This is a genomic window from Acetobacter aceti, from assembly GCF_002005445.1.
In the GTDB taxonomy this organism is placed as follows: Bacteria; Pseudomonadota; Alphaproteobacteria; order Acetobacterales; family Acetobacteraceae; genus Acetobacter; species Acetobacter aceti_B.
Map to the genome: position 1 here is coordinate 57672 of NZ_CP014692.1, position 922746 is coordinate 980417.

Here is a 922746-nt window from a genome sequence, read left to right on the forward strand (position 1 = left end):
CAGACTGGTACACCCCGCCGGCAGCCCATGGCGAGCGCTTCAAGATTACCGCCTATGTGCTGGACAGGCGCCTTCGCTCGGACGCCCTGCGCGTGAGTGTATTCCGTCAGGTTTATGAAGGTGGCGAATGGACCGACGTGCCACCAGCAGCCAACACCTCTTCCGACATTACCTCCAAGATTCTGGCCCGCGCGCGTCAGCTCCGCGCCGATAACGGCAATAACGACAACTGATCCCGCAGCACTGTCTGCTCCGGTCGGGCTCACCTGATCCCGACCGGCTTTCTGTGGACGTCCCGTCAGGACCGCCCGCCTCCTGTTCATTTCGCCATTCCGGACCGATGCTATCATGACTGTCGACGATACCCCCGCAAGCTACGATTTCCGCTCGGTGGAGACCCGTTGGCAACAGGAATGGGACAGGGAAGGTGTGTTCACCGTCCCCGACGTGCCACCTGCCGACAAGCCGAAATACTACGTGCTGGAGATGTTCCCCTATCCGTCGGGACAGCTTCACATGGGCCATGTCCGCAACTACGCGCTGGGCGATGTCGTCGCCCGCTACAAGCGTGCGCGTGGCTTTTCCGTGCTGCACCCGATGGGCTGGGACGCCTTTGGTCTCCCCGCCGAGAATGCCGCCCGCGAGCGTGGCGTGCATCCGAAGGAATGGACGCTCGCCAATATCGCCGCGATGCGCGAGACACTGAAGCGCCTCGGCTTCTCCCTGAACTGGGACCGCGAGATCGCCACCTGCCTGCCGGATTATTACGGCAAGCAGCAGAAAATCTTCCTCGACTTCCTGAAGGCCGGTCTCGTTGACCGCCGTGAGTCCTGGGTCAACTGGGACCCGATCGACAACACGGTTCTGGCCAACGAACAGGTCGTGGACGGCAGGGGCTGGCGCTCGGGCGCGCCCATCGAGAAGAAGAAACTCTCGCAGTGGTTCCTGAAGATCACGCAGTTCGCGCCGGATCTGCTGGACAGCCTCAAGACGCTGGATCGCTGGCCGGAGCGCGTCCGCACCATGCAGGAGCGCTGGATCGGACGCTCCGATGGCGCGCGCCTGCGCTTCCCGCTGGCGCATCCGCCCGCCGGTTTCAACGAAGACCTGAACGCGGTCGAGGTGTTCACCACCCGCCCGGACACGCTGTTCGGCATGTCGTTCCTCGCCATCGCGGCGGATCACCCGCTGGCGGCCAAGGTCGCCGAGACCAATCCGGATGCCGCCGGGTTCATTGCTGAATGCCGCCGCATGGGCACCTCGGTGGAGGCAGTCGAGACCGCCGAGAAGCGCGGCTTCGACACCGGCCTGAAGGTCAGCCACCCGTTCCTGCCGGACGCCACCTTCCCTGTCTGGATCGCCAATTTCGTGCTGATGGATTACGGCACCGGCGCCCTGTTCGGCTGCCCCTCCGGCGACCAGCGCGACCTTGATTTCGCGCACAAATACAATCTGCCGGTCGTCCCCGTCGTCCTGCCCGCGGGCGAGACGAAGGACAGCTTCACCATCACCGACAAGGCGTGGACCGGCGATGGCACCATGATCAATTCGGGCTTCCTCGATGGCCGGACCACTGACGAAGCCCGCAAGGAAGCCATCCAGCGTCTGGAAGGACTCGGCGTCGGCACCGGTGTTGTGAACTGGCGTCTGCGCGACTGGGGCGTGTCCCGTCAGCGTTACTGGGGTTGTCCGATCCCCATCATCCACTGCGAAAGCTGTGGCGCGGTGCCCGTGCCGGACGAACAGCTTCCGGTCGAACTGCCGGAGGACGTGACGTTCGACCGTCCCGGCAATCCGCTCGACCATCATCCGACCTGGAAGCATGTGGACTGCCCGCAATGCGGCAGACCCGCGACACGCGAGACCGACACGTTCGACACGTTCGTGGACAGCTCGTGGTATTTCGCCCGCTTCACCGCACCGCACGCGACAACGCCGACCAACAAGGCGGCGGCTGACGGCTGGCTGGCCGTGGACCAGTATATCGGCGGTATCGAGCACGCGATCCTGCATCTGCTCTATGCCCGCTTCTTCACCAAGGCGATGAAAGCCACCGGCTATCTCGATGTTGCGGAGCCGTTCTCTGGCCTGTTCACACAGGGCATGGTGAATCACGAGAGCTACAAGGACGTGAACGGCGCGTGGCTCTATCCGGAAGAGGTCGTGCGCAGCGGTACGGGTGCGACGCACCACGAAACGGGCGAGCCGGTCACCATCGGTCGCATCGAGAAGATGTCGAAATCCAAGCGCAACACGGTCGCGCCGGTCGCCATCATCGACCGCTTCGGTGCTGACACGGCGCGCTGGTTCGTACTGTCCGACAGCCCGCCGGAACGCGACATGGAATGGACCGAGGCCGGTGTCGCCGGGTCCGGTCGTTTCGTGCAGCGCCTGTTCCGTATCGTGAAACAGGTGGCCGCAAGCTGCCCGGTCGATGCAGCACCGTCCGCTGGCGATATGCCCGAAGCGGTCGATACGCTCCGTCGCACGACGCATCGCACCATCGCCGCCGTCACGGAAGCGCTGGAAGCCTTCACCGTGAACGTCGCCGTCGCCCGTCTGCATGAGCTGACCTCCGCGCTTTCCGACGCCGAGAAGAAAGCGGGTGAAGACGACATGGCTTTCGCCCGCCGTGAAGCGGCCCGCACGCTCTGCCTTCTGGCCGCGCCGATGATGCCGCATCTGGCGGAAGAACTGTTCGCCACGCTGGAGCCCGGCGAGGGGCTGGTGGTTCAGCAGGCTTGGCCGGAAGCGCTTCCTGAACTACTGGCCGTCACCCGTGTGAAGATGGCGGTGCAGATCATGGGCAAGCTGCGCGGCACGATCGAGGCCGAGCCGGATGAGGCGGCGGACGCGGTGATCGCCCGCGCCGAAGCCGAGCCGAACGTGGCGCGACTGCTGGAAGGCCAGCGGATCGTCAAGCGCATCCATGTGCCGAACCGCATCGTCAATTTCGTGGTGGCGAAGGCAGGATGATGACCGACCGCAGCTTTCTCTCCCGCTGGTTGCGCAGGCAGGCGGCTCCGGTAATGCTTGCCCTCCCGCTCCTTCTGGGTGGCTGCGGTTTTCACGCGCTTTACGAAGACACGAAGCAGCATCCCGGCGTTAGCGAGAAGATGAAGCGGGTCTATATCGCCAGCATCCCCGAACGGTTCGGCCAGATGACCCGTCTGGCGTTGCAGCAGGAATTCGCTGGGGCGGGACCGGAAGATCCGGATGGCTATACGCTGCAGGTCAATCCGGGCATGGATATCGAATCCATCGACGTGCATGAAGACAATACATCCGGACGCATGCGTGTTGTCGGACGGGCTCACTGGTCTCTCTACACGGTTGAGCAGACCCCTCGTCTGCTCGCGCAGGGAGATACCACCACCATGGACGGGCTCAACAATACGTTCGAACAGTATTTCGCGCAGAGTCTGAACATCGAGACTCTTCAGGCCCGTGTAGCAAAAACTCTGGCCGAAGGCGTCACACAGCAGGTCGCGACGTGGTTCGAAACGCAGACCAAGGCGGCCGTCAGCAACAAGCCCGCAGCCGTTTTCTACCCCAATACCGACCTCATGCCGCGTTCGGATACCGAGCAGCCTGTTGATCGGGCGGGTCCGGATGGTGTGCCCGCCATGGCCACCGGACGTCTTGATCCCAATGATGATGATCCGACCAGATAGCCGGATGAGCGTGGGAGCTGTTCTCCCACCTCTTTTTTTCCTGCCATGGTGAAGATCGATGCCCGCTCGGTCGGGAAAGTGCTTGCTGCGCCTGATAACTGGCGTTTTGTGCTTCTGCATGGCGACGATAGCGGTCTGATTCGTGAGCATGCCGCGGCACTGACCCGCCGGTCCGCGGGTTCTCTGGATGATCCGTTCCGCGTGTCCCTGCTGGCGCGGGATGATCATGCCCGTTTTGAGGAGGAAGCCACTGCGCTGTCTCTCGACGGTGGTCGGCGGGTCGTCTGGGTGAGAGAGGCGACGGACGGACTGGCGACTGCTGTTGCATCTCTGCTCGACAGCCCGGCCAACAGTCTGATCATTCTTGAGGCAGGAGCTCTTCCGGCTCGAGGGAAACTCCGCAAGCTGGCGGAAACCCGGCCGGACTCGGCTTCCATCGGCTGCTATCCGGAAGAGGGACGTGCGCTGGAAAGCTCCGTGCGTCGGATGCTGGAAGAGCGGCAGGTCCGGATCAGCAGTGAGGCGCTGGGGTGGCTGGCGGGCCGCCTTGGCGCGGATCGGGCGGGCGTGCGCAATGAAGTGGAGAAGCTGGCGCTCTATGCCGGAGAGAACGGCGAGCTCCACCTCGATGACCTGATGCTCTGCATTGGCGACTCCGGGTCGGCTTCTGTCGATGACGCCGTGTTTCTCGCCATGGAGGGTGACAAGGCCGGGGCCGATCTTGCGCTGGAGCGGGCGCTATCGGAAGGCGCAAACCCGGTGGCCATGGCGCGTGTTCTGCTCAGTCATATCGGGCGGCTGCGTCGGGTCAAGGCGGAGCTGGAGCTGGGTCAGAGCCGGATGGACGCGATGAAGACGCTTCGGCCTCCGGTGTTTTTCAAGAAACAGCAGGCGTTCGAGCGGGCGCTGGACACATGGTCACTGCCTGCGTTGCTTGATCTGGCCCGACGGACGCAAGCATTTGAATTTGCGTGCAAGCAGACGGGTTCAATGGATGTCCTGCTGTGCCGCCGTCATCTGGCGGGCATCGCTGCGAGAGCAGCGGCCAACCGCCGCCGCTCTTGAAGCTCCCCTTCAGAAGTCAGGAAGTCTTCGGTGAAGCTTGTTTCAAAAAGATTCAGGTGACGCCGTTTTTTTGAAAAAAGCGGCATCCGAAGACTTCTGTTTCCAGTCCGGGCTTGTGGATTTAATGAGCCCGGCGGAAGCGGATGATGCTGCGTGACATCTTGCCGCCACCCCAGTTCGGCATTTTCCGCCACGGCGTGATGACGCTGGCGAACTCACCATCCACCGTCACCGTGCGGCGTTGTTCGGTGCCGACCCATTGCGGTGCCCAGGCGGTCTCCACCGAGGTGACCCACTGGTTTCCCTCAATGCGGTAACGACCGATATAGGCGACCAGCGTATTCAGCAGTTCCAGATGATCATCCACGGTTTCCGCAGGCGTGCGGTTGCTGCCTTCCAGATTGAAAGCCACCCAGTTGTCGGGCGTGAAAATGACACGACCGCGCGGGGTCGCGCCCATCGCGTCAATGAATTCACCCGTTTCCTGCAACTCAACCTGATAGGAAACAAGCTGCCATGTGCCGATCAGGGCCTTCTTGAGGTCCTCGCCAACCAGCTCAGACAAATGTTTGTTTTTTTCATCCGAAACAACGGCGCCGGTCACGGCAGACTTCAGTTCTGCCGTCTTGGGACTTTTCTCCTGAATGATATTCACGTCATAACTCCTCTGATCTGAGTAGAGTATGCGCTCAAGAAATGGTGATCCGGTAGCAGCTTTAAAAACAAAACGCTTTTTCAGCTGACGCAACAATGGACCAGTGACATGCAGGGCGAAGCCAGCGATCTGAGATTTTTCATCAACCTCGTCGATGCGGGGAGCATCACCGCCGCCGCCCGCGCCTTGGGCACGTCGCCGGCCGTCATCTCCCGGAGACTCGCGACCCTTGAAGCGCGACTCGGTGTGACGCTCATCATCAGAACCACCCGCGTTTTTCGTCTCAGTGAGGCCGGGCAGGTCTATTATGAGCGGGCGCTGGTGATTGTCGCGGAAATCGACACACTCGAAAACGAGATCGCTTCATCCAGTGGCGAGCCACAGGGCAGCCTGATCGTCGGAGCGCCGATGGAACTGGGGCGGCGGCAGATCGCCCCGTTCATCGAGGCGTTCAGCGAACGCTACCCCAAACTTCAGGTCAGTCTCGTGCTCGCCAGCGAAGGCATACACGACCCCGGAGACGGCCTTCTGGATATCAACATCCGTCTGGGCCTGCCCGATACGCCCGGTTCGATCGTCACGCTTCTGGCCACCACACGTCGTGTGCTCTGCGCCTCTCCGGCCTATTTCGAGAATCGGCTTGTCCCGCAGACACCCGACGAACTCGCCAACCACGAATGTCTGTGCATCAGGCGGCAGAAAACGATGACCGTTCTCAACAAATGGGCCGTCGGCAACGAAAGCGAAAAGCATGTGGTGACGGTGAATCCGAAGCTCTCCAGCACCAACTGCGAGATCGTCCATGACTGGGCGGTTTCGGGACGTGGAATTGCCTATAAACTGCTCAGCGACGTGTATCGCGATATCGCGAGCGGGCGGCTGGTCCGAATCCTGCCCGATTTTTATGGCGAGAAAGTCGATCTCTACGCGGTCATGCTGCCGCGCCAGCAGTCCAACGCCAATGTGCGCGCCTTTCTGGAACTGTTGCGGGAGTTTTTCCGTGACGCGGGTGGGTTTGGCGATGAACTGGCGACTGACCTGCCACGCTGACCGGATTTATCGTCCTTTCGATTCTGCCGCAGTTGCTTCGCGCTGTCGCGTTTCCCGTCATTGCGCTGTATGACGACATCCGCTGGATCAAGGGGCGCTGCTCAGGACGCGCCAAACACAAAGGGAGGAGCCCGCACGCATGTCTGACTGTCTGTTCCAACGCTACCGCGCACATGTACTGGATGTCCTGCGTCGCATCGTGCCGGATATCGACGAGGATCTTCTCGCCCGCGTGGAACTGACGCCGACACGCGACCCTGTTCACGGTGACATGGCGACAAACGCGGCGCTGATCGCGTCCAAGCCAGCGCGTCGCAAGCCCGTCGATATTGCAGCAGATATCGCGACATCGCTGCTCGGTGTTGAAGGCATCGCCTCCGCCGAGGCGGCCGGGCCGGGCTTCGTCAACATCACCCTCAACCATTCCGTTCTACAGGATGTCATCCCCTCCGTGCTGAAAGCCGGTGAGGCGTTTGGTGACTCGCAGATCGGCAAGGGAACGAAGGTCAACGTCGAATACGTCTCCTGCAACCCGACCGGCCCGGTCCATGTCGGTCACTGTCGCGGCGCGGTGGTCGGTGACGCGCTGGCCAATCTGCTGGACAAGGCGGGCTACGACGTCACCAAGGAATTCTACATCAACGACGCGGGCAATCAGGTCGCGGCGCTGGCATGGGCCACCTACTGGCGTTACCTTCAGGCCATCGGTTCGACGATGGATGCCGAGGCGTTCAACGCCATCACGCCGAACGGTCTGCAATATCAGGGCGAGTATCTGATCCCCATCGGACAGGCTCTGGCCGAGGCTCACGGCGCTTCGCTTGCAGAGGACGGCGCAAAGCCCGCTCCCGCCGAGAAATGGTTTGCGCTGGTCAAGGATTTCGCCGTCGCCCGCATGATGGACGGCATTCGCGAGGATCTGCTGACGCTTGGTGTGAAGCATGATGTCTTCACTTCCGAAGCGAAGGTGCTGGCGGACGGCGTCACCGACCGCGCCATCAAGGCGCTCGAAGACAAGGGCCTGCTTTATGAAGGCGTGCTGGAGCCGCCCAAAGGCAAGCTGCCGGATGACTGGGAGGTCCGCCCGCAGACCCTGTTCCGCTCCACGGAATTCGGCGACGACGTGGACCGTCCGCTCCGCAAGTCGGACGGCACGAACACCTATTTCGCCAATGACATCGGCTACCACCTCGACAAGGTCGAGCGTGGCGAGCAGGTGCTGATCGACGTGCTGGGCGCGGACCACGGCGGCTATGTCAGCCGCATGAAGGCGGCCGTGAAGGCGCTGACAGACGGCAGGGTGCCGCTGGAAGTGCCGCTGTGCCAGATCGTGCATATCGTGCGCGACGGCCAGCCGGTCCGCATGTCCAAGCGCGCCGGTACGTTCGTGACGTTGAGCGATCTGCTGGATGAAGTCGGCAAGGACGCCGTGCGTTTCACCATGCTGACCCGCAAGAGCGACGCGCAGATGGAGTTCGATCTGGACGCCGTGGTGGCGCAGACCCGCGACAACCCGGTGTTCTATGTGCAGTATGCCCATGCCCGCTGCCGTTCGGTCCTGCGCGCCGCCGAGGAGATGCTCGGTGCGGAGGCCGTGGCGTCGGACGCACTGGGAAAGGTGTCTCTCAGGGCGCTTATCGCCGACGCCGAGATTGCGCTGCTGCGTCGGATCGCGAGCTGGCCCCGCACGATCGAAGGGGCCGCCGTTGCCCGCGAGCCGCATCGGATCGCCTTCTATCTGGGCGATCTGGCCGCCGACTTCCATGCACTGTGGAACCGGGGTCGCGATGAGACCACCCTGCGCTTTCTGCAGGACAATGACCGTGAAGGAACCCTGGCCCGTGTGGCGCTGGTCGCGGCGACCGCCATGGCCATCCGCTCCGGTCTGGCTGTCATGGGTGTTGAGCCCGTCGAGGAAATGCGATGACCGAAAGCGATTCCCCACCACCCAATCCGCACGAAGACCGTCTCAGTCGTGCCCGTGAGCGCATGGCGACGGACTATGATGACGACATCCCGCCGCCGCGTCGGCGTGAGAAGGGCGCGGGCAGGGCGTTTGCGCTCGGCTCACTGCTGCCTGCCGACAGGACAACGCGTGCGCTGACCTATGGCGCGGTGGGGCTTGGGGCCCTGCTGCTGGTCGGAGTGGGGGGCTGGTCGTTGCTCGGTCACCATCAGAGCGGCATTCCCGTCTTTGGGCCGCCTCCTGAACCCATTCGCGAGAAGCCTCTTGATCCGGGCGGCATGGAACTCAACGACATGATGCCGCCGCCCATGGAAACGGAGCAGCAGGGTGCGACGCATCTGGCGCCTTCTCCCGAGCAGCCTGACCCGGCGGCGCTGGCGGCCCGTTATGGTGCGGCGGCGAAGGATGACGCCCTGAAAGAGGCTGCGCCGAAAGAAGAGACGGCGAAAGCTGCGGCTCCACCTGCGGAAGAAAAGACAGCCGTCGCCGGGAGTGAGCAGGCTCCTGCGCCGGAAGAATCCAATGCGCCTGCTGATCCGGAAAAAGAGGCTCCCGGGAAGGCGCTGCCGAGCGAAGACAGCACCACCGCTCCTTCTGCGACCGCAAAGGAAGCGCCTGCTTCGGAGGCTGGTAACGGGGCCATTGAAGAGGCTCCCCCGGAGGCCAGACAGCCGGTTGCCCCGACAGCCAGGGTTGCCAGCAAAACAGCAAAACCTGTCACCGACAGGCCTGAGGCGACGAAGGCAGCAGGCGCCGTGTCCGCTGCGGCCTCCGGACCTTACGGTGTTCAGCTTGCCGCCCTCAACTCGCAGGATGCCGCCCTCAAGGAGTGGGACAGAATCAGGAGCATTTCCCCGGATCTCTTTGCCGGGCATTCTCCTGTGATCGAGAAGGTGACTCACACCAACGCGATTTTCTACCGTCTGCGCACCAGGGGTTTTGACAGCATCGCGTCCGCCCGGACGTTCTGTGACAGTCTCCGCGAACATGGACATGCCTGTAACGTCCTGCGCCCCTGAGTTCATGCTCGCCGACTTCGGAGTCCGTGGCGTGTGCAGCCCGGAAAAAGGTGACGGAACAGGAGAGTCGCAGGAGGAAGGGGGGGAGCTTCGGTCTCCCCTGCTGCATCTGGACGGCTTCGAGGGGCCGCTGGACCTGCTGCTCGACCTTGCGCGGGCGCAGAAGGTTGATCTGGCCAGGATTTCGATCCTCCAGCTTGTCGAACAGTACCTCGCTGTTGTGGAGTCCGCCCGGTCGATCCGGCTGGAGCTGGCCGCCGACTGGCTGGTCATGGCCGCTTGGCTGGCATGGCTGAAATCCCGCTTGCTGCTCCCGCCGGAAGACGGGCCGGACGAGGAAGCCGAGGATGCGGCGGAGCTGCTTGCGGCCCGTCTGGAGGAGCTGGCCCGTATCGGGGCTGCGGCTGAATGGCTGGCGGCCCGTCCGCAGCTTGGACGCGATGTCTTTTCCCGTGGCGCCAGCGAGACGCTTGTGGAAATCGACCGGTCCGGTCTGGCGCTGGATGTCCCTCAACTGATGCGGGCCTACATGGCCGTCATCCGGCGCTCGGCGCGCCATCGGATCTACACGCCACGGACCATCCGGTTCTGGTCCGTGCAGGACGCGCTGGCGCGGCTGCGTAAACTGCTGGGCAGCACGCCGCCGGGCTGGAACGCGCTGGACGACTTCATGCCGGATCTTCCTGATGGCGCCGACGAGGTCGAAGGTGTGCGGATCCGGCGCGCAGCCATGGCGGGCACACTGATCGCGGGTCTTGAGCTGGCCAAAAGCGGCATGCTGGAACTGAAACAGGAAGAGGCGTTCGGGCGGATCATGCTCAGACCGCAAGGGGAAGAGGCATGAACGAGACCGTGCAGTCGCCGGACGATGACAACGCCATTCCGGCTGAACTGTCCCCGGAGAGCCATTTCCTGACCGGACAGGAGACGTCTGTTCATCAGGTCGCTGGTCCGGTGGAAGAGAATACTTCAGGTCAGACTCTTTCTTTACCGCAGATCTCGTCTCCTGAATCCTCCGGAACGGTGGACGAAGACGCCGCAGTGATTGCCGCGCTCACCCAGAGCGAAAGCCGGCAGCCGCTTTCGATAACGCCATCCGACGAAGCCGTCCGGCTTGTGGAGGCGATGATTTTCGCCAGCACTGACCCCGTGAGCGCCCGCGCCATTCTCGGTTTACTGGAAGGGCAGGGACTGGTTCCGGACGCCGTGGATGACATTGGAGCCTATGTCCGCGCTGTGCTGGCCACTCTTGTCGCCCGTTATGCAGGACGCGGCGTCGTGCCGGTGGAAGTGGCCGGAGGGTGGCAGTTTCGGACGGCCTCTGATCTTGCTCCCCGGCTCACACGGGTCATGCCGAAGCCGCGGCGGCTTCAGAGGGCGACCATGGAGACGCTGGCGATCATTGCCTATCACCAGCCTTGCACCCGCGCCGAGATCGAGGAAATTCGCGGTGTCAGCGTCAATCAGAACACGCTTGATACGTTGATCGAGGAGTCACTGATCGCGCCGCGTGGCCGCAAGGAAGTGCCGGGACGCCCGGTCCTGTGGGGCACAACGCCTGACTTCCTCCGCCATTTTGGTCTGAAAAGCCTTAATGATCTACCGCGTCGGGAAGAGCTGATGAGCGATACGCTCACATCGCCCCGACATCCGCTGGACAACACGGCTGATCTGCTGGCGCCCCGCCCCGCCCCTGCTGAAGAAGCGGAAGGCGTGATTGTTGAGGAAGAGGCGGCTCCTGACAGTCCGGAAGAAAACTGAAGCTGGCTTTTGACGCAGGGCCTTGAGCGCTGTGGACAGGATCTGATCTGCTGGTTTTCTCTGAGTTCTTATGTGAGTGGTATTTGATGTGGCTTGCTGACGGCGAACAGTATTGGAATTTTCGTTTCTGACAAAAGACGGGATTTCTGCCGGATTTGAATGTGCATTTTTTAAATATATAGATTTTTTCATATGAAATGAGATGAGTGGCGGCCTTGTCAAAGGTAAGCATGGAAACGTCACGCGCCGCCGACTGGAACTGAAGCGCCTGTTTCTGTCCGCAGAACAGTGTCTATCACTTATGTCAAACAGAACTGAAATTAAAAAGGTTTTGAAAACACATCATTTTTTGTGTGGAGACGGATACTTTCCGCAGGCCGTGTGTGGTCTGCCTTCAGACCTGAACCGGTATTCTATGACAAAACCGGAGAGAGGCGCTTTGACTGGCCAGAATTTTGATGCCTGCCTAGATTTTGTTCGTACTGCAGAGGGTGGGTATAGTGAGGATCCAAAAGATCTGGGTAACTGGCTTCCTGATGAAAATGGCCGCAAGGGCGTTCTGATCGGCAGTCATTACGGTGTATCTGCGGCTATGCTGGCGTCCTGGAAGAAGCCCCATCCTGTTTCGCCGGACGACATGCGCAATCTGGATCTGGATACTTTTGACGCTATCGCACGTTCCAGATTCTGGAATCCGCTAGTCTGCACCGCTCTTCCTCCCGGACTTGATCTCATGGTGTTCGATTTCGGATGGAACTGCGGGGTTTCGGCGTCAGCCCGCCTGTTGCAGAGAATGGTGGGGGTTACGATGGACGGCTGTATCGGTCCGCAGACTCTTGCCGCACTGAATCAGATGAATGCCTCTGATCTTCTGCCCCAGATTGATCCGGAAAATCTTGCCACATTGCACGCACGTCTTGGTTTGCCGCCAAGCAGTGGAATCGGTCCCGAAGTAAAGCGGGCCCTCGAATGCAGGCAGACGATGGCGCTGTTGCTGGTGCTTGTCCTCTCGGGAATGCAGGAGCGGGAATACAGGGTGCGGGCCGGTTTCAGACGATGGGGGCGAGGCTGGCTGGCACGCACGAAGCGCCGGACCGAAACAGCCCTTGCGCTTGTCGTTGCTGCCAAAGGCAGGGAAACAGCTTCTGGCATGTACTGATATCTGGCTGGCGTCTGCCTTTATCGGAGTCTGAAACTTCGTTGCGTTGATATTGTGCTTCTGTTCTGATTGACGCGCCCCCTGAATGTTTTTCATGATGCTGGGATGACATCTTCTTCTTCCGGCGCCACCGAAAGTCTTGTTCCTTTGCTTCGCGCAACGGTGAAGCGGGAGGATGTGACCCCAGACGAGGATGTGACCCGTCATCTTGCCGGAGTCCTTGGTCTGGTCATGGCGGAATGCACGGCGGCGGCGATCGAGGGTGACAGGGAAGAAGTCGTCCGGAGCAGCGCAGGATTTATCAAGGGGCTTATTGCGATATGGGCCGATCAGGGTCTCGACCCTGACGCAGTGTGGACAGAGTTGCATTGCCGCATCGAGATGGGTGAATTGTGCATGCGCCTCAACCACGCCTCAGGTCTACATAAGGGGCGTCGCAAGGGGCCATGGCGGGTTGCGACCAGCAAGCTGCCATAATGTTCTGCGACGAGGAGTCTGTGCGTGCTCAATTTGTAACGTAAGGTAAAGCTTCGTTGCAATTTTAAGAGGACGTTCAGAACTCTCCGGCTAGTCCTCCCTGAGACCGGAAGGTGAGGATGAAGAGGCTGCCGTGTTGTGAGGATAAGCACTCCATTGTTCCGGATCAGACTGGTATGTGACGCGGTCACGCCTGATCAGGATGCCCTCTGATGACAGCCCCTCTTTCGTTTCTGTCCGACCATATTCCCGCCTGGGATACAGTTCTTCTGGCCGTACGTGAGGCCATCCAGACAGTGATGAGTGCGCCGACGTCCGCTCCCGCCTTGCTGGTGGAACTGATTCTGGCGCTGTCGATCGTCAGCGGACTCAGAAAAGGCTTCACACGGGAAGTGATGGGACTGATCGCATGGGGAGTGGCGGGGGCGGTGGCGCTGCAATACCGGCATCTCTTCGTCGAACGGGTGATCCCGACCATGCAGCCCGTGGAACTGGCGAGTGGTATTGGGTTTGGCGTAATATTTTTCGGGGGGCTGGCTGTAGGGGCTCTTGCATCCAGCCTGTTCGCCCACCTTATCAAGATCTCGCCACTGGCAGGACTGGACAGACTTTTGGGTGGTCTGTTTGGTGTCCTGCGCGGTGGAACAGTCATTGTGACCCTCTACATGACCACTCACTGGGCGACGACCACCAATATGGTTGTGGCCGGGCAGCGTGGCGACGGAACAACAGAGAGTGCGATAACGACAGCACTGTCCTATATGGCGCCCCTAATGTCGAGATTTGTGCCCGCAGACCTTGCGCGGGAAGCCGGCTCAGGCCATGACCTCGGCGGGCCGGATGATATTCCTGGCGAGGCTTACCCAGAGAACCCCTGACGCGCCACGTAACCGGGTCTGCGTGGATGATGATCGGGGCAAGGATGAAAACTGATGTCCGAACAGCTTTCTCTCCGGCAGACGGCGGTGACCACCCATCCATGGGCCGACGACCGGCAGGAGGGGGATGACAAGTTCCACGAAGAGTGCGCCGTTTTCGGGGCATGGAATGTCGCGGACGCGGCGGCCATAACGGCTCTCGGTCTGCATGCGCTCCAGCACCGCGGACAGGAAGCGTCCGGCATTGTCAGCTATGATGGAAAGAAATTTTCCTCCCATCGCGGCCTCGGCCTCGTAGGCGATGTCTTCCATGACACCCGGATCATGGCCGGCTTGCCCGGCTCATGTTCGGTGGGACACAACCGCTATTCCACGACCGGTGATACACTGCTGCGCAATGTGCAGCCGCTATTCGCCGAGTTCGAGTTCGGTGGCCTTGCCGTCGCGCATAACGGCAACCTGACCAACGCCCACGGTCTCCGCCGCGCGCTCATTCGTCGTGGATGCCTGTTCCAGTCCACAACGGATACGGAAGTTTTCATTCATCTCATCGCCATCTCGCTTTACGCAACGGTTGAGGATCGCCTGATCGACGCGCTCAAGCAGGTGCAGGGCGCTTATTCGCTGGTCGTGTTGTCACAGGATGCCCTGATGGGTGTGCGCGACCCGCTGGGCGTGCGTCCGCTGGTTCTCGGCAAGCTGCCGGGTGCGGCAAACGATGCGTCGGGCTGGGTGTTCGCCTCGGAAAGCTGTGGTCTGGATATCGTCGGCGCGGAGTTCGTGCGGGATGTCGAGCCGGGCGAAATGGTTGTCATCGACAAGAGCGGAGTGCGCTCGGTCAAGCCGTTCGCCGCACAGCGTTCCGGCTTCTGTGTGTTCGAATACATCTATTTCGCTCGTCCGGATTCGGTTCTGGACGGCATGCCGGTCTACAACGTCCGCAAGCAGATCGGTGTCGAACTGGCCCGCGAAAGCGGCATTGAGGCGGACGTGGTCGTGCCGGTGCCGGATTCGGGTGTGCCGTCAGCGATGGGCTACGCTCAGGCAAGCGGCATTCCCTTCGAGCTGGGGATCATCCGTAACCACTATGTCGGACGGACGTTCATCGAGCCGACGGACCAGATCCGTAATCTTGGCGTTCGCATGAAGCATTCGACCAACAGGCCGATGCTGAACGGGAAGCGGGTCATCCTCGTCGACGACTCCATCGTCCGTGGCACAACGTCCCGCAAGATCGTTGATATGGTGCGGGCTGCCGGAGCGACGGAGGTCCATATGCGGATTTCCTCGCCACCGACCAAGCATTCCTGTTTCTACGGCATCGATACGCCGGAACGCAGCAAGCTGCTGGCGGCCCAGCATGACATCGCGAAGATGGCGGAACTGATCGGCGTGGACAGCCTCGCCTTCATTTCCCTCGACGGCCTTTACCGTGCGCTGGGTCATGAGGGTCGCGACGCGGAACACCGCCGCTACTGTGACGCCTGCTTCACTGGTGATTACCCGATTCCGCTTGTTGACCATGACCAGGAGTTCGGCCCCGGCACAGCCTGAGCCGGGATATACCCTGAACGCCGGGCATCCGTGATGGGAGCCGGACAACCCTTCCGGTGCAAGAAGCCCATGCTGATACAACGCCTCGGTCTGGAAGTTCCGGTTCTGCAGGCTCCAATGGCCGGAATTTCCACGCCGCTGCTGGCGGCGGCGGTTTCGGAAGCCGGAGCATTGGGCAGCCTTGGCCTCGGCGCAATGACGGTGCCGGCCGCCCGCGAGGCCATCAGACAGACGAAGCAACTGACCCGCCGTCCATTCGGTGTGAATGTCTTCTGTCACGCCTCGGTTCCGCTGCCTGCCGCGGAAGCGACGGCATGGCTCCGCTGGTTGCGCCCTGAATTTGAGCGTTACGGCGCAAGCCCTCCCGAGACCTTACGGGAAAACTATCCGTCCTTTCTCGACGATAACGCCATGCTGGACATGCTGCTGGAAGAGCGGCCCGCCTGTGCGAGCTTTCATTTTGGTCTGCCCGGCGTCGCGGCCATCCGGCTCCTGAAGAAAGCGGGTCTCGTACTGCTTGCGAGCGTGACCAGTGTAGAGGAAGCCCGACAGGCCGAAGCGGTCGGGATCGATGCGCTGATCGCACAGGGTTATGAAGCCGGAGGACATCGCGGTGTCTTCGATCCGTCAGCTCCGGACGGGCAGGCTGATACGAAGGCGCTTCTCGCCGCTCTAAAACCGGTAACATCTCTGCCCCTCATTGCGGCAGGCGGCCTGATGACCGGGTATGACGTGCGGGACATGCTGAACGCGGGCGCTGTCGCCGCGCAGTTGGGAACCGCGTTTGTCGCCTGCGACGAAAGTGCTGCTTCCCCCGCTTATCGCGCAGCCCTGAGAGACGCGGCCGAGAGCGGAACCGGGATGACCGCGGCGATTTCCGGTCGTCCGGCGCGCGGCCTGCGGCACAGGTTTCACGCATTGGCTGACCGGGCGGATTGTCCGAAAATCCCGCCTTATCCCTATACCTATGATGCGGCGAAACAACTGGATGCTGCGGCCAGAGCCCAGGGCGAGTCAGGCTATGGCGCGTTCTGGGCCGGAACGGGTGTGGCCGGAGTGCGGGCGATGCCGGCGGGGCAGCTTGTTGAAACGCTTCGGCAGGAAATCGGAATTGCCGACTGAGCGCGGACAGAAGATGCCAGCCAATCCATGGAATAGTCTGGACGTCGTTATTGGAATGTTGAATACCCCGAACTATCTAATATTCTGCGTGGGAATAGAGGCCAGTTTTGGGCCAGGGGCGGAAAAGACCTGATTATGTCGAGTGACACGGTAAAAAATGAGACATTCCTGACCCTTCCGATTGAGAAAACATCGGATTTCACGCTTGAAGATCTCGCCGACAACCATCAGGCGATGAATTATTTCCACAAGCACGGTGCTGCGACTGTCGAGCATGCCTTTGCTCTGGCGAATATTCTGCACATGTATAAGCAGGTGAAAGAGGCGGCCTATTTCTATGGTCTCGCCTTCAACCTGCATTCCAAAAATCCGAATGAATTCCCACTGGCCTCCTCTCTGTTGCAGGCCCGCCTGCTGTGCCTGCTCAAGGCCGGGATGAGCCCTCCCGAGGACGAACTGGCGCAGCTGAAAGCGCTGTCCCAGCCGATCTATGATTATATTCTTGGGATCGAGATCGCCTGGCGGCAGCATGATCCCAGGGCGGCCCTTGAACGGATGGGCAACTGCTTCGAAGCCTTTCACACGGGCGAAGAGGTGGACGTGCTCTATCTTGAGACGGCGCTGTCGGTTCTGCCGCAAGCAAAAATTCCAACCCGCCCGAGCGATGAGCAGACGATTCCGGCGAAGATCTATCAGTATTGGGATCAGAATCCATCTTCTGAAATCACGGAAAATCTCGCCTATCATCAGGAGCTGGAAGCGTTTGACGTCCAGATGTTCAATCGCGAGTCAGGTGCGGAGTGGCTTTATGAGCGCTATGGGCGGGAAGCACAGGATCTCTTCCTGCACGCCCGTCATCCTGCCGAGGCGGCTGATTTTCTCCGTGTGCATGTGATTCAGGAACAGGGCGGCTGGTGGCTGGATGCTGATATCCGCATTGTCGCGCCGGAAATCCTGGAAGATAGTATTGCAAAAAAGCCGTCTCACGTCTTCTTCGTGACGGACAATTATTACGTTCACAATGACTTCTTCGGCAGCCGTCGGAACAGTCCGATCCTTGCGGACTGCCTGCTGTCACTTTATCGCAACAGCTATCTCTTCCGGGATCTGTATATCGCCTACAAGACCGGGCCCGGTGTGTTCAATCGTGCGCTCAATCGCCGCCTGCATACGGCCATCAAGACGGGAAAACCGTTTGATCCCAGTGTGATGGTCCTGCGTGCGCCGGAATTCAACAGCATTATTCAGGACATGGATATGGCCTACAAGAAGGGTGGCAACTGGCACGCCGCCTGAGCGGTTTCTGCAGCAGGCCGTTGACCGGAAGACCACCAAAGGCTCGTCTTGGGTAACCGCTATTGAAAGAAGAGGCGCGGGAGGCGCGGTTCAGCCCATGAATCTCCTGCTCCTTGGCTGACTCGCCCTGTTTTTCCCGCTATACGGCCCCATGTTGAAGGTGGAACACCATTTTCGTCGTGTCCCGCCCTGTTTCAGATCGGAAAGAACAGTCTAATGGCCGGTTACCGCTCCCGCACCACCACCCACGGCCGCAATATGGCCGGAGCCCGCAGCCTCTGGCGCGCCACGGGTATGACGGACGCGGATTTCGGTAAGCCGATTATTGCTGTCGCCAATTCCTTTACCCAGTTCGTCCCCGGTCACGTCCACCTGAAAGATCTCGGCCAGCTTGTCTGCGAGGCCATCGCGGAAGCAGGCGGCGTCGGGCGCGAGTTCAACACCATCGCCGTCGATGACGGCATCGCCATGGGGCATGGCGGCATGCTCTACAGCCTGCCTTCGCGCGAACTGATCGCCGACGCCGTGGAATACATGGTCAACGCCCATTGCGCCGACGCGCTGGTCTGCATCAGCAACTGCGACAAGATCACGCCAGGCATGCTGATGGCCGCCATGCGCCTGAACATCCCCGTGGTGTTCGTCTCCGGTGGTCCGATGGAAGCGGGTCATGTGAAGGACGGCGAGATCGACAAGGCCATTGATCTGGTGTCCTCCATGGTCGCCGCCGCCGCTCCGGGCGTCACGCAGGAAGAGTCCGACATCATCGAGCGTTCGGCCTGCCCGACCTGCGGCTCCTGCTCCGGCATGTTCACCGCCAACTCGATGAACTGCCTGACCGAGGCGCTCGGCCTGTCCCTGCCGGGCAATGGCAGCCTCGTCGCCACCCATGCAGACCGTCGCGAACTGTTCCTGAAAGCGGGCAGGCTCGCTGTTGAACTCGCCAAGCGCTATTATGAGCAGGGCGACAGCAGCGTTCTACCGCGCTCCATCGCCACGTTCGAGGCGTTCGAGAACGCCATGACCGTCGATATCGCCATGGGCGGTTCGACCAACACCGTGCTGCATCTCCTCGCCGCCGCCCATGAGGGGCAGGTGCCGTTCACCATGGCCGACATCGACAGGCTGTCCCGTCGCGTGTCGAACCTCTGCAAGGTCGCGCCGTCCAAGGCCGATGTGCACATGGAAAATGTCCATCGCGCCGGTGGCGTGCAGGCCATCATGGGCGAACTCGACCGCATGAAGCTGCTGCACAGCGATATCCCGATGGTCCATTCCAAAAGCGTCGCCGAGGCGCTGGCGCAGTGGGATGTCGGCGGCGAGACGGCGACCGGCGAGGCCCGCACCTTTTACAAGGCCGCTCCCGGCGGTGTACGCACCACGCAGGCGTTCTCGCAGGCCAGCCGTTACAAGGAACTGGATCTCGATCGTGAAAAGGGTGCGATCCGTTCCGGCGACCATGCGTTCAGCAAGGAAGGCGGTCTCGCCGTGCTGTACGGCAACATCGCGGAAGACGGCGCCATCGTGAAGACCGCCGGTGTGGCCGAAGGGCTGCTGACGTTCTCAGGTCCGGCCCGCGTGTTCGAGAGTCAGGATGCCGCCGTGTCCGCCATTCTTGGCGGCCGCATCAAGGCTGGCGATGTGGTGGTGATCCGCTACGAAGGACCGAAGGGCGGTCCGGGCATGCAGGAGATGCTTTACCCGACCTCCTACCTGAAATCGAAGGGGCTGGCTGAGTCCTGTGCGCTGATCACTGACGGCCGTTTCTCCGGCGGCAGTTCGGGCCTGTCCATCGGTCACATCTCGCCGGAAGCGGCGGAAGGTGGCGCGATCGGCCTGATCGAGGATGGCGACATCATCGAGATCGACATCCCGAACCGCGTGCTGAAAACGAGCGTGACCGACCCCGAGCTTTCAACCCGTCGTCAGAAGATGGACGATCGGGGCGTCGAGGCATGGAAGCCGGTGCGTGAGCGTGTGGTCTCGACGGCGCTCAAGGCTTACGCGGCGTTGACGACCAGTGCGGCGCGCGGTGCTGTGCGTGATCTGGCGCAGCTGGATCGTCGTTCTTCGCGGTAAGGGAAAGACGGTTCGTCCTTTCGGTCGTGCCCACAGAGTTTCGTAGAAAGTCTGACTCTGTGGGTGGCTTGAAAAGAGTCTGTCCGGACTGCGCAGTGATACTTCACCATGACGTTTGGAAGTCGTTGCGTGGTCATGAAACTGAAGAGCGCCTCTCAGGACAATGCTCCGCGTCCAGCAGGAGCCGCTCTGCTTATCTGGCGCATGGCCTGAGATGTTATCTCAGGCTTGGCCTGAAAAGCTTATGGAACTATCGAGGGCGCATCACGGGAGCCATTGATGAGAGTCCTGAAAATGTCGGCTTTTTGGGTCTGTATTCACAGGAAATGTAATATTGGCGCGTCTTATTGATAATTTATCTGTTGAATTTCTGGGTTTGATCGCATCATCCTAAATATTTCTGATGATTTTTGATGGGGTCTCTATCTACAATCCGGATACTGTTGCAGATTTTTTTGAATTTCTTCTTCTGATATGCAGTGAGACGTCATTTTTGGCTGCATCCTTCAGCGTGCGGAAGATCAGGCAACGTTCCACAAAAAAGAAATTTCTGTGGATGCAGATTCTTATATTTCTATAAATTTTAGGAAAGATTTTCAGATCGCCATGCAATAAAGACGGTTTTCAGTGGGCAGGAAAATAACGCGCCAATCTCGTCTGAAGCAGTGTGATCAACTCCGGGTCCATAAAGGTGAACTTGTCGGGGATATCGAGGCAAATTACCCGTCTGCCGTTGAGAGACGCGCGAAATCGTTTCTGCACTTTGGAACGATGAACCTTCTCCATCACTACGATCACATCCGCCCACTGGACCAGTTCAGGTGTGAGCGGATTTTCGGCGTCATTGTTCGTTCCAGCGGATGCTACTTCAAGATCTGGTCGGGATGAGAAGACTGCCTCGGCGGTGGGGCTGCGAAGCCGGTTCTGACTGCACACGAACAGGACGTTTTTCATGGGTGTCTCCTTGGCGTCAGATTCTACATCCTGATGATTAATGATCGCTGTCGGGGAGCCGATCCGGTGCATCCGAATATTAACAGAGGCGCTCCTTGCAGCGAGGCTCGTGGGGATGATTGCTGATCCCGTGGACCTTCCGCCTCAACTGAATTAGGTGTTCACAGGGAAAGCAGGGGAACGCCCATGACAGGTTCGTCGTCGAGCGACAGGGAGTGCGATGGAGCCAAGAAGGACTGGCTCGACAGCCGCCTGCCTGTGCGGCGTTTTCTCTCCGACCAGTTCCGACATTTTCCGATGCCGCGCTCGGCCAGCATGCTCTGGACCGTAGGCGCCATGCTGTCGGCGATGCTCGTTCTGATGCTGCTGTCCGGTCTCGTGCTGGCCATGAATTACACGCCGACAGCCGCAGGAGCGTTCGCGTCCATCGAGGCCATCGAGCGGCGCGTGCCATCCGGCTGGCTGATGCGGTCGATGCACATGGCGGGGGCGAGCCTGTTTCTTGGCGCGCTTTATCTGCATCTGTTCCGTGGCCTGTATTACGGCTCCTACAAGAAACCGCGTGAACTGGTGTGGCTGCTCGGTCTGCTGCTGCTGGTGATGACCATGATCACCGCCTTCGCCGGATATGTTCTGCCGTGGGGACAGATGTCCTATTGGGGCGCGGATATTGCCGGAAAGGCGCTGGCGTCCATTCCAGTGATTGGTCCGTTTGCGGAGCGTGTGTTTCTGTATGGCGATCAGCCGGGCGACGGCACGCTGCACCATCTTTTCGTACTGCATTTCACACTGGCGTTTGCGATTGTCGCTGTGGTCGGCCTGCATGTGGCGGGCGTGCATGTTGCAGGCTCCGGAAACCCGAGCGGGATTGAGCCGGACCGAAAGGGAAGCCTGCCCTTCTCACCTTATTTCGCGATCAAGGACCTCTTCGGAGTGGCGATTTTCGCCATCGTACTGGCCGCGGTGATGTTCCTGTTTCCGGACCTTGTGACGGAAGCGTCAAATTATCGCCCCGCCAATCCTTTGCGCACCCCGACAAATATTGAGCCTGAGTGGTATTTTCTGCCTTTCTACGGAATGCTTCAGGCTATTCCATTCAAGTTCGGTGGCCTCGTTGCTTCGATGGGAGCTGTGGCGGTGCTGTTTCTTGTGCCGTGGCTCGATACGTCCCCTGTGAGATCCGCCCGGCAAAGACCGCTCATTCGTATATCCACGATCCTTCTCGTCGTCGCGTTCGTAACGCTGGGTCTGGCTGGAAAGCATCATGTGGAGGGGGGCTGGCTGATCATCGGGCGATGCGCGACGGTGTTCTATTTTTTCCACTTCCTCGTGGTGCTGCCCTTTGTGTCCCATCGTGAAAATGTGGCTCTGGAGCACGCATCGTGAGGATGAAGTCTGTCTTTCCCGTCTTTGCTGTAGCGCTTTTCAGTGCGTCGCCCCTGCAGGCGCAGACGTCTCCCGATCACGATCATGCGCCGCCCCAGCACTGGAGTTTCGAAGGGCCGCTGGGCAATTTTGACCTTGCCGCCGTGCAGCGCGGCTATGTGGTTTATGAGCAGGTCTGTTCATCCTGTCACGGCATGAAGCATGTTCAGTTCAGAGATCTGGAAGGCATGGGTCTTGATGCCGAGGCCATAAAATCCATTGCGTCCGGTTATCAGATTCAGGACGGGCGGGATCTGTCCGGTGTGCTGAAATATCGTCACGGTCTGCCGGACGACGCGTTTCCGACACCCGTAAAACCGGCAGGCGTTCCAAAAGGTATGCTGCCACCGGATCAGTCTCGGCTGGCCGTGGTGTATCCGGGTGGTCCAGACAGGGTTTACGCGCTGATCACGGGGTATGGCCCTGCTCCGGAGGGTGTGGCGGTGTCGCCCGGCCAGTTTTACAACCGCTTTGCACAGGGGCGGCGGATTGCCATGAAACCGCCATTGCGGGACGGCGAGGTTCATTACGCCGATGGCACGCCCGCCACAGTCGAGCAGGAAGCCCGCGACGTCACGACTTTTCTGGCGTGGGTCGCGCAGCCTCATCTGGTCGCGCGTCATCGGACCGGTGTGCGTGTGATCGTCTATCTGCTATGCCTCGCGCTCCTGCTTTTTATGCTGAAACGGAGAATCTGGTCCAATGCCGAATAGTCCCGCACAAAAGATCAAGCCGGTTATCGGCATTATCGGCGGATCAGGGCTGTATGATATCGCCGGGCTTGAGAACAAGGAATGGCGGCGCGTCGATACCCCCTGGGGCGCTCCGTCTGACGAGCTGCTGTTTGGCACGCTGAACGGCGTCCGCTGCGTGTTTCTGCCCCGTCATGGTCGCGGCCATCCGATTCCGCCGTCACGCCTGAACTATCGCGCCAACATCGCGGCGATGAAGATTGCGGGGGTGACGGATATCATTTCCCTGTCGGCTGTCGGCTCCCTGCGCGAGGATCTCCCGCCGGGACATTTCGTGATTGTGGACCAGTTCATTGATCGCAGTTTTGCCCGTGAGAAGAGCTTCTTTGATACGGGCTGCGTGGCGCATGTCTCGGTCGCTGATCCGGTCTGCCCGCGTATTGGCGATGTGGCGGAGCAGAAGCTGAAAGAGCTGAACATCGCCCATACCCGGGGCGGCACCTATCTGGTGATGGAAGGCCCGCAGTTCTCCACGCGCGCGGAGAGCGAGCTGTATCGCAGCTGGGGGTGTGCGGTGATCGGCATGACCAACATGCCGGAAGCCAAACTCGCCCGTGAAGCCGAGATCTGTTACGCGACAGTGGCGATGGTGACTGACTATGACTGCTGGCATCAGGATCATGACAGCGTCACGGTCGATGCGGTTGTTCGTGTCATGCAGCAGAACGCCGAGCATGCCCGCTCGCTTGTCAAGGCGATGATCCCGGCTCTCGGGAAGTCGCGTGGTCTCTGTCCGGCCGGGTGTGACCGGGCTTTGGAGCATGCGTTGATCACCGCGCCGGAGCGACGGGAGCCTTCCCTGCTGAGCAAGCTGGAAGTCGTTGCCGGGCGCGTTCTCAGCCATTAGTAAGAGATTGTTGCAGGTAAACAGTAAAGTTTTCGGGTGTCGTCTTTTGGTGAGGGCGACACTCCCCAAGATTTTCCGGACAACGCTTCACCAAAACGCCCCATGAGTTGCGGAGAGTTTTGCTGGAGGCTTTTGCATTGGCCTCCAGATCCCGTTCTGCAGAACATGTCTGGATGCGTATTGACGCAGCGGGAGCGCTGCTGGTCGGTCTTTTCTTTCACGTGGTCAGAAAGACTTCCGAAGCACATGCCCCGGTCATATGTTTCAGGAGGCTGAAGGAAGCTCTGCCCCTCTTCCGCGCAGGGACACGTATCGTTCTCCACATGCTTAATAGTGGAGAAAACAACACCATGCTTCAGCGCAGACTGGGCAAGAAGCCTGCTCGCCTGGACCCGCGAACCTACCGCCTTTCCACCTCACTCAGTTTTCGTCTTCCGGCTCCCCCGCCTACGGTGAACTGGGCTGAAAATGTGAACTGGCCGATGTGGTGCAATGATCGTCTTGGATGCTGCACCCAGGTCTCTGTCGCCTCCGCCATCCGGACATGGACCGGCACTGCGCTCACTCCGATTGTTCTGAGTGATGAGCAGGTTGTCGCCAATTACAGTGCGGAATCGGGCTATGTTCAGAATGAGCCTTCAACGGATCAGGGAGGCGTCGAAGTTGAGGTCCTGTCCCGATGGTGTCGTGAAGGCTATGACCGGCCGGGCCAGACACGGGATTATCTGACGGCGTTTGGCTATATCAATCCGCGAGACACGCTGTCCGTTCACCGCGCGATTGCCATGCTCGGAGGGTTGTATATCGGTTTGAGCCTTCCCGAATATGCCTGCTCCGGAAATAACGACTGGGTTGTCGATCCCTCCGCCGATAACAGCATCGCCGGCGGCCATGCCGTCTGGTTGCATGGTTATGATTCAGACTGGCTCTATCTCAATACGTGGGGTGGGGTCCGTCGTATGTCCTATGGCTTTTTCACCGCGCACTGCGATGAAGCCTACGGCCTGATTTCCCGTCAGAACTGGACAAACCTGAAAGGCGTGTCTCCGGAAAACGAGACTGTGGATGACCTCGTCGAAGAACTGAAGTCAGCAGCGACGTAAGGGGATATTCCGGAAGCGGCTGAAAAGCGGGAAAGCATTCTCCGGGATTATATCAGACTGTCCTCGGGAATGTGACTGTTTTGAAGCAGGGTAATATCCAGAATGCAGAGGTGTCAGAAGGCGTCCTGTCCGGGACGTTATTCCTCGCCTCTGGCGATGGTTTGCAAGCGGGACGGTGTGGGGACACTGATCTCGTGACCGGCGCCTGTCGTGACCAGCCCTTCCCGTCGCAGGCCACTGATCGTCCGGCTTACGGTTTCCACGGTAAGGCCCAGAAAATCCGCGATATCCGCGCGGGTCATGGGGAAGATCAGCCTGGCGTTGCGGGGAATGTCGTCGCTGTAACGCTCGACCATCTGACCGTAAAGAAAGCTGGCGACTCTCTCTCTCGCGGTCTTGCGTCCGAGGAGGAGCATCTGGTCCTGAGCCGCGACCAGCTCGTTGGCGGCCTCGTTGCGTAGACGTCGTTCCAGTCGTGGGAATTCGTCGATGATTGTTTCAAGGCGTTCGCGTGAGAAGCGGCAGAGACGGACCTGATCAATGGCCTCGGCGCTAAAGGCGTAGCGATCCGATACGGCAAGGCCGAGGAAATGACCGATACCCACAAAACCCATAATCTGCCTGCGACCATCGGGCAGTGATTTGAAAAGCTTTACCGTCCCGGAGGTGATGTTGAAAAACTCTCCGGCATCGGAGTCTTCTTCTATGAACTGCCGTCCGGGCGGAATTGTCACCCGCACCGCGGCCTTTGCAAGCTGGGCCAGTTCATCATCATTCAGGGCGCTGCAGATGCCGTGCGCCCGTACTTCGCAGACTGAGCAGGCCTGACATCCATCCATGCCGGCAATGACGATTCGTCGGGGGTAGGACGGAATATTTCCGGCTGTCAGGGCAGATACTGACATGGCTTGTCTTTTTCTCCGTCCGGATGTGGCTTCTATGGTCTGCCTGTATCTAGCGCGAATGAGAGCGGACCACACCCCCTGAGATCGGGTGACAGGCTTGATTTAAATCATTGTGAAAATGGCGGCACATTGGACTGTGCGGAATCCTGCCCGCCAGTGAAGGAGGCGCCGTGCTTCCGGACAGACTTCTTTCTGCCGGTCAGGTTGATGTCCGAAGGGAGTATGTCCGCTGTTCATCAGTGTGTCCGGATGAACGGGATCGTTGGATCTGGCCGACAGAGGGCAGATGAGATCGTCAGTCATTATTGTCGGGAAGCAGACGAAAAGCTGTGTTTTTCTGGTGTGTTATGATGAGACGTCGGCATCGCGTGGCAGTGCCGTCTGTCATGTATGAGTCTCTATAGCAAGTGAGAGATCCATCTTTCGGAGACCGGGATCACCCTCAGTATTATGCACGAGATCGCCTGCCGGAACCCATGCGGCGCGCGCCGTTTTCTCTGGTCGCCGTATCATGGAGCGAGTGGCGGCAACGCATGATCCCGCCTGGGCGTGGCGATTTTCACACTGTTGCATAAAAAACTCACCTCTCCGGAAGTTGTTGTGAATTGATCCAGATCAACGCCGTTGGTACGCGGGGTATGGTTTCAGCGGCGAACATTACAGTTTGATAAGAGTAACGCCCCATGATGAAGACCGGATCCTTTCTGGCGGCCACGCTTCTGGCCGCCAGCGCACTCTGCGGCGCAGCCCACGCTCAGACAGCTTCTGCACCTGCGGCGGCTTCCGCCTACGTCAATGCACCGGTAGCGGCTCCGATCGCTCCCCCGGTTGATCGCAGCGGACATTGCGGGATTTTCGAGACCTGCTCCAGCACGAAGATTGGTCTCGGTCGTGGCGATTTCATGGTGCGTCTGTCCGGCGTCGGCATCCTGCCGCAGGATCGTGACAGCAAGGTGAGCCTGAACGGCCAGCGTCTGCCGGGAGCGCACATCTCCACGACCAATCAGGCGATGCCTGAGCTGACCCTCGAATACTTCCTGACCGACAATCTTTCGCTGGATCTGATCGCGACCAGCACCCGTCACGAAGTCTCGGGCCATGGTGGCGCTCTGGGCGCCAAGACGGACGTTGGCTCCGCATGGGTGCTGCCGCCGACCCTGACGGTCGCATGGCATTTCCGTCCACATAAGCGCTTCAACCCGTATGTTGGTCTCGGCGCCAACCTGACCTGGTTCCACAGCATGCACGGCGCGAATGGCCTGAAGCTGAACTCCGGCTTCACCGGAGGTCCGTCTGTCAATGTCGGCTTTGACTACCAGATCGTTGGCAACTGGTTCTTCAATGCCGACGTAAAGCAGGTTTTCATGCGTATGCATGCCTGGGCACAGGATCCGGCCGAAACCATTCGTATCCGCGCTCATGAGTCCCTCGACCCGACCGTTGTGTCGGCTGGTATCGCTTACCGCTTCTGATCGTATGCGCGGCTCTGTCATTCCTGCTCATGCGGGGATGACAGAGCCTACTTTGTACGGACCATTCGACGGTCACGCTGTTGATGGAGTCGAAACATGCGGCTGGTGCGGTCTTTTGATGGGGCCTGACGCCTGCTCTTCCACCGATCCCGGTGTGCCTGATCTGATGATGACGCCGTTGGACTGAAGCGTCTGTTCTTGTGCAGGGCGGGAGTCCGGAGGATGAAACAGATGAGTGCTGAAATCACTCTGATCTGCTTCCCCTCAAAAATAACCTGAAGATCGTAAAGAAGTTTTTGGTGAAGCTTTTTTCAAAAAAGCGGCAACCGCTTTTGCGCCTTTTATCATCAGGCGCTATCCCGCCTGAGTGGCTGCCTCAGGCCGTGCGTCGGGCATTGTGGCGCCCGGTCGCAGCGTGACCATGATGGGCCTGTGATCGGACGCGAAGACCGGCAAGACCTCAGCCTGTTCACAGACCGCGCCCCGGATCAGGCAACGGTCGATGCGGATGGGGACAAGGTCGACCATTCTGTGGGTGGGGGCGCGTGGTCCAGCATCCGAAAAGCCTGGCACCAGTGTTGGTCCCACCAGATTGAAATCTCCCAGAATGGCCGCCGGAGCTGGGAGAATGGCCGACAGACGCCGGAGCTGGCGTCGGTTCATGATCTGCCCGTGCGACAAATGGACGTTGGCGACAGTGAGAGAGGGCAGGCGGATGATCTGCGCGATACGTTTCACAATCATGCCGGACGGTATGACGCATGTGCGGGGCGCGCGGGAAAAAGGCGTGCGACTCCAGCAGGCCATGCCATGAATCCGGCCGGGGAGTGGCGAGCGGGCGTAATAGCCTCCCACCAGTTCCGGGAGCTGATCGATCTCCTCGGTTGCTTCCTGCATCAGCAGCAGATCAGGTTGTTCTCTCTCAAGCAGCGTCAGCACATCCCGAATGCTTGCGCCCACGCTGTGCAGCAGATTCCAGCTGATGATCCTGAGTTCGACATCGCCCTGCCGGGCAGGAGAGGCGATAATCCGGCCCCGGAGACGGGAGCGGCGGCGTATCCGTTTGAGAAGTGGTTTCAGCTTGGGCGTGGCCATTATGTCTCCGATGTCTTCCGGTCCTGCTGCAGGTCAGCAACACGGCCGGCGGCGAATTCAACGATCAGGATATAGCCGACCGCAAGAAGGACCGGGCCGAGAAAGATGCCCAGCCCGCCAAACTCCAGCACGCCTCCGATCACGCCGATGAGGGTCAGCAGATAAGGCAGTTGTGCGCCCCGTGCGATGAAGATCGGACGAATGATATGGTCCGCGCCGGAGATCAGGATAATCCCGTAAAGCGCCAGAAAGATGCCTCTCCAGAGGTGGTCCGACACGGCCAGCCAGACAGCAGCCGGAATCCAGACCAGAGGGGCTCCGATCGGGAGTACCGAGAGAAATGCGGCGAGGGTGCCAAAGAGCACGGATTCCGGGACATGCACAATGTAAAAGCCGATGCCTGTCAGCACGCCCTGTACAATCGCCGTTCCCAGCAGGCCATAGACAGTCCCCCGAATAGTGCCGCCGACAATGCGCAGGATACGGTTCGCGTGACGTCCGGCGACCCGACCAATCAGCTGACGGATGGTCCGTCCCAGTGAATCGCCGCTCAGCCAGAAGAAGAAGGCTATGAAAAGCGCCATCGCCAGATGCAGGCCGCCACTCGCCAGCTGCATGAGAACTGAAATGACAGACTGGGCGATGTCACCGGCATAGGGACGCAGGCTTTGCCCGATATGGCTGAGATCCTTGCCCATCTGGCCCCACGCCTGTGTGATCTCGTCGCCGGCAAGGGGGAGCCTGCTGAGCCAGACCGGCACGGGCGGCAGGCGGAGATTGGGTAGAAGGGTGTCTGTCAGGTCCGTCAGGACCTGTGGCGCATCAGCCAGCCCCTTGGAGGTGATGCCTGCAATGGGGACCACGATGCAGATTGTGCTGAAAACGGTCATGCTGATGGCGGCGGTTGCGGGACCCACATGCCGTCTCAGTCTGAGAAGGATGGGCCAGGTCACGAAGGTGAGGATGGCCGCCCACAGAATGGCGGAAAGGAAGGGCGCCGTGACGACCGCGCAACCGTAGGCCACGCCGAGTATCAGCAGCCCGGAGATGAGTCGTTCAGCGTTCATGACGCCAGAATCCTGCGTTTCGTTTCACGGTGTCACAGGTCTGCCTGCGCGCCCGGTCTTTTCTAGGATGAAAAGCCACTGTTTCTGGAATCACTTTATGAGATGGGTGTCACGCGCCGAGTGTGTGGGCCTTCGCAGGAAGATCAGGAAATGTGGCAACGATGCGGCGAAGCTGCCTGATTTATGTGTAAGCCGCCATAATTTTACGATATCGCAAATTACGGACTCTTTACAGCAAGCAATATTAACGTATTATTGACGAAGATTTTCCCGGAAACAGTATCTCAAGGAATGACCGGAATGGCTGCTGTGACTATGCGTCTGAGCGAGATCGGACAGCAGCTACGTGCTTTTCGTCTTGAATCGGGTATGCGGGCGGATGAAATTGCCGCTCGCCTCGGCGTATCTCGTGCTGCTCTCTACAGGTATGAGAAAGGCGAGGTGATCAAACTCGACACGGTTCAGAGACTGGCAGAGCTGCTTAAAGTTTCACCTCTCACTCTTCTTGGCATCGGTGTGGAATATTACAGCCGACCGCTCAGTTTTTTCGAGCGTGTCCGGCAGGTTGAGGAAGAAGCGGACCAGATTCTCCAGATCAGTGATCCGGTGGCGTATCTGGTGACCTCACCCGAATATGATTCCATTCTGGCGCGGGCGATTGCTGAGCAGGTGGAAAACAAACAGCTGATTGAGCAGTATCAGGAGATTTTTACCGCACGGCGCGAGAGTTACCGCCTTCGCCGCCCGACGATGATCACCATGCTGAGCGAACAGTCGATCGAGCGCTTTCTCCAGCGCGGCGTGGGTGAAGCGATCACCATGTCTGACGAACTGCGCACCGAGGCGCGCAAGGTTGCCGCGATGGAAATCGGCCGCATTGCGGAACTGATTGAAGCCGAGCCGATCGGGTTGCAGTTCAGCCTGCTCGCGGATGTGGAAAGCACGACCAACTGTATCCTGATGCGGGGACGCGAGCGGATGATGCTGGCGATCAACCCGTTCCGGTGCGACATGTCGCCGGCGGCGACAACAGGCGTGTCGCTGGTGACCAGCGCTCCGGAAGCGGTCAACGCCCATCAGCGCGTGATTGAAGTGCTCTGGGCGGAATCCTGCAAGGGCAAGGAAGCGGCGGAACGTCTTCGTTCCCTGCTTGCACAGCACGCGATCCAGTGATTCACTCCTCCTCTCCGCAGGCAGCGGAGAGGAGTCGGATCTGTGTCACAGCCTCTTGTCGATGTTGATACGTTAAAGGATGCCCTTGCGTCCGGGGGCGTAACCCTTCTTGATGCGACAGCCCTGCTTCCCGGCGAGCAGACTGACCCGGAAACTGTATTTCGGGCGTCCCGTCTGCCCGGTGCACATCGCTTCGACATCGAACTTTTCTCTGATCCTGAACAGTCTCTCCCCCACATGGCGCCTGCCGCCGGTCGCTTTGCACGACTGGCCGGCGAGCTTGGACTGACACACGACAGCACCGTCGTTGTTTACGATCAGGGCAACATCGCCTCTTCATGTCGGGCCTGGTGGCTGCTGCGCCTGTTCGGCCATGAGCGCGTGTTCATTCTTGATGGCGGATTGCCCGCATGGCGTGCAGCAGGCGGCGCGCTTGAGCAGGGTGAGCCTGCGCCGGTTTCACCAGAACAGTATGTTCCCCGTCTGAAGACCAGTCTGATCAAAGGGCTGGGAGATATGCTGGCCCTCTGCGCCTCAGAGTCGGACGACGTGATTCTCGATGCGCGTTCGGCAGGTCGTTTCACCGGCGCTGCTCCCGAGCCGCGGGCGGGACTCTCCTCCGGGCACATGCCGGGAGCCCGGAATATTCCCTTTGGTGAACTGCTGGACGCAAACAGACACTTCCTGCCGAAAACAGCTCTGAAAGCGCGTTTTGAAAAAGCGGGCGTTGCGAGTGCGCAGACCCCGCTTATCGCCACCTGCGGGTCGGGCATGACAGCTTCCGTCATCGTGGTGGGAGCTGTTCTCGCGGGATATGAATCCGTCTCGCTCTATGACGGTTCATGGGCGGAGTGGGCGCGAACGCCGGATGCGCCCATCGTAAAAGGAGAAGCGACATCCGGTAGGGAGCGGAATTGATCATGACAGGTGAAGACAGGGTTGCCGCCGGTTGGGAACGGCTGAACGCCCGGCTGGTGAAAGTCGGCCGTCCGGATGTCCATGACGAGCAGTTTCGCCGGACCGGCACGCTGGTCAATGCGTCGGTTTCCCGGGGTTCAACCGTGCTGTTTCCCGATCTGGACACCATGCGGCGCGTGGGCGCCGAGCGTTACGAGCACACGCCGATCTACGGCGCGATGGGCTCCGCCGTTCAGCACGATCTGGAGCGGGCTATCGCGGCCATCGAGGAAGGGCGCGATACACAGGTCGTGTCGTCCGGTCTCGCCGCCTGCACGACGGCGCTGCTGACATGGACCAGTTCCGGCGGTCACTGTCTGCTGCCGGATTCCTGCTACGGTCCGACCCGCCGGTTCGCCGACACGATGCTGCGTCGGTTCGGTGTCGAGTCCACCTATTACGATCCGATGATCTCCGAAGACGGGCTGCGCGAGATCATGCGACCGAATACGCAGGTCGTCTTCGCGGAAAGCCCCGGCAGTCACACGTTCGAGGTGCAGGATGTCCCCATGCTGGCCCGTGTGGCGCATGAAGGCGGGGCGCGGGTGCTGCTCGACAACACCTGGGGTTTCGGGGTCTTCATGCCCTTCACTCACGGAGTCGATGTGTCGATTCAGGCGCTGACCAAATATCCGGGTGGTCATTCGGACGCCATTCTGGGAGCGATCACCGTCACCTCGGAAGAGGACTGGCACATGTTGCGGGACGCCTCGATCCAGTTGGGCCAGCTTGCCGGACCGGATGACTGCTGGCTGACCCTTCGTGGTTTGCGCAGCATGGGAGTGCGTCTGGCGCGTCAGGCCCGCACGGCGTGGCGGGTGGCAAACTGGCTGCGGGATCGTGGAGAGGTGGCGCAGGTACTCTATCCTGCGTTTGCGGATTGCCCGGGCCATGAATTCTGGGAGCGGGATTTCTCGGGAGCAGGTCCGTTATTCACCGTTGTTCTGACATCCAGCCATGACAAGGCCGCCATGGAACGGATGATCAACGGGCTCCAGCATTTCGGGATCGGGGCCTCCTGGGGGGGCTATGAAAGTCTGGTACTTCCCACGACTGGTGGTGTGTCCCGCTCCCTGCCAAACGCGCTGCCGGAAGGGGTGGCCTTCAGGCTGGCGATCGGGCTGGATGATGCGGCTGATCTGACTGCTGATCTGGAGCGTGGTTTTTCGCGCCTGTAACGGAGGCGGAGAGCAGGCAGGATTGACCCTGAACAGGAACCAATGTAGAACAAAGCAGCTTCCGTAATAGATGATATCTTGGTAGAGGACTGGCCCCGATGCTCACACGCAAACAGCATGAACTGTTGCTGTTCATCGATTCCTATCTGGGTCAGACAGGTTTCTCGCCTTCCTTCGATGAAATGAAGGAAGCGCTCGGCCTGAAATCCAAGTCAGGCATTCACCGTCTGATCACAGCCCTTGAAGAGCGCGGTTTCATCCAGCGACGGCATAATCGGGCGCGGGCGCTGGAAGTGCTGCGTCTGCCTGAGCCTGTCCAGTTGTCACCGGCGGCTTCGTCCCGATCCCTGAACGTCATCAAGGGTGATTTTTCACAGCGGTTTGCTGGCGTGAAGACGGGTGAGGTGTCGGCGTCCATAAGTCTGCCGCTCTATGGCCGGATTGCGGCTGGTCTGCCGATAGAGGCCCTGAATGATCACAGCGAGCATGTGGAAGTGCCGATGGCGCTGCTGGGTCAGGGAGAGCATTACGCGCTGGAGGTTGCCGGCGATTCCATGATCGAGGCTGGCATTCTGGATGGTGACACGGTCATCATACGTCGGGAAGATCATGCCGAGAACGGTCAGATTATCGTCGCGCTCATTGATGACGCCGAGGTGACACTCAAGCGGCTGCGAAAGAAGGGCAACACGATCGCCCTTGAAGCCGCCAATCCTGCTTATGAAACACGGATTGTTCCGGCTGAACGTCTGAAAATTCAGGGTCGGCTGGTCGGATTGCTCCGCACATACCACTGAAGAAAGAGCCGGCTGTCTTCTCTTCGGGGATTGGCTGTGCAGACGTCCGAAAATTCTTTCATCATGAAGAAGTTTCTGGGCACCGCCTTTTTCCAAAAAGACGGCGATCTCTGAAGCTTTTTGAAAAGAGCTTCACCAAAAACTTTTATTGGCAAGACCTCTCTTAAAACCGCTGCGAAATGCCTGTCAGAATGGTCCGTCTCAGCCCGTACTGAGGCGCGCCGACACCAATGCCTGAGCCACTGCGAAGCATGTAACGGCGATCGAAAAGGTTGGTAACATCCAGCCGCAGTTCAGTCCGTTTCAGGAACGGGGTATGGAACAGGTTGTCAAACGACTGAACCAGTCCAAGGTTGAAAGTGACGTACTGCGGCACGGATGCGCCGTTGGGGATCACTGAATCTTCGCGAAGACCACTGCCATAAACCATTGTTGCTGACAGACGCGTGGGATGATCTGTCTTGCGGAAGGCTGTGTAGCTGCCTCCTGCTGATGCGGTCCAGCGCTGGTCATGATCCACATGCACCCAGTGGTTGCTGATATAGGCAAGGTCGTCAGGCGTCATATTCCATTGGGCGGAAACAATGTCTTTTCCGATGGCGCGTGACCATGCGAAGTTTCCGTAAACAGTGAAGGGACCACGTGAATAGTCGGTGGTCACTTCATAGCCGTTGACCTGACCTCGTTTGTAATTGAACGCGGAGAGGATGATGGGAGACCCGAACTGTCCTTCGTCAATCATGTTGCGCGCCAGTTTGACATAGGCGTCGAAAGATGCGTGCCAGTGTGGCAGAATTTCCTGCGCGAAACCGGCGTCGAAGTAGTGGTCACGCTCAGCCTTGACCATCGTGTTCTGGAAATTCGGTGGCGCACCGGATGTGTTTGCGTATTTATTCAGCTGCGTTCCTCCGACCAGTTCAAACGGAGGCGGTGTGAAATAACGGGAATAACCGGCGTGGAAGGCGCCGCCTCTCCAGGGGTTCCAGACAATGTTGATTCTGGGGCTGACCTGCTTGGAATGTGTGTATTCATCCACACCATCGAAACGCAGGCCGTAATTGATGGTCAGGTTCTTGACGGGACGCCATTCGTCCTGAGCATACAATCCGTAGATCCAGCCGGTGCGGCCCGTGCCATCATGAATGGACTGTGTCTGGCCGTCGAATTCCACGTTGCCATCATCGTCCGTGCCAGTTTGCGTATAGACAGTGGCATCCGATTTTGAAACGGTTCTTTCTACATAAGCCTGAAAACCGAATCTGACCGTGTGTTTCGGCGCTGCGCGCCATGTGAGATCGGTCTGATTGCCTGATGAAAAGACTGAACGCTGGGCGTGCTGGGCAATGCCGTTATAGACAAGATCGCCAAGTGGATCAGGAGAGTATCCCAGAGAACTGTACCGTGCGATTGCTGAAGTCTGCAGGCTGACTTTTCCCATTTCCTTCTGAAGCGACAGCATGCCGAAGTCAGTAATTTCTTTCTGCTGCTCGTGCAGGGAAGCACTGTTCACGCTGCCGTAGACCTGCTCCGAAAGGGCGCTGTTCAGGAAGGCCGGATTGGCAAACTGCCTTTGCTGACCAGGGTTGTTCGGAAGCTCATATTGAGCGTTCGAGACCCCGGCGATAAAGCTGATGCGTGTGTTTTCGTCAGCCGTGTAACGCAGATGTCCAAGAAAATGGTACTGATTGCTCAGATCATGGATCGCGTTGAAATCCGGTGTGGGATTTTCGATACCGACGCGGTTATGCACGTAATCAGCCGTCGCGAAATAATCCCATTTCCCGGAATGCCCGCCATATTGCAGGGAAGGGAAGAAATAGTCACGAGCGCCACCATAAATGGAAGCATTGCCGCCGCTATCCGACGTACCGTTCTTTGTCATGATGTCGATCACGCCCGCCTGCAGAAATCCGTATTCGCTGGGCAACGCGCCTGTTGTCAGGGACATGGAATGCGCGAAACGGGTCATGAGCGTCTGTCCGAAGACGCTCAGCCCTTCAGGAAGGGCTACACCATCGAGGCGGAACTGCACCTCGTTATGATCGCCACGAATATGGATCTGTCCGTAGCTGTCCTGCGCAACGCCTGGAGCCTGTAATAGAACCGCGTTGAGTGGGGTGTTATCGCCACCGGGAATTCTTTCGATATCCGCACGGGAGAAATGATACACGCTTGCGCCGGTCGATGGCTGCAGGCTGGCTCTCTGCTTGTCCAGATGCGCCGTGACGATGATGTGCTCGTCCTGGGTGGCTGTCACCGCTTTGATCGGAGCTGTTTTAACAGGTGCTTGTACAGCAGGGGGCGGGGGTGTCGTCGTTCCGGTTTCTGCGGCATGCGCAGGCGTGAGGACGTGCCGGGAGAGCAGCAACGGGCTGGCGACGAGCAGAAAGGTGATGGGATGGACAGGGCGGTTCATTGAGCATCCGGACTGACTGATTTATGCTCTCCATACTATGTTATGTTATAACATAACAATACCTAAAATGTCGAAAAACCCTTGCGGGACAGATTGCCGCGCGATGTTGCTGAACCGCCAAAGCAAAAACGCTGCTCCGGTTCAAAACCGAAGCAGCGCCATCCGGAAGGTCGATGTTTCTGTTCCAGCCCTGTGAGGACTGGAACACAGTGTCAGAGATTATCGATGATCTTCGGGCTCTGCCCAATTCTCGGACGGAAGGTGCCCTGACGCAGCGTCGTCTCGATGTTTTCAAGAGAGGCTCCGGCGGTTTCAGGAACCAGCAGAAAGACGAAGATCACGCTGACAAGGTTAACCCCGGCATAGAACCACATGGTGCCGCCAAGCGTCAGGGTCTGCACCAGTTCCAGCGTAGTGGCTGTGACAACGAGGTTGCTGCCCCACAGAACGGCAGCATGGGCGCTGGTCGCAGCGCCACGCATCGGCAGCGGGAACATTTCCGCGCCGGTCAGCCAGCCGACAACCTGAATACCGCCGGAATTGAACAGCATGAACAGCAGCAGGAAGGCCAAAACCGCGAAGCTGCCGACGCTGCCGGGAGCCGGATGCAGCGCGAAGCAGATTCCCAGACCGACAAGGCTGAGCACTGCTCCCGGTCCCATGATCAGCATCAGGCGACGACGGCCAATCCGGTCCACGAACAGGCAACCGAGCAGGGTCATCACGCAGTAGACGATCGCTACGCCAAGGCTGGCCCAGAGCGACCATTGCGGACCAAAACCTGCATCGGTCAGAAAGGTCGGCGTATAGTAGATCATCATCTCCAGACCACCGGCCTGCGTGAAGAAAGCCACGCCGAGCGCCGCGATGACCGCAGGGCGCACCCATGGCAGCATGAGCCCTTTCCAGCCCCGCTCCGTGGTGTCGATTTTCTGCATGTTCGAGTGAATTTCCCGAACTTCTTTCTGAACGCTCTCACGGGTGTTGCGGATGCGTCCAAGCTGTTCAGCCGCAACGTCCAGCCCTTCGTTACGGGCGGCCCAGCGCGGGCTTTTGGGCAGAAAGAACATCACGATGAAAACGAATGCCGCCGGGAGTGCTGCGGCAGCCACCATCGGGCGCCAGCCCCATTCATCACGCATCATCAGTCCGGCAATGTTGGCGAGAAGAATCCCGATACCGATTGCTACATTGAACAGGGTGACGAGATTACCGCGTCTTGCCGGAGGAGCCAGTTCGGAAATGTAGGTCGGCACAACCTGCGTAGAGCCGCCAACAGCAAGGCCAAGAAAAAAACGTGCTGTAATCAGAAGGTTTATGCTTGGCGCCAGTGAGCAGGCAATCGATCCCATGACAAAAATTGCTGTCACAAAGATGACGGTGGCCCGGCGGCCGAATTTTTCAGAGGACCAGCCGAAACCGATCGCCCCGACTGCCGCGCCCGCGAGAATGGCAGAGGCCACCCATTCCTGCTGGGTGATGGTCAGGTGGAAGTCCTGCTTGATCAGCAGAAGCGCACCGGAAATGATTCCTGTATCGTATCCATAGAGGCCGCCGCAGATGGCGGCCACGACGGTTGCGATCCATAAGGTTTTATCGGCGTTTGGCGAGATCTGAACCGATTTCAAGACAGATGCCAGAGTTGGCCCTGTGCTGTTTGTCGTGGTCAAGTGTGTGTTCTCCATAGTGACATTCCTGAAAAGAAAGAAATCTTTTCGGAGGGTAAAAGTTCCCGCAGCAAGCTATTCAGTCTTGCTTTTGTAATCCTGTGTGACCGGGACTCTCTACTGAAGTCGGATCAGGGAGAAATGTTCTGGCTTCAAAATCCCAGAGAGCCTTCACTCACTTCACGATATGCGCAGACATCATTGCATTATGAAATCTTGTTTCATTAAATGCGATTTGTAATTTTTATCTTTAATGTTTTTTCTCTGCGCTGCGAAACATTACTACGAATTCAGGGTTTTGTGAACATTTAATTTTTAAAAAAGAAAATATTTTAGAAAGTTATTTTTATATAAAGAAAATTTTTAAAATATATTATTTTATTGTCGGTGGTGTCCTGTGGTTGCCGTCCATGCATTCATAAAAAATTATGGATTCCGCACATCGTAAAGAGAGGCTCTCTCCATTGAATTGAAAGTGGGCCTCTGCTTCTGCCCCCCCCGCTTGATTCTATGCCTCCTGTCAGGAAAGGTTCAGGACGGATATGGCTTTCGAGATTCTTATCGATTAGGCTTCATGGGCAAAGGTTGACAGTATTATCCATGATTGATTCAACGCTGCTTTTTGGAGGCATCGTCGGGCGAGCGGATTGGACTTTCAGACAAGGAATGGACCATCATCGGGACGCTGCTTTCGCCAGAGACGGGTCGTGGCTGCCGTCCTGCACAAGACAATCGTCTGTATTTTGGAGGCATGATGTGGATTGCCCGAACCGGATCGCAATGGCGTCACTTGCCTGATGACTATGGCAGGTGGAACAGTGTGTTCCGCCGTTACCGACGATGGGTGACGACAGGCGTGTTCGATGCGATGCTCGAAATCCTGGCTGAAATGGTCGGGCGGGATACCAATGCCGACATGATCGACAGCACCGTGATTCGGGCACATCATTGTGCCATCGGTATAAAAAAGGGTCTCAGGAAACCGGGGCGGTTGGCCGATCGCGCGGTGGTTCTACCACCAGACTGCACGCCCGATGCGACGTCATCATCTTCTTCATTCCCGCGCTCTGTCCTGCGCTTTACCTGCTGGCCGTCGCCTGCTGCCGTGAGCACAGGCAGGAGGAAAAACGCATGAACTGGGCGCATGACATTCAGGCGGCTTGCGGAGGCATGCTGATCGGCCTCTCGGCGGCGCTCTTTCTGCTGCTCGACGGGCGGGTCGCCGGCATCAGCGGCATCCTCGGCGGTCTTCTCAGGCGCTGGAACCGCGCGACCGCCGGCAACGTCGCCTTCATCGCGGGGCTTCTGCTGGCCGGCCCGTTCTATCGGGTCTTTACCGGGAGATGGCCGGCTGTCCATATCGCCGCTTCCTTGCCCGTGCTCGTGCTGGCTGGGCTGCTGGTTGGTTTCGGTACGCGACTGGGATCGGGTTGCACCAGCGGGCACGGCGTCTGCGGACTGGCTCGCCTGTCCAGTCGTTCGGCGGTGGCTGTCGCCACCTTCATGATCACGGCGTTCATCACCGTATTCGTCACCCGGCACCTGATAGGAGGTGGATCGTGAGCATCATCGTTGCCCTCGGCTGTGGGCTGTTGTTTGGCCTTGGCCTCGCCCTGTCCGGCATGGTCGATCCGGCGCGTGTGCTGGGGTTCCTCGACCTTGCCGGAGCGTGGGACCCGACCTTGATCTTCGTATTGGGCGGCGCGGTCTCTGTCTCTTTTCTGGGTTATCGTCTGTCGCGCTTGATGACGCGGCCAGTCTGCACAGAACATTTCGACTTGCCCACCCGAACCGTGATCGATCGCCGTCTCATCGGCGGGGCGGCATTGTTCGGGGTTGGATGGGGGTTGGTGGGGTTATGTCCTGGACCGGCTATCGTGTCACTGGGGCTCGCGCAAGGTGACGGCGCGGTGTTCGTCGTTGCAATGATGGCGGGCATGTTGGTCGAATCATTATATTGAGCAGGTGTAGCGACGTTTTCCAGCATAAGGCATGTAAAGGCGGTGAACCGGAGGCTTGGGAGTCTCCGGGTCGGCGTCGCGACAGGCGCGGCGATCGACGCGGCAGCGCGCCCTTATCTTTATCCGGTATATGTCGCGCCGCGCCCTATGCCATGACGCCGTTTTTTTTGAGGGACCGCTCCTCGGCGGTCGCAGGAAAATTCCCAGCGATCGGAACGGTTCTGCTCCTCTCGTCCTGCGCTGGTGCCCATGTTCGGAATCCCGTGAAAGTACATGAGTTTCTCTAGAAATTTTCCAATCATGATCAGATCCTCGCCGAGTTCCCGCGCATCGGATGCAAAGGAATGACGAAGGTCGTGAATGCGGACGTCCTCCAGTCAGGCTTCCTTTCGTATGCGCCGCCACGGCTTCTCCAGATCGACCGGATGGCGAAATGGCAACGGTTCCTCAATGAGCGAGTGCGGGATGTCGTAGAGCAGAAGACCGCCGATACGGGGACATAAGGCGGTACCTTTTCGGGATATTTGACCAGGAATTGGACTGTCGGCTTTTGGAGTCCGTCCAACGTCATTGTTTATGATTACAGCGGTTTGTGACCATCGATCGAGAAACCCGAAAATAGGCTTTCGTCGAGTATTGCAAAATATGTCCACCTCCAATATGAGAATGCATCGCATTTAAAATTGGAAACAGGCGCCGTGTTGCTTTCTACAAATCCAGGACGGAAAAATCCGCTCGACAGGCGCCCTTTTCTCCGGCTGGGAGCCGTCACCGGGATGCTTTGCTGCTTATGTAATCCTGCCCGAGCAGTCGCCCCGATGGTTAATCTGGGTAACGCCGCAGCCGCCGGGGAAGAATCATCTCAGGGTGTTTTTGGCTTCCTCGACAACTGGAAGCGGAGCGCTAACTTGCTAGGCAACATGTGGGGTTTGCGCTCAGAGTTAGGCAAGGCCGGTCTGGTGCTGGCCGTTCAGGAAACGTCAGAAGTCTTCGGTAATCCCGCCGGAGGTATGCGTCGTGGCGCGGATTATGATGGGCTGACCGTCGCTGTACTCCAGATGAACACCCAGCGCGCATTCGGCTGGTATGGTGGAACATTTCAAGTCAGCATGGAACAGGTCCACGGTCGTAATCTTAGTGCTGACAATCTCGATGCTTACCAGACCATCAGTGGAATCGAGGCAGACAGGTCCACGCGTCTCTGGGAACTCTGGTTTGATCAGAAACTGCTCGACCAGCAAGCGCTCGACATCAAGATCGGTCAGCAGAGTCTGGACCAGGAATGGATGGTCAGCAGTAACGCTCTCGTATTCGCCAACACCATGTTCGGCTGGCCGATGGTCCCGTCAGCCGATCTGCCGGGCGGCGGCCCGGCCTATCCGCTCTCCGCATTGGGCGCGCGCGCCAAATACTGGATTACAACGCCGCTTTACGTACAGGCTGGCATCTTCAGCGGCAGTCCCGCCCATGATACCTCGGGAGACGCCCAGCAGAGCAACCGGTCAGGCACAAGCTTCGTCCTGAATCGTGGTATCATGGCAATCATGGAATTCCAGTACGTCTATCCCGGTCTTGGCGCGATGGTATCGCCGGATGAGGGGGAAGCGCTTTCGCGTATCTATCGCATTGGCGGATGGTATGATTCAGAACCGTTCGCTGATCAGTATTGGGACAATACGGGTACTCCGCTTGCATCGCCTGACAGTAGCGGCATCGCACTGACTCACAGGGGCGCATTCAGCTTTTATGCGGTTGCTGATCAGATGCTGTGGCGCAGCCATGTTGATCCAAACCGGACGTTCAATGTCTTCGGTCGTGTCATGGGCACACCCCAGGCCGATCGTGTTCCGATCGACTTCAGCATGAATTTCGGTTTCACTTTCAAAGATCCGTTGCCTTATCGGCAAGATGACACGCTCGGGCTTGCAATGGGCTACACCCATGTCAGTAGTGCGTTGGGAAATTACGATCGAGCCGTACATAAATATTCTGGTGCCTATAGTCCGGCTCAGGGCGGCGAGACGTACATTGAGTTGATGTATCAATGTCAGATGACGGGCTGGTTACAGTTGCAGCCTGACTTTCAATATATCTTCAATCCATCGGGAGGAGTGCCAAATCCGCTGCATCCTGAACGACGGATTGGAAATATAGCGGTCCTCGGTCTGCGTTCGAACATCGCTTTCTGAAGGCACTCATCATGAGATTTAAAATGCGCTCTCTGTCTTTCTCACTTGCCGCTCTTGCTGTCCTCTGGACCGGTTGGGCGCCGGATGCTGCGGCTGCGCCAAAAGGCTTCCTGGAGACAATTCATCGCCACGCGATGGTCGCCTCTACCAGTCCAGGCAATGGCGACCTCAACCCATACGCCATCTTTCTGGTGCCGCAAGACATGGGCGTCCTGAAGAAAGACGAAGTTCTTGTCACAAATTTCAACAATATCAGCAATCTCCAGGGCACGGGCACCACAATCATCGCCTATTCTCCGGTGACGAAGACGTCACGGCTGTTCGCAAGCGCGCCAGCCAATCTCGCGGCCTGTCCGGGAGGGATCGGATTTACCACGGCGATGACCATCCTCAAATCGGGATGGGTCATCGTCGGCAGCACACCTAGCAAGGATGGCACGACTGGAACCAAGGGAGACGGCTGCTTACTTGTCTTTGATTCGAACGGTAAGTTCACTGAAGCCTGGAAAGGACCGCTTATTACCGGTCCATGGGGTGACATCGCCAGCATCGATAACGGGGACACGGCCGTGCTGTTCATCTCGATGGCTGCTGCCGGTCTGCCCGCGCCGGATGTACGCGACCCGGTTACGCATTATCCGCCGATCCTGCATAACGCGACCGTGCTGCGGTTCAACCTGCATATTCCGCCTGGCCAGGCGCCGGTTCTTGACAAACAGACCGTAATTGCCAGCGGGTTTGCCGGACGCGCGGACCGGGACAACTTTCTTTTTGGACCCACGGGTCTTGCGCTCGATACCGATGGCACGCTGTACGTGACGGATGGGTATGATGAAGAAGTGACGGCAATCGACAATGCGGTGAACCGTACCGAGCCTGTAACGCGCCAGAACGATGCTGTCGGACGGATCATTACCAAAGGGGGATTATTGAACTGGCCTCTGGCGATGATATGGGTGCCGGGACACCACCTGCTGGTGGCCAACGGACGGAACGGACAGGTCGTCGAGATCGACCCGGACGCAAAAAAGCAGATTTACGCGCAATGGATCGACAGCGACCAGGCGCAGCAACCGCCCGGTAACGGCGACCTGTTCGGTCTCGCCATGACGCCCGACAACAGGGGCTTCTATTATGTCGAAGATGACATGAACACGCTGAACGTCAGCCTGCCTTGAAAGCCCTATGACCATGCTTCTCTCACGCCGGACCGCCCTCGGCGCCGCCCTCGGCCTCGCCGGGGGGCGACTGTTCACGCCGTCGTCGGGCGCTTGTGCCGCACGGTTCGCCATGCTGCACCAACCCGGGATCGCCACGCCGCCGTTGCCGTTCCTCTATTTCATCGCCTTCGATCTGACGACGGAGAAACGCACGGATGTGGCCGCGCTGATGCAGCGATGGACCCGAGCCGCCGACGCCTTGATGACGGGGGGCAGCGTCCCCGGCCTGGTGGATTCCGGGGAGGCGGAAGGGTTGGCGACGAAAGACCTGACCCTGACCTTCGGCTTCGGCCCCGGCCTGTTCACCCGGGACGACAAGGATCGTTACGGTCTCGCGGCGCGGCGTCCGGCGCCGCTGGCCGATCTGCCACGTTTCAACGGGGATCAGCTTGTTCCCGCCCATACGGGCGGAGACCTGTGCGTGCAAAGCTGCGCGGGCGATCCGCAGACGGCTTTCCACGCCGTGCGCATCCTCGCGCGCCTGGCCTACGATATAGCGACGCCGCGCTGGGTCCAGACGGGCTTCGCGCCGGATTTCGGCAAGGGCAGGACGCCACGCAACCTGATGGGTTTCAAGGACGGGACGATCAATCCCGACATCCGCGATCCCGGGATCGCGGCCCGGGTGCTGTGGGCTTCTCCGGCTGACCAGCCATGGATGCAGGGCGGTAGCTATCTGGTTGCGCGGATCATCCGCATGGCGCTGGAACATTGGGACCGTACGAAAGTTGGGTTTCAGGAAGAAACCATGGGGCGCCAGAAACGCAGCGGCGCGCCCATTGGAGGGCATGGGGAGTTCGAGCCCCTCACGCTCAAACAGACAGACAGGGACGGTAATCCGATCACGGCACAGGGTGCGCACGCCCGGCTTGGCGCGCCCGAGGAAAATGACGGCGCGCAGATTCTGCGGCGCGCCTATGCCTATGACAACGGATTGAACTACACCGCTGAGCGCTGGCCACCATGGCGGCAGGGAAATGAATTCGATGCCGGCTTGATGTTCTTGGCCTACCAGCAAGACCCACGCACTGGATTCACGAAAATCTTCGAGCAAATGTCAAAGTTCGATATGATGAACCAGTTTACGACACATGTGGGGGGCGGCCTGTTCGCTTGTCCGGGGCGACGGCCGGACGGCTATATCGGACAGCAATTACTGGAGATGTAAATGCGTGCAAGCACGGTTTTGCGATGGAGCGGAATCACGGTGTGTCTGCTGCTTGCCTGTTGTGACGGGGGACAGCAGCAACCCAACCGGAATGTCTCAAAAGACGCCTTCCGGCAATTTGATCCGCCTGCTCCTGGTGTCGCCAATCGTCCGCTCTTGAATATGGGCGGGAAATATTGAGTGTCGGTATCGGCCAGAGCGTTTTCCTCTCAAGCTGTTTCGCATCCTGCGGCGATTAAGAAGTTGGCGCATTCTGCGGGTGCGACCTGATCGATCAGCATGCCGAGCCGGCCCCAAAGAGCATCGCGGGTGCGTTCGGCGGCGCGGCGGAGCTTGACCTTGGCGAAGATGTTCTCGATCGGGTTAAAGTCGGGCTGTATGGCGGCAGAAACTGCTGGCCGGCACCCGATGGTGAACCGCTACCCGAGCGACAGATCGGTCTGACCGATCCCGACAATGGCAACGAAGAGATACAGCTTTCCTTCAGCAGTCTGGACCTCGGCAATATCGATATGAAAAAAGCCAATCGGATAGCGCTTGAAGCGCTGTCGTTTCGGTTTGTCTCCTTCAATGTCAGGCAGGCGTGAAATCCCGTGACGCTGAAGACAGCGATGCAGCGCTGAGCGTTTCAGATGCGGAATGGTAGCCTGAACGCCTAAAGGCAATCGTCCAGAGACAGTAAACTATGTCGACGAAAGGCTAAGATCATCGCTTCGTCCGTCCCGGACAGGATCGTTGAACGTGGCTCTTTCTTGCGGTGGGCGTAACGCGTGGTCGATTCGAGATTCCGATGACCCGGGAGTTTCCCGATCATGGTCAGACCCTCGCCGAGTTCCAGCGCATCGGATGCAAAGGAATGGCGGAGATCGTGAATGCGGACGCCTTCCAGTCCGGCTTCCTTGCGGATGCGCCGCCACGGCTTCTCCAGATCGGTCAGATGTCGGAACGGCCTTTGACGTTCATCGTAACGCTGCTGACACGACTGTCGCTGTCCGCGAGGGAACGGTCCAGATTGAAAGTAGCGGATCGCCGCATGGGGTGCGTGAAATTCTCCGTGTCGGAGATGAGATACGCGTTGAGACGCATGGTGACCCGACGATAAGAAAGGTCCGAAACCACAGTGCCCCGTCATGGTCCCCGAAAATATGTCGATAAATATTTTGACACCGTAATGTTTGCTGTGCAGAATGAACCACAGTGATATGGTTTCCTGTGTAATTGTTCATCAATGGAGGTGGACAAGAAGGAAACGGCAGCACCCAACACGACACCTCCGGATGGCCAACGATGGTCTCCGTGCCTGAGCAAGGCGTCTCCGCTCATAATGCTGGAGACTGGATGCGATGACGTGGACAAAGGATTTCTGAAAGCCGGAAGCCCCCGCACTCTCCTGGCGGCGTTCCTCTACTTCGATGTGTCCTTCATGGTCTGGGTATTACTCGGCCCGCTGGGCATTTCGATTGCTCATGATCTGCATCTGAATGCCGGTCAGAAAGGTCTTCTGGTGGCAACGCCCGTTCTGGCAGGGGCTCTGCTACGCGTGGTGTGCGGTGCGTTCGTCGATCGTTTCGGGCCACGACGTGTGGCGATTGCAGCGCAGATATTCGTTATTCTTGGCCTTGGGCTGACATGGCTGATTGCTCCGCACAGCTATGGCGCACTGTTTGGTGTGGCCCTTGTGCTGGGGGTGGCGGGTGCGTCTTTCGCCATGGCCCTGCCTCTCGCTTCCGCGTGGTATCCTCCGCAGTATCAGGGAACCGCGCTCGGTATTGCAGGCGCAGGAAACTCCGGAACGGCTCTGGCGGCTCTTTTCGCGCCGGGACTCGCAACCCTTTACGGGTGGGTCAATGTCCTCGGACTGGCGACCCTGCCGCTGACCGCCGTTCTGATCGCATTCTGCTTTCTGTCGAGTGAGCCGGCAAAGCGCCAGACGAGTGGCGGGCTCGTCACATGGCTGCCTCTCCTGCGTAATGTGGACTGCTGGTCACTGATGTTTTTCTATGGTGTGACATTCGGTGGTTTTGTTGGTCTTGCTTCGTTTCTGACCATCTACTTCAACGATCAGTATGGTCTGGCGCCCGCCGTGGCCGGAAGCTGCACGGCGTTTGGGGTGTTTGTGGGCTCTTTTGTGCGTCCCCTTGGCGGCGCTCTGGCTGACCGGTTTGGTGGAACACGCGTCCTCAGTGTTTTCTATGCGCTCGCGGCTTGCATCTTTGCTCTGATCGGGTTCGGGCTGCCCACCATCTGGCTTGCCTTTCCGGCTTTTTTCCTCGGCATGCTCGTGCTGGGGCTGGGGAATGGCGCCGTCTTCCAGCTCGTGCCGACGCGTTTTCCGGAAAGGGTTGGTATCCTCACCGGGCTGGTCGGCATGAGTGGTGGCGTGGGCGGTTTCTATCTTGCTTCTTCTCTTGGCGCCGCGCGGCAGATGACGGGATCCTATGGTCCGGGCTTTCTGTGTTTCGCTCTGGTCGCTGTGCTGGGGCTTGTCTGCGTCATGTTCTGTCGCCGTCGCTGGATAACGGGAACGGATGAAATGCTGACAGGAGCAACCGCTCCTCACGCTCTTTGATTGCTCCCTTTCCATCAGCCTTGGAGCATGATCCGATGATCCGTATGTTTTCTTCTCTTCTGCCAGTCGCGCGCCCCGTTATCTCAACAGAGATCATGGCTGGACTGTGTCTGGGACAGTCAGCCTGGGCTGGCGCCGGGCAGGCCGGCAGCGCAACGATTGCGTATTCTCAGACAAACGGTGGCCAAGCCGCTCCCCGTGCCGTCAAAAAAGCAGCAGGCGTACCTCCTCCGGCACCTCATGCCAGGGACTGGGGCGTGTTCAATGCAGGGAAAGGCGTGGCGGCCGGTTTTGGGACCGTTGGCGCGCCGGGACAGCCCCGGTGGGCTGAGGACTGGAGCGGTCTCGCCTCCATGCCGCAGGAAAAAAAGCGCGATGACTGGTTCAATCGGCTGAAATATATTCGCCTGACGGATAAAGGCGATATCTGGCTTTCCCTCAACGGTGAGGAACGGCTGCGTTATATCTTCGAAAATCAGCCTATGATGGGTAATGCTGGCAAAACCAACGCCAGCCGTGTACTGCTGCGAAGCCAGTATGGCGCCGATCTGCATATCGGTGAACATATCCGGGCTTATGCTGAGTTTCTCTGGGGCGTCGCGGGTGGCTCGAATTATTACGGGTATCAGGCGGGCACTCAACGGGAACGTCTTGATCTCCAGCAGGGAATTCTGGAGGTGAAAGGCAATCTGCTTGGCGCGAAAATGGGCGTGATTGGTGGGCGGCAGGTGTTCCTTGATGCACCCGTGTCCATGCAATCGGCGCGTGACCTGCCAAATGTCCAGCAGACATGGGACGGTTTTCGAGGTTACGCGGTCTGGAAGCGATTCAGGGTTGATCTGTTCGATTTCATGCAGACAAACAAGCTGCCCAAAGACGTTTTTGCAGATGGCACAAATTACAATGCCCGGATGTATGGTGTCTACACGTCAACCGCCCTGCCGAACTTCTCTTTGATGGGAGCGAAGAGTCAGATTTTTGCGGACGTTTTCTTCCTCGGTTACCTGTTCAATGGCGCGCCCGTAGCGATCGCGACGACCACCGGAACGCAGGCCGCTTCGACCCGTCGTGACAATGCCGGGCTCCGTCTGTGGGGGAATCTAGGGCCTTTTGACGTCAGTCTGACCGGTGTCTTTCAGGGGGGAGAGTTCCGCCCTGCCGGGGGCGCCAGCGCCACACGTCCGGTGCGTGCCTACGCAGTGAACGGAATATTTGGCTGGACGGCAAAAAGCCTGAAAGCAAAACCTTCCTTTTCCCTGCAGGCCGATATGTTTTCCGGTGGCTCCTATCATAGCAGGGATGGCGCTGTGGGAACATTCGCCACACCGTATTTTCCCCTGCCTTACTATAATGACGTGACGCTGGCGCTGACATCGCAGAATCTGATCGGTGTTGGTCCTGTCATCAGCGCCACGCCATTGCCGCATCTGCTCGTAAAGCTGCATGTGCCGTTCTTCTGGCGGGAAAGCACACAGGACGTGGTGTATGGGACTGGAAAAATTTATAGCTGGCGTAACAATCTATCGGGTGGTTTTATTGGCGCCACGCCCCAGACCCAGATCGCCTGGAACTTTGCGCCGCACTGGACATGGACACATGACATTGCCGGGTTTCTGGGATCACGCAGCATGAGAAACGCGGGCGCGAAAGACGGCGCTTTCTACATGCAGACCATGGAATTCAAATTCTGACAATGTCAGTCCATCAGGAGAAACGATCATGACCAAATCAGGAAATATTGTCATCATCGGGAACGGTATGGTCGGCCATTACTGCGTCGAGCAGCTCGTGATGCGTGGTCTGCATGAAACACATGCCATTCATATCTTTGGCGACGAACTGCACGACGCCTATGATCGCGTACACCTGACTGATTACATGAACGGGCATGACGCGCTGGCGCTCTGTCTGCATCAGCAGGATTTCCATCTGCACCATGGTGTGACATTGCATCGCGGCGTGCGGGTGACGCAGATTGATCGTGACGCCAGGACAGTGGAAAGTGACGAAGGTCTGCTGTCTTACGAGACGCTGATTCTCGCGACGGGTTCCACGCCGTTCGTGCCGCCGGTGCCCGGAAATACCGGCACGGCGGGGCTGGTCTATCGTACACTTGACGATCTGGACATGATCCGCGCCGCTGCGGATGGAGCGTCGCGCGGCGTGGTCATCGGTGGCGGTCTTCTGGGACTGGAGGCGGCCAATGCGCTGACGGGACTGGGACTATCCACGGCGGTTGTTGAATTCGCACCGCGTCTGATGCCGGTCCAGCTGGATGAGGAAGGAGGACGGGCGCTCAGGCAGCGGGTTGAAGCGCTCGGTATCGAGGTGCTGACGGCGCATGCCACACAGGAGATCGTTGCTGGCGAAACATGTCGTCATCGTCTCGTCTTTGCTGATGGTACATCTCATGAAACCGATCTTGTCGTGTTCTCGGCCGGTATCCGGCCGCAGGATCGTCTGGCCCGTGAGTGCGGTCTGGCGGTCGGCGCGCGAGGCGGTGTCGTCATCGACCAGAGCTGCCGCACGTCCGATCCGGACATCTTCGCGATTGGTGAATGTGCCTGCTGGAATGGAATGATTTTCGGTCTCGTCGCGCCAGGGTACACCATGGCGCGCACTGTGGCTTCGACGCTGGCAGGAGACGATGATGTCTTTAACGGCGCGGATATGTCCACGAAGCTCAAGCTTCTGGGCGTGGATGTCGGTTCCATCGGCGATGCGCACGGTGTGACGCCCGGAAGCCGCAGCTATCGCTTTATCGGCGAGGTCGATGGCTCCTACAGGCGTCTCGTGCTTTCGGCGGATGGGTCCAGCGTGCTGGGTGCGGTTCTGGTCGGTGACAATGCCTATTATGACACGATCCTTCAGTATGTGCAGAACGGCATCAAGCCACCGGCTGATCCCGCCGCGTTGATCCTGCCCCGCGGGGAAGGAGCGGAATTGCTGGGAGCGGACGCGCTGCCGGATACGGCCATGATCTGCTCGTGCCATAATGTCACGAAGGGGGCGATCTGCACGTCCATTGATGAGGGCTGTGCGGACCTCGCCACTCTGAAGCAGTGCACAAAGGCCAGCACCGGCTGCGGCGGGTGTGCCTCCCTGCTCAAGAGCGTGTTCGAGACGGAACTGGAATCACGCGGCATTACAGTCGATCGCAGTCTTTGCGAGCATTTTTCCTATACGCGACAGGAGCTTTATTCGCTTGTCCGGGTGCATGGAATCCAGACATTCGAAGATCTGATGGCGCAGTATGGCAATGGCGGTCTCGGCTGTGACATCTGCAAGCCCGCCGTCGGTTCCATTCTGGCTTCGGCCTGGAACAAGCCGATTACGGATCCGCTTTATATTCCGCTGCAGGATACGAACGATACGTTCATGGCCAACATGCAGAAGAATGGCACCTACTCTGTCGTTCCCCGGATCGCAGGCGGTGAAATCACACCGGAAAAACTGATCGTGCTTGGTCAGGTCGCCAGAAAATATGGTCTCTATACCAAGATCACCGGTGGTCAGCGCATCGATCTTTTCGGCGCGCAGCTCGACGATCTGCCCCAAATCTGGACCGAACTGCTCGATGCCGGTTTCGAGACGGGGCATGCCTATGGGAAGTCGACGCGAACCGTGAAATCCTGTGTCGGCAGCACATGGTGTCGCTATGGCGTGCAGGACAGCGTAAGCAAGGCGCTGGATCTGGAGAACCGTTACAAGGGGCTGCGATCACCCCATAAACTCAAATTCGCCGTGTCGGGCTGCACCCGCGAATGCGCGGAAGCCCAGAGCAAGGATGTGGGCGTCATCGCCACCGAGAATGGCTGGAACCTGTATGTCTGCGGCAATGGCGGCATGCGTCCACGTCACGCGGAACTGTTCGCAACTGACCTCGATTCTGAAACACTGCTGAAATATATAGATCGTTTTCTGATGTTCTATATCCGAACGGCCGACAAATTACAGCGTACGTCTGTCTGGCGTGAAAATCTCGAAGGTGGTCTGGATTACCTGAAAGAGGTGATCATCAATGACAGTCTGGGCATCTGTGAAGAGCTGGAACAGCAGATGCAGCTGGTCGTGGACCGCTACCACTGCGAGTGGCGTGATGCGCTGACGGACCGTGAAAAACTCAAGAGATTTCGTACGTTCGTCAATGATGGGCGTCCTGACCCGAATATCCGCACCGTGCCTGAGCGCGATCAGGTCAAACCGGCGGATAATCAGCCTGAAACAGGTGTCCCGGCAGGGCCGTCGGACTGGACCGTTCTCTGTGGCGAGGACGATCTGGTCGAGAAATCCGGCGTCGTGGCATGGCATGACGGGAATCAGATCGCGTTGTTCCTGCTCCCTGAAACCGGGAATGCATCCGCGCGGGTCTACGCCATCGACAACCATGATCCGTTCTCGAAAGCCAATGTCATCGGGCGTGGCATCATGGGCGATCTGAAGGGACAGTTGGTGGTGGCGTCGCCTCTGTACAAACAGCATTTCCGGCTGGAAGACGGGCAGTGTCTGGAAGAGCCTGCCGTTCGCCTGCGGACATGGGATGTCAGGCTGTCGGATGGCAAGGTCGAGATCAGGGAGAAAGCGATGAGCGAGGCTTCGCCGGAACCCGTGCCAGCCTGACATGGCGATGGCGAAGGAAGAGATCCGCACTGTCTGCCCTTACTGCGGGGTCGGATGTGGAGTCATCCTGGAGGTCAGGGAAGGACGCATTGCAAAAGTGCGTGGTGATACCGCGCATCCTGCGAATGGCGGCCGTCTGTGCACCAAGGGAAGCTCCTGCGACAAGCCTCTTTCTTCCGAGCACCGTCTGAAGCAGGCCGCCCTCCGCTCTGAACGCGGTTCGGAGGCCGTGCCTGTTCCCATGCAGCAGGCCATCGAGGCTACGGCAGGCAGATTGCGGGCAATTCTTGATGAGCATGGTCCGGATGCGCTCTCTTTTTACGTCTCCGGCCAGATGTCGCTGGAGGCGCAGTATCTCATCAACAAGCTGGCCAAGGGGTTTGTCCGCAGCCAGCATATCGAGTCCAACTCGCGGCTGTGCATGGCAGCCGCCGGAACCGGATACAAATTCTCGCTCGGCTCTGACGCGCCCCCCGGCAGTTACGAGGATTTCGACTGCACGGACCTGTTCTTTGTCATCGGCGCGAATATGGCCGACTGTCATCCGATCCTGTTTCTGCGCCTGATGGATCGCAAGCGGGCGGGGGCAAAGCTGATCGTCGTCGATCCACGACGGACTGCGACGGCGGAAAAGGCTGATCTGTATCTCCCCATCCGTCCCGGCACCGATCTGGCTCTGCTCAATGGAATTCTGCATCTTCTGGTAAAAAACGACGCGATAGACAGGGAGTTTATTGCGCGGGCGACTGCGGGCTGGGACGCCATGGAGCCGTTCCTCGCCGATTATGCGCCAGAAATGGTGGCCGAGATTACCGGGCTTGCGGTGGAGGACATTCTCACCGCCGCGCGCTGGATCGCGGAAGCGGGCGAGTGGATGAGCCTGTGGACGATGGGGCTGAACCAGAGTGTGACGGGCACATGGAACACCAACGCGCTGTGCAACCTGCATCTCGCCACGGGGGCCATCTGCCGCTCCGGGAGCGGTCCGTTCTCGCTGACTGGACAGCCCAACGCGATGGGGGGGCGCGAGATGGGCTATATGGGGCCGGGTCTGCCGGGACAACGCAGCGCGCTTGTCGCCGCCGATCGCGCTTTTACCGAAGAGCAGTGGTCGTTGCCGCCCGGTGCTCTGCGGGATGCCGGGGGAAACGGCGCTATCGCCATGTTCGAGGCGATGGAGCGCGGTGAGATCAGGGCCTGCTGGGTGATCTGCACCAATCCGGTCGCTACTGTCGCCAATCGCGGTCACGTCGTGCGGGCGCTGGAGGCTGCGGAGTGCGTGATCGTGCAGGATGCGTTCGCGGACAGCGAGACGACGGGGTTCGCGGACATTCTGTTGCCGGGCGCCTTGTGGGCCGAAGCGGACGGGGTGCAGGTCAATTCCGATCGCACCATGACGCTTGCCCGTCAGGCTGTTGCGCCGCCGGGCGAAGCGCTGGCCGATTGGGACATCATCGCCCGGGTGGCGCGGGCCATGGGGTTCGAAAAGGATTTCGCCTTCACCTCCGCTGCCGATGTGTTTGAGGAAGCCAGCCGCTTCACCAATCCGAAAACCGGTTACGATATTGCGGGTGTGACCCATGCGCGGCTGAGGGAAAACCCTGTGCAGTGGCCCGCTCCGGTGGGGGACACGGAACTCCGCCACCCGATCCGCTATCTGCGTCCGGACGGCAGCGGACCCGTTTTCGCGACACCCGATGGCAGAGGGGTTTTCTGGCCGCGTCCGTGGATGCGGCCGGAGGAGTGGCCGGACGAGAATTTTCCTTTCGTGCTCAATAGCGGGCGTTTGCAGCATCAGTGGCATACGCTGACCAAGACGGGCCGGGTGGACAGTCTGAACCGCCTCAATCCGGGACCATTTGTGGAAATCGGACCGGAGGACGCAGCGGCGCTGGGCGTCGCGCAGGATGATCGTGTACGGATCACCTCGCGGCGTGGCCAGATTGTGCTGCCGGTGCAGGTTTCCTCCCGCGTGCGGGGTGGGACGTGTTTCGCGCCCTTTCACTGGAATGACCGGTTCGGTGAGGATCTCGCGGTCAACATCGTCACGCCCGACGCCGTTGATCCTGTCTCGCTGCAACCCGGCTTCAAGCTCTGCGCGGTGACGCTGGAACGCGTGGAAAAACCGGCGTGTCCGGACGCCGACAGTCCGGAAGTACTCAATGGAGGATATCAGACCATGGCCCTGCGTTCCCTTGCCAGCCAGATCGGTCTGGAACATCCGGCCTCCTCTGTCGCCGCGTCCCTGCCCGACGAAGGAAAGGCGTGGCTCAGCGGTTTCCTTGACGGTCTGGAGCTTTCTCCGCCCACACACGGCGAACTGCCGGTTTTGCCAGCCTCGGCACCGCTTCCGCCACAGGTGCGCAACCGTATCGGCGGTCTGCTGGCGGGTCTTTACAGTCGTGTTCGTCCGGAAGCCATGACTGAAGCCGCTTTGGGGAAGGAGATGCTCCCGGTTGCGCCGGGTGTCACGGTGTGGTGGGCGTCACAGACCGGACGGGCGGAAGATCTGTCCGGCACGGTCGTCACATGGCTACGGGAGGCGGGGCATGAGGCGCAGGCCAGATGTCTTTCGGATATTGGTCCGGATATAACATTGTCCGGGAAAGCCGTTTTCGTTGTCTCGACTTTTGGTGACGGTGATCCTCCGGACTGCGCTGCGCCCTTCTGGGACAGGCTGAGGGAGCGGGAGACGCCCATCAGCGATTTTTCTTTTGCTGTCCTGGCGCTCGGTGATTCGTCCTATGCGAATTTCTGCGGTTTCGGACGCGCTCTGGATGGACGACTTCGCGAACTGGGTGCGACCCCGTTTCTGGAGCGCGTTGATTGCGAGCCCGATTTTGACGATGAGGTCGAAGTCTGGCGTGGCGCCGCGCTGACGGCTCTGGGGCAGTCAAAAATCACATCCGTGCCTGCTGTGCCCGTCGTTGTGGAGGCGCCGCCTTCCGCCGCGTCCGGCACACGTGATGCGCCGGTCATGGCGCGGCTGAGCATCAATCAGCGCCTCTGTTCGCCGGGCTGTGAGAGGGACACGCGACGGATCGGTCTTGATCTTGGCGCGACCGGACTGAACTGGGAGCCGGGCGATGCGCTTGGCGTGTGGCCATGCAATCCCGAGGCGGCTGTGCAAACAGTTCTCCGTGCGCTTCAGCTTCCAGAGGATGTTCCCGTCGTTCTGCGCGGGTATGGTGCGGTGGGACTGAGAGAGGCGCTTGTGCGACATCTCGATCTGTCCAGACCGAACAAGGCCATGCTGGAGGCGCTCGGGGGCTGCGAGGCGGGATTTCTTCCTGATCTGCTGAAGGACGTCTCGCTTCAGGTAACGGTGCAGGACGTGCCTGGCCTGTTCCGCCGCATGCAGCCACGCCTTTACTCCATCGCCTCTTCGCCACGCGTTTCGGGGCGCGTCGTGGAACTCACTGTCGGTATCAATGTTTCACCATGGCCGGGCGTGTGTTCGAACTGGCTTGCCGAATTGGAAGCAGGCGCGACTGTGCCGGTGTTTACTCAGCCCACCACACATTTCCGACTTCCGAAAGATGATGACGCAAGTGTAATCATGATCGGGCCGGGGACAGGGATCGCGCCCTTCAGAGGCTTTCTGCAGGAGCGTGCGGCCCGGAAGTCATCTGGCAGAAACTGGCTTTTCTTTGGAGAGCGTCATGCGGAAGAAAGTTTCTACTATCGTGATGAAATAGACGCTTTTCTGAAGGAAGGACAGTTGACCCGTCTGGACACGGCGTTCTCCCGTGATCAGCCGGAGCGGATTTATGTGCAGGGGCGGATGGAGCAGGCTGGGGCGGAAATGTGGAACTGGCTGCGTGAAGGGGCATCGATATACGTCTGTGGAGATGCGGCCCGCATGGCCCGGGATGTGGACGCAGCCTTGCGGAGAATCGTGGCGCGTCATGGCAATCTGTCTTCTGGCGACGCCGATGCTTTCGTTGCCAATCTGACGCGCGAAGGGCGCTACCTGCGTGATGTTTACTGATGAATGATGCGTCCCCGTCCCGTGCGCCGCTGAAGGTTCTGGTTGCGGACGCCAACCCCAAGCGTGGACATGCCCTGTCGCAAACCCTGCGTGCGGACACGTCTCTTGAAGTTCTGAGTGTTCCTTCCGGAATGGCCTTGATTGACGCGGTGCAGTTACATAGACCGGATGTCGTTCTGGTCGATATGGAAAGAGCGGATCGTGACGCCCTGGACAGTATTCGGGCTTTGTCGCGCTCGGCGCTGGAACGGCCCATCGCCCTGTTTGTGGATGAGGATGACATCGAACTGATGGAGATGGCGTTTGATACAGGCATCTGCTCCTATAATGTGCTGGAGGCGCTGCCTCAGGACGTCAAGCCTCTCCTGCGTTCGGCCATTGCGCTTTATGACCGTTTCCGTCGCGCGCGTGATGAACTGGCGGAAGCCCAGCGCGCGCTTGCGGAGCGCCGGTTAATCGAACAGGCGAAAAGATGTTTCATGAAAAATGAGAAAACCAGCGAGGCTCAGGCCTATCGGTGGCTGCAGCGCCGGGCCATGCAGACATCGCGCAGGCTTGCGGCCGTCGCGCAGGATTATCTCGCAGCGCAGAAAAAGGATGACGCATGATGGCCGCACCGATCCGCATAGGCGTGCTGAAACTGGCTGACAGCGCTCCGGTTATCATGAGCCGTCAGAAAGGTGTTTTTGCCCGTCATGGTCTGGAAGCGGAGATTGTCGTCTCGCCATCATGGGCCAATATCGCCGATGGCCTCGCGTGGAATCATCTGGATGCCGCGGTTCTTTTCGCGCCTCTCGCCCTGATGACGATGCTCGGACGCCGTGGGCACGATACGGCGCTCCATCCTCTGGGCAGGATCAGCCGCGGGGGCAACACGATCATGTTTCGGGGCGCCAATCCCGCTGAAGGAGTCTGGCAGTCAGGCACGGAGGGACGGCGGATGTTTGACGTCTGGCAGGCTTCCATCGGGAGAAAGCCACGTATCGCTGTCGTTCACATCTATTCCACGCATATTCTGATTCTGAGACGCTTTCTGAAGATGATCGATGTTGACATGGATCGGGAGATTGAGATTCTGGTTATGCCTCCCACTGATATGATCAGTGCTTTTTCAAAGAAAGAAATTGAGGGGTGCTGTGTCGGCGCGCCGTGGGGCATGGAGGCGGAACGTATCGGGCTGGCTTTCTGTGTAGGTGGCTCTTCTACGGTTCTTCCAGAGCATATTGAAAAGATGCTTGTGGTTTCAGATGCCCTGTTTAACCGCACAGATATCGCGCAGCGCATGTTTTCCGCCATGCAGGAGAGTCTGCTTTTCTGTGCGGCGCCTGAACATAGGGAGGAGATCACGGAAGCCTTGTCTCTTCCAGTGTCGGAAGGCGGCCTGTCGCTGCCTCCAGAGGCGACGTTTCGTATTCTTCCTGGCGGATCGGCGCAGGAGACTCTTGGCTTTGCTTCAGGAAGGGTTCAATTCAGGGATATCGAGTGGGTCATGAACGACATGACAGCGCTCGGGTGGCTGGGGCGTGACGAATGCAGGAAGCTTGCGTTCTGGGCAGATCCTCCCGAAGCCAGTCCAGCCCATCTTCGTGCGCCTTCTTTGTAAAATGAGAATTCGTATGCGTGACAATCATCTTTTCATCTTTGAAATGGACTTTGCCGATACATTGCGGTGTATCCCGATGGTTGTGCGTATGAAACTCGATTTGTGTGGAGTGAAGCTCAGTCTTCGGCAATGGAGCCATTTCACGGTCGCGGAACGAAATGGCCTGATAAAACATCCTGTTGAATCATTGAATGAACGGGCAGCCTATCGTGCCCGGCTTCTGCAACTGATCAGGATGCAGGCTGGAGAAGAGCCGAAATTTCTACCGGTTGTGAATTCAGGCGTATGGCAGAAATCCGATACTGTTCCGGATATCATTCTGGAAACAGCGAGATTGTTCGGAGAGCAGGAACCTACCCCGGATCAATGGTGCAGTCTTTCTCCTCTACAACGGTTTGCTCTCATTAAACTGACGCGCCCTGGACACGACAACCTGAATTTTGTTCCGGCAATGCGGGAGTTTTTTAACACCGGTTTGAGGCAATAAGGATGGCGGGTTATTCAGGTTCGGGATTTTATTAATTGATAATGGATCTTTCGAGATCTTGTCGATATCTCCATAAGGCGTGAGAGACACGCCATTTCCTGAAGTCGCGCCCGAAATTACACAGGCAGTGATGAAACCAGTAAAGCGCATGTTCAACTGGTTTTTGTGCACCATGGAAGTGTTTGACTGTCGCCCGTCTGATTGTGCGATTTACTCTTTCAATCTGACGATTGCTCCAGCCTGTCCGGAGGCGTGATCCGGCAAAGTTTCTCGCCAGTTGCATGGCTCTTCCCTCTACGCCGCTTTTACTCGTAATTACTGGCGTTCGGTATTGCCGGAACGACAAAACCGGCACGAAAGTGGTGGTGCGGCGGCTGGAGATGCTCCAGCTTAACTGACGACATGCTCCCCGAGTAAAGTTTACGGGCGCGCTGCCCGATCTGATCATGCGTTTTACACATCCGTAGGGGAAGTATAAAACAGCAAAATATAACCCGGCGGAGAGTTGCCGGTTTTCTATTGCTGTACCCGGGACCCGTTGCCAGATGATCAGTGATGCGGACAATCTTCTGACGTTAATTCTCAGCCCGATAGCGGGAGGTCTCTCTCAGGGCACGGACCCGCGACTCAACGTGTCTCCGGCCTCTCCTTATTTTCAGCTCCGGGATGCCCGTTCTGACGCCCGTGCGGCGGAGAGGCGTGGCGAATATGAGGACAGTGAAAATTCTGAAGCGCTCCGGCACTGGGGGCGGGTGAAGGATTTTGCCGTTCAGATCCTGCACACTGTCGGGAAGGATGTGGAAGTTGCAGCGTGGCTGACTGAAGCGATGGTCCGTCTTGCTGGTCTCGATGGTCTGGCTGTAAGTATTGAAGCGACATATGGACTTTTTACGGCTTTCTGGCCGGATTTCTATCCTTCGACGGATGAGGACGGCGTAGAAGCCCGTTTCTCCGCCCTCGCCGGTCTGAACGGGATCAGTTCAGATGGCACCCTGATCCAGGCATTGCGGAAACTGGAGCTGTATCGTCGGGCGGACGGCACGCCATTTCTTTTCTGGCAGTACGAGCAGTCCGAGGAAGTGGAGGGAATCGGTGACACCGTCCGCAAAAAGCAGCGTCTTGATGCTGGGGTGGTGCCGTTTCCGGAACTGGAGAGCGATGCGGCCCGTTTCGGACAGGTGTCGCTGGCGGAGGTATATCGCAGCAGTCAACGGGCATTGAAGCACTGGAAGGCGCTTGATGCGATCATGACGGAGCGTCTGGGTGTGGATGCGCCTCCCACAGCCCGTGTGACGGCTCTGCTGGAAAAACTGTCCAGAATTGCTGCCCGCTATGTAACGGCAGCTTCGGAAAAGGGTGCATCAGAATCGACAGGGGAAACGGCAATGACAGAGGAGATTGTGGAAGCAGGGATTGCGTCTGAAACCCGCTCCATGAACGTCAGAACCTCAGAACAGGCAGAGCCAACACGGGAGGAGATGCTCCAGAACCTGATTACTGTTGCGAAGTATTTTGAAAAACACGAGCCGCAATCTCCGCTCGCGGAGACATTGTATGAGGCGGTACGCCGCGCGCGACTTTCCTGGAACGATCTGCTGTCAGAGCTGGTGGATGATCCGGCTGCAAGAACCGCAATTCTCTCGCGTCTCGGGATTACTGTCGCTCCGCCCGCATAGGCGGAAAAATAAAGCCTTGTATAGGACTTGAGACAGGTTGCCTTTTCTTGTCAAAAGAACAGGCAACGAGAAAAGAGAAACGCATGAGGCCGATTGATCTGTCCAGTCTTGTCCGGCGACTGAGCGACCTGTCCCGTCGACAGCTTGAAGGCGCCGCAGGAATGGCGCTGTCTCGCACGCAGTATGACGTGGAGGCGGAGCACTGGTTTCTGTTTCTGTTGCGGGAAAAACAGAGCGATCTGGCCTGCATCCTGGAGGGACTGGAGATTGATCCGGTCGTGCTGGACGTACGGCTGGAAAAGGCCATCAATGGCCTGAAAACAGGCAATGGCCGCACGCCGTCCCTGTCGCCGGAGATCGTGCGTCTGATGAAAACCGCGTGGCTGGCGGCTTCAGTCGAGCGCGGGGCTGTGACGATCCGGTCAGTGGATCTTCTGGTCGCACTGGCTACAGACACGGACAGCGGCTCCGGACTGCGCAAAACTCTGGCCCCGCTGATCGAGGCTCTGGCGCGATGCAGTGAGGCGGACCTGCTGGGCTACTGTCAGAACAGCGCGGAGGCGACCTCTCCGGCCTCCGCACAGCGTGTGGAGGAAGCAACTGAAGCAGACGATGCACCGCGCGACAGACGCTTCGGGGCAGCCCTTACCCGGTATGCGCAGGATCTGGTGACGCTGGCGGAAGCCGGAAAGATTGATCCTATTCTTGGGCGCGATACGGAAATCCGGCAGGTTGCCGATATTCTCCTGCGCCGCAGACAGAATAATCCGATCCTGGTGGGTGAGGCCGGTGTTGGAAAAACGGCTGTCGTGGAAGGGCTGGCGTTACGGCTGGCTGCTGGCGATGTGCCGCCGGCCTTGAAAAATGCACGGATTTTCACGCTTGATCTGGGGCTGTTGCAGGCAGGAGCCGGTGTGAAAGGCGAGTTTGAAAACCGCCTCAAGGATGTCATCGCCGACGTTGATTCGGCTCCGGTTCCTGTCATCCTTTTCATCGATGAGGCCCATACCCTGATTGGAGCGGGTGGTGGTGGCGGATCGGCGGATGCGGCCAATCTGCTCAAGCCGGTTCTGGCGCGCGGGAGCCTGCGGGTGATCGCGGCGACAACGTGGGCGGAGTACAAGAAGTATTTTGAAAAAGACGCGGCTCTGACAAGGCGGTTTCAGCCGGTCAATGTGGCCGAGCCGGATGTTCCGACGGCGACGGCCATGCTGCGGGGGCTGACTGAGACGCTGCGCAAACATCATGGTGTGCTGATCATGGAAGACGCGGTGGAGGCCGCCGTCAGCCTGTCCGCGCGGTATGTCGCGGGACGACAGCTTCCGGACAAGGCGGTCAGTCTGCTGGATACGGCCTGTGCCCGCGTTGCGATGAGTCAGAATGCGGTTCCGGCTCCGCTGGAGGATGCGGAGCGGCGGCTGGTTGTTCTGGACACGGAAATAAAGGCTCTTGAGCAGGAGGCGGTTTTCGGAAATGCGGAGCACAGGATCCGCCTTGAAGCGCTGACGGCAGAGCGTGTGTCTGTGGAAAACCGGAAAGCTGCGCTGGAAGACAGGGCAGGGCAGGAGCAGGCGCTGGTTGCTGAGCTGGAAGATCTCTGGGGGCGAATGTCGGATGCGGATGACGCCGCGAAATCTGTGCTTGCAGAGGAATACCGGGGTGTTTTTGGTCGGTTGAAAGAGATCCAGGGCGAGCAGCCGATGATCTTCCCGATGGTGGATCAGGCGGCTGTTGCGGCTGTGGTGTCCGACTGGACCGGGATTCCTCTTGGACGGATGAAGTCGGATCAACTTGAGATTGTGCTGAATCTTGAGGGGATCATGCAACAGCGCATCATCGGGCAGGATCATGCCCTGCGGGCTATCCAGCAGGCCGTGCAGACCTCGCGGGCCGGACTGAATGATCCGCGCAAGCCGGTCGGTGTCTTTCTGATGGTGGGCACGTCTGGCGTCGGCAAGACGGAAACTGCCTTGGCTCTGGCGGATCTGCTGTATGGGGGAGAGCAGAGCCTGACGGTCATCAACATGTCCGAATTCAAGGAAGAGCATAAAGTCAGTCTGCTGATGGGCAGTCCTCCCGGCTATGTCGGGTATGGGGAGGGTGGCATCCTTACGGAGGCCGTGCGTCGGAAACCCTACTCGGTGCTGCTTCTGGACGAGATGGAAAAAGCGCATCCAGGTGTTCAGGAAGTCTTTTTTCAGGTGTTCGACAAAGGTCACATGAAGGACGGGGAGGGGCGGGATATTGATTTCCGTAACACGTTGATCGTGATGACCTCGAACGCCGGAACGGATCTGATCGCCAGCCTGTATGCGGACCCGGACACAGCGCCGCCGCAGGAAACGATCGACAGGCTTGTTTATGAAGATCTTTTGAAATCATTCAAACCGGCTTTTCTGGGGCGCACAAAAGTTGTGACCTATATGCCGTTGGGAAAGGAAATACTTCTGAAGATTATCGATCTTCAGCTTGAGCGTGTTCGGGAGCGTGTGAAGAAGCAGTTCGGGGTCAATCTGAGCATCGCTGAATCGGTCCGCACGATGCTTGTGGAACGCTGCGAAGAAGGAAGCGCGGGAGCGCGGGCGCTGGAAGGAGTGATCTCCAATACTCTGCTTCCGGAGGTATCAAAGGTGCTTTTAAAAGGAATGATTTTGGAAAATAAAAAAAATATTCCAAAAAACAAAGAACTTCTCATTGACTTGGATGGGGTTTCTTTGCTTGTAACAACGAAGCATTAACTAATTTAAGTAGGAGACTATCAACGTGGCAATTTATCTGAAGATGGATGGCGTAACCGGCTCTGTAACCGAGACAAAGCATACGGGTTGGGTTGAGTTGACAGGTTTCCAGTGGGGAGTGGGCCGTGGCCTTTCCAGCCGTGTCGGTTCCGCTGCTGATCGTGAATCCACGGCGCCGAGTGTTGGTGAAGTGATTGTCACGAAAAACAATGATGCTTCGACAGGAGATCTGATGAGCGAGGCCCTGTCCGGCCACGGCGAGAAGACGGTGAAGATCGACTTCGTCCGTACGAACAAGGATCAGCAGATCACCTATCTGTCTCTGGAGCTCGACCACGTCATTATCAGCTCCTATTCCCACTCTTCCAGTGGTGAACGTCCGGTTGAGACGCTGGCCCTGAACTTCAACAAGGTGACCGTGACGACCTCCCAGATGGATGCGGACGGTTCTGCGGGCGGCAACAAGATCACCACCTACGATCTGGCGACCGCAACAGCTTCCTGATCCCGTTTAAAACGGGTCGGAATATCCATTATGGTGTGGCCGGACAGAATAATTACATTCTGTCCGGCCTTTTTATACGCGGATGTCACTGAATCTGTTCCTGCCATGGCCAGTATTTGGCTGTTGTGCAGGGTGAGCGTAAGGTGCAAGAGTTCCTGTTCTGATTCAGGCATATTATCCGGGGAGAGTCGGCATGAGCGGCAGTATACACGAAAAGCTGAAGCGGGTCCGTAAGCCACGTGTCCACATCACGTACGATGTGGAAACGGAAGGGGCCGAGGTCGTGCGGGAGCTGCCGTTCGTCGTGGGTGTGATGGGGGATTTCTCCGGCGATCCCCGCCGGCCACTCCGACCGTTGGCGGAACGCAAGTTCGTCCAGATTGATCGCGATAATTTCGATGAAGTCATGGCGCGGCTTGCGCCCGGACTCGAACTGGCTGTTCCCAATACTCTGGCCGGAGACGGGTCGGAGATGGTTGTTGGACTGAAGTTTGATTCCATGGAGGACTTCGAGCCCGCCAGGGTTATCGATCAGGTTCCCGCTCTGAAAGCGCTTCTGGAGACGCGAAACAAGCTTCGTGATCTGATGAGCAAGGCTGACCGGTCTGAGGAACTCGAGGAGCTTCTGGAGAATATCCTGAAGCACGATACGGAAATGACCCGTGTTGCAGAAGAACTTTCCACAAAGAAAGAGGACTGAACGATGTCGGGATCCGGTACAAAATCCTCCGCTCCAACGTCTGCCAGTGCGGAAACTGCCTCCTCGTCCGTTCTGAATCAGGTGATCTCTGCGACCCGGCAGACGGAACCGGATCGCGCCGAGGATCTGGTCCGGGCTCTGGTGGAACAGGCGTCCGCAGGGGTGGTGAAGTTCGACCGCAATCTCAACCAGACCATTGAGCGTGCGATTACCCAGATTGATCAGAAACTGTCCGAGCAGCTCAACGCGATCATCCATCATGAGCGTTTTCTGAAGCTCGAGGGAAGCTGGCGTGGTCTGCAGTATCTGGTGAGCAACACCGAGACCAGTGCGAACCTCAAGCTGCGGATGCTCAATGTATCCAAGCGTGAACTGAACCGTGATCTCACCCGCGCGACCGAATTTGATCAGTCCGTGCTGTTCCGCAAGATTTACGAAAGTGAATTCGGTACGCCGGGCGGTGAGCCGTACGGAGCGCTGGTGGGTGATTATGAATGGTCCAATCACCCGGACGATATTGAGACGCTGCGGCAGATTTCCTCTGTAGGCGCTGCTGCCTTCGCACCATTCGTCTCGGGCGTCAGCCCGGACATGTTCGGTTTTGACGACTGGTCAGAACTCAGCAAACCTCGTGATCTGGACAAGATTTTTGAGGGTGTGGAATATCAGAAATGGCGCGGGTTCCGTGACAGTGAGGACAGCCGTTTCGTCAGCCTCGTCATGCCGCGCGTGATGGCGCGTCTGCCATACGGCAACGCGACGCAGCCAGTCAGGGAATTTGACTATGAGGAAGCGCCGCTGGATCGGGATGGTCGTCCGTCAGCCATGCAGCATGATAATTATTGCTGGATGAACGCGGCTTTTGTCATGGGCGCACGTCTGACGGATGCTTTTGCACGCACCGGTTTCTGCACCACTATCCGTGGTGCAGAGGGCGGTGGCAAGGTGGACAACCTGCCGACCTACACCTTCATGTCTGACGATGGTGATGCGGATACGAAATGTCCGACGGAAATCGGCATTACGGACCGTCGTGAATTCGAGCTTTCAAAGCTCGGTTTTCTTCCTTTGTGTCATTACAAGAATCATGACTACGCGGTGTTCTTCGGGGCGCAGACAGCACACAAGCCAAAGGACTATGATCGTCCCGAGGCGACAGCGAACGCGAAGATTTCTGCCCGCCTTCCCTATATCATGGCAACGGGACGATTCGCGCATTACCTCAAGGTGATGGCGCGCGATAAGGTTGGTTCTTTTGCTGAAGCAGAAGATTGCGAAAGCTGGCTGAACCGCTGGATCGGAAATTACGTCAACACCAAAGAAAATCCGGGAGCCGAGAACAAGGCGCGTTACCCGCTTCGTGACGCCCGGATTGAGGTTCGTGAAATTCCGGGAAGCCCGGGGGCATATAACGCCGTCGCTTATCTGCGCCCATGGCTGCAGATGGAAGAACTGACCACGAGCATGCGTCTGGTGGCCCGCGTTCCGAAGAAAAGCTGATATCTCTTTCGGATTGATATAGGAATGTCGTCCTCTTCTGCCCTGCGTGAAACGGTCCTTTCCGGCCGTTTCACTGTTCAGGCCACGGAAGTGGACGCGTTCGCATCCTTTCTGTCTTCATCCGATCTCTCTGCCCTGATGGGCTGGTTTGGTGTGGAAACACTGAAAGAGATTTCCAGAGATCCCGACTGTATCAGGGATAGGCTCGATCAGGACATCGCCCTGATTGACCGGATGCTGTCCAGGCAGATGGATAACATCCTGCATCAACCGGCTTTTCAGAAACTCGAAGGTTCCTGGCGCGGTCTGCACTGGCTGGTGGGTGGACTGTCTCCGGAAGCGAGAGTTTTCGTCCGCGTTCTTTCAGTCAGGTGGGCTGAAATCTGCCGGGATTTTCAGAAATCTTCAGATTTTGATACAAGCGCCCTGTTTCATCTGATTTACGAAAACGAGTTTGGTCAGGCGGGCGGAGAGCCGTTCGGACTGATGGTCGTGGACCATGAGTTCCGTCATGTGCCGGAAGCCCGCAGGCCCGGCGCGGCTCCTGCCGTAGATGACATCGCTGCTTTGACCAGCCTTGCCGGTGTCGCGGCGGCGGCGTTCTGTCCGATGGTGATCGGCGTGTCGCCTGTGCTGTTCGGTGTGGAACGCTTCAGTGATCTGGCCACGGTTGTTGATCCGGTAGCCTCACTGAAAGATGCGGACAAACGACGTTGGCAGATGTTGCGTCGCCAGACAGATGCGCGGTTCCTGTGCGCCTGCCTGCCTCGTATTCCCGGGCGGCTGCCATGGGGACATGATCCAGCGCGGAGTGACGGATTTTTTTACCGTGAACGGGCTTCATCGGTTCAGGATCGGGTCTGGACGTCTGCGGGTTACGCATTCGCTTCAGTAGTGATCAGGGCGCAGATCAATTATGGCTGGCCCGCCGATATCCGGGGTGTACCGCCCGGAAAGGTCGGGGGCGGTCTTGTGCCCGATCTGATCAGTGAGATTTTCGATACGGACCCGCAGCATGGCTGGTACCGCTCACCACTGGATATTCAACTGACAGAAGAGCAGGAGCGCATGATCAGCGCGGAAGGCTTCATGCCGCTGGTCAGCCTGTCATTCGGGCCTGAAGTCTGTTTCAGCGCCGTCAACAGTATTCAGCAGAGTGCTGAAACAGACGGGACGCCCGTGGCGGCCATCAACCGCCACATGTCCTCCCAGATCAATACCCTGCTCTGTGTGTCGCGTTTTGCACATTATGTGAAAATCATTGGCCGTTCCGTCATTGGCAGTCATGCGACCCCGGAGAATATCGAGCGTCGGTTGCAGTCATGGCTGCTGGAATACACGAATGGCAGCGTGAAAGCCTCGGAAGAGAATCGCGCGCGTTATCCGCTCATGAACAGTAAGGTCACGATTACGGAAAAACCCGGTTATCCCGGGCATTTTTCCTGTGTTATGCATATCCAGCCGCGCTACCAGCTGGATCAGGTCGACCTTGCCTTCAATCTGGCGACTGAGCTTGTCGTCCCGGACGCCTGAATATGTTTGGTAATGTCCTTTTATCCTGCAGGAGCTTTTATCCATGACAGCTGATTCTGCCGCCGCTGTTTCTGAAGCCTTCCGCAAGGGCGAACCGGAACGGGCTGCCGAGCTCGCGGCAGCAGCCGTGCGCGCCGCGCCGACAGACAGCCGCGTGAGGTTCACGTTTTTTGAAATGTTGCTGTTCAGCGCCCAGCTGGAACGGGCCGACAGGGTGCTCGATACGTTGCAGGCGATGGATACGCAGGCGGCTGTCTATGTTGCCGAGTGTCGTCAGTTGCTGCGTGCGGAAATCATCCGGCAGCAATACTGGTCATCCTGCCGCGAACCTGAATTTGTCGGAGAAGCAAGCAAATCCCAGTTGCTCTGCCTCCGTGCACACGCAGAACTGAGAAGCGGCGATGAAACTCTGGCAGCGAAAACAGCTGGTGAGGCCGAGGGGTTCCGGGATACGGTCTCCGGTAAGGCCGGAGCCGAGGTGTTTGCGGATTTCCGGGATGCGGATGATCTCTGCGATGGCTCTCTGGAGATTCTGACGACAACCGGACGCTATTTTCAGATTCCGTTCTCCAGAATTGAGCGCGCCGAGTTTCACGAGGCCAAATGCTATCGGGATCTATACTGGCGACGCTGTGAGCTCAGCGTGCAGGGTGGACCGGACGGCGTGGTCTATGTACCGGTGCTCTATGGTTGCACCGCTGAACTGACTGTGGATTCACCGGAGCGTGGCAAGCTGCTGACAGGGCAGTTGACGGAGTGGACAGAGGGTCCGCTTGTACGCGGAATCGGCCAGAAACTGTTTCTTGCGGGCGAGGAAGGGTTGCCGGTTCTTGATGTCGGGACGCTGATGTTTGGCGCATGAACAGACGTCTGCAACAACGGCAGGGGAGTGTAACGGAACGCGTCACGGGCGGCTCGCAGCCTCTCAGGTTTTCGGTGTTTGATCGTCTGCTGGCTGTGGAAGCAGACAGAACCGGCACGCAGGATGCGCGCGCCGGAATCAGACTGATGCAGAATGCAGTGCTGCGTGATCTCACACGTCTGCTCAATTCCCGCCGTCCGTGGCATGAGCCCGCTCCGGAACAGAAGGATCTCCGCCGTTCGCCTGTGACGTATGGTATTCCGGATTTCACCTCTGGTGAGCTGAGTGAGAAGCAGAATCGGGAATATCTGCGTTCAGCGATTGAGGAAAGTATCGCCCGCTTTGAAACCCGGCTGAAGAATGTCAGTGTGGAGTTGCTGGAGGACAGGGACAGCCAGCACGGCGTCCTGAAACTTCGCATTGACGCCGTGCTGCATGTGGAACCTCTGCGCACGGCGGTCAGATTTGATACAGTCATCAATCTGGCATCTTCCCATGCCGATGTGTTGCTGAACGAGACGCGCTGATCTTATGGAAAACCTTCTTTTCCGCTATTATAATCGCGAACTGACAGCCCTGCGGAAGCTGGCGGGCGAATTCGCGGAGGCCAACCCGAAGGCCGCCGCGCATCTGCGGATCAGTGCGGATACGGTCGATGATCCACATGTGGCGCGGTTGCTGGAAGGCGTGGCGTTTCTGTCCGGGCGCGTGCATCAGCGGCTTGATGAGGAATTTCCCGAACTCACTGACGGGCTGCTGGGAATTCTCTACCCGCACTATAATGCGCCGGTTCCGGCAGCGTCCGTCATTGAAATGGTCTGTCGTCCGGACCGGGACGCCATCGGACTGACCGTGCCCCGTGCGACGGTTGTTGAAACTGATCCCATCGGCGGTAAGCCCTGTCACTTCATGACAACGGCGGAAACCCGTTTGTGGCCTGTACGGATTGCCAGACTGACGCTGTCCGGTCTGCCTCTGGCGGCCCCGTCCAGTCCGCTGGCGCGTGGGGCGCGCTCCGTGCTGCGCATTGTGCTGGAATCCACGAACCCGGAAATCAGCTTTGCGGAAATGGGATTGGAAAAGCTGCGTTTTTTCCTGAAAGGATCTTCAGGGCAGGGTTTCCGGCTTCTGGAACTTCTGGGCCGTCATACACTCGGCGTGGCCTGCGCATCGTCCCCGAATGATCCGGCTCCGACCATTCTGCCGAAAGAGGTTGTTCTTCCCTGCGGGTTTGAGTCTGATGAAGCGTTGCTCCCCTGGATGGCTCGCTCCTTCTCCGGCTTCCGGCTTCTGACGGAATATTTTGCATTTCCTGAGAAGTTTCTGTTTGTGGAACTGGATGGTCTGGATGCCCGGACGCTGGTGCATGATGAACGGAAAATGGAGATTTTCGTTTATTTTGACACGTCTTTTCCGGAGCTGGAGCGCACGATCAGTGCGGATGCTCTTGTGCTGGGCTGTGTGCCGGTGGTCAATCTGTTTCCCCAGCGCTGCGAGCCGGTGACGCTGAGCCACGAAATCACGGAATATCATGTTGCGGCAAGCTTCCGCGATCCGAACCACTATGAGGTCTGGTCTGTGGAGCGTGTGCGCGAAATGGAAGGCGCAGGGGCCGCCCGTACGTGGACGCCACTCTATCATCGCGCACCGCAGGAACTGAGGAATGACGGACGGGAGCACCCCACGTCCTACACTCTGAGCCGCCGTCCGGCCTCTGTGGAACAGGGCGGGACCGAGGTTTATCTCGCGCCGGTTCAGCCAGACCTCGATCCGGAAGGGCCAACCGATCATATCCTGCTGATTGATGCGCTATGCACCAACCGCAATCTTCCCGAACGTTTGCCGTTCGGTGGAGGGGAGCCGGTGCTGCACGTTCCTGCAATGGCTGACCGGCTGGAAAGCGTGGCCTGTATGATGCCATTTGCTTCCACGGTTCGGCCGTCGCTTGCGGGAGAAAGAGCATGGCGACTGATTGCGCATCTGGCGCTGGGCCATATCTCCCTGACCGAGCCTGGTGCCGGTCCACGGATCATTCAGGATCTGCTCACTCTCTATGACTGCCGGAATACGCCGGAGACACAGAAAGCCATCGACAGTCTGGTTGATGTTGTCGCGCAGCCGGGGCATGCGCGCCTGCCGGGGGTGAGGCCGGGCGGGTTTATCCGCGGCACGGAAATCACGCTGGTGTTTGCGTCGGATGGATGGGAGACAGGCGGTCTCTATCTGCTGGCCAGCATTCTTGAGCGGTTCATGGCCCTGCATGTGAGCGTCAATTCCTTTGTCCGTGTCAGCGTGTCTCTTCAGGGCAAACCGGGCTTTATCCTGCGCTTTCCGCGACGCTGCGGAACACGGACGCTCCTGTGAGCGGCAGCGGCTCCAGCCATATCCCCCAGACGGTTCTGGTTACGGAACAGGACGCGGAACCGCAGTTTCGGCCGGGCAGTCTTCCGGTCCCGGAGCAGGGGGGGCGGACTGAGTTACTGCCTGTTGTTCAGGCGCCGTCTGATGAAGAGACGACGCAGTTCCGGTCTTCAGCCGTTCCGCCTTCCGCGGGAGCACTTTCTGCCGGCCCGTCCTCTGCCGACGGTCTGCTGGGACAATTCCTGCGTGACCCGGGGCCGTTCAGTTTCGACGCCGCCATTCTGCTGATGCTTCGGGCGCATGGTGCGAATGGTGCAGGCTCCGCCATCCGGTTTCGGGCTCCGTTGGGAACAGCCTATCCGGCGGCCGATGTGGCCTCGGTCAGTCTGGGTGAACGTGGATTTGTCACCACAGTGACACCGATGGGCCTGACAGGTCCGGCAGGTGTTCTGCCTCTTCATTATTCAGCCGAGCTGGTGTCCGAACACAGGCTTCATTCTTCAGCGCTGAGCGATTTTCTGGAAATGCTGAGCCAGAGGCCTCTCGCGCAGTTCGCGGAGAGTGGCATCAAGTATCGTCTGGCCAGCAGCCACACTCTGCCGGAGCATGTGCCCGCAGCAGATTATGCCCGTACGGTGCGCAAAACCCTTATGGCGCTATCGGGTTTTTACAGTCCTGACATTGCGCCCCTGCTGGGAGTCGATCCTGGAACGGTCAATTTTTACAGTGGCTATTTCTCCACCATGCCGCGGTCGGCCGACCGGCTGAAAGCGCTGCTCTCTGACTGGCTTGGTCTGCCTGTGCGGGTGGAGGAGTTTACGCCGCTCTGGGTTCATATTCCGCCGGATCAGCAGAGTTTTCTGCCTCTCTCGGGACCTGGCGGCTCTTTGGCTGAGAGTTTCAGCCAGTTGGGTGTCGATGCCGCGGCAGGGGCGCGCTATCTCGACTGCCAGTCGCAGTTCACGGTACGGATCGGCCCGGTGGACTGGAAGATGTTTCAGGCGCTCATGCCGTCAGGCGGTCTGTATGGGCCGTTGCTGAAACTGATCCGGACGTTTGTTGGTTCGGAGCTTCAGATCATGCTGCGCCCCGTGTTGAAAAAGGACGCTGTACCGCTTCTGCAACTGCCGACAGAAACACGGGCTTCTTCTCCCCGGCTCGGATGGAGCAGCTGGTTAAGCTGTCAGGCGAAGCGAAAGCACGATGCTGATGAGCCTGTCTTTACAGAACGGCATGTGGATATGGCCGGTAATCATTGATAAGGGCATTTTTGCCGGAGGCGTACGGTAAAAAAAGATTATTAACGAGTACGGGAAAGGTATCTTTATAGCCGTGTAAAGGTCTTGATGACGCCTTTTCGGCCAGCCTTCTGAAGAATACAGTCACTCTTCTTACTTGAAAGTCATAATCTTCTCTATGAGTCTGGAACTGTCTGGACCATAATGTATTAACAAAGAGACGTGTGGGCCGACCTCCTGAAGGATGCTGTGGGGTTTGGCTGGATGAGAGGAGCAATCGTGTCCCCGGACTTCGGTATTCGCCGTATTGGCATCGCTGCTGCCGTGCTGGCTGTTATGGTGTCTGTGCCCCACAGACAGGTGCTGGCACAGGCACAGGCACAGGCGTTGACTCCTCCGCCAGCCTTTCTGTTGATCGGGGATGGCCGTTCCTCTGATGCCGGCGGACAGCTTGCCGCCTGCTCTGAAAACACACATCGGCTGGCCCAGCAGCTCAAGCAGCAGGGCTTGAGTGTATTTGAGGTGCTGAATCCGACCAGTGTGGATCTGCGGGTGGCGCTGATGTCATTTGCCCGCCATCTGGACGGGAAACGTCCGGTGATCTCGTATTGCGGTTATGCGGCTGTTCAGGATGGCAGGATTTTTGTGTCCGGTGACGGCTCTGCTAATGGGCAGGAAAGCAATCTGCTGAGTCAGGCAGTCCCGGCGGTCTCCCTGCTGCGTGTTCTGGATGGACAGGATGGCTTTGTTTTCCTTGAGCTGCATCCTCAGGCAGATCAGCGGCAGGCTCTGTCTCAGATGGCGCCGCTTCTGAAAAGCCGGATGCAGGGGGCTGGAACCCTGTCCGTGACGCTGGCTGAAATGGCCTCAGCCGACCCTGTTCTGGATGGGCTGGTTTCCGTCATGCAACCCGGCTGGCAATGGGCGAATGTGGCGACGTTTGCTCATGGTGTTGCGCCCAGGCCAGTGTTTGTTCCGGTTCAGCCGCAATCTCCATTGTCTCCGCCACCGCCTGCTCCACAGACAGCGCCGGCGCAGTCGATGACCGTGCCCTCAGCACCAGAGCAGGACTCTGCAAAAGCTGAAGCGCCTGCAAGGATTGTTCCGGTTCCAGACACTCCTGCGCCATCAGATGCGAGTAAATCTCAACCCACATCCACCACTCCTGATTCTGGCAAGGAGACGGCAAAGACGCCCCCTGTGGCGGTGCAGAAACCCGTGGATCGGCTTAAGGCGGCTGCGGCGCAGAAACTGGTGTTGCAGCGGGCAAAAGCACAGGCCGCGCAGGCGAAAGCCATGCGGACTGTTCAGGTCGGTCTTCTTGCACGCGGCGTTTATCTAGGTTCCGTCAACGGTATGCGGACGAACGAAACCGTCAACGCCATCCGAAAATTTCAGAAATCGCGGAATGAACCTGCGACCGGTCAGCTGACATCCGATCAGCTCTCGGCTCTGACCGGTGCGGGAAACTGACATGACATTCAGACTCAAGCTTAACCTTGTCCTCGTTGGAGGATATCTTCTCGCTCTGGTGATCCTCTTTCCGGTTCTGCGCAGTGCGTTGTCGGAGACAGCTTCTGACGCGGCGCAGGCACAGGCGGCCATGTTGAGCGCAGTCAGTCTGGCGACGGAACATTACACCAGTGAGGAAGTCTCCCCGCAGCTTCTGCTGGGAACGACGGTGCAGTTCCCCCCTCAGGGCGTGCCTTTTTATGCGGCAGGCCGCCTGGGCATATTGCTGCATAAAAAGAATCCGGGACTGGATATCCGTGTTACCGCCCTGAACCCGACCAATCCGGCTGATGCGCCGACCGCGGCGGAAAAAGATCTGATCGACCGTCTGCGAAGTGCTTCGGCGCCATCATCGCTGACGTCCGCAGGAGAAGATGAGAACGGTCAGCCGGTTCTTCGACTGGCGACACCGATACGTGTGACGGATTCCGGGTGTCTCTCCTGTCACTCCGATCCGGGCGTCGCTCCGAAAACGATGATTGACGCCTATGGCAGCCAGCATGGTTTCGGATGGAAACCCGATGAGATCGTGGGCGCCACGATTGTCACCATTTCTTCCGGTCATCTGACATCCGCCGCGACGGGACGCGCCATGCACATCCTGTTATGGATGACGGTGCTGGCCGCAGCTCTTCTCTTACTGACCAATGTGATCCTGGAATATACGCTGCTGCGTCCACTGCGAGAGATGAGCACGATTGCCGGGCGTGTCAGCCGCGGGGATCTGACCCAGCCGGAACTGTCGGTGCCGGAGGGCAGTGATCTGTCTCCGCTGGCGGCGTCCTTTACAAGGATGCGTCGTAGTCTCGAAAGTTCCTTCAGGATGCTGGATGAATAATCATCGTGGGTGATCTTCCAGCATATGAGGGGCGTTTTCATATTGAATCGCTTCTCGGGCGCGGGGCGATGGGGGTGGTCTACAAGGCCTGGGACCCCGCCATCAATCGTTATGTCGCGATCAAGAAGGTCAATCAGAGCCTTCTGGAAGATCAGGAGCGGGCGGCCTACCTTGCCCGCTTCCGCAATGAGGCGCGCCTGTGCGGGCTGTGTGATCATCCCAATATCGTCACACTTCATGACGTCGCCGGCGGTGAGGATGATCCCTGCATCATTCTTCAGTATGTGGATGGTCTGGGGCTGAACAAGGCTCTGCCTCGCGGCGAAAAACTCCCCGTCAGCGAGGTCATCCCGATCGCGCTACAGGTCCTCGCGGCTCTGGATTACGCACATGGGCTGGGCATCGTCCACCGTGACGTAAAGCCTGCGAATATTATCCTGACCTATCAGGGGCGTTTGAAAATCACGGATTTCGGCGTGTCCTATCGCGCCGTAATGTCGGAACCGGATCAGGCGCTTCTGATCGGGACACCGAACTACATGTCGCCGGAGCAGTGTTCCGGGCGTCCCGTGGATGCGCGGAGCGATCTCTTTTCTCTGGGTAGCATTCTTTATGAACTGCTCAGTGGCCAGAAGGCGTTTGAGGGGCGTGAATACACTGACACGGTATTCCGAATTCTCAATACTGATCCGGAATCGCTTGGAACATTGCGTCCGGACATTCCTGAGGCGCTGGTGCGGACCATCGAGCGTATTCTGGCGAAAAACCCTGATGAACGGTTCTCGGATGCGGCGGAGTTTGCTTTTGCCCTCCGTCGCGCCGTTCCCGGATTTGATCTGACCTCACCTCTTCCGGTGCCGCATCTTCCTCAGCAGCACGCTTCCCAGTCGCCTGCTGAACAGCCTGCCGGGCAGAGTGCTCCTGTCGTCGTGTCCGTTCCTCAGGACGAAGAGGATGACAGAACGATCATTGTGATGGCTGACGAGGAAATGGGGCTGCCTGTGCATCCGTCGATCAGTCAGGACTGGCTGGCGGAGGTCGATGCCTATCTGCAGGAACTGTACGGACCTTTGGGGCGGATGGAACTGAGGCGTGCCTGTGAAGAGGCTGTGACGAAAAAGGAGCTTCTGGCCGCTGTTGTTCAGGATTCTGTCGTCAGGGAGCAGGTTTTTACCCGGTTCCTGACGATCGATGATGCAGCGGAGGTCGATGAAGAGACGCATGGCGCGCAAAAACACCCCGAGCCGGTGGCGGAAGCGGTTCCTGTGGCGTCTCCCGTAACGTCCGCTTCCAAAGAGAAAAAGGTGGAGAACGTCGCGACCATCCCCACGCCGCCGCCCGTAGAGGGAAAGGAAGAACCGGCTTCCCGCAGTCTGACAGACGCGGATATCGCCGCAGTGGGCACGGTTCTGACCGATGTGCTGGGACCGGTGGCGCAACCGCTTATCCGTCGCGCGTCCCTGCGGGCAAGGGATTTTGCCGGCTTCGTCTCATTGTGTGAGACCTTTATCCATCATCAGGGTGATCTGGAGCGCTTCCGCCGTGCTCTGGCCGCTTCTTTTCGTCTTTCCTGATCCAACGGATTCTTATGGCTGCTGTCGCACCCCTGCTTTTTACCAGCTCTCCTTTCGGAGATGACACGCTGCCGGATCAGTCCGGCACGCTGCACGCCACGGCCCTGAATGCGCAGGAAATGCTCAGTCAGCCGTTTCAGGTGTCGCTGACGGTTGTCTCCACGGTTGGCCAGATGGAGCCGAATGAACTTCTGTACAAGCCGTTCTGCGCGATTATCAATAAATTACCGGCGGAGAACCGGTATTTCAACGGTATTGTCCGGCGTGTGACGCCGGCGAACAATCTGCAGAGAGACCGGTGGGAATATCAGATCGAGATTGTTCCGCGGCTCTGGTTCCTGTCCCAGCGATCTGACTGCCGGATTTTCCAGAAGAAGTCAGTGGATCAGATCCTGCAGGTTCTGTTTCAGGAAGAAGGCGTGGAGGCTTATGATTTCCGGATTTATGGCGACAGGCCTGTCCGGGAATACACCACGCAGTTCAATGAGACGGACCTCGACTTCATGCATCGGCTTCTGCAGGAAGAAGGCTGGTTCTATTTCTTTGAACATACCAAGACAGAGCATCGTCTGATCGTCACGGACCGTAATGAGTCCTTCAGGCCGCTTCCGTCTCCTTTGCACCGGATTGTTCACAGAGGGAACAATATCGACATTATCGATCAGTGGACCGGCGGGGCGTCCACCGCGCATGGCGAGGTCCATTTTACGGACTATGATCCGTCCAATCCCACCGTGCCGGTCCGGGCGCAGCAGTCGACCAGTTCAAAGACCGGAGGGGCTACGACCCGTCGTGTCTATCGCTGGCCTGCGCTGACGAAAGACGAGGCGACCGCCGAACAGCGTGCCAAACATTTCATGGAACATTCCGAGGTGACGTCCTCGATGTGCCGTGGGCATGGCTATGATCCGCAGTTCATGCCCGGCCGCCGGTTCACGGTGGAGAAAGACCCGCTGACGGGAGAAGAGACGGTGGAGTATGCCCTCCAGTCTGTTTTCCACAGCGCGGTGGATGAGACATGGGCCGGCCAGTCGTCAGGTTCCTTTTACGACTGCAGCTTTACGTGCTTCAGGCAGACTGTGCCGTGGAGAGAACCTTTCCATAACATCCGTCCGCAGATGGGCGGGATCTATTCCGGCGTTGTGGTCGGCGGGAAGGGACAGCAGATTCATGCCGATGCGCTTGGGCGCATCAAGGTCCGCATCGTGTTCGATCACCGCAAGGACACCAGCGCCGGGTTTGCGACCTGGGTGCGGGTGATCCAGCCCTGGGCCGGAGACAGCTGGGGCTGGCAGCATCTGCCGCGTGTGGGAACGGAAGTCGCCGTGGCTTTCATGAATGGCGATCCGGACGAGCCTGTGGTGCTGGGTGGTCTGTATAACCAGAGCATGCAGCCGGTCTTCGCCGTGCCGGGAGAGCAGACGAAAAGCGGTTTCCGCAGTCGGTCTGTCCATGGCGGAGCGTCCGAGTTCTCGGAATTTTCGGTGGATGACAGCAAGGGGCAGGAGAAAATCTATCTCCGCTCCCAGAAAGATCTGCATACGGTTGTGCTGAACAACCAGCAGACCGAAGTGGGTCTGGACAGTGCGGCCACAGTTCATCGTAACGTCAGCCTGAAGACGGAGACCGGATCTGTTACGGTGGAGGCCGAGACCGGCGCCATTACAATGGAAGCGAAAACCGAAATACTGTTCAGGGTCGGCAGTAACACAATCCGGCTGGCCCAGGACGGGATCACGATCAACGGATCAAGGATCGAAAGCACGGCCGATGGCGATATGACCCTCAGGGGTGCAAAGATCAGTCTGAATGACTGAAGGCCGGGGGCAGGGAATTCTCATGACGACACTTACACTGAAAGTCATCACCACGCCGGGTGGCGCCCGGGGCGAAAACCGGACGGTGACAGGACGCAAGTTTACAATCGGACGGGACCCGGCCTGCGACCTGTGCCTGTCCGACGCCAGCCGGGTTCTGTCGAAGAAGCACTGTTCCATCGAGCGGCATGGAGATCGCTGGGATCTGGTGGACACCAGTACGAACGGAACCTTCATCAATCAGGATACGACTCCCCTGCGCAAGGCGTCCCGCGAACTTCGGAACAGGGATTCCATCGAGATCGGCGGCTACCGGTTTGAGGTGCTGATCGGGGATGACGAACCGCTGTCTCCGTCAGCGGCCCCTGTTTCCCGTAACCTGCCTTCTTCCAGATATGAGGACGACCGTTCCATCGGGTCCGCGTTTTTGTCTCCGGAACCGGAAGGTTCTGACGGCGTGGCCGATATGGGCGAAGTCGATCCCTTCCTGTCGCAGGATGTGTCGATCAACGTCCTTCCCAAAGCGGACGATACTCCGGTCATGCATGATCCGGGACTGCTGCACATGCCCTGTGTGCCTCCCAGGGTTGTTTCGGAGCAGATCGGTGATGACTGGGATCAGGATCCGGAACTCGGGGCAGGACATGAAGAGCCGTTGGCTCCCCTGTCTGGTCCTGCGGAAACGGGTCATTCATCGCTGCACGATAATCCGTTTGCGGGAGAGGAGGATCTGTCAGACCTCCTGCCAGAAGAAAACGGGCACAGCGTGGCGGCTCCACGGGTGGACATGACGTCGCGGCATGACAGCGAAGAGGATCTGATCGCGTCCCTTTCGCATGAACCGGCAAGCCCCGGGCTTCCGCCACAGCCTGAGGTTCAGCCTGTGCCTCATCAGAACGATGAGAGGAATGGGTCTCAAGAGGCGGCAGACGATCTTCTGGGGGCGTTTCTGTATGGCGCCGGACTGAAGGGAGGTGATCTGCGCGACTTCACCTCCGACACGATGGAAGAGCTTGGCAGAACATTCCGGGCGATGATCCACGGGCTGCGGCAGATCATGATTGCCCGGGCGACCATCAAGGGCGAGTTCCGCATAGAACAGACCATGATTCAGGCTTCCGGCAATAACCCGCTGAAATTCTCGGCCAATGATGATGATGCGCTTCTGGCGCTCATCGGGATCGGACGGAACAGCGGGATGCTGCCGTCCGATGCCATTGGTGAGGCGCTCAACGACATGCGGACGCATGAGTTTGCCGTGCTGAGAGCCATGCAGGACGCCATCGGCGCTCTGCTGGCGCGGGTGGATCCGGCACGTTTCCGCGAGGATGCGGGCAGCCGTTTCCTCGATTTCTGTCCGGACAACAATAATGGCCGCGCCTTCAGGCAGTATGAGGAGCATCACCGGCGAACCGTGGCGGCCCTGAGTGATGATTTCGACAGTGCGTTCGGAAAGGCTTTTGCCAGATCTTATGAAAAGGCGATCATGAAGGCCGACGACGCCCTGCAGAAATCGGATATGCGCGGACGGAAGTCTGCGTATGACGGAGAGCGCTCGTGAGCTGGACCAGCCGTGTCGCCTGGCAGGAAGGCATGTTCCTGCGCGCCCAGCATTTTCAGCAGCAGGACCGCTGGGCTGAAGAACAGATCCGTCAGACACTTCAGTACATGCGCCCCTATGGCTGGGGATTTGTGCAGATCCAGATCAATCAGGATCTGCTGGCGTCGGGACGTTTTGCCCTGAGCCACGCCTCCGGTCTGTTTGAGGACGGCACATCTTTCAGCATGCCAGGGCAGACCGATCTGCCGATGCCGCTTGAGATTCCGGAACAGGCCCGTGACATGCTGGTGCATCTGGTTATTCCGATCCGTCAGCCCGGCGCCATGGAAATGATCGTCGCCGGACGGGAGGACGGGCGATACCGCGTTTCACCGTTCGAGGCGTTTGATACGCAGTCCGGTTCGCCGCAACCGGCCGAGATCGATGTCGGTCGGCTGAATGTGAGCCTGCGGCTGGACAGCAGCGACCGGGAGGGATTTTTCTGCCTGCCTGTCGCCCGGATCAGGGAGGTTTTCCCCAGCCGGCAGGTGGTGCTCGATCCTCTCTGGATTCCACCCGTCCTGACCTGTTACGCAGCCCCGGTCCTGTCCACGCTGGTCGTGGAACTGGCAGGGATACTGAACCAGCGCGGCAACGCGATCGCGGCCCGTCTGACAACACCGGGCACCAAGGGGAGCGCCGAGGTCTCGGACTTCATCCTGCTTCAGGCGCTCAATGGCTGGCAGGCGCTGCTGTCGCATCATGCGGACGCCGGAAACCTGCATCCGGAGGATTTCTATCGTTTGCTGCTGACGATTGCCGGAGAACTGTCCACCTTCACCTCGCCGGACAAGCGGCCATCGCGCTATCCCACTTATCGGCACAATGACCTGCAGGCCAGTTTTGCGCCGGTCGTGGCGGATATCCGCCGCTCCCTCGCCGCAGTCTATGAACAGACCGCCGTGATGATCGAACTGCAGCTGCGGCGTCATCAGATCCGCGTCGGCACGATTGCGGACCGTTCCCTGCTGGCAAAAGCGGTTTTCGTTCTGGCGGTCTCGGCGGAAATGCCGACGGAAGAACTGCGGCGTCTGTTCCCGCAGACGGTCAAGATCGGGGCGGTGGAACATATCCGGGAACTGGTCAATGTGGCGCTGCCGGGTATTGGTCTCCGTCCTCTGCCCGTGGCGCCGCGACAGATGCCGTTTTACGCAGGCGCGTCCTATTTCGAGCTGGATCGCAACTCGACGCACTGGCAGCAGCTGCAGAATTCAGGTGGCATTGCTCTCCATGTATCAGGCGACTTCCCGGCCCTGAAGCTGGAACTCTGGGCGATCCGGGCATAAGGCGGCAGGTATGAACGATAACCCGTTTGTTGAACCGGACGATAATGAGCAGACCATTATACGCCCGCTGCCGGGAGGCCGCCCCCTGCCGTCCCGCGATGGCGCGGAGGATTTTTCTGGCCGGGAAAGGCAGGCCGAGCCCGCGGCGTCCTCAGCTGCGCCCGGTGCGCGGTTCGAGGATATACAGCACACCTCACAGTTTCTGATCGTCGCCGCTGCTGCCGGTTGCCTGAGTTTTCTGGGGCGTATCCACAATACCTACACGCCACCTGATCCGGGACAACTGCGGGAACATGCGATTGCCGCCCTGAAGCAGTTCGAGCGGACCCTGCGTGATGGCGGTGTGTCTCTGGAAGAAATCCGGCCCGCGCATTACGCGCTGTGCGCCAGCATGGACGATGTTGTTCAGGCCATGCCGTGGGGCAATCACGGTAGCTGGTCCAATGCGTCCCTGGTCTCGACCTTTCATCAGGAAGTGCAGGCCGGAGAGCGATTCTTTGATCTCCTGACAAGGGTTTCCAGAAATCCTGGCCGCCTTCTGGGTGTGCTGGAACTGATGTATCTGTGCCTCTGTCTGGGGATGCAGGGCCGGTACCGGCTGTCGCCGCGTGGACCGGCGGAGCTGGACAGGATCCGGGAAGAGACTTTCATCCTGATCATGCGCAACCGTCCGGCCATGGAGCGTGAGCTTTCACCACATTGGCAGGGGGTGAGTGCGCCTTACAGACCGCAGCGCTTCGTGATGCCGGTCTGGCTGGCCGCCCTGATCGGCGCGGGCATTCTGGGGATCGGTTATATGTGGGTGACGCTGGGAGTGGCCCGTCTTTCCGACAACCTGTTCGCCTCGGCCCTGTCCATTCCACCGGGTCAGCAGCCGCAGATCGCGCGCGTTGCGCCCGTTGAGGCCGTTGAATCGACAGCGCCCCCGACAGGCGACCGCGTGCGTCTGAAGACATTCCTGAAGCCCGAAATTGATGAAGGACTGGTGGAAGTGGAAGGCACGGATGCTGTCCCGATCGTGCGGATCAAGGGGGACGGCATGTTCGGCTCCGGCACAGACGAACTTGCGCCTGCCACGCTGCCCACGCTGCGCCGGATCGGGGCTGCCGTGGCGACGGAGAAAGGCTGGTCGGAGGTGATTGGATATACTGACAGCCGCCCGATCCATACCATGCGCTATCCGTCCAATCTCGATCTTTCCCGCGCACGCGCGGAAGCGGCCGCCACAGTAATCCGGGAGACCAGCGGCCCGGATATGGTTCTGCGCGTACAGGGCGCCGGTGAGGCGAACCCGATCGCCTCCAATGACACACCTGCCGGACAACAGAAAAACCGTCGGATCGAGGTCGTTCTGCATCGTCAGCTTTCAGACAATGGGACTCAGCCGTGAACGGGATGCCGTCGATCCTCTCTCTTCTGACCGGACGCTGGAGCATCGGGCTTCTGGCGACTTTCATTATCGGGCTTCTGATCTGGTATCTTGGCGATCTGGTGCCCGGACTGCGTACGCCGCTTGACAAGGAAATCGGCATTGTTGCGGTGTTCATCATCGCGATGGGGATCAATGCGGGCCTGACCCTGTATCGTCGTCGTCGCGACACAAGGCTGATGAGCGGTGTGGCGGGAGAAGGAGGGCAGTCCGATGACTCCGCCGCTTCCGTTCAGGCCGAGGCGGAAGACGAAGTGCGTCTTCTGCGCGAGCGTCTGCAGAATTCTCTGGGACTTCTGAAAAAGGCCAGAAAGAACAGGGGCTATCTGTATGAACAGCCCTGGTTCGTTCTGATCGGGCCGCCGGGTAGCGGCAAGACGACATTGCTGTCCCAGTCAGGCTTGCAGTTTCCGCTGGCCCAGCCGGATGGAACGGGGGGGCTGACGCCCGGTTCCGTGGCCGGTATTGGTGGAACCCGTCTGTGTGACTGGTGGTTTGCGGACGAAGCGGTTCTGATCGACACGGCTGGCCGCTTCACGACGCAGGATTCCAACGAGACCGTTGATCGCACAGGCTGGCTCGGTTTTCTTGATCTTTTGAGGAAAACACGCGCCAGGCAGCCGCTCAACGGTGTGATCGTGATGATCTCGCTGGCCGATGTGGTGACCGTGTCCCAGACGGAACGTCTGTCGCATGCGCGTATGATCAGGGACCGCATCCGGGAGATCACCGAACGGCTGGGCGTGAGCATTCCGGTCTATGCGGTCTTCACAAAGGCTGACCGTATCGCAGGATTTACGGAGTTCTTTGACGATCTCGATCGTGACTATCGTCGTCAGGTCTGGGGTATGACCTTTCCTGTTTCGGGCGACATCAAAGGGTTCGAGAATGAATTCCGTCTGCTCGTCACCCGCCTCAATGACCGTCTGTATGAGCGTCTCCAGCAGGAACGGATTCCGTCCCGGCGTGCTGCGATTGCTTCCTTTCCTATCCAGATCGAGACACTGACCGAGGCGCTCGATGAATTTCTGAAGGCGGCCTTCGGAAGCACGCGTCTGGACCCCGCTCCTTTTATCCGTGGCGTTTACTTTACGTCCAGCGCTCAGGAAGGGACGCCCGTTGACCGGCTGAGCAGCATGCTGGCGCGCAGCTTCGGCATTGATCAGCGGCGGATGCCGGCGCTTCGTGCCGTGAGCGGACGGCCTTATTTCGTGGAGCGTCTGATCCGGGAAGTCATTCTCGGAGAGGCGCGGCTTGTGGCGGTTTCTCCCGCAAAAATGCGCCGTCAGCGGATTGTCCGTTACAGCAGCTTCGCGGCGATCGGTCTCTTTACCGTTGCGGGTTGTCTGTTGCTCTGGCAGCGGAATATGCAAAACCGGAACGCGATTGCCAGCAATGAACAGGCGATCGGCTTCTATCGCAGCAAGCTTGAGCACCTGCAGCTTGATCCTGTGGCCGACGACAATCTGCCGTCCATTCTGCCTGCGCTGAATGCTGCGCGGGAGTTGCCGGACACACGGACGCTGGCGCGCAATCATGATTTCTGGCCGGATCTGGCGATCAGTCAGGATACCAATCTCGCGACTACAAACCGTCTGATCTATCAGGCGGCCCTGCAGCGCCTGCTGCTGCCGCGTCTGCTGTGGCGTCTGGAAAACCAGATTCAGGAGCATTTCAGTCAGCCTGCGTTTCTTTATGAAGCGACACGTATCTATCTGATGCTCGGCAATCAGGGGCCGCTTGAGCCAAAAATGGTCCGGGACTGGATGCTGCTGGACTGGGAAAGCCGCTATCCGGGGCCTGCGATGAAACAGGCGCGGGATCAGCTGCTTCAGCATCTGGATGCGCTGCTGGCCATTCCGCTGCCCGACATGCAGATCAATGGCGGCATGGTGCGTCAGACCCGTGCGGAGTTCAGTCGCGTCACGCCGGCGGAGCGGGTGTACGGACGGATCAGGGCGAGCGCTGTCTCCGTTCCTGACTGGTCTCCCGAGCAGGTGCTGGGGCATGGGCAGAAGGAATTCACCCGTCTGTCCGGTCGTCCGATGTCTGACACGATCCCGGGCTTCTATACCAGCGCCGGCTTTCGTCAGGTGCTTCTGCCGTCCCTGTCTTCCGCCGCGCAGGATGTGGCGAATGAAAGCTGGGTTCTGGGCAATACCGATCAGAGCATGAACGGCACGACGCCCGCCCGACTGGAAGAAGGTGTGATCGCCCTTTATACGGCCGATTACATCCGGCACTGGGATGAGATGCTCAGTGACCTGGCTCTCGTGCCGTTCGCGGGGCATTCCGATCTGGTGCAGAGGCTGTATGTGCTGTCCTCACCGCAGTCTCCGATGCGTGATTTCCTTGTGAGCATCACGCATGAGCTGACGCCGACAGCGGACGCCCAGGCAGAGCAGAACGGTGATGACAAGACCAGACCTGATCCGGAAAAAGCACGTCTGGCCGGCTTGTTCGCGCAGAATGGCAAAAGCGGTCAGACTGCTCCCGCACCCGGTTCAGCCATCGATATGCATTATGCGCCTCTGGTCATCTTCACCGGCCGTTCCGGGCAGGCTCCGCCGATCAATGGGGTGATGCAGATCCTCAATCAGTTCGAGGGCGCAATCGCCCAGTTGCCGAATGCGGATAATCCAACCCAGATTCTGGAATCGACACAAAATCCGGTTCAGGCGCTTGAGGCCGAAGCGGGCCGGCAGCCTCAGCCTGTGGCCCGCTGGCTGTCCCAGATTGCGACAGCCGGAGCGAGCACCATGGCGGGTGATGCCCACCGTGCCGCGACGGCGGCCTATACGGATGGACAAGGGCCGGGTCAGCTGTGTCATGACGTCGTTGACGGGCACTATCCGTTCGACCCTTCCTCCGAGGAGGATGCGCCATTTGACCAGTTCGTCCGGCTGTTTGCGCCGGCAGGGGCGCTGGACAGCTACTTTACGACGCAGCTTGCCGCGTATGTGGATACGAAAGGTCCGGTCTGGAAAGCACACCCGATCGGGAATACGGCCCCACCGGTGTCCGGTGCAGCCCTTCTGCAGTTCCAGCAGGCCGCCAGAATTCGCACCCTGCTTTTCCCAGGCAACATGGCCATTCCGGCAGTCCATCTGCGGATCACGCCAGTCGCGGCGGACAGCCAGTCGACTGCCGTGAACCTGAAATTCGGTTCGATGATGGCGGCGTGGAAAGCGGGTGCAAACGGCGCGCTCGGGCAGGCTCTGGGCGCCTCAATCACCTGGCCGGGGGATAATATGTCCAATATCACCCTTGATTTTGTGCCGGAAGCGGCGTTCCCACGCCGGATGCAGGGACCATGGGCTTTCTTTCATCTGCTCGACAGTGGCGTTCTGACCCCGACGGGTAAGCCGGACGAACTGACTGCGACATTCCGGTCCGGAGATCGGGAAGTGACCTATGCTCTGGAAACATCGACACCTGAGCAGGTTCTGGACCGGAGCCTGTTTGTGCATTTCCATTGTCCGGCTCTCAGGTGAGTGAAGAGACAGCGCAGGGATATGGCTGGTATGACAGGACAGTTCGGGTTTTACGGCAAGCTTCCCGTCCGGGGGGATTTCGTCAGGCGCGGTCTGTCCGAGGGCGTTGTGTCCGGCTGGCACGAATGGATCTGCCGTAACTTTGCCTATGCGCGGACAGCCGTGGCTTCGGAGTGGGAAAAAGGCTGGCTTGTAGCCCCTGTCTGGAGATTTTCCCTGCCGTCGGGACAGCTCACCGATATGGCCGTATCGGGGCTCGTCATGCCGAGCGTGGACAAGGTCGGACGTTATTTTCCTTTTCTGGTCTGTGTGGAGGGAGAGGCAGTGATTCCGCAGAATGACATGGTCTGGGATGAGGTCGAACTGTTCTGCAGAGAGGCCCTGATGTACGATCAGGATCCAGAGGTTCTTCTGGCCCGTATTCAGACCCTTGTGCCGTCGGCTGGAGAGATTCCATCGGATGGCATGTGGTTCACTGAGGGAAATGACTCCATTCCGGCGCAGACTCTTGTCTGCCCGGGCCTTCCCGAACAGGAGGCATTTGTGAAACTTTTCTGGGCATGACTGAAACCCTCAAATACTCTGCATCCACGCATCAGGGTACAGTCAGGGGAGAAAATCAGGACGCTTTTCTGTGTCGGCCGGACATGCGTGTGTTTGCTGTCGCTGATGGCGCAGGCGGTCATGACGACGGACGATGGGCTGCCAGCCGGGTTGTGGATTGTCTTGGAGCCCTGCCTCAGGGGCTGACACCGAAGGCTTTGATGGTGCATGCCCGGCATCGCCTGACCATGGCTCATGAGCAACTGCTTCTGGAGGCTGGCCGACGGGGCAGCAAAAAGGGCATGGCGTCCACGGTTGTCGTGCTTATTCTGACTGAGGAATACTTCGTCTGTCTGTGGGTCGGGGATTCAAGAATTTATCTTCTGCGTGATGGTGAACTTTCACAGGTGACGAAAGATCACTCGCATGCACAGGCGCTTGTTGATGCTGGCCTGCTGCGGGCAGAGGATATGGAGTGTCATCCGCAGGCCAATGTTGTCACCCGGGCGATCGGGGCGGGAGGGCAGCCGATCCGGATTGACAAGGTGACAGGGCCACTCCTGCCTTTCGACCGGTTCCTTCTGTGCTCAGATGGTTTGACGAAAGCTGTCAATGAAAGGGATATTCTGAGCTGCCTCGAAACCGGGAGCGGTTCTGCGGAGCTTCTGGTGCAGACCGCTCTTCTCCGCCATGCGCGTGATAACGTGACGGCAGTTGTTGTAGGCGTTGAGGATGAGGAGACCTGGTGAGGCGGAATTTTTCGTATATCTGAAGCTATGCTGCTGGAGAATCTCCAGCGGAAACATGGAAAATCTGCGTTTGATCGCTTCGACGTAACACGCACCTGCCAGTGTCATTTTTGAACGAAAATGGACCATCCGCAGTAATACAGCATGTTTTCTCTCACTGCGCCGTGTTCAACTCATAACGCTTGATCCGCATCCATCCGTTCCGCGTATCTACACAGAGACCTGCGAAGCAGCGATCAGAGTATTGGGGAATCCTGATGTCGATCGGGCCTGAAGAAGGACCGCCCCATCCCTGTAAGAGAGTGGAAAGCGCAGCCTTCCCCACTGAGATCCAGACGTCCGTACTCATCTCTTTTCGGTCGCGACACTCGCTCCGCTCTACGGCGTCATTTCCATGAAAATCTGGCTTTCCGTGTTGATCCCGTCCGCCGGGCGACCACCGGGTTCGTCAGCGCCCATCGTCCTCACGCCGTGAATCAGACAATCTCCTTTATGCACAAGGATCGGGTCCTTTGGCTGCAAGGTGAAGGGTGAATTGGGATACGAGATTCCGTCTCCCTTGAGATAGACGGTGTGTAATGTTGTGGTCTGGGGCTCGAACATGAATGCATCCAGAGCGGGATTGTCCGAATAGGTGCCGTCATGTGGAAACTGCGGGCAGCCGCCATGTTCGACAAAGACGGAATGCGAGACGACCCACCAGTGCAGCGGAGCCCGGAAGACGGACCCCGGTCCGGTGACGGCTGCGACATTGCCGTCAATTGAGAGAATCCTTGTGTCTTGAGGCGCATGATAGACCCTGTAGGCAGTTTCATGCCTTTGTGGGGACATCAGGAACTCGTCAGCCATTGCGCCACTGAGTTCGAGTCGTTGGGGAGATGGCTGCGTAGGCGTGGTGATGACGTGCAGATGTGCCGTCATCGTATAAGGTTTGCCGGCAAAATCCGAGCCGTCGAGAATGACAAACAGGCAGCTCGTCAGTGGAAACGGCTTGGCGAGATGAATGTTGACTGGAATGCGCTGATGATCAGGCGCGTTCTGTTTGACGATCGGCGCCGCCAGCGTGACGCTTGGAAAATGTGCATTGATGGCCGGATAATCCCCGACATCCTGTGCATGCGTGGGGCACGCGGCAGACGTGCTCATATGCAGGGAGATCAGGGCTTCACTGAAATGATCCGAGGGGGAATTTGTCTCCACATAGCCGCTGATGCCGACAAGACTCTGTCCGGGTGGGAGGTGAAAAGGATATAGCGGTTTGCGTGTCAGTCCTCTGGTCACTGTCGTGATGGATGCATCCGCGTCTATTCCGTCGTCCGTCGCCTGCGCTGTGCCGGGGAAGCAGTTGATCGACAGACAGGAGAGAAGGACAATCGGCAGAAGAGTCGTCTTCCGGACAGTGTCGGACATCATGGCGCTGGCTTTCCGCAGAAGAAACGTATGGCCACTTTAGGCTTTTCGCCCGAAGGAAGAAACTGCGGCTGTGCTCATGCCATGAGCAGCGGCCTTCCGGATTGCGCCCCTGTCATCCTGCGCTAGACTGCGGGCCAGATGTCCGCCGCCTTTCCCTCCCCGTATGAAGCGCCCGCCCTTGTCGCCGGTCATGGCTTCTTTTCCTGCCTCACCGTTGACGGAGAGCTGCTGACGCTCAACCGGACGCGGGCCAGGCAGTTCCTGCAGGAGGAAGCGGCGCCCCTCGTCGTGCATGCCCCGGCGACGGCCCGGATGCTGGGCATGACGCCGCCCGGCCAGCCGGCGCCGTGGTTCGATCTGCTCGAACTTTTCGCCTTTGTGCATCCCGCCCGCTCCGTCGCGCCAACGCCGCGTGGACTGGCTATCGCGCTTGGTCTTGGCGACCTCGACGGACGGCGGGTCGAAGCCAATACATTGCCCGATCTCGCAGCCCGTCTGCTGACAGACCTGCGCGCCCTGAAGAACACGTCCTCTCATCCTTTCCTCGCAGCTCTCGCCACCCGTCTGGCGCAGACCGGCTGGATCTGGAGTGGCGCGGTCATGGAAGCGCTGGAGATCACCGGTCCTCTGTCGCGTGACGCGATGCAGCCCGGCGAAGCGCTCCGGATCTGGGATCAGCTTCTCAAATGGGAGGACACGGCCCGCCGCCCGCCGCCCGGTTCCAACCCGGTTACACCGGCTGAAGCACGTACCCGGCTGGGACATATCCTTGGCCCTGATGCGGAAGTCCGTGTGGGGCAGGCTGATTTCGCCGATGTCGCCACGCATGCCTTTGCCCCGCGCGAGGGGATGGGATTCCCGCGCGTCGTGCTGGCGGAGGCTGGAACCGGCACAGGCAAGACGCTCGGTTATGTCGCTCCCGCCAGCCTCTGGGCCGAGCGCAATGGTGGGGCGGTCTGGATCAGCACCTATACGCGCCATCTCCAGCGCCAGATCGAAGCGGAAACGGCGCGTCTGTACCCTGATCCCGCCATGCGGCGCAACCATGTGGTGGTTCGGAAAGGGCGTGAGAACTATCTCTGCCTGCTCAACATGGAAGAGGCGGTGAACATCGCCCCCACGCGCGGTCCCGGACCGGTGATCGCTCTCGCTCTGCTGGCCCGCTGGGGCATGGCCACAGTTGAGGGGGACCTGTTCGGTGGCGATCTGCCCGGCTGGTTCGGGGACATTCTCGGTCATGGCGTGCTGGCCGCCACCGCCGACCGGCGCGGCGAGTGCATCCACGGCGCCTGCCCGCACTATCAGCGCTGCTTTGTGGAACATTCCATCCGGCGTGCTCAGGACGCTGATCTGGTAATCGCCAATCACGCGCTGGTCATGGCGCAGGCGGCATGGGCGCAGTCGCAGGGCCTGCCCGCGCTGGAACAGGGTGACCAGCCCGAGGTCGCGCCGGAGGAAGCCGTGCCCGACGAGGACGGTATCCCCACGCGCTATGTGTTCGACGAAGGTCATCATCTGGCGGACGCGGCGGATGGTGCGTTCGCGCTCGAACTGTCCGGTCTGGAGGCGGCGGAACTCCGGCGCTGGCTGCTCGGCGCGGAGGGCAGCCGCTCGCGGGCGAGGGGATTGCGCCGCCGTCTTGACGATCTGGTGGCGGGAAATCCGCGTCTTGAGACACCGCTCGATGCCGCCCTTCTGGCCGCGAAGGCTCTGCCCGCGCCGGGCTGGTCCGGTCGTCTGTGGATCGAACCGCAGACGGACAGGCCGGAAGAGCCGCCTGAACCGGAAGATGTGACCGTCTCGCTCTTTCCGTTGCCTGCGGCGGTCCAGCTTGTTGAGCCGGTTATCGACAATCCGACCGAGACGGTGCTGCGGCTGTTGCGCGATCAGGTGCTGGCCCGCACGGTCGGCAATGGCCCCGCGCGCCGGAATGGCAGCGAATGTGATCTGCATCCGATGATCGACGGGCTTGGCGCGGCAGCGGATACGCTCGCCCGGGCGCTGAGCCGTATTGCTGAACCGCTTCGTACGCTCGTCAACCGGCTGGAAGACAAGATCCGTGAGGATACGGATAGCCTCGACACCGCCGCCCGCGCCCGCATTGAGGCGATGATCCGGTCGTTGCAGCGGCGCGCCATCGGGCGTCTCGACGGGTGGGTGTCGATGCTCACCACCTTTTGCACGCCGCCGGACGAGGTGGGGCCGCCGCAGTTCATCCGCTTCATCCGTCTTGAGGCGCGGGAAGGGCAGAGACGGGGCGAGCAGGATGTCGGCCTGCACCAGCACTGGCTCGACCCGACGCTGCCGTTCGCCGCCGTGCTGGCCGCGCCCGCGCACGGGCTGCTCATCACCTCCGCGACCCTGCGCGACGAGACTGACACGGATCAGTCCGCCGAAGCTGAGCAGATATGGGAAGCCGCCGAGGCGCGTGTCGGGGCCAGCCATCTGCCGTCGCCTGCGTTGCGGGCTTCTCTCGCCAGTCCGTTCGACTATTCCCGCCAGACCCGCGTGTTCATCGTCAACGATGTCGCGCATGACGATCCTGACACGCTGGCTGCGGCGTTTCAGGCGCTGTTCCTTGCGTCCGGAGGCGGAGGGCTCGGGCTGTTCACGGCGATCGAGCGGTTGCGGACGGTGCATCGCAAGATCGCGGCGCCTCTGGAAGAGGAGGGCATTCCGCTTTACGCGCAGCATGTCGATGCGATGGACAACACCACGCTGGTCGACGTGTTCCGCACGGAGACGGACTCCTGCCTGCTTGGCACGGATGCGATGCGCGATGGTGTGGATGTGCCGGGTCACGCGCTGCGTCTTGTCGCCTTCGAGCGGGTGCCGTGGCCACGCCCGGATATTCTGCATCGCGAGCGGCGGATGCATCTCTCGCAGGGCAATCCGCGTCTTTATGATGACCGGCTGGCGCGTCTGCGACTCAGGCAGGCTTTTGGCCGTCTGATCCGGACGCGCACGGATCGCGGCGTGTTCGTTCTTCTCGGCCGGCGCACGCCGTCCCGGCTGCTCAGCGCCTTTCCGTCGGGTGTGATTCCACACAGGCTCGGGATTGCCGCAGCGGTGGAAGAGATCAAAACCTTTTTCGCAGAAGAAAGCTGAATACCGGCAAAGGTTCTGTTTCTACGTAAGTTGAGGCACTCTGGGTTTCAACAGAAACGGTTCAGACCAGTCTGCGCCGAAAGGAATGAATGATGGTTTCCGACAACAGGCGTTTCAAAAACCTCAGTCCTTTTGAGCTGAAGGATAAGCTCATTCGTATGGCCACCCGAAAGTCGGGGCGCACCATGCTCAATGCCGGTCGTGGTAACCCGAATTTTCTGGCCACACTGCCCCGGTCAGCCTTCTTCCTTTTCGGACAGTTTGCGCTGGCTGAGTCCGAGCGGTCCTTTTCCTATCTGACGGCCGGGATCGGCGGACATGCCCGGATGGAGGGGATTGAAGACCGTTTCGACCGTTTTCTGTCCGAAAAACGTGGGCATGACGGTACCCGTTTTCTGACCCGTGCGATCAGTTATGTGCGCGATCAGATGGGTCTGTCCGCCGCGGCTTTCCTGCACGAGATGGCGGAAGGCATTCTGGGCTGCCATTATCCCACGCCACCGCGCATGCTGCCGTTGAGCGAGCAGATTACCGCTCATTATGTGCTGAAGGAGATGACCGGCGGCACGCTGGCGCGCGAGGAAGTGGATTTCTTCGGCGTGGAAGGCGGCGCGTCCGCCATGGCGTATATCTTCAATTCGCTGAAGCAGAACGGTCTGATCGAAAAGGGCGACAAGGTGGCGCTCGGTATGCCGATCTTCTCGCCCTATATCGAGATCCCGCATCTCGAAGAGTTCGGGCTTGAGGAAATCAGTATCAACGCGACCCAGGACACCGGCTGGCAGTATCCACAGGAAGAGCTGGAAAAGCTGAAAGACCCTGCCGTCAAAATCTTTTTCTGTGTCAATCCGGGCAACCCGACCGCCGTGAAGATGGACGATGCGTCCATGAAGGCCATCGCCGGGATCGTGCAGAATGACCGTCCGGATCTCATCATCATCACCGATGATGTGTATGGCACCTTTGCCGATGACTTCCGCTCGCTGTTCGCCGTCTGCCCGCGCAATACGATCCTTGTCTATTCCTTCTCCAAATATTTTGGGGCGACGGGCTGGCGTCTCGGCGTGATCGGCATGCACAAGGACAATGCGATCGATGAGCTTGTCCGCAAACTGTCACCGAAGTTTACGGCAGAACTGGCGGAGCGTTATTCCAGCCTGACGACCGATCCCGGCAGTCTGAAGTTCCTGGACCGCATTGTGGCCGACAGCCGTCTGGTCGCGCTCAATCACACGGCAGGTCTCTCCACGCCGCAACAGGTGCAGATGGTCATGTTCTGCCTGTTCTGCCTGATGGATGAGCATGACCACTACAAGCAGACGGTCAAGAACCTTCTCCGTCGTCGCGAGGCCACTCTCTACAAGGCGCTGGGCGTTGCACCGGCAAACGATCCCAACGGCGTCAATTACTACAGCATGCTCGATCTCAAGAGCATCTGTCATACTCTGTACGGCGATGAATTTGCCGAGTGGATGGCGACGCGATCCAGTTCGAGCGAAGTTCTGTTCCGGATCGCGGACGAGACGGGAATCGTCCTGCTGCCGGGACAGGGGTTTGGTCTTCAGCGTCCGGCGGCCCGTGTTTCCCTGGCCAACCTTGACGAATATCAGTACGTGTCCATCGGTCGCTCACTTCGAAAAATGGCTGATGAATATTATCAGGCTTTTCTGAAGACCGGCGGCTGAGATCGGAAAACGGCTTTTTCCCTGCGGGCGTCCGGTCGACTCCCGCAGGTGGAGAGACTGGTTTAACCCAATGCTAAGTCTTCTCTGTGACCCTTGCAGCAACGAAAAATCGTTATTTGCAGGGGTTAAACCAATCCATGGAATTTCAGGATCATCATCCGGATAGCGATGTCCGGCAACCCGCGACCGAAGAACTGGCAGAGCTCAGGGCCTGTATTTCTCGGTTTGCTTCTACTGATCCGGTCATACTTGCCTGGGCGGGTCAGTGTGCCAGTAACCTTGCCGAAGAGGACCAGACCACGGAGGACATGATTCGTCTGTCCGCAACAGTGCTCAAGTTTGTTCTGGATCTGGATCTGCAGGCCCGTGCCGCTGTAAGGCGCAGTCTCCCGGCTGAGTGGTGCGCCTCTCTCTGAGTGTTCATCATCAGGTATCAGAATGGGCTCGTATAAGGATCTGAAGGGTTCAGCCATGAGTCCTGTGTCTGGAAGACAGGGCTTCGCGTTGAGCGGGGCGCAGTCCTGGAGGGGCTGTGCTCCTTTGGTCCGGCACAGAGGCTTGGTGGCCGTAAGACTGATAGCGGCGGTAACCGGCAGGGTTGTCCAGATAACCTTTCTACAGGCTTCATCGGCGAGAATGGTCATAGCGAAGCTGCTTGTCCGATGACAGCTTCTTCCCGTTTGCGATGACACGCAGAATGGAATGTTTTCAGTCAGGTTTGCGGCTGTTTGGCGTTTCTGTTTCCTGTCAGCGCTTTGAGCTCTGGCGCATTCCCGAAACAAGCTCCGTGTTCTTTGCGGTAATCTGGCTGGTGCGGGCGGTCGTCACATAGTGCTGTGATCCTTGTCCGGCAGGGTATGCGCCCCTCGCGTGAAAGCCATGCGCCTTTCAATTGCGTATCCGTACAACTGGTCGATGAGTCTGTTTGCCGCTATTCCGCAGGGATGGCTGTCCTGTTTTCTCCTCCCATGCCAGCGTTGCCGTCAGACGATATAACCGGTCTTGGCGTCTTGTTTCGTCTGAAGCGGAACGGGTTTGGAGCCTTTCCCGAGCGCTGTTTCCATGAGCCGGTTCTGTCGTTGCGCGCGTTGGGGAAGCCCTTGGTGATCGCAGCCGGACCTGAAGCCATTAAGGCGGTTCTCGCCACGGAGGCGGCCTCTTTCCAGCGTTTGCGGATGGGGCGGCGGGTGCTCAGTCCGATTGTGGGCGAAGGAATTCTCGTCAGTGAAGGAGATGTCTGGCGTCGTCAGAGGCGGGCGATGGCTCCGGCGTTCACGCCCAGAACAGTGCCGACGCTGGCCAGACATATAGCGGCTTGTGCGGATACAACGCTGCTCCGCATCAGCATAGAAAAGCCTGTCGATGTTTTTGCCCTGACCCAGACTCTCGCGCTCGATATTGCCGCGATGACAATGTTTTCTATGACCAGCGAGACGTTTGGCGTGACATTGCGGAGGATGGTGACATCCTTCATGTCCGGGATCGGCCAGCCTCGCCCGGCGGATTTCCTGTTGCCGCCGTCAGTGCCGACGCTGACTGACTGGCGACGGAAACACTTCCGGCGACGCTGGGTGACGCTTATTGAGGCGATTATTGCAGAGCGTCCGCAGAGAGGAACACAGGAGGAGGCCCGCGACCTTTTTGACCTTCTGATGCAGGCGTTTGGCGGGGAGGGAGGACTTGCCGGCCAGGCTGTGGTGGACGAGGTCGCCACGATGATTGTGGCTGGGCATGAGACCACGGCAACGGCTCTGTTCTGGGCTGTCTGGCTGCTGGCGAATACGCCGGAGTGGCAGGACGCCATAGCGGAGGAGGTGCGGCACATCGATCTGTCACCTGATCATGCGGCAGGCGCCTTGTCGCATCTGCCAGTCACGACTTCCGTGGTGCGGGAGGCGCTGAGGCTTTTTCCGCCAGCGTTCATGACCGGGCGTGAAGCGGTCAGCGATGGTGATCTTTGCGGACAGGCCATTCCACGAGGCGCCATGATCCTGCTGCCTTTCTGGATGCTGCATAGAAATCCGGCGCTCTGGAAAAATCCTGCGGCGTTCGATCCCGGTCGCTTCCTGAATGGAAAGGAACCGGATCGCTTTACATTTCTCCCGTTCGGCGCGGGGCCGCATGTCTGCATCGGGGCACAACTGGCCATGACAGAGGCGGTTCTGGTTCTGGCGCGGCTCGTTCAGCTTTATCGCTTTAAGGCGGCGGATGAAAAACCGGTTCTGCCGGTTGGTGTTCTTTCCACACGTCCGTCACGTTCCGTGCTGTTCCGATTTTCCCCGCGTTGGAACTGCGGCTGATCATATCAAGCGCTCTGATCGGGTGCGGTTTGGCTGACGGAAGACCTCTTTCAGGGAAAGAAGCCTCCCCCGTCAGCCAAGCGTTTTGTTCGGTATTTATAGAGCACAGAAGCGGAAGGCAGAGCCTGATTCTGCCGTCCATCCGGCTTTTGAGGTGAGACCCGACCGGGACCAAAAGGAACACAAACCTTCTGTGGGGCGCGGGGCGAAGGCCCCGCAAAACACCCCTGATTCAGGCCAGATCGCGAACTTTCGGTTCACGTGCCCAATGCCGTTTCACACCGACTTTCTCGAACGCGTCGAGTGGGACCACACCGTCATCTTTTTCGACACCAGCCCGGTCAAGGATCACCTGTGTGCCTTTGCAATGAGCAATCGTCTTGCAGTGAGCATAAGCGTCCATGAACCATTGCACCGCAGCGGAGTCATGCGCCAGTTTACTGGCCTGATCGGGCATCAGGATGGAGATGATCGCATCGAAAAGCACCGAAGGCGATCCCGCGAGCAGTCCGTCAGCCTGCAACGTGCCGCCCTTGACCGGGATGCCTCCCACCCTGGGAGCGACGAGAACGGCTGTTCCGCCTTTTCCTGCAATCAGATCCTTGAATTTCCGGATTTCGGCGAGATCCGATCCTTCTGCAAACAGAATTCCGACCTGACGGCCCTTCAGGGTGTTTTTCGCCTGTTTCTGAATGGAGAGCGCATCTGAAATCTTCAGATCAACTGGCGGCTTGGCGGCTTTTGCCTTCTCTGGCAGTTCTATCGCAAGGCCGGTAGCGATGCGTTTGGCGAGAGATTCATCAACATTGCGGAGTTGCGCCACCACTCGTTCCCGCACGTGTGGGAGCTGGACCTTCGACAGTTCGAAGACGATGGCTGACGCCGTGTGAGCCTGCTCGCTTTCCGTGAGGGAGCGGTAATACATGCGGGGCTGGCTGTAATGATCCGCGAAAGTTTCCGGGCGTACACGAACCTTGCGGGTGGGGTCGTTATCCTCTGCATTTTCCTCGAAGGTCCTGAAACCGGTTTCAGGACAGGCGCGGGGACCACCAGTTTCTCCAGCTTCGGCCAGACTGTTCGGTTCGTAATTGGCGCGGCCGACAGGCACGAGAGTCTGCATCATGCCGTCGCGCTGGAAGTTGCTGAACGGACATTTGGGCGCATTGATCGGGATCTGGTGAAAGTTGGTTGTTCCCAGACGGGATTTCTGCGTGTCGAGATAGGAGAACAGACGTCCCTGCAACAAGGGATCATTGGAGAAGTCGATGCCGGGAATGATGTTGGTCGGCATGAAAGCCGCCTGCTCGGTCTCGGCGAAGAAATTGTCCACATTCCGGTTGAGCGTCATGCGGCCGATGATCTCGACGGGAATATCCTCTTCCGGAATCAGTTTTGTGGCGTCCAGAACATCGTAAGGCTGCTTGGCGGCCCAGGCCTCGTCGAACACCTGCACGCCCAGATCCCACGCGGGGAAATCGCCCTGACTGATCGACTCAAAGAGATCCTGCCGGTGGAAGTCCGGATTGGCGCCGGCGATTTTGACCGCCTCGTCCCATGTGGTCGACTCAATGCCAAGCACAGGTTTCCAGTGAAATTTGACGAATTTTCCTTCGCCCTTCTCGTTCACAAGACGGAAGGTGTGGACGCCAAATCCTTCGATCATGCGCAGGGAACGGGGGATGCCGCGATCGGACATGGCCCACATGACGGTATGCAATGATTCCGGCATCAGGCTGACGAAATCCCAGAAGGTGTCGTGGGCGGAGGCGGCCTGAGGATAACCTCGATCGGCTTCCATCTTCACGCTGTGGACAAGATCCGGGAATTTGATGGCATCCTGAATGAAGAAGACCGGAATATTGTTGCCGACCAGATCCCAGTTGCCGCTGTCCGTGTAGAACTTGACGGCAAAGCCACGGACATCGCGAGGGGTATCAACGGAACCCGCGCCGCCCGCTACCGTGGAGATGCGTGTGAAGACCGGGCAGGTTGTGCCGACCTTCTGAAAGATCGAGGCTTTCGTCAGCTCGGGGATGGCTTTGGTGCATTCGAACACGCCATGCGCGCCCGAACCTCTGGCATGGACGATGCGCTCAGGAATGCGTTCATGGTCGAAGTGGAAAATCTTCTCACGGAGGATGAAATCTTCCAGCAGGGTCGGCCCGCGCTTGCCTGCCTTCAGCGAGTTTTCATTATCCGAGAGACGGTGGCCGAAATTGTCAGTCAGATGAGCGACGCCATCAGAATGGTCGCCATCATGCGCGATGGTCTGATGAAGCTCGCCGCCTGGAGCGACTGTATCTTTTGTTTTGACATGCCCGGCGCCCGGGGGATGGTCATGCAATCCGTTATCGACGCTCGGGGTAGGACTTGTGTCCTTCGGCATGAATGCCTCCATCAGATCTGGAAAGAAAAGCGGATCGTCTTGCCGCGCTCCCGGAAGCAGGGACAGGGCGACCGCGTGCATGATTTTCCAACGATTGATGGAAGGCAGGGTTCCGCGTCTGATATTTCAGATAAACACATTATCGGGAATGTAGTGGCCTTTGCGCGTGAATGAAGAGGTCGTCCAGTCATTCAGGGGTGTCGCCAGAAACGGAAATCCCAGAAAGAAAGCCATGCTGTCGGTATGACGATTCAATTCAACGTCAAGTCCACTGTTGGACCAGGTTATCTTGTGTGATTCCAGACCCAGTCCGGGCTTCAGGTAACGCACGCTGGCCGGCTGATTTCCAACAGGCAATATGTTCTCGATCAGTCTTCTGGCAGCCTGAGGGGTGACGGTATAGGCGCAGAGGCCTGAAAAACCGTTCAGTCGAAGCAGGGTGGGCGTAGCAGGCTGTGTCTGCAGATTGTTCTGATCCGGATAGGCGGCCTGCCTGTCGAAAAGAAGCGTGGCCTCGGGCATGTCCTCACCGGGAAGGATGCGGATGGGCCAGTCGGTGTTCACGCCCCAGGCTATGAAGTCGAACTGGTCCTGCTGTTCCATCAGTTGCTGTGTCAGGCTGTCAAATCTGTGATGCAGAATGACGTCATCTTCCAGCACCGTCACGGGACAGTCGTGGGTGACGGCATGCTGCCAGAGCTTCAGGTGAGACATCAGCACCCCGAGAGCCGGTTCCACATAACGGTTCTCGGCGGCGATCACGCCTTGCGCCACGAGATCAGGCCGGGAGAGCGACCAGCCGTCTACAGCCGTGAAGATGTCAACGTGTTGCATGTGGGGATTGTTGCGGAAGAAGGCGTCCTTGCGATCTGTCCGGCGTTCGAGATTGATGACGAATGTCTGCGGTTTCATCACGGTGCTGTTCACTCGTTCCGGGCGGGCGCTACGCTGTCGGGTCCGGACAGGCATTCCCCTGAAAAATGAGAAGACTATGTGCTTTCGTTAATGTGGAGAGGTTAATTTTTTCTTTATTATCTTTAGAAAGATCATTATTTTTAATATAAAAAAACGAATTCAACTGGTCCGGTTCCGGATGTGTCCGGCACGAAATCGCAACGAAAACGGGCGAAAGCCTTTCTCCGCCCCTTTTCGTTTTGAAAAAATCATTGGAGTATGCCGCCGCGCACCCGCTTCAGGCTCGGGCCAGGATTGTTATCCGGATATCAGAGAGGAGAGATCGTCATGTCTGCCTACAAGACACTCAACCCGACTACGGGCAAGGTCGAGAAGACTTTTGACGAGCATACCGACGCTCAGATGATTGCCAGACTGGAAAAGGCCCATGGCCTGTGGAAAGAGGATTGGCGTCACCGTTCCTTCGAAGAACGCCGCAGGATCATCAAGGCTGCCGCGGAGATCCTGCGCCGCGACAAGGAAAAGCACGCGGCCCTGATTGCGACCGAAATGGGCAAGGCGATCGGTGAATCCATCGGCGAGATAGAATTTTCAGCCGATATTCTCGATTATTATGCGGACAACGCCCAGCAGTTCCTCGCTCCCAGGGATATCAAGACATCCTGTAGCAGGGCTCAGATCATCAGCCAGTCTCTTGGCGTGATCTATTGTGTCGAGCCGTGGAATTACCCGTATTACCAGCTTGCCCGCGTGGCGGGGCCAAACCTCATGGCGGGCAACACGGTCCTCGTGAAACACGCACCGACAGTGCCGCAGTGTGCGCTGGCGTTCGAGCAGCTCTTCATTGAAGCAGGTGCTCCGGAGGGGGCTTACAGCAACCTGTTCATCAGCAACGATCAGTCGGAAAAGCTGATCGAGCGTCCGGAAGTCTGTGGCGTGGCCCTGACGGGCAGTGAGCGTGCGGGCAGCGCCGTAGCGTCTCAGGCCGGCAAGGCTCTGAAGAAGAGCACCATGGAGCTTGGCGGCACGGATGCCTTCATCGTGCTTGAAGATGCCGATCTGGACCTCACCATCCAGAACGCCATCTTCGGTCGCTTTGAGAATAACGGGCAGGTCTGCACCGCTGCAAAGCGCATGATCGTTCATGAGAGCATTGCCGACGAATTCACCGCGCGCCTGAAATCCGCCATCAGTGAGTTCCGTTATGGTGATCCGCTGGACAAGGACAGCACGCATGGTCCGATGAGCAGCGAAAACGCCATGAATCTCGTGCTGGAGCAGGTCGATATCGCTGTCAAAGGCGGCGCAAGGCTTCTGACCGGGGGCGTGCGTCTCAACCGCGAAGGGTTCTTTATTCAGGCCGGTATCCTGACCGATATCACGAAGGACAACCCGATCTTCTACAGGGAGATTTTCGGTCCGATCGCCTCAATCTACCGGGTGCGTGACGAGGAAGAGGCCATTGCCCTGGCCAATGACTCGCCGTTCGGACTGGGTGGTTCGGTCTACACGAAGGACACCGAGCGTGGCTGGCGTGTCGCCGAGCGAATCGAGACCGGCATGGTGTTCATCAATGCGATGAGTGGTGGCGGCCCGGAGATGCCGTTCGGCGGCATCAAGAACTCCGGCTATGGCCGGGAACTCTCGGAGTTCGGTATCGAGGAGTTCATCAACCGCAAGCTGATCTGCATTCCATAAGCAGATCAGGGACATCCCACACAAAGCAGCAGGAGCCGGAAGGCTCCTGTTTTCGTTAAAGCCGGCGGAGGTGACAGCTACGGTTTTCTCATGCCAGTCCCGACCGGCAGTCAGTCCAGAGGAGAAAGAATCGGCTGGACCTGCGTTTCAACGGCTTTCACCAGTTCGGGATTGGTGCGGCGCAGGAGGCTGGCGCGCAGCATGATGGCGGTATCCCGCGCCGATGACTGTCGCCAGCGGATCAGAAAGTCACGATCCGCCTGCAAATCCGGCTCGTGCGCTTTGGGCATGTTTTTCATAAAACCTGGTCTTCGTAAGGGGTGTGAGTTGTACCCGGAAGAAACGCCAGGTAGTTGGTTGTGGGCTCTTCTCTCATGTCTCCATGATTTGAAAGTAAATTACCCGCACTTCCGCCCTGCAATTCTGTAATACCAGAATCGTGTCTCTTTCAGGGCGGGGCTACGAGGCTTCCGGACTATTTCCGGGTGGCGTTGCGTTCGGCGAGTCTGGTCCCCAGCGCTTCAAGGGCATCCCGCAATGGCCCTTCCGGCATATCGTCAATAACGACAGGCGGCACATGTCCTGTCTGACGGCGCGCGGGGCGGCCTGATGTCTGGCTGGAGGGCTGGAAATCCTGGGTCATTTTAAGCCGCTCAACGATCCTCTGGCCGCACCATGTGTTGATCCGGTCGATGAGGGCAGTCTGCATGTGCTGGATTTCTATGGCCACCGGACCACGGCAGGCAATGGTCAGCGTGCCTGCGGACAGTTTGCGCGGCTCGGTTCGCGTTCCGAGCGATTCCCCCACAATCTGCATCCAGTCGATGAACAGCGTCACGCTTGCGGGAGAGCGTTTGCGGAAGGCTTCCCGTGTCAGCGTGGGGATCATACTGCTCAGATCACGTGGCTTGAAAGAGCGACGTGGAGCCTCTGCTGTGCCTGTCTCGCTCTTGCGTGCTGGCCGTGCGGGTTTCATAAACTGGCTCCGTGACTCCCTCAGATTCAGATCTTCTCGCATGGTACGACCATAACCGCAGAACCCTGCCCTGGCGCGCCCTGCCCGGTGAGGTGGCGGATCCCTACCATGTCTGGATCAGCGAGATCATGTTGCAGCAGACGACGGTCACTGCGGTCATTCCCTATTATCACAATTTTCTCGAACGCTTTCCCGATATAGAAGCGCTTGCCCGCGCTCCACTGGATGAGGTGCTGCAGGCGTGGTCGGGTCTTGGCTATTACTCCCGTGCCCGGAATCTGCACCGCTGTGCGGAGGAACTGATTCGTCTGGGGGGATTTCCGCGTGATGTAGCCGGTCTGCAGGCGTTGCCGGGCATAGGTGCGTATACGGCGGCAGCCATAGCGGCTATCGCCTTCGGTGTCCCGGTTGTGCCTGTCGACGGGAATGTGGAGCGGATTTCAGCCCGTATTTTTGCGGTGCGGGCGCCGATGCCGGGCGCAAGGAAGCAACTGGCGGCAAAAGCCGTGACGCTCAATTCTGGTCCGGCCGCGCAGAACCGACCGTCCGATTTCGCGCAGGCCCTGTTTGATCTCGGCGCGACACTCTGCGTGCCGCGCTCTCCTGCCTGCGTGCTCTGCCCCTGGCAGAAATCCTGTCAGGCCCGGAAGCTTGGCATACAGGCGGAACTGCCAAGAAAAACGCCGAAGGCTGAGCGTCCCACCCGCTATGGCGTGCATTTTCTGCTGATGGATGAGACAGACCAGCTTCTGGTCAGACGGCGTCCGCCTCAGGGGCTGCTGGGAGGAACGATAGAGCTGCCAGGGCCGGAATGGCGGGAGACAATGTGGAGCGCGGATGAAGTGGCGGAGGTTGCGCCTTTTTCTGATCGTGTTTCCGATGCGCTTCGCGTTCCACAATGGACGATTGTCGGTAAGGTCAGGCACGTCTTTACGCATTTTACACTGCTGATTGATGTGTATGCGGCTCAGGTGAACATGCTGCCCAATCCGCGCGAAGAGGAAGGTTTTCCTGTCGCGCTTGAAAAGGTAGGCAGCCTTGCGCTTTCTTCTCTCATGCGGAAATGCGTGGAAACTGGTGTAAACGGGTTGGACGATTACGTTTCCTGAAGCGGAAGCTGATGACGGTGAGGAGAGAATTGTGGCGGAAACACCGCGTGCTGATGAAATCTGGCTTTACGACAGCTACGGTCGGTTTCTGCATAACGATTCCCTGGATGACCGGCTGGTGGCCTGTGCTCCCGCCGATCTGCCCAATGGTCTTCCGGGGGTGATCTTCGGCATAGATCCCATGCGGAGCAGTGATCCTTTTGTGCTGCTCAAGCGTGAAACCCGCCCGATGCCTCTGCCCCAGATCGAACCGGTCATGGAGCAGGGTGTGGCGCTCGCTTTCCGGATTCTGGATAGTGAAGGACCATATGCTGACGCGCGTGGGGGCTACGTCTCCACTCAGCAGGATGGGAGCGTAGCACTCGGCGCTCCGGGACGTGGTGAGGGCATCCTGTTTGCGCCGATGCCTTTTTACACAGCCAGAAGCCTGTTTCCTGATGCTGGTATCGAACTGACAGACAGTCATGGGCTTGTGGCGCCGTCGCCTCAGCCTTTGACCGGCATGCGCGTGCAGATCGCCGGTCGGCCCTATTCGCTTGAAGTCGGGGGAGATCTGCTTGCCCGCATGGGTGAGCTGTCGCCGGGTGAAACGGTCTCACTGGTGTTGCCTGCAACAGCCACGGAACCGGAGAAGACAATCACGGCGACCAGAAAAGCATAATCTGTAAAGAGCCCGTATTCAGCTTGTTACTTGTATTTCCCATTCCGGCCATCATGTCGGAAGAATTGTCTGGCAGGTTTCATGGCCTTTATTCACGTCCCATCCAAAAAAGAAACCGCCGCTCCGATGGGGCGAGGGCGCATTGGGGTGCTGCTCACCAATCTGGGGACGCCGGATGACACCAGCTTTGGCGCTGTGCGTCGCTATCTGTCGGAATTTCTCTCTGATCAGCGCGTGATCGAGGCCAATCCTGCCATCTGGCAGCCGATATTGCAGGGTGTGGTTCTGACGGTCCGGCCCGGTCGGAGCGGCAAGGCTTACAAGCGGATCTGGAACGAAGAACAGAACGAAAGTCCTCTGCGCACTTACACACGGGGACAGGCTGAACAGCTTGCCGGGCGGTTTCACGCGGATGGAGTCAGGGTCAGCTGGGGTATGCGGTATGGCTCGCCGTCCGTGGCGGAGGCTGCAACGGAACTGATGCGTGACGGGTGTGACCGCATCCTTTTCATGCCGCTTTATCCGCAGTACAGCGCGACGACGACCGCCACGGCCAATGATCAGCTGTTTCGTTTTCTGATGACAGTGCGGCGGCAGCCGGCCATTCGCACGCTCCCGGCGTTTGCGGATGACCCTGTTTATATCAGGGCTCTTGCCGAGACATTGCAGCTTTCCCTGTCAGGGTTGTCTGAACGGCCACAGATGATCGTGACGTCTTTTCACGGGTTGCCGAACGAGTATGTCGCCAAAGGCGATCCCTATCGGGAGGACTGTGAACGGACTGTCATGGCCTTGCGTGCGGCTCTGGCGATGTCTGATGAAGACATGCCGCTGACGTTTCAGTCGCGTTTTGGGCCGGCGAAATGGCTGGAGCCTTATACGGCTCCGTTTGTGGCGGGACTCCCTGCCAAGGGCATTACGCGTGTTGCCATTATCACGCCCGGCTTTATGGCGGACTGTATTGAAACACTGGATGAACTTGGCAATGAATTGCGAGATGAGTTCATGGCCGCAGGAGGGGAAGAGCTCACGCTTGTTCCCTGTCTGAACACCTGTCCACAAGCCATTGACCTGCTCGAACATCTGGCCCGCGTGGAGTTGCAGGGGTGGATGGAGTTCTGAAAAATTGAGCCCTGATCAGTAGAGATTTTTATACTGATCAGAGCAGGCTCCATCCCATCAGGCATATGTGATTTTCCGGTGTGAATTTGCATCGGAGCCTGGAGACAGAGCATCCTGTTTTCTGACGATCAGATACTGTAGCGAAAACGTTTCCGCCTTGCGTGGTGCGAAGTTAATGCAATCATGAAAAAATATAGTTTTTTATACAGATGTGATTTTGATAGTTGTTTGTTTTATTTTTGATAAAATCGTATTTATTGATATATAATCAAGAAAATAAATTAACTTATTCTGCGTTTGTTCTGCTTTCCAGAGAAATTTTAAGGATTTGTGCAGAATTTATTAACCATTTTTTCTTAACGTCAGGGCTCTGTCGCCGGGCAATAGCTCGGCTCCCGAATTGCCGCACGTCACGTCATTATATCTGTAGATAAAAAATGCAGATTTAAGAGGGTGAGGTGCTGATGGAATGTAAATTCATGAGCAGCATCAGTCATACAGCTTCTGTCAAACTCGCGAAAAGCACGAGTGAAGCGCCGGCCGCTTATATGGAGACGGACCAGTACGGACTGTCTTCGGTTGATGATATTGAGCAGACGGATGCCTCATCTGTTTCACCGACATTGAGTGGCCTGCCATCTTCTTCGGCTACAGCAAGAGATACCGATTTTCCATTCTCCTCGACGGTGATTTCGGGATCAGATGATCTTCCTGTTACGGTCAGCCTGTCCATTTCCGGCGAGGATGCCGATCTGGTAGCGTCCACTTCTGACAGCGTCCTGGTGTCAGGAAGCGGCAGTGATCAGTTGACGATCAGGGGAATGGTGTCTGATGTCCAGGCTGCTCTTCGTGCGGTTACGATTTCAGCCGCCAGAGAAATCGCTTCAGCTGAAACAGTTGCCTACTCAGCTTCGGTTTCCAGTGATCAGACTTCGAGTGTTTACAGTGGAACCATAACCATTCTGCCGAGTGTTTTGTTCTCGCTTCCCACGGAATCCCGTACGGTCAGCGATATTCTGGCGGCGGTCAGTCATGAAGAGACCGCCCAGCAGCAGTCCACAGCCGTTGTTTCGGATTCCACACAGGCGACAGTAAACGATGGTCAGGGTGATGATGGGGTGGCCAGCGCCACTGCTGCTGTATCCCAGACGGATATTGCGTCTGCAGCAGGCTCGGCGAGACTGCTGCAGTCCGGGAAAGAAAATGCGGGTGACAGTAATCTGAACTCCATGCAAACCACTAATGAAGGCAGTGCGACACTTTCTCCAGATCAGATCAGTGGCGTCTCCATCCCGGTCTCTGCAAGTCCAGAAAAGATGCTTGTCACATCGGACTCTAATGGTTCTGTTGTTCTGGGCGCAGGAGCAGGCAGTTCTGCAATGCAGAATCCGGTTGGCGCTCAGGCATTAACGCCGTCTGCCTCGGTTGACGCGGTTGCACTGGAAACCGGTGTGCTGTCACAGGCGAGTTATGGCGTTGCATGGACTTCATCCAAGGATGCCGGCACGACCCAAAGTGGTGCTTCGACCGATAACCGGACCGTAACAACACCATTGGCAACGACGAGCGAAACGCAGCAGGATGCTATGCCTCTGCTGACTTCGACAGACCAAACAGCGGCAGCGGTGGACACAGGTTCAACGGGTCTGTTGAACGACGTTGATACGATCGGCACTGTGAATCAGGCAGATGAATCTTCTGTTTCGGTGACCTCTACCGTTTCAGGAGCAAATAATATCGAAGTAAATAACGGTATTGTTGCTCTGGACGGCGGGACGAACACCGTTGTCGCCCAGGATCAGGGAACAGTCGCGGTATGGAGTGCCGCAGGGACGACAAGCTTTAATGACGCCGGATCGGGAGATGCAGAGTTCCATGTAACAGGCACAGGTACATTTGATGTGCAGGATACAGGCACCGGTGACGCTACCTTAAGGGTCATGCAACTTGCTTCTTCAGACGCGTCAGGGACAATTACCGGAGGGGCCAGGCATCTGGATGTGACGACAGGCTCCGGATCGGTCAATGTTGTGGCTGGCTTGGGTGGTCTGGATCTTTCGACTGCTGGTTCAGGTGCTTTGCAAATCGACATTACGCAAGGAACTGATCATATTCTGATTGCGGGTGATCAGACGGGGAATGTGACTGTTTCAGGCGCGGTTGTGAACGCGAATGCTAATTTCGGTATTATGGGTGTGACATCAGAAAAAATTATCAACGGGAATTTCGTTGTTGGTTTGACGGATGGCAACTCAGTGACATTTCTTGGAGCATCCGGAGGGGATAATATAACGTTGTATCTTACGTGATGGCTTACAGAATGGTGTGTTACGAAACGAGAGATAAATCTGCACAGGGAAATAGTTGTTGTAAATTAATACTGTAATAAATTGAATTATGTTGATTTTTTAATTATAAAAAATTATCTCTAAATAAATTTTGATGCTTTTGAGGGGTCGCTTTGTTTTGGCGACATGGTGCGTTTTATATTTTTTGTACGGTAAGTTTTTTTTCTCTGTTCTATAAAGCGTTTCTACCGAAATCAGATTCGGTAGAAACGCTTTGGTCTGGAAAACCAGTCTCAGGAAATTTTGAAATTTCCGATCTGTAAAGGATTGTTTTCACTTACATTGTTCAGCATTACAGAAGTGCGGCTGTCAATCTGAAGTAGCGTGCCTGTGCCGCTCACTGTTGCATGATCCAGAATAGATCCCAGAGTCGTCTGAGTCAGTCCAAAACCGGATAATTCAATGATATTGCCAGCGGAAGCGGTGAAATCGCTAATGGTATCTGTCGCGCCTGCTGCCGATTTGATGATGTCAAAGGTATTGGCAGAACCAGCGCCACCAGTCATGTTCATACTGCTGTAAGCCTTGAATGTATCACCACCTGTACCCCCAACGGCAGTGAAGATGCCGGTATTATTGGCCGCACTGATGAAAGTCAGCGCGCCACTGCCTTTCTGGGTGACTGACTGCGACCCTGTGCCACCATTGATCCTGGAGCCTGCGCCCCACACATCAAGGATGAGTTTTGCTGCTGAGTCCATGTTGCCGAAAGAGGCTGAAACAGACTGACCCTGAATATGGTTTGTACCCTGAATTGAACCGGTAACGTAAAAAGTGCCGTAACCACCTGATGTGAAGTCACCATTGGCATCTGTAGACCAGTTTACCTGAGAATTTTTTAATGCCCCGACCGCAGTGCCAGTACCATCCGTCGTCAGAGTGCTGTCGGTCAGGGTGATCACAGAACTGTTGCGGCCCAGAGTAACGGTGGACTCAGAAATTACATTCGCGATCGTTTTCAGTCCAGCATTGATTGTTCCATTGCTGAATGTGTCGAAGACTGAGTCTGAACCAGTCACAATGGAACTGTCAGTGCATTTTAAAAACTGAGATTTGGCGCCGGACACAATAGTGGCATTATCGGCGCCAATAAAGCTGGAGTATGCCCCTGTATGGAGAGTGCCATTGACATTGATAAATGTGTCACCGACAGAGTGGGCTGCGTTTACCGTCCCTGCAAAATTTAAAATAGTATTGGCGTTGCCAGTAATTGTCAGATTGCTGTTGCTTGTGGAAAAAGCGTAGCTAACGGTGCTGTTGGTTCCGCTGACAGTTACGTTGATATCGCCAAAAATATAGGCTGTATTGCGAAACCAGACAGTCAGGTCAGTCGTCGTGCTGCCGGGATTCTGGACAATGTAAGCCTGTCCTGATGTGAGGTAGGCTGATGAATTATTCCCACCCAGCACAAGCGTCTGATAAGTGTTACCTGAAGAGTTCGAGACCATTAAAAACCTCGCAATTTGATTTTTGTTCACTTTTTGAATTGCATGTCATGCTTCGTTATAAAGAAACAAAAAGGTAAATAATAAAACAAAATTATAAAAATAAATGTTTACGTTAAATGTTTTATAACCAATGAATAAATTTATGGATTTAAATATAATTTTTGAAAATAATATGATATTTTTTATCATTTTCTGTAAAAATATTCATGAATAAGAAAGTGTGTTAATTGGAAATCTTTAAAATTGCTAATATCAGAGAATGAAATTTCTGAAAAAGATTGGGACTTTGTGTTGTATGAACTGTGACTTTGTCATGAGAAGTTTTTGATGATCCATCAGAAGCTGCCATTCGGATTTTGTACGCAGGTTTTTACGGTAATTTGTCTGCCATAGTTCCAAAGATCATTCCAATTGCTGACCATAGGATGACTGAGTGCCTATAGCAGCTTCTCTGATCTGAAACGCCCCAAAGCCATCGCAGGGAGATTCGATAGTATTTTGCTGATGTCGGGCAGAATCAACTGCAACATAAACAAAAATCCTATGAAGAAAATTCCTGCACTGCTCGATCTGTTTCATGTTTCAGATCTTTTGACGAGTAGCCTGGCTGTCAGAATTGAAATTACGGTACAGCAGGCAGACAACAGGATCGTCTCGAAATAGACATCGGTAAGCAGGCTGATTGTTTCTGGATTGCCGACGGCAGGTGGGTTGGGTGGACGCTTCAGATCTGGTGGCAGTGCCATGATGATGAAACAGGCAATGGCAATGAGCAGGGTGTCGGCACGGGGAGAGGGATGCCCAATCCAAATCCGTCCATAAACCACGGTGAAAGCGAGTGAGAACGGGCCTCCATAAGCTGTGCCAGGCATGACGAACCCGTGCATGGGCTTGAAATGGCCCGACTGACCATCTCAGGCTCTGGAGGCATTCAGATCAACGCATCCCGCGACTGTTAAAATATGAGAGCGTGCACAATCTCAGGCTTTCCGAACGGATGGACAGGCAGGAAGCGAGATCCACGCTTGGACTCCGGGGTCAGGCGTCATTCGGCCATTGAAATTTAATGGCAGAGCAAGCTGGCAAAGTGGCGGGCATCACGCGTGAATGCGTGAACCCTATTGCCAGAAAACGGGAGGTCCTTTCCTGTTCGGCCTCGGCGACGCAGAGTAGCGCAACATTAAGTGGTAGTCCGAAAATCGCCCCAAGATGCAATGGCACGAAACAGAATGGTCTTCGGGCGGATATGGATGACGGAATGGAGCAAACCACGGACTGGCTTATGATGACTTCGCCGGGGAAAAATCTGTTCCGCGTTCAACTGAGAGGCAGGATCTGCCTTCCCTCGCTTCGGAAAGGAATATTACAGGGATGCGACCGTGTCGGGTTTTCACCGGCATTCAGGCAGAATATTTTTCAGGCCTTCATGACACAGCCGAGTCAGCCGGAAAGCATGTTCGGCAGAGGTTCCTGTATCATTGGATGAAATTCTGAACAGAGAGAAAGCTGCTTTGACAGCCCCCTACACCACCGATAGACAGGTGGTGATGGTGTTCCGCAAGGAACTGAAAAGGGAAGCCGGTGCGGTCATGCATCAAATCCGGCGCTGCCCCCGCAACTGTAGACGGTTTGTGACACCTCTTCTTTCTCCCGTCATGGGGAGAACGCCACTGGAAGTTTCCGGGAAGGCGGCGAGGTTGTCCGGGACATATGTCCCGACCGTGAGCCAGGAGACCTGCCGTCATGAATAAGGAATGTCATGGACCGGCGGGGTGCCCGGATCATGAGGGCCTGCGTCCGTCGTATGCCCCCTCCCGGTGGAGGCCTCGCTGACCGCACCCTGTTTTTGCAAGGACGCAAGGACAGGACATGAATGATCTGCCTGCCAGAACGCCCGAAGAGTCACAGGTGGAACGCCCTGCTCTTCATATCTGTGTGACATGCCTCCGTCCTGACCCGGACGGCGTGCCGCTTGGGCGCACCCTTTATGAGACATTATGCGACAGGGCCGACGCGGGGCACGTGATCCTGCAGCCGGTCCTGTGTCTGGCCGCCTGTGGCAGTGGCTGCACGGCGACCATCTCCATGCCAGGAAAATGGGCCTGGCTGCTTGGCCATCTTGATCCCGCAAAAGCCGATGATCTGCTGACCTACGCAGGCCTTTATGCGGCGTCGAAAACCGGCGCAGTCATGCCGTCCAAACGTCCTTCCTCCCTGAACGACATGATTCTGGGCCGTTTTCCAGCCCTGCTTCCCACATCACAGGAGCCGACATGAATTCCATAGCCCCAACGTCCACACCTGCCATCGGTGTAAAGATTCCTGTCACCGTGATCACCGGTTTTCTGGGAGCAGGCAAGACCACTCTGCTGCGGAATCTCCTTTCGCAGGCGCACGGACGGCGGATCGCCGTCGTGGTCAATGAATTCGGTTCGTTGGGGATCGATGGCGAAACCCTGCGCTCCTGCGGCATTGAAGGTTGCCCGGATGAGGACATTGTCGAACTCACCAATGGCTGCCTGTGCTGCACCGTTGCGGACGATTTCCTGCCGACCATGCGCGCGCTGATCGATCGCCCGCAGCCGCCTGAGCACATCGTCATCGAAACATCGGGTCTCGCCCTGCCGAAGCCACTGCTCAAGGCGTTCGGCTGGCCGGATATCCGCACACGAATGACTGTGGACGGCGTCATCACGCTGGTCGACACACCAGCCGTCGCGGCGGGGCGTTTTGCTGATGACCCGGAGGCGATTGCCGCCCAGCAGGCAGCTGACCCTTCTCTCGATCACGACAATCCGCTGGCGGAAGTGTTTGAGGATCAGCTCCTCTCTGCCGATCTGGTGGTGCTGAACAAGACAGATCTGCTGGACGAGGCAGAACTGGAAGCCGTGGAAGCGGAGATCACCGCGCTGTTGCCACTTAAGCGGGTGATGCTGCGTGCCGTGGAGGGCAGGCTTGATCCGGCCGTGCTGCTTGGACTTGAAGCCGGTGCGGAAGATGATCTCACGGCGCGCCCGTCTCATCATGATGGTGCGGACGAGCATGAGCATGATGATTTCGACTCGTTTGTCGTCGCCGTCCCCGAGCAGATCAGCGCGGATGCCTTTGTGAAGCGTCTGACGGAAGTGGCGGTCCAGTTCGATATCCTGCGTCTCAAGGGTTTTGCTGCCGTAAAAGGTAAGGCGATGCGACTGGCGGTGCAGGGTGTGGGAGGGCGGATGCGCTACGTCTTCGACAAGCCGCTGACCGGCGACGACCGTACGGGGCGCCTCGTCGTCATTGGCCAGAAAGGGCTGGATTGTCAGGCCATCGAAGCGACCTTGCAGGCGGTCTGAATTTCTCATGCACCTGCTTGTCCGGGATCAGCAGTCGATTGACGAACAGGACGTGGCCGAAGATCTCGACCACGCACCTGCCGATGTCATCGTTCTGTCGTTCACGGACAGCGATCTGCTCTCCCTTGAGCGGGCCTATGACAGAATGGCGGAGCCGGGCTTTTCGCTCCGGCTGGTGAATCTTGGCCGGCTGCGTCATCCCATGTCGATTGATCTGTATATCGAACAGACCGTTGCGCATGCGCGATGCGTGGTTATCCGTCTTCTGGGTGGCGTGGATTACTGGCGGTATGGCGTCGAGGAAGTGGCGTCCTGCTGCCGCGCGCAGGATATTCCGCTTGCCTTGCTGCCCGGTGACGACCGGGAGGATGTCCGGCTGGCGGCATGGTCAACGGCAGAAGATGGAATCTGCCAGCGGCTGGCCGGTTTTCTGAAGGAGAGCGGCCCACGCAATATCCATGAAGCCCTGCAACTCATGCGTCATGCCGCAGGGTTGGGTGAAGATGACGGCGCATTGCCGGAGGGTCTTCCTGCTGTCGGTATTTACCGGCAGGCCGGGCATGGTCTTCCATTACGTGCCACACTGGTTTTCTATCGCGCACATCTGCTCTCGGGTGATACGGCCGCCATCGATGTGCTGGCTGACACGCTGGAACAGCACGGCATGGCGACTGAAGTGGTGTTCGTCTCTTCGTTGAAACAGACGGAAGTCGCGCAGTGGATCGAGCACCGGCTGCTCGTGACAGCCCCCGATATCGTGCTCAACGCGACGGTTTTCGCTGTCCGGGGAGAGGGAATGGCGGCGTCCCCCCTTGAAGCGGCTGGCGTGACGATCCTGCAACTCGTGCAGCCCGCTTCTACGGAGCGGGCATGGCGGGAGAGTTTTCGTGGTCTGGGTCAGTCCGATCTGGCCATGCAGGTCGTGCTGCCCGAGCTGGACGGTCGCATAGCGACAGTGCCTGTTTCCTTCAAGGAGGAAGCGGCTGCCGGTCATCCGGCGCGTCGAAAAGCATGGCGTTCTGGAATCGACGCAGTGGTGCGGCAGGCATCGGGATGGGCGCGTCTTGGACATATCGCCGCAGTTGATCGGAAACTGGCAATCATCCTGTCCGATTATCCCGGCGCAAGTGACGAAGGAGGTTCTGCGCAGGTCGCGCATGCTGTCGGGCTCGACAGCTTTGCAAGTCTGTCCTCCATTCTGGAGATGCTGCGAGATGCTGGTTACAGTTGTGGCGAGCGTGCAGATACTGAAGTCGCCACGCTTGTCCCGGTTCTGACGGAAGGCTCCGGGCATACGGTCTGGTCTCTCGCTGACTATAAAAATTGTTTTGATGAACTGCCTGAAACTTTCCGTGTGTCGGTCATGGCCGTATGGGGCGCGCCGGAAGACGATCCTTCATTGCGGGATGGCCTGTTTTGTTTCCGCTTTTGTCGTCCAGGTAATATCGTCATTGCCGTCCAGCCGGATCGTGGTCGCCATGCCGATCGGCAAACGCAGTATCATGATCCGGATATGCCGCCATGCCACGGTTATATCGCGTTTTATTTGTGGCTGCGTTCGGTCTGCGCCATTGATGTCATGGTGCATCTTGGTGCGCATGGGACGCTGGAATGGCTGCCGGGAAAATCGGTCGCGCTGTCTGAAAGTTGTGGTCCGGCTGTTCTGACGGCAGGTATGCCGGTGATCTATCCGTTCATCGTCAACAACCCCGGTGAAGCGGCGGCGGCGAAACGGCGTCTGGGGGCCGTGACCATCGGGCATATGACGCCGCCAGTGATGAAGGCAGGTCTGTCTGGTGATATGGAGGAACTTGAAGCGCTGATCGACGAATATGCTGAAGCAGATGGGATGGATCGTCGCCGCGTGGCATTGCTGCGTCGTGATATTCTTGAGCGGGCCACCAGCATGGGTGTGCTGGCGGAAAGTGGAGTGCGATCCGCAGAAGGAGATGAAGCGGAAGCACTTGCCCGGCTGGATGCCTATCTCTGCGATGTGAAGGATCTTCAGATCCGCGATGGGCTGCATGTTTTTGGGCAGGTCACTCCGAAAAGTGCTGATTTGGCTGGAACTGTTGCCACTCTCTCCGGCGTTGAGGAAGCAGCCGTGACACAGCGCCTCCTTCTGAGCGCCCAGCGGGAGCGGGAAGGGTTTCTGGCGGCTCTTGAAGGTCGTTTTGTTGAACCGGGTCCGGCAGGAGCGCCAACGCGGGGGCGCTTCGATGTGCTGCCGACTGGAAGAAATCTTTTCACAATTGATCCGCGGGCCATTCCAACCCCTGTCGCCGTGGAGCTGGCTCGTGGACAGGCCGAACAGATTCTGACGCGACATTTGCAGGAAGAAGGCGAACCGCTACGGCATCTGGTGATGGATCTGTGGGGATCAGCAAGTTTACGAACCGGTGGCGAAGATCTTGCGCTGGCGCTGCTGTTGATGGGGGTCGAGCCGCTGTGGGATCGTGCCAGCGGCAGGGTCAGTGGAATCGACATCGTTCCGATGCCGGTGCTTGATCGTCCGCGTGTTGATGTCACGTTGCGCATTTCCGGTTTTTTCCGGGACACGTTCCCCGGCCAGATCGCTCTCTTCCGACAGGCCGTTGAAGCTGTTGCCGCGCGCCGGGAAAGTGTTGAATGGAATCCTCTCGTAGCAGTCTTTGTACAAAATGAACCGCTTCCTTCACGTGTTTTTGGACCCGCACCCGGATCATATGGGGCAGGACTGGAAAATCTCCTCCAGACGGCGGCATGGACCAACAGGGATGAACTGGCGAATGCGTATCTCGCCGCCAATAGCTGGAGTTATGACAAGGAGCACAATCTGGCTCAGGACAACGAAGGGTTGAGCCGTCAGATCGGACAGGCCGACGTCATTCTGCACACACAGGATCATGCGGAAACCGATATTCTGGAAACACCGGACATGGCGGCGCATGAAGGGGGACTGGCGGCTGTGGCGGCGTTGCTCGATACGAAACCGGAGATGTGGCACGGCGATACATCGGATCCCCACACTCCAAAACTGCGTGACACAGAAGCTGAAATCGTGCGTGTGGTGCGCGGGAGACTGACAAACCCTCTCTGGCTTGCCGGTATGCGCCGACATGGTTATCGAGGTGCTGCGGAAATGTCACGAGGCGTCGATGCGCTGGCGGCTTTCGCCGCAATGCTTCCAACACGGTTCGATCATCAGTTTGATCTGGTTTTTGATGCGATTCTGGATGATTCTGACACTGATTTTTTTCTCAGGACAGAAAATCCCGCTGCACATCAGGCTATCCGTGAGCGACTGGCGGAAATGTTACGGAGAGGTCTCTGGCATCCACGAAAAAACAGTGCGTATGACAGTCCGGGTGATCAATGATGAGCCCTGCCGTGTCTGTTCGTGCCTGTCGTCCGGAGGGAATTGTTGAAACGGATGTGGCAATGCTGACGCAGGGGAAACTGTGTTCCAGTGACAGTATTTTTCAAGATTTCTCTGAAAAAATGATCGCCTCGTTCAATGTTGTCTCACATATCGGCATGATGGAGCAGCAAGGATCTTCAACCGGACAACCTTTACGCAGTCAGACGACATCGCCCAAAACCCTCGCCAGTAAGCTGATATGTAAGGTCTTCAGTGTGTCAGGTCGTGCGAATGATTGTGGCATGCCTGTCCGTAGTCACGCTGAAGCGGACAATGGGAAGCGAGAGTTACATTTTTCCCATGACAGGTTTCAGGCGTCAGGAAACGCATTCATTAAGCCAGTAAAGAGCTTTCCCAGGAAAGGCTTCTTGTGATGCCGAAGGTTCTCATGATTGCAGCCCCGCGATCCGGTGGTGGCAAAACAACCGTGACTTTGGGGTTGCTGGCAGCACTCAGAGAGCAGGGCGTCAGGGTAAGAGGGGCCAAGACGGGGCCTGATTATATTGACCCGGCCTTTCATGAAGCAGCTACCGGCCTGCCAAGCTTCAATCTCGATAGCTGGACGATGCCTTTGCCTGTGCTTGAAGGGGTATTGTCGAACGCTCTACAGGACGCCGATCTTCTGATTGTGGAATCAGCCATGGGGCTGTTCGATGGTCTGATGGAACCTGAAGGGGCGCGTGGGGCACCCTCTGACATTGCTTCCCGGTTTGATATTCCTGTCGTTCTTGTCCTTGATGTTTCGGGGCAGGGGCAATCCGCTGGAGCCGTGGCGCATGGGTTTGCAACACTGAATCCATATGTGCGGATCGCGGGGGTTATACTCAATCAGGTCTCATCCCCCCGTCATCTGGCGATGGCGGCCGGTGCTGTGCGGTCTGCTGGCCTGTCGGTACTGGGCGCGTTCATGAGAGACGCGACACTGGTGCTCCCGGAACGTCACCTCGGATTGGTGCAGGCACGGGAACAGTCGGAACTGCCGGGATTGCTGGATCGTCTGGCAGAGCGCACGGTCGCGGCTTTGGATATGGAGGCGCTTCTGGCAGTCGCACAGCCATTATCCATGGGCAGCGCATCATCGGTGGTCGCAGTGCGACCACCCGGACAGCGGATCGCAGTAGCGGATGACGCCGCTTTTTCGTTTTTCTATGGGCATATCGCACAGGGCTGGCGCGTCGCAGGCGCGGAAATCGCGCCATTTTCACCGCTTGCGGATGAGGCTCCGGATCAGTCCTGCGATGTGTGCTGGTTGCCGGGCGGCTATCCTGAACTTCATGCAGGAGCTCTGTCTTCCGCTCGGAATTTTCATTGTGGATTGAGAGAGTTTGCCGAAATTCGCCCCGTTCATGGTGAGTGCGGAGGGTTCATGGTGCTGGGCGATGCTTTGGAGGATGCGCAAGGGATTCGCCATCCGATGAGTGGTCTTCTCAGTCATGTCACGAGTTTTGCAGAACGGAAGATCAGTCTGGGTTACCGCGAGGCTGTATTGCGCACATCCTGTGCTCTGGGTCAGGCAGGCACATGTTTTCGGGGGCATGAGTTTCATTATGCTCAGCTCATTGATCCCGGTCTTGATCAGCCGCTTGTGGATCTTTGTGATGGAACCGGAAAAGATCTTGGACCAGCCGGTGGCCGGCGTGGTCTGGTCTCGGGTTCGTATTTTCATGTGATGGCGGAACAGGAAAAACAGGCATGACTGATGAGACAGACAACCGGCGACATCAGATGAAGATGCAGCGACGCAAGGAAGTGCAGGATCAGGAAGTTGCCGAAAAGACCATCGAGAAAGGTCTTCTCGCCGTCAATACAGGCTCGGGAAAAGGAAAATCGACGGCAGCTTTCGGTCTGGCCTTGCGGATGCTGGGACGCGGCAAGCGGGTTGTTGTCGTGCAGTTTATCAAGGGAGCCTGGTCGACAGGAGAGAAAATCGCGCTTGAGCGATTTGATGATCTGCTTGAATGGCACACGCTTGGAGAAGGTTTTACGTGGGAGACGCAGGATAAAGGGAGGGATATTGCGGCGGCGGTTCGCGCGTGGGAGGTCGCCCGGACAGCCTTGCGCCGGGAGGATGTGGGGCTGGTTGTTCTGGATGAGCTGAATATCGCCCTGCGTTATGATTATCTGCCATTGGAGACGGTTCTTGAGGATCTCGCAGCGCGTCCGGCCATGCAGCATGTGGTGGTAACGGGCCGCAATGCTCCGGCCGCCCTTGTGGAAGCCGCTGATCTGGTCACGGAAATGACGCTGGTGAAGCATCATTTCAAGGCGGGTGTGAAAGCTCAGGAAGGCGTCGAATTCTGATGGCGCGGGCGCTGATGTTTCAGGGGACTGGCTCCAGTGTCGGCAAGTCCGTGCTGGTGGCCGGCCTCGCCCGGGTGCTGACCCGTCGGGGGTTTCGTGTACGCCCCTTCAAGCCCCAGAACATGTCCAACAATGCCGCGGTGACGGTTGATGGAGGTGAGATCGGGAGAGCGCAGGCTTTGCAGGCGCGGGCTTGTGGGGTCGCGCCGACAGTGGATATGAATCCTGTCCTTCTGAAGCCTCAGAGCGACGTCGGTGCGCAACTTGTCGTCCGGGGACAGGTTCGCGGAGCGTTTCAGGCGAAAGACTATGCGTCCATCAAGCCCGCACTGATGCCGGATGTGCTCGACGCATTTTACAAACTGGCTGATCAGGCCGATATTGTGCTGGTGGAGGGAGCGGGTTCGGCTTCTGAAATCAATCTGCGCGCCAACGATATTGCCAATATGGGGTTTGCTCAGGCGGCGGATGTAAACGTGGTGATGATCGGTGACATTGACCGTGGCGGCGTCATAGCCAGTCTGGTTGGAACAAAGGCGGTTACTGATAAAAAAGACTCTGATCGGATCAAGGGATTTATCGTCAATCGGATGCGTGGCGATCCATCATTGTTTTCAGATGGCATGGATTTCATTGCGGATCATACAGGGTGGACGGCTCTTGGACTGGTGCCGCACTGTAGCTCTGTGCGTGAACTTCCTGCCGAGGATGCTGCTGATCTACAGACGATTTCCAAGCAGGAAGGGCGTGTCAGGGTTGTCGTGCCGCATATGCCCTGCATCGCCAATTTTGATGATCTCGATCCCTTGAACGCCATGCCTGAGGTGGACCTGCTGATCGTTGAGCCCGGTCAACCGCTTCCTGTCTGTGATCTGGTCATTCTTCCCGGATCGAAAGCAACCATTTCTGATCTTTCTTTTTTCAAGGATCAGGGGTGGGATACGGATCTTGCTGCGCATGTCCGTCGGAAGGGATGGGTTCTGGGAATCTGCGGCGGCTATCAGATGCTGGGACGAATGATTTCTGATCCAGATGGCGTGGAGGGGAATGTGGCTGAAACGGCGGGTCTGGGCTTGCTGGATGTCACAACCTGCCTGACGCCGGATAAACGGCTTGTCGAGGTGGAGGGAGTGCTTCTTCCTGAAAATGTTCCCGTCAGTGGCTACGAAATTCACATGGGACGCACCGCAGGTCCTGCATGTGCACGCCCCTTTTCGTCGATAGGGGGGGAGAGGGAGGGAGCCTCCTCAGCAGATGGACATATATGGGGGACTTATCTGCACGGTGTGCTGTCCGGCGGCGCGGCAAGACAGGCCTTGCTGAACAGGATCGGACTGAATGCGGGTCTGTTGAGAGATCATGATGAGCATGTGGAAGAGGCTCTGAATGCCTGGGCGGACCATCTTGAGGAACATGTTGATATCGAAGCATTGCTTGCATTGGCGCGGGTGGTAGAAAAGCCATGAATGTTCTGCCGGAAATGCCAGAGCATGGCGGTCAGGTCGAACTGCTCATGCGGGCGTTTCCCGATGCTCCCGAGCCTTTTATTGATCTTTCAACGGGCATCAGTCCGTATCCCTATCCGTTCGGCGAGGTGCGACAAAGCGACCTGACCCGGCTTCCCGAGCAGGGTGAGGAAGAGAGGCTGCTGAATGCCGCCATGCGGGCCTATGGCGTGCGGTCGCCAGAATTGATTGTTGCCGGTTCTGGAACACAACTTCTTATTTCTCTCTTGCCGTATGTTCTGGAGAGAAAAAAAGTCGTTCTTCTTGGACCGACGTATAGTGGTCATGCGACTGCATGGCGGCATGCAGGTGCCGATGTTCATGTCGCCAGTGATATGGACACATTCAGTGAGGAAGCTGCTCAGCCCGGATGTGTGGGTGTCCTGTGCAACCCCAATAATCCTGACGGACGGCATCATGACCCGCTCGATCTTCTGGCTTTGGCGGAGCGTTGCGCCCGCGTGGACTCCTGTCTCGTTGTGGATGAAGCTTACGCTGATTTTGAAAATCATATCAGTGTGGCAGGGCATATTCCTCATTCATCTTTGGTTGTTCTGAGGTCTTTCGGGAAGAGTTACGGTCTTCCGGGTGTACGGTTGGGCTTTTTGCTGGCGACGGAAGCCCTGATCGAACGTATGAGAAAAATGCTCGGAGACTGGGCTGTCGGAACGGCTGCGATTACTATCGGGTGCAAGGCTCTTGATGATCGGGAGTGGCTGGATAGACAAAAAGTACCACTGGACCATGCCATGCAAAGATTTCTGGCTCTTTGCCGGAGAAGAAATCTCCCTGTCGTAGGGCATACATGTCTGTTTGCTCTTGTAAGAACGCATGAAGCGCCTGATTTATGGTCTCATTTATGTAAAAACGGTATTGTCACAAGATTTTTTGCAGACAGACCTACTGATATCCGATTTGGACTGCCGCGCTGTGAAGCGGATTGGGCGAGACTGGAGAAGGGCTTGAACGCATGGCGACCGTAATGGAAACGGAAATCGGTCCACGCATTGTCTTTAAATACAGAAGCGGTCTTGAGAGGTATTATTTCAAAAATTACTACCATTCTGGAAAAGGTCTAAAAAATATCATCTCCCGACTTGAGTCTGTCTTGAAACATCTTCAGAAGAACAGGATGGATGATCGTCATACGACCATCCATCCCGGAGAGGAACTCTGTTACTGAGCCGCCGCCGTTACGCGCCAGACCGTGTTACCGACATCGTCCGCCACAAGCAGGGCTCCGTCCCTGTCCAGCGCAAGGCCGACGGGCCGTCCATGCACATGTTCTTCGTCCGCAGTCAGAAAGCCCGTGAGAACGTCCTTTGGCGCGCCAGAAGGTTTTCCATCCGTGAACGGCACATAGATCACCTTGTAGCCACTTTTCGGTCGCCGGTTCCATGAGCCATGCTGGGCAATGAACAGCCCACTGCGCCAGTCAGCGGGCAGCGCCTGGGCATCCATCGAAAAAGCAACGCCGAGAGACGCTGTGTGCGGACCGATCGCGTAATCGGGGGCAATAGCCTGTGTGACAAGAACGGGATTTTCCGGTTTGACACGGGCGTCGACGTGCTGGCCGTAATAACTGTAGGGCCAGCCGTAAAACGCGCCTTCCTTCACGCTTGTGATGTAGTCCGGCACCAGATCGCTACCGATTTCATCACGCTCGTTGACAGCAACCCAGAGAGCGCCAGTCTGCGGCTCCCATGCCAGCCCGTTGGGATTGCGAAGGCCAGTGGCGTATGGGGTCAGTTTGCGGGTTGCGAGATCCAGACGAAGGATACGTGCCCGGTCAGTCTCCGCCTCCATGCCGTTTTCACCGACATTGCTGTTGGACCCGACCGTTACGAACAGGGATTGTCCGTCCGGTGCGGCCAGAATATTCTTGGTCCAGTGATGGTTATAGCCCGAGGGAAGATCAACGATCTTCTCGCCCGCCGCACTGATATGGGTTTCACCCTCCTGATAGGGGAAACGCAGGATCGCATCCGCGTTGGCGACGTAGAGATCGTTCCCGATCAGCGCCATTCCGAACGGGGAGTGAAGATGTTCAAGGAACACTTCCCGCGTATCGGCCTGCCCTGACTGTTTGGCGTCTCTCAGCAGCATGATCCTGTCAGGACTTTTGCCGCCCGCCCCGGCTTTCTTCATGAAGAAATTGGAAAACATACCCTTGATGGAGTTCGCATCTGTGCCCGGTGATTCTGATTCGGCCACAAGTATGTCGCCATTGGGCAGCTTGTACAACCAGCGAGGATGATCCAGACCGGTTGCATAGGGTGTGACTGTCAGCCCGGCAGCGGCGACCGGATGCTCGCTGTTCTGCCATCCGATGGGGGAGGCGACATTGATCGTGGGAATCAGGCGCGGGTCAGGCGCGGGGAGTGTCGGGCGGGGACCTGTGCCTTCCGCCACGGGCAAGGTTGCCTGCTCATTCTGCAGAACCGTTTTCCAGAGACCGCCCCCTATCAGGACGATCACGGCAGCGCCGCCAATACCGTAAATCCAGACCTTCCGTGACATGTTCTTTTCCTTTTTGCGACAGATCGTAGCTGACATGGGACAGATTTAACGTCTGGAAAAAGAAGATGTTTTACGGAGTAGAGATAATTTTGACGGAAGCGGCCTACACCTTGAAACGTTTGGAGGCGTCAAGGAAGACGCGATTGGCGTCCAGCTCATGCGAGACGACGATCAGATAGGCGATGGCTCGGGTCAGCTCGATACGTGTGGTGATGTTTTCTTCCCGCGCTTCGATCTGGCGGAGAATGGCTGTGGCGCGGCGAGCGGTATTCGAAGCCCGGTTATATTTTCCTGTGAACTGGCTCATGCGGTTCAGTGTCGCCTGCACGGCCTGTCGGGCTTGCGGCGGAAGCTGGTTGCGGGCCTGCACATTACGCAGACGGATGATGTTGAGGCCGATGGTCATGGCCGCGAGCGTGCCCTGCAGATAGCCCTCGATAGTGGGCGAAGGGGTAGGGCCAGCATGCCGGATGACTCGTGCGAAACGGTCGATGTTGCGACCGGTCCAGTCCTGAGTCTGCGGGATGGGCTGCTTCTCCGCCAGCGTGCGAAGGTCCTGCAATATGCTCCGACGCATCCGCCAGCGTTCATCGGCTGCGCTGAATGGCAGCACAAGACGGAAGATCGCCACGGCGAAAGCGACACCCAGCAGGACGGCTCCTGTCGAGTTGAACCAGCCGATCTCGTTCCAGCGTCCCTGATTCCATGTATGCACGAAGTTCGGGAGAAGCAGGGTATACGCGGCGGCATGAAGTGCGGTGGAGGCGTTACGGGCGGCCAGTCCGCCGGCCACACTCGGGATGAACATGGCCGCGATCAGCGTCTCGTATTCCGACATGCGTGGAATGATCAGGAAAACGAGAAAGAACGAAACAGCGGCGGCCCAGAGGCTGCCCTTGAGGAAGTTTGACGTCGCGAGAACGGGATTCTCTCTTGTGGCGAACAGGCCGCACACCAGCGTCACAAAGGTCACGAATCCGAGCCCGGTCGGCCATGCCGTAATTTCCCAGAGAAGGGCCGAGGCCACGGTCGCGACGGCGGCTCGCACGCCGTTGTAGGCTGCTTCGCGCCAGTCGCGGTGTGACTGCAGACGGAAACGGAAATGGTCACCGGGAATGACCGTATGGCTGGCCTTGAACTCGGTCAGGGCGATGTCGAGCTCCGCGAGCAGTTCATCCAGGGCGTTATGCAGGATGCGCTGATCGAGCAGGCCGGGGATGCGGGGATCTTTCGCCGTGCGGTCACCGATCGCGATTTCTTCGGTCAGCGCGTCAACAATGCGCTGACGGCATTCGGCCCGCAGCAGGGACAGATCATGCCGGAGAATCTCGACGTTCTCGTCCGTATCAAGACGGGGCGGCACGGTTTCCAGAAATGTGCGGGTCAGGAGGGCTGTGCGCTCGAAAACAGGCTGGGCCAGATCGAGAGACTGCAGGCGCACGGCCATGCCGAGACCGCGTGACAGGAGGACGGACACGGCGGCGAGAGCGGCGCGGGCGTGATCGCCCTCGTGTCCGTGCGGACCCATCTCGACTTCGCTGAATTCGATCTGGTCATTGATCGACAGGAGAGGACCGAACAGGGTGCGGGAACGGATGAGAGCAGCCTGATTGCCTTCCAGCAGACTGGCGAGTGCGTCAGAGACGCTCGTCAGGGCGGTGCGGAGTTTCGCGCGGATGTTGGAACGGGCCGTGTCGGCCAGGTTATGCGCGAAAAGGCCCGCCAGAAGCGCTTCGCAACAGATGCCGAGAATGATGTAGGTGGCGCGGGACATGGCCACCATGAACACGTTTTCCGGGTCATTGACGGCGCCCAGCGCGATGATGGCTGTCGTATATCCCGCCAGAACGAGTGCGTAGGACCGGAAGTTATGAACCAGTGTGGCGAGCGCGCAGCAGAGACCGAGCCAGATGGCGAGCGCCGGGAAAAACAGCCATGGATATTGGGGAAAAGCCGAAATCAGCGCGATGGACATGATCACGCCGATGGCTGTTCCGACGATACGCCAGCGGGACTTGGACAGGCTTTCGCCGCGCGAGCCCTGCGCCACGATCCAGACGGTCATGGCGGCCCATTGGGGGTCGTCCAGTTCCATCCACATGGCGATGACCTGCGCCATCATGGCCGCTGCGGTCGTGCGGACCGCAAATCCCAGGGCTGCAGGCGTCGGCGCGTATAGCCAGCGAAGGGCGTTGTTCCGACCTTCGCCAGGCTGCCTTATAGGGCGCAGATGGCTCAGGAAAGGCACGCGCTTGATCAGAAAGAGTGGAATTCCGGGAAGCGCGGGCACGGTTTTGCCTGAAACAGAGAGCGGGACGTTGAATCATGGATAACGAAACTTTGCCCCATGTCTTGTGGGGCTGGCCGCATATCAGGCATTTCCATCACGAAATCCTGCCCGATATGGGGTTTGTTGACTATAACGCAACTGTGATCTGTCGCCAATGCATGTGAAGTGGGCTAATCTGCAGGTATGGCAGAGTTGCGCTTCCGGCAGCGGTGTCTTCGTGCGGAACAGGGAACTGACTCAATGAGTGTTTTTGATAATCTTGTCGGCAAGGTAAGCAGCGCGCTTGGTGTTGACCTTCATGAAAAGCTGGGTGAGCAGATTCAGGCGCTTCTGCAGCCGGAAATGATTCAGAGCATCATCGCCAAGGCTGATGAGGCCGGGCTGGGTGACAAGGTGCGGTCATGGGTCGGCAAGGGAGACAATCTTCCGGTTTCGCCTGATGAGATTCGTCAGATTCTGGGTAATTCGGAAGTGCAGGCGCTGGTCTCACGGACCGGCCTGCCCGCCGAAACGCTTCTGCCTGCCCTGACACATTTTCTCCCGCAGGCTGTCGACAAGAAGACCCCGGAAGGCGAAGCCTGAGGAAGACGCAGGGATTACGAGAGACGTGAGATGACAGTGGGCGAAAGTATAACCCGGGTGGACCTCTGGATTCTTGATCGGGTCTTTCAGCCTCTGGCGGACCGTCTGCCGCAACGGCTCCCTGCTTTCGAGGCGGGGATGAGTCTTCTGTTCGGCTCTCTCATGCTGTCGGGAGCGGCCACTGCGGCCATGATCTTCCTGCTGGGGATGGACCCGTTCAGCGCCATGTTCGATGTGCTGATCTGGGTTCTCTGGGTGTCATTCTACCTTGGTGTGAACCGGGTCCGGTCTCTGGTCCGGCCCGGTTTCGTCAATCCTCTGCGGACCATGTTTCTTGGTCTGAGACCGATCTCTCTGGTGTTTCTGGTCTATTCCGCGTGGCAGGGGTCGACCGTGGACGCCCATTATGCGCTGGCGGCATGGTTTAACACGCTGGCCAATGCCACGTTCACGATCGGGGTTTATCTGGCGTCCTGCAATGTCAAACCGCCTGAGCAGCAGGCATCGGTCTGGCAGAGGGATTTTGCCGGAGCGCCTGACTAGGGTCTCTATTCAGTAGTAAACGGAAAGTTTTCTGGCGCCGCCTTTTTTAAAAAGGCGATGTTCTTTCAGGCTTTCTGAAAAAAGCTTCACCAAAATTTTTTGATAGTCGCCAGCGGTTCCGCGTGCGGTCTTACAGGCTGTTGCGCCGGTTCCGCAGTAGCTGCCGGGCCTGCACCGTATCACTGGCGATCTGCTGCTTCAGGGCGTCCAGACTCTCGAACTTCTTTTCAGTGCGTAGCAGATCGTGGAGGGCCACGGAAATCGTCTGCCCGTAAAGGTCGTCCGCGAAATCAAGAATATGGACTTCCATGCGGCTTTCGCTGCCGTCGGCGATGGTGGGGCGTCGGCCGATATTGGCCACTCCGTCGTAGGTCCGGCCATCCGGCAGCCGCACGGTCGTCGTGTAAACGCCACGGGCCGGTTCAAGATGGCGACCAAGGCGCACATTGGCTGTGGGGAAACCCAGAAGGCGGCCGCGCTTGTCACCATGGCAGACCTGCCCCCGAATCGACCATGGACGACCCAGTTCGGCTGCTGCCCGCTCGGGGTAGCCGTCCTGCAGAAGGCGGCGGATCCGGGTTGAGGAGTAAGGACCGTCGGCATCGGCGAGAGCTGACACAAGGGTGAGGCCGATCCCCAGCTCGCTGGCGCGTTCCGCCAGAAAACTGCTGGCGCCGCCACGCCGATGCCCAAAGGCGAAGTCATGTCCGCAGGCAATGTGCTTCAGACCGAATGCGTCATGCAGAACGTCATCGACGAAGCGTTCCGCAGGCATTTGGGAGAAGGCTTCATCGAACGGAATCTGAAAGACATACTGCACGCCAAGCGCCGCCAGCGCCGCGAAACGCTCATCCGCCAGCGTCAGACGAAACGGCGGGTCCTGTGGCCTGAACAGTTCACGGGGATGGGGCTCGAACGTGACAACTGCGAGGGGCGCGTCCGGCTGGCTCAGATGCAGCGTGCGCACCAGATGGGCGTGGCCCAGATGGACACCGTCGAAGTTGCCGAGAGCCGCCGCCGCGCCACGCGCCTCGGAGGGGATGGAACGCCAGTCCGTATACAGATGGGCTTGCATTACTGTGCCTTGCCGGCGGGTTCCGGAAGGCTGAACAGGTCTGCGACCTCCTTCATGGAATGAGCGACGGGATGAGGTTTGCCCGCGATGGTGCCGTCTTCCGGGCGCACCATCTGGCAGGTAAGCAGACCCGCCGAGGCCGCTGCGTCCAGTTCAGCGACGACATCCGATACGAACAGAACGTCCGGAGCGTTCCAGCCTGTTTTCGCAAGAATGCGGCGATAACTCTCCGCGTCTTTCTTGCCGCCCATCTCCAGATCCAGAAAGGCATTGAAGAGCGGCGTCAGATCGCCGTCAGTGGTGTAGGTGTAGATCAGGCGTTGGGCGGGAGCCGATCCCGAGGAATAGACGGCAAGCGTCAGTCCTGCTTCCGACCAGGTGCGCAGGGCAGGCGGCACGTCCGGAAAGAGATCGGCAATCAGCGCGCCGGAGGCATAGCCGTCAGCCCATGCAATGCCTTGCAGAGCCTTGAGGGGGCCGATTTTCGCGTCCTCATCCATCCATTCCATCAACTGGTCGAGCGGCTCACGATCCGGGCCGAGTGCCCGGGTTTCCTCCAGAGCGGCGATGACGGCAGGATCTCCCGCCCTGTCCCGGATCAGATCAGGAAGCGCCTTTCGCGCATAAGGAAACAGAACCTTGTGCACGAAAGAGACAGGAAGGGTGGTGCCTTCGATGTCGAGCAGGATGACGGATGGTGTAGGAATGCTGTTCATACGGCCTGATTTACGCGATCTCGGCGGGAAAACGGAGGGCGATATCGTCGCCGGTATAATCCGCGACCCAGCCCTCCTTGTGAGTGAAGATACGGAGCGCCACGACATCCGGTGTTTCACCGGCGTCGAACCAGTGTGGAATCCCCGTAGGGACGGAAATCAGATCACCCTGTGTGCAGCCGACATCGTACACCTTGCCATCCACATGCAGGACGAAATGACCCTGCCCATGCACGAAAAACCGCACTTCGTCTTCCGAGTGGATATGCTCGGAGAGAAATTTCTCCCGCAGAGCCGTGAGGTTGGGGGTGTTGAGGTCAATGCTGATAACGTCGGCCGACCCGGCGCCCGTTTCGCCCATCAGCCTGTCGAGATAGGGGCGGTAGACGGCCAGCACGGTGTCCTGACTGGCTGCGCGGACGGGAGGCTCGACATCGGTCCAGCGCTCAAATCGTACGTTGAGAGGCTTCAGTCGGTCGGCGATCGCATCGGCGTCATGACTGGAAAATTCCGGCTGACCGGGGCGGGTGTCATCATAGACCGTGAGGCTGCTCATGATCGGGCTCCCTGAGTCACGGCGCGAAGTTTCGTCTGCTCCAGTTCACACGCGAGGAGAAATTCCAGACCTTCCAGACGGGCGAGTGCGGTGGCCATGTCCGGCCCCCAGACATATACGCCATGCCCGCGGATAATGTACCCGGCCTTCATCTCGTCAAGGAACAGGGCGACACTCCGGGAAAGGCGCGCGATATCCTGATCGTTCGGAAAAACGGGGACGGCGAGTTGCGTCTCGTGCGTGGTCTGGCCCTCGAAGACTTTCAGGACTTCATAATCGGCCAGATAAAACTCCGGCTCGTTCGTCGCCATGGAGAGCACGGTCGATGCGACGGAATGTCCGTGCAGGACAGCTCCGGCGTCAGGGAAATGCGCATAGATCTGACAGTGCAGGAGTGTCTCGGCGCTTGGGCGGTCTTCCGGGCGCATGGAGGCGCCGTTGAGACCGACCTCGATGACGCCCTGTCGGGTCAGGAAGCCTTTATGTCCCCCGGACCGGGTCACGGCAATTCGCCCGTCAGCAAGACGAACACTGAGGTTGCCGGCGGTTGCAGGCACCCAGCCGCGCCGGTCCATGCGGCGGCCCGCATGGATGATCTGCTCGACTGCATGATCCCATGCCGTGTCGGACGCGCCGGAGACCTCGTGTGAGGAGGTTTTATCAGTGACGAAACTCATCGTGTGACGAATCCCTGAAGCGGGCCGCCACTCAGGGCGACCAGATGTCAGTGTGTGTTAGGGCCGCCGGACGTCGTGGGACGCTGTTCCGTGGAGAAATTCGTGGGGCTGGCAGGTGGCGGCGAGATCCGTCCGTCCGGTGTCGAGGCCGGGTGTTCCATGGACTCGTCGTCATCAAGGTTTTTCTTGAAGGACTTGATGCCCTTGGCGAAGTCACCCATCAGCGTGCTGATTTTGCCGCTGCCGCCAAAGACGATCAGGACCACGGCCAGAACGATCAGCCAGTGCCAGATGCTGAAGCTACCCATTATGTCGACTCCTCAACCTGAAGAAACCGCCGAGCGATGGAGGGCGCGGACGGGCGTAGTTTCAGTTGGTGTTGCATGGACTTCAGGGGAATGACCGCCTGAAACACCTGTGCAGATGTTGGTCTCGTTATTACACGCCCCCGATGCGGAAAGCCAATGGGGTTTTGATGTCTATTTATTTACGAAATCCACCCGCCGGGACGTCCGGGAAGAATGAAGCCGTAAGTCGGATAGACTGTGCGCCCCATGCTCTCCGTCGGGCTCCACCATACCCGGACCCGTGTCCAGTCATTGCCCGGGGAGACATCGATTACGGGCACGGCATGATCGACCCGCCCGGGATTCCAGTTTGCCTGATCGACAAGGATGGCGCGGGCGCCCTTGATGGACCGTACCACGGAGACGTGGCCGTCGGGCAGGCGGGAGGAAGAGCGGAACACCAGCACGGCGCCCGGTGCTGGATGAGTGCCGCGCGCGTATTGCCCATCAGCGCTGCGCCACCAGGAGGCGGCGGCTCCCCTGAGAGCGATGGTCGAATGTTCCCGTGCCCAGGGCGCGCATTGAAGCTGCCCGTGCCAGCTTCCGCCTGTGCCGCCGCATCCCGCGAGCAGCAGGGCCGGCAGGCAGCAGAGGATCTGTCTGAAGGAGCGGCTCGGGAAGGGCTGCGGGCTGGCAGGGGAAGGCGTCACGGCTGAGCTTTCACAGGCTGGCTTTCAATGTCAGAATGCGATCATCCGCTTCTTCCGGGTCCATTTCGAGCGCTCTGCGGGTGATGTCGCGGGAGAAGCCTGCGCGGGCAAATGCGCTGTAAAGCCGGGCTTTCCTGTCCGGATGAGGTTCATTCTCTTCGTCAGGCTGTTCATCGCGCTGAAAAGGGCCAGCCCTGCGCTTGCGGGCAAAAATGAGCGCCGCGGCTATCTCGGCGTCGCGGGCTGTTTCATCCTGCCCCAGCGTTTCATCAAGGGCCTGCCCGGTGGTTGACGGGGCGATGCCTTTGGCGGCGAGCTGAGCCTGCACGGCCCGTCGTGAGCGGCCGCTGCGGGTCAGGCGCGCGGCGCGGGATTTTGCGAATCCATGATCATCGACTGCGCCCAGCGTAACCATGTCCTGCGCGATGGAGGCGGCGAGTGGCAGAAGGCCGTTTACAGTTTCGGTGACGATGGACGAGTCCTGTCCGTCTTCGACGGCTCTTCGTCCCCAGCGGGCTATCCGCCGTTCAAGGACAAGAGCGAGCCCTCTTTCCGTCGCGGCAAATCGCGCCAGATGGGCGATGGCCGCTTCCCGAAGAGACTTCCGGTCGGGTGCGGGGGAGGGGGGGCGTGGCGCGCTGATGTCCGGACGTCGTGACATGATGTTCTTCCTATCATGACGAAAAGACGGATGTAACTTGCCTGCTTCTAAAAGCCCGATTCTTTGTCGCGCATACTTGACGTGGCATGGAACCAGGCGTATGGCCCCGGCTCTTACGGAACGCGGGAGAGACATCCGTGCGCCCAGTGCGTCGGAGGGTTTCGCCAGAACCGCGGTTCGGGTTCATCATATAAGGAGTCCCGGATATGGCCAAAAAAATCGTTGGCTACATCAAGCTTCAAATCCCGGCAGGCAAGGCGAATCCGTCTCCGCCGGTCGGTCCCGCTCTTGGTCAGCGCGGCCTGAACATCATGGAATTCTGCAAGGCGTTCAACGCCAAGACGCAGACCCTTGAGCCCGGCATGCCGATTCCGGTGGTCATTACCGCATATGCCGACCGTACGTTCAGCTTCATCACCAAGACGCCGCCGAACACCTACTTCCTGCTGAAGGCCGCCAAGGTCTCCAAGGGTAGCCAGACCGTCGGCAAGTCCGCCGCTGTCGGCAAGGTGACGATGGCGCAGCTGCGCGAGATCGCTGCTGAAAAGCAGAAAGACATGAACGCCAACGACATCGATGGCGCCGTCCGTATGCTCATGGGTTCCGCCCGTTCGATGGGCCTGCAGGTTGTGGAGGGCTGAGATCATGGCAAAGAACAAGCGTCTGACCACTGCACGTGCCGCTGTTGACAGCACGAAGCAGTATGCCCTCGATGAAGCCCTCGCCCTTGTGAAGAGCAACGCCAAAGCGAAGTTCGACGAGACGGTTGAGATTTCCCTGAATCTCGGTATCGATCCGCGTCATGCAGACCAGATGGTGCGTGGTCTGCTTTCCCTGCCGAACGGCACGGGCAAGACCCTGCGCGTCGGCGTGTTCGCCCGTGGCGCGAAGGCTGAGGAAGCTCTGGCTGCCGGCGCCGATGTGGTTGGCGCGGAAGACCTGATGGAGAAGGTGCAGGCTGGCGAAATCAATTTCGACCGCTGTATCGCGACTCCGGACATGATGGGCCTCGTCGGTCGTCTCGGTAAGGTGCTCGGCCCGCGTGGTCTGATGCCGAACCCGAAGCTCGGCACAGTGACCATGGACGTCAAGGGCGCTGTTGAAGCCGCGAAGTCCGGTCAGGTTGAGTATCGCGCCGAGAAGGCCGGTATCATCCATGCCGGTATCGGCAAGGCGTCTTTCGATACCGACAAGCTGGCTGAGAACATCCGCGCCTTCGTGGATGCCGTCCAGAAGGCGCGCCCGACCGGTGCGAAGGGAACCTACCTGAAGAAGGTGGCGCTTTCCTCGACAATGGGTCCGGGTGTGACGGTTGAAGTCTCCGCTTTCAGCGGCTGATTCATAAAAATGATGTCGGGAGATTTTCGGTCTCCTGACTTTCTAGGGCGGTGCGTCTGCGCCGCCCGATCCTGTCCAAGACCGGGCGTGGCGTATGCCTTAAGGCGATATCGTAAAAACGGTGTTGCGCGACCGGAAGACGAGGATGCTGGTTATGTGGATTTCGATCTGCTTCCCGCGTTTCGTGACATGGACAGGCGAACCGGATTGCCAGTTCCTCTGGCAGTCCTTGGGTAACCGATTTATTCGCTGATGCGGATGAATTAAGACGGAGACGGGAAGTGAACCGTACGGAGAAGCGCGAAGCCGTAGCCTCCCTCGCGACCGTGTTCGCCGAGACGTCCATGGTGGTGGTCACCCGTAATGACGGGCTGACAGTGGCCGCTGTGACGGATCTGCGGCGCAAGGTGCGTGAGGCGGGTGCGACTTACAAAGTCGCGAAGAACCGGCTGGCCACTCTCGCCCTGGATGGGACCCGATTCGACGGCATTGCGCCGCTGCTCAAGGGACCGACCGCGCTGGCGTGGTCGGCTGATCCTGTTGCAGTGGCGAAGGTGATCGTCGAGTTCGCCAAGACCAATGAGAAACTGGTGGTGCTTGGTGGCGCCCTTGGAGCCCAGACGCTTGACGTCAACGGGGTCAAGGCGCTTGCCGAGCTGCCGTCGCTGGACACGCTTCGCGCGCAGCTTGTGGGACTTATCTCCACACCGGCTACGCGTATCGCAGGCGTTCTTCAGGCGCCGGCAGGCCAGCTTGCTCGGGTCTTTGGCGCCTATGCCAAGACGGGCGAGGCGGACGCAGCCTGACGCGTCTCCCCGTAAGGGGAGAGAGAAAATACGCATGATCCGTTTGTTTCGGGTTGTGCATCCGGAATCAGTATCTATATTAGGAAGACCATATCATGGCCGATCTGAACAAGCTTGTTGACGAGCTTTCCGCTCTTACAGTTCTCGAAGCTGCCGAGCTGTCAAAGCTTCTCGAAGAGAAGTGGGGCGTTTCCGCCGCCGCTCCGGTTGCTGTTGCCGCCGCTGCTCCAGGTGCTGCCGCTGCTCCGGTTGAAGAGAAGACCGAATTCGACGTGATCCTTGCCAGCGCAGGCGACAAGAAGATCAACGTGATCAAGGAAATCCGCACGATCACAGGTCTGGGCCTGAAGGAAGCAAAGGATCTCGTTGAGGGCGCTCCGAAGACCGTCAAGGAAGGCGTCAACAAGGACGAAGCCGAGAAAATCAAGAAGGTTCTTGAAGAGAACGGCGCCAAGGTTGAGATTAAATAATTATCTCGATCTTCTGGCGGCACTTTTTGCGTGCCGCTACTGTTTGAGTTGGTTCTGGGCGGAGACTGTCTGTGGTCTCCGCCTGTTCGTCTGTAGCGACTCTCTGTAAGGTGGGTTGTTGCGACGGTTCGCAGGCCGGACGTGCTGCGCTGAATTTCAGTGCGGGTTGTGTGAAGTGTGCATTACAGGCCGGACCGTCTGGCCGCCCTCCTTCTCTTGTCGGGAGCGGGGTGGCCGGATGGTCCGACGGCAAGGACGAGGCAGGATAGACATGAACGCAATCACCAAATCGTTCACGGGGCGTAAAAGGATCCGCAAGAGTTTCGGGCGGATTCCCGAAGTTGCGCCGATGCCTAACCTCATTGATGTTCAGCGCGCCTCCTATGAGGCATTTCTTCAGGCGAATGTGTCGCCTGATGCGCGGACACAGACGGGGCTCCAGGAAGTATTCCGTTCCGTTTTCCCGATCAACGATTTCGCTGGACGTGGTCGCCTTGAATTCGTTCAGTACGAATTCGAGGATCCGAAATATGACGTTGAAGAATGCATCCAGCGTGGCCTGACCTATGCTGCGCCGCTGAAGGTCATTCTCCGTCTGATCGTCTGGGATGTTGATGAGGATACGGGTTCCCGCTCGATCCGCGACATCAAGGAACAGCCGGTTTACATGGGTGACATGCCCCTGATGACCGACAACGGCACCTTTATCGTCAACGGCACGGAACGCGTGATCGTCAGCCAGATGCACCGTTCGCCTGGCGTGTTCTTCGATCACGACAAGGGCAAGACCCATTCTTCGGGCAAATACCTCTTCTCGGCCCGTGTCATTCCTTATCGCGGTTCCTGGCTCGACTTCGAGTTTGACGCCAAGGATCTGATCTATGTCCGTATCGACCGGAAGCGTAAGCTGCCGGCGACGACACTGCTTTACGCGCTGGAAGGCGCGAATTCCGAGGCTGCTCGCAAGCAGAAGGCGGAAGAAGGTGGTGATGTCGGGTCCATGGACATCCGTGGTATGGATTCCGATGAAATCCTTGCCTACTTCTATGGCAAGGTGATCTTCCACAAGACCGCCAAAGGCTGGGCGCGGCCTTTTGATGCCGAGGCCTTCAAGGGTCAGAAACTGCTCTCCGACATGATTGATGCGGACAGCGGTGAGGTTGTTGCAACCGCTGACACGAAACTGACGGCCCGCTCGGTTCGCAAGATCGCCGAGACGACCAGAGAAGTGCTGGTGACTGAAGCCGACCTGCTTGGTCGGTTCCTGGCCCATGATATCGTGAACCCGAATACGGGCGAGATTTATGGTGAGGGCGGCGAGGAACTGACGGAAGCCCGTCTGCTGGCGCTGGAAGAAGCCGGAATCACTGAGCTGCCGACCCTTGCGGTTGATCAGGCCAATGGTCCCTGGATACGCAACACCATGACGGTGGACAAGAACAATTCCCGTGACGAGGCGCTGATCGACATCTATCGCGTCATGCGTCCGGGTGAACCGCCGACGGCCGAAACGGCTGAGGCGATGTTCCGGAGCTTGTTCTTCGATCCGGACCGTTATGACCTGTCGTCCGTTGGTCGTGTGAAGATGAACATGCGTCTGGGTCTTGAATGCCCCGACACGGTTCGGGTGCTCCGTAAGGAAGACATTCTTCGCGCCATGAAAGTCATGTGCGACCTGAAGGATGGTCGCGGTCAGATCGACGATATCGATAACCTTGGTAACCGTCGTGTCCGTTCCGTCGGCGAGTTGATGGAAAACCAGTATCGTATTGGCCTGCTCCGCATGGAACGCGCCATTCGCGAGCGTATGGGTTCTGTCGATATCGACACGGTCATGCCGCATGATCTGATCAACGCGAAGCCGGCTGCCGCTGCTGTTCGCGAGTTCTTCGGCTCATCTCAGCTGTCGCAGTTCATGGACCAGACGAATCCGCTGTCGGAAGTCACGCATAAGCGTCGTCTCTCGGCGCTTGGCCCGGGCGGTCTGACCCGCGAGCGCGCAGGCTTCGAAGTCCGTGACGTTCACCCGACCCATTACGGCCGTATCTGCCCGATTGAGACGCCCGAAGGTCCGAACATCGGTCTGATCAACTCGCTGGCGACCTATGCCAAGGTGAACAAGTACGGTTTCATCGAGACGCCCTATCGCCTTGTGAAAGACGGCAAGCTCCAGGACGGCTGGAAATACCTCTCCGCCATGGAGGAAGAGCGTCTGGTTGTTGCTCAGGCTGACGCCAAGCAGGACAAGGACGGCACCCTGACAGGCGAACTGGTTTCGGTTCGCCGGAACGGTGACTTCCGTCAGGTTCTTCCGACGGACGTGACGGCCTGCGACGTCTCCCCGAAGCAGCTTGTTTCCGTCGCCGCGGCGCTGATTCCGTTCCTCGAGAACGATGACGCCAACCGTGCGCTCATGGGATCGAACATGCAGCGTCAGGCTGTTCCGCTGGTGCGCTCCGACGCGCCGCTGGTCGGAACGGGCATGGAAGCTGCCGTTGCCCATGACTCCGGCGCAACCATCGTCGCCCGTCGCAGCGGTGTTGTGGACCAGATCGACGGTGCGCGCATCGTGGTCCGTGTGACCGACTCAACCGGTGCGACGCTGGGTGTTGATACCTACCGTCTGCGGAAATATTCGCGCTCCAACCAGTCCACCTGCATCAACCAGCGTCCGCTGGTCCGCGTGGGTGATCAGGTTGCGGCCGGCGACATCATCGCTGACGGCCCGTCCACGGAACTGGGTGAACTGGCTCTGGGCCGTAACGTGCTCGTCGCGTTCATGCCCTGGAACGGTTACAACTTCGAAGATTCGATCCTGATCTCCGAGCGTATCGCCCGTGACGATGTCTTCACCTCGATCCACATTGAGGAATTCGAAGTCATGGCGCGTGACACGAAGCTGGGTCAGGAAGAAATCACCCGCGACATCCCGAATGTCGGTGAGGAAGCTCTTCGCAACCTCGACGAGGCAGGCATCGTGTATGTCGGCGCCGAGGTGAACCCGGGCGACATTCTGATCGGCAAGGTCACGCCGAAGGGCGAGAGCCCGATGACGCCGGAAGAGAAGCTGCTCCGCGCCATCTTCGGTGAAAAAGCTTCTGACGTCCGTGACACGTCCCTGCGTCTGCCGCCCGGCACGACCGGCACGATCGTTGACGTCCGCGTCTTCTCCCGTCGCGGCGTCGACAAGGACGAGCGCGCGATGGCGATCGAGCGCGCCGAGATCGAGCGTCTGGCGAAAGACCGTGATGACGAGCGCGCCATTCAGGAGCGTTCCTTCTACAACCGTCTGCGTGAACGCCTGCTGGGTGAAACGGCAGGCACAGGCTTCAAGGGTCTGAAGTCCGGCACGCCGATCACGGAAGAGGTTCTGGCGGAAATGCCACGCGGCGCATGGCGCAACGTGAGTGTCGCATCCGACTCCGTTACGGCTGAACTGGAGACACTGCGTCGCGAATTCGATGCGGCCATCCAGAAGATTCAGGCCCGCTTCGACAGCAAGGTCGAGAAGCTCCAGCGCGGTGATGAGCTGCCGCCGGGCGTGATGAAGATGGTCAAGGTTTTCGTCGCCGTGAAGCGCAAGCTTCAGCCGGGTGACAAGATGGCTGGTCGTCACGGAAACAAGGGTGTCGTGTCCCGCGTGGTGCCGGTTGAAGACATGCCGTTCCTTGAGGATGGCACGTCTGTCGATATCGTGCTGAACCCGCTCGGCGTGCCGTCCCGAATGAATGTCGGGCAGATTCTGGAGACCCATCTGGGCTGGGCGTGCGCCAATATCGGCAAGCGCATCGGCGGTATGGTTGATGAATATCAGCGTGACGGTGAAAAGAAGCAGGTTCTGCTTGATGAACTGAAGGACGTTTACGGTGACGAGGTCTTCAAGACCGATATCGCCGAGATGTCCCACGATCAGCTTGTCGAACTGGCGAACAACCTGCGCAAGGGCGTGCCGATTGCAACGCCGGTGTTCGATGGCGCCTCGATCCCTGATATCGAGAACATGCTTGAGAAGGCGGGTGTAGACCGCTCCGGTCAGTCCCAGCTCATCGACGGCCGCACGGGCGAACTGTTCGAGCGCAAGACGACGGTTGGTTACATCTACATGCTCAAGCTGCACCATCTTGTTGACGACAAGATCCATGCGCGTTCGATCGGTCCGTACTCGCTTGTCACGCAGCAGCCGCTGGGTGGTAAGGCGCAGTTCGGTGGTCAGCGCTTCGGTGAAATGGAAGTCTGGGCACTCGAAGCATATGGCGCGGCCTACACGTTGCAGGAAATGCTTACGGTCAAGTCGGATGACGTCTCCGGTCGTACCAAGGTTTACGAATCCATCGTTCGTGAGCAGGACGACTTCGAGGCCGGTATCCCTGAGAGCTTCAACGTTCTCATCAAGGAACTGAAATCGCTTGGTCTGAATGTGGATCTGGAAAACAGTGGTGACTGATTTCCCGTTTAATCTTGTCGAGGGGCCTGGGTCTCTCGACGCCGACCTGTTTTCAATGAAACGGAGCGCGGGGCAGAGCGCCCGGCGTGACGCGGAGCGCGGCCGCGTGACACCCGTCCTGGAGGTTTTCGGCGCATGAATGAACTCATGAAAATCCTTGGCCAGACTGGTCAGGCAGCCACCTTCGACCAGATCAAGATCCAGCTTGCGTCCAGCGAGCAGATCCGTTCCTGGTCGTTTGGCGAGATCAAGAAGCCGGAGACGATCAACTATCGTACGTTCAAGCCGGAACGTGATGGTCTGTTCTGCGCGCGTATCTTTGGTCCCATCAAGGACTACGAGTGCCTGTGCGGCAAATACAAGCGCATGAAGTTCCGCGGCATTGTCTGCGAGAAGTGCGGCGTTGAAGTCACGCTGGCGAAAGTGCGTCGCGAGCGGATGGGTCACATCCAGCTTGCAAGCCCGGTCGCGCATATCTGGTTCCTGAAGTCACTGCCAAGCCGTATCGGCCTGATGGTCGATATGACATTGAAAGATCTGGAAAAGGTTCTCTACTTCGAGAGCTATCTGGTTCTGGAGCCGGGCACGTCACCGCTGAAGCAGTTCAGCCTTCTGACGGAAGAGCAGTATCTCGATGTGCTGGACGAGCACGCGGAAGACGGCATTGAAGTCGGCATCGGCGCGGAAGCGATCAAGAAGCTGCTTGAGCGCATCGACTGCGACGCCGAGAAGGTCAAGCTCCGTCAGGAACTGAAGGAGACGACATCCGAGGCCAAGCGCAAGAAGCTGGTCAAGCGTCTGAAGCTGATCGAAGCGTTCGCCGAAAGCGGTTGCAAGCCGGAATGGATGATTCTGGACATCGTACCAGTGATTCCGCCCGAGCTGCGTCCGCTGGTTCCGCTGGATGGCGGTCGTTTCGCGACATCCGATCTGAACGATCTGTATCGCCGCGTCATCAACCGTAACAACCGTCTGAAGCGGCTCATGGAGCTGCGTGCGCCGGACATCATCGTCCGTAACGAAAAGCGCATGCTGCAGGAGTCTGTTGACGCCCTGTTCGACAACGGTCGTCGCGGCCGCGCCATCACTGGCGCCAACAAGCGTCCGCTGAAGTCGCTGTCCGACATGCTGAAAGGCAAGCAGGGACGTTTCCGTCAGAACCTGCTCGGTAAGCGCGTCGATTATTCCGGTCGTTCGGTTATCGTGGTCGGACCTGAGCTGAAACTGCATCAGTGCGGTCTTCCCAAGAAGATGGCGCTGGAGCTGTTCAAGCCGTTCATCTACTCCAAGCTTGAGAAATACGGTCACGCCACCACCATCAAGGCTGCGAAGCGCATGGTGGAAAAGGAGCGTCCGGAAGTCTGGGACATCCTTGAAGAAGTGATCCGCGAGCATCCCGTGATGCTGAACCGTGCGCCGACGCTGCATCGTCTCGGTATCCAGGCGTTCGAGCCAATCCTTGTCGAAGGCAAGGCCATTCAGCTTCACCCGCTGGTCTGCACCGCTTTCAACGCGGACTTTGACGGTGACCAGATGGCCGTCCACGTGCCGCTGTCGCTCGAAGCCCAGCTTGAAGCCCGTGTGCTGATGATGTCGACCAACAACATCCTCAGCCCTGCGAACGGCAAGCCGATCATCGTGCCGTCGCAGGATATCGTTCTCGGGCTTTACTATCTCAGCCTTGAGACGCCGGAATTCGGTGCGACGCTTGATCGCAATGAATACGATGACAAGACCGGTGAGCTTCTCAAGAAAGGTGCTCCGTCTTTCGGTTCGATCAACGAAGTCGAATACGCCCTGTCGACAGGGGCTCTGAAGCTTCATGACAAGATTCGTATGCGCCTTGAGATGACCGGCGAAGATGGCAAACCGTATGCCGAGACGGTTGTCACCACACCGGGACGTGTTCTGATTGCGCAGATTCTGCCGAAAAGCAGCTCGGTGCCGTTCTCTCTGATCAACAAGCAGTTGACTAAGAAGAACGTGTCCGACGTGATCGACGCGGTCTACCGTCACTGTGGTCAGAAAGAAGCTGTGATCTTCTGTGACCGCATGATGTCGCTCGGTTTCCGCCACGCAGCGCGCGCCGGCATCTCGTTCGGCAAGGATGACATGATCATCCCGCACGAGAAGAAGGAACTGGTGGATCGCACCGCCGCCGAGGTCAAGGAGTTCGAGCAGCAGTATCAGGATGGTCTGATCACGGCTGGCGAGCGCTATAACAAGGTGGTTGACGCCTGGTCGCGCTGCACGGATGAAGTGCAGGCCGCGATGACCAAGGAACTGTCGAGAGCAGAGATCGGCAAGCCGATCAACTCGGTCTGGATGATGAGCCACTCCGGCGCGCGTGGGTCGCCAGCACAGATGAAGCAGTTGGCCGGTATGCGTGGTCTGATGGCCAAGCCGTCTGGTGAAATCATCGAACAACCGATCATCGCCAACTTCAAGGAAGGCCTGTCGGTTCTCGATTACTTCACCTCGACCCACGGTGCCCGTAAAGGACTTGCTGATACCGCGCTGAAGACGGCCAACTCTGGTTATCTGACACGTCGTCTGGTCGACGTGGCGCAGGATTGCATTATCGTCGAGAACGATTGTGGCACCGAACGTGGTCTGACCATCCGTGCGGTGATGGATGGCGGTGAGGTTGTTTCCTCGCTTTCTGAACGGATTCTCGGTCGTACGCTGGCGGCTGACGTCGTCAATCCGACCACGGGTGAGGTCATTTTCAGGCGGAATCATCTTGTTGAAGAGGCTGACGCCGAAATCATCGAGAATTCCGCTGTCGAGACGGTTCTGATCCGCTCGGTTCTGACCTGTGACAGCCGTGTTGGCGTCTGCGGCCACTGTTATGGCCGTGATCTTGCGCGTGGAACGCCCGTCAATATGGGTGAGGCTGTTGGTGTTATCGCTGCCCAGTCCATCGGTGAACCGGGAACGCAGCTCACCATGCGTACCTTCCATATCGGTGGTGCGGCCCAGCGTGGTGCCGAGCAGTCAATGGTTGAGGCCTCACGTGATGGTAACGTGACGATCCGCAATCGCAACGTGGTGCATAATTCCCAGAACGTGCCGATCGTCATGGCGCGTAACTGTGAAATCATTCTTGCTGACGAGAATGGCACGGAGCGCGCGCGTTACCGTGTACCTTATGGTGCGCGACTGCTTGTCGAGGAAGGTCAGGCTGTCGCCCGCAACCAGAAGATGGCCGAGTGGGACCCGTACACCCTGCCGATCATCACCGAGAAGGCGGGAACGGTCGAATATCTTGACCTGATCGACTCCATCACGCTTGTCGAGCGTATGGATGAAGTGACGGGTCTGACTTCGAAAGTGGTCGTGGATTACAAGCAGGCATCGAAGGGTGTCGACCTGCGTCCGCGTCTGCAGCTGAAAGACAGCAACAACAACGTCATCAAGCTCGATAACGGCAATGATGCGCGTTACTTCCTGTCGCCTGACTCGCTGCTCTCTGTTGAGAATGGCGCACAGGTTCATGCGGGTGACGTGCTGGCGCGTATTCCGCGTGAAGGCTCCAAGACGCGTGACATCACCGGTGGTCTGCCGCGTGTTGCCGAACTGTTCGAGGCGCGTCGTCCGAAGGATCACGCCATCATCGCCGAGAACGAAGGTCGCGTGGAATTCGGCAAGGATTACAAGTCGAAGCGCCGTGTCATTGTGAAAAACGATGAGACAGGTGAAGAGACCGAATATCTGGTGCCGAAGGGCAAGCACGTGTCCGTTCAGGAAGGCGACTTTGTCCAGAAGGGCGATCCGCTGGTCGACGGTCCCCGTGTCCCGCATGACATTCTGAAGGTCATGGGTGTCGAAGCTCTGTCCGATTATCTCGTGAACGAGATTCAGGACGTGTATCGACTGCAGGGCGTGAAGATCAACGACAAGCACATCGAGGTGATCGTTCGCCAGATGCTGCAGAAGGTCGAGGTTCTGGAGCCGGGCGACACCACGTATCTTGTTGGCGAGACGGTGGATCGTATCGAGTTCGAGGGGGAAAACACCAAACGCCTCAACGCGGGTGATCGCCCTGCGATCGCCATGCCGGTGCTGCAGGGCATCACCAAGGCTTCGTTGCAGACACAGTCCTTCATCTCGGCGGCTTCCTTCCAGGAGACCACACGTGTGCTCACAGAAGCTGCTACGGCAGGCAAGGTGGACACGCTGAACGGCCTGAAAGAGAATGTCATTGTCGGCCGTCTGATACCTGCAGGCACAGGAAGTGTGATGAACAAACTGCGTGCTGTTGCGGCGCGTCAGGATCGTCAGCGTCTTGAGCATGGGAGTGAAGCTGCCGAGTAATCGGACGTTTCTATCTTTTGTTTCGGAGAGGCCGGGCTTTGTCCCGGCTTTTCTGTTTTTCGATGCAGATCTCGCATGTCACGATAGAGTCTTTTCGATGCCGTGATGCCCGTTTTTGCTGGCCAAGCAGGCGATTTCAGGCTATCAGGCGCTCAATTCGTTGCGTAACGACGCCAAAAGGCCGGTTCCAACGGAATGCTATTGTCAGACGGTCAGGAAACTGGTCCGAATCGTATGAGTTTTCTTGACTCATATGGTTCTGCGGCCTAGGGTCCGCCGCCTCAGCTTCATGCATTCCGGCTCACTGTCCGGGCAGGTTGTTGTCAGAGCAATTAAAGCATGCGGTTCCATGCCCTCTTCAAGAGGTGCGTTAAGGCCGGATGTAAACATAGGCTCTCCGGATGCTGTATCCGGGGAGTGATTTTGGATGACAGTCGGCAACCGGAGTGAGGGTTCGCCGGCCGAACTGTGTAAGGATCGGGAAAGGCGCATGCCGACCATCAACCAGCTGATCGCCAAGGGGCGCGAGCCTGCGGCAAAGCGCAACAAGGTGCCGGCCCTTCAGGGCTGCCCGCAGAAGCGCGGCGTTTGCACTCGCGTTTATACAACCACTCCAAAGAAGCCGAACTCCGCGCTCCGTAAGGTCGCGAAAGTGCGTCTGACGAACGGCCATGAGGTGGTGAGCTATATTCCTGGTGAAGGTCATAACCTTCAGGAGCATAGCGTCGTCCTGATCCGTGGTGGTCGTGTGAAGGATCTTCCGGGTGTTCGTTACCACATCCTCCGCGGTGTGCTTGATACCCAGGGTATCGCAAAGCGCCGTCAGCGTCGTTCGCTCTATGGCGCTAAGCGTCCGAAGTAAGGGGAATATCGAGGCATGAGTCGCCGTCACCGCGCTGTAAAGCGTGAGATCCTTCCGGATCCGAAATTTGGAGACATCGTCATCACGCGTTTCATGAACGCACTGATGTATGATGGAAAGAAATCCACTGCCGAAGGCATCGTTTACGGTGCTCTCGATGTGCTGCATCGTCGTGGTGGAGCTTCCGCTGATCCTGTCGCCATGTTCCATGCGGCGCTGGATAACGTGAAGCCGGCCGTCGAGGTCCGTTCCCGCCGTGTTGGTGGTGCAACGTATCAGGTGCCTGTGGAAGTGCGTGCTGACCGTCGTCAGGCTCTGGCTATTCGCTGGCTTATCGATGCGTCCCGCAAGCGTGGTGAAAGCACGATGCAGGATCGTCTTTCCAACGAGCTGATGGATGCCGTGAACAATCGTGGCGCCGCGGTCAAGAAACGCGAAGATACGCATCGTATGGCTGAAGCCAACAAGGCTTTCAGTCACTACCGCTGGTAATCGACGCTTTTTTATGTGTGTTGCGACGTCCGTGCTGGGCGTCGTAGCGAAAATTGCTAACAACCGCATCCCGCCTGTTGGCAGGTAACGGAGAGAAACGATGGCAAAGGCTAAATTCGAGCGTAATAAGCCGCATTGTAATATCGGCACCATTGGTCACGTTGACCATGGCAAGACGTCGCTCACCGCTGCGATCACGAAGACCCTGGCTAAAACCGGTGGCGCTGAGTTCAAGGCATATGACCAGATCGATGCAGCTCCCGAAGAGCGCGCTCGTGGTATCACCATCTCCACGGCTCACGTCGAGTACGAGACGGCTGCCCGTCACTACGCTCACGTCGACTGCCCTGGTCACGCTGACTATGTGAAGAACATGATCACCGGCGCTGCCCAGATGGACGGTGCGATTCTTGTTGTGTCCGCTGCAGACGGCCCGATGCCGCAGACCCGTGAGCACATCCTGCTCGCCCGTCAGGTCGGTGTTCCGGCTCTGGTCGTGTTCCTGAACAAGGTTGATCAGGTTGATGATCCGGAGCTGCTCGAGCTGGTCGAGATGGAAGTTCGTGAGCTTCTTTCTTCCTATCAGTTCCCTGGCGACGATATTCCTGTGATCAAGGGTTCCGCTCTTGTGACCCTGGAAGATGGCGATCCGGAAATCGGCGAAAACCGCGTCAAGGATCTGATGGACGCTGTCGACTCCTACATTCCGCAGCCGGAGCGTCCGGTTGACCGTCCGTTCCTGATGCCGATCGAAGACGTGTTCTCGATCTCCGGTCGTGGAACGGTTGTCACGGGTCGTGTCGAGCGTGGCGTTGTCAATACGGGTGACGAAGTTGAAATCGTTGGTATCCGTCCGACGACGAAGACGACAGTGACCGGCGTTGAAATGTTCCGCAAGCTGCTTGATCGTGGTGAGGCTGGCGACAACATCGGCGCCCTGCTTCGTGGCACGAAGCGTGAAGACGTCGAGCGTGGTCAGGTTCTGGCCAAGCCGGGCTCCATCACGCCGCACAAGAAGTTCAAGGCTGAGGCTTACATCCTCACGAAGGAAGAAGGTGGCCGTCATACGCCGTTCTTCACGAACTATCGTCCGCAGTTCTACTTCCGTACGACGGACGTTACCGGTGTTGTCCACCTGCCTGAAGGTACGGAAATGGTCATGCCCGGTGACAACATCGCTATGGATGTCGAGCTGATTGCTCCGATCGCCATGGACGAAGGTCTCCGTTTCGCTATCCGCGAAGGTGGCCGTACGGTTGGTGCAGGCGTGGTCGCTTCGATCACCGAGTAATACGGGGCAGGTGCCCCATAGCCCTTGATTGGGTGGGCCCTGAACTGAGTGCCCCCGGTCGGAGTGATCCGGCCGGGGTCTTACTTGGCGGTGGGATATCCCGGGCAGACCCTGACCGGATTAGAAAGTTGGACTGAAACAAGACGATGGACAACCAGAACATCCGCATTCGCCTAAAGGCGTACGATCATCGCGTGCTCGATAACAGCACGAAAGAGATCGTCAACACGGCGAAGCGTACGGGTGCGCGGGTTCGGGGTCCTATCCCGCTGCCGACGCATATCGAACGGTTCACTGTGAACCGCTCACCCCACGTGGATAAGAAAAGCCGCGAACAGTTCGAAATTCGGACTCACCGCAGGCTGCTCGACATTGTCGAGCCGACCCCGCAGACCGTGGACGCCCTCATGAAGCTCGACCTCGCCGCTGGCGTTGATGTCGAGATCAAACTCTAAGGTCCAGACGATGCGTACCGGATTGATCGCTAGAAAGCTGGGCATGACCCGGCTGTTTAAGGAAGATGGCACACATGTGCCTGTCACTGTCCTGCATCTTGATGATGTGCAGGTGGTAGATGCCCGTACCGAAGAACGCGACGGTTACACCGCCGTTCAGCTCGGTCTTGGCAAAGCCAAGGTGAAGAATGTCACGAAGCCGAACCGCGGCCATTATGCCCGCGTGAAGGTCGAGCCGAAGAAGGCCGTGCGCGAATTCCGCGTTGCTGCCGATGCTGTTCTCGAGCCAGGCACCCGTCTCCTCGCCTCCCACTTTGTGGTCGGCCAGAAGGTGGACGTCACGGGCACGAGCAAGGGCAAGGGGTTTGCCGGTGCGATGAAGCGCTGGAACTTCGCCGGTCTCGAAGCTTCTCACGGTGTGTCCGTCTCTCACCGTTCTCATGGTTCTACCGGTAACCGTCAGGATCCCGGCAAGACCTTCAAGAACAAGAAGATGGCTGGTCACCTTGGTGATGAGCGCGTGACGACACTGAACCTGGAAGTGGCTGCGGTCGATCCGGAAAAGAATCTGGTCATGGTTCGTGGTTCCATCCCGGGCGCGAAGAACGGACTGGTCATGGTCCGTGACGCGATCAAGAAGGCCCGTCATGCAGAGGCGCCGTATCCGGCAGCCGTTGCGACGGCGGAGGGCTGAGGACGATGGAACTCGATATCAAAACCCTCGATAATGGCAGCGCTGGCACAGCCACGCTTCCCGATGAGATTTTCGCCACAACGCCTCGTGCCGATATCATGGCTCGTGTCGTTCACTGGCAGCTTGCAAAGCGTCGCGCCGGCACCCACAAGGTGAAGGGCATGGGCGAAGTCTCTGGAACGACAAAGAAGCCGTTCCGCCAGAAAGGCACAGGCTCGGCCCGTCAGGGTTCGTTGCGTGCGCCGCAGTACCGCACTGGCGGCGCTGTTCATGGTCCGGTTGTCCGTGATCACGGCTATGACCTTCCGAAGAAGGTGCGTCGTCTCGGTCTGATTTCCGCTCTTTCCCAGAAGGCGAAAGACGGCAAGCTGATCGTTCTCGATGCAGCTGATGGCGTGACGAAGACTGCTGAGCTGGCTGCGAAGCTGAAGGCTCTGGGTCTGACATCGGCTCTGATTGTTGATGGCACGGTGAACGAAAGTTTCGTTCGTGCGGCCCGCAACCTGCCGAAGATTGACGTCCTGCCGACCATCGGCGCGAACGTCTATGACATTCTCAACCATGACGTCCTTGCGATCACTCGCGCTGGCGTTGAAGGCCTCAAGGAGCGGCTGGCATGACAAACGTGCTTGCGATCCGCAAGAAGGCGGAAAAGATGTCGCGCGAAGCGCTCTATGACATCGTCCGTGCGCCGCTGATCACCGAAAAGGCGACGGCGATGTCCGAGAAGAACCAGGTGGCCTTCAAGGTCGCCCTCTCGGCCTCAAAGCCTGAGATCAAGGTTGCGGTCGAGACACTCTTCGGCGTCAAGGTTGTCAGCGTTTGCACGCTGGTTCAGAAGGGCAAGACGAAGCGTTTCAAGGGTCGTCCCGGACAGCGCTCCGATATCAAGAAGGCGTTCGTACAGCTGGCGGAGGGTCAGTCCATTGACCTGACCGCCAAGCTGGCGTGACGCGGGGTATCTACACATGGCATTGAAGCACTTTAATCCCGTCACGCCGAGTCTTCGTGGCACGGTGCTGGTGGACCGGGCTGACCTGTGGAAGGGCAAGCCGGTCAAACAGCTGACCGAGGGCAAGAACAAGTCCGGCGGTCGTAACAATCATGGTCGCACAACGTCGCGGTTTCGTGGCGGCGGGCACAAGCAGTCCTATCGCTATGTCGACTTCAAGCGTCGCAAGCTGGACGTGCTGGGCACCGTAGAGCGTCTGGAATACGATCCGAACCGTACGGCGTTCATCGCACTGATCAAGTACGAAGACGGCGAGTTGGCCTACATTCTGGCTCCCCAGCGTCTGAAGGTTGGTGATCAGGTCATCGCGGGCACCCGCGTTGATATCAAGCCGGGCAATGCTATGCCGCTGGCTTCGATCCCCGTCGGAACGATCGTGCATAACATCGAGCTGAAGCAGGGTGCAGGCGGCAAGATGGCCCGCTCTGCTGGAACCTATGCGCAACTGGTCGGCAAGGATTCTGGTTACGCCCAGATCCGGCTGCAGTCCGGTGAGCTTCGTGTGGTTCGCGGTGAATGTTTTGCCACGGTTGGCGCGGTGTCCAATCCGGACAACATGAACCAGCACATGGGCAAGGCAGGCCGTATGCGCTGGCTCGGCCGTCGTCCTCACAACCGTGGTGTTGTCATGAACCCGGTCGACCATCCGCATGGTGGTGGTGAAGGTCGGACCTCGGGCGGTCGTCATCCGGTTACGCCGTGGGGCAAGCCGACGAAGGGTTACAAGACACGGGTCAACAAGCGTACGGACAGTCTGATCATCCGTCGCCGGAAGACCGGCAAGTAAGGGGCAATAAGAGATGGCACGTTCCGTCTGGAAAGGCCCGTTCGTAGACGGGTATCTGCTGAACAAGGCCGAGGCGTCCCGCGCGTCGGGTCGTAACGAGGTGATCAAGATCTGGTCACGTCGTTCCACGATCCTTCCGCAGTTCGTTGGTCTGACGTTTGGTGTTTATAACGGTCACAAGTTCCTTCCGGTTCAGGTGACCGAGAACATGGTTGGCCACAAGTTTGGCGAATTCTCTCCGACCCGTACCTTCCATGGTCACGGTGCGGACAAGAAGTCGAAGCGAGGCTGAGATGAGCAAATCAAAGCATCCTCGCGTTCTGGCTGAGAACGAAGCACAGGCGATCACGCGGAACATCCGTGTGAGCCCCCGCAAGCTTGGTCTTGTTGCCGGTCTGATCCGCAACAAGCCGGCTGCTCAGGCTGTGGCGACCCTCACGTTCTCCAAGCGTCGCATCGCTCAGGACGTGAAGAAGACACTCGAGAGCGCGATTGCGAACGCCGAGAACAATCATCAGCTGGATGTTGACCAGCTGTTTGTGAAGACAGCCGATGTGGGCAAGTCGATCGTGATGCGCCGCTTCCATGCGCGTGGCCGTGGTCGTTCCGCTCGTGTCGAGAAATTCTTCAGTCACCTGAAGATTGTCGTGGCCGAGCGTGCGCCCGAGCCTGAGGCAAAGACGGAAGAGAAGGCGGCCTGACGATGGGACATAAAGTCAATCCGATCGGGCTTCGGCTCGGTATCAACCGCACTTGGGACAGCCGCTGGTATGCGGATGGCGACTATTCCCGGCTGCTGCATGCGGATCTGAAACTGCGCGCTTTCCTGCGTCGCAAGCTGGCTGGCGCGGGTGTTTCCCGTGTCGTCATCGAGCGTCCGGCGAAGAAGCCGCGCGTGACGATCTACGCTGCACGTCCGGGCGTTGTCATCGGCAAGAAGGGTCAGGACATCGACGCGCTCCGCAAGGAGCTGACGAAGATGGCCGGCACGGAAGTCGCGCTGAACATTGTCGAAATCCGCAAGCCGGAAATCGATGCGACACTGGTGGCTGAGAACATTGCCCAGCAGCTGGAGCGTCGTGTGGCGTTCCGTCGCGCGATGAAGCGTGCAGTTCAGTCAGCCATGCGTCTTGGCGCACAGGGCATCCGGATCAACTGCTCCGGTCGTCTTGGCGGCGCTGAAATCGCCCGTATCGAGTGGTATCGTGAAGGCCGTGTGCCGCTGCACACGCTTCGCGCCGACATTGATTATGGAACTGCAACAGCGAAAACGACCTACGGCACCTGCGGTGTGAAGGTTTGGATCTTCAAAGGTGAGATCCTTGCCCAGGACCCGATGGCCCAGGATCGTCGCGCCGCTGAGCAGGCGCCGCAGCGCTGAGGGATAGAGAACAATGCTTTCTCCAAAGCGGACTAAATTCCGCAAGGCCCACAAGGGCCGCATTCATGGCTTGGCCAAGAGCGGCACGCAGCTGAATTTCGGCGCGTTCGGTCTCAAGGCTCTTGAGCCTGAGCGTATTACGGCGCGTCAGATCGAGGCGTCCCGTCGTGCGATCACCCGTGCGATGAAGCGTGCTGGTCGCGTGTGGATTCGTATCTTTCCGGATCTTCCGGTCTCGACAAAGCCTGCCGAAGTGCGTATGGGCTCCGGCAAGGGATCTCCGGAATTCTGGGTGGCCCGTGTTAGACCGGGTCGTATCCTGTTCGAGATCGAGGGGGTTCCACCAGAAGTGGCGCGTGAGGCGCTCGCTCTTGGTGCTGCGAAACTTCCGATCAAGACGAAGTTCGTGACCCGAATCGGAGAGGCATAAGATGAGCAAGGCACTAAAGCCGGCTGATCTGCGTGTGAAGTCCGTTGATGAGTTGCAGGCGCTTCTTCTCGATCTGAAGCGCGAGCAGTTCAATCTTCGGTTCCAGCAGGCCACCGGTCAGAATGAAGGGGCAAGCCGCGTGCGCGTTGTGCGCCGTGATATTGCCCGTATCAAGACGATCGTAGCTCAGGCTGCGCAGAAGACTGCCGCGGCTGGTGCTGCGGCCAATTCCTGAGGGAGCGGCTAATGCCTAAGCGCATTCTCAGCGGGCGTGTGACCAGCGACAAGATGGACAAGACGATTACCGTTCTTGTCGATCGTCGTATCATGCACCCGCTCTATAAGAAGTTCATTCGTCGCTCTAAGAAGTATGCGGCGCATGATGAACTTAACGTATGCAAGATTGGAGACGCGGTTCGCATCGAAGAATGCACGCCGATTTCCAAGCGCAAGACCTGGACGGTCATTTCACGCAACGGCGAAGTCGTTGGTGGTGTTGCGTCCGGGAATGCTGCGTAACAGGGGTATAAGGTAAATGATCCATCCCGAGACCAACCTCGAGGTCGCCGATAATTCAGGCGCACGTCAGGTGCAGTGCATCAAGGTGCTGGGCGGTTCCAAGCGGAAGTCTGCCTCGGTCGGCGACGTGATCGTCGTTTCCGTCAAGGAAGCGATTCCCCGTGGCAAGGTGAAGAAGGGTGACGTCCATCAGGCTGTCATCGTTCGGACGTCCTACCCGGTGCGTCGTGCAGACGGCAGTGCGATTCGCTTCGACCGCAACGCGGCTGTGCTGATCAACAAGCAGCAGGAGCCGATCGGTACGCGTATCTTTGGCCCGGTTGTCCGTGAACTGCGTGCGCGCAAGTTCATGAAGATCATCTCGCTGGCGCCGGAGGTGCTGTAATGGCTGCTCGTATCAAAAAGGGTGACACCGTCGTTGTGACGACAGGGTCTTCCAAGGGCGTCCGCGGTGAAGTTCTCTCGGTTCTGCCGGTTGAGAACAAGGCCGTTGTCCGTGGCGTTGCGGTTGCGAAGCGCCACAAGCGCGCGACACGCATGGGTGAGGAAGGTGGCATCATCGAGCGTGAAGCGCCGGTGAACCTTTCCAACCTTGCGCTGATCGATCCGAAGAGCGGCAAGCCGACCAAGGTTGGTTTCCGTGTTCTTGATGATGGTCGCAAGGTTCGTGTCGCGAAGGCGACCGGCGAAGTGATCGAAGGCTGAGGAGGGACTGATGGCTACCGAAAATACGCACGTCGTCCCTCGCCTCAAGGCACGATATGAAGCTGAGCTTGCTGGCAAGCTGCGTGAGCAGTTCGGCTACAAGAATGTGATGCAGGTTCCCCGCCTCGAGAAGATCGTTCTCAACATGGGCGTGGGTGAAGCTGCTGGTGATCAGAAGAAGCTTGACGCCGCCCTGAACGAGATGATGCTGATCGCTGGTCAGCGTCCGGTCAAGACAGTGGCGAAGAAGGCAATCGCCGGCTTCAAGATTCGTGAAGGTCTTCCCATCGGCTGCAAGGTGACCCTGCGTCGTGCGCGGATGTACGAGTTTCTCGATCGTCTCGTGACGATCGCGATGCCACGCATCCGTGACTTTCGTGGTCTGCCGGCTAACAAGGGCTTTGACGGACGTGGCAACTTTGCTCTGGGGCTGAAAGAACAGCTGATCTTCCCGGAGATCGAGTACGATAAGGTTGACCAGGTTCGTGGCATGGACATCATCTTCGTGACGACAGCGAAGACCGATGCCGAGGCAAAGGCGCTCTTGAAAGCTTTTGATCTTCCCTTTATGGGGTGAGCCAATACGGCTTGATCGTGTCCCGCGGCTGTATCAGTCGTGGGGTGTTTTAGCCTGATGCCGGTTTTTTCTGGCGTCAGGTAATATGTAGGTTTTGGAAAACCGCTGGAATGGTCCGGCAGGTTCCGGAGGGTAAATCAGGCATGGCCAAGATTTCCGCCGTCAATCGTAACGCTAAGCGCGCCTATATGGCTCAGCGCGATAAAGCGAAGCGTCTGGCGCTTAAAAATATCGTGATGGACCGCACCCTTCCCATGGAAGATCGCTTTGAGGCTTCCCTCAAGCTTTCAGAGCTTCCCCGGAATGGTTCCCGCGTTCGCGTGCGTCTGCGCTGCAAGCTGACAGGCCGTTCGCGCGGTAATTACCGTAAGTTTGAGCTGTGCCGTATTGCGCTGCGTGACCTGGCTTCGAGTGGCCAGATCCCGGGCGTGGTCAAGGCAAGCTGGTAAGGGGCGGCAATGTCACTTTCTGATCCCTTGGGTGATATGCTCACCCGTATCCGCAACGCACAGCGCGCCCGTCATGCTGCGTGTGTTGCTCCGGCGTCACGGCTGCGCGCCAGTGTGCTTGAAGCTCTGAAGCGTGAAGGCTACATCCGTGGCTTTGCAGTTGAGGAAATCCGTAAGGGTATTTCCCAGATCCGCATCGAGCTGAAATATTCGGAAGGCGAGCCGGTGATCAAGGAGATTCACCGCGTGTCGCGTCCCGGACGCCGCGTCTATTCCAAGATCAAGGAACTGCCGCGCGTCTATGCCGGCCTTGGTGTGTCGATCCTGTCGACTCCCCGTGGTGTTCTCTCCGATGCAGAGGCTCGCGCCGCCAATGTTGGCGGCGAAGTTCTCTGCCGCGTATTCTGAGGAGGGATAGATGTCACGCGTAGGCAAATATCCCGTTGAGGTTCCTGCCGGAGTAACTGTCAGCATCAATGCTGGCATTCTAACGGCTAAAGGCAAACTCGGCGAACTTAAGCTTCCATTGTCTCCCCTGGTGGAGACGACGGTCGACGAGGGTAAGGTTGCGGTCAAGCCTCTTGGTTCTCTGGCTCAGGCCCGGATGATGTGGGGCACGACGCGTTCGCTCGTCGCCTCCATGGTCAAGGGCGTTTCCGAAGGTTATTCGAAAACGCTGGAGATTACAGGAACGGGTTTCCGTGCTGCTGTGCAGGGATCCAATCTTGTCATGAACCTCGGCTACTCTCATGACGTCGTGTATCCGATTCCTGAGGGGATCAAGATTACGACGCCACGTCCGACAGCCGTGGTCGTTGAAGGTATTGACAAGCAGCGTGTCGGTCAGGTTGCGCTCGATATCCGCAACTTCCGTAAGCCGGAGCCCTACAAGGGCAAGGGCGTGCGTTATGACACCGAGACCATTCGTCGCAAGGAAGGCAAGAAGAAGTAATGAGCACTCAGCAGGAATTGCGGGAGCGTCGGCGCAAGCGCCTTCGGTTCCAGCTCCGCCGCAAGGCCGGCGGGCGTCCGCGCCTGTCGGTGTTCCGTTCAGGCAAGAACATCTATGCCCAGGTGATCGACGACGCCGCCGGCCTTACGCTGGCTTCGGCGTCTTCTCTGGACAAAGAGTTCCGTACGGGTGGAGTAACTGGAGCAAACCGGGATGCCGCATCGGCAATCGGCAAGCTTGTTGCCCAGCGCGCGGTTGCAGCCGGTGTGACGCAGGTCGTGTTCGATCGCGGCTCCTATATCTATCATGGGCGCATCAAGGCGCTCGCGGAGGCTGCCCGCGAGGGCGGTCTCTCGTTCTGAGGAGGGGCGCGTAATGGCACGTGAACCGAGAGAAGGTGGTCGTGGTCGCGACCGCGAGCAGCGTCAGGATCGCGAAGGCGATGATCTGATCGACAAGCTCGTGACGATTAATCGTGTTGCAAAAGTGGTCAAGGGCGGTCGTCGCTTCGCTTTCGCCGCGCTGGTTGTTGTGGGTGATCAGAAAGGTCGTGTTGGATTCGGAGCGGGCAAGGCCCGTGAAGTTCCCGAGGCGATCCGCAAGGCTACCGAAAAGGCGAAGCGCGGCATGATCCGCGTTCCCATGAAGGAAGGCCGTACACTGCACCATGACGTTGCAGGTCACTTTGGCGCTGGCAAGGTTGTTCTTCGTTCGGCGGAAGCCGGAACCGGAATTATCGCTGGCGGTCCGATGCGCGCCGTGTTCGAAAGCCTTGGTATCAACGATGTTGTCGCCAAGTCGCTTGGAACGCGTAACCCGCACAACATGGTGAAGGCGACGTTCGCGGCGCTGGAACGGTGTGCGAGCCCGCGTGCTGTCGCCAATCGTCGTGGCAAGAAGGTCTCTGACATTCTTGGCAAGCGCGAGCAGGTAGCGGAGGGTGCAGATGTCTGAAGCTAAGACTGTCCGTATCACGCAGATTGCATCCGGGAACGGACGCAAGCCAGGTCAGCAGGCAACACTCGTCGGACTTGGTCTGAACAAGATCGGTCGTACACGCGAGCTTCAGGACACGCCGTCGATCCGGGGTATGCTGAACAAGGTAGCCCACCTGGTGAAGGTGGAGGATTGAAATGAAACTTCATGAACTCCGCGATAACGAGGGTTCTCGTTATCGCAAAAAGCGCCTTGGACGCGGTATCGGCTCTGGTAAGGGCAAGACCTCGGGTCGCGGTGTAAAAGGTCAGAAGGCTCGCGAGGGTGTTTCCCTGAATGGCTTTGAAGGTGGTCAGCTTCCGCTGTACCGTCGTATGCCGAAGCGGGGATTCAAGAATATCTTCCGTAAGGTCTATGCTCCGGTGAACCTTGGTTCGCTTGAGAAAGCTCTTGCTGAAGGCAAGCTTGAAGCCGGATCAGTGATCAACGAAGAGGCTCTCCGTAAGGCTGGTCTTGTCGGTACTGGCAAATATGTCGGCATCCGTCTGCTGGCTGACGGTGAGATTTCTCGTGCAATCACTGTTGAGGTTGCCGGAGCTTCTGCATCGGCGATTGCTGCAGTCGAGAAAGCTGGCGGGTCTGTAAAGACTCTCGTCGCAGCCCGGAAAGAAGCCAACACGGCTTCCTGACATGGCTTGGGAAGGCAGTCTTGGTCTGTCTTCCAGGTCATCTAGGTTTGATTTGCAGGCGTTGGTGTCTGCCACGACAGCGCCCCGCTTTGCGGTGGCGCTGTTTTTTGTGAAAGGACAGGCGTATGGCCTCGGCGGCTGAGCAACTCGCGGCCAATTTCAATCTGGGTTCCTTCGCCAAGGCGACGGAACTCAAGAAGAGGATCTGGTTCACGCTGGGAGCCCTGATCGTCTATCGTCTGGGCACCTATATCCCTGTCCCGGGCATTGACGCGAAAGTGATGGGGCAGCTTCTGGCCCAGCATCAGGGTGGCATTCTTGGCATGTTCGACATGTTCACGGGCGGCGCTCTCGGGCGCATGACCGTGTTCGCTCTGAACATCATGCCCTATATTTCTGCTTCGATCATCATACAGCTGATGTCGACAGCCATTCCCTCGATGGAAGCTCTCAAGAAAGAGGGTGAGCATGGAAGAAAGAAGCTCAACCAGTATACCCGTTACCTGACAGTCGCGATCGCGTTTTTTCAGGCCTACGGCATCGCGGTTGGTCTTGAGCGGATGAGTTCGGCTGCGGGTTCCGCTGTGGTCAGTCCGGGGCTCTTCTTCCTCGTCTCCTGCGTCTTTACGCTGGTTGGCGGAACGATGTTCCTGATGTGGCTTGGAGAGCAGATTACGTCACGCGGGGTCGGTAACGGCATCTCGCTGATTATCTTTGCCGGTATTGTGGCGAATTTGCCGCATGCATTGGCGACGCTGTTTCAGCTTGGATATACAGGCGCGCTCTCGCCGTTTTTCGTTCTGATCTTTCTGGTGCTGGCGGCCCTTACGATCGTCTTCATCGTGTTTATGGAGCAGGCGCAGCGGCGCGTGGTGATCCAGTATCCCAAACGTCAGATGGGTAACCGCGTCTTCGGCGGCGAATCGACGCATATGCCATTGAAGGTCAACACGGCCGGAGTCATTCCACCCATTTTTGCGTCTTCCGTGCTTCTCATTCCCGTGACCATTGCGGGCTTCATGAATGCGAAAGGGATGCCGGGCTGGTTGTCTTTTCTGGGGCAGTCGCTGGGTCAGGGACAGCCGCTCTACATGCTGTTCTATGCTCTTATGATCGTCTTCTTTTCCTATTTTTATGCAGCGGTCACGTTTAATCCGGAAGAAACAGCCGATAATCTGCGCAAGCAGAGCGGCTTTATTCCGGGGATTCGTCCAGGCGCATCGACTGCTGCCTATTTTGATGGAATTCTGACCCGTCTGACCACAATAGGCGCATTGTATCTTGTAGCCGTCTGTCTGCTGCCCCAGATTCTGATCAGTCGCTATAATGTGCCTTTCTATTTTGGTGGTACAAGCCTGATCATCATCGTGTCAGTGACTATTGATACGGTTACCCAGATCCAGTCTCATCTGGTGGCGCACCAGTATCAGGGGCTGATCCAGCGTAATCGAAAGAGCGGCTCCAATCGGAGGATCGTCCGTAAATGAACATTATTTTTCTTGGTCCTCCCGGCGCGGGAAAAGGGACCCAGTCCAAGCGACTTGAAACACGTTACGGAATCGCCCAGATTTCAACAGGCGATATGCTGCGTGCTGAAGTGAAGGCTGGCTCCGATATCGGGCGTGAAGCAAAATCCCTGATGGATGCCGGCAAGCTTGTTCCGGACACCATCATCGTCAGCATGCTGGAATCCCGTATCCAGCAGCCTGACTGTGCCAGGGGTTTTATTCTGGATGGCTTCCCGCGGACGGTAGCACAGGCTGAGGCGCTGGACGTTGTCCTTGCCCGCCTGTCCCGCAGGATCGACGTTGTCCTGATGCTGGAAGTGGATGAGGACGCTCTGGCAGACCGTATCGCCGGGCGTTTCTCCTGCGCCAAATGTGGTGCAAGCTACAATGATGTGTCCAAGCCGACACTGGTGGCTGAGACATGTGATCTGTGTGGCTCTCATGAGTTCATACGGAGAGCTGATGATAATCGGGAGACTGTTGCGTCCCGGCTGTCAGCTTACCGGAAAGAGACGCTTCCACTCCTTCCTTACTATGAGGACAAGGTGATGGTTGCGTTCATTGATGGCATGGCGCCCATCGATGAAGTGAGCAAGCAGATCGATTCAACGATGACTGAAGTCGAGAAGCTCACGCAAAAGTGATCTGTCTGGATTGACTCTTCATGCCTGCCCGGTCTATTGCGCGCGCTCTGGACCGCATGGTCGCCTGGCGATCAACAGGGCGGCAAATTAATTCGAATCAACGCCGGACGCGCAGTCGGGCGGACTAGGAGTGTGTGGCGTGGCGCGTATTGCCGGCGTTAATATCCCAACGAACAAACGTGTTGTGATCGGACTGCAGTATATTTACGGCATCGGTCAGACAAAAGCTCAGCAGATCTGCAAGGACCTTGGTTTGCCTGACGCGAAGCGCGTCAATGAACTGAGCGACGACGAGATCATGAAGATTCGTGAGACCATTGATAACGACTACCGCGTCGAGGGCGACCTCCGTCGTGAAGTTGCGATGAACATCAAACGTCTGATGGATCTTGGCTGCTACCGTGGCCTTCGCCATCGTCGTGGCCTGCCTGTGCATGGACAGCGGACGCATACCAATGCGCGTACCCGTAAGGGTAAGGCTGTTGCCATCGCCGGTAAGAAGAAAGTAGCCCGTTAATCAGTACGCCTTCGGGCGTATCAGAGAAATTCAGGCAACTGCCGGTTTTGTGCTGGCAATTGCCGGGCGGGCTCAATCCGCCCTTACAGTGAAAAGGCAAGGCGACAGACATGGCGAAGGCCGCTGCACCGCGTATCCGCAAGAAAGAACGCAAGAACATTATCTCGGGCGTGGCGCATGTGCTCTCCACGTTCAACAACACGATGATCACGATTTCCGACGCGCAGGGGAATGCCATCGCATGGTCTTCCGCTGGTGCGCAGGGTTTCAAGGGTTCGCGTAAGTCCACACCGTATGCGGCACAGGTTGCTGCTGAAGACGCAGGCCGCAAGGCTCGTGAGCACGGCATGGAAACGCTGGACATCGAAGTGTCGGGTCCGGGTTCGGGACGTGAGAGCGCTCTGCGTGCTCTTCAGGCTGTCGGCTTCCAGATCGCTTCGATTCGCGATCTGACGCCGGTGCCGCATAACGGCTGCCGTCCGCGCAAGCGTCGTCGCGTCTGATTGAGAGTCCTGTTCCGGAGAATGGTCCGCCATTTTCCGGGATGGGGTCTTTATTGAAGTTGCCCCGGCTTTCGGTCGGGGTTTCCGCCGTCTTGTTGCGGCCCCCTTATTGAAAGGCCGAGACCTTGGTGCTCCAGAAAAACTGGCAATCCCTGATCAAGCCGGAGAAGCTGGAAGTCGAACCCGGCTCCGTCCCGTCTCGCGTGGCGACGATCGTTGCCGAGCCGCTGGAACGCGGCTTTGGCATGACGCTCGGAAATGCTCTGCGTCGCGTTCTTCTTTCTTCTCTTCAGGGCGCGGCGATCACCGCGATCCAGATTGACGGCGTTCTGCATGAATTCTCGGCTGTGCCGGGTGTGCGTGAAGACGTGACCGACATCGTCCTGAATATCAAGCAGCTCGCTCTCAGTATGCATGGTGAGGGTCCGAAGCGCATGATGCTGACGGCGACCGGGCCTGGTGAAGTCAAGGCCGGTCAGATCCAGACAGGTCATGGCATTGAGATCATGAATCCGGATCTGGTGATCTGCACTCTCGATGAGGGTGAGAAGCTGGGTATGGAATTCACCGTGAACATCGGCAAAGGCTATGTTCCGGCTGCGGCGAACCGTCCGGAAGACGCACCGATCGGGCTTATCCCCATCGACGCGATCTACTCACCGGTGAAGCGCGTGTCCTACAAGGTCGAACCGACCCGCGTGGGTCAGGTGACCGACTATGACCGCCTGCTGCTGACGGTTGAGACGAATGGCGCCGTGACGCCTGAGGATGCTGTCGCTCTGGCGGCGCGTATTCTCCAGGATCAGTTGCAGCTCTTCATCAACTTCGATGAGCCGCGCCCTGTCGTCACGACGGAGCCGCAGGATGACCTGCCGTTCAACCGCAACCTGCTGCGCAAGGTTGATGAGCTTGAGCTGTCGGTGCGTTCGGCGAACTGCCTGAAGAACGACAACATCATCTATATCGGCGATCTGGTTCAGAAGACCGAGCAGGAAATGCTCCGTACACCGAACTTTGGCCGTAAATCACTGAACGAGATCAAGGAAGTCCTCACCACCATGGGACTTTCACTTGGTATGAATGTTCCGGCCTGGCCGCCGGAGAATATTGAGGATCTGGCGAAGAGGCTCGACGAGCCCTTCTGATCCGCGACAACAGGAGACTTAACAATGCGTCATGGTGTTGCCGGTCGGAAGCTCGGCGTTACCTCCACCCATCGTGCAGCGATGTTCCGCAACATGGCAGTTGCGCTCATCAAGCACGAACAGATCACGACGACCCTGCCGAAGGCGAAAGAGCTTCGCCCGGTTGTCGAGAAGCTGATCACGCTCGGCAAGCGCGGTGATCTGCATGCGCGTCGTCAGGCTTACGCCCAGCTGCGTGATGACACGATTGTCAGCAAGCTGTTCTCGGCTGTGGCTGACCGCTACAAGGCTCGTACAGGCGGTTATACGCGCGTTCTGAAGGCTGGCGTGCGTTATGGCGATGCGGCTGACATGGCAGTGATCGAGCTGATCGATCGTGACGTGAATGCGAAGGGTCTGGACAGCGGTCCGCGCCCCGCTGCTCATGACGAAGAGGCTGATCTGGCTGCCTAAGCCATTTCAGTTAAAAGAAGCCGGCCTCTGGGCCGGTTTTTTTTTGCTCTGTTTCTGAGAGGCTTGGAATCTGACTGGCGGCATCATCATTTATTACAAATAAAAATAGTGCAAATATAAAAACAACTATAAATAGAGTTTGTATTATTGTTGCACATCAGTCGGCGTGATACAGCTTGAGCAAACTTCATGTGATGCACGCTCGGACAGGGGTCGTTTATGGTTTTCCGGAATAAACTCAGAAAGCTGGTGACGGGAATGATCGCCGCAGCAGGGGTAACACTCGCTGCGGCGCAGGCTGCGACGGCCGCCCCCGTCAGGGTGGGCTATATCCCTGTCCTCGGATCTTCGGCGTTATTTGTCGTGGACGGAGAAGGGTGGGCAAAGACGGCAGGGCTTGATCTGGAACTGGTCAGGTTTACTTCCGGCCCGCAGGCCATCCAGGCCCTCGTGGCTGGCCGTATCGATGCGTATGTTGCAGGTGTTCTGCCATTGCTGCAGGTGCGATCACGGGGCGTGGACGTCAAGGTCGTTGCCAGCGGCGCCATTGAAGAGCTTTCGGTCATCTCACGCGGCAAGCTTGCCGATGGGCTGGATGCCGACAAGCCCGGTGGCCTTACAAAAGAGCAGCTGACTGACCGCATCGCGAATTTCACAAAGGTCGCCGGACATAAGCCCAAGATTGCGGCTCAGCCAACCGGATCCGTGCCCGATACCGTCCTGCGTTACTGGCTCAAGACACAGGAAGGACAGGATCTTTCCAGTGTCGATATTGTCGGCATTGATATTGACGCGGCGCAGCAGGCATTTCTGGCGCAGGCGGTGGATGCCGCCATTCTGCGCGAACCCGCTCTGACGATCATCAAGGCTCGCGTTCCGGAAGCCCGTATTCTGGCGACGGGCCATGACCTGCTGCCCGGCCAGCCGGGATCGGTTCTGGCGGTCGTCAGCCCGAATTCTGCCGAGCATGCGGTCTGGTCAGGAAAACTGACATCGTTGTTTGTCAAAGGAACGGCCCTTATCGCCACGCATCCGGAAGAAGCGGCGCCTTTTGTGGCAAAAGCGTTGGGCGGTGGCCTGATGAAGCCTGCTGTGATTGAACAGGCTCTGAAAAATTCAGCCTCTCAGTTTGTCTCCGATCCCGAGAAAATCATTCCTGGTGTGAAAGCGCTTCAGGATTTTGAAGTGCAGCAGGGTGTTCTGAGATCGGCTGTACCGGTAGAGGATCTCTTTGATCTGAAGATGTGGCGTCAGCCTGCGCAATAAACGCAGGAACAGAGGGTTGGGGATGAATGGTTTGCGTATAGGCGCTGGAGGCCGTGTCGGTCTTGGCGCTGTGGGTCTGCTGCTGCTGCTGGCGGTCTGGCAGGCCTCAGTACAGTTTCATCTCGTCCCGCCCGGTCTGCTGCCCGCTCCTTCCGAACTGTGGGCAGCTTTTGTCTCTGAAATATCCGGGGGCTTCTGGCTGCAGGCCATCCAGGACAGTCTTGTTCACTATATCGCCGGACTGGTGATTGGCTCCGTTCTGGGAGCTGGCGCAGGGCTTGTCTGCGCCTCACTTCCCATCGTGGACGCGCTGACGGGTGGTATCGTCCGCCTGTTGCGACCGATTCCGGGGCTGGCCTGGGTGCCGTTCGCCATTCTCTGGTTCGGTCTGAACAATGTGGGTGCGACCTTCGTCATCGCGATCTCGGTCTTCTGGATCAATTTCTACGCGGCTTACGGCGCGGTGAAGTCGGTGGATCAGGAACTGTATGAAGTCGCTGCCGCTTTCGGGCACCGTGGATTTTTTGCGCGCCTGCATTATGTGACCCTGCCCGCCGCCATGCCGGGCTTGCTGGCGGGCCTTCGTACGGGCCTCGGTCAGGGCTGGATGTCGGTTGTGGCGGCAGAACTTTTTGGTGTGCCGGGAGTGGGCGCGCGCATGATGCAGGCGTCCAGTCTGCTCGCGACGGATATTGTGGTTGTCTATATGATTACGATGGCCGGTCTTTACGCACTGACAGATTTTCTGTTCGGCCTCGTGCGTGACCGGCTGCTGAGGTGGCAGGGATGAGTGATATGACATCTCTGGTCCGGGTGGAGAATGCCGGTCTTTCGCATGACGGTGGAAAGACGTTCATTTTTCGTCATGTCGATCTTGATATCGAGCATGGGCAGTTCGTGGCGGTTCTCGGGCCGTCCGGTGTGGGCAAGTCGACTCTTCTTCGTGTCATCATGGGGCTGATCGACCCAACCGAAGGGACGGCAACGCTTTCGACGGTCCGGGAGCGGACGGGAAGCCGGCGGTCCGCGCTGGTGTTTCAGGACGCGCGACTGATGCCCTGGCGGACGGTGCGTGGAAATGTGGAGCTCGGTCTCGAAGGGCTGGGGCTCAGCCGGAGTGAGCGGCATGAACGTGCGCAGGCGGCTCTGGATCTGGTAAAGCTCTCGGCGGAATCTTCCCGCTGGCCACGGCAGCTCTCTGGAGGGCAGCGTCAGCGGGTCGGTGTTGCGCGGGCTCTGACGGTGAACCCCGATTTGCTGCTTATGGACGAGCCGTTTGGTGCTCTGGATGCGATTACGCGCAGAAGTCTACAGACCGAATTGCTGACGATCTGGCAAAAGACACGCAAGACCGTGCTGTTTGTGACTCATGATATTGACGAGGCGCTGCTGCTGGCGGACCGTATCATTGTGCTGGCCGGGAAGCCGGCTTCCGTGCGGGGCGATCTTATGGTGGGCAACCGTCCCCGTGATCCATCCTCTCCGGCGCTGCGGGCGCTCGCCGGTCGTTTGAGGAGTCTGATCGCAGGCGAGGACGATCCCGGTGGGACGCCATACTGGCAGGCGGCAGAGATATAAACCCTGCACATGATCCGGATATGAGCCTAGAATCAGGTTCGGTTTCTATAGTCGAAAGCAGGAGAAGATAATGGCTAATGATCAGTCTGAAGAAAGCGATTTCACTCTGGAAAGCGGTATTGATCGTCTGCAGGATAGCGTTTCTGACAGTACGCAGACGATGGGTTCGCGGTTGAGTGACGTTTTTGAAGATGGTTGCGACATTTTGCGTGATGTCACGGTGGATACGCCCCGTCTGGCTTTGGGCGCTTCTCTGCTTCTGGGAAGCTTTCTTGGTGCTTGGCTGGCGCGTCGGTCGTGACCGGGATGGAATAATCGCCAGTTTTTGAAAGAAATTTTCCGCTACCCCCGGTTTTCATGCAACCGGGCAGTCTGAAAGCTGTTTAGAAGCCATACTAGGCTCTTACCATAGGAGAAGAGACGTGCTCAGGCTGGCTTTGTTTTTTCTGATTGTTTCCATCGTTGCAGGCCTGTTCGGGTTTGGAGGTATCTCCAGCGCGGCAGCGGGTATGGCGAAAATCCTGTTCTTTATCGCCGTGATTATCTGTGTGGTTCTGTTTGCGCTTGTGCTGATAGGCGTGGGAGCAGTCTCCCGATAGGGTTGAAGAGACTCATTCGTGATGATGTGAGAACGGAGACACTGAAAGGTGTCTCCGTTTTTTATGAGATTTGTCTGGTTTGCAGGCGGCAGAGGGGTCTCTTCCCATCGCGTCCCTGCTGGTGACATTTGAACGGGGATCGGAGAGCGCCGTGTCGTTTGTGCTGCGGACGGTTGATCAGGAAGTCCCGCCAAAGATGGAATGCAATCTGACCGCTCACGGGCGGACTCTGGAGCCGGTTATTATTGGCTTTCAAGGTTTGGTGGAGCCGACAATATAAAGTTCAGACCTGACTCTGAAGTCTGTAAGGACCAGAGTGAGCCTTTTCCGGTGTCAGGTATTCTTCGGTCACACTCAGGGCGAGATAATTACTGTTAATTCAGTACCTTTTCCTGCCTGGATTTAACCGGCGTTTTTGCAAAGGCTCTCACGCTTCCAGACTGACTGGTGAAAACCCGTTTTAGCATTCCGGTCTTTGCGGTATCGCTCTTTTATGAAACGATACCGTAACGGGGTAGGGCATTATGCCGGGATGGATCGTTCTTGCGGCGCTCTTTGTGCTGTTCTTTATCGTGTTTCTGCTGGTGTTCACTTTCGGCGGGGGGCAGCCGGGCGTCGCTGGTGTCTGGGATGTTGCGATGATCGGTGGCTACTCCGCCCTGTTCGTCCTTCTGCAGATGTTTTTTCTGACGGGACGACCACTTGAGCGACCGTTTTATGAAGGCAAGTTCTTTATCCGGCTGCATGAATATGCTGGCTACCTTGTCCTTTTACTGATTGTTGCTCATGTCGGCGGAGGGCTATGGGCAGAGCCTCTTCTCTTGCAGGATCTCTGGCCTCCTGCATTGCCAGTCATGCAGACAGGTGTGCTGGCCAGCTTTATTGTCATCATTCTGGCTATTGTGTCACAACCCCGATGGAAACTGGCGGTTTTCCGAAATGCTCGCATTTTCCGTTACTGTCATTACGGGTTGGCGGCGGCCCTGCTGTGTCTGACAGGACTTCATGCATGGCAGGCTGATTTTCGGACCGCAATGCCTGCACTGACAGTCAGTCTGGCTGGATTGAGTGTTGTGGCGCTGGCTGTTCCGTTGTCGGTCCGGGTTCTGGCTGCTCGGCCTCGACGAGGAGGAAGACGCCAGCGGAAGACGGCTGGATTTGCCTTGCCTGTGGTGGTTGCGCTTGGCTGTGTCGGGCTTCTTGTGCCGGTATTATGCGCTGTGTGGCTCGACCGATGAGGCGACGCGGTAATGGAGTAGTGATTACGGTATTGTGTGCCGCTGTGGTAATCGCCGCCGCCGCGATCTGGTGGAGCATATCGGGCGCACCGTACGCAGCGCGGTCACACCCTCTGATGCCGCTGGCTTTTACGCATCAGGATCATGGTGCGTTCAACTGCGTCGTCTGTCACCATAATTACACCGAACCCAAACTGGCTTCATGGCCTTTCCAGCATTGTATCGGGTGTCACAAGAAGACACCGGAACTGGCATCCATCATTGAACCGCAGTTTCATCAGGAATGTGAAGGCTGTCACTTGAAATTTACGCGGGAAAAACGGGCTTCGGGGCCGGTTCGGGCCTGCCATGTGTGTCACACAGAAGAAAAGCCTCCCCGTTTCTGATTGAATTTTCAGGGCAGAGAAACCGGAGATTCCTTGATAGCCTGATCAGAATTTCTTCTGTTGGAGGAAGGGGTTTTGAAAAGACCTGTAAATGCGTTGAAAACCGGGTGATGGATTTTAACGGGACTCTGCCCCGCGCCGCATAAAGAGACGCAGTCTCTTTGGTCCCGGTCAGGAACGGATGGTACGAGATGGTGATCTGTCCGCGGAGAACAGGAATTTTTGAAAAGAATAGTTGGAAAAAGCTGGCCGGTTTTGTGAGTGTCCAGCCAGCGTTATGATGGTTCAGCCTCGAACAGCCGCTGCCAGTTCCCGCAACTGGGTCAGCACGGAAGGCAGCGTGGACGGGGTCGCCTGTTCGCCTGGATCAAGCGTCTTCGCCAATGTCGCCAGCAGAGCCGAAGCCACGACTGCACCATCCGCGATGCGTGAAGCAGACGCAGCCTGCTCCGGCGTGCGGATACCGAAACCGATGGCGATAGGCAGATCCGTCGCGGCGCGGATGCGAGGCAGCGCAGCCCGCAGATCCTCGTCGCTGGCCGAGCGCGTGCCGGTGATGCCGGTGATGCTTACATAATAAACGAAACCGGACGCATGGTTCAGCACCAGCTTGAGGCGATTATCGTCCGTCGTGGGCGCGATCAGCCGGATGATATCCAGACCGGCGGCTTTGGCTGGTCCCTGCATCGGTCCGGCTTCTTCCGGCGGCATGTCCACGATGATGAGACCATCCACGCCAGCGGCGGACGCATCCACGCAGAACCGGTCGAGACCATAAGCCTCGATCGGGTTCAGGTAGCCCATCAGGATGACCGGCGTGTCGTTGTCCTGCTCGCGGAAGGATTTCACCATCCCGAACAGGCGCGGCAGCGTTGCGCCGGCTTTCAGGCCACGACGGGCGGCAAGCTGGATGACCGGACCGTCGGCGGAAGGATCGGAGAACGGCATGCCGATCTCGATCAGGTCCGCACCGGCTTCCGGCATCGCTTTCAGCAGATCGAGCGACGTCTGGAAGTCCGGGTCGCAGGCTTCGAGATAGGGGATGAGCGCGCCGCGCCCTTCCTGTTTCAGCGCCGCAAAACGGCGGGCGATGCGGCTCACAGCTTCACTCCCAGATGTTCGGCGACAGTAAAGATGTCCTTGTCTCCACGGCCCGAGATATTGATGACGAGCAGGGTCTCCGGGCTCAGTGTCGGCGCGATCTTGACCGCGTGGGCGACAGCATGGGCGGATTCCAGCGCGGGAATGATGCCCTCGGCGCGGGTGCAGGTCTGGAACGCCTCCAGCGCCTCGTCATCGGTGATGCCGACATATTCGGCGCGACCGATTTCATACAGCCAGGAGTGCTCAGGACCGACGCCCGGATAATCCAGACCGGCGCTGATGGAGTGCGCCTCGGTGATCTGGCCGTTCTCGTCCTGCAACAGATAGGTGCGGTTGCCGTGCAGCACGCCGCGCGAGCCGCGCTCGATGGAAGCGGCGGTCTTGCCGCTGTCGAGACCATGCCCGGCGGCTTCGACACCGATCAGCCTGACGGAGGGGTCGTCAAGGAAGGGATGGAAAATGCCCATCGCATTCGAGCCACCGCCAATGGCGGCGACGATCACATCCGGCAGGCGGCCTTCAGCCTCCTGCATCTGCACCTTCACTTCATCACCGATCACGCTCTGGAAGTCGCGGACCATGGCGGGATAAGGGTGCGGACCAGCGACGGTGCCGACCAGAAAATAGGTGTCGCTGATATTGGCGACCCAGTCGCGCATCGCCTCGTTCATGGCGTCTTTCAGCGTGCCTGCGCCCGCCGTGACCGGCACGACTTCCGCGCCGAGCAGCTTCATGCGGAACACGTTGGGCATCTGCCGTTCCACATCGGTCGCGCCCATGTAGATCACGCACTTCATGCCGAACAGCGCGCAGACGGTGGCGGTGGCGACACCGTGCTGACCCGCGCCGGTCTCGGCGACGATGCGTGTGCGGCCCATACGGCGGGCGAGCAGGATCTGGCCCATCACGTTGTTGAGCTTGTGCGAGCCCGTGTGATTCAGCTCCTCGCGCTTCATGTAGATCTTCGCGCCGCCGAGTTCGTCAGTCAGGCGTTTAGCGAACCACAGCGGAGAGGGGCGGCCCACATAGTCCTTGAGGTAGAAAGCCAGTTCCTTATGAAAGGCCGGATCGGCCTTGACCACCTTGTAGGCTTCGTCAAGCTCAAGGAGCAGCGGCATCAGCGTTTCCGCGACGAACCGCCCGCCCAGCCCGTCGCCGAAATGGCCGGAGGCGTCGGGGCCGTTTCTCAGACTGTTTGCTCGTACGCCGTCTGTCATGACTGTTGGTGTCTCCGCTGCCCCGGTTTCTACGGTATATGGCTCCGCTTTCGTGCGGAAAGTTCAGGTCTGGCGGTATAACAAGGCGCGTGATGGGCGTCCATGCGGTCCCGACTGATGGTTCCTGCGTCAGTTGTTCCAACAGGATAGCGGCTGTAACGTCCCTGCGTGGTATCCTAACGACCGGATCAGCGAAATTATGACGCCCCTATCAGACCGAAAAATTTCTTTATCCCTGCGTCGTTCGGAGGATCGCGCATTACTGGGTGCGCGCACCGTGAAATGGAGCTGGTATGCGGCGGGTGTAACCGCATCGCTTCAGCTGCTGTTCATCGGGCGGGCGCTTCTGCGTCGTCATCGGCAGCCTGCCTCGCGTGTGGCATGGGTCGCCATCATCGGCGCTCTGCCGATCGGTGGCATACTCGCCTATCTTTTTCTTGGTGAGACCAAGCTGACACCCCAGCGCGTCCTGCGTATCCGGGACGCGATGAAACGCCTCCCCGTGCCGGGAAAGACAGCCGAAGCCCTGATTGACGCTGAAAAGAAATTCGGTCTGCCGCCCCGTCTGGCTCCCCTGTTCAAGGTAGGGCAGTCGATCAGCGGCTATCCGCCGATGGGCGGCAATATGGCGGCTCTGATGAAGGATTCCAACGCCGCGATCGACAGCATGGTCGCTGACATTGATGCCGCGAAAGAACATGCGCATGTCTGCTTCTACATCTGGCTGGCGGATGGCAACGGCATGAAGGTGGCCGATGCGCTGATGCGGGCGGCCAGACGCGGTGTCACCTGTCGCGTGATGGCGGATGACCTGGGTTCCCGTCGGCTGATTCACAGTGGTCATTGGGCGGACATGGAACAGGCTGGTGTCCGCCTTGTGCGGGCTTTGCCGCTGGGAAGCGTGCTGCTGCGTCCCTTCAGGGGGAGGTTCGACATGAGGAACCATCGCAAGATCGTGGTGATTGACAATCGCGTGACCTATTGCGGCAGCCAGAACTGCGCGGACCCGGAATTCCGGGTGAAGGCCCGTTTCGCCCCATGGGTGGACCTGCTGGCGCGTTTCGAAGGTCCGGTGGTGTTGCAGAACCAGCATCTGTTCGCCACGGACTGGATGGCCCACACCAACGAGGATCTCACACCGCTTCTCGCTTCTGCCAGAGTGGAAGAAGGAAAAGGGTTTGTCGCGCAGGTCATCGGCACAAGCGCTGCCGTGCGGTATGCGGCGATGCCCGAGACGTTTGTGTCGATCATGAATTCAGCCGCAGAAGAACTGACGGTCACGACACCCTATTATGTGCCGGACGAGCCCATTCAGGCGGCTCTGTGCGCTGCGGCGCGGCGCGGTGTGAAGACCACGCTCACCATGCCGAAAAAAAACGATTCATGGATCGTTGCGGGCGCAAGCCGCAGCTATTATCGCGACCTGCTGGAAGCGGGGGTGAGGATCTATGAATACCCGCATGGCCTGCTGCATACCAAGGCGATGACTGTGGACGGGCGCATGACCCTGATCGGTTCGGCCAATCTGGATCGTCGCAGCTTCGATCTGAACTTCGAAAACAATATTCAGCTTGTCGATGACGCGTTTACGCGGTCAGTCCGAGAGCGCCAGCAGACCTATATCGACGCTTCGGATGAGGTGCGTCTTGAGGATGTGGTGAACTGGCCCAAAACGCGGGTGCTGTGGAACAACACGCTGGCCATGATCGGACCTATTCTTTGATGGACGCGAGTTAAGAAAAGCAACTCTTGAAAAACAGGGCGCGCGGGCCAATATCCTTTAGAGAGCCGTGACTGCAAGAGTCATGGTCATGAAATTTTCAGGAGTGCTGCTGATATGAGCGCCACCGACATCCTGCGGAAGTTGAGTCCGGAAGACCTTGAAGAGATTGTCAAGGGTCTCGACAAGTCCCTGCATAAACACAAGAATGAGCTGCACAAGCAGCTTTCGGAGCATATCGCTGATATCAAGAGCGAGACGAAGCTGCACGAGAAGACCATCCCGACGGGATGCAAGGTGTTCGGCTTTCTGATTCTCGTGGCGGCTTCTGCGATCAGCTATGTGCTGGGTCGCAAAGCGGCCTGAATGACCCGGAAGGTATTATTATGAGTACGCTCGTTGTTGTTGGTTTCGACAGTCTGGATGGGGCGCAGAACGCGCTGACAGAGTGCCGGGAACTTGAAAAAGAATATCTTCTGGATCTGGAAGATGCTGTTGTTGTGCGCCGTACGGCAGACGGCAAGACTCATCTGGATCAGAGCTTCAATCTTGAAAAGATTGGTGCGTCCTGGGGATTCCTGTCCGGAGGGTTCTGGGGAACGCTGGTTGGTCTCCTGTTTCTCAACCCGCTGGCCGGTCTGATTGTCGGCAGTGTTGCCGGTGCGGGTATCGGCGCGCTGGATGGCAAGAATAGCGACTATGGAATCAATGACGATTTCATGAAGAAGCTTGGTGACACGCTGGCGCCGGGAACATCGGCCCTGTTTATTCTGATCCGCAAGGCTGAGCCGGAAAAAGTGATTTCGCATCTGGCCGAACTGAAAGGGCATGCGAAGATCATCCAGACCTCGCTGTCTCCGGAAGTCGAAGGCAAGCTTCGTCAGGCTCTGGGACAGGCTGCTTCCGCCTGAAAACAACCTCCTGTCCGGGACTGGACAGTGTGTTTAAAGCAACGTCACAATAAAAGAAGCCTCGCATAGATGCGGGGCTTTTTTCATATGGAGCCATTCATGCGTCTGTTGATTGCATTTCTTCTGCCCTGGCTGACATTTTTTACCATCGGACGTCCGATTGCCGGATTGGTCTGCCTGTTCCTGCAGGTCACGGTGCTGGGCTGGATTCCGGCTGCGATCTGGGCTGTTTACGCGCTCAGTCAGTATAAAACGGACCAGAAGCTGAAGCGGGCGGGTTTGGGCTGAAAAGCCTCTGACACGTTTTGAGTGAAGCGTGGTTTGTTTGAAATGTCCTGCTCCGCCGTTGGTGGAGCAGGGAGTTTTTTTGTGAATTCTTTTTAAGATGTATCGAATTTTTGGAAAAGCTTCCATGATGGCTGTTAACGCAGTCATCGCCTGCTTATGAGTGCCTTTCAAAACCCTTGTACTCTGGTTGGGATATGTGATGGGAGGACATGGAATGGATGATATAGGTAACTGCATGACAATGGTTCATGCTTGATGATCGATATCCAACCTCTGGCCATTTTGCGTGAGATCGAACGGACAGGCAGCCTTACACAGGCGGCTGACCAGTTAAACCTGACTCAATCCGCAGTCAGTCATGCAATACGCCGTTTCGAAGATCGCTATGGCGTCAAGCTCTGGGAGCGCGAGGGGCGCAAGCTGCGTCTGACGCTCGCAGGAGATTATCTTCTGGGCTTGGCGATGCGGGTGCTGCCACAGCTCGAACATGGCGCAGTCGTCCTCGAAGACTACGCGCGCGGCCGGCGCGGCGCGATCCGGGTGGGGATGGAATGTCACCCTTGCCAGGACTGGTTGATGCGCGTGGTGGATCCGTTTCTGGCAGAGTGGCCTGATGTCGAATTGGATGTAACGACAGCTTTCCAGTTTGGCGGGCTGGCCGCTCTTCTCAGTCATGAAATCGATGTTCTGGTTACTCCTGATCCGCTTGAGCATCCGGATGTCGTTTATAAGCCCGTTTTCGACTACGAACTGGTTTTAGCCGTCTCTGAAACACATCCTCTGGCCCGGAAGGACCGGGTCGAGCCGGAAGATATGGCGAACGAAACCCTCATCACTTATCCGGTCGCCCGAGAGCGGCTGGATATCTATACCCGCTTCCTTGTTCCGGCCCATGCCCGCCCGCACCGCCATCGCACGGTGGAGACGACTGATCTTATGTTGCGCCTGGTAGCCTCAGGTCGGGCCGTCAGTTCAATCCCTGACTGGCTTTTGCGAGGCGTCAAAGGGGTGAAAAGCGTGCGGCTTGGCGAAGGAATTGCGAAGTCAATTTATCTGGGCCATCGCAAAGGCATAACGCCCGTCTATCTGGACGGCCTGATACATCTGGCCGCGACCATTCAGATCTGATCCCTCCCGCTCACGCCTGACCCGCTTGTGACTGATGACGTGGAGTCATGTTTTCATGAGATAAGATCATTTTTAATCATGCTTCTGTTCGACCATACAGTGGATGAACGCTCTGCGTGCGATCGTATGAGGATTATTCGTCGGACAACCAATAGAAGTTGGATGTTTTCGATCCGATCTCCAGTTCGGTACGCAATAGGCGCTTTATTTTCAGTGATGGAGGACACAGAAGCGCGATGGTTATGGACTTTGCATTTACGGTGAAGCGCATTCGTTTCGACGAGGATTATCGTCCCTCTGAAAACACGCGGATTACAACCAACTTCGCGAACCTGGCCCGTGGCGAAAATCGTGTCAAAAATCTGCACAATACGATGCGAATGATCAATAATCGCTGCAATGCTCTGGCGTTTTGGGATAATCCCGAGAGTGATCGCTATGTGATAGCGCTTGATATCCTCTCAATCGAAATTAGCCTCGGCGCCAGCGCTGCCTTCCCCGCGATTGAAATGCTGAAAACGTCAATCTTGGATAGAAAATATAACACGAAGATCGAAGGAATAGTCGGAAACAACTTTTCCTCTTATGTCCGGGATTACGATTTCAGCATCCGCCTGCATGAATACAATAAAGACCGCTCCGAATTCAGTGTTCCGGGTGACTTTGGTGATCTGCACGGGAAAATATTCAAGCTGTTCGTCAACTCGACTGCCTACAGCGAGCATTCCGCGAAGCCTCCTGTGATATGCCTGAGCGTCTCGCACAACAAAACCTATCAGCGGTCCGCAAACAGGCACCCGGTGTTGGGAGTGGAGTATCTGTCAAAAGACGGGTCTCTGACCGAAGAGTATTTTCGAAAGATGGGAATGCAGGTCCGTTATTTCATGCCGGAAAATAGCTCCGCACCTCTGGCATTCTATTTCTTCGGCGATCTTCTGAACGAATACAGCAATCTCGAACTTATTGGCACGATCGGCACGATGGAGACTTTTCAGAAGATTTACCGTCCGGAGATCTACAACGCGAATTCTCCGGCGCCCGAATACTTTCAGCCTAAGCTGGAACATCAGGATTACTCGGTCACTCAAATTACTTATGACCGCGAAGAGCGTGTTCATCTCGCTCTCTCGCAGGGACGGTATGCCGAGAAGACGTTCATCGAGCCCTATCGGACTTTGCTCCACGGATAGTCAGCTCAATTCGACTGTTAAATAAAACCGAAACTTTCAGGGCTTTATATAATGAAAACTCTTCTTCCGACGGCGACTGCTGGCAGTCTGCCCAAACCATCCTGGCTCGCGCAGCCGGAAAAACTGTGGTCACCCTGGAAATTGCAAGGTGAAGAGCTGATCGAGGGCAAACAGGATGCACTCCGCGTGGCCGCGCTGGAGCAACAGCTCGCAGACATCGATATCGTGAGTGACGGCGAACAGACACGTCAGCATTTCGTAACAACCTTCATCGAACATCTCGGCGGTGTCGACTTCGAAAAACGCGAGACCGTCAGGATTCGGGATCGTTATGATGCGAGTGTGCCGACAGTTGTCGGGCCAGTGACCCGCGGAAAGCCGGTCTTTGTCGAGGATGCTGTTTTTCTGCGTCAGCAGACCAGCGCCCCTATCAAATGGGCCCTCCCCGGTCCCATGACGATGATCGATACGCTCTACGACAGCCACTATAAAAGCCGGGAGAAACTCGCCTGGGAATTCGCCGCGATCCTCAATCAGGAGGCCAGGGAACTCGAAGCCGCCGGTGTCGACATCATTCAGTTCGACGAACCTGCGTTCAATGTATTCTTTGACGAAGTGAATGACTGGGGGATCGCCACGCTTGAGCGAGCTATTGAAGGGTTAAAATGCGATACTGCGGTTCATATCTGTTACGGCTACGGCATAAAAGCCAACACCGACTGGAAGAAAACCCTTGGGTCGGAGTGGCGTCATTACGAAGCTGTTTTTCCTCGGCTTCAGGCGTCCAGCATCGATATGGTTTCTCTTGAATGCCACAACTCCCGCGTTCCAATGGAGCTCATTGAACTCATCCGTGGCAAGAAGGTGATGGTGGGGGCCATCGATGTGTCCAGCAACACCATTGAATCGCCGGAGGAGGTCGCGGAGACTCTGCGCAAAGCACTCCGGTTTGTAGATGCCGACAAGCTCATAGCCTGCACCAACTGCGGCATGGCGCCATTGTCGCGTCAGGTCGCACGCGGCAAACTCAATGCTTTGAGCGCAGGCGCCGGAATTGTTCGTCGGGAACTCTCTGCATAGTGACACAATGGTGCGCTTTCTGTGAGCTGGCCAGGCCGACTTCTGACGCACGGCTTGCCAGCACTGCCCTCGCGAGCCAAGGACGCCACAGTTCCAGCGCCATGGCCGAGCGCGTGTTGCCAGCCTCGCGGGTCTGATCGGCCACACGGGGTTGTTCGTGGCGCTTTGCACTTTCGAAGGCGACACCGAGTGAAACATGGCATTGCAGCCATAAAGCCATCTGTGGGTCATGTCGCGTTGGCAGGTCGGCTGTGGTGAAAAGGCTGGCCCGGTGTGGATCGATGGACAGGGGCTGTCGGCGGCCCACTGAAACATGTATTCTGCCGTTCGCATCGAGCTCTGATTGCGGAAAAGGGCATACCCAGAGACGAGCGTTCAGAACCGACCGCCTGTTGCAGGGATTCAGGAGCGAGAGTCATGAACATGAAGTGAATGCTCTTTGCCGTGCGCTATCTGGCAGATGGTGGCCTGGAATACTGCCGCAACGGAGCTGATGACCGACTTTGCGCTGTTGCCATCCGAGCAGCGTAACATCCTGTGGCTGATCTTTCTCGATCCGCGCAGCAAATTACTTCACCCTGACCGGGACAGCGCGGCCCGTTTCATTGTCAGCGCATTCAGGATGGACGCCGCACTGGCAGGGGCCGCAGCAGTTATCGAGCCTCTGGTTGCCGAACTCTGTGCGTCAAGTCCGGAATTCAGAATAATGTGGCATGATAAAACGATTTACACATTTGAATATGGTAAGAAGGCGTTTCATCATCCGCTCCATGGTCTGCAAAACTTCGGGATGGCGACATTCGCCGTTGATGGTCGACCTGATCTGATTCTCGTCGTTTACCAGCAGATGGAATGCTGATCGGTGTCCAAGGTCTGATGTTTCGGGGCGATGCTGGATGACACGTTCACGGAGAGAGGAAGGCGAGGACAGGTGCTTTGTCCATCCCCGGCCTTCATAAAGGGGCATCCGGATTTCCCGCCGCCAGACCAGTAATTCTTGCAACGTCCCGTAGCAGTTCTTGAATGACTAAGGGGCCATCAGGCTCCGTGTCGCTGAATGCGTCCGATCGTGGCGGTGGTTGAGTGGCCATCCTGAAGATCGGCGAGAAACAGCCGTCCTCCATTGTCGATGACCTCTCTGGCGCCCACAACATCTTCGGGCTTGTAGTCAGAGCCTTTCACAAGAACGTCCGGCATCAGTGCGACAAGGATTTCCAGAGGAGTGTCTTCGGTAAACGCCACGACGGCGTCGACATATCGCACGGCGGCCATCACGGCGGCACGGCTGGCGAGTGTATTGACGGGTCGTGTTTCTCCCTTGAGACGCCTGATGCTGTCGTCGTCATTCAGCGCCACGATCAGCCGGTCACATTCCGCGCGGGCGGCTGCCAGAAGGCTGATATGGCCCGGATGCAGAATATCGAAGCACCCATTGGTGAAGCCGACGGTCAGGCCCTGCGACTGCCATTCCTCGACTTCCCGCCTGGCTTCATTCAGGGTCAGCAGATGCGGGGAATCAATGGACGAGTTCTGGGCCTGCAACTCACGGGTTACTTCGCCAAGATCGGCTGTTGCTGTGCCCAGTTTGGCGACCACCACACCGGCGGCGGCGTTGGCGACGCGCATGGACTGTCCGAACGACATGCCGGACCCGAAAGCGAGGGCCATGGTGGCGATCACGGTGTCGCCTGCACCGGAGACGTCGAACACCTCTCGTGCACGGGCGGGAACAGCTTCAGCCTCTCCGTGCGCGGGAACCAGCATCATGCCTTTTTCCGAACGGGTGGCGAGAATGACGTCCGCCTCGGCTTCCGCCATCACCTTGCGGGCGGCGCGTTCCACGCTGGCGTCATCCGTGCCGGAAATGCCGGAAGCGGCGACGAGTTCCTTCGCGTTGGGGGTGATGCAGGTTGCCCCGCGATAATGCCGGAAATCGGACGTCTTTGGATCAACGAAGACCGGGATGTTCTTCAGGCGCGCCTCTCCGATCAGATGCCGGACGACCATGCTGTCGCAAACGCCTTTGCCATAGTCGGAAAGAATGACGACATCGGCTTCATCCAGCCTCGCGTCGATGGCGCGGCAGAGCAGTTCCGCTTCTTCCGGTTGCAGCTTTTCCCGGCTTTCCTCATCGGCTCTCACGACCTGCTGATGGGACGCGATGAAGCGTGTCTTGCAGATGGTCGGGCGTTTGGGGCTGGGGACCAGCATTTCGGAAACGCCAGTGCGGTGGCGCAGGGCGTCACGAAGGATGACGGCGGCCTCATCCTCGCCAACCAGACCGATCAGGATGGCCTGGCCACCGAGCGAGATAATGTTGCTGGCGACATTGCCCGCGCCGCCCGGCATTTCACGGCGCTCTTTCAGCAGCAGGACCGGGACCGGCGCTTCCGGTGAGATGCGCTCCATTTCGCCATAGACGAACCGGTCGAGCATGACGTCGCCGACGCAGAGAACGGTGATATTCGAGAAATCCATGGGTACGTCAGCCCCAGAAGCTGGCTACGAAATCCGCCAGCCCGGTCTGACGCGCTGTACGGAGACGCGCCGCGTTCAGCACGGCCTGCGTTTCTGCGATGGCGCGGTCGAGTTCGGCGTTGACGATCACATGATCGAATTCTTCCCAGTGGGAAATTTCATCGAGGGCGGCGTCCATGCGCTTTCTGATTTCTTCCGCCGCATCCGAGGCGCGACCGGTCAGGCGGCGTTCCAGTTCGGCGAGGGAAGGGGGCAGCACGAAGAGGCTCACGACATCATCGGGCAGCGCGTGCCGGATCTGGCGATGACCCTGCCAGTCGATATCGAACACCATGTCCTGCCCTGCGGCGAGGGCCGCTTCCACGGGTGTCCGTGGCGTGCCGTAGCCGCGTCCGAAGACGGACGCCCATTCGAGCAGTTCGCCCTGATCGGCCATGTGCTTGAACTGGTCCATGGTACGGAAATGATAATGGATGCCGTCCGTCTCACCGGGGCGCGGGGCGCGGGTGGTGATGGAGACTGAATGTTTCACGCGCGGGTCGGCGGCGCGCAGGGCATTGGCGATGGTGGATTTTCCGGCGCCGGACGGGGCGGAAATGACAAGGCAGACGCCTCGCCGCGTGATGGGCGACGGGACGGTCGTTCCGGTGCGTGTCATATCGGCGTTCGTGCCTCCCTGCCGTGTCAAATATTCCTGCCGATTTGTTTCGGGAGGACGGTTGCGACCTTTTAGCAGCAGGTTCTTAATGGGGCGACTATGAAACAGGATTCTCTTCTCATCACGGGAGCCGCTTCAGGGCTCGGCCGTGGTTTCGCCCTGCGTGTCGCCCGTCCGGGCGTTACGCTTCATCTCATGGACTGCAATGAAAACCGGCTGAAAGACACGGCTTCCCGCACGGCGGCGCTGGGAGCGCGAGTCTCCATTCACGCACTGGATGTGACGGACGCTCCGGCGATGAGACGCGTGATTGAAGGCATCGGCGCATCAGATGACTCGCTTGATGTGGTGCTGGCCTGTGCGGGTATCACCGGCGGGGTCCATGACCGACCGAACGGAGAGATTGGTGCGGCGTGCGAATCTGAATATCAGGTAAAGCACATGGTGGATGTCAATGTGAATGGCGTTCTCAATACGATTTTCCCGGCCATTGACGTGATGCGTCGTCAGCCTGTGGCTTCCGATGGTTTCCGGGGCCGTATCGCGGCGATTTCCTCGATTGCCGGACTGGTCTCCTTTCCCGGCACACCCTCCTATTGCGCCACCAAGGCGGCAGTCGATCGCTTCATGGTGGCGACAGGTGGCAACCTGAAGCGGGATGGTATTCTGCTCAGTTCAGTGGTTTGCGGCTTCATCAACACGCCGATGGTGGCGACGAACGAGTTCGCGATGCCCGGCCTTGTGCAGACAGCCGAGGCTGTGGAACGGATCATGGCCGGGCTGGAGAAAAACCGGCGACGGATCACGTTTCCGCGCTGGATTGCCGCGGGGTCGCGCCTGATGGATCTGCTGCCGATCGGTCTGTCGGAGCGGTATTATCAGAACCAGCCGACGGGCGCCGCTGGCAGTATGCCGGTCGTGCGGCAGCCTTCAGACGGATAAAACCGGTTTTGGTATGATGTCATTATAGATGTGGAGTGTCGTGAATGTCGCCTGAACCGTCTGGCCTGATGGAAGACCTTTCGGCGGCGTCAGTCTGTCAGCCTGTGCCTGCCGCACGCAAGACCATGGCGATGGACCGGGTGTTCTGGAGTCATTTCTCACCAAATCTCGGTCCCGGCGGATGGGTGACCGGTGCGCTGCTGGTCAGTCTCGGGCTGGATTTCAGAATGGGCGTGCTGGCCATTCTGGTGGGCAATATCGTAGGCGCTTTGCCGGTGGCGCTGGCGGCGGCGATTGGTCCCGCGACAGGTCTGACCCAGATGGAAGCCTCGCGCATGGCGCTGGGGACGATCGGTGTCAGACCGCCTTCCTTTCTGAACTGGATCTACTGCGTCGGCTGGGATGCGGTGAACAATGTGCCGGCGGCGGCGGCACTGGTCAGCCTGCTGATGCTGGCAGGCGTTCCCACACCGTTCTGGCTGGCGCTTGGCGTTCTCGCATCCATTCAGATGGTGGCGTCCATCTATGGTCATCACGTTGTGCAGGCGCTCCAGAAATATCTCGGCGGTATGTTGCTGGTCGTGTTTGCGATCATTGGCGTGACGTTTGCGGTGAGGGGGGGCGGCGTCGTGCAGGCGGCGCATCCTGTCGGTCTGGCGACATTTCTGCTGGCGGTCGGGATACTGGTCAGTTTCAACCTGTCCTGGGCGACCTATTCCTCTGATTACACGCGTTATCTGCCAGCGAAATCTGATCCGAAGCGGGTGGTTGTTCTTGCACTGTCGGGGCTTCTGCTGTCGGCGGTGCCGTTCCAGATTCTTGGTCTTCTGACGGCTGCGAGTATTGCCGAACCGTCTCCGACGGCGGTGATTGCCAGCCTGCAGCACGCCATGGGGCCGCTCGGACCGCTGGCGCTTGCTGCGATTGCCCTGTCGTCGATTGCCGGGAACTCGTTCAACGATAACACGGCCAGTTACAGCCTGATCTCGGCGGGGATCCATGTGCCGCGTGTTGCGGCGGCGATCATCACGGCGAGTCTGGGGTATGTGCTGGCGGTTGCTGGAGCGGGACGGTATGCGACGCTCTATACGGATTATCTGCTGGTCACGATGTACTGGATTGCGCCCTGGTGCGGGATCGTGCTGGCGGACTGGTATCTGACGGGTGGTCATTCGGCGGCGCGCGCCGTGTACGGGCAGGTGTTGCGGCCGCCTTCCGGATGGCGGCGTGGCGCGACGATCTTTATTGTGACGTCCGTGCTGACGGTGCTGCTTTTCTCCACCAGTTCGCTCTACACCGGACCAGTGGCTCGTTGGCTTGGGGGCGCTGATATCGGATATTATGTCGGATTTCTTGTGGCGGGCTGGTGGTATGCGGCGTGGCGCGAGAGGCAGGATTAGCCCTGCGTGTCTGCTCCGGCATACAGTTTTGTCGCCGGTGATTTTGAGAATGACGCATCCGTGCCATGATCGGGCAATAAGATTCTGCATGTCAGTGGGAACACCATGCTCTGAGGCATGGCTGTTGCTGGAAGCTGAAGCTCACAGGAAGAGATGGAACGTGATGAAACGACGGTATTCGTTCAAGGCAACTGGCTCGGTTTTTCTGCTGTCTGCTGCGGTTGCTCTGACGGCCAGCACCGAAGTGAGGGCTCAGCAGGTCTACTCAAGCCAGCAGGCAGATAGTCAGCAACCATCCCAGCAGCCACCAGCTCCTGACGCTGCCCAGTTGGCGGCGATGCGTCGGGATGTGCAGGTGGCTGCATCGTATCAGTTGCCGGATGATTTTCTGCCGCGGATGATAAGAACCTTGCAGGCATTGCGCGACGCAGGGTTGCAGCCGCCTGCTCCGGAGGGGCAAATGTCTCTGGATGAGACGATCAAGCGTGTTGAATCGGTAGAGGGCATTGAGCCGGTTCTGAAGTCACAGGGTTTTTCGGCTCGTCAGTTTGTCATAGGTCTGACATCCTTCGGCATTACCTACGCTGTGACGTCCAATGCGGGAAATGCCAAGGATGCGCCCACACTAAACCCACACAATGTATCCCTGCTACAAAAAAATCCTGATGCAGTCAGGGCATTGCTGCAGGAAATGTCTAATCAGCCTGCCCAGCAGCAGTGAAGGCGGCAGGAGCCGCTTTTGTGACATTGGCAGTGATCATCCGGAATTGACTGCTGATGGAGAACGGGGTAGGTTCTGCCGCACGCACTGTCTCAGTGCCTGGAGGGGTGGCCGAGAGGCTGAAGGCGGCGGTTTGCTAAACCGTTATACGCTTAACAGCGTATCGTGGGTTCGAATCCCATCCCCTCCGCCAATTCATTGATTTTCCTGACTATTTTAGCCTTTAGATGACTTGGATTGCATCGAGGGTCAGGAAAAATGGTCTCAGATTTTCGGAAAAAAGTGCATCGAGAGTGCATCGGAAAATTATCCCCGATGCATCGCATATCAGGTTGGCTGTGCGGAAAGGCTAATGACTACCAAGAAAAAGAACAGCATACCTGCTGAGGATGCTAAGAAAGTCTCTGAAAGATTTTTATATTCAGGCATTTGCTTCGGGCAGGGCTTTCAAGTTCTGTTTCAACGATACCATACGTGCGAATCATCCCAGGACAAAAAAGATTACATATTGCCGGTGTGCTTTATTCTGGCTCACGCGCTTGAATGTTATTTTAAGGCTTATTTATCTTTTCAAGGCATGACCGTTAAGGAATTGAGAAAACGTGAATTTGGCCATAATCTTGAGAATCTGCACAAGAAGGCAATCGAGGAAGGACTCTATGAAATTGTATTGTCGCCGATGTGCCTACCTGATGCAGATAATGCCTCCAGTAAGGAGCATATCCAAGAGCTGGTAGATTCACTGCATGGGATTCATTGTGGTGAAGATGATTATGCAGATAGATATATGAAATACGATACGGAGACAGGATATCCTACTTTTTTTTGGGAGGCTGGAGAAGCGATGACAGACCTCCAGTGTGTGTTGCTTAGTAAAATGCCATATCCACGAATTTTGTGGACCGATAGAACCAAATAATCTCACATCTGGAAGGGGAAGTTGTTCTCCTGATTTATCCAGAAAGTTGATATCCGGAATTCCTCAAGGTTCTCTGAATTGTCTTGTGTGAGACTCTGTATCGTCTGGCGAGTTCTGAAACGGTAGCACCAGTCTGATATGATTGACCTCGTTCTGGCCATCAGGCGACAGAGTTTTCCTTCTGCCTATCCTTTCCCCGCGTGAGAGACTGGCTTGTATTCCTGCCGTAACACGCTCGCGCGTATTTTTTCTTTCAGGTTCGGCAAAGCTGGCCATTAAGGAGAGAACAATAATCCCCATCTTTGATGTTGAAACTCTTATATAACCATAAATCATGTCCCTTCTTCCTATTTTGGACTGATCTGAGTTATTCGCAGTTACACTCTGATAAGAAAAAATAGGAAAATCATGGTTATTCAGAATGCGGGAGTTGTGAATTTTGATATTACTTCTTGTCTCATAATTTAATTATACTCAATTGTTGACACTTTCTATAGTCGACTGTCATATTATTACTTCCTTCATTTGCAGACGCCTCTAACCTCAATCAGATCATTGACGTTGAGTGTTCTACGACGTTTTCAATAATTTCTTTTATATTTAGTCAGTTATCAAAAATATCGTATTTATTTTTTTAATTGAACGTACAAATTTCCTTCTCTTCGAAATGTATTTTTATCTTGATTGAGGCTTCCTGTGCTTATTCTAATATTTCCATCACTAATATAACATCTATATTTTGGACCATAAGGCTCTTGGCTTAACTTTATAATTTCTTTATGCTCAACAGCGAATAAAGGATTTATCAATTCTTTTATACGCACTTCGTATTTTTTAATTTTTTCATACTCACTGCTATTTTTATCGTAAAATTTAGAAGATGCTGTGAAGCCACGAGTAGATAGATCGAAAAGACCGGGATTCTCAAAACCTTTGGAAAACAAGACATAGACATCATCCAAAAATATATCATTTCTGGTATTTTTAAAAATATTTATTCGTTCGTTTAGTCTTTCCAGTCTATTCCAGCCCGCCATTCCAATGTTTAAGCAAACAAATCCATTGGAAATATTCTCTAAATTACTTTTTTATTATCTCTATAGTAAAGTTTTTGAACAATAATATATATTCCGCATGTTTCTAAGTAATTTTTATTGCGTATTAGGAATGTATCTTTTATTGGTATTCTATAAAACCAATGCTTATCTTGTTCGCACGCTTCTGGTGGGGTCTTGCCCATAAGTGAATAAAGTAATTCAGGAGTATGCATTCTCAAAACCCTTGAACTGGAATTTTGTAAATTAATATCGCAACTCTGTCTCAAAATCACCTGATTCCGGAATATGTGTTTAATGCATGATTGTTATGCGTTTTGTGCAATAAATGTCAGACGTCTGAACCAGGAGTGACCTCTTTTGTAGATCGCCAGACCGTCATCCTGGAGACATTCAGGATCAGGCCAATTTTAGTGATGGAGAAGCCCTGTTTTCTGAGATGCCGGGCGCGAGCAATCTTGGCTCTGGACAGTTTGGGGCGTCGGCCAAGCCGGACCCCCTTTTCCCTGGCAGTCTGAAGTCCAGCGATCACCCGCTCACGGATCAGGTTGCGCTCGAATTCCGCAAATCCGGCCAGTAACAGGAGAAACAGCGTCCCTCCAGAGCCGGACGTATCAACTCCAAAATTCAGGATACGCACGGAAATTCCGCGTTTTTTCAACCGTTCAATCAGAGACAGAACATCGACAGCATTACGACCGAGCCTGTCCAGTTTGGCTACGGTCAGTGTATCTCCTGTCCTGAGTTTCCGAATGAGTTTGCGAAGCAAAGGCCGGGATTGCCAGTCTGTAGCTCCTGATACTGTTTCCTGAATAATATGGCAGTCAGAGACGCCATCCCGCATCAGGTCAGTGATCTGGCTGTCTGTCGTCTGTTTGCCCGTGCTCACCCGTGCGTATCCGTACCTTTCCATAAATTTTGCTCCGTTCTTTTGCTCATACTCTGCTGTCCGTGAGTGGTCAGTGGATGCTGTAAGAACAGTGTAACAAAATCAGGTGATTCAGAGATAATATCCGGGGAAAATATCTTGTTTCCGGAGATTCTGTTCCAGATGACTACAGATTCAACGTCCTGTTTTTCCCAGATTTCTGTGAATCTATAGTCAGATGGATATTAATATTTTCGGGAAACCGTTCTGGCTGTACGGAATCGAAGGAACGGTTTACGGGCTCCGGATGTGGACTTCCACATCCGTCCAGACATCCGGGCCGACAATAACTTATGAAACTGGTCCCGGCGTCTATACTTCACACGGACCGAAAGTTACCAGCACGGTCAATCAGCATCAGGAGTGCTGGATCAAATCTCTCGGTGGCAGACAGAAACAGCTTCTGGGAACGTATGCGCTTGCGGACACACAGATTGTCCAGGTCGTTTGGGGAGCCCTGAAAGGGGTAGAGGTTGGAAATAATCTTGTTGTCCGGAATGTCAGCACCGGAGCGGGCTGGACTGTAAACGGGAGCCTTCCATTTGCCATTACGGGCCATGGTGTATGGCGTCTCACCGGGCAGTATATCGTGGCGATTCTTATCTCTATTGCCGTAGTGGATACGTTCTGGTGGATGAATGGTCTTCCGCCATCACATAGTCTCCTCGGTAATCCTCATGCCCCGGATTATTCGCGTCTGATTGTTTCGGCTTTTGGCATAGCTTTTCTTCTGGGACTGGCAGGCTTTATCCATCGCACCAGACTGATGAACAGTAATCACCGCCAGGCTATGGCGATCATACAGAAAGCCATCACGGATAATCCTGATTTTCTGAAATCACTTGAAAAGTGAAAATAGTTTTTCTTGGCAGGATAAACAACAAGATGAAGATAATTCGAACAGCCACAGCGCTGGCCATCCTCACCACTCTGACCGCGTGTGGCGATAATGCTCCCGGTAAAGATGAGGTCAGAGATTTTATGGCCAATCAATCCATTTCTGAAGTTTATTCCGTGAATCCTTTTCAGAAACATAGTGAGCAGGAGAGGGATAATGCCATAGACAAAATAAAAAAGGCGCTGGATATCCAGAGTCTGGATTGTTCAGCGACCAAAGGATTCAAGAATGTCTGGGATTGCACGGTGAACGTGATGGTCATGAATGAACCCCACACGTCGAAATACCGCTTTCATCGTGATGACAAAGGGAAGCTTCAGGGTGAAGTTATCTCTGAATAACTGGCTTTTCCCTTCTTCACATCCCGCCCAACGCGGTTCAGTAATGAAACAGCATTCCTTGACAGCGTTGGCGGAATTTCCACACCAGCATCTGCCAGTCTGGCAATCATACCAATGAATTCATTGGCATCTTGGATGCTGACAGGGCTTTTTCCCGCGACAGTCAGAGCCTTTCCGCCATTTCGGTCTGATTTTATCTTTTCTCGAATGGCCTGTTCCACGTAGAGACCCACAGAAACACCAGCTTTTTTCGATTGAGTTGATACAGCCTGTTTGATATCGGGGGAGATGCCCCTGATACTCCACGAGCCTTTTTCTGTATTACAAGTCATTGTCATACATTCTCCGCGTTATGTATGACATCATAGTGGAAGATGCATGACATTTTTAGAAGTTTGTCTGACAGCATCACGAGAACGATGCAGATCAACCGCACTCAGGCCATATTCAGAGTTTCTGATGTTCTCCTGAATTTCCTTTATTTCTCTGATGACTATCCGGTAAACCGTTATTTCTTTCATGGTTTCCCGAGTCTCCTTTATCCTGTCCGGTAGATCACTTCCATCGACATTGAGAAACAGAACCTGTTCCATGATGCCACCAAGTTCGGAAATGGCTTCCATGGACTGGATAAACTGCTGTTTCTTCCTTTGTTCTTTTCTCTGTTGACGCTCTTTATTGCTCATGGCGTTTTCAAATATGGGTGGACGACCTCTTTTTCTCATAATAAAATTCCTCTAATAAATAAATTATATCATATATTTTGGGTAACATACAAATAAAAAAATAAACTGTATTACATATAATGTGAAATGTATGGCAATTCCTGAAAAACGTCATGCAGAATACGGAATCCTGTCAGACAAATTCGTAAAAACTGTCTGACATAGGCAGGTATTTTGTCATACACTGTATGACATGGAATTTCGTGTGACACAGAACTTTTGTTTTTGTGTAACACGAAATTCGGTATTTTTGTGTGACACAATATTCGATTTCTATTTGCATTATGCAAACATAAAGATGTGGATTGCGCGTAACAGTGTTGTTTTTGCGTGAAAATTGCGCGAAGAAAATGCCTGGAATTTTTCTGTATGATTGCAATAATATGGCAGAAAACTGCTATTTTCTATCATTATCCGTATTGCGAATTTTCCAGATGACTGGAAAATCCTGCGAGGAAATGTGTGATATATTTGCACTAATTGCGCGAAATGTCATGTATATACATAGGAATTTCGTGTTACACACAATTCTGATTTCTGTGTAACACGAAATTCTCAGGAGATAAAAATAGAGGATATCAGCAGGTAATCCTGTGGTGATTATCCATTGACCAGTAAATTGCGGACGGTGACAGGGCTCCAGTTTTCTTTCTTATGATATGTTCTGATTCCGAGTTCCTTCAGTCGCTCGCATATCTGAGAATATGTCATCCCGGAATTCCTTAAATCTCTGACGACCGGGAGCACCCGGCTTCTGTAGGCCGACAGTCTGGATTGCCTGACTGTTATAGCCTTCTGGACATCATCAGCCCCAAAATGATGGCATTTGTCACGCCAGCCCCCCAATTTCTTGCCACCGGCCTTCAACACAGCAAGGGCGTCCTTTGTGCGTTGGGAGATCATCTCTCTTTCCTGTTGAGCCAGCAGAGCCATGATGCCAACAGTCATGACGTTTGCATCTGGCATATCGCAGGCGATGAATGGAACATCCCCGCGTTGAAGCTGTAACAGGAACACAGCATCACGGGAGAGCCGGTCCAGCTTTGCAATCAGAAGTGTGGCTCCATACAGACGACAGGCTTCCATAGCTTTGAACAGTTCTGGTCGGTCATTCTTTCCTCCGGATTCAACTTCCCTGAATTCCTGGAGTAATGTTCCATTTCTATGAGTCACGAAATTACTGACTGCATCCTGTTGCGACTGTAATCCCAGACCTGACTTTCCCTGTTTTTCTGTTGATACGCGATAATATCCGATAAATCTGTTCATTATAATAATACCTCAAGACCCCTTGAGGTTATTTTATCATATCAATATCTTGTATTTCTGTTTGTGAAAAAACAGAGAGCGTGAATCTCTCTGCTATTATTTGTCTCGGTCAGTCAGAACCTTGTGCCATGTATTGTCAGAACCACAGAAGAGGAGGGTGTTCTGTGATTTGTCGACATCTACGGAACCGGGGCCGGTGCTGGCATTGCCATTGAGCAATGTCTGCCCACAGTAGCCACCCTGAACACCAGCACCTCCGGAAACACCATCATCCTGAGCCCGGAATTTAAGGGAGCCTTCCGTGCTGACGTTTCCATACACATTGACATCAGCACCGTTATAGAGACCGCTTCCCTGATGATCTCCGTAATCACCCTGCGGGTTTCTCCCGACAGTCAGGGAGTCCTGTATCCAGGCTGATCCCGAACCGCTTCCACCCTGATTGACGACCAGATTGCCATGGTTGATCCATTCATCTCCATTATCGAGCATCAGATAACCATCCGTCATTTCGACATTATCGTTTTCGGTAACTTTCTTATCGACATCCAGGGTGGAGGACAGATGTTCCGTTACACCTTCAATGTGACCCGTTTTGTCCATGTAAGAAAGAATCGTCCCGCCTGATCCTGTGCCAATTTTATCTTCGGAATACAGGTCAAACGTATGAATACCATTCCAGCCGGCAGGAAGCCCATTGTCAGGAGACAGGCCATTTGTCGCAATATTCCCGGCAAACTGGGCTTCATTCAGATGGGACAGACCAGATGGAAACACGTAATAGGCGTTGTTATTTTTATCTAACAGTTCAGTGGCCTGGATAATCTGGGTGCTGACACCCTGGAAGCCTGAACCGCCGGCGATGCTTATCCAGCCATTGGCATAAGTTGCGGCAGCATCAATTGCTCCATTAACACCTGGAGTAGCAGACCACTGAATGCCAGCCACATCAGATGTTACAACACCCTTCTCAGTAACAGTCTTTCCCTGAACATCCAGGTTATCGTTTTTGATTTTCAGGCCGGTGCCGGGGTTATTTCCCTGATAGGTGATCCACCCATCATTCTGGTCATAAAACCCACCATCATCGGAGATGTCGAAGTGACAGCCGGTCGCGTTACCCTGACAGGCCATCCCCCCGTTATACATATCGACCCGCCCGGTATGGGATGAATTCCCCATCTGGATATCGTTGTTGCCATTTCCATTCACAGCATAGGTGTTGTTCAGACTGTTGTTGTTCATGTCGATATTCGTATGCATCCGGTTGGCTTCAGGGTTTCCGGTGTCATAGCGGTTCAGCCATTCTGAAACAGGAGAGCTGGATGTTGTGAGGTCATACGCCACATGACCATATGTTGGTGTGACACCGCTGGAAGCCCATGTTGAAATTGGCTGAGACCACGATGCGAACGATCCCTGGATATTTGATGATGAAACACCGGGGGGAGGGCTTTTCATGACCCCGCCACCATTTCCACCCATCTTCGCCATGGCCAGCCCAACCTGTCTGTCATCCATAGGACTGCCTCCGGATGTCACCAGCATCCCTTCCAGATGCTCGGGGATGGTTCCATTGGCCTGGATATCACGCACCAGCAGATGAACTGTCTGGCCCATTGGCATGTTGGTTGTGAAATCATCCGGCAGAAGTCCGGTCGAACGCAGATCGCCTATTCCGTCCCAGTCACTGTTGCCGGTGATGGGGATTTCAACTGGTGTTTTGGATATGGCGCTGAGTAGTTTGTAATTTGCGGTGATATACGCATTGGAAGCCGAAGCGAGCATGGCCATTCTGTCTGCGGTGGCCTGTGCGTGCAGATTGTTGGTCATATCATTCTGCAACTGGGCGATGTTCGCATACATGGCGGCAGAAACGCCAAGCGCAAGCAACACATCAAGAAGTGAGAAGCCTCTTCTCCTTTTTGTTGTGGTTCCTGAAATATCTCCTTCTGTAATCATGTCTGTTCTCCTGCAATACATTGATTGTATCACAGAAGAAAACAGGATAAGTTTTTCCGGTTTTATGCCGGTATAACACCTGTTTTTTTTCGTATTTATGTAATTTGTTTGTATAGAATCCTGATACTCTGAAATCTGTATTATAATAGTATTGCCAGGCGTGGCATCCGGCTACACATTTCATGTGTTTCCTCCTGCCAGGCTGGCCAGGGGCTTCGCCCCGTGGACCCCATAGGAGACATACAGCCATGAGAAAGGATACCCGTATTTCAGTCAGATGTACCCGTGATCAGCTTGATAGATGGAACGCCATTGCTCACAGTCATGGACATCAGACAGCCTCATCATTCTTCCGGGAACTGATGGCTTCATCTGATTTCGTGACCCACGAAAAGAAACAGCTACTGGGTGAACTGGATCAGGCCACCGATCAGGTTGCAAGGTGCGGAAACAATCTGAATCAGATCGCTCATCATCTGAATGCCGGTGGCTATGAAGACGCTTCGGTTGCTGTTGGTGAATGTCGTTCGCTGATCCGGGACATGAAGCGGATCGTCCGGGATATCCGGCAATGATCATCCAGTCGGCACGCATGATGACTTCATCCGGTCCGGGAAAGACCTGTGCTCATGTGTTCCGGGGTGCGAAGAATGAAAGCATCGAAGTCATCCAGGGTTCTGAATTCCAGGTGATGCAGGACTACGATGAAGCCGGTGTCCGGGGCGACAGATACGCTGTCCGGCATTTCAAGATCAATCCGCAACATGACCTGAGCCGGGAGCAGTTTCTGGAAACCGTTTCCATACTGGCTATCGAATTCGGATTTGATCCGGATGCCTGTACCATCGTTGAGCACACGAAAACCAAGGCGTCCGGTAAGGCTTCAAAGCATATTCATCTGTATGTCAGTGAGAGGACGCCGGATGGAAAAGCGTTGGACAGCCGGTTCATGAAGGTCAGGCAGGAGAAGATTTCCCGGACGTGTGAGGCTCTGTTCGGTCATGACATTGTGCATGGACGCCATCAGCAGGCCGTCATCCATCAGCTTCGTGATGAAGGAAAGCATGACATTGCGGATGCCATAGAGAAAGCGACACCGGACCTGAGCCAGTCCGTTGAGTCAGCCTTCACGCTGACACAGCAACGCATCGCGGAACGGCACGGCATCAGTCTGCTGGATCTTCGTCAGAGACTCAAAGACCTGAGAATTTCGTGTGACACGTTTTCCGGCATGATCAAGCAGATGCAGAATATGGGTCTTCATGTGAAGAAAGGAGATCGTGAAAACACATATATCATCATGACTGATGAGGATAAATTTCTGGGTTCAGCAAACAGACTTCTGGGGATGAAGAAACAGGAATTCAGTCAGCAATATGAATCCAGCGTGCAGGGACTGAATACGAAATATGAGCCTGTTGAGGATGCGTCTTCGTCATACGTCCCGGAAACAGCCTCTGGGAAGCCCGTACAGACAGTTTTTGACGAAAATCGGCGTGAAGGCAATTTTGTTCCGAAAATTGCTACCTATCAGGAAGGCAGACTTCCTTCAGGAGAGAAGGAAAAGGTTGAGGCACCAGATGTCGAGAGACCTGCCCATATTCATCCTGATCTGGTGAATGGCACGAGTGAAACCAGTGAGGTTATGTCTGCCGAGGAAAAGAAGGCTATTCAGTCAGCTAATCATGATCGTACACAGGCGAGTCAGACCATCCGGAGAATGTTGGCAGATCAGGAGGAATTCCACCGGAAGCTTGCCGAGCTTGAGAAGCAATTCCAGGTCCGATGGGGGCATATCAAATCCGAGCCATTTCCTGATCCGGATAGTCGTAATGCCTTTCTTGTTCGTCAGAAGCACGAAGGAATCCTGAGACCTCGACGGGAAAAATATCGGACTGAAAAAGAAAAGTGGTTGAATGGTTCAGCTACAAGGAAGGCACTTCAGGAGTTCCAGAGTGCATTGAAGCAGTTACGATATGACAGGGACGATTTTAAGAATCTTGATATTTTGAACAACGACGATCATTTCAATTATTCGCTCAATCATATGTCTGATTTGTATGTCGCAGGTCGTGAAAGAGCACGAAAAGAATGGTCTTCTGACCTGTCCGTCCAGAGTTATTTGAAAGCAAAAAAAGATTTTGATGAACTTCTGGACTACATAAAGAAAACTGAGAATGTTGAGTTGTTAAAGACAGCCCTTCAAAATCCGGTGCGAGCGTTACAGCAAATGAGAGAATTGAAGAAATCAGAACAGCAAGAGAAAGACCTGATATATAAAAACACCGGACGTTCTCTTATGTTTTCGTATGATGAAAGATAATCTCGTATTTCTGATATCCCGCCGGATTGTTCCCAGCATGTTTCCTATGTTTCTGATTTAATTGTATTTTTCGGCTTAATCGTTCGTATCATTGATTTTCGTGAGATTACGCACCGGTTCTCTTACGTTGTCGTTTTTTGTGCCAATCTGCTGGAAACCTTGATATAATTTGTTCTGTTCGGTTTGATTAAGCTATTCCCTCCTCTTCTGAGGAGGGGGTTGGCCTCTCGATTTGTCACATTCCCAGAAGAAGTTTTCGGACAATATACATTCTTGGTTACTATATACCAAACATGGAACATTGTTATAAATATCATTGAATTCATTGACTATTCTATGTGTTCTCAATTTCATAGATACAGAAAACTGATTGTCGACATGATTTTTGAATTCTCTGAAATGAATACAGTGTAAATACATAATTTGAAGTTTCTGAATATCAGTTTTCAGATGGTAGAAATCTGGATGACGTGATGATAACAGATTCAACCTTTCATCCTGAAAACCTCTTATCAATATGAGAATCATTCCGTTCTGTTGTTTTTCCATCATTCTCTTATGAGATAATGATATCCTTCTATCAGATAAATCTTTGTATTTCTGATTGTTGAAAACAGCGTTATATCTGGTTTTGATATCTCTTTGTAATCCAATGAATGACACGTATGTATCTGATTTTCTACTATCTTTGAGACAATAAGATATCAAGCCCAGAGCATCCCAGATATCCTTGATTGAATCATTTTTACGATCAATTTCATTCGGAAACTGCTCAAGGACGACTGATTCAACATATTCTCTGTCAGATGGATTGACGTATAATTGAATGTGATAATGCGGAGTTTCATCTTTTTGAAGTTCAAGGGATGACATTCCAAGTAAGAGAATTTCTTTGTTTTTCAATATTCTTTTTATCTTTTTCCATCTCTTTGATATCTCGTTTTTTGCTGTTTCATAATCACAGTCATGGAATTCACTTTCAAGAGTTAAAGAGAGGAATAATCCTTCATATCTGAGATAGTTTTTTGCAAAGTCGTCTATATGTTCAGATATCGACCGATTGATTGAATATTTTTTCCTCTGTTGATATGTCTTGATATCATGAGCAGATAAACCAGTTTCTGAATTTTTCGAATCCTGAATGATGATATATGACTTTTCTGAATCTAATTTATCTTTATCAAATTGAATTTGGAATTCATCATTTTCAAGTCTGATATTCAGATATCGTCTGAAATTCCTACGTAGGAGATTGGCTTTTCGAGTTAGTTTTTGATGTGTGATTCGTTGTTTTCTCGTATTTCATCATACGATAATGACATCAGAGAGAAGCCTTCTTTGATGTCTGATGAACACGATTGAACCCAATCCACGACCTGATATGCGACCTCATGACAGTCAGAAACTCCGTAGTTTTCTGCGATTTTCTGAGTTATATGATTTTTATAGAATGGGTTGAGAGATAATAGAGTCCGCCAGATTCTGGGGTGTTCATTTCGCATGATTATCTCAATTTGTTCATAATTCACTTAACTCCTTCGCAATGAATACTTGACATCCAAGGAGCTATGCTATTATATAAACAACAAGCTCCTCCTTGATGTTTTTCATTTGGCAAAATAAATTATATCATGGATTCATAAAAAGGCCGGGATCTTTCCCGGCTTTTTTATTATGTGGATTTTTCAGGTAAATTGTCTTTATGAAAAATGACTCCTTTTTGAGTATAATAATTATAAATCTCCATCGCGATTGATTCCAGTTTAGAATTATATTCATTATTAAAAAACTCTTCATCAAGGCGCATTGCAAAGAATACACAAACGTCAACGAGTTTTTTTATAATTGAATGCATTTCAGTTATATATATACCTCTGTAATGCACATAGGATTTATCATTATCTTTTTTATAATTTTGCAAAAATGAATTTGTTGAAATATGACAATGGGTATTAGATAAGGATTTGTAGTCTAAATAAGCGCGTTGGCTTTGGAGTTCGTCTTTTGTTTTTTTATAAAAGACGCTTGCCATTGGTTTCTCTTTTCTCGGAACATTATCTAACATTTTTGATAGAGATTTTTTTGTATCATTCAAATCACTGTTTTTCTGCTTATACAGTTCTTTGATGTGTGAATTTTTTTCTATGAATAAGATCATATCATGCTTAAATCGCATTTCATCGTATTCATTTATGGATACGAAAAAATCTTCATCTTTAAGAAGGCATGCCAGAGCCAAATAGCATTCCAGCATATTTCTTATTATTGAATGTGAATCCGAATTAATGGCATGCCCAAGAAGAATAACAACGGACTGCAAGCTCTGGCAAAATCGCATTGTTAGCATATTGGAAAGCAACTCTTTCCTTGATTTATCGGGATTTAGTTTTTTCGTCATTTCCATAAGCAAGATATTAAGCCGATTGCATATAGAAAATTCTTTTTCGTAGTATTTCTCCACTTTCCATTTTTCGTTTTTCACTTCATCAGATAGAAAGCCTTGCTCTTCGAAAATGCTCATTTTGCGTCCAGTTTTTCTAATTTTTCTCTGATATCGGTTTCGGATGCATTCACATATTTCAGAAGTGTTTGCATGGTTTTATGCCTTGACATAGACGCGAGCGCACCAATGCTTAGACCCACATCCGCGAGCCTGCTAATTGCCTCATGTCGGATGTCATGCAACCTCAAGTCTTTGCATCCTGCACGTTCTCTTGCCCTACTCCATTCGTTTGAGACATCTGAGTCAGACATTGAAAAAAGTCTGTCATCATGACGCTTTCCGTTCATCAACTGTATGACACATGCTGTTGCATTTTCAGACAGATGAATAAGCCTTGGATGCCTATTTTTCGTGTCTTGTTTTCTGATCGAGTATCCCTTTTGACCATCGACTATCTCCCGGACTGTCGTTTCAAGAATCTCTGATTTTCTCATGCCCGTGGCGAGTGCAATGATGATGAATGGTATGATTTCATTCGCTCTATGACTATCTGACAGAGCGGAGAACAAGTCTCTTTCTTCTGTCCTGTTAAGCCTTCGTTGTCTGCCGTGTGGTGGTGGAGGCAGGAGGATATCTTTCACAGGATTTTTCAGGTCAGAGATATTCCATCCGCCTTGTGTGATGGGTTTCCTTGCGGTTTCATAGAGTGCTGACAGTTGGAACAGGTCGTTTCTGATAGTCGATGCGGAAGCAGGTGATCCATCTTTTTTGGTTCTGTTTTTCATCCATCTGAATAACATCTCAGGAAAAATGTCATAAAGTGACTCTTGTCCGAACTCAGAGTTTTTCCACATGGTCAGGCGGTCGGTCATGGATTTCCAGGACTTAAATTTGTGGACTTCTTCGGAAATGTATCGGTCAACAGCCCACGCTAATGGGTATGGTCTCTCTTTTCTGACTTCGGTTGCACGTCTGATTTCGTTCCCGCGTTCATCGAATTCGACGATTTCGGCGTTCATGCCGACTTCAAACACCTCAAAATTCGATGTCTCAACATTTATGAACTTTGTGTAATCGAAAGTCCGGTGGGGGTTTGCTCTACAGGCATCGACCTCAGCCAGAACATTCCTTTCCCACATCGTTGCATCGCTCTTTTTGGCGAAACTCCTATTCAGAGGAGGGAATCCCTTTCTGCGGACTTGTGCGAACCACATTCCGGTGTCGGAGCGTTTATAGATGCTCATAAGTCATATTCCAGTGCATCGAGATTGCATCGCGAGCATCACAGTAAACTTAGATATATGAAAAACAACGATTATTATTGGTTTGCTAAACCGTTATACGCTTAACAGCGTATCGTGGGTTCGAATCCCATCCCCTCCGCCAACATAATCAAAAAATATCATATAAATCAGTATGTTGTGAGTGGGTCGTTTTTCACTCCCATCATCCATCCCACCTTATGGTTTGCGGTTTCCTGCGGCGTTGGGCGGCTTCAAACCGCGTCGAAACGATTTGTGTTGGCAGAACATCGCGTGCTCTGATAGAACGAAACAAGAATGCGCTGAGGAGCTTTTTCGTTTAATATCCCCCTATCTCGACAGAACATCGCATACCCCCTCGTGAACGAGGGCAAACTTCCTCCCCAAGACAGCCCCAATCACCCCGCTCCTCGGCAAGGTGGTTCGACAAGACGACCGATGACCGGCCGTCATGGCTTGAGGAGTACGTGCGGTGCACGACATACAGACGTCTGACCCTCTGGGGCCCTTCATCACCCGGCTTGAGGCCGCGCGGATTTATCTGCGCTGCCACGTTGCGACGGTCGACCGTTACGTCGCCGAGGGGCTCCTCCCGAAGCACAAGTTTGGCCGGAAGACGCTTTTCCTTCTGACGGACGTCCTCAAACTGGTGATCCGGGCGGATGTCCCTGATACGGGCTCAGGCGGACCTTCCGGTTCAACGCGTCGTGGCCGCGCCTGTTCCCGGCCGCTTCCAGTGGCCCTGGAGACACTCATTTTCTATGTGATCGCTGTGGTCTTGCTGATACGATTTATCATGCTCCATCATTGACCCGGAGCCGACGGGGGCGTGCCTGGTGCACGCCCCCGTTCGCCTTCACTGAAGTCAGGCGCTCACAAGGCTTGAGCTCTGGCAAAAGCCTGGCCCAGACGCATCGTCAGCACGACAGGATCGCACACCTCATCGATATGCAGGACTTCGACCGGAGCCGTCCCAATATAGCGAAGCAGGCGTTCTTCGATAGCGTTGCGCAGCGCTTCGGCGTCTTCCGAGATCGAGCGCCCGTCACGGGTGACGGTGCCGACCACTTCAATATAGAGCGTGGGCTTCCCGGCGACTACCTGGAACGGGCTGCGGCGTATGATACGAGCCGTGCGAAACAGATGTCCGCGCGCGTCCTGTCCAATATCGATCTTGAGGTCCAGATCACGGCGGATGGTGCGACATGGCTGGATCGGGGGCTCGTGTCGCGAGGCAGGTCGAATATAGTCGATGCCGGGTTCGGTCATAAGGTGACCAAGGCTCAGAAACAGCGTCAGGACGTGCTGGTCGAGCGTGGTGACGCATGGCGCGGCAGGGAGGGGCGCGTCCGCTACCCCAGCCGCCCGGAGGCGGGATTCTGTGTCAGCGGAACATCCCATTCGCTTATGGCGTACTGCAGGATCGATGCCAGCAGATTAAGGCGCTTGACGACCGTCGCCGGAGCGAATGTCGCGCTCTGCCGGTCGCGGAACGCACGAACGGCGGGGATCGCGAGCTTTGAGAGTTTCAGCCCGGCAATCGCATCATTGAGCAGGGCGGGAATGTGCCCCTTCCGGTCGCGCTCGCGCGTCGCCATGCGCTCGTCGCGATAGCGCCCGATCAGGGTTTGGAGCACAATGCCGTCAAGGGCGCGGTCATCGACATTCCGGCCCTCGCGGACCCTGACGGAAGTTTCTTCGAGCCATGCCCGGGCCAGACGGGCGCTCTCGAATGTACGTGTGACGCGGTGGCCGTGGACGAGTTTGCGCGCCCGATACTGCTTAGGGCCACGATAAAGAACGCCCTGAGGCAACGGCTTCCCCGTTGCAGGGTCTTTGAGATTTTCTTCCGCTTTGAGCCCCGCCATATCCACCTTCTCCGCCTGAGGTGAGAAAGTGACTCCGCCTGAGGTGAGAAAGTGACTCCGCCTGAGGTGAGAAAGTGATTGGACCGGAATTGGACCAAAAATGCGAGGTTTTTATCGCCTGCCGATCGCCATATCAAAGCTAAGTGCCTGATACTAGACAATTTAAAAATTGGCGTCCCATAGGGGATTCGAACCCCTGTTGCCGCCGTGAGAGGGCGGTGTCCTAGGCCTCTAGACGAATGGGACGTTGGCCGTGGGCGGCTTCTTACGGCAAGAGGCGCGGCAATACAAGCATTCTGCTAAAAAATAATAAGCGTGCGGCAGTGTATCACTGAGAAAGATCGAGTTCGCCCGCCGAATGTCCTGCCGCTGTATCCCAAAGGACGATCCGATCCGGACCACCGCCACTGAGGCGGACCGCCATTACTGTTCCGTTCGACCAGGCAATCTGTTCAATCCTGGAACCTGCTGGCTGATGAAGAAGGAATGTCTGAGGCGGTATAACCGGCGTGCCAGCCGGCATGGAAACACTCACTGGTGCGGCAATGGGCAAGCGAGGGTGCGACATCCGGTGAATAATGATCGCCACCAGCGCGATCACTCCCAGGATAATCAGGATTCCCATGCCGATGACGGCCGCAAACAGCCCTCGCCGCGCGAAAGTGCTCTGCTCCATGCCGTCATTCCTTCACAGTTGATGCCATCGGCCTGTAAATGACACTCATGACGGATTCAACCCACGGGCCACGCACCCTGATCATCACCGAGGAATTTGCCGGTCAACGCACGGATCGTGTGCTGACGGCCTGCTTCCCGGACCTGTCCCGCTCCCGCATCAGAAATTTGATTGACGAGGGGCGTTTGACCCGTAACGGGCTCTGCCTGCGTGAGCCCGCCGATCCCGCTCGTCCCGGTGTTGAGCTTGTTCTGGATATTCCTGTGCCGACATCCGCCGCACCAGAGGGCGAGGCCATCAGCTTTCCTATCCTTTACGAGGATGATGACCTGATCGTTCTCGATAAACCTGCCGGTCTCGTGGTTCATCCTGCGCCCGGTAATGAAACCGGTACCCTTGTGAACGCTCTTGTCGCGCATTGCGGAGAAAGCCTCGTCGGGATTGGAGGAGAGCGGCGCCCGGGAATCGTGCACAGGCTGGACAAGGATACGTCCGGCCTGATGGTCGCGGCCAAGACCGAACGGGCGCATCGTGCCCTGTCAGAGGATTTTGCCGCCAGACGGATCGATCGCTCCTACCTCGCCTTGTGCTGGGGTGTGCCCTCTCCAGCCAGGGGAGAGTATGAGGGCAATATCGGCCGCGACAAACGGGACCGTAAACGCATGGCAATCGTGGGAAGTGGTGGCAAGGAAGCACTGACCCGCTACACGCTCCTGCGGGCATTCGGCACCTATGCCGCACTGGTGGAATGCCGTCTCGCCACCGGGCGTACGCACCAGATCAGGGTCCATTTTTCAGCCAATGGTCATCCGCTGATGGGTGATCCGCTTTATCTGCGCCGGATTCCTGCGATCGCGAAAACATGCCCGATGGACGCACGTGATGCCGCGCTGGATTTCCCCCGACAGGCGCTCCACGCAGCCCGGCTGGGATTCACGCATCCGGCAACGGGAGAGAAGCTGCTGTTCGAAACGACGCCGCCCGAGGATTTTACGACTCTTGAAAGAATACTTATGAGTGATTAACTAACATAATTTTTTGTTAATCTTGACTTTTTCGGGGATTTACTTTAGACAGAGCCTATCTTTTCGACGTGCCAATTAAAGGCCGCCGGAATGGATGTCCCGGCTTCTTCTGCCTGAGTGGGGGAGTGTGCCGGGGACACATCAAATCCACTCCCTGCGTCGCCCGATATCACAGGCCGATCACGCCGACGTTCAAAGTTTACGGAAGTCGGATAAAACAGACCAGTGACCGGGATGAAGGAGATTTCTCCATGGCATCACCCTCCCTAACTCTTGGACCTGACACCAGCCTTTCCCGCTATCTTCAGGAAATCCGCAAATACCCTCTTCTGTCACCGGAAGAAGAATCCTCTCTTTCCCGCCGCTGGCGCGATAAGGGCGATGTAAAGGCTGCCCACAAGCTGGTCACATCCCACCTCCGTCTCGTCGCCAAGATCGCTTTTGGCTACCGTGGCTATGGGCTGCCGCTGAACGAACTGATCAGCGAAGGCAATGTTGGCATGATGCAGGCCGTCCGCCGGTTTGATCCGGAGCGCGGCTTTCGTCTGGCCACCTACGCCATGTGGTGGATCCGTGCGGCGATTCAGGAGTATATCCTGCACAGCTGGTCGCTGGTGAAGATGGGAACCACCTCTGCCCAGAAGAAGCTGTTCTTCAATCTGCGTCGTCTCAAGGGTGAGATGAAAGCGATTGATGACGGTGATCTGGCGCCGGAACAGGTCGATCACATCGCCAGGACGCTCGGTGTGCCTGAGCAGGACGTCGTGGCGATGAACCGCCGTCTGGCGGCCGGCGATCATAGCTTGAATGCGCCTCTCCGCAGCGATGGGGACGGCGAGTGGCAGGACTGGCTTGTCGATGATGGCGACAATCAGGAAGACATGCTCGGCGAGCATGAGGAACTGTCAGACCGTCAGGCTTTGCTCTCGAGAGCAATGGCGTCGCTTAACGAACGTGAGCGTCACATTTTCGAGGAGCGTCGCCTGAAAGACGAACCTGTGACGCTTGAGGAACTGGCTCAGCATTACGGTATTTCACGCGAACGCGTGCGTCAGATCGAAGTGCGGGCTTTCGAGAAGGTGCAGGCTCACATGAAAGAAGACATTGAAGCGCGTCGTCAGAAAGAAGCTGTGACGCAGTAGGTTTCAGGGCATCGCCTTTTTTTGAATGAGGCGGTGCTTTCTGAAGCTTTTTTGAAAAAGCTCACCCAAACTTCCTTATGGGTTAGGCCGGTTTTGTGGGTGGTTCGTGCTCGGAGGCGCTAACGACCCCTTTTTATTTTGGCGTTTATAGCCGCAGTCGCTTTTCAGGGCTTTGCCCCGAACCCCACAAAGGGACATGGTCCCTTTGATCCCACCCTGTTAAAAATAAATGGGTGAAGGGATCTGTGATCCCTTCCGGGTGCAGGGCAGAGCCCTGCTGCAACCCCCATGTTTCCTTTATCCCAGACACTTTTTCCGGAACGCTTCAAAAGCACGAGCCCGATGACTGATAGCATTTTTCTCTGCGTCACTCATCTCGGCGAATGTCCGCGTTTCACTTTCAGGGACAAAAATCGGATCATAACCATGCCCTGCAGCGCCGCGCGGCGCGGGCGCAATGGTGCCGTCGATGCGTCCTTCAAAACATTCGGTCGTGCCGTCAGGGAAGGCGAGGCATAGAACGGAGATAAACCACGCCTCACGTTCATCGCCGTCGATGCCTTCCTCAATCCGCTGCATTGCACGAGCGAAATCCTTGTCCGGTCCGGCCCAGCGTGCGGAATAAATGCCCGGCGCACCACCCAGAGCGGAAACACAGAGACCGGAATCGTCTGCAAGGGCAGGAAGACCTGTCGCCTTCGCTGCTGCCTCCGCCTTGATGCGGGCGTTGCCTTCAAATGACAGGGCGGTCTCGTCTGGCTCCGGCAGATTCATCTCGCCTGCAGACACGACTTCAACACCATAAGGCGCCAGAAGCGTTGCGAATTCGGCCAGTTTGCCCTTGTTATGGCTGGCAAGAACCAGACGGCTACCCTGTTTCAGGGGAAAGTGTGCGCTCATGCGATCTCCACTATGTTGACGTCCACGTTCTGTGTGAGGAACCGACGCTGTATGATCTGTCTGTGGTCATGAATGAAAAGACCGACACTTGTATCGACTGTGCCGGCATGCCTTACGATGCCTTCGCATTCTACAGAAGTGGGCTGGTCAGGGAGCGCCATTAAACAATCCCGCAGTCAAGCAATAATGGTTCAAAGCGTCCGGAATTTTGGCACGTGAGGCGCTGCTGTAGAGTCTGAACGCACCGAAGAAGGGCTTGTCATTCCACAGCGACAGCTCCCTGTAGCTGGGCGCTGTCCAGCTTGTCTGTCAGGATGATGCACACGACGTTCCATCGTCATCTCGATCGCTCGCCTTGTGCGCCCATTCAGACATCAGACAGTCACGCCCGATATTCTTTCTGAATGTTCCACCGGCAAGAGCTGGGACAGCAGGGCCGGATGCAACGACCGTGCTGACCCGAGGGAGGCCGAATCAGCGACCCGGCGGCGCCATGAATTCAGGGCCGACCGGATCCTTGATGCAGGTCGTGAGGATCGTATCGATCTCACGGAGATCGTCAGCGCTCAGATGCCAGCCCATTGCGTCGGCGACGGCTGTGATCTGGTCCGGGCGGCGTGCGCCCCACAGGGCAATCGTCGGTCCCTGATCGAGCACCCAGCGAATGGCCAGCGCCAGAAGCGACCTGTCATGTTTCTCGCGTGCGAAATCCTGCAACTGGCGCACCGCTTCCAGATATTGCGCATAGCGCGGAGACTGGAACTTGGGATCGGCGCTGCGCAGATCATCAGAACCAAATTTGGTTTGGGCCGTCATCTTGCCTGATAACAGACCGCGACAGAGCGGGCCGTAGGCAAGGATCACCAGATCATGCTCGCGGGCATACGGCAGGATGTCATGTTCCATGTCGCGTTCAAACAGATTGTAAGGCGGCTGCACGGCCGCCAGCGGAGCGACCGAACGGAAAGCCTCCATCTCGGCGATGGTGAAGTTGCTGACGCCAAGCGCCAGTACCTTGCCCTCCCTGACCAGATCCTCGAGCGTGCGGGCTGTCTCTTCCATGGGATCGGCGGAATCAGGCCAGTGAACCTGATACAGGTCGATGTAATCGGTGCGCAGACGGCGCAGCGAGTCCTCGATTTCCTTGCGAATACGGGCCGGCGACGTATTGCGGAACGGCTTGTGATCCTCTTTCCAGTCCAGTCCGACCTTGGTTGCGATCGCCACCCTGTCACGTCGTCCGGCAAGGGCCTGCCCCACAATTTCCTCCGAATGGCCAAAGCCATAGACAGGAGCCGTATCGATCAGAGTGATCCCCAGATCAACGGCTTCCTGAATGGTGGCAATGGCGTTCCTGTCATCCGGACCACCCCACATCCAGCCACCAATGGCCCATGTGCCGAGCGCAACGCGCGAGACGGGATGTTCAAGCCCGCGGATGGTGGTTGTTTCCATAACAGATGCCTGCGCCATGAAGACTCTCCGTGTTCGTGAACCGGTGATGACGGTTGTAACCGCCTGCCAGCGCAAACGTACCACAGCGTCCCGGGATCTGTTACCCGCCCCAGAAGAGCGCAGCCATGCCCGCCCTCTTCACTCTTTCCTAAAGCAGGATTCCGGTGAAACGTATCACGGCTGTCTATCTCCAGATGCATGAGGCTCCAGACGCATGAGGCTTGCGTAATCAGGCTGCGTTTTTAAGGGCTTGGGCGGCTGTCACAGCGACACCCATTTATCCCGGCGGCAGGCGTTCAGGAGGCGCAGGAAGATCTTCAATATATGAAATTTTAAAAGCTGCTCTGGGGACGATAACATCGATAGGCAGGGGACGGATTATCCCTTGCATCCGTGGGCCGGCTCAAAAGGAAAGAGGATGAACCCTGCCGGTTCTGACGTTCTCCCTGTATTCCGGAGACGGGCTTACTGAAACCTCTTGCCTCACCCTTCGTCACGCAGCAGAGTCTTCTGACGACACTTCAGCAGAAAGGCGCATCTTCCATCTCTGGCTCCAATGAAAAATCCGGTCTGACTTTTAGTCGCTCCATTGAACTTCTTGGAGCTGCTTCCGGTCTGAATTCACGTTCCGCCACCATCCTGCGGGAACTGGTTGAGCATTATCTGGAGACGGGTGATCCGGTTGGCAGCCGCACGCTGTCACACCGACTGCCGCTCGGGCTCTCTCCCGCCACGATCCGCAGTGTGATGGCTGATCTGACGGATGCTGGCCTGCTGTTTTCGCCGCATACTTCAGCCGGTCGTCTGCCAACCGAAAAAGGGCTTCGCCTGTTTGTCGACGGGCTGCTTCAGTTCGGCAATCTCAGCGAGGACGAGCGTAAGTCCATCTCCAGTACGCTGGAAATGCGCGGACGTTCGCTGGAAGACACGCTGACGGAAGCGTCGTCGCTTCTGTCAGGACTGTCACAGGCCGCCAGCCTCATCATCGCGCCGAAAGGCGAGGGGGCGATCAAGCACATCGAATTCGTCGCTCTGGGTGGAAACCGGGCTCTCGTGGTGCTTGTCGGCGCAGATGGGCAGGTCGAGAACAGGGTGATCGACACACCGGTGGGAATGCCGCCTTCCACCCTGACGGAGGCGGGCAACTACCTGAATGCTCGTCTGACCGGTCGCACGCTCGTGGAACTGCGGACGCGTGTGAATGACGAGATGGAGGCGGACCAGACCCAGCTCGATCAGCTCGCCACGGAAGTTGTGGCCAGTGGTCTGGCGACATGGAGCAACGAGGGACGGGGAGGCACGCTGATCATTCGTGGGCAGGGTAACCTGCTGACCGACATCACGGAGATCGAACGTCTTTCGAGCATCCAGCGTCTGTTTGAGCGGCTGGAAAAGCAGGACGCCATGCTGCGTCTGCTGGAGCTGGCCGAAAATTCAGAGGGTGTCCGGATCTTTATCGGTGCGGAGAGCGGCCTGTTCGGGGCGTCAGGCATGTCGATGGTTGTCGCGCCGGCCCGCAATGAAGCCCGACGGATTGTGGGCGCCATCGGGGTCATCGGGCCGACACGCATCAATTACGGCAGGATCATTCCCGTCATCGATTACACGGCCAGTGTGATCGGACAGATGCTGGGATGATGGGAGTGAGGCCGCGTTACTGACTTTTTGCCTATGTGGAACTTGCCAGCGTGGAGCTTGCCGGTGTGGGGCGGTCAATGATGGTGTCACCCCACGACTTGCCCGTCTTCGGCTCGGCCTCCTGCCGGGCAGCCATTGTCATGGTCTGCCCATGAGTTCTGCACTCTAAAAACAGGCCACCCGGATTTGAACGGGCGGCATGTCTGATACCGTGCTTATTTGACCTGAGCTTCGTAGCTGAGAAGCTTGGTTTTGAGATCGGTTGCGAGCTTTACCAGATCCGCGTTTGTGGACGTGGCGGCGCCCGCGGCGACAACAGCGCTTGTGGCTTTTGTGCTGCTTGCAAGGTAGCGCGCATAAGCCCTGTCAAACGCAGCGCCATGCAGACGCTGCATCTGGTCAATGACCTTCTGACTCTGGGCAGAGGGCTTTGCCGCCAGTGTTGCCGTACCGGCTGTCGCCAGCGCGGTCAGCTTGTCATGGTTATCCGTGAGGTCTTTTACGATCGTTGTGCCGAGGAGCGCGATATCGTTGCGGGCGGCGTTGGTCTTGGCGAGATTGGCCAGAGCAATGTGGGTGAGATCCACATCATTGATCTTTGTGGCGAGGCTTGTGTCCGCAGCAGCAAAGGGTGCGGGCTTTGCCAGAGCAGGCAAAGGCGGCGCAGGTGGCTGACCTGGGTTCATGCAGGCGCTCAGCGTGAAAAGCGAAACGACGAGAGAAGAGCAGGCAAGCACCTGATGACGTGACGGAAGCAGCATGATCAGAAAATTCTCCTTTGATCTCAGGGAATATTTTACATGACTGCCCTGAGTCTCAGACGACACTATTAAAGAACCTCAATGATAACAGCGTATGACGGGAGGCAAAAGGCAAGGCAGGGGTGTCCCTCGATTTTCGGGTAGGGATCGGCTGCGTCCGACCTGAGCAAGGACGGGTCTAGAGCAATTCCACTGAACTCTGGCCCAGTGGAATTGCTCTAATTCATTGTTTATCGAACATATTCACCAGTTCGAATGTGTCCATTCAAACTGGATATGCTCCAGGAGCAGGATTACGCCAAAAGAGTATGCGGTCGTGTTCTGGTCCCGGGTTGCGCTGGACGCGATCCGTGGTGAGCATACACGGCCAGAGCCCCAACCGGGCCATTTCTGCCTGCTGTCCGCGAACACGCTTCGAGCTGATCATCAGGCCCATTTGTGTGATCCGGACAGTCTGTCATCATCAGGGAAATCAGGCTGCTCCACACGGATCATGAATGATGGAACTGCTCTGTTCTGATCAAAGCCAGAGGGTTTCTCGTCTTTCCATCTCTTGCTATGCATGGAAACAACACAGTACGTAATAATCTCAGGCGTCCTGATTAAGGCGTTCCGGGCATGGTGTGAGGGTGGTCGAAAAAATGACGTGTCGTATTTGGGGTCTGTTTGCGGTCGCCTCACTCTCTATCGGCTTAAGCGGTTGCGGATATTTCGATTCACGTGCTGCTCACAAGGCACAGCTTACGATGATCGGGATGACATCCTACGATCTGCAGGCCTGTGCGGGCCTGCCAGCCAGCACCAAGCAGCTCAATGATACGACGCAGATCTTTACCTACACAGGCACGCAGCCAGCACCGAGCTACGGGGGATCCACCCTCATTCCGGTTGGTGATATTTCGACACTCGTGAACACGCTTGGCGGCGGCGGCGGCACTGGCTGTACTGCTGTGATCCGTGTGGACAATGACCGTGTGTCCGACGTGCATTACATGGGCAACGATGATGAAATGATCGGCACGGACGGTGTCTGCTCCATCATCACCCGTGGATGCGCCCGTCAGCCGGAAGGCACGATGAACAGTTCCGCTGGTGGTGTCTTTGGTGTTTCTGCCTTCCATTCCCCCAGAACACCGCAGCAGTCCACTTCTGCGACCTATTCCAAGCAGTCCGGCAATGCGGTGCTGAATACCGAGAAGAATTCCACCGCACCAGCTATTGTGCCGCGGACCCAGTAAGAAACGGATTTGAAAAAATCCGGCTTATGGAGGGGAGAGGGAATGTTGCTCAGGCGGCGTTCCCTCTTCTTCCTTGTTGGCGTTATCAGTTTCTTTGTGGCTGTGTCGCGACCCGTGAATACCGGGATGCCTGAGTATAGGCCTTGTCCGTGACCCAATGCAGGGTCGCTTTGCCCTCTTCCTGCGTTAAAACGCCTGAATCCACGTCCTTTCCGACATTCAGAGACGCCAGGTCAACCTGCAGAAGAAGGGAATACTGCGCCCCCATGGCGGCAGGCCCATAATGGGAGTGTGCCTGATAAATGCAGCTGAACCGCTGATAGGCCGTGCCTTTTGCAAAGGGATATTTTGCAAAACAGTCTGAAACAGCGGCGTGCATGTCCCCTTTGCCATGATCATCCACACATCCTGCCAACAGAACACAGACCGAGGCTGTAGCCAGACACTGTGCCCACAGGGCGATGAGTAGACGCGTGGCGGACATGGTCTCTCCGGAACAAGGGAACCGGGCTGTTTCTGGGAAATGTCTCATAGTCTTGATTGCTGTATCAAAAGGAGAAGAAGGAACTTCAGTGAGGTAAAGAGGATGGCTCCAAAACGCCAGACACACCCTTGCCCCTTGTTGTCTCTCCGGGCGCGGCTTTCCACGCTATGACAGAGGCCCGCCAGTTTTCTTCCCGGCTGTCTGTCGCGCAATCACCGTCATAGTCTGGCTCTGCGTTCTGAGCTTGGCAGGGCGCAGGCGTCGCGATGGAAGGCCGATTTCAATGATACAGTTTCGTCGAGATGGAAAATCAGTCTGCATTGCGTTTTGAATACGTTTTCTGTGGGGTGTGAACGTATCATGACAATCAGGCAATCCTCATGCAGGAGTTGCAGGCGGCGGCGGCAATGCCTATTAGCGTGCCCATTACCGCAGGAGGCGGTTGTGTTCGAGCCTGCGCAGACTGTTTAAAGTCGGCAACCCTTCAACCACAAAAACTGCCCACCATCTTCCGGGAGATGCCTTCAATGAGCACGATTTCGACAAATGAGATTTCACGTCTGCAAACCACCCTGCGCCGCCTGCTTGGGGCCAAGGGGCTGAGCGTCAATGCGCCGCCGCGTCCGGGGCTTTCGGTGGAACTGGCCGTGGACGGTGAGGTGATCGGCACGATTCATCGCGATGATGATGAAGGCGAAGTGTCTTACGCCATCAATATCATCCTGCTGGAAGAAGATCTGCCGCCGCCGACCTGAGACAGGTAGGCTAAAACAGAAAAACCCCCGACCGGTTTTGACTGGTCGGGGGTTTTTCAGATGTTGGATGGTTATGCTCTGTCAGGGCTTTTAGCCTCATCAAGAGACAGCAGCTTCTGACTCCCGACAGCCCACTGCCCAAGCGGCTTTTAAACCGTCTGACCGTTCAAAATGAACCGATTTCAGGCTTTGCGTTGCGCCACCGAGGCTTCCATGACCGGCTGATGGACAGCCGTCGGGAAATCCACGCGGGTCAGTTTCCACTGCCAGCGTTCGATGCGGAGCTGAACACGTAATGGTGTTTCGTTTTCATGTCCCGGAAGCACAACCTGCGCTTCGAAACTGTTGGCGGCCGTGAACCGCACCAGCGCATGACTGACGGCAGAAAAAACGGCGCCCGCATTCATATGGTCGGGACCGGAAGCCATGGCCTGATCAACCACATTGCCCAGATTGCTCTGTGTCACCCTCGTATCAACGGCGTTGGACACGATGCTGGTCGCGAAAGAGGAGCCGAATTCCGGCAGTTCGTCAGAGACTTCGTTGACCTGACCGATATTGAGGCCGTTCAGAACCTGTTCCTTGATCGACGCATCGAGGGACGACCAGTTGATCGTGTGTCCGAGCGCCACCATGTCGTGGCTGGAGACAGCGCCTGCAATCGTCCAGAGCGTCATGAAAGGAGACAGGGCATAGAGCGCCAGAGATGTCGCAAGCGACGCCAGACAGATCACACGCGCCCGCTTCCGCGCAGGGCTTGCCCAGGCTTCGGAGGAGAGGGTTGTGTCTGCGGTGTGCATGGCGGCGCTCCTGCTATTCATGGTAGGGACGATACCACATGCAATGCAGTTATGCATTTATGGTTTGTCAGCGATGATGAATATCACGAAAAAGTGATAAAACTCTTTTCGGCGATTGCGCCGGACGACCGGAAAATTTCATGCCTCTCGATCTGACGGAAAACGAAATACAGCGTTATTCACGTAATATTCTTCTGCCTGAAATCGGGGGCACCGGGCAGGCGCGCCTGCGTGCCTCCTCGGTGCTGATCATCGGAGCCGGAGGACTGGGATCGCCCGTCGCCTGTTATCTGGCGGCGGCCGGCGTCGGCCGGATCGGCATCATCGATCATGACCGGGTCGAACTGTCCAACCTCCAGCGGCAGATCCTGCACACGACCGATCGTGTGGGCATGAGCAAGGCGGCTTCCGCCCGCCAGACCCTCGAAGCGCTCAATCCCGAGATCCGTATCGAGACCCATGAAACACGTCTGACGGCCGACAACGCGGCTGATCTGGTCGCCCGCTATGACCTTGTCTGTGATGGATGCGATAACTTTAAGACACGCTATCTGGTCAACGCGGCGTGCGTGGAACATCATAAAACCCTCGTGTCCGCCGCCGTGCTCCGTTTTGACGGTCAGCTCTCGACATTTCGTCCGCATCTTGGCGGCCCCTGTTATGAATGCCTGTTTCCCCGCGCAGGGGAGGGCGGAGGATCGCCTTCCTGTGGTGACGCCGGAATTTTCGGCGCTGTCACGGGGGTTCTGGGAACACTTCAGGCGACAGAAGCGTTGAAAGAACTGCTGAACCTCGGCGAATCTCTCTCTGGCAGACTGCTGCTCTGGGATGCGCTGGCGACGCGATTCACGACCATCACCATCCCACGGGACCCGGACTGTCCGGCCTGTGGCGGACAGGACAGACATGACTGAGCGCATATTCGAAAAAGACTTCGCCTTTCTGCTCTGTGACAACGATTTCAACCGGCTGCACACGGCTTTCATGCTTGCCGCCACCGCGCTGGCCATGAACAGGGCTGTCATCATCTTCGCCACCGGTCCCGGTGTGCTGGCGCTGTGCCGGGATTCCGAGGCGACAGCGTTGTGGAAAAAAGACGAACACCTGCTCTCGGCTCAGGGAGTCGCCACGCTCGCCACCCTGCGCGAGGCTCTCCTGTCCATGGAGGCTACTCTGCTTGTGTGTGAGAGCGGTCTTCGCCGGACGGGAAAAGAGGCGACTGACCTGATCGAAGGGGTCGAAGTGGCTGGAATGCCTACTTTTCTTGATCTTGCGGCCGGGTATAAGCTGATTACGTTCTAGACCCTGTCCGTTTCCTTCCGGCTACGGATGCGTGTCTCATTTATTATTTACAGAGCATCTTGACGCAGTCAGCCGCTTCCGCCTGATCGTGATCTGCTCTCATCGTATCAGGTGTTTCTGTGACGGGAATCCACGAACCCACTTGCCGATCGGCTCAGCTCTTGGCACGGATGCGGGCATGAAAGCATCCTTGCCCCTCCGTGTCGCCGCCACGCTTATGACTGCGGCCACAACCCTGCCGCTGACTGCCGTTGCGTATGCCGCAACATCAGGCCAGCCCACGCATCATCATAAAGGTGATGTCGACGCTAAGCACAAGGCAGGCAAAAAGGCGAAACATTCCGGGGCGCATGCGGACAAAACGGAGAAAAGCCACCATGCGACCGATGTAAAATCGGCGGCCCCGGCTCACCACAAGAAGCACCCGACGGCCGCAACGGCCAGAGAAGAAGCGCCTCACAGGATCAGGGCGACGCATAAGCCGCACCCGGCCAAGCATGCGGGTCATGGTGCAGCAACCGAAACGGTTCGTCCAGTTCCGCCTCCCCTGCCAGCGGATGGCGATCCGGCGCATCCGGCCTCACCCGATGAAACGCCGAACAGTTCCAACGCCAACGGGCAGGACCCCACAAAAGGCAGCAACACCGGCCTGCCGCTGCCCCGTTTTGCAGCCCTGCGGGCGGATGATGTGAACATGCGGGCCGGGCCGGGTCAGCGTTATCCCATCCAGTGGGTCTATCACCGTCGCGGCCTGCCCGTGCAGATCGAGCGCGAGTTTGACGTCTGGCGTCTGGTGGAGGATTCTGATGGCGTAAAAGGCTGGGTTCATCAGGCCACCCTCATCGGTTCGCGTGACTTTGTGGTTCCGTCTCTGCCGGGCGCGACAACGCCGGCGCCGGTGTCCAATGCGAAACCTGCGTCGGACATACCCGCTGATCCAAAGGCTGAGGGGCAGAAAGCCGAGACGTCCGCTGCCAACAGACATACCGAAGCCAAGATCATCAGCCGCGTTTCCACCAGCGCGGATGTAGCGAAACTGCCCGGTGCGGTCATCCTCCATGCAACGGCTGATGATGAGTCCGCCGCTGTGGCTGTGCTGACACCGGGGACTGTTGGCACCATCAAGGCATGTGCTTCCGGTTCGGCATGGTGCAAGGTTTCGGTGCAGCGGTACGAAGGCTGGATTCACCGCGCCCAGATGTGGGGTATTGGACCGGATGAGGCCTACCCGCCGTCCTGAGGAACTGATCACCCTTTTTTGTCCGACAGGGAGCGATTAGCGATGATCGGATGACACTCTTCGTCCGTTGAGTCAGTCTCAGGACATCCGGCTCACAACAGGAGACTGCACTCATGGCCGTCGCTCAGTGCCGCACAAAAATCGTGGCCACACTTGGACCATCCTCATCGACGCATGAGGTGATCAGAAATCTTGCTCTCGCGGGAGCGGATGTCTTCCGGTTCAATTTCTCCCATGGCACTCATGACGATCATGCCGCCCGTTACCGGATTGTGCGTGAGGTCGAGCAGGAAATCGGACGACCTCTTGGCGTTCTTGCCGACATGCAGGGGCCTAAATTGCGGGTGGGCCGTTTTGCGGATGGGAAGGTTCTGCTGGAGACGGGCAGGCCATTCCGTCTGGATCTCAGCGAAACACCGGGTGACGCTTCACGGGTCGGACTGCCGCATCCGGAAATCATTTCCGTGGCGAAAGAGGGCTCGATCCTTCTGCTGGATGACGGCAAGCTGAAGCTGGTCATCAGAAAAGTCGGCGACGATTTTCTGGAGACGGAAGTTCTGGTCGGCGGTCCGCTCAGTAACCACAAGGGGGTCAATGTCCCCGACCTTGTGCTGCCCATTCCCGCCCTGACCGCAAAGGATCGGGACGATCTCGCCTTCGCGCTGGAGATGGGAGCGGATTTCATCGCCCTGTCCTTCGTGCAGCGCCCGGAAGATGTTCTGGAAGCGCGAGGTCTGGTGCAGGGGCGGGCGTGGCTGGTGTCCAAGCTGGAAAAACCGCAGGCGCTGGATAATCTTGCGGCCATTCTCGACGCTTCCGATGCCGTCATGGTGGCGCGTGGTGATCTGGGTGTGGAACTGCCGCCGGAGGTGGTGCCACTGGCGCAGAAGCGGATCATTCGCGAGGCCCGTCTGCTCGGCAAGCCGGTGATCGTGGCGACCCAGATGCTGGAGAGCATGATTGCGGCCCCGACACCCACCCGCGCCGAAGCCTCGGATGTTGCCACCGCTGTCTTTGACGGAGCTGACGCCGTGATGCTGTCCGCAGAGTCCGCCGCCGGTCAGTATCCATGTGAAGCCGTGACGATCATGAACCGGATTCTGGAGCAGGTGGAATCGGATGAAGGCTGGCGCATGATCATGCAGGCCAGTCGTCTGGCTCCCGAACATTATATCGCTGACGCCATTGCCCATGCCGCCCAGCAGGTCGCCACCACGCTGGGAGTCCCGGCCATTGTCGCCTACACCCATGCGGGACCGACGGCTTTGCGTATCGCCCGTGAGCGGCCGATCGCCCGTGTGCTCGGCCTGACGCCAACCATTGCGACGGCCCGGCGACTGGTTCTGGTCTGGGGAGTGCAGTCTTTTGTCACGCCGGCCGACAAACCCGTTCGGGATACGGAGGCCATGGTGTCGTTAGCGCTGGAGGCGGCTCTTAAAAGCCATGTCGCCAGCCCTGGAAACATGATCGTCATCACGGCGGGCGTGCCATTCGGGATCAGCGGATCGACGAACACGATCAGGGTTGCGAAAATTCCTGAAGCCTGAAGTGATCTCTTCCCCCTCTGGTCCCGGTTGATGGGGAAGGGTAAAGAAGGCGGTCATTAACGGATGTTCCGTTTCCACAGTGATTTACACAGGCGACTTCAGGCACGGCATGAGCAAGACACGACAGTTTTTCGGGACCGATGGCATCCGGGGGAAGGCGAACACTTCTCCCATGACTGTGGAGATTGCTCAGAAGCTCGGTCAGGCTGCTGGTTTGCATTTCCGCCGGGGAAGTCACCGCCATCGCGTTGTGGTCGGCAAGGACACCCGGCTTTCGGGTTACATGATCGAATGCGCGCTTGTGGCCGGGTTTCTGTCGGCGGGCATGGATGTGACGCTTGTCGGTCCGATGCCGACGCCTGCCATCGCCATGCTGACTCGGTCTCTTCGCGCTGATCTGGGCGTGATGATTTCCGCTTCCCATAATCCTTTCTGTGACAATGGCATCAAGCTGTTCGGACCGGATGGATTCAAGCTGTCGGATCAGGAAGAAACCACGGTCGAAACCCTGATGATGATGGATCTGTCGTCACAGTTGGCGTCGCCCGCCGAGATTGGTCGCGCCTCGCGTCTGAACGATGCAGCGGGCCGCTACATCGAACATGCCAAGGCGTCTCTCCCCAAGGGCTGTCGTCTCGACGGGCTGAAAATCGTCATCGACTGTGCGAATGGCGCTGCCTACCGCGTGGCTCCCGCTGCCATCTGGGAACTGGGCGCGGAAGTCATTCGTCTCGGCTGTGACCCAGACGGCGTGAACATCAACGAAGGCTGCGGCTCTACCCATCCGCAAGAGCTTTGCGAAGCCGTTGTCCGGCATGGCGCTGATCTCGGCATTGCGCTGGACGGTGATGCTGACCGGATGCTGCTGGTTGATGAGACCGGGCATCTGATCGATGGCGACCAGATCCTTGGTCTGATCGCGCGTTCATGGGCCAGGGCCGGGCGACTCGCGACGTCTTCGGTCGTCGCCACGGTCATGTCCAATATGGGGCTTGAGCGCTTTCTGGCGGATGGCGGGCTCACACTTGAGCGCACGGCCGTTGGTGATCGCTATGTCGTCGAGCGGATGCGTGAAAACGGGGCCAATGTTGGCGGTGAACAGTCTGGGCACGTGGTTCTGTCCGATTTCGCAACCACGGGTGATGGTCTGCTGGCAGCGCTTCAGGTTCTGGCCGTGCTGATTGAGGACGGTCGTCCGGCCAGCGAGGTGTGCCGGGTCTTTACGCCTTACCCTCAGCTTCTGAAAAATATCCGCTTTTCCGGAGCCAGCCCTCTGCGGTTGCCGGAAGTGCAGGCCGCCCGCGATGATGTGGTGGCGCAGCTTGGACAGAAGGGCCGCCTTGTCCTGCGTGAGAGTGGGACCGAACCACTGGTGCGCGTGATGGTGGAAGCCGAACACGAATCGGATGTGAACCGGGCCGTGGACGCGATGTGCGATGCGATCAACTCAGCCCATGTGGTGGCCTGATCCATGCGCGGGCGGGTTCTGAGCATAGCGGGCAGCGACTCCGGGGGAGGGGCCGGCATTCAGGCGGACATCAAGGCGATCACCGCGCTTGATGGTTTTGCGATGACGGCGATCGCCGCCCTGACGGCTCAGAACACGCTAGGTGTAGTCGATATTCTTGACGTGCCGCCCGAATTTCTCCGGACCCAGATCAGATGTGTACTGGACGATATCGGTGCCGATGCGTTCAAGACCGGGATGCTTGGCAGGGCTGAGTGCATTCATGTGGTCGCGGAAGAAATCAGCCGTTACCGCAAAATCCCCTTCGTTCTTGATCCGGTGATGGTGGCGAAAGGTGGTGCGGCACTGCTTGTTCCGGACGCCATTTCGGCGCTGATCGATTCTCTTCTGCCGCTCTGTACACTCCTGACACCGAATATCCCCGAAGCTGAAGCGCTTCTTGGCGTGAAGATCGAGACGGCGGAGGACATGATCGATGCAGGTCATGCGCTGCGCAGCAAGGGTGTCCCGGCGGTGCTGGTGAAGGGCGGCCATATGAAGGGCCCTCATCTCGCTGACATTCTTGTGGATGGTGATACGGTCGAGATCTTTACGTCTCAGCGTATTGATACCCGCCATACGCATGGAACGGGCTGCACGCTTGCCAGTGCGATCGCAACGCGGCTTGCACAGGGACGTTCACTGAGAGACGCCGTGAAGGAAGCTCGCGCCTATCTGATTGGCGCTATTACCCACGCTCCGGGCTACGGGCACGGAGCAGGTCCGCTCGATCATGGCGTTACGATTGCCGCGAACTGGAGAGCCTGAACCGAAAGGCTTGAAAATCTGACAGAGTGTTTTTGGTCTGCGGAAGCAGAAAACACTCTGTCAAATGCGGCGTTCTGACAGGGACGATGCTCAGGCTGCGACGATTTCGGGGGTTTCCAGTCGTTCGGAAGCCATTTCGGCTTCGTGTGTGTCCATGCGATGGAACTGCTCGCGCAGCATGTAGCCCCGGCCCCATACTGTGGTGATGAGATTGCCTGCGCCAGCCGCCTGAAGCTTTTTCCGCAGCTTGCAGATGAAAACGTCGATGATCTTCATCTCCGGTTCATCCATTCCACCATAAAGATGGTTCAGAAACGCATCCTTGGTCAGGACCATTCCCTTGCGCAGCACCAGCAGTTCCAGAATGGCGTATTCCTTGCCTGTCAGATGAACAGGAGCCTCATTCACCGTAACTTCCCGGCTATCAAGGCTGAGCTTCAGGGGACCGACACGCAGGGTCGGTTCGCTGAAGCCCTTGGAACGCCGCAGGATGGCCTGCATCCGGGCCACCAGTTCATCGGGGTCGAAAGGCTTGGTCATGTAATCGTCAGCGCCGATGGAGAATGCTTTTACCTTTGCCTGCGGGCGCGTCAGGCCGGACAGGACCACCATCGGGGTTGCGACGCGCGCTGCACGGGCCCGACGGACAACCTCATATCCCTCGATATCGGAGAGCATCAGCTCCAGCACGGCGAGGTCGTAATCATAATGCCGGAGCATCTCGACGGCTTCTTCACCAGACTGAACATGATCGACTGTGAAACCAGCGCCTTTCATGATCTGGGTGATTTCACCGACAGCAGAGAGATCGTCTTCAACGAGCAGAACGCGCATGACAGTAACCCTTGGTTCGTTGTTGACCATTAGTTACCACCTTGGGTTGTATTGGTCTACGGAAATTTCACGTAAAGATTGTATAAAGATTCTTGGATGCCATCATAAACCCGTAAATTGTCTTTTTTTTTATCTATTTGCCTCAGAAAGTGGGGATATCGAATGGCCTCAGCCGGAGAACTCTTATGAAACCGGATTTCCTCGCGCAGGTTAACGCAACCTGTGCGGGCATTCCTGCCGCCATTGCGACCGGGCATATCACTTCCCTGTCCGGCCTTGCCGTGACAGTCGCGGGACTCGGGAGTCTCGCGTCAGTCGGGGACCGTGTATCGCTGATGCGACGTAACGGCGCTTCGATTCCTGCGGAAATTATTGGATTTTCCGCCAGTCATGCGCATGCCATGGCGTTCGGCAGTCTTGATGGACTCGCCAGCGGAAACGAGGTCCGGTTTCCTGTCTTTCTTGGATCACGGACACCGAAACCGGGGGGAAGCCTTTCTGTTTCAGACGGATGGATCGGGCGGATCATTGATCCGCTCGGACGTCCTCTCGACGGCAAGGGGCCATTGCCACCGGGGTCTGTGACCCGTCCGGTGCGCACGTCCCCGCCGGATGCAACGCTGCGGGCCCGTCTGGGACCGAGACTCGATCTTGGCGTCCGGGCCATGAACCTCTTCACGACCTGTCGGGAGGGCCAGAGACTCGGGCTTTTCGCGGGGTCTGGCGTGGGGAAATCCACGCTGATGTCGATGCTGGCCCGTAATACGGCCTGCGATGTGGCCGTGATTTCCCTCGTCGGGGAACGGGGACGGGAAGTCCGGGAGTTTGTCGAGGACGATCTGGGGCCGGAAGGGCTCGCCCGTTCGGTCGTGATCGTCGCAACCTCGGATTCACCTCCGCTCATGCGACGGGAAGCAGCTTACGCGGCCCTTGCTGTCGCCGAATATTTTCGGGATGAAGGCAAGTCGGCGCTCCTGCTGATGGATAGCGTCACCCGTTTCTGTCAGGCGCTGCGCGAAATCGGCCTGTCGGTTGGTGAGCCTCCGGCCACACGAGGTTATCCTCCCTCGGTCTTCGCCGAACTGCCCCGGCTTCTGGAGCGGGCCGGACCCGGCATTGTGCGTCCCGATGGGTCCGCCGGACAGATTTCCGCTCTTTTTTCGGTTCTTGTGGAAGGTGATGACCAGAACGAACCGGTCGCTGACGCGGTGCGAGGCATTCTGGATGGGCATCTGGTGCTGGATCGCCGTATCGCGGAGACAGGCCGTTATCCGGCTATCGATATCCTGCGCTCGCTGTCCCGTACTGTTCCGGGCTGCAATTCCGAAGATGAAAACGCGCTGACCCGTCGCGCCCGGGCCATTCTCGCTACTTATGCCGAGATGGCCGACATGATCCGGCTCGGAGCCTATCGTCCCGGCGCCGATGCGAAAGTTGATGAAGCCATCAAACTTCGGCCAGCCATTGAGTCCGTCCTTTCACAGGGACGCCATGAGCGCTGCACGCTGGACGAGAGCTTTGCAGCCTTGAGAGATGCGCTCGCAGAAATCCCTGTTCAGGAGAACTCGGTCGCGGCCGCCAGGGCCGTTTCCTGATCATCTGACGTAACTTCCCCCAGACCGAGAACAGTCCAATGCCCTCTTCACCGCTTGATTCCCTCCTGAAAATCAGAAAACAGGAACTTGATGAAGCCAAGAAACTGCTTTCGGAGGCATTGGCGCGCGCCATGACGACTTCTGACGCCGTAAAGGCGGCGGAGCAGAACATGGTGCGGGAGAGGGACATAGCCCTGGATTTTTCGGCCGATGATCAGGTGGTCGAGGCCTATTCCCGGTGGCTGCCGATCGGGCGTATCGCTCTCGATAAGGCGCGCCTGAGTGAACAGGATGCCGCCATGGAGGTGGAAGCCTGTCGCACACGGGTCAATATGGCGCGTTCGGCTCTTGAAGCTGCTGAGAAACTGGCGGAAATCCGGGCGAAAGAGCAGCAGGAACTGGCGCAGAAAAAGGAACAGGCCATGTTGGATGATCTCGCCATGCGTCGCGCCACGCAGAGGAAGCCAGACTGACAGAATCTCATTTGCCGGATCAGCAATACAGCGCCCGGCCATCTTCAGGCTTTCTGCAAGAGCCTTGCTCCAGCGCGGAGGCGCGTGGAGCGCCTTCTGTCCCATAAGGCGTCATTTGCAGCAGAAAGATCGTGACAGGAGCACAGAGACACAGGAAACAGGGAGTTTCTTCTGTCCCTGGTAACCATCCGGATTCTGTTCATGACCGCCCTTTCGCTGAACACCCGGTCCGAGACCGAGGCTCTTGCCCGCAGACTGGCCGGTCTGGCCCGCCCCGGGGACGCCATTCTGCTCTCCGGTCCACTGGGAGCGGGGAAAAGCGTTTTTGCGAGAGCCTTTCTCCGCAGCCTATGTCATGATCCGACGCTGGATGTCCCCAGCCCCACCTTTACACTCGTGCAGTCCTACGACTCGCCGCAAGGTGAGGTGGCGCATTTCGATCTCTGGCGGTTGCAGGGGCCGGAAGCACTGGAAGAACTGGGGTGGGAAGATGCCCGCACAGGAATCGTGCTGGTTGAATGGCCGGAGCGTCTGGAAGACCTCACGCCGCCTGACGCCCTGCATGTCACGCTGAAACCACGTCCCATCGCCGGGCAGGATTCTGATGCGGAAGATCTGCCCCGTGAAGCTGTGCTGACAGGATGGGCGGACCGCCTGTGAATGGCTGGATGGTGGCACCCTTGCAGCTCTCTTTTTCACGGACCATCCTTCCCCGATGAACGCTTCTTCTGCTCCGGGCCTCGCCACGATCCCCGCGCACCTGCGCTTTCTTGATGAAATTGCGGCACGTTGGACCGCTGGGGTGGAGGAAGACCCAGAACGGATCGGTGATGGCGCTCTTGTCCTGCCCGGTCGCCGCGCTGCCCGCGCCCTGACGGAAGCGTTTCTCCGGCAGGCCGATGGACGCGCCATTCTGCTGCCCCGTATCATTCCGATCGGTGGACTGGATGAAGCGGAAACAGCGCTTGCCAGCCCTGATGCCCTGCTGCTGCCCCCCGCCGTGCCGCCCATGCGTCGGCTCGCCATCCTGACGCGGCTTGTGCTTCAGGCGGAAACGGCTTTCGGAACGCGTCCGATGCTCGATCAGGCATGGCCTCTGGCCGGTGCGCTGGCGGACCTGATGGATGAAGCCGAGCGTTCGGGCATCACTCTCGCGGAAGCATTGCCGGATGCTGTCGACGAGAGTTTCGCCATTCACTGGCAGGCGACTCTCAAATTCCTCGGCATCATCACCAGCGTCTGGCCTGCGTGGCTGCAGGAACAGGGAATGATGAATCCTGTCGCACGCCAGATCGCGCTGCTGGATGCGCAGGCGGACTACTGGGCGCATCAGGTGGACGGGACGGCCCGTCTCTGGGCCGTTGGCTTTACTGATGCGTTGCCGTCCACCGTCAATGCGCTTCGGGGAGTGCTGCATCATCCACAGGGGCGGCTGGTCATTCCCGGCCTTGATCGTGAGATGGATGACGAGACGTTCGCCACGCTTCCGGACGGCCATCCGCAGGCCGGCCTGTCACGGCTTCTGGCCAGTCTCGAGGCCCGTCGCGACGATGTGGAGACATGGCCTTCCATTCTGTCCGACGACGAAAGCCGCGCGGTTCTCGCCGCCCGCACCCTGACCATCGCCCGGGCCCTGCTGCCCGCCGCAGCCTTGTCAGACTGGGCGGCCAATCCTGAACGGGGCGAATGCGCCGGTCTGCATCGTCTTGCCTGCGCTGATCAGCAGGAGGAAGCCGCCGCTATCGCACTGATCCTGAGAGCGGGAATCGAGCAGAAGAACAGGCGGGTCGCCCTGGTCACCCCGGACCGCGCACTGGCGGGGCGGGTCGCCGCCGAACTGGCTCGCTGGGGTGTTCTCGCCGATGACAGTGCGGGAGAACTGCTCATCACCACGCCCACCGCGGTTCTGCTGCGACTGCTGGCTCAGGCGGTGGACCAGGATCTCGCTCCGGTATCGCTTCTGGCTTTGCTGAAACATCCTCTCGTTGCATGCGGCATGTCACCCGGCACGGCCCGTGCCTCCGCCCGTCTGCTGGAACGCCAGCTTCTGCGTGGACCTGCGCCTGCACCGGGAATCGACGGCCTGCGTCTGCTTCTGCTGGAGAAGCAGAAGAAAGAAGGGGTCTCGCTTGATGGCGTCTCGGCGGATCGGCCTGATGAGCCGCAGCCTCTCGACCTTTTCCTGACCGCGATGGAGCGTTGCCTTGCCCCCGCACTGGAAAGCGCCCGTGAGGAACGGACCCTGCCGGATCAGCTTACGGCGCTGCTCGAGGCAGCGGAGGCGCTGACCAGCACCGATGATACGCCGGGTGCGGACAAACTCTGGCGTGGTGAGGATGGAAACGCGCTGGCTCGTCGTTTCTCCGATCTCCTGACTGCCACCGATGTCCTGCCGCCGCAGCCGTGGGCCGTTCTTGACGGATTGCTGGCTGCCGTCTTTACCGAAGAGCGCGTGCAGAGTCGTCGGGCGCTGAGAGGACGGGGCGAGGCGACCATCACACTTCATCCCCGCGTGTTTATCTGGGGTCTGGCCGAAGCGCGTCTCCAGACTGTCGATCTTATGGTGCTGGGCGGACTGGTCGAGGGAGTCTGGCCTCCCGCAACCGATCCCGGCCCGTGGCTCAGCCGTCCCATGCGGGCGCGTGTCGGGCTGCCTTCTCCAGAGCAGGCCATCGGGCAGGCGGCGCATGATTTCGCGTCCTGCCTGTCGTCCGCCCCGGACATCGTTCTGTCCACACCGGGGCGTCGGGATGGCGCGCCCGCTGTTCCAGCCCGCTGGCTGGTGAGGCTGGACGCCTTTCTTGCCGGGAGAGGACAGAAACTGGTCGAGCACCCGGCGCAGTCATGGCTGTCGCAGATTGATCGGCCCAACGGCGCCGCCCAGCCTGTCGCCGCTCCAGAGCCGAGACCTCCCGTCAACAAGCGTCCCCGGCGACTGAGTGTCACCGAGATCGAGACATGGATGCGTGACCCGTACGCCATCTATGCCCGGCATGTTCTGAATCTGCGGCCGCTCGACCCGCTGGAGCAGTCTGTCGATGCGTCCGACTACGGGATGCTGGTGCACGGTGCGCTCGACATATGGTTTCGCGAGCACGGCGCGGACTGGCCGCATGATCCTGTCGTGTCCCTGCGCAGGGCGTTTCTCGATAGTCTGGACGCCACCAGTCTGCGCCCGGCCCTCGCCTCGTGGTGGCGGCCTCGTCTGCTCCGTATTGCCGACTGGGTTGCGCAGGCTGAAGCCGCCCGACGGGAAAGCGCCTCGCCGCGCGCCATTCTGACGGAAGTCAAAGGTCGCGCCACCATTACGGATGTGCCGGGTGGCGCCTTCACCCTGACGGGGCGCGCTGACCGGATTGATCTGTTTGGCGACGGGAAGATGGCTCTGCTCGATTACAAGACCGGCACCGTGCCTTCCACGAAGGAGGTGATCGCCGGATGGAGTCCTCAGCTTCCACTGGAAGCGGCCATGCTGACACTGGGGGCGTTTCCGGAGGCGACGAAACATTTTTCTGCCGACGAGAGCAGCCGTTCTGAAGTCGGCGACCTGATCTACTGGCGTCTGACCGGCGGTGCGGAACCGGGGTCAGAAACGGTGGTGAAAAGCAGGGAGATCAGTATCGCGGATCTCGCCCGGCAGGCCTGGGAGAATCTGCGCCAGCGTGTGGAGGCTTATGATAGCAAGGCGCAGCCTTATCTTTCACATCCTCATCCCGGCAAGCCGCCGCGTTTCGCAGACTATGCCCAGCTTGCCCGCGTGACGGAATGGAGCACGGCTCGGGAGGAGGGGGGAGAATGAATACCGCCCCGCTTCTGTTTATGGCTGAGCTGTTTGAGAGCCCATCCGGAATCGGGATGGCCGGTTCAGGGGGCGTTACCCCGAACTCCACGCAGGGACACAGTCTCTGTGATCCCGACCTGTCTTTCAGGGCGGAAGAGAGGAAGGGGAGAGACGTGGCCTGCCCTCTGTCGTCTGCACCCCACGCGAAAGCCACTCCTCGGACGTCGGTGGTCCTGATTATGGAGCGTTCCAAAGGAAGTCCGGGCTCTGCCCACATCCCGAAGGGGGCGTGGACCCGTTCATCCCGGTTGCTTTCTCAATTATCGGTTTCCAGAGGCACACGCTTTTGCCGGTCAAAAGCAGCGCCGCCTGAGAAACGCATGAGGTTGTCGGCATGACCCTACCCACCAGCGCCATTGACCTCGCCAACGTGCAGCAGAATGACGCGTCAGATCCGAACGCATCCGTGTTCGTGTCGGCGTCTGCGGGCAGCGGCAAGACCAAGCTTCTCATTGACCGCCTGCTGCGCCTGATGTTGCCGCGTCAGAATCCTCACGATCCGACCGGGCCGCTCATTCCCGGCACATGGCCGGGGCGCATTCTCTGCCTCACATTCACCAAGGCGGCCGCAGCGGAAATGGCGATCCGTCTCCAGCGTACACTCGGTGAATGGGTCACGTTGTCCGATGAGAAACTGGATCAGGCGCTTGGCGGACTGAACGTTCCGCTCTCGGCCCGCGCAGAAGCCCGCGCCCTGTTCGCACGGGTGCTTGATCTGCCCGGTGGTATGCGGATCGGCACGATTCATGCTTTCTGTCAGTCACTCCTGCGTCGTTTTCCGCTTGAAGCCGCCACCAATCCGCATTTCACGCTGATGGAGGACACGGACGCCTCACTGGCATTGTCGGAGGCGACGGAAGCGGAGCTTGGACGTCTTCCTGCGGGTCTGGTCGAGCCTCTGGCGGCGCAGATTTCACTTGTCGATCTGTTGGGTCTGCTGACCGAACTTCGATTCAGTGGCCAGGTCAGGGATGTGCTGGTCCTTGCGCTCACCGACAGGGAAGCCTTGCGGGAAAAGCTGCTCGGGGCGCTCGGGGTGAAAGCGGCTCCATCCGCGGACCCGCTTCTTGCGGCCTGTACGGAGATTCCGGAAGAAGCGGCGTTGCGGGATGCTCTCAGGACGATGCAGGAAACGGCTCCTGCCACAGCGCAACGTCGTGCCGCCGACATGCTGGACTGGCTGGCGAAATATCCGTCGGATCGGGCGGCGGCATGGTCGGAGTGGCAGGCGTTTTTTCTGACAGGAAAGGGTGAGCTGCGTAAAAACGCCGGCACCAGCGAAAAATATGCTAAAAACAATGAGAAGACTGTCGAGCGCATTCAGGAAGAAGGCAGACGTATTCTTGCTGTCGAGGAAACCCGCCGCGCTATCACGCTCGCGACGCTGACACTCGCCCTGCTTCGGACTGCGGCTCCGATTCTGGAAACTTATAGTGCGGGCAAGGCTCTTCGCGGGCAGGTCGAGTATGATGACCTCATCCTCCGTACACTTGGTCTGCTTCGTGATCCTGGTGCGGCATGGGTGCTTTACAAACTTGATGGTGGAATCGATCATCTTCTTCTCGACGAGGTGCAGGATACATCCCGCGCGCAGTGGCGCATTGCCGGTGACCTGACAGAAGAGTTCTTCTCCGGTGTGGGGGCTCACGATGAGAACGCCGGTCCCCGCACGGTCTTTGCTGTGGGCGATTACAAGCAGTCGATCTACGGATTTCAGGGCGCTGATCCGGAAGCCTTCAGGGAGTGGCGTCAGACTTTTGAAAAACGTGCGCAGAGTGCGGAGGCTCTCTGGCGCGAACCGCAACTGACCGTCTCGTTTCGCTCCACCACCCCGGTCCTGTCTCTTGTCGATGCGGTGTTCAGTCATCCTCTGGCCGCACGGGGTGTCAGCGAGCCGGGCCAGTCCATGCCGCGCCATGAATCCGCCCGGCCAGGACAGGGTGGCCGTGTTGAACTCTGGCCGCTCGTACCCCGCATGACCGAGGGAGAGGGTGACGCCGAGGAACCTGATCCCTGGGCTGCGACAAGAAAGAATGTGGGGCAGGTTTCGTCTCAGCAACGTCTCGCGGATACGCTGGCCCGCTGGATTGCCACGCAGTTGCTGCTGCCTCCGGCACCGGGTGAAACGCAGTTGACGCCGGGTGACGTGCTGATACTCGTGCCCCGCCGTTCCGCCTTCGTGCGGGCCCTGATCCGCGCCCTCAAGACCGCTGACGTGCCGGTGGCGACGCTCGTGCGGACCGGACTTGCCGACCAGACAGTGGTGCAGGATCTGATGGCGCTGTGCGACGCGCTGCTTCTGCCGCAGGACAATCTGACACTGGCCTGCGTGCTGACTTCCCCGCTTGGCGGCCTCAGCGATGACAGCCTGATGGGGTTGGCGATGGATCGCGACGGTGAACCGCTCTGGACGGTCCTGCGAGAGCGTCACGCCGAGCGCCCAGACTGGTCGGCGGCATGGACTTATCTGTCGGCCCTGTTCCGTCGCGTGGATTACGCCTCGCCCTACACGCTGCTGTCCGAGGCTCTGGGTGTGCATGGCGGTCGGGCGCGTATCCTTGCGCGTCTTGGTCCGGAAGCCGCAGAACCGATTGACGAACTTCTCTCCGCGGCGCTTCGCTACGAAGAAAAGCACGCCCATTCCCTGCAGGGATTTCTGCACTGGCTTCGCAATTCCAATGAAAGCGTCAAGCGGGAAGCGGAGGCGACGGGGAACGCTGTGCGTGTGATGACGGCGCATGGCTCGAAGGGATTGCAGGCGCGGCTGGTCATTCTGCCCGACACGATCGGGACGCCCCGTTCCGACAGCAGGCTGCTCTGGCTTGAGGCGAAGGGAGGCGATCCGAGTCTGCCGGTATTTGTGCCCCGCACCGACACCGCCACGGACGTCACGAAAGCTGTACGTGAGAAACTGCGTGAGCAGGCAGCGGAAGAATATAACCGCCTGCTTTATGTCGCCCTGACGCGGGCCAGCGATCGGCTGGTGGTTTGCGGATGGGAAACCGGTCGCACGCTGAGCGATGAAAGCTGGTACGCGCGCTGCGTGGATGGTTTCACTGCGGCGGAGGCGGTGTCCGAGCCGTTCGATCTGGGGTGGGAGGGATCACGCCTGATCCTGCAGGAGACCGCGACTGTCAGCCGCACGATGCACGCGCGAGCGCCTCTTCCGTCCCCGGCCCCTCTTCCGGCATGGGCGGGGCATGCGCCGGACTGGACACCTGCGGCTCCACCAGTGGAGTCTGCGCTGGCCCGGCCGCTGTCGCCGAGCCGTCCTGATGATGCTCCATTTGGTGAACAGCCTTCCACGCGCTCGCCGCTGGATATTGCCGCACTGACTCCGAACGCGGCGCGTGAGGCGGCGTTCCGACGCGGCACGCTCGTTCATGCCCTGCTTCAGTTTCTTCCCGACCGACCGGAAGCCGATCGGACAGATATAGGCTATAACTGGCTGCTTCAGCCGGGAAACCGACTGGATGAGCAGGAGGCGGCCCGACTGGTCGCTCGTGTCATCGCGGTGATGGAATCGACAGTGCTGGCGCCATTGTTTGCGGATGGCAGTCGCGCGGAGCAGAGGCTGGCGGGTGTTGTCGGTGAAACCGTGATTGTCGGTCAGGTCGATCGGATGATTGTGCTGCCCGATCGTGTGCTGGTCTGTGACTTCAAGACCAACCGCCGTCCACCCGCATCCGTGGAGCGCACGCCGGTCATGTATCTGCGGCAGATGGCGGCCTATCGGGCTCTTCTGGAGTCACTCTATCCGGGGCGCACCGTAGAATGCTGTCTGGTCTGGACGGAGGTTCCGGTGGTCACGGTGCTGCCGGGTGATCTGCTGGATCAATACAGTCCGGAGTGAGGAGGAATTTTCCAAACCTCTCTTTCACAAAAAATTATGTATTCTTCAAGAGAGCTCCAGAGGATTGTGTCGTTTGGTGATGCACTGTCTCCTGGAAATCGACCGCGGTTCCTGTTGGAGAGGCGGGTGGGCGTCTCTTTATTCATGACACCTGAATAAAAGGCTGGGCCTGAAGAGTTGATCGCAGGCCGGGATTGCGACATTGATCGGTCGATGGATCAATGTGAAGGAGAGAGGATATCAGCCTTCATCCAGTGAAGACAAATATCAGCATTTGCGAAAAATCGTTTTTATTCCTTGCAGGCAAGGAAATCAGACCGAGCGCTTTTACGTCAGGTTGGCTCAGTCGGCGGTATGGCAGTCCATGAGGTCGCTATTTTCGTGGCGATATAACTGATCGTCGAAATATTTTCAGTTAACGACGATGCGCCATATTATATAATGATGTTGTCAGGTGTTTTTGAAAATATTTATCAGAAATGCCTTGTGGATTTGCAGGAGGTTTTGGGGTGGTCATACGCGCTGCATGGTCCAGACCACTCTGCCGATGATGCTCATGGCGTGGCCGTCAGGGGAGCCAAGACTGACCTGTTCGGCAGGGAACGTTGCTGACTGGTATGCGGGATTATCGGACTGGACGAGGAAATCACCGTTGGCAGTACGGGAAATTCTCTTCACGAACAGGCCGCCATGCATCACTACAGCATAGACGCCCTCAATCCTTGTGGAGGGCTGGGTGTCAATCAGCAGGCGGTCTCCACTGTGAATGGTTGGAAGCATGGAATCGCCGTCGGCCGTGATCATGATCAGGCCGGACGGTTGCAGGCCCAGTTCTTCCGTCAGGAAGGATCGGGGAAACTGTATGGGATGGCCTACGCTTTCCTCACATGTCCGTCCAAAGCCGGCAGAGGCTCTGGCATCGTAATAAACGACGGCAACGGAAGAAGAGAGCCTGGACTCACCTGTCCAGAGCCATTCGACGGAGACGCCAAGTTCCCTTGATATTTCATCAATTTTCGAAGGTTTCCAGTCTGCGCCAGGCTTCTGGTATTTCCCTATCATGGACTCGGAAATGCCGGTAGCCTGATGCAGTTGCCGCGCGGACCCGTAACGCTGGATGGCGTGCGTCAGCCTCCCTTCGCGCGTTGCAAGATCCGGAGCCTCTTTCAACGTGGGACCGCGCCGCCGACGGGATGGAGTTTTTTCTTCTGTCATTACAGTGTGTTACGAGAATTGCAGAGTGCGTCTCTATAATAACACTCTTGGCATAACGTTTTTCGCTTGATGATGTGAGTTAAATGGCTCATATTTTCCTCCGAAAGGGTGGTTCGAAAGTCGTTAATAACTCATAAAAAACTCAAAACAATAAAAATTCTTACTTGTTAGGTGATGTATGTCACAGATGGATCGTAAAAGACAAGTCTGTTTGCGCTCATATGATGGGCCCAATCCCATTCGTATGAGTGATGAAAGCTGGAACGTCATGATTTCGGCTCTTACAGGAGAGCAGAAAAAAGAACTGAATGAATTACGTTTCCGGGCTCAGTGCTGCACGCAGGTGGCTGTATCCGGATCATGCGCCACAGCCGTTGCGCTGGAACTGGCTGAAACGGCGATGGAAACTCTTCTGAAAAAACTATGTGACCTGAACGTCAGTTTTTCATTGGAGTCATTATCTTTTTCAGGGAATCATGCGTGATGGTCAGAAAGTTTGAAGAAGAACGTGCGGAAGACCTGGGGAAGGCGGCAAAGACGCTTTATGCCAAGGGGAAAAGCATCCGTGCCATTTCAGAGCAGATTGGGGCGTCACGTTCTTATGTTCATCGGATTCTGATGCGAGCCCGGACAGAGCATCTTGCCACCATGGTCAGTCAGCGCCGTATCGCGCAGGGAAACGACCCATTGCCGCCCGGAAATGTCATCAGCATGGGCGCCATAAGCCTGCACAATAGACGGTCTTTTCACTGAATTGCAGTAGAGTGGTTTGTCAGGGCAAGCGGATGGCGTGGGTAAAATTCTGTCCGGAATGTATTTCTGATGTTGGAATCTAAGAATTTGCGGATATCGTCGTTTTGAAAAATAACGGGAGATTATGAATATTCAGTCTATCCGGAATCATGATGTGCTTTCATGGAACGATGGGCCTGAAGAGTAACAGACCCATACTACGTGTCATGATTCAGCTTCCGGCTTTTTTTGCGGCGTCAAACGCGTCCATGATACGGGTCGAGTAAACAAGCGCCGCGCCGGCATTCAGGGCGATGGCGACACTGAGCGCCTCGCCAATCTCTTCCCGCGTCGCTCCAACCTTTACCGCTTCTTCTGCGTGAATGGTGATGCACCCGTCACAGCGGGTGGTTGCCGCGACCGCAAGCGCAATCAGTTCACGGGTTTTGGCGTCAAGATGGCCGGTCTTTGCGCTGGCTCCGTTCAGGGCGAGAATGCTCGAGACCGTATCAGGTGCGACGGCTCCATAAGCCCCGATGGCTTGTCCCAGATGTTCGCGCCGTTCATTCCAGTCTGCCCAGTCCGTCATATCCTGAATTCCTCTGCTCGGGTGTGGAGCGCCTACGATAGGACGATGTTCGGGTGCTGCCTCTTCACCACCGCGTGAGTATGGTGTCACGAGCGAGTGTGGCCTATCGCCCCTCTCTTGCTGGTGACAGCACGCATCGCTATCGGCAGAAGCATGGATACCATGAACAGACAGCCCCTTTCCGCCCAGTCCCGGACCTCTGGTCCATTCGCGCTGTATGAAGAGCGTGTCGCCAGTGGCACGCTGCGGCGTGATCCGGATCAGGAGCGCGTCGCCAGACGCCTTGATCGTTTGTGGGTCGAGGTGGAGGCCTATCGTCCCGCTCCGGTCAAACCACCGGAGGAACGGAAAGGCCTGCTGTCCAAGCTCGCGAGAAAACTGCCTGAACTGCTGAACCGGTCGGATGAGCGTGCCGACGACGGCATCCCGCGGGGCGTGTACATCGTCGGTCGTGTCGGTCGTGGCAAGACGATGTTGATGGATCTGTTCTTTTCCTGCGTCACGATCGAGAAGAAGCAGCGCATCCACTTCCTGACCTTCATGCAGGAAGTGCACCAGCGGCTGCGCGCCCTTAAAGCAGCCAATCCGGGCATGAGCGATCCAATGCCGCCACTGGCGCGGACCATCGCCCAGGATGCGACGCTTCTCTGCTTCGATGAATTCCAGATCAACGACATCGCCGACGCCATGATTCTGGGGCGTCTGTTCGAGGCGCTGTTCGCAGCGAAGGTTATCATCGTCGCAACCTCGAATACCGTGCCGGGCGATCTGTTCCAGAATCGCCCCGGCGCGGACGCGTTCAAGCCGTTCATCGCTATCATCCAGCGTCATCTGGATACGGAAGTGCTGGATTCGGAAACCGATTATCGCCGTGGACGCGAACAGGACGACGCAACCTGGATCGTCCCGGCTGACGAGACAGCCAGACATCGCCTCGACAAGATCGTCGCGCGTTACGGTGAAGGTCATTCGATCGAAAAAGTCACACTGGAGTTCAGTGGTCGCTCCCTGCCGGTGGATCATGCGCAGGGTCCGGTGGCCCGTTTCGATTTCACTTCTCTGTGTAGCAGACCGCTGGGACCAAACGATTATTTGGCCATCGCCAGGAAATTTCCCGTTATTGTGATGGACGATATTCCATCGCTTGGACCCGACGATGCGAACGTCGCCAGACGCTTCATTACATTGATCGACGCCTTGTACGACAACGGCAATCTGCTGTTTGTTTCCGCTGACGACTCCCCGGATAACCTGTTCCCGTCAGGGGAGGGAGCGGACGCATTCGCCCGCACGGCTTCCCGTCTCATGGAGATGAGCAGTGAGAGCTGGCTGGGCCGTGCCCAGGGTCCGGGAGGAGTCCTCTCCAGACCGTGACAGCCCGACGGCTTGTCGAGTCTTTTTCGGCGGTCTAGCAAATTCGGCAGTAATCCGGCCGGGACCGGGTATGGCCGGGTCATCCGGTCGTGGGATGGAGGCTTTCTGGTCATGGATATGTTTGCAGAGACGCATTCAATCCGTCGGAAGTCTTTTTTCTGCGGTCAGGTGACCACTTCTTCAGCTTTGGACGTAACAGTCATGTCGAAACGGCCTATCGACCGGCTTGGGGAGGTGGCACACAGTCTTCCCTCCGCGAGCTTGAGAAGAAACACAGGAGCGTTCTGAAAATGGCGGGCAGCGATCTTCTTACGACGGCACTGAGCGGTAGCAATATCGCTTACGTGGCCGATCTGTACGCACGATGGGCCGAAGACCCGAAGAGCGTGGACCCGTCCTTCGCCGATCTGTTCGGCTCCATGGACGATGAAACGGCTTCCATCCTTCAGGACGCATCAGGAGCTTCCTGGGCGCCGCGCAAGTCAATCATCACGGGTGAGGAGCCCGCTCCGGCTCCTGCCGGCAAGAATGCGGGTAAAGGTGCGGGTCTGGCCGCTACCGACAGCCTCGCCATCGCGCAGCTGATCCGGGCCTTCCGCGAGTTCGGTCATCTGGAGGCGCAGACCGACCCGCTGGGTCTGAAAGTTCCGGCTCCGGCCGTCGAGCTCGACCCCGCCACTTACGGTTTTACCGCGAAAGACCTCGACCGTCCGGTCTATATCGGCACGCTGCTGTCCCCGATCCTGCCGGGTCGCGATACGGCGACCGTCAAGGAGGTCGTCACTGGCCTGCGTCAGGTTTACTGTGGCGCGATTGGCGCGGAATACATGTATGCGCGCTCCGAAGAGCAGCGCGACTGGTTCCGTTCCCGTCTGGAAGGCGACAACTGGCAGAACAGCGTCACGGTCGAGGAACAGAAATCGATCCTCAGGAACCTGACGGAAGCAGAGGGTTTCGAGTCCTTTTGCCAGAAGCGTTATGTCGGTGCGAAGCGCTTCGGTCTGGAAGGCGGCGAAGTCTCCATCCCGGCGCTGCATGCTGTGATCGATCAGGTCGCGCAGCAGGGTGTGAAGTCGGTCGCCATCGGCATGGCGCATCGCGGTCGTCTGAACACGCTGGTGAATGTTGTCCGTAAGCCCTACGTCGCGATCTTCAACGAGTTCGGTGGCGGTTCCTTCAAACCCGACAACGTGGCTGGTTCCGGCGACGTGAAATACCATCTCGGCTCTTCCACGGATGTCGAGATCGGCGGCCACTCCGTCCATATCTCGCTCCAGCCGAACCCCTCTCATCTTGAGGCGGTCGATCCGGTTGTCTGCGGCAAGGTCCGTGCCGCGCAGGATGATGACGGTGATACCGAAACCCGTCTTTCACACATGGCGATCCAGATCCACGGTGACGCGGCCTTCGCCGGTCAGGGTGTGGTATATGAGACGCTCTCCATGTCCCGGCTCAAGGGTTACCGGACTGGTGGGTCGATCCATATCATCGTGAACAATCAGGTCGGTTTCACGACCAATCCGGAAAATGGCCATTCCGGTATCTACGGGTCCGATATGGCGAAGGCCATTGAGGCGCCGGTTCTGCACATCAATGGTGATAACGCGGAAGCTGTAGTCTACGGCGCACGTCTTGCCGCCGATTATCGTCAGAAATTCGCCAGCGACATCATTCTCGATATCGTCTGCTATCGCCGCAATGGCCATAACGAGACCGACGAACCGGCTTTCACGCAGCCAGTGATGTACAAGACCATTGCCGGTCATGAGACGCCCCACACTGTCTACGCCAATCATCTGGTGAAAGCCGGAGTGCTGACAGAAGACGAGGTGAAGGCCCTGTGGGATGCGTTCCACGCGAAGCTGGATGAGGACTTCAAGTCTGCCCAGTCCTACAAGGTGAACAAGGCTGACTGGCTGGAGAGCAACTGGTCCGGCCTGCAGCCCCCCCGAAGGCTGGAGAGGTCACCAGGGTCGAAACCGGTATTGCGAAAAACGTGCTGACCGAAATCGGCAACGCCATCACGCAGGTGCCGGAAGGGTTTGATCTCAACAGCAAAATCACTCGTCAGATGAAGGCGAAGGCGAAGGCGATCGAGACGGGGGAAGGCATCGACTGGGCGACCGGCGAGGCTCTCGGGTTTGGTTCGCTGCTTCTGGAAAAGCATCGTATCCGTCTGTCTGGTGAAGACGTACAGCGCGGCACGTTCAGCCAGCGTCATGCCGTGGTCATCGATCAGACCAGTCAGCAGCCTTACACGATGCTCAATCACATCGCCGACGGGCAGGCGAAGATCGATATCTGGAACTCGCATCTGTCCGAGTTCGCCGTGCTGGGCTTCGAGTATGGCTACACCATGCACAACCCGAACAACCTTGTGTTGTGGGAAGCGCAGTTTGGTGACTTCGCCAATGGCGCGCAGGTCATCATCGATCAGTTCATCGCGTCCGGCGAGACGAAGTGGCTGCGGATGTCCGGCCTCGTGCTGCTGCTGCCGCATGGCTACGAAGGGCAGGGGCCGGAGCATTCCTCCGCCCGTCTGGAGCGCTATCTCCAGCTTTGCGCTGAAGACAACATGTTCGTCTGCAACATCACGTCTCCGGCCAACTATTTCCACGCCCTGCGTCGTCAGCTCAAGCTGCCTTATCGCAAGCCTCTGGTGCTGATGGAGCCGAAGTCCCTGCTGCGTCACAAGCTCGCAGTGTCCACACTGGCCGAGTTCGAGACTGGTACCAGTTTCCGTCCGGTGATCGGCGAGATCGATCCGCTGGCAGACAACGCTGTCGAACGCGTCGTTCTCTGCTCCGGCAAGGTCTATTACGACCTGCTCGAAGCGCGGCGTGACCAGAAGCTTGAGAAGGTGGCGATCGTGCGTCTTGAGCAGCTCTATCCGTTCCCGGAAGCAGAGCTGGCGGTAGAGCTGAAGCGCTACCCGAACGCGAAAGAGATCGTGTGGTGTCAGGAAGAAACCCGCAACGGTGGCGGCTGGCACTTTGTTGATCGTCTGATCGAAGGAGCGTTGGGTGCTGCCGGTCACAAGGTCGGACGTCCGGCTTATGTGGGCCGCGCGCCCGCAGCAAGTCCGGCAACCGGTCTGGCCAAGACGCACGCTGCCGAACAGGCTGCGCTGGTCAGGAACGCGCTGGGACTGTCCTGACTGTCTGAAAACACCGGGTCGCCATCATGGTGACCCGGTTCTGGTTGTACGCTTTCCGTCGCCTGTCTCGCAGACGTGATGATCAGGTGCCGGGAGCGTGAGTTTCGAAGACCTCCGGTTGGGGGCATAACTGAAAGGTCGGTGTTGACGGTCTGGCGCCGCAACATGCCGATTCGAAAAGGAAAGTGGGAAGCGAGATGTCAGTCGAGATCAAGGTGCCGACGCTGGGCGAGAGTGTCACGACGGCGACTGTTGCGAAATGGCTGAAGAAAGCCGGCGAGCAGGTAGCGGCTGACGAACCCGTCGCCGAGCTGGAGACTGACAAGGTGACGGTGGAAGTTCCTGCCCCACAGGCCGGTGTTCTCGGCCAGCCTGCCGTGAAGGAAGGCGATGAGGTCGAGGTCGGCGCGCTTCTGACCACACTCGAAGCGGGCGGTTCCGCGAAGCCTGCTGCCGCCAAGGCTGAAGCGCCGAAAGCGGAAGCTCCGAAGGCTGCGGCTGCGAAAGCGGCTCCCGCTCCGGCAACGAAATCTGCTCCTGTGGAGCAGGCAGATGCCGCAACGGCCTTCCCTGCCGCACGCAAGATCATGACGGAACAGGGTGTGTCTGCACAGCAGATCGGCTCCGGAACAGGAAAAGACGGACGTATCACCAAAGGTGATGTGCAGGCTTTTCTCAGCCAGCCGCCTGTATCGTCGCAGGCTCCGGCCAAGCCGCCCCGCAAGGATGATCCGCGTGAAGAGCGCGTGAAGATGACGCGCCTGCGTCGCACGATCGCCCGTCGCCTGAAGGACGCGCAGAACACGGCGGCGATGCTGACCACGTTCAACGAGATCGACATGACCGCCGCAAAGGAAATGCGCGTCGAGTTTCAGGATCTCTTCGTGAAGAAATACGGTGTGAAGCTTGGCTTCATGTCGATCTTCTCGAAAGCCGTGATTGCAGCCCTCAACGAATTTCCGGCCATCAACGCCGAGATTGACGGCGATGATGTGATCTATCGGAACTTCATCAACCTCGGGATTGCTGTCGGCGGTCCGAACGGTCTTGTTGTGCCGGTCATCCGTGACGCGGAAAACCTGTCGCACGCCGAGATCGAGAAGAAGATCGCAGGCTTCGGCAAGGCAGCCCGCGAAGGCACGCTCAAGATCGACGATCTGTCCGGTGGCACGTTCTCCATCACCAACGGCGGCATCTACGGTTCCATGCTGTCCACGCCGATCCTGAACGCGCCGCAGTCCGGTATTCTGGGCATGCACAACATCGTTGACCGTCCGGTCGCGGTGAATGGCAAGGTCGAGATCCGCCCGATCATGTATGTGGCCCTGTCCTATGACCACCGCATCGTGGACGGCAAGGAGGCTGTGAGCTTCCTGGTTTCACTCAAGAAATATGTGGAAGATCCGCGCAGCCTTCTGCTCGGACTCTGACACGCTGCACAGGCTCTTCCGTCTCATGATGGAAGAGCCTGTTTCTTTCCGGAAGCTGTCTGGTGAAGCTTTCATGCCTCTGAATGCAGAGGCGGACATAGACGATGGACGTGAGACGCCTTTCCGGGCAACGGTCAGCGTCGATCGATATTCAATCGGGACGGGAAAAAATGGCAATCGAAATCAAGGTTCCGGCGTTGGGCGAGAGTGTGACGTCCGCCACGGTCGGCAAATGGCTCAAACAGCCGGGTGATGCGGTCGCCGTCGATGAGCCGGTTGTTGAGCTTGAAACCGACAAGGTGAGTGTTGAGGTTCCCGCTTCCGCTGCTGGCGTGCTGGAAAGCCAGGCCGTCAAGGAAGGCGATGAAGTGGAGGTTGGCGCCGTGCTGGCCATTCTGGCCGAGGGTGCAAAAGCTGCCGCGAAGCCTGTCGCTGCTTCCAAACCCGCTGAAGCACCGAAGAAAGAAGCTGCTCCTGCTGCTGAAAAGAAACCGGCTCCGGCAGCGACTGAAGCGCCTGCCGAGACGGATTATGATCTGGTCGTGATCGGTGCTGGTCCGGGTGGTTATGTGTGCGCCATTCGCGCCGCCCAGCTTGGCTTCAAGGTCGCCTGTGTCGAAAAGCGCGCCACGCTCGGCGGCACCTGCCTGAACGTCGGCTGTATCCCGTCCAAGGCGCTGTTGCAGTCATCGGAAAATTATCATGCCGCAGCGCATGATTTTGCGACGCATGGCATCGATATCGCCGGTATCAAGCTGAATCTGGCGCAGATGCAGAAACGCAAGGCTGGTATCGTCGAAGCCAACGTGAAGGGTGTGGAATACCTGTTCAAGAAGAACGGCATCACCTGGCTGAAAGGGCTCGGCAAGGTTGAAGGCACCGGTCGTCTGACGGTTGACGGCAAGCCTGTCACGGCGAAGCATATCGTTATTGCGGCAGGCAGTGACAGCGCCGGTCTGAAGGGCGTCGAGGTCGATGAGAAGGTGATCGTCACCTCCACCGGCGCTCTGGAACTCTCCGCTGTGCCGAAAAAACTGGTTGTCATCGGCGGCGGTGTGATCGGTCTTGAGCTGGGCAGCGTCTGGCACCGTCTGGGAGCTGACGTTACGGTTGTGGAGTTCCTCGATCGTCTGGTTCCGGGCACGGACAATGAAGTCGAGGCTGCTTTCCGCAAGATCCTGACGAAGCAGGGGCTGACGATGAAGCTCGGTCACAAGGTGACCAAGGCCGAGAAAACCGGAAAAGGCGTGACCCTGACTGTCGAGCCGTCACAGGGTGGCGCTGCCGAGACGCTTGAAGCTGATGTTGTGCTTCTCGCCATCGGTCGCACGGCGGCGAGCAAGAACATGGGTCTTGAAGAGGCCGGTATTGCGCTCGACAACCGTGGCCGTATCGAAGTCGATGAGCATTTCGCCACGAACGTGCCGGGCGTTTACGCCATCGGCGACGTCATCCGTGGCCCGATGCTGGCGCACAAGGCCGAGGAAGAAGGCGTTGCTGTCGCTGAAATCCTCGCTGGTCAGGCCGGGCATGTGAATTACGACGCCATTCCGGGTGTGATCTATACATGGCCGGAAGTAGCGACGGTCGGCTTTACCGAAGAGCAGCTCAAGGAAAAGGGCGTCGAATACAAGGTCGGCAAGTTCCCGTTCATGGCCAATGGCCGCGCGCGCGCCATCGGCATGACCGACGGGTTTGTGAAGGTGATTGCTGACGCAAAGACGGACCGCGTTCTCGGCACGCACATCATTGGACCGGGTGCTGGCGAACTGATCGCGGAATGCACGATGGCGATCGAGTTTGGCGCTTCCTCCGAAGATATCGGGCGTGTCTGCCATGCTCACCCGACGCTGAGCGAAGCGGTGAAGGAAGCGGCGCTGGGTGTCAGCGGGCATTCGCTGAACATCTGATCGTCACATATCTGATTCAGACAAACGCCGCTGAGAGATCAGCGGCGTTTTTTGTTCGTGCTTATATATCATGGCTGTATCAGTTGTTTTGGCCAATCCGTATCTGCGTGTAGAAAAATCATTGGTCCAGAAAGAATAGATCGTAGAAACTCTCGTGATTTTTAATTTTTACTTAAAATTAAAATGCATGGAAAATACACCGTATTGCTGATTTCCAACTGAGGCTCCGTTATCAGAGGTCCGCGGGCAATAGATGCGTGAAAGCTGGTTTGTTATTTCTTCTGATGGCATGTAGTTCATCCTGTGATAAAATATCGCACAGCAAAGCCGTCGACGCACGACTGACGGAGAATATTGTAGGAGAGAGCACCGGATGAAGGTTTGGAGAACAACGCTGGCTTTGACGCTTGTGACCTCAGTTGCGTGTTCTTCGCCTGCTCTCTGCCAGTCTCCGGCTGCTCCCGGCACTCCGGCGGACACTGTAGCGCCGCCTGTGCCTTCACCTGAAAATGAGTCGTCACCACCGGTCGTCATCCCGCCACTGCCTTCGCTGGATGACAGTGAAGCCCGCATTGAAGCGAAAAAACTGTTGGTAGCCCTGCACAGGGAAGTGCCCGGTCTGTTGCCGTTGAGTGAGGCGCAGAAGCTGCACTGGATCAAGCTGGCGCAGGAGATGATCGCCCGTTCGGATTTCCGTATTACGCGGGCTCAGGTGATTGTCGTTGTCGATCGGAACGTGAAAGTTCAGAAACTGGCGCTTGTTCTGGCGCTCCCCGATACATCGGACTGGCAGGTTCTGGGGAGTGTAAAAGTCTCGACCGGCAATACAGGCCGTAAGTATTACTACATCACGCCGACAGGTGTGTTCCCGAATACAGCCGACCGACTGGGTTACAGGGCCGAAGGGACGAAGAACGAGAACGGTATTCGCGGCATTGGTGCGAAAGGGATGCGGGTCTGGGACTTTGGCTGGCATAACGCTGTGAAGGGCTGGCTGGCGTCAGGCGAAACAGGCGACATCCGTCTTGAAATGCATGCGACGGACCCGGATTTTCTGGAAAGCCGTCTCGGTCATCCTGCGTCCGAAGGGTGCGTACGTATTCCCGCAGCCTTCAATGTGTTCATGGATCGACACGGCTTGCTGGATGTCGAATATGAACAGGCCGCAAGCTACGATGGTCGCTTCAAGGCGCTTTTGAGGAAAGACCGGACGCCGTCGCCTATTGCAGGAGAGGCGCTGGTGGTGGTGGATTCCGGGGCGAAGCCGACTGCGCCGGTGCCTTTGACGACTGCGCAGAAGTCGTAAGATTTTTTGATTGAGTAGTTTTTGATGTGGGTAAGTGTGTGCTTACGCCTCATGTCAGACATAGGGCACTCCGATTTGCATCCCGATAGTGGACATGCAACCTATCGTCTCGGGGATCAGTGCCTCGACGTCTTCGTCCCATGTGGGGAGCCGTGAGCGGCAGAATCGAACTCAACCTAGCGGTGGCAGTCGAGAGCATGCGGGCACAGCTACCTCATCGCTCTTGAGAACCAGAGGTCCCTGAATTTGCTGCACAATACTTAGAAAGCGCAAAATCAGGTCACAATCCCAAGGCAAGTAGAAGCCACCCTTTTAGGCTTCCAAGCAACAGCGCCAGTATACCCCAGTAGTGGGAGGCGGCGACAATTGCGGCAGGAAAGGCAACACCAGCGGTTGTGCCAAGAGCTGTCCCGAACGATTTGCAGAATGCGTCGACTGTCGTGTTCATTTTGCCCGCGCCCCACTCAATCGCCTTTCTGAGGAGCGATGCCTTTTGGACCACAGTCTCGACATTTGGCTCATCCGAGGCAAGTTCTACTTCAATTGTATCAAGACTCTTTGCAACTTCCTTGAGTTCTTCTCCTTGCAGTTCAACTTCTTGAGGCGGCTGATTGTGGCCAATGTTACCATGGGTAGTGGGCTTGGGTAGTTCATCTTTCAGAGCGGCAATTTGCTCCAAGACTACTGCGCGTGCAGCTTTTTCTCCTTCGCTACCCAAGCCTACCGGTCTGCTCCCGCTAGCTATCTTTTTGAGTAAACCCTCAAATGAAAATTCACTCTGCGAATAATTTTCTGCGGCCTCTTCACTATAGAATTCTACACTTTCTGGATGTCGATTCGAGGGGGCCCAATCATACAGGCCATCGCTCTGGATATCCTCCACAGCCTCAAGAATAGCATCTTCAGACACCACGTCTTCGAAATTTTCCCGGAGTTCTTCCTCTGCCGAATACGGCCCACCCTTAATGTAAAGGTAGCCCCCCTCACGACTATTGTATGGCGTCTCGTTGGCGGGGTCTTCGTAGAAATAGTGGAACCAGTCTACCAAGTATTTGGCTACCGTGGACTTGGTCATTGCCTTCGTCAAGTTTGGATTGTTTTTAAATCTATCTCGGAGGGTTGCCGGATCGTCGTCGTCAAACTCGAACTCATGTTCGAGTCCATAATCGAAGTCTTCGACAATCCGATGTACGCCGACGTCGGTTTTCTTAAAATTCTCTGCTCCAACGGGATACTCTGACACCGTCCAACGCAAATCGCCAAGTTCATCATGCTCGACCAAGGCCTCATAGAAGGTTTCAGTTCCCATGCCATGGTCGTCACTACCCGACGGCTTCCAATCCAACTCATCTTGATCAATTTCGAATCGTTCACCAGAATCGTGGTGCTCAATTATTGCGGTGCCTCGAGCGTAAATAATCACAAAGATGCCTTTGAATTTTGGATCGCTGTTGGAGTCCAGATACTATAAATGCCATAGCTTATTCCACCTGCAATCGCCTTGATCCGTCGAATATCGCGCTCATACGAGGAGATTCGGCGGTACTCCCTCGCTTTGGTATACGCATTTCCAACGTCTCGGCGAATGACAGCCCCGCCTTTGAGTTCAGCCCAAAGCGTCTTTCACTCACACGTCAGCTTTTTAATTATTCCTCTGCAACAGCCGACCGTCTGTTTACCCCTCCCACACACAGCGCCCTTGTCTGCTCTGTGATTGTGAAACAGACAGGCAACAGCCACCCTTAAACCAGCATCGTTTGCAGAGAACACATACACCATAAAAAAAAGCCGCCCCACAGCAGGGCGGCTTCACAACCCATAACAAAAGAAGCAGGCTTCACTCAGCCAGCAGGGATTCCGGCTCGCTTCTGGTCCGCTTGACCAGCAGTTTGTTCAGCGCGTGGATATAGGAACGCACGGCCGAGACCACCGTGTCGGCGTCAGCGCCCTGACCGTCGACCATCTTGCCGTCTTCTTCCAGACGGACCGTTGTGCGGGCCTGTGCGTCTGTGCCTTCCGTGACGGCACCGACTGAGAACAGGGCCAGACGCGCATCATGCGGGAAGGCGCTGCGGATGGCGTTGAAGGCCGCATCGACAGGACCGTTGCCGTTGGCCGTCGTTTCCACAGCCTCGCCATCGATTTCCAGAACCAGAGTGGCTTCAGCGGCGCGCTGTGAGCCGGAGGACACATCCAGCGACAGGAAGCGGATACGGGCGTGATCGCGGACTTCATCGTCAACCAGCGCGATGATGTCCTCGTCGTAGACAACCTTCTTGCTGTCAGCCAGATCCTTGAAGCGCTGGAAGGCTTCGTTCATCTTCTCGTCACTGATCGTGTAACCCAGCGCTGCCAGCTTGTCGCGGAACGCCGCGCGGCCGGAATGCTTGCCCAGAACCAGCGACGTCTTGGACCAGCCGACGCTTTCCGGCGTCATGATCTCGTAGGTCGCAGCATTCTTCAGCACGCCATCCTGATGGATGCCGCTTTCATGTGCGAAAGCATTACGGCCGACGATGGCCTTGTTGGGCTGAACGTCGAAACCCGTCGTTGTGGACAGCATCTTTGACAGCTTCAGCAGCTTCGTCGTTTCGATGCGGTTGGTGTAGGGATACTGGTCGTGGCGGGTACGGATCGCCATGACGATCTCTTCCAGCGCTGCGTTACCCGCACGCTCACCAATACCGTTGATCGTGCATTCGATCTGGCGGGCACCACCGCGCAGGCAAGCCAGCGTGTTGGCGACGCCCAGACCCAGATCGTTGTGATTGTGCGCCGAGAAGATCACCTGATCCGCCCCCGGCACACGCTCTTTCAGCATGGAGAAGATGCGCTCCATGTCTTCCGGCGTGGCGTAACCCACCGTGTCAGGGATGTTGATGGTCGTGGCGCCTGCCTTGATGGCGGCCTCGACGCAACGACACAGGAAATCCGGTTCCGTTCGTGAGCCGTCTTCCGCCGACCATTCGACGTCATTCGTCAGGTTGCGGGCGGCCTTGTTGCCGGTGGTGATGATTTCCAGAACTGTCTCGGGCTCCATCCGCAGCTTGTATTTCATGTGCAGCGGAGAGGTGGAGATGAAGTTGTGGATACGACCGCGTTCGGCGTGCCGGATGGCGTCGCCTGCCGCCTGGATGTCGTTCTTGCCGCCGGAACGGGCCAGAGCGCAGACAACGGAGCCTTTCACGACGCGGGCAATTTCAGCGACGGACTGGAAATCGCCTTTGGAAGCAACAGGAAAGCCCGCTTCGATCACATCCACGCCGAGATCGGCCAGCGCTGCGGCCATACGCAGTTTTTCTTCCAGATTCATGGAGAAGCCGGGCGACTGCTCACCGTCACGCAGCGTCGTGTCGAAGATGAAAACGCGGTCGTCGGTGATGCGACCGAAGGAAGGATGCTCAAAGGTCATGGAAAGCCCCGGAATGACGTGTCTTGGTCCCTGTTTCGTCCTTTTAGGCACGAAACGCTCTGCTGACGAATCCCCTAAGCGTTATCGGCAACGCATGCCGATGGGCGCGCTCAGGGGCGGATAAGTCGAAGGAGAAGCTGGGAGAGGCCGCGCGCAGTCGTGGCGCTGGTGCGCTTCATCGACTCGGAACGGGCGGCGGCAATAGTCATGTCCGACAAGATACTGGATCAGCGGAGAGATGCAACCCGGAGATAATCGTAATCTGCATGCACGCGGGTGAACATCGCGTGTTGTTATCGGAAGATGTGCGGCAGAAGCGGGACGTCGAAGGAGAGATTTTCCATCTGGCGAATGAAATACGCGTGATCTGGATAACATTAAATTGTGAATATAACTTATTCGTTTTTAGTTGAAATGAGCCGTGTCATGTGACACTCTCTTCAAGTCGGATAAAAACAATAAAAAATGGCGGCGACCTTCGGGTCGCCGTTTCTGTTTCCGCAGTTCATCTGAGCAGATGGTCCGGCAACTGACAGTCAGTCGGCCCGGCTTGCATGTCCTCCTACCTTTGCTGAAAAGTCACTCGCCAATCGAAGGTAGCCGTCTGTAACCGCGATTGTTGCGAAGGGAAGAGGAAGAGGCGCAGGGCCGCCGACAACCGCACCGTCATGTTCAACATCATAGACCGACCCATGACAGGGACAGGTCAGCCGGTGGGTTGCGCTGTCCCAGTCTGACACAAGACATCCGGCATGCTGGCAGATGACTGAATAGCCCCGAAAGCCTGCGTGCGTTCGCATCACCCAAAGCCGGTTATAAGGTGTTTCCATGCGAGGCTGGTGTGTCTGTGCGGAAACCGGCCAGCACATGATGGCGGTGTTGCTGTTTCTGATCTGGCTTTCAGTCAGGCAAGCGCCGTTTTTTTCTTCTACGGGCATGAGAAAGTCCCCGACGGCGAGCGAAGGCGTTTTGCCACGCGCATGGGAGGGAAGGAGGGTCAGACAGCACAGGCTGGCCGTTCCGGCTGTCAGGCGTCTTCTGGAAAGGGAAGGGGAAGTCTCTGATTGCATCCTGCTGGGGTCATCTCGTCTGAATGGTGTTCAGAACGCACCATGTCTGAAGTGAGAGACATGTGGTTTGAAGCTCCTGTTAAATTTCATGGTGGTGAGGGTTGACCGTTTGTGTATTGGTCGGCGGTAGGTAGAACGGCAGAGTGAGATCGGGTGTTCTGCCGTGCCGTCACTCAGGGGTTCTCTTCTGATAGGCTTTTTGTTCATGAACGGAGAAGTGCGACACATGCACGAGAAGACTCAGCAGAAAATTCAGCCGACGACAGTTTTCAGGGAAAACCTCCAGAAACTGCTTTCAGTCGAGGGTGTGCAACGCATTGATCTGACCAATAGTGACGGGATGGTGGTCGCCACCATTGAAAACCAGCCGGGAAAGCAGGGGTCTCTGGCGGTTTATCAGTATCTCAGACAGGTTTTTGACAAACTCGACGCAAAGGCCGCCGAGCATGGGCTGGCTGTTTTTGCTGAGCATACACTGGATGCACGCAATCGACCGGGAGCCCACCCGAATATTGATCGCCTGCTGGAAATTGCAGCCGGTGCAGCGCCTCTGGAGATCGAGATTATCCCGGTTCGCTGATGCTAGCGAAGGGGAAAGGCTGGCCCGACCTCATGGGCAACAGGCAGGCTCTTTCCCGTTGCAGCATCTCTGCAAATCTTACGAAGCTGGGTAGAACCGTCTCACCACCCGCTCCATGGTAAGCCCCTGCGCGACAATCGTGAACACGACCACGCCATAGCAGATGGGCAGGATCAGGTTACGAAGTTCGCCATCAGGCAGACCGAGGGCCAGAGAAAGGGAGATGCCGCCACGCAGACCGCCCCACGTCAGGATGCCCAGCAGTCTTCCCTTGTCCCAATGTCTCAGATGCAGGGGGAGCGTTGAGAGAAACACGCTCAGGCCACGTCCCATAATGGACAGCGGAACGACAAGCAGCATGGCGGCCAGTGAGGAGAGGTGGAACGGGATTTCAAGAATGGCAAAGCCGATCAGCAGAAACAGCAGGACATTCAGCACTTCGTCGATGAGCGCCCAGGCGATGTTCAGTTCCTTGCGGCCATGCTCGTCAAAGATCGACTGGCTATAGCGCGTGCCAAGGCACAGACCGGCGACAACCACGGCCACGGCTCCTGACATGCCGAAATAACTGGCGACGCTGTATGTTCCCGTCGCCAGGGCGAGCGAGGCGATCAACTGTGTATGGGCATCCCGACTGGAACGCAGCAGAAAAAGGGACAGCCAGCCGGTCGCGGCCCCCAGAAGCGCGCCACCACAGGCTTCCCATAAAAACCCTTCGGCAATCTGCGTGAGGGTGACGTGGCTGGCGTCACCGGTCGCAAGACCGATCGTCACACCGAAAATGACGATGCTGATACCGTCATTGAACAGACTTTCTCCTGCAAAGATCGCCTGAATATCCTGAGGCAGGCCGAGGCGCCGCAACATGCCGATAACCGAGACGGGGTCAGTCGGTGCAAGGATCGCCCCAAGCACGACGCACCAGGAGAAGGGGGCGTGAATCCCCATGAATGGAAAGATCAGCCAGACAGCGCTGGCCAGCAGCAGGACGGCAAGCACCGTCCCCAGAACCGCGAGCGCCGTGACGGATTTCAGCTTCGAGCGAAAACAGTCAAGATTGACTCCCAGCGCTCCGGCGAACAGCAGCAGTGACAGCGCCCCGTTCAGCAGGGCTTCCGGTAGGTTGACGCTGCCAAGAACAGACTGTGCAAAAACGCGGGGATCGTAAGCCGGACAGAACCGCCCGGTGGCGATGATGAGCAGAGACGCCGCAATGGAGATCAGCATGACGCCGATTGTCATAGGCAATCTGAGCCAGCGGTCGTTCACAATACTGAAGACAGCGGACAGCGTCAGGAGAAGCGCCAGAAGACCGAGAGTATTCATATCTCTCGGTCGCTTTCCGAGGCAGGAAATGTCAAGAATAATGCGTCAGGTCAGGCTTCCGGCCATCTTTCGTCACAGAATCAACGGTTGTCAGTCCTCGACAAACTCTGATGCATGATAACCTTGCGCGAACAGGGCGGCCCGCAAGGTGCCGTGTTCGATCCTGTTCACAATCTCTTTCCGCACGACAGGCTTGGCGTGAAACCCGATGCCGAAACCAGCCGCACGCAGCATGGGAAGGTCGTTGGCACCGTCGCCGATCGTCAGGGCCGCGTTCAGAGGGACGCCAGCGGCGGTGGCGATACGGATCAGATGGCGCAGTTTGGCGTCGGGACCGAGAATGGGCTCGTCAACCGTACCTGTCAGCACGTCATCCGTTACATTCAGGATATTGGCATGATTTTCGGCAAAGCCGCACGCTTCACCAACGCGGGTGGTGAACCATGTGAACCCGCCGGAGACCAGTGCCGTCACGGCGCCATGTGCCTTCATGGTCCGCACCAGCGTGCGGGCGCCGGGATTGATCTTCACGTCTTTCCACGCATCTTCCAGCAGGGAGGCAGGCAGATCGCGCAGAAACGCGACACGGTTGCGGAGTGAGGTCTGGAAATCGATCTCGCCATTCATGGAGCGGCGGGTGACGGCGGCGACTTCCTCGCCGACACCGGGCCGGAGGCGTTCGGCATGAGCCGCGATGTCATCCAGCGTCTCGTTGGCGACGATGGTGCTGTCCATGTCGGCCACCAGGATCTTTCTGCGACGGCTTTCAGTCTTGCTGCTGTACAGCACATCGACGGCGCGGTCAGCCAGCGCGAGGCGGACCGCGTCGATCTGCGCTGGCGTGAGTGGCGCGCAGGCGATATCGACAGCTTCGCCCGGCGAGAGAATGGTTGTCTCGCCCCCTGCTGCCAGCGTACTGGCCAGAGCGATGTCCTGGGGCGTGAGGGATGTGGCTTCGCGGTTCGCGACGAGTGTCAGAATAGCGCTCATGATGCTGCTGCGTGTGACAGGGTTGATGGCTGGAGGCAAGCGACAGGATGATGAAGAAAACGGACAACGGACGTTCGGCCCTGATTGTCGCGGGTCCGACATGCTCCGGCAAGTCCGCGCTGGCCCTCGCTCTGGGCGAGCAACTGAACGGCACCGTCATCAATGCGGATTCGATGCAGGTCTATCGGGAACTGCGTGTCCTGACGGCCCGTCCGACGCCGGAGGAGGAGGCCCGTCTTCCGCACAGGCTCTATGGTGTCAGTCCGGCAGGCGAAGCCCGCAGCGTGGCGTGGTGGCGGGTGGAGGCGCTCGCTGCGATGGAGACAGCATGGGCGGAGGGGCGGTTGCCTATCCTCTGCGGCGGTACCGGAATGTATCTGCGCGCCCTGACAAACGGGCTGGCCGAGGTTCCGGAAGCCAGTGCGGAGGCCCGTGAAGAGGCGCGGATGCTCGCGGCAGACCCGGCGGATTTACATGACCGGCTGATGGCGGTTGACCCGGACACGGCTGGAAGCCTGCGCCCCACCGATCCGCAGCGGCTGGCCCGCGCATGGGAGGTCTGGCGCAGCACGGGCAGGGGGCTGGCGTGGTGGCGTGTACAGCCCGGTCATCCCGCTGCGGATTGCCGGTTCGTGGCCGTTCGCCTCGATCCGGCGCGGGATGTGCTGCGTGCGGCGATTACCCGTCGTTTCGGCCTGATGATCGAACTGGGCGCGATTGAGGAAGTGCGCGCACTGCTGGAACAGCACCTCGACCCTGCGCTCCCGGCCATGCGGGCGCATGGCGTGCCGGAACTTTCGGCCATGTTGCGGGGAGAGATCAGCCTTGCCGCAGCGGAAGAGCGGGCGGTGCTGGCGACAGGCCGCTACACCAAGCGTCAGGCCACATGGTTCAACCATCAGCCTCTCGTCAGTCCGGGTGATACGATTATTATCGAAAACAGAATCAGTATAAATGAGCAACTTTTGAAAAGAAAAATACCGGAAATTATATCTTTCATGCAAAAACAGGTTGACGCTCCGGTGGGCGAAGCTTAAACCACCCCTCCACCGTCCGGCATTGACGCCGGAGGTCCAGCCCTGCCGATGCGCGAAATGCGGTCGGTTCAACACAGCAAACCCGGGTGAAAACAGGCTCCACAGAGACGGAAGCCCACCTTGCGGGAGACGACGATGAACGCCACCACACAGACGATTGCGACCCAGCCCGACGCCAGCACCACGCTGACCGGCGCCGAGGTGCTCATGAAGGTTCTTGTGGATCAGGGCGTCGAGGTCGTCTTCGGCTATCCGGGAGGCGCGGTCCTTCCGATTTACGATGCGCTGTTCCAGCAGGACCGCATCCGCCACATTCTCGTGCGCCATGAACAGGCCGCCGTGCATGCCGCTGAAGCCTACGCCCGCTCGACCGGCCGCGTGGGCGTGGTGCTGGTGACCAGCGGCCCCGGCGCGACCAATGCCGTGACCGGTCTGCTGGACGCGCTGATGGATTCCGTGCCCGTCGTCTGCCTGACCGGGCAGGTGCCTGTGGCGCTGATCGGCAATGACGCGTTTCAGGAAGCCGACACCACCGGCATCACGCGCCCCGCCACGAAATACAACTATCTGGTCAAGCGCCCGGAAGAACTGGCTCCTGTGGTCAACGAGGCTTTCGAGATCGCCCGCTCCGGCCGTCCCGGTCCGGTGGTGGTCGATCTGCCGAAGAACATCACCGTCGGCCCCGCGCCTTATGCCGCGCCGAGCCGCACGCCCCGCGCCTCCTACCAGCCGCGTATCGAGCCGGATCGCAAGGCCGTCGCTCGCGCCGTCGCTGCCATGAAGTCGGCCAAGCGTCCGCTGTTCTATGTCGGTGGTGGCGTGATCAATGCAGGCAAGGAGGCCTGCGCCGACCTCACGCGCTTCATCCACACGACCGGCTTTCCGTGCACGTCCACCCTGATGGGTCTCGGCGCGTTTCCGGGCAGCGACAGGCAGTTCCTCGGCATGCTCGGTATGCACGGCACCTACGAGGCCAATCTGGCGACGCATGACTGTGACGTGCTGATCGCTCTGGGGTCGCGCTTCGATGACCGTGTGACCGGACGTGTCGATGCGTTCTCGCCGCACTCCTTCAAGATCCACGCCGACATCGATCCTTCGCAGATCAACAAGATCATCCGCGTGGATGTGCCGATCGTCGGTGACGCTGGCCGCGTCATCGCCATGATGATCGAGGAATGGGACGCGCAGACCGCCAAACCCGACGTCAGGGCGCTGGAAACATGGTGGTCTCGCATCAAGGCATGGAAGGCGCTCGACTGCCTGCGCTTCACGCAGGACAAGTCCGCCGACGCGGTCATCAAGCCGCAGCAGGCCATCAAGCGCATCTATGAACTGGCTGTCGAGACAGGTCGTGAGACCTTCGTGTCCACAGAGGTCGGCCAGCACCAGATGTGGGCGGCCCAGTTCTTCAAGTTTGAAAGCCCGAACCACTGGCTGACCTCCGGCGGCCTCGGCACGATGGGCTACGGCCTGCCCGCCGCCGTCGGCGCGCAGGTCGCGCATCCCGACGCGCTGGTGATCGACGTGTCCGGCGAAGCCTCGGCGCTGATGAACATTCAGGAACTGGGAACCATCGCGCAGTATCGTCTGCCGGTGAAGATCTTCCTGATCAACAACCACTATATGGGCATGGTCCGCCAGTGGCAGGAACTGCTGCACGGCTCGCGTTACTCGGAGAGCTACAGCGACGCGCTGCCTGACTTTGTGAAGCTGGCCGAAAGCTTCCACGCCAAGGGCTTCCGCGCCACGAAGATGAGTGAACTCGACGACACCATCCGCGCTGCTCTGGAATATGATGGCGCGGCGGTGATCGACATCTGCGTGGCGGAGGGCGAGAACTGCTTCCCGATGATCCCGTCGGGTGCAGCTCATAACGAGATGATCCTCGGGCCGGAGCAGGAACAGCAGGGTGCCGAAATCACCGACGAGGGAAAGATGCTCGTCTAGAGATTTTCATTCCCGCGTGAGGCGCTGCCTGATTGAAGGAAGCGCCTCGCATTGTTCCCCGCTCTTCCCTTTTGCGCCCGGCGCGGTTACAGCCGCCCGGACGTCGTAACGGATCGGACTCCGGATTCACTCGATGAAGCATTTTTCTGACCTGTCGATGCCGACAGCCGCCTTCTCTCCCGACGGCCTTTCAGCCGGTGGTGACATCATCACCCGCGCCGTCATCTCCGTGCTGGTGGACAATGAAAGCGGCGTTCTCGCCCGCGTCGTCGGCCTGTTCTCGGGACGCGGCTACAACATCGAGAGCCTGACCGTGGCTCCCGTCGAAGGTGGTGGCACCCGTTCGCGCATCAACATCGTAACCTCAGGCACGCCCGAGATCATCGAACAGATCCGCGCCCAGCTCGACCGGCAGGTTCCGGTCTGCCGAGTTGCCAACCTGACAACGCTTGGTCCACATATCGCCCGCGAGATGGTGCTTGTAAAAGTCGTCTCCACTGGCGAGGCCCGCACAGAGGCGCTCCGCATTGCGGAAGCCTTCCGCGCCCGCGCCGTGGACACGACCGCAAGCTCCTTTGTGTTCGAGCTGACGGGGGCAAGCGACAAGCTGGACAGTTTCATCGAACTGATGCGGCCAATCGGGCTCGCTGAAGTTTCCCGTACCGGCGTCGCCGCGCTCACCCGCGGCTGCCGGACGCTCTGAGTTTCCTTTTCGGGGTGGACTTCCGGTTTCGCCCCGTATTCTGCACTGAAAGGCATAATCCATGTCCATGCGCGTCTATTACGATCGCGATGCCGACGTTAACCTGATCAAGAACAAGAAGGTCGCGATCATCGGTTACGGCAGCCAGGGCCACGCCCACGCCAACAACCTGAAAGACAGCGGCGTCAAGGAAATCGCCATCGGCCTGCGTCCGACGTCCTCCGCCGTCGCCAAGGCGGAAGGCGCCGGCTTCAAGGTGATGACGCCTGAGGAAGCCGCCAAGTGGGCCGATGTCGTCATGGTTCTGACACCGGACGAAGGTCAGGGCGCGCTCTACAAGGAGTCCCTTGAGAAGAACCTGAAGCAGGGCGCTGCTCTTGCGTTCGCTCACGGTCTGTCCATCCATTTCCGTCTGATCGAAGCCCGTCCTGACCTCGACGTGTTCCTGATCGCACCGAAGGGCCCCGGCCACACGGTTCGTTCCGAATATCAGCGTGGCGGCGGCGTTCCGTCCCTCGTCGCCGTGGCGCAGAACGCTTCCGGCAACGCTCTGGAGATTGCTCTCTCCTACGCTTCCGCCAACGGCGGTGGCCGTGCAGGCATCATCGAGACGACCTTCAAGGAAGAAGTCGAGACCGATCTGTTCGGTGAGCAGGCTGTTCTCTGCGGTGGCCTTGTCGAGCTGATCCGCGCCGGCTTCGAGACGCTGGTCGAGGGCGGTTACGCTCCCGAGATGGCTTACTTCGAGTGCCTTCACGAGATGAAGCTGATCGTTGACCTCATCTATGAGGGCGGCATCGCGAACATGAACTACTCCATCTCCAACACGGCTGAATACGGCGAATACGTCACCGGCCCGCGCATCGTCACACCTGAGACGAAGGCGGAGATGAAGCGCGTTCTGACCGACATTCAGGACGGCACGTTCGTGCGCAACTTCATCCTTGAGAACCAGTCGGGCAACGTCGGCTTCAAGGCCATCCGCGCCCGCAACGACGCCCACCCGATCGAGGCCACCGGCGAGAAGCTGCGCGCCATGATGCCGTGGATCGCGAAGTCCAAGCTGGTCGACAAGACGAAGAACTGATCACCGCATGAACCTCCGGCGTGGGTGACTGCGCCGGGGATTGTGTGAGAGAGGCTTTCCGCTGGTGTTCCCGGTGGAGGGTCTTTTTTGTTGGGGCATGCGCGGGGCTTTGCCCCGGACCCTACAAAGGGACGCGGTCCCTTTGATCCCGGTTTTTTTGTGGGGGGGCTGTCTGCTTATTGACGTCAGAAGAACTATTGGAGTTCTCCATAAGCGGTATACATCTGGGCAAATACAGGCATGTATATCCTGTCTCTCTTGACCGGCTCGGCGATCATGTCGCCGGGCTGATGCCCCGTCTTCGAGCACACGACTTTCCGCGTCACAAAAGCCGCGCGTTTGCCGTTGATGGAAACGTTCGCCGACCCCTCGACAATGGTTCCGGTCGCCGACATCATGCCGGAACCCGCGCGCTCGCCGATCTCCTCTGCTTTCGACCCAAAATATCCGCCCGCGACCGCATTGACCGCAAGCTCATCGGCCGTCACCAGAACGCCCGGCGTCCAGACGTGATCAAGAGATCAGTCGGGTTTATTTCCCTCTTCGAGAGCTTTCTTCCTTTTCTGTTCCTCTATTTCTTTTTTGTTTTTTTCAAATATCTCTAACAGTCTTCTCCTCTGATCTGTCATGCCACCAGTTATTTGCAACCTAAAATGTGCATAAGCTCTTTCAAGATCTCTAAGGCCTCTAAGTCCATGCTCTTCAAACAGAATGCGATAAGTAGATGTATTACATTTAACAGGCTCTGTTATTTTTTCATTTTTTGCATCTCTAATGAGTGGTATCATACTATTTTTCAGATATCCGACATATTCATTTACATCACAATATTTATTCAGAACGAATTCAAGTTCTTCAGCGGTCTTTCTGATAAGCGCCTGATCCATCATTCCATCACTCTCTTATTGGTTATTTTACCTATCTTGACAGGCTCGCTCCACTCGCTCCGGTTCAGAATCAGTGTCTGCCCGGCTCCTCCGTCCCGCGTCACCAGTCCCCCAAGTTCTGACGTGGGAGCAACTCGGCTGGTAAAAACAGTTACTTTGCCGTTCGGCGTCGCTCTGTATATGTCATAGACATCGGACTCGCTGATCACAGGCAGACCGCAATAATCGGACGTGGTTTTCCCCGACGCCCGAGCTTCCTGAAGTCCCTCCTCCGTCGTGAAATATGGAGAATATGGAGAAACGCCACTTCCCGCAGGAACTATTTTTACCAGATAGGATGAGGCCTGACCTGAGGATAACTTTCGTCACAAGAGGGCGTTGCCAGACCACATAGCGTCCAGACGTGATCAGGAGATCAGCCGGGTTTATTTCCCTCTTCGAGAGCTTTCTTCCTTTTCTCCTCTTCTATTTCTTTTCTGTTCTCTTCAAATATAGCGAAAAGTTTTTTTCGATCTTCTGTCATTCCTCCAGTGATTTCGTGTTTAAAATTCGCATACGCATCTTCAAGATCATCAAACTGACTGAGCCCTCTCTCATCAAACAGGATTCCTCCAGGAACATCTCCCCATTCAACAGGTTTTGTTATCTTCCCTGCTTTTGCATCATCAACAAACGGCATCATACTGTTTTTCAGATACCCGGCATATTCATTTACATCACAATATTTATTCAGAACGAATTCAAGTTCTTCAGCCGTTTTTCTGATAAGCGCCTGATCCATCACTCCATCACTCCCTTGTTGGTTATCCTGCCTATCTTGACGGGCTCGCTCCACTCACCCCGGTTCAGAATCAGCGTCTGCCCGGCTCCTCCATCCCGAGTCACCAGTCCTCCAAGTTCTGACGTGGGAGCGACCCGGCTGGTATAGACAGTTACTTCACCGTTCGGTGTCGTTCTGTATATGTCATAGACATCGGACTCGCTGATCACAGGCAAGCCAAAGTGATTGGACAGGGTTTTTCCTGATGCCTGAGCCTCCTGCAGTCCTTCTTCCGTCATGAAAAATGGAGAATGTGGAGAAACGCTGTTCCCTTCAGGAACTATCTTTATCATAGAAGACGACGTCTGACTGGATGACGGTAAGGATGATCCGGATCGAATCTGATCAATAGCTCTTCGTTCAATCCTATTGAATTTTGACGTTGGGTCGGCCTCTTGTAATTTTTTTATATATGCTTTTCCCTCATCTGTACCCAAGTAATCCACAGCATCTTTTTCACTAACCCCGTTTGTCTTGAATGTCCGGGTTTCCTTTAAGTCTTCAGCATATTTCTCTTTCAGATACTTCGTTTTGTAGAAATTCTCTCCCTTCGGCCCGAGGCTTCTCCGCTCCATCGCCTCGCCGAGCACCTTGCCTCCGGCCTTCAGGCTCCCCGTCAGTCCCTTTTCCGCGACAGCCTGCAGCGCTGGCCGCACCGCCCGCAGCAGCCCGCCTCCCGCCGGAAGCAGGGAGGCGATGAAAACAGCGGTCCGCACCCGATCAGGAACCTCCGGATTCACCTTCAGAACCTGCTTCTTCGGAGAGCCGATAAAAACATTCGACGAACCCGAAATCACCACCCCGCCGCAGACGATCCTGTCGCCCACGCGCGCGGCAGGCTTCCCGTTGATGAACACCGTCGACGCGCCTTCGGCGATCATGTCGCCGGGCTGATGCCCCGTTTTCGAGCACACGACTTTCCGCGTCACAAAAGCCGCGGGTTTGCCGTTGATGGAAACGTTCGACGACCCCTCGACAATCGTCCCGGTCGCCGATGTCATGCCGGAACCCGCGCGTTCGCCGATCTCCTCTGCTTTCGACGCAAGATATCCGCCCGCGACCACGTTGACCGCAAGCTCCCCGGCCGTCACCAGAACGCCCGCCACAAGAGGCGTCGCCAGACCGCCGGAAACGACTTCGGCGGCCACTGCCGAGGCAACGGCTCCCGCAACGACCGCGACGCCGACAGTCGCCGCAAAGCCGACAGCCGCGCCCGCGAGGAAACCGGTCATCGCCTTGCTGTGACCGATCGGATCACCGAGACGGGCGGCGGCGGGCATGGATCAGTTCGTGGTCCGGGCAGGGGAACGGGGGCGGAAACCACTGATGATGCTCATCAGCGTTCGGTAGGTTCCGCTCGGCATCGGCGTGGCGTGAGTGGCTGTGAAAATCAGAATGCGCCGGTCTCCAGCGGAACGGCAGGTGGTGATCTGGTCCATGCTGCCTTCCTCGGACGTCCAGCGGGTCAGAAGCGCCTCGCCGGAACCGTCTGCCCAGTCCACCGGCAGGCGGGCTTTCAGCTCGAAATCCGGAAGATTGTCTTTCAGACGCGTCAGTTCGCTTTCCAGATAGTCCGGGATGCTGACGCCGACCGGAAGGATATCCCTTGAAATCACCAGGCTCGCCGCTTTCTCCTCATCCCCTCTGATCCGCAGGACATTGAGCGTCTGGTCCTCCCATGTTCCGGGAACATCGGCGGGCAGGGAGCCTTCGTTAAACAGGAAGGTCGAAGAGGAGTCGTCGTTTGCTACCGATGTCATTCTGATGCTGCCAGAGTCCGGAAACGCGCATGGCGCCCGGAAGACTGGCCATGACGACAGATATTAACTACTTTTTTGTCTGCTGCTCATGACCTGAGAAGTCAAGGACAGCCAGTACCCTATTTGGGTATTGTCTGTTCATCCTGCACCAACGGTTTCCATAGCCCCGGATAGATAGCGTTGACTGAGAGACATGTCCGTCCGGTTCGCCGAGTGACAGATACAGACCCGACCTTCCGCTGCCCCCGAAGCAGACACGAGGTTACATCTACTTTGAATACAGAAAAGTTTTTGGTGAAGCCTTTTACAAAAAGCTTTAAAAGCGTCCCGTCAAAGCAAGATGCACAAACCCTCAACGCCAAAAGCATTGCAGATTTACAAACCACATTTTCAGGAAAATAACTGGCGCACCCGAAAGGACTCGAACCTCTAACCCCCAGATTCGTAGTCTGGTGCTCTATCCAATTGAGCTACGGGTGCGTCGTGGCGGCCTTATAGAAAGGAAGCGGACAGCGCGCAATCCCCTAATTCATTTTTCTGAAATTTTTTCCGCATTCCCCGGAAAATCCTCGTTTATCGCGGGAATCTCTCCACGCCCGCAGAAGACATCTTCGGTGAAAAGAGCGCCGGATATTTCGGGTGACAGCCTGATTGCACCGCTTTGGAGCGCGGAGAGTGGCGCCAGTGCGGCGGCCTCCCCGTGCTGGAGGGCCTGAAGCACCGAAGGCCCGTAGCTGTCGAGCAGATCAGTCAGATAGGCTTCTGCGCCGTCGATGATGCGCTCCAGCATCGGAAAATTCTGCTGACTGAGTCCGCCGGGAGCAAAGCGCGGGCGAAGGGGTATGACAGAGGTGTCGTAGCCGGTGACCTGCCCATGCGGCGCGGTGAGAATGGCCTCAAGGAAAATCGACGCTTCATGCCGGAACGCAACCGCGCGCTCACCACTGGCCAGCAGGCCGAAAGCGAGACCGCCGGTTTTCTCCGCACGCCTCGTACCCGGTTCGGCGGCCATGTAGAAGCCTGTGAATGACACATCCAGCGCGGTCTGGAGGTGGCGCTGGATAGTGCCGCCATAGCCGATGTCAACCACGCCGCGCCTGATCTCTGTGCCCACCTGAATCCCCTTTGACGCCGCCCACGCCTGCAACTCGTCCCGGGTGGTGCGCGCCTGCTGGAGGATGGTCTCGCGCAACAGCAGCGTCAGGTTGCGTGTGGTGGCCCGGTCTTCAGGGAGCGCCACGATCATGTCGTGCAGAGGATCGGTCGCAGGGACGATCACGCCAAGCCGTGCTGCGAGCAGATCGGCCATGCTGCCACGATAGCCGTCACCGGCATGGAACAGGCTTTCCGGATCGAAGCGTGCCGCCTGGGAAGCGGAGATCGCAACACGGCGCGAGATCGGGAACACGGTGCCTTCCGGCAGATGCGGCAACCAGCGCGTGCGGAGAAGCGTGTAAAGGCGGCACAGAAAATGTCCTTCACGCGACAGGAAATGCAGGTGCTCAAGCCCGGCAAGAGCGGGATGCAGCGCCAGACGCGCGAGGAAGGTTGCCAGAAGCGGCCCAAGCAGCACGCGCCCTACGGTTTCGGGCGAGGTCAGCGTGATGGGAGTGGTCAGGCTGGCCGCGTGACTGCCGGGTGTGCCCGGTTCGAGGAAAGGCGAGGCAAAGAGCTCGGAGACCAGTGGCCCAAGCAGAATATCGCCTGCCAGCCGTCGTTGTTCCGCGTGGCGGCGCGCTGTGTCCGGCGGGCTGGCGAGACAGTCGAATACATGCGGCGCCAGCGGTGACAGACGCAGCATGTTGAGGCCGGACAGCACATGGTGATGGCGTATCCGCAGGTCCGCCGTGCGCTGGATATCGGCCTGCTCGTTGTCGCCGACATGCAGAAGCGTGTCGGTCTGTTCCGTGGCGCGGAGAAGGTCCCACATATCGCCGCGATCCTTGCGGGCAAGGCATTCCGACGACAGATAGATCCCGTCGATCAGAGGCAGGATGCCGGTCCGCTCCAGAACGGGATCGAGTTCGGCGCGCGTCAGATAGGTGTCGCTGACAATCAGCGTCCTTTTGCCTTCAGCCCGCGCCAGTCTGAGCGCCTCTACGACCACCGGGCGAGGGCGCAATACGTTCTGGTCGATCCTCACTTCTTCGGAGCGGGCCAGCGTCAGTGCTTCATCGGGCCAGCCTGTCAGGGTGGCGAGCGCCGTATAGATGTCATTCAGCGTGACATCGTCCGTGCCGAACAGGGCTTCACGGGCTGCGTGTTCGGCCTGTTTGCGGAGAGACAGAAACTCCTCTCCGGATGGGGCAAGCTCGGGAAATGTGCGGACAAGACGGTCCGCGACGGCGTGATGGATCGTGTCGGGCGTAAGGGCGATCCGTGTGAGCAGGGTATCGAACAGATCGAAGGACACCGTCGTTGCTGCGTGGATGGCGGCACCGAGATCCTTCGGAGTCAGTCGCTCATACAGATCAAGGTTGCGACGCCCGTAGCCGACGCGGACAAGACCGGCGCTGCGGTCATATTCATCAAGACGATGCCCTGTGGAACGGGCGACGAGGCCGATGCAGCGTTCGATGGCGTGGGCTGTCGTGCCGTCCGTTTGTCCGCTTTCTTCCGGAAAATCCTCCGATGACCATGGAAGCTCCAGAAGGGGAGCCAGAGCGCCCGACCGGGCCCAGAACATGCCGCCCGCCGGATAATCGAAATAGCCGTCTGGGGGCGTGATGTTCAGTCGTTTCAGAAGAGGTCGTGCGGCGGCCTTGCTGGTCAGCCAGGTCCACGCCCACCACGGCACGGCAGGGCCGGGTGCAGGCTGGAGCACGCCAAGCGCCTCATCCTCCATAAAGCGTCGCAGGATGCCTGCCACGCCCTGTTGCGTGGGGAGGAGCGTGTCCAGCAGCGTATCCCGCCACTCCTTCTGTTCGGTGCCGGTATAGAGCGACTTTTTGGTATGGAGATGCAGGAACAGGTCGTGTTCGAGGAGCGCATTCCGCCAGCAGGACAGGAGAGGACCGAAATTGCGTCCCCGGTTCGGGGCGACGCGGATGAAGCATTGGACATCCGGCAGATGGTCCGCAATCAGCGTCCCGATATGGTCGGATTTCTCCTCGCTGTCGGTGGTGATCAGCAGGGAGTACGGGCAACCGAAATATTTCAGGCGAGGCAGGATGCTGTGTTCCAGCACGTCAGGGTAGAAAACGTGGACAGCGACGGCAATGCGGGGGCAGGGAGACGGAAAGGCGCTCAGGCGTGTGGGGACGGTATCCTGTTGATCATTGTGCAGCAGGCGGTCGTGCGCGCCTTCAACGCTCCGTCCTTCTTCGATGCCATCTGTAAGGTAATGCTCCAGCGCGTTATCCGTGCCGGGCCGGAGGTGCCAGCAATGCTTCAGATAGCATGAAGTGCTGAAGAGCGGTCCGGGATCGAGCTGGCGTCGTGTGCCTTCGGTCAGAAAATGCCGGATGAGATCATCGGTATCCCGTTCGCAGGGAGGCAGGCGGCTGGCGTACCATGCCGCATCGAACAGGCCGGATCGGGAGATGAGGCTGTGGAGGGTGCTGATCCTGTCATCCGGGACGGTGCTGGTCATGACTGACTTGTCTCATGACGGGCAGGAACGGGCAACATGCGCTGCCTGTTGCCTGTCTCTGAAAGACTGACCTACTATCGGTTCCGTCAAAGACTGCGGTGTGACGGAAAACGGATTGATCACAGTGAACAGGAAGCCCGAAACCCAGTCTCCTGACCGGCGTGGCGACATTCTCGAAATGGCGGCGCAGCTTTTTGCCGAGCGCGGTTACAGGGGCACTTCCATCCGCGATATCGCGGATCGCGTGGGGATGCTGCCGGGGTCTCTCTATTACCACATCACCTCCAAGGAAGCCCTGTTCGTTGAAATTCACGACAAGGCGATTGATGCGGCGGCTCATCGTGTCCTGAAGGCGATGGAACCGTTTTCCGATCCCTGGAAACGGCTGGAAGTCGCCTGCGCGGAAATGCTCGACCTCCAGCTCAGTCCGGACCACCTGACGCTCCCGATCATGAACAACCTGCATGCCGTGCCGGATGACGTGCGCGAGGCGCTTGTGCGGAAGCGCGACGACTATGAAATGATCTTCCGGCGCATTGTCGATGACCTGCCGCTGCCGGACGGGATTGACCGGAGTGTGTATCGTATCCTCCTGCTCAAGATCCTGAACACGGCGGAAAGCTGGTATCGGGAGGGCAGGCTCAGCCGCCTGGAAATAACAGCCCAGATTGTCGCTATATTTCGGCACTGAGTTGTGATTTTTCAGGAGAGTGGTCAGTCAGAGAGGCTGATAAGAGATCAGGAATTGATGTGGAAACAGCCTGTCGGTCTGCAGGCGTCTCCATGGGAAAGGAGTGACGCGACATAGCTTCACCCTTTTCAGAACGACGCTGTTCAGGCAGCATCCGCGCCATGAAAGACCTGACCGATATCCTGATTTCCCCCATGCTTCCGCTTGTCAGGAAGCTCGATCCCGAGCAGGCCCACACGCTTGCCATTGACGCCCTGTCTCTTGGTGTCGGCGTTCCGGCCAAACGCCAGAAAGATGACCCGGCACTGGCCGTGCGCACGCTGGGCATGCGCTTTTCCAATCCCATCGGCATGGCGGCGGGCTTCGACAAGAATGGCCGGGTCATCCGTCCGCTGGCGCGGATAGGGTTCGGGTTTGTGGAGGCCGGCACGGTGACGCCCCGTCCGCAGGCTGGTAACCCGAAACCGCGCCTGTTCCGGCTGGATGAAGACCGCGCGGTGATCAATCGCATGGGCTTCAATAATGAGGGTATCGACCGGTTTGCCGTGCGTCTGGCAAAGCTTCAGCGTGGCAAAGGCTATCATCCCGGCGTGCCGGTGGGCGCCAATCTCGGCATCAACAAGGTCGGCGCTGACCCGGAGAAGGATTACCCGGACCTGATCTGGCGCGTGAAGCAGTACGCCGATTATGTCGTGCTGAATCTGTCGTCGCCCAACACACCGGGGTTGCGCTCGCTTCAGGGGGCGGAGCGTCTGGCGGGACTGCTTGCCGCGATTTCGGCTGTGCATAAAGAGCGCCCCCCTTTGCTGGTCAAGCTGGCGCCTGATCTGGCGGATGAGGAAATCGCACCGATTGTGGAAGCTGCCGTTGCGGGTGGCGCGGATGGTCTGATCATCAGCAACACGACGCTGGCCCGCCCGGCGACCCTGCGCAGTCGTTTCGCCGGTGAGGCGGGCGGCCTGTCCGGTCGTCCGCTGCGGGAACGCGCGCTGACCATGCTGAAGGAGGTGGCGCGCCTTGTGGACGGACGTCTGGCGTTGATCGGCTGCGGCGGGATCGAAACTGGCGCCGACGTGGTGGATCGTATCCGCGCCGGTGCGGATCTGGTGCAGGTCTACTCCGCCTTTGCCTATGAAGGACCGGCTCTGGTCGGACGCCTCAAGCGCGAGGTGCTGACCATCCTGCGTGAACAGGGCGTTGAATCGATTGGTGACCTGAAGGGAGCTGACCTGTGAATCAGGGAAAGATTGAGGCGCTTCAGGGTATTACGCCGCTGCTGGATCGCTACGATGGCTTTATCGTCGATCTCTGGGGGACCGTGCATAACGGGGTTCGGCCGTTCCCGGGCGTGATCGACTGCCTTCGCGCTCTGAAGGAGCAGGGCAAGCGCATTGTTCTGCTGTCCAACGCGCCGCGTCCGGCCGCCATTATCCGTGGCCAGCTGTCGACAATGGGTGTGGATGACACGGTGTATGACGGGATCATCACCAGTGGGGAGGTGACCTGGCGGGTTCTCGCCGGGTGCACCGATCCATCGGTGGCGCGTGCATGGCCCTGGGTGGAAACTCTTGGCAAGCGTGTGTTCCATGTTGGCGGCCAGCATGACCTGTCGATGTTCGATGGGCTGGGTGTGGAGCTTGTCTCCAATCCCGCGGATGCGACGTTCGTGCTGAACACAGGGCCAGACGAGCGCCGGGGACAGACGGAACTGGAGCCATATCTGGAAATTCTCTCGGCCTGCGCCGTGCGTGACCTGCCGATGATCTGCGCCAATCCGGATATGGAGGTGATGCGCGATGGCGTTCGCCTGATCTGCGCGGGACTGCTGGCGAAGGCGTATGAGCAGAAAGGTGGCGTTGTCCACTGGATCGGCAAACCCTTTTCGCCTGTTTACGAACCGGTGTTCGAATTGCTTGGTGACATACCGAAAAACCGGGTTCTGGCGGTAGGTGATGCGTTGGCCACCGATATTCGGGGCGCCGCGAGTGTTGGTGTCGATGCGCTGTGGGTGCTGGCGGGCATTCATGGTGAAGGGCTGGCCGATGATCCGGCTTTGGCGCAGGCGGAGGCAGATGCGGCCGGGCTGGCTCCCGTAGCGAGCGTGCCTGCATTTGTTCTGTAGAATTCCGGAGTAATCGTTCTCTGGTCTCAAATTTTTTTTCGCGGAAATTCAAAAGCGTCTCTTCAGGATCAACGTTTTTGTAGTGCCTGCCTGATTTTCCGACATGATCTCTTGCAGAGGCGCGGCAGCTTTTATGCCGTGCCTTTTTTATGAACAGGACACTACGCGTCAGAAGGAGCGGGGGCGTTCCGAAGCAGTGGAAAAGATGCCTTCAGGGTGGCGGAAATGAATAAAATTGCGAATGAATATTATTTTCATGTATAGCAGAGGTCGAATGCCATCTCTTTATCGTAAGGATCGTTCTGGTGCTGGTGCATATTCCCAAGGTTCTGACCCAGGAAGAACTTGTTCATTGTCGCAAGTCTCTTGAGCAGTCGGAATGGGTTGACGGCAAGGTGACGGCGGGTGAGCAATCGGCAAAAGCAAAATATAATCTGCAGATCCCACAGGATTCCGAAGTGGCCCTTGAGTTGGGGGACATCATTCTCAGGGCGCTGGGCCGGAGTGCGCTCTTTACGACTGCCGCCTTGCCGTTGCGTGTCTTTCCACCGCTGTTCAATCGTTATGATGAAGGCATGCGGTTTCACGCGCATGTGGATAATGCCATTCGCCCTTTGCCTGAAACAGGTTTTCGGATCCGGACGGATGTTTCCTCCACCCTGTTTCTCAGTGATCCGGAGGAGTATGAGGGCGGTGAGCTGGTGATCGAAGACACATACGGCAGCCATAAGGTAAAATTTCCAGCTGGCGACATGGTTCTGTATCCGGCTACCAGCTTGCATTCTGTGGCTCCCATCACGCACGGAAGCCGTTGGGCCTCATTTTTCTGGACGCAGTCTATGGTGAAAGATGATGGAAAAAGAACGCTTCTTTATAATTTTGATCAATCCATCATTGCGGTGCGGAGCGATCTCTCAGACGATCATCCTGCTGTTCTTGGACTGACCGCGACCTATCATAATCTCGTCCGGGAATGGGCGGAACTATGATGAGGTGAAAGCGGTTTGCTTGCTCTGGTATCAAAAGATTTCAGGATATGTAACGAGCGCCTTACTGCTCTTTGGAGAGGTTGGAATGTGAGGCATTTTTGTCACAAAGGGCAAATAGATCATGGCATGTTCTGTTACGCTGAACCTTTAGAGGTTTTATTAAATATAATTAAAAACAGAGTCTTATAGAGTGTAGAATAATTAGGATGCCTTGTGGACATTCTTTGCAATAGAGAGACCGTGTTCCGACATGAAAAAGATTGTTTTAGATATTGCGAATCATTATCGATTGCAGATAACTGAACTCGCAATATCAGGTAACATTTACTGAAGACGCGAGCCGGTTGCGGCCAGCGTCAGGAGCACGGAAATGAATCAGTCTGCGCGGGTGGCCGGGCGCACACCCAAGGTCGGTCTGGCTGTTGCGGTCGGTATGTCCGCCGGGTTTGGTGTGGGAGAAGCAGAGGCGCAGACCGCCCGGACGACAGAAACCACAGAGGCCGAACCCTCCATTGTCCTGCCGACCCTCAAGATCAAAGGTCAGCAGGACGAAGGCGTGGCGGCAGGCAACACGAACAGTTCTTCGCTGGGGATTGCCCGTCTGCCGACTTCTGTCCGTGACACGCCGCAGACCATCAATGTTGTTCCTCATGAGATCATCAAGGAACAGCGTGCTTTTACACTTGATCAGGCTCTTGCCAATGTGCCCGGTATTACGCTCTCCACAGGAGAAGGTAATGGCGGAATGAATGGTGACCAGTTCCGTATCCGTGGCCTTCAGGCCAGACAGGATATGTATACGGACGGTCTGCGTGATTTTGGCACCTATACCCGCGATATTTTCAATACTGAAGATGTTCAGGTCATCAAGGGACCATCGGGGGAATATTTTGGCGCGGGCAATGTTGGAGGCGTCATCAATCAGTCTCTGAAACATGCGCATACGGGAACTGATTATAACTACGACCAGACTTTCGGAAGCGCATCGATGTATCGTGGCGCCGGTGATGTCAATTATCAGATTACCGACGATATCGCACTACGAATCAACGGAATGTACAATCGACAAGGCGTGGTGGACCGGAAAAACACAACGTCCAATCGTTATGGAACAGCCGTCGATCTTGGCGTGGGTCTGCGCAGCAAGACGTCGTGGCATCTGAACTGGCAATGGTTCAACTCCGATAGCACGCCGGATTATGGTGTTCCCTTCGTTGAGACATCGGCAGGGTTCTATCGTCCGATTACAAGCCATGGTCTCGCACGGGACACAAGCTATGCAAGAAGTTTTGACCGTGACAAGAATGATGTTCACGTACTGACGTCGCTCATCAAATCTGAAATCACACGCTGGTTTACATTTACAAACGATACGCGTCTTACAAAATATCAGCGCGAATATGCAGCGACAACTCCAGGAAATTGTACAATCGCCAGTGGGTGCGCTACATCGTTTTTCGCCGGACGGGACACAATACTTCCTTATGGTGCCGGCGGCGGCGTCGGATATCGTCAGGACGGCTGGGCCGCACAGGACGTCATGATGGGAACGGCCCACGTGAAAACAGGGATTGTTTCTCAGGAAATCAAGGCGGGTGTTGATATAGAATATGCGTATGACAACCGTCATTATGGTTCATGGGCAAATCGCCTGAACAATCAAAGTCTGTTTAATCCGCAGTATAATTATCCCAATACAAGTCTCTCCTTTCCTGCATCCGGACAGAGGGTTTCGACCTCGCGTGATCTTGGACTTTTCTTCTCAGACCGGATCAGGGTAGGCAAATACGTCACCCTGTTCGGCACGGGACGGTGGGATTCGTTCGTCACGACATTCAATTCGGCCTCGATGGATACAGGGACCCAAAGTCAGAGAGCTGACCGCTGGAGCCCTTCCGGTAGTATCATTGTAACGCCACTTGAAACACTCTCGTTCTACTTTACGTTTTCCCGATCTTACAAGCCGATCGGTACTGATGTTGCTGGCACTGTCACCAATAATGTGAACTCGAACGATGTTGCGAGTGACAGTAAGGATTTCAAACCACAAAAAAGCGATCTCTTCGAGTTTGGCACAAAAGCCGACTTCTTCAACAAGCGACTGGGCACAACCCTGTCCTTCTTCCGGATCAATGAAACAAACAGTTATTATACCGATATGAACGGTGACATAGTGACTGGCATGGCTGACATGGGAAGCGGTCGCCGTATCCAGGGTGTCGAACTGACATTGACCGGAAAAGTTACCAAAAACTGGTATGTCTACGGTTCTTATTCCTACATGGATGGAAAGGTGACACACAGCGTTGCGGATCATGGCAAGGACGCACCGATGGTGTCTCACAACAATTTTGCGGTGTGGACATCCTATGACCTGTCCGATGCATTGCTGAATCAGGGCTGGGGGCATCTTAAAGTTGCTGGCGGCGCCCAGTACGCCTCTGCTTACTGGGCAGGGCCGACTACAACCCAGAATTATCGTGTGCCCTACATGTTTAATCTGAATGGAATGGTTTCCTGGGAGATGAAACATTACCGGGTGTCTTTCAACGCCAACAACATCACAAACCGCCTGAATTATGGCTCAGCTTTTTCGGGAAGAGCGGTGCCGGCGGCTGGCAGGACTTTTATCGGCAATGTCGGTCTCACATTCTGAAGAAAAATCCCGCATGGACAGAGAAAGATCCATCTCAGCGCTTCTGGCGCTGGGGCAGATCTGCCTGAATCATGGTGATGAAGAAAGGGCATTCGGCCTCTTCGAAGCGGCTGCTCGCAGTGGTTCGGCTGATGCGCTGAATATGCTGGGAAGAGCGTATGAGCGTGGTTGGGGTGTCAGGCGTAACCCTGCTGTAGCAGGCATGTATTTTCAGATTGCCGCTGAAAAGGGAAATGGCTGGGGGATGTTCAATCTTGCCGATCTCTGTCTTTCAGGAGAGGGAGGTGAGAAAAACCCTGTTATGGCTTATTGGCTTTATGCGGAAGCTGCGCGGAAAGGTGTTGCCAAGTCGCTGAACATGCTTGGGCTTTTGCATGAGGATGGATTGTCGGGACAACTGAATCCTGAGGATGCAGAAACTTTTTTTCATGCCGCTGCGATGGCGGGTGACTGCTGGGGGTTCGTCAATACTGGCCGTCTTCATCTTGTAAAAAACGAGATAAAGGAAGCCGCTTTTTCTTTCAGAAAAGCGCTGTCCCTTGGTTTCTGTGACGTCTTTCTCGCAGTGAAGGCGGTTTTGGAAAGTATTCCTCTTCACCCGGATCTTTGTCCTGTCCTGTTGGAATCGGAAAAACTTATTCGCGCCTCTTCCTGTCAGACGCAGCCTGTTTCGGGGAGTGAAAGTGCAGAGGCAGGTCACATGGCCTCAGCGGATATCATATTTTGAAAATATTCTGTCATTTACTCACAGGAGGTCTTTCATGACTGCTCTCTCCTTCTCTCCATGGGATATGTTTCTCAATGCCGGACCCGTCGTGCAGAGCGTCATGATGGTTCTGGCGCTGGGTTGTATGCTGACCTGGACAGTTGCTTTGGCCAAGACAATCGAATTCACGTATGTCCAGCGCCGTCTTGCAGTTGCAAAACGCGGCCTGCGACAGGCTGATACACTGGACCAGTGTGATGAGGCTGCCTGTTCGGGAGTGGCTCTTGCCATGATCGGCGCAGCCCGGGAAGAGGAGCAGGCATCTTCCGATATCGAAGACGATGCTGACGGCATCAAGGAACGTGTCGTTCTTGCACTCGAGCGTCTGGAAGCCGAAGAGGCCCGGCGGTTAATGAAAGGGACCGGCCTTCTCGCCACCATTGGCGCGATCTCGCCCTTTGTCGGTCTGTTCGGCACCGTATGGGGGATCATGACGTCGTTCACCGGTATTGCGGCGACAAAGGCGACCAGTCTTGCCGTGGTTGCGCCGGGCATTGCCGAAGCTCTGTTGGCGACGGCGATCGGACTGGTTACGGCCATTCCCGCCGTGGTGATTTACAATGCGCTCTCCCGGCGGACAGTGACATGCCGCGCTCAGGTGGCCGACGTGGCGGCTCTCGTCCTGCGTCTGGTGTCGCGTGATCTTTCGCGCATGCGGTCGCTTCTGGCCACGGGGCAGGTGGTACGGCTGAGCGCCCGCAATGCTGTTGCGGAGTAAGGGAGCATGATCCGTATCCGCCATGCTGATGAAACCCCGCATGAAGCGAGTGAAATCAACGTCACGCCGTTTATCGACGTTATGCTGGTGTTGCTGGTGATCTTCATGGTGACCGCGCCACTGACCACGGTGAATGTTCCGGTTGATCTGCCGTCATCAACGGAAAAGCCAGCGCCGAGACCAGAGAATCCGGTCTTTCTGACTGTAAAAGCGGACCACGGTCTGGCTCTGGGTGAGGACGATATCACACCTGAAGGACTGGGCGCAGCACTGGCAACCGCGACCAAGGGCGACAAGGACCAGCGGATTTTCCTGAGAGCAGACAAGACCGTTGATTATGGAACGCTGATGGGTGTCATGGATAAGCTGAGGTCTTCAGGATATCTCAAGGTTGCGCTTGTGAATCTTCAGGGTCATGAAGAAGGTGCGGAGCCGGATATGGCTCCGGCCTTCAGGCAGACGCCGGCTGCAAGCTCAGCCGCAACGCCATGAGCATATTCCTCGTCACAGATGATGATGGTTCTGAAGAATTCTCGTTTGCAGAGCGGGAAGATCTCAGGCGCCATCTTGAAGGGCGCCGTGAAAACATACGCTGGGCTGTATCCTTTCTGGTGGTGGCAGGCGTATCGCTGGGGGTGGTCTGGGCAGTCACCATGGTGCCGCGCGTGGAAATACCTGTGGATGCCCCCCCACCCGCAGCGATTGCGATTGACCTGGCGCCTCTTCCCGCAGCTGCTCCGACGCCACAGACAGACACTCCGTCGGGACCGCAGCAGACACAGGAGCAACCCGTTCCTGAACCTGAACCATTGCCCGCACTGACTGCGCCTCTTTCTCCTGCACCCAATCCACCGGTTCCTCTGCCGAAAATGGAAAAACCTCATCCTATCAAGAAGAAGGTCAAGGCTCTGGCTGTTCCTCAGAAGCCGCAACCGGTAAAGCTCCCGACTGCTTTGGACAATACAGTTCCCCCCTCTTCGGTGGCGCCCCTGTCGCAGGCTGCGGCTGCGCCGGTTTCCGCGGCGTCATCTTCGCGAACGTCACATGAAAAAATGACCTGGCAGGGTCAGGTGCTTGCCCAGCTTGAACGCTACAAGCGTTACCCTGCCGAAGCGCAGTCCAGACGACAGGAAGGAGCGCCGCTTCTGTCCTTCTCCATGGACCGGAAAGGACATATCCTGTCAGCGAAGATTATAAAAAGCTCTGGCTATTCAGTGCTGGATCAGGAAACGTTGGCATTGGTCAGACGCGCGGAACCATTGCCTCCTCCTCCTGACAGCGTGCCGGGTGAGCCGCTGACGCTGACGGTTCCGGTAGATTTTTATGTGCATGAATAAACGGTCACGGTCTATTTTTTTATGAAAGTTCCTGTGCCTAAATTGTTTTTCCTCTATTCATGAGCGTCGTTCCAAGCGAAGCCGTCACGATGGCGGCGATGCCGAGCCAGTCGGGCAGTGGAAGATGCTCACCGAGCAGGAGCATGCCCATGAGTGCGCCGACTGCTGGCTCTCCACTGGTCAGCACGCTGAAAGTTTTTGTCGGAAGTCGTCGGAGCGCATACATTTCGAGTGAATAGGGAAGGGCGCTTGAGAGAGCGGCAAGCGCCAGAGCATCAGAAATGATGTGGGGATGAAGCAACTGCTGCCCGAGATGGGTGATGCCGAAAGGTAGAATTGTCAGAGTGCCCGCAATCATTCCCAGAGAGGGCGCATAGGAGCCAACCGCAGCCCCGGCTTTCTTGCCAGTCAGAATATAGATAGCCCAGCAGAGCCCCGCTCCGAGCGCAAAACACATGCCGGTCGGGTCGATCGGATGGGGATCATGTCGTAGCGGCAGTAAAAGAAACAGACCGATGACGGCCAGTCCCGTCCATAGAAAATCACTTTTGTTGCGGGAGAATGAAACAGCCAGCACCAACGGCCCCATGAATTCCACAGCAAGGGCGATGCCAAGAGGAATTCGTGCAATAGCCATATAAAACAGCATATTCATGATTCCGAGGGACATGCCGTAAGGGAGAACGGCGGGTAGCGCGCGGAGTGGCGCCCTGACGCGCCAGATGCGCATGATGACGGCTAGAATGATCGAGGCCAGGCCAAGTCGCAGGACTGTTGTTGCTGCAGGACCGATCAGTGGAAACAGGGTTTTGGCAAAGGATACGCCGGTGGTGATGGAGACCATGGCGAGCACAACCGCGCCGGGAGGCAGGAGTTCGGTTTGTGTCTGACGGGAGAGGAGCGGTGAACGCATGATCAGTATCTTGCTGTGGTGATGATCGTAAAGCTATTGCAAGAATGGTGGAGAGCGAAAAGGCAGGAGAGATAAATTTTATCGTAGGCCGTCATGGTATTGCCATCTGCCGCAAAAGAATCAGTGCGCGCCCCGGTAATGGTGAAACGGGTGGGCGGCAGAATGGGGCGTGAAATGAGGCCGTGTCAGTCGCGACAGTTAATGTCGTTGTAAGAAATTCTCTGATATAGATAAGGTATATTACTCAAAATATTTGCGTTCTATAGAAAATCGAGATCAAGGCCCGGTCCTGCCGGGTCTCTGAAACGAGGAAATAATCCCGTCGCAGAGGGGATGAGCGGAAACTGTCCCTGATCGATAATGATAGAGGTCAGACTATTGAGCGTGTGCTTGTGTACGGGTCACTGCCGAACAACCCGAGACATTCTGAAGGTGGAGAACAGCAGGTAAGGTTGAAAGAAAAATTCTCAGATACTTTATAGTGGTTATGGGAAGTGAATTTTCGTCAAGTCATTCAAATGATACGGTTTTTAATTTTAATATCGTATTATCGTTATAATCGATGACCAGGAGACATATTCCCGCAGATGGAGTGTGTCAGGTGAGTTCAAGGCGGGATCTTCCGCCAAATCGAGCGGCAGACGCTCTCAAGTGATGGATTTATCAAAAGAGCATAAAATTATGAAAGGAAAAAAGCGATAAAAATGAAATATGTTTTTTATATCAATATGTTAAAATAATATCGTATTTTCCGATATGGCTTATGGGCATTATCTATTGGTTTGATGTCGTAACGTATGCCACGGTTCAGGAATCAGGCGGATCACAAACGGTTTGCTGGTTTGAAGGGCGTGCATGGTGTTTACCAGAATGCTGATTGGCTCGGACTTTGTCGAAGGAGCAGGAGAGAAGGAAAAGCTCTTCGCGCCGATGACGGGGGAGATCATCATGGAACTGGCAAGCGCATCGACGGAACAGGTTGAGGCTGCTGTGCGGGCTGCTGAGGAAGCCTTTCCGGCCTGGTCCATGACGACGCCAGCCGAACGCTCCATGTATCTGCTGCAGGTGGCTCAGGCCATTGAGCGTGATGCCGACATATTTGCTGAACTCGAAGCAAAAAACACAGGCAAGCCTCGTCATCTGATATTGAGTGATGAAATTCCGGCTATCGCTGACGGTTTCCGCTTCTTTGCCGCAGCAGCGAGAAACCTGAGTGGTCCCATTGCAGGAGAGTATCTGGCGGGCCACACCTCCATGTTGCGGCGCGCGCCGGTTGGAGTGGTGGCGTGTATTGCCCCCTGGAATTATCCATTACTGATGGCGACGTGGAAACTTGCTCCGGCTCTGGCTGCGGGCAACACATGTGTGATCAAGCCTTCTGAAAACACGCCTTTTACACTGCTGCATCTTGGGAGAATTTTTGCGGAGATCGTGCCTGCGGGAGTCGTCAATATCGTTCTGGGGAGAGGTAATTCTGTCGGGCAGCAGCTTCTGGACCATCCGGATGTCGCCATGGTGTCACTCACGGGAGATATTGCGACCGGCAGAAAAGTCATTGCAGCCGCTGCGCGGTCAGTGAAACGAACACACCTTGAGCTGGGAGGTAAAGCTCCCGTCATTGTCTATGATGATGCTGATATGGAGGCAGTTGTTCAGAGTGTTCGGACTTTTGGATATTACAATGCTGGACAGGACTGTACGGCTGCATGCCGGGTCTATGCTGACGAGAAGGTTTATGATCGTCTCGTCGCTGAACTGACAGCCTCAGTTAAAAAGATTTCTTTTGGAAAGAAGGATGACAAGAAAAATGAGATCCCGCCTCTGATTTCAGCGCGCCAGCGCTCACGGGTGGCGGCCTTTGTCGAACGTGCTGCGGAGCTTCCTCATGTCGAAATCACAACGGGTGGCGACATGATTGATGGTGAAGGTTTTTTTTATAAACCGACAGTCATTGCCGGGGCTCTTCCCGGAGACGAGATTGTCGAACGCGAGGTTTTTGGGCCGGTCGTCTCCGTGACGCGTTGCCGGGATATGGATGCTGTTATCAGGAATGTGAACAATTCGCCCTACGGACTGGCCTCTTCTGTATGGACCGGAAATATTCGTCGTGGAATGGAAGCTGCATCACGTCTTCGTTTCGGCTGTACATGGGTCAACACGCATTTCACACTGGTTAATGAAATGCCGCATGGCGGATTCCGGAATTCCGGTTACGGCAAGGATATGAGTCTTGGATCGATTGAGGATTACACCGTGTCCCGACATGTCATGGTAAAATGGAACTGACAATAATGACGGATGATTCTTCCTTGCATGAGCCTGCGGTCAGGCTGACGGCGCTGACAAAATCTTACGGTCATGGCAAGCCGGTTCTGAAAGGGATTGATCTGACCATCCGGCGTGGAGAGTTCTTTACCATGCTGGGTCCTTCCGGTTCAGGAAAGACCACCACACTGCGTCTGATTGGCGGGTTTGAAATGCCGGACTCCGGTGAGGTTTTTCTGGGCGACACAAAGGTGACGCGTCTTCCTCCATACAGACGTGATGTCAACACGATGTTTCAGGATTACGCATTATTTCCCCACATGAGCCTTCAGGAGAATGTTGCCTACGGTATGAAGATCAGGGGAGTGGGTGCCGCTGAGCGCGCCGATCGCGCCACCAGGGCGCTCGCAATGGTGCATCTGGAAACAGTAGGAGATCGTCGTCCTTCTCAGCTTTCAGGTGGCCAAAGGCAGCGTGTGGCGCTGGCTCGTGCTCTGGTTAACGAACCCTCCCTGATCCTGCTTGATGAGCCGCTGGGAGCCCTGGATCTGAAATTGCGCCGCGAAATGCAGGTGGAGCTCAAGAAAATCCAGAAGCAGACGGGAATAACCTTTGTGTATGTTACGCATGATCAGGAAGAGGCGCTGAGCATGAGTGACCGGATTGCCGTCTTTTCGGAAGGCGTCATCGAACAGATCGGGACGCCGGAAGAGTTGTATGAACGGCCTGCCAGTCATTTCGTTGCCCGTTTCATCGGGTCGTCCAACATCCTGAATGAAAACGGACAGGACATTCTGCTGCGTCCGGAAGATATCCGTCTGGAACAGCAGGGATATGAAATGGCTTCTGATGAGGCGGGTCTGTCCGGTCTTGTTCAGGAGATTTCCTATCTCGGGCCGGTTACGCGCTGCCGCGTGGCTGCATCCGGGGGTGGGACGGATGTGACCACCATGGTGCCGTCCCGTCAGGCGCGTGGCTTGAGTGAAAATATGGCCGTTACGGCTGTATGGTCCAGGCGGGATGCTTATCCTCTTTCAGCATAAGGAAGTTTAGGGAATGGCTTATGTTACCATGAAGACAAGGATGACAGGCATGAGAGGTTTCAGTGCGCTGTTTCTGGCAACGGGCTGCACCGTTATGGTCGCGCAGGCCCATGCGGCCGATCTTCCAGCCTCTATCGGTAAAGGCGAAGGCAATCTGAATGTCGTTGCCTGGGAAGGTTACGCTGATGACGCCTGGGTCAAGCCGTTTGAACAGCAGTCCGGGTGCAAGGTTCATCGCAAATATGTCGGCTCATCCGATGAAATGGTGGCGCTGACCCGTATGGGCGGCGGCAAGGGTTTTGACGTTGTGTCGGCATCCGGTGATGCGGCGCTTCGGCTGATCTTCGGCAAGAACGTGCAGCCTGTGAATGTAAGCCTGATCCCGGCCTACGCCGATCTTATGCCGGAGTTGAAAGAGCCGCTCTTCAATACGGTGAAGGGGGTTCATTACGGTATTTCCTACGAATGGGGCCCGAATGTCCTCATGTGGAATACGAAAACGATCGCGACTGCTCCGACAAGCTGGTCCGTCATTTATGACAAGGCTCATGCAGGCTTGATCACGGTTCCGGATAATCCGATCCAGATTGCCGATGCCGCGTTGTATCTGTCTCACACCAAGCCGGAACTGGGGATCACGGACCCTTATGAGCTGACGCAGGCCCAGATGGATGCGGTCGTGGCGCTGCTGAAGGACCAGCGGCCGCTGGTCAAGAAATACTGGGCTTTGGCTTCCGATGAAGTTGACCTGTTCAAGAGTGGGGATGCGCAGGTCGGAGCAGCGTGGCCGTATCAGGCCAATACATTGCGGGCGGCAAATGTGCCTGTGCAGGATACCATCCCGACTGAAGGCGCTACCGGCTGGGCCGATACGTGGATGATCAGCGCGCATGCGGAACATCCGAACTGCGCCTATCTGTGGATCAACCATGTGATGACGCCAAAAGTGCAAGCGCAGCAGGCATTGTCCTTTGGAGAAACGCCTGCCAGCACGAAAGCGTGCGCCGAAATGGATGCGGCGCAGCCTGGGGCGTGCAAGCAGTATCATGCTGATGCGTCGGCTGCCTATTTCTCCACGATCAAATTCTGGAAAACACCTGTTAAACAATGTGGAAACGGGCAGAGTAATTGCCTGGATTATGCTGCCTGGCAGCGCGCATGGCAGCAGGTCAAACAGTAATGTCTGGTAGCCGGAAGCTTCTGGGGCATGCGGCCCTGCTGTTGCCACCCTTTGGGTGGCTGACAGTCTTCTATCTGGGCAGTCTGTCTGCTCTGCTGCTTTCGGCTTTCTGGCAGGTCGATTCAATGTCCGGCGAGATGATCCACGAGTGGACGCTGGACAATTTTCGCATTCTCGCCACGGACGCCACCTATCGCATCATTGCGGAACGGACGATTGGTATCGCGGCCCTGGTCACGGTCACAGACATCATTCTTGCGTGGCCGCTGGCCTATGTCATCGCCCGTAAGGTTGGTCCGCGCATGAAACTGGTTCTGCTCGTTCTGGTGGCGCTGCCGCTCTGGTCGAGCATGCTGGCGCGTATTTATTCCTGGCGACTGATTCTGGGCCATGATGGCGTGCTGAACTGGTTTTTGCGAACAGTTGGGCTACCGGAACAGTCTTTTGCTTTCACAAATGTCGCCTTGTGGATTGTATTCACCTATCTGTGGCTGCCCTTCATGCTGATGCCGCTTGTCTCGGCGCTGGAGCGCATTCCTGCGTCTCTTCCTGACGCAGCCGGGGATATGGGCGCTACACCGTTCCAGACTTTTCGGACAGTGATCTTTCCTCTCGCCATTCCAGGTATGGCGGCGGGATCTGTGTTCACTTTTGCTGTCACGCTGGGCGAGTATGTCACGCCGATGCTGGTAGGCGGCGCCGGGTCGGAGTTTATCGGCAACGTGGTCTACTCCAATGTCGGCGTGTCCGGAAATATTCCTTTTGCAGCAGCCTATTCCATGATTCTCCTTGTGGTGGTCGGTGCGTATATGCTGTTTGCCCGGCGTTTTGGAGCCTTTGACGGAGCATGAGTGGTTCGATGCGTAATCTTGCTCTCTGGGGCGCTGCATCGGCAGTGCTCGCGTTTCTGCTGCTGCCACTGCTGATTGTGCTGGTATTCGCGTTCGATGCTTCATCCGTGCAGGTCTGGCCGATCCAGTCCTTTTCGCTGAAATGGTTTTACGCGACATGGGCGGATGAAGAAGTGCGGGGCGCTCTTCTTGTTTCGCTGGAAGTGGCCGGACTGGCGACGCTGTTCGCATCGGTTCTCGGTACACTGGCGGCCGTGGGGATGAGTGGCCTCTCTTCCCGCATCGTGCAGGTGGGTTCCTTTTTTCTCACACTCCCTATCGCTTTGCCCGGGGTGCTGACCGGTATTGCGATGAACAGTTTTTTCACCGCGCTGGAAATTCCCTTCACGATGGTGACGCTGGTTATTGCGCACACGACTTTCTGTACTGTTGTAATCTACAGCAATGTCATGGCGCGGCTCCGGCGGCTTCCCCCTTCGCTGATCGAGGCGGCTCAGGATATGGGTGCGAGACCTTTTCGAAGTTTCACCAGTGTGACGCTGCCGCTTCTGAGCGGGGCCATCGTGTCGGGAATGCTTCTGGCGTTTGCACTTTCTTTTGACGAAGTGATTGTGTCGACCTTCACGTCCGGTTCGGAAACGACTTTGCCTCTGTGGATCTTCGGGGCCATTCGTCTTGGCCAGCACATGCCGGAAGTGAATGTCGTGGTGTTTGCTGTTGTTGCTGTGACACTCCTGCCGATCATTGTGGGTCAGAAACTGGCGGCTTCCGCGTCCAGGGAATAAGCCGTATGAAGGAAAAGGGTTCGGCTTCGGAGAATGGCCGACGCAATGGGCGCCGTCGTAACGGAGCAAAAGACTGAGGGAATTTTTCCGGAACGTCTCCTGATATTCTTTGAAAAACTCCGGATGCGGGACAGTGAATTTTCCCCGGTTTCACTGTATGTTGGTGAGGAAAGCTGTTTGTTATGGCGCTGACGTTACGCCAGTTCCGATATTTTGCATCTGTTGCGGAAGTCGGTTCAATTTCCGGTGCGGCAATGGTGTTGCTGGTGTCTCAGTCAACCGTAACGGAAGCTCTGCGTGATCTTGAAGCCGAGATGGGGTTCAGGCTGCTTGACCGTCATGCGCGGGGCGTCATTCTGACCCGACGCGGGCAGCAGTTTTTCCAGCGTGTGCAGCGTATTCTTGCTGATGTCGCCGATGCGCAGAGCATGCAGGATGAGGACGAAGAGGCTCTTGTCGGCACGCTCACGCTTGGTGTGACGCCGGTTGTGGCCGGGTATGTGCTGCCAGATCTTCTGACACGATTCAAACGTGCGTTTCCGAAAGTGAATGTAACGCTCGTAGAAGAGCAAACTGATTATCTTGACCACATGCTGATCGGAGGTGAACTCGATCTTGCCGTGATGCTGCGTCTCGGCAGCTCGGTTCCAAGCGCCTGTGGCGCGCACGTGATGGGTGTTTCGCCTCACCACGTCTGGCTGTCTCATGGACATCCGCTTGCGCAGGAAAAGCAGGTAAGCCTGAAGCAACTGGACAGGGAGCCTTTTATCACTCTTGCAGCTGATATTCTTGAGAGCAGAATGACGGTGGTCTGTGAACGGTTTTCTTTTCTGCCGACATCCTGTTTCCGATCGACTTCAATAGAGGCGGTGCGCAGTCTGGTGGCTGCGGGACATGGTGTCGCCCTGTTACCGCAACTGATTTATCGTCCATGGTCGCTTGAAGGCGAAAAGATAGAATCCCGTCCGATTCAGGAAGAGCTTCCGACTGCGGATCTTCTGGTGATGTGGCGACGTGGCCTGCCGCTGGGTGCTCCGGTTCAGTATTTCATGGACATGGCGTTGCAGCGGACTGAGCGAATCGCAGTCTGATGAACGGAGCCAGAGAGTAAAGTTTACTTTTCTTCTTTGACGGGTGGAAGAGTGTCGGAAGAGGGATTATGTGGAGTGCAGCGCGTGCGGTGCGCTCCGAATGCTCTGGGTTTTGATATCAGGCCGAACGGGTCGGGCAGTTTTTTAGAGTAGGGAAAGAAACGTGAGTACAGGCAAGAGCAACAAGGATCTGTCGGCTCGGCGTGCGGCAGCCGTTCCTGTTGGTGTCGGTTCGGCGACCGCTATTTATGCGGAGCGGGCTCTGGGTGCCGAACTGTGGGATGTCGAAGGACGTCGCTACATTGATTTTGCAGCGGGAATCGCTGTGGTCAATGTCGGTCATCGTCATCCGGCTGTCATTCAGGCTGTGCAGGAACAACTCGAGCATTTCAGTCATACGGGCTTTCAGGTCGCGCCGTATGAAAACTATGTTGCTCTGGCAGAACGTCTGAACGCCGCCGCGCCGTTCGATGGTCCGGCAAAAAGCATTTTCTTCACGACCGGTGCTGAAGCGACAGAGAATGCGGTGAAAATCGCCCGGGCTGCGACAGGCCGGTCAGGCGTTATCGCGTTTACCGGTGGCTTCCATGGGCGCACGCTGCTTGCGTCTGCCATGACCGGCAAGGTGAACCCTTACAAGACACAGTTCGGCACCATGCCGGGTGACGTCTTTCATGTGCCGTTCCCTGCGCAGGGTGTGTCGGTTGCGGATAGCCTCAATGCGCTTGATCTGATGCTTGCTGCGGACGTTGATCCGTCCCGTGTGGCTGCGATCATCATTGAGCCGATCCAGGGTGAAGGCGGTTTCCGCGTGAGTTCGAAGGAGCTTCTGGAAGGCCTCCGCGAACGATGCACGAAGCATGGCATCCTGTTGATTGCTGATGAGGTTCAGACCGGCTTTGCCCGTACTGGCAAACTGTTCGGCATACAGCATTCAGGTGTTCAGCCTGATCTGATCTCGGTCGCGAAAGCTCTTGGTGGCGGATTCCCGCTGTCTGGCGTTGTTGGCCGTGCAGAGATCATGGATGCGGTCCGTCCGGGTGGTCTCGGCGGAACATATGGCGGCTCACCACTTGCCTGTGCAGCGGGTCTTGCAGTTCTTGATGTCATCGAAAAAGAGAATCTTTGCGCCCGCGCAGAGAGTCTTGGTGAGACAATCAGCAAGCGCATTGCCGGTTGGACGGAACGTAGCGATCTGATCGCTGTAGGCAAGGCTCATGGGCTTGGCGCCATGATTGGCTTCGATGTCCTCAGCGCTCATGGTTCTGACGAAGTGCAGGCCGGAGGTGCGGCGTCAATCTGCGCACGCGCGGCAGAGGCAGGCCTGATCGTGTTGTCTTGTGGTGTTCTGGGAGAGACGGTGCGTCTCCTGCCGCCTTTGACCATCAGTGATGAACTGTTGCAGGAAGGTCTGGATCTTCTTGAGGCATCCCTCAAGAACTGAATCCTGCATTCGGTTGTCTTGGATGACCAAAAGGTGTTCCATGGGAGTGGAACACCTTTTTTATGACTATCGACTGCTGTTCGCGCTGAGCGCACATCCCCGTTCTGCGCATCCTCGTTTCTGATCTGCGACAGGTGGGGATCTCAGAAATGCCGCGCTTCTTCTGGAGAGAAGCTCCCTCCGGAATGACGTTTTCCTGTCAGGATGTCTTCGTAATTCACGCAGGGATTTTTATTGATTTCCGAGAGCCGGTGATCATTCAATAATAAGTATATGTTCTTTCATTGTGGGTTGTCATGCTGCCGAGCATCGCACTTGAGACAACAGAAGCAAAAATGGCCTGCCCGGCTTCAAGCAGCTGACTGCCATCCGTTGTCGTATACCAGTCCCGGTTGGATTCCAGCAGAACGGCAAGATCGGTTCCAGGATCTACAACAATCAGCTTGTCATCATCAGGGTTTGAAAGTCTGTAGTTGGTGATGGCATTTGTAAAAAGCTGAGGCCATGTCGCGCTGTACGTTGTGGCATAACGGAGGCCAAATGGCATGATGGCAAATAACCACGCATCAGGGGCCGCCGCTCTGTGGGCAAGGAGACTCTGCGTCATCGCGGCCTGAGCATCAGACTGATTGGCGTAAGCCAGAGCGTCACGTGAGAGGAGGTTGAAGGCGATCCAGCTCGGAGGCGTCCCAATCTCACCATAGGAGCTGAGAAGGCCGTCGCTATCCAGGGCGGAAATGCCGGAGTCAATGAGGTTCCATCGACTTTTTGTATCGTTGTAAGCTCCTCCCAAACCGTTACTTGATCCTGTCACGGAATAAAATGCGGGAACATCGTTCGTGCTGTCACCGGGAGTGAGATAGCCCGAGCCGACGCAGGCAGAGATACTGATCCGATACCCGGCGGCTTCCATGCCCCGGAGCAAAAAATAAGCATAGGACGACAGCACATTATCATTGCCAGCATCGGCTGATGTGCCTTCTGTCGTATCATCGCCCACCAGTTTGCCCCATGGTTTGACTGAGACGATGTGGGCAGCCGAAGAAGCCGGATCGATTGTCATGCCACTGACGGTGAGGCAGTTGCTTCCCTTGTTCCAGCGGTCTGTGTCTGGCGTCCGCGTCAGAAAGACTTCCAGTTTGTTAACCTGGCCGGGCAGGATACCTGAAAGTGTAAGGTCGGTTTTTGCTGCAATGTCCCTGGTAACAACGCTGTTAAGAAAATACGTTATATATGCGCCAGTATTTTCAGGTCCGAGATGTATGGTGGCGGTGGGGCTTGCCGAGGCCAGCCAGGAGACCTGAAACCACGCTCCCGGATTCCATGTGCTCCGCCAGAGGGAGCCCCCCCGGCCTTCATCACCGGTCCAGTTACCGGGAGAGAAGAGAAACGCCGAAGAGTCGACCGTGAGAGTATAGGCAGCACTGAACGCCATGGCCGTGACGGTGAATGCTGGTGGATTGCTCAGGGCGCCTGTGTTGGTAACGGTAAAATTGCCCGTTCCTGCAACGGAAGGAGTGAAGGTGAAGGTTAAAGGCGCTGTCGATCCCGCCGGGATGGTGATGGTCTGTGGAAAAAATGTTCCTGTCAGAGTGCAGAGAGGAACAACTGTAATCGCTTTTGTGTTAGCCGTGCCGCTTCCCGGCGTAATGGTGTAGGTGGTGGCTGTGCCGACTGTCAGGGCACGTGATCCTGTCAGTGAGTATTGTGTAAAAGGCGTTTCTGTAGAAGAAACTGTTATAAACAGGCCTCCCGGGTCAGTCAGGGTTCCGCCGCTGCTTGTGCTGAGTGTTCCGATACCGCTTGCTGTCGGGGTGAAAGTAAAGGTGATGGCGCTGGTGGACCCCGCAGGGAAAGTAAGGGTCGTTGGTGAAAAGGTGCCTGCCACTGTACTGAGTGGAGTGATTGAGATGTCCTGGGATCTGCTCGATCCGGTACCGGGCATGATGGTGTAAGTGGAAGCAACACCGGCTGTCAGGCTGGTGGTCCCTGTCAACGTATAGGTGGTGAATGAATTCGAGACAGCAATGGAGAAGACGGAAAGAGCGCTCGGATCGGTGAGGCTCGCAGAGTTTGTCGTGCTCAGCGTGCCCGAACCAGCCTCTGCGGGCGTGAAGGTAAAGGTCACGGTGCTAGTGGAACCGACAGCCAGAACAACAGACGCGGGTGTAAATGTACCCGTGAGTGTGCACGCAGGTGTGACAGTCAACGGCGCCGCAAGTGTTGTGCCGGCTGTAGGTGTTACACTGAAGAGGGCCTTGGAACCCACGGACAGAGATGCTGGTCCTGTCAATGTATAGGCAGGAGTGATCAGTGGCGTTTCCGTGGATATGTCGCTCATATATCGATGCTCTTTAATGATCTGCTGAATTAAAATTCATTTTGTGAATAAGGGGGTTTTGGGAATATATTTTTCCGAGGAGCCTCTGTAAAAGCAGAAATTCCATTTCTGGCGAATGCCGGATGCCTCAGTCAGCATGTATCTGTGTTGGCAAACCATCGGATGCTGATTCGTTGAGAAGGACATGGCCGCCTGTCAGAAAACGTCTGTATTCGGACTTCATGAAAGAATGTTTCCTGCTCGTTCGTACCTTTATGGCTGCTTAACCGTCCCTGAAGGAGGTTGCACCCCTGGTCGTCGGAGAAATGACAAAGCAGGCTGTTTTCAGGGATGGTTCTTAAAAAGAGCACGGCTTCTTCGTTTCGATCTGGTTTGAATCGAAACGGCATGAAGGACGGAGCGGTGCGTGGATCTCTGGTTTGAGAAAAACGCTCTCAGAATCCGTAAGCAATCCCGGAATGAAGGGTTACGCCATTTGTCCAGCTGCTGGGTTCCAAAGCATAGAAACCATTACGCTGATCAACGGGCTGGCTACGGCCAAATGAATAGTATGTATATTGCGCACCACCGATGAGATGCAGCGAACGGGCAATACGATAGTCGAAATCAAGAGCCGCCGTCCATTCGGGGCGCGGTCGCAGGTGGAAAGTTCCCATTGTGCCAGCCGCGTCCATGCGTGAGGCCAGTCGTTCCGTCCAGGCAAGCCTGCCGCGAAGAACAAGAGCATCGGTGATTGCATAATCAAGACGCACCTGAATGCCGGCGAGGAACCCGCCATAAGCCTCGGAGCTTTTCGGAACACCACCGGCCGATTGGATATCCCTGTTCCAGGACCAGTATCCTCCGACGATCGTCGGGGTGATCATGAAGCGGTTATCGACCATGAAGCCCTTTCCGACTTCGATGCGGCTGTCGGTCGTCATGCGATGCGAGGTGCTGTTAAGGGGCCAGACGTCTCCCCACCCATTGGAGGCAGATCCCTTGTATGAGACATCCCCGTCCCCAAGGGCGAAATGTGCGGCGACAAAGACATGATCGATTTCGTACATGTTGAACATGTCGGCCACATCAAGCTGGAAACCCGGAACCCAGCCGGTTTCCCGGTCATACCCGGTGCTTGCGCCCTGCCACGGGAGTTTTTCCTTGTAGTTGCTCCATGCGCCCGTCACGGAGAGACCGACTTCCCGGTTGACCTGTACGACAGCGGGAATACGTGAAGAGGCCTCATACGACGAACGGCCAAAATGGGCAGGCTGGGGATCATCGGGCAACGCGTGACGGCGTGGATGCTGCAAGCCTTCTTCCTGCTCGAAGCGTCGTGTTGGCATGCGGTACTGGCTGAGTGGCGACGTGTCTACTGTTCCTGCATCGCCAGGGTCCATGTCCATGGTCATCAGCATGCGGGCGAGCGTCTGGTGGCGTTGCTCGGAGTCGCGCCGTGTGTCCAGATAGGAGGCGCTGTGTTCAGGGGCGAACTGGGCGTGAGCCTCTCGGGCAAAAGACAGAGCCACTGTTGAGAGGCCCAGACACAGGAGAATCTTGCGCAAGGGCGCCTCGCTCAGATGAGAAACAGTACCAGTGTTTCTCCTAAGGCGAGGCAGTTAATGATTGCTTACGAAACCTCTTATTCAGCGCGCCATCCGTCTTTTTTCAACACAACACCGGCCAGATAAAGACTGCCGCAGATCAGCACGCGCGCTGTTTTTTCCCCTTTGCTGGAAATATTGGCCAGTGCCGAGGCAATATCAGGGCCCGATTGCGCTCTGCCGTGAGAGGCGGCCACGATAGCTTCCACGGGCAGCGCAAGATGCTGGTCAGGTTCAGCCACAGCGTGGATGGAGGTCGCGTGTTCAAGGAGTGGTTCAAGAAACCCCGAGGCGTCCTTGGTCTGCTTCATGCCCACGAGGATATGCAGCGGACGGTCCGACCACTGTTCCAGTACAGGCACCAGCGCCTCGCCGGCGCCGGGATTATGTCCGCCATCCAGCCATAACTCCCACCCGGCCGGGAGTTGTGCCGCGAGCGTGCCTTCAAGTTTCTGAAGCCGCGCGGGCCAGTGCGTGTGAGCGATTCCCGACCATGCCGAATCGGGTAGGGCCAGACAACTGGCGCGCAGGGTGGCGACAGCCAGTCCCGCGTTGTCGTCCTGATGCGCGCCAGCCAGAGCGGGAAGGGGAAGTGTCAGCGCTCCTTCGGCGTCCTGATAAAGCAGGGACGCACCGCCCTCGCCGTGGGCCTCACTGCGTGCAAGTTCCCAATCGCGATCCCGTAACAGGAGCGGAGCCTCTTTGCTGGCGGCTTCCGCTTCCAGAACGTCCCGGACGGCCTGAGGCTGCCGCCCGGTCACAACCGGCACTCCCGGCTTGATGATGCCTGCCTTCTCACCCGCAATGGCGGCGAGTGTGTTGCCCAGAAAAGCCTCGTGATCCATCGAAATGGCAGTGATGGCGCAGGCGGCGGGCCGGGTGAGAACGTTCGTCGCGTCAAAGCGGCCGCCCAGTCCGACCTCAATGATGGCCAGTTCGGCGGGATGACGGGAGAACAGCAGGAAACCGGCCGCCGTCAGCACCTCAAACACGGTGATTGGCTCATCGCCGTTCACCCGTTCGATTTCCTCCAGTGTGGCGACCAGTTCTTCTTCGCTGACCAGTTCACCAGCCACCCGGAAGCGTTCCGTCACATTGATCAGATGCGGCGATGTCATGACATGCACGCGCCAGCCGGCCGCTTCGCCTATGGCGCGGAGATTGGCGCAGGTGCTGCCTTTGCCGTTGGTGCCGGCAACGTGGATGACGGGAGGGAGATGCTGTTCGGGGTGGCCGAGTTTCGCCAGCAGTGTTTCCAGACGCCCGAGGGAGAGGTCGATCAGCGCCGGATAAAGCCGGTTCAGCCGTTCGAGAACGGTGCCGGTCCGACCCGTGAACTCGGCTCCGAGAGTGGGGCCTTGGGGTAAAGAAGACGTATCGGTCATGCTGTTTCACTCCGGGGCATGCGCCCGGAGCGGGCGGGGCCGCCGTATCAGAGCGGATCATGATGAGGCGCACCCGCCTCACCGTGTGAAGACGTTCGTAAAACCCGCTTCCCGCTCAGTTGACGGGCAGCGGAGTCTCTTCCGAACCCGGCTCTTCCGGATCGGGCAGGGTTTCCGTAAAAACGTCACCCGGAGGCGCTGCGGTCAGCAGACCGATGACGCGGCCAAGGGTCTCGCGCAGGTTCTTGCGCTCCACGACCATGTCCAGCATGCCATGTTCAAGAAGATACTCGGAACGCTGGAAGCCTTCCGGCAGCTTTTCGCGGACTGTATCCTCGATCACGCGCGGTCCGGCAAAGCCGATCAGCGCCTTCGGTTCGGCAATCTGCACGTCGCCCAGCATGGCGAAGGAGGCGGAGACACCGCCCGTGGTCGGGTCTGTCAGCACGACGATGTAAGGTAGTCCGGCGTCTTTCAGCATCTGTACGGCTACGGTCGTGCGCGGCATCTGCATCAGGCTGAGAATGCCTTCCTGCATGCGTGCGCCACCGGAGGCGGTGAAGATGACCAGCGGCGAACGCTGAAGGATGGCGAGCCGTGCGGCGGCGACAAAAGCCTCGCCGAGCGCGGTGCCCATGGTGCCCGCCATGAACTCGTATGCCATGATCGCCACGACCGCCGGATAGCCGGTGATCCTGCCATGCGCGACAACCAGCGACTCATCGAGGCCGGACTTGGCGCGCGCGTCTTTCAGACGGTCCGTGTAACGCTTCTGGTCACGGAAGCCGAGCGGATCCGCGGCGACCTTCGGCAGTTCGATGCGGGTGTAGCTGCCAGCGTCGAACGTCCATTCGAAGCGTTCGGCGGCGGGAACCTTCATGTGAAAGCCACAGTGCGGGCAGACATTGAGAGTGCGCCGCAGTTCCTTCACCAGAACCATCTGGTGGCAGGACGGGCAGTTGGTCCAGAGATTGTCCGGAACGTCGCGCTTGAGCAGTCCCCGAATCTTGGGGCGGACATATTTGGTCAGCCAGCTCATGCCACAACTCCGCGCAGAAAAAACAAAACGGTCATCCGCCATCCCATGACATCAGGGGCGGTGGTAAGGGGGGACTGCATAGCTTTCCTGCGGCGCTCTGCCAAGTATGTGGACATTTTCTCTGGACGGGAGCGCCCACAGGCGCAGGCCATGTCTCATCGGGCGGCCATCATACAGGGCGCTCCTCTTCTGAGCGGGTGACTGCCGGGCGCGCCTGCTCCCGCAAGAAGCCGTTTGGTCTGTGTCCGTTGCTCCGACTATAGAATGGATTTCCAGATCACTCCGGATTGCGCGAGGGCACCCAATGCGGGACTTTTACTCCCTTTATCGGCACGGCTTCGCCCGCGTCGCGGCCTGCACACTGCCCGTGGGGCTCGCCGATCCACGCCTGAACGCCGCGCGTATCATTGAGTGCGTCTCGGCCTGCTCTGAACAGGGAGCCATGCTGGCCGTGTTCCCGGAGCTGGGCCTTTCCGGTTACGCGATCGACGATCTGCGCCAGCAGGATGTGCTTCTGGACGCGGTCGAGGAGGCGGTGGCCGAGATCGCCCGCACCACCGCAGGGCGTCTTCCCCTCATCCTGATCGGTGCGCCGCTGCGTCACCATGACGCGCTCTACAACTGCGCCATCGCCATTCATCGCGGCGAGATTCTGGGTGTCGTGCCCAAATCCTACCTCCCGAACTATCGTGAGTTCTACGAGGCCCGACAGTTCACACCCGGTGCGGGCATAGTGAACGGCATGATCCAGGTGGCAGGCGTGGAGGCACCATTCGGCACTGATCTGCTGTTCGAGGCGCGGGACATTCCCGGTTTCTGCGTCGGTGTGGAGATCTGCGAGGATCTGTGGGTGCCGCTGCCGCCCAGCACGCGTGCAGCGCTCGCCGGGGCCACCGTTCTGGCCAATCTGTCAGCCAGCGATATCACGGTCGGCAAGGCGGAGGAGCGGGACATGCTCTGTCGCTCCCAGTCCGATCGCTGCCATGCCGCCTATCTCTATGCGGCCGCAGGAGAGGGGGAATCGACCACAGACGTGGCTTGGGATGGTCAGGTTTCCATCTTCGAGAATGGTCGCCTTCTGAAAGCCAGCGACCGGTTCCCGGGGGGAGCGCGGCATGTGCTGGCCGATATCGACCTCGACCTGCTCCGGCAGGAGCGGATGCGGATGACCTCCTTCGCGGCCAACGCGACTGCTGAAGAGGATTCCGGGCTGTGGCGACGGATCGTGCGGACATTCGCGCCGCCAGCCTCGGATCTCGGTCTGATGCGCGATGTGCCCCGCTTTCCGTTCGTTCCGGCGGACCCGGCGCGGCTGGCGCAGGACTGTTACGAAGCCTGCACCATTCAGGTGTCTGCGCTGCGCCAGCGTCTCGCCGCAACGGGAGCGGGGAAGATGGTGATCGGCGTCTCGGGAGGGCTTGATTCGACGCAGGCTCTGCTGATCGCCGTTCGCGCGGCGGATGAGCTCGGTCTGAAAAGGGATATGGTGCTCGCTTTCACCATGCCGGGCTTCGGCACCAGCGATGCAACGAAGAGCAATGCCCATGCGCTGATGCAGGCGCTGGGGGTGACGGCGGATGAAATCGACATCCGCCCCGCCTCGGAACTGATGCTGAAGCAGATCGGCCATCCTTACGGGCGTGGTGAGCCGGTCTACGACATCACCTTCGAGAATGTGCAGGCAGGTCTGCGGACGGATTTCCTGTTCCGTCTGGCCAACCAGCGTGGCGGTCTCGTGCTCGGCACGGGCGACCTCTCCGAACTGGCGCTGGGCTGGTGCACCTATGGTGTGGGGGACCAGATGGCGCATTACAACGTCAATGCGGGCCTGCCCAAGACGCTGATCCAGCACCTGATCCGCTGGTTCATGTCATCCGGCCAGTTCAGCCCGGAGACGGTGGAGATCCTGAGAGCCATCCTTGCGACGGAAATCTCACCGGAGCTGATCCCTGCTGATGCGGACGGTGCGGTGCAGAGCACGGAGGCCACGATCGGTCCCTACGCGTTGCATGACTTCTCGCTGTTTCACGTCCTCCGTTACGGTTTTCGCCCTTCGAAGATCGCTTTTCTTGCATGGCATGCCTGGAACGAGATCGATATGGGCGCGTGGCCACCGGGCTTTCCCGAGGAGGAGCGCAAGTCCTACGATCTGCCGACCATCAAACACTGGCTGGCCGTGTTTCTCCAACGCTTCTTCACGACCAGCCAGTTCAAGCGCTCTGCCATGCCGAATGGTCCCAAGGTGGTGGCGGGAGGCTCGCTCTCTCCTCGTGGTGACTGGCGTGCGCCTTCTGACGGGAATGCCCGGGTCTGGCTGGAGGAGCTGGAAAAGAACGTGCCCTAAGCGTTTCTGGACAGGGATGCGGGCTTTGCCCGCGCCCGGCAGGGACCGCAGGCCGCTGCACCCCGAGAAGTGGTTTCCAAAGGCGCGCCTTTGGTGGGGTATGGAGTAAAGCCCCTAAATTCTCGCTCAGTCCACCAGTCCGTGCAGACGCACGATCCGGCAGGTTTCTCCCTGTTTTGCTTCCGGCGCGAAGCGTTCCCGCAGCAACAGGGCGTCGCAGTCGGCCAATGGAGCCATCATGGACGAATCCTGCCGGGAGAAGGGTTTCGCCCAGAGAACGCCGGCCTCATCCCGGCTCAATGTGGCGCGGAGATAGTCGAAACGCTGGTCATTGGCCGGGAGATCGCTGGCCAGACGGGCAGATTCGATACCGTCGTCTTTGGTGATCTCGCCGGACATGGCGCGGAGGGCGGGGAGCACGAACACAAAGCTGCACACGAAGGCCGCGACCGGATTGCCGGGCAGACCGATGACGGGTGTCCCGTTCATCTGGCCGAACATCAGCGGCTTGCCGGGACGCATGGCGATCTTCCAGAAGTCCGTGACCAGTCCGGTCTCGCCGAGGGCTTTCTTGACGAGATCATAGTCTCCCACACTGGCGCCACCGATGGTCAGCAGAAGATCGACCGTCTCCAGTTGCCGGGTGCTGCCTGTCAGCGAATCGACTGTATCCCGTGCGACTGGCAGGATGATCGGCTCCGCTCCCGCCTTGCGAAGGAGCGCTGCGAGCATGAAAGCGGCTGAGCCGACAATGGAGCCGGGCGGCACGATATCACCGGGCAGAACAATCTCGTCACCGGTGCTGAGAATCGCCACCCGAGGCCGCCTGCGAACCGTGATCCACGGACAGTTGGCCGCGGCCGCGATACCGATGTCGCGTGCCGATAATTTTTTACCGACTGGGATGACGGTCTGGCCTTCGGAGAAGTCCAGACCTTTCGGGCGGATGAAACGTCCACTGGCGACAGGTTCCGTCACCACAATGTGATCGCCATCGCGGGTCGTGTTTTCCTGAATCAGGATGGCGTCCGCGCCTGTGGGGACCAGACTGCCCGTGAAAATTCTCAGGCAGGCGCCGGGTGTGACCGTCCTGTCGCTCGGGTGACCGGCAGGACTTTCCCCGATCACATGCAGTCTGGCGCCTTCCACCGTGTCGGCCGCCCTGACGGCATATCCATCCATGGAGGAGACATCCGCCGGTGGATTGAACAGGCGTGCCGTGACCGGTGCGGCGCTGATGCGGCCACAGGCCTCGGTCAGCGAAACGGTCTCCGTGCCGAGGAGCGGGAGGGCGGCAAGGATGCGGTGAAGGGCTTCTGAGACCTCGATCATGGGTTTTTTCCAAACTTTTTGGGGCTTCCGGGCCGTCTGGGGCGCATGAATGCTTGACCTGAGGCCCTCGGATGCGCAATTTGCGCCGAACTTGAACCACGGCCGCGATCAGGGGTGCAAATCCGGACCTGCGGTCAGGCACGATTCCGAGGATCTTATGGCAAAGTCCAACGTCATCCAGATCCGGCTCGTCTCCTCCGCAGACACCGGATATTTCTACGTCACCAAGAAGAACGCGCGCGCCCAGACCGGCAAGCTCGAACTGAAGAAGTACGACCCCGTTGCCCGCAAGCACGTCGTCTTCCGTGAAGCGAAAATCAAATAAGGTCTGCGCCTTAAAACGCAGTCCATAAGAAAAGCGCCATTCTTTCGGGAAGGGCGCTTTTTCTTTGGGGTGTCGGGATGCTTTGCGGGGCTTTGCCCCGAATCCCACAAAGGGACGCGGTCCCTTTGATCCCGATTTGTTTTATTGATAACTCATTGAAATAAAAGTTTTTTGATGTCGCCTTTTTTCAAAAAGGCGACGTTCCCTGATGCGGCTTTAGAACAGCTGCGCATGCTTGTCGTAAGGCACGACAATGTCGTTGGGGTTGGCCAGATTGAGCATTGCCCGGGCGCGCTCATCCAGAATATCCGCGTTCAGCGCGCCTTCGCTCAGACCCGAAACACGACGACGCCAGGCAGCCTGCTCGGTGACGGCGTTGACCTGGGACTCGTGGGCTTCATCAAGCAGGTGAAGCTGCTCGTGGTAGGATTTCAGCCCGTGCGCACCCTGTGTGGCCTGCCAGCAGAAATATCCGGTGAGAGCGAGAAAGACGGAGGGAGGGAGGACCGCGTTGACGGCGCGACGGACTATCCGGCCAAGCTGCATACGAATCGGGACCTCCGAAAGAATCGAACCAAGGGTTTCAAGCCTGTCCCATACCGTATTGCAAGATATGGCTTAAAAAAGGCGAAATGGCTGAAAAATTACATTTCGGGAAGTTTATAGCGGCTTTCACGTCACAGCCTGTCTCCGGTCACGGAAAGACCGGAGACAGATGAGCGTGATCTTACCTCTTCAGGATCATGCGGCCTGCATAGGCTGCTGCCGTCGCCAGTTCCTGTTCGATGCGCATGAGCTGGTTGTATTTCGCCGTGCGGTCCGAACGGCAGAGCGAGCCGGTCTTGATCTGACCGCAGTTCGTGGCGACTGCCAGATCAGCAATGGTGGTGTCTTCCGTCTCGCCGGAACGATGGCTCATGACACACCTGTAGCCAGCGCGGTGGGCCATTTCCATGGCGGCCAGCGTTTCGGTCAGCGTGCCGATCTGGTTCACCTTCACGAGCAGGGCGTTCGCCACGCCGTCCTCAATGCCGCGCGCCAGACGGACAGGGTTGGTCACGAACAGATCGTCCCCGACCAGCTGCACGGACTTGCCGAGCGTCTGTGTCAGCAGCGTCCAGCCTTCCCAGTCATCTTCCGCCACGCCATCCTCAATGGAGACGATGGGGAAACGCTTCGTCAGGTCTTCGAGGTAAGCGACGATACCGCCCGCATCCAGCGTCTTGCCCTCGCCGGCAAGGACATACTGGCCGTTCTTGTAATATTCGGTGGCGGCGCAATCGAGTGCGAACGTCACATCTTCGCCCGGACGGTAGCCAGCGGCTTCCACGGCACGGGTGATGTAGGTCAGCGCCTCGTCAGCGGATTTCAGGTTGGGCGCGAAGCCGCCTTCGTCACCGACGTTGGTGGCGAAACCATCGGCGGACAGTGACTTCTTCAGTTGATGGAAGATCTCGGAGCCCCAGCGGATGGCGTCGGCCACTGTTGGCGCGCCGACCGGCTGGATCATGAATTCCTGAATGTCGATCGGGTTGTCCGCGTGCTCGCCGCCATTGATGATGTTCATCATCGGCACCGGCAGGACATGGGCGAACGGGCCACCGACATAACGGTAAAGCGGGATTTCCAGCTCGGCAGCCGAAGCCTTGGCCACGGCGAGGGACACGCCGAGGATGGCGTTCGCGCCCATACGGCTCTTGTTCGGCGTGCCGTCCAGCTCGATCATCGCGTTGTCGATGTCGATCTGGTCCTGGGATTCCGCCCCCTGAAGCGTCGGGAAAATCTCGTTTTCGACGTTCTCGCAGGCTTTCAGGACGCCCTTGCCGCCATAACGGGACTTATCGCCGTCACGCAGTTCGACCGCCTCATGCGCGCCCGTGGACGCACCGGAGGGAACGGCTGCACGGCCAGTGACGCCGGAGGCCAGTTCGACCTCGACTTCAACGGTGGGATTGCCACGACTGTCCAGAATTTCGCGGGCGATGATGTCGACAATGGCGCTCATGACTAGCCTCTGTTTCATGCATTCTTATTGCAGGCGCTGACCGCTGCCGGGGCAGACGCCGGACTGTTAGAGGACCGCTTCAGCCGCAGTTGTCAACAGTCAAATATGTCTCTGCACTATGAACTTTTATTCTTCGCTGCGGGTTATAATCATATGGATGGAGCGGCTCCGGCAATCTGCTCGCAGCAACAGGGAAGCGGGCATCATGAAAGAGGGTCTGTCACGACGCCGTCTGATCATGAGCGCCGTGGTTTTGACCGGAGGCGCTGACTCCGCACAGGCTGTTCCACCTTCGTCACTGCCGCCCCTCCTTTGCGGTCTGTTTTCCGTTTCTGTGAAGCCGCGTGGCTCTCCTTCCAACCGGCGCCATGTTTATCGGTCTGTCCCGTTTTTCCGGAATGGAAAAATCTCCGTCGTTCGTGCGCGTCGACAACAATGGCAGGCTGACCCCTTTCCCCGGCGGCGCATGGAACACATGGGCACCCGGTCAGGACGGTTCGTCCGCGCTGGTTATGGTGAACGCCAATCCTCTTTGTATGGTGAAGTGGTTGCATTCTGCTCTCATGTTTTGAAAACGGGGAAAACATCCTAAGAGAACGACAGGACGTGGCAGAACTTCTTCCAGTGCGCATGGAGCAATGCCTCAGGTTTCTTATTCGAATGAGGCGTTTTTATAATGCTCTACGCTCCGACCGGAATCGCCGTGGTGGCAGAAGACCTTGCCGGTATGCGGTCGCAGGCATTCGGTCTGGCGGAGTACGTCGCGCTTCCCGCACGGTTCTGCGCGGTTCAGGCCACGGGGCTTCTGCATCGCTGCCTGCCTTCTTCCCTCTGGCCGCGCCCATTGACGGCATTATCGGAAAAGCCGTTTCCATTGCACGATGATCTCGTGTTCAGTGTGGCGGGAAAGGGGGGAGCGGTCGGGACGGCCCTGCATCACAGAGGACGGCATGTCGTGCAGATCCAGAATCCCCGTATTCGTCCGGACCGGTTCGATCTGGTGATCGCCAATTATCACGATGAGATCGATGGACCGAATGTTCTGCTCAGCCGTACTGCGTTGCATGGACTGACAGCGCTGAAACTTGCTGACGCCCGTGCGCAATGGCGGGATAGACTGCACGTTTCAGGTCGTCCTCTACTCGCCGTTTTGGTGGGAGGAGCAAATGGGCGTTTCCGGTTCGGGCGGGAGGAAGCGGAGTCTTTCGCGGACCGACTGGTGAGTGCCGCCAGGCAGACTGGTGCAAACCTGTTTATCACGACATCGCGGCGCACGGCCCTCGAAGCGACGGCTGTATTGCGTGATGCTGTGGAGAGTGTGCACGGCACCTTGTGGAGTGGCGGCGATGACAATCCCTATCGTGGCCTGATTGCCTGTGCGGACTGGCTGGTCGTCACGGCGGACAGTGTTTCCATGGTCTCGGAAGCAGTCGCGGGCACAGCGCCGGTTTATGTGCAGGGTTTACCGGGAAAATCCCGCAGAATCGGTCTGTTTCTCGAAACTCTGGAAAAATGCGGCAGGATACGTATGTTCGAGGGAGCGTTGGACAACTGGCCCGTCCAGTCTCTTGATGACACGCCAGTGGTTGCGGCCCGGATGTGTCAGCGTCTGGGGCTGGAAAATCTGTTCAGAGACACGTTATCGACTGTTGTCCGTTCTGTCTGAAACAGAGTGAGGGATTTGTAGTGTCGCGGATTTTATTCTTCCGCGCCGGGATCTCGGATATTGTGGTCTTTAACAAGTCGTGAATATTTATTCTTTGAAAAACGGGAATATCATCGTTCCGGTAAAGCAGTTTCCATGACGCAGAACCTCGTCGCCAGAGGTACGTTTCAGCGCCACATGATGCGATGGTCTTCTGTATCTTGTCTTTCACATCAGGCAAGAAAATAAAATAGGATCGATGGATTGATACAGAAAATTTACGCTCATTTTCGGGCTGTTTTTTTGATGCGTATAAAATGCGCTGGGACAGCTACTGGTATCATGACCTTTACGCCGAATGGGTTGCCCCCACTTTATTTCAAGGAAATTTATATATGGTCACATGGACACAGCTTGCTGACACGCAGATTACGGGCGCCGTAAGCGCGGTTGCAGCAGGACAGACTCTTCTGGATGGATGGATTGATCTTGTTGGAGGGGTCTGGTCGACCAAGACTCTCTGGTCTGACACGACGACTCAGGATTACCTGTCATCAGTCCAGGAAAGCACACCCTGGTCTGGTGGACCATTATACCGGGCGCAGTCAGAAGATGCGAAATCCGGTCGGATCACGGCACAGATCCGTATTGATTTCAATCAGACAATCTATTTTATGCTGCGCGCCAACAGGGCGACGACGTCCTCTGCATTCAATGGTTATCTTCTTGGTATCGATCAGGTTTCTTCCAAGTTTTATCTTCATGGTTTTGCGGTTGTGGCAGGTGCTGTCAATACAGCCCAGCAGTTTGTTTATCAGCCTCTCACGACGCAGCCAGCGAATGGTGATCTGATTACGGTTGACATTCAGCTTACGCAGGATACGGCGACGACGTCGTCCATGGCGATTGTGGTGACCAATACTGCGGGTGCAACTCTTGGCAGCATAACAATTACTGATAATGCAATCGTAAATGCCGCGGCACTTCAGAATGTTGCCGGATCTTTCGGTGTCTGCGCTTATTCTGCAAAAAACAGCAATACTGCCGGCATCAAGGAAATTGCAGTTTATAGCGGTGATGCCGCAGCGCCTTCTGCTACGGCCTACACCCTGACCGGGCCCGCTTCCCTGACGGTCAATACTGCCGGAACATACACGGTCACGCCGAATGCGGCCCCTGCATCTGCAGTGATCGTTACACCGGCCTGCACACTTTCTGGTACATTTTCTCCTGCAACAACTACGCTTCCTGCAGGAAGTTCCAGTGCGGTCACGTTCGCTTTTACTCCATCCGCGTCCGGTTCAGGCTCGTTGTCAACGACTAACAACGGTAGCCTCGCCAATCCTGCGGCATTATCATTAAGTGTCAGTTCGCAGATTACCGCGCCTTCGGCTCCCGCTTTTACTCTCGTGGCTAGCTCCGGACAGGTCACTGTCACGGTTTCGGCGCCAGCCTCCACGGGTGGTGCTGCGATCACCGGTTATCCGATTTTTGTCGGCACCAGCGCGGGAGGCGAAGGCAGTTCGCCCGTTACCACGCTTTCAGCTCCCGGTTCCTATAATATTACCGGTCTGACAAACGGTACTCCGGTGTATGTCACGGTTGGTGCGGTCAATTCAGTTGGCACAACGCAAGCGGCGGAGCAGACCGTGACGCCTGTGGCGCCGGCCTCAGGAGGGTCAATCGCAGTCGACTCACCGGCCTTTCTCTTTTCTCCCGGTAACTGGTGCGGAGATAACGGGCGCGTTGGATCTTCGTTGCGTCGGACATGGAACGTGGGTGCATACTTTGTTTTTACATGGACCGCTTCCGCCAGCCCGAGCGCAACCCTTCATCTTGGTCCCAGCGGGACAGGAGGTTACGTCACTCTGTACCTCAATGGCGTGGGTACAACGGTTGCAGCGACAGGGGATATCACGCTTTCCGGTATCACACCGTCCGCTGGAAATGTCCTTTTCGTCATTCTGAGCAGCACTCCGCAGAAAGCGAGATGGAATCAGGGAGGGAACAATATCGTTGTTTCCGGCATGACTCTTGATGGCGGCTCCAGCGCCGGTGTTTCCACCGCAGGCACAAAAGGCTGGATCAAGATCATTGGTGACAGCATTACTGAAGGTATTGAAGCAAACAGTAATAAGGATAGTATCGTTTACGGTTATGCTTTTCAGGTTCTGCAGGGCTTGAGAGAGCAGGGATATGAGGTCTGTATCTCGGCCTGTGGGTATTCCGGTTATCTTGTTGCAGGCGACAGCACAGGAGATGTGCCTGCCTATTATTACGTCTCCGGTTCCAGTTCCGGCAGCGGTGGTACATATGATGACAGCAAAAGTCGCTGGAACAAGATAGATGCTGGTGTTTCTGCGCTTGACAGCAATAATCATCTTTCTTCGTATGGAGCGGTGACAACTGAACCTGTGGCCGTTGCCGTCAATTATCTGACCAACGAAGCCTTGAACAGTGTCAGTAAATCAGACGCGCAGGCGGCCATGACCCAGGCGATGATTGCTCATCGTGCAGCTGCGCCGGATGCATGGCTTTTCCAGATTATTCCATTTGGATTCTATTACTCCACTAAATATGACTCGTCATGGCTGACAGTTTTCAATAATGCTGTGAGTGCTTACAAGGCAGCCTATCCATCAGACACCAAAGTAACGACGATCGATATTGGTTCCAGTCTGTCGAACACGATTCAGAAAAATATGGGATGGTATATTTCTGCCAGTGATGATGTGCATCCTCTGGCTCCTGGGCATGCTCTTGTCGCGCCGATTGTCCAGGCTTCCATAATGACTTCTCTGGAAAACAAGAAAAATCAGTCTTATACTTTTTTCTGATTTTTATTTTTTTTCTCTGTCGGCAATTGACAGCCGGCAGAGAAAAATTGAAAGAAATTCAAATGTTTTATTGTGGCGGGAGTTGATCTGACAGCCGGATATGCGGCAAACGCTGTCACATGGATCATCTCCCTGTTTCTTTCCTTGTCCTGCTGATTTTTCTGGCTCCCGTTTCCGCGTATGCAGAGTGTTCCGGCCATTTCGCCGGACAAGGCAGGCCAGCCTCCTCTCAGGAACTGGTCCTGCTCTGTTCGCTCTCTTTCGCGACGGGTTATTCACCGCAGGCAAAAGAAGCATCATGGAGCGCGGAACATCTGACGGCAGAAGCCATCAGTCAGGCGCAGACTCTTGAGGGCAGGGCTGTTTTTCAGGAAGATCTCCGGCTTCCGCTGGAAGACCGATCGGAACTGGTGGATTATCAACGCTCAGGGTGGTCCCGCGGTCATCTCACACCGTCAGGCGATATTTCCACGAAAGACGCACGAGCAGAAACATTTCTGTTGTCCAACATTGTTCCTCAGGCCGCCCGTCTGAATTCTGGCGCATGGAACCACCTCGAAGCCAATGTCAGAAAAATTGTGAAAAAGTCTCGGGAAGCCTATGTCGTGACCGGACCGGCCTTCCGAGAAGCTTTGGGAACGATTGGGTCTGACCACGTTCGTATTCCCTCATCGCTCTGGAAAGCCATATATCTGCCATCATCAAAGACCGTTTCAGTCATCGTCTGTAAAAATACGGCGCCATACCGATGCAATGCCGTCAGCCAGGTTTCTCTCAAGCGGGTAACTGGAATTGATCCGTTTCCTGGAGTTCCGCTGTCCGAGAAAAACCGGAGTGCTGCTATTGATCAGGCGCTTCTGCCCCGATCATGAAATCTTGAATGTAAGCGCGAACCACTTATATATCATAATCAATATTCTTATTTTTAAATTCAGTAAGTTTTATAATTTTATTGCATATCTAACTGACCATCTTCAGTTTTTGTGAAATACCCAGAAACCTGAAAGAATGCTTCAAAAGCCCGCTCGTAAAGTCTTCTGTAAATTATAATGAAGTTACCAGTGGCAGATTTCTGTTTTTTATTGAAAAAGAAGTCTGATAAGATCCTTTGAGAAGGCAATATCATTTCCTGCATCTGAAAGATATTATGATTTTGTATGCGGGTGGCGGCGTGGATATCAATGGGTGCTGATATCAGACGGATAAAATCCGTGGGCAGTAATCATTCATTGATGCAACGGTTTCGCCATCAAGCACAGAAAAGGCTCCAGCAGGCCCGCCAGACTTAATACTTTTCATCCCCTGCCACCCGAAGGCATCTTTGTGTAAGAAGCAGGGATGCGCTCCCTCTCTATCACCGAATTGCCCTGGATTGATCCGTGGACTGCTTTGCAGGCCTGGAAGACTGCGCCTTGGATCGCGTTTCTCGATAGTGGAGGAGCGCCGGTCACCGATACTGGCGATGAGCGGGCGCGCTGGTCTTTTCTGTGTGTGGAGCCGGTGGAAACCCTTGTGTCGTGTCACAACCGGCTGATCAGAAACGGTCAGCCTGTAACGGGGGATGCCTGGACACACCTAAAGGATATGCACACACGCCTGCAGCAGGCGGAGAGCGCAACAGTCCCTTTTCCGGGTGGTGTGGTGGGCCTGGCTTCCTATGCCGAGGGCATGGCGCTGGAAGGTGTGAGGTTGCGCCACCGGACGGATACGCCGGACATCCTTGCGGCTTCTTATGACACAGTGTTTGCTTTCGACCGGCTGGAACGGCGCTGCTTCAAGGTCGGGAATGGCGCTCCGTCCTTGTCGTTAAAGGCAGACGCATCACCGTTGTTTCTTCCCGTTCGTGCGGATTTTCAGCCCGATATGGACCGGGAGACATGGATATCAGCCGTAAAGGATGTCGTCCGCCTTATTGGTGAAGGTGATATTTTTCAGGCCAATCTGACACTCCGCTGGCAGGCGGCTCTTCCATCCGGTTTTGATGAACTGGCGGTGTATGGGCTGGTGAGGCAGGGCTCGCCTGCGCCTTTCGGTGCCTTTCTCCGCGGTTGCGCCGGATCGGTTCCAGAGCGTCCCTTCTCTCTTCTGAGTGCGTCGGTTGAGCGTTTTCTGTCGCTCTCTTCGGAGGGTATTGTCGAGACACGTCCCATTAAGGGCACCGCGCCGCGAGGACAGGATCCGTCGGAAACCCGACGTCTGGCCGAACAACTGCGTCAGGATGACAAGGAAAACGCCGAAAATCTCATGATCACCGATCTGATGCGCAATGATATCGGGCGTGTGTGTGAGATCGGTTCGGTGTCGGTGCCGCAGTTGTGTCAGGTGGAGCCTTTCGCTCATGTGCAGCATCTTGTTTCCTGTGTGCGAGGGCGTTTGAAGTCCGGTCTGGACGCGTTTGATCTTCTGCGCGCAACACTTCCGCCGGGGTCAGTGACAGGCGCGCCAAAGAAGCGCGCCATGGAGATCATCGATCAGGTCGAGCTCTCGGCGCGGGGGGCGTATTGTGGCAGCGTCTTCCGGATTGGCAGGGATGGGGCGATGGACAGTTCGGTGGTGATCCGGAGCGTGGAGCGGTGTGGTGACAGGCTGAAGATTGGCGTCGGGGGCGGGATCACCTGGCTATCCGACCCGGCGCGTGAATATGACGAAATGCGCCTGAAAGGTGCGGCCTTACTCAAGGTTTTTGGCGGATGACCGGACTGCTCTGGCTGAATGGCGTTGTGCTGCCGGTCAGCGAAGCCCGAATCAGTCCGACTGATCGCGGGCTGCTGCTGGGAGACGGGCTGTTCGAGACGATGCGGGTGGTCGAGGGGCATGTGCCTTTGCTCGAGCGGCATCTGGTCCGGCTGGAGGCCGGATGCGAGACACTGCTTCTGCCGCCGCCGGATCATGCCCTGATCAGGCAGGGCGTGGATGATCTTCTGACCGCGTCCGGCCTTGTGGACGGGAGTGTGCGTCTCACGGTCACGCGGGGCAGTGGACCGCGTGGACTTCTTCCTCCCGTCGAGGTGCGGCCTATGATCATGCTGACCTGCGCAGCGGCGACCGGAGCCATCGCCGGACCGGTCCGTCTGGGTGTCAGTCGTTATGTGCGGGACGGGCGCTCACCCCTGTCACGAGTCAAGTCGCTCAACTACCTGCCGATGGTCATGGCGCGGATGGAGGCGGTCGCAGCGGGTTACGATGACGCTCTGTTGCTTGATGGTCAGGGTCATCTGGCAGAGGCGAGCGCCGCGAACATCCTGCTGATGCTGAGTGGCAGGGTTGTCACGCCACCGCTGGAAGACGGGGCCCTGCCGGGGACATCGCGTGCCCGGCTGCTGGAAGCGGGACTCTGCGTCGAACACTCCGTGCCGCTCGCAGACATGGGGGAAGTAAAGGCGGCCTGGCTGGTGTCGGCCCTGTCCCTGCAACCCGTGGCGTCTGTCGGGGCGTATGTGCTGGGCCGATGTAAAGATCAGGAGACAGCCCTGCGCGAGACGCTGTTCGGAGTGGCGACGCAGTGAAATCATGACGGTCCGGGAGGGTGCGGAACGGGTGGGACATCTGTCAGGCGATGGTGCGGGAAGAGTCTGGCTCTGCGGATTTCTGTGAATTCCGGTAATCCCCGCTGCCTTGCCATTCCCTATGCAGCGTGGTTTCGTAACGGTCTTTCGTTCTCCTTCTGCCACTTCCTGTCTGCCCGTGGCGCCGGATATCAGACAGGGAAAACGACAGACATGAAAGAGGCCCGGTCTGATGGTGACTGTTCTGCCGTTTGAACTTCCGGGGAAAAAAGAAAGCAGACAGGCTGGCAGGGACAGGGTCTGGGCTGTGGTGGCGATGATTGGACGCAGGCGGCGGATAGCCAGTGTCCATGCCTCGCGTGAAGCGGCTCTGGCCGATTGTCAGTGGCGGAGAGAGCAGGTTGTGGCTTACGCCCGATTCCTGGAGGATGCGCGCGATCCCGCGCCGGATTACCATATTGCCCTGATTTACAAGGGAGAACTGCCGAAAGGCTGGATGCCGATGCCTGCGCTGGGAATTTTACATGGCCGCTTCATTTAATCGAAAGAGCTTTCTGATTACACTCGCAGTCATGCGGGGAGTTTGCTAAGTCCTCCTGCGCACAGGATTTATAGTAAACGGAAAGTCTCCCCAAGTATGGCCGGTCAGAACACGATGGAAACAGTAACGAGTGCTGGAAATGCTACAGATAGCGTAGCAGGGTCGCAGGCTTCTGCACCGCCGACGCTTCTGATGGGGGCGCAGTATATTCGTAGTGTGTCGTTCAAGGCGCTCGACTCAGCCCTGCTTCATACCCGGCCGCCCGTTCGTCCCAATACAACCATGACGCTTGATGTCATGGCGCGGCAGATTGCTGAAAATCAGCCCGAGTTCGAGGTCGATGTGGTGATGAACTGTGTGGGGCGTGCGGACGCGCCTGTGGATGGAAGCGAAGCGGCGTTGCTGTTCGAGACCCAGATCACCTATTCAGGGCTGTTCACCCTGCGCAATGTGACAGCAGAGTCGTTCGAGCCCATGCTGCTGGTGGAAGCTCCGAAAATGCTGTTTCCAGCCGCGCGGAACTACTTGGCTGACCTGACACGTGAGGCAGGTTTCATCCCGGTCATCATCCAGCAGATTGATTTTTTCGCACTCTGGCAGTCCCGTCGTTCGCAACCAGTAGCCGAGTAACGTCTCAAACGCGTTATGGTGCCGGTCAAGGTCACCGGAAGATAAGGGCCGGAGCCTTCAAAACCCCGCTTCCGGCAGCATAACCGCTGACATGTTCGGGGGAGTATTCCCCTCAGATGTTGAAAGGGACATGGGTGTCTTTCGTTTCCGCGCTTTCCTCTGACACTGTTCCTCTCTGGGGGCGTTTTGACGCCGACTGGTATCGTGACCGTTACCGGGACATGCTCGGCGATCTGGCTGACATGGATACGGAAGCACTCGCTGCGCACTATGCGGAGGTCGGCAAGGGCCTGCGCCTGTCTCCAAACCGTTTTTTTGACGAAGAATGGTATCTGCAGGCCAATCCTGATGTGGCGGCAGCGGTCCATGCCGGGTCTTTTGCGTCCGGGTTTGACCATTACTGTTCCGACGGCCATATCAACCGGTCTCCTCACTGGCTGTTTTCAGAGACTGTTTATCTTGCGCGTTATCCGGATCTGACACGCGCCACGCTGGACCACCTTGGAGCATTCAACGGGTACGATCATTACCTGCGTTACGGTGACCGTCAGTTCCGCTCAGGTCATCTGCTGTTTGATCCGCATCTCTACTACGCCCACGCACGCGTCAAAGGCGACGGCTCTTCTCCGCCGCCCGCAGGCGAAGGTGGCGCGATCACCATCCCGCAAGCTGGACCATTCGTGTCTTTTCTGGCTGACGAGGCTGATCAGAACATGCTCAGGGTCAGCTGGTATTTCGATCCTGAATGGTATCTGAAAACCTACCCGGAAGTCGCTGAAGCAGTGAAGACAGGGCGTGCGCGGAGCTCATTGCACCACTTCCTGACCAATGACACGCCCGATGCTTTCTGTGCGCTGGAGTGGTTCAGCGAAGCGTATTATCTGGAACTGTATCCAGACATCATGGATGCCATAACGACCGGACAACTGCGCTCAGGCTACGATCATTTCCTGCGCTACGGCGCGTTTGAACGGCGTCGCCCCCACCCGGATGTCGATCTCAACGCCTACTTCTTTTCCGGAACGGTCCGGGCGGACATTGAGCGTGGCCTGGTGCGGGACGTGTTCGAACACTGGTTGTCCCATCGGCATCAGAAGCCGCTCGATGAAGCTCTTGCCCGTCCCGAGCTGAAAGTGTTCGAAGGGCTCGCGGTGCGGAAGGCGGAGAACCTTCTTCCTCTGCTTGCCGCCCGTCCGCTGGATTTTGCATCGCAGGATGAACCGCGGCTCAGCGTCATCCTTCTTGTGCGCAACCGTCTGTCTTTGACGCTGTCCGCGCTGTCGGCTCTACGGATGACATATGCCGGATCGCTTGATGTCATCGTGGTGGATGCCGGATCGCGCGACGACACAACACGCCTGCAACATTTCGCCCGTGGCATACGGATCCTCCGGATGGACCGGTCGGTGACATGGGCTGAGGCACTGAAGGCTGCATTGTCCCATGCGCATGGAGCGGCGGTTCTGTGGCTGGGGCAGGGTGTAAGGCTGGCTTATGGCAGTCTGCGGGCCGCCCTGGAAGCTCTAGGCGAGCAGGCGGACCCGACGCAGCAGCGTATCGGCCTTGTGACGGGCCGCGCCTTGCGGGCTGACGGCCGTATTCTTGAGGCAGGTGTTCTGATCGGGCGGGATGGATCGCTGACCCGCTATCTTGAGAACGCTCCGATGGAGGAGCCTGCGGCCTGTTTCCGGCGACCGGTCGCATGTGCGACGGTGCCTGCTCTCCTGATTGATCGCGTCCTGCTGGAGCGGCTGGGAGGATTCGACGACAGGCTGGAGTCCGAGGCCGCGCAACTGGCGGATCTTTGTCTGCGCGCGACCGAGGTTGGGCAGCATGTTCTCTACGAGCCCGCATTTCTGACATCGCAGGATGTCAGCGACAAGGGCGCGTCCGCTTTTGACGACGCGGATCGCCACCGTCTGCTACAGAGCCATGCGGCAGCTTTTGCACAGGCTTTCCCGCCGTCACCCCGGCTCGCGGCGCGTGCCCGCTGCGCGGCTGGCCCGGCAGCCAAACGTATTCTCTTTATCGAGGACCGGATTCCCGTACGCAGCCTCGGGTCCGGATTTGTGCGGTCCAATGACATTGTGCGCACCATGGCTGCGCTTGGTCATCAGGTCACGGTGTTTCCGATCTATGCATCGGTTGATCCCTTGTCACGGATCTATGCGGATTTTCCTCCGGAGGTGGAGGTTCTGCATGAACGGGGTTTTGAGACGCTTGATGCGTTCCTGCAGGAGCGAAGCGGGTCCTGGGACTGTGTGTGGATCGGCCGGACGCATAACATGGGCAGGCTGCTGCCGATCCTGATGGCGCAGGCTCCGGCATTGCCTCTGAATGCGGTTGTTCTCGACACGGAGGCGGTTACCTCTCCTCGTGACCTGCTGAAGGCAGAGCTGTTTGGGGAGCCCGTGACCCGAACTCTGGAGGAAGCGCTGAGTCTCGAATTTGAGGCGGCCTGGTTCTGCCGGAAGATTATCGCCGTCAATCCACTGGATGTCCGAACCCTGAGTGACGCGGGCTATGAAAATGTCGTGGAACTCGGGCATATGTGCCCTGTCAGGCCGACGTCTGCCTCATGGGCTGATCGTCGCGGCATGCTCTTTCTTGGAGCGATTCATGAAACGGGGTCGCCTAATCACGACAGCCTGATCTGGTTTGTGGAGAAGGTTCTGCCTCTTCTGCGCGACCGTTTGCCGGAGGATGTCAGATTCACCGTAGCCGGCTTCCGGGGGGCGGGCGTCAGCCTCAGTGCGCTGGGGCGCGACCCGCGCGTCGAATTGCTCGGTCCGGTAAAGGATCCGTCAGAACTCTATGCGACACATCGTCTCTTCATTGCGCCGACACGTTATGCCGGCGGCATTCCGTTCAAGATTCATGAAGCCGCGTCCTACGGGCTGCCTGTGGTAGCGTCCGGTCTGCTCTGTCGTCAGCTTGGCTGGCGGGATGGTCTGGAGATTGTATCCGGCGGAGACAATAATGCCGAGCGCTTTGCAGAGCGTGTGGTGGAATTATACACGGACGAAGAGCTGTGGAACGCGGTACGTGCTGGTGCACTGAGTCTGCTGGAACAGGAAAATAGCGCGAAAGCCTATGCTGTTCGGCTGAACGGCATTCTACAGGATGTGTTCGAAAACGAGCGCTAGAGCATATCCAGTTTGAATGGACACATTCGAACTGGTGAATATGCTCGATAAACAATGAATTAGAGCAGATCCCGTTCAAATGGGATCATTTTGGCGGGTAAAGATACTCGTAAAAACAGTATTCTGGAGCCTTTCCACTGAACCTGAGTGCAGTGGAAAGGCTCCAGGCTTTGCTGTTGCTGGCCAACCTGCCTTAAAACTTCAACTGTGTTTTCAATCGAGCGGCGTGTGATACGTATGGACGTACACTACGCTTTCTCGATCCCGATAGTCTTATCCCGGCACGGACAGGTCGGTCAGACGCCGATGCTCTTCCATGGCGAAACGGTCTGTCATGGAGGCCAGATAGTCGGCGACGACCCGTCGGCGACCGGCTTCGTCAGATGCGACGTCGGCCTGTTCACGCCATCCGTCCGGCAGTAGTCCGGGTGATGATCCCAGAGTGTCGAAAAGCGCCGCGACAACATGTTTCGCCTTGTGGGTCATCCGTTTGACTTTCCAGTGTCTGTAGAGATTGGCGAACAGGAAAGAGCGGATCTGTGCGTTGGCTTCGGCCATGGCGGGACTGAAACTCACAACCGGTCGGGCGGCATGGCGAATGTCATTCGCGGACTCTGGCGCAAGAGTCACGAGATTTTTCTCGGTCTGCTTGAGGACATCCGAGACCAGTGCGTGGACAATGCGCCTGACCATCTCATGACGGAGACGCTGATCCTGTGTGCCGATGGCCGCGCTGGCGGTCGTGGGTGCGTCTCCCGTGCGGCTGCCCGCTCCGAAAGCCGTGACCGGGCGTGGCGGCAGGGATGTGGAAATCCGGCGTGCTTCCTTAAGGGCGTCGCTGACCACTGGCACATCGACAAGATCATCCAGCGTGAGCAGGCCGGATTTTATCCCATCGTCCAGATCGTGTCCGTGATAGGCAATGTCGTCCGCCAGAGCCGCCAACTGCGCTTCGAGGGATGCGAAGGTGTGGAGTTCAAGGTCCTGAGCAGCAGTGTAATCACGCAGCCAGCCGGATAGCTGGCTGACCGGACCGTTATGTTTGACCAGTCCTTCCAGAGTTTCCCATGTCAGGTTGAGACCGTCGAACTGGAGATAGCGCTGTTCCAGAACAGTCACCTGCCTGAGAGCCTGCGTATTGTGATCGAACCCGCCCCACGGTTCCATAGCGAGGGAAAGGGCGTCCTCTCCCGCATGTCCAAAGGGCGTGTGGCCAAGATCGTGAGCGAGGGCGATGGCTTCCGTAATGTCTTCATCCGCGCCGAAATGCCGCGCCATGGAGCGGGCGATCTGGGCGACTTCAAGGGAGTGGGTCAGGCGCGTGCGGAAGAAATCGCCTTCGTGATTGATGAAGACCTGCGTTTTGTACTGGAGCCGCCGGAAACCGGACGAATGGATGACCCTGTCGCGATCTCTCTGCCATGGTGATCGTGTGGGAGAGACCGGTTCGTCGTACAGCCTGCCGCGTGAAGGATGCGCGTTGACTGCGAAAGGAGCTATGACCATCAGGTCCATCCAGAGTGGTTGGCGGACCTTATAAGATCATATTCCAGAGGGTATGGCGAGAGAACAGAACTTTTCCCGCAGTGAGGAAAGTGAAAGATGTTTCCCGGGGAACAAGGGAGTGCAATGTTGCACTCCCCTGAACGCAGGTCTGGCTGTGGACGGTCCGTATCAGAAGGCCCAGATCGCGTCCGCGTTGAACCACAGCATGTTGTTCGTGCCGTTGTTGACAACAGGATTGGCTGGTGTTCCCTCCTGGTTGAACGGACGTGTTCCGTTCAGGGACTTATCGAGGCGGATTTCCGGACGGATGGTGAATTGTCCAAAATGGACATGCCTGTTGATGAAGTCCGGACGATAGGTCACGCCAACGGTGAGTGCGCCATAGGTCGTCGGTGGACCGACATAGTAAGGATAGGGCTCATTGGCGGCCGACTTGGTAAACGAGGTGAAGCTTGAATATTCCGCGATGATGCCGCCTGTATTGTCGCGGAAGATTTCACCGCGCGCGTTGAAGGTCAGGTTAGGGTTGATGTTATAGGCGTAATAGGTCGTGACACCATAGGCGTCGTCACGGGAAAGGTCATCGTGCAGATAGGTGGCGTCGACAGTAACAGTCATTTTGTCATTCAGCTTGTAGCTGATGAGGAAGTCGCCATTATACTGCATTTTCCGGTTGGCGATTTTGCCGACACCGATGCTGGACCAGCCATTTGCGGAAAGGCTTGGCCCATTATTGCCCTGAGGACCGAAATGGCCAAGGAGATGGAAGCTCAGCTTGCCGTCAAGAAGGTTGTTGAACGCGAAGCCGAACGTGCCTTTGGGTCGGCTGTTGTTACCTGCTCGGCCAAAGGACGTCGAGTTACCGGCGTCAATTCCGAGTACCCAATCGACATATTTGTTGAGATGCAGTGTCGTATAAACCCCGAGCACTTCGAACGGTACGATGTAGTCGGACGCATAGTTGAATGTGTAGAATGGTCGCGCTAGCGCGGGAGTGCCCTCGGCGCCCAGAAGACCATAAAGCTGGCCTGCCTGGATATCGATTCCGCGTGTCAGGAGCCAGGGTACATGGAAATCGAGATGCGCCTGTGTCGGTACCCACTGGTAGAGACCTGTAATGGCGCCGCTGCCCATGCCAATGGTCGGATCGAAACGGGCATCGGAACCATACATCATTTCAAAATTGAAGCCGAAGCCGTAACCACCGCCGATGTTCGTCACGGGATGGGAGAGGGAACCCATGATCTGGTTGAGGGTGACGGTGTTGGCTCGGTCAACATAGAACTGCCCGAAGTTGCGGCCTGATCTTGTCCATGGGTTGCCTGCGATACCGGCTTCCACGGTGAGATGTCCCACCAGACCGTCCCAGTAGGATAGAGCCTTTCCTGCTTTCGGATGGAAGATGTTGCCCTGTACGACTTTCAGGCTTTCTTCAGTTTCTGCAACATCGTCGTCGACAAGCTTGTTGTTGTCAGAGACGGTATCAGGCGCTCCGGCAGCATTCGGCGCGGTGAGATTGACGACAGGAGCCGCTGTGGGAGCGGGTGCCGGCGCAGTCTGCGCGTGTGCCGCATACGGCAGGATCAGGCTTGCTGTCACCAATGTAGATGAAAGAAGCAGGCCTTTTCTGCGGTATTTTTCGATCATATAACTTCCCTCTCTCGTGATCGACTCTGACTGGCTCAGGAAGCCTGCAGACGCTTCTTCGTTGATCTCATCATAAAGAACACTGACAGAATCATTACGAAAGCAATATAAATCAAGAAGATTGTTGTGTTGTAAAAAATAACCGCGGTTAGTGCGACAATTGCGCAACTCAAAGCGAGTGCTGGCAGCACAGGATAGAGCGGCGCACGGTAGGAACGCTGCATTTCGGGTTCTTTGCGGCGCAGTACAAATAGGCTGATCATGCTGAGAATATACATGGTCAGAGCGCCGAAAACCGACATCGTGACGAGTGTGGCCGTCAGGGACTGTCCGGCGATCGAAACAATATCATCAGAGAAAATAGCTGCGATTCCCACGATTCCCCCAGCAATGGTGGCGACGTAGGGTGTCTGGAAACGTGGATGAAGTTTCCCGAGAACGGCTGGGAGGAATCCGGCGCGAGCAAGGGCGAAGATCTGACGGGCGTATCCCATGATGATTCCATGCAGGGACGCTACAAGACCGAAAAGTCCAAGCCACACCAGCATGTGCAGCCAGCCGCTGTTTGTTCCCACAACGCGTTTCATGGCTTCGGGAAGAGGATCGTTCAGATTCGCCAGAACTTTCCAGTCACCAACACCACCGGCAAAAATCATGACCCCGAAAGCAAGAGAAACCAGCGTGAGAACACTGGCAATATAGGCCACGGGAATCGAACGTTTGGGATCTTTTGCTTCTTCCGCAGCCATCGCCACGCCTTCAATGGCGAGAAAGAACCAGATGGCGAAAGGAATGGCGGCAAAAATGCCTCCCATGGCCTCAGCGCCAAAATGCGATGCGATTCCCCACCCGTCATGTACGAAATTGCTCCATGAAAAGGCGGGCGCCACGACACCCATGAATACAAGAAGCTCGATAATGGCGGCAATTGTAACGAACAGTTCGAAAGACGCTGCAATATGAACGCCGACAATATTGAGCGCCATAAAGACGATGTAGGCGCCCACTGCTGCGACTTTTGGTGACAAGGCGGGAAATTGCACGTTCAGATAAGCACCAATCGCAAGCGCAATTGCAGGAGGCGCGAATATGAATTCAACCAGAGTCGCAAGGCCGGCTATCAGTCCTCCCAGCGGACCAAGGGCGCGAAAGCTGTAAGTGAACGGACCACCCGCGTGAGGAATGGCTGTGGTCAGTTCGGTAAAACTGAAGATAAAGGACGTATACATCAAGGCTACAAAGATCGTGGCGACCATGAAGCCGAGTGTCCCGGCTGTGCCCCAACCATAACTCCAGCCGAAATATTCACCTGAAATCACAAGGCCGACACCAATTCCCCATAGATGGAAAGCGCTCAGTGTCTTGTTGAGCTTTGTCTCGCCCGTGGTCATACGTGTGTATCCTTATCAAGGGCGGGTGGTGTCTGTTCGATAAGCATGCTCTCGGGAGCATCATCTTTCAGATCAACCCCTGTCAGTTTTCTTTGTCTGGCTTCACGCATGAGCCAGGCGAGCTTATCAGCTGCGACCACTGTTTTCAGCCCATGCGGGTGAATGTTGGAAAGGCAGTTGCGGGCGGAATCCGGGCAGCCAACGCGGGGAGCATAAGTCAGATAGATGCCCATGCTGTTCGCAACGCTGAGCCCGGGACGTTCACCGATCATCATGACGACCATGCTCGCCCCCATTGCGGCGGCAATTTCATCGCCAATCGCCACACGACCTTCTTTCACGATGACCAGTGGAGCGAGCGACCAGTCTTTCAGACGATCTTTCATCGCATGATAAAGTGCGACCGCCCCTTCTGTCGCGGCGACCGATGACAGGCCATCCGCTACAACAAACACGGCGTCCCAACTGCCTTTTTCGAGTCCGGCGAGACTTTCCGCATCAAGCCTGCGACCCAGGTCGGGCCGCCGGAGATAAGTCGGGCGATCCGGTGCGCGACTGTGAACGATCAGGCAGGGCTCACCATTCAGTTGCGTCTGCATGGTCTTGATGTCGAGGGGAGCATGCACTGCGTCACGGGCCTGTGCATGGGCAGCCTGAAATGCGAGAACATCCGTGCTGCGCTGGGCATTTCCACTGCGGCCCAGTCCGATGCGCGCACGTGTGAGGGAGCGCAGGCCTTGCCATGGGTCCGGACTGACGATGGTGGTCTGCTGAGGGGTAGGGCGTGAGTCATCTGTCATGTCAGGCCACCATCTGGCCAAGAAGTGTCTGCCCGGGCGACATTGGCAGCATTCTGTCCCTGTCGGTGTCATACAGGCCCATTTTTTCAAGCCACACCGCAAATTCCGGAGCGGGTTTGAGGTTCAGCAAGCTCCGCAATGTCAGAATGTCGTGGAAAGACAGGCTCTGATAGTTGAGCATGATGTCATCCGCGCCGGGCACACCGATCAGAAAGGAAATACCTGCTGTTCCCAGCAGCACCATCAGGTTGTCCATGTCATCCTGATCGGCCTCGGCGTGGTTGGTGTAACAGGCGTCACAGCCCATAGGCACACCCATCAGCTTGGCGCAGAAATGATCTTCAAGACCGGCGCGGATGATCTGTTTGCCGTCATAGAGATATTCAGGCCCGATGAAGCCAACGACCGTGTTGACCAGAAGTGGTCTGTATGCCCTCGCAACGGCGTAGGCCCGCGCTTCGACAGTCTGCTGGTCGATGCTGTGATGCGCGTCGGCCGAGAGGGCCGCACCCTGTCCGGTCTCGAAATACATGAGGTTGTCGCCAACCGTGCCGCGTTTCAGTCCCTGAGCGGCGTCATGGGCTTCCTTGAGGATGGCGAGGTTGACGCCAAACCCTTCATTGGCCTTCTGGGTGCCGGCGATGGACTGGAACACCAGATCGACCGCTCCGCCGCGATTGATGATCTCGATGGTGTTGGTCACATGGGTCAGAACGCAGGTCTGGGTGGGAATGTCGTAATGCTGCCGCGCGTGGTCGAGCATGTCGAGCAGCGCCAGCCCGTTGGCGACGCTGTCGGTCGCGGGATTGATGCCGATGACCGCATCACCCATGCCGTAGAGCAGCCCGTCCAGCGTGGAGGCGGCGATACCCTTGAGATCGTCCGTCGGGTGATTGGGTTGCAGACGGGAGGCGAGGCATCCCTCAAGCCCGATGGTGTTGCGGAACCGGGTAATGACCCTGATCTTGCGCGCGACGCTCATCAGATCCTGATTGCGCATGATCTTGCTGACTGCGGCGGCCATTTCAGGCGTGATGCCCGGAGCCACGGCGCTTAGAGCAGCTGTGTCCGCCTCGTGTGAAAGGAGCCAGTCGCGGAAGTCGCCGACCGTCAGATGGGCAATCGGTGCGAAAGCTGCCTTGTCGTGCGTGTCCACAATGAGACGTGTGACCTCGTCCTCTTCATAGGGCACAAGGTCAGTGTTCAGGAATGTGGTGAGCGGCAGTTCGGCCAATGCGTAGCGGGCGGCCATCCGCTGGCCATCTGATGTGGCGGCAAGCCCTGCCAGTTCATCGCCGGATCTCTGCGAGGATGCTGCTGCGAGCAGTCCTTTCAGGTCATCAAACCTGTGGCGTTCTCCGCCGAGTGTATGATTGAAGCCCATCTTGAAAGCTCCTGACATCCAGTGTCCGGCTATGTCCGGCGCGTTGGTCTGAGTGGCATCCGCAGAATGATGCTATTTCGAAACATACCGGATGTGAGCCAAAACGCCAAAGAACGCGAAGGCAATCCGTAAGGTGGTTCCCTCGGAAACCGGCGTTTTTCATGGACCCTGTCAAAAAAACGGATTTTCCGGAATGAGAGGTTTTTTTTTGGGAGTATGACGCAAATGAAAAATCGTAATCATGAAATGGAGGAACAATCAGCAATGTTTTGACACAAAAAAGAATCTGATATTGTGGGTTGAAATCTTCAATCCATTGAAAACAAATAGAATATTATATATTTCGACATTTAATGGATACAAAATGATATGAATTTTTCGGCGCAACACTTTCGATTCCGATTTGTCTGGCAAGAAAATCGAGACAAGACATCCAGCCGTACGAAGGGGTTTCTCGAGCTAACATGTTCATTTTTCTGGATAATGAAGCCTCCTCACTCAGCGCCGGGAGCTATCCCATCGAAATCGCCTGGGTGTGGGAGACTGGCCGGAGTGAAAGCTTCCTGATCCGTCCGGAACCGGACTGGACAGACTGGTCGGAAGAAGCCGAAGCCCTGCATGGGCTGAGTCGGGACGCTCTCATGCAGGAGGGAAGTGCCGCGGCGACCGTGGCGCAGCGCTTTCTGACCGCCACGGAAGGCTGTCGGATTGTTACGGACGCTCCCGCGTTTGATCGCGGCTGGCTGAAGACGTTATGCGGTGTTCTCGGGAAGGCTGAGCCTGCTGTTCATCCTGTGCTGGAAGCGTGGGTGGAGGCGCTCCGGTCGGCGCACAGGGAGATGTCTGCGGCGGAAGACGCCACGCTTCTGGCTCAGGTTCGCGCCCTGGAAGAAAGGCGGACATCCCGCAGGCACAGGGCTTTGCCGGACGCATTGGAATTGTGGAGGGTCTGGAAAGACCTTCGCGATGGAGTGTCGTAACAGAGCGGGCAGGCCGGAGGAGTGTCAGGTCCGCCCGGCATGCGCTACTTGCGGAGGGGGAGTTCGCCCGTCAGGAACTGGGCGCGGCCCAGACCGAATGACCAGTGCGCGTCCTTGTTTTCCACTACGGAGATCATGACGTCAGAAGATTTGATCCCGCATTCCGCTTCCAGACGATCCGTGAGCAGTCGATAGAACAGGGCGAAACCGCCATCACCACGGGGACGGCTGAAAACCTGCAACAGAATCATGTCTTTCGTGCGGGGGATGTCGAGGCCCGTATCCTCAAGGATCATGTGTGAAGGTTTGTGCTCGGTGACGATCTGATAACGGTCACCACGCGGCACCTGAAACGCCTCCAGCATGGCTTCGTGCGCCGTGTCGAGCAGCTTCTTGATTTCAGCTTCGCTGCGGCCTTCGTAGACGTGAAAATGCAGAAGAGGCATGAAAATATCCTTTGTCTTGTCAGAAGCGAGCCTGGATCAGTCCAGCTCGGTGATCAGCTTGCGAACAGTCGCCACCATGTCACGCAATTGCTCGGGTGTCGAAATGAAGGGAGGGCCGAAAGAGATCGTCTCGCCTGAGCAGCGCAGAAGAAGCCCGTTCTTCAGCCCTTTTTCGAACAGTTCAAGACACCGTGCGCCGGGTGCGCCTTCGCGCGGCTTCAGATCGACACCAGCCGTGAGACCGATATTGCGGATGTCATGAACGATCGGCAGATCGCGCAGGCTGTGGACGGCCTCCTCCAGCACCGGCTCAAGCGAGCGGGCGCGGGCGATCAGGCTTTCCTCTTCCATGATGTCGAGAACAGTGTGCGCCACGGCGGCGGCAAGCGGATGGCCGGAATAGGTGTAGCCGTGTGCGAACTCGATGGCGTTTTCGGGGCCGGTCATGAAGGTGTTGTAGATTTCATCGCTCACGATCACGCCGCCCATCGGGACGATGCCGTTGGTCACGGCCTTGGCGAAGGTGATCATGTCAGGCGTGACGCCGAAACGCTGCGCAGCGAAGTTCTCGCCCATGCGTCCGAAACCGGTGATGACCTCATCGAAAATCAGCAGAATGCCGTGCTTCGTGCAGATCTCGCGCAGGCGCTGGAGATAGCCGACGGGTGGCGCCAGCACGCCCGTGGAACCCTGAATCGGCTCCACCATGACCGCCGCGATGGTGGAGGCGTCATGCAGGGCGATGACGCGCTCCAGATCCTCGGCCATTTCCGCGCCCCACTCGGGCTGGCCCCTGGAGAAGGCGGCCTTCGCATGATCATATGGATGACGGATGTGATCGACGCCCGGCACCATGATCGTGGCGAACATCTTGCGGTTGGGGACAATGCCGCCGACTGACATGCCGCCCAGCCCGACGCCGTGATAGCCACGCTCACGACCGATCAGGCGGAACCGGCCACCTTCGCCACGCAGACGGTGGTAGCCGATGGCGGCTTTCAGGGCCGTGTCGGCGGCTTCGGACCCGGAGTTGGCGAAAAAGACATGCTCAAGCCCGGCAGGCGCCATGTTGGCAATACGCTCGGCGAGACGGACCGTGACAGGGTTGGCGAGTTGGAAACCGGGGGCATAGTCGAGTGTATCAGCCTGCTTTTTCAGGGCTTCCGAGATACGCGGATTGGCATGTCCAAGAGGCGAGCACCACAGACCGGACAGCGTATCGAACAGCTTCACGCCGTCGGCGGTCGTGTAATACGGTCCGCTGGCGCTCTCCAGAACGCGGGCCATGCCCTGCTCCTTCACCCGCCGATTGGCGGTGAATGGCATCCAGTAACGCCCGTCTCTGAGGCTTTTGGCACAATCGAACTCGTTTTTCAGTTCCGGCATGCTTGGCTCCCGCTTTGCCCCTGTCGGGGTGTATTCGCGTCTGTGTTACGTGATCATTGCGTTTTCGTATAGACATGCTCCGCACATCTTTTTCTGTCATTGTTCTGTAAAGATGGTGGACGAACGGGAACACGACGCCAGCCTCCCGGTTCGACGCTTCTGTCTGCGACGGGAAGCGTGTGTTTTGATGGATTAAGGTCTCAAACCGGAACGAATGCCAGCGATAGATGACTGTAGATATGACAATCGGCATGGACAGGCTGGTGATAGTAAGATCTGTAATTGATGGGTTATAAGGCTTTTCTTCACTCAAGCGATTTGGAAATATAAACGAAAATCATTTATTCTGAATGTTGTTAAGTGAGCGATGTGGATATTGAATCATTATATACTTTCCATATAAAAAATAATTCGTGCACAGAAAAACGCCCGTAATTCGGTCAGGGTGCAGAGCACTCACGGGAACCAGACAATGTATATTGATCTATCAGGCGACTTGATCGCGACCAGACTTTCAGCCGACCTTGGCCTGATCAAACCGACAGCCACGATCTCTTCGACGTCGAACATGTCGGTCACATCCTCTAATGCAAATGGCGCTGCAATCATTCTGGATGTGTCATCAACGTTGTTCACGGCAGTTTACAAATCGGACAGACCGATTGTTCTGATACCAGAAGGTGATCGGTATGTTCCTACCGACGCGAACGAGATGATCAATGGAGTGCCTGCTTCCAGAGTGAAAGGGGCGATAATGGTTGATGGCGATCTTGAAACCGATCTGACTTCGTCTTCTTCCACGCTTATCCTGTATACGGCTTCAGGCAAGACCTCGGCTCAGAGCACGCTGGTTTTCTCCGGTATGACTGAGGGAAATAGTGAAGAAGAACTGATTGCGAAGCTCTTTTCTTCTCCGATAGATAAAACTGGTGGCGAGGGCGGTAGCTCGGAACACACGCTGCAAACACAAACAGGCTGACGGCCATTTGATACGAGTGGTTTGCCTGTCAGTCTGAATGTCGCTGCATAGGGTAAAAGCGGTTGTGCTGTAATCTCACTTCGCGCGGGCGATCACTTGGGCGTCAGCGAAACACTCTAAATGTGAGCGCCAGACTGTATGATGAAAACACGGTAACACAGGGCTGGAAGTTCTGATGGCATCTTCCCTGTCTGGTGCTATTTTCCCTTCATGAAACAGCCTTCCCTTCCGCTTTCCGACCACTGCAACGGAGAGATTTTCGTCAATCCGCCTCTTCCGAAGGACTGGCGGGAGGCTCCCAGGCCCCCTGCCTGGCCAGACCGGTTGGCCGCAACCCAGACGAAAAAAAAGCGAAGGGGGGTGAGGCCTCTGGTCTTCCTGCGCTGGATTGTCTCCAGTCTGCTTGAAAAGCCGCCACGGGATATGGAGCCGGATGTGCCGGGAAACCCGCACGACGTACCGGCACAGGGGACGGTTGCTGTCACCTTTATCGGTCACAGCACTTTTCTGCTCAGAGTGCCGTTACCGGAGGGTGGAGTGCTGTCGGTGCTGACAGATCCGATTTTTTCGGAACGCTGCTCGCCGCTTCCGTTTCTGGGGCCAAAGCGGTTTCGTCCTCCGGCCTACCAGTTGAGCGATCTGCCGCCCATCGACATGGTTCTGGTTTCGCACTGTCATTACGATCACCTCGACCTGCCTTCGCTGAGAGCTCTGGCACACCGCGATAACCCCGTGGTGGTGACAACAGCGCAGACGGGTGACCTGATTCGCAAGGCCGGTCTGTCGCGGGTTTCAGAACTGGACTGGTGGCAGAATGTCAGCATTGGTGGCCTTGAGGTTGTCTGCACGCCAGCCCGTCATTTCACACAGCGCGGACTGACTGACGCCGGGAAACGTCTGTGGGGCGGGTTCTTCCTGCGCTTTCCGAAATCACCTGAAACGCCTTCGGTCTTCTTCGCGGGCGACACGGCGCATGGACCTCACTGGAAGGAGATTCGCACCCGGCTTGGTGCGCCTGATATAGCTTTGCTGCCGATTGGAGCGTACGCGCCGCGACCGATGCTTCGCAAGGTCCATACGGACCCTGTGGAAGCGGTGGAGGCATTCCGGCAGTTGCAGGCGCGTCATGGAATCGCCATGCATTTCGGAACTTTTCCATTGTCGCAGGAGCCAATGGGGGAGCCGGAGCGTTGCCTCAGGGAGACGGCTGAGTGGGCCGGACTGGCTCCAGACGCTTTTGTGCCGCTTGGATTTGGTGAAACGAGCCTGTTGAGCCGGTAGCGTCCTTCGCAGAGACGGCTGAATAACGTAGAAGATACGCAGCGCCTTTCGTGTGGGGCGCTGCGATGGAACCGGGAAGGGAGAGTCAGATGCCGGAACATGATGGCGAGACATTCGATCAGGCGGAAATCGAAACCCTGTTCCTTGAAGCTGCACGCGACGGCCAGACAGATCTCGTGTGTGAATTTATCGCGGCGGGCCTTAGCCCGGATGTCACGAACGACAAGGGTTACACCCCGCTGATTCTGGCCGCTTATAACGGGCGCGGGGAGACGGTGAAGCAGTTACTCGAATCCGGTGCATCCGTTGACAGGACGGACGCCAAGGGGGCGACGGCGCTGGCGGGCGTGGCGTTCAAGGGAGATCGTGCAATTGCCGAGATCCTGATTGCACATGGTGCGGCTGTGGATGCCGTCAACAGCGTGGGCCGCACGCCGCTGATGTTCGCCGTCATGTTTGGACGCACGGATATGGCGCGCTATCTGCTTGAGGCCGGGGCTGATCCTGACCGGAAGGATGGCGAGGGCCAGAGCGCCCGTGAAATGGCTGTGTCGCAAGGGCACCCCGATATGCTCACTCTTTTTGGAATCTCTTCATGAGCCGTTTCTGGAGTCCGCTGGTTCACCGTCTCACGCCTTATGTTCCCGGTGAGCAGCCACGCCTGACGAATCTCATCAAACTGAACACCAATGAGAGCCCCTATGGTCCCTCGCCCAAGGCGATCGCAGCCATGCAGGCGGCAAACAGTGAGACGCTCCGGCTCTATCCCGACCCTGCTTCCGTCGCTTTGCGCGAAGCCATTGGGAAACGATCCGGTCTGACGGCGGATCATGTGTTCGTGGGCAATGGTTCTGACGAGGTTCTGGCGCACGCATTCCAGGCGTTCTTCAATCACGGCGAGCCTGTGTTGTTCGCCGATGTGACCTACAGTTTTTATCCGGTCTATTGCGGTCTTTATGGACTTCCGTTCGAGACCATTCCGCTCGATGACGGGCTGCGTGTGCGGATCGGGGACTTCAACCGGCCGAATAGTGGCGTCGTGCTGGCCAACCCCAATGCGCCAACGGGGATTGCGTTGGGGCTTGGGGACATCGAAAAACTGCTGGCTGCGCATCCGGACCGGGTGGTGCTGATTGATGAAGCCTATGTGGATTTCGGCGCTGAATCCGCTGTTTCACTTGTCAGTCGTTATCCGAATCTTCTGGTGGTCCAGACATTCTCCAAATCACGGGGGCTGGCTGGCCTGCGTGTCGGTTTTGCTGTCGGCGATCCTGCCCTGATCGAAGGGCTGGTCCGCGTGAAGGACAGCTTCAATTCCTACCCGCTTGATCGTCTGGCGCAGGCCGGCGCTCTGGCGGCCTATGAAGATGAAGAATGGCTTGCCGAATGCGTCAACAAGGTGATGACGACCCGGACGGTTCTGACCGGCTCTCTCGCGGAGCTTGGTTTTGAGGTCTTGCCTTCCAGCGCCAACTTTGTTTACGCTCGGCATCACGATCGTGAGGCTGCCATGCTGGCGGCCACGTTGAGAGAAAGGGCGATTATCGTGCGCCATCTTAAAGGCCCGCGAACATCATCCTGGCTCAGGATCACGGTCGGAACTGATGCACAATGTGCAGCACTGGTGAAGGCGTTGCAGGATATCCTGCACAGAAATGATCAGTCGTCGGTTTAACGCCGACTTTCATTCCCTGAACGCTTCACCCGCCATCAGGAAACAGACACCCCTCTCACGTCTGTCGTTCTGACCCGTCGGCAGGGCTGGTCAGTCGTAAAGAACAGGTGAGAGCGTCTGTTTTTTCATTTTTTGTTAAAATCTGTCCTCCAGATAGGAGGGTAACCTTTGTCCTGCCTGATTGGGTTTTGAAACATGCGTGCTTTTCACGGCCAGCTTTCGGATAATCAGCCGATCCGCCGTACTCTTGCCGAGAAGCAGAAGCAGCTTCGTGACCTCAAGGAAACGCTGGCATCCATGAAGTCGCACACGGCTCCTGCTCTGCGTGACAGCGTGCGCAAGCGTATCGCTCAGCTTGAGGCCGAACTGACTGCCGCTCCGGCTCTGAAGTCTACGACCGACAGCCGGACGCAGCGTCCTGCTGAACGCACGGGCGATGCGTCCCGTCGTCCACGTAGTCGTATCCGTTCAGACCTGACAGGCTGAACGACTTCATCTTTTCTGTGGAGCGGCGCCTGAGGGCGTCGCTCGCATGTCGGCTGTCCATGGCGCCGGCATGCCGTAAAGGTCCGGTTTCCCCCGGACCTTTTCTGTTTCTACGACGACAGGTTATATCTGCCGGGGAATGATTCGTATGCGGGGTAGCTCTCCCGCGCTCTCTCGCAGAAAATGAGGCGGGACAGACGGCCCGTTGGTATCAGACGCCCATCGCGTGTTTGACAAACGCTTTGCGCAGACGGGGCAGCCGCTGAACGGTCGCAATTCCGACATCTCTTGCCAGACGCAGCACCGGATTATCGTTGCTGAACAGGCGATCCAGGGCGTCCGTCGCCATAAACATCATCATGTTGGCAGGACGGCACCGCGCCTGATAGCAGGACAGCAGCGCCGGATTGCCGAGGTCTTCCCCCCTGGCATAAGCGGTCAGCAGAATGTCCGAGAGTGCGATCACATCCCGGAAACCGAGATTGAGACCCTGTCCGGCAATCGGGTGAATGCCGTGCGCGGCGTCGCCAGCCAGCACAAGACGTGTGGCGGTGTAGTGGTGGGCATACTGCGCGGCAAGCGGGTAGACCCACCGGCGTCCGACAGGCGTGACGTCTCCCAGCCGGTCACCGATGCGACGCTTCAGCTCACGTTTGAACTGCTCTTCCGGGAGGGCTGCGATTCGCTGGGCCATTGCATCCTTCTCACTCCAGACAATCGCTGAAAGATAGGGATGCTCGGCTGTCCCGGTCATGGGGAGCTGGGCGAAAGGGCCGCCGGGCAGAAAATGCTCGAGGGCTCCGTTGTCATGCGGGTGTTCATGAGCGATCGCGCAGACGATGCCGCTTTGGCCGTAGGCAAGTTTCGTGATGGGAATCCCGGCCTGAGAGCGGGTCCGACTTCCACGGCCATCTGCGGCCACGAGAAGTTGCGCCCGTAAGGTGCGGCCATCCGTGGCTTTTACTGTCACGCCATTTTCGTTCCGCACGATCGAGACCTCTGCGGGCGCCAGTACCGTCACCAGCGGGGAATTGTGCAGGGTTGCGTTCAGCGCCACGCGCAGGGCGCGGGCTTCCGCCATCCAGCCGAAGGGCTGCGCCGAGTCTTCACGGGTGAATTCAAGAGACAACGGGGAGGGAGGCTGCCCCGGTCTGCCGTCCGTGACGAGAATGTCCTCGATAGGGCAGGCAATCTGCGGGAGGTGGTCCCAGACGCCGGCTGCTTCCAGAAGCTTTTTCGAACCGGCGGCGATCGCGTAAGCCCTGCCGTCAAATTCCGGATTCTCCATAGGCGGGAGAGCGGCCCGGTCCACGACGGCCACAGGAACTCCGTCCCTGGCAAGACGGCAGGCCAGAGTGGCCCCTACCGGGCCCGCACCGATGATGCAGACCGCGACGTCCGTGACTGTTTCGCCCGCGCCCTGTTCCGTCATGCTGGACATACCGAGGCCTCCATGAATTCAACAATTTATGCCGGACCGGCGCACGTAGAAAACAGCCTGATCCCTGTTGTGGAACTCATGACATGCTTTGCGCGTTCGAGCTATCCCGAGCGATGTTATCCATATGACGTGACAGGAAGGAAACAATATGCTTCCTTGGCAAAGCCATTACGGCATCGTTGTGAATTTTGTGGTGATTTAAAGAGGAACTGGGATGAAGCTCGTCACGGCTATTATCAAGCCCTTCAAGCTCGACGACGTCCGCGACGCGCTCTCGCCGCTGGGAATCCAGGGGCTGACCGTGTCTGAAGTCAAAGGTTTCGGTCGCCAGAAAGGCCAGACCGAGATTTATCGTGGCGCAGAGTATCACGTCAGCTTTCTGCCGAAGATCAGGATTGAAATCGCAACATCTGACGCGCTCGTCGATCAGGTGGTCGAGGCCATTCTTCAGTCCGCCCACACCGGGAAAATCGGTGACGGAAAGATCTTTGTCAGTGATCTCAACCGTGTAGTGCGTATCCGTACTCGTGAAAGTGGGGACGAGGCGCTTTAAGGCAGCCTCGACACGGACAGTTGCTGATGACAGTCCTCGGCAGGCGTCGGACGGATGACCCGTCTGATGCCGCGGGAGGATGTGCCATCGATTATGCTGTTGTGAAGTCCAGTCGCTATTGTTCCTCTTCACATTAACGCTTCGGCGACCCATTATCTTCTTATGACCCAGAGCTTCACGGTTTCCGACGCCGCCGCCAAACGGATTGCTGAAATTATCGCCACGAAGGGTGCTGCCGAGTCTTCGTCAGCCCTGCGCGTCGCCGTCTCGGCGGGAGGATGCAACGGCTTTCAGTACGAGTTCAAACTCGACCCGGAAACATCACCGGATGACTTTGTCGTGACCACTCATGGCGTGCGTGTTGTGGTTGACCCGGTCAGTCTGGACCTGATGAATGGTGGAGAACTCGACTTTGTCGACAAGCTGATGGGAGCGCATTTTGCGGTGAAAAACCCCAACGCAGCGTCCGGATGCGGGTGTGGTACGAGCTTCTCGCTCGCCTGAAGTCCTCGTTTCCTCCGCCGTGACCTGTTCCCTTCACAGCAGGACGACAGCGCGGCCTTCCATCGGACCTGCGGATGCAGGTCAGTCCGCATACCCGGTTCACAAGGCCGCCATAACGCCATGAAAATCGCGACCTGGAATGTCAATTCCATCCGCCAGCGCCAGACACTTGTTCTCGACTGGCTGAAGCGCAACGAGCCGGACCTGCTTCTGTTGCAGGAAATCAAGTGCGAGGATCATCAGTTTCCCGCTTCGGTCTTTGAGGAAGCCGGTTACATCGCTCACTGCGTCGGCCAGAAATCCTACAACGGCGTGGCCGTTCTCTCCCGTCGTCCTGTTGAGGTTCTGGCCCGGAGTCTGCCGGGTCTGGGCGATCCTGAGCCGCCGGCGCGTTATATCGAAGTGCGGCTTGACTCGCTGACAGTGGGAAACCTGTATCTCCCTAATGGCAATTCCGGTGGTGAAGCCGGCTTCATGGGAAAGCTTGAGTTTCTCGATGCGCTAGCCCGTCATGCGGAAACCATGCTGCGGGTGGGCACGGATTTCATTCTTGCCGGTGATTACAATGTCTGCCCGACAGATCGGGACCTTGCGCCAGGCGCGCTGTCTGCCACGGATGCGCTTGTCCGCCCCGAAAGCCGTGCCGCCTTCCGGCGTCTGCTCTGGCTGGGCCTGACGGATGCCGTGCGCGCCCTTCATCCGGACGATACGATCTATACGTTCTGGGACTATCAGGCCGGCGCCTTTAACCGCGATCTGGGGCTCCGCATCGACCATCTCCTGCTGTCGCCAGCTGTGGCCGAGCGTCTTGTCAGGGCGGAGCCGGACAAGACGGAGCGGGCGATGACCCAGCCGTCCGATCATGTTCCGGTCATGATCTCACTGGACTGAAAACCTTCCGGCCTCAGAAAGTTTGATCTGACTGGCGTGATGTCATACCGACAGCGGTGATATAAAAGCCAGCATCTCAACAGAGCGCCGCTCATCTGGAGGTCCATCATGGGCATTGCCAATCTTTCCGATCCGTCTCTCTTCCGTGAACAGGCCTATATTGCGGGCGAATGGATGACGTCGTCCTCCGGCAGGACGCTGTCTGTCACCAATCCGGCGACAGGCGAAGTGATCGGAACGATTCCGGCCTGCACGGCGGCAGAGACCCAACGGGCGATCGAAGCCGCGGATCGGGTCCAGAGCAAGTGGAAGACCACCAGCCCTGACGAGCGCGCCGACATACTGATGGCGTGGTACGACCTGATCCTGCAGAACGCCGACGATCTGGCGCTCATCATGACAGTCGAGCAGGGCAAGCCCCTGTCCGAGTCGAAGGGCGAGGTGAAGTACGGCGCGACTTTCATCAAATGGTTCGCGGAAGAAGCCCGCCGGATCAACGGCGCTGTCATCACGCCGCCGCAGAAGGACCGCCGTGTTCTGACCGTGAAGCAGCCGGTCGGCACCACCGCCGCCATCACGCCGTGGAACTTCCCCAACGCCATGATCACCCGCAAATGCGGTCCGGCTTTCGCCGCCGGATGCAGCATGGTGCTCAAGCCGTCCGAACTGACGCCTTATTCCGCGCTGGCGCTGGCCGTGCTGGCCGAGCGCGCCGGTCTGCCGAAAGGTCTGTTCTCCCTTGTGACCGGCGATGCGAAGGAAATCGGTCCCGAACTGACCTCCAGCCCGGTCGTGCGCAAGCTGTCCTTCACCGGTTCCACGCATGTCGGCGCGCTGCTGATGCGCCAGTCAGCCGACACCATCAAGCGCCTGAGTCTGGAGCTTGGCGGCAACGCGCCGTTCATCATCTTTGATGACGCCGATCTGGAAACGGCTGTTGCCGGCGCTCTGGCCAGCAAGTTCCGCAATGCCGGACAGACCTGCGTCTGCGCCAACAGGATCTTTGTGCAGGACGGTATCCACGATCGGTTCGTCGCCCGCATGAAGGAGGAGGTCGCCAGATTCAAGGTCGGTAACGGGCTTGAGGAAGGCGTGACGATGGGGCCGCTTATCAATGAAGGCGCCGTGAGAAAAGTCCGCGAACATGTCGAGGACGCCCTGTCCAAGGGAGCCAGCTATGTCAGCGCGCCGCTGGAGACGAACGGCAACTTCGCCACCCCGGTTGTGCTGGAAGGCGTAACAACCGAGATGCGTGTGTTCAGCGAGGAGACGTTCGGTCCACTGATGCCGATCTTCAAGTTCAGTGATGAGGCGGAAGCCATACGCAAGGCCAACGACACACCGTTTGGTCTGGCCAGCTACTTCTTCACGACGGATATGAGCCGGGCATGGCGTGTGGGTGAAGCGCTTGAATACGGCATGGTGGGCGTCAACACGGGCATGGTGTCGATGGAATGTGCGCCGTTTGGCGGTGTGAAGCAGTCAGGTCTTGGTCGTGAAGGTGGTGCCGAAGGTATTGAGGAATTCCTTGAGGTCAAGGCGCTCCATATGGCGGGTCTGAAACTCTGATCAGCTGATCTGGAGAGGGCAGCGGCTTTAATCCTTGCCCGCTTTTCCGACGTGATTCCATTTGACTCCGAGCGCTCCGGCGCGTAGGAGCCTGCTTTACATATAAGTCACGCCACATCGCGAGTGTTCGCGCAGTGGCGCGTATTCTTTTGGGGAAACGGTTCTTGTTCGAATCTCTGTCCGACAAGTTTTCCGGCGTTATTGGCGATCTCGGCAAGCGTGGCACGCTGACCGAGGCCGACGTTGCGGAGGCCATGCGCGAGGTTCGGCTGGCGATGCTGGAGGCGGACGTCGCGCTGCCGGTCGTCAAGGACTTCGTCAACAAGGTCAAGGAACGTTCGGTCGGCGCGGAGGTGCTGGAAAGCATCTCTCCGGGTCAGGCCGTCGCCAAGATCGTCAATGACGCGCTGATCGACGCCCTCGGTGGCGCGGGCGCTGTTCCCCTGAACCTCAATGCAGCGCCGCCGGTGCCGATCCTGATGGTCGGTCTGCAGGGTTCGGGCAAGACGACGACGTCCGGCAAGATCGCCCTGCGTCTCGCGACCCGCGAGCGCAAGAAGGTGCTGCTGGCTTCGCTCGATACGCAGCGTCCTGCCGCCCAGCTCCAGCTCCAGCAGCTTGCCGAGCGTGCGAAGGTAGCCTCGCTGCCGATTGTCGCAGGCCAGACGCCGGTCGAGATCGCCAGTCGCGCGATGGATACGGCGCGTCGCGAAGGGTATGACGTCGTCATTCTCGACACGGCGGGCCGTCTGTCCATCGACGAAGCGCTGATGGATGAAGTCCGTCAGATCCGTGACGTTACGCACCCGGCTGAAACGCTGCTCGTCGTTGATGCGATGACGGGTCAGGACGCCGTCAACACCGCCAAGCTGTTCAACGAGGCCGTTGGCGTTTCCGGCGTTGTCATGACCCGTATGGATGGTGACGCCCGTGGCGGCGCAGCACTCTCCATGCGTGCGATCACCGGCGCGCCGATCAAGCTGACCGGCTCGGGCGAAAAGCTGGACGCGCTGGAGGAATTCCATCCGGAGCGTGTTGCTGGCCGTATCCTCGGCCTCGGTGACATCGCCGGACTGGTCGAGAAAGCAGCCGATACGCTCGATCAGGAAGAGGGAGAGCGGCTGGCCAAGAAGATGATGGCCGGCAAGTTCGATCTCGATGACTATGCGTCGCAGATCAGGCAGATCCAGAAGATGGGCTCGATCTCGGGCATCCTCGGGATGCTGCCGGGCATGGGCAAGATGAAGGACATGGTGGACGAGAAGAAACTCGACACCACGATCTTCAAGAAGCATCAGGCCATCATTTCCTCCATGACCAAGGGCGAACGCAAGACGCCGGACATCATCAAGGCGTCGCGCAAGAAGCGTATCGCCGCCGGGTCTGGAACCACAGTTCAGGACGTCAACAAGCTGCTCAAGCAGTTCGATGACATGTCCACCATGATGAAGCGGGTCAACAAGCTCGGGCTGAAAGGCCTGATGCGGCAGGCCTCCGCGCTCATGTCCGGGGGCGGCATGCCGGGAGGTCCCGGCGGCTTCCCCGGTGGTCCCGGTGGCCGGCCTCCCTTCGGCTGACCTGTCCCCTTCTTACCTTTTCTGGCTTTACCGGAGTAGTTGAATGAGCCTTAAAATCCGCCTTGCACGCGCTGGTGCAAAGAAGCGTCCTTACTACCACATCGTGATCGCTGACAGCCGTTCACCACGCGATGGTCGCTTCATCGAGAAGGTTGGCGCGTACAACCCGATGCTGCCGTCCGACCACGCAGAGCGCGTGAAGCTGCTCAACGAGCGCATCACCCACTGGCTGTCCCAGGGCGCTCAGCCGACCGACCGCGTTGCCCGCTTCCTCGGCAATGCCGGCCTGATCGCCAAGCCGACCTGGAACGAGCAGCCGAAGCAGGCTGCGCCGAAGAAAAAGGCCCAGGCCCGTGCGAAAGCCGCTGCCGCCGCTGCTGAAGCTGCAGCAGCCTGAGTCTGAAAGACCGGAAGACGCTTTTTCGCCATGACAGACGGACGCATCCAGATCGGAGTTATAGGGAGGCCGCACGGTGTGCGCGGGCTTGTGCATGTGCACAGCTCCGCCACCGATGAGGCTTCGCTTGTCTCCTATGGCGTGCTCACGGACGATCATGGCGAGCGCTGGACTCTGAGCTGGCGTTCGGGCGGTGTGGCGGAACTGCGCGACGCGCAGGGAAAGCCGCTTGCCGACCGGACGGCGGCGCAGGCGCTGGTCAACCGCAAGCTCTATGTCAGCCGTGACGTGCTGCCCGAGCCGGACGAGGACGAGTTCTATCACAGTGACCTGCTTGGTCTGGAGGCTGTGGAGGATGGCGCTTCGATCGGGAGGGTTGTCACAGTGCATGATTATGGCGCTGGAACGAGCCTTGAGCTCGATACCGGCCTGATCCTGCCGTTCTCCAGAGTGTGTGTGCCTGAAATAGATTTTCCCAATCGTCGCATGACCATCGTGCGACCGGTTGAGGTGATCGGTGAGGAGGAGCACGCACCGAAAGAGAAAACGGCAAAAGGCGCTGGGGCATGAGCTGGACGGCGACGATCCTCACCCTGTTCCCCGAGATGTTTCCGGGACCGCTCGGCCAGTCACTGGCCGGTCGGGCGCTGGAAAACGGAACGTGGAACTGCGATGTGCGCGACCTGCGGGCCTTCGGGCTCGGACGTCACAACGCCGTGGACGACACACCCTTCGGGGGCGGTGCGGGCATGGTGATGCGCGCGGACGTGGTGGACACGGCGCTGGACTCCGTCTCACGGCAGGATGGCGCTCCGTGCGTCTACCTGACTCCGCGTGGTCGTCCGCTGGCCCAGGCCGATATCCGTCGTTACGCGATGGGGCCGGGCGTGACCCTGCTCTGCGGGCGTTACGAAGGTGTGGACGAGCGCGTTCTGGAAGCACGTTCCATCGAGCAGGTCTCGATCGGGGATTATGTGCTTTCGGGTGGGGAGACGGCGGCGCTGGTGCTGCTGGACGCCTGCGTGCGTCTGCTGCCCGGCGTCATGGGCTCTGCGGAAAGCGGTGTCGAGGAAAGCTTTTCCGACGGTCTTCTTGAATATCCTCACTATACCCGCCCCGCCGAATGGCAGGGCCGCTCGGTGCCGGACGTCCTCCTGTCCGGAAACCACGCGGCCATCGCCCGCTGGCGGCGCGAACAATCCGAGCGGGTCACGCGCGAGCGTCGGCCCGACCTGTGGGCAGCCCATCTGTCGCACAGTTCCAGACCATCCGTTCAGGAAGGACAGTCCCTATGAACATCATCCAGCAGTACGAGGCCGACGAAATCGCCCGCCTCACCGCCATTCGTGCAGTTCCTGAGTTTCAGGCTGGCGACACCGTCCGCGTGTCCGTCCGCGTGAAGGAAGGCGAGCGCGAGCGCGTTCAGGCTTACGAAGGCGTTGTCATCGCCCGCTCCAACAAGGGCCTGAACAGCAACTTTACAGTTCGCAAGATCTCCAATGGTGAAGGCGTGGAGCGTGTATTCCCGCTCTATGCGCCGACGCTTGCCGAAATCGCAGTCGTCCGTCGCGGCAAGGTCCGTCGCGCGAAGCTGTATTATCTGCGTGGCCGTAGCGGCAAGTCCGCTCGTATCGCCGAGCGTCCCCGTGACACAGCTCCGGCTGCCAAGACAAAAGCCAGCGCCTGATCTTGTTCAGGGTCTGTCCGGGAGATTTTTAGGAACTCCCGGACAGACAGGCTTCCAACGCTGATTTCAAAGCGTTTCATCAGTCAAGACTGATGGATGTGACGACGCGCCATGCGGTCGCGGGGAATGACCTGCATCGTGTTGTGGCGTTTCTGAACCTCTTCCCACACAGGAAACGTTCACTTTCCTTACAAAAGATGATGTGGATTCTTCTCAGGAGGAAGCCGGGGCGTTCTGTTGTTTCTGAATCATAGTCATCATCGTCAGCGGCTCGCGCCTTGTCGGTGACAAGGGGCGCCGGGACTCACTGTGCTCATTGCAGCCTGCCATGGAAGATGTTTTCAGGACACAGTGTTCGTACAACGGCTTAACAGTTCCTTTTTAGGTGGATGCTGGTTGGATATCTTCAGCAGCCATACATAGTTTTGACTGAATGAGCCCGACCGAAGCCCGGATGATCAGCATTTCACAGCGACAGAACAACAACGCAGCAAAGTCTGACTGACGCGACATCCGGAAAGTCACTCTCTCCACCCATTCATGACGGATCAGGCAGCGGAGCGTCCTTGCTTCTGTTCTCAGGAAGTCAGCGCAAAGCGGGGCGGTCTGCGTTTTTTCTCAGCCGTGGTTTGGCCAGCCTTGTCTGCCAGAGTCTGGGGTCGTCGTACGGTCTTCATCTTCGATGCCGGCTCCCAGCCAAACACACTTCGGCCTCCATACTCATGCGAGCGCGCTTTTTCAGTCGCAATATGCTCATCCAGTGACGGTCCCGTGACCCATTGCTCAAGACGCCGCGCCTGAGCGTCCAGCCTTCTGATCGCATCCAGCCGTTCATCATTTCCCAGATGCGCCTGTTCCACGGCTCCTTTCAGCATGGCAATCGTGCGGTCATACACGTCTGTCGGCACGGGGAAGGGGTGGCGGTCCTTGCCTCCATGCGCCATGGAGAACCGGGCCGGATCAGCGAAACGACAGGGCGTTCCGTGCACAACTTCCGCCACCATGGCCAGCGCCTCCACGGTTCTCGCGCCCACCCCAGGGGTCAGCAGAAGATCCTGAAAATCCTCAGGCCCCCGATCCGCCGCTGCGGCAAGGGCGCCATGCAGGCGGCGGATCATCACGTCGCCTGATCTCACGTCGTGATGTTCAGGCATTACCAGATGCGGCAACAGGCCCTGCTCAGGTCCGCTCGGTTCCGCTGTATCCCGGTCCGCGGCTCTTAGCGCCGACACTTCACGGATTACCTTGTCCGGTCCCAGATCACGCAGCAGATCCAGTTGGGCGACACGACTCCTGTCGGCGCGCCTGTCCGCAAGATTAACGATATTTCCAAGCGGTTTCCCATCAATGGCGCTGTGGGGGTCGGTAACGAAGCTGGTCAGCCCTTCAGACAGCCAGTGATAGCGACGGGCATAACGACTCTCTCCGTTCATTCCCTGCTGGACAACCACCCAGCGGCCATCATCCGCCAGAACAAAGCTGTGCAGATACAGGTCAAAGCCGTCCTGAACCGCAGCGCTATCCACCTTGGCGACCAGGCGGCTGGCTCTGGCGAGCGCCGCGCCATCCAGTCCGGTCATGTCCGCTATAGCGGTCAGCTCATCGGGCGTATGACGTGAATGCCGACCGCGCCCGCCACAGACATGCAGGCCCAGTTCTCCCGACAAAGGGGCCAGTCCACGCTTGAGAGCGCCCATTACGCTCGTTGTGATGCCGGAAGAATGCCAGTCCATACCCATGACAGCGCCGAAAGACTGGAACCAGAAGGGATGAGCCAGACGGCGCAGGAATTCGTCGCGTCCATAATGGTGAATAATGGCTTGCGCAATCACGGCGCCCAGACTGCTCATGCGATCCGCAAGCCATTGCGGCACGCGCCCGCCATGCAGTGGCATATCAGCGCTTCCGGACCGACGCGTCATGTCATTTCATCCTGTTCTGGAATGTGCTCGATTTTTAAAAGATTTTTGTAACATTTTATCTCTGCGGGCGATGTCTGTCCGGCTCTGGTTTTCTCCCTCTGCCGGTGTGGAGGCTTGCGTCCTTCCATGAAACCGCGTTTATAACTTTTAACACTTCTACGGCTTTTGGAAAAATTTCCTTAACGATATATCTCGGTCAATCTCTCAATCTGGGTCGTCAATATACTCCGTGAAAATCGCTTTGGCATTGTTCGTAAAGAACGAAATACAGGATATTGCTGGCTGGATCTCCTGGCATCTGGCTCTCGGTGTGGACAAGATATTCATCTATGATGACCACTCGACTGACGGCACTTTCGAGTTTCTAAAAATTGTTTCCGAAGTCTATAATATTGAACTTCATCGTACGAATACTCAAGCTATTGCAGATTTTTATTATCGTCAGACAACCTCCTATGAAGAAGCCTGCTGGAAGGCGAGGGGGAACTATGACTGGATCATGTGTCTGGATGGCGACGAATATGTCTCTCTGGAGAAAGCCAACAGTCTTTCCGAGTTTCTGGAGGATTTTTCCGATTTCAACGGCGTCGTGCTGAACTGGCGCTTCTATGGCAGCAGCGGGCGTGTCCTCCGTCCACGTATTCCGGCCTATGAAGCTTACACAGCGCATTGCAAACCGGATTTCAAGGACTGTGAGATCGGAAAGGTTTTTATAAGGCCGGAAGATTATACCTTCACATACGAAAATCCTCATTATTTTCGGCTGCATGATGAGCGTTACGCCAATGCTGTCGGCCATCCGGTTCCATCACCCATCAACACAAAGGACATTGTCTGGGCGGGAGCCTGCGTCAATCATTACCTCGTTCGTTCCATGGAACATTATATCGATCGCATCCGGAAGCGTTACGGTTCCGATCTGCAAAACTCCACGGCTTATTGGGATCATTTCAATCGCAACGAGATCTCCGGGCATGAACGTCCGGAGATTGTTGAAAAAGCAAACGCCATTCTGGCCCGCATTCGGGAAGCCTGCCTGAATCATTATCTTCAGAATATTTCAGGTGGGCGTCTTCTGCCTTACGGCAATCCGGCGGCGGCATGGTATCTCACGATCAGACGGGAGGGATGTCACACGCTCTCCCTTGATGCCTCGGATGCGCGTGCGGTGCTGGCTCGCCCGGGGATGGGAGACGGCACCCAGCCGCTCTCCGCGGCGATCTATGCTGATTCGCCGTGGACTGTTTACCTGTTCAACGAAAAGGGTGGACACATCTCAAGTGTCCCGTTCCGGATCAAGGGGGATCCTGTCGCCCGGACCGTTTTCACATACGCACTGCAGAAGAACGACGCTGTCGAGAGCTGGACACTGCGCGCTCCGCGCAAGCAGCGATATCTTGCCATTGCGCCTCTACAGGAGGGAGGGCAGGTGTCAGCCGACAGCCAGGGATGGGGACATCATGAACAGTATCGTCTGGTCATGAAATCCTACCATCCACCAATGCTCTCCGCCTGTCCGGGATCCCTTGAGAACAGGGAGGATTTTTTCCACTATCTCCGGAGCAACAGGGACAGGATGACCTGTGACGATTTCATGCTGGCTTTCAGCACGTTGCCAGAAACATGCCGGGCCGAACTGACGCAGGAAGAGCACGGCAGAGCCATCAGCTGGATCTGACCGTTCAATCGAGCGGGGACTGAAGAGTGATGCCGCCCTGCGGTATGACCGAACTAAAAATAACTGGGGTAGTGGGACATGCGTCTTGTTGTAAGGAACTCAGGGTAAAGTCCTGCAACCGGCTGTCCGTGCTGTCGGGTGTTCGTGCCGCAGCAAGACACCCGACAGACAGGCAGAAAACCCTTTTCCGCAATCGCCCCGGACCAAAGCCCGGAGCGGTCCGTCAAAGTCTTATTTCTTGCCTGGGTAACCAGCTTCGATCTTCTGCTTCACGCTTTCCGGCAGAGCGACATAGTCAAGCTTCTGAGCCGTTGCGTCGCCGGTGCGGAAGGAGTGGTCGAAGAACTTGTAAACAGCCTCGGCGCGACCAGCGTCTTTCGGGTTGGTCGGAACCAGCACGAATGTTGCGGAAACGATCGGCCACACGTTCTTGCCTGCGCCGTTCAGCAGATCGACAGCGAAGTGCGGGGCATGGTCCCAGTCAGCCGAAGCAGCCGCTGCGGAGAAGCTGCCGAGATCCGGAGTGACGAACTCGCCATCCTTGTCCTGAAGCTGGACGGTCGGGATGCTGTTGCGGCGTGCATAGGCATACTCGACGTAACCAATGCCACCTTCGGTCGCACGCACAGAAGAGCCAACACCGTCATTGCCGCGGGCGCCAGCGCCGCCAGCCCACTGAACCGATGTGGCTGCGCCGACCTGATCTTTCCAGTCAGCGGACATCTTGGTCAGATAGGATGTAAACACGAAGGTCGTGCCGGAACCGTCAGCGCGATGCACAGGAGCAATGGCAACGTCCGGAAGAGAAACGCCCGGGTTGAGAGCTGCGATCTTCGGGTCATTCCAGTTGGAGATCTTGCCGAGATAGATGTCCGCAAGCACGGCGCCTGTCAGCTTCAGCTGATTGGAAGCAATACCCGGAACATTGACGATCGGCACGATGCCGCCGATGACGGTCGGGAACTGATAAAGAGCGGCAGATGTCAGCTTGCTGTCAGCCATCGGGGCGTCGGACGCGCCGAAATCGACCGTACGGGCTGTCACCAGATTCTGGCCAGCGCTTGAACCAACGCTCTGATAGTTCAGGGAAACGCCAGTTGCCGACTTCGCACCGTCACCCCATGCCTGATAGATCGGCGCCGCGAAGCTGGAACCAGCACCTGTGATATCGGCAGCACATGCCTGATGCGCCATGACCGGCGCAGCCGTCAGCAGAAGAGCGGTGAGAAAACGGGTTTTGTTGAGCATTCCCAACTCCATTGAAATAGCGCAGCAGCCGAGGGGGCAAGGCCGCTCATGCATCGCTCTACCTCACGCAACCCGTGAGGGAAAATGATGTCTTGATGACAATAGGCCGGAGACTGGCACCGATGTCCCGTCTTTGCCAGACTGCAGGAAAGTCGGTATCCGGCTTGTACAGGGCTTGTATGCCGCATTCATATTCGGGGAGCTTCCCGTCCGGAGGGCAGCCAGACCTCGCACCGCGTGCCATGCCCGATCCGGCTTCTGATTTCCAGACACCCGTCATGCCGATCCACGATATGCCGGACAATGGCCAGTCCCAGACCATAACCCGAGGCGGGAGCATTGCGATGTCCCTCGACCCTGTAGAAACGCTCGGTCAGACGAGGCAGATGCTCCTCGGCGATACCAACGCCGTTATCCTCGACAACAAACACCACGCCGGGACGGCCAAGCAGGACCTTTTGCCCGGCGGACAATAAAATTCTCACGGAACGTCCATCCGTGCCTGCATATTTCACGGCGTTCTCGACGAGATTCACAATGACCCGGATAATCTGTTCCTGATCTCCGGGAACAGGGATGTCCGCAACCTCTGTCTCCAGTTGAACATGTTTTGCAGCACACAGGCTGCTCAGTTCATCGCGGACAAGCTCGATGACATGTTTTGCGTCCATGCTGCCCCGTGGTTTGCGGTGCTCCAGCATCTCGGCGCGGGACAACTCCAGCAACTGCTCGATCAGACGCTGCATCCGGTGCGCCTGGCCCGCCATGATCGCCAGAAACTGCTGCTGCGCGGCAGGATCGTCAGCGGCTGGTCCGCGCAGGGTTTCAATGAATCCGATCAGCGCTGTGAGAGGTGTGCGTAACTCGTGGCTCGCATAAGCCACAAAATCGGAACGCATTCTCTCGACAGCGTCACGCTCTGAACAGTCTGTCAGAATAGCCAGAATGTGCGCGGGTCCGGTCGCCAGCACTTCGGGCAGCAGACGAAGATCGACCCGCACGACACGCCGTACCGGCACCGTCAGCACAAACTCGGCGCTGGCCTTGACCGTGACGCCATTGAGGTGCCGCATGGAGGAAAACACGTCCGGATAACGCATGATCGTGCCGAGCGTATCGCCAAACGCTTCACGAGCTTCAATGTTGGCGAAACGGAGCGCGCCGTGGCCATCCAGAAGAACGGCGGCTTCTGGAAGAAGGTCGAGCACTTCTTCCAGGGACACCGAGGATGTGCCGACCTCTTCCCGCCGGGCCCGCACGCTTCCCGGCAGCATGCGGGACAGGCTGCGCCCCCGGATGAACCAGCCGGCGAAGCTGCCTGTCAGCCAGACGGGAACCAGACAGGCTGCAATTTCTGCCGCCGTCATGCGTCGTCATATCCGAAAAATGCCGGGATATTATTCGCCTTCGCTATCCAGCGCGTAACCGGCCGACCGTACTGTGCGGATCAGATCCTTCTCGTCAGGCCCGTTGATCTCCTTGCGGAGCCGCCGGATATGCACGTCCACTGTGCGGATTTCGACATGGATGTTCTCGCCCCAGATCGAACGCAGGATTTCCTCACGTGAAAAGACCCGCCCCGGGCGGCGCATGAAAAACTCAAGCAGCCGGAACTCCGTGGGGCCAAGCTGGACGGAGCGGCCGCCGCGTTCCACGCGGTGTTTGACCAGATCCAGCACGATGTCCTCAAACGCCAGCATTTCCGCAGGCGTCTGTGTCCGGCGCAGAAGCGCCCGCATTCTGGCTTCCAGAGTCGCCATGCTGACCGGCTTGGTCAGATAGTCATCAGCACCGGTCTCAAGTCCACGGATCGCATCCGTCTCTTCGGCTCGAGCTGTCAGCATGATGATCGGCAGTTCGTGGCCACCCGGCGCGGCCCTGAAACGACGGCAAAGGTCAAGTCCGGTCACTCCGCCGGGAAGCATCCAGTCCAGCAGGACCAGAGCCGGACGGAAGCTGGAAAAGGCAGTCTGCGCAGACTCGCCATCTCCGGCCACTTCGACCCGATATCCCTGCTTTTCGAGGTTATAGCGCAGCATGACCTGCAGGGCAGGGTCATCCTCCACGACAAGGATACGCAATCCACTGTTAGCGGATGTCTCTGACATCGTGTTCCTCAGGAAGCAGGATAACTGCGACCGCCACGGGGACGGACGGCAGGAAGCATTTCGCCTGTCACGGCATAATAAACACGCTCGGCGATATTGGTCGTATGATCGCCGATGCGCTCAAGGTTCTTCGCCACAAACAGCAGATGGATGCAGGTCCCGATATTGCGGGGATCTTCCATCATATAGGTCATCAGTTCACGGAACATCGCCGTATAAAGCTCATCGACCGCCGTATCGGACTGCCAGACCGCGACAGCCCCATCCCGGTCCTTGGTCGTCAGGGCATCAATGGCGCGGCGCAGATTGTTCTGCACCAGATGTCCCATATTCCGCAGGCCCACCAGTGAGATATTGCCTTCCGACTCGAGCTTCATGGCGCGACGCGCAATGGAGGAGGCGTAATCGCCAATCCGCTCCAGATCCCCGGTGATTTTGAGGGCGGCGACAATCGTGCGGAGATCGACTGCCATAGGCGAGCGCAGGGCGAGAATACGGATGGCCAGAGCTTCCGCCTCACGCTCCAGCTCGTCGACTTCCGGATCAAGTTCGGGCGCTTCGAGAGCGGCTTCCTCATCACCATCCACTACGGCCTTGACGGCCTGCGCTGTCTGGCGCTCGACCAGACCTCCCATGCGCGCCATCAGGCTGCCGAGATGTTCAAGTTCCTGTTCGTAGCTTTTGACGGTATGCGTGGATTCAGTCATCGCCCTGCTCTCCTCAGCCAAATCGACCGGTGATGTAATCCTGCGTCCGGGTTTCTTTCGGAGCGGTGAACATGCGGTCAGTGCTGTCCATTTCCACCAGCTCACCAAGATAGAAGAACGCGACCTGATCGGCGCAACGCGCCGCCTGCTGCATATTGTGCGTCACAATGGCGATCGTGAACTCTTTCTTGAGTTCATCAAGCAGTTCCTCGATGCGGGCCGTGGAGACCGGGTCGAGAGCGCTTGTCGGTTCGTCAAGCAGGACGACTTCGGGACGGGTGGCGATCGTGCGGGCAATGCAGAGACGCTGCTGCTGACCGCCGGACAATGCGGTCGCCGAGGCTTTCAGGCGATCCTTCACCTCCGCCCACAGGGCGACGCGGCGCAGCACATCCTCGACCCGACCGTCCATCTCGGAGCGGGAGAGTTTTTCGTGCAGTTTCACGCCAAAGGCGATGTTGTCATAGATCGACATCGGAAACGGCGTGGGTTTCTGGAAGACCATCCCCACACGGGCGCGCAGCCGGTTGAGATCAATGCCCTGACCGATGACGTTGCGGCCGTCAAACAACACTTCGCCGGTGGCGCGCTGGCCGGGATACAGATCATACATCCGGTTGAGAACACGGAGCAGCGTAGATTTGCCGCAGCCGGAAGGACCGATCATGCCGGTGACCTTGCGGGGGGCGAAATCCATGGAGATGTTGCGGAGGGCCTTGTGCTCTCCATAGTAAAAATCGAGCGACTTTACGGAAATAGCCGGTTTTTCCGCCGCAGCCTGTCCGTTGCCTGTCTGGGTGGTCATTCGTTTATGCTCCCTTGCGGCCAAAGCCGACACGGACAAGAATATTGATGATCAGGACGCCCAGCGTGACCAGTAGCGCACCGGTCCATGCAAGCTGGACCCAGTCGTCAAACGCGGACCCTGCATACTGGTAAATGGTGACCGGAAGGCTGGCCATCGGCTGGGTCAGACGGACGGACCAGTCCAGATTGCCGAGAGAAGTAAACAGGAGCGGAGCCGTCTCACCGGCCACACGGGCCACCGCCAGCAGCACGCCGGTCAGCACACCTGTGCGGGCCGCACGCAGGCAGATGAAGAGAATGACCCGCCACTTGGACGCGCCCAGCCCGATGCCGGCTTCCCGGAGGGACACAGGCACCAGACGCAGCATGTCTTCGGTCGTGCGCACCACGATCGGGAGCGCCAGAATCGCCAGAGCCAGCGAGCCCGCAAGGCCGGAAAACTGCCCTGTCGGCACGACGACCAGTTCATAGATGAACAGGCCGATCAGGATCGAGGGAGCGGACAGCAGCATGTCCGAGACGAAGCGCGTGGTGCTGGCCATCCAGCCGCGTCCATAATCGGCCAGATAGATGCCACACATCATGCCGATCGGCGCACCGATGAGAATCGATACGAATGTCTGGATCAGGCTTCCGACGATGGCGTTCGCCAGACCGCCGTTCAGTCCCGGGGAAGCTGTCGAGTGCGTGAAGGTGACCAGCGACAGACCACCTGCGCCCCGTGCGACCAGCGTGAACAGAATGGAACCAAGGGCGATCAGGGCAATCGAGGTGGCGCCGATGCTGAGCGCGGTCGCCAGACGATCCATAATCCGGCGACGCAATGCCAGCGAACCGTCCACTTTCCAGCCATCGGTCACCACAGGCTGCATTGTTTCGTTCGTCCGAGTCATTTCACCGCCCTTCCTTCTTGCCGGATACGCCCAGCAGAACACGGGAAATCGCCAATGCAATGAAGGACAGTCCCATCAGGATCGCACCCAGCGCCATCAGCGCCGAAAGCTTGACACTGCCTGCCGGGCTTTCGGGGAACTCAAGAGCGATCAGGGAGGCGATGGTGTTACCCGGTGCGAACAGGGACCAGCCGATCTTGTTCGCGTTGCCGATCACGAAGGTGACCGCCATCGTCTCGCCCATCGCACGACCCATGCCGAGGACGACACTGCCGACGACAGCGCTTCTGGACCATGGCAGGATGACGCTGCGCATCACTTCCCAGCGCGTGGCGCCCAGGCCGAAGCCGCTTTCCTTCAGCACTGCCGGAATGGACGTGAAGACATCGCACATGACGGCTGTGACGAACGGCATGATCATGACGGCGAGGATGAGGCCGCCGGTCATCAGGCCTGTGCCGAACGGTGCGCCGGCGACCAGCGCACCGATAGCCGGAATATGACCGAACCAGTGGCTCAGGGTGGGCTGCACATAGCGGGCGATCAGCGGCACGATAACAAAAAAGCCCCACATACCGAAGATGATGGAGGGGACCGCCGCGAGAAGCTGTACGGCCATGCCGACAATCGCCGCCACACGGGCGGGGGCCATCTGGGTCAGCCAGAACGCCGCGCCGAAGGCGAGCGGAACCGCGACCACAAGGCCGATCAGACTTGTGGCAATCGTGCCGAAGACGGGAGCCAGCGCGCCAAAATGCTGGGTAACAGGGTTCCAGACGGATGTTGTGAAAAAGGACAGTCCGAATGTCCCGAACGCCTGCACTCCTCCGCCGATCATGACGATAATGATCCCGCCAAGCAGCAGCAGGACACCCACACCGGCTGCCGTCACCATCCAGCGGAAAATGGAATCTCCACTCAGGCTCGATCCGGCTTCGAGCACCGCCTCGTGCGCTTCTGTGTTTTCCGGCGGCTTTCCGGAAACTGTTCCAGCCGTCCGCGCTATACCGTTCATGGATCAGGCGCTCCGCTCTCTGATACGGCCCGACCATTACTGAACGGTCATCAACCGGGCAACCGTGGAATGACATGAGGGTTCATGACATTTTTATTTCGTCTTTTCCATAAAGCCCGGCTGACCGGCCTTTCCCCTCACTTCACCTTTGCGGATAGATGTATTTTTAATGAGCATATGATCTCGCGAAAATAGATTCCTTTACGATTTTCTCCTGCTCCGCTCATGTCGTATGATGAAGGACAAATGGCGTGACAGCTGGGATACAGTCAGTATGGCGACACATCGGAAAATCATGACAACAGGAGCAGCGGCGCTGCTGGTCGGGACAGTGTCAGCCTGTGCCGATGGGCGGCCAGACAAGGCGCCCCGGATCGGCATGGCCAACCCGGCTTCGGTTTACTGTAAAAAAATCGGCGGTCGTCTCGAATTGCAACAGGGACCGGATGGCGTCCACGGCATCTGCCATTTACCGGACGGCACGTCCATGGAGGAGTGGGCGCTGTTCCGCCGCGACCATTCCAAGCCAGTGGGAGGAAGTGACACTCAATGAGCAACGACCGATTTAAAGCACTCTGGGAAGAACGCTACGGGAGCGGAGTGCCTGTTCCACTCGTGACGTCCGATCCGGTCACGGAAAGCCTCATGGCCCATCGCACAGTGCGCGCCTACCTGAACACGCCATTGCCCGAAGGAGCGCTGGAAGCCGCTATCGCCGCCGCGCAGTCGGCGTCGTCCTCCAGCAACATGCAGATCTGGAGCGTGGTGGCGGTCGAGGATCAGGCTCGCAAGGACAGGCTGGCGACGCTGGCTGGCAATCAGGCCCATATCCGGCAGGCGCCGCTGCTTCTGATCTGGCTGATCGACTTCGGGCGACTGAAACGGATCGGTGACGCCAAAGGCAAATCGACGGAGAATCTGGAGTATCTCGACACATTCATGGTCGGCGCGGTGGATACGGGCATTGCCGCGCAGAACGCTGTCGCATCCTTTGAGGCTGCCGGTCTTGGCGTCGTCTATCTCGGTGGAATGCGCAACAACAGCGAGGCTGTGGCGAAAGAACTCAATCTGCCGCCCCTGACAGCCGTTGCGTTCGGCCTGAGTGTCGGTTTTCCTGACCCGACCAGACCGGCGCATATCAAGCCCCGTCTTGCTCCCTCGGTCGTGCTGCATCGGGAACAGTATGATGCGACAGGCGAGCAGGAGAGTGTTGCTCACTATAATGATATGTATGCCGCTTTCCAGAAAGCGGAAGGTCTGCCCGGGAAGCGCTGGGTGGATGCGACATTGCCGCGTCTGGAATCCCCAAAGGCGCTGCATGGGCGCGAACGACTGCGGGATGTTCTGGAAAAGCAGGGATTTGGTTTGCGGTAACGTCGCCGGGGGGGAGTGCTTAGACAGAAGAGAAGCCGAGACTGTCGCTTCCCTTCTGTTTTAACAAGCCGGGATCAAGGGGGGCTGTGTCCTTTTGCAGGGTTCGGACAAAGCCCTGAAAAGCCGTTTCGCCTGTTCTGTGAACAAGTCGAGGTCGACATAATGCACTCGGGAGCCGGATCTCTTCGGAACCGGCTCCTGACAGGCTGTGTTCAGCGTGTCTGCTGAATGGCGGACAGAAGCCAGCCACCACCGGATGACGGACGCACGAACGTCCACAGCTCCGTCACTGTGACCGGGTCGGCGGAACTGCCGCTGACCACACGCCCCATCATGTCGGTTGTCAGGTCGATCAGGCTGTAACGCAGCGCCACCGTGGCGTAGTCGTAGCCGTTTTCAGACCAGGCTTCAGACAGATCGCCCTGAAGAAAACGGACATCAGACACGACGTTCCGTTCTCCACGGCTCGCCAGCCCTGCCAGTTCCTGATTGAAGTAACTGACCATCTCCGGCGTCGCCATGCCCTGCAGGGCCGGGATGTTCTGCTGCGTCCAGGCGGCCTGCACGTTCAGCAGAAGCTGCTGGAAAGCCTGATAATCCTGCGAGCCGATCTGGATGGTGCGCTGATTGCCGGAGGAGAGAGGGCCAGCGTTCCGTGCCGGAGCAAATCCACCACCATGACCGCTGGACATGCCGCCGTTCTGTCTGCGCATGAACAGGCCGAACAGCCAGCGCACAAGGAAAACACCCAGAGCGATCTGGATCAGAAGGCCGATAAACCCGAAGAGCCCATGGACGCCGCCCATCAGACCATGGCCGGACATCAGGCCAAACAGTCCTGCGCCCAGAAGTCCACCGGCAAAGCCTGTCAGAAAGGGATGGCGCGACGGTTGCCGCATCATGCCGTTATTATAGGCTGGTGCGCCGTAAGTATTGTTTCCGTAAGCGGGCGCCTGCTGGGGGGCGATCGAACGCTCCATCGGGGCCGCACCATAGGGCGAGGTCCGGGTCGGAGCGGGGGCGGACCATGTCCGGCTGCCACGGCTTCCCATGGAGCCGCCATTGCCCGGACGCGCGTCCGCAATGCCTGAGAACGATGCGAGGGAGAGCGCAAGAACCACCGCTGTCGTCAGAACGGGGCGAGTCTTCATGAGAGTCAGGGGTCAGTCTCCGGTAAATCAGGGGCGGGTCTCGCAGGAAAGGGTCCTGCTCCACCCCTTTGAACGGTTAAGGTCTGTCTCAGTTTCCGGCGATGCTCATGGCGTCGATACGGATTGTCGGGGCATCGGACCCGAAACGGAAGGACAGATCGTCAGCCACTTGTAGACGGCCAAACATGTCCAGAAGATTGCCGGCAACTGTGAATTCGGCAATCGGTTTAGCCAGTTGTCCGTTGCGGATCATGAAACCGGAGGCGCCACGGCTGTAATCGCCCGTCAGCCCGTTGATCGACGAGCCCATCATCTCGGTGACATATACGCCTTCTGCAATGTCAGAGATGAGATCGGCGGGAGAAATGGTTCCGGGTGCAAAATACAGGTTGGAAACACTCGGGGACGGAGGAGACGATGTCCCCCGGCTCGCCCGTCCGTTGGTGGTGAGGCCAAGCTGACGCGCACTCCGGCAGTCGAGCAGCCAGTGCTGCAAAACGCCATCTGCGACAAGTTCCAGAGGCTCGCAGGCGACACCCTCGCCATCGAACGGCTTGGAACGCAGGCCGCGCTGTCTGTGCGGATCATCCAGCACACGGATACCGGGCGCAAAGATCCGCTGCCCCATCTTCTCTTTCAGAAACGAGGTGCCGCGGGCAATCGCCGCGCCGTTGATCGCGCCCGTCAGATGGCCGAGCAGTCCATTGGAGACACGCGGCGCATACACCACCGGCATGGTGCCGGTGCGCGGCTGAGTCGGATTGAGACGCGCCACCGCATTGCGACCGGCGTTCGCGCCGATCAGCGCGGGATCTTCCAGATCGGACAGATAGACGGTGGAATGAAAGTCCCAGTCCCGCTGCATGCCCGTTCCCTGACCGGCGAGCGCGCTCATGGAGAGGGAATTGCGTGTGCGTTCGTAATATCCGGCAACGCCCGCCGTGCTTGCCAGCGCGACAAGACTACGGCCCCATGTGGCGCTGGCTCCGGCTGAATTCGTCACGCCTTCAACGGCATGCGCCGCTTCCTCGGTGGTGCGGGCGCGTGCAAGCAGTTCTTCAGCCGTCGGCTCGGTCTTGTCGACGAGATCGAGAGTGTTGTCGGTCAGACGCCCAATCAGCGGAATCCCTTCCGGCAGACCGGCATAACCGTCTTCGGGTAGAACATGCGCCATGGCCAGCGCCTGATCGACCAGTGCGTCGAAGCGGCCCCTGTCCAGCGTCGATGTCGAGACAATGGCCGAACGCTTGCCGACAAAAACCCGCAGACCAAGATCGGTCGTCTCGGAGCGTTCCAACTCTTCAGTGACACCATTTCTGACGCTCACACCGAGCGACGTGCTGCCAACGCAGATCGTGTCCGCCGCATCGGCACCCTTCTTCCGGGCCAGTTCGGCAAGCTCGCAGGCAAGATCGAGAGGAACCAGAGTGGGCGTGGAGTCTGTCATGCAGCCAGTCGTCCTTGCAGGGTGTCGAGCGTCATCACGCCATCAATCGGGCCGATCGACGCCAATGTTGGCTGACCACTGAAAATCTTTGCGGCCACCCGGCAGATATCCTCAGGCGTCACCGCGTCGATCCTGGCGACCGTTTCCGCAATCGGAATCAGGCGACCGAAGATCTGAAGCTGACGCGCGATCTGCTCGCAGCGGCTGCCGGTGCTTTCCAGCGACATGAGCAGCGAGGATTTGAGCTGCGCCCGGGCGCGGGACAGTTCGTCCATGCCGACCGACTGCTGCACCTTCTGGAGTTCCGCCAGCGTCACCGGGATCAGTTCGCGTGCTTCTTCTCCACCCGTTCCGGCGTAGACGCCGAACAGACCACCATCAAGGAACGGGGTGGTGAAGGAATAGACCGAGTAGACCAGCCCGCGCTTCTCACGGATTTCCTGAAACAGGCGGGACGACATGCCACCGCCCAGCAGGGTCGAGAGCAGCAGGGCCGCGTGATAGTCCGGATCACCATAGCGGACGCTCGGAAAGCCGAGCAGGATGTGCGCCTGATCCAGATCCTTGCCCAGACGGAACTCGCCGCCTGTATAGCGACCGGGCATGCGATCCGGTACGGCGCCTGTCGGCAGGTCGGCGAAGTGACGGCTGACCCGCTCGACCACATCGTCATGATGCAGGTTGCCCGCCGCCGCGACGACGATGTTCTGTGTCGTGTAATGCGTCCGCATGTAGGACATCAGCGTCTCGCGGTTCATCTCGCGGATCAGCCCTTCCGGGCCAAGCGTCGGCATGCCCATCGGCTGGCCGGTGAAGGCCGTTTCCTGAAAATGGTCGAAGATGATGTCGTCCGGCGTGTCGTTCGCCTGACCGATTTCCTGAAGAATCACGCCACGCTCACGCTCGACTTCCTCGGGCAGGAAGGTCGAATGCGTCAGGATGTCGCCGATGATGTCGACGCCGAGCGGCAGGTCTTCCTTGAGCAGCTTGACGTAATAGGCCGTCTGCTCGCGGGCCGTGTAGGCGTTGATGTGGCCGCCGACATTCTCGATCTCTTCGGCGATCCGGGCCGCCGAGCGGGTCGTTGTTCCCTTGAACGCCATATGTTCGAGAAAGTGGGAAACACCGTTCTCTTCGGGGCGCTCATTGCGCGTGCCGGTGGCGACATAAGCGCCGAATGACACAGTTTCGACGCGGTCCATGCGTTCTGTGACGACCGTCAGGCCGGAGGGAAGGCGTGTCTGCTGAATGGGGTCGGTCATGAGCGTCCTGAAAGGGAAGTGGCGGGAAATCGCCACTTCTGAGATGAGAATCAGCTTCTGTTGGAGAGAACGGCTGACCTTACGGCGTCTTCAACGGTTCCGAGCGCGTTGTCCACGACGCGGAAACGCTCCTCACGGTCGAACAGGTCGGCGAGCGACGGAGGCAGCGCCGGGGTGATGCCCGTGGCAGCGCGCATCGCGTCCGGGAATTTTGCCGGATGCGCGGTCGCCATGGCGACCATTGGCACACCGGGTTCACGGAACTTCCGTCCGGCTGTGATGCCGATGACGGTGTGAGGGTCGGCAAGATACTGGCTGTTCTGATGCACTGAACGGATCTGGGCTTCCGTCTCTTCATCATCAAGGGCGAGACCCGAGAAAAGCGTGTGAATCGACTCCCACACTTTCGCTGGCACGTCCATCTTTCCGGTCGAGCGGAAGCCGGTCATCAGGGCAGCGCAGGCTTCGGCGTCACGACCAAGGAACTCGAACAGCAGCCGCTCGAAGTTCGACGACACCTGAATGTCCATCGACGGCGACAGGCTGGGTACGACCTGACGGGCTGACATGTCGTTGCTGTCAAGGAAGCGCGTCAGAATATCGTTGCGGTTCGACCCGACGCAGAGGTGCCTGATCGGCAGTCCCATCTGCTTCGCGACCCAAGCCGCCAGCACATTGCCGAAATTGCCGGTGGGAACGGCGAACGAGACCTCCCGGTCCGGCGCGCCAAGCGCCAGCGCGGAATAGACATAATAGGGAATCTGCGCGGCGATACGCGCCCAGTTGATCGAGTTGACCGCAGACAGCCTCATGTCCTGACGGAACGGCGCATCGGCGAACATCGCCTTCACCATGTCCTGACAGTCATCGAACGTGCCCTTGAGGGCGAGGTTGGTGATGTTGCTGTCCAGCACCGTCGTCATCTGGCGACGCTGCACGTCGGAGGTGCGGCCTTCCGGATGCAGGATCACAACCGTCAGACGGTCACGGCCACGGCAGGCTTCGATTGCGGCGGAACCGGTGTCGCCGGAGGTTGCGCCGACGATGGTGACGCGCTGGTCGCGCTCGGTCAGGACGTGGTCGAACAGACGTCCCAGAAGCTGAAGCGCCATGTCCTTGAAGGCCAGCGTCGGACCATGGAACAGTTCCTGCACATACAGCCCGTCCTCGATCTGGGTCAGCGGCACGATGGCGGCGTGATCGAACTGCGAATAGGCGTCCCGGCAGAAACCGAGCAGCGTGTCGTGGTCGATCGATCCGGCGGTGAAGGGCGCAATGATTTTCGCGGCCAGTTCCGGATAGGGGAGCGCCCGCATGGCGCGCCATTCATCGGCGGAAAACCGGGGCCATGATTCCGGCATGTAAAGCCCGCCATCCTCGGCGAGCCCGGCCAGCAGGATATCGGAGAAGGAATGGACCGGGGCCTTGCCACGGGTGGAGACGTATTTCATGCGCTTTCTATAACCGGTCTGGAGCGAAGCGGGGAGGGGACTATTTGCGAAGAACGTCAGAAGTCGCGTCTTCGGGGACATGGAAGCTGTAAACGGTCACAGGCCACTGCACCGTCGCCTGCCCGTTCTGGAAGCGTGCGGCCTGATCAAGTTGCGCGGCCGGCACGAAAAGCGTGCTGCCGGACGGGGCCGTGGACAGGGAGAGACCACCCGGCCACTTCAGGCGGGGATCGGTGATCAGATGATGCGGAATCCGTCCCGGCGTGTAGCTGTTGATGCTGCCGGTGGTGACGTCAGACCAGTACAGCGTGCCATCCGGTCCGACCGTAAGTCCGCCGAGCGCGTGGGTTTTGTACCAGAGCGTGGCGCTTTCCTGTAACGCCGTGTTCGTCGAATCCGGATCGTCGAACAGACGCGTCGCTATACGATAGAGCGGTCCGCAGTAGGATTGCACATACAGCCACTGACCGTCCGGACTGATGGCGATCAGGGTGGCGTCGATGGCCAGAGGTCGTCCATCCCGCGCTTTCACCGTGCCGTTCGGCGTTTCGATCGGTCGCTTGGCTGTCAGCCCTTCGACGTGATCGAGAAAACGTCGTGCGACACCGCTCTCAAGATCGATGACCAGAATCCCCGGCACGCCCGAATCCGCGACATAGGCTGTCTGCCCATGCACGGCGATGCCTGCCAGAATACTGCCGTCCCGCAGCGCATCCGCTGAAACGGGAAAAGAGCGTTTCACCAGACCTGTGGAGGGATCAATCTGGATCAGTTTCGCAGGTGCTTCCGGTTTGGCCTCACGGTCGGGGACGCCGCTATCGACAAGCCAGAGCGTGCCGTCAGCAGCCCGCGTCATACTGGTCAGGGCGACAAAGCGTCTGGCCGGGTCACCTTCCGCCGCATTCCAGCCTGCATCGGGGTAGGGGACAGGTGCGCCACCGGCTGTCGCGATGCTGAGTTGCGGACCCGGATTGCCGAGCCAGCGCGGGGCTTCCAGCACCAGCCTGCCATCGGGCAGGGCGATCACGGACTCCCATATCTGGGAGGGCGACGTCACGACAGGTGTCAGATCAGCAGCCGTCGCCTCGGGCTTTTCCGGCATGGGGACCGCCAGAGCCGAGGTGGAGAATGTCGCCAGAGCAGGGGACAGTGACAGACAGGTGACGAGAAGCAGCCGTTTCATGGCAGAGAGTTTCACCCTGTTCATGTCCTCTGACAACACCTCTCGATTGCGGTCCTGACGCGCAGGGAATTTCTATCAGGCAGTCAGTGCCGTCGGATTGGCCAGCGCCAGCCCTTCCGCCACGGAGACGAACTCACCACCGAGTTCGACCTTGTCCGCGCCGAACCGCTGGATGAACAGTTCCCGCACAGCAGGCACGAACGAGGTGCCACCGGTAAGAAACACGCGGTCGATCTGGTCCGGCGTCAGGTTCGAACGCTCAATGGCAAGATCAATGGCATCTCCGAACTGCGCCAGATCGGGGGCGATCCAGCGTTCGAAATCGGTACGCTGGATCGTCTCCTCGATCCTGAGTCCTTTCTGCGAGAAGCGAAGTACGGCGCTGTCTTCGGAAGACAGGGTGCGCTTGGCGGCTGACACGGCGTTGTAAAGCAGCTGCCCGTTCTGTTCTCGGATCAGTTCGACCAGATTCATCAGCCGTTCAGGCTGGGAGGCCGTGCGGGCCACCTCGGCAATCTCGTTCAGAATGCGCGGGGTCCGCATCAGGGACAGACGATGCCAGCGGGCAAGAGACGTGTACCATTCGATCGGCACCGGCAGCGGTTCGCCACCCATGATGCGGAAGGTGCAGTCGCGGCCCAGAAACGGCGCAACCACATGATCGATGATCCGCGTGTCGAACTGGTCCCCGGCCAGCCCCACGCCCGCGTAACCCAGAGCCTGCGTGTGCTGCGCTGATCCGGGTTCGAAACGCAGAACCGAGAAATCGCTCGTGCCGCCGCCAAAATCCCCGACCAGCACCGTTGCCGGATGATTGAGGCGATGCGCGAACTTCCACCCTGCGGCTTCCGGCTCAAGCATGATGGAGATTTCAGGAAACCCGGCTTCGGAGAGACTGACTCTCAGTCGTGCTTCTCCAAGGTCATCATCCGCAGTGTCGCCGACAAAACGCACGGGACGTCCGACCGTCACCGCACAGTCCTGCGGCGCAAGGTCCGCCAGTTTCATCAGTTCCTGAAGGAAAGAGGCGATCAGTGTTTCCAGAGGAACCCGCTGCCCGAAAAGCTGGGTTTCCCGGAAGCTGGCCTGCGCCAGATAGGACTTCATCGACATGATCAGCCGGGTTTCCGTCGGGTCGTCGAGATAGGCTTCGACGGCGGCTTCCCCAACGGCGCGTTCGGTCTGGCGACGTCCTCCCGTCAGATCCTGCCACAGCGCCAGCAGGGTGCGGCAGGTGTCTGCGGTGTCTCCTCCGGGCGTCGGAAAACGCACGGTCCGCGTATCGCCGTTCCCGTTCCGCAGAACGATGACGCTGTTCGTTGTGCCGAAATCGATGCCCAGTCTGACGGGAGGGGAGGAAGAGCCGTTTTTCATGAGCGGGGACTTAAAAGCTGGCACTCCTCCTGTCCACGCCTGATGATCATGATGCGCGTTTTCTTTTCCGTGCGACCGATCGGTCCGTCTTCTGGTCTTTCAGGAAATCGATCGGGGACTGAGGTTTCCCAAGCATGTTTCCACGGCCTTCCTGACATTGGATGGTCTGTAGAAAATGAAGGATTTCAGCTGTGTCCACACCTTCCGCCCGCGTATTCAGCCCGAAATCGATTCCCAACTGCACAACGGCCCGGGCGATGCTCTGGCCTGCCTGAAGATGAGTGGGATCGTCGTGACAGAAAAGGTGTCGGTCCAGCTTCACGTCTGTCAGCAGGCCGGAAAGGGTTCTGTCCCGAAGAAGGGAAAGACTTGTAAGGCCTGTCCCGAAGCCGGAGAGTACAAGTCCGACGCCCGCGTCCCGCAGGGCGGCGAGAGAGTAAATCAGGACATCACTGTCGACGGCCAGACTGGCTTCCGTGAATTCGAGATCCAGTTTCGATGCTGGCAACTGCTGGTCGGACAGGGCGGTGACGAGGTGATCCAGCAGGTCCACCGGGAATGCCTCCGGGGTTTCGACCGGCAGGGCCAGACGGCAGTGAGGCGGGAATTCTGCCGCCATTCTGCATCCTTCCAGCAGAAGCGGCAGCCAGAAAGGTTCCTTCTGGCGCCGCCGCAGAGTCATGCGCCCGGATGTCAGGGATGGTGGAGAGCAGAGGTCGCCACCCACCACAGTCAATGTCGAAAGCGAAAAGCGCGGTACAATACTGAAACTAATCTCAGTTCTCTGTCGTGTATGCGTTCCTGCCGTATGCGACGCAAGACGGTGAGTGGTCTCCGGGCGACCAGAAGCAGGTGTAACAGGCAAAAAGGCTCTCCCGGTAAAGCAGATCGCCTGAGACGTTAGACGCAGCAGGTAACTTTCTGGTAAATTATGAGAATTCTGATAAAAATAACCATGACGAAATTGATGTTACCTGAATGTGAAAGCTGAGTGGTCTGCGGCAGAAATTCATATTTGCGGGATTTGACCCGGAAGCAGGAGGCTGTTTGCAGGCATCATAGCGTGTGCCGCCTGCGCCACATACGGAGAGAAGGCAGCCGCTCTTGCTCGCTATAAGCAAAATCCGGGGTCGCTCTCCGCCGCAGGGCGAGCATTGAGACTCAGACCTCATTTGGGGAGATGGAAGAGAAGCGGATCGTGATCGGGGTGAGCTTGGGCATAGTGGTCGTATCGCATTGGCTGATATCGTCACTCTATCCAGTCTTACGAAGGGACTCTCGATCAGACGGTTTTGTTTTCCGGATTTCCCCAACGGAATGCTGGCGATGATAGTCCGGTCCGGGAACGGTGATCTGATCAGGCTCTACGGGCGGTTTCTTTCTTGGGTCACCGATGGTCTCTTCTGTCTGGCCGTGAGAATCTGGAAGGGACACATCTGACTGTTTCGGATCACCGCTCTGTGCCTGATGCCATGTCCGGTTTCGGGTTCAGTCCGCTTTGTGTGTCCGATATGCCGGAGAGTAGCTCGCTTTTGAGCAGAAGGCTGCTGCCCGGTGTACCTCGGGCGCGCCACGTCCGTCCTCAGGCGCTTCCAGTAGCCGTCTGTTCTGTCAATGCCGTAAAAACCATGTCCTGCGCTTCGATTCCCCTTCCGTCCTCCGATTCAGGGCGGGATCAGGCCCTGACTTCGGATCTGTTCCCCTGCTTCAGCGCATCCTACGTCTTAAAACAGTAACGAAATCATAACCCAAATAAAGATTAATATTAAGTAAACGCTCTGCAAGCTAAAGACACACCAGAGCAAAGAATCATAATGTCTGATACAAACCGCAGAAACTTTATGAAGCTGATGGCGGGAGGCGGGACCATTGGAACCCTTCCTCTCAGCATAAAAAAGGCGCTGGCAACACCGGCCAACAACACGACCCGCTCCATCGAGGATGTCGAGTACGTCATTTTCCTCATGCAGGAAAACAGGTCGTTTGATCACTATTATGGTATGTTGCAGGGGGTTCGCGGCTTCAATGATCCGCGCGTCGCGTCGCGAAATGCGACACAGAGCGTGTGGGAGCAGCCGCAGGGTTCATCCGTGGTGATGCCGTTCCATCCCACGGCGCCAGACCTTGGGCTGGCTTTCGTGGCGGACCTTGCCCATGACTGGGAAAGCACGCATGCGGCCTGGAATGGTGGTTCATGGGATGGCTGGATTGCAGCCAAGACCACGACGTGCATGGCGCATATGGAACGCTCTGATATTCCATTTCATTATGCTCTGGCCGATGCTTTTACAATCTGTGATGCCTATCACTGCTCGCTTATGGGCTCCACTGATCCCAACCGCTATTACATGTGGACCGGCTGGGTCGGCAACGATGGCAAAGGTGGCGGTCCTGTCGTTGACAACGCTGAGGCGGGCTATTCCTGGACCACCTACCCCGAGCGTCTGCAGGCCGCCGGCGTTACCTGGAAAGTCTATCAGGATATCGGTACCGGGCTGACCGCAGCAGGAAGCTGGGGCTGGACCAGCAACGCCTATATCGGGACATACGGGGACAGCTCACTGCTGTATTTCAATCAGTACCGCAACGCGGATGATTCCTCGCCGCTCGCCCAGTATGGACGGACCGGCACCAATATCGCTCAGTCCGGCACTCTTTTTGATATTCTGAAAAGTGATGTCGAATCCGGAAATCTGTCACAGGTGTCATGGATTGTCGCGCCTGAAGCCTATTCAGAGCACCCGAACTGGCCGCCGAATTACGGCGCATGGTATGTCTCTCAGGTTCTGGACATCCTCACGGCAAACCCTGACGTCTGGAGCAAAACCGTTGTTTTTCTCACATTTGACGAGAATGACGGCTTCTTCGACCACGTTATTCCTCCCGCGCCTCCACCGGCCGCAGGGCGTGGCAAATCGACCGTTTCCATAGAAAACGAGATATTTCCGGGAACATCGTCAAAAAGTTCCGGACCTTACGGTTTTGGGCCGCGCGTGCCGATGACAGTCATTTCTCCATGGACGCGGGGTGGCTGGGTCAACTCACAGGTGTTCGACCATACCTCGATGATCCGGTTTCTGGAGAAGCGTTTCGGTTCACTGTCACCCAATCTGACGGAACCCAATATCACGCCCTGGCGTCGTGTCGTTTCAGGCGACCTGACCTCGATCTTTAACTTCCAGACGCCCAATGAAGATCTCGCTTCACTCCCTTCTACAACTGGCTATGTCCCGCCGGATCAGAACCGTCATTCCAGCTACGTACCAAGCGTGCCCACCACGCAGACTGTTCCGCAGCAGGAAAGCGGCGTCAGACCGGCGCGTGCTCTGCCTTATGATCTGCACACGCAATTCACGCCGTCATCCTCTACCGGAATGGCGACACTGAAATTCGTGAACAGTGGTGAGGCTGGCGTGGTCTTTCATGTTCGTGATCTCAACGGCGCTTTCCTGCCCCGCTATTTTACGGTTGAAGCCGCCAAATCCCTCTCCGACACATGGATCGTGAACAGCGGCAGCAGCTACAATCTGGAAACACACGGCCCGAACGGATTCTTCCGCGCCTATCGCGGCACACTCGGCGGTGCGGCGCATTCTTCTGCGCTGGCGATCTCCACGCAGTCCAACCGCACTGCCAGGATGCTGATCATCGAACTGATCAATGAAGGCGCCTCAGCGCTCACGCTGACCTTCAGGGATGCCTATGCCTCGACGCAGATGAAGCCGGTGGTTCTCGCCGCTCATGGCTCTCATCCGCTGGTCGTCTCGGCCCGGAGCACAAGCGGCTGGTATGATGTCACGATAACGGCTGCTGAAGACAGCACTTTTCGGGCCCAGATCGCTGGGCATCTCGAAAACGGTCAGCCCAGCATCACCGATCCACTGATGGGCGGCGTCACAGTCTGACGCGGCTTGGGCGTTCACGTCGTCTGCCGGTCGCGTGAACGCCATTCTTTCCCCTGCCTTCCGATACTCACGATCTGGAAACGATAAGCCCCATGACGACCATTTCCTCCGGCTCCTCCGTCGATGTGACATCCGGCACAACCAGCTCCGACATGATCATTCTCAGTGGTGGCACCGGCATCATTGACAATGGCGCAACGGGCAGCGGCACCCGAATCCAGGCAGGAGGCCGGGAAGTCGTCATGTCCGGCGGCGTGGAAAATGGCGCGCTGATCAGCGGAGGCATACTGGCCGTTGTCAGCGGGGGAACCCTTTCGGGAGGCACCGCCACGGATGGAGGCTCCGTTGCCGTCGCGGAGGGGGGGACGGAAAATGGCCTTGCTCTGGCGAGCGGCATCGAAATGGTGATTGGCGGCTCTTCGCTGCTGGCGAATGTTGGCGCTGACTCGATTCAGGTGTTGCAGTCCGGCGGCACGGCAAAGGGTGCGGATGTTTCCGGTCAGCAACTGATTGGCTCAGGAGGCGTGTCGCAGAACGCGGTCATCGAGAGCGGCGGTGTCGACGTCGTGCAGGCTGACGGCATGACCGTCGGGACCACCATCATGGGCTATGGTGGTGAAATCGTTAGCTCCGGTGGCGTTTCAGAAAATGCGATGCTGGTGGATGACGGCGCGATGGAGACGGTCAGCGCTGGCGGCGCCCTGATCTCCGCTTCACTTTATGCCGGAACAACCGTTGTGGCGGATGGCGGCGTTGAGAGCGCTTCCCTGCTACAGGGAGGCACGGAAACGGTTCAGTCCGGTGGTTCATCCCTGAATACCACAATTGCCTGGGGCGGCGCTGAAACTGTGGAAGACGGTGGAGCCGTTCTCTCCGCTGTCGTGCAGGAAGGAGGCAAGCTCCAGCTTGATCAGGGAGCGGTGGCCATCGATACGGACATCCAGTCCGGTGGTGAGCAGACACTGGCGTCCGGTGCTGTAACCTCCAATGTCACGGTCGAGAATCAGGGACTTCTGATCGTTGATGACGTGTCGGCTGTTCGGGACGCAACGCTACAGGGCGGTGCCCGGATCGATATCGCTGATATTGCGTGGAATGCTTCCGAGACCGTTACGATCACGACGGATAAAGGACTCGTGATCACTGACGGGTCTTCCTCATGGACAATCGATCTCGCCAATATGAGTGGCGGCATGCAGGCTTCCCTGTCCGCTGCGGATGACGGCAGCGTTCTCGTCACCACTGCTGCGAGTCAGGTGACGTCCGGGGGCGTGATCGGCAACGGGAGTATCGGCGTCGTCTCCTCCGGCATGACCGCGTCGAGCATGGAGATCGCAAGCGGCGGTACGGAAATCGTGCAGGCTGGCGGCACGGCGGTTGGGACAGTCATCGACGGCGGTGGCGCGGAATACGTCCTGTCGAACGGCATGCTTATCAACGCGACTCTTGCCGCAGGTGCGCAGGAAATTCTGGTTTCAGGCGCACAGGTCAGCGCGACCGTCATCCAGAGTGGCGCGGCTGAAATCATCGTCTCCGGCGCGACGGCCACTGGCGCGGACGTACAGGCGGGAGGCGCTCAGGTTGTCTCTTCAGGCGGCACGACCATCAATCTCACCATCGAGAGCGGTGGCAGCGCGACCATTGCTGCGGAAGGCGCGACCAATCGCGGCGGCACCGCCATCAATACGACCGTGAAAAGCGGTGGTACTATCGCCTTCGGGCATAACGGGGTCGAAATCGTCTCGGGTGGCACGGACTCCGGCGTGACGATCAATGACGGATGGGAACAGATCCAGACAGGCGGCACAGCGTTCAATGACATTCTGATCGGTGGCACTTATGCGGGTGTCGTCGGCGGAACCGATGTTGGACTGATCATGTCCGGTGGCGGCAATCGGGAATATGTGGGGTCTGACCCGCTGACAGGGGCGATCGGCGCGGGTCTCTCCGAACAGACGGCGGTGGGCAGCGGCTCAACCCAGTATGTCTATGCTCAGGGCGCCTCCGTCGATGCACAGATTGCGGGTATCCAGACCGTCTCTTCCGGCGGAGAGGTGATCGGCGCCACGATTCTGGCTGGAGGTTCCGCCTCTGTCGCGGGCACATCCTTCAACATGACGGTTGCAACCGGCGGGAACGCCACCATCCTATCCGGCGCAATCGAAATCGTGTCGTCCGGCACGGATTCCGGTGTGACGCTGTCGGGCGGCGTTCTCGAAGTGATGACGGGCGGCGTCGCCACTGGTGACATGCTGATCGCGGGTGCGCAGGCTGGTGTCGCTGGCGGCACGGCCATCGGTCTCTCACTCTCCGACGGGGCTACGGAAACGGTCGGTTTCGACACGCACACCAGCGCTGTCGCGGCCGGTGTTTCTTCCGACACAAAGATCGGTGCATCCGCCATTCAGACTGTCGGTTCGGGCGGCACAGCCATCGGCGCTGATATCGTCTCCGGTGGCGCGGAAATCGTCCTGTCGGGCGGTCTCAGTTCCGCGGTGGACATTGAAACCGGTGGTGTGCTCATTGCCGACGACGCCTCGGAAATTGTTTCGGCTGCTCTTGGTTCAGGAGGCAGCATCAATATCCGCGATCAGGCATGGACCAGCGGTGCGACCGGCTCCATCGACAGCGACGGCACGCTGACCGTTACGGAAGGCGGCAGGAACTGGACCCTGAACCTTTCCCCGCGCGAAGCGGGCGCGACGGTCGAACTGTCCGCTGCGTCGGACGGCAGCACGCTGATCAGCGTCTCGGATCTTCCTCCCGGCTTTTTTGCCGACACGCTGGTTTCCTCCGGCGCCATCCTTGACGTGAAGTCGGGACAGACAGTGTCCAGCATCGCCGTTCTCAGTGGTGGCACTGAAATCGTTGAAAGCGGGGGCCATGCCTCCGCCACTACGGTCATGGGCAACGCTGTCGTCTCGCAGGGTGGCGTCGATGTGGGAATGATCATCAGCAGCGGTGGCAGCGCCAGCATCGCCGCAGGCGGTACGACGGTCAATATGACCGTTCTCAGCGGAGGATCGGCGACATACGGGCACAACGGGATTGAAATCGTCTCGGGCGGCACGGACGCCAATGTCTCTCTCTCCAACGCTTACGTGGATGTGGAAACGGGCGGCACGTCCTTCGGGGACATGCTGCTCGACAACACATGGGGCGGGGTTGTCGGCGGCACGGACATCAACACGACGATCAGGGGCGCGGGCAGCCGGGAGACGGTCGGGTATGACCTGCGCACGAAAGCCAGCGGCAAAGGGGCGTCGATCAGCACGCAGATCGGCAGCGGCGCGACCCAGACCGTTTATAGCGGCAGCACCGCCACCAGCGCGGTGGTGTCCGCGGGCGGCACGGAAATCATCATGTCCGGCGGCACGGCGGTTTCCACCGTCGTGCTCAGCGGTGGTATGGAGATCGTCTCCAGTGGCTCGAATGGCGGGACGTCGATCAACACGACGGTGGAAACCGGCGGCACGATCATCATGTATCATGACGCCGTTGAAATCGTATCCGGCGGCACGGATCTCAACGTCACGCTTGATGATGGCTGGGTCGATATCCAGTCCGGCGGCACCTCGTTCAATGACAGGCTGACCGACGGAACGTGGGAGGGCGTCGTCGGCGGCACCAACATCGACATGACGATGGTTGATGACGGCAACATCGAATATGTCGGATATGACCGTCTGACCGGAGCGACCGGTTCCGGTCTTTCCATTCACACCACCATCGGCAGTGGCTCGACACAGGTTGTCGAGGCTCAGGGCACGGCGACAGGCGCTGTCGTCCAGAGTGGCGGCACGCAGATCGTGCAGTCCGGCGGTATTGCGACCGACACACTCATCCAGTCTGGCGGCACGGCTTTTGTCTCGGCGGGCGCTGAGGTCAGTGGATTGCACCTTGATAGCGGGGCGGTCCTGTCCACCGCCGATGCGCAGACGCTTTCCGGCCTGTCCGTTGATAACGGCGCGACAGTGGTGCTGGAGGATGTCGCCTGGGACAGCGCCGTGGCGGCCAGCATAAACAGCGCCGGTGATCTGGTGGTTGAAAGCGGCGGCAGTTCATGGACTGTCGATCTTGGCGAGGGAACATTCGGCGGAACCGTCGAACTGTCTTCCGGGGCCAATGGCGGTCTTGATGTCGAATTGACCTGCTTTCTCGCAGGCGCGCTGATCCAGATGGCCGATGGCACGGAGAAACTGGTCGAGACCATCAAACAGACTGATCAGGTCGTGGCTTTTACGCAGAATGGTGAAGAGAGCCGTTCCGTCATCTGGGCCGGTCGCATGCGGCATACCGTAAAAACCGATCTGCCTGACGACAGCGCAGGCTGGCCTGTCCGGATTGCGGCCGGCGCTCTCGGCGAAAGCGTGCCACACTCGGATCTTCTGGTTACACCGGAACATTGCCTGCTGATTGAGGATCGTTTCGTGCCGGTCCGTATGCTCGTGAACGGACGCACCATACGTTACGATCGTACTCTTCCTGTCTATGACTACTATCATATCGAGACAGACAGCCATTCCGTGATCCGGGCCAGTGGCGTGCTGACGGAAAGCTTCCTCGATACCGGCCACAGGCGCACTTTCACACAGGATGGCAGGCTCGCCACGATCGGCAGTCGGATTCTGGACTGGCAGACAGATGCTGCGGCGCCCCTGAATACGGATCGTGGTTTTGTGGAGCCACATTATCGGGCTATCGAAAGCCGGGCTATCCAGTCGGGTGTGTCGGTTGAAGAAAAGACCGTAAGGATCACGCACGAGCCGGATCTGAAAATTGTGCTGCCGTCCGGCGAAGAGATCAGATCCCGGAGCGGCCTGGACACTGATACCGTGTTCTTCGCGTTGCCTGCCGGAGCGCATGATGTCAGGATCGTCTCACGGGCTGCGCGCCCTGCGGATATGATCGGCCCGTTCCTTGATGATCGACGTCAGCTTGGCGTCTGTGTCGGTCAAATCACCCTTTATCAGGCTGGCATCGCGCATTCAGTGACGTCACATCTCGAACAGTCTGCATTGCCGGGATGGCATGCGCCTGAAGGCGACAGATGCTGGACCGACGGAGCGGCGGCTCTGTCGCTCGGCGACGCCGAGATCGACAGGGGCGGTCTTCTCGCGCTTCAGATCGTTGCTGGTGGGCCATGGCCTGTTTCTGAAGAAGTGGAACAGGATAAGGATCACCGGGCGGCGTGAGCAACGAGACTGACGTTAAAAACCATCTGACGGAAAAACCGGATGTCGCACACACTGTGGCATCCGTTCTCAGTCAGGCAGGTCCGGACGGCATCCGCTACGATTTTCAGGATGGATGCCGTGTATTCTGTCCTCCCGGTCATGACTGGCGCGTGGTCATGCATGACCGGGAAACACGGAATGTCCTGTTCAATCACACCTGTCAGGGTGGTTATCTCCGTTCATCGAGACGCTCTTTCGTCTCATTTGGACTGGAGGTTTTTAAAAATGGCAGTCTTGTTTTTGCTCACGACTATAACGCGGCGAGCAGAGACGTTCTGATCGATATGTCTCTGGGCGCGCTGGGAGACCATCTGGCGTGGATGGGGCAGGTTGAGCGTTTTCGGAAAAAACATGGATGCCGACTGACCTGTATCATGCGCGGTCCTCTCATTGATCTTCTTGCGCCCGCACATCCGGAAATCCGTATGGTTCCGAAAGAGCAATGCGAAAAGGCCGGATTTTATGCCGCCTACAAGGTGGCTGTGTTCTACAATGATGACGCAGGGGATTTTCAGCCCTGTGATTATCGGCAGGTCGGGTTGTGCGCGACGGCGGCATGGATACTCGGCCTTCCTCCACAGGAAATCCGCCCGGTTATTCCGCCCGTGAGTGACGTCAGACCGATTGAAAAGCCCTATGTGTGCATCGCGGTGCAGGCGTCGGGGCAGGCAAAATACTGGAACAATCCGCGCGGCTGGCGGGAAGTCGTGACATTCCTGAAACAGGCGGGATACGAGGTTATTTGTATCGATAGATTACCTGAAAATGGCTCGGGTCTGACATGGACAGCCATGCCGAACGGTGTTCAGGATGAAACGGGTGACCGTCCGCTGGCCGAGCGGGCCTGGTGGCTCCATCACGCGGACTTTTTCATCGGTCTTTCCAGTGGACTGGCGTGGCTGGCCTGGACGGTGAGGTGCCGGGTGGTCATGATTTCGGGATTCACTGAAATATTCAATGAATTTCAGACACCATGGCGGGTCATCAACAAGAACGTCTGCAATGGGTGCGCCAACGATGTACGCCTGAAATTCGACTCTTCGGATTTTTTCTGGTGCCCACGACACAAGGGCACAACGCGGCAGTTTGAATGTACGCGCATGATTACAGCCCATCAGGTGATCGGTCATATTGATACAATAAGAGACAATATAAACGTCTGAACACAGATCGGGTTCAGGTATTGCTCTACCGTCCTTTCAGGAGATCCTGCCTGTAAAGGCTCGTTCCCCTGCCAGAAGGGCCATACGATGATCTTTCGCCGGAGTGTCGCGGTTCTGAGCCCTGTCATTCGACGCCGACGGGAGACGGCGTAACCTGCACACCACTTCCTTCAAACTGAACCAGGCCCGTCAGCGGCCCGGCGCGCTTTCGAAAAAAACGGGAACTCCCCCGTTTTGATCGTGATCAGCTGTTTTATCTGAGGAATGCTCCCTTATGACCGACAGCTGCAAGATCCTGATGATCTTTCCGCTTTTCAACTCAGGTTCGTTCTGGAACTACAGGGAAGCCTGTGAACTGACCGGTGCGCGCTATCCGGCGGCCCCTCTCGGTCTGATCACGGTGGCTGCCCTGCTTCCGGAGAACTGGAACGTCAGGCTGATCAATCGCAACACGGAACTTCTGACGGAAGAGGATTTCGCCTGGGCGGATATGGTGATGACCGGGGGAATGCTGCCGCAGAGAAACGATGCCCTGCATATCATCGAGACATGCCGGGCCAAGGGTAAGCCTGTGGTGGTCGGAGGCCCTGACGTCACATCCAGCCCGGACATCTATAAGGCCGCAAATTTTCAGGTTCTCGGTGAGGCCGAGGAGATCATGGTCAATTTCATCTCCGCGTGGCGCAGTGGTGATACGGAGGGTGTTTTTGAAGCGCCCATGGGGAAGACGGATGTCACGAAAAGCCCCCTGCCGCGCTTTGATCTTCTGAAGCTGGATCAGTATCTGCATGTCGGGATTCAGTTCTCGCGCGGATGTCCGTTCAGCTGTGAATTCTGCGACATCATTGAGCTGTATGGGCGTGTGCCGCGCACCAAGACGACCGGACAGGTCATGGCGGAACTGGAAGCGCTCCATGCCCTCGGTTATCGCGGGCATGTCGATTTTGTGGATGACAACCTGATCGGCAACAAAAAGGCGCTCAGGAAATTTCTGCCTGACCTGAAGCGCTGGCAGAACGAAAAGCGCTTTCCGTTCGAGTTTTCGACTGAAGCGTCCATCAACCTTGCCGATGATGCCGAACTGCTGAAGGATCTTGCCGACAGCAATTTCTTCGCCGTGTTCGTGGGCATCGAAAGCCCGGACACCGACACGCTGGTCATGACGCAGAAAAAGCAGAACACCCGCCGGAGTCTGCAGCAGAGTATCGAGACCATCCACGGCGCCGGAATTTTCGTGAACGCCGGTTTCATTGTGGGCTTCGACAGCGAAAAAGGCAGCGTCGCTTCCGGCATGATCGAGTGTATCGAAGATACGTCGATCCCTGTCTGCATGGTCGGTCTGCTTTACGCCCTGCCGACCACGCAGTTGACACGTCGACTGCTGGCGGAGGAGCGTCTCTTTGTGGATGACGGCCAGACGCAGTCGGGCGACCAGTGCACGGCCGGTCTGAACTTTGAGACCAGCCGCTCACGCCGGGATGTGCTGGACGATTACCGGACGGTGCTCAGAACAATCTATGAGCCGACCGCCTATTTCGGTCGTGTGCGGAGACTGGGCCGGATGCTCAGACGCTCCCGCGTGCATCGGATGATCAAGGGAGATCTCCGCAGCTTCTTCAGGCTGCTCTTCCGCATTCACCGTGCTGGTCCGGGCTCAGCGGGACAATTCTGGCGGATGCTGGCCGATTGTGCCGTGCATAACCCGAAAGCGTTGCCCTATGTGGTCATGACAAGCGCGCTGTATCTGCACCTTGGTCCGTTTGCGCGTCAGGTCATTCAAGAGATTGATCAGGAGATTCTCAATATCGAGCAGGGTCGCTGGCAGGCTCCCCCTCTGCGGAAGAAGGCCCTTGAGGAAGAACTCCAGCCTGCATGACCCTGTTGATGGGATCATCTATGTGAGGGGTTTCGCTGCGGGATGCCCTCACGCCATTCGTAGCGCACGCGACCCGATGCTGATGGTGTCAGATACCTTGAACGGGAAGAAACAGAGAGGTTCGGCTCATGCGCTCGGCAAGGGAGGAGAACGTGGAAAAGGTTCTGATGTATCGCGGTAAGGATTTCTACGAGAAAGGCATCGCGCCGACTGGCGAATGGAGCTGTCTCGCGGTCCCGGATCTTTCCGGTCTGGAACTCGCTCCCGATATGCCGTTCCCTGTGGGGCGCCCGCCGGAGAAACAGAGGTCTGGAATTCGCGAAGTCGATAGAGAATTTGGCTGAGTATCCAGCCGGACGCTCAGCGTCGATCGGAGAAGGTCTCCGCCATGAGGCGGGGACCTTGTATATTTCAGACAGCAATCTTGGGGAACCAGGGCTCGTCCTGCTTCCGTTTGTCTTCGAACGTCTCGATGGCGTTTTCGCGCTTCAGCGTCTGACCAATATCATCCAGTCCTTCAAGCAGCAGATGCTTGCGCAGTGGATCAATCTCGAAGCTGATTTCCTGTCCGTCCGGGCGGATGACTACCTGACGGGCCAGATCGACCGTGATCCGGCTGTTTGAACCCTGCGAGGCGTCGCCCATCAGCATATCGCAGACTTCGCGCGGCAGGCGGATCGGCAGGATGCCGTTCTTGAAGCTGTTATTGAAGAAGATGTCGGCAAAGGACGGTGCGATCACGCAGCGGATGCCGAAATCGAGCAGCGCCCAGGGCGCATGTTCACGAGAGGAACCGCAGCCGAAATTCTCGTGCGTCACAAGAATCTCCGCCTTGCGGTAAGGCTCCCTGTTCAGCACGAAATCAGGGTTTTCCGAGCCGTCCGGGTGATAGCGCATACTGTCGAACGCATGCACGCCAAGACCGGTGCGCTTCGTCGTCTTGAGGAAGCGGGCCGGAATGATCTTGTCCGTGTCGATATTGGCTTCGGGCAGAGGCGCCGCGATAGCCGTCAGAGTGGTGAATTTCTCCATCGGTTTCGTCCTTCTCTGCCGAAATCAGTTCGTAAGTTCGCGGGCGTCGGTCAGCACGCCGGTCACCGCCGCCGCCGCCGCCATCGCGGGTGACAGCAGATGCGTACGGCCACCCGGCCCCTGACGCCCCTCGAAGTTACGGTTCGAGGTCGAGGCGCAACGCTGGCCCGGCGTCAGCTTGTCCGGGTTCATGCCGAGGCACATGGAGCAGCCTGCCTCACGCCATTCGAAACCGGCGTCGAGGAACACGCGGTCCAGACCCTCTTCCTCGGCCTGCGCCTTCACCAGACCGGAGCCCGGCACGATCATCGCCCGCACGCCATCAGCGACCTTGCGACCGGCGGCGATGGACGCCGCCGCCCGCAGATCCTCAATACGGCTGTTGGTGCAGGAGCCGATGAACACCACATCGACCGGCGTGCCGGCGATCTTCTGTCCGGCTTTCAGGTCCATGTAATCCAGCATGCGTACAAGCTGCGCGCGCTTGGCCTCATCAGGCTCATTCGCCGGATCAGGTACTGTGCCATTGATCGGCAGCACCGTTTCCGGGCTGGTGCCCCATGTCAGACAAGGCTCGATCTCTTCGGCGCGCAGGCTAATGACGGTGTCGTAGACAGCGCCTTCGTCGGTGGCGAGCGTCTTCCAGTAAGCGACCGCCTGATCGTAGCCTTCACCCTTGGGCGCGAAGCGACGGCCTTTCACATAGTCGAACGTCGTTTCATCGGGAGCGATCAGACCGCCGCGGGCGCCAGCTTCGATCGCCATGTTGCAGACCGTCATGCGGCCCGCCATGTCCAGCCCGCGAATGGCGGAGCCGCAGAATTCGATGACATGACCCGTGCCGCCAGCCGTACCGATTTTGCCGATGATTGCCAGCACGACGTCCTTCGCCGTCACGCCGGGAGCGAGAGCGCCTTCGACGGCGATTTTCATGTTTTTGGCGGGCTTCTGAAGGATGGTCTGCGTCGCCATCACATGCTCGACTTCGGACGTGCCGATGCCGAACGCCAGCGCACCCATCGCGCCGTGCGTGGACGTATGGGAGTCGCCGCAGACGATGGTCATGCCCGGCAGCGAGATACCCTGCTCGGGACCGACCACATGCACGATGCCCTGATTGGCCGACAGCAGCGGGAAATACGGAACGCCGAATTCGCGGACGTTGCGCTCCAGCGTCTCGATCTGGTTGCGGCTTTCCGGCTCCTCGATTGGCTGCGTCCGGTCGGATGTCGGGACGTTGTGATCCACCACGGCGATCGTGTTCTCGGGATGACGCAGCTTGCGTCCAGCCAGACGCAGCCCCTCGAACGCCTGCGGACTGGTCACCTCATGCACAAGGTGACGGTCGATATACAGGATGGCGGTCCCGTCCTCGAGAGTATCGACAACGTGGTTGTCCCAGATTTTGTCGAACAGAGTACGCGGTGACATGGCCAATCCTGATTATCCCGAAATGAAGCAGACCTTTGCTCCCCGGCCATGCGGACCGTCAAGTTCGGTCTTGCGCACCGATGATGCGCGCAGGGCAGCGGAAGCTTATCCTTATATAGCATACTATTCGGCAGTTTCGACATGCCGATGCCCGACAGGAGCGTCGAGCCATCAGCAGGCCGAAAGACCGGCTCCATCCGCCGGGGATTGCTGACCGGGTATATCCGGTCGGATCATGGCTGTTGAAAGCGGAGTGATCGTCCCTGCTTCCTGTTCTGTCGTGCGGACGTCTCGTGCCACAGCAGAGGTATGACCCTCAGAACACCAAGGGTAGCAGCTTCCACCTGACCCCTTTCGCCCACTCGGTCCACTCCCTGTTGGTCAGCAGCATCTTTTCCTCTGCCCTGATCCTCATGATCTGCATCCACCAGGTGAAGAAGAGGGCCGCCGTATTACGAGCCGTGGGATATTGCAGGAGAAAAGCCATCTGCATCAGCAGGTAACCGGCATACATCGGGTGCCGGACCAGTTTGTAGGGGCCGCCTGTTTTCAGTTGTCGAGAGGCGGCGATGATTCCGAAGCTTTCACGCAACGACAGCTTTGCCGAGAGGCTGAGCAGGATACCTGTCAGGGCCAGACCGCCACAAACCACGGTGGGGAGGAGGGATGTCGCGTGCGGTGTCGCGACAACCAGCAGGCTGGCATAGGTTCCCATGACAGCCACCAGCCAGTCCCGCCAGTCGCGGCTGACAGGCCCCGGTCGCCGCATGGCTGTAAAGGCCATGTCGAGCAGGGCTTCCGCCATGTAGAGGCTCGCCACGAAGGTATGGGTTACAAAGACTGGCGTGAAATTCGCATAGACGAAGTAACAGCCGGTGCCGAGAAGCAGGGTTTTTTCACCCAGTTCGATCAGGGAGGCGCAAGGTTTGGAAAGAGGCATGTTTCATCGCTGACATAGTCTCCCTATATTATGAAACATCCCGGTAAATTTTTGATTGCCTGAAATAATAAAAAGGTGAGGCGCTTCTCCCGTCGAGAAAACGCCTCACCTTCATTACAAGACCCGCCCTGCGGGAGTGTCATGGAAGAGCAGGCTATTTGTGTGTAGGAGGGGCGACGACGTCCTGGACCGGAAATTTGGTTCCGGTGTCAGCCGTTCTGGAAAAATCCAGAGCGGACTGGATGCGTTGCAGATCATCCGCCTCGGGCTTCAGGCCGAGGGCGACATTCCACTGATCAACGGCTTCTGTTTTCCGTCCGAGATCCCAGTAAGCCACGCCCAGATGATAATTCACTTCCGGGTCGAGCGGCGTCTGTTCGGCGGCCCGTTCGATCAGTTCCGCCCCTTGAGGCAGATTGCCGGAACGCAGCAGAACCCAGCCAAGACTGTCGCGGATGGCGGCGTCATCGGGGTCCAGAGCGAGAGCCCGTCTCAGGAGTTCGGTCGCTTCAGTCAGATGAAGGCCTCGCTGCGCCCAGCCATATCCGAGAAAGTTCAGCAGCATCGGCTCGTCAGGCACCATTTTGCGGGCTTCCTGAAGATCCGCTTCGGCTTTCGGCCAGTTGTTGGTGCGTTCATAGGCTGCGGCCCGCTCGAACAGCAGGGTCCAGTCGAGAGTCTGACTGGCGCGGGCGTTGGTGATCGCCTTGCTGAACGCGTCAATCGCCGCTGGCCAGTCCTTGCTCTCGGCAAGTATTGTGCCGAGCGAGCGGATCGGCAGCACGAGGTTCGGCGCATCGTGGGCCAGATGCTCCAGCTTCATGCGGGCATCTGCGTGATTGCCGAGCTGATCCTCCAGCATCGCCACGCGATATTGTGCGACACGTGTCAGAGGGTTGGTGTCGGGCAGGTCCTTCAGAACCGCGATGGCGATATCCTTGTGTCCCAGACTTTCTTCAATCTCCGAGAGCATCAGGCGGGCAATGGCCAGCGTCGGGTCAAGGGTCAGCGCCATGCGCAGCATCATCGCCGAGGCGATGTTGATCTGCTGCATGCTGTCTACTTCCGGCGCGTGGAGAGCCTGCTGGCGGAGAATGAAGGCGACCAGCACATAAGCATGCGCCACGCCGTCACGTGCGGTCGGCACGGGAGGAGTGTCGATCGAAGCCTGCAACTCGGGCTCGGCGAGGGACAGGACGGTGTCGCTGCCTGTCGCGGCACGAAGGAGCGTGCGGGCCTCGCTCTGGTGTCCTGTCTGCCACAGAAGGTTGGCGCGCGCCCGGTTGATCAGCAGATCGCTCGCAGGGAAAAGCTGGTTGGCCCTGTCGAACAGCGTCCTGGCCTGGGCGGTGTCTCCGGCAAGAAGAGCGATCAGCGCGGCGTGACCGACATAAAAAGGCGCCGCGGGAGATGTGCTGTATTTTGCCGATGTGAGAAGCGCAATGGCGTCCGTGTATTTCTTCTCGCCAGCCAGACACCATGCCTGCAAAAGAGGGGACAGGATGTTGGTCAGGGCGTCGGAAGGCATGCTGCGATAAGCCGCAGACGCTTCTGCCCAGCGGTCATGCAGCACGGCGTCATTGCCGAGGACAAAAGCGGTCAGAATGCTGCGGCCGCCTGTTTTGGCCAGTGTCTGGTGCGCCAGATCCACGGCGTTGGGCGCACCGGCGAGCGCCGCTTCCGAGAAAGCCTGCCTGAGCAGTTCCGCATTGTCCGGATCTTTCGCCAGAGCCGCGCTGTAGGCCTGGGCTGCTGTCGCGTAGTCGTTGGCGCGTGCGGCGATGAGCCCCACCATGAAGTCCGGAGCGTCGATAGGCACGAATGGGGTCGCGTCAGTCTTTTGTGGGGCTGTCGGAGTCTTCTGTCCCGCGGCTATCGCGCTGCTGGACAGAAAAGAGGCCAGCAGCAGGGCGGACAGGACAGGACGAATTGGCATGATGGTGAGGTGCCTCCGACGATGTGTGAACGGGATGGTGGCATCCCGTGGCAGTAACGGCCATGAGAAAGATTTAACCCGGCAAGAGCGATAGGCCAACCACGAGCCTGTATGGCTGATGAAGTTTGAAAAAAGATGGAAGGTAAGAAAGGGGGCGGGTTCGTCACGACCCGGTGATCGACAGAATGGAGCACGGCATCCTGCTGCGCGTTGGCCTGATTGCCGGGTGCGGGTCAATGCCTTGCGTGCGGGATTGTCCTGTAGCCTTGGTGGCGCTCGCTTATGATTGGGCTGTGGCGATCTTTTCCGGGCAGGGGGACGCGTAGCCACTCTTTCTCTATAGTGACCGTGCGGAGAAGGTGGAGAATCTGGTGACCATGGACGCTGGTGCGGTTGCGGCGCTGCTGGAGTTGCAGATTGAGTGGGGAGTCGATGTCCTGCTGGATGAGGAGCCGCACGACCGTTTTGCCGAGTGGAAGACCGAACAGGCGTCACGAACGGTTCATCAGGCCGCCCCGCTTCCTGAGCTCTCCGGGGGGATTGCTGACAGGCGAGCCCCTGAAAAGAGCGCTGAACCACAACAGCCGTCCGGGCTATTGTATGGTCATGATGCCGCCTTGCTGGCGCTGAACGGGATTGCGACCATTGAGGCGTTGGAAAAAGCCATTGACGGTTTCGCGGCCTGCACTCTGAGGGACACGGCGACTCACACCGTTCTGGCGCGTGGACCGGCTGGGGCGCGCGTCATGGTGATCGGGGACGCACCGGATGCCGATGAGGACAGGAGTGGCGTTGTTTTTTCGGGAGAATCCGGGGCGCTCCTGACCCGTATGCTCGCCTCGATCGGACGGACCCGTGAGGAGATGATTCTGGCTCCTGCGATTCCCTGGCGTCCACCGGGCGGGCGTCCCCCGTCTCCCGCCGAGGTTGCGCAGTGTCTGCCGATACTTCTCAGGAGTATAGCACTCTACCAGCCTGAAAGACTGCTTCTGTGCGGCGGTCTGGCGACCCGGATGATTCTTGGTCCTGACGTGAATCCTGCCCGCGCCCGGGGGCGTTGGCGTACGACGTCATGGGGTTCGGAAGGCGGCCCGCAAAGGCCGGTCATGGCGATGAGACACCCCTCACAGTTGCGGGCGGGTGCGAGCGCTCGCCGCCAGATATGGGATGATATGTTGTTACTTGCGGTAACACTTGATGATGTTGTGAATTAAGTGGCGTAATAGTGGAATAATGAAGGCTGACGGACAGGAATAGACTCAGGTAGAAGCATCTCTCTACCATGTGTGATAATCATGGGAATTCAGGCGTTTGCAAGCGGTATTCCTGAGTGAAGCTTGTCTGTTGTCGCGCGATGATTGTCAGCAAGCTTGCATTTTCCTGTGGGAACTTATAGACCCCCGCCACCATGCGAGCCATAGGCCATATTTCTCACTCGATCGCCGCCAGGTTTCTGCTTGCCGGCGCTGCCCTGCTGACGGGAGCATCCTTCGCTAGTGCGCGGCCGCTGCCGGTTCCCCCAGACGGAGGGGGATCCCGGTCAGCGCACGACGGCCATGGAAGCGATGAAGTCGCCATGGCCGTATCGCGTCTGCCCTATGGCGGCCCCGATGATGAGGCTGTTGCGCTGCCGCGTCCGCTCTCTTCTGACATGGCGACTCTCGTGCGGGCTATTTTCCGGCTTCAGCGGCAGAGCGCCTTCAGTGAAGCTCTGGCCAGCACGACCCGTCTGACCGACACCACCCTGCTCGCCGACATTCTGGCTGAAAGAATTCTCAGCCCATCCTATCATCCCACCCCGGCGGAAATGAGACGCTGGCTGCATGACCACGCTGACATGGCGGATGCACCGGCGGTCTATAACCGTCTGGCGTCGTTATCGGAGCGTGGAGTTCCCCTTCCTGCGGCGCCCTCGCTCGCCATGCTGGGTGGCGCACATGCAGGAAACGCCAACGGATCGATGGACCGGGCGTTTGTCCGGAATATCCTGCTGGACCGCACGGTCATGGAACGCGCCGCTCTCGGCGCAAAAGGTGCGGACAGCGCCCTGCATCTGATTGCGATCACGCCGGGAATGACGCCGCCCTACGCGGCCCAGCTGGGTGGTGAAGTGGCGCAGGCTCTTCTGAGTCAGGGCGCTTTTGCGGATGCGGAAAAGATCGGGCGCGAGGCTTTCCGTCGCGGCAACGGGAAAGTTGGCTTCCCTGCCTATATGGCCGGGCTGGCGACCTGGTCCCAGGGACGCAAGGCAGAAGCCGTTGTCCTGTTCGAGACAGCCTCCCGCGCGCCCCTCGTAACACCCGAACTGATTTCAGCGGCGGCTTTCTGGGCAGCTCGCGGTCATCAGGAACTCGGCGAGACGACCTCCTTCCGGCCCTGGCTACAGCGGGCTCAGGCCGCCCCGACCAGTTTTTACGGCTTGCTGGCGCGGCGCATGATGGAGCGCGTTCCGCATCATGTGATGCGTGACGGCGCTATGCAGAATGCGGCTCTTGAAGTGTCGGCGGATGCCGCGCCTTCCGAACCGCTCCTGACAGAAATCGATGTGGAAGCCGTGGGCGCTACCCTCGTGGGGCGTCGCGTGTTCGCCCTGATGCAGGTGGGCGAGCAGGAGCGGGCGGAGCAGGCGCTTCGTCGCTACTGGCCCCAGATTGTGCATGATACGGCGCTGGCGCAGTCTTTCCAGCTGGTGGCCGCTGCCGCCGGGCTGAATGATCTGGCGCTGGAAATGGCGGATTCCATCCAGTCCATGGAACAGTCTTCCGGCAAGCATGGCGAGCATCTGCCGCTGCCGGCCCTGCATCCACGCCACGGTTTCACCGTTGATCCGGCGCTGGTGTATGCGTTGACCCGTCTGGAATCCAATTTTGATCCGGGAGCCGTCTCCGGCGCCGGGGCGCACGGTCTGATGCAGATCCAGCCCGGAACGGCAGGGTTTGTCACCGGTCAGGCGGACCGGTTCGCGTCTTCACCGCAGGTGCTGCACGATCCGGGTCTTAATCTGGAAATCGGACAGCGTTATGTGAAGTATCTGGCCCATCTGAGCTGGGCGGGGCAGGCGGCGCCGGAAGGCGGCGACCTGATCCGTCTGCTGGCAAGCTACAACGCCGGACCGGGTGCGATTTCCCACTGGGAGACGAGCGCGGGCGTGTCTGAAGATCCGCTGCTCTATATGGAGCGCCTGCCGAACGCGCAGACGCGGGCCTATGTCACACAGGCGTTTTCCTATCTGTGGACCTATGCTGATCGGCTTGATCTGCCGACACCATCTCTGGAGGCTCTGGCGGATGGCGAATGGCCGGGCTTCGGACCGGAACTCCAGCTTGCGTCCCCGGCACGTTTACATGTGGCCTTTGCAAACATCTCTCCGACCATTCACTGATTTGTCTTCAATGTGTCCGGTCTGAAGGCGGGACTCCATCAGCGTGTTGAGCGCAGGAACTGGTGGGTGATCACCTGCTTTGGAAAGGTGACACTCAGGAAGCGCCTGAGAGGAACCTGTCAGTCAGCTTTTCAGAAAGTTTGACAAACAGGAAGATCAGGCAAGGGCTCTGACCTTTTATCCGGAAGGGGTCACAGACCCCTTCACCCCTTATAATTGAACAGGTCGGGATCAAAGGGGCCGGGTCGCTTTGTGGGGTGTGTGGGCAAAGTCCCGAGCCTTAAATCCCCGTCAGCTCGACAATCCACCGCGCCACGGCTTCGCCAAGCAGCTTATAGCCGAAATCGCCCAGATGCAGACCGTCAGGAGAGAGCGCCTCACGGGTCATGTCATATTCGGCGCACCATGACTTCATCAGCGCGTAGCGGTTGAAAAACGGGATGTTCATCTCGGTGGCGAGTGCTGGCACCGCATCCCGGAAAGCCGGGAAGTTCGGGAGCTCTTCCATCATCCTGCACCACTGCGGCCCGATCATGCCCAGATCGCAGCCGTCCGCCCGACGCAGGCTCTCCAGATCATCGCGGGTCTGATCAATGAAGCTGGAGACAGGTTTTTCTTTCCACACATCGTTGGTGCCGCCCTGCCAGATCACCAGATCGGCGCGATCGTCAATCACTTCCTGAAGCCGGGCATGCATTTCCTCGGCCCCGTTGCCGCCAATCCCGCGATTGATGATGGTGACACCGTTCGGCATGAAGGGCTGTAGCGTCCGCTCCACAACCGGACACAGCCCGTTCTCAGGCGCGCTTGCGCCGATGCCCTCGACCGTGGACGAGCCGAACAGGCAGATCTTCACGGAGGAGCCAGCCTGCAATAGCCGGGTCAGACGGGGAAAATGGCTCATCGTATAGGTTCCTGTGTCTTTGGGCGTCGTCACCGCGGTAGAGGCGGATGGAGCGGGTCAGGAGGCGGCATGCCGCTTCGGCTCTGATGACTTCATCATCTCACGCGCCCGGTTACGTTTACGCTCGTAGACAACCGTCACACAGTAGAGAATCCACAGGCCTGCAATGTTGATCACGATCTGGAACAGCCAGCCTTCCCCGAATGTGGTGAAGATCAGGCGACCGATCAGATCGAGCACGGTACCGACCGTAAAGACCTCCAGCGAATGGCGTCCACACAGCGCCAGCGCCTGTCCCAGCCATGTTTCCGAGAACTGCCGGGCCAGTTGCGAAGACTGCACGAGATAGAAAATGGACAGGACATCGAGCAGTCGCAGGGGCGCCAGCGTGCTCTTGTCGGGAGAGGGCAGGGTGAGCGGACGAATGGTCGGCAGCCCCCACTGCGTCCATGGAAAAGCCTCCAGCAGCGAGAACATCAGGTAGCCCCCGCAAAGGATTTTCAGCCAGGAAAAGGAGGGCAGGTTCCCGTTGTGGCGACCGGCCTCAATGGCGCCGCATGCGCCCAGCACGAAGAGGAACTGCCATGCCAGCGGGTCGAAATACCAGCCATCGGGATCAAGCCAGTTGGGAAAATTGACACTGGGGTCGATGTTGATCAGCAGCCACAGGGCGAAACTCAGCCCCAGTGCGAGAAAACGGTTGAACCGGATCACGCAGAACATCAGCGGAAAGGCCGCCAGAAGCACCATGTAAAGCGGCAGGATGTTCAGGTTGGACGGCAGCGCATCCAGCAGAAAGACACGCCAGAAATTGGAAAGACCATGCGCCAGTTCAGGCTCAAGAAAATCGACGGGAACAGGCGTGAAATTGCGCCATGTCCGGACGATGACGACAAAGGCTATCATCATCATCGTCTGGGCGATGTAGAGTTTTCCGCAGCGCACGGCGATCTTGCGGAGAGTCTCAGCCAGTCCGTATTTCGGAAATCCACGCCCGTAAGCCAGCCACGAAGCATATCCGGCCAGCAGCACGAAAATCTCCGCGGCGTCGGCAAAGCCAAGATTCCGGATGGTCAGCCGGTTGAGGAGGTTCTGTGGCATGTGGTCCACGAACATCATCAGCAGGGCAATGCCGCGCAGGGCGTCGACACGGTGATCACGACTGCGTTTGACAGCAGGCGGAGTGCTCAGGGTGACCGTGGCCTTGTCGGTCCGGCCTCCTGAAGGGTGGCCGGAGAGAGGAAAAGAGGAGGGCGTGGCGGTCATGTCCTGTCCTGCATGGTGACGGCAATGGAGTGGTCGCCAGAAGTCCGCACTCTATAGCAACCATACACGGAAGCGTGAGGCCCCCTTCCGAGCCGCGAGGCGCATTTTTCGGCGACGCTGGTATCCATGCAACATCTTTCATGGTGAGGTCGTCGGCGTGGGATCGATCTGACGGGCAGGGAGCTTCCACAGTATGACCGGGAATGCTTTATGAGACGTTCCGGAGCAGGATTGGTATCATGCCATCTGGTCGTTCCAGGCCGTAGACGCCATATACACAGGTCACAGCAGACAAAAGAGGCGATGTCATGGCCGAGCAGCGGGTTCCCTCGCGTGAGGAAATCGAGACAGTCATCAGGGGCGTCATCGTGCCGGCCAGCGAGGGAGCGGCCAGTGATCAGTCCCTTCTGGAGGTTGGACACATTGAGTCCTGCCAGGTAGCTGGCGGACGTATCCGGCTGACACTGGCCGTTCCCTCTTCCCTTGCGCAGCCGCTTGAAAAAAGCGCTTCAGGAGCTGAGCTGGCGCTGGACAGGGCCTTTCCGGAATGGCGCGCGAGCGTGCTGCTGACAGCCCATCGCCCGACCGCGGCGCCCCGGCCGGAGGCGAGAGCCGGAGGCGGTCATAGACCGTTGGGGGGTGTGGGAAACAAAGATACCGAGGCAGGCCCGCTGCTGCCTCAGGTCGGGGCGGTGATCGCCGTGTCGTCCGGCAAGGGCGGCGTCGGTAAATCGACCACCGCCGTCAATCTGGCGGCCGGACTGGCGCTGGAAGGACTGTCGGTCGGGCTGATGGACGCCGATGTCCACGGTCCCTCGCTGCCGCGTATGCTCGGCATCAGCGGCAAGCCCGAAGTGCGCGACGGCAAGCTGATCCCGGTTGAGGCGTGGGGGCTGCGCGCCATGTCCATCGGCATGCTGGTCGATGAGACACAGGCGATGGTCTGGCGCGGCCCGATGGTGATGGGGGCGATCGGCCAGCTTCTCGGCGATGTCGCGTGGGGTGCGCTGGACGTTCTGGTGATCGACATGCCGCCGGGAACGGGAGACGCGCAGCTTACGCTGGCGCAGAAAGCCGTCCTGAGCGGGGCAATCATCGTCTCGACACCGCAGGACATTGCCCTGCTGGATGCGCGACGCGGTGTGGCGATGTTCGAGAAGACCCGCGTGCCGGTTCTGGGGCTTGTCGAGAACATGTCCTATTTCTGCTGCCCGAACTGCAATCACCGCACGGAACTGTTCGGTCACGGCGGCGCTCGGGAAGAAGCGCGACGGCTCGATGTGCCGTTTCTCGGCGAAATTCCGCTGCTGGCCGATATCCGCCTCAGCGCCGACGAGGGAGCGCCGATTGTGGTGCGAGCACCGGAGAGCGAGGCCGCGAAGGCCTACCGCTCACTCGCGGCTGGCGTGGCCGGAGTTGTGCGGAAACTGCCACGCAGACGGTAATCACGGTCTGAGAACAGGTATATTTTTTGCTCTTTTTTTGAGATGGCGCTTTACGTTAATATTTAACCAAATATTGGCGTCCATGTCATTTTGTTAACGGTTCGGCGGTGGGCGCATCAGCAGGTTTGAGGAATGCCCTGATGTCGAGTGTAACAAATGGCGGTTCTGTTTCGGGCGCATCCACCAGTTCCGGGGATGTGACGCAGAATGTCGATTCCGGAAATGGGCGCATTGTCACCACGGTTGGAAGCGGAGGAGTGGTGACGTCCGCTGTCCTGGGGGCTTCGGCAGAGACCTACGCAAGAGAAGATCTTGTTGTGGAATCAGGGGGAGCGTCCTTTTTCACGTCGGTCACTCCAGCCAATTCAGCCAGTGTCATCGTCCGTAATGCAATAGTGCAGGAGGATGTGTACGGGCTCAGCACCAGCGCCGTTTTTTCCACGACCATCGCGGAAATACAGAATAACGTTCATGGATGGGGTGGCGGCGCTGAAGTCTATTCGGCGAGCCAGTATGTTCATGCTGGCGGAGAGTCTTACGGCGCGACATTTGCAGGAGCGCCGGGTGGCAGTTTTCTTCCTAATCAGAACGATCCCTATTGGGGTTACACGCCGATTACCTATTCCGCCGCTGATGCGACGCAATATGTTGAGTCTGGCGGACTGGCGAAAAATACGACGTTGAACGCCTATTCTGAGCAGATCGTATCCGGCGGCGTCGCGCGTCTTACGATGGTCAACAGGAGCGGGGAGCAGATTGTCTCCTCTGGGGGTTCAGTTGTCGATACGATGGTCAACAGCGGTGGAAAGCAGACAGTCTCTTCCGGCGGTTCAGCCACCCATACAACCCTCAACGCCTACGGCTCGTCCTTTGTCGCATCGGGCGGCACGGCGATTAACGTGGATGTCGGCTCCGGCGGTGTTCTGAGCGCAGGCAGTGGCGCGACGCTGACCGACATCACGCTCGAGAACGGCGGCAGGCTGGACGTGTCGAAAGACACCCTGTTCACGGACCGGATCGCGCTCAATGGCGGCACGATCGACATCACGGACCTGACAGGTTCCGGGACACCGGATTACACATTCAGCGGCGACAACAGGCTGACCATCACCCGTGACGGCGTCAGCGAAACGCTCCTGTTTGACGGCGTCTATGATCCGACCAAACTGTTCGTCACGACCGATACTGATGGCAGCACGCTGATCGACTACGGTACGCCCGCGCCGTGCTACTGCCCCGGTACGCTGATCGCCACGGCGGAGGGTGAAACTCCCGTCGAGGCGCTGGAAATCGGTGATCTGGTCCGCACGGCATCCGGCGCGCTGCGTCCCATCCGCTGGATCGGTCGCCGCGCCTATGACGGTGTGTTCGCCCGCGGCAATCCGGACCTGATCCCCGTGACCTTCGAGAAAGGGTCGCTGGGCCACAATCTGCCGAAGCGGGCGCTGACAGTCTCGCCGCTGCACGCCATGTTCGTGGAAAGGTATCTGATCCCGGCGCACTGTCTGGTGAACGGCGGCTCCATCCATTTCGCCAGTATCGGCGAGCGGGTGGAATATATCCACATCGAGCTTGAAAGCCACGATCTCCTGCTGGCCGAGGGCGCTCCGTCCGAGAGCTTCGTCGATGACGGCTCGCGCGGCATGTTCCACAACGCGGGTACATTTGCAGAGCTTTATCCGGACGCGGAGACCGTCGAGGCGGTCTATTGCGCGCCACGTCTGGAAGACGGCACGATGCTGGAACATATCCGCGACCGTCTGTCGGCCCATACCGGTAGCGTTGTGCGCCAGCACACGGCGGGCAGCTCTGTGCGGCTGGGCCTGCTGGCTTCTGACAGGGAGCGTCTGCTGTGCGGCTGGGCTGTTGACCTGCTGACGCCGTCCGAGCCTGTGGCGTTGGAAGTGCTGCTGAACGGGCGTGTTCTCGGTATGACGCTGGCCGATGGTCCGAGCGGCGTGGTGAGCAACGGTGCGGCTGCCTACGGCTTCACGTTCGGTCTGCCGCGTGGGATCACGACCGCGAGCGGCGCGTTCTCGCTGCGGGCTGTGTCGTCCATGAAAGCAGCGGCCTGAGCCAGCCCCTCATGACCGGTCCGCTCTATCGCGCCTTTCTTGATCGGGCGGATCGGTATGTCATCGAAGGATGGGCGAGGGATGAGACGGACCCGTTTACGCCCGTCCCGCTCGCCGTTTTCCGTGATGGCGTGCAGGTTGCGGAACTGGCCGCCGAAAGCTGGCGCGAAGACCTTGTGGAGCCCGGACATAGCGATGGCTATTGCGCCTTTCGTCATGTCTGGGTGCCGCCGCTGCCGGAGAACGATTTTTCACGGATCGAAGTGAGACTTCCGAACGGAGAGCAGATCAGTGGCTCTCCGGTTTTCGTGCCCGCGCCGACGGATGAGCAGACCGTACTGGGGATGCGGGGCGCGATCGACATTCTCGATCACGAGCGGGTCGCCGGGTGGATACGAGACGAGGATCGGCCCGAACGTGCCGTTGGAGTGACGGTTCTGCTCGACGGGCAGGAAGTCGCCTTTCTGAAAGCCAACAGCTTCCGCCGTGATCTTCGTGATCTGGGTTTGGGAAGCGGGCGCTATGGCTTCGAGTTTCTGTTTACGTTTCCGCCGGACCCGCTCACGGCGCATACTGTCGAAATCCACCCTGATACAGGTTCGCCTTTTCCTGAAGGTGCGAAAATCCTGCCAGCGGCAGAGGGTTTTTTCGATCAGGCCATGATGAATCTCGCCCATCGCGAAATTGGTGGGTTGCGCGATGTGGAGAAGATCCGGACGGCTGCTGATTTTCTGGCGTCCTGTCTGGAGACGCTCAGGAGGAAGGATGCGGAAGGCACGTTGGGATTGGGGTCCCGACGTGAAATCCGTCGTCTGCGCCGGCAGGAGGCCAATCGTACCGTCACGGTGCAGCGTCAGGTGCTGGTGATTGACGATCAGACCCCTGATGCGCGGCGTGATGCGGCCTCGGTGGCGCTGCTGTCGCACATGAAAGCCATGCAGGCGGCGGGGCTGAAAGTGTTCTTCACGCCAGGTCTCATTCCCGGCTGTCGTGAGGACGTTCTCGCTTTACTTGAAGAGCAGGGGATTACAGTTCTCAGGCCGCCCTTATGGGAGTCGGTCGAGGCCATTCTCAGACAGGCGGGCGAGGCGTTTGAGCTCATCTATCTGCATCGCCTCGGCAATGCGTCGGCCTATCTGGAACTGGCGCGACGTCTCTGTCCGATGGCGCGGATCATATGGTCCGTGGCGGATATCGACAGTCTCCGTCTACGGCGACAGGCGCAGGTCGAGCAGCGGCCTGAACTGACTCTTCTCGCCGCCCAGAGCGAAGCGCGAGAGCGTATGATCACATGGCGCGCCAATGTGGTGATCACCCATTCGGATGAGGAGACGGCGCGCATCAGGGAAGGCGTGCCATCCTGCGCCGCTGTCACCGTGCGTTGGGCGGTTCCTGTCGGAAAGACGATGTATCGTCCGGCGAAACGGGACAGGATCGTTTTTCTCGGCCATTTCGGTCACGCACCCAATCGGGATGCTGTCCGCTGGCTGGCTACGGAGATTGTACCCGCCCTGCGTCGTCTGAATCCCTCGCTGGCGATCACGGTTTTCGGTTCGGGCATGACGGCGGAAACCCTGTCTTTTGCCTGTGATGGACTGACGTTCGCGGGTTATGCGCCGGAGCTCCCTCGTGTTTTCGCAGCGGCGCGGCTGATGGTCGCGCCGCTGCGTTTTGGTGCGGGCATCAAGGGCAAGATTCTGGAAAGCTGGGCGCATGGCGTCCCGGTTCTGATGACGCCAATGGCGGCGGAAGGTCTGCCGCTTCTGGCTGCTCAGCGTTCCTGTGTAGCGCCTGCGGAGACGGCGGCGTTTGTTGCTGCTCTTGCGGCGTTATGGGGCGATGAAGACAGGCTGAAAGAGCAGTCTGCTCTGGGGCGAAAATTGCTCAGAGCGTCTTTTGCGGAAAAATCGGTTGAAGCAGAAATGGCGCAGGCTTTGTCAGCCGCTTTTGCTGGTAAGGGCATGAAGAGCGGGAGCCTGTAGCCGGAAGTTTTGGGTGAAGCCTGTTCCAGGATCTCTGGATTGTGTCTTCTCCTGAAAAGATGTTTCAGATTTTTGCAAGCATATCCAAAAACGGTATGGCTGCTCCCGAGAGTTTTGTCCCAGGCTCCACAAAGGGACGCAGCCCCATCAGTCCCATCAAAAGACAACATTCAGAATTTTCTGACTGTTACCAATCAGTTGGCCGGTCCGGAGGCTTTCAGCGTCGCGGCATTGAGTTGCTGGTGCAAGGACAGGCCGTGCGCCATTTTCGCCGCGTCGGTCGGCGCCATGGCAATGCCGACAGGCCCATAGGCAGGATGCTGAAACGCAAGAATCGATCCTTGTGTCTCCGGATCAAGCTGCAGCGCCCAGTTGGTGCGACGTACCGGCGTGAAGGGAACGCCTTCGATGGGTGGAATCTCGGTGCCGATCATGGCCTGATGAACCGTTCCGAGCCCGGAGATCAGATCAGCAACCTGAGCAACATTAAGGTCCAGAACGATTTTCTTGCGGCCGGATGTGATGGTCAGGGAAGCCAGCTTGAGGTCATTGGATGCCGAAATATGAATATGAGGGTCTTTGACGGGTTCCTCAGGAACTGGAGTGTTCTTGGGGGTCGGTTTCTTGCTCATTTTTCGGCCAGCCTTTCTTGCTGATCAAGGTGACCTGAAACAGGTTTTTCAGGAGGTTGCTCGGCTCAGTATAAAGCTGTTTTCTCTATGAGAGAAACACTCTTTCAGGCTGGCGGCGGAGTTGGGCGTTACAGGACAGGCCCCGCCCAGATCCACCAGTCATTCTGCTGTTCCTGCCTGAGCAGGCTTCCGGCGGCTTCCGCGCTTTCGGCTGTGTCGAACAGACCGAAGCATGTAGCGCCGGAACCGCTCATCCGGCTGAGAAGGCAGCCCGGCAATGCGCCGATGGCGTCCAGAACAATGCTGATGGACGGGCAGAGTGCGCAGGCGGGCGGCTCAAGGTCGTTGCTGAGACGCTGAAGATCGTCCGTCATGGCTGTGGCGGACGGCCACCCGGTCGGCAGGATGGCGTCACCTGAAAAAGCAGCGTTGCGCGCCTTGAAAATCGCAGGCGTGGAAACGGCCTCACCGCAGTTCACGAGCACTATGCCACAGGCTGGCAAGGTTGGCGCCGGATCAAGCTGCTCGCCAATGCCGCGCATCAGGATTGGCTTCTGGACCAGACAGACGGGCACATCCGCTCCCAACTGCTCGGCGATCGACAGAAGACGCTGTTCCGGCGTGCCGAGAGCCAGAACCCGGTCCACAAGACGGAGTGTGGCGGCTGCATCGGCTGATCCACCTCCGATACCTGACGCGACCGGCAGGTTTTTTTCGAGAACGAGGCGGCCGGTGAGCGGGGTGTCGCCGCTCTCTGTCAGCAGGCGCGCCGCCCGAATGACAAGGTTGTCGTCGGTGGCTTCCGCGGCGAGCTTCCGCCCGAAGGGGCCGGTCAGTTCAAGCGACAGAGGGGTTGCGGAAGGCACATAAGTGAGCTGGTCCGCAGCTCCCGCGAACACCACCAGACTGTCGAGCAGATGGTAGCCATCCGGCCTTTTGCCCGTGACATGCAGGTAGAGATTGATTTTCGCATGGGCTGCTTCTGTATGACTCACGGGTTCATCCGGCTGTTGTGGGATCGGCCTGCCTTGGTTTAGCGCAGCTTGGCGGATGGCGCGAGATATGAACAGGCCGGTTCCGGTATGTGCCGCGTTTCACCAATAATACAGGACCAGAAGAAACTATTGCCCTTATTTAGCGTTGTGTTTCTGTAGAATAGAGTCGCTCAGTGCAGGTATGGCGTGTGGAAGCCAGCCGGTTTCAGTCACGAAGAGCGCTTATCTGGAGGCCGGCTTGTCTGAGACTGTGTATAGAAACGCCACCCTGTTTGATGGTCTTGGGGGAGCGCCGGTCGAGTCCGATATTTTCGTGCGGGATGGTGTTGTCGCCGCCGTCGGGCAAGCCCTTCCCGCTTCGAAGGAGGCAGTGGAAATTGAATGTCGAGGGCTCTGGCTGCTGCCGGGCATGCTCGATATCCATACCCATCTCGATCTGGAAGTGGAACTGACGCCCGGCCTCCCGGAAGTCGTGAGGCACGGAACGACCACTGTCGTGATCGGCAACTGCTCGATTGGTGTGACCTACGGCAACCAGCGTCGCAATGGTGAGGATCCAATTGTGGATTGCTTTGCCCGGGTGGAAAATATCCCCCGTGCCGTTCTGGTAAAAGTGGCTGAACACTGTAGCTGGAACAGTTCCGGCAGTTATCTGGATCATCTCAGGTCATTGCCGCTTGGTGTGAATATCGCGCCGCTCCTCCCGCATTCCATGGTGCGGATTGAGGCGATGGGTCTGACCGGATCGGTTTCCCGAAAACCAACGGCTGCGGAACTGCGGCAGATGGAGCGGCTGGTGGAGACGGCCATGGAAGAGGGATATGTCGGTCTGTCCACGGATGCGCTCCCCTTCCATTTTCTCGCCAATTCTCCGAACAAGAAAAGTAAAATACCAACCCAGTATGCTGAATTTTCAGAAATAAAACGTCTTTTATCCGTTGTCCGGCGTTTTGGACGAGTCTGGCAGGCGACACCGCCGAAAGACGATGTTGTCGCCGCAGTCAGAGGGTTTCTGCTGACCAGTCGACGTCTTTACCGGCGTGCGCTGAAGACATCCGTTCTGGCAGCCCTTGATCTGCGAACCAACCAGTTGGCTTACAGACTCTGCCTTATGCTGGCTCGCATACTCAATTCAAAAATCATTGGTGGACACTTCCATTTTCAGGCTTTGTCGGCACCTTTCAGAATCTGGAGCGATGGCGCCATCAATCCGGTCGCGGACGAACTGCCGGAACTCCGTGCTCTGAATGAGCTTGAGCTGGATGATCGAAAGGAACGTCTCCGGATTTTGAATGATCCCCAGTGGGAAAAGAATTTTTGTCGCATGTGGATGAAGGGCAGGGAAGGGTTGTCACTTGCCCGGCTGATGCGATGGCTCCGTCTTGATCATGTTGTTCTGAGCCGCTCTCTCGCAGACATGAATGTCGTGGAGTGTCCGCTTCCACACTGGTGCGGCAAGACTCTGAAAGAACCCTATCGCCGACTGCAACTGTGGCGGACATCGGGAGGACGTTACGGAGCGGAGAACGCTGCCGAGGCGGAACTGTTCAGGAAAGCGCGGGATTCTGTGCAGAACGACGCGTTGTTCCTGCTGTTTCTGTTGCGTGAATGGGATACTGCGCTGCGCTGGAATACTGTTATTGCAAATAATAATCCCGATATCCTCAGGCATCTTCTGTTTCACCCCATGACGCTCCCGGGCTTTAACGACAGTGGTGCGCATCTTGCGAATATAGCTTTTTACGATGGCAACCTGCGCACCCTGAAGATCGCGCAGGAGGATGGAGCCGTCCGGGTTGCCGAGAGCATCATGCGTCTGACCTCCATTCCGGCTGAATTTTTCGGTCTGGATGTCGGCGTCATCCGCACAGGCGCCAAGGCGGATCTGTGTCTCATCGACCCGGAAGCGCTCCGTTTGTGGAATCCCGAGCAGACCTGTGAATTACAGGAACGGTCGGAACTGGGGTGTCGCGCCATGGTCAACCGGCCAGTGGGCGTCGTTCGGGAGGTTATGGTGTCAGGACGGCGTGTCTGGATCGAGGGCGAGTATGCGGACGGTCTGGGCGCGATGTCTTATGGTTCGGTGCTGCGTGCCCGCTGAAACAGGCGGATTCAGGGGCGGCGCCGGCAGTCCGCCGCTGGCGAAGGAGCCTTCAACCAGCTTTTTAGATTGTTTTTTTGTGTTAAAATCACTGTGGCTATTGTGACTGCTGACAGGTTGTTTCTCTGCCTGTAAGCTTAATACAGTCTGTGTCATGTTGTGGAAGACGGTGTGTTCCTGCGTGGCGCACATTATGAGGATTGAAAGGGTGTTCGATGAGGTGGCTTTGCGTTCTGGCGGGAGCTCTTGCGATGAGCGTCGCTGTTGCGGCGCATGCTGAAGACTATGGTCAGCAGGTCAAAAAGGCGAAATTTCTGACCATCAAGGATGCCAGGCCCGTTGCCATCTCCAGTGCCGAAAGCCTGCGGAGTGTCGGGAATCTGGAATTCCGGGATGGAAAATATATTGATGATTGCAATCATCCTGTGACGCCTCGCAGCATCACGCTGGATGTCGGAAAAGCTTTGCCTGATGTAAGGGCTGTTTTCCTTGAGGATAGTGCCTGCTATGGAGCGGGTGGAAGCAGTCTGACCCTTCTTGATGGAAATGACCGGGTGATCTGGCAGGATAATGCAGCAGGTGTTGCTGTTCTCGCGACGGTGCATGACAAGGTCAGGGATCTTGCTTTTGGAGAGACCGGTTCGGCGTTCGCTGTGTGGCAGTGGAATGACAGCGGTCACGTCTATGAATTGCTGGAGAATGTTGAACTGCCGAACTGATGGTGTCATCAATATTCCGGATATCAGTTCGCCTCTGAAAATCTCCTGATGTCAGGAGATGAAATGTTTCTGACGCATCCATTCATGAGCCATTTCCGGCCAGACAGCAGTGTCTGTGCCGGGGCGTCCCAGACCAAAGCCATGTCCCCCGTTTCTGAAAAGATGTCTGACTACATCAACATTGTTGTCCTGGCAGGATTTTTCCAGAATAGCAGTATTCTCGGCGCTTGCGATGCGGTCGTCCGCCGCCTGCACGAGAAAAAAAGGTGGATCGCCGCGCTTTACATAAGTTTGCATTGACCAGTCGATACTGTCCTGTTCCGTCGGATGGTCACCAATCAGCATCCGACGCGTGGCTGTATGCTGGTAGGGCGGTTCCAGAGTGACCACAGGATAGGCGAGCAGACTGAGAGCAAGGGTGGCGGACATGGTGTCGTACATGTCGACCGGCTGATAGGTTTTCCATTCCGGCCGGATCGCACACGTCCCCATCAGATGTCCGCCGGCGGAAAACCCGAGAGCGCCGATCCTTGATGGATCGATCCCGAATGCTTTTGCATGGCCGCGCACAAGACGGATGGCGCGCTGGGCATCCTGAAAGGGAGCCAGATGGCCATCTTTCCAGTGTTCTCCAGGAAGTCTGTATAACAGGACGAAGGCGGTAATGCCGAGCGAGGTCAGCCACTGGGCGGGAAGGACACCTTCTTTTCTGATCTGGATATACCGATAGCCACCCCCTCCTGCGACGATGATGGCTGCGCCGTTGGGGCGCTCCGGTCGATGGACGCTCAGTGTGGGAGTGGCGATATTTGTCAGCGCTCCATGTGGCGACAGTCTTGGCATGCCCTGTGGGCCGCCGCCGTCAGGGGGCATGCCGTCCCACAGGGGGATATGCAGGTCATCTTCAGGCAGGGCTTCTTCTGGGTATCCGGCCGCGCCTGAATGGAAGTCATAGGAAGCGCGAGAACAGCGGGTCAGAAACGGCGCTGTCAGTGTGGCGGCGGCATTCAGTGTGAAAAGCCTGCGTTTCAACAGCATATACTAACCACTCCGTATCTCTGGCGATCGTTGTGTCGCTGGCTGTTGCCGAGAGTCAGATCATCACTGATTTGACTCTTCCGGACTCAGGCTTCGTACAGGTGGTCTCGTGCCTGGTTCTCGGCTTCAACAACTCTGAAAAACTCTTCCAGTTTCTTTGGTGTGAATGAAAAGAAGGTATTGTTCCTGTCATCCTTCTGCTCCTTGTCGGGAAAAACAAGAACATTTCTGTCGCGATAGATACGGCCGATATTGGCCTGAATCTGATTGAGCGGATTGAGTGTCCCGATCGTCATGCCATGCTGATTATAGACGGAAGCGTGCTGAGCCGAACCATGCTCGCCAATCTGACATCTCGTCTCAGCCACGAGCCGGATCTGCTCTTCGATGGAGAGTGTTTCAGGCTGAACGATTTCATACCCTCTCTCTCTGGCCATCTCTTCAAATGTGTCCTGCTGTTCGAAGACACGCTGAAATGTTTTATTGGGTTCCCACGCCTTGCGGGAAAGGCAGATTTTTCTCCAGGGTCTGATCTCTTCGGAGACGAGACCTTCGTAACATTCCTTGATAAACTTATGGTACATGTAAGACATGTTGACATACGACGGGATGATTGCGTCGGAGAACGTGAGAAATTCTTTCACATGATCAAAAAACAGAAATGATTCTGATGGAATGCCTGCAACGGTATTCAGCAGTTTGCGACCCCAGGAGGGAGTTTCTGAAGTAATAACGATCTTTCTTTTGCGAAACTCTTCTTCTCCCAGAAGTTTTTGAGCGACTTTCAGACGGGGGATGTCATCAACGAGATAATGCCCGTAGCATCCATAACCTGCCCCGAAGGCGACAATGACCGGTTCTTCCACATGACGGACATTTTCTGCCTGATCAAGACTTTTCCAATGTCCAGCAAGAGTTTCCTGTTCCGTAACAAAGGAAAGATAGGCTTCAAGACGAAGGAATTTTCCTTTTGACCAGTAGCTTCCATGGCCACTCAGTCCCAGGTCATTGACCTGAAAAATATTCAGCTGTGGAATGGCGGCAGGATTTCTTGTTTGTCTGTAAGCCTCAGGTTTTGAAGTGTTTCCGACGATTGTCACGTTGTCGCTTGGCGGAAAATAACAACCGGGCATGGAATTTATGAGTTTGCAGGTGGAAATATCAGATTTTATGGTATTGCGACTGGCGAAACCGACAATGTTGACTCGTTTGAAGTGAATTCCATTGTCACGATATGGAATATCCTCTTCCTCAGGTGTTGATTCAATAAAGCTGTCATACACTTCCGCATCAATCAGAGTGATGCTGTCTTTTGATATGGCGTCTGGTTCTGTCGAGAAGGAATCAAGGATGAAAGCCTGAAAAGCATATTTGGAAGTGATAAGATTGTAGTCGAGAGGAATTGCATGACGGATACAATGCTCTACATAGGCTACGACACGTTCGATATAGGCTTTGATCAGGGAATTGTCTGGTCTGGAGCAAAAAAAGCTCTTGTCCAGAAAACCTTCTCTTTCGATAATACCAAGACCGCGGGCGCAGTTCACGATCGGTGAAATGTTGGCTCGGGCAACGGAGTGGATGTCAACGGAAACGCCACCTTCCTTATACAGGGACAGCAGCAGGAAAAAATCTGATTCAGCCTGAGGGATTTCCAGACGATCAAAAATAGAGGTGATATCATCGCCGAAGTTTAACGATATATAATCACGGGCCATAGGCTTGTTGTAGCAGGTATAAAGAGCCGATCTGTTCTTGTTGAAGAAGCCGACATTCTCGATATATTCGCGCGTGTAATGCTCGGGATTATGCCGCATCTGCCTGATAAGGCTCGGGATGGAGGCGAACCTGTTATCGTAGATGTCGAATTCTTTCGAAAAATACTCTTTTGAGCTGCTCACCGTCTTCCTGAAATAAGGAAGTATTTCATTCCATGTGACGCCTTTTTCCCGAGCCGTGACATACGCCAGCTTTGCGAGATTGGGCTCATGTCCGGTGGAGGCTTCTGATTTCAAAAGCGCTACACAGGATGCATGCACTTCCTGCAGACAGTTTTCGCCGTGCAGGTAAATATCACGAAGATACGTCTCGGCGGTATTTTTCAGGAATCCCTGTGATTCATTGATCAGCCGGAAAAGAATATTTCTGGAGGTTTCTGATTTCCATGCGGACAGATCCTCACGAGATTCTTCAATAAACATTTCTTCTCCTGCCCCAGACTGTGCGGACTTCAGATAAGGAACTATTAAAAATAGAAAGGTAAATTACCAATAATTACTTACAAAGCAATAATATTTATATTTTTATCGATTATTTATCAAAAAAATACCGAAAAATAAAATCATGAATATCGCGATAAATATTTATTGGGAAGACATCCGGTCCCGTTCATGGTCATCAGTTCAAAATCTGGGGCGAGGACAGCGTTGTGGATAAAGCGGGGGCTTCACCACCGCTTCCGTCTGGCCCCCCGAAGCGTGTGCATGGCAAATACGCCAATGCCAAGCAGAATTGCGGCGAATGTCTGATGAACAGTTCCTGCCCATGCAGGTACAACCAGCAGCAGCGTCGTGACGCCCAGAGCGTACTGAATCAGCACGGCCCATCCCAGCAATGCGACGGCGGCGTGGGCGCGTGTTGTCAGTTTTGTTTTCATGCCTGTGAGAACTGTCAGGCCAATTGCCAGCGCCGTCACTGTCGCCAGAAGGCGGTGATCGAACTGCACCGCCGGAATGTTGGCGATCCAGTTATACCAGAACGGGCTGAGCTTGGCGTACCCTTCCGGGATCAGATGGCCATCCATCAGGGGGAACGTGTTGAAGACGAACCCGGCATGGGTGCCCGCCGTAAAGCCTCCCGCCACAATCGTCAGGCCGATCAGGCCGAGGGCCGCGTGCAGGACGCTGCGGGTCCGGCGCGCACCAGCCATATCAGGCAGGACTTCCGGCTCGGGAAAACGCACCGAGAGCGCTGTCCACAGGATCGCGACATACAGAAGGAGCGCCATGCCAAGATGCAACACAAGCCTCACCGGCTCGACCGCCGTACTGTCCGCGCGGAAGCCTGACGCCACCATGAACCAGCCGATCGCTCCCTGAAGTCCGCCAAGCATAAAGAAGACCAGCAGACGGATCACCAGCCCACGGGTCAGCGCTTTTCTGAAAGCAAAAAACGCCAGACCTCCGAGCAGGTTGATGCCCATCAGCCGCCCCCAGAAACGGTGGATCCATTCCAGCCAGAAAATCTGCTGGAAGCCGGCCAGCCCAAATCCGTCATGCAGAATCTTGTACTGCGGGATGCCCTGATAAAGAGCGAACTCATGCTCCCACTGGGCATGCGTCAGCGGAGGAATGATTCCTGTCAGCGGACGCCATTCCATGATCGACAGACCCGAGCCGGTCAGGCGAGTCGCGCCGCCGAGGGCGATCATGCCGAGCAGCATGACGCAGATGCTCAGCAGCCAGTTGGAAACATGGCGGCGATCACGCAGCCTCATGCCGTCACCAGCCTGTATGGCGTCGATTGAGGAAGAGGCTGAGGCAGGGGAGGACGTATTGGACATTTCGTCGGTTTAACGCGCTCTTGCAACCGTGGGCAAGGAGGTGTTACCGCGCGCCATGAGCGAAAGCCCGATGTCAGATCCGACAGAAATGCACGACGGACAGATCCCGCCAGAGCAGGAGAAGGATTCCGGGAACCAGACGGTCCCATCCGCACTTTCTCTCCTCCGTCCGGCCGTCATGTTGATCGTCCTTCTGGGCGGCGCGATTGCCTTGCGGGAAGTGCCCGCGCTCCATGATCTGCTCAATGACACAGCCCAGCTCCGTCAGGGTGTTTCCGGGCGTCTCTGGTTCTGTCTCGCCGGAACGCTCTGGTGCCTCTTTGGCCTGCCACGCCAGATCCTGTGTTTCGCGGCTGGTGTGGCGTACGGTCTGGCTGAAGGAACGGCGTTCGCGACGTTGAGTACCGTCGCGGGCTCAGTGCTGTGCTGGGCCTGGGCGCGATGGGGCGCGCACAACTGGGCGCGGGAGACCATGGCGCGCAGGAAACATCAGGGAAAAGGTGGCATTCTCATGCGTTACGGAGAGCGAGTCGCCGGAATGCTTGATCGCCATCCGTTCGAGACGATTGTTACCCTGCGCCTGCTGCCGGTTGGGTCGGCGCTGCTGCTCAACCTGTTTGCGGGCCTGTCCGCTGTCGCCCTGCTGCCTTTTACAACCGCGACGCTGGTGGGAAGTCTTCCGCAAAGCCTCATTTTTGTTCTGCTGGGGTCAGGCGCGCAGTTTGGCGGTGTGGGGCGGACACTCATTGCCGTGGCGCTTTTCGCAGTTTCCGGTGTTCTGGGATACCGGCTGCTCAGACGCCTTGCCCGTAAGCGGTAGGCCGGTTTTTCGTCTGACCATCAGCCATGCACTGCGACAGGCTGCATCATGTTTTTCGCCTGTTGCTCCACAACGACGCAAGTGTTCCTGCCGTCACAATGATGGAAAGCATCAGAAAAACTCACCTTACCCCTTGCAGAGAAGCAAAGCGGGACGCTAGGAGCAGCAGGACACGCCATAACTCTTTATTTTTGTATGGCGTGCAGGATCCAAAGTCACCGTCACGTTGTCCGTGGCCGCGTCTGTCATAAATCCGCAAGCTTTTGCCCAGACATCACCAGACCACAACATCCGGGAAATGGCATGGCCGCTAACGCCCAGCCTCAGCAGCCTTCATCACGACACAGGTATGAAGTCCAGTCGACAACGCCCTGGTGGTTGCCGGTTCTGCTCGGATTCCTGACGGCTGTCGGTCCCATCTCGACGGACATCTATCTGCCGGCGTTCCCTTCGATGGTGCAGACGCTGCATACGAGTCTGTCGTCCGTGCAGATGACGCTGTCCATCTGGTTCGTCGGGCTCGCCATCGGACAGTTGACGGTCGGTCCTCTCTCGGACCGGTTCGGACGGCGCATGCCGCTGATCGCCGGGAATGTCATTTTCGCAGTCTGCTCGGCTGTCTGTGCGGCTGCACCGGATATCGTGACCTTCAGCATTGCCCGTTTCGTCGCCTCGATCGGGGCGTCGGCCAGTCTGGTCATCCCGACCGCCTGCGTGCGCGATCTGGTGCCGGATCAGCGGGCGGGAGCGCGCATGATGTCCCGTCTCGTGATGGTCATGGGTGTGGTGCCGATTCTCGCTCCGATGCTCGGCGGGATTGTGGTGACCTTCGTATCGTGGCGGGTGATCTTCTGGGCGTCCGCGGCGTACGGGCTCCTCTGCGTGCTGCTGGTTCTGCGTATGCTGCCGGAAACGCTGGACCACGAGCACCGTCTGCGCCTGCCGCCCATCACGCTGATGACACGTTACATCGTGCTCCTCCGTCATCGCGCCTTTCTCTCGCACGCGATGATCGCCGCTTTCTCGACCTTTCTGTCGTTCAGCTACCTGACGGCTGCGTCACCGGTTTTCATCAACGGTTTCCATTTTACGCCGTTCCAGTTCTCGATGCTGTTTGGTCTGTTCGCCGTGTTCATGATCGGCGCGTCCCAGGTCAACGGCGCTCTGGTCAGCCGGTTTGACCCTCATAAAATCCTCTCCGTCGCCATCTGTATTTCCCTTGTCGGCAGTCTGCTGCTGACGGCGATTGCGTTCTGGCTGAACGTCCATCCCGGCTCCGGGCACGGTCTGTCGCTGATGGTGGTTCCTGTCATCATGGCCATGCTGCTCACGCTCAGCCCCACCGGCGTGATCTATCCGAACGCCACGATGGGCGCTCTGGCGGATCAGGCCCGTGTCGCAGGCACGGCGTCCGCTCTGGCGGGCACGATGCAATATGTGTTCGGCGCGATCGCGGGTGTTCTCGTAGGATTGCTGTCGGGCATGCCGTTCTTTGGTGAACAGACGCCTCTGCCGATGGCCATCGGCATGGCGATGGGTGCGGTAGCCATGCTTTTATGCCTCCCGATGCGCCCGGCTGTCCGATAGGGTCCGCCCTTCGGGCAGGGATAGGGCGCAGCGCGGTTCGGGCCGGTGGTGCGTGATCAGTCCGGGCCGGTTCGGGCTGTAAAGGGGAAACGGCCTTCCTGGCGATCGAGACATGCAGGCGGATGTCAGCGGTGCAGATCATGCCGCAGATGGAATGATAACAGGAAAAAACTGTCTGCTGACTGCCACGTCTGTATAAAGAAGACCTTGACGCACGGCGTGATATGGCAGTGCTATGCCGCACGCGCCACTCTCTGACGGGATAAAAGATGGCTCGCCATCCTGCCAAACGGGCCCATGTTCTTGCACTTCTGGGCGCCGCGCTGCTGATTGTGACTTTCGGAACCCTGGCCATGCAGCTGGGTAATGAAATGGCGCGGCATGGCCAGATGGACCGTCAGAGCGCGAGCGCTGACCAGATTCTCCGCTCGCTGGACCGGGAAATTGAACAGGCCCGTATCTGCCGTTTCGCGTGGCTCGCCACGTATGATGAGACCCAGCGCCAGTGCTTCCACGATGCTCTCGGCCAGATCAATGTGATCAGAGGCGATTTTCCCTCCGTGGAGCACGTTCAGGAGCGTCTGAACCGGATCCGTCCGGCCAGTCTGGATGAGCTGAAAACGTCTCTGGACACGATTTCAAAATGGGAAGCCTCCGACGACAGCACGCTAAGTCGTCCCGAAACCGATACCATCCTCTCCAGAACTGACGCAGCCCTCATCAGCCTGACCAGCGTCGATACGGCACGGCGCGAGGGACGTCTTGCCGACATGCTCCGCAACACGAGCTGGCAGAAACGGCTTGATGCGATCGGCATCATTATCGGCGTGCTGATCATGGTGACGGCCGGGTGGATTCTGGACAGGACTTCGCTTGCAGCCGCGCGTGCCGAGGGGCGCAGCCGCAATCTCGCGCTTCAGCTTCGGGCCGTGCTCGACAGTCTGGCCATCGGCGTCGCTGTCTTCGGGACTGACGGTCAGCTTCGTCACTGGAATGACCGGCTTGGCTCCATACTCGGTCTCGACGAGGGCGTTCTCCGCCCGGGTCTGTCATATGACGATCTTAGCGACGCCCTTGTTGTCGATGGGCAGCCGCTGCTCGAGCCTTTCACCCATGTGGAACATGCGCTCCAGCGTGGCGAATCGGCCCCGCCGGTCATGGTCGAGTGCAAGGGCATCAACGGTGCGGATCTTGAGCTCTGCCGGACCCTGTTCTTCGCCTCGGATGATGTTCTGCATGCGGAGGATCGCCGGGGCTTCGTGCTGACGGCCAACGACATCACGCTCCGGCTGCGCAGCGAACGGGCTCTGGGTGAATCACAGAAACTGCGCGCGGTCGGGCAGCTCACAGCAGGGATAGCTCACGATTTCAAAAATCTTCTGACCGTCATTCTGGGCAACATTGAACTCGCTACGGAAGCCAGCGAGGCTTCGGACAGTGAACGGCGACAGCATTGTCTGGATGCCGCGGCGCATGCGGCCAGACGCTCCGAAACCCTGACCGGTCAGTTGCTGTCCTTTACCCGTCGGGACAGACCGGCCCCGGATACCGTCGCCCTGGCCGACATTTTCGCTCTGACCAATGGCCTGCTTGCGCGCGTGATCGGCCCCCGCATTACTGTCGAGTGCGGAGGAGCCAAAGACATCTGGCATGTGCAGGTCAATCCGGCCCAGCTGGAAAGCGCCCTGCTCAACCTCGCCATCAACGCCCGGGACGCCATGCCGGGTGGTGGCAGGGTCAGCATCTGCGCCAGCAATGCGTCATTCCCGACGGCCGTCGACCTGCTGTCGCTGCCTGTCGACGCCAATCGTGGCCTGCGCGTTTCGTCCGAGCCGACTCCGTTGCCTGCCGGAGCATGGGTGAGGGTGGATGTCACTGACGATGGCTGCGGGATGGGCCCGGAAGTACTTCAGCAGCTCTTTGAACCGTTCTTTACGACAAAGGACGATGGTGCGGGCACCGGGCTCGGCATGGCCATGGTGGTTGATTTCTGCCGACAGGCCGGAGGGCGGGTGGTTGTCGGCTCCTCTCCGGGTCACGGAACCTGCGTGTCACTCTGGCTGCCACGCGCCCTGACCGAGACGGCCCGGACGACAGTTGATTACACACCGGCGCCAGCCAGCACCAATCTGCGGGCGCTGGTGGTGGAGGATGATCCGGCCATCCGCGATATCGTCGCGACCATCCTTGGTCTCGACGGATATCGCGTCACGGAAGCTGCGGATGGAGAAGCCGCGTTCGATCTGGTGGTCGAAGCGGGTAACAGCTACGATCTGCTGGTGACCGACATCCAGCTACCCGGACCGCTCGATGGTTTCCGGCTGGCGAGGTTGCTGCGCGAGCGTCTGCCGGAACTGGGGATTGTCTGCATGTCCGGGGATTTCACTCTGGATGGCCCCCGGCCGGCGGCGGCCCTTCCCGTCGTCCAGCTTCTGCCGAAACCCTTCCGGCGGGAAGGATTTCTCAAAACGGTGGCGGCGGCGATGCAGGAGCGTATTTCGGCCTGACGCTGCTCATAAAACTGTTCAGGCAGGATCGATGGAAAGGAAAGGTTGCGGCAAACGGCGCAGGTCGCCTTGCGACCCCTTTGCTCACAGAGTAGTGTCCGCCGCGCTTTGTCCGAAGACGCGTCATGATTGTGGCGCTTCCCTGTCTGAAGACGTTCCTCCCGTCAACTCGCATCGGCCCGGCTCATGAACGACATCGACCTCAAGCAGTATATTGCAAGCATTCCGGATTTCCCGAAGCCGGGTATCCTGTTCTACGATATCGGCTCCCTCATGCGGAATGCTGACGCCTGGCAGCTCGCGACCGCCCGCATGGCGCACGCCGTCGCGCCATGGCAGCCCGATCAGCTCGCCGCCATCGAATCCCGCGGCTTCCTGACGGCAGCTCCGCTCTCCACACGTCTGGGCGCGGGTATCGTCATGCTTCGCAAGCCGGGCAAGCTGCCGGGTGAGACAATCTCACACAGCTATGATCTCGAATATGGCTCGGACACGCTGCATATTCAGGCGGGCGCCATTCAGCCGGGCCAGCGCGTGGTTGTAACCGATGACATGCTGGCGACAGGTGGTACGCTCGCCGCATCCATCGCCCTGTTGCGCAAGGCGGGTGCGAACGTGGTCGGCGCTTCGGTGCTGATGGAACTGACGGCGCTGCGTGGTCGCGAAAAGGTCGATGTGCCGGTTCACGCGCTGCTGTCCTACGACGACTGAGAATGACGGCTGGAGAAGAGAACTTCTCTCTTCCAGCCGGATACAGACGTAAAGGGTAGTCCTGTTCGGGTCGATACCGGTAAAAGATTGCCCTGAGTGCAAAGAGAAATTTGCCTCTCTTTCTGAAAGCGATGAGTTCTTCGTATTCATTGCTTTCATGCGGCCATGTGTGTGCTGCGCCCCTCCTTGCGGGAAATTGAGTTATTCATCCTGCTGAGACGTGCTTGTAAGCATGCTGGTGTAAGCGGTCACAATGATGACTGTCGGTTCGGGTAACAACGTGAGGTATGGGCATGAATGATGGGACGATTCCCGGACAGCATCCCTTCATGGCCCGGCTTCATTTTCTTCTGACCTGTTTTACATCAAGCCGGTTCGGCTCATGGGTTGCACGGCAGAAATGGCTGTATGCGCCCAGCCTGCTGAATTTCGGTTATGCGCTCCGCACCACCATCGCCTCCCTGATCGCCCTCGGCATCGCCCTGTGGTGGGAACTCGGCAGTCCGCAATGGGCGCCGCTCACGGTGTGGATGATCGCACAGGGCTCGCGCGGCAAGTCTCTGGCCAAGGCCCGCTGGCATATGTTCGGCATGATTGTCGGCACGCTGATCGCTTTCGGACTGGTGGCCTCGGCGCCCCAGCAGCCACTGCTTTTCATCCTGCTTCTTTCAGGCTTCATCGGGATGCTGTGCTTTGTTGGCACGCTGCTGCCCGGTCCGGCCTCCATGGCCAACTACCGGATGCATGGCATGCGGGCGAGCGGATTTACCCTGTCGATCATCTCCCTCGACGGGATCGCCGACCCCAGCCATATTTTCGAAATTTCCATGGCTCGCGCGACTTACATCACGCTGGGCATTGTCTGCGAAACCGTCATCTCCTCGCTCTTTCAGTTCCAGTTGACACAACGCGCCCGTAACCGACTGGTCGATAATTACGTGGCGGCGATCAAGCCAACCGCGAACACGCTGGGCGCTCTGCTCGCCGGTGAGCGCGATGCGCTGCGCAAATCAGCCGAGATGATGGCGACGCTGGCCAGTCTTGGCGATCAGATCGAGTTTGCCGAGATCGAGATGGGAAAGCACGAGCGTGAAGGCGATCATGCCCGTGCGGCTCTGGCGGGTGTCGCCGCCCTGTTCTCCCGTGGGCTGGAGCTTGCGGCCCTGATGGCCGATCCGGCGTCCTGTGGCGCGAGTTGGGACAAGCTGGCGTCTGACAGCCGCTCCTTTCTGCTGTCATTGCCCGATCGCCTGCCCAATTCTGCCGCATTCAGCGCCATCATGGCCGAACTGAATGACCTGCGCGCCACGAGCCGTGTGGAAGCCGCCAACTGTCTGGCGCGTGAGATGGAGATGGTCACGCATCCCCCCGTCGATGTGGTGGCGGAGACCGTCATCACGCGCGAAGGGCAGGCGGTTCATATTCTGGGCGACATGCTCGACGAACTGGCGACCTCGCTCCAGCAGTTCGAGGCGAGCCGCAATCCGATCGCCCATGACCACTTCCGCTATCCGATCGAGACATGGCGTGACTGGCGTCAGGCGACTGGCAACAGTCTGCGCGCCAGCGTCTCCATGTTTGTGGCGGGTGTGATCTGGATCACCACGGCATGGCCGCAGGGTCTGTTTTTCCTGATGTTCGTCGGCATCATCAATTCTCTCTTCTCGACGCTCGAGACACCGGCCGTCGCCACGCGCGCCTTCCTGCACGGCACCGTGGTTGTCACGGCCGTCGCAGCGTTCATGGTGATTCTCGTCATGCCCGCCATCTCGACCTACGAGATGATGGCGATGTGCTTCATTCCCGTCATGATGGTCGGCGGACTGGCCTTTTCGAACCCTGCGACCATTCTGGGAGCGGTGGCCTACAACCTGTTCCTCACCATTCTGGTCAGTCCGTTCAACGACGAGCGGATGCTGGATGAGATCACCTTTTTCAACACCGCCATGCCGCTTTTCCTGACGATGGCGTTCTGCATGTGGATGTATCGCATCTTCCTGCCGCTTGATCCGGACGGTGTGCGCTGGACCATGCGCATGCAGATCCTTCAGATGCTGCGGGGACTTGCGCGGCGTCCTTACCCGCTGCGTCCGCATGACGTGATAGGCGTCAGTATCGAACGCATGGTCCGGTTGCTCAACACCGTCGGCGGACGGCGCGGCCCCGTGGTTGACGCCTATCTTCATGGCGTGTTGTCCGGCATGACTGTCGGGCTTGCGATCCTGAGCCTGCGGGAGGTTATGGCGCGGGGAAACCTGCCAGCTCAGGCAAAGCGCAATGTGCAGGACATGCTGGCGCGCATGGCCCAGTTCACGGGGCGCTATGGCGGTCATTATGGCCGCACGGAACATGCGACCGATGCGGCGGTTGCGGCTCTGGTGCGGCTGGAGCAGGGGGAGACAAATCTGTCCCAGCGGGTGGAAATTCTGCGGGCGCTGGCTGATCTGCGGGTTATTGCGGCGGAACTGAAAGAGAACCGGCTGTTCTTCGATGCGTCCAGTCCTTATCTTGATCCGGTTTTTCAATAAGGAAACAGACAGGAATATTTCCGGAGATTATTTTGAGTATGTGGTGTGAGGTATAAAAATTCATATGTCCGGTTTGTTTCAGAGAAATTGATACTCTGTTTTGTTGTTTGTGATGAGTTTAAGAAAAATCCTTATAATTTAAGGATATTGCGAACTTAATTCGAATGGCTTTTGTGTTTTCGTGATGCTCATACTGTTATGATTGCTCATAAATATCTGACATGTTACGAATTGAATAAAAGTAAATATTTTAATTTTCTGTGATTTTTTCTTAAATTAAATTGAATTTTGCAAAATAATATTATTAAATTACTGGAAAAATATCATGAAAACGTTCGAAACACATGATGATGTTGTTTTCTTTCAGCGGTTTTGTGCTTCCTGTGGCCTGTATGGTGGCGCCATTGATGGTGTCGTCCATGAGGATATGCGTTCTGCCAGCCGCAAGCTGAAAGAACAGTATGAGTATATCCGTGATAATGAAGGAAAATTTGACGAGCGTAGTGAGAGAAATATTGAATCACTGCTTCCTGTCGCGCAAATCATTGCACGACGTATGCTTGCGACATCTCGGGATCTGTATCCTCTTGTGGTAAAAATAATTTCGGGTACGAGGACATATGCTGAACAGAATGCTCTGTACGCTATTGGCCGAACCATTGACCCCCAGAAAAAGAAAGTGACCAACGCTCGGGGAGGGGAGAGTAATCATAATTTCGGTATAGCCTGGGATGTCGGAATATTTGAAGAAAACGGTCGGTATATGGACGGTAGCAAACCGAATGACAGCAAGGCCTATCAGGCATTGGCGACAGCGGCCAAGGCTGCAATACCAGAACTGGAATGGGGCGGCGACTGGACTTCCTTTGTTGATCCACCACATTACCAGTTGAAAACAGGTAAGAATGCAAAGGAAATCAGGGCCAGTTTTGAAAAAGGACTTCCGTTCCTGTCCTGAAAGAAGTTCACCTCACCGGAGGATCTTTCAGCATAACGCGACAGTCTTACTTCAGCGTTTCGCGCATCCTCTGCCTCAAGGTGTTGCAGCGTTTCGTATAGTGTGTAGCGCGAAACGCCGTGAAGAAATTCACACAGAAGGCGGCGAACAGAGACAGAAATGAAGTCAATGTCAGCACCATACCAAATGTGGGTAATCGCGTGTCATAACGAACGCCGGAATACCACAGCAGACTGATGCTCAGGATTGCTCCGAGAAGACCGAACACGCCTGTGGTCTTGAGCATTGAATCCTCAATCTGCTCGAAGTCTGAAGTTTCATGCCACAGATCGAACAGCTGACGGTCGATCTCGCCCACCCTGTCGGCATGTGCCGCCTTGTCTTCGGTGGTGATCTTGTGGGGATTTTTCCGATAGATATCGAGTTCCTGTCGCGCTTTGGTAAAGACGTGACGGCGCTCCTTGATGGCTGGAATACTGATGTCGACAAAGCTGAGGATGGCGACGTTCAACCCGGCTGAAAGCTGGATAATCGCCTGAAAATCACCCCATGTCGTGGTCATCGCCCATTCCTCACAGCATCTGTCTGGTGGAATGTTTTCTAGCGAGGACAGCTCCGAGGCAGAACACGCCTGCCGCATGACTGCCATTCAGAAGTGCAGCGGCAGGCTGGAGATCTATCCAACCTGTTCGCAGCAAGAGCGAGATTTCAGGAAAGTCTCAAGGAAGAGCGCCTTTGAGACTTTCCCGCTTTCAGGGTTCAGTCAGCGAGCTTGTCCAGTTCGCGGACAATAGCCTCGCCCATCACGTCGGTGCCGACGCGGGCCTTGCCTTCGCTCATGATGTCGGCAGTCCGCAGACCGGTCGCCAGCACGGCCGAGACGGCGTTTTCGATCATCGTCGCTTCAGTTTCGAGATCGAAGGAGTAACGCAGCAACATTGCCAGCGAGAGGATCTGCGCGATGGGATTGGCGATGCCCTTGCCCGCGATGTCCGGAGCACTGCCATGGATCGGCTCATAGAGCGCGGGCATGCGACCATCGGACTTCTTCGCGCCAAGCGTGGCGGAGGGGAGCATCCCTAGGCTGCCGGTCAGCATGGACGCCAGATCGGACAGGATATCGCCGAACAGGTTGCCGGTGACGATCACATCGAACTGACGTGGATTGCGGACAAGCTGCATGGCGCAGTTGTCAGCCAGCATGTGCGTCAGCGTGACATCGGAATATTCGCGGGCATGGAGATCGGTGATGACCTCTTTCCACAGCAGGCCGCTTTCCATGACGTTGTGCTTCTCTACGGAACAGACGCTGTTCTGACGCTTGCGTGCCATCTCGAACGCCACACGACCGACGCGCTCGATCTCGTGTGTCGCATAGACTTCCGTGTTGATGCCGCGCTTCTCGCCGTTCGGCAGCGTCTCGATCCCGCGTGGGTCGCCGAAGTAGATGCCGCCCGTGCTCTCGCGGACGATCATGATGTCGAGGCCCTTCACGACCTCAGGCTTGAGCGTGGAGGCGTCCACCAGCGCATCGAACACCTTGGCCGGGCGCAGGTTGGCGAACAGGCCGAGTTCCTGACGCAGTTTGAGGATCGCCAGTTCAGGGCGCTTGTCGAAACCGACACTGTTCCATTTCGGGTCGCCGACGGAGCCGAACAGCACGGCGTCAGCCTCTCGGGCCTTCTGGATGACTTCCTCGCGGATCGGCGTGCCGTATTCGGCCAGCGACGCGCCACCGACAAGGTCTTCGGAGACGTCGAACGTGATGCCGCGCTTGCGGCTGAGCCATGCGGTGACGCGCGCCACTTCGCGCATGACTTCGGGGCCGATGCCGTCACCCGGGAGGATCAGCAGTTTTTTGGCACTCATGACAATCTCCGGTGTCCTGTTATGTCAGGCGTGCTTATCAGCGGGACGATCCTGTTTCAATGTAAGGCGGATCGGACGCGGCAGGAGAGGGTGATGCAGACGGTTGCAGAACGGGACGGACAGCAGCGCTGTGCGTGGTGCGCGGTGACGGAACACTATGAAGCCTATCACGATCATGAGTGGGGATTCCCCGTCTCGGATGACCGTCGACTGTTTGAAAAGCTCTGTCTGGAAGGGTTTCAGGCCGGGCTGAGCTGGCGGAGCATTCTGGCCAAGCGGGAAGCGTTCCGGGCCGCGTTTGCGGAATTCGATCCGGAACGTGTGGCCCGGTTTGGTGAGACAGATGTTCAGCGGCTTCTGGCAGACGCAGGGATCGTGCGGCATCGCGGGAAGATCGAAGCCACGATCAACAATGCCCGACGGATGCTGGAGCTTGTGGAGCAGGAAGGATCTCTGGCCGCCTATGTCTGGCGCTTCGAGCCGGACAGACTGGCAGCACCTGAAATCGTGGCGGAGACGGCGGCATCCCGCGCTCTGTCACAGGATCTGAAAAAGCGCGGCTGGAAGTTTGTCGGGCCAACCACGATGTATGCCTTCATGCAGGCCATGGGACTGGTTAACGACCATGCGCCGGGCTGCATCACACGGGAGAAGGTCGATGCGGCAAGGGCAGTGTTCAAAGTGCCGGTTTAAAGAGGTGGATGGTAGAACCGGAAGTTTTAGGTGTCATATTTTTCAAAAAGACAATGTGTTCTGAAGATTTTTGGAAAAAGCCTCACCAAAAACGTTCAGGGCAGATCGACACGGATTTCTTGCTCCACTGCTACGTCTGAGACCGTGGCGTCCGACAGGCGATCGTTGATCAGGTAGTCCGTCCGTTCATCCGGCAGATTATTCAGGGTCTGGATCACGAGGATTTTGAACATCAGCACCGGATCAAACGACGGGCTTCCGCCCTTGCGTCCGTCTGAACAGGCCAGAGCCGTCTCCAGATCAGAGCGAAATACTTCAAAATCCACAGTCCGGGAAAAGACTTCAAGCTGCCCCAATCACCATAGGAGATATGAAACTATAGACATGCGTGCAAAACCATGGGGTTTTTAGTGCCCTTCTACTGCAGGGCATGGACTTCAGAGCCAGAAAGATTCATCATCAACCCAACCCATCAAATCCCGGGACTGAACACATATTATGAACAGTAACGCGATTCCGTGGGAATTGATGTGAGATCAGGACCGAATTACTTCCTGATTGGAATGTCATTTTTGTGACCAGGAGTATTTATTATAAGCATTCGTTAATGTTTTGTTGACATGTGTGTCTTTTTGGCGTTTCGTCCACTTGAGCGCTCGAATGTGTCTTAAATGGGAGAAAACGATGCGTGATCTCAACGTAGCTGAAATAGTAGAAGTTTCCGGCGGATGCTGTCTTTTTCCGGGGGGTTTTGGTCCTGGCGTTCTGCCTGGGTTTAATGATTGGGGTGGTTGCGGCGGTTTTGCACCTCCTCCGGCGCCACCTCCTGGCAATTGCGGGTTTGCGCCTCCTCCGCCGCCTCCTGGCAATTGCGGTTTTGCACCTCCGCCACCTGGTAATTGTGGTTTTGCGCCCCCGCCACCGCCTTCTGGCAATTGCGGCTGTGGTCCTGCCTCATTTCCAGCAGTTTATGGTGGATGGAATGCCGGCTCCTTCTATAATATTCTGAATAATATCATTCGCTGGGCCTAAAATTTCTTCGCTAACTTCATCCTGTAAAAAATAAGTTGAAGAGATTACAATACAGGCTGGCGCGAAAGTTGTCCGGTTTGACCGGACAACTTTCGTAATTATTTTTATTTCAAGAATTGCATGTTATAGATAATAATTGTTCAGTCTGAACCTAATAGTGTTACGGCAATGCCAACGTCTGAACAACGAGTTCTGTCCGTGACCTCTTGCGTGTTTAGTCCCGGGCTTTGATGGATTGGGTTGAGGATGAATCTTTCTGGCTCTGAAGCCCATATCTTGCAGATGTATTCACAGGGTGTCAGACCGTTGTTGAGCCTTCGCCCGAAGTTACAGGCCACCATGAAGTCATTGAGGTGCGTCCTCAATGGAAGTGTTTGACGGTTGCCTGCCTGATTGTGTGGTTCATTCGCTTGCCCTGACCATTGGTCCAGGGGTGATTGGGTTTCGTCAGGCGATGCCCGATCCCGTTGGGCTCGCGGGTCATGTCGAACCGCATGGAACGTGACCATGCCGTGCCACGGTTGCGGGGCTGCTCAGCGAACTGGATGCCGTTGTCTGTCAGGATGGTATGAAACTATGCCGACGAAAGACCTCGATCATCGCTTCGTCCTTCCCGGACAGGACCATTGAACGCGACTCTTTTGGCTCCGTCTCTGGTTTTCGACAGTCTGACGCCTCCGCATTTCGTCACTGTTTTCGGGTTGATCCCGAACGCCTCGCCCAGCGCCGCGAGCGAAGCCTGCTATCGCTGTAGTGCTGCTCGCACGGCGTGCGTGGTCGTGGCGCTGCCATGACGTATCCGTCCCATAAGGCTTCCTTCCACTCACGTGAAAATAATGCACCAGCAAACCACGGGACTAAACACGTAGCTGAATGAGCGGCAGGAAACATCATCTGGAACTCCAAAGCAGCCGAATCGCCCTCCCCCAAAAACGCCGTCAATCGGCCAAAAATTTTTGGTGAAGCTTTTTCCAAAAAGCCTCAAAGCCCTACAGAGAAAACATGCTGCCCGGATGATCCGGCAGGCGAGCCTGCATCCGATACTGTGAAGGCTGGTTTTCGGGCGACGGGTCATGGGCTGAAAACCGTGTCTGCGGAAAGGCTTCCGGGCAGTTTTCACGTATCCAGACAATGATCTGTTCCCGGATGGCGCAGCGCAGGTCCCAGCTTCGCACGGCGGTCCGGGCTCCGGCGGTGATACGCAGCATGATGACCCGATCCGTCGAGTCCGCGACCTGCACACTGAAATCCTTGCCGTTCCATTCGCGGCAGCCTTCGACGATTTCGGCGAGCCTGTTTCGGATCTGCTCCACGGGGGCCAGAAAATCGAGATAGAGATAAACAGCACCTGTCAGTTCGGCTGAGTTGTAGGTCCAGTTCTCGAAAGGATTATCGAGAAAGTAGGATAGCGGCACGATCCGCCTGCGCTTGTCCCAGGCCCGGAGAACCACGAATGTCGCGTTGATTTCCTCGACCCACGTCCAGTCACCGTTAAAGGCGATCATGTCGCCCATGCGGATGGGTTGCGTGACCGCGATCTGAGCGCCTGCGATCAGGTTGGTCAGCACGGAGCGGGCGGCGAGACCGACAATGATGGACGCCGCGCCGGCGGAGGCCAGCAGGCTGAGACCATATTGCCGGACCGGCTCGAACGTCATGAGCGCCGCGCCGACGGTCAGCAGCCCGATAAGGATCTCCGCGATGCGTTGAAGCAGCCTGACCTGTGTCAGATGCTTTCGACCGAGAATGTTTTCTTCGTGCTCCTCGCCGGAGGCGTCAAGCTGTTCGATATAGAGGGAGCTTGCCAGACGGGCTGACCGGATAAGGCTGAGCCCCATGGCGAACACGATCAGAACCGCCAGAAGATGCGCGAGAGACCCCACGATCCGGGGCGGGATTTCCAGCGCCGGAATCGCCAGAATCATGATGACGCATGCCGCCGCCAACTGGACAGGATGCTGCAGGATGGTCGCGCTGGTGCGGATGAAGGAGCCCGGACGTTTCTTTCCCGGCACACGGGCAAAACCGCGTTTGAGGATAAAGCCAGCTATCCATGCTGTCGTGGCGCCAAGGGCGAAGAGAATGAGAAGGGAAGCGATGGTGGGAGGGAGCCAGTCAAACCATTCCTGAATGTTCAGGAGAGTTGAAAAAAACGTCTGTTGCAAAGGCTCGTCCTCATCCTTTCATGCAGGGAAACAGATGGCCGCACGCCATCGGAAGAGCGCAGCCTACAGCCTCGCTCTAAAAATCTGCCGGTCAGATTTCGAATGGACTGTGTACCGGTCCATATCAGGAGCGCAGAAACAGGCGGAAAGTTCCGAGCCTGTTCTGAAAGGGGCATGGCGCCTGTGGCTTCATGCCATGTGGGGAGAGGACTGATCCTCTCCCTCGGGAAGCGCGAAGCGCTTCAGGGACCGAACGACATGAATCCGTCCGATCCCGTATTTTGTATCAGTCGTTCTTCTTGGAACGCTCGTTCTTCTTGCGCTCGTGCGGATCGAGGTAGCGCTTGCGCAGACGCACGGCGGATGGCGTGACTTCCACCAGTTCGTCGTCCTCAATGTAGGCAATCGCCTGCTCGAGGCTCATCTTGCGCGGCGGAACCAGAAGCAGGGCCTCATCCTTGCCGGCGGCGCGGATGTTGGTCAGCTTCTTTTCACGGACGGCGTTCACTTCGAGATCATTCTCGCGGGAATGCTCACCGATGATCATGCCAACGTAGACTTTTTCGCCCGCACTGACGAACAGCGTGCCGCGATCCTGCAATGAGAACAGCGAATACTGCGTCGTCGCGCCGTCTTCAGACGAGATGAGCGAGCCGTTGCGGCGGCCTTCGATCGTGCCTGCATAGGGCTGATAGCCCGCGAACAGACGGTTCATGATGCCCGTGCCGCGCGTGTCGGTCAGGAACTCGCCGTGATAGCCGATCAGGCCGCGTGACGGGATGAGGAACGTCAGACGCACCTTGTCGCCGCCGGACGGACGCATATCCTGCATCTGGCCCTTACGGAGGGACATCTTCTCGACCACGACACCCGAGTAGGGCTCGTCCACGTCGATCAGAACCTCTTCGTAAGGCTCCTCACGCTCGCCGGTCTCTTCGTTGGTGTGGAACAGCACGCGGGGACGACCGATGGTCAGCTCGAAGCCTTCGCGACGCATCGTCTCGATAAGCACGCCAAGCTGAAGTTCGCCACGACCGGCAACCTCGAAGGCTTCGCTCTCGGGGCTTTCCGTCACGCGGATGGCGATGTTGCTTTCCGTTTCCTTGAACAGACGGTCACGGATCTGGCGGGATGTGACCTTCTTGCCCTCACGACCACCCAGAGGGCCGTCGTTGATGCGGAATGTCATGGACAGTGTCGGCGGATCGACCGGAATGGCCTTCAGGGCTTCGGTCACTTCCGGAGAAGCGATCGTTTCCGGGATCGTGGCCTCGGACAGACCGGCGACGGCGACGATGTCACCGGCTTCGACTTCATCCACAGGCACGCGATCAAGGCCACGGAAGGAGAGCAGCTTGGTCAGACGGCCTGTCTCGACAACACTGCCGTCTTCACGCAGCACGCGGACCGGCATGTTGACGCGGGCGCGACCCTGCTCGACGCGGCCCGTGAGCACGCGACCGAGGAAGTTGTCGGACTCGAGAATGGTCGCGATCATCGCGAAGGGTTTCTCTTTGTCGACATTCGGAGCCGGAACGTGACGCAGCACGAGGTCGAACATCGGGGACAGATCCTTGCGGGGTCCGTCCAGTTCGATGTCCGCCCAGCCCTGACGGCCGGAAGCGTAGAGCATCGGGAAGTCGAGCTGCTCGTCATTCGCGCCGAGGGAAGCGAACAGATCGAAAATCTCGTTGTGGACTTCGTCCGGACGGGCGTCGCCACGGTCGATCTTGTTGACGACGACAATCGGCTTCAGGCCACGGGCCAGCGCCTTGCCGACCACGAATTTGGTCTGGGGCAGCGCGCCTTCGGCGGCGTCGACGAGCACGATCGCGCCGTCCACCATGCTCAGGATACGCTCGACCTCACCGCCGAAGTCGGCGTGGCCCGGGGTGTCGATGATGTTGATGCGGGTGTCTTTCCAGACGACGGACGTGCACTTGGCGAGAATGGTGATGCCACGCTCGCGCTCAAGGTCATTGCTGTCCATCGCACGTTCAGCAACCTGCTGATGTTCGTGGAACGAGCCGGACTGCTTGAGCAGTTCGTCAACAAGAGTGGTCTTGCCATGATCGACGTGTGCGATAATGGCGATGTTCCGAATATCCATCGTAAGGCGGACCTGATCTTTCTTTCCGTACATGTCCGCCGCTGACAGCTCAAAGCGCGCAGCGGACACCTGTTAACGGCTGTCCATAGAGGGCGGCGGCGCGGATTGCACGCGAAACTTCGCGGTCAGGCGCGTCTTTGACGTGAAACCGGCGTGAGCGACATGGCCATCCGTGCTGGTTTCACTGTGTTTCTGTCCCGTTTTCCGTGTTGGCGGAGGGGCGGTTTTCAGGAGACAGTTGAGCGTGGGCCTACTTCTTGGCAGTTTAGCCAGGCAGCATCATGAGGCCCTGAGGCATGCCCGGGGTTTCGGTACGCAGGCAGAACATGGCTCCGTTCAGCGGTTCCGCCTCAAGTTCGGCAGCCGACAGCCCCTTGCGCGCTGTGGTGATGAACACCATTCGCAGATCATCGCCTCCAAAAGCCGCCTTGGTCACATTGCTGGCAGGGAGGGGAATAGGCGCCAGACGCACGCCTTCAGGAGAAAAACGTTCCAGCCTGTGGCCACCCCAGATGCCAACCCACAACGTGCCGGCACTGTCCATGGTCAGTCCATCCGGCGCGCCATTGCTGATTTCGGCAAAAATTCTCTGCCCTGTGAGGGTTCCGGTGGAAGTGACATCAAAAGCGTAGATCACTCCCTGCGCCGACTCGCAGTGATAAAGGGTGCGGCCATCCGGAGCCACGACGGGACCATTGCTGATCGTGTAGCCGCTATGATGCCGACGCAGGGCCACGTCTCCCCCCTCCATGCTGTAGAGGGAACCGATGGGGAGTTCTTCCTTGTCATCCATCGTGCCGAACCAGAGCCGTCCGGACCTGTCCACATGGGCGTCGTTCAGGCGCGTGCGGGAATGGGTCTGTTCCACGGGCATGAACGGATGGATGCGTCCGGTCTCGGGATCGAAGAGATACAGGCCGTCTTCCATGCCGCAGATCAGGCCGCCGTCCTGCGTCGGCACCAGAAATGTCGGCCGCCGTTTTACATGCCAGGTTGAGCGCATTCCGTCTGAAGGCCGGTAACGATGCAGGGCGCAACTCAGTATATCAACGAAATAGAAGGCAGAATCCGCCTCACTCCAGACCGGTCCTTCTCCCAGTTTGGCCTGCAGATTCCAGACACTGACGGCTTCGTCGGTCTTTGATTCTGCGGCCCGAAAGACCCTGTCTACAGGGATGTGTGGTGTCATCTTCATACCTCCCGGCTGGTAACGGGCGAAAGTGACAGGAGTTGCCCCTGAAATGATACTTAATCCTTCACCTGATTTCGGGCCGCCTGATTTCGACGTGGACAGCGGCACGAATAGGAAATAGGTATCATTCGCAACATGACAACAGAACAGGCCGACAGGATCTGCTCATGCGCCTGGACGAACTTCCGGCCGGAATCGATGCCGTTATTGACCATATTGACCACCGTGCGGCGGATGACACCGTAGCGCAGCGGCTGGGCGAACTTGGCTTCGTGCCCGGTGAGCCTTTGCGTATTGTCGCCGTGGGGCCCTTCGGGGCTGATCCGCTGGCTGTAAAAATCGGTTTCACGCGCTTTGCTCTTCGTCGGTCGGAAGCGTCCCGTGTCATCCTGAGGGACGCTTCATAAATCATGGATGCGGTGATCGAAACTCTCCCGCTACGGGCAGCACTGGTCGGTAATCCCAACTGCGGCAAGACCTCGCTGTTCAACCAGTTGACCGGCAGCCGCCAGAAAGTGGCGAATTATGCTGGCGTGACGGTCGAGCGCAAGGAGGGACGTTTTACAACGCCCGGTGGCAGGTCCGTAAGGCTGCTCGATCTGCCCGGCGCTTACAGCCTTGCCGCCACCAGCCCTGATGAAGCCGTTACCCGTGATGTCTGCGCCGGACGGTATAAAGGCGAACCTGCTCCGGAACTGCTGATCTGTGTTCTGGATGCGACCAACCTGCGGTTGCATCTGCGGTTCGCTCTGGAGGTCTGCCGTCTCGGACGTCCGACGATCATCGTGCTCAACATGCTGGATGCCGCCCGCAAGGAAGGGCTGGAAATCGATCTGCCGCGATTGTCGGCCGAACTGGGCGCACCCGTTGTAGGCGTTGTGGCGATCAGGAAGAGCGGTGCGTCTGATCTGCTGGAGCTTCTGGATCATCCGCCTCTCCATGCGCCTGTCCTTAAGATGGATGTTTCCGAGGAAATTCACGCCACGGTGCGGCGGCTTCTCACGGAATGCACATCCCGTCCGACCATCGCCTCCGAGGCGCTGGAAGACCGGCTCGACCGTTGGGTTCTCCATCCTGTCTGGGGGCTGGTGATTCTGCTGGCTCTGATGTTCGTCATGTTTCAGGCGGTCTTCTCATGGGCGCAGCCAGTCATGGATGCGGTTGACGCCGGCGTCACGGATTTCGGCGAGATGCTCCGCCAGTTTCTGCCGGAGGGTCTGCTCCGCAGCCTGCTGGTGGACGGGATCATCGCCGGGGCCGGAACGGTGGTCGTGTTCCTGCCGCAGATCCTGATCCTGTTCCTCTGGATACTGATTCTGGAAGAGTCCGGCTATCTGCCGCGCGCCGCGTTCCTGCTGGACCGGATCATGGCGTCCGCGGGTCTCTCGGGCCGATCCTTTATCCCGCTGCTGTCCAGCTTCGCCTGCGCCGTTCCGGGCATCATGGCGACACGCACCATCCAGAACCCACGCGACCGGCTTGTCACCATCCTGCTCGCTCCGTTGATGACCTGCTCAGCCCGATTGCCTGTTTATGCGCTGCTGATCGCGGCCTTCATTCCCCGTCACTCGATCGGCGGCGTGCTCAACCAGCAGGGTCTGGTCCTGTTCGCTCTTTATATGGTGGCGATCCTCAGCGCGCTCGGCGTGGCATGGGTCATGAAACGGGGTGGCGTTCACGAAGAGCATCCGCTGCTCATGGAACTGCCCGCCTATCGCTGGCCGAGCCTGCGCAATGTGGCGCTTGGACTCTGGCAGCGGGCCGTCATCTTTCTCTCGCGTGTCGGCAGCATCATCGTCACGCTCAGTGTGCTGCTCTGGGCGCTCTCGAGTTTTCCATCGCCCCCGGCTGGTGCGACCGGTCCCGCCATTGATTACAGTCTGGCGGGCTGGATCGGGCACATCATGCTGCCTGTTTTCGCTCCCCTCGGCTTCACCTGGCAGATCTGTGTGGCTCTGATTCCGGGACTGGCGGCGCGTGAAGTCGCGGTGAGCGCGCTGGCCACGGTCTATGCGGTTGGCGGCGTGGAAACGGATGCCGCGTCGCAACTGATCCCGATCCTGTCCAGACAATGGAGTCTTGCGACCGGACTGTCGCTGATGGCATGGTATGTCTACGCGCCGCAGTGTTTCTCGACTCTGGCCGTCATCCGGCGTGAGACAGGCGGCTGGAAGGTCGTCTTTCAGACGGCCGGTTATCTGTTCGGTTTGGCCTATCTGGCGTCTTTCCTCACATGGAGGTTCGCGCTGGTGATGGGATGGGGGCCGTGATGATTGAAAGCCTGATTATCGGACTGCTGGTTCTGGTCTGCGCTCTTTACTGGCTGGGGCGTCTTGCGCCTTCCGTGACGCGGAAACTGTGGAAAAGCACGGGAGCGCTCCTGCGCACGGTCCATGCTCCTTCCGCGCTCCAGACTGCCGTGGCCGGACGGGCCAACGCGGGTTCACGCGGCGGATGTGGTGGATGTAAAGGGTGTGACAGCAGGAGTGGCGGCTGTCACTGAATATGGCTTTTTTGATCATGGATTGTGAAAGGCTAAAGCATTTCCACAAGCCGGTTAAGGAAGCGTTTGGTTGAATCAAGACCGTTGCCGACTTGCACAAGACCAAGCTGCGAGGTCTGGCTAAGATCGACTGGCTTTCACTTTCGCGGCTGCCGCCCACAATCTGGGCGGCAGCCCAAGTGATTGACGATGTCATGACAGCAAGCCCAGAAAACGAATGGAAGATCGAGAATGCCAGCCATCTCAAGGGGGTGCGACTGCATTTTCGCCGCTACACTCAGTGGAGCGAAAGCTGGGATCACGATCACTGCGCGGCCTGCTGGGCCACATTCGCGGAATTCGAGGGCTTGGACATCCAGCACGAAGGCTACGCTGCCTATCATCTTAAAGACGCTTGCTATGAATGGATCTGTCAAGCCTGCTTTGATGATCTGAAGGGCAACATGGAATGGACAGCCGACGATACCTGACAGCGTGTCCGCAGTTCATTTTTTCAACAGTCCGCCACGTGTTTAGTCCTGTGCTTTGATGGGTTGAGGATGAATCTTTCTGGCTCTGAAGGCCATATCTTGCAGATGTATTCACAGGGTGTGAGGCCGTTGAGGGTCTTGAGCCTTCGACCGAAGTTATAGGCCACCATGAAGTCATTGAGGTGCGTCCTCAATTGCTCATGACTGTCGTAATGGAAGCGTTTGACGGTTGCCTGCCTGATTGTGCGGTTCGTTCGCTCGACCCGGCTATTGGTCCAGGGGTGATTGGGTTTCGTCAGGCGATGCCCGTTTCCATTGGTCTTGCGGGTCATGTCGAACCGCATGGAGCGTGACCATGCCGTACCCCGGTTGCGGAGCTGCTCAGCGAACTGGATGCCGTTGTCCGTCAGATGGTATGAAGTGACATAAAGCGAATACAGTTTCGGCCCTACATAGGTTCCTTCAGTCAATAGATAAGGATATTCCGCTGCAGGCTCCCGAGAATGGAGGAATGAAACGGAGAAAAGATGTCCTGAGCTTGATGCAGCCGGGACATCTCGTCGATCTGTGGCGGAAAACAGCGCTGCAGCTTCGCAAGCAGGATACCGAATACTGTGGTTGGAAATTTGCATCGAGAAAAACCGACGAGACGAACTCCCGATTCTGGAGGGTGAGGTAATAGGGGATCACGAAATAAAATAACATATGGGTTAACTTCTGCTACAGATTATTTATCATTCGCTAATATACGATTTGGAGAAAATTATGCCTTTCAATCTTTCGCGTAAAACGAAAGTTTATACTTCAGTAGTTACGGTTGGTATGATTGCAGTGCTGATTCTAAATCCATTTCATACTGTCCAATCAGGTTATGTGGGCGTCCTAACTGACTTCGGATCAGTGCAAGATGCTCCTCTTGAACCCGGCCTACATTTCGCGATGCCATTTTATCAGCGCATACTTTCAGTCTCGACCCAGCCGCAAACCAATACGTCAGATGAAACTGCCGCGACTCACGATTTGCAAAATGTTCACACGTCCGTTTCCGTGACATTCCACATTGCACCGGCATCTGCGCCCGGGTTTTATCGTGATTTCCGTGATTTTGGCACGCTCGGTGCTCGCATCATTGTTCCAACAGTTTCTAATGATGTTAAGGCAATAACATCCTCCTATAATGCAGAAGAGCTTATTACCAGACGAGATGAAGTTGATTCTAAAATACGGGAACTTGTGATTAAATCACTGCTTCCATACCATCTGACCATTGAAGCAGTTAATATAGCCAATTTTGCATTTTCAGAAGTATATGTTCAGGCAATTGAAGCAAAGCAGGTTGCGCAACAGCAGGCGTTACAAGCCAAATATACATTGGAACAGGCAGAGATTTCTTCGCAGGAACAGGTGGTAAAGGCAAAAGCAGCCGCTGATGCTGCTGTGGCGCAAGCGCAAGGTGAAGGACAGTCTTTAAAAATTACCTCTCAGGCGCAAGCTGAAGCGAATGTTCGTTTAACGGCGTCACTTTCTCCGCAAATTTTGCAGAAGGCTGCAATCGACAAATGGGATGGCACAATGCCCCAATATCTGAGCAATGGCACGCCTCTTCCTTTCATCGGGTCAGCCTCTCAAGCGGTTCGACCATGACTCCGACACCAGAAATGATCGAAGACTGCAAGTAATGACACACGACTCAGGCGCTATGGGGACAGGCGAAAGCACCGGGATTGATCCCATGCCGCTTCCCTGATGCCTGATCTGTTCACGTACTGGTGGTTCTGGCTCGGGACCGCCCTGTCATCATTGGCCTCGCCGTTCGGGCTGGCGGTGGCGATGCTCAGGGCGAAGCGGTGGTGTGATCCGTTTGGGTGAACTATCCGGGATTTCCGGACGGTTGAGCGGCAAGGATCTCTTGATGAGTGACGGACTTCCACTGTCTGCGGCGGCTCCGTCACGGCCTACCTCTGACCAAGGCCGCACTTGGTGTCAGCGGTTCATGCGGCCCACGCAGAATCCCATATTCCGCCGCGAGAGTACAGGGAAAAATGGATTGGGGCGAGAGATGCTGCTTTGTAAAACTCTATCCCTCCACTGTAAAACGCCTTCATAAAATGGCTATTTTCTGCGGTTTTATTGGAGAGTTGGTGTCCGCGGCGGGATTCGAACCCACGGCCCCAGGATTCATACCACTTCGACTTTCGCCGCCGCCGCCTCGTGAGGTGGCGTTCGTGGTCTGGACTGTCCCTTCGCCCTGAATCCATACGGATCTGTAGGCGCTGCCCGTCCAGTCTCTACACCTTCCCGAAAAAATCCGGGCTTGGCTCGGGATCGGCATGGCCGGAAGATGACCAAGCGTTCCCCGAATTTGAGCAGATCCACCATGCGGTTTCCCCTCATGGCGCCCAATTATCCAGGAATCCTGTGCTCTATCCTGCTGAGCTACGCGGACACACACTGTTTGTGTAACGCAGTGCTCGGCGCCCTACAAGACGGAAACGTCAGATCAGCAGATCGAGATAATATCCGCGACGCCGGAAAACAGGCATCGGCCCATCAAGGTCCAGATCACCTGCAAGTCTGCGGGAGCGGCGAGGAGAAGAGCCTTCAGTTTCATCAGTGTCAGCAGGACCAACGTTTTTTTTACGTCCGGCACGCGATGCTGCGGCGCGGTCGCCCGGTCGGGACAAAACAGAGATGAGATCGGTCGAAATCATGGCGTCAGGTTACCCTGACGCCAATTAAGAGTTTCTTAAAGAGGAGCGACCTCGCGCCCCGCCTCTCCGAGAGCGATCACACCCGGAAGAATCTTCCCTTCCAGCCACTCAAGGAATGCGCCACCCGCCGTCGAGACATAGCTCATCTCATGCAGGGCGCCAGCATGGCGGAGCGCCGAAACCGTATCACCACCCCCGGCAACGGTTTTCAGTTTTCCGGCGTCGGTCAGCTTCGCAGCAGCCTGCGCGACAGCATTGGTACCCTCGTCGAAGGGAGGCAGTTCAAACACGCCAAGCGGACCATTCCACACCAGCGTTTTCAGTCCGACCAGCTTCTCAATCAGGAGCGCCGTGGTCTTGGGACCAACGTCGAGCGCCATCCAGCCATCGGGAATTGCTGTGACATCCACGATCTGCGTCGGTGCACCCGCCATGAAGTCCTCAGCGATCACCACATCGACCGGCAGAACCAGATCACAGCTACGTGCTTTGGCCTTGGCCATGATCTCGCGCGCCGTATCCAGCATGTCCTCTTCCTTGAGCGACTTGCCCACTGAATAGCCCTGTGCCGCGAGGAAGGTGTTGGCCATCGCCCCACCAACCGCCAGCATATCGACCTTTTCCATCAGGTTGTTCAGCAGATCGAGCTTGGTCGAGACCTTCGCGCCGCCGACAATCGCACCGACCGGACGTTCCGGATTCTCAAGCGCGGCTTCCAGAGCGTTCAGCTCGATTTCCATCAGACGACCGGCGAAGGACGGGATGTGATGCGCCACGCCTTCCGTGGAGGCATGGGCACGATGCGCTGCGGAGAAAGCGTCGTTGACGTAAACATCCGCAAGAGCGGCGAGGTTCGTCGCCATCTCCGGATCGTTCTTTTCTTCGCCTGCATAGAAGCGGGTATTTTCGAGAACGATCACATCGCCATCCTGCATGGCGGCTGCGGCGTCCTCCGCGACTTTCCCCTGACAGTCCGGAACGAAAGTCACTTTTTTGCACAGCACCTTGGCCAGTGCCTCGGAAACTGGTGCAAGTGAAAGCTCCGGAACCACCTTGCCCTTCGGACGGTCGAAGTGGCTGACGACAATCACGCGTCCGCCCTTGTCGGACAGTTCCCTGATGGTCGGAGCCAGCCGCTCGATGCGGGTGAGATCGGAGATTGCGCCATCACGCACAGGGACGTTGAGGTCCGCGCGAAGGAGGATTTTCTTGCCGCGAGGGTCAAGGGAGTCGAGCGTATTGTAGGAGAGGGTAGCCATCGCTTTAGCCTTTCCAGTCGCCCGTGCCGGTATGGCCCGTTCGGGCAGATACCGTCCGGGGAACATGATCGGGGGTGGCGGTCATGCCAGTGAGGATGACCGCCTGAAAAGTCTCAGAGTGCGCCGAAAACCGCTGCCGTGTCGGACATGCGGTTCGAGAAGCCCCACTCATTGTCATACCATGCGCAGATGCGGATCAGCTGACCGCCATCGACAAGCGAGGTCTGCGTCGCGTCGAACGTGGAAGACGCCAGAGCATGGTTGAAGTCGCTGCTGACCAGCGGCGCCGTGTTGTAGGCCAGAATACCCTTCAGCGGACCGGACTCGGACGCCTTCCTGATGGCGTCGTTCACAGCCTCGACCGAGGCCGGGATGTTTTTCGGCACGAAATCGAGGGACACGAGCGAGACGTTCGCCGTCGGGACGCGGATGGCGGTGCCGTCCAGCTTGCCCTTCAGGTGCGGCAGAACCAGACCGACAGCACGGGCGGCGCCCGTTGAGGTCGGGATCATGTTCAGACCGGCAGCGCGGGCGCGACGCAGATCCTTGTGCAGCGTGTCTACCGTGCGCTGGTCACCCGTGTAGGAGTGAATCGTCACCATGTAGCCGCGCACGATGCCGAACGCGTCGTCAAGAACCTTGGCGACCGGCGCGAGGCAGTTTGTCGTGCAGGATGCGTTGGAGATGACCGTCATGTCGGAAGTCAGGATGTCCTGATTCACGCCATAAACGATGGTCGCGTCCACGGCGTCGCCCGGAGCGGAGATGATGACCTTGCGCGCACCGGCTGCGAGCAGCGGGGAAGCCTTCTCCTTGGAGGTGAACAGGCCCGTGCATTCCATGGCGACATCGACGCCCTGAAGCGGCACCTTGGACGGGTCGCGCTCGGAGGACACGGTGATCGGGTCCCATGTGCGGCCATTTGCAGTGATGTGCAGCCTGTTGCCGTCCACCTTCACTTCAGCCGGGAAACGACCGTGCACACTGTCGTAGGACAGGAGGTGAGCGTTGTCTTCCACGCTGCCAAGGTCATTGATGACCACAGGCACAACGTCTGTCCGACCGCTCTCAATAATGCCGCGCAGGACGAGGCGACCGATGCGACCGAACCCGTTGATCGCGATTTTGACTGCCATCTGCTCTGTCTCCGTCTTGTTCTTCTTTTTATCGCCCCGCAACAGGGCGCTGGTTGGACTTTACGATGGGGGACGGGCGTAGTCGCGGGTCCCCTCCGCGTTTCTGGGTTTCCATACGCGCACGGGCCTCCTGCTTCCGCTCCACTCCCAGCAGGGCGCGGACACGTGTGCAGACGACATCCGGCGTAAGGCCAGAACTCTGGTATAACGGGTCGAACCCGGATGCTACTCCGAATTCCTCACTTCCGATGAAAATTCCTGTGTCCCCGAGCCAGCGCTCCCACCCGAAGCCGGAAGCCGCCTCGATCGCAACGCGCGGACACTGTCCCAGAACGGCCTTGCGATAGGCGCTGCTCTGTTTTTCGAACAGTTCCCAGCAGGGCAGGGAAACCACTGCTGCGAAGATGCCTTCCTCCTCAAGTCTATGTCGCGCTTCAAGCGCCAGACTTACCTCGGGACCAGAGGCGATCAGCGTCACAGTCCGGTGAGCGCCGCCACCTTTTGCTTCAAGCAGTACATAACCGCCCTGTTCGGTTTTGCGTACGGACGGTATGGCGGTCCCGGCGAGCGCCGGAAGTGCATTCGGAGTGTTGACCGAACTCCCTCTTCGGGAGTGTCTGGCAAGAACAATGACGGCGGGACCATGCCGCCATGACAGGGCAGCCAGCCACGCCGCTGTGATTTCCTGCGAATCCGCCGGACGGAACAGCGCCAGATTGGGCATGGCGCGCAGGCTGGCGAGCTGTTCAACCTGCTGCCAGGGGGGGCAGGCGGAAGCCTCGGGATCGTCCTCGATCAGCACGAAAAGCAGTCGTTCACGTGAAAGGGCGGCGAAACGCAAGGCCGGACGCATGCGGTCGGCAGAGGAGAGATTGGCCGTTCCGCAGGGCAAAATGCTCCCATGGAGCGCCAGCCCGTTCATGAAGCCGACCATGGCGGGTTCACGGGGACCGCAGGCGAAAGTTCTGGCTTCTCCAGGAGCCATGCCCGCGCTCCTGGGGGTATGCCCTGCGGACATCGACACAAATTCAGGCAGAAGATCAGCGAGTCGTTCGCGTCCTGCTATTCCGGAGCGGAGCAGGGCGGCATCCTGCTCCTCTTCCTCATGGTCTGCTGACAGCCTCTCATCCGAAGAGCGTAGAAAATCGTCTTCAAGCCGGGCGGGTGTACGGCGTTCAAGCGTGCGCTCGAATTCGGCCCGCATGGGATGGCGGGTCAGCCTGCGAAGCCAGGCGCGCTGGACAGAACCGCGTCGTCTGGCGTCGGGCAGATGGGTTTCGGAAGGGCGTGCGGGGAAGCAGGTCGTGTCCGGAGGTGTCGCCGGTGTTTTCCGTGATGTTTCGGCCAGTGTCGCGTCGAGTGTCGCGTCGAGCGTCGCTCCCAGTGCCGGGGACAGCGTTTTACCCAGTGTTTCGCATAAAATGAGGCGAGGCTTCCGGGCTCTGGGGGTGGCGGCCAGAACCTGGGCAATGGCGGCGGGGTCGTCACCGTCGAGCCGCCGGACGCTCCAGCCGGATGCCTCGATCCTGTCGAGGGTCAGGGAGAGATCGGCCTTCTCCTTGGGGTCGCGTGTGGCTGAGGCGACAATGACTGTCAGCCGATCGAGGTGAAACCGGTCGGCGAGCGCAGCCGCTTCCAGAGCCACACCGGTTTCAAGATCTCCGGGCAAGGCCAGCAGCCATGTGCGATGATCCACAAGAGAGCGCCCGAAGCGCCCGGCAAGAATTTTTTCCGCCAGTGTCATGCCGCAGGCTGCGGCGATGGCCTGTCCCGGCAGCGCGCCCGCCAGTCCGAACAGTTCGGCTGAGGCACTGGAGGGAGTGGCGGACGTGACAAGATCAAGAAACGCATTGCGCAATGGCAGCAGCCGGGTCGACGAGACAAAGAAACGGTCACGGTCCGGCCAGAGAGGAATGTCGGGATCGAAGCGCAGGGCCTGTTGCCAGAGCAGGGCCGAGACGAGCCAGAATGGATGCGGAATGTCCTGAATGGCCGCGGGAGTGACGCCTCCGGACCGGAGCGCGAACGCATGGGCCGCTTCAGCGAAAGTCTGCGGATTGTCTGACGGTGTGAAAAGATGTGGCTTACGCGCCATCCAGTGCCTGTCCAGACTGCAAAAACATGAAAACCGGGCTGGGATGAATGGTTCAGCCGTCGGCACAATTAAGCGCCGGGTCTGGTTTCCTGCAAGTATTCCCGCGTGAAGGATTTCGTTCATTGCGCAGGAACGGTATGGACACGGCTTGCTCCACACCCAACTTCCTGCGACCGTCTGAACCATGTCGTCTGATTCCTCTTCCGCCAGCAAGGCGCTCACCCGACGTTTGCGGAGTCTCCATTCGCAGGAGCTTCGTTCGCAGGGAGGGCTGTCTTCGTTTTCCGCTCACCGGAGGCTTGTCCTTCGCGGCGGCCTCATGGGGGCCGCAGCCCTCGCCATTGGCGCATGTGACCCGCTTGACCAGCGTACCTTCAATCCCCGCGCATCCAGACCGCCCAAGGTCTATATTCCGCCGCCACCGCCGGGGCCGCCTCCAGTTCCACCGCTGATCCAGCTTGTGGCGGGAACGCCGGAGCAGGAATGGAGCGGACCGGTCAGGGCGATCGTCAGGAAGGCTCTGGATCGCAAACCGAACATTCTGTTTCAGGTGCAGGCGCTTGCTCCCGCGGGGAGCGATACGGACGCGACTCGTCTTGCCTTGTCCCGCCTCGTCTCTTCCGATGCGCGGGCTGTTACCGATGCGATCGTCGCGGCCGGCGCCTCTCCGGCTCAGGTGGAGATGTCCGCCATGCCGGATTCGACGGTGACGCAACCCACCATACGGGTATATGTTCGTTGAATGTTTCCGACCGGCACGTGGTCTTCACGCGTCAGCAATCTGAATATGCTCTGTTCCGCAGGGCTTGCTCGGAGTGGAAGCAGGATTAAGGTCACAGGCGCGATCGTCTTCATCGCCCGGAAAGCCTTCTTGGGTCCGACAAGGGCGGAAGAGGATGTTCGGAGGCCTGTTGTGAAAATCAGGCTGGAAGAGCGCCGTAAAAAGCAGGCAAAGCCCGTGTCTGGCGGGCCGGCCAGAAGCAGGAGTGGGACAGGGTGACGATTCGTAACGCGAGACACCCGTTTTACGATTTTTGTGACGAGGCGCTCGCCGGTATCAGAAAACAGGGACGATACCGGACTTTCACGCCACTGGCCCGTGATGCCGAGCGGTATCCGGTCTATGAGGAGGCGCTTCCGGAAGGCGACGTCAGCCGTGAGGTCGTGGTGTGGTCTTCAAACGACTATCTCGGCATGGGCGTCGAGCCGGAAGTCTGCGAAGCAGCAATCAGCGCCATCCGCGAACACGGAGCCGGAGCAGGCGGGACACGCAACATCGCGGGCACCAGTCCACTCCACAAGGCGCTGGAAGCCGAGCTGGCCGCGCTTCACGGCAAGGAAGCCGGACTGCTGTTCGGGTCGGGCTATGTGTCGAATCAGGCCAGCCTCCTGACCATTCTGACTTCCATGCCCGGCTGGATATGCTTTTCCGATCGCCTGAACCACGCCTCCATGATCGCCGGGATCAAGGGCGCACGTGGCTCCACCACGGTCATTTACGAACATAACGACCTCGCGGATCTTGAAGCGAAGCTGGCCGCGGCTCCGGCCGACGCCCCCAAGCTGATAGCGTTCGAGAGCGTCTATTCCATGGACGGCGATATTTCAGACATCGCCGGAACCTGTGCGCTGGCCCGGAAATATAACGCCATGACCTATATCGACGAGGTTCATGCGGTTGGCCTGTATGGCGAGCAGGGTGGTGGCGTCACGCAGCGTGATGGTGTTGCCGATCAGGTGGATATCATTGAAGGTACGCTGGCCAAGGGATTCGGCGTGCATGGTGGTTACATCACCGCGTCCAGCCAGATTGTCGATTACCTGCGTTCCACGGCGTCCGGCTTCATCTTCACGACGTCGCTGCCACCTTCGGTCGTCGCGGCGGCGCTGGCCAGCGTGCAGATGGTGCGCGCCCAGAACTGGCGGCGGGAGAAGATGTTCGAGCGGGTGAATACTTTCCGCGCCAAGATGCGGGCGGCGGGCGTGGAGTTCACCATGACGCCCAGCCATATTGTTCCTGTGCCTGTCGGTCATGCCGAGCGATGCAAGGTCATCAGCAAGCGGCTTCTGAACGAATACGGGCTGTATGCGACACCCATCAATTATCCGACGGTTCCCCAGGGGACGGAGAGGCTGCGTCTGACGCCGGGGCCGTTCCATACTGACGAAATGATGGATGAAATGGTTGCTGCGTTGAAAATCCTGCTTGCGGAAGTGCCGTTGGCGGCGTTCGCCAATGAGCCTGCGCTGACGGAAGCTGCCTGAAACAGGCGTCCCGCAAAAAAAGATTTTCGTAAAAACTGTCCCGTGTGTGGCGGGGCAGAATCCTTGCGGAAAGGGACGGATTCGGGATGATGTTCCGGATTCGTCGCACCTGGAGAGGTTCTGGCTTCAGGCCGTCCATGTTGAGGCGCAGGGCTTGATTGGCTTTGTGGGTTTCAGGCTTTGGACATGGGTCCTTGCCGAGTGATATCCAGCTCTGTCGCCAGAAAGATAGCCGACCTCGACCTCGTTCAGGATACTTTCAGGAATTCTGAAAAATGGTCAGCAGTTTCCAACTGCCTGTCATCCGCCCGTAGGTGACCCGCGGTCAGTTCCTTCGGGAGAGAGCCGGGAGGCTGAGCCGGAGATGTCTCTTGTCGATCTCTGTCGCGGGGCTGTCTGGAATGACCGGCATGGCGGGATCTGTAAGCTTTATCACCATAAAAAAAGGATGCCGGACGTGAGTCCGGCACCCCTTTTTCTACCGTAAGGCAGATCAGTTTGCAGCCGGAGCAGCAACGGCCGGAGCCGAAGGAACGGCTGGTACGGAAGGAACCGTCGGAGCTGTTGCGCTGATAGCCGGAGCCTTGTCCTGCTGGGCGGCGGACAGGCTCTTCGCGTTCAGGTCGGCAGTGCCTGCAGCCGTGGATTTCTCTTCCTTTTCAGCAGTCGTCTTCGCTGTCTTGGAAGAAGACTTGTGGTGCTTGTGGTGCGTGCGGGCAGCAGCAGGCTGAGCTGCCGAAATAACCAGAGCTGGCGCACCGACCATCAGTGTTGCCGCGAGGAGGGCTTTTGAAGCGAAGAACCGCATTACGGTATCCTTATGAGTTTATCGGGCCCGATGCGGGCCTTCATCAAGACAGGTGTCTTCACCGTCTCTCTCTTCCTGAGATACACTGGATTACAAAAGAGGGAAGTGCTCAGGGCAAGAACTTTTGAAGGTATTTTCGAGGCGACAGGGCAGCATCCCGCTGTGCGCAGACGCGCTGAACACACGCCCTGCACAGTCTCTGTCGCATTATCCGCCAGCTACTGGCCGTTAATACCAAAAACCAGAGAAAGAATCAGCGACAGGGAAGCGCCGACCCCAAAGCCTACGAGAGTTCCGTTGACGCGCACATACTGAAGATCCCGGCCCACCCGGAGCTCCAGCTTTTCCGATACGACATCGGCGTCCCAGTTGCCCACGACGGTTGCGATGAACTTCGTCAGGTGCTCCCTCAGATAAGGAAGAGAACGGGTAACGCCCTTTCTGGCGGCGTCTTCAATCCGCTGGCGCATGGCGGGATCTTCCCGCGCCTGCAGAGCCATGCGGTTCAGTGTCTCGCGCATCAGAGTGAACGTCCAGCCGTCATCACACCGGATATCCGCTTCGATCATCCGCTTGATGCGCGACCAGATATCGGCGCCCCAGGTCAGCATGGACTCGTGAGCGAAGACAGAACGCAGCGTCTGGGAAATTTCCTCGGAACGGCCCGGATCCATTTCGATCCGGTCGATTTCACTCCGGACCCATTCCGTAAATCCCTCCCGGATGGTCGAATCATCGGGGTTGATACGGTCCAGTTCTTCACTTGCCGCCGCCAGAACCTTGTTGGCAATGGAACCGCCGATCGCCCAGCCGACCAGTCGGCCGCCCTGCTCACGCACCCGGGCCTCGATCATGGCGCGGAGCGCCGGCTCTTTCGCCTGCAGGCCCGATTTCAGTTGTCGCAAAAGAAAAGTGAGCACTTCCTGATGCTGGTTGCCGTCCACAAGAGAACGAAGACCGCGTGCAATGACCGGGCTCAGATTGCTTCCACCCAGCAGGAGAGGAAGGCTGCGTCCGATGGCGGCTCCTGCGCGCCCATCCTCCAGCCGCTCCAGCATTTGAGGCACCGCGCCTATCAGGCTGCTGGTCAGCGTATTCGCTGTCGCGGGATCGGACAGGATGTTGGCGACGAAAGTCGGCAGGTCGATCGTGGAGAGGACACGGTCGATCTCTTCTTCGGTAAAGACCTGCGTTGTGACGAACCGTCCCAGCGCGAGGCCCAGCCGTTCTTTCTGCGCCGGGATGATCGCCGTGTGAGGGATCGGCAGCCCGAGCGGATGGCGAAACAGCGCCGTGACGGCGAACCAGTCCGCCAGTCCGCCGACAACGCCCGCTTTTGCGCCGGCGCGCAGCATGCCGAGCCACAGGCTTTCGGGAAGCAGGCCATAAGCGGGAGCGACGTAGCCAGCCGTGGTGAGGCCGGCCATCAGGGCCAGCAGGCCTGTCGCAGCCCGCTTCTGGCGGGTCAGATTGCGACGGGCTTCATCATCCGGGTGTGTCTGCGTACTCATCACGAGGTTAATAGCATCGGCACATGCTCTTCCCAAATGTGCGCCGGCATGCTCGGATAAGATTGCTGTATCGTATCGTCCTGTCGATCATGCCCGCCTTCATGAGTGAGAGAAGTTTCAATGGCTGCTGCGTCCTCGTCCTCCGGTTCTCCGCTGATTGCCGGAGGCGATGCTCTTTCTGCCGGAGCCCGCGCCATTCTGGCGATGGGACATTTTCATGAGAGCGAAGGCGAGACGCAGAACCCGCCCCCTGCGGAGGTGACCGGTAATGACGTCCTGTCGACAGCATGGCGGGTTTCCACGCTGCTGGAGCAGGGTAAGGCGTCGCTTGTGGATTTGCAGGCGGTTATCAGGCATCTGCGTGACGATGCTTTCCTGCGGCGTGCGACACGATTGCATCGCTATCCGGGAGGCACCAGTTCTTCCGTCACCGAAGACCGCCTGAAAGGCGTGGTGCGGCAGGTTCTGGACTCGGCATTTGGCCGGACGAACGGTACCGAAGGGTCTGACGGGGACGAAGTGACGGAACCCACACGCCCCACGGCTGCGGAGGCGCTCGCCCGTTTTCGGGCTGAGCTGGAACGCACCCGGTATGCGGCGGTTTTTACGGCGCATCCGACTTTTGCTGTCGCAAATGAAGTGTACGCGGCGCTCGCCAGCTATGCCTCTGCTCCGGGGCCTCAGGATACCGCGCCAGATCTGCTTTCCCATCGTCGGACGGCGGCGCCCACGCTTGAGGAAGAGTTTTCACTCGCCTCGGCGGCTATCCTGCGGGGGCGGGATGCGCTCGACAGGCTGAATGTGGAACTGCTCGGCGCGTCGCGTGAAACCTGGCCGGACGCCTGGTCTTCCATCATTCCTCGTCCGGTCATCATGACAAGCTGGGTCGGTTATGACACGGACGGCCGCACGGATATCGGCTGGTGGGACACGCTCCGCCTGCGCCTGAAGATGAAACTGTTCCAGTTGCAGAGGCTTCGGCAGCAGATTATGGAGTCCGGTGTGGAAGCGTCCACATTGACAAGCCGCCTGTCGCGCGCCTGTTACACGGTTGAGGCCCAGATCGCGGCCTGTCCGAAGAATGCTGATGCAGATGCGACAGTGGAATTCGCCACTCTCATCGTGGACCACAAGGAAGACGCCATTCTCGATCCTGCGGTGCTGGGTGATGCGCTTCAGGATGTCATCGACACGGCTTCGCCGGACGCCGCTCTTGCGGTGGCAGTCGCCCGCGCTGGCTTCTTCGCGCACGGCATGTCGGCCTCTCACAGCCATACGCGCCTGAACGCCACGCAGCTTCATAACGTAATCCGCCAGCGCCTCCGTTTCACGGATGATCCGGCTGATCCGGCCCATCGCCGCGCTCTGCTGGCCCATATCAACGAGGCGCTGGAAAACGTCTCGCCCGTGCCGGTGGATTTTGGCGCGTTGCTGGTGGAGCAGGCTTCCGCCGCCAAGCTGATGATGACGGTCGCCCAGATCGTCAAGCATATCGATTCGGCAACACTGGTGCGCTTCCTGATCGCCGAGACGGAGAGCGGTTACACCCTGCTGGCGGCTCTCTGGCTCGCGAAGCATTTCGGGATCGACGATAAGGTCGAGATTTCTCCGCTGTTCGAAACGCGCGAAGCCCTGATGGGTGGGGCGCATATCATTGAAGAGGCGCTGCGTTCTCCTCACTGGCGGGACTATCTCCGCAAGACCGGGCGGCTCTGTCTCCAGTTCGGCTATTCCGATTCCGGCCGTTATGTCGGACAACTCGCCGCGACCTATCTGATTGAACGCCTGCGCCTGAAGATCCTTGATCTGCTGCATGTCTGGGATCTGGAAGATGTCGAGGTCGTGCTGTTCGACACGCACGGCGAAAGCGTCGGACGAGGCGGCCATCCGTTCCGTCTGTCTGACCGGTTCGCCTATCTGTCGCCCATGCATGTACGGGCGAAGTTCGCTGAACGCGGCGTGAAATACCGCGAGGAAAGCGCCTTTCAGGGCGGTGACGGCTATCTGCTGTTCGGCACGCCGGAACTGGCGGCGGCGAGTGTCGCCACCATCGCGGAGCACACGTTCGAGCCCGTCCGTCGCCATGACGATCCGGTCTATGACGAGCCTGATTTTTCCTCGGATTTCTTCTCCACGATCGCTGATGCGATGACCGGTCTGGTCGCGGACCCCGGTTACGCCGATGTGCTCGGGGCGTTTGGCCCGTCCCTGATCGACAAGACCGGCTCACGTCCGGCGGCACGGCAGAGTGAAGGTGGCGGGGCGACTCCTCGCATCACGCATCCAAGTCAGCTCCGGGCCATTCCGAACAACGCCATTCTCCAGCAGCTTGGCTGGTGCGCTAACACCATTCAGGGACTGGGATCTGCGGCTCGGCGTCATCCGGAGACTTTCGAGACCTTCCGGGAAGGCAGCGCCCGCTTCCGTCGGGCGCTTGACTTCGCCGCGCACGCGCTGGCGCATTCGGACGATCAGGTGCTGCGCAGCGTGATCTGGCTGCTTGACCCGGGCTACTGGCTGGACCGGGCGACCGCCGAACCCCGCTCCGGCAAGCGTGAGCGCTATCTCACGGTGATGCATGATCTGGAGCGGCTGGATTTCTGGGCGGACACGCAGTCCATGTTCCGTCGGATTCAGGAGGATCATCTGGCATTGCGGGCGGTCTGGCCGGAGGCTCCGACCATTCATCCGGCTGAAAAGCTTCTGCACGCCATCCGCATCGCCCTGATTGAAAAGATCTGGGTGCTGGCGACCCAGATCCCGTTTTTCATGCCGCGGGGAAATTTCACCCGTGATGTGATGATGCGGCGGATTCTCTGTCTGGAAATACCGTCTGTGCTGCGTGAACTGGATGCCATTTTCCCGCGGGGCGGCACCAAGCTGGATTACAATTTCCACGAACCGGCCGGACCGCAGGTGGATAATTCCTACAGTCAGGAACATGACGAGATTTTCCAGCCTATGCAGGAGATGTTCCAGATGATGCGCGAAATCAGCGTGGCGCTCATGCACGGGATTGGCGCGTTCGGCTGAGTGGACGGTGCTTTTGCAGCAACGGCTTTATGGGTTGGCGCTGTAAAAGCGGTCGCGGGATCTGGGCGCTTCCAAAACGAGCCACCGGTCTATCCTTTGTCGATTGATGATAAACGGTTTCCAAAGGCGCGCCTTTGGCGGGGTGTGGGGCGGAGCCCCAAAACCTTCTCCGGCAAAAAAGACAGGCATGCTGGCCGATATTGCGTCCGCACAGTCCGTTACCAGAGTGCGGCATTGCGCTCTGACGGTCTCTTTCACGAGGCTTTGAGCTTGACGGGAAGCCCTGCGCGTTCCATCTGTCCCTAAACAGGACCGATTTGGTCCTTAATGGCGGAGGTTCCGCCGCAACGGACGGAAACCATGCTCAGGCTGTCGAAACTGGCGGATTACGCTGTTCTGACCCTCGTTAATCTTGGACGGCATGATGGCGTTGTCACGTCACCAGCCCTTGCGGTCGAAACCGGCGTGCCGGAACCGACTGTCGCCAAGGTTCTCAAGGCTCTGGCGTCTGATGGCCTGCTCGTCTCCCAGCGCGGGGCGCACGGTGGTTACCGGCTGGCCCTGAAGCCGGAGGAGATTTCCATAGCACGGGTCATCACCGCTGTGGATGGGCCGATCTCATTGACGGCATGCGTCACTGGTGGGGCAGGGTGCGACAATGGTGACTGCACTCTTTACGGTAGTTGGGATGTAGTGAATGAGGCCATCCGGAATACGCTGTCCGGGATTTCCATTGCCCGGATGGCTGAGATGAGCAATGCGCCAGGGCGTCGGCGGTCGGTTGAAGCGGTGTCCGCAGACACCGCGCCGCAGAGCAACAAGGTGACGACCGGGCCGGTCGGGACGTTTGGAGGATAATGGGTCATGCCAGCCGTTACAGAAACCCGTGAACAGGTCGAGAAGCTCGGCAAGTCCTCCTATGAATGGGGTTTTGAGACCGACATCGAGATGGATTTCGCGCCGAAGGGCCTGAATGAAGACATCATCCGTCTGATCTCGACCCGCAAGGAAGAGCCGGAATGGATGCTGGAATGGCGTCTCGCGGCCTACCGCTCATGGCTGAAGATGAAAGAGCCGACCTGGGCCAAGGTGACGTATCCGCCGATCGACTATCAGGACGTGCATTACTATGCCGCTCCGAAGAAGAAGGATGGACCGAAGTCACTGGAAGAGGTCGATCCGGAACTGCTGCGGACCTATGAGAAACTGGGTATTCCGCTGCATGAGCAGGCGATGCTGGCGGGCGTGGAAGTGCCGGAGGGCGAGGAAGCCCGTCTGCCGGTGGCGGTGGACGCCGTGTTCGACAGCGTGTCCGTGGCTACGACTTTCCGCAAGACGCTTTCGGAAGCAGGCGTGATCTTCTGCCCGATCTCGGAGGCGATCCGCGATTATCCGGATCTTGTGAAGCAGTATATCGGCAGTGTCGTGCCGGTGGCCGACAATTTCTATGCGGCCCTGAACTCGGCGGTCTTTACGGACGGATCGTTCGTGTTCGTGCCGAAGGGTGTGCGCTGCCCGATGGAACTGTCCACCTATTTCCGTATCAACGCCAAGAACACGGGACAGTTCGAACGGACGCTGATCATTGTCGAAGACAGGGCTTCCGTCTCCTATCTCGAAGGCTGCACCGCGCCGATGCGTGACGAGAACCAGCTTCACGCGGCGGTAGTGGAATTGGTGGCGATGGAAGATGCGTCCATCAAATACAGCACGGTCCAGAACTGGTATCCGGGCGATGAGAACGGACGTGGCGGCATCTACAACTTCGTCACCAAGCGTGGCGCCTGCCGTGGTGCGCGCTCCAAGATTTCTTGGACGCAGGTGGAAACCGGTTCGGCCATTACATGGAAATATCCGTCCTGCATCCTGCAGGGTGAGGAGTCCGTGGGCGAGTTCTACTCGGTTGCCGTGACCAACAATCACCAGCAGGCAGACACCGGCACCAAGATGATCCATCTGGGCCGGAACAGCCGCTCGACGATCATCGCCAAGACCATCAGCGCCGGGAAGTCTGACAGCACCTATCGCGGGCAGGTGAAGATCATGCCGAAAGCGTCGGGCGCGCGGAACTTCACCCAGTGCGACAGCCTGCTGATCGGCGATCAGTGCGGCGCGCATACGGTGCCCTATATCGAAAGCCGAAACATGACGGCGCGTGTGGAACATGAAGCCACCACGTCGAAGATTTCCGAAGACCAGATGTTCTACTGCCGTCAGCGTGGTCTTTCGCAGGAAGATGCCGTCGGTCTGATCGTCAATGGTTTCTGCAAGGAAGTCCTCAAGGAGCTTCCCATGGAGTTTGCCGTGGAAGCACAGAAACTGTTGCAGATCAGTCTTGAAGGCAGCGTCGGCTGAACGTGCGGAGAGGAATGGAAAAAATGAGCGAATTACTGAAAATTTCCGGTCTGCATGCCAGCATCGACGCCGATGGCGCTCCCAAGGAAATCCTGCGCGGCGTGGATCTGGTGATCCCCCCGGGTGAAGTGCACGCGATCATGGGGCCGAACGGCTGTGGCAAATCCACCCTGTCCTATGTTCTCGCCGGGCGTCAGGATTATGAAGTCACGGCAGGATCGGTCCTGTTCAAGGGAGAGGATCTGCTGGCCATGGAGCCGGAAGAGCGGGCTGCCGCCGGTATTTTCCTTGCCTTTCAGGCGCCTGTGGAACTGCCGGGCGTGAACAACGCCAACTTCCTGCGCACAGCCGTCAACGCGGTCCGCCGCGCACGCAACGCGCCGGAACTGGATGCTGTCGGTTTTCTGAAAGCTGTCCGCGCCGCCACGAAGAATCTCTCCATGGCTGACGACATGCTCAAGCGTAACGTCAATGTCGGCTTCTCGGGTGGTGAGAAGAAGCGCAACGAAGTGCTTCAGATGACCATGTTGCAGCCAACGCTGGCCATCCTTGATGAGACGGATAGCGGTCTTGACGTCGATGCGCTGCGGATTGTCGCAGAGGGTGTGCAGAACCTGCGCTCTCCCGACTTCTCGGCGCTGGTGATCACGCATCATCAGAAGCTGCTCGATTATCTCGGCCCGGATCGTGTGCATGTGATGGCCAAAGGTCGCATCATCCGCAGTGGTGGTCCGGAACTGGCCCGGCAGATCAACGAGGAAGGGTATGCAGCCTTTCTCAGGGAGGCGGCATGAACGCCATCGCGCCGATCACGCAGGGTCTTGAACCGTTTGCGGCCCGTCTTTCCGATGTGAAAGGCGAGGACCGCAAAGCTGCCGCTGGTGCTCTGGCCCGCACAGGGCTTCCGACACCGCGTGTCGAAGCCTGGCATTATACAAATCTGCGGGCGCTCTCTGGGCGTGTTTTTTCTGATGCGCCGGCCGGGTTTGATGAAACGGCGGCTCAGGCCGCGCTGGCACGCATTCTGCCGCCGGATTCAGTGGTTGCGGTTCTTCCGCGTCTGGTGCTGGTGAATGGCCGGTTTGCGCCGACGCTGTCATCGACAGATCTGCCGGAAGGCGTGACCTGCACATCCTTTGTCCAGTCACCGGATTTCGGAATACTGGCATCGCCTGACCGTGAAGGCATGGTCGCGCTGAACACCGCGCTGGCTGGTGACGGTGTGCGGATCTCCGTGGCTCCCGGCACGCAGGTCGGGCAACTCGTGCTCGTCTCTCTGGCGCTTGGCACGGACAGCGATGTGTCATTCCATCCGCGCCACAGCATAACGCTGGGCGAGGGCGCTTCGCTTTCGATTATCGAGATTGTGGCTTCTGAAAACGCGGGTGCTTATCTGCATAATCCGGTTCTAAGCTGCACGATTGCCGAGAAAGCCCATCTGACGCATGTGAAGATCCAGCGGGAAGCCGAAAACGCTGTTCATCTGGCGACGGTCTATGCCGATATCGCCGTGCGCGCCGCCTATGACAGCTTCACACTCGGTCTCGGTTCCGTGCTGGCGCGGCATGAAGTGCACGCCACGATGCATGGCGACCACGCTGCTGTGCATGTAAACGGGGCGCAGCTTCTGGCGGCCTCGCAGGTTGGCGACATTACCAGCGTCATTACGCACGGAGCGCCTGACTGCGTCTCGCGTCAGACCGTGCGCAATGTTCTGTCGGATCGCTCGCGGGCGGTGTTTCAGGGCAAGGTTCTGGTCGAGCGTGTCGCGCAGAAGACCGATGGTTACCAGATGAATCAGGCGTTGCTGCTGTCGCCGTCCGCCGAGATCAATGCCAAGCCGGAACTTGAGATTTACGCGGACGACGTCAAGTGCAGTCACGGCGCGACAGTCGGCGCGCTGGACGATGACCAGCTTTTCTATCTGCGCAGTCGCGGCATCCCTGACGATCAGGCGCGTCAGATGCTGGTTGAGGCTTTTCTGGTTGAAACAGTTGAACTCGTTGAAGATGAGACGCTGCGGGCTGCGCTGAACCAGACGCTTGCGACGGTCCTGAGGCAGCGCATCGGTGCCGCGGAGAAAACCGCATGAATATCGCAGACATCAGAGCGCAGTTTCCGATCCTGTCGGAAAAGGTTCATGGAAAGCCTCTGGTTTTTCTGGATAGTGCGGCGTCTGCCCAGAAACCCGATGTCGTCATAGACGCCATGTCGCAGATGATGCGCTCGCAATATGCGAACATTCATCGTGGCCTGCACTGGATGAGCGAGCGGGCGACGGAAGCCTATGAGGCTTCCCGCAGCCGCGTGGCGTCTTTCCTCGGCGGTGCACGTGAAGAGATCGTCTTTACCCGCAACAGCACCGAGGCGATCAATCTTGTCGCCTATTCCTACGGAAGTCTGCTGAAGCCGGGACAGGCTGTGCTGATTTCCGAAATGGAACATCACGCCAATCTGGTGCCGTGGCAGATGCTGCGCGATCGGGCCGGGATTGAGCTTCGTGTCGCGCCCATCACCGATGAAGGTGACCTCGACCTGGATGCCTATGGCCGCCTGCTTTCGGATGGCAAGGTGGCTCTGGTCGCCATCACGCATATGTCGAACGTGCTGGGCACCATCACTCCGGCCGAGCGTCTGGTGACGATGGCGCATGACGCAGGCGCGAAAATCCTGCTGGATGGCAGTCAGGCCGTGGTGCATCGCAAGATCGATGTACAGAAACTTGGCGCTGATTTCTATGTCTTTACCGGTCATAAGCTCTATGGGCCGACCGGAATCGGCGTGCTGTGGGCGCGGCGGGAACTACTGGACGCCATGCCGCCTTTCATGGGCGGTGGCGACATGATTTCGAGTGTGACATTCGAGAAGTCCATCTGGGCGCCCATTCCGGCAAAATTTGAGGCTGGCACACCGGCGATTGTGGAAGCGGTCGGCCTTGGTACTGCCATCGACTGGGTCGAAAGCATTGGCTACGAGGCCATCGGGGCGCATGAAGCCACCCTTACGGCGCATGCCCTTCGTGTGTTACCCGAAGTTCCCGGTTTCTCGGTTGTAGGAAAGCCGAAAGAGCGTGGCGGCGTCATCTCCTTTACAATGGATGATGTGCACTCCCACGATATTGCCACGCTGCTGGACAGGAACGGCATAGCGGTCAGGGCCGGGCATCACTGCGCCGAGCCTCTGATGCATCGTCTGGGACTGACGGCCACGGCGCGCGCCAGCTTCGGTGTTTATACGACCGAAGAAGAAATCGACACACTTGCGGAAACGCTCAAGCGTATCCGGCAGTTTTTCGTATAGGCCGGTTATGGACGGATCATCCTGTTACGATGCGCTGATCCTGTCCCGCTCCCGCAAACCCGAGTTTTCGGGCAGTGTGGAAGAGGAGACGGCGACGGCGCAGGGGAATAATCCCGTGTGCGGCGATCGTGTGACGCTCTCGTTGCGTACGACTGATGGGGCCATTGACGCTGTTCGTCACCATACACGCGGTTGTGCGATCTGCATGGCGTCGGCGGATCTGATGGCGGAAACCGTGACAGGGCGTTCCATTGCTGATGCTCTTGAACTGGGGCGTCGGTTTGCCGATATGCTTGAGACCCCTTCTTCGCAGGATCTGATTGCGGACGGGGATGTTTTATCCGTGGGGCTACAGGCGTTTCGCCCTCTGAGAACCCATCGCTCCCGCCTGCGGTGTGCGACATTGCCCTGGATAGCGCTGGGGGAGGCGCTCACTCAATGACCGATACCATGCCCGCACAGGACGAACACAGGATGACGCCGCAGAATGCCGAGTTGTCGGCCGAAAACAAGGATGTTGCTGAGACGCATCAGGGGCAGGTTGCTCACTGGACGCCGGATGGGGAGGTGCAGCCGACAACGGGCGTGCCGTCTGAAGACGCCGTGATCGACGCCATCGCAACGGTGCATGATCCGGAAATTCCGGTGAATATTTATGAACTCGGTCTGATCTACGCGATTGATCTGCATGATGATGGCCGGGTGAAGGTTGAAATGACCCTCACGGCTCCCAACTGCCCCAGCGCGCAGGAACTGCCGGTGCAGGTGCGCGAAGCCGTGGAAAAGGTGCCCGGCGTCACGTCTGCGGAGGTCGATGTCGTGTGGGATCCGCCATGGGATATGTCGCGCATGAGCGATGAGGCCCGTCTTGCCCTCAACATGTTCTGAGTCCGGAGATGTCACGATGAACACACAGACTTCAGCAGGCCAGACTTCCTCCCGTCCGGTTCGTGAACTGCCGCCCGTCATCACGCTGTCGGAGAAAGCCGCCGATCGTCTGCGGACTCTCTATGAAGGCGCGAATGCCGGACAGTTGCTGCGTATCTCGGTCAGCACGAAGGGCTGTTCCGGTCATGCCTATGATATGAACTTCGTCGATGAGGCGGGAACACCGGGTGATGAGCGTGTCACCAGTCAGGGCGTGACGGTATTGATTGATCAGAAAGCGGTTCTGTTTCTGATCGGCTCGCAGATGGACTATCAGACGGGTGATTTCGAGTCCGGTTTTGTCTTCAGTAATCCCAATGAAAAAGGTCGCTGCGGCTGCGGGATGAGCTTTCACGTCTGACTATGATGATAAAGAAATGTCTGTGACATAAAGACGCTCTGATAGTGCTTTTTATAAGCTTTTTAGAGTGTGGTCATGATGGCTGATGAGTGCGCGTCATATTGGTCTTGGCCCAGGTTTCGTCGATGAATACCAGACGGGTCGGATCTATATCGGCCTGATAGCGCTTCCAGACCTTACGTTTGCGCGCGACGTCAGGCCGATCCTGCTCGCAGGGCAGCACGGTTTTTTTTGAAGCTGATCCCTTCGGATTGAAAAAAGCGCGACAGCATACCCGTGTCAGCCTGAACGCCACGCTCGTCGCGCAGGCGGACCGACAGCGCCGCAAGGGTGATATCAGGCTCGGCGCCAATGATGGCCAGCAGCCACGCTCGTTCAGGCTTGGTTTTTTCGAGGGACGATGGCCCCCGTGCCAGCGCAGCACCGATCTCCGACGCTTCTTGCGCGCTGAACCCATTTGATCGCTGAGGCCTCGCTCACGCCGAAGCGGCGCGCCGCCGCCCGGCAACTTATTCCGGCTTTCTCCACCGCATCAATTACCCGGTCTCGTAAATCCTGTGAGTAGGCTCTCGGCATGAAGGCTGGCCTCCTCTACCAGTCCTCATCTTGAATCACATCACACACTCCCGGGGAATCCCGCGATTCAATCTATTCACAGAGCGCTCTAGCCGCTTAAATCAGATAAAAAACGTCTCCCCAAAACCCGGGGCAATTCACGGTTGCCTTCCGAGGCTTTGGAGGGCCATTTCCATATACCAGTTACAAAGCTCCTTCTTCGATATATTCTCTTGAATTCGGAGAATATTGATTTCCAGATAGTTAAAAAAATCATACATGGTGATAGAGGCTAAGCGCACCGACGGGACGTGGAAAAGGCGAGCTTGCACACCTCTTTCGACGACGTCTGCCCAGGCTTGATATTGTTGGTCCCGTAAACTTAAGACCTCATTTTTGATATTGGCATTCAGTTCCAGCGTTTCTCGTGCGGCCACGATAATTGCATTAGCGTGAGTGATCCGAAAATGGACTTGGGCCACAATGCCTTTTTTTACCTGCTCAATCGGATTTTCGCTCACTGCCAGAGCCTTTTTAAGATCGCTATATTGAGCATGGAACATTGTTAATAATATTCGATTTAACACTTCTTCCTTGGAATCGACGTGATTGTACAGGCTCGGAGCACGAATTCCGATGGCGCCGGCTATGTCGCGCATACTGGTCCGGGCAAACCCCTGTCGAGCAAAGAGATCGCACGCAACCTCGTCGATATAATCTCGCTTAAGGGCTTTTTTACTTACGATATGTGTATCATCATCCGCCATGTACTATGTGCACCTGTGCTATTTTCACGTTTGACATCAAGTCTGACATCAATTCCGGATATCCGTCCAGAGACTGTTTGATCGTCGCGGGTCTGGCCAGTGTCCCGAGACCCAGTGTCCCAAGAAGTAGTGTGGTATGGCCGGTCATTGAGGGCATCCGGTTATCACGATTGGTAACCGGATATTGGAATTATGGCTCAACGAGGCGAGCCCCCCGTTCTTCATGGAGTGTTGGCATACGGCCCGTTCGATCAGGGCGTCGACGAGATATCTGCGCCAAGCGCTCTTTGGGGAACCCATAGAGACCAGAACGTCAGCTTTCATTGCGGGCCACAACCACCATGTTCACCATCCGCCCGGCGACAAATGCCAGCATCTCGCGCACGAAATCTCCATCGGAGACCTGCTCCACAGGCTCAGGTAACACCATCTTCTTATGAGACCTGTGTGCGGGTAGTGGATTTTTCGGATGAATGGTGACTCTCTCTGGGCTGATATTAAACCTGGAGCATGACGATGGCGCGGCCTCGCCAAAGCGCCATCCAGATCCATGTCACAGCCATTGCCTGCAATCTCAGCCGGATGCTCAATATCCTCACTGCAACTGCATGACAGGTTGGCGACAACATCCATCATGTAATGCGCGTGTAGCGTTCCAGGTATGGAGAAAACGGGAAGCGCTGAGGCATTTTCCTCATCGAATACAGATAACTCCGAAAAATCCACCATCCGCGCACAGGTCTCATGAGCAGCATAAACGAGAATGTGTACGATGATTGTGCTGATTTCTTTGACGCAGGTCGTTCATGGCAATAAGGTAACTAACGACCATTCGTTAGCATTGTCTGAATAGGAGTGGTCGCAAAAAAACAATGAAAGTCCGTAAGATGGCTTCGAAACATATCATCATCATCGGTGCTGGAGCTGCAGGCATACGCATGGGCATCAGGCTTCGGGAAATGGGAATCTTGTCCTTCCAGATACTGGAAAAGGACGATTCCGTCGGCGGAACCTGGCGCGACAATACATATCCCGGCGTGGCGTGCGATGTTCCGGCGCAATATTATTGCTATCCTTTTGCGCCGAATATGACGGTCAAGAATACTTTCGCGACCGGTTCCCAGCTTTGGGATTATTTTCAGGATATTGCGACCCGCTTCGAAATCGACGGTCACATCCGCTTCGGCGTGGAGGTGACGGACGCCAAATGGGTGGACGGAAGGTGGAAACTCACAACGACGGACGGTGAAATTCTCCACGCCGATATCGTCATCGGGGCTGTGGGTCGCCTGCGCGTTCCAAACTATCCTGTCATCGAGGGGCTCGACGACTTTGGCGGCCCTGTCGTGCATTCCGCCCGTTGGGACAAGAATCTCTCTCTTGAGGGCAAGCGTGTCGGCATCATCGGCAACGGGTCATCCGCCGTCCAGATCATTAGCGCCACTGCCTCCACCGTGGGGCATCTGGACGTATATCAGCGGACTGCGCAATGGGTCTATCCGTGGAAAAACAAGGAGATCGATCCGGAAGAACTGGAGAAAGCGCGTACGTCCGACAGCGAGGCGATACGTGCCTATGACAGGGCGCGCGACAGCTTTCGGGCGCTTTTCGAAGGCATCGCGGCTGGAGCGGATGCCGAGAAACGGAATGCCGCCTGCGTGGACGCCCTTAATTCCGTGAAAGATCCGATTCTTCGGGCGAAATTAACGCCGGATTATCCCGTCGGCTGCAAGCGCTTGGTCGTTTCCGGAACATTCTATGATGCGATCCAGCGACCGAATGTCTCTGTCGTTACCGAACGCATCGCGCGGGTTGAGCGTGAGGGAATAAGGATGGCCGACGGGTCATTGCGTCCGCTGGACATCATTGTGCTGGCGACCGGGTTCCATGCCGACAGTTATCTTCGTCCGATGCGGGTGACCGGTGAGGACGGCGTGACGCTCGACGACATCTGGTCGGACGTGTTCCTCAATTACAATTCGATCGCCCTGCCGTTCATGCCGAATTTTTTCATGGTCAATGGACCGTTCTCGCCAGGCGGGAGTATTTCGATCATCGAAATCATCGAAACGCACGTCAATTATGTCGCGCGGCTGATCGACAGGGTGATGAGGGACCACGTGGAAATTGCGCCGAAGATCGAACGATCCGAAAAATTCGTGAACGACGCGCGCGAGCGGGCAAAAAAGACGATCTGGTACACGGGTGGCTGCAGCAGCTGGTATCTGGATGCCAATGGCGTGCCGCTGGTCAATCCCCTGACGTCGACGCAGCTTGAAGAACTGATGCGCGACGTTGTGTTTTCGGACTTCAATATCCGGCCTGCTCAGGTGGAAATCGCGAAATGAACATGCCCAGCAAGGAGCGGGCGCTCGTTCTGGGCGGCGGCGGGATTACCGGGATCGCGTGGGAGACTGGCGTTCTCGCCGGCCTCGCCCGCGGCGGGCTGGATGTCGTCGCGTCCGCGGATGTCATTATAGGGACATCCGCAGGGGCGACCGTCGCTGCCCAGATCACGTCCTCCATGTCGGTTTCCGCACTGTATCGTCGTCAGATTGACGGAACGCTCGCGCGCGAGCCTGATATCGACCTCAATGTAAGTGAACTGATCGCCCGGTTTTCCAGGATCATGACCAGCGAACCGGATGCCCTTCATGCACGGAAAACCATAGGTGCTCTTGCGCTTGAGCGTGATAGGGTATTCGAGGCGGAACGCCGCGCAATTATCGAAAATCGTCTGCCGTCCCACACATGGCCAGTTCGGGGAGCGGACCTGCGTTTGACGGCGATCGACGCTCATACCGGCATGTTGCGGGTTTTCGATGCACGGTCGGGGGTCGATCTGGTGGACGCGGTGGCCGCAAGCTGCGCTATTGCCGTCGTCTGGCCGGCTGTGACGATCGCGGATACGCGCTACATGGATGGCTCCTTCCGTTCGGCCACGAACGAGGACCTCGCCCAGGGGTTCCGGCGGGTTATTGTCTTGCAGCCGATGAATCTGGGGACAACTTCTGATGTCCGTCCCTTGAGCGCGTCGTCGGATGTGCATGTGGTGCGGCCGGACGAGGCTGCCATCGCCGCCATGACGGCATTTCTCGACCCTGCCGCCGCGGCGGACAGCGCACGGGAAGGTTATCGGCAAGGATATGGCGAGGCGACACGGTTGGCGCGAATGTGGTGTTCGTGACCTGATATCCGTTAAAGATGTGCTGTCAGAAAGATTTTGAAACTTCAGTTTCAAATACTGCACATTTTCATACCGGTTGGTGCTCGTGGCAACGAGAAGCATGGACTGGCGAAGAATGTAGGGGTGTTCATTCGACCGCACTCTGCCGCCCATAATAGAGATCGGCTGCGATGTTGATGTAATTTTCCTCTTGCCAACCCGCGCTCACCCACATCGACGCGGGGAAACACAATGACGGAACCTTTTGCGCGGTCTGTAGTTTAGGTGACCAAAACCGCTTTTTTGTTTCATATTACGATCATGGAATGATTTCGGGGCTCAGAATCGGTTCCGGTCCGACGGAGCTTTTGAATGTGGATAAGGTGTATGCGTGTGGCGTCTGGAAGCTTCCGAAGCATGCCGGTTCGTTCCTTCGTCAATCTGTCACGCTCCATCGCACCGGATAGCGTCTGCGACCTTGGAGACAGGAGTTAGAGGCGAATTATGGCAACCGTTCGTATCAATAATAACGATTACCAGGCGGATGTGCCTCCCGATACGCCCCTGCTCTGGGTGTTGCGCGACGTGCTGGGACTGACCGGCACGAAATTCGGATGCGGGATTGCTGAATGCGGCGCCTGCACCGTACATGTGGACGGACAGGCGGTGCGCGCATGTTCCTTGCCGTTAGGCGATGTAGGGACGAAATCGGTCACTACAATCGAAGGGCTCGAAAATGACCCGCTGGCACGGGTCATTCAGGATGCGTGGGCGGACATCGACGTGGTGCAGTGCGGTTACTGCCAGCCCGGCCAGATCATGAGCGCCATCGCATTGCTGAAGAACACACCTCATCCGACGGATGCGCAGATAGACGCCGCGATGTCAGGCAACATCTGCCGCTGTGGCACATACCCGCGTATTCGTCAGGCCATCCGCAACGCAGCGGGAGACATCGCATGAAAGACCCGGCAACAGGTGTGGCCGTTTCGTCCCGTCGAGGTTTCCTTGCTGGTGTGACGGGTCTGATCGTGGCGGGGCTGCTCCCTGCCCGCGAGGCTTTCGGGCGTCCCTCGGAGTTCGCGCAGGGTGCGCTCTCGGAAGCCGACGGTGCTCCGTTCGCGCCGGGTGCGTATATCCGGATCGCACCCACGCAGGTGTCGGGAGACAGTGGCGTTACATTCATTCTTCCGAATGTGGAAATGGGTCAGGGTATCTATACGGGCTCAGTCGTTCTGATCGCCGAAGAACTGGGCATCGATCCGGACCGTGTGAACCTCGAAGCAGCACCGCCGGATGTCGCCTATGTCGCTCCGGAAATGGGCACACAGGCGACAGGTGGATCGACCTCGACCATCTTCGAATGGAAAACGCTGCGTGAGGCGGGGCCGCCGCGCGCACGATGCTGATCCAGGCCGCCGCTGCACGCTGGCGCTGCCCCGTGACCGAATGCGAGGCACGACAGGGACAGGTTTTGCATAAGCCCTCGAACCGCAGCTTCGCCTTTGCGGATCTTGCCGAGGATGCGGCGAAAATGCCGCCTCCGAAGAATGTTCCGCTGAAATCAGCGCAGGACTGGACGCTGATCGGTCGCCCGCGTCATCGGCTGGATAGTCGCGCCAAGATTGAAGGGCGTCCACTTTTCGGGATCGATATCCGTGTGCCGGACATGAAACACGCGACCGTCGCCGCCTGTCCCGTCATGGGGGGAACGGTCGGAGAGATCGACCGCGACGCGGCGCTGCGCGTTCCCGGCGTGACCGATGTTCTGACAATCGACAACGCGGTGTGCGTCGTCGCCGATCATTACTGGGCTGCGAAAAAGGGACTTGAAGCCCTTGCCATCGTGTGGCGCGAAGGTGCGAACGCATCGGTTGATACGGCTCGGATCTACCGCGAGCTGCACGATGGATTGTCAGAGGCGCATCCTATTGTCGCGCAGAGCCAGGGCGACACGACGACCGCGTTCGACCGGGCTGACGCGCGTTTCGAAGCCACATACCAGCAGCCGCTCCTGGCGCATTCGACCATGGAGCCGATCAACTGCACGATCCATGTCCGCCCGGATGGCGCCGACGTATGGGTCGGAACGCAGGTGCCGCTGCGCGCGCGTGACAGCGTGGCGAGCATCAGCGGACTGCCAAAGGAAAAGGTGCATCTGCACAGCCAGTATATCGGCGGCGGCTTCGGCCGTCGCCTCGAGCATGAATACGTAATCCAGGCTGCCCAGTTCGCCAGACAGGTGCCGTATCCGCTGAAAATCGTGTGGAGCCGTGAAGAGGATCTGATGCTTGACCGGTTCCGACCCGCCTATGTCGATCGTGTGCGCGCCGGTCTCGATCATCAGGGTCGGGTCCAGAGCATGGAGTTTCGTGTGGTTGGACCGGCGGTCGTGGCCCGTTGGGCGCCGGAGGGGCTTTCCCCCAACGGGTTCGACAGCGATCTCGGCGGAGGCATTCTCGAGACACCATACACATATCCCGCCTCGCGACTGGAGTTCGTTCGACGCGAAGCGCCGGGCGTCGTGACGGCGTGGTGGCGCGGTGTCGGCGGAACCAGGGGCCTTTTCGTCGTTGAAAGTTTTATCGACGAACTCGCCCATCGGGCGAACGCCGATCCGGTCGCATACCGCCGCGCATTGATTCAAGGGCACCCCCGCGCCCGTACCGTGCTGGATCTCGCGGCGGAGAAATCCGGCTGGGGAACGTCGCTGCCAAAGGGGCATGGACGTGGTGTCTCCGTGCAGTTCCTGTTCAGGTCGTATCTGGCCACAGTCGTCGAGGTCGATATGAGTATGCCGGGTCAGATCAGGATCGTCCGGGTAACCGTTGCGGCCGATTGCGGGCAGCCGGTGAACCCCGACCAGATCCGCGCGCAGATCGAGGGGGGCGTGATTTTCGGCCTGGGCGCAGCACTGTTTAACGAAATCACGTTGAAAGGAGGGCGCGTTCAGGAAGACAACTTCAACCTGTGGCGTATCCTCCGCATGAATGAAGCACCACAGATCGACACCCATCTTGTGGACAGTACTGAAACGCCGGGCGGCGTGGGCGAGGCCGGCACGGCAGCCGCCGCCCCCGCTCTGGCAAACGCGATCGCTGCGGCGTCGGGGCGACGTCTGCGCACCCTGCCTTTGATGCCTGGCGTGGAGGCAGCGTGATAATGCGGCATTCCTTCCTCATTCTCGGTGTCGTCGGTCTGATGCTGGCGGCCGTTACAACGGCATGTGCCGCAACGCAGGGTCAGAGTGATCCCGATCTCATTAAGCGCGGCCAGTATCTGGCGCGTCTGGCCGATTGCGAAGCGTGCCACACGGCGCCAGGAGGCGTTCCGTTCGCCGGCGGGCGTCCATTCGCCGTGCCTCCAATGGGCACGATGTATTCCTCCAACATCACGCCGGATACGCAATACGGTATCGGTCAATGGACGGACGCCCAATTCGTGCGCTCGGTACGCAGGGGAATCTCGCCGCACTGGAAGCATCTGTTTCCTGCCATGCCGTATCAGGATTATGCGCGGATGAGTCCGGACGACGTTCTCGCAATCCGGGCCTACATCGCGACGGTCCAGCCGGTGGCCAGAAAGGTCCCCAGCAATACCGGAATCTTTCAGTTCAACATCATTCGTCCGGGCATGTTCGGCTGGGATCTCTTCAATGGGCCGTCCTCATCCTATCCGGATGATCCGAAGCAGAGCGCCGACTGGAATCGTGGGCGCTGGCTCGTTGAAGGGCCAGGTCATTGCGCCGAGTGCCACTCTCCGCGCACTCTGACGATGGGGGTATCCCATCGCCACGCTTATGCCGGGGCCGTCACTGCGGGGTGGCTTGCCTATAACCTGACCTCCGATCCGGAATCGGGAATCGGCTCCTGGACGGATGAGGCGCTCGCGACCTATCTGACGACAGGTCATGCGGACGGGCATGGAACGGCGGCGGGGCCGATGGCGGAAGCCATCAGCTACAGCCTTCGTTTCATGACGAAGGAGGATGCCGCTGCCATGGTGACGTATCTGCGGACCATACCGGCGCAACCGGTGAAACCACCGAAAAAGGCTTCGGACGCGTTCTCGCCAGCGGCGTTGAAACATGGCGAGATGCTGTTCGCCGGGGCATGTGCAGGATGTCATCTGGAGAACGGTATCGGGCGACAGGTGGTGTCCGCTTCGATCGCGGGCGGACATACGTTGCGCGATCCCGACGGTCTGAACCTTCTTCAGGTTCTCATTGAGGGCTCCAGGCTGACGACGGCGACGGGCAACGCCGATATGCCGCGCTTCGGTGCGGGCTACAGCGACCGTGACCTTGCGGATATCGCGGCTTACACGATGATAACGCTGGGCGGAACGCAGCCTGCGTTCGACACGGACGCAGTGAAAGCCGCCCGAAAAGGAAAATAGGTACAGTAAGAGACGGTTCCGCCCGTTCGAAAGGCTTTTCTTGGCGCTACACAGGTGTCCTGTTGACATCATGCAGCCTTCTGACGGCGCGCCGCAGGATGTTCTGGTCCGGGGTTAACTTCGGATCAGAACCACACCCGTCCATACTGCTTGCTTGCACGGGAGCAGGGAACTTCAATGCTCCGGCTCAGAAATCGGTGCACCGTCTTGCAGTTCGGCCCCGCCGCTCTCCCGAATTTCCTCTGCCGGTCTTCGCCTGCGTATCCTTGGCCAGTTCCGCTCCGGTCATGACAGCCCGCCACATTTTCGATTATCACGGGTGGAATGTCGCATCTCCGCCCCGTGCCTGCGACACAGATCGGCTGAGGTCGGGCCAGCCCGATGCTCTCTCATGCGTTCCGTGACCTGCCCCCGAGCGAAACATGCTTTCTTCATCGTCTGTTTCCAATGGCCAGACCTTATTTTGGCCAGACCTTGTTTCACATCGCGGGTATTTCAGGAGGGAGGTCAATTCCTATGCAAATGGAGAGAGATCAGGTAAATTCTGTTTATGGGCGCATCGGTTTTTCATATACGTCCACATGAGGTATTGCGTCGATGACAATACAGGTCCTGCTTGCTGGCTCTACCGGACTTGTCGGGCATCGCGTCGGTTCCGGCCTTGCCGAGCGTTCCGATATCGCTCTTACCCGGCTGGTACGTTCAGGATCATCCGGATCTGGTCAGCCAATTGATTTCGAAAGTCTGTATTCCGCTCCGGAAGCAACATTGCGTCCGGTTGTGCCGAATGGCGTTGACGTGGCGATTTCCTGCCTTGGTACGACGATTCGCTCAGCCGGATCGCAGGCGGCCATGTATCGCGTCGACCACGACTACGTTCTGGCTCTTGCACAGGGTGCCCGTGCGCTGGGAGCGCGCCAGTTCATTCTCGTATCGTCTGTCGGAGCGGGTGGTCCAGGCTTTTACCTGCGCACCAAGGGCGCGACCGAACGTGATATCATCGCGCTCGGCTTTGCGCGCGTCGATCTGATACGTCCCGGCATGCTGCTGGGGGACCGGGCGAGAGCACGGCCTCTCGAAAGATTTGGTCAGCGACTGGCGGCGGGACTGGCGCCGCTGATGGTCGGCAAACTATCGCAGTATGGTGTGATTTCCGCCGAAACGGTCGCCGGAGCGATTGTCCGGCTCACTGGCCAGGAAGGCGATGGATGCCGGACATATTTCAACCCTCAGATCATGCGGATCGCGCATCCGCAAACATGTCTCGTGATCACGCCATAAAATTCGTGCTCTCACCGAGAGCACGATAGGTCGCGACGCTCTGCGCGACCTCGCGGAGTTTGTGGTCGATGCCATGCAGCGCGTCGCTGCCGATATAAAGCCGTGTCGGCGGATTTTTCATCCGGCTGATCTCGATCATGACCTCGGCGGCCTTTTCGGGATCGCCGCCCTGATTGCCATTCAACCTGGCAAAGTGCTCCATCGCGGCATGAACGCCCTGATAGGCGTCAATCGGTTGCTGCGGGTGCCGTGCTGATGTCTTGTCCAGAAAGTCCGTTCTGAATCCTCCCGGACAGATCGCCGTCACCGAAATGCCGAAATCCGCGACCTCCTGTGCGACGGACTCGGAAAGCAGGATCACGGCAGCTTTTGTCGCGCTGTAGATCGCGGTGGACGCCATGCCGAGCGAGCCGGAAATGGACGCGATATTGATGATATGCCCACGTCCCTGCGCGCGCATGACCGGCAGGACGCCACGCATCATGTTCATGACGCCGAAGACGTTGATATCGAAATTCGCCCGAACGTCGGCGTCGGAAATTTCTTCCATCGCCCCCAGAACAGCATAGCCGGCATTATTGACCAGAACGTCGATGGTTCCGAAATGCTCTTTCGTCTGTCGTACGGCCGAGGCAATACTGGTCTCGTCGGTCAGTGTCACGTCCAGCGGCAGGAACACGTCGTCATCCGCGCCGACTTCGGTCCGGAGGCGCGCGGCGTCACGCGACGTCGCGGCTACCCGAAAGCCCTGCGCGAGCGCGTGTTTCACCAGAGCAAGGCCTAGACCTTTGGATGCTCCGGTAATGAGCCAGACATTTGATTGCGTCTCTTTGCGTTGCATGTGTTTCCTCGAAATACCGTCGAATTGAAACGCCGTGCATGGCGTCCGGGTCTATTGAAACGCCCGATCACAAAAATGAAATAAGGGATATCACTGTATGGAACGCGGTTAATGACCCTTGGTCCCCAGTACGGTGCTCAGTTCTTCGTGATCGAGCTGCTGCAGGATCGCCTGCATGAGTTCGTCTTCTATATATCCGCTGCGATGCAGTTCTATCAGTTTTTCCCGCCCGGCTTCATTGACGGCGCGCAGAGCCTCTTCGTGGCGCTGGATTGAGAACTCTGTGCCTGCCAGCGTCAGGGCATCGCGCGCACGCTGGGCGCGTTGCGTGAACTGGTCAAGAAGCCCCGGATAAACCCCAGCATCCGGTTCCAGCCTTTCCGCCGCGACGCGCTGGGCCTCGGTGATCTGCGCCATGACTTCCCCGCGCGTCATGAGGGTGGCCTGCTCCGCGTTCTTCCCCGAGCCGAGCAGGGAGATGATCCATCCAAGTGAGGTGCCCTGCAAGACGACGGTGACCATTACAGTCGTGAATGCAGCAACGACGATCAGGGAACGGGCGGGCATGTCATCGGGAAGCGCCAGAGCGATTGCGATCGTCATAACGCCGCGCATCCCGACCCAGCTTACGATGAACGCATCACGCCAGGATAGCGGGGTCATGGGGCGGCCGGTGAGGGCGGCGCATGCACGGGTTACCGGAATCGCGCCGTACACCCACAGGAAACGCGCGAGAAAGAGCGCTGCCAGCGTCCCGCACACAGGCACGCCGTAAAGCGCCCAGACGTCAGGCAGGCTGCCGATCCGCATCGTGATCTCTCGCAGCGAGAATCCGATCTGCATGAACACGGCCGCCTCCATGAGGAAGACCACAACTTTCCAGAACGACACTATCTGCGTTCGCATCGAAGCGGAAAAGACCTTGTGCTGGCGCCATCCGATCAGCATGCCAGTCGTGACGGTCGCCAGTACGCCCGAAACTTCGAGCCGCTCGCCGATGATGTAGGATGCCCACGAAACCAGAAAGGAGGTCAGCACGACGAGGGATGTATCCCGCAGATGCGGATAGATGCGGATCGCCGTCAGACCAATCACCAGCCCCACCGCGACGCCGCCGGCCGCGAGCATGGAAAAGGTCTGCATCGCTGTCCCGATACTGAAGCGATGTGAGATCGCCGCGACCACAGCCACGCGAACGAGCGTCAGGCTGGCCGCGTCGTTCAGAAGACTCTCGCCCTGCAACTGCGCCCGCACCCGGCGCGACAGGGTCGCTTTCTCAAGGGCGGCCCGCGCGGCGACCGCGTCGGGCGGGGCGACAATGGCGCCGAGCACCAGACAGGTGGCCCAGGAGAGTCCTGGCGAAAGATGATGGACTGTCCACGCCACGACCCCCGTGGTGAACAGAACCGCCCCGATCGCAAGGGACAGAATGCCCCACAGGTTTTGCCTGAAGCCGCGCCAGGACGTGAAATACGCGCCTTCCAGCAGGAGCGGCGGTATGAAAAGTATCAGAACGAGTTCGGGTGGCATTTCGATACGCGGGCCGGGAATCATGGCCAGAGCCGTTCCCCCCGCGATCAGCGCGATCGACGATGGAAGCCTCAGTCGCTGGGCCACGACCTCCAGAGCGATGATCAGAAGGAGGAGGAGAAGGAGAAATTCAAAGAGATCCGTGGCGGCCATCGAGGCTCCGGGTGTGTTGCGGAGGGAATAGTCGCTCCATCCTTATGCGGTTGTTCGACCGGAAGCCATGGAGACGATCGTGGGTTCAGCTTTCGATATCGCCATTCTGTATGGCGGTGCGGATGGCCTGGGCGGTGGTCGATGCGCCCAGACGCTTGCGGATACGTCGCAGATGATTTTCGACCGTGCGTTCCGAAAGTCCGAGGATTACGGCAATATCGGCCTGACGACGCCCGGCGGCGGTCCAGGACAGCACCTCCCGTTCCCGTTCCGAAAGACGGATCGCACTATTTTCGCTCGGACCGTCAAGCAGCCCGCGCACGGTCGAGAACGCGGTGTCGGCGACCAGCGAAAGGGCGAGGCGCGCCGTGATGGAAGAGTCGATCCGGGTCCCCCCGAGGCTCATGGCGCCTTCAAGGCCAAGAGGCCCGAAGATAGGGATCTGGATGCCGTGGATGCCCTCTCCGGTCGGGGTCTGGACCATGCGGTAGCATTCTCCGGACGCTCCGGACGTCTTTGTCCAGAAGAACGGCGCGTGCGCCTCGATCATATGATGCGTCACCGGACAGCGCCGGACATAACTGGCGGCATCGACGGATTTGCCTCCGCCAAACCAGTCGCCCTCGACCCAGTATATGCGGTCGACGACGTCCTCGCGCGCTGAAGACGCCGCAAACAGCACGAAGCGGTCATAACCAAGCATGCGCCCGAACGACCGGATGGCATCCTCGACGACTTCCTGCGTTTCGGCTCTTGCGATCAGGGTCGCGGTCGCAAACGCCGTTTCGGCAGCCGAACCTGTCATGTCCGGACTCCCCGGCGACCGGTTTCCCTCATCTTTCTGTTACCTCTCCAAACGACATCAGGCCAGACTGGTCCTGCCCAGCATCGTAAACCATGAAGCGTTGTCCCAGTAAGCCGTCATGCGATCGATGCCGCCGTCAGGGCTGCCGGTGATGATGAAGGCGTGCGGCAGTTCGTATCGCTTTCCCAGATTGGGAATGCCGAAACCGTCCTTCGCCTGCGTACCCGAAATCATGACCTCGGCCGTGACGGACCGGCCGTCATCGCCGACATAGAGAGCCATGATCCTGTTCGTGAGGTCCGGAAAGACGTCGATCAGCCCGGTCCAGATGGCGACACCCTGCTGACGGGCAGGGCCCTCCACGCCAGCAGGGATGTAGTGAATGGTCCCCTTGTCCGAGAAACATGCGAGCATGGCGTCGACCTCTTGTCGGCGATAGGCGTCGAAGAATGTCCCGACGGTAGTAGCGAGCGACATTTGAATCGTCTCCATTAGAAATATTGGGGTCTACGCGCCCAGACGCACCAGCGCCTTGCCGGTGTTGCCACCACTGAAGAGCGAGAAGAACGCCTGTGGTCCGTTATCGAGGCCGTCAAAAATTGTATAGCGGCTCTCGATCAGTCCCTTGGACACCCAGTAACCCATCTGCGCCATGCACTCATCGCGACGGGCCATGAAATCGCCGTTGATGAATCCCCGGATCTGCAGGCGTTTGGAGATGACGGTGAACAGGTTGGAAAACCCGATCGGTGCGTCGGAATTGTACATGCCGATCATGCCGCAGATCGCAAACCGGGCGTTGCGTTTCGCCACGCCCATCGCCGCATCAAGCTGTTCGCCGCCGACATTGTCGAAATAGACATCCAGACCGTCCGGCGCCGCCGCGCGCAGCTTGTCCTCGAACGGACCGGGAGATTTGTAGTCGATGACATGATCGGCGCCCAGAGACCGCACGAAGTCACATTTCTCGGCGCCTCCCGCTGAACCGATGACCGTCATGCCACGCAACTTGGCGATCTGCACCACCAGCGATCCGACAGCACCCGCGGCCGCCGAGACGAACACCACATCACCCGGTCTGGCTTCGGCGACGTCGAACAGTCCGAAATAGGCTGTCATGCCGATAACGCCGAGGGCATCGAGGAAATATTCGTCCTTCAGGTCTCCGACCGGCAGCGGAAGCGCATTCTCGGCCTTGAGGGTGGCGCTATCCCGCCAGCCCAGAAAATGACTGACCCGGTCGCCGACCTTGTATCGCTCGGAGCGTGTTTCGACCACGCGCCCGACGGCGGCCCCCGTCATGGGTTCGTTCAGTTCGAATGGCGCGATATAGCTGTCTCCCTCGTCCATGCGGGGGCGCATGTAGGGATCGACGGAGAAGAAACTGTTCGAGACCCTGATCTCACCCTCTTTAAGGGGCTGGTCGGGTATGTCCCGCAGCGCGAAGTTCTCCATGCTCGGAGAACCTTTCGGGCGGGATACGAGAGTCCAGGCGTGGGACATCGGCGCTTCCTTTGTGATGACCACCGACAGCGTCCCGTTTCGGACCTGCTGCGATGGCATGGTTAAAAACATCTCTGTCTGTATGACTTCTCTTTTCCCGCGACGGTGTCCCGTCCGGGCGTCAGAAACTGTGTGATATCCCGATCGCGATGACGTGACCCGCGATGTAGCCTGACGGCACCACCGGCCCGGAGATTGAGGCTCCGCCCCCGGCAGGCTCAAAGGTCTGCCGAAGATTGGTGGCATTCACCACGCCCAGATAGCGGTAGTCGAGCAGTCCCGCTGTGTCCTTCAGGCCCGGTATCGGGAAGGCAAAGCCTCCGACCACTTCATAGGTGAAATTCGCACCTGAATTGCCATGTGGACGATTGATCGAGCCGTCCGCGAAATAAGCCTTCGTGCGAACATGGCTCCACGTCGGTCCGAAACCGACGCCCACATAAGGGACGATCGCCATCGTATTGATGCCCAGCTTCGGAAGCGGCAACGTGTAATAGACTTCAGCAAGCGTCGCGAGCGTGCCCTGCGTTCCTGTCTGCCTGACGGGACCGTTCGCGGTCGTGATCTTGTTCGCATTATTGCCGGCATAAACAACGGCCAGATCGAACATCAGTCCATTCGAAAATGCCCAGCCCGCAACGCCGCCCGCGGCGAATCCGGGATGCCAGTGTTCGCCCCCGCGGGCCTTCAGCGCGCTTGCGAAACCGTTTGGTGGCGAAATGAATGTCGCCGCTCCGGCCGCGCCAAGATAGAAATTGCCCTTCGAAAATCCGTCCATGAAGGACGGAGCCGCAGTGCCGGGCGTCGTGACAGTCATCTTGGGAATGGTCTGGGCGGTCGCCATGGTCGAACCGCCGATGCTTCCCATTAGCACACAGAGGTAAAGGCACGATTTATTGATCATGAGCTTGCTTCCATGGCCGCGTCGCGCCGTCGAATCGTTCCACGATCCTGCCCGCTCGCTCGCGCGGAGCAAGCGGGAGGTACGGATGGTCGCCAACGGCCGCGGCGACTACGGCCGCGGCTAACCGTTCGGCTTTATGCCTCGACAGCCTCGAGAAGGGTCGTGGCCGCGAGTTTGCCAAGATTGTTCGACGCCAGCGGACTGTCACCTGTCAGCAGGTAACGATCGCGGTGGACCTGCCCGGTAATACCGGTGTTGAGGATCTTGACGTTGTACTTGCGCAGGTTTTCACCCACCAGCCATGCCATCGGTCCGGGAATGTAGCCGATCTCGATATTGGCTCCTGTATCCAGACTGTCCGGGAACACGCACATCTCATAGCCTTCATAGGCGAACTTGCCGCCATCGACCGCCGTGGCCAGCAGGCTGGCCGGTCCGTGGCAGAGCGAGATCGTGAAGCGCTTGTTGGCCTGCGCCCAGTGCAGGATGTCGCCGACCTGCTTGCTGAACGGGACGCCGTTGAGCACGCCGTGGCCGCCAGGGATAAACACGCCAAGATACGGAGTCTCGGCGGTGAAACCCTCACCGATCACGTCCGCCAGCTTCTTCGGCTGTTTGAGCTGCTTTTCGTATTTTTTGTAGGTGGCCTTGACGGCCTCGTCCTCGTGCGGGAACGCCCACCACTCGAACTTCACCGGATCGCCGGAAATGGTCGCGACTTCGATTTCGAACCCGGCCGCGTCCAGATGATACATCGGCAGCAGCATTTCCACCGGATGATTGCCGGTCGAGAAAAATTCGCCACCCTTCATCATCAGATACCGCTCCTGCGAGCCGATCATCAGAATCTTCCATTTCCCGCCCTTATAGGGCTTCGGATAGGTCGTGCCGTCGAAATCCGTCTTCGAGGACGTGTACTGGGTCAGGGAATATGCCGAAGGGAAGAAGGAATCATCTTCCGCACGGTCGGGAACCGGAGCGCGGCTCAGTTGTTCATCGCTCATGGATCTTCTCCTGTTGTTAAGCCCGCCGCCACCGTCTGATGCGTCGTGGATTTTCAAGGTCTTCCTGGTCCGATCATCTGGAGCGGTAAGGCATGGATCGGATCATAGCCCTTTTTATCCGGAGAAAAATGAGGGAAATCCCTCAATATATGATTTCATGATTTTCAACGCTCATATCGCCGCTGCCGGTCGTGGCTATGCACCGTCTTTTGCCTTCGCTTCATCCACAACATTTCTTGCGGGGCGAGGAAAAATGTAAAAATGCGAAAGTTTGTCGTCTTTTTTCGTAACCGGCGGCATGCCGGATGACATATTATTGATCGCAATCAGATAATCAGAAGGCTCCCAAGGGACAGAGGGACAGAGGGACAGAGGGACAGAGGGACAGAGGGACAGCGCGATGAGCCAAATACTCGCTTTGGGAGCCAGTGGCGGACTCGTCAGGCCAGCGATGCTCTCCAATTCCGTCCACTCCGCACGACTGTTTGTCATGGAGGCGAGTAAGGTTTCCTCCTGAAAATATCAGGATATTTTTGTAGGGGGCACTACGGGGATGACCTGATCAAGGCGCTCGATGGTATCGATGTCGTGTTCTCAAATCTGGGCCTATACAGGATGATGGATTTCGCGCAGCCGCTGGTGGCTGCGACGAAACGACATGACACGCGGCATCTTTTGCGGACTGCGACGGGCGGCATTTATGACGAGTTCCCCAAGGGGACGGGACGCCGCGACCTTCCGATGGAACTGGCTGAGGAACGATCTGTCGACCTCCGAAGCCGTCGTGATGAAAAAAGGGCAGAAAATCACGGGCGATCCCATTTCCCGGCGTACGACGGCGACACTCGTCATGAACGTGATGAATCACCCGGAACGCTATATCGGCGAATCGCCGGGCGTCAGTTCGATCTGGCCACGATCATATGTGACTGCGTCAGAGAGCGCGGAAAACGAAAAACTTTTTTGTAGGAAGGATGCGATCGGTCATGCTCCGCACACAATTCCTGTGCGAGTCACGCATGCTGCCCGCCGAGATGCGTGTCGCGGTTCCATCTGTCTCGCACGATTGAAACAAGGGCGCTTACTCTGGAATGACTTTTGGGCCGGTGTCCGATCATCAGCGGCAGCGCCGCGGGACCGTCCGCGAGTTGCCGGACCAGAACGCCAGGCAAAAGGAACTGAGACATGAATGTCGGCAGGAGCGAGAAGCCATTGACCGCCCGTATGAGAGAGAATGCTGAGGCTGTATTGCCGGCTTCGTGGGTCGGTTCGAGCGACAGGTTCTTCTGCTGGGCCCATGTTTCGATCGTGCGCCACAGAGCGGGCGCCGACTGGCGGGCGACTGAAACATAGGTTTTCCAGACCAGATCAATGTAACCAATTTCTGCCTGTTGTGCGAGAGGGTGCCCGACAGACAGAAAAAGGCTGATTTCGTTATGGCCTATGACGTCGAAGTGGATATCTGGCGCATCTTCATCCTGACGCAGGAATGCGATGTCGATTGCGCTGTTCCGCAGGGCGTCGATGAGGCGCGGCGAAGACGCTCCCATGATCCGTATTTCCGCCGTGCTGGAATATGCCGCGACGATCTGTCTGAGGCGAGGCAGGATCGTATCTTCAAGGCCGGGTAGAATGCCGACACGAAGAATCGTGGGCGCGCTTCTGGTCGCGGCAACGGCATCGTCGACCTGTTCGAGAATATGACGGCAATATTTCAGAAATATGAAGCCGGCGTCGGTCAGATAGATGCCCCGTGATTTTCGGTCGAACAATTTGACGCCCAGGCTTTCCTCCAGATCGAGAAGTTGTCGACTGAGAGAGGGTTGCGAGGTGTGTAATTGGGATCGCGCCGCGCCGGAGACGCTGCCGCTGTCGGCCACGGCGACGAAATAACGGATATGGCGCAGTTCCACCCATGCCTCTCAAGCATTTCTCGTAGAGGTATCAAGTCTTAGAAACTCTGGCAACGAGACGTTATGCGTTCTCCATGCCTGAAACCCGACCGCCGTTTTCGACGCTATTAGTCCGTGTCCCGGGAGAGAACGAAATCATGAATACGATACGAAAGATTGGCATCATTGGATGTGGCGTCATCGGGGCGAGCTGGGCCGCCTATTATCTGGCGCGGGGCTTCGATGTCAGCGCGACCGATCCGGCGCCGGACGCGGAACGGCAACTGCGCGAACTCATCGCGCGGGACTGGCGCCTTCTCAGCAGGATAGGACTGTCGCCGGGTGCCTCGATGGACCGGTTGAGCTTCAATGCCGACCCTGTGGCAGCGTTGGCGGATGTGGATTTCATACAGGAGAACGGTCCCGAGCGCGTCGACATCAAGCGCGCCCTGCTTGCGGAAATCACCCCCGCCATTCGCGAAGACGTGATCATCGCTAGTTCGACATCAGGCATCCGGATATCAGACATTCAGGGCGCAGCCATTCATCCGGAGCGCGTGGTGCTCGGTCATCCGTTCAACCCGCCGCATCTGATTCCGCTGGTGGAGGTGGTCGGCGGTAAAGAGACCTCGCCAGAAGTGATTGAGCGAACGCTCCGGTTCTACCGCGATATCGGCAAGAAAGCGATCCATGTCCGGCGCGAGGTCAAAGGACACGTGGCGAACCGGTTGCAGGCGGCCCTTTTTCGCGAGGCCTTTTCTCTCGTTCACGAAGGAGTGGCCTCCGTCGCGGATGTCGACGCGGCAATCTCTCACGGACCTGGTCTGCGTTGGGCGCTTCTGGGACCGTTCATGAACCTGAATCTGTCCGGTGGCAGTGGCGGCATCGCCCATGTGATCGATCATCTGGGGCCACCGATTGAAACATGGTGGGCGGACCTTGGAACACTTTCGTCCTTCACGCCCGAAATCAAGGCGGAAGCCGTCGAGGGGATCAGGGATGAACTCGGCGGGCACGCGGTGGCTGATGTCGAAAATCAGCGCGACGACGTTCTGATTCAGCTTCTCACACTGAAGGACAAGGCGGCAGACCTGCCCTGACCGCAATTTTCCACTGTCACGTGAGGCGCACATTATGGACATGACGATTGAAGACCGCATTCGGCGTGCGCTTTCGACGCCGCTCACGTCGGATGATACGATTGATCCTGCGCGGGAGTTGCAGGACGTTCTGACCTCTGTCGGTCTGGATAGCGGTGATTCGGGTGGCGCGATCACGTTTCTGGGCAAGGATCCGATCATTTCGAGCCCTTGGCCCCTGGCGACGATGGCCGCCGTTTCGCTGATGGCCAAGGCCGTGGCTTTTGCGAGCGTGTGGAAGGACCGGACGGGGGAAGGTCAGGATCTGTCCGTCGACCTTCGCTCGGTGCTGCACCGGCTTTGCCCGTTTTACGACCGGAAATGGGAGCTGCTGAACGGCTATCCGCCCGGCGCTCCTTCCGATCCGGTCAACCCGTTCATGCCGAGTTATATGTACCAGACCCGTGATGAACGCTGGATACAATTGCTCAACATCTATCCGACGACGAAAAGCCGGGCGCTCGCCCTGCTCGGTTGCAACGACAGCGTGACGGCGGTTGCTGCGGCTGTTCGGAAGCATGACGGCCTTGCTCTGGAAGAGCATTTTAACGCAGCAGGATTACAGGCAACGCTCGTCCGCACCGCCGACGAATTCCTCGCGACGGAGCAGTTTTCGTACCTCAAGGATATGCCGCTGGTCGAGATCACGAAAATTGGCGATAGTGATCCCGTGCCATTCAGGCCGTCGCCCCGAACGCCGTTGGACGGCATTCGGGCCACGGGGGTCGGCCATGTGATCGCGGGGGCGGGACTGGGGCGGGCTCTTGCCCATCACGGCGCGGACGTTCTCAATATATGGACTCCCAGCGACTTCGAGGTCGACCTCGTCTATTACAGCGCCAATGTCGGCATGCGTTCGTCGATACTCGACCTGAAGGCCGCCGAGGGCATGTCGCGCTTCAGGGAACTGATACGGGGCGCGGACGTCTTCTTTTCGAACCGTCGCCCCGGTTATCTGGCGCGTCACAACCTGACGGCGGAGCAGTTGGCGGAAATCAATCCCGGCCTGATCCATGTAGACATGTCGCTCTACGGCTGGAGGGGGCCTTGGGCGGATCGGATCGGGTTCGATCAGAATGCCGGTGGTGTGAGCGGCGTCTTTACGGGCGAGGGCACGTCTGAACGACCGAAGCTCACCGAAATTTTCGTCGTGAACGATTTTGCGATGTCGTGGATTTCGAGTGTCGCCGTCGCGGCCGCGTTGCGTCGGCGTGCCGTGGAAGGCGGGAGTTATCGCATCCGCATCTCACTGGCGCGCTTGTCGCTCTGGCTGCTGCATATGGGCATTTTCGACAAATCCTATGCGGCCGCGATCGCGGGAACGGCTGGCGGGCATGAATATCTCGATCCAGAACTGTTTCAGGCTGAGACACCGTGCGGCCATTATCAGGGTGTGACCGATCAGGTGAAAATGTCGCGTACGCCGGGTTTCTACGCGACGCCACTCGTGCCCAGGGGAGCGAGCAGGCCGGAGTGGCTTTCGGTCTGATGGAACGCGTCAGCGCGCCGGTCTTTCCGGCGAAAGGCATCGGAGGGAATATTCATGAATAACCACAATGCTTCAAAGGGGCGGCTGGCTCTGCTCGACGTCTTCGAGAGTCATGTGATCGTCATTGATCTGGCGTCGGGAAAGATCGTGTTGACCGTTGACGGGAGCGGGCATCCCGATGGCATTCAGGTCGATGCGTCGGCGGGCTATATCTACTGGACGGATATGGGCGCGAAGCGGGAGGGCGAAGATTTCTTCGCGCCGGATGGCAGGATCATGCGCTGCAAGCTGGATGGTTCAGGATCGACCGAACTGGTTGGCGGCGGGGCGGTCCATACTCCGAAGCAACTGGTGCTCGTACCAGACCACAGGATGCTGTATTGGTGTGACCGCGAAGGTGGCCGCGTCATGCGCGCGGGCACGGATGGCAGCGGCCTGACCACGCTGGTTGAACGTGGCCGCGGCGGACCGATACCACGCGACAAAATGGATCAATGTGTGGGTATCGTGGTCGATCAGGCGCGCGGGCAGATGTACTGGACGCAGAAAGGGCCGCCCAAGGGAGGGCGCGGCAGGATTTTCCGGGCGGACCTCGATATTCCGCAAGGCGAAACGCCATGGAACAGGTCCGACATCGTCCTGCTTCTCGATCATTTGCCCGAACCCATCGACCTCGAAATAGACCACCGGAACGGTTTTCTCTACTGGACCGATCGTGGTGTCGAACCCGATGGAAACTCGCTCAACCGCGCGCGTATCACCGACGTCGGCCTCGCATCGCACGAGGTTGTAGCCCGGGGCTTCAAGGAGGCAATCGGAATGGCCCTCGTTCCTTCTGGAGAAGTCGCCTACGTGTCGGACCTCTCGGGAAAGGTCTACGAGGTCGCTCTGCAGACAGGAGAGAAGACCGCCGTCTTCGACTTGGGGCGACCCGTCACCGGCATTGCATTTTTCTGACCGGGCGTCCGCACCATCTCTCATGCCATGAGAGAAATCCCTCATTCCAGCGGCGGCATATCTTATGCCGCCGGTTCCGTGCAGGGTTGTGGCGGGAACCAGGACAAGCCGGCAGCACCGCTATCCGGCCATCTTTTTCGGGAATGACGCGAAGAATGTCCTCCCGTGAGAGAGAGGCTGCTCTTTCGTTGCCCGTCCGATTTCGTTTAGACCTTATATAACATAGGATCAGGTTCCCTGAACCAGCCTATGGGGAAATGCAGTTATGCGTGCGCATCCGATCATGCCAGACAGGAAAAAAAAATTTTCGACCGAATCTGCGGGTCTCGCACTTCCTTTTCTCCTGTGCGGCTGCTCATCCGCGCCCTTGCAGAACGTTCTGGGGTCTTTCTTTCCTTCATGGATGATCTGCGTCGTTCTGGGCGCCGTATCGTCCGCTCTTCTGAGGGCGCTGATCGGCATGTTCGGCGTGCATGAAGCCGTGCCGGTCCCCATGCTGACATACCTTGCATTCGCGCTTTTCATCACATTCCTTATCTGGCTTCTGGTTTTCGGACACTGAACATGAGACGCTTCCAGTTCTCTCCCGCACGGATCGGCGGAATTGCGCTTCTCGTTCTTTCCCTGTTCGGGTGTACGGTTCTCGGCATCTTTGTCCTCGATCGGCTGCACCAGCGACCGAGGACGGAAGACGCCTATCTTTCGGCGGACATTGTCCATCTTGCCCCCGAAGTCAGCGGACGTATCGTTTCTCTCGCCATCCGGGATAACCAGCACGTTCAGCGCGGGCAGGTTCTTTTCGTCATCGACCCCGAGCCGTTTGAATATCGCGTCCAGCAGGCTGAGGCGCAGGTCGAAAATCTCAGGGCGCAGATCGACGTTCAGACCAATCAGGTCAGCTCGCAGCTTTCCCGCGCGGGTGCCGAGGCAAGCAGTGTCAATGGCGCCCGCGCCCGTCTTTCTCTCGCGCAGGCCACCCAGGCGCGTCTGGAGCCTTTGACCCGCCAGGGATTCGTGACGCAGGAATCGCTGGATCAGGCGCGCGCGGAAACCCGCAGCGCGGAAGCGGGTCTCCAGTCGGCCTTGCAGGCCGCGCGTTCGGCGCAGCAGGCCGTGCGCAGCGTCGCCCCTCTCCGGGCCGAACTCGCGGCCGCGCAAGCCGTGCTCAAAGAGGCGCAACGCGATCTCCGCCTGACAACGGTTCGTGCTCCATGCGACGGAATCGTCACCGATCTCACGATCGCCGCGGGCGAATTCGCAACGACAGGACATCCGGTCTTCACCCTGATTGATGACGAACACTGGTGGGCGATCGCGAATTTTCGGGAAACCCAGCTCTCCGCGCTCGAACCGGGACAGAAGGTCAAGATCTACGCCATGGCGAAACCGGACCAGCCGATCCATGGCGTCATCGACAGCCTGAATGCCGGCGTGGTTCCAGACGAAGGCACCAGCGCTGGCGGTCTTCCGAAAGTTCCTCGCACGCTGAACTGGGTGCGCATCGCCCAGCGCTTCCCCGTTCGCATCCTTCTTAGTGATCCCCCAACGCGCCTCATGCGTATCGGCGCCACTGTGGTTGTGGTCGTAATGCCATGAGCACGGGCGTCGCGCTGAAGGATCGTGCGCCCCCGCTCATCGACGAAGGCGATCCGCCAGGCGCCCTGGGCCTGCTCATGGCCGAAATGCTTCCGGCGCCAGGGCGGCTGCGCAACACGTTGCTTCTTCTGGCACAGGTCGTCATCGCGATCACCATTGGGGAAACGTTCCGTATTCCCATGCTGTCGATCCTGATCATCATCAGCTTTTTCCTGTCCGGCAATGACGGCGCCTCGAATACCAGTACGGCGCTTATGGCAGGCATGACGATCGTCGCAGGCACCGCGCTGACAATCGTGTTCCTGATGCTCAGCCTGTCGGAACCCGGCCTGCGACTTCCGTGCATGCTCATGCTGACTCTCTGCGCGGGCTTCCTGTCACAGGCGGCTACCATGGGACCGCTGTTGAATATCCTGTTCTTCTGGATCGTCTATATGGCGATGAACGCGGATATTCTCGACGCCGTCGGATATTCCGTGGACGGCTTCGTCGGAAACACCACGGACAGCGTCGTCCCCGACGCGGCCTTTCTGCCGCCGGAAGAGTCGATGCTGCATCTCCTGCTTTGGATAGGATTCGTCTTTCTGATCGGCATCACGCTTCTCGTCGTGACCAACAGGCTGGCGGGACACGACCCTCTTGTGGTCCTGCGCAATGGTCTCGTCGCACGCCTGAACGTGATCGCCGATCTCTGTGATGACCAGAGCGGTTCCACCGGAGATACGCGCCTCCTGTATCGCTATGCCGAGGCGGGCGTGGCGGACCTCAGGCGCGCTCACGATCTGGCGTCGAAACTGCACCCGGAATTGTCGCAGCACCGTGCCGGTATCGCGATGATCCGCACGATGGCGCGCCTGATCCTGATCATGGTGTTCCTGCATCCGCTTCAAGGCGGTCAGGACACCGAATTCATGCGCGCCGCCGGACGCGTGGCCCGCGTCTGCGCGAGAACACTTCAGAACCGGCGCCGGGAACTCACGGAGCTTGAGGCCGAAGGGACGGATCTGTCGGCCATGACCGAAAGCTTTCGCGCCGATCCCATGCGTTTTCCTCTAGCCATGGAACTCGCGCGCGGCCTCACCGTCGTCCGCTCGCTCATCCTGATCCCGGACGTCGAAAAGCAGGGTTTCGCGCCGGAAATCACCGTAGCAGTGCGGTCCTACCTCAAGCCGGATGCCTTCAGAAATCCGGCATACACGCGGGCCGCCATGCGCATCGCACTGTCCGTCACGATCTGCTACGCTATCACGCGCGCCACCTCATGGCCGGGCATCCAGACCTGCGTCGTCACATGCTTCCTGGTTTCTCTCGAAACCGTCGGAGATACGGTGCACAAAATGCTGCTGCGCATCATCGGCGCCCTGATCGGCGCGGCATTCGGGATCGGGACGATCCTCCTTCTGATGCCTTACATGACAAATCTGACCGATCTGCTTCTGGCTGTTATCCCGGTCACGCTCCTGGCCGGATGGATCAAGAGCGGCAGCGAACGCATTTCCTACGCCGGGGTCCAGATCGCCCTTGCCTACTTCATGACGGTCTTGCAGGGATATGGCCCGACGCTCGATATGGAAACCGGGCGTGATCGGGTCGTCGGTATTCTGATTGGCAACATCGTGGTCTATCTGGTGGCTGTGATATTCTGGCCAGTCAGCGTCACGGCGGTTGCGCGCAGGCAACTCGCCAATGCCACGCGTATCCTTGGCGCTCTCGTCACTTACCGCCGTAATGAACCCGATGCGCTCGTCGAAACAGCGCAGGAAATCGAGCGTGAAAAATTCGGCAAGGCAATTACCGCCGTCAGAAACGCCATCGTCAATGCGCCCCTCGAAATTTTCGGTTTCACGCCCTCATCCGGCGCTCTGGTCGGCGCGCGCATGGTCACGGCGCTCCAGCTTCTGGCGGTTCCCATAGCCATTCTCTCCGATATTCGCGTACCGGTCGATAACACGGCGCAGAAACATGCGGAGCAACTGAAAGGCTGGTTCGACGCCTTCGCATCATGGATCAACGACAGCCGGGACGGCGGCACTCTCGTCGACACTCTGCCTCCTGCGCCTGCCTTGCCGGACGATCCCCAGAGAGAAATCTGGTTCGCGGTTCTCGATCAACGGCTGAGACGCATCCTCGAGGATCTCATTCCAGACGGCGAACCCGAGACAGCCAGGCCTGCTATCGACGTCAGGCATGTCCGGGCATGATTTCGATGCTGTCTTCCAGGAAATTCGTAATGAAAACAGCCGTTCGCTTCGGGTGCACCGCACTCTGCCTTGTCCTGGCGGCGTGTAACGACACACGCGACCTCGCTTCCGACAGTCCGGACAGCCCATGGCGCCCGGTCTCATCGACGGGTCTCAGGATGCCGCCCGGATCAAAAGGCTTTACCGCGCCGCGCGAGGTCGGGTCGGTGGCGGAGGTCGAAGCGGCACGGGCAGATACCGTCTCCCTGGACGGTATTGGTGAGAAGCCGGTAGGTCTCGTGGAAATGATCGATGTCGCGGAGCGGCACAACCCACAGACACGCGTCGCGTGGGAGGCCGCGCGTCAGGCGGCGATCGGAGTCGGAATGTCCCGTGCGGCGCTGCTGCCGCAATTGACTCTTTCCGCAATGGGCGGCTTCCAGCGTCTGGCGTTTCCGCTTCCCAATTACCTTTCGTCCCGAGGGTATCTGACATCGAACGGCGCGGCGGTCTTCCCGAAACTGGAACTCGATTACCTTCTGCTCGATTTCGGACGCACGCGCGCGCTCGTGCAGGAGTCCCAGCAGAAAGCTCTGGCCGCGAATTTCGGCTTTACCGCGACGCATCAGGAACTGATCCTCGATGTCATCCGTGCCTACTATGCGCATCAGGCTGCCGGGGCCATCCTTCGCGCATCCCACTCCGCCGCCGACAACGCGGCGCTGCTCCTGCGCTCCGCCAGAGCGCGCAGGAGTAATGGCGAAGCAACGATAGTCGATGTCGCGCTCGCCGAGCGCAATCTGGCGCAGGCGAATTATGATTGTGACAAGGCGGAAGATGCCGAACACGCGACCAAACATGCGTTGCTCGTCACGATGGGGCTGCCGGCCACGACGCGACTGACGGTCCAGAGCGCCGACGACCAGCGTTTGCCCGAGGTGCCTCCGCAGAAAATCAACGATCTGATCGACGCCGCCCTGAGGGCGCGACCGGACATTCTGGCCGACGTCGCAAAATTGCGGGCCGCGGATGCCGCCCTGAAAGGCGCCAGAGCCAGTCTCGCGCCGAGCATTTCGGTGGCAAGCAACGTGTCCGCGTATCTGGGGGAGCTCAAGACGTATGGTACGGCGCAGTCGGCTCCGGCATCAGCCATCGCACAGCCCCAGACCCAGGCCTTTATCCAGATGACATGGCCGATTTTTCAGGGTGGCCTGCGTGCCAACGCCATCCATATGGCGGAGTCCCGCAAGGCGCAGGCGGCAGCCACGCTGGCGAAGGACCAGATTGCGGTGGAACGTGAGGTCGCCGACGGACAGGACGAACTCGAAACCGCCCTCGCGCAGGTTCATTCGGCGCAGATCCTGCAGAAAGCAGCCCAGACGGCTTTTGACAGCGCCTCGCAATCCTACGCGCACGGCGTCGGCACGTTCACCGATGCCTCCAGCGCCATCTCGGCGCTCTACGGAGCACAGGCGGCGCTGGCTGTCAGCAAGGCTCAGGCTTTCATGAAGGCGGCAAGTCTAGCCCACGCGACCGGTCGACTTGTTTCTGCGGGAAGCTCGTTCGATCAGATGGAAGACGAAGAGTAGAGATGATGTTGTGGACGAATGCGGGAACATCAGATCCTCGAAGCACTTCCTAACGCCGGCAGCGTTCTTGGCGCTCCATGTTGGCGACATGACCTTAAACCAGTCGTGCGCCATGGACTCAAATGTATTTGACCGCTCTGCCGCAGCCGCCGCGTGGCGCTTGACGAAACCCAATCACCCCTGGACCAATGGTCAGGGCAAGCGAATGAACCGCACAATCAGGCAGGCAACCGTCAAACACTTCCATTACGACAGTCATGAGCAATTGAGGACGCACCTCAATGACTTCATGGTGGCCTGTAACTTCGGGCGAAGGCTCAAGACCCTCAACGGTCTCACACCCTATGAATACATCTGCAAAATCCGGACTTCAGAGTCAGAAAGATTCATCATCAACCCAACCCATCAAAGCCCGGGACTAAGCACACAGGTGGTTTATTTTTGTTAGTGAAATATGTGTCTGTCTCAAGATGAAAGAGCCTCACGCACTCCCGGTAAAGGACGCCAGTCGTAGAGGGTCAATATTGATCGCCGCCAGCGCCTTCCGCCATTTGGCGGCGTGATCCGCTCCGAAAACGATTTCCCGGGAAGCCGGGGCTACCAGCCACGCGGAGTGACGGGCGATTTCTTCTTCCAGTTGCCCGGCTTCCCAGCCCGCATGACCAAGCGCGAGCAGCGCATCGCGCGGGCCTTCGCCAGCCGCAATGTCCTTGAGCACTTCAAGATTGGCGCTGAGGGAGATCTCGTCGTTGATCGTCAGCGTGCCGTCCCCATCCCAGTCGGTGGAATGAAGCACCAGCCCACGACCTGCTTCCACGGGGCCGCCGGCGCAGAGGCCGATACGGCGACGGGGCGGGGTAGGGGCGATATCGAGTTGTTGCAGCAGATCATCGAAACCGGGCTGCGAGATGCGACGATTGATGACAATGCCCATTGCGCCGCCATCCGCGGAATGCGCGCACAGATAGATCACGCTCCGGTCGAACTCGGATTCCGCGAGTGAGGGCATGGCGATCAGAAGCTGGCCTGCAAGTGACTCTTCGGCGCCGCAGGGTGCAATCGTATCGGACTGTAAAAGCTGCATCTCCCAGATATGGTGCGCCTGACGCGATTTGACAACCGAGCCATTTGACAACCCGGCGGCGGAAAGGGGCTAATGCACCCTATCCAGATGAGGGAAGGAACTGAACGATGACAGACACGGTTCTTGTGACAGGTGCGACAGCAGGGTTCGGTCGGGCCATCAGCGAAAGGCTGGTCCGGGACGGCTACAGGGTGATCGGCACCGGTCGTCGTGCTGAAAGGCTGGACGCGTTGCGGGCTTCTCTTGGGGATGCCTTTCTTCCTCTTGCTCTGGACATGATGGACAAGGAGGCGTTGCGAGCGCTTCCGACCGAACTGCCTGAAGGCTGGCGCGAGGTCGATGTGCTGGTGAACAATGCCGGTCTGGCGCTTGGCATGGACCCTGCGCAGGATACGAATATCGATGACTGGGAACGGATGATCGGGACGAATGTCTCAGGCGTGGTCGAAATTACCCGCGCGCTCCTGCCCGGCATGGTGGAGCGCAATCACGGGCATATTGTCTCCATTGGCAGCACGGCGGGCGCCTATCCCTACAGGGGCGGGAACGTCTACGGCGCGACAAAGGCGTTTGTCGCGCAGTTCATGAGAAATCTGCGCACTGATCTGCTCGGCACCCGCGTGCGCGCCACAAATCTTGCGCCCGGTCTCTGCGGTGGCAGCGAGTTCAGCAATGTGCGGCTGCGGGACGATGCAAAGGCGGAAGATGTCTATCGCGGCACGAAGCCGCTGCTGCCGGATGACATTGCCGAGACCGTCGCATGGGTTCTTGGGCTTCCGGCGCATGTGAACATCAACAGCATCGAGATGATGCCGGTCTGTCAGGCGTCCGGCGGTCTGTCCGTCGTGCGGGATCTGGACTGAAAAAGGAGTTTGTCGGGAATGAGTTCAGCTCTCAAAAGCAGGGTGACACTGGATGATCTTGCGGTTCTGGCCACACGTTATCGTATCGATCCGTCAAAACCTTTTCACCTGAGCGACTACGATCCGTCTGATGATGCCGGTCTGGGACTGACCAAACAGGAGGGAAAGGCGCTCCTGAAGCACGCGAAGAGGCGTCTTTCCGATCTTCAGGAGTTGCTTTACGCCAATAGTGAAGCGTCCATGTTGATCGTGTTGCAGGGTATGGACACCGCCGGCAAGGACGGCACGATCAAGCATGTCATGTCGGGAGTGAACCCGGCAGGTGTGTCGGTCACGTCTTTCAAACAGCCCGGCCCGCAGGAGCTACTGCATGGTTTCCTCTGGCGTATCCATATTTCCGCGCCTTCCTCCGGACGTATCGTGATTTTCAATCGTAGCCAGTATGAAGATGTTCTGGTCACGCGTGTTCATCCCGAGCTTCTGGAGCGTGAGCATCTGCCCGGTGAGGTCGGCACGCCGGCTTTCTGGCAGGGCCGCTTTGATGATATCCGGCATTTCGAACATTACCTGTCACGGCAGGGTACCGTTATTCTGAAATTCTTTCTTAATATCTCGAAGGATGAGCAGAGGACGCGTCTTCTCAGTCGTCTTGATATCAAAGATAAAAGATGGAAATTCTCTTCATCCGACATCAAGGAACGCCAGTTCTGGGATCAGTATCATTATGCTTATGAAGAGGCGGTCACACATACTTCACGTGATTACGCGCCCTGGTTTGTGATCCCAGCCAATCATAAATGGTTTGCCCGTCTGGCAGTCATAGAGACAATCATTGGCGCTCTGGAAAATCTGAAACAGAAGCCGCCGGTGATGGAGGCGGGTCTGATGCAAAGTCTGGATGCCTATAAGGATGAGTTAAGCAAAGAGCCCGACTGAGTTTCCGTGTCTGCCAATCCGAAGGTGATCCCATGCCTCATGCATCGACGACGATGAAAGCAGTACAGCTTGTCTCTCCGGACCGACCGTTTGCATTGCGGGCTGTCGCAATCCCTGAGCCTGCGGCGGGTGAGGTCCGGGTAAGGATTGCTGCCTGTGGTGTGTGTCGGACTGACCTGCATATTCAGGACGGATTGCTCGATCTCGGCAAAAGGGATTTTACGGTCGGTCATGAAATGGCCGGGATTGTCGATGTCTGCGGCAAGGGTGTGGACCGGGCGTGGGAAGGCCGCAGGGTCGTTGTCTATTACTATGTCGGTTGCGGTGTCTGCCGTTATTGCCGCGTGGGCGACGATCATCTGTGTCCTCATCCAAAAGCCCAGCCGGGTTTTTCGAGTGATGGCGGATACGCTGAATACATTACCGTACCTCTAAAGAACTGTGTGCCTCTACCGGAGCATGTTGATCTTGCTGAAGCCGCGACCATGGGATGCGCTGGCTCCACGGCTGTTCATGCGGGACGTATGGCAGCCATCCGTCCGGGCGACTGGGTAGTCATCAATGGAACTGGCGGAGTCGGTCTCGCTCTCCTGCAATATGCCCTTCAGGCCGGAGGGCGGATCATTGCGATCGGACGCGGCGGTGCGCGGTCGCAGATCGCGTTGGAACTGGGGGCTGAGCAGATCATTGATGTGCTGGAGACAGCCGATACAGCCGATCGTGTACGGGAGCTGACCGGCGAAGGGGCTGACGTCGTTTTCGAATTGCTCGGTACGCAGGCGGCCATGAGCAGTGCTCTGAATATGCTGCGTCGTCGTGGACGGATGGTGATGCTTGGTTACACTGTAGATGCTTTTCAGGCTCACCCCATAGATTTCATTGTGCGGGAAATCACCCTCCTTGGGTCTGTCGGTTCGACTCTTGATGATCTTCATGAAGCGATTGAGCTGCTGGCGCGTGGCGTCATGCGCTCTCCTGTGGCGGAGAGTCTGCCGCTGGAATCCTTCGATGCGGCGCTGATGAAAACACGACGGGGAGGGCTGGGTGGAAGGATTGTTCTGGTTCCCTGACTGGCTGTCGGGATATCAGGGTTCTCTTTTTCAGGAAAATCTACAGAGCAATATCTTGATGTATTTATGTGCGATTTTTATTTGGATGATTTACAGTAAAAATTATTTTGTGCTGTGGTTGTTTCAGTTTTGGCGTATCTATGATGTTTAGAATAAGTGTTGATGGACAGGGTTTTTTATAGAGAAGAAGATTCCTCTTGCGTCTTTTTGTCTTGGTTATTCCGATATTCCAAGCACTTAGAGTTCCGATATGGAATGAAACCAACTCTCTGCATCAATGGAAAAATAGCGAAAGGCTGGCCTTTTCGAGGGGATATATGTGCTGCGTGAGGCCGGTTCAGCGTCAGATGATGAATTTCCAAACGGGCTCTTAATGAAGATGAATATTGCGGGTAACCAGCTTGGTTGATGGAAGGTCAGATAGACTGCTTATCAACAGGCCTTCCATTCTGCCCTCAGCGGAGCATCGCAAGCGCAAGTGTTGTACGGATACCGTTTCAACCCACGTCTGATGCAGATTTTCGAGTTGATGAAGCTGCTCATGATCTATTGATAAAAACGATAAACATTTTGTGTCCGGGAAAGTCAGAACGGTTTACTGCCCCCTGAGTCGGGGAAGGGCGAGTGATGAGGAACGAAAGTACGCGAAAAATATATTTTCAATAATACTAATTATAACAATGGTTTTTTTGAATCATATTTATTTTTTATGTAAATTTTATTCCGGTGCAATCGAGATTTTCCACGTCAAAAACATCATTCCGCTTGACGGAATCGTTACGGATCAGGACTAATCTATTAAAGGGATTATTCCTGTGGAGTTATTTGTTTGCGCGATAAATCGGATCTGGATCTGCAGCACCTCAGGTCGTTTCTTGCTGTGGCCAAGACGCTCCATTTCACGTCGGCTGCTCATCAGCGAGAGATCAGCCAGTCAACCATCAGCCAGCATATTACCCGGCTGGAGGAGATGCTTGATGTCAGTCTGCTTTCAAGATCCACGAAAGTCGTTGAGCTTACCGAGGCGGGGCAATTGCTTATTCCCCTGGCTGAGGATCTCCTGCGGCAACAGGATCAGATATTTGAACTTTCTTCGACTCTGGAACGCCCGCAGTATATTCGGATCGGTCTGACAGAAGATCTCGTTCTGTCTGAATTTCCTTTGGTACTCCGTAATTTTCGAAAAAAACACCCGGAAATAAAAGTCAATCAAACTATTGGCCTCAGTCATCAACTGCGAGCTGAACTGAACAAAGGTGAAATTGACCTGATGTTCGGGATGAGGGGGCCCAACGAAACTCATGGAGTGCCTCTCTGGCAGGAGCAGTTGCGCTGGTATGCTTATTCGGAAACAGAATCGTCAAAGGGAGAGTCTATCCCTCTTGTGGTTTTTCCTGAAGGAAGCGTGACACGCCGCATGGCGATCGAAACGTTGAACCGTCATAAAATACGCTGGCACATTGCTTTTTGCAGTGACAGCCTTGGCGCTCTCCTCGGGGCCGTCAAGGCAGGATATGGCTATACCCTGCAACCCGCTTTTCTCAAACGCAGCGTGCTGACCGAACCTGTCATGCCGCTGCTGCTGCCCGAGGCGCCGTCCGTCAACTTCGTGGTGCTTACCAATCGTTCCGAGTTCAACATTCCTGAGCAGATGTTGATCGACGGAGCCAAGACCATCTTTCCATCCTGAACACACATCTTTTCTGAAACGGACATCTTTATGAAAAAATCAAGGCCAAGAAAGTATCTATATTGTTGCTTTATCGCAATAATATTTTCAGATTTCAGTTTGGACGGGTCTTTTAGGTCTGCCCATGCTGCTTCACCGGCACAGGGCAATGACCTGATCGTGCATGGGACGTCGACGTTCGATGCGCATGCCCGTTCCATGACTGATCCTTCAGTCCCGGCATACGTCCCGACGAACAGCACTCCTGGAGGAGTTCCTTCCAAGACCTCAGCTAACAGTGCTCACTCTATCGGAAAACAGCCTTATCTGTTCTCTCTTCACTTCAAGCCGATCGTTGACGCAGGAAAATATCTCGGGGACCGCGGAATCTATTTCACGGGCTGGAATGTATCCCAGTATTCCGGTGTTCCTGCTGGCGGTATCGATCATGGTTCATTTTTCAACAACTTTGCGGGTGTTGGCGTTGATCTTGATATGCAGCGTCTTGCCCACATTCCTGGTGCCAAGATCCATTTTCTGGCAGATGAAGTCGCCGGTCAGGGGCGTGCGGGAGGTGATACGGGATCAAGCTGGGGTTTTGTATCTTACTATGGAAACCATAACGGCTTTCAGGTACGTGAATTTACATGGGATCAGGCGCTCTTCAACAACCATCTGTTCATTCTGGCGGGACGCTCGATGCCAAAAGGCGGCGAGTTCGATGGTTCCGAGCTTTACTGCATGTTCCCCAGCTTTTTGTGCTCTGTTCCAACGACATTGACCATAAACGGCTCGATGCCCTCCTTCGTCACATCGTCATGGGGTGCACGTTTTCTCTATAAACCTACTGCCAAAACCTACATCAAGACCGGTATCTGGGAAGCTGAGCCCTCCCTTAAACTGTCCAATCATAATGGCTGGCCTGGTCCTGATTGGGGATTCGATAGAGCGGAAGGCGAGTATATTCCGACGGAAGTCGGCTACCGCACTAATTTTACAAACGACAAATATCCTCGCGCTTACGATCTTGGCTTTGTTTATGACACGGCGACCTATTCTGATCCTCTCTACAACAGGATGGGGCAGTCTCGTCCGCTTTACGGCGGCACGGCCATGACCCGACGTGGACGTACGCAGCTGTATCTGCAGGCGCAACAGATGATCTGGAAGCCTGAAGAGAACGGTACCCGGGGGCTTATTGTGTTTGCAGCGGCCAACCTGATGACGTCCGGAGATGCTTCCGTAAAGGATGGTTTCGTAGCAGGTCTTTTTGACTGGGGCCCATTCGCCTCGCGTCCAAGGGATTATGTAGGTTTCGTCAGCCAGACCCTGATCTGGGATCGTCGCTTTGTCCATGGCATGAACGACACCATGGCGGCTCATGGACACAACAATCAGTGGGCAGCTCAGGAAACAATGATGGAACTGAACTACGGCCTGAATATCGCTCCGGGTGTCATGTTCACACCTTATCTTGAATATATCTGGAACCCGGATCAGTTGGGTCGAAAGACTATCATTCCAAATGTGAATACCGCGATTCAGGCTGGGATTTCCCTGAATGTGCAATTCAGTCCGGCTTTTGGAATCCCGACTCTTCAGCGCGTGAGAAACTGAAAACTGCTTTACTGAACATAATTTTCCATAAGGGTGCGTACATGAAAGATTCCAGATGGTGGCAGATGGCGGCAGGACTGGCCTGCATGGCGGCCATATCCTCTCCCCAGTATGTGTGGACGCTGTTCACACCCATGCTGAAGACCGAATTCGGAGCCAGCGCGGCGGCACTTCAGGTCACTTTCTCATTGCTGATCGTGCTGCAAACAGTTTTTTCTCCTATTCAGGGATGGATCGGACGTCACGTCGCGGCACGCAGCCTTATCATGGCGGGAGTGGTGCTCACCGGCCTGAGCTGGGTCGTGACCGCACAGGTTCACACCCTGAACATGCTTTATCTCAGCTACGGTATTCTGGGTGGAGCCGGAACAGGCATTGTCTATGTCGGTGTCGTCTCTCTCCTCATGCAGTGGTTCCCGGAACGGCGCGGTATGGCCGCAGGAGCTGCGGCAGCCGGATATGGCATGGGCGCAATGCTGACCACCTTCCCGATCTCCCACATGCTCGCCGCCTCCGGATGGCGTGAAACAATGGGAGTCTTTGGTGTGGTGATCATAGCCGCGGGACTCATTGCAGCATGGTTTCTCAAGGTGCCCAGTCCTCCCTCTCCGGCATTGATCCCGCAATCCGAAGAAAAGGGATACTCTACATCTTTCGTTGTCAGAACACCTCTGTTCTGGATCATGTTTCTCATGATGGCGACAATGGCGACATCGGGCCTTATGGTCACGTCGCAGCTTGCGCAGATTGCCAATGACTTCAATGTTGCCCACCTGACAATTCTTGGGATGGCGGCGCTCCCTCTTGCGATGACTCTGGATCGAATCGCCAATGGTCTCACGCGGCCGCTTTTTGGATGGATTTCGGACCATCTGGGTCGTGAGCGCACCATGGCTTTTGCTTTCACCCTCGAAGCTATAGCCCTGACATGCTGGCTGGCTTTGGCCCATCATCCGGTTGCGTTCGTTCTTCTTTCTGGTGTGGTTTTTCTGGGATGGGGCGAGATTTTCTCTCTTTTCCCGGCAACACTTACAGACACTTTCGGCACGAAAGATGCATCACGAAACTATGGTTTGCTCTACATGGCGCAGGGTGTTGGGGCCGTATTCGGTGGCCCGCTTGCAGCATGGATGCATCAGGCGAGCGGGAACTGGCAGCCAGTCTTTGCCTGTGCGATCGGTGGTGATCTGCTGACGGCCTTGCTGGCGATACTTGTTCTGAAGCCGATGCGTCACCGATTCATGCGCGGTGGAGTCTGATGCGAAAACCAGATCCGTTCCTTGTCGCATTGATCAGTGTCGTGGTGTTTGCCTCATTGCTTCCGGCAAGAGGTGAAGTCACTGTGATCCTTGGCTACATCACAGATATCCTGATCATGGCGATGTTTTTCATGCAGGGCGTGAAGCTGGAACGTCGTGCGGTTGTGGAAAATATCCGTAACTGGAAGCTTCAGGGGCTTGTTCTGCTTTGCTCATTTGTTCTGTTCCCACTGATCGGGGCAGGATTGCACAGGCTCCTGCCGCACAGTCTCGACGAAGCAACCTGGCAGGGAGTGCTGTTCCTGTGCTGCCTGCCTTCTACCGTTCAGTCCTCCATTGCCCTTACATCCATGGCTGGAGGGAATGTCGCCGCCTCGATCTGCGCGGCCACTCTTTCCAATATTGTCGGCATCTTCCTGACGCCTGTTCTGGTGTCGCTTGTTCTGCACAAACAGGGGGTGTGGTCTGCCAGTTCGGTGACAGACATTGCCGTCCAGCTTCTGCTACCTTTCATAGCAGGTCAGATCCTGCAACCTCTTCTGCATGCGTGGGCTCATCGACGTAAAAAGACCATCTCCATACTTGATCGTTCTTCAATCCTTCTGGTGGTCTACACAGCCTTCAGTCATGCTGTGGTGCTGGGTATCTGGTCCCATCTTTCGTCGCGAGACCTTGTGGCTCTGGCATGTATCGATCTGGCTCTCCTGCTGGTTGTCCTTGTGACAAGTTCTGGGCTCAGTCGCCTCTGCGGATTCAGTTCGCGCGACGAAGTATCGCTTGTCCTGTGTGGTTCGAAAAAATCACTGGCATCCGGCGTCCCGATGGCAAATGTCATTTTTTCTGATTCCATCGCTGGTTTCGTCGTGTTGCCGCTCATTCTCTACCACCAGATCCAGCTTTTCCTCTGCACGCTGATAGCGCAACGCTATCACCAGAAACATCAGTCAGGTTTGTGATGCTTCACACAGTTCGTTCACTGCGCGGGATGGTCACTTCCCCGCATCATCTCGCCAGTCAGGCCGGATTGGACATCCTCAGGGAAGGGGGCACCGCGCTGGAAGCGACTGTCGCCATGGGCGCGGCTCTCTCTTCTGTCTATCCACACATGACTGGGCTGGGCGGGGACGCTTTCTGGCTGATTTCATGGCCAGACGGGCGCTCCACAGTCATTGACGCTTGTGGAGCGGCAGCCATGGGGGCCTCACGGGCTCTATATCAAGAGGCTGGTCTTACAGATATTCCATGGCGTGGCGGACTGGCCGCCAACAGCATGGCTGGTGCTGTCTCGGGATGGGAGAAAGCGCTCAGTCTCAGTGCGTCTATTCGCCCCAACCTGCCTTTGGAGCGTCTGTTGCGGGACGCCATTCATTACGCAGAGTCCGGATACGCTGTTTCTGATAGTGAAGCCTCTCTTCTACATGAAAAGCAGGCTGAACTCTCAGAAAGCAGATCCTTTCTGGATGCCTATAGCTCATCAGGAACACTGGTTTCATCTGGCGCTCTCCGCCGCAATCCGGCTCTGGCTCGGACATTACGGCAACTGGCTCATGACGGGCTCGATAGTTTCTACAACGGCGCGCTGGCACGAACTCTCGCAGAGGATCTTGAAAATTCAGGTAGTCCGCTAAGGCAATCTGATTTTTCTCTCCATCAGGCTCAACTGCGTAAGTCACTTCATGCATCGATAAAGGGGGCTGTCCTTTATAATACGCCACCTCCGACACAAGGGGTGGCGTCTCTCGGCATTCTCAAGATTTTCGATCGGATCGCCGCTGATCAGGTCGATGGATATGACCATATTCATGGTCTGGTGGAAGCGACAAAACGCGCCTTTATCTTCCGCAACAGGCATGTTGGCGACCCAGCCTGGATGACACGATCAGCGCAGGATTTTCTGGATGATGATGCCGGGATTGCACAACTCACCGACGGCATCGACATGCGGCATGCAATGCCCTGGGACGCCAGATCACAGATGGGGGATACCACCTGGATGGGAGCCATCGACTCTTCCGGGGTTGCGGTCAGTATGATCCAGAGTCTGTACTTCGAGTTTGGATCAGGAGTTTTCCTGCCACAGACTGGACTTGTCTGGCAAAATCGCGGTTCTTCATTCCGCCTTGAGAAAGGGGCATGGAATAGTCTGGAGCCGGGACGTAAACCATTTCATACGCTCAACCCGGCAATGGCGCGTTTTGATGATGGCCGGACCATGGTTTACGGCACAATGGGTGGGGAAGGACAGCCACAAACACAGGCTGCGCTTTTTACACGCTATGCCCGGTATGGAGTTGCATTGCAGCAAGCCATTACCGCACCGCGATGGCTTCTTGGGCGTACCTGGGGTGAAGACAGTTCATCGCTCAAAATGGAAGCAGGTTTTGATACGACGGTTGTGGATCAGCTCCGGCAGGCAGGACATGATATAAAAATTGTTCCGGCCTTTTCATCAATAATGGGGCACGCAGGCGCGCTTGTTCGACATGCTGGCGGCCTTATTGAAGGCGCCGCTGATCCACGCAGTGACGGCGTGGCCGCAGGTTTTTGACGAACTGACCATAAAATCGACCACATAAGCATGACTGGTTATCGTTGAATGCTTATGTGGTTTATGTTTGAGTGAGTTATATCCAGGAACTTTCTGGCAGTATTGATGAGGTATTTGCAAATACACCCTGAAAACATGAAATCCGCGGTAGTTTTATGCGCCAATCTTCCCCGATCAGCAGAGGCGGTATAAAGCCCTCTATCCTCCCGTTGCGAGCACCACCGGACCTGTTGCATCCGTAATTTCGAACGGCAGCATTCCGGCCGGGTCTCCATCCGCCTGTACTGGAAGCTCTGCGGGTGACGTGATTTCTATATGAGACGCCCGTACGGTCTGCACGCCGGGCAGGCTTCCCATCTTGCCCTGCGGCAGGGAGAGGCCCGCCATCAGGGCGGAAGAGACACCGCCATTCTCAAAAAGCGTCACGGAAAAGCCGGGTTCACCCGGCAGGGCGTCGGATGACAGCAGGTAAGGGCCTCCGTAAAGGCGTCCTTTGCTCACAATCACACTGGCGGCGTGGTATTCCTTGCCGTCAGCGCGAACACAGAGTGACGGAAACTGGTAGCGCGGCAGCTCTCTGACTGTCTGCAGAACATAGGCCCCACGGCCCAACAGACGCTTCGTACCCAGATCAATATGATGCACGACATGCGCATCAAAGCCGGCTCCAACCATCTGGACAAACAGCCTTGATTGATCAGACGATTTCAGGATGCCGGGCCAGAGAGGCGTGCCGCAGTCCGACCCGAGTACAGCCGCCAGGGCTTTCGGGGCAAAAGGCAGGTTGAATTCGTGGGCAAGGACATTGGCTGTTCCAAGGGGAATGATCCCGAGACGGGTGTCAGAAGCCAGCATTCCGGCGACGACTTCCGCGATCGTGCCATCCCCTCCGGCCGCGACGACCATATCAGCGCCCTGACGGACCGCCGTGCGGGCCAGTTCGGTGGCATGACCGGCATACTGTGTCTCAAGTATCTTCAGGGGAATACCGTGGCTGGCGAGGCAATCGAGCACGTTCCACAGTCGGCCGGTGTTCCTGCGGCCTGCGGTGGGATTGTGGATGACGTACATGCGATCGGTCTTTCCTGCCGTGCGGTGAGCTTTCAATTTCGCCTGATCAACGTATGAACGCCATGATCAGATACCGTGATTTTCCATAAATCATTGAACTGTCATGTAGTCGTTGACAGGGATGCTCTACACGAAGGCAGACCTCCTGCGGGACGGAGCGCCATGAGCTTTATTGATACTTCCCTTGCCGGGCAAACACCCTGTCGTGCGGTGTTTCTGTCCGATATTCATCTCGGAACCAGAGGGAGTCAGGCGGCTCTCGCGGCTGATTTCCTGAAATCCATTTCCTGCGACAAGCTTTATCTCGTCGGTGATATCATCGACGGATGGCGGCTGCGCCGGTCATGGTACTGGGACAATCACCACGATGAACTGCTTCAGGTCATCCTGCGCATGGCCCGTCACGGGACGGATGTGATCTATATCCCCGGCAATCATGATGAGATGTTTCGTCGCTGGCTTCCGATGAATCTGGAGGTCGCCGGTGTGCGCCTGCTGCCAAGAGCCGAACATGTCGCGGCCGATGGCAAGCGGTATCTGGTCCTGCATGGCGACGAATTTGACAGTGTTGTGCGCTACGCCCCGATCCTGGCGCTTCTGGGGGATCAGGCCTATACGGCGGCTCTCGTGCTGAACCGCTGGATCAATGGCGTGCGTCGTCGTCTGGGGCTGCCCTATCGCTCTTTCTCCGCATGGGCGAAGCGTCGGGTCAAGGGGGCTGTGAAAGCCATCGACCGCTTTGAGGAAGCGCTGGCGAAGGAAGCGCGGCAGATTGGGGCGGACGGCATCATCTGCGGTCACATCCATAGTCCAGAGATCCGGACAATCGATGGTGTCTGCTATATGAATACAGGGGACTGGGTGGAAAGCTGTACCGGTCTTGTCGAGGATCGGCATGGTCAGTTCTCGCTGATTGACTGGAGCCGGAAGATTCCTGCCTCTGCTCGGGATACGCTGACTGTCGGTAGCCGGTTTCGCTGGGCGGAGAGCATGAACTTCCGTCAGGATGCAGAAGGCGCTGAAGCCGGGATGTCGGTCAGAGAGCCGGGCTGAAGCGTGCTTCATCAGGCGTTCTGACAGATATGACGGCTGATCTCCTGCTCTGTAGTATTCCGAAAACTAAAGTTCTCCTCTGATTGAATGGGTTCTGGTTTGCGAATATTGATAGCGACGGACGCATGGACGCCACAGGTCAACGGCGTCGTGCGCACCATGACGACCATCGTCAGCATGCTCAGGATGAAAGGGCATGATGTGGAGGTCATTGGACCGGATTCTTTCCGCACCATTCCATGTCCGAGTTATCCGGAAATACCGCTCGCTCTCAATCCCGGCGGACGCTTTGGAAAGCTGGCGAAAGCTTTCAGGCCGAATGTCCTGCATATCGTCACTGAAGGCCCTGTCGGTTGGGCGGCATGGCGTTGGGCACGCAAACACGGCGTTCCATTTACGACTTCATACCACACACGTTTTCCTGAATATGTTCAGGCCCGTCTGGGCTGGGGGCTGAAGCTGGCTTATGCGCTGCTGAGGTATTTCCACAACAAGGCACAAGGCACCCTGGGTGCGACCAACAGCCTGCGTGAAGATCTGTCTGCGCGCGGTTTCACCCGTCTGGTTCCCTGGACACGGGGGGTTGATCTCGCACGTTTCACCCCTGAGCCTCGTAGAGACTGGAAGACGGAACTGGGAATTTCAGGTCCTGTTTTCATTCATGTCGGCCGACTGGCGGTCGAGAAGAATATCGAGGCTTTTCTGTCTCTCGATCTGCCGGGCACAAAGGTTGTTGTGGGTGATGGCCCGCATCGCGCCTCACTGGAAAAGAATTTCCCGCAGGCGATCTTTACCGGACGGCTGGAAGAAGGCGCGCTGGCGGCGGCCTATGCGGGCGGCGATGTGTTCGTGTTTCCCAGCCTGACAGATACGTTCGGACTGGTTGTTCTGGAGGCACTGTCCTGCGGCACGCCGGTCGCGGCCTACAATGTAACAGGACCAAAGGACATCCTTGCCGGTGCGGATGGGTGCGTCGGGGCTGTCAATGATGATCTGCGGGTTGCCTGCATGCAGGCTCTGAATGGCGATCGCGCTGCCTGCCGTGCCCATGCGGAACGGTTTACATGGGAAGCCTGCGCGGACATGTTCGAGAATACTCTGGTGCCGTTTTGAGAGCATTTACATGTGTTTATAAAAATTCATGATAAAATAAGCCGATTTCTGAAAAATTGAATATAAAATTCAGTATTGATGAGGTGAGTGAATCGGAAATCTGGATTTTTAATACGCTTTCGTGAGAGTGTTCAGTAGAAAAATTTATTATTTGAAATGTTTGTTCTCGTTTTTAGAAAATATCTACCCCTGAAAACCCTTTTGGAAATTTCGAATGAAGTCGAAAAAAACGTGAGGAAAGTCTTTTCTATGCTCGAATAGAGTGCAGTTATCTGTCCTTCCCATGGGGCATGTACGGAATCAGTCGTGCTGATTCGCATTGGAAAATAAATTTCCGGAAGGGCTCGCATCAAAGTGTCATATCGGCGCGACAGGCATACGGAAGCGTGGCTTCCGCAGGCGCACCACCAGCGTATCGAGCGCGGAAAGATAGCGTGAGCGGTCCAGCTTGCTGAAGGCAGGCCCGCCCGGCGTTTCCACCCCGGCGGAACGAAGGTCGGTCATCAGGTTACGCATGGCGAGCGCCATCCCGATGGAACTGGCGTCAAGCACCTTGCCTTTCGAGTCGATCACATGCGCGCCTTTTTCCACGCAGCGCGCCGCCAGAGGAATATCGCCCGTGACAATGATATCGCCTTCCTGCGCCTGTTCCGCAATCCAGTCATCGGCGACATCCGGTCCTGCTTCCACAACGACACGTTCGATCATCGGCGAGTCAGGAATGGCGATCATGCGGTTCGATACGACAGCAACGGGCAGTTTGTAGCGTTCCGCCACACGGTAGGTTTCGTCTTTTACCGGACAGGCGTCGGCATCAATATAGATACGGGTCATGCGCCTCGTCGTGCCTTATCGCGATCAGGAGGTAAAGCATGATTCCGCCACCGCTCCGAATGGGCTAGACTCTTTCCAGCATGTCCGAACCTGTTCCTTTCCAGCCCGTCCTGCGTCGGCTTTCCGATGCTGTCATCAACCGCATCGCCGCCGGTGAGGTGATCGAGCGCCCTGCCGCCGCTCTCAAGGAACTGGTGGAAAACGCGCTGGATGCCCGGGCGCAGCGTATCCGCGTCGCCATTGTCAATGGTGGCGCCGACCGGATTGTCGTGACGGATGACGGCGTCGGCATGACGGCTGATGAACTGGCGCTCGCCGTCCAACGCCACTGCACATCCAAGCTCTCCGACGAGACACTGGTGCGGATCGCCACCCTTGGTTTCCGGGGGGAAGCGCTGCCGTCCGTTGGAGCAGCGGCGCGTCTGACCATCACGTCCCGCAAGGCTGACAGTGACTGCGCCTGGCGTATCCATGTCGCGGGCGGTGAGATTTCTCCCCCCGAACCGTGCTCGGGCGAAAAAGGCACGTCGATTCTGGTGGAAGACATGTTCTTCGCCACGCCTGCCCGACGGAAATTTCTCAAGAGCGCCCGCGTGGAAGGATCACACGCGGAAGCGGCGGTCCGCCGTCTGGCGCTGACGGCTCCCGACGTGGCGTTTTTCATGGAAGTGGATGGACGCACCATCCTCGATCGTCCTGCCGAAACGCTGGAGGCACGGGCTGCGGCGCTGCTCGGGATCGAGGATGCGGACGGCCTGCTGAAGCTGGATGGCGTGCGCGGCGACATGAAGCTGTCCGGTTTTGCGTGCAGTCCGTCCGTTCACAGGCCGACGACAGCCGGACAGTTCATGCTGGTCAATGGTCGCGCCGTGGTCGATCCACTGCTGCGTACGGCCATCCGGGTCGCCTATCGGCGCGTTATCGAGTCCGGTCGCCATCCTGTCGCGGTCATCAATCTGTCGCTGCCCTATGAGCAGGTCGATGTGAACGTCCATCCCGCCAAGACGGAACTTCGCTTTGCGGACGAGGCCGGGGTGCGGTCACTGGTCATCGGCGCCATCACGCGGGCGCTTGGGCTGGGAGCGGGCACCGCTGGAGTGCGCCCAGGTTTTTCCGCGCCCTCCCGATCCGTGCGTGTTGTCTACCCGCCGGAGGCTCCGCGCTCGGAAGGATTTGCCGAGCCGTTTCTGGCGTTGGGTGCTCAACCCGCAGCCCGCACATTCGCATCCGACCAACCTGATGCGGGCCGACTGGCGACGATGCCGCACGACAGGGAGACAGGAAGCCAGTTTCCTGTTTTCCCTTTGCAGCCAGATGGTCCGCAGGGACACCCTGCCTCTCCGGCGACCACCCGCCCGGAGACAGATCACCCTCTCGGGGCTGCTGTGGCGCAGGTGCTCAGCACCTACATCATTGCTGTGACCGCTGATGACAACATGGTGCTGGTGGATCAGCACGCTGCGCATGAGCGGCTGACTCACGAAGTTCTGCGCGAGCAGTTCCTCTCCGGCACTATCCGGGCTCAACGCCTGCTGGTGCCAGATGTAGTGGAACTTTCACGCAGTCAGGCGGATCTGCTGGTATCGCGCGCCGAGGCCCTGTCAAAACTGGGGATCGATCTGGAGCCCTTTGGTCCGGGCGCGGTACTTGTCCGATCTTTACCCGCCCTGCTCGGGAATGCGTCAGCCGTGAATCTGCTGCGGGATCTGGCGGAAGAGCTGGACGCGGATGACCTCGCCAGCGTTGAGGAAACACCCACTCTGGATGCACGGTTTGATGCGGTGATTGCCCGCATGGCCTGTCACGGCAGTATCCGGGCGGGCCGTAATCTCACCATCCCGGAAATGAATACGCTGCTGAGACGCATGGAGGAAACGCCGCGTGCGGGCACCTGCTCACACGGACGACCGACGTGGGTGAGGCTGACGCGCAACGATCTGGAACTGCTGTTCCGTCGCCGCTAGAGCAATTCCACTGAACTCTGGCCCAGTGGAATTTCCTTAATTCATTACGAAGTCATTTGCCAGCAGGGGGAAAAAGAACCATCACGGTTCATACATAACCCGAACCAGCAAACCACGGGATTAAACAGCTAGGCTGTCTCAGGCTAGGGCCTGTTAGATCTTGAATTTCATCCCATATTGTAAGAGTGGAAGAAGGAGACGGAACAGGCACTTTTACGGATGAGACGTGGGCGATCTGGGAACCTTTGATTGAAGCGGTTCGCCCAAGGGGTAAGACGCCGCCCCATGATCTGCGGCGCACGATAGCAGCGATTTTCTGGCGCCATGAGAATGGCGCGAAATGGCGGAGCATCCCCGCTAAACTGGGGCCTTGGTGGCGGGCGGCACAACTTTTCATCCGCTGGGCGAAACTGGGCGTGTGGGAACGCCTGCTCGAACGGGTTCAGGACCAACAGAGCGTGGCGCTCGGTATGACTTTTCTGGATGGCACAAACATCAGGGCTCACCACAAGGCGGCGGGAGCCCAAAAAAAGGGGCCTCTTTCGAAGAGCGAGATCATCGTGAAGCACTTGGCCGCTCTCGCGGCGGCTATGGCACGAAAGTCTGCGTGATCGCTGATGGACATGGAAAAGCTTTCGGTTTTGCGCTGGCCCCCGGACAGGCTCATGAACTGCTCCTGGCACTAGCCATGCTCGACAGCCTTCCCGCCATTCCCCTGTGGGTCGTGGCGGACAAGGGTTATGCATCGAACGCCATGCGTGAACGGATATGGGACATGGGAGCCCGGCCCGCTATTCCCGCGAAACGACGCGATGGGCCGGTCGCCTGCCCAAAATGGGCCTATCGGTGTCGGCATCTCGTTGAGAACCTCTGGGCTCGCCTCAAGGAGTGGCGCGCTGTCGCAACCAGATACGAAAAAACAGCAACGTCGTTCCTCGCGGTCATACACATCGCTGCCGCTGCAGACTGGATCAAGCCATAACAGGCCCTAACCTCACTGAATTAAAGAGGTGAAACCCAGAATAAAAGAGCGCTGTCTCCCTTAGCACAATGAGTGTCATTGCGTATCGAGCCTACCTGCCCGGATACGGTGAGCAGGCAGGTTTCATGTCTATGGTCAGAACGGCGCAATAGCATCAATTAATTGCTGTCCGTAGCGTGGTGTTTGCAAAATGGAGAGTTGTCCACGGCCACCATAGGAAATTCGGGCTTCAGCCATGCGATCGTGAGTCACTGTATTGTCTGCTGTGATATCCTGAGGCCGGACAACGCCCGTGACCTGCAATTCGCGGAGCTCACTGTTCACACGGACTTCCTGCCGCCCCACCACGACAAAATTCCCATTGGGAAGAACCTGTGTGATGGTGCCTGCTACCCGGACAGTCACGGTTTCGTTTCTGCTGATCCGGCCAGCAGCTGTATTGCTGTTGTTGCTGGATGTGGAAAAAGCACCTGATCCAATGATATGCGAAACGGCCTTTCCATGGAAACCGAAAAGGCTCGGTATGCCCATGCTTTCACTGCCACCGCCACTTGCGCTTGTATTGTCAACCATTGTGGCATTGTCAGTAATGTCGACAATGACGGTCACAAGATCTCCGACCTGTGCGGCCCGCTGATCCTTGAAAAAAGCCCGACTTCCAGGTCGCCAGAGGCTGGCAACTTCAGCCGGCGGAGGCTGCAAGGGAGGCATAGGCATTGTGACAGGTCTGTAGGCAGTATCGCGGGTGGGATCCTGCGTGCGCGTCATTGCGGGTGGATGACCGATTTCGCTCAGACTGCCAATGCCGCCATTGCAGGCTGACAAGCTGATTAAGGAGAAAAGCAATAGAGAGCGTTTCATGAAAAAAATCTGATCCAATCAGGGAATTTTTAGATATTTTTCTGTGGCCTGACCCCGGCAGAGCGTAAATCTTTGAAATCGGCAGGGGTTGGAGTAGTTCCTGGTGTTACTGCGACGCGTGTTCTGTCGATAATCTGGCCGACAACAATCATGCGTGATGTGGGATTCAGCACATGGATGCGCTCTCCCTGCGCGCCGGAGTCCAGCGCCACTCCGGAGGCGGTAAGATGAAGACCGGATGATGAAACATCGAGAATAACAGGTGAGCCTTTTTCAATAAGGTCTATACGCGATGTCATCTCGGAGGTGAGGGGAGTATGCGCACGAATGGCGCGTCGGGTAGACTGGCCAATGATATCGGCGGGATCCAGGATGGCGCGCGCTGGCAGGGACCGTGAATCAATCTCTGCAATTTCAACATCAGACTGCTCGATAATCTGCCCTGCCGACAGATCTGTGCGTGCCGTTACAGCCTCTACGCGGGAACTGACGGTTCCATCCGCACGGAACGACTGCGTGTCGTTGTCAGATGTAATGGAAAAAAAAGCAGAAAACCTGCCGTGCGCAGCATCATAGACAATATTTGACAATCGCGGGGAATTTGCCAGTTCTGCGGCGACGGTTGGCCCCGAAAAATTTGTGACGTCGATGGTGGCGCTGTCGGAAACGCCTTTGGCTTTAAGGCCATCAACAATCAGGGGCATGATATCGTCATGTGACACGGTATGGCTGGCGCGCGTGAGGGTTGCCTGAGCCAGTTCAGACATTTCAGGCCAGTCAATGCCGTACTGCTGGGCGATAGCCTGAAGCTGGGGAGCGCTTATGGTGAGGCTCTGTCCCGGAGCCGGGGCTGGTCCCAGGTCGCAGTCCTGATCGGCGGTAATTCCGTTGAAAAGATCTGAAAGTCGCACCTGAGGATGATGCAGCACGCTTGTCCGGCGGAGGCTTGCTGCATCTGCGGAGGATGTGCCCAGACATCCTCCCACAATGCATGCGGCAAAAAAATGAAAGGCTATGCACCTCATTTCAGTCCTGTCAGTGTCTGCAGCATTTCATCGGAAGCGGTGATGACTTTACTGTTCATTTCGTAAGCACGCTGGGCCGTGATGAGATCCGTGATTTCGGTCACCACATTGACGTTGGATTCTTCAACATAACCCTGACGGATATCGCCGAAACCAACGCTCTGGCCCGTGCCGGTGATGGCGTTGCCTGATGATTGCGTCTCGGTGAACAGGTTCTGGCCCATGGCAGCCAGACCGTTTTCATTCTGGAAGGTCGCCATCTGAAGCTGGCCGACAACCGTGGACTGCGTCTGGCCGGACACTGTCACCTGCACCTGACCGGTCTGATCGATCGTGACGGTCTGGGCATTGTTCGGAACTGTAATGCCGGGACTGACCGGATATCCATCCGCCGTCACGATCTGTCCCGTGTCGGAAAGAGAGAATGTGCCGTCACGGGTGTAGGCATATTCACCGGAAGGCAGGGTGACCTGAAAATAACCCGGGCCTTCGATGGCGAGATCAAGACTGTTGCTCGTCTGCTCCAGAGTGCCCTGCGCATTGATGCGGTAGATGCCGGCAGTGCGCACACCAAGTCCGACCTGCGCACCGGCAGGGACAAGCGTGCCGCTATCGGAGCTCATCGTGCCGACACGGCGGATATCCTGATAAATCAGATCCTGAAATTCCGCCCGGCGACGCTTGAAGCCCGTCGTCGTCATGTTGGCGATATTGTTGGCGATGACCTCCACATTCGTCTGCTGGGCCTGCATGCCGGTTCCGGCAATGTCGAGAGAACGCATCATGTCGGTAAGCTTTCGTCTGTGTCAGATCGGGATGGAACAAGATCAGGATTGGGTCTGGGTAAGCTTGTCGATCGCATTCTGGCGACGCGTGGATTCGCTCTCGACAAGATTGGCTGTAATCTGGAAATCACGTTGCAGTTCAACAAGATTTGTCGTCTCGCTCATCATGTTGACATTGCTGCCCTCCAGCATGCCCTGCCGGAACTCCTTGACCTCCATCTGCGTGGTCGGAGTGTCCGCCTTGAAAAGCTCATTGCCTTCCCCGTGCAGGTCGTAATTGTTGGCCACCCGCACGAGGCCGATTTCCGCAGCGACGCCGTTTTCCGTGGACATGGTCCCGTCCGAGGAAATGCTGATGGTGCGATCTTGGGGACGCAACGTGACGGGCTGGCCTGTGCGGTCCAGAAGGCTGTTGCCGGAGGCGTCCGCGACACGACCGTCTGACAGGCGCTGGAAGCGGCCGTTACGGGTCAGACGTACGCCCTGCGTGGTCATCACGGAAAAGAACCCTTCGCCGGTAATCGCGATATCGAGCGGATTCCCTGTCTGCTGGAGGGCGCCCTGCGTGAAATCACGGTAGGTCGCACGATCCTGCACATAGACTTCCGGATTTTCACCCGGAGCGTGCGAACCACCCTTCAGTTTGGAAAGGTAATCAGCGAACTGAATGTGGCCTGACTTGAACCCGGCGGTTGAGCCATTGGCAAGATTGTTCGCAAGCACGCTCATGGCCCGCTGCTCGGCGTCCATGCGTGACAGCGCGATATAGGTCGTGTTGTCCATACGGCAGACGTCTCCTTCTGGAGACACACTGCCGTGCAAAAATTGACAAACAGTTTCCCGGTCAGGATTCGGTCGTCTGCTTTGCCATTTGTCAGGCTGCGGGCGAGCGATCCATCAGCATGCCCGTTACGGCTGATTTCAGCGGGGGAAGGGCGTCTGCGACCCGCAGGCCAAGGCTGCGCAGCAGGCGGAACGGTGCGGCGTCATGCGTATAAAGCGTCGCGATTCCGTTTGTGGCGGCGAAAAGCGGCATCGTGGCGGTGCGGTGTTTCTTCTCGAAACGCCGCAGCACCGAGGCCGAACCGATATCCTGACCGTGGGAGAAGGCCGCTTCGACCTCCCCCGCCAGAACTTCCGCGCCGCGCAGGCCCAGATTGAAGCCGTGCGCCGTGATCGGATGCATCCCGACGGCCGCATCTCCCAGAAGCGCCAGCCGTCTGGCGGCGAAGCGGTGGGCGTAGACGCATTTGAGCGGATAGGCATGGCGTGTGCTGACCAGCCGCATGCTGCCCAGCCGGTTGCCAACGCGCTCCATGATCTCGGCGTTGAACGCATCCTGTTCGGTCTGCATCAGGCGCTGGATTTCCGCCGGGGGAAGCGTCAGGACCAGCGAGGATGCGCGTCCGTTTACCGGCAGAAGCGCGATGGTCTGCCCTTCGGCAAACCACTGGAGCGCGACGTTGTGATGCGGCAGGTCATGCGCCATGCGGCAGACCATCATCATCCGTCCGAAATCGTGGATTACGGCGCCGATTCCAGCCCGGCGGCGGGTGGGAGAGAACCGACCATCGGCGGCGATGACCAGGCGGGACCGCACCCGGCCTGGCCGGGCTCCCTGACAGCGGACCACGGCTGTATCGGTATCCTGCCGCACGGTTTCGACCGCTATGTCCGGCAGGAGCGTGATACCCGGCCGCTCCGCCGCTTCTGCGTAAAGGGCGCGGCGGATCATGTTGTTCGACACCAGCCAGCCCAGAGGCGCTTCCTTCGTTCCGGCAGGATGGTCCGCTTCAAAGATCAGGGGATGATTGCCGTGACCCGTTTCGATACGGGCTTCGTTCAGCGGGCAGATGACGCTGTCCGGAATGTGACGCCATGCGCCCAGCCGTTCGAGCAATGCGCGTGCGTGGTAAGTGAGGGCGATTTCCCGACCATCAAACGCCGGTTCAGACCAGACCGCACCGGGTGCGCGCTCCAGAACGGCCACGGAGACACCGGCGGCATCCAGAGCCAGCGCGGCAGCAAGGCCGACTGGGCCGCCGCCAACGATGGTTACGTCCCGCTCGGAGGTCATGTCATGATCGGAAAAGATGCTCATGACGACCAGTTCTTAATCCTTGTCGGCGTCGAAGGAAACCGGCTCGCCCGTCCAGTCCGCCACGTAAGGCGCGACAGGGCGGCGTCTGGGTTCATGGTCCGTCTTCTCTGGAGTGCCGACAAAGAAGAAGCCTGCGAGCGCATGCGGGGCCGGAAAGCCGAGTTCTTCCGCCAGCACGGGATCATAGGCGACATCGCCGGAGACCCACACCGCGCCATAGCCGGCCGCATGGAGGGCATTCAGAAGATTCATGCCCGCAGCCCCGACCGCGAGTTCCTGCTCCAGCAGGGGAATCTTGTCATCCGGACGCAGATGCATGCCCAGAACGATGGTCATCGGCATGGTGGAAAACCGCTTGTAGCGCTTCTCAAGCTTCTTCGGGTCCGGATCGGCATGAAGCCGCTTCATGCTCTCGACAATCTTTTCGGCGAGTTTGACGCGGGCGTCGCCTTTGACGACCACCAGCCGCCAGGGGCGCAGCTTGCCGTGGTCGGGCGCACGCATGACGGCTGAGAGAATGGTTTCCAGCTCTTCACCCTTGGGGGCGGGTTTTGTCAGGGCATCGGTGGAGGCGCGAGACAGAAGCGACTCAAGCGCGATATGGGCGTGTTTGTTCATTGGAGAGGCTCCTTCATGGTCGGGCACCATGACGTAATCGTGGAGGGAAGCCAACTGCGAACCGTTCTCGACTTATGCGGCTCTCCTTCCACAAAACGCGTATCGGTCTACTCAGTTTCCGTTATCCGGCAGGGTCGATCCCCGTGCGGGAAGGGTCAGGGCAGTGATCAGCGTGCAGCAGGCGCAGGCCGAGACATACCAGGCAAACCAGCTTTCATGGCCCGCGTGTCTGCACCAGAGCGCGATATATTCCGCCGTGCCGCCGAAGACCGACACGGTGACGGCGTAGGGGAACGCGACACCCAGGGCGCGGATACGCGTCGGGAAGAGTTCGGCTTTCACAATGGCGTTAATCGAGGTGTAACCCGACGCCATCAGCAGGGCGACGGTGATCAGGGCAAAGGCTCCAAGCTTGGAATGGGTGTCAGCCAGCAGGGTCATCAGAGGAACGGTGCAGAGCGTTCCCAGCACGCCGAACGAAATCAGCAGAGGCTTGCGGCCGATACGGTCAGACAAGGCGCCGAACAGAGGCTGAGCCACCGCGAAGACCAGAAGCGAGGCGGAGGAGATCAGCGTCGCCTCGTCCTTGCCGAAGCCCAGTGAGTTGGCGAGGAATTTCTGCATGTAGATGGTGTAGGTGTAGAACGCGACCGTCCCGCCGAGCGTCAGGCCCACGACCGTCATCACGGCGCGCTTGTGACGCAGCAGGACTTTCAGGCCGCCGCCTTCCTGCGCCTGTTCGGATTTCTTGAAGGCGCTGCTCTCCTCCATGTTCCGACGTAGCCAGAAAATCAGAACGGCTCCGGCGGCGCCAAGCAGAAAAGGGATGCGCCAGCCCCATGCGTTGATCTGCTCTGGTGTCAGAAACAGATATTGCATGAGGAGGAGCACGGCCATCGCCCCGAGCTGCCCCGTGATCAGGGTGACGTAGAGAAAGCCAGACCAGAAGCCACGATGCTCGGGCTGCGAGACTTCTGCGATATAGGTCGCCGAAGCGCCGTATTCTCCACCCAGACTCAGCCCCTGAACCAGACGCGCCAGAACGAGGATGATCGGCGCTGCCAGGCCGATCTGGGCATAGGTCGGGCACAGGGCGATGGCCAGCGAGCCGATGCACATGGCGGCGACCGACAGGGTGAGAGCACGTTTGCGTCCATACTGATCGGCGACGACGCCCATCAGCCAGCCGCCGACGGGCCGCATCAGAAAGCCTACGGCGAAGACCGCCGCGGTGTTCAGAAGCTCGGCGGTGTGGTCGTGCCCGGGGAAGAAGGCGTGCGCGAAGTAGAGAGCGAAGGCCGAATAGACATACCAGTCAAAATATTCGAGCAGATTGCCTGCCGATCCGGAAAAGATACCCCGCAGGCGCTGGAGGTTGGTCATCTGGTCGGGAGCGGATGGTGTCATTGCGGCTTATATCCCGGAAAAAAGCGACAGAAAGAATGTGGATCAACTGACTGGAATCCGGGAGATCACAAAGATTTCCCTTCAGCAATTTTGAGTGAGCAGCCTGCATGGTGGTGGCAGGCTGCTGATGGTTCCGATGCGTTACAGGATCAGAAGGTCAGTTCAAGGTTGCTCTGGACGTAAGCGCCGGACGAAGCGCCTGCCTTGATCATCGCTTTGCCGGCAAAGATGTATTCGCCGTCAAGGCTGAGCGTAATGTGGCGGGTTGCGCGCCATGTGAAACTGGCCTGTGGGAGTGTGGCTGTATAGCCGCCATGCGGACGAAGGCCGTAAGCGGCCGTCGGGTTGGAATAGATGGCGTCATTGGTGCTGTTGCGCCAGACGACGGGGACTTTCGCCAGCAGGGTGGTGTTGGGCGTGGGAGACATGGTGAGGATCGGCCCGACATCAATCAGGTTCTGGTTGCCCAGATAGGTGCTTATATCCAGATAGTAGGCCGAGGGCACGAAGGGCGACATATAGCTGCCCCACGAACTGTTCCGGCCTTTTGTGTAGTCGCCGCCGGAGATGTCATCCGCCTGAATGCCGATGGCCGGGCGTCCCCACCATTTGGCGAAACGCCACGAGGCCTGCGCGTTGAAAGAGTAGGCGCTGACGGCGCGGGACGGGCCGTGATTGGCTTCGTTGAAATAGCCCCCCTGCCACGAGCCGCCGAGGGAGAATTCGAGCGGTCCGGCATTGCCCCAGACACGCATGCCGGGCGTGTCACGACGTGTGGAGCCGTTCAGCACGCCTTTCTGCTGTGCAATCTGAGCAGACGCCAGAAGGAAGCCAAGATAGTAGGTGTCGACGAAAACTTGGCTTTTTTTACCCAGAAAAGTGAATGACGGGACGGCGTAGGAGGTGTAGGCGCCAAACAGTCTTGTTCTGTATCCGACCTGATCGCTGAATGGGACATTCTTCAATGTCCAGTTGGTCATGGTCAGATCGAAGAAATCCACCCGGAAGTTTTTCCAGAATGAATAGGCGCGGATACCGTTCCATGAATAGGGAATCGTTGGATAGACAGAGCCGGCGGTGAAGTAGGGCGGTGCATCTAAAAAGGTCATCCTTCCGACCATGACGCCCATATTGGCGTTGAGAAGATGGCCCTTGATTTCCACAAAGGCCTGTTGCGCGTCGAGTTTGCTGCGCCAACGACCGTTATTATAGCCATAATAATTCGTGCCGCCTGCCTGACCGCTCATGAGTTCGCCATAGAGACGGACATGTTCGCCCAGATGGAGATCGGCGCCGACGTTCCAGCGGAAGTTGTTGCGATAGGCCGGGTCTTTCTTGGTCTGTCCGAAGCCCGCCCGCTGGTCATAGTAATTGTGCTGACGGAAATTGCCGCTGAACGACAGATAGATTGAGCCGCTGTCATTAAGCGGGATGTATTTCAGGGGATCCATCACATCGATGCGGTTCTTCTTGTCCCGCAGGTTCGACCAGTCTTCCGCCCAGCGGGACACGGCGTAATAGCCGACAGTGCCCCAGCCGGACGCCGCGCCAGTGTTGGAGTTGAAGATGCCCCATGGTCCCTGGTGCAGCAGTGCCGGATTGAGCTGCTGTTTTGTCAGCGCCAGAGTCTGCGGCTGGGCATAGTTTTCCGGGCGCGATTCCAGTGGAGGCAGAAGGCTGCTGCTCCAAGGATTCGGCTTTTTGGCCTGGCCAGGCAAGATTCCGGAAGTGCCGCGGTATTCCTCTGGGATCTGTGATTGGTGGTTCACATTGGCGTTGGGTGCCGTCTCAGCCATGGCGGACACTGCACATATGCAGGGAATCCCGCTCAGAATAGTCGAGAGGACCAGATGCCGAAGAGGAAAACCGCGCAGTTTTCCAGATGGGGAGGAGGAAAGTGTGATGTGATGTTTGTTTTTCATTCTTTTTGCAGCCTGACGCCGTCGAAACCTATGCTGCTCTTGCATGGCAGCTAATACATACGCTGCACGTATATTTATGTTTCGTCACATCGAGAAATCGTGTGGTCATCATGAAGTGAAGTATTGTGATGAATTTATCACAGAGATGTGTCGATAATGCAGAATTGAGGCGCTGCTGATGCGGGATGCTTTAATAATACGGAAGATTCGGCTGGATTGCGAAAAGCCCACGTATATTCGAAACTGAAATGAAATAATAACGATCTTATATGGTGATATTGAGTGGTGATTTGTTGATGAAAGATGTCGTGTTTACAGAAAATTTTCTGCTGGAGCGATGAAACTATGGGTTTTGGGCAGTTCGATGAAGCATAAGAAAACCTGTTCAGGTTGTACGATCGCGGTAACAAATCCTGTCGGTGATCCCGAAGTCGTTTCTGGAGACAGGCTTTCAGCGGGGGATATATTGGGGTGAGATAAGAATTATATAGAGTGAGTCAGATTAATTTATAGTTGTGGTTTTTGTTCTTTTGCAGATTATTTATAATAATAGTGCCGCACTTGCTGATTGCTCCATCATCGATATGAATATGACGATGCCTCAGAGCCCTTTTGGAAAAGGCTTGGAGTCCCGATATGGAATGAAATCAATTCTCTGCATCAATGGAAAAATAGCGGAAAGCCGGCCTTTTCGGGGGTATGTATGTGCTTCGTAAGGCCGACTCACCGCCAGATGATGAATTTCCAAAAGGGCTCTCACTGAGAGAACTACCAGCGCTATTGATGTGACTATCAAGGCGGCATATGTTTCCTAATACGAAATATATTTTCTTTAAAAAGAAATCGCTGCTGTTGCGGGAATCGAGCCGGTGCAAAAATTCGTGACTACGCTAAATGAGTTGGCAAAAGGGCGCGCTTCCGAACTTGTCATGGAGCCCTACTGGTGGCGACCGATGCCATCGGAGACGACGGATGCAGCCCAAATTCCTGAAAAAACCGACGTTGTCATTGTTGGATCAGGCTTCACTGGATTGTCGGCGGCGCTGACACTTGCCCGCGAAGGGCGCTCCGTGACTGTTCTGGAAGCCGGGCGTCCGGGGTTTGGCGCCTCGACACGCAATGGCGGTCAGGTCGGGTCAGGCAACCAGAAATTCAGAGTGGCAACGCTCATTGAAATGATGGGTGTCAGAAAAGCGGAAGCCATGCTGCGTGAGGGCGTGGCGATGCTTGACCATATCGATGCGCTTGTTCAGGACTTGAAAATTGACTGCTTCTTCATGCGGTGCGGCCGATTCCGTGGTGCTGTCCGACCGGCGCATTATGAAACAATGTCACGTGATATGGAAGATTTGCGACGGCACGCGAGAGTGGATTCCTTTATGGTTCCCCGGTCGGAGCAGCATCGGGAAATCGACACTGATTATTTCTTTGGCGGCGCGGTTCTGCCTCAGGATGCTTCACTTCACCCCGGTCTCTATCATGCGGGCCTGTCGAATGCGGCTATAAAAGCCGGTGCACGGATCATAGGACATACAGCAGTGATTGCTGTGCAGCCCGAAGCCGGTGGCTTTTGTGTTCATACGCAGCGTAGACCAGTGTGGGCACGGAATGTCATCGTTGCGACCAATGGATACCGTCAGGATTTCAACAAGTTTTGTCATAAACGGATTGTTCCGGTGACATCTTCCCTGATCGCCACGGCCCCTATGGGTGGAGAGCGGTTGAATGCGCTCTTTCCGTCCGGACGTGTCTACGGCAATTCTGCTCGTGTTTTCTCCTATTTCCGTAAAGCGCCGGATGAGCCGCGCATCATCTGGGGCGGTCGCGCGGGAAGAAATGCCGGGGAGATGGATCCACGCGCCTATGCTCATCTGGCCAGGGATATGCTGAAGGTGTTTCCGCACATTGGCGATGTGGAGGTCACACACGCCTGGTCGGGACGCATTGGCTATACGTTTGATGAGTTTCCACATCTGGGGCGTACACCGGACGGTATTCATTATGCGATGGGATATTGTGGAACGGGCGTGTCGCGTTCCACCTGGTTCGGTCGCAAGATAGCCCTGCAACTTGTTGGGAAATCTGAGGGTTTTTCGGAATTTACAGGATTGCGATTTCCTTCGCATCCTTTCCATGCCCTCGCACCGATGGCCGTGCCATTTTTTGAGAAGTGGTATCAGGCGAAGGATGCATTGGAAAAATAAGCGAAGACACGAAGGTAATCTGAAGCAGGAAGGGCCACATCTTCGGATGTGGCCCCGTTCTGTCAGGCGTGAAGGGTTTCGCCGTGTTCTGCGAGGTCAAGCCCTTCCAGCTCAACGTCGGGGTCAACACGTAATCCCATGGTTTTGTCGAGAATAAAGAGCAAACCCGCTGTTACCGTCATCGTGTACACGGCCACAAGTAACGTGTCCTGGCTCTGCACGATGACCTGTCTCCAGTTGCCGTAAAGCAGGCCATCCTTGCCGTCTCCGCCAATAGCTGACGAAGCGAAGATGCCGGTCAGGATAGCGCCAAGACCACCACCGATACCATGGATCCCCCAGACATCGAGAGCATCGTCATATCCAAAGCGGTGCTTCAATCCGTTCACAGCCCACAGGCACACCAAGCCGCCAATCGCACCCATGATCATCGCACCCAAGGGCGTCACAAAACCACAGCCCGGTGTGATGATCACAAGACCCGTAATGGCGCCGGAAATGGCTCCGAGCAGGCTCGGTTTGCCGTGTAGTTTCCATTCGGCCAGAACCCATGCCACGAGAGCAGCACAGGCGGCGATCTGACTGTTCAGAAGCGCCATGCCCGCTGTTGCGTTGGCGCCCAGAGCGGACCCGCCATTGAAGCCGAACCAGCCGCCCCAAAGAAGGCAGCCGCCCAGCACGTTGAGGGCCATGTTGCTTGGCGCCATGCTGCTGATACCGTCGGGTTTACGACGTCCCAGCATGATGGCGGCGATCAGGGCCGATGATCCGCTTGTGACGTGCACGACAAGGCCGCCTGCAAAATCCAGTGCGCCTGTGGATGCGAGGAAACCATCAGGCCCCCATGCCATGTGGCCCACCGGGCAGTAGATCAGGAGCGCCCAGAGCGCCATGAACACCATGGATGTGGAGAACTTGAAGCGTTCAACAGTCGCTCCCAGAACGATGACCGGTGTAATGGCGATGAAAGTCAGCTCGAACATGGCGAACAGCACTTCCGGCAGGTTCGGAATGTTGGGCAGAAAGGAGGTGAGGGTCACGCCATTCATAAACGCCTTGTCAAAGCCACCGATGAAGGGGGTGCCTGCCGTGAAGACAAGACTGTATCCGCAGATAAACCAGATCAAACTGATGATTGCGCCTGCGGTGATACCCTGCATACACATGCTCAGCACATTTTTCTTGCGGATCATGCCGCCATAAAAAAGGCAGATGCCGGGAAAGAGCATGAAAAAAACAAAAACCGACGAGCTGAGAATCCAGGCCATGTCGCCGGTATTGAAGGCTGGCTCCGGATCAGCCGCGAATGCCGTCGGCATGAGCAGGAATGAACACGACAGAAAAAACACGAGAGATCGTAAGGGCATGGCGCGTCTGTTGTCCTATGTTTGGAAGGAATAAGACGTGACATCCTGAAGCACGGACATGCTCAGGATCTGAGGTCAACACATCGTTGCTCACGACAAATGAGAAGCCTCGCGGGGTCACGAGAAACTTCTCAATTCGTGCATGGAACATTCCGTTTCTGCAACAATAAAAATGACGACTCAGACAGAAAATGCAGATTCGGCTCTGATGATTGTCAAATAAACATCAGAAGACTTGGAACGATCAGCAGTCGAGGGTTGAGATCCGCTCCCATTCAGACAGATGACCACAATGCGCATCCCATTCGATTTTTTTAAGCTTGAGATAAGGATCAACAAGACCATCATCCAGCATGGCGCGCAGGGCTGTTGATTTCTCGAGAGCTCTCATGGCGTCGAGAAGGTTTAACGGCAGACGTTTGGCTTCCGTGACCTTGTAGCCGTCCGTATACATGTTGATGTCGAGAGGCTTTCCGGGGTCACGCTTGTTTTCAATTCCGTCCAGTCCGGCAGCAAGGAGGGAAGCCTGAAGCAGATAGGGATTGGCGGCGCCGTCGGGAAGGCGCATTTCGAAACGTCCGCCTCCGGGTACGCGAATCATGTGAGTGCGGTTGTCACCCGAGTAAGTTACGGTGTTAGGTGACCATGTACTGCCGGAAACGGTGCGTGGTGCATTGATACGTTTGTAGGAATTCACAACAGGATTGAGAATGGCACACAAGGCGTCGGCATTGTGGATGAGCCCGCCTACGAAGTTATAGCCGGTTTTTGAAATTTCCAGCGGATCCTGCGGGTCATAACAGATGTTTTCGCCATCTTTCCACAAGGAAATATGGGCGTGACAGCCATTTCCAGTCAGGTGCATGAATGGCTTCGGCATGAAGGTCGCACGCAGTCCGTGTTTCTCGGCGATTGCGCGGGCCATGAATTTGAAGAAAACGTGACGGTCCGCGGTGACCAGAGCATCCGCGTATTTCCAGTTCATCTCGAACTGGCCGTTGGCGTCCTCATGGTCGTTCTGATAGGGCTCCCAGCCCAGATGCTGCATGGCGTCACACAATTCTGCGATAATGTCATAACGACGCATAAGCGCAGACGCGTCATAGCATGGTTTGGTGGATGAATCATGCTCGTCCGCTACCTGCTGCCCATCCGGGGTAATCAGGAAAAACTCACACTCGACACCGGTTTTTACTTCAATTCCGCTTTTCGCCGCCCGGGCGACAAGACGTTTGAGCGTGTTGCGTGGTGCCTGTGTAACGGTTTCTCCATGCATGATCAGATCGGAGGCCAGCCAGGCGACTTCTGGCTTCCAGGGCAATTGAATGAGCGAGCCTGGATCAGCCATCGCGACAAGGTCGGGATCTGCCGGAGACATATCGAACGAGGCTGCAAAACCTGCGAAACCGGCTCCATTTTTCTGGATGCTGGTGATGGCAGATGCCGGAACGAGTTTGGCGCGCTGGGCGCCGAGCAGATCAATAAATGAGATGAGAAAATAACGAATATTCTTTTCGCGGGCTATTTCTGCGAGATTACCCGTATTCTGCTGACTGTTGGCCATAGGGGTGGTCCATTTCCTCTGACGGCCCCACGATGATTACTGTGGGGCGGCATATCCGTGAAACTCCTCAGAAACCAGCTTTCCCCGGATACCAGTTGGTTCCGGCAAGCGGTAACTGCGTCATGGCGGCAGCTTCCATGTTGAGGGCGACGAGATCTTCCGGCTCCAGATTGTGCAGGTGACTCTTGCCACAGGCCCGGGCGATGGTCTGGGCTTCCATCGTCATCACGGACAGATAGTTCGCGATACGCCGGCCGCCTAGGATCGGATCCAGCCGCTTGGCGAGTTCGGGGTCCTGCGTCGTGATTCCTGCCGGATCGCGGCCATCCTGCCAGTCATCATAGGTGCCTGGTTTTGCGCCAAGTTTCGCGTATTCAGCCGCAAGATCAGGACTCTGGTCTCCCAGTGCAATCAGCGCCGCCGTGCCGATGGCCACAGCGTCCGCACCGAGGGCGAGCGCCTTGGCGACATCGGCTCCGGTACGGATGCCTCCCGAGACGATGAGCTGCACCTTCCGGTGCATCCCGAGATCCTGAAGAGCCTGTACGGCCGGTCGGATGGCGGCCAGAATGGGCAGCCCGACATGTTCGATGAAAACTTCCTGCGTGGCGGCGGTTCCGCCCTGCATTCCGTCGAGCACGACAACATCCGCACCGGATTTCACGGCCAGGGAGATATCGTAATAAGGACGGCTGGCACCGACTTTGACGTAAATCGGCTTTTCCCAGTTGGTAATTTCCCGGATTTCCTCGATCTTGATCTCAAGGTCATCCGGGCCGGTCCAGTCAGGGTGGCGACAGGCTGATCGCTGATCAATGCCTTCGGGAAGATCACGCATTTTTGCAACACGCGCAGAAATCTTCTGACCGAGCAGCATACCGCCGCCGCCCGGTTTCGCACCCTGTCCGACAACGATTTCAATCGCATCCGCCTTGCGGAGATCGTCAGGATTCATGCCGTAACGGGATGGCAGATACTGGTAGACCAGTGTTGAGGAGTGACCACGCTCTTCCGGCGTCATGCCGCCATCACCAGTTGTGGTGGATGTGCCGACTGCACTGGCGCCGCGTCCCAGGGCTTCCTTGGCCTGAGCGGACAGTGCGCCGAAAGACATGCCGGCGATGGTCACCGGTGTCTTGAGGTGGATGGGCTTCTTTGCAAAACGTGTGCCGAGAACGACGTCTGTTCCACAACGCTCGCGGTAGCCTTCCAGAGGGTAACGCGACATGGACGCGCCAAGAAACAGCAGATCATCAAAATGAGGGAGCTTGCGCTTGGTGCCGCCACCCCGGATATCGTAGATGCCGGTTGCCGCCGCCCGCTGGATCTGGGAGATGGCGAATTCGTCGAATGTCGCCGAATACCTTGGAAAAGTCTTCGTCACATCGTGATGGTTTTCAGTCATGACTGCCTCAGTATGCGGACGCGTTGTCAACGCGGAAATGGTACAGTTTGCGAGCCGAACCATAGCGGCGAAATTCATCCGCTTTGATGTCAGTGATTCCGCCTTTTGCAAGCAGGTCGGTGAGGATCTGGCGGTCTTCGGACGTCATGTCCTTTTCCTCACAGTCCGCACCAAGACTTTTCACCGTGCCTCTGACAAAGATGCGTGTCTCGTAAAGAGAGTCGCCAAGCGCTTCTCCGGCGTCCCCGCACACGACCAGGTTGCCGCTCTGCCCCATGAAGGCGCTCATGTGTCCCACGGAACCGCGTACGACGATGTCAACGCCTTTCATGGAAATGCCGCAGCGTGCGCCCGCATCTCCGTCGATCACCAGCAGGCCGCCATGCGCGGTAGCGCCGGCGCTGGAACTGGCGTTGCCTTTCACATGCACGCTGCCGCTCATCATGTTTTCGGCGACACCCTGTCCGGCATTGCCGTTGATCACGACGTTCGCGCGCTGATTCATGCCCGCGGCGTAGTAACCGGCATGACCGTCAATGGTGATGGAAACGGGCTGTGTCAGCCCGACCGCCAATGAATGGCGTCCGGCCGGGTTATGAATTTCCCACGCCCCCTCGGCGCCTTCCTGCTGAAGTGTGCTGTTCAGTTCACGCAGGGTTGATGTGCTGAGATCAAAGATCCGGGTGTTGCGAGCGCCACTCATGCAGCGTGCTCCCAATGATAGACGCGCTGGGGTTCGGGTTCGAAGACCTTGGCGTTTTCAATGCCGGGCAGGTCAGCGAAGGCCCGATATTCCGATGCGAAAGCCACGTAGTCATCTGTTTCGGCCATGACGGCTGGCTTGCAGGCCACAGGATCACGCAGCACGGCGAACCCTTCACGGGTTCCGACAACGAAAGTATAGAAACCATCAAGCTCTTTCAGCGAGGATTCCAGAGCCTGATCGAGCTTGTCCCCCTGGGCGAGACGCCATGAGAGATAGCCTGCCGCGACTTCAGAGTCGTTTTCCGTCTCGAAAGTCAGACCTTCATTGACGAGACGACGGCGAAGCGTGTTGTGGTTGGAGAGCGAACCGTTATGCACAAGGCACTGGTCCGGGCCGGTGGAGAAGGGATGTGCGCCTGCTGTGGTGACTGCGGATTCCGTCGCCATGCGGGTATGGCCGATGGAGTGCGTGCCCTGCATTTTTTCCAGGCCGAAACGTGATGCTACATCTTCCGGAAGACCGACGCCTTTGTAGAGTTCGATGCTTTCGCCGCTTGATGCGAAGTGCACGTCGTGTCCAAACCCGTTAACGAAGGCGCGGATGGCGGGTTCTAGGTCGGAAGCATAGGTCAGGACGACATGATCCTGATGTCTGGCGACGCTGGCGCTACCATCGGCAGCTTTGAGAAAACCAGCTTCAAAGTCACCGAGATTCTCTGCCGAGATGCCCCGGACAGTCATCTTGCGCTGGCCTGACGTTGGAGAACCATAGACGGCGAACCCGGCGCTGTCCGGCCCGCGTTCGGTCATGGTTTTCAGCATGAGGGACGTCAGACGACCCAGTTCCGGCTGTAGAGCCGGGTTTTTAATGAAGAGACCAACGATGCCACACATCGTGAAAACCTCCGAAGAGTGTTTGATGATGGCGATCCTAAACAGAACGGGATCAAAACTGTCAACTTAAAAGAATAAAGTTTTCTCCACAGGAAAGGATTCCTCTGTCAGTCGGTATGTCGTGGATAGGTAATAATCGAAAGGTAGCTTATTGATTCCGTAAGAAATTTTTCAGGACCATGCGGAGCCTGGCTATCAAACATCAGAGTATCGCCGGGACCCATTTCGTAGGTCCGCTCTCCATGGCGATAGATCAGCCGACCGGTCAGCATGTAGATCACCTCGACTCCATCATGACGAAAACTGACGTATGGTTCAGCACCTTCGTGCAGACTGATGAGGTAAGGCTCCACCACGACCGGACCGCTGAGGAGGTGTCCCAGCAAATTGTACTGATGGCCTGCCTTCGTGCCCCGGCGTTCGATTGTCACACCCTGGCCGGCACGGACAAAAGAACAGTCGCGCTGCTCTTCAGCCGTGGCGAATAACTGACTGAGTGAGATGTTCAGGGCGTGGGAAACAGACTGGAGCGTGGCAAGGGAAGGCGATATCTGCCCGTTCTCGATTTTTGACAGCATGCCCAGAGAGATGCCCGCTGCATTTGCAAGCTCGGTGCCTGTCAAATCCGCCTTGCGGCGCTTTTCCCGGATCTGTGCGCCCAGTGATTCCTCAAGGGTGAGTTCGCGCGCCGGAGTGGCGGAGGACCCTGTGGCAAGGTCATCGGCCTGGGTGGTGACTGTCCTGCGTTGAGAAGTCCGGCGGGGCGTTGCCATTAAGTTCAGGTCTCCAGCGACAGGTATTTTTGGATCTCAGGATAGGATCCTTATCTGATCGCTGAATTCAGGAAAGAGAGCAACAAGGTCCTTCATGACGCCCGCGCGCAGGCAGTCACGTAGATAGAGCATCAGATCAAGGGGAAGACGCCCGAACTCCCGTCGGCGTCCGACAAGCGTGAGATGGCGGTGGAAAGACCCGACAGGCAATGGATGACAGGCCATGCCGCATCCGGCGTTGAAACCCGCTTCATACAGACAGAGCGGGGTGGTGATGGCGACACCACCGGTCTTGCAGGCTGAAAAAACACCAAACGGAAGATCATATTCCTGTTGAAAGGGCACTTCGATCCGCAGTCGACGGAGGTAGCGTTCCACTTCCGAACCGGTACGTGAGCGTTGTGAAAAGCGGACAAAAGGACGGCTGAGCAAGAGTCTGCGCAGGTCGTCAGTGGTTCTTGGAGGCTCTATGTTTTTCGGGCAGAGCAGGAGATAGGGTTCTTCGATCAGCGGCCAGCGTTCGAGACCGGCGATATCCTCCATTTCATCGACACCAATCACGAGATCGATCTGGCGTGTGAGGAGGGAGGTGCCGTGGGATTCGGTCAGGCCGGCGTGGACCACAAGGCGTCCGACGCGATCATACATGAATTCCGAGAGATGGGGCGAGACGGCGCGGGAAAGTGAATCCACCACACCAAGGCGCAACTGGGGAACGCGGCCATGCTTCATTTCCTGAATGCCCACCGCGATATGGCGCATTTCAGCAAGAAGTCCAGCAGCATTCTGGCGCAGGACAGCCCCTGTGGCGGTCAGGGCGAGAGGGCGCACATTGCGGTCGAACAGTCTGGTGCCAAGCCGGGATTCAAGTTCGGAAATGGTCTGGGAAATGGCGGGCTGAGTAACAGACAATGCCCGTGCCGCAGCCGCCATGCTGCCATTTTCACAGACCGCAAGGAAAACATTCAGCGACGACAGGTCGAAAGGCAGGTCCGTGAGAGCCATAATCTATTATAAGAAAAAATTATTCTGTCACAAGCCATATCGTTTTCTAAACGAGATGAAGCACAGAGCGTGGGAAGATCATGCAGACCAACCGTTACTCCCTGTTTTCCCTGTTGCGGGAAGCGTGTCGCGGGAACACAGGCTGGAAGCCCGCGTGGCGCAAGGCCGAGCCGTCAGGCGCCTATGATTTCGTCATTGTTGGCGGCGGTGGTCATGGACTGGCGACGGCGTATTATCTTGCGAAACGCTATGGCGGCAAACGGATTGCTGTCGTGGAAAAGGGGTGGATCGGTGGCGGCAATGTCGGGCGCAACACGACCATCGTGCGCTCCAACTATCTCTTGCCCGGCAATGAGCCTTTTTACGAATGTTCAATGAAGCTCTGGGAAGGGCTGGAGCAGGACATCAACTATAACGCCATGGTCAGTCAGCGTGGCGTGTTGAACCTTTTCCATAACGACGCGCAGAGGGCGGCCTATATCCGTCGCGGCAACTCCATGATCCTGCATGGTGCGGATGCCGCCCTGCTGGATGCTGAAGCGGTGCGGGAAAAAGTTCCTTTTCTGAACTTCAATGATGCCCGGTTCCCGATCAGGGGTGGTCTGTTCCAGCCCAGGGGCGGGACGGTGCGTCATGACGCCGTGGCATGGGGTTACGCGCGGGCGGCGGATCGTCTTGGCGTGGACATCATCGAAAACTGTGAGATGACGGGTTTCCGGATCGAGCAGGGCAGGGCTGTCGGTATCGAGACGACAAAAGGCTTTATTGCCGCGGGAAAGATCGGTCTGGCCTGCGCAGGAAATTCTTCGCGTGTTGCTGCGATGGCGGGGTTGAGGCTGCCGATCGAGAGTCATGTGTTGCAGGCGTTTGTCAGTGAAGGCCTCAAGCCTTTTATCGACTGTGTCGTTACTTTTGGGGCCGGGCATTTCTACATCAGCCAGTCCGACAAGGGCGGTCTTGTCTTCGGTGGTGATATCGACGGCTACAATTCCTATGCCCAGCGCGGCAATCTGCCCGTGATCGAGGATGTCTGCGAAGGCGGTATGGCCCTGATGCCGCGGATCGGTCGTGTCAGGCTGCTGCGTCACTGGGGCGGTATCATGGACATGTCGATGGATGGAAGCCCGATCATTGATCGCACGCCCGTTGAGGGTCTCTATCTGAATGCCGGATGGTGTTACGGAGGCTTCAAGGCCACGCCTGCTTCCGGGCTCTGCTTCGCTCACCTTCTGGCGCGGGACGAACCGCATCCTGTCGCGACGGCATACCGTCTGGACCGCTTTGCACGCGGTGCAGTGATTGATGAAAAAGGCATGGGCGCGCAGCCCAACCTGCATTGAGGTTCCTATGCGTCTGACCTGTCCTTCCTGTGGCTCCCGTGGCCTTGAGGAATTTACCTACCGGGGCGATGCCTCTGTTCGAAGACCCGCCGCTGATGGCAGCGAGCAGGCGTGGGTGGATTATGTCTATCTGCGTGACAATCCCTGCGGGCGTCATCAGGAGTTATGGTATCACGGCGCTGGCTGCCGTTCCTGGCTTGTGGTGACGCGCGATACGCGCACTCATGAGGTTTTCGATGTCCGCAATGCCCGTGATGTGATTTTGACAGAGCGTCAGACAGATGCAGGCGAGGGAGAGGCATCATGAGTGCTCCCGTACAGACCTTTCGCGTCAAAAGCGGCAACGGTGTCGATACCAGTCGGACACTTCATTTTTCTTTTGACGGGAAACCCTATACCGGCCATCCGGGCGACACGCTCGCATCCGCCCTGCTGGCGCATGGCGTGCGCCTCTTCGGGCGTTCCTTCAAATATCACCGGCCTCGCGGTCTGCTTTCGGCAGGACCGGAAGAGCCGAATGCTCTTGTCGAACTTCGTGACGGGGCAAGGCGGGAACCCAATACCCGCGCCACAGTGGTCGAGCTGTTTGACGGTCTGAATGCCTCCAGCCAGAATCGCTGGCCCAGTCTCGCCTTCGATGCTCTGGGTATGAACGGCCTGTTCTCATCCGTGCTTGGGGCCGGATTCTACTACAAGACCTTCATGTGGCCGGCTTCCTTCTGGGAAAAGCTGTATGAGCCCATGATCCGCCGGGCGGCCGGACTGGGACGGGCGGCGGACGAAGCCGATCCAGACCTGTATGAAAAAGCCACGACATTTTGCGATGTGCTCGTGGTTGGATCTGGTCCCGCGGGGCTTGCGGCGGCGCTGGCTGCGGGACATTCCGGCGCACGGGTGATCCTGTGCGAACAGGATGGCCTGCTGGGAGGACGCCTGCGCGACGAGAGTGCGACACTCGATGGCAGGCCCGGCTGGCGGTGGGCGGAGCAGGTCCGGCAGGAACTGGCCGGTATGCCGGATGTCCGGGTCATGACGCGGACGTGCGTGTTCGGCACCTATGATGGCGGCACCTATGGCGCGCTGGAACGTGTGGCGGATCATGTGGCAATCCCGAAGGAAGGCCAGCCGCGTCAGCGCCTGTGGCGGATCGTGGCCCGTGAGTGCGTGATGGCGACAGGGGCGATCGAACGCCCTGTCGTCTTCCCGAACAATGACCGGCCGGGTGTCATGCTGGCGGGGGCCGTGCGCACCTATGTCAACCGGTTCGGAGTGACGCCGGGCCGAAAAGCTGTGCTGTACACATGCAACGATGATGGTCTCCGTACGGCGCTCGATCTCCGTCGGGTCGGTGTCGCCATCGCTGCCATCGTGGACTCCCGGCCTGCCGGGGTGGGCGATGGCGCGCAGGTGGCCAGTCAGTGCGGGGCGGCTTTCTTCCCCGGCGGCGCTATTGCCGATTGCTATGGCCACTCTGGTGTAAAAGCGGTCCTCGTGCGGGATGCGTCCGGAAAGACCAGATCCATCGCGTGTGATCTGGTCACTATGTCGGGGGGCTGGTCGCCCAATGTGGGGCTGGCCACGCATCAGGGAAATCGTCCTGTCTGGCATGACGATCTGTGTGCGTTTCTTCCGTCCACTCTCCCATCGGGCATGGTCGCCGCAGGGACCGCTGCCGGTGTGTTCGACGCGACGGAAGTGCTTCATGACGGTGCCGTCGCCGGACAGCGGGCTGCTGTTGCCTGTGGCTTTGATGCGATGTTGCCGGCACTGCCGGAAACCGAGCCGACGCGGTATGCCATCCGTGCCTTGTTCCACGCGCTCAAGGGGGTGTCGTCCTCGAAAAAGGCCAAGGCCTTCGTTGATTTTCAGAACGATGTCACGGCGAAGGACATTGCGCTGGCGTCGCGGGAAGGGTTTGTCTCGGTTGAGCATCTCAAGCGCTACACGACGCTTGGCATGGCGACCGATCAGGGCAAGACATCCAATATCAATGCTCTGGCGCTCCTTGCCGAGATCACGGAGCGCACCATTTCGCAGACAGGAACGACCCTGATCCGACCGCCGGTCCAACCGGTTGCCGTCGGGGCGCTGGCCGGTCCGCATCGGGGAACACATTTCAAGCCAACGCGACTGCCGCCGACGCACCAGTGGGCGGAAGAACAGGGTGCGGTCTTCACCGCGAACGGGTTGTGGCTGCGTGCGCAGTGGTTCCCGCGTTCCGGCGAGAAAGGCTGGCTGGAGACGGTCAACCGCGAAGTGCTTACGGTGCGTGAGGCCGTCGGGTTCTGTGACGTCACCACACTTGGCAAAATCGACATTCAGGGCCCGGATGCAGCGGAGTTTCTCAATCGGGTTTACGTCAATGCATGGCTGAAACTGGCTGTCGGACGTGTCCGCTACGGATTGATGCTGCGCGAGGACGGGTTCGCCTATGATGACGGCACCACGGCCCGTCTCGGGGAAAACCACTATGTGATGACGACCACGACCGCGAATGCGGGCGGGGTGATGGCTCATCTTGAGTTCTGTCATCAGTGGCTGTGGCCGGAGCTTGATGTGCAGTTCATCTCGGTGACGGATGAATGGGCGCAGATTGCCGTGGCTGGACCGAAGTCGCGAGCCGTTCTGGAAAAAATAGTCGATGCGCCATTCGATCTTTCCAATGAATCCTTTCCTTACATGGCGGCTGCGGAACTGACCGTCTGTGGTGGCGTGACCGCTCGGCTGTTCCGTCTCTCCTTCTCTGGCGAACTGGCTTATGAACTGGCTGTCCCTGCCCGCTATGGTGATGCGCTTGCACGACAACTGATGAAGGTGGGCGAGCCATTCGGGATTGCGCCTTACGGCACGGAGGCCCTCGGCGTGCTTCGTATTGAAAAAGGGCATCCTGCCGGACCGGAGCTGAATGGTCAGACCACGGCGCATGATCTGGGCATGGGGCGCCTGCTGTCCACAAAGAAGGATTTTATCGGCAGCCGGATGGCGCAGCGGCCTGCGTTGACGGACCCTGCCCGGCCCACACTGGTTGGTATTCAGCCGGTCAATCCCGAAGACATGCTTGTCGCAGGCTCGCATCTTCTGCCACAGGGAGCGTCTCCCACGGCGGCTTCGGATCAGGGATGGCTGTCTTCGGTCGCGTGGTCACCTGGCGTCGGGTCTTGGATTGGTCTTGGTTTCCTGAGTAATGGTCCTGCCCGTCAGGGCGAGATCGTATCGGTTCATAATCCGCTGGCTGGAACAGTCATTGCGGCCCGTGTTGTCGAGCCGGTGTTTGTCGATCCCAAAGGAGAGCGTCTCCATGGCTGATCCGTTATTTCCCGTCCTGCCTGTGCCGCACGGTCCTGTGCGATGGGGTGCGATGACTTGTGCGCAATCGCCGCTTGCCGAGATTGTCAGTCTGGGCGCCTTTTCGGGTGTCGGGCGTGATGAACTCGTCAAGAGGATTCACGAGGCGTTCGGCGTCATTCTGCCTGATCAGCCTCGCGCCGTAGCGAGCGCGGACGGTGGATGCTCGTTCCTGTGGAGCGGCCCCAGTCAGTGGCTGGCCGTTGCCGAGGAAGGCGCGGGCCTGCTGTCCCGGCTTCGTGAAGTCTGTGGCGACGTCTGTGCGCTGACATCGCAAAGCGACAGCCGCAGCATCATGAAACTGTCCGGACCTGGTGTCCGGGAGGCAATGTCACGGCTTGTTCCGATTGACCTGCACCCGACGGTGTTCGGAAAGGATCACGTCGCTTCCACGCTGGCGGGGCATATCCCTGTCATCATGTGGCAGACAGATGACGCGCCCACTTATCTCTTTTTTGTCTTCCGGAGCTTCGCTGCAAGCCTGTTCCATGATGTCTCAGTTGCACTGAGCGGTTTTTCTTCTTCAGAAATGGATATTTGTGTATGACAACGCTCTCTCCCGACGCCAAAGGCTATATCCTGACGCTGAGCTGTCCCAATCGTCCGGGTATCGTGGCTGCATTGAGTCAGACCCTGTTTGAGGCTGGTGCAAACATCACCGAAGCGCAGCAGTTTGACGATACAGGTAGCGGCAGCTTCTTCATGCGGATCATGTTCGATATCGTGAAAGATGGCCGCACAGAAGCCGATCTTCGCGGAATTGTCGAGACGCTGACAGAGCAGTTCCAGATGAAATACCGTCTGAACTGTCAGTCCTACCGTCCCAAGGTCATGATCCTGGTGTCGAAATTCGACCATTGCCTTGTGGACCTTCTGTATCGCTGGCGCATTGGCGAGCTCCAGATCGATCCTGTCGGGATCATCGCCAATCATCCTGAAGAGACCTACAGGGATGTCGATTTCTATGGCATTCCCTTCCATCACCTGCCGATCACGAAAGAGACGAAGACGGAGCAGGAAGCCCGCATTCTCTCGCTCGTCCGGGAGAGCGGGACGGAACTCGTCGTGCTGGCGCGCTACATGCAGATCCTGTCCAATGACATGGCGTTGGCCTTTTCAGGACGCTGCATCAACATCCATCACTCCTTCCTGCCGGGGTTCAAGGGCGCTCGCCCCTATCATCAGGCATGGGAGAGGGGCGTAAAACTGATCGGTGCTACAGCGCATTACGTGACCAGCGACCTTGATGAAGGTCCGATCATTGAACAGGACGTCGAGCGTATCTCTCATGCCGACAGCCCGGAAGACCTGATCCGCAAGGGGCGTGATATCGAACGGCGGGTTCTGTCTCGGGCAGTGCGGTATCACATCGAGATGCGGACGATCCTGAACGGGAACAAGACCATCGTGTTCAACTCCTGAAGGATAGGGAGAGCGTCCTGTGATGGTGTCAGTTTCCAAGTTGATTGATGGCAAGGCCTTCGCCCGCAGACTGCGTGCCGATATCCGAGATCAGGCGCAGGGGTTGCACGCCCGGCATGGCGTCATGCCGACGCTGGCGGTGGTGATGGTGGGAGAGGACCCCGCCAGCGCCGTTTATGTTCGCAACAAGATCCGGGCGACGGAAGAGGCGGGGATGCGTTCAGTGTCCCACCATCTGCCGAAAAGCACGACGCAGGACGAACTGCTTGACCTGATCGCGGAGCTGAATGTCGACCAGTCGGTGCATGGCATTCTTGTTCAGCTTCCACTTCCTGAGCAGATCGATCGTGATGCGGTTCTGGACGCCATATCGCCAGAAAAAGATGTGGATGGCTTTCATATTGTAAACGCGGGTCGTCTGGCGGTTGGGCGACAGGACGGATTTGTTCCATGCACCCCCATGGGCTGCATGATGCTGCTGCGTTCCGTCGTGCCTAATCTGGCCGGATTGCACGCCGTGGTCATTGGCTGCTCGAACATTGTAGGTCGGCCCATGGCGCGTCTGCTCCAGCAGGCTGGCTGCACCGTGACGGTCACGCATCTGAAAACGCGTGATGTAGCCGCGGAAGCATGTCGGGCGGACATCATTGTCGTCGCGGCAGGTCATGCGGGACTGGTGCGGGGCGGCTGGGTGAAGGAAGGCGCTATTGTCATTGATGTCGGTATCAACCGCGTGGAGACGGATTCAGGATCGCGGCTGGTGGGTGATGTGGCGTTCGATGAGGTGAGCCCGCGTGCGGCGGCGATCACACCGGTGCCCGGAGGTGTTGGTCCGATGACGATCGCCTGCCTTTTGCAAAATACGCTTCAGGCTGCAAGGCAGTTTGCGACAGGGGCTGTTGTGGTTGAATGAAATTGGCTCTGTGGAAAAATAATGTGGTAGGCTGTAGGGTTTCAAGATGTGAACTGATTTTGGAAACTGGTCTCTGTTTCTGAAAATATCTTTCTACGATAAGGTGTTATTCTAGTTTTTTAAATAATCAGAATAACACCTTGTCGTGTGAGGAAGGAATATATCTAAAATATAAAATTTTTTCTGATAAATAGAAATCTTTTTCTTCCAGAAAAAAATGAGCTCAACTCATCGGCTGGATTGCAATCAACTGGACTACATTGGTTGCTGCCAAGTCTACCTGTCACATAACCATATCATCTGATTGTTCCTGATCCAGACTCTTTTCATCCGCTCATGGACCGGGAAAGAGTGATAAGAGCCCGTTCGGAGGTCACGCCGGCCTTGCGATACAAGCGGAGCCGGTGATTTTTGACAGTGCCCTTGCTGATCCCGAGATGCTGGGCGATTTCCCCTGTGCAGCGGCCCTGCAGGATCAGATGCAGAAGGTCACGCTCACGCGGTGTCAGATTCAGAGCCTTATGAGGCAGATCATCGGAGATCGCAGGTGAATGAACTGGACTGAGAACCAGCAATCGCCCTCCCGGTGCCAGCATGCAGTCTTCAGGGAGTGAGACAAGGCGTAGCACAAACTGTTCCGGTTCCGTGTGGCACGTCCGGCCAGATGTGCGGAGCAGTTTGTAAATGGCCTGTAGCAGCACAGGACCATAAACTGTTTCGGCTTCCTGCCAGGCGGGATTGCCATAAAGGCGGTTGCCGTGTCGGTCGAGCACCAGCGAGCCGCATGTCGAGCCATTGTCTTCATGGGCATCGCTGGAACTGAAACGACGCAGGGTCTGTGCGACATGAGCCCGGTGCAGGCCGTTGAAAAGTGGCTGGACAAGATGGGCGAGGCGCAATTCCTCACGTGTGAAAAGATTTTCTCCTTTCTGGAGAAAAAGCATCACGCAGGCATTGTTCTGCACTGGAAGCAGCAATCCGAGCTCATCTGAAAATTCATGCTTTTTCTGGAATATTCTTGTGTATTCATCAGGTTTTATGGATGAATCGAGAGTGGAGAGGGTAACGGCCGGTGCCTGTGTCTGACGGCGCCAGAGATGCCAGAAAGGATCAAAGCACCTGAAAGTGGAATGGTAGTCGGTGGTCGCGCTGGATGCGACATCATTTGTGTGGAGGACGTTCGGCAGTACGCCCGGCGCATAGGCGATGATCCATGCGGCCTGATTTGGAATGAGGGAAGCCAGCAGGCCGAGCATCCGCCTATGAAAGTCCGGCCGTCCGATCCTGGCCGCGACATCTCCGGTGGCGGCAAGCCAGCTTTCAGGAAGAGTTACATTTTCTCCTGTGGTTTCCAGAGGCGTTGCCATGATGCTCTCTCCTTGTGCTGGCCAGCAGAGGACCGACTATGCCTCAGACAAGGCAGGTTCACGCTGTGTCGGAGCTTTCATGGTTTCCAGACGATTGCCCGCGGCACAAGCCTTCAGGATACGCACGGCTTTTTCGGCGATCACACTTCCGGCCTCCAGAGGCGGGAGACCACCATCATAGATGTTCGAAATGACGGAGTATTCATAGCTCATGTCACTGTTGCCGCTGTAGGCGCGTGCTTTCGAAAGAGCGTCTTCATCGGCAAGTCGGTAAGCGAAGTAGGCCGACATGCTGCGGGATGCCCGTGCATCGCCACCTGGGCGCTCTCCAATCAGGCTGATGACAAGCTTCGGCTGGAGCAGTTCACCAACGGCTTCCGCGACCTTGACCCTGCCAAGAGGCAGAAGAATGGGTTGCCCGACAGAAAGGCCATGTGCGCGCAGGCCATCCAGTAATATCGGGAGCAGATCAGGAATGTTGTGATGAATGGCCTCGGCGCTCAGCCCGTCCGAGACGACGATCTGGACATCCATCCCTTCAGGGGCAAGGCCGGATATGCTGCTTTCGTCGAGGCAGGCACCGATGTCCGGATTGCCGAGATGCGCCTGTTTGTCGGACGCCCGGGTCTTCAGCCGTCGGAAGGTCAGATCAGGCAGGCGGGCCTCATCGAGTTCGGCGGCGATGGCCTGACGCCCGATGGCAAGATTGGCGCGAATCTCGCGTGAGACGCGATTGGCGGGTCTGGGGCCAGCGGAGTCAAAGCCGTAAGCTGCAGGAACACGTTCCAGAAGGCGGTCGAATTCAAGTTCCGAACTACAGAAAATACGGGGATTGCCCCAGTTCGGCCCACGCTCGATCGTGCCGTCTTCTGTCTCTGTGAAGATACCGCGTGTTTTCGCCCATTCGAGATACTCCGCCGCGGGCCGCGCATTATGGATTTCACGAAGAGTCTGGTCGTCGTGGCCGGATGTATCGAAATAGGCGAGCATACGATCGACCGTCAGGAACACGTCCATGAAATAGTTGGCCCCGGCGGCAGCCAGCAGTTCGGTGGCGATCTGATGGCCTTCGATCGAGATATCGGAGTGCATGGTGTAACAGGGAGCCATGCCCATCGGCAGCCCCATCAGCTTGCCCATGAAGTGATCCTGTAAATTTGAAAGGATCATCTCGACATTATCGAGATGGGTCTCAGGGCCAATGAAGCCCGTCACATTGTTGACCATGAACGGATCGTACCGGCGGGCGAGGCCGTAACACAGCGCCTCGCAGGTGGTCATGTCCATGCCTTCATGCTTGGCGTAGGTCAGTTCACTGCCCTGTCCGGTCTCGAAATACATGAACTGGCTTGCGGTTTCACGCAGCGGCCCCTGTCCGGCCATCAGGCAATAGGCTTCATCCAGAAGATCGACGGTTACATCGAACTCATCCGTCAAGGTGCGCTCTGTGCCAGCCAGACTTTGAAACAGGATTTCCACGGGTGCGCCATCCTGCAGACTGGCCATCTGGGTCTTCATATGGGCCAGAACACAGATCTGGGTTGGCGCGCCGGTCTCACGCCGCAGAAGATCCAGGTGGGTGAGCAGCGCCGATACGTTTTCGACGGTGTCGATGGAAGGGTTGATGCCCAGCAGGGCGTCCCCAGATCCCATGGAGAGACCCGTGTAGACAAGCGCCGACACGCAGGAGAGGTCATCGGTCGGATGGTTGGGCTGAAGACGTGAGGAAAGGGTGCCCTGTGCGCCGACCAGAGTGCGTGCCCGTGCAGAACGCTTTGCCTTGCGCGCCACGAGGATCAGTTCATGCACATCCATCAGCTTGGCGAGGGCGGCGGCCATCACGCCGGTCAGGGCTCGGCCCAGACGGCGCACTTCGGCGGCAGGAGCCCGCAGCAGCAGGTCTTTCAGCTCACCGACAGTCAGCGCGGCAATGCTGTCGAACGCTTCCCGGTCGATGTCGTAATTGACCCGCATGATGGAATCTATGCGTCCATCCGCGGTGGTGAGCGGGTGGTCATAAAGATGCTTGAGCGTCAGACCGGACAGAATGGCGCGGGCAGCCTCACGCGTCATTTCATCTGCCGCAGTCAGGGCGGCCATGCGATCACCCGCCTTGGAGATATCCGCTGCCCCCAGAAGCGCTTTCAGCCCATGGAAAGTAAAGGCACGGTCCATGAGACTGATTGTGTAGTCCTCGTCGGGAAGAGGCGCCGGTACCGGAATCTCCGCGAGAGAAATCAGAGTGGCCATGGGAGCAGTCTCCATTATCGGTTTGGTCAGCTCATGCCGTAGAAGGACACGGGAAAGACGATGTTGTGGGGCAACCCGATACGTACGAAACGGGCGTCGCGGACAGGCACTTCATCAAGAACCATCAGGTTGACGGGCAGAGCGCCCCAGCGGGTGATGTAACTGCCCAGTGTGTGACCGATATTGTGGTCGGTCAGGATGATCAGCGGGAGATCGGAAGGAAGGCGGGCTTCTTCCAGCGCGGTGGCGATGCGCTCTCCCGTCGCACGGATGGTTGCAAGATTTGGAGGGGTGTCGCTGGTCAGTCTCAGGCAGAAGCCGGAGGGATGCCTGCGGGCGATGGTGAGAAGGTCGCTCAGACGGCTGACGGGCGTCTGCATATCGAACGTGCCGAGGATCGGAAGATCCCGCAGTGGCAGGCCAATTTTTTCGGACTGAAAGACCGTCGCGCCTGAAATGTCGGTGCTGTGCATGGTCAGGCCGTAAACAGTAGCCCGTCCCTGGTTGGCGGGGACGGCCCGATGCAGATCGCGGGAGAGGAGAGGAGACGCCATGATCCCACGAGCCAGATCGGCGCCAAGGTCACCGTAAAGACCGCGTGGCGGCAGATCCTGTCCGTTCAGGGCGGCGTAGATCATTTCCCCGACGCCGCCGGAGAAGGTCAGCAGAGTGGAAGGTGGCAGGGAAGGAGTGAACGGACAATCTTCGTGAAACAGTCCGCAGGCGCTGCTGAAACTGGCGCGTGAACCCTGTGCGATGTCTTCCAGCGCCCGCACATACCAGTGTGTGATGCGTTCGATGTCCTGTTCGGAAACGGCGTGACCCGGTGCAAGGGAAAAATCGAGATGATCACAGAGGGTCTTTCCGAAAGCCGAGAGCGTCGTGAGTGTGGTGCCGTCACGGCCGAACTGGAAATGGCGTGCGCCGATAGAGTGGCATCCCGCTGCCACAACCTGTCCGTTCATGCCCAGGGCGGCATTGGTTGTGCCGCCGCCAATATCGAGATTGAGCACGCCTGTGGTGGGATGCTGGTGCGAGAGATCGACGCATCCTCCCATGAAGGCGAGCCAGGATTCCAGCATGGGGTCGCGTGCGGTGGCGACCACTGCGGCTCCGATGCGGGATTCCACGACTTCTGTCAGGGCGATGACGTTATCCTGCCGGGCCGCAAGACCTGTGATGATCGCGCCACCGGAGAAGATGCTGTCACGTTCGGATGTGATTGCATCCAGCCAGCCGTCGAGCAAGGCGCTGATTGCGGGGATGTCGAGCTGCTGATCGTCCCGAAAGGGGGTGAAGCAGGCTTCCGAACGGTAGCATAGTTCGGGTTGCGTGAATTCCATGCGGCCGGTGACGCAGTTCATGGAAAGTCGTACATATGCAGCCATCGCCCGACTGGTTGTCGAACCGAAGTCGAAGCCTGCGAGGAGGACTGTGTCTCCGGCCAAGGTCATGCTCTGGCCCCTGCGCGTATCAATGGTGGCGACAATAGACTCATCATTGTCCTTCTGCAATGAAAACCCCATAGGACGGTCAGTGCTGGTTATAATATATTCAATATTTTTCATGCTTTTTCGTGTTCCTGTAACAGAACGGGAACGCGAAGGCGGGAAAGACCATGTGCCGGAAGGACTTACATGCCGGGCTGGCGGATTGAATGCCTGATGAAACGGTCGGAGATCATGCCGATGAAGGCCACGCACAGGCCCGCGACCACGCCCTGTCCGACATCCGCCTTGGACAGAGCGGCGTAGGTGACCTGTCCAAGGTCGCGCGTTCCGACAAGGGCCGTGATCACCAGCATCGAGAGAGCGAGAAGGATGGTCTGGTTGAGGCCAAGCAGCATGTCGGGAAGAGCATGAGGCAGCCGGATACGTCTGAGGATCTGCCTGCTTGTGCAGCCGGTCATGATGCCAGCCTCGATGAGCGGCGCCGGCACATGGCTGATGCCGTGCGCCGTGTAGCGGATGGCCGGTGCGATGGCGTAGAGCACGATGCCGATCATCGCCGTGAAGTCGCCGACGCGAAACAGCATGACGATGGGGATGAGATAGACGAACGCCGGAAGCGTCTGGAGCGTGTCGATAAACACTTCGACGCTTTTCATCAGCCAGGGTCGTTGTGTGGCGAGTACCCCTACAGGTACTCCGAGAAGCATGGCGATCAGGACCGATACCCCGCAGAGATAGAGTGTGATCATCGCCGGTTGCCACAATCCCACGACAGCCATGAAACTGCACATGAGCCCCACCGTCAGGGCGAGGCGTATGCCGCCCAGCCGCAGTCCTGCCAGTGTTATGATTGTCACAACCCATGGCCAGGGGAGAGCCAGCATGAAACGCTTCACCGGCATGAGGACGTGCAGCAGCATGAAGGTCTTGATCACGTCGAGAGGATCGTGAAAGTTGATATTGATCCAGGAAACCAGATCATTCCAGAACGGGCCGGTCGAGAGGCGTGCGCTGTCAGGATAATGTGCGATCGCTGGCCAGATGGCGGCGGCCACCCACAGCAGCCCCGCCAGTAAGAGAGTTCCTGCGACAAGAGAGCGTGGGTGAGAGCTTTCCGGGGTGGAGCGCCGGGTATCAGGTACGAGCGCCTGCGCGAAACGATCGAGCATCACCGCCAGAACCGTGATGGCCAGACCGGCTTCCAGACCTCCGCCGATATCAAGACGGCGGAGTGCTCCGAGCACATCCCAGCCCAGACCGCCCGCGCCGATCATCGAGGCAATAATGACGACATTGAGTGAAAGCATGATGACCTGATTGACCCCCACCATCAGTCCGGGAAGGGCCGTCGGCAGCAGGATGCGCCATGTCATCTGGCGGCGGGTGCAGCCTGTCATGCTGCCCAGTGAACGTAACTCGTCAGGCACGCCCTGAATGGCGACAACCGTGACCCGGACCATCGGCGGGATGGCGTAGATGACGGTGGCGATCATGGCGGAGACAGGACCAAAGCCGAACAGGATCAGCATCGGCAGGAGGTAGGCGAAGACCGGCATGGTCTGTGCGACGTCGAGCAGGGGAGAGAGAAAGCGCCCGAAAAGAGGTGAACGGACGCACAGAAGTCCAAGCACGAGACCGCCCGTGGCGCTGAGCAGGGCTGCCACCAGCACGGAAGCAAGTGTGACCATGGCGCTGGTCCACTGTCCGAAGACCGCGAGATACAGGAAGCCGATCGTCATGCCGACGGCGAGACGCCATCCACGCATGCGCCACGACAGGACCGCGACCGCGATGATCAGGGCGAACCACGGCACGGGTGGAAACAGCATGACGGCTTCCGAGCCCTCGCCTTTCAGGATGCCGGTCGCCAGCACCATGGAAGCCAGTTGCAGCGGCAGATCAAGGAAGCGTGAGAGCGCACGGGTAAAGCCGGACACGGTCAGCGGTCCCAGATGTGCGTCCACTGTCAGCCAGTGCATGAAGGCGGAAATCCAGTCCGCCAGCGGGAGACGCCATCCGGGAGGATATTTCTGTATCCAGCGCGGAAACAGGGTATGCGGCAGTTCCGCCAGAATGAAGCTCAGAATGACGATGATCAGCCACGGCAGAGGGCGCAGATTGACCTGTCTGCCAAAAATGGCAGGGTTAGACAGGGAGGCTTTTTTCTTCATGCGCCGACTGCCTGCGCATTCGGACCGATGAGAATGTCCAGAAGCATGGCGCGGTCGATAGCGCCAATGATTTCATTGTCTTCGATGACGGCCAGTGGCAGCGAAGAGGCGTCAAGCTGACGGGCGAAAGAGATGACCCGGTCTGTCGCGCTGACTTCGCCGCCAAAAGGACCAGCGGGGGGAGGTGTTGTCATGATGGATCGGGCGGTCAGAATGTGGGCGCGTGGCGCGTCCCGCGTGAAGGCGCGTACGTAATCGGTCGCGGGGCTGACAAGCAGTTCCTCCGCCGTGCCGATCTGCTCGACCAGCCCGTCTTTCATGATGGCGATGCGGTCCGCAACGCGCACGGCTTCCTCAAAATCATGCGTGATAAAAACGATGGTTTTTTTCAGCATACCCTGAAGGCGTATGACCTCGGCCTGCATTTCGCGCCGGATCAGCGGATCGAGTGCGGAGAAAGGCTCATCGAGGAACCACACGTCCGGATCGCCTGCGAGCGAACGGGCGATGCCGACACGCTGCTGCTGGCCGCCGGAGAGCTGGGCGGGAAACCGGTGCTCACGACCTTCCAGCCCGACCAGACGGATCATCTGCCGTGCGATCTCCTCGCGTTCCGCGCGTGGCCGTCCCTGAATCTCCAGCGGAAAAGCGACGTTGCCAAGCACAGTGAGGTGCGGCAACAGCGCGAAATGCTGGAACACCATTCCCATCTGATGCCGGTGGATCTGGATCAGATCGGCTTCGGAAAATCCGAAAAGATCCTTGCTTTCAAAAAGGATCTGTCCCGCCGACGGCGGTGTAAGTCCTGCCAGACAGCGCAGGAGCGTGGATTTCCCGGAGCCGGACAGGCCCATGATGACAAAGGTCTTGCCGCGTTCAATATCGAGATCGACATTGAAGATTGCAGGAGTAATCCCGGCTTCCTGAAGCGTCTGCACGTTGTCGGTCGTGATATGGCCGTCTTTGATGAATTCGGACGCCCGTGCGCCATAGAGCCGGCTGACTTGCCGGCAAGCCAGTACGGGATGCTGCATCAGGTCTCTCTTCCGCGGAAAGGGGATGCCTCCGACAGCCCATCAGGACTGTACGGAGGAAATGCTTTACTTGCTGAGCCAGGGCTTCCACACGGCTTCGTGCTTGTTTACCCAATCCTGAGCCACGTCCTCGACTTTTTCACCGTTGAGGTCCACTCGGGCATCAAGCTCGCCCATGGTTTTGTTGTCGAACTTGTAATTCTTGATAATGGCGTAGGCGCCGGGCCATTTGTCTTTCATGCCAGACCAGACGGCTTTCCAGATGGGGCCGTACGGCTTGCCGCAGTCATACTTGGCGTCCTTGTTGATGCCCCAGCTTGGGTTTTCGTAACAGCCCGGCTCATAGCGCGGAAATTCAACAAACTCGCCCTTGTATTTGATGGGCACCCAGTGCGGCGTGTAGATCCATAGAATGATGGGGGCCTTGCGTTCGTAGGCGCTTTTCAGCTCGGCGAACAGTGCGGCGTCCGTGCCCGCATGGACCACTTCAAACGGCAGATCGAGCGCTTCAATACGCTCTTCATCATGGCCACCCCAGGTTGAAGGGCCACCGAGATAACGCCCTTTGGGGTCGGTCTCAGGCGTGCTGAAAACTTCTCCACATTTCTTGAGGGCTTCCCAGTTGGGCAGGCCTGGGCATTTTTCCTTCATATATTCAGGAAACCACCACTCTTCACGGGCCTGCATCCCGGAGGAACCCAGATCCTCCACCTTGCCGGTTTTTACGGCCGCCTGAAGAGCTTCCTGCGCGGTCGTGGCCCAGACTTCGGGCGCGACGGTGAGGTCGCCGTTTTCCATTCCGCTGAACTGGGCAAGGTAATCAGCCGGCACATAGTCAATGTTATATCCGGCTTTTTTCAGAATATCGCCCATGATATGGGCGGTTATGAGTTCGCCTGTCCAGTCATTGAGTGTGAGCTTGATCGGATCGTGGGATTCTGGCGCAGCGATGGCGGATCGGCCCATGAGGCAGAGGCCGCCAAGCAGTGAGGCGCAAAGCAGATTTCTGATCATTGTTCCACTTCCATAATGAAGTCGACCAAATCCTAGTAACCGTAAGGCAGAAACAGCAATAGGTATTCCTCATATATAAGAGATATTTATATGCAGACTTAGCTGGTTTTTCTGAGCATTCCTGATGGGAAAATGTTTTTTCCTTATAAAAGCAAAGGGGTAGAGGAGGATTTGAGGGAATCCGAAATATACGGATCATGTTTTTGTATCACAGTGGAGTCGATGATTCGACTGACGCAGATTTCGGTTTGTTTTTATCAAATTTTTCTTTTTGAAGGGAATGGGAGGCGGGAAGCCGGCGTGGAGTGGAGGTGAGCGGAAAATTGTCCCATCATGCTCCGGATGAATGGTGCCAAATGGCACTATTGTTGTGATCACCGCCACATGCTTTCGTTTATTCCAGATCGGCAACGTAATGGAGCGCGGCGATCATGACTGATTTTTCTGTGAAAACCCCTGAAAGATTTTCTCATCGGATCAATGGGGGGAATAACGCCCGGAAGTTTTCGGTTGCCGCTGGTGAGCGCTTCGAATTTCTGGCGGTCGATGGAGGGCAGCCAGTCGTCGTATTTGCTGCGCGGGGCGTGCTGGAATGCTCTTCGGGAGCAGAAACGGCACATATTTTTTCCAGCGATGCATTGGCGGAATTTCTCGAAGGAGACGAGACTTCCATTGTCGTGCTGGACGAGAAATCAACGCGTGGAGACATCGTCAGTTTCGATGTGCTTCGGGATGGGAGTATCGTGGTTGATGTCCCCGCAGATGATATGACGCCTGAAAGCTCCGATGCGCCCGGGCGGGTAGATGTGGCGATTTATCCGGCAAACACCACGTCACGTCTGCCTTCTCCGCTTGCGCCCATTCTGGAGGAAATACGCGTGCCTGCGGCCTCGGCTGTGAGTTACCGTGTCCGCAAGGGTGACTATATACAGATCATTGATGTTGAAGGTCGGCAATGTTCCGATTTTCTCGCATTCGATGCGCTGGCTCTGGAGAGAGGCACGGAGTGTGGGCTGGATGCGACGGCAACCCGCACAGTGCAGGGAAACGCCATGCCGAGGCCGGGGCTGCACGCGAAATTTCTCGATGAACAGATGCTGCCGATGGTCGAGATCGTGCAGGACACAGTCGGTCGTCACGATGCGTTCCTGCTGGCCTGCACAGCTAAATATTATGATGACAGCGGCTATCCCGGTCATGCCAACTGCACTGAAAACTTTAATGCCGTGCTTGGAGGGGAGGGTATCGTTCCCCGTCGTGGGTGGCCCGCTATCAATTTCTTTTTCAACACTCAGGTTCTCGAATGCGGGACGATCGTAGGGGAAGAGCCCTGGTCGCGACCCGGAGATTATGTCCTGCTTCGTGCGGAGAGGGATCTCGTTTGCGCGTCGTCGTCATGCGCTGATGACGTGACATCCGCGAACGGCTGGACGCCCACCGATATTCACATCCGTATTTACGACCGGAGTAACAGCTTTCCCAAGGGGGTGACACATCGCATGACGCCCGAATCTCCACCTGTCATGACGCGCCAAAGTGGTTTTCACGATTGCCTTGAATCGCTGGGCGCGAAATTCGTCGAATATAAAGGCTTCTGGCTGCCGTCGTATTTTGAAGGCTTTGGTCCGGTTGCCGAATACTGGGCCTGCCGGACAAAAGCCTGTGTGATGGATCTGTCCGCGCTGCGAAAGTTCGAAATTACAGGTCCGGACGCCGAATTTCTGCTCCAGACAGCCGTGACGCGCGATATTCGCAAGCTGGCTGTGGGGCAGGTGGTCTACACGGCGTTGTGTTATCCGCATGGAGGCATGCTCGATGACGCAACCGTGTTCCGTCTGGCTCCGCAGGCGTTCCGGCTTGTCTGTGGTGACGACTATTGCGGCGAATGGCTCCGCGCTCTGGCGGATGAACGTGGACTGCACGTCAGCATCCGGGCATCCACGGACCAGCTTCATAATCTTTCCGTGCAGGGACCGGAAAGTCGGAATATTCTGTCTTCCCTGATCTGGACCTGCCCGACACAGCCAGACATCCAGTCCCTGAAATGGTTCCGCTTTACAATCGGGCGTATCGGCGGGGCGGACGGCATTCCGGTTGTGGTTTCACGGACTGGGTACACGGGAGAGCTTGGTTACGAAATCTGGTGTCACCCCAGGCAGGCTTCTGCCGTCTGGGCTGCTGTCTGGACGGCCGGGAAACCGCAAGGAATGGTTCCTCTGGGTCTGGAAGCGCTCGACTGGCTGCGTATCGAAGCCGGCCTGGCGTTTGCCAATTACGAGTTCTGCCCGGAGACAGATCCGTTTGAGGCTGGCATCGGTTTTGCGGTGCCAGCAGCCAAGCTTGAGGATTATAGCGGTCGTGAAGCGCTGGTAAGCAGGCGAGAAAATCCACGGAAATGCCTTGTTGGATTGGAAAGCCAGATGAATGACAGGCTTGATCACGGAGATCCTGTCTATTCAGGACGTGCCAGAATCGGTGTCGTGACAAGCGCATGCAACTCTCCTGTTCTGGGAAAAAGCATTGCGCTGGCGCGCGTTGACGTCTCGATGGCTGAAATTGGACAGAAGCTGGAAATTGGAAAGCTTGATGGTTTTCAAAAGAGAATATCGGTGAGCGTTACATCCTTTCCGGCTTATGACCCGAAAAAAACACGGGTCAGGTCCTGAAATACACTCAGAACAGAAGAGGCCAGTGAGCCTGATCGTCCAGCAGGGAGCATTGACGAACATGACGAAAAAGCGGGTAGCAGTCATTGGGGCGGGTCCAAGCGGACTGGCTGCTCTGAGAGCTTTCAGTACGGCGCGCAAGCAGGGACATGATGTTCCTGAAATCGTCTGTTTCGAGAAACAGCCGTCGGCGGGTGGTATCTGGAACTACACCTGGCGTACAGGTCTCGATGAATATGGAGAGCCGGTGCATGGAAGCATGTACCGTTTTCTGTGGTCAAACGGTCCAAAGGAAGGCCTTGAATTTTCGGATTATTCCTTCGAAGAGCATTTCGGACGACCCATTCCTTCCTATCCGCCGCGTGCCGTGCTGCTCGATTATATTCTGGGGCGTATGAAACGTGATGATCTGCAGGGCGATATGCGTTACAATACGCCGGTCCGGGATGTACAGTGGGATGCTGACGCAGACAATTTCACCGTAACAGTTGAAGATCTTGCGAACAGTCACGTTTATTCAGAGCGGTTTGACTATGTCATTTGCGCTTCCGGTCACTTCTCCACACCCAATGTTCCGACTTTTCCGGGTTTCGATCTGTTTCCCGGTCGTATCCTGCATGCCCATGATTTCCGGGATGCCAACGAATTTACGGGTAAGGATATCCTGCTGGTCGGCAGTTCGTACTCTGCGGAGGATATTGCATCCCAGTGCTACAAGTATGGAGCGAAATCGATCATTTTCTCCTATCGTTCCCGTCCTCTTGGCTTTGACTGGCCGGAAGGGTTCTCGGAACACCCTCTTCTTGAAAAAGTTGATGGAAACATAGCCTATTTTAGTAATGGAGAAAGCCGAAAGATAGATGCCATTATTTTATGCACCGGATACAAGCACCATTTTCCATTCCTGCCTGATGCCTTGCGTCTGAAAACAAATAACCGTCTGTATCCGCTGGACCTGTACAAGGGTGTCTGCTGGATCGACAACCCAAAGCTCCTTTATCTCGGAATGCAGGATCAGTATTACACATTCAACATGTTTGATGCGCAGGCCTGGTTTGCCCGCGATGTAGTTATGGGACGTCTTGAACTCCCTGCGGCGGCGGATATGACGGCGGACACGCATGTATGGCGCAGGCGTGAAGAAGCCCTTGAAGACGCTTATCAGGAGATTGATTTTCAGACCGATTACGTGCGTGATCTGATGAAATACACTGATTATCCTGCGTTTGATCTCGATAAGGTGGCTGAGATCTTCAAGGAGTGGAAGCATGATAAAGCTGAAGGCATCATGACTTTCAGGGATCGCAGTTATCCCTCCGTTCTGACCGGGACAATGGCGCCTCCGCATCATACGGTATGGATGAAAGCGCTGGATGACTCTCTCGAGGCTTTCCTCGCTCCTGCTGCCAATCCAAAGCACAAGGTGGATGCAGACTGAAGACAGTTCGGGACATCAGGGGTTATCAACATGAGCTCCTGAGTCTCTTTGAAAGGTTTTTTATTGCCGTGATATTTTCTTTGTAAGAAAAACTTATATCTCCGATAATGAAATCGGACTGCATGGTTTTCTTGCGATATTTGTTGCGATTTCAATTCGAAATGAAGGCTCGATGAGCCGGGAGAAACTGCAAACATGACCACAAGCTGGCGTTCAAGCATCCTTGCCGACCGTCACCGTGCCCTTGGTTCCGGCCTTGAAGACTGGAACGGCATGGCGACAGCCTGGAGTTATTCAACCGATGTTCGGGATCATCATGTCGCCGTGCGCACGAAGGCAGGCCTGATGGATGTATCCGGACTGAAAAAGGTCCATCTTGTCGGACCGCATTCAACAGCCATTCTTGATTATGCTACCAGCAGGAATCTCCAGAAAGTTACGCCAGGCCGTTCGGTCTATGCCACCGCTCTCAATGATTCCGGCAAGTTCATTGATGACTGTGTTCTCTACCGCACCGGTCCCAATAGCTGGATGGTGGTGCATGGAGCCGGGTCATTGCATGAAATGCTGTCACAGGCGGTTGTGGGGCGTAACGCCGTCATGCTGTTCGACGATGATCTGCATGATCTGTCGTTGCAGGGACCGGTGGCGGTAGATTTTCTTGAGCGTCATGTCCCGAACATTCGGCAGCTCAACTACTTTCATCACATGCAGACAACACTCTTCGGCGCGCCCGTCATGATTTCCCGGACGGGTTATACCGGAGAGCGCGGGTATGAAATCTTCTGCAAGGGTGTGGATGCGCCTCTGATCTGGGACAGCATTCTTGAAGATGGAAAGAGTGACGGGATTGTTCCTGTCTGCTTTACCGCGCTCGATCTGTTGCGTGTGGAAAGTTATCTGCTTTTCTATCCCTATGACAATTCAGAAATGTACCCTTTCGAACAGGATCTGGCGGGAGATACGTTGTGGGAGCTTGGTCTGAACTTTACCGTCAGTCCCGGCAAGACGCATTTCCGTGGCGCTCCGGCGCATTTTGCGCTCAAGGGAAAAGAGCGTTTCAGGATCTTTGGCTTGCTGCTGGATGGCGATGTGGCGGCCAGGGAAGGTGCGGCTGTTTATGATGGTGAGAGCAAGGTGGGCGTGGTCACCTGCGCCATGGTTTCGAAACTGACAGGAAAATCAATGGCGCTGGCCCGGATGGACGTGCCTTACGCCACAGCGGGAAAACGGATTGTAGTGCGTTCCGGCGATGTGGAACTGCCGGGTGTGACCCACACGCTGCCGTTTGACGATCCCGAGAAAAAGAAACGGACAGTCAAAGGATGACGCGCTCTTCCCATCCACGATCATGCTGAAAAGGAAAAGGGTCTTATGGGAACAAGTGAGCTTCCGTACCGGCCTCTGACCTTCGACACCGATGGACGGCGTCATCTGTTCGTTCGTGAAAACGGGATGCTGGCGTTTCCGGAAGGTGTGCGGCCTGCTGTGTTCGAGGTCTGGACTATCGAACACAGCAGTCTGGTCAAAGTAGAGCCTGATACGGGTGATGTACAGATGCGCTCTACCGCTGATCTTCTGGAAAGGCTGGTTCATCGTCTGGCACGTGAAAAGGTAGGGCTCCGGCTGTATGCAGCGGGTCGTCCGGATTTTCTCGCGAAAGTGGCGAAAGTTGCCGATGAGGCTGGCCTGTGTAGTGGAGAAATCATGCTTGGTGAGCCGGTTGGTCCCGAACGGCGGGTGTTCTGCGTGCATTGCGACACTCTTCACGACGGAGTGAGTGGTGACACGCTGATGTGTCAGGGGTGCGGCACGAAGCTCTCTGTGCGTAATCATTATTCCCGTGCGCTCGGTGCTTACATGGGGGGCGGTGAACCGGCAGTGGTGATTGCGGCGATGGAGGCGGTTGCTCATGGCTGAACGGATGGGATTCCCCACGTCGATTGAGCGTGTCGAGAGACTGACGCCGACATTGCGACGATTTGTGCTCCGGGCGCAGAAGCAGGCGTTACCGCCTGTATCGCCAGGAAGTTATGCTACTCTTGAATTCGGGGATGGAGAGAAAGTTTACAAGAACGCCTACTCGATTGTTATGCGTTCGGAAGACGGACTGGAACTGACAGTGATTGTGCGGCTTGCGCCGCAGTCACGTGGCGGCTCGCGGTTCCTGCATGAAAAGGGCCAGCCGGGGTTGCCGGTGTGGATCGGAAGCGTCGCGAACCTTTTTCCAATTGTGAAAACAGCGAGGCGTCACCTTCTTCTTTCTGCTGGTATAGGGATCACCCCCTTTCTGTCCTATCTGAAAAAAATGCGCTCTATTGGAGCAGATTACACATTGCATCATTTCTGTCGCCCGGAAGAGCGCTCAGCCTTCGACGCATTGCTGTCAGAACAGGATCAGACGCGCGTTTTTGTGCATACCGGATTGCCGTCAGAAGTCGGTCTTGCTGACTGGTTGCGGGACGAGTCGATCGCCACCCATGTCTATTTCTGTGGGCCTGAAGGATTCATGAAATGGGTGGAAGAAACCACGCACAAGCTCGGTTTCGCTCCGGGGAAAGTGCATTCCGAACATTTCTTTGTGCCGGAAGGTGGACGGCCATTTGAAGTCATCCTTGCCCGCAGCGGACGAAGGGTGTCGGTCAAGGCCGATGAAACCCTGCTGGAAGCGCTGGAACTGGCGGATGTGGACGCGCCGTGCATGTGCCGTGGCGGTGCCTGTGGCGCCTGTGAAGTGACCGTGCTTGGCGGTCAACCAGACCACCGTGACCATGTGCTGACGGAGGCGGAACGCGCCTCGGGCAACATTATTCTTACCTGTGTGTCCCGTGCGAAAACGGACACGCTCACTCTTGATCTTTAAGGAGACCAGTCATGAGCGGCCAGACGCAGATCCGGGACAGTTACCGTCCTCCGTTCCGGGTAGATAACAGCGAAGAAACCATTCTCAGGTTTCCTTTTCCTTTTCCGGAAGACAATTACATGTACTCGATGAATATCGAGCCGCATGTGAAAGGCGGCCCGGTGGAGGCCATGAGTCACACCTTCGATGTGGATGAGCATTACATCGGTGAGTGCGCGGAAAAAGCGCGTATTCTTGCGGAAGACCCCAAACGCTGCATGGTGTTGCCGCACATGCGTGATGCGGAGTGGGATTTTCTTGAGCTGGGTATGGACAGTCTGTCATCAGACTATCCTGAGCATTTCACTCTGAAGAAAGAGGGGAATGACTGGAGTTGGGAAAATCATCTACTGAATATCAGCCAATCCTTTGTATTTGGCGACGCAGCGACACTGCCTCTGGCGCCTTTCGAATATATGGCGCGACAGATGCAGGGTGATTTTACGCTTCATGACCAGCGTGAGAACGATCTGTGGATGGACGGGGGCATGGTCACGTCGCAGGCGGACTGGTCCCTGAAATTCGATATGGGCATGTCTTTTCGCCAGTGGCACGCGCCGGTCCCCAAAGCCTCTGAAATGGGTATTTTTGATCGCGGTCTCAGGTTCCTGCTGATGCTTCAGTACGGACGACCGGTCAGGCGGCTGAACTGGACGATGACGATCAATCCCCGGCTTGATACTTCGCCGGAAAATTACATGATCTGGGGGGAGGATCGCGCATCCGTCACGGCTGAAAACGTGGCGGAAAAAGTGCATCTGCGTGTGGAGCTTCAGACGCTCTACCGTCTGCCACGATCAAACGCGGTCCTGTTTGCAATCCGGTGTTATCTGATGCCGATAAAAGACATCATGACAGTACCGAAATGGCGAAAACGGCTACATCGCGTTCTCCGTGATCTCGATCCGGCTCTGGCTTCCTACAAGGGGCTGGATCTTTTCCGTCCCACGGTTGTCGAGTTTTTACGTCCGTATGATGATGGCGCGCCATTATCGTCAGGCATTCAGTCAGTCTAAGATTTTTTCTGAACGTGATGCTGTGCTGGGATCTCCCTGTAATTATAAATATTCTCTGTGATTTGTAGCGCAGCGGTCATGAAGAATCGATTTTCAAGCAATGGTGTCATCATAAAGGATGTCTTTGGGGTATTTTTCTGAAAAACCAGTTTTCAAAAACAGATCATATCCGGAAATCCTGTTTTGTTGTCAGTGGCCTGTTTCAGGGTGCATTTGGAAATTCATCATCTGATGCTGAACCGGCCTTGCGGAGCACACGCATGACGCTCTGAAATGCCGGCTTTTCGTTATTCTTCTGTTGGTGCAGAGAACCACTTCCATACTTGGTTCGAGCCTCTAAGTCGTTTCCAAAAGGCTTCTCGGGCGGATTTTAAGGAAGTCATTTGAGCGATACATCTGTGGCCGATGAGAAGTAGCACCTTACCGACCACAGGATTGCAGCTCTTTTGCCGCTTGAGCCTTTCCAGTCTTAATGAAAGCTGGGTGTATTTTCCGGCAGTACTGCGTCCTGCCCGGATACGTTGCACCCTGCTGTGTCTATTTCCGGAGGGGGCAGGCGGCCTGCCAGGGCATCCTGCAGTTTGTTCATATCAAGGGCGCCTTCCCAGCGTGCCACCACGATGGTTGCAACGGCGTTACCGACGATGTTGGTCAGGGAGCGACATTCGGACATGAACTTGTCCACTCCGAGAATCAGCGCCATGCCTGCCACGGGAATAGACGGCACGACGGACAGTGTCGCAGCCAGCGTGACGAAACCTGCTCCTGTGACGCCTGCCGCTCCCTTGGAACTGACCATGGCGACGAGCAGCAGGGCCAGTTGCTCTCCGAGCGAGAGATGCACATCCGTTGCCTGCGCCACAAACAGGGCGGCAATCGTCATGTAGATGTTGGTGCCATCAAGATTGAAAGAGTATCCCATCGGCACGACCAGACCGACGATGGGGCGGTCGCAGCCTGCGGCTTCCAGCTTGGACATTAGAGTGGGGAGCGCGGACTCTGATGAGCTTGTTCCCAGAACGATCAGCAGTTCTTCACGCAGGTAACCCAGAAGCCGGATGATTGAAAAGCCACACAGCCGGGCAACAATGCCCAGAACCAGAAGGATGAACAGGATCGAGGTGAAATAGAATGTGGCTACCAGCCAGATCAGGCTGATGACGGAGCCGATTCCAAACTTGCCGATGGTGAACGCCATGGCGCCGAAAGCGCCGATAGGAGCCGCCAGCATGACGATCCGCACCACGCCGAACACAAGTTCGGTCAGTTGCTTGAACAGCTTGAGAACAGGCTCGCCACGCGGTCCCATATGCGACAGGCTGATACCGAACACGATGGCGACGAACAGGACCTGAAGGATCTCTCCGGATGTGAAGGCGCTGGCGGTTGTGGTCGGGATGATCTGCAGCAGGAAGTCCGAGAAGGAATGCTCCTTCGCCCGCTCGACATAACCGCCGATACTGGTCGTATCAAGGGAACGGACGTCCACATGCATTGACGCGCCGGGCTGTACGACGTTGGCGATCACCATGCCCACAATCAGGGCGAGGGTCGAGAAAAACAGAAAGTAGGCCATGGCTTTCGCGCCGATGCGTCCAGCCTTTCCAAGATTGCCCATCCCGGCAATGCCCGTGGAGACAGTCAGGAAGATGACCGGTGCGATCACCATTTTCACCAGTTTGATGAAACCGTCGCCCAGAGGACGTACGGCCGCCCCCAGTCCGGGATCGAAATAGCCAAGCAGCACACCCGCCACCACGGCGATCAAAACCTGCACGTACAGGCTTTTCCATGGTTTGCGTCGAGGGGATGGGGAGGAGGTTTCTGTCATTATCATGGCTCTTTTGAGTAGTCCCGTCGGGGAGAGTTCTTGTTGTTTATTGGCCCTGTCACAGCAGCAAGACGGCAGGCGTAATGGTTGCGATAACAGGACAAAGGCTCTGCGCCAAATTTTGAGGCACTTTCTTGTTTTGTTCTGATTTGTTAGAGGGGAGAATTCGATCGATCAGAAAGTACGGCAAGTCATGGTTCCAACATCTGCGGGCTCCCCTGAAACCGGTCTGTGGATTGGGCTGTTGGCGTGTGCCGGTCTGGTGATCTTCGTTCTACTGTTCATTCTCGTGCGTTACCGTTCAACTTCTGGTGGGGAGAGCGACAGTGACCTGTTGGCCCGGCTTTACGTGCTTGTGGAGAGAGAGGCCGGACTGCGCTATTCCGAAGCGGAACAGCAGCGGATCAGACTGGCGGAAACCGAACGGGCGCTGATTGGCCGCGTCGAGCAGATGCGGGCTGAGCTTATGGAGCGGGTGGCGCATCTTTCCGGTGCGCTCGGCAAGGATCAGGCGGAGGCCCGTGCGGTTCAGTCGGAGGCGCTCAGGGAAATGGCGGAAGCGAGTGCGCTTCAGCTGAACGCCATTCGGGGAGCTGTGACAGAGCAGCTGCATGCTGCGGTTGAGCGTCAGATGCAGACCTCATTCCAGCGGGTGCTGGAGCAGTTCTCGGCCATGCAGAAAGCCATGGGCGAAGTGTCTGCGATGACGGCGCAGATTGGCGACCTCAAGCGCCTTTTTGGCAATGTCAAAACACGCGGAGGCTGGGGGGAGGCGCAGTTGAGAGCCATTCTGGAGGATGTCCTGCCTCCCGGCACCTTTGAAGCCAACCGTCGCCTTGGGCAGGGGCGCGAGGTCGTCGAGTTTGTTGTGCGGATGCCTGTTCGGGGGCCTAACCCGCCGGTGTTGGCCATAGACAGCAAATTTCCGACAGAGGCTTATGAACGGCTTCTCGATGCTGTGACGCAGGATGACAGGGATGCGGAGCGCGGTTCACGCCGGGCTCTGGAAAACACAGTGAAGATGGAAGCCCGTAAAATTGCTTCCAAGTATATCGTGCCGCCGGAAACGGTGGAGTTTGCGGTGCTCTATCTGCCAACAGACGGTTTGTATGCGGAAGTGGCGCGGGCTCCGGGATTGATTGACGAGATTGGACGCACGTGTCGCGTGCTGATCATGGGACCGTCGCTTATGCCCGCGCTCCTGCGCACTATTCATCTCGGTTATGTCACGCTTTCTCTTGAGGAGCGGACGGATACGATTGCCCATCTGCTGGGCTCGACACGGCAGGAAATGCTGAAAATGGACGGTGTTCTCGAAAAACTGTCCCGCAATGCCCAGTCGATGAGTTCGACAATCGAGGACGCGCGGCAGCGGACACGGGTTGTGGCGCGCCAGTTGCGCAGCCTCGATACGACTGACGATGGTGGGGCGTGGCACGAACCTTCGGCTGGATGATCCGTTGACGTCGTCTTGTGAAGGATGACGAGAAGCAGATCGACGTTGCTGTTTTCGAAAGAGACCCCTTTTTTTTGCGCTCCGCCGTCTTGTGGTGACCCCTGATGTTCGTGCCATCCAGACAAAGTCATACCGAGCGCCACGCCCTGTTGGTCCTGAACCCGTTCGAGCAGATGTTCTCACACATCCAGTTTCGCCCGGCGGATGAAAAGCTGTGCCGCCCGCCACCAAGGCCCCAGTTCAGTGGGGATAATCCGCCCTTTCGCGCCATTCTCATGACGCCAGAAAATCGCTGCTATCGTATCGTGCGCCGCAGATCATGGGGCGGCGTCTTGCTCCGCGGGCGAACCGCCTCAATCAGAGGTTTCCAGATCGCCCCTGTCTCGTCCGTAAAAGTGCCGGTTCCGTCTCCTTCTGCCATCCCCATAATATGGACGAGGTTTCAAGATCTAATAGACTATGCCACTACTTGTAAAGTATTCAGTCAGATTTTTACTGTAGATGTTGAGTTTCAGGAGAAGCCTTCTCAAATAGATACTTTACTGAAGAAATCATCAAAAAAACAGCAATCTGCACAATACAGGCCCGATGATACAAATCCAAAGCCTTGCGAATATCAGCAGGTGTTGCTTCCTGACGGCCATCTCCGATCCAGCGCACAGGAGCAGGTGTGCCGTTGTAAAAACGAGGTCCACCGATTGACAGGCCAAGTGCTCCGGCCATGGCTGCTTCCGGCCAGCCAGCATTGGGTGAGCTGTGATGGCGGGCATCCCGACAGATAATGCGGAGAGCGGTTTTCCAGTCCAGTCCGGAAATAAAAGCGGCCAGAACAATCCAGAATGCAGAAAGTCGTGAAGCGGGCAAATTGATGAGATCGTCCAGCCGGGCTGAGGTCTTGCCAAACGCTTCATAACGCTCGTTACGATGACCGATCATGCTGTCCGCTGTGTTTACGGCTTTATAAAATACGGCTCCCGGTAGCCCGCCGAGGGTGGACCAGAGTGCGGGAGCGACAACACCGTCCGAGAAGTTTTCTGCGAGTGTCTCGATGGTGGCGCGGCAGATGGCTGCTTCATCCAAAACGCTGGTGTCACGCCCCACAATTCTCCCGACGGCTTGGCGCCCTTCCTGCAAACCGCCTTCTTCGAGTGCAAGCGCGACGGCTTTGACATGATCGTGCAGGGAGCGTTGCGCCAGGCAACAGCTTGCCAGAATACCGCACGGTAGAGGTGCTCGACGTAAACTCCGCGAAATTGCAACAGCGAGACCGACTGGGACGGCAGTCAGAACCCCGGCGCTCAAGGCTCCGGTTGCAATTCTTTTGCGGCGTGAAAAAGCCGGTCGATTCAGGTGCCGTTCAAGTGTCGAGATCAGTGTCCCTTGCCACATGACCGGGTGCCGGATGACAGAATAAAGACGCTTCGGGTAGCCGAACAGCCCTTCAGTCAGAGTGGCTATGAACGCAATCGCAGGAAAAAATGGCATGACTGCAATGCGTCCCAAGTGAAAAATGCACAATGGCGCGTATGTGGCGAGCATGAAAGGTGATTTTTTACTTAGAGCCTGATTCGAAAGTTTTTCAGGACTGACAGTGCCTTGCGGTTCTGCGGGTCAGCATGCGGATTGAGGCGATCAAAGTCCATGCTGTTGACGAGGCTATGGACTTTTCCCAGTCTTTGGCGAGCCGCCTGCAGCGACCGAGCCAGGCGACTGTTCGTTCGACCACCCAGCGGCGAGGCAGGATTTCAAAGCCCCTGGCTGTGTCTGATCGCCTGATGATTTCGACCGTCCATTTTCCCATGCTGGCGAGCGCGGATCGCAGTTTATTACCGGCATAGCCGCCATCGGCGAAGATGTGGCGAAGCCATGGAAAGTGTCTGCGTATTGCCGCCAGGACATCGACAGCCCCGTTACGATCCTGAATGTCAGCGGCATGAACAAGGGGGAAGATCAGGAAGCCGCAGGTATCCGTCAGAATATGGCGCTTGCGACCTTTGATCTTCTTTCCAGCGTCATAACCGCAAATTCCCCCACTTTCCGTGGTTTTCACCGACTGGCTATCAATCACGCCCGCGCTCGGGGTGGCCTCACGCCCTTCGATCTCCCGCAGGTTCATGACCAGTACCGTGTTCATCGCTTCGAACAGTCCGGCCTCACGCCATGCGTAAAAGTAGCGCCTGACGGTCGAGACCGGCGGAAAGCATTTCGGCAGCAGACGCCACGCACACCCACCCGAGGCGATATAGAGTATCGCGTTTACAACCTCGCGCATATCCGCCGTGCGAGGCCGTCCGCCCCGTTTCGCCGGGGGCACGAACGGCATAATCAAAGCCCACTCGGCATCCGTCATATCCGATGGATATCGCAATCCCTCCCGGCTATGTTCGTGTCGGGCAATACCAGTCCATGCCACCATTCACTCCATCTCTTCGCAAAGACGGATGAATCACAATATGCTGGTATTGTTCAAAAACTTTCGGATCAGGCTCTTAATTTTATCTGATTGCAAAATGTTCTCTTTGTGCGGCACTCTCATCCCCATTGCTCTTGGAGATCTGTACCCGATATCCACAGGGTTGTTCACACAACCATCCTCAGAATCTGTGGATAATGAGGCTTTCGTCTTGGCCTTTAGAGTGGCATCGCCTTCGTGCTCTCTTCTGCGTCGAGAATATTCTGATCACATGTTTGCGCCCAGACTGATCTTAAAAAGACGTTACTTCGTCAAGTCTCCATAAACCGAAGCACATGCAGGAAGGCCGCCTCGATCGCCGCACAGTTGCCGCGCCGAAACGTCGCGATCGTGTCATGGTCAGGATGCAGGTTCGCCGCCACAAAGCGCATAGTGGATTTTGAAGTGTGCTGTCATGACTTGGACAAAACCGTGACCCATTCGGATAAATAATAAAAATCCCCGTCCGCCCTTTGCATTGGTTCTGACAGTCAAAATTCTGATGATCCAGTTTTGATCGACAAGAGAGCGATAGGGCGGGAGGCAGCGATTATACTTTAGTATATTTCTAATATACTCATTGTAGACTGAAGTATGGCAATAAGTGCTTGCGGTAAAGCCCGGCATCGGGAGAATAACGCAGGTTGCCGGGAGAACCCGGTCTACAGCCTTATTGTATATCTTCTGTGCCCTTCATGACGATTTCGCGCATCCTGCATGAGAACGGTCCATTCCGTTGTCATGCGGCTGCGCTTTGCTTGTCTCTCGCGGCACCCCACTTTTTGTCATGGGGAGTGTTTCAGCATGAACAGCTTCGAGACTGTCCTGCGGACTCTGTTCAGCCTGTTTCTGACACGGCGGCATACGCACCGTTATTTCCGACGTCAGGCGATCCTTGAAAGCCTGAACAGGCTGGGAACAGAAGAAAGACCAGCATCGCTGCGCTATGAGTCCAGAAAGATGCGTCAGGTTGCGACGGACGATGTTCCCGCAGTGCTCTCGCGCATGGACTCCTCTCCCGAAGGGCTGACCAGCGCACAGGTTGAAAGCCGGCGGGCGCAGTTCGGTCCCAACGAGGTGGAGCATGAAAAGCCCCTGCCGGCCTGGCGGCATCTGGGTCGCTGTTATGGCAATCCGTTCAATCTTCTGTTGACCGCACTCGCCTTGATCTCCGCTCTGACGCACGACATGAAGGCAACCGTGGTCATCGGAACGATGGTCGTGCTGAGCACGCTCATTCGCTTTGTGCAGGAAGGGCGTTCCAACCGCGCGGCTGAACGGCTGAAGGCCATGGTGAGCAACACCGCGACCGTCATCCGACGTCAGGTATCCGACGCTGCGGCTGTGGTCGGGGCTGGGTCCGATGGCGCACGTTGCTGCGGTGAGCATCTTGACACAACGCAGTCCGCCGAGCCGGTTGAGTTGCCGATCAGCGATCTTGTGCCGGGTGATCACGTCATCCTGTCCGCTGGCGATATGATCCCGGCGGACTGCCGGGTGCTGACGGCCCGAGATCTGTTCGTCTCACAGGGCGCGATGACGGGCGAATCTCTACCTGTTGAAAAATTTTCTGAAATTGACAGGCCTTTTACGTCCGTTTTCGAAACGCCGAATCTCGTCTTCATGGGCACCAATGTCGTCTCCGGCTCCGCGACCGCACTGGTGGTTGCAACCGGTCCGCGCACCTGTTTCGGGACACTGTCGGCCCGTGTCACGGCGTCGGACCGCACACCCACGGCGTTTGAGGCCGGTGTGAACAGCGTGAGCTGGCTGCTGATCCGCTTTGCCCTCGTCATGGCCCCGGTGGTGCTCCTCATCAACGGGCTGACAAAAGGTGACTGGGTCGATGCCTCCCTGTTCGCGCTTTCGGTGGCGGTCGGGCTGACCCCCGAGATGTTGCCGATGATCGTCACCTCCACTCTTGCCAGAGGCGCTGTCACGCTCTCGCGCAGGAAGGTGATCGTCAAACGTCTGGACGCAATCCAGAATTTCGGGGCGATGGACATACTCTGCACGGACAAGACCGGCACAATCACGCAGGACAGGATCGCGCTGGCCCGGCACACCGATGTATTTGGCGCGCCGTCCGGGGACGTGCTGCGCTATGCCTGGCTCAACAGCTTCCACCAGACGGGGCTCAGAAACCTGCTGGATCGCGCGGTTCTGGAGCATGTCGCGCTGGATCATGACGCGCCGGATGCGCAGGACTGGCGCAAGCAGGAATGGCGCAAGATTGACGAAATTCCGTTTGATTTCGAGCGGCGGCGCATGTCCGTCATCGTGGCTGAAGGCGACAATCCGCCTCTGCTGATCTGCAAGGGCGCGGTTGAGGAAATGCTGGCTGCCTGCACATGGGTTTCGGATGGTGAGAGCACGGGAGCCCTGCCGCTTGACGCCGCAATGCTGGTGCGTCTGCGCGCCGTGACACAGGACCTCAACCGGCAGGGTCTGCGTGTGGTTGCTGTTGCGGTGCGTGAGATGCCCTCCGCGCAGTCGGTCTATTCCGTAAAAGATGAGGCTGGCCTTATGCTCGTTGGCTATATCGCTTTTCTTGATCCGCCAAAGGAGACGACGGCCCCGGCCCTGAACGCGCTGGCGGCGCATGGGGTGGAGGTCAAGGTTCTGACGGGTGACAGCGAGCTTGTCACCGCGCAGGTCTGCGCGCAGGTCGGGTTCGGCCATGCGCGGTTCCTGACCGGGCCGCAGATTGAAAAGATGAGTGATGCCGTACTGGCGCACGCGGTCAGCAAACATCGGATTTTTGCCCGCCTGACCCCGCAGCACAAGGAACGCATCGTCCGCGCGCTGCGTGACGGCGGCCATGTTGTGGGCTTTCTGGGAGACGGCATTAATGACGCCGCGGCCCTGCGCGCGGCGGATATCGGGATATCTGTGGATACCGGCGTCGATATCGCCAAGGAAGCGGCGGACATCATCCTGCTGGAAAAAAGCCTGATGGTGCTGGAAGAAGGCGTGCTGGAAGGGCGCAGGACGTTCTGCAACATGCTCAAATATATCCGCATGACGGCCAGTTCGAACTTCGGCAATGTCTTCTCGGTTCTGGTGGGCAGCGCTTTCCTGCCGTTTCTGCCGATGCTGCCGCTGCAACTGCTTGTGCAGAACCTGCTGTATGATCTTTCACAGACCGCCATTCCGTTCGACCGCGTGGATCGCGGACTGATCGCCCGGCCATTGAAATGGAATCCACGGGACCTCGGGCGGTTCATGCTCTTCTTCGGTCCCGTCAGCTCGGTGTTCGATATCGCGACGTTTGTGCTGATGTGGCATGTTTTCGGCGCGAACAGCGTGGCCCGGCAATCCCTGTTCCAGTCCGGCTGGTTTGTGGAAGGGCTGCTGACACAGACCCTTATTGTCCATATGATCCGTACGCCCGAACGGCCTTTTATTGACAGCCGCGCGGCATGGCCGCTGATGCTCATGACCGTGCTGATCGCTGCCATCGGCATCGCGCTGCCCCTCAGCCCGCTGGCCGGATATTTCGGACTTCAGGCGCTCCCTCTGGGCTATTATCCTTGGCTGGCCGGCATGATCATGGGGTATGCGGTCCTCACGACCGTGATGAAAAAACTCTATATCCGCCGCTTTGGCTGGTAAGTGACCAGATGGACGCCCCCGGTTCCTTCAGGAGTTCCGATTTTGACCCTTGGTCTTCATTTCAGCAGTCTGGCGTCGCTTGCAACGACGCTCATTGAACTTTCAACAGCTTTTATCCTCGGAGCGCTGATCGGCGTGGAACGGCAGTTACGCCAGCGCACTGCCGGATTGAGGACCAATACGCTGGTTTCTGTCGGCGCGGCCATTTTCGTGTCGCTAGGCGCGCGCCTGTTTGAAATCGACCATGGATCGCAAACACCCATTGCCGTCGTCGCCTATGTCGTCTCGGGGATCGGCTTCCTTGGCGCGGGTGCGATCATGAAGGAAGGGGCCAGTGTTTCCGGCCTGAACACGGCGGCGACGCTCTGGGGGTCTGGCGCGGTCGGGGCCTGCGCGGGGGCCGGTCTGCTGGGTGAGGCCATTCTGGCCGCACTCTTCGTCCTCGCCAGCAATACGCTACTGCGCCCACTGGTCAACCAGATCAACCGCCGACCGTTCAGCGAGGAAAGCAGCGAGGCCCTGTATGTGGTGTATGTCATCTGCGCGCGGACACTGGATGCGGATATCCGGGAGGATATTCTCGAAATCCTTGATGATACCGGCTACCCGGTTCGTCAGGTGGATGGCCACCCGCTTGGCCCGGACGAAATGGAGATTGAACTGACGCTGTTCCCCACCGCCGTCAATGTCGAGGAACTGGACGAAGCGGTGGAGAAGGTGGAGCGTCTGCCCGGTGTGCGGCAGGCTTTCTGGAATGCCCGTGACGAGACCTGATGGGGCGGACAGGACCGGGATGAAGGCGCGGTTGCATCTCTGGATCAGGCTGATCCTTCTGGCGGCGGTCATGGCCCTCCTGTTCGTGGTGGATACGGCCACGAATTATGAAGTCGCGGCGGCGGTTTTCTATGCGCTGGTTGTCCTGACCGCAGCGCCTTTCCTGAACCGCCGGGTGCTGATCCGGCTCTCGGCGCTCTGCGTGGCGCTGACCGTGTTGAGCTTTGTGCTGACGGCGAAAGGCAATCTGTCCACAGGGCTGGCCAATATGGGCATCAGCGTTGTGGCGATCCTCATGGCAACCTGGCTGATCCTCAAAATGGACGCGGCCCGGCAGGCAGCGCAGGACGCCCATGCAAAGCTGGTGCGGATTGCGCGCATCAAAAGCCTTGAGGGACTCACGACCTCCATCGCGCATGAGATCAACCAGCCGCTGGCCGCCATCGTCACAAGCGGGACGGCCTGCGGTCACTGGCTGGCGCATGATCCGCCCAATCTCGACCGGGCGCGGCAGGCGCTTGGGCGGATCGTGCAGGATGCGGGCCGGGCCAGCGCCATTGTCGCCCGTGTGCGCAGCCTGACCCGTGGAGATCCGCCGAGCACAACGGTCTTCTCCTTCAACGAAGCCGTGCAGGAGGTCATTGGGGTATCCAGCGGAGAAATCGCACGTCACGGGATTGCGCTGGTGCTGGAACTGGCTCCCGATCTGCCGCCAGTTCACGCTGACCGGGTCCAGATTCAGCAGGTGATCGGCAATCTGCTTCTCAACGCCATCGAGGCCATTCTGTCCGGCCCGGCCCAGTCCCGCGTCATCCACATGGCATCGGAGGTTGTGGGCGGCATGGTCCAGCTTTCCATCCGTGATTCCGGTCCCGGTATTCCGGCAGGCGTTCGCGATCATCTCTTCGAGGCCTTCTGGACCACCAAGGAGGACGGCATGGGGATCGGGCTCAGTATCAGCCGTACGCTTGTCGAAGCCAATGGCGGGCAGATTGAGGCGGAGGCCGTAAAAACGGGAGGCGCGATTTTCCGGTTCACTGTCCCACCCGTACAGCAGGAGAACAGCCGATGACAGACGCAGGCGTCGTCTATGTGATTGATGATGACAGATCTGTCCGGGCCGCGCTGGAAGACCTGCTGGCTTCAGTGGGGATACGGGTTCTGACTTTTGGCTCCACCACGGAGTTTCTGGCGTATGGGCTGGAGGATGCGCCGGGCTGCCTTGTGCTGGATGTGCGGATGCCGGGCCAGAGCGGGATCGACTTTCACCGGCGCATGGCCGGACTGGGCATTGCGCTGCCGGTTGTCTTCATTACGGGTCACGGTGATATCCCGATGGGTGTGGAAGCCATCAAGCAGGGCGCGATCGAATTCCTGACCAAACCGTTTAACGACCAGACCCTGCTGGACGCAATCCAGAACGGCATTGGCAAAGATCGGGATCACCGCGAGCAACTTGCGGAAAGTGCAGAGCTGCGCGCCCGCTGGGCCGCACTTTCCGCTGGAGAGCAGGATGTCGCGCGGCTTGTGGTGCGCGGACTGCTGAACAAACAGATTGCAGCGGTGCTCCATGTCAGTGAGATCACGGTCAAGGTCCGTCGCGCTCAGGTCATGCGCAAGATGAACGTCCGCACCCTGCCTGATCTTGTCCGGCTGACCGAAAAACTTTCGCCTGACAGCCTCACATGAAGTCTTTCAAAGAAAACAGATACACTGAAATTATACATAATCTCCCGCTTCCTTCGCAGGAGAGTCTCGTCCGACCCAAGGCGCACAGGAATCCGATGCTTCTTCACATTCGATTCAACGCTCAAAAACACCAAAATCCAGCTCAGGAAGTGGCTTTTTTTCATCTTTTTCAGGGAACGAAGCTTTTGTGGCGAGGTTTCAGGTTGGCAAGGATAGGATGATGTCAGCTGTTGGTGCTGTTTTCACGGAATTTGTCTCATAACGAAAAAAAGCATAGTACGTGCCGATCACAAGTGCGTCCAAGCTTGTTGGTTTCAATCAGTAGTAACCTGGAAAAAATAATGAGTAAAATTCGTAACACAACACTGAATACTATGATCGATATTCTGGATGTAAAAAACAAGAACAGGGTATCTCCCTTGACAGTTTCACGCGATGAATTGCTGGTTGGAGGTTCCGACCGCATTTTTCGTGAAATGCTGCACCGGATTCTAACATTCTCTGCACTGATTCAGGCTAATCGTGACAGGCTTGGTCGTCATATCGGGCTGAGCGGCACTCAATACACAGCCCTGATTTCCATTGCTCACATGGAAAGCGAGGAAATCGGTATTGCCCAATTGGCCGAGCATCTGGATCTCAGTGGCGCTTTTGTGACGACAACAGTCAACAAACTTGTAACCGCCGGGCTAGTGGCCAAGACCAGCAACGCACAGGACCGGCGGCGCATCATTTTGTCCGTCACGCCCAAGGCGCATGAAATGCTAACCCGGCTGACGGAAATTCAGGTGCCGGTCAACGATATCATTTTTCGTGATATCTCACGTGAACAGATGCTCGAACTGGCCCGGGTCATGCCTCAGCTTATTACGGGCGCCAAGGCATCTCTGGCATTGATGGATTTTCAGCACGGATAAACATCCTTAACCGTAGATGTACAAGCTTTTCAGCGTGCCAGGATACGCTCAATCTGTGCCGCGATATGGAATAGCGTTGCATCAGCATGGGCGCGGCCCATGATCATCAGCCCTACCGGGGCATCTCCTGGTCGGTTTGCTGGCAGACTGATGGCGCAGCGGTCCAGAAAATTGCCAATGGCGGTGTTGCGCAGCAGGAGCAAGTTGACCTTTGCATAGTGCGCGCTGTCGTCCAGTTCGGCTATGCGCGGCGCGATGATGGGAACTGTAGGCAGGATGATGGCATCGTAATGATCCATGATCTCAGTTGCCCGGCGGATCAGCCGCGCACGCTCGGCACGGAGAGCAATGTAGTCCACGGCGCTTTGCTCGTGTCCGCGCAGGATACGGTTCAGCACGAACGGATCGTACAGTGCCGTATGGGTTTCAAGCAGTGTCTGATGCCATGCCAGAGATTCGGCTGCGGGAAAACCGCCTTTCGCATTGGCGGCGGGAATATCGCGCACAGGGGGGCAGGCACAGTCTTCCAGGAGCATCCCGTTCGCGGCCAGACGGCTCAGGCTGTTTTCCCAAGTGCGGCTCACCGTCTCGTCCATATCGTCCATGACCAGCGTGGTCAGCACGCCCAGACGCAGTGTACGACCTGACAGGCCAGACGGCGCATCGGGCAGGTGCAGGGCGCCAGTTGCCATCAGGCTGTCCGCCGCCCAGCAACACCCGACCGTGCGGCCGATACTACCTACGCTGTCCAGCGTTGTGGAAAGTGGCACTGTACCTTGGGTGGAAATCCGGCCTTCTGTGGGTTTGTAGCCGACCAGACCCGTCAGGGCCGCAGGAATACGGCACGATCCCCCCGTGTCGCTGCCGATCCCCACAAACACCATGCCGTCCGAGACGGAAATGGCTGCGCCCGAGGAGGACCCGCCCGGAATGCGCCGTTCGTGCCGATGCCATGGATTGGCAGGCGTGCCGAAATGCGGATTGATGCCTACGCCCGAAAAGGCGAACTCGGTCATGGTGGTGCGGCCCATGCTGATCAACCCTGCCTGCTTCAGGCGCGTTATGGCCGGGGCGTCCATGCTTGCGGAAGGCGCATCGTCCAGCACCATGGAGCCTGCGCGGGTCACGCAGCCGGTTTCGTCGAACAGGTCCTTGACCGAAATTGGCAGGCCCGCGACCAGGGATGGCGCACGGCCCTGATGGCGCAGCGCATCCAGGGCATCGGCCTGAGCGCGAGCCTGCTCTTCATGCACGGCCATGAAGGTTCGAGCACCTTCGCCCTGCGGGTCAGCAATGCGTTCCAGCGCCGTTTCCACCAGAGCGCGGCAGGTTGTGTGTTCTTCCGCCAGATCTTGAGCGGCCTGAAGCAGGGAAAAATGGGAAGAGGAAATCATGGATTGGCTACATTCAGTTTGCAATGGTGAGGGGGTCACGGCCTGCGCGTGCCAAGTAAAGTCCATGCACCATTCTGCATGTCCATGATGTACACGGGTTTGAGTGTATCATGATCGGCGTTGACGGAAATATTGCCTTCAAGGGCTGGGACATCATGCAGGTGGCTGAGCTGGTTGCGAATGGCATCACGTTCCTGCGCCAACCTGTCGGGCGCGCCACTTGTTGTCGCTTGCCGCATGGCGGTGGCGTAAAGATAAACGATATCGTATGCAACGGCATCCATCTGGTTGGGCACTGTCCGCTCCAGCCCGGCGGCTTTCGCTTTTGCGGCGAAGGCCTGCGTGAAAGCCTCGGCCTCAGGAGAGCTGTGTTGGAAGAACGTGGTGCCGATGGTCAGATGTGCCGGTATTCCAGCCATACGTGCGGGTAATTGGGGGTCGGCAACTGTCGTGCCGCCTATGATTCTCGCTTGAATGCCCTGACGGTTCATCTCCTTGGCCAGTGTCAGAACCGTGTCTGGTGGCGTACCCAGCCCGACGAGATCGGGGTGCATGACGGCAAGCTGTGATACCTGAGACGCCAGGTCGAAGGCGGCAAGCTGGAAGCTGACCGTGCCTTTGAGGATAATACCATGACTGGCAAACTGAGCAGGAAGTACCGTTGTGCCGATAGACTTGGAAACGATGTCGTCCGTGGCATAGGCCGCGGCCCCTGTAGCGGCGGGCAATTTCTTTTCGGCTATGACATCCAGCACCCGGCTGATGACCACGCTTTCATCCGTGGTGTTGCGAAAGGCGAAGCGGAAGGGGCGCGCAAGCCCCGGCGCGGAGGAGGCGATGGCCATCTGGGCGATGCCCAGACGATCACCAGCGGGAAAGGCCGTGCGGACTTCGCTGGATGAAAACGGCCCGATAATGGCAAGCGCTTTTTCATCCTCCGCGAGATGGCGGGTGCCTAGCGCCGCCTGACGCGCATCTCCGGCGGTGTCGAACGGCACAATGCGCAATGGATGCCCGTTTATGCCGCCTTTCGCGTTGATCTGCTCAACGGCGATATCCACGGCAATGGGATTGGCGCGCGAAAGGCTGACAAAAGGGCCGCTGCGGGCGGTGAGGAAGCCCAGTGTCAGAGGTGTTTCCGCTCGGGCGGCCTGCGCGAGGGCCAGAGCGCCGAGTGCGGAAAGAATCAGTGTCTTTTTCATGCTGACGGATCCTTTATCTGTTGGAAGAGCCTGTTCTGCCGGATGGAATGGCCATGATGTCAGTCCAGCCCCAGATAGGCGGCCTGCAATCGGGGGTCTGTGGCCAGCTCGGCTGCGGGACCGGCCATGGTCACACAGCCCAGTTCCATGACGGCGGCCTGATCGGCGAGCGCCAGAGCCATGCCGGTGTTCTGTTCGACAAGGAGAATGGATGTGCCTGCCTGATTGATTTCGCGGATGAGGTCGAAAAGTCTTTCGACAAAAAGCGGTGAAAGCCCGAGCGAGGGTTCATCGAGCATCAGCAGGCGCGGGCGGGCGAGAAGGGCGCGTCCTATCGCCAGCATTTGTAGCTCCCCGCCCGACAGGCCGGACGCCTTCCAGTGCCTGCGTTTTGCCAGATTCGGAAATCGGTCGTAAATCGCATCCATTTCCGCGTGGATGGCCTTCCTGTCCCGCCGCAGGTGCGCGCCCAGAAGCAGATTGTCCTGAATGCTCAGACTGGCGATGATCCGTCTGCCTTCAGGCACCAGCACAAGACCGTTTTTCATGCATTCATGCACCGGCATGCCCGTCATGTTGTGCTCCTGCCACCAGACGCTTCCGGCCGAGGGCGCGAGTGCGCCGAGCAGGGTGAGCAGCAGCGTGCTCTTGCCCGCGCCGTTGGCCCCGATAATGGCCAGGATTTCACCTTCCCGCATTGACAGGGAAACGGATTTCAGGACATCGGCCCCCCGGTCATAGCGCGCGCTGAGCCCGCGTATATCCAGCAGTGTCATGGCTGTGCCCTTTCATAGGCTGTGCCCAGATAAGCGGTCTTGACGGCGGGTTCGCGCATAACCGCACTGGGCGTGCCCCGAGCCAGACATTCTCCGAAATTCAGCACGACGGCCTGATCGCACAGGCTGCTGACAAAATGCATGTCATGTTCGACAACAAGCAGCGTGGCGCCGTTTTCCTTCAGTGCGCGGAGCTGCCTCATAAGGGCGTGCGTCTCGGACGGATTGAGGCCCGCCGCCGGTTCATCCAGAAGGATGAGGCGCGCGCCGGTCAATGTGGCGCGGAGCAGATCGATGCGCTTGCGCAGACCGTAGGGCAGCCGGCCGGCCGGGCTGTCGGCAATATGGGCCAGCCCCAACGCATCCAGCTTCTCGCGGACCTGACGCGAGACCGCATTGCGCGGTTGCAGACGAAAGGGCGTCAGCAGCGTGCGGGGGCCGGGGGTGCGTATGTAGGCGCCGATCAGCAGGTTATCCAGAACGGATAGGTGATCCACAAGACGGATATTCTGGAAACTCCTCACCAGACCGTGTCGGATGCGTCTTTCCTTCGGTACTTTTGAAATCTCTTTTCCATCAATGAAAATTTCTCCGGAATCGAGTGGATAGAGACCGCACAGAAGATTGAAGACGGTGGTTTTGCCTGCTCCGTTCGGGCCGATCAGGGCGGTGGCGCTGCCCTGTTCAACGGAAAGACTGAAATTTTTTATAATGGGAACGCCATGGAAGGATTTCCCGATATTCCTCACATCCAGAAACGGTGTCATGACAGGCGCTCGCTTTCTGTCCGTTCCGGGCGTTTCCGTCGGAACAGGTCGGATGTCAGAAGTCCGGCCGGGCGCAGATACAGACAGGCCAGAAGAATGAAGGCGAAGATCACATAGCGCCACTGGTCGGAAACCCGGAAAAGTTCAGGAGCGAAGGTCAGGACCGCCGCCCCGGCCGGTGCGCCCCAAGGCGTTTGCGTACCCCCTACAAGCGCTGTCAGCACGGCATAGATGCTCAGCATGATGGTGAAATGCTGGGCTTCCACAAAGCCGAAGGACAGGGCGTAGAGTCCGCCGCCCAGACCGGCGAATGCGGCTGAGATCAGCGCCGATGATAAGATAATGGGGCGCGCCGGTATGCCCATCAGGGCGGGCACGAGCGTATCGTGGCTGATGGCGTTCAGGTAAAGCGCCGCATATGTGAAGGACAGATAAAGAATGCAGGCCAGCGCCGCTCCGGCGCATGCCCATGTGTACCATGGTGGTATGAAGGCAGCCACAGGGTAGCCTGCGGCGCCGCCCAGACTCTCAATATTCATGAAAACAGCCGGAACGATCTGGCTCAGGGCAAAACTTGCCAGAGAGTAATACAGACCTTTCAGGGACCGCACCAGATTTTCAAATACGAATGCCAGAACACAACATGCCGCCATGCCGCCTGTCATGACCAGAAAAGGCGGAACCGGGTAGCTGTTGACCAGCCATGCTGTGATGTATGCGCCCAGCGCCATGTATCCAGCTATGGCAAGGTTGAGCGATCCGCCGGATAGCGAGAGAAAGGCTGAGAGCGTGGAGATCAGATTCAGGGCGTAGAGAACCAGCAAGCCCGAAAGATAGGCGTTCATCAGACTTTTTCCGTCACAGGAGGGCGACCGAGCAGGCCTGTCGGACGGACGAGGAGGATGAGTAACAGCAGCCCGTAGACCGTGATATTTGAAAAATCCGATCCTATATAGGCAACCGTCATGACTTCCGTGAGGCCGATCAGCAGTCCGCCGAAGATTGCGCCCCATATGGTGCCCGCGCCTCCCACAATCATTGCGCAGACGGCCTTCAGACCGATATCCTCTCCCATGAGAGGAGAAACCTGCTGATAGGTAAAGGCGAAGAGAATACCGGCAAGACCAGCGATGCCGCTTGTCAGGGCAAATAGTATGCTGACAAGGTGTCGTGTGCGCAGACCCAGAAGGCGCGCCGTTTCATGATTTTCCGCCAGACAGCGCACCTGCCTGCCCAGACTGGAATGGTTGAGAAACCAGGACAGGGCGCAGACCAGAAACAGGGAGAGCAGGAGTGCGGCGCATTGCACTGTGCTGATGACCAGCCCCGCGACATGCAGGTTGCGGCTCGCAAACGGATTGGGAAATGCCTGCTGTTCCGATCCGTAAAGAGAGAGAAAGACATTTTGCAGCAGGACAAGAATGCTGAGAGAGCCCGCGAGAGGAAGGATGGCCCCCTTCCCCTGCGTCGGCCAATAGACGGTTTTCTCAACAGCCAGACCAAGGACCAGCGTACCCGCCACTGAGATCATAACTGACAGCACGATGCTGTGCGTCAGGCAGAAGGCGATCCATGTCAGCATGCCCCCCGCCACGAACAGGGCGGGAATGGCGAAATTGAGAAAGTTCAGCACAGTCAGCATAAGCGAGAAAGCTATGGCAACCAGGATATAAACGGAGCCTATGACAACCCCGTTGATAATTTGTTGGCTTAACATATGAAAATCCTACAGCAGACTGTCCGGCTCATCTCAGAATGGTTGCAGTTCCGGCGCGTCAAAGGCTTCGTTGAACTTGATCATGATCTGTGCGCCGCCGCCGACCGAATAGGTCAGATTGGGATTGGGCGCGGAAGAAAATTGCTGATCGGGGTGAAAGATGACGTCCATGTAAGGCCGAAGCAGCACGCCGGGCAGAAGCTCCGCGCCATACACCACTTCCAGACCCTCTGTGCTGCGGGTGAAGTTGCCCCGTTCGCCCGCGGCTTCCAGATGGGCGTTTAGCGCGTTCGTCACTCTCTGGTTGAAGACGGACGCAACACCGACAATGCCGCCATAGTCATGATGACGACCGGGGAATGTACCGTGTTTCAGGAGGCCCAGCGTATAATAGGCATTCACCATCGGGTGACCGGATGAGCCGAGATACGTGCCACCGAAAATCTGAAGATCTTCATGAGACTGACGGGACGGTTTCCACAAGGTCTGCATGAACTCGAAATAGACTTCCGTGTGTGCGCCGTTCTTTTTCGGACTGCCGCCGTAAAAAGCCATCGGCATGTCTTGGGTGTTATAGTACATATCGGTAAAATTATGGGAATCGTAGTAAAAGCCTACGGAATATTTCTTGGGATAGGCCTCGGTTGCGTAGGAGGAGGAATAGCCGCCTTCCAGAGGTATGAACGTGCCGTCGGCATTGGATTCTGACCAGTCTCCCGAGAAAGGAAAGCCGGTTCGCTTCTCGCCCCAACTGTTGTCACTGAAAGCGCCTGTCTTCACGTAATAGTTTTTGGCCGGTTTTATTGTGACCAGGCCACCCCATGTAGCAAACGGCCAGTGTGACTGGTTGGCATTGAAGCTCCAGCCACCCGGGTTGCCGCACAGGAAGGTGATGAACTGGCAATCTGTTGGCAGGTTGGTCAGGTTGGCGGTGGACGCGATGCGACCCACCCGGATATTCAACAGACCTTTGAACAGATTCTGCTCATAGGTGAATTCTGCCAGTCGGGTCTGGTTACTGGGGCCAATAAAGCCGCCCTGATAGCCCATGCCGCTGCCGCTGAAGTTGTTCAGGCCGGAGTTGAACGCGCCGAAGCGGGAGTCAAGCACGATATGGATGCGTGCACCATCGAGACCGATGAGTCTCTGAAGATCAAGATCCATGCCATATGCGAAATCATTCAGAAACCCTGTACCTTTTTTTCGACCGCCTGCTGCCTGACTGTAGGTCATGCCGGAGTAATAGCCGTTGAAATATACACCTTTGCTGGCGAGGTTATGGACGAAGTCTCTCACTCCCAGCTCTTTGGCGAGCGTGATCAGGGGCGATTGTTCCGGTTCATTCATGGCTGGGTAGGATGGGGTTTCCTGCTCATCGGAACCTTGGGCGTGGGCTGTACCTAGAGTGGTTGTTAGGAATGTCATCGCACAGAAACATGTAAGGACGGTGCGCATGACGCTTTCTGACAGGAGACGAGTTAAGGGGTTGTATGTCACTGCCACGATACCTTTCTGAGAAAGCTATTTCCAGAAACCAATAAAGATTATTTTTTATCATTTCGCAAACGGAATATTCCGATTCGATGTCAAAAAATTTTAGAGATATGAATGAACAAAAAACATAAATGTCATATCGATATCGGAATATATAGATTGACACGCGACAGAATGCTTTGATAGATAGCTATCATAGAAAGCTTGTTTGGAAGTTTGATCGTGGATATAAAGCATCTCAGGCGCGTTTTCGGTCAATTTGCCACAGGAGTGACCGTGATCGTGGGGCTCGACTCAAGGGGTGAGAAAAGCGCCTTCACGGCCACGTCTTTCAATACAGTCTCTCTTGAACCCCCTCTCGCCGTCTTCAGTGTGAGTAAAAAGGGCCAGATTTGCTCGCATCTGCTCCAGTGCGAGACTTTCATCGTCAATGTTCTGGCCGAGCATCAGGCGGATTTGTCCGATCTGTTCGGTCGGCTTGCCGCACCGGAAGACCGCGTTCAGGCTCTTCACGATATGGAGCATGAATGGGGCGCGCGGGTGCCGGATGCGCTCGCCGCTATGCGCTGTGTTCCTTTCCTGACGCAGGACATCGGAAATCACATGCTTTTCGTGGTGCGTGTTGTCGAGGCGGTTTTTGAAGAGGGCCATAAGCCCCTTGTGTTTTTTTCAAGTCGCTATCAAGCCATTCAGGGCTTGATTGTGCCGGAATGTCCGGATGTGGAGAAGATTTCCTAATGAAAACAGGATACCAACACAAAGAGAGCCTTCGGGATCAGCGGTCTGTTTATATTGATGGAGGGCTGGTGCCGGATGTTACGGTACATCCCGCGTTCCGCCAGTCCATTGATACCGTCTGCTCTCTGTATGATCTTGCCGCGAAGCCGGAAAACCACGCGTTGATGCGGTGTGAAAACGAGCGGGGCGTCTCTATCAATCGTATCTGGCAACTCCCACGTAGCCATGCCGATCTGGTGGAGCGGCGCAGGGGGTTGGAATTCTGGAGTGAGCAGCATGCCGGTTTTTTCGGCCGCTCGCCGGATCATGTCGCATCCTGCATTGCCGGCATGTATATGGGGCTGGATGTTTTCGAGGCGGCTGACCGTGAGCGCGCGCGGGCACTGGCGGATTTCTATCAGCATGCCAGCGAAACAGACCTGTATCTGACGTATGTTATTATCAATCCGCAGGGTGAGCTGCCTGGTGCGGGAACTGCCCCGTCGCATCGGCGGATTGCGGCGAGCATTGTGGATCACGGCCCTGAAGGCATTGTGATCGACGGCGCGAAGATGCTGGCTAGCGGTGGCGTCATGGCCAATGAGGTACTGGTGACCTGCATCCAGCCGCTTGGCCCGGATGAGGACGCGCTGGCCTTTTCGGCAGTTGTTCCCATGAACGCCAAGGGGTTGCGCATTCTTTCGCGCAAGTCTTACGAGGAACATGCGGGTTCCATTTTCGACAGTCCGATGGCCAGTCGTTTTGATGAGAACGATTCGGTTCTGCTGTTCGAAAATGTCACGGTGCCGTGGGATCGCGTATTCGTATTCAAGGACCGCGATCTGTGCATGAAGCAGTTCTTTGCCACTCCGGCTCATGTGTATCAAAATTATCAGGCCATGATCAGGCTGAAGACAAAGCTGACCTTTCTGGTCGGTCTAGCGCGCAAGATTACCCAGATCAACGGTACGGAGCGGTTCCCGCAGGTGCGTGAAATCTTGGGGCAGCTTGCGGCGGATGTCGGCATGCTTGACGCTATGGTCGCGGGCATGGAGGCCAAAGGCAGCCTGTACGGAGAGTATTTCATTCCCGACCACCATTCTCTCTATGCCGCGCAGGCGCTGACCCAGAAGCTTTATCCGCGCTTTATCGAGCAGTTGCGTAATCTGGCTGGCGGCGGCGTCATCATGCTGCCCTCCTGTGTCGAGGATATGGAAAATCCGGAAATGATGGAATGGATTTCCAGAACGCAGGCTTCTCCCATTGTCGATGCGAAGACACGGGTCAAATTCTTCAAGCTGGTCTGGGACTGCATCGGGTCGGAGTTTGCATCGCGGCATACGCAGTATGAAATGTTCTATGCGGGCGCGAGTTTTGTGCCACGGAATCATTCGTTCCGCACCTTCGGCTGGGACAACGCTCTGGGGCAGGTTGATCGTATGATGGCTGAATACTAAAGGAAGTAACGTCATGTCAGTTAACAAAGAACACAAAGAATTTCATGCGCTGGACCTGAATGAAGGGTGGGTGCAGCCAGAGGCTTACAAGGAGAATGTGCAGGAAAAGATTCTTGCGGGCTCGCTTGATGAGGTCGCCAGGACCGGAAGTCGTACCAGACTTCTGCGTTTTGGTCCGGGCGTTTTTACAAAAAAGCCTTTTGTGCATGATTACTGGGAGGAGGTTTATCTGCTTTCAGGTGATCTGACAGTCGGGAATGATGAGAACGGCAACGGAGGTGAGGCTTTCGCACCCAACACCTATGCTTGCCGCCCGCCTGGCGCTGTGCATGGGCCCTTCAAGTCGACTGGCGGCTGCCTGTTGCTTGAAATTCATTATTACGATCCAGCCTGAATATAAGAGAGCGCGCCATGTTGATATTCGAACGTTTGGGGCTGGAACGTTCCGACCGGGTCGGGTTTGCTCCGTATCGCCTGATTGTGGCGGGCTGGGCGGGCCGCGATAGTGCGGCGATTGAACATCATATTCAGGAGTTGGAGGCGATTGGGGTTCCCCGGCCTTCTTCCGTGCCGGTCTATTATCGCACCGGCGCGGCGCTCCTGACGCAAAAGGAGCGGGTGGAGGTTCTCGGGCCACATACATCGGGTGAGGTGGAACCTTTCCTGATGGCCATGGCCGATGGGTTGTGGGTCGGTATTGCGTCTGACCATACGGACCGGCAAGCTGAAACTGTGGGCATTGCATTGTCCAAGCAGCTATGTGCCAAGCCGGTCAGCACGCAGTTGTGGCGTTGGGATGATGTCAGCGGTCACTGGGATGATCTGATCATACGCTCATGGATTGAGGAAGATGGGAACGCGCGCCTTCTCTATCAGGAAGGTGGCGTCTCATCTCTGAAGAATCCTATGGATTTGATAGGCGGCCTACCGGCGGATACGTCTTTTGAAACCGGGAGCGCCATGTTGTGCGGGACGGTGCCTGTTTTGGGTGGCATCAGACCTTCGACGCGCTTTGAAATGGAGCTTTACGATCCTGTGCTTGAGCGCAGCATCAGGCATGTCTATCTACCCACGGTTCTACCGGTTATTTCCTGATTATTGTCAGCAAACGCTCCGTTTTGTCATGGAATATCGTCGGGGAATGCGGGCGTTTTAGTAGGGTACTTGACACTATGGGAGGTAAGTCATCTGTGGATGGCCGTCGATCTTTTCATCCGGAAAAGATTGACCTCTCTGGCCATGTGTTGAGACAGGCGCGTTCGCTCGTGTTGCTGCAGAGACTGACTGCACGTTAATGCTCCACACCCGGTCGAGATGGGGTTCTGTATCGAGGCGCTACAGGATGCCCTCACGCGCTACGGGACGCCGGAGATTTTCAACACGGATAGTCAGAAGATGGTAGCCAGCTCCCGGACGGTTTGTCTCAAACACTGATCGACCACGGTAGACTGGCGCTGCGAGGCGCCCGGTGCGGTCTGACCCGCACTCTGATCGACTGTTGTGTCTTTCCCTGGACCTGTCGACCGCCCGGGAGCACCGCGCAGAGAGCCTGATACCACCCTTGCGGCGCTGTCGGTCCGCCTGCGCGACGAGCGTGGCGTTCAGGCTGACACGGGTATGCTGTCGCGCTTTTTTCAATCCGAAGGGATCAGCTTCAAAAAAAACCGTGCTGCCCTGCGAGCAGGATCGACCTGACGTCGCGCGCAAACGTAAGGTCTGGAAGCGATATCAGGCCGATATAGATCCTACCCGTCTGGTCTTCATCGACGAAACCTGGGCCAAGACCAACATGACGCGCACTCACGGTCGCTGTCGCAAAGGTGAGAGATTGAGGGTCAGGATCCCCCATGGTCACTGGAAGACACTGACTTTTCTCGCCGCTTTGCGTCATGACCGGATCACGGCGCCCTGTGTTCTCGACGGTCCGATCAACGGACGCAGTTTCCAGGTCTATGTCGAGCAGTTCCTGGTTCCAACGCTCAAGACTGACGACGTCGTCGTGCTCGACAATCTCGGCAGCCACAAGGCCGATGCGGTTCGCAAGGCCATTCGTGCCGTCGGTGCCAGGATGATCTTTCTGCCGCCCTACAGTCCCGATCTCAATCCGATCGAACAGGTCTTCGCCAAGCTCAAGACCCTGCTGCGGAAAGCCGCAGAGCGATCCGTCGAGGCAACATGGAAACGCATCGGGTCACTCCTTCAATGCTTCTCCGCGCAGGAATGCGCCAATTACCTTAAAAATTCAGGATATGCGTCAATTTAATCACAGAAGACTCTAATTAAACAATTAGAGTTACGAATGGACAGAATTAGAAGAGATAATTTGCTGCCAATGCAATTGGACCGTAATTATTTTGGTGCCGCATTGATGTAATGTAAAACATTTGTTTCTTTTAAGAAATGGTCTGAGCTTTATGGCGCATCACTTACTAGTTTCAGCGATGAAAGTGTACCTTCCACGCTTACAGAGCGGATTGTGCGAGTGATGACGCCCCTAATCGTTCCAGTAATAACTAGTGTTAGTGGTGAACAGCGCGGCGCGACTCCCAGTTGGTTCGTCGTTCCAATGTGCTGGTTTGGTCTGCTGGCCGAGGGCTATGACAACAGGGTAGTCGGTACAGTCATTACTTCCACCCTTGAAGATGTTTTATTGCATATTTCCCTCTACCAATTAGTAACTATTGCCAGAAGTGACATATTCGGTATGTTTTGGAGTGAGCTATTCTTCGTCCGTCTAGGTAACAGATGCGATAAAAGAAAGGCATTCATTCTATGCCTCAAGCATTTCTCTGTTGTCATGGAGATTGGAGGACTCGTTTGTCAATTCTGGCTCTTCATGGTCTACCTGCCTTCTTTTCCGGCATCGTCACGGAGCTTGGCGCAAAATATTTCACCGGATGCCAATACTCGTTTTGCACCTGAGGATCGCCGTGTCATTTTGCTTCGTGCGTGGATCGGTTTTTATGCCCTTTATATATTTGATATGCTCCTTGCATATGGTCTGTCCATGCGGTTGCTGCAAATCATGGTTAGCAGCGGTATGTTTGAAAGCAAAAGTATCCTATCCCTGACTATCTATTCTGCTGCTTTCGCTTTCTTGGCTGTTGGTATCGATACGCTGGCTGACATGATCGCACCTAATCCCGTAGTATCCATTGGTTTTCTCATCGGCGCGATAGGTCTGGCCGGATTGGGATATGCTTCATCCTATCTTGTTAAGTGCCTGTTTTATTCCTTGGCTGGCGTCGGCACGATGGCTGTGTCCGCCTTTATAATGTCATACGTTGCAGACTGGTACGGACCCCAGAAAAGTGCGTCGATGATTGGCTCCTGCATTTCCGTGATTGGCAGCTATTTTCGGCTCTTATCTCAGTGCAATCTTGGAGCGATTCACGCTGACAAAATGCTTCATTTCTCATCGTATACCTGTGGCGCTCCGCTCGTCGCAGCGACCGTCTGCATAGTCCAGCCATCTTTCCGGTCGTAACCATATCAGGATAACATCATGCTCTGCTTCTTCGTTTATTGCCATCACCCGATTCAGAATTACCTGACGACGACACAAAGTGTCGTGTCTCGTTCTATATCGGTAATGCACTCACAAGATCCATCATCTTATCAAAACTCAGTCCGTCTTTCGTCCAGCCATCCGGCTCCTAGACGCAGGACATTGCGGTAGCGCCGATGAGATCTTGTTTTAAATTCAGAAGAACTTTCTAGTCCCAGCGGTTTCCGGCGTCCACGTATGGCATCACGGAACCGCCGGACAGCAAAGAGGAAGACAATGATGCTCACTCTTGATCCGGCTACGCTGGTTGGAAGCGATTATGCCGATGGTTCGATTTACAGCAATCCGGACCTGTATGACATGGAAATGGAACGCATTTTCATGAACACCTGGATCTGGGTCGCCCATCGCAGCCAGCTTTCCGAACCCGGCAGTTTCATCACGACATTCGTGGGACCGCATCCGGTCATAGTCTCTCGTGACCGAAAAGGTGATGTGCATGTCGTGCTCAATCGCTGCCGTCATCGTGGTGCCACGGTCTGCGAGCATAAATCGGGCAAGGCCTCCAGTTTCGTCTGTCCATACCATGGCTGGGCTTACGGGCTTGACGGCGCCCTCCGCAGCGTACCCTATCAAGACGGCTATTCCGGTCAGCTCGATAAAGCCGCTTATCCGCTGGTCCGGTTGCGGGTGGAAGAATATAACGGGCTGATCTTCGCGACTTTCAATCAGCATATTTCTTCACTCGATACTTGGTTGGGAAGGGCCAGGCTCTGGATCGACCTGTTCATGAAGCAAGGGGCTGGCTGGCCCGTCAAGACAATGGGTGAGCATCGCTTTACCTTCCCGGGAAACTGGAAAATCCAGCTGGAAAACACGACCGACGCATATCATTTCCCCGTCGTTCACAAATCCTTTCTAGATTCAGTCGATAGCGAGACCCAGAATATTTTTGACTTTGTCGAGGGAAGCGGCTTCGTCGAGGATCTTGGCCACGGCCATTCTGTCATGGTCATGATCCCGGAACTAGTCGATCTCGAAGCCAACCTCGAGATACCCATTCCCGAACGCTTCCAGTATCTGGCGGACGAATTGTCCAAAGATTATCCGCCGGAACAGGTGCGCCGGATCGTCCGTGCGGTCGGTGGCTCCGGGTTCAATCTCAACCTCTTCCCCAATCTCGCCTGCTCGATGGCTTTCTTTCGCGTGCTCCGACCGCTAGGCGTCAACCAGACCGAAGTGCGCCATATCGCGATCGGCATGGATGGTGGCCCCGATATCGCCAACGAAGCGCGCCTGCGCCTGCACGAACATTTTCAGGGACCGATGGGCTTCGGCACACCCGATGATTCCGAGGCTTGGGATCGAGTTCAGCGGGGCTCCCTAGCCGGACGCGATATCGCAATCCTGCTGAACCGTGGTCTGGGCCGTGAAGCGAGACGCGAGAGCGGTAATCTCTTCGGCGACGTCAGCGCGGAAACCGGGATGAGGGCCGCCTATCGTCAATGGTTGGCCGCGATGACCGACACCTCCTTTTCTGGAGACGCAGAAGCATGAGCATCGCTCTCGACCAAGCCATAGAACTCGTCACGCAGGAAGCCGACCTTCTCGACCATGGGGAGTTCACTCAGTGGCTCTCGCTTTACACGACCGACGGTCTTTACATTGTGCCGATTGACCCAAGCGGCGACGATTTTGAAAAAACACTCAACTATGCCTACGATAATGCTCACATGCGGAAATTGAGGGTTCAGCGCCTTCTCGGCGGGCGAGCGATCTCCGCGATGCCGCCAGCCAGGACGGTCCGCCTTCTTGGACGCTATCGTTTGCTCGACAGCAGCGATACGTGGTGCAAACTGCGGTGTGCCCAGATTCTGACTGAACTGCGGCAGGGGCGTGAGCGCTATTACGCGGCCAATATCACATTCGTTCTGGTACAGACGGACACCGGACTGAAGATCGACCGCAAGATCATTCGTCTCCTGACTTCGACCGAGGCGCTGACGGCCGTCAGCTATATCTTGTGATGGACAGCCGAGACAGAAAGATTGCCCGCACGATGATCGGAAAAGTGCCTGTCCCGTCTGGCTTCCGCGTAGTCAAGGTCGCTGACGTCACTCAGTTGGGTGACGTGCTTGCTTTCACGCTGGTATCGGCGGATGCGGCCCCGCTTCCGCGATGGGAGGCCGGTGCGCATGTCGATCTCATGCTAGATGATGGACTCATACGGCAATATTCGCTGTGCGGTGATCCTATGGACTCTGACCGCTATCAATTGGCAGTCCTGCTTGATCCGCAATCACGCGGCGGTTCCCGAGTAGTCCATGATCGGGTGCGGACAGGTGCCATTTTGCGTATCGGTCCGCCGCGTAATCTTTTCCCGCTTGATCCGCGGGCGCGTTGTTCAATCCTCATCGGCGGCGGCATCGGTATTACGCCGCTCATCGCCATGGCTTACGAACTTCAGCGCGCTGGCCAAGATTTTACGTTGCATTATATCTCCCGCGATCCAGTCTTCGCGGAATTCCTCACTCGTGCGCCCTTTGTGAAATCGCTCGTTGTGCATCATCGAGGGAAGACGGATGCGCCACGCTTTGACCCGATCTCAGCCCTCGGTGACCACGACAGGGAGACGCATGTGTATTGTTGCGGACCTCTCAGCCTGATGAACGCAGTGACGGATGCTGGTAAGACCTTGGGTTATGCCGATGATGTCCTTCATCAGGAAGCTTTTTCCGCTCAGCCGGTTATTGGCGGGGATGCCTTCACCGTCCTGGCGGCACGCTCGGACGTGCGCGTTATCGTTGGCGATTCGGAAAGCGTCGCCACGGCGCTGAAACGCGCGGGCGTCAGCGTTCACCTGAATTGTGAGCAGGGCATTTGCGGAACCTGTGTCGCGACCGTCATCGAGGGGGAGCCAGATCATCGCGACGAGTACCTGACCTCCGAAGAGCGGGCGGATCAGATCGTCCTATGCTGTTCCCGGTCGAAAACGCCACTTTTGGTCCTCGACCTCTGACAATGACCTCCGACATATCGCCATCGTCTTTCCCTCAGGCTGGGAGCGCAGACCAATGAAGGAACATTCGCGCCGGATGGCATTGGACATCATTGAGCGGATCAAGCGGATCGACCCTTGGCTTCGCGCCTTCGCGGCCTACGATCCGGTCCAGATCCGCGACGCTGTCGAAAACGCGCCAGCGGGACCCCTGCAAGACCTGGTGGTCGGGGTGAAAGACATTATCGACGTCTTCGGTTATGCGACCGGTCATGGCTCACCGATCTATCGAAGCCATCATCCGTTCGCTGATGCCGCCTGCGTGACTTTACTGAAAAGGGCGGGAGCGATCTGCGCGGGCAAGACCGTCACCACTGAGTTCGCCTTCTTCCGCCCTGGACCGACTGTCAATCCCTTCGCCAGCGACCGCACACCGGGCGGCTCGTCCAGCGGCTCGGCCGCCGCTGTCGCCACTGGCATGGTCGATATCGGTCTGGCCTCGCAGACGGCGGCCTCGCTGACGCGACCGGCCTCGTATTGCGGCATTGTCGGCTTCAAACCCAGCTACGGGCGCTATGCTGCCGCCGGGATTAAAAGTCTCGCGCCGTCTTTTGATACGCTCGGCGTCATGACGCGAGACGTAGCGACAGCCACACGCACCGACGCCGTGCTGCGCGGTCCCATACCCAGCTCGGCCTCTCTCCCGCCGTTGGCTCCGAAACGCATTATGCTTTGCCGCACGCCATACTGGGACGAGGCAGAGGAGGCGACACGGCACGCCCTGTCCGAGTCAGCCCGCCTCCTTGGTATGGAAACAGATATCGTCGAGGACGATCTGCCCTCTTTCGCTGACGCTAACCTGCTTCATCTTACCATCATGAGCTACGAAGCAGCGCAGGCTCTTGCATGGGAATTCACCGAACGACACACACTGCTCAGCCCGCAGATAGCCGACCTGATCGAAGCCGGCCGCATCGTCGACTACACGGATTATCGCAACGCACTGGTCCGCGCGGAGGATCTGCGAGCCCGTATCGCCGTGCTCGTACCGCCGGGAACGATCATACTCGCTCCCGCGGCGCCCGGCGCGGCGCCTTGCTCGGTAAGCGGCACCGGCAGCCCGGTCTTCAGCCGTCTATGGACGTTGCTGCGGTTGCCCACAATCACAATGCCCGGCTTCACCGATTCCGACGGTATGCCCGTCGGCATTCAGGTTCTCGCACCCTTTGGCGAGGACGATGCCTTGCTGGCGCACGCTGCTTGGGTGGAAGCGCGCCTGCCCTCACGTCCCTTACCACCGACATACGGAGATCAAGCATGACAACGGATATTTCGGTAACCCAGATGGTCACGAACCTGACACGCAGAGTGGAGAACCTTGAAGCAGAAGCCGCCATTCGTCGCATAGAGGCTCGGTACATGTTTCTATGCGACACGCCTTGCCCCGAGGCGGGGGTAACGAATAATGCGGAACGGATCGAGCGCATTCTGGCGCTTTATACTGAAGACGCGATTTGGGAAGGTGTTGGAGATTACTATAAAGATCAGTTCGGTCGATGTGCCGGAAAGGTAGCCCTCCGTGCCCATTTCCAATCCTTCTGGAAAGACGAAGAAGAAAGCGGACTTTTACTGAACGTCCATTACCTGACCTCTGAACAGATTCACGTCGATGGCGACGAGGCTGAGGGGCAGTGGGTTCATTGTCAGCCCTGGATTTTTCGCGATGGTCGGTCATTGCTTCGTTCGAGCCGGTTGAACAATCTGTTCCGCCGAGAAGATGGCGTATGGAAAATCAGCCGAACCAGAACGGAAAATGTTTTCATCGCACCGCTTTCTTCAGGATGGGCAACCAGTATTCCTACGAAATCGGTTCTTATGGACACCTGACTGATTATTTAACTCTCGGTCAAGGAGCTGAACTGACATGAGGAAATAGATTCGCTTTCGTTCAACCACATGGAAGTTTTTCTCTTCGTTACAGATATCATAACATTTTTTTCTCCAACGGACCGCTTAAGAAAGGATAACGCTATGACAAAGACCCCACTCAATATCCTCCATGTTAGTTCGAGCCCACAACCTCAACGGTCGGGTCAGCAGTTTGGCGGCTCCCACTCCCGTGAGCTTACGGGGCATTTTCTCGACCGTTGGCGCCAAACCAGACCAGATGATCTTGTTGTTGAGCGCGATGTCGGGACGAATCCACCCGCCGCCGTCACCCGAAACTGGCTGAGAGGGTCGTTTTCCGATCCTGCTACCTATGACGATTCCATTCGCTCCGCGTTGGCTGAGAGCGACGTGCTCGCGCACGAATTGTTGAAGGCGGATGTGATCGTGGCCGGAGTAGCAGTCTATAATTTCGGGGTTCCCGCCCAACTCAAGGCATGGATCGATAATATTGTTCGCGTGGGTCTTACTTTCTCCGTGACCAACGGGGAAAAAGGCATGTTGGCTCCGGGAAAGCATTTGGTGATCGCGACCTCGGCAGGCTCGCGGGAAAGCGGCGATGTGGACAGCGGCGCCGATGCCGCCATTGCTGCGGTTAGGGAGCCCCTCTTTCATCTCGGCGTCTCGAAGATCGACGTGGTATCTGTTTATGGCGCCCTTTCGAAGAAAGACTATTTCGAAGCGTCTCTCGCTGCGGCATTCAAGAAAATAGACGTTTTAGTCGGTGATATTCAGAAAGAATTTTCATAACAAAATGTCCGGAGAGGAATTTTTTGTAAATAACAAGACATGTATCAGAATTTATCTGCCGGTTGCAGGCTCTGGTGATTTGCGAACACATCAAATTCCCCGATTAGATATATGAATTGATCACATTACAAGTTTTCGCGTTTTCACTGATGTTGCTATGGTGTATCGATAATCGAGGAAGAAAGGACGTGATTCGGGCTACGTTTTGTCGGTTTTGCGAGTCGCTAGAAGTCTTCAGAGTTAGGCGACGTATGTGTTTTCGATTGTTTCACCGGTAAATTCTTTTCGGAGAATAATATCTATAGCAAAATAATGTTGCGATATAATAACAAGATGTGACCGGCTATCAAAGCAGGAACGAATAGCCAGGTTCCTCGGAACAGCAATCACCCTCTCGTTGTTTTTTGTGGTTCAGGCGGACGTGATTATGCGGGTTCACTCTTCCCACGCCTGCCGCGTGACCGGCACGTTGTAAGCCAGAAGGGATTGAAAATGAGTAACGAACGTGTTGCGATCGAAGCGACCGTAAATAAATATATCAACGGTATCCGCGACACAGATCCAGATCTGGTCGCCAGCGCTTTTCATCCCCAAGCGGTGATGACCGGCCATTTCGGGGGAAAGTTTGTGATTATTCCAAACGCTGGCGCATTTGTTGCGGATTACATGCGCAAAGCGCCGCCGACGCATGAGACCAGCCCCAACTTTAAGGGCAAGATTGTGCGGGTTGATCATTACGGCACGCTTGCCGATGTTGCCATCGAGGAAAACGGGCTCGAGGGGAATGATATGCGCACTTTCTTTATCCTGCACAAGGTCGATGGAGAATGGCTGATCGCCCAGAAGGGTACTTGGAGCCCCGGGGGCGGGAGCTGACGAGAGTCTGGAGGGCCGGGTAGAATGAATATGGCAAGCGTGGCGACGACACTCTTCCGTGTGTCCGGTTCGAGCTGGACTGCTTATGTTGTATGCCCTCTGCTTCTGACGATTGGAGCCAGCGGACTGTTCGTGGCCCCCTTCGTTATCGAGGCGGCGTCTCGCATCTATAAGTTGTCGGACTTTGCGGGCGGCGGCATTGTCAGCGCTGAACTCGTTTTTTCAAGTTTTACCGCACTCGGGCTCGCAAACCGTTTTGCTCGCATGAATGTTCTCCGCGTGTGCTTGTGGGCATTGGCCATTACTGCTGTCGGCAATGTCCTTGCGTGTTTGTCCTATGGCGTCGAATGGTTTCTCGCATGTCGTATTGTTGTTGGTTTCAGCAGCGGTGTTCTCTACGCCACGGCATCATACTGGGCGGCGCAGCACCATGCCGGCGTGCGCGTGATGAGCGCTTCATTCATCGTCGCAAGCCTAGTTTACGGGATAGGCTTCCTCGTCTGGCCGTCGATTGTCGTCGAATATGGTTTTCTTTCGGTCTACGGGCCGCTGGGTGCGCTTTGCCTGATAGCGGTCGCGGCGTTGATCGCGTTGGACCAGCCTGTTCCTTCGCTCGTCGCCAATTTTGAGCAGCATGAACTGAAGCCCAGGCCGAGTTACGTGCTGTGGCTGTTGCTGCTGATGTGCGCTCTTGCCAACGGCGGTTTGGAGATGTTGTGGAGCTTCTCGGAAAGCGTGGCAGTGATAAGGCAGTTCGATGTACACACTGTTGGAATTATATTGGGTCTTTCTAGTATATTCAATATTTTTGGATCGCTATTCTCTGGCTTTTTCGACCGTCGGTTCGGGGTGACAACTCCTATCGCCTTCGGCGTCGCACTAGGCGCTGTGGCAGGTCTGGCGATCGGCACAAGCACGTCGATAACGTGGTTTGCAATTGGAATTTTCCTTTATGCGATATCGGCTTTTTTTGTTATGCCCTACCTTTTGAGCGCGGGCGCCGCGCTTGACAACAATGGCCGTGCGGTGACTCTCTCCGGTTTCGCTGTCTATTTCGCGGGCGCGGTTGGCCCCTTGCTGGGTGGAGTGATCGCCGATCAGATTGCGGTGCCTGCGGTAGGCTGGGCGAGCGCCGCCGCGTGCGTTGGCGCGGCGCTATGTGCGTTGCTCCTGCATTCGAATCTGGACTGAGCGAATGCTTTTGTCCCCGGATAGCGCTGAATGGACCAGGGTTATCGAAGATCGCGTAACCGAAGGTCACGCACCGGGAATCGTTGCGGTGGTTGAACGGGCGGGCGAGGCCACGATACATGCGTCGGGCTGGCGGGATCTTGCGACAGGCGCGCCGATGCGTCCCGACACGCTGTTCCGGATTGCCTCGGTCAGTAAGATTGTGACCGCCGTCGCCGCTCTGATGCTGGTTGATGATGATGCCTTGGGGCTGGACGAGGATGTGGTGCGCTGGCTCCCGGAACTCAAGAACCGCCGAGTGCTGCGGACCGCCAGTTCACCGCTTGCCGATACGGTGCCTGCGAATGGTCCCGTGACCCTGCGCGGGCTGCTCAGCCAGAGCTTCGGTCTGGGTTTCGATTATGCGGGACCGTCGAGCGTATCCCGCCGCCTGCAGGCGCTGCAAATCTCCGCGTTCAATTTCTCCGCGGACGGCGATGAATATATGCGTCGCGTGGGTTCGGTGCCGTTGCTCAGCCAACCGGGTGAGCGTTGGCTCTATCATGTCGGGATCGATATCGCTGGCGTCCTGATCGAGCGGATCACGGGCGAACGGTTGGGTGCGTTCATGCAGCGGCGGATTTTCATCCCACTCGGGATGCATGACAGCGGGTTTCAGCTTGACGCGATCCGTGAGCGGCGATTGGCGAGCCTCTATGTCGCTCAGGCTGGGCACTATTATCAGATTCCGGACACGCTGCCTCGCACGGAAGCGCGACCGATGGAGCAGGGTGGGTCGGAACTGATTTCCACGGCGTCGGATCTCGCCAAATTCGGGCGCATGCTGCTCGATGAGGGACTGTTTGCCGGGCGGCGTTTGCTCTCAGAGGAACTCGCTCGGGAGATGCGGCGCGACCATATTTCTGCCCGAGCCAAGCAGCGGTCCCCGCAGTTTCCAGGTTTCTGGGAGACTCTTGGCTGGGGGCTGGGTATTTGCGTTGTACAGGCGCCGAACTCTGTCGCATCCCATGCCGGTCGGTTTGGCTGGTGGGGAGGAACAGGCACCTCGCTGTTCTTAGATCCCGCCACCGACACTGTCATGGTCATGCTTTCTCAAAAGATGATCAGTGACATTTCGGATTCGGCGAATTCGGATGCCTTCATGCGTGCGGCCTTGGCAGAGCCGCGTAAGAAACTGTCAAACTAGGTCATGTTGACGGGTGTTCATGTAACTTTCGATCATTCCATTACATTACGAAAAGACGGCTAAAACTATGGTGAAAGTACAGCACGTAAACTCTTTCTATGCTGCGAGCGTCGCGACGCGGTTGATCGATTATCCTCGTCTGGACGGGGACATCCACGCCGATGTTTGCGTAATAGGCGGTGGCTTTGCCGGTTTGTCGACGGCACTTCATCTCGCGCGGAAGAACACGCGTGTTGTGCTGCTGGAACGCAATCGTGTGGGTTGGGGCGCCTCGGGCCGTAACGGTGGCCATATGGAAAGTCTGTTCGGACATGACCCGGATGATTTCGAGAAACCCGTTGGCCCGGCAAGGATCAACAGTATGTGGGAACTGAGCAGCGAGGCATGTCAACTGGTCGGTCAACTCATTGAGGCCAATGCCATTGACTGCGATATGCGCAGAGGCGTCGGCCATGTGGCCTACAAGGCGAAGCATTCTGAACACTTGCGCCTGGGCGCCGAAAAATTCGTCGCGCGCGGCCATCGCAAAAATGTGGTTTATTACGATCAGACCGAGCTGTCGAACCTGCTTGGTACTGAAAGATATTACGGCGGCTTTTTCGATATGGATATGGTCCATCTCAATCCGCTGCAATTCGCGATAGGCCTTGCAAAAGTGGTTCAACAGGCTGGCGTGCAAATATTCGAGGACACCGACGTCTCTTCCTACGACGCTTCAGGTCTGAATGTGGCGGTCAAGACGGGCGCGGGCATGGTCACCGCCGACAAGCTGGTGATCGCGACGAATGCCAATATCGACCGAATCGACCGGCATATCGCTCAGAAGATATTCAATGCCTATGCTTGGGTGATTGCGACCGAACCATTAGGGAGCGCACGCGCTGACGCCCTGATGAAGAAGCGGCTGGCCGTCAACGACACGCGCATGTTCATCGATTTCTATCGGTTGAGCGGTGATGATCGCCTGATCTTTGGCAGCGTCTCGCCGATCAACTTGAACACCGAGGAAAAACGCAAGCGTGTGCTGCGTGAGCGGATGCTGGCGATTTACCCGGAGCTCGGCGATGTGAGGATCGATTATGCCTGGGAAGGCAAGGGTGCGGCAGACCTGAAATTTTTGCCTCATATCGGCGAAGCCAATCCCAAGGTCTATTATACGCTTGCCTCCAATGTCGCCTGGTCCGTGCTGAACGGAAAGTTGATTTCCGAAGCGATGCATGGAGACCGGGAACGCTTCGACGTGGTCGCGGGGATTGAAACACCCGCCCTCCCCATTGGCGTCCGCGGGCGCGAGGCTCTTGTTGATGCTTATAAACTCTATGAGCGGGCGCTCGGTTAGACCGAAGTCCCTTCATTATCTGACGACTATTTGTAAAGGAATCGAGTATGGCAGCGGTGATCAACGCGGTTCTCGTCGGGGTTGGGCACATGGGTCGCCTCACCGCGAGGTATTTGCTGGAGAAAGGGATCAATGTTGTCGGCGTGGTGAGTCGGACCTCGTCCCAAGGAGAGGATATAGGCACGCTTGTCGGGCTGAAGACGCCGATCGGCGTGACCGTGAGCAACGATCTCGAGGCGATTCTGGCTAATGGCAATGCCGATATTGTCCTGGTGACAACCAGTTCGGATCTGAAATCTCTGCTGCCGATTGCTGAACGCGCCCTTTCCTGCGGGGTGAACGTCGCGACCATCTCGGAGGAGGCATTCTTCCCCGGAACCGCTGGCGAAATCGGCAAGAGGCTCGATGAAGTCGCTCGGGCCAACGGGGTTACGCTCGTGGCGACCGGTGTGCAGGATATATTCTGGCTCAATCTGCCCGCCATGGTGACCGGAGCCATGCACCGCATTGAGGAAATCCATTGCTGGTCGAACGTTAACCTTGATATCTACGGGCCCGCCCTTATCAGTCAGTACCCGGTTGGCCTCACGCCTGAAGAATACGCAAGGCAGGAAGCGGAAGGAGAGCCCAGGAGCTTGATCCCGTTTTCCGGCATCGCTCTGGAAGGACTAACAGCGAAGCTGGGATGGACGCCGACAGGGAGATCCGTCCGTCACGAACCGATCTATGCAGAGTGTGCGATAACTTCCGAAAGCCTTGGGCGGGCCATCTCGCCCGGGCACACCGTTGGTGTAACGGAAATTTACGAGATCGAAACCCGGGAGGGAATCAAACTCAGGATGGAATTTGTTGAAAAGGTGAACGGACCGGAAGAAACTGAAAAGATCGCCTGGACATTTAAGGGTGAACCGGAGCTTGGCGTCGTCGCCGATAGATTTCCCGGCATGGAAGTTACTTGCGCCACACTGGTGAACCGGATTCCAGCAATCCTCGCGGCGCCGGCTGGGTATATTTCGGCGGGCAGCCTTGCCGAAGCGGTCATCATGGGCTGAATGCGCGTGGAGACGAGGCCGTGATGTTGTCCACTGGACACAAGCTATGGGACGTTTTGGCTGGGGGAGGGGCGTCGCTCGTACCGGGTTTTTCGCGCGCCCGCACGGTCGAAAGCGACCTCGAATTGCCTTCTTCAGTCGATGTCGTGATCGTCGGAGGCGGCATCGTCGGCGTTTCTGCGGCTCTTTTCCTTGCCGAACGCGGTATTTCAGTCGCGGTATTCGAGAAAGGGGCGATTGCCTGCGAGGCGTCCGGTCGGAACCACGGACTGATCGAAGGCAAGCATCAGGATATGCGGCTCCAACCATTGATAGAACTGTCCAAGCAGCTTTGGCGCACACTCGACGCAACGACGGGCGAAAAAACTGGCTTTCGTGAGCACGACATCGTCGAATTCTTCAACAGCGAGGAAGACCTCGCCAAGGCGAGGCAGTGGCGCGATCAGGCGGCAGCCATCGGGTTAAACGCTCGAATAGCGCAAGGAAGTGATATTGACGCCTTCCTGCCGGGGGGCGCGGTAGCCTACCGATACGCACTCTATGCAGCGGGAGAAGGCGTCGCGGAACCGCAATGGGCGGCGCCTGCAGTCGCGAACGGCGCACGGAAGTATGGTGCGCTGATTTTTCAGCATTGCGCGGTGCGCGGATTGGAACGCCAAGGCAACGGCATTTGCGCGGCGGTCACCGAACGCGGCACGGTACGGACCCGGAAGGTCATCCTGGCAGGTGGAGTCTGGACACCAGCTTTTGTGCGAAGTCTGGGCCTCGGTGGTCTGCCCATGTTCGGTGGATATGCCTCGATCATGAGCTTGGCACCCTTCGACGGTGGGCCCGATTTTGTCGGCCTGCTGCCGCCCGTCATGGTGCGCCGGGAGATGGACGGAGGCTACTCGGTGGGCGCGATACAGGGTGTCGCTCCGATTCTGCCGAGCCAGTTCAGATATTTCCGCCAGTTGCTGCCCTTGTTGGCAGCCGGCCCATCCATCGTGCCGCGCTTGTCGCTCAGCAATTTCTGGCGTGATCTCACGACGCCGCGTGTCTGGCGTCTCGACCGGCCAAGTCCATTCGAGAATACTCGTGTTCTTCAGCCAGAGATTCAGCAGCGGCTTCTTGATCGGCTCCTGGTGGAACTACGCCGCCAGCGACCGGAGTTTGGGAAAGCGCAAGTACGAGAAGCATGGTCGGGCGCGTTGGTGAGCACGATCGACGATTTGCCTGTCTTGTCCGGAGTGGACGAGATTCCTGGCCTGTTCATCGGGACCGGTTTTACTTACGGCTTTACGATGGGGCCTGGAGCCGGTTCGATTCTTGCGAATCTCGTATTGGGGGAACCTCCAAGAATAGACATTTCTGCATTCAGTTTTTCACGATTCAGGCGGGAAAGGTAAGGTATGCCACCCAAGTGATCCTGTCTTCGCATGTGAATTATCCGGAATTATGCAGGAAATTATAAAAACTTATTGGTTTAATAGAGATTTTTTCCGCAATGACATATCAGTGAGCTTATGCTGGGAGCGGATTGATAATGGTGACGAAGGTTTCTGAGGTGCTTGTAACGAGCAAGACAACTGCTACCGGCTTTGACGAGGCCGCTTTTGCTGAGTTGTTGAGGATTATTAAGATTCGCCGCGATGAATTCAATGCGAATACCCATATTCCGCGTGAGGTTGTTGATCTGATGAAAACCGCGGGCTTCTATCGTGCCGCGGCGCCGGCCTGTTTTGGCGGAACAGGAGTGCCGCCACATTTGTTTCTTGAACGGATCGAGCGGATCGCTCAGGTCGATGGGTCTGCTTCTTGGGTGGCGGCCTTCGGCTCGGCGAATACCTACTATGCGGCGCTTCCTTATGAGGCACAGAAATATATTTATGCTGACGGTCCCGACCAGGTGTTCGCAGGAGGTCTTTACCCGGCGGCTCCGGCAAAGCGCGTGGAAGGAGGTTGGAAGGTTTCCGGGCGCTGGCGTTTCGCAAGCGGCTGCATGGGAGCGGACTGGATCGCGGTAGGTATTGCTGATGAGGGCGTCAACCAGGTCCGCATGGCCGTGAGGCAGGCCTCCGAGATTAAAATCATCCCGAACTGGGAAATGATCGGCATGCAGGGCACCGGCAGTTACGACACGGAACTGACCGATTGCTTCGTCCCCGACGATTGGACCTGTCTGCGTGGCGCGCTGCCAATCTTCGACGATCCGCTGTATCGCTATCCACTGTTTGCCTATCAAGCTCAGGCCCATGCCGCTTCCAACCTTGGCCTTGCTCGTGCCGCTATTGTGACGGCGACCGAGATGGCTGGTGGCAAGAAACTGATGCTGGGAGCTGCCAGACTCGCTGATCGGGCCTATTTCCGCACTGGGCTCGCCAGGGCCGAAGCTATGCTGCAAAGCTGCAGACTGTATTACTACGATGCGGCCGAGCAGGCATGGAACACGATTATACGGGGCGATGAACTGTCCGTCGCCCAACGTAATGCGCTCCGCTTGAGTGCTACCCATGCGGCGCATACAGCCGCCAAAGTTATCCAGCTTCTCTATCGTATCACTGGCATGGCGGCTGCGGAAAAATCGAACCGCTTGCAACAGCTTTTGCGCGACTCGCTGGTCGTCACACAACACGCGGCATTGAGCGAGGTAACGCTGGAGCTATCGGGAGGCGCTCTTGCTGGGGAAAAACTTGCACTGGGATTTCTGTAAATGGGGTGGAGATGAGTGATGGTTTATCGGGGCAAGTTTGAGATCAATGTTGCGACGCGCGCGTTTCTGGCGCGCGAGCCGGGAATTGTGGTTGGCGGCAAGCGCATCGCGGGGCGGTCGAAGGGGCGGATTCCCGTATTTGACCCTGCGTCTGGCCTGCCCATCGCAGAAGTGGTCGATGCGGTAACTGAAGATGTCAATGATGCGGTGGAACGGGCACATGCCGCCTTTCGTGACGGGCGCTGGCGCAACAAGACACCTGCCGAGCGCGAACGCATTCTGTTCCGCTTTGCCGAACTCATCGAGAAGAACGGCGAGGCACTGGCGCAGCTTGAGACGCTAGAGCAGGGCAAATCGATCCATCTTTCCCGCCTCTTTGCCAGCGCCGGTTCCGCAGAGTGGTTGCGCTACGCAGCCGGATTAACGACAAAGGTCGAGGGACGGACAATGGATCTTTCCATGCCGCCCGGCCCGGATCGCTGGACCGCCTATACGCGTCGCGCGCCGGTAGGCGTGGTTGCGGGCATTGTGCCGTGGAACTTTCCGATGGCCATTGCTACCTGGAAATTCGCGCCCGCTCTGGCTGCCGGCTGCTCGGTTGTGTTGAAGCCTTCCGAATTCACTCCGCTATCGGCGCTGTGGCTGGCCGAACTGGCGCTTGAGGCTGGGCTGCCTGATGACGTGCTCAACGTCGTGACCGGAACAGGGCAGGGCGCGGGCTCCGCGCTCGTCTCGCACAGGCTGATCCGCAAGATCACCTTCACCGGTTCGACCGCTACGGGCAAGGCGATCGCGCGCGCCGCATTGGAGAACATGGTGCCGATCGGGTTGGAGCTGGGTGGAAAGAACCCGGCGGTGGTGCTGGCGGATGCTGATCTCGAAGTGACGGTGCCGGGTCTGATGGGGGGCGGATTCTTCAATCAGGGGCAGGTCTGTGCTGCGGCCTCGCGGATTTACGTTGAGGAAGCGATTCATGATCAGCTGGTGGAAGCGCTTGCGGACGCCATCAAGTCGCTGCCCGTGGGTGCCGGTATGGATCCTGCCGCCCAGGTGACGCCACTGGTGTCCAGGGAACATAAAACCAAGGTCACGCGCTATCTTGACGATGCCAAGGCCAAGGCGAAAGTCATTGCAGGAGCGCAGGTGCCGGAAGGTGACGGCTATTTCGTCAGTCCGCATATTGTGATCGCGCCGGCCGATAATGTCGCGCTCAAGCGGGAGGAGGTCTTTGGTCCGGTTATCGCGATCCAGAAAGTCGGGAGTCGGGACGAGGCGATCGCGCTTGCCAACGATACCGACATGGGTTTGGCTGCCAGCGTCTGGACGCAGAACCTGAAGGCAGCGATGACGCTGACGCGCCAGCTTGATGCGGGCACCGTCTGGGTCAACACGCATAGCTTTATCGATCCAGCGCTGCCTTTCGGTGGCATCAAGCAGTCCGGACTTGGTCGTGAGTTTGGTACCGATTGGGTAAACGCCTACACCGAGCTAAAATCAATCTGTATCTCGCATTGAGGTGATTGGAGCTTCGGTCAACGAGGAGGATGTTGTCTCACGCTGCAGTACCTAGCTGTTTAGTCCCGTGTTTTGATGGTGCATTATTCAGTCAGGAATGGAGGGATGCACTGTGGGACAGATTTTACACGGGAGCGCCCGCACGACAGAAGCGGTCCGTCGAGCGATACACGATAGTCAAGAGAGCCTGAGGGTTCTGGCCAGGCGTTATGGGATCAACCCGAAGACGGTTGCGAAGTGGAAGAAGCGCACTGCGGTCGGTGATTTGCCGACCGGCCCCAAAGACGCGCATTCGACGGTGCTGAGCATTGAGGATGAGGCGATCATCGTTGCTTTCCGCCGTCACACGCTGCTGCCGCTGGACGACTGCCTCTACGCACTCCAGGCGACGATCCCGCACCTGACGCGATCATCCCTGCATCGCTGCCTGCAACGACACGGGATCAGCCGACTACCCGAGGTGACGGGAGACAAAAAACCCAGGCGCAAGTTCAAGGCTTATCCGATTGGCTATTTTCACATTGATATTGCTGAAGTGCAGACTGCGGAGGGTAAGCTGCGCCTGTTTGTCGCGATAGACCGTACCAGCAAATTCGCCTTTGTCGAACTGCACCGGGAAGCCGGAAAAATGATTGCCGCAGGTTTTCTGCGGAACCTGATCGCAGCAGTCCCTTATGCCATCCATACAGTTTTGACCGACAACGGCATCCAGTTCACCAGTCAGACACGGCATAAATACGCCTTCCACCCTATCTTTGATCGGGTGTGCGACGAAAACGGTATCGAGCATCGGCTGACAAAGGTGAAGCATCCATGGACCAACGGCCAGGTTGAGAGGATGAACCGCACGATCAGGGAGGCAACAGTCAAACGCTTCTATTATGAAACACATGACCAGTTGCGTCAGCACCTCGCGGACTTCGTCATGGCCTGCAATTTCGCCCGAAGGCTCAAGACGCTACGCGGTCTCACTCCATATGAATTCATTTGCCAGCAGTGGGAAAAAGAACCATCACGGTTCATACATAACCCGCACCATCAAAATACGGGACTAAACACCTAAGGCTGGCGTGCTGAGCGATCGTAATTGTGGGGAATGGTCTACCCCCCCCTGTGTCCAATCGAGCGGAAACTGGCTTGATGATTATGCACGCCACGGTGAGGAATCTGTTGCCTGACAGACGTCGTTCAATGTTGTCCTCGCTGAAAAAAGGAGAAGTGATATGGCTCGACATAAGGCCCTCAGGACGTTCGATCTTAACTTGCTGAAAATCTTTGTCGCTATATGGGACGCGCGCAGCCTAACGATCGCGGGTGACCAGCAGGGTCTTACTCAGCCCGCAATCAGCCATACGCTGAGACGTTTGCGCGAGCAGTTTGACGATCCTCTGTTCGTGCGTGTGGGTAATGAGATGGTACCGACCGATGCCGCGAAGCGACTTTACGAACCGTTGACGGCATCGCTCCAGATTGTTGAGCAGGCTCTACTTGGGCAGCGTTTCTTTCGTCCGGCCGATGCGACCCGTACTTTTCATGTGGCTATGACGGATATCAGTGAATATTATTTCCTGCCAGAAATTCTGCAAATTATCCGTTCGCAAGCACCCAATGTGAAAATCGAGACGACCAATCTCGATATCACTAATATTCATGGTCTTCTCAAATCGGGCAAAACCGATATCGCGGTCGGCTATATTCTGGATACTGAGAATTATACGACCATGCCAATGCTTCATGATCGGCATGTCTGCATCGTCAGGAAAGAGCATCTCGCTAGTTCCGGGGAACTGACCATCCAAGATTTCTGCGACCTAACTTTCGTGGATGTCTCAAAGTCGGTGCCCGGTTACGGAGTGATGGAAAGGCACTTGTCCGACCTGCACATAGAGCGGAATGTTGCCGCGCGTCTTTCCCATCTTTCGGTGTTACCGGCAATCGTGCGTAACACGGATCTAGCGGCCTTGTTTCCGGCCAGCGTAGTCTCGCGTCTTGTCAATGCCGAGGATTTTCGAGTTTTACGCTTGCCTTTTGAACTTCCGCTGATTCCGATCAGCGTTCATGCGCACAAGCGCTTCGCCACCGATCCCGCGATCGTCTGGTTGAGCAAAACTATCTCGAATGCTTTTACAATGTCGAATCCTTCCACCTGAAGCTCAGGAACGGAAATAGGAGAATTATGCTGGATTATCGGCATAATTACAAAAATCAATTTGATGCGTAAATGCAACGGATTAATGTGACCCTGAACTTGGTTGGTGGATTCAGATGCGCGGCGTCGGTGACGGGGCGTCGGTTCGGGAACCCGTGCGGTCGCAATTTGCAAGAGAGGGGAAGGTGTAGTGACTCAGTCACATTGGTTCACGCAGGATGAGATCAAGGGAATCCGCGAAGGATTCAACGGAATTTACAGTTCTCTTCCTTCTCGTCTTTATTACGATGAAGACTTTTATCAGTGGGAAATCGAAAATATCTTGAAGAAGCAGTGGTTGATTGTTGGACGTCAGGAGGAGGTGCCTAATCCTGGAGATTATTTCACGACAAGGATGTTCGATGAACCGATTCTCATCGTCCGCGGGCGTGACGGAGTGCTGCGTGCGCTCATCAATGTCTGTCAGCATCGCTTTGCCCAGATTGTTGAGGAAGGCCGGGGCAATATCAAGCTGCTGATGTGTCCCTACCATCGCTGGACCTACAATCTTGACGGTACTCTTCAAGGAGTCTCGGTCGAGCAGATTGCCGGGTTCGATAAGCATAAGTGCAGGATGCCGGAAGTCCGTCTGGAGATTTGGCAAGGTTTTGTCTTCATTAATTTCGATTCAAATGCGGAGCCGTTGGCCCCGCAGTACGCGCCGATCGAACCGATTTTCAATACATGGAATGTCAGTGACTTTCAGCACAGTTATGCCTACGAGTTCGATGCGCCGTGGAACTGGAAGCTTACGGTCGAGGCTGGCATGGAAGGTTATCACCATGTCGGTGTTCACCATGACCGCATCGAACGAGAGATACCGGCCAAAAACACGGAAGAAAGTTGGGGTGGGAAGGCCTGTTGTTCCTATCGTATGTGGTGGAAGGAAGGCGTGCCGCCTGAATATCTCCAGCCTTTTGGCATTCCGCCGGGCGTCAAAGGTGTTGACTGGGATAATGACCCACGAGTGCTCTTCGGGTTTCCGACTCTGGGAACTTGGTTGAATAATTACCAGAGCACTTATCTCATCTTTGAATTCGGCAACCGCGTTACTGCCAATCGTGGCAAGGTCTGCCAAGCGTTTCCCAAATGGGCGCTGGAATCTGTTAACGCCGAAGAGGCAATAAAGTCCCAGACCGATTTCGCCTATCAAGTGCAACTAGAAGACGAGTTCGCCTGTCGGATTGTTCAAAAGGGCATCACTTCCAAGACCAATCGACGCTCGATCTTGCATCCACGGCTCGAGGTCCAAATGAGCAAATTCTATAACTGGTATCTGGACATGGTGCTGAAGGCGGAACGAGGCACCGCTTGAATCCACGGCGCAAGCCGAAGGTTAAAAATCATGATTGTCTTCGTCGCCCACTCTCCGGAAAGCACGGCATGACGTGGATGACGGGGCGTTGACATTAATATTTGGGATGGAAACTGTAGCATGGCACTCTTGAGGCTCGAAAACGGCGAAATCTTTACCGATATCTCCAAGATCAATGAATTGGTGACCCCTATGGAAATCGGCGCTTTTAATGTGCCCGCCGACTTTCTTGCTTTCGCCAACGATCCGACCACCAAGTTCAACCGGCAATTTGCTAACAGGCTCTACAACGATGTCGCTACAGGGGTGGAAAGGTTGCTTGCCAGACACAACTTCACTTTTCAGGCCCGCCGTATCGGCATCTATGTCCCTCCTGTAAAACCGGGCGACTCTCGTCAGTTCATTACCTTGTTCGACAGCGATGCAGAGGTGGAACCGACGTCGTTGCGCGATGAGGATTTCAAAGCATACATGACGCCGCACCGCTTCCCGGTGCTGGATTTTCATTTCTGCTTCGCGGGTACCATGGCCAAAGGATTGAAACTGCAAAATGGTACCGAAGCTGTAATTTATATTTTCCCCGGTGAATGGATGCGGGTACGTCCAACTGTGCTTAACTGGCCAATCTTTCAGTCTGGTAGCCCCGTCGTCGGCCTGAGCTATTTCGCCGAGAAGGAAAACGAGCATGGCGCCTATGACATGGAACTACATCCGGAATACAAACCGAAGGCGGTTACAAGCTTCTGAGGGCTCCCTGAAACACGATGGTTTGAGACATCTTTCATAGAAAGTCACAGGTATTTCAATGTCGGGATATGGCGCAGGAACGTAATGCAGCTATATCCCGCGGCGAAAACGCTCTAAATCTATGTATAAATAATAAGAAATAAATTACGAATGTGGTAAATAAAAATGTAATGCTTTATGCATTTAATGAAATTATTATTTTAAATATGGTGTAAATAAAATTAAAATACGTATTTTATTAATTGTATTATATAATTGAATTTATTTTCACAAAATGAATTAGTTCATGATGTGCTTCCTGTGATGCTCAATGCGGCTTTGTGTCATATTTGTTTCGATATAGTAATGTATGGGGTGTTGTATGATCGTTTGGTGCAGAGGCCTCGTTTCGAGCGCCTTGAAGGTGCGGGTGTGCAGAAATCGCCTGCTTGTCATATTGACAACTGGCTGCATGGTAATGGTCTCCTCACAAGGCGTTTTACAAGCTAATGCAGCTTCACATCGCAATGCGCCCGAAATGTCACGTTCGGATAATTTCACTGATGTCCGTTCGAAACAGTTGGGTGTCGGTCGAATCAAACCAGCCAGACGAAGGAGCGTTACTAGACATAATCCTGAGAACATCCAGATAGTCGGAACATCGGTAACGGGTCGGTTTAGAAGAAGTGCTCAAACCGCTACGGCCTATACAGCAAAATATCTTCAAGATGCAGGTATAAAAAATGTTGCTGATCTACAGATCTTGGTGCCTAGCCTAAATTACGGACAGGAGGCAGCCTGGGCTAAACCTCATCTTCGTGGTCTTGGTACGACGGCAACAGGACCGGGTGTAGAAAGTTCGGTCGGGCTTTATGTTGACGACATCTATTATGCTTCGACTGTAGGAGGAGCGACAGATTTTAACAATATTGCTTCATTGAGCGTATTAAATGGTCCGCAAGGAACGAGTGGCGGGAGGAGCGAAACTGGTGGTGCCATCCAGATCAGCACTAAAGATCCTGCTCAAAAATTTTCTGGTTCGGCGAACATCGGTTATGGAAATTACGCTACCACACAAGGGACTTTTTATGTAACTGGTGGAATATCCAAAAAACTTTCAGCGGATATTGCTGTAAGGTTTAGTGACCAAGAAGATGGTTACGGAAAAAACTATTATACAAATAAGGATATAGACAAGACACAAAGTTTTTTTGTTCGTTCCAAATGGTTATATCGACCAAAGGATAACGTTAAACTATATTTTATATCTGACTATGGTCATATGTTGTATAGCCCTATTCTTCAGCCTGCTCCAGGGACCACTCCTGTGGGTGGTAATATCCCGGTTGGTCCACACGATCTCAACGGCCCGAATGATCCGTCCGGTATTCTTAATACTGGGGGTTTTGCCGTTAAAAGTAAGGTTGACCTTAACGGTATTAGTCTGGAGACAATATCAGGTATCCGTCTGATGTATTCAAAGACGGGTGAGGATGGTGCCCTGACCAATAATCCTCTTCTCGCGGAGAATATATCGCTGACGGAAAATCATCGGCAGATTACACAAGAGATAAGGTTAAGTGGTCAGCATTCGTTGTTCACTTGGCGTAGCGGGATGTTTTTTATGCATGAAGATGCTTGGTATGATCCGACGGAGCTTTCGGGTGATCTCTATGCACCATACACACGTATGGACTATTTCACGCATAGTCGTACGAATACGGGAGGTATTTACGGCAACATGTCTTTTGCGATTGACCGGGACACCCGCGTTATCGCAGAGGTAAGATATGATATTGAAGGCAGATCAATAAGTATAAATAATCCAAATTATGCGAGCGATGGCAGCAGTCTAGGTATTAGTCATTCTTCTGGGTCGAAAATTTATCATGGTCCTTCAGCCAAGGTCGCACTTGAGCACAACTTCAACGACAATTTGTTTGGATATGTGTCTTACAACCATGGATTTAAGAGTGGTGGTTGGAATCCTTCGCTGCTTCCAGTTGTTCCGTATAAGCCTGAAACTGTTGACTCATTCGAAACGGGAGTGAAATTTAGCGCCTTTAGTAAAAGACTTAATATAGATCTGGCTGGATTTTATTATATATACAATAATATTCAAGTTCAAAGTTATGCGACAGGTATCTTGGATATTATGAACGGGGCTTCAGCAAACGTAAAAGGTATTGACCTAAATGGTAGATATAAGATTATTAAAAATCTTACTGGTACATTTGGTGTCGAGCTTTTAGATTCCCGCTTCACGTCATATCCGCAAGCAGATATTACATCGCCCGAGCCGTGTGGTGCCACCATTTCGGGAGTTTGTGGAGGAACTTATTATGGGCAAGGTAGCGCCAAAGGAAGGCATTTGCCTTATTCGTCGTCCGTAACGGCTTCTCTTTCATTGACTTATGTTCAACCTAGTCTCGTGGGTGACTTCCGCTTTACCGGGTCGTACCGTTATAATAGTGGTTTTTATGGCGAACCAGATAACAGATTACACCAGAAGCCATATAGCTTGTTCAATGCACAGCTTGGTTGGACGTCACCTTCAAACCGCTACAATATTGCAGTATGGGCAAACAATCTGACAAATTCTGCTTATTCACTAAGTCTCTTTTCTCAGTCAAATGGTGATGTGATAATGTACGCACCACCTCGAACCTACGGATTTACGGCTGGTGTCAATTTCTAGCGGTATAGTTTCATTTTGCGATGTAAAAAATAGTAATTCGAATGTTTTTCAACGCCAGTTGTATGGTCCCGTGTTTTGCTGATGCATTATCCGGTTAGGGATGGAGGGACGCGCTATAGGACAGATTTTACACGGGAGAGCCCGCACGACAGAGGCGGTCCAGAGCCTCTTGAATGTGTCGGACCGCCTGCCGCTTTGCGACAGGCGTCACCACTTTTTTCCAACGATTTCCTTCAGCGCGGCATTATCCAGCATCGCGTCCGCCAGAAGACGTTTCAGGCGGCTGTTTTCATCTGCCAGCGCCTTCAACCGTTTGGCCTCGGATACCTCAAGGCCACCATAACGGGTCTTCCATTTGTAGAAGGTCGCGTCACTGATCTCGTGTTTGCGGCAAAGATCAGAGACCTTCAGCCCAACCTCCTGCTCCTTCAGGATCTCTATGATCTGAGGTGGCCCCATTCGTTCGGACAGATTTGCGGGTTGAATAAGCTATTGCCCGGTGTTGCTATGCCGCCAATTTCTCGTTGTTGCTGACCGACACCGTTGCCGGGGTTAACCCCGGCAACGGTGTCGGAGCAAACCCATGATACGCCTCATCGGGCGTGCGTCCAGCGAGAGCCGAATGCGGACGCCGCGAATTATAATGACCAATCCATTTCGCAAGGCCTGCACGAAGTTCCGAGCCGGTCTCGAAAGCGTGGAGATACACGCATTCATATTTCAATGACCTCCAGAGCCGTTCGATGAAGACATTGTCCATCCAGCGGCCGCGCCCGTCCATGCTGATGCGGCTCTGCCGCTCCTGCAGCACTTCGGTGAAGCGCGGCGTGGTGAATTGGCTGCCCTGGACGCCCTTCTGTATGTCAAGCGGCTAAACGAGATGCGTTGATCTCGCGATGCCGGCGTATGATGACGCCATAGACCTCGCGGGCGATATAGCGTTTCAGGATGCGGATGACTTCGAGTTTGGAGTGACCTTCTGCGATGCGCTTGGCGACATAAGCACGTGTCCTTTCGTCGGTTCACAGGCGGCCGATGGCGATAAGATGCAGAGCGCTGTTGGCTGCCCGATCACCGCCTCGGTTCAGTCGATGGCGGATCGTTTTTCCCGACGAGGCTGGTAGCTGCTCCCGCAGCGCATCCGGCGCCGCGACGATCGTATTCTGGATCATCTGTAATGCGACTTTTCTGGCGTTTACAGCTGTTTTCCGACATGCCCGCAGAACTCGGAGAGATTCCACCATGCCGTCTCTACGGCGCGGGGTAACAGTCCGCTGACCAGCAAAAGCAGCATGGGCAGCGCTCTGAGCATCCAGATCGTCACTCTTGCCACGCCGGCGACGGTCATGCCGATCAGGCGCTGTGACCTCCAACACCTCGACCCCGGCAGCTTGCAAATAGCGCAGCAACCCCGCGCGCCATAGCTACCGGTCGATTCAACCCCGACACGCAGAAGATTGCCCGCCGCGCGCATCCATACCAGCATCTGTCGATAACCCTGTCGTGTCGCAGGAAAACTCTGTGTGCCCAGAACATGATCCTGCTCGTCGACGATGGCCGCGACGTGCAGATCCTTGTGGGTATCGACGCCGCCAACGATTACGCGCGTCGTTTTTTCGTTTCCATCCATGACCGTGCCTCCGACTGATCGCTCTCAATGGCTCAGCCGCGGCCCGCTGCATGGACAGGACAGTCACGAGACCAGTCAGGTCAGGCCCTTCTCGGGTCACAGGCAATGGCCGAGGCAAAGCCTCTCTGCGCGGTGCTCCCGGGCGGTCGACAGGTCCAGGGAAAGACACAACAGTCGATCAGAGTGCGGGTCAGACCGCACCGGGCGCCTCGCAGCGCCAGTCTACCGTGGTCGATCAGTGTTTGAGACAAACCGTCCGGGAACTGGCTACCATCTTCTGACTATCCGTGTTGAAAATCTCCGGCGTCCCGTAGCGCGTGAGGGCATCCTTCAGGGCCTCGACGCAAAAGTCCGCATCCATGGTATTGGACAGGCGCCCGGCCAGAACCTTGCGCGTCGTCCAGTCCATGATCGCCGTCAGATACAGAAAACCCCGGCGCATCGGAATGTAGGTGATATCCGAACACCAGACTTGGTTGGGCCGGTCGATCGTCAGGTCCCGCAGAAGATAGGGATATGTGCGATGCTCCGGGTGGGGTACCGTCGTCCTGGGCTTCTGATAAATCGCAACCAGCCCCATCCGGGTCATCAGCCGTCCGATCCGTTTGCGGCCTACCTCATGGCCCAGACGGCGAAGGTGCCGCGCCATCTGCCGGGCGCCATAATACGGCGTTTCCATGAACTGCTCGTCGATCAGCCGCATCAGCATCAGGTTGAACGCGTTTTCAGGCGCAGGCTGATAATATACCCCCGATCGGTTGAGCCTCAGCAGGGCACATTGCCGGACGATCGACAGGCGGGGACGGTGCGGGTCGATCATTTTCCGCCTCTGGTCACGCCCAGGCGAACAGAGGCATCCCGCAAAAAATCCCGTTCCACCAGAAGCTGGCCGTTCTTCGCGTGAAGCTTCTCGACCTCGGCGGCGCTCGTCGCAGGCTCCGCAACGGCCTTGCCCGAAAAGCTCGCAGCCATGCCCTCGATCGTCTGACGCTTCCACTGGGCAATCATCGTCTGATGCACACCGTGCTTCGACGCCATTTCCGACAACGTCTGCTCGCCACGGATCGCCTCAAGAGCAACCCGTGACTTGAACTCACCCGAATATCGTTTCCTCGTAACCTTGCCCATCAGTCCCTGTCCTTATCCAGGCCGGGGATAGCTTATCACCCTGTCCGATTTTCCGGGGCCAGCTCTATCTGCTCTTCCGTAAAACGATTGCGTTTCATCCGTCCGTATCCTTCTCGATCGAACTCTACTTTTAATTGGTTACATTTCCAGGGGGCACGTCAAGGCGCTTGCATGCCCTGGCTTTTCAGCTTGATGTCTCGCTGTCCTGGGCCCACGGCATGGTGGTGAAAGCGTGCGTCAGATAGTCCATGACGGCGGTCACCCGCAGCGGGCGACGTGTGCTGGGCGGCGTGACCAGATAGATCCCGATCGGGAAGACGTTCCACTCAGGCAGGAGCAGGATAAAACGACCTTCCCGTAATCCCTGCCAGATCATGAATTCAGGAAAAAGACCGTAGCCCAGTCCGGCCTCAAGAGAAGGCAGGAAGGCTTCTGCATTGTTGGCGCGCATCAGGGCCTGCTGGGATAATACGAAAACCTCACCATCCTGATGGATGAGTTTCATGCTGCCCGGCGTATTGGTGTTGGTGTAGACAAAGCCTTTCAGCTTTGAGAGGTCGTCCGGATGCGTGATAGGGCCGACCTGATCATACCAGGCCGGAGTTGCGACGAGACGACGCTTCACCGAGCAGAGCTTTCTGACTTTCAGTGTTGAGTCCGTGAGAGATGCGATACGGATCGCCATGTCAAATCCGTCCGCGACCACATCGGTCAATGAATCACTGAAGTGAATGTCGAGTTCAAGATCCGGGTAGCGGTTCAGCAGGGCGGGGAGCATGGGAGAGAGGTGGTCGGTTCCGAACGTCATGGGGGCCGCGATCCTGACCACGCCGGACGGAATGCGCGTGCTGTCGCGCGCCTCACTTTCCGCAGCTTCGGCATCGACCAGCATGCGCCGGGCATGAAGCAGCGTATCGCGTCCCGTCTCGGTCAGCGAAAGCTGGCGGGAGGTGCGATTGAACAGCGCAATACCGAGAAACGCTTCCAGTCTGCTGATGGCCTTGGAAACGGTGGGGGTGGAAAGCTGAATGGCCTCAGCGGCTCTCGCAAATGAACCGTGCTCGGCAACCTTGACGAAAATGGCCCAGGCTTCGAAATCCGGCAGGCGCATGGCGGTTCCTTGTTTATGACAATCACAGAGGTTGGTCCGTGATGGCACTCGCCTGAGAATGCGTCCAGCGCCTCAGGGCATGGTGAGGTTCTGTGCGATCAATTTTTGTGCGATCAATGCAGATCAGGACCACGGAGCTGACCGCCCTGAGCTCGGTCCTGACCATGTCGCCATCAGGAACGCGCAGTCCGGCGACCCGTTACGGCGTGGGAAGGTTCAGGAAATTGATCACTGTTTCTGAAAACAGTCGGGGGTTCTGGAGAAAGGCGAAGTGGCTGAGATTCGGCAGGATCAGCAGCCCTGCCTGAGGAATCACATGCGCGATGTGCTGGATATGCGGGAGATGGATCATCTCGTCATGATCGCCATCCACAATCCAGATCGGCGTGGTGATGCCTGCGACCTGCTCATCACTCCAGTTCGGCTGATCGGACCACATATGCTCAATGCTGGCCTCAAATTTTCCGAAGCGTCCTGGTGAGGGAGAGAGATGACGATATTCCTGCTTCGCACGGGCGATGTAGGACTGCACGGTCGGGTTGTCTGTCGCCGAGGTATCCACGCCATCCGTGGTGATGTTGGGCGCGAAGGAGAAGACGCGGGTCACGCGGTCGGGGTGGCGTAGCGCCAGATCGATGCCCTGGATGCCGCCGTCACTCCAGCCGACAATGGCCGCCCGCCCGATCTTCAGGTGTGTGAGCACGGCTACGGCGTCATCGGCCATGCGGTCATAGCCGATGGGTGTCTTTCCGGGCGAACTGCGCCCATGCCCGCGTGAGTCCACGACAATCACCTGATAATGTGCGGCCAGCAGGGCCCGCGCCAGGCCGCTCATATAGTCCGAGTTGGCGAGGCCACCATGCAGCAGGAGAACAGGCTCACCTTCTCCGGCTGTCGCGTAATAGATTTTCGCACCGTCATCCGTCTTCACATAACCGCTCTGGACCGGCAGACCATTGGCGTCAGCGGACAGGGGCGAGGGCGTCGGAGGCAAGGTTTTCCACAAGGGCACGCCCGGAGGAGCGACAGTCTGGGCGCAGACGCCAGAAGCAAGGGTAAGCAGCATGGTTCCTGCGGCAAGCAGGCTGCGCATGGACGTGCGCACGGTATGAAGGAGCATGGTGTTTCCTGTCTGGCTGCAGAGCGGTAGCAACACCGCATCACAGATGTTTCTTCTTGGCAACGGTCCTGCGTACATGCCGGCAAACAGACACTTCAGGACGAAACCGCGATCGTTAAGCCATTGTGAAGTGACGCTTCATGAAAAGTCTCTTGCTTTTTCCACGGGCAGGACCACATAGTTGAAGACGTTCTCAGGGCGGGGTGCAATTCCCCACCGGCGGTAATCGCTCCCGAAAGGAAGCGGAAGCCCGCGAGCGCCTTCCTCTCACGAGGCAGGGTCAGCAGATCCGGTGTAATTCCGGAGCCGACGGTATAGTCCGGATGAAAGAGAACAGCGGAGCAAAACAGACACCATTGGTGTGTCCTGTGTCTGCTGCCGTCCGTCCGCCCTGATTCGACGTGTGTTGTGTGTCGTGTTGGTGGACGAGGTGAATGGCCGACGGCTCTGTGTATCTTCAGGCAGGAAAAGCGTTCCACGCAGCGGTGGCGGAAGCGTCGCGTTTTGTGGGTGCGACTGCTCCCAATCCACCGGTCGGTTGCGCCCTGCTTGATGCGGAAGGGGCCATTCTTGCTGTGGCGGCCCATCATCGGGCCGGAGCGCTGCACGCCGAAGCGAACGCCCTGCGGTCCTGTGCCGAGCGCGGTCTGACTGACCGTATTGCGACAGCCATTGTCACCCTGGAGCCCTGCAATCACACCGGCCGTACTCCACCGTGCGCTGAGGGGCTGCTCGCGACGCCGGTGAAAACCATCTGGATCGGCTGTGCTGACCCCAACCCGAAAGTGGCCGGTGGAGGCGCCGCCAGACTGGAAAGGGAGGGGCGTGAAGTCCGCTGGCTGGAGCGCGAACTTCACAGTGTTCCTGATGGCCGGCTTCTGCTTGCGCAGTGTCGCGGTCTGATCGCCCCGTTTATACGCTGGAGTGTGGATCAGCGCGCGTGGCTGACGGTAAAGCAGGCCGTCAATACAGACGGTCTGATGGCGCCACCCACGGGCAGAACGACCTTTACATCCAACGCCGCGCTGAATCTTGCGCATCGTCTCCGTCGTGCCACGGACGCGGTCGTTACGGCGGGGGGCACCGTTCGCGCCGACCTGCCAGGACTGGATGTGCGACGCATCGACGACCACATGGGGCGTAAACCTCGCATGCTGGTCGTCTGTTCCCGTACACGGGAAGTCCCGCAGAACTGGCTGACCATGGCGGAGCGCCGCTTCGAGGTGATCTTTTCTGATTCTATCGAGGAGGTTCCGAAACGCCTTGCCGAGGCTGGCGTGCTGTGGGGACTGGTCGAGGCTGGTCCCACCCTGCTCGGTGAACTGCGGGCGCGGAGCCTGTGGGACGACTGGCTGCGCATTGCGGTACGTCCTGACGGCAACGAGGATTTTTCAGTTGAACGGCGTCATGAAGCGACCCCTCTGGCGCTCTTTGATGAACTCGCCGGAACGATTGTCGCTGGTCAGAACGATTTTACGTGAGAGGGACGTATGTTTTCAGGAATCATCGAGCATCTGGGGACGGTCGCTGCGGTTCAGCCCGGAAATGCGTCCTGTATCCTCGATATCGACACGGGCATCACCGACGTGATCCTTGGTGAGAGCATTGCGGTGAACGGCGTCTGCCTGACCGCGACGGAGTTCAACGCAGAGGGCCGGGTCCGCTTCTTCGTCAGTGCTGAAAGTCTTGATCGCACGGCGCTCGGGCGGTTGAAGGAAGGCTCCCGCGTCAATCTGGAACGCGCCGTCACGCCAGCTACGCGGCTGTCTGGCCATATCGTGCAGGGTCATGTGGACGGCATCGCGACCTTCTGCACGGCGGATATGGTGGGGGATGCCCGGAAGCTGGCGTTCTCGGCGCCCGCAGCACTGCGTCGTTACATGGTCGAGAAGGGATCGATCACGCTGGACGGTATCAGCCTGACGCTGAACGCCGTGGGCGCGCCGAAGGATGGGGAATTCACCATCGAGGTGATGATCATTCCCCACACATGGGATCACACCACGCTTGGCGCGCTTTCATCGGGTGAGCCGGTGAATGTCGAAGTCGACGTGATTGCAAAATATGTGGAGAGCGTATGTCAGTATCGATGAAAGACAGGATGCCTCTTTCGCTGTTACGGGCAGTCGAGGCAATCCGTGAAGGTCGCATGGTCATCATGGTTGATGATGAGGATCGGGAGAACGAAGGCGACCTTGTGATGGCGGCGGAGTTCATGACGCCTGCCGCGATGAACTTCATGGTGACGCACGGGCGTGGCCTCGTCTGCCTGCCGCTCACGCCGGAACGTGTCGAGCAGCTTGCCCTGCCGATGATGGTGAAGGTCAATAACGCCCCGCGCAGCACCGCTTTTACGGTGTCCATCGAGGCGCATGAAGGTGTGACCACGGGTATTTCCGCCCATGACCGTGCGCGGACCATTCTGGCCGCCGTTGCGGCAGATGCGAAACCGGCTGATCTCGTCTCGCCGGGTCATATTTTCCCGCTGCGCGCAGCACCCGGCGGCGTGCTGGAACGCGACGGTCATACGGAAGGCTCCATCGACATCGCGCGTCTGGCGGGTTGCGCGCCTGCTGCCGTGATCTGTGAAATCCTGAGTGAAGACGGCACGATGGCGCGTCGTCCCGAACTGGAAGTATTCGGGCGCAAACATGATCTGCCGATTGTCTCGATTGCCGAACTGACGGCATGGGTGAGACAGCATGGCACGACGCCAATTTCGGACGAGACCGTCACGGCTGATCCGGTGAGCAGTTCTGTCGTAGCAGAGCTGGCTGAGGCCCATCTACCGAGTGTGTATGGCGGCGAGGATCTGATGATCCATGCTTTCCGTGACGCGGAGGGTGTCGAGCATGTGGCGCTGGTCAAGGGTAACCCGGCAGCAAAAGGCGCTGTGCCGCTTGTGCGGATGCATTCCGAATGCGTGACGGGCGACGCGCTTGGTTCAATGCGATGCGACTGCGGCAATCAGCTTCAGAAAGCACTGCATGAAATAGGGCAGGTTGAAAGCGGCGTGCTGCTTTACGTCCGTGGTCATGAGGGACGTGGCATCGGGTTGGGTAACAAGATCCGCGCCTATGCCCTTCAGGATCGTGGACTGGATACCATCGACGCCAACCATGAACTGGGCTTCAACACAGACCAGCGTGACTGGTCTGCCGCTGCGGCTGTCCTGCGTGATCTGGGTGTGACGACACTGGACCTGCTGACCAACAATCCAGCCAAGGTCAAGGCGCTGGAAGAGCGTGGATTTACTGTCCGCAAACGTGTTGGGCTGGAAGTCACGCCGAACCCCTTCAATCGCGCCTATCTCGACGCCAAGCGTAAACGGATGGGGCACGCTCTGCTGGCCGAGTCCGTTCCGGCCCCCGTTCGCTGATTTCTACTGAAAAGGTTTTTCTCTGATATGAGCACACGTTCTCCTGAATCCATGCCTTCCCTTCACCTGACACCGGCTCCGCGTCTGGCGCTGGTTGTGAGCCGTTTCAATGAGGATGTGACAGGCGGTCTGCGCAACGGTTCCATCGAATGGCTCGGCGAACACGGCATTTCAGTCGCGGATGAGGATGTATTCCTCGCGCCGGGTGCATTCGAACTGCCGTTGCTGGCTCAGACGCTGGCGAAGACCGGCAAGTATGAAGGCGTGATCTGCCTTGGTTGTGTCATCAAGGGCGACACGGCGCATTTCGAGTTCATCAGCCTCGGCGCCACGGTCGGCATCCAGCAGGCTTCGCTTGTGACGGAAACGCCAATCGCGTTCGGTATTCTCACGACCTATACAGAAGAGCAGGCCGTGTCCCGTTCACGTGCTGATGTGCACAACAAGGGCCGTGAAGCGGCTGCGGCCTGTGTTGAATCGATTGCGTTGCTGCGTCGTATCAAGGGTTGACCCGAACCATCGGAGATATCCGGGAAGCGTTGTGTGTGGGTGCGGCAGGAAACCGGCGAAAGACAACCGTTTTCTGACGCTGGTGACGTTTTTGGCAGTCGTGCGAACATTCATCGGTGGAACCCGATGACGCCTTCACATGGGTAACTGAAAGAGGAACGGCGGACCGCAGGGCTCTTTCGTGATATTGCTTTCGGAAAGGGGCTTCCAGTCCATCCGCCTGGCTCGGTTCGCGTCGGACCCGGCGGGGGGTACGATGTCAATTCCGCAAGAGCGGGAGAGATAGACGACGCATTGCTGAAAGCGCTGCTTCCCGCAAGAGGCGACGATTCAATGCCAATGTCTCTGGTTCAGGTTCGCCGGGTCAGAGGCATTGATCAGGCACGATGGTTCAGGCGTGGCTGAGATCAATGACGGATGCGTCTGGCGCGTTTTTTCTGCGTGATTCAATGCCGTTCGTGACACGGGTTTTCTGTTGATAGCTTTCGCTGACGAGAATGATCCTGCCGTTAGGGGCTTTCAGGCGAAAATGGAATTCTTCCGCTTTGTCTTTGAAGAGCTCGAAATGAGCGCTCACAGTTTTCTCCCTGATATGGTGTGAGAAGTATGAACGAGCGGATTTCTGGCGAAAATACGCCCTGTCACAGTTGGAAGTAACGTGAGTCCAGAATTAAAGTAAAAGACACGCACGCTTCTATGAAAAGACACGCACGGGCGCCTGCTGATGGTCAACCTGACACCAGCCGACATCTCCGACAGCGCAGGCGCACAGATGATCCGCAGAAATGCTCATCCGTGGTTTTCCAAGCAGGCTCTCAGAGCCTGAATCAGAAAGCGGTTTGATTGATTTTTCGCAGAACTCTGCGGATATGGGCAATCATCAGCCACGCGTGGGATGAGGAGATTGTTGCCTCGACATCCCTCGTGAGGCGGCGGCAGCGTCCGAGCCATGCGATGCTGCGCTCCACGATCCAGCGTTTCGGCAGGACGACAAAGCCTTCTGTCCGATCGCTGCGCTTGACGATCTCGATCGTCCACCGGCCGAGTTCGGCCAACGCGCCACGCAGCTTTTCGCCAGCATACCCTCCGTCACCGATCAGATGGCGAAGCCAGGGGAACAAGGACCTGATTCGGGCCGCTACGAGCGGCGCGCCGTCGCGATCCTGGATGTCGGCAGGATGCACTACGGCCGCGACGATATGTCCCAGTGTATCGGTGGCGATATGCCGCTTGCGTCCTTTGATCTTCTTGCCCGCGTCATAGCCGCGCAGACCGCTATTTTCTGCAGTTTTCACCGACTGGCTGTCGATGATGCCCACCGAAGGCGTGGCGTCTCGTCCGTCCTGCTCACGCGAAAGGATCACGAGAATATGGTTCATGGCCTCCCACCTTCCCTCGCGTATCCACCGATAGAAATAGCCTTGCACGGTCGTGAAGGCAGGAAAGTGCCGGGGCAGTTGCCGCTATTGGCAGCCGGTCGTGACGATATAGAGGATCGCTTCCATGACCCGGCGCAAATCGGTGCGTCGTGGTCTTTCCAGTCGTTTCCTCTCGGGCATCAGCGGCGCAATCAGCGCCCATTCCGCATCGCGCAGGTCACTTGCATACTTAAGGTCGTCCCGGCGATACTGCGCGCGGGTGATTTCAGTCCAGGCCATCTTGATCTCATCAGGTTCTCGCAAACCCATGAATCATAACCAACTGAAATCACTCAACTCATTTTAAGTCAGACAGTTAAAGGTTTGAAGGCACAATTGGCCATCTCTAACCTCACAAATAAATACTACACCGCACCGTGTGGTACAAACGAATGTTACCTACGGCGTGTCTTCAGTTAAGTCCTGAGTGTGGCGCGTGAGGGTTGTACTTTCTGTCTGCCTGTGGTGTCTGTTTCCCCGGTTTTGAGGGAGATGGATGAATGCGGCGATACGGTTTGCGCGACGACCAGTGGAAGCGGATAAAGGATTTTCTTCCCGGTCGGGAAGGTCATGTTGGCGGCACTGCGGCGGACAACCGTCTGTTTGTGGAAGCCGTGCTGTATCGCTATCGTGCAGGCATCCCCTGGCGTGACCTTCCTGCCCGTTTCGGAGACTGGAAAAACATACATCGCCGTCTGCGCCGCTGGTGCGAAAGTGGTGTGATTGAAAGGATCTTTCGTCATCTGGCAGCAGATCACGACAACGAATACATGATGATCGACAGCACGATTGTCCGGGTGCCCTGAAAAAGGGGGCGCAGATCAGGCCATCGGACGGTCACGAGGCGGACTGACAACAAAAATTCATGTCGTCCAATGACGGGATCGGTGATATTCTCCCCCGCCAGCACCCAGGAGGACGTGGCACGGTCGGTCTTCTGCTCCGTCAGACACCGATGAATGCGCTTGATGATATCATTGCGCTCACTGATCTCCCGCAGCGTGGCTTCCGCGCTCTCGTCCATTCGCCAGCGATCTGGTCCGACCTGATGCGCTAGTTGTTTAGTCCCGTATTTTGATGGTGCGGGTTATGTATGAACCGTGATGGTTCTTTTTCCCACTGCTGGCAAATGAATTCATATGGAGTGAGACCGCGTAGCGTCTTGAGCCTTCGGGCGAAATTGCAGGCCATGACGAAGTCCGCGAGGTGCTGACGCAACTGGTCATGTGTTTCATAATAGAAGCGTTTGACTGTTGCCTCCCTGATCGTGCGGTTCATCCTCTCAACCTGGCCGTTGGTCCATGGATGCTTCACCTTTGTCAGCCGATGCTCGATACCGTTTTCGTCGCACACCCGATCAAAGATAGGGTGGAAGGCGTATTTATGCCGTGTCTGACTGGTGAACTGGATGCCGTTGTCGGTCAAAACTGTATGGATGGCATAAGGGACTGCTGCGATCAGGTTCCGCAGAAAACCTGCGGCAATCATTTTTCCGGCTTCCCGGTGCAGTTCGACAAAGGCGAATTTGCTGGTACGGTCTATCGCGACAAACAGGCGCAGCTTACCCTCCGCAGTCTGCACTTCAGCAATATCAATGTGAAAATAGCCAATCGGATAAGCCTTGAACTTGCGCCTGGGTTTTTTGTCTCCCGTCACCTCGGGTAGTCGGCTGATCCCGTGTCGTTGCAGGCAGCGATGCAGGGATGATCGCGTCAGGTGCGGGATCGTCGCCTGGAGTGCGTAGAGGCAGTCGTCCAGCGGCAGCAGCGTGTGACGGCGGAAAGCAACGATGATCGCCTCATCCTCAATGCTCAGCACCGTCGAATGCGCGTCTTTGGGGCCGGTCGGCAAATCACCGACCGCAGTGCGCTTCTTCCACTTCGCAACCGTCTTCGGGTTGATCCCATAACGCCTGGCCAGAACCCTCAGGCTCTCTTGACTATCGTGTATCGCTCGACGGACCGCCTCTGTCGTGCGGGCGCTCCCGTGTAAAATCTGTCCCACAGTGCATCCCTCCATTCCTGACTGAATAATGCACCATCAAAACACGGGACTAAACACCTAGGAAACGTAAACAATGTCGGCCAGTGACCGGTAACGAGAGCTATTGCAGACCGTCCGCTTTCCGGATGATCAAACATATCCTCTTACGACCGAGATGAGGCGGAAGCGGACATAGCTCTGGATGCATAAGCTTTACGCTTTATGAGGGTAGGGGGCATTTATTTCAGTAAGAGGTCATGCGTGTGCCGAAAAAAGTTCATTAAAACAGCCTATTAATCCCGCTTTGCTCTCAACTTGCGGTTGCCGCAAGCTGAGAAGCAATCCTGCCCCCGCAATCAAAAACACCCTCAAAACCCCGCTAAGTCACTGACTTGCCGGGGTTTTTCGTTGCGTTCCACACAACACGCCTATCGAATTCCTCATTATTTCAACGACTTGGTACCGGTAGGTTCAAATCGGGGTCCATGACACACGCAACCAACTGCTCCGTACGCAGGCGTAAAGCGTCCGGGTGAACCGCCTCGATGGGGATGACAAGGATTTCGGCTACATCGTCGACTACAAGGATCTGTTCCGGAATATCGCGAGTGCCGTGGATGATTACACATCGGCTGCTGGCCCATCATTGTCATCTGCGCAGGTTTCTGCACGCCCGATCCAACTGATAGCGCGATGAACGCGCAAGCCCATGGTTGAAGGAAAACTGTCGCGGATGCCGCGCTGTTTGTCCTTTAAAGCACGATGGTTGAGAATGTCATTCATGCAGAAGCTTTCATGAAAATTTAATCATGGCAATGCGTCGAAATCTGGCCGCTGGTACCCCTCGACCAGAGCGCATAATCCTGCTGGAGCAAGAACTTCCACCTTGTCGCCCCATTGGTAAAGATGCCATGCCATTTCTAGCCAGCCTGCGGCATTGAAACGCACGATCAGGCTCCCGTCTTCCTGAGGTTCGAGAACCTGTGTGGGATGAAAACAGAACGCTCCCGCATGTGTGGCTGCTTCCGGCGCAAAACGCCAGATGACTTCGCCGTACTGTTGTGGATTTTGGTAAACGCCGAAAGCCTGAGCTGCGTAATCTTTCAATGTAAAACCATCAGTAAAGACAAAGCTTTCATCCAGCACGTCCATCTTGTGGATACGATCCATACGGAAATTCAGAATGGCCGCGCCGCGTGCGGGCTGTCGCGCCACTAAATAGCTGCGATAGCCCAGTAGGAGTCCATGCGGCTCGACAATACGGGGCAATGCCTTTGCCGCCCCGTATATGATCCTTACCCGGAATGGCCCGCGCAGGGCCTCGATAATGGCATCTGTTATCTCGGGACGGAGTGAAACTGTCGGGCCGGGGCGCATCACCTTTCCCAAGCTAGTCAGCACGGCTTCGGCATCAGCTTCCGATCGTCTGGCATCACGAGGTGTAAGTCGTGTCAGCAACCTGTCACGCAGGTCTTCCAGTGCGCGGGCATGCCGTAGTCGCGCCTCCTCACATGCTCCGCGGATCGCGATTTCCAGCGCTTCTATGGCAGTTTCCTGACGTGACTGCAACGCATCGGGCAGCGGTGCCTCCAATCGCCAGCGCCGCTTGCGATCCTCGATATCGGTATGAGCGACAGTAGGGAAAACTGTTTCCAGCGCCTCGGTCATCCGCTGCGCCGTGCGATGTGAAACCCTGAATTCAGCCCGGATATCTTCAAGACTGACTCCCATGCGTCGCGCCGCTGCCATTTGGGCGAGACGGAGCAGATCCTGAGCTTTAGAGAATGACATCTTACCACCATGTCAGAAATTGACACCCATGCACGATATCATACAATCCGTGCCTGTTTAAGTTGGTTCCCCCGGAGAGGCACCTGTCCGCAACCTGAACCACGGGATTAGAAGAACACAACATGATTTTAATAATTTCCAACACGGTTATTAAATTTATAATTAAATATTTATTCACATGCGAAGAAAATAGAGCAATATATGAATGCTATTGGAAATAATTTTTCATTATAAAATTTGAATTCCAATACGCCTCCTCTTGCAATAAGACGGATTATGATATTATGATATTATGAAAAAATACCATCAATGCTCGGGAAATCATCTTGCTAAGCGCCGTTCAGAAATCTGTTGTTAACCAGAAAGATACCGGCATGCACGTTATGGTTGCTGCAACCATGAGTGCGGGAAAGTCATCTTTCATCAATGCATTGCTTGGCACTGAGATTCTGCATTCTGCCAATGAGGCAACAACAGCCTGCATAACTGGCATTCTGTGCCAAGACCATGGAGACCAGCAGTTCAGCGGTATCTGTTATGCGAGCGATGGGCAAGAACTGGCGCATTTCACGCCAGTATCTACCAAAACTGTCCAGGCATGGAATGCAGACTCTGTTGTGCGGTGTATATTTTTGTATGGCAGTTCCAAGCCGATTTTTGGTCTTCCCTACAAGGTTGCATTATACGATACCCCTGGGCCCAATAATAGTCAGGATCATGACCATGCTCAATTGATGTTTGAAGCGGTCAGAACCATTGAGTTCAGTACCATGTTTTACATTCTGAATGTTACCCAGATTGGAACATGTGACGACCGAACCCTTCTTAAACAGTTGCGTCATGAAATGCGTCACAAAACAGATCTATCTATCTATTTTGTCCTGAACAAGGTTGATGTCCTTGACCCAGATATGGGTGAAAGCATCGAAAAATACGTACAGATTGCTAAAATTTATCTGGAAGAAGTTGGGTTCGAGCAGCCCGTTATTATTCCAGCGATGGCGCATGTGGCACTCTGCGCCCGCAAGGCGCTTGACCATGTTCCCCTGACACGAAGGGAACGGCTTGAATTACGTCAGGCATTAGAAAAATCCGATGTGGAAAAGCGCGCCGTTGTGCAAGCCACGATAGCACCTGGACTGATCAGGGAACGCGTTATGCGCATGTTTGACGGACTGACACGGTTGAAGCTGAAAAACCGGCATGATGCCACATCCTCGCCGACTTACGACCTTCAGCAGATAGTGGTGGCCGGAGGCCTCTGCACTGCTGAACTTCTGATCCGTAATCAACGACAGATGGTAAAGGACGCCATGAATACCATTCAGATCACTCATAATCCTTTCATTGTAGAAACGACCTTTCTCTTCAATGGTCTGCCTCCAGCAGAAGGGTGCAAGCTCTCGAGTTACCGAGAATCACGCCTGCAGATATGGGTGGAAAAGTTTTTTGATGAGTTGAGCATCCTGTTCAATGGAGACAACCATTTCCGCATTGTATTCAAAGGGATCGAGTCGGATTTTCTCGATATTCAGGAAGCCGCCCAAGTGGCCATTGCTGAAGGCATGCAGGTTGATCTGGAGTGGATCAAGGCCATTCCCGCCGAACGACGCCTTGAACAGATTCGCGAACTAGTCGACGAAGCACGCCAGAATCCATCATTTTCTCAGTTTATCACTAATGACGAGAGCATCAGCCATTCCCTTAATGACGCTTTCAACCGTGATTTTGATGTCTATGTTGTTGCTACCATGTCATCTGGCAAATCGACGTTGATCAACGCCATGCTTGGCCGTGACCTTCTACCTGCGGGTAATGAAGCTACTACCGCCACCATCACCCGCATTACTGACAATGACCAGATGCACGGACACTTTACTGGTACCTGCCAGAATATGAAGGGTGAACAGATTGCCGAGGACAGCAATCTTACCTTAGAACGTCTGCGCGAATGGAACGCAGCGTCTGGAATCAGGCAGATAGATATCGAAGGCGACATCGTAGCGGTCCGAGAGCGCGAAGAGGTACGGCTGGTCCTAACTGATACCCCGGGCCCCAACAACAGCCAAGATGAAGAACATCAGCGCGTTACCATGAAGTTTATTCAGGATTCTCGACGTAATCCGCTGATTCTGTATGTGCTCAATGCCACGCAATTAGGTACAACCGACGACAAGAACCTTCTCGGACTAGTAGCCGAAACCATGCGCAAGGGCGGCAAGCAAAGTAAGGACCGCTTTATCTTTGTAGTCAATAAAATGGACATGGTTGACCCGGAAAGCGGGGAGGACATTTCCGCGATACTAGAGCGGATCAGGCATTACCTTGCCAGCAATGGTATTCCTAACCCGCAGGTCTATCCGGTTTCCGCAAATCTTACCCGGCTGATTCGCAAGCCCGGTGATCGGCAGACCCGAAAGGAACGATCTGATTACAAGGCAATGGCGGACCTGTTTACCGAAGATTCAAGCATGAACATGCTGCAATACATGCCTGTGACTTCGATGGTGCATCGTGCGCTAGATGGCAAGGGCTATTCCGACCTTATGCTGAGCAGCGGCCTACCGGCAGTCGAGACGATGATTGATGAATACATCGACAAATACAATCTGCCTCATCGGCTCAAGCGGGTTCATGACGCGATGACGCAGGCTATTACGGTGGGCCTGAACGAGGCGACGCTGGTCGAGCAGCTTGATCAGGACCAACGCACATTGGACCAACTGAATGCCGAAATCAGCGAACTGAAGCAGCGTCAGGAAAAGGGCTTTGATACCGCAGCCTACAAGAATAGGCTCGAATACGAAGGCAAGCTGCTGCCCCGCGAGACAGAGGAGCAGTTAGGAGAACTGGAAGCTTCCGTCGAGCCTGTCTTGCGCGAACTAGCCACAGAATTTCACGATAAGGAAGTTTCTCTCGATTATGCCAGAAGGCTACTTTCTAAAGCGGAAAGCTCCCTCGGTTTCCAGCACAGGAAGTCGGTCAATGCTTACGAAGCATTGTTCCATTCGTCGCAGGAACTGATCCGTAATGACCTTTACAAGGAATACCAGCGCTATATTGCTGGCCTGTTTGAAGGAACGGAACAACTGGATCTGCCTATACTGGATGGATTAAAACAAGCAATATCCAACATTTCTTTCAATCTTTCCATGCGCCAAGATGAAATCAAGACAAAGCAGATTGCGACCGGCACCAAAGAAGTTGATGACAGTAGATGGTGGAATCCGTTCTCGTGGGGCAGGACCAAAACTGTCACGGAATATGGTTCGGAAGACTATGTCGACTTAGGGACTATGTGGAGGGAACGCGTCACGCTTATCGAAACCCAGTTTAGAGATCTTGTTGTGAAGGCTCGTGAGCAGATTGAAGATGGCAAAGATAAGCTGGTTACAGATTACGTGGAATTTTTGAACCATGAATTCGATCGCAAGTTTCAGGAAATTATGGCGTCTTTGAAGGAAAAAACAACGGATAAGCAGGCGCGTGAAAAAGCGATCGCCGAAGCAAAAAAACAATATGCGTGGATCGAAAATTTTAAACTCGAGCTTGATAGCACGCTGGCTGTCTGAAGGAAGGCATGAAATGACTGATGAAATGATTGCCACGGCTAGGAAAGCCTATCTAGCCCTGCTTAAGGATCCCCGGACAACTACTGCGCAACTGCGGAAGCGTCTGGACGAGATTGTGCGGAATGAGCCGATAATACTAAGTGTTCTGGCGCCAGAAGCGGATAGAGATTTTCTGAAATCCAATACTCCTGTGAGTAGAAGTTCGGAAAATTACTATGACAATCTTGGAAAACTTGAAAACAGCGACTTTTCACGTGAACGGATCGAATACCTGATCAGGGTAAGAGAGCTTTTAAAAAACAAGGGTGCGAGAGGATTTATTCCTCCGACCCCATCTCAAAGTCGGGAAAGCACAAGCAGAGTAGCGGTAAACTATACCCCTTCAAACAACCTGCAGCAGTTTGTACAGGAAGGCGACCTACCGACCATCCGTACTGCGCTGCGCATGGAACTGAATAACAACACCCTGACCAGCGCAGACCTGGAAGCGACCATGGCGTGGGCTCAGCGCCAAGTGCCGGGCCTATTTGAACCATTTGCCGAGAAAAGCTTCGCGCGCGGCATGGAAACTGATCAGAAGCTGTGGACCAGCCAGTATTACGATAACCAGACCGTTTATCTGAAGACCAATTTCTCTGAGGAACGATTCCGCCATCTGATCTCGGTCCGCTCCCTGTTGAGACAGCAGGGAGTAAAAGGCTTTGCCCCGCTCTCCCCCGTTGCTCCGCGCAGTAACAGCAGCATTCGTGCCGCGGCACATCCAAGTTCCAAGACCGGTCAGACAGCAGACCACCAGAAACCTGGAACAACAGGGCAGGCAACTGCCAAGCAGAAGGACTCTACCGAATGGTGGTCTATTCCATGCAGAGTCTTCTTGATGATCGGCGGTGCAGTTGCCGTAGTCATCGTAGTGGTCATGTTCATTGTAATTAATCTGAACAGTTAGTCGGCATAACCAAGCGCGTCACATCAGGCAACCCCTTCCTTCCGATTGAGCAGGACAACTAAGCAGATGCCAACCAATACCTCCAGCCTCTCTTCACAAATAGTGCGTGAGACGCAGGAAAAAGCCCTACTGAACCTTGATGCTGGCCGCGCATTGATCACACGCAGCTATTTAAGCGAGCTTGCATACTATCCGGTTTCCAGTCCTGATCAGCGCACTCCTTTCTCGCGCGCAACTGACATGCGTGTGTACCGTATTGAACGGATCGTACAGGACAACAAGCAGTCAGTTCTGGAAAGCACGACTGCCGCTTATACGGCGCTTGGGGCTGCGGGGTATGCCGTCTTTTTGTTCCTGCGTTCGAATGGCTGCGAGACCGAACTGTTTATTGGCACCCGTGGTGAACCGGGTAAGATGCTGGGCCAGAATTCAGGAGACCTGCTGCGCGAGACCTTCCGGGGACATTTTCCTGGAAGCGCCCTGCATCCGCTGAAATTGCCCGAAGCAAATGCCCTGTTTGACCAGATGGAAGCGGAAAAGGAGAATGCATCCGCCAGTATTACCGCTGTTACAGGCGTGCCGGCACTCTCTACCGAAAATCGCGACCATTTCATGCAGGGTCTGGAACGCTTCATCGACGCAGCCGAAAACCATGTGTATCAAGCGCTGATCCTGGCGGACCCTGTCTCCTCGCAAAGCCTGGACGTGATCCGCATCGGCTACGAACAGGTCGCTACCCAATTATCGCCATTGGCCAAACTTTCCCTGACTTATGGAGAGCAGGACAGTGCCAGCATTGGGCTGAACATTAGCCAGGGACTGAGTAACTCGCTTGGACACAGTCTTGGTTTGACCGAAACTCGAGGTACTAGTCATACGGTTGGCACCTCCATCGGTAACACGACGGGAAGCAGTCATACGGTTGGCACCTCTACAGGTGAGAGCCATGGCACCACCACTTCTTTCGGTATTCAGGCCGGTCGTTCTACTTCGCACACTGCCCCTACTGTTGGTTCCCGATTTGCATCCATTATTGGCGCTGGCATCGGTATAGCAGGAAATGTATATGGGCCGATTGGGGGCGTAATTGGTAGTCAGATCGGCTCCATGGTTTCAAGCGCCTTCAATGCAAGCCGTACGACTGGAACCAATCTGGGTATAAGCGGAAACTACGGTGTTAATAGCTCGACCAGTCATGGCACCAACGAAAGCCGCAGTACCAACCAGTCCACCACTGAGAGTAACAGTGAAAGCCATGGCACATCACGCAGCGAGTCTACTGTCCGAACACATACAGCCACGCAGACCGCGAACAGCACCCAAGGCCAGTCGTTCAACCAGACAGACGGTAGTAGCCGCCAGATGTCAATTGAAACAGTGGACAAGACCATTGAACAGTTGCTTGGCAGAATTGACCATCACTTGCAGCGGATTGACGAAGCCAAAACGTATGGTGGTTGGAATACTGCCGCTTATTTTATCGGTGATAGCAGTGCGTCATCAGAAGCATTGGCCAGCATTTTTCTTGGCCTGATTCGTGGCAGCAAATCCAGTCATGAAGACTTTGCTCTGACAACATGGACATCAAGCAAAAAATCCACTGTGATTGATTGGCTGACACGCTTGAATCATCCAGAACTCCAGTCTGGCTTTGATAAGCGTGTTCCGATTTCCTTCGTGACGCCAGCTACCTTGGTGTCAGGTAAGGAGATGGCAATTCAACTTAGCCTGCCTCGGCGTTCCACTTCAACGGTATCGGTAGTTGAAACACAGGTCTTTGGCCGCAAGGTGCAGCGTCTTGACGGGCAGTCACCGGTTGGCTCTGCTCACAGAACGTTGGAACTGGGCCATATCCGCCATCTCTGGGAGAACCTGCCACAGACTATCAAACTGGATATGGACCAACTGTCGAGCCATATGTTTATTAGTGGCTCCACTGGGGCAGGCAAGAGCAATACGCTGTATGAGATTCTTGAGCAAATCAGTGCAGCGGGCGTACCCTTTCTGGTCATCGAACCAGCTAAAGGCGAATACAAGAATGTCTTTGGCCAACGCCCCGATGTAAGCGTTCTGGGGACCAACCCCGCCCATAGTGCCATGCTGCGGATCAACCCATTTGGCTTTCCTGCTGGTATTCATGTACTCGAGCACGTTGACCGCCTGATCGAGATATTCAATGTGTGCTGGCCAATGTATGCCGCCATGCCTGCCGTGCTCAAGGACGCCATCCTGCAAGCCTATCAGAAATGCGGATGGGATCTGGAAACATCTTGTAACCGTTACAGTGAGGATCTGTTCCCGACATTTGTTGATCTGCTTGGCACATTGGAGGAGGTCATCGCGGAATCAGCCTATTCTCCCGAAAGCAAAGGTAACTATACCGGAGCCCTGTGCACGCGGATCAAGTCATTGACCAACGGGCTGAACGGCCAACTTTTTGGCACGGGCGAGACTGACAATACAGTATTGTTTGACAGTAATGTCATTGTTGACCTCAGCCGTATCGGATCGGTCGAAACCAAGGCCCTGATTATGGGCATACTCATTATGCGGCTAAGCGAACACCGTATGGTTAGTGGAGGCATGAATCTGCCACTGCAGCATGTCACCGTGCTGGAGGAAGCGCATAATATCCTGAAACGTAGTCCCGAAATCGGTAATGAAGAAAGTGGCCTTGTTGGCAAGTCAGTGGAAATGCTGACGAACGCCATTGCCGAAATGCGTACTTACGGCGAAGGCTTCATCATTGTCGATCAATCGCCGCACGCGGTCGATATCGCTGCTATTCGCAATACCAATACCAAAATCATCATGCGTCTGCCTGACGAATCAGACCGCCGCCTGCTGGGGAAATCGATAGCCCTGAGCGATGACCAGTTGGAAGAAATCACCCGCCTACCCAAGGGTGTTGCGATCGTCTATCAGAATGACTGGCTGGAACCGGTACTGTGCCAGATAAGCAAGTTCCGTGGCAAGGAAACCCCTTACCATTATCATCCTGATACAAAAAACAATATTAGCCGTTATGATTTCAACTTACAACTAGCCAAAATGTTGTTGATTACATACCTAGGTGTTTCAACCAAAGTGGACACTGATCTGTTACAATACGGGTTGTCTATGCTCCCTTTCCCTAGCCATATTAAAATCAGCCTACTGAAAACCGTTGAGGAATATAAAAGTACCCATAATCTAGACCTGCACAAAACCAATTCGTTTGACTGTCTGGCAGGTCTGTTGGTTGATGCGCTTGGTTGTCGCTCAACAGTGCGTAGGATTGTAGAACAGGCTAATGACTATACTCAGTTGTGTCGTCTACTCAGAGATTTGGTCTTGGAATATATTCCGGGTGCGTCAGTAGACCTCGCCCTTGCTGCGGAGCACTGCATGATGAAGGACTATAGCGTTCGGCATGAGCACAATGTTGGTATCTACTCAGCGTGGCGTGCTCAATATGAAAAGGTAGGTATTCAGTGAAGTCCGGTTTATCCAATTTTGAGATGTTACCTATTGAACGATCCCGTGATCTTTCTCCTTTGGCCAAACTGGCAAAACAGATGCCAGATCTATGCCGGGATGTTAAGCAACTGGACCGCCCGATCTCTCTGACACAGGAAAACCGTAGGGAATTACTTCCTGAACTGAGCGAGACAACTCGCGAACGCCTGAAGGAAAAGGAATATACGGACGATGTGATTGATGCGATTGGTAGTGAACCCGAAGCAAAAATTTATGAAGATGCCAATCTTAAATGTAAAGATATTAACGGTAAGAACGTCTTAATCCGTACCGATATTGACTACGACCAGAAAGACTTACTGGGCCAGACCAATCTACAGCGTATGGAAGATGGCCGACCGCCATTGGATGCAAACCAAAAACCAATCGAACTGCACCATATTGGGCAAAAACCAGACTCGCCACTGGCTGAACTGACAGGGAATGAACATCGAGCGAATGGCAACGATAATATACTACACAACAAGATAGATAAATCACAGATAATCCGTGAAGATTTCGGTTTAGAGCGCGCTCATCATTGGAAAGCGCGGGCAAACCAGATCAAAAATACCCCTTAAGTGAGTAAAGAAATGAAGACTCTAGAACAGATAGTACAAGAACATAAGGCAATTACTCGACCCACTGATACGGAAAGCATTAATGCGCTACAAACCGCTCTAGGCTTTCCTCTTTCTGCCGAGTATCGGGAGTTTCTTTCTCATTTTGGTATAATTGTCCATGGTGCATATGAAACCTATGGCTTGGGGGTGCCGGATGATTATTATCTTAATGTATTAAACGCATATAAAGAACTATCGCATGATCCTACCTATCCTCCCAATGCAATTCCATTACTTGAAGAAGGGGATGGTCAATATTATTTATATGACAACAAGAAAAACGAAGTAATGTTATGGGGAACGCCCCACTTAGGAGTTGTTAGCGTTATAAACCTAGATTTAAATAAATTTTTGGTAAAGAAAATTTTTGAAAGCTAGGCTCAGGACTCATTCTTTGAGATAGAAGATGAATCTTGCTACGGTGTGGATTGCGAACATGAATGTGTGAGCGTAGCAGTTGTCAGGGGACACAAGTGACCCGGCCCCGTGGAATGCCCTCGTTTTTTGAGTAAGGTCTGTCCAACCGGAGACAGGCAATGAAGAGATCACGTTTTACGCAGGACCAGATCATCGGGCTCCTGAAGGAGCATCAGGCGGGTGCGTCGGCGGTCGATCTGTGCCGCAGGCACGGGATCAGCGATGCGACGTTCTACACATGGCGGTCGAAATACGGCGGCATGGAAGTATCGGAGGCGCGGCGGCTCAAGGCTCTGGAAGAAGAGAACGCGAAGCTGAAGCGGCTTCTGGCGGAGAGCGTGATTGTAAGGGGACACTTAGTTCTGCACCACGGAGAGTCCGGGATTATGTGGGACGACCGGGGATGTCATGGGATGGAAACGCGCGGACGACCGGGATAAAATCAAGACAGAAAAGTTACCCACAGGAAGACGGGAAATTTCTCGTGGTTTTGCACCAAAATAGATTTGGATGTTTTTGGACAGTAGGTATTGCACTTCTCGCGCAGGGCGTGGAGCGAATATCAGGTCGCTCTTAATCGCCGCTTAGGGCTGTCTATCTCTATCATCGCACCGTCGCATGGGAAACTTGGGAAAAAATCTTCAAATTTGTTTTCTTGAATAGATTTTGGAATAGATGCCTGCATGTTCTTAACAGACGCGTCTGAAAATTCGCATTTATCATAGTCAAGAGCGCGAGCAGAATACGTTTTATAAGGTAATAGTTTGAGAAGATTGATAGCTTGCTCTATTTCTCGCACAACATATGTCATTTGCGATCCAGTTGCGATCCACCACTCGAACATATCTTCTTGTGAGATATCCCCTGGAACTAAATTTCTATTCACCCACGCCTTGGGGCATTTTCCTACTGCAGAGAATTCATCAGATTTACTGAGCATCCAAGGCCAGAGAAATCCCGAATTACGCAAATGGTCTCTAACAAATAATCTTTTATATTTTGGGCTCCCATCAGAAATAGTTAACCACAAAACCTCATCTATTCGTTCTCTATATTCAGGAACGCATCCAAATTTCATTCTTTCGTTTGAAACAGCCTTATCAAAGCAGGATTGCGAGGGCGAAAACGCATGCCTGTCCTCTATTTTGAATGGGGTCGGATGGCGAGGAGGAAGCGATGATCCTGCGATAAATGTGGTTGAATTAGACGGCATTAGCGGGCTCCTATGGTTCCCATGCGCCAGACGACGCGGCCTACGACGACGATGGGGCTTGCGCCCTGCTCGAAGAGCTGGCGGGCGCGGTCGGCGCTGATCTGTTCATCGCGGTATTGAGAATTGTCGCTGGAAACGACCAGATCACCGGACATATTCCAAGATAAGCGCTTGATGAGCAGATCAGTATCGCGGCGCATTACATAGACTGATCCAGTTATGACTGCATGGTCCCCGGTATCCACAAAGACGATATCGCCGTCTGACAGTGTTGGATACATGCTGTCACCGCGCACTGTAACAGCCACTAGATTAGACAAGCGTGATAATACCTGTGAAGGCAGGCTCATGCGCCCGATTTCTATTGTGGCGAAGTTCTCGACATTCGGAGCCAGCGCGCCTGGTCCGGCGCTGACTTCTCCTTCAAAAAGAGGAATCGAGATCTGATCACCGGAGCTTTGAGCAGGAACTGGCTGTTTTTCGACCACATTGCCGCCGAAGAGTAGCCATTGCAGAGAGACGCCGCAGGCAGATGCGAGACGGTTGGCTGTCCCGATTTTCATCTCGCGACCATTTAGATAATTACTCAGCGCGCTCGATGATATGCCTGAAGAGGCCACAATTCTGGAGTAGCCACCGCCACGTTCGACGGCTTCCTTGAGGCGCTCCACCACAAAATCTGGTTCCAAGTTGGGATTTCTTTCTTGGAACTCCTTAATCATGGCGAATGACACTCAGTTAAGCCATTATTGTGGTTATATTTTTTCGCTTTATCCACAAAATACCCACAACATTTAACTTGGAACTCCACATTTGGGGTTTCTTGTTCTCGTTTGTGGTGTATTCTCACCGGCAGAACTTCCAGAAACGAACGACCGGCAGAAATGACGGTCTTGGGGGTTGAGAAAAGGGCGGCTGGCACCGCCCCGGTTTGAGGAGCGTCACTATGACACAAACACATCGAAAAGGCATGCACGCCGAAGAGATCAAGGCGGCGCTGAAAATGCGCTTTGGCTCGCTGGCGGCGTTTGCCGTGCAACTCGGTCGGAATGAAGGTGCGGTGATGCGTGTCGAAACGCTGGAGCGAGATCTGAAGGCGACGCTCCAGCGCATTGAGACGTCGCTGGCTGTGGTCAGTGAGGGTGGCAGGAAAACCGAGCAGATGGTGGCCGTGATTGTGCGGGGTCACATGGAGCGAAAACTATGAGTGTTTCTGAGACAATTGTGGGTGACCGGCGCAGGAGTGTGCTGGAAAGTCTGTCCGAGATGAGCAGTTGCATGCTCAACGAGGATGTGCTGCTGCGGGCCGTTCTGGAGAGTGGTCGTCATACGGATCATGACACCTTGCGTGACGATCTGGTGTTTCTGGAAAGGCGTAGCTGCCTGCGGATCGAGAAGTTGATGAAATCCGACGGTGATCTGTGGAAAGTTGTCTTGACGCCGACAGGGCAGCGCGTCGCGCGGGGCGAGCAGATTGTCTCCGGTGTGGCGCAGGCGCTGGCGAGCTGATCCTATGCAACGTCCCTCTTCCATTGATAAGCTGCCGTCTGAAATCCGCGAGCTGATTCTGCGGCTGCGCAATGAAAAAGGCTTCACGTTTGACCAGATCATGACCAAGCTGACAGAGCTTGAGGTCGTGCATATCAGTCGGTCATCCGTGGGTCGATGGGTGAAGAGGCAGGCTCCGATCGCGGAACGTCTCCGACGATCCCGCGAGATAACTGAGGCGATTTTTCGTGAGACGGGCAAGGAGCCTGCATCCAAGACGGCGCAGCTGAATATCGAACTGATGCACTCCATGGTGTTCGATCTTTTCACTGTCAGCGAAGATGGTGATCCGGCTGCGATTGAAGGGCTGAAAAACAGCCCGTCCGATATGGAAAAGCTGGCGAGAACCGTGTCGCATCTCGTGAGCGCAGCCAAGGGTGATGCCGAATATCAGAAGCGTATCCGTGAGGAAATCGAACGCAGCATCCGAGAGGAAACGGCGGCAGGGATTGCTGAGACCGCAAAAGAGCGGGGCTGGGACAACGAGACAATCGATGCGGTCAAAGCGCGCATTCTCGGGATTAGGAAGTGAGCGACGCTTTCGATCCTGTCCGTGATCCGCTCTTGCCTTATCAGCAGCGGGTTATTCAGGAGGTGCTGTCGCATAACGTGACGGTCATCGAAAAATCGCGGCGTATCGGCATCTCATGGGTTCTGGCGTGGGTCGCCGTCATCACCGCTGCTGCCCATCGCCTCCAGCGCCGCCGCATCGCCCAGCATGAACGCCAGCGCGTTGGCCTGCTCCAGCGCCGCCGTCATCTGGTCGGTCGGCAGTTTCATCTTCCGGATTGTCGTCTCCAGATCCTCGAAACTGTCAGACGTCTGCACGGCCTTGCGGATCGGCGCGCTCATCGCAGACAGAGCCTGCTCGATCTCACCGCCGACACGCTGCCCCAGCATGTCGAGGATCGCGCTTTTGCCAACGCGCTGCGCGTGACGTTCCAGAATTTCACCAAGGTTCAGGCCGACATGCGTGGAGGCAGGCGGAACGACAGGCGCTGACTTCCCGGCACCCTGATCCGCCTCTGCTTCCTGACCCGGCTCCACGTCGCTCTGCACGGACGGCGGTGTCGCACGCCCTGGCAGCGTCTGCGCCGGACGCTGCTCACCCGGTAGCGCATGAGACGGCTGAACAGGCGTCGGCTGCGCCGTGACGCCGATCGTGTCATCGCCCTCCTCGGGTTGGCGATCTTCTTTTTGAGGCCATGCGTCGATCCCTGCCACGGATTGGTCTCTGCATAACCAACCTGTTCGGCCCATTTCCAGAAGGTGTTCATGGTGGACAGGTGACTGGCTACCACACGCGGACCGATGCCGGGCAATGCTTCCAGCCATTCCCTGAAATGACCGACTACCTTCTTGTCTATGGTTTCAATGGCAATGGTGCGGACAAAGCCTTCCGGGTCAGAGGTCTTGCTACCCTGAGACTCTGCAAGATACTGACCAAGGCGAGAGAAGCCCCGGTGGTGTCTGTCTATGAGCTCCTGAGTGACGTTCCCTTCAAGCTGAGGAAGCCAGCGATCCAGAAGGATGCTCAGGGGTGTGGTCAGACCGAATGCTATGTCATGCGCTTGGTGATACGCCTCATCAGCCATTCGCTGGCCTTTGGAGCCCGGATACTGTGCTGCGATCCGATTGGCTGCCTGAGCAAGCGCCTCATTCACGATATCAGCCCCAAAATCACGAGAGGAAAAGCTCTCACTGACGACGATACCTTCTGACGGGTCATCATTCAGATACTCGGGTGTCCGGTAGTCATCAGCACCAGCAAGGTCTTTGCGGGCCTTCAGAGCCTGTTCGAGTATCTGTGTCTGGAGGCTGCTGCCCAGTGAGGGAGACCAAGAGCCTTGAAGCGGAGGCAGATTGTGGGCAGACAGAGCCTGATTGATGGCCTCCCTCATAGCTGAGAGGGCTGCGTCACGCCTCCGGAGGGCTTCCCGATAGTCCTTGGTCTCAAGAGACTTCACAATGTCTCTGCGGGTTCCGTTGCGGGCTCCTGTGACTCGGCCAGTATCGGCCCAACGATCTTTTGGAATGATGAGGCGAGCATAATAGACGCTGCCCCGCTTGGTCATACCCTGCATGTCACCTTCGGCCTCTGGCAGCGAAGCTGCTTTTGAATGGCGCTTTGGTGTGACGCTAGAGGTATGACGCACGGCTACAGGGCTGTGACGCTTTTCTTTGCAAGTCATTGATTTTCAAGGGGTATTTTTCACTGGTGCGAACTGCGGGACTCGAACCCGGGCCAACCCGCAGTGACACGTTTCTAACTCCTTGAAACAGCAAAAAGAATGCGACGTGCTGTCTTCCGGTTAGTGTCTGAGTTCCCAGAATTGGTTAAACAGTCTGGGAACTTGATGGGGTCATATTTAACCTGTTTATGCCGGTGAATCCAGTTCTCTTTCCCCGAATGGTCTATTGATGATTGCCATGACTTCGGGGGCAGAAAATATCCGGTTTCTGGCATATCCGGTACGTTCCACCAGAATGCCAGCGGCCTGTAACTGTTCCAGCGCAGTCTTGGTTGCAGGAGCAGAAATGTCTAGAATTTTCCCAAGTCGTGTCGCTGTAATGACAGGACAATCAACCAGAACATCCAGTGCTCTCAGCGCTGCGGAGTTCTTTCTGTAGGAGCGTCTGCCCAGCCATTCCGCTTTCAGCGTCTCGGTTGCACTCCTGACAGCTTTGAATTCCTGCACGGTCCCAATAATTGCTTGTGACATGAAGGCAATCAGGGGGAGCCAGTTCAGTTTCTGCTGCGCCTGTTTCAGCGCGTCGTAATAGTCCTGTTTGTACGCTTCAATGTAGGAAGAGAGATAGAGAGGTGGCTCTTGTTCCGCTGCCAGCATCATCGGGATCAGAAGCCTGCCAACCCGCCCATTGCCGTCCCTGAATGGGTGGACAGCTTCAAAGTGGGCATGGGCGATAGCAATCCGCGTGATGAGTGACTGCGTCATCATCTGCATGCCATCCCCCGCCATATAATCGAGCGTGTCTTGAAGACACTGGGGCACCCGGTCAGGCGGGGGTGGGTTGTAGATGGAGTAGGCGATGTTATGTCTGCTGCCACCAATCCAGACAACGGTCGTTCGTAATGCTCCGGGAGTGCCGATATAGGATGAGTCATGTTTCATGACTTCCCGATGCAGTGCCAGCACGGTGTCGAGTGTGAAAACGCTCCTGCCGGATGCAGCGGCCAGAGGCAGGAATTTTTCAAGGGCCAGCGCATAGTCCCTGACCTGGCGTGTTTCCTGCGTGGCCTGTTCATCGTCTTCGTCAACGATCAGCAGTTCATCAAGGGTGCTGTGGGTGCCTTCCATCGCGGAACTGCTGACGGCCTCCCTGCTGCGGAGGGTTCTGCTAATGAGATAGGGATCAGTTGACGCCCGTGCCCATTCTGCAATTTGCCCCAGAGAAGCCATCGCCTGGGAGTGCAGGGCTGTGATGTCGTCCAGATATACCCCACTTTCAGGTGGAGCAGGTGGGACAACGCCATAATGGCTCTCATAAGGGGGAGGCAGGCGGGTCAGACACTCTCTGATGCCCCCCATTAAATCCTGACGGTTCATGGCGAAAACCTTCAACATGGGAGGGTAGAATGATCCATATTTAAGGTTTTTATCACAAGCTTAATTTTATGGCTATCGCCGCGTGCTTTATTTAAGCTTTCTGTCAAAGATGAAGGCAGGATGGTGCCATGCATTATATTGGTTGGGCATGTGGAATAAGCAGAGAATGAACTATATGGTTACTGGAAAGCGCCGGGGTTGAGTTCTTGCCGAACCTCAGGGGCATGCTGTTCCATATCTGACATAAGTGCTGGGTGTTCATTGCTATTGAGCCTGATGCCCGGCCCCAGACTGCCTTCCTCACCAATAAAGAGGATTCCTGCCGCCTCCAGTGTATGCCGGATCGCTTTGAGCGTTCTGTGATGGGGCGAGCGTGTGCCGGTCTCAAAATCAGCTAGTGTTCTAGAACCCACCTCAGCCAGCTGCGCCAGGTCTTTCTGGGAAAGGCCAAGCATGGCGCGGGCAGCACGACACTGCGAAGCCAGCAGAATGGACATGAAAACGAACCTTTGGAAAATACGGTGGTGCTTTCGTATTTACTACCATGCTGCGCAAAAATGGCAATTTACGAGAGAAAGCCAAGGTAAATTCTGTTCTGGATTTTAAGGGATACACCTCAATAATATACATAAATAATATCGTATGGAACCAAATATGTTTACATATAACGATGATGATGATAGATGACGCTCTCCGGTATGCCGTTCAGGCGTGCCTGTTGGGTCATTGTCGAAAGCAGCCATATGGCACGTTATGGATATGCAAGGGTTTCAACTGACACACAGGTGAATGATCCCCAGATTTTCGCGCTCCAGAGTGAAGGGGTGGAAATAATTGTCACAGAGGTGATTTCAGGCTCTGTCCCGGCCCGTGTCCGTCCTCAGCTTTCGGAACTTCTGGGCAAGCTGAAACGGGGGGACAGCCTCGTGATTGCACGGCTTGACCGCCTTGGACGGGATACTGTGGATGTCCTGAATCTGCTGAGGATGCTGGATGAAGAGGGTATTCGGGTGCGGATACTGAATATCGGCGCAGAGACCGGTACCCCCAATGGCCGCATGTTCTTAACAATTCTCATGGCGATTGCAGAATTTGAACGTGAACTGATCCGGGAGCGAACACGTGCCGGGCTCGCTGCAATCCGGGCATCGGGAAAAAAGCTCGGTCGTCCAGACTGTCTGACAAAGCGACAGCAGGGCCATATTCGTGATTTATCGGAAAATGGCATGTCTCTGCGGGAAATCGCTGCAATTTTCAAAGTCAGTAAATCAACAGTCCATCGTGTTGTCAGGATAGCTCAATAGTGAGTGAAGGCCTGACTTCCGGACGATAGAATAAATTTGGACGGTCAGCATGTTTTCCTATAGATCGTTATCCGTCTGGCTTTGAAAAGGTGACCTACTTCTTGTCCGAAGGCGTTATAATTGTGCGTTTTTGACTGTCATAAGTCTTCATTCCCTTTTTCCATTTGTGATGTTGCCACGCGCCATACGAACATCCTGCGATTGCACCCATTACGGAATGACCAGAGCACACGAAGTGGCCTGCCACAGCCCCGGCTGCGCCATCAGCAATACATCCGTGAGGACGGGCTGGTGCTGTCGTTTGCCTGCTTGTCTGTGCCTGAACAGGCGATGTAGCAGACATAGCAAGAAGCAAGCCCACTAAAAGGGATTGTTGTTTTGGCACAGGTTTAGCCTTCATAGTGTTTGAGGTCTTCTATGGCTTTATAAACTCCGCTGAATGCGTCTTTGTATGCGTTTTAAACATTGGCTTTCTGGATTTTTTCCAATGTTTCGTAGACGATGGTTTGATATTTACTGAGTTGGATGATCTGGCTGGTAAAGGCATGGATCAAGCCGATGCCTAACATGCCGAGGAAAAAGAAACCGCAGACATAGCTGACAAGCTCTTTGTTTGAAGCAAAATAAAATCCTTCAGATAACGGCATAACAATAATCGCAACAATTATGATCGCAGCGAAATATATTGCGCTCACCTTGAGAAAGTCCATCCATATGCTACTGAAAGATGACATGAAGTTCTTCTTGTCGAAGAATGAAACATCTCCCGTAGTATCATTCTTTATTGCCAGATAATTTCCTGTTTTGGCACCTTTTGGTGCGCCCCATATGATTGTTGCCTGCTGACCTTCCCGACATGAGAAGTTATTCAGGTAGATTTCTGTTTCCCGGCCATCAGGAGAGACGATCCAGAATTTTTGATGGTTCTGGGTTTGGGTGTTGACCGCAGGAGGATTGATGAACCCACCGTATTTTGGGTGGATGTAGCCGCCACCGCCCGATGTGGTTACGGTTGTGGTTGACCATTTCCGCACACTGGAAATTTCACCGGATAAAGTGCAGAACCAATAGGTGTTACCGTCAATATCAATATCCATATCCATGGGTCTTATCCATAAAGCATGGTGTGGGTTTCATGCTTATCCAGCGTTATATGAGCGGAGCATGAACCATCAGATATTTCGATATGCATGTAATCATCATCTTTTTGTGGAATTGATGTTACCAAAATGTCTTTTGTATCTCTTGATGTAGAAGTGTAAGTATATACTCCAATTTTAAATCTATATTTTGAGTATTTGTTTTCAAAAGTGAATATTCCACATCTATCTTCTGTTTTTATATGTTGATATTCTGGATGATATTTTGAACCTACATTTATGGACTGGTCTATTTCTGTTACATTTCCGTAAATAGTAACGATATCTTTGGCACGCGCGTACGCTTTGAGTGGTTTGGGGTTGGACTCTGAAACGTCAGCAAAGGTGCTTCGCATCCCGCTATTAAAAACTCCGAGATAGAGAAGAGCACATATCCAATAAAGCAATGTGCCACCAAAAATGGCAATCAATGTCTTCATGTAACTTTACCTTCTGGGCGTATGCTGAGAGATAGGAGGCGGGCCTTATCAAGGCGAGCATGTAACCATGCCTGGCAGAAACGGGTTGGTTTCAAGAACAGCTATGGTTGCACTACAAGTCTCGGAAAATGATCGAACCGTAGTCAGAATCCGTCGTTTTTGGGACGGAAGGCTTCCGAAGAGCGAAGGGAGTAAAATGGTGTCCCAAAAACGTGTCCCGTTTACATAAGGAGACACAAACGATGGCGCGTTATGGTTATGCTCGCATTTCCACCGATGAACAGAGTCATGATCCTCAGCTTCTTGAGTTGAAAAGGGAGGGGCTTGAGGAGATCATCACCGATACTGTTTCAGGTCGGATTCCTGCGATGGAGCGTCCTGGAATGTCTGTTCTACTGAACCGGCTGGGGCAGGGGGATAGTATGGTGGTGGCACGTTTGGATCGGCTTGGACGTGATACCGTCGATGTCATGGGGCTGGTACGAAGCCTTACAGAAAACGGCGTTCGTGTGCGGATACTGAATATTGGGATTGAGACGGGTACGCCCAATGGTCAGTTATTTTTGACCATCCTTGCAGGCTTTGCCCAGTTTGAGCGGGAGATTATCCGGGAGCGGACGCGAGCGGGCTTGGAAGCCGCGCGTCAGGCCGGAAAGCGACTGGGGAGGTGCCCTATCCTGACGTCCCGTCAAAAAAAGCATGTCTGTGAGTTGAGGCAGGCCGGGAGGTCACTGGCAGAAATTGCAAAAATTTTTCGGGTCAGTCGGAGCACGATCTGGCGCACGGTCCAGTGCGGGCGATAGCGTGTCAAAAAGCAGGTTTTAGGGACAGTGGTGCCGTAGTCAGTTCGATGTGGCTTGACAAGCTTCCAGAAACGACCGTTTTTCGGACACTAAACGTTGTTGAGAGCATGTCGGTTGCGTTGGGGGTGATTGTTTAATGTCGGCTCACGCCTCTTCCTGGACATATAGGCGGTTGGGAGAATTTCCCGAAAGCCGACATTGAAACATTCAACGCTCTGCTGGTAACTGCGGATTACGCACTTGCGTACACGTCCTACTCGGTCGAGGTTCGAATTTCATCAGGCGGTTCATGCGGGATATCGATGAGAACTACACCTACTCCATAGCCCTCTAATTCCCGCTTTGGGCGGCTTCCGTCACTCAATGTTCAGAGCTTTGGCAAAGCCAATGGAGCAGGGAACGGGATTAGTAGGTTTTAATTCGCGTTTGCGAAGGATTCAGTCAGGCACAAACAATCGCCGAGAACGGCGATTGCTCGTGAAGGGTGCGGACCTATCGAACGTGACAGTTCCGTCACTGGTTTCATCTTCATCGTATCCGATGATATCAATCTACCGCCATGCCAGCAAAATATGGGCCACTTCGATAATATGCCCTGACATGCAAGCGTGTGTTGTATGAAAGCGGAGCGGCCGACCGCTGGCGACAGCAGCATCGCGTTCGGACTGGAGGCCTATCGCAGTCGAACGCAGCGCCATAATCCTTCCAACGCCACGCCGCGCTATATCCGTTTTCGCATTCATCACGTAACCCAGCATCATCGCTAACGGCAGGCCACTGGAATACTGGCCGGTCACGAACCGCATCAGGCCTTCATCGACATATTCGCTGACCAGTCCGCGCACGCCTGTCTTGTACGGGACATTCAGCCGCTTGCATTCGCAGGCCAGATAGACGTCCTCGTCATCCCCAACGGTTAAGACGAAGTCGATATTGCTCGGCGCCGACACATTGCCACCTGCATCTTCCGCGAGCAACGTATACTGATAGATGATCCGCCCCGGCACCCGCTTCGTTCGGATCAGTGCTTGCACGAGGTGCTCAGTGATGTGATCCTCGTGCGTCATCGCATTCTTTTTCGATTGAAGCGGCGCTATACAGATGGGCCAGGCGGCTTCGACCGCATCGGCCATGCGCTCTTCAAGACCTCGAAAATGGGGGAGCCACTCATCCAGACTACCGGCCAGCATAATCACCACCGGTCCGGCCGTGACGAGCAATGGCGGCTGTGAACTCAGCCGCAATCTGCTCCGCATCCGCCAATGCTGTCGATCTCATCCAATGCCGGAGTTGCATTGGCTTGACCAGATACATGTCGCTTCCGATCACGAAGCGAAGGTCCGGCACCACCTGCACGTTTCCAGGCAACCGCACCGGCAGATGTGCCTGAATTAACTGAAGGAATTGCCCCACATCGGGGAAGGCTTCCTCCGTGTATCCATCGCTAGTGGCGTGGATCGTCAGTTTTAGGATCGCGACGTCACCAGACTTCGCGGCGAGCGATGCCTGGATAGGTTGCCGGAAACAGGGCGCGAGGGCGTCGCACAGCGTGGAGGCATAATCGGCACGGTGTTCGTGTTTGCTGTTAGCCCAGATCTTTTGCAACCCGGCGCTGCGCCGTGGTTGCATCGCCGGAATGACATAACGGAATGTGTCATCGACCAAAGCGGTCTCATGCGCGTCCAGACCGTAGTAATCGAAGACCAACTGATCGATTTCATTGAGGGGGTCTGACTGCACCGAAAGCAATTCGTCAGCCTTCGCAATTTCCCGATCAATGAGTTGGACAATTTTCTCCTCTGCGATCACCGCTCTCGCGGGATCGGGCATATTTTCCGGCGTATCGAATGGTAGCTTGAGCAATTCGCCCTGATGAACCTTGGCACGGTCGGCGCCGAGATTTGCCGTATCGTGGAAATAGACCCAGGCCGCCAGACTGCTGTTGAGAACGGCCGTCAGGACTTTCGCTGATCGCTTTTCCGCCTTGGGGAAAGCGATTGCCTGGATGGAATCCTGGAATACCAGGTTCTGCTCAGAATACGCCGCACGGACGCGCCCTATTGAGCGTTCGACACCTTGTGGGATCAGAATGTGTGGGCCAACGAATCCCTCGGCAAACCCAGCGCGATGTACAGTTGCTGTAGACCAAGAACTGCTCCCGATCGTCGGAAGAGCTACCGGCCTAAAAGCACGGGCGTTCAAATATGGAAAGCGGGTAACGATTTCCGCCGTGGTGGTGTCGTACACGGGATCGTTCAGCCGATCTTCCTGAGCAGGCTTGAAGCCTTGCCCGATGATCCAGTCAGTCTTTCGATCGACCGTGGCTTTAGCCTTCCGGACCTCCTTATATTCCTTGATGAAGGTGTTCAGTGAAGGAATTGTCCGCAAATATTGAAGCAGTGTTTCCTCCGGGCCGCGTGTCCAAAGCCGACGCTTGAATAGTGTCGTGTCCTCGCCCATCAGATCCGATCGGAAACGAAGACGATCCGCACGCGACAAGGTCATCATGCGCTTGAGGCGCAGATTGAGATCGGCTTTCGGCACCCAATATTCGAAGCGATAGGGGCGCTGGTCGCTAGCCGCTGGCGCGTAGAGAACGAACGCGGTCGGTCGCTGCGCACCGTCGAACAACTGGAAGCAAAGGTCCGACAGATTGACGATCCGGCGCACGCGCGCATCACGAAGAAGCCGCCGCCGCGCATCCTGAGCCTCTTGCGAGGTGTTGTGCAGGACGCCCATCGCGGGCAGAAGAAACGCGACGAGGCCGTCCGACTTGACGACCCTCAAAGCCTTCCAGATGAAGCCCCAGGCTATATCCTTGGCAGGATTGGGATATCCATTGGACTTTGCCCAAGTTTGAGCGGTCGTGACTTGACCACTCCGCCCCTTCCAAGGCGGATTGCCAACGACCGCATCGAATTTCGGTAAATCCGCAATCGCGAAGAAATCAGACGCTGGGAGCAGCGTATCGCCGTAGAGCGATGGCAGGAGTTTCCCGGCTTTGAGGAGAGCCGGCAGGTCGGGCGGATTCGATTGTTCCAGTAGCGCGATATAAAGTGAAAATGCAGCCACACGCACGGCGGAGGAATTGATGTCCCCACCATGCAGCCGCCGCGCGATGGACTTCAACTCATTCCAAGCGGCATGAGGCTTTTTCTTGATCCGGCAATGATGGGCAACGAGGCGCTGGAACAGCCGAACGAGAAAAATTCCTGACCCACATGCTGGATCGCAGAACACGCCCTTCGCTCGCTGCTCGTCGGACAGATCGTCCCAAAGCTGGTTGACGACGACATCCGCTAGGAACATCGGTGTATAGAATGCCCCGTCGGCGCTCTTCTTCTCGGCTTCCTCTTTCAGGAAGCGATCATAGACCGCGCTGATGAGACCGATCGACATGTAGCGGAAGTCGTAGCCCCACAGGCGCAGCTGGCCAGATGCCATTTCCTCCCGCCCGTGCCGGAAGCGCGCAAGAGTCCGAAGATGCTGTACCGCCAGCTTCGGCGGCGTCGCGTCGCCTGTCTCGAAAGCGCAGGGCGCATTGAACAGGTTGCCGTTAAAGGCGTCCTTCAGCCATATGAAGAGCGTTTCGAAATGGATCGGGGAATCCGACTCCAGTATCTCCGCAAGACTGGAGCATGTCTTGTCGGAGGCATCCCGAAACACCGACTCCTTAATGATCTTGCGATCTTCGAGATAGGCGATGAACATCGTTTGCATCAGCAACGCTTGCGCGGCCTCACCACCGAGATCGCCGCGCATGTCGCGAAAGGCTTCCAGCAGGTTCGAGAGCAGCACGCTGTCGACGCGATCGTCGGGATCAAAGAATGAGTCGTTTTCGAACCAGAACCGCCCCGACTCCGTGGAATCGATCAATTCCCGTAGCTTCAACGCATCGGACAGCCGTGAGAGTGTCGTGATCAGCCGAGGATCGTTTTGCTGTCCTTCCTGACGCTGGAACGGCCGCTGGACGAGAGAATAGGCGACCAACTCATCCTCTTTGAGGACGAGCAGCAGGCTCATCAGGCCTTGGTTCCAGAGAACCCGATGCAGTTCGTCGATCTGGGCAAGCGAGACATCCGGTTCGTTCAGAAACCCGATCGTCGGAACGCCCTCGATGCAGAAGACAGCCGCCAGTCCGAGATCGGACAAGGCGAAACGGATCGCATCCGCATGCGGTCCCGGCTCCACATCGGAGGGGGAAGTGTAAAATTCCGGCGCCGTCCGACGATCGAGAGCGAGAGCCTCTCGCCAATGCGAGGCAAAGCTATCTGCCATGCTTCATCTCCTCGCAGTTCATGGGACAGGCATCCGTATCGCGGAACATATTAAGAATATTGAGGCGGTACAGGCTGAACGGCGGATCATTTGTCCAACTCCAACAGCCCTTGCGGGTCGCCGGCAAATTTGCCGGACTTCGCTGCGCCACGTGGCTTTTTCTTGCCGGGTGCCAAGCGCTCAAAAATAGGACTGTAATCGATATCGCAGCGTGTCATCTCGGCGAGAAGGCTGGCGATAACAGCAAGATGTATCGGTATCTCTCCCTTCTTCTTGTTGTTCGAAACCGAGTTCGGCTGCATACCTATAAGATCCGCAAAGCGCCGGACGGTCAGCCCTGCCTTATTCAGTTCAGCGATGAAGTCGTCGTATGTCACAGCGCCACTCACACACGATTTAATGAGTATAGCACATAAAATCGTGTGTCTTCAAGTTGTTCTGCAGATAAGGGAGGCCGTGGCGGCGTTGCCTGCTGTCACGCATTGGCAAATCCCATTTCCGGCATCGGTACGATCAGCCTGACCAGCGTAATAGCAGGCATGAATATGAGTGCAAAGAATGGCTGCTTTCAGTTATCGCTTGCCGATAACCGACTATCCGCTCCCCCCCCTAGCTGCCTGTCTGTTCGATGACCGCGAAGCAGACAGGCGGGTCAGTCCTCTCAAAAGTGGCTTTCTGATAATTGCCGTAAGATGATTATTCATTAAAATTTTGCTTTGGAGGAGACGGTTATTAAACGATTTTAGAATTGATTTTTCTCAAAAAATATGTCATGTAAAGGAGGTATTGAGAGTTTATTTTTGTTTTTTGATGCCGTTATTATCTCAGTCCGCGTGAACAAGATCACGCAAGCCTTCGGATAAGACGCTCCTGCGGGAACGTTTGGGCAATTTATCTGAAAGGTGCCAGTATGCCTGATAACCACTCAACAAGGGATAAACCTAACCCCACACTGACCGAAGTTCTTCGTCGTCGCACGGCTCTTATGCGGGCAGCGAGGGAAAAACGCTACGAAAATGAAAGCCTGCGGTCAGCCGAAGGTGTCCCGGATGGCGGGTATGTTCGTCTGCTGGAGAAGGGATATAGCTTTCCTGCGGTCAGTGCGGATCGTCATGGGGGAGCAGATCCCTATGAACAAGCCCGTAAGCTGGCTTTTCCGGTCAGGATACACCAGCCAACCACAGTGCAGTCTGATCTATTAGCTCTTCAATCGCGTTTTCCCCACGCGTTGGCGGCAATCGATGCTTTGGTAATGGCTGATCTGACACGCATGTCGCTAGGGGTCTCTGGCGCGTTCCGTCCCGTAATGCTGGTCGGGCCTCCGGGATGTGGCAAATCAACGCTGGCGCGTGTCTGGCATAAAATGCTGGGTTATCCCTGCATGACCATGAATGTCGCGGCTCTGTCCGATGTAATGGCGTTCACGGGTACGCATCCGACCTATTCGAACCCGAAGCCCTCGGTCATTGTGGATTATATGGCCAGACATGAGATTGCCAATCCCTGCATCATTCTCGATGAGATCGACAAATCACCAGAAGGGGGACGAAATGGTAGCATCAAGAATGTACTGCTCCAGTTTCTTGAGCCCGGTGAAGCCAGAACTTTTCGTGATATCTGTCTGAATGCCGAGGTCGATCTGTCCCGTGTGCGTTGGGTCATGACTGCCAATGTGCTGGAGAGGGTACCGCTTCCTCTTCGCTCCAGGTGTCAGATTGTGCATGTGCCGTCGCCAGACAGAAAACATGCTATTGGATTGTCTCGTCAGATGGCGGAAGCAATTCTGACAGAGATGGGGCTGGATCGCAGGTGGATCACTTTTGATGGTGTCGAGGAAGTCTTGTTGCAGGAGCACTTTCGGGGTGACCTGCGCCATCTGCGGATGATGGTTGATCTTTTCATCAGGGAAAGACTGACCTCTCTGACCATGTGCTGAGACAGGCTTGTTCGCACGTGAGGCTGTGAAAAACTGGCTGCGCGTTAATGTTCGATAACCGGTTGGGACGAAGGAGCAGGCATATTTCTCGTCACTCCTTTTAGAATGACAAGTTTTGAACGAAGGCGGGAGATTTCCTGCCTTGCCTGTTCTTTTTCAGGTCGGTGGGCCTTGTCCCATTGCTGGATGCGCTCCTGTCTGGCTCGCACAAGCCTGTCAAAGCGGTATGAGAGCCAGACCTCAAGTTTTTCCTGATCAGCCATGGCGGTAAATTCGGCATCATGCCGTTTGTGGAAATCTTCAAGGGCTGGTCTGTCGTTCTCCGTCAGAACAGGCCGGACGGGTTCTGGCGGTGTAGAGCGCAGTCCGACAACATGCAGCAATGCCTGTACGACAAAACGCAGGACTTCTAGAAATTCGAGCAAAAGCCGCTGGCAGATTTTTTCCAGTTTTCCGGCGTGTCCGGTCATACGTTGCCAGCGGCTTTCTGTGGTCTGTTTCCATTCTTTTCGGGCGGTGACATAGCACTCAAAACTGGTGCGCAACTGTATCTGATAGGGTGTGAGGCTTTCCCGCCATTTTGCAATGGTTGTTTCCCGGTCCAGAGGTGCCCAGCCCGTTTCCGGGGCTTTCTGGTCAAGAATGGCCTGCTGGTCCAGAATAGCCCGCCTGATCCGACGGCGGATACGGGCTTCTTCAGCGCTGAGAATCAGCGGATACAATGGTTTCGGCGGGGTGTGTGGCATGACTGCTGGCCTGTCCACCTCCTCCATCTGCCTGCGCCTGAGTGCGTCAATCGCTTTATTCCTGCGTGGTAGGGAAATGCGTTTCGGCTCTCTTTTTCTGGCAGGTGGGGAGGTAGGGGCTGATAATATCTCGGTCTGGCCATTTTCCGATGTCACGCGCACAGGAACACGGGTACTTCTGATATCTAGTTGCGGCTTTTCGTGTTCTGCTGAGTGTTCTTTTGCCAGCAGCTTTCGGAATTCCGCCATGCGCACTTTTGTCAGCCGGGTAAAGCTACCAATCAGCGTTCCATCGGTGGTTTCAATGATATGAGCGCCGGAGCGTGTTTCTTTTCGATCACCTACCCGCATAGTCAGGCCATGTTCCGCCAGCGCCGCCCGGAATGATTTTAACCCGTCCGACTGTGACCAGAGGGCGCTGACCAGTTGTTTCATCGCCGGGAGGTCAAGCCCCTGTCGTTCCGTAATCCGTCGGGCCTGTGATGTGTAGGCGGCGCGAGGTTTGGCGCTCTCAGGTGCAGGGATCAGGACTGCGACCTGTTCCGCTGCCTGATGATGGCCTTCTCTGCGCAGGGCTTTGGCAATAGCCCTGTCATGCCTTCCGGGTACGAGAGCATGACCAAGCCGGATTTCCTCCAGCCGTGCGACTTTCTCCAGACGCATCCATGTGAACCGGCTTTGCAGAACATGGTTTCCCTGCCATTCGGGCAGGATCAGGTGCCCGTGTGTGCTGCCTTCTTTCTGGTGGACGACAAGGGTAAGGTGTTCCGGGTCGGCATGGAGTTCTTCACACAGGCGACGGGCAAAGTCCGAAAGCTGATCATCCGTCATGGCCTCGTCAGGATTGAAGGCGATATGGCGCAGACCGTATGTCAGCCCCTCACGTCTGGCTTCGCGCATAGCATCACGCATGAGCCAGTCCGAACCCGCCAGAACCCGGATGGCTTCATTCTTCGCACCATACAGCACATGGCGGGACAAAGCACCCGCGCCACTCGTTGTTCTGATCCGGCTTTCTTTGACGATCATGGGGATGACCACAAACAGTCAGTGCAGGGTCAGTGCTGGCCTGTCGCACCTGCGAGCGGCAGACCTGTCAGGACGGTTTCTCCGTGAGCGGGGGAGAAGGTGGTCAAGGTTCTGGATCAGCTTTTCAACCTCGTCCAGCACCGCCCCGCAATGCACGGCATCGGTACAGTTGGCAGAATGGGCAAGCTGATTAAGGTTGTTTCCAACACGGGAAAGCTGATGACGTATCCCGCGCAGTTCATCGGGAACGCGTGGCCCATCATGCCCGGCCAGTTCTGCACTGGTCAGGAGGGAGCGTATCCAGTGGGCGGTTGTGGTATGACCATGAGTGCTGGCCATATGGTTCCAGCGCACCAGTTCATCGGGTGACGCTCTGACAGAAAGACGGGAAGTGCGGGCAACGGGCATAACTGGTTCTCCTGAAAGAGGGGGTTAACGGGGGAGATTTCTCCCCCTTACCAGCTGTCAGACGCTACCCTTTGGGTAGCCGTCTGACACTGCTGGCTCCCTGTAAGGGTAACCTATTCAGATGCCTGATTTCCGAACTTTTCTTTTTATGCAAAAGATACTGTCACCATAAGGCTTTCAGAAAGGCATGATGCACTCGGGCGGATAGGTCAGGGCTTCAATGACCTGCTTCAAATTGGCGACTTCAATCCCGCTCGTGTAGTTCATCGTTCCCTGTGATTTATGAGACGCTTCATGCCCTAAAACAGTATCGATCCACAGTTCGCGAATATGCGCCTCTTGGTTTCTGAGTTTCGTACTGACTGTATGACGGAAGGAATGGAATGTTACCGCGTCTGGAAGGCCAAGTCGTTTTTTGTGCTTTGAGAAAGAACGCGCAAAATTATCCCCGCGTTCACCCGTCGATGAAACCGTGAGGTCAGGGAACAGGGAGTGCTCCCCGGTATCTCTGAGCAGGTCGAGCCCTTCCATGGCGAGTAGATGCGAGTGAATGGGAATGATCCGTGTGCCTGCTGACGTTTTGGGTGACCAGTTATCTTCTGGGTGAGGACGAACATGAAAGCACGGAACCTCTTCGATAATTTCTATATCCTGTTTTCTCAGATTGCAGATTTCGCCCAGACGCATTCCCGTAAACATGCCAACGTTGATGATCCCGGTCCATGTGGTGTGGGAAACCGATGTGCCATTCCATGGTGTATGGGCAAGCAGTGTCAGTTCATCATCTGTCCAGCCTCGCCGTACGATTTTCTTGGTGATGTTAAAATCCCAACCGGCCCATGGATTCCGGTCAGCCATCTCTCGTTGCACAAGATGCATCCACAAGGCGGACAGACGGGAGAAATGGTTTTTCACCGTCTTCCCGCTGACTATTTCCTGCCCTCGCTCGCGGGCCTGCGCGACGGCTTCACGAATGGGAAGGCCGGTTCTTCCTTTGCCATGAGTGGCAGGAAGATCAGAGAGCAGGTCGAAAAATTCCCCAGCAACCGTGCCCGTGATCTGCTTCACCGGCATGTCACCAAAAGCTTCGATGAAGAGGGCTACGGTTTTGCGTGTGGCTTTCTTGGTGTCCTCGCTCTTGTCCTTGTCAGCAAAGACAAATTTTTCTGCCATTACGGAAAGAGGCGGAGAGGTCGGCTTGCGCGCTTTGGGCTGTTCATCCTCAACCGGGCTTCCGATAGGAGCATCTGCCGGAGCAGCAGGGCGATGTTTGCCAAGATCAACAATCAGGGTGGAGAGGTTTTTGATCTGCTCACGCAGCATGTCCTTTTCTTTTTTGCTCACAGCGCTGTCTGTGAAGACTTTCTGCATCATGCTTTGAAGCCGGGCTTCCAGTGCCTTGAGAGAGTCTGTGGCGAAAGAGATGAAAGCACCTTCCTTCTGTACCTGATTCATTAAAGTCATGGCGTGATCGGCTTGCAGGGCGCGTTTCTCGGCCCGGAAGGCATCATCGGCAAGGGTAAGGAGTTCTTCCTGTTCCGCGATGATTTTGCCCTGTTCGGTAAGGAGAGTAATCATTTCCTCACGGGACAGGTCGGTCTCCATCGTCTTTGCCTTCTCAAAAAGTAAGCCTGTTCGGGCGTAAAGGGCTGCTGCCCGTTCACGGGCCACCAGCTTACTCTGAGTCTGCAAAGAGAGAGAAATTTCGGTTCGGCCCAGTCTGGCCTGAACGGCAACGGGCACAGCCCGGCGGAAATGGTAATGAGAGCCAATGAGGCGGAGCATCTGCGTTTCCCAGTCTGGGAAGACAAACGGGAAAATCCCGCAGACCCGTCAAATTCTCATTTTACTGTTATATTTCAATAAGTTAGTGGTGCGAACTGCGGGACTCGAATAGTAACAATCCCGCACGCGCTTGCTTAACACACTGATATAAAAGACTTTTAAAGTCTATGTGTTTAGAAGAATGTAGAAGACCTTTGTAGAAAATCAAGACCTTTATAGAGCGTCCTCAAGGTCGGTTTGTCTGCCATCTTGAAAAGTGGCTTTTTCCGCATCGTTGACGATTTGCCATATTGTCGAACGAGAAGCCGAGAACTGGCGGGAAAGCTTTGTATAGCTGTCGCCAAGGCCGTGAAGCCTTCTAATCAAGGCTTTATCTTTCTCTTGAAACTTCTCTTTACGTCCAAGCCTGACGCCTTTCTTTTTGGCATTTCTCAATCCTGCGTTGACACGTTCCCTTATGTTTTCGCGTTCTAACTCTGCAACGCCTGAAAGAATTGTAAAAAGGAAACGTCCAAGATTTCCAGAAGTGTCAATACCTTCAGTTATTGAACGAACAGAAACGCCTTTAATTCTCAAATCTTCAAGCAAGTTAGCAAGGTGAACGGTTGAGCGTCCAAGCCTGTCTAACTTCCATATTATGACGGTATCCCCTTCTTTTATCTTCTTTAACATTTTATCAAGTTCAGGACGTGAAGATTTTGAACCGCTTGCCTTATCTGTATATATTTTTTTACAGCCTTGGTTTTTTAAAGCATCAATCTGCAAGCCTTCATTTTGTTCAACTGTGCTAACTCGTGCATATCCATATATTGCCATTGAAATACTCCTTTAAATCATAAAAATTAACCCTCATTTCCGAATAAAATAACGAATAGATAAAATAAGGTAATTACCATATTAACACATGCATTCGATAAACTACAGTTTTCCGAACATAGGAAGAATAAAAATTATATTTTAAACTGTATAATATTGCTCGGTTCGGGTTGCTGTCGTGGATTCTTGACGGACTGCATCTGATTCCACTCTTCAAGCTGAGCCTTCAGGGCTTCGTCCAGCTTCTTGTTATCTGCTTCCAGCTTCATGCTTTCGGAGATTTCTCCGTGTATCGAACAGATGCACTCTCTCAGGTCGCTGGCCGTGTGTTGTGTATATTGTGAGACCTCGCCCGCTTCCAGCTTCCTAAGCTCCTTCGCTGTCATCTTGTCCTGCTCGCTTTCGCTCTTTTCAAGCTCACGGATGTATATAGATGGATACATATTCGCCATCTCATCAGCCATAAAATCACCTTCATAAGCTTTTAGAAATGATTGAAAATCAGGAAAATCGCTTGGTAAATTGAATCGCTTATTAAAGTTGTCATGCCTTCTGTATGATGCACGGAACTGCACAAGAGCATTAAAGATAATGCTTCTCTGGTCTCTGGGTTTCATTGCATCAAATGCCTCACGGTCAACGGGACTTTCTATCCGTGGGTAGCTGACGGGCAACGGCTGAGCTTTTTGTTGCTTAATAGTGTATCCAAAGAGAATCCTACAAATTGCATCAATGATGAGAGAAATTGCATCGTTATCAATAGATTTATTATATTTGTAAACTTCGCGGTTTTGAGCCTTTAGGTTTTTATAAACTCCGTCAAAATATTCCGCGTCATCTGCTTTTATCTGTTTCAAGCGTGTCTTAATCTCATCAATATAATCATCATCGACAATGCGAACGTGTGAAATATCGGAAAGTTTTATTGATTTCAGTCCGTTGATTTTTGCTGTTGCGATAGCATTTTTAGCATTGCGCTGATTGCGTGTGTCTGCTGATCCTGATTTTTTAGAATCTGATTCAGGCTCTCTTGCAATAATTCTATCGGGTTCTGCCCGTCGCCCGCTTCCTGCATCAGGCTCAGGATTTCCGCTGTTCCGTCGTGCGCTTTCTTCGCTTCTGAGTATGTAGCTTTCTGCATTTCCTGCCGTTGCTTCTGCTCTTGCGTCATCGTGCTGGTCGCTCGGTTCGTTTTCGTAGTCGTCTGATTGTCGGTTGCTGGCCTTCTTGATGAGTCCTTTTTTGGCTGTTGCTGGGGCTTCTTTTTCATCCAGTTGAACATTATTCATCTCCTTATATAATTGGGCAAATTCGCCCTTTTTCATTTTTAAAAGTCTGTTTGCGGAACCGATTAAAGTTCCATTCTTTTCAATGATGTATGTGTCTTTTTTTGTTCCAGCTTGAAACGTAAAGCCTTCAGACTCAAGACCAGAGATAAACGCTTTAAGTCCGTCCGAAGCCTTCCAGATATTTTCTATTGTGGCTTTTTCGTTTGGCAAAGATATGCCTGCACGCTCTGCTTTTCTCTGTTGATTCACACTGAAAGAAGCGGAAGGCAATTCGCCTGTTGTAATATGCTGGATGGCTTGGGCTTCTGCGGTTTTCCCTTCTTTTTCCAGAGCATAAAAGACCGCTTTATTATGTCGCCCCTGTATGATTGTCTGACCTGTTCGTATCTCTGATAAACGACTTAATTTCTCATTTCGCTTATACGAATTGCGACAATCTAAAGCCTTGCCTGTGACGTGATTAAAATGTGGTGCGATTAAGTGCCAATGTATTGCACTATTATCTTTTTTGCTTCTCTGCTTTTGATGCTCGACAATGACGGCATCCGATAAATTAAAGCTATATTCTTTGGCGATTGCTTCGAAATCTTTATATGCTTGTTCGCGTGATATAAGTTTATCGGGTGATATTTTGAAATGATGAAAACCATACTTTAATCCGAAATTTTTGGCATCAAAGACCATGTCCTGCATAATGAACGGATTGCCCTGTAATGCGGTAATTCTCTCGTTTTTTGGGCCATTAAATATATGGTCTGCTGTGTCTGCGTGTCCGTTTTTTGATAATATTGGACCACCTTTTATTATCATAAATTGCACCTCATTCCATGGACAAGTTTACTTATTTGCTTTCGTGTCCGTGTGATTTCTCTTAGTTCTTCGCTAATTTCTTCCATTTGTCTTTGAGTATTCGCGTGTATCGCAATTTGATTTATATTATTGCCTATCTTTGATAGTTCTAATTGGATATTTTGCAACTCTGTGCGGGTTTCGTCGCCTCTTTTGCCTGTTGCCACGGATTCACGCATAAGCTGACGCATTAACGGCGCGATACCATTATGTCCGAGTGCCTTGGCGTGCTGTTTCCAGCATAGTTTTTCTTCAGGTGATGACTTTATATAAAATCTCTGAGCGTATGTGGTGGGCATTTTTATGTTCTCCTTTTTTCTTATGGGGTTCACGGGGCAAAGCCCCTGACCAGTTGGAGCGGGTTCATCCCGTTCCATGCCTGGCTTTTATATTGTCACCAACGCTGGCAAGGGACGAAATCACGCCAGTTCTTGCATGATGCGACGCGCACTATTCCCGGCAGAGTGAGCATAATTCCAATATTCTTTTGTATCGGATTTGCTGAGCTTATCGAGCCATTCTGTATCTAGCCCGTGAGACACCAGCGATTGGCGAAGGAGCCGAATATCGAAATCAATGCGGTAGGCGACCAGTTCGCATTTCTTTGTGATGCTCTTGAGTTCGTCCACAATCTGACAAATAGTTGGATAGCCCGAGAGCATGTCATCAGTGATACCATTCGCATCGGTCGCGCCTTCTGTCATCGGCACGGATGGCTTCAACAATGAGTTGATATAGATTTTGTGTCCTGATTTGCTTGTGATGGTGACTTGAATCACTTCGTCTGAATCTGAAATTCCTGTGGACTCAATATTCAGGAGCAGGGAGCGTCTGGACGGTTGTGGTTTCTTTCTTTTCGGGAGCGAGAACAGCTTTTTAGTTGCAATTCGCTGGTCATAAATTGCTTGAGATTGTTGCTCAGGCGTCAGTCCGTTTAGGTATCGGATGAAGTCATTGTTCCAATATCTGGCTGAAATACAATCTGGTCGAATTGATTGCCAGTAGCTCCATAGCTCTTTTTTCATGCCGTCAGATAGTGATTTTGGCGACGTGTTTTTGTCGTTCATGATGGCGGAATACAATCTGAATTTATGGGAGACTGAACCGTATCGGTCGGCCACCAGCTTCCGAATAGCTTCTTCTCTCGGTCCATCGGTCCTCTTTGGTAAGCCATCAAGAATTATGGTTGCTTCGTGTTGGAACAGATTATTATCGAAGAAAATTACATCTTTTACGAAGAAACCGCTCCTTGAATGGTTACAACGGGAAATCATATGAAGCGGTGGGATGGGGGGCGAGAATAGTTCGTGAATACCGATACCTGTTGTTTCCGCTATTTTTGCTAGTATCTCACATTTGTATTTATCCATCTGATTTCTCCCGCCGTTCAGTTATCATCCTTTCATATGAATACTTTTATTGAACCAAAGGGGACACTCGGAAGTCAAGAAATACGAACATAAAAAGAACAAAAAGGGCTACAGAATGATGAAGCCAGGCATGGAACGGGATGAACCCGCTCCAACTGGCCAAGGTCTGCGACCTGTGGAACCGCAAGAAACTGCACAATATCCAGCCATGAAGATGGTGGCGGTATTCCTGTTGTTGTTCCGTTGTTGTTTGTTTTGTTATAATATATCATTTTATAAGTCCTCCATTGGTTAATGTTTTGAGATAGCTGGTAAAATGTTTTGAGTGGTGGACCACGTATAAAAACAAAATAGAAATCCGATACCTTTTTATTTATATATATCCGATGTTTTCTTTCATTACTCGCTCTAAGGAAAACTAGTTTTTGGTAATTGTGTCTGTTTTTCCTAATTTTATTGACGGTAGAGACGATATTTTTTAATCTCTGAACGTAGTTATTTGTGAGTGTGTGTTTTATCTCGTTGAAACATTCCAAGTCATCGAGAGCACGGTAATAACGATTATTAACGATGTGACATTTGATATTTTTGTATCTGTTGAATGTTTTGAGCATTTCGTTGTGTGGTGATATTTCAAAGTTCTGTTTAAATATATTATTCCATATGGTAACAATTCCTTTTTTGATTCCGAAGAAAGATATTTCAGAACTGTTTTTTATAGTGGATATGCGTTTTTTATCATCATTATCTACAGTGCATTTTATGATGTAGTTGGTTATATTTTGTTCCGTAAACTTTTTTACGTGCTGAATGTTCCTGTTATCTATGTTTGTTTTCTCGTTAATCTGCTTTTGAATGGCATTATACGTTTGTTCCATCTCATCAGGTCTGACGAACATGAGTATATGAGTGTGTTTGATTCCTGTTTTATGCTCTTCGAGTGATTTTATACCGAAGTGTATGATATTTGATTTGGTTAGCTGTTTTCTGATTTTGGTGAGTTTGTCGTTAATTTCGCATCTCGATAATTTTTTACTGTCTTGGTATTTTTCGCTTGTTAGTGTGAAAAATAACGATGAAAAATTATAACGATGAGAGAAATCTATGATACCAGAAGCAATGGCTTTGTTTCGTTTTGATTTGGTGTATTTTCTGTAGTCGTTTCCTTCCATAAAATATTTTGGAATATTGTTTATTTTATTCTTGTAATTTTCGTATTTGTCTACCATAATGAAATTATTCCTAAGTTTGGTATCCTTTCACTGGGGAGTGGGTGTGGATATTCTGGTTAATAATAAAAAGGCATCGCTTTGTGTGGTGCTTTTTTATTAAAACATAATATTTTGTAAATTAGAAGAAAATTGCATATTTAATTTATTATTATGTTATTTTTATATTGTTTCCATCTATACTGACTGTCATTTTTTCACGTATTGGGATTAGTTCTGTTGCGGTTGGTTGATTTAGAATGTAGTTGCCCAATGTCGGTTGGCCTCGCGCTTTGCGTATTTGTGGATAGGTGTTCATTATTCCACCTAAAAATCCAAGTATTTCATCAAAATTATCTGTTTCGGAGGTGTGGCATACCCATGCGGTTCCTGACATAAACCAATATGCTTTTCCTGCTATACAAATTGCTACAATTGGTATGGTATCTTCTTTATATACTTCTTTATATCTACCTATATCTGTTTTTCTGTTTCCAGACAAATCGGTATCGAGTGCAAATATAACACTTCTCACTCTTTCTTCTGTTGAATAAAGGAAATTGAAATCTCGTAGCTCAAGTGCGCTATTATGTGCTGTTTGTAAATCTTTACGTGTTAATCGAGTTTTCACTTCTATGGTGTATAAAACAGACTCAAGTGGAAAAATGCCGATGCTTTCATCAAATAATATGGGTGGCAATATAGACTTGTCATATAAGACTATATCTATTTGCTTCGATAATTTCCCTGTTTCACACTCAATGATTTGACCCGTTCCGACTCCCACATCTGCGGGTAATAAGGGACGAAAGAGGTCACGGACAAGTATTTCTAATACATTTCCTTTAACGCCTTGATGGGTTAAATTTGCTGCTGCTCTTGCTGAATGGATGGCACCTATTATTTTTGCTCGTAGAAAAGCTTGTATTTGATTTCTATTTTTCACTATTGCTTCCTTCTTTGTTTTGTGTTTGCCCATCTGTTTTTTTCTGAAATAGATTTTTAATATTCCAGAATGGTGGATATTCAATACTTTCTGCGACTTTTTTGAGATTCACAATATCCACGTCATCGAAATAGACGGTATTTCCTACAGACTTATTTTCTCCCTCATGACCGAGAAAATCATCAATCCAAGATTCTCTTAAACCACCTTCACCGTGTTCGTGGATGTTTCTGAGTTTTGTAGATACATTATGTCTGAACGAATGAAAAACGGTGCTCCTACCGATACCAAGGCGTGTTTTGAACTTGGAAAAATCTCGCTGAAAATGGGCCGAGCGTTTTTTGTCTTTCCCTGTAAATCTCAGGTCGTGAAAGATATAGTGCCGTTTCTGATTTGTGGCTCTTTGAGCAAGGTCCAGAAGTCCCGCTTTTTGCAATGCTGAACAGATAGGGACAACTCGACTGCCTGCCTCTGTTTTCGCGCTCCATGCGGTCCACGGTTGGTTTTTCTGTGCTGGATGGTCTTGCACCAGGATGCAGGGGACGCCTTTGATTTCGGTAATATCCTGCGGTCTGAGCCTACAGATTTCTTCCAGTCTCATACCTGTGAAAGAAGCAATCCCGACAATCATGCTGGCTGTTTTGTGACTGATAGTTCCGAACTGCCACGGCTGACCCGCAATCCTTTTCAGGTCTTCGTCATTCCAGCGGACACGCTTGGTTTTGGCTTTGGTATCGAACTGCCACCCGCCTGTGAAAACATTTTTATCCACAAGGTCGCGGAGTAGAAAATATTTCCACATTCCTGATAGTTTGGTGAAATGGTTTTTGACTGATTTTCCCGATACCCGTGGGAGTTTCTTTTTATTCGCGTAATCGACAAACTCTTTAACTGTTCGTGTGTCGTTTTTCTGTTTTCCATATGTTTCGGGTAGTTGTTCCATTAGTGATTTAAAAAGCCCTGCATCTTCGCCTGTATAGGCTCTGATAGGTTTATCTTCACAGACTTCAAGGAACCTTTTGAAGGTGGCTCGATAACTATCAATGACGGATTGCTTGACGTTGGTTTTGGTAGCGATGAAGGTTTCAGTAGCCTCGGAAAACAAAGGTGAAGGCTTTGCTTCTGCTGGCTTCAGGTAAGCGTTGATTTTGTTAATCTCGTTCCGAATATCCGCAAGCAACGATTTTTCGGGTTTAACGTATTTTATTGTTTTGTTTAATAGTTCTGCGCCACGTTCCGCGATGTTTTTCGCTCTTTCTAGTTCTTTGGCATCTTTCAATGAGTCAAGCGCGTGTCTTAATTCTTTCTGTTTATATTTTGTTTTTAGTGTTTTAATCTGGTCTTGATAATCTTTAATCAGAAACTCGAAAACTTCCCGCATTTCGTTGGGTAGTTCATTTTTAATGAATTCTTCGGTTTCTTTTAGTTCGTCCATAAGCCTTGTTGCTGAAATGAACAGCTTTTCCGTGGATACGTAAATCTCACATGCGTAAGTTTTAGCCATATCTCGTTTTGTGGTTCCGAGAGAGTGCCACACTTCTCGTTTACCTAAAACATCACGGAGATGTGAAGGGACGCGCCGACGAAAATGATAACCAGAAGGCAATCGAATCAGCAAGACAAAGCCTCTGTGTGTAGAAGCCTTGTGTAGAAGACAAGGCTTTTAAGGTTGTTGTGAAACCATAAAAGCCAATTAAATCAATGTGTTATCAGTGGTGCGAACTGCGGGACTCGAACCCGCACGCCCTTACGGACTCGAGATTTTAAGTCTCGTGCGTCTACCATTCCGCCAAGTTCGCGTTGGTGCGGGTTTCTAGCATGTCACAAAGTGATCGGTAAGAGCCTTCTTGAGTGTGTCCGTCAGGCCGCGCGCATGAGAGCGGGACCATGATTTTTGAGCCAGAGTTCGGCTTCGTTCCGGGTGAGACACATCTGATCGACGAGCGCCCAGAAGTGGGCGCTGTGATTATGATGTTTCAGATGCGCAAGCTCGTGCAGGATGACGTAATCCTGCACAAAAGACGGCGCCATGATGAGACGCCAGTTCAACATGATCCGACCTGCCGTACTGCAGCTTCCCCAGCGGGAAACCGCATCGCGCATGGCGAATGTCCGGGGAGCAAGGCCGGTGCGTCCGGAGAGTTCCAGCAAGCGCTGGCCCAGATGTTTATAGGCCAGTGTCTGAAGAAAATCACGAACCCGGCGCGCAAGAAAATCGGCGTCGCCACTGACGTGCAGTGTGTGATCCGCATCGATCCAGACACCCCCTCGTTCCTCCGGTGTGTGGCGGACGGTGTGTGGCACGCCATTGACGGGGATGAGGCTGCTGGAGGTGAAGCAGATGGCTGCTGGTCGCTGCTGCAGCTGCCGGACGATCCAGTCGTGATGAGCGTTGAGAAGCGACAGGCCGGTTTGTGGTGGGACACGCGGCGGCAGTGTGACGATTATGCTGTCGCCTGCGCGTGACAGGCGGAGGGACAGACGTCTTGCTCGCGCCGAACGCCGCCACGTTACCGGAAAAGGGCCGGAAGGAAGCAGGATGCTGTCAGGGAGAGCATCTTCAGGGCTGGTGGGTCGTGGGACCCGGGGTGTCATTCTGCTGGCTCATCCGCCGGATCGAGTGCTGGCCACGCGACGACGTAATCTTCAAGATTGCCAGCTTTTCGCTCACTGACGCAGCGATCACCCGCAGATGCTCCCGCTTCGCGGACACTGTCCGGGTTTCCTGTGATCAGCGGATGCCATTCAGGAAGTGGCAGGCCATCCGACAGCCGCTTGTAGGCGCAGGTCGGTGGAAGCCAGTCGATGGTTTCCAGCATGGGAGCCGTCAGGGTGATGCAATCCTGCACTTTGCGGTGACGTCCAGAGTAGTCGATGCAGCGGCATGTGTGGGTGTCGAGCAGGCGGCAGGCGACGTTTGTATAGTGGAGACTGCCGTCATCCTCATCGCGCAGCTTGTGCAGACAGCAACGCCCGCAGCCGTCGCAAAGGGATTCCCACTCCTCGGTGGTCATCTGGTCGAGGGATTTGGTTTCCCAGAAGGGGATGTCGATGGTCATGACGAAAGATACCCGCAACACGTCGTCGGGGGAAGACACACGGAGTTCACCGGTGGCTCGGCAGGGCCGCGACTCTGAAACTTGCCGGTCAGAGGCCAGCCTGAGGACGCCACAGCATGGCGAACGTCATGATGACGGCAAGCAGGGCCGTCGCGACGCTTCCCAGAATCAGTCGCCGGCGAAGAAGTGGCAGCCACAGCAAGGCAACCCGGCGGAACCAGTCTGCGCCAAGAGAGCGCGCCGTGCGCAGCACATCCGGCTGGGCATTGACCAGAGCGCCGAGGAGCGGGAGCGTCAGAGAGGGGCTGATGAGAAATCCCTGAATGACGGACAGGAGCGTGGGGATGGGTTCACGCGGGAATAAAGCTGACGACAGAACGAGCGATGGAAGCCAGAACGCGACGATGATGTCCGGGATCCAGAAGGCGATCATCAGAAAATACCAGATCCTGGCGCGGGATGTGGCCAGACATAAAGCCGTCATCAACACGGCTGAAATGAAGGTGATGCAGGCGTGCGTCGCGATGACGCCTGGGGGGAAATCAGAAAGAGGGATCATGTCGTCACCATATCAGTGCTGACTGAGCCACTGGTCGAAGCGGGCTTTGATCGCAGGGAAATTCATGCGCCAGAAATCGACATTCAGAGGAAATGCTGGCGGCAATGTTCCTACACGCGGCTGCGCCGAGGCTGGTGCCGAAGTGATCAGTTGCGCATTGAGAGCGCTCTGCTGCTCGGATGCGGTGGCCCATGTCGCAAGAGCCAGTGCGGACGTCAGGTCTCTGGTCCCGTTGGCGGGGATCACCCAGTCGTAATTGACGCGTAGAAGAGGAAACCAGAGATTCCTGAATCGCGGAGTCGGCAGGCCGATATTGGCGACCGTCACTTCGCTGGTTGGTGTGACGCTCATTAACGCAGCACCCTTTGTGAGGATGTGCATGGCTTCAGCGGGTGAAGTCCACCAGACAATATAGGGCCGTAATTGAGCAAGGCGCCTGAAGGCTCGGTCGAGACCGGCGGAGGACCCCAGCGTGCTGTAGATGGCGTCAGGCGGAACGCCATCGGCGAGGAGGGCGATTTCCAGCGTGATGCGAGGATCGGCGCGCAGGCCACGTTTGCCCGGATGCCGTGCAACGTCCCAGAAATCTCTCCAGGTTGGTGTATCGGAAAAGCGGGAACTGTCCCAGGAAAGAGCATAATCCAGCGAAAGCGCAGGCACGCCACAGCGGGCAGGATCGGCGTTGCTGCTCTCCGACGCGGTGGCCGGAAACGGCAGAAAGAGACCTTGGGCGCACCCTGTCTCGGCGGCGTCGTCTTCTATGAGCACGAGGGACCAGTTCTGCTTGCCTGACCGGAGCTGGCTGTAATTTGCTTCTGTCAGGTCGGTCCAGAGCGTCGTTTTGATCTTCTGATGGGTCAGCTGAGAAAAAGGTTTCCAGACAACGCCGTTCAGCGTGGCGTTCAGCGAGCCGGCAGGTGTTGCAACGACAAGGGGCCGCAGACCGACACGCCTGACATGGGTGGCGGCTTCTGCTCTCTGGAAAAAACAGCACATGAAGAGCAGAGTCACCAGTCCGGCCAAAAGGCGGCAGGGCCCTGTGCGGAGCCGGTGCGGCTCACCCGTGCTCGGTGAAGAAGAAAACAAATTACGCCCTTGGGTTGCTTAGACTGCTATCAGACTAGCCTTCTTTGTCCTGTGACGGAAAGACCACAGCAGCCGAAGGCCCCCAGGCCAGCAGAACTGTCTGTCCGGAAGCGACGCCAGGCGGGAGGGAGCCTGCCGGTCGATGGACAATGACTTCCGTGCTGTCTGCGAGTCGCACCCGGAGCACAAACAGGTCTCCCAAATTCCGGATCTCACTCAGAGTGGCCGGAAGGCTGCCGTTTGTATCGTCTGCATTGACAGGCCCCCGTGGGAACATCAGGGCGATCCTGCCAGGCCGGATGCACAGCTCCACGAGATCACCTTCTGACACGTCTCCTTCAGCAAGACCTTCCATCGTGCCGCCACACGCGAGGCGCGTCTGCACGATGTCATCCTCGACCGTGATGGCCAGCCCGGTAAGACGGTTGGCGTCCGTCATGGCGACGGCGAGGCGTGGGGAGGCAGGGCGTTCCATCAGCTCGGTGGCCGGGCCGATCTGCAAAAGAGCGCCATCGGCAATGACGCCAATACGATTGGCCGCGGTCAGTGCGTCGGCGCGGTCACGGGTCAGAAGCAGAAAGCTTGTGTCTCGCGCCCTTCGCAGCCGAAGGATGCGTTGATGGATGTCCGCGCGGGTTTCGCTGTCCAGTCCGGCGAAAATATCTTCCAGAATGATGATGGCAGGGTCCGTGGCCAGTGCTCTGGCCAGTTGCGCGCGCAGTCGCTCAGAAGCCGTCAGAGATGACGGGAAGGCGTCGGCCTGCTGTTCCAGTCCGAGAAGCGCCAGAAGCTGGACTGTTTTATGCGCTGCCTGATCCTGCGGTCGCTTCCCTGCCCGAAGGGGAAACGCAAGATTATTCCGAACGGACAGGTGAGCAAAAAGCGGGTCTCGTGCTCCAACGACAGCAAGGCCACGCTGACCGGCTGGTCGGCGTGAGACATTCTGTCCAAGGAGGGTCAGGTGCGCGTTCCCGGAATGGCGGTGTCCGCTCAGGATGTCTGAGAGTGTTCCCAGCGCTTCTCCTGAATCATTCAGCATGAGGAGCGCCAGATATTCTCCGGTATGCAGGGTGAAGGAAAAAGCCGGACTATCCGAAGTGAGGCTGATAGTATCCACTGTCAGTGTGGCTGAATAATTGCGTAATGTCATGGTGACAGGGAACCACAACCTGAGCAGAGAGTTAAGGTTGTTGTTGATTCCGGACCGCCGGAGACAAGGCTGACATTCCTGTCAGCAAACAGGAGCGAATGATTATGTCTGCAGACAAGATCAAGAAACAGGCAGCTACTGCAGTTGATGAGGCTTCGACGACAGCGCGCGATGAACTGGAAGCGCTGAAAAGTCAGCTGGAACACTTTCTTAATGCCCATGTCGTTCCGCCGATTTCAGATGCGGCGAATGCGGCCGTCACCAATGCCCGCGAGATCGCGGAACATCAGAAAACAACGGTTGCGACCAGTGTCAGCGCCAAGCCCTTTCTTTCCATAGCAATCTCTTTTGTGGCCGGATTTGTCCTCGGACGCCTGTCGCGTTAATGTTCCGTCTCAGGAACCTGTCGTCACGGTGCCTGAGGTCTGATACAGAGTTTACCTTCTTGTGAAGTGTTCTGCTCCTGCCTCGGTTGCTCTTGGGACGAGGCAGGGCTCATAACAGGACGCCGGTTCATCCTCGATGCCGGCTTATGTGAGGTAGACGGGGATCCAATGCACTTTTTCGATGTCGGCAAGTCCGCGGCCCAGGCCGAAGTTCAGCTTCTTCAGCAGAAGGCGATGCGGATCGGACGTCAGGTAGCTTTGCTGCTGGTTGCAGCGCTCCTTGGCTTTTTCTCACTGATTACCGGACATGCGCTGCTCTGGGCCATTTTCCGTTACGAATTCGGCTTTGGGCCGGTGCTCTCGCCCGCTCTGGTCTTCTTTACCGACGTCTTCCTGGCTCTGGTCTTTGCTTTCTTCGGGCGACGATCCTATTTGTATCCCGCTGAAGTGGAAGCTCATCTCAATCGTGATCGTCGCTTGAACGAGCTGCGGCAGTCCCTCAATCTGTTGTCATTGGCAACCGTTTTCGCCGGACCGCTGGGCCGCTTTATTGGTGCGAAATTACGGAGACGGTAACGGATCTTTTTTCTGATGAAAGGCGGGCTATGTGGCCCGCTTTTTTTATGAAACCGTCTTTTAAAATATATATTGAACAATAATTATATCCATATTCCATAAATAGTTAATGTGATGTATTTTTCGAAAAATGACATTCATCTAATTAAATAAAAAAATAATACCATTGCCTTGACGTTTGTATATGTCGCTATATGCAAATGATATTAACAAACTATGTCTTTATGCGGTGGCCATGCTATGGCGGAAATGATTTTGGAAAGAAAAAACGTTCCATCAGTTCAAAAAACAGATGTGGAATTAAAAAAGCAAGCATCGGGTCATTTTCTACCGCGCATTATCCCCGCTTTAACGGGTATTCGTGGAGCCGCGGCATTGGGGATAGCCGTGCATCATATGCTGCCCCCCATGCTCAAAAGTCTGAATATTCACTCGCTTGACCATTCGGTGATTGTGGAAAACGGCTTTCGTAGCGTTGATCTTTTCTTTATTCTGTCTGGTTTTATTCTCATGCTAACGCATGGTGACGAGTTCCGGACAGGAAACCTGTTAACGCTAAAAAGATTCTTTATTCTGCGATTTGTTCGTGTCTATCCTCTTCATATTGTAATAATGTTCCTTATTGTCCCGATTGTTTTATTGTTTCCAGATTTTGTTCATTGGTCTCGAACTTATAGTTCACCGGAATTTGCCTATAAAGTGCATAATTTTTCGTGGCCGGGGTTTGTGCAGAGTCTCCTGCTTGTGCAGACCTGGACTGTCGTCAAACTCGGTGAATGGAATGGCCCTTCGTGGTCTCTCAGCGCCGAAGTTCTGGGTTACCTGCTGTTTCCATGCCTGGCATGGGGACTGCTTTACCTGAAAAAACCTGCTGTTTTGCACGGGTTGGCCGGATGTATTCTGGCTGGTGAATGTGTACTGCTTGCAGTGACCCATCATGCCTACAACAACCCCAGCGGAACAATGGGGGCAGTGCGTATGCTCGGCGGTTTCGGGGCGGGAATGGCGCTGGGTCGCGCCGTTCTTGCCGCCGGGCCGCTGGTGGGGAGGCGCGCAAGCCTTGTGACATGGGGGAGCCTCGGCTTTGTTGTCTGCACGCTGGCGTTTCCCGAACTGTCACCTGTAATGGTATTTGGGTTTGCATGGTTGCTGTTCGGTCTGGCGTATCAGCAGGATGCGGTGGGGCGGTTACTGGGGAGTCGCATTTTTCTGTGGTTGGGAATACTCTCTTTTCCTTTTTACATGGTTCATTTCATCCTGTTCAAGGTCTTCATGTGGGGCATTGAGCCTGAGATTCTGCATTCAGGGACAGCAGAAATATTGCTGGCGTGGGGATGTCTGTTTCTCATCATGATTTTCTGTACTGTGTTGCTGCATAAAGGAGTGGAGCGGCCTTCCCATCGCTTGGCGAGACGCTTGGCCGGCCCCCGGATCTCGTCGTAATCCCCACCCGCTGTCCCATGCGGCAAGGCGGTCTGCTGTGTGCCGGGATGCTGTTCTGCTGAAATGGGCGTGATCAAGATGTGGCGTAAATTTCTGGCCAGGCTAAAACGCACACCCGAAATCAAAAGACATATAGAGCAGGCCCGTAAAGGATCTGTCACGGCCATGTTTGCTGTGGGCAAAGCCTACCTTCACGGAAAAGAAGACGTGGCGCCTCATGCGGGTCACGCTGTCTGGTGGATGGAGAGGGCCGCCAGAGGGGGTCATCAAGAGGCCTGTGTACAGGCGGCCCGTCTGGCATGGGACGGCTTCCTGCCGGATGAGCGGGCTCTGGGACCGGCGGCAAGAACGGCGCCTCGCAAAGACGACGCCCTGATGTTCGCCCGGCTTGGACATCAGCGAGGCGATCCTGAAGCCTCGCTCTTTCTCGTCTGGCTTCTGGACGCCGTCAAAATGAAGGCGGAGGCAGAGCGCCATGAGGCGTTGCAGGCGGCGGCGGAAAAAGGTTTGCCTCTGGCGCTGGTCGGACTGGCGGATATCGAAGCACGTTCCGGTGCGTCCGCCGAGCACGTCATGGATCTGCTGTCGATTCCACTCGAGGCAAATCTTGGTATTGCTCACCATATGGTTTCAACATGGTACGGGCAGGGGACATTGCTGGCTCAGAATGAACAAAAGGCCCGGCATCATCTGGAGATTGCTGCGGGCGCCGGATACGTTCCGGCCATGGGGCTCCTTGGAGAGTGTCTGATGGTGGAAAATCATCGTCAGATTGAGGGAGAAGAGCGTGATGAGAACAGGGAGCGGTTGCGTCGTCTGACGCGAGGCGAGAGTCTGTTGCGCAAGGCTGCGATCAGTAATGGAAGAGCGGCCTGTGTGCTTGGGGATTACTGGTCGCGTATTGCTGAAACGTCCGATATGCAGCAGTCCATTCAGTGGTACGAGAAATCGGTCTCTCTGGGGTTCGTGGGGGCTTTATTCATGTCAGCACGTCTCGTTCTGGAAGGTCGTTCCGATCACATGACGCAGCAGGAAGCGTGGAGCCGGCTGGAGCGGGCAGCCGTGGCCGGTCATGCGGGAGCTAAAGAGATCTTGTCAAAAAGATCATTGTGCTGAAAATGCTTTTTCAGACGTTATCTACACCCTGAATGTCTTCACGGTGACTGAAAGGGCTGTTGTGCTTTCTCAGGCACCTCAAGCCAGATCTCTCTTTGATTCAGGATCATACATTATGCAACAGATCCGTCCACCGTGCCCGCCTTTCCTGACCGCAGCCGACGCCGCCAGAAAGGTTCGGCTGGCGGAAGACGCGTGGAACAGTCGTGACCCTGAAAAGGTGGCGTTGGCCTACACGGCTGACAGCATCTGGAGGAACCGGATAAATTTTCTGGAAGGACGTGAGAAAATCATCGAATTTCTGGAAAAGAAATGGAGGCGGGAACAGGAGTATCGTCTGATCAAGGAACTGTGGGCGTTTCACGAAAATCGTATAGCCGTGCGGTTTGTCTATGAGTGGCACGATGACCAGCAGAACTGGTTCCGGTCCTATGGCAATGAGTTATGGGAATTTGACGGTTTCGGGTTGATGCAATGGCGTGTCGCCAGCATCAACGACATGCCGATTGCAGAAAGCAAACGCCGGTTTTTCTGGCCGCAGGGACGCCGTCCCGACGAGCATCCGGGTCTGACGGAACTGGGGCTGTAGTTGCACTGCAAGGTGGTGCACGGTCTGGTGCTGCGCTTATCGGAAGCGTGAATGTTGCCTCCCGCCGCTGGCTGGCGCACAACGTCCACAGCGATAGTCAGCAGGAGGAACGCGGTCGCATGTCAGGCGCCACAGTCAGCACGGATGTTGTTATCATTGGCGCGGGTCCAACCGGACTGTTCGCCGCATTTCAGTGCAGCATGCTCAAGATGAGCTGTGTTCTGGTGGATGCGCTGGATGAGATCGGTGGCCAGTGTGTGGCGCTTTATCCCGAAAAGCCGATTTACGATATTCCCGCCTGCCCGGCGATCGAAGGCGGCGAACTGATCGAGAAACTGTCCGAGCAGATCGAGCCCTTCTCCATTCCCAGACTGCTCGGGAGGCGGGTCGAGCGACTGACGGGTTCCGCCGGGGATTTTCGTCTGGAAACCGGCAAGGGTGATGTGATCCATGCGAAAGCCGTGGTCATCGCGGCGGGTGCCGGCGCGTTTGGACCAAACAGGCCCCCGCTTGCAGGGCTTGAGGATTACGAAACGACGGGTGCGGTGCGTTACAGCGTTCGTCGCAAAGCCGATTTCGAAGGCAGGAGTCTGGTGATCGCGGGAGGCGGTGATTCCGCCATCGACTGGGCCCTGTCGCTCTCCCGCGTCGCTCGCAAAATCTATCTGGTTCATCGGCGTGACAAATTTCGCGCTGCTCCGGAGAGCCTGAGTCAGCTTGAGGAAGCGATTGCCAGCGGTGTGGTGGAAAAGATCACGCCCTATCAGCTCAAAGCGTTGCAGGGGACAGACGGCAAGCTGACAGGTGTGGATGTCGCCACGCTGGAAGGGGCAGTGAAAACACTGGAAGCCGAGCATCTGCTGGCCTTCTTCGGACTCGCCACCGATCTCGGGCCGATCGCGCAATGGGGTATCGACCAGACGCGCTCGACGATCCCGGTTACGCCGTCATCCTGCCAGACCTCCCTGTCAGGCGTGTACGCCATTGGCGACATTGCCACCTACCCGGGCAAGCTGAAACTGATTCTGCAGGGCTTCAGTGAAGCGGCCATGGCGGCGCACGCCATTTACGCCATCGTCCATCCGGATCAGGCGCTTCATTTCGAATACTCAACGAGCAAGGGTGTGCCCGGCTCTGCCTGAAACAGTCTTTTGCAGTCAGGCGCGGGAGGATTTGCTGAGAAGGAAAGCGTGTTTGCGGGCATTCTTTCTCCGGTAATCTGTTTCCATCCGGTTATCTGATGCTCTAGTCTTGATATCCGGAAGCGAAACGGGCGGTAATGGGGGCGTGTGACGATGGACGTAGCAGCGCAATGGGCTGGCGGCATTCTGAATATCGATCTTCAGGCTGTCGCGAAGAATTATCGCACGCTGTGTCAGGTCATTCAGCGACCGGACCAGACATCGGGTCCACACCCGATCTGCGCCGCCGCCGTGAAAGCGGACGCCTACGGACTTGATGCTTCTCTCGTCGCGCCTGTCCTTGAGGATGCCGGTTGTCGGCATTTTTTTGTCGCGCATCTTGCCGAAGGCGTGGCGCTGAGACCCTCTGTCAAAAACCCTCAGTCTTCCATCCTGGTGCTCCATGGGCCACCTCCCGGCACGGCGCGCGACCTGCATGAGGCCGGACTGGTGCCGGTCATCAACAGCATGGAGCAGTTGGCGGAGTGGCGTGCGTTGGGGCGGGTATTGGAACGCCGTCTTCCCGCTGTGTTGCAGGTTGATTCCGGTATGGCCCGGTTTGGCATGAATGCCGGAGAGGTCGCGAAGATCGCGGCGGACCCGGCGCTTCTTGATGGCATCAGGACGATGCTGGTGATGAGCCACCTTGCCTGCGCCGACACGCCCGAAGTTTCGAGTAACCAGGCGCAACTGGAAGCATTCCGGCATCTCAGCGCCTCCCTGCCGGATGCGCCGCGTAGTCTGGCGGCTTCCTCGGGCATCTTTCTTGGTCCGGACTGGCACTTTGATCTCGTCCGGCCCGGGGCCGCCCTGTATGGCGTCAATCCGACACCGGGGAAACCCAGTCCCGTCAGTCCTGTCATCCGCCTGCAGGCGAGGGTCATCCAGACCCGCGCGGTCCCGAGAGGGCAGGCGGTGGGATATGGCGGTGGTTTCGTTGCGCGTCGCCCCAGCCGGATCGCCTTGCTCGGCATCGGATATGGCGACGGATTTCTGCGCAGTATTTCCAATCAGGGTACGGCCATACTGCCATCTCAGCCCGATGTCCCGCTGCCGGTCATCGGACGCGTTTCAATGGACTCGCTTGCCGTCGACATCACGGATCTTGAGGACGGTCGGGTCAGGGCAGGGGAACTGATCGACCTGATCGGGCCGTATAACACGCTGGACGCTGCGGCGACTGCGGCAGGAACGATCGGTTACGAATTTTTGACCGACCTCGGCAGACGTTATCATCGCACCTATACGAGAAACGATCCATTGGTGTGAAAATGATCCGGTTACTGGAAAACTGACGGTTTTCTGAGAGTAAATAGGGTCTGTTTTTGTGGCGTATATGGATTTACAAGATTTTCAATCCTGTAAATATGTGCCGAAAAAGCCTCAGTTTTCTGCGGACTCTGTGGTCAGGATAATATTTTACTTGTTGAGAAGAGGGTAACCGGCCACTCTTATTTCAGTGGTGGTTTCTTTGCTGCATTCAGGCCCCTCAAAAAAGAAGAAGACTGTTCCATGTTGTCCACGCCTCGTTTGACCCCCGAATCTTACAAGCGTTTGGTTGAAAGCGCCCGCAACGATCCGGAAGCTTTCTGGCTTAGAGAAAGCCGTCGCCTGGAGTGGTCCGCTCTGCCGATAGTTGCTGTCGATACGGGCGAGGGATGGTTTGCTGACGGCAGGCTCAATGCCAGCGTGAACTGTCTCGATCGTCATCTGACCGCACGCGGTGATCAGACGGCGATCATCTGGCAGGGTGAGGAGGACAGCAATGTCCTGCGCCTGACCTATCGGGAACTCCATGCCCGCGTCTGTGCTCTGGCCAATATTCTGCGGGAGAGTGGCGTAAAGCGCGGGGATCGCGTGGCGATCCATCTGCCTGCCGTGGTGGAGGGCATCATCGCCATGCAGGCCTGCGCCCGGATCGGCGCGATGCATATCGTCCTGTTCGGCGGCTTTTCGGCTGAAGCCATTGCCGACCGTCTGGCTGACAGTGGGGCCGTTGTCGTGATTACAGCCAATGTCGGGCGGCGTGGTGCGAAACGGATTCCGTTCAAGACCACGATGGACGCGGCCATCGCCTTGCGTGGCGAGACTTCAACGGTCCGGCGTGTGCTGGTGGTCGAGGTGACGGATGACGCGGTGCCATTGACAGAAGGGCGTGATGCGCTGCTGACGCCTCTGCTGGAAACGGCTTCAACGACCTGTGAGCCGGAAGCGATGAACGCGACCGACCCGCTGTTTCTGCTTTACACGTCCGGCAGCACCGGCAAGCCCAAAGGCATTGTTCACGGCACGGGTGGCTATCTCACATGGGCGTCCTATACCCATGAACTCATTTTCAATCACCAGCAGGGCGACGTGTTCTGGTGCACAGCCGATATTGGCTGGATCACGGGACATACCTATGTGTCCTATGGGCCGCTCGCCAACGGGGCGACCCTGCTGGTGTTCGAGGGTATGCCGTCCCACCCCACGCCGGGTCGCTGGTGGGATGTCATCCAGAAACACGGTGTTACGACGTTCTACACCTCGCCAACTGCCATCCGGGCATTGATGAGCGAAGGGAACGACATCCCTGCCGCTTATGATCTGTCGAGCCTTCGGGTGCTGGGGTCTGTCGGCGAGCCCATCAATCACGAGGCCTGGACATGGTTCCATGATGTGATCGGCGCAGGTCGGTGCGAACTGGTTGACACCTGGTGGCAGACGGAAACCGGTGGCGCGATGATTTCGCTGGTGCCGTACGCCGTCGAGCCCCGTCCTGCTTCAGCCACACTCCCGCTGCCCGGGGTCAACCCTGTGCTGCTGGATGAAAAGGGAACGCCGCTGGAGGGGGCTGTTGAAGGCATCCTGTGCATTGATGGTTCATGGCCGGGGCGCGCCCTGACCATCTGGAATGATGATACCCTGTTCCAGACGACCTATCTCAGACCCTATCCCGGCCATTATTTTACGGGTGATGGCGCCCGCCGTGACGCGGATGGGTATTACTGGATTACGGGCCGCGTGGATGACGTGATCAACGTGTCCGGCCATCGTATCGGTTCGGCGGAAATCGAAGACGCCATTTCGGAAATTCACGATATTTCCGAAAGCTCGGCAGTGGGTGTTCCTCACGACATCAAGGGGCAGGGCCTTGTGGTCTATATCGTGCCTCATGAAGGACTGAGCGAAGAACAGACGTCAGGGCTGAAGGATCAGGTCGTCAGGACGATTGCCAGCAAGGTGGGGCGTTATGCCGTGCCGGAGGCAGTCTATGTCGTGCCGGATCTGCCAAAGACACGCTCCGGCAAGAATGTCCGGAGGCTCATGCGCAAGATTGCCTATGGCGAGACGCAAGGGTTTGGCGATCTCTCGACACTGGCCAATCCGGGGATCGTGGACGATCTGATCAGGATTGTTGGGAAGGCGTGATTTTATGCCGGGCGGAGCGTCACTCTGCCCTTTTCTCCCAAGCCTTCGAAACAAACGGGATCAAAAGGATCGCATCCCTTTGTGAGATCTGGGGCAAAGCCCCGTAAAACCGTAGTTATTTGACTGTGGCTTCCTCGGCGACCTGCCTGCGGAAAACATCCACTGAAATGGTGGCGGCTTCCAGAATGTGTTCCCGGGTCAACCGGGCGCACAGTTCCGCGTCACGGGCGCGGCAGGCGTCGAGAATGGCCTTGTGCTCACGGTCCGTGATGGCCTTGCGGCCTTCGATCACCAGATGACCGCGAATATAGCGATCAAGCTTGATGTGAAGGTCTTCGATCATCTCCAGCAGGCGCGGGCGTCTCGCGGCGGCGTAAATGGCGTTATGGAACGCCCTGTTCAGGCTGCCGGAATGGGCCACACCATCCTGCACAAACGCTTCATAGGCATCTTCGACATGGGCGAGGTCCACGCGCGTCATGTTGCGTACACCCTCCAGCGCGGCCTGTTCTTCCAGCAGGGCGCGGATGCGGGAATATTCGATGATGTCTTCCTCATCGAGACCAATGACCACCGCTCCGCGATTGGGGAGGCAGGTGACGAATCCTTCAGCTTCCAGTCGCTTGAGCGCTTCGCGGACGGGAATGATGCTGACGCCAAAGCCATTGGCGAGTTCCGATTGCGGAAGCGCCTGACCTGTCTGGATGATATCCGCAAGAATGGCGTTTCGCAGGGCGATGCAGATCGTTTCAGCTGCGGTGCCATGCGCGATGGTTTCTACACTGGCAAAAAGTCGGGTCGGCAGCATTTCGACGGGATTCCGGTCATGGGGAATTGTGTGAGGAGAAAGCTATCATACCACAATCGTAATGTTTGGTCAGGTCTCAATCCGGGAGGTCGGAGGAGACCATCCAGGTGCGGAGCATAATGATAATATAATATATTGCAGTTATTATATTTCTATGACATGGGAGAAATTATCATTGTGATACCGCAACCAGATGAGTCAGCATCACACGCAGGCTGACATTCTGGCCGGCCTTTTGGAATGTCGGTCCCATGCCAATAACGCGCTCTTCTGATTCAGCACCTGTTTCAGATTTTCCGTCTCTGCCGCCGCTGAGAAAGGCCATTATCAATGCCTTTCGCCAGCCTGAAGCGATATGTGTCGAGGCTCTGACACCCGCTGCGACTCTGACGGATGAACAGAACGCCGCCGCGACCGGCATCGCGTCCCGTCTCACGGAGACCCTGCGCGCCCGCCGGAATCCGGGACTGGTCGAAACACTGGTGCAGGAATTCTCCCTGTCCACGGTGGAAGGTGTGGCGCTGATGTGTCTCGCCGAGGCTTTGCTGCGTATTCCTGATACGGCGACACGCGATGCGTTGATTCAGGACAAGATCGGGGAGAGCGACTGGCTCTCCCATGTGGCGCGCGGCAAGCCGATGTTCGCCAATGCAGCGGCGTGGGGGCTGGCGCTGACTGGCCGGCTCATGGGCGAGCATGACGAGAAACGCCTGTCCGGCGCACTCATGGGTTTTGTCGAGCGCAGTTCGATGCCGGTGGTCCGCAAGGCCGTTGATGCCGCCATGCGTCTGATGGGCGAGCAGTTCGTGCTGGGACAGACCATCGAGCAGGCTCGCAGGAACAGCCAGAAGCTGGAAGATCTGGGGTTCAGCTATTCCTACGACATGCTGGGTGAGGCTGCCTACACCGCCGCTGATGCCGAGCGTTACCGGCAGGATTACATCAAGGCGATCGACGTGATCGGGGGCAGCGCCAGTGGTGCGAATGTTTACGAACGCCCCGGTATCTCCATCAAGCTGTCGGCGCTGCATCCCCGTTATTCCCGTGCCCAGCGCGACCGGGTGATGAACGAACTTCTGCCAATCGTGCAGGATCTTGTTCTGCGCGCCCGGCGTTATGACATCGGGATCAATATCGACGCCGAGGAAACCGAACGCCTCGATCTGTCACTCGATATTCTGGAAGCGCTCTGCGCCACGCCGGGGCTGGAAGGCTGGAACGGGATAGGGTTTGTGGTGCAGGCTTACGGAAAACGTGCGCCTTACGCTCTCGACTTCATCATTGACCTTGCACGCCGGACGAATCACCGCATCATGGTGCGTCTGGTAAAGGGCGCTTACTGGGACAGCGAGATCAAGAAAGCGCAGGTTGAAGGGCTGAGCGACTTTCCGGTCTATACCCGCAAGTGCCACACCGACATCAGCTACATTGCCTGCGCCCGCAAGCTGCTTGACGCCCGCGATGCTATCTTCCCCCAGTTCGCCTCGCACAATGCCCGCACAATGGCGACCATCTACACACTGGCCGGTCCGGACTTTCATGTCGGTTCCTACGAGTTTCAGTGTCTGCACGGTATGGGTGAGCCGCTTTACCGTCAGGTGGTCGGCGCAGACAAATTGAATCGTCCGGCCCGTATTTATGCACCAGTAGGCACACACAAGACCCTGCTGGCCTATCTTGTGCGGCGCCTGCTGGAAAATGGCGCAAATTCATCCTTTGTGAATCAGATCGGCGACAGCGCCATTCCGGTCACCCGACTGGTTGAAGATCCGATTGAAGTCGCTCGACGCTACACGCCGTACGGCGCACCTCATTCGGAAATTCGCAAGCCGGCTGACCTGTTTGCACCAGAGCGGACAAACTCGGCGGGTGTCGATCTGGCCGACGAGCACGTTCTGTCCGAACTGGATGCGGGCATCCGCGCCGCGCCCCGCACGCTGGACGCTGGTCCGTTTGTCTCGGGCAGGACGATCACCACGGGCGCGAAGCAGAATGTGACCAATCCGGCTGATCGCCGTGATGTTGTCGGATCGATCGTCTGGGCGACGCCGGAAGTGGTGACACAGGCTGTCGATGCCGCCGTGAAAGGTCAGACGGACTGGGCGAACAGGAGCTCTGCCGACCGTGCGGCCATTCTTGCAAAAGCTGCTGATATTCTCGAAGAGCGTCATCCCGCGCTCATGGCTCTTCTTGGTCGGGAAGCAGGGAAATCCCTGCCGAACTCGGTGGCTGAAGTGCGCGAGGCTGTCGATTTCCTGCGCTATTATGGTGCGACTATCGAGCGTGATTTCAGCAACGATACGCACAGGCCGCTGGGTGTGGTGACCTGCATCAGCCCGTGGAACTTCCCTCTGGCGATCTTCCTGGGACAGGTCTCCGCGGCTCTTGCGGCGGGCAATGCGGTGCTCGCGAAACCGGCTGAAGAAACGCCCCTGATAGCAGCCGAGGCCGTGAAGATCATGCACGAAGCAGGCGTGCCTGTGGATGTGCTGCATCTCCTGCCGGGTGAAGGAGATGTCGGAGCGGCTGCTGTTGCTGACGAGCGTGTGATGGGCGTGATGTTCACCGGTTCGACCATGGTGGCGCAGCTTATCAACCGTCAGCTTGAAGGACGTCGGACCGCCACAGGTCAGCCGGTTCCGTTTGTTGCTGAAACAGGCGGTCAGAATGCGATGATCGTCGACTCCTCCGCTCTGGCGGAACAGGTGGTGGTCGATGTGCTGGCGTCCGCTTTTGACAGTGCTGGTCAGCGTTGTTCGGCTTTGCGTGTCCTCTGTGTGCAGGAAGACTGCGCCGACCATGTCCTGACCATGCTGCGGGGCGCGATGGACGAACTGCGGATCGGGAATCCGGCGGAACTGTCCTGCGATGTCGGGCCGGTCATCACCGAGGAAGCCGCATCAGGAATCACGAAACACATTGAGATGTTCCGTAAGCGTAAGGCTCCGGTCACCTCATTGAATCTGCCTGCCGAGTGTGCGAATGGCAGCTTTGTTCCGCCAACCCTGATCGAAGTCCACAGTCTTCGTGAGATCGGTCCGGAAGTTTTCGGTCCTGTTCTGCATGTTGTGCGTTATCAGCGTGATCGGCTTGATGACCTGCTGAATGACATCAATGGCACCGGGTATGGTCTGACCTTCGGACTGCATACGCGTCTGGATTCCACGGTGAAGCATGTGCTGTCGCGGATTGATGCAGGAAATCTCTATGTCAATCGCAATACCATTGGTGCGGTGGTCGGCGTGCAGCCGTTCGGTGGACGTGGCCTGTCAGGAACGGGACCGAAAGCAGGCGGTCCGCTGATCCTGCGGCGCCTGCTGGCAGAAGTTCCTGCCATTGAAAAAGCAGGCGTCAGTCAGGTGACATCGGAAAAGACGATGTGGACGGACTGGCTGTGCGGCCGTGGCGATGTGCGGGCCCAGACGGTTTCCCGGGACTGCTCAGGCCGTTCGCTGTTCGGTGAAGAGCGCGTCCTGCCGGGGCCGGTCGGTGAACAGAACCTGTATCGTCTGACGGCGCGCGGCGCGGTGCTGTGTATTCCCGTGACCCAGGAAGGACTGTTTGACCAGATTTCACTCGCTCTTTCGGGAGGCAACGAGGTGCTGATCCTCGCGCCTGCCGACCTGACGGGATGGATCGAGACGCTGCCGTTCAGGCTGAAACCCTTTATCCGTCTTGTCGAAAGCGCAACAGCTGAACCGTGCGCGGTTCTGCTGGGCGAGGAGGATAATGCTGTCTTCCGTCAGGCACGCGAGGCACTGGCGGCGGGCAATGGGCCAATTGTCCCGGCTTATCTGACAGGGACATCTCTCCCGCATTCTGAAAGCGTGCTGGAGGAGCAGTCCCGCAGCATCAACACGACGGCGGCAGGCGGAAACGCCAGCCTGATGACGCTGGGGTAAAAAGCAGCTCGCAATAACTCAATCGAAGGATAAAGAAGTTTTTGGTTGCTGCTTTTTTTTGAAGTCGCCGCCTCGAAGCTTTTTGAAAAAAGCTGCACCAAAAACTTTCACTGTTGATGAAGGCGCTCGGAAGGCCCTTGATCTCGTTCCGAGACAAAAGCGAAAAACCGGAAACGCTGCGCTTCCGGTTTTTCTCTGGTCGTGAATGAACGGCAGGATATGGTGCAGGACTGAAAGCGTCGGAAGGATCAGAGGCCGGTCGGGTCGCCTGAGACCGACTTACTGACAGGTGATCGCCATGACCAAAGTTCTCGTTCTTTATTATTCCTCCTATGGCCATATCGAAACCATGGCGCATGCAGTGGCTGAAGGCGTGCGTGCTGCGGGAGCAGATGCCGTTGTAAAGCGGGTGCCTGAACTGGTGCCTGAAGAGGTGGCGAAGAACAGCCATTTCAAGCTGGAGCAGGCCGCTCCCATCGCCACCACTGCGGAACTGGTAGACTATGACGCCATCATCGTCGGCGCACCGACACGTTTCGGTCGTCTTCCGTCCCAGATGGCGAATTTCTGGGACCAGACCGGCGGTCTGTGGGCAAAGGGCGCGCTGCTCGGGAAAGTTGGCGCAGCGTTTACGTCAACAGCCAGTCAGCACGGTGGTCAGGAAACCACACTCTACTCCATTCTGAGCAACCTGATTCACCATGGTATGGTGATCACAGGCCTCCCGTACAGCTTTCAGGGGCAGTTGACGGTGGATGAGGTGGCGGGCGGTTCGCCCTACGGCGCGACCACGATTGCTTCAGGGGATGGTTCACGTCAGCCGAGCGTCATCGAACTGGATGGTGCAAAGTATCTGGGTGGACATGTTGCCGGTATCGCATCCAAACTGCGCGGATAACGGTTGAAGATCGAGCCGGGTATGACCGATGTCTTGAGGGCATGCATATAAGCACTGTTGCGCGACCCTTCCTTCCAGCCCCGACGCTTGAGGTAAACGTCGCCGAAGTTCCGGCCATCATCCCAGTCCTGCCCGAGAAAATCCTCGAAAGCACAGATCCGCAACGTCATGGCGACGTCAGGACCGATCATCTCCGCCAGATCTTCGAAGGTGATGTCACCGCCTTCCAGCACGGGGCCGATGTGATCGCCAAGCACGTCGCCGAAACGGTCCTGCCAGTCTTCCTGATTGAGATATCGGCTCAGTTCGGTTAGAGCATCTTCACGTATTTGAATGCGTGCATTCAAATACGTGAAGATGCTCGTAAAAACAATAACCTAGAGCATATCCACCGAACTGGTTTTCGATGGATATGCTCTAGGACGGATCGACATTCAGGTCATCCAGATCATGGCTGAGGCGAGGTGAACGAAGCCGAGGAAATGGATGGTGCGTCGATCATATCTGGTAGCGAAGCGTCGGAAGTGCTTGAGGCGGTTGAAGCGCCGCTCGATACGATTACGTAGCCTGTAGGCGATGGCATCGTGGGAGATGATAATCTTGCGGGTCGGGTTACAAGGAATGACGGCTTCTGCACCCATCTGAGCGATGAGGGTACGTAACGCATTGCTGTCATAGGCTTTGTCGGCAATGACGGCAGCCCCCTCCTGACCCGCGAGCTGGGCCGGCGCCTGGGTGACGTCGCCAACCTGACCAGCCGTGACCACGAAGCACAGCGGGCGGCCCAGCGCATCGGCCAGCATATGAATCTTGGTCGTCAGACCACCTCGAGAACGCCCCAGCGCCTGATCTTTGGCCCCCCTTTTCCGCTCGCGGCCTGCTGATGGGTGCGAACGATGGTTGAATCGAGCATCAGATACTGATTGTTCCGATCGGCCGTCAGCGTCTCGAAAACCTTTTCCCACACCCCGGCATGGCACCATCGGCTGAACCGACGATGTACCGTCTTCCATTTGCCATACCGCTCAGGCAGGTCTTTCCAATGCGCGCCGGAGCGCAGAACCCAAAGACAGCCATTCACGAACATGCGGTTATCCGTCCCGCTACGGCCTGCATCACCGACCTTGCCGGGTAGCAAAGGCGCAATCCTCTGCCATTGCACCTCGGTCAACTCGTAACGCTTGATCCCCATCCCACGCTCCGTGCTCCAACACGGTGCTCTATGAATCACTCATTCCAAAAAAAGGGAATCCTGAATGTCGATCGGTCCTAGTTCATCTGCGGCCATGATTGCTCCTGCATCTCCTGAGAGGGACAGCAGAGGGACAGACGGTCCTGAGTCGGTGAGGTCGATCATACCCTCAAACAGACGATAGGGCGTCCCCTTGCCGCTTTCACGCCCTATGAATACATCTGCAAGATCCGGACTTCAGAGCCAGAAAGATTCATCATCAACCCAACCCATCAAAGCCCGGGACTAAACAGCTAATGTGCCAAGCATGTGCTTGAAAACGTTGTTTCCATGGAACCATGAATGCAAATCTCATCCCATAAGCAGTCGCGCGCCGAGGGCTGTAAACAGCGCCAAAGGCATGGCGACAGCACCTACCTTGAGAAATTGCAGGAACCCGACATCCTCGCCGCCCCGGCGGATCACCTGAAGCCACAGGATTGTGGCCAGCGATCCGGTAACAGACAGGTTTGGCCCGAGATCCACGCCGATCAGAAGATTATCGACGATAAGGCGTGGCGGATGGGCCTGCGCTACTGCTTCGCTCGCGATCAGCCCTGCTGGCAGATTGTTCATGAGGTTTGAGACAAAGGCCAGAAGGGAGCCGGAACCGAGAGCCGCTGCCGTGGGATCAGACTGGGCCGCACGCTGAAGCATCCGTGCGATTGCCCCGATCAGCCCGGTGCTGTCGATAGCTTCCACAAGAACGAACAATCCCGCCACGAGAGGCAGGACGCCCCATGAGATCTCTTTTACCAACACCAATGGCGAGCGCCGGGATAAAACAGATACACCAAGAGCCGTTGCGATACCGGCCAACGCGGTAGGCAGACCAAGAGGGCGATCAAAAGCGGAAATCGTGACAAGCAGGACTGCCGTCAGCACGATCCCGGCAAGGGCCGCTCTTCCGCCCACAGTCAGGCGCATCGGCTCAACCTGAGATGCACACTCCTGTCTGAGATGTTTGCGCTCAACCAGACGGAGGACCAGATAGGTCGTCACGATTGCCATCAACGACGGTAGCGCGAAGGATGCCATCCATGATCCCAGAGCCGGGAGAGCGCCATCGTAAAGAACCAGATTGGCCGGATTGGAAACCGGCAGAACAAAGCTGGCGGCATTGGCGATGAGCGCACAGGCGAACAGCAGGGGAAGAGGGTCTGCTTTTGCTCTGGTCGCAACCGCAAGCACCGCAGGTGTCAGCACGACTGCCGTCGCATCATTGGACATGAATGTCGTCACCACGACACCCGCCAGATAGACAAGCGTGAACAGTCTGGTCGTTGATCCCGCAGCATGATTGACCGCCCATGTGGCAACCCAGTCAAACAGACCGTTCGCCTGCGCTGTTTCACTCAAAAGCATCATACCCGTCAGGAAGAGATAGACATCTCCGCCTTTCAGGATCCCTGCTCCCGCCATGGAAACGGGAATCAGACCCGTCACGACAAGAAGCCCTGCTCCGATCACCGCCCATACCCACTCGGGAACCCGAAACGGCCGGATAATGACTCCGGCCGTTGTCAGCGCTGCGATCGTCCAGATCGCCTCATGATGGAACATCATACGGGTGCACGGTCCGCGGAACGCATGACTGACGCTGAGAAAATCCACAGTCCCAACGACAGGATTGCAAAACAGCCTAGAGTGTAAAATGCGGTCGAATAACCGAGATCCTCGGCAAGCCAGCCTCCCAGCGCCGGTGAGAGACTTGCCCCGATACCTTGTGCCGTCATGACCACGCCTTGTCCCACATTGACCCGTCCTGTGCCGTTAAGAAGCCGGGCCACCAGTCCCGGAACGGCAACGCTCTGAAGTCCCGCGCCTATACCGTCCAGAAACTGCACGGGCCACACGCCCCAGTGCTCGATGAACGTGCCTGCAATCACGCCACGGAGCGGCAGGGCGGCAAATGAAATCAGCAGCACGATCCAGTATCCACGGCTCGCCACGAAACGCATGGCCAGAAGGCTGACGCCGATCATCACGGCCTGGGCCACCACCACAGTCATCGCCGTAAACATTGCGGGGTTACCTTTTCCCGCACTGACGACAGCCATACCGTAAAGCGGCAGCATCGCAGCATTGCCGAGATGAAAGAAACACAGACAGGCCGCGAGGATCAGGAGAGGTTTGTGTCGAAGAAACGACCTTATCCCTTCCGCCTTCCCGGCATCATGGCTGTTTCCGTCTTCCAGTCCTCGCGCTGCCTGATGGTCGATGGATTTCTCTGGAATCAGGAGCACGGCAGCGATAGCCAGCAGACCGAATGTGACTTCAAGAAAGAAAATCGCAGACAGGCCAAACGTCCAGCCGAGCCAGCCAGACAAACCGGCTCCCACCATATTGCCAGCGTGGTTCCAGGCCTGATTGCGGCCGATCTGCGCGTTGAAACCCTTCTGGCGAACAATCCCGAGCGTCATTCCGGCCATCAGGGGACCGATCCCCGCTCCGGCCAGCGCCGTGGCAAGCTGGCTGATGGTCACAACGAGGGTTGATTGTGAACTCAGCAACAGAAGCGAGGCTGAAATGGTGCATAACGCCGCGACAATGACAAACAGGTGTTTTTTCGTCGTCTGGTCGATGAGCGCGCCGGCAGGAATGGTGACCAGCATGCCGACAATACCACCAGCCGTCATGACAGATCCGATCGGTCCTGTCTGCCAGCCATGACGCTGGAGAAACACACCCAGGAAAGGACCAATCCCCGCCTGGACGTCAGCCATGAAAAAATTCAGGGCACATAATGAGAACAATGCGCGGTCTGACGGAGCGCCTTGCGCTCCCTCTGTCTTCAGGCCAGCCACAGAAGCATGCGTCATAGGGCTCTTTTCTCCAGATCGGAGAGCTAACTACATAGGAAGCAATAAGTTACAAGGACCCGTCAAAAATACCGATCCTGCAACATGCGAAGACGCGACGGCAATGGAACATCAGGAGAGCGCAAATCGCTGTTCAGAGAACTTGAAGCTTGTCGCTGGCGCGTGCCAAGCTGCATACCGCCCTTCCATCTGCCCGTGTATCTCCCAGTAACGAGGCGTGCGCGTGCCTGCGTGACCATTTATACAAACCAGACGCAGTCATCACGCATGACGGAGAAGTGTCCATGAAACTCTACAATCTCGAACTCTCCGGCAATTGCTACAAGGTGCGCCTCCTCGCGGCCCTGACCCGAATTCCTCTTGAAAACGTGCCGATGAACCTTGCAGATGGAGAACACCGCACCGCATGGTTCACGTCCCTGAATCCATTCCAGGAAGTGCCTGTTCTGGTCGACGGGGAAACCGTTCTGCGCGATTCCCAGGCGATCCTCGTCTATCTGGGCGGTCAGCTTACGGACAGGACGTGGTGGCCGGAAGATTCCGCAGCCCAGGCCGAAATCGTACAATGGCTCTCCGTCGCCGCAAGCGAGGTGCGTGACGGTCCGAACACGGCGCGCCTGATCCGGAAATTTGGTTACGATCATTCGATGGAGCAGGCGCTTCTCGTCACACGGCGGCTTTTGCCCCTGCTGGACCAGCATCTGACCACCCATGACTGGTTCGCGCTTAACCGGCCGACCATCGCGGACTGCGCACTATTTCCCTATCTCGCACTGGCACATGAAGGCGGGGTCGACGTCACTCCCTTCAGCGCTCTGACACACTGGATCGATCGTGTCCGGGCGCTACCGGGATTCGTGCCGATGCCGGGCGTAGACAGATGACGGATGACAACGCCGTAACGCCATTTCCCGCGAACTGGCTCGAAACGCTTCTTCCTCGCATCGATTTTCGAGAACGGCACAGTATTGATATTCTTGCTCCCGCCGGGCTCATTCTTGACTGCGCCGAGGACTATCGAATGAAAAACGATCTGCTCTTCCGTGTTGCCATAGGATTGCGCGAACTCCCGGCACGCATGCAGGGACAAACCACTCGGCCACCTTTCGACCGGGACAGGTTTACCTTTCTGGGGCGTGATGGGGACAGTACCCTCGCTTTCGGCCTGATCGGTGCATTCTGGGAAGTCGATTACGGATTGCGGCCGTGCCGCTCGGTGGAGGATTTCCGGGCCTGCGCAAATCAGGACGTTTGCAAGATGGTGCTGTCCTACACGCTTCAGCCGCTGATACGCGGGACACACCGTCTCACGACCGAGACAAGCGTCTTCTGTCCTACTCCCGCGACATGGCGGCGTTTTGCGCCCTACTGGTATCTCATCCGACCCGTCAGCGGACTGATCCGCAGGCGCATGCTGGCCTTCATCCGCAAACAGGCCGAAAGCCACATCACATTCGGGGCTATCACCGGCTGATACCGGCGACCCGGCTGAGTCCATCGGCAAGAAAGTCCACGCAGAGACGGACCCGGGTCAGGTTCGTCCGTTCCGGCGCGATCAGCATGCTCAGCGGCATGGGAGGCAGCGTATAGTCCGGCAGCACCTGTTCCAGACGACCATCCCGCAGGCAGTCCTCCACCAGCCAGCGATGGGCTGGTCCGTAACCTCGACCCGCCAGAAACGCATCGCGCGCCGCCAGACCATGATCGACAATCAACCGACCATGAAATGGCATGACATGATTTCTGCCCTTCTTACTCCGAAGGACCAGTTGCTCCGATCCATGCACACGCGACATCCGCACGCCCTCAAGAGCCGGCAGATCCTCCGGCCGCCTTATCGGACCGTTGCGACGAAGCCACTCGGGGGAGGCAACCAGCACGCGCTGGCTCTCTCCGAGAGAACGCAGTTTCATCGCACAATCACTCAGGGGGCCAAGACGGATGGCGATATCGACGCCATCCCGCACCAGGTCGATCCGCTCGTCCGTCAGGCCGAACTCGACCCGTATGCCCGGATTTTCATCCTGAAAGACGTAAACAAGGCGGCTGACATGCAGGACACCCAGCGCGCCGGTGCAGGAAATACGCACCGTCCCGGCCGTCGCCTGCCGTGTGTCGCGCATCTCCTGAGAAGCCTGCTCGACGAGGGAAAGAATCTGCACGCAATGCGCGTAATACCGCGTCCCTTCATCTGTTAACGCGGCGCGGCGCGTGGTGCGCGTCAGCAGCGAGACACCCAGGGTCTCTTCGAGTTCACGCAGATGCCGCGTAACCGTCGATTGTCCTGCGCCGGTTTCCCGCGCGACGGCGGCCAGATTGCCGCGTTCGGCAATGCGCACGAAGGTTCGCATTCGTTCCAGCGAAATGAGGGATTGTTCCATTTTTCGGCACTGTGCCTTCCGCTATCTCCATATGGGAGAAGAATACCTTATCCCCTAGTCTTGGCCGATACGAATCATTGTCCGCAATAACAAGGCCCGCTCATGAAAGTTCTGATTGTCTTCGCGCATCCCGAACGACACTCCCTCAATGGCGCCCTGCTTGATGCCGCCATCGCCGAACTGCAGGCGCAGGGACACGAGGTCAAAGTCTCCGATCTCTATGCCATGCACTGGAAAGCAGCCGTCGACCGCAGCGACTTTCCGGATCTGCCTTCCGGCGAGCGCCTGAAAGTAGGCTCTGCATCTTCCCGTGAATTCGCAGCAAACGGCCTGACGGATGACGTAAAAGCCGAGCAGGAGAAACTCCGCTGGGCCGATACCGTGATTCTCCAGTTTCCGCTCTGGTGGTTCGCCATGCCCGCGATCCTCAAAGGCTGGATCGATCGCGTCTATGCCTGCGGCTTTGCGTATGGCGTTGGCGAGCATAGCGACAGCCGCTGGGGTGATCGCTATGGCGAAGGCGTGATGGCGGGCAAGCGCGCCATGCTCATCGTGACGGCCGGAGGCTGGCCGGAGCATTACTCCGAGCGCGGGATCAATGGCCAGATCGACGATCTGCTGTTTCCCATCAATCATGGCATCCTGTTCTATCCCGGTTTCACGGTGCTGCCGCCTTTCGTGGCTTACAGGGTGGACCGGCTGGATGAAGCTCGCTTTGAGATCGTTTCCGGACAACTTCGCGAGCGTATGCGCACGCTTGCGACGACCGCGCCGATCCCATACCGGAAGCAGAACGACGGCGACTATCAGATCCCTATAATGGAACTGAAAACCGGGCTGGAAACACCAGGCGCCGTTCGTTTTGCCCTGCATGTAGCGGAACCGAAATCCTCGTAGCAAGAAAAGAGGCAGTACGGGCACTTCGACCGAAGTGTTTTGTCTCGGGTTTTAATGGGATGGACTAAGGATGAATCGTTATGGTTCTGAAATCCAGATTGTGCGAACGTATTCGTAGAGTGTGAGCCCATTGAGATACGTCCTCGACCGCTTACGCTTTCCCCGATTGCCAGTAAGCGGTCGTTCAATTGCACTTCGATCGAAAACATGACGACAGACGTCAGGCACTATCACGGACCCATGAAGTTTTGAGTTTCGAACTCACCCTTTCAGAGCGCGCCATTCACGCGCCAAGATCGCGTACTGCATGGTGTTTTCATAAACTGGCTGACCCTGCCCGTTCTTCATGAAAGAGATGAACTCCATGAATGTTCCCTCCAGACGCATGCCCAGTTTTTGGCAGAGACGCTGCGATGGCTGGTTTGTGTCTTCGACATAGGCATAGAGACGACGGGCATGTCGGTCGTCGAACAGGTAGGCGAACAGAGCATGCGCGGCCTCGAATGCATATCCTTTCCCGGAAAAACGGGGGTTGAAATTCCACCCGACCGAAATGGCGTCTTCCTCTGGCATAGCAAACAGATCACCAATCAGTTCGTCGCTATCTTTGAGACAGACAGCAATATATTTGTCGTCATGACTGCGTTTCTTTGCTTCAGCTAAAGCAGAAGCTTCGTCAGAAAGTCTCAGTGAAAAGAAACAACTGGATCGCGGATCATGCAAATAGGCATATAAAGCCGGGCTATCGGCTTCACGAAACCGACGAAGAATAAGCCGTTCTGTTTTTATACTCAGCATCTTATCCGCTTTTTCTCGACTACACGCAGGTCAGATCATTCATTCAGATAATGCGCTCAGAGCTCTTTTGGAAATTCATTATCTGAGGCTAATCCGGCTATACGGAGCACATACATCCCCCCGAAAAGGCCGGCCTTTCGCTATTTTTCCATTGATGCAGAGAGTTGGTTTCATTCCATATCGGGACTCCAAGCCTTTTCCAGAAGGGCTCTCTGCCCGGAGAAGATACCATCAATCATAATGGTTGCTTTCCATATTCCTGATGCGCTTCTGCTGATCATAGCATATTGAGGGATTTCCCTCATTTTTCTGCGCATAATCCCCTGTGACCCGATGTGTGCCACGTCGCCTTGCCCGATTACAGACATCAACGGGCTTCACCGCCAGTCGATATGGGCGGCTGGCGATGCGGATCTCCAGCCGGATGTCCGTTCAACGACCCACTGACGTGGCAGGATTTCAAATCCTTTTGCCGTATCTGATCGCCGGATGATCTCGATCGTGAAGTCGAGAAAAGCGGCCTTGTCCATCAACTGCAGGCGTTCACAGGCACCCTCTGCGAACAGGTGCTTTCACTCACGGACGCCGTTTGCGGATGGCATCCAGGATCATCTGTTCTCCTGCACCGTCCGAAATATCGCCCGGTGTCAGCCTGACCAGAAGCAGGTGGCATCAGAGGGACTATGCGCTCCCATTCCATATCGGTCAGAGCATAGAGATAACATTTCGTCTTGCGCCGGATGCTGACCATACGTCCTCGTTGTTCTGGCGTTCATATCCTGAGTTTGAATCAGGCATAAACCGGCTTGAAAAGCCATCATATCGCATTTCCAACAGGGCACCTATATTCTCTGCTGTATCCACTTCCATGACGCGTTCAGGAAACTGTCAGCTTCGTCTGGTATGATATCGATCATGTCACAGCCCTTTTCGCGTGACGATACGTACAGGCGGCATGGTTTTATGCGTTATCGTGATATTTATTATCCACACTCGCACACCATATTAAAAGAAGAAAATATATATAGAGAATGTTACTATATATATTGTGACATTTTTATTTTTACATTTCTGTTATTTTCTTTCAATCAAATTTCAGAGGTGGAAGCAGAAAATATTACGTTCGTCCACGCCGCTGAAACGGCGCGGGCTGTCGATTCAGGGCTGACTGAACTGAATACAAACTATCGCTCAGCGGCGGCCCGCCGCAATGTCAGACAGGAACTGGCCCAGGTTTTTTCTCATCTGACGGCCACGAAAGACATGCTCAGAAACTCTGTTCTCTCCGCCGAGAGCATGAACAGTCGCGCAATTGAGGTGAGCCGGTCATGGCAAGCCGGTGAGACATCGCTGGTTGAACTGCTGCGGGCGAGATCCGCGGCCCACAATGCCCTGCAACTTCGCAATCAGACGGAAATCGCCCGGCACGTCGCCATTGTACGGACATTGATCGCCGCAGGAGAATTCCAGTGAGCGCTTTACCTGTCCCTATAAAAAACTGGAAATATTTACTGTATATCGCGATTGTTTTTAGCATTGCTGACTGCCCTGCACGAGCTGCCGACAGCGCGCCGACTGTCGTAATGGGAGAAGCGGCGCAGAAGAATTCTGCTCTGGTTATTTCGATCGCGAGGAGTGGCGCGCTCGTAAAAAATCTGGACGCGATGGGAACCGTCACAGCGGAAGCGGGGCATGTCGTTCGTATTCATCCTGCGGGGTCCGGTAAAGTTCTGAGTGTCGCTGTGGTGCCCGGTCAGCATGTGCACAAGGGAGAAACTCTTCTTACCTATCAGGATCATTCACTGCATCTGATCCGTCTTGAAATGACAAGAGCACAGGCGGCGCTGACGACAGCACAGGCGGCCTCTCAGAATGCGGCGTCAGCCTATCACCGGGGGCATGAACTGGCAGGAGCAGCCGTTGCAGCAGGAGAGACCAGACGTCGCCTGGCCGCATTCCAGGCTGCGAAAGACGACGTTATTGCTCGACAGGCCGATGTCGATACTCTGAAGCATCAGCTCGAAGAAGAATACAACTCCGTTACGGAATCAGTTAAAGCCCAGACCGGCCCGCTGGATGAAACATCGTCGATCATTGCGCCGACCGCAGCGGAAGTGCAGAGCGTGTTCGTTGGTGTTGCGGACGATATTTCACCGACAACGGAACTGATAGGTCTGACAGACATGTCCTCGGTATGGATTGTTTCTGACATCCTGCCTCAGGATGCCACGCAGGTGGTCCAGGGCGACGAGCAGATCACGGAACTCGCGTCGGATGCAGGGACGACATTACTGAGATCGAAAATAACTTCGGTAGGTGACATAGCTGATCCGGCCACGGGTCTCGTTCGCGTCATAAGCACGGTGCCCAATCCAGATGGCAATCTTCATCCCGGCATGTTCCTCAATACCCATCTCCCAACACGCGAAAAGGCGACAGGCATCATTGTGCCGGAGAGCGCTGTCACAGAAATCAACGGTGTAAGCACCGTATTTGTGCCGGCAGGTCCAAACCGGTTCCGGCCACAGGAAGTGCATGTCGGTGCTACGGGAAATGGACAGAAAATCATTACTTCTGGCCTCTCCGTTGGCGAGCGGATCGTAACGCAGGGCGCATTCGCCCTGAAGGCGGTGATGCTGGTGTCAGATATGAATGACGGAGACTGAGAGCGTCATGCGTAACGTGCTCTCCGCCCTGCAGACCAGACGCTGGCTGATTCTTGGGGTGATCTGCCTTACCTTCATTGCCGGCGGTCTCATCGTCCGGGGCCTTCCGGTAGAAGCCGTGCCTGATATCTCTCCCCGGCAGGTGCTCGTTTCCGTCGTTGCGCCGGGCCTCGCCACGGAAGAAGTCGAACGGCTGATCACCTTTCCGATCGAGGCCAGCATGGCGGGCATTCCGGACATGACCGATCTCCGGTCAGTCTCCCGTTCGGGGGTCTCGGTCGTCTATATCCAGTTTGCGGATGAAACGGACATCAATCTCGATCGCGCCCGTGTGGAAGAACGTATCCAGCAGGCGAGAGAGACAATCTCCGTGCCCGGAGTCAGCGTGAATATCGGACCGCTCGCCACAGGTCTCGGTGAAATCATGCAGTTGCAGATCAGAGGCGATGGTTATTCGCTGATGGATCTGAACCGTCTTATGACATGGACCGTCGCGCCGCAGTTGAAACTGGTTCCGGGCGTCGTGGACGTTAACGTAAACGGTGGCGCCGAACAGACATTTCAGGTCGCTCTCGATCAGGCCCGCCTGATGGCGCTCGGTGTGTCAGTTGATGATGTCTTCCGGGCGGTGGACGGCAATAATTCTGCATCGGGAGGCGGATGGATTGAGCATGGAGAGGAACAGCAGATCGTTGTCGGACGCGGCCTGATTGGCTCGCTTGATGATTTTGGGTCCATTCCCGTCCGGACCAACGCCAACGGTTCCGCCATTTTCCTCCGGGATGTCGGACGCATTTCCATGGGACCGAGAACACGCCTTGGCGCCGTCACGCGGGATGGCCAGGGCGAGATTGTCATAGGCGTCATCATGATGCGCATGGGAGCGAGTTCCGACACCACCCTGGCCGCCATCGACGCGGCGCTTCCCGGCATTCGTCAGTCTCTCCCCAAAGGGGTGACGCTTGATCCTTATTACGTGCGTTCGACACTGACAGACAGCACCATCAGGACCGTGAAGGAAAATCTTGTTGTTGGAGCACTCCTGGTCATCAGTGTTCTCATCGTGGTTATCGGTGACTGGAGAGCGTCACTGGTCATTGCCTCCGTCATTCCGTTTGCGCTCGTCTACGCCATGGCCGGCATGCGATGGTTCGGGATTTCCGCCAATCTGCTCAGCCTCGGCGCCATCGACTTCGGTATGATCGTCGACAGTTCCCTCGTCGTGGTCGAAAATCTCATGACGCATCGTGATCGTGACCAGGCCAGCGGGCGGAATACGCCGCTGGCGGCTCTCGCGGTCTCAGCGGCGACTGAAGTGCTCCGGCCAGTGAGTTTCGGCATTCTTGTCATTGTGATGGTCTATCTGCCGATCCTGACATTGCAGGATATCGAGGGCAAGATGTTCAGGCCCATGGCGCAGACGGTCATCATGGCCCTGCTGGCCTCACTGCTCTACTGTGTTGTCGGGATACCGGTGATTGCGGCTTTGATGATGAAGTCTTCCGGCCACCATAAAGATACCCGTCTGGTTGCCTTTCTTCGTCGTGGTTATGGTCCCCTGCTGAACTGGTGCGAAACCCGGCCACGGACCCTGTTTGGCGCGACTTTCGTGATTTTTGCTTTTTCTGTCTGGGTTGGCCTGCATCTGGGTGGCGAGTTCATTCCGTCTCTCGACGAGGGCGCCCTGACGGTAACAACGACACGACTGCCAGGCATTTCGCTGCCTGAAGCCCTGAAGGAGGTCGGCCTCCAGGAGCGTATCCTGCGCCGCTTTCCCGAAGTCATCAGTGTTGTCAGCAATACGGGAACATCGGCCATCCCTACTGATCCGATGGGTGTTAACGAGACAGACAGTTTCATCTTTCTGAAGCCGCCATCACAGTGGACCACGGCACATACACAGGAGGGGCTTGTTACGGCGATGAGTCAGGTGCTGAGCACTGAACTGCCCGGTATGCAGCAGTCATGGAGTCAGCCCGTGCAGATGCGGATGGATGATCTCCTGTCCGGTGTCAGAACGCAGATTGCCGTCTCGATCTATGGCGATGATCTCGCTACGCTGGCGCGTCTGGGGGACAGGGTAGCGAGCGTCATGAAAACCATTCCCGGCGCGGCTGACGTGGCTCCACAGGGGGACGGCACCGTTGCTTTCATCCATATCGATATTGATCGTCGGAAGGCGGCGCGGCTGGGTATTTCCCAGCAGGAGCTTCTGAACGTGGTTGAAGCGGTCGGCGGCCATATCGGAAGGTCCGTCACAGTCGGTAACGCCCTGATCAGCACGCAGGTCCGTTTCGATCCTGCCCAGGCAGGCACACGTGACCAGATCGCCCGTCTGAGGATACGCCGCGCCGATGGACGGGGCGCGGTCCTGCTTTCAGAGATCGCAAAGGTTACGGTGCAGGACGGTCCTCCCCGTATCAGCCGGGATAATATCCGCCGCCGCCTTATCGTGCAGGCCAATGTGCGCGGGCGTGACCTCAGTTCCTTTGTCGCCGAAGCACAGAAGGCCGTCGGCAGAAAGGTCATCCTGCCTCCCGGTTACCGCATCGTGTGGGCGGGCCAGTTCCAGAATCTGCGCTCGGCCATGGCTCGGCTGGAAGTTGTCGTGCCGATTGCGTTGGTGTTGATTTTTGCCCTGCTTGTTGTTGCGCTGAATTCAGTCTGGCTGGCAGGGCTTGTTTTCGTCAATCTGCCAGTTGCTGCGACAGGTGGTATTCTGGCTCTCGCTCTGCGTGGCCTGCCATTCAGTGTGTCCGCCGGGATCGGGTTCATTGCCCTGTTCGGTGTGGCTGTGCTGAACGGCGTGGTGCTCATCACGGCCATAAATTCCCTGCGTCTAGCAGGCCGGCAGGCTGCACGCGCCGCGTATGAAGCTGCGGAAGAGCGTTTCCGTCCGGTCATGGCGACGGCTCTGGTCGCCAGTCTGGGTTTTATTCCCATGGCCGTCTCAACCAGTGCCGGCGCAGAGGTCGAGCGCCCTCTGGCCACTGTCGTCATCGGTGGCCTGATCTCCTCGACACTTCTCACGCTTCTTGTGCTGCCCTCACTGTATGCGCGTCTCATGAAAAACCGTACATCATGAAAATCCTGATTATTGAAGATGAGCCTGCCCTGGGCTCGGCGGTAAGAGACCGCATACGTCAGGCCGGACATATCGTCGACTGGTTCAAGACCCTAACCGATGCCCGTGCAGCCCTGATGGTCTCTTCTTATGATTTCCTGCTGCTGGATCTTGGTCTTCCAGATGGTAATGGTCGGAATCTGCTGCGGGAAATCCGACGGGACTGTTCATCTCTGGCCATCCTGATCACCACAGCCCAGGATCAGGTCAGTGACAGGATCGCGGGACTGTCAGAAGGTGCGGATGATTATATTGTCAAACCTTATGATCTCGACGAACTCGTTGCCCGTATCGACGCTGTTGCCAGGCGTTACGCGGCGCTGCCGGACAACGTGGTCATGATTGGTACTATCAGGATCGATCTCGCGCGTCGTCAGCTTGAACGCGATGGCCAGACAGTTGATCTATCTGCGCGTGAATGGGCCATTGTCGAACTTCTTGCGCGTCGTCCCGGCGCTGTGTGCAGTCGTGAGCAGATTGAAGATGCTCTGTATGGCCTCAGTGACGACGTGGAAAGTAATGCTATTGAAGTTTTCATCAGCAGGATAAGGAAAAAAACTGGACCATGTCTGATCATGACAGTCAGGGGTAGAGGCTATTGTCTCGCGGAGAATACGTCCCGATGAAGCGTTGGAGCCTGGCATCCCGTATCGTGTCCGGCACACTGGTTATCGTGCTGGGTGCGCTGGTGCTTCTCAGTATTCTTGTTGCGGCCTTTACCCGTTACGAAGTCACGGAGCGCCTCGACAACTCGCTACAGGAAGTGGCCGAACGTCTGGAATTTGTTATCAGTGAGTTGGACAGGAGTGGTCCGGGTTCCGCCACTCCGGGTGGTCAGATCGCGCAGCTCCCCGGAGTGAACCGGCGGACACTGGCCTATCAAATTGCCACAATGGACGGTCGCCTTGAGGTCAGGTCGCAGAACGCTCCGGAAACGCTGTTTGTTCCGCACCTTGCAACGGGATTTTACAATATCCCGTTATTCAGGGTGTATGTTGTGCCATCAGCATCCGGTCGCCATTACATTCTGGTGGGTGAGCCGACTTTTCACAGAAATGAAGCCGTCAGGCGGGCTATTCTGATTTCAGTGCTGCCTATGGTGCTCTTCTTTCCGGCGATCTGGGTGCTGGTCCGCTGGCGCGTCCGTCACGCCATGCGTCCCCTGACAAGCCTTCAGTATGAAATCAGAAGCCGCGGCGGATCAAATCTGGCTCCTGTTCCTCCACTGGATCTTCCCGAAGAACTTGTGTCCATTCACTCCGCCGTCAACCTCCTGCTGGAACGTCTGAAAATGGCGCTTTCGACCGAACGCGCCTTTGCTGCCAATGCAGCGCATGAACTGCGTAATCCGGTGGGTGGGCTTCTTGCCCAGGTTCAGGTTCTCAGAAAACTCCTCATGGGATCGGATTATGAAGAGCGGATAGCGACCATCATGCAGCAGGCCCGCAGAATTGGCCGGATGATGGAAAAACTGCTTCAGCTTTCACGCGCAACATCGGGGATCGCTCTGGCAGGGCGCATGTTCGATCTGGTGCCCGTCATTCGCTTTCTGGCAGAAGAACTTGAACGGGAAAAAGACCAGTCGATTGAATTCTCGGGATCATCGCATCTCATGATCCGGGGCGATATGGATGCAACAGGCATTCTTTTTCGCAACCTTCTTGAAAACGCTGTTCTTCATGGTTCATCCGCGCAAGCCGTCAGTGTGATCATCACGCAAGATCATAAAGTCCTGATCTGTAATGATTGCGAACCGCTTGCACCTGACGTATTGCAGAATATGGAAAAGCCTTTCGTCAGAGGAAAGACAGATGCCGAAGGTAGCGGCCTCGGCATGGCGATCGCGCGGCAGATATCACAGCAACTGCATGCCGACATGACCGTGAGTTCGCCTATTCCAGGAACGGCCAGAGGCGTTCTGGTGACAGTTCGATTGCAGATCAGCGAGATCGAGGAGTGCGTCTGAACAGACCAGAAACTCTGAGGCTCTATCCATCAAATCCCGGAAAGCAGATCTTCTTTCTCCGCAGTCTATGCGGATTTGAAGCCGTGCGGTGCGCCATCGGATTAGGTCACATCAATTATGGCAGTTTGTGGTTCAGCCGACTTTCCCGCCGTCTCGACAATCATCCGAACAAACATTCCCGGACGCCCGAGCGGTTGCCAAGTGCTGCATCAGAATACTGATGATGAAGTATCCCTATCGCGCATTTCACGTTGTCCGTAAATTCCACACCTGGTTTTTCACTATGCAGTTCGTCCCAAAACAATTTCTCCCACTGCACTGATAGCGACTACGACCAGTGGTGGCGCAGTCACCATGCTATCGCAGGAGATGATCCAGTTACTCTACAAGGGTCAGGGCCGTGCCTTTGTGAAAGGCGATATGGCTGGTTTTAAGGCTTTCTATTTCATATTGAGGGTGTTCTGACGTTGCGTGATGCTGATAGCCGTTGACCAGAAAGGGCTCCGTATGAATGGCTCTGATCCGTCCACTGACGTATCCTGCTTCCGAGTTCCAGGATACGATATCTCCGATCTGGAAAGTTTGTGACGGCATGGAAAACTCCTTATCCAATGTGAACCTCGCAGGAGAGGCAAGATCATCTTCGTGCCATCCATTCTACACCATTGGGCACTCCACGCTTGCACTACCTGATTTTATTGCACTTTTGCGCCATTATGGCGTGACACTGATCGCGGATGTGAGGGCTTTTCCCTATTCCCGGCGTAATCGGGACTATGATGGCGCCAGTCTCCAGCCGGAGCTGGCGATACAGGGGATCGGGTATAGCCATTTTCCAGAGCTTGGTGGACGACGACCACGGTCGAAGACGGTGCCAGCGGAGACCAACGCATTCTGGCGGGTCCAGAGTTTTCATAATTATGCGGATTATGCGCTTGGAGACGATTTTCACCGGGGTCTCGTCCGGCTTATCGAGGCGGGACAGCAGGCGACTGTTGCGATCATGTGTGCGGAGGTGCTCTGGTGGCGCTGCCACAGGCGCATCGTTACCGACTATCTTCTGGCTCATGGGGTGACAGTCTTTCATATTCTGTCCATGACGGATGTCGTTCCCGCGCGCCTCACTGAGTCAGCAATGATTGATAGTAGCCAGCACATTACTTACCCACAGATAAACACTTCCAGAGGCTGAAGGTAAAATACAGGATGTAAAAATATAATATCTCGAAAAATCGGCATGAGCACAAAGCTATCTTGAGTGACTGAAAGGCTGTCGGTCGCGCCGCCTCGACTTGCGCCTTCGCGTCAGCTTCCAGCCGGGAGCAGGCTTCGTCCAGCTTCGCTTTCAGCGTTTCCCGTCGGGCAAGCTCGTCCGGCAAGGCCCGCTGATCGCTGTCTGTGGCGTCTGCGTGCTCAGCCACTGACTTCACGCATTGTGATAAAGAAGCTGGAAAAGAACTCATTTCGATGTGTGATCAGCGGCTTTGGAGGCGCTCGATCAGAGGATACCGTCTCCATTTTTGACCGCAGCCATTTTGATCAATGGTCTGTTTTGTCAGGGCGATCACCCCCCCAATATTGGTCATTTTTGCTGGTTTTCCTGTCTCACGTCTCGTGGGACACTCCACTGTTGGGAGCATCTGTCGACACATATTTGTATGGATTATATAAACGATTATGGTGTGGAAGCAGGTTACGCTGGATGTTTATGTTTCGTATAAAGTTTACGAGGATGTGTAGTGTGAAAATACGTATGGTTTTATTTTTTGTGACGATTTTAATCGTTGGGCCAAATTTAGCCCAAGCGCAAGAAGAAGATAGCGATTATGGTGAGTTGATTCGGAAAACAACAACAAACTCGACATGCTTAGATTATCTGAATGAAGAGCATGATAATTACTCGGGTGACAAGATGGCTGAGTCTCGTGCAACCGATGAGGTGACGAAGGGTCTTTCCAGGGCGATTCGAGATGAATGTCAGAAAGCACCAAAGGAAAATCTAAAAAATGCAGTTTCCAAGGTAAGAAAATCTTATACCGAAAAATTATCCGAGATAATGAAGAAATTTCAAGATAATAACAGGGATCTTCGTAGAGATGGTGGGGTGTAGATACTTTGAATCGTAAAATTGTTAATTACACGTTCTGATGGCTGATTTGACACCCGAATTGTCGTCTGGCGCATTGGCGAGATCATTCGGACAGCCAGAATGTTGCAGACCACATCCAGCCAGAAGAATTGCCAATGAAAGCACCGCAAATTTATACATCTAATTTCACTCCGTATCGTCAGAGGTTTATATTGAATTTTAATTTCTGTGAAGCTTGAATCAGCGCCAATTTGCGAGGCTGTTTTGTTGGAAAAGAATTTCTGTTGGTGAAATATATTAAAAAATATCGTAATTATTATGTGGGTCTATTTTAAATTTCTATTTCGAATGGATGGGTTTCTATTAACATTATTGATATTTATTCAATATAAAAAAAACTTGTAAATGTTGGTGTGTACTATTTAAGTGCGTTAATGCTGCAAATGAATTTGATTGTTTACTTGTGGTGATATTGGTGTGTTACACGTTTTGAATCACAATCTTCTAACCAAAATCGTGGTGGGTGCGACAGGGATTGAACCTGTGACCCCCGCCGTGTGAAGGCGATGCTCTACCGCTGAGCTACGCACCCCGATTTTGTGTAGGCAAGCTCATAGCCAAGACTGAGAAAGAGCGCAAGATAGAAAACGGTCACTCATGCACACTGGCGATTCTCAGTCCCGAAAGAGGCGATCAGATTCTCAATAGGGGGCATTATATCCCTCATTGCGATGAAGGAGGCGCAATAGGCACTTTCGCAACCAGAAAAGGCGGTTTGCGCAGATCATGGCCATCATGCAGGCGGGGCAGGCGGCTCCATTGGCCAAGAACGACATAGACATACCGGGAGTCCGCAAAGATTCCATCCGGCCATACAAATCTGGGATCGGTCGCAATCAGCTCAAATCCCCCATCCGGATTGCGCCGGAATATGGCGTCATGATCCGCTGCTGTGGTGTAAATGCGATTCCAGGGATCGGTAGCAAGACCATCGGCTGCGCCTTTCTCGCCTTCATCGACAACAAGCTGAGCGAGTTCCTCCGAGGTGACGGAAAAATCGGCCAGTTTCGCTGTGGGCAGGCTGTAGAGACGACGGCTCGCCAGTGGGGAGTAGTAGAGTGTCCGGGAGTCCGTGGAGAGCGTTATTCCATCCGCGCCGCCCGCCGGAAATGTCGGGTGTTGAGGATCATAATGCAGAACCCGTCCGTCAAGAACAGTCTGATACCCTTTGTCAGGCATTGTGGAGACGTGTCCTGCCAGAACTCTCCTCTGCTGACCTGTGGCAAGATCCACGACGACGAGCGCAGGATGACCACCGAAAGAACTGTCAGCGATGAACGCCGTGCCCTTCGCGCCATGTGTCAGATCGACGCGCAAGTCATTCATATGACTGTCGGGCAGGAGGGCGTCTTTCAGGATCACGCTGGCGATGATCTGACCTGTTGCCGGATTGATGCCGACAACTTTCGCACCGCCCGCGGGGATCGGGTGACCCTTGATTTTTCCGTCGTCAATGACCCAGATATTGCCCTGTGTATCCGTGGTCATGCCGTGCGGAGAGACAAGGCGGGACGCCGGGTCGCCCTGCATCGATTCCGAAAAAGCAAAGGAGGGGAAGGGGACCAGTTGTCCATCTCTCCATTCGGCCAGCACCGGTCCCGCATGATCGCCATCATGCTTGGGGAAGGTCAGGAAAAGACGATTATTGACGACAGCGATGCCAGATGGATCCGGGGCTGAGAGGGAAGCGACAATCTCGACTTTGCCGCTGGCGCCAAAGGCTGGATCCAGATTGCTGGTGATCGCAGGCGCCGCGCCCTGTGCGGCGGAAATCGCGGTGACGCAGACCGCACCGGCAATGAGATGAGGGATCAGTTTTTTCATTTTTCTAAAAACGGCTTGAGAAGAACGAGGTCAGCCTCGGAAAGACGATCAGATGCCGTCGAGACCTGATGCCAGTAGGGATAAATCAATGGCGGGCGACTGACGGTTTCAAGTTTTGCGATATCATCTTCATGCAGCACAAGAGAGGCAGATTTCAGATTGTCGGTGAGCTGCGTTTCGGTGCGCGCTCCGATAACCAGACTGTGCACGCCCGGTCGGGTCAGAAGCCAGGCAAGGGCGACCTGCGCGGGAGAAGCACCATCATAATGGGTCGCGACCTCGATGAGAACTTCAACGATGTCATAAAGAGCTTCCACATCGCGGACCGGAGGTTCACTCCACTGCGCCGCCTTGCGCGTGCCTTCGGGTTCAGGTTTGCCGCGTCGATATTTGCCACTGAGAAGACCGCCGGCCAGCGGTGACCAGATTACCGCATCCACACCCTGATCAGCGGCGATCGGCAGCAGCTCATACTCGGCTTCACGAGCCTGCAACGTATAGTGAATCTGCTGCGCGACGGGACGGACAGTGTTGTTCTTCTCTGCTGCGGCAAGCAGTTTCATGATGTGCCAGCCGGAGAAATTGGAAACCCCGACATAACCGATCTTGCCGGAAGCCTGAAGATGGTCGAGCGCGGCAAGGATTTCATCCACCGGCGTCAGACCATCCCATTCATGGCACCAGTAAAGTTCGATGTGATCCGTGCGGAGGCGTTGCAGGCTGGCTTCACAGGCTCTGATCAGATGATGCCGTGACAGGCCGCGGTCGTTCGGTCCTTTGTCACCTGTCGGGAAACGCGCCTTCGTTGCGAGCATGACGCGATTGCGCCGAACGCTATCCAGAGCTTCACCAATGATGTCCTCGGAGGTGCCGTCAGAATAGATATCGGCCGTATCAAGCATGTTCACGCCCGCATCGAGCGCCATGTCGATCTGGCGCCTTGCTCCATTCAGGTCGGTATTTCCGGTTTTGGCGAATTCGCCTTTCCCTCCGAATGTCATCGTGCCGAGAATCAGCGTTGAGACTTTCAGGCCGGACCGACCAAGAAGACGGTATTCCATCAGTTCTTTCCTTCTGAATTCAGCGGAATCGGACCAGCCGTGGCTGTTCCGTTTTCCCATGTTTCCACAATCCTGTCGGTATCTCCGATAGTGACTGCGGGGTTTCCTGAGACCACCAGAAGATCGGCGCGCTTTCCGGCCGCAATGACGCCCCGATCAGACAGATGCAGCAGATCGGCAGCATTCTGTGTGGCGATATGAATGGCGGTGAGCGGTGTCAGCCCAGCCTGAACAGTCAGGGCAAGCTCGCGATGTTCAGCCACACCGGGCACTCGCAGCGGCATGGCGCCACTGTCTGTCCCGAAGCCGATTTTGACGCCCGCATCATACAGCGTCTTGAGATTTCGCAGATTCATTGCAAGGGACGTGCGGGCAAAGTCCGCCTGCTTGCCGGTCGTGTGTTTCTGCTGCCAGGCCGGGTCGCTCACCTGCTGAAGAAGAGGCATCGACAGCCCGGCAAGAGTGAAGGGGGTTTTGGTCCAGGGAGCCTGATCGGCCCATGCGATGCTGGCTTCGTCGAGTTGCAGGGTCGCGATGTACCAGATCCCGCCGGATTTCAGCTTTTCGATCAGAGCGGCGGGGACGGGTTTATCCCGAATGCCGTGGGCGAGAATATCCACGCCGGCCGCAATAACGTGCTCGGCGTCGTCGAGATCATGGATATGTGCTGCGACACGCAGGTGACGCTTGTGGGATTCATCCACGACAGCGGAGATAATGTCCGGAGACATTTTCACAGGCAGGGCGCCATCAAAATCATCCACCCAGATCTTGATCAGATCAGTGCCCTCATCCGCCATTGTATCTACATTTTGGCGGGCTTCGTTCGGGGTTTTCGGGCGAAACAGCTGATCAGCCGCGACATTGACCGGGGGGGCTCCCTTGGGGACGCCGATGCCCTGATCCACGCCGAAAAGATCAGCGGGCGTCTTCCCTGCATGGGCTTCCCGTCGCAGGGGATCGAACACATCGGGCGCGTTGTTGCCGAGGGCCGTGATGGTCGTCACACCGTAACGGCGATACTGCTCAAGTTCCGAGATAATGATGGGGCGGGTATAAAATTGTGAGCCCGTTGTCACGCCTTCATATTGTCCGACATGACTGTGATCGGAGATAATGCCAGGCAGGACAGTGTCACCGGTACGATCCAGAATTTTGGCATGGCGAGGAATGCTGATGTTTTTTCCGGCCGCCAGAATGCGGTCGCCCTGTATGACAAGTGTGGCGTCTTCAATGGGCGGGGATACCGTGCCGTCGATGATACGGATATGCGTCAGGGCTGTAATGGACACAGGGGCTGCGAGAGCAGGCGCAGAGAACAGAAATGCTGCTGTGGTCAGAAGAAAACGTCTCATTGCGAGCTCCGTGCTTTTCTACTCAACGATGCAAGAGTTGAAGTCGTTCCATAGCGGGGTGAATGGGAAGGAGGCGTCAGGTCTGGCTGCAGTCGTGGAGATGCCTGTGGCAGAACCTAAAAAAGCGCTTTATGGTGAAGTTGCCTGATTTCACCGGGAATGATGGCCATGGTTTCTGTTTTTACTGATCAGTGAAAGAGTTTGCGAAGGGTGTCCCACCCTTTTCTGGTTTGCCCATGATAGGGACGTGAGGTGTGGGGGCAAGCAGGTCGCTGTCACTTTTTGGTTAGCGACCCAGGACGCAATCTCGCGAGGCGGATTTTTATGTCACGAACTTGCTTTAGCGAGTTGATTTGAGAGCTATTATGGTGTAAATTATAATAAAATAAATTTTATTCTTGTTTTCTTTGATGTTTTTGTTTCGTATATTTAATGTTTGTATTTCGATGACGCGATTTTTATTGTCATGTCCGCTTGCTCTTGTCGCCAGAGTGGAGCGACCAGAAGTCTGAAAGTCTGTTAAACTTAACCAGAGCTGCATCTGGAGGCAGGTAGGTGAGCAGCATGGTTTTCGCTTCATCTATGCGGCCTGCCGCGATAAGGAGCAGGGCGTAATTTTCCCGCGTTCTCGGCTCTGCGTCCCCTGTAACGGCATAAGGCTTGATAATGGCCAGACCTTTAGGGATATTTCCTGACAGGCCGAGGGAAAGACCGAGATTAACTTCAGGTGATACCATGCCGGGGTCAATCTGGATGGCCTGTTTATATGCGTTCTGCGCTTCAGTATAACGTCCGTTCAAATCCAGGGAGACCCCGTAATCATCTACGATCTGAGGGTCGTCAGGATAGAGTTTGACCATGTTTTCCAGAATGGTAAGCGCTGTTTCCGGCTTGCGTCGCATGTATATTTTGGCAAGACCCATCCATCCGTCTTTGGAATCATGATTGATCGCAATAACTTTTTTATAAAATTCTATAGCCGCTGTCTCCCTGCCGAGCGCTTCATGCGTTCTGGCAAGCCTCAAAAGAATAGACGGTGTATTGGGATAGCGCTGGTTCAGTTCGGTCAGTTGAGGAAGCGTATTTTCCACCTCGCCATTTTTCAGTTCAATGTCAGCAACGGATAGCTGCCTATCCAGCGTTGCAGGCGGATGAGAGCATCCCGCCATCAACAGACATCCGATAAGAGCTGCATGGCCCGTTAATGGTTTCAACTGAATAACCCTTTGACTTAAAGCTTTTTGATAAAGTTTGCAGGTCAAATTAGCGGGGAAATGTCAACCACTTGTAAACAAACACACGTGTTTCGGTATGATATTGGGAGACTGGAGGGTTTCCTGATCGAGACAGGTTTTTGCGTCTCGCATAATGAGAAAGCGATCTGAATTTGAGGGGTGTAATCCAGAGAGGAAATGCGTTTCGAATTTCATCCCATAATATTCATATGAATATTATGGGTAAACCCTGTAAGCCAAAATGCCATGCAAAGAGGGCGGCCCGTACGGCATTCGAACCCGTATTGCCGCCGTGAAAGGGCGGCCCGAAAGCCGGGACTTCTGCCAGATTATCGTATAAATTGTTGATTGAAATCCAATAACCTTCACCTGATTCCACTCGGTTTCACCGGAGTTCACCCGTCAGATTGGCTCATATCACTTCTGTCGGCAAGGGGTGATCATGGATCAGCAATGTCGCAATCACGCAGAACATGCTCGCGGCGATATGGCGACGACAGACATCACATGAGAAATGCAGCCAAACTATAGGGCGGCCCACGTGTCTGCTTCTGGAATGATGGTCCAGAGAAGTATGCTTGGCTGAGGCGTTGGCTGGTGAATTTCATGCTATAGCTGTTGGAGATTATCGCGTATCTCAGATGCAAGGTAATTCCATGGTAACCAAGCTGCGGATGAGAGCATGATCAACGGTCGTCGATCGGCTCGCGGCACACCCGTCTGGTCCAGCATCAGTTTTTGGCCACATCAGGCCCCAGTCTGGTGTAGACTTCCTGCGGCTGCACTCCCCAAATGACGGTCATGAGAGTTTATCGAACTGCCTGAAAACGGGGCCACCTCTCTATATCCCAGTTGCGACAAGATCTCCTGTCGCAATTTCAAAAAACAGGGATCATCCCTGTGGCGGTGAAAGGGCGCATTCACGCGGATATCGGACAGGATACGCGAGTGGTTCGTGCCGCCCAGAACTATTACGCGTGTCGCCAGAAAGAGGGCTTCATCGACATCGTGAGTGACCATGATCGCGGTGAAATCACGCTCTCTCCACAGCCTGTGCAATTCCGTCTGCATCGTGAGACGTGTCAGGGCGTCCAGCTTTCCCAGCGGTTCGTCAAGAATGAGCATTCGTGGATGGTTAACCAGCGCCCGCGCCAGTGCCGTACGCTGGGCCATGCCGCCTGAAAGCTGATGCGGCCACGCTTTTTCAAAACCGCTCAGACCGACAAGACGAATAGCTTCATCAACCGCCTGATCATTTCTCTTTCCGGAAATGTCCTGTGAGAGCGCGACATTCTGTCTTACAGTCCGCCATGGATAGAGCGTCGGGTCCTGAAACATCACGATACGATCCGGCCCCGGTCCGGTGACGGGCCTGCCGTCCACCTCGATCCAGCCCGCAGCCGGTTTCTCCAGCCCGGAGATCAGGCGCAGCAGGGTCGACTTGCCGCACCCTGACGGGCCCAGAAGGGCGACAAACTCTCCTGCCTCCACGTTCAGATTCATTTCGTGAATGATCGGACGGTAAGCGCCGTCAATCTGATAGCCGTGTTCTACCCCGCGCACATGCAGGGCCAGTTCCTCACCCGGCGCTTTTGACTGAGCCATCACCATTTGAGACCATCCTTCTGCCAGACAAGCAGCCTGTCACGCACACGGAAGAGCAGCGTGATCAGACCCGTGCACATGACCGACATCACCACGAGGGCCGCATACATATTGGGATAGGCGGCCCATCCCTGCGCCCACTGCATGTAGAAGCCAAGGCCAGCCTTCACGCCCAGCATTTCAGCCACCACCAGCATGGCGAAGGAGGCGCCAAGCCCCATGAACAGACCGACGAAAATCTGCGGCAGGGCGGCAGGCAGCGCCACATGGAAGACAAGAAACCGCTCCTTCGCGCCCATGGTGCGGGCCACGTCATGAAAGGCCGGGTCCACGGCTGAGATGCCGGACCAGGTCAGAACCGCGACAGGAAAAGCAGAGGCCAGCATCATCAGGGCTTCACCGGCGACCCAGCTTGACGGGATCATCACGAAGGCCAGCGGCAGAAGCGCGACCGGGGGAAGGGGGCCGATCATGCGCAGGATGGGGTGCGCCCAGTAACGGAACCGTAGTGACCTTCCCAGTCCGATCCCCACGGCAATGCCGATGAATGACCCCAGACCATAGCCCACGAGCAGCAGTCCGAGTGAATGAAGCAGTGAGTTGCCGAGGCGCGACCAGTCCGTGAGGAAAACATCGAGAAGATCCTGTGGTGTGCCAAAGAAAGGACGGGGCAGCAGAAGCAGTTTTGCCTGCGCCACTTCCCACGCGCCAAGCCCCAGACCGAGCGCCACCGCCCATGCCGCGCGTTCCCGGAGCAGTTTCAGGGCTGCACCGCCCAGTCAGCAGCGCGGCAAGCAGCCACACCGGTCCTGCAAGCCACGCGACCGGCGACACCCGCACAGCAGTCTTCTGGCGGGTAGCTGCTGAATCCATCCCGAAGGTCGCCTCCACCCCGCTCATGATGCAAACAGATCCTGCGTGACACGCGCGGCGTAACGGGTTGTGTCGAGCGACGGCCGGAACACACCGATTCCTTTCAGAGCTTCGGCATAACGCACGATCTCATCACGGAAAGAACCGGCAAGTGTCTGGTGATGGTGCCCCTGAATGCGGATCATTTCGGCCAGATCCTTCGCCGGAACCTTGGGAGCAAAAGGCTGGAATATTCTGCCGGCTTCATCGGGGTTGCAGGCGAGCCACGCTCCCGCATCCATGATCGCACGGGTGACAGCCCGCGCCACATCCGGTTCATCGCGCACAAGACTGCCTCGCAGTCCGATGACGCAGCAGGCGGTATGCGCCCATGTGCCGGTCATGTTGCTGTCGATGTCGCGTAGATTGAACTGTTTCTTCTGCATCCAACTGACAGGATCGGCATCCGAAATGGCCTGTACTTCGCCGCGCTGGAGAGCCAGCGGCAGCAGGTCCGGAGGAAAGGCACGCCACGAGACGTCCGTTTCCGGGTCCACTCCCACCTCTTTCAGCCGAATGGAGAAGAAATTGCGATCCGGCCCTCCCATGTCGGTCACACCAACCGTCTTGCCTTTCAGGTCGGTCAAAGAGCGGATCGCACTGTCGTGCGTCGTCATCAGATACAGGCAGCCCGCGTGAAGACCGGCCACGAGCTTGACGTCGAAGCCCTGCTGTAGCGGCTTGAGCCACCTCAGCGCCATGCCGGGCGCGCCATCCGCCTTGCCCGTGGCCAGCGCTTCCAGAAGCTGGTCGGTCGCGCCACCGAAATTCACGTAATCCACTTCGATATTGTGGCGTGCGAAAAAACCTTTTTCCTTCGCCACAGGTACGGCGATCGTGCAGACCGAATTCTCGTTCCACGCGATCGTCAGCCTGCGAGGCGTGGCAAGCGGCTTGATCGCGCCAGTGATCGCCGCCGCGCATGGCTCCGTATGTCCCATGGCGTCCTGTGCATAAAGCGGACGGGAGGCGAGAGCAGCCGCGCCCGCGCCGGACAGGAGTCCGCCCAGAAGTCGCCTGCGGGAAAAGGAGGAGCCGAATGTCATCAGACTGTGTCCCGAACTTTCAGAGATGCCGTGAGTGGCGCAAAAGGAAGGTGGTGAAAGGCTCGACCGCACCATGCAAGACCGGCGGCGATCGCATCGCTGATCACGATGTCGCGGACCGCGCAGAACAGCACGTCATGCGTTCCGGACCTGCGGATATCTTCGATCACACAGTCCAGCGTCACGGCCGCATCATCGAGAAGTGGCGCGCCGGTTTTGCCGACACGCCAGACGGCAGAGGCGAATTTCTCTTCGGGCGTACGGCGTGAACTGGCGAAAACGCCCGCCACATCATCATGTCCGCGACCAAGAACGCTGATCCCGACCACGCCATTGCGTTGGAACGCTTCATGAGAGCGATTACCGCGGTTGAGGCAGACGAGCACTGTCGGCGGCGTATCGCTCACGCTTGTCATGGCGGAGACGGTCAGTCCCTGACGCCCGGCTGGACCGTCGGTCGCCACCACCGTCACGGGCGCTCCGAGACGGCTCATGGCTTCCCGGAACAGCTCGGCCGGGACGGAGGACTGTCCATCAACCGCAATGCCGTCAGGCTGCATGGGAAGACTCTCCTTTTTCCAGCCCCAGCGCGGCCAGAACCCGGTCGCTCTCGGTGCGGTCCATCCAGTCGGGAGAGACGTCGGCAAAACGCACGACACGGCCTGGCCCGATGACGATTACGGCAGGCTTGGGAAGTTCCCATGTATTTTCAAGACCGTTCAGTGCTTCGCTCTTTCCGCCTTTTGCGAGCGCGCTCTGCCGGGATGGTTCATCGAATGTGTAGGTAAGACCCAGTGCGCGTGACAGTCTCAGTCCTGCATCGGTTGCGACCGGGAAAGGCAGATCATGGCGCGTGGCAATCTCGGAAAGAAGCGCTGTCGGCTGGGGAGAGATCGCCAGAAGGGGAACGCCTGACGCTTTCAGTTCAGGCCACAATGTATCGCGATAATGGGGAAGGGCGATATTACAGGCCGGACATCCGGCAAAGCGGAAGAACACCAGAACCGCTGGTCCTTTCGCGACCAGATCATCCAGTGACACCGTGCTTCCATCCACGACAGACAGCGCGAGCGGCGGCAGCACGTCTCCGACCTTTACGGCAGATGCGGCCTTGTCGTGATCGCGGATCAGTGTGGCCCGCTGATTGACGTTTACGGCCAGAGCCGCGGGCTCCCACGTGCGCTCGCGCTCTTCTTCCAGTTCCCGGAACTTGGCGCGGAGAGGGGCTACAGATGCGGATGACGTCATGAGAAACCTCGTTGCAGATATCGGTATGATCCGATCCTGCCGCGAAGACTTCCCTGTCTCATAAAGAGTTCTTGTCATCCATTCCTTGAACATTACTCAAGCGCCAGCCGCTGCTGCCAGCAGATCCCCGATATCGTTTGCTGCATCCCCGAGACGGTTGCGGCGGACGAGAATGGTTTCGATCTCCGGGACGGCGGGAAGAGCGTCACTTGTGATTGTGGGCAGCCCTTCAGCCGTGGCGAACCGGCGTGTACGGCAGCTCACACCAAGCCCACCACGGACCCCTGCCCGCATGGCCGGCAGATTGGGTGTTTCCAATACCAGCCGGTAGTCACGTCGTTCCTGTGTCAGAGCACTCAAAGCAGCGTCCCGAAAACGGCAGGGTGGCTCAAGAAGAACGAGCGGCACTTCGGACAACTCGGCGATGGCCGGATCTCCGATCCATGTCATGCGGTCATGTCCCACCACTTTCCATGTCGCGCCCGAACGGTCTCCATGCTGTCCAAGGCACAGAACGAGATCGAGTCGGGAGCGGTCGAACAGATCCAGAAGTTCCGCTGATCCACCAATCTGGATCACAAGGCGGGAGCGTGGATGCGCGAGACGAAACTGTCCCAGCACGTCCGGAAGAAGCGTGTCGGCAAAATCCTGCACCATGCCGACAGTAATGGGTTCCGGTTCCGAATCCTGACCGAGCGTGCGCATGATCCGGTCATTGAGAGCGAGGAGCTGGCGTGCGTAACCGACCAGCTCCTCGCCGATGGGCGTGAGGATCAGGCGGCGTCCATCGCGACGGAAAAGCTTCTGCTGGAGCACGTCTTCCAGACGCTTCATCTGCAGGCTGAGCGCGGACTGTGTCAGGAAAATCGTCTCGGTCGCCTGCGCCATGGAGCCAGCCTCCACGATCGCTACGAATGACCGAAGAAGCTCGCTCGGAACATTGCGCGCCATGCGCTGGGGCAGGGGAACGCTCAGATGAGAATCGGCGGGAGGGCCAGAGTTTGGTGGGCCAGGATAAGGCCGGGTGGACTGGGACATGACGGGCTCCGGTCTCGATCTCCGTTTAATGACCGGCTTGGCCATATTACGACGGATGAAGTGTGTATTGAGCATTCCTTGCTTGCTTTTTGTCAATTTTCAAGTGTTAATTTCAAAACAAACTATATTGAATAGTGATTTATGGGAGATGACTATGTCCGTTGAGTTCATTGGTTATATCGGCAGTCGCAATCACTCCGAGATCATCCCGCCGTCAGGCCCGGTCGTTGATCCGAAACATATCGAAACAGCCGCGAAAATTCATGAAAACGGTGGATTCGACCGTGTTCTGGTCGCCTTCCATTCCAATTCTCCGGAAAGCATTCTCATCGCCCAGCATGCGGCGTCCGTTGCGCCGGACCTCGGCCTTCTGATCGCCCATCGTCCCGGTTTCAATGCGCCGACCATCGTCGCTCGTCAGCTCGCCACGCTCGATAATCTCACGCGCGGACGTGTCGCCGTACATATCATCACTGGCGGTAGTGATTTGGAACTGCAGGCTGACGGCGATCACACGACCAAGGCGCAGCGCTATGCCCGCACCAGCGAATATCTCGACATTGTGCGGAAGGAATGGAGCGAGACCGCGCCGTTCGACTACAAGGGCGCGTTCTACGACGTCCGTGGCGCCAATTCGCTGATTCACCCCTACGATGAAGAGTCACTCCCCGTTTATTTCGGCGGCTCTTCGGAAGAGGCGATCGAAGTCGCCGGCAAACATGCTGATGTCTACGCCCTGTGGGGTGAAACCTATGAGCAGGTGGCCGAAACCGTCTCACGGGTCCGCGCGGCCGCCGCGAAACATGGCCGCTCGCCCCGTTTCTCCCTGTCGCTGCGGCCCATTCTCGCGGAAACGGAAGAAGCCGCATGGGCGCGCGCCGACCGTATTCTTGAAAAAGCACGTGATCTTCAGGGAACGACCGGATTTGTACGCAATGCTGATATTCCCAACGAAGGTTCGCGCCGCCTGCTGGCTGCTGCGGCGCAGGGCAGACGCCTCGACAAGAGGCTCTGGACCGGAATTGCGGAACTGACGGGCGCCAAGGGGAACTCCACCTCGCTTGTTGGCACGCCGCAGCAGGTTGCCGAAGCGCTCATCGATTATTACCGGCTCGGCATTTCCACGTTCCTGATCCGTGGGTTCGATCCGTTGCTTGATGCGTATGAATATGGTCGCGATCTGATCCCGCTGGTTCGTGAACTGGTGGCTGAAGAAGATAGCCGCCGCCTGACACGCGTGGCCTGAGCCGGTCATGTCCTTCCCGCGTGAACGTCCTGTGCTTCTTGATCAGATCGGCGGTCCCATCGCCGCCGTTCTGACCGACTACGCGCAGCAGGTGCGTGTGATCGAGGGCAACCGTGACAACGCCGAGCCATGGCAGACCGCTGGTGCGGACATTCTGTTGACCGGGCCTTCTCCTGCATGGGCGAAAGCGCCAGTGTCGCAGCCCGCCTCATGGCGGGATGGTCCACGCTGGGTTCAGATCGCGTCTGCCGGAATAGACAGTTTTCCGAAGTGGCTGACGGAGGGGCGGATCGTGACCTGCGGGCGTGGCGATGCCGCCACCCCGATTGCGGAATACGTGATCTCCGCCCTGCTGCATCATGAACGGCAGGTGGATGCGCTGCACCCGACAACGCCGCAGGAATGGACCGACGCCATCGCGCCTTTCCGGCAGAATCCCGTGACCGGCACTCTGCATGGACGCACGCTGGGTCTCGCGGGTTATGGCGCGATAGGGCGGGCCATCGCCTCTCGGGCCCGTGCATTCGGCATGCGTATCCGGGTGCTTCGCCGTGGTGCGTGGGCGGAAACAGACGAAGGCATCGAGCCTGTCTCTTCACTCAGTGAGCTTTTCCGGGAGGCCGACCATCTCATTCTGGCCATGCCGCTTACTTCCGAGACGCGTGGCGTCGTCAACGAAGACATCCTGCGTCATGCAAAGGAAGGATTGCATCTTGTCAATGTCGCCCGTGGGGCGCTTGTGAATCAGGACGCACTTTTACGTGCTCTGGATTCCGGTCGACCGGCCTTCGCCACGCTGGATGTCACCACGCCGGAGCCTCTTCCGGCCGGACATCCGTTCTACACGCATCCCCGTGTCCGGCTGACGCCTCATATCAGCTGGGTCGGGCCGGATGTCCGCGCCAATCTTGCGCAGCGTATCCGGACCAATCTCTCCCGTTTCCTCAGGAATGAACCTCTTCTCGATGTGATCGATCCAGAACGTGGCTACTGATCACAGCAGATTTAAGGACCGTGTCCATGAACGCCATTTCTCCCGTCACAGCTCCCAAGGCTCGTACTTTCCGGCTTGAACCCCGTCCACCGGCGGCATCGCATGAAGAAGAACGGCTGCATCGCAAACAGCGGCTGGCCGCCACGTTCCGTCTGTTCGGACGTTATGGTTTCGATCAGGGGCTGGCAGGTCATGTGACGGCGCGTGATCCGGAATTTCCCGATCAGTACTGGATCAATCCCCTGGGTGTGCATTTTTCGCAGATCCGCACGTCCAGCCTGCAACTTGTTGACCATGAGGGGAATATCCTGATTGGAAACCGTCCTATCAACACGGCAGGTTTTACCATTCACTCCGCGCTGCACAGGGCGCGTCCGGACGTGATTGCCGCGGCCCATACCCATTCCACTTACGGCAAAGCCTTTTCAGCTCTGGGTGTTCCCCTGTTGCCGCTGACACAGGATTCCTGCGCCTTTTACGAAGACCATGCCGTTTTCGATCCTTTTTCGGGAGTGGTTCTGGAAGACAGTGAGGGAGATCGTCTGGCCGAGACGCTGGGCGACCGGAGTGCGCTCATTCTCCAGAATCATGGCCTGTTGACAGTCGGCCATTCCGTGGAAACAGCCGCATGGCGTTTCATCTCCATGGACAATGCGGCTCATGCCCAGCTCCTCGCGCAGGCAGCGGGACCGCTGAAGCCGATTTCTCCTGAGATTGCCCGCAAGACGGCCGCGCAGGTCGGCACGGAGCAGGGAGGGTATTTCTCGTTTCAGCCTCTGTGGGACTGGATCGTAGCGCAGGAACCCGATCTTCTCGACTAATGTCCCCACGACAGGAGTGGCTTATGACCACGATTTCTTCTCTTCGTGATTTCATCGTTGATTTCACGAAACTGCACGATGCAGATATTGGCGCGCAGAGACTCCAGACAGAAGGCGCGAAGCTCCTCCACAGGCTGGTCTCCCATGACGACTGGCTGCCTGACGAGTTCGCTCAGCCCAATCCGGAACGATACAGCCAGTATCTCCTGCATTGCGATCCGCTGGAGCGCTTTTCAGTCGTCAGCTTTGTCTGGGGACCGGGTCAGAAAACCCCCCTGCACGATCATCGTGTATGGGGTCTGATCGGCATGCTGCGTGGGCGTGAGAGCGAGACACAGTACGTGCGCGACGAAACAGGTCACTTCCACGCCACGGAGACAACCTTTCTGGAACCGGGCGAAGTGGCGACTCTTGCTCCGGGTATCAATGACTATCACCTTGTGGCCAATGCGCTTGAGGCAGAAACGTCAATCTCCATTCATGTCTATGGCGCCAACATAGGCGGCGTATCCCGAGCTACTTACGATCCGGAAACCGGCACGGAGAAAACCTTCATCTCAGGTTATTCCAGCGAAGAGACACCCAATCTGTGGGATCGTTCCCGCGAAAGGCAGGCAGCATGAACGCGCTCTTCCCTTCTGACGCTGCGATAGCGGAAACCACCTCGGAAACCGTCCGTGAGCGGTTGCGCGCTGGTGAGGAAATTGCTCTTCTCGATGTGCGTGAAGAAGCATTTTTTGCAGACGGACACCCGCTTTTTGCCGTCAATCTTCCGCTGGGCCGTATCGAGGAACTGGTGACGGGACTCATCCCCCGGCAGACCGTTCCGGTCGTGGTGTATGACAATGGTGAAGGGCTTGCTCGCCCTGCCATCAAACTGCTCAGGCAACTGGGCTACACGGCTGTTTCAGCGCTTGCCGGAAATCTGGACGGCTGGCGTGCGTCTGGAGGTGAACTGTTTATCGACGTGAACGTGCCGTCCAAGGCGTTCGGCGAACTGGTCGAGCATGTCCGTCATACGCCGTCCCTGCCGGCGGAAGAGGTGCACGCCCGCATCGCGCGCGGCGATGATCTTGTTATCCTCGATGCGCGGCGCTTCGTGGAATACAACACGATGTCCATTCCCGGCGGTCGTTCCGTGCCTGGAGCGGAGCTCGCCCTTCGGGTGCGTGATATAGCGCCGTCACCGGACACCACGGTGATCGTGAATTGCGCTGGTCGCACACGTTCGATCATCGGTACGCAGTCACTGGTCAATGCAGAAATTCCCAACCCTGTTTTCGCCCTGCGCAACGGCACGATTGGCTGGACGCTGGCCGGGTTCGAGCTTGATCATGAGGCCAGTCGCAAGGCTCCTGATTTCACGGAGACGAATCACGCAAAAGCTCGACAGCGGGCGCAGGAACTCGCCGAGAAAACGGGTGTTGAGTTCATTACTCCTGTCCAGTTTAAGGAATTGGACAGCCGGACAGACCGTTCACTTTACCGGCTCGACGTGCGTTCACCGGAGGAATATGAGTCCGGGCATCTGGCTGGTTTTCGTTCCGCTCCCGGCGGTCAGCTGGTGCAGGCAACGGATGAATGGATCGGTGTGCGTCACGGCACGATCGTTCTGACGGACACGGATGGTGTTCGTTCCCGCATGACAGGCCACTGGCTACGCCAGCTTGGATGGAAGCATGTTTATGTTCTTGATGACTGGACGGGCCTGAAGCAGGAAACCGGTCCACAATCTGTTCTCCTGCCGCGTCCTCTTGCTGTCGTTCCTTCGATCTCGCCTGCTGATCTTCTGGCTCAGAATACAAAATCCAATCCGCACTTGATCCTTGACCTTGCCACCAGCCGGGCATTCAGGGCAGGGCATGTTCCCGGAGCTTTCTTTATTATTCCGACGGATCTGGTGGGACACTCCGACGTTCTCGGGTCGCGACGGATCGTTCTGACTTCTCCTGATGGTGTCGCTGCACGGATCGCGGCTCGGCGTCTCGTGGAAAACGGTGTTGAAGCACAAGTGCTGGAAGGTGGAACCGCAGCGTGGAAAGCCGCTGGTCAGGCGCTTGAAACGGGTCTGTCCAAAGAAAATACTCTTTCAGAGCCGGTCGATATCTACAAACGACCTTATGAGGGCACAGACAACGCGAGGGAAGCCATGCAGGCTTATCTCGACTGGGAGTTTGGTCTTGTCGCCCAGCTTGAACGCGACGGCACGCATGGCTTTTCAGTACTGGAAACATAGAACCCGTATTGTTCACACGGATTGAGAGAGGAGAAGCAGGTGGCTGCTTCTCCTTTTTTTGTTTGTGGGGTTTGATTTTTGTGCAAGCGGTCGATTTTGTGGAAATGAAAAATCTTCCGATAAAATGACGGTACAATGAATAAAATTCTGATTTATTAAGAAACTGCAAAATATTTTGGATATGCTGGAGCATCAGAGGCGCGTGGTTTCCATGTAACTCTGATGTTTTTTCACGCCTTACAATGTAAAGCGTGCAGTGACGTAAATCGTGCGTGGGTCTGTGTAATATCCTGAATAATAGATCGGAAGGCCCTTGCCTTGCGTAAAGCTGGTCCCTTGCAGATAGCGTCGATCCAGCAGGTTGCGTCCCTGCACCTGTAGCTGCCAGCGTTTGTCGGGACTGGTCCAGCTCATCATGGCGTTGACGTAGGTCTGAGCCGGAATCCGGTCCTGCCGGTTGGCCAGAGAAGTCGTGTGCAGATTGGTCTGAAAGGAAACATCGGCGCCGATTATGAATGTACCCGGTAAAGACACAGGAATATGATAGGTCAGGGAACCCGCATTCTGAAAACGGGGTGACCAGGGCAGGGGGGCTCCGGCATAAGGCGTCGTGTTGTAAAGACTGCCGTCTGCCAGAGCAATATGGGTGGCATTCCCTTTGAACTTGTCCAGAGACGAATAAAGATAGGAGGCGGTGTAGTGCAGATCGAGATCTTTTGTGATCTTGAAGAATGTTTCGATCTCGGCGCCTGCGGAATGACCTTTTCCCGCGTTGAACCGACGACTCAATCCTGAGGATGGATCAAGTGTTGTCAACTGGATATCATCAAACTGATTCCAGAACAGGGCGCCATTAAAGCGTACACGTCCGGGTAGCGGGTCGGTTTTAACCCCGACTTCGTAGGTCGTGACAATTTCTGGTTTGTAGGGGATGGATGCCTGAAGACTGCCTGTGGCTCCCGGAGACTGCGCACGGAAGTCGTAACCTGCCGATTTGCCGCCCTGCGAGATGGAAGCATATGTCATCAGGTTCGGACGCGCCTGCCAGGTGATCGCGCCTTTGGGCAGGAGCTGTGTCCAGCTCTTGTTGCCGGAAGCAGTCCACGCAATCCCGCCCTGCGGAGATGAGGACAGGAGTGTCGCGAGCTGGTTGGCCACTGTAGTAATATGATTGCCGCCTGCCAGATAACTCAGCGTTTCAGAGTTCGAATGATTCTCCCAGTTGAATCGCAATCCTGCTGTCAGAGTCACGGTCGGGCTCAGATGATAGTGCGCTTCTCCATACACGGCCCAGTTACGATTGAGCTGGTCGATGACTGCATTGACCGGCATATAGCGGATGTCGGCCGGATTGTTCGTCAGTGTGCCGTAGGAGTTGTTGGCATTGCGGTTTGTAAACCAGTCTTCATACAGGAAATAGGCGCCGACATTGAAATCGAGTCGGCCGTAATCACCATGCAGGCGCAGTTCTTCCGAATACATCCTGTCTTTGTAAGAGAGTTGCTGTGATCCACGGGAATAGATATCGCCGTAATTGTCATACATGCCCTTGTCGTCATATCCCCGGATGCCGGTGATTGAAAACAGGGTCAGATGTGGCGAGATGGTATAACGGACATTGCCGGTAAATCCGGCCTGTGTGTAGCTGTTTTTTGGAAAAGCCGGATTGTAGTTGCCGTATTTGTAGTAGTTCAACAGATTGCCGACACCACGGTTGGTGCTGCCATCCACAGTGCCGTCGAAGGCAAGCGTGATGTCCCAGTCTTCATTCGGCGTAAAGCGGAGTTTACCACGTGCCTGTGTGTAGTCGATATTGTTGGTGTCCTTGTTGACAGCATAGTTATGATCGATGCCGTCACGGGCATGATGGTCGAAGGCGATGCTGCCATAGAGCTTGTCTTTCAGGATTGCGCCACTTGCCGCCACCCCGACCTGCCATTCATTATAGGTGCCGTAGCCGGTCTGAACCACGACGCGCCTTTTGTTGGTCGGCACGATGGTATTGATGTGTACTGCACCTCCCTCAGACTGATGACCAATAGACGTGACAGGTCCACGATCAATCTGGATATTCTCCACATCGAGCAGTTCCTGCATGTTGCCCATATTGCGCGGCAGATAGACACCATCAATATAGGTGCCGACAGAGGGTTCACCTTGCGGGTCGATTTCTCCAATGCCGCGAATGAAGTAATTTATGACTGAATAACCGGGCATATTGTTGGGAATGTAGAGATTGGGTGTCAGGCGTGCGAGCTGTTTTGTGCTTTGTACCCCCAGACGATCAAGACGTTCCGCGGACATCAATGTCGCAGAAGACGGCGTTTTCTGAAGGACGGCATCCTTACGGGCCGTGCGATTTTTTCCTGTAACGCTTAGAGTCTCCGCCTGAGTTGATGCTCTTACGGCATGAGGCGTCTTGCTGCGACGCAATAACGGCCTCGATCCGGAAGTTACTTTTTCTGTATCCGGATGCAGGGTGTTCGGTGTCGCTGCAAAAACATCCTGTGCAGATCCGAAAAAAAGTGTTGCGCAGCATGTCGTCTGCAGGAGGATGGAGTGACGGAAACGTTTGTTTCCAAAGGACTCTGTCGAATGAACGCCATGACGAAAATACATTGCCGCTTCGGTCTCATTTGCAGGAGAATAAAACGTGAAGAATGTCTTGCATTTTTCACTTGTCTTGCATGTTCGCCAAAACTTCTTCCGCCGTCGATCAATTAATGTAAAAGAGACCGTTGATTCCGTCTCTTTATTATGGATTCACAATGCTCATTCATTTTTCAAGAATTTTTCATGATTGTGACGTGATAATTCATGAAAGGATGAATGCTGGTTGATTCATGGATTTGAACGGAGCGCACATGACATTCTTCACGGGACGCCTTTCCCGCCGCCGTTTTGGTCTTGGAGCGCTTTCTTCTCTTTGCAGTGCGCCACTTCTGACATCCCGCAGCCTTCATGCGGAGGAACTTGCATCCGTTACACTGCGTGTTGCGAGTTTTCGGGGAATGGATTCCACAATCCTTCCTGCTACCGGTCTTGCGGATTTTCCTTACAAGGTGGAATTCAGCGAGTTCAATTCAGGAAATCTTATTGCGCAGGCCATCAACGCTGATGCAATTGATGTGGGAGGGTGGAGCGAAATCCCACTGGCCTTCATTGCGGCCTCGGGCGCACGTGTGAAAGTGGTTGCTACCGTTGATGGACCGACAACTGACCAGGCGATTATTGTGCCGGCAAATTCTCCTGCCCGTTCATTCGCCGATCTGAAAAATCGCAAGATTGGATATATCCGTTCAACAACCGCTCATTACTTTCTGATCCACATGCTTGCGAAGGCGGGCCTCACTCTTGCCGACGTCACGCCTGTACCTTTGGGCATGAGCCAGGGTCTTACGGCGCTGAAGTCAGGCAGTCTCGATGCCTGGGCAACCTATGGTTATGTGATTCCCATGGTTGTGGGGGATGGCTCTGCACGTGTTCTGGAGAGTGCCGAAAATATCCTTTCAGGACATTACTTCATCGGGGCTAATCCTGTTCGGCTTCCCGATCCTGCCTTTCGATTGGCTGTTGCGGATTACATCAACCGTCTGGGAAAGGCTTACGCGCTTCTGACGCAGAACAAGAAAAAGTGGGCAAAGGTCATTTCTCCGGTTATTCAGATTCCGGAAACCATCGTGCTGAGCGATCTCAACGCGCAGAACCGTCCGTATCGTATACGCCCCTGGAACGAAGGCGATATCCGGAGTGCTCAGAATGTTGTCGATACCTTTATCGAGCAGCGCCTCATTTCTACACGTCCTGATCTGAAATCTGTTTTTTCAAATGATCTGAGGCCGCTTCTCAAAGGGTAGGGCCTGGTAACAATGAGTATGATGGAAGCCTGAAACTGGGTGATGGCGGCCGGGACCATTCTGTGCGCGATAAAGGATCCAATCGGCGGAGTCCTTTTTGTCTGCGCTTGAGTTATTCACTCTTGATGATCTGGCGAACTCAAATGACGGGTTAATGGCTTCGCCCGACCGTCAGGATAAAAGATTTCCGCTTTGAGTTCGCTCTATTCGTCAACCCCCAGATGTTTCAGAAGTGTTGAGCGCAACTGCACAAAAGCAGGATCGTAATGGCGTCGTGGGTGCGGAAGCGAAATACGCAATTCTGCCCGGATGCGGCCTTCTTCAAGCACGACAGCCCGATCCGCCAGCAGAAGCGCTTCGTCCACATCATGCGTTACCAGCAGGACGGCGCTTTTGTGACGCTGCCAGAGGGACGACACCAGATCCTGCATGTGCAGGCGTGTCAGCGCGTCCAGTGCGGCAAATGGTTCATCCAGCATCAGGAATTTTGGTTCCCGAATGAGCGCACGCGCCAGCGCTGCACGCTGGGCTTCTCCTCCGGACAAGGTCAGTGGCCACGCATCCGTGCGGTGCCCAAGTCCCACTTCTTCGAGAACCTTGCGTGCGTCAGAGCGTGTTGCGCCGGTTTTCCCAAGCATGACGTTCTGCCAGACTTTTTTCCATGGCAGGAGACGACTTTCCTGAAACACCACGGCGGATTCCTGCGGGCATGAAATCTGCCCCTCCCTGACGGGGTCGAGGCCAGACAGGGCGCGCAGTAACGTCGATTTGCCCGAACCGCTCCGGCCAAGCAGGGCGACAAACTCGCCCTGGGCAATATCCAGATTCAGTTTGTCCAGTACGGGAGAACCGTTTCCGAAACGACGGCTCAGGCCGCGCACACTGACTGCCGGCTGGAGATCAGTGGCGACTGTGGCCAGAGGAGATATGTAGTTCATCCGATGTTTCCCGTCCGCTGGATGTGGAGAGGACGCCAGACCAGCGCCCGGTGTTCCAGCATCCGGACGCACTGATCAGAGATCAGTCCGAGAAGACCATAGATGGCAAGACCCACGAATATGATGTCGGTGCGGAGGAAATCCTGTGCATCCATCATCATGTGTCCGATGCCGCTGTCGGCGTTGACCTGTTCGGCCACGACAAGCATCAGCCATGAAATGCCGACCGCAAAGCGGATGCCGACCAGCAGATCGGGCAACGCACCGGGCAGGATCACGTCACGGATCGTCTGACTGCGTGACAGGCGCAGGGTGCGTGTCATTTCCAGCAGTTTGGGGTCGATCGAACGGATGCCTTTGTGCAGGTTGAGATAGATAGGGAATGTGGAACCAAGAGCCACGAGAAGGATCTTCGGCGTTTCTCCGATGCCGAACCAGAGAATGAAGAGAGGCACAAGCGCCAGAACGGGCAGGGTACGAAAAATCTGGAGAGGCGCGTCCACGATATTTTCACCAAGCCGGGACAGGCCGGAAATCAGGGCGAGACCGATTCCCACCACCACAGCCAGAGAAAGGCCCGCAACAGCGCGGAGAAGGGAGACACCCATATTGGTCGAAAGCGTGCCGTCCTGAACAAGAGTCCAGCCTGTTCCCAGTATCTGGACAGGAGATGCGACCAGTCTGGTGGAAAGCAGTCCCGTGGAGCAGGCGGCCTGCCAGCACAGGATCATCAGGAGAGGAGAAAGGTAGCGGCCGAAGTTCCGGTAAGGCAGTCTGCTGAGCCATTTTCTTCTGGAAGGAGAAAACGTGGCGACAGAAGGGATTGCAAACCGGGATACGGAAGAGGCGTCGCTATGCTGGACTGCGCCTGACATGGCCTGATGACTCCACGTTGTTGTTTTCAATGAGAGCATACTTTCATATTTGCACTTTCATATAAGGTGAATTATTTTCATATCACGTATTTGCGTGATTTGATTGAATTGTGCGACATGAAGTGGTGGTTTCTCGGGAATGAAGCAGATAGTGTCAGGCCGCCGGTTCAAGGCGTTTCATCTTTGCATCGTGACAGGCATGCTGACGCTTGCTCTGGACGCAACTCCTGTCGCCTCGGCCTGGGCTGAGGACGAACTGGTGGTCGCGGACCAGAAGGGGCAGCAGAAAGCCCTGATGCAGGCGTCTGGCGTGGACAAGGACGTGCCCTATCATATCCGCTGGGTGGAGTTTGAAGCTGCTGCGCCGCTTCTTCAGGCGCTCGGAGCCGGCGCGGTGGACACGGGAATTGCCGGGGACGGCCCCTTCATCTTCGCGTGGGGAGCAGGTCTATCCATTCGGGCAGCGTGGTTGATTCCTCCCCGTGGAGGTGGCAAGGCGACTGCGGTGGTTGCGCCAGAAGGATCTTCCATCACCAGTGCGGCTCAGTTGTCGGGCAAAAGAATTGCCACCGGGCGAGGGTCCATTGGTCATCTTCTCCTGCTACGTCTGCTCGCTACGGGTGCCATTCCGGTGCCAGCGCCAGAAATTGTTTTTCTGCTTCCTGCACAGGCAAAGGCGGCGCTCGATACCCAGCGTGTGGACGCATGGTCCACATGGGAGCCTTATGTCTCTCTCGCTGTTGTCTCCGGGCACGGACACGTTGTGGCTGACGCCGCTGACCTGATGCCGAACAACAGTTTCTTTGTGGCCAGCACGGATGCTCTGGCAAACAAACGCGCACATCTGGCGGATTTCTATCGACGCATGACGGCTGCTTACGGGTGGGGTGCCCGGCATCAGGCGGAGTATGCCCATATACTGGCCCGACAGACCGGAATTCCAGACGATGTGGCGGTCTCCGTTGCTGAAAAACTTATTGCCACTCCAGCTCCAGTGACATCTGATACCATCAGATCCGAAGCGTCTGTTGTCGCGACCTATCGGTCCGCCGGTTTTGTTACGCGATCGGATGCTTTCGATGAAGCTTTTGAGCAAAATCTGACATCACCCTGACGAAAGTGGATATTTTGATCATGGACGGATCACGGATTATCGAACCCATTCCGACTGAAGTTGAAGTGCCGGATGCGCTGGTCAGGCGCTTTGCTGAACGGGCAGCCGACCATGACCGTCGTGGTGAAATCGGATTCGATAATCTGGAAGATCTGCGCAAGGCCGGACTGCTTGCTCTGGCGGTACCCCGTAGCAAGGGAGGAGGTGGGATCACCCTGCGTCAGATTGCGCAAATCGTTGCCCGAGTGGCGGAAGGCGATCCATCTACGGCCCTGATTCTTGCCATGCAGTATCTTCAGACTCTGGGGATTGCCGCGTCCGGCACATGGCCAGAGGATGTACGGGAGGAAGTGTTTGAGTCCATCGTCCAGTCGGGTGCGCTGCTTAACGCCCTGCGTGTCGAGCCGGAACTCGGCACACCGGCGCGCGGCGGCATTCCCGCTACACGCGTGCGACGGGAGGGGGACCGCTGGCTGCTTTCCGGTCGCAAAATTTTTTCGACAGGCTCCTCAGCGCTGCATTGGGGTGTCGTCTGGGGCGCAACAGAAGATGAAACGCCGCGTATCGGGCAGATTCTGGTGCCGCTCGACTCTCCGGGAGTCCGGATTGAGAAAAGCTGGCATCAGTTGGGGATGAGAGCGACGGGCAGTGACACCATCATCTTTGAGGATGTCGAGGTTCCAGAGCGTTATCTCATCAATTTTCATGAGAGTGGCAGCAATCCTGAAACACCGATCCTCGCCACGGCGCATACGGCTGTCGTGGCGGGGCTGTATGATGCGGTGGCGCGCTCGGCACGGGACTGGCTGATCGGTTTTCTGAAAGAGCGCGTGCCTACGGCGCTGGGTCGTCCTCTTTCGACACTTCCGCGCTTTCACAGTGTTCTGGGTGAGATCGATGGGCTTCTTCTCACCAACAGCGCCTTGCTGGACAGTGCGTTTACAAAAATTGAGGATGAAACCATCACGCAGGTGGAAGCGGGACAGATCAAGCGTCTTGTAACCGAAAACGCCATTACTGCGGTTGCGCGGGCCGTAGAAGTGACAGGCAATCCCGGCCTCAGTCAGGACAATTCCCTGGAACGGCATTATCGGAATGTCCTGTGTGGACGCATTCATACACCACAGGCTGACGCTGTTCTCGAGGCAGCCGGACGAACGGTTTTTGAGGCCGGATGACCGGGAGAGGCCAGAAGCAGAAGAAAAGCCAGGGATGAACACAACAATGGAGTGATTTCCACCAGCAGGAGACCAGTCATGCAGATTTCCTCGTCTTTCGGTTCCGAAAAGTTTTTGTCGCATCCGGTTTCGTGGCTGGATGATGATACGGATGTGGAACTGAATGCCCTTATCCGGCGTCTGATGGTCTTTGATGTGCTGATCGTGCCGGGTCTTGACGGATCTGGCGAAGGTCATTGACAGTCACAGTGGCAAAAGTTTCTGATTCACCAAGGGGTGTTCGTACAATCCGTCGAACTGAATAACTGGATCATCCCGGATCTGATAACATGGAAAAAGACGCTGGAGTCGTCTGTTAATCTGTGCACACGGCCAGTGCTTGTTGTCGCCCATAGTCTGGGGGCGTTACTGACAGTACATTGTGCGGATCTGAAGATTGCGGGAGCGTTGCTGGTAGCGCCAGCGGATGCGGAGGAGGCTCGGGCATCGGATAGAATGCGGGTGAGAGGCTTTGCGCCGCTGCCACAGGCGAAAGTGCGTTGTCCATCCGTGCTGGTGACGAGTGACAATGATGAGTGGCTATCTCCGGCCCGTGCCCGGTTCATGGCGCATCGCTGGGGAGCCGAATTGTTTCCCGCTGGCAGGGTTGGTCATATCGGAAATCGGGAAAATCTTGGGATATGGCGGGAGGGGTTTCGCTCTCTGGAGAAACTGCTCGACCGGATCGACAATGAGCAGACAATATCAGAAGAGCACGAAGCCTGATGAAGCGGCGATCCTGTCCTGATCGCCGCTTTGCCGGTCAGGAACCGGCCGTGGGAGGTATGAAACGATCTTCGGAAGCCAGAGCATCGAGAGGGAGACGGGTCGAAGGCTTTTCCCGTTCCTGCAAATTTTCCGGAAGCTGGCTGACAGGCCCACGATGGCCGATGATAATGGCCGCATGCACGACATGGTCTTCCGGGAATTCCAGGCCGACATGAGCCAGTTCCTTATCGAAACCACTGACCGGATGGGTGTGCCAGCCGTTCTGATTGGCTTGCAACTGGATCAGGACGCTGGCGGCTCCTGCATCGAAAGCATGTGACGGCGCATCAACAGGTTCGCCTGTACGAGCGCTGTCGGTGACGGTCCGTGAAGCGATATAGACGATCGCGGAGGCGTTCTCGGCCCATGCGCGATTGAATGGGATCAGCCAGGAGAGAAACCGTTCCCAACTCGGCGTATTGCGGCGTGCATAAATGAAACGCCATGGCTGGGCATTGTAGGCGGAAGGCGCCCAGCGACCCGCATCAAGGATGGTGAGCAGTTCTTTCTGTGTAATTTCATCAGGTGCGAAGGCGCGTGGCGACCAGCGATTGAGAATGAAAGGGGCTACCGTCGAGCCGGCTTCACGGTCTGGGAATGATGTCATCGTGGGGCAACTCCAACATGGTCATAACTGGAAAAACCTTGGAGGTTCTTCCTATATTGTCTCTGGTTACACGGAGGTAATCAGCAGGGCAGCACACTGACGTACGGCTGCCAAGACTAAAAATGAATAATGCTGAAGAGTCTTATAGAAAATCAGGCGGGAATCAAAAAAGATCGATCGTAAAAATCGGCTACATTGAGCCGGGATGGAATGACACGAGCGGTCTGATAAAGATCGGCGACTTTCTGATGGATGGCAATGACGTCATCTGTGATGGAGGGTAGAGCTGTCACCACCATGCGCGAGGATGACACACGGGCAATATCCAGAGGTGTGCCGGTATCATGGGAGAAGGCAAGTGCGCGTTCTTCCGGATGGGCAACTCCCCAGGCAAGAGCTTTTCCAACGCGCGACATGAAATCAGTCAGTTCAGGCCGTTTGTTGGCAATGGCAACGTCACTGGCGATACCGCACATGACTTCATCAACCAGACCGTGGGCAGTCAGCAGAATACGGGCATGATCTTCAAGTTCAGCCGTCGCAGCATAAGGATCCCAGATCGCCCATGCATCGATTGATCCGCTGGACAGCGCCATTCGTGCATTCGCAGCGGTCAGAGGCGCTTGCACGATCTGGCCTATATCAAGACTTTCGCGTTGCAGAGCAGCCACAACCAGAAGATGGCCGGGTGAGCCTTTGACAAACGCGACACGGCGACCGATCAGATCTCGCATGGAGTGGACATTGCTGTTTCGGGGCACCAGTAACGCGTTGGATTTTCCATCCACACGCCACGCCGAAATTGCCTTGAGAGAGCTGTTGGACGCAAAGGTGAATGTGGCTGTTGCGTCTCCAACATATCCAAAATCAAGCGCGCCTGACGCAATTGCGGAGATCAAAGGGGCGCCAACGGGAAATGATGCCCACTGGACACGATAAGGTAATTGAGTCAGCAGTCCCGCAGCACTCAGCAGAGAGCGCACACCCCCTTTCTGGTCACCAACGAACAGTGTAGGGCCGCTGCTTCCATCCACCGGGCCAGACAGTCCGGGTGCTGCCTCCAGTGGCAATGGCAGCAATGAGAGAAAAGACGCACCAACCACTGTGCGTCGGGAAAGAAAAGTCTCCATATTGACGGCTCCTCTCAGAAAGCTGCGTAAATCGTTTCAGATTTTCTTCTCAGTATCCTTGTCACCGGATGGCCGAAGCGCATAGCGTGCAGATGAAATCATAACCCCTTCTCGTAAAAGACCACCAAGTTGCCAGAAGTTTTTTAGAGGGTCTTCTTCATGGCCATCCCATCCGTAATCCCGGCGGATATTTCCCAGAGGGTCATTTTTCAATTCTGAACGGGGAACACCGACAGCAACGTAAATGGCGTCTTCCGAGCAATAGAGTTCGCACAGAAAGCAGGTCTGACACTGATCCGGTCGTGCAATGACAGGGAGTTGACCGTCTTTCGCCATGTCGAGAACATGATCCGGACAGACCACGACGCACGCGTTGCAGCTATTGCATCGGTCGGAAAGAATTTCTGTAATCATGATACTGCATCTTCTGTAGTGCGAAATTTTTCAAGATACGGAGTGATCCGGCCCAGGCCTCCGGTGATTATCCGGCTCTGGTAGTCAGGATTTTGTTGAGGATAGTCTTCCCTTACATGCATGCCTCGGCTCTCCTTTCGAGCCAGTGCGGAGGCATTGCACCATCTCGCGGTCGCGACCATGGCGGCGGTCTCTCTTGCCGAAACCGTCTCCAGCTTTTCACTGTGCAGACTGGTCTGTATTTCTGACCACGCTTTGTCCAGCAAGGAAGCCGAAGACTTCAGTCTGGTTTCATTTCTCCAGAGCGCTTTATCCAGATCAAGCGTTTCTTTTGTGCGATCTGTATCGCAGCCTTTCTGTCAACAGCTTTTATGGCACCGGACGGACGCAATCCGGCGCCTCCAAGAGGTTTCAGTTTTTCGCTTCGATCCAAGGTTTTTCGATGTTTTTTGGCCTCGTGAGCGGCCCCGGTGCCCGAAAGCACCCCGGACGACAGCGCCCATGCAGCATTCTGCGCTCCACCACCGCTCGTGGCGCCTGCGATATGTTCGCGTGTTGCGGCATCTCCTGCAGCGAACAATCCTGGAACAGAGGTGGCGCAGACATCATTGACAATACGGAGACCGCCGATACCCCGGATTGTGCCTTCTCCGAAAAGTTTCACTTCAAACCGATCCTGAAACATGTCGATACCCCGTCGTTCAAAGGCAGCAACGGTTGCCGGCTGAATCTCCCTGACAACAGCCGGCAGCCCGGCGGGCGCTTCGTGAAGATCGGCATAAACCGGTCCGGCCCGGAAGGCATCGGCCAACTTGCAAAGATAATCACGAGGTTTATCCCAGCCGGGTATGGACAGGAGTTGTCCTTCTGCGTTGAAGTATCGCGCTCCCGTATAAGGCAGGGTGCGTGTACTGAGCCACGCAGGGGAGATGGAGTAGGAAACACAGAACTCCATTCCGGAAAGTTCTGCTCCGGCCTCCACGCCCATGAGATAACCGTCACCTGTGTTGTTGTGACTCCCCAGCAGGCCAGATCGAAAGGCGCAGCCTCCTGTTGCGAGTATGACCGCACCAGTCCGGGCGTTCCATGGCCTGTCGTTCAGCCGGTCGTAACCTGCCACGCCACCGATCGAGCCATCCTGCCGAGCCAGAAGTTCAAGAACAGGATGCTGATCAAGGATGGTGACGCCCAGTTCTGTGGCGTATTGCCGCAAGGCACGGAGATATTCTGGACCACGCAGGCCCGATCGAAACGTGCCCCCCTTGCCGTCACCCGAGAAAGGATACCATGGGGCTATTTCGGGAATGGACCGCCATGTTATGTCAATGATGCGTTCCATCCACACCGGGTCTGCCAGTCCAAAAGCACTCTCCAGTCGGCGTTCTATAGCAGTCTTGCGTAATTCCGGTTCCGGCGGCACCCACCAGTGATTCGGGCCGGCCGGTGCGGTGACGCCGCTGGTCCCCATGAAGCCTTTATCTGCGATAATGACACGGGCTCCGGTTTTGGCAGCGGAAATGGCAGCCCAGCCTGCAGCCATCCCTCCACCGACAATCAGAACATCTGCAGTGATCTCGTTCATGATGCTTTCCTGCTCGAGAAAATTCAGAAATCTATTCGTGCGCTGAGTGAGACCGTTCTCGGGTCTCCGGGGAGCGCCGCCATGTTGCCGTAGGTTGTCCAGTATCGCTGGCCACCCAGATTTCGGATCATTCCCCTGAAGGTCATATGATGTTTGCCGACAGGCATGACGTAATTGGCGCCGATGTCCCATATCCGATAGGAGGGAAGCGCCAGTGTGTTGGCTGCTCCATCATACATCGAGTCCACGTAACGAAAATAAGCGTCCAGACTCAGACCTTCGATATGGGGAACCCGGTAATGAAGCTGGGCGGATGCCTGCAAAGGTGCTGTACCCTCAACATGGTTTCCTGTTACGGATGCAGAAGCTTTCTGATAAAGAGCCGAAAGGTAGGTAATGCCGCCTGAAAGCGTAAGGCGCGGCGTTATGGCGAACGCTCCGTTTATTTCTACTCCCTGATAACGTGCCAATCCGTCCTGCATGTAATAATTCTGGGCATTCGTATAGCCGGTGCCGCTATCAAGACGAAATAAAGCACCCGTCAGAGACCAGCGTTTGCGTGCAATTTTTACTCCAAGTTCGTAATTGCTGCTTTCCATGGGAGCAAAAACTTCATTGCGATTGACATTGCTGCTTCCTGCCTGTCCACCGCTCTGCATTGCGCGAACGTAACTGAAATAGACATTCAGACCCGGATCTATCTTGTAGGTCAGTGCGAAGACCGGTGTCACCGGAGTATTGCTATGGCTGGCTGTCTTTGTACCATTCGAAGAAAAATCGTTTTCATTATACCAGGTATAACGGAAACCCGCGAGTAGTGACCAGTTTTTCCAGGTGACGGTATCACTCAGGAACGGAGCAATCTGTTGATAGTCAATATAGTGATAAAGGCGCGGATGATAGAAATCTGCTGGTGTGTGCCCGGATAGGGTTGGAATATCGTTGAAAATATTTCCTGTGGAAATAACCTTGTTCGTTGTTGCATTTGCATCTGTATCATACAATTGGCGTTCCCATGATATGCCAGCGACCATGTCATGTCGGAAAGGCCCTGTCTTAACATGGCCTTCGGTCGCTTCCTGAATCTGGTTATACCACCACTGTCTCTGAATGAAGAAGGCGTTGTCGTGGTAACTCCCCTTGTTGTCTGTCAATGTCATGAGTGTACCAGGGAAATCTTCATCCAGCACGGAATAGCGATATGATAGCCGGGAGTGCCAGTCAGGATTGATATCCCAGGTCAAACCGGCGGTGACGACTTTCATGTCATTGGTTTTCCAACTGCCCCGAGCGCCCAGTTGCGTCCGTCCACTGATGGATGGCAAAGACGTGACATTTGATGCAATCGACAGTGTGTTGATCATATTTTCCTGAAGCGTTTTCATGAAAAACATGCTGGCGTCCCATTTGAGGGAATTGGTTATTTTCCCATCGAACGCCAACGTCACACCATCACGTCGCATTGTGCCGCCATTGAACAGATTGCCGATTTCATTCACAAACGAAAAACGATAACGCAGACGTCCCTGATCCACGAGTGTTCCTCCGGCATCAATCATCTGCCGAAAGACGGCATCGGATCGATAGCCAGCTTCCAGTGATACTGTTGTGGCGTCATGAGGCTTCTTGATCTCAAAATTGACCACTCCGCCTGGAGCCCCAAAACCATACATGAAGGCCGAAGCCCCCTTGATCATCTGAATGCTCTCGAAATTCTCGACAGGAAGGTCGATTGACCAGTAAGGAATGGCCAATCCATCGACTTTGTAGCCATTCAGTGAATCGACAGACAGCCCTCGAATCTTGAAACTTGCTCCAGATGCAGCGCCATTGCCGCTATTGGCAATCGTTACAGAAGAATCCTGAGCGAAAACTGCATTGATGTCGGTGGCCTGACGAGCCTGAATTGTAGCAGCACTGACTGATGACACAGCAAATGGAGTATCGAATGCAGATCGGCTTCCAAGAGCGCCGCTATTGACGGCATTCCGTAGAGTACGACTCGCACCTGTGGAATGGACAGTAATGCTTTCAGAGGCAGCACTTTTAATCGACGAAATATTCTGTTTGAATTGTAGTTTTATGACGTCGTTACGATTTTCTTCTTTGTTCTTCGGGTGAGTCTGAACCGAAGCTGCAATGAGAGATTCTTCAGGGAGAGCCGTTGCAAAACCGGCAAAAATGAAGAGTCCAAGATAACGTGTCAGGAGGAGTTCTTTCTGCAGCATGATATTTTCCAATATAAAGCCGGGCTGCTCCGGTGAACATTGACAAGAAGAGGTAAGAGGAATGTTTACTGTTCTGCGTCATAACTCCAGATGATGGCGGAGAGTTTTTCCATTGTAACTCTGACGAAATGCGCCTCTGCGTTGAAGTTCCGGGACAACAGATTTAAGAAAAATATTCTCTGAAGCAGGGTAGTTCGGAGGGATGACCGTAAAGCCGTCAATGCCGGTCTCATTCACCCACGATATCATCTGATCGGCTACAGTAGCCGGAGAGCCAACAAAAGAAGGGAATGAGAGATCCCGGGCGTAGGAGAGTGCGGTCTGCTCCAACGTCAGTCCTTTTGCTCTTGCATCAGCAATCAAAGGCAGGAAGCGACCACGACTGCCACGGATTTCAGAATCCAGATCTGGGATCAATTCATCCCGAGCATACTGAGAAAGATCGTGATTCATGCTTCCGGACATAAAGGTCAGACCGGCAAGAGGATGGATGAGGGCATCCAGCTCCGCCTGAAATTCTTCAGCCAGAGAATCCGTTTCAGAAACGATAGGGACACAGCCGGGAAGTATTCGCACCTTAGCCGGATTCCGACCCGCCAATGCTATTTTCTGACGAAAGTCAGAGACAAAGTTGCGCGCTCTGGCTGGTGTTGTCAGAACAGGAAAAATGACCTCTGCGTAGCGGGATGCAACATCCGAAAAGCGTTCTGAAACGCCAGCCTGAATAAGAACGGGAGTTGCCTCCTGATATTGAGGAATATTGAGAGGACCTGCTATCTGAAAATGTTGTCCCTTGTGGGAAATCGGACTGATATGGTCCTTGAGTGCATAAACACCATTCTTCCGATCCCTCACAACGGCATCGGGTTGCCAGCTTTTCCAGAGTGATTGCACTACATCTATGAATTCTGCTGCACGGTCATAACGTTCTGCGTGTTCAAAGTGGTTTTGACGACTGAAATTGCGTGCTTCACTATCACTGACGGATGTGACGGCATTCCAACCCACCCGTCCATGACTGTAATGGTTGATGGCACCCAGCATGCGGGCAATATGGTAGGGTTCCGTATAGGTCGTGGAAATCGTTCCTGCGAGGCCAATTCTATCTGTCAGGACGGATAGTGCAGAGAGTAATGTTAATGGCTCCGGTGATCCAACGGCACGGCTGGTTACCGTAGCGTCAATTGACCCTCCATAATTACTGTCGATAGCCAGTTTGTCCGCTACAAAAACCATATCGAGCGCTGCACGTTCGGCCTGGCGAGCCAGTGAAGCATAGGCCCTGATATCCATTGGATCAGCATTGGAAGATGTAGCATGTCGCCAACCTCCAAGATGCAGACCGGAAAGGGTCAGGAACAGGGCCAGATGCATCAGGATACCTCAAAACGGAATTGATCCTATTCATACTAATGACAATGCGTTTTATAATAACAAGTTTTCCTTTTTTATTAATCAATGTTCAGCAATCAATGAGATTGTTTGCAATGCAGAATTCGTCAATTTAATATTTCTCGTTATCGAAAGAGGAAAACGGTCGTCAATGTCATCTCCCTATTGTTCAGGGGAGAGGGTCATGGGCTCAGTCAGGCAACGTCAGCTTAAGTTGGGTGCGATTCTTGCCGGTGTCGGTACGGATTTCAGCCAATGGCGGGATCCAGAATTGCCGCCGAATGCCAGCATTGACATTGATTGGTACATCCAGAATGCCCGACTGGCGGAAGAAGCCAAGTTCGATCTGGTTTTCATTGTCGATAGTCCATTTATTACGCCAGATACCGCGCCGCACTTCCTCAATCGTCTGGAGCCGCTTACTTTATTGTCTGCTCTGGCAGTTTCCACGTCACATATTGGCCTGGTGGGCACACTCACTACAACTTACTGGGAACCTTACAATGTCGCACGCCTGTTTGGCTCGCTTGATCATATCAGCAAGGGGCGTGCTGGCTGGAATGTAGTGACCACCGGACTGGAAGGTGCATCACGCAACTACGGTAAGGACAAACACCTTGATCATGCCCTTCGCTACCGGCGGGCAGAGGAGTTTGTGGATGTTGTGAAAGGTCTCTGGGATAGCTACGAAGATGATGCTTTTCCCTATGATAAAAAAAATGACGTTTTTCTTGATAAATCAAAACAGCACGCACTCAACCATCAAGGTGAATACCTGTCTGTTGCTGGGCCGCTGGCACTGAGTCGTTCGCCGCAGGGTTATCCCGTTATTTTTCAGGCGGGCGACAGTAACGCAGGACGACAACTGGGTGCGCAAATCGCAGATGGTACTTTTGCAGCAGTGGAAGATTTCGAATCTGCACAAGAGTATTATCACGATCTCAAGACGAGAGCGAAGGCGCTTGGCCGCGATCCTGCTTCCATTCATGTTCTTCCCGGCATCGCTCCGATTATTGCTGAAACGGATGAAGAAGCCCGTGAGATAGCTGTTAGGCGGGAGGGGGCGTTGGATATAGATAAAAAGCTTGTCGCTCTTGGACGGGCTTTCAATTATCATGATTTTCGGCAGTACCCGCTTGACGCGCCATTTCCAGATACCAGCAATCTGACTCTGAACAGCTACAAAGGTCATGCAGAGCGTATTTTGCGCGGGGTAAATGCAGACAGGCTGACGTTACGACAAGCGGCAGAGCGTTATGGAAGCTGGCGGCTCAGTTTCATTGGATCACCGCAAACCGTCGCCAATGAAATCGAACGCTGGTTTGTTGGGAACGCGGCAGACGGTTTCAATATTCGAGTAACCAACCCACGGGATTTCAAGCTTTTCCGTGAACGTGTCATTCCTATTCTTCAGGAACGTGGCCTGTTCCGGACCGAATATGAAGGAACAACATTGAGAGACCATCTTGGTCTTTCTGTCCCGGAAAATATATGGACGTCAAGGAAACGTGAAGACTCTTCACGTGCCGATGCCGCCTGATACTCCCTGCTGTGAAAGTGATAAAATGACACAGAAACGCAAGATCAAACTTGGCTTCATTCTGCATGGCGTGGGGCGTACATGGGATGACTGGCGCCATCCGGAACGGGATGTGCGGGCCAGCACAAATTTTTCTTTCTATCGCAAACAGGCACAGCTTGCAGAAAAAGGGAAGTTCGATTTTCTTTTTGTTGCTGACAGCCTGTCTATCAATGAGAAATCCAGTCCGCATTACCTTAACCGTTTCGAACCACTCACCATCCTGTCGTCGTTGGCTGCTGTTACCGATCATATCGGTCTCGTTGGCACGCTGAGTGTGAGCTATACGGAACCGTTCAATGTAGCGCGACAGTTCGCTTCCCTTGACCATATCAGCCATGGTCGGGCTGGCTGGAACGTCGTCACTTCATGGCTGAGTGACACCGCTGCAAATTTTGGCCGAAAGGAGCATCCTGCCCATAGTGAACGCTACCGCATCGCGGCGGAACATCTGGAGACCGTACAGGGTCTGTGGGACAGTTGGGAGGATGATGCGCTGGTTGGCGATAAAGCCGGCGGTATATTTGTTAATCCTGAGAAACTGCACAAACTGGATCATGCCGGTTCCCATTTTCAGGTCCGTGGTCCGCTGAATATTGACCGATCGCCTCAGGGTCAGCCTGTCATTTTTCAGGCAGGAGCATCGGAAACAGGACGTGATTTTGCTGCACGTCACGCGGAAGCCGTTTTCTGCGGTCCTGCTGATCTTGACGAGGCGCGTCTTTATTACGCCGATCTCAAGTCACGTGCGCGCAAATTGGGTCGGAAAGACGATCTGCCTTTCATTCTGCCCGGTGCGGCACCTATTGTCGGTTTAACCGAAGACGAGGCGGAAGCACGCTATCAGGAACTGGTTGCTTTAACTTCCATAGATACCGGTCTTGGTTTTCTTTCACGCTCATTCAACGATCATGACTTCAGGCAATACGATCTTGACGGACCCTTTCCCGAAGTCGAACAGATCGGTAATGAAAGCAACCAGAGCGCCTCGCAACGTATCCTTAAGCGGGTGAAAAAAGATAATTTAAGTATCCGGCAGATTGCACGCGAACTTGCCACGCCGCGGGGCGATTTTGTTGGCACGCCCGCGCAGGTTGCTGACGCCTTGCAGAACTGGTTTGAAACCGGCGGTGCGGATGGTTTTGTTCTTTTCGAGCCCTTGCCGGGACAACTGGATCTTTTTGTCCAATATGTCATCCCAATCCTGCAGGAGCGCGATCTGTTCAGGCGGGAATATGAACATGAAACATTTCGAGAAAATCTGGGTCTTTCTATCCCTGTCAATCGCTATGCTGTCGACCGCAAACAAGTCGGTTGATTTCAGTTTTCGTGGATTGCAACGGCTCTCCTTGACGGGATAGCCGTTGTGATCTGTTGTTTCATGCACATAATACCAATGGCTATTACGTCTGACACATCTGTGCAGTGAGGTGGCTGGCCTGTTCTGATTCTGTTTTGTGAGGGAGGATCGGAGATGGGTGGTGCGATTGCATTGCGGACGGATTAACGGCTGAGGCGCTTCCGCGGCTGGCCTCTCGTGCATGGGATGCGAATGTTGCCGGCGCCTTTTGTCTCTGGCTGCGGTGCGGGAGGGTGTCAGCCGAGGGGACGCGGCACGGATCGGTGGCATGGACCGGCAGACCCTGCGGGACTGGGTGCGCCGGTTCAATGCTGTGGGGCCAGAGGGCCTGCGGGATCAATGGCAAAATGGCTCTGTCTGCCGTCTGACAGCGGACCAGCAGGCGGAACTCCCGGCGTTGATCATGGCTGGACCCGACCATAACCGGGACGGCGTGGTCCGCTGGCGCCGCGTTGATCTGAAGCGGGTGATTGGGGAGCGCTTTGGCGTGTCGTATCACGAGCGCCACGTTTCCACCCTGCTGAAGCGACCGGGCTTCAGTCATGTCAGCGCCCGGCCCCGCCATACGGGACAGGCCCCGTCCGTCATGGACGCTTTCAAAAAACTTCCCGACACTCCTGAAGTCCCACACCGGCCATCTGCCGCGCGGCAAACGGATCGAAATCTGGTTCCATGACGAAGCGCGGATCGGGCAAAAGAACGGTGTCGTCCGGCAATGGGCCAAACGGGGAGCGCGTGGAACAATCTCGTCGCACTCCCCGACACCATCCGTTCCATCGGCTTCAGAATATGGGCTCATAAAGGTCAAACGTGATAGCCGGTGGTATGAGCCGCGCGAAGAAACGCCACAGCGTGCCGATTGCAAAATGATGGCTTTCCTCAGCCAGTCGGGCGCGGATCCCGGGCAGGGTCAGATCATCCTTCTGGGCAATCAGCGTATGAATACGCTCAGCCTGCGCCTCGATCCGGTGAGACAGACGATCCCCGCCACAGGGTCCGGCGGCAGCACTGCCGGTCGTGGCGGCAAGAGCGCACCAGCGAACCGCACTCGCCGGACTGACGCCAAACCGTTCAGCCGCCTGACGACGCGAACATGGCCCATAGCGCTTCCTCCCACTCGAGTGAAAATAATGCACCATCAAAGCTCGGGACTAAACAGCTAGGTGCTTTCCCTTGCATGTAGCGTGAACCCCAAATCGAGCCGGGCTGCCTCGGGCGCCCGACCGCACATCAGGTCCAGCAGCATCTCGGCCGATTTCCTGCCGATCTCGTAGCGTGGCGTGGCGACCGTGCTCAGAGCCGGCACTGTCCAGGCTGAAGCCGGAAGATCGTTGAAGCCCGCGATCGCAAGCTGCCGCGGCACCGCGATGCCCCGTCTCTGGCAATGGAACAACGCGCCTTGCGCTAAGTCGTCATTGCAGAAGAACACCGCTTCAATATCCGGGCATTCCGCCAGAACGCGGTCCAGGAGTGCTGCGCCAAGAGCTACCGAGGACCGATCCGGCACCATCAGTTCGTAGGGGGCGTCCAACCCGACCTCCTTCATTGCGCGCCGGAATCCGGCCCCGCGCGCCAAGGTTCGCGGATCCAGTTGCGCCGCCACGAAACCGGTGCGTCCATAACCGCGCTCCACGAAATGCCGCGCGATGGCGGCACCACCTTCGTCCTGCGAGAAGCCCACCGAATAGCTGCCCACCTCACCACTCAGTTCCATCATCTGCACGACCGGTACCGCTGGTGTTTTCAGCAGATTCAGCGTTCCCGGCAGATGGTCGATGCCGGTCAGCAGCACGCCGTCCGGTCGAAACGCCAACAATCCACGCAATTGCCGCTCTTCTTCTGTTGGAAAATAGTTGGTTGTCGCCATGATGATCTGATAGCGCTGCTCCGACAGCACCGCATCGATACCGGCCAACATTTCCACAAACACCATGTTGGTAATGGAGGGGACCAGTACCGCAACATTCATGGACCGCGCGGAAGCCAGAGCGCTGGCCGCGCGGTCCGGCACGTAACCCAGTGCCGCCGCGGCTTTCTCGATCCGCGCCCGCAGATCTGGACTCAACCGGGCGGAACCTCGAAACGCGCGCGAGACACTGATCATGCTGGTGCCGGCTGCCGCCGCCACATCTTCGATCGTCACGCGGCCCTTGACGGGCATGCGTGGTTTCCGGCCGGCCATCGATCTGGTGTCTCCTCAATTTCCGCTTTACAGACAAAACGTGTTAGCGTTAACAATAAGCTCAAAATCAATAATCAAGGTACGAACAGCAGCTTCATAATCAACAATCAAGAGAAGCTCCATAATTAACGTATCGGGGGAAGTATGGCCTGCATTTCCGCGCAGGTCCCACGGCGTCGCTGGATTATCGGCGGATTGCTCGGTGGGGGCGTGCTTGTCAATTATATCGATCGGATCAATCTCTCGGTCGCAGCGCCGCAGCTCATGGCGGAGTTCCACCTCACGGCCACCGATATCGGGCTGCTTTTCAGCGCTTTCTTCTGGTCCTACGCGCTGTTGACGATCCCGGCCGGCATGATCCTCGATCGGTTCGGTGTCACATCGGTCGGTCGCTGGGGCGCATTCCTGTGGTCCATTGCCTCCGCTGCGGTGGCATTCGCTGGTGGGTTCGGCGGCATCTTCACGGCCCGCCTGCTGCTGGGCGCGGCCGAGGCGCCCTGCTTCCCTGCCAACGCCAAGGCCACCGGCTACTGGTTCCCGCGGCAGGAGCGCTCTGTAGCGACCTCGCTCTTCGACGCAGCGGCGAAATTCGCCAATGTCATCGGCGTACCCCTTGGCGCGTTCGTTGTGGTGAATTTCGGTTGGCGCTGGGGCTTCGGTGTCACCGCCGCGCTGAGCTTCGCTTATTTCGTAGCCTATTATTGTCTCTATCGAGATCCGTCAGCGGATAAGAACCTCTCGGGCGAGGAACACGCGTATATCCTCGACGGTGGCGCCACCCCGGAAGGTGAATCCGCGAGCGGCGCGGGCTCCATGCTGCTTTACCTGCTCCGTCAGCGGAAAGTGTGGGGTCTGAGCCTCGGCTTCGCAGCCTATGGCTACACTTTCTACCTCTTCCTCACCTGGCTGCCGGGCTATCTGGTGCAGGCGATGCACATGAGCATCCTTGAATCCGCCGGTTACGCCGCAATTCCGTGGGCCTGCGCCACAGTGTCGGATATCGTGTTCGGCGGCCTGCTGGTCGACCACTTGATCGCGGCCGGGTATGACGAGACCAAAGTTCGCAAGACCGTGCTGGTGGTCGGGATGCTGTTCGGTCTCTTCGTGTTCAACGCCACACAGACCACCGATCCCCGCTGGGCGATCTTCTGGATTTCCATCGCCCTGTCCGGCCTCGCTGCCTCGGCCCCCATAGGCTGGTCCATTCCCTCACTCATCGCCCCGAAAGGTGGCACTGCCACCATTGGAGGAATCATGAACTTCCTCAATAATATGATGGGCGTCATCGCGCCGATCGTCACTGGATTTATCGTCAGCGCCACTCATCATTTCGAGGCTGCGTTCCTCGTCGCTGGCGTGATGCTTCTGTTTGGCATCTTCTTTTATGTGGTCGTTCTGGGGCGGATCGAACAGATCCCGTCGCCCGTATGAGCGCGGTGCGCTTCATCGTCGTCATGGGGGTTTCCGGCTGTGGAAAATCCACGGTCGCGGCCCTTCTGGCCGGACGATTGGGCTGGGAATTCGTTGAAGGCGATGCTCTCCACCCTGCCGCCAATGTCGAGAAAATGCGACTGGGTATCCCGCTGGACGATACGGATCGCGCGCCCTGGCTCCAGGAAGTCGCCCGCACGATCCGGGATTGGCGGGTTGCGAGCAAGACCGGCATCATCGCCTGCTCGGCTCTGCGCCGATGCTACCGCGAGGTCATCGTCGGAGGGGCGGACGATGTGCGCTTCATCTATCTGCGCGGCAAGTCGCCGCTGATCGCGGAGCGTCTGGCTGCCAGACAGGGTCACTACATGCCCGCGAGCCTGCTGGAAAGCCAGTTCGCCACGCTCGAAGAGCCCGACCCGGACGAGCCCGTCATCACGATCGACACGGGAGCGTCGACAGGCGAGCTGGTGACCGAAGTGCTCAGCACATTGCATCTGGCGCCCGACGGGTACGGCCAGGGGAGTCCATGAGATGATACATACCGTCCTGAACGAGGTTACCGCCCGGATCATCGAGCGAAGCCGCCCCCGGCGGGAGGCCTATCTGCGGCGTGTTTCGGATGCCGCAAGCAACGGGCCTGTGCGTCAGGCGCTGGGCTGCGCCAATCAGGCGCACGGCTTCGCGGGGTGCGGAACGCCGGACAAGGAAAGACTGCGCGATGGGCCGGGGCCGAGTCTCGCCATCGTGACGGCCTATAACGACATGCTCTCCGCCCATCGTCCTTACGAGAACTATCCGGAACTGATCCGTGAGACCGCGCGCGCGGTGGGCGGAGTGGCGATGGTGGCGGGCGGCGTGCCGGCGATGTGCGACGGGGTCACTCAGGGCGGGGCAGGAATGGAACTGTCCCTGTTTTCCCGTGACGTGATTGCATTGGCCACCGGCGTCGCTCTCTCCCACAATACGTTCGACGCCGCCTGCTTCCTCGGCATCTGCGACAAGATCGTACCGGGTCTGGTCATTGGAATGCTCACCTTCGGTCACCTGCCTTCGGTGCTGATCCCCGCCGGCCCCATGCCGTCCGGCCTGTCGAACCCCGAGAAAGCGCGCATCCGCCAACTCTACGCCGAGGGCAAGGCCAGCCGCGCCGACCTGCTGAAAGCCGAAGGCGAAGCCTATCACGCCCCAGGCACCTGCACGTTCTACGGCACTGCCAACACCAACCAGATGCTGGTGGAAGTCATGGGCCTGCACGTGCCAGGCGCGGCCTTCGTCCAGCCCGACACGCCCCTGCGCGAGGCGCTCACCCGTTTTGCCACACGGCGCGTCCTTTCCCTGACGGCGCTTGGCGATGAGTATCTGCCCGTCGGGCGGATGATCGACGAGCGCAGTTTCGTCAATGCCATCGTGGCGCTGCATGCCACCGGAGGCTCGACCAACCACAGCATCCATCTGCTGCCTATGGCGGCGGCGGCTGGAATCATCCTGACATGGCAGGATCTGGCGGATCTCGCCGCCATCACCCCACTGCTCTGTCGGATCTATCCTAACGGACAAGCGGACGTGAACCATTTTCAGGCTGCTGGCGGCACGCCCTTCCTCATCCGTGAACTACGCGATGCCGGGCTGTTGCATGCGGACGTGGAGACTGTGATGGGCCGGGGGCTGGACGCCTATGTGAAGGAGCCCTTTCTCGAGGACGGTGCGCTCGCCTGGCGTGATGCGCCGACGGCGAGCGGCGAAGAGACGGTGTTGCGCCCGGCTTCCAGGCCGTTCCAGCCGACCGGCGGTCTGGCGCTGCTTAAAGGTAATCTCGGTCACGGCGTGGTGAAAACCTCCGCCGTCGCACCGGTGCGTCACGTCATCGAAGCTCCATGCCGCGTGTTCGCGTCCCAGGAGGCCGTGCAGACGGCCTTCAAAGCAGGGGAGCTGCATGGCGACATGGTGCTGGTGGTCCGTTTCCAGGGACCGAAAGCCAATGGCATGCCGGAACTGCATAAGCTGATGCCGCCACTGGGGGTCTTGCAGGACATGGGATTCAGGGTAGCACTGGTCACGGACGGTCGCCTCTCTGGCGCGTCGGGCAAGGTGCTCTCCGCTATCCATGTGACGCCCGAGGCGCTGGAGGGTGGTCCGCTGGCGAAACTGAGAGACGGTGATATCGTCCGCGTCGATGCCGTCAAGGGCAGCCTCGACGTTCTGGTGCCGCAAGCTGAATGGGACGCCCGAACCGATGCTGTCGCGGATCTCACCTCTGGTCATTACGGAACGGGGCGTGAACTCTTCTCCCCGTTCCGTCATCTGGTCGGCCGCGCCGATCACGGCGCCAGCATCTTTGCATTTCATGAAGAACCGGCATGAACCGGGGGAGGAGTTAGTATGAGTCAGGGTCATATTCAGGACGGTTTGGAGCACATCCTGCGTCTCGCCCCGGTGGTCCCTGTGGTGATCGTGGAGAGCGTAGCGGAGGCCGTGCCGCTGGCCCGCGCCTTGGTGAAGGGCGGGCTGAAGGCCATCGAGATCACGTTGCGCACCGCAGCGGGGCTGGACGCGATCCGCGCAGTGGCGGCGGAAGTGGAAGGGGCCGTGCCCGGCGTTGGCACCGTGCTGACGCCCGCGCAATACAGGCAGGCCGCCGAGGCGGGAGCCAGATTTGCTGTCTCGCCCGGCGCCACGCCCAGGCTGCTGGACGCGGCGGAGGACGCCGGCCTCGCCCCGTTGCCGGGCATCGCCACGGCTTCCGAAGCGATGGCGTTGATTGAGCGCGACTATCGCTTCGCGAAGTTCTTTCCTGCCGAGGCGGCGGGCGGGGCGCCGTTCCTGGCTTCCATCGCTTCCCCTTTGCCGCAACTGACCTTCTGCCCCACCGGCGGCATTACGCCGGACATCGCGCCGCGCTACCTGAAACTGCCCAACGTCATCTGCGTCGGCGGCTCATGGATGGTGAAGCGGAGCGTGATCGAGGCGCAGGACTGGGACGCCATTACCCGTGCCGCCGAACAGGCGGCAGCAATAACCGGCTGAGCGAAGGAGTTTCGTTTCATGCGGGCCGCGCCACCGATATCCGGTGAGCGCGGCTTTTTTTCGCATTTTAAAACACTCTTTTCTACAAAATGGATTTTATCGATTTCATTCCAAAATCACTTATTCGTGTCTGGTCCGCCGACCATCTTTGCATGGCGCAATGTTAGCGTTACCATGATGTTCATAATGCATCTTAATAGGGTTATGAATGACGAGCCGTACATTCAGGCTGTGGCGTAATACGAAGAAAATAAGCGCGGCGGTGTTGATCGGATATTGCGGAGCAGTCAGTGCGTCGGCTCACGCACAGGTCTCAAAACCATCATCCACCCGGCACGATGACAGCGGACCTCATGGGAGCATGAGAGAGGGCGCGACACCCAGCCCGCCATCGTCCCAGCCTGCCATCTCCGTGGACGATCCGCCCACTCTTTTCGGCAGTCCCTATAACCGAGCGCCTTCCTCTCTGGGGACGACCCGCCATGCTGTGACGCCTGTCCCCGACGAGCCTTTCATTCCGGCGTCGTTCGAGGACTGGCTGGCGCAAACGACCATGACCGGTAACTGGGGCGGTGAGCGCGTGCGGCTCCAGAACGAAGGTATCAACATTTTCGGCCATTATCTCGAGGACAGTGCCGGAAACCCGATCGGTGGCCGCGGACGCACCGTGCGGTACGCGCATGAAGCAGCTCTTGGGGCCGATGTAAATTTCGCACAACTCACGGGTCATAATATCGGAATCTTCCATATCCTCCTGACCGAACGCGCCGGGCAGGGTATCGGCCAGCAACTGCCGGCTCTGAACAGTCCGCAGGAGATCTTCGGATCTGGAGAGACGATCCGTTTCACGCGACTTTCGTTCGAAAGGCAGTTCGGGCGATATGTCGATACCGAGATCGGGTGGATCAATACGGAAAACGACTTCGCCCAGTCTACGACCCATTGGGGCATGAATCTGTATTGCCAGTTCCAGACCAATGCGATCTGCGGCATGCCACAGGGGATCGCCAGCAATTCCGGTTATGGTTATTACCCGACTGCTCATCCCGGCGCATATATCAAGGTCTTTCCTTTTGGAGATCAGCGCATGCTGGTCTCCGCCGGCATCTACAACGTCGACCCGACGATCTCGAATACGGGCTATGCCTGGAAGATGTGGCTGCACGGATCCACGGGCGTCTTTCTGCCGTTCCAGATCGGCTGGCATTTCGGCGGTACTGACACGCACGGCGCGCTGCCGACGAACGTCAAGGTCGGCGGATATTGGGATACCTCAGAAGTCAATAACGTCTACGGCCAGTTCAAGGGATTTCAGATCCCAGGAGTGGATGTGGGCAACCTGCCGATCGAGAAAGTCCGGGGTCGGTTCGGCGGATGGTTCGAGGGCGACCAGATGCTGCAGCGTGACCGCGCCGATCCGCACCGCTCGACGATCGCGTTCCTGTCCTTCACCTGGGGCGATCCCAGAACGGCGATCGCGCCCTATTTCATCACCTGGGGCATTGTCCGGAAGGGCACGTTCTGGAACCGCCCGAACGACACGATCAGCATTGGCGGAAAATTCAATTTCGTAAATCCCAAGCTCGGGATTTACGCCGCCGCTCTTCAGCAGCAAGGGTACACCAACATTCTCAAGCCCAGTGGCGAGCATGCCGGTGAGATCAACTACGGCTATCGCCCGGCACCCTGGCTCACCCTGCGTCCGGGCGTCCAATATATCTGGCATCCGGGTGGCACGAACCGCTACCGCAACGCCCTGCTGCTCGACATGGAAATGGGGACGACGTTCTGAGCCTCGCTATCCATTCTGTTGTATTCAAACCGCAAGGATCCATCCCGATGTCGGTCCATCTTTTATCTCGTCGTCACATCACGCGCCTCGCCGTGATGGGGGCCATTTTCCCGTTCGCATACGGCGTCGCGACCGCAGCGCCGACGGTGTCCGTGGCGCCCTGGGGGCAACTGGCCGACGGGCGTCAGGTCCAGATCGTGACCTTGAAGAACGACAAGGATGTGACGGTGCGGGTCATCACCTATGGCGGCATCATCCAGTCGGTCGTGACCCCGGACCGCGAAGGGCATCCCGGCGACATCGTGCTCGGCTTCGGTAAGCTTGAGGGATATACGGTCGATTCCGCAAAAGGGGGGCTGTTCTTCGGGGCCATGATCGGCCGTTACGCCAACCGTCTCGCGGGCGGCGATTTCACGCTCGATGGCAAGAGCTACCATATCGCCGTGACGGCGCCGCCCAATGCGCTGCATGGAGGCAAACTGGGCTTCGACAAGAAACTCTGGACGCTCGCCGGGCGTCGCGCGGACAGCAGAACGGCGTCCGTCACACTGGCGCTCGTCTCGCCTGATGGGGATCAGGGGTTTCCTGGAAAGCTGACGACAAAGGTCACTTACAGCCTCGACGATACCAACGCCCTGACGCTCCATTACACGGCGACGACCGATGCCCCGACGGTCCTCAACCTGACGAACCATAGCTACTGGAACCTCAATGGCGAAGGTTCAGGATCGATTGCTCCCGAAATATTACAGATCGACGCCAATCGCTATACGCCCACCGATCCGACATCGATTCCGACGGGCGAGATCGCGCCCGTCGCCGGCACGCCGCTCGACTTCACCAAACCTCGCGTGATCGGTGACCGCCTGCGCGATTCTTTTACCCAGATGATGTATGCGCGCGGATACGACCATAACTGGGTGATCGATGGTCCGGCGGACGAGGCCCCCCGGCTGGCGGCCCACCTGTACGACCCTCGCTCCGGGCGGTCGATGGACGTCCTGACGAGCCAGCCGGGCCTGCAGGTCTATACGTCGAACTCGCTGGACGGCGGCTACGCAGGTCTCTCCGGCAAGGCCTATCGCCAGACCGATGCCATCGCTTTCGAGGCTGAGCATTTTCCCGACAGCCCGAACCATCCGTCGTTTCCGACGACTGTACTCCGTCCGGGCCAGACATTCGATTACACGACGATCTACCGGTTTTCGAATCAGTGAGACGATCGATCGAAGCCATGCCGGCCCTGGCATAACCGCGCGTCGGCGCCGCGACCATTCTTCCAATCCGACAGTCTTGGAGACGACATGAACACGCTCCCTCGTCCACCGATGCCGGTCGTGCTGACGGCGCTCCTCGTCGCGTTGATCGGCGTCGCTCTCACCATTGGTGGAGCATGGCTGTCGACGTACGGCGACACGCCCTATTATCTCGTTTGCGGCGTCGCGATGCTGGCGACCGCTTTTCTCCTCTATCGCGGCAAGGCGGAAGCTCTCTGGGTCTATGCGGCGATCACGCTCGGCAGTCTGATCTGGGCCATCACCGAAGCCGGCTTCGATTTCTGGTCTCTCGTCCCGCGCAGCGACGTGATCGTCATCATAGGCATATGGCTGCTCCTGCCGTTCATCAGGCGTCCGCTGGGGGCCAGACGCGCCACGATCGCCCCGCTGGGCGCCAGCCTCGTGCTGGCGATTCTCGTGATCGCGTTTTCGTTCACCCAGGACCCCTATTCCCTTGACGGCAAGTTGCCGACACGGGTTGCCAACGCCGCCCCGGGCGACGCCGCCGCGATGCCCGATTCCGAATGGCACGATTGGGGGCGCACACAGTATGGAAACCGCTTCTCTCCACTGAAGCAGATTGACGCTTCGAACGTGGGCAGTCTGAAAGTCGCCTGGATCCTGCGGACCGGAGATCTCAAGACGGCGAACGATCCCGGCGAGACGACGAACGAGGGCACGCCCGTCATGGCGAACGGAACCCTCTATCTGTGCTCCACCCATCAGAAGCTGTTCGCGGTCGACGCGACGACCGGCAAGACGAAATGGGTGTTCGATCCCCATCTCTCCGTCAATCCTGGTTTCCAGCACCTGACCTGTCGTGGCGTGACCTATCATGCTACGCCCGCAAGCGCATTGACGATCGACGGGCAAGTCGCGCCGACCGAATGTGCGCGCCGTATTTTCCTGCCGACGAATGACGGCCGCCTGTTCGCGATCAATGCCGACGACGGCTCGCGCTGCTCCAGTTTCGGCAACAACGGCGAACTCAATCTGCGCGATGGGGGGATGCCCTTCACGCAGGTCGGCGGATGGGAGGGCACGTCCCCACCCGTCGTCACCGACAGGCTCGTCATCCAATCGGGCGCCGTGACCGACAACGGCTCGGTGCATGAACCTTCGGGTGTTACCCGTGCGTACGACCTCTATACCGGCAAGCTCGTTTGGGTCTTCGACACAGGCAATCCCGATCCAAACCAGATGCCGGGTCCGGACCACAAGTTCGTGCCGAACTCGCCGAACTCGTGGATCACCTCGTCCTACGACGCCGCGCTCAACCTGATCTACATCCCGACCGGCGTGCAGACCCCCGACGAATGGGGTGGTAACCGTGACCAGAATTCCGAACGCTACGCCTCCGGCATCCTCGCGCTCAACGCCGATACCGGCAAACTCGCCTGGTTCTACCAGACCGTCCATCACGATCTCTGGGACATGGACGTTCCCTCACAGCCGAGCCTGGTCGATATCAAGCAGAAGGACGGGACCGTCATCCCGGCGATCTATGCGCCTGGCAAGACGGGCAATGTCTTCGTCCTCGACCGCCGCACAGGAAAGCTGATCGTCCCCGCTGAAGAACTTCCGGTCCCGCAGGGAGCCGCGCCCGGCGATCACGTCTCGCCGACACAGCCTTTCTCCGATCTCTCGCTTCGCCCCAAGGCGCTACTGACAGGTGCTGACATGTGGGGCGGCACAATGTTAGACCAGCTGGTCTGCCGGATTGCTTTCCACCAGTTGCGCTACGAGGGCACCTTCACGCCTCCCTCGACGCAGGGCACACTGGTCTTCCCCGGCAATCTCGGGATCTTCGAGTGGGGCGGTCTCGCCGTCGATCCACAGCGCCAGATCGCGGTCGCCGACACCCTCTCGCTACCGTTCGTTTCGCGCCTGATACCGCGTGGGCCGAACAACCCGCTCTGGCCGTCTCAAAACAACGCGGGCGGAACTGGAGGAGAAAGTGGCCTCCAGCATAATTACGGCGTTCCCTACGCTGTGGAAATCAACCCGTTCGTTAACCCGGTGCTGGCCAGAGTCGGCCTAAATCTGCCCTGCCGTAATCCGCCCTGGGGCTATATGGTCGGCATCGACCTGACCACCAACAAGGTGATCTGGAAGCACCGCAACGGCACCATACAGAACAGCCTGTACGGAAGCTCGCTGCCGATCACCCTTCCGCCGGTGAAGATTGGCGTGCCGGCGCTTGGCGGGCCACTGGTCACCGCAGGCAACGTGGCCTTCCTCACGGGCTCGATGGACTACTACATCCGCGCCTACGACGTGACGACGGGGCGGGTGCTGTGGCAGCAATCGCTGCCTGCTGGTGGGCAGTCCACGCCTATGACGTATGCGGTGAACGGCAAGCAGTATATCGTCTCCTATGTCGGCGGTCATGGTTCGTTTCCGACGAAGCTAGGTGATTACCTAATCGCGTGGTCTCTTCCCGAAGCGAAATGACAAGCTCAGCCACACCTCGATCCGGCCCGTCTGGTCTTCGTCGACGAAACCGCCGTCCCAACAGAGATGGCCCGTCTACGGGGACGGTCATGACGCGGCCCGCGCTGCCGGATGCCGGTGCCCCATGGGCACTGGAAAACCATGGCCTTCATCGGCGGACTGTGCCTCTCCGGCATGACCGCGCCGATGATGCCGGATGGCCCCATGACCCGGGAACGCTCCATTTCCTTGGAAATACAGATATCGCGCTCATGCTCGCAACACTCATGTCATTTTATGTGCTGGGGGTTGCGCGCGGTTTCTCCATGGAAACAATTTTACGTTTCACTAATGAATGCCTCGCGCCAACCGCCTTGATTATGCTGCTCATTGGGGCGGGGGGTGGCTTTGGCCGTGTATTGGTTGACAGTGGTGTCTCTAAGGCTATTACGGATGCTGCGCTGGGTGTACACATGCCGCTTTTGGTTTTGGCATGGGTTCTTGCTGTTATTGTGCGAATAGCCTGTGGCTCGGCAACTGTTTCCATGGCGACAGCGTCTGGTATTGTCGCTCCTATTCTGGAGCATAGTTCCGGTGTTTCACCAGAACTGATGGTTCTGGTTACAGGTGCTGGATCTGTTGCTTTTGGCCCCATGAATGATGCTGCATTTTGGCAGATAAAAGAATACCTGGGTTTGACCGTCCCTCAAACCATGAAGACATGGTCTGTTCTTGAAACATTGATAGCGATATTCGGTCTTATTTTCTGCCTTATTGCATCAATTTTTGTTCACTGAAGGGCGACACTGTTATGTGGTATGACAGGAATGCTTCATCAGCGCGCTCTATACGCATGAGCTTTTGCTTGTACATCTCGTGTCTGTCGTTGTTGTGCATGCTGGTGTGGGTCTCTCCCGCAATTGCTCAGGTTATGGACAGGGATATCGGGTCGGCCCCAAGCCTGCTTGTTTCGAAGCCTTTGCCACGTCATGCGTCACACAAAACAAGTGTACCACCATTTTCTCAGCCGGAGGCTATCGTTACAACGTCTCTTTCCAAATGGTTGCGAAAGTGGGGTATTAATTTTCTCCTCGATAGTACCAACGAGTTTGCGGGTGCTATCACGCCGCCAACGCGGGGTTCTACGCCAGGATTCAGAAATTACCGTCAGGGAGCAAGTAACGCTGGCCAGTATGCGATGCAACTCGATGTAGATTGGGAAAAACTTGCTGGTGTGCGTGGGTTTGCCACGCATATGGTTATGATTGGCCGCTACGGAACAACCGCTAATCGTATGTTTGGTGACTGGCTGAATCATGCGTCTGAAGTTTACGGAGGAGGAGGCAATGTGGCAGTCCATCTTGTGTATGTTTATGGAGAAGAGACGCTGTTTGGAGGCAGACTGGTCATTGCGGCGGGACGTATGTCTGAAATATCTGATTTTGCAGCCAGTCCGTTATTCTGTAATTTTCAGAATGGTAGTTTCTGTGGACGGCCTAAGGGGATTACCGATACCAACTTTGCAGCGGGGTATCCTGCAGCGACGTGGGGCTTTCGTGTAAGGGGGCGTCCGGCACGGTCAATTTATGTCCAGACAGGTCTCTACCCGATTGAAGATGGCATTTATCAGGTCTATCAGCATAGAACAGGCTTTAAGTTTAATGGGGCCAATATTATTGGCTACGCCGTGCCTGTTGAAACGGCATGGGAACCTATGTTTATGGATGGTGCGCTGCCGGGACACTATAAAATTGGTGCTCAATTGTTCAGCACGCCGCAGCGGGACAACTATTTTGATATAAACGGCGCTCCCTATGCTGTCAGTGGACGCGCACAGAAACAACACGGAGCATCCTGGTCTACATGGGTGATGCTCGACCAGCGCCTGCTGCAGTATCATACTAAAGATACGGGCCTTACGGCTCTGGCTGGCGCGATTTATAATGATCCACATACATCTTTAAGAAATTATCTTGTTTATGCGGCATTGCTTAATCGCGGTTATTTTCGCTCTCGTCCCTATGATACAATGGGAGTTGCATTTACCTATACAAAAATTGCGCAGGGTGTGAGTGCCTCGGAATCAGCTCTTTTGGAACGAGGAGCCGTGGCTCCCAACCATGCGACCGGTATCCAGCGGTCAGCAATGGTGTTGGAACTGAATTACGCAGTTCATGTTATGTCGGGAGTTATTTTCACGCCTGTTTTTGAATACTATATTCATCCCAATGCTCAGGCGAATTTACGGAATGCCGCATTGCTTGGTCTTAGAGTGCATATTCAATTAATGTAGTAATATTTAATGTATTCTAGAAAAATATAATGTTATAAGTATACTATAGTCTGGAAAATTTACAGAGAGGTAGTCCCCGATTTTGGGGCAGGGCGTGAGCTATAACCTGACCTGAGAGATAACGGGTTTATAGGCAAGGTTACGCGGAAACGGTATTCGGTCGAGTTCAAGTCGCGGGTCGCTCTGGAGGCGATCCGGGGTGAGTTGACGCTGTCAGAGCTTTCGTCGAAGCATGGCGTGCATCAGACGATGATCGCTCAATGGAAGCGTCAGGCGGTCGAAGGTATGGCGGCGACTTTTTCGAGCAAGCAGAGGCTAGCAACTGTGTTTAAGCGGCGGAGCTAATGCGCCATGGCACTCCGGTTTTGAGGACAGCGTTGGCGATTGTGACGAGACGCCGTGCGATAGCGACGATCACCAATTTATGTGGTTTACCCCGCTCTTTCATGCGCTTGGCAACAGCTTTCAGAACTGGATTATGGAAGGCAGCTGCCAGTCCTGCCTGGAACAGGACGTGGCGGAGAGATCTTCGGCCCCCTGAAATGACACGTTTCCGTATTGTGGACGCGGCTGTGATCGTTAAGTCTAAGGTATGTTCGATCATTCTCCTTTTCTGATCGCCGCTGTCGTCGCCACGTTCTTTGCTGCGGGCGTCGTGAAGGGCGTAACCGGGATGGGCCTCCCTACAGTGGCTATGGGCGTGCTGGGATCGCTTCTCTCTCCGCTCATTGCCGCGGCGCTTCTATTGGTGCCCTCGTTCGTAACCAACGTCTGGCAACTGCTAGCGGGGCGTCGGTTCGGAATGCTGATCCGCCGCCTTTGGCCGATGATGCTGACGATCATCGTCGGCACTGTTTTCGGCTCGATGCTGCTGACGGGCGGAGGAACCGAACTCACGACTGTCGGCCTTGGAGTCGCCCTCGTCATCTACGCGGCATACACGCTGCTCGCCAGACAGCTTCATGTCTTGCCGCGATGGGAGCCGTGGCTGTCGCCGGTAATCGGCCTTATGACCGGATTGGTGACGGGTGCGACGGGCGTATTCGTTATTCCCGCCGTGCCATACATCCAGTCGCTCAACCTGGAACGGGACGATCTTGTGCAGGCGCTGGGCCTGTCCTTTACTGTGTCGACGATCGCCCTCGCGACCGGATTGTTCTGGCATGGCGCAGCCCCGGTCGGAAATCTCCTGATCTCGACACTGGCCGTCATTCCCGCACTGCTCGGCATGGCGGTCGGACAGGTGATCCGTACACGGATCAGCCCCCAACTGTTCCGGCGGCTTTTCCTGATCTTCCTTCTGCTACTCGGTCTGGAAATGGGCCTGCACGGTCTGCTCTGACCGGATCGCCATTCAGCATCTCTAATAAGGGAGCAAGCCCGAAACGTCCGATTTAAGGAGGCTGCCGTGATCTACTGGACGTCCGACATGAGGGCGGAACCAGCTTGTCTGCTTGTCGCGCGTTAGGCGGACGCACTGCTTTCGCCTCATGTGGGATGTCGCCAGCTTATTCTACGTGCCCGCAAAGCGGACAACACCTACTGCGGACCCTGAATGCTTCTCCGAACTGCCTGGCATGAGGCTCCGCAAGTCGATGCCGTTCGCCATCGCCCGGTATCCGGCATCGTTCGGATGCAGATGGTCTCTGGACATTCTGGCGTGCTTGACGGCAGAGCCTGATCTGGACAGGAGCCCACGTGCTCTTGGAGCGTTGCAACGACGACCGGCAATCAGGGACGGTGCGACGTTGTTCCATCTTGCGCTGGCCTGCGGGCCGGGCAGATGAGCCTGCGCTCAGCCTCGACCTGGACGGGTGGCCAGGATTCCCCCTCTGTCCGACGACGACGGGAAGATCTCAGCCTTTATCTTCTGGCAGAATCATGGGCTGGCCATTGATGAGGGTCGCCATCAGGTTGCTCGCGATCTGCGCCTCAGGTAATGGGAAAATGGCCCACACATGGCACTGTGCCTGAAATTCGAAATAATTAATCGAGCGACTTTCCTGTTCAAATCTGGCGACCAGTTTCTGGCTATCTGCAAGAAAGATGTCGTGCGTTCCCTGAAAAATCGACAGTGGCGGGAAATCGGAAAAGCTGCCGTAAATCGGGCTTATCCGAAAATCACGCAAATCGTTCGTCCCCGCATAGGCTTGCCCCGCCTGCACGAGCCCACGCGTGCCGAGCAGATGATCACGATCGTCGATTGCGTCCATCGCCGGATTAGACACCGTAACATCGAGCCAGGGAGACAGAACGATAACCTGCTCCGGTAGTGGGCGTCCGTCGTTACGGAGTTTCTGGACCAAGCCCAGACACAACCCTCCCCCCGCGGAGTCACCCATGACGACCACCCGATCGGAGGCTATGGTCTCGACAAGATGGCCATACGCCGTTTCTACACAGGCATAAACATCCTCCCATGTGGAGGCTGGGGCGAGCGGATAGTCGGGTATGACAATCGTCGCATGAGTATGGCGACACAAATCTTCGAGAAACACCCAGTGTCTGGAGGTTATGTTCATGACGTAACCTCCGCCATGAATGTAGAAAATTACCTTGCCCGAGGGTGCGTTCCTGGGCGTCAAGGTCCAGACGGTGCGGTTCTTCGCCAGGTCGGTCGTGATATTGCAGAGATCGCTCAGAGACTGCGGAATGGGAGCCGCAGTCGTAATATTATCCATTCCGGCGAGCTGCTTCAGCAATTTCGGATCGACGCTGTTCGCCATGACTGCGACAAACAGCCCCTTCACGCGATTCTCGTAAAGCTGCTTCTGAAAATCTGCAGCTTCGTTACTGAGAGTTTCCCTATGGAAATATCTTATCCCAGGACCTTCCATTGCGTTTCGTTCCTTTTCCCATGGGCTCACGACGTCGAACGTCTTTCCAATTTCCAAAGCGGCTGCACATAGCTGTCATGAATGTTGACCATACGCATGGCTGCTTGTCGAATTTTTATTCCGAACACCGGACCTCCTGCTTCCTCCCCCTAAACTGCCTATCTGCTCAGTGATAAGAGAGCATACCGTTTGTAGCGGATGGCAGACAGTTTGCTGTCACAGGCCAGCATGCCCTTGAGGTTGCGCTTCTTGTCCGCATCTACCGGGCGCTTGACCGCCGTTGCCGTAGCGGGGTTTTTTGAAAAGGGCAGATCCCACTCCGCGATTGCATGCTGACAGATCGCGGCCAACAGGTTGAGCCGTTTGACAACCGTCGCAGCACTGTATTTCTCAGCCAGTCGGTCCCGGAAGCCACGGACTGCCGTCGGGGTTAGATCGACCAGTGGCAGTTGTGCGATCTCGTCTTGAAGAATGGCGGGGATGTGGCCCTTGTGATCATTCTCCCGGGTCTGCATTTCCTTACGCACCTAGCGGTCGACCAGTTCACGGATGGTCTGGCGTTCCAGCGGACGCGTGTCCTGAAACTGCCCAAGCTCCAGTTTGGCGGAGGTGGTATCCAGCCAGAGTCGGGCCAGTTTGGCCGAGGAGAAGGTCTGATGGATCCGCTCTCCGCCTGCGATGCGCTTACGGGCCCGATACTGGCCCTTGCCGCGATATTCAACTCAGGCAGGGAGCGGACGCCCTGTCGCCGGATCAATTTTAGCAGAAGTGATTCGATCTTTCATGGTGAGCCTCGCCTGGGCCCAGCATAGCCTTTTCATGGACCCATTGGGACCATGTGCCTATCGTCTTTTTTGACGCCGGACCCAAAAGCAGTCAATCATTCCGTGACTAAAACTCTAAGTCATTGGAAATACTGGCATCCCGTACGGGAGATATCCCCGAATTACCTACAATATATTGTAGGCAAAAGGAAAATTACCACAACATCTTGTGTTATCCACAATGTATACTCTACATGTAACACACAGACCGAAAAACGGAAAGGCTTTTATGATTCCACTTCACGCTGATGCTGAACCAATAGCCTCGAAAATATTGGTCTGAACCGATAACTCTCCCTGCTCCTTTGCCTGCTTGGCATATTTCCCGATAGTGGAGATTGGAACGCCAGTGGCGCGAGATGCTTGCCGGTAGCTCTTTCCTTGAGCGATTAAATCGAGACAGAGACGAATGCGTGGACTACTCGCTGTCGGTCTTCCAATCGCCTTGCCTGAACGGGTTCCGTGCTTCTTGGCGTATGCGATTCCAAGATGGATACGCTCGTGAATCATCGCTCGCTCGAACTCTGCAAAGGTGGCCATCTGCTGGAACAGCATACGTCCCACCAGATTGTTCGGGTCATAGGTCAGGCCATCAGAAAGGCTTTTCACGATGATTCCGCGTTCACGGAATTGCTCAATCATTTCACACATATGAATGAAGGACCGACAGAGACGGTCAATCTTCCAGACTGCCAGCGTGTCCCCTTCTTTCAGAAGACCAAGCAACTCATTTAATCCCGGCCTGTCGTCGGTTGACCCGCTCATCACATCCTGAAAAATACGGTCTTCAGAAATTTCTGCGTTTTTCAGAGCGTCAATCTGCTGATTCAAATCCTGTTTTATGGTCGAAACGCGAGCATATCCGTAAACAGCCATCAGTTATCCTCCCGCTTTGTCAGAGAGGAGATAAGTTTTTCGTATCTGTCAGCATTCCAACGACCAGTCGCATAAGCTGAAAACACAATGCCAGCGTGCTTTCTGTTGCTGTCATCAAGCTTCGTAATTCTTGAAAGACAAACCAACGACTCATCCCAAAGCCTTAAAGACTCAAGGAAATCTCTGGTGAACATTCCTGCGTTGCTATCATGCCAGGATAAGTCAATAAGCGCAGAAATCGACTCAAGTGTTTCAGTATCAAAATTATTAAACATAAAAATACTCCTTTAAATTACAAACTTTCCTTATCGATTTGACGGAAGACCATTAGCGGAGAAATATGCTGCCATAAGACATAGCGAGCAAAATAATCACCAATGGAGAAAAAGTCAGGATAATAAAGGCGAAGGAAAGATGCACATCCGCAATCGAGGTCGTGGTTATAAAATGACGAATATGTTTCGCCATCACCCTGAATTACTTCAATATCACGGAGAACAACCTCAAAAAAGGCAACCGTAAACATCGCCTGCGTTTTCTGTGAAAGATTTTCTGCCTCAAAGCTATCAAGCATAGGATTGAGAACATCCTGAATGGGCGCAGAGAAAACAAGAGACATAAAGCGTCTGGCTTTATCGTGAATGGTATTTTCCGCTTCTAAGCAATGTTTATATTTTGGAAAATCCTTGATAGCATTAACATAACGCTCTCTTATATCTTTTGTTATTTTATCTGACAAAAGAGACTTTTTGAAACTCTCACAAAGAGCCTCATAATTTCTATCTATTTCTTTGTCAGGTGAGATAACTTCATGAACCTGAAACCTAACGCCATCCATAAATAGATTATAATTCTTCTCCATAAAAATACTCCTTTTTAGTTCATGCTTTTCATCCTTTTTTGCATGGTGATTGATAGACAGGGTTTACAGATAAAAAACCCACTACGAAACAACATTAACATATGCTGTCTATAAGTCAAGTCTTTTATAGACATTTATTTGTAATTATTCAATAACAGTTTCGTGAAATTACTTAATATACCATTAATGCGAAAGTGATTACTCTATTCAGTCGCAAAGGGTATTTCTATGAAACACCCTTTTTACCGGCTCTGCGACGATAAAGGGACGTAAAACTGTCCCTTTATGTTTGTAATCATATAGAGAAATTGGACACGGTAACAGATATATAAAATGTGAAGCATGAGCATTTTATGCCAAAGGCTTTACACGAAAGGCGGAACGCATTGAGTAAGATTGGGCACATGAATTCATGCGGGAAATGTTGCCTGCTATCTCATGCGAGGGGATAAGATTTCGTCAGAAACAACATCCTCGGGAACAAAATCAAAATCAGGCGTGCGAACCCATTTAGACATATCTTCTTGCAATGCGATTGCGTCTTGCCACTTCTGAGCCTGTTTTTCGGCTTCTGCCCTGACTTTCTGGGCTTCAATATGCTGTTCGATATTGTGAGAGATCTCACCATGAACAGACTCAATCCGAAGGTCTGGGAAAGATAGACATCTGGGCTGAGACCGTGCCTGAAGAGATACTGTCCAGACTGGATGTAGTGGAACGTGGAGACCTTGAGGCATGGCTGAAGGCTACCAGAGAGGGAAAGGAAATAAGCCACATCCACGAACAACTTATGCTCGTGGAACCGTTAAGCAGAGACCTGATTGCGGGCGTCCAGCGGGGAACGTGGGAGGCAGAAGAACTGACCTATATGATACCCTTGCTGGATAAGGCTCTCCGAGCACTCAGACGGGCTCAGAAACGGGTGAATACACCATAAAAATTGTTAAACGCTTATTGTTATCTTTGAGAAAACATTCTCCTGAAGATAACAATGAAACATATTTATGCTAATATTGTTCCAAACCCGCTGGACGATGAACTATTTTGCTTGCTGTCATTTTTCTGGAGAACTTTTTCCAGATTCTGAAGAGATTCGACGTTCTGTTTCACATTAACGCCAGATTTTTCCTCATCATCAATCATCTCGTTAATCATCGTATACATGTTTGAGGAACCGCTAACCATCTTGCCTCCATTCACACCAGACAATGCAAAGCCGTCCATCGCTGCTATCTCCATAGACTGGTGGAGGGATATTTTTCCTTCGTCATAGAGTTCTTTCCGAGCGCTTTCCATTTCGTCAGGAGACATGTTGCTGAAATCAGCCTTAAATTCCTGAGACTTATTCTGAGAAGCCTTCATGGATGGAAGAATGGTATATGGGCTGATAGCTTGCATGGACCTACCTCAATATCTATTTCAGTAGTTACATTGTCTATTGACCGTTAATATTTTCTTTCGTGTTTCTTCGTGATTGAAATGCGCTTTAAAAGCCCGTAGAGCGATGATTTATCTGTCAGATGATACAAACTACGGAAAAGAGAAAGAAAATTACTCAGCGTGGCTTATTTCGTGTTGACAGGGTATCGACGCGGTAGAACGATACAGAACATTCACGATTAAGAAGAAAAATGAACGTCTGACAAAATCCTAATATTAAACGAAAAAAGAACCAAAAAAATAAAATTCATGAGGGTCGGTTACACAAACCATAGTTATCCGTCCCCACCGAGTGACAAGTTAAAAATAATGTATTATTAATAACTTGTATATACAAACCACAAATGATGTGGTGCATTCTTCGCTGTATGATGCCTCTTGGGGTAATTGAAACGGCTTTGTGTAGAATCAGTTTAAAACCATATCGTATTATACGTTCTCTCCGTAAAACACCAGATTTCGGAGAAATCTATTTTGATGTCAGCAAAAATTGCAAAACATTTTCCGATATGTTTTTGGAAGTGAATGGTTTTATAGAGAAGTTTGAATCTGATTTAAAAATTATGAAAGACCTATCGTTATCTATGACGATAGACTTTGGTATTACTCGAAGGAAGAATATGGCCGAAATAACTTTTTATATAGACAAAAATACTCTTCGTTCCTTTTTTCGTTATGAAATGGAGTTTTCTGTTTCATTTTATTAAACGCTTTAAAAGCCCGTCGAGCGACGATTTACCACTCAGATTATACAAACTACAGGAAAGACAGACAATGTTGCTCACCGTGAAGAGTCTTTCCATGTGGAGAGATTCTTTTGTTTTCTTTTCGCGTCATATAGCGGAGCCTCGACTGCTCTTTCCGATGGTCATTCGCATCCAGGTTCCGACGTAACCCCCTCTTAAACAGGTTTCTTATTCCACTCCTCACGTGTGCGTATACTCCCTAATAAGAATCATCCTACCAGCGCGTTCCTTGGTAAGACCCTGATAGACACCGTAATGCGACTCCTTTTTTGCAGGGTCTCAGTCATTAGTTATGCCCTGAGCGCGTAGCTTTAACTTCTGGTTCGTTCCATTTTTTCTGGATGGTTCTGAGTTGAATGCCGGATATTTTTGATAGATTTTTTTGATTTAGCTTCAACTCGGGGTTCCATGACTCAAGAGCCTGAAAGATAAGTGCTTCGGTCTTTTCTCTCTTAATATCGTTAGTGCGATGGGCGGAGAGTTTCTGCTTCTTTTTTATATCAAGCTGAGAGGCTTCCAGTTTCATGATGCCTCGATTGATATGCCTCCCGCTATCTTTCTTGCCATTGTAGCGGTTCTGCATGAACCTGCTGATGCTTTTGGCTATACTGGCAAGCTCCTTATGAGGAAGAGGGTCAGAGAAGGTCTGATTGACGGTCTCGGCTTCATCCAGAAGAGCGGCATAATCAGTTTCATAATGGTCATAGGCATACCATCGAACGAGGTCGAAAACCGCGCAATTCCGTCCTAAAGTCGATGGATCTCCACGCTTTACAAACTGTCTGCGGGTTCCTTTGGAACAGACTTCTCCATAATCGGCTTTCAGATGATTCAGAATGTCCTTCAACTCCACATCCTGCGCACCTGGTATCGTGTGCCAGCATTTCCTCTGGTCATGCTGAAACCATATTGCAGGCGTGTGAGGCTCACCGATGCGTGGCAGATACCCAATTACATTATCCATCATGCCGAATGGATTCTTGACGACTGAACCATGTGGAAGAGGGGTAGCGTTCAGATACTTTGCCATCATCTGGTGACACGCTTCAGCAAGTTCCACCGGCTTCGTATGGCCATTCAGAAGAACGGGTGTCCTGAGTGATATAATCCCCAGAGCCGTGCCTTTGTGCGGGTCCATGACAATATGGGGACGAATACAGGCTGGAAGTTTCTTTATAAGGTTCCAAGCTTCTTTATGGTCAATATCATAAAGTAGGACGTTGCGGGCATCCTTCGAATCAAAGGAAACCCAAGGCAACAAAATGCCCTTGGAAAAATTATAAAAATCAGTGTGACGGCTGATGCTGATAGACCGAAGGTTCTGGGAAGCTCGAATCTTTCTCGGCATTTTCGGAAGAAAATACTGAGCCATACGGGATAACTCTGGAAAGATTTCCTGAATCACCATGAATGAATTCACGAGCATGGAGCAGTCACGCTTCCACCATTTTGGAAGTGTTTCATGCTGTAAATCTTGGCTTGATTGTATGCTTTCTTTTTCTAATACTAATCCCATTATCATTTCTCCCAGTTTAATCTGGAGAAACCATCAGGATTTTTTAAACTTTTTTACTTTATTTTCTTGACTAATTCTTTCATATAATGCATAATCAAAATTACAGCGTGTAAGTTAAGTTAAAAAACTGATGGTTCGCACTTCCAGAAGTTTGTTAGGTCAGATGTTTTCCGCATCTGGCCTTTTTTATTATTAAACATCAAAATGTGGAATAATTGCAAGTATATTATCTATACGATAAAATATATTGGATAATTATCGTCAAACAATTTTTCTGATGCTGTTTAACGTCTTGTCTGTTTTCTTTTATTTCTTGCCATTTATCTCGTTAAACTTGTTTTACGTGGCCCGTTTAACAAGGGAGAACTGAATGGAAGAAAATGAAAAGATATGGGGCGTTCGTGGTGTTCCTGCTGATGTCCGTCAGGCCGTCCTCACGCAATGCCAGAAAGAAGGGACAAGGGTCGGGGAATGGCTGACCATGGCTATCCGCGAGAAAATCAAACGGGACAGGAACCAGAGCAAGGCTGTCGCCCTGTCTGAAGGCATGAAGCCACTGGTCAGACTGGATGATGCTTCTGCCGTTCTCGGTTTACTGGAACGGCTTCAGGGCATGGGAATAGACGCTCCTGACAGCATGAGAAAACAGGCAACCACACTGGTCAGGAAATGTATGACATTAGTCAGAAGAGGCCAGTCCGTTAAACAGGAAGAGGATTCCGTTTAACGAGTTGGCTCCTTTGTCAAACTCATAAAAAACCGCCTCTGGTATCAACCAGTCCGCCAAGAAACACGGGAAACTTCACCCTGTCGATAAATTGCTGAGCCTCGGCCCTGGACAGGTTTGCCCCATAGCCAGCGCCAACAGAGCCAGTCTCATGGCCAAAAATCTTGTTGATGATTTCCATGTTCAACTCAGAGACGCGAAGCATCTGACGAAAGCTGTGACGGAAGGAATACGCGACAAGGTTATTATCCGTCAGCCCGATATCCTGGAGGTAGCGGTTAATCCGCTTTGACCAGCCTTCCGCTGTGATGGCTCCCTGAGGTGGTTCCATCAGCATCCGTCCCCGGCTTTTCTGTCTGTCCACATAATTCAGAAAGCCAAGGCTCTTTAGCTGGGGCAGGACAGGAACAAGCCGTGGGCTGTTCTGTGTTTTCATTCCAGCCTGTCGCAGGTCGAGGCAGAGGATTCCTTCAAGGTCATACAGTTCGGCAGGAGCTTCGGTCAGTTCTCCGATTCTGGCTCCCGACATGGCGAGAACGGAGATAAACCAGAAATCCGTGATTCGTGTCAGGCATGAGCCGGCAACGCTTCGCCTCGCGCCACTCTTATAACCCGTGAAAAGCGGGCTGTTGAAAATCTGCGTCAGTTCCGTTTCCGTGAAAGCCCGTCTTCTGTCCTCCTGACGGGTTTTCTTCTCTTCCTGAGTGCGGGCGCGGGCCTGAACATCGGCAAAGCCCTTGTCCTCAATCAGTCCTGACTGGACGCACCATTTGAGGAAAAACTTCACCTCTCCGAGATGGCGGATAATCGTATCCCGTCCAAGGGTTCCCCCACGTTTCGAGGGCTTGTCCTTCAGCCAGTCCGCATAGGATTTCACGTCCTGCTTCGTGATGGTGTTGAGAGGTTTGTCACCAATCAGGTCCGCGAACTGTCTGAAGGTGATTCCATAGCTCTCCATGGTTTTTTCGCTCTGGCCGGGGTTATCTTCATGAAACCGGGCAACAAGGTTCGGCCATGGTTCGGAGCATTCAGGATGTCCGGCGACTTTCTCAGGTGCGGGAGGAACGTCACGGGGGAGATTATTGCCCAGCATGGACATGGCGCGTTCCATGCCTTCCACGACTCCCTGATGCCTAGCGGTTTTCCACATATCGGTCAGAGCATAGGTCTGGTCGCGCCCTTCCTTCAGGTCGTCGCGTTCGGAAACAGTGCGCGTAATGACCATATCCATCCATGAAGAAAATGCTGTTTTCGCATCCTCGGGCAGGGCTTCAATCTCTGCCTTATGCTCACGGATGAAGCTGACCATCTCGCCCTTCGGCCTCTCTCCGTCGAAATAGGCTTTTAACTGCTCCGCGAGTTTCTTCCTGAAATCCATCCAGAGTCCATTGAACGAGGATGCAAGCCCGATGGCTCTTGCCTGAGCCAGAGACCTGTCTCCCGTTTTCAGAGAGCGAACGACATACTGACCGGCAATATGCCTCAGGTCTGCGGGAACGCGAAGCCTGAGATACCAGGTATGGTGTCTTCGAAGCATGTAGGGAGTAGGCAAATTTGGCGTCCCGCATGTAACACAGAGATGTGACACACAGTGGGAACCCAAGATTTTATGGCAATAATATCAGTCACTTAGAGCGACTGGCGTCCCGTACGGGATTCGAACCCGTGTTGCCGCCGTGAAAGGGCTTGGACTTTTGTTTGTTTATAGTTGGTTATACAATGTTATGCACGGCTATACATGACTGATAAACGGCAGTCGGCCGCTATGGCTCTCTGGATAAATGTTCAATTGAACATCTACAATTTCAAGGCAGAACCTACCTCCCGCAGATAGTCCGGATCGAATTTGCGATAGACGCGACGCAAGGTCTGGGGGTCGGTGGCCAGCCAATCCGCTGCCTGATCAATCGGCACCTTCGCCATTGCCATCCACGATGCAACAGAATGCTTGAAGTGGTGAGGAGTTGGCGTCCACCCTAGCTTCGCTTTCTGAGCCAGCTTCTTTACCGGCCACCGTATCCCATGAGTCACTTTGCGCCCGGCCCATTCCACAACATAATCGCATGTGCGCAGTTGATATGCAGCTTCAAGCTCATCTCTGAGGTCTGTGGTCATGGGGACAACCGCACGGCGCTTCGCAGTCAACTTTCGGCCCGGCTCTTGGAAATCAATCCTTCCGAGATCAAACATCACTCGATCCCATGTGAGTGAAAGTATCGACCCTTTGCGCGCGCCGGTAAACATCGCGAGGCAGAGAAACGTCCTTATATGCGGTGTCTCGCAGGCATCGAGGAGTCTTCGAGCTTCGGCTTTAGTTATAAAGCGGTCTCGGGTCGCGCTCGCACCGGGGCCTTCCAATACAGGGGGCTTATCCAGACGCTGGTTCTTCCATGCGTGGCGGAGTGCGGCCCGCAATACATTGAACTCCCGCTTTAGCGTCCCGGCAGAAATGGGAATTTTCTCGGTGCCTGAATTGGTTGCTTTCCGGCTTCTGGCATTAGGCTTTCGAAAGCGGTTGCCGGCGTAGTCATCCCATTGCTGCTGCTGTATCTGATTGATGCGCAGATGCCCCATTCCCTCCTTCAGGCGGATAGATGCCTCCTGCAATCGGGATAGAGCAACAACTTTGCCTTCCCTCGACTTCACGTAAACATCCAGCGCTTCCGTGAGATACTGACCGTTTGGACGGGACGATAATGCTGCCTCAAAATCCGTTAACGCACGCTTAGCGCTTTCCTCACTCGAAGTGCCTGTCGAGCTTCGTTTGCGCTCACCCTCTTCCCACCAGACGATGGACCAAGACCCCCGGTAGAATTCCAAAAATGGTCTGTCAGGTCTTTTGCGGGGCATAAAAAAAGTTCCATGTAATTTCGAAGAGCATCCGGGGTGACGCGTGTGGCTCTTGGCCTTCGATATGCTTCGAGCTTCCCCTCCCGGATGGCTTTATAGATTGTGTCTATGTGCAAGCCAGCAATTGATGCTGCTGCCGCCACGGTCATGTATCGCGGCGTGATCGTCTCACTCATCGGCGCTCTCCTTTCTTTGATTCCATTCCCATCGTGCTTGACGTCGCGGCGTTGGTGCCGACTGTCCGAGCGCGGCGGCTATGCGGCACGCGGCAATGTGTTTCGCGTGGCGGGTCATGGTACACTCCTGCTTGTTGCATCAGCATAGAATAACCGCAATGGAGGTAAACTATTTACGATTCTCGTAGTCTCCAGACTGATATTTATCACTCGCAACAGCAGATCAAGTGGATATCTGGGATTGCCAATTGTCTCAACAGCCCAGTCATTTGGGTCATTTCGTATGCCACTGGCCTTATCAGTTTTCACGCGCTGACCATCCATCACCCATCCAATGGCAGTCTTCCCATTGAGAATATAATTATAAGCTTCTAGCGGGATTCCTGAAATAGTAATGTATTCATTATAAATAATCATTGTTTTGTCCGGTTCTTGGCGCTTTCCTGCAAATTTCATTTTCTCAACTCGGTAGAATTTCTCAGGATTACTTGCGGCCATTTCCGGGTATTTGAACCGAAGTTCAGATGGATACATATCGCACTTGTCAAAATCGACATGCATGTTTCCCAATTCTTTCCCAGCACGCGAAAAATGCCAGAAATCCTCTGCCGACGCCACACGGGGAATCCGCGGTAATTCTTTCCGGAGATTATTCGCGTAGCGTGTCCTGTAGTCTTCTGAATGGAGAATTCCGTAGACGTAGTAAAACAAGTCTTTCTTGGTAATATCTTCTCCGGGATAAGCTTCTCTGAAGTGGTTCAGACCATCATCAGTTATAGCGTCGTGCCGAATATAATTCCGGTATTCATGTCCGCCTATCTCAGACGCATTGCAGTTATCGCTCATCTTTATTTTCCATACTGTAAACATATAGTGGGAATGACTGCGTTGCGTCCGGACTGATATGCAGGTCCGGCACTTGTCCCACCATCAGGACACCGAATTCTGATCGGCAACCTCCCATGCCAGTCACGCATATAACGAGGTTCCCACCATGATTACTTTTATTTATGGACATTGTATTGATTCCCATTGTCCCCCTGTTTTTTCGCGCAGGAAATACAACTGTCAACGCGACCCTGTTTTAGGCTAGACATACTAACCAAAGCCTTGTACCCGCACTGACATATGGTCTCTGCCAAAATCCCTCGGCCTCGATATCTTCTCTGCTCGTCTATATGAATACCAGTGACTACCCGCATTCCGATGCGGGTGCCGACATATGCAGCCTCGATATCCGTAATGCATCTACTTGTTGCTCTGGATCGAGAGCATGACCGGCAGCACATTCCCTTCCCATTTCTAAGAAAATGACCAAAGATTTCTCCCACAGCCCCACAATCGCATCGGACAAAAAACCGCGCGCGGCCATTTTTTGACGGAGCGAAGCCGATTACAGTGCGCGTTCCAAATCTCTCGCCTCTGATATCAACAGCTTTGCTCACTGATTATTTCCTTTATCTTCTTCGAATACGTAAACATCCGCGTTGTATTTTTATCGATGAATACTGGGAATTGCCCAATATTCGCAGGTTTGTTTATCGACCTGCTGCGAACAGTCCTTACGCTGCCAACAAGCCGAAAATCTGAGCTTGGGTATCGTGTTTCATCAACACATATTACTATGCAATGCTCTGTCACTCTCCATCCCCCTTCATGGCGGCGTCGATGGCGGAGCGGGGTGTTTCTCCATCCCCAATAGCCTGAGCACATCGAAACGCCCCAATGTGCATTTTTCTGGTCGCCTCAATCTCTCCCGAAGCTGACAGTTCTCGGTAGGTTTGGCCTATTCCAGAGCATAGTTCCGCACACTCAGCCCGCGCCCGTTCGTAGCCGCGCTGTTCGGCTTCTTCGATAAAGGCTTTTGCCACGCAGCCCACCGCTGCCTTCGCTGATGGCACAGGATCGGCCAACAAGCCCCGGATCACGATCTTGAATTGGGTAAGCTGCTCTTCTCGCGTCCGGGCCATTACTTGCGGTCCTCGAAAATGGAGAGGGGGATGAACCAAACAGGAAGAACTTCACGGATTTCTTGATAACCCCAGCTGGGCACACGGCCGTCCGTCCAGCCGCCGAACGCATCGTCTATATCCTCATCCCACCAAGCTATGGTGCAATACTCCTCGCAATGAACGAAGTATCTGGTCCCATCCATCAGAGCCTCGCCGATCGGCCTCCACATCGCGGCGAGGGCGGCTTTGAGCCCTTCCTCTACTCCATTCGAAAACAGGATCGCCGCACCGGGAGAACGTGTTTTGTAATCCTCCCATGTTTCCCCGTTCTGAAATTGTATCGTTTGCTGCCACGTTCCGAGAACAGCCGCCTCGATCATTTCTGGTGTCGGGGTCATGCTTGTTCATCCTCATGCTCAGCGGCCCGTAACGCAACAGGCGGATGCGATCGCGTCCCCACGCACCATAATTCTACACTTCCACCCCGGTTGAGAATCGCCAGTTCATCTGGCGTTGGCTCCCATCTGGTAACAAGACAGCCATCGATACATCTCGCGAACAGGTCACGCACACCGTCCTGGCCCCCTCGCAAAACGACGTCAGAAGCAACAATATTTAACGGGATCATCATCTCACCCTCCAGAACCGGGAGTTCAGCTCATCGATTTTTCTCGATGCAAATTTCCAGTTACTGTATTCGGGATCCTGCCTGCGAAGTTCCTGAGCGGTTCTCAGCCACAGATCGACAAGATGTCCAGGCAGCTCGAAGCTCTGTCCTGGCCGCATCAGGCTCAGGACATCTTTTCTGCGTTTCATCCCTCCATTCTCTGGGGCTGACAGCGGAATATCCTTATCTATGACTGAAGGAATCCAAGTAGGACCGAAACTGCATTCGCTTTCTGTCACTTCCCACCTCCCCAGGCAGCACGAACCAACTCCATGATCACAATATCGCCCTCGAATCGCTCGGCCAGCACTCGTAAGAGCTTATCCTTGGCGTCCTCACGCCGTTTTTCTTCAGCGAATACTTCGGGCATGCTCATGATGCTGCTCCTAAACGCCTTTTCATCAGACTGTATTCGAGGAATGATTTCGCTGTCGTTTTATCAAGGAGCTCAGCTAACTTATCCACCTCAGCCTGCTTCTCAGCCAGCGCGGCAAGGTGGTCGGACTGGCGGACGAGGGGAAACCAGTCAGCGAATGGTTTCCCACTGATGTAGTATCCTGATCGTTTCGGAATTGCCTCGAAATCACGCGGACAGCCATAACCGGCAACCGGCACCGAACTATCAACGGGCGTCCCGATGGTGAGAATGGATGACTCTATTGCGCGGCACAGGCTATTTTCTGTGAACATCGCTTTGCTTGCGGCCATATTCTGCTCATACGTCAGCGGCAACATCACGACATACGCTTGGTTCTCAGTCACCACCGTTGTCTCGATCATTCCCGGTGTCTGAGTCATTGCACCAGCCCTCCTGCAATTGAGCGGGCAACCGTTCTTCCGGTATCAGTGAGGCGGAACGTCGCATCATCTTGATTCCAGGCTGAGTGAGCCTTCATCAGCCCATGGCGTTCCAGCGCGACAAGGCGATCATCAGTCCGGCTTGTATAAAAATGATCTCGCCAACCAAGTTTTTCAATATCGCCCGGCCTGCCACTGTATCCATAGGCATGAAGAAGAACGTCTTTTTGTTCTTCGGTCAGTTTATCCACGACCGGATCAGGGTCAGGAAAATGAATGTCTGACTCTGGCTTCCGTGTGACTGAGATATCGCTAAACGTCACATCATCCCGCACATCGCGTATATCCAGCAGATATTGATAGCGCGCGTTGCCTGATGTGGCTGAATAAACTGTATCTGCGATGTCGCTCCACCGCAATTTAACAGACCACGCCTTAAGAGTTTTTGTCATTGATGATCCCCTATAAACTCAGCTTCCTCAGCCCATCCGCTCAACACGCCCCGGCCACCCTCATGCTCCAGCTCGCATTCTGGAAACAGGATCTGGAAATGTTGGCTGTCTGTCGCTGTCGCTGAAAACATCGCCGGATCCTCTGTCGGCCTGACAGTCAGGCTCCAATCCGGAATTGCTCCAGTGCTATCGCCGTAAATTGCGGCTTTGCCGTCGATCCGTTTCTTGCAGCAGCGATCAAATTCGATGGGCCAGCCATACCGTGTGTCCATCAAAGTGGCGGCATATCCACCGCGATCGACTGGACTAATTGACAGGTGGTACCGTGGCATTAGTCCACCTCATGCTTTCAGGATCTGAAAAAGCATTCCCCATCCAGCAACACTGACAATTCCGACAATCAGAACGCCCGCAATCCGCCAGAGATGAAGCGTTCGGCCCTGCCGATCCGTTCTTCTGCGTCGTTTAGAGCGATGAATACAGCGGGCTTCACGTTCAGCCGCAATGATCAGAGCGGCAACGCACAGAGATACGATAAGCAGAAGCGCAGCGAGATCATTATTCGATGAAAATGTCATCTCCGCACTCCCATGATCGAGAACGGCTGGTAGGCTTTGCGCTGCTTTGGCGCTTCAACCGCATGAACCCATGAAGGCGGGCACGTGAACTCCACGCCTGTTGCCAGTTCGATCGTGTGTTCCAGATCGACGGCCCCCAGGCGCTTCACACTGATCTCGCGGGCGATCTGGGGCGCACGAAATGCCCAGTGCTGTGAGCGCGGATCCCGGATGATCACGTCGCGGCCGGTACGCGTGTTGCGGACAACGGACGCCAGATTGACGATATTCGATGTCATTGACTTCTCTTTCATGCGCACTGGCGGATGCGGTGCGGCGCTTCGTCACGCAGACGGTTCGCCAGCGACCCGGCAATCGCGGCGCCAGTGCTGTTGTTCATTGTTCTCAGGTGTCGGCTGCACTCGTCGCAGTAGTCAGCCGCGATCAGCAGCGCATCCGTGGAAAAGCGTCGGCAGGACAGAAGTAATTCGACCGAATTACAGAGCGTTGCTGTCTGCTGCAGGCTGCTCATGTTGTAGGCTTCTGCGTCTGGCTGATCGCCTCACGCTCGGCGCGCATGGCATTCACGGCCGCGCCGGCAGCGATCAGGATCCTGCTCGACGTCTCATCATCAAACCGACCCTCGCGCAGGGTCGACTGCACCACAGCCATAAGATCATCCAGTGCATCCAATCGCTTCATGGATGCCGAAACACGCTGAAGCGCTGAGAGCGTCTGGTTCGTTTGAGGCGCGTGGGGCCATCCAGAAGTATTGGGAAGCGGCAACGTCCCCGGCATGTCACTGGCAATTCTCATGCCGCACCTCGCATGCCGGAACGGCTATTGTCAGCCGTTCCGGCTGCTTCCATCATTGCGACGCCAACTCCAGCAATGAGGAAACCGATATGAGTGAAAAGTTTGAGCCGGCAATTGAGGCCGCTCTTATTCAGGCCGCTGCTACCCTTCTCGCAAACAAGCAGAAAACGCTGATAGAGCGAGGCATCAAAGATCCTGGGGATCTTTATAATGATATCCCCATGAGACAGCATTTTTCTCTCATGGTGCAGTCGCTTCGCGCGGCTTACAAAACTACCTGATTGTTTTGTATTTGAGGAAGGTGTGATCATTGCTGATCTCCTTCCTCAGAACATTCTACAATTCCCGCGTCACAAAGGCACATGGCAAGCAGATGAGCCTGTAATTCTGAAGATAGATCACGAATCAGAAGCATTGCATGCGTGGGAGGGATATAGAGTGAATTGCGCCCTATAGACTCCACAACAGACTTAAGGGCTTCCTGAACTCTCATCAGCCTAAAATTTATGTCTTCTTTCGTCTTGAAGGCGGCATCCTCGCTTGGTTCGCCAGCACTGCGTTGTGCAATGTCCAATATCTTCTGGCCACGGAGTGCAATCTTCGAAGTCAAGGTAGCTAACTCAAAGCATGCTATTGAGGTACAATCCCTATCTTCAAGATGCGCCTCTCCATCACAATCAGGTGGCCAGTAAAGAAAGCGTGGGCGCTTTACCAATTCATCGCTCATGCCGCACCTCGCTGCGTGCGGATGATGTCCACGCGCTCCGCCTTCATGGCGATTGCGACTTCTGCCGCCGCGTCAATGATCCCACGTTCCGTTGCCGGATCACTCTTTCCGGACAACATGGCGCTGGAGGCGGCGCTAACCAGTGTGGCCAGAGCCCGGGCGCGGTCCAGTGAGGATCTGAGCGTAATGGTGGTCTGAGGGCGGTCTACTGGTTTTTCAGCCGTCCCTTTTTCCCGATTGAAATCGCCCGGCATGATCATGCGACGATCTCCGCCGCATCGATCTGCATTCCCGCGTCAGTGGCGAAATAGCGGATCTGATGACCACCGAGGCCAGACACGCTGCCCTCGATAAGGCCAGCATCCAGAAGACTCTTGATGTCGGTCTTGTAGATGTAGGGTGCGCCGCCTTCGAGCCGGGCAAGGCGCAGGATTTGTTGCTGCTTTTTGTTGAAGCGGGACATGCGGTTCTCCATCCCTCAGTGATGTGATGGAGTGAGTGTCGCATATACCGACATTCTGCGTCAATCGAAATTGTCGGTATATGCGACGTCGTTACTTTTTCCAGAATCCTTGTTCTTCTCTTAATAAATTAGCGTCAAAATATTCCGATCTATAGTAATTAGAACCAACCAACGGTATGTCTGAGTATAAAAATTTATCGAAATTTATTCTGTCATATATCTTTTTAATCATTATAAAATTTAATATTTTAAATATCGGAGCGTCTTGCTTAGTATTATCTGTATATTCAATTGAAATTCCGGCATAATCGCTATTATTAAATATTTTAAAAATTTCTTTCAAATAAAAAAGACTTAAATGTCCTGATAAATTATCAAGAAAACGGAATTTATTATCTGAACGATCATTGTTGATCACGTAACTATCCAGAAGGCCGCTTTCAATAAGATAGTCTGCATTTTTTGACGCTAAATCGTAAGATATGACAACCTTTAGAACCTTTTCGTCTCGAAAGGCGCAAATTCCTGCTTTTTCAAAAAATCCGTCCGACCAATCGAAATTATTTATTTTAAATATATGACAAGACGTATCCTCTGTCGTCGTTGGGGCTTGAATATCATCCTCCCCTCCTGGAAAGACCGCGCTTTGACCTAACGCTGTTTGGCAAGGCAAAGCGCACAAAGCAAAAATCACCCACATCGATTGCGCGCGCATTGTTCTTCTTTTGTTCTTCATGTAGAGTGCCCCCAAGGTATGGAGGGAGATAGAATGGGGAAAACTCTTCTTCGGAGTTTAGGCGACACCGGTCACCTTATCTCTCATCAGAATCATTCGAAGCGCTGCTTTCTCATCAGTGGAAAGCGTGCGCCAGAAAGTAACAATTTCACTTTCTCCAGTATCTGCATCTTCTTCATTGATATTATTGCGATGCGTAGGCGATCCACGATAAAGATAATCGAGCGAAACAGAAAAGAAATCCGCTAAATCACAGAACGTCCTGAACCCGGGGTCTTTCCCTCCCTCTATTTCAGCAAGATGAGACCTGCTAATGCCAATAGCAACCGCTACATCAATTTGAGGCATGCCTCGCGATTGTCTCAGCGACTTCAGTCTACTGCCAAGTGATTCTTTCGATTTCATGAATTCACTATGTCATGCTGCGCTAATCGGCGCGTCGGCAGAGACGACATAATGTATTGACGCAATGTGTCGGTATATGCGACACATTGCGTCATGACCGACCTGACGAAAATCATCCGCGCGGCTGGAGGGCCATCGAGGCTAGCCTCTGAGATCGGCAGAAGCCACTCCACCATCCTTGGCTGGAAGCGCGTCCCGGATATCCATGTCCAGAAGGTGGCTGCATTGTCAGGCATCCCTGCGCATGAAATCCGCCCTGACATATTCGATCCCTCTCCTGTCAAGGCCGAGGTCCAGCCATGAGAGGAGGCCCAGCCATAGGACCGACCCTCCTCGCCCCATCAGTCCTCAAAGCGCAAAAAGAGCTGGCAGACAGCCTCAAAGCTGATCTGATGAAGGCCGGGCTAAAGGACTGTTGCGCATCAACCCGTCAGCAATACGTTCCAATGTCGGTCCGATGGCCGTTGATAGCTCTTTTTGTAGCCCATCTGCTGTCTTCTGTAAGTGCTTTGCTACTTGTTCTGTCGATGGGCCGCCTGTCGCAGCATAAAAATGGACAATACTTGTGATGGCGAGTTCCAGACCAGAAGTTAAGGATGCGACCTGCGCTGCTAATGACAGGAATTGTTTTTCTGTAGCGAATTTTTCCACGTTTCTCTCCATGGTGGTTGTGGCGATTGCCATGGTGGTGGGGCTGTGGGCGTTGGTCAATCAGCGCCCACAGCGATCCTGCCTTGAGGAAGCTCGGCCATGAGGCAGACCCTCATCGAAACCTCAATCACCATCTTCATAAACGGCGTCCTTGTTGGCGTGCTGGCTGACCATCCGTGGTCCTGGGTGACGCCGTGTGCCGTGGTCTCGATCGTCTGCACATGGGTGCTCTTTCTCCGGCTTCTTTTGTGCATTCCATCCGACAAAGAGAGGCAGTCATGACTGAACCCTCGTCGTCATTCGGCCACCTGCAATCTCTGGCTATCACGGAAGGCTTCCTTCTTACACAACCTGAGGACGCTGGCCTGATTGCTCTAGGACCAGAGCGCTCTGAAGAACTGTCTCAAAGACTTTCCACGCAAGTGTCTGTGTTCCTTCTTTCAAAGGCTGCCCAATCAGCGATTGAGGAACTTGGACTTTCAGAGTTCCTGACCACGGGATGCGTCCGTCGCATCCAGTCAGATGTATCTTTACTTCTGCATGGCCGGGTTCGAGCCCTTTGCCTGTCCGACGTACAGACAAAAGTTTTATCGTCATGGCTGGAAGATTGTTCGACATGTGCGTCTCCTGATGTCGATGACGGAGCAGACTGGGAAGAGCATATGGCTCAGCGGGCTGTGGAAATTGAGGCCTTTATGGAGCGTGGTCGTCAGTCCCCGAAACCGGCTTGCCAGGCATGCCAATCCAGTCTGATGCGATCTGGCCGAAAACCTCATTCAGATGGACTGATCATCGGAATGGAGCATGGCCTTACCACTCTGGAGGCATGTCGGAGTCAGACTTCATCAGAATCCTCCATGACCTGTTGTGGTGACTGCATGGTGGAGCAGGACCGTCGAGGCGGCAAATCCTTGACGGTCCTGCATTGGATCAAAACCTCCCTTCTCCAAGTTACTGCCCCTCGCAAGAGCAGTAATGACAGAAAGGGCGTCCAAAATGTTGGGTATTTCGTCCAAGCGCGTGGGTATTTTACCCAAAAATTTGGACGTTTCGTCCAAAATCGCCGGATTGGGTGAGCCGATGTCCGGCAGCACCATCACCAGCCAGTTTCAGGAAATGGTCCGTCAGGAAGTCGGTGCGCGGCGTGCTACCGGTCTTAAGGGAGCGTTTCGTGAGGTTGCGAGGCTTTACAGTCTCACTGAGCGACGTGTGCGCGCAGCGTGGCATGGTGAGCTGCGGTCGGTCCGTGCGGAAGAATGGGAGAGTGTCAGAGTCCGTCGCCTCGAAATGCTGCGAGTGCGGCAGGAACAGCTCCGACAGGAACTGGCCTCTCTTGAAGAAGAATTCGCGACACCCAAAGGCGATCAGGCATGAAGGAAGCCTTTATCGCTGCGGCTATCGCAATCGGGATCAGCCTTGGCTGCGCCCGTTATCGTTATGAAATCGCCCAAACCTGGCTGGCTTATGAAATGTGGCGGATACGCACACGTTTAAATCGTGCGCGCCGGTTTGAGCGATATCTCAGTAGTAAACTGGAGAGAAAATGACGTCGACTGATCGTCTGGCGCTGTCCGTGCGCTCACTGTCATCCAAGGGGCTGTCTGCAAGAAAAATTGCAAGGCTTCTGCGAATATCTGAGAGGCGTGTTTTTCAGTTGCGGTCCGCAGCGCTGGCTCTGTCCAGCCTTGGAAATGCTTCCGAAACTGCGTCGGGAGTTGCGTAAAATGGCTTTGAGAGCAAGGCGATTTGGCGAAAAGCCACGGAAACATCCCTACTCGATCTCACCACGGGCTCTTGATCACGAAGCATTAGAGAAGTCTTCGAAGATCAAGCCGAATCTTGCCATGCAGGTCCGGGTATCGAGCGGCATGACTCAGATTGATGCCAGCCTGATGAAAGCCGTGCGGGGGTTCTGGTATGTCTGAAGCCTACATCGCGGCCCCCGACTTTTTCGGAAAACTGAATAGTTCGATCCGTTCGGCAGGCAGTATCGCTGCATTCGCGGCGCAGCACGGCCTGCGTCCACGGAACGTTTACGAAACTCATGCCGCCAATATCATCCACGATGATGTTTGTGCTGTTTTTGGTCTGATGTATGTGGAACGCTATCCGCTGAGTGTGGATCCGAAAACACTTCTTCCGCGAGCTGCCGTTTACGGAAAACTGAATAGTTTTGTCGAGCAGTGCGGATCACAGAGGAAGGCTGCGAAAAAACTGTGTGTCAGTGAGCAGCACCTGAGCAACGTGATCCACAAGCGCCGTGGCGTTCTGGAAATTCTTCCAGGTCTTGGTTTTTGTCGCCCTGTGCATCGTTTTCTGCCCATCAAGGCGCCGTGAAATGGCGAGAACGTCGAAAGTCTCTTCATACGATCGTGCAGAGAACGACTTTTACGTCGAGCCCGCATGGTCTGTCCGGGCGCTGCTGGTGGTGGAAAGTGGCTTCGACCGTCCAGTCATGGACCCGTGCGCTGGCACCGACACGATTCCTCGCACATTCCGTGACGCCGGCATCGGCGCATACGGGTGCGATATTGTCTGGCGCAGTGATCGTCAGTTGGCCCAGGGAGATTTTCGGGACACGCTGCGAATGTGGCGTCCGACATTCATCGTTTCAAATCCACCCTATTCCTCCTGGGAAGATGTTGTTTCCACCGGTTTTGATGTTGGTGCCGAGCGTATCTGCCTGATCCTGCCTGCGCGTTATCGTGAAGGTCAGGATCGTCGGGCCTGGTATCGGCGTTACCCACCAGTTCGGATTTGGGATTTCAGCCAACGCGTGGATATGCCGCCTGGCGGAAAAGCCATCAAAAAAGGTGGTGGCAATAAGCAGTATGCCTGGTTCGTCTGGGAGAAAGGCCATACCGGGCCGGGTTATACTGGTGACTGGCTGCCGATCATGGAGAAACGCCCATGACTGCTGCTCCGACCGCCAAAGAAGTCTCACAGATGCTCACCGCCAGCATGCCGACGCTTGCGCGTGAATGTCTTCCAGGTGGGCAGAAGCGTGGCAATGAATGGACTGCAGGAAGTTTAGCCGGTGAACCTGGCACGCGCGTTTCAGTCCGGATCGCGGGTAGCAAGGTTGGCACATGGAAGAACTTCGCCAGCGAAGAGGGTGGCGACGCGCTCGATCTTGTCTCCGCCTGCCTGACGGGAGGCGATCTGAAACAGGCTTTCAAATGGGCCTGTAACTGGCTCGGACTGTCGTCAGAGCGCGTTGAAGAGCGACGAGTGGAGCTGAAAGAAAAGGCGGAGACCGAGAAAAGAGCGGCGGAACAGGATGCGGCGAAGCGGCGTTTGCGCGCACGGGATATCTGGCTCGGCAGCCGTGAGGATATCCGTGCAACGCCGGTGGATCTGTATCTTCGCAGCCGTGGGATCGATCTGACGCGTTTTGATCATCCACCCCATGCCCTGCGTTTTGCGCCTGAGCATTACTGCACGGAAATTGAGGCTCCATTGCCTGCCATGCTGGCCGCCATCACCAATCTGGAGGGTCGCATCGTCGCGGTTCATCAGACGTGGCTCGGACAGCATGGTGGACAATGGTCCAAAGCGAAACTCGAATGTTCCAAGAAAGTGCTTGGAACATTTGCAGGCAGTGGCATCCGCCTGAGACGTGGACAATCCGGCAAGGCGCTGAAGCAGGTCTCGCCGGATGAAATGGTGGCGATTGGTGAGGGCATTGAGACATGCCTGTCGGTCGCTCTTGCCTGCCCTGAGCTGCGGATCCTCGCGGCGGTCTCGCTTTCAAACCTCGGAACAATTCGGCTGACCAGGGCATGGGGCGTGGATGGTGAGAGCTGGATTATCGAGCATCGACGTGTCCCTGCGGACCCGGCGACCAGCCCTGAAGACTGGGATACTCTTCTGACCAGCCTGACTGAAACGCTATATCCACTCGCGGACGGCAGCGGGCGAGGCATGCGCGTTCTGGCAATCGGCTACGATTCGGGAGGCTCCGAGGGCGTCACGCTGCAGGCGTATGGTGCGTGGAAGAGGGCGCGACGATCGTCTCGGGCACGCATGATCGGACAGATCGAGGGTCGTGAAGCCTGGACCATTCTTCCTCTGAAGGGTGCGTCCAATCTCAATGCCGCTTCTCTTGCGGTTTCCTATCCGAACACACAGCGAAAAGATCGTAACGCCGCGGCCCGCGGGGAAATCCCGCTTGGCGTGTTCAACCCGAACCGGTTCAAGGATGATGCAGTCACCCAACTTCAGCGTGCAGACGCGGGACCATGGTGTGTCCATTTTCCATACGCGTTGCGTGCTGCGGAGCCGCCCCACCCTTTCTTTGAGCAGATCGTATCCGAGCGACGGCAGGACAGTGGACGATGGGAAAAGCTGACATCTTCCTCGCGAAACGAGGTGCTCGATCTGCTGGTGATGACCGACGTCATGGCCACGATGCACGGACTTCGTCGCATAAACTGGGAAGCTCCACCCGGATGGGCCTGTGACTGGGATCAGAACGTTCTGGTGAAGCCGATCGTCACGGACACCGAAGTCCCAAAGGGATCCGCGCCCGGAAATATTCCTCGCAACCGGGTTGCTCCAACGGCTGAGCCAAAGAGTGCGGCGGAAAGAATGGCAGAACTGGCGAAAAAATACGGCTCCAACTGAAGGAAATCCCATGGCGCTCGACATGAAGATCGGTCTCGATGCGAAAAAGCTGATGCGGGACCTGAGTGCTCTATCTGAAAAGGAAATCCCAACTGCCGCTGCGAATGCTCTGAACCGACTCGCGACCGGAGCACGGTTGCAGATTCAGGACAGAATGAAGGAGGTCTTCGACAATCCGACCCCTTTCACGCTGAACGGTTTTTTCACCCGTCCTGCCCGCTCGAACAATCTGGAAGCATGGGTGGCGACCTGTGACTATGCGCCCAAAGGAACGCCGGCCATCCGCTATCTCGGACCCGAAATAAGGGGTGGGCAGCGCGATATGAAGAAGTTTGAAAAGGCGCTTAGCGCGGTTTCTGGCGGTCAATACATCGTGCCAGGCAAAGATGCGCCGCTGGATCAATACGGCAACCTCAGTCGCGGACTGATGACGCAGATACTCAGCCGACTGAGCCTTATGATGGATCCAACTTCGAACATGAGTACGAAGGTGATTGGTCGACTGGCGAAACGCGGCAAAAACGCGCGCGGTCAGCGAAGTGAATATTTCATTGCCCGCGAGCGTGGGAATGGCCGTCCGTTGGGGATCTACAAGCTGCTTGCGCCAGGCAAAGTCGGCGAAATCATCCGCTTTGTTCCGCGTCCGCCAACATACAAGGCGGTGCTGCCAGTGGAAGATATCGTGAACCAGACGATTGCACGCCGGCAGGATCGCGTCGTTCAGGAAGAGATCATCAAGGCGTTCCGGCGCAGGGGGTTGAAGTGACGTATCCGGTCTTCCCCATGGGGCAACTCTATAATCCCGACACCAGCATTCTCGCTGGCATGAGCCGGGATCAGTTGCAGGCAGCGCTCACATCAGCCCAGAGTGCTTTGATGCAACTTACGACGGGCAGCAAGCCTGTCAGTGTCTCCTACGCACAAGGAGATGGTTCCCGTTCAGTGACATACACGTCCGCCAGTATTCCGTCTCTGAATGCCCTGATCATGCAGATCCAGCGACAATTGGGGATTGGCCGGCGCCGTGCCCTGAGGCCGTTCTTCTGATGGCGGGAATTCTATCGCGTATTGCATCAGCTGTTCGCGGGGCCGCTCCGCAACCGGGTATCACGCGGGCTGAGCCAGTAGCGCCGGATCCTCGTCGGGCCTATGCACTCAATGCTCCCATGGGCGTGCCTTACGACGCCGCAGATTACTGGGGCCAGCATCTCTCAACCTGGCAGCCGGTCCTGTGGTCAGCCGACACGGAGATCAATCCGTATCGCGATACCATCGTCAGCCGCATCCGTGACCTGGTGCGCAATGATGGCTGGGCCTCTGGTGCAATCACGCGGACTCTGGATAACGCGGTTGGTGTCAACCTGCGTCCGGTTGCCAAGCCTGATTATCGGGCGCTCGCCCAGATTAGCGGGAACAGTGGGTTCGATGCTCACTGGGCGCGTGAATTCGGTGCAGCCCTCGATGCTCACTGGCGTCTGTGGGCCAACTGTCCGGATAACTGGAATGACGCCGAGCGTATGCAGACGTTTGGTCAGCAGATGCATCTGGCGTTCCGGCATCTGCTGATCGATGGCGATGCATTGGCTGTTCTTCCCTGGGACGCAGATGCGGTCGGCTATGGTCGGGCGCGCTACGCCACCACGGTCCAGATCATCGACCCGGATCGTCTGAGTAATCCGCAGATGATGATGGATCTGCGGTTCATGCGTGGCGGGGTCGAGATTGATGATCGTGGCCGCCCCCTCGCCTATCACATCCGGCGCGCTCACCAGTCAGACTGGTATAGCGCGGCCCAGAGCGTCGAATGGGAACGTATTCCGCGTGAGACGAGCTGGGGGCGTCGGCAGGTTGTCCATATGTTCGAGCATCACCGGGCATCGCAACATCGAGGCGGGGCTGGAATGCTCGCTCCTGTGGTGCAGCGCCTGAAGATGCTGATCAAGTATGACGGAACCGAGCTCGATGCCGCCATCATCAACAGCGTTTTCGCAGCCTACGTCGAAAGCCCTTACGACCATCAGATGACGGCCGAAGCGCTCGATCCGGGCATGCCGAATGAAGGCATGTTCAATGCGCGGTGGGAGCAGCAGCTGGCGTGGAATCAGGGGCGGAACCTCAGCATTCAGGGATCCCGTATTCCCATGTTGTATCCGGGAGAAAAGATCGGAGCCGTCAGTGCCGCCCGTCCCATCAGCAATTTCCGTGAATTTGAAAAGGCGGTCCTGGGCAATGTTGCGACAGGGGCTGGCATGGCCTCCTTTCAGCTGAGCAACGACTGGTCGGATGTGAATTATTCATCGGCGCGCGGAGCGCTGCTGGAGGCCTGGAAGACGCTCGCCAGAAGGCGGGAAGATTTTCAGATCGGGTTCGCCTCCCCCGTCAGATCAGCCCTGATCGAGGAGATGATGGAGATCAATGATCTTCCTCTCCCCCGCAATGCGCCTGATTTCGTGGAGGCAAAATATGCTTATGCCCGCTGCAAATGGCTTGCTCCCGGCCGGGGATGGATTGATCCGGTCGCTGAGAAGCAGGGAGCGATCCTCGGAATGGATGCCGGGCTCTCCACCCTGGAGACCGAATGCGCGATCAATGAAGGTGCTGACTGGGAAGAGCACCTCGACCAGAGGGCGATTGAAATCGCAGCATTCAGTGAAAGGGGCATCCCGCTACCAGAATGGAGCGGTGCTGATCCGGCTTCGCAAACTACAGTCAAACCGGAGGAAAAATGAGGCGTGTTCAGGCAGACGCGGTTCTGAACCGTCCACTGGCGCTATCGGATGCGAGAGCCGCCGTTCTGCAGCACATGCTCCGAACGGCTGGTGTAACGGCCCTGTTCGACGACGATGGGGATTTCTGGTCCGGTGCTCCGCTCTGGAATGAGGGCGGAATTGCCGTCATCGGGATCGGCGGAATGCTGATAGCTGGCAAGCTTGGCTGGGGATATCCTTACGTGACCGGTTACGGTGACATCGCGGAGCGACTGGAGGAGGCGCTCAACGATCAGTCCGTCCAGGCAATCGTCCTCTACATCGACAGTCCGGGCGGCATGGTCTCGGGCCTGTTCGATGTGGCGGACAGGATCTACCAGGCGCGGTCGATCAAGCCGATTGTCGCTATTCTGGCCGATGAAGCCTACTCGGCGGCTTACGCGCTGGCGAGTTCAGCCCAGACGATCACCGTTCCTCGCACTGGAGGTACGGGTTCGATCGGCGTCCTGATGCTTCATACGGACATCAGCCGGATGCTGGATGAGGCCGGTATCAACGTCACCGTGTTTCGCTATGGCGAGCACAAGGCGGAAATGCTTGAGGTCGAGCCGCTTACCGATGGCGCGAAAACCCGGACTCAGGAAGTAATCGACAGGCTTGGCGAAATGTTCATCCAGCTCGTCGCCCGAAACCGCAACCTCGATCCTCAGAAGATCCGTGACATGAAAGCGGAAACTTTCCTCGGCGAAGACGGCGTGAAGCTTGGCCTGGCCGACGCTGTCATGAGTCCCGATGCGGCACTGCTGGATCTGCAGGCCAATCTCAACTGACATTTTTCAAAATGGAGACAAGCATGAGCGCACCGCGCACCGCGGCGGCGAAGAGCCCGTTCGCGCATCTCAATGGCGTCCGCGCCGAAGAGAAAGACGACGATCAGAATTGCTGCCCTCCCAAGGGTGAAGACGAAGATCCCGATCCTGAGGATGACGAAACTGACCCGAAAAACGGCAAGAAGGGCAAAAAAGCCCGGAAAGCCGATGAGGGCGGCGGTGATCCCGATGAGGATGGTGACGACGACACCGATGCCGAGGACGAAAAAGACGATGACAAGGCCGAGGCCCGTGCTCGTGAGCGCGGTCGTTGCGCCGCGATCTTCGCGTCCGCGGGGGCTGGTCGCAACCCGGCCGCTGCCGCTGAAATCGCCTTCAACACCACACTTCCGCGCTCTGCGGCCATCCGGCTGCTCAGCACGATGCCTGCATCGGCTCCGGCTGTAGCGCAGGAGCCGCCACGGCGGACTCCAGCCCTGCGGGACCGGATGGCAACTGAAGGGCGGCAGGCAGTGCCCGCACCCGGAGCAAGAACTGAGAGCAGCCCCGGATCCCGGATGGCGGCTTCGATCAATGCCAGACGTGGAGGATCAAACTGATGTCGGGCGCAAACGGCAGCTCCTACGGGTTTTACCCGTCAGCACAACAGACTACTTTTGTCCCCGATCAGCTGATCGCGGGCAATCTCAAGCTCGTAACGGCAGACGTCACCATCGGTGAAAGCCAGACGCTGGTCCGTGGCTCTGTTGTCGGCAAGGTGACGGCGTCAGGCGCCTACATCCTTTCGGTTGCTACCGCTACAGACGGCAGTCAGACGCCGGCAGCTGTGATGGTGGATGCCGTAACGACGACCGCCAGTGCGACAGGCAAAGGATCGATTTACAAGATGGGCGAGTTCAACTCGAACTATCTCAGTTTCGACGCAAGCTGGACGGCAGATACGCTTGCAGCGGCCATGGCGCCCCCGGTCTTCGTTAAAACCGCTCTCTCCAACGATATCGTCTGAGGTCCTCAATGTCTGGAACCGCAACTCCCATGCAGAGTGAAATCAGCACCCTTGCTGGAGCACTCAGCGTCTACTCGACTGCTGAGCTTGTTTATTTTGTCCGCAACCTCAAGCTGGCGCAGACTTTTCTTCTGGACAGTTTTTTCCCGAATATGGTCGAGTCCGACGCGCCGGAAGTCGCTATAGACGTGGATGTCGGCAAGCGTCGTATGGCACCATTCTGCTCGCCGCTGGTCGAAGGTAAGCCCGTGGAAAGCCGCCGCTGGCAAACCAATCTGTTCAAGCCAGCTTATATCAAGGATTTTCGAAACCCGGATCTGTTGAAGCCCGTACGCCGAAATATCGGTGAACGGCTCATGGGTGCCATGTCCCCTGCAGAGCGGCTCGAGGCCAACCTCGCGTGGGAGATAGCGGACCAGATCGACATGATCCAGCGTCGGCTCGAGTGGATGGCCGCCCAAGCCCTCGTAAAAGGGTCGGTTACAATCACTGGAGAAGGGTTTCCTGAGCCAATTCTTGTCGATTTCCAGAGAGACCCGGCGCTCACAATCGCCCTGAGCGGCACTGCTCAATGGGGGCAGACGGATGTTTATCCCTCGGATTATATCACGTCCTGGGCAGCAACGATGCTGCAGAAGTCAGGAGCAGCTCCTACCGACATCATTTTCACGAACAGCGCGTGGAACGCTTTCAAGAACGATATCAAGGTCCTGAATGCGATCTGGATGGACCGGTCTGGCGACAGCAATGTCAATCTGGGCGGCGCCATCGCTCCCGGAGCCATCAGAATGGGTAACTGGGGGCAGTTCCGGCTCTGGCTTTATAATGACTGGTATGTCGATCCCGATACCGACGTTGAGAGCCCGATGATTCCTGATGGCACAATCGTCATGACATCCCCGCAGCTGGAAGGGACACGTGCATTCGGGCTGATTCTCGACCCAAAATTCAACTATCAGAGCCTGGCCTATGCGCCAAAGCTGTGGTTTTCGGAAAATCCAGCCGCGATCAACCTGATGATGCAGTCAGCCCCCATCGTTATCCCCTCGCGAGTCAACGCATCATTCGCCGCAACTGTAATGGCGCCCGGGGCTGGCGTTCCCGCTCCTGCAATCTGAGGTTGATCATGGCAAATCCTGAACAGAAAACCACAGAGTCGGTTCGCGTCGTCACGCTCCGCCCTGTTTATCATGATATCGATCCGAAGCTTCCCACGCCGCCTCTGCCAATAGGCACCCACATGGATGTCTCAGCCGACCGGGCTGTTTTCTGGGAGAATCTGGGAATTGTACGACGAGCTGGAGACACGGAAACTCTTCCTACCGTCCGGGCGTCATCTGATCTGACAGTCAAGGCGGCAGACATCCCGCCTGCTCCACCCATGACGCCTGCTCCGCAACAGAACGGTCAGCCCGGAACCGTGTCCGAATGAGTGGCAGCACGGGGCCGTTCGACTGGAGCGGCCTTGTGCTGGGGCCGTGCCAGGATGTCTTTGGTGAAAGTCTCACGTGGATACCGTCCGCAACCGGAAAGCCGGTGACAGTACGGGGCATCTTCGATGCGGGCTTTCGTGCCTTTGACATTTTCGCAGCCGATGACGGGGCAATGCCTTCGCATATTTCGCAGGCCGTACCGGTTCTGGGCATTCGACAGGTCGATTTCCCGGGAGAGCCGATGCAGGGCGACCTGCTGATCATCAGAAACAATCGTTATCGTATCAAGGAAGTTCGCCCGGATAGTCACGGGGCGATCTCCCTGACGTTGAATAGGGCGGATGCTGAAAATGGGACTTGTTCGAGCCGGACTTCGTGAGCTGGCTGCATCTGCACTGAAGAATGCCACGCTGGCTGGCGATCGGGTCTTTACCGCTCGGTCATGGCCGATCACACCGCTCGAGTTTCCCGCCCTGTCATTGCAGACGCCAGACGATAACGCTGAAAATCTTGCGGTTGGGTCAATCTTTTTCCGCCGTGTCGCTACGCTTGCCATTCGTGGCAGGGTGGCTGGAGAAAGCCCGGCGAAAGCCGAGCTTCTCGCGGAAGATCTCGCCAATCAGATTGAGTGGGCTCTCCTGACTGATCTGACATTCATGAATTCAGTCGAGTCGATCAACGGGTTCCAGTCCGCGATCACGATTTCCAGTGAAACCGAAGATCATATTGGTGAGGTGCGGATATTGATGAGTATTCAGTATCCGCAGGAATTCGACCCTGCAGGTCGTCCTCTCCGGGAAATCGACGGCACCATCCAGGCCAACGGTAACGACGATTTCGCCAGATTCGCGGCAAAACTTAGATAAAACCGAGGTTCAACATGTTCGTGAAACCTGCAGATGGCCGAGCGGTGCGCTGGCCTCAGAGCTTGCGGCTGCTCAAAACGACCGGTGAAGAAGTGCCATCGACAGGCTTCTGGCTGCGTGCACTGAGCCGAGGCGATGTCCGCAAAGTAAATCGGATATCTTCCGCCCAGATTACAGTATCCAATAAAGAAAAGGGTACAACATGAGTGGTTCGATCACTATCCCCGGCTATTCTGATACCAATCGTGTTCCCGGCTTCTATTTCTCTCTGGACAATTCTAAAGCCAATACGGCCAGCGTCACCCGTCGTGTTCTGATCCTTGGCCAGATGATCAGCGGAAGTGCCTCCCCCGGAGTAGCCAGCCTCTCTGCTGGATACAGCGACGCTGTCTCGAAATACGGCTCCGGCTCGCAATGCTCAGGAATGGTCAAGGCCTATCGTGCCGTAGACACGCAGGGCGAAGTCTGGGTTCTGCCGCTTGCAGACAGCAGTGCGGCTCAGCCGGCCGTTGGCGGCTTTTCTATCGCTGGCACTGCGACAGAGTCTGGCACGCTCTCGCTTTATATTGGCGATCAGCTGGTTTCTGTCGCAGTCACAACTGGTGATAGCGCGGCAGTGATCGCAGAAAACATCATCGTCGCGATTGGCAATACCAGCGGCCTCCCAGTATCTGTCGGCGGCAGTGCAAACATCAATGGCGATCCCGTCACCTTTGAAGGTTCTACCCTGACCCTGAACGGGAAGACTGTCACGCTCTCAAGCGCTGAAGCATCAGGAAGTACGGTGACTTCGCCAGAGATCATCCTGACGGCTCTGAATAAAGGTCTGGCAGGGAACGATATGCTTCTTGGCATTGCCCTTCTCGGAACTGCTGGAGGTCAGGCAACGCCATCCGGTGTGGCATTGACCATAAATTCCTTTTCTGGCGGAACGACAAATCCGACTGATCTGGACATAGTACTGTCCAACCAGGGTGAGCGTGTCTATGATCTGATCATCCATCCTTATACTGACAGCGGATCTCTGACAGCGCTCAAAGAGTGGTTGAACGATACGGCGGGCCGCTGGTCTGCAACCCAGCAGCTCTACGGTCACGCCATCACGGCATATCGCGGCACGTATGGAGAGGCGACCTCTTTCGGACTGACACTGAACGATCAGCACGCCACCATTATGCCGGTTGCCGACAGCCCGTCGTCTCCACTCGTCTGGGCGGCGCAGATAGCAGCGCAGGCTGCAATCAGTATGAGAACGAACCCTGCATTGCCGGTAACAGGTGTGACACTGACTGTCATGCCGCCTACCGATGCAGGCCGATATATTCACGATGAGCGGAACAGCCTGCTTTATGACGGCCTGTCGACCTTTACCGTTGACGACAGCGGCACAGTGGTCATTGAGCGTTTGGTAACTACCTATCAGACCGATGCGGCGGGCCTCCCGGACAACAGTTATCTCGATTTCGAGACGATGATGTGTGCGGAGATCTGCCTGCAGGACATGCGGATCTATCTCGGGTCTCAGTTCAACGGATACATTCTGGTCCAGGATGGATCGAAAATAGGCGCAGGCATCAAGGCGACAACGGCAGCCCTGATTGGAAAAGCGTGCGCGTCCCGCTATCGGTACCAGTGTTTGCAGCTCTGGTGCCAGGATCCCGACACGTTCTCTCAGAGTCTTGTTGCTGAGAACGCTGGTGGGGGCGTCGTGAAACTTCTGATGCCATACAATTTCGCGAACCAGCTTCGCGTGATTGCCGGCAATTGTCAGTTCGTGAAATCGTAAGGGGATACAATGTCCGGTACCGTTTATCGCGGCCCCCTTGCGGGCCTCGCAACCGCGACGATCAACGGCGTTTCCTGGAACGTCGTTGGTGAATGTCAGTATCAGGCCGCGGGTCTGCAGAACGAAACGCTCAAGGGTCAGTCGGCTGTCGAGGGTTTTTCGACGATGCCTGTTCAAGGTTTCGTGCAGATGACGCTTCGTGATCGGCGCGACGCCAATCCCCTTGATTTTCAGGGGGCGAGTAATCTGACAATCGTAGTGCAGCAGGCCAACGGGAAAATCATTACCGTTGACGACGGCTGGCAGGTCGGAAACATCAATGTCAACACACAGGAAGGCACCTTCGAACTGAAGGTCGAAAGCGCCAGTGTCGTTGTGGATACAGTGTCATGACCCATGGTCCATCTGATTCTGATCTGATGGTCGTTCTGGATTCATCACCGAACGACTGTGAAATCGTGCGGGAAAAATCTGGTGAAATGCTCATCAGGCTTGATCCGCCGATCAACGGTGAGACGCATCTGACACTGAAAGAACCGACAGTCTACCAGGTGAAGCAGGCTGCCGACGTCATTGGCCAGCGGGCTTCCAGCGAAAGCGTTTATGATTCGCAGATATCTCTGGTCTCGCTTGTAGCGGGATGCAGTTCAGAACTTGTGAACCAGATGCCGACCCGAAAACTGGATGAGGCGGTCGCCTATGTCTGTTCTTTTGAAGACAATGCCCGACGTGACATGATGGATCCTGATGCACTCGACAAAATCGATCTTTCTCTAGAAAAAATCATAGTTTTCCCAAAACAGATTGAGGGAGGTGGCAGATCTTTCAGCGAAATGAAACTGCGTGAACCAGAGGTGAAGGAGCGCAGACGGTTCAAGGCAGCTGAGAGCGGTGGCTCCATGTCTTCCATCATGCGAGGAGAAATCCAGCTGGTTCAGGATGTGAGTGGCTGGCATCCGGCGGCAATCATGCGTATGCCCATCAGTAAGTTTGCGGAAGCAAGCGATTATCTCACCGGTTTTTTTCTCGGTGGCCAGAAAACTGGGAAAGCCTCTCCGTCGATCTGAGCCAGTTCTATACGGGATGGACGCGTTCCGAGCTCGAGGCCCTGTCCGGAACCGAGCTCATACAGGCGGTAGAAAACGCCAATCGCATCTCGGAAATGCGCAGGCGGGAGGCTGAAAAACTCCGTAGCGCACAGCGTCGATAGTAGGAACTGTCATGGCAAACAGCGGCGTCAAGGTCACGATCAGCGCGGTCGACCGCGCTTCGATGACGTTGGAGAAGCTCAATGCGCGCATCGCTGCCATTCAGGCGCCCGCAAGGCGTCTTCAGGCCGCTTTCAGCCGCTTCGGAAATGTAACGGGTCTCCGTTATCTGCGAACCGGCATGGATAGCGTCGGTAGAGCTGCTCTTGGCACTTTCCGAACCATGGGGCAGATCGTACCAGTCCTGGGCGTGATCACGAGCGCCACGTCCATCGCAGGTGTTTATCGTCTGGCCAGCGCATGGGCGCAGATGGGGACAAATCTGCGCACGTCTGCTGCGGCCATGGGGATGGCTCCCCAGCGACTGATGGCCATGCAAAACGCCTCACGTCTCGCCGGTGGTTCTGCTGACGCCATGTCCGGTGCCTTGCAGGGGCTGGCACAAACACGATGGGAAGCAACTCACGGCTTTGCCCCGGAAGCAGTCGTGCAGTTCAAGGCATTGGGCATCAGCCTTGAAGAACTCAAGCGACTTTCTCCGGATCAGATGTTCGATCGAATTGCCAAGAAGCTGCGTTCCATTCGTGATCCAGCCGCAAAGGTCATTGCTGCAACCGAGATTTTTGGAGGGGCCGCGCAAGGGCTTCTGCCCATCTTCCAGCAAACGGAAGAGGCCTACCGGGCCAACATCAGGCAGGCTGAGCGTCTGGGGCTGATGAATGAAAAGGGTGTTGCTGCCGCATCTCGTCTCCAGCAGGCCCAGATCGGGCTACAGGAATCAGTCGAGGGGCTTGGCTATTCGATCGCTGAGTCTCTGGAGCCGGTCATCACGCCTGTTGTTGCCCAGATGCGTGACTGGATAGCCGCGAACCGCGAATGGATATCTCAGGATATCGCATCCTATGTTCGGGAGGTCGTGAAATGGTTGCGGGATGGTGGATGGGACCAGATAAAATCCAGAATTACGGGAGTTTATCAGTCCGTCGAACGGGTCGTTAACTATCTCGGCGGCTGGAAAGCAGCTGCTGAGGACGTTCTCATCCTGATGACGGCGGCGAAATTCGCGCCGATCATCGGCGGTATCGCCTCGATCGCCGGCGGCGCTCTCAACGTTGCGGCGGCGTTTGCCAAATGGGCGCTGGAGGCGCGTGGTGCTGAGGCCGCATCCATCGCGGCCGCAAAGGCAGGATCGGTATCGGGCGCCATCGCGGGCGGTGGCCGCTCCGGTCCAGGCTGGGGAAGTGTCGCGTTAGCCGGCTACAATGCCTACGAGCTTTATCAGAACGCGAAAGACGGCATCTCGACAGGCCAGCAGGATGCGACAAACCGCCGAGTGATGAATCTACCGGGCCTCTCATGGCTTGGTCGACAGTATGATAACGCGCAGGTCGGGTATGAGAAGCTGACTGGACGCTATTATCAGGCTGGTTCTCTTCTGCGGGACACCGGCGCAAGTCAGGGGCAATATCAGACGTTCGCCCGGACAGTGGCGGGTATCGAGCACGCCCGATATGACCAGATGGGCGGCTATCTCAACCACATGGCTGGCCGTTACCAGATGAGCCCTGGGACAATCGCCACAGTGGCGCGTGCGCTGCATATGCCAACACCGTCCCAGAGCGAGTTTCTATCCAGTCCCGGCCTGCAGGATCGGTTTTTCGAAACCAACGCCGATCTGAATGCCCGTTACCTGGCGAGGCACAGCGCCCAGTTCAGGAATGCGACACCCGAGCAGAAGCTTGCCATTCTTGGATATGCCCATAATCAGGGTCCAGGAGGTGCCCTGAACTGGCTGGAGACCGGCATCGCACAGAGCGATAGTAATGGCACGTCAGGCGACAGGTATTCCTCAGACGTTACAAGAAATTTGTCGGTCCCCTCCCCGCAATCATCCACCGATGACAGGATTGATGCTCTGGGTTCAACGATCAGCAAACTACGGCTTCAGATTGAGATCGATCATAAAAACGCACCGGCTGGCAGTCGTGTGAAGGTGCGCAGTGCATCGCCACAATTGGCTGTTCACACAACCCAGCAGGCTCGAGCCATGGATCCGGAAGCCAGCGCCGGAGGATATTGAGGACTGAATGAGCGGAACACTTCTGAAAGTAGCGGAAGAATATCTCCAGTGTTCATTCAGGGGAATTCCGTTCGTTGTTCTCGGTAGTTCCGGCACGAATGGTCGTAAGCAGGCCGTTCACGATTATCCAGGGAGAGACGGGATATGGGTCGAGGACCTCGGACGGGCCGCTCGCTCCTATCGGATCGTGGGTTTCACGGTTGGTACTCTGTGTTACACCCAGCGGGATCTCTTATCTCAAGCCGCCGAACAGCAAGGCGCAGGGCTCCTGATGCATCCAAGCATTGGTCTGGTACAGGCCAATCTGATGCGGTTCATCTGGAGAGAGCCGGACGGCCGGAGAAATGTCGTCGAAATCGAGATGGAGCTGGTGGAGAAGACAAATCTTCTCTCCACTCTGATCGTGACGGCGCTTCATGCAACAATTGCGGTCTCTGCTATTGCTCTGAGCGCAGCATCATCTTCAAGTTACCAGTCCAGAACTGCGACCTCTCTCGCGCTGGGAAGTTCAGTTATCACAGCTGGCCGTAATGTCGCATCGTCGTGGGCATCTGATGCCCTCGTCGCCGTGCGGTCTCCACGTGTCCAGGGGGCTGCCGTATCAGTTCTGGATGGCGCTTACGGACGTTATGCAGGCGGCGACGGGTCTGACATTGATAGTTCGGCAACAATCAGCAGCGTTCTCGCATCACTGACAGCCAGCCGTGCAACAGTTGAGGGGGCGGTGAATGCGTTCGGGGCACTGGATAGCGCTGAAGATATTGCCTCAGCGTCACAGTCACTCACCGAGACTCTTCGATCATCGGTTGCTGATCCAGCCGCCCAGATCTCTCTTCTCTGGCCTCTTGCGTCCTGTTCGCCAGCCATCGTCACGTCAAGCGCTCCGATTGGCGCAGCGATCGCAACGGTTCAGTCGGAAACTGCTGCGTTGTGCCGACGATCCGCCCTTGCATCGATTGCTCAGGCTTGTTCGGCATGGTTACCATCATCGTCGACGGAAGCGCAGGCAATGACGGAAAATGTAGTAGCTCTGTTCGCAGCCGAAGAACTGATTGCAGCGGACGCTGGAGATGACCTTAGTTATCAGGCGCTCCATGCTTTGCGAGCGCACGTCGCGCAGGACCTGCTTGGGCGTGCGGCCAAACTGCCTGATATCATCACGATTACCAGAAATGCAAACCTGCCGGCGCTCACGCTGGCTCAACAGCTGTACGCCGATGCAACCCGTGCCGATGAGATCGTCGGGCGCGCAGATCCAATCCATCCGGCCTTCATGCCAACGGAATTTGAGGTGTTATCATCATGAGCGGCGTGATCTCCCAGATCGAAAGTCTTCTTGGTTACGGGGCGGCTTCATCAGATAACGTGGTTGCCATAATCGGAAATCAGATGGTGACGGGGTGGACAGATGTAACGATTCGGGTCGGCGTCGAGATCATGCCCTGGACTGCGGATCTTGGCATTACGGCCTATCAGCCGCTTTCGGGAGCAACGCTGGCAATCAATGAAGGTGATACGGCCCAGATATATCTGGGCTCGACCCTCATGATAACCGGGTATGTCGTCATGGTGGCTGAACAGAAAAGCGCAGACTCTCATTCAATTCATGTTCAGATCGCCAGTAAAAGCATGGATCTGGTCGACTGTGCGGCAGAATTTTCCACCTATCAGATGAACAGTACAAACGCTCTGGCTATCGCGCGGCGCGTATCCCAGTTTGCGGGGATCGAAGTGTCGTCGATCGATGGCGCTGGTGAAACGGATATACAACAGTTTTCAGTCATTCTGACCGAAACGGCCTATGAAGTGATCGAGCGTCTGGCCCGGCTTGCCGGTGTCCTGTTTTACGACCGACCGGACGGAAATGTTGTGATGTCCCGTGTCGGGTCCGCGCGCATGGGATCAGGTTTCACTATGGGGCGGAACGTCGAAAGCTGCACCCGGGTCCGCTCTATGGCTGGACGGTATTCGTCCATCATCGGCATCCTCCAGAGCACAGCCCTTCTTTTTACAGAGCCGAACGAGAAAGATTACGTCGGGCAGATGGAGGCTGTGTCCAGCTCCGCGAAAGCCACCGATCCTGGCATAACGCGCAACCGGCCCATGCTCATTCCCCTCGAGCTTGGAGATGCTGAATACAAGGTCGCGAAACAGCGTGTCCAATGGGAAGTCAATCGAAGATGGGGGCGCAGCCGCCCGATTACACTCACGGCTGACGGCTGGAGGGATTTGTATGGCGCACTCTGGACGCCCAACACAATCGCGCCATTCATGGATGAAAACGGCACATCTACCGATTACGTCATTGGGGAGCTGGTTTTTCACAAAGGGCCAGACGGAACGCGCGCGGATGTCGTTCTGATGCCGCCAGATGCCTATCAGCCCGAGCCTATTCTCCTGCCCGTCGCATCGAATAAGGCTGCACAGGCTCTCAATAGTTGAGGTCTCATGACAAGTCCCATCAATCGTCTTTCCAGGCGTGTCTCGATGGCGCTCGGCATCGGTCGACAGACGGCGGACACAGATGAGAGCCAGCCGACTCCGACGCTCCAGGTTGTTCTGCCAGGTGGCGAAATTCGAGCAGATGTTCCGCTGATGCAGGCCTACGGGTTTGCCAGTCGGCCAGTGCCCGGTAGCGACATCGTGGTAGGCTTTCTTGCCGGAGACAGGACGCGTGGCGTGGCGATCGCCTGCGGCGACCAGAGAGGGCGTCCGGATTATCTGGAGCCCGGGGAAGTCGCAGTTTATCATCCTAAAACCGGTTCATGCGTCTATTTCAGAAGCGACGGATCCATGGCGCTCCGTCCTAATAATAAAAAACTCGAGATCGATGCTGACATCACCGTCAACGGTTCGCTTGAAGCGACAGGCGACGTGACGGCCGGCAGCATCTCACTCGAAAGCCACAAGCATACCGGCGTCAAGGCGGGCTCGGATGAGACCGGCGCCCCAACATCCTGAGGTCTGAATGGACATAGCTATTGTCTGGAACGTCGCGGAAGCCCGCGGCGAATGGCCGATTGTGTCCGGTGATCTGGGTCTCGACAATCCTTTGCGGTCCGCTGTCATGGTCAGTCTCTTTTCTGACCGCGTCGCGCCAGAGGAGCCATCTCTTCAGGATAGCGCTGTCGGGATCCAGCCCCCCGGGAACGCTGCTACCAGCGGAAAGAACGACCGGCGAGGCTGGTGGGGCGATGCATACAACGATTTTCCAATCGGTTCGCGGCTCTGGCAATTGCGGCGCGCCATAAAAGTGGGTGAAAAAGCTGTCCTGATTGAACTTGAGGCGATCGTTCGTGAAGCTCTGAATTGGCTTATCAGTGACGGGATTGCGGCCCGCATTGATGTCACGACGGCGTGGAGCGTGACGTCGGCATCAACGGCTGAATTCGCAATCTCAATTTACGAACCATCTGCCGCGCAACCGCAGGCATTTCTGTTTTCATGGGCATGGGAGGGGCTCTGATGCCTTATGCAAGACCAACCCTTACTGATTTACGCCAGCTGGTCGTGCAGGATATTCAGAATGGAGGCATTCCCGGTGTCGTAACGCTCATGCGTTTCTCAGTTCTGTGGGTGATTGCAATGGCGCAGGCTGGCCTCGCGCATCTGCATTATGGTTATCTCGACTGGATCTCGAAGCAGGCCGTCCCATGGACCGCAACCGATGAAGATCTCGAGGCATGGGGCGCTCTCAAGTCGATTTACCGAAAAGAGGCCGCAAGAGCGACCGGCGCAATTGCTTTCACGATTTCGTCCGATGCGGATATCCCTGTGGGAACCGCCATAGTTGCTGGCGGCGTTGATGTCGTCACCACCGCTGACAGCGTGATTTCGGGCACCACGGCAACAGTGTCATGCGCAGCATCAGAAGCTGGCGCCTCGGGCAATGTTGCTCTCGGAGCAGTCGCCACTCTGTCCAGCCCGATAGCGGGTGTGCAGACCACAGGAACAGTGGCCATCGCTTTTACCGGCGGCGCTGATGACGAAGAAGATGATAATCTCCGTGACCGGATTATGGCTGCATATGCCAAGGGAGGTGAGAATGGCTCTTCTGCTGACTATGTGTCATGGGCAGAAGCGGTCTCAGGAGTAACGAGGGCCTGGGTCAACCCTCTGGGCGCTGGCGCCGGAACGGTTGTCGTCTATGTCATGCTGGACAGTGCCCGGTCTGCAGATAGTGGATTCCCGCAGGGAACGGATGGCGCCGCGTCTGCTGAAAGCCGTTATCAGGCGGCGACAGGCGACCAGCTTCTCGTCGCAAATGCAATTTACACGAAACGGCCGGTCACCGCGCTCGTCATAGTCTGCTCCCCAGTCGCACAGACTGTGAATTTCGTGGTTTCTGATCTGGGAAATGACAATACCTCGGACAATCAGGCGTCAATAACAGCTGCATTGCAGGATATGTTCAGACGTCTTTCTGCTCCAGGAGGAACAATTCACCCAAATTACTGGAATGAGGCAATCGCGGCGATTGGCCTGGACCAGTTCAATGTGACATCGCCATCAGTCCCGGTATCTGCCTCGTCAACTGGATCAATGCCAGTCTTGGGAACCATAGAGTTTGCGTCATGACGGTCCAGGTCTTTCTGGCTGAGTCGTTCGCCAAGGCATTGTCGTCACTGCTGCCTGGTGGCCGTATCTGGTCACGTGAACCCGATGATACTCCCTCTCTTCTGGCCTTGGCTCTCGGGCAGGTTTATGAGCGCCATAGTGCGAGATCTCTGAACCTTCTGACCGATGCGTTTCCTGCTTCGACCACAGAGCTTCTTGATGAATGGCAGCAGAGCGTCGGGCTTCCCGATCCTTGCGCGGGCGACAATCCCACGCTGGCACAACAAAGATCCCAGATTGTCGCCAGGCTGACGGACAATGGTGGCTCATCAAAGCAGTATTTCATCAGCCTTGCGGCGGCACTCGGTTACACGATCTCGATTGACGAGTTCGCGCCCTCGCGTTTCGGCCGGAAATTTGGTGGAAAATTCGGCGATGATGACTGGGCCTGCGCGTGGCGGGTCAATATGCCGACATTCACGGTAACAAATCTGAAATTTGGTGATCTGTTCGGAAAGTCTTTCGCCTCATGGGGCGACACGGTTCTCCAGTGTGAACTGGAACGAATCAAGCCTGCCCATACAGTCCTCATCTTCAACTATGAGAGTTAAGTAATGGATTTACTGATTGCGACGGGGTCAGTCCCGCTGGAGCAACGCGACATCGCGCCAACGAGTGGCACGCCACAATGGGCGACGGATGGTAACCCAGCCACTGGCGTTCCTGCAACCAATTGGCCGGCATGGATGTTCAACATGCTGCTGGCGGAGATGATCAATGTTGTCGATCAAGCGGGATTGCCCAGATCACTGACCGACTGGACGCAGCTCTATCAGGCGATCAATAAAATTGTCGGGCCTGGCAGGCTCATAAACCGTCAGGCTTTCACGTCATCAGCCAATTATATTCCCGCTTCAGGTGCGACCCTTGCCAGGGTTCGCGGGTGTGGCGCTGGTGGCCCCGGTGGATATGCCTATCCAAATCCGACGAGCGGAAGCGTTTCGGCAGGGGGTGGAGGTGGAGCTGGCGCAGAGTGCGATATTTGGATCAGTTTGAGTGGGATAACATCTGTCCCCGTAACTATCGGATCCCCGGCAGCAGCGATCGCATCGGATGCGCAAAATACGGGGGGTGATAGTATGTTTGGAAACTACGTGACACTCAAGGCTGGGCAAGGAGGCGCTGCAGGAATTTCCAGCTCGTCCTCCAGTTCTAGCGTAACGTCTGGAGCGAAGGGTGGTGATTATATTGGTGGCACAGCCTCGTTGCTGCTTACCAGCTCGATCTTAAAAAAGGGAGCCTCTGGGCCGGTTGGGCTTGCTGTCAATGGGACTGCTGTTCCCGGATTTGGCGCCAGTGCAACATTCGGATCCCCGGGCGCTCCGGGCGGTGATGGTGCAGTAAACTTTGGTGCAGGCGGCGGCGGTGGGCAGAGTCTGTCACCGGGTGGAAGTCTGGGCGGTATAGGTGGCGGAGCTGTATTCTATGTGGAGGAATACGCATGACCATTCAGAATTACGCCGTGTATCGGACATCTGTGTCTGGTTCTGAAGCGGCTGGATATGTCGTCAATGCAATCGTATGGGATGGCGTCACATCTTACAGCCCCGGTGATGGATTGGCGCTTGTTGCTGATCCTGACGGGAAATATCCGGTCGGCAGCACCTATGCAGCCTCTACCTCCTAAAACACCCTGCCACTGAGCAGGGTTTTTTTATGCCTGGAATTCTGAATGTCTGATGTTTCCTCAGAAATCTCGTTTGACCGAGAGCTCGGACGTCTGGAGGGGCGCGTCGCTTCTCTGGAAACGACGGTCGAGAGTCTTGAACGCACCGTTGCGCGGCTCGAAAAATATGCAAGCAGTTTTATGAATATGCTGGAATTTTCAGCAAAGTTCATAAAGTTTATCTGGTGGGCAATATCGGTAATCGGGATCGATGCTCTTGTCAGGGTCATAACTGCAGCAGTTCATTTGTGGGGATTGTCATGAGCGGTCTGAATATTTCACAGTTCAAGCGAGAAATAGTGACTCCGGTAGTCGGGATGTTGAATCTACCGGGTGATGGTCTGGCGAGGATCCAGCTTCATACGGGCATAGATCTTGCGGAAAGTGGCCTTGCGTCTCTGAGGCAAAGCGGCGGTGGACCAGCTTTAGGAATCGGTCAAATGGAGGAGGATACCCATAATGATATCTGGAAAACCTTTCTTTCCTCCAGACCTGCACTCGCGCAAATTGTGCGCGGCTTTATGCCAGCACGGTTCAATCCGAATGGTGTCGACGCAGCGGGTGCTCTGGTGGAGAGCCTGACTTACTCAGTTGCTATGAGTTGCATGCGTTTTTATCGCTCAAGCGTCCTCTTGCCACCGCGCAACAGCGCTATTGCGCAGTGTCACGCGTGGAAGATGGGATATAACACTCCTTCAGGCGCTGGACGGGTTGACGCCGAGCATATTGCTTTATTTAGCCAGGCAATCGCGGCATGACACTCGCGGCACTACCGGACGGGTTCGTTCCCTCGGATATGAGGACGTATGACCCGGATCAGTCTGTCGCCGCGCCTTTTGGCGTTAACAGGTTCCTGGGAGGTGTCGGACAGGACGCATGTTCCTGCTCCCCTCATCGCATGCCAGCGAAATCATCTGCAGATATTATCGATTATACACTCGATCTTTCGACGTGGCTTGCAAGCACAAACGACACAATCGTCACAGTAACGCCAATTATTCAGACATTACTTGGGATCTCCTATGATCTGGCTGCGATTATGGGAGGCGTCGTTGATAATTATCAGGCAGTCATCATCTTTGCGGCTGGTCCGCCAAATTATTTAGTCGCGGTCAGTTACAAAATTGTTACGGCCAGAGGATTGGTCCGCGTCGTACCGTTTATCGTGCCTATCAATGACATCACCAGCGCGACGGATCCGCCAGCGCCAGACGCCATATCATACGCTGTCACCATGGACAGTTCGGCAATCACGCTTAATTCCTCAGCAGTCACGCTGGGCGCCAAAATATCCTGAAAATAACGAGGTCTCTCATGAGCGGAACAACAACTTCCGGCAGCACAGTCATGTCTGGTGGCATTCTGGTTAATATCACGCCAGTTACCGGCGGTGGAGAACTGGAGGCCAACGGTAGTGCTGCTCTCGTCGATGCGAGCGGTCATACTGTCGCAGTTGGTGGACAGGATTACCGTGTCGGCGATGTGCTGGACGCCTTGGTCGATGGCGCCTTCGTGTCGGGTTCGTCCGGTACGGACATCTCCGGCCAGCCGGTTCTGTTCAACGGCGCGACCACGACCGTCAGCAAAGCGCTGGCGGCAGCGGCAGAGAGTGGTGGCAGCGACGTGACACCCACCGTGCTCGCTGCGGGAAACAGCTTCCAGCCGCGCTCGATCATCAGCACCGCGCTGAACAGCAGCAATTACCAGACCGCCCTGCTGCGCCAGTCTCCGCCCGCGTCTGGCGATGTGTCCGCTGCTACGGCAACGCACATCGTCACAATTGATCCCTCGACCCTCAAGCAGAATTTCTACGGACCAGGCGGCGCGCTGACCGGTGGCGCTGCTTACGCAATCATGAATTACATGACGCGGGACCAGCGGCATCAGTTTTTCACGATGCTCAAAAATGACGGTTTCCGCTCTATTCGTATTGCCATCGGCGGAAACGATTTCGATTACCGTCCATACTGGACGCCATGGGACAGCGGCGTATTCGATGTCTCCAGTGATTTTCAGGATGTGATTCCCTGCCTCCTTGAATGGCTGGCGGTGGATCCGTCGCTGCGCTGCATGGCGACGCCCTGGTCTCCCCCCGCCTCCCTGAAAGACTCTGGCGTTCTGAAGGGCGGAAGCTTCATTTCCAGCGCGGCGAATTACCAGACTTACGCGGCCATGCTCTGTCAGTGGTGTGTCTTCTACGCCTCTCTAGGCATTCCTGTTTACTACGTTGGTATTGGCAATGAGCCACAACAGAAAACAGCCGAGTATCCAAAATGCGGTATGTCCACTGCGGACACTGCCGGGATTGGTGCAGCGCTTGAAGCTCTCCTTGCTAAGGCCACGTTCGCCAATGGCATCACGCCGAAAGTGACATCATCTGACACGTCATGGGGGTCGGCGCGGACATGGCTGCCGGGCGACCTCGCGACCGGTGCGTTCGGCGCAATGGCATTCCATTGGTACAACGGGAATCCTGGCAACATTTCCTCCTACACCACACAGTATCCGAATGTGGATGTGCTGTGCTCTGAAGCGATGCTCATGAGCGGCAGCCCCGGCCTACAGACGCAGATTACGCAGCTGATCGGCGATTACTGCACATGGATGATGAGCCTCGGCGCAAAAGCCATCATGATGTGGAATATCATCCTGGATCAGACGAACAGCCCCGCCAACGGAAATACTGGCGTGAACGACGGCGGGAACTGGTCGGGTTGGTACGGGGCTTCCCTACACGTCAACAACACGACCGGCGTCGTCACACCGTCGGCTGATTATTATGTGATGGCCCATCTCGGGCGCATGTCCGGCCCAAACCGGAAAATCTGCGGCTTCACCGCTTTCGGGCAGGGTAAAGGGGCGACCGATCTCGTCGTGCAGGCGACCTATGACACCGTGACCGGTGAACGCGGTGTGTTCCTATGGAATCCGACCTCACTGGATATGCGGGTAATCATCAAGGACGCCGTTACCGGTAATGGCTACCCGGTGATCGTTCAGGCCAACTCCATCCGCACTGAACTGTATTCCGGCGCTGATATCGTCTCCGCCTCTTCGAATTTCCTCGCGGCGGCCCTTTCGGATCTGCCGGCAGCTCTGGCCGCGCCTGGCCTGACACTGACGGCAGGCGACAGTCAGCTCGCAGTCGGGATCACCCCGGCTAGCGGCACCACGCCGCAGGCTTATGCGGTCTATTGGGGATATTCAGCCACCGCGTTGCAGCGCGCCGCGATCGTGACGGCCAACGGCACGAACGTCGTCAATTTCACACTGAACACCGCATCATGCGGTCGCTCCGACACGAACGGCATCGTCAATGGCACACCCGTTTATGTGACGGTTTCCGCGATCAACGCCCAGAACGTCGAGGGCGCTCAGTCGGCCTCGCAGTCGGCAACGCCGGTTGCTGGGGGCACCACAACGAACCCGACGAAATATTCTGTCGGCCTGTCGTCTTCGTCCGTCGTCTCTGGCGGCACAACAACCGTCACCTTCACTCTGGATGCTGCCGCCACGAGTGCTGTCACGATCACCCCGAGCGACAAGAGCGCTGGCGGAACGTGGGATAACGGCACGCTGACGATCGCTGTCGGTTCAACGTCCACCAGCACGACCTACACGGCAGGCTCGACTGCGGGGACTGTCACACTGACAGGCACGAACACCAGTAGTCTGACGGCTGGAACGGCAACTCTGACCGTATCTGCTCAGGCCACGGCCCCCGGTGCGCCTACACTCACCCTCAAGGCGGGAGACAGCCAGATCGCGGCAACCGTTGCGGCCCCGGCCAGCAATGGCGGATCCGCGATCACAGGCTATCCGATCGTGGTCAATGACGCGACGACACCAGTCACCACACTGACGGCGCCGGGAACCTACACGATCACTGGCCTCACGAACGGGACGTCCGCTACTGTGAAAGCCGGAGCTACGAATAGCGTGGGAACGACGTATTCGGCTGACCAGAGCGCGACACCGGTTGCAGCACCGGCGGCCACATCACTGCTTCAGACCTATATGACCTCGGGTGTATCGGCCCCATCGGTCGCATCGAAAATAGACCTGTCATCCGGTCTGGTTGAGATGATGCTGCATGCAAACCTCAGCACCATCTCACCGTCAGGCAATGTCACCCTGATCGGCTGCACGGACGCCTACAAAGTCACCGCGATGCAGACTGCATCCAAGTCGCTTTGCGCTCTGGTTCTCGGGACTGGAACGACCGGCCCTCTCGGTCTTGTAGTTTCTGACGGTTCAAAAACGAACTACACATGGCCCGCCTCCGGGTTCGGATGTACTGACCTCGGCATTGCTGCGGGTGCCGATTTCTATCTGTTGAGTGCGATCAACACCAGTTCGGCAGCCGTTACTGACAAATTTGGCAATTCGGTTCCGGCAAAATCGTGGACAGCCTATACTAGCACGGATGGCGTCACATGGACGCAGAAGGCGACCACGGCCATAACGACTGGTCTGATTTCTGCAGCGTCGATATCAGCCCCATATTGTGTTGGCATCGGCAACGGCATCACCAATCCCAATAAATACTATCAGGCGGCGATGTATTGCGGAACGACCGAGGTGTTCAACGTCGATTTCACGGATCAGACGGTTGGTGCTGCAACAGTCACGGATGCAGAGAGTAATGTGTGGACGATGAATACTGGTTCCACAATCGTGGCGGCGTCCTGAGCGGAGAAATAGTCCTCACTGGCTGCGACCAGCGAGGACCAACCTCACTCTGGCACAAGCAATACTGGTAAATAAATGGACATTATTTCTGAAACGCTGACGTGGCTTTCTGCGTCCTACCCCGATCTCGCGGCCACACTCGCGGCTTCGGTGTCGTTTGCGATTGCGTCGTGCGCACTGACTCTCCGGTTCTGGCGTCCGCCGCATCCGGGTAGCCACTGGGTGATCGTTTACACGGTCGTCTCTGCGATTGCTCAGGCGCGGGGTTGGGCCGCGAATGCCTACCAGCCCGGCAAGAAGGCAGTCATGGTTCCGGCTGATGCTCCGCGCGCCGAGGTTGCTGCGAAACTGGGCGTGCATCCGGATGATACGAGGCCGGGAAAGCCGCCGGCAGCCTGAGTTCAAGCATCCTGCCGGATAGCCACCGGCCACTGATCCCACCACAGCCCGCCATCGAGCGGGCTTTTTTTATGCCCGGAGCAATCCAATGAAAAACATCTCCCGTCGCAATCTCCTGCGCTCGTCCGCCCTCGGTCTGGCCGGGGCCACTCTCGCAGCCTGTACTGTCTCCACGTCTAGCGGTGTCACCACTGTCACGCTCGACGTGACGAAAATCAAAAACTACGGGCAGGCCGGGCTCAATGCCGCCGCCGCTGTCATCGCGTTTTCGGCGCAGTTCCCGGCGATCTCTGCCTATGTCCCGGCCATTCAGGCCGCCGAGGTTGCCCTGTCCGGTGCGCTGACGGCGTTCTCGACCGCTGCCGGGTCCACGCTGACGATCAGCTACGACAACACTGACTGGAAAACCCGCGTCGATAGCGTGCTGTCTGACCTGTCCACAGTGGCCAGCGCGATTGAGTCCGCGATCTCGGGTGCCGGGTCGGCACTGTCTGCATCCGTACTGTCTGACGCCAAGACGGCCCTGTCCGCGCTGGAGACTGTTATCTCCGTATTCAAGGGCCTCCTTGGTGTGTCTGCCGTCCGGTCCAGCACCGGCATGACCGAGGCTCAGGCTCTGGCTGCTCTCGGCGTGTGATCGTCGCATTCATTCTCGCCTTCCTCGTCGGTTTCTGGACCGGCGGGGTCTGCGTGGCTCTTGTTTTTGCTCTCCACTGGAAGCTCACCCTGTGAAAAATCGTCTCCTGTTCATCCTCAAGAGCCGTGAGGGCGATTGGGGCTATTCCGGCGCGCGCGAATCCGGACTGTCCAATTCTGTCCGCTTCGTGGTGGACATGCTCCGCGATAACGGCATCGAGGCCAAGGCGGTCGAAGTCCCGGACAACAATGCGATCGACCGGGATGTCGCGGCCTATCGGCCAACGCATGTCATCATCGAGGCGTTCTGGGTCGTGCCGGAAAAGTTCGACGTTCTGAAACCGCTCCATCCGGGCGTGCAGTGGATCGTGCGGAATCATTCAGAAACGCCATTTGCAGCGAATGAAGGCTGCATCTTCGGCTGGACCGTCGAGTATCTGCGCAGGGGCGTCGAGGTCATGTGCAATGCGCCGCGTGCGGTACAGGACATGGCGATTGTGGCGATGGCCGCTCGCGTCGATACGTCTCTCGTGACCTATGGCCCGAACGTCTACCCGGTCCCGCGTCTGTGCGACATTCAGCCTCATGAACGCCGGTCGGACGTTGTGAATATCGGCTGTTTCGGTGCGATCCGTCCACTCAAGAACCACATGACGCAGGCGTTGGCCGCCATTGCTTTCGCCCGGACCATCGGCGCGAAACTGCGGTTTCATGTCAACGCCACGCGCATCGAGGGCGGTGGCAACTCCATCCTGAAGAACCTGCGGGAGCTGTTCGGGCGGCTGGACTGCGCGGACCTGGTCGAGCATGGCTGGATGCCGCACGCCGAATTTCTCTCTGTCCTGCGCGGCATCGACATTCTCGTGCAGGCGTCCCTGACCGAGACGTTCAACATCGTGGCCGCCGATGCGATGGCCGCCAGCGTGCCGGTGCTGGCGTCAGACGAAATCCCGTGGCTCGGACATTACGCCGAGCGTGATCCTCTCAGTGCTGCGGATATGGCGTCCGGCCTGCTGACGATCTGGCAGGAGGATGACCGGACACGTCTGGCCCGGCTGCTCAGGCAGCGACGGGACATGGAGCGGTATTGCTCGGTCTCGGCGCTGACGTGGGTGAGGAGGTTTGGAGCATGATCCGGAAACTCGGCAAACTCGCTCCGAAACGCGATCCGCGCACGTTCCGCATGTCTGCGCCACTGGCCAGTGTTCTGCCGGTCATTCCACCCTCAACGAACTGGGCTCCGAACGTGTCCTGGCCGATGTGGTGCAACGATCGATACGGCTGCTGCACGCAGGTCTCCGTTGCGTCGGCAATCCGGACGTGGACCGGTGCAGCTCAGGCTCCGGTCCTGCTGACTGACGACCAGGTTCTAGCGAATTACTCCGCCGTCACGTCGCCGCCGTTCGATCCGGATCAGCCGGCCACGGACCGTGGCGCTGTTGAACTGGACGTGCTGAACCGCTGGGTCCGCTACGGCCTCGCGATGCCCGGCACTCAACCGGGCCGATCGTATCTCTCAGGATATGGAGCTATCGATCCTCGCAGCCGACAGTCAATCCAACGCGCGATTGCATTTCTCGGCGGCGTTTATATCGGCCTGTCTCTGCCAGAATGGTGTTGCGCGACCGATGACGACTGGGCTTATGACCCGAGCCGCGACAATTCCATCGCGGGCGGCCATGCCGTCTGGCTGCATGGCTACGATGCTGACTGGCTTTATCTCAACACATGGGGGCAGCGTCGCCGCCTATCGTGGGAGTTTCTGGCACAGTTCTGCGATGAAGCGTATGGGCTCGTGTCGCGGCAGCACTGGTCTGACATTCATGGTGTCAGCCCGCGCGGCGAGGCGCTCGATGCGCTGGTTGCCGAGATGAAGGCCGCGTCCAATGCCTGATCTTTTCACGCACTGGTGGTTCTGGGCCGGGATCGCCGCTTCATCGCTGGCTGCTTCGTTTGGGCTGGCATTGGCTATGTTGCGGGCGAAGAGGAAGGCTGATCCGTTTGGGTGAACCGTTGGGAATTACGCAATAGTTCGAACTTGTAAGAAATGCTGATGAGTTGATGGGGCCTGCAAATAGCGTTGACATTTACCGCCTGTACCGGTTACGCACCGGGTGTTACAAGGTGGTATTCCACATGGCGCCTCGAACGCTTTGTGGTCGAAAAGGTCGGGTTCCAGCCCGGCCTTTTTTTGTCGATTCAACATACTATCAATCGGTGGCCATGGCACATGCCGGGCGTCTGTTGCGATCCGGGGCGGTCACGTCGTGCGGGTGACGTATTCCGGGCCGAGCGCGACGCTGGAGGATAGGGATGGAGCGTGTGCCGGGGTGGTTAGGGGGTGTGTTGCTCGTGATCTTCACTAGCGGCAGAGGGAGTGATCCGTCTGGCCAAGATTGAGGGGGAGAAATTATAGATGTTCAAATGAACATCTACGCAGCCTGTGGATAAACCAAATTTCTCTGGAATATCAATGGCGTCCCGTACGGGATTCGAACCCGTGTTACCGCCGTGAAAGGGCGGTGTCCTAGGCCTCTAGACGAACGGGACAGAGGCGAGGGCGTAATTAGGCGAGAGAAGGAAGGGCGTCAAGCGCGATAGGAAAGAAAAAATAAAATTCTATATTCCAAGGCGCTCAGCCCTGGGTGCTGACGCGCGCAGCAGGCCCGAAAGCAGAGCTGGTGACGTGCAGGGCTGATGGCGGAACGCCTTTCTTGATCAGGGCATCCGTCAGGGTTCGGCCACGCAAGAGACCAAGCTCGACAGCCTGAGTCTGGTCTGCCGGTGACAGGGACACTGTTTCACCGCTGCAGTGCAGAAACAATGTCCCGCCACGCCGCGCATTGACGAGTTTGTTCAGTGCGCCGTCCTGCGCCGGCTTGAGTTGGTCCGAACCCGGGAGGAAGCCGATCAATGTGCCGTCCTTGGGAGCGATGTCGTAATCAGGACGAATCGGCTCCATCATGGTCGCATCTCGCGGCGGCGAGAAACCCGGAATAGAAGGGGCGGCGGGCGGAGCAGCAGGGATTGGCGGCAGGGGTTGGGTGACAGATGTCGCGACAACGGCCCCGTCTCCGCGAAATTCGGGCATGGCCATCTCTGCTTCCGGCACCGCCGTGGAGGTGTTCGGCTTCGATGCGGAGGCAGGAGAGGGGGGGGGGCGGATGGTGTCCCGGTTGGTGCGGAAGAAGAGTCGGCCGCATCCAGAATGGCGCCCATCCCTCCCGCAGGAACGGGTGTGGAAGTCGCGGTCTGGGGGGAGGTTGAAGCTGGAGCCTGCGCTGTGCCTTTGGCCTCTCCTTGAGCCGTGGAGGCTGGCTTTGCACTGGGTGGCGGAGGAATAACAGGCGTCAGGGTGCCATTCTGCGCCACTGTGCGCATGGTCAGATTGCGGGAGGCGATCAGATTGTTGGTGATCGACTGACGCAATTCTGGAGAGGGCAGTTCCGGCGGTGTGGTCGGCGTCAGCCCGACACGGGGATAGGCCTCGAATTGCCCTGGCGCCGGGGGGCGTTGCTGGGCAATGACGCCGCCTTCATGCTGGTGGTACCAGTCAACCGTGGTGTCGACCAGATCGCGATGCTGGCAGCCAGCCAGAAGCGCACAGGAAAACGGCAGGACGATCCTGAAGAAGCTTCGGCGCACAGCCGACTGGAACGGAAAAACTGTCATTGGACTAATCTTAATCGTTTCGGGTTTCTCTGGCGAGAGCCACTGTCGTGAAAGCGATGTTGCTCTGTGCCTCTTGGCATTGCCAGCGGGGCAGCGCAGAATAAGAAGAATGAGACCACTTTACCGAACCAAGGAGGCCGACCTGATGGGCGCCAATCGCATGCTGGACGATGTCACCAGAGGGCGGATCAGACTCGACGACGAGGATCCGAACGGCCCTGACATTCCTGCTCCCGAAGGGCCGGAGCAGTCGGAACCCGATGACAACAAGACACTTTCCTCGCCGATCAGTGAGCTGGAAACCAGGCTTTTCGATCAGCGCAAGATTCTGATCTTCGGCGGGATCAATGACAAGATCGCTCGTGATGTGACCGGTCGTCTTCTGGCTCTTGCCGGCGCGTCCGACAAGCCGATCGATGTCTACGTCAACTCGCCCGGTGGTCATGTGGAAAGTGGCGACACGATTCACGACATGATTCGCTTTGTCGATTCCATCGCTCCGATCAACATGATCGGCACAGGATGGGTCGCCTCGGCTGGCGCGCTGATTTTCGCCGCCGGGCACAAGGATCGTCGATTCTGTCTGCCCAACACGCGCTTCCTTCTGCATCAGCCGATGGGTGGTGTGCGTGGGCCGGCGACCGATATCGACATTGAAGCCCGTGAGATCATCAAGATGCGTGAGCGTCTGAATCATCTGTTCGCGCGTGAGACAGGCCAGTCTTACGAAAAGGTCTGCAAGGACACAGACCGTAACTACTGGATGTCGGCTGAAGAGGCGATTTCCTATGGTCTCGTGACCAGGATCATTTCCAAGCCGTCGGACATCCACTAACCGCGTGCTGTTCCGTGCTGCGCGCACGGGAAGAGATCCATCATCAGATATGGCGCGTCACCTTTACGGGGATGCGCCATTTCCCAACGTGGGTACGTGGAAATGACTGCACTTGCCGATATCTACACCAGACTCCCTGACAGCATTGATGACCTGCCCTCTCCGCCGAGCGCAGAGGCTGTAGAGCAGGCCGATTACCGCGCCCGTCACTGGAGTTCCTCCATCCCCGGTCCACTCAGGCCTGGCTCACCGGAGCACAAGCGGGCGATGGCGGATATGTTCCGGGAAACCTTCAATCCCTATCGTCCGTCCGTCATCGACTGGCCCAAGCTCGAGCCGGATGCGCTGAAACGTGTGACGTCCCTGCCGATCTGGGACATCGCCGTGCAGACGGAAGGCAAGGCGCGCCTTCGCATGGCGGCCTATGCCCGGATGATTGACGATCCTGACATAAAGGACGCGATTTCCCGCAATGCGTGGGAAGAAAACCGGCACAAGGAAGTCCTCACCAGGCTTGTTGAAGCCTACGGAATCGAGATGGCGCCTGAGCCGCCTTATATCGAGCCAACAGACGTCGAATGGGCTTACCTTGTCACCGGGTTCTCTGAATGTGTGGACAGCTTCTTTGCGTTCGGCATGTTTCGGGTGGCCCAGACATCGGGGTTCTTCCCGGCTGAACTGATCGAGACCTTCGAGCCGGTGATGCAGGAGGAGTGCCGCCACATCCTGCTGTTCGCCAACTGGCTGGCCTGGTATCGCGCGGTCATGCCGGCATGGAAGCGTCCCTGGTTCGAGATGAAGGTGCTCGCTGTCTGGGGCTTCCTGATTTATGAGCGTCTGGGACTTGTGCGTTCGGTTGATGCTGATGGCGAAGAGCACGCGCAGGACAACAATTTCACAGTGACCGGCACGAAAGACATGACCAGTCAGGATATTACGCTGGCGGACTTCATGCAGCTTTGCCTGACCGAAAATGCCAGACGTTTTTCGGGTTATGATCCCCGACTGCTCAGGCCAAGACTGGCTCCCAATATCGCAAGGACAATTCTGTTTGTGCTGCGTCTGCTCGGCCGTAAACCGCATGAACTGAAGGCTGGTGCTGCTGTGGCCGCCTGAAGGGTGTTTTCAGGAAGCCGGGCGTGGTTTTCAGCGTCCCGGCATCTTGTGTGTCATACGTTTTTTCGATGGGAGCCGCAGTTTGCTAACTGCGGCTCCCATTGGTTTATGGCGTGATTTTTCGATCGATAAGCGACGCAAACGGGTATTACGCTCTACCCCGCAATGCGCTGGCGGCTGCTGTTGCGACATCGTGGCGCAGTCTGACGATGGCCTTCCCGTTGGCGTCCAGAGGATGCACGCGATTGGTCAGAATCAGCACAAAAGCAGCGCTGGTGGCGTCCATCCAGAGAGAGGTGCCGGTGTATCCGGTGTGACCAAAGGAACCGACAGGAAAAACATCGCCTCGTGGTGTGGAGTAGTGTGTCGCGATGTCCCAGCCCAGCCCGCGTTTATCCGTTGCGCCGGGTGACTGGGGAGACGTCATGAGACGCAACGTTTCTGTACGGAGCGGATAATTGCTGGTTTTTCCCGCAAGACGGTCAAGAAGACTGGCAGCATAGAGCGCCATATCATGAGCGTCTGAAAACAGGCCGGCATGTCCGGCGACACCGCCCATGCGTCGGGCTGTGGGGTCATGCACGACGCCACGCAGCGGGACGCGATTCTCATCATATTGCGTCGGCGCGATGACTGGCCGCAGGGACTCTGCCGGCAGGAACCCGGATTCCTGCATGCCGATCGGTTGAAGGATATGACGTGCGGCGTAGACATTAATAGGTAACTGACTGAACTGTTCGACCAGTAAACCCAGAACAATGAAATTGATGTCGCTATAGACAAAATGCCGCCCGGCCGGACCCTGAGGCGTGACGGCCATGGCTCTGCGAACGGCCTCGTCTTTGCCGGTCCATGGCGTGGACAGATCGAGATCCGGAGCAAGGCCGGAATAGTGGGTCAGCAGATGACGGATGGTGATTGCGGCTTTTCCGTTTTGTGCGAATTCCGGCAGATAACGGGCAGCGGGATCATCGAGTTGGAACGCTCCCTGTTCCCAGAACTGCATGAGCGCCGGTGCTGTGATGGTCGCCTTGGTGAGGGAGGCCATATCGAACCGCGTATCCCATGACATGGGCTCAGGAGTGGGGACAAGCGCTCTATGCCCCATGACAGCACGGTGAAGGATGAGATCACCCTGTCCGATAACGGCGACAGCCCCGGGAATTTCTCCGCGTTTGACTGCGCCGGACAGAAGGCGGTCGACTTCAGAAAAATCATATGAGGCTCGGCTGGCAGCACAGCCCGCCAGGTTCGCCGCGCCGGGAATCAATGCTCCCGATAAACATTTGAGAAACAGGCGTCTGCTCATGGCTGGTTGTCTCAGGCCGAAAATTGTTCAGCAATAATGCGCTCTGACAGGGATTGTCCGGGGTCAAACAGCAGAGTGACCGAGCGATTACGGTTTTCCTGAATGGATACGGTTTTGACGTCGCGCACTTCAGTGAAGTCTGCGACGGCGGCAACCGGTCTCTTCTCCTGCTCAAGAATCGTAAAAGTCACCACTGCGTTTGATGGAAGCAGGGCGCCACGCCAGCGACGGGGACGAAAGGCGCTGATGGGAGTGAGTGGCAGAAGGTTGCCGGAAAGGGGAACAATGGGACCGTGTGCGGACAGATTATAAGCGGTTGATCCTGCGGGTGTTGCGACCAGAATGCCATCACAGATCAGTTCGGGCAGGCGTTCGCGTCCATCCACTTCGATCCGGATTTTTGCTGCCTGACGTGTTTCCCTGAATAAAAAGACGTCATTCAGGGCTTCAGCCTCATGAACGGAGCCGTCTGTGCAGACAGCTTTCATGTGCAGAGGATGAAGCTTGGCGCTCTGCGTCACAGCGAGACGTTCAAGCAGATCCTCCTCATCCAGTGGATTCATGAGAAATCCTACGGAGCCGCAGTTCATTCCGTAGACAGGAACGCTTTGGTCCATGACCAGGCGGAGAGTTTCAAGCATGAAGCCATCCCCGCCCAGACAGATGATGACCTCGGCCTCCTCCTGAGCACAATTGCCGTAACGACGGGAGAGTCGAAGTTTTTCTTCCTGAGCAGTCGCAGTGTCCGCTGCGACAAAGGCAAGACGTTCAGGGCGCGTGGCTGGTGGCCAGCAGGTCTCTGGAGAGTCTTCATCCATATATCTCTGGTCCGCGTCTTTCTGACAGTGAGCGTGGTCGTTGCCGCAAACTTATATGGGGCATGCATATAACGCCACGGGGAACAGCGAGATGACGTCCGGCGTGTCGGGAATAGTGGCGCAGGATGGGAAGAAAGTCGGCGGATTTCCGGTCTTTCCACCTTCAACCTCAAAGGCGAAGTTTTTTTGTTCGTCAGTAACCCGGCAAAATTTGCCGATATTAACTCCAGAGTAATGGCGCTTATGCACCATCGGGGCAGAGATACATCAGGAATCAAGTGATTCACGTGCAAGGTCCAATAAGACGCTCACCCGGAGTCCCATGCAGTTTAACTCATTGTTCGGAAAATAAGAATTGAAAGCGACACTTTCCGGCCTGAAGGCGCTCGGGCTGCCTCGCCTGATTGCTTTGGGGGCCGTTGGTCTCGGCATATTGGGTATGCTGGCTGTCTTTGCTTTTCATGGTGGTGGACAAGCTACTGCTTTGCTGTATCGGGATCTTGATCTGCATGAGGCTGCGCAGATGGCGGAAGATCTTGATAAAGCTCATATTTCCCACACGGTTTCTGCGTCGGGTGATGCGATTTATGTAGCTCCTGATCAGGTTGCTGCCGCACGTCTGCTTCTGGCTCGTGATTCCCTGCCGTCAGGAGGTTCTGTTGGATATGAGATTTTCGACCATTCCAATACGCTGACCACCACGGAATTCGAGCAGCATATTGATGAAACCCGCGCGCTTGAAGGGGAACTGGAAAGATCCATTCGCCTGATACACGGTGTGAGGAATGCCCGCGTTCATCTTGTGTTGCCGCATCGGGAGATGTTTTCGGCTGATCAGCAGGCGGCTCAGGCAAGCGTACTTCTGACGATGAGTGGAAGTCGTCCGGATACGGAAAGTGTTCAGGCCGTTCTCAATCTTGTGGCAGCCGCCACGCCGGGGCTTTCTCCTCAGAATATCTCGATTATCGATAATCGGGGCAATGTTCTGGCTCGACCGGGAGATCGCAATGGCCCGGCTGGTCTCGCTCAGAATATGGACGAGCAGCGACAGGCGATGGAAGCGAGGCTTTCGCAGACAGTTGAGGCTATGTTGGCGCCAACTCTGGGTGCTGCGCATGTGCGGGCGGAAGCTTCTGTGCTGATGAATCTTGATCGGGTGCATGAAACCCAGGAGAGTTATGATCCTGATCAGCAGGTTTTGCGCTCCCAGCAAAGCACAACTGACAAGTCAGTAAATACTGAAGGTCAGCAGAGCACGTCGGTGGCGAATAATCTTCCCAATGCGAATGCCGGACAGCCACGGGCTGGTAGTCAGGATGACAGGCGGGAAGAGACGAATAACTACGAGATCGGCAAGCGTGTTCGCACGATTGTTCAGGATCAGCCCCGTGTATCGCGTATCAGTCTAGCGGTCATGGTGGATGGGAAGATGAATAAAGGCGCTGACGGCAAAACCGACTGGGCTCCTCTGGATCAGGCTGAACTGGATAGAATCACGACGCTTGCCAAGACAGCTATCGGCTTTGATGAAAAGCGTGGTGACACAGTCAATGTTGTCTCAATGCGCTTTGCTTCGGACACCTCGGATCTGGCCAGTGCGCACGCAACATGGATGGGTTTGCCGATCGAAAAAGCAGATGCCATTCAGATGCTCCGCAGTCTGGCGCCGGGCCTCCTTATCTTTCTGGCTCTTGTTTTCTTCGTTAAGCCTCTCCTGAAAAAAGACACAGCGGGAGACGCTGGCGAAGATTTCCCATCCCTGCCGGCAACATTGCAGGATGATCAGGGGCGCTCCGTTACTCCTCTGACTGAAATGGAGGGTAGTGAACGCATGCAGGGCGCTTCCACGCAGCTTGCGCTGGAGGGGCCACGGGAGACTGGTCCTGACTTTATGAATCTTTCCGGGATTGAAGGACGACTCAAAGCATCGGCCATTCGTCACGTGCGGGAACTGGCATCTACCAATCCGGAAGAGAGTCTGAATGTTATCCGAAGCTGGCTTACGCCACAGCATGAAAGCTGAAATATGTTGGTAAAAACAGCTCTGACCGGCGTTCAGAAAGCGGCAATTCTCTTGTTGGCTTTGGGAGAAGAAAACGGCACTCAGCTTGTTTCTTCCATGCAGGAGCACGAGATTCGTGAAATTTCAGCTGCCATGGCGACAATAGGAGCTGTGTCAGCAGAAAAAGTAGAAGCTGTTTGTGCTGAATTCTCGGGATCATTTTCATCCGTAGATACCCTGGTTGGAACATACGATACAACAGAGAGAATTTTACGAAAGGCTCTCCCTGGAGATCGCGTGAATGCCATTATGGAGGAAATTCGTGGTCCTGCTGGGCGGACCATGTGGGACAAATTGGGAAATGTTCCGGAAAATATCCTGGCCAACTACCTTCGTAATGAATATCCCCAGACTGTAGCTGTTATCCTGAGTCGCCTCCAGGCCTCCCAGACAGCTCGTGTACTATCACTTTTCCCTGAGGATTTTACAGTCGATATCATGATGCGCATGCTGCACATGGAAAATGTTCAAAGAGACGTTATCGATAGTCTGGAAACGACCCTGCGATCGGAATTCATGGCAAGTCTCGCTCGCTCGTCCAAGCAGGACAGTCATGAACTTCTTGCCGAAGTCTTCAATAATTTTGATAGGCGCGTTGAAGGCCAGTTCATGAATGCCTTGGAGAAACGTAATATTGAAGATGCCGAGCGTGTTAAGGCTCTCATGTTCACATTTGAGGATCTGAAGCGTCTGCCGCGAGAGGCCATCATGAGAATCATGAGGGATATAGAACGAGAAAAACTTCCTCTGGCTCTCAAAGGCGCATCCGAAGACGTCAGAAGACTCTTTCTGTCATCCATGACGGCAAGAGCCGGAAAAATACTGGAAGATGAGATATCAGCAATGGGACCTGTCCGCATCAAGGATGTTGACGGTGCTCAATCAGAAATTGTCAATATTGCCAAGGGGCTCGCTAATCAGGGTGAGATAGATCTCAATCCTGGAAGTGATAATAATGAGATGTTGGCATGAACGCGTGTATCGTTCTTTCAGGCGAAAACAGATCAGGTATTCTGTTCGCTGAAGATTTCGATGCAGTCATTGAAAATGACAATGATTTTTCAGAAAATCATGAGGATTCCGTTTCGGAGGAGCCTGATCTGCCTCCAGTTTTGACATATTCACAGGAAGAGATGGATGCAGCGATTGAAAAATCGGTTTCTGATGCCATTGAAAAAACCAGATCTGAGATGGATATCTGCCATCAGAAAGAAATTCAAAAAATAGAAGAAGAAAACAAAGAGGGGTTGCATTCTCTTCTTGAATCAATAGACAAAAAAATAGAAATGTCATTGACGTTATATTCCACAAATCTATCCAAATCGATAGTGGAGGCTGTCGTTAGTGCGTTTCCTTCATGGGGTAATTCGCAAAAATATTTATGGTCTTCAAATGTATTGGAGAGCGTATTGCCGTTCTTTTCTGATAATTTTGATATTTCCATAAAAATTCATCCGGATTGTTGTAGTGAAATTAGAGAGATTTTTCCAGAAGAGAGTTTTGTAAAGAAATCATGGATAAAATTCATTGAGGATTCGAGTCTGAATCGAACGGATTTTGACATTCAATATGCAGATGGAAAAGTATTTCGTAATATAGATTTTATCGTTTCTAATATATTAACTGATTTGTTAAATTCTATGTCTCAAAGTCAGAAAGAGGAGGTTGCCAATGGTTAGTTCACCTTTGCAGGAAGATTTGATGCAGCAGGATGGCGTAACTGTGCCAACTGAAAATGAGTCGGAACATTCAATCGAAGCTGTTTACGACATTCCAGTTACGGTCAGTGCTGTATTGGGGCGAGCGACGATGCAGGTGAGCCAGTTATTGAAACTGGGACGGGGAGCTGTTGTCGAATTGGACAGAAAAGTCGGAGAGGCGATCGACATTTATGTCAATAATAGACTGATTGCGCGAGGAGAAATAGTAATGGTTGATGAAAGTCGTCTTGGGGTAACCATGACTGAAATTATCAAGTCTGAAAAAAATAATTAAGGTAATATTTCTGTGCGCATATTGATTATTGGCTCTCTTTCAGATGAATTAGGAAAGGCTGCAAAAATCGTATTGGCACGTGGGGCCTGTGTCGATCATGCGGAGACGAATGCAGATGCCATAAAAAAAATATGTTCGTCTGGAGACTATAAATTTATTATATGTTCAGTGAATGAGAGTATTTTAAATTTAATCAAGCAATTGAAACGGGAACGAATAGCTGTTCCTGTTATCGCTTGTGGGCCAGAAGACCCTAATATTGCAGCAGACGCAATAGCTTCTGGTGCTGAAGATTACATTCCTCTTCCGCCTGATCCTGATGTAATCGCTGCTTTTCTACAGGATGCGAGTAGCGAGAAGACTATTTTTCATACCATTGACCCTGGTATGAAAAAATTACTAAGGCAGATTGATAAAATAGCTGCGTCAGGAGCATCTGTTCTTGTGACTGGAGAGTCTGGAACAGGAAAAGAGATTATTGCACGATATATTCATCTGAAGTCAAAAAGGGAAGCTGGTCCGTTTATCGCGCTGAACTGCGCAGCGCTCCCAGAAACGCTGGTTGAGTCAGAACTGTTCGGGCATGAGCGCGGAGCGTTTAGCGGAGCAACGGCAAGGCGTGTCGGTCGGTTTGAAGCTGCAAATCATGGGACATTATTGCTTGATGAAATCAGCGAAATGGATGTTCGTCTTCAGGCGAAACTATTAAGAGCGATTCAGGAAAGAGAAATCGACCGGTTAGGAGGAAGTTCACCTGTGTCTGTTGATGTCCGCATTATTGCAACATCCAACAGAGACCTTCTTTCAGAAATTAGGGTGCAAAAATTCAGAGAGGATCTATATTTCAGACTGAATGTTGTATCTATAAAGATTCCGCCATTGCGTGATCGGGTAATGGATATACCTTATCTGGCAGAACATTTTTCTCGTTATTATAGTAAAATAAATGCATTGTCTCCGAAATCGATATCCGAGAATGCTCTTGAAAAGTTGAAGAAGTATAAATGGCCAGGAAATGTCAGGGAGCTTGAAAATATGGTTCATCGGGCCGTTGTTGTTTCTTCTGGCGATATAATAGACGTTGATTGCTTTGATCTGCCTGAAGCGGTCTTGCAGAAACAGTCTCAGGAAAATTCTTTGGCATCCTGGGTCGGATCTCGAATGGATGAAGTTGAACAGGCTCTTATTATAGAGACTCTTGCACATACTGATGGAAATCGTACTCAGGCAGCTTCTATATTGGGCATTTCTATAAGAGCACTGAGAAACAAGTTACGTGAGTATACCGGTCAAGGCGTTGCCGTTCCTCCTCCATATCAAAGTTTGACAGAAACATAATGTCAGAATCTACTAGCCCATCTTTGAAAAAACTTTTTGATCCTCAAAACATATTGAGGAATGTAAAATCTTTTAATATTCACTCGTTGAAAAATGGCGGCTGGCGTCATTTTGTTCCTGGCAGTGATATAGGATTGGCGCTGGGAGTTGCTGCCCTTCTCTCTGTGCTGATCATTCCATTGCCGACGATGTTCCTGGACGTGGGGCTGGCGATTTCCATTACAATCTCCGTCCTGATCTTGATGGTGGCGTTGTTCCTGCAAAGACCCCTGGATTTTACATCTTTTCCAACACTGCTTCTTTTGACGACTCTTCTCCGTCTGGCGCTGGAAGTTGCTACTACGCGCCTGATTCTGGGGCATGGTAATGAAGGAGTGTATGCTGCTGGTCACGTTGTGGCAGCTTTCGGCGGCTTTCTTATGGGAGGGGATGTTGTTATTGGCGGCATTCTGTTCTCGATACTTCTTGTCGTTAACTTTATGGTTATCACTAAAGGTTCGGGCCGCATCGCAGAGGTGGCGGCTCGATTTTCTCTTGATGCAATGCCCGGAAAGCAGATGGCAATTGATGCTGAACTCGCATCAGGCGCAATCTCCGACAAGGTAGCAAGAAAGAGAAGAAGAGAGCTTGAAGAAGAAAGTGGATTTTACGGCTCCATGGATGGTGCGGCCAAATTTGTAAGGGGAGACGCAATTGCAAGTCTTATAATAACAGCTATTAATATTATCGGTGGTTTGACTATTGGTGTTGTGCGGCATGGAATGCCGCTGAGTGAAGCTGCGGGCTCTTTTACAACGCTGACAATTGGTGACGGTCTTGTCGCGCAAATCCCTGCTTTGCTGGTTTCAACGGCAGCGGGTATTGTGGTTACAAAAGGGGGAACCGAAGGGGCCGCTGACGCGACACTGCTGAAGCAGTTGGCAGGTAGCCCCAAGCCATTGAGCCTTGCTGCTGGTATCGCAGGTATTCTTGCCATAATGCCTGGCCTCCCTGCTCTTCCATTTTTAGGGATCGCTGCGATCTGTGGGGGTGTTGCCTGGTCCCGTCATGTTCATCCGGTTGTGGAAACCGATGAAGCGGAAGCGGCAACGCATGTTGTGCCTCATAATGCAGAACCTCCTATTACAGACTCCCTTCGAATTGACATGATCAGACTGGAGCTTGGCTTCAGTCTTCTTGGTCTGGCTGGTGGTGAAAATCCTCAACTGACAGAACAGATAAAGATTTTGCGTCGTACTATCGCAAGTGAAATGGGTTTTATTCTGCCTCCTGTGCGAATTCAGGATAATTTACAGCTCTCTGGCGATCAGTACGTTATTAAAATTAAGGAACTGGAGGTCGGTGCGGGTGAAGTTCGGCCCAACAGGCTTCTTGTGATGAACCCGCAGGGAGGATTGCCGGCGCTGCAGGGGGAGGTCACCAAAGAGCCAGCCTTTGGTCTGCAGGCGATGTGGGTCGATATCGGTTTGCGAGAGGAGGCAACTTTTGCGAATTATACAGTCGTCGATCCAGCAAGTGTGATCGTTACGCACTTGAGTGAGTTGGTCAGAGAAAATCTTTCTGATCTTCTGACTTATGCAGAAACCCAAAAACTTCTGGATGAGTTGCCGCGTGATCAGCAAAAACTGGTTTCTGACATGATTCCATCCCAGATTTCTTTGGGAGCTGTCCAGCGAGTTCTGCAGGCACTTTTATCTGAGCGCGTTTCGATCAGGGATTTGCCGACAATTCTGGAAGGGATTCAGGAAGCGTGTGGGCAGGGACTTCGTGCCGTGCCGCAGATCGTCTCGCACGTGCGTATCAGACTGGCGCGTCAGATCAGCGCATCTGTAATGGGTCAGAATGGCTATATTCCCATCGTCACTTTAAGTCCGACATGGGAAAGCGTGTTTCTGGACAGTATGGTTGGACCTGCTGAAGACCGTCAGCTGGCGATGGCCCCCAGTAAACTGAATGAGTTTATCGGGAAATTACGTGTGGCATTTGATCATCTTGCCAGCATTAACGAAACACCTGTGGTTGTTGTGAACGGTGGGATCAGGGATGCTGTGCATGCGATAATGGAGCGTCTGAAACCTTCGGTTCCCGTCATGGCGCAGGCTGAAATAGCACCAAGGGCAAGGATCAGAACTGTTTCTACAATACAATAATTTTAATCTGGTGATTTTATGGAAAACGAGATTTTTGTTGGAATCAACATGAAAGATGCAGTTAGTAAAGCTCGGGCTAATTTGGGTGAGGCTGCCTTGATTGTTTCTGATCGTGTTGTGGAAAACGGTATCGAGGTTGTTGCAAGGAAAGAAACGGAAAAAAAAGCTTCTGCGGATTGCGTTATTGAAAAGAGCTATGTGTCTCCTGGCGCGCCTGAAGAATCATTTAATATACTGAATATTGAAAAAACGCGCGGAATTTCAGATATTTTGAGATGGCATAGAGTCCCGGACGCCTTGGTTGACGTTTTTTCGTCATCTGACTTTGAAACAGCGATTGCAAAGAATATTCAGTTTGGCTCTTTTTCATTTTCGCAGGCCAAAAGGCCGCTGGCATTGGTAGGAACGGCGGGTGCGGGCAAGAGTCTTTCTGTTGCGAAGCTGTGTTCCCGACTTGTTCTGTCAGGGAATCCTCCGCTTGTAATCACGACGGATAGAGAGAGGGCAGGCGGCATTGATCAGCTGGCCACTCACACGCGTCGATTGGGATTGCCTCTTATCGTCGCAAATGATCAAAAGACATTGCGGCAGGCCATGGCCCAGAGAAAAAATGATCAGCCGGTGTTGATTGATACTGCGCCTGTCGATCCATATGACGAAAATGCTTTGGCTGTGCTGATGGAGCTTAAACTCTTCACGCGAGCTGAATTGTGCGTCGTTGTACCTGCAGGATATGATTCAGAAGAGACGGCGGATGTGGCTGAATTATTCTGGAATGCGGGAGCCCGTATGATGATTGCGTCACGGCTTGATCAGGTTCGAAGGCTGGGCAACATTATCACGGCGGCCGCATGTGGGTTGGTGATGACTGAGTATGGTGTCTCTGAAAATTGCCATGGCGGTCTCGAGAAGATCACGCCTAAAAAGCTCGCTGCGTTACTTGTTGAAAAAACTGAAAACTACGAGAAAAACAGATAGATCGTGAGTCTATAGTCTATGTCTGAACTCCACAAACCCTCACAGACTTTTTTGTCTGTGAGGAGGAGACGCAGGATTACTGAGGTTAATGCACCGGTCCATTAGGTTCGATCCAGCCGATATTGCCATCATCACGCCGATAAATGATATTGATTTGTCGACTGACGCTATTCCGGAAAACCAGAAGATTGCGGTCAGCCAGATCCAGTCGCATGACAGCTTCACTGACACTCAAAAAAGCAATCTCTGTTGGCTGCTCTGCAATAATGGTTGCGTAAGGCCCCTCGGTATGGGTTTCCAGGTTGCCTTTTGGCGACTCCTGAACTTCTGTCTGCTGAAGAATATAGCTGCGACCAATTTCAGGTCGTTGAATGCGTGCGGATGCTCTGGAGTGAGTCTGAACTCTTCGTCGGTAGCGCCTTAGACGCCGTGCAATATGTTCTGCGGCATCATCAAAAGCACCATGTGCATCCGAGGCTTCGCCTTCTCCTCGTAACGTCAGGCCACGGCCAGCATGTACATTGATATCGCACGTAAAAAATGAGCGTGCTTTACTGAAGGTGACGTTAGCTTCGAGTGCCTGTTCAAAATATCGATCAGCTATATTGCCGAGGTGCAAAGTCACTCGGTGCTTTAGGGCGTCGGAAAGATCTATTTGCTTACCTGAAACGTGGATATGCATTCTGCCAGGCTCCTTTTTTATTGAGGAAACCGGTCGCCTCGGCGTTTCTGGCGCCTTACTGCGCCATCAGGCGGAGGCGGCTTTCTCCCGTTTACGCTGCATGGAATTGGCGATGTGCAGCGAATCACGGTATTTGGTCACGGTTCGGCGGGCGATGTCTATGCCTTCTTTGCGAAGATTTTGCACAATCTCATCATCTGACAGGATACTCGCACTCGTTTCCTGTGAAATCATTTTTTGAATTTTGTATCTTACCGCTTCAGAACTGTGCTGTTTTGAAAGATGGATGCTGCCTATCCTGCTTGTAAAAAAATATTTCAGTTCGAAAAGCCCCTGGGGAGTCGCAATATATTTTCCGGATGTGATGCGGCTGATTGTACTTTCGTGCAGACCGGTATTGTCTGCTATTGTTTTCATTGTGAGCGGCGCAAGAAATGAGGCGCCAGAGCATAGAAATTCATTCTGATGTCTTATTATTTCAGTGGAAACCCGAAGAAGAGTCTTTGTTCTTTGTTCGATGGATCGCAAAAGCCATGTGGCATGATGCATCTGGTTCTGTATAAATGGCCTGTCTGATGAAAGGCTGGCTGTTCTTGTCCTGTGAAGGAGCGCCTGATCTAAATACAGATGAGGAAGAGTGTTTTCATTGATCTGAACAGTCCACTCTCCGTCCGGAGACCGCCGTACGAAAACATCTGCTATCCGGCTGCTGGCGTCAGGTGAAATGACCTCAAAGCCGGGCTTCGGATCGAGATGACGTAACTCTGTCAGCATAGTCGCGAAATCAGTCTCATCGACACCACACAGGCGACGAAGGGCCGGGTAATCCTTACGCGCGACCATGTCGAGATTATCGAGAAGAATGGTCATCTCCGGGCTGAGGCGATCTTTGGCGTTTAATTGTGCCCTCAGGCATTCGCTCAATGAGCAGGCAAAGAGTCCCGCCGGTTCAAAGAGCATCATGATCTGTCGGACGTTTTCGACTGCTGCGAGCGATATCCCAAGCTCTCTGGCGATCATATCCGGGGAAGTGTCCAGTCGGCCGGCCGAATCAAGATGTTCGATCAGCGTGTAACCGATAAGGCGTTCCGCGTCTGTGAAAACAGGCGTCAGACGCAACTGCTCATCAAGTCTTTCCGCAAGGGAAGGGGTATGTGCGGCGACATCACGGTCGTCATCGTCATATCTCTGACGCCAGTCCTGAGGGGAGCCATCTTCGGAGTAAGTGTCGTCAAATCCTCCAGCGGCTGCTTCCTGTGCGAAGGTGGTATCGAGCGAAGCGTCTTCCTGAGATGCGGTCACTTCGTCAGTAGACCTGTTGGCCGGATCTTCCTGAGCCGCTGTTGCATCGGGCTCTTCCCGGACAAGGAAGGGGTTGCGTTCCAGCTCTTCCTCGACCAGGGCCTCTATCTCTGCGCTGGTCATCTGGAGAAGGCGGATGGCCAGACGCAGTTGCGGCGTCATGGCAAGATTGTGCGTCTGTCGGAGATGAAGCCCGGGGAGTGTCACCATACGGCGAGACTAGAGGGAAAAGCTTTCTCCAAGGTACACGCGGCGGACATCCTCGTTCGCCACGATCTCTTCCGGCACGCCCTGCATCAGCACCTGACCGCCATGCATGATGTAGGCCCGGTCAATGACTTCCAGCGTCTCGCGCACGTTGTGATCGGTGATCAGCACGCCGATGCCGCGATCCTTCAGATGCGACACCAGATCACGGATTTCTCCGACAGCAATCGGGTCAATACCGGCAAGCGGTTCATCCAGAAGGATGTAGTGCGGCTGGCTGGCAAGGGCGCGCGCAATTTCCAGACGACGACGTTCACCACCTGAAAGGGCCAGAGAAGGCGAGCGGCGGAGGTGGGAGATACCGAACTCGCCGAGGAGACCGTCGAGCATCGCATCGCGCTTGTCAGGATCGGGCTCGACCACCTCTAGCGCCGCCATGATGTTCTGCTCGACATTCAGGCCGCGGAAGATGCTGGCTTCCTGAGGCAGGTAGCCGATTCCCAGACGGGCGCGCCTATACATGGGCAGACGCGTGATATCCGCGCCATCCAGTGTGATATTACCCGTGTCAGGCTGCACCAGTCCGACGATCATGTAGAAGCTGGTGGTCTTGCCAGCGCCGTTTGGACCGAGAAGACCGACAGCCTCGCCACGATGAACCTCGATCGAGACGTTGCGCACGACTTCGCGTTTTTTGTAGGACTTGCCGATTCCATCTGCGAAAAGACCGTGCCTGCGATCCCGCAGCACGGAACCGTCCGCTGTTGCATCGGCAGGGACTGGCGCAAAATCCTGCATGTAATCTTCCGGGTTCATCTCAGTGTCCACCGTTGCTGTTGCCGTCACTGTTGGGAACGACGAGTCCACTGACTCGTGCCCCCGGTTGTTCAGTCATGGTTGCAACGCCGGTGTGCATGTTGATGACGGCGGCAGATCCCTGAAGCTGGTTCTGGCCACGGGTGATATGGACGTTGCCGACAATTCTTGCGATCCCGGTGTCCGGTACATAGACGCCACGATCTCCTGTGATGGTTTCGGTCTGGGTGCGGACCCAGACATGGCCGAACGCATTGACCTTCTCCAGCTTGCCGGAGCCGTTGGCGAGCGGGTCACCGCCGCTTTTCTTTGGAGCTGCCGGTTGGGCCGGTGTGGCGGAAGGCGGCGCGCTGTAGCCAACCAATACATCGGCCTTGATCTGCTTGCCTTCGTTGGTGGTGACCGTCGCGTTCCCGCGTCCAATGGAGACGCGTGTCTGGGAGTAATATTCCATCGAGTCACGGGCCGTGAGGATGTCCTGTGGCGTCGCCAGCTTCAGGGCGTGGCCGGTCATGACAAGGGTGGCCTGATCAATATCGTAGATCGCCTTGTCGCCCCAGGCCTGATCGGTCTGGGTGAAGATATGCACGTTTCCGAGCGCTTCCAGACGATAGATCTCGTTTGATCCGGAAGCATCCGGACCACCTGATGAGCCATCCGCAGGTTTGGCAGGCGCCGGAGCCGCCTCGGGGCCGCCGGGATTAACCGCAGTTGGTGCTGCTGCTTCAGACGGCGCTGCGGGAGCGCCCGGGACAGCAGGCGTTGCCTGCGCTGGCGAGACCTGCCCTGCTGGCGTCTGTGCATCGGGTGCGGCGGCTTTCTTGCGATAATACGCAATCAGCTTGTCTGCCGTGACAGTCACGTCGCCTCTGACAGCCTGCGCCTGATTATAGGCCGTCACTTTCTGCGCGTTCTGGTCCCAGTCAAAACCACCCACCGCCGTGACGGTAATCTGACCACCATGTGACAGGTCAATCCCCTGGGCAAAGGCCGGAGCGGAGTCGAGGGCAGTCAGGCTCAGGCAGGAGACGGCGAGAGAACCGCCCAGAACGAGGCTCCGCCATAAGACGCCGGTGGACAGTGGGGAAGGGATGCGAAGCGATACCATTCAGCTGGCCTTGTCGTGCGGTCCGTTACGATCGTCATTCAGGATGAATCGCCCGGGACCACGGAACTGGGCAATACCTTCATGCTGCGACAGCCAATACCCTCTGGCGTCAAGGACTCCAAACGGACCTTCTGCATGAACCCAGGAATCAGAGGCGATTACGCCGTCATGCATGGAGACATCGGCAGTCGGACCACGCATCATCAGACCGTCATCCCGGTAAAGGGTGACTTCATCCTTCAGGTCGAGAAGCTGCTCGTGCTGCATGTAAACGCCTTTTTCCGCCTGAAGGTAGAGCCACTCTCCTCCCTGCGACAGGGTGTCAGCCGCAGGGTCGATCAGATCGATCCGGTCATCGTTGATCTGGTGTGCCGTTTTCGCGGTGATCATGTAGGGATGTCCGTGTGCATCCACACTGCGGTAAACGGCCCCTTCCAGATTGCCGCTTTCCATCTTGAGGCGCGTGACTTCGGTCAGGGCGGCACGGTTGGCGTTCATCAGCCGGTCAATTTCGGGCCAGATGGCGATTGAGCCCAGCAAAAGCAGTGCTGTCGCGGGAAGCAGCCACTTCGCCCACCGGAGCGTGGTCTGGCGACGGGCGAGCTCTTTGCGGCCGGGAGCCTTTCGAGCCGCGACGATCGCCGCCTCGATGACTTCACGCCTGCGTTTCACGGCGGTCGGGGTGCTTTTGAAATCCTGCCGTTCTACCCGCGTGCCGCCTTCATTCGTCTGTGATGGATCCTGAGGCGTCTGATTATCCGACATCAGGCGACTCCGGCGCGGAGAAGGTCATGGATGTGCAGTACGCCGGTCGGGCGACCCGCCTCGTCAAGCACGAACAGGGAGGTAATCGGTTTCGGACGGTCATTCATGATGCGCAACGCCTCGACGCCGAGCATGTCAGCCGACACTGTCAGCGGTGACGGGTTCATCACGTCAGAAGCCGGTGTGGAGGCGAGATCCCGGTCCAGAGCGCCGCGCAGATCGCCGTCCGTGATGATGCCGACAAGCTTTCCCTCTGCGTCGATGATGCCGACACAGCCGAGCGCTTTCCGGGTCATCTCCACAATGACGTCCCGCAATCCGGTCGCGGGAGACACAAGCGGCAGGGCATCGCCCGTCCGCATCAGGTCCTTCACGCTCCGCAGGCGCGCTCCGAGGCTGCCGCCGGGATGGAAGACGCCGAAGTCACCGGCGGTGAAGCCCCGTCTCTCCATCAGCGCGACAGCCAGGGCGTCTCCCAGAGCAAGCTGCAGCAGGCTGCTGGTCGTCGGGGCAAGGCCCATCGGGCAGGCTTCAGGAACGGCAGGCAGCAGCAACACAAGATCGGCGGCGCGGGCCAGTGTAGAGGCCGGGCGGGCCGTCATGGCGATCAGCGGCAGGCCGAAGCGTCGGCTGTGTTCGACAATATCCGCCAGTTCCGCGGTCTCGCCGGAGTTGGAGAGAGCCAGAACGGCGTCGCCATGCGACACCATGCCGAGATCGCCATGGGAGGCTTCGACAGGGTGCACGAAGATGGCGGGAGTGCCGGTTGAACTCAGGGTGGCCTGAAGCTTGCGACCGATATGCCCGGATTTGCCGATGCCGGTCACAACGACACGCCCTTCAAGCTCCGCAATCTGCTCGACGGCCTGACGAAAGGCGGTGCCCAGCCCGTCATCCACGTCCATTGCCTGCCCAAGCGCCGTCAGTCCGTCAGCCTCGATGGCCAGCGTGCGTCGGGCCGCGCCGAGAGGGTCGCGGTTTGATGGGGGAGCCGTCACGCTGTCGATAACGGCTGATGTTCCGGAAGAAGCGGGAGAGCTCATGCCGTTTCTATCGTCTGTGAAAGCGTGATGGTCAATCATAACCACCTGATCCATACCTAAAATACGGGCAATAAAGTCAGGCGCGGTGGGCGAAAATGTCGGCTTCGTCGTAACCAAGCAGGTCAAGGCTGGCTCGGGCGGGCAGAAAGTCGAAGCAGGCCTGTGCAAGATCCCGGCGATTTTCCCGGATCAGAAGGGATTCCAGCCTGTTCCATAAAGCATGCAGATACAGCACGTCGGATGCTGCGTAAGCCAGTTGCTCTGGCGTCAGGTGCGGTGCGCCCCAGTCTGAACTCTGCTGATGCTTGCTCATCTCGACGCCGAGCATTTCACGACAGAGCGCGGCAAGCCCGTGACGGTCCGTAAACGTGCGGACGAGGCGGGCGGCGATCTTGGTGCAGATGACGGGCGCGACGGTGATGCCCAGCGTATGCTGGAGGATCGCCACATCAAATCGCGCGAAATGCATCAGCTTGGTGACGGCGGGGTCGGAGAGCAGGCGCTTCAGGTTGGGGCAGTCTGCGGGAGGACCGCCCGGTCTGGTTGGTATGATCTGCACCAGATGGGCCGAGCCGTCGCCGGAGGAAAGCTGCACCAGGCAGAGACGGTCGCGACAGGGCTTCAGCCCCATGGTCTCGGTATCGATGGCGACGCAGTTTCCCAGGTCAAGGCCATCGGGGAGATCACCGCGATGTAACGTGATTGGTCCATCGCTGCTGGTCCTGCCGCTCATGGAGTGCCTTTCCTTCCGGGGCTGACGATCAGGATTCATAATCCCAGCCGTGAGCGATAGTAACTCAGAACTCCCTGTGCAAGCAGGGGGGCAGAGGGGCCAAGATTGCTGATGTCATACAGGAACAGAATGATGTGTGATGAGATGGCCCCCACAGCCACAAGGCACCAGCATGTCGGTTTCAGCCATCGTTTGCTGAGGCCCTCGTGTGAGACAATCAGTCGTGCGCCCATGAATCCCATGAACAGGATGAGCGGATAGAATTCCGCCCGATAACGATAGTTCATGCTGATCGCCATAAGCATGAGGACCGCCGGGATGGCCAGTCCAGCCATGATGCAGAAAGATGACTGTCTGAGCGCTTTTTCCGCCGCCCACGCATTTTTCGAAAGAAGAGAGGAGAAGAAAAAGCTTCCCAGAAGGAGAAAGACCCCGTCGGTCAGGAAAAAGCTGCTGGCTGGCAGTTCAGTGGCGTCAAGAAGCCGGCTGAACTCATTCTGGAAAAAAAGATGATCGCCGTTATGGAATATCCATATGGGGAAAAAGAAATAAATTATGCCAAGCGGGATGCGCTCGATATTGAAAAGGCCGTAAAGGCGGGTTCTTGCCTGCCGGTCAGGGAAATCGGCATTGAACAGATAGAGATCATAGTTTGCGAACGTCAGAGGGTTTCCCCAGCGCTCGAAATTGATGCCTGCCGTTATCATGAGACCGGCCAGAAGAATGGCGGCTGCGGTCATGAAATGTCGCCTGTTTTTCCGACAGGACAATGACCGCGTTTCTGACAGGCTCTGTCGGTAGCGCCAGAGTGTCAGAACGCCCAAAAAACCTTCGGCAGCGTAAGTGCCTATGCCCATGGAAACCCGTGTGAGGAGCGCCATGGCAGAGGCGACGGACATCCAGACCAGCGCTCTGGGCGCCTCATCCGGATCCAGGCAGGCGCGCACAGCCCAGTGAACGAACAGCATGCCGAAGACAAGGGACCACAGGCAGACTTCCTGAAAGAGGGAGGGGCGCAGGAAACCTGTCTGCATGCCTGTAAGGGCGATGGTAGCGAAGAGCACGTTCTGCAGCCACGCCGCTTTTCCGGATAGTGTGGATGTGACGTACTGAACGGTTCTGATGTTGATCAAAAACATCAGTAGCGCAGCGATGATGCAGGACAAACGGGTGATATCGAGGTGCAGCCCGTTCGGAAGCAGCAGGACCGGCAGGCGAAGCAGGGCGGGCACAATGCCCCAGTAAGCGTAGACTTGGTCGTTTCTGAGAAAGCCCTCTTTGCCAACAGTGTCCGGGTCAACGTCGAACCTGCCGTGCAGCATGTGGTCCATCATGCTGTTGAATGTAATGGACTGATTGCCATCTGCTATTCTGATGGGAAGATTGTTCCAGAATATGACATCGACAGAATAAAATATAATTAAAAAAATAAAAAATAAACTACATCTTAATGAATGCTGCGGTTTGAACATGAATAACTCACTGTATAATCAATGGTTATTTATGCATGGAGGGATGTATCAAGACAACTGTTCTGGCTGGGGTAAAAAGAATGGTTTGGTGTCGCTGCCGAGAAAACGCTTCAGTCACGCAAACATCCGGCGAGCCAGGAGGATGGTCCTGGACAGCTCTTCCCGACACTATTTTTATCTGGCGATTATTTGAAAAACAGTCTCTCGAATGTATTCACTGTAAGCAGGCGAATACATTCCGGCAAAAACTGCATATAATAAACTATTGAAAATCAATAGTTTATGGTGCCCAGAAGAAGACTCGAACTTCCACGACCTTGCGGCCACAGGTACCTGAAACCTGCGCGTCTACCAATTCCGCCATCTGGGCTGAGATGACAACCCGGTGTGACCGGGTGGTGGAGCTGGCGTTTAAAGGCGTCTTGCGGCACGGTCAAGAGCCATTGTGAATATTTTTGCAAAGAATGCGGAATCATCCGGAAGGGACGTTCTCGGCTGTCATGGAGCGGCGTTTTCCGCTTTCTCTTTTGTGGCTTTGAGGAACTCGGGATGTGGCGCAAGGTGCGCCCAGATTGCCTGTGGTATTTTTCCGGCAAAAATCTGACATGAAGGAATAGCGCGATGATCGGTCGCAAGACGGCAGCAGTATTCGGAGGAGCAGGGTTTCTCGGGAAATATGTGGTTCGGAAGCTTGCGGCCGACGGCTATGCGGTGCGCGTCGCCGGCCGTCGCACGGATCTGGCGAACGGTCTGAGGCAGCTGGGTGATGTGGGGCAGGTCGTCCCGTTTTATGCTCCTGTCCAGAACGAGGACGCCGTGGCGGATGTGGTGTCCGGAGCGGCTGTTGTCGTGAATCTTGCCGCCATTCTTGGTGCGCCCTCAGGTGCGGCGCTGAACGCCGTGAACGTCGAAGGCGCGGCCCGTGTGGCAAGGCTCGCGGCGGCAGCAGGGACGCACACCCTGATACATATGTCCGCGATCGGCGCTTCATCAACGTCCCCGTCAGCTTATGGACGCAGTCGGGCCGCCGGAGAGGAGGAAGTCACGCGGCATTTCCCGTCGGCCGCCATAGTAAGAGCGTCCGTGCTGTTCGGTCCGGAAGACCATTTTTTCAATATGTTCGGAGGCGTGGCCCGGTACACGCCATTCGTCATGCCTGTGTATGGAGCTTCCACAAAACTGCAGCCGGTTTATGTGGCGGATGTCGCCGAGGCGATCAGGGTGATTGTCAGCGCGTTCGATGAGAAACCATCCAGCCGTTCAAGTCTGTGCGAACTGGGTGGGCCGGAAATCCTGACCATGCGCGCCGTCTCGGAGCGCGTGCTGGCGATGACGGGGCGCAGAAAGCCGATTTTTGAAGTGCCGGCCATCCTTGCTTCCTTGCAGGCGTCAGTTCTGGAGCATCTGCCGGGTCGGATGCTGACTCGCGATCAGTTGAAGATGCTGACGGTCGATAATGTTGTGAATGAAAGTCTGCCGGGGTTCCGTGATCTGGGAATAGCTCCAGCCGCTATGGACATGATCGTGCCAGCCTACATGAAGCGCTATGCACCGGGTGGTGACAGGGTTAATGTTTGATATCATATCGGTATTTTATTTTAGGTAGGTAATACTGTCATATTTTTTGCCTGCTTCAGGGTGGTTATAATTGGCGATAAGAATCGTTTCGGTTAATGGGGCAGTGTTGCTGTCTTTTGTCGTGCGCGGGCCTGCGCTATCGCAGTTTCACACCTGTCGGAAACGCCGGACGGCCAATTGCGTCTCGACGGGAGAGATTTTTACTGTCCAGAATGCCCCCGCCCGCACTGTCCGGCCGGGTTAAGGAAGCCAGCGCATGTCCGCAAAGATGCTCTCTTTCGTCTCTGTCCCGCAGGCCCAGCCGCCCAAGCGTCTCGCGGACGATCGGCGCAAGGATTTCGACGAAATCTACAATGAGTTCTCGCCGGAACAGGCCGCCACGCAGGCGAGCCGTTGCTCACAGTGCGGCGTGCCCTTCTGTTCCATCCACTGCCCGCTGGGAAACAACATTCCCGACTGGCTGATGCTGGCGGCGGACGGCCGTCTGGAGGAGGCGTATAGCGTCTCTCAGGCAACCAACAGTTTCCCGGAGATATGCGGTCGTATCTGCCCGCAGGACCGGCTGTGTGAAGGCAACTGCGTTATCGAGAAAGATTTCGACAGTGTCACCATCGGGGCTGTCGAACGCTACATCACCGATACGGCGTTCGAGAACGGCTGGGTCAAGCCTGTCCTGCCTGTCGTCGAGCTTGAAAGCTCCGTCGGCGTTATCGGAGCCGGGCCTGCCGGACTGGCGGCCGCTGAACGTCTGCGGGCGAGCGGGCATCAGGTGCATGTGTATGATCGCCATGACCGCGTCGGCGGCCTGCTGATCTACGGCATCCCCGGCTTCAAGCTGGAAAAGGACATTGTGCTTCGCCGCCAGAAAGTTCTGGAGGAGCAGGGTGTCATCTTCCATCTTGGTAAGGGAATTGGCGCGGGTGAAGGTGAGATCGCCTTCGAGGATCTGCGGAAGAAGCATGACGCGGTGCTGGTCGCGACAGGCGTCTACAAGTCCCGTGAGATTGGCGGCCCCGGTTCCGGTCTTGGCGGAATTGTGCGGGCTCTCGACTACCTGACTGCCTCCAACCGTCGTTCGCTGGGTGATGTGCTGCCGGAAGGCGAACTGGATGCGGCGGGCAAGGATGTGGTGGTCATCGGTGGTGGCGACACGGCCATGGACTGTGTGCGTACGGCCATCCGTCAGGGCGCGAAGTCTGTGAAGTGCCTCTATCGCCGCGACAAGGCGAACATGCCGGGCTCCGTGCGCGAAGTGAAGAACGCCGAGGAAGAGGGTGTCGAGTTTGTCTGGCTCGCTGCGCCTGAGAGTTTTCTGGGCGACACGACGGTGACGGGTGTACGGGCGCAGAAGATGCGTCTGGGCCTGCCGGACGGTTCCGGGCGTCAGTCGATCGAGGCTGAGCCGGAAGGCCTGTTCACAGTGCAGGCCGACATGGTCATCAAGGCCCTTGGCTTCGACCCGGAGCCGCTGCCGGAGATGTGGAAAGCCGATGAGTTGAAGACCTCACGCTGGGGCACGTTGCAGGTTGATCGGGTCAGCTTCGAAACCTCGGTTCCGGGTGTGTTCGCCGCTGGCGACATCGTGCGCGGCGCGAGCCTCGTCGTTTGGGCCATCCGTGATGGCCGTGATGCGGCAGCCCAGATCGATCAGTGGATTGCCGCCCGTTCTTCTTCTCTGGCTGCGGAGTAATGATCATGGACTCATTTGAAGATTTTTCCGGAGCCAGTGCTTCCGTCGGTGTGGAAACCGGCGAGACTTTCGTCACGAACTGGAAGCAGAACAGCACGGCGTTGCAGCATGGCCTGTATGATCCTGCAGACGAGCGTGATTCCTGTGGTGTCGGCCTTGTAGCCGCGCTGGATGGTCGCAAGCGTCGTGATGTTGTCGAAGCCGGTATCGAGGCGCTTAAAGCGATCTGGCATCGCGGCGCTGTCGATGCTGACGGCAAGACGGGCGACGGCGCTGGCATCCATGTCGAGATTCCGCAGGATTTCTTTGCCGACGCCATCGGTGTGCCGCAGGCGGAACGCGACGCGGGTGTGCCGCTGGCGGTGGGGCAGGTGTTCCTTCCCAAGACCGATCTTGCCGCGCAGGAGCGGTGTCGTCAGATCATCGAAACCGAGATCCTCATGTTCGGTTACAGCATCTATGGCTGGCGTCAGGTGCCGATCGATACATCCTGCATCGGTGAAAAAGCCAATGCGACACGGCCTGAAATCGAACAGATCATCATCCGGGGTAAAACCGATCGCTCTGAAGCGGATTTCGAGCGCGATCTGTATGTGATCCGTCGCCGGATCGAAAAATCCGCCATCGCCGATCAGGTCGATCTCTATATCTGCTCTCTGTCCTGCCGTTCGCTGATCTACAAGGGCATGTTCCTTGCGGAAAACCTGACGGATTTTTATCCGGATCTGCTGGATGAGCGTTTCACCAGCCGTTTCGCGATCTACCATCAGCGTTATTCAACCAACACCTTTCCGACCTGGAAACTGGCGCAGCCTTTCCGTCGCGTTGCCCATAACGGCGAGATCAACACGATCTCCGGCAATGTGAACTGGATGCGCAGCCACGAAACGCGGCTGGCCGATCCGGAACTTGATCCGTTCATGAACGATATCAAGCCCGTGGTGCAGGTCGGTGGTTCCGATACGGCGACACTCGATAACGTCTTTGAGCTACTGACGCATGCCGGACGCGATGCGCCTGCGGTCAAGGCGCTGATGATCCCGGCCAGTGTCGGCGCGCATTCCCGCATGAAGGCGTCGCATCGCGACATGTTCGCGTATTGCAATGCCGTCATGGAGCCATGGGATGGCCCGGCTGCCCTCTGCGCAACAGACGGACGCTGGATCATCGCCGGTCTGGATCGCTCCGGCCTGCGCCCGCTGCGTTATACCCGGACGACCAGCGATCTTCTGATCATCGGGTCCGAAGCCGGCATGGTGAAGGTGCCGGAAGCGGCTGTCGTCAGCCGTGGCCGCCTTGGGCCGGGAGAGATGCTCGGCGTCGATCTCGACAACGCCAAACTCTTTGGTAACGACGAACTGCTCGATCTGCTGGCGGGACGTCAGGATTTCGGTCAGTGGGTCAAAAAGATCCAGAAGATCGGTTCGCTGGTGCGCGACGACGTGGTCGAGCCCGTCATGTATCAGCCGGAAGAACTGCGTCGCCGCCAGTTGTCTGTCGGCAACACGCTTGAAGAACTCGAACATATTCTCCAGCCGATGGTCGAGACAGCCGGGGAGGCTGTCGGGTCGATGGGTGACGACACGCCGCTTGCGGTTCTGTCCGAACGCTATCGCGGGCTGGCGCATTATTTCCGTCAGGGCTTCAGTCAGGTCACGAACCCGCCGATCGACTCCCTCCGTGAAGCGCGGGTGATGAGCCTGCTGACACGACTGGGCAATCTCGGGAACATTCTCGAGGAGACCGAAGATCAGTGTGATCTGCTCCAGCTTCCCAGCCCGATCCTGACCAGTGGTGAGTTCGAGGCGCTTCGCAAGTTCTGTGGCGATCGCGGTGGAATCATCGATACGACTTTCGTGGCATCGGAAGGCGAGGCCGGCCTGCGTGAGGCCATCGCCCGTATCCGTCGGGAGGCTGAGGAACGTGTGCGCGAAGGCTGCTCGCATGTCTTCCTGACCGACGAGAACCAGTCAGCAGAACGCGCCGGCATTCCGACGATCCTCGCCGTTGCCGCCGTGCATACGCATCTGGTGCGTAACTCGCTGCGGACCTTCACCTCGCTGAACGTTCGGACCTCGGACGTGCTGGACGTGCATGCCGTCGCCGTGACGCTGGGCGTTGGCGCGACAACGGTGAATCCGTATCTGGCGCAGGAAAGCATCGCGGATCGTATCCGTCGCGGTCTCTGTGGCGACATGTCCCTGCGCACGGCGGTCGAACGGTATCGCAAGGCCATCGACAAGGGGCTGCTCAAGATCATGTCCAAGATGGGCATCTCGATCATGGCGTCCTATCGTGGCGGCTGCAATTTCGAGGCGGTCGGCCTGTCCCGCGCTCTGGTCGCCGAGTTCTTCCCCGGCATGGCCTCGCGCATCTCCGGTATCGGTCTCGGCGGTATCGCCAAGAACATCCTGAGCTTCCACGAGCAGGCATGGGGCACGTCGGCGGCGGTTCTGCCGGTCGGTGGCCTCTACAAGCTGCGCCGGAGTGGCGAGACGCATGCCTTCGACGGCACGCTGATCCACATGCTCCAGACGGCGGTCGGAACGGACAGCTTTTCCATCTACCAGCGTTATGCGGACGCGGTGCGCCGTCAGCCGCCGGTGGCTCTGCGTGATCTGCTCGACTTCAAGAGTGACCGTGAAGCCATTCCGGTGGAATCGGTCGAGAGCATCACGCAGCTTCGCAAGCGCCTGATCGCACCGGCCATCTCGCTCGGTGCGCTCAGCCCTGAAGCGCATGAGACGCTCTCCATCGCCATGAACCGTATCGGCGCAAAGTCCGATTCCGGTGAGGGTGGTGAAGATCCGGCCCGCGCCAAGCCGCGCCCGAATGGTGACAATGCCTCCTCGGCCATCAAGCAGGTTGCGTCCGGTCGTTTCGGCGTCACAGCGCAGTATCTGAATGACTGCCGTGAGCTTGAGATCAAGGTTGCGCAGGGTGCGAAACCGGGTGAGGGCGGGCAGCTTCCGGGCTTCAAGGTCACGGAACTGATCGCCAAGCTGCGTCATGCGACGCCGGGGGTGACTCTGATCTCCCCGCCGCCGCATCACGACATCTACTCGATCGAGGATCTTGCCCAGCTCATCTATGATCTGAAGCAGATCAACCCGGATGCGAAAGTCACGGTGAAGCTGGTCGCCCGTTCGGGTATCGGCACCATCGCGGCAGGTGTGGCGAAGGCGAAAGCCGATGCGATCTTGATCTCCGGTCACTCCGGCGGTACGGGCGCCAGCCCGCTGTCTTCCGTGAAGTATGCCGGGCTGCCCTGGGAGCTTGGTCTGGCGGAGGCGCATCAGGTACTGATGCTCAACCGTCTGCGTCATCGCGTCACGCTGCGGACCGATGGTGGCATCAAAACGGGTCGTGACGTGGTGATTGCCGCCATGCTCGGCGCGGAAGAGTTTGGTATCGGCACGGCGAGCCTCGTGGCGATGGGCTGCATCATGGTCCGTCAGTGTCACTCGAACACCTGTCCGGTGGGCGTCTGCTCGCAGGACCCGGCCATGCGCGCCAAGTTCGAAGGCACGCCCGAGAAGGTCATCAGCCTGTTCTCGTTCATTGCCGAAGATGTCAGGAATATTCTTGCATCGCTTGGCTTCAGAACGTTGAACGAGGTCATCGGCCGTACGGACCTTCTGCATCAGGTTTCGCGTGGTTCCGAATATCTCGATGACCTCGACCTGAATCCGCTTCTGGTTCAGGCCGACCCTGGCCCGCATGCGCGCTATTGCACGCTTGAAGGCCGCAATGAGGTGCCGGATACGCTCGACGCGCAGATGATCGCGGATGCCCGTCCGCTGTTCGATCACGGCGAGAAGATGCAGCTCCAGTACAACGTGCAGAACACGATGCGCGCCATCGGCACACGCATCTCCTCCATGATCGTGCGGCAGTATGGTATGGCGACGCTGGCGCCCGGCCATCTGACGGTGCGTCTGCGCGGATCCGCCGGCCAGTCGCTCGGTGCATTCGCCGTGCAAGGGCTGAAACTGGAAGTGCATGGCGACGCCAACGATTATGTCGGCAAGGGTCTGTCCGGAGCGACCATCGTTGTGCGTTCTTCGGCATCCAGCACGCTGGCAACGAATGAAAATGCGATTGTCGGCAATACCGTGCTGTATGGCGCGACAGCGGGCACGCTGTATGCCGCAGGGCTCGCCGGTGAGCGTTTCGCGGTGCGTAACTCCGGTGCGACCGCCGTGGTTGAAGGCTGTGGTTCCAACGCCTGTGAATACATGACAGGTGGAACGGTCGTCATCCTTGGTGATTCCGGCGACAATTTTGGCGCCGGTTTCACGGGTGGTATGGCTTTCGTGTACGATGCAGATGGGTCGTTCGAACAGAAAGTAAATCCGGACAACGTGTTCTGGGTGCGCGTTGAGCAGAAGGAATGGGAAGAAAAACTTCGGGCTCTTGTGGAAGCACATGCCTGCGAAACACAGTCTCCCTATGCCGCGATGCTCTTGCATAAATGGGATGAGGTTCTGCCGCATTTCTGGCAGGTCGTTCCGAAAGATTATGCAAAGATCATTGGCTTTGCTGTGCCAGAGCAGATGGCGATTTCTGCCTGATCTGACGGAAAAGATCGTTTTCAGCGGGCAGTCCCAGGACTGCCCGTTTTTATTTGTGAAACTGATATCGTGTTCTGCAAAGATGACTATCAGGGCTGAAAATCATTTATGGAAAGAAGAGTTTTCAGACAAAAGAGAGATTTCCCATTATGGAGTTACGGCAACCTGGCAGGAAAGGTCCTCAAGAGATAGAATACTCCCTGATTTCGCGGGGGATCGAGGACAGCATCCTGCCGGCCTGCCGTGAGCTCGGTATCACAGCCTATGGGATTTTTGCGCGTGGTCTGATCAGCGGACACTGGCAGGCTGCCAGAACGCCCGGTGATTTTCGTGTGCATAGCCCGCGCTTTCAGGAAGGCAATGTCGAGCAGAATCTGGCTCCTGTGGAGACGTTGCGCGAGAGTGCAAAAGCCCGGAACACGACCGTCGCTCAGTTGGCCATCGCGTGGGTTGCAGCACGGGGGGAGGACATCGTGCCGCTGGCCGGAGCACGCAGGCGCGACCAGCTTTCAGAAATGCTGGGCGCGTTTGATATCGCGCTGACACCAGCCGATCTGGTCGTCATTGAGCAGGCTGCCCCCCAAAGGAGCCGCAGCGGGAGAGCGGTATGATCCGAAACAGATGGCGGCGCTGGACAGCGAGAAGGCCGGATCAGGCAAAATCTGGCAAGATAACCTGGTCAGATTCAGAGCGGGTTGTTTTGTCGGACATACCGACAGCGGGCAGAAGAGCACACGATGGCAAAAAGAAACCGGTTACGCGCAATCCTCTTTTCCGCAGGCGTCTCCTCGCTCTGCGTGCTGCCACTTTCACATGCGCGGGCTGCCGTGCTTCCCGATCTGATGCCGGTTCCATCTGCCATTGCGTGGCAGGGTGAAGACGAAAAAACCTGTGATCGGATCATGATCGACTGGCACGGCGCTCATGATCCCATGCTGGTTCGGGGCAGTGAGCGCCTGTTGCATTTTCTGCATCTTTCTTCGCACTCCAGTGAGAAACAGGCTGCCTGCTCTCTGGAAATCCGAAACAGGGAAGACCCCGACTATCTTGCTGTTGACGAGCGGGAAAGTTATCGACTCAGCATTTATCATGGAAAGATCACGCTGAATGCAGACGGGCCTGCGGGAGTGCTGCATGGCTTTGCGACATTACTGCAACTGGCTGGATCAACGGCAGGGGGCGTGACGTTCCATGATGTGACGATCGACGATGCTCCCCGCTTTCCCTGGCGGGGACTGATGATTGATGTGGCGCGACATTTCATGTCCGTGCCTGCGCTCAGGCGTCAGATCGATGCGATGGAGCTGACGAAGCTGAATGTTCTGCATCTGCATCTGAGTGATGGGTCCGCCTTCCGCGTGGAAAGCCAGATTTTTCCCCGTCTACAGACTGTCTCTTCACATGGGCAGTATTATACGCAGAACGAGATCCGGAGCCTTGTCGTGTATGCCGCTGAACGCGGTATCCGCGTTGTGCCGGAATTCGACGTGCCCGGCCATGCACTGGCTGTTCTGGAAGCCTATCCGGAGTTCGCAGCGCAACCGCTCCCTGCTGCCAATGCGGCCTGTACGGGTGGTTCAGCCTGTATTGCCGGTAGCAACGCCAACAACCCGGCGCTTGATCCGACCAAACCGGAAACGCTCGTTTTTGTAGAAAAGCTTTTTGCAGAAATGATGCCTCTCTTTCCGGATGCCTATTTTCATGCTGGCGGCGATGAGGTGGTTGCCTCTCAGTGGACAGGCAATCCACAGATCGTCCGTTATATGCAGGCCCATAACTATCCTGACGCTTCAGCACTTCAGGGAGAGTTCACAGCAAAAATTCAGTCTTTTCTGGCGGCTCAGGGAAAGACAATGATCGGATGGGACGAGGTTCTGTCGGCCCCTGTTCCAAAATCGGTTGTTGTCGATGTGTGGCGGTCTTCCAAATGGATCAACACAGCGACAGCCAGACAGCATCCGGTTCTTGTCTCTTCAGGATATTATCTGGACCTTCTGCGTCCGGCGCGTGAGTATTATCAGATTGATCCTTATGATCTGATGGCAAGCGGATTGGCGGGACCGGAACTGGAACATGCCCGACAGATTCATTTCAGGCTGGCTGATGCGTTCGCGCTTGATCCCGCGCTTCCTCCCCTGAACGCCCGGCAAAAGAACCATGTTCTGGGAGGGGAGGCTGTCCTGTGGACGGAGGCGGTTTCGGAACAGATGCTGGATCAGAGACTGTGGCCCCGCGCTGCCGTGATTGCAGAACGTCTGTGGTCACCTGAGACGGTAAAAGATGTTGTCGATATGGAGCGTCGTTTGCCGCATATCGCCGTGCAGTTGAACAGGCTGGCTTTGACGACGACACAGCAGGATCGTGAGCAGATGCTGTCACGGTATCCGGCTTCAAGCGTGTACGCGCTGGATACGCTGTTGCAGGTGACCAGTCCGGTCAGGAATTACACGATCAACAGAATGATCAAGAAAGCGGGGGAAGACCTGCTGACATGGCCAGTCGCCATGGCGGAGCCAGATTCCTTTTCAGCCATGCGGTTTAATCAACTCGCGGAAGCCTATGTGCAAGGTGACCGCTCCGTTGCCCAGCAACTACGCCATGATCTTGAACAATGGGCTGCCAATGATGGCCTGTTCGAAAAAACGATCGGAGGTGTTACGGCCCTGGAAACGATACGTCCCATTTCGCAGCAGCTTTCTTCATTGGCCCGGGCAGGTCTCGAAGCATTGGATGGAAAGGTCGACACCTCCAGAAGGGCGCAGATCGAAAAGCTTCTGACTCAGCAGCAGGAAGCGCTGGCTGCGTCATCGTGGCAATTGCTGTCTCCACCTTTGCCTCAGCCGCCCGGTGGTCTTCTGATTGATATCGTGCCGGGCATACGAGCGTTGGTAGACGGAAAACCGACAGTTCACTGATTCATTCTGATGATATTCGGGCGCGTATTGTTTTCTGCTTTATAAATCAGGACGAGACTGGACTGCCTGGAGTGGGCAGTCCAGCCCTGTCCTCAATGGCCGGTTTCTGAAGACGGTCCCTTGTTCAGACGGACAAACCTGCACGCCATGACGAGTGCCGCGATCCATCCCAGACCAGTCCACCCGAAGAACAGATTTACAGCGAAGACAGCGGGTTTTCGTACCGTGTCGCGGACACAGGCAATAACAAACGGCACGAAATACAGGGCGATCCCGGCAGCCGCAGCAATCAGGGCTGTGATGCCTGATAATCCAAACAGTCTGATCGTATTTTTCGACGGTTGCGGGAGGCTGGATATCGTCGTTTCCTGCTGAGCTGTATCCGTCTTTTGCGATATGGCCTCAGCAGGTGATTTTGTTTCCGCGACAACAGGCGGTGTTCCCAGAAGCACAGCAGCATCCGCATCGGACAGAAAAGACGAGACGTCCGGACGGCCTGTGTCGCGTTGCCAGGCGACGATGGCGGCACGTGTAGATTCACCGTACACACCGTCAGCCGTTGAGGCTGCGGGAAGATATCCAAGCTTTATCAGGCGCCGCTGGAGGGCGATATGTTGGGCAATCGGTCTTTTTGATTCTTCCAGAGCAGGTCCGGATAGTTTTTTGCGATACTGTTCAGAAAGCGTATCCATGCCTGCCGCGTAACAGCCTGTGGCGTTCGATGGCAGCGTCTGGTCCGCCGCTCCCGGAACGGGAAGACCACATTGCTGGTCTACGGCGTTCTCAGCCAGAATGATCTCCTGCTTCAGCGCGCGCCAGCCACCGGGGCCAACAAGCTGACGGAGAGCGTAATAAACCTGATCGAACTGAAGTTCATGCTGCGCGGCATCGCTGTTTTCGCACAGCATCGTCGCGACACCATTCTTTTGTGGCGGCGTGCTGCAGGAAAAATCAGGTCTGTAACCATTTGCAGACTGAATCGCAGCTTCCGCTTCCGGAGCTGCAGCCAGAGCCTGTTCTGACGTGACGTAATGACCGGCGACCAGAAATCCGGCCAGCGCTTGGGGGAAGGGCAGGGGCTTCCGCTCTTCGGGCGTGCATTCAGCTTCCAGCCGTCCTCCCAGTGTGCAACGTGAAAGAGAAAAGCCCGCGTCAATTTCGTGATCATATCGCGGCAGCATATAGGACCAGCCCGCTGGAAACTCTCCCATATTGGCTTTCATCGCGACATAGTAAGCAAGAAACCCATTAGGTTCATTGCGGTCCTGCTGGACCCAGAATCCTTCGCTCTCTTTCAGAGTTCGTTCCAGGTAGGGGCGCGAGACACTGTCGGTTGTGATGTCGACAAGACGCCCATCCGTGTAGCGATAAATGACCGATGGTGTGTAGGAACCTGCATGAGAGGCGAAGGTGTAGAGAAAGCTGCCGTCGCTACTGACGATTTCCTGCGCTCCGTCCTTGTCGATATCGGTAAAGAGCGGACGGCCTTCACCCGAGAGTTCGGGCGGCTGTGTTGCAGTCCATGTGCCGTTTTTTGTCATTCCGACAATTGATGTCAGGGCGCAACAGTGCGCCCCCCCGGTATACACCGAGACAACAGCCTGAGGCAGTGGAGAGGCGACATCCAGATGGCGCAGATCGAGCTGAAGGTCCCGGACGTCACTGCCATCCCGGCTGTAAGGGGTCAGTAACGTGGTGAAAGCCGGTCGATCCGGATGGAGGCTGTCTTTCAGTGTGAGCACGGCCATACGGCAGGCTCCTGAAACAAGAGTATCGTTTCCGCCCAGCAGCGTGGCGACCGCGCAGTCCGGCTTCTCTACGAGGTCAACAGAGGCATTCAGTCCCGCGCTGGCAAGTGCAATATGCTCATGCTCTCCCATCTCGGCGTGGACGAGAGGAGGCGAGCTTTCTCCGGCCTGAGCGGTTACGATTCCAGTCGACAAAACACTTATCGCTGCCAAAAAACTTTTCGTAATCAGGCGCTTCATTGAAGTCAGCCTCCTCCTGTTTGAGGAGAGTTTAGGCTGGGCGTGGGATGATGAAAAGTCGCCAATCCGTTTTCAGATTTTGTGATAAAAGAATTCCACGTTTCTGTATTGATGGACTGACGGCAGATAATGCAGGGCTTTCTCTTATCCATTAACCCAGTATGTAACGAGTGTGCGCCATGCCATCAGGGACTGAAGCGCCCTTCGAAAGCGACTGTCTCCAGAGACGCGCGGCCGGACGGTGTCTCTTTTGTCTGGAGACTTTCCGGTAACTGGATCATCTCTCCACGATGTCCGGTGACAATGGCCACATGTACGATGTGATCTGGAGCGTTCTGAGAGAACAGACTATCCGAACGGATCAGGATCGTAATCCACACCCACCAGATACAACCCTTCAGAGGGCGCGGTCGGTCCCCCCGCACATCTGTCGCGAGCTTCCAGCGCGGTGCGGAGGTGCTCTGAATCCCAGCGGCGACATCCAATGAGTTGCAGGGTACCGACCAGATTTCTCACCTGATGGTGCAGGAAGGAACGGGCTTCGACATCAAACAGAATCAGGTCGCCATCACGGGTAATATCCAGCCGGTCCAGCGTGCGGATGGGACTTTTCGCCTGACAGGCGACCGCCCGGAACGTCGAGAAATCATGCTGGCCCAGTAGAATCTGCGTCGCGGACTGCATGGCCGGCACATCGAGTGGATGGCGCACATGCCACACCCGGTTGGCTTCGATGCCCGGCCGGGAAGGGCGGTTCAGAAGCCTGTAGCGATAGCGACGCCGAATGGCGGAGAAGCGGGCGCTCCATGTGGGGGCAACGGGCGCTGCCGCCAAAATCACGACTGGATGGTCTTTAAGGTGGTAGGAAAGACCGTCTCTCACAGCCCGGGGATTGAGCGGCATGGAGATTGGAAAATCCAGATGCGCCACCTGTCCCGTGGCATGGACGCGGGCATCCGTGCGTCCGGCGGTGATGCTGGGAACGTCTCGTCCTCCTGCCAGCCGGGCGGCGGCTTCTTCCAGCAACTGTTGCACGGACAGGCCGGCTTTCTGCCGTTGCCAGCCAACCAGACCGGTTCCGTCATACTCGATCTTGACCGCCCAGCGTTGCCGGTCATCCGGCGCGTGGCTCTGGCGAAAGAATGCCGGAGGCGAAGCGTCATTCATGAGCCGAGGCGGGCGCCTGCGGCAACGGGCTGGCCGCGCAGAAAGGCATTCGCATCCATCATGCCCCGCCCGGGGCGCTGGATCTGACGGATACGCAGCGCGGAGGCAGAACCACAGGCCAGTGTCAGGAGATCATCCAGCACCACGCCCGGTGCGCCAGCCCGCTCGGGGATGACATCAACAGCGCCGATCTTCAGGGTGACACCATCGAGCGTGGTAAATGCACCGGGCCATGGGGTCAGGGCGCGGACCTGCCGGTCGATGGTCCCGGCGGATTGCGTCCAGTCGATGCGGCCGTCTTCCTTTGTCAGGCGGGCGGCATAGGTCACGCCTTCTTCAGGTTGCGGGACGGCGGGAGGCTGCTCACGCAGCACATCCACCACCATTTTCGCACCCAGCGCCGCCAGCTCGTCGTGCAGCGTTGTGGCGGTCGTCACTTCTGTGATCGGCACGCCGACCGAGGACAGCATGTCGCCGGTATCCAGACCGACATCCATCTGCATGATCGTCACGCCGCTTTCCTTGTCTCCGGCCAGAATCGCGCTCTGGATCGGGGAGGCGCCACGCCAGCGCGGGAGCAGGCTGGCGTGGATGTTCAGGCAGCCTCGTTCAGGGGCGTCGAGCATCGCTTTGGGCAGGATCAGGCCATAAGCCGCGACAATGGCGACATCGAATTTCCGGGTGGCGAACCAGTCCAGTTCTTCCTGATTGTTCCGCAGCTTTTCCGGACAGCGCACGGGAATCCCGAGTGTGTCGGCGGCATGATGCACCGGAGAAGGACGCAGCGCCTTGCCACGTCCGGCGGGGCGTGGCGGCTGGGTATAGACCACCGCGACCTCATGTCCTGCGTCGCGGAGAGCATACAGCGCCGGAACGGCGAAGTCGGGCGTGCCCATGAAAGCCAGACGCATTGGTCTCTTCTCCGGAAATCTCAGGTCTGGGCGGAAGCGGGATGCCGCTCAGCGATAGGAAGGCGTGGCCGTGGCAGGACTCAGTGCTTGAGGAGTTTCTGCTCTTTCGCCAGACGACGCATGATCATGTTCCGGCGCAGCGTGGAGAGATGGTCCACGAACAGCACGCCATCCAGATGATCGATCTCGTGCTGGATGCAGGTGGCCAGCAGGCCGTTCACTTCACGCTCGCACCGCTGACCCTCGACGTTCGTCCAGCGAACCCGCACCGCTTCCGGGCGCACAACTTCCGCATACTGGTTGGGGAGAGACAGGCAGCCCTCCTCACGCGGCGTCATGACTTCGCTTTCCGTCAGGATCTCGGGATTGATGAGGACGATCGGCTGACGGTCTTCGTCATCACCCAGATCGACGATGACATAGCGCTGGCTGATGCCCACCTGAGGGGCGGCCAGACCGATGCCGGGCGCGGCGTACATGGCTGAAAACATGCCAGGCAACGTGGCTTTCACCGCGTCCATATCTTCGGGGCGAACGATCCGGGCCTTCTGGCGCAGCACGGCCTGAGGAGCGATCAGAATCTGTGTGGGCGAAGCAGTGGCCCCGGCGAGGGAGAAATCGACGTCGTTCATAGCGCCGGTTTAGCGAGGCTGCTTCCGTTTTTCCAGCCCTGAGTATCGGATAGGATACGCCAGTATGCCGAAACGAGGCAGCTTCACCAGTTCCGTGGATTATAGGTAACGGCATCCGTCTGATCATAGGTCAGGGACATGCGATCCATGCCAGATCCCGCATAACGACAGACAGCCAGAAAACTTCTGACCGGCTGACCCGCGGAAACCAGATAGGGCACGGGCATGCACAGATACCACAACCGGCCTCGTGAGCCGCCCGCGTCACTGACTGCGAAAGCCTTCGGCGCCGAAACCGGCAGGGTGTCGTCATGACGGGGAGGGGTATAGTGGAGCGTCACCTGACCTGTGGCGTCAGGATAATATTGCAGGCCACAGGACCGGATAAAATCGGCAAGAGTTGGCTGACGCAGAAGCGTCGTATCGGGCTTTTCCTGTGAGCACACTTCACGTTTGGTCTGCTCGTAACGGGCGCATCCGGTGAGGCTCATGGCGTTCACCAGACAGAACAGGCCTGTCAGGCGAGAGAGGGAGCTGCGTTCAGACACGCTCGTCGTCTTCCAGCGGCGGTGCGATCTTGTCACCAACTGCGAGCAGCATGGCGGTCAGCGGGGAGGCGAGAATCAACCCTGGTGCACCGAAGATGCCGCCGAAGAACGTCTGGGACAGAACGGTCAGGCCGGGAGGCATCTGCACCGCTTTGCGCTGGATCAGCGGAGCCATGACGTTCCCTTCGAAAAACTGGATGACTGTGTAGAGCGCGGCAACCATGGCGGTCTCGCGCAGGCCGAGGGACAGCGCGAGGAGCAGGGCAGGAACAGCGCCGAGAATAGCGCCGATATAGGGAATGAAATTGCAGAGTGCGGCCAGAAAGCCAAGGCTGATCGCCAGAGGTACGCCAATGATCCAGAGCCCCATGCCGGAGAGGATGCCGACAACGGCCATGTCGAGCGCCTGTCCGGCAACCCATGCCCAAAGCGTATCCGCCGCGACCAGCATGACTTCCTGTCCTCGTCCGCGCCAGTGACGTGGAACGAGCCGGAGCATGCCGTTGGCATAGAGAGAAGGAGAGGCGGCGAAATACAGACCGGCGATGACCACGACGGCGAGCGTGCCCAGCACACCGAACGCTGACCCGAGAAAGCCTGTCATCGAACCCGCAATCCGCGAGCCGAGGGACATCAGGCCGCCGCTGCCGGTCGCGCCGCCGCCATGCCCACCCAGTGAGGCGGGCAGATAATTCAGCAGAACCTGCCCCTGAGGCCAGGCGGCAAGCCGGTCACGAAGGGCGTAAACCTGCGTGGTCAGGGCGTCGCGCAGCTTGGCGGCCTGTGCGACGATATCAGAGCCGCTCGACCAGCCGATACCGACGGTCAGGGTCACCATCAGCACGCAGACAATGGCGAGTGCTGCCCCATAGGGCAGTTTTGTCCAGCGTTTCAGGATGCGGGCCACTCCATGCAGGATGACGGCAAAGAGCGCTGAAGCGAAGACCACCATGATCACGTCGCCGATCAGCCAGATCGACAGCATGACAGCAGCAATGGTCAGTGTAAGGCGAAGGATGCGCGCAATGCTGTCGAGCGGCGTTTCATCGGATGAAGGCGGCTGCTTGTCGTCGAAAGTCTGTTCGGAAGCCATGAGATTCTGGATCACCTGAAAGCTGTGGCCATGGTTATCGTGGCCTGACATGCGGCATAACGCTGCGGTCAGGCTTTCGCTCACAATGACGGCTACGATTTTTCAAAAAACAGGACGACAGGGAGTGTATGAAGGAAAAACGGCGTGTTGGTCACCCGACCACAGCAGCGTCCGACAGGACGAAACCTGCCGGACAGGGTCGCCCCGTGGGTCGGGAAAAATGAGGTGTTCCGCGCCGCCGGGCCTTAGCGGGGCGTGACCCAGCCGTTACCCGTGGCGTCACCCATGCTGCCCGAGCCATTCGGGCCGCTGTCCTGATAGGCGGACCCGAATTTGGACAGGTCCGCACCCGTGACGGAATCCCGCACCACATGCTGGGCATGGTCGGGGTCGGGGCCGTGCGTCATATCCATTGACGGCGCATCCTGGTATCCGGGCGGCAGCTTTCTGCGTCCTTTGACGTGCAGGTTTTCGTGGCGGCCCGTTGTCGCCGCGGCGCCGCCATCTTCGCGCGTCGGATCACCGGACATCATTTCAGCGCCCGACAGGGCGTCGCTTTGTTGCGCCATCGCCTGCCCGGAGAGCGAAATGCTGGTGGCCGTCAGAAGCAGCAGGAGTCCTGCTGCTGGGAAACGACCGGTGAGTCTGGAAAAAACACGCATGGATACAGGTCTCTCAGGGCTGGGATGCGGGCGCGTGGCCAGACAGCCCATCGTCAGTGTCATTTCGGTCAGTCTACAATCACCTCTTCCCATCTTACAACCGCAATAGATCAGGATCAGATGTGCTATCTCAGCAGTGGAGTGGATGAAGGCGACCACGCTGACGTGGCTCAACGACTGGCTTCGTGGCAGAGGAGGACGGCGTGTGACTGGCGATCTTTTCGACTTTCTCAACGTAACGGACCCTCGAGAGGGAAAGGACTGCGACGGGCATATTCAGCTTGATCCGGGTGCTTTCATCTTCCCCGGTATGGCGCTTTCCAGAGCGTCCGACCTGCTTGATGCGGCCCGCGACATCGTTCGGCAGGCGCCGTTCCGACATCTTGTCACGCCGGGAGGTCATCGCATGTCGGTCGGCATGACAGCCTGTGGCGAGTATGGCTGGACCTCGGATGCTTCCGGCTATCGCTACACAACAACCCAGCCGCGCAATGGCCTGCCATGGCCTGTCCTGCCGGAACTGTTCCGCTCGCTCGTGGAAGAAGCGACAGCCGCCGCCGGCTTTCTGTGTCCGCCGCTACAATCCGGCCTTCTGAATCTGTATCGACCGGGAACACGTCTTTCATTGCATCAGGACAAGGATGAAGAGGACGCCGAGACACCGATTGTCTCCGTCTCGCTCGGGGTGGCTGCGACATTTCTATGGGGAGGGCTCGACCGCGCCAGTCCGACGCGCCGGCTTCGTCTTTCGCACGGGGATGTTGTCGTGTGGGGAGGGCCTTCCCGGCTGACGTTCCACGGTGTTGCTCCGCTTGCCGTCTCATCACATCCCATGACGGGAGACTGCAGGCTCAATCTGACATTCCGTCAGATCACAAAACGTCCCTGAAATATCTTGGTGACGCGTCATGCGTCTTGGAGGACTGATTTCAGTCGTAGCTGAAATGTGGTTTTTTTCGTGTGTTGATAAAAATCTGCACAACGCCGGATGGATTGAAGCCGGGAGGAACCGCACCGGCTATGCCTGCCACGGTAATGGGGGCGGGCATGACGCGGGCGGGGAATCCGCAGCGACTCATTGTCGCCACCACGCTGGCGGCAACCTCCGGATCTTTATTGTAGATGTAATATTCTCCCACACCACGAGCGGAGAATATCTGTGAGCGCCGTACTTTCCTGTCGACCTCTTCCAGAACCGCCTGCGTCTGATCCGCCATGAAGCCCGCTTCCGCGTCTCCGGCCAGCGTGACGATTTCAAAGTCGTTCCGGGTGTTTACAAAATCATTCTGCAAACAGAGGCGCGCCTCGTCAGTGATGTCGCGCCACATCACATTCGCCTTGATCTGATCGGCTTTGGCGAGGGCTTCGACGGCCTGCTTCTGTGCTGTCAGGATGGCGATCCGGGCGTCCTTATCGTGCTGCGCCGCTGTGGATTGCGCCTGATCCATCCTGAAAAAGACGTATCCGGAACCAAGGCCGGAACATAGACCTGCTACAACGGCGATCAGCAGGCACCAGCCCGGATGCAGGTACAGACTCTGCTCTTTCGAAAAAGAAAATCTGTCTCTGGTGGTGGTCCGCATTGTGCGTCAGGATATCCTGCGTCATGAAAATAAAATTATGGTCGAACGGGGCAGGGTGTTCCCATCCGTTAACCGGGTTTTTCTAGAGAAGAATTTTTCGCTCTCATAGCGTTATTTTATCGAAAACTGGAAATTCCCATCTTCCCCAGCCGTCTCAGAGCGGCGAGATCGTGATAGTCTGTACAGGACTGATTCAACAGGAGTTTCCCATGAACGCCTACGACCGTCTGCATCGCCTTTTCGGACGTCTTTCCGCGCTGGAAGATGCGGGCGGACTTCTTTCATGGGATCGCGATACGATGATGCCGGAAGGGGCTTCCGGCCGTCGTGCGACGGTCATGGCGACCCTTGGCGGCCTGCAGCACGAGATGCTGACAGCCCCGGAAGTGGGAGACTGGCTGGGGGCGGCCAGCGCGGATGACGATTTCTGGAAACAGGCCAATCTCAATGAGATGAAGCGGATTCACGCCCGAGCCATGGCGGTGCCGGGTGATCTGGTTGAAGCGCTTTCGAAAGCCGGATCGGATGCGGAGATGGTCTGGCGCAAGGCGCGCGCCGAAAACGATTTCGCCAGTCTGTTGCCTTGTCTGCAGACTGTTCTTGATCTGACACGCGAGAGCGCCACGGCTATCGGCGATGCCCTGCATGTTTCGCCTTATGACGCTCTGCTGGATGGTTTCGATCCGGGCATGACGCAGGAAGCCATAACGCCAATTTTTGAGACGCTTGCCCGCGACCTGCCTCCGTTGCTGCAGGCCGTGCTTGAACGACAGGGGAGTGCTGGAGAAGGCCGCCCGGTCGGGACTGCGCCTTTCCCTGTTTCTGATCAGGAGAAACTTGGAATATCCATGATGCGGCAGGTCGGTTTCGACATGAGGCGCGGACGTCTGGATGTCAGCGCCCATCCGTTTTGTGGCGGCGCGACTGATGATGTGCGCATCACCACGCGCTATGAGACCGATGATTTTCTTCCGGCGTTTCTGGGTGTGATGCATGAAACCGGTCATGCGCTCTATGAACAGGGATTGCCGGCTGAATGGCAGGGGCAGCCGGTCGGGCGGGCGCGGGGAATGACCCTTCATGAAAGCCAGTCCCTGCTGATGGAAATGCAGGTTACACGATCACGCCCCTTCGCGACATTCGCTGCGCCTGTCATGGCTTCTGCATTTGGTGGACAGGGTTCGTGGGATGCGGACGATCTTTATCGGCGCATGACACGGGTCAGACCCGGTTTTATCCGTGTGGATGCGGATGAAGTCACCTATCCGGCGCATATCATCGTCCGGTATGAGCTTGAGGTCGCCATGATCGAAGGGCGACTGGCGCTGAAGGATCTCCCCGAAGCGTTCAACGCCCGTATCAAGGACATGCTGGGACTGGATGTCCCCGATGACCGACGCGGATGTTTGCAGGATATTCACTGGCCGTTGGGTTTGTGGGGCTATTTCCCCTGCTATGCTCTGGGAGCATTAACGGCGGCACAACTTTTCGCCACGGCGCGGATGGCGTCGCCGGATATCGGGAATGAAATCCGGCGTGGAGAATTCGGTCATCTTCTGGGATGGCTTCGGTCATCGGTCCATGAGCGTGGCAGCAATGCCTCAACACAGGACATCATCATCGCGGCCACGGGAAAACCACTGGGGGCCGAGGAGTATTTGCGCCATGTCCGGCATCGCTATCTCGATGGAGAAGGGTAGGTTTCTTATATGGACAGGGCGGTTTTGACTTGTCTGGTCGGGAGGCAGGCGGAGGCGAATGGGTTGAGGCGGTTGAAAGGGAGGCTCTGTATGAGCCGTTTCCCTCTCCGAGCATTGATCCCGGCTAACGGATTGCAATTTTCCCTGTGCAGGACGGGTCTTGTGTGAATTGCTTTCAGAAAGAACGTGTGTTGTGCAGGTTGTTCAGGCGAGTGGGGCGTTAGTTACATCTCCCTGTTAACCTGACTTCTGCGCGCAGCATGGAAAAGCACGCTGATTATGACGTCTCATGACCGGCGGATCGCCTTAACAGGCTGTCAGATTCACCATGCTTTGAAGGTTGATCAAACAGACTTGCCTCACGCCCGGTCGAGCCCCTGCCAACTGCGGGGAGAGCACCCATGCCAGCGGGTAAAGGCGCGCGTGAAGGCGCTTCCTTCGCTGTAGCCCAGAAGAAAAGCTGTTTGTGAAACGGAATGTTCTCCGTTTCGCAGGTATTTCAGCGCATGCTGGCGTCGTACGTCTTCCACCAGAAGCCGGTGCGTGAAGCCACTCGCGGCCAGACGACGCTGGAGAGTCCAGTAGGGGCACCCGAGCCGCTCGGCGACCTGTGTGATGGAGGGCTGGCCGTGTGGAAGAAGATCAAGAATGACACGCCGCACCTGCAAGAGAAAGTCCTGTTCCACGGACTGCTTGTGTGCCTGTATCTGGAGCAGTCCATCCTTGATTGCGCTGAACAGCAGCCCATCAGCGGCAGGCATCGGTGTGGTGAGATTGGTGGCCGGAAACAGGATCGAGTTTGTCTCCTGTCCGAAAAGAACCTTACAGCCGAACACTTTTTCATGCTCGTCCGTGCAGGACGGCGCCCTGTTGCGAAAATGAACGGTTGCAGGCGACCAGTTCTCTCCACAAGCGTCCCGAATGATGTTGCACAATACGGCAAGTGTCAGTTCCGCATCCTGACGATGGTCGTGAAGGAGCGGGTCGCCAACATCGTAATCCAGACGGGCAGTTTCACCCTGTCTGGAATGAGTGACGATGCTGTTGTCCTGATGGATCGGGAAGAAGGCTGCCAGATTATCGAGCGCGTCGCCGAGAACTGAAGAGGAAAGGGCGGCGTAACCCAGCATGCCCAGACGGCGGGGCTCGAACTGGTGCCCGAACCACAGGCCAAAATTTGCCGTTGCGGTTTTGCTTGCCGCGTAATCCAGCGTGCGACAGTAAGCGCCCAGCAAAACCGTCTCGGAAGGAGTGCTGCTGAGCCGTCCTTCAAGTCCGCACTGACTGAACACATCCACCGGCTGCGCCCCGAGACGTGCAATGAAGGCATCCAGCCCATAGACGACAGAGGCCAGAACCGTTGTGGATGAAGTCGGTGGACTGGAATGTCCCTGAGTGGGCAGACGTGTCATTCCGCCACTATCTCCCATGATGGCAGGTCGGACTTCTCCGTCCGATTATCGGATCGCGCAAGAAAGAACCGGCAGGGTGGTGGAGTGGCGGCCTGTCTGTCAATTCATTTCTTTTTCGCAACGCATTCGTTGTCGGATGTCATGAGATTGTGTCCTTCTGTCATTATCCGTTCTCCCTTGCATGCCTACGCTGTTTCCATGAGGCCACCATGCGGATGGTCACGTGTGAGAGTGTGGGAGAGACGTCATGGCCAATCCGTATCTGGCCGGTTTTGAGAGCAAGTCGGATATTCTCGCCGCTTCGGAAAAATTCTGGAATCCCGACAAGACCCGCTTCTGGCAGAGTGTGGATGTGCCTCTGGTGATCGGCAAGCGCGAAGGTTACGTGCTGACCGATGTGAACGGGCATGAACTGATCGACGTGCATCTTAACGGCGGCACCTACAATCTCGGCCATCGCAATCCCGATGTCATTGCGGCGCTGACCGACGCCCTGCAGTATTTCGATATCGGCAATCATCATTTCCCGTCTCCATCCCGGACGGCGCTGGCGGTGAAACTGCTCAAGCTCTCCGGAAAGCCGTTCGAGCGGGTGGCCTATGCCACCAGCGGCAGCGAGGCCATTGATCTGGCCATCAAGAGCGCCCGTTACGCCACGAAGCGTCGCCGCATCATCTCCATCCGCAAAGCCTATCACGGACATACCGGCCTCGCTGTTGCGACAGGCGACGAGCGGTTCAGCCAGCTTTTCCTTGCGGATCGTCCGGAAGAGTTCGTGCAGGCGCCGTTCAACGATCTGGACGCCATGCAGGCCGCGCTGAAAGCGGAGCCGACGGCGGCCGTCATCATGGAAACCATCCCGGCGACCTACGGCTTTCCGCTTCCGGCTTCCGGTTATCTCGCCGAGATCCGCCGTATGTGCGACGAGACCGGCACGCTCTACATCGCCGATGAAGTGCAGACCGGACTGATGCGTTCCGGCGCTCTGTGGGCTGTTTCCCGTCAGGATGTGCGTCCAGACATTCTCGTCACCTCCAAGGGACTGGGCGGCGGCATCTACCCCTTCGGTGCGCTCTTGCTGACGAAGCAGGCCAGTGGCTGGCTGGAGCAGGATGGTTTTGCGCACATGTCCACCTTCTCCGGTTCGGAAGTCGGGTGTTACGTGGCGAACGCCGTTCTCGATCTGACGACACGCCCGGAAACCGTCGCCAATGTGCAGGCGATCATCGCGCGGTTCGCGACGGGGCTGGCCGGTATCCACAGCCGTCATGCCGACTGGTTCGTGGGTATCCGTCAGGAGGGCCTGATCATCGGACTGGAATTCGCCACGGCGGAAGGCGCGAAGCCTGTCATGCGGGAGCTGTACAGGCGCGGCGTGTGGGCCATCTTCTCCACGCTCGATCCGCGTGTGCTTCAGTTCAAACCGGGTCTGCTGCTTCAGTCCGGGCAGGTGGATGATATCCTGCAAAGACTGGAAGACGCCATCACAGCCAGCTCACCTTTCTGATGGGAGACTGCACCATGACCGCACGCGCCTGGGAGCAGACTGCATGGAACTGGCAGGATAATGTCGAGCCTTTCCTGTCTCTCTATGGAATTGATCCGGAATCAAGCTGGTCACTGCTGAGTTTTTCAGAAAACTCTGTTTTCCGGATTGATACGCAGGAGGGGGATGTTTTCATCCTCAGACTCCATCGGCCCCATTATCGCAGCGTGGACGAAATTCTTTCGGAAATCACGTTCATCGAACAGTTGCGTGCCGATAACATCCTGCATACGCCAGCTATTATTCCAACCCTCGCAGGAAACGCACTGGCTCACACAGGGGAGGGTGAGCAGGAGCAGCATGCAGTGCTGTTTGCCTACCAGCCGGGTGAAATGCCTTCAGAAGCAGATCTGCCTGAAAAGTTTCAGGAACTGGGTCGTATCTCCGCACAACTGCACAGCTACACAATCAGTCATGACGTTCTGAAACGCCTGAATCGCCCCGTCTGGGATGTGGATGTGGCGATTGGTGAAAACGCCATGTGGGGCTGCTGGCGTCATACCCGCGCCATGACTCCGGAACAGACCTGTCTGCTGGATGCTGCCGACCGCATGGTGCGCGCCGAACTGGAGCGTTATGGCCGTCCGGGTAACCGCTGGGGGTTGCTGCATGGCGATATGCGGCTGACCAACATCCTGCATAGCGGGGGGCAGACCAGCATCATCGATTTCGATGATTGCGGTTTTGGCTGGCACATGTACGAATTTGCCTGCGCCTGCACGTTCATGGAATGCAGCAGGGACATCGCCGCCATCGCCGGTGCCTGGCTTAAAGGTTACAGGCAGATACGGCCACTCTCTGAAGAGGATGTCCAGATTATCCCGACCCTGCTGATGCTGCGCCGTCTGCTGATGGTCGGATGGTTCACCACGCATCAGCACTCCGCTGAGGCGCGCGCGCTGGAGTCTGGGTTTCTTGAAGAGTCTCTGACCATGGCGCGAGGGTATCTTGATGGCACGTTTCTGCCCGGTCTGACACGCGTCACGGAAGAAGCCTGAGGCTGTTTTCGCGGGTTTATATTGTTTCGATAAAGCAATGAAAAATATCATCGTTTCCTGTTTTCACAGAGGCTGACCGTGATGAAAAACACTTCAACATCCCCGCCGCCAGCGAATGCCGGCTCCAGCCTGCAAGGAAATCTCGGTGTTGCGTCCATTGTCATGATGGTGGTTGCAGCCGCAGCGCCCCTGACCGTCATGGCGGCTAACAGCCCGCTGATCATCGCCATGGGTAACGGGATTGCAGCCCCTCTGGATGCCGCCATCGCGACGTTCATCATGTATCTGTTCACCGCGGGCTTCATTTTCATGTCGCGTTACGTGGCGAACGCGGGAGCATTCTACGCCTATATCCAGAAGGGACTTGGAAGGCAGATCGGCCTTGCGTCCGCCACGATGGCGGCAGCGTCCTACAGCTTCATCGTGATCGCCCTGGAAGCCTATATCGGCTACACATTAAGCGAACTTCTGCATAATGCACTTGGATTTTCCGTTCCGTGGTGGCTCCTGTCCATAGCCGTCGTCGCGATCGCGGGTTTTCTGGGATACCGACATATCGAGATGAGTTCACGGTTTCTCGGTATTGCGCTGGTTCTGGAAGTGGGCGTCGTTCTGTTGGCCGATCTCGTTATCGTGGCGACAAAGGGTGTTTCGTCCCTGTCGGTCGAGCCTTTTACGGCTCATGCCGCGCTGTCCGGTTCACCCGGTCTTGGCATCATGTTCGCCATCTACTGCTTCATCGGTTTTGAATCGACCGTGATCTTTCGGGAGGAAGCCCGCAATCCCGATGTGACCATTCCCCGTGCCACTTACGCGGCGGTATTTGGCGTGGGTCTTTTCTACGTCATTTCAATGTGGTGCGAGGTCGCCGGTTTCGGACTGGATTCAGTCGTTCCCATGGCCAATGAGCATACCGGCGACATGTATCTGCTGCTGATCCGTTCCTATATGGGGCAGGTCAGCGAGGATATCGTCAATGTTCTGCTTATAACGAGCCTTTTTGCCTGCATTCTCGCCCTGCACAACGTCGTGGTGCGATACCAGTACATCATGTCCCGTTACGGCGTGCTGCCTGCCGGTATTTCCAATGTGCACGCAGATCATTCCTCTCCCCACGTTTCTTCCCTTGTGCAGTCCTGCACCTCTTTCGGCGGATTGCTCATCCTGCTGATTCTCGGTCTTGACCCGGTGACACAGATCTATGCGTGGGGCGCGACAGCCGGAACGCTGGGTTACATGGTCATCCTGTCCCTGACCTGCATATCGGTTCTTGTGTTCTTCAATGTCCGCAGCAAGGGGCTTGGAAATGTCTGGCATACATTGATTGCGCCCATCGGAGGACTTATTGGTCTTCTGGCATGCCTGTGGATTGCGGTTGCCAACCTTCCTGCCCTGATCGGTGGGGATAACGCCTCCATCGCTGCGTGGGGTATCGGTTTTCTGGTGATCGTAACCTTTATCGGCGGGTATGGTCTCGCCAGTCACATGAAGAGCAGATATCCCCGCCGGTTTGAGGCGCTGAGGGAACTGGCCTGACCGTCTGCCGCTGATTGGACAAGGCATCATCCTGATCATGGTGGGCTCTGGAACCATTGCTCACCATGATCAGGACTTCATGAAGACAATAATGACATATGTTTTCGCCACGCCATTCCCTGCATCAGAGCCGCTTCCGGACGTTGACAGAATTGTGAGCGGCAGTATCACATCCTGATTGCTTGTGGTCCGCCATGTCGCTTGTCTGCTGTGGTGGCTAAGAGGGAAACCGGTGTCAGGCCGGTGCTGTCCCCGCAACTGTATGCCGCGAGGCTGACGATTGTCTGAACACCACTGGATACTGTCGCGAGGCGGTCCGGGAAGGTTTTTCGTCAGATCGATGACCGGTAAGCTAGGAGACCTGCCACGGCAACGGAGTCACGGACAGGGCCGCTGAACGGGGGGTTTCAGGGGCGAGGCCAACGTAATGCTGGTCTCCGCTGTGGTGACGTTCTGTCGGAGCATCACCGTGCATCCCGTATCACGCCACATTGGTTTCATGGCCGTCAGCCTGACCTGTCTCTTCACCGCTCATGCCGCAACGGCGGAGCGGTCGGGAAAGATACAGTCCCCGCCTCATAAAGCTGTGCCCGCCGGACACGCTGAAAATATCAAAATCCAGGGCAGGCAGCCCCAGTTGCGGCAGACGACCGCTATCGGTGGCAAGCTTGGCCTTTCCATCCAGCACTCTCCCGCCACCATCAATGTGATCGAACATGATGTCATGATGCAGCGCGGTTATGCTCAGGCGGAAGATGCCGGTGATAGTGCTCCCGGCGTATCGTCGGGCGGCGGGCCGGGCAGTCCTGCCCAGTTCATGATGCGTGGTTTTACCGGTAATCAGGTGCAGATCCTGCGGGATGGAACCTATTTCGGTCCTACAACCATGGTGAACCGGCCGCAGAACGCGTTCAATCTGGAAAGTGTTCAGATCCTCAAAGGTCCATCATCCGTTCTGTATGGACAGGGAGCTGTTGGCGGAACAGTGGATATGCGGACACGTAATCCAACTTTTGACGCGCCTCATGCAAACGCACTTCTTTCCTATGGAAGTTTCAATACATGGAATGCCGGCGTCGGAGGGTCCCTGCCGATCACGAACACACTGGCCATCCGGGCGGATTTCAGCCGCACATCTTCGGATGGATTTGTGAAGGGCGCTGATCCTCATTCCAATGATTTCACGACAACCCTGCTGTGGAAGCCGACTTCAAAATTCACTGCCCGGCTGGGCATGGACTATCTCACGGATCGGCTTTCCACCTATTACGGCACGCCTCTGGTCGATATTGGACAGACCGGGGGACGTGTTGGTGGACTGGTAAATTCCACCAGGGGGCTCGGCATTACCCGTAAAGAAATGTGGAAGTATTATAATGTCCGCAACGCCGAGGCCGGGTCGGTCAATGCGACGCCCACCCTCCATCTTGACTGGCAGGCTACGCCGTCGATTTCACTGCATGGCAGCAGTTATTTCATCTATTCCAAAAGGCGCTGGAATAACGCCGAGAGTCTGAGTTATATGGTGGATGCAGGCAGGGTTGACGCCTCTGGGAACGCCATCGGACAAGGACGAATTGCACGCGACCGTTTCTACGTTTTCCAAAATCAGCATCAGGTGGGCAGCAGTCTTTACGCCAGTTTTGATTCTTCTGTTTCTGGCATGAAAAATCGATTTATTCTGGGAGGAGATGCTTACTATCTCCGCTTTATCCGCAATCGTGGTTTTCCTGACGCCACCTATGCTGACAGCGTTTCTCTGGCAGGCCCGGAGCAGACGGCGCTGGGATCGTTCGCAGGCGAATATCCGTTCAATAAATCACCCACGACAATGGTACAGGCCGGACTGTTTCTGGAAGATGTCCTGACAATTCGTGAGACGCTGAGGCTCGTTGGCGGTTTCCGGTATGACTGGTTGTCGCTCAATCGGCAGAACTACAGGCAGGATGGCAGTTTCAACGCCAGCACCAGTTTCCGCGGTCACTATAATCCGGATAATTTCAGGATTGGTCCCGTTTACGATATTACAAAAAACATCAGCGTTTATGGGGTTTACACGACAGGGGAAGACCCGCCGGGTTCCAATCTTTTCACGGCCAACCGTGGTCAGTTCTCGCGTCTCAGCCATGCGCGACAGGGTGAAATCGGTGTGAAAGCCTCCGCGCTGGACGGGCGCTTCACCACGACACTGGCTTTGTATGACATTCGCCGCACGCGTATTCTTGTCACGACCGGACCGGATACCGTCGCGACTGCCGGCGTGCAGAAGTCTCGCGGCGTGGAATGGCAGGGGGATCTCATTCTCAACCGGCATTTCAGCTTTAACGGGAATGTCGCCTACACATGGTCCCGCTACGGTTCTTTCCATCCGAGTGCGACAGTGGACGCTTCCGGCAATCAGGTTCCCAATGTACCGGCTGTGACCGCCAACCTCTGGGGGATCTGGTCGCGTGTCCGGGGGCTGCCGCTCGATCTTGGCGCTGGCATGCGGTATGTTTCAGCCCGAAAAGGAGACTACGCCAACACGCTGACCATGAAAGATTATGCTCTGGTCAATGTTTTCGCAGCGTGGCACGCCTACAAAGGCATCACCCTGTATGGTCGTATCGACAATATCGGTAACAAGCATTTCGTTCAGTGGGCCGATACGGGATATTCCGGACAGGTTCTGCTTGGGGCGCCGCGTTCCTTTTCCATCAGCATGCAGGCCGGCTTCTGAGCATCTGCCTGTGTTTACAGAAGATTGAGAGTTTCCCATCGGGTTGCTTTCATCGGGCAGCCCGTGGAACTCTCTTTTCGGAACAATGATGTTTACAAAAAAATATCTCATCCGAAAACTTTTTCTGATCCATCGGTGGATGGGAATCTGCCTCTGTCTCCTGATGGCGTCATGGTGTGCGTCGGGTATCGTTATGCTGTGGCGTCCCTGGCCTCAGCCATCAGCAACAGCTTTGGCTCATGTCCATCCATTGCTGAAATTCCCCGAAAATTTTTCCAGAATCAGAAATATTGTTGATGCTGGAAGACGTTTCAGTCACGCTCGATTGACGATGGTAGGAGAAATTCCTGTTCTCGTCCTTCAGGCGGAACAGGGAGGTGCTCAGGTCCTCAATCTTGCCAGCGGGAAAGAAGGGTTCCTCTCTGCCGAAATCACGGCTGCCAGTGCCCGGTCATATCTTCAGGCAAGGCATGTTTCCGATCATGTCATTTTCGACAAGCTGACAACCGACGATCAGTGGATTTTGAACAGCCGTGACAGGTCTGAAGGGTTTTACAGATTTCATGCCAATGATGCTGGCGGAAATCAGGTCTACGTCTCGCGTGTGACAGGCGACGTCGGGCAGGCGACCGATAAAACGACGCGGCGCTGGGCATGGTTCGGGGCGATCCCACACTGGATTTATCCGGCAATACTTCGTCGACATCCTGCGCTGTGGCACGATGTCGTTATCATATTGTCAGGATCAGGTGTTTTCCTCACCATAACCGGACTGTCTGTCGGTTTTCTGCGACTGAAGAAGGTATGGCCATTTTCCGTCTATCGGGGCTGGCACCTGTTTCATCATATCTGTGGAACCGTGTCTGGCCTGATGGCGCTTGCGTGGATCACCAGCGGATTTCTGACAATGAATCCCGCCGGTCTTTTTCAGGGGCAAAAACCGTCCTTATGGCAGGACCGCCTTTCCGGATATGTTACGGGCAGTGATATTGTCGGGATATTGCTGGACGTTGCGGCGAAACGGTCATGGGAGCAGAAACAGACTGACTGGCAGGAGGTCGATGTTGTTCCCTTGGGTGGCCATCCCTTTCTGGTGCTTCATCATGCGGATGGGCGGGTGGAACGGTTTGCCAGAGATGCAACGCCTGTCGTGCTGACGGCTGCCAGTCTTGAAGAAGCTCTGCAAAACCAGAATTTTTTTGATCCGGATGCCCGAATAGTTTCTCTGGATAAAGCCGATGACTATTATTTTGACCGCCCCCTGAAGAAACGCCGCTTTCCGGTTTTGCGCGCCGCTGCGCCAGAGGGAACGCTGCTCTATATCGATGCGCAATCCGGAGAGTTATCGGCTGTCCTCGATACAGCGGCCCGTCATTCCCGCTGGTTGGTCTACGGCGTGCATGATCTTGATTTCTTCGTCTGGCTAAGATCCGCCGCCGCCATGTGGATGCTTGTGCTTCCCGCGCTTTGCGGTGTGATGGCTCTCTATGTGTCCGCAATCGTACTGGCGGTTCGCAGGCTGCGTCGCACATTGCGATAACCGGCCTGATGGCTCCAGACAGGGCAGGACGTGGAAAACTGACCGTCCTGGTCATTGGTCTCCTTGTCTTGGCGGGAAGGTCGCCCAACCTATAGGGATGTGCTTTTTGCACTCCGAGCCAATCTCCGGCATAAAGTTCACCCCGCGCCTTGCGTGGTGATCCCTTCAACATCAGCTTTCTCTGAAACAGCCGGTCTCTGAAAGCCCGGCGCTTATCGACAGGAACCGACCATGAGTGTCACGCTCAGCCCTTCCGCATCGCCCCTGACAGCCGCCCCGACGACGGCTGCCAACTGGTCGCCGGATAGCTGGCGGTCGTTTCCTATCAAGCAGGTGCCGACCTATCCCGACGAAGCGGCTCTGAAAGCCGTTGAGGGACGGATGAAGAGCTACCCGCCGCTTGTGTTCGCGGGTGAGGCCCGTCGTCTGCGTGAACATCTTGCGGACGCCGCGGCTGGTCGCGCGTTCGTGCTGCAGGGTGGAAACTGCGCGGAAAGCTTCTCCGAATTCTCGGCGGATTTCATCCGTGACACATTCCGGGTGCTGTTGCAGATGGCGGTCGTGCTGACCTTCGGCGCGAAGGTGCCGGTGGTGAAGATCGGCCGTATGGCGGGACAGTACGCCAAGCCGCGCTCATCCGACACGGAAACAGTGGGCGATGTCTCGCTGCCGTCCTATCGCGGTGACATCATCAACGGGCCGGCCTTCACGTCTGAAGATCGTATTCCCGATCCGAAGCGGATGGAGACGGCTTACTTCCAGTCGGCCAGTGTCCTGAACCTGCTGCGCGCCTTCTCGCGCGGCGGTTACGCCAACCTGCACCGGGTCAACCGCTGGAACCTCGGCTTTGTCGAGCGGTCTCCGTTGGCCGAGCGTTATCGCGCTCTGGCGGAACGTATCGACGAGACGCTGGAGTTCATGGCGGCGTGTGGCATCAACTCGGCCTCTGCGCCACAGATCGACGAGACCGAGTTCTACACGTCTCATGAGGCGCTTCTGCTTCAGTATGAGCAGGCGTTCACCCGCGTCGATTCAACGTCCGGCGAATGGTATGACTGCTCGGCGCACTTCCTGTGGATCGGGGACCGCACCCGTCAGCCGGAAGGCGCGCATGTCGAGTTCCTGCGCGGTGTGCGTAACCCGATCGGCATAAAGGTCGGTCCGACGACGCAGATCGAGGCGCTTGAGCAACTGCTTGATATCCTCAATCCTGCGGATGAAGCCGGGCGTATCACCCTGATTTCCCGCATGGGCGCGACCAAGATTCAGGATCATCTTCCCGGACTGGTGCAGGCGGTCAAAGGAACGGGTCGCACCGTGACGTGGATGTCCGATCCAATGCACGGAAACACCATTTCCACGGCCAGCAACGTCAAGACACGCTCCTTCGAGTCCATTCTCACGGAAGTGCAGGGCTTTTTCGACATCCTGACTGCTGAGGGTGTGGTGCCGGGTGGCGTGCATATGGAAATGACCGGGCAGGACGTCACCGAGTGTGTTGGTGGCGCGCATCAGCTCACGGAGCATGATCTCGGAGCCCGTTATGAGACATTCTGCGATCCGCGCCTGAATGCGGAGCAGTCTCTCGAACTGGCGTTCCTGATTGCCGAGGAATTGAACTCCCGGGCCCGCACTCTGCGAAAAAGCGTTTAAGCGGAGCAAACCGCTGTTTATGGCGGGAGTTATTCTCCTGTCATAAGCAGCGGATCGTCACTTTCTGAGCTTTCTTGCGGGTGCTGACCTTGTGATTGGAGGTCGTCTATGTCCAGGATGATACCGAGCATCTGGTCGTGATGCCTAGGAAAGGGCAGGTCGTGGTCTTGAAATCGCCTTCCGTACATCCGCAGGAACCTCGTTCAGAAGTGTCTTCGGGTGTGAGTTCTTCGTTCTGCGTCGCCGCAATTGATGATGCGACGATCAAGGCGCGTACTGACAGTTATTTCAATCGCACCAGGGAAATCGTTTCCAGATTTGGCGACTGCGTTGTCACCTATGCGGTGTTCATCCGCAGGCCTGTGCTTTCCGCGACGGCGATTGTTGAAACGTGGTTGAAGAATATCTCGCGCGAGCGTGGCATTGAAATTCTGGTCGAGCCGGTTTTTACGGAAGGCGATTGGGTAGGGGCTGGTGAGCCGCTGCTCTATGTCACAGGCTTTTTTTCACATCTTGCGCAGCTTGAAACCCTGATGCTCCAGAAGCTGGGCGCGTGTTGCGTGGCCGCGCATCGTGCCTACCAGATGGCGCTGTCTCTTCCCAAGGCGCAGTTTCTTGCTATGGAAGCCCGTCATTGCGCCGGATACGAGATGCAGGAGCTGATGAGCTATGGCGCTTCCGTCGGCAGCCGTGCGGCGCAGAAGGAAGGTGCTGTCGGCTTTGTCGGGGGTGCAAACGACGCAACGGCGTCCTTTTTCGGAGGGACGCATGGTTTCGGCACGATGCCTCATGCCCTGATTGGCTATGCCGGTTCCACGCTTCGGGCTGCCGAAATGTTTCATGAGGTCTATCCGGATTCGGATCTGACTGTGCTTGTCGACTACTATGGACGTGAAATCACTGACGGCCTCGCTGTCTGCCGCCACTTCAGGGATCTTGCTCACGCGGGCCGGGTGGGCCTGCGTCTTGATACGCATGGCGGACGCTTTCTTGAGGGGCTGGACCCTCAGGAATCCTATGCCGTTCTGGACCGCTATGTTCCGGATGCGATCCGGCGCTACCGCTCTGAGGGGGAGTTACGCAATCTGATCGGAACCGGCGTCTCGGCGGCGGCAATCTGGCGGATGCGTGAGGTGCTTGACGATGCGGGATTCGAGAAGGTGAAGATTGTCGTGTCGTCCGGCTTCGGCGTGACGAAATGCGCCAGCATGGCCGACGCCAACGCTCCGATTGACGTGGTGGGGACAGGGTCTTTCATTCCCAAGCTGTGGAATGAGACGTACGCTACAGCGGACATCGTGACGTATGACGGCGTGGAAAGCGTGAAAACGGGGCGGGAATTTCTTTTACCGTCATTCAGGAAGGCAGAAGAGAGACAGCGCAAACTGTTGCATCGGGGCTGAAGTGCCGTTCTCAGAACCCGCTGGTATGATGAAGTTATGTGATATGCAGGAGTTGTTTGTTTATGACTGAGGCCGAAGAAAATGGTGAAGACGCGACGGTCGCGGCTCAGGAGACAGGACCGGTCGTGCGTCTTCTCGATCTTTCCGGAGGCGCTGAAGATAACATCATTGAAGAAATCAAGGGTTTTCTTGATGCGGAACACGCGAACGCGTTTGCCCGGGCTTATGTCCGCGACAGTATAGAAATCTGCCGTGTGCCGGGCGCCGCTGCGAGAGATACGCTTGAAGCATGGTTCTCGTTCGGTGAAAATGCGGAAGTGCTGGGCACAGACGACCCTTGGGTTTCTTCAGGCGAACTGAATGATTTCATGGATCGTCCGGCGACTGAAGAAGAGCGTGACTGGCGTCTGCTTGATCCTCGCCGCTATGACACGGATGACGGCGAGTGATCTCGGTAGAGGATTGAGAGAAATCGTCTCCGTTTAGTCATGAAAATTTTGGGCGTCGCCTTTTCCAAAAAACGACGTCCCCTGACGTTCTTCGAAAGAAATCCCGCCTCATTCATCCCGGTGCGGAAAGCGGGCTGGGATGTTCCAGAATATCCAGAATAGCAGCGCTGGTTTCTTCAATCGATCGTCTTGTGATGTCGATGATCGGCCAGCCGTGACGGGTGCAGAGGCGCTTCGCCCACAGCAGTTCATTTCTGACTTCTTCCGGGTCGATATAACTTGTGCGCGTCAATGATGTCCCGCCAGCGTGCTGCTTGGTGGGGACCATGCTGTTCAGGCGGGTACGACGGATTTCAAGCAGGGCGTCCGGAGCAATGGTCAGACCGATGACCGGCACGCCCAGTTCAAACAGTTCCGGAGGGAGTGGCGTGTCAGGAACGAGTGGAACATTGGCCGCCTTGATGCCCTTGTTGGCGAGGTAGAAACAGGTTGGCGTTTTGGAGGCGCGTGAGACGCCCACCAGCACGACATCGGCGTCCTTGAGTTCACGGGTCTGCTGGCCGTCATCATGCTCGATAACGTAGTGCATGGCGTCGATCCGACGGAAATAGTTCTCGTCCATGATGTACTGGCCACCTGGGCCGCCATCAATGGCCTGTGTGCCGGTTGCGCCCTCCAGAAAGGTCAGGGTGTTCTTCATGACGTCCAGCAATTGCACGCCAGTCCGTTTGCAGCCTTCGATCAGATCATTCTGGAGTTCTGCGTCGATGAGAGAAGAAAGAACAGGACCGGGCTCTTTGGCGATTCCGGCCATGACACGGCGCAACTGTGTCCGACTACGGACGAGATTCCAGTGCTGAATCTGAAATTCCACATCGGGAAAATGTGGTGTGCAGGCTTTGGCCTGTGTGTCGAGGGTTTGTCCGGTTCCGCCTGAAACCAGATGAAGGCAGATGCTGCGTTTGGTCATGTCGAAAACCTGTGTTTTCAGGAAAGGCTTGCCATTTTCATGGTGAGAAGAAGCAAAACCATTTCCGAAGTCCCGAAGCTCGGGTTCTGATTCTTGTGCAGGCAAACAAAAACGGGACGCCCTTTCTGGGAGCGCCCCGTCGATGCTGATCTCAGATCAAGCCGTCATCCAGCATCTCAGGATGAAGCTTTTTCCTTCTTCATCGCCAGAGCGGCCTGAGCCGCCGCCAGACGGGCTACCGGCACGCGGAACGGGGAGCAGGAGACGTAATCCAGTCCGACGCTCTCGAAGAACGCGATGGAGTCCGGATCGCCGCCATGCTCGCCGCACACACCCAGCTTCAGTGCAGGCTTGGTCTTACGACCGTTTTCTGCGCCCATACGTACCAGAGCGCCCACTCCTTCGCGGTCGATCGACACGAACGGGTCTTTCGGCAGGAGACCGTGATCGACGTAGTAAGGCAGGAACGAACCGGCGTCGTCACGGGAAAGACCAAGCGTGGTCTGGGTCAGATCGTTGGTGCCGAACGAAAAGAAGTCCGCCACTTCCGCAATCTGGTCCGCCGTGATCGCTGCACGGGGCAACTCGATCATGGTGCCGATAAGGTACTCAAGAGTGGTGCCCTGTTCCTTGAAGACAGCGGCAACTTCCGCTTCCGCCGCCTTGCGGGTCACTTCCAGTTCCGTCTTCACGCCCACGAGCGGGATCATGATTTCAGGAACAATGGCATGTCCGGTCTCTTTTGAGACGGCGATGGCGGCCTCGATGATGGCGCGAACCTGCATCGTGTAGATCTCGGGGTAGGTAATGCCGAGACGGCAGCCACGGTGACCGAGCATCGGGTTGGCTTCCGACAGCGCCGAGCGACGGGCACGGAGAGACTCTACGGACTGGCCAAGCGCCGTCGCCACTTCCTCAAGTTCGGTTTCGCCATGAGGCAGGAACTCGTGGAGCGGTGGATCAAGCAGGCGGATCGTCACGGGCAGACCGCTCATGATGCGGAAGATCTGCGAGAAGTCGTCACGCTGGAACGGCAGCAGGGCGTCGATGGCCTTTTTGCGCGTCGCCGGGTCGTCCGACATGATCATCTGACGGACGAAGCCGATACGGTCCGGTCCGAAGAACATGTGTTCCGTGCGGCTCAGGCCGATGCCTTCGGCGCCGAAGCGGCGGGCTGTCTCGGCGTCTTCCGGTGTTTCGGCATTGGCGCGGACACGCAGGCGACGGACTTCGTCAGCCCAGCCCATCAGCGTGCTGAAATCACCCGACAGGGTCGGAGGAATGGTCGCAACCTTACCGACATACACAGCGCCTGTGCCACCATCGAGGGTGATCCAGTCGCCGCCCTTCAGCGTGACGTTGCCGACCGTCATGGTCTGCGCCTTGTAGTCGACGGTAATACCGCCGGCGCCAGCCACGCAGACACGACCCATGCCGCGCGCCACGACGGCGGCGTGAGAGGTCATGCCGCCACGGGTCGTCAGGACACCACGGGCCGCGTGCATGCCATGAACGTCTTCCGGTGAAGTCTCGATACGGACAAGGATGACGTCCTCGCCCTTGGCCGCGCGGTCTTCGACTTCTTCAGCCGTGAAGACGATAGCGCCTGCTGCCGCACCCGGAGAGGCCGGCAGGCCACGAGAGAAGAGGTTTCTCTCGGCTTTCGGGTCAAGTGTCGGGTGAAGGAGCTGGTCGAGCGAGCCGGGCGGGACGCGCTGGATGGCTTCTTCCTGCGTGATCAGACCTTCCTGCGCCATGTCGATGGCGATTTTGAGGGCGGCCGCCGCTGTACGCTTGCCGGAACGGGTCTGGAGCATATAGAGCACGTTGCTCTGCACCGTGAACTCGATGTCCTGCATGTCGCGGTAGTGCCTCTCAAGGATGTCACGCACACGCATGAGTTCCTTGTAAGCTTCCGGCAGGACTTTCTCCATCGGAGACTGGTCGGAGGTCGCACGACCGGCGGACATGGGCTGCGGCGTGCGGATACCCGCCACCACGTCTTCGCCCTGTGCATTGACCAGATACTCGCCGTAGAAGATGTTTTCGCCTGTGGACGGGTCACGGGTGAAACACACGCCGGTCGCACAGTCTTCACCCATGTTGCCGAAGACCATCGCCTGCACGTTGACGGCGGTTCCCCAGTTTGCGGGAATGTCATGCAGCTTGCGGTAGGTGTTGGCGCGCGGGTTCATCCAGGAACCGAAGACGGCGCTGATCGCGCCCCAGAGCTGCTCCTGCGGCTCGTTGGGGAAGGGCTTGCCGGTTTCTTTCTGAACGACGTCCTTGTAATCCTTGACGATTTCGCGCCAGTCCGACGCCTTGATGGCGGTGTCGTCGGTGACGCCGAGACCGTGCTTGGCCTGCTCCAGCAGATCCTCGAAGCGATGATGGGGGACTCCCATCACGACGGAACCATACATCTGGATGAAGCGGCGATAGCTGTCCCACGCGAAGCGCTCGTCCTTGGAGGACGCAGCCAGACCTTCAACCGTCTCGTCATTCAGACCGAGGTTGAGGACGGTATCCATCATGCCCGGCATGGAGACGCGGGCGCCTGAGCGGACCGAGACCAGCAGCGGCGCACTGGCGTCGCCGAAAACCAGACCGACTGATTTCTCGACGCGATGAAGGGCTGAAGCGACCTGCTCCGCGAGTTCGGTCGGATAGGCATTCCCGTTATCGTAGTACGCCGAGCATACTTCCGTTGTAATGGTAAAACCAGGAGGCACTGGCAGTCCGATGGAAGCCATCTCCGCCAGGTTGGCGCCTTTGCCACCAAGCAGATTGCGCATTCCGGCACCGCCTTCGTTCAGGCCGCCACCGAAGCTGTAAACCCATTTCGTCATGACCAACGCTCTCCGAGCGCGGTGATTCTGGCCGTCTGTTCCTTCCCGGGAAAATCAGGCCTGAATACAGTCCGCGGGGAATTTATAGTTATTATTAAGTGCTCCGTTCCCGGGCCACAGCATCATGCCAGCTTGGATCGCTTTCGGCAATTCGCTTTGCAATGAATATTGCAGGCAGACAGGCTCTGTTACAGAAATAAGGCGGAGCTTTTTAAGCTTCCGGTAATCCGGCCAGTTCGCGCCATCCCGTTTCATCGACAGTGTCAATGCCGAGTTCCTGAGCTTTCCGGGCTTTTGAGCCGGCTTCAGCTCCCAGCACGACAAGATCGGTCTTTTTCGAGACACTGTCGGTCACTTTCGCTCCCAGACGCTCCGCTGTCGCTTTGGCTTCGGGACGTGTCATGGTGACCAGAGAGCCCGTGAAAACAATGACTTTTCCGGACAGGGCTCCATCAGCCTCAACGACTTCATCCTCCACGTTCACATAGGTCAGAAGATCATCCAGCGTCGTCTGGTTATGAGGCTCGGCAAAAAAACTGACGATTTCGTCGGCGATGGCGGTGCCGATCCCCGTGATTTCTCCCAGTTCCTGACGCTCCTCCGACCCGATGAGGCGCGCCGCCTGCATCCGCTCGCGAAGATGCGTGAAGGAACCGTAATGTCGCGCCAGAAGTTTGGCGTTGTTTTCTCCCACGCGCCGGATGCCCAGCGCATAGATGAAACGGGGCAGGGAGATGGTGCGTCGAGTCTCGATGGCCTGACACAGTTTTCGCGCCGAGGTCGCGCCCCAGCCTTCCCGTTTCGCAATCTCGGCTTCATGGGTGGCAAGGCGGAAAATATCGCCGGGAGCCTGCACCATGCCGATGTCATGGAACTCGGTGATGCTTTTTTCGCCCAGACCATCAATGTCAAAGGCCATGCGTGATACGAAGTGGATCAGGCGCTCGACGACCTGCGCCGGACAGGTGAGACCACCGGTGCAGCGGATGACAGCCTCGCCCGGAACACGTTCCACGCTCGCGCCACAGGCGGGGCAGTGATCCGGCATGATGAACGGAGCCTGCCGCTCATGAGTGTTTTCGGCGACGACGGCGACAATCTGGGGAATGACATCGCCTGCTCGCTGGATCTGCACCAGATCGCCGACGCGGACATCCTTGCGTTCGATCTCGTCCTGATTATGCAGCGTCGCACGGGAGACGATTACCCCACCGACATTGACGGGCTCAAGATGCGCCACCGGCGTCAGCGCACCAGTGCGACCGACCTGCACCTCAATGGCCAGAAGCCGCGTGACAGCCTGCTCGGCCGGGAATTTCCACGCCGTTGCCCAGCGCGGGGCGCGGCCGGCGAAACCGAGACGCTCCTGAAGCGCAAGGTCGTCGATCTTGTAAACCACGCCGTCGATATCATACGGCAGAGCACTCCGTTCCTGAGCAATCCTGTCGAAGAACGGCTCGGCTTCGGCGATGCCTTCCAGTTTTGTGGAGAGCGGATTGACCTTGAAGCCCCATGCCCGAAGCTGGTCGAGCCAGGCTGAATGCGTTGCCGCAACCGGATGGGATGAAAATCCCATGGCGTAGGCGAACAGGGAAAGCGGGCGACGGGCCGTCACCTTCGGATCAAGCTGTCGCAGTGAGCCTGCTGCGGCATTGCGAGGGTTGGCGAACAGCTTGTCTCCCGCAGCCTCCTGCGCGGCGTTGATGGCGAGAAACTCCGCCTTGCCCAGAAAGACTTCGCCACGGATTTCAATCAGATCGGGCGCTTCGCCTTTGAGACGGAGAGGAATGGTCTTCAGCGTCTTCAGATTGGCGGTGACATCTTCGCCTTCCGTGCCGTCGCCGCGTGTGGTGCCGCGTGCGAACCGCCCGTTTTCGTAGGTCAGACTGATGGAAACGCCATCGATCTTCGGTTCGCCGACAAAGGCGAGAGCGGCCGCCTGCGCCTCATCAAGTCCCAGAAATCGCACGGCGCGTTTTACGAAGTCCTCGAAATCAGTCCGGTCGAATACGTTGTCCAGTGACAGCATCGGTGCGAGGTGCCGATGTTTTTTGAAGGCGCTGCTTGGGGCGGCGCCCACCTGAAAACGGGGGCTGTCCATGCGCATCAGTGTGGGGAAGCGCAGCTCGATCGCCTCGTTTCGTCGACGCAGGGCATCGAATTCCGCGTCTGAGACTTCCGGCGCGTCCTTGGCGTGATAGGCGTGATTCAGGTGAGCGATAAGCGCTGACAGACGCGCCAGTTCCTGTTCAGCCTGTGTGGCGTCGAGTTGCTCGACAGCAATATGCGCCGTGTCCATCACCGCTTCTCCAGTAGGCTTTCCGCAGCGGCGCGTGCGGCGTCAGTTATGACATCACCCGCCAGCATCCGGGCGATTTCCTCGCGTCTTTCCTCATCGGGAAGAGGGGCGGCGCTGGTCTGGGTCTGTCCGTTCCGCACCAGCTTGCCGATCCGCAGGTGATGATCTGCCGCCGCAGCAACCTGTGGAGAGTGCGTGACGGTCAGGATCTGCATGTCCCGCGCCAGCCGGTGCAGCCGCTCGCCAATGGCCGCCGCCGTCGCGCCGCCCACGCCCGAATCGATTTCGTCAAACACCAGTGTGCCGATGGACGACCGTCCTGCCAGCACCAGACGAATGGCCAGCATCAGCCGGGACAGTTCGCCGCCCGATGCGACCTTGCCCAGTGGTCCGGGTGGTTGCCCTGGATTGGCGGCCAGCAGGAAGGTCGCCTGTTCAAGGCCATGCGCGCTCCACTGTTCCTCGGGCAGCGATGTGAGTTCCGCGACAAAGCGCGCGCGTTCAAGCTTCAGGGGCTTGAGTTCGGCCATGACGGCGGTCTCGATCTTGCGGGCCGCCTTGGCGCGGTGGGCTGACAGGTCTTCAGCGGTAGAAATAAAGGCTGCTTTTGCGGCGGCGGTCGCGGCTTCCAGTTCAGCAAGACGGGCCGTGCCTGTCTCAAGGGCATTCAGCCGTTCCGTCAGCCGTTTCAACAGGTCCGGCAGGTCGGAAACGGACGTTTCAAACTTACGGGCCGCCGCGCGCAGGGCGAACAGGCGCTCCTCCACCTGCTCCAGTAAACGCGGATCGGCATCCTGATCGGCAGCCAGCCGGGCCAGCATGCTTTCCGCTTCGGAGAGCGCGACTTCGGCGGCATCAAGCGCCTTGAGGGCGTCCTGCGCGCCTGTCTGGTGCTGTTCGAATTCCGCATCCGGTTCATCGGTTTCCCGCCCCGGTGCGGGCAGGAGCCTGTGCAGGGCGCGGCTGGCAGCGCGCAGGGCCGCAGCCGGTCCCGAATTGCGTCGATCCCGTGGGGTCAGTTCCGAGAGCGCCGCCGCGACGGCTTCACTGCGACGTTCATTTCGTTGCAGGGCCTGCCGCTGGGAGGCCAGCTCATTCTCTTCATCAGGCTGAGGAGCGAGGGTGGCCAGTTCGTCAATCGTATGTCGCAGCCATTCTTCTTCCCGTGCAGCGGTCGCGATTTCCCTGTGAGCCGCCTCAAGCGTTTCCCGTGCTTCACGCCATGCCTTGTGGCAGGCGGCGACCTTGCGGCAGGTGGCCGCGGGAACGCCGAACGCATCGAGCAGATCACGGTGTGTCGTGGGATCGGCCAATCCCATCTGTTCATGCTGTCCCTGAATTTCCACCAGCATCCCGGCCACGCGGCGCAGCAGGCCGATACCGACAGGCTGGTCGTTGACCCATGCGCGGGACCGTCCGTCTGTCGTCAGGATTCGACGCAGAATCAGTGATTCGTCACTCTCGGCAGGAACACCCTGTTCAGAGAGAATATTGCGCACGGGGTGGTCGGCAGGGACTTCGAAACTGGCCGTGACGCGCGCTTCACTTGCGCCTGCCCGGATGAGCCGTGCATGGGCACGCTCACCGAGGGCAAGACCCAGACTGTCGAGAAGAATGGATTTTCCTGCTCCGGTCTCGCCCGTGAGCGCTGTCAGACCCGGATGGAAAGACAGATCCAGCGCTTCGATGAGGACGACGTCGCGTATGGATAGAAAATTCAGCATGGCGAAAATCCGCTCTGACCTGTCTCCGCAGGGAAGCTGGTAATATCGCGGAGTGTGAGGGAATCAATATGTGAGTGCCTGATCGCCCGCCAGCCGGTGAGGGCCTGCATTTCAGGTGCAGGCAGTTTCACTTCAATCGTTCCCCATGCGGGGCTCAGTGTGTTGAGCCGCGTGCTCCTCGTTCGGAGGCGGGAGTGCCTGGGCGGGCAAGATTGCTCGTCAGTTCTGACCCGTTGCCGCCGTCATTAAGCTGGCTTGCAGAGACGGGTGAGACGGGGGCTCTGGACAGGGAAGGGGGCGCATCGGCGCGCGCATCGCCACGGCCTGCAGACTGTGCGGGACTCTGGGTCGAAGACGCAGGTGCCGTAATCAGTTTTCCGGGCACCGGTGTCTTGCTGGACAGGAGGTGATAGCTTTTCAGATTGCTGTAAGCGTAACGATACCATTTACTGTCAGGATAATTATATGCCAGCACGCCGCCGGTCCGACGCGCTTCGTCCGTCAGGCCGAGATCCAGATAGAGTTCGACAAGCCGCTCCAGAGCTTCGGGCACATGGTTCGTTGTCTGGAAATCCTGCACGACGCGCTGGTACCGCCCGAGCGCAGCCTGATAGGCACGCTGTTGCTGATAATATCGCCCGACAAGCATCTCCTTGCCTGCAAGATGATCGCGGCAGAGATCGATCTTCAACTGGGCGTCGCGGGCGTATTTCGTTTGTGGGAAACGGGCGATGACATCCTGCAGACGTGACATCGCCTCCGCTGTCATCTGCTGATCGCGGGCGACGTCGCCAATCTGCTCATAATAGCAGAGAGCCAGAAGATAGAAGGCATAGGCGGCATCGGAACTGGTGGGATGCAGTTCGATAAAGCGGTCGAGCTGCTGTGCCGCGTCAGGATATTTGTTCTGGAGATAATAGGCATAGCCCGCCATCAGCTGCGAATTGGCGGTATAGCCGGAATAGGGATAATTCTGCTGCAGTGTTTCGAACTGCTTTGTTGCAGACAGATAACGCTCGGTGCGCAGGGCGTCGATGCCGTTGTTATAGAGCTCATCTGCGGAAGAGACTGTGGGGGCGGGCTTTTCGGCAGACGAGGTCTTGAACATCGAACAGCCTGCCAGAAGCATGAAGCTTCCATAGGCAGCCGCTGAAACCAGGCGCGACGTCACTCTGGGGGGGATGCGCGAGGTTGGCTGCGGCACGTATCAACTCACTGTCTGTCGTGTACAATTACTGGCCGGTTATAGCACGGAATACAGCGACGGAAAGGTGTCCAGTCCGTTCTGCGCACGACATTGTTTATTCTGCGTTTATTCTGCGGTCTGCCTGCACGCCCCGGCAGTCTGTCAGGCCGCCTGCAGGGGCGCTGATGTCAGCTTTGTGGCTGGATTGACCTCGCGCCATGCGGATCTGTCGGCAAACAGGGTGCGCAATAACTGATTATTGAGGTGATGGCCTGATTTGTAGCCCGTGAAGCTGCCCCGGATGTACGCGCCGGCAAGAAAAAGATCACCCACGGCATCCAGCATCTTATGCCGCACAAATTCGTCCTTCGCCCGCAGACCGGTCGGGTTCAGGATTTTTTCTTCATCCACAACCACGGCGTTGTCCAGTGATCCGCCAAGCGCCAGCCCGGCGGCCTGAAGCGCCGCGATTTCACGATGATTGGTAAAGGTCCGCGAGAACGCCAGCTCCCTGCGAAACGATGCTTCGGTGAATGTCAGGGCCAGCGTCTGTCTACCAATGGCGGACGCTGGAAAATCGATGGTCATCGAGAGGGGCATATCCACCGCGTCGGAAGGCTTCAGTTCGGTAAAAGCGCCCGCTTCCTCAACCCGAACGGTTTTCAGCACTTCTATCTCGCGTCGTGGCGCATCAAGCCGCACCCGCCCGGCGCAATCAATGAGAAAAAGGAAGTCAGCGGAAGAGCCGTCCAGCACAGGCACTTCGGGACCATCCAGATAGACATGCGCGTTATGGATGCCATTGCCGCAGAGGGCCGACATCAGGTGTTCAATGGTGGCGACGCGGTTCCGCTTATCCGCACGCTCGCCGATGACAGTGCTCAGTCTTGTATCGACAACATGATCATAGACAGCGGGAATGGCCGCTGCGCCCGGAATATCTGTCCGATGGAAGATAATACCCGTGTCGGCTCTGGCCGGCTCCATCCGCAGAGTAATCTTACGTCCTGTATGCAGACCGGTACCGACGCATTTTATGGGGGAGCGAAGGGTATTCTGACGCACTGGCACGACCGCTTTTGATAGTTTTCGGTGGATGCTGAATGTCTGTGTAGTCGATGAAAAGACCTCATCATCCCTTTCGACCAGTGCGGTGGGATCAGGACTGAAGCTTTCCATTGATATATCTCTCGGTCTGACTGGGGTTCTTGGAACCTGTATTTTGATGCTTACAATACGCTGGACGCGTAATGGTTCCAGTCAATGTTTATTGCGTCGTATTACCGGCGGAAAAAAGATCTTCATCAGGGGGCGGTAGGGCAGTCCCCGCGTAAAAAAGATGTTTTGCGACAAAAGAAAACCGGGGTCTTCAGGGACCCCGGTTTTCTGCGCTGTGATGGTCAAAGATGGACCGATCAGGAAGGACGACGCATGAACGCCGGAATGTCCAGGCCGCCGTCGTCGCTCTGTGCGGGGCGCACGGTCGGGCCTTCCTGCTGCTCGCTACGCTGCTGGGCCGGCGTAACCTGCGGCGCATGTTCCTGTCTTGTCTCACGAGGCTCCGCGGCAGGCCGGCGCAGCACGCCGGTCATGAGACCGAACAGACTGTTACGTGCCGGAGCGGGTTCAGGAGCACGGGGAGCAGGCGCAGGTGAGCGCGTGTTAGTGGTGAACAGCCCGTCTCTTGGAGAAGCAGCGCGAGGCGCGGCATGAGCCTGCGTCGGCTGACCCGGTGCAGGCTGCTGGTTGAAGTTCGGTGTCTGGCGCGGAGGCTGTCCAGCCGGAACGCCGTTCGGATGGCCGGCTGGCTGTGCATTACGTGCAGCCTGCATGCCGCCACCAAACATCGGAGGCTGGCCGACTGCGTGCTGGGTGTTCTGGGTAGCAGCAGCCGCCTGTCCTTCTTCCTGCTGCTGTGCCGCCGCCTGCTCTTCGGCTTCCTGCTGGGCCTTGGAAGAGGGCATGTCGATACCGGTGGCCACAACGGAGACGCGGATCTTGCCGTCCAGATCCGGATCGATCGCGGAACCGAAGATGATGTTGGCGTCTTCGGCCACTTCTTCGCGGATACGGTTGGCGGCCTGATCGACCTCGAACAGCGTCAGGTCATCACCACCGGTGATGTTGATCAGCAGTCCGCGTGCGCCAGCCATGGAAGTGTCTTCGAGCAGCGGGTTCGAAATCGCGGCTTCTGCGGCGAGACGGGCGCGATCTTCGCCTTCGGCTTCACCCGTTCCCATCATGGCTTTGCCCATTTCCGCCATGACGGTGCGGATATCGGCAAAGTCGAGATTCACGAGGCCCGGAGCCACCATCAGATCGGTCACGCCACGCACGCCCATGTAGAGGACATTGTCGGCCATCTTGAACGCATCCTTGTAGGTGGTGCGTTCATTCGCCATGCGGAAAAGATTCTGGTTGGGAATGACGATCAGCGTGTCGACATACTGCTGAAGCTCGGCGATGCCCTCCTCCGCAGCCTTGGCGCGACGCGGTCCTTCGAAACTGAACGGCTTTGTCACCACACCGACAGTCAGAATGCCACGCTCACGCGCCATGCGCGCCACGATCGGCGCGGCGCCAGTGCCTGTGCCACCACCCATGCCCGCCGTCACGAAGACCATGTGCGAGCCTTCAAGGTGACGGGAAAGTTCGTCTGCCGCCTCTTCCGCCGCCGCCCGTCCGATTTCCGGTTTTGCACCCGCGCCCAGACCCTGCGTCAGATGCGGACCAAGCTGAATACGACGATCAGCCCGACTGCTGGAGAGCTGCTGGGCATCCGTGTTGGCAACCACGAATTCCACACCTTTCAGATCGGCGAGAATCATGTTGTCCACGGCGTTCGTACCACCACCCCCCACACCGATAACCGTGATCTTCGGTGAGAAATCTGCATGGTGCTGCGGGGGAACGGTGAGGTTCAGAGTCATTTACACTTCCTTGGACGGGACCGGCGCTGGTGAGCCGCCATACTACATCGCGCGACTCGATGGGTGAATCGAAATTTATCGAACACTATAAACATATCGATAACAGCATGTCAGACGCGATCCCTGATGAAAGAGACCAGACGGTTCAGAAATCCTGTCGGACGCTCTTCGCTGAACTCGATGTCGCCAAAAGGACGCTCCGCCGAAGCCGCCCAGGTCAGCAGACCGAGGGTGGTGGAAAAGCTGGCCGTCGAGCAGGCGTCAGGCAGACCGATGACGTTATGCGGGCGGCCAAGCCGGACATGACGGTTCAGAACCCGGGCCGCAACGGACCCTACCCCATCCAGCAGAGAACCGCCGCCGGACAGGATCACGCGTCCGTCCGCAAGATGCCCCAGGCCGGCATTGTCGAGACGGTCCCGCACCAGTTCAAAGGTTTCCTCGATTCTCGGGCGGATGATATCGCCGAGCATCGCACGGGGAATGGCGTCGAAAGTCGGCATGTCCGCATTCTGACGCTCGATACGGATGGTGACGCCATCATTGTCGGCTGAAAGATCGGCATGACCGTGCATTGTCTTGAGGCGTTCGGCGTTGTCAGTCGATGTTCCCAGACCGCGGGCGATGTCACGGGTGACATGTTCACCGCCGATTCCGATCTGGGCGGTATGCAGAAGCTGACCTTCCGCAAAAACCGCAAGAGACGTGGTGCCCCCGCCCATCTCGATCACGGTGGTCCCCACCATCCGCTGGTCCGCATTGGTGACAGCCAGACCGGCGGCCAGGGGAGCTGACACCAGGGCGTCAAGCTTCAGCTCCGCCCGCCCCAGCAGCGCGTCCAGAGTCCGCAGCGCCGTCGAGGAGGCGTCGATCACATGCAGCCGGGCACGAAGCTGCTCGCACAGATGCCCGCGAGGATCGGTCACGCCATCCGTCTCATCGACCGCAAAATCAAGAGGCAGTGTGTGGATGACCGCACGCCCCTCCGACTGCGCTTTCATCCGGCCTTCCGTGACGATCCTGCGAATATCGGCATCCGTGATTTCGCGTCCACCGATCGGCCAGTGCACATTGAACAGGAGGCTTTCCGGATGACCGCAGGACAGGTTGACGACAACCTTGTCCAGCGACCGTTCGGCTTCACGCTCCGCATTCCCGACGACGTGCCGGATGATGGCTTCGGCTGCCTTCAGATCGACAATCGCACCGTTTTTGACGCCGTTGGAACGCAGCCAGCCATGGCCCAGTACCCGCAGTTTGCCGTTGGGTTCGCCCTTGCCGATCAGGCAGGTGATCTTGGTCGAGCCAATGTCCAGAACACCCACCAGCCCGCTGCGCCATACCCGTTGCTCGGGTTTGCCTTCAGCGAGATTCAGCAGACTGCCGGACGAATCCTGTGCGTCAGAGCGATTCTGCCCGTGAGAGCGTGCTGCCTTGCCGGGAACCAGGGCTCTGGAGGACTGTCCGGAAACGATCAGATCGCTCATGCTGGAAGAGCTCCCCCGTTATTGTGGGCATGTTCGTTGTCATCGTGGGAGGATGAAGGGCGGCTGTCACCCTCTTCCAGATATTTTGCTTTCTTCGCAGGAACCACCGTCGGGGCGGGTGGGTCCTCGTGGGTCGCCGGAGCCTGTGGCTGTCCACCGGATTTCTCTGTATGATCCTGAGTCTCAGGCGCAACAGTGTCGGAAGCGGCCGGAGCAGGGGCTGGACGCTCACGAATAGTCAGGCGATCCGGCAGTCGCAGGTCGATGATTTCCACCGGACGGTCCAGCAGGTCAAATCGTTTCTGAAGCTCTTCCAGACGGGTCAGCGCCTGAGGCTCCGCCGCTTCCGGCAGGTACACCGAGGCTCCGTTCTTCAGCATCAGTGTCCAGCGTCGAAGATTGACCAGCGTGGCCGCCGTCACATGCGTCTTCACGTCCGGTGCTTTTGCCAGGGCGTCCAGAAGTTCCGCCGCGGCCTGATCAGCGCCTTCTCCGACAACGAGAGGAAGCGCCATGAACGCTTTCGCGTCCCTGCTGGTCATACCCTTGTCCGGAACCGGATTTCCGTTCCGGTCAATGGGTACGAACTGACCCTTGTGCTGCCAGATGGCGAAAGGGGGACGCTCCGTGAGATGCACCACGATCAGCCCGGAAAAGCGGCGTCCTACCGTCGCGTTTTCGACAAAGGGAAGATCGTTCAGCCGGTCACGGGCGGCCTTGACGTCGAAGCCCAGCATAGGATCTCCAACCGAAATGCCCAGCGCCTCGCGGATGGCTGTCGGGCTGGAGAGATTCTCTCCCTCGATCCGGATTTCCTTCACCTTGAGCGGGATCTGCGCCTCGATCTTCGTCTTCAGCGGGCCAAGCAGGCTCTGGGCGCCATGCATGGACAGAAACGCCCATGCGCCGGTGCCGAGCATGCCCGCTACAATGAGAAATTTCAGCTTTCCCTTGTGACGCCGGAGAAACATGGCGATCGCCGACGGACGATCCGCCCGGTTCGTATGGCGGAAACGATCGCCGCTCCCTGCTTCGCGACGTTCCGGAGAAGGCGAAGACGGTCGCTTCATCGGCGCGCGACGTCCGCCCGACGGAGGGCGTCCTGCACCAGACGGTCGCAGAGTTCGGAATAGGAAATGCCGCAATAGGCCGCCTGCTCCGGCAGAAGCGATGTCGGCGTCATGCCGGGCTGGGTGTTGACTTCCAGCAGGATGATCTGCCCGCGCCCGTCGCCGGACGTGTCGTCATAACGGAAGTCAGAGCGTGACGCCCCGGAGCAGCCGAGCGCCTTGTGCGCCGCGACGGCGAGTTCACAGGCACGGGCGAAATCATCGGCATGGATGTCCGCAGGCAGCACGTGACGACTGCCGCCCACGCCGTATTTCGCGGCGTAGTCGTAAAAGTCGTGGCCTGATTCGGCATTGGGAGTGATGTCGGTCACGGTCAGGGCGCGCGGGCCGTCCGGGTCGCCGTCAAGGACGCCGACTGTGATCTCGCGACCGGGAACATACCGCTCCACGAGCGCCACGGGACCGTAACGCCATTCCTCGACAACATGCGCACGCTGATTGGTGTTGCGAACGATGGACACACCGACCGATGACCCTTCGTCGAGCGGTTTCACCACGTAGGGCAGCGGCAGGGGATCATGCTCCGCCAGTTCGCTGATGGAAACGGCACGTCCTTCGGCCACAGGCAGCCCTGCCGTGATGAAAATCTGCCGGGACGCTTCCTTGTCCATGGCGTTGGCCGAGGCACGGAGACCAGAATGTGTATAGGGCAGGCCAAGCCACTCCAGCACGCCCTGAATGGCCCCGTCCTCACCGAAGCGGCCGTGCAGCGCATTGAACACGGCAGCAGGTTTCTGTTCCGTCAGACCGGCAACAACGGCCGCCAGATCACGGGTGACATCGAGCGCCAGCGCGTCATAACCGGCCTCTTTCAGGGCGGCGACAACACCGTTACCGGATGACAGGCTGACCTCGCGTTCCGCTGAAGCCCCGCCCATCAGAACCGTGATCCGGCCCTTGCTCCGCCCTTGATCTTTCTGTGGCGCGCTCATGCCGCCTCTCCCTTTGTCTCGGGGGCTTTCAGCCCGATGCGCTTGATTTCCCACTGAAGGTTTACACCGGATTTCTCAAGCACGCGTTTGCGGACTTCTTCGCCCAGAACTTCAAGATCAGCGGCTGTCGCATTGCCGGTGTTGAGCATGAAGTTGCAGTGCTTCTCGCTGATCTGCGCGCCGCCGATGGTCAGTCCACGACAGCCCGCCGCATCCACAAGCTGCCACGCCTTCATGTCGCTTATGTCCGGAGAAGGATTGCGGAACGTGGAGCCGCCGGTCCGCGCCCGCACCGGTTGCGAACCTTCACGGGCAGTGCGGATTTCCGCGATGCGGCCAGAGACGACGCCCTGTTCTGTCGGTACGCCACGCAGGCGCGCCCTGACCACGACAGCACCGTCCGGCAGGGCGGAACGGCGATAGCCGAACCGGAGCGCGGAGGCTTCAAGATGCAGCAGGGTGCCGTCGCGGGAGACAATCTCGGCCCAGTCCAGAACCGCCGCCATGTCGGACCCGTAAGCGCCCGCGTTCATGCGGACCGCGCCGCCAATGGAGCCGGGAATACCTGCGAGAAACTCAAGTCCGCCCAGACCTTTGGCGGCAGAAGTCTCGGCCACTGTTGCATCGAGTGCGGCGCCACCCACGATCAGGCCGTTGCCGTCAACTTCGATACCCGCAAAAGCGCCGCCCAGCCGGATCACCAGACCGGGGATGCCACCGTCACGGATGATGACGTTGGAACAGGCTCCCAGCGTCGTCACCGGGATTTCCGGCGAAAGACGCTGCATGGCTGCGACAAGGTCATCGGTGTCAGCAGGCTGGAACAGACACTCCGCCGGACCGCCGACGCGGAACCAGCTTCGTGCGCCGAGCGGCTGGTTGACGGACACGCGTCCCCGCACATCGCCAAGCGACGCGGCGATGGTCCCGCCTGCTGTCAGGTGCGAAGAGACGGGGATGTTGTCGGTCATGCCGCGCCTTTCTGCTTGGCCTGAAGCGCGAGAAGTTCGCCCGGCAGCGCATGCGCCCAGTTGGTGATGGTGCCCGCGCCGAGGCAGACGACGTAATCGCCCGGCTTGGCCATGGCGTTGACCATCTCCGCGAGATGCGCCGGATCGGTCAGCGGCACGACCGAGCGGTGGCCACGCTCACGGAGACCCTCGACCAGCCTGTCACGGTTGAAGCCCTCGATCGGCTCTTCGCCAGCGGCGTAGACATCGGACACGATGACGGTGTCGGCGTCGTTCATGCAGGTGCAGAACTCGTTGAACAGCATCTGCAGGCGGGAATAACGGTGCGGCTGCATGACGGCGATGACCTGACGCGCTCCAGCCTGTCGTGCTGCTTTCAGCACCGCAGCGATCTCGACCGGATGATGGCCGTAATCGTCGATGACAGTGATACCGTTCGCCTCGCCGCAACGGGTGAAGCGACGCTTGACGCCCCGGAAAGAAGCCAGTCCCGAACGGATGGTGGCGTCGTCGATGTCCATCTCTGTCGCGACAGCGATCGCGGCCAGCGCGTTCTGCACATTGTGGTTGCCCAGCATCGGCAGGCGGAAGGGACCGGCCTTGCGGGTACGGCGACGGGTGCGATCTGTGATCTGCACTTCAAAGGTCGCGCCAAGCTTGTCGGTGATGACCTTCTCGGCCCGCACGTCGGCCTGCGGCGAGAAACCGTAGGTGACGACGCGATGATCCGAAAGGCGTGGGATCATCTGCTGGACGGCCGGATGGTCGATGCAGAGAACGGCAAACCCATAGAACGGCACGTTGGAGACGAACTGGTCGTAACCCGCTTCCATTGCTTCCGCCGTGCCCCAGTGATCGAGATGCTCCGGGTCCATGTTGGTCACGACGGAGATCACGGAAGGCAGGCGCAGGAAGGAGCCGTCGCTCTCGTCGGCTTCCACCACCATCCACTCGCCTTTACCCATGCGGGTGTTGGTGCCGTACGCTTCGATAATGCCGCCATTGATGACGGTCGGGTCGAGCTTGGAGGCTTCCAGAACGGCGGCGATCAGGCTGGTCGTGGTCGTCTTGCCGTGCGTGCCACCGACAGCGACGGACCAGCGCAGGCGCATCAGTTCAGCGAGCATTTCTGCGCGACGCACGACCGGAATCAGGTGCGAACGGGCGGCTACGACTTCCGGATTGTCGCGCTTGACGGCTGTGGAAATAACCACGACCTGCGCCTGTCCGAGATTGGCGGCGTCATGACCGATGGTGACGGAAATGCCGAGAGCCCGGAGGCGCTGGACGTTCGCGCCGTCGTTCATGTCCGAGCCCTGAACGACATAGCCGAGCATGTGGAGCACTTCGGCGATACCCGACATGCCGATGCCGCCGATACCGACGAAATGAATGGTACCGATTGTCAGCGGCAGGGCTCTCATGATCTGGACTCCACAGTCGTGGCGGCGTGTCCCGAAAAAGGCTCGGAAGACGCAGGGGAAGGGGGAAACGGGGAGGAATAGCGTCCACCGGACCCGTGATGCAAGGTCGTCTCGACGAGATCGGCCAGACGTTCCGCCGCGTCAGGGCGGCCCAGTTTTGCGGCTGCGGACGCGGCGGCGGTGAGGATGCCCGTGTCAGTCAGCATCATGGCCAGCAGGGGCGTCAGCACCTCCACGGTGAAAGCAGGCTGCCGGAAAACCCACGCCGCTCCCACATTTTCAAGAGCCTGAGCGTTGGCGGTCTGTTCGTCACTCGCGGCGACTGGCAGCGGCACGAGGATGGAGGGACGTCCAGCTACTTCCAGTTCCGCAACCGATGAGCCGCCAGCGCGTCCGATCACCAGATGGGCCTGCCGCATGAGTTCGGCCACATTCGGGAAGAAGGGCGCAAGCGTGGCGGCGATGCCAAAGGATTCATAAGCGGTGCGAACGCGCTCAAGATCCTCCGCACGGACCTGCTGCGTGACCTGCAACCGTTCACGGATCGCCAGTGGGAGAGCCGCCAGAGCATCGGGGACAATGTCGGAGAAGACCCGTGCGCCGAGTGAGCCGCCCCAGATCAGGAGACGGATGAGGTCATGGGGCGGTTCGTAGTTCTCTCCAGCAAGAGCTGCGATGGCGGGACGCACCGGCATGCCGGTCAGAGCGACATGAGCGCCCGAAGGCAGACCTTTGACTTCCCCGAAAGAGGTGCCGATCCCATCCGCAAAGCGGGCGAGAAAGGCGTTTGCCTTGCCCAGAACGGCATTGCCTTCATGCAGGATGATCTTCGGGCGTGAGGAGCCCGGCAGCAGACGTGCGCCGAGCAGGGGCGGGACGGAGGGGTAGCCGCCGAACCCGACCACGGCGGCGGGGCGCAGCTTCGCCATGATGCTCCGGGCTTCATTCGCGCCGCGCAGGAGAGCCAGCCCGCCCCTGAGCGCCCGGATCGGTCCACGTCCTGCGACGCCCGCGCCCGGCAGGATGAACTGCTCCGCCGTGGCGAAGACGCCGGAGGTGCGTTTTCCGGCGCGCGCGTCGGTCATCAGGGCGACGCGGCAGCCGCGTCCGACCAGCACATCGGCGAGCGCCTCGGCAGGGAAGAAATGGCCGCCGGTGCCGCCCGCTGCAATGACGATGGGACCGGTCGGGGAAAGATTTGCCTGCGTCGTCATGTCGCTGTTTTCCATGTGCCCCGGGTGGTTTCCGTCAGTGAGCGGCCGAGTCTGCTCTGCCCCACGCGCTGTCGCGTCAACGCCAGCACCATGCCGATGGCCAGCGAGATCGAGAGCGCCGAAGAACCGCCATAGGAAATGAACGGCAGTGTCATGCCCTTGGTCGGAATGAGATGCAGCGTGGAGGCCATGTTGACGAACGCCTGTAGTCCGAAGCCGGTGACAAGTCCGGCTGTCGCCATGATGAGAAACGGATCGTCATCCCGCAGCAGTTTCAGAAGCGCACGGATGACGATGGTGGCGAACACGGCGATGATGAACAGGCAGATCAGCAGGCCATATTCCTCGCCCGCCACGGCGAACACGAAGTCGGCGTGAGCGTCAGGCAGCAGATCCTTGACGCGGCCTTCACCCGGTCCGCGCCCGAGCAGGCCGCCATTGCCGAAAGCGCGCAGGGCGGTGTCGATCTGGTAGTGATCTCCCACGTCCGGATGCAGGAAGCGTTCCACGCGGGAATGCACGTGCGGGAACAGGAAGAAGGCCGCGATACCAGCCGCGATCATGATGCCGACGCCGCCCGCGACCAGAATAAGGTTAAGCCCATCCACGAAAAGCTGGGCCAGAAACACGGTGGACACGACGGTGAGCATCCCGATATCCGGCTGGGATTTCAGCAGGATCAGAATGACCGCGTAACAGGCCAGAGCCAGCAGCATGCCGGGAAAATGGCGCACTTCATGCCGTTTGGCCAGCAGCCACGCCGTCATCACGGCGAAGCATGGCTTGAGAAATTCGGATGGCTGCACGGACATCATCGGCAGGGCGATCCAGCGACGCGCGCCCTTGATCTCGATGCCATGCACCAGCGTCATCGCCGTCGCCGCGATGGCGATAACGCCCCCGATAAAGCCGAGCCGGATCACGCCCTTGCGCGAGAGCATCGACACGGCGATGGTCAGGCATCCGGCAAGCGTCAGGAAGAACACCTGTTTGAAGATGAACATGTTGCGGGAAGCGCCGATACGCACCGCAACCGCAGGACTGGCGGCGAGCATCAGGATATAGCCGAAGCCGATCAGGATCCCCACGCAGGCCAGCGTGACATGATCGACGCTGCGCCACCAGCGCCCGAGAGCCGAATTGTCGATGCGGGAAAACCGGGCCATCAGGCGTGATCCTTCAGCGCATGCACCAGTGCGGCGAAGCGCAGGCCGCGCGCCTCGAACCCTGGGAACTGATCGAAACTGGCGCAGGCCGGGGAGAGCAGCACCACTTCGGCGTCCTGCGTTTCGGCGGCGTGTCGGGCGGCGGGAACGGCATGTTCCAGATCACCCACAATTTCGTAGGGCACGTTATGCGCGGCCAGTGTTTCCGCCAGCATCGGGGCATCCTTGCCGATCAGGAAGGCTCTGGCGATCCGGGAGAAATACGGAACGAGATCGGAAATTCCGCCTGCCTTGGCCAGCCCACCCGCAATCCAGACGATCCTGCCGTAGCAGCCGAGCGCCCGGGCAGCCGCGTCGGCATTGGTCGCCTTGCTGTCATCCACATAGGACACGCCATTGATGTCGGCGACATGCTTCTGCCGATGCGCCAGCCCGGCGAACCCTCCGATCCCGCTGGCCAGATTGTCGGAGGCGACACCGAGGCGCAGCGCCATGGCGAGCGCCGCGCAGGCGTTCTCGGCATTATGCGCGCCGGGCAACGTCGCGCCGGGGCGCGCAATGACCATGCCGTGGCTGACGACAGCGCCTTCATGCAGGTGAAAATCAGCCGTCCCATCGTCCAGACCGGAAACGGTCTCGACGGAGATGTCCCGCTCTTTCAGGCTGGCGGCGATGTCGCGGCACCATGCGTCGCCATTGCCGATGACGGCCAGATCGGAGCCGGTCATCCTGTCGAAGATATGCGTCTTGGCTGCGGCATAGCCCGCCATGTCGCCATGCCGGTCGAGATGGTCCGGTGTGAGATTGAGCAGGCAGGCCGTGTCGAAATGCAGGGTCGCCAGCCGTTCCAGCATGTAGGACGACATTTCCAGCACATACACGCCATTGTCCGGCAAAAGCGGCAGGGACAGTGAGGCGGGACCAAGATTGCCGCCCTCAGCAACCGGCAGTCCGGCATGACGCAGCAGATGGGCCAGCAGGGCGGTGGTCGTGGACTTGCCGTTCGTGCCGGTGACGCCCGCAAACAGCGCCTTCGATCCGCTCTTGCGAACCGCCTGAAACAGCAGGTCGGCGTCCGAGAGAATCGGTATGCCGGCGGCTTTGGCCATGGCCGCGACCGGATGCACGGTCGGCAGGAAATGCGGGATGCCTGGCGACATGACCAGCGCATCAAATCCATCCAGATTCTCGAACGGCGCGACGGTCAGTGTGCCGGAAGAGATCTGCCATCCTGCAAGCGCCGCCCGTCCGGCCTCGCCATCATCCCACGCCTGCACGGCAGCGCCCATGTTCACCAGAGCCTTTGCAGCGGGCGCGCCGTTGCGGCCCAGCCCGAGCACCGCAAAACGGTGGCCAGCGAACAGATCGGCAGGGAATGAGGATTGGGCGGGCAACGGAGCGGACAAGGCGGGGTCTCCTAGCGCAGTTTCAGCGTGGCGAGGCCGAACAGCCCCAGCACGACGGAGACGATCCAGAACCGGACGACGATCTTCGGCTCCTGCCAGCCTTTCTTTTCAAAGTGATGATGCAGCGGGGCCATCAGGAACACACGGCGCTTGGTGCGCTTGTACCAGAAGACCTGAATCACCACGGACAGCGTCTCGACCACAAACAGGCCACCAACGATGCACAGCACCAGTTCATGCTTGGTGGCGACCGCTACGGCGCCCAGCGCACCGCCGAGAGACAGCGAGCCGGTATCACCCATGAACACGGAGGCGGGCGGGGCATTGAACCAGAGAAAACCCAGTCCCGCGCCGACCAGCGCCGCACAGAAAATGGCGAGTTCACCCGTTCCCGGAACCGCGTGAAGCTGGAGATAGTCGGCAAAGACGTGATTGCCGACCAGATAGGCGATCAGGGCGAATACCAGCGAGGCGATCACAACGGGGACCGTCGCCAGCCCGTCCAGTCCGTCCGTGAAATTCACGGCGTTGCCGAAACCGGCGATTGTCACCATCGCGAAGATCGGGAAGGCGATGCCGAGTGGCAGCAGGAAATCTTTTACGAACGGAAAGGCAAGATGGTTGGCCAGTTCAGACGGCATCATCTGCTGCATCCACCAGCCTGCGATCAGAGACGCGCCAAATTCGCAGGTGAGACGGGCCTTCTTGGACACACCATCCGTGTTGCGGCGGGAAAGCTTGAGGTAGTCATCCGCGAAGCCGATCGCGCCGAATGCGGCCGTGACGAACAGCACCGCCCAGACGAACCCGTTCTGAAGATCGGCCCAGAGCAGCGTCGAAACAAACAGCGCAATCAGGATCAGGATGCCGCCCATCGTCGGCGTTCCGGCTTTCTCCAGAATGTGGCGTTCCGGACCGAGCGCGCGGATGGGCTGCCCTTCACGCTGGATACGCTTGAGTTCCCGGATCACCGGATTGCCGAGCAGCAGGGCGATGGCGAGAGCAGTCAGGCAGGCCCCGCCAGCGCGGAAGGTGAGATAGCGGAACAGGTTGAGGAACGTCGTGTGACCGTGCGCGTGATGGGCGACCAGCAGATACAGCATCTCAGACGTTCTCCGCTTTCAGCGCATCCACCACAGTTTTCATCCGGCTGCCAAAGCTGCCCTTGACCAGCACGGCGTCACCGGGTTGCAGGGTCGCCCGCACGAGCGGCGCAAGCGCCGTGGAGGTCTCCTCCCAGCTTCCCCGACGGGAAGAGGGCAGGGCGTCAAACAGGTCTTTCATGTGCGGTCCACAACAGAATACAAGATCGGCCGCGGCGCTGACCGCAGGCTCAAGGGAGAGATGTTCCTCGTGCGCGAAGTCACCCAGTTCGCGGATGTCTCCCAACACGGCAACGCGGCGTTTTGCCGGCAGAAGGGCGAGCACGCCAAGGGCGGCTCTGATCGACAGGACGGAAGCGTTGTAGCTCTCATCCAGCAGGAGAGCCTCACCGTCGAGGATGGGAGACGCCGCGCCACGTCCCGTGCCGGGGGTGAAACCTGCGAGAGCCACAGCCGCCCGGCTGAGCTCCGGGCCGCCGCCATGCAGGGCCGCGACGACCGCCAGAGTGGACAGCGCATTGCGGGCGAGATGTTCGCCGGGCGCGCGGATGTCGACGGGCACGGCTGTCCCCGCCACATGGGCGACAAACCGGCTGCCGTCACCGGAAAGCTCAAGGTCAGTGATGCGCGCTGTGCTGGTCCCGGTAAAACCGGACTGCCAGAGAATGACGCCAGAAGCCTGCGCGACGTCAGTAAAGATCGGCTGACCTTCCGCATCATCAGGCACGATGGCGATGCCGCCGCGTGGGAGAGCCGTGATGATCGACGCCTTTTCCTGTGCGATGGCTTCCAGACTGCCCATATGCCCAAGATGCGCCGAGCCGATCGTGGAAATGACAGCCACATCGGGCCGTACCAGTTCCGCCAGTGGAGCGATCTCGCCGGGATGGTTCATGCCGATTTCACTGACGCAGAACACGGCGTCGCGCGGCAGGCGGGCCAGTGTGAGAGGCACGCCCCAGTGATTGTTGTAGGACGCGGCGGACGCATGGGTCTTGCCCAGTGCGCCGAGCGCCACCCGCAGCATTTCCTTGGTCGTGGTTTTCCCGACGCTTCCCGTCACGGCGACGACATCGCCTGTGAAGCGGGCGCGCGCCGCGCGGGCCAGATCCCACAGCCCGACCATGGTGTCGCCGACAATCAGCAGACGCGGGTCAGCGGGATCGACACCTTCCAGCTCGTCCGTGCGATGCACAAGAACCGCCGCCGCACCCTTGTCCAGCGCCAGCGCGACGTGAGTATGGCCGTCCGAATTCTCTCCCAGCAGGGCGATGAACAGGTCGCCCGTCTCAAGGGTGCGGGTGTCGATCGACACACCGGAAGCCGTGATGGCGCGACCATCTCCAGAGCCGAAGCGTCCCCCAGTGAAGCGCCCTTGGGTTGCGGCAGCCAGTTCCTCGCCTGTCCAGAGAATGCTCACAGTCCTGCCGCCAGATCTTTCACGACGCTCACATCGTCGAACGGTTGCACGACATTGCCGATGATCTGGCCCTGCTCGTGACCCTTGCCTGCGACCAGCAGCACGTCACCCGGCTGAAGCTGATGCAGCGCCTCGCCAATGGCTTTTCTGCGATCCGGGATTTCGATGACTTCCTTGGGGGCTCCGGCCAGAATATCGCGCCGGATGTCGGCTGCGTCCTCGCTGCGTGGATTGTCGTCCGTGACGAACACCACATCCGCCCGCTGTGTGGCTTCCTGCGCCATCAGCGGCCTCTTGCCCTTGTCACGATCGCCTCCTGCTCCGAACAGGATCAGCAGGCGACCTTTGACGTGAGGGCGCAGGCTGTCCAGCGCCCGCGCCAGCGCATCGGGGGTGTGGGCGTAATCGACATACACGGATGCCCCGTTGGACAGCATGACGGCCTGTTCCATGCGTCCCCGCACGCCGCGCAGTGTTGGCAGCAGGGTCAGGGCTTCTTCCATATCGGCTCTGTCCGGTCCCGCCAGAGCGACGGCGAGCAGGGCGTTATCCACCTGAAAGCGTCCCGGCAGAGGTAAGGTTACGTCCCTTTCCTTCCTACCGATCTCAAGTCGCAGAAGCTGATGCCCGTTCGGTAACGCCTTGTGCGCCACAAGACGGATCGTGTTGCCCTTGCGTCCCACCAGTCGCAGATCAAGGTCACGACGGCGCTGGATATCGCGCAGGGCGTCGAGCGTGTCTTCATCCATGTCGGCATTGGCCGCCGCAAGACCGCCGCCGGGGAGAAGTGTGTCGAACAGGCGCAGCTTGGCCGTGCGATAGGCTTCCAGAGAGCCGTGATAATCAAGATGATCGCGGGTGAGATTGGTGAAGCCGGCAGCGGCGATCTTCACCCCGTCCAGACGGCGCTGGTCCAGACCGTGGGAGGACGCTTCCATCGCCACATCCGTCACGCCGCGTTCGCGAAGTGCGGCCAGCGCCCTGGCCAGCGTCACAGGGTCCGGCGTGGTGAGGGAGGGGATAGGGAAAGGCAGCTCAACCGGAGAGATCAGCCCCAGCGTCCCGAAGCTCGCGGAACTGCGGCCCATGCCCTGCCAGATCTGACGCAGGAAATCGACGGTGCTGGTTTTCCCGTTCGTGCCGGTGACGGCGACGATATGCTCCGGCTGCGGACCGGCGAGGGTCGCGGCCAGAATGGCGAGTGACCGGCGCGGCGTCTTCGTGACAGCCGTGGGCACCTGACCGTCTACAGCCTGCCCACTGTCCGGCACGAGAATGGCGGAGGCGCCAGCAGCCAGCGCGTCGGGAATATAGATGCTGCCGTCTTCCTGCGTACCCGGAAGCGCCACAAACAGGGAACCGGGCTGAACCTGCCGGCTGTCTGCTGTAATGGACGTAATCTCGGGGTCACTGGCTGCGGGTTGAGCAGAAGCCAGACCGGACTGGGAGAGAAGAGAAGAAAGTTTCATGATCTATCCCTGTCCGCCTTCCTGCTGAGGACTGTTCTGTCTGTTCGCCGCGTGTTTCATGGTGTTCGCATCGTCGGCTTTCAGCGACTTCTTTTTCCCGGCTTCGTCAGCCTGTTTTTCATCGGCGGCACGTCTTGGATCACCGGGATCATTGCCGGGGCCGAGCGGTCTTACACCTCTTGGCGGAGAAGGTCGCATGGGAATGGAGAGCGCCGCGTCAATCTCGGGTTCGTGAGCCGTGTCAGGGAAGACCTCCAGCATCGGACCAATGCGGGAGATGATCCTGGCAACCGTAGGGGCCGCGTTCCATGCGGCTGTCGTCCAGCCATGCGTCGCGGTTGTGCCTTTGGGACTGTCCAGCATGACATAGACGGCATAATGCGGTGCGTTCATGGGAAAAATGCTGGTGAAAGCTGCAATGTTCACATGCTTGAGGTAGCCGCCATGCGGACCGATCTTCTCGGCGGTGCCGGTTTTACCGCCGACAAAATAGCCCGGCACTTCCGCGGTCTTGCCTGTGCCGAACTTGACGTCCAGACGCAGGATTTTGCGAAGCGTCGCGGAAATTTCGGGAGAAAAGACCCGCTGTCCTTCCGGGACAACCGGTTTGTCGACGGTCTCGGTCTCGGTTCCGTCCACGGACGCCTCTGAAAGCGCATTCCGGGTATCCGGTCCGCCTGAAATGGACGGGCCGGACGCCATGTCAGGCGTGCTCTGGGCGTTGGCGTCCTCGTCACGCGCCAGAAGGGTCGGCTTGATCAGAATGCCGCCATTCACCGTCGCCGCCGTGCCGCGCACGATGGCGAGCGGCGGTTCAGCCACGCCATGGCCGAACCCGACGGTCATCACGGTTGAAATGCCCCAGTTCCGGCGCGCGGGGATGATCGGGTGACCGGCTTCCGGCAGTTCGACCGGAACCGGCGCGAAGAAGCCCATCCCCCTGAGCCAGTCCTGCTGTCTCTGCGCCCCGACATCCAGCGCGATATGGGCGGCGGCGGGGTTGGACGAGAACGCCATGACTTCCGGCAGGGAGAGCCAGGGAGCGAAATGATCGGTCTTCATGTCGGCGATGGTGAACCGGCCGATATGAATGGGGATGGAGGAGAAGCGGTCCCAGATGTGGGCGACGCCCAACTGGAGCGCCATGGCGGCAGTCTGGAGCTTGAAGGTGGAGCCGGGCTCGTACATGCCCGTCACGGCGCGGTTGAAACGGGCGTCGCCGGGCGCGTGGGCGAAATCGTTGGCGTCGTAATCTGGCAGGCTGACCATGGCGATGATTTCGCCGCTGTTGACGTCCATGACGATGGCGCAGGCTCCGATGGCCTCGAACGTCTGCATGGCGGCGGCGAGTTCCTCACGCGCCACGCCCTGAACGCGCACGTCGAGCGAGGTCTTCAGGGGAGTCTTGTCGCTGATCAGACGTTTGTCGAAATAACGCTCGACGCCGGCAATCCCGTGATCGTCAATATCCACGCTGCCGAGGATCTGGGCGGCTACCTGTCCCTGCGGGTAATGGCGGCGCTCACCGGCTTCGAAGTAAATACCGGGAATGCCGAAATTGTTGATCGCCAGTTCCTGCTGCAACGTGATGTTGCGCGCCAGATAAACGAACTGTTTCGCCATCGAGAGACGTCTGACCGTCTCCTCCTCATCCATCTGCGGCAGAACGGATTTGAGTTTCTTCGCGACGTCCTGCGGGTCGATCAGTTCACGGGGATTGGCGTAAAGCTGGGCGACCGGCAGCGAGACGGCCAGCACCTGGTTGTTGCGGTCAACAATCATGGCGCGTCTGACCTGCGGCATGCTCAGCGTGCTGGTCAGAGTGCTTTTGGGGTCGATCTTGGGAATGTCCGGCACCTGTGGACGCAACTGCCGCGCTTCCGGCGCCATGGGAGAGATGATTGTGGCGAAGGTGGCTTTGAGCGCCACCGTGCCGAACAGCAGACAGAATCCTGCTGCGACTCCGAGTAGCCGGACATGCATCCGCTCCAGATGCGCCCGTTCACGCAGATCTGCGCTCGTGACCCGGACATCCTGTGGAGGATGTTCGTGATCTGATGCGGAAGAATCAGGTGGTGGCGACTGGCGAGGCATGAGGGGCGGCGTATCCTCGAGGGCCCGGAAACATGTGAAAAAACGTGTGCCGGAATGAAGAGCTGAAAAAGAGTCTGTGCCGGTCAGGCCGGCACGAGACATTTAGAACAATAAACTGTGGCCTTAGTTTGAAACAGGCATCGGCGGGGGCAGTCCCCCTCCGATCGCCGATCGTCCAAGCAATGACCCGCTATAGGTTGCGCGGGCCTCCACATAGCGCGGAGCCGCTGCCGGACGCCATGCCGCAACAGTAGTTACAGGCGAGGAAAATGCCGGAGAGTGGCGCTGTGCGTCACCGAGAGCCACACGTGTCGTCGCGGCATGATGTGTTGCGTGCGTTGTGTCGGTCAGGTCTGTCGCCTCATGCGTGGCGACATGGCGTGTCACACCGCTGTCGGCGACAACTGTATGGGCTGCGGCGTGGTGAACCGTCGCTGTCTCGGATTTTTCACCCAGCGCCAGAGCCAGCGCATCGGTCGATGTCGAGGCAGTGGAGGCTGCATGATGCTGGCTTTTGTGCGCACCAGCCTGTGGGGCGTCAGACAGGGCCAGCGTCTGGGGTTTCGGGCTCTCACCCGTCAGCCTGCGCAGTTCGGTCGTCGTGTGGGCGTCCGTCATGCGCGCGTCATGCGCGTGGGTTGGAAGAGCAGGTGTGTCGGCCTTGGCCAGAACAACAGGTGCTTTCCTGACGGAAGTTTCCGCAACGACCGACGGCGCCGGTTTCACGACGGTATCCCGAACGTGGTCATGTTCCGGAGCACTGTTGGCTGCCATGGCGACCGGCGCGACGCTACGGGATTCTGATGGCGCGGTCGGTGCAACAGGCGCATCGGCGCGGGCTACGACCGCATCATGAACGCTCTCGACGGATGGCAGATGCTGCCTGAGGTCGCTCATGCGGACGAACTGCTTCGGCTCCATCGGTTTCAGACTGGAGTCAAAACGGGCGGCGAGGTGGTTCAGGCGGTCAGGCTGGTTGAGGAGCGCCCACTGCGTCTGCAGCACGGCCGTCTGCTGACGGATATGCTGCGTATCGCCAACAATTCTTGAAATCTGCTGATCCAGAACGGTCGTCTGATGTTTCTTGGTGTAGAGGTACATTCCCGACGAACCGGCCAGCAGCGCGCAGAAGAAAGTAAAGGGCCTGAACATCAGACTGTTCCTCTGTCGGAAGATTTCACGGAGCCAGCGCCGACATTCGCCATAGGCTTCGCATGCAAGGTTTCTGAACCGGCGCCATCATCTGACGATCCCAGCCGGATAAGGGCGCGGAGCCTGGCGCTTCGTGCCCGTGGGTTGCGCCGACATTCCTCGTCTGAAGGCTTCATCGCCTTGCGGAACATGAGGTTGAACGACACGGCTTTCTGTCCGCGACTCATGGAGCGCGGGTCATGGCGCGACAGGCCGGGTTCCTGACCCGCCGCCGCCGCCATGACACGTTTCACAATACGGTCTTCCAGAGAGTGGAAAGAGACCACGACCAGTCGGCCACCCGGAGAGAGAAGGGCGAGCGCCTGTTCCAGTCCGCGTTCGATTTCCCCGAGCTCGTCATTGACCGCGATCCGCAGCCCCTGAAAACTGCGTGTCGCGGCGTCGATGCCGGATTTGTCAGACGGCACGACGGAGCGGATGACTTCAGCCAACTGAAGGGTTGTGGTCAGTTCAGCGCTTTTACGGGCTTCCACGACAGTGCGCGCCACGCGGCGCGCATGTCGCTCCTCTCCATAATAATGGAAGATGTCGGCCAGTTCGGCTTCGGACGCCTTGTTCACGATATCCGCTGCTGAACGACCGGCTTTTCCCATCCGCATGTCCAGAGGACCATCGTGCCGGAAGGAGAAGCCGCGCTCGGCCTCGTCGATCTGAAAGGAAGAGACGCCAAGATCAAGCATGACGCCATCGACATGATCTGCCCCGGCCGCACGCAGCATATCCTGCATTGTGCCGAAACCACCGTGCAGCATCCGCAGGCGCGGCGCGCCATCCGGGTTTTCTCCCCACACGCGGGCAAGCGCTTCGCCGCGCGTAATGGCGTCGGGATCGCGGTCGATGCCCCAGACCACACAGTTTGCGGCTGACAGAACGGCATTTGTGTATCCGCCACCGCCAAAGGTGCCGTCCACATAGACCTCGCCCTCTCGGGGAGCGAGAATCTCAACGACCTCGGTCCGCATGACCGGGACATGGCCGGGATCGTAATCCGGAGGGGCGGTAACGGGGGAGTTCATCGCGTTCATGCCACCCCTCCCGTCTCGCCGTTGCGATTGCCCGGCAGGGTGACGCGGCGGGAACGGAGCCGCGCTTCAGCCCGGCGCTGTTCCGCGGCCTGAGGCTCCCATATCTGGAAGATGCGCCCGAGTCCCATGAAAGCCACGCTGTCGGAAAGACCGGCATGTTCTCTCAGGAAATCGGGAATGATGATCCGGCCTTCACGATCAGAATCCATCGGATAGGCGTCGGCGTATAGCGCCGCTGCGAGGTCGTCATGTTCGTCTGAAAACATGTCGAGTCTGTCGAGCGGCTGCGCCAGAGAAGCAAAAGCGGCAGATGGCCACGCTTCAATGCAGGGCTGGGTATGGGAGGGGCGCAGAACCATCAGAGCCTCTCCTTCCACCGTCTGATTGCGCAGGACCGTGCGAAACCCGGCTGGAATCGAAACGCGCCCCTTGGCGTCGATTCGATTCTGGTGTGTGCCGAGAAACACGCTCACCGGGTGAGAAATCCTTCATGCGCAGGGTTACGGCCCGAGCTCATTGGGACCGTTTGGTTGATTCTGGGATACCATGGGATTTTATGGGACGTCAAATGAATCTGTAATAAAAATTGGCAGAAAACTGCGAAAAAAGACAAATAGGTCTTACTTCGTTCCTAAAAGGTTTCCAGAATGCAGGTATCCGTTAACAAGGATGGATGTTCTCGTTATGTTCTTTTAGGAATTTCTTATCGCTATATTAAAAATTCCGACCCGTTTGAGATCTGCCGGAGGGCTGATCCTTCGAAAGAAGAATCTCGTTTCTTTTGTGGGTCACAGGGAGTGGGGAGTGTGCCAGACGGTCTGTAAGCCGGGTTCTGTCCGTTCTCCGAAGAGACCGTGACGATCATTCCTCTGGGACGTGTCTTGCAACACGCCTCGCGCGACCAACCCGGACGGAAGGCGGGAGAACCTTTGGCAGTCAGGCTGCCTACCGTCCCTATTCGGTCTTGCTCCCGGTGGGGTTTGCCCTGCCGCCGCCGTTACCGGAAGCGCGGTGCGCTCTTACCGCACCGTTTCACCCTTGCCTCCAGCCTGCGAGCAGGCCCGGGAGGTGGTTTGTTTTCTGTGGCACTTTCCCTGAGGTCACCCTCGCCGGCCGTTAGCCGGCACCGTTCTCCCGTGGAGCCCGGACTTTCCTCCATCACCTGAAAGGCAACAGCGATCGCCCGACCGTCTGGCAGGCGCGGACCCTGCGCGCGCAGGACTGTTCCGTCAAGATACGGACTGGACATATTCTGATGTAAGCCACAGCCTGTTGAGGTCATGCTGAAGATTGAAATGCTCAAGAAACGTCTTTCTGTCAGAAGTTCTGCCGGTTATTCCGTCAGGGACAGACCGGACCTGACATCACGTCTTCTGCTGCGGGGACTTGATGCCGCCAGTCAGAAACGTCGCAAACACCGGCAGACTCTCAAGGCTTCGCAGGCAGCCCCGGTCATTCCTCATACGGTATCAGCTGCGTCGCTTGCCTATATAAGGCGTCTCACAAATCGCCCGTCATTTCCCATGCGTCTGTCCGCGCTTCCCTTGAAACGGGTCATTGATCTGCGTGTGCCGGGCGCTGCGGAACTGAGACCGGCGCGATTCTATCTTCCTTACGGAAAGGTAAGGGGCGTTGTTCTGTTCCTCCATGGTGGCGGCTTTGTGCATTGCGGGCTCAACTCCCATCACGGGATCTGTTGCCGTCTGGCGCGTGCGTCCGGCGCTGCTGTTCTGTCTTTCGATTACAGTCTTGCGCCCGAGCGTAAATTTCCAGCGGCGGTCGAAGATGTTTGGGCAGCTTTCAACTGGCTGGCGGCGGAAGCCTGGCGATGGGGTGGTTCGGTTGCAGTCGCGGGAGATAGTGCGGGCGGAACATTGGCGGCCGTTCTGTGCCAGAAAGTAAGACAGGTCCATCGGAATGGCGCAAACCCGTCACTTCCGGCTCCCGTCATGCAGGCGCTCTATTATCCGGCCACGCTTGGACGCGAGGAAACGCCGTCTCGTGAGAAATTCGCTCAGGGCTATTTCCTCACGAAAGCCATGATGGAATGGTACGGGAGTCAGTATGCCGCGTCGGAGGATGATCTGCTCAATCCTGACTTTGCTCCGGCATTACAGAAAGACCTGTCCGGGCTACCTCCCGCATGGATCGTGACAGCAGAGTGTGATCCGCTCAGGGATGAGGGGGCGCTTTATGCCCGGCGCCTCACGCAGGCGGGGAATATGGTCAGCTATACCTGCGCGCGCGGCGCGCTGCATGGTTTCCTGCTGTTTTATCCCATGATGAGAAAGGCGCGTCGTGTTCTGCGCCAGAGCGGACATGCGTTGCGGACGGCGTTCAGGGCATAGGCATGAGCGATCATCTGGTCTGTTAAACCGGGTGCGATTTCGTGTCCGCTGCTCATAGAGAGGTGCGCATGTGATTCCGCAATTCGTTGCACCGCTTGGCGTAGGTGGAGGCTTTTGAGGCGGTGAAGAAATTGATCAGAAATGCGCCTGCGAGCGAGAGGAATGAGAGCATGGTGAGGATTTCGCCCAGAAGTGGCATCTCGGCGTCATAATGCACGGCTGAATACCACAGCAGCCCAAGCCCGAGGATCGCGCCAAAAATTCCGAAAACACCGGTCGATTTCATCAGGGAATCTTCAATGGCCTCAAAGGCGGATGTTTCCCGCCACAGATCGAACAGCATGCGGTCAACTTCGCCCACGGCGTCGGCATGACTGGACTTCTCTTCCGCCGTCCGTTTATGGGGATTCTTGCGGTGGATATCGAGTTCCTGACGCGCCTTGGCGAAAACGCGACGACGCTCCTTGATGGCGGGAAGGCTGATATCGACAAAGCTCAGTATGGCGACATTGAGACCGGCTGAAAGCTGAATGACAGCCTGAAAATCGCCCCATGTAGCGCTCATTGAAGCTCCTGATTTTCTGTTTCCGCAGTCTTTAGCGCCACAGGGAATGCGGAGATAGATGGTGGAAAGCGTAACTGCTATCCCGAAATCAACGGACTGAAATTGGAAAATTTTATAAATAAAAATTTTTGTTTATTGTGATTTTTTATCGAAAATTTCTATGTTATGTAAATATAACTATTTATAAATAAAATAATTTATTGTAAATTGTTGTAAGTTAACAAATATGATATTCCATTATATTTTATTTGAGTATTTCTGATGTGATTTTCCCCATGATCCAATTCATTCTTGGGAAGCGTATCTCTCTCAGGATCATCGGATAATGTCTGTCGAATTTATTGGTTATGTCAGCGCTCAGGAGCAGACGGAGGTCGTTGGTCCAAATGGGCCTGTTGTAGATCCCGAGTATATTGCCAGCAGCGCCCTTATACAGGAACGGGGTGGTTTTGATCGTGCCCTGATCGCGTTCCATTCGACCTCTCCCGACAGTCTGCTGGTCGCACAGCATGCGGCATCGGCAACGGAACGTCTGGGATTGCTGATAGCCCATCGTCCCGGTTTCGCGGCGCCTACTCTTGCCGCCCGTCAGTTTGCAACGCTGGACCAATTGACCGGCGGGCGTATCGCCATGCACGTCATTACGGGTGGAAATGACAGGGAATTGCAGGCGGACGGCGATCATCTGACGAAAGCGGAGCGATACAGTCGCGCTGCTGAATATATCCGGATCGTTCGTCAGGAATGGCAGGAGAGCGCACCTTTTGACCATCATGGCGAGTATTATCAGGTCAGAGGCGCGCATTCGGATGTAAGGCCGGTCAGAACTGCCGGCATCCCGATCTATTTTGGTGGGGCATCTGAAGAAGCCATTGCTGTCACGGGCAAATATGCTGACGGCTATGCCTTGTGGGGTGAACCTCTCAAGGAGGCAGGTGAACTGGTCGGGCGGGTAAAGGATGCGGCTGCCCGACATGGCAGGCAGATCAGGTTTTCCGTTTCTTTCCGTCCAATCATAGAAAAAACGGAAGAACTGGCGTGGGAGCGGGCTGCGTCCATTCAGGCGCTTCTTGAAAAGCGGCAGGAAGAAGAGAAAGGACCGACAGGGATCGGTCTTGACCGTGCAGGTCGGAAGCCTACGTCTGAAAATCTGCCGACGAATGAAGGATCAAGACGTCTTCAGAAAATTGCAGCCAGAAGCAACCGCCATGATGAACGGCTATGGACGGGTGTCGCTCAGGCGACTGGTGGTCGGTGGAACTCCACATCGCTGGTAGGGACTGCGGATCAGGTCGCGGAAAGCCTGCTCCGTTATTACAGGATCGGCATCGAGACTTTTCTGATCCGTGGCTTTGATCCGCTTTCAGACGCCCTGACCTATGGCAGCGAGCTTATTCCCCGCGTAAGGGCGCTCGTTGAGCGTGAAGAACGATGTGGCAGATAATATAAAGTAATATTCAAAAACACATCCTGCCAGTCATCGTTTTTCGGAGATAGTTTTTATGGCCCACATTGGGTTGCGTTCCTTTCTGATCGCCTCGCTATCCGGTATTTCTGCAGCGCATGCCGCAACACCACATGCTTCAGTGGGTCATGCGCCGCGTAAGCTCCACCCGCAGGCAGCAGCACCTGAGGCTGTTGAAAAACATACCATAACTCCAAAGCATGTTACGGGAGGATCGGAAGCCATTACGGTAAGAACAGTCCGGAATGCTCCCCGTCTTGCCCGGCATGTCCCTCTGGGTGCGCTTGGAAACAGATCTGAATTTGACACGCCTTTTTCGGTCAGTTCCATTTCAGCCGCCAAGATTGAAGCAATGCAGGCATCCGACATCAATGATGTCATGCGCTATGAACCCGGTGTTCAGGCCAATTCCAACGGAACCTCCACGGCGTCAGGCTCAAGTGTCCGCGTGCGCGGGCTCAATCTCGACTGGACCAACGGTTACAAAATCGACGGGATGGCGATCCCTTACTGGTATATCGACCTGCCTGTTGCGAATTTTGACACCATTCAGGTTTTCAAGGGAGCATCCGCTTTCATGTATGGTTTCGGATCGCCGGGTGGCGTTCTGGATTACCGTCTGAAAGCCCCGGTGGAAAACAGGAAAGTCACGCTGGAAGCGGGCTACCGTTCAGATGCGGTTTTCCGGCAGATGCTGGATGTCGGCGGTTCTCTTGATTCTGCCCATCGTATCCAGACACGCCTTTCTTTCGCAAGTGAGGTCGGGAACCAGTACAACGCCAGTTTTGTGAGAAATCTTTCAACCTCTTTCACTACAGACGTGCGTATTACTGATAAACTGCATTGGCACTTCAACAGTTTTTACCTGAATACTCTCCAGAAAGGAATGGTCAACACGATCGCGTCTGCAAATGGTGTGGACGCCATCAAGACCATCAGCGGACGCTCTGTCTTCGGTGCGAAAGATTCCTGGAAGACGAATGACATGAAGCGGTTCAGTACGGGATTCGACTGGGAGTTTGCAAAAAACTGGTCTGCGGCGCTGACCTATGGCTACACACATCTCGATGAGCAGTTTCCGTCCAACCAGGTGACTTTTACAAACCCGAACGGGAATTATTACAGCCGGGCTTTCGAGATGATGCGCGTCCTGACCTATCATCAGGTCGATGCCATCACACAGGGACATTTCACGACCGGACCGATACATCATGATGTCATCGCCGGGATCACCTGGTTAAGGCAGATGTTCGATGCGGATGCCAACTCTGGCGCCAATGGTCCCCTCGAATACGGCAATATCCATGATGGGAGACCAATCATCACCAGCGCAACGCATTTCAGTCCCCGCATATATCGCTACATTGATTACCAGCAGGTCTCGCCATTCTGGAGTGATACGTTCAGTTATGGAAAATGGTCGTTGATGGCCGGAGCCCGTTACACGGATTATCTTGAGAACGATTATTCGACAACAGGGAGCAGGACAGCAGCTCATCGTAACAATCCGGTTACGCCCATCGTCTCCCTGAGCTACAAGATTACGCCGGAAATCAATGCCTATTTCAGTTGGGTGCAGGCCATGCAGGCTGGAGGGCAGGCGGGGTCAAGCAATGTGAACTACATGCAGGTGTTCGGCCCGATACGAAGCGATCAGTACGAAGCCGGTATCAAGGTGCAGCGTAAAACCTTCAGTGGCACGCTCGCCGTGTTCCGTATGGATACAGGCGCCGCCTATACGAATGCCCAGAATTATTATGTTCAGGACGGCAAGTCCCGTTATCAGGGTGTGGAAGCATCGGCCTCGTGGCTCCTGACGCGGGATCTGAACGTCAATGGCAGCCTTGCTTATCTGGACGCCCGATATGTGAAGGCCGCTGTCGGCTATACAGGCCACAAACTGGAAGCGGTTGCGCCTTTTCAGGCTGCTTTCAATGCCGATTACCGGATACGCCCGGTCAAGGGGCTCAGCGTGAACGCCGGTTTCAATTTTGTCTCACGGAACTGGCTTGACGCCGCCAACACAATCCGCCTTCCATCCTACATCGTGGGGAATGTGGGGGCCTCGTATGCTGTGAATGTCGGGGGGCATCCGATGGTGTTTCGGGCGGCGGTCGAGAATATTGGCAATGTTCGTTACTGGCTGAGCAGGGGGAGCCGGAATCTGTTTCCCGGCGCGCCCCGCACTGTGACGCTGAGCGCGCGTTTCGATCTGTAGAAAACAGGCTGCCGGGAGGGAGGAGCGTAAGAGGCGGACGTCCTTTACGCTCCTTTAATTACAAGCATTTCTGGAGCCAAGGACGCCAGTTCTGGACCGTTTTTATAAAACGTGGCCTGATAGAGCACCTCAAAACGGCAGAAAACCCGGATAGAACGGCTCAGGCCATTCCGTCGCCAGCCGAAATGTTCTAGGACGCTCAAAAGACCATAAGGGGAATAGCCGTTCTGTCAGGGCGCGAGAGCGCTTCATGACGTTCCGATGCTCCCCAATGGTCGCGGTGATGAGGCTCGTAGCAGCCGGATTTTGAGCAGAAAGAGGAAACGCGCCCATGGTGCCTCGCTACACACGACCCGCAATGCTGGCTATCTGGGCCCCCGAAAACCGCTACCGGATCTGGTTCGAAATCGAGGCGCTGGCGTGCGAGGCTATGGCTGAACTGGGCGAGATCCCCAAGGAATCCGCCCGCACTATCCGCGAGAAGGGCGACGCCGCGATGGCCGCGTTCTCGCAGGCCGACCTTGACCGCATCGACGCCATCGAGGCCGAGACCCGTCACGATGTGATCGCCTTCCTGACATGGCTCGCGGAAAAGATCGGTCCGGACAGTCGTTTCGTGCATCTCGGCATGACGTCTTCCGACGTGCTCGATACCTGCCTTTCGGTCCAGCTGACGCAGGCGACCGACCTTCTGCTCACCGACCTCGATACGGTTCTGGCAGCGCTGAAGAAGCAGGCTTTCGAGCACAAATACACGCTGACCATTGGCCGCAGCCATGGCATCCACGCCGAACCGACCTCGTTCGGTCTCAAGATGGCAGGCCATTACGCCGAATTCGAGCGCAACAGGACGCGTCTGGAAACGGCTCGTGCCGAGATCGCCACCTGCGCCATATCGGGCGCTGTCGGCACGTTCGCGCATCTTGATCCACGTGTCGAAGCCTATGTCGCAGAGAAGCTTGGTCTGAAGGCGGAGCCGGTTTCCACACAGGTCATTCCCCGCGACCGTCATGCTGCCTATTTCTGTGCACTGGGCGTCATCGCCAGCGGTATCGAGCGTCTGGCGACGGAAGTGCGTCATCTCCAGCGTTCGGAAGTGCGGGAGGCGGAAGAGTTCTTCCACAAGGGTCAGAAGGGCTCTTCCGCGATGCCGCACAAGCGGAATCCGGTCCTGTCCGAAAATCTCACGGGTCTGGCCCGTCTGGTGCGTGCCGCTGTCATTCCGGCACTTGAGAATGTGGCGTTGTGGCACGAGCGCGACATCAGCCACTCCTCGGTCGAGCGTAACATCTGCCCGGATGCGACAATCGGCCTCGATTTCGCGCTGGCCCGTCTGGCGGGCATGATGGACAAGCTGCTGGTTTATCCGGACCAGATGGCCGCCAACATCGAAAGCCTCGGCGGTGTCGTGCATTCCGGCGAAGTGCTGCTGGCTCTGGCCCGCGCCGGTGTGCTGCGTGAGGACGCCTACCGCATCGTACAGCGTTGCGCGATGGAGACATGGACCAAGCTCGGCAAGCCGGGATTCAGGACTTTCCGCGAGAATCTGGATGCTGATCCGGAAATCGCCGGCCGGATTGCCCCGGAAGTGCTGGACACCGCCATGGACAGCCGCTCGCACCTGAAAGCCGTCGATGAACGCTACAAGCTGATCTTCGGTGAGGCCGGTCCGCAGGCCTGACTGGTCCTGAAACCGTCTTTCCGGAAAGACGGTTTCAATTTTTTATAAAGCGTAATGTGGACGGTCGCAGATGGATCTGATCGCGCAGCGTCGGCACATGCTGACGGGTTTCTGTTACAACGATCTGACGCCCGAACTGGTTGAAGCCCGGGCGCGGGCCGTCCATCTCTCTGACCGTTACGACGACAGTTTCGGTCGTCCGCAGGCGGAGCGTGAGCAGCTCCTGCGGACCCTTCTGCATCACGTGGGCAATGGAGCCCATTTCGAACCCCGTTTCCGGTGCGAGTTTGGCTTCAATATTTCCGTCGGTGAAAAATTCTACGCCAACTTCGACTGCATCATTCTTGATGCCGCGACGGTAGCCATCGGCGACAGCGTGCTGTTTGGCCCTCGGGTCGGTATTTATACGGCCAATCATGCCATTGATCCCGATGAACGCGTCGCCGGGGCCTGTTGCGCCCGACCTGTGAAGATTGGAAACCGCGCCTGGATCGGGGCCGGAGTTCATATCAATCCCGGCGTCACGATCGGCGATAACAGCATTATCGGATCAGGAAGTGTTGTGACGAAGGATATTCCTTCCAACGTCATCGCGGCGGGTGTGCCATGCAGGGTCATACGATCCATCACTCTGGACGATCGAACCGGTTTTTCGGCTTTTTGAGCGGATTAAGCGCTTTTTTGCCGGTTTTTTGCAGAAAATAACATGTATCTAATATGTATGTTTAATGCCGAAGCGTTCTTTCAGCGCGGCGTTACCCACGTGCGTTTCTCCAACCCGGCAGTATCATCTCGCTTCGAAGGCTGCTAAGAGGCAGCCGCAGGAGGCCTGTGTTGGGCCGGAAAACTGCGGGTTGGTCTGTTTTAATCTTCCCGCTAGCCGAGAGTGAGCAAGAACGACCATGGCCCGCCGCCGCCAGTTGTATGAAGGTAAAGCCAAGATCCTGTTTGAAGGGCCGGAACCCGGAACCCTCGTGCAGTATTTCAAGGACGACGCCACGGCAGGAAATGGCGCGAAACATGGTATCATCACCGGCAAGGGTGTCCTGAACAATCGTATCAGCGAATACATCATGCTGCGGTTGCAGGAGATCGGTATCCCCACACACTTCATCCGCCGGATCAACATGCGGGAGCAGCTGATCCGTGAGGTGGAGATCATTCCGCTGGAGATCGTGATCCGGAACATCGCCGCAGGCAGTATCGCCAAGCGTCTTGGTATTCCGGAAGGCACGCGTCTGCCGCGTTCGATCGTCGAGTATTATTACAAAAACGATGCTCTCGGTGACCCGATGGTGGCTGAGGAGCATATCACGGCGTTCGGCTGGGCCAACCCGCATGATCTGGATGACATGGTCGCCATGTCGCTGCGTGTGAATGATTTCCTGATGGGGCTGTTCGCCGGCGTCGGGATTTCACTGGTCGATTTCAAGCTGGAGTTCGGGCGTCTCTGGGAAGGCGAGGAGATGCGCATCATCCTTGCGGATGAGATTTCTCCCGATAACTGTCGTCTGTGGGACTCCAAGACAAACGAGAAGCTCGACAAGGACCGTTTCCGTCGGGATATGGGGCAGGTCGAAGAAGCCTATCAGGAAGTCGCCCGTCGTCTCGGCATTCTGCCCGAGGCCGGAAATGGCGATCTCAAAGGTTCTGAAACAATGCAGTGAACACGCCGTTCAGGGTGTGTTTGAAAGAGTAAGGCCGGAAGGCCGGAGGGCGATATGAAGGTTCGCGTGACTGTTTCTCTGAAAGAGGGTGTGCTTGACCCGCAGGGGAAGGCCATTGGCCACGCCCTTCATGTTCTGGAATTTCCGGAAGTGAAGGAAGTCCGGGTCGGCAAGGTGATCGAACTGGATGTCGATGGTTCCGATGCGGCGGCAGTTGAAGCGCGCGCCACCGAGATGGCGAAGCAGCTTCTCGCCAATGAAGTCATCGAGGATTTTGCTGTAGAGGTGGTGAAATGAGCCGCTTTTCCGTTTTTTCGTCCGCTCTGCTGCTCACGTCTGGACTGTTTGCAGCGGATTCTGCCATGGCGCAGCGCATCTCCCCAATGACGGCAGGAAACTTCGGTCGCATCTGCACCCGTCCTGCCGGTGCGTCCGTGTGTGACGCCTACATCTCCGGTCTGGCGGATGCTGGCGCTCTTTCAAAAATCAATGACCGCAATGAGGGCGACCCGAACGCTCCTGCCGGTTTCTGTGTTCCAGCCGATGAAACAAGCGCCGCCATGCGGGGCAAGGTCATCACGTGGCTGAAAGCGCATAAGGATGTTCTGCAGAAACCTGTTGGTGAAGGCGTCTTCGCCGCGCTGCATGATTCCTACCCCTGCGCTACCCCCTCCAAGCCTGCGGAACAGAAGAAATGAAAGCCGGTATCGTCGTTTTTCCGGGGACCAACCGGGAGCGCGACATGGCCATCGCCCTGAAGGCGGTGACCGGTCAGGCTCCGAAAATCCTCTGGCACCGGGACACCGAGCTTCCCGAGCTTGATCTCGTCGTTCTGCCTGGCGGATTCAGCTATGGCGATTACCTTCGCTGTGGTGCGATGGCCGCTCATTCACCGATCATGCGGGAAATCCGTGCGTTCGCTGAAAAAGGTGGCCACATCCTAGGCGTCTGCAATGGCTTCCAGATCCTGACGGAAACCGGTCTGCTGCCGGGGGCGTTGCTGAAGAATGCTGGCCTGCGCTTCCTGTCGCAGGACTGCCATCTCCGCGTCGAGAACGCCGGGACGCCGTTCACGCGCCGCTGGAAGAAGGGCGATGTGTTCCGTACGCCGCTCGCTCATGGTGACGGTAACTATGTCGCGGACCCCGAGACGCTGAAGGCGCTTCAGGGCGAGGACCGCGTGGCGTTCCGCTACTCCGCGCCGAACGGTACGGTGGACGCGGCTGACCGCGAGAGCAATCCGAACGGCAGCCTCGACGCCATCGCCGGTATCCTGAGCGCGAATTCCCGTATCTGCGGCATGATGCCGCATCCGGAAGATCTGGTTGATCCGCTGATGGGTGGAGAAGACGGCAAGCCCCTGTTCGACAGTCTGGTGGAGGCGCTGGTCCGATGAGCAGCAAGCAGAAAGCGGTCAACGCCGATCTGGCCCGCGAATTCGGCCTGTCGGCTGAGGAATATGATCGCGTCCTCGCCATCATGGGCCGTACGCCGAGTTTCACGGAACTGGGTGTGTTCTCGGTCATGTGGTCCGAGCATTGCTCCTATAAATCCTCCCGCAAGTGGCTGCGGACCCTGCCGACCACGGCGCCGTGGGTCATCCACGGTCCGGGCGAGAACGCCGGTGTGGTCGATATCGGGCAGGGACTGGCCGCCATCTTCAAGATGGAGAGCCACAACCATCCGTCCTTCATCGAGCCCTATCAGGGCGCGGCGACGGGCGTCGGCGGCATCCTGCGTGACGTGTTCACGATGGGCGCGCGTCCGGTCGCCAACCTGAACGCCCTGCGTTTCGGTTCGCCGGAAACACCCCGCACACGTCAGATCGTGGACGGTGTCGTGCGTGGTATCGGCGGCTACGGCAACTGCGTCGGCGTGCCGACAGTCGGCGGCGAGGTGAACTTCCACCCGGCCTATGACGGCAACCCGCTGGTCAACGCCATGACGGTCGGCGTCGCCCGTCAGGACAGGATTTTCCTGTCGGCTGCGGCGGGTGTTGGCAATCCGGTGGTGTATGTCGGCTCCAAGACCGGCCGCGACGGCATCCACGGTGCGACCATGTCCTCCGCCGAATTCGACGAGAACGCGCTGGCCAAGCGTCCGACCGTGCAGGTTGGCGACCCGTTCGTCGAGAAGCTGCTGATCGAGGCATGCCTTGAACTGATGGCGACCGACGCGATCGTGGCCATTCAGGACATGGGCGCTGCCGGCCTGACGTCCTCGTCCGTCGAAATGGCGGGCAAGGGCGGTGTCGGCATCGACCTTGACCTCGACGCCGTTCCGCAGCGCGAGCCGAACATGACGGCCTATGAGATGATGCTCTCCGAGAGTCAGGAGCGCATGCTCATCGTCATCAAGCCGGAACGCACCGAAGTCGCCCGTGCGATCTTCGAGAAGTGGGAACTGGATTTCGCGGTCATCGGTCATCTGACCGACACCGGCAACATCGTCGTGCGCCACAAAGGGCAGGTCGAAGCCGAGATTCCGCTGGACCCGCTGGCGGAGCAGGCGCCGATCTATGATCGTCCGACCGCGCCTCTGCCTGCGCCGGAGCCGGTTGGTGACATCCATGATCCGCTCGGTCTGGAGCAGACGCTCATCCGTCTGGTCGGCTGTCCGGACGTCGCCTCGCGTGCATGGATCTGGAACCAGTATGACAGCACGGTCGGCGGTCAGACCGTGCGTCGCCCGGGTGGTGCGGATGCGGCCATCGTCAAGATCGAGGATACGTCCATCGGTCTGGCGCTGACCACGGACTGCACGCCGCGCTACTGCCGCGCCAACCCGAAGAAGGGTGGCGCCCAGGCGGTGGCCGAGGCATGGCGCAACATCACGGCGACCGGCGCGCGTCCGCTGGCCGTGACGGACAACCTGAACTTCGGCAATCCCGAGAAGCCCGAGATCATGGCGCAGTTTGTCGGCGCTATCGAAGGCATCGGTGAAGCCTGCCGTGCGCTCGACTTCCCGATCGTGAGTGGCAACGTCTCGCTTTACAACGAGACCCGCAATCCGGACGGCACCACGTCAGCCATTCTGCCGACCCCGGCGCTCGGCGGTCTGGGTGTGCTGGATGATGTCACGAAGAACGTCGGTCTCGGTATGCCCGAGAACGGCACGCTGATCCTCGTGGGTGAAACGAAGGGGCATCTCGGCCAGTCGCTCTGGCTGCGGGAAATCCTTGGCCGCGAAACGGGCGATGCGCCTGATGTCGATCTGGCCGCCGAGCGTCGCAATGGCGATTTCGTGCGTGAGCAGATTGCATCGGGCGTGGTGAAAGCCTGTCACGACGTCTCGGATGGCGGTATTCTGATCGCCGCCGCCGAGATGGTCATGGCGACCGGCAATGGCTGCACGCTTGAGCCGCCGCAGTCCGGCATGCGTCCGGAAGCATTCTGGTTCGGTGAGGATCAGGCCCGCTATCTGGTTGCTGTTGAGGGCGACGGCAAGGCGTTCCTTGCTGCCGCGGAAAACGCTGGTGTTTCGGTCAGCGTGGCGGCTTCCATCGGTGGCGACTCTCTGGTTCTTCCCAGTGGGGCGAGGGTGTCCGCGGCGCGTATGAATGTGGCTCATGCCGCATTCTTCCCGGCCCTGATGGATCGCTGAAGATGATGTTTCGGGCCGGGTAGTTTCCCGGCCTTAAAAGGAGTAACGGCCATGGCCATGAGTGCGGCGGATATCGAAGCCTACATCCACAAGGCGTTCCCTGACGCAAAAGTGAGCATCGACGATCTGGCGGGCGACGGCGATCATTACGCCTGTACTGTCGTCAGTGAAGCCTTTCGCGGATTGCCTCGCGTGAAACAGCACAAGCTGGTCTATAATGCGCTGGAAGGACATATGGGCGGGACGCTGCACGCGCTTGCACTCAAGACGTCAGCCCCCTGACTGTCCCCGATTTCTGAATGAAGCCGGGTGGTCTTCGCAATCGCTGTGGGACCTGCCGGAAACTGGAGTAAGCAGATATGTCGACACCTGTCGGTCAGCGCATTCAGGCGCTCGTTGAAGAAAACCCCGTCATGCTGTTCATGAAGGGTACACCGGATTTCCCGCAGTGCGGTTTTTCCGCCCGCGTCGTGCAGGTGCTGAACCACCTTGGCGTGCCGTTCAGGGCCGAGAATGTTCTGGCTGATCCTGAAATGCGCGAAGGCATCAAGATTTTCTCTGACTGGCCCACCATTCCGCAGCTTTATGTCAAGGGCGAGTTCATCGGCGGCTGCGATATCATCATGGAAATGGCCCAGTCCGGCGAGTTGCAGACGCTGCTCAGGGAAAACGGAATCGCCTCCGCCACGGCGTGAGGTTTTCCGGCCTGCAATATCGTTTCGCCACGATGTTGCAGGTTTTTGTTTTCTGTTTGTTCTTTTTGAAGAGTATATTTCGTGAACGATAGAAATGAAATAGTAATTTACTCGAATTAGAGAGATTCAGCGGGTTGTGGGTATGGCGTAATGACGTATACTCGCATGGAGAAACGAAATCCGGGGATGACAATGATCAGGACGATACTGCGGAAGCTGACGATTATCACGGCAGGTATTTCTGCAGTTGTTATGGTCGCCAATGTCAAATCTGCTCACGCCGAGCGTATCATCTCCGATTATGAAGCCAGCAAGTTGACCCTCGAGTCTCTCACGGCTGTGCCTGTTTATCATCCCATCGTGCATCATGTTTCCGCACGTCATGCCGCGGTCGCCTCACGCAGTCGCACAGTTCTGGCATCCCGTGCGCAGTCGGCTCACCCGATGGTTCATCTCGTGTCTTTTCACGTGGTGAAGAAGGCGTCGCACGCTGCACACATGCGTAATCGCACCTGATATTTTTCTTCCGGAGTGTGAGGCTGTAAGCCACCTGACAGTGTCGGGTGGCTTTTTCTATGTCTGAATCTCTTCCATCTGCCTTCAATTCTGCCAGAAGGCGTTACGAATTCTTCTGGGAATGCCGGTTTCATCCACCAGAATGACATCAAACACGATGGTGTCGTATGCCCATTCGGGATGGATGGCGAGGAGGAACTCCGCAGCCTTCATAATCCGGCCGCGCTGCCGGGCGCTGAGACATTCCGCCGCGTGTGCGTAGGTTGCCCTCTTCTTGACCTCGATAAAACTCAGTTGTCCTTCCTTGAGGGCGACAAGATCAATCTCTCCCAGAGGTGTCCGTGCCCGCCGTAGAAGAATCTGCCAGCCGTGCGTTGTGAGAGCCTGTTCGGCAATGCTCTCCGCCTGAACACCGTTTCGCCAGGCAGTCCGGCCACGTTCCGGTTGTCGCGTCATGTAGGCCTCTCTTTGGCGCTGTCCGCAGTCCCGTCCAGTAAGCTAAAGAACGTCCTGAACGGATAGGGAAGGGGGCGAAGATCCTGCCGACGGCTTCAACGCTTCTGCTGGATGGGTTTCTGGTCAGTCATTGTGCTGTCGTCATGGTGGCGGCCGGCCATATTCTCCTGACAAAACGGGATACTTCCGCAGCGATCGGATGGATCGGAACGGTCTGCGTCATGCCGTTTGTCGGGGTTTGCCTCTACCTTTTCTTCGGCATCAATCGCGTTCACCGTCTGGCGCGAAAACTGGTGAAAGCCCGCAATCCACAGGAAGGCGACTCAGATTCGGCGGTTCGCTGGAGCCGGAGCGGAGAAGGAACATTCAAGCCTCTTTCCCGAATGGTCGGTCGGATAACCGGACGTCCGCTGCTCGGAGGGAATCGCCTCGATATCCTGATTGACGGAGACAATGCCTACCCGGCGATGCTGGAGGCGATCAGGCAGGCCGAACGCAGCATCATGCTGTCATCCTATATTTTCAGGCATGATCAGACTGGAAAAATATTTGTCGCAGCCTTGACCGATGCTCATCGACGCGGTGTCGCCGTTCGTGTCCTGCTCGATGGTATTGGCGCAGGGTATTTCATGTGTCGGGCTGCGAAGGCGTTGAATGAGGCCGGCGTGCCCTGCAGGCGGTTCCTGCATTCGGTTCTGCCGTGGCGTATGCCGTTCATAAATCTCCGGAATCATCGCAAAATTCTGGTGGCGGACGGTATGACGGGCTTTATCGGCGGCCTGAATATCGGTGACGAAAACTGCGCTGCGACCGACATTGCAAACCGTGTCGGCGATATGCATTTCCGTGTGCGCGGGCCGGTGGTCAGGCAACTGGCCGAAGCTTTTGCCTGGGACTGGTCCTTTACCTGTGGCGAGGAACTGGCCGGAAGAACCTGGTTTCCACCGCTTGCGGAAGAAGGGACCGACCTGCTCCGCGTGGTGACAGCCGGGCCGGATACGGATCTTGAAAAGATCGAATACACGGTTTTGCAGGCCATCACACTGGCGCGGCGGAGTGTCCGGCTGATGACACCCTATTTCCTTCCCGGCACACGGATTCAGGCCGAACTGGCGCTGGCCGCGCTGCGTGGCGTGCAGGTTGAGGTCGTCATTCCCGGTCGCAGCAATCATCGTGTCATCGACTGGGCGTGTCGGGCAGACATTCACCCGCTGCTTGACGCCGGCTGCCGTGTGTGGCTGAGCGGTCCTCCCTTCAATCATGCCAAGCTGATGGTGGTGGATCGGGAGTGGGCGTTTGTCGGAAGCTCGAATTTTGACACCAGAAGCCTGCGGCTCAATTTTGAAATCAACGTGGAAAGTTACAGGACTGGCTTTGCGGAGCAGATTGACGACTTCATATCCAGCCATCGGCGCGGGCGACTCACGCACCACGATCTTGATGAACGCACTCTCCCTGTCAAATTGCGGGATGCCGCGATGCGCCTGTTGTCCCCCTATCTCTGACTGCTCCCGCTATTGGGCGATCCATTGAATTGGGACTCCAGACGGCGTAGGGAAAATGCCGGAAACAGTCGATGGTGACCTGGCCGGAAAACGGTTGAGTGGCACGATGGGCAACAACTGAAGTGTGGTGCGGTGATGACTTACACTCCCTTGCGTGTCGGGATTGCGGGCCTTTCAGGACGGATGGGGCAGGGGCTGTTAAAAAGTACTCTTGAAGCTGGCTGTGTGGTTGTTGGCGGCACCTGCCGCGACCCGGAAGCGGCTGCCTTGAGTCTGGCTGATCTCACCAGAGAGGGTTCGATCACGCTCTGCACGGATATGACACAGCTTGCGGAAATTTCTGACGTCGTAATCGATTTCACTCACGTCTCATCCGTGGCCGATCATGCCAGAGCGTTGAAGGGCGCTGGTGTTGCATGGATACTGGGAACGACCGGACTGTCGGAGTCTGAGCAGCGGGCGGTGGATGACGCCGCGCAGACCATTGCTGTGGTGCAGGCGGCGAATTTCTCGGCAGGTGTGACGCTGATGCTCAGGCTGGCCCGCGAGATGGGGATGGCGCTGTCGGCGGAACGGTTCGACGCGGAAATTGTCGAGATGCATCACCGCCAGAAGGTCGATGCGCCATCCGGTACGGCTCTGGCGATTGGGGAGGCCGTGGCGCAGGGCCGGGACGTCAAGCTGTCCGATGTGCGTGCGCCTGTGCGGGAAGGTCAGTGCGGCGCTCGCAAGACGGGTGAAATCGGCTTTGCTGCATTGCGTGGGGGACAGATCGTCGGTGAGCACGAACTGCTGTTCACGTCCGCCACCGAGCAGATCACCCTTGGCCATCGCGCTTTCGACCGTCGTGTTTTTGCGGATGGCGCGGTGCAGGCCGCTGAATGGGTTAGAGGCAAAATAGCAGGTCTTTACAGTATGGAAGACGTACTCGGTCTTTCCTGAGCCAGCAAGATACGAGTTCTGCTGATAGCGGATATCAGGTCTTGCAACTTGACCCCGCCGCCGTCATCCGCCAAACGACAGAACTCTCAATACCGAGATCTTCGCAAAACGCGAAACTTTCACCCTATAGCGAGGCAGTCGGCACAATCATGCTCAAGCAAGGCGATTTCCTGTTTACCTCGGAATCGGTGTCCGAAGGCCATCCCGACAAAGTGGCGGACCGGATCAGCGATACGGTTCTGGATGCTTACCTGACAGCAGACCCGGAAGCGCGCGTCGCCTGCGAGACGCTGGTGACAACCAACCGCGTCGTTCTTGCCGGTGAAGTCCGTGGTCCGTCGTCCATCACGTCGGAAGGCCTGATCGAAGCGGCTCGTGAAGCCATCCGTGACATTGGTTACGATCAGGCTGGCTTTTCCTGGAAGAATGCTGAAATCAGCAACTACCTGCATGCGCAGTCCGCCGACATCGCTGTCGGCGTCGATAGCGCGGGCGAGAAGGACGAGGGCGCCGGCGATCAGGGCATCATGTTCGGCTTCGCGACCAACGAGACCGAGACGCTGATGCCAGCGCCGCTGTATTACTCCCACAAGATCCTCAAGACGATGCGCGATCTGCGTCGCGCTGGCGATCCGCGTGCCGCTGGCCTCCAGCCGGACGCCAAGAGCCAGGTAACCCTGCGCTACGTGAACGGCAAGCCCGTCGAAGCCACGTCTGTTGTCATCTCGACACAGCATGACGACGGCATGGACCAGAATATCATCCGCAACGAGCTGCGCGCCATCGTCAAGGACGTGCTGCCGGAAGGCTGGATGCCGGCTGACAAGGAATTCTACGTCAACCCGACCGGTATCTTCGTGATCGGTGGTCCGGACGGCGACGCCGGTCTGACAGGCCGCAAGATCATCGTCGACACGTACGGCGGCGCGGCCCCTCATGGCGGCGGCGCGTTCTCCGGCAAGGACCCCACAAAGGTTGACCGGTCCGCAGCGTACGCAGCCCGCTATCTGGCGAAGAACGTCGTGGCCGCCGGTCTTGCCGACCGCTGCACGCTTCAGCTGTCCTACGCCATCGGCGTGTCACACCCGCTTTCGGTCTATGTCGACTTCGACGGCACAGGCAATGACGTGGACGAGGCCAAGCTGGTGAAGGTCCTGCGCGAGGTGATGAACCTCTCCCCGCGCGGTATCCGTCAGCATCTGCGTCTGAACCGCCCGATCTACACCGAGACGTCTGCATACGGTCACTTCGGTCGGACGCCTGACGAAGCCCGTGACACGTTCCCCTGGGAGCGCACGGACCTCGTTGACGCGCTGCGTAACGCTTTCAACCGCTGAAAGCAGGACGATGAGTGTGGTGGGTGAAGAGAGTGGCGCGGTTGCTCCGCATGAGAGTGACGAGAAAGCCGCTGTCACTCTGAAGCCGCCGGCTCAACGTCTTTATGGTCGCCAGCGGGGTCACCCTCTGCGCGACCGGCAGCAACGTCTGATGGATGAGGCGCTGCCCCGGATAAGGTTTCCGGAAGATAAAGCCTCCGATCCGAAAGCAGCCTTCGATACCCGGCCTGAGCAGGTCTGGCTGGAGGTCGGTTTCGGTGGGGGAGAGCATGTTCTCTCCCAGATCGCGATGCATCCTTCCGTTGGTTACATTGCCTCGGAAGTGTTCGAGAACGGTCTCTGCTCGCTTCTTGCGCCACTGTTTCCGTCACGGGAGGAAGCAACCTCGCCGGTGCCGCCGTTTCTGCGTCTGTGGAATGATGATGCGCGCCTGCTGTTGCAACATCTGCCGGAAGCCTCGCTTGACCGGATGTTTCTGATGTTCCCCGACCCCTGGCCGAAAAAGCGTCATGCCAAGCGTCGCTTCGTCCATCCCGGTAATCTGCCGTTTGTCGCGCGTGCGCTGAAGCCGGGTGCGATCTGGCGTGTGGCGAGTGATGATCCGACCTATCAGGCCTGGGTTGAAGAAGTCATGGGCAAGCAGGATTTCTTCGAGACAGCGCCACCGGCGCTTGAGCGTCCGGAAGGCTGGCCACCGACGCGTTATGAGGCGAAGGCGATCCGGGCAGGCCGCCAGCCGATGTACTGGACGTTTGTGCGCAGGTAGTGTCCCGGAAAGTTTTTGCGAGATTGCTTCCGCGTTATTTGGAAGAGTAAAAGCTCAAGCTGCCGTCCTTCTCATGAGGCGGCATTCCATGAAGCTTTCTGGAAAAAGCTTCACCAAAAACTTCTTTGTACTTTCAGATTTTTTTGCTGAGTAGTGCAATCTTCTTGCTCTCAATAAGGCGCTGTTGAGGATTACAGATTAAAAAGATCGGCAGAGGTCTGTATCTGCCTTGTCTTTTGTAGAAGTGCGTCCATGCTGCTCGACAGTCTTCCTCACCTCGATCCTGTCATCCGTAAAGAAATCGACCTGAAGCTGTCCGGGATCGAGAGGGAGCATGCTGTCCGTATCCTCTTCGCTGTCGAGAGCGGTAGTCGGGCCTGGGGCTTTCCCTCTCCCGACAGCGATTATGATGTGCGGTTCGTCTATGTGCATGAGGAAGGCTGGTATCTTTCCCTCACACCGGGGCGGGATGTCATAGAACAGCCTGTCACCGAGATATGGGATATCAATGGCTGGGATATCCGCAAGGCGCTGAACCTGCTTCTCAAGCCTAACCCGGTGCTTGTCGAATGGCTTTCCAGTCCTGTTCATTACCGATGGAGCGATGCGGCTGACCAACTCGTGAAGTTAGGGCGGAGGACGGGTGATTCGACAGCCTATCTGCATCATTATCTGCGTCTGGGAAGCCAGCAGAAACATCTTGCGGAGATAGCCTACGCGAAGACGGGCGTTACTCATTATAAAAGACTGTTTTATGCCCTGCGACCTGCAATGGCGATCCGGTGGATACGGACGCGACCGGGAATTGTCCCACCCATGAATTTTCAGAAACTCTGTGCCGGAGGCGGACTGACTGTTGGAGAAAAGCGGGAGATCGTACGCCTGCTGGCCCTCAAGATGAAGGCGGAGGAAAATGCTTTGGGACCATCTGTTCTGATTCTCGACTCACTGATTGAAGCAGAATTCGAGTGGGCCAGAAAGCAGGCTTCTGTCCTGCCAGCAGCAGATTTGCAGGCAGAGGCGGAGATGCTGTTCCGCGCCATTGTCCGTGGTGCAGTGTCATGAAGAATGACACTGACAGAGTGTGCGGATGTTTCTTTCGCGCCATGTCCGTCAGAAAGAAGGACGGCCTGTAGTCGGATCGAGATTACAGGCTGTTCTGAATGCCTGCTTTGATAGTGTGCCGCCCATTCCCTGTGGGCAGGAGCAGGGCGTTTTGGTCGTCAGTGTGTCTCTGCGGACTTGATCACGTCATAGCCTGCTGAACCCGGAGGTGGCCCTGCGGGCGGCAGATCATCGGCAGTGACCGAAATCAGTTGCTGCGCATCAGGTCCGATCTGATGTGCATTCAGGGCTGTTCCATAAACGCCCGTAGCGCCCGGTCCTGCTGCATACAGCGTGGCGCCCGGCGCCAGCCAGGCCGAAATCTTTGAAGCGTCGCGGATCGGTACGCGGACGACCGTGTGATCCTTCAGAATGGCTCCGATCAGCACGCCCTGAATGCTATAGAGCGGGCAGGCGACCTCGCCATGCACCACGATGTCTGGTCCGGTGATCATTTCAGGCGAATGCTGAGGCAGGGTGATGCCGACATCTTCTGAACGGCTGCCACGGGGGCCGTTAAGCGAGAAGGCGTGGATGATGGGAAGCGTTTTCCCTTTCAGTCCAGTGCCGGTAATTTTTTCACCCTGTTTGACGATCTTGGGGAGGTCCCAGGACAGATCCTGTGAAACAAGCACCTGTGTGCCGTCAGAGAGAAGCAGACCGGTTACTCCGCCCCCAGCCGAGGGGATATACTGCGCCACCGTTCCACTGAAGGCGGGGAGCACTGACAGGTCATAGACGGAAACTGGTCCGCTGCCGGCTGATGATGAGGCTGCGAGAACGGGAGAAGCGCTGAGCGCCGCGGCAGAAACGGCAGCGATGACAGCAAGGCGAAACAGGTGGCGCATGACTGGTCCAATCGTTCACTGGCCGTTAGCCAAGGAGCGAACAGGCCGGAAGAGCGCAAAACATAAGGCAGTCCGGATATCGCCACGAGTGACGGATCCGGACAAGCCTTTTCGTGTGCGGATCAGTGCCTGAAATGACGCATACCGGTCAGCACCATGGCGATGCCGGCCTTGTCGGCGGCGGCGATGACTTCGTCATCACGGATGGAGCCACCCGGCTGGATCACGGCGGTGGCGCCGGCGGCCACAATGGTCTCCAGCCCGTCTGCGAACGGGAAGAAGGCGTCCGACGCCGCCACGCTGCCACGGGTCAGTGGCTCGGACTGGCCAAGAGCTTTTGCGGCTTCAAGGCTCTTGCTGACAGCGATACGGGCGGAATCCACCCGGCTCATCTGGCCCGCACCAACACCGACGGTCGCGCCGTCCTTGGCGTAGACAATGGCGTTTGACTTGACGTGCTTGGCGACGCGGAAGGCGAAAATGAGGTCACGCATTTCCTCGGCGGTCGGCGCACGCTTCGTCACAACCTTCAGGGCGCTTTCTTCGATCCGGCCGTTGTCGCGCGTCTGGGCGAGGAAGCCGCCTGCCACGGAACGGACGATCACGCCGCCTTCAGTGGGGGTGGGCAGAGCGCCGGTCAGCAGCAGACGAAGGTTCTTCTTGCTGGCGAGGACTGCCTGCGCCGCTTCGGTTGCGTCAGGAGCAACAATGACTTCGGTAAAGATGGTGGCAATCTTTTTTGCCGTCTCTTCGTCAAGTGTGCCGTTCAGGGCCACGATACCGCCAAAGGCCGAAACCGGGTCGCAGCGCAGGGCGCTGTCCCATGCGGCGCTGAAGCTGTCTGCCGTCGCAACGCCGCATGGGTTGGCGTGCTTGACGATGACGACAGCCGGTTCCCTGAACTCGGCGACGGCTTCGAAGGCAGCGTCCGTGTCGTTGAGATTGTTGTAGGACAGGGACTTGCCCTGCACCTGACGTGCCGTGGCGACGCCTGGGCGGTTGGTGCCGTCGGTATAGAAAGCGGCCTGCTGATGTGGATTCTCGCCGTAACGCAGGACTTCCTGACGCATGCCCGACAGGGTGAAACGCTCAGGGAAGGTCTCGTTGCGCTCTCTGGCGAACCATGTGGCAATGGCAGAGTCGTAAGCCGAGGTGCGGGCATAGGCAGCGCCAGCCAGTGCGCGGCGGGCTTCCAGCGTTGTGCCGCCAGCCTGAAGCGCCGCAATGATGGCGGCATACTGGTCCGGGCTGGTCAGCACGGCGACATGACCGTGATTCTTGGCGGCGGCACGGATCAGGGCAGGACCACCGATGTCGATGTTCTCGATGCAGTCGTCGCCGGACGCGCCGGACGCGACGGTTGCCTCAAAAGGGTAAAGATTGACGGCGACCAGATCGATCGGCGCGATCTTGTATTCTGCCATCTGGGCGACATGAGCAGGTAGGTCACGTCGTCCGAGGATGCCACCGTGAATCTGCGGAACCAGTGTCTTGACGCGACCGTCGAGGATTTCCGGAAAGCCGGTGTGATCGGAGACTTCGACGACGGGAAGGCCGGCATCACGCAGGGCTTTCGCGGAACCGCCGGTGGACAGGATCTCTGCTCCCTGAGCGACAAGGGCGCGACCCAGTTCGATCAATCCGGTCTTGTCGGAGACGGAGAGAAGGGCGCGCTTTACAGGCAACAGGCTGGTCTGGCTCATCGAAGTCGAGTCTTTCGCGAAGGAGTCCATCAAAACGGCGATCTGGCAAAATGGCGGTCAGGCGTCGTTGGCGGCGTGCTTAGTCAAATGATTGCGATGAAGCAACCGGAACGGCAAAAAGTCCGGGAATGACCCGGACGGAGAAGCGGTTGGATTTTCCTGATTCTGCCAGTCAGGACAAAGGCGCAGCGGAGTGTCCCGGCTGCGCCTTTGCAGGTCATTTTTTGCGGGCTGTGAAATTTTCCAGCCAGTGGATCGTGTAGTCGCCCTTCTGGAATTCCGGATCCGCGAGGATACGGCGGTGCAGGGGAACAACAGTGCTCACGCCCTCAACCACCAGTTCGTCCAGCGCCCGGCTCATGCGGGCGATGGCGGCGGCGCGGGTCGGCGCATGGACGATCAGCTTGGCGATCATGCTGTCGTAGTAAGGTGGCACGCGGTAGCCAGCGTAAACGGCGCTGTCGATACGCACGCCGAGTCCGCCCGGCGGGTGATAGACCGTCACCGTGCCGGGGCTGGGGATGAACGTGTCCGGGTCTTCCGCGTTGATGCGGCATTCGATGGCATGGCCGGAGAAGGTGATGTCCTGCTGGCTGTAACCAAGCGGTTCACCTGCAGCAATGCGGATCTGCTCGCGGACGAGATCCACATCACACACCATCTCCGTCACCGGATGTTCGACCTGTAGACGGGTGTTCATCTCGATAAAGCAGAACTGTCCATCCTGATACAGGAATTCCAGTGTGCCCGCGTTACGGTAGCCCATCTTGCAGAGAGCAGCCGTCGCCGTCGCACCAATGGCGTCGCGTTCTTCCGCCGTAAGCGCAGGGGAGCCCGCCTCTTCCAGCAGTTTCTGGTGACGGCGCTGAAGCGAGCAGTCACGCTCACCGAAATGCACGACATTGCCGTGTGTGTCGCCCAGAATCTGCAGCTCGATATGGCGAGGCTTGTCGAGATATTTCTCAAGATAGACCGCGTCATTACCGAAGGCCGCGAGGGCTTCCGTCCGGGCGACGCTCCAGGCTTCGGGAAGTTCTTCCCGGGTCTGTGCGACCTTCATGCCGCGACCACCACCACCGGCGGCGGCTTTGATCAGCACGGGGTAGCCGACGCGCTCGGCGACTTCGTAGGCTTCATCGATGCTGAACAGCTCACCATCAGAGCCTGGAACCAGAGGAACGCCAAGGGCTTCCATCGTGGTCTTGGCGCTGATCTTGTCGCCCATGGTGCGGATGTGTTCGGCGGTCGGACCGATGAAGGCAAGGCCGTGCGCTTCGACCGTCTCGGCGAAATCGGCGTTTTCCGAAAGGAAGCCGTAACCGGGATGGATGGCTTCGGCGCCGGTGATCGTGGCTGCGGACAGGATGGCTGCCACGTTCAGGTAGGATTCGCGTGCCAAAGGCGGTCCGATGCAGACGGCTTCGTCAGCGAGGCGCACATGCATGGCGTCCGCGTCGGCGGTTGAATGAACCGCAACCGTGCGGATACCCATTTCCCGGCAGGCCCGCAGGACGCGCAGTGCGATTTCGCCGCGATTGGCGATGAGGATTTTAGAGAACATCATTCAATAATGACGAGAGGCTGGCCGAATTCGACGGGATCGTTGGATGTGACGAGAATCTGTTTCACTGTGCCGGATCTGGGTGTCTTGATCTGGTTGAAGGTCTTCATCGCTTCGATCAGCATCAGCGTCTGGCCGGCTGTCACCGTCTGGCCTTCCGTGATGAACGGCGGCGAGGACGGATCAGGGTTCAGATAGGCAATGCCGACCATCGGACTGTTGACGGCGCCGGGATGTCTGGACAGATCGGCCGGTGCTGGCGCGCCCGGCGACGTTGCCGCTGCAGATGCCGGGGTAATGGCGGCAGGCACCTGAATCGGAGCTGCGGTGACCGTGGCGGCAGCGCGTACGACGCGGATACGGCTGTCCTTTTCGGCAACTTCGATTTCGGTCAGCCCGGTGTCCGTCAGGATATCGGCCAGTGCCCGTATGGCATCTGCGTCTACGAGCAGTCGGCTCATTGCGTTTCCTCGTTCAAAAGAATGTCTGTCATCGCCTGCAGGGCGAGGGCGTAGCCCTGTACGCCCAGACCACAGATGACGCCCACCGCAGCGCGCGACACATAAGAATGGTGCCGGAATGGCTCGCGACGATGGATATTGGAGATATGGACTTCAATAACCGGCAGATCGACCGCGAGCAGCGCGTCGAGCAGGGCGATTGAAGTATGTGTGTACCCAGCCGGGTTGATGATGATGCCCTGTGCCCGCCCCCGGCATTCCTGTACCCAGGAAATCAGCTCGCCTTCGCCGTTGGTCTGCCGGAAATCGATCCCGACATCCAGTCTTTCCGCGTTCTGCGCGCAGAGCTGCTCGACATCGTCAAGCGTTGTCCTGCCATAGACTTCTGGTTGGCGGAGGCCAAGCATATTCAGGTTGGGACCGTTGAGAACGGAGATGAGAGGGCGTTCCATAATTGCGCGCCGTTAGCACGACCATTCATCGACTCCAAGAGTTTATTGGTTATTTTCTGCGGGATCTGTTTCGCAATGTAATCCCTTTGTGGAAAATGTATGGCGGAAGGTTATAGTGTAGAATCATCGTTCTGTTGTTTGTTTGAAAATTTATGGAAGTAATTTGCGCTATTTACCTTGATGCGGCGTAAGTAAAAATTTTTGTAATGAGGTGAGGCGTTAACCTGTGATTGTATGTGCGAATGCTCTCGTCTGCAGGTTTGGGTTGAATTTCTCTGGAAAGTCGGCTTAATGAACAGGGTATCAACAGCAATCGGGTGAACGCGTGCTTTCTCGGCGTGGAAAAAAAGGTTTCGGATTTCTTGCAATGCTGGCTGTGTCCTGGACAGTCGGCGCGGCAGAAGCCAGAGCTGCCACGCAGGCGCATGACCCTGCTTCCTCCCCTCATACAAGCTGGGCAGCATCGGTAAGGGAAGCGCTCGCGAAACGTGCTTCCAGTGCAACGGCTCTGGCTCATCACATTCAGCATGGCATGGCGAGCTGGTATGGCGGCCGCTTCGCGCATCGGGGCACAGTTACGGGCGAGCGGTTTGATCCCTCAAAACTGACAGCCGCTCACCCTTCTGCTCCGCTGGGCAGCAAGCTGCTGGTGCGGTCTGAAGACACAGGGCGGCAGATTGTCGTGACAGTAAATGATCGTGGCCCATTCACGCGCGGTCGCGTGATTGATCTGTCCCACGAAGCGGCGGCGCAGCTTGGTATGTTGAGCAGGGGCGTCGCGCATGTGGCGATCAGACCTCTCACTGAAGAAGAAGCTGTCGAGGTCGCTCAAGCTCCTGAGTAACAGTTTCGGCGAGAGCTGAGCTTTGCAGCTAATAAGCCGGATATGCCCAGTGCGTATCCGGTTTTTTGTTTGTGGCTACCGGTAAACCGGCTGCCAGTTCAGACCCGCATGATCTCCCGTTTGGTTGATTTGGCCCGTGCTTCCAGTTCAGCATTGAATTCGGCTCCCAGAAGAACGACCCAGGCGCTGACAAAAAACCACATCATGATTGCAATGACAGCGCCCAAGGGTCCGTAGGTCGAGCCATAGCTGGCGATGTTGGCGACATAATAGGAAAAACCGGCAGCCGCGAGAATCCAGATGAATGTCGCGGCGACAGCGCCGGGGATGACCCATCGCCATTTCGCATGATGACCACAGGGGCCGACGCGGTAGAGCAGCATGTAGGCGAGGATGATCAGGATCGCCATGATCCCGAGGCCGGCCAGCCGGACACCCAGTTCGATGGAGCCGGGAGGAGGATCAATCCGCAGGATAACTGGCAGTAGCTGAAACAGGATGGGAACGGCGACCATGATCGCCACACCAAGGCATATCTCCAGAATCGCCGACAGCGTCAGTCCGAGCGCCAATGCCTGAAACGCAAGGAAGCTGCGTGTTTCGGTCGTTCCATAGGCAATGTTGAGGGCAGAAAGAATGGATTTGATGCCTGCTGAAGCTGACCACAATGCGATGGATGTCGAGATGACCAGATTCATGGTCAGGGAGCTGTGCGGAACCGAGACAAGTTCATTGACCCTGTTTTCGATGATCGAAAAAGCGGAGGGCGGGAGAAGTTGCCGTATGGAGGCCAGTTGCGTGGCGACGCTCTGCACGTCAAAGGCAAGCCCGTAAATGGAAATCAGGGTGCTGATGGCAGGGAACAAGGCCAGTGTGCCGTAGAATGCGCAGCCTGCGGCAATCAGTGTCGTTGGTCCGGCGATGATGGACGCGACGGTCGATTTGCAGACAGCTTTCCAGTCGTCCCTGGTCAGCGCGAAAGGGGAAGTCAGAAGATCAGGTGCGTCTTTTTCACCGGCTTCGCCCGAAGGCGCCGTTGCTGCAAGCGTGGGTTCGAGTGGAATATTGGACAGGGAAGAGCTCATCAGGTGTCGTCAACCTCGAACTGTATGCGGGAAATCCTGCGTCGTTTGCCGGGTCGCAGGGCGCGCCTTGAGTTGAGGAGGCGCTCGGAAGGGGCGGATCGGCTTGCCTGAATCCGTAGATTCTACTGTGAAGGTTTCTGTTTCGTGAAAGACAGTTATCGAATGTCTTAAAGGAAGAGAGAAGAGGTTTTCCAGTTTTTTCGGTGTAATAAAAAAATCTGTTGCATTCGGGGATGAAACGCCCCATATGCCCCTCACGCAGCAACGCACGTGCCACTGGCCCACTGAGGTTACGCAACGACGTCAAGCGTTCTGGCAACTGGGATCCTTCGGGATTCAGTCTTGGTCGCTGGTCCGTTAGACCGTTTCGCAACACAGCCTGCCATGGCTCCTTATCTGGCAGGCCAGCAAGGGATAGGTGCGATGACACCCAAAATCTCTCAGTTTCTTGCGGAAAAAAAGCCCGCAACCCCGTGCCTCGTCGTCGATGTCGATGAGGTTGAAAACCGTTATCGCGCTCTGCAGCGCGCTCTTCCGCTGGCCCGCATCTATTACGCCGTGAAAGCCAATCCGGCCGATGCGATCCTCAGCCGTCTGGTATCGCTGGGGTCCAGCTTCGACGCCGCTTCGTGGGAAGAGATCGAGATGTGCCTGAACGCAGGCGCGGACGCGGATGATATCTCCTTTGGTAATACCGTGAAAAAAGTCAGCGCCATCAAGGCGGCCTATGCCGCTGGCGTTCGTCTTTTCGTCTTTGACTGTGAGGAAGAGCTGAACAAGCTTGCCCAGCACGCACCGGGTTCGAAAGTATATTGCCGTCTTCTGGTGGACAATTACGGCGCGGAATGGCCGCTGTCCCGCAAGTTCGGCACGACGGTCGAAAGCGCCCGCGAACTGATGCTGAAGGCGCGTGACCTCGGTCTCGATCCTTACGGCCTGTCTTTCCATGTGGGAAGCCAGCAGGTTGAGACCGGCAGCTATGAGATGGCGATCAGCCGTGTCGCGGCTCTGGTATCCGACCTGTCCGAGGCTGGTCTCGATCTGCGGATGGTCAATCTCGGCGGCGGCTTCCCGATCCGTTACCGCGAAGATGTGCCGCACATCGACGATTTCGGCGAGGCGATCTCGACGGCTATGAAAAAGCACTTCGGTAACGCTCTGCCTGAAATGCTGATCGAGCCGGGTCGGTTCATCGTCGGTGCTGCTGGTGTGGTTTCCGCTGAAGTGGTGCTGGTCAGCCAGCGCGGACGGGAGGGCGGTCCTCGCTGGGTTTATCTTGACATCGGCCGTTTCGGTGGTCTTGCCGAGACGGAAGGCGAGGCGATCCGTTACGCGATTCGCACGCCGCGTGATGGCGGTCAGACAGGGGCGGTGGCTCTGGCTGGTCCGACCTGTGATGGTGCGGACATCATGTACGAGAAGACGCACTATGAACTGCCGCTTGCCCTCGAGTCCGGCGATCGTGTCGAGCTTCTTGGAACAGGCGCCTACGTTTCGACCTACTGCGCGACCCGTTTCAACGGCTTCGCACCACTGGCGGAACATTACATCTGATCCGGTACGGCAGGGTGGTTGTTGACGCCCTGCCGTTCTCTGAAGATATGCTGTGCGCATGACGCGCATTGATACAACAAAACCCTTTCTGTCTGTCCGGATTGCCGTGATGACGGTCTCCGATACACGCACTCTGGAAACGGACAAGTCTGGCCAGATTCTTGTCGATCGCCTTCAGGCTGCCGGGCATGTGCTGGCGGCCCGATCGATTGAACCTGACGATGCCGACAGAATTGTCGCACGTCTAGAAGAATGGATCGCCGATCCCCAGATTGACGTCGTGATTACAAGCGGTGGCACCGGCGTCACCGGTCGTGACGTCACGCCCGAAGCCTTCGAGCGTGTCATGGAAAAACGCATCGAAGGCTTTGGTGAACTGTTCCGGATGCTGTCCTATCAGAAGATAGGTACTTCCACGATCCAGTCACGCGCACTGGCTGGGGTGGCGCGCGGCACATATCTGTTTGCTCTTCCAGGATCGACGGGGGCGGCAAAAGACGGGTGGGATGACATCCTGGTGTTCCAGCTCGACAGCCGCCACATGCCCTGCAATTTTGTAGAGCTTATGCCCCGCCTTCAGGAACGATAAAGGAAACGATGATATGGCCGATGATATCAAACTTCTGATGCTTGCTGGTGATTATGTCGAAGATTACGAAATCATGGTGCCGTACCAGGCTATGACCATGGTGGGTTATACCGTCGATGTCGTGTCACCGGGGAAGAAGCAAGGTGACAAGATCATTACGGCCATTCATGATTTTGAAGGGGCGCAGACCTACAGCGAAAAGCCCGGTCATCATTTTGAACTGACGGCGGACTTCGACAAGATTGTTCTGGATGATTATGTCGGTCTGATCGTGCCGGGTGGCCGGATGCCGGAATATCTGCGTCTCGATCAGAGGGTTCTTGATATCGTCAAGGAGTTTTCAGACCGGCCTATTGCCTGTATCTGTCATGGCATCCAGATTCTGACAGCGGCCGGGATTGTGAAAGGTCGCAAGGTCTCGGCTTATCCAGCCTGTCGCCCGGAAGTCGAAATGGCCGGTGGCACCTATGTCGATATTCCGGTGACGGAAGCCATCACGGATGGGGAACTGGTGACAGCTCCGGCGTGGCCAGCACATCCGGCATGGCTTGCACAGTTTCTGAAAGTGCTCGGAGCGAATGTTTCTCCCTGACTTCAGATTGTCGAAGAACAGACTGAAAGGCGGCTCTTCAGGAGGAGTCGCCTTTTCTTTATGATGAATAAGAAATTTTCTTTTTCTTATCGATCTGTATGATTTTTTTACTTTCAGGGTTGCGATGAGTGGAGAAGCCTCCTGAAGAGAGATTTCTTTTTTAAATGTCGCAACAATCATATTTCTGATTTTTTCTTCTGCGTCGTGAAGTTTTTTATCTTTTCCAAATGCGCAATTACTTTGGCCTCCAAAATTTTATCCGTGGGTTCTATGACAAAGGATATTTTCAGTCTGTTGGAGGTGTGATTCAAAGCTGATCTTTGCGGAGACCTATGGATGCGGGCGACGTGACGGACGAAGAATGGGCGATTACTGGCAATCTGCTGCCGCCTGAACGCGGCCACTGGTCCCGACCTGCTCAGGATAATCGTCTGTTTCTCAATGGAATGCCTTATGTCCTGCGCGTTGGTTGCCCGTGGCGGGACATGCGTGAGCGCTACGGAAAATGGAACTCGGTGTATGTACGGTTCCGTCGATGGGCAGGGCAAGGCGTCTGGGACGCTCTACTGGAAACGCTGGTTGCGCCCGGCCTGACCGATGACTGGCAGCACATGATCGACAGCACGTTCGGGGTCATAGCCAGGCGGCTGGCGCAAAAGGGGGCCTCATCAGGAAGGCTTTCCGAGATAGCCATGCTGAAGGCCGTGTCGGGCGCAAGTTCCTGCGCGGCCTTGGGAGTTGATGGTTGATAAATTGCCGATAACGCTCCAGCGCGCGCGAAGAGCATGAACCCTGATCTTGTCCGCTTAATGAGATGGCGTGAAGTCAGCAGCATGTCCGACGTGAAGCGAACAATACGATACTTTCTACGATGGTGTTAATTTAAAAACTATGTAAATACGGATATATAAAAAATATTTATACAATAAACACTAAAATATACATAGTAAATAACGATATCAGGAAATTTTATTTCTGTAAATCCAGGCATAAAGTGACGGCAGAACGAGCAATGTCAGCATCGTGCAGGACACAAGTCCGCCGATCACTACGGTTGCCAGCGGTTTTTCAACCTCCGCGCCTTCACTCATGGAGAACGCCATGGGGAAGAAGCCCAGACAGGCGACGCTCGCCGTGGCCATGACGGGGCGAAAGCGTTCACGAACAGCCTCGACAGCGGCCTCAAAAGGAAGAAAGCCCTCTTTTCTCAGATCGTGAATGTAGGAGACCAGCACGAGGCCATTCATGGTGGCGACGCCAAACAGAGCGATAAAGCCGATGCCCGCCGAAATGCTGAAGGGCATGCCACGAACATAGAGAGCGAGAATACCGCCCGTTGCGGCGAACGGCAGATTGACGAACACAAGGACAGCGAGCCCCAGTTGCCCGAGCGCCATCATGAGCAGCAGGAAGATCAGCCCCAGCATGATCGGCACCACGATTTCAAGACGCGCCACGGCTGTCTGAAGATTTCTGAACTGACCGTTCCATTCCATGCGATAACCCGGGGCGAGCTTGATGTTCTTCTTCACAGCATCCTGAGCCGCCTTGACGAAAGAACTCAGATCCCGCCCGCGAACGTTGGTCTGCACCATGGTGCGCCGAAGCCCCTGATCGCGACGGATCGTGGGTGGCCCATCGGTCAGCACAATATGGGCGACCTGAGAGAGATCAACGGTGCGATCATCCCGTGTGATGACGGGCAGGGCGCGGATATCATCGATATTTTCCCGGGCGTCTTCCGTAAAACGCACCTCGGTGGGGATCAGCGCGTCATCTACGGAAACGGGAGGACCAAAGTGACCACCCAGCGCTTCCACCACATCCATGACCGAGGACGTTTCCGTGTTGAGACGTCCGGTCATGGTGCGATCAACGTCAATATGCAGATAGGGAATGGTGCCGACATCCTGCGGCGCAACGTCTGCGGCTCCGGGGACTTTGGAGACCACGTCCGCCACCTGTACCGCCAGTCGCGACAGGACATTCATGTCGGGACCATAAATACCGATCGCAATCTGTGACCGCACACCTGAAAGCAGATCGTCCATGCGCATCTGGATCGGCTGGCTCCAGTTGAACAGGGAGCCTGGATTGTTTTTCTGCAAAGCCGCGTTGAAGGCTTTGACCAACCCTTCCTGCGTGCTGGCGGTTTTCCATTCGGAATGGGGTTTGAGCAGGACATAGGTGTCGCTCTGCTCTCCACCCTGCGGATCGGTCGGGATGGCTGATGTGCCGGTATTACTGATAACCGTGCGCACATCAGGGAAGGAACGAAGCGTTCTCTCGATGGCCTGTGCGGCTTTCAGCGATGCGTCAAGGGAAATGCCCGGCAGGCGGGTGGAGGTGACGATCAGGTCGCCTTCCTGAAGCTGTGGAATGAACTCGCCACCCAGACGACTGCCGACAAAAACGGAGACAGTCAGGAAAACGGCTGCAACCGCCATGACCTGTTTTGTGTGCGTCATGCAGTAGCGGGAGGCGGGCCGGAAAAGACGCCACATGAACGCGATAAAGCGGGTGTGATGGTCTTCCTGCCTGTCCTGTGCGTGTTCGTCAGGCTTTTTGCCGCGTCCCAGAAAAACCGAGAGGGCCGGGATGCAGACCAGTGAGTAAACCAGGGAAGCGATCAGCGCCAGAATGACCGTTTCCGCCATCGGGGTGAACATTCTCCCTTCCACGCCCTGAAGTGTCAGAACCGGAAGATACACCATGGCGATGATGAGAACGGCGAAGGTGACCGGGCGAATGACGGAGCGCACAGTGGCCAGAATAGTGGTCTGGAGTGGCGTGTCATAGCGGCGGCGGTGCAGCACGTTCTCGACAATCACCAGAGAACTGTCGACGACCATTCCGAAATCGATCGCGCCGAGTGAAAGCAGATTGGCCGAGATTCCCAGATGGCGCATGCCGACCATGGCGGCGACAAGCGAGAAGGGGATCACAGAGATGATGACGAGAGAGGCCCGCCAGTCGCCGATCACCAGCAGCAGGACGATCAGAACCAGAATGGCGCCCAGCGACAGGTTTTCCCTGACCGTATCGACCGTTTTCTCGGTCAGGTTCTCACGCCCGTAATAGGGCTCCAGCGTGACGCCGATGGGCAGGGAGGACTGGATTTCCGGCAGTTCGGTCTTCAGGGCGCTCAGGGTGGCTCGGGCGCTAGCGCCTTCCTGGAGCAGCACGACGGCGCTGACAATCTCTCCCTGACCGTCACGCGTGACGCCGCCCATACGCGGGCGGCTGCCTTTCCGCACGATGCCGATGTCTCGCAGATGAACGACTTCACCGTTCGGGCCGCTGCGAACCTGCACTTCGCCCAGCTCCGCGAGATCGTCAATCAGGGAGCGACCGACAATGACGTGCTGTTCGTCATTATGCACGATCCAGGCGCCGCCAGCCGCTTCATTGCCGGTATCAATGGCATCGAAAGCGTCCGAGACAGAAACGCCATAGCGTCGCATGGCCATGGGATTGAGAGCGACTTCATAGGTTTCGGAAGCCCCGCCGTTGATGTTGACATCCACCACACCGGGAACGAGGCGCAGGCGCGGCGCGACGTTCCAGACCATCAGGCGATTCAGGTCTTCGAGTGACTGGTCCCTGCCGCGAATTTCCAGATGAAGGATCTCGCCCATGCCGGTGGACATAGGCCCCATGTCGATGGACAGCCCATGGACGGAAACGCTGTCCCGGGCGGCAGGCAGGCGCTGCGAGACCAGTTCACGGGCGCGATAGATATCAGTGGAGTCGTCGAACTGAAGATAAAAAACAGCCACCCCCGTGCGTGACACGGAGCGCATCCCGGTGAGTCCCACAACGCCGGACAGCGCTTTCTCCACTGGAGACGTGACGAGTTTTTCAACTTCCTCCGTCGGCAGGCCGGGCGCCTGCACGGACACCAGAACCTGACGCGGCGAGATATCCGGAACCGGTTCCACCGGCAGGCTTCTGATGTCCGCCAGTCCGGCCCCCATCAGAAGGGCGACGATACAGAAAAGAAAGAGACGCTTTTCGATCAGCCAGTGGAGAAGCTTCATATAGTCAGCCGTTAGCCTCGGCTGAAGGAGCAAGAATGGCCTGTGATTTCAGGGTGAAGCTGCCTTGCGTCACCACGGTTTCACCGCTCTTCAGCCCGTCCGTGATGACGGTCTGCCCTTCAAGGGAAGGGCCTGTCCTGACGATGCGCAAAGTGTAGCGATGGGGAGCTGTCAGCACAAAAACGCAGGGTGTGCCGGAAAATGTCTGGAGCGCTGTGCTGGGAATCAGAATGCCTTCCACCTTTTCGGAGGAGAACAGACGCGTTTTTACCAGCATGCCGGGGCGCAGTTGCTGTTGTGGATTTTCCACAAGGCTGCGGGCGAGAATATGCTGGGTTTTCGGATCGACATGACCTTCGATGACATCGATACGCGACGAGAGGGGGGCTTCGCCGGGTGCGAGCCACGTCAACTGGCGATCACCAGGACGGATACGGCCAGCGGCGTCTTCGTCGACCTGCGAGACGATCCATACGTGGGACAGATTCTCGATTTCCACTGGCGCTAGGCTGCTTGCAGTCATTTCCTGCCCGGTTGCGACATTGACGCTTGTGACAATGCCGCTGATCGGCGACACGACGACTGATTGCCCGGCATTCGGATGTTCCATGCTGGACTGATAGCGCCGGATATGTTCTGCCATGGTCTGGAGAGCGGCTTCGCGACCGTGCACGAGCGCATCGGCTTCACGGAGCGCCGCTCCTCTCCGTTCCAGTTCCCCCACCGAGATTGCGCCGCCCTTGAGGGTGCGGGCGCGGTCGTAAAGCTGACGGGCGTTTTCACGTCTGGCGCGGGCTTCCTGAAGCGCGGCTTCAGCGGACAGGCGCTGCTGTGTGTCGTCATTGAGCGTGAAGTTTTCATAAGTGAGCAGGGGCTGGCCCTTGGTCACCATCTGTCCGGCGACAACCGAGACTTCCAGAACACGTCCTCTGCCGACAGGATGAATATGCGCCACCTTCCGGGCGTCGACGGCGATATAGGCCGGCACATCCATGTGGTGCGGCAGCGCCCCGGCGTGGGCGATCGCCGTGTGAATGTCTTCTGCGATCAGGGCGTCGTCAGAAATGGTGACGGTCGGCAGTGACGGAAGCGCGTGGGCTGGCGACAGGAACGCCGACCCGACGAGCAGGGTGCTGAGCAGAACTGACGCAAAAGACGGGGGGAAAACCCTATTCGTTTCGATCATGGAATGTTTCCGCTCATAAGAATCATCCGGGCGATAGTGGCTCGCATGACAATGTCAGCCTGGGCATAGCGTTCAGCGGCTGTCAGGGCAGTCCGTCTGGCACGCAGATACTCGATCACCGGAATTTCGCCGACCTGCCAGGCTTCGGCGAGATCTGCGGCGCGACGGTCCGAGTGAACGCGTAACTGACGGGCATGTTGGAGAATCTGGGTGGAGGTCGTCAACTGATTATGGAGCTGGCGATATTCGGCCCTGATTTGGCGATGGGCCTGCGTGACGTCGCGTTCTGCCCGACCGACCGCCTGAACCTCCTTCATGACCATGGGAACATTTCTGGCTTCGCTTGGCAGCGGCACCTGAAATTCGACGCCAATCTGTGTGTCCCACGGGCTGTCATACTGTTCCTGACGGCTGAGAATGACGCCAAGCTGCGGGTTGGGCATGTAGGAGTGTCTGGCGACGGAGTAGGAAGCCTGCGCCTGTTTCAGGACGGTGTCCGCCAGTTGAACGCGTGGATCGCGCTCCGGATCGAGCTGCGAGCCGACCGGCCCCAGTCCCCGTCCGTCAATTCCGGACAGATCCGGCAATGTGTCGGTGCCGGTCAGCGCTTCCAGTTCGGCCTTTACGTTTTCAAGTCGCTGTCGTGACTCCGCCAGTGTGCCGTCCACGTCTTCCTTTTCGGTCACTGTCGCTTCGTAGTCGGTGCTGGAGACTTCTCCCGCGTGGAGGGCGCGTTCAACGTCCGTCATGGTCCTGCCGAGCACGCCGCTGACGATTTCCTGATTACTGATACGGGCGCTGAGCACCGATCCTTCGCTGGCGAGATCCAGGACATGCACGGCGACAGCCAGTCTCTGCACCCGTTGCTGCTGCGCGGCGACCTTTTCATCGGCGAGCGCTGCTTCTTCCGTTGCTGAACCCTGTCCCGGCAACCAGAGAGGCACGCTGATCTGCCCCTGATAGGTTGTGTAGCCCACTTTGCTGCCGATGAAATGGTCGTCCATGTACAGGCCGGAGACGGTCGGGCCGTCCGGGAACCATGAGCGTGCCGCTGCGGCGCGCTTGTGTGCCGATATGGCGTCCGTGGCAATGGATTTGCGGGACGGGTCCATGACCCAGGCCGATCTGATGGCTTCGCTCAGACTTTCTGCATATGCGGGCGCGCCGGAGGCAAGAAACAGTCCGCATGTCGTCGCTATCCGGACGTAAGGAACGTCGATTAGCGAGAGACAAAACGAAAGACGTCTGACACACTCTTGAAACAAAAAAGTCCCTCACAGAACGGCAAAGATGCAGAAACAGGCATGCGGGGCACCCTGCTACGACGGAACGGTCAAAAACATTAAAAATATTTTATAAAAACGGAGAGAACATTACGCAATCAATATAAAAAATCATCGGAACAGATAGAGGCCAAGCCCCATTTTTTCCGTCCCGGAAAGGCGGAAACCGGGCCTATTTTCTGTTCCGGCGTCCCTTATAAGGCGTTTACCTGACACCAGTATGAACGAACGGTCCGGGCTCGCAAAAAAGGCGCCGAGTCCCTGATTGCCCCATCAGGATAAACGGATGCTGAAAGCTCCGTTGTCAGACGGGAGAAAGCAGCAGAACACGGTTCAGGCTTTCCAGTCTTGAAAAAAGCTCTGACCAGACCGTGAAAAACTTCCGCTCGGAGAGGCTTCTCTCCTGCATGATGGCCGCAATGGCTCCCACAGTCCGTTCACCGTCGATCAGGGGAAGAATGCCGCGGGTCTGGGAGGGTAGCGGGACAGGAACCACCAGTGTTCCGAATGAAAAGGGCAGCGTGCTGTTTGGAAGAATCTGCTTCGCCAGTTCATCTCCCGGCATTTCCCGCATGACAGGCACAGCCATCGGATCACAGCAGTCGGGCGGTGTTGCACGTGAGCCCTTGCGCACGACATAGGCGACATGAGTGGCCATGTTGCCAGTCAGCGTCTCGGCGACTTCAGCTTTTTCACGCCACGACATGGTTTCGACACGCGCACGCAGTTTCGGGTCGGGCAGAAACAGGGAAGGGTCGTAGCGGGCAGGCTCCATCAGGCAGGATGGTTCCAGACCGGCCTTGGTGAGCAGATCGAGAAACGCTCCGATCGTGTAGGCGCGGTCGCGGGGATTGAGCAGGAGATCGTAAAGCCCGGCATCGCCGCCCGTCAGATGATCCCCGAAATTGCCGTTCTGGCGCAGCCATGCCGTTGCGGGAAGCGTGCGCATGACCCGTCTCGCGATATCCAGCCGGGTGGAGGGTTGTTCTGAAAAAGGAGTAAGATGCTCAAGGGCTTCCTGAAGCATGTAGACGCCGGTCCGACCATAGGGCGCATACACCATCAGCCCCATCCCTCCACCCGGAAGGAGAGCTTCTTCCAGGACTTTCAGGGTTTCCAGAGGCTCAGGCAGATGATGTAGAACACCGCAGCAGTCGATATAATCAAACTGACCGGGCAGTGTTTCAGGGGAGGTCAGGGAACCCTGTATAAAACTGATATTGGTCAGGTTGCGCGCTTGCGCTCGTGATTTTGCGATCGTCAGCGCATGCCCGGAACGATCCACGCAGATTATTTCGCCCGGACGACGGCTGCGGGCCATCTGCGTGGCGAGCATGATCGCGCCATCGCCCGTGCCGCATCCTGCGAAAAGGGCGCGCAGGGGGTGCGAGCGGGGACGTCGGGCGCCGAAGACCCAATAGTCGATTTCACGCAGATGGCTGGGGCTGCCAATTAGGAGCCGCTTCGTTTCCTCGCGGGGATCTCGTTCCGGATAGGGATAAGCCTCATACTGGGCGGCAAGTTCCGTATCACGGGCATCAGTGCCGGAGTGCGTGGTCATAAGGACATCCTTCTGGACACGGGTTTGTCCGGTCAGTGTGGGAAGCGGGGAACGACGGGCCCCAGCCTGTCCAGCATGGCTGACATATCAGGCGTTCGAGCGGTCAGAATGTTCTGGATGCCAGCTTTACGAAGTTCCTGCATCGTGTTTTGCGAAATCGCAATGGCCCGGAGAGAGTCGGTGGCGCAATCTGTAGCGGCAACAGCCGAGCAGAAAGCGCGGGCGCTGGCAGCGGAAAATACCATGATGGTTCCAATCAGACCTTCGCGTACGGCTGATAGCACATCGGGCGATAACGCCACCGCAGGCTCTGCCGAATAGGCAACCCTCCGACGCACATGGAAACCATCGGCCCGCAGTGTTTCGGCGAGTGGAAGTCCCTGATGCTCCCCGGAGAGCAGCAGCAGCGTGTCGGATGACGGAGAAAGCTGTTCCCTGACCAACCCCGCCAGTTTCGCCGCATCGCCACTGGCGCTGACAATCGTCTGAAAGCCCAGTTTTTTCACACGGTCCGCTGTGGCGTCGCCCACCGCGTAAACCGGAATATCATGAGTGACGCAAGAAGACAGGGCGTGAATCGACTGGCTGCTGGTGATCAGCACGCCGGCAATCCCTGTCTGCGCGGGCAATACCCGGGGTGTAATCACAAGCGATTCCATCCCCCAGCAGCGCCAGCCAAGCCGCGTCAGCGTCTCGCATGTTTCAGTCAGACCCGGCTCAGGACGCACGACAAGAACGCCGCGAGGGGAGGGCGTGTCCCTGTTCATGCCGGAGACGTCATGGGGAGAATCAGTCAGTAAAGATCGACGCAGGACTGTCCGCACGGAGGCTGCGACCGAGTTCATGGCCCATCCGTTCCGCATCCGACGCCTGACCGACAATATCACGGCGCAGCAGGAACGTGCCGTCTTCGGAAGCGACCAGCCCGGTGAGATGCAGTTCGCTCCTGGCTCCTGTCGAGGGCGAGAGCAGGCGGGCATAGCCGCCGATCGGTGTGCGGCAGGACCCATCCAGTTCGGCCAGCAGGGCGCGCTCGGCGGTCGAAACCGCGCGGGCTTCATAATCCTCGATGGCCGAGAGAAGTTCGCGCAGTTCGACGTCACTTTCACGAACCGTCACACCGACGATTCCCTGTCCGGCCGACGGGACCATGACGGACGGGTCCAGCACGATGGAAGCGCGGTCTTCCATTCCGAGACGACGCAGACCGGCGAGCGCCAACAATGTCGCATCGCAATGACGCGCCGCCAGCTTGTCGAGACGGGTCTGCACATTGCCGCGCAGCAGACCGAATCGCAGGTCAGGACGCACATGCAGCATCTGGGCCTGACGACGAACCGATGCGCATCCGATCAGCGCACCTTCCGGCAGGGCGGAATAGGGATCACCCGGATCGTTGCCGGGCGTGAAGCCGGGGCGCAGGATCAGCGCGTCACGGGCGTCTTCGCGGCGCATGGTGCAGGCCAGCACCAGACCGGGCGGCAGCGTGGTCTCAAGATCCTTGAGACTGTGAACGGCGAAGTCGATGCGACCGTCCACAAGGGCTTCATGAATTTCCTTGGCGAACAGACCCTTGCCGCCGATTTCGGCCAGCGCGCGGTTCTGAACCTGATCACCCGTCGTATTGATCAGGTGTTCCTGAAAGGCGTTCATGTCGCGCAGGACGGGACAGAATCGCGTCAGGCGTGTCAGGAACGCCCGCGTCTGCCACAGTGCGAGCGGCGAACCGCGCGTGCCCACGCGCAACGGAAGCTGCCGCCGGTGTTGCGGGGGCGCTGCCTTCTGGCGAGCGGCTGCCTCGGCTGCAATTTTCTGCAGGGTCGGCGACGGGGATGTTTGTGATGGCTGTGCGGAGACCATTGGGCGTGTTTATTACCAGCACCGGATGAAGGAAAGGTGTCGTGACGCCAGACAGGACCGACAGAAACGTGTTCGACGGAGAGCTCCTATATCCTATGGGACCGATTCTCGCCATCGAATCGTCATGCGATGAGACCGCGTGCGCCATTCTCTCAGCAGAGGGGGAGGTGCTCGCGGAGAAGGTGATTTCGCAGGAGGCGCACGCCGCTTTCGGGGGGGTGGTGCCCGAGATCGCAGCCCGCGCGCATCTGGCGCTGTTGCCCGATCTTGCGCGGAAAACCGTGGAAGCTTCAGGCCTCGCCCTGCATGATCTCGGGGCTGTGGCGGCCAGTACCGGACCGGGACTGATCGGTGGTCTGATCGTCGGTGCGAACTTCGGCAAAGGGCTGGCGATGGCGCTCGGCAAACCGTTCATCGCGGTCAACCACATTGAAGCCCATGCGCTTTCCGCAAGGCTGCCCGGCGTTTCGAAAAAAAATATTTCATTCCCGTTTCTGCTGCTTCTGGTCTCTGGCGGTCATTGCCAGTGTCTGGCGGTCGAGGGGGTTGGAGACTACCGGCGTCTCGGCGGCACGATTGACGATGCGGCGGGAGAAGCCTTCGATAAAGTGGCCAAGATGCTCGGCCTTGGCTGGCCGGGTGGCCCGCAGCTTGAGGCGCTGGCGAAGGAGGGAAATCCTGCCGCTTTCGCTTTTCCGCGTCCGCTGAAGGGCAGGGCAGGATGTGACTTTTCTTTCTCCGGCCTGAAAACCGCACTGGCCCGTCAGATCGAACCTTACGGCAACACGGCGCTTCCCCGCTCTGTGGCGGCGGATCTGTCCGCCAGCTTCCAGCAGGCGGTCGCGGATGTGATTGAAGACCGTGTGCGGCATGCCTTCGCCATGATGGAGCCGCCGCCGACCACTCTGGTGGCTGCGGGCGGGGTCGCGGCCAACGGGGTGTTACGGGCGTCGCTGACCAGAATTGCCGCAGAACATGGCGTTCCGTTTGTCGCGCCGCCTCTGCGTCTCTGCACGGATAATGCCGTCATGGTAGGCTGGGCGGCGCTTGAGGTCTGTCGTGAGGCCCGGCGGCTGGGACTGCCCATGCCGGATGACCGCGCCGTTCGTCCCCGGCCGCGCTGGCCGTTGTCGGACATGCGGGAGCGGTTTGCGATGGAATCTGAGTCTCTCTGACCGGCGCTTCTGATCCGGCTTCCGAGGCGTTTCCAGTGTCCTGTCCATAAGTCGCAGGAGATAATGGTATTCGACGACAACGGAGACGAACGTCACTGAATTGATGCAGATCGCTTGTCGCTGTGGCGTCGTGTGCTATGTCCGACGCCTTGCCGAGGTTAACGGACGCAAACATGACGAAAAATCGATTTCTGACAGGCGCCGCGGTAGCTGTGCTGCTTGGTGCCGCCGCCGGGCTGGCTCCTGCATGGGCTCAGACCGGGACTGCTCCCACTCAGGCTGCTCCGGTTCAGGCCGCTTCTGACGCTGCCCGTCTGGTTCCGGCCGCAACGGCTTCTGCCGTGCAGACGATCCCCGGCATGCCTCCGGTGATTGACGCCAGGAACATCTATTCCGAGGCGCGCGCCGGAAACCTCAATCCGGAAGTGGCGAAAGATCCCGCCCGCGTCTATGTGCCGAATCTGCGGTCGAATGATGTGTATGTCATCGACCCCACGACGATGAAGGTCGTGGATCGTTTCCCTGTCGGCAAAAGCCCGCAGCACGTCGTGCCGTCCTGGGACATGCGCACGCTGTGGGCGACGAACAATGCCGAGGGTACGACCGAAGGCAGTCTGACACCGATTGACCTGCGCACGGGCAAGCCGGGCGCTCCGGTGCCGGTCGATGATCCTTACAACATGTATTTCACGCCTGACGGCAGGTCCGCCATCGTGGTGGCGGAAGCCCGCAAGCGCCTCGATTTCCGCGATCCGCACAGCATGCAGATGCAGGGTTCGGTGGAAGCGCCGGAGTGCCGTGGCATCAACCATGCCGCATTCTCGATTGATGGTCGCTACGCCATTTTCACCTGTGAGTTCGGTGGCATGCTGGCCAAGGTGGATACGGTCAACCGTCGGCTGATCGGCTATCTGAAGCTGTCCAAAGGCGGAATGCCGCAGGACATTCTGACGGCTCCGAACGGCAGGACATTCTACGTGGCCGACATGCATGCTGACGGCGTGTTCATCGTCGATGGCGATACGTTCAGGGAAACCGGCTTCATCCCGACCGGTGTCGGCACACACGGCATCTACCCGAGCCGCGATGCGAAGTTCATGTATGTGGCGAACCGTGGCTCCCACAAGGTGCATGGTCCGCGTCACAGCAAGGAAGGCAGCGTGTCCGTCATCGATTTTGCGACCAATCAGGTCGTGAAAACATGGCCGATTCCCGGTGGTGGCAGCCCGGACATGGGCAATGTCAGCGAAGACGGCAAGCTGCTGTGGCTGTCCGGTCGTTTTGACGATGTTGTTTATGCCATCGACACGAATACCGGCGCGATGACCATCATTCCTGTTGGCGCGGAGCCGCATGGCCTCACTGTCTGGCCGCAGCCGGGTCGTTATTCGGTGGGTCATACCGGGATCACGCGCTGAGGTTCATCAGGTTCCGACGGTGTTTTCTCCCGTCGGAACCGCCTCGCAAACGGCCGAGGATGACAGGGTTTCCGGCCGGTCAATCCAGACGTTGTAAATTATTTCTGGTGCAAAGCGCCGCTTCCACTTAAAACCCCCTCCCAAAATTCGTCAGCAACCCGGCGGTGTTTCCGGCTGAATGGTTTTGGTCCCCCAGTCGGGAGCGGAACCAGACGCGCACACCACCGCCGATACGGAGATTTCCGGCCTATGTCCGACATCCTGCCACGTGTTTCCCCTGAAGAAGCTCCTTCCGGTCTGCTGCCTGTCGAAGGACAGGAAGGCGTGTGGCATCTTGCTCCCCCGGAGAAGGAATACGGTCATCTGTTCCCGGCCAAGGTGCTGACGGTTCATCACTGGACCGACCGCCTGTTCAGCTTCACCACTACACGCGATCAGGCCCTGCGCTTCGAGAACGGCCAGTTCACGATGATCGGCATGGAAGTGGACGGCAAGCCGCTGCTGCGCGCCTACTCCATCGCCTCGCCGAACTATGAAGAGCACATGGAGTTTCTCTCCATCGCCGTGCCGGACGGACCGCTGACCTCGCGTCTGCGCCATGTGAAGGTGGGCGACACGGTGCTGATCGGTCGCAAGCCTGTCGGCACGCTGCTGCTCGACAATCTGCGTCCGGGCCGCAACCTCTACTTCCTGTCCACGGGCACCGGCCTTGCGCCGTTCATGAGCCTGATCAAGGACCCGGAATGCTATGAGCGTTACGAAAACGTCGTGCTGACGCACACGGTCCGCATCTCTGGCGAGCTGGCCTACTTCAATCACATCCGCCACGAGCTTCCCGAGCACGAGTTCCTTGGAGAGATGATCGCGGGCAAGCTGCGTTATTATCCCGCCGTGACGCGCGAGGACTTTGAAGTCACCGACCGTATCACGACGCTGATCGAGAGCGGCAAAATTTTCACTGATCTGAACCTGCCGCCGTTCGATCCGGAGCTGGACCGCGTGATGATCTGCGGTTCGCCGGAAATGCTTGCGGATACTGAAAAGCTGCTTGAAGGCCTTGGATTTGACGAAGGCAATAACTCCAGGCCGGGCGCTTATGTGGTCGAGAAGGCGTTCGCCGAGCGGTAATACGCGCAGCTATTGCTGGTTTTTTCAAAAGCCCCGGATACTTGTTTCCGGGGCTTTTTTATTTGAATGTCGTCTTATGGTGTGGAACGCCCAGACCTGATGAATGCTGTCGTGCAAGGAGGCATTCAGATGGCCTGCCCTCCGGAGACTTCGATCCTCTGTGCGTTGATCCAGCGATTATCCTCGGAAAACAGGGATGCGATCATCGGACCGATATCGTCTGGAAGATCCGGACGTTCCAGTGCTGTTACTGCGGCAATCGGTCTTGCAATATCCGGATTGTCCCTGACCGCACCACCTGAAAAATCGGTCTGGATTGCTCCGCGTGCGACTGTACTGACGGCGATGCGCCGAGGCTCCGGTTCCTTGGCCATATAATGTGTCATGATCTCGTCTGCGCCCTTCATGGCGGCGTAGGCAATCCGGCCGCTCGATCCTTCTGCTCCTTGCGCCTGTGCCAACGCCGCTTTCGGTGCTTTATTCAGGCAACCGGCAGCTTTCTCCTCGTGTGCGTATTTTTGTTGATTGGCTGTTGGACATTATCGGTCTGGCGTCAGGTTCCAGGATGTGACCCTTATGAGGCTGCATCTCCGAATAAATGTCTGTATTGAAGGGCTTTTTGTTCTGTTTTTTTTGAAGCATAAAAATCAATATTTTAGTTCGTAGCGAGAAATCACCTTATTCATATCTGGCAGCACATCTCCGCAATTACACATGCTACTCCGGCCAGCGCTCCAAGTGAGAGCGTCACTACCGTCACCACACGTGGCCCTGCAACCAGCACATTCCGTAAATCAACCCCCAGTCCTAACGCAGCCATCGCTACGAGCGTGAGAAGGCTGCTTGTTGTGTGCATTGGCGCAAGCAGGGCGTGCGACACCAGATCCAGCGAGCGGGCTGCCATCAGTCCCATGAAGATCAGAATAAAGGGTGGCAGAAAGCGACTCAGGCAGAAACGAGGCTTTGCGCTGCATACGGGACGTCGCCGTGCGTAAATCAGGGAGGATACTGCGACAACCGGCCCGAGCATCAGCACACGGACCAGTTTGACCAACGTGCCAATCTGTACCGCTGCTGTGCCCATCGGGCCAGCGGCAGCCAGCACCTGAGGTACGGCGTAGACCGTGAGGCCCGCAAGCACACCGCTGGCGGGCTGAGTCAGATGCAGGATGTGGGCTGCCAGAGGCAGGAGCAGGACCACCAGAATGCCCAGTACGGCGGTGAAAGCCACCGCAGTGGCAGTGTCCTCACTGTCGGCGTCGATGGCTGCCGCGACTGCGGCAATGGCGGAGTTGCCACAGATGGCGTTTCCGCAGGCGATCAGCACCGCCATTTTGGAAGGCAGGCCGCAGACGTGTCCCAGCATTATGCCAATCCCGATCGTAATGCCAACGGTTCCCACAATCCCAAGAAGAAGGGCCGGACCGGCCCGCAGAACCATTTCGACACTGACGGCGGCTCCCATGAGCGCAACGGCTGCTTCCAGCAGGATATGAGCGGAAAAATGGATGCCCCGTTCAAAAATGACCGAGGGTTTCCAGATTGTGCGCAGAACGGTTCCTGTCAGGATGGCGAGCACAAGACTGTCAATCCATGCGGTACCTGCCAGAAAAAGCTCCGCCTGTTCGAGGAATATGGCGCTTCCGGCGACTGTCAGGCTGAGCAGGAGCCCCGGAATTGCAGGTAAAAAGAGAACTGTCCGTTTCATGTGGAGAGGATCGTGTCATATGGATGAAAAATCCAATCGATTGATATGGTTTTTTTAATAAGGTAAATCTATTGAATGACACTTGAACAGCTTCGTATTTTCGTGACAGTGGCGGAACTTCTGAACATGCGGGCAGCGGCGGAAACGCTGCATCTCTCACAGCCGGCGGTCAGCGCTGCTATCGCTGCGCTGGAAGAGCGGCATGCGACACGTCTTTTCGACCGCGTGGGACGAGGGCTTGAACTCAACGAGGCGGGCAGGGCTTTTCTGCCAGCCGCGCGGAATGTGCTGTCCAGAGCAGCAGAAGCGGTGCAGATTCTGGATGATCTCTCGGGACTTTTGCGCGGAGAACTGCGGATTGCGGCCAGTCAGACCGTGGCGACCTACTGGTTGCCGGCTTTTCTGACCCGGTTTGCCACGCACTATCCGGCCATCAGGTTAAAGTGTAGCGTCAGCAATACCATGCAGGCCGCTGCCGCCGTGATGGAGCGGGAGGCTGATCTGGGGTTTGTGGAAGGGCAGGTTGATAAGGCGTTCCTGCTGCATAAACAGCCAGTGGCATCAGATGATTTTAATCTTTATGCGGCGTCCGGACATCCTCTCGTCGGCCATTCTCTGACCCGGCAGGATCTCGTGGATGCGCAGTGGGTGTTGCGTGAGGAAGGCTCCGGCACACGGGAGCATCTGGCGCATTGTCTGAAATCGCTCTTTCAGCTTGATCTGGCCGATCTCGATATCCGTCTCGTGCTGCCTTCCAATGAAGCGGTGCTGGAAGGAGTGGCCAGCGGCGGACTGATCTCGGCCATGTCCGATCTTGCGGCTGCTTCCCGTGTCCGGGCAGGGCTGGTGGTGCCGCTTGGTTGTAATCTTGAGAAACGGCGTTTTCATCTGCTGCGTCATCGTGAACGACCTTTGAGTCGGGCTGCGCAGGCGTTCGTGGCAATGCTGTAGGTGTCTTTGCGTTTCTGAAAGAAATCTCGTCATTCTGTTTCGGTTGTTTCCGCAATCCACTCAAGGCATCCTTGGTCCAACAGGCTGATGAAACCGGATGGAGTGCAAAATATGTCTGACAGGACAGAATACGACGTTGATCTGCTGGTCATTGGCGCGGGATCGGGCGGCGTTCGTTGCGCGCGCATTGCCGCCGGACATGGCGCCAAGGTCGCCGTGGTCGAAAGCCGTCACTGGGGCGGAACCTGCGTCAATCTGGGCTGCGTGCCTAAGAAGCTGATGGTGCAGGCCAGCGAATATGGTGACTATGTCGAGGACAGCCACGGATTTGGCTGGAACACGCAGGCAGGTCGTTTCGACTGGGGCAGGCTGATTGCCGCCAAGGACAGGGAAATCTCACGCCTGAACGGCATTTATGTCTCGATGCTTGAAAAGGCGGGCGTTCGGCTGCTGACGGGTTTCGCCAGCTTCGAGGATGCGCATACTCTTGTTGTTTCACCATCGGAACTGGCTCCCGATGCGAAGCCGGAGCGCATTACGGCGAAGCAGATTGTCATTGCGACAGGATCGACGCCTTCGAAACTGGAGATTGAAGGCTCTGAACTGGCCATCACGTCTGACGAGGTTTTCGGGCTGAAGGAGATGCCGAAGCGTGTCTGCATTATCGGAGGCGGCTATATCGGCATCGAGTTCGCGGGAATTTTTGCGGGGCTCGGGGCGGAGGTCGATCTGGTCTATCGTCAGGCGTTACCTCTGCGCGGCTTCGATGAGGACCTTCGCGAAGCGCTGCATGAGGCCATCAGTCAGCGTGGCGTGACCCAGCACGTTCAGGCCAGCCCGAAGAGCATCCGCAAGGAAGGCGAGGCTCTGGTCGTCGCACTTGATAACGGCACGGAACTGACTGTCGACTGTGTGCTGACGGCCACAGGGCGTCACCCGAAGAGCGGCAGGCTCGGGCTTGAAAACACTCGCGTTCGTCGGACAGCAGGGGGACGCATCGAGGTCGACCGGCACTTCGAAACCGCCGAACCCGGCGTGTTCGCCATCGGCGACGTGACGAATCATCTCAACCTGACCCCTGTCGCCATTGCCGAGGGGCATATCCTTGCCGACCGGCTGTTTGCGGATCGGTCCCGTGAGTGGTCGTTCGACACCACGCCGAAAGCGGTGTTCTTCACGCCACCGCTCGCCAGTGTCGGTCTGTCGGAGGCTGAGGCGGCTGAAAAGGGCGCGGTGGATATCTATGTCTCTAAGTTCCGCCCGATGCGTCACACGCTCGGTGGTCGCGAACGGCGTACGCTGATGAAGCTGGTCGTCGATCAGGCGACCCAGAAGGTGGTCGGTGCGCACATGCTTGGCGAGGATGCGCCGGAACTGATGCAGGGACTGGCCATTGCCGTGACGGCGGGGCTGCGGAAGGCTGATTTCGACCGGACAATCGGCATTCACCCGAGTTCTGCCGAGGAGTTTGTCACAATGCGCACGCGGACGCGTGTGACCGGAGATTGACGGATTTTTCCTGCTTCAAGGCGCATTCTTTCCCGATTGACGGGCTTGAGTAATTCGTTACGAATAAGCTACGTATAGGCAATATCAGTGTCATCTCACAACGGGATGAACGTCTTGATGTGTGTGCCGTCAGCAGGGTGTCCCCACGGGTCCTGCCGGGCGGGCGCACAGCATGATCAGGCGTGAATGAGGCAGGGGGCAGCGAGCGTTTATGAATATTCAGGTTTCCTCGTTCGCGGGGCATGCCCCGTATCGGCAGGATGAGGCGGACAGGACGCTGAAATCCCGCTTCTCCGGAGTTCTGGCGGCTGCTTCCGTTGGTGCGGCCGGCCTCTTTGCGGCCATGCCGGCCTTTGCTCAGGACGCCGCAGCGCCGGCCCCGAGCATCGATACGGGTGACACGGCCTGGATGCTGGTCAGCACGGCGCTGGTGCTGATGATGACCATTCCGGGTCTTGGCCTGTTTTACGCCGGTATGGTTCGCAAGAAGAACGTGCTGGCGACTCTCATGCAGAGTTTCGCCCTCTGCTGTATCATCACCATCGTCTGGATGGTGGCGGGTTACTCGCTCGCCTTCTCGAATGGCACGCCTTATGTCGGCGGCCTGTCCAAGGCGTTCCTCGCGACACTGGGCGACCATATCAGCAAGGGCGCGGACATCCCGTTCACCATTGGTGCGGGTACTGACGCGGCCACGACCATGACGATCCCTGAGAGCATCTTCATGATGTTCCAGATGACCTTCGCCATCATCACACCGGCTCTGATCGCAGGCGCCTATGCGGAGCGCATGAAGTTTTCGGCGGTGTGCCTGTTCAGCATCCTGTGGTCGCTGATCGTTTACGCACCGGTTGCCCACTGGGTCTGGAGCCCGCTCGGCTGGCTCGCCGGTATGGGCACGCTGGATTTCGCCGGTGGCACGGTCGTCCATATCAACGCCGGTGTCGCCGGTCTGGTGTGCGCCCTGGTCCTCGGCAAGCGTCGTGGCTATGGCACGGAAGACCTTGCGCCGTTCAACCTGACCTATGCCGTCATAGGCGCTTCCCTTCTGTGGGTGGGCTGGTTCGGCTTTAACGCTGGTTCCGCTGTCGGTGCGAATGGCCGTGCGGGCATGGCGATGGCCACCACACAGATCGCAGCGGCTGCGGCGGGCGTGTCCTGGATGGTCGCCGAATGGTTCCGCACGGGCAAGCCAACGGTTCTCGGCATCCTCTCCGGCGCTGTCGGCGGTCTTGTCGCCATTACGCCTGCCGCCGGTTTTGTGCTGCCGGGCGGCGCTCTGGCCATCGGCCTGATCACTGGCGTCGTCTGCTACTGGGGTGCGACATCCCTCAAGCACATGATGGGCTATGACGACAGCCTCGACGCGTTCGGTGTGCATGGCGTTGGCGGCATCGTCGGCGCTCTTCTGACCGGTGTCTTTGCTTACGGTCCGCTCTCCGCGACGGACGCCAACCCGGCAGGCACCTCCGGTTCACTGCATCAGCTTCTGGTTCAGGCCGAGGCTGTGGGTGTAACGATTGTCTGGTGTGGCATCATGACGTTCATCCTGCTGAAGATCGTTGACCTCGTCGTCGGTCTGCGCGTCTCCACCGAGGCTGAGCAGGAAGGTCTGGACGTTGCGCTGCATGGCGAGCGTATCAACTGAACCCTGAGAGATCAGTCATTTCTGGGAAAGGGGCGGGTCGTTTGATCCGCCCCTTTTTCGTTCAGGGCTGCGGGCTTGTATGATCACGCGTTCTGGTTTCTTCTGAGGATGGATGCTGTGCCGCTTGGGCGCGGCATCACCGTCAACATTGTGATGTAAGGACAGCCGATGGGCTTCAATCGTTCCGTTCGTACGGTGACTGCTTCGCTTGCTCTTCTGGCAGCGGGTGCAGCCTGGTCTGTGGTTCTGCCGGGTGAGGCGCATGCCGCCGTGACGGCCAAAGAGTGCCATGCGAAATTCAAGGCGGCCAAGGAAGGCGGCACTCTGGCCGGTCAGAGTTACAAGGATTTCAAGGCTGCTCAGTGCGCTGGCGCCGAGTCCGAGTCTGAGTCGGACGAAAAGACCGCGGATACGGCCCCTGCCACGACTCCTGCTGCTGGCGCAGTGGCTGAGACCAAGACCGAAAGCAAGTCGAAGACGACCTCCACGGCTTCGACCTATACAGGAAATGCCGTGTTCCCGAGCAAGGTTTCCTCGAAATACTCTTCCCTGTCCGCAGGCAAGGCTCGTATGAAGACCTGTCTGGACCAGTATCACGCCAACAAAGCAGGTGGTGGTAATGGCGGTCTGGCCTGGATTCAGAAAGGTGGCGGTTATTACAGTGTTTGTACGAAGCGTCTGAAAGGCGAATAAACCTTTCCGCCGTTTGTGTTTTTGCAAGAAACCGCCCCTTGAAACGGGGCGGTTTTTTGTATTCCGGCCTGTATTTTAAGGGCTTGGAAAGGGATGTATCCAAAAAATTAGCTATTTGAACCAATAATTGGACCCCAGAGGATTTTTCTAAGTGCGATCAAAAGGTTGCGCTGTGACTGGGGGAAAAAATGACCACTTTGGATGTCACCGGACAAAACGAAAATCTAACCACGTCCGTCGATAGTGCGACGATCGAAAATGGGGGACGGCTCAACGTCTCGTCCGGCGGTGTAGTTTCCGCAGTCACGGTCATGAAGGGAGGCCTGCTTTACGTCGGTAAGCAGGGCGATATTTCCGATATACCGGGTGCGCAGGGAATCGTCAGCGGAGGCGTCATCTCCGCTGGTGGAACGCTGACGGTTTATGGCGGCGGTCTGGTCGAGAACGCCCTGGTCAACTCAAGCAATCTCATGGTGGCCAGCGGAGCAGCCGCAAGCTCCCTGACACTTGCTTCTGGTGTTGCGGAAACCCTCTACGGAGTGGATTCAGGCGCGACAATCCAGGCCAATGCCGACCAGATGATCCAGGCGGGCGGTAGTGGCGTAGGCGCTACGCTGCAACTGGGTACGCAGGATGTTAATCAGGGCGGTGTAGCGATTTCGGCCACCGTTATCGGAGATAACGCGAACGATCTTGCTTATGGCGGCGGTCAGAACATTTATGGGGGAGGATACGCCTCCCACACGCTCGTCACGCAATATGGCAATCAGCTGATTGCCAGTGATGGGTCCGCCACTGATACGACGCTGACGAATGGTGGTATCCAGGACATCCAGCAGGGCGGTTCTGCGACCGACACGACTGTCAGCAGTGGTGGCGTGTTGCAGGTCGAAGGGGGCGCGTTCCTGTCAGGCGCCACGATTTCCAGTGGGGGCACACTGGCGGCGACCAGTGTGACGGGGTCCGCTACGACAGTTTCCAATGTGACCGTGATGAGCGGCGGCACGCTGGACATGAAAGATACGGGGATCTCCGTCACCGGACTGACTCTGTATAGCGGCGCTAATATTCAGCTTGATACCATGACTTACTCGACGTCTGGCGCCCAGCAGACGACCTTTGCGGTCTCAGGGAATACTCTGACGGTTTCAGGTTATGATGGAGGTGGAAATGCGATTACGCAGGCTTTCTCCTTTGCTGGAACGGCCGGGACCATCACACCGGACGAATTCAGTCTTGTTCATGGTACTAACGGAACCGGTATTAATTATGCGGCCTGCTACTGCCCCGGTACGCTGATCGCCACGAAAGAGGGTGAAGTTCCGGTCGAGATGCTGAAAATCGGTGACATGGTACGCACCGCGTCAGGCGCTCTCAGAAAAATCCGCTGGATCGGTCGACGCAGCTACGCTGCCGAGTTTGTCAGCAATAATCGCGGGCTGCTTCCGGTCCTCATCAAAGCTGGCGCTTTTTCTGACAATGTGCCGCACCGTGACCTGAAAGTTTCTCCTCTCCACGCCATGTATCTGGATGGTGTCCTTGTGGCGGCCAGCGCGCTGATCAACGGCGAGACGGTCATTCAGTGTGATCTGAAGGAGCAGATCGACTATTTCAATGTCGAACTGGACAGCCATGATCTGCTGATGGCGGAAGGTGCGCCTTCTGAAAGCTACGTCGAGGATGGCGGACGTGGCATGTTCCACAACGCGGCTGAATTTTACTCGTATTATCCTGATGCGGTGCCGACTGAAGCCGTTCACTATGCTCCGCGTCTTGAAGCCGGGGAAGCGCTTGTTGCCATCTGGCAGCGCATCAATGAACGGGCGCAGAAACTGAAAACGCCGCGTCTGTCGGGGAGGGTGGTGTACGCCAGCGCCTATGGTATCGCCGGATGGTTCTCCGGGATTGCGGAGGAACAGTCCTTTCCCGTTGAACTGGTTCTTGATGGCAAGGTGGTCGCGCGGCTGATGACCGGGGAGGGACAGACTGTTCCGACTGAGACTGGCCTGGAAATGCGTCATTGCTTTGGGGGGGCGTATCCGCAGGCCCTGGCTTCCCGTGATGTGCTGGTAAGACGGGCTGCGGATGGTCAATATCTGTTCCCGGGTGTTCTCTCTGAGACGCCCGAAGGAATGCCGTTCACTGAACAAGCGGATGATGAACAGGTTACGCCCTTTGATCCTGCTGATTATCGCGGTGGTCTGGACGAAGCCTCCCATGCTTGTGTCAGGGGCTGGATATGGAATGCAAAACATCCGTCGAAAAAGGCCAGCATTGACGTCTGCATCGACGGCAAGCCCATTGCGACAGTGCCTGCCGTCAACTATCGGGCTGACCTCGTTCCCGCTGGTATGGGGAATGGCTGGTCTGGTTTTCACATGGTTCTGAAAGAGCCGCTCGACTGGAGGACAGCGCATACGATCGAGGTGCGTTACAGCGGCACGGATGTTCATGTGCCGGGTTCTCCCGCCCATCTGTCTGTTCCTGAGCGGTTTGATGACGCGTTACGCGATGTCTTTGAGCGGGCAGTGAAGGATCTGACCTCTCCGGGAGAGCGCAGGCAGGCGCTGTCGTTCATTCTGGATCAGGCGGAACATCTTCGACAGAAAGAAGCTGATCTTGACGGTCGCCGGGAGGAGCGGATGGCTCTTCATAACGAGCGGCGGCTGGCTGGACGGGCTGCCGCGGACATGCCGGTTACCCGACGTGCGCTCGTCATCAGTGAGGGGATGCCGCGTATCGGACAGGATCCCGATGCTGGTCCACTTCTGTCCCATATCCGGTCACTCAAGCGGTTGGGCTACGATGTGACTGTCACGACAGTGGATCCTGCGCCAGCACCACATATGGAAAAGCTTTTTGAAGAAGAAGGGGTTTCCATCGCAAGAGCGCCGCTTTATGCGTCGCCCGAAGAGGTGCTGCGTCGTCAGGCCGGCTGCTTTGAACTGGTTTATCTGCGGGGGCTGAGTGCGGCGTCTTCCTATGCCGGTCTGGCGCGTCGCCATATGGGACGTGCAAAGCTGGTTTATGGTGTGCGCGAACTTCAGTATGTTCGCATTGATCGTCAGGCTGAAACGGAATCCCGTATGGATCTGCAGCGCGCGATCGGACGGCTGCGCACATACGAGATTACAACAGCGCTCCTCTGTGATCTGGTCCTTGTGCACTCGGAAGTGGAGGCGACCCGTCTGAAGCATCTTGTGCCAGCCCTGAACGTGCATGTTGTTCCATGGGACGTGCAGCCGGAAGCGGTCACGCGGCCATCCTCCACACGATCCGGCGTCGCTTTTTTCGGTTATTACGACCGGGCGGACTGTCTCGATGCGGCTATTCTCCTTGTCCGTGAGATCATGCCGCTGGTGTGGGCACGTCGTCCCGACATCAGATGCCTTCTTGCAGGGCCAGGGCAGGGGAAGCCAGTCAGCACACTCGCCATGCCGGTTGGGCCGGATTGTGGTGGTGTGGAAATTCTGGGTGCGTTTGATGAGCCATCTAAAGGCTTTTTCCCACAGGCCCGCGTCGGCGTCGTGCCGCTGAATTTCGGAGCGGGTGTCGATGGAGTGGTTCTGTCTGCTTTTGCGGCAGGTATTCCCTGCGTGATGAGCGCGGTCTCCTCTGAGGGGCTGGCGTTACCGGCGCGCTTGGCGGGACTGGTGCAGAACAGTGTCGAAGGGATTGCCGAGCAGATTCTTCGCCTCCATGAAGAGCCGGAAACGTCTGATGAACTGGGACGTACGGAACTTCGCCTGATCTGTGAACAATTCTCCACCGAAGTTGTGGATCGTTGTCTCGGTCAGGCGCTGGGGATCAAAGCGGCTTCCCGGACGGCAGCCAGTATGGCTGGTTAAGTCAGACTGGCTATCAGTTGGTGTGTGCAAGATAGAGATTTGCGTTTTCCCTTGCACACGAATGTTTTCTTTCTGGGAAACGGGAAGAAAACATCCCGTTTCAGGCTGGAATGTCAGGTCTGAAATACCATGCGCTCGCTACCAATACGGATGGTAGTCCGGCGCATGGTTTCTTCGAAATCTGTTACTGATTGCAGATTTCACCGCCGTGATCTCCTTCTTTTGGACCCTGTGAACACAGATCGTAGTCCTTGCCTTCGCGATCGGAGGGAGCCCGGTAGGTATAAGGGTGTTTCCACGGATCAAGGGGAACGGTTCCGCCTTTCAGATAAGGACCATTCCAGTTTTCAGCACCGGACGGGCGATGGATCAGAGCATCCAGACCGTCCTCTGTTGAGGGATAGCTGCCTGCATCCAGTTTATACATGTCGAGCACAGTGCTGATACGAGCGAGGGATTGCTGGGCGACAGACACTCTGGCTCCGCCAAGCTGGCGTAACGCCGCAGGTGCGACAAGTCCTACAAGCAAGCCCAATATTGCCAGCACGACCAGAATTTCCAGGAGTGTAAAGCCGGCATCGTCCCGGTCTGTGTGGTTTTTAACATGTGACATTTTTGTGCCAGAGCTTTCACTGTTCGATCATGTTGCGTTAGTAAACGCACTCGCTGTCTTCGGAACAGCGTCCATATATTAAAAAAACATGAAATGTTGGCTGTGCTGTTTAAAGTGCGTCCATTTCAGGAAAGGTTTTCATGCCGGCCCCTTTGCTTGCGTGTATGATTGCCGCTGCAATCCGTTACGATATTCCGCCCCGTGTTCTGCCGGTCATATGGGAAGTGGAACGAGGCGCGAACGGAGTAGTTCATCGGAACAGGGACGGTTCCTCAGATATGGGGCTCATGCAGATCAACACCCGGTGGATACAGCCGATTACAGAGCTGACGCGCATGCCTGCGGTTCAGGTGGCGGCCCGTCTGGTTTCGGACGGATGCTTCAACATTGCAGCATCCGCCATGATCCTGCGGACATATCTGAATGAGACACATGGGGATTTGATGACAGCGGTAGGCAATTATCATTCGCACACTCCGATGTTGAATGAAGCCTACCAGAAAAAAATCGTGATGCAGGCATGGAAGCTGTTTCCCGGTTCTTCCAGCCCCTGATTGGTATAAGGAGCTTTAATTGTAAAAGCTCATTGTGGCACAGCGTTATTCATTCCATACATGAAATGAAAACATGTAATATCTGGGCGGCTGGTGAGGGTCTGTACCCTCCCGGCGCAGGATGGAGTTGATATGCGTGCTGTTCTCCAGAATTCCTACCCACCATCACTCTGGTATGACACGGCAGGCGAAGCCCCGGTCTTCGGGCAACTGACAGACTACGACCGCCATTATGATGTCGCCATCATCGGGGGAGGATACACGGGTCTTTCTACAGCGCTTCATCTTGCGGAAAAAGGTCTGACTTGCGTTGTGCTGGAGAGTCACGGCATTGGCTGGGGAGCATCCGGACGCAATGGCGGTCAGGTTATTGCCGGCCTGAAGTATGACCCGGACGACCTGATTGCGCGCTTTGGAACTGATCTTGGGAATGCCATGATCAGATGTGTGGGGGAGGCTGCTGACACTGTTTTCGAGTTGATCGCGCGTCATGGCATTACATGCAACGCCGTGAATAACGGCTGGATTCAGGCCGCTCATTGCGAAAAATCTCTGGCGAAACTACGGATCAAGGCGGCGCAATGGGCTGCGCGTGGGACGGCTTCGGAAATTCTGGAGACAAAGTGTGTTGCCGATCTGACGGGTGCGCTGGGTTATGTCGGTGGTTGGCTTGACCCACGAGGAGGCAAGATCCAGCCTCTGATGTATGCTTTCGGATTGGCGAAGGCTGCCGCTTCTCTGGGGGCGGATATCTTCGTCAATAGCGCCGTCAAAACCATGATGCGCTCGACCGGTCAATGGCGGCTTGGCACAGGCCTGGGCAACCTGATGGCAAAACAGGTCGTGTTCGCCACGAATGGGTATACGGATGGTTTGTGGCCTCATCTGCAGGAAAGTGTTGTTCCGGCCTATTCCATCCAGATTTCTACAGAGCCTCTCGCGCCTGAGATAAGAAAAACCATTCTACCGGACGGGCAGGCGCTTTCGGAAACCCGTCGTATCCTGCGCTACAGCCAGATCGATGCGCACGGGCGGCTGGTCATGGGGACACGTGGTCCAGCGCAGGACAATGCGACATACAAGGATGCCGCCTCGCTTGTGAAAGCCATGCATCAGCTTTTCCCACAGGTCGGCAAAGCCCGGCTTGATCATGTCTGGGTTGGCAGGGTCGGCATGACCGCTGATCATTTCCCGCATTTGCATCAATTGGCGGATGGGGTGCATGCGGCGCTGGGGTACAATGGGCGCGGCGTCGCCATGGCGACAGTGGTGGGACGGATGCTGGCGCAAAGAGTTCAGGGCGCTTCTGCTCTGGAAATCGGATTTCCTGTTACTCCTCTCAAACCAATTGCGCTGCATCGATTTTCGGGATTGGGTGTCCTTGCTTATGGACGCTGGTACGGTCTTCTCGATTGGTTAAAAGTGTAAGAGGTCGTATCGGCGCAGGCGCGCCTGCATCAGCGGACGCTTTTCTGTCTTTCCAGCATGGTTTTTATTGAATGGTAATTTTTGTGCAGAGAATGGACAGAGGCGCCCGAGATAAAGTTTGTTGTAAGGAAAGCGCGGAGTTTTTATCAAACGCGCTTTTAGGCTGTTCCAATGCATTTTGAGTAAATAAATAAACGTAAAATGTTCTGGTAAAATGTTGCAGAATTTAATTTCAAACTCCAATTTTTATTGTTTTTTAGAAATAAATTATATATTTATAATATGTAAATGAAAATATTGATTCAATGAATGTTAAAAATCTCTTGCAATTCTTCAATTCGCGCTTTTCACAGGCAATGAGGCCGGTAACGATTTATTCAGTGCATTAAGGCAGACTCCTTCGGAAAACAAATCCCTCGCGGGGGCGTCACTTCAAAGGTGCTTGAGAATGTTGCTGCAATGGCTGCTAAACGTCGCGCCAGCACGTAATAAAATTTACTATATCATGTCTGTTCCCATCGTTTTTTCCGTGGTGGAACTGGGGATGAGTCTTGTCTATCTGCAGGCGGGTATGAGTGCTGAAGCGGCCCCGTTCCTCGCGGGCGGTATTGCAGTGCAGTTGGTGTTTTTTATTCTGACAGCGTACCTCATTGTGCGAACCATGGCGATTCCTCTTGAGAGAATTTCTGGAGTAACAGAAAGAATTGTAGGGGGAGAGTTTGATACGGTCATCCCATACAGGCATGGTAAGGACTGCATCGGTCGCCTTGCCAGAGCGTTGGTGTCTTTCCGTGATGAGGCGCTGGAGGATGCGCGTCGTCAGCGTGAGGCGCATGAGCAGTCTCAATCCGCGGCTGCAAAACAGCAGGAGCTTGTTGCCAAAAGCAATGAATTGCAGCAACGCACGGAAACTATTCTGAACGAACTCATGAAGGGCATGAAGCGTTTGTCTTCGGGCGATCTGAGTTTTCGATATACAGAGACATTTCTTCCAGAATTTGAAATGTTCCGTGAGGATTTCAACTTTGTTGCCGAGCGATTTGCCAGCACGATCGGGAGGGCGGCGTCCAGCGCGTCCACGATTGCCGACAGTTGTTCGGAAATAGCTCTGGCTTCTGATGATCTCGCGCGTCGGACAGAGCATCAGGCAGGTAGTCTTGGAGAAATTGCCAATGCAGTCAATGCATTGACGCAACGTGTTCAGAAAACTGCTCAGGATGCGCTGGAGGCCCGCAAGGCGACGGGCGGGGCGCGTGAACAGGCTTCTGAATCTGCCGCAGTTGTGCAGTCTGCTGTAACAGCCATGCACGAGATCGAGGAATCTTCGTCCAAGGTTGCCGATATTCTGGGTGTCATGGATGAAATCGCGTTTCAGACCAATCTTCTTGCGCTGAATGCCGGAGTTGAGGCAGCGCGTGCAGGGGATGCTGGTCGCGGATTTGCTGTGGTGGCAACGGAGGTTCGGTCTCTGGCGCACCGTTCAGCGGTGTCCGCAAAAAACATCAAGGAACTGATTTCACTGTCCAGTCGCCAAGTGTCGACAGGGGTAACGCTTGTCAGTCAGACGGGTGTGGCGCTTTCGAAAATATCTGAAAATGTAGAAACCATTTCGAAAATAATTGATTCCATTTCTTCATCTGCTCAGGAGCAGGCTGAAAATCTTGGTCGTATTAATGGTTCACTGAGCGAAATGGACCAGACGACTCAGCAGAATGCTGCGATGGTCGAAGAAACAACAGCCGCCAGTCATAGCCTTACTCATGAAGTACAGGATTTGGCTAAGGCAGTATCTGAATTTAATGTGAATAAAAACTCAGTAAAAACTATGGAAGAAACAGCCAGAAATACCAGATCGTTGCAGGCGAAAACTGCGTTGACATCTGCGCCTGCATCTAATCCGTCAGCGACTGCGCGTCACACAGTTTCTGATGATGGCTGGGAAGATTTCTGATCTCCAATTAGCTCCGGAAATAACAAGGATCATATAATGCCTGTTACCATCATGATTGTCGATGACTCTCGGACAATGCGCGATATGTTACGTCGAACTCTTGAGGGAGCTGGCTATTTGGTGACCGAGGCTGTCGATGGACAGGACGGAATTGAAACGTTGAATCGTCTCTCGGAACATCCGGCTGCAATTATTTCCGATATCAATATGCCAAGACTGGATGGATACGGCTTTATTTCCGAAGTCCGTTCGTTGGAAGCTTTTCATAAGACACCCGTTCTTGTGCTGACGACGGAGACTGACCCCGGTAAAAAAGAGCGAGCAAAAAAGGTGGGTGCTACGGGATGGATTGTGAAGCCATTCGCAGCTGACGTTTTGCTGAAGGCTATCGCGCGGGTAACGGCCTGAGTAAGCGGAGGCGGACCATGGACGACCTTGATTCCATCAAACCAATCTTTTTTGAAGAATGCGCCGAACAGTTGGTGGAGCTTGAGCGAGCTCTTGCGGTCCTTGAGTCTGGAGAAACAGATCAGGAAACAGTTAACAGCGCCTTTCGGGCGGTTCATTCGATTAAAGGGGGAGCCGGTTCATTTGGTATGTCAGAGCTTGTAAGGTTTGCGCACGTATTTGAAACGGCGTTGGACCTGCTGCGCTCCCAGAAGATAGAGGCTACTCCGAGTGTGCTCCAGATTTTTCTGCGGGCGACGGATATTCTCAGTGACCTGACGGCATTTGAGCAGGGTGGAGAGCCCGTAGATAAATTACGTCAGCAGGAAAGCCTTGTGGCTCTCGAAGGACTATTGCAGGAAAAGCCTGCCTCTAAAGAGGCTGAAGAGTCAGAGTCAGAGAAAGAGGAAGACTGGGGGCTTCCAGAAGGATTTGTTCCTGTTCCGGTGTCTACCGAACTCTTTAATGAATCCGGCTCTGCAGAAGATACTTCAGATACACATTCTGAAGCTGCTGATGGATTTGAAATCTTCGGATCTGAACCTATTTTTCAGATCAAAAAGAATGAAGCGGAAAAAAAATCAAAACAGATACAGCCGTCAGACGAAAATTTATTAGCGCCAACGGAAACCGAAAAAACGTCGCAGACGAGCCGTGGAGTATCGTCTGTTAATCATTCTCAAAGTATTCGTGTGGACGTCAATCGTATTGATCGTCTGATGGATCTGGTGGGAGAGTTGGTGATCGGCCAGGCTGCATTGCGGGAAGCTTTTTCTTCTGCTGAAAAAAAGAATTCTCGTGCGGATACGAGCAATAATGATTTATCCACTGCGATGAACAGTACTGAGCAGCTAACACGTGATCTGCAGGACGCGATCATGGGAGTGCGCGCGCAGCCAATGCGAGCTGTCTTTCAGCGTATGCAGAGAGTGGTGCGTGAAACGGCACATATCGCCGATAAAAAGGTACATCTGGAAATTGATGGAGAAGAAACGGAAGTCGATCGTACCCTGATTGAAAAACTGACTGACCCACTCACGCATATGCTGCGAAATGCCGTGGATCACGGTGTCGAGAAAGAGCAGACCCGCCTTGACCATGGTAAGCCTCTGGTAGGAACGATCAGGCTGTCCGCTGCTCATAAATCTGGTCGCATCGTGATCACTCTGAGCGATGATGGGGCAGGCATCAATCGTCCCCGGGTACGTGATATAGCCATTCAGAGAGGAATTATTGCAGCAGACGCACAGTTGAATGATGCTGAGATTGATAATCTCATTTTTGCACCGGGATTTTCTACTTCAGATACTGTTACAGATCTTTCCGGTCGTGGTGTCGGGATGGATGTTGTAAAGCAGGCCATTCAGGACCTGGGTGGTCGAATATCGATAAGTTCTGTAGAGGGAAAAGGTTCTTCATTTGTTTTGAGTCTTCCTTTGACACTTGCTGTGATGGACGGAATGCTTGTTACTGTCTCTGGGCAGCTCCTTATATTGCCTGTATCTTGTATTGTTGAAACAATGCAAATTAATAAAGATGATATATTTGTATCTGGAAATAATTCCAGCCTTCTTTGTGTAAGAGGTAATTTTATTCCGGTTGTGGATGTTGCGGCGTCTCTGGGTATGAAAACTGAAAATAAAATTACAACTACTCCTGTCGTCCTGATTGTCGAAGATGATACTGGAAAAATGACTGCTCTCGCTGTTGAGCGCATCGAAGGACAGATACAAGTTGTCATCAAAAGCATTGAAAAAAATTATCGGCAGGTGAAGAGTATTTCGGCAGCAACAATACTTGGAAGTGGGCGTGTTGCGTTGATACTGGATGTGCCGGAAATTGCTTCTTCCGCCGAAGGAAGAACGCTGGATATGTGGAAATCTGAAGATGTTAAAGAGTCTTCTCTTGAATGTGTGGATGGCATCTGATGCAAAACAATAAAACCTCGTTTTTTGGTTCTGGAAAAGTTATTTCTTTTAATGTAGGTGAGCAGGAATATTGTGTCGATATTCTCTGTGTAAGAGAAATCAGAGGATGGACTGAAGCTACTCCTCTTCCAGGAACACCGCCTTGTGTCAAAGGTGTGATCAATCTTCGTGGAATTATTGTGCCTGTAATTGATATGCACGAACTACTGCATATATCACACAAAGACTCCTCTGAGCGTAACGTGGTTATGGTGATCGATATTGATGGTAAGGTGTCAGGGCTTCTGGTTTCAAAGGTTTCTGATATTCTGGATATCACATCAGAAATGATTCAAGATGTTCCTGTTACCACCGCGGATGAAACTGATCCACTTGTGAGTGGCCTGATTGCTTTTGATGGACGTCTCATTGGCTTGCTGAGACTGGGTTCTGTTGCAGAACAGGCGCTGGAAAAGGCAGTATGATCGCATTTTCAGACAAAGACATGTCTGGTGGGGGTATTCCTTATGATGAGTCGGACTTCGATAAAATAAGGAAAATTCTTAAGGAGAAAAGTGGTATCTCTTTAAACGATTCCAAGATGCCCCTGGTCTATTCCAGATTATCCCGGCGTGTTCGTCTGTGTGCTCTTCCTGATTTTCGTTCATACGTTTTATTTGTCAGTTCTTCTGCTGGTTCAGAAGAACAATCATGTATGATTGACGCGCTTACTACTAATGTTACGAATTTTTTTCGCGAAAAACATCATTTTGAGCATTTCTCGCAGATTGTTATGCCTGAAATAATACAACGTGCTCAGCAAGGAGAAAAAATAAGAATTTGGTCATCAGCCTGCTCGTCTGGTCAAGAGCCATTTTCTATTGCAATGACTATCCTGGATCGTTTTCCAGAAGTAAATAATTATAATGTTAAAATATTGGCTACAGACATTAGTTATGAAATGATACAGTTTTGCCGATGTGGTATTTATCCTGATACAGAAACAAGTTCTATTCCAGAAAAATTTCTGAGTAAATGTTCAAGAAAAATAGGAAATGAAATTTATTTTTCTGACGAAATAAAGAAAATGATTAGTTTTAAAAATTTAAACCTTTTGGAATCATGGCCAATGCAATGCCATTTTATTTCTATATTCTGTCGTAATGTTGCTATTTATTTTGAGCGGAGTATTCAGAATATATTGTGGCAGCGTCTTTCGGATTACCTTCTTCCGGGAGGGTATTTGTATATTGGGCATTCAGAAAAAATTGCGCAAAAAACTGTGCCTGATATTAGCGCCTGTAAATGCCCCACAACATACAGGAAAAATATATGAATAATAAAATAAGAGTTATTATCGTCGATGATTCAAAAACGGGGCGGGCTTTTATCGCTGCTGCCCTGAGACGGGATTCAGATATTGAAATTATCGGGATGGCTGCTGACCCGTTGGAGGCAAGAGATCTCATCATTAAAGATCAACCGGATGTAATTACTCTTGATATCGAAATGCCCAATATGAATGGGTTGCAGTTCCTTGAGAAAATCATGAGGATGCGTCCAATTCCCGTTGTTATGGTTTCAAGTCTGACTGTCCGTGGTGCTGAAACGTCGGTGGAAGCACTACAATTGGGTGCATTTGATTGTTTTCCCAAACCTGAGGCTGGTTCAGGTATTGATTCCTATATGGGACTTATTCCTTTGGTGAAGGCCGCCGCTTGCTCAACCTCCCGGCGGAGTTCTGCGCATAACATTACCTCTATAAAAAAATCCTCTCGAAGGCAGGTGATATTGCCAGAGGTGATCGCCATCGGCGCATCGACAGGAGGGGTTGAGGCATTGGGGGCCATTCTGCCACGTTTGCCTCACACGCTGCCGCCAATTCTTGTCACGCAACATATGCCGCCACTTTTTACGGCGAGCCTGGCCAATCGTCTGAATCAGATGTGCGACATTCGCGTGCAGGAAGCAGAAGATGGCATATTGCTCGAACATGGAAATGCCTATATCGCACCCGGAGGGAGGCGGCATCTGCATCTGAGGAAGCTTGGGGGACGACTGTTTGCGGGCCTCGATGAAGATGAGCCTGTCTCAGGGCATCGTCCTTCTGTTGATGAACTTTTCAGATCTGTTGCTTATTATTCAGGCGCTCATTCAGTTGGAATCATTCTGACCGGAATGGGACGCGATGGTGCGGAAGGTCTGTTGAAAATGAGGGATGCGGGTGCTTATACGCTCGGGCAGAGTGCAGCCTCCTGTGTTGTGTACGGCATGCCAAAAGCCGCGATGGAAGTCGGGGCTGTTGAAAGAATGGTTCCTCTTGGTTCCATGGCCGATACACTGATTTCATATTGTATGTCTGAAAACGGAGATTTTGTTTGATGCCCGAGGCTGCCTCACTTCATGTCGTGATTGTCGATGATCAGACGTCCATTCGTACGATTCTGCGCAACAGTCTGGCGCAGTTGGGAATAATTAATGTGTCGGAGAGGAAAAATGGAAAAGATGCACTGGAATATCTTTCCAGAAACTCTCCACATCTTATAATTTCCGATTTCAACATGCCGGAAATGAATGGGCTGGAATTACTCAAGGCGGTAAGATCCAATCCACGAATTGCGAAAACAGCTTTTATCATTTTGACCGGTGAGGCCAGTAAAGAGCTTGTTCAGGAAGCGGTAAAAGCCGGAGTGAATAACTTCCTCGCCAAGCCCTATACGGTTGGTAAACTGAAAGCAGTCATGGAAGCTGTTTTTGGTGCTATCGTATGACAGATGAAACGATCTGACATGCTTGATGCTGACACGATTCTGGTGACGCAGGGGGAGATGTGCATATCGGCCGATCCAAAAATTATAATAAGAACATTAGTTGGTTCGTGCATTGCAGCCTGCATGTTTGATAGTGAGGCAAAAATCGGTGGTATGAATCATTTTCTGTTACCTGATGGAAGCGGAATTTCTGCAGCAAGCAGACTGTCATATGGTTTTCATGCCATGGAATGTCTAATCAATGGTCTTGTTAAGCAGGGTGCGCGGAAGAGTAATTTATGCTGTAAATTATTTGGTGGTGCTAATATTCGTTCCAGTCTGGGCGACATTGGTACGCGAAATGCGCAATTTGCGACAGATTTTCTGAATAGTGAGGGTATTCCTTGTGTGGGCGCCAGCCTTGGTGGCGACCGCGGGCGTAAAATACGTTTCTGGCCTGTGATAGGTAAAGCACAGCAATTTATGATCTGCGACGATTTTCTCTTAAATCATGAGCTGGAAACTGCAAAAAAAGATCTCTTGCGCCGTCAGAATTCGGCCGTTCAGGAAGTGGAGTTTTTCTGATGAATGAAACTTCTTTCGCGATTTGTGATTTATTGTTGCGTGCTGCAAATATTTCAGAACATATCGAATATCTTCTGAATCGATTGCAGGAAAGGCTGGTTCAGTTTGATCCGACAGTCTCGCATGAAATACAAAACCTTGATCTGGCTACCCAGCTTTCGGTTGAACTGACTGCTCTTCTGAAAAGACTGTCCCTCGACCCTCATGTCAGGGGCGCCGGTGAGGTAGAAGATTTGGACGCCATTCTCAGTCCTGTGAAACTTGACTGTGTATCCAGTATTTTATCTGGTGAAGTAATCTCACGTCAGACGCACTGCTCTGAGGTCGAACTGTTTTAAGAGTCTTTATTGGAAATTCGTCATCTGACGCTGAACCGGCCTTACAGAACACATACATACCCCCGAAAAGGTCGGGTTTTCGCTGTTTTTCCATTGATGCAGAGAGTTGGTTTCATTCCATATCGGGACTCTGCCAGCCTGTCGGGTTATGCATTTTGAAGGTCATAACGCGGAAGCAGACCCAACTTATGCTGACTGAACCGTTCATTGCACAGCGAAGAGTGAAAAGTCTCCCCCATTGTTTCTTTACCCAAGGAGGCGAGAGGGCGGTCAGTCCTCCGCAGAAGCTTCTTCCAGTTCAGCCTGAAGAGTGAACCATTCCTCTTCGGCTTTTTCTTCGTCTTTCTTCAGGCTGGCCAGCTTCATTGTCAGTCTGGTGACATCCTCGCCGGAGGAAGCGTCATAGAGGGCAGGATCGGCCAGTCTGGTTTCAACCTTTGCCCGCTCTGAGGTCAGTTTCAATATTTTCGATTCAGCCTCTTTGACCTTCTTGCGCAATGGAGCCAGCGCCTTTCGGGCTTCGGCACGTTCACGGCGCTCTTCTTTTCTTCCCGCCGATGACTCTGTTTCCCGGCCAGACGCGCTTCGTGCGGCGGCGCGGGACTGCTCCAGAAGCCATGTGCGGTATTCGGCCATGTCTCCCTCAAATGGGGTGATCCTTCCATCTCCCACCAGCCACAGGCGGTCGGCAACCATTTCCACCAGATGTGGGTCATGACTGATCAGCAGGACAGCGCCTTCAAATTCGGACAGAGCTCTCACCAGCGCATCCTTGGCGTCCAGATCGAGATGGTTGGTCGGCTCATCAAGGATGAGCAACTGCGGTGCGTCGCGGGTAGCGAGAGCCAGCAGCAGGCGGGCCTTCTCTCCACCGGAAAGCTCCGATATTTTTGTCTCGGCCTTGCCTGCATCAAGTCCGAAACGGGCCAGTTGTGACCGTACTTCAGTCGGCAGGGCTTTCGGCAGAGCGCGCGCCATGTGAGCGATCGGTGTGTCGCTCATCACCAGTTCTTCTGTCTGATGCTGGGCGAAATAACCGACCTTCAGACGAGAGCTGTGGTTGACGGTGCCAGAGATTGGTTCAAGGCGTCCCGCCACCAGTTTGGCGAAAGTGGATTTGCCGTTTCCGTTCGCGCCCAGCAGGGCAATGCGGTCTTCCATGTCCAGCCGAAGGGACAGGTTGGACAGGATCGCCTTGCCGTCATAGCCGATCGTCACATGCTCCATGGTCAGCATTGGAGGGGGCAGGGGTTCGGGTTCCGGAAATTCGAAGCGTGTTGGCGCATCCTCAATCACGCTGTCGATTACGGGCAGCTTTTCGAGTGCCTTGATGCGGGCCTGAGCCTGCTTTGCCTTGGTCGCCTTGGCGCGGAACCGATCCACGAAGGACTGCATGTGAGCCCGGCGCGCCGCAACTTTTTCCGCTGCCCGTGTCTGCTGGAGCGCCTGTTCCGTTCGGATGCGGACAAATTCCTCATAGCCGCCGGGTGTGAGCGAGAGCTTGCCGCGGTCGAGATGCGCAATGGCGTTGACGCAGGCATCGAGCAGGCCGCGATCATGGCTGACAATCAGGGCTGCGCCACCGAAACGCGTAAGCCAGCCTTCAAGCCAGAGGGTGGCTTCAAGGTCGAGATGGTTTGTCGGCTCGTCGAGCAGCAGGAGATCGGGTTCAAGGAATAGTGCTGTCGCCAGAGAAACGCGCATCCGCCAGCCGCCTGAGAAGTCGGAGACCGGACGGGCCTGCGCCTCGGCATTGAAGCCGAGACCGGAGAGGATGCTGGCGGCGCGGGCAGGGGCGCTGTCGGCGTTGATGGCGATCAGCCGTTCATGCACTTCAGCGATACGCTGCGGGTCGGTCGTGGTTTCCGCTTCCGCAAGCAGGGTTGCGCGTTCCGTGTCACCTGCGAGAACCGTTTCTACCAGTGAGGCGGGGCCGGAGGGGGCTTCCTGCTTCACACGCCCCATACGGGCGCGCGAGGACAGACGGATCGAGCCGCCATCCGGCTGGATGTCACCCGCGATGGCAGCCAGCAGAGTCGATTTTCCAGCGCCGTTCCGTCCGATGAGTCCCACCTTGCGGCCCGGCTCAATCGAAAGATTGGCCTGATCCAGAAGGGTGCGGCCAGCGATGCGAAGGGTCAGATCATGGATGACAAGCAGGCTCACGGGACTCTCATATTCAGCAGGGGCATATTCGGAAAGAGCGAAAAGATTGTCTCGCCATAGCATCCAATGCAGCAAAGCCCTACCCGAGACGGAGAGAATGCTCTAGAGGGCATTCATCCGCGGGATGGTCCGCGAAGCCGGTTCCGTCGCAGGGCGGGACACACAGACTATCGGGAGCCACACATGGCCGTTGAACGCACCCTTTCCATCATCAAGCCTGATGCAACCCGTCGCAACCTGACCGGCAAGATCAATGCCGTATTCGAAGACAACGGCCTTCGTATCGTCGGTCAGAAGCGCGTTCAGCTCAGCGAAGCCCAGGCTGGCGCATTCTATGCCGTGCACAAGGAGCGCCCGTTCTACGGTGAGCTGGTGTCCTTCATGATCTCCGGTCCGGTTGTCCTGCAGGTTCTCGAAGGCGAGAACGCTGTTGCAAAGAACCGTGAAGTCATGGGCGCCACCGACCCGAAGAAGGCCGAGCCGCAGACCATTCGCGCCCAGTTCGCCGAGAGCATCGAAGCCAACTCCGTCCATGGTTCTGACAGCGCCGAGAACGCAGCGAACGAAATCCGCTTCTTTTTCGCTGAGACAGAAATCCTCCCGTAAGCCATACTGACGGAAAACCCGGCCTGCTGTTTCTGGACGCTTCCTTGTGAAAGCGCGGAAGGAGTGGGCGGGTAACAAAAAGGTCGGCAAGCAGAACGGTCCTACCGGCAGAGTTTTTCCGGTTACAGGCCGAGTGGGTGGATACGGTCACGTGGCATCTGGAAAATGGCAGTCAGCTTCATCTGGTGGGTTGACGTGTTTCTGCTCCCGGATAAAGGGGCGAATCAGTAGCGGGACGGAGACCGTCAATGTCTTCCTCTGATGAGATGGGCGAAGTGCCCCGTTCGCGCCATATTCTGACCAGCACCGGCTGGAACATCATCGGACGTATTGTGCCGGTATTCGTCGCTATTCTTGCTACCCCCCGGCTGATCCATATGCTTGGTCTGTCGCGCTGGGGTATTTTTACCATCGCCTTGAGCCTGGTCAGTACGCTCGGGATTTTTGATCTCGGATTGGGTCGCGCGCTCACTCGTGCAACTGCCGATCGTCCTGAAGGAAAGACAACGCCCGAAACGGCTGATCTGATCTTCACAGGCAGCATCATGATGGGCTTCATGGGGATCATGGGAGGTGTCGCCGCCGCTGCTCTGGTCGGTATATGGGTTGACCATGGACTGAAGATCGCACCAGAACTGCACTCTGAAGTGCTCTGGTCATTGTGGATATTCTGCGCCACCGGACCATTTCTGATGGTTAATGCTTCGTTCTGGGGTGTTCTCACCAGCTACAACGCATTCCGGACTGCCAATCTCATTACCATTCCGGTTTCGATCGCCTATTATGTGGCGCCTGTGCTTGTGCTGTACGTGTGGAACAGTCTTGTGGGTGTCATGCTGGTGATCCTCGCCTGCCGGCTGTGGCTCACCTTTGCCTATGGCCGCTCTTTGCTGCACCTCATCCCCGAACTGAAACAGGCCCGCTTCCGGAGCCATCTGCTCAAGCCACTGCTGCGGATCGGTGGCTGGATGACGGTTTCCAATCTGGCCTTTCCGATTTTGAGCTACGTCGACCGTTTCATGATCGCCAGTGTTGTCTCCGCTGCTGCGACCAGTTTTTATACAACGCCGGCCGATGTCGTGACGCGCTTCAATATGCTCAGCTCGTCCGTCAGCGCTTCATCCTTTCCTGCACTTGCGTCTTCATGGCGACGTGACCCGGGGCGCGCATCGGAAATTTACTGCACAAGCGTGCTGGCGGTCAGCGCTTTGCTGTTTCCGCCCTGTCTGATCACGGCATTATTCAGTCACACCTTTCTGTCGCTGTGGATTGACGCCTCCTTTGCCGATCACAGTGCGATGATCATGAAATTTTTATGCGTGGGTGTCTTTCTGGGCGGCATTGACACCATCGCATACAGCCTGCTGGACGCGATTGGCCGTCCGGATGTGAACGCACGCTTTTCAATTGGTGAAATCATTTTCTATCTGCCGGTCCTTTATCTTTCACTGATTTATTTTGGTGTACCGGGCGCCGCCTGCGTATGGGCTATCCGGATTTGCGCCGACTACAGTGTCCGCTCGCTGGTGAGCATTCGATTCTATGCACCTCTGAAGCCTGCCATTCTGCAGGTTCTACCCGCGACAGTATTGGGTGCGGTTTTACTGGTCATAGCGATGGTCAGGATTTCCGCCCTTCCGGCTATAGGGGAAATGATGCTGTCTATGCTGATTTTTTATGGGGTTTTGTGGTTTGCCTGCCTGAACCGGTCTGAACGTGAAGCATTCATAGCATTGTCCGGTAGAGTTAAGCGACGAATGGGGATGTGAATACTATATTTTTTTTGAGCGATAAAATGAAAATATGGACGTATGCTCATTGGTATATGAAGTCATTATATTGATAATTATGGATTTTTTATTTCTACAGAGAAAATTTATGCATATAATATTTCTTTTCATGATCTAAATATTGTGTCAGTGAGGATTCACTGACCTCTCTGATTTTGTTGGGCAGGCTCAGGCCGCAACCCGGCATGCTGAAACTGGCGTACCCCACCGCAGACACGAAAGCGCAGTCCCGCTTGCCGATGAGTCAGACCTCGCCAGCGTTGAGAACAGTCTCTTCGACGATGCTTCAGGACTACTGTCCTCTCCTGGACAATAAGAACGGGCATGATTGCCGCCAACTACAAAATTAACGATCACAGCCAGTCTGACAGCGTGTCTGGAGCCGTTCCTGTTCTGAGAAACATCTCCGTGACTCTCTGAACCGGAGCGCGCCTGAATATCCTTTGCTGATTTTGACAGAAAGCGGGCTTCGCTGTCGTTATCCGGCGTATAAATCCGGACAGTGGCATGGCTGTCCCTCCAGATACGACATTGACAGAAGTATCCCGTTTCGCAGAGGCTTGTGTGATGGTTGACGCCTCATCACCAGCAGGGCAGTCCGAACAAGGCCCAACAGTCTATGCGTTTCCCGGCAAATCTTTGCTTAGCCGTGAAGAAGCGGCCCGTTATCTCGGGATTGCGCCTCTTCGCCTGAGGCTTCTGGATATCGCGCGTTGTGGACCGATCGCGCTTTCTCCGGGACGTTATCGGGTTGATGCGCTGGATCTTTACCGAAGCGAATTATTCCTCAAGGCGGAATTGCCTCTTGAGGAAGCATCGCGCCGGGCGGTGCTGGCACAGTCACGCATAGACGAGGGGCGGGCAGAGCATGACCCGTTCATGGACATGGCGACGCAGCATGATCTGCGTGATGTTATGGCTTTTATCGGCGGACGTATCGCTATCATCGGCGGTCTTGTTATTGTCGTCCTTTCACATACTCCGCTGTCGCGCATCCTGACACATACGCTCAAATAAACGTGTGCACAGACAATATGGCGATCTGGACGGAAGAGGAGACGTTCTCCTCTTCGGGCTATGTCATGGCGTCTGGAAGTTGTCATAATAATAACATAAACAGGCGATTACTGGCGTGAGGCTCCCTGTGGGCGGATTTTTGCATGAGAACATGGATTGATCATGGATAGTAAAACAGCTTTTGGGCGTCGTCTGTTCGGATTATCCGTTCTTGGGTCCGGGCTGACGGGATTCATGAAAGCCGCCTTTGGCGACACCCCTAAGACGCCGCCTCCTGAGCCGATTCCGAAAGCGGCCCTGCCGAAGGCGTCCCCGGAAGCTGCTGCCCGGAGGAACAGCGGCAGCCCGCGCACCCTGTGTTATGTTGGTGGGTACACAAGAGCGGGTCCGGCTGACACGAACGCCAAAGGCATCACCCTGTTTGAGATGAATGAGGAAACAGGCGTGCTGACCCAGCTCGGGCAGGTCACTCCGGCAGACAATCCCTCTTTTCTCGCCTTGTCGACTGATCATCGGTTTCTCTATGTCGTGAACGAAATCAGTGATTTCGAAGGACAGAAGAGCGGATCAGCGACTGCTTACGCCATCGACCCGCGTACCGGTGTCATTACGAAACTGAATACTGTTTCAACAGGCGGAGCTGACCCCGCCTTTCTGAGTGTGCATCCGTCCGGGCGCTATCTGCTTGTCGCCAATTACACAGGCGGAAGTGGCGCCGTCATCCGGATCCAGCCGGATGGAAGTCTCGGGGCATTGTCCGATCTTGTGCACAATACCGGCCCCAAAATGCCGGAACGGGCGAAAGACAATCCTCCCGGAAACTACGCGGTCAGTGATCATTCCGCGTCTCATATGCACATGATGCAGGCTGATGTGGATGGCCGTTTCATCATTGGATGCGATGCTGGCCTGGACCGCGTGTATGTCTGGAAGCTGGATCCCGATAAGGGGACCCTTACGCCAGCGGAGTCGCCCTGGCTGACGATGGAGCCCGGATCTGCACCGCGCCATTTCTGCTTCAATCCCAACGGCAAGGTCATTTATATTCTGGGTGAGCAGAATTCCCGGGTCGTTGTCGCTGATTATGATCAGAAAACAGGTGCAATGTCAGTGCGCCAGACCGCTTCGACCGTGACGGCGAAATTCCGCGGCAGTACTCTTGCAGCCGAAATAGGCATGCATCCGAGTGGCAAATTTATGTATGTCACCAATCGTCTGGGTGACTCCATTGCCTGCTTCACGGTCAAGGATGATGGCTCCATCGAACTCTTTGACGAAGTATGGGAGCGCGCCAACTATGGCCGGTCTTTCGCATTCGATCCATCGGGCAGGTTCATGTTCGTTGCCAACCAGCGGAGTGATTCCATCACGTCATGGCGCGTGAATCCCGATACGGGCAATCTGGATTTCACCTGGAATTTTACACCTATTGGCACACCAAGCGCTTTTGCCTTTATCACTCTGGATAATGCCTGATTCAGAAAAACTGTTTCTGGAACCGGTCTGTAAAAACCCCACGCCAGATTTTCTGGTGTGGGGTTTTGTATTGCAACAAGACCTTTACCTACAAAAATTTTAAAAACAGGCAGTTTTCAGTGAAGCTTTTTTCCAAAGCTCCACTGAAAATATATCCAAACTATGTGTGTTCACCGCCCGCACCACGACATAATGTCCAGACTTCGTGAGGGCTCTCAGTAATGCGGATCGTAAGCCTGTTTCTCGATCCATGCCCTTATGTCATTCGGCCTGTCCACCCGCGCCATCCCCTTGTCGAAAATGAACTCTGCAAGACGGACCGCGGATGTCATGGAAACGTCGATGATGTCTGTCTGCGGAGGGAATAACCTGCCGCGTTCCAGCGCGATTTCGTCAACCTGATCCGTCAGGGCTTTGGCTGCTTCAATAATCAGTTCATCCGTGATGATCTCAGGATGTGTCGCATACACAGCGAGACCGAGACCAGGGAAAATATAGAAATTATTCGCCTGTCCCGGATAGAACACCTTGTCGTCGATTTCGACGTTGGGAAACTGGATGCCGCCGGCAAACAGCGCACGTCCTTCCGACCAGGTGTAGGCCTCCTCCGCCGTGCATTCCGCGTTTGTTTCCGGAAGAGACAGCGAGAAGATGATGGGACGTTCATTCAGTGTCGCCATTTCCTTGATGACGGCCTGATTGAAAGCGCCTCCACAGGTTGAAACGCCGATCAGAACCGTCGGCCGCGTGTTCCTGATTGTGGCGAGAAGATCCTGTGTCGGGGCTGCTTCCTTGGCAAAGCGCCGCTGCTCGGGGAGGAGGTCTGTGCGGGATGTTTCCAGAAGACCGTCCACATCCATCAGCGTGATGCGTTCGCAGGCCTGCTCATCGGTCAGTCCCTCCAGCTTCATGGCTGAAACCAGCATATCGGCCGTGCCCAGACCGGATGATCCTGCTCCGAGAAACAGATAGCGCTGTTCGGAGAGTTTCTCCTTCTTGACGCGAAGAGCGGTCACCAGACCGGCGAGCGTGACTGCAGCCGTACCCTGAATGTCATCGTTATAGCACAGAACCCTGTCACGATATCTGGCAAGGTAACGGAGCGCATCCGTGCCTTTCCAGTCCTCGAAATGCAGACAGCAGCCGGGGAAAACTTCCTGAACGGCCTGCACGAACTCTTCGACAAATTCGTCGAGTTCTTCAATCGGCGGCGGTTCGCGGCGTGCGCCCAGATAGAGCGGGTCTGCTCTCAGCGCCGCATTGGTCGTGCCGATATCAAGCTGGATGGGAAGCAGGGAGCGGGGCGGGACTGAGCCGCAAACGGTATAGAGTTGCAGCTTGCCGATGGGGATGCCCATGCCGTTCACGCCGATGTCGCCAAGTCCGAGGATACGGCCGCCCGTCGTCACGCAGATTGTCCGGACATCACTTTCCGGCCAGTTGCGAAGCACTTCCGCGATACGGCCTTTCATGTCGAGCGTGATGTACATGCCGCGGGGACGACGGTAGATGTGGCTGAACACCTTGCAGGCCCGGGCGAGGGTGGGGGCATAGATGATCGGCACGAAACGGGCCGGGTCGGATCGCAGCACTTTGTAGAAAAGCGTTTCGTTCCGATCGACCAGCGAGTTCAAATAGATATAGCGCTCAAGATCATCCGGCTTCAGTGCGATATGATGGAGCGAACGCTCCATCTGCCTGTCGAGTGTTTCAACGTGAGGCGGGATCAGACCCTCCAGACCGAGGCTCTTGCGTTCTTCAAGCGTAAAGCCTGTGCCGTGATTGACGTCGCCATCATTGAGCAGCGCCATGCCACGGAGCGAGGATTTCTGGGATGTCATGAATCAACACCTTTCTGTTCCAGTCATTGTCTCGGATCGCGTGTGTCCACAATGCTGGATTTTTTCGGTGTTGTCCAAAAACCGGGTTTTGTCCGGATTCGTAGGATTCTGTTCAGGTTTTTCAAGGAATATAGCCTGCCGAAGTCGAGAGGATGTTCAGTATATTGAACATTCTCTGTCGCTTTCTCAGCGCACCCGACGCCGGTTGACCAGTTCCGTGACAACTCCGTGCAGCGTTCGCAATTCCTGCTCGGTCACCTCGCCACGGGTGAAGAAATGACGCATGTTACGCACCATCCCGGGGCGTTTCTGCTCGTTGCGGAGAAAGCCGCAGTCATCAAGTTCCCGGATGAGATGACCCATGAAATTCTCAAGCTCGCCTTTTGTGGCGACGTGAGTCCCGTTTGTCATCAACTCGCGGGGCGGCGTGTTGTCCTCTGTCAGCCACCACTCATAGGCCATGATCATCACGGCCTGCGCCAGATTCAGCGACATGAACGCGGGGTTGAGCGGATAGCGGATCAACGCGTCCGCCCGCGCCATGTCCTCATTATCCAGCCCGGCGCGTTCCGGGCCGAACATCAGCCCGACCTTCAGGCCACGACTGGTTGCTTCCCGCAGTTCGATGGCGCCCCCACGGGCCGTCAGCAGAGGTTTGACGATATGACGGGGGCGGGGGCAGGTCGCATAGACGTGATGCAGATCGGCGATGGCGTCATCGACCGTCTCAAAGACTTCCGCCGCATCGAGAATACGATCCGCGCCGGAGGCCGCACGCCATGCCCGTTCCTGCGGCCATCCGTCACGCGGGGCGACAATCCGCATGTGGAACAGACCACCATTGGCCATGGCGCGGGCTGTGGTGCCGATATTCTCCGCCATCTGCGGGCGCACGAGAATGACGACCGGACTGTTGCCGATCGGTCCGATATCGGCGCCGCCGTCACGCCCGGTCATGCGCGCCTCCATGTGGTCCCGCCGGGACCGTCTTCAAGCACCACGCCCTTGTCGGTCAGTTCCTTGCGAATGGCGTCGGCGCGGGCGAAATCCTTCGCCTTGCGGGCCGCCAGACGTTCGGCGATCAGCGCGTCGATCGCGGCTTCGGAGGGACCGTCGCCAGCCTCGCCCCGGAACCATGCGGCAGGCTCCTGCATGAACAGGCCGATCATGCGACCGGACACCAGCAGATCGGCAGCGGCTTCACGGTCGCCAGCGAGTGCTGTGGTCGCCATGGTGTGTAGCTCCGCGATGGCTTTCGGCGTGTTCAGATCGTCGCACAGCGCGGCAAGGAAGGGCTCAGGAATGTTACGGCCTTCCACATCCAGCGGCCATGTGCTTTCCAGCGCCCGATAAAACCGGTCCAATGTGCGTTTTGCTTCGTCCAGTCCTGACCATGTGAAGTTCAGGACCGAGCGATAGTGCGCGCCCATCAGCAGCAGACGCAGCGCTTCGACCGGACCTTTCGCCAGCACGTCGCGGATGGTCAGAAAGTTGCCCAGTGATTTGGACATTTTCTCGCCATCGACCAGCAGCATGGCGTTATGCACCCAGTAGTCGGCGAACCTGCTGCCGGGGAAGCAGCACAGGCTCTGGGCGCGTTCGTTTTCGTGGTGCGGAAAGAGCAGATCGCTGCCGCCGCCATGAATATCGAAACTGTCGCCGAGATAGCGATGCGACATGGCCGAGCATTCGATATGCCAGCCGGGCCGCCCGCGTCCCCACGGAGAAGGCCAGCCCGGCTGGGTCGGCGTGGAGGGTTTCCACAGCACGAAATCACCCGGATCTCGTTTGTAGGGAGCGACCTCGACACGCGCGCCCGCCACGAGGTCTTCCGGATCACGTCCTGAAAGTGCGCCGTAGGACGGGAAGGAGGCGACGGCGAACAGCACATGCCTCTCGGCTTCATAGGCATGGCCGAGTTCGATCAGGTGGGCGATCATCGCCACCATCTGTTCGATATTGTGCGTGGCGCGTGGTTCGATATCCGGCGGCAGCATGTTCATCGCTGCGAGATCTGTATGAAACTCGGCGGTCGTGCGGGCGGTGAGGGAGGCGATGTCCTCGTTGTTCTGCGCGGCCCGTGCCGTGATCTTGTCGTCCACGTCGGTGATGTTGCGCACGAACGTCACGCGTGGATAGAGCCTGCGCAGCAGGCGCGTGAGGATATCGGCCGTGAGCATGGCCCGCAGGTTGCCGACATGCGGCAGGTCGTAGACCGTGGGGCCGCAGTAATAGACCTTCACATGCTCCGGATCGAGCGGCTCGAACGGAACTGTCGCTCGCCGCTGGCTGTCATGGAGCAGTAGCTGGGTCATCGTAATAGGGTCTCTGTCGTCCTGATGCTGCCGAAATGCCCGGAAGGATGCATGATCTCCGGACGGGCCTTTTCCCGCTCATGTTTATCGAATGCCAGCGGAAACCGGAAATCATCCCGCGTGGATGCCTTTTCACGCGTCGGAACGCAACACTGGAGCGCGTGGCCAAAGGGCATTCCTGACGATTCATGCCGGACATGGGTTCGTATGGGTTCCCATTTCTGCTGGCCGGGCCGATGATGGTTCGAAGCAAGGGGAGGGTGGAAGACGCGGCAGGATGATCAGCACGAAGAAAAAAAATGCATGGTGGGGAGACTGCATCGCCGGACTGTCCGAGGCGGCGCTGAGTGTGCCTCAGGTGATGGGCTACGCGCGGATCGCCGGTGTGCCAGCCGTCATGGGACTATATACGGCTCTTCTGCCGCCTCTCGTGTTTGCCGCGCTGGGGTCGTCACGCCATCTCGTCGTGGCGGCGGATTCAGCGACAGCGGCGGTTATGGCCGGAGGCCTCCAGTCTGTCGCGCCGACCGGAAGTGCGGCCTACAGTGCGCTGGTGCCGGTCGTGGCGCTGTTTACCGCCGGACTGCTGTTGATTGCCCGGCTGTTCCGGCTGGGATTTCTTGCGGATTTTCTCTCGCGCACGGTGCTTGTGGGCTTTCTGACCGGTGTGGGATGTCAGGTCGCCATTTCCATGCTGCACGACATGGTCGGCATTTCCCGGAAGGGCGGAAATTCGTTGCTCCAGTTGTGGGGCGATGTGACCCATGTCCATGACGCCAGTCTGCCGACCATTGCCCTCTCGCTGCTGGTGGCCGGCTGCATTGTGGCGGCACGCCATCTGACGCCGCGTATTCCCGGCGCGCTGGTGGCGGTGATGGGAAGCATTCTGGCGAGCGCGTGGTTTGGTTTCTCGCGGATGGGGATCACAACTTTGGGGCCGGTGAGTGGCGGCTTTCCGCGCCTCGGGCTGCCCCATTTCGGCCTGAATGAACTGTCGGTGATCGTGCCGACGGCTCTTTCCTGCATGTTCGTGATCATCGCCCAGAGTGCGGCGACCTCACGCGCCTTTGCTGTGCAGTATAACGAAACCGTAGACGAAAACGCCGACATTCTTGGGCTTTCGGGAGCCAACATGGCGGCGGCGCTCAGCGGTACGTTCGTGGTCAATGGCAGTCCGACCCAGACCGCGCTCGCCGTGCGGTCCGGGGCGCGCAGCCAGCGTGCGCAGGTTGTCGTCGCGCTGGTCACCGGGCTGATCCTGCTCTGCGCGACAGGTCCGTTGCAGTATCTGCCGCAATGCGTGCTGGCGAGCATCGTGTTCGTCATTGGTGTCGACATGATCAATGTGTCCGGGCTGCTGGCCATCCGGCAGGAAAGCCCCGGTGAATTCCGCCTTGCCCTCATCACCGCGGCGACAGTGGTGGCGGTCGGGGTGGAGCAGGGAATCTTTCTGGCGATCGTGCTGTCGCTGCTGCGCCATGTGCGACACAGCTACGAGCCCCATACCAGCGTGCTCCAGCCTGTCCGTTCCGGCCTTTTCGAGGCGACGCGCTGTCATGCAGGGGAGGAAACCGAGCCGGGGCTGATCATCTACCGGTTCGCAGCCGATCTCTTCTATGCCAACTGCACACGCTTCGCTGACGATGTGAGGGTGCTTGTCGAAAGCGCGCCACATCCGGTGTTCTGCATTGTGGTTGATGCGGGGGCCATTACGGATATCGATTATTCCGCCGCAGCCATGCTGCGTGATCTTGTGACGCGCTTGCGGGCGCGGAAGGTTGAGCTGTTTTTCGGACGTGTCAGTCATGACATGCGGAACGATATGGTCCGCCATCGGCTGATCGGTCTTGTCGGAGAAGATCATCTGCTGGACGCGCTGCACCTTGCGGTGGATATGGCGAAGAAGAGGATGACGCAATTGACGATGGGAAAATGACTGACGCGAAGGAACTTTTGCTTGCGTGGATTTCCGGACAAGTGTTTCTCCTTTGATTTTATCCGTGGGAGAGATGCGCATACTGTACGATACCGTTTACACCCGGAGCGACCATGGTCAGACAATGTCCTTTACTTTGAAATCAATGGTTTTGCCTGTAGCAGCAACACGGACTTCCGCCTTCTGAAGCGCGGGGCAGATGGCTTCCCACTGCGCTTCGGTGGTCCTTATCCATACTGACAGGGAGACAAATCTGTCACGCCTTCTCCTCTCCCCATGGAAGTGGAAGCGACTCAGGCGGTGTGTTGATTTTCTGCCGCCCCGGCGCTTCGCAGCGTGAAAGCGCGACCCTTATCGCGTAGCCCAGTTCCTCGTCCGGAACAGACAAAGGAACATGCATGTGCTTGTCGGCATATTTCCTGTCTTCGGGCCACGCGCGATGAGTGCCGGTCAGCCGTTTGCTCGCCCGTAGAATGACGAAATCATCGACAAGATAATGCCAGGACGAAAAGACCAGATCGCATCTCCGTCCGGCCTGATCCATATCCTTATAGTCGTAGCTTCTGGCAATATCGTCCTCGAAGGCCAGACGCCTGCGATTGGAGACCTCTCTCATGGCCGCAATGGCCTCAGGATCAAGGCGGGGTGCTTCCGGCTTGTTGAAATATTCGCTGCTCACCAGGGCCTTGCGGAAGTTTTCCCCGATCCATGCGTCTGTCGCATCACCCGGCGCATGGGCGCACCAGCCTGTGCGGGAAAAATACTCTCCTCGCCAGATTTCCATCGATTCAATAGAAATATATTTCGGTGACAGAATGATGGCTGCGCTTTTGTAATGAAGCCAGCGAATCCGCTCCGGCGTGAGATAGGTCTGGCTCATGAGGTGGTGTTTGTAATGGGGTTTGTGATGGCGTCGATTTCAAAGGTAAGGGGTTTGTCTCCGTTCCTCTCATAGTCCGCCATCTTCGCGGCCGCTCCGTGATAAGCTTGGCAAATCTGCTCCCATTGCGCCTTCGTTGTCCCGTCCGCGCGCACGCCCAGTTCGAACGTGTAGGATTCAATATACTCTTGCGTGAAAGCTACACGTTCTGCTGTGCCCCTGCGGCTTGCATCTTCGGTATATCGCATCGCCATCTCCTTAAGATCCGCCCAGATTCTGTATTTGATCTCGGCTGGTGTAGCCAGAAATGACGCCCGTTGCGTATTGAGCACCTTGTCGCTGACGGCGTTACCACTGTCCTGATTCCAATGATCGAATGTCATCCAATTGGCGCGGTGGCGATAGAGCGAGCATCAGCCTACAGATAATTGGGGCGGCAGACATTGAGAGCCCGAATGGCGACCTCTCCGAATTCCTGATTGCTGGCATTGAATGACGTATGAAACACCTTCCCGTGGTTCTCGTTCGAATACCAGGCTGAATGATTGGTTCCCCGTCCCTTCGATGCGGCGAACTCGACCTGATCCGTCTGTTCAGGTTCCCAACTGACAAAAACCAGAGCGGATTTGGTCTGTGCGTCCCGCCAGTCCGTGAAGCCGTACTTTTCCTGAACACGGGTCCAGAACGCCATGTAGAGCGGACCAGATTTTTTGGCTTCTGCATCCATTTTGTCTCGTGGAAGAGGATATTCATCCCATTCGACAACGAAATCTCTACTGGTTTCAAGGGCCTTCTTCAGATTTTCCCCGATCCATTCCGGCGTAGCCTCCTTGCGATCGAAAAATGTGGACCACCCGGTGACAGAGAAAAAACTGCCACCGCGATTATCCATCGAAATCACCGCCACGTACTTTCGCGTACGGATCAGATGCGCATAATGTACGATACCGTTTGCACCCGGAGCGACCATGGTCAGACAATGTCCTTTACTTTGAAATCAATGGTTTTACCATCACTGGAAGCAAGATCTTCCGCCTTCTGAAGCGCGAGGCAAATGGCTTCCCACTGCATTGTGTCCGGCTCCGAAGGTATCCTACGTTTCGAGCCACCATGTTTGCGCGTGTGCCACTCGCCTTCTCCTTCGACCCTGATCCCTGTGCTGTCGATCAGAAGATGCAAAGGCTCCTTCGAGCCACGATAGGGAATGTCGACCGTCAGGGATTTCTGCCGACGGCTCAGAGTGCTGAAATCCGGAACAGACCACGCAAGCCCAGCCATACAAAGCAGACTTTCGACAAAACCCGTCGCCTGCCTCAGGGCCATGCCAAACAAAACCTTCAGTGTCAGACAGGTCTGGATGGCGACATCGCTATAGTCGGGTTTGCGACCGCGGCATCCCGTCGGTAGCCCATTCCAGACCATGGCCGGGTCAAACCACACCGTCAGGGAGCCTCGCTGCTTCAGTGCGGCATTATACGAAGGCCAGTTCGTCGTGCGGTAGATCGGGGATGGCAGCTTGCACATCACAATCAGCTACCATCCTGGATTCATTCCGTGAATCCAGGAACAAGCTATTTCTGCAACAAAGCCGATCAGAGCGGAAGACTTCGAAATCCACAGTCCGGGAAAAGGCTTCGAACTGGTCACCGAGCCCACTCAGCCGCTCCAGCCGCCCTTCAATATCAAAGAAACCAGTCTGCTTCATATCACCTTTCCTCCAGTCAGAGCCGAAAAAAGGAAATCACAGTCCATACATCAATATAAAGAGGTTGCCACAACCTTCCATGTGTTTCAAAGCGCTCAACTCATGGTTTGGAAAGGCATTCTTAACCGTAACACATCCAGATCGGCCAGCGCGTTCTTGTGTCGACGCTGAGTCAAAGTGATATCATCGTGCTAATTGTTCTTTAAATTCTGATGTCAGCAAAGAAAGATAACGTTTTCCACCTTCTGCCAGATGAAAGGGTTGTACGATTTCGGCCAGCTTTTCACACGATGGAGGTGGCTGACTTTGCAAGCGTAGGATGGCATCCGCCAGACCAGACGGGTCATCCACGGGCACGACCTCTCCCACCCATGGAGCTAACATTAGATCCTGTAACGCCGGGGTACAACGGGTGCTGACAATCTGCCGCCCTGCAGCTAGAGCCTCTACCAGAACAGCGCCATAGCTTTCAGCTTGGGAGGATAAGACAAACATGCGGCATGCATCCAACCAAGGACGGATAGATGAGACATAACCCGTCAGCACTATATTGTCTTGCAACTCCAAAGTGTTAATCAGGTTTTCCAGTCTCGATCGTTCTGGTCCTTCACCACAGATGGTCAGGCGGACTGCAGGACATTGTTTTTTTACAAGGGCGATGGCCTGAATCAGTATATGAAACCCTTTGATCGGCTCCAACCTGCCTGCCGCCAGAACGTTCAGGGTATCATCTTCCGGTAAGGGTGCAGGATCATACTCATCCCACACAACGGGCAGGGGAATGACCTTGATATCTCGGTCTGTCAGCACGGAACGTGTATCTTTGGCCAGCTCAGAGCTGACGGTGACAATATGGTCGCTATCACGCAGCAAAAACTGCATGCGTACATTATATACCCACTGCGATAGCCGGTTCCGTGTCTTTCGGAAAATGGGAGAACTTACCTGTGAGACAAGGTTCGGTCTGATCCGCTCTGGCAGTTGCGCCAGACACCGGGTAACAGGCCAGTGGCTGTTACCCGGCACATAACAGGCCTGCACAGGATTGACCCGAAAATACTGCTTTGCAACATGGGCAGTTTTATTGGCCAGACGTTTTTCAGAAACAGTCATGGGGATTGATGCTGAATGCACAACGATTTCCGGGCGAAGCAAGTTCCGCATTTCGCCCACGTTCCGCCCGACAAATACCGTGACCGGAAATCCAAGGGCAGACCAGTAATTAGCAAGACCGATCGCAACGCGTTCGCTCCCGCCGAGCCTAAAATCCCTCAGAATGACACCTATCTTAAAAAGTCGATTGCCTGCAGAATGTTCCATGATAGGCAAAGTGTTCCATGCTAGACTTGAGTGATGACCGAATGTTTCCTAAAGTACCTATTTTATCTTGACTATATGCATCTGAACAGCACTATCATATAAAAGGAAAATAGATATTTAAATATATCTCATCTATGATAAACACAACAGTATCCTATGCATGAAATAAAATTTATTTCTAAAATTTTTTATACATGAAGGGTTGTGGCAGCCTCTTTATATTGAGTCCTGGACTGTGATTCCCTTTTCCCGGACCGTGGATTTCGAAGTCTTCCGCTCTGATCCGGAAAAGGCTCTGGCCTGTTCAGATGGGCGCAAGGATGGCTGTCCGCCGTTTGATCCGGTAATAATAATGTTTAAAATCCTGATCATCCAGACCCTGAACAGCCTGTCCGGCGAACGGACGGAATATCTGATCAACGACCGCCTGTCCGTCATGCGCTTCACTGGTCAGATGCCTTCAGATCGCGTGCCTGATGCCAGAACGGTCTGCTGTTTCGCGAGCGTCGCTTTATCTTTCTGGAACGGATCAGTGCGACCGCATGAGCAGTTCAGCGGGGTGATATCCCCACACGAATCAAAACGCAGAGAAAAGTTACCCTGACAACCATCAATCAAAATGTCATAACCCTGAAGTCAGGAAACAGGAGTGCAAAAAAAACGGTTCTTCGATTCCTCCATCTTCCTCGCAGTCGTCCAGTTCGCTTCAATCATCATCCTGCTTAAATGACGACACGCTGTGGGGCGTTTCCAGAATTTTCTGCCATTGGTTTATTATCGGAGTCTGAGAAAATTTTAGAGCACTTTCTTTTGCATTATGTGAAAAAAATTCTCTGAGATTGTTGTCGCTCATCAAAGTTAGCAGCTTGCTGGCAAATCCATTTATATCAAACGGTTTAATCAGATAGCCGGTTTTATTGTCCTCAACGATTTCACCCGGACCAGTTTCACAGTCATAAGCCACAATCGGAATACCGACACTCGCTGCTTCAAGCAGGACCATGGGTAACCCTTCATATCGTGACGTTAAGACTACAATGCCGGCATCTTTATAAATAGACGCTACATTTTCCTGAGAAGGCAGGAATTGAACGTCAGGGATCTTTAATGAATTGCATTTCAGATTTACCGCTTCTGGTCCATCTCCTACGATTTTTAATGTCCAATCGTTTGACGGGTTGTCTTTTTTCAAGATATCCCAAATGAGTAGAAGATGATCAAATCCTTTCTGGAAAGTCAATCGTCCAATCGCTACAACCGTTCTTGCGTCTTTATTATACTGAATATTATTCAAATCTGGTATTGCATTGGGGATAACGGTAATTCGATCGCCAGCATCTGTCTTCTCTTTCCATATTTCTCGATCGCGACTGGTCAAAACGACTATATCATCGGCATATTTCGCAGCGATATATCTTGCAACACGCCTTTTCTTCTTTCCTAAATCGACGTTAAAATTAAAGTGCTCCCATACGATGCATCTTATTCCTGCCATCTTGGTGGCAAGAATTCCATATAGTGCATGTGTACTTTCAACAATGACTAAAACATCCAGCTTCATGAATTTTATTAAATTATAAAGTTTATGAACATATAAAATATATGCTGATATTAAAGACTTCCTCGATTTGAATAGACTGAATGATTTAATGGAATCGTTTAATGAAAAAGCGGACTTGCCTCTGGAATAGGCTTCAATGAGATAGACATCATTCGATTCTGCTAGTCCATTCATAATAATTGAAGCGCTACGTTCAGTGCCGCCTAAATTAGCCATATCCTGTATTAAAAAACCAACTTTTCTTTTTTTTACAATCACTTCATTTGATCCTGTTTGTTTTCTCAACTCTTAAATCGACGCTTGAAAAATATATTGTGTGTGAATATTTCATGAGATTTTAATTGAGAATGCTGGTAGCTTTTTTAATTTCCTCTGGACGCAGTTAAAGCGATCGCTCTTCGTCAGAAGAATCTTTTCCATCCCATGCGTTTAGAAAATTCTCATTCAAAATATGATTTTTTATAAAAAATTACCCTTCACACGCGAACCAGTGGTCATGTCCTTTTGATATTATATAAAAATACTTGAATCAAGTTGGCGATGACATCTTGCGGACCAGTTTTTTGACTTCGCGCCAAGCTTGCAGGCCAACCCCGTGGACAGACAGGTTTGTGTATTTGACGTCAATTAGCGTCACGTTTCCTGCGGCTGCTAACGTGTGCATGCCTTCTGTGTAGGGTGCATAGCTTGAGGGCGTCAGAATGGCCGGGCCTGCATGAGTCCTCACCCGCTCCGGGGTCAGTTCATCAAAGATCAGGGGACGAATAGCCCCGCCATAGGTATGGGTGCAGTCCTGCACAGGCAAGACAACCTTACCGTCAATCACGCAGGGGGTGCCTCCGGGACGGGTGCTCGCATTGTCCATTCTGACGGGGTTGGACGGATGGCGCTGCCAAGGGCCAGAGATATCTGGCGCATAGGCGAGATGGAGCTCGCCTATCGGGGCCGCCGGACGTCTGGCGGGCGTGTAGAACAGCCACCACAACCCGTTATAGAAGAAGGGCGTTGCGTCTACAGCAATATCTTCTCCAAGTGGAATAACGGCTGCTTCCTCCCACTGATCGGGAAAGTTGATGGCCCGATACAGTGTGAGTTTGCCTGAACGATGAGCCTCGGGGAGCATCCATGTCTGCTCATCCGCCTCAAAAACATAAGGGTAGGAGAGATGCCAGGGGGTCTGGAGCGCCTTACGCTGCTCTTGAAGGCGAAATGCCGCATCATAGATAAAGACATCTATGGAACCCACGCGTACGCGGTGGTCATAATCCTCAACGAAAATATGCAACCTGCCATCGCGCCACAAGCCGAACGGGTCTGCGCGAAAGCAGAAGCTGCGCATGGGAGGAGTCCAGACAACCGGCAGATCCTCAAGCGTGCCGCGTTCAAGAATCGCAGGCAGGGGACTGTCTACAATGCCGATACGCCAGATGTCTTTTCGCAGTCCCATGATGGCATATTCCTTGACTGTTCGGTTGGATTGAGAGCGTCCTGAGATACGCGGTATGCTCTGCTCAGCCGAGTGTGTTCTGATCTGCAGGCTGTGATCGGGCGACCCTGTTGTTGAGCAGGCGCAGGACGGGGAGTGCGCAGACCACAAACATTACCAATGAGGCCAGAAGCTCCTCCAGCGATGCACCCTTGATACCACCAAGCTGCATGAAGACAAAAAGCAATGGAAAATAAAAGCACATCACGATAATACGCCACCGCAGGAGAATAGAAATCCGATTGATCATGACAAGAAATGGCTCTAGCGGGATCAGGCAGATATTCAGTAAGGAGCGGCCAACAAGCAGCAGAAGTATGGTTTTCTGACCAGCCCAGACATCATGCAACATGTAAGAAAATAGGCGATTGCCGACTGTTGCTGCCAGAACAATCGACAGTGCTGAAAATGCGAGGATAAGTCCAAATATCTTGAAGATAACGATGCGTATGCCCTGCCAGTCGTCCGCATCACGCAGGCGAATGAATTCGGGATAAAGTGTGGGAATCATCAGTTGCGCGGGTTTGGCCAGTCCGTTGCTGATCTGCCCGGCAATTTTATAAACTGCAGCCTCGCTTGCTCCGAGCCTGCTGCCGATCAGTAGTGTGGCGCCTTGTGCGAAAAAGGATTCCAGAACCTGATTCACACTTGTCTTGATTGTGTAAGGCCATATGTCCGGAATGTTTATTCTGCCAAAAACAATACGGGAGAGGGAAGGGAAACCACCGGTTTGTTTTTTGACCAGATACACTCCAGCGCAGCTGCAGGACACAAACATGGTTAACTGCGTCAGAGACCAGACAAGCAGAAAATAGCCAATGCCTAGATGATAGACAAAGCCGAAAGCTGTGCCTGCCGTGCGTACACATGTTGTTAAAAATTCATAAACTGGCACAAGTTTGAAACGATTGCACAATCGTAGCATGCCGGTTGACCAGCCTGTGTTCATGAAAAAAATGGTCAGCATGCACAAAGCAGCATCTAGCTGAACTTGCGGAGTCCATCCCATAAAGGAGGTTCCCAGCAAGGCTACACCCATCAGTCCGGTCACTGCGCCGACGAGACCGCTGATAAAATCCACACGGATGCAGAAGGCAAGCACCTCATAAAACCGGTCAAACTGCTTTTGTTCAAAATAGCGAGCGCCGTAATGCAGAAGGGATTGCCACGATTGCAGGTGCGTGATGTCGCACACCATGGCGGCAAAGGTGGTGACAAGCAGCATGACGCCAAAGTCTCGCAAGCCCAGTGTCTGGGTCGTCCAGGCGACATAGACAAAACTGCATACGGCGTTGACCACACGACTACCGATCAGAATGCCGGTATTTCCCAAAATACGAACAAAAACAGCATTGTGACTGTGGTTCATACGTTTTCCCATACCATAAGGCCTGAACGCGGCTTCTACAGCAATTGTCGGTGTATGGAAAATGCGGTCCATATTTGCGTATAGATTATGATGAAAATCTTATTATTCATGTATAATGGTTATTTAAATATATTATATAACGTATAAAATATGAATATTACTATAATAAAATTGTAAAATAATTTTCTATAATGGTTTTATGTTTTTTTATTCTGATCAAAACCTAAATCTGAAGGGATCGAAGAACCGTTTTTTGCACTCCTGTTTCCTGATTTCAGGATTGTGGCGTTTTGATTGATGGTTGTCAGGGTGACTTTTCTCTGCGTTTTGATCCGTGTGAGGATATTACCCCGCTGAACTGCTCATACGGTCGCACTGATCCGCTCCAGAAAGATAAAGCGAAGAAATTGGCGCATTCTGCTGGCGAGACCTGATCGATCAGCATGCCGATACGGTCCCAAAGAGCATCGGGGTGCGTTCGGCTGCGCGGCGCAGAGGGGTTTTGAGCTTGGAGAAGGCCATCTCGATCGGGTTGAAGTCGGGGCTTGTATGGCGGCAGAAACTGCAGGCTGGCACCCACCGCCTCGATCGCGGCCTGCAAGTCCGGCCCCTTGTGTGAGCCGAGATTGTCCATGATGACGATATCGCCAGAACGCAAGGTCGGGCACGAGCACACGCTCGACATAGGTCTGGAAGCTGTGACCGTTGATCGGACTGTCCAGCACTATGGGCGCTACGAGGCCGCTCAGCCGCAGACCCTCAATGAGAGTCGTTGTTTTCCAGTGGCCGTGCCAAATGGTCTAATGATTGTGCTTTACAGCATGACTTCGAATTGAAGTAAGACCAAAGGGTGTAGCGTCTGACCCGTATGTGAAATGATCGAATGGCGTTGGTGGAGTTGCAGACTTACTGGTTGGCCTCTGAGTTGAAGCGGCTTGCGGTGTGGAGTCGGATGTGCACGCTGTGTGCGGCAAGGTCGCTGGCCTGACGTTCGCGTTCACCACTGCGGTCAGCATACAACGGCAGCATCAAGGAAATCTCATATTGAAGGCAAAAGACACTCGAACTGCCTTCCTGCTTAATCGCGCTGAATGGCATACTACGGTCTGGATTCAAAATGCCCAGCAACGTCACTCTGATCTTTCTACTGTTACTCGCGCCTGAGTTCAGTCCGGTCGAAAATGTCTGGCAGTGTCAGGTGAGAAGCAAAATCAGATAAAAGGCCAGCCCTCCTTCTGTGCTGCGACACACGAAACAGAGCTGACCCTCCGACCTGACTAAAGGATACTGACTAACATTACCCTAATAGCTTGGCTGATTTCTTATGACCAGAAAATTGGGCAGGAATTTGGTGTTTTGGTGCAGTCTTTGCGTTCCGTGCTGTGATGCGGACGTTTTGCTCATGCTAACACGGCGGTTGCGTGAAACTGAACGGACGCTCGGGGGGATCCCTGTCGGTGTCAGTTTGCCTGCTTACAGAGAAATGGACTTGGTGCGTATCTTTACGATGACCTGAACGGAAGCGTTCCTGTTGCAGGTGTCGCCAGAACATGGCTTAGCGAAGCACAGGAATGCTCTTTTATTTGTCTTGGTCAAAGTAGTTAATCTCTGTACATAATCAGTGCAGGAATTCCTCTTGATGAGATGAAGAAATGCATTGGCTCCATATTTGGTGATTATGGAATTCCATATCTTCTTAAGAAGGCTGGCAGGATCTCATGTGCATTATAGTGCTATAATACGCAAAATATTGTATTTTCTTGTTGTGGGGAGAGAGCCCCCTTAATGCTATTCTATTTTCTTCATTACATCAGCAAGTGGGCTGAGGTAATTTGATAGTTTGATCCTCAGAGGCATCAGATAGACTGAATCTCCTTCAGCGCGGACTTCCGCGATCGCCTGTCTGGCAAAACGCAGATTGCTTTCCAGAGTAGGGTCAAAGTCATGCGGGAAGATAATGTGATTGGTCGTTTCCCAATAAGAACGGGATTTCGGACCGATCACGGGGGAAAATCCCCAGAAAACGGTCTCATCCCGTAGCCATTCCCGGCAGAGATCAAGCATGCGCGTATCAAAGAGAGGCTGTGTGAAGAATCCACAGGCACCTGCATCGCGTTTGCGAGCGACTTCTTCAAGTTCCCGATAGGGAGCGCGTCGATAGGGGTCAAACGCGGCGTAGATTTTCAGATGCGGCGCTTCACGTGCATAACGTCGGATGATTGAATCCGACGTGTTGGGATACACGCGCCGACTCAGGTCGGCAGGAGGATCGCCCTGAATGATCAGGATTTCGCTCAGACCTGGTGTGTCCAGGCCAGGCAGCGGTCCTTTCGGATCAATATCAATGGCGCGGATATGCGGGATTACGGAACTGAAATTACGCTGCACCATCCGGGCTGCGTCCCAGCTGCGGAGCGAAAACCGCTGGATATCAGGAATATTGATCGTGTCGACGAAGGGCAGACATTCGCGCAACTCCTGAATGTCCCGTGTGAGAGCCTCCGCATTGCGAGGAATGAGTTCAATGGAGACGCGACTCATTCTGGATGCCTTCCGTAAAGCGTAATCATGCACACATTATAGCGGATTGGAGACTTTGCGTAAAACCGTCATGATGATGTCTCAGATCGACGTTTCCCGATCCATGGTCTTGTGAAGTGTGTGGAGGCTGATGCTGTCCACCGCCGCTCCGGCTCCAGATGTTTCAAGACGAAGAAAAGTCAGGGGAGCTGAAGGATAGATCAAGGCTGTGCCGACTGAGAGACCGCCATTGGCGAAGATTTCGATCGTGCTCGCATCGAGAATGATGCGGATGGTGAAATGCCGGTCATCAGGGTTGAGGACGGTCGAGAACTCCCCGGTAAAGAACGGCTGTGAGAAGCCGCGCAGAGTGCCGCGATCCAGCCAGAGCTGGCCGGAAAAGGCATCGAATCCTATTGTAAGCGCTTCACCCTCTTCGTTGCCGAACGTGATGACAAATCGTCCGGTGCGTCCCTTGTCTCCGGGCGGTAATCCGGCGAGACGTTCATCCACGGTCGCGCTCAGGCTCAGATCAAGCGCTACACCGTCCGGAATGGCGGTCTGCACACTGGTTCCGGCAGCCAGTCGGCGTGGCTGAAAAGCGAGCGATCTGTCCCACAGGGTCTCCACGCCACGCGGCTGCTGGGCCAGACGCAGCCAGCCGGCGAAATCCCGTTTCAGAGTCATGGTGCGTGGCAGGGTCATAGCCCCGCGCCATGTCCGGGTCGGCAGTTCCTGACAGTATTGCCAGTTACCGAGCCAGGCGATCGAGACGGCCTCGTCTTTCGGCATGTTGCTGTAGACCTGAAGCGCGTAGGCATCCTTGGCGAAGTCCGTCAGGCCGATCACGGTGTCATCTGGTGTGAAACGCGAGCCGTCAAAGCTGCCGATGAAATACTGGGTGGTGCTGCCGCCCAACGGTGCGCCCGGATTGACGGAGACGAACAGAACCCAGCGTGCGCCACCACCTTCGACAGACACTTCAAGCAGGTTGGGACATTCGTAATCGACGCCGAACAGACCGGAGGGGCCGAAATCACTGAGATGGACCCAGTGGATCAGGTCTGTGGAGGCGTAGAACGCAATCTGGTGCAGACGGGATTTCGCAACCACCATGACCCACTGCTCTGTGGGCTTATGGAAGATCACCTGCGGATCACGAAAGGAGTTGCTGCCGATATCGAGAACGGGGTTGTGCCCGTATTCCGTGAATGTCTGTCCCTGATCCTTGCTGACGGCGAGATACTGCGCCTGTTCGGTGGGACTGGCCCGCGTGTAGAGCGCGACAATGCCGCTTTCTCCGGATGCGAACAGACCGGATGTATTCTTCTCATCGAAGACAGCGCAACCCGTATAGGCTTCGCCAGCCCCGGTCTCGGGAATGGCGATTGGCTGATCCTGCCAGTGGAGAAGATCCGCGCTGGTGGCGTGGCCCCAGTGAACATGACCCGCATACGGCGCGAACGGATCATACTGGTAATAGAGGTGATAGCGTGTGCCATCGAACACCAGTCCGTTCGGATCGTTCATGAAGCCTGTGGTCGGGCTGAAATGGACCGAGGGACGATACAGCGTGTCGGCAGGCGTTTCCGTTGCGGGATGCATCAACGCGCTTCCTGGTTGATCGGCCGGGGAGGGGTGCGAGGCGTTCGGCTCGGCGTCATGCGTGTGATCAGGAGCCTTCGGAGGAAGAGGTGTTGTGGGTGTAGAGGGCGTTCCCGTCGTTTCGGCAGCATGGGCCATTCCGGCAAGACAGCCGGTCGCGCCAAGAGTAACGAGGGAAGACAGAGCCGCACGGCGTCCCGGACTGGCAGGTTTTGACCGTGAGTGTTTTTTATCTGGCATCGGGCTGGCTTCAGAGTGCGGACAGGTTCTTTCGTCTGTCAACCGAAAGGCACGGGCAGTATCGGGATGGGCTACCGCGTTCGGCCGGAGGGGGTGGCGCCCCGCCAGTTTCCTTCAGGACGCGATTTGTAGGCCATATCCGCGTCATTGAAAGCTTCCGTGACGGCGGCATATGGTCGGAATATCAGCCCGCTCGCGGCAGGCGAAATGTTGTGATCGACAGACTGTTTTGCCAGCCAGCGCATGGTCGCCATTGTGGTGACACCGGGCCCCGTCTCGACCCAGACATTTTCAAACTGACCGGTGCGGACAAAGCGTGAGACGTTGTCGAACATCAGTGTCAGGATAGCGTGTATCACCGCGTTTCTGGGTGTCGCGATGAGGAAACCATTGTTGATGCACCAGGGCTCACCGACGGCATAGGTCAGCATGCAGTTGAAATCTGCTCCAGCAGCGATCCGGGCCAGAGGAGCATGCGCTGTGGTGTCCACATCGACATAGATGCCGCCGTATTCGTAAAGATCGCACAGACGCCAGAAGTCAGAGCGCATCGTGGCGTGAAAACAGGCGTCGAACAGGCGCGCTTTTTCCTCTCCGTAATGCTGCTGGATGAAGGTTCTGGCGGATTCATCGCAGACCAGATGATGTGCAAAGCCCGGATTATACGCCTTCATGGTTTCCACGGCGCGCTGCACTTCTTCCGGCAGGGCAGGGGCATGCCAGTATTGAGCGATCCGCTGGGGAATGCCTTCCGGTAGCGCGTCGCCGAGTGCCGGTCTGACCTGAGGAAGCCAGCCACTCTCTATGCCGGATGCCAGCAGCCTGAAACAGGGCATTTTCTCGCCACGATAGACGGCGGAGAGTTGGGGCGGGGCATCAGGGGTCAAGGACATTCTCGTGCGAATTTCGTGTTTCTTCCAGAGTGCTCACTATAGGTCTTCCATGAAGATTGAAAAGCACAGTGAGACTCATCGGGACGCCAGCTTTGTAAGGCAGGGTTTATTGTCAACGTGTGAAGAAGAACATTCTCCATCGGGACCGGGACTCTCTGACGGTCCGGAAGCCGGGACGATCGAACAGAACTGTGGTGCCGGGCTGTGGCGCTGGGGTGGCTCAATTGTCATAACTGCCGTCGATTGTGATACGACGTGCAAGTTTGTTAAGTATGCGCCGGTTCACCCGTCATAAAGAAAGAGAGATGGCACCATGAGCAAGATCCTTCGCACAGAACCAAACCAGATTCTGTCCAAGGCCGTCGAATATCACGGCTTTGTTTTCACACAGGGCATGGTCGCCCGTGATCTCACGAAAGACGCCAAGGGCCAGACACAGGACATCCTTGAGCAGCTTGATGCGCTTCTGGAAGAGCATGGCA

General features: G+C 56.8%; 809 protein-coding genes, 7 tRNA genes, 1 other RNA gene, 34 pseudogenes and 3 riboswitches (2 of these 854 running past the window's edge). Of the genes and pseudogenes, 505 read left to right on the forward strand and 346 right to left on the reverse strand.

Features of this window, described 5'->3' with window-relative positions:
• From A0U92_RS00265 to holA, 4 genes are all read left to right on the forward strand, one after another.
• On the forward strand, positions 1 to 233 hold the 3' end of the coding sequence (locus A0U92_RS00265) for a DUF3576 domain-containing protein (RefSeq protein ID WP_077811482.1). Its footprint begins 286 nt before the window's first position; 233 of the gene's 519 nt are visible here — the last part of the coding sequence; its start codon lies beyond the left edge, outside the window; its stop codon occupies positions 231 to 233.
• A gap of 115 nt (positions 234 to 348) precedes the next feature.
• Positions 349 to 2976 carry a leucine--tRNA ligase gene (gene leuS, locus A0U92_RS00270; RefSeq protein ID WP_077811483.1) on the forward strand — a complete coding sequence of 876 codons (2628 nt, stop codon included), beginning with the start codon at positions 349 to 351 and terminating at the stop codon, positions 2974 to 2976.
• Entirely contained in the window at positions 2973 to 3674 is a 702-nt protein-coding gene (locus A0U92_RS00275; protein WP_408736092.1) for a hypothetical protein, read from the forward strand. The genes leuS and A0U92_RS00275 overlap by 4 nt, the downstream gene beginning before the upstream one ends.
• Before the next feature lie 48 nt (positions 3675 to 3722).
• Positions 3723 to 4739 carry a DNA polymerase III subunit delta gene (holA, locus tag A0U92_RS00280; protein ID WP_077814161.1) on the forward strand — a complete coding sequence of 339 codons (1017 nt, stop codon included), beginning with the start codon at positions 3723 to 3725 and terminating at the stop codon, positions 4737 to 4739.
• A 121-nt stretch (positions 4740 to 4860) separates the two neighbouring features.
• Here holA and A0U92_RS00285 read toward each other — a convergent pair whose 3' ends face one another.
• Entirely contained in the window at positions 4861 to 5394 is a 534-nt protein-coding gene (locus A0U92_RS00285) for a lipocalin-like domain-containing protein (protein ID WP_077811485.1), read from the reverse strand.
• A gap of 108 nt (positions 5395 to 5502) precedes the next feature.
• Between A0U92_RS00285 and A0U92_RS00290 the strand changes: the two genes are divergently transcribed.
• From A0U92_RS00290 to ilvD, 12 genes are all read left to right on the forward strand, one after another.
• Positions 5503 to 6444 carry a LysR substrate-binding domain-containing protein gene (locus A0U92_RS00290; protein WP_077811486.1) on the forward strand — a complete coding sequence of 314 codons (942 nt, stop codon included), beginning with the start codon at positions 5503 to 5505 and terminating at the stop codon, positions 6442 to 6444.
• A gap of 139 nt (positions 6445 to 6583) precedes the next feature.
• On the forward strand, positions 6584 to 8371 hold the full coding sequence (gene argS, locus A0U92_RS00295) for an arginine--tRNA ligase (protein ID WP_077811487.1): 1788 nt from the start codon (positions 6584 to 6586) through the stop codon (positions 8369 to 8371).
• Positions 8368 to 9429, forward strand: a complete 1062-nt coding sequence (locus A0U92_RS00300; protein WP_077811488.1) for an SPOR domain-containing protein — start codon at positions 8368 to 8370, stop codon at positions 9427 to 9429. The genes argS and A0U92_RS00300 overlap by 4 nt, the downstream gene beginning before the upstream one ends.
• Positions 9398 to 10273 (forward strand): segregation and condensation protein A, encoded by an 876-nt coding sequence (locus tag A0U92_RS00305; RefSeq protein ID WP_077811489.1) that lies wholly within the window; start codon positions 9398 to 9400, stop codon positions 10271 to 10273. The genes A0U92_RS00300 and A0U92_RS00305 overlap by 32 nt, the downstream gene beginning before the upstream one ends.
• 200 nt (positions 10274 to 10473) lie before the next feature.
• Positions 10474 to 11190 (forward strand): SMC-Scp complex subunit ScpB, encoded by a 717-nt coding sequence (gene scpB / locus A0U92_RS00310; protein WP_408736130.1) that lies wholly within the window; start codon positions 10474 to 10476, stop codon positions 11188 to 11190.
• Positions 11191 to 11629: 439 nt separating this feature from the next.
• On the forward strand, positions 11630 to 12349 hold the full coding sequence (locus A0U92_RS00315; protein ID WP_077814162.1) for a glycoside hydrolase family 108 protein: 720 nt from the start codon (positions 11630 to 11632) through the stop codon (positions 12347 to 12349).
• A gap of 105 nt (positions 12350 to 12454) precedes the next feature.
• A complete protein-coding gene (locus tag A0U92_RS00320) occupies positions 12455 to 12826 on the forward strand; it encodes a nucleoside triphosphate pyrophosphohydrolase family protein (RefSeq protein WP_077811491.1) in 372 nt (123 codons plus the stop codon).
• A gap of 212 nt (positions 12827 to 13038) precedes the next feature.
• Positions 13039 to 13704, forward strand: a complete 666-nt coding sequence (locus tag A0U92_RS00325; RefSeq protein WP_077811492.1) for a CvpA family protein — start codon at positions 13039 to 13041, stop codon at positions 13702 to 13704.
• 54 nt (positions 13705 to 13758) lie between these two features.
• Positions 13759 to 15258: an amidophosphoribosyltransferase gene (purF, locus tag A0U92_RS00330; RefSeq protein WP_077811493.1), complete on the forward strand. Its 1500-nt coding sequence runs from the start codon at positions 13759 to 13761 to the stop codon at positions 15256 to 15258.
• 69 nt (positions 15259 to 15327) lie between these two features.
• Positions 15328 to 16380, forward strand: coding sequence for an NAD(P)H-dependent flavin oxidoreductase (locus tag A0U92_RS00335; protein WP_077811494.1), 1053 nt, complete (start codon positions 15328 to 15330; stop codon positions 16378 to 16380).
• Between the two features lie 135 nt (positions 16381 to 16515).
• Positions 16516 to 17676 (forward strand): glycosyltransferase family 32 protein, encoded by a 1161-nt coding sequence (locus A0U92_RS00340; RefSeq protein ID WP_077811495.1) that lies wholly within the window; start codon positions 16516 to 16518, stop codon positions 17674 to 17676.
• A 216-nt stretch (positions 17677 to 17892) separates the two neighbouring features.
• Entirely contained in the window at positions 17893 to 19755 is a 1863-nt protein-coding gene (ilvD, locus tag A0U92_RS00345) for a dihydroxy-acid dehydratase (protein ID WP_077811496.1), read from the forward strand.
• Positions 19756 to 20379: 624 nt separating this feature from the next.
• On the opposite strand, the gene A0U92_RS00350 is transcribed toward ilvD, so the two are convergent.
• A complete protein-coding gene (locus A0U92_RS00350) occupies positions 20380 to 20709 on the reverse strand; it encodes a low molecular weight protein tyrosine phosphatase family protein (RefSeq protein ID WP_077814163.1) in 330 nt (109 codons plus the stop codon).
• A gap of 186 nt (positions 20710 to 20895) precedes the next feature.
• Between A0U92_RS00350 and A0U92_RS00355 the strand changes: the two genes are divergently transcribed.
• From A0U92_RS00355 to A0U92_RS00370, 4 genes are all read left to right on the forward strand, one after another.
• On the forward strand, positions 20896 to 22095 hold the full coding sequence (locus A0U92_RS00355) for a cytochrome b (RefSeq protein ID WP_077811497.1): 1200 nt from the start codon (positions 20896 to 20898) through the stop codon (positions 22093 to 22095).
• Between the two features lie 2 nt (positions 22096 to 22097).
• Positions 22098 to 22847, forward strand: coding sequence for a cytochrome c1 (locus A0U92_RS00360; RefSeq protein ID WP_077811498.1), 750 nt, complete (start codon positions 22098 to 22100; stop codon positions 22845 to 22847).
• Positions 22837 to 23733: an S-methyl-5'-thioadenosine phosphorylase gene (locus A0U92_RS00365; protein ID WP_077811499.1), complete on the forward strand. Its 897-nt coding sequence runs from the start codon at positions 22837 to 22839 to the stop codon at positions 23731 to 23733. The genes A0U92_RS00360 and A0U92_RS00365 overlap by 11 nt, the downstream gene beginning before the upstream one ends.
• A gap of 173 nt (positions 23734 to 23906) precedes the next feature.
• Positions 23907 to 24836, forward strand: a complete 930-nt coding sequence (locus A0U92_RS00370; RefSeq protein WP_236748202.1) for a C1 family peptidase — start codon at positions 23907 to 23909, stop codon at positions 24834 to 24836.
• A gap of 137 nt (positions 24837 to 24973) precedes the next feature.
• Here the strand turns inward: A0U92_RS00370 and A0U92_RS00375 are convergent, their stop codons facing one another.
• Positions 24974 to 25741 (reverse strand): Crp/Fnr family transcriptional regulator, encoded by a 768-nt coding sequence (locus tag A0U92_RS00375; RefSeq protein WP_077811500.1) that lies wholly within the window; start codon positions 25739 to 25741, stop codon positions 24974 to 24976.
• 683 nt (positions 25742 to 26424) lie between these two features.
• Between A0U92_RS00375 and A0U92_RS00385 the strand changes: the two genes are divergently transcribed.
• Positions 26425 to 27213, forward strand: coding sequence for an OmpW/AlkL family protein (locus A0U92_RS00385; RefSeq protein WP_077811502.1), 789 nt, complete (start codon positions 26425 to 26427; stop codon positions 27211 to 27213).
• 354 nt (positions 27214 to 27567) lie between these two features.
• On the opposite strand, the gene A0U92_RS00390 is transcribed toward A0U92_RS00385, so the two are convergent.
• On the reverse strand, positions 27568 to 28311 hold the full coding sequence (locus A0U92_RS00390; RefSeq protein WP_077811503.1) for an endonuclease/exonuclease/phosphatase family protein: 744 nt from the start codon (positions 28309 to 28311) through the stop codon (positions 27568 to 27570).
• Positions 28308 to 29375 carry an AI-2E family transporter gene (locus A0U92_RS00395; protein ID WP_077811504.1) on the reverse strand — a complete coding sequence of 356 codons (1068 nt, stop codon included), beginning with the start codon at positions 29373 to 29375 and terminating at the stop codon, positions 28308 to 28310. The genes A0U92_RS00390 and A0U92_RS00395 overlap by 4 nt, the downstream gene beginning before the upstream one ends.
• Positions 29376 to 29675: 300 nt before the next feature.
• Here A0U92_RS00395 and A0U92_RS00400 point away from each other — a divergent pair, with 300 nt between their 5' ends.
• The 4 genes from A0U92_RS00400 to lexA all read left to right on the forward strand — a co-directional run bounded on the left by A0U92_RS00400 (position 29676) and on the right by lexA (position 33480).
• Positions 29676 to 30548 carry a helix-turn-helix domain-containing protein gene (locus tag A0U92_RS00400; RefSeq protein ID WP_077811505.1) on the forward strand — a complete coding sequence of 291 codons (873 nt, stop codon included), beginning with the start codon at positions 29676 to 29678 and terminating at the stop codon, positions 30546 to 30548.
• Between the two features lie 42 nt (positions 30549 to 30590).
• On the forward strand, positions 30591 to 31466 hold the full coding sequence (locus tag A0U92_RS00405) for a sulfurtransferase (protein WP_077811506.1): 876 nt from the start codon (positions 30591 to 30593) through the stop codon (positions 31464 to 31466).
• Positions 31467 to 31468: 2 nt separating this feature from the next.
• On the forward strand, positions 31469 to 32683 hold the full coding sequence (gene metC, locus A0U92_RS00410; protein ID WP_077811507.1) for a cystathionine beta-lyase: 1215 nt from the start codon (positions 31469 to 31471) through the stop codon (positions 32681 to 32683).
• Positions 32684 to 32781: 98 nt separating this feature from the next.
• Complete coding sequence (gene lexA, locus A0U92_RS00415; RefSeq protein WP_077811508.1) at positions 32782 to 33480, forward strand: transcriptional repressor LexA; 699 nt, start codon at positions 32782 to 32784, stop codon at positions 33478 to 33480.
• Between the two features lie 163 nt (positions 33481 to 33643).
• Here the strand turns inward: lexA and A0U92_RS00420 are convergent, their stop codons facing one another.
• Positions 33644 to 35896, reverse strand: a complete 2253-nt coding sequence (locus A0U92_RS00420) for a TonB-dependent receptor (protein WP_077811509.1) — start codon at positions 35894 to 35896, stop codon at positions 33644 to 33646.
• Positions 35897 to 36108: 212 nt separating this feature from the next.
• On the reverse strand, positions 36109 to 37566 hold the full coding sequence (locus A0U92_RS00425) for a sugar porter family MFS transporter (RefSeq protein ID WP_236748203.1): 1458 nt from the start codon (positions 37564 to 37566) through the stop codon (positions 36109 to 36111).
• Between the two features lie 619 nt (positions 37567 to 38185).
• On the opposite strand from A0U92_RS00425, the pseudogene A0U92_RS18695 reads away from it, so the two are divergent.
• The 7 genes and pseudogenes from A0U92_RS18695 to A0U92_RS00455 form a co-directional block, all read left to right on the forward strand.
• Positions 38186 to 38506, forward strand: a pseudogene (locus A0U92_RS18695) (transposase); the annotation flags it as partial.
• 5 nt (positions 38507 to 38511) lie between these two features.
• Entirely contained in the window at positions 38512 to 39126 is a 615-nt protein-coding gene (locus A0U92_RS00435) for a YeeE/YedE family protein (protein WP_335622193.1), read from the forward strand.
• Positions 39123 to 39524 (forward strand): DUF6691 family protein, encoded by a 402-nt coding sequence (locus tag A0U92_RS00440; protein WP_077811512.1) that lies wholly within the window; start codon positions 39123 to 39125, stop codon positions 39522 to 39524. The genes A0U92_RS00435 and A0U92_RS00440 overlap by 4 nt, the downstream gene beginning before the upstream one ends.
• A gap of 344 nt (positions 39525 to 39868) precedes the next feature.
• Positions 39869 to 40027: a hypothetical protein gene (locus A0U92_RS18700; RefSeq protein WP_187668812.1), complete on the forward strand. Its 159-nt coding sequence runs from the start codon at positions 39869 to 39871 to the stop codon at positions 40025 to 40027.
• A 315-nt stretch (positions 40028 to 40342) separates the two neighbouring features.
• The gene (locus tag A0U92_RS00445; protein ID WP_236748205.1) at positions 40343 to 41713 is read left to right on the forward strand and encodes a carbohydrate porin; all 1371 of its coding nucleotides are present in this window, start codon (positions 40343 to 40345) and stop codon (positions 41711 to 41713) included.
• An 11-nt stretch (positions 41714 to 41724) separates the two neighbouring features.
• Positions 41725 to 42891 carry an NHL repeat-containing protein gene (locus A0U92_RS00450; RefSeq protein ID WP_236748206.1) on the forward strand — a complete coding sequence of 389 codons (1167 nt, stop codon included), beginning with the start codon at positions 41725 to 41727 and terminating at the stop codon, positions 42889 to 42891.
• Positions 42892 to 42898: 7 nt separating this feature from the next.
• Positions 42899 to 44101: a Dyp-type peroxidase gene (locus A0U92_RS00455; RefSeq protein ID WP_077811514.1), complete on the forward strand. Its 1203-nt coding sequence runs from the start codon at positions 42899 to 42901 to the stop codon at positions 44099 to 44101.
• 455 nt (positions 44102 to 44556) lie between these two features.
• On the opposite strand, the pseudogene A0U92_RS17595 reads toward A0U92_RS00455, so the two are convergent.
• Positions 44557 to 45008, reverse strand: a pseudogene (locus A0U92_RS17595) (tyrosine-type recombinase/integrase); the annotation flags it as partial.
• On the opposite strand from A0U92_RS17595, the gene A0U92_RS18560 reads away from it, so the two are divergent.
• The 28 genes from A0U92_RS18560 to A0U92_RS00600 all read left to right on the forward strand — a co-directional run bounded on the left by A0U92_RS18560 (position 44892) and on the right by A0U92_RS00600 (position 85326).
• A complete protein-coding gene (locus tag A0U92_RS18560) occupies positions 44892 to 45203 on the forward strand; it encodes a hypothetical protein (RefSeq protein WP_408736131.1) in 312 nt (103 codons plus the stop codon). The pseudogene A0U92_RS17595 and the gene A0U92_RS18560 sit on opposite strands and share 117 nt — an antisense overlap.
• 246 nt (positions 45204 to 45449) lie before the next feature.
• Positions 45450 to 46670: a nitrate/nitrite transporter gene (locus A0U92_RS00470; RefSeq protein ID WP_077814167.1), complete on the forward strand. Its 1221-nt coding sequence runs from the start codon at positions 45450 to 45452 to the stop codon at positions 46668 to 46670.
• Positions 46671 to 46705: 35 nt separating this feature from the next.
• Positions 46706 to 48361 carry an alginate export family protein gene (locus A0U92_RS00475; protein ID WP_236748207.1) on the forward strand — a complete coding sequence of 552 codons (1656 nt, stop codon included), beginning with the start codon at positions 46706 to 46708 and terminating at the stop codon, positions 48359 to 48361.
• Between the two features lie 28 nt (positions 48362 to 48389).
• The gene (gene nirB / locus A0U92_RS00480) at positions 48390 to 51290 is read left to right on the forward strand and encodes a nitrite reductase large subunit NirB (protein ID WP_077811516.1); all 2901 of its coding nucleotides are present in this window, start codon (positions 48390 to 48392) and stop codon (positions 51288 to 51290) included.
• A 7-nt stretch (positions 51291 to 51297) separates the two neighbouring features.
• Positions 51298 to 55281: a bifunctional nitrate reductase/sulfite reductase flavoprotein subunit alpha gene (locus tag A0U92_RS00485; RefSeq protein ID WP_077814169.1), complete on the forward strand. Its 3984-nt coding sequence runs from the start codon at positions 51298 to 51300 to the stop codon at positions 55279 to 55281.
• Positions 55281 to 55889, forward strand: coding sequence for an ANTAR domain-containing response regulator (locus tag A0U92_RS00490; protein ID WP_077811517.1), 609 nt, complete (start codon positions 55281 to 55283; stop codon positions 55887 to 55889). The genes A0U92_RS00485 and A0U92_RS00490 overlap by 1 nt, the downstream gene beginning before the upstream one ends.
• Entirely contained in the window at positions 55886 to 56884 is a 999-nt protein-coding gene (locus tag A0U92_RS00495) for an ABC transporter substrate-binding protein (RefSeq protein WP_408736093.1), read from the forward strand. The genes A0U92_RS00490 and A0U92_RS00495 overlap by 4 nt, the downstream gene beginning before the upstream one ends.
• Complete coding sequence (locus A0U92_RS00500) at positions 56868 to 57371, forward strand: nitrate reductase associated protein (RefSeq protein WP_236748208.1); 504 nt, start codon at positions 56868 to 56870, stop codon at positions 57369 to 57371. Before A0U92_RS00495 ends, A0U92_RS00500 begins: the two co-directional genes overlap by 17 nt.
• A 545-nt stretch (positions 57372 to 57916) precedes the next feature.
• A complete protein-coding gene (tssA, locus tag A0U92_RS00505; protein WP_077811520.1) occupies positions 57917 to 59047 on the forward strand; it encodes a type VI secretion system protein TssA in 1131 nt (376 codons plus the stop codon).
• A gap of 83 nt (positions 59048 to 59130) precedes the next feature.
• On the forward strand, positions 59131 to 61785 hold the full coding sequence (tssH, locus tag A0U92_RS00510; protein WP_077811521.1) for a type VI secretion system ATPase TssH: 2655 nt from the start codon (positions 59131 to 59133) through the stop codon (positions 61783 to 61785).
• A gap of 25 nt (positions 61786 to 61810) precedes the next feature.
• The gene (locus A0U92_RS00515; RefSeq protein WP_077811522.1) at positions 61811 to 62290 is read left to right on the forward strand and encodes an Hcp family type VI secretion system effector; all 480 of its coding nucleotides are present in this window, start codon (positions 61811 to 61813) and stop codon (positions 62288 to 62290) included.
• Between the two features lie 193 nt (positions 62291 to 62483).
• The gene (tssB, locus tag A0U92_RS00520) at positions 62484 to 62990 is read left to right on the forward strand and encodes a type VI secretion system contractile sheath small subunit (RefSeq protein WP_077811523.1); all 507 of its coding nucleotides are present in this window, start codon (positions 62484 to 62486) and stop codon (positions 62988 to 62990) included.
• A 3-nt stretch (positions 62991 to 62993) separates the two neighbouring features.
• Positions 62994 to 64490, forward strand: a complete 1497-nt coding sequence (gene tssC, locus A0U92_RS00525; protein WP_077811524.1) for a type VI secretion system contractile sheath large subunit — start codon at positions 62994 to 62996, stop codon at positions 64488 to 64490.
• A 24-nt stretch (positions 64491 to 64514) separates the two neighbouring features.
• Positions 64515 to 66023 (forward strand): type VI secretion system contractile sheath large subunit, encoded by a 1509-nt coding sequence (gene tssC / locus A0U92_RS00530; RefSeq protein WP_077811525.1) that lies wholly within the window; start codon positions 64515 to 64517, stop codon positions 66021 to 66023.
• A gap of 43 nt (positions 66024 to 66066) precedes the next feature.
• Positions 66067 to 66885, forward strand: a complete 819-nt coding sequence (locus tag A0U92_RS00535) for a type VI secretion system accessory protein TagJ (protein WP_077811526.1) — start codon at positions 66067 to 66069, stop codon at positions 66883 to 66885.
• On the forward strand, positions 66882 to 67412 hold the full coding sequence (tssE, locus tag A0U92_RS00540; protein WP_077811527.1) for a type VI secretion system baseplate subunit TssE: 531 nt from the start codon (positions 66882 to 66884) through the stop codon (positions 67410 to 67412). Before A0U92_RS00535 ends, tssE begins: the two co-directional genes overlap by 4 nt.
• A gap of 4 nt (positions 67413 to 67416) precedes the next feature.
• On the forward strand, positions 67417 to 69249 hold the full coding sequence (gene tssF / locus A0U92_RS00545; RefSeq protein WP_077811528.1) for a type VI secretion system baseplate subunit TssF: 1833 nt from the start codon (positions 67417 to 67419) through the stop codon (positions 69247 to 69249).
• Complete coding sequence (gene tssG, locus A0U92_RS00550) at positions 69246 to 70505, forward strand: type VI secretion system baseplate subunit TssG (protein ID WP_077811529.1); 1260 nt, start codon at positions 69246 to 69248, stop codon at positions 70503 to 70505. The genes tssF and tssG overlap by 4 nt, the downstream gene beginning before the upstream one ends.
• 258 nt (positions 70506 to 70763) lie before the next feature.
• Positions 70764 to 71957: a peptidoglycan-binding protein gene (locus A0U92_RS00555; protein WP_187668814.1), complete on the forward strand. Its 1194-nt coding sequence runs from the start codon at positions 70764 to 70766 to the stop codon at positions 71955 to 71957.
• Between the two features lies 1 nt (position 71958).
• Positions 71959 to 72834 (forward strand): c-type heme family protein, encoded by an 876-nt coding sequence (locus A0U92_RS00560; protein ID WP_077811531.1) that lies wholly within the window; start codon positions 71959 to 71961, stop codon positions 72832 to 72834.
• A 5-nt stretch (positions 72835 to 72839) separates the two neighbouring features.
• Positions 72840 to 74408 (forward strand): serine/threonine-protein kinase, encoded by a 1569-nt coding sequence (locus A0U92_RS00565; protein ID WP_077811532.1) that lies wholly within the window; start codon positions 72840 to 72842, stop codon positions 74406 to 74408.
• Positions 74409 to 74422: 14 nt separating this feature from the next.
• Positions 74423 to 76225, forward strand: coding sequence for a type VI secretion system Vgr family protein (locus A0U92_RS00570; RefSeq protein WP_077811533.1), 1803 nt, complete (start codon positions 74423 to 74425; stop codon positions 76223 to 76225).
• Between the two features lie 22 nt (positions 76226 to 76247).
• On the forward strand, positions 76248 to 77786 hold the full coding sequence (gene tagH, locus A0U92_RS00575) for a type VI secretion system-associated FHA domain protein TagH (RefSeq protein WP_187668815.1): 1539 nt from the start codon (positions 76248 to 76250) through the stop codon (positions 77784 to 77786).
• Positions 77783 to 79111, forward strand: a complete 1329-nt coding sequence (gene tssK, locus A0U92_RS00580) for a type VI secretion system baseplate subunit TssK (RefSeq protein WP_077811535.1) — start codon at positions 77783 to 77785, stop codon at positions 79109 to 79111. Before tagH ends, tssK begins: the two co-directional genes overlap by 4 nt.
• Before the next feature lie 10 nt (positions 79112 to 79121).
• The gene (icmH, locus tag A0U92_RS00585; RefSeq protein WP_077811536.1) at positions 79122 to 80501 is read left to right on the forward strand and encodes a type IVB secretion system protein IcmH/DotU; all 1380 of its coding nucleotides are present in this window, start codon (positions 79122 to 79124) and stop codon (positions 80499 to 80501) included.
• 5 nt (positions 80502 to 80506) lie between these two features.
• Complete coding sequence (gene tssM, locus A0U92_RS00590) at positions 80507 to 84034, forward strand: type VI secretion system membrane subunit TssM (RefSeq protein WP_236748391.1); 3528 nt, start codon at positions 80507 to 80509, stop codon at positions 84032 to 84034.
• A 30-nt stretch (positions 84035 to 84064) separates the two neighbouring features.
• Entirely contained in the window at positions 84065 to 84598 is a 534-nt protein-coding gene (gene tagF / locus A0U92_RS00595) for a type VI secretion system-associated protein TagF (protein ID WP_222927836.1), read from the forward strand.
• Positions 84595 to 85326, forward strand: a complete 732-nt coding sequence (locus A0U92_RS00600; protein WP_077811539.1) for a PP2C family protein-serine/threonine phosphatase — start codon at positions 84595 to 84597, stop codon at positions 85324 to 85326. Before tagF ends, A0U92_RS00600 begins: the two co-directional genes overlap by 4 nt.
• Before the next feature lie 154 nt (positions 85327 to 85480).
• Here A0U92_RS00600 and A0U92_RS17070 read toward each other — a convergent pair whose 3' ends face one another.
• Positions 85481 to 85675 (reverse strand): hypothetical protein, encoded by a 195-nt coding sequence (locus tag A0U92_RS17070; RefSeq protein WP_149026338.1) that lies wholly within the window; start codon positions 85673 to 85675, stop codon positions 85481 to 85483.
• A gap of 29 nt (positions 85676 to 85704) precedes the next feature.
• Positions 85705 to 86739 carry a hypothetical protein gene (locus tag A0U92_RS00605; RefSeq protein ID WP_149026339.1) on the reverse strand — a complete coding sequence of 345 codons (1035 nt, stop codon included), beginning with the start codon at positions 86737 to 86739 and terminating at the stop codon, positions 85705 to 85707.
• Positions 86740 to 86877: 138 nt separating this feature from the next.
• Here A0U92_RS00605 and A0U92_RS00610 point away from each other — a divergent pair, with 138 nt between their 5' ends.
• From A0U92_RS00610 to A0U92_RS00625, 4 genes are all read left to right on the forward strand, one after another.
• Complete coding sequence (locus A0U92_RS00610) at positions 86878 to 89847, forward strand: ATP-dependent DNA helicase (protein WP_077811540.1); 2970 nt, start codon at positions 86878 to 86880, stop codon at positions 89845 to 89847.
• A 92-nt stretch (positions 89848 to 89939) separates the two neighbouring features.
• The gene (locus tag A0U92_RS00615) at positions 89940 to 91532 is read left to right on the forward strand and encodes a bifunctional aspartate transaminase/aspartate 4-decarboxylase (RefSeq protein ID WP_077811541.1); all 1593 of its coding nucleotides are present in this window, start codon (positions 89940 to 89942) and stop codon (positions 91530 to 91532) included.
• A gap of 137 nt (positions 91533 to 91669) precedes the next feature.
• Positions 91670 to 91948, forward strand: coding sequence for a hypothetical protein (locus tag A0U92_RS00620; protein WP_077811542.1), 279 nt, complete (start codon positions 91670 to 91672; stop codon positions 91946 to 91948).
• 441 nt (positions 91949 to 92389) lie between these two features.
• Positions 92390 to 93832 carry a cytochrome P450 gene (locus A0U92_RS00625; RefSeq protein WP_236748209.1) on the forward strand — a complete coding sequence of 481 codons (1443 nt, stop codon included), beginning with the start codon at positions 92390 to 92392 and terminating at the stop codon, positions 93830 to 93832.
• Between the two features lie 232 nt (positions 93833 to 94064).
• Here A0U92_RS00625 and A0U92_RS00630 read toward each other — a convergent pair whose 3' ends face one another.
• Together A0U92_RS00630 and A0U92_RS00635 are read right to left on the reverse strand one after the other, a co-directional pair.
• Complete coding sequence (locus A0U92_RS00630; protein ID WP_236748210.1) at positions 94065 to 96218, reverse strand: catalase; 2154 nt, start codon at positions 96216 to 96218, stop codon at positions 94065 to 94067.
• A gap of 126 nt (positions 96219 to 96344) precedes the next feature.
• Positions 96345 to 97130 (reverse strand): glycosyltransferase family 25 protein, encoded by a 786-nt coding sequence (locus tag A0U92_RS00635; protein WP_187668816.1) that lies wholly within the window; start codon positions 97128 to 97130, stop codon positions 96345 to 96347.
• A 330-nt stretch (positions 97131 to 97460) separates the two neighbouring features.
• On the opposite strand from A0U92_RS00635, the gene A0U92_RS00640 reads away from it, so the two are divergent.
• A complete protein-coding gene (locus A0U92_RS00640) occupies positions 97461 to 98831 on the forward strand; it encodes an NAD-dependent succinate-semialdehyde dehydrogenase (RefSeq protein WP_077811545.1) in 1371 nt (456 codons plus the stop codon).
• Between the two features lie 110 nt (positions 98832 to 98941).
• Here A0U92_RS00640 and A0U92_RS00645 read toward each other — a convergent pair whose 3' ends face one another.
• Positions 98942 to 99121 (reverse strand): hypothetical protein, encoded by a 180-nt coding sequence (locus A0U92_RS00645; protein WP_236748211.1) that lies wholly within the window; start codon positions 99119 to 99121, stop codon positions 98942 to 98944.
• 185 nt (positions 99122 to 99306) lie between these two features.
• A complete protein-coding gene (locus A0U92_RS00650) occupies positions 99307 to 99807 on the reverse strand; it encodes a DciA family protein (protein ID WP_077811547.1) in 501 nt (166 codons plus the stop codon).
• An 11-nt stretch (positions 99808 to 99818) separates the two neighbouring features.
• Between A0U92_RS00650 and mutY the strand changes: the two genes are divergently transcribed.
• The 4 genes from mutY to A0U92_RS00670 all read left to right on the forward strand — a co-directional run bounded on the left by mutY (position 99819) and on the right by A0U92_RS00670 (position 105008).
• The gene (mutY, locus tag A0U92_RS00655) at positions 99819 to 100916 is read left to right on the forward strand and encodes an A/G-specific adenine glycosylase (protein ID WP_149026340.1); all 1098 of its coding nucleotides are present in this window, start codon (positions 99819 to 99821) and stop codon (positions 100914 to 100916) included.
• A 31-nt stretch (positions 100917 to 100947) separates the two neighbouring features.
• A complete protein-coding gene (locus A0U92_RS00660) occupies positions 100948 to 101577 on the forward strand; it encodes a hypothetical protein (RefSeq protein WP_077811548.1) in 630 nt (209 codons plus the stop codon).
• Between the two features lie 81 nt (positions 101578 to 101658).
• Positions 101659 to 102699: a ferrochelatase gene (hemH, locus tag A0U92_RS00665; protein ID WP_077811549.1), complete on the forward strand. Its 1041-nt coding sequence runs from the start codon at positions 101659 to 101661 to the stop codon at positions 102697 to 102699.
• A 479-nt stretch (positions 102700 to 103178) separates the two neighbouring features.
• Positions 103179 to 105008, forward strand: a complete 1830-nt coding sequence (locus A0U92_RS00670; RefSeq protein ID WP_077811550.1) for a hypothetical protein — start codon at positions 103179 to 103181, stop codon at positions 105006 to 105008.
• A 272-nt stretch (positions 105009 to 105280) separates the two neighbouring features.
• Here A0U92_RS00670 and A0U92_RS00675 read toward each other — a convergent pair whose 3' ends face one another.
• From A0U92_RS00675 to A0U92_RS00680, 3 genes are all read right to left on the reverse strand, one after another.
• Positions 105281 to 106525 carry a hypothetical protein gene (locus A0U92_RS00675; RefSeq protein ID WP_149026341.1) on the reverse strand — a complete coding sequence of 415 codons (1245 nt, stop codon included), beginning with the start codon at positions 106523 to 106525 and terminating at the stop codon, positions 105281 to 105283.
• 372 nt (positions 106526 to 106897) lie between these two features.
• The gene (locus A0U92_RS17605; protein ID WP_187668817.1) at positions 106898 to 107074 is read right to left on the reverse strand and encodes a hypothetical protein; all 177 of its coding nucleotides are present in this window, start codon (positions 107072 to 107074) and stop codon (positions 106898 to 106900) included.
• Entirely contained in the window at positions 107071 to 107367 is a 297-nt protein-coding gene (locus A0U92_RS00680) for a CbtA family protein (protein WP_187668818.1), read from the reverse strand. The genes A0U92_RS17605 and A0U92_RS00680 overlap by 4 nt, the downstream gene beginning before the upstream one ends.
• Before the next feature lie 659 nt (positions 107368 to 108026).
• A riboswitch (cobalamin riboswitch) is annotated at positions 108027 to 108252 on the forward strand.
• 112 nt (positions 108253 to 108364) lie between these two features.
• Between A0U92_RS00680 and A0U92_RS00690 the strand changes: the two genes are divergently transcribed.
• From A0U92_RS00690 to cobD, 8 genes are read left to right on the forward strand one after another with little or no spacing between them, the layout of a single operon-like run.
• Positions 108365 to 108772: a DUF1636 family protein gene (locus tag A0U92_RS00690; RefSeq protein ID WP_077811554.1), complete on the forward strand. Its 408-nt coding sequence runs from the start codon at positions 108365 to 108367 to the stop codon at positions 108770 to 108772.
• Positions 108769 to 109830 carry a cobalamin biosynthesis protein CobW gene (gene cobW / locus A0U92_RS00695; RefSeq protein ID WP_077811555.1) on the forward strand — a complete coding sequence of 354 codons (1062 nt, stop codon included), beginning with the start codon at positions 108769 to 108771 and terminating at the stop codon, positions 109828 to 109830. Before A0U92_RS00690 ends, cobW begins: the two co-directional genes overlap by 4 nt.
• Before the next feature lie 7 nt (positions 109831 to 109837).
• Positions 109838 to 113188 carry a cobaltochelatase subunit CobN gene (gene cobN / locus A0U92_RS00700; RefSeq protein ID WP_077811556.1) on the forward strand — a complete coding sequence of 1117 codons (3351 nt, stop codon included), beginning with the start codon at positions 109838 to 109840 and terminating at the stop codon, positions 113186 to 113188.
• A gap of 11 nt (positions 113189 to 113199) precedes the next feature.
• Positions 113200 to 113604 carry a hypothetical protein gene (locus A0U92_RS00705; protein WP_149026342.1) on the forward strand — a complete coding sequence of 135 codons (405 nt, stop codon included), beginning with the start codon at positions 113200 to 113202 and terminating at the stop codon, positions 113602 to 113604.
• Positions 113604 to 114926 carry a cobyrinic acid a,c-diamide synthase CobB gene (locus tag A0U92_RS00710; RefSeq protein WP_077811558.1) on the forward strand — a complete coding sequence of 441 codons (1323 nt, stop codon included), beginning with the start codon at positions 113604 to 113606 and terminating at the stop codon, positions 114924 to 114926. Before A0U92_RS00705 ends, A0U92_RS00710 begins: the two co-directional genes overlap by 1 nt.
• The gene (gene cobO / locus A0U92_RS00715) at positions 114923 to 115531 is read left to right on the forward strand and encodes a cob(I)yrinic acid a,c-diamide adenosyltransferase (RefSeq protein WP_077811559.1); all 609 of its coding nucleotides are present in this window, start codon (positions 114923 to 114925) and stop codon (positions 115529 to 115531) included. The genes A0U92_RS00710 and cobO overlap by 4 nt, the downstream gene beginning before the upstream one ends.
• Complete coding sequence (locus tag A0U92_RS00720) at positions 115531 to 116997, forward strand: cobyric acid synthase (RefSeq protein ID WP_077811560.1); 1467 nt, start codon at positions 115531 to 115533, stop codon at positions 116995 to 116997. Before cobO ends, A0U92_RS00720 begins: the two co-directional genes overlap by 1 nt.
• Positions 116994 to 118019: a threonine-phosphate decarboxylase CobD gene (cobD, locus tag A0U92_RS00725; RefSeq protein ID WP_077811561.1), complete on the forward strand. Its 1026-nt coding sequence runs from the start codon at positions 116994 to 116996 to the stop codon at positions 118017 to 118019. Before A0U92_RS00720 ends, cobD begins: the two co-directional genes overlap by 4 nt.
• A 193-nt stretch (positions 118020 to 118212) precedes the next feature.
• Here cobD and A0U92_RS00735 read toward each other — a convergent pair whose 3' ends face one another.
• Positions 118213 to 119556: a PQQ-dependent sugar dehydrogenase gene (locus A0U92_RS00735; protein ID WP_187668819.1), complete on the reverse strand. Its 1344-nt coding sequence runs from the start codon at positions 119554 to 119556 to the stop codon at positions 118213 to 118215.
• A gap of 103 nt (positions 119557 to 119659) precedes the next feature.
• Positions 119660 to 121846 carry an FUSC family protein gene (locus A0U92_RS00740; RefSeq protein ID WP_077811564.1) on the reverse strand — a complete coding sequence of 729 codons (2187 nt, stop codon included), beginning with the start codon at positions 121844 to 121846 and terminating at the stop codon, positions 119660 to 119662.
• A gap of 240 nt (positions 121847 to 122086) precedes the next feature.
• Here A0U92_RS00740 and A0U92_RS00745 point away from each other — a divergent pair, with 240 nt between their 5' ends.
• Together A0U92_RS00745 and A0U92_RS00750 are read left to right on the forward strand one after the other, a co-directional pair.
• On the forward strand, positions 122087 to 122428 hold the full coding sequence (locus A0U92_RS00745) for a YidB family protein (RefSeq protein WP_077811565.1): 342 nt from the start codon (positions 122087 to 122089) through the stop codon (positions 122426 to 122428).
• 30 nt (positions 122429 to 122458) lie between these two features.
• Positions 122459 to 122971: a hypothetical protein gene (locus A0U92_RS00750; RefSeq protein ID WP_077811566.1), complete on the forward strand. Its 513-nt coding sequence runs from the start codon at positions 122459 to 122461 to the stop codon at positions 122969 to 122971.
• Between the two features lie 130 nt (positions 122972 to 123101).
• On the opposite strand, the gene A0U92_RS00755 is transcribed toward A0U92_RS00750, so the two are convergent.
• The 7 genes from A0U92_RS00755 to A0U92_RS00785 form a co-directional block, all read right to left on the reverse strand.
• Entirely contained in the window at positions 123102 to 124046 is a 945-nt protein-coding gene (locus tag A0U92_RS00755) for a bifunctional riboflavin kinase/FAD synthetase (RefSeq protein WP_077811567.1), read from the reverse strand.
• On the reverse strand, positions 124046 to 124762 hold the full coding sequence (gene mtnC, locus A0U92_RS00760) for an acireductone synthase (protein WP_077811568.1): 717 nt from the start codon (positions 124760 to 124762) through the stop codon (positions 124046 to 124048). Before mtnC ends, A0U92_RS00755 begins: the two co-directional genes overlap by 1 nt.
• 10 nt (positions 124763 to 124772) lie before the next feature.
• Positions 124773 to 125318 (reverse strand): 1,2-dihydroxy-3-keto-5-methylthiopentene dioxygenase, encoded by a 546-nt coding sequence (locus A0U92_RS00765; RefSeq protein WP_077811569.1) that lies wholly within the window; start codon positions 125316 to 125318, stop codon positions 124773 to 124775.
• Positions 125315 to 125995, reverse strand: coding sequence for a methylthioribulose 1-phosphate dehydratase (locus A0U92_RS00770; RefSeq protein WP_077811570.1), 681 nt, complete (start codon positions 125993 to 125995; stop codon positions 125315 to 125317). The genes A0U92_RS00765 and A0U92_RS00770 overlap by 4 nt, the downstream gene beginning before the upstream one ends.
• 47 nt (positions 125996 to 126042) lie before the next feature.
• A complete protein-coding gene (locus A0U92_RS00775) occupies positions 126043 to 126303 on the reverse strand; it encodes a twin-arginine translocase TatA/TatE family subunit (RefSeq protein WP_077811571.1) in 261 nt (86 codons plus the stop codon).
• Between the two features lie 179 nt (positions 126304 to 126482).
• On the reverse strand, positions 126483 to 126938 hold the full coding sequence (locus A0U92_RS00780; protein WP_236748326.1) for a CHAP domain-containing protein: 456 nt from the start codon (positions 126936 to 126938) through the stop codon (positions 126483 to 126485).
• 64 nt (positions 126939 to 127002) lie between these two features.
• Complete coding sequence (locus A0U92_RS00785; RefSeq protein WP_077811573.1) at positions 127003 to 127653, reverse strand: regulatory protein RecX; 651 nt, start codon at positions 127651 to 127653, stop codon at positions 127003 to 127005.
• A gap of 206 nt (positions 127654 to 127859) precedes the next feature.
• Between A0U92_RS00785 and rplK the strand changes: the two genes are divergently transcribed.
• The 45 genes from rplK to A0U92_RS01005 all read left to right on the forward strand — a co-directional run bounded on the left by rplK (position 127860) and on the right by A0U92_RS01005 (position 161096).
• Positions 127860 to 128294 (forward strand): 50S ribosomal protein L11, encoded by a 435-nt coding sequence (gene rplK, locus A0U92_RS00790; protein ID WP_077811574.1) that lies wholly within the window; start codon positions 127860 to 127862, stop codon positions 128292 to 128294.
• A 4-nt stretch (positions 128295 to 128298) separates the two neighbouring features.
• Positions 128299 to 128991, forward strand: a complete 693-nt coding sequence (gene rplA, locus A0U92_RS00795) for a 50S ribosomal protein L1 (protein ID WP_077811575.1) — start codon at positions 128299 to 128301, stop codon at positions 128989 to 128991.
• Positions 128992 to 129272: 281 nt separating this feature from the next.
• Complete coding sequence (rplJ, locus tag A0U92_RS00800) at positions 129273 to 129797, forward strand: 50S ribosomal protein L10 (protein WP_077811576.1); 525 nt, start codon at positions 129273 to 129275, stop codon at positions 129795 to 129797.
• Positions 129798 to 129892: 95 nt separating this feature from the next.
• Positions 129893 to 130267, forward strand: a complete 375-nt coding sequence (gene rplL / locus A0U92_RS00805; protein WP_077811577.1) for a 50S ribosomal protein L7/L12 — start codon at positions 129893 to 129895, stop codon at positions 130265 to 130267.
• Positions 130268 to 130538: 271 nt separating this feature from the next.
• On the forward strand, positions 130539 to 134711 hold the full coding sequence (rpoB, locus tag A0U92_RS00810) for a DNA-directed RNA polymerase subunit beta (RefSeq protein WP_077811578.1): 4173 nt from the start codon (positions 130539 to 130541) through the stop codon (positions 134709 to 134711).
• Complete coding sequence (locus A0U92_RS17610) at positions 134704 to 134850, forward strand: hypothetical protein (protein ID WP_187668981.1); 147 nt, start codon at positions 134704 to 134706, stop codon at positions 134848 to 134850. Before rpoB ends, A0U92_RS17610 begins: the two co-directional genes overlap by 8 nt.
• A complete protein-coding gene (gene rpoC / locus A0U92_RS00815; RefSeq protein ID WP_077811579.1) occupies positions 134847 to 139028 on the forward strand; it encodes a DNA-directed RNA polymerase subunit beta' in 4182 nt (1393 codons plus the stop codon). The genes A0U92_RS17610 and rpoC overlap by 4 nt, the downstream gene beginning before the upstream one ends.
• A gap of 490 nt (positions 139029 to 139518) precedes the next feature.
• Positions 139519 to 139890: a 30S ribosomal protein S12 gene (gene rpsL / locus A0U92_RS00820; RefSeq protein WP_010666058.1), complete on the forward strand. Its 372-nt coding sequence runs from the start codon at positions 139519 to 139521 to the stop codon at positions 139888 to 139890.
• A gap of 15 nt (positions 139891 to 139905) precedes the next feature.
• Entirely contained in the window at positions 139906 to 140382 is a 477-nt protein-coding gene (gene rpsG, locus A0U92_RS00825; protein ID WP_010666057.1) for a 30S ribosomal protein S7, read from the forward strand.
• Between the two features lie 100 nt (positions 140383 to 140482).
• A complete protein-coding gene (tuf, locus tag A0U92_RS00830) occupies positions 140483 to 141673 on the forward strand; it encodes an elongation factor Tu (protein ID WP_077811580.1) in 1191 nt (396 codons plus the stop codon).
• Between the two features lie 146 nt (positions 141674 to 141819).
• The gene (rpsJ, locus tag A0U92_RS00835; protein ID WP_007282720.1) at positions 141820 to 142128 is read left to right on the forward strand and encodes a 30S ribosomal protein S10; all 309 of its coding nucleotides are present in this window, start codon (positions 141820 to 141822) and stop codon (positions 142126 to 142128) included.
• A gap of 10 nt (positions 142129 to 142138) precedes the next feature.
• On the forward strand, positions 142139 to 142822 hold the full coding sequence (gene rplC / locus A0U92_RS00840; RefSeq protein WP_077811581.1) for a 50S ribosomal protein L3: 684 nt from the start codon (positions 142139 to 142141) through the stop codon (positions 142820 to 142822).
• 5 nt (positions 142823 to 142827) lie between these two features.
• Positions 142828 to 143442 carry a 50S ribosomal protein L4 gene (rplD, locus tag A0U92_RS00845; protein WP_077811582.1) on the forward strand — a complete coding sequence of 205 codons (615 nt, stop codon included), beginning with the start codon at positions 142828 to 142830 and terminating at the stop codon, positions 143440 to 143442.
• A gap of 35 nt (positions 143443 to 143477) precedes the next feature.
• On the forward strand, positions 143478 to 143774 hold the full coding sequence (locus tag A0U92_RS00850; protein WP_187668902.1) for a 50S ribosomal protein L23: 297 nt from the start codon (positions 143478 to 143480) through the stop codon (positions 143772 to 143774).
• Between the two features lie 16 nt (positions 143775 to 143790).
• Complete coding sequence (gene rplB / locus A0U92_RS00855; protein ID WP_010666052.1) at positions 143791 to 144621, forward strand: 50S ribosomal protein L2; 831 nt, start codon at positions 143791 to 143793, stop codon at positions 144619 to 144621.
• A gap of 13 nt (positions 144622 to 144634) precedes the next feature.
• On the forward strand, positions 144635 to 144913 hold the full coding sequence (gene rpsS / locus A0U92_RS00860) for a 30S ribosomal protein S19 (protein WP_010666051.1): 279 nt from the start codon (positions 144635 to 144637) through the stop codon (positions 144911 to 144913).
• Between the two features lies 1 nt (position 144914).
• Positions 144915 to 145322 carry a 50S ribosomal protein L22 gene (rplV, locus tag A0U92_RS00865; RefSeq protein ID WP_077811584.1) on the forward strand — a complete coding sequence of 136 codons (408 nt, stop codon included), beginning with the start codon at positions 144915 to 144917 and terminating at the stop codon, positions 145320 to 145322.
• A 2-nt stretch (positions 145323 to 145324) separates the two neighbouring features.
• Entirely contained in the window at positions 145325 to 146002 is a 678-nt protein-coding gene (rpsC, locus tag A0U92_RS00870; protein WP_077811585.1) for a 30S ribosomal protein S3, read from the forward strand.
• A 13-nt stretch (positions 146003 to 146015) separates the two neighbouring features.
• On the forward strand, positions 146016 to 146432 hold the full coding sequence (gene rplP, locus A0U92_RS00875; protein ID WP_077811586.1) for a 50S ribosomal protein L16: 417 nt from the start codon (positions 146016 to 146018) through the stop codon (positions 146430 to 146432).
• A 1-nt stretch (position 146433) separates the two neighbouring features.
• On the forward strand, positions 146434 to 146667 hold the full coding sequence (gene rpmC / locus A0U92_RS00880; RefSeq protein ID WP_077811587.1) for a 50S ribosomal protein L29: 234 nt from the start codon (positions 146434 to 146436) through the stop codon (positions 146665 to 146667).
• Between the two features lie 11 nt (positions 146668 to 146678).
• On the forward strand, positions 146679 to 146951 hold the full coding sequence (gene rpsQ, locus A0U92_RS00885; protein ID WP_077811588.1) for a 30S ribosomal protein S17: 273 nt from the start codon (positions 146679 to 146681) through the stop codon (positions 146949 to 146951).
• 16 nt (positions 146952 to 146967) lie between these two features.
• The gene (rplN, locus tag A0U92_RS00890; RefSeq protein WP_010666045.1) at positions 146968 to 147336 is read left to right on the forward strand and encodes a 50S ribosomal protein L14; all 369 of its coding nucleotides are present in this window, start codon (positions 146968 to 146970) and stop codon (positions 147334 to 147336) included.
• On the forward strand, positions 147336 to 147656 hold the full coding sequence (gene rplX, locus A0U92_RS00895; RefSeq protein ID WP_010666044.1) for a 50S ribosomal protein L24: 321 nt from the start codon (positions 147336 to 147338) through the stop codon (positions 147654 to 147656). The genes rplN and rplX overlap by 1 nt, the downstream gene beginning before the upstream one ends.
• A 10-nt stretch (positions 147657 to 147666) precedes the next feature.
• On the forward strand, positions 147667 to 148233 hold the full coding sequence (gene rplE, locus A0U92_RS00900) for a 50S ribosomal protein L5 (protein WP_010666043.1): 567 nt from the start codon (positions 147667 to 147669) through the stop codon (positions 148231 to 148233).
• Between the two features lie 143 nt (positions 148234 to 148376).
• On the forward strand, positions 148377 to 148682 hold the full coding sequence (rpsN, locus tag A0U92_RS00905; protein ID WP_077811589.1) for a 30S ribosomal protein S14: 306 nt from the start codon (positions 148377 to 148379) through the stop codon (positions 148680 to 148682).
• Positions 148683 to 148691: 9 nt separating this feature from the next.
• Positions 148692 to 149090, forward strand: coding sequence for a 30S ribosomal protein S8 (gene rpsH, locus A0U92_RS00910; protein WP_010666041.1), 399 nt, complete (start codon positions 148692 to 148694; stop codon positions 149088 to 149090).
• A 10-nt stretch (positions 149091 to 149100) separates the two neighbouring features.
• Complete coding sequence (rplF, locus tag A0U92_RS00915; protein WP_077811590.1) at positions 149101 to 149634, forward strand: 50S ribosomal protein L6; 534 nt, start codon at positions 149101 to 149103, stop codon at positions 149632 to 149634.
• On the forward strand, positions 149634 to 149996 hold the full coding sequence (gene rplR, locus A0U92_RS00920) for a 50S ribosomal protein L18 (protein WP_077811591.1): 363 nt from the start codon (positions 149634 to 149636) through the stop codon (positions 149994 to 149996). The genes rplF and rplR overlap by 1 nt, the downstream gene beginning before the upstream one ends.
• A 13-nt stretch (positions 149997 to 150009) precedes the next feature.
• The gene (rpsE, locus tag A0U92_RS00925) at positions 150010 to 150588 is read left to right on the forward strand and encodes a 30S ribosomal protein S5 (RefSeq protein ID WP_077811592.1); all 579 of its coding nucleotides are present in this window, start codon (positions 150010 to 150012) and stop codon (positions 150586 to 150588) included.
• A complete protein-coding gene (rpmD, locus tag A0U92_RS00930) occupies positions 150581 to 150766 on the forward strand; it encodes a 50S ribosomal protein L30 (RefSeq protein ID WP_077811593.1) in 186 nt (61 codons plus the stop codon). Before rpsE ends, rpmD begins: the two co-directional genes overlap by 8 nt.
• A gap of 1 nt (position 150767) precedes the next feature.
• Positions 150768 to 151259: a 50S ribosomal protein L15 gene (gene rplO, locus A0U92_RS00935; protein ID WP_077811594.1), complete on the forward strand. Its 492-nt coding sequence runs from the start codon at positions 150768 to 150770 to the stop codon at positions 151257 to 151259.
• A 125-nt stretch (positions 151260 to 151384) separates the two neighbouring features.
• Positions 151385 to 152746, forward strand: a complete 1362-nt coding sequence (gene secY, locus A0U92_RS00940) for a preprotein translocase subunit SecY (protein ID WP_077811595.1) — start codon at positions 151385 to 151387, stop codon at positions 152744 to 152746.
• A complete protein-coding gene (locus A0U92_RS00945; protein ID WP_077811596.1) occupies positions 152743 to 153411 on the forward strand; it encodes an adenylate kinase in 669 nt (222 codons plus the stop codon). Before secY ends, A0U92_RS00945 begins: the two co-directional genes overlap by 4 nt.
• Before the next feature lie 139 nt (positions 153412 to 153550).
• Positions 153551 to 153928, forward strand: coding sequence for a 30S ribosomal protein S13 (rpsM, locus tag A0U92_RS00950; RefSeq protein ID WP_077811597.1), 378 nt, complete (start codon positions 153551 to 153553; stop codon positions 153926 to 153928).
• 110 nt (positions 153929 to 154038) lie between these two features.
• On the forward strand, positions 154039 to 154431 hold the full coding sequence (gene rpsK, locus A0U92_RS00955) for a 30S ribosomal protein S11 (protein ID WP_010666031.1): 393 nt from the start codon (positions 154039 to 154041) through the stop codon (positions 154429 to 154431).
• Between the two features lie 125 nt (positions 154432 to 154556).
• Positions 154557 to 155576 carry a DNA-directed RNA polymerase subunit alpha gene (locus A0U92_RS00960; protein ID WP_077811598.1) on the forward strand — a complete coding sequence of 340 codons (1020 nt, stop codon included), beginning with the start codon at positions 154557 to 154559 and terminating at the stop codon, positions 155574 to 155576.
• Between the two features lie 24 nt (positions 155577 to 155600).
• Positions 155601 to 156029, forward strand: coding sequence for a 50S ribosomal protein L17 (gene rplQ, locus A0U92_RS00965; protein ID WP_077811599.1), 429 nt, complete (start codon positions 155601 to 155603; stop codon positions 156027 to 156029).
• A gap of 219 nt (positions 156030 to 156248) precedes the next feature.
• Complete coding sequence (locus A0U92_RS00970) at positions 156249 to 157295, forward strand: ABC transporter substrate-binding protein (protein ID WP_077811600.1); 1047 nt, start codon at positions 156249 to 156251, stop codon at positions 157293 to 157295.
• 22 nt (positions 157296 to 157317) lie between these two features.
• The gene (locus A0U92_RS00975) at positions 157318 to 158085 is read left to right on the forward strand and encodes an ABC transporter permease (protein ID WP_077811601.1); all 768 of its coding nucleotides are present in this window, start codon (positions 157318 to 157320) and stop codon (positions 158083 to 158085) included.
• A complete protein-coding gene (locus A0U92_RS00980; RefSeq protein WP_077811602.1) occupies positions 158082 to 158873 on the forward strand; it encodes an ABC transporter ATP-binding protein in 792 nt (263 codons plus the stop codon). Before A0U92_RS00975 ends, A0U92_RS00980 begins: the two co-directional genes overlap by 4 nt.
• Positions 158874 to 158943: 70 nt before the next feature.
• A complete protein-coding gene (locus A0U92_RS00985) occupies positions 158944 to 159174 on the forward strand; it encodes a hypothetical protein (protein WP_077811603.1) in 231 nt (76 codons plus the stop codon).
• Between the two features lie 121 nt (positions 159175 to 159295).
• Positions 159296 to 159472: a DUF1328 domain-containing protein gene (locus A0U92_RS00990; protein ID WP_077811604.1), complete on the forward strand. Its 177-nt coding sequence runs from the start codon at positions 159296 to 159298 to the stop codon at positions 159470 to 159472.
• A gap of 160 nt (positions 159473 to 159632) precedes the next feature.
• Entirely contained in the window at positions 159633 to 159752 is a 120-nt protein-coding gene (locus A0U92_RS18095; protein ID WP_408736105.1) for a winged helix-turn-helix transcriptional regulator, read from the forward strand.
• Positions 159753 to 159996: 244 nt separating this feature from the next.
• Complete coding sequence (locus A0U92_RS01000; RefSeq protein WP_077811606.1) at positions 159997 to 160710, forward strand: ferric reductase-like transmembrane domain-containing protein; 714 nt, start codon at positions 159997 to 159999, stop codon at positions 160708 to 160710.
• Positions 160707 to 161096 carry a cytochrome c3 family protein gene (locus tag A0U92_RS01005; RefSeq protein WP_187668820.1) on the forward strand — a complete coding sequence of 130 codons (390 nt, stop codon included), beginning with the start codon at positions 160707 to 160709 and terminating at the stop codon, positions 161094 to 161096. Before A0U92_RS01000 ends, A0U92_RS01005 begins: the two co-directional genes overlap by 4 nt.
• Positions 161097 to 161381: 285 nt before the next feature.
• On the opposite strand, the gene trpA is transcribed toward A0U92_RS01005, so the two are convergent.
• Positions 161382 to 162197 carry a tryptophan synthase subunit alpha gene (gene trpA, locus A0U92_RS01010; protein ID WP_077811608.1) on the reverse strand — a complete coding sequence of 272 codons (816 nt, stop codon included), beginning with the start codon at positions 162195 to 162197 and terminating at the stop codon, positions 161382 to 161384.
• Positions 162194 to 163417, reverse strand: a complete 1224-nt coding sequence (trpB, locus tag A0U92_RS01015) for a tryptophan synthase subunit beta (RefSeq protein WP_077811609.1) — start codon at positions 163415 to 163417, stop codon at positions 162194 to 162196. Before trpB ends, trpA begins: the two co-directional genes overlap by 4 nt.
• A 199-nt stretch (positions 163418 to 163616) precedes the next feature.
• Here trpB and cls (A0U92_RS01020) point away from each other — a divergent pair, with 199 nt between their 5' ends.
• The 8 genes from cls (A0U92_RS01020) to A0U92_RS01055 all read left to right on the forward strand — a co-directional run bounded on the left by cls (A0U92_RS01020) (position 163617) and on the right by A0U92_RS01055 (position 170593).
• The gene (cls, locus tag A0U92_RS01020) at positions 163617 to 165140 is read left to right on the forward strand and encodes a cardiolipin synthase (RefSeq protein ID WP_236748212.1); all 1524 of its coding nucleotides are present in this window, start codon (positions 163617 to 163619) and stop codon (positions 165138 to 165140) included.
• Between the two features lie 114 nt (positions 165141 to 165254).
• Positions 165255 to 165503 (forward strand): hypothetical protein, encoded by a 249-nt coding sequence (locus A0U92_RS01025; protein WP_077811610.1) that lies wholly within the window; start codon positions 165255 to 165257, stop codon positions 165501 to 165503.
• 20 nt (positions 165504 to 165523) lie between these two features.
• Positions 165524 to 166048: a DUF1269 domain-containing protein gene (locus A0U92_RS01030; RefSeq protein ID WP_077811611.1), complete on the forward strand. Its 525-nt coding sequence runs from the start codon at positions 165524 to 165526 to the stop codon at positions 166046 to 166048.
• A 99-nt stretch (positions 166049 to 166147) separates the two neighbouring features.
• A complete protein-coding gene (locus A0U92_RS01035) occupies positions 166148 to 166336 on the forward strand; it encodes a YqaE/Pmp3 family membrane protein (RefSeq protein WP_077814173.1) in 189 nt (62 codons plus the stop codon).
• Positions 166337 to 166591: 255 nt separating this feature from the next.
• On the forward strand, positions 166592 to 167464 hold the full coding sequence (locus A0U92_RS01040; protein WP_077811612.1) for a LysR family transcriptional regulator: 873 nt from the start codon (positions 166592 to 166594) through the stop codon (positions 167462 to 167464).
• A gap of 236 nt (positions 167465 to 167700) precedes the next feature.
• On the forward strand, positions 167701 to 168654 hold the full coding sequence (locus A0U92_RS01045) for a putative oxygenase MesX (protein ID WP_077811613.1): 954 nt from the start codon (positions 167701 to 167703) through the stop codon (positions 168652 to 168654).
• A 51-nt stretch (positions 168655 to 168705) separates the two neighbouring features.
• A complete protein-coding gene (locus A0U92_RS01050) occupies positions 168706 to 169734 on the forward strand; it encodes a methionine synthase (RefSeq protein ID WP_077811614.1) in 1029 nt (342 codons plus the stop codon).
• Between the two features lie 460 nt (positions 169735 to 170194).
• The gene (locus tag A0U92_RS01055; RefSeq protein WP_187668821.1) at positions 170195 to 170593 is read left to right on the forward strand and encodes an MmyB family transcriptional regulator; all 399 of its coding nucleotides are present in this window, start codon (positions 170195 to 170197) and stop codon (positions 170591 to 170593) included.
• A gap of 179 nt (positions 170594 to 170772) precedes the next feature.
• Here A0U92_RS01055 and hldE read toward each other — a convergent pair whose 3' ends face one another.
• The gene (gene hldE / locus A0U92_RS01060) at positions 170773 to 172212 is read right to left on the reverse strand and encodes a bifunctional D-glycero-beta-D-manno-heptose-7-phosphate kinase/D-glycero-beta-D-manno-heptose 1-phosphate adenylyltransferase HldE (protein WP_077811615.1); all 1440 of its coding nucleotides are present in this window, start codon (positions 172210 to 172212) and stop codon (positions 170773 to 170775) included.
• A 7-nt stretch (positions 172213 to 172219) separates the two neighbouring features.
• Positions 172220 to 172870 (reverse strand): guanylate kinase, encoded by a 651-nt coding sequence (gene gmk / locus A0U92_RS01065; RefSeq protein ID WP_077814174.1) that lies wholly within the window; start codon positions 172868 to 172870, stop codon positions 172220 to 172222.
• Between the two features lie 99 nt (positions 172871 to 172969).
• Here gmk and A0U92_RS01070 point away from each other — a divergent pair, with 99 nt between their 5' ends.
• The 5 genes from A0U92_RS01070 to A0U92_RS01090 all read left to right on the forward strand — a co-directional run bounded on the left by A0U92_RS01070 (position 172970) and on the right by A0U92_RS01090 (position 176852).
• Positions 172970 to 173812 carry an SDR family NAD(P)-dependent oxidoreductase gene (locus A0U92_RS01070; protein WP_077811616.1) on the forward strand — a complete coding sequence of 281 codons (843 nt, stop codon included), beginning with the start codon at positions 172970 to 172972 and terminating at the stop codon, positions 173810 to 173812.
• Positions 173813 to 173856: 44 nt separating this feature from the next.
• Positions 173857 to 175212 carry a purine-cytosine permease family protein gene (locus A0U92_RS01075; protein ID WP_077811617.1) on the forward strand — a complete coding sequence of 452 codons (1356 nt, stop codon included), beginning with the start codon at positions 173857 to 173859 and terminating at the stop codon, positions 175210 to 175212.
• Between the two features lie 163 nt (positions 175213 to 175375).
• Positions 175376 to 175933: a hypothetical protein gene (locus tag A0U92_RS01080; protein ID WP_077811618.1), complete on the forward strand. Its 558-nt coding sequence runs from the start codon at positions 175376 to 175378 to the stop codon at positions 175931 to 175933.
• A gap of 101 nt (positions 175934 to 176034) precedes the next feature.
• Positions 176035 to 176126, forward strand: a tRNA-Ser gene (locus A0U92_RS01085).
• Positions 176127 to 176285: 159 nt separating this feature from the next.
• A complete protein-coding gene (locus A0U92_RS01090) occupies positions 176286 to 176852 on the forward strand; it encodes a hypothetical protein (protein WP_077811619.1) in 567 nt (188 codons plus the stop codon).
• Between the two features lie 626 nt (positions 176853 to 177478).
• On the opposite strand, the gene A0U92_RS17080 is transcribed toward A0U92_RS01090, so the two are convergent.
• Together A0U92_RS17080 and A0U92_RS01095 are read right to left on the reverse strand one after the other, a co-directional pair.
• Positions 177479 to 177889: a hypothetical protein gene (locus A0U92_RS17080; protein ID WP_149026343.1), complete on the reverse strand. Its 411-nt coding sequence runs from the start codon at positions 177887 to 177889 to the stop codon at positions 177479 to 177481.
• 349 nt (positions 177890 to 178238) lie between these two features.
• Positions 178239 to 178820 (reverse strand): recombinase family protein, encoded by a 582-nt coding sequence (locus A0U92_RS01095; protein WP_077811620.1) that lies wholly within the window; start codon positions 178818 to 178820, stop codon positions 178239 to 178241.
• 193 nt (positions 178821 to 179013) lie between these two features.
• On the opposite strand from A0U92_RS01095, the gene A0U92_RS01100 reads away from it, so the two are divergent.
• Both A0U92_RS01100 and A0U92_RS01105 read left to right on the forward strand, forming a co-directional pair.
• A complete protein-coding gene (locus tag A0U92_RS01100) occupies positions 179014 to 179688 on the forward strand; it encodes a hypothetical protein (protein ID WP_077811621.1) in 675 nt (224 codons plus the stop codon).
• A gap of 32 nt (positions 179689 to 179720) precedes the next feature.
• Positions 179721 to 180074, forward strand: a complete 354-nt coding sequence (locus tag A0U92_RS01105; RefSeq protein ID WP_077811622.1) for a hypothetical protein — start codon at positions 179721 to 179723, stop codon at positions 180072 to 180074.
• On the opposite strand, the gene A0U92_RS01110 is transcribed toward A0U92_RS01105, so the two are convergent.
• The 4 genes from A0U92_RS01110 to pilV all read right to left on the reverse strand — a co-directional run bounded on the left by A0U92_RS01110 (position 180050) and on the right by pilV (position 184030).
• Positions 180050 to 180406 (reverse strand): hypothetical protein, encoded by a 357-nt coding sequence (locus A0U92_RS01110; protein ID WP_149026344.1) that lies wholly within the window; start codon positions 180404 to 180406, stop codon positions 180050 to 180052. The two genes, A0U92_RS01105 and A0U92_RS01110, sit on opposite strands and share 25 nt — an antisense overlap.
• A 30-nt stretch (positions 180407 to 180436) precedes the next feature.
• A complete protein-coding gene (locus A0U92_RS01115) occupies positions 180437 to 180799 on the reverse strand; it encodes a hypothetical protein (RefSeq protein ID WP_077811624.1) in 363 nt (120 codons plus the stop codon).
• Positions 180800 to 181399: 600 nt separating this feature from the next.
• Positions 181400 to 182068 carry a recombinase family protein gene (locus A0U92_RS01120; protein ID WP_077811625.1) on the reverse strand — a complete coding sequence of 223 codons (669 nt, stop codon included), beginning with the start codon at positions 182066 to 182068 and terminating at the stop codon, positions 181400 to 181402.
• Between the two features lie 96 nt (positions 182069 to 182164).
• A complete protein-coding gene (pilV, locus tag A0U92_RS01125; RefSeq protein WP_187668824.1) occupies positions 182165 to 184030 on the reverse strand; it encodes a shufflon system plasmid conjugative transfer pilus tip adhesin PilV in 1866 nt (621 codons plus the stop codon).
• A 248-nt stretch (positions 184031 to 184278) separates the two neighbouring features.
• Between pilV and mobC the strand changes: the two genes are divergently transcribed.
• Together mobC and A0U92_RS01135 are read left to right on the forward strand one after the other, a co-directional pair.
• The gene (gene mobC / locus A0U92_RS01130) at positions 184279 to 184605 is read left to right on the forward strand and encodes a plasmid mobilization relaxosome protein MobC (protein WP_077811627.1); all 327 of its coding nucleotides are present in this window, start codon (positions 184279 to 184281) and stop codon (positions 184603 to 184605) included.
• The gene (locus A0U92_RS01135; protein WP_077811628.1) at positions 184602 to 186353 is read left to right on the forward strand and encodes a hypothetical protein; all 1752 of its coding nucleotides are present in this window, start codon (positions 184602 to 184604) and stop codon (positions 186351 to 186353) included. The genes mobC and A0U92_RS01135 overlap by 4 nt, the downstream gene beginning before the upstream one ends.
• Before the next feature lie 192 nt (positions 186354 to 186545).
• Here the strand turns inward: A0U92_RS01135 and A0U92_RS17085 are convergent, their stop codons facing one another.
• The 3 genes from A0U92_RS17085 to A0U92_RS01150 form a co-directional block, all read right to left on the reverse strand.
• The gene (locus tag A0U92_RS17085; protein WP_187668825.1) at positions 186546 to 187256 is read right to left on the reverse strand and encodes a hypothetical protein; all 711 of its coding nucleotides are present in this window, start codon (positions 187254 to 187256) and stop codon (positions 186546 to 186548) included.
• 769 nt (positions 187257 to 188025) lie between these two features.
• The gene (locus A0U92_RS01145; RefSeq protein WP_077811630.1) at positions 188026 to 188874 is read right to left on the reverse strand and encodes a DUF5677 domain-containing protein; all 849 of its coding nucleotides are present in this window, start codon (positions 188872 to 188874) and stop codon (positions 188026 to 188028) included.
• Positions 188871 to 190040 (reverse strand): site-specific integrase, encoded by a 1170-nt coding sequence (locus tag A0U92_RS01150; RefSeq protein WP_077811631.1) that lies wholly within the window; start codon positions 190038 to 190040, stop codon positions 188871 to 188873. The genes A0U92_RS01145 and A0U92_RS01150 overlap by 4 nt, the downstream gene beginning before the upstream one ends.
• A 490-nt stretch (positions 190041 to 190530) precedes the next feature.
• Between A0U92_RS01150 and A0U92_RS01155 the strand changes: the two genes are divergently transcribed.
• Together A0U92_RS01155 and A0U92_RS18565 are read left to right on the forward strand one after the other, a co-directional pair.
• Positions 190531 to 190869: a helix-turn-helix domain-containing protein gene (locus tag A0U92_RS01155; RefSeq protein ID WP_077811632.1), complete on the forward strand. Its 339-nt coding sequence runs from the start codon at positions 190531 to 190533 to the stop codon at positions 190867 to 190869.
• A gap of 137 nt (positions 190870 to 191006) precedes the next feature.
• Positions 191007 to 191357 (forward strand): annotated as a pseudogene (locus A0U92_RS18565) (DUF3363 domain-containing protein); the annotation flags it as partial.
• Between the two features lie 53 nt (positions 191358 to 191410).
• Here the strand turns inward: A0U92_RS18565 and A0U92_RS17090 are convergent.
• The 3 genes from A0U92_RS17090 to A0U92_RS01175 all read right to left on the reverse strand — a co-directional run bounded on the left by A0U92_RS17090 (position 191411) and on the right by A0U92_RS01175 (position 192602).
• A complete protein-coding gene (locus A0U92_RS17090; protein WP_236748215.1) occupies positions 191411 to 191926 on the reverse strand; it encodes a hypothetical protein in 516 nt (171 codons plus the stop codon).
• A 170-nt stretch (positions 191927 to 192096) separates the two neighbouring features.
• Positions 192097 to 192172: transfer RNA gene (locus A0U92_RS01170), tRNA-Glu, on the reverse strand.
• 82 nt (positions 192173 to 192254) lie between these two features.
• A complete protein-coding gene (locus A0U92_RS01175; protein ID WP_077811634.1) occupies positions 192255 to 192602 on the reverse strand; it encodes a hypothetical protein in 348 nt (115 codons plus the stop codon).
• 47 nt (positions 192603 to 192649) lie between these two features.
• Here A0U92_RS01175 and A0U92_RS01180 point away from each other — a divergent pair, with 47 nt between their 5' ends.
• Positions 192650 to 193627, forward strand: a complete 978-nt coding sequence (locus tag A0U92_RS01180; protein WP_077811635.1) for an RluA family pseudouridine synthase — start codon at positions 192650 to 192652, stop codon at positions 193625 to 193627.
• Positions 193628 to 193878: 251 nt separating this feature from the next.
• Positions 193879 to 194769: an RNA polymerase sigma factor RpoH gene (rpoH, locus tag A0U92_RS01185; RefSeq protein ID WP_077811636.1), complete on the forward strand. Its 891-nt coding sequence runs from the start codon at positions 193879 to 193881 to the stop codon at positions 194767 to 194769.
• A gap of 297 nt (positions 194770 to 195066) precedes the next feature.
• On the opposite strand, the gene rdgB is transcribed toward rpoH, so the two are convergent.
• Together rdgB and A0U92_RS01195 are read right to left on the reverse strand one after the other, a co-directional pair.
• Positions 195067 to 195669, reverse strand: coding sequence for an RdgB/HAM1 family non-canonical purine NTP pyrophosphatase (gene rdgB / locus A0U92_RS01190; protein WP_077811637.1), 603 nt, complete (start codon positions 195667 to 195669; stop codon positions 195067 to 195069).
• A 474-nt stretch (positions 195670 to 196143) separates the two neighbouring features.
• Positions 196144 to 197142 (reverse strand): aldo/keto reductase, encoded by a 999-nt coding sequence (locus tag A0U92_RS01195; protein WP_077811638.1) that lies wholly within the window; start codon positions 197140 to 197142, stop codon positions 196144 to 196146.
• A gap of 552 nt (positions 197143 to 197694) precedes the next feature.
• On the opposite strand from A0U92_RS01195, the gene hrcA reads away from it, so the two are divergent.
• Entirely contained in the window at positions 197695 to 198762 is a 1068-nt protein-coding gene (gene hrcA / locus A0U92_RS01200; protein ID WP_077811639.1) for a heat-inducible transcriptional repressor HrcA, read from the forward strand.
• 215 nt (positions 198763 to 198977) lie between these two features.
• Here hrcA and A0U92_RS01205 read toward each other — a convergent pair whose 3' ends face one another.
• Positions 198978 to 199523: a DUF4142 domain-containing protein gene (locus A0U92_RS01205; RefSeq protein WP_077811640.1), complete on the reverse strand. Its 546-nt coding sequence runs from the start codon at positions 199521 to 199523 to the stop codon at positions 198978 to 198980.
• 746 nt (positions 199524 to 200269) lie between these two features.
• Here A0U92_RS01205 and A0U92_RS01215 point away from each other — a divergent pair.
• Positions 200270 to 200761 (forward strand): hypothetical protein, encoded by a 492-nt coding sequence (locus A0U92_RS01215; RefSeq protein ID WP_077814176.1) that lies wholly within the window; start codon positions 200270 to 200272, stop codon positions 200759 to 200761.
• 85 nt (positions 200762 to 200846) lie between these two features.
• On the opposite strand, the gene A0U92_RS01220 is transcribed toward A0U92_RS01215, so the two are convergent.
• Positions 200847 to 201245: a hypothetical protein gene (locus tag A0U92_RS01220; RefSeq protein WP_236748216.1), complete on the reverse strand. Its 399-nt coding sequence runs from the start codon at positions 201243 to 201245 to the stop codon at positions 200847 to 200849.
• A 527-nt stretch (positions 201246 to 201772) separates the two neighbouring features.
• Here A0U92_RS01220 and A0U92_RS01225 point away from each other — a divergent pair.
• Positions 201773 to 202000, forward strand: a complete 228-nt coding sequence (locus A0U92_RS01225; RefSeq protein WP_077811642.1) for a DUF3126 family protein — start codon at positions 201773 to 201775, stop codon at positions 201998 to 202000.
• A gap of 182 nt (positions 202001 to 202182) precedes the next feature.
• Here the strand turns inward: A0U92_RS01225 and A0U92_RS01230 are convergent, their stop codons facing one another.
• Positions 202183 to 202800: a DUF2939 domain-containing protein gene (locus A0U92_RS01230; RefSeq protein WP_077811643.1), complete on the reverse strand. Its 618-nt coding sequence runs from the start codon at positions 202798 to 202800 to the stop codon at positions 202183 to 202185.
• 140 nt (positions 202801 to 202940) lie between these two features.
• Here A0U92_RS01230 and A0U92_RS01235 point away from each other — a divergent pair, with 140 nt between their 5' ends.
• The 6 genes from A0U92_RS01235 (at position 202941) to thiD (ending at position 209164) form a co-directional block, all read left to right on the forward strand.
• Positions 202941 to 203714, forward strand: a complete 774-nt coding sequence (locus A0U92_RS01235) for a HesA/MoeB/ThiF family protein (RefSeq protein WP_077811644.1) — start codon at positions 202941 to 202943, stop codon at positions 203712 to 203714.
• Positions 203707 to 204102 carry a DsrE family protein gene (locus tag A0U92_RS01240; RefSeq protein ID WP_077811645.1) on the forward strand — a complete coding sequence of 132 codons (396 nt, stop codon included), beginning with the start codon at positions 203707 to 203709 and terminating at the stop codon, positions 204100 to 204102. Before A0U92_RS01235 ends, A0U92_RS01240 begins: the two co-directional genes overlap by 8 nt.
• A 142-nt stretch (positions 204103 to 204244) precedes the next feature.
• Entirely contained in the window at positions 204245 to 205342 is a 1098-nt protein-coding gene (locus A0U92_RS01245) for an SH3 domain-containing protein (protein WP_077811646.1), read from the forward strand.
• Between the two features lie 113 nt (positions 205343 to 205455).
• Complete coding sequence (pyk, locus tag A0U92_RS01250; RefSeq protein WP_077811647.1) at positions 205456 to 206889, forward strand: pyruvate kinase; 1434 nt, start codon at positions 205456 to 205458, stop codon at positions 206887 to 206889.
• A 109-nt stretch (positions 206890 to 206998) separates the two neighbouring features.
• Positions 206999 to 208357 (forward strand): phosphoglucosamine mutase, encoded by a 1359-nt coding sequence (gene glmM / locus A0U92_RS01255; protein ID WP_077811648.1) that lies wholly within the window; start codon positions 206999 to 207001, stop codon positions 208355 to 208357.
• 3 nt (positions 208358 to 208360) lie between these two features.
• On the forward strand, positions 208361 to 209164 hold the full coding sequence (thiD, locus tag A0U92_RS01260) for a bifunctional hydroxymethylpyrimidine kinase/phosphomethylpyrimidine kinase (protein ID WP_077811649.1): 804 nt from the start codon (positions 208361 to 208363) through the stop codon (positions 209162 to 209164).
• Between the two features lie 90 nt (positions 209165 to 209254).
• Here thiD and A0U92_RS01265 read toward each other — a convergent pair whose 3' ends face one another.
• A complete protein-coding gene (locus A0U92_RS01265; RefSeq protein ID WP_077811650.1) occupies positions 209255 to 209998 on the reverse strand; it encodes a response regulator transcription factor in 744 nt (247 codons plus the stop codon).
• Positions 209999 to 210183: 185 nt separating this feature from the next.
• Between A0U92_RS01265 and fliI the strand changes: the two genes are divergently transcribed.
• The 5 genes from fliI (at position 210184) to addA (ending at position 219760) form a co-directional block, all read left to right on the forward strand.
• Entirely contained in the window at positions 210184 to 211593 is a 1410-nt protein-coding gene (fliI, locus tag A0U92_RS01270) for a flagellar protein export ATPase FliI (RefSeq protein WP_077811651.1), read from the forward strand.
• A gap of 38 nt (positions 211594 to 211631) precedes the next feature.
• Positions 211632 to 212066, forward strand: coding sequence for a flagellar FliJ family protein (locus tag A0U92_RS01275; RefSeq protein ID WP_077811652.1), 435 nt, complete (start codon positions 211632 to 211634; stop codon positions 212064 to 212066).
• Positions 212067 to 212267: 201 nt separating this feature from the next.
• Complete coding sequence (gene tsaE / locus A0U92_RS01280) at positions 212268 to 212726, forward strand: tRNA (adenosine(37)-N6)-threonylcarbamoyltransferase complex ATPase subunit type 1 TsaE (RefSeq protein WP_077811653.1); 459 nt, start codon at positions 212268 to 212270, stop codon at positions 212724 to 212726.
• Between the two features lie 55 nt (positions 212727 to 212781).
• Positions 212782 to 215865 (forward strand): double-strand break repair protein AddB, encoded by a 3084-nt coding sequence (gene addB / locus A0U92_RS01285; protein WP_077811654.1) that lies wholly within the window; start codon positions 212782 to 212784, stop codon positions 215863 to 215865.
• Between the two features lie 376 nt (positions 215866 to 216241).
• Entirely contained in the window at positions 216242 to 219760 is a 3519-nt protein-coding gene (addA, locus tag A0U92_RS01290; protein ID WP_077811655.1) for a double-strand break repair helicase AddA, read from the forward strand.
• A gap of 513 nt (positions 219761 to 220273) precedes the next feature.
• On the opposite strand, the gene A0U92_RS01295 is transcribed toward addA, so the two are convergent.
• The gene (locus tag A0U92_RS01295) at positions 220274 to 220975 is read right to left on the reverse strand and encodes a LexA family transcriptional regulator (RefSeq protein WP_077811656.1); all 702 of its coding nucleotides are present in this window, start codon (positions 220973 to 220975) and stop codon (positions 220274 to 220276) included.
• Between the two features lie 187 nt (positions 220976 to 221162).
• On the opposite strand from A0U92_RS01295, the gene A0U92_RS01300 reads away from it, so the two are divergent.
• Both A0U92_RS01300 and A0U92_RS17950 read left to right on the forward strand, forming a co-directional pair.
• The gene (locus tag A0U92_RS01300) at positions 221163 to 221459 is read left to right on the forward strand and encodes a hypothetical protein (protein ID WP_236748217.1); all 297 of its coding nucleotides are present in this window, start codon (positions 221163 to 221165) and stop codon (positions 221457 to 221459) included.
• Positions 221459 to 221728: a helix-turn-helix domain-containing protein gene (locus A0U92_RS17950; RefSeq protein ID WP_077811657.1), complete on the forward strand. Its 270-nt coding sequence runs from the start codon at positions 221459 to 221461 to the stop codon at positions 221726 to 221728. Before A0U92_RS01300 ends, A0U92_RS17950 begins: the two co-directional genes overlap by 1 nt.
• Positions 221729 to 221939: 211 nt before the next feature.
• On the opposite strand, the gene A0U92_RS01310 is transcribed toward A0U92_RS17950, so the two are convergent.
• The gene (locus A0U92_RS01310) at positions 221940 to 222296 is read right to left on the reverse strand and encodes a carboxymuconolactone decarboxylase family protein (protein ID WP_077811658.1); all 357 of its coding nucleotides are present in this window, start codon (positions 222294 to 222296) and stop codon (positions 221940 to 221942) included.
• A gap of 153 nt (positions 222297 to 222449) precedes the next feature.
• On the opposite strand from A0U92_RS01310, the gene zapE reads away from it, so the two are divergent.
• From zapE to A0U92_RS01335, 5 genes and pseudogenes are all read left to right on the forward strand, one after another.
• Positions 222450 to 223670, forward strand: a complete 1221-nt coding sequence (gene zapE, locus A0U92_RS01315; protein ID WP_077811659.1) for a cell division protein ZapE — start codon at positions 222450 to 222452, stop codon at positions 223668 to 223670.
• Between the two features lie 290 nt (positions 223671 to 223960).
• A pseudogene (locus A0U92_RS01320) lies at positions 223961 to 226827 on the forward strand (2-oxoglutarate dehydrogenase E1 component).
• A gap of 197 nt (positions 226828 to 227024) precedes the next feature.
• Positions 227025 to 228257 (forward strand): 2-oxoglutarate dehydrogenase complex dihydrolipoyllysine-residue succinyltransferase, encoded by a 1233-nt coding sequence (gene odhB / locus A0U92_RS01325; RefSeq protein WP_077811660.1) that lies wholly within the window; start codon positions 227025 to 227027, stop codon positions 228255 to 228257.
• 170 nt (positions 228258 to 228427) lie between these two features.
• Entirely contained in the window at positions 228428 to 230167 is a 1740-nt protein-coding gene (lpdA, locus tag A0U92_RS01330) for a dihydrolipoyl dehydrogenase (RefSeq protein WP_077814179.1), read from the forward strand.
• A 373-nt stretch (positions 230168 to 230540) separates the two neighbouring features.
• A complete protein-coding gene (locus tag A0U92_RS01335; RefSeq protein WP_077811661.1) occupies positions 230541 to 231473 on the forward strand; it encodes a L,D-transpeptidase in 933 nt (310 codons plus the stop codon).
• 280 nt (positions 231474 to 231753) lie between these two features.
• Here A0U92_RS01335 and A0U92_RS01340 read toward each other — a convergent pair whose 3' ends face one another.
• The 3 genes from A0U92_RS01340 to A0U92_RS01350 all read right to left on the reverse strand — a co-directional run bounded on the left by A0U92_RS01340 (position 231754) and on the right by A0U92_RS01350 (position 235955).
• Positions 231754 to 232896 carry a HEPN-associated N-terminal domain-containing protein gene (locus tag A0U92_RS01340; RefSeq protein WP_077811662.1) on the reverse strand — a complete coding sequence of 381 codons (1143 nt, stop codon included), beginning with the start codon at positions 232894 to 232896 and terminating at the stop codon, positions 231754 to 231756.
• Positions 232897 to 233310: 414 nt separating this feature from the next.
• A complete protein-coding gene (locus A0U92_RS01345) occupies positions 233311 to 234885 on the reverse strand; it encodes a 2-isopropylmalate synthase (protein WP_077811663.1) in 1575 nt (524 codons plus the stop codon).
• Positions 234886 to 235421: 536 nt separating this feature from the next.
• Positions 235422 to 235955 carry a QcrA and Rieske domain-containing protein gene (locus tag A0U92_RS01350; RefSeq protein WP_077811664.1) on the reverse strand — a complete coding sequence of 178 codons (534 nt, stop codon included), beginning with the start codon at positions 235953 to 235955 and terminating at the stop codon, positions 235422 to 235424.
• 226 nt (positions 235956 to 236181) lie between these two features.
• Between A0U92_RS01350 and A0U92_RS01355 the strand changes: the two genes are divergently transcribed.
• Positions 236182 to 236535 (forward strand): DUF2322 family protein, encoded by a 354-nt coding sequence (locus A0U92_RS01355; protein ID WP_077811665.1) that lies wholly within the window; start codon positions 236182 to 236184, stop codon positions 236533 to 236535.
• 78 nt (positions 236536 to 236613) lie between these two features.
• Here A0U92_RS01355 and A0U92_RS01360 read toward each other — a convergent pair whose 3' ends face one another.
• Positions 236614 to 237861 (reverse strand): cation:proton antiporter, encoded by a 1248-nt coding sequence (locus A0U92_RS01360; RefSeq protein WP_077811666.1) that lies wholly within the window; start codon positions 237859 to 237861, stop codon positions 236614 to 236616.
• A 90-nt stretch (positions 237862 to 237951) separates the two neighbouring features.
• Positions 237952 to 238851 (reverse strand): phosphoserine phosphatase SerB, encoded by a 900-nt coding sequence (gene serB, locus A0U92_RS01365; protein ID WP_077814180.1) that lies wholly within the window; start codon positions 238849 to 238851, stop codon positions 237952 to 237954.
• A gap of 47 nt (positions 238852 to 238898) precedes the next feature.
• Between serB and miaA the strand changes: the two genes are divergently transcribed.
• Positions 238899 to 239888, forward strand: coding sequence for a tRNA (adenosine(37)-N6)-dimethylallyltransferase MiaA (miaA, locus tag A0U92_RS01370; protein ID WP_077811667.1), 990 nt, complete (start codon positions 238899 to 238901; stop codon positions 239886 to 239888).
• 68 nt (positions 239889 to 239956) lie between these two features.
• Here the strand turns inward: miaA and A0U92_RS18100 are convergent, their stop codons facing one another.
• Positions 239957 to 240097: a hypothetical protein gene (locus A0U92_RS18100; RefSeq protein WP_236748218.1), complete on the reverse strand. Its 141-nt coding sequence runs from the start codon at positions 240095 to 240097 to the stop codon at positions 239957 to 239959.
• On the opposite strand from A0U92_RS18100, the gene ilvB reads away from it, so the two are divergent.
• The 3 genes from ilvB (at position 240096) to ilvC (ending at position 243628) form a co-directional block, all read left to right on the forward strand.
• A complete protein-coding gene (ilvB, locus tag A0U92_RS01375) occupies positions 240096 to 241838 on the forward strand; it encodes a biosynthetic-type acetolactate synthase large subunit (protein ID WP_408736106.1) in 1743 nt (580 codons plus the stop codon). The genes A0U92_RS18100 and ilvB overlap by 2 nt on opposite strands.
• Before the next feature lie 157 nt (positions 241839 to 241995).
• Positions 241996 to 242541 (forward strand): acetolactate synthase small subunit, encoded by a 546-nt coding sequence (ilvN, locus tag A0U92_RS01380; protein ID WP_187668903.1) that lies wholly within the window; start codon positions 241996 to 241998, stop codon positions 242539 to 242541.
• Positions 242542 to 242608: 67 nt separating this feature from the next.
• On the forward strand, positions 242609 to 243628 hold the full coding sequence (ilvC, locus tag A0U92_RS01385) for a ketol-acid reductoisomerase (protein WP_077814181.1): 1020 nt from the start codon (positions 242609 to 242611) through the stop codon (positions 243626 to 243628).
• 194 nt (positions 243629 to 243822) lie between these two features.
• Here the strand turns inward: ilvC and A0U92_RS01390 are convergent, their stop codons facing one another.
• From A0U92_RS01390 to A0U92_RS01420, 7 genes are all read right to left on the reverse strand, one after another.
• Complete coding sequence (locus A0U92_RS01390) at positions 243823 to 244116, reverse strand: PAAR domain-containing protein (protein WP_077811670.1); 294 nt, start codon at positions 244114 to 244116, stop codon at positions 243823 to 243825.
• 33 nt (positions 244117 to 244149) lie between these two features.
• Complete coding sequence (locus A0U92_RS01395; protein WP_077811671.1) at positions 244150 to 244518, reverse strand: hypothetical protein; 369 nt, start codon at positions 244516 to 244518, stop codon at positions 244150 to 244152.
• A 412-nt stretch (positions 244519 to 244930) separates the two neighbouring features.
• On the reverse strand, positions 244931 to 245299 hold the full coding sequence (locus tag A0U92_RS01400) for a hypothetical protein (protein WP_149026348.1): 369 nt from the start codon (positions 245297 to 245299) through the stop codon (positions 244931 to 244933).
• Positions 245296 to 246615 (reverse strand): PAAR domain-containing protein, encoded by a 1320-nt coding sequence (locus A0U92_RS01405; RefSeq protein WP_077811673.1) that lies wholly within the window; start codon positions 246613 to 246615, stop codon positions 245296 to 245298. Before A0U92_RS01405 ends, A0U92_RS01400 begins: the two co-directional genes overlap by 4 nt.
• 3 nt (positions 246616 to 246618) lie before the next feature.
• Positions 246619 to 247095 (reverse strand): DcrB-related protein, encoded by a 477-nt coding sequence (locus tag A0U92_RS01410; protein ID WP_077811674.1) that lies wholly within the window; start codon positions 247093 to 247095, stop codon positions 246619 to 246621.
• Positions 247096 to 247498: 403 nt separating this feature from the next.
• Positions 247499 to 247575 (reverse strand) — tRNA-Arg (locus A0U92_RS01415).
• Between the two features lie 49 nt (positions 247576 to 247624).
• Entirely contained in the window at positions 247625 to 250687 is a 3063-nt protein-coding gene (locus A0U92_RS01420) for a rhamnan synthesis F family protein (protein WP_077811675.1), read from the reverse strand.
• Positions 250688 to 250811: 124 nt separating this feature from the next.
• Between A0U92_RS01420 and A0U92_RS01425 the strand changes: the two genes are divergently transcribed.
• From A0U92_RS01425 to A0U92_RS01465, 9 genes are all read left to right on the forward strand, one after another.
• Positions 250812 to 251378: a TetR/AcrR family transcriptional regulator gene (locus tag A0U92_RS01425; protein WP_077814182.1), complete on the forward strand. Its 567-nt coding sequence runs from the start codon at positions 250812 to 250814 to the stop codon at positions 251376 to 251378.
• Positions 251379 to 251539: 161 nt separating this feature from the next.
• A complete protein-coding gene (locus A0U92_RS01430) occupies positions 251540 to 252613 on the forward strand; it encodes a quinone-dependent dihydroorotate dehydrogenase (protein WP_077811676.1) in 1074 nt (357 codons plus the stop codon).
• Positions 252610 to 253500, forward strand: coding sequence for a TIGR01459 family HAD-type hydrolase (locus A0U92_RS01435; protein WP_077811677.1), 891 nt, complete (start codon positions 252610 to 252612; stop codon positions 253498 to 253500). Before A0U92_RS01430 ends, A0U92_RS01435 begins: the two co-directional genes overlap by 4 nt.
• A gap of 305 nt (positions 253501 to 253805) precedes the next feature.
• Complete coding sequence (locus A0U92_RS01440) at positions 253806 to 254489, forward strand: Fe2+-dependent dioxygenase (RefSeq protein WP_077811678.1); 684 nt, start codon at positions 253806 to 253808, stop codon at positions 254487 to 254489.
• Between the two features lie 370 nt (positions 254490 to 254859).
• Positions 254860 to 257145, forward strand: a complete 2286-nt coding sequence (locus tag A0U92_RS01445) for a TonB-dependent receptor (RefSeq protein WP_077811679.1) — start codon at positions 254860 to 254862, stop codon at positions 257143 to 257145.
• Between the two features lie 13 nt (positions 257146 to 257158).
• Positions 257159 to 257872, forward strand: coding sequence for a tetratricopeptide repeat protein (locus A0U92_RS01450; RefSeq protein WP_077814183.1), 714 nt, complete (start codon positions 257159 to 257161; stop codon positions 257870 to 257872).
• A 34-nt stretch (positions 257873 to 257906) separates the two neighbouring features.
• Complete coding sequence (gene exbB, locus A0U92_RS01455) at positions 257907 to 258629, forward strand: tonB-system energizer ExbB (protein WP_077811680.1); 723 nt, start codon at positions 257907 to 257909, stop codon at positions 258627 to 258629.
• A gap of 6 nt (positions 258630 to 258635) precedes the next feature.
• Positions 258636 to 259121 (forward strand): TonB system transport protein ExbD, encoded by a 486-nt coding sequence (gene exbD, locus A0U92_RS01460; RefSeq protein WP_077811681.1) that lies wholly within the window; start codon positions 258636 to 258638, stop codon positions 259119 to 259121.
• Complete coding sequence (locus A0U92_RS01465; protein WP_077811682.1) at positions 259118 to 259966, forward strand: energy transducer TonB; 849 nt, start codon at positions 259118 to 259120, stop codon at positions 259964 to 259966. The genes exbD and A0U92_RS01465 overlap by 4 nt, the downstream gene beginning before the upstream one ends.
• A 37-nt stretch (positions 259967 to 260003) precedes the next feature.
• Here the strand turns inward: A0U92_RS01465 and A0U92_RS01470 are convergent, their stop codons facing one another.
• Positions 260004 to 260879, reverse strand: a complete 876-nt coding sequence (locus A0U92_RS01470; protein ID WP_077811683.1) for an EamA family transporter — start codon at positions 260877 to 260879, stop codon at positions 260004 to 260006.
• Between the two features lie 858 nt (positions 260880 to 261737).
• Here A0U92_RS01470 and A0U92_RS01475 point away from each other — a divergent pair.
• The 7 genes from A0U92_RS01475 (at position 261738) to gabT (ending at position 269538) form a co-directional block, all read left to right on the forward strand.
• Positions 261738 to 263165 carry a gamma-aminobutyraldehyde dehydrogenase gene (locus A0U92_RS01475; RefSeq protein WP_187668904.1) on the forward strand — a complete coding sequence of 476 codons (1428 nt, stop codon included), beginning with the start codon at positions 261738 to 261740 and terminating at the stop codon, positions 263163 to 263165.
• A 5-nt stretch (positions 263166 to 263170) separates the two neighbouring features.
• Positions 263171 to 264187, forward strand: coding sequence for an ABC transporter ATP-binding protein (locus A0U92_RS01480; RefSeq protein WP_077814184.1), 1017 nt, complete (start codon positions 263171 to 263173; stop codon positions 264185 to 264187).
• Between the two features lie 49 nt (positions 264188 to 264236).
• Complete coding sequence (locus A0U92_RS01485; RefSeq protein ID WP_187668828.1) at positions 264237 to 265367, forward strand: ABC transporter substrate-binding protein; 1131 nt, start codon at positions 264237 to 264239, stop codon at positions 265365 to 265367.
• The gene (locus tag A0U92_RS01490) at positions 265367 to 266218 is read left to right on the forward strand and encodes an ABC transporter permease (protein WP_077811685.1); all 852 of its coding nucleotides are present in this window, start codon (positions 265367 to 265369) and stop codon (positions 266216 to 266218) included. Before A0U92_RS01485 ends, A0U92_RS01490 begins: the two co-directional genes overlap by 1 nt.
• Positions 266215 to 267003: an ABC transporter permease gene (locus A0U92_RS01495; RefSeq protein WP_077811686.1), complete on the forward strand. Its 789-nt coding sequence runs from the start codon at positions 266215 to 266217 to the stop codon at positions 267001 to 267003. The genes A0U92_RS01490 and A0U92_RS01495 overlap by 4 nt, the downstream gene beginning before the upstream one ends.
• Positions 267004 to 267185: 182 nt before the next feature.
• Positions 267186 to 268094: a LysR family transcriptional regulator gene (locus A0U92_RS01500; RefSeq protein WP_077811687.1), complete on the forward strand. Its 909-nt coding sequence runs from the start codon at positions 267186 to 267188 to the stop codon at positions 268092 to 268094.
• 163 nt (positions 268095 to 268257) lie between these two features.
• Positions 268258 to 269538 carry a 4-aminobutyrate--2-oxoglutarate transaminase gene (gene gabT / locus A0U92_RS01505; RefSeq protein WP_077811688.1) on the forward strand — a complete coding sequence of 427 codons (1281 nt, stop codon included), beginning with the start codon at positions 268258 to 268260 and terminating at the stop codon, positions 269536 to 269538.
• A gap of 259 nt (positions 269539 to 269797) precedes the next feature.
• Here the strand turns inward: gabT and A0U92_RS01510 are convergent, their stop codons facing one another.
• The 4 genes from A0U92_RS01510 to accD form a co-directional block, all read right to left on the reverse strand.
• Entirely contained in the window at positions 269798 to 271879 is a 2082-nt protein-coding gene (locus tag A0U92_RS01510; protein WP_077811689.1) for an autotransporter outer membrane beta-barrel domain-containing protein, read from the reverse strand.
• A gap of 434 nt (positions 271880 to 272313) precedes the next feature.
• The gene (locus A0U92_RS01515; RefSeq protein ID WP_077811690.1) at positions 272314 to 273426 is read right to left on the reverse strand and encodes a TonB-dependent receptor; all 1113 of its coding nucleotides are present in this window, start codon (positions 273424 to 273426) and stop codon (positions 272314 to 272316) included.
• A gap of 77 nt (positions 273427 to 273503) precedes the next feature.
• Positions 273504 to 274850, reverse strand: coding sequence for a bifunctional folylpolyglutamate synthase/dihydrofolate synthase (locus tag A0U92_RS01520; RefSeq protein WP_077811691.1), 1347 nt, complete (start codon positions 274848 to 274850; stop codon positions 273504 to 273506).
• Between the two features lie 115 nt (positions 274851 to 274965).
• Positions 274966 to 275889: an acetyl-CoA carboxylase, carboxyltransferase subunit beta gene (accD, locus tag A0U92_RS01525; RefSeq protein WP_077811692.1), complete on the reverse strand. Its 924-nt coding sequence runs from the start codon at positions 275887 to 275889 to the stop codon at positions 274966 to 274968.
• A 304-nt stretch (positions 275890 to 276193) separates the two neighbouring features.
• On the opposite strand from accD, the gene A0U92_RS01530 reads away from it, so the two are divergent.
• A complete protein-coding gene (locus A0U92_RS01530; protein WP_077811693.1) occupies positions 276194 to 278233 on the forward strand; it encodes an NAD(+) synthase in 2040 nt (679 codons plus the stop codon).
• Between the two features lie 126 nt (positions 278234 to 278359).
• Here the strand turns inward: A0U92_RS01530 and A0U92_RS01535 are convergent, their stop codons facing one another.
• Positions 278360 to 279565 carry a molybdopterin molybdotransferase MoeA gene (locus A0U92_RS01535; protein ID WP_077811694.1) on the reverse strand — a complete coding sequence of 402 codons (1206 nt, stop codon included), beginning with the start codon at positions 279563 to 279565 and terminating at the stop codon, positions 278360 to 278362.
• 157 nt (positions 279566 to 279722) lie between these two features.
• On the opposite strand from A0U92_RS01535, the gene rpmG reads away from it, so the two are divergent.
• Positions 279723 to 279890: a 50S ribosomal protein L33 gene (gene rpmG, locus A0U92_RS01540; RefSeq protein ID WP_010668957.1), complete on the forward strand. Its 168-nt coding sequence runs from the start codon at positions 279723 to 279725 to the stop codon at positions 279888 to 279890.
• A gap of 216 nt (positions 279891 to 280106) precedes the next feature.
• Here the strand turns inward: rpmG and A0U92_RS01545 are convergent, their stop codons facing one another.
• On the reverse strand, positions 280107 to 280436 hold the full coding sequence (locus A0U92_RS01545) for an FtsB family cell division protein (RefSeq protein WP_077811695.1): 330 nt from the start codon (positions 280434 to 280436) through the stop codon (positions 280107 to 280109).
• A gap of 181 nt (positions 280437 to 280617) precedes the next feature.
• Positions 280618 to 281895, reverse strand: coding sequence for a phosphopyruvate hydratase (eno, locus tag A0U92_RS01550; RefSeq protein ID WP_077811696.1), 1278 nt, complete (start codon positions 281893 to 281895; stop codon positions 280618 to 280620).
• Positions 281896 to 282239: 344 nt separating this feature from the next.
• Here eno and A0U92_RS01560 point away from each other — a divergent pair, with 344 nt between their 5' ends.
• From A0U92_RS01560 to A0U92_RS01605, 9 genes are all read left to right on the forward strand, one after another.
• On the forward strand, positions 282240 to 282467 hold the full coding sequence (locus A0U92_RS01560; RefSeq protein ID WP_149026349.1) for a hypothetical protein: 228 nt from the start codon (positions 282240 to 282242) through the stop codon (positions 282465 to 282467).
• A 104-nt stretch (positions 282468 to 282571) separates the two neighbouring features.
• A complete protein-coding gene (locus A0U92_RS01565; RefSeq protein WP_077811699.1) occupies positions 282572 to 283561 on the forward strand; it encodes a mitochondrial fission ELM1 family protein in 990 nt (329 codons plus the stop codon).
• A gap of 374 nt (positions 283562 to 283935) precedes the next feature.
• Positions 283936 to 286377: an SGNH/GDSL hydrolase family protein gene (locus A0U92_RS01570; RefSeq protein ID WP_077811700.1), complete on the forward strand. Its 2442-nt coding sequence runs from the start codon at positions 283936 to 283938 to the stop codon at positions 286375 to 286377.
• A gap of 119 nt (positions 286378 to 286496) precedes the next feature.
• Positions 286497 to 287249 carry a DNA/RNA non-specific endonuclease gene (locus tag A0U92_RS01575; protein ID WP_077811701.1) on the forward strand — a complete coding sequence of 251 codons (753 nt, stop codon included), beginning with the start codon at positions 286497 to 286499 and terminating at the stop codon, positions 287247 to 287249.
• A gap of 466 nt (positions 287250 to 287715) precedes the next feature.
• Entirely contained in the window at positions 287716 to 289071 is a 1356-nt protein-coding gene (locus A0U92_RS01585) for an anthranilate synthase component I family protein (protein ID WP_077811703.1), read from the forward strand.
• A complete protein-coding gene (locus A0U92_RS01590) occupies positions 289068 to 289883 on the forward strand; it encodes an aminotransferase class IV (protein WP_077811704.1) in 816 nt (271 codons plus the stop codon). The genes A0U92_RS01585 and A0U92_RS01590 overlap by 4 nt, the downstream gene beginning before the upstream one ends.
• A 232-nt stretch (positions 289884 to 290115) precedes the next feature.
• Positions 290116 to 290424 (forward strand): hypothetical protein, encoded by a 309-nt coding sequence (locus tag A0U92_RS01595; RefSeq protein WP_187668829.1) that lies wholly within the window; start codon positions 290116 to 290118, stop codon positions 290422 to 290424.
• A gap of 96 nt (positions 290425 to 290520) precedes the next feature.
• Positions 290521 to 291054 (forward strand): protein-export chaperone SecB, encoded by a 534-nt coding sequence (locus A0U92_RS01600; RefSeq protein WP_077811705.1) that lies wholly within the window; start codon positions 290521 to 290523, stop codon positions 291052 to 291054.
• Positions 291055 to 291188: 134 nt separating this feature from the next.
• Entirely contained in the window at positions 291189 to 294200 is a 3012-nt protein-coding gene (locus tag A0U92_RS01605) for a glycosyltransferase (protein WP_236748220.1), read from the forward strand.
• A 273-nt stretch (positions 294201 to 294473) separates the two neighbouring features.
• On the opposite strand, the gene dgt is transcribed toward A0U92_RS01605, so the two are convergent.
• The 5 genes from dgt to A0U92_RS01630 all read right to left on the reverse strand — a co-directional run bounded on the left by dgt (position 294474) and on the right by A0U92_RS01630 (position 300928).
• Positions 294474 to 295706 carry a dGTP triphosphohydrolase gene (gene dgt / locus A0U92_RS01610; protein WP_077814187.1) on the reverse strand — a complete coding sequence of 411 codons (1233 nt, stop codon included), beginning with the start codon at positions 295704 to 295706 and terminating at the stop codon, positions 294474 to 294476.
• Positions 295707 to 295874: 168 nt separating this feature from the next.
• The gene (locus A0U92_RS01615; protein WP_077811707.1) at positions 295875 to 297353 is read right to left on the reverse strand and encodes an outer membrane beta-barrel protein; all 1479 of its coding nucleotides are present in this window, start codon (positions 297351 to 297353) and stop codon (positions 295875 to 295877) included.
• Between the two features lie 35 nt (positions 297354 to 297388).
• Positions 297389 to 298744 carry an ethanolamine permease gene (eat, locus tag A0U92_RS01620; RefSeq protein ID WP_077811708.1) on the reverse strand — a complete coding sequence of 452 codons (1356 nt, stop codon included), beginning with the start codon at positions 298742 to 298744 and terminating at the stop codon, positions 297389 to 297391.
• Positions 298741 to 299544 (reverse strand): ethanolamine ammonia-lyase subunit EutC, encoded by an 804-nt coding sequence (eutC, locus tag A0U92_RS01625; protein WP_077811709.1) that lies wholly within the window; start codon positions 299542 to 299544, stop codon positions 298741 to 298743. Before eutC ends, eat begins: the two co-directional genes overlap by 4 nt.
• Position 299545: 1 nt before the next feature.
• Positions 299546 to 300928 carry an ethanolamine ammonia-lyase subunit EutB gene (locus A0U92_RS01630; protein ID WP_077811710.1) on the reverse strand — a complete coding sequence of 461 codons (1383 nt, stop codon included), beginning with the start codon at positions 300926 to 300928 and terminating at the stop codon, positions 299546 to 299548.
• Between the two features lie 464 nt (positions 300929 to 301392).
• On the opposite strand from A0U92_RS01630, the gene A0U92_RS01635 reads away from it, so the two are divergent.
• Positions 301393 to 301908 (forward strand): 3'-5' exonuclease, encoded by a 516-nt coding sequence (locus A0U92_RS01635; RefSeq protein WP_077811711.1) that lies wholly within the window; start codon positions 301393 to 301395, stop codon positions 301906 to 301908.
• Positions 301909 to 301952: 44 nt separating this feature from the next.
• Here A0U92_RS01635 and A0U92_RS01640 read toward each other — a convergent pair whose 3' ends face one another.
• Positions 301953 to 302354, reverse strand: coding sequence for a tautomerase family protein (locus tag A0U92_RS01640; RefSeq protein WP_077811712.1), 402 nt, complete (start codon positions 302352 to 302354; stop codon positions 301953 to 301955).
• 36 nt (positions 302355 to 302390) lie between these two features.
• The gene (aptA, locus tag A0U92_RS01645; protein WP_077811713.1) at positions 302391 to 303740 is read right to left on the reverse strand and encodes an omega-aminotransferase AptA; all 1350 of its coding nucleotides are present in this window, start codon (positions 303738 to 303740) and stop codon (positions 302391 to 302393) included.
• 472 nt (positions 303741 to 304212) lie between these two features.
• Between aptA and A0U92_RS01650 the strand changes: the two genes are divergently transcribed.
• The 5 genes from A0U92_RS01650 to A0U92_RS01670 all read left to right on the forward strand — a co-directional run bounded on the left by A0U92_RS01650 (position 304213) and on the right by A0U92_RS01670 (position 308161).
• The gene (locus A0U92_RS01650) at positions 304213 to 304719 is read left to right on the forward strand and encodes a hypothetical protein (RefSeq protein ID WP_077811714.1); all 507 of its coding nucleotides are present in this window, start codon (positions 304213 to 304215) and stop codon (positions 304717 to 304719) included.
• Positions 304720 to 304929: 210 nt separating this feature from the next.
• Positions 304930 to 306000 (forward strand): MBL fold metallo-hydrolase, encoded by a 1071-nt coding sequence (locus tag A0U92_RS01655; protein ID WP_236748221.1) that lies wholly within the window; start codon positions 304930 to 304932, stop codon positions 305998 to 306000.
• An 89-nt stretch (positions 306001 to 306089) separates the two neighbouring features.
• Positions 306090 to 306599, forward strand: a complete 510-nt coding sequence (locus A0U92_RS01660; RefSeq protein ID WP_077811715.1) for an ankyrin repeat domain-containing protein — start codon at positions 306090 to 306092, stop codon at positions 306597 to 306599.
• A complete protein-coding gene (hisC, locus tag A0U92_RS01665; RefSeq protein WP_077811716.1) occupies positions 306596 to 307675 on the forward strand; it encodes a histidinol-phosphate transaminase in 1080 nt (359 codons plus the stop codon). Before A0U92_RS01660 ends, hisC begins: the two co-directional genes overlap by 4 nt.
• A gap of 195 nt (positions 307676 to 307870) precedes the next feature.
• On the forward strand, positions 307871 to 308161 hold the full coding sequence (locus tag A0U92_RS01670) for a hypothetical protein (RefSeq protein ID WP_077811717.1): 291 nt from the start codon (positions 307871 to 307873) through the stop codon (positions 308159 to 308161).
• 211 nt (positions 308162 to 308372) lie between these two features.
• On the opposite strand, the gene A0U92_RS01675 is transcribed toward A0U92_RS01670, so the two are convergent.
• Positions 308373 to 309602: a UbiH/UbiF/VisC/COQ6 family ubiquinone biosynthesis hydroxylase gene (locus A0U92_RS01675; RefSeq protein WP_077811718.1), complete on the reverse strand. Its 1230-nt coding sequence runs from the start codon at positions 309600 to 309602 to the stop codon at positions 308373 to 308375.
• 214 nt (positions 309603 to 309816) lie between these two features.
• On the opposite strand from A0U92_RS01675, the gene A0U92_RS01680 reads away from it, so the two are divergent.
• The 9 genes from A0U92_RS01680 (at position 309817) to rplS (ending at position 316780) form a co-directional block, all read left to right on the forward strand.
• Positions 309817 to 310155 carry a P-II family nitrogen regulator gene (locus A0U92_RS01680; RefSeq protein WP_077811719.1) on the forward strand — a complete coding sequence of 113 codons (339 nt, stop codon included), beginning with the start codon at positions 309817 to 309819 and terminating at the stop codon, positions 310153 to 310155.
• 162 nt (positions 310156 to 310317) lie between these two features.
• On the forward strand, positions 310318 to 310659 hold the full coding sequence (gene erpA / locus A0U92_RS01685) for an iron-sulfur cluster insertion protein ErpA (protein ID WP_077811721.1): 342 nt from the start codon (positions 310318 to 310320) through the stop codon (positions 310657 to 310659).
• 120 nt (positions 310660 to 310779) lie between these two features.
• Positions 310780 to 311550, forward strand: coding sequence for an exodeoxyribonuclease III (locus A0U92_RS01690; protein ID WP_077811722.1), 771 nt, complete (start codon positions 310780 to 310782; stop codon positions 311548 to 311550).
• A gap of 108 nt (positions 311551 to 311658) precedes the next feature.
• Entirely contained in the window at positions 311659 to 313119 is a 1461-nt protein-coding gene (locus A0U92_RS01695; protein WP_077811723.1) for an NAD-dependent succinate-semialdehyde dehydrogenase, read from the forward strand.
• 164 nt (positions 313120 to 313283) lie between these two features.
• Positions 313284 to 314696: a signal recognition particle protein gene (ffh, locus tag A0U92_RS01700; protein ID WP_077811724.1), complete on the forward strand. Its 1413-nt coding sequence runs from the start codon at positions 313284 to 313286 to the stop codon at positions 314694 to 314696.
• A 43-nt stretch (positions 314697 to 314739) separates the two neighbouring features.
• Positions 314740 to 315093, forward strand: coding sequence for a 30S ribosomal protein S16 (gene rpsP, locus A0U92_RS01705; protein WP_077811725.1), 354 nt, complete (start codon positions 314740 to 314742; stop codon positions 315091 to 315093).
• 30 nt (positions 315094 to 315123) lie between these two features.
• The gene (rimM, locus tag A0U92_RS01710; protein ID WP_077811726.1) at positions 315124 to 315663 is read left to right on the forward strand and encodes a ribosome maturation factor RimM; all 540 of its coding nucleotides are present in this window, start codon (positions 315124 to 315126) and stop codon (positions 315661 to 315663) included.
• Entirely contained in the window at positions 315660 to 316388 is a 729-nt protein-coding gene (gene trmD / locus A0U92_RS01715) for a tRNA (guanosine(37)-N1)-methyltransferase TrmD (protein WP_077811728.1), read from the forward strand. The genes rimM and trmD overlap by 4 nt, the downstream gene beginning before the upstream one ends.
• Positions 316385 to 316780 (forward strand): 50S ribosomal protein L19, encoded by a 396-nt coding sequence (gene rplS, locus A0U92_RS01720; protein WP_077811729.1) that lies wholly within the window; start codon positions 316385 to 316387, stop codon positions 316778 to 316780. The genes trmD and rplS overlap by 4 nt, the downstream gene beginning before the upstream one ends.
• A gap of 578 nt (positions 316781 to 317358) precedes the next feature.
• Here rplS and A0U92_RS01725 read toward each other — a convergent pair.
• On the reverse strand, positions 317359 to 318702 hold the full coding sequence (locus A0U92_RS01725; RefSeq protein WP_077811730.1) for a DUF763 domain-containing protein: 1344 nt from the start codon (positions 318700 to 318702) through the stop codon (positions 317359 to 317361).
• A 241-nt stretch (positions 318703 to 318943) separates the two neighbouring features.
• Between A0U92_RS01725 and A0U92_RS01730 the strand changes: the two genes are divergently transcribed.
• Positions 318944 to 320380 (forward strand): glycosyltransferase family 2 protein, encoded by a 1437-nt coding sequence (locus tag A0U92_RS01730; protein ID WP_187668830.1) that lies wholly within the window; start codon positions 318944 to 318946, stop codon positions 320378 to 320380.
• A gap of 231 nt (positions 320381 to 320611) precedes the next feature.
• Here A0U92_RS01730 and pstS read toward each other — a convergent pair whose 3' ends face one another.
• The 7 genes from pstS to pstC form a co-directional block, all read right to left on the reverse strand.
• Complete coding sequence (gene pstS / locus A0U92_RS01735) at positions 320612 to 321628, reverse strand: phosphate ABC transporter substrate-binding protein PstS (protein WP_077811733.1); 1017 nt, start codon at positions 321626 to 321628, stop codon at positions 320612 to 320614.
• A 188-nt stretch (positions 321629 to 321816) separates the two neighbouring features.
• Complete coding sequence (locus A0U92_RS01740; protein ID WP_077811734.1) at positions 321817 to 322995, reverse strand: sensor histidine kinase; 1179 nt, start codon at positions 322993 to 322995, stop codon at positions 321817 to 321819.
• Positions 322996 to 323025: 30 nt separating this feature from the next.
• A complete protein-coding gene (gene phoB, locus A0U92_RS01745; RefSeq protein WP_077811735.1) occupies positions 323026 to 323736 on the reverse strand; it encodes a phosphate regulon transcriptional regulator PhoB in 711 nt (236 codons plus the stop codon).
• An 8-nt stretch (positions 323737 to 323744) separates the two neighbouring features.
• On the reverse strand, positions 323745 to 324443 hold the full coding sequence (gene phoU / locus A0U92_RS01750; RefSeq protein ID WP_077811736.1) for a phosphate signaling complex protein PhoU: 699 nt from the start codon (positions 324441 to 324443) through the stop codon (positions 323745 to 323747).
• A 13-nt stretch (positions 324444 to 324456) separates the two neighbouring features.
• On the reverse strand, positions 324457 to 325248 hold the full coding sequence (gene pstB / locus A0U92_RS01755) for a phosphate ABC transporter ATP-binding protein PstB (protein WP_077811737.1): 792 nt from the start codon (positions 325246 to 325248) through the stop codon (positions 324457 to 324459).
• Between the two features lie 4 nt (positions 325249 to 325252).
• Positions 325253 to 326143 (reverse strand): phosphate ABC transporter permease PstA, encoded by an 891-nt coding sequence (gene pstA / locus A0U92_RS01760; RefSeq protein ID WP_077811738.1) that lies wholly within the window; start codon positions 326141 to 326143, stop codon positions 325253 to 325255.
• A 1-nt stretch (position 326144) separates the two neighbouring features.
• Positions 326145 to 327158, reverse strand: a complete 1014-nt coding sequence (gene pstC, locus A0U92_RS01765; protein ID WP_077811739.1) for a phosphate ABC transporter permease subunit PstC — start codon at positions 327156 to 327158, stop codon at positions 326145 to 326147.
• A gap of 295 nt (positions 327159 to 327453) precedes the next feature.
• Here pstC and A0U92_RS01770 point away from each other — a divergent pair, with 295 nt between their 5' ends.
• Positions 327454 to 327711 (forward strand): putative hemolysin, encoded by a 258-nt coding sequence (locus A0U92_RS01770; protein ID WP_187668831.1) that lies wholly within the window; start codon positions 327454 to 327456, stop codon positions 327709 to 327711.
• Positions 327708 to 328532 carry a nitroreductase family protein gene (locus tag A0U92_RS01775; RefSeq protein ID WP_077811740.1) on the forward strand — a complete coding sequence of 275 codons (825 nt, stop codon included), beginning with the start codon at positions 327708 to 327710 and terminating at the stop codon, positions 328530 to 328532. Before A0U92_RS01770 ends, A0U92_RS01775 begins: the two co-directional genes overlap by 4 nt.
• Before the next feature lie 212 nt (positions 328533 to 328744).
• On the opposite strand, the gene A0U92_RS01780 is transcribed toward A0U92_RS01775, so the two are convergent.
• The 7 genes from A0U92_RS01780 to A0U92_RS01810 all read right to left on the reverse strand — a co-directional run bounded on the left by A0U92_RS01780 (position 328745) and on the right by A0U92_RS01810 (position 337019).
• On the reverse strand, positions 328745 to 329683 hold the full coding sequence (locus A0U92_RS01780; RefSeq protein WP_077811741.1) for a Tim44 domain-containing protein: 939 nt from the start codon (positions 329681 to 329683) through the stop codon (positions 328745 to 328747).
• 88 nt (positions 329684 to 329771) lie between these two features.
• On the reverse strand, positions 329772 to 331130 hold the full coding sequence (locus A0U92_RS01785; protein WP_077811742.1) for a TldD/PmbA family protein: 1359 nt from the start codon (positions 331128 to 331130) through the stop codon (positions 329772 to 329774).
• Positions 331127 to 332392, reverse strand: a complete 1266-nt coding sequence (locus A0U92_RS01790; RefSeq protein ID WP_077811743.1) for a M16 family metallopeptidase — start codon at positions 332390 to 332392, stop codon at positions 331127 to 331129. Before A0U92_RS01790 ends, A0U92_RS01785 begins: the two co-directional genes overlap by 4 nt.
• Before the next feature lie 50 nt (positions 332393 to 332442).
• Positions 332443 to 333843 carry a threonine synthase gene (gene thrC, locus A0U92_RS01795; RefSeq protein WP_077811744.1) on the reverse strand — a complete coding sequence of 467 codons (1401 nt, stop codon included), beginning with the start codon at positions 333841 to 333843 and terminating at the stop codon, positions 332443 to 332445.
• A 40-nt stretch (positions 333844 to 333883) separates the two neighbouring features.
• On the reverse strand, positions 333884 to 335026 hold the full coding sequence (locus A0U92_RS01800) for an SMP-30/gluconolactonase/LRE family protein (RefSeq protein WP_236748222.1): 1143 nt from the start codon (positions 335024 to 335026) through the stop codon (positions 333884 to 333886).
• A gap of 75 nt (positions 335027 to 335101) precedes the next feature.
• Positions 335102 to 336400, reverse strand: coding sequence for an Hsp70 family protein (locus A0U92_RS01805; protein ID WP_077811746.1), 1299 nt, complete (start codon positions 336398 to 336400; stop codon positions 335102 to 335104).
• Positions 336401 to 336446: 46 nt separating this feature from the next.
• A complete protein-coding gene (locus A0U92_RS01810; protein WP_236748223.1) occupies positions 336447 to 337019 on the reverse strand; it encodes an EAL domain-containing protein in 573 nt (190 codons plus the stop codon).
• Between the two features lie 1195 nt (positions 337020 to 338214).
• On the opposite strand from A0U92_RS01810, the gene A0U92_RS01815 reads away from it, so the two are divergent.
• The 5 genes from A0U92_RS01815 to A0U92_RS01835 all read left to right on the forward strand — a co-directional run bounded on the left by A0U92_RS01815 (position 338215) and on the right by A0U92_RS01835 (position 348925).
• Complete coding sequence (locus A0U92_RS01815; protein WP_077811748.1) at positions 338215 to 340305, forward strand: phosphocholine-specific phospholipase C; 2091 nt, start codon at positions 338215 to 338217, stop codon at positions 340303 to 340305.
• A 92-nt stretch (positions 340306 to 340397) separates the two neighbouring features.
• Positions 340398 to 345500 carry a Hint domain-containing protein gene (locus A0U92_RS01820; protein ID WP_077811749.1) on the forward strand — a complete coding sequence of 1701 codons (5103 nt, stop codon included), beginning with the start codon at positions 340398 to 340400 and terminating at the stop codon, positions 345498 to 345500.
• Positions 345497 to 346705 carry an autotransporter strand-loop-strand O-heptosyltransferase gene (locus A0U92_RS01825; RefSeq protein WP_077811750.1) on the forward strand — a complete coding sequence of 403 codons (1209 nt, stop codon included), beginning with the start codon at positions 345497 to 345499 and terminating at the stop codon, positions 346703 to 346705. Before A0U92_RS01820 ends, A0U92_RS01825 begins: the two co-directional genes overlap by 4 nt.
• A gap of 274 nt (positions 346706 to 346979) precedes the next feature.
• On the forward strand, positions 346980 to 348581 hold the full coding sequence (locus A0U92_RS01830) for a B12-binding domain-containing radical SAM protein (protein WP_077811751.1): 1602 nt from the start codon (positions 346980 to 346982) through the stop codon (positions 348579 to 348581).
• 152 nt (positions 348582 to 348733) lie between these two features.
• Positions 348734 to 348925 carry a hypothetical protein gene (locus tag A0U92_RS01835; RefSeq protein ID WP_236748224.1) on the forward strand — a complete coding sequence of 64 codons (192 nt, stop codon included), beginning with the start codon at positions 348734 to 348736 and terminating at the stop codon, positions 348923 to 348925.
• A 67-nt stretch (positions 348926 to 348992) separates the two neighbouring features.
• On the opposite strand, the gene leuD is transcribed toward A0U92_RS01835, so the two are convergent.
• The 4 genes from leuD to A0U92_RS01860 form a co-directional block, all read right to left on the reverse strand.
• Positions 348993 to 349613 (reverse strand): 3-isopropylmalate dehydratase small subunit, encoded by a 621-nt coding sequence (gene leuD, locus A0U92_RS01840; protein ID WP_077811752.1) that lies wholly within the window; start codon positions 349611 to 349613, stop codon positions 348993 to 348995.
• A gap of 24 nt (positions 349614 to 349637) precedes the next feature.
• Positions 349638 to 351044, reverse strand: coding sequence for a 3-isopropylmalate dehydratase large subunit (gene leuC, locus A0U92_RS01845; RefSeq protein WP_077811753.1), 1407 nt, complete (start codon positions 351042 to 351044; stop codon positions 349638 to 349640).
• Between the two features lie 316 nt (positions 351045 to 351360).
• On the reverse strand, positions 351361 to 351984 hold the full coding sequence (locus A0U92_RS01855; protein WP_077811755.1) for a methyltransferase family protein: 624 nt from the start codon (positions 351982 to 351984) through the stop codon (positions 351361 to 351363).
• A 154-nt stretch (positions 351985 to 352138) separates the two neighbouring features.
• Positions 352139 to 353920 carry a tetratricopeptide repeat protein gene (locus tag A0U92_RS01860; protein ID WP_236748225.1) on the reverse strand — a complete coding sequence of 594 codons (1782 nt, stop codon included), beginning with the start codon at positions 353918 to 353920 and terminating at the stop codon, positions 352139 to 352141.
• Positions 353921 to 354297: 377 nt separating this feature from the next.
• Between A0U92_RS01860 and A0U92_RS01865 the strand changes: the two genes are divergently transcribed.
• Positions 354298 to 355134 (forward strand): uracil-DNA glycosylase, encoded by an 837-nt coding sequence (locus A0U92_RS01865; RefSeq protein WP_236748331.1) that lies wholly within the window; start codon positions 354298 to 354300, stop codon positions 355132 to 355134.
• A gap of 194 nt (positions 355135 to 355328) precedes the next feature.
• Entirely contained in the window at positions 355329 to 357302 is a 1974-nt protein-coding gene (locus tag A0U92_RS01870) for a lytic transglycosylase domain-containing protein (protein ID WP_077811758.1), read from the forward strand.
• A gap of 280 nt (positions 357303 to 357582) precedes the next feature.
• On the opposite strand, the gene A0U92_RS01875 is transcribed toward A0U92_RS01870, so the two are convergent.
• Together A0U92_RS01875 and A0U92_RS01880 are read right to left on the reverse strand one after the other, a co-directional pair.
• Complete coding sequence (locus tag A0U92_RS01875; protein WP_475638750.1) at positions 357583 to 358239, reverse strand: GDSL-type esterase/lipase family protein; 657 nt, start codon at positions 358237 to 358239, stop codon at positions 357583 to 357585.
• 24 nt (positions 358240 to 358263) lie between these two features.
• On the reverse strand, positions 358264 to 359472 hold the full coding sequence (locus A0U92_RS01880; protein WP_077811760.1) for an OpgC family protein: 1209 nt from the start codon (positions 359470 to 359472) through the stop codon (positions 358264 to 358266).
• Between the two features lie 308 nt (positions 359473 to 359780).
• Here A0U92_RS01880 and A0U92_RS01885 point away from each other — a divergent pair, with 308 nt between their 5' ends.
• The 3 genes from A0U92_RS01885 to A0U92_RS01895 all read left to right on the forward strand — a co-directional run bounded on the left by A0U92_RS01885 (position 359781) and on the right by A0U92_RS01895 (position 364974).
• Positions 359781 to 360917, forward strand: a complete 1137-nt coding sequence (locus tag A0U92_RS01885) for an Mrp/NBP35 family ATP-binding protein (protein ID WP_077811761.1) — start codon at positions 359781 to 359783, stop codon at positions 360915 to 360917.
• Between the two features lie 140 nt (positions 360918 to 361057).
• Positions 361058 to 362992: a Hint domain-containing protein gene (locus tag A0U92_RS01890; RefSeq protein WP_077811762.1), complete on the forward strand. Its 1935-nt coding sequence runs from the start codon at positions 361058 to 361060 to the stop codon at positions 362990 to 362992.
• An 11-nt stretch (positions 362993 to 363003) separates the two neighbouring features.
• Entirely contained in the window at positions 363004 to 364974 is a 1971-nt protein-coding gene (locus tag A0U92_RS01895) for a glycosyltransferase (protein WP_077811763.1), read from the forward strand.
• Positions 364975 to 365168: 194 nt separating this feature from the next.
• Here the strand turns inward: A0U92_RS01895 and A0U92_RS01900 are convergent, their stop codons facing one another.
• Both A0U92_RS01900 and A0U92_RS01905 read right to left on the reverse strand, forming a co-directional pair.
• Positions 365169 to 365606, reverse strand: coding sequence for a hypothetical protein (locus A0U92_RS01900; RefSeq protein ID WP_077811764.1), 438 nt, complete (start codon positions 365604 to 365606; stop codon positions 365169 to 365171).
• Between the two features lie 128 nt (positions 365607 to 365734).
• Positions 365735 to 366601, reverse strand: coding sequence for a 4-(cytidine 5'-diphospho)-2-C-methyl-D-erythritol kinase (locus A0U92_RS01905; protein ID WP_077811765.1), 867 nt, complete (start codon positions 366599 to 366601; stop codon positions 365735 to 365737).
• 238 nt (positions 366602 to 366839) lie between these two features.
• Here A0U92_RS01905 and A0U92_RS01910 point away from each other — a divergent pair, with 238 nt between their 5' ends.
• Both A0U92_RS01910 and A0U92_RS01915 read left to right on the forward strand, forming a co-directional pair.
• Complete coding sequence (locus A0U92_RS01910; protein WP_077814189.1) at positions 366840 to 368702, forward strand: N-acyl-D-amino-acid deacylase family protein; 1863 nt, start codon at positions 366840 to 366842, stop codon at positions 368700 to 368702.
• A 251-nt stretch (positions 368703 to 368953) separates the two neighbouring features.
• A complete protein-coding gene (locus tag A0U92_RS01915) occupies positions 368954 to 369421 on the forward strand; it encodes a hypothetical protein (RefSeq protein WP_236748226.1) in 468 nt (155 codons plus the stop codon).
• Between the two features lie 51 nt (positions 369422 to 369472).
• Here A0U92_RS01915 and A0U92_RS01920 read toward each other — a convergent pair whose 3' ends face one another.
• From A0U92_RS01920 to A0U92_RS01930, 3 genes are all read right to left on the reverse strand, one after another.
• A complete protein-coding gene (locus tag A0U92_RS01920) occupies positions 369473 to 370459 on the reverse strand; it encodes an alpha/beta hydrolase (protein WP_077811767.1) in 987 nt (328 codons plus the stop codon).
• Positions 370460 to 370545: 86 nt separating this feature from the next.
• Entirely contained in the window at positions 370546 to 372177 is a 1632-nt protein-coding gene (locus A0U92_RS01925; protein ID WP_187668832.1) for a glycosyltransferase 61 family protein, read from the reverse strand.
• Between the two features lie 728 nt (positions 372178 to 372905).
• Positions 372906 to 373955 (reverse strand): COX15/CtaA family protein, encoded by a 1050-nt coding sequence (locus tag A0U92_RS01930; protein WP_077814190.1) that lies wholly within the window; start codon positions 373953 to 373955, stop codon positions 372906 to 372908.
• 136 nt (positions 373956 to 374091) lie between these two features.
• Here A0U92_RS01930 and A0U92_RS01935 point away from each other — a divergent pair, with 136 nt between their 5' ends.
• From A0U92_RS01935 to A0U92_RS01960, 6 genes are all read left to right on the forward strand, one after another.
• Positions 374092 to 374841 (forward strand): TVP38/TMEM64 family protein, encoded by a 750-nt coding sequence (locus A0U92_RS01935; RefSeq protein ID WP_236748227.1) that lies wholly within the window; start codon positions 374092 to 374094, stop codon positions 374839 to 374841.
• Positions 374842 to 375144: 303 nt separating this feature from the next.
• Positions 375145 to 376428 (forward strand): multidrug effflux MFS transporter, encoded by a 1284-nt coding sequence (locus A0U92_RS01940; RefSeq protein ID WP_077811770.1) that lies wholly within the window; start codon positions 375145 to 375147, stop codon positions 376426 to 376428.
• 269 nt (positions 376429 to 376697) lie between these two features.
• The gene (locus tag A0U92_RS01945; RefSeq protein WP_077811771.1) at positions 376698 to 378935 is read left to right on the forward strand and encodes an ATP-binding protein; all 2238 of its coding nucleotides are present in this window, start codon (positions 376698 to 376700) and stop codon (positions 378933 to 378935) included.
• Between the two features lie 186 nt (positions 378936 to 379121).
• A complete protein-coding gene (locus tag A0U92_RS01950) occupies positions 379122 to 379646 on the forward strand; it encodes an adenine phosphoribosyltransferase (protein WP_077811772.1) in 525 nt (174 codons plus the stop codon).
• Between the two features lie 293 nt (positions 379647 to 379939).
• Positions 379940 to 382174, forward strand: coding sequence for an FUSC family protein (locus A0U92_RS01955; protein WP_236748228.1), 2235 nt, complete (start codon positions 379940 to 379942; stop codon positions 382172 to 382174).
• Between the two features lie 325 nt (positions 382175 to 382499).
• Positions 382500 to 383132: a M15 family metallopeptidase gene (locus tag A0U92_RS01960; RefSeq protein WP_077811774.1), complete on the forward strand. Its 633-nt coding sequence runs from the start codon at positions 382500 to 382502 to the stop codon at positions 383130 to 383132.
• A gap of 46 nt (positions 383133 to 383178) precedes the next feature.
• On the opposite strand, the gene A0U92_RS01965 is transcribed toward A0U92_RS01960, so the two are convergent.
• Together A0U92_RS01965 and leuB are read right to left on the reverse strand one after the other, a co-directional pair.
• Positions 383179 to 383694, reverse strand: a complete 516-nt coding sequence (locus A0U92_RS01965; protein ID WP_077811775.1) for a hypothetical protein — start codon at positions 383692 to 383694, stop codon at positions 383179 to 383181.
• Positions 383695 to 383891: 197 nt separating this feature from the next.
• Positions 383892 to 385001, reverse strand: coding sequence for a 3-isopropylmalate dehydrogenase (gene leuB, locus A0U92_RS01970; RefSeq protein ID WP_077811776.1), 1110 nt, complete (start codon positions 384999 to 385001; stop codon positions 383892 to 383894).
• Between the two features lie 93 nt (positions 385002 to 385094).
• Here leuB and A0U92_RS01975 point away from each other — a divergent pair, with 93 nt between their 5' ends.
• The gene (locus A0U92_RS01975) at positions 385095 to 385694 is read left to right on the forward strand and encodes a DNA-3-methyladenine glycosylase I (protein ID WP_077814191.1); all 600 of its coding nucleotides are present in this window, start codon (positions 385095 to 385097) and stop codon (positions 385692 to 385694) included.
• 152 nt (positions 385695 to 385846) lie between these two features.
• On the opposite strand, the pseudogene A0U92_RS01980 reads toward A0U92_RS01975, so the two are convergent.
• The 3 genes and pseudogenes from A0U92_RS01980 to A0U92_RS18115 all read right to left on the reverse strand — a co-directional run.
• Positions 385847 to 386044, reverse strand: a pseudogene (locus A0U92_RS01980) (transposase); the annotation flags it as partial.
• Positions 386045 to 386469: 425 nt separating this feature from the next.
• Positions 386470 to 386652, reverse strand: coding sequence for a hypothetical protein (locus tag A0U92_RS17955; protein WP_077811778.1), 183 nt, complete (start codon positions 386650 to 386652; stop codon positions 386470 to 386472).
• A gap of 283 nt (positions 386653 to 386935) precedes the next feature.
• Positions 386936 to 387189, reverse strand: a pseudogene (locus tag A0U92_RS18115) (IS481 family transposase); the annotation flags it as partial.
• A 163-nt stretch (positions 387190 to 387352) separates the two neighbouring features.
• On the opposite strand from A0U92_RS18115, the gene A0U92_RS18120 reads away from it, so the two are divergent.
• On the forward strand, positions 387353 to 387520 hold the full coding sequence (locus A0U92_RS18120; RefSeq protein ID WP_236748229.1) for a hypothetical protein: 168 nt from the start codon (positions 387353 to 387355) through the stop codon (positions 387518 to 387520).
• Between the two features lie 195 nt (positions 387521 to 387715).
• On the opposite strand, the gene A0U92_RS01995 is transcribed toward A0U92_RS18120, so the two are convergent.
• The 3 genes from A0U92_RS01995 to A0U92_RS02005 all read right to left on the reverse strand — a co-directional run bounded on the left by A0U92_RS01995 (position 387716) and on the right by A0U92_RS02005 (position 392190).
• Entirely contained in the window at positions 387716 to 388891 is a 1176-nt protein-coding gene (locus A0U92_RS01995; protein WP_077811779.1) for a mechanosensitive ion channel family protein, read from the reverse strand.
• A 286-nt stretch (positions 388892 to 389177) separates the two neighbouring features.
• Complete coding sequence (typA, locus tag A0U92_RS02000; protein WP_077814192.1) at positions 389178 to 391001, reverse strand: translational GTPase TypA; 1824 nt, start codon at positions 390999 to 391001, stop codon at positions 389178 to 389180.
• A 265-nt stretch (positions 391002 to 391266) separates the two neighbouring features.
• Positions 391267 to 392190, reverse strand: a complete 924-nt coding sequence (locus A0U92_RS02005) for an SMP-30/gluconolactonase/LRE family protein (protein WP_236748230.1) — start codon at positions 392188 to 392190, stop codon at positions 391267 to 391269.
• 170 nt (positions 392191 to 392360) lie between these two features.
• Between A0U92_RS02005 and A0U92_RS02010 the strand changes: the two genes are divergently transcribed.
• The 4 genes from A0U92_RS02010 to A0U92_RS02025 all read left to right on the forward strand — a co-directional run bounded on the left by A0U92_RS02010 (position 392361) and on the right by A0U92_RS02025 (position 395166).
• Positions 392361 to 392600: a FeoA family protein gene (locus tag A0U92_RS02010; RefSeq protein WP_077811781.1), complete on the forward strand. Its 240-nt coding sequence runs from the start codon at positions 392361 to 392363 to the stop codon at positions 392598 to 392600.
• 3 nt (positions 392601 to 392603) lie between these two features.
• Positions 392604 to 394463 carry a ferrous iron transport protein B gene (gene feoB / locus A0U92_RS02015; protein WP_077811782.1) on the forward strand — a complete coding sequence of 620 codons (1860 nt, stop codon included), beginning with the start codon at positions 392604 to 392606 and terminating at the stop codon, positions 394461 to 394463.
• A complete protein-coding gene (locus A0U92_RS02020) occupies positions 394463 to 394696 on the forward strand; it encodes a DUF6587 family protein (protein ID WP_236748332.1) in 234 nt (77 codons plus the stop codon). Before feoB ends, A0U92_RS02020 begins: the two co-directional genes overlap by 1 nt.
• A gap of 92 nt (positions 394697 to 394788) precedes the next feature.
• Positions 394789 to 395166: a hypothetical protein gene (locus tag A0U92_RS02025; protein ID WP_077811784.1), complete on the forward strand. Its 378-nt coding sequence runs from the start codon at positions 394789 to 394791 to the stop codon at positions 395164 to 395166.
• Between the two features lie 23 nt (positions 395167 to 395189).
• Here the strand turns inward: A0U92_RS02025 and A0U92_RS02030 are convergent.
• Positions 395190 to 395474, reverse strand: a pseudogene (locus tag A0U92_RS02030) (integrase core domain-containing protein); the annotation flags it as partial.
• 457 nt (positions 395475 to 395931) lie between these two features.
• On the opposite strand from A0U92_RS02030, the gene A0U92_RS02035 reads away from it, so the two are divergent.
• Both A0U92_RS02035 and A0U92_RS18415 read left to right on the forward strand, forming a co-directional pair.
• Positions 395932 to 396810, forward strand: a complete 879-nt coding sequence (locus tag A0U92_RS02035; protein ID WP_077811785.1) for a prohibitin family protein — start codon at positions 395932 to 395934, stop codon at positions 396808 to 396810.
• A 102-nt stretch (positions 396811 to 396912) separates the two neighbouring features.
• Entirely contained in the window at positions 396913 to 397035 is a 123-nt protein-coding gene (locus A0U92_RS18415) for a hypothetical protein (protein ID WP_257788155.1), read from the forward strand.
• Between the two features lie 626 nt (positions 397036 to 397661).
• On the opposite strand, the gene A0U92_RS02040 is transcribed toward A0U92_RS18415, so the two are convergent.
• From A0U92_RS02040 to A0U92_RS02055, 4 genes are all read right to left on the reverse strand, one after another.
• Positions 397662 to 397877, reverse strand: coding sequence for a hypothetical protein (locus A0U92_RS02040; protein WP_077811786.1), 216 nt, complete (start codon positions 397875 to 397877; stop codon positions 397662 to 397664).
• A 35-nt stretch (positions 397878 to 397912) separates the two neighbouring features.
• Complete coding sequence (locus A0U92_RS02045) at positions 397913 to 399136, reverse strand: phosphoglycerate kinase (protein ID WP_077811787.1); 1224 nt, start codon at positions 399134 to 399136, stop codon at positions 397913 to 397915.
• A 113-nt stretch (positions 399137 to 399249) separates the two neighbouring features.
• The gene (gene gap / locus A0U92_RS02050) at positions 399250 to 400272 is read right to left on the reverse strand and encodes a type I glyceraldehyde-3-phosphate dehydrogenase (protein ID WP_077811788.1); all 1023 of its coding nucleotides are present in this window, start codon (positions 400270 to 400272) and stop codon (positions 399250 to 399252) included.
• A gap of 28 nt (positions 400273 to 400300) precedes the next feature.
• Complete coding sequence (locus A0U92_RS02055; protein ID WP_077811789.1) at positions 400301 to 402367, reverse strand: transketolase-like TK C-terminal-containing protein; 2067 nt, start codon at positions 402365 to 402367, stop codon at positions 400301 to 400303.
• Between the two features lie 184 nt (positions 402368 to 402551).
• On the opposite strand from A0U92_RS02055, the gene A0U92_RS02060 reads away from it, so the two are divergent.
• Both A0U92_RS02060 and hemA read left to right on the forward strand, forming a co-directional pair.
• Complete coding sequence (locus tag A0U92_RS02060) at positions 402552 to 403109, forward strand: hypothetical protein (RefSeq protein ID WP_077811790.1); 558 nt, start codon at positions 402552 to 402554, stop codon at positions 403107 to 403109.
• A gap of 254 nt (positions 403110 to 403363) precedes the next feature.
• Entirely contained in the window at positions 403364 to 404632 is a 1269-nt protein-coding gene (gene hemA, locus A0U92_RS02070) for a 5-aminolevulinate synthase (protein WP_077811792.1), read from the forward strand.
• A gap of 493 nt (positions 404633 to 405125) precedes the next feature.
• Here hemA and A0U92_RS02075 read toward each other — a convergent pair whose 3' ends face one another.
• Complete coding sequence (locus A0U92_RS02075) at positions 405126 to 405440, reverse strand: hypothetical protein (RefSeq protein ID WP_077811793.1); 315 nt, start codon at positions 405438 to 405440, stop codon at positions 405126 to 405128.
• A gap of 218 nt (positions 405441 to 405658) precedes the next feature.
• Complete coding sequence (locus tag A0U92_RS02080) at positions 405659 to 406951, reverse strand: DUF445 domain-containing protein (RefSeq protein WP_077811794.1); 1293 nt, start codon at positions 406949 to 406951, stop codon at positions 405659 to 405661.
• A gap of 120 nt (positions 406952 to 407071) precedes the next feature.
• Between A0U92_RS02080 and A0U92_RS02085 the strand changes: the two genes are divergently transcribed.
• From A0U92_RS02085 to A0U92_RS02125, 9 genes are all read left to right on the forward strand, one after another.
• Complete coding sequence (locus A0U92_RS02085; RefSeq protein ID WP_077811795.1) at positions 407072 to 409984, forward strand: phosphoenolpyruvate carboxylase; 2913 nt, start codon at positions 407072 to 407074, stop codon at positions 409982 to 409984.
• A gap of 360 nt (positions 409985 to 410344) precedes the next feature.
• Positions 410345 to 410842, forward strand: a complete 498-nt coding sequence (locus A0U92_RS02090) for an SUF system Fe-S cluster assembly regulator (RefSeq protein WP_236748334.1) — start codon at positions 410345 to 410347, stop codon at positions 410840 to 410842.
• Between the two features lie 6 nt (positions 410843 to 410848).
• A complete protein-coding gene (sufB, locus tag A0U92_RS02095) occupies positions 410849 to 412339 on the forward strand; it encodes a Fe-S cluster assembly protein SufB (RefSeq protein ID WP_077811797.1) in 1491 nt (496 codons plus the stop codon).
• Between the two features lie 23 nt (positions 412340 to 412362).
• Positions 412363 to 413133: a Fe-S cluster assembly ATPase SufC gene (gene sufC, locus A0U92_RS02100; protein ID WP_077814193.1), complete on the forward strand. Its 771-nt coding sequence runs from the start codon at positions 412363 to 412365 to the stop codon at positions 413131 to 413133.
• A complete protein-coding gene (sufD, locus tag A0U92_RS02105; protein ID WP_077811798.1) occupies positions 413130 to 414431 on the forward strand; it encodes a Fe-S cluster assembly protein SufD in 1302 nt (433 codons plus the stop codon). Before sufC ends, sufD begins: the two co-directional genes overlap by 4 nt.
• On the forward strand, positions 414428 to 415639 hold the full coding sequence (locus A0U92_RS02110) for an aminotransferase class V-fold PLP-dependent enzyme (RefSeq protein WP_077811799.1): 1212 nt from the start codon (positions 414428 to 414430) through the stop codon (positions 415637 to 415639). Before sufD ends, A0U92_RS02110 begins: the two co-directional genes overlap by 4 nt.
• A 7-nt stretch (positions 415640 to 415646) precedes the next feature.
• On the forward strand, positions 415647 to 416081 hold the full coding sequence (sufU, locus tag A0U92_RS02115) for a Fe-S cluster assembly sulfur transfer protein SufU (protein ID WP_077811800.1): 435 nt from the start codon (positions 415647 to 415649) through the stop codon (positions 416079 to 416081).
• Positions 416078 to 416527: an SUF system Fe-S cluster assembly protein gene (locus A0U92_RS02120; RefSeq protein WP_077811801.1), complete on the forward strand. Its 450-nt coding sequence runs from the start codon at positions 416078 to 416080 to the stop codon at positions 416525 to 416527. The genes sufU and A0U92_RS02120 overlap by 4 nt, the downstream gene beginning before the upstream one ends.
• Before the next feature lie 16 nt (positions 416528 to 416543).
• Positions 416544 to 416927 carry a HesB/IscA family protein gene (locus A0U92_RS02125; RefSeq protein ID WP_077811802.1) on the forward strand — a complete coding sequence of 128 codons (384 nt, stop codon included), beginning with the start codon at positions 416544 to 416546 and terminating at the stop codon, positions 416925 to 416927.
• Between the two features lie 73 nt (positions 416928 to 417000).
• On the opposite strand, the gene A0U92_RS18570 is transcribed toward A0U92_RS02125, so the two are convergent.
• A complete protein-coding gene (locus tag A0U92_RS18570; protein ID WP_077811803.1) occupies positions 417001 to 417255 on the reverse strand; it encodes a hypothetical protein in 255 nt (84 codons plus the stop codon).
• On the opposite strand from A0U92_RS18570, the gene A0U92_RS17625 reads away from it, so the two are divergent.
• Entirely contained in the window at positions 417179 to 417388 is a 210-nt protein-coding gene (locus A0U92_RS17625; RefSeq protein ID WP_187668983.1) for a hypothetical protein, read from the forward strand. The genes A0U92_RS18570 and A0U92_RS17625 overlap by 77 nt on opposite strands.
• Here the strand turns inward: A0U92_RS17625 and A0U92_RS18575 are convergent.
• Positions 417303 to 417503: an IS630 transposase-related protein gene (locus tag A0U92_RS18575; protein ID WP_077811804.1), complete on the reverse strand. Its 201-nt coding sequence runs from the start codon at positions 417501 to 417503 to the stop codon at positions 417303 to 417305. The two genes, A0U92_RS17625 and A0U92_RS18575, sit on opposite strands and share 86 nt — an antisense overlap.
• Before the next feature lie 137 nt (positions 417504 to 417640).
• Entirely contained in the window at positions 417641 to 418249 is a 609-nt protein-coding gene (locus A0U92_RS02140; protein ID WP_077811805.1) for a TetR/AcrR family transcriptional regulator, read from the reverse strand.
• Between the two features lie 887 nt (positions 418250 to 419136).
• Between A0U92_RS02140 and A0U92_RS02145 the strand changes: the two genes are divergently transcribed.
• The 7 genes from A0U92_RS02145 to A0U92_RS02170 all read left to right on the forward strand — a co-directional run bounded on the left by A0U92_RS02145 (position 419137) and on the right by A0U92_RS02170 (position 427094).
• Entirely contained in the window at positions 419137 to 420597 is a 1461-nt protein-coding gene (locus A0U92_RS02145; RefSeq protein WP_187668833.1) for a flavin-containing monooxygenase, read from the forward strand.
• Positions 420594 to 421436 carry a patatin-like phospholipase family protein gene (locus A0U92_RS02150; protein WP_222927838.1) on the forward strand — a complete coding sequence of 281 codons (843 nt, stop codon included), beginning with the start codon at positions 420594 to 420596 and terminating at the stop codon, positions 421434 to 421436. The genes A0U92_RS02145 and A0U92_RS02150 overlap by 4 nt, the downstream gene beginning before the upstream one ends.
• A gap of 483 nt (positions 421437 to 421919) precedes the next feature.
• Complete coding sequence (locus A0U92_RS02155; RefSeq protein ID WP_077811807.1) at positions 421920 to 422378, forward strand: (2Fe-2S)-binding protein; 459 nt, start codon at positions 421920 to 421922, stop codon at positions 422376 to 422378.
• Positions 422375 to 422824: a molybdopterin cofactor-binding domain-containing protein gene (locus A0U92_RS18135; RefSeq protein ID WP_236748231.1), complete on the forward strand. Its 450-nt coding sequence runs from the start codon at positions 422375 to 422377 to the stop codon at positions 422822 to 422824. Before A0U92_RS02155 ends, A0U92_RS18135 begins: the two co-directional genes overlap by 4 nt.
• Positions 422818 to 424575 (forward strand): xanthine dehydrogenase family protein molybdopterin-binding subunit, encoded by a 1758-nt coding sequence (locus A0U92_RS02160; RefSeq protein ID WP_236748232.1) that lies wholly within the window; start codon positions 422818 to 422820, stop codon positions 424573 to 424575. The genes A0U92_RS18135 and A0U92_RS02160 overlap by 7 nt, the downstream gene beginning before the upstream one ends.
• 2 nt (positions 424576 to 424577) lie before the next feature.
• Positions 424578 to 425813, forward strand: a complete 1236-nt coding sequence (locus tag A0U92_RS02165; RefSeq protein WP_077811808.1) for a cytochrome c — start codon at positions 424578 to 424580, stop codon at positions 425811 to 425813.
• Between the two features lie 597 nt (positions 425814 to 426410).
• Entirely contained in the window at positions 426411 to 427094 is a 684-nt protein-coding gene (locus A0U92_RS02170; protein WP_077811809.1) for a Rossmann-fold NAD(P)-binding domain-containing protein, read from the forward strand.
• Here A0U92_RS02170 and A0U92_RS02175 read toward each other — a convergent pair.
• The 7 genes from A0U92_RS02175 to hchA all read right to left on the reverse strand — a co-directional run bounded on the left by A0U92_RS02175 (position 427084) and on the right by hchA (position 433834).
• Entirely contained in the window at positions 427084 to 427935 is an 852-nt protein-coding gene (locus A0U92_RS02175; RefSeq protein ID WP_077811810.1) for an SDR family oxidoreductase, read from the reverse strand. The two genes, A0U92_RS02170 and A0U92_RS02175, sit on opposite strands and share 11 nt — an antisense overlap.
• 108 nt (positions 427936 to 428043) lie before the next feature.
• On the reverse strand, positions 428044 to 429618 hold the full coding sequence (locus A0U92_RS02180) for a cation:proton antiporter (RefSeq protein WP_077811811.1): 1575 nt from the start codon (positions 429616 to 429618) through the stop codon (positions 428044 to 428046).
• A gap of 85 nt (positions 429619 to 429703) precedes the next feature.
• A complete protein-coding gene (locus A0U92_RS02185) occupies positions 429704 to 430423 on the reverse strand; it encodes a PA1136 family autoinducer-binding transcriptional regulator (RefSeq protein WP_077811812.1) in 720 nt (239 codons plus the stop codon).
• A 57-nt stretch (positions 430424 to 430480) separates the two neighbouring features.
• Positions 430481 to 430900, reverse strand: coding sequence for a nuclear transport factor 2 family protein (locus A0U92_RS02190; protein WP_187668834.1), 420 nt, complete (start codon positions 430898 to 430900; stop codon positions 430481 to 430483).
• A gap of 30 nt (positions 430901 to 430930) precedes the next feature.
• A complete protein-coding gene (locus tag A0U92_RS02195) occupies positions 430931 to 431926 on the reverse strand; it encodes an NADP-dependent oxidoreductase (RefSeq protein WP_077814195.1) in 996 nt (331 codons plus the stop codon).
• Positions 431927 to 432047: 121 nt separating this feature from the next.
• Positions 432048 to 432830 carry a hypothetical protein gene (locus A0U92_RS02200; protein ID WP_149026351.1) on the reverse strand — a complete coding sequence of 261 codons (783 nt, stop codon included), beginning with the start codon at positions 432828 to 432830 and terminating at the stop codon, positions 432048 to 432050.
• Between the two features lie 134 nt (positions 432831 to 432964).
• The gene (gene hchA / locus A0U92_RS02205) at positions 432965 to 433834 is read right to left on the reverse strand and encodes a glyoxalase III HchA (protein ID WP_077811815.1); all 870 of its coding nucleotides are present in this window, start codon (positions 433832 to 433834) and stop codon (positions 432965 to 432967) included.
• A 615-nt stretch (positions 433835 to 434449) separates the two neighbouring features.
• Here hchA and A0U92_RS02215 point away from each other — a divergent pair.
• Positions 434450 to 434803 (forward strand): hypothetical protein, encoded by a 354-nt coding sequence (locus A0U92_RS02215; protein ID WP_149026352.1) that lies wholly within the window; start codon positions 434450 to 434452, stop codon positions 434801 to 434803.
• A 44-nt stretch (positions 434804 to 434847) separates the two neighbouring features.
• Here the strand turns inward: A0U92_RS02215 and A0U92_RS02220 are convergent, their stop codons facing one another.
• A complete protein-coding gene (locus tag A0U92_RS02220) occupies positions 434848 to 435747 on the reverse strand; it encodes a LysR family transcriptional regulator (protein WP_077811818.1) in 900 nt (299 codons plus the stop codon).
• A gap of 137 nt (positions 435748 to 435884) precedes the next feature.
• On the opposite strand from A0U92_RS02220, the gene A0U92_RS02225 reads away from it, so the two are divergent.
• The 8 genes and pseudogenes from A0U92_RS02225 to A0U92_RS02260 form a co-directional block, all read left to right on the forward strand.
• Entirely contained in the window at positions 435885 to 436826 is a 942-nt protein-coding gene (locus tag A0U92_RS02225) for a 3-hydroxyacyl-CoA dehydrogenase NAD-binding domain-containing protein (protein ID WP_077811819.1), read from the forward strand.
• Between the two features lie 40 nt (positions 436827 to 436866).
• Positions 436867 to 438354 (forward strand): CoA transferase, encoded by a 1488-nt coding sequence (locus tag A0U92_RS02230; RefSeq protein WP_077814196.1) that lies wholly within the window; start codon positions 436867 to 436869, stop codon positions 438352 to 438354.
• A 54-nt stretch (positions 438355 to 438408) separates the two neighbouring features.
• Positions 438409 to 439311 carry a hypothetical protein gene (locus A0U92_RS02235; protein ID WP_077811820.1) on the forward strand — a complete coding sequence of 301 codons (903 nt, stop codon included), beginning with the start codon at positions 438409 to 438411 and terminating at the stop codon, positions 439309 to 439311.
• Positions 439312 to 439576: 265 nt separating this feature from the next.
• Positions 439577 to 439873 carry a YtcA family lipoprotein gene (locus A0U92_RS02240; RefSeq protein WP_077811821.1) on the forward strand — a complete coding sequence of 99 codons (297 nt, stop codon included), beginning with the start codon at positions 439577 to 439579 and terminating at the stop codon, positions 439871 to 439873.
• 2 nt (positions 439874 to 439875) lie between these two features.
• The gene (locus A0U92_RS02245) at positions 439876 to 440907 is read left to right on the forward strand and encodes an HlyD family efflux transporter periplasmic adaptor subunit (protein WP_077811822.1); all 1032 of its coding nucleotides are present in this window, start codon (positions 439876 to 439878) and stop codon (positions 440905 to 440907) included.
• On the forward strand, positions 440904 to 443108 hold the full coding sequence (locus tag A0U92_RS02250) for an FUSC family protein (protein WP_077811823.1): 2205 nt from the start codon (positions 440904 to 440906) through the stop codon (positions 443106 to 443108). Before A0U92_RS02245 ends, A0U92_RS02250 begins: the two co-directional genes overlap by 4 nt.
• A gap of 29 nt (positions 443109 to 443137) precedes the next feature.
• Positions 443138 to 444676, forward strand: coding sequence for a TolC family protein (locus tag A0U92_RS02255; RefSeq protein WP_187668835.1), 1539 nt, complete (start codon positions 443138 to 443140; stop codon positions 444674 to 444676).
• Positions 444677 to 444833: 157 nt separating this feature from the next.
• Positions 444834 to 445124, forward strand: a pseudogene (locus A0U92_RS02260) (integrase core domain-containing protein); the annotation flags it as partial.
• A gap of 33 nt (positions 445125 to 445157) precedes the next feature.
• Here the strand turns inward: A0U92_RS02260 and A0U92_RS02265 are convergent.
• Complete coding sequence (locus A0U92_RS02265; protein WP_077814197.1) at positions 445158 to 445760, reverse strand: YqgE/AlgH family protein; 603 nt, start codon at positions 445758 to 445760, stop codon at positions 445158 to 445160.
• A gap of 107 nt (positions 445761 to 445867) precedes the next feature.
• Here A0U92_RS02265 and A0U92_RS02270 point away from each other — a divergent pair, with 107 nt between their 5' ends.
• The 8 genes from A0U92_RS02270 (at position 445868) to A0U92_RS02305 (ending at position 455722) form a co-directional block, all read left to right on the forward strand.
• A complete protein-coding gene (locus A0U92_RS02270) occupies positions 445868 to 446623 on the forward strand; it encodes an SDR family NAD(P)-dependent oxidoreductase (protein WP_077811825.1) in 756 nt (251 codons plus the stop codon).
• An 18-nt stretch (positions 446624 to 446641) separates the two neighbouring features.
• A complete protein-coding gene (locus A0U92_RS02275; RefSeq protein ID WP_077811826.1) occupies positions 446642 to 447559 on the forward strand; it encodes a polyphosphate kinase 2 family protein in 918 nt (305 codons plus the stop codon).
• Positions 447560 to 447591: 32 nt separating this feature from the next.
• A complete protein-coding gene (locus A0U92_RS02280) occupies positions 447592 to 448629 on the forward strand; it encodes an alcohol dehydrogenase catalytic domain-containing protein (protein ID WP_077811827.1) in 1038 nt (345 codons plus the stop codon).
• 829 nt (positions 448630 to 449458) lie between these two features.
• Entirely contained in the window at positions 449459 to 450319 is an 861-nt protein-coding gene (locus tag A0U92_RS02285; RefSeq protein WP_149026353.1) for a LysR family transcriptional regulator, read from the forward strand.
• 99 nt (positions 450320 to 450418) lie between these two features.
• Positions 450419 to 451915, forward strand: a complete 1497-nt coding sequence (locus A0U92_RS02290; protein WP_236748233.1) for a carbohydrate porin — start codon at positions 450419 to 450421, stop codon at positions 451913 to 451915.
• 41 nt (positions 451916 to 451956) lie between these two features.
• A complete protein-coding gene (oxlT, locus tag A0U92_RS02295; protein WP_077811829.1) occupies positions 451957 to 453174 on the forward strand; it encodes an oxalate/formate MFS antiporter in 1218 nt (405 codons plus the stop codon).
• The gene (locus A0U92_RS02300) at positions 453174 to 454130 is read left to right on the forward strand and encodes a bile acid:sodium symporter family protein (protein WP_077811830.1); all 957 of its coding nucleotides are present in this window, start codon (positions 453174 to 453176) and stop codon (positions 454128 to 454130) included. The genes oxlT and A0U92_RS02300 overlap by 1 nt, the downstream gene beginning before the upstream one ends.
• The gene (locus A0U92_RS02305; RefSeq protein ID WP_077811831.1) at positions 454130 to 455722 is read left to right on the forward strand and encodes a gamma-glutamyltransferase family protein; all 1593 of its coding nucleotides are present in this window, start codon (positions 454130 to 454132) and stop codon (positions 455720 to 455722) included. Before A0U92_RS02300 ends, A0U92_RS02305 begins: the two co-directional genes overlap by 1 nt.
• A 198-nt stretch (positions 455723 to 455920) precedes the next feature.
• Here the strand turns inward: A0U92_RS02305 and A0U92_RS02310 are convergent, their stop codons facing one another.
• Positions 455921 to 456793: a diacylglycerol/lipid kinase family protein gene (locus tag A0U92_RS02310; RefSeq protein WP_077811832.1), complete on the reverse strand. Its 873-nt coding sequence runs from the start codon at positions 456791 to 456793 to the stop codon at positions 455921 to 455923.
• Between the two features lie 162 nt (positions 456794 to 456955).
• On the opposite strand from A0U92_RS02310, the gene A0U92_RS02315 reads away from it, so the two are divergent.
• On the forward strand, positions 456956 to 457846 hold the full coding sequence (locus tag A0U92_RS02315) for a UDP-2,3-diacylglucosamine diphosphatase (protein ID WP_077811833.1): 891 nt from the start codon (positions 456956 to 456958) through the stop codon (positions 457844 to 457846).
• Positions 457847 to 457945: 99 nt separating this feature from the next.
• Complete coding sequence (locus A0U92_RS02320; RefSeq protein WP_077814199.1) at positions 457946 to 458959, forward strand: glycosyltransferase family 4 protein; 1014 nt, start codon at positions 457946 to 457948, stop codon at positions 458957 to 458959.
• A 357-nt stretch (positions 458960 to 459316) separates the two neighbouring features.
• Here A0U92_RS02320 and A0U92_RS02325 read toward each other — a convergent pair whose 3' ends face one another.
• Entirely contained in the window at positions 459317 to 459793 is a 477-nt protein-coding gene (locus A0U92_RS02325) for a YaiI/YqxD family protein (protein ID WP_077811834.1), read from the reverse strand.
• Between the two features lie 80 nt (positions 459794 to 459873).
• On the opposite strand from A0U92_RS02325, the gene mutL reads away from it, so the two are divergent.
• Entirely contained in the window at positions 459874 to 461757 is a 1884-nt protein-coding gene (mutL, locus tag A0U92_RS02330; protein ID WP_077811835.1) for a DNA mismatch repair endonuclease MutL, read from the forward strand.
• Between the two features lie 233 nt (positions 461758 to 461990).
• Positions 461991 to 462739 (forward strand): IS5 family transposase gene (locus tag A0U92_RS02335; RefSeq protein ID WP_149026519.1). Its coding sequence is split into 2 segments (ribosomal slippage): positions 461991 to 462282 and positions 462282 to 462739, totalling 750 coding nucleotides; the frame shifts between segments, so codons are not numbered across the junction.
• 135 nt (positions 462740 to 462874) lie between these two features.
• On the opposite strand, the gene flgH is transcribed toward A0U92_RS02335, so the two are convergent.
• The 8 genes from flgH to A0U92_RS02375 form a co-directional block, all read right to left on the reverse strand.
• A complete protein-coding gene (gene flgH / locus A0U92_RS02340) occupies positions 462875 to 463600 on the reverse strand; it encodes a flagellar basal body L-ring protein FlgH (protein WP_187668836.1) in 726 nt (241 codons plus the stop codon).
• A gap of 29 nt (positions 463601 to 463629) precedes the next feature.
• Positions 463630 to 464625 (reverse strand): flagellar basal body P-ring formation chaperone FlgA, encoded by a 996-nt coding sequence (flgA, locus tag A0U92_RS02345; protein ID WP_077811837.1) that lies wholly within the window; start codon positions 464623 to 464625, stop codon positions 463630 to 463632.
• Positions 464622 to 465407, reverse strand: coding sequence for a flagellar basal-body rod protein FlgG (gene flgG / locus A0U92_RS02350; RefSeq protein ID WP_187668905.1), 786 nt, complete (start codon positions 465405 to 465407; stop codon positions 464622 to 464624). Before flgG ends, flgA begins: the two co-directional genes overlap by 4 nt.
• A gap of 45 nt (positions 465408 to 465452) precedes the next feature.
• On the reverse strand, positions 465453 to 466193 hold the full coding sequence (flgF, locus tag A0U92_RS02355; protein ID WP_077811839.1) for a flagellar basal-body rod protein FlgF: 741 nt from the start codon (positions 466191 to 466193) through the stop codon (positions 465453 to 465455).
• Positions 466194 to 466284: 91 nt separating this feature from the next.
• A complete protein-coding gene (gene ubiM / locus A0U92_RS02360) occupies positions 466285 to 467487 on the reverse strand; it encodes a 5-demethoxyubiquinol-8 5-hydroxylase UbiM (RefSeq protein ID WP_408736107.1) in 1203 nt (400 codons plus the stop codon).
• 36 nt (positions 467488 to 467523) lie between these two features.
• The gene (locus tag A0U92_RS02365; protein ID WP_077811841.1) at positions 467524 to 468129 is read right to left on the reverse strand and encodes a nitroreductase family protein; all 606 of its coding nucleotides are present in this window, start codon (positions 468127 to 468129) and stop codon (positions 467524 to 467526) included.
• A 111-nt stretch (positions 468130 to 468240) separates the two neighbouring features.
• A complete protein-coding gene (locus A0U92_RS02370) occupies positions 468241 to 469512 on the reverse strand; it encodes an MFS transporter (RefSeq protein WP_077811842.1) in 1272 nt (423 codons plus the stop codon).
• 173 nt (positions 469513 to 469685) lie between these two features.
• A complete protein-coding gene (locus A0U92_RS02375) occupies positions 469686 to 471458 on the reverse strand; it encodes an alginate export family protein (RefSeq protein ID WP_077811843.1) in 1773 nt (590 codons plus the stop codon).
• An 881-nt stretch (positions 471459 to 472339) separates the two neighbouring features.
• Between A0U92_RS02375 and A0U92_RS02380 the strand changes: the two genes are divergently transcribed.
• On the forward strand, positions 472340 to 473662 hold the full coding sequence (locus tag A0U92_RS02380; RefSeq protein WP_236748234.1) for an NAD(P)/FAD-dependent oxidoreductase: 1323 nt from the start codon (positions 472340 to 472342) through the stop codon (positions 473660 to 473662).
• Positions 473663 to 473724: 62 nt separating this feature from the next.
• On the opposite strand, the gene A0U92_RS02385 is transcribed toward A0U92_RS02380, so the two are convergent.
• The 7 genes from A0U92_RS02385 to A0U92_RS02415 form a co-directional block, all read right to left on the reverse strand.
• Positions 473725 to 475029: an ammonium transporter gene (locus tag A0U92_RS02385; RefSeq protein ID WP_077811845.1), complete on the reverse strand. Its 1305-nt coding sequence runs from the start codon at positions 475027 to 475029 to the stop codon at positions 473725 to 473727.
• Positions 475030 to 475273: 244 nt separating this feature from the next.
• A complete protein-coding gene (gene glnT / locus A0U92_RS02390) occupies positions 475274 to 476593 on the reverse strand; it encodes a type III glutamate--ammonia ligase (protein ID WP_077811846.1) in 1320 nt (439 codons plus the stop codon).
• Between the two features lie 67 nt (positions 476594 to 476660).
• Positions 476661 to 477998 (reverse strand): FMN-binding glutamate synthase family protein, encoded by a 1338-nt coding sequence (locus tag A0U92_RS02395; protein WP_077811847.1) that lies wholly within the window; start codon positions 477996 to 477998, stop codon positions 476661 to 476663.
• Between the two features lie 7 nt (positions 477999 to 478005).
• Entirely contained in the window at positions 478006 to 478701 is a 696-nt protein-coding gene (locus A0U92_RS02400; protein ID WP_077811848.1) for a GltB/FmdC/FwdC-like GXGXG domain-containing protein, read from the reverse strand.
• A complete protein-coding gene (locus A0U92_RS02405) occupies positions 478698 to 479597 on the reverse strand; it encodes a class II glutamine amidotransferase (RefSeq protein ID WP_077811849.1) in 900 nt (299 codons plus the stop codon). The genes A0U92_RS02400 and A0U92_RS02405 overlap by 4 nt, the downstream gene beginning before the upstream one ends.
• 107 nt (positions 479598 to 479704) lie before the next feature.
• Positions 479705 to 480370, reverse strand: coding sequence for a helix-turn-helix domain-containing protein (locus tag A0U92_RS02410; RefSeq protein WP_077811850.1), 666 nt, complete (start codon positions 480368 to 480370; stop codon positions 479705 to 479707).
• Between the two features lie 36 nt (positions 480371 to 480406).
• Complete coding sequence (locus A0U92_RS02415; protein WP_077811851.1) at positions 480407 to 481375, reverse strand: LysR family transcriptional regulator; 969 nt, start codon at positions 481373 to 481375, stop codon at positions 480407 to 480409.
• An 80-nt stretch (positions 481376 to 481455) separates the two neighbouring features.
• Between A0U92_RS02415 and A0U92_RS02420 the strand changes: the two genes are divergently transcribed.
• The 6 genes from A0U92_RS02420 to folD are packed head-to-tail and all read left to right on the forward strand — an operon-like array spanning position 481456 to position 488395.
• Positions 481456 to 482715 carry a sarcosine oxidase subunit beta family protein gene (locus tag A0U92_RS02420; protein ID WP_077811852.1) on the forward strand — a complete coding sequence of 420 codons (1260 nt, stop codon included), beginning with the start codon at positions 481456 to 481458 and terminating at the stop codon, positions 482713 to 482715.
• 7 nt (positions 482716 to 482722) lie between these two features.
• Positions 482723 to 483022 (forward strand): sarcosine oxidase subunit delta, encoded by a 300-nt coding sequence (locus tag A0U92_RS02425; protein WP_077811853.1) that lies wholly within the window; start codon positions 482723 to 482725, stop codon positions 483020 to 483022.
• Complete coding sequence (locus tag A0U92_RS02430; protein WP_077811854.1) at positions 483019 to 486021, forward strand: sarcosine oxidase subunit alpha family protein; 3003 nt, start codon at positions 483019 to 483021, stop codon at positions 486019 to 486021. The genes A0U92_RS02425 and A0U92_RS02430 overlap by 4 nt, the downstream gene beginning before the upstream one ends.
• Positions 486014 to 486607: a sarcosine oxidase subunit gamma gene (locus tag A0U92_RS02435; RefSeq protein WP_077811855.1), complete on the forward strand. Its 594-nt coding sequence runs from the start codon at positions 486014 to 486016 to the stop codon at positions 486605 to 486607. Before A0U92_RS02430 ends, A0U92_RS02435 begins: the two co-directional genes overlap by 8 nt.
• Complete coding sequence (purU, locus tag A0U92_RS02440) at positions 486604 to 487482, forward strand: formyltetrahydrofolate deformylase (protein ID WP_077811856.1); 879 nt, start codon at positions 486604 to 486606, stop codon at positions 487480 to 487482. The genes A0U92_RS02435 and purU overlap by 4 nt, the downstream gene beginning before the upstream one ends.
• Positions 487483 to 487504: 22 nt before the next feature.
• Positions 487505 to 488395 (forward strand): bifunctional methylenetetrahydrofolate dehydrogenase/methenyltetrahydrofolate cyclohydrolase FolD, encoded by an 891-nt coding sequence (folD, locus tag A0U92_RS02445; protein ID WP_077811857.1) that lies wholly within the window; start codon positions 487505 to 487507, stop codon positions 488393 to 488395.
• 326 nt (positions 488396 to 488721) lie between these two features.
• On the opposite strand, the gene A0U92_RS02450 is transcribed toward folD, so the two are convergent.
• The 6 genes from A0U92_RS02450 to A0U92_RS02475 all read right to left on the reverse strand — a co-directional run bounded on the left by A0U92_RS02450 (position 488722) and on the right by A0U92_RS02475 (position 497682).
• On the reverse strand, positions 488722 to 489762 hold the full coding sequence (locus A0U92_RS02450) for a helix-turn-helix transcriptional regulator (protein WP_077811858.1): 1041 nt from the start codon (positions 489760 to 489762) through the stop codon (positions 488722 to 488724).
• 36 nt (positions 489763 to 489798) lie between these two features.
• Entirely contained in the window at positions 489799 to 492012 is a 2214-nt protein-coding gene (gene eutB, locus A0U92_RS02455; RefSeq protein WP_077811859.1) for an ethanolamine ammonia-lyase subunit EutB, read from the reverse strand.
• A gap of 26 nt (positions 492013 to 492038) precedes the next feature.
• Complete coding sequence (locus A0U92_RS02460) at positions 492039 to 493580, reverse strand: ethanolamine ammonia-lyase reactivating factor EutA (protein WP_236748235.1); 1542 nt, start codon at positions 493578 to 493580, stop codon at positions 492039 to 492041.
• A 65-nt stretch (positions 493581 to 493645) separates the two neighbouring features.
• Entirely contained in the window at positions 493646 to 495634 is a 1989-nt protein-coding gene (locus tag A0U92_RS02465) for an ABC transporter permease (protein ID WP_077811860.1), read from the reverse strand.
• A complete protein-coding gene (locus A0U92_RS02470; RefSeq protein WP_077811861.1) occupies positions 495631 to 496668 on the reverse strand; it encodes a quaternary amine ABC transporter ATP-binding protein in 1038 nt (345 codons plus the stop codon). Before A0U92_RS02470 ends, A0U92_RS02465 begins: the two co-directional genes overlap by 4 nt.
• Positions 496669 to 496734: 66 nt before the next feature.
• On the reverse strand, positions 496735 to 497682 hold the full coding sequence (locus tag A0U92_RS02475; RefSeq protein WP_077811862.1) for an ABC transporter substrate-binding protein: 948 nt from the start codon (positions 497680 to 497682) through the stop codon (positions 496735 to 496737).
• A 431-nt stretch (positions 497683 to 498113) separates the two neighbouring features.
• Here A0U92_RS02475 and A0U92_RS02480 point away from each other — a divergent pair, with 431 nt between their 5' ends.
• The 6 genes from A0U92_RS02480 (at position 498114) to A0U92_RS02505 (ending at position 505704) form a co-directional block, all read left to right on the forward strand.
• On the forward strand, positions 498114 to 500348 hold the full coding sequence (locus A0U92_RS02480) for a trimethylamine N-oxide demethylase (protein WP_077811863.1): 2235 nt from the start codon (positions 498114 to 498116) through the stop codon (positions 500346 to 500348).
• 25 nt (positions 500349 to 500373) lie between these two features.
• Entirely contained in the window at positions 500374 to 501786 is a 1413-nt protein-coding gene (locus tag A0U92_RS02485) for an NAD(P)-binding domain-containing protein (RefSeq protein WP_236748236.1), read from the forward strand.
• Positions 501787 to 501981: 195 nt separating this feature from the next.
• Positions 501982 to 503115, forward strand: a complete 1134-nt coding sequence (locus tag A0U92_RS02490) for an aminomethyl transferase family protein (protein WP_077811864.1) — start codon at positions 501982 to 501984, stop codon at positions 503113 to 503115.
• Positions 503116 to 503160: 45 nt separating this feature from the next.
• Positions 503161 to 503706, forward strand: a complete 546-nt coding sequence (locus A0U92_RS02495) for a dimethylamine monooxygenase subunit DmmA family protein (RefSeq protein WP_077811865.1) — start codon at positions 503161 to 503163, stop codon at positions 503704 to 503706.
• Positions 503699 to 504649, forward strand: coding sequence for a PDR/VanB family oxidoreductase (locus A0U92_RS02500; RefSeq protein WP_077811866.1), 951 nt, complete (start codon positions 503699 to 503701; stop codon positions 504647 to 504649). Before A0U92_RS02495 ends, A0U92_RS02500 begins: the two co-directional genes overlap by 8 nt.
• 11 nt (positions 504650 to 504660) lie before the next feature.
• On the forward strand, positions 504661 to 505704 hold the full coding sequence (locus A0U92_RS02505; RefSeq protein WP_077811867.1) for a heme-dependent oxidative N-demethylase family protein: 1044 nt from the start codon (positions 504661 to 504663) through the stop codon (positions 505702 to 505704).
• 469 nt (positions 505705 to 506173) lie between these two features.
• Here the strand turns inward: A0U92_RS02505 and A0U92_RS02510 are convergent, their stop codons facing one another.
• Positions 506174 to 507535, reverse strand: coding sequence for a dicarboxylate/amino acid:cation symporter (locus A0U92_RS02510; RefSeq protein ID WP_077811868.1), 1362 nt, complete (start codon positions 507533 to 507535; stop codon positions 506174 to 506176).
• A gap of 193 nt (positions 507536 to 507728) precedes the next feature.
• Here A0U92_RS02510 and A0U92_RS02515 point away from each other — a divergent pair, with 193 nt between their 5' ends.
• Complete coding sequence (locus A0U92_RS02515) at positions 507729 to 508991, forward strand: DNA recombination protein RmuC (protein WP_077811869.1); 1263 nt, start codon at positions 507729 to 507731, stop codon at positions 508989 to 508991.
• A 64-nt stretch (positions 508992 to 509055) separates the two neighbouring features.
• Here the strand turns inward: A0U92_RS02515 and A0U92_RS18140 are convergent.
• The 3 genes and pseudogenes from A0U92_RS18140 to A0U92_RS02525 form a co-directional block, all read right to left on the reverse strand.
• Positions 509056 to 509412: pseudogene (locus A0U92_RS18140) on the reverse strand (transposase family protein); the annotation flags it as partial.
• Between the two features lie 71 nt (positions 509413 to 509483).
• Positions 509484 to 510476 carry an adenosylcobinamide-phosphate synthase CbiB gene (cbiB, locus tag A0U92_RS02520; RefSeq protein ID WP_077814202.1) on the reverse strand — a complete coding sequence of 331 codons (993 nt, stop codon included), beginning with the start codon at positions 510474 to 510476 and terminating at the stop codon, positions 509484 to 509486.
• 94 nt (positions 510477 to 510570) lie between these two features.
• On the reverse strand, positions 510571 to 511407 hold the full coding sequence (locus A0U92_RS02525) for an IS5 family transposase (RefSeq protein ID WP_077811870.1): 837 nt from the start codon (positions 511405 to 511407) through the stop codon (positions 510571 to 510573).
• An 840-nt stretch (positions 511408 to 512247) separates the two neighbouring features.
• Here A0U92_RS02525 and mgtA point away from each other — a divergent pair.
• The 5 genes from mgtA to A0U92_RS02555 all read left to right on the forward strand — a co-directional run bounded on the left by mgtA (position 512248) and on the right by A0U92_RS02555 (position 518438).
• Positions 512248 to 515058 (forward strand): magnesium-translocating P-type ATPase, encoded by a 2811-nt coding sequence (gene mgtA / locus A0U92_RS02530; protein WP_077811871.1) that lies wholly within the window; start codon positions 512248 to 512250, stop codon positions 515056 to 515058.
• 42 nt (positions 515059 to 515100) lie between these two features.
• Positions 515101 to 515832: an MgtC/SapB family protein gene (locus A0U92_RS02535; protein WP_077811872.1), complete on the forward strand. Its 732-nt coding sequence runs from the start codon at positions 515101 to 515103 to the stop codon at positions 515830 to 515832.
• Complete coding sequence (locus A0U92_RS02540; RefSeq protein WP_222927840.1) at positions 515819 to 516904, forward strand: sensor histidine kinase; 1086 nt, start codon at positions 515819 to 515821, stop codon at positions 516902 to 516904. Before A0U92_RS02535 ends, A0U92_RS02540 begins: the two co-directional genes overlap by 14 nt.
• On the forward strand, positions 516901 to 517521 hold the full coding sequence (locus A0U92_RS18475; RefSeq protein ID WP_077811874.1) for a response regulator transcription factor: 621 nt from the start codon (positions 516901 to 516903) through the stop codon (positions 517519 to 517521). Before A0U92_RS02540 ends, A0U92_RS18475 begins: the two co-directional genes overlap by 4 nt.
• A gap of 374 nt (positions 517522 to 517895) precedes the next feature.
• On the forward strand, positions 517896 to 518438 hold the full coding sequence (locus tag A0U92_RS02555; RefSeq protein WP_236748237.1) for a MarR family winged helix-turn-helix transcriptional regulator: 543 nt from the start codon (positions 517896 to 517898) through the stop codon (positions 518436 to 518438).
• Between the two features lie 29 nt (positions 518439 to 518467).
• Here the strand turns inward: A0U92_RS02555 and A0U92_RS02560 are convergent, their stop codons facing one another.
• Genes A0U92_RS02560 through A0U92_RS02590 form a run of 7 tightly spaced genes read right to left on the reverse strand, consistent with a single transcriptional unit; the run spans position 518468 to position 525719 of the window.
• On the reverse strand, positions 518468 to 519829 hold the full coding sequence (locus A0U92_RS02560) for an amidase (protein WP_077814203.1): 1362 nt from the start codon (positions 519827 to 519829) through the stop codon (positions 518468 to 518470).
• Between the two features lie 38 nt (positions 519830 to 519867).
• Positions 519868 to 521034: an ABC transporter substrate-binding protein gene (locus tag A0U92_RS02565; protein ID WP_077811877.1), complete on the reverse strand. Its 1167-nt coding sequence runs from the start codon at positions 521032 to 521034 to the stop codon at positions 519868 to 519870.
• A 59-nt stretch (positions 521035 to 521093) separates the two neighbouring features.
• The gene (locus A0U92_RS02570) at positions 521094 to 521810 is read right to left on the reverse strand and encodes an ABC transporter ATP-binding protein (protein ID WP_077811878.1); all 717 of its coding nucleotides are present in this window, start codon (positions 521808 to 521810) and stop codon (positions 521094 to 521096) included.
• Positions 521807 to 522577: an ABC transporter ATP-binding protein gene (locus A0U92_RS02575; RefSeq protein ID WP_077811879.1), complete on the reverse strand. Its 771-nt coding sequence runs from the start codon at positions 522575 to 522577 to the stop codon at positions 521807 to 521809. The genes A0U92_RS02570 and A0U92_RS02575 overlap by 4 nt, the downstream gene beginning before the upstream one ends.
• Positions 522574 to 523422 carry a branched-chain amino acid ABC transporter permease gene (locus tag A0U92_RS02580; protein WP_077811880.1) on the reverse strand — a complete coding sequence of 283 codons (849 nt, stop codon included), beginning with the start codon at positions 523420 to 523422 and terminating at the stop codon, positions 522574 to 522576. The genes A0U92_RS02575 and A0U92_RS02580 overlap by 4 nt, the downstream gene beginning before the upstream one ends.
• A complete protein-coding gene (locus A0U92_RS02585) occupies positions 523422 to 524294 on the reverse strand; it encodes a branched-chain amino acid ABC transporter permease (protein ID WP_077811881.1) in 873 nt (290 codons plus the stop codon). Before A0U92_RS02585 ends, A0U92_RS02580 begins: the two co-directional genes overlap by 1 nt.
• 33 nt (positions 524295 to 524327) lie before the next feature.
• Entirely contained in the window at positions 524328 to 525719 is a 1392-nt protein-coding gene (locus A0U92_RS02590) for a carbohydrate porin (protein WP_187668838.1), read from the reverse strand.
• 291 nt (positions 525720 to 526010) lie between these two features.
• Here A0U92_RS02590 and A0U92_RS02595 point away from each other — a divergent pair, with 291 nt between their 5' ends.
• The 25 genes and pseudogenes from A0U92_RS02595 (at position 526011) to A0U92_RS02715 (ending at position 553943) form a co-directional block, all read left to right on the forward strand.
• On the forward strand, positions 526011 to 526526 hold the full coding sequence (locus tag A0U92_RS02595; protein ID WP_187668839.1) for a flavin reductase family protein: 516 nt from the start codon (positions 526011 to 526013) through the stop codon (positions 526524 to 526526).
• Entirely contained in the window at positions 526526 to 527962 is a 1437-nt protein-coding gene (locus A0U92_RS02600) for a 4-hydroxyphenylacetate 3-hydroxylase family protein (protein WP_077811884.1), read from the forward strand. Before A0U92_RS02595 ends, A0U92_RS02600 begins: the two co-directional genes overlap by 1 nt.
• A 13-nt stretch (positions 527963 to 527975) precedes the next feature.
• The gene (locus A0U92_RS02605; protein ID WP_077811885.1) at positions 527976 to 528356 is read left to right on the forward strand and encodes a cupin domain-containing protein; all 381 of its coding nucleotides are present in this window, start codon (positions 527976 to 527978) and stop codon (positions 528354 to 528356) included.
• 17 nt (positions 528357 to 528373) lie between these two features.
• Positions 528374 to 529057, forward strand: a complete 684-nt coding sequence (locus A0U92_RS02610; RefSeq protein WP_077811886.1) for a DUF2848 domain-containing protein — start codon at positions 528374 to 528376, stop codon at positions 529055 to 529057.
• A gap of 498 nt (positions 529058 to 529555) precedes the next feature.
• A pseudogene (locus A0U92_RS02615) lies at positions 529556 to 530225 on the forward strand (IS630 family transposase); the annotation flags it as partial.
• Between the two features lie 219 nt (positions 530226 to 530444).
• Positions 530445 to 531449, forward strand: a complete 1005-nt coding sequence (locus tag A0U92_RS02620; protein ID WP_149026355.1) for an MFS transporter — start codon at positions 530445 to 530447, stop codon at positions 531447 to 531449.
• A gap of 297 nt (positions 531450 to 531746) precedes the next feature.
• Positions 531747 to 533027, forward strand: a complete 1281-nt coding sequence (locus tag A0U92_RS02625; protein WP_077811888.1) for an aromatic ring-hydroxylating oxygenase subunit alpha — start codon at positions 531747 to 531749, stop codon at positions 533025 to 533027.
• Positions 533024 to 533497 (forward strand): aromatic-ring-hydroxylating dioxygenase subunit beta, encoded by a 474-nt coding sequence (locus tag A0U92_RS02630; RefSeq protein ID WP_077811889.1) that lies wholly within the window; start codon positions 533024 to 533026, stop codon positions 533495 to 533497. Before A0U92_RS02625 ends, A0U92_RS02630 begins: the two co-directional genes overlap by 4 nt.
• On the forward strand, positions 533497 to 534489 hold the full coding sequence (locus tag A0U92_RS02635; RefSeq protein WP_236748238.1) for a PDR/VanB family oxidoreductase: 993 nt from the start codon (positions 533497 to 533499) through the stop codon (positions 534487 to 534489). The genes A0U92_RS02630 and A0U92_RS02635 overlap by 1 nt, the downstream gene beginning before the upstream one ends.
• Before the next feature lie 76 nt (positions 534490 to 534565).
• Entirely contained in the window at positions 534566 to 535789 is a 1224-nt protein-coding gene (locus A0U92_RS02640) for an amidase (RefSeq protein ID WP_236748239.1), read from the forward strand.
• Positions 535786 to 536355 carry a nuclear transport factor 2 family protein gene (locus tag A0U92_RS02645; RefSeq protein ID WP_077811892.1) on the forward strand — a complete coding sequence of 190 codons (570 nt, stop codon included), beginning with the start codon at positions 535786 to 535788 and terminating at the stop codon, positions 536353 to 536355. The genes A0U92_RS02640 and A0U92_RS02645 overlap by 4 nt, the downstream gene beginning before the upstream one ends.
• Positions 536356 to 536499: 144 nt before the next feature.
• Positions 536500 to 537165, forward strand: a complete 666-nt coding sequence (locus A0U92_RS02650; RefSeq protein WP_187668840.1) for an FMN-dependent NADH-azoreductase — start codon at positions 536500 to 536502, stop codon at positions 537163 to 537165.
• A 492-nt stretch (positions 537166 to 537657) separates the two neighbouring features.
• Entirely contained in the window at positions 537658 to 538041 is a 384-nt protein-coding gene (locus A0U92_RS02655; protein WP_077811894.1) for a nuclear transport factor 2 family protein, read from the forward strand.
• Positions 538042 to 538065: 24 nt separating this feature from the next.
• Positions 538066 to 539232 carry an MFS transporter gene (locus A0U92_RS02660; RefSeq protein ID WP_077811895.1) on the forward strand — a complete coding sequence of 389 codons (1167 nt, stop codon included), beginning with the start codon at positions 538066 to 538068 and terminating at the stop codon, positions 539230 to 539232.
• A gap of 4 nt (positions 539233 to 539236) precedes the next feature.
• Positions 539237 to 540418: a serine hydrolase domain-containing protein gene (locus A0U92_RS02665; RefSeq protein ID WP_077811896.1), complete on the forward strand. Its 1182-nt coding sequence runs from the start codon at positions 539237 to 539239 to the stop codon at positions 540416 to 540418.
• 67 nt (positions 540419 to 540485) lie between these two features.
• A complete protein-coding gene (locus tag A0U92_RS02670; RefSeq protein ID WP_077811897.1) occupies positions 540486 to 541757 on the forward strand; it encodes an NAD(P)/FAD-dependent oxidoreductase in 1272 nt (423 codons plus the stop codon).
• 47 nt (positions 541758 to 541804) lie between these two features.
• A complete protein-coding gene (locus A0U92_RS02675; RefSeq protein ID WP_077811898.1) occupies positions 541805 to 542809 on the forward strand; it encodes a Gfo/Idh/MocA family oxidoreductase in 1005 nt (334 codons plus the stop codon).
• 56 nt (positions 542810 to 542865) lie between these two features.
• A complete protein-coding gene (locus A0U92_RS02680) occupies positions 542866 to 544197 on the forward strand; it encodes an NAD(P)/FAD-dependent oxidoreductase (protein ID WP_187668841.1) in 1332 nt (443 codons plus the stop codon).
• Between the two features lie 137 nt (positions 544198 to 544334).
• The gene (locus A0U92_RS02685; RefSeq protein WP_077811900.1) at positions 544335 to 545501 is read left to right on the forward strand and encodes an acyl-CoA dehydrogenase family protein; all 1167 of its coding nucleotides are present in this window, start codon (positions 544335 to 544337) and stop codon (positions 545499 to 545501) included.
• Between the two features lie 18 nt (positions 545502 to 545519).
• On the forward strand, positions 545520 to 547016 hold the full coding sequence (locus A0U92_RS02690; RefSeq protein ID WP_077811901.1) for an aldehyde dehydrogenase family protein: 1497 nt from the start codon (positions 545520 to 545522) through the stop codon (positions 547014 to 547016).
• Positions 547017 to 547128: 112 nt separating this feature from the next.
• A complete protein-coding gene (locus tag A0U92_RS02695; protein ID WP_077814204.1) occupies positions 547129 to 548079 on the forward strand; it encodes an IS481 family transposase in 951 nt (316 codons plus the stop codon).
• Between the two features lie 160 nt (positions 548080 to 548239).
• A complete protein-coding gene (locus A0U92_RS02700; RefSeq protein WP_077811902.1) occupies positions 548240 to 549166 on the forward strand; it encodes a LysR family transcriptional regulator in 927 nt (308 codons plus the stop codon).
• 189 nt (positions 549167 to 549355) lie between these two features.
• A complete protein-coding gene (locus A0U92_RS02705; RefSeq protein ID WP_077811903.1) occupies positions 549356 to 550519 on the forward strand; it encodes an aromatic ring-hydroxylating oxygenase subunit alpha in 1164 nt (387 codons plus the stop codon).
• Between the two features lie 120 nt (positions 550520 to 550639).
• The gene (locus A0U92_RS02710) at positions 550640 to 551266 is read left to right on the forward strand and encodes a hypothetical protein (RefSeq protein ID WP_077811904.1); all 627 of its coding nucleotides are present in this window, start codon (positions 550640 to 550642) and stop codon (positions 551264 to 551266) included.
• Positions 551267 to 551717: 451 nt separating this feature from the next.
• Positions 551718 to 553943 carry a TonB-dependent receptor gene (locus A0U92_RS02715; protein WP_187668842.1) on the forward strand — a complete coding sequence of 742 codons (2226 nt, stop codon included), beginning with the start codon at positions 551718 to 551720 and terminating at the stop codon, positions 553941 to 553943.
• Between the two features lie 166 nt (positions 553944 to 554109).
• Here A0U92_RS02715 and A0U92_RS02720 read toward each other — a convergent pair.
• From A0U92_RS02720 to A0U92_RS02750, 6 genes and pseudogenes are all read right to left on the reverse strand, one after another.
• Positions 554110 to 554402, reverse strand: a pseudogene (locus A0U92_RS02720) (transposase); the annotation flags it as partial.
• A 46-nt stretch (positions 554403 to 554448) separates the two neighbouring features.
• Positions 554449 to 554790: pseudogene (locus A0U92_RS02725) on the reverse strand (transposase); the annotation flags it as partial.
• 16 nt (positions 554791 to 554806) lie between these two features.
• Positions 554807 to 555573, reverse strand: a pseudogene (locus A0U92_RS02730) (IS110 family transposase).
• 256 nt (positions 555574 to 555829) lie between these two features.
• A pseudogene (locus A0U92_RS17115) lies at positions 555830 to 556701 on the reverse strand (IS3 family transposase); the annotation flags it as partial.
• Positions 556702 to 556885: 184 nt separating this feature from the next.
• Positions 556886 to 557812: a LysR family transcriptional regulator gene (locus A0U92_RS02745; RefSeq protein WP_077811908.1), complete on the reverse strand. Its 927-nt coding sequence runs from the start codon at positions 557810 to 557812 to the stop codon at positions 556886 to 556888.
• 199 nt (positions 557813 to 558011) lie between these two features.
• Entirely contained in the window at positions 558012 to 558932 is a 921-nt protein-coding gene (locus A0U92_RS02750; protein ID WP_077811909.1) for an alpha/beta fold hydrolase, read from the reverse strand.
• A gap of 185 nt (positions 558933 to 559117) precedes the next feature.
• Positions 559118 to 559271, forward strand: a riboswitch (FMN riboswitch).
• Positions 559272 to 559366: 95 nt separating this feature from the next.
• Here A0U92_RS02750 and ribD point away from each other — a divergent pair.
• The 4 genes from ribD to ribH are packed head-to-tail and all read left to right on the forward strand — an operon-like array spanning position 559367 to position 562821.
• A complete protein-coding gene (gene ribD / locus A0U92_RS02760; RefSeq protein ID WP_077811911.1) occupies positions 559367 to 560413 on the forward strand; it encodes a bifunctional diaminohydroxyphosphoribosylaminopyrimidine deaminase/5-amino-6-(5-phosphoribosylamino)uracil reductase RibD in 1047 nt (348 codons plus the stop codon).
• Positions 560414 to 560422: 9 nt separating this feature from the next.
• A complete protein-coding gene (locus A0U92_RS02765) occupies positions 560423 to 561025 on the forward strand; it encodes a riboflavin synthase (protein WP_077811912.1) in 603 nt (200 codons plus the stop codon).
• Between the two features lie 8 nt (positions 561026 to 561033).
• On the forward strand, positions 561034 to 562311 hold the full coding sequence (ribB, locus tag A0U92_RS02770) for a 3,4-dihydroxy-2-butanone-4-phosphate synthase (protein ID WP_077814206.1): 1278 nt from the start codon (positions 561034 to 561036) through the stop codon (positions 562309 to 562311).
• Between the two features lie 27 nt (positions 562312 to 562338).
• Positions 562339 to 562821 (forward strand): 6,7-dimethyl-8-ribityllumazine synthase, encoded by a 483-nt coding sequence (ribH, locus tag A0U92_RS02775; RefSeq protein WP_077811913.1) that lies wholly within the window; start codon positions 562339 to 562341, stop codon positions 562819 to 562821.
• Between the two features lie 391 nt (positions 562822 to 563212).
• Here the strand turns inward: ribH and A0U92_RS02780 are convergent, their stop codons facing one another.
• A complete protein-coding gene (locus A0U92_RS02780; protein WP_077811914.1) occupies positions 563213 to 563398 on the reverse strand; it encodes a YegP family protein in 186 nt (61 codons plus the stop codon).
• Between the two features lie 126 nt (positions 563399 to 563524).
• Here A0U92_RS02780 and A0U92_RS18580 point away from each other — a divergent pair.
• Positions 563525 to 563620 (forward strand): annotated as a pseudogene (locus A0U92_RS18580) (IS5/IS1182 family transposase); the annotation flags it as partial.
• A 28-nt stretch (positions 563621 to 563648) separates the two neighbouring features.
• On the opposite strand, the pseudogene A0U92_RS02785 reads toward A0U92_RS18580, so the two are convergent.
• Positions 563649 to 564479, reverse strand: a pseudogene (locus A0U92_RS02785) (IS5 family transposase).
• 260 nt (positions 564480 to 564739) lie between these two features.
• On the opposite strand from A0U92_RS02785, the pseudogene A0U92_RS02790 reads away from it, so the two are divergent.
• Positions 564740 to 565112 (forward strand): annotated as a pseudogene (locus tag A0U92_RS02790) (IS5 family transposase); the annotation flags it as partial.
• Here A0U92_RS02790 and A0U92_RS18585 read toward each other — a convergent pair.
• From A0U92_RS18585 to A0U92_RS02805, 4 genes and pseudogenes are all read right to left on the reverse strand, one after another.
• Positions 565108 to 565305: pseudogene (locus A0U92_RS18585) on the reverse strand (DUF3363 domain-containing protein); the annotation flags it as partial. The pseudogenes A0U92_RS02790 and A0U92_RS18585 sit on opposite strands and share 5 nt — an antisense overlap.
• On the reverse strand, positions 565293 to 566243 hold the full coding sequence (locus A0U92_RS02800) for an IS481 family transposase (protein WP_077814207.1): 951 nt from the start codon (positions 566241 to 566243) through the stop codon (positions 565293 to 565295). The pseudogene A0U92_RS18585 and the gene A0U92_RS02800, both read right to left, overlap by 13 nt.
• 600 nt (positions 566244 to 566843) lie before the next feature.
• A complete protein-coding gene (locus A0U92_RS17630; protein ID WP_187668843.1) occupies positions 566844 to 567005 on the reverse strand; it encodes a hypothetical protein in 162 nt (53 codons plus the stop codon).
• A gap of 24 nt (positions 567006 to 567029) precedes the next feature.
• Positions 567030 to 568013, reverse strand: a complete 984-nt coding sequence (locus A0U92_RS02805; RefSeq protein WP_077811915.1) for a helix-turn-helix transcriptional regulator — start codon at positions 568011 to 568013, stop codon at positions 567030 to 567032.
• A 326-nt stretch (positions 568014 to 568339) separates the two neighbouring features.
• Here A0U92_RS02805 and A0U92_RS02815 point away from each other — a divergent pair, with 326 nt between their 5' ends.
• The 6 genes and pseudogenes from A0U92_RS02815 to A0U92_RS02840 all read left to right on the forward strand — a co-directional run.
• Positions 568340 to 571585 (forward strand): dynamin family protein, encoded by a 3246-nt coding sequence (locus tag A0U92_RS02815; RefSeq protein WP_222927843.1) that lies wholly within the window; start codon positions 568340 to 568342, stop codon positions 571583 to 571585.
• 13 nt (positions 571586 to 571598) lie between these two features.
• Positions 571599 to 572531 carry a hypothetical protein gene (locus tag A0U92_RS02820; RefSeq protein WP_149026357.1) on the forward strand — a complete coding sequence of 311 codons (933 nt, stop codon included), beginning with the start codon at positions 571599 to 571601 and terminating at the stop codon, positions 572529 to 572531.
• Positions 572532 to 572597: 66 nt separating this feature from the next.
• The gene (locus tag A0U92_RS02825; RefSeq protein WP_077811916.1) at positions 572598 to 576008 is read left to right on the forward strand and encodes a helicase HerA domain-containing protein; all 3411 of its coding nucleotides are present in this window, start codon (positions 572598 to 572600) and stop codon (positions 576006 to 576008) included.
• Positions 576005 to 576610, forward strand: coding sequence for an HNH/ENDO VII family nuclease (locus A0U92_RS02830; protein ID WP_222927844.1), 606 nt, complete (start codon positions 576005 to 576007; stop codon positions 576608 to 576610). Before A0U92_RS02825 ends, A0U92_RS02830 begins: the two co-directional genes overlap by 4 nt.
• A 12-nt stretch (positions 576611 to 576622) precedes the next feature.
• Positions 576623 to 577030 carry an SMI1/KNR4 family protein gene (locus A0U92_RS02835; RefSeq protein WP_077814210.1) on the forward strand — a complete coding sequence of 136 codons (408 nt, stop codon included), beginning with the start codon at positions 576623 to 576625 and terminating at the stop codon, positions 577028 to 577030.
• Positions 577031 to 577188: 158 nt separating this feature from the next.
• Positions 577189 to 577413, forward strand: a pseudogene (locus tag A0U92_RS02840) (transposase); the annotation flags it as partial.
• A 218-nt stretch (positions 577414 to 577631) separates the two neighbouring features.
• Here the strand turns inward: A0U92_RS02840 and A0U92_RS17120 are convergent.
• Together A0U92_RS17120 and A0U92_RS02850 are read right to left on the reverse strand one after the other, a co-directional pair.
• A complete protein-coding gene (locus A0U92_RS17120) occupies positions 577632 to 578282 on the reverse strand; it encodes a hypothetical protein (RefSeq protein ID WP_149026358.1) in 651 nt (216 codons plus the stop codon).
• Positions 578282 to 579004: a S24 family peptidase gene (locus A0U92_RS02850; protein WP_077811918.1), complete on the reverse strand. Its 723-nt coding sequence runs from the start codon at positions 579002 to 579004 to the stop codon at positions 578282 to 578284. The genes A0U92_RS17120 and A0U92_RS02850 overlap by 1 nt, the downstream gene beginning before the upstream one ends.
• Before the next feature lie 224 nt (positions 579005 to 579228).
• Between A0U92_RS02850 and A0U92_RS18155 the strand changes: the two genes are divergently transcribed.
• The 4 genes from A0U92_RS18155 to A0U92_RS17635 are packed head-to-tail and all read left to right on the forward strand — an operon-like array spanning position 579229 to position 580832.
• Entirely contained in the window at positions 579229 to 579489 is a 261-nt protein-coding gene (locus A0U92_RS18155; RefSeq protein ID WP_077811919.1) for a helix-turn-helix domain-containing protein, read from the forward strand.
• The gene (locus tag A0U92_RS02860) at positions 579486 to 579791 is read left to right on the forward strand and encodes a hypothetical protein (protein WP_077811920.1); all 306 of its coding nucleotides are present in this window, start codon (positions 579486 to 579488) and stop codon (positions 579789 to 579791) included. Before A0U92_RS18155 ends, A0U92_RS02860 begins: the two co-directional genes overlap by 4 nt.
• 4 nt (positions 579792 to 579795) lie before the next feature.
• Complete coding sequence (locus A0U92_RS02865; protein WP_077811921.1) at positions 579796 to 580362, forward strand: phage protein Gp27 family protein; 567 nt, start codon at positions 579796 to 579798, stop codon at positions 580360 to 580362.
• On the forward strand, positions 580359 to 580832 hold the full coding sequence (locus A0U92_RS17635; protein WP_187668844.1) for a hypothetical protein: 474 nt from the start codon (positions 580359 to 580361) through the stop codon (positions 580830 to 580832). Before A0U92_RS02865 ends, A0U92_RS17635 begins: the two co-directional genes overlap by 4 nt.
• Here A0U92_RS17635 and A0U92_RS02875 read toward each other — a convergent pair.
• From A0U92_RS02875 to A0U92_RS02885, 3 genes are all read right to left on the reverse strand, one after another.
• Entirely contained in the window at positions 580790 to 582022 is a 1233-nt protein-coding gene (locus A0U92_RS02875) for a DUF6538 domain-containing protein (protein WP_149026360.1), read from the reverse strand. The two genes, A0U92_RS17635 and A0U92_RS02875, sit on opposite strands and share 43 nt — an antisense overlap.
• A gap of 186 nt (positions 582023 to 582208) precedes the next feature.
• On the reverse strand, positions 582209 to 583417 hold the full coding sequence (locus A0U92_RS02880; RefSeq protein WP_236748240.1) for a Fic family protein: 1209 nt from the start codon (positions 583415 to 583417) through the stop codon (positions 582209 to 582211).
• A gap of 161 nt (positions 583418 to 583578) precedes the next feature.
• Positions 583579 to 583896: a helix-turn-helix domain-containing protein gene (locus tag A0U92_RS02885; RefSeq protein ID WP_077811924.1), complete on the reverse strand. Its 318-nt coding sequence runs from the start codon at positions 583894 to 583896 to the stop codon at positions 583579 to 583581.
• A gap of 186 nt (positions 583897 to 584082) precedes the next feature.
• On the opposite strand from A0U92_RS02885, the gene A0U92_RS02890 reads away from it, so the two are divergent.
• Complete coding sequence (locus A0U92_RS02890; protein ID WP_236748241.1) at positions 584083 to 584703, forward strand: recombinase family protein; 621 nt, start codon at positions 584083 to 584085, stop codon at positions 584701 to 584703.
• A 458-nt stretch (positions 584704 to 585161) separates the two neighbouring features.
• Here A0U92_RS02890 and A0U92_RS02900 read toward each other — a convergent pair whose 3' ends face one another.
• Both A0U92_RS02900 and A0U92_RS17130 read right to left on the reverse strand, forming a co-directional pair.
• Entirely contained in the window at positions 585162 to 585806 is a 645-nt protein-coding gene (locus A0U92_RS02900) for a hypothetical protein (RefSeq protein WP_077811925.1), read from the reverse strand.
• Positions 585807 to 585811: 5 nt separating this feature from the next.
• Positions 585812 to 586282, reverse strand: a complete 471-nt coding sequence (locus tag A0U92_RS17130; protein WP_149026361.1) for a hypothetical protein — start codon at positions 586280 to 586282, stop codon at positions 585812 to 585814.
• Between the two features lie 242 nt (positions 586283 to 586524).
• Here A0U92_RS17130 and A0U92_RS02905 point away from each other — a divergent pair, with 242 nt between their 5' ends.
• Positions 586525 to 587085 carry a recombinase family protein gene (locus A0U92_RS02905; protein ID WP_149026362.1) on the forward strand — a complete coding sequence of 187 codons (561 nt, stop codon included), beginning with the start codon at positions 586525 to 586527 and terminating at the stop codon, positions 587083 to 587085.
• Positions 587086 to 587636: 551 nt separating this feature from the next.
• On the opposite strand, the gene A0U92_RS02910 is transcribed toward A0U92_RS02905, so the two are convergent.
• From A0U92_RS02910 to A0U92_RS02920, 3 genes are all read right to left on the reverse strand, one after another.
• On the reverse strand, positions 587637 to 588329 hold the full coding sequence (locus A0U92_RS02910; RefSeq protein ID WP_149026363.1) for a hypothetical protein: 693 nt from the start codon (positions 588327 to 588329) through the stop codon (positions 587637 to 587639).
• Positions 588262 to 591363 (reverse strand): HsdM family class I SAM-dependent methyltransferase, encoded by a 3102-nt coding sequence (locus tag A0U92_RS02915; RefSeq protein WP_077811927.1) that lies wholly within the window; start codon positions 591361 to 591363, stop codon positions 588262 to 588264. Before A0U92_RS02915 ends, A0U92_RS02910 begins: the two co-directional genes overlap by 68 nt.
• Positions 591364 to 591449: 86 nt before the next feature.
• The gene (locus A0U92_RS02920) at positions 591450 to 591740 is read right to left on the reverse strand and encodes an XRE family transcriptional regulator (RefSeq protein WP_187668845.1); all 291 of its coding nucleotides are present in this window, start codon (positions 591738 to 591740) and stop codon (positions 591450 to 591452) included.
• A gap of 533 nt (positions 591741 to 592273) precedes the next feature.
• On the opposite strand from A0U92_RS02920, the gene A0U92_RS02925 reads away from it, so the two are divergent.
• Positions 592274 to 593299, forward strand: coding sequence for an AAA family ATPase (locus A0U92_RS02925; RefSeq protein WP_077811929.1), 1026 nt, complete (start codon positions 592274 to 592276; stop codon positions 593297 to 593299).
• Positions 593300 to 593343: 44 nt separating this feature from the next.
• On the opposite strand, the gene A0U92_RS18160 is transcribed toward A0U92_RS02925, so the two are convergent.
• The 16 genes from A0U92_RS18160 to A0U92_RS03000 all read right to left on the reverse strand — a co-directional run bounded on the left by A0U92_RS18160 (position 593344) and on the right by A0U92_RS03000 (position 609599).
• Positions 593344 to 595074, reverse strand: a complete 1731-nt coding sequence (locus A0U92_RS18160; protein ID WP_236748242.1) for a relaxase/mobilization nuclease domain-containing protein — start codon at positions 595072 to 595074, stop codon at positions 593344 to 593346.
• Between the two features lie 18 nt (positions 595075 to 595092).
• A complete protein-coding gene (locus tag A0U92_RS02935; protein ID WP_077811930.1) occupies positions 595093 to 595482 on the reverse strand; it encodes a MobC family plasmid mobilization relaxosome protein in 390 nt (129 codons plus the stop codon).
• Positions 595483 to 595659: 177 nt separating this feature from the next.
• Positions 595660 to 597267, reverse strand: a complete 1608-nt coding sequence (locus tag A0U92_RS02940; protein WP_077811931.1) for a DUF6538 domain-containing protein — start codon at positions 597265 to 597267, stop codon at positions 595660 to 595662.
• A 213-nt stretch (positions 597268 to 597480) separates the two neighbouring features.
• Positions 597481 to 598083: a recombinase family protein gene (locus A0U92_RS02945; RefSeq protein ID WP_077811932.1), complete on the reverse strand. Its 603-nt coding sequence runs from the start codon at positions 598081 to 598083 to the stop codon at positions 597481 to 597483.
• 134 nt (positions 598084 to 598217) lie between these two features.
• Positions 598218 to 600182 carry a hypothetical protein gene (locus tag A0U92_RS02950; RefSeq protein WP_077811933.1) on the reverse strand — a complete coding sequence of 655 codons (1965 nt, stop codon included), beginning with the start codon at positions 600180 to 600182 and terminating at the stop codon, positions 598218 to 598220.
• Positions 600179 to 600520: a MobC family plasmid mobilization relaxosome protein gene (locus tag A0U92_RS02955; RefSeq protein WP_187668846.1), complete on the reverse strand. Its 342-nt coding sequence runs from the start codon at positions 600518 to 600520 to the stop codon at positions 600179 to 600181. Before A0U92_RS02955 ends, A0U92_RS02950 begins: the two co-directional genes overlap by 4 nt.
• 120 nt (positions 600521 to 600640) lie before the next feature.
• Positions 600641 to 601591, reverse strand: a complete 951-nt coding sequence (locus A0U92_RS02960) for a 3'-5' exonuclease (RefSeq protein ID WP_077811935.1) — start codon at positions 601589 to 601591, stop codon at positions 600641 to 600643.
• A 74-nt stretch (positions 601592 to 601665) separates the two neighbouring features.
• Positions 601666 to 602820: a replication endonuclease gene (locus A0U92_RS02965; protein ID WP_077811936.1), complete on the reverse strand. Its 1155-nt coding sequence runs from the start codon at positions 602818 to 602820 to the stop codon at positions 601666 to 601668.
• Between the two features lie 151 nt (positions 602821 to 602971).
• Positions 602972 to 603778 carry a DUF6602 domain-containing protein gene (locus A0U92_RS17135; protein WP_149026364.1) on the reverse strand — a complete coding sequence of 269 codons (807 nt, stop codon included), beginning with the start codon at positions 603776 to 603778 and terminating at the stop codon, positions 602972 to 602974.
• Positions 603735 to 605363, reverse strand: coding sequence for a DUF6538 domain-containing protein (locus tag A0U92_RS02970; protein ID WP_077811937.1), 1629 nt, complete (start codon positions 605361 to 605363; stop codon positions 603735 to 603737). The genes A0U92_RS17135 and A0U92_RS02970 overlap by 44 nt, the downstream gene beginning before the upstream one ends.
• Before the next feature lie 95 nt (positions 605364 to 605458).
• A tRNA-Leu gene (locus A0U92_RS02975) sits at positions 605459 to 605544 on the reverse strand.
• A gap of 61 nt (positions 605545 to 605605) precedes the next feature.
• Positions 605606 to 606340, reverse strand: coding sequence for a M48 family metallopeptidase (locus A0U92_RS02980; protein WP_077811938.1), 735 nt, complete (start codon positions 606338 to 606340; stop codon positions 605606 to 605608).
• Complete coding sequence (locus tag A0U92_RS02985; RefSeq protein ID WP_077811939.1) at positions 606337 to 606804, reverse strand: YcgN family cysteine cluster protein; 468 nt, start codon at positions 606802 to 606804, stop codon at positions 606337 to 606339. The genes A0U92_RS02980 and A0U92_RS02985 overlap by 4 nt, the downstream gene beginning before the upstream one ends.
• Before the next feature lie 88 nt (positions 606805 to 606892).
• Complete coding sequence (locus tag A0U92_RS02990) at positions 606893 to 607363, reverse strand: hypothetical protein (RefSeq protein WP_077811940.1); 471 nt, start codon at positions 607361 to 607363, stop codon at positions 606893 to 606895.
• 12 nt (positions 607364 to 607375) lie between these two features.
• Positions 607376 to 608374 (reverse strand): extracellular solute-binding protein, encoded by a 999-nt coding sequence (locus tag A0U92_RS02995; protein ID WP_236748243.1) that lies wholly within the window; start codon positions 608372 to 608374, stop codon positions 607376 to 607378.
• Positions 608375 to 608483: 109 nt separating this feature from the next.
• Positions 608484 to 609599, reverse strand: coding sequence for an ABC transporter ATP-binding protein (locus A0U92_RS03000; RefSeq protein ID WP_077814215.1), 1116 nt, complete (start codon positions 609597 to 609599; stop codon positions 608484 to 608486).
• A gap of 104 nt (positions 609600 to 609703) precedes the next feature.
• Between A0U92_RS03000 and A0U92_RS03005 the strand changes: the two genes are divergently transcribed.
• The 8 genes from A0U92_RS03005 to acs all read left to right on the forward strand — a co-directional run bounded on the left by A0U92_RS03005 (position 609704) and on the right by acs (position 618301).
• Positions 609704 to 609985 (forward strand): hypothetical protein, encoded by a 282-nt coding sequence (locus tag A0U92_RS03005; RefSeq protein ID WP_077811941.1) that lies wholly within the window; start codon positions 609704 to 609706, stop codon positions 609983 to 609985.
• A gap of 168 nt (positions 609986 to 610153) precedes the next feature.
• Entirely contained in the window at positions 610154 to 610561 is a 408-nt protein-coding gene (locus A0U92_RS03010) for a hypothetical protein (protein WP_077811942.1), read from the forward strand.
• Positions 610562 to 610801: 240 nt separating this feature from the next.
• Complete coding sequence (locus A0U92_RS03015) at positions 610802 to 612004, forward strand: acyltransferase family protein (protein WP_187668847.1); 1203 nt, start codon at positions 610802 to 610804, stop codon at positions 612002 to 612004.
• 165 nt (positions 612005 to 612169) lie between these two features.
• Positions 612170 to 613120: a tetratricopeptide repeat protein gene (locus A0U92_RS03020; RefSeq protein WP_236748244.1), complete on the forward strand. Its 951-nt coding sequence runs from the start codon at positions 612170 to 612172 to the stop codon at positions 613118 to 613120.
• A gap of 115 nt (positions 613121 to 613235) precedes the next feature.
• The gene (locus A0U92_RS03025; RefSeq protein WP_077811943.1) at positions 613236 to 613709 is read left to right on the forward strand and encodes a nuclear transport factor 2 family protein; all 474 of its coding nucleotides are present in this window, start codon (positions 613236 to 613238) and stop codon (positions 613707 to 613709) included.
• Positions 613710 to 613828: 119 nt separating this feature from the next.
• Positions 613829 to 614851 (forward strand): NAD(P)/FAD-dependent oxidoreductase, encoded by a 1023-nt coding sequence (locus A0U92_RS03030; protein ID WP_187668908.1) that lies wholly within the window; start codon positions 613829 to 613831, stop codon positions 614849 to 614851.
• Between the two features lie 153 nt (positions 614852 to 615004).
• Positions 615005 to 616159 carry an alanine racemase gene (gene alr / locus A0U92_RS03035; protein ID WP_077811945.1) on the forward strand — a complete coding sequence of 385 codons (1155 nt, stop codon included), beginning with the start codon at positions 615005 to 615007 and terminating at the stop codon, positions 616157 to 616159.
• 243 nt (positions 616160 to 616402) lie between these two features.
• Positions 616403 to 618301 carry an acetate--CoA ligase gene (gene acs / locus A0U92_RS03040; protein ID WP_077811946.1) on the forward strand — a complete coding sequence of 633 codons (1899 nt, stop codon included), beginning with the start codon at positions 616403 to 616405 and terminating at the stop codon, positions 618299 to 618301.
• A 115-nt stretch (positions 618302 to 618416) separates the two neighbouring features.
• Here the strand turns inward: acs and A0U92_RS03045 are convergent, their stop codons facing one another.
• Positions 618417 to 619109, reverse strand: coding sequence for a GntR family transcriptional regulator (locus tag A0U92_RS03045; RefSeq protein WP_077811947.1), 693 nt, complete (start codon positions 619107 to 619109; stop codon positions 618417 to 618419).
• Between the two features lie 251 nt (positions 619110 to 619360).
• On the opposite strand from A0U92_RS03045, the gene putA reads away from it, so the two are divergent.
• Positions 619361 to 623011, forward strand: a complete 3651-nt coding sequence (putA, locus tag A0U92_RS03050) for a bifunctional proline dehydrogenase/L-glutamate gamma-semialdehyde dehydrogenase PutA (RefSeq protein WP_077811948.1) — start codon at positions 619361 to 619363, stop codon at positions 623009 to 623011.
• 298 nt (positions 623012 to 623309) lie between these two features.
• A complete protein-coding gene (gene wrbA / locus A0U92_RS03055; protein WP_077811949.1) occupies positions 623310 to 623909 on the forward strand; it encodes an NAD(P)H:quinone oxidoreductase in 600 nt (199 codons plus the stop codon).
• A gap of 20 nt (positions 623910 to 623929) precedes the next feature.
• Here the strand turns inward: wrbA and A0U92_RS18490 are convergent.
• The 4 genes and pseudogenes from A0U92_RS18490 to A0U92_RS03075 all read right to left on the reverse strand — a co-directional run.
• A pseudogene (locus A0U92_RS18490) lies at positions 623930 to 624238 on the reverse strand (hypothetical protein); the annotation flags it as partial.
• A 105-nt stretch (positions 624239 to 624343) separates the two neighbouring features.
• Positions 624344 to 625095 (reverse strand): IS5 family transposase gene (locus tag A0U92_RS03065; protein WP_149026522.1). Its coding sequence is split into 2 segments (ribosomal slippage): positions 624344 to 624759 and positions 624759 to 625095, totalling 753 coding nucleotides; the frame shifts between segments, so codons are not numbered across the junction.
• 357 nt (positions 625096 to 625452) lie between these two features.
• Complete coding sequence (locus tag A0U92_RS03070; RefSeq protein WP_077811950.1) at positions 625453 to 626706, reverse strand: arsenic transporter; 1254 nt, start codon at positions 626704 to 626706, stop codon at positions 625453 to 625455.
• Positions 626703 to 627962, reverse strand: coding sequence for an MFS transporter (locus A0U92_RS03075; protein ID WP_077811951.1), 1260 nt, complete (start codon positions 627960 to 627962; stop codon positions 626703 to 626705). Before A0U92_RS03075 ends, A0U92_RS03070 begins: the two co-directional genes overlap by 4 nt.
• A 284-nt stretch (positions 627963 to 628246) precedes the next feature.
• Here A0U92_RS03075 and A0U92_RS03080 point away from each other — a divergent pair, with 284 nt between their 5' ends.
• On the forward strand, positions 628247 to 628846 hold the full coding sequence (locus A0U92_RS03080) for a glutathione S-transferase family protein (RefSeq protein ID WP_077814218.1): 600 nt from the start codon (positions 628247 to 628249) through the stop codon (positions 628844 to 628846).
• Complete coding sequence (locus tag A0U92_RS03085; protein WP_077811952.1) at positions 628843 to 629436, forward strand: hypothetical protein; 594 nt, start codon at positions 628843 to 628845, stop codon at positions 629434 to 629436. The genes A0U92_RS03080 and A0U92_RS03085 overlap by 4 nt, the downstream gene beginning before the upstream one ends.
• Here the strand turns inward: A0U92_RS03085 and A0U92_RS03090 are convergent.
• Complete coding sequence (locus tag A0U92_RS03090) at positions 629426 to 630343, reverse strand: LysR family transcriptional regulator (RefSeq protein ID WP_077811953.1); 918 nt, start codon at positions 630341 to 630343, stop codon at positions 629426 to 629428. The genes A0U92_RS03085 and A0U92_RS03090 overlap by 11 nt on opposite strands.
• Positions 630344 to 630445: 102 nt before the next feature.
• Between A0U92_RS03090 and A0U92_RS03095 the strand changes: the two genes are divergently transcribed.
• The gene (locus A0U92_RS03095; protein WP_077811954.1) at positions 630446 to 631240 is read left to right on the forward strand and encodes an NAD(P)H-dependent oxidoreductase; all 795 of its coding nucleotides are present in this window, start codon (positions 630446 to 630448) and stop codon (positions 631238 to 631240) included.
• A gap of 261 nt (positions 631241 to 631501) precedes the next feature.
• Here the strand turns inward: A0U92_RS03095 and A0U92_RS03100 are convergent, their stop codons facing one another.
• Both A0U92_RS03100 and A0U92_RS03110 read right to left on the reverse strand, forming a co-directional pair.
• The gene (locus tag A0U92_RS03100) at positions 631502 to 632038 is read right to left on the reverse strand and encodes a GNAT family N-acetyltransferase (RefSeq protein WP_077811955.1); all 537 of its coding nucleotides are present in this window, start codon (positions 632036 to 632038) and stop codon (positions 631502 to 631504) included.
• A gap of 416 nt (positions 632039 to 632454) precedes the next feature.
• Positions 632455 to 632704, reverse strand: a pseudogene (locus A0U92_RS03110) (transposase); the annotation flags it as partial.
• A 297-nt stretch (positions 632705 to 633001) separates the two neighbouring features.
• On the opposite strand from A0U92_RS03110, the gene A0U92_RS17645 reads away from it, so the two are divergent.
• From A0U92_RS17645 to A0U92_RS03135, 5 genes are read left to right on the forward strand one after another with little or no spacing between them, the layout of a single operon-like run.
• On the forward strand, positions 633002 to 633511 hold the full coding sequence (locus A0U92_RS17645; protein WP_222927845.1) for a TolC family protein: 510 nt from the start codon (positions 633002 to 633004) through the stop codon (positions 633509 to 633511).
• Positions 633508 to 634704: an efflux RND transporter periplasmic adaptor subunit gene (locus tag A0U92_RS03120; protein WP_236748247.1), complete on the forward strand. Its 1197-nt coding sequence runs from the start codon at positions 633508 to 633510 to the stop codon at positions 634702 to 634704. Before A0U92_RS17645 ends, A0U92_RS03120 begins: the two co-directional genes overlap by 4 nt.
• Positions 634691 to 637789, forward strand: a complete 3099-nt coding sequence (locus A0U92_RS03125) for an efflux RND transporter permease subunit (protein ID WP_236748248.1) — start codon at positions 634691 to 634693, stop codon at positions 637787 to 637789. The genes A0U92_RS03120 and A0U92_RS03125 overlap by 14 nt, the downstream gene beginning before the upstream one ends.
• Complete coding sequence (locus A0U92_RS03130; RefSeq protein ID WP_077811960.1) at positions 637786 to 638454, forward strand: response regulator transcription factor; 669 nt, start codon at positions 637786 to 637788, stop codon at positions 638452 to 638454. The genes A0U92_RS03125 and A0U92_RS03130 overlap by 4 nt, the downstream gene beginning before the upstream one ends.
• On the forward strand, positions 638451 to 639794 hold the full coding sequence (locus A0U92_RS03135; RefSeq protein WP_077811961.1) for a sensor histidine kinase: 1344 nt from the start codon (positions 638451 to 638453) through the stop codon (positions 639792 to 639794). Before A0U92_RS03130 ends, A0U92_RS03135 begins: the two co-directional genes overlap by 4 nt.
• A gap of 378 nt (positions 639795 to 640172) precedes the next feature.
• Here the strand turns inward: A0U92_RS03135 and A0U92_RS03140 are convergent, their stop codons facing one another.
• On the reverse strand, positions 640173 to 640388 hold the full coding sequence (locus tag A0U92_RS03140; protein WP_077811962.1) for a hypervirulence associated TUDOR domain-containing protein: 216 nt from the start codon (positions 640386 to 640388) through the stop codon (positions 640173 to 640175).
• Here A0U92_RS03140 and A0U92_RS03145 point away from each other — a divergent pair.
• Positions 640387 to 640986: a DUF488 domain-containing protein gene (locus A0U92_RS03145; protein WP_077811963.1), complete on the forward strand. Its 600-nt coding sequence runs from the start codon at positions 640387 to 640389 to the stop codon at positions 640984 to 640986. The two genes, A0U92_RS03140 and A0U92_RS03145, sit on opposite strands and share 2 nt — an antisense overlap.
• A gap of 82 nt (positions 640987 to 641068) precedes the next feature.
• Here A0U92_RS03145 and A0U92_RS18590 read toward each other — a convergent pair.
• Positions 641069 to 641212: pseudogene (locus A0U92_RS18590) on the reverse strand (IS5/IS1182 family transposase); the annotation flags it as partial.
• A gap of 323 nt (positions 641213 to 641535) precedes the next feature.
• Here A0U92_RS18590 and A0U92_RS03155 point away from each other — a divergent pair.
• On the forward strand, positions 641536 to 641904 hold the full coding sequence (locus A0U92_RS03155) for a hypothetical protein (protein WP_236748249.1): 369 nt from the start codon (positions 641536 to 641538) through the stop codon (positions 641902 to 641904).
• 496 nt (positions 641905 to 642400) lie between these two features.
• On the opposite strand, the gene A0U92_RS03160 is transcribed toward A0U92_RS03155, so the two are convergent.
• From A0U92_RS03160 to A0U92_RS03210, 11 genes and pseudogenes are all read right to left on the reverse strand, one after another.
• A tRNA-Val gene (locus tag A0U92_RS03160) sits at positions 642401 to 642475 on the reverse strand.
• A gap of 131 nt (positions 642476 to 642606) precedes the next feature.
• A complete protein-coding gene (locus tag A0U92_RS03165; RefSeq protein WP_077811965.1) occupies positions 642607 to 643767 on the reverse strand; it encodes an L-dopachrome tautomerase-related protein in 1161 nt (386 codons plus the stop codon).
• The gene (locus A0U92_RS03170; protein ID WP_077811966.1) at positions 643764 to 644828 is read right to left on the reverse strand and encodes an aldo/keto reductase; all 1065 of its coding nucleotides are present in this window, start codon (positions 644826 to 644828) and stop codon (positions 643764 to 643766) included. The genes A0U92_RS03165 and A0U92_RS03170 overlap by 4 nt, the downstream gene beginning before the upstream one ends.
• The gene (locus tag A0U92_RS03175) at positions 644828 to 646183 is read right to left on the reverse strand and encodes an amidohydrolase family protein (RefSeq protein ID WP_077811967.1); all 1356 of its coding nucleotides are present in this window, start codon (positions 646181 to 646183) and stop codon (positions 644828 to 644830) included. Before A0U92_RS03175 ends, A0U92_RS03170 begins: the two co-directional genes overlap by 1 nt.
• 464 nt (positions 646184 to 646647) lie before the next feature.
• Positions 646648 to 647352: a tetratricopeptide repeat protein gene (locus tag A0U92_RS03180; RefSeq protein WP_077811968.1), complete on the reverse strand. Its 705-nt coding sequence runs from the start codon at positions 647350 to 647352 to the stop codon at positions 646648 to 646650.
• A gap of 813 nt (positions 647353 to 648165) precedes the next feature.
• Positions 648166 to 649023, reverse strand: coding sequence for an ABC transporter ATP-binding protein (locus A0U92_RS03185; protein ID WP_077814220.1), 858 nt, complete (start codon positions 649021 to 649023; stop codon positions 648166 to 648168).
• Positions 649023 to 649923, reverse strand: a pseudogene (locus tag A0U92_RS03190) (ABC transporter permease). Before A0U92_RS03190 ends, A0U92_RS03185 begins: the two are co-directional and overlap by 1 nt.
• Positions 649920 to 650981, reverse strand: a complete 1062-nt coding sequence (locus A0U92_RS03195; RefSeq protein ID WP_077811969.1) for an ABC transporter substrate-binding protein — start codon at positions 650979 to 650981, stop codon at positions 649920 to 649922. The pseudogene A0U92_RS03190 and the gene A0U92_RS03195 overlap by 4 nt, the downstream one beginning before the upstream one ends.
• Positions 650981 to 651541 carry a flavin reductase gene (locus A0U92_RS03200; protein ID WP_077811970.1) on the reverse strand — a complete coding sequence of 187 codons (561 nt, stop codon included), beginning with the start codon at positions 651539 to 651541 and terminating at the stop codon, positions 650981 to 650983. Before A0U92_RS03200 ends, A0U92_RS03195 begins: the two co-directional genes overlap by 1 nt.
• Complete coding sequence (locus tag A0U92_RS03205; RefSeq protein ID WP_077811971.1) at positions 651531 to 652229, reverse strand: peroxiredoxin-like family protein; 699 nt, start codon at positions 652227 to 652229, stop codon at positions 651531 to 651533. The genes A0U92_RS03200 and A0U92_RS03205 overlap by 11 nt, the downstream gene beginning before the upstream one ends.
• 96 nt (positions 652230 to 652325) lie before the next feature.
• Positions 652326 to 653267 (reverse strand): LysR substrate-binding domain-containing protein, encoded by a 942-nt coding sequence (locus A0U92_RS03210; protein WP_077811972.1) that lies wholly within the window; start codon positions 653265 to 653267, stop codon positions 652326 to 652328.
• A gap of 154 nt (positions 653268 to 653421) precedes the next feature.
• On the opposite strand from A0U92_RS03210, the gene A0U92_RS03215 reads away from it, so the two are divergent.
• Genes A0U92_RS03215 through A0U92_RS03235 form a run of 5 tightly spaced genes read left to right on the forward strand, consistent with a single transcriptional unit; the run spans position 653422 to position 658564 of the window.
• Positions 653422 to 654513 (forward strand): LLM class flavin-dependent oxidoreductase, encoded by a 1092-nt coding sequence (locus A0U92_RS03215; protein ID WP_077811973.1) that lies wholly within the window; start codon positions 653422 to 653424, stop codon positions 654511 to 654513.
• 7 nt (positions 654514 to 654520) lie between these two features.
• Positions 654521 to 655507, forward strand: coding sequence for an NAD(P)-dependent oxidoreductase (locus A0U92_RS03220; RefSeq protein WP_077811974.1), 987 nt, complete (start codon positions 654521 to 654523; stop codon positions 655505 to 655507).
• 26 nt (positions 655508 to 655533) lie between these two features.
• On the forward strand, positions 655534 to 656328 hold the full coding sequence (locus A0U92_RS03225; RefSeq protein ID WP_077811975.1) for a class II aldolase/adducin family protein: 795 nt from the start codon (positions 655534 to 655536) through the stop codon (positions 656326 to 656328).
• A gap of 23 nt (positions 656329 to 656351) precedes the next feature.
• Positions 656352 to 656951, forward strand: a complete 600-nt coding sequence (locus A0U92_RS03230) for a cysteine dioxygenase family protein (protein ID WP_077811976.1) — start codon at positions 656352 to 656354, stop codon at positions 656949 to 656951.
• Positions 656948 to 658564, forward strand: a complete 1617-nt coding sequence (locus tag A0U92_RS03235) for a rhodanese-like domain-containing protein (RefSeq protein WP_077811977.1) — start codon at positions 656948 to 656950, stop codon at positions 658562 to 658564. The genes A0U92_RS03230 and A0U92_RS03235 overlap by 4 nt, the downstream gene beginning before the upstream one ends.
• 237 nt (positions 658565 to 658801) lie before the next feature.
• Here A0U92_RS03235 and A0U92_RS03240 read toward each other — a convergent pair whose 3' ends face one another.
• The gene (locus A0U92_RS03240) at positions 658802 to 660997 is read right to left on the reverse strand and encodes a TonB-dependent receptor (protein WP_236748251.1); all 2196 of its coding nucleotides are present in this window, start codon (positions 660995 to 660997) and stop codon (positions 658802 to 658804) included.
• A gap of 431 nt (positions 660998 to 661428) precedes the next feature.
• Here A0U92_RS03240 and A0U92_RS03245 point away from each other — a divergent pair, with 431 nt between their 5' ends.
• Entirely contained in the window at positions 661429 to 662421 is a 993-nt protein-coding gene (locus tag A0U92_RS03245) for an ABC transporter substrate-binding protein (protein ID WP_077814221.1), read from the forward strand.
• 203 nt (positions 662422 to 662624) lie between these two features.
• Here A0U92_RS03245 and A0U92_RS03250 read toward each other — a convergent pair whose 3' ends face one another.
• Positions 662625 to 663359, reverse strand: a complete 735-nt coding sequence (locus A0U92_RS03250; protein WP_077811979.1) for an ABC transporter ATP-binding protein — start codon at positions 663357 to 663359, stop codon at positions 662625 to 662627.
• Complete coding sequence (locus A0U92_RS03255; protein WP_187668909.1) at positions 663356 to 664090, reverse strand: ABC transporter permease; 735 nt, start codon at positions 664088 to 664090, stop codon at positions 663356 to 663358. The genes A0U92_RS03250 and A0U92_RS03255 overlap by 4 nt, the downstream gene beginning before the upstream one ends.
• 283 nt (positions 664091 to 664373) lie before the next feature.
• On the opposite strand from A0U92_RS03255, the gene A0U92_RS03260 reads away from it, so the two are divergent.
• From A0U92_RS03260 to A0U92_RS03270, 4 genes and pseudogenes are all read left to right on the forward strand, one after another.
• A complete protein-coding gene (locus tag A0U92_RS03260; protein WP_236748252.1) occupies positions 664374 to 665348 on the forward strand; it encodes an ABC transporter substrate-binding protein in 975 nt (324 codons plus the stop codon).
• A 20-nt stretch (positions 665349 to 665368) separates the two neighbouring features.
• On the forward strand, positions 665369 to 666526 hold the full coding sequence (locus A0U92_RS03265; RefSeq protein WP_077811980.1) for an acyl-CoA dehydrogenase family protein: 1158 nt from the start codon (positions 665369 to 665371) through the stop codon (positions 666524 to 666526).
• A gap of 78 nt (positions 666527 to 666604) precedes the next feature.
• Positions 666605 to 666766: a hypothetical protein gene (locus tag A0U92_RS18170; RefSeq protein WP_236748253.1), complete on the forward strand. Its 162-nt coding sequence runs from the start codon at positions 666605 to 666607 to the stop codon at positions 666764 to 666766.
• An 18-nt stretch (positions 666767 to 666784) separates the two neighbouring features.
• Positions 666785 to 667291, forward strand: a pseudogene (locus tag A0U92_RS03270) (RBBP9/YdeN family alpha/beta hydrolase); the annotation flags it as partial.
• 37 nt (positions 667292 to 667328) lie between these two features.
• On the opposite strand, the gene A0U92_RS03275 reads toward A0U92_RS03270, so the two are convergent.
• The 7 genes from A0U92_RS03275 to A0U92_RS03300 form a co-directional block, all read right to left on the reverse strand.
• Positions 667329 to 667940, reverse strand: a complete 612-nt coding sequence (locus A0U92_RS03275) for a nitroreductase family protein (RefSeq protein WP_077811981.1) — start codon at positions 667938 to 667940, stop codon at positions 667329 to 667331.
• Between the two features lie 152 nt (positions 667941 to 668092).
• Complete coding sequence (locus A0U92_RS03280; RefSeq protein WP_236748255.1) at positions 668093 to 669070, reverse strand: ABC transporter substrate-binding protein; 978 nt, start codon at positions 669068 to 669070, stop codon at positions 668093 to 668095.
• A 36-nt stretch (positions 669071 to 669106) separates the two neighbouring features.
• Positions 669107 to 669484 carry a 4Fe-4S dicluster domain-containing protein gene (locus A0U92_RS03285; protein ID WP_077811982.1) on the reverse strand — a complete coding sequence of 126 codons (378 nt, stop codon included), beginning with the start codon at positions 669482 to 669484 and terminating at the stop codon, positions 669107 to 669109.
• A complete protein-coding gene (locus tag A0U92_RS18175; protein ID WP_236748256.1) occupies positions 669481 to 669750 on the reverse strand; it encodes an FAD-dependent oxidoreductase in 270 nt (89 codons plus the stop codon). The genes A0U92_RS03285 and A0U92_RS18175 overlap by 4 nt, the downstream gene beginning before the upstream one ends.
• A gap of 14 nt (positions 669751 to 669764) precedes the next feature.
• Positions 669765 to 671066 (reverse strand): FAD-dependent oxidoreductase, encoded by a 1302-nt coding sequence (locus A0U92_RS03290; RefSeq protein WP_236748257.1) that lies wholly within the window; start codon positions 671064 to 671066, stop codon positions 669765 to 669767.
• A gap of 23 nt (positions 671067 to 671089) precedes the next feature.
• A complete protein-coding gene (locus tag A0U92_RS03295; RefSeq protein ID WP_077814225.1) occupies positions 671090 to 673294 on the reverse strand; it encodes a TonB-dependent siderophore receptor in 2205 nt (734 codons plus the stop codon).
• Positions 673295 to 673372: 78 nt separating this feature from the next.
• Entirely contained in the window at positions 673373 to 674668 is a 1296-nt protein-coding gene (locus A0U92_RS03300; RefSeq protein ID WP_077811983.1) for an NtaA/DmoA family FMN-dependent monooxygenase, read from the reverse strand.
• A 202-nt stretch (positions 674669 to 674870) separates the two neighbouring features.
• On the opposite strand from A0U92_RS03300, the gene A0U92_RS03305 reads away from it, so the two are divergent.
• The 3 genes and pseudogenes from A0U92_RS03305 to A0U92_RS03315 all read left to right on the forward strand — a co-directional run.
• On the forward strand, positions 674871 to 676226 hold the full coding sequence (locus A0U92_RS03305) for an LLM class flavin-dependent oxidoreductase (RefSeq protein WP_077811984.1): 1356 nt from the start codon (positions 674871 to 674873) through the stop codon (positions 676224 to 676226).
• 25 nt (positions 676227 to 676251) lie between these two features.
• Positions 676252 to 677583: an LLM class flavin-dependent oxidoreductase gene (locus A0U92_RS03310; protein WP_077814226.1), complete on the forward strand. Its 1332-nt coding sequence runs from the start codon at positions 676252 to 676254 to the stop codon at positions 677581 to 677583.
• A gap of 173 nt (positions 677584 to 677756) precedes the next feature.
• Positions 677757 to 678362 (forward strand): annotated as a pseudogene (locus tag A0U92_RS03315) (IS630 family transposase); the annotation flags it as partial.
• Between the two features lie 45 nt (positions 678363 to 678407).
• Here A0U92_RS03315 and A0U92_RS18595 read toward each other — a convergent pair.
• Positions 678408 to 678764 carry a hypothetical protein gene (locus A0U92_RS18595; RefSeq protein WP_187668984.1) on the reverse strand — a complete coding sequence of 119 codons (357 nt, stop codon included), beginning with the start codon at positions 678762 to 678764 and terminating at the stop codon, positions 678408 to 678410.
• A gap of 20 nt (positions 678765 to 678784) precedes the next feature.
• Positions 678785 to 679786 carry an HTH-type transcriptional regulator GntR gene (gntR, locus tag A0U92_RS03320; protein WP_236748258.1) on the reverse strand — a complete coding sequence of 334 codons (1002 nt, stop codon included), beginning with the start codon at positions 679784 to 679786 and terminating at the stop codon, positions 678785 to 678787.
• 165 nt (positions 679787 to 679951) lie between these two features.
• On the opposite strand from gntR, the gene A0U92_RS03325 reads away from it, so the two are divergent.
• From A0U92_RS03325 to A0U92_RS17155, 12 genes and pseudogenes are all read left to right on the forward strand, one after another.
• A complete protein-coding gene (locus A0U92_RS03325) occupies positions 679952 to 681238 on the forward strand; it encodes an MFS transporter (RefSeq protein WP_077811986.1) in 1287 nt (428 codons plus the stop codon).
• Complete coding sequence (locus A0U92_RS03330) at positions 681235 to 681771, forward strand: gluconokinase (RefSeq protein ID WP_187668851.1); 537 nt, start codon at positions 681235 to 681237, stop codon at positions 681769 to 681771. The genes A0U92_RS03325 and A0U92_RS03330 overlap by 4 nt, the downstream gene beginning before the upstream one ends.
• Position 681772: 1 nt before the next feature.
• Positions 681773 to 683602 carry a phosphogluconate dehydratase gene (edd, locus tag A0U92_RS03335; RefSeq protein WP_077811987.1) on the forward strand — a complete coding sequence of 610 codons (1830 nt, stop codon included), beginning with the start codon at positions 681773 to 681775 and terminating at the stop codon, positions 683600 to 683602.
• Between the two features lie 18 nt (positions 683603 to 683620).
• Positions 683621 to 684265: a bifunctional 4-hydroxy-2-oxoglutarate aldolase/2-dehydro-3-deoxy-phosphogluconate aldolase gene (eda, locus tag A0U92_RS03340; RefSeq protein ID WP_077811988.1), complete on the forward strand. Its 645-nt coding sequence runs from the start codon at positions 683621 to 683623 to the stop codon at positions 684263 to 684265.
• A 208-nt stretch (positions 684266 to 684473) separates the two neighbouring features.
• A complete protein-coding gene (locus A0U92_RS03345; protein ID WP_077811989.1) occupies positions 684474 to 686057 on the forward strand; it encodes a carbohydrate porin in 1584 nt (527 codons plus the stop codon).
• Positions 686058 to 686152: 95 nt separating this feature from the next.
• Positions 686153 to 687274 carry an aldose epimerase family protein gene (locus A0U92_RS03350; protein WP_187668910.1) on the forward strand — a complete coding sequence of 374 codons (1122 nt, stop codon included), beginning with the start codon at positions 686153 to 686155 and terminating at the stop codon, positions 687272 to 687274.
• 87 nt (positions 687275 to 687361) lie between these two features.
• The gene (locus A0U92_RS03355; RefSeq protein WP_077811991.1) at positions 687362 to 689788 is read left to right on the forward strand and encodes a glucose/quinate/shikimate family membrane-bound PQQ-dependent dehydrogenase; all 2427 of its coding nucleotides are present in this window, start codon (positions 687362 to 687364) and stop codon (positions 689786 to 689788) included.
• A gap of 218 nt (positions 689789 to 690006) precedes the next feature.
• Positions 690007 to 690564 (forward strand): annotated as a pseudogene (locus tag A0U92_RS03360) (GntT/GntP/DsdX family permease); the annotation flags it as partial.
• Between the two features lie 56 nt (positions 690565 to 690620).
• Positions 690621 to 692060, forward strand: a complete 1440-nt coding sequence (locus A0U92_RS03365) for a carbohydrate porin (RefSeq protein WP_236748337.1) — start codon at positions 690621 to 690623, stop codon at positions 692058 to 692060.
• Between the two features lie 129 nt (positions 692061 to 692189).
• A pseudogene (locus A0U92_RS03370) lies at positions 692190 to 692381 on the forward strand (transposase); the annotation flags it as partial.
• A gap of 271 nt (positions 692382 to 692652) precedes the next feature.
• Positions 692653 to 693402: a sulfite exporter TauE/SafE family protein gene (locus A0U92_RS03380; protein WP_077811993.1), complete on the forward strand. Its 750-nt coding sequence runs from the start codon at positions 692653 to 692655 to the stop codon at positions 693400 to 693402.
• Positions 693403 to 693637: 235 nt separating this feature from the next.
• Positions 693638 to 693847, forward strand: coding sequence for a hypothetical protein (locus A0U92_RS17155; RefSeq protein ID WP_149026366.1), 210 nt, complete (start codon positions 693638 to 693640; stop codon positions 693845 to 693847).
• A 69-nt stretch (positions 693848 to 693916) separates the two neighbouring features.
• On the opposite strand, the gene A0U92_RS03385 is transcribed toward A0U92_RS17155, so the two are convergent.
• The 7 genes from A0U92_RS03385 to A0U92_RS03425 form a co-directional block, all read right to left on the reverse strand.
• The gene (locus A0U92_RS03385) at positions 693917 to 694897 is read right to left on the reverse strand and encodes an alpha/beta hydrolase fold domain-containing protein (protein ID WP_077811994.1); all 981 of its coding nucleotides are present in this window, start codon (positions 694895 to 694897) and stop codon (positions 693917 to 693919) included.
• A gap of 158 nt (positions 694898 to 695055) precedes the next feature.
• Positions 695056 to 695412, reverse strand: a complete 357-nt coding sequence (locus tag A0U92_RS18190) for a hypothetical protein (RefSeq protein ID WP_236748259.1) — start codon at positions 695410 to 695412, stop codon at positions 695056 to 695058.
• 549 nt (positions 695413 to 695961) lie between these two features.
• Entirely contained in the window at positions 695962 to 696597 is a 636-nt protein-coding gene (locus tag A0U92_RS03395) for a recombinase family protein (RefSeq protein WP_077811995.1), read from the reverse strand.
• Complete coding sequence (locus A0U92_RS03400) at positions 696597 to 696872, reverse strand: hypothetical protein (RefSeq protein WP_077811996.1); 276 nt, start codon at positions 696870 to 696872, stop codon at positions 696597 to 696599. The genes A0U92_RS03395 and A0U92_RS03400 overlap by 1 nt, the downstream gene beginning before the upstream one ends.
• A 17-nt stretch (positions 696873 to 696889) precedes the next feature.
• Positions 696890 to 697459, reverse strand: coding sequence for a hypothetical protein (locus A0U92_RS03405; protein ID WP_077811997.1), 570 nt, complete (start codon positions 697457 to 697459; stop codon positions 696890 to 696892).
• Between the two features lie 1002 nt (positions 697460 to 698461).
• Positions 698462 to 698857: a hypothetical protein gene (locus A0U92_RS03415; RefSeq protein WP_077811999.1), complete on the reverse strand. Its 396-nt coding sequence runs from the start codon at positions 698855 to 698857 to the stop codon at positions 698462 to 698464.
• 1074 nt (positions 698858 to 699931) lie between these two features.
• Complete coding sequence (locus tag A0U92_RS03425) at positions 699932 to 701161, reverse strand: primase C-terminal domain-containing protein (protein ID WP_187668853.1); 1230 nt, start codon at positions 701159 to 701161, stop codon at positions 699932 to 699934.
• Positions 701162 to 701531: 370 nt separating this feature from the next.
• Between A0U92_RS03425 and A0U92_RS03430 the strand changes: the two genes are divergently transcribed.
• Positions 701532 to 701888 carry a hypothetical protein gene (locus tag A0U92_RS03430; RefSeq protein WP_077812002.1) on the forward strand — a complete coding sequence of 119 codons (357 nt, stop codon included), beginning with the start codon at positions 701532 to 701534 and terminating at the stop codon, positions 701886 to 701888.
• Positions 701889 to 701910: 22 nt separating this feature from the next.
• On the opposite strand, the gene A0U92_RS03435 is transcribed toward A0U92_RS03430, so the two are convergent.
• From A0U92_RS03435 to A0U92_RS17165, 21 genes and pseudogenes are all read right to left on the reverse strand, one after another.
• A complete protein-coding gene (locus A0U92_RS03435) occupies positions 701911 to 703440 on the reverse strand; it encodes a DUF6538 domain-containing protein (RefSeq protein ID WP_149026367.1) in 1530 nt (509 codons plus the stop codon).
• Positions 703441 to 703685: 245 nt separating this feature from the next.
• Complete coding sequence (locus A0U92_RS03440) at positions 703686 to 704738, reverse strand: site-specific integrase (protein ID WP_077812004.1); 1053 nt, start codon at positions 704736 to 704738, stop codon at positions 703686 to 703688.
• 20 nt (positions 704739 to 704758) lie between these two features.
• A pseudogene (locus A0U92_RS18600) lies at positions 704759 to 704914 on the reverse strand (helix-turn-helix domain-containing protein); the annotation flags it as partial.
• Between the two features lie 114 nt (positions 704915 to 705028).
• On the reverse strand, positions 705029 to 705760 hold the full coding sequence (locus tag A0U92_RS03450; protein ID WP_149026368.1) for a type ISP restriction/modification enzyme: 732 nt from the start codon (positions 705758 to 705760) through the stop codon (positions 705029 to 705031).
• A complete protein-coding gene (locus tag A0U92_RS18605; RefSeq protein ID WP_408736094.1) occupies positions 705750 to 705947 on the reverse strand; it encodes a type ISP restriction/modification enzyme in 198 nt (65 codons plus the stop codon). Before A0U92_RS18605 ends, A0U92_RS03450 begins: the two co-directional genes overlap by 11 nt.
• A 604-nt stretch (positions 705948 to 706551) precedes the next feature.
• A complete protein-coding gene (locus A0U92_RS03455) occupies positions 706552 to 706884 on the reverse strand; it encodes a hypothetical protein (RefSeq protein ID WP_077812007.1) in 333 nt (110 codons plus the stop codon).
• Positions 706884 to 707264, reverse strand: a complete 381-nt coding sequence (locus A0U92_RS03460) for a hypothetical protein (RefSeq protein WP_077812008.1) — start codon at positions 707262 to 707264, stop codon at positions 706884 to 706886. The genes A0U92_RS03455 and A0U92_RS03460 overlap by 1 nt, the downstream gene beginning before the upstream one ends.
• A 504-nt stretch (positions 707265 to 707768) precedes the next feature.
• Complete coding sequence (locus tag A0U92_RS17660) at positions 707769 to 707909, reverse strand: hypothetical protein (protein WP_187668856.1); 141 nt, start codon at positions 707907 to 707909, stop codon at positions 707769 to 707771.
• Positions 707906 to 708331 carry a hypothetical protein gene (locus tag A0U92_RS03475; protein WP_077812011.1) on the reverse strand — a complete coding sequence of 142 codons (426 nt, stop codon included), beginning with the start codon at positions 708329 to 708331 and terminating at the stop codon, positions 707906 to 707908. The genes A0U92_RS17660 and A0U92_RS03475 overlap by 4 nt, the downstream gene beginning before the upstream one ends.
• On the reverse strand, positions 708328 to 708783 hold the full coding sequence (locus tag A0U92_RS03480; RefSeq protein WP_077812012.1) for a hypothetical protein: 456 nt from the start codon (positions 708781 to 708783) through the stop codon (positions 708328 to 708330). Before A0U92_RS03480 ends, A0U92_RS03475 begins: the two co-directional genes overlap by 4 nt.
• A 341-nt stretch (positions 708784 to 709124) precedes the next feature.
• The gene (locus A0U92_RS03490) at positions 709125 to 709361 is read right to left on the reverse strand and encodes a hypothetical protein (RefSeq protein WP_077812014.1); all 237 of its coding nucleotides are present in this window, start codon (positions 709359 to 709361) and stop codon (positions 709125 to 709127) included.
• Complete coding sequence (locus A0U92_RS03495; RefSeq protein WP_077812015.1) at positions 709358 to 709639, reverse strand: hypothetical protein; 282 nt, start codon at positions 709637 to 709639, stop codon at positions 709358 to 709360. Before A0U92_RS03495 ends, A0U92_RS03490 begins: the two co-directional genes overlap by 4 nt.
• An 11-nt stretch (positions 709640 to 709650) precedes the next feature.
• Positions 709651 to 709872, reverse strand: coding sequence for a hypothetical protein (locus A0U92_RS03500; RefSeq protein ID WP_077812016.1), 222 nt, complete (start codon positions 709870 to 709872; stop codon positions 709651 to 709653).
• On the reverse strand, positions 709869 to 710156 hold the full coding sequence (locus A0U92_RS03505) for a hypothetical protein (protein WP_077812017.1): 288 nt from the start codon (positions 710154 to 710156) through the stop codon (positions 709869 to 709871). The genes A0U92_RS03500 and A0U92_RS03505 overlap by 4 nt, the downstream gene beginning before the upstream one ends.
• Complete coding sequence (locus A0U92_RS17160; protein ID WP_149026369.1) at positions 710153 to 710467, reverse strand: hypothetical protein; 315 nt, start codon at positions 710465 to 710467, stop codon at positions 710153 to 710155. The genes A0U92_RS03505 and A0U92_RS17160 overlap by 4 nt, the downstream gene beginning before the upstream one ends.
• Complete coding sequence (locus A0U92_RS03515; protein ID WP_077812019.1) at positions 710464 to 710883, reverse strand: hypothetical protein; 420 nt, start codon at positions 710881 to 710883, stop codon at positions 710464 to 710466. The genes A0U92_RS17160 and A0U92_RS03515 overlap by 4 nt, the downstream gene beginning before the upstream one ends.
• Positions 710880 to 711143 carry a hypothetical protein gene (locus A0U92_RS03520; protein ID WP_077812020.1) on the reverse strand — a complete coding sequence of 88 codons (264 nt, stop codon included), beginning with the start codon at positions 711141 to 711143 and terminating at the stop codon, positions 710880 to 710882. The genes A0U92_RS03515 and A0U92_RS03520 overlap by 4 nt, the downstream gene beginning before the upstream one ends.
• Entirely contained in the window at positions 711140 to 711346 is a 207-nt protein-coding gene (locus A0U92_RS03525; protein WP_077812021.1) for a hypothetical protein, read from the reverse strand. The genes A0U92_RS03520 and A0U92_RS03525 overlap by 4 nt, the downstream gene beginning before the upstream one ends.
• 91 nt (positions 711347 to 711437) lie before the next feature.
• Complete coding sequence (locus tag A0U92_RS03530) at positions 711438 to 712082, reverse strand: hypothetical protein (protein WP_149026370.1); 645 nt, start codon at positions 712080 to 712082, stop codon at positions 711438 to 711440.
• A 57-nt stretch (positions 712083 to 712139) separates the two neighbouring features.
• Positions 712140 to 712487, reverse strand: coding sequence for a helix-turn-helix domain-containing protein (locus tag A0U92_RS03535; protein ID WP_077812023.1), 348 nt, complete (start codon positions 712485 to 712487; stop codon positions 712140 to 712142).
• Positions 712488 to 712865: 378 nt separating this feature from the next.
• Complete coding sequence (locus A0U92_RS17165) at positions 712866 to 713138, reverse strand: hypothetical protein (protein ID WP_149026371.1); 273 nt, start codon at positions 713136 to 713138, stop codon at positions 712866 to 712868.
• A 99-nt stretch (positions 713139 to 713237) separates the two neighbouring features.
• On the opposite strand from A0U92_RS17165, the gene A0U92_RS03545 reads away from it, so the two are divergent.
• The 40 genes from A0U92_RS03545 (at position 713238) to A0U92_RS18420 (ending at position 743700) form a co-directional block, all read left to right on the forward strand.
• On the forward strand, positions 713238 to 713420 hold the full coding sequence (locus tag A0U92_RS03545) for a hypothetical protein (protein WP_077812025.1): 183 nt from the start codon (positions 713238 to 713240) through the stop codon (positions 713418 to 713420).
• A complete protein-coding gene (locus A0U92_RS17665; RefSeq protein WP_187668985.1) occupies positions 713417 to 714214 on the forward strand; it encodes a hypothetical protein in 798 nt (265 codons plus the stop codon). The genes A0U92_RS03545 and A0U92_RS17665 overlap by 4 nt, the downstream gene beginning before the upstream one ends.
• 4 nt (positions 714215 to 714218) lie before the next feature.
• Positions 714219 to 714512 carry a hypothetical protein gene (locus A0U92_RS03555; protein ID WP_236748260.1) on the forward strand — a complete coding sequence of 98 codons (294 nt, stop codon included), beginning with the start codon at positions 714219 to 714221 and terminating at the stop codon, positions 714510 to 714512.
• The gene (locus tag A0U92_RS17670) at positions 714509 to 714685 is read left to right on the forward strand and encodes a hypothetical protein (protein WP_187668857.1); all 177 of its coding nucleotides are present in this window, start codon (positions 714509 to 714511) and stop codon (positions 714683 to 714685) included. Before A0U92_RS03555 ends, A0U92_RS17670 begins: the two co-directional genes overlap by 4 nt.
• Before the next feature lie 177 nt (positions 714686 to 714862).
• Positions 714863 to 715063, forward strand: a complete 201-nt coding sequence (locus A0U92_RS03565; RefSeq protein ID WP_077812029.1) for a hypothetical protein — start codon at positions 714863 to 714865, stop codon at positions 715061 to 715063.
• Complete coding sequence (locus A0U92_RS03570; RefSeq protein WP_077812030.1) at positions 715056 to 715475, forward strand: hypothetical protein; 420 nt, start codon at positions 715056 to 715058, stop codon at positions 715473 to 715475. Before A0U92_RS03565 ends, A0U92_RS03570 begins: the two co-directional genes overlap by 8 nt.
• A gap of 1 nt (position 715476) precedes the next feature.
• The gene (locus A0U92_RS03575) at positions 715477 to 716052 is read left to right on the forward strand and encodes a TRM11 family methyltransferase (protein WP_077812031.1); all 576 of its coding nucleotides are present in this window, start codon (positions 715477 to 715479) and stop codon (positions 716050 to 716052) included.
• Positions 716049 to 717764, forward strand: a complete 1716-nt coding sequence (locus tag A0U92_RS03580; RefSeq protein ID WP_077812032.1) for a terminase gpA endonuclease subunit — start codon at positions 716049 to 716051, stop codon at positions 717762 to 717764. The genes A0U92_RS03575 and A0U92_RS03580 overlap by 4 nt, the downstream gene beginning before the upstream one ends.
• A 10-nt stretch (positions 717765 to 717774) precedes the next feature.
• A complete protein-coding gene (locus A0U92_RS03585; RefSeq protein ID WP_077812033.1) occupies positions 717775 to 718530 on the forward strand; it encodes a hypothetical protein in 756 nt (251 codons plus the stop codon).
• Positions 718527 to 718811 (forward strand): gpW family head-tail joining protein, encoded by a 285-nt coding sequence (gene gpW / locus A0U92_RS03590; RefSeq protein WP_335622195.1) that lies wholly within the window; start codon positions 718527 to 718529, stop codon positions 718809 to 718811. Before A0U92_RS03585 ends, gpW begins: the two co-directional genes overlap by 4 nt.
• Positions 718811 to 720493 (forward strand): phage portal protein, encoded by a 1683-nt coding sequence (locus tag A0U92_RS03595; RefSeq protein ID WP_077812034.1) that lies wholly within the window; start codon positions 718811 to 718813, stop codon positions 720491 to 720493. Before gpW ends, A0U92_RS03595 begins: the two co-directional genes overlap by 1 nt.
• Positions 720490 to 721302, forward strand: a complete 813-nt coding sequence (locus tag A0U92_RS03600; protein WP_077812035.1) for a S49 family peptidase — start codon at positions 720490 to 720492, stop codon at positions 721300 to 721302. The genes A0U92_RS03595 and A0U92_RS03600 overlap by 4 nt, the downstream gene beginning before the upstream one ends.
• Before the next feature lie 23 nt (positions 721303 to 721325).
• Positions 721326 to 721901 (forward strand): hypothetical protein, encoded by a 576-nt coding sequence (locus A0U92_RS03605; RefSeq protein WP_077814229.1) that lies wholly within the window; start codon positions 721326 to 721328, stop codon positions 721899 to 721901.
• Entirely contained in the window at positions 721901 to 722308 is a 408-nt protein-coding gene (locus tag A0U92_RS03610; protein WP_077812036.1) for a head decoration protein, read from the forward strand. The genes A0U92_RS03605 and A0U92_RS03610 overlap by 1 nt, the downstream gene beginning before the upstream one ends.
• A 29-nt stretch (positions 722309 to 722337) precedes the next feature.
• Entirely contained in the window at positions 722338 to 723426 is a 1089-nt protein-coding gene (locus tag A0U92_RS03615; RefSeq protein WP_149026526.1) for a major capsid protein, read from the forward strand.
• Positions 723427 to 723434: 8 nt separating this feature from the next.
• Positions 723435 to 723740, forward strand: a complete 306-nt coding sequence (locus A0U92_RS03620; RefSeq protein ID WP_149026372.1) for a hypothetical protein — start codon at positions 723435 to 723437, stop codon at positions 723738 to 723740.
• Positions 723737 to 724120 carry a head-tail joining protein gene (locus A0U92_RS03625; protein WP_077812039.1) on the forward strand — a complete coding sequence of 128 codons (384 nt, stop codon included), beginning with the start codon at positions 723737 to 723739 and terminating at the stop codon, positions 724118 to 724120. Before A0U92_RS03620 ends, A0U92_RS03625 begins: the two co-directional genes overlap by 4 nt.
• Positions 724092 to 724607, forward strand: coding sequence for a hypothetical protein (locus tag A0U92_RS03630; RefSeq protein ID WP_077812040.1), 516 nt, complete (start codon positions 724092 to 724094; stop codon positions 724605 to 724607). The genes A0U92_RS03625 and A0U92_RS03630 overlap by 29 nt, the downstream gene beginning before the upstream one ends.
• A gap of 14 nt (positions 724608 to 724621) precedes the next feature.
• Positions 724622 to 724813 (forward strand): DUF2635 domain-containing protein, encoded by a 192-nt coding sequence (locus A0U92_RS03635; protein ID WP_077812041.1) that lies wholly within the window; start codon positions 724622 to 724624, stop codon positions 724811 to 724813.
• Positions 724810 to 726393 (forward strand): phage tail sheath subtilisin-like domain-containing protein, encoded by a 1584-nt coding sequence (locus tag A0U92_RS03640; protein ID WP_077812042.1) that lies wholly within the window; start codon positions 724810 to 724812, stop codon positions 726391 to 726393. The genes A0U92_RS03635 and A0U92_RS03640 overlap by 4 nt, the downstream gene beginning before the upstream one ends.
• A 9-nt stretch (positions 726394 to 726402) precedes the next feature.
• Complete coding sequence (locus A0U92_RS03645) at positions 726403 to 726786, forward strand: phage tail tube protein (RefSeq protein ID WP_077812043.1); 384 nt, start codon at positions 726403 to 726405, stop codon at positions 726784 to 726786.
• Entirely contained in the window at positions 726783 to 727460 is a 678-nt protein-coding gene (locus tag A0U92_RS03650; protein WP_077812044.1) for a phage tail assembly protein, read from the forward strand. The genes A0U92_RS03645 and A0U92_RS03650 overlap by 4 nt, the downstream gene beginning before the upstream one ends.
• Before the next feature lie 154 nt (positions 727461 to 727614).
• Entirely contained in the window at positions 727615 to 729681 is a 2067-nt protein-coding gene (locus tag A0U92_RS03655; protein WP_077812045.1) for a phage tail tape measure protein, read from the forward strand.
• A gap of 7 nt (positions 729682 to 729688) precedes the next feature.
• A complete protein-coding gene (locus A0U92_RS03660) occupies positions 729689 to 730987 on the forward strand; it encodes a DNA circularization protein (RefSeq protein WP_077812046.1) in 1299 nt (432 codons plus the stop codon).
• On the forward strand, positions 730984 to 732123 hold the full coding sequence (locus A0U92_RS03665; protein ID WP_077812047.1) for a phage baseplate assembly protein: 1140 nt from the start codon (positions 730984 to 730986) through the stop codon (positions 732121 to 732123). The genes A0U92_RS03660 and A0U92_RS03665 overlap by 4 nt, the downstream gene beginning before the upstream one ends.
• Before the next feature lie 6 nt (positions 732124 to 732129).
• The gene (locus A0U92_RS03670) at positions 732130 to 732642 is read left to right on the forward strand and encodes a phage baseplate assembly protein (protein WP_077812048.1); all 513 of its coding nucleotides are present in this window, start codon (positions 732130 to 732132) and stop codon (positions 732640 to 732642) included.
• 7 nt (positions 732643 to 732649) lie between these two features.
• Positions 732650 to 733147 (forward strand): phage GP46 family protein, encoded by a 498-nt coding sequence (locus A0U92_RS03675; RefSeq protein WP_077812049.1) that lies wholly within the window; start codon positions 732650 to 732652, stop codon positions 733145 to 733147.
• Complete coding sequence (locus A0U92_RS03680) at positions 733147 to 734259, forward strand: baseplate J/gp47 family protein (protein ID WP_077814230.1); 1113 nt, start codon at positions 733147 to 733149, stop codon at positions 734257 to 734259. Before A0U92_RS03675 ends, A0U92_RS03680 begins: the two co-directional genes overlap by 1 nt.
• Complete coding sequence (locus tag A0U92_RS03685; RefSeq protein ID WP_077812050.1) at positions 734256 to 734849, forward strand: YmfQ family protein; 594 nt, start codon at positions 734256 to 734258, stop codon at positions 734847 to 734849. The genes A0U92_RS03680 and A0U92_RS03685 overlap by 4 nt, the downstream gene beginning before the upstream one ends.
• Positions 734850 to 734852: 3 nt before the next feature.
• On the forward strand, positions 734853 to 735743 hold the full coding sequence (locus A0U92_RS17680; protein ID WP_187668858.1) for a hypothetical protein: 891 nt from the start codon (positions 734853 to 734855) through the stop codon (positions 735741 to 735743).
• On the forward strand, positions 735740 to 735925 hold the full coding sequence (locus A0U92_RS03695; protein ID WP_077812051.1) for a hypothetical protein: 186 nt from the start codon (positions 735740 to 735742) through the stop codon (positions 735923 to 735925). The genes A0U92_RS17680 and A0U92_RS03695 overlap by 4 nt, the downstream gene beginning before the upstream one ends.
• Before the next feature lie 45 nt (positions 735926 to 735970).
• Complete coding sequence (locus A0U92_RS03700; protein WP_077812052.1) at positions 735971 to 736228, forward strand: hypothetical protein; 258 nt, start codon at positions 735971 to 735973, stop codon at positions 736226 to 736228.
• On the forward strand, positions 736225 to 736722 hold the full coding sequence (locus A0U92_RS03705) for a hypothetical protein (RefSeq protein ID WP_077812053.1): 498 nt from the start codon (positions 736225 to 736227) through the stop codon (positions 736720 to 736722). The genes A0U92_RS03700 and A0U92_RS03705 overlap by 4 nt, the downstream gene beginning before the upstream one ends.
• A gap of 140 nt (positions 736723 to 736862) precedes the next feature.
• Complete coding sequence (locus A0U92_RS03710) at positions 736863 to 737261, forward strand: phage fiber-tail adaptor protein (RefSeq protein WP_149026373.1); 399 nt, start codon at positions 736863 to 736865, stop codon at positions 737259 to 737261.
• 17 nt (positions 737262 to 737278) lie between these two features.
• Positions 737279 to 740656, forward strand: coding sequence for a hypothetical protein (locus A0U92_RS03715; protein WP_077812055.1), 3378 nt, complete (start codon positions 737279 to 737281; stop codon positions 740654 to 740656).
• A gap of 75 nt (positions 740657 to 740731) precedes the next feature.
• Positions 740732 to 741055: a hypothetical protein gene (locus tag A0U92_RS03720; protein WP_077812056.1), complete on the forward strand. Its 324-nt coding sequence runs from the start codon at positions 740732 to 740734 to the stop codon at positions 741053 to 741055.
• An 88-nt stretch (positions 741056 to 741143) separates the two neighbouring features.
• Entirely contained in the window at positions 741144 to 741692 is a 549-nt protein-coding gene (locus tag A0U92_RS03725) for a hypothetical protein (protein WP_077812057.1), read from the forward strand.
• Between the two features lie 91 nt (positions 741693 to 741783).
• Entirely contained in the window at positions 741784 to 742824 is a 1041-nt protein-coding gene (locus A0U92_RS03730; protein ID WP_077812058.1) for a glycosyltransferase, read from the forward strand.
• Positions 742821 to 743585: a C1 family peptidase gene (locus A0U92_RS03735; RefSeq protein WP_077812059.1), complete on the forward strand. Its 765-nt coding sequence runs from the start codon at positions 742821 to 742823 to the stop codon at positions 743583 to 743585. Before A0U92_RS03730 ends, A0U92_RS03735 begins: the two co-directional genes overlap by 4 nt.
• Positions 743578 to 743700 carry a hypothetical protein gene (locus A0U92_RS18420; RefSeq protein WP_257788156.1) on the forward strand — a complete coding sequence of 41 codons (123 nt, stop codon included), beginning with the start codon at positions 743578 to 743580 and terminating at the stop codon, positions 743698 to 743700. The genes A0U92_RS03735 and A0U92_RS18420 overlap by 8 nt, the downstream gene beginning before the upstream one ends.
• A gap of 11 nt (positions 743701 to 743711) precedes the next feature.
• Here A0U92_RS18420 and A0U92_RS18610 read toward each other — a convergent pair whose 3' ends face one another.
• The 4 genes from A0U92_RS18610 to A0U92_RS03745 form a co-directional block, all read right to left on the reverse strand.
• Positions 743712 to 743897 carry a DUF6422 family protein gene (locus A0U92_RS18610; RefSeq protein WP_408736109.1) on the reverse strand — a complete coding sequence of 62 codons (186 nt, stop codon included), beginning with the start codon at positions 743895 to 743897 and terminating at the stop codon, positions 743712 to 743714.
• 268 nt (positions 743898 to 744165) lie between these two features.
• A tRNA-Glu gene (locus tag A0U92_RS03740) sits at positions 744166 to 744241 on the reverse strand.
• Between the two features lie 85 nt (positions 744242 to 744326).
• Positions 744327 to 744656 carry an OmpA family protein gene (locus A0U92_RS18195; protein WP_236748261.1) on the reverse strand — a complete coding sequence of 110 codons (330 nt, stop codon included), beginning with the start codon at positions 744654 to 744656 and terminating at the stop codon, positions 744327 to 744329.
• Positions 744653 to 745363, reverse strand: a complete 711-nt coding sequence (locus A0U92_RS03745; RefSeq protein ID WP_236748262.1) for a hypothetical protein — start codon at positions 745361 to 745363, stop codon at positions 744653 to 744655. The genes A0U92_RS18195 and A0U92_RS03745 overlap by 4 nt, the downstream gene beginning before the upstream one ends.
• A gap of 145 nt (positions 745364 to 745508) precedes the next feature.
• Between A0U92_RS03745 and A0U92_RS03750 the strand changes: the two genes are divergently transcribed.
• Positions 745509 to 746198 (forward strand): ATP-dependent Clp protease proteolytic subunit, encoded by a 690-nt coding sequence (locus A0U92_RS03750; RefSeq protein ID WP_187668859.1) that lies wholly within the window; start codon positions 745509 to 745511, stop codon positions 746196 to 746198.
• 102 nt (positions 746199 to 746300) lie between these two features.
• Positions 746301 to 747314: a ferritin-like domain-containing protein gene (locus tag A0U92_RS03755; protein ID WP_077812060.1), complete on the forward strand. Its 1014-nt coding sequence runs from the start codon at positions 746301 to 746303 to the stop codon at positions 747312 to 747314.
• Positions 747315 to 747462: 148 nt separating this feature from the next.
• On the opposite strand, the gene A0U92_RS03760 is transcribed toward A0U92_RS03755, so the two are convergent.
• Both A0U92_RS03760 and A0U92_RS03765 read right to left on the reverse strand, forming a co-directional pair.
• Positions 747463 to 748623, reverse strand: coding sequence for a serine hydrolase domain-containing protein (locus tag A0U92_RS03760; RefSeq protein ID WP_077812061.1), 1161 nt, complete (start codon positions 748621 to 748623; stop codon positions 747463 to 747465).
• Positions 748624 to 748634: 11 nt separating this feature from the next.
• Positions 748635 to 749441, reverse strand: coding sequence for an NAD kinase (locus A0U92_RS03765; RefSeq protein WP_077812062.1), 807 nt, complete (start codon positions 749439 to 749441; stop codon positions 748635 to 748637).
• Positions 749442 to 749796: 355 nt separating this feature from the next.
• On the opposite strand from A0U92_RS03765, the gene fliF reads away from it, so the two are divergent.
• The 7 genes from fliF to A0U92_RS03800 are packed head-to-tail and all read left to right on the forward strand — an operon-like array spanning position 749797 to position 757964.
• A complete protein-coding gene (fliF, locus tag A0U92_RS03770) occupies positions 749797 to 751464 on the forward strand; it encodes a flagellar basal-body MS-ring/collar protein FliF (protein WP_077812063.1) in 1668 nt (555 codons plus the stop codon).
• Positions 751465 to 751467: 3 nt separating this feature from the next.
• Positions 751468 to 752475 carry a flagellar motor switch protein FliG gene (gene fliG, locus A0U92_RS03775; RefSeq protein ID WP_077812064.1) on the forward strand — a complete coding sequence of 336 codons (1008 nt, stop codon included), beginning with the start codon at positions 751468 to 751470 and terminating at the stop codon, positions 752473 to 752475.
• Positions 752472 to 753182, forward strand: coding sequence for a FliH/SctL family protein (locus A0U92_RS03780; RefSeq protein WP_077812065.1), 711 nt, complete (start codon positions 752472 to 752474; stop codon positions 753180 to 753182). Before fliG ends, A0U92_RS03780 begins: the two co-directional genes overlap by 4 nt.
• A 22-nt stretch (positions 753183 to 753204) precedes the next feature.
• Complete coding sequence (gene fliN / locus A0U92_RS03785; protein ID WP_236748338.1) at positions 753205 to 753498, forward strand: flagellar motor switch protein FliN; 294 nt, start codon at positions 753205 to 753207, stop codon at positions 753496 to 753498.
• Between the two features lie 12 nt (positions 753499 to 753510).
• Entirely contained in the window at positions 753511 to 754836 is a 1326-nt protein-coding gene (locus tag A0U92_RS03790; protein ID WP_077812067.1) for a sigma-54-dependent transcriptional regulator, read from the forward strand.
• Positions 754836 to 756986 (forward strand): flagellar biosynthesis protein FlhA, encoded by a 2151-nt coding sequence (flhA, locus tag A0U92_RS03795; protein ID WP_077812068.1) that lies wholly within the window; start codon positions 754836 to 754838, stop codon positions 756984 to 756986. The genes A0U92_RS03790 and flhA overlap by 1 nt, the downstream gene beginning before the upstream one ends.
• A gap of 18 nt (positions 756987 to 757004) precedes the next feature.
• Positions 757005 to 757964, forward strand: a complete 960-nt coding sequence (locus A0U92_RS03800; RefSeq protein WP_077812069.1) for a flagellar biosynthesis protein FlhF — start codon at positions 757005 to 757007, stop codon at positions 757962 to 757964.
• 85 nt (positions 757965 to 758049) lie between these two features.
• Here the strand turns inward: A0U92_RS03800 and hpf are convergent, their stop codons facing one another.
• The 9 genes from hpf to A0U92_RS03845 form a co-directional block, all read right to left on the reverse strand.
• On the reverse strand, positions 758050 to 758646 hold the full coding sequence (gene hpf / locus A0U92_RS03805) for a ribosome hibernation-promoting factor, HPF/YfiA family (RefSeq protein WP_077812070.1): 597 nt from the start codon (positions 758644 to 758646) through the stop codon (positions 758050 to 758052).
• Between the two features lie 66 nt (positions 758647 to 758712).
• Complete coding sequence (gene rpoN / locus A0U92_RS03810) at positions 758713 to 760158, reverse strand: RNA polymerase factor sigma-54 (protein WP_077812071.1); 1446 nt, start codon at positions 760156 to 760158, stop codon at positions 758713 to 758715.
• A gap of 9 nt (positions 760159 to 760167) precedes the next feature.
• Entirely contained in the window at positions 760168 to 760953 is a 786-nt protein-coding gene (gene lptB / locus A0U92_RS03815; RefSeq protein ID WP_408736110.1) for an LPS export ABC transporter ATP-binding protein, read from the reverse strand.
• A gap of 19 nt (positions 760954 to 760972) precedes the next feature.
• Positions 760973 to 762079 carry an LptA/OstA family protein gene (locus A0U92_RS03820; RefSeq protein ID WP_077812072.1) on the reverse strand — a complete coding sequence of 369 codons (1107 nt, stop codon included), beginning with the start codon at positions 762077 to 762079 and terminating at the stop codon, positions 760973 to 760975.
• Positions 762080 to 762844, reverse strand: a complete 765-nt coding sequence (gene lptC / locus A0U92_RS03825) for an LPS export ABC transporter periplasmic protein LptC (protein WP_077812073.1) — start codon at positions 762842 to 762844, stop codon at positions 762080 to 762082.
• Positions 762844 to 763887 (reverse strand): KpsF/GutQ family sugar-phosphate isomerase, encoded by a 1044-nt coding sequence (locus tag A0U92_RS03830; RefSeq protein ID WP_077814233.1) that lies wholly within the window; start codon positions 763885 to 763887, stop codon positions 762844 to 762846. The genes lptC and A0U92_RS03830 overlap by 1 nt, the downstream gene beginning before the upstream one ends.
• A gap of 76 nt (positions 763888 to 763963) precedes the next feature.
• Positions 763964 to 764620 (reverse strand): ribonuclease D, encoded by a 657-nt coding sequence (locus tag A0U92_RS03835; protein ID WP_077812074.1) that lies wholly within the window; start codon positions 764618 to 764620, stop codon positions 763964 to 763966.
• A gap of 35 nt (positions 764621 to 764655) precedes the next feature.
• On the reverse strand, positions 764656 to 765942 hold the full coding sequence (locus A0U92_RS03840) for a hypothetical protein (RefSeq protein ID WP_222927847.1): 1287 nt from the start codon (positions 765940 to 765942) through the stop codon (positions 764656 to 764658).
• A gap of 433 nt (positions 765943 to 766375) precedes the next feature.
• Positions 766376 to 766462 (reverse strand) — tRNA-Leu (locus A0U92_RS03845).
• Between the two features lie 251 nt (positions 766463 to 766713).
• Here A0U92_RS03845 and A0U92_RS03850 point away from each other — a divergent pair.
• The 5 genes from A0U92_RS03850 to A0U92_RS03870 all read left to right on the forward strand — a co-directional run bounded on the left by A0U92_RS03850 (position 766714) and on the right by A0U92_RS03870 (position 776849).
• Positions 766714 to 767670, forward strand: a complete 957-nt coding sequence (locus A0U92_RS03850) for a complex I NDUFA9 subunit family protein (RefSeq protein WP_077812076.1) — start codon at positions 766714 to 766716, stop codon at positions 767668 to 767670.
• A 256-nt stretch (positions 767671 to 767926) separates the two neighbouring features.
• On the forward strand, positions 767927 to 769360 hold the full coding sequence (locus A0U92_RS03855; RefSeq protein ID WP_077812077.1) for an NAD(P)-dependent oxidoreductase: 1434 nt from the start codon (positions 767927 to 767929) through the stop codon (positions 769358 to 769360).
• Between the two features lie 5 nt (positions 769361 to 769365).
• Positions 769366 to 773934 carry a glutamate synthase large subunit gene (gltB, locus tag A0U92_RS03860; protein ID WP_408736095.1) on the forward strand — a complete coding sequence of 1523 codons (4569 nt, stop codon included), beginning with the start codon at positions 769366 to 769368 and terminating at the stop codon, positions 773932 to 773934.
• Positions 773935 to 774083: 149 nt separating this feature from the next.
• A complete protein-coding gene (locus A0U92_RS03865; protein WP_236748263.1) occupies positions 774084 to 774545 on the forward strand; it encodes an aldo/keto reductase in 462 nt (153 codons plus the stop codon).
• A 126-nt stretch (positions 774546 to 774671) separates the two neighbouring features.
• Positions 774672 to 776849 (forward strand): beta-N-acetylhexosaminidase, encoded by a 2178-nt coding sequence (locus A0U92_RS03870; RefSeq protein ID WP_236748264.1) that lies wholly within the window; start codon positions 774672 to 774674, stop codon positions 776847 to 776849.
• 92 nt (positions 776850 to 776941) lie between these two features.
• On the opposite strand, the gene A0U92_RS03875 is transcribed toward A0U92_RS03870, so the two are convergent.
• The 7 genes from A0U92_RS03875 to A0U92_RS03905 form a co-directional block, all read right to left on the reverse strand.
• Positions 776942 to 778792, reverse strand: a complete 1851-nt coding sequence (locus tag A0U92_RS03875) for a superinfection immunity protein (RefSeq protein ID WP_236748265.1) — start codon at positions 778790 to 778792, stop codon at positions 776942 to 776944.
• A 393-nt stretch (positions 778793 to 779185) separates the two neighbouring features.
• Positions 779186 to 780004 (reverse strand): tRNA pseudouridine(38-40) synthase TruA, encoded by an 819-nt coding sequence (gene truA, locus A0U92_RS03880; RefSeq protein ID WP_077812080.1) that lies wholly within the window; start codon positions 780002 to 780004, stop codon positions 779186 to 779188.
• Positions 780001 to 780915, reverse strand: a complete 915-nt coding sequence (gene fmt, locus A0U92_RS03885; RefSeq protein WP_077812081.1) for a methionyl-tRNA formyltransferase — start codon at positions 780913 to 780915, stop codon at positions 780001 to 780003. Before fmt ends, truA begins: the two co-directional genes overlap by 4 nt.
• Before the next feature lie 80 nt (positions 780916 to 780995).
• Complete coding sequence (def, locus tag A0U92_RS03890; RefSeq protein ID WP_077812082.1) at positions 780996 to 781547, reverse strand: peptide deformylase; 552 nt, start codon at positions 781545 to 781547, stop codon at positions 780996 to 780998.
• Between the two features lie 83 nt (positions 781548 to 781630).
• Positions 781631 to 782095: a hypothetical protein gene (locus A0U92_RS03895; RefSeq protein ID WP_077812083.1), complete on the reverse strand. Its 465-nt coding sequence runs from the start codon at positions 782093 to 782095 to the stop codon at positions 781631 to 781633.
• On the reverse strand, positions 782088 to 783188 hold the full coding sequence (locus A0U92_RS03900; protein WP_077814235.1) for an AI-2E family transporter: 1101 nt from the start codon (positions 783186 to 783188) through the stop codon (positions 782088 to 782090). Before A0U92_RS03900 ends, A0U92_RS03895 begins: the two co-directional genes overlap by 8 nt.
• Positions 783189 to 783433: 245 nt before the next feature.
• Entirely contained in the window at positions 783434 to 783850 is a 417-nt protein-coding gene (locus tag A0U92_RS03905) for a hypothetical protein (RefSeq protein ID WP_077814236.1), read from the reverse strand.
• A 145-nt stretch (positions 783851 to 783995) separates the two neighbouring features.
• On the opposite strand from A0U92_RS03905, the gene alkB reads away from it, so the two are divergent.
• Positions 783996 to 784739: a DNA oxidative demethylase AlkB gene (gene alkB / locus A0U92_RS03910; protein ID WP_077812084.1), complete on the forward strand. Its 744-nt coding sequence runs from the start codon at positions 783996 to 783998 to the stop codon at positions 784737 to 784739.
• 40 nt (positions 784740 to 784779) lie between these two features.
• Here alkB and A0U92_RS03915 read toward each other — a convergent pair whose 3' ends face one another.
• A complete protein-coding gene (locus A0U92_RS03915) occupies positions 784780 to 785433 on the reverse strand; it encodes a hypothetical protein (protein ID WP_236748266.1) in 654 nt (217 codons plus the stop codon).
• Positions 785434 to 785642: 209 nt separating this feature from the next.
• Here A0U92_RS03915 and A0U92_RS03920 point away from each other — a divergent pair, with 209 nt between their 5' ends.
• A complete protein-coding gene (locus tag A0U92_RS03920) occupies positions 785643 to 787133 on the forward strand; it encodes a carboxypeptidase M32 (RefSeq protein WP_077812086.1) in 1491 nt (496 codons plus the stop codon).
• A gap of 359 nt (positions 787134 to 787492) precedes the next feature.
• On the opposite strand, the gene qhpR is transcribed toward A0U92_RS03920, so the two are convergent.
• Entirely contained in the window at positions 787493 to 788545 is a 1053-nt protein-coding gene (qhpR, locus tag A0U92_RS03925; RefSeq protein ID WP_077814237.1) for an AraC-like transcriptional regulator QhpR, read from the reverse strand.
• A 247-nt stretch (positions 788546 to 788792) separates the two neighbouring features.
• On the opposite strand from qhpR, the gene A0U92_RS03930 reads away from it, so the two are divergent.
• The 8 genes from A0U92_RS03930 to A0U92_RS03965 all read left to right on the forward strand — a co-directional run bounded on the left by A0U92_RS03930 (position 788793) and on the right by A0U92_RS03965 (position 800389).
• Entirely contained in the window at positions 788793 to 790052 is a 1260-nt protein-coding gene (locus A0U92_RS03930) for a class-III pyridoxal-phosphate-dependent aminotransferase (protein ID WP_077812087.1), read from the forward strand.
• Between the two features lie 14 nt (positions 790053 to 790066).
• Positions 790067 to 791089, forward strand: coding sequence for a phosphotransferase enzyme family protein (locus A0U92_RS03935; RefSeq protein ID WP_236748267.1), 1023 nt, complete (start codon positions 790067 to 790069; stop codon positions 791087 to 791089).
• Between the two features lie 81 nt (positions 791090 to 791170).
• On the forward strand, positions 791171 to 792625 hold the full coding sequence (locus A0U92_RS03940; protein WP_077812089.1) for an APC family permease: 1455 nt from the start codon (positions 791171 to 791173) through the stop codon (positions 792623 to 792625).
• A 168-nt stretch (positions 792626 to 792793) separates the two neighbouring features.
• Positions 792794 to 793008: riboswitch (cobalamin riboswitch) on the forward strand.
• A gap of 44 nt (positions 793009 to 793052) precedes the next feature.
• Complete coding sequence (locus tag A0U92_RS03945) at positions 793053 to 795344, forward strand: TonB-dependent receptor (RefSeq protein WP_236748268.1); 2292 nt, start codon at positions 793053 to 793055, stop codon at positions 795342 to 795344.
• A gap of 331 nt (positions 795345 to 795675) precedes the next feature.
• Positions 795676 to 796884: a hypothetical protein gene (locus A0U92_RS03950; protein ID WP_187668861.1), complete on the forward strand. Its 1209-nt coding sequence runs from the start codon at positions 795676 to 795678 to the stop codon at positions 796882 to 796884.
• A 231-nt stretch (positions 796885 to 797115) separates the two neighbouring features.
• Entirely contained in the window at positions 797116 to 798537 is a 1422-nt protein-coding gene (locus A0U92_RS03955) for a class II 3-deoxy-7-phosphoheptulonate synthase (RefSeq protein WP_077812091.1), read from the forward strand.
• Between the two features lie 140 nt (positions 798538 to 798677).
• A complete protein-coding gene (locus A0U92_RS03960; protein WP_236748340.1) occupies positions 798678 to 799940 on the forward strand; it encodes a nicotinate phosphoribosyltransferase in 1263 nt (420 codons plus the stop codon).
• Positions 799941 to 800002: 62 nt separating this feature from the next.
• On the forward strand, positions 800003 to 800389 hold the full coding sequence (locus A0U92_RS03965) for a hypothetical protein (RefSeq protein WP_077812092.1): 387 nt from the start codon (positions 800003 to 800005) through the stop codon (positions 800387 to 800389).
• A 112-nt stretch (positions 800390 to 800501) separates the two neighbouring features.
• Here A0U92_RS03965 and A0U92_RS03970 read toward each other — a convergent pair whose 3' ends face one another.
• The 23 genes from A0U92_RS03970 to rnpB form a co-directional block, all read right to left on the reverse strand.
• Positions 800502 to 801359: a pyruvate, water dikinase regulatory protein gene (locus tag A0U92_RS03970; protein WP_077814240.1), complete on the reverse strand. Its 858-nt coding sequence runs from the start codon at positions 801357 to 801359 to the stop codon at positions 800502 to 800504.
• Positions 801360 to 801535: 176 nt separating this feature from the next.
• Positions 801536 to 804208: a pyruvate, phosphate dikinase gene (ppdK, locus tag A0U92_RS03975; RefSeq protein ID WP_077814241.1), complete on the reverse strand. Its 2673-nt coding sequence runs from the start codon at positions 804206 to 804208 to the stop codon at positions 801536 to 801538.
• A gap of 211 nt (positions 804209 to 804419) precedes the next feature.
• A complete protein-coding gene (ligA, locus tag A0U92_RS03980) occupies positions 804420 to 806507 on the reverse strand; it encodes an NAD-dependent DNA ligase LigA (RefSeq protein WP_077812093.1) in 2088 nt (695 codons plus the stop codon).
• A complete protein-coding gene (recN, locus tag A0U92_RS03985; protein WP_077812094.1) occupies positions 806507 to 808231 on the reverse strand; it encodes a DNA repair protein RecN in 1725 nt (574 codons plus the stop codon). Before recN ends, ligA begins: the two co-directional genes overlap by 1 nt.
• Before the next feature lie 154 nt (positions 808232 to 808385).
• Positions 808386 to 809414 carry an outer membrane protein assembly factor BamD gene (locus tag A0U92_RS03990; RefSeq protein ID WP_236748341.1) on the reverse strand — a complete coding sequence of 343 codons (1029 nt, stop codon included), beginning with the start codon at positions 809412 to 809414 and terminating at the stop codon, positions 808386 to 808388.
• Between the two features lie 165 nt (positions 809415 to 809579).
• Positions 809580 to 810596, reverse strand: a complete 1017-nt coding sequence (gene lpxC / locus A0U92_RS03995; RefSeq protein ID WP_077812096.1) for a UDP-3-O-acyl-N-acetylglucosamine deacetylase — start codon at positions 810594 to 810596, stop codon at positions 809580 to 809582.
• A 236-nt stretch (positions 810597 to 810832) separates the two neighbouring features.
• Entirely contained in the window at positions 810833 to 812347 is a 1515-nt protein-coding gene (gene ftsZ, locus A0U92_RS04000; protein ID WP_077812097.1) for a cell division protein FtsZ, read from the reverse strand.
• A gap of 110 nt (positions 812348 to 812457) precedes the next feature.
• Entirely contained in the window at positions 812458 to 813834 is a 1377-nt protein-coding gene (gene ftsA / locus A0U92_RS04005; RefSeq protein WP_077812098.1) for a cell division protein FtsA, read from the reverse strand.
• Entirely contained in the window at positions 813831 to 814904 is a 1074-nt protein-coding gene (locus A0U92_RS04010) for a cell division protein FtsQ/DivIB (RefSeq protein ID WP_077812099.1), read from the reverse strand. Before A0U92_RS04010 ends, ftsA begins: the two co-directional genes overlap by 4 nt.
• Positions 814901 to 815896 carry a D-alanine--D-alanine ligase gene (locus tag A0U92_RS04015; protein WP_077812100.1) on the reverse strand — a complete coding sequence of 332 codons (996 nt, stop codon included), beginning with the start codon at positions 815894 to 815896 and terminating at the stop codon, positions 814901 to 814903. The genes A0U92_RS04010 and A0U92_RS04015 overlap by 4 nt, the downstream gene beginning before the upstream one ends.
• Complete coding sequence (murB, locus tag A0U92_RS04020) at positions 815893 to 816867, reverse strand: UDP-N-acetylmuramate dehydrogenase (RefSeq protein WP_077812101.1); 975 nt, start codon at positions 816865 to 816867, stop codon at positions 815893 to 815895. The genes A0U92_RS04015 and murB overlap by 4 nt, the downstream gene beginning before the upstream one ends.
• The gene (gene murC / locus A0U92_RS04025; protein ID WP_077812102.1) at positions 816864 to 818291 is read right to left on the reverse strand and encodes a UDP-N-acetylmuramate--L-alanine ligase; all 1428 of its coding nucleotides are present in this window, start codon (positions 818289 to 818291) and stop codon (positions 816864 to 816866) included. Before murC ends, murB begins: the two co-directional genes overlap by 4 nt.
• Entirely contained in the window at positions 818288 to 819520 is a 1233-nt protein-coding gene (gene murG / locus A0U92_RS04030; protein WP_077812103.1) for an undecaprenyldiphospho-muramoylpentapeptide beta-N-acetylglucosaminyltransferase, read from the reverse strand. Before murG ends, murC begins: the two co-directional genes overlap by 4 nt.
• Positions 819502 to 820671, reverse strand: a complete 1170-nt coding sequence (locus tag A0U92_RS04035) for an FtsW/RodA/SpoVE family cell cycle protein (protein ID WP_077812104.1) — start codon at positions 820669 to 820671, stop codon at positions 819502 to 819504. Before A0U92_RS04035 ends, murG begins: the two co-directional genes overlap by 19 nt.
• Complete coding sequence (gene murD / locus A0U92_RS04040; RefSeq protein ID WP_077812105.1) at positions 820671 to 822065, reverse strand: UDP-N-acetylmuramoyl-L-alanine--D-glutamate ligase; 1395 nt, start codon at positions 822063 to 822065, stop codon at positions 820671 to 820673. Before murD ends, A0U92_RS04035 begins: the two co-directional genes overlap by 1 nt.
• A gap of 23 nt (positions 822066 to 822088) precedes the next feature.
• On the reverse strand, positions 822089 to 823180 hold the full coding sequence (mraY, locus tag A0U92_RS04045; protein ID WP_077812106.1) for a phospho-N-acetylmuramoyl-pentapeptide-transferase: 1092 nt from the start codon (positions 823178 to 823180) through the stop codon (positions 822089 to 822091).
• A 1-nt stretch (position 823181) separates the two neighbouring features.
• A complete protein-coding gene (locus A0U92_RS04050; RefSeq protein ID WP_077812107.1) occupies positions 823182 to 824600 on the reverse strand; it encodes a UDP-N-acetylmuramoyl-tripeptide--D-alanyl-D-alanine ligase in 1419 nt (472 codons plus the stop codon).
• A complete protein-coding gene (locus tag A0U92_RS04055) occupies positions 824597 to 826069 on the reverse strand; it encodes a UDP-N-acetylmuramoyl-L-alanyl-D-glutamate--2,6-diaminopimelate ligase (protein ID WP_077812108.1) in 1473 nt (490 codons plus the stop codon). The genes A0U92_RS04050 and A0U92_RS04055 overlap by 4 nt, the downstream gene beginning before the upstream one ends.
• 3 nt (positions 826070 to 826072) lie before the next feature.
• Entirely contained in the window at positions 826073 to 828052 is a 1980-nt protein-coding gene (locus A0U92_RS04060) for a peptidoglycan D,D-transpeptidase FtsI family protein (protein ID WP_077814242.1), read from the reverse strand.
• A gap of 234 nt (positions 828053 to 828286) precedes the next feature.
• Positions 828287 to 829315, reverse strand: a complete 1029-nt coding sequence (gene ftsL, locus A0U92_RS04065) for a cell division protein FtsL (protein WP_077812109.1) — start codon at positions 829313 to 829315, stop codon at positions 828287 to 828289.
• On the reverse strand, positions 829315 to 830400 hold the full coding sequence (gene rsmH / locus A0U92_RS04070) for a 16S rRNA (cytosine(1402)-N(4))-methyltransferase RsmH (protein WP_077812110.1): 1086 nt from the start codon (positions 830398 to 830400) through the stop codon (positions 829315 to 829317). The genes ftsL and rsmH overlap by 1 nt, the downstream gene beginning before the upstream one ends.
• The gene (gene mraZ, locus A0U92_RS04075; protein ID WP_077812111.1) at positions 830397 to 830873 is read right to left on the reverse strand and encodes a division/cell wall cluster transcriptional repressor MraZ; all 477 of its coding nucleotides are present in this window, start codon (positions 830871 to 830873) and stop codon (positions 830397 to 830399) included. The genes rsmH and mraZ overlap by 4 nt, the downstream gene beginning before the upstream one ends.
• A gap of 332 nt (positions 830874 to 831205) precedes the next feature.
• An RNA gene (rnpB, locus tag A0U92_RS04080) (RNase P RNA component class A) lies at positions 831206 to 831595 on the reverse strand.
• 85 nt (positions 831596 to 831680) lie between these two features.
• On the opposite strand from rnpB, the gene A0U92_RS04085 reads away from it, so the two are divergent.
• A complete protein-coding gene (locus A0U92_RS04085) occupies positions 831681 to 832748 on the forward strand; it encodes an alpha/beta hydrolase (protein WP_077812112.1) in 1068 nt (355 codons plus the stop codon).
• A gap of 52 nt (positions 832749 to 832800) precedes the next feature.
• On the opposite strand, the gene A0U92_RS04090 is transcribed toward A0U92_RS04085, so the two are convergent.
• On the reverse strand, positions 832801 to 833313 hold the full coding sequence (locus tag A0U92_RS04090) for a hypothetical protein (RefSeq protein WP_077812113.1): 513 nt from the start codon (positions 833311 to 833313) through the stop codon (positions 832801 to 832803).
• Positions 833314 to 833638: 325 nt separating this feature from the next.
• On the opposite strand from A0U92_RS04090, the gene A0U92_RS04095 reads away from it, so the two are divergent.
• From A0U92_RS04095 to A0U92_RS04150, 12 genes are all read left to right on the forward strand, one after another.
• Positions 833639 to 834757, forward strand: coding sequence for an LLM class flavin-dependent oxidoreductase (locus A0U92_RS04095; RefSeq protein ID WP_077812114.1), 1119 nt, complete (start codon positions 833639 to 833641; stop codon positions 834755 to 834757).
• A 58-nt stretch (positions 834758 to 834815) separates the two neighbouring features.
• Positions 834816 to 836996 carry a TonB-dependent siderophore receptor gene (locus A0U92_RS04100; protein ID WP_077812115.1) on the forward strand — a complete coding sequence of 727 codons (2181 nt, stop codon included), beginning with the start codon at positions 834816 to 834818 and terminating at the stop codon, positions 836994 to 836996.
• A 331-nt stretch (positions 836997 to 837327) separates the two neighbouring features.
• A complete protein-coding gene (purB, locus tag A0U92_RS04105) occupies positions 837328 to 838677 on the forward strand; it encodes an adenylosuccinate lyase (RefSeq protein ID WP_077812116.1) in 1350 nt (449 codons plus the stop codon).
• A gap of 70 nt (positions 838678 to 838747) precedes the next feature.
• Positions 838748 to 839341 (forward strand): sugar O-acetyltransferase, encoded by a 594-nt coding sequence (locus tag A0U92_RS04110; protein WP_077812117.1) that lies wholly within the window; start codon positions 838748 to 838750, stop codon positions 839339 to 839341.
• Positions 839342 to 839579: 238 nt separating this feature from the next.
• Complete coding sequence (gene purC, locus A0U92_RS04115) at positions 839580 to 840344, forward strand: phosphoribosylaminoimidazolesuccinocarboxamide synthase (protein WP_077812118.1); 765 nt, start codon at positions 839580 to 839582, stop codon at positions 840342 to 840344.
• 54 nt (positions 840345 to 840398) lie between these two features.
• Positions 840399 to 840641 (forward strand): phosphoribosylformylglycinamidine synthase subunit PurS, encoded by a 243-nt coding sequence (purS, locus tag A0U92_RS04120; RefSeq protein ID WP_077812119.1) that lies wholly within the window; start codon positions 840399 to 840401, stop codon positions 840639 to 840641.
• Positions 840638 to 841042, forward strand: a complete 405-nt coding sequence (locus A0U92_RS04125; protein ID WP_077812120.1) for a Rap1a/Tai family immunity protein — start codon at positions 840638 to 840640, stop codon at positions 841040 to 841042. Before purS ends, A0U92_RS04125 begins: the two co-directional genes overlap by 4 nt.
• The gene (purQ, locus tag A0U92_RS04130; protein ID WP_077812121.1) at positions 841039 to 841740 is read left to right on the forward strand and encodes a phosphoribosylformylglycinamidine synthase subunit PurQ; all 702 of its coding nucleotides are present in this window, start codon (positions 841039 to 841041) and stop codon (positions 841738 to 841740) included. Before A0U92_RS04125 ends, purQ begins: the two co-directional genes overlap by 4 nt.
• Positions 841737 to 843947 carry a phosphoribosylformylglycinamidine synthase subunit PurL gene (purL, locus tag A0U92_RS04135; protein WP_077812122.1) on the forward strand — a complete coding sequence of 737 codons (2211 nt, stop codon included), beginning with the start codon at positions 841737 to 841739 and terminating at the stop codon, positions 843945 to 843947. The genes purQ and purL overlap by 4 nt, the downstream gene beginning before the upstream one ends.
• Before the next feature lie 51 nt (positions 843948 to 843998).
• Positions 843999 to 844229, forward strand: coding sequence for a BolA/IbaG family iron-sulfur metabolism protein (locus A0U92_RS04140; protein WP_077812123.1), 231 nt, complete (start codon positions 843999 to 844001; stop codon positions 844227 to 844229).
• A gap of 77 nt (positions 844230 to 844306) precedes the next feature.
• On the forward strand, positions 844307 to 844642 hold the full coding sequence (gene grxD / locus A0U92_RS04145; RefSeq protein ID WP_077812124.1) for a Grx4 family monothiol glutaredoxin: 336 nt from the start codon (positions 844307 to 844309) through the stop codon (positions 844640 to 844642).
• 192 nt (positions 844643 to 844834) lie between these two features.
• A complete protein-coding gene (locus tag A0U92_RS04150) occupies positions 844835 to 845158 on the forward strand; it encodes a hypothetical protein (protein ID WP_236748269.1) in 324 nt (107 codons plus the stop codon).
• Between the two features lie 84 nt (positions 845159 to 845242).
• Here the strand turns inward: A0U92_RS04150 and A0U92_RS04155 are convergent, their stop codons facing one another.
• A complete protein-coding gene (locus A0U92_RS04155) occupies positions 845243 to 845614 on the reverse strand; it encodes a YraN family protein (RefSeq protein WP_077812125.1) in 372 nt (123 codons plus the stop codon).
• 104 nt (positions 845615 to 845718) lie between these two features.
• On the opposite strand from A0U92_RS04155, the gene cls (A0U92_RS04160) reads away from it, so the two are divergent.
• From cls (A0U92_RS04160) to A0U92_RS04180, 5 genes are all read left to right on the forward strand, one after another.
• Positions 845719 to 847119, forward strand: coding sequence for a cardiolipin synthase (cls, locus tag A0U92_RS04160; protein ID WP_257788164.1), 1401 nt, complete (start codon positions 845719 to 845721; stop codon positions 847117 to 847119).
• Between the two features lie 135 nt (positions 847120 to 847254).
• Positions 847255 to 848061 carry a 4-hydroxy-tetrahydrodipicolinate reductase gene (gene dapB / locus A0U92_RS04165; protein ID WP_077812127.1) on the forward strand — a complete coding sequence of 269 codons (807 nt, stop codon included), beginning with the start codon at positions 847255 to 847257 and terminating at the stop codon, positions 848059 to 848061.
• Between the two features lie 149 nt (positions 848062 to 848210).
• A complete protein-coding gene (metK, locus tag A0U92_RS04170; protein WP_077812128.1) occupies positions 848211 to 849398 on the forward strand; it encodes a methionine adenosyltransferase in 1188 nt (395 codons plus the stop codon).
• 10 nt (positions 849399 to 849408) lie between these two features.
• Positions 849409 to 850164, forward strand: coding sequence for a tRNA (guanine(46)-N(7))-methyltransferase TrmB (gene trmB, locus A0U92_RS04175; RefSeq protein ID WP_077812129.1), 756 nt, complete (start codon positions 849409 to 849411; stop codon positions 850162 to 850164).
• Between the two features lie 252 nt (positions 850165 to 850416).
• Positions 850417 to 851229: a nucleotidyltransferase domain-containing protein gene (locus A0U92_RS04180; RefSeq protein ID WP_077812130.1), complete on the forward strand. Its 813-nt coding sequence runs from the start codon at positions 850417 to 850419 to the stop codon at positions 851227 to 851229.
• Positions 851230 to 851387: 158 nt separating this feature from the next.
• Here A0U92_RS04180 and A0U92_RS04185 read toward each other — a convergent pair whose 3' ends face one another.
• The 5 genes from A0U92_RS04185 to aroQ all read right to left on the reverse strand — a co-directional run bounded on the left by A0U92_RS04185 (position 851388) and on the right by aroQ (position 856293).
• Complete coding sequence (locus A0U92_RS04185) at positions 851388 to 852116, reverse strand: hypothetical protein (RefSeq protein ID WP_077812131.1); 729 nt, start codon at positions 852114 to 852116, stop codon at positions 851388 to 851390.
• A 122-nt stretch (positions 852117 to 852238) separates the two neighbouring features.
• Positions 852239 to 853819, reverse strand: coding sequence for a bifunctional phosphoribosylaminoimidazolecarboxamide formyltransferase/IMP cyclohydrolase (purH, locus tag A0U92_RS04190; protein ID WP_077814244.1), 1581 nt, complete (start codon positions 853817 to 853819; stop codon positions 852239 to 852241).
• A gap of 217 nt (positions 853820 to 854036) precedes the next feature.
• Positions 854037 to 855380, reverse strand: a complete 1344-nt coding sequence (gene accC, locus A0U92_RS04195) for an acetyl-CoA carboxylase biotin carboxylase subunit (RefSeq protein WP_077814245.1) — start codon at positions 855378 to 855380, stop codon at positions 854037 to 854039.
• The gene (locus A0U92_RS04200) at positions 855380 to 855841 is read right to left on the reverse strand and encodes an acetyl-CoA carboxylase biotin carboxyl carrier protein (RefSeq protein WP_077812132.1); all 462 of its coding nucleotides are present in this window, start codon (positions 855839 to 855841) and stop codon (positions 855380 to 855382) included. The genes accC and A0U92_RS04200 overlap by 1 nt, the downstream gene beginning before the upstream one ends.
• Complete coding sequence (gene aroQ, locus A0U92_RS04205) at positions 855838 to 856293, reverse strand: type II 3-dehydroquinate dehydratase (RefSeq protein ID WP_077812133.1); 456 nt, start codon at positions 856291 to 856293, stop codon at positions 855838 to 855840. Before aroQ ends, A0U92_RS04200 begins: the two co-directional genes overlap by 4 nt.
• Positions 856294 to 856660: 367 nt before the next feature.
• On the opposite strand from aroQ, the gene A0U92_RS04210 reads away from it, so the two are divergent.
• A complete protein-coding gene (locus tag A0U92_RS04210; protein WP_187668862.1) occupies positions 856661 to 857137 on the forward strand; it encodes a septal ring lytic transglycosylase RlpA family protein in 477 nt (158 codons plus the stop codon).
• A 98-nt stretch (positions 857138 to 857235) separates the two neighbouring features.
• Here the strand turns inward: A0U92_RS04210 and A0U92_RS04215 are convergent, their stop codons facing one another.
• Positions 857236 to 858222: a YihY/virulence factor BrkB family protein gene (locus A0U92_RS04215; RefSeq protein ID WP_077812135.1), complete on the reverse strand. Its 987-nt coding sequence runs from the start codon at positions 858220 to 858222 to the stop codon at positions 857236 to 857238.
• A gap of 423 nt (positions 858223 to 858645) precedes the next feature.
• Between A0U92_RS04215 and A0U92_RS04220 the strand changes: the two genes are divergently transcribed.
• From A0U92_RS04220 to A0U92_RS04235, 4 genes are all read left to right on the forward strand, one after another.
• Positions 858646 to 859776 (forward strand): type III PLP-dependent enzyme, encoded by a 1131-nt coding sequence (locus tag A0U92_RS04220; protein ID WP_077812136.1) that lies wholly within the window; start codon positions 858646 to 858648, stop codon positions 859774 to 859776.
• A 58-nt stretch (positions 859777 to 859834) separates the two neighbouring features.
• Positions 859835 to 860365 carry a molybdenum cofactor biosynthesis protein B gene (moaB, locus tag A0U92_RS04225; RefSeq protein WP_077812137.1) on the forward strand — a complete coding sequence of 177 codons (531 nt, stop codon included), beginning with the start codon at positions 859835 to 859837 and terminating at the stop codon, positions 860363 to 860365.
• A 13-nt stretch (positions 860366 to 860378) separates the two neighbouring features.
• Complete coding sequence (locus tag A0U92_RS04230) at positions 860379 to 860957, forward strand: DJ-1/PfpI family protein (RefSeq protein ID WP_077812138.1); 579 nt, start codon at positions 860379 to 860381, stop codon at positions 860955 to 860957.
• Between the two features lie 332 nt (positions 860958 to 861289).
• Positions 861290 to 861706 carry a transposase gene (locus A0U92_RS04235; RefSeq protein WP_222927848.1) on the forward strand — a complete coding sequence of 139 codons (417 nt, stop codon included), beginning with the start codon at positions 861290 to 861292 and terminating at the stop codon, positions 861704 to 861706.
• Between the two features lie 210 nt (positions 861707 to 861916).
• Here the strand turns inward: A0U92_RS04235 and A0U92_RS04240 are convergent, their stop codons facing one another.
• The 6 genes from A0U92_RS04240 to hemC all read right to left on the reverse strand — a co-directional run bounded on the left by A0U92_RS04240 (position 861917) and on the right by hemC (position 870887).
• Entirely contained in the window at positions 861917 to 864997 is a 3081-nt protein-coding gene (locus A0U92_RS04240; protein WP_077812139.1) for an efflux RND transporter permease subunit, read from the reverse strand.
• Positions 864998 to 865001: 4 nt separating this feature from the next.
• Positions 865002 to 866183, reverse strand: a complete 1182-nt coding sequence (locus A0U92_RS04245; RefSeq protein ID WP_077812140.1) for an efflux RND transporter periplasmic adaptor subunit — start codon at positions 866181 to 866183, stop codon at positions 865002 to 865004.
• The gene (locus A0U92_RS04250) at positions 866180 to 867295 is read right to left on the reverse strand and encodes a TolC family protein (protein WP_236748270.1); all 1116 of its coding nucleotides are present in this window, start codon (positions 867293 to 867295) and stop codon (positions 866180 to 866182) included. Before A0U92_RS04250 ends, A0U92_RS04245 begins: the two co-directional genes overlap by 4 nt.
• A 475-nt stretch (positions 867296 to 867770) precedes the next feature.
• Positions 867771 to 869027, reverse strand: coding sequence for a class I SAM-dependent methyltransferase (locus A0U92_RS04255; RefSeq protein WP_077812142.1), 1257 nt, complete (start codon positions 869025 to 869027; stop codon positions 867771 to 867773).
• Between the two features lie 32 nt (positions 869028 to 869059).
• The gene (locus A0U92_RS04260; protein ID WP_236748271.1) at positions 869060 to 869872 is read right to left on the reverse strand and encodes a uroporphyrinogen-III synthase; all 813 of its coding nucleotides are present in this window, start codon (positions 869870 to 869872) and stop codon (positions 869060 to 869062) included.
• A complete protein-coding gene (gene hemC, locus A0U92_RS04265; RefSeq protein ID WP_077812144.1) occupies positions 869817 to 870887 on the reverse strand; it encodes a hydroxymethylbilane synthase in 1071 nt (356 codons plus the stop codon). Before hemC ends, A0U92_RS04260 begins: the two co-directional genes overlap by 56 nt.
• A gap of 95 nt (positions 870888 to 870982) precedes the next feature.
• On the opposite strand from hemC, the gene tsaD reads away from it, so the two are divergent.
• From tsaD to A0U92_RS04280, 3 genes are all read left to right on the forward strand, one after another.
• Positions 870983 to 872062 carry a tRNA (adenosine(37)-N6)-threonylcarbamoyltransferase complex transferase subunit TsaD gene (gene tsaD / locus A0U92_RS04270; protein WP_187668863.1) on the forward strand — a complete coding sequence of 360 codons (1080 nt, stop codon included), beginning with the start codon at positions 870983 to 870985 and terminating at the stop codon, positions 872060 to 872062.
• Between the two features lie 173 nt (positions 872063 to 872235).
• Complete coding sequence (locus A0U92_RS04275; protein WP_077812146.1) at positions 872236 to 873480, forward strand: YncE family protein; 1245 nt, start codon at positions 872236 to 872238, stop codon at positions 873478 to 873480.
• 249 nt (positions 873481 to 873729) lie between these two features.
• A complete protein-coding gene (locus A0U92_RS04280; RefSeq protein ID WP_077812147.1) occupies positions 873730 to 874608 on the forward strand; it encodes a ferredoxin--NADP reductase in 879 nt (292 codons plus the stop codon).
• Positions 874609 to 874733: 125 nt separating this feature from the next.
• On the opposite strand, the pseudogene A0U92_RS04285 reads toward A0U92_RS04280, so the two are convergent.
• A pseudogene (locus A0U92_RS04285) lies at positions 874734 to 875036 on the reverse strand (SDR family oxidoreductase); the annotation flags it as partial.
• A gap of 254 nt (positions 875037 to 875290) precedes the next feature.
• Entirely contained in the window at positions 875291 to 876316 is a 1026-nt protein-coding gene (locus tag A0U92_RS04290; RefSeq protein WP_077812148.1) for a YeiH family protein, read from the reverse strand.
• Between the two features lie 75 nt (positions 876317 to 876391).
• Here A0U92_RS04290 and A0U92_RS04295 point away from each other — a divergent pair, with 75 nt between their 5' ends.
• From A0U92_RS04295 to A0U92_RS04315, 5 genes are all read left to right on the forward strand, one after another.
• Positions 876392 to 877267 (forward strand): LysR substrate-binding domain-containing protein, encoded by an 876-nt coding sequence (locus A0U92_RS04295; protein ID WP_077812149.1) that lies wholly within the window; start codon positions 876392 to 876394, stop codon positions 877265 to 877267.
• A gap of 111 nt (positions 877268 to 877378) precedes the next feature.
• Positions 877379 to 878776 (forward strand): glutathione-disulfide reductase, encoded by a 1398-nt coding sequence (gene gorA, locus A0U92_RS04300; protein ID WP_077812150.1) that lies wholly within the window; start codon positions 877379 to 877381, stop codon positions 878774 to 878776.
• 343 nt (positions 878777 to 879119) lie between these two features.
• A complete protein-coding gene (locus A0U92_RS04305; RefSeq protein ID WP_257788165.1) occupies positions 879120 to 880424 on the forward strand; it encodes an ammonium transporter in 1305 nt (434 codons plus the stop codon).
• A 168-nt stretch (positions 880425 to 880592) separates the two neighbouring features.
• Positions 880593 to 881117, forward strand: coding sequence for a hypothetical protein (locus tag A0U92_RS04310; RefSeq protein WP_077812152.1), 525 nt, complete (start codon positions 880593 to 880595; stop codon positions 881115 to 881117).
• A gap of 188 nt (positions 881118 to 881305) precedes the next feature.
• Positions 881306 to 884965, forward strand: a complete 3660-nt coding sequence (locus A0U92_RS04315; protein WP_077812153.1) for a Hint domain-containing protein — start codon at positions 881306 to 881308, stop codon at positions 884963 to 884965.
• A gap of 184 nt (positions 884966 to 885149) precedes the next feature.
• Here the strand turns inward: A0U92_RS04315 and gspG are convergent, their stop codons facing one another.
• Positions 885150 to 885578 (reverse strand): type II secretion system major pseudopilin GspG, encoded by a 429-nt coding sequence (gene gspG / locus A0U92_RS04320; protein ID WP_077812154.1) that lies wholly within the window; start codon positions 885576 to 885578, stop codon positions 885150 to 885152.
• A 140-nt stretch (positions 885579 to 885718) separates the two neighbouring features.
• On the opposite strand from gspG, the gene A0U92_RS04325 reads away from it, so the two are divergent.
• The 11 genes from A0U92_RS04325 (at position 885719) to A0U92_RS04375 (ending at position 895538) form a co-directional block, all read left to right on the forward strand.
• Positions 885719 to 886132 carry a lytic transglycosylase domain-containing protein gene (locus tag A0U92_RS04325; protein ID WP_077812155.1) on the forward strand — a complete coding sequence of 138 codons (414 nt, stop codon included), beginning with the start codon at positions 885719 to 885721 and terminating at the stop codon, positions 886130 to 886132.
• A gap of 132 nt (positions 886133 to 886264) precedes the next feature.
• On the forward strand, positions 886265 to 887560 hold the full coding sequence (locus A0U92_RS04330) for an NAD(P)/FAD-dependent oxidoreductase (RefSeq protein ID WP_077812156.1): 1296 nt from the start codon (positions 886265 to 886267) through the stop codon (positions 887558 to 887560).
• A 448-nt stretch (positions 887561 to 888008) separates the two neighbouring features.
• Positions 888009 to 889511, forward strand: a complete 1503-nt coding sequence (locus A0U92_RS04335) for a methyl-accepting chemotaxis protein (RefSeq protein ID WP_077812157.1) — start codon at positions 888009 to 888011, stop codon at positions 889509 to 889511.
• Positions 889512 to 889547: 36 nt separating this feature from the next.
• A complete protein-coding gene (locus tag A0U92_RS04340) occupies positions 889548 to 889919 on the forward strand; it encodes a response regulator (protein WP_077812158.1) in 372 nt (123 codons plus the stop codon).
• A gap of 17 nt (positions 889920 to 889936) precedes the next feature.
• On the forward strand, positions 889937 to 891886 hold the full coding sequence (locus A0U92_RS04345) for a chemotaxis protein CheA (protein WP_077812159.1): 1950 nt from the start codon (positions 889937 to 889939) through the stop codon (positions 891884 to 891886).
• Complete coding sequence (locus A0U92_RS04350) at positions 891886 to 892350, forward strand: chemotaxis protein CheW (RefSeq protein WP_187668864.1); 465 nt, start codon at positions 891886 to 891888, stop codon at positions 892348 to 892350. Before A0U92_RS04345 ends, A0U92_RS04350 begins: the two co-directional genes overlap by 1 nt.
• The gene (locus A0U92_RS04355; protein WP_077812161.1) at positions 892347 to 893201 is read left to right on the forward strand and encodes a CheR family methyltransferase; all 855 of its coding nucleotides are present in this window, start codon (positions 892347 to 892349) and stop codon (positions 893199 to 893201) included. The genes A0U92_RS04350 and A0U92_RS04355 overlap by 4 nt, the downstream gene beginning before the upstream one ends.
• Positions 893198 to 894247: a protein-glutamate methylesterase/protein-glutamine glutaminase gene (locus A0U92_RS04360; RefSeq protein ID WP_077812162.1), complete on the forward strand. Its 1050-nt coding sequence runs from the start codon at positions 893198 to 893200 to the stop codon at positions 894245 to 894247. The genes A0U92_RS04355 and A0U92_RS04360 overlap by 4 nt, the downstream gene beginning before the upstream one ends.
• Positions 894247 to 894636 carry a response regulator gene (locus tag A0U92_RS04365; protein ID WP_077812163.1) on the forward strand — a complete coding sequence of 130 codons (390 nt, stop codon included), beginning with the start codon at positions 894247 to 894249 and terminating at the stop codon, positions 894634 to 894636. The genes A0U92_RS04360 and A0U92_RS04365 overlap by 1 nt, the downstream gene beginning before the upstream one ends.
• An 18-nt stretch (positions 894637 to 894654) precedes the next feature.
• Complete coding sequence (locus A0U92_RS04370) at positions 894655 to 895200, forward strand: chemotaxis protein CheD (protein WP_077812164.1); 546 nt, start codon at positions 894655 to 894657, stop codon at positions 895198 to 895200.
• Positions 895200 to 895538, forward strand: a complete 339-nt coding sequence (locus A0U92_RS04375; protein WP_077812165.1) for a hypothetical protein — start codon at positions 895200 to 895202, stop codon at positions 895536 to 895538. The genes A0U92_RS04370 and A0U92_RS04375 overlap by 1 nt, the downstream gene beginning before the upstream one ends.
• A 270-nt stretch (positions 895539 to 895808) precedes the next feature.
• Here A0U92_RS04375 and A0U92_RS04380 read toward each other — a convergent pair whose 3' ends face one another.
• The gene (locus tag A0U92_RS04380; protein WP_077812166.1) at positions 895809 to 897704 is read right to left on the reverse strand and encodes an ABC-F family ATP-binding cassette domain-containing protein; all 1896 of its coding nucleotides are present in this window, start codon (positions 897702 to 897704) and stop codon (positions 895809 to 895811) included.
• A 183-nt stretch (positions 897705 to 897887) separates the two neighbouring features.
• On the opposite strand from A0U92_RS04380, the gene ndk reads away from it, so the two are divergent.
• From ndk to A0U92_RS04400, 4 genes are all read left to right on the forward strand, one after another.
• Positions 897888 to 898310 carry a nucleoside-diphosphate kinase gene (ndk, locus tag A0U92_RS04385; protein ID WP_077812167.1) on the forward strand — a complete coding sequence of 141 codons (423 nt, stop codon included), beginning with the start codon at positions 897888 to 897890 and terminating at the stop codon, positions 898308 to 898310.
• Positions 898311 to 898558: 248 nt separating this feature from the next.
• Entirely contained in the window at positions 898559 to 900079 is a 1521-nt protein-coding gene (locus tag A0U92_RS04390; RefSeq protein WP_077812168.1) for an oligosaccharide flippase family protein, read from the forward strand.
• Between the two features lie 528 nt (positions 900080 to 900607).
• Positions 900608 to 901117: a hypothetical protein gene (locus tag A0U92_RS04395; RefSeq protein WP_077812169.1), complete on the forward strand. Its 510-nt coding sequence runs from the start codon at positions 900608 to 900610 to the stop codon at positions 901115 to 901117.
• Between the two features lie 162 nt (positions 901118 to 901279).
• Entirely contained in the window at positions 901280 to 902593 is a 1314-nt protein-coding gene (locus A0U92_RS04400) for a lactonase family protein (protein ID WP_077812170.1), read from the forward strand.
• 215 nt (positions 902594 to 902808) lie between these two features.
• On the opposite strand, the gene A0U92_RS04405 is transcribed toward A0U92_RS04400, so the two are convergent.
• From A0U92_RS04405 to cysS, 3 genes are all read right to left on the reverse strand, one after another.
• On the reverse strand, positions 902809 to 904434 hold the full coding sequence (locus A0U92_RS04405; RefSeq protein ID WP_077812171.1) for an NAD-dependent malic enzyme: 1626 nt from the start codon (positions 904432 to 904434) through the stop codon (positions 902809 to 902811).
• 186 nt (positions 904435 to 904620) lie between these two features.
• Entirely contained in the window at positions 904621 to 905391 is a 771-nt protein-coding gene (locus A0U92_RS04410; protein WP_187668865.1) for an RNA methyltransferase, read from the reverse strand.
• The gene (gene cysS, locus A0U92_RS04415; RefSeq protein ID WP_077812173.1) at positions 905388 to 906749 is read right to left on the reverse strand and encodes a cysteine--tRNA ligase; all 1362 of its coding nucleotides are present in this window, start codon (positions 906747 to 906749) and stop codon (positions 905388 to 905390) included. The genes A0U92_RS04410 and cysS overlap by 4 nt, the downstream gene beginning before the upstream one ends.
• Positions 906750 to 907026: 277 nt before the next feature.
• Between cysS and A0U92_RS04425 the strand changes: the two genes are divergently transcribed.
• On the forward strand, positions 907027 to 908685 hold the full coding sequence (locus tag A0U92_RS04425) for a SulP family inorganic anion transporter (RefSeq protein WP_077812175.1): 1659 nt from the start codon (positions 907027 to 907029) through the stop codon (positions 908683 to 908685).
• Between the two features lie 256 nt (positions 908686 to 908941).
• Here the strand turns inward: A0U92_RS04425 and A0U92_RS04430 are convergent, their stop codons facing one another.
• The 6 genes and pseudogenes from A0U92_RS04430 to A0U92_RS04450 form a co-directional block, all read right to left on the reverse strand.
• Entirely contained in the window at positions 908942 to 909565 is a 624-nt protein-coding gene (locus tag A0U92_RS04430; protein WP_077812176.1) for a contact-dependent growth inhibition system immunity protein, read from the reverse strand.
• Entirely contained in the window at positions 909562 to 909948 is a 387-nt protein-coding gene (locus A0U92_RS04435; protein WP_077812177.1) for an endonuclease toxin domain-containing protein, read from the reverse strand. The genes A0U92_RS04430 and A0U92_RS04435 overlap by 4 nt, the downstream gene beginning before the upstream one ends.
• 35 nt (positions 909949 to 909983) lie before the next feature.
• On the reverse strand, positions 909984 to 910535 hold the full coding sequence (locus tag A0U92_RS04440) for a hypothetical protein (RefSeq protein ID WP_077812178.1): 552 nt from the start codon (positions 910533 to 910535) through the stop codon (positions 909984 to 909986).
• 119 nt (positions 910536 to 910654) lie between these two features.
• Positions 910655 to 911089, reverse strand: a pseudogene (locus A0U92_RS04445) (IS5 family transposase); the annotation flags it as partial.
• A 67-nt stretch (positions 911090 to 911156) separates the two neighbouring features.
• A pseudogene (locus A0U92_RS17175) lies at positions 911157 to 911270 on the reverse strand (IS5/IS1182 family transposase); the annotation flags it as partial.
• Positions 911271 to 911453: 183 nt separating this feature from the next.
• On the reverse strand, positions 911454 to 912590 hold the full coding sequence (locus A0U92_RS04450) for a glycosyltransferase (RefSeq protein ID WP_077812179.1): 1137 nt from the start codon (positions 912588 to 912590) through the stop codon (positions 911454 to 911456).
• Between the two features lie 247 nt (positions 912591 to 912837).
• On the opposite strand from A0U92_RS04450, the pseudogene A0U92_RS04455 reads away from it, so the two are divergent.
• Positions 912838 to 913089 (forward strand): annotated as a pseudogene (locus tag A0U92_RS04455) (transposase); the annotation flags it as partial.
• Positions 913090 to 913296: 207 nt separating this feature from the next.
• On the opposite strand, the gene A0U92_RS04460 reads toward A0U92_RS04455, so the two are convergent.
• The 4 genes and pseudogenes from A0U92_RS04460 to A0U92_RS17965 form a co-directional block, all read right to left on the reverse strand.
• Entirely contained in the window at positions 913297 to 914409 is a 1113-nt protein-coding gene (locus A0U92_RS04460) for a glycosyltransferase family 4 protein (RefSeq protein ID WP_077812180.1), read from the reverse strand.
• Between the two features lie 271 nt (positions 914410 to 914680).
• Complete coding sequence (locus A0U92_RS04465; protein ID WP_077812181.1) at positions 914681 to 915598, reverse strand: glucosamine inositolphosphorylceramide transferase family protein; 918 nt, start codon at positions 915596 to 915598, stop codon at positions 914681 to 914683.
• A 64-nt stretch (positions 915599 to 915662) separates the two neighbouring features.
• Positions 915663 to 917078, reverse strand: a complete 1416-nt coding sequence (locus A0U92_RS04470; RefSeq protein ID WP_077812182.1) for a lipopolysaccharide biosynthesis protein — start codon at positions 917076 to 917078, stop codon at positions 915663 to 915665.
• A gap of 328 nt (positions 917079 to 917406) precedes the next feature.
• Positions 917407 to 917797, reverse strand: a pseudogene (locus A0U92_RS17965) (transposase); the annotation flags it as partial.
• A gap of 283 nt (positions 917798 to 918080) precedes the next feature.
• On the opposite strand from A0U92_RS17965, the pseudogene A0U92_RS18205 reads away from it, so the two are divergent.
• A pseudogene (locus tag A0U92_RS18205) lies at positions 918081 to 918198 on the forward strand (IS630 family transposase); the annotation flags it as partial.
• A 596-nt stretch (positions 918199 to 918794) separates the two neighbouring features.
• Here A0U92_RS18205 and A0U92_RS04485 read toward each other — a convergent pair.
• From A0U92_RS04485 to A0U92_RS04495, 3 genes are all read right to left on the reverse strand, one after another.
• A complete protein-coding gene (locus A0U92_RS04485; protein WP_077812184.1) occupies positions 918795 to 919547 on the reverse strand; it encodes a 5,10-methylenetetrahydrofolate reductase in 753 nt (250 codons plus the stop codon).
• 81 nt (positions 919548 to 919628) lie between these two features.
• Positions 919629 to 921371, reverse strand: coding sequence for a glycoside hydrolase family 32 protein (locus A0U92_RS04490; RefSeq protein ID WP_077812185.1), 1743 nt, complete (start codon positions 921369 to 921371; stop codon positions 919629 to 919631).
• A 71-nt stretch (positions 921372 to 921442) separates the two neighbouring features.
• Positions 921443 to 922258 (reverse strand): glycosyltransferase family 32 protein, encoded by an 816-nt coding sequence (locus A0U92_RS04495; protein ID WP_187668867.1) that lies wholly within the window; start codon positions 922256 to 922258, stop codon positions 921443 to 921445.
• Positions 922259 to 922577: 319 nt separating this feature from the next.
• Here A0U92_RS04495 and A0U92_RS04500 point away from each other — a divergent pair, with 319 nt between their 5' ends.
• Positions 922578 to 922746: the 5' end (the start) of a RidA family protein gene (locus A0U92_RS04500; protein ID WP_077812187.1), read on the forward strand. Its footprint extends 182 nt past the window's final position; only the first 169 of its 351 coding nucleotides appear in the window; the start codon lies at positions 922578 to 922580; its stop codon lies beyond the right edge, outside the window.

What these genes read in the sequence shown, in the direction of transcription:
- leuS (WP_077811483.1), top strand. Translation starts at nt 349, where the DNA reads ATGACTGTCGACGATACCCCCGCAAGCTACGATTTCCGCTCGGTGGAG.
- A0U92_RS00275 (WP_408736092.1), top strand. Translation starts at nt 2,973, where the DNA reads ATGATGACCGACCGCAGCTTTCTCTCCCGCTGGTTGCGCAGGCAGGCG.
- A0U92_RS00290 (WP_077811486.1), top strand. Translation starts at nt 5,503, where the DNA reads ATGCAGGGCGAAGCCAGCGATCTGAGATTTTTCATCAACCTCGTCGAT.
- argS (WP_077811487.1), top strand. Translation starts at nt 6,584, where the DNA reads ATGTCTGACTGTCTGTTCCAACGCTACCGCGCACATGTACTGGATGTC.
- A0U92_RS00300 (WP_077811488.1), top strand. Translation starts at nt 8,368, where the DNA reads ATGACCGAAAGCGATTCCCCACCACCCAATCCGCACGAAGACCGTCTC.
- A0U92_RS00305 (WP_077811489.1), top strand. Translation starts at nt 9,398, where the DNA reads ATGGACATGCCTGTAACGTCCTGCGCCCCTGAGTTCATGCTCGCCGAC.
- A0U92_RS00320 (WP_077811491.1), top strand. Translation starts at nt 12,455, where the DNA reads ATGACATCTTCTTCTTCCGGCGCCACCGAAAGTCTTGTTCCTTTGCTT.
- A0U92_RS00325 (WP_077811492.1), top strand. Translation starts at nt 13,039, where the DNA reads ATGACAGCCCCTCTTTCGTTTCTGTCCGACCATATTCCCGCCTGGGAT.
- purF (WP_077811493.1), top strand. Translation starts at nt 13,759, where the DNA reads ATGTCCGAACAGCTTTCTCTCCGGCAGACGGCGGTGACCACCCATCCA.
- A0U92_RS00335 (WP_077811494.1), top strand. Translation starts at nt 15,328, where the DNA reads ATGCTGATACAACGCCTCGGTCTGGAAGTTCCGGTTCTGCAGGCTCCA.
- A0U92_RS00340 (WP_077811495.1), top strand. Translation starts at nt 16,516, where the DNA reads ATGTCGAGTGACACGGTAAAAAATGAGACATTCCTGACCCTTCCGATT.
- ilvD (WP_077811496.1), top strand. Translation starts at nt 17,893, where the DNA reads ATGGCCGGTTACCGCTCCCGCACCACCACCCACGGCCGCAATATGGCC.
- A0U92_RS00350 (WP_077814163.1), bottom strand. Translation starts at nt 20,709, where the DNA reads ATGAAAAACGTCCTGTTCGTGTGCAGTCAGAACCGGCTTCGCAGCCCC.
- A0U92_RS00355 (WP_077811497.1), top strand. Translation starts at nt 20,896, where the DNA reads ATGACAGGTTCGTCGTCGAGCGACAGGGAGTGCGATGGAGCCAAGAAG.
- A0U92_RS00360 (WP_077811498.1), top strand. Translation starts at nt 22,098, where the DNA reads ATGAAGTCTGTCTTTCCCGTCTTTGCTGTAGCGCTTTTCAGTGCGTCG.
- A0U92_RS00365 (WP_077811499.1), top strand. Translation starts at nt 22,837, where the DNA reads ATGCCGAATAGTCCCGCACAAAAGATCAAGCCGGTTATCGGCATTATC.
- A0U92_RS00370 (WP_236748202.1), top strand. Translation starts at nt 23,907, where the DNA reads ATGCGTATTGACGCAGCGGGAGCGCTGCTGGTCGGTCTTTTCTTTCAC.
- A0U92_RS00375 (WP_077811500.1), bottom strand. Translation starts at nt 25,741, where the DNA reads ATGTCAGTATCTGCCCTGACAGCCGGAAATATTCCGTCCTACCCCCGA.
- A0U92_RS00385 (WP_077811502.1), top strand. Translation starts at nt 26,425, where the DNA reads ATGATGAAGACCGGATCCTTTCTGGCGGCCACGCTTCTGGCCGCCAGC.
- A0U92_RS00395 (WP_077811504.1), bottom strand. Translation starts at nt 29,375, where the DNA reads ATGAACGCTGAACGACTCATCTCCGGGCTGCTGATACTCGGCGTGGCC.
- A0U92_RS00400 (WP_077811505.1), top strand. Translation starts at nt 29,676, where the DNA reads ATGGCTGCTGTGACTATGCGTCTGAGCGAGATCGGACAGCAGCTACGT.
- metC (WP_077811507.1), top strand. Translation starts at nt 31,469, where the DNA reads ATGACAGGTGAAGACAGGGTTGCCGCCGGTTGGGAACGGCTGAACGCC.
- lexA (WP_077811508.1), top strand. Translation starts at nt 32,782, where the DNA reads ATGCTCACACGCAAACAGCATGAACTGTTGCTGTTCATCGATTCCTAT.
- A0U92_RS00420 (WP_077811509.1), bottom strand. Translation starts at nt 35,896, where the DNA reads ATGAACCGCCCTGTCCATCCCATCACCTTTCTGCTCGTCGCCAGCCCG.
- A0U92_RS18700 (WP_187668812.1), top strand. Translation starts at nt 39,869, where the DNA reads ATGACGAAGGTCGTGAATGCGGACGTCCTCCAGTCAGGCTTCCTTTCG.
- A0U92_RS00445 (WP_236748205.1), top strand. Translation starts at nt 40,343, where the DNA reads ATGGTTAATCTGGGTAACGCCGCAGCCGCCGGGGAAGAATCATCTCAG.
- A0U92_RS00450 (WP_236748206.1), top strand. Translation starts at nt 41,725, where the DNA reads ATGAGATTTAAAATGCGCTCTCTGTCTTTCTCACTTGCCGCTCTTGCT.
- A0U92_RS00455 (WP_077811514.1), top strand. Translation starts at nt 42,899, where the DNA reads ATGACCATGCTTCTCTCACGCCGGACCGCCCTCGGCGCCGCCCTCGGC.
- A0U92_RS18560 (WP_408736131.1), top strand. Translation starts at nt 44,892, where the DNA reads ATGACCCGGGAGTTTCCCGATCATGGTCAGACCCTCGCCGAGTTCCAG.
- A0U92_RS00475 (WP_236748207.1), top strand. Translation starts at nt 46,706, where the DNA reads ATGATCCGTATGTTTTCTTCTCTTCTGCCAGTCGCGCGCCCCGTTATC.
- nirB (WP_077811516.1), top strand. Translation starts at nt 48,390, where the DNA reads ATGACCAAATCAGGAAATATTGTCATCATCGGGAACGGTATGGTCGGC.
- A0U92_RS00485 (WP_077814169.1), top strand. Translation starts at nt 51,298, where the DNA reads ATGGCGAAGGAAGAGATCCGCACTGTCTGCCCTTACTGCGGGGTCGGA.
- A0U92_RS00490 (WP_077811517.1), top strand. Translation starts at nt 55,281, where the DNA reads ATGAATGATGCGTCCCCGTCCCGTGCGCCGCTGAAGGTTCTGGTTGCG.
- A0U92_RS00495 (WP_408736093.1), top strand. Translation starts at nt 55,886, where the DNA reads ATGATGGCCGCACCGATCCGCATAGGCGTGCTGAAACTGGCTGACAGC.
- tssA (WP_077811520.1), top strand. Translation starts at nt 57,917, where the DNA reads ATGATCAGTGATGCGGACAATCTTCTGACGTTAATTCTCAGCCCGATA.
- tssH (WP_077811521.1), top strand. Translation starts at nt 59,131, where the DNA reads ATGAGGCCGATTGATCTGTCCAGTCTTGTCCGGCGACTGAGCGACCTG.
- tssB (WP_077811523.1), top strand. Translation starts at nt 62,484, where the DNA reads ATGAGCGGCAGTATACACGAAAAGCTGAAGCGGGTCCGTAAGCCACGT.
- tssC (WP_077811524.1), top strand. Translation starts at nt 62,994, where the DNA reads ATGTCGGGATCCGGTACAAAATCCTCCGCTCCAACGTCTGCCAGTGCG.
- tssC (WP_077811525.1), top strand. Translation starts at nt 64,515, where the DNA reads ATGTCGTCCTCTTCTGCCCTGCGTGAAACGGTCCTTTCCGGCCGTTTC.
- A0U92_RS00535 (WP_077811526.1), top strand. Translation starts at nt 66,067, where the DNA reads ATGACAGCTGATTCTGCCGCCGCTGTTTCTGAAGCCTTCCGCAAGGGC.
- tssE (WP_077811527.1), top strand. Translation starts at nt 66,882, where the DNA reads ATGAACAGACGTCTGCAACAACGGCAGGGGAGTGTAACGGAACGCGTC.
- tssF (WP_077811528.1), top strand. Translation starts at nt 67,417, where the DNA reads ATGGAAAACCTTCTTTTCCGCTATTATAATCGCGAACTGACAGCCCTG.
- A0U92_RS00560 (WP_077811531.1), top strand. Translation starts at nt 71,959, where the DNA reads ATGACATTCAGACTCAAGCTTAACCTTGTCCTCGTTGGAGGATATCTT.
- A0U92_RS00570 (WP_077811533.1), top strand. Translation starts at nt 74,423, where the DNA reads ATGGCTGCTGTCGCACCCCTGCTTTTTACCAGCTCTCCTTTCGGAGAT.
- tagH (WP_187668815.1), top strand. Translation starts at nt 76,248, where the DNA reads ATGACGACACTTACACTGAAAGTCATCACCACGCCGGGTGGCGCCCGG.
- icmH (WP_077811536.1), top strand. Translation starts at nt 79,122, where the DNA reads ATGAACGATAACCCGTTTGTTGAACCGGACGATAATGAGCAGACCATT.
- tssM (WP_236748391.1), top strand. Translation starts at nt 80,507, where the DNA reads ATGCCGTCGATCCTCTCTCTTCTGACCGGACGCTGGAGCATCGGGCTT.
- tagF (WP_222927836.1), top strand. Translation starts at nt 84,065, where the DNA reads ATGACAGGACAGTTCGGGTTTTACGGCAAGCTTCCCGTCCGGGGGGAT.
- A0U92_RS00600 (WP_077811539.1), top strand. Translation starts at nt 84,595, where the DNA reads ATGACTGAAACCCTCAAATACTCTGCATCCACGCATCAGGGTACAGTC.
- A0U92_RS17070 (WP_149026338.1), bottom strand. Translation starts at nt 85,675, where the DNA reads ATGAGTACGGACGTCTGGATCTCAGTGGGGAAGGCTGCGCTTTCCACT.
- A0U92_RS00605 (WP_149026339.1), bottom strand. Translation starts at nt 86,739, where the DNA reads ATGATGTCCGACACTGTCCGGAAGACGACTCTTCTGCCGATTGTCCTT.
- A0U92_RS00610 (WP_077811540.1), top strand. Translation starts at nt 86,878, where the DNA reads ATGTCCGCCGCCTTTCCCTCCCCGTATGAAGCGCCCGCCCTTGTCGCC.
- A0U92_RS00615 (WP_077811541.1), top strand. Translation starts at nt 89,940, where the DNA reads ATGGTTTCCGACAACAGGCGTTTCAAAAACCTCAGTCCTTTTGAGCTG.
- A0U92_RS00620 (WP_077811542.1), top strand. Translation starts at nt 91,670, where the DNA reads ATGGAATTTCAGGATCATCATCCGGATAGCGATGTCCGGCAACCCGCG.
- A0U92_RS00625 (WP_236748209.1), top strand. Translation starts at nt 92,390, where the DNA reads ATGCGCCCCTCGCGTGAAAGCCATGCGCCTTTCAATTGCGTATCCGTA.
- A0U92_RS00630 (WP_236748210.1), bottom strand. Translation starts at nt 96,218, where the DNA reads ATGCCGAAGGACACAAGTCCTACCCCGAGCGTCGATAACGGATTGCAT.
- A0U92_RS00635 (WP_187668816.1), bottom strand. Translation starts at nt 97,130, where the DNA reads ATGAAACCGCAGACATTCGTCATCAATCTCGAACGCCGGACAGATCGC.
- A0U92_RS00640 (WP_077811545.1), top strand. Translation starts at nt 97,461, where the DNA reads ATGTCTGCCTACAAGACACTCAACCCGACTACGGGCAAGGTCGAGAAG.
- A0U92_RS00645 (WP_236748211.1), bottom strand. Translation starts at nt 99,121, where the DNA reads ATGCCCAAAGCGCACGAGCCGGATTTGCAGGCGGATCGTGACTTTCTG.
- A0U92_RS00650 (WP_077811547.1), bottom strand. Translation starts at nt 99,807, where the DNA reads ATGAAACCCGCACGGCCAGCACGCAAGAGCGAGACAGGCACAGCAGAG.
- hemH (WP_077811549.1), top strand. Translation starts at nt 101,659, where the DNA reads ATGGCCTTTATTCACGTCCCATCCAAAAAAGAAACCGCCGCTCCGATG.
- A0U92_RS00670 (WP_077811550.1), top strand. Translation starts at nt 103,179, where the DNA reads ATGAGCAGCATCAGTCATACAGCTTCTGTCAAACTCGCGAAAAGCACG.
- A0U92_RS17605 (WP_187668817.1), bottom strand. Translation starts at nt 107,074, where the DNA reads ATGAAACAGATCGAGCAGTGCAGGAATTTTCTTCATAGGATTTTTGTT.
- A0U92_RS00680 (WP_187668818.1), bottom strand. Translation starts at nt 107,367, where the DNA reads ATGCCTGGCACAGCTTATGGAGGCCCGTTCTCACTCGCTTTCACCGTG.
- A0U92_RS00690 (WP_077811554.1), top strand. Translation starts at nt 108,365, where the DNA reads ATGAATGATCTGCCTGCCAGAACGCCCGAAGAGTCACAGGTGGAACGC.
- cobW (WP_077811555.1), top strand. Translation starts at nt 108,769, where the DNA reads ATGAATTCCATAGCCCCAACGTCCACACCTGCCATCGGTGTAAAGATT.
- cobN (WP_077811556.1), top strand. Translation starts at nt 109,838, where the DNA reads ATGCACCTGCTTGTCCGGGATCAGCAGTCGATTGACGAACAGGACGTG.
- A0U92_RS00710 (WP_077811558.1), top strand. Translation starts at nt 113,604, where the DNA reads ATGCCGAAGGTTCTCATGATTGCAGCCCCGCGATCCGGTGGTGGCAAA.
- cobO (WP_077811559.1), top strand. Translation starts at nt 114,923, where the DNA reads ATGACTGATGAGACAGACAACCGGCGACATCAGATGAAGATGCAGCGA.
- A0U92_RS00720 (WP_077811560.1), top strand. Translation starts at nt 115,531, where the DNA reads ATGGCGCGGGCGCTGATGTTTCAGGGGACTGGCTCCAGTGTCGGCAAG.
- cobD (WP_077811561.1), top strand. Translation starts at nt 116,994, where the DNA reads ATGAATGTTCTGCCGGAAATGCCAGAGCATGGCGGTCAGGTCGAACTG.
- A0U92_RS00735 (WP_187668819.1), bottom strand. Translation starts at nt 119,556, where the DNA reads ATGTCACGGAAGGTCTGGATTTACGGTATTGGCGGCGCTGCCGTGATC.
- A0U92_RS00745 (WP_077811565.1), top strand. Translation starts at nt 122,087, where the DNA reads ATGAGTGTTTTTGATAATCTTGTCGGCAAGGTAAGCAGCGCGCTTGGT.
- A0U92_RS00750 (WP_077811566.1), top strand. Translation starts at nt 122,459, where the DNA reads ATGACAGTGGGCGAAAGTATAACCCGGGTGGACCTCTGGATTCTTGAT.
- A0U92_RS00755 (WP_077811567.1), bottom strand. Translation starts at nt 124,046, where the DNA reads ATGCAAGCCCATCTGTATACGGACTGGCGTTCCATCCCCTCCGAGGCG.
- mtnC (WP_077811568.1), bottom strand. Translation starts at nt 124,762, where the DNA reads ATGAACAGCATTCCTACACCATCCGTCATCCTGCTCGACATCGAAGGC.
- A0U92_RS00765 (WP_077811569.1), bottom strand. Translation starts at nt 125,318, where the DNA reads ATGAGCAGCCTCACGGTCTATGATGACACCCGCCCCGGTCAGCCGGAA.
- A0U92_RS00770 (WP_077811570.1), bottom strand. Translation starts at nt 125,995, where the DNA reads ATGAGTTTCGTCACTGATAAAACCTCCTCACACGAGGTCTCCGGCGCG.
- A0U92_RS00775 (WP_077811571.1), bottom strand. Translation starts at nt 126,303, where the DNA reads ATGGGTAGCTTCAGCATCTGGCACTGGCTGATCGTTCTGGCCGTGGTC.
- A0U92_RS00785 (WP_077811573.1), bottom strand. Translation starts at nt 127,653, where the DNA reads ATGTCACGACGTCCGGACATCAGCGCGCCACGCCCCCCCTCCCCCGCA.
- rplK (WP_077811574.1), top strand. Translation starts at nt 127,860, where the DNA reads ATGGCCAAAAAAATCGTTGGCTACATCAAGCTTCAAATCCCGGCAGGC.
- rplA (WP_077811575.1), top strand. Translation starts at nt 128,299, where the DNA reads ATGGCAAAGAACAAGCGTCTGACCACTGCACGTGCCGCTGTTGACAGC.
- rplL (WP_077811577.1), top strand. Translation starts at nt 129,893, where the DNA reads ATGGCCGATCTGAACAAGCTTGTTGACGAGCTTTCCGCTCTTACAGTT.
- rpoB (WP_077811578.1), top strand. Translation starts at nt 130,539, where the DNA reads ATGAACGCAATCACCAAATCGTTCACGGGGCGTAAAAGGATCCGCAAG.
- rpoC (WP_077811579.1), top strand. Translation starts at nt 134,847, where the DNA reads ATGAATGAACTCATGAAAATCCTTGGCCAGACTGGTCAGGCAGCCACC.
- rpsL (WP_010666058.1), top strand. Translation starts at nt 139,519, where the DNA reads ATGCCGACCATCAACCAGCTGATCGCCAAGGGGCGCGAGCCTGCGGCA.
- rpsG (WP_010666057.1), top strand. Translation starts at nt 139,906, where the DNA reads ATGAGTCGCCGTCACCGCGCTGTAAAGCGTGAGATCCTTCCGGATCCG.
- tuf (WP_077811580.1), top strand. Translation starts at nt 140,483, where the DNA reads ATGGCAAAGGCTAAATTCGAGCGTAATAAGCCGCATTGTAATATCGGC.
- rpsJ (WP_007282720.1), top strand. Translation starts at nt 141,820, where the DNA reads ATGGACAACCAGAACATCCGCATTCGCCTAAAGGCGTACGATCATCGC.
- rplC (WP_077811581.1), top strand. Translation starts at nt 142,139, where the DNA reads ATGCGTACCGGATTGATCGCTAGAAAGCTGGGCATGACCCGGCTGTTT.
- rplD (WP_077811582.1), top strand. Translation starts at nt 142,828, where the DNA reads ATGGAACTCGATATCAAAACCCTCGATAATGGCAGCGCTGGCACAGCC.
- A0U92_RS00850 (WP_187668902.1), top strand. Translation starts at nt 143,478, where the DNA reads ATGTCGCGCGAAGCGCTCTATGACATCGTCCGTGCGCCGCTGATCACC.
- rplB (WP_010666052.1), top strand. Translation starts at nt 143,791, where the DNA reads ATGGCATTGAAGCACTTTAATCCCGTCACGCCGAGTCTTCGTGGCACG.
- rpsS (WP_010666051.1), top strand. Translation starts at nt 144,635, where the DNA reads ATGGCACGTTCCGTCTGGAAAGGCCCGTTCGTAGACGGGTATCTGCTG.
- rplV (WP_077811584.1), top strand. Translation starts at nt 144,915, where the DNA reads ATGAGCAAATCAAAGCATCCTCGCGTTCTGGCTGAGAACGAAGCACAG.
- rpsC (WP_077811585.1), top strand. Translation starts at nt 145,325, where the DNA reads ATGGGACATAAAGTCAATCCGATCGGGCTTCGGCTCGGTATCAACCGC.
- rplP (WP_077811586.1), top strand. Translation starts at nt 146,016, where the DNA reads ATGCTTTCTCCAAAGCGGACTAAATTCCGCAAGGCCCACAAGGGCCGC.
- rpmC (WP_077811587.1), top strand. Translation starts at nt 146,434, where the DNA reads ATGAGCAAGGCACTAAAGCCGGCTGATCTGCGTGTGAAGTCCGTTGAT.
- rpsQ (WP_077811588.1), top strand. Translation starts at nt 146,679, where the DNA reads ATGCCTAAGCGCATTCTCAGCGGGCGTGTGACCAGCGACAAGATGGAC.
- rplN (WP_010666045.1), top strand. Translation starts at nt 146,968, where the DNA reads ATGATCCATCCCGAGACCAACCTCGAGGTCGCCGATAATTCAGGCGCA.
- rplX (WP_010666044.1), top strand. Translation starts at nt 147,336, where the DNA reads ATGGCTGCTCGTATCAAAAAGGGTGACACCGTCGTTGTGACGACAGGG.
- rplE (WP_010666043.1), top strand. Translation starts at nt 147,667, where the DNA reads ATGGCTACCGAAAATACGCACGTCGTCCCTCGCCTCAAGGCACGATAT.
- rpsN (WP_077811589.1), top strand. Translation starts at nt 148,377, where the DNA reads ATGGCCAAGATTTCCGCCGTCAATCGTAACGCTAAGCGCGCCTATATG.
- rpsH (WP_010666041.1), top strand. Translation starts at nt 148,692, where the DNA reads ATGTCACTTTCTGATCCCTTGGGTGATATGCTCACCCGTATCCGCAAC.
- rplF (WP_077811590.1), top strand. Translation starts at nt 149,101, where the DNA reads ATGTCACGCGTAGGCAAATATCCCGTTGAGGTTCCTGCCGGAGTAACT.
- rplR (WP_077811591.1), top strand. Translation starts at nt 149,634, where the DNA reads ATGAGCACTCAGCAGGAATTGCGGGAGCGTCGGCGCAAGCGCCTTCGG.
- rpsE (WP_077811592.1), top strand. Translation starts at nt 150,010, where the DNA reads ATGGCACGTGAACCGAGAGAAGGTGGTCGTGGTCGCGACCGCGAGCAG.
- rpmD (WP_077811593.1), top strand. Translation starts at nt 150,581, where the DNA reads ATGTCTGAAGCTAAGACTGTCCGTATCACGCAGATTGCATCCGGGAAC.
- rplO (WP_077811594.1), top strand. Translation starts at nt 150,768, where the DNA reads ATGAAACTTCATGAACTCCGCGATAACGAGGGTTCTCGTTATCGCAAA.
- secY (WP_077811595.1), top strand. Translation starts at nt 151,385, where the DNA reads ATGGCCTCGGCGGCTGAGCAACTCGCGGCCAATTTCAATCTGGGTTCC.
- A0U92_RS00945 (WP_077811596.1), top strand. Translation starts at nt 152,743, where the DNA reads ATGAACATTATTTTTCTTGGTCCTCCCGGCGCGGGAAAAGGGACCCAG.
- rpsK (WP_010666031.1), top strand. Translation starts at nt 154,039, where the DNA reads ATGGCGAAGGCCGCTGCACCGCGTATCCGCAAGAAAGAACGCAAGAAC.
- rplQ (WP_077811599.1), top strand. Translation starts at nt 155,601, where the DNA reads ATGCGTCATGGTGTTGCCGGTCGGAAGCTCGGCGTTACCTCCACCCAT.
- A0U92_RS00970 (WP_077811600.1), top strand. Translation starts at nt 156,249, where the DNA reads ATGGTTTTCCGGAATAAACTCAGAAAGCTGGTGACGGGAATGATCGCC.
- A0U92_RS00975 (WP_077811601.1), top strand. Translation starts at nt 157,318, where the DNA reads ATGAATGGTTTGCGTATAGGCGCTGGAGGCCGTGTCGGTCTTGGCGCT.
- A0U92_RS00980 (WP_077811602.1), top strand. Translation starts at nt 158,082, where the DNA reads ATGAGTGATATGACATCTCTGGTCCGGGTGGAGAATGCCGGTCTTTCG.
- A0U92_RS00985 (WP_077811603.1), top strand. Translation starts at nt 158,944, where the DNA reads ATGGCTAATGATCAGTCTGAAGAAAGCGATTTCACTCTGGAAAGCGGT.
- A0U92_RS01000 (WP_077811606.1), top strand. Translation starts at nt 159,997, where the DNA reads ATGCCGGGATGGATCGTTCTTGCGGCGCTCTTTGTGCTGTTCTTTATC.
- A0U92_RS01005 (WP_187668820.1), top strand. Translation starts at nt 160,707, where the DNA reads ATGAGGCGACGCGGTAATGGAGTAGTGATTACGGTATTGTGTGCCGCT.
- trpB (WP_077811609.1), bottom strand. Translation starts at nt 163,417, where the DNA reads ATGACAGACGGCGTACGAGCAAACAGTCTGAGAAACGGCCCCGACGCC.
- cls (WP_236748212.1), top strand. Translation starts at nt 163,617, where the DNA reads ATGACGCCCCTATCAGACCGAAAAATTTCTTTATCCCTGCGTCGTTCG.
- A0U92_RS01025 (WP_077811610.1), top strand. Translation starts at nt 165,255, where the DNA reads ATGAGCGCCACCGACATCCTGCGGAAGTTGAGTCCGGAAGACCTTGAA.
- A0U92_RS01030 (WP_077811611.1), top strand. Translation starts at nt 165,524, where the DNA reads ATGAGTACGCTCGTTGTTGTTGGTTTCGACAGTCTGGATGGGGCGCAG.
- A0U92_RS01035 (WP_077814173.1), top strand. Translation starts at nt 166,148, where the DNA reads ATGCGTCTGTTGATTGCATTTCTTCTGCCCTGGCTGACATTTTTTACC.
- A0U92_RS01040 (WP_077811612.1), top strand. Translation starts at nt 166,592, where the DNA reads ATGATCGATATCCAACCTCTGGCCATTTTGCGTGAGATCGAACGGACA.
- A0U92_RS01045 (WP_077811613.1), top strand. Translation starts at nt 167,701, where the DNA reads ATGGTTATGGACTTTGCATTTACGGTGAAGCGCATTCGTTTCGACGAG.
- A0U92_RS01050 (WP_077811614.1), top strand. Translation starts at nt 168,706, where the DNA reads ATGAAAACTCTTCTTCCGACGGCGACTGCTGGCAGTCTGCCCAAACCA.
- A0U92_RS01055 (WP_187668821.1), top strand. Translation starts at nt 170,195, where the DNA reads ATGGTGGCCTGGAATACTGCCGCAACGGAGCTGATGACCGACTTTGCG.
- hldE (WP_077811615.1), bottom strand. Translation starts at nt 172,212, where the DNA reads ATGGATTTCTCGAATATCACCGTTCTCTGCGTCGGCGACGTCATGCTC.
- gmk (WP_077814174.1), bottom strand. Translation starts at nt 172,870, where the DNA reads ATGACACGCACCGGAACGACCGTCCCGTCGCCCATCACGCGGCGAGGC.
- A0U92_RS01070 (WP_077811616.1), top strand. Translation starts at nt 172,970, where the DNA reads ATGAAACAGGATTCTCTTCTCATCACGGGAGCCGCTTCAGGGCTCGGC.
- A0U92_RS01075 (WP_077811617.1), top strand. Translation starts at nt 173,857, where the DNA reads ATGTCGCCTGAACCGTCTGGCCTGATGGAAGACCTTTCGGCGGCGTCA.
- A0U92_RS01080 (WP_077811618.1), top strand. Translation starts at nt 175,376, where the DNA reads ATGAAACGACGGTATTCGTTCAAGGCAACTGGCTCGGTTTTTCTGCTG.
- A0U92_RS01090 (WP_077811619.1), top strand. Translation starts at nt 176,286, where the DNA reads ATGACTACCAAGAAAAAGAACAGCATACCTGCTGAGGATGCTAAGAAA.
- A0U92_RS17080 (WP_149026343.1), bottom strand. Translation starts at nt 177,889, where the DNA reads ATGGCGGGCTGGAATAGACTGGAAAGACTAAACGAACGAATAAATATT.
- A0U92_RS01095 (WP_077811620.1), bottom strand. Translation starts at nt 178,820, where the DNA reads ATGGAAAGGTACGGATACGCACGGGTGAGCACGGGCAAACAGACGACA.
- A0U92_RS01100 (WP_077811621.1), top strand. Translation starts at nt 179,014, where the DNA reads ATGGATATTAATATTTTCGGGAAACCGTTCTGGCTGTACGGAATCGAA.
- A0U92_RS01105 (WP_077811622.1), top strand. Translation starts at nt 179,721, where the DNA reads ATGAAGATAATTCGAACAGCCACAGCGCTGGCCATCCTCACCACTCTG.
- A0U92_RS01110 (WP_149026344.1), bottom strand. Translation starts at nt 180,406, where the DNA reads ATGACTTGTAATACAGAAAAAGGCTCGTGGAGTATCAGGGGCATCTCC.
- A0U92_RS01115 (WP_077811624.1), bottom strand. Translation starts at nt 180,799, where the DNA reads ATGAGAAAAAGAGGTCGTCCACCCATATTTGAAAACGCCATGAGCAAT.
- A0U92_RS01120 (WP_077811625.1), bottom strand. Translation starts at nt 182,068, where the DNA reads ATGAACAGATTTATCGGATATTATCGCGTATCAACAGAAAAACAGGGA.
- pilV (WP_187668824.1), bottom strand. Translation starts at nt 184,030, where the DNA reads ATGATTACAGAAGGAGATATTTCAGGAACCACAACAAAAAGGAGAAGA.
- mobC (WP_077811627.1), top strand. Translation starts at nt 184,279, where the DNA reads ATGAGAAAGGATACCCGTATTTCAGTCAGATGTACCCGTGATCAGCTT.
- A0U92_RS01135 (WP_077811628.1), top strand. Translation starts at nt 184,602, where the DNA reads ATGATCATCCAGTCGGCACGCATGATGACTTCATCCGGTCCGGGAAAG.
- A0U92_RS01145 (WP_077811630.1), bottom strand. Translation starts at nt 188,874, where the DNA reads ATGAGCATTTTCGAAGAGCAAGGCTTTCTATCTGATGAAGTGAAAAAC.
- A0U92_RS01150 (WP_077811631.1), bottom strand. Translation starts at nt 190,040, where the DNA reads ATGAGCATCTATAAACGCTCCGACACCGGAATGTGGTTCGCACAAGTC.
- A0U92_RS17090 (WP_236748215.1), bottom strand. Translation starts at nt 191,926, where the DNA reads ATGGCGGGGCTCAAAGCGGAAGAAAATCTCAAAGACCCTGCAACGGGG.
- A0U92_RS01175 (WP_077811634.1), bottom strand. Translation starts at nt 192,602, where the DNA reads ATGGAGCAGAGCACTTTCGCGCGGCGAGGGCTGTTTGCGGCCGTCATC.
- A0U92_RS01180 (WP_077811635.1), top strand. Translation starts at nt 192,650, where the DNA reads ATGACGGATTCAACCCACGGGCCACGCACCCTGATCATCACCGAGGAA.
- rpoH (WP_077811636.1), top strand. Translation starts at nt 193,879, where the DNA reads ATGGCATCACCCTCCCTAACTCTTGGACCTGACACCAGCCTTTCCCGC.
- rdgB (WP_077811637.1), bottom strand. Translation starts at nt 195,669, where the DNA reads ATGAGCGCACACTTTCCCCTGAAACAGGGTAGCCGTCTGGTTCTTGCC.
- A0U92_RS01195 (WP_077811638.1), bottom strand. Translation starts at nt 197,142, where the DNA reads ATGGCGCAGGCATCTGTTATGGAAACAACCACCATCCGCGGGCTTGAA.
- A0U92_RS01205 (WP_077811640.1), bottom strand. Translation starts at nt 199,523, where the DNA reads ATGCTGCTTCCGTCACGTCATCAGGTGCTTGCCTGCTCTTCTCTCGTC.
- A0U92_RS01215 (WP_077814176.1), top strand. Translation starts at nt 200,270, where the DNA reads ATGATCGGGATGACATCCTACGATCTGCAGGCCTGTGCGGGCCTGCCA.
- A0U92_RS01220 (WP_236748216.1), bottom strand. Translation starts at nt 201,245, where the DNA reads ATGTCCGCCACGCGTCTACTCATCGCCCTGTGGGCACAGTGTCTGGCT.
- A0U92_RS01225 (WP_077811642.1), top strand. Translation starts at nt 201,773, where the DNA reads ATGAGCACGATTTCGACAAATGAGATTTCACGTCTGCAAACCACCCTG.
- A0U92_RS01230 (WP_077811643.1), bottom strand. Translation starts at nt 202,800, where the DNA reads ATGCACACCGCAGACACAACCCTCTCCTCCGAAGCCTGGGCAAGCCCT.
- A0U92_RS01235 (WP_077811644.1), top strand. Translation starts at nt 202,941, where the DNA reads ATGCCTCTCGATCTGACGGAAAACGAAATACAGCGTTATTCACGTAAT.
- A0U92_RS01240 (WP_077811645.1), top strand. Translation starts at nt 203,707, where the DNA reads ATGACTGAGCGCATATTCGAAAAAGACTTCGCCTTTCTGCTCTGTGAC.
- pyk (WP_077811647.1), top strand. Translation starts at nt 205,456, where the DNA reads ATGGCCGTCGCTCAGTGCCGCACAAAAATCGTGGCCACACTTGGACCA.
- glmM (WP_077811648.1), top strand. Translation starts at nt 206,999, where the DNA reads ATGAGCAAGACACGACAGTTTTTCGGGACCGATGGCATCCGGGGGAAG.
- thiD (WP_077811649.1), top strand. Translation starts at nt 208,361, where the DNA reads ATGCGCGGGCGGGTTCTGAGCATAGCGGGCAGCGACTCCGGGGGAGGG.
- A0U92_RS01265 (WP_077811650.1), bottom strand. Translation starts at nt 209,998, where the DNA reads ATGCGCGTTCTGCTCGTTGAAGACGATCTCTCTGCTGTCGGTGAAATC.
- fliI (WP_077811651.1), top strand. Translation starts at nt 210,184, where the DNA reads ATGAAACCGGATTTCCTCGCGCAGGTTAACGCAACCTGTGCGGGCATT.
- A0U92_RS01275 (WP_077811652.1), top strand. Translation starts at nt 211,632, where the DNA reads ATGCCCTCTTCACCGCTTGATTCCCTCCTGAAAATCAGAAAACAGGAA.
- tsaE (WP_077811653.1), top strand. Translation starts at nt 212,268, where the DNA reads ATGACCGCCCTTTCGCTGAACACCCGGTCCGAGACCGAGGCTCTTGCC.
- addB (WP_077811654.1), top strand. Translation starts at nt 212,782, where the DNA reads ATGAACGCTTCTTCTGCTCCGGGCCTCGCCACGATCCCCGCGCACCTG.
- addA (WP_077811655.1), top strand. Translation starts at nt 216,242, where the DNA reads ATGACCCTACCCACCAGCGCCATTGACCTCGCCAACGTGCAGCAGAAT.
- A0U92_RS01295 (WP_077811656.1), bottom strand. Translation starts at nt 220,975, where the DNA reads ATGACAGAAGAAAAAACTCCATCCCGTCGGCGGCGCGGTCCCACGTTG.
- A0U92_RS01300 (WP_236748217.1), top strand. Translation starts at nt 221,163, where the DNA reads ATGGATCGTAAAAGACAAGTCTGTTTGCGCTCATATGATGGGCCCAAT.
- A0U92_RS17950 (WP_077811657.1), top strand. Translation starts at nt 221,459, where the DNA reads ATGGTCAGAAAGTTTGAAGAAGAACGTGCGGAAGACCTGGGGAAGGCG.
- A0U92_RS01310 (WP_077811658.1), bottom strand. Translation starts at nt 222,296, where the DNA reads ATGACGGACTGGGCAGACTGGAATGAACGGCGCGAACATCTGGGACAA.
- zapE (WP_077811659.1), top strand. Translation starts at nt 222,450, where the DNA reads ATGGATACCATGAACAGACAGCCCCTTTCCGCCCAGTCCCGGACCTCT.
- odhB (WP_077811660.1), top strand. Translation starts at nt 227,025, where the DNA reads ATGTCAGTCGAGATCAAGGTGCCGACGCTGGGCGAGAGTGTCACGACG.
- lpdA (WP_077814179.1), top strand. Translation starts at nt 228,428, where the DNA reads ATGGCAATCGAAATCAAGGTTCCGGCGTTGGGCGAGAGTGTGACGTCC.
- A0U92_RS01335 (WP_077811661.1), top strand. Translation starts at nt 230,541, where the DNA reads ATGAAGGTTTGGAGAACAACGCTGGCTTTGACGCTTGTGACCTCAGTT.
- A0U92_RS01345 (WP_077811663.1), bottom strand. Translation starts at nt 234,885, where the DNA reads ATGACCTTTGAGCATCCTTCCTTCGGTCGCATCACCGACGACCGCGTT.
- A0U92_RS01350 (WP_077811664.1), bottom strand. Translation starts at nt 235,955, where the DNA reads ATGCAATCAGAGACTTCCCCTTCCCTTTCCAGAAGACGCCTGACAGCC.
- A0U92_RS01355 (WP_077811665.1), top strand. Translation starts at nt 236,182, where the DNA reads ATGCACGAGAAGACTCAGCAGAAAATTCAGCCGACGACAGTTTTCAGG.
- A0U92_RS01360 (WP_077811666.1), bottom strand. Translation starts at nt 237,861, where the DNA reads ATGAATACTCTCGGTCTTCTGGCGCTTCTCCTGACGCTGTCCGCTGTC.
- serB (WP_077814180.1), bottom strand. Translation starts at nt 238,851, where the DNA reads ATGAGCGCTATTCTGACACTCGTCGCGAACCGCGAAGCCACATCCCTC.
- miaA (WP_077811667.1), top strand. Translation starts at nt 238,899, where the DNA reads ATGATGAAGAAAACGGACAACGGACGTTCGGCCCTGATTGTCGCGGGT.
- ilvB (WP_408736106.1), top strand. Translation starts at nt 240,096, where the DNA reads ATGAAGGTTCTTGTGGATCAGGGCGTCGAGGTCGTCTTCGGCTATCCG.
- A0U92_RS18100 (WP_236748218.1), bottom strand. Translation starts at nt 240,097, where the DNA reads ATGAGCACCTCGGCGCCGGTCAGCGTGGTGCTGGCGTCGGGCTGGGTC.
- ilvN (WP_187668903.1), top strand. Translation starts at nt 241,996, where the DNA reads ATGCCGACAGCCGCCTTCTCTCCCGACGGCCTTTCAGCCGGTGGTGAC.
- ilvC (WP_077814181.1), top strand. Translation starts at nt 242,609, where the DNA reads ATGCGCGTCTATTACGATCGCGATGCCGACGTTAACCTGATCAAGAAC.
- A0U92_RS01395 (WP_077811671.1), bottom strand. Translation starts at nt 244,518, where the DNA reads ATGATGGATCAGGCGCTTATCAGAAAGACCGCTGAAGAACTTGAATTC.
- A0U92_RS01405 (WP_077811673.1), bottom strand. Translation starts at nt 246,615, where the DNA reads ATGCCCGCCGCCGCCCGTCTCGGTGATCCGATCGGTCACAGCAAGGCG.
- A0U92_RS01410 (WP_077811674.1), bottom strand. Translation starts at nt 247,095, where the DNA reads ATGACATCGGTAGCAAACGACGACTCCTCTTCGACCTTCCTGTTTAAC.
- A0U92_RS01420 (WP_077811675.1), bottom strand. Translation starts at nt 250,687, where the DNA reads ATGACCAGCACCGTCCCGGATGACAGGATCAGCACCCTCCACAGCCTC.
- A0U92_RS01430 (WP_077811676.1), top strand. Translation starts at nt 251,540, where the DNA reads ATGAAAGACCTGACCGATATCCTGATTTCCCCCATGCTTCCGCTTGTC.
- A0U92_RS01445 (WP_077811679.1), top strand. Translation starts at nt 254,860, where the DNA reads ATGAATCAGTCTGCGCGGGTGGCCGGGCGCACACCCAAGGTCGGTCTG.
- A0U92_RS01450 (WP_077814183.1), top strand. Translation starts at nt 257,159, where the DNA reads ATGGACAGAGAAAGATCCATCTCAGCGCTTCTGGCGCTGGGGCAGATC.
- exbB (WP_077811680.1), top strand. Translation starts at nt 257,907, where the DNA reads ATGACTGCTCTCTCCTTCTCTCCATGGGATATGTTTCTCAATGCCGGA.
- exbD (WP_077811681.1), top strand. Translation starts at nt 258,636, where the DNA reads ATGATCCGTATCCGCCATGCTGATGAAACCCCGCATGAAGCGAGTGAA.
- A0U92_RS01465 (WP_077811682.1), top strand. Translation starts at nt 259,118, where the DNA reads ATGAGCATATTCCTCGTCACAGATGATGATGGTTCTGAAGAATTCTCG.
- A0U92_RS01470 (WP_077811683.1), bottom strand. Translation starts at nt 260,879, where the DNA reads ATGCGTTCACCGCTCCTCTCCCGTCAGACACAAACCGAACTCCTGCCT.
- A0U92_RS01480 (WP_077814184.1), top strand. Translation starts at nt 263,171, where the DNA reads ATGACGGATGATTCTTCCTTGCATGAGCCTGCGGTCAGGCTGACGGCG.
- A0U92_RS01485 (WP_187668828.1), top strand. Translation starts at nt 264,237, where the DNA reads ATGAGAGGTTTCAGTGCGCTGTTTCTGGCAACGGGCTGCACCGTTATG.
- A0U92_RS01490 (WP_077811685.1), top strand. Translation starts at nt 265,367, where the DNA reads ATGTCTGGTAGCCGGAAGCTTCTGGGGCATGCGGCCCTGCTGTTGCCA.
- A0U92_RS01495 (WP_077811686.1), top strand. Translation starts at nt 266,215, where the DNA reads ATGAGTGGTTCGATGCGTAATCTTGCTCTCTGGGGCGCTGCATCGGCA.
- A0U92_RS01500 (WP_077811687.1), top strand. Translation starts at nt 267,186, where the DNA reads ATGGCGCTGACGTTACGCCAGTTCCGATATTTTGCATCTGTTGCGGAA.
- A0U92_RS01510 (WP_077811689.1), bottom strand. Translation starts at nt 271,879, where the DNA reads ATGAGCGACATATCCACGGAAACGCCACTGATCACTCCTGCCTATACA.
- A0U92_RS01520 (WP_077811691.1), bottom strand. Translation starts at nt 274,850, where the DNA reads ATGACCGATACGTCTTCTTTACCCCAAGGCCCCACTCTCGGAGCCGAG.
- accD (WP_077811692.1), bottom strand. Translation starts at nt 275,889, where the DNA reads ATGAGCTGGCTGACCAAATATGTCCGCCCCAAGATTCGGGGACTGCTC.
- A0U92_RS01530 (WP_077811693.1), top strand. Translation starts at nt 276,194, where the DNA reads ATGCGGGACTTTTACTCCCTTTATCGGCACGGCTTCGCCCGCGTCGCG.
- A0U92_RS01535 (WP_077811694.1), bottom strand. Translation starts at nt 279,565, where the DNA reads ATGATCGAGGTCTCAGAAGCCCTTCACCGCATCCTTGCCGCCCTCCCG.
- rpmG (WP_010668957.1), top strand. Translation starts at nt 279,723, where the DNA reads ATGGCAAAGTCCAACGTCATCCAGATCCGGCTCGTCTCCTCCGCAGAC.
- A0U92_RS01545 (WP_077811695.1), bottom strand. Translation starts at nt 280,436, where the DNA reads ATGCAGCTTGGCCGGATAGTCCGTCGCGCCGTCAACGCGGTCCTCCCT.
- eno (WP_077811696.1), bottom strand. Translation starts at nt 281,895, where the DNA reads ATGAGCGCCATTGTCGACATCATCGCCCGCGAAATTCTGGACAGTCGT.
- A0U92_RS01565 (WP_077811699.1), top strand. Translation starts at nt 282,572, where the DNA reads ATGCTCTACGCTCCGACCGGAATCGCCGTGGTGGCAGAAGACCTTGCC.
- A0U92_RS01570 (WP_077811700.1), top strand. Translation starts at nt 283,936, where the DNA reads ATGGTCACATGGACACAGCTTGCTGACACGCAGATTACGGGCGCCGTA.
- A0U92_RS01575 (WP_077811701.1), top strand. Translation starts at nt 286,497, where the DNA reads ATGGATCATCTCCCTGTTTCTTTCCTTGTCCTGCTGATTTTTCTGGCT.
- A0U92_RS01585 (WP_077811703.1), top strand. Translation starts at nt 287,716, where the DNA reads ATGCGCTCCCTCTCTATCACCGAATTGCCCTGGATTGATCCGTGGACT.
- A0U92_RS01590 (WP_077811704.1), top strand. Translation starts at nt 289,068, where the DNA reads ATGACCGGACTGCTCTGGCTGAATGGCGTTGTGCTGCCGGTCAGCGAA.
- A0U92_RS01595 (WP_187668829.1), top strand. Translation starts at nt 290,116, where the DNA reads ATGGTGACTGTTCTGCCGTTTGAACTTCCGGGGAAAAAAGAAAGCAGA.
- A0U92_RS01600 (WP_077811705.1), top strand. Translation starts at nt 290,521, where the DNA reads ATGGCCGGTCAGAACACGATGGAAACAGTAACGAGTGCTGGAAATGCT.
- dgt (WP_077814187.1), bottom strand. Translation starts at nt 295,706, where the DNA reads ATGGTCATAGCTCCTTTCGCAGTCAACGCGCATCCTTCACGCGGCAGG.
- A0U92_RS01615 (WP_077811707.1), bottom strand. Translation starts at nt 297,353, where the DNA reads ATGATCGAAAAATACCGCAGAAAAGGCCTGCTTCTTTCATCTACATTG.
- eat (WP_077811708.1), bottom strand. Translation starts at nt 298,744, where the DNA reads ATGACCACGGGCGAGACAAAGCTCAACAAGACACTGAGCGCTTTCCAT.
- eutC (WP_077811709.1), bottom strand. Translation starts at nt 299,544, where the DNA reads ATGACAGATGACTCACGCCCTACCCCTCAGCAGACCACCATCGTCAGT.
- A0U92_RS01630 (WP_077811710.1), bottom strand. Translation starts at nt 300,928, where the DNA reads ATGGGCTTCAATCATACACTCGGCGGAGAACGCCACAGGTTTGATGAC.
- A0U92_RS01635 (WP_077811711.1), top strand. Translation starts at nt 301,393, where the DNA reads ATGTTCATTTTTCTGGATAATGAAGCCTCCTCACTCAGCGCCGGGAGC.
- A0U92_RS01640 (WP_077811712.1), bottom strand. Translation starts at nt 302,354, where the DNA reads ATGCCTCTTCTGCATTTTCACGTCTACGAAGGCCGCAGCGAAGCTGAA.
- aptA (WP_077811713.1), bottom strand. Translation starts at nt 303,740, where the DNA reads ATGCCGGAACTGAAAAACGAGTTCGATTGTGCCAAAAGCCTCAGAGAC.
- A0U92_RS01650 (WP_077811714.1), top strand. Translation starts at nt 304,213, where the DNA reads ATGTATATTGATCTATCAGGCGACTTGATCGCGACCAGACTTTCAGCC.
- A0U92_RS01655 (WP_236748221.1), top strand. Translation starts at nt 304,930, where the DNA reads ATGAAACAGCCTTCCCTTCCGCTTTCCGACCACTGCAACGGAGAGATT.
- A0U92_RS01660 (WP_077811715.1), top strand. Translation starts at nt 306,090, where the DNA reads ATGCCGGAACATGATGGCGAGACATTCGATCAGGCGGAAATCGAAACC.
- hisC (WP_077811716.1), top strand. Translation starts at nt 306,596, where the DNA reads ATGAGCCGTTTCTGGAGTCCGCTGGTTCACCGTCTCACGCCTTATGTT.
- A0U92_RS01670 (WP_077811717.1), top strand. Translation starts at nt 307,871, where the DNA reads ATGCGTGCTTTTCACGGCCAGCTTTCGGATAATCAGCCGATCCGCCGT.
- A0U92_RS01675 (WP_077811718.1), bottom strand. Translation starts at nt 309,602, where the DNA reads ATGTCCAGCATGACGGAACAGGGCGCGGGCGAAACAGTCACGGACGTC.
- A0U92_RS01680 (WP_077811719.1), top strand. Translation starts at nt 309,817, where the DNA reads ATGAAGCTCGTCACGGCTATTATCAAGCCCTTCAAGCTCGACGACGTC.
- erpA (WP_077811721.1), top strand. Translation starts at nt 310,318, where the DNA reads ATGACCCAGAGCTTCACGGTTTCCGACGCCGCCGCCAAACGGATTGCT.
- A0U92_RS01690 (WP_077811722.1), top strand. Translation starts at nt 310,780, where the DNA reads ATGAAAATCGCGACCTGGAATGTCAATTCCATCCGCCAGCGCCAGACA.
- A0U92_RS01695 (WP_077811723.1), top strand. Translation starts at nt 311,659, where the DNA reads ATGGGCATTGCCAATCTTTCCGATCCGTCTCTCTTCCGTGAACAGGCC.
- rpsP (WP_077811725.1), top strand. Translation starts at nt 314,740, where the DNA reads ATGAGCCTTAAAATCCGCCTTGCACGCGCTGGTGCAAAGAAGCGTCCT.
- rimM (WP_077811726.1), top strand. Translation starts at nt 315,124, where the DNA reads ATGACAGACGGACGCATCCAGATCGGAGTTATAGGGAGGCCGCACGGT.
- trmD (WP_077811728.1), top strand. Translation starts at nt 315,660, where the DNA reads ATGAGCTGGACGGCGACGATCCTCACCCTGTTCCCCGAGATGTTTCCG.
- rplS (WP_077811729.1), top strand. Translation starts at nt 316,385, where the DNA reads ATGAACATCATCCAGCAGTACGAGGCCGACGAAATCGCCCGCCTCACC.
- A0U92_RS01725 (WP_077811730.1), bottom strand. Translation starts at nt 318,702, where the DNA reads ATGACGCGTCGGTCCGGAAGCGCTGATATGCCACTGCATGGCGGGCGC.
- pstS (WP_077811733.1), bottom strand. Translation starts at nt 321,628, where the DNA reads ATGCTCAACAAAACCCGTTTTCTCACCGCTCTTCTGCTGACGGCTGCG.
- A0U92_RS01740 (WP_077811734.1), bottom strand. Translation starts at nt 322,995, where the DNA reads ATGACGGCGGCAGAAATTGCAGCCTGTCTGGTTCCCGTCTGGCTGACA.
- phoB (WP_077811735.1), bottom strand. Translation starts at nt 323,736, where the DNA reads ATGTCAGAGACATCCGCTAACAGTGGATTGCGTATCCTTGTCGTGGAG.
- phoU (WP_077811736.1), bottom strand. Translation starts at nt 324,443, where the DNA reads ATGACTGAATCCACGCATACCGTCAAAAGCTACGAACAGGAACTTGAA.
- pstB (WP_077811737.1), bottom strand. Translation starts at nt 325,248, where the DNA reads ATGACCACCCAGACAGGCAACGGACAGGCTGCGGCGGAAAAACCGGCT.
- pstA (WP_077811738.1), bottom strand. Translation starts at nt 326,143, where the DNA reads ATGACTCGGACGAACGAAACAATGCAGCCTGTGGTGACCGATGGCTGG.
- pstC (WP_077811739.1), bottom strand. Translation starts at nt 327,158, where the DNA reads ATGAACGGTATAGCGCGGACGGCTGGAACAGTTTCCGGAAAGCCGCCG.
- A0U92_RS01770 (WP_187668831.1), top strand. Translation starts at nt 327,454, where the DNA reads ATGACAACAGGAGCAGCGGCGCTGCTGGTCGGGACAGTGTCAGCCTGT.
- A0U92_RS01775 (WP_077811740.1), top strand. Translation starts at nt 327,708, where the DNA reads ATGAGCAACGACCGATTTAAAGCACTCTGGGAAGAACGCTACGGGAGC.
- A0U92_RS01780 (WP_077811741.1), bottom strand. Translation starts at nt 329,683, where the DNA reads ATGAAGACTCGCCCCGTTCTGACGACAGCGGTGGTTCTTGCGCTCTCC.
- A0U92_RS01785 (WP_077811742.1), bottom strand. Translation starts at nt 331,130, where the DNA reads ATGACAGACTCCACGCCCACTCTGGTTCCTCTCGATCTTGCCTGCGAG.
- A0U92_RS01790 (WP_077811743.1), bottom strand. Translation starts at nt 332,392, where the DNA reads ATGACCGACCCCATTCAGCAGACACGCCTTCCCTCCGGCCTGACGGTC.
- thrC (WP_077811744.1), bottom strand. Translation starts at nt 333,843, where the DNA reads ATGAAATACGTCTCCACCCGTGGCAAGGCCCCGGTCCATTCCTTCTCC.
- A0U92_RS01800 (WP_236748222.1), bottom strand. Translation starts at nt 335,026, where the DNA reads ATGAAACGGCTGCTTCTCGTCACCTGTCTGTCACTGTCCCCTGCTCTG.
- A0U92_RS01805 (WP_077811746.1), bottom strand. Translation starts at nt 336,400, where the DNA reads ATGAAAAACGGCTCTTCCTCCCCTCCCGTCAGACTGGGCATCGATTTC.
- A0U92_RS01810 (WP_236748223.1), bottom strand. Translation starts at nt 337,019, where the DNA reads ATGGCGGCAGAATTCCCGCCTCACTGCCGTCTGGCCCTGCCGGTCGAA.
- A0U92_RS01815 (WP_077811748.1), top strand. Translation starts at nt 338,215, where the DNA reads ATGTCTGATACAAACCGCAGAAACTTTATGAAGCTGATGGCGGGAGGC.
- A0U92_RS01820 (WP_077811749.1), top strand. Translation starts at nt 340,398, where the DNA reads ATGACGACCATTTCCTCCGGCTCCTCCGTCGATGTGACATCCGGCACA.
- A0U92_RS01830 (WP_077811751.1), top strand. Translation starts at nt 346,980, where the DNA reads ATGACCGACAGCTGCAAGATCCTGATGATCTTTCCGCTTTTCAACTCA.
- leuD (WP_077811752.1), bottom strand. Translation starts at nt 349,613, where the DNA reads ATGGAGAAATTCACCACTCTGACGGCTATCGCGGCGCCTCTGCCCGAA.
- leuC (WP_077811753.1), bottom strand. Translation starts at nt 351,044, where the DNA reads ATGTCACCGCGTACTCTGTTCGACAAAATCTGGGACAACCACGTTGTC.
- A0U92_RS01855 (WP_077811755.1), bottom strand. Translation starts at nt 351,984, where the DNA reads ATGCCTCTTTCCAAACCTTGCGCCTCCCTGATCGAACTGGGTGAAAAA.
- A0U92_RS01860 (WP_236748225.1), bottom strand. Translation starts at nt 353,920, where the DNA reads ATGCCAATTCGTCCTGTCCTGTCCGCCCTGCTGCTGGCCTCTTTTCTG.
- A0U92_RS01865 (WP_236748331.1), top strand. Translation starts at nt 354,298, where the DNA reads ATGGACGCTGGTGCGGTTGCGGCGCTGCTGGAGTTGCAGATTGAGTGG.
- A0U92_RS01870 (WP_077811758.1), top strand. Translation starts at nt 355,329, where the DNA reads ATGCGAGCCATAGGCCATATTTCTCACTCGATCGCCGCCAGGTTTCTG.
- A0U92_RS01880 (WP_077811760.1), bottom strand. Translation starts at nt 359,472, where the DNA reads ATGACCGCCACGCCCTCCTCTTTTCCTCTCTCCGGCCACCCTTCAGGA.
- A0U92_RS01885 (WP_077811761.1), top strand. Translation starts at nt 359,781, where the DNA reads ATGGCCGAGCAGCGGGTTCCCTCGCGTGAGGAAATCGAGACAGTCATC.
- A0U92_RS01890 (WP_077811762.1), top strand. Translation starts at nt 361,058, where the DNA reads ATGTCGAGTGTAACAAATGGCGGTTCTGTTTCGGGCGCATCCACCAGT.
- A0U92_RS01895 (WP_077811763.1), top strand. Translation starts at nt 363,004, where the DNA reads ATGACCGGTCCGCTCTATCGCGCCTTTCTTGATCGGGCGGATCGGTAT.
- A0U92_RS01900 (WP_077811764.1), bottom strand. Translation starts at nt 365,606, where the DNA reads ATGAGCAAGAAACCGACCCCCAAGAACACTCCAGTTCCTGAGGAACCC.
- A0U92_RS01915 (WP_236748226.1), top strand. Translation starts at nt 368,954, where the DNA reads ATGAGCGTCGCTGTTGCGGCGCATGCTGAAGACTATGGTCAGCAGGTC.
- A0U92_RS01920 (WP_077811767.1), bottom strand. Translation starts at nt 370,459, where the DNA reads ATGCTGTTGAAACGCAGGCTTTTCACACTGAATGCCGCCGCCACACTG.
- A0U92_RS01925 (WP_187668832.1), bottom strand. Translation starts at nt 372,177, where the DNA reads ATGGCCCGTGATTATATATCGTTAAACTTCGGCGATGATATCACCTCT.
- A0U92_RS01930 (WP_077814190.1), bottom strand. Translation starts at nt 373,955, where the DNA reads ATGAGGCTGCGTGATCGCCGCCATGTTTCCAACTGGCTGCTGAGCATC.
- A0U92_RS01935 (WP_236748227.1), top strand. Translation starts at nt 374,092, where the DNA reads ATGTCAGATCCGACAGAAATGCACGACGGACAGATCCCGCCAGAGCAG.
- A0U92_RS01940 (WP_077811770.1), top strand. Translation starts at nt 375,145, where the DNA reads ATGGCCGCTAACGCCCAGCCTCAGCAGCCTTCATCACGACACAGGTAT.
- A0U92_RS01945 (WP_077811771.1), top strand. Translation starts at nt 376,698, where the DNA reads ATGGCTCGCCATCCTGCCAAACGGGCCCATGTTCTTGCACTTCTGGGC.
- A0U92_RS01950 (WP_077811772.1), top strand. Translation starts at nt 379,122, where the DNA reads ATGAACGACATCGACCTCAAGCAGTATATTGCAAGCATTCCGGATTTC.
- A0U92_RS01955 (WP_236748228.1), top strand. Translation starts at nt 379,940, where the DNA reads ATGAATGATGGGACGATTCCCGGACAGCATCCCTTCATGGCCCGGCTT.
- A0U92_RS01960 (WP_077811774.1), top strand. Translation starts at nt 382,500, where the DNA reads ATGAAAACGTTCGAAACACATGATGATGTTGTTTTCTTTCAGCGGTTT.
- A0U92_RS01965 (WP_077811775.1), bottom strand. Translation starts at nt 383,694, where the DNA reads ATGACCACGACATGGGGTGATTTTCAGGCGATTATCCAGCTTTCAGCC.
- leuB (WP_077811776.1), bottom strand. Translation starts at nt 385,001, where the DNA reads ATGAGTGCCAAAAAACTGCTGATCCTCCCGGGTGACGGCATCGGCCCC.
- A0U92_RS01975 (WP_077814191.1), top strand. Translation starts at nt 385,095, where the DNA reads ATGCAGACGGTTGCAGAACGGGACGGACAGCAGCGCTGTGCGTGGTGC.
- A0U92_RS17955 (WP_077811778.1), bottom strand. Translation starts at nt 386,652, where the DNA reads ATGAGGCAGGACCACAGCCGCAATTGCCAGAAGGCGGTGGCGGGGGCG.
- typA (WP_077814192.1), bottom strand. Translation starts at nt 391,001, where the DNA reads ATGGATATTCGGAACATCGCCATTATCGCACACGTCGATCATGGCAAG.
- A0U92_RS02005 (WP_236748230.1), bottom strand. Translation starts at nt 392,190, where the DNA reads ATGACACCACACATCCCTGTAGACAGGGTCTTTCGGGCCGCAGAATCA.
- A0U92_RS02010 (WP_077811781.1), top strand. Translation starts at nt 392,361, where the DNA reads ATGCGCCTGGACGAACTTCCGGCCGGAATCGATGCCGTTATTGACCAT.
- feoB (WP_077811782.1), top strand. Translation starts at nt 392,604, where the DNA reads ATGGATGCGGTGATCGAAACTCTCCCGCTACGGGCAGCACTGGTCGGT.
- A0U92_RS02020 (WP_236748332.1), top strand. Translation starts at nt 394,463, where the DNA reads ATGATTGAAAGCCTGATTATCGGACTGCTGGTTCTGGTCTGCGCTCTT.
- A0U92_RS02035 (WP_077811785.1), top strand. Translation starts at nt 395,932, where the DNA reads ATGCCTTTCAATCTTTCGCGTAAAACGAAAGTTTATACTTCAGTAGTT.
- A0U92_RS18415 (WP_257788155.1), top strand. Translation starts at nt 396,913, where the DNA reads ATGCCTGATCTGTTCACGTACTGGTGGTTCTGGCTCGGGACCGCCCTG.
- A0U92_RS02040 (WP_077811786.1), bottom strand. Translation starts at nt 397,877, where the DNA reads ATGATTTCGACCGATCTCATCTCTGTTTTGTCCCGACCGGGCGACCGC.
- A0U92_RS02045 (WP_077811787.1), bottom strand. Translation starts at nt 399,136, where the DNA reads ATGGCTACCCTCTCCTACAATACGCTCGACTCCCTTGACCCTCGCGGC.
- gap (WP_077811788.1), bottom strand. Translation starts at nt 400,272, where the DNA reads ATGGCAGTCAAAATCGCGATCAACGGGTTCGGTCGCATCGGTCGCCTC.
- A0U92_RS02055 (WP_077811789.1), bottom strand. Translation starts at nt 402,367, where the DNA reads ATGGCGCGTAAGCCACATCTTTTCACACCGTCAGACAATCCGCAGACT.
- A0U92_RS02060 (WP_077811790.1), top strand. Translation starts at nt 402,552, where the DNA reads ATGTCGTCTGATTCCTCTTCCGCCAGCAAGGCGCTCACCCGACGTTTG.
- A0U92_RS02075 (WP_077811793.1), bottom strand. Translation starts at nt 405,440, where the DNA reads ATGCGGTTCTTCGCTTCAAAAGCCCTCCTCGCGGCAACACTGATGGTC.
- A0U92_RS02080 (WP_077811794.1), bottom strand. Translation starts at nt 406,951, where the DNA reads ATGAGTACGCAGACACACCCGGATGATGAAGCCCGTCGCAATCTGACC.
- A0U92_RS02085 (WP_077811795.1), top strand. Translation starts at nt 407,072, where the DNA reads ATGGCTGCTGCGTCCTCGTCCTCCGGTTCTCCGCTGATTGCCGGAGGC.
- A0U92_RS02090 (WP_236748334.1), top strand. Translation starts at nt 410,345, where the DNA reads ATGCTCAGGCTGTCGAAACTGGCGGATTACGCTGTTCTGACCCTCGTT.
- sufB (WP_077811797.1), top strand. Translation starts at nt 410,849, where the DNA reads ATGCCAGCCGTTACAGAAACCCGTGAACAGGTCGAGAAGCTCGGCAAG.
- sufC (WP_077814193.1), top strand. Translation starts at nt 412,363, where the DNA reads ATGAGCGAATTACTGAAAATTTCCGGTCTGCATGCCAGCATCGACGCC.
- sufD (WP_077811798.1), top strand. Translation starts at nt 413,130, where the DNA reads ATGAACGCCATCGCGCCGATCACGCAGGGTCTTGAACCGTTTGCGGCC.
- A0U92_RS02110 (WP_077811799.1), top strand. Translation starts at nt 414,428, where the DNA reads ATGAATATCGCAGACATCAGAGCGCAGTTTCCGATCCTGTCGGAAAAG.
- sufU (WP_077811800.1), top strand. Translation starts at nt 415,647, where the DNA reads ATGGACGGATCATCCTGTTACGATGCGCTGATCCTGTCCCGCTCCCGC.
- A0U92_RS02120 (WP_077811801.1), top strand. Translation starts at nt 416,078, where the DNA reads ATGACCGATACCATGCCCGCACAGGACGAACACAGGATGACGCCGCAG.
- A0U92_RS02125 (WP_077811802.1), top strand. Translation starts at nt 416,544, where the DNA reads ATGAACACACAGACTTCAGCAGGCCAGACTTCCTCCCGTCCGGTTCGT.
- A0U92_RS18575 (WP_077811804.1), bottom strand. Translation starts at nt 417,503, where the DNA reads ATGCCGAGAGCCTACTCACAGGATTTACGAGACCGGGTAATTGATGCG.
- A0U92_RS02140 (WP_077811805.1), bottom strand. Translation starts at nt 418,249, where the DNA reads ATGGCGGATGATGATACACATATCGTAAGTAAAAAAGCCCTTAAGCGA.
- A0U92_RS02145 (WP_187668833.1), top strand. Translation starts at nt 419,137, where the DNA reads ATGGCTTCGAAACATATCATCATCATCGGTGCTGGAGCTGCAGGCATA.
- A0U92_RS02150 (WP_222927838.1), top strand. Translation starts at nt 420,594, where the DNA reads ATGAACATGCCCAGCAAGGAGCGGGCGCTCGTTCTGGGCGGCGGCGGG.
- A0U92_RS02155 (WP_077811807.1), top strand. Translation starts at nt 421,920, where the DNA reads ATGGCAACCGTTCGTATCAATAATAACGATTACCAGGCGGATGTGCCT.
- A0U92_RS18135 (WP_236748231.1), top strand. Translation starts at nt 422,375, where the DNA reads ATGAAAGACCCGGCAACAGGTGTGGCCGTTTCGTCCCGTCGAGGTTTC.
- A0U92_RS02160 (WP_236748232.1), top strand. Translation starts at nt 422,818, where the DNA reads ATGCTGATCCAGGCCGCCGCTGCACGCTGGCGCTGCCCCGTGACCGAA.
- A0U92_RS02165 (WP_077811808.1), top strand. Translation starts at nt 424,578, where the DNA reads ATGCGGCATTCCTTCCTCATTCTCGGTGTCGTCGGTCTGATGCTGGCG.
- A0U92_RS02170 (WP_077811809.1), top strand. Translation starts at nt 426,411, where the DNA reads ATGACAATACAGGTCCTGCTTGCTGGCTCTACCGGACTTGTCGGGCAT.
- A0U92_RS02175 (WP_077811810.1), bottom strand. Translation starts at nt 427,935, where the DNA reads ATGCAACGCAAAGAGACGCAATCAAATGTCTGGCTCATTACCGGAGCA.
- A0U92_RS02180 (WP_077811811.1), bottom strand. Translation starts at nt 429,618, where the DNA reads ATGGCCGCCACGGATCTCTTTGAATTTCTCCTTCTCCTCCTCCTTCTG.
- A0U92_RS02185 (WP_077811812.1), bottom strand. Translation starts at nt 430,423, where the DNA reads ATGACAGGTTCGGCTGCCGAAACGGCGTTTGCGACCGCGACCCTGATC.
- A0U92_RS02190 (WP_187668834.1), bottom strand. Translation starts at nt 430,900, where the DNA reads ATGTCGCTCGCTACTACCGTCGGGACATTCTTCGACGCCTATCGCCGA.
- A0U92_RS02195 (WP_077814195.1), bottom strand. Translation starts at nt 431,926, where the DNA reads ATGTCCCACGCCTGGACTCTCGTATCCCGCCCGAAAGGTTCTCCGAGC.
- A0U92_RS02200 (WP_149026351.1), bottom strand. Translation starts at nt 432,830, where the DNA reads ATGATCAATAAATCGTGCCTTTACCTCTGTGTGCTAATGGGAAGCATC.
- hchA (WP_077811815.1), bottom strand. Translation starts at nt 433,834, where the DNA reads ATGAGCGATGAACAACTGAGCCGCGCTCCGGTTCCCGACCGTGCGGAA.
- A0U92_RS02215 (WP_149026352.1), top strand. Translation starts at nt 434,450, where the DNA reads ATGATGGATTTCGCGCAGCCGCTGGTGGCTGCGACGAAACGACATGAC.
- A0U92_RS02225 (WP_077811819.1), top strand. Translation starts at nt 435,885, where the DNA reads ATGAATACGATACGAAAGATTGGCATCATTGGATGTGGCGTCATCGGG.
- A0U92_RS02230 (WP_077814196.1), top strand. Translation starts at nt 436,867, where the DNA reads ATGACGATTGAAGACCGCATTCGGCGTGCGCTTTCGACGCCGCTCACG.
- A0U92_RS02235 (WP_077811820.1), top strand. Translation starts at nt 438,409, where the DNA reads ATGAATAACCACAATGCTTCAAAGGGGCGGCTGGCTCTGCTCGACGTC.
- A0U92_RS02240 (WP_077811821.1), top strand. Translation starts at nt 439,577, where the DNA reads ATGCGTGCGCATCCGATCATGCCAGACAGGAAAAAAAAATTTTCGACC.
- A0U92_RS02245 (WP_077811822.1), top strand. Translation starts at nt 439,876, where the DNA reads ATGAGACGCTTCCAGTTCTCTCCCGCACGGATCGGCGGAATTGCGCTT.
- A0U92_RS02250 (WP_077811823.1), top strand. Translation starts at nt 440,904, where the DNA reads ATGAGCACGGGCGTCGCGCTGAAGGATCGTGCGCCCCCGCTCATCGAC.
- A0U92_RS02255 (WP_187668835.1), top strand. Translation starts at nt 443,138, where the DNA reads ATGAAAACAGCCGTTCGCTTCGGGTGCACCGCACTCTGCCTTGTCCTG.
- A0U92_RS02265 (WP_077814197.1), bottom strand. Translation starts at nt 445,760, where the DNA reads ATGCAGCTTTTACAGTCCGATACGATTGCACCCTGCGGCGCCGAAGAG.
- A0U92_RS02270 (WP_077811825.1), top strand. Translation starts at nt 445,868, where the DNA reads ATGACAGACACGGTTCTTGTGACAGGTGCGACAGCAGGGTTCGGTCGG.
- A0U92_RS02275 (WP_077811826.1), top strand. Translation starts at nt 446,642, where the DNA reads ATGAGTTCAGCTCTCAAAAGCAGGGTGACACTGGATGATCTTGCGGTT.
- A0U92_RS02280 (WP_077811827.1), top strand. Translation starts at nt 447,592, where the DNA reads ATGCCTCATGCATCGACGACGATGAAAGCAGTACAGCTTGTCTCTCCG.
- oxlT (WP_077811829.1), top strand. Translation starts at nt 451,957, where the DNA reads ATGAAAGATTCCAGATGGTGGCAGATGGCGGCAGGACTGGCCTGCATG.
- A0U92_RS02300 (WP_077811830.1), top strand. Translation starts at nt 453,174, where the DNA reads ATGCGAAAACCAGATCCGTTCCTTGTCGCATTGATCAGTGTCGTGGTG.
- A0U92_RS02305 (WP_077811831.1), top strand. Translation starts at nt 454,130, where the DNA reads ATGCTTCACACAGTTCGTTCACTGCGCGGGATGGTCACTTCCCCGCAT.
- A0U92_RS02310 (WP_077811832.1), bottom strand. Translation starts at nt 456,793, where the DNA reads ATGTACGTCATCCACAATCCCACCGCAGGCCGCAGGAACACCGGCCGA.
- A0U92_RS02315 (WP_077811833.1), top strand. Translation starts at nt 456,956, where the DNA reads ATGAGCTTTATTGATACTTCCCTTGCCGGGCAAACACCCTGTCGTGCG.
- A0U92_RS02325 (WP_077811834.1), bottom strand. Translation starts at nt 459,793, where the DNA reads ATGACCCGTATCTATATTGATGCCGACGCCTGTCCGGTAAAAGACGAA.
- mutL (WP_077811835.1), top strand. Translation starts at nt 459,874, where the DNA reads ATGTCCGAACCTGTTCCTTTCCAGCCCGTCCTGCGTCGGCTTTCCGAT.
- flgH (WP_187668836.1), bottom strand. Translation starts at nt 463,600, where the DNA reads ATGAAACGCTCTCTATTGCTTTTCTCCTTAATCAGCTTGTCAGCCTGC.
- flgA (WP_077811837.1), bottom strand. Translation starts at nt 464,625, where the DNA reads ATGAGGTGCATAGCCTTTCATTTTTTTGCCGCATGCATTGTGGGAGGA.
- flgG (WP_187668905.1), bottom strand. Translation starts at nt 465,407, where the DNA reads ATGCGTTCTCTCGACATTGCCGGAACCGGCATGCAGGCCCAGCAGACG.
- flgF (WP_077811839.1), bottom strand. Translation starts at nt 466,193, where the DNA reads ATGGACAACACGACCTATATCGCGCTGTCACGCATGGACGCCGAGCAG.
- ubiM (WP_408736107.1), bottom strand. Translation starts at nt 467,487, where the DNA reads ATGACCTCCGAGCGGGACGTAACCATCGTTGGCGGCGGCCCAGTCGGC.
- A0U92_RS02365 (WP_077811841.1), bottom strand. Translation starts at nt 468,129, where the DNA reads ATGAACAAACACGCCCATATCGCGCTTGAGTCGCTTCTGTCTCGCGCC.
- A0U92_RS02370 (WP_077811842.1), bottom strand. Translation starts at nt 469,512, where the DNA reads ATGACCAACCTCCAGCGCCTGCGGGGTATCTTTTCCGGATCGGCAGGC.
- A0U92_RS02375 (WP_077811843.1), bottom strand. Translation starts at nt 471,458, where the DNA reads ATGAAAAACAAACATCACATCACACTTTCCTCCTCCCCATCTGGAAAA.
- A0U92_RS02385 (WP_077811845.1), bottom strand. Translation starts at nt 475,029, where the DNA reads ATGCCCTTACGATCTCTCGTGTTTTTTCTGTCGTGTTCATTCCTGCTC.
- glnT (WP_077811846.1), bottom strand. Translation starts at nt 476,593, where the DNA reads ATGGCCAACAGTCAGCAGAATACGGGTAATCTCGCAGAAATAGCCCGC.
- A0U92_RS02395 (WP_077811847.1), bottom strand. Translation starts at nt 477,998, where the DNA reads ATGACTGAAAACCATCACGATGTGACGAAGACTTTTCCAAGGTATTCG.
- A0U92_RS02400 (WP_077811848.1), bottom strand. Translation starts at nt 478,701, where the DNA reads ATGAGTGGCGCTCGCAACACCCGGATCTTTGATCTCAGCACATCAACC.
- A0U92_RS02405 (WP_077811849.1), bottom strand. Translation starts at nt 479,597, where the DNA reads ATGTGTGGCATCGTTGGTCTCTTCATTAAAAACCCGGCTCTACAGCCG.
- A0U92_RS02410 (WP_077811850.1), bottom strand. Translation starts at nt 480,370, where the DNA reads ATGGCAACGCCCCGCCGGACTTCTCAACGCAGGACAGTCACCACCCAG.
- A0U92_RS02415 (WP_077811851.1), bottom strand. Translation starts at nt 481,375, where the DNA reads ATGGCTCTCACGGACCTGCCTTTCGACCTGTCGTCGCTGAATGTTTTC.
- A0U92_RS02420 (WP_077811852.1), top strand. Translation starts at nt 481,456, where the DNA reads ATGCAGACCAACCGTTACTCCCTGTTTTCCCTGTTGCGGGAAGCGTGT.
- A0U92_RS02425 (WP_077811853.1), top strand. Translation starts at nt 482,723, where the DNA reads ATGCGTCTGACCTGTCCTTCCTGTGGCTCCCGTGGCCTTGAGGAATTT.
- A0U92_RS02430 (WP_077811854.1), top strand. Translation starts at nt 483,019, where the DNA reads ATGAGTGCTCCCGTACAGACCTTTCGCGTCAAAAGCGGCAACGGTGTC.
- A0U92_RS02435 (WP_077811855.1), top strand. Translation starts at nt 486,014, where the DNA reads ATGGCTGATCCGTTATTTCCCGTCCTGCCTGTGCCGCACGGTCCTGTG.
- purU (WP_077811856.1), top strand. Translation starts at nt 486,604, where the DNA reads ATGACAACGCTCTCTCCCGACGCCAAAGGCTATATCCTGACGCTGAGC.
- folD (WP_077811857.1), top strand. Translation starts at nt 487,505, where the DNA reads ATGGTGTCAGTTTCCAAGTTGATTGATGGCAAGGCCTTCGCCCGCAGA.
- A0U92_RS02450 (WP_077811858.1), bottom strand. Translation starts at nt 489,762, where the DNA reads ATGGCAACGCCTCTGGAAACCACAGGAGAAAATGTAACTCTTCCTGAA.
- eutB (WP_077811859.1), bottom strand. Translation starts at nt 492,012, where the DNA reads ATGGCCACTCTGATTTCTCTCGCGGAGATTCCGGTACCGGCGCCTCTT.
- A0U92_RS02460 (WP_236748235.1), bottom strand. Translation starts at nt 493,580, where the DNA reads ATGAAAAATATTGAATATATTATAACCAGCACTGACCGTCCTATGGGG.
- A0U92_RS02465 (WP_077811860.1), bottom strand. Translation starts at nt 495,634, where the DNA reads ATGAAGAAAAAAGCCTCCCTGTCTAACCCTGCCATTTTTGGCAGACAG.
- A0U92_RS02470 (WP_077811861.1), bottom strand. Translation starts at nt 496,668, where the DNA reads ATGCAGCATCCCGTACTGGCTTGCCGGCAAGTCAGCCGGCTCTATGGC.
- A0U92_RS02475 (WP_077811862.1), bottom strand. Translation starts at nt 497,682, where the DNA reads ATGATCAGAAATCTGCTTTGCGCCTCACTGCTTGGCGGCCTCTGCCTC.
- A0U92_RS02480 (WP_077811863.1), top strand. Translation starts at nt 498,114, where the DNA reads ATGACTGATTTTTCTGTGAAAACCCCTGAAAGATTTTCTCATCGGATC.
- A0U92_RS02490 (WP_077811864.1), top strand. Translation starts at nt 501,982, where the DNA reads ATGACCACAAGCTGGCGTTCAAGCATCCTTGCCGACCGTCACCGTGCC.
- A0U92_RS02495 (WP_077811865.1), top strand. Translation starts at nt 503,161, where the DNA reads ATGGGAACAAGTGAGCTTCCGTACCGGCCTCTGACCTTCGACACCGAT.
- A0U92_RS02500 (WP_077811866.1), top strand. Translation starts at nt 503,699, where the DNA reads ATGGCTGAACGGATGGGATTCCCCACGTCGATTGAGCGTGTCGAGAGA.
- A0U92_RS02505 (WP_077811867.1), top strand. Translation starts at nt 504,661, where the DNA reads ATGAGCGGCCAGACGCAGATCCGGGACAGTTACCGTCCTCCGTTCCGG.
- A0U92_RS02510 (WP_077811868.1), bottom strand. Translation starts at nt 507,535, where the DNA reads ATGACAGAAACCTCCTCCCCATCCCCTCGACGCAAACCATGGAAAAGC.
- A0U92_RS02515 (WP_077811869.1), top strand. Translation starts at nt 507,729, where the DNA reads ATGGTTCCAACATCTGCGGGCTCCCCTGAAACCGGTCTGTGGATTGGG.
- cbiB (WP_077814202.1), bottom strand. Translation starts at nt 510,476, where the DNA reads ATGCCATTTTTTCCTGCGATTGCGTTCATAGCCACTCTGACTGAAGGG.
- A0U92_RS02525 (WP_077811870.1), bottom strand. Translation starts at nt 511,407, where the DNA reads ATGGTGGCATGGACTGGTATTGCCCGACACGAACATAGCCGGGAGGGA.
- mgtA (WP_077811871.1), top strand. Translation starts at nt 512,248, where the DNA reads ATGAACAGCTTCGAGACTGTCCTGCGGACTCTGTTCAGCCTGTTTCTG.
- A0U92_RS18475 (WP_077811874.1), top strand. Translation starts at nt 516,901, where the DNA reads ATGACAGACGCAGGCGTCGTCTATGTGATTGATGATGACAGATCTGTC.
- A0U92_RS02555 (WP_236748237.1), top strand. Translation starts at nt 517,896, where the DNA reads ATGATCGATATTCTGGATGTAAAAAACAAGAACAGGGTATCTCCCTTG.
- A0U92_RS02565 (WP_077811877.1), bottom strand. Translation starts at nt 521,034, where the DNA reads ATGAAAAAGACACTGATTCTTTCCGCACTCGGCGCTCTGGCCCTCGCG.
- A0U92_RS02570 (WP_077811878.1), bottom strand. Translation starts at nt 521,810, where the DNA reads ATGACACTGCTGGATATACGCGGGCTCAGCGCGCGCTATGACCGGGGG.
- A0U92_RS02575 (WP_077811879.1), bottom strand. Translation starts at nt 522,577, where the DNA reads ATGACACCGTTTCTGGATGTGAGGAATATCGGGAAATCCTTCCATGGC.
- A0U92_RS02580 (WP_077811880.1), bottom strand. Translation starts at nt 523,422, where the DNA reads ATGAACGCCTATCTTTCGGGCTTGCTGGTTCTCTACGCCCTGAATCTG.
- A0U92_RS02585 (WP_077811881.1), bottom strand. Translation starts at nt 524,294, where the DNA reads ATGTTAAGCCAACAAATTATCAACGGGGTTGTCATAGGCTCCGTTTAT.
- A0U92_RS02590 (WP_187668838.1), bottom strand. Translation starts at nt 525,719, where the DNA reads ATGACATTCCTAACAACCACTCTAGGTACAGCCCACGCCCAAGGTTCC.
- A0U92_RS02600 (WP_077811884.1), top strand. Translation starts at nt 526,526, where the DNA reads ATGAAAACAGGATACCAACACAAAGAGAGCCTTCGGGATCAGCGGTCT.
- A0U92_RS02605 (WP_077811885.1), top strand. Translation starts at nt 527,976, where the DNA reads ATGTCAGTTAACAAAGAACACAAAGAATTTCATGCGCTGGACCTGAAT.
- A0U92_RS02610 (WP_077811886.1), top strand. Translation starts at nt 528,374, where the DNA reads ATGTTGATATTCGAACGTTTGGGGCTGGAACGTTCCGACCGGGTCGGG.
- A0U92_RS02625 (WP_077811888.1), top strand. Translation starts at nt 531,747, where the DNA reads ATGATGCTCACTCTTGATCCGGCTACGCTGGTTGGAAGCGATTATGCC.
- A0U92_RS02630 (WP_077811889.1), top strand. Translation starts at nt 533,024, where the DNA reads ATGAGCATCGCTCTCGACCAAGCCATAGAACTCGTCACGCAGGAAGCC.
- A0U92_RS02635 (WP_236748238.1), top strand. Translation starts at nt 533,497, where the DNA reads ATGGACAGCCGAGACAGAAAGATTGCCCGCACGATGATCGGAAAAGTG.
- A0U92_RS02640 (WP_236748239.1), top strand. Translation starts at nt 534,566, where the DNA reads ATGGCATTGGACATCATTGAGCGGATCAAGCGGATCGACCCTTGGCTT.
- A0U92_RS02645 (WP_077811892.1), top strand. Translation starts at nt 535,786, where the DNA reads ATGACAACGGATATTTCGGTAACCCAGATGGTCACGAACCTGACACGC.
- A0U92_RS02650 (WP_187668840.1), top strand. Translation starts at nt 536,500, where the DNA reads ATGACAAAGACCCCACTCAATATCCTCCATGTTAGTTCGAGCCCACAA.
- A0U92_RS02655 (WP_077811894.1), top strand. Translation starts at nt 537,658, where the DNA reads ATGAGTAACGAACGTGTTGCGATCGAAGCGACCGTAAATAAATATATC.
- A0U92_RS02660 (WP_077811895.1), top strand. Translation starts at nt 538,066, where the DNA reads ATGAATATGGCAAGCGTGGCGACGACACTCTTCCGTGTGTCCGGTTCG.
- A0U92_RS02665 (WP_077811896.1), top strand. Translation starts at nt 539,237, where the DNA reads ATGCTTTTGTCCCCGGATAGCGCTGAATGGACCAGGGTTATCGAAGAT.
- A0U92_RS02670 (WP_077811897.1), top strand. Translation starts at nt 540,486, where the DNA reads ATGGTGAAAGTACAGCACGTAAACTCTTTCTATGCTGCGAGCGTCGCG.
- A0U92_RS02675 (WP_077811898.1), top strand. Translation starts at nt 541,805, where the DNA reads ATGGCAGCGGTGATCAACGCGGTTCTCGTCGGGGTTGGGCACATGGGT.
- A0U92_RS02685 (WP_077811900.1), top strand. Translation starts at nt 544,335, where the DNA reads ATGGTGACGAAGGTTTCTGAGGTGCTTGTAACGAGCAAGACAACTGCT.
- A0U92_RS02690 (WP_077811901.1), top strand. Translation starts at nt 545,520, where the DNA reads ATGGTTTATCGGGGCAAGTTTGAGATCAATGTTGCGACGCGCGCGTTT.
- A0U92_RS02700 (WP_077811902.1), top strand. Translation starts at nt 548,240, where the DNA reads ATGGCTCGACATAAGGCCCTCAGGACGTTCGATCTTAACTTGCTGAAA.
- A0U92_RS02710 (WP_077811904.1), top strand. Translation starts at nt 550,640, where the DNA reads ATGGCACTCTTGAGGCTCGAAAACGGCGAAATCTTTACCGATATCTCC.
- A0U92_RS02715 (WP_187668842.1), top strand. Translation starts at nt 551,718, where the DNA reads ATGGTAATGGTCTCCTCACAAGGCGTTTTACAAGCTAATGCAGCTTCA.
- A0U92_RS02745 (WP_077811908.1), bottom strand. Translation starts at nt 557,812, where the DNA reads ATGCGCCTGCCGGATTTCGAAGCCTGGGCCATTTTCGTCAAGGTTGCC.
- A0U92_RS02750 (WP_077811909.1), bottom strand. Translation starts at nt 558,932, where the DNA reads ATGCTCCTTCATACCGTGCGCACGTCCATGCGCAGCCTGCTTGCCGCA.
- ribD (WP_077811911.1), top strand. Translation starts at nt 559,367, where the DNA reads ATGGCCGACGGCTCTGTGTATCTTCAGGCAGGAAAAGCGTTCCACGCA.
- A0U92_RS02765 (WP_077811912.1), top strand. Translation starts at nt 560,423, where the DNA reads ATGTTTTCAGGAATCATCGAGCATCTGGGGACGGTCGCTGCGGTTCAG.
- ribB (WP_077814206.1), top strand. Translation starts at nt 561,034, where the DNA reads ATGCCTCTTTCGCTGTTACGGGCAGTCGAGGCAATCCGTGAAGGTCGC.
- ribH (WP_077811913.1), top strand. Translation starts at nt 562,339, where the DNA reads ATGAGCACACGTTCTCCTGAATCCATGCCTTCCCTTCACCTGACACCG.
- A0U92_RS17630 (WP_187668843.1), bottom strand. Translation starts at nt 567,005, where the DNA reads ATGAATGACATTCTCAACCATCGTGCTTTAAAGGACAAACAGCGCGGC.
- A0U92_RS02805 (WP_077811915.1), bottom strand. Translation starts at nt 568,013, where the DNA reads ATGTCATTCTCTAAAGCTCAGGATCTGCTCCGTCTCGCCCAAATGGCA.
- A0U92_RS02820 (WP_149026357.1), top strand. Translation starts at nt 571,599, where the DNA reads ATGACTGATGAAATGATTGCCACGGCTAGGAAAGCCTATCTAGCCCTG.
- A0U92_RS02825 (WP_077811916.1), top strand. Translation starts at nt 572,598, where the DNA reads ATGCCAACCAATACCTCCAGCCTCTCTTCACAAATAGTGCGTGAGACG.
- A0U92_RS02835 (WP_077814210.1), top strand. Translation starts at nt 576,623, where the DNA reads ATGAAGACTCTAGAACAGATAGTACAAGAACATAAGGCAATTACTCGA.
- A0U92_RS17120 (WP_149026358.1), bottom strand. Translation starts at nt 578,282, where the DNA reads ATGCCGTCTAATTCAACCACATTTATCGCAGGATCATCGCTTCCTCCT.
- A0U92_RS02850 (WP_077811918.1), bottom strand. Translation starts at nt 579,004, where the DNA reads ATGATTAAGGAGTTCCAAGAAAGAAATCCCAACTTGGAACCAGATTTT.
- A0U92_RS18155 (WP_077811919.1), top strand. Translation starts at nt 579,229, where the DNA reads ATGACACAAACACATCGAAAAGGCATGCACGCCGAAGAGATCAAGGCG.
- A0U92_RS02860 (WP_077811920.1), top strand. Translation starts at nt 579,486, where the DNA reads ATGAGTGTTTCTGAGACAATTGTGGGTGACCGGCGCAGGAGTGTGCTG.
- A0U92_RS02865 (WP_077811921.1), top strand. Translation starts at nt 579,796, where the DNA reads ATGCAACGTCCCTCTTCCATTGATAAGCTGCCGTCTGAAATCCGCGAG.
- A0U92_RS02875 (WP_149026360.1), bottom strand. Translation starts at nt 582,022, where the DNA reads ATGACTTGCAAAGAAAAGCGTCACAGCCCTGTAGCCGTGCGTCATACC.
- A0U92_RS02880 (WP_236748240.1), bottom strand. Translation starts at nt 583,417, where the DNA reads ATGTTGAAGGTTTTCGCCATGAACCGTCAGGATTTAATGGGGGGCATC.
- A0U92_RS02885 (WP_077811924.1), bottom strand. Translation starts at nt 583,896, where the DNA reads ATGTCCATTCTGCTGGCTTCGCAGTGTCGTGCTGCCCGCGCCATGCTT.
- A0U92_RS02890 (WP_236748241.1), top strand. Translation starts at nt 584,083, where the DNA reads ATGACGCTCTCCGGTATGCCGTTCAGGCGTGCCTGTTGGGTCATTGTC.
- A0U92_RS02900 (WP_077811925.1), bottom strand. Translation starts at nt 585,806, where the DNA reads ATGGATATGGATATTGATATTGACGGTAACACCTATTGGTTCTGCACT.
- A0U92_RS17130 (WP_149026361.1), bottom strand. Translation starts at nt 586,282, where the DNA reads ATGAAGACATTGATTGCCATTTTTGGTGGCACATTGCTTTATTGGATA.
- A0U92_RS02905 (WP_149026362.1), top strand. Translation starts at nt 586,525, where the DNA reads ATGGCGCGTTATGGTTATGCTCGCATTTCCACCGATGAACAGAGTCAT.
- A0U92_RS02915 (WP_077811927.1), bottom strand. Translation starts at nt 591,363, where the DNA reads ATGGCAGATAGCTTTGCCTCGCATTGGCGAGAGGCTCTCGCTCTCGAT.
- A0U92_RS02925 (WP_077811929.1), top strand. Translation starts at nt 592,274, where the DNA reads ATGCCTGATAACCACTCAACAAGGGATAAACCTAACCCCACACTGACC.
- A0U92_RS18160 (WP_236748242.1), bottom strand. Translation starts at nt 595,074, where the DNA reads ATGATCGTCAAAGAAAGCCGGATCAGAACAACGAGTGGCGCGGGTGCT.
- A0U92_RS02935 (WP_077811930.1), bottom strand. Translation starts at nt 595,482, where the DNA reads ATGCCCGTTGCCCGCACTTCCCGTCTTTCTGTCAGAGCGTCACCCGAT.
- A0U92_RS02940 (WP_077811931.1), bottom strand. Translation starts at nt 597,267, where the DNA reads ATGCTCCGCCTCATTGGCTCTCATTACCATTTCCGCCGGGCTGTGCCC.
- A0U92_RS02945 (WP_077811932.1), bottom strand. Translation starts at nt 598,083, where the DNA reads ATGGCAATATATGGATATGCACGAGTTAGCACAGTTGAACAAAATGAA.
- A0U92_RS02950 (WP_077811933.1), bottom strand. Translation starts at nt 600,182, where the DNA reads ATGATAATAAAAGGTGGTCCAATATTATCAAAAAACGGACACGCAGAC.
- A0U92_RS02955 (WP_187668846.1), bottom strand. Translation starts at nt 600,520, where the DNA reads ATGCCCACCACATACGCTCAGAGATTTTATATAAAGTCATCACCTGAA.
- A0U92_RS02960 (WP_077811935.1), bottom strand. Translation starts at nt 601,591, where the DNA reads ATGGATAAATACAAATGTGAGATACTAGCAAAAATAGCGGAAACAACA.
- A0U92_RS02965 (WP_077811936.1), bottom strand. Translation starts at nt 602,820, where the DNA reads ATGGTAGACAAATACGAAAATTACAAGAATAAAATAAACAATATTCCA.
- A0U92_RS17135 (WP_149026364.1), bottom strand. Translation starts at nt 603,778, where the DNA reads ATGGGCAAACACAAAACAAAGAAGGAAGCAATAGTGAAAAATAGAAAT.
- A0U92_RS02980 (WP_077811938.1), bottom strand. Translation starts at nt 606,340, where the DNA reads ATGACACCCCGGGTCCCACGACCCACCAGCCCTGAAGATGCTCTCCCT.
- A0U92_RS02985 (WP_077811939.1), bottom strand. Translation starts at nt 606,804, where the DNA reads ATGACCATCGACATCCCCTTCTGGGAAACCAAATCCCTCGACCAGATG.
- A0U92_RS02990 (WP_077811940.1), bottom strand. Translation starts at nt 607,363, where the DNA reads ATGATCCCTCTTTCTGATTTCCCCCCAGGCGTCATCGCGACGCACGCC.
- A0U92_RS03000 (WP_077814215.1), bottom strand. Translation starts at nt 609,599, where the DNA reads ATGACATTACGCAATTATTCAGCCACACTGACAGTGGATACTATCAGC.
- A0U92_RS03005 (WP_077811941.1), top strand. Translation starts at nt 609,704, where the DNA reads ATGTCTGCAGACAAGATCAAGAAACAGGCAGCTACTGCAGTTGATGAG.
- A0U92_RS03010 (WP_077811942.1), top strand. Translation starts at nt 610,154, where the DNA reads ATGCACTTTTTCGATGTCGGCAAGTCCGCGGCCCAGGCCGAAGTTCAG.
- A0U92_RS03015 (WP_187668847.1), top strand. Translation starts at nt 610,802, where the DNA reads ATGGCGGAAATGATTTTGGAAAGAAAAAACGTTCCATCAGTTCAAAAA.
- A0U92_RS03020 (WP_236748244.1), top strand. Translation starts at nt 612,170, where the DNA reads ATGTTTGCTGTGGGCAAAGCCTACCTTCACGGAAAAGAAGACGTGGCG.
- A0U92_RS03025 (WP_077811943.1), top strand. Translation starts at nt 613,236, where the DNA reads ATGCAACAGATCCGTCCACCGTGCCCGCCTTTCCTGACCGCAGCCGAC.
- A0U92_RS03030 (WP_187668908.1), top strand. Translation starts at nt 613,829, where the DNA reads ATGTCAGGCGCCACAGTCAGCACGGATGTTGTTATCATTGGCGCGGGT.
- alr (WP_077811945.1), top strand. Translation starts at nt 615,005, where the DNA reads ATGGACGTAGCAGCGCAATGGGCTGGCGGCATTCTGAATATCGATCTT.
- acs (WP_077811946.1), top strand. Translation starts at nt 616,403, where the DNA reads ATGTTGTCCACGCCTCGTTTGACCCCCGAATCTTACAAGCGTTTGGTT.
- A0U92_RS03045 (WP_077811947.1), bottom strand. Translation starts at nt 619,109, where the DNA reads ATGCTGCCGACCCGACTTTTTGCCAGTGTAGAAACCATCGCGCATGGC.
- putA (WP_077811948.1), top strand. Translation starts at nt 619,361, where the DNA reads ATGCCAATAACGCGCTCTTCTGATTCAGCACCTGTTTCAGATTTTCCG.
- wrbA (WP_077811949.1), top strand. Translation starts at nt 623,310, where the DNA reads ATGACCAAAGTTCTCGTTCTTTATTATTCCTCCTATGGCCATATCGAA.
- A0U92_RS03070 (WP_077811950.1), bottom strand. Translation starts at nt 626,706, where the DNA reads ATGATGTTCCATCATGAGGCGATCTGGACGATCGCAGCGCTGACAACG.
- A0U92_RS03075 (WP_077811951.1), bottom strand. Translation starts at nt 627,962, where the DNA reads ATGACGCATGCTTCTGTGGCTGGCCTGAAGACAGAGGGAGCGCAAGGC.
- A0U92_RS03080 (WP_077814218.1), top strand. Translation starts at nt 628,247, where the DNA reads ATGAAACTCTACAATCTCGAACTCTCCGGCAATTGCTACAAGGTGCGC.
- A0U92_RS03085 (WP_077811952.1), top strand. Translation starts at nt 628,843, where the DNA reads ATGACGGATGACAACGCCGTAACGCCATTTCCCGCGAACTGGCTCGAA.
- A0U92_RS03090 (WP_077811953.1), bottom strand. Translation starts at nt 630,343, where the DNA reads ATGGAACAATCCCTCATTTCGCTGGAACGAATGCGAACCTTCGTGCGC.
- A0U92_RS03095 (WP_077811954.1), top strand. Translation starts at nt 630,446, where the DNA reads ATGAAAGTTCTGATTGTCTTCGCGCATCCCGAACGACACTCCCTCAAT.
- A0U92_RS03100 (WP_077811955.1), bottom strand. Translation starts at nt 632,038, where the DNA reads ATGCTGAGTATAAAAACAGAACGGCTTATTCTTCGTCGGTTTCGTGAA.
- A0U92_RS17645 (WP_222927845.1), top strand. Translation starts at nt 633,002, where the DNA reads ATGCGTTATCGTGATATTTATTATCCACACTCGCACACCATATTAAAA.
- A0U92_RS03125 (WP_236748248.1), top strand. Translation starts at nt 634,691, where the DNA reads ATGACGGAGACTGAGAGCGTCATGCGTAACGTGCTCTCCGCCCTGCAG.
- A0U92_RS03130 (WP_077811960.1), top strand. Translation starts at nt 637,786, where the DNA reads ATGAAAATCCTGATTATTGAAGATGAGCCTGCCCTGGGCTCGGCGGTA.
- A0U92_RS03135 (WP_077811961.1), top strand. Translation starts at nt 638,451, where the DNA reads ATGAAGCGTTGGAGCCTGGCATCCCGTATCGTGTCCGGCACACTGGTT.
- A0U92_RS03145 (WP_077811963.1), top strand. Translation starts at nt 640,387, where the DNA reads ATGGAAAACTCCTTATCCAATGTGAACCTCGCAGGAGAGGCAAGATCA.
- A0U92_RS03140 (WP_077811962.1), bottom strand. Translation starts at nt 640,388, where the DNA reads ATGCCGTCACAAACTTTCCAGATCGGAGATATCGTATCCTGGAACTCG.
- A0U92_RS03165 (WP_077811965.1), bottom strand. Translation starts at nt 643,767, where the DNA reads ATGAAAAAACTGATCCCTCATCTCATTGCCGGTGCGGTCTGCGTCACC.
- A0U92_RS03170 (WP_077811966.1), bottom strand. Translation starts at nt 644,828, where the DNA reads ATGGAATACCGTCTTCTTGGTCGGTCCGGCCTGAAAGTCTCAACGCTG.
- A0U92_RS03175 (WP_077811967.1), bottom strand. Translation starts at nt 646,183, where the DNA reads ATGAGACGTTTTCTTCTGACCACAGCAGCATTTCTGTTCTCTGCGCCT.
- A0U92_RS03180 (WP_077811968.1), bottom strand. Translation starts at nt 647,352, where the DNA reads ATGGCGGGATGCTCTCATCCGCCTGCAACGCTGGATAGGCAGCTATCC.
- A0U92_RS03185 (WP_077814220.1), bottom strand. Translation starts at nt 649,023, where the DNA reads ATGGCTCAGTCAAAAGCGCCGGGTGAGGAACTGGCCCTGCATGTGCGC.
- A0U92_RS03195 (WP_077811969.1), bottom strand. Translation starts at nt 650,981, where the DNA reads ATGACATTCGGCTCCTCCTTTTCCCGCAGGCGACTTCTGGGCGGACTC.
- A0U92_RS03200 (WP_077811970.1), bottom strand. Translation starts at nt 651,541, where the DNA reads ATGCAGCCTGACGGCATTGCGGTTGATGGACAGTCCTCCGTCCCGGCC.
- A0U92_RS03205 (WP_077811971.1), bottom strand. Translation starts at nt 652,229, where the DNA reads ATGACGTCATCCGCATCTGTAGCCCCTCTCCGCGCCAAGTTCCGGGAA.
- A0U92_RS03210 (WP_077811972.1), bottom strand. Translation starts at nt 653,267, where the DNA reads ATGTCCCAGTCCACCCGGCCTTATCCTGGCCCACCAAACTCTGGCCCT.
- A0U92_RS03215 (WP_077811973.1), top strand. Translation starts at nt 653,422, where the DNA reads ATGTCCGTTGAGTTCATTGGTTATATCGGCAGTCGCAATCACTCCGAG.
- A0U92_RS03220 (WP_077811974.1), top strand. Translation starts at nt 654,521, where the DNA reads ATGTCCTTCCCGCGTGAACGTCCTGTGCTTCTTGATCAGATCGGCGGT.
- A0U92_RS03225 (WP_077811975.1), top strand. Translation starts at nt 655,534, where the DNA reads ATGAACGCCATTTCTCCCGTCACAGCTCCCAAGGCTCGTACTTTCCGG.
- A0U92_RS03230 (WP_077811976.1), top strand. Translation starts at nt 656,352, where the DNA reads ATGACCACGATTTCTTCTCTTCGTGATTTCATCGTTGATTTCACGAAA.
- A0U92_RS03235 (WP_077811977.1), top strand. Translation starts at nt 656,948, where the DNA reads ATGAACGCGCTCTTCCCTTCTGACGCTGCGATAGCGGAAACCACCTCG.
- A0U92_RS03245 (WP_077814221.1), top strand. Translation starts at nt 661,429, where the DNA reads ATGACATTCTTCACGGGACGCCTTTCCCGCCGCCGTTTTGGTCTTGGA.
- A0U92_RS03250 (WP_077811979.1), bottom strand. Translation starts at nt 663,359, where the DNA reads ATGAACTACATATCTCCTCTGGCCACAGTCGCCACTGATCTCCAGCCG.
- A0U92_RS03255 (WP_187668909.1), bottom strand. Translation starts at nt 664,090, where the DNA reads ATGATCCTGTGCTGGCAGGCCGCCTGCTCCACGGGACTGCTTTCCACC.
- A0U92_RS03260 (WP_236748252.1), top strand. Translation starts at nt 664,374, where the DNA reads ATGAAGCAGATAGTGTCAGGCCGCCGGTTCAAGGCGTTTCATCTTTGC.
- A0U92_RS03265 (WP_077811980.1), top strand. Translation starts at nt 665,369, where the DNA reads ATGGACGGATCACGGATTATCGAACCCATTCCGACTGAAGTTGAAGTG.
- A0U92_RS18170 (WP_236748253.1), top strand. Translation starts at nt 666,605, where the DNA reads ATGCAGATTTCCTCGTCTTTCGGTTCCGAAAAGTTTTTGTCGCATCCG.
- A0U92_RS03275 (WP_077811981.1), bottom strand. Translation starts at nt 667,940, where the DNA reads ATGACATCATTCCCAGACCGTGAAGCCGGCTCGACGGTAGCCCCTTTC.
- A0U92_RS03280 (WP_236748255.1), bottom strand. Translation starts at nt 669,070, where the DNA reads ATGGAGACTTTTCTTTCCCGACGCACAGTGGTTGGTGCGTCTTTTCTC.
- A0U92_RS03285 (WP_077811982.1), bottom strand. Translation starts at nt 669,484, where the DNA reads ATGATTACAGAAATTCTTTCCGACCGATGCAATAGCTGCAACGCGTGC.
- A0U92_RS03290 (WP_236748257.1), bottom strand. Translation starts at nt 671,066, where the DNA reads ATGAACGAGATCACTGCAGATGTTCTGATTGTCGGTGGAGGGATGGCT.
- A0U92_RS03295 (WP_077814225.1), bottom strand. Translation starts at nt 673,294, where the DNA reads ATGCTGCAGAAAGAACTCCTCCTGACACGTTATCTTGGACTCTTCATT.
- A0U92_RS03300 (WP_077811983.1), bottom strand. Translation starts at nt 674,668, where the DNA reads ATGCATCTGGCCCTGTTCCTGACCCTTTCCGGTCTGCATCTTGGAGGT.
- A0U92_RS03305 (WP_077811984.1), top strand. Translation starts at nt 674,871, where the DNA reads ATGGGCTCAGTCAGGCAACGTCAGCTTAAGTTGGGTGCGATTCTTGCC.
- A0U92_RS03310 (WP_077814226.1), top strand. Translation starts at nt 676,252, where the DNA reads ATGACACAGAAACGCAAGATCAAACTTGGCTTCATTCTGCATGGCGTG.
- A0U92_RS18595 (WP_187668984.1), bottom strand. Translation starts at nt 678,764, where the DNA reads ATGGTGCATTATTTTCACTCGAGTGGGAGGAAGCGCTATGGGCCATGT.
- gntR (WP_236748258.1), bottom strand. Translation starts at nt 679,786, where the DNA reads ATGCCCGTCAAGGGCCGCGTGACGATCGAAGATGTGGCGGCGGCAGCC.
- A0U92_RS03325 (WP_077811986.1), top strand. Translation starts at nt 679,952, where the DNA reads ATGGCCTGCATTTCCGCGCAGGTCCCACGGCGTCGCTGGATTATCGGC.
- A0U92_RS03330 (WP_187668851.1), top strand. Translation starts at nt 681,235, where the DNA reads ATGAGCGCGGTGCGCTTCATCGTCGTCATGGGGGTTTCCGGCTGTGGA.
- edd (WP_077811987.1), top strand. Translation starts at nt 681,773, where the DNA reads ATGATACATACCGTCCTGAACGAGGTTACCGCCCGGATCATCGAGCGA.
- eda (WP_077811988.1), top strand. Translation starts at nt 683,621, where the DNA reads ATGAGTCAGGGTCATATTCAGGACGGTTTGGAGCACATCCTGCGTCTC.
- A0U92_RS03345 (WP_077811989.1), top strand. Translation starts at nt 684,474, where the DNA reads ATGACGAGCCGTACATTCAGGCTGTGGCGTAATACGAAGAAAATAAGC.
- A0U92_RS03350 (WP_187668910.1), top strand. Translation starts at nt 686,153, where the DNA reads ATGGGGGCCATTTTCCCGTTCGCATACGGCGTCGCGACCGCAGCGCCG.
- A0U92_RS03355 (WP_077811991.1), top strand. Translation starts at nt 687,362, where the DNA reads ATGAACACGCTCCCTCGTCCACCGATGCCGGTCGTGCTGACGGCGCTC.
- A0U92_RS03365 (WP_236748337.1), top strand. Translation starts at nt 690,621, where the DNA reads ATGAGCTTTTGCTTGTACATCTCGTGTCTGTCGTTGTTGTGCATGCTG.
- A0U92_RS03380 (WP_077811993.1), top strand. Translation starts at nt 692,653, where the DNA reads ATGTTCGATCATTCTCCTTTTCTGATCGCCGCTGTCGTCGCCACGTTC.
- A0U92_RS17155 (WP_149026366.1), top strand. Translation starts at nt 693,638, where the DNA reads ATGAGGCTCCGCAAGTCGATGCCGTTCGCCATCGCCCGGTATCCGGCA.
- A0U92_RS03385 (WP_077811994.1), bottom strand. Translation starts at nt 694,897, where the DNA reads ATGGAAGGTCCTGGGATAAGATATTTCCATAGGGAAACTCTCAGTAAC.
- A0U92_RS18190 (WP_236748259.1), bottom strand. Translation starts at nt 695,412, where the DNA reads ATGCAGACCCGGGAGAATGATCACAAGGGCCACATCCCCGCCATTCTT.
- A0U92_RS03395 (WP_077811995.1), bottom strand. Translation starts at nt 696,597, where the DNA reads ATGGCTGTTTACGGATATGCTCGCGTTTCGACCATAAAACAGGATTTG.
- A0U92_RS03400 (WP_077811996.1), bottom strand. Translation starts at nt 696,872, where the DNA reads ATGTTTAATAATTTTGATACTGAAACACTTGAGTCGATTTCTGCGCTT.
- A0U92_RS03405 (WP_077811997.1), bottom strand. Translation starts at nt 697,459, where the DNA reads ATGGAGAAGAATTATAATCTATTTATGGATGGCGTTAGGTTTCAGGTT.
- A0U92_RS03415 (WP_077811999.1), bottom strand. Translation starts at nt 698,857, where the DNA reads ATGCAAGCTATCAGCCCATATACCATTCTTCCATCCATGAAGGCTTCT.
- A0U92_RS03425 (WP_187668853.1), bottom strand. Translation starts at nt 701,161, where the DNA reads ATGGGATTAGTATTAGAAAAAGAAAGCATACAATCAAGCCAAGATTTA.
- A0U92_RS03430 (WP_077812002.1), top strand. Translation starts at nt 701,532, where the DNA reads ATGGAAGAAAATGAAAAGATATGGGGCGTTCGTGGTGTTCCTGCTGAT.
- A0U92_RS03440 (WP_077812004.1), bottom strand. Translation starts at nt 704,738, where the DNA reads ATGCCCCGCAAAAGACCTGACAGACCATTTTTGGAATTCTACCGGGGG.
- A0U92_RS03450 (WP_149026368.1), bottom strand. Translation starts at nt 705,760, where the DNA reads ATGAGCGATAACTGCAATGCGTCTGAGATAGGCGGACATGAATACCGG.
- A0U92_RS18605 (WP_408736094.1), bottom strand. Translation starts at nt 705,947, where the DNA reads ATGGGAATCAATACAATGTCCATAAATAAAAGTAATCATGGTGGGAAC.
- A0U92_RS03455 (WP_077812007.1), bottom strand. Translation starts at nt 706,884, where the DNA reads ATGGCCCGGACGCGAGAAGAGCAGCTTACCCAATTCAAGATCGTGATC.
- A0U92_RS03460 (WP_077812008.1), bottom strand. Translation starts at nt 707,264, where the DNA reads ATGACCCCGACACCAGAAATGATCGAGGCGGCTGTTCTCGGAACGTGG.
- A0U92_RS17660 (WP_187668856.1), bottom strand. Translation starts at nt 707,909, where the DNA reads ATGAGCATGCCCGAAGTATTCGCTGAAGAAAAACGGCGTGAGGACGCC.
- A0U92_RS03475 (WP_077812011.1), bottom strand. Translation starts at nt 708,331, where the DNA reads ATGACTCAGACACCGGGAATGATCGAGACAACGGTGGTGACTGAGAAC.
- A0U92_RS03480 (WP_077812012.1), bottom strand. Translation starts at nt 708,783, where the DNA reads ATGACAAAAACTCTTAAGGCGTGGTCTGTTAAATTGCGGTGGAGCGAC.
- A0U92_RS03490 (WP_077812014.1), bottom strand. Translation starts at nt 709,361, where the DNA reads ATGACATTTTCATCGAATAATGATCTCGCTGCGCTTCTGCTTATCGTA.
- A0U92_RS03495 (WP_077812015.1), bottom strand. Translation starts at nt 709,639, where the DNA reads ATGACATCGAATATCGTCAATCTGGCGTCCGTTGTCCGCAACACGCGT.
- A0U92_RS03500 (WP_077812016.1), bottom strand. Translation starts at nt 709,872, where the DNA reads ATGAGCAGCCTGCAGCAGACAGCAACGCTCTGTAATTCGGTCGAATTA.
- A0U92_RS03505 (WP_077812017.1), bottom strand. Translation starts at nt 710,156, where the DNA reads ATGAGAATTGCCAGTGACATGCCGGGGACGTTGCCGCTTCCCAATACT.
- A0U92_RS17160 (WP_149026369.1), bottom strand. Translation starts at nt 710,467, where the DNA reads ATGATCACACCTTCCTCAAATACAAAACAATCAGGTAGTTTTGTAAGC.
- A0U92_RS03515 (WP_077812019.1), bottom strand. Translation starts at nt 710,883, where the DNA reads ATGAGCGATGAATTGGTAAAGCGCCCACGCTTTCTTTACTGGCCACCT.
- A0U92_RS03520 (WP_077812020.1), bottom strand. Translation starts at nt 711,143, where the DNA reads ATGATCATGCCGGGCGATTTCAATCGGGAAAAAGGGACGGCTGAAAAA.
- A0U92_RS03525 (WP_077812021.1), bottom strand. Translation starts at nt 711,346, where the DNA reads ATGTCCCGCTTCAACAAAAAGCAGCAACAAATCCTGCGCCTTGCCCGG.
- A0U92_RS03530 (WP_149026370.1), bottom strand. Translation starts at nt 712,082, where the DNA reads ATGAAGAACAAAAGAAGAACAATGCGCGCGCAATCGATGTGGGTGATT.
- A0U92_RS03535 (WP_077812023.1), bottom strand. Translation starts at nt 712,487, where the DNA reads ATGAAATCGAAAGAATCACTTGGCAGTAGACTGAAGTCGCTGAGACAA.
- A0U92_RS03545 (WP_077812025.1), top strand. Translation starts at nt 713,238, where the DNA reads ATGAGGCAGACCCTCATCGAAACCTCAATCACCATCTTCATAAACGGC.
- A0U92_RS17665 (WP_187668985.1), top strand. Translation starts at nt 713,417, where the DNA reads ATGACTGAACCCTCGTCGTCATTCGGCCACCTGCAATCTCTGGCTATC.
- A0U92_RS03555 (WP_236748260.1), top strand. Translation starts at nt 714,219, where the DNA reads ATGTCCGGCAGCACCATCACCAGCCAGTTTCAGGAAATGGTCCGTCAG.
- A0U92_RS17670 (WP_187668857.1), top strand. Translation starts at nt 714,509, where the DNA reads ATGAAGGAAGCCTTTATCGCTGCGGCTATCGCAATCGGGATCAGCCTT.
- A0U92_RS03565 (WP_077812029.1), top strand. Translation starts at nt 714,863, where the DNA reads ATGGCTTTGAGAGCAAGGCGATTTGGCGAAAAGCCACGGAAACATCCC.
- A0U92_RS03570 (WP_077812030.1), top strand. Translation starts at nt 715,056, where the DNA reads ATGTCTGAAGCCTACATCGCGGCCCCCGACTTTTTCGGAAAACTGAAT.
- A0U92_RS03575 (WP_077812031.1), top strand. Translation starts at nt 715,477, where the DNA reads ATGGCGAGAACGTCGAAAGTCTCTTCATACGATCGTGCAGAGAACGAC.
- A0U92_RS03580 (WP_077812032.1), top strand. Translation starts at nt 716,049, where the DNA reads ATGACTGCTGCTCCGACCGCCAAAGAAGTCTCACAGATGCTCACCGCC.
- A0U92_RS03585 (WP_077812033.1), top strand. Translation starts at nt 717,775, where the DNA reads ATGGCGCTCGACATGAAGATCGGTCTCGATGCGAAAAAGCTGATGCGG.
- A0U92_RS03595 (WP_077812034.1), top strand. Translation starts at nt 718,811, where the DNA reads ATGGCGGGAATTCTATCGCGTATTGCATCAGCTGTTCGCGGGGCCGCT.
- A0U92_RS03600 (WP_077812035.1), top strand. Translation starts at nt 720,490, where the DNA reads ATGAGGCGTGTTCAGGCAGACGCGGTTCTGAACCGTCCACTGGCGCTA.
- A0U92_RS03605 (WP_077814229.1), top strand. Translation starts at nt 721,326, where the DNA reads ATGAGCGCACCGCGCACCGCGGCGGCGAAGAGCCCGTTCGCGCATCTC.
- A0U92_RS03610 (WP_077812036.1), top strand. Translation starts at nt 721,901, where the DNA reads ATGTCGGGCGCAAACGGCAGCTCCTACGGGTTTTACCCGTCAGCACAA.
- A0U92_RS03615 (WP_149026526.1), top strand. Translation starts at nt 722,338, where the DNA reads ATGCAGAGTGAAATCAGCACCCTTGCTGGAGCACTCAGCGTCTACTCG.
- A0U92_RS03620 (WP_149026372.1), top strand. Translation starts at nt 723,435, where the DNA reads ATGGCAAATCCTGAACAGAAAACCACAGAGTCGGTTCGCGTCGTCACG.
- A0U92_RS03625 (WP_077812039.1), top strand. Translation starts at nt 723,737, where the DNA reads ATGAGTGGCAGCACGGGGCCGTTCGACTGGAGCGGCCTTGTGCTGGGG.
- A0U92_RS03630 (WP_077812040.1), top strand. Translation starts at nt 724,092, where the DNA reads ATGGGACTTGTTCGAGCCGGACTTCGTGAGCTGGCTGCATCTGCACTG.
- A0U92_RS03635 (WP_077812041.1), top strand. Translation starts at nt 724,622, where the DNA reads ATGTTCGTGAAACCTGCAGATGGCCGAGCGGTGCGCTGGCCTCAGAGC.
- A0U92_RS03640 (WP_077812042.1), top strand. Translation starts at nt 724,810, where the DNA reads ATGAGTGGTTCGATCACTATCCCCGGCTATTCTGATACCAATCGTGTT.
- A0U92_RS03645 (WP_077812043.1), top strand. Translation starts at nt 726,403, where the DNA reads ATGTCCGGTACCGTTTATCGCGGCCCCCTTGCGGGCCTCGCAACCGCG.
- A0U92_RS03650 (WP_077812044.1), top strand. Translation starts at nt 726,783, where the DNA reads ATGACCCATGGTCCATCTGATTCTGATCTGATGGTCGTTCTGGATTCA.
- A0U92_RS03655 (WP_077812045.1), top strand. Translation starts at nt 727,615, where the DNA reads ATGGCAAACAGCGGCGTCAAGGTCACGATCAGCGCGGTCGACCGCGCT.
- A0U92_RS03660 (WP_077812046.1), top strand. Translation starts at nt 729,689, where the DNA reads ATGAGCGGAACACTTCTGAAAGTAGCGGAAGAATATCTCCAGTGTTCA.
- A0U92_RS03665 (WP_077812047.1), top strand. Translation starts at nt 730,984, where the DNA reads ATGAGCGGCGTGATCTCCCAGATCGAAAGTCTTCTTGGTTACGGGGCG.
- A0U92_RS03670 (WP_077812048.1), top strand. Translation starts at nt 732,130, where the DNA reads ATGACAAGTCCCATCAATCGTCTTTCCAGGCGTGTCTCGATGGCGCTC.
- A0U92_RS03675 (WP_077812049.1), top strand. Translation starts at nt 732,650, where the DNA reads ATGGACATAGCTATTGTCTGGAACGTCGCGGAAGCCCGCGGCGAATGG.
- A0U92_RS03680 (WP_077814230.1), top strand. Translation starts at nt 733,147, where the DNA reads ATGCCTTATGCAAGACCAACCCTTACTGATTTACGCCAGCTGGTCGTG.
- A0U92_RS03685 (WP_077812050.1), top strand. Translation starts at nt 734,256, where the DNA reads ATGACGGTCCAGGTCTTTCTGGCTGAGTCGTTCGCCAAGGCATTGTCG.
- A0U92_RS17680 (WP_187668858.1), top strand. Translation starts at nt 734,853, where the DNA reads ATGGATTTACTGATTGCGACGGGGTCAGTCCCGCTGGAGCAACGCGAC.
- A0U92_RS03695 (WP_077812051.1), top strand. Translation starts at nt 735,740, where the DNA reads ATGACCATTCAGAATTACGCCGTGTATCGGACATCTGTGTCTGGTTCT.
- A0U92_RS03700 (WP_077812052.1), top strand. Translation starts at nt 735,971, where the DNA reads ATGTCTGATGTTTCCTCAGAAATCTCGTTTGACCGAGAGCTCGGACGT.
- A0U92_RS03705 (WP_077812053.1), top strand. Translation starts at nt 736,225, where the DNA reads ATGAGCGGTCTGAATATTTCACAGTTCAAGCGAGAAATAGTGACTCCG.
- A0U92_RS03710 (WP_149026373.1), top strand. Translation starts at nt 736,863, where the DNA reads ATGCCAGCGAAATCATCTGCAGATATTATCGATTATACACTCGATCTT.
- A0U92_RS03715 (WP_077812055.1), top strand. Translation starts at nt 737,279, where the DNA reads ATGAGCGGAACAACAACTTCCGGCAGCACAGTCATGTCTGGTGGCATT.
- A0U92_RS03720 (WP_077812056.1), top strand. Translation starts at nt 740,732, where the DNA reads ATGGACATTATTTCTGAAACGCTGACGTGGCTTTCTGCGTCCTACCCC.
- A0U92_RS03725 (WP_077812057.1), top strand. Translation starts at nt 741,144, where the DNA reads ATGAAAAACATCTCCCGTCGCAATCTCCTGCGCTCGTCCGCCCTCGGT.
- A0U92_RS03735 (WP_077812059.1), top strand. Translation starts at nt 742,821, where the DNA reads ATGATCCGGAAACTCGGCAAACTCGCTCCGAAACGCGATCCGCGCACG.
- A0U92_RS18420 (WP_257788156.1), top strand. Translation starts at nt 743,578, where the DNA reads ATGCCTGATCTTTTCACGCACTGGTGGTTCTGGGCCGGGATCGCCGCT.
- A0U92_RS18610 (WP_408736109.1), bottom strand. Translation starts at nt 743,897, where the DNA reads ATGTTGAATCGACAAAAAAAGGCCGGGCTGGAACCCGACCTTTTCGAC.
- A0U92_RS18195 (WP_236748261.1), bottom strand. Translation starts at nt 744,656, where the DNA reads ATGATGGAGCCGATTCGTCCTGATTACGACATCGCTCCCAAGGACGGC.
- A0U92_RS03745 (WP_236748262.1), bottom strand. Translation starts at nt 745,363, where the DNA reads ATGACAGTTTTTCCGTTCCAGTCGGCTGTGCGCCGAAGCTTCTTCAGG.
- A0U92_RS03750 (WP_187668859.1), top strand. Translation starts at nt 745,509, where the DNA reads ATGGGCGCCAATCGCATGCTGGACGATGTCACCAGAGGGCGGATCAGA.
- A0U92_RS03755 (WP_077812060.1), top strand. Translation starts at nt 746,301, where the DNA reads ATGACTGCACTTGCCGATATCTACACCAGACTCCCTGACAGCATTGAT.
- A0U92_RS03760 (WP_077812061.1), bottom strand. Translation starts at nt 748,623, where the DNA reads ATGAGCAGACGCCTGTTTCTCAAATGTTTATCGGGAGCATTGATTCCC.
- A0U92_RS03765 (WP_077812062.1), bottom strand. Translation starts at nt 749,441, where the DNA reads ATGGATGAAGACTCTCCAGAGACCTGCTGGCCACCAGCCACGCGCCCT.
- fliG (WP_077812064.1), top strand. Translation starts at nt 751,468, where the DNA reads ATGTTGGTAAAAACAGCTCTGACCGGCGTTCAGAAAGCGGCAATTCTC.
- A0U92_RS03780 (WP_077812065.1), top strand. Translation starts at nt 752,472, where the DNA reads ATGAACGCGTGTATCGTTCTTTCAGGCGAAAACAGATCAGGTATTCTG.
- fliN (WP_236748338.1), top strand. Translation starts at nt 753,205, where the DNA reads ATGCAGCAGGATGGCGTAACTGTGCCAACTGAAAATGAGTCGGAACAT.
- flhA (WP_077812068.1), top strand. Translation starts at nt 754,836, where the DNA reads ATGTCAGAATCTACTAGCCCATCTTTGAAAAAACTTTTTGATCCTCAA.
- A0U92_RS03800 (WP_077812069.1), top strand. Translation starts at nt 757,005, where the DNA reads ATGGAAAACGAGATTTTTGTTGGAATCAACATGAAAGATGCAGTTAGT.
- hpf (WP_077812070.1), bottom strand. Translation starts at nt 758,646, where the DNA reads ATGCATATCCACGTTTCAGGTAAGCAAATAGATCTTTCCGACGCCCTA.
- rpoN (WP_077812071.1), bottom strand. Translation starts at nt 760,158, where the DNA reads ATGGTGACACTCCCCGGGCTTCATCTCCGACAGACGCACAATCTTGCC.
- lptB (WP_408736110.1), bottom strand. Translation starts at nt 760,953, where the DNA reads ATGCAGGATTTTGCGCCAGTCCCTGCCGATGCAACAGCGGACGGTTCC.
- A0U92_RS03820 (WP_077812072.1), bottom strand. Translation starts at nt 762,079, where the DNA reads ATGGTATCGCTTCGCATCCCTTCCCCACTGTCCACCGGCGTCTTATGG.
- lptC (WP_077812073.1), bottom strand. Translation starts at nt 762,844, where the DNA reads ATGTCGGATAATCAGACGCCTCAGGATCCATCACAGACGAATGAAGGC.
- A0U92_RS03830 (WP_077814233.1), bottom strand. Translation starts at nt 763,887, where the DNA reads ATGAGCTCTCCCGCTTCTTCCGGAACATCAGCCGTTATCGACAGCGTG.
- A0U92_RS03835 (WP_077812074.1), bottom strand. Translation starts at nt 764,620, where the DNA reads ATGAGCGGCAGGACCAGCAGCGATGGACCAATCACGTTACATCGCGGT.
- A0U92_RS03840 (WP_222927847.1), bottom strand. Translation starts at nt 765,942, where the DNA reads ATGCTGCACGGCAGGTTCGACGTTGACCCGGACACTGTTGGCAAAGAG.
- A0U92_RS03850 (WP_077812076.1), top strand. Translation starts at nt 766,714, where the DNA reads ATGATCGGTCGCAAGACGGCAGCAGTATTCGGAGGAGCAGGGTTTCTC.
- A0U92_RS03855 (WP_077812077.1), top strand. Translation starts at nt 767,927, where the DNA reads ATGTCCGCAAAGATGCTCTCTTTCGTCTCTGTCCCGCAGGCCCAGCCG.
- gltB (WP_408736095.1), top strand. Translation starts at nt 769,366, where the DNA reads ATGGACTCATTTGAAGATTTTTCCGGAGCCAGTGCTTCCGTCGGTGTG.
- A0U92_RS03865 (WP_236748263.1), top strand. Translation starts at nt 774,084, where the DNA reads ATGGAGTTACGGCAACCTGGCAGGAAAGGTCCTCAAGAGATAGAATAC.
- A0U92_RS03870 (WP_236748264.1), top strand. Translation starts at nt 774,672, where the DNA reads ATGGCAAAAAGAAACCGGTTACGCGCAATCCTCTTTTCCGCAGGCGTC.
- truA (WP_077812080.1), bottom strand. Translation starts at nt 780,004, where the DNA reads ATGAATGACGCTTCGCCTCCGGCATTCTTTCGCCAGAGCCACGCGCCG.
- fmt (WP_077812081.1), bottom strand. Translation starts at nt 780,915, where the DNA reads ATGCGTCTGGCTTTCATGGGCACGCCCGACTTCGCCGTTCCGGCGCTG.
- def (WP_077812082.1), bottom strand. Translation starts at nt 781,547, where the DNA reads ATGAACGACGTCGATTTCTCCCTCGCCGGGGCCACTGCTTCGCCCACA.
- A0U92_RS03900 (WP_077814235.1), bottom strand. Translation starts at nt 783,188, where the DNA reads ATGGCTTCCGAACAGACTTTCGACGACAAGCAGCCGCCTTCATCCGAT.
- A0U92_RS03905 (WP_077814236.1), bottom strand. Translation starts at nt 783,850, where the DNA reads ATGCGTGTTTTTTCCAGACTCACCGGTCGTTTCCCAGCAGCAGGACTC.
- alkB (WP_077812084.1), top strand. Translation starts at nt 783,996, where the DNA reads ATGAAGGCGACCACGCTGACGTGGCTCAACGACTGGCTTCGTGGCAGA.
- A0U92_RS03915 (WP_236748266.1), bottom strand. Translation starts at nt 785,433, where the DNA reads ATGCGGACCACCACCAGAGACAGATTTTCTTTTTCGAAAGAGCAGAGT.
- A0U92_RS03920 (WP_077812086.1), top strand. Translation starts at nt 785,643, where the DNA reads ATGAACGCCTACGACCGTCTGCATCGCCTTTTCGGACGTCTTTCCGCG.
- qhpR (WP_077814237.1), bottom strand. Translation starts at nt 788,545, where the DNA reads ATGACACGTCTGCCCACTCAGGGACATTCCAGTCCACCGACTTCATCC.
- A0U92_RS03930 (WP_077812087.1), top strand. Translation starts at nt 788,793, where the DNA reads ATGGCCAATCCGTATCTGGCCGGTTTTGAGAGCAAGTCGGATATTCTC.
- A0U92_RS03935 (WP_236748267.1), top strand. Translation starts at nt 790,067, where the DNA reads ATGACCGCACGCGCCTGGGAGCAGACTGCATGGAACTGGCAGGATAAT.
- A0U92_RS03940 (WP_077812089.1), top strand. Translation starts at nt 791,171, where the DNA reads ATGAAAAACACTTCAACATCCCCGCCGCCAGCGAATGCCGGCTCCAGC.
- A0U92_RS03945 (WP_236748268.1), top strand. Translation starts at nt 793,053, where the DNA reads ATGCTGGTCTCCGCTGTGGTGACGTTCTGTCGGAGCATCACCGTGCAT.
- A0U92_RS03950 (WP_187668861.1), top strand. Translation starts at nt 795,676, where the DNA reads ATGGTAGGAGAAATTCCTGTTCTCGTCCTTCAGGCGGAACAGGGAGGT.
- A0U92_RS03955 (WP_077812091.1), top strand. Translation starts at nt 797,116, where the DNA reads ATGAGTGTCACGCTCAGCCCTTCCGCATCGCCCCTGACAGCCGCCCCG.
- A0U92_RS03960 (WP_236748340.1), top strand. Translation starts at nt 798,678, where the DNA reads ATGCCTAGGAAAGGGCAGGTCGTGGTCTTGAAATCGCCTTCCGTACAT.
- A0U92_RS03965 (WP_077812092.1), top strand. Translation starts at nt 800,003, where the DNA reads ATGACTGAGGCCGAAGAAAATGGTGAAGACGCGACGGTCGCGGCTCAG.
- A0U92_RS03970 (WP_077814240.1), bottom strand. Translation starts at nt 801,359, where the DNA reads ATGACCAAACGCAGCATCTGCCTTCATCTGGTTTCAGGCGGAACCGGA.
- ppdK (WP_077814241.1), bottom strand. Translation starts at nt 804,208, where the DNA reads ATGACGAAATGGGTTTACAGCTTCGGTGGCGGCCTGAACGAAGGCGGT.
- ligA (WP_077812093.1), bottom strand. Translation starts at nt 806,507, where the DNA reads ATGGACACGGCGCATATTGCTGTCGAGCAACTCGACGCCACACAGGCT.
- recN (WP_077812094.1), bottom strand. Translation starts at nt 808,231, where the DNA reads ATGCTGAATTTTCTATCCATACGCGACGTCGTCCTCATCGAAGCGCTG.
- lpxC (WP_077812096.1), bottom strand. Translation starts at nt 810,596, where the DNA reads ATGGAAAGCTTCAGTCCTGATCCCACCGCACTGGTCGAAAGGGATGAT.
- ftsZ (WP_077812097.1), bottom strand. Translation starts at nt 812,347, where the DNA reads ATGACTCTGAACCTCACCGTTCCCCCGCAGCACCATGCAGATTTCTCA.
- ftsA (WP_077812098.1), bottom strand. Translation starts at nt 813,834, where the DNA reads ATGAGCGATCTGATCGTTTCCGGACAGTCCTCCAGAGCCCTGGTTCCC.
- A0U92_RS04010 (WP_077812099.1), bottom strand. Translation starts at nt 814,904, where the DNA reads ATGAAGCGACCGTCTTCGCCTTCTCCGGAACGTCGCGAAGCAGGGAGC.
- A0U92_RS04015 (WP_077812100.1), bottom strand. Translation starts at nt 815,896, where the DNA reads ATGAGCGCGCCACAGAAAGATCAAGGGCGGAGCAAGGGCCGGATCACG.
- murB (WP_077812101.1), bottom strand. Translation starts at nt 816,867, where the DNA reads ATGACCGACAACATCCCCGTCTCTTCGCACCTGACAGCAGGCGGGACC.
- murC (WP_077812102.1), bottom strand. Translation starts at nt 818,291, where the DNA reads ATGAGAGCCCTGCCGCTGACAATCGGTACCATTCATTTCGTCGGTATC.
- murG (WP_077812103.1), bottom strand. Translation starts at nt 819,520, where the DNA reads ATGGAAAACAGCGACATGACGACGCAGGCAAATCTTTCCCCGACCGGT.
- A0U92_RS04035 (WP_077812104.1), bottom strand. Translation starts at nt 820,671, where the DNA reads ATGGCCCGGTTTTCCCGCATCGACAATTCGGCTCTCGGGCGCTGGTGG.
- mraY (WP_077812106.1), bottom strand. Translation starts at nt 823,180, where the DNA reads ATGCTGTATCTGCTGGTCGCCCATCACGCGCACGGTCACACGACGTTC.
- A0U92_RS04055 (WP_077812108.1), bottom strand. Translation starts at nt 826,069, where the DNA reads ATGAAACTTTCTTCTCTTCTCTCCCAGTCCGGTCTGGCTTCTGCTCAA.
- A0U92_RS04060 (WP_077814242.1), bottom strand. Translation starts at nt 828,052, where the DNA reads ATGCATGTCCGGCTACTCGGAGTCGCAGCAGGATTCTGTCTGCTGTTC.
- ftsL (WP_077812109.1), bottom strand. Translation starts at nt 829,315, where the DNA reads ATGTTCAGGCCCTTTACTTTCTTCTGCGCGCTGCTGGCCGGTTCGTCG.
- rsmH (WP_077812110.1), bottom strand. Translation starts at nt 830,400, where the DNA reads ATGAACGCGATGAACTCCCCCGTTACCGCCCCTCCGGATTACGATCCC.
- A0U92_RS04085 (WP_077812112.1), top strand. Translation starts at nt 831,681, where the DNA reads ATGCTGAAGATTGAAATGCTCAAGAAACGTCTTTCTGTCAGAAGTTCT.
- A0U92_RS04090 (WP_077812113.1), bottom strand. Translation starts at nt 833,313, where the DNA reads ATGAGCGCTACATGGGGCGATTTTCAGGCTGTCATTCAGCTTTCAGCC.
- A0U92_RS04095 (WP_077812114.1), top strand. Translation starts at nt 833,639, where the DNA reads ATGTCTGTCGAATTTATTGGTTATGTCAGCGCTCAGGAGCAGACGGAG.
- A0U92_RS04100 (WP_077812115.1), top strand. Translation starts at nt 834,816, where the DNA reads ATGGCCCACATTGGGTTGCGTTCCTTTCTGATCGCCTCGCTATCCGGT.
- purB (WP_077812116.1), top strand. Translation starts at nt 837,328, where the DNA reads ATGGTGCCTCGCTACACACGACCCGCAATGCTGGCTATCTGGGCCCCC.
- A0U92_RS04110 (WP_077812117.1), top strand. Translation starts at nt 838,748, where the DNA reads ATGGATCTGATCGCGCAGCGTCGGCACATGCTGACGGGTTTCTGTTAC.
- purC (WP_077812118.1), top strand. Translation starts at nt 839,580, where the DNA reads ATGGCCCGCCGCCGCCAGTTGTATGAAGGTAAAGCCAAGATCCTGTTT.
- purS (WP_077812119.1), top strand. Translation starts at nt 840,399, where the DNA reads ATGAAGGTTCGCGTGACTGTTTCTCTGAAAGAGGGTGTGCTTGACCCG.
- A0U92_RS04125 (WP_077812120.1), top strand. Translation starts at nt 840,638, where the DNA reads ATGAGCCGCTTTTCCGTTTTTTCGTCCGCTCTGCTGCTCACGTCTGGA.
- purQ (WP_077812121.1), top strand. Translation starts at nt 841,039, where the DNA reads ATGAAAGCCGGTATCGTCGTTTTTCCGGGGACCAACCGGGAGCGCGAC.
- purL (WP_077812122.1), top strand. Translation starts at nt 841,737, where the DNA reads ATGAGCAGCAAGCAGAAAGCGGTCAACGCCGATCTGGCCCGCGAATTC.
- A0U92_RS04140 (WP_077812123.1), top strand. Translation starts at nt 843,999, where the DNA reads ATGGCCATGAGTGCGGCGGATATCGAAGCCTACATCCACAAGGCGTTC.
- grxD (WP_077812124.1), top strand. Translation starts at nt 844,307, where the DNA reads ATGTCGACACCTGTCGGTCAGCGCATTCAGGCGCTCGTTGAAGAAAAC.
- A0U92_RS04150 (WP_236748269.1), top strand. Translation starts at nt 844,835, where the DNA reads ATGATCAGGACGATACTGCGGAAGCTGACGATTATCACGGCAGGTATT.
- A0U92_RS04155 (WP_077812125.1), bottom strand. Translation starts at nt 845,614, where the DNA reads ATGACGCGACAACCGGAACGTGGCCGGACTGCCTGGCGAAACGGTGTT.
- dapB (WP_077812127.1), top strand. Translation starts at nt 847,255, where the DNA reads ATGACTTACACTCCCTTGCGTGTCGGGATTGCGGGCCTTTCAGGACGG.
- metK (WP_077812128.1), top strand. Translation starts at nt 848,211, where the DNA reads ATGCTCAAGCAAGGCGATTTCCTGTTTACCTCGGAATCGGTGTCCGAA.
- trmB (WP_077812129.1), top strand. Translation starts at nt 849,409, where the DNA reads ATGAGTGTGGTGGGTGAAGAGAGTGGCGCGGTTGCTCCGCATGAGAGT.
- A0U92_RS04180 (WP_077812130.1), top strand. Translation starts at nt 850,417, where the DNA reads ATGCTGCTCGACAGTCTTCCTCACCTCGATCCTGTCATCCGTAAAGAA.
- A0U92_RS04185 (WP_077812131.1), bottom strand. Translation starts at nt 852,116, where the DNA reads ATGCGCCACCTGTTTCGCCTTGCTGTCATCGCTGCCGTTTCTGCCGCG.
- purH (WP_077814244.1), bottom strand. Translation starts at nt 853,819, where the DNA reads ATGAGCCAGACCAGCCTGTTGCCTGTAAAGCGCGCCCTTCTCTCCGTC.
- accC (WP_077814245.1), bottom strand. Translation starts at nt 855,380, where the DNA reads ATGTTCTCTAAAATCCTCATCGCCAATCGCGGCGAAATCGCACTGCGC.
- A0U92_RS04200 (WP_077812132.1), bottom strand. Translation starts at nt 855,841, where the DNA reads ATGAGCCGACTGCTCGTAGACGCAGATGCCATACGGGCACTGGCCGAT.
- aroQ (WP_077812133.1), bottom strand. Translation starts at nt 856,293, where the DNA reads ATGGAACGCCCTCTCATCTCCGTTCTCAACGGTCCCAACCTGAATATG.
- A0U92_RS04210 (WP_187668862.1), top strand. Translation starts at nt 856,661, where the DNA reads ATGCTGGCTGTGTCCTGGACAGTCGGCGCGGCAGAAGCCAGAGCTGCC.
- A0U92_RS04215 (WP_077812135.1), bottom strand. Translation starts at nt 858,222, where the DNA reads ATGAGCTCTTCCCTGTCCAATATTCCACTCGAACCCACGCTTGCAGCA.
- A0U92_RS04220 (WP_077812136.1), top strand. Translation starts at nt 858,646, where the DNA reads ATGACACCCAAAATCTCTCAGTTTCTTGCGGAAAAAAAGCCCGCAACC.
- moaB (WP_077812137.1), top strand. Translation starts at nt 859,835, where the DNA reads ATGACGCGCATTGATACAACAAAACCCTTTCTGTCTGTCCGGATTGCC.
- A0U92_RS04230 (WP_077812138.1), top strand. Translation starts at nt 860,379, where the DNA reads ATGGCCGATGATATCAAACTTCTGATGCTTGCTGGTGATTATGTCGAA.
- A0U92_RS04235 (WP_222927848.1), top strand. Translation starts at nt 861,290, where the DNA reads ATGGATGCGGGCGACGTGACGGACGAAGAATGGGCGATTACTGGCAAT.
- A0U92_RS04240 (WP_077812139.1), bottom strand. Translation starts at nt 864,997, where the DNA reads ATGAAGCTTCTCCACTGGCTGATCGAAAAGCGTCTCTTTCTTTTCTGT.
- A0U92_RS04245 (WP_077812140.1), bottom strand. Translation starts at nt 866,183, where the DNA reads ATGATCGAAACGAATAGGGTTTTCCCCCCGTCTTTTGCGTCAGTTCTG.
- A0U92_RS04250 (WP_236748270.1), bottom strand. Translation starts at nt 867,295, where the DNA reads ATGGACCCGTCCCGCAAATCCATTGCCACGGACGCCATATCGGCACAC.
- A0U92_RS04255 (WP_077812142.1), bottom strand. Translation starts at nt 869,027, where the DNA reads ATGACCACGCACTCCGGCACTGATGCCCGTGATACGGAACTTGCCGCC.
- A0U92_RS04260 (WP_236748271.1), bottom strand. Translation starts at nt 869,872, where the DNA reads ATGAACTCGGTCGCAGCCTCCGTGCGGACAGTCCTGCGTCGATCTTTA.
- hemC (WP_077812144.1), bottom strand. Translation starts at nt 870,887, where the DNA reads ATGGTCTCCGCACAGCCATCACAAACATCCCCGTCGCCGACCCTGCAG.
- tsaD (WP_187668863.1), top strand. Translation starts at nt 870,983, where the DNA reads ATGGGACCGATTCTCGCCATCGAATCGTCATGCGATGAGACCGCGTGC.
- A0U92_RS04275 (WP_077812146.1), top strand. Translation starts at nt 872,236, where the DNA reads ATGACGAAAAATCGATTTCTGACAGGCGCCGCGGTAGCTGTGCTGCTT.
- A0U92_RS04280 (WP_077812147.1), top strand. Translation starts at nt 873,730, where the DNA reads ATGTCCGACATCCTGCCACGTGTTTCCCCTGAAGAAGCTCCTTCCGGT.
- A0U92_RS04290 (WP_077812148.1), bottom strand. Translation starts at nt 876,316, where the DNA reads ATGAAACGGACAGTTCTCTTTTTACCTGCAATTCCGGGGCTCCTGCTC.
- A0U92_RS04295 (WP_077812149.1), top strand. Translation starts at nt 876,392, where the DNA reads ATGACACTTGAACAGCTTCGTATTTTCGTGACAGTGGCGGAACTTCTG.
- gorA (WP_077812150.1), top strand. Translation starts at nt 877,379, where the DNA reads ATGTCTGACAGGACAGAATACGACGTTGATCTGCTGGTCATTGGCGCG.
- A0U92_RS04305 (WP_257788165.1), top strand. Translation starts at nt 879,120, where the DNA reads ATGCCGGCCTTTGCTCAGGACGCCGCAGCGCCGGCCCCGAGCATCGAT.
- A0U92_RS04310 (WP_077812152.1), top strand. Translation starts at nt 880,593, where the DNA reads ATGGGCTTCAATCGTTCCGTTCGTACGGTGACTGCTTCGCTTGCTCTT.
- A0U92_RS04315 (WP_077812153.1), top strand. Translation starts at nt 881,306, where the DNA reads ATGACCACTTTGGATGTCACCGGACAAAACGAAAATCTAACCACGTCC.
- gspG (WP_077812154.1), bottom strand. Translation starts at nt 885,578, where the DNA reads ATGTCACATGTTAAAAACCACACAGACCGGGACGATGCCGGCTTTACA.
- A0U92_RS04325 (WP_077812155.1), top strand. Translation starts at nt 885,719, where the DNA reads ATGCCGGCCCCTTTGCTTGCGTGTATGATTGCCGCTGCAATCCGTTAC.
- A0U92_RS04330 (WP_077812156.1), top strand. Translation starts at nt 886,265, where the DNA reads ATGCGTGCTGTTCTCCAGAATTCCTACCCACCATCACTCTGGTATGAC.
- A0U92_RS04335 (WP_077812157.1), top strand. Translation starts at nt 888,009, where the DNA reads ATGTTGCTGCAATGGCTGCTAAACGTCGCGCCAGCACGTAATAAAATT.
- A0U92_RS04340 (WP_077812158.1), top strand. Translation starts at nt 889,548, where the DNA reads ATGCCTGTTACCATCATGATTGTCGATGACTCTCGGACAATGCGCGAT.
- A0U92_RS04345 (WP_077812159.1), top strand. Translation starts at nt 889,937, where the DNA reads ATGGACGACCTTGATTCCATCAAACCAATCTTTTTTGAAGAATGCGCC.
- A0U92_RS04350 (WP_187668864.1), top strand. Translation starts at nt 891,886, where the DNA reads ATGCAAAACAATAAAACCTCGTTTTTTGGTTCTGGAAAAGTTATTTCT.
- A0U92_RS04355 (WP_077812161.1), top strand. Translation starts at nt 892,347, where the DNA reads ATGATCGCATTTTCAGACAAAGACATGTCTGGTGGGGGTATTCCTTAT.
- A0U92_RS04360 (WP_077812162.1), top strand. Translation starts at nt 893,198, where the DNA reads ATGAATAATAAAATAAGAGTTATTATCGTCGATGATTCAAAAACGGGG.
- A0U92_RS04365 (WP_077812163.1), top strand. Translation starts at nt 894,247, where the DNA reads ATGCCCGAGGCTGCCTCACTTCATGTCGTGATTGTCGATGATCAGACG.
- A0U92_RS04370 (WP_077812164.1), top strand. Translation starts at nt 894,655, where the DNA reads ATGCTTGATGCTGACACGATTCTGGTGACGCAGGGGGAGATGTGCATA.
- A0U92_RS04375 (WP_077812165.1), top strand. Translation starts at nt 895,200, where the DNA reads ATGAATGAAACTTCTTTCGCGATTTGTGATTTATTGTTGCGTGCTGCA.
- ndk (WP_077812167.1), top strand. Translation starts at nt 897,888, where the DNA reads ATGGCCGTTGAACGCACCCTTTCCATCATCAAGCCTGATGCAACCCGT.
- A0U92_RS04390 (WP_077812168.1), top strand. Translation starts at nt 898,559, where the DNA reads ATGTCTTCCTCTGATGAGATGGGCGAAGTGCCCCGTTCGCGCCATATT.
- A0U92_RS04395 (WP_077812169.1), top strand. Translation starts at nt 900,608, where the DNA reads ATGGCTGTCCCTCCAGATACGACATTGACAGAAGTATCCCGTTTCGCA.
- A0U92_RS04400 (WP_077812170.1), top strand. Translation starts at nt 901,280, where the DNA reads ATGGATAGTAAAACAGCTTTTGGGCGTCGTCTGTTCGGATTATCCGTT.
- A0U92_RS04405 (WP_077812171.1), bottom strand. Translation starts at nt 904,434, where the DNA reads ATGACATCCCAGAAATCCTCGCTCCGTGGCATGGCGCTGCTCAATGAT.
- A0U92_RS04410 (WP_187668865.1), bottom strand. Translation starts at nt 905,391, where the DNA reads ATGACCGGGCGTGACGGCGGCGCCGATATCGGACCGATCGGCAACAGT.
- cysS (WP_077812173.1), bottom strand. Translation starts at nt 906,749, where the DNA reads ATGACCCAGCTACTGCTCCATGACAGCCAGCGGCGAGCGACAGTTCCG.
- A0U92_RS04425 (WP_077812175.1), top strand. Translation starts at nt 907,027, where the DNA reads ATGATCAGCACGAAGAAAAAAAATGCATGGTGGGGAGACTGCATCGCC.
- A0U92_RS04430 (WP_077812176.1), bottom strand. Translation starts at nt 909,565, where the DNA reads ATGAGCCAGACCTATCTCACGCCGGAGCGGATTCGCTGGCTTCATTAC.
- A0U92_RS04435 (WP_077812177.1), bottom strand. Translation starts at nt 909,948, where the DNA reads ATGACATTCGATCATTGGAATCAGGACAGTGGTAACGCCGTCAGCGAC.
- A0U92_RS04440 (WP_077812178.1), bottom strand. Translation starts at nt 910,535, where the DNA reads ATGGTCGCTCCGGGTGCAAACGGTATCGTACATTATGCGCATCTGATC.
- A0U92_RS04450 (WP_077812179.1), bottom strand. Translation starts at nt 912,590, where the DNA reads ATGGAACATTCTGCAGGCAATCGACTTTTTAAGATAGGTGTCATTCTG.
- A0U92_RS04465 (WP_077812181.1), bottom strand. Translation starts at nt 915,598, where the DNA reads ATGGGACTGCGAAAAGACATCTGGCGTATCGGCATTGTAGACAGTCCC.
- A0U92_RS04470 (WP_077812182.1), bottom strand. Translation starts at nt 917,078, where the DNA reads ATGGACCGCATTTTCCATACACCGACAATTGCTGTAGAAGCCGCGTTC.
- A0U92_RS04485 (WP_077812184.1), bottom strand. Translation starts at nt 919,547, where the DNA reads ATGAGTCGCGTCTCCATTGAACTCATTCCTCGCAATGCGGAGGCTCTC.
- A0U92_RS04490 (WP_077812185.1), bottom strand. Translation starts at nt 921,371, where the DNA reads ATGCCAGATAAAAAACACTCACGGTCAAAACCTGCCAGTCCGGGACGC.